The organism is Leifsonia shinshuensis (genome assembly GCF_014217625.1).
Taxonomy (GTDB): domain Bacteria; phylum Actinomycetota; class Actinomycetes; order Actinomycetales; family Microbacteriaceae; genus Leifsonia; species Leifsonia shinshuensis_A.
Genome location: NZ_CP043641.1, coordinates 2,419,985 through 3,307,055, shown reverse-complemented (window position 1 = coordinate 3,307,055; position 887,071 = coordinate 2,419,985). Strand labels below are relative to the sequence as shown.

Here is an 887,071-nt window from a genome sequence, read left to right as displayed (position 1 = left end):
CGGATTCGTGCCCGCGTACGAGATCACGATGTGGGAGAGGTCGGGGATACCGTCCACGAGCGGCGCGACTGCCATGGCCTGGAAGCCGTTGGCGGGGTGGTTCTGGGTGTCGATCACTTGGTATTGCTGCTTGTGGTCGCCCTTACCGACGGTCATGCTCTCGCCGGTCGTATATGGCGGGTTTCGGCGCAGGGGATCGACCTCGTACGCCTCATTCGCAAGGCCCATTTGCTCTTCGGCGGTCGTCACTCGATCACCTCCGACATCCCGTCGCTATAGATCACTGTTAGAGGAATGTGCGGAGACGGAGTCGGCGCTTCGGGCGGGATACCGGTACCTCCGACCCAACCCACACCGCGGCCCGGCCCGATGATGACGTAATAGTCACTGCCAGCGATGGTCGCGATCGCGTTGACGCTCCACGCCGCACCGAGCCCTGGGCGGTCCCCGTCCTGTGTGAATCGGACCTTCTCGACGTTCGGTTGATACTCGTCGCGGAAGTAGAGCGCGGATGCTCGCTGCTGTTCTTTGACTGGCGGGTCTGGTGTCATGAGGCGATCTCCTATCAGTGAGCAGGCAGTCAGCCCAACCATCAGCGCAGCGGCTAGCAGGACGGTGCTCACCGCTCGAATTACTCCCACGGGCATTCCACTCGCGCGATGCGCCCTCTTCATCCGAATTACGGCGTTCGTCACTCGATCACCTCCGACGTTCCGTCGCTATAGACCACCGTCAACGGGACGTACGGCGGAGGCGTCAACGGAGCTTCGGGCGGCATGCCGTTATCTCCAACAAAACCTGGGCCGGTGGCTGGGCCGATGATCACCTCGTACTCCACGCCCTCTACCGTTGCCACGGCATTCACACACCACGACGCGCCGAAACCTGGCCGACTGCCGTCCCGGGTGAACCGGACCTTCTCGACGTTCGGTTGGTACTCGTCGCGGAAGTAGAGCGCGGACGCTCGCTGCTGTTCCTTGACGGGCGGGTCCGGCGGCGCGATGCGGTCTCGGATCACCGAACACGCCGTCAGGCCGCCGACCAGGACAACCCCCAGCAGCACAGCGCTCGCCGCTCGAACCACCCGCATGTGCACCCCTCCCGCATCAGCCGAGGCAACGCGAATTCACGGCCGGACGGAGGTGATCCGTCTCACGCGAAGACGCGTCGTTCTACCCAACCGGACGCCGGCGAGGGGAAGGCAGCGATCGGGCCGTGGGCCATGCGTGCATCGGCGACGGCCTGAGGCGCGCCCTGCCTGAGAATCGCTGGCAGCAGGGGACACGGGACTCCCGTGCGTCATACGGACGCGGGCCGGGCGGCCGGCTCGATGATCACCCCAAGGTTCACACCGTTCCAGGAGTGGAAAATGGTGCGCCCCCTCGGCCGGAAAGTCACGGCCGAGGGGGCGGGTCTCGCTTCGGACGGCGCACAGCCGCCCCCGACTCACACGGTGAACCGAATAGGCTCCCCGAGCGTGGCGACCGACGTGCCGACCTGCACGGCGTACTCGCCGGGCTCGGTGCGCCAGGCGTGGTCGTCCACCGACCAGTACTGCAGCGAGCGCGGCTCCAGTTCGACCGTCGCGACCGCGGCCTCCCCCGCCTCCGCGCGGATCAGCGCGTAGCCGGCCAGCCAGAGCACCGGGCGCTCGATCTCCGACGGGGACACCCGCGACAGGTATACCTGCACGACCTGCTTGCCCGCGCGGTCGCCCACGTTCGTGACCGGGACACTGACCGCGTGGCCGTCGAGGGTCGCCTCGCCGAGCTCCCACTCGGTGTAGCCGAGGCCGTGACCGAACGGGATGGCCGGGGCCGGGCCGCCGAGGGCCGCGCGGCGCAGCCACTCGCGGTAGCCGACGTTCAGCTTCTCGTCGTAGAACAGCTTCCCGTCGATCGGCTCGACCTGCCAGACCGGCACGTCCTCCTCGTCCGCCGCCCAGGTGGTCGGGATGCGGCCGCCGGGCTCGCGGGCGCCGGAGAGCACGTCGGCGAGCGCGCCGCCGGTCTCCTGGCCCGGGAACCAGGTGAGCAGCACGGCCGGGGCCTCCTCCAGCCACGGCAGGATGACCGGGCCGCCGGAGTTCACGACCACCACGGTGCGCGGGTTGACCGCGAGCACCCGGCGGACGAGCTCGTCCTGGCCGTCCGGGAGGCGGAGTCCCGTGCGGTCGAAGCCCTCCGACTCCAGGGTCTCGGTCGTGCCGACGACGACCACGGCGACGTCGGAGGCCGCGGCCAGTTCGACGGCGCGGGTCAGCTCGGCCTCGGGGTCGGAGAAGGGCTCCTCGTAGCCGAAGGTGAACATGACGGCCGCGAGGCCCGCCTGCTGCTGCGGGCGGTGCTCCAGCCGCAGCGAGACGCTCTGGCCGGCCTTCAGGTCGACGGGGAACGACTGCTTCGGCGGGTTGAGGAACGCCATGAACGGGTCGGTGCCCTCGGGGAAGAACAGGCCGTCGCTCTTCAGCTCGCCGTCCACCTCGAAGCGGAACAGGCCGAGGCCCGCGAAGCCGACCGAGTACTCGCCGTCCTCCGGTGCGGTGAACTCGGCGGTGGCCTCCACCACGGCGGTCTCGCCGAGGATCGGGTCGCCCAGCCAGACCAGCTTGCCGGAGGCGCGGTGCTCGTCCAGCAGCACGGCGCTGTCCTCCGCGAGGAAGCGGACGTGCACGCCCGGCTCGCCGGTCACCGGGTCGGTGGCCACGCGCGCGTCGATCGGGAGGACCGACTCCGACGACTTCACACCGGCGGCGTAGCGGACGCGCTCGGCGCCGTACGCCTCCACGAGGCCGTCGAACGGGGTGACGACGTGGTCCGGGAACACAGTCGCCGAGCCGCCGCCCTGGGTGCGGGCGACGCGGGCGTGCTCGCCCACGACGGCGACGGTCGGGGCCGCGGCGGGGTCGAGCGGCAGCACACCCTCGTTCCGGACAAGCACCATGCCGTCGGCCGCGGCCTCCCGCAGCAGGGCGTCGATGCGCTCCTGCGGCCAGGGCTCGGCGAGCGGCGTCGCGGCCTCCACACCGTCGAGCGCGCCGAGGCGGCCAGCGAGGCGGAGGATGCGGCGCACCTTCTCGTCGATGGCGGCCTCGTCGACCTGGCCGGCCTGCACGGCCTGCACCAGCGCGTCGCCCCAGACGCCGTCCGGGCCGGGCATCGCCAGGTCCTGGGCCGAGCCGCCGGCGGCGACGGTGTCGCGCACGCCCATCCAGTCGGAGACCACGACGCCGTCGAAGCCCCACTCCTCCTTCAGCGGCGCGCGCAGGAGGTCGTTCTCGGTCATCGTCACGCCGTTGACCGAGTTGTAGGAGGACATCACCAGCCAGGCGCCGCCCTCCACGACCATGCGCTCGAACGGGGCGAGGTAGACCTCGCGCAAGGTCCGCTCGTCCACCTGCACGTCGACGGTCATGCGGTCGGTCTCGCTGTCGTTCGCCACGTAGTGCTTGGGCGTGGCGCCGACGCCGCAGGACTGGACACCCTTGACGAAGGCCGTGCCGACGACTCCGGAGAGCCACGGGTCCTCGCTGTACGCCTCGAAGTGGCGGCCGCCGCGCGGCGAGCGCTGGATGTTGACGGTCGGGCCGAGCGCGACGCCGACGCCCTTGCGGCGCGCCTCCGCCGCGATCAGCTGGCCGAGCCGGTGCACCCGCTCGACGTCCCACGACGCGGCGAGGGAGGTCGGCGACGGCAGGCTGGCGGACGAGTCGCGCTCGTCCCAGAGCTGGCCGCGCACGCCGGCCGGGCCATCGGAGACCACGATGGTCTCCAGGCCGACCTGCGGCTCGTCATGCAGAGTCCAGAAGGACGCGCCGGTGAGGAGGCGGACCTTCTGCTCCAGGGTGAGGGAGCCGAGCAGGCCGTCGAGGAACTCGTCGGCCACGTCGGTGGCGGTGGTGGTGTCGGTCATGACGGTGGTGCTCCTAGCGGACGGACTTGATCGGGAGGACAGCGAAGGCGCCGAGGAGCGCGATCACGATGCCGATCGGGAACAGGGCGGCGTAGCCGCCGAGCGAGAGGATGACGATGCTCGCGATGCCGGGAGCGAGCGTCTGGGGAAGCGTGGCGGCGATGTTGAGCACGCCGAGATCCTTGGCGAAGTCGTCCTTGGAGGGCAGCACCTCGCTCATCAGCGCGGTGTCGACGGCCTGGAAGGCGCCGAAGCCGAGGCCGGCGACGAAGGAGAACAGCATCATGCCGACGAGGGACGGGAAGATCAGCGGGAACAACATCGAGACCGCCATGACGGAGCCGGCGACGATGACGACGACCTTCCGTCGGCCGAGCTTGTCGGAGAGCGGTCCGCCGATGAGCGTGGTGATGATCGTGCCGGCCATGCTGATCAGGCTGAGCACCGGGACGAACGCGCCGGCCTTCGCGCCGAGCCCGACGTAGTCGCGCAGGATGAAGAGCTGGTAGCCGGTGACCATGAAGTAGCCCGCGTAGAGCAGGAGACGGCCGGTGAAGCCCCAGAAGAAGTCGGGGTGCTTGACCGGGTTGACCCAGAACGTCCGGAGGAACGCGCCCAGGCTGAACGGGGGCTTCGGCTCGGCCTTGTTGGAGCGGTCCGGGTTGAAGACGACGAAGAGCACGAGGACGATCAACGCGAAGCCGGCGAAGACCAGGTAGCCGGTGGAGATGTTCGAGAGGAACATCGCGCCCGCGATGCTGCCGCCGAGCGCGCCGACCATGAGGCCGAGGCCGGACAGCGACGAGAAGGTGCCACGGGCTCCGCTCGGGACGCGGTCGGGGAGGATCGCGGACAGCGGGCCCTGGGCGAAGTTGTAGCAGACCTGGACCATGACCCAGGCGATGCCGAGCTGGACGATGCCGTTCGACGCGCCCATGAAGATGAGCGAGAGCCCGCCGAGCAGACCCCCGGCGACCATCCACGGCGCACGGCGGCCGAAGCGGCTGCGCGTGCGGTCCGAGACCAGGCCGGCGATGGGTTGCGCGACCATGGCGGCGAAGGCGCCGATCGTCGCGATGAGGCCGAACGCTCCGACGCTCGCGTCCTTGCCCACGATGTTGGTGATCTGCGTCGGGAGGAGCAGGCCGGGGACGGCACCCCAGATGCCGAAGACGGCGATGTTCGCCAACGCCATCCACAGCATCAGCTTCAGCAGCTTGCCGCGCACCTTGACCTTCTGCGGGGCCTGGGCGGACACCGCGGAGGTAGGGGCGGCCGAGAACGCCGAGTCGGCGGTGGTCAGCGTCGAGCCGAGCGCCACGCTGTCGGGCGCGCCGGAGAGGTTCGGGGGGAGGGTGGGCTGGACCGGGCGGGGGCCCTCGGGGAAGTCATCAGACGGCGTTGTCACGGGGGATTGTCCTTTCAGAGCAGGCGACGTTGCGTGCTAACACGCGTAACCATACGCCACCGGTCTCCCCGAATACAAGCCATCGGTCGGTTTTGCTGACGCGGGTAAGCAAATCCATCGCCGAGACCTAGACTGAGCACACCATGTTCACGCCCCAGGTCGTCAAAGCCCCGACGAGCGCCGACGTCGCGCTCGCGGCGGGCGTCTCGCGCGCGACCGTGTCGTTCGTCCTCAACGACAAGCCGAACTCGCGCGTCTCCGACGACACCAGGCACCGCGTCCTGGAGGCCGCGCGCCTGCTGGGCTACACGCCCAACACCGCCGCACGTTCCCTCGCCAGTGGCGAGGCCGTCGCCGGGCTCCTGGTCGCGTCCTCGGCGAACGACCACGGCGCAACGGTCGCCCGGGCGCTCGACGCGCTGCTCGCCCGCACGGTGGACGACGGCATCGACGCCCTCCGGCACGCCGACACCGCGGCGACCGGCGCCGAGGCCGGCCAGCTCTGGGCCAAGCTCCGCCCGGAGGCCGTGCTCGCCGAGGCCGCCCGCTGCGACGCGGAGGCCACGGAGGTGCTGCGCCTCGCCGGCGTGCGCGCCCTCGTCGTCCACGGCACGACGGCCGTCGACTACGCGCCGTCGCTCGTCATCCCGCAGCGGCCGTTCGGCGGCCTCGCGGTCGAGCACCTCGCGGCGCTCGGCCACGAGCACATCGTCTACCTCGCGCCGGCGACACCGGGCCCCGCCGCGGCCGAGCGGCTCGCGGGAGCCCGGGAGACGGCGACGCTGCTCGGGGTGCGCCTGGACGTCACCCACGCTGCGGCCTCCGCGCGCACGCTGCGCGACTGGGCGCACGGCCTCCGCTACGACCCGCACGCCCCCACCGCCATCGCGGCCTCCGACGACGGCCTCGCCATGGCGGCGATCCGCGCCCTCGCCGACGCCGGCCTCCGCGCGCCGGCGGACCTGTCCGTCGTCGGCGCCGACGACCACCCGGGCGCGGCCGACTTCCTTCCCCGGCTGAGCACGGTCACCTTCGACGCGGACGCGCTCGCCGGCACCCTCCTGGACGCCTTCGCCCGCATGCGAGCGGGTGAGCGCGTCGAGCTGCTCGAGGCCCCGCCGATCCGCCTGGAGGCGCGGGAGTCGTCGGCGGCGCCGACCCGCTGAAGTCGGCCTCACCCCCTGCTCGAGCGGCCCCCGGTTAAGGGGCGCTCACCGGTCGGAACGGCCGGATCGGGCACTTAGGCTGGATCCCGTGGGGACTCTCGCCTGGCTGACGCTCGCTCTCGGGCTGCTCGCCGCCTATCCGGCGGTGCGCTTCGCCGCGCGCGGATGGCGGTTCCGCGCCGGGGCGACGGTGCGCATCGTGATCCTCGGCCAGGTCGTCGGACTGGTCTTCATCCTGGCCTGGTGCCTCTTCGCGCCGCGGCCCGACCTGGGCGGGATCGGCTGGTTCGCGATCGCGCTGGCCTCCCTCGCGATCCCCCTGGCGCTCGGCGACGCGCTGCAGTCGGCGGGCGGCCTCCGGGTCCTCTCGATCGCACTGACGGCCGTCACCGCGCTGGCCGGCGTCGCCGCCGGAGCACTCACGGTCGCCCCGACCCTGGCGACGGCGACCGTCGCGGGCAAGGCCGTCCCGGTCACGGAGCAGACGCTGACCAACGGCGCGCAGCTCACCGTCCGCATCCCGCCGACGGCCTCCGGGTTCTCGGCGCGCGACGCGCACCTGTTCGTGCCGCCGGGCTGGCTGCGGGACCCGTCCAGCACGCGTCCCGTGGTCGAGATGATGATGGGCCAGCCGGGGAACCCGACCCTGGGCGCGACGCTCGACGCCCTCCACGGCCTCGGCGCCGAGCGGCTGGACGACGCGCCGTTCGTCCTGGTCGTGGACCAGCTCGGCAACGTCAAGGCCAACCCGCCGTGCAGCGACACCAGCGCGGGCAAGCTGGACACCTACCTGTCGAAGGACGTCCCCGCCTGGATCCGCGGCAACCTCCCGGCGAGCAGCGACCGGGCGGACTGGGCGATCGCGGGCTACTCGCACGGCGGCGAGTGCGCGGCCTTCCTCGGCGCGAAGCACCCGGACGTCTGGGCGAACGTCGTCTCCATCTCCGGGCCGGACAAGCCCGGCGAGCACCGGCCTAACTACACGCGCGACACCTACTACGGCGGCAGCCTGCCCGCCTTCGAGGCCACCTGGCCGAAGAACATCCTGGCCTCCACCACCTATCCAGAGAAAATGACGGGCATCTTCATCGCCGGCGCGCTCGACACGCACTTCCGTCCGCAGGTCGAGGCGACCGCCACCGCCGCGGAGAACGCGGGGTGGAAGGTGACCTACTGGGCCGTCCCCGACGCCACCCACACCCAGACGCTCGAGCCCGGGCTGAAGACCGCTTACAACCAGCTCATCGGCGGCTGGGTGACGTCCGGAGCGGTGCCGGCGCAGGCCGACCGCTTCCTGTGCTCCCCCGACCAGGACGCGCGCGCGTGCGGCCTGACGCAGGCGGCGGCCGTGGCGGGCACGGTGGCGATGGCCGACCTCAGCGTGCTCGCGGTGTTCCTGGGCGCGCAGCTGCTGCTGTTCTTCCGTCGCGGGCGCCGACTCCGGGTCGACGCTGTCTGACCGGGCCCCGTCAGCAGCCGCGATTCGTGACGAATGTCGCGTTACGCGCCGCTATTCGAGCGATTCGTGACGAATGTCAGCACCGCGATTCGTGCTGAATGTCGCGTTACGCGCTGCGTAACGCGACATTCGGCACGAAACGTCAGCCCGCGACCGCGTCCCGGGCAGCAGTGAACGCGTCGACGCAGCGGTGGATCTCCTCGTCGGTGTGCGCCGCCGAGAGCTGCACGCGGATGCGCGCCTTGCCGCGCGGCACCACCGGGAACGAGAACGCGGTGACGTAGACACCGTGCTTCTGCATCTCGTCCGCGATCCGCGCGGTGAGCGCGGCGTCGCCGAACATGACGGGCACGATCGGGTGCTGGCCGGGCAGGAGGTCGAAGCCGGCCTCCGTCATCAGCTCGCGGAACAGCACCGCGTTGCCCACGAGCTGCGCGCGCAGGTCGTCCGACTGCTCCAGCAGGTCGAGCGCGGCCAGCGTGCCGGCGACGATCGACGGCGCGAGCGTGTTCGAGAACAGGTAGGGGCGGGCGCGCTGGCGCAGCAGGTCGACGACCTCCTGGCGCGAGGAGACGTAGCCTCCCGACGCGCCGCCGAGCGCCTTGCCGAAGGTGCCGGTGTAGATGTCGACGCGGTCGGCGACGCCGCAGAACTCCGGCGTGCCGCGGCCGTGCTCGCCGACGAAGCCGACGGCGTGCGAGTCGTCCACGAAGACCAGGGCGCCGAACTCGTCGGCCAGGTCGCAGATCTCGCGGAGCGGGGCGATGTAGCCGTCCATCGAGAACACGCCGTCGGTGACGATGACCGTGTACCGCGCGCCGGCGTCCTTCGCCGCCGTGAGCTGGGCGCGGAGGTCGTCCATGTCGCGGTTCTTGTAGCGGAACCGCTGCGCCTTCGACAGCCGGATTCCGTCGATGATCGAGGCGTGGTTGAGCTCGTCGGAGACGATCGCGTCCTCCGCCGAGAACAGGGTCTCGAAAACGCCGCCGTTGGCGTCGAAGCACGACGAGAACAGGATGGTCGCCTCGGTGCCGAGGAACGCCGAGACGCGGCGCTCCAGTTCGAGGTGCTGCTCCTGCGTCCCGCAGATGAAGCGCACGCTCGCCATCCCGTAGCCCCACTCGTCGAGCGCGGACTTCGCCGCGTCGCGGAGGGCGGGATGGTCGGCGAGGCCGAGGTAGTTGTTGGCGCAGAAGTTCAGCACCTCGGCGCCGTCCGCGGTGATCAGCGCGGCCTGCGGACCGTGGATGCTGCGCTCGCGCTTGGTGAGCCCGGCCTCCTCGATCTCCGCCAGCTGCGCCGCCAGGTGGTCGCGAAACGTCCCGTACATCAGACCTCCGTCCAGTCGAGGATGACCTTGCCGCCGCCGGCCGCGGCCGCAGCGGCGAACCCCTTCTCCCAGTCGCGGGCGGGGAACCGGTCGGACACGATCGAGGCGATGGAGTCGTGCAGGGGCTTCGACGTCTGCAGCATCGCGCCCATCGCGTTCCAGGTCTCGAACATCTCGCGGCCGTAGATGCCCTTCAGCGTGAGCATGTGGGTCACGACGATGCCCCAGTCGATCGCGATCTGCTGCGAGGGGAGGCCGAGCATGGCGATCCGGCCACCGTGGTTCATGTTCTCGATCATCGAGGGCAGCGCGGTGGGGGCGCCGCTCATCTCGAAGCCGACGTCGAAGCCCTCGCGCATCCCGAGCGCCCGCTGGGCCTCCCGGATGTCGTGCTTCGAGACGTCGACGGTGAAGTCCGCGCCCATGCCCGTGGCCAGCTCCAGGCGCTGCGCGCTGACGTCGGTGCCGACGATGAAACGGGCGCCGACGTGGCGGGCGACGGCGATGGCCATCAGCCCGATCGGGCCGCAGCCGGTGACCAGCACGTCCTCCCCGACGACCGGGAACGCCAGCGCGGTATGCACGGCGTTGCCGAGCGGGTCGAACAGGGCGCCGACCTCCGGCTCGATGCCGTTGTGGTGCACCCACACGTTCGTCGCGGGGAGGACGAGGTACTCGGCGAACGCGCCGTCGCGCTGCACGCCCACGCCCTGCGTGCGGATGCACATCTGGCGGCGGCCGGCGCGGCAGTTGCGGCAGGTGCCGCAGACGATGTGGCCCTCGCCGGAGACCCTGTCGCCGACCTCCACGTCGTGGACGAGCGAGCCGACCTCGACGACCTCGCCGTAGAACTCGTGGCCGGGAACGAGGGGCGCGGCGACCGCGGAGGCGGCCCAGTCGTCCCAGCGCAGGATGTGCAGGTCCGTGCCGCAGATGCCGGTGCGCAGCACCCGGATCTTGACGTCCTCCGGGCCGATCTCCGGCTCCGGGACGTCGACCAGGGCAAGCCCGGGCGCGGCTTCGCTCTTGAACAGGGCCTTCATTTCGCCATCCTCGTGGGGTCGTGCGTATGCGTCTTCGCTGATGCGCTTGGCAGGCCGCCGTGCCTTGTGAGCGTGGCGGCCGCGCACCAGCCTACCCGCCCCGGCGCGCTAGATTTCATCCCATGTGGTCCCCGTTCGGGCACGTGCTCGCCGAGTTCTTCCCGCTCGCCGTCGGGGTGGCGGTCAGCTCGACGCCGCTCATCGCGGTGCTCGTGATCGCACTCGGACCGAACGGCGCCGTGCGCGGGACCGCGCTGGTCCTCGGGCGCTTCCTGGGGATCGTCGTGGTGGTGGGCGCGTTCGCGGCGGCGTCGGAGCTGTACGTCGACTTCTACGGCTCGGACGTGGTCCTCCACATCGCCACCGCCCTGATCGGACTGGGGATGATGACCCTCGGCACGGTCACCTGGGTGCGCCGGCCGCGCGGCGCCGTCGCGGGCACGCCGCCGCGCTGGCTGACCTCCCTCACCCGGGTCTCGGCCCCGAACGCGTTCGGCTTGGGCTTCGCGCTCGCGGCGACGAATGTGAAGGAACTCGCGCTCGGCGCGGGCGCCGGCATCGTGATCGGAGGCTCGCTGACGGAGCCGCCACCCACCATCGCGGCCGTCGCCGTGTTCGCGGCCATCGGGATCGTCGCGGTGACCATCCCGGTCGTGGCCGTCTCGGTCGGCGGGGACCGCATCCGGCCGCGCCTGAACCGGCTGCGCGCGGCGCTGGAGCGCTCCAGCCGGACCATCACGTGCGTGGTGCTGGTGCTGTTCGGGGCGGTGCTGGTGGGGAACTCGTTCCTGTGAGGCGGCGCGCTACCGGACACGCCGAGGGTCAGCCTCCCCGTTGTTCGCTCGACACTCCAGAGACGGCCACCTCTGTCGCGCGTCGCTCAAGCTCCTTCTGAACGCGTTTGATGCTTCGCTTCTGGAAACGGACTTGTCGTTTGAAGTATTTGAGCGAACGGCGACGAATCGCGCCTCCAACGGTGAGGCTCGCAAAGAAACTTCCGCTGCTGCGTCGACCTGTCCACAGCGACGACGCGGACGTCAGCCCGAACCCCAAGAGGATTGCCGTTCCTCCCAGCGGGGACCCGGCTGACCACATCAGTACGGTGAAGCTCAGCATCAGCGCCAACACCAGCAGCCAGAGACACCAAATGAACGCGATCAAGAGTTGCGCGACCGCGCGCGTGCGGAGTCGGTCATCGGTCGTGGTGCGGATACGCGTCATCGAGACGAATGCGCTCGCCCCACCTCCGAACACGGCTCCCATGCCGAATAGCGCTCCCGCACCTCGATGTGCTGTCGCATCCATCACCGAAAGCGCTGCTCCCAAAGCGAGCAAGCCGAGGGCCTGCACGATCAATGAGACGCGTCGAGTCAATGGAGCACTCTCGCTCATATTGGACCACCGATCGTACTGCTGACGCATTCGCTTGATTTCGTCCCTCGAGCGTTCGACCTGATTGGTGAGGGGGACCCAGGCGATCGCCTTTGCGGCTTCGATCGACACGACCACAATTGCAATTGTCGAAACATGGAGCGCAATCGCGCTTACGCCCATACTCATGCCGCGTGTACGTGCCACGATCGCAAGAATGCTCATCTGGATACACAGCGACGCAATGACAACTGGCACAGCAGTGCTCACGAAAAGGTCTCGACGCTCGGCCTGGTTGAGTCGCTCACCGAAACGCGCGGACACTCCGAGCGCGAGAACCACACCGAACAAGAGCGGAATCAGCCAGCCGAAGTCGTTGGACCCGACCAGGAACCGCTCCAAGACCCAGTCGAAAAGTTCATTGCTATCGATCGGATCTGGCCCGCTCTGAGCCGTCATTGGCGCCCACAAGAGCCAGGGAACGGCAGAAACGAAACAGATCCAGAGGACGGCGTGGACCCGCGATGAACTCGCCTGCCACTCGTCAGACGGGAATCGAGCGTAGCGTTTTAGGTTAGATTGGAGATCTTGCATTCTTGAAGGATCTCGAAGGCCTCCGACATTTGGACCAAGTCGGCCCGCCGCAATATTGACTGTCGCGTCGATCAGCTTTCAGTCCCCGCGCTGTCACGGGCCGCGCTATAAGCTCTGCGCCATGACGGACGAATTGCTCGCCGGTGCCGCCGGCGCCCGCCCGTGGACCGACGCCGACAGCGCGCTCTGGCACACCGCGCGCCTGCTCGCCGCGGTCGAGCAAGCCGCGATCGCGGGCGGCGCCGTGGCGGACCAGGGCATCCGCACGCTCTTCCCGCTGCAGGACGGGGAGGTCGCGCTCGCCCAGGGCACGTACACCCTGGACTCCATGCGCGCGATCGGCGACGGCAGCTACCAGCGCACCGGCGCTTTCGCCTTCGGGACGGGCGTGATCGGCCTCGCGGTGACCGCGGGGACGCTCGCCGCCAACGCATCCAGGAACAACGCCGCCCGGGCGCAGGCGATGGCCGACGCGCAGGTCGTCTGGCGTCCCGACAGCGCCGGGATGCTGACCGTCACCGACCGCGGGTTCGTGATCGTGACCGGCACGGGCACGTTCCGCTGGGACTGGGCGTCGGTCGACCTCATGCAGGTGGTCGGTTTCAACACGGTGGTGCTGCAGGGACGGTCCGACCGGGGGCCGGTCACCTGGCGGATCTACTCGCACTGGGCGGAGCTGCTGTTCGTGCTGTGGGCGCGGGCGCGGCATCCCGGGCACCCGCAGCTCGCGGGACGCGCGTGGCTGCCGGAGCGGTGGGAGGCCTGGGCGGCGTGGGTGGGGCACCCGCTGCCCGAGCCGCCCGCAGCACTCCCCTGATCCACTCTGCCTGGCGCGGCGACTGCGGCGTTAGAGTGCGTCCATGAAGCGCGCACTCATCGTGATCGACGTGCAGAACGAGTACGTCACCGGCAACCTGAAGATCTGCCACCCGGACCTGTTGACGTCCATCCCGAACATCGAGGTGGCGATGGACTCGGCCGCCGACCACGGCGTGAAGCTGGTGATCGTGCAGCACATCGAGGACGAGGGCTCCCCGGTGTTCGCCCGCGGCTCGGAGGGCGCCGCGCTGCACTCGTCGGTCGCCGACCGCACGCCCGACCTCCTGGTCACCAAACAGGGCGTCTCGTCGTTCGCCGGCACCCAGCTGGAGCAGTGGCTGCGCGCGGAGGGCATCGACACGGTGACGATCGCCGGCTACATGACCCAGCACTGCTGCGCCGGCACCGCCCGCGACGCCGCTGCCCTCGGCTTCACGGTCGAGTTCCTGTCCGACGCGACCGGCACCCTCGACCTGGTCAACGAGGCCGGCTCGATCTCGGCGGACGCCCTCCACATCAGCGTCCTGGTGACGATGGACTCGGAGTTCGCGGCGGTCGCGACGACCGAGGAGTGGACGCTGGCGGTGGAGGCCGGCGACACCCTCCCGGTGTCGAACCTCTGGGACAGCACGGGCCACGCGCGCGTGCCGGGCAAGCACGAGGAGCTGCACAAGCTGATGCGCGAGGTGCGCGCGGGCATCGACAGCGACATCGCGGCGGAGGAGGCCCGGGAGTTCCGCAACACGCTGTACGTGGGGCAGGGGGCGTCGTCGGCGTTGTGAGGGTCAGCAGGTGTTCTGAACACCCCTTCATGAACCCCTCCACACCCCAACCGCCTCCCACCTGAAAGCCCCCTCCACGCCGTCCCCCGCCCGGTGAACGCCGCGTGAAGCCTGGGCGAGCACTCGCCCGCGCGGATGGTGGCGCGCCCGCGCGCAGCGCCAGGATCGACGAGGTTGAACGCCCCCGTTCGGGGGCGGCCTCTCGAAAGGATGCTGATGGCCCCCATGAGTCGGACCGCGCGACCGCGGTTCCTCGGCGCGAGCGCCGCCATCGTCGGCGGTGCTCTGCTCGTCGGCCTCACCGCCGCGCCCTCCCTCGCCGACGAAGGCCACAACGGCCAGAACGGCGAGAACGGCGACCGCGACGGCCGCACCGCGGTGAAGCACGTCCTCCTGCTCTCCGTCGACGGCCTCCACCAGAAGGACCTCGACTGGTACGTCCGCAGCCACCCGGGCTCCGCGATGGCCGCCCTCGCCGCGCACGGCACCGACTACACGCAGGCCTCCACCCCGGTGCCGTCCGACTCGTTCCCCGGGATGGTCGCGCAGGTCACCGGCGGCAACCCGGGCACGACCGGCGTCTACTACGACGACACCTTCAACCACGCCCTCCTCCCGGCAGGGACCACGAACTGCGCCGCCGCGAAGCCCGGTGCGGAGGTCGCCTACACGGAGGCCGCGGACAAGAACCAGTCCAGCATCGACGCCGGCCAGGGGCTCTCCGGCCTCCCCGGCAGCATCCTCTCGATGACCGGCACTCCGGCTACGCTGCTCGACCCGGCCCAGCTGCCGGTCGACCCGGCCACCTGCAAGCCGGTGTACCCGCACCAGTACATCAAGGTGAACACGGTGTTCGAGGTCGCCAAGCAGGCCGGGCTGCACACCGCGTGGAGCGACAAGCACCCGGCCTACGAGATCCTCAACGGCCCGTCGGGCAACGGCGTCGACGACCTCTTCACGCCGGAGATCAACAGCAATGCCGCCGCTCCGTTCACCGGCGACTGGACGAAGGACAACCTGGCCACCCAGCAGTACGACGGCTACAAGGTGAAGGCCGTGCTCAACGAGATCGACGGCAAGGACCACTCCGGCGCCACCGCCGCGCCGGTCCCCGCCATCTTCGGCATGAACTTCCAGACCGTCTCCACCGCCCAGAAGCTGCCGACCTCCGAAGGCCTCGCCGGCGGCTACCTCGCCGACGGCTCCACCCCCGGCCCGCTGCTGAGCAAGGCGCTCGACTACATCGACGCCTCGCTGGGGGCGTTCACCTCCGAGCTGAAGAAGACCGGCCACGCGGGTGACACGACGATCATCCTGTCCGCCAAGCACGGTCAGTCCCCGATGAATCCGGCCGCCCTCAAGCGCGTGGACGACGGCCCGATCATCGCCGGCCTGAACGCCGCGTGGACCGCCGCCCACCCCGGAACCGGCGCCCTCGTCGCGTTCTCGACGGACGACGACATCATGCAGCTCTGGCTGAACGACCACACCCAGGCGGCCGCCGACTTCGCCAAGCAGTACCTGGCGACGCACACCGCCGCGGGCAACACGATCTCCAGCGCGCCGGTCACGGTGCAGGCCTCGGGCCTCACCACGATCTACGCGGGAGAAGCAGTCGCGAAGTACTACGGCACCGCGGCCACCGACCCGCGCATCCCGGACGTCCTGGGCATCGCGCAGACCGGTGTCGTCTACACCGGCGGCACCTCGAAGATCGCGGAGCACGGCGGCGCGAGCGCCGACGACCGCAACGTCCCGATCCTGGTCTCCACCCCCGGCGCGAAGCACGCGCAGCGGATCGGCGCGCCGGTCGAGACGACGCAGATCGCGCCGACCATCTTGAACCAGCTCGGGCTCGACCCGCGCGCGCTCCAGGCGGTGAAGATCGAGGGGACGAAGGCCCTCCCGGCTTCCCAGCGCTGACGACGCCGGCGCTCCGCACGGAGCGCCGAGGGGCTCGTCGCCACACCTCTCCCGAGCGGAGAGACGAGGCGGCGGCCCCTTCGTCATGTCCGCCCTCGCATACGGCCCGAGCGTTCAGGGTGTCGGCTATATACACCAGAGGTGTCTGAGCATGAGGCTAAAACGCCCGGATCACGAACGAAATCAAGGTGAAGCAGACGGTGAGTTCTCCCCCGGGATGAGTGCGATGAGGCCGTGAATCCGCGGCAACGCCGGCACCGCTGCCCTTAGCGTCCTGCCTTGACGGCGCCCCTCTGCCGCCGCTCCATCGAGGAACAAGGAACACATGTCGAGTACCAACGAAGATCACCGACCCGGCACCGGGAGCCGTCTGCCCTCCCGGCGGACCGTCGTCGCGGCGAGCGCCTGGAGCGTCCCCGCCATCGCACTGGCGACCGCGTCACCGGCGTACGCGTCCTCCACGGACGGCCCGGTCAACCTCCCGCAGACGCTGACGGGTGTCGTCGGCGGCGGCTGGTCCATCGCGACCAATTTCGGCGCCAACGGCCTGCCGACGGGATACCCGACCGCCGCACGGCCGACGGCGACCGTCGTCCCGATCACCGTGTCGCCCGCCCGCGCCACGACCGTGACGCTGACACTCAGCGGTGCGGGATTCTCGTTCTTCACCGCTGCGACGAACGCGACATTCACCCCGACGCAGACCGTGACCGTCACGACCTCGTCCAGCGGGATCGCCGAGGTCTACGTCGCCGTCCCGCCCTACGGAAAGGGCGACACGGAGGCCACGATCACCGCGACAGGGAACGGCGGGACCGCGGTCTCGACGCTGGCCACCAGGACCGGTTTCGTCTACGCCGTCGGCGGTCACACCCCGGAAGGCCAGACCGGCAACGGCGCCAGCCGGAACGCCGTCGTGTGGCCGACGCCCCTGGCGATCGACGAACGCCTCTCGGGCGTCTACGCCGGCATCAGCTCGTACCTCGGCATCACGGAGCGGGGCACGGTCCGCACGGGCGGGTACAACATGTTCGCGGAGGTCGGGACAGGCAGCACCGAGCTCTCGGTCCTGAATCCCATCGAACCGCTGAAGCAGGACGGCACGCCGTTCACGGACGCCGTCCGGGCGGTCGTGGACACGTGCGGGTCCGAGCAGGGCCTCTTCGTGGTGGAGGACTCGGCCGGCGACTGGTGGGCGACCGGCGAGCAGGTCTCCAACTACCTCGCCATCCCGGGCGACACCACGGGATCCCGGTACCTGACCCGGTGGGAGAAGATCGGCGGCGCCCTCCCGGCGAAGCCCGCGACGCTCAGCCCCAACCGGTTCGGCGACGCGCTGGTGTGGAGCCTCGTCGACGGCACGGTCTGGTTCACCGGCTACAGCGGAAGCTTCCGGAACTACTCGAACGGCCTGCCGCGGACCACCTCCCGAGGTCAGGTTGCTCAGCTCATGATGCCGGACGGCTCTCCGGTCACCGGCGTGAAGCGGGTGCAGCAGAGCGAGGACAACTCGGTCATGATGCTCACCACGGACGGGCGCCTCCTCTACTCGAGCACGCAGCCCGCGACCATCACTCCGGCCGACTACGCGACCAGTGGCGACGTCCAGGAGATCGCCGGTCCGCCCGGCGACGTCGTGGAGCTCTGGGCGAAGCACCCGTACGACACGAACGGGGCGGCCTACTACGCCAAGACGTCGGACAACTCGCTCTGGGCGATCGGCAGCAACGGAGCGGCGCGCGGGTACCTCGGCATCGGCACGACCACCGCGACCCGGACCTGGGCGAAGGTGCTCGTCGACGACGTGAAGGAGATGGCCTGCGGCGCCCACAACCTGATCGTGCTCGACAACTCGGGCGACGTCTGGTTCGCGGGACTGTACGAGGAGGGCAACCCCGGGATGGGCACGGGCCTCCCCGCCACCTTCCCGACGCCGGTGAAGATCACCACCCTGCCGCCGAACGCGAGGACGATCGCCAGCACCTGGTACGACGTCCCGTACATCGCGTACTGAGCGCGGTCGCCCGGCGGCGGGCGAAGAAAGCCGGCCGGCGCCGTTTCTCACGGCGCCGGCCGGCTTCGTTCGTGACCCGGTGCTGCGCTACCGCTCCAGCGGCCGCCACACCACGATCTGGTTGCTGCGCCGCACCCGGGTGCCCGCGCGCATGGAGACGACCTCGCCCTCCGACCCCGCGGCGAAGACCCGCCGCCCCGGCCGGTTGAGGAGTTCGTCGGCGAGCGCCGACTCCAGCTCGCGCACACGGTCGCTGAGCGCGTTCACGTGGTCTTCGAGCTCCAGGATGCGGCGGATGCCCTCCAGGCTCACGCCCTCCGACCCCAGCCGCGCGATCTCCTGGAGCTTCTGGACGTCGCGCATCGAGTAGCGGCGCGACTTGCCCGCCGTCCGGCGCGGGCTGACCAGCCCGAGCCGGTCGTACTGCCGGAGGGTCTGCGGGTGCATGCCCGCGAGCTCGGCCGCGATCGAGATCACGAAGACCTGGGTGTTCTCGTCCATGAGCGGACTCAGCTCCTCGCCTTCGCGAGGATGTCGTCGCGCGGGTTCTCATCCGGCAGCTTGGCGGCGAACGCCTCCAGCGCCTCCTTGGCGTCGCCGGAGAGGTGCGACGGCACCGCGACCTGCACGACGGCCAGGAGGTCGCCGGTGCCCTTCGCGGTCTGGACGCCGCGGCCCTTCACCCGCAGCACGCGGCCGCTCGGGGTGCCGGGCGCCACGCGCAGCTTGACCGGGTCGCCGCCGAGGGTCGGCACCTCGATGGTCGCGCCGAGCGCGGCCTCCGCGAAGGTGACGGGGACGGTGACGCGGAGGTTCAGGCCGTCGCGCTCGAACACCGGGTGCTTGCGCACGGTCACGGTGAGGACGATGTCGCCGGCCTCGCCGCCATCCGGGCTGGGCTGGCCCTTGCCGCGCAGCTTGATCTTCTGGCCGTCGGCCACGCCCGCGGGGATCTTGACCTTGAACGGCTTGCCGTCCGCGGCCTGGAGGCTGATGGTCTCGCCCTTGGTGGCGGTGACGAAGTCGATGGTGGTGTGCGCGGTCACGTCGTTGCCGCGGGTCGGGCCGCCGTAGCCGCGGTAGCCCCCGCTCGTCGTGCCGAACCGGCCGTTGCCGAACAGGCCGCCGAAGACGTCGTCGAAGCCGCCCTGCCCGCCTTGCTGGAATGTGTAGCGCTGGCCGCCCTGGCCGCCGCCGAACATCCCGCCGAACACGTCGTCGAAGCCGCCCTGGCTGCTCGAGCCCGGAGCGGTGAACCGCGCTCCGGAACCCATGGCCCGGATCTGGTCGTACTCCTTGCGCTGCTCGGGGTCGGCGAGCACCGAGTGGGCCTCGCTGATCTCCTTGAACTTGGCCTCCGCCGCCGGGTCGCCCGGGTTGGAGTCCGGGTGGTACTTGCGCGCGAGCTTGCGGTACGTCTTCTTGAGGTCCGCCTCGCTGACGTCCTTGGAGACGCCTAGGACCTTGTAGAAGTCCTTGTCGAACCAGTCCTGGCTTGCCACGGCGCCTCCTCTCCTGCCTGTGCTGTCGTGATCTGTGTCGAAGTCTGCATGTGTCGTGGCGCGCGGAGCGGCGGGACACGCATCCCGCCGCTCCTGGCGCTCATCGTCCGGCCGGTCAGGCCGGGGTGGCGACGACCACCTTGGCCACCCGGACCACGGTGGAGCCCAGCCGGTAGCCGGTCTCCACCACGTCGGCGACGGTGTCGGCCGTCACGCCGGGGGTGGGCTGCTGGAAGATCGCCTCGTGGACCTGCGGGTCGAAGGGCTCGCCCTTCTCGCCGTACTGGGTGAGGCCGAGCCGCTCGACCGCGGTGCGCAGCTTGGCCGCGATGGTCGCGAACGCGCTGCCCTCGGTCAGGTCGCCGTGCTTGTCGGCGCGCTCCAGGTCGTCGAGCACCGGGATGAGACCCTTGACGGCGTCCCCGATCGCGCGCTCGCGCTCGACCTCCCGATTGGCCTCGGTGCGCTTGCGGTAGTTCGCGTACTCCGCGGTCACCCGCTGGAGGTCGGCGAGCCGCTCCGCCGCGAGCTGGTCGGACGTGGTCTGGCCGGAGAGGATGTCGAGGTCGTCGTCGGACAGGACGCTCTCCTCCTCACCCGGGCCCACATCCACCAGCTCCTCGTGCGCGAGGTCGTGCTCTTCGCCCTGAGGCTCGCGAACCTTGCCGGTCTCGGGGTCGATCCTCCGCTTGTCGCGGATGATCGGCTCCTCGCGCTCCGGCTCCTCCGAGCCGTGCCCGTCGCGGTTCTGGTCAGCCATGGTTACTTCTTCTCCTCGTCCTCGACGACCTCGGCGTCGATGACGTCCTCATCGTCGGAGGAGGAGCCCTCGCCCTGAGCGCCCGCCTCGTCGGCGTCGCCGGCCGGGGCCTCGGACGCCTGCGCGGCCGAGTAGATCGCCTGGCCGAGCTTCTGCTGGCTCTCGTTCAGCTTGTCGTACGCGGTCTTCACGGCCTCGTCGTCGTCGCCGGCGAGCGCGGTCTTCAGCGCGTCGATGTCGCCCTGGACCTCGTTCTTGACGTCCTCCGGGAGCTTGTCCTCGTTGTCCTTGATGAGCTTCTCGTTCGCGTAGACGAGCTGCTCGGCCTGGTTGCGGGTCTCGGCGGACTCGCGGCGCTTCTTGTCCTCCGCCGCGTGCTCCTCGGCCTCGCGCACCATGCGCTCGATGTCGTCCTTCGGCAGGCTGGACCCGCCGGTGATCGTCATCGACTGCTCCTTGCCGGTGCCCTTGTCCTTGGCGGACACGTGCACGATGCCGTTGGCGTCGATGTCGAAGGTGACCTCGATCTGCGGGATGCCGCGGGGGGCCGGGGCGATGCCGGTCAGCTCGAAGGTGCCGAGCGGCTTGTTGTCGCGGGTGAACTCGCGCTCGCCCTGGAAGACCTGGATCGCGACGGACGGCTGGTTGTCGTCGGCCGTGGTGAAGGTCTCGCTGCGCTTGGTGGGGATGGCCGTGTTGCGCTCGATGAGCTTGGTCATGATCCCGCCCTTGGTCTCGATGCCGAGGGACAGCGGGGTGACGTCGATCAGGAGGACGTCCTTGCGCTCGCCCTTGAGGACACCGGCCTGCAGGGCGGCGCCGACGGCGACGACCTCATCCGGGTTCACGCCCTTGTTGGGCTCCTTGCCGCCGGTCTCCTGCTTCACGAGCTCGCTCACGGCGGGCATGCGGGTGGAGCCGCCGACGAGGACGACGTGCGCGATGTCGGACACCTTGATGCCGGCCTCGCGGATGACGTCCTGGAACGGCTTCTTGGTGCGGTCGAGGAGGTCGCTGGTCATCTGCTCGAACTGGGCGCGGGTGAGCGTCTCGTCGAGGTTGGCCGGGCCGTTCTCGGTGAGCGAGAGGTAGGGCAGCTGGATGCTGGTGCTCATCGAGGAGCTGAGCTCCTTCTTGGCCTGCTCCGCGGCCTCCTTGAGGCGCTGCAGCGCGATCTTGTCCTTGGAGACGTCGACGCCGGTCGAGTCCTTGAAGCGCTTGATCAGCCAGTCGACGACGCGCTGGTCCCAGTCGTCGCCGCCGAGGCGGTTGTCGCCGGCGGTCGCGCGGACCTGGATGGTCGAGAAGTCGTCGTCCTTGCCCACCTCGAGGAGGGAGACGTCGAAGGTTCCGCCGCCGAGGTCGAAGACGAGGATGAGCTCGTCCTCCTTGCCCTTGTCGAGACCGTACGCGAGGGCCGCGGCGGTGGGCTCGTTGATGATGCGGAGCACGTTGAGGCCCGCGATCTCACCGGCCTCCTTGGTGGCCTGGCGCTCGGCGTCGTTGAAGTAGGCCGGGACGGTGATCACGGCGTCGGTGACGGTGTCGCCGAGGTACTGCTCGGCGTCGCGCTTCAGCTTCTGCAGGATGCGGGCCGAGATCTCCTGGGCGGTGTACTTCTTGCCGTCGATCTCCTGGGTCCAGTCGGTGCCCATGTGGCGCTTGACGGACGAGATGGTCCGGTCGACGTTGGTGACCGCCTGGCGCTTCGCGGTCTCGCCGACGAGCACCTCGCCGTCCTTGGTGAACGCGACGACGGACGGGGTGGTGCGGAAGCCCTCCGCGTTGGCGATGACCGTGGGCTCGCCGCCCTCGAGCACCGAGACGACGGAGTTGGTGGTTCCGAGGTCGATTCCTACTGCACGTGACATGTGTGCTTTCTCTCCTTTGTTGCGGGCGTTTGATAGCCGGTGAAAGTCTTGGGGTCAAGAGTTGAGCCTCGACGGCTCAAGCCTGACATCCCGGGTGGATGCTGTCAAGCCGTCCGTCTCAAAACTTGAGTACAAGTGACTCAACTTTGAAACGGGCCCCGGTATTCCGGCGGCGGAGAAGAATTCCTGATCAGGGCTGGAGTCCGTGCACGCTCCACATCCCGTCGGCCGCGCGTTCGTATCTCAGCCGGCGATGCAGCCGGTCGGGACTGCCCTGCCAGAACTCGATGGAGGACGGGACGAGGCGGTAGCCGAACCAGTCGTCGGGGCGTGCGATCGGGTCGCCGCCGGCGAGCGCTTCGGCGCGGGCGCGCAGCACGCCGAGGTCGCCCAGCTGCGCATCCTGCTCGGACACGACGGTCGCGGCCCGCGCGGCGGGAGGCCGGTCAGCGAACAGGGCGTCGGAGGCGTCGGCAGACAGGACCTCCACCTCGCCGTCCAGCCGCAGCTGCAGGGCGAGCTCGCGCCAGTACACGGTGACGCTCGCACGCGGGTTGGCGGCGAGGTCGCGGCCCTTGCGGCTGGCGGCGGACGTTCCGAAGACGACGCCGTCCGCTCCGAGCGCGGCGAGCCGGAGGGTGCGCGACGAGGGGACGCCGTCGACGGAGGCCGTGGCGAGGGTGGCGGCCAGCGCCTCCCGCACTCCGGCGCGGTCGGCCTCCGCAAGCCAGGCGTCGAGGAGGGCGCCGGGATCCGCGGGGGCATCTGACGCGTCGGGCAGGGGCGGCATCCCGGACCCGCCGAGGAGGAAGTCGGACATGCCCCGACGGTACCCGCGGGCGCGCGGCTACCCCAGCACCGGCGCGTCGCTGTCCGACGGCGCCGGGTCGGGGAGGCGTCGCATCCGGAGCGCGTTGCCCGCGCCGAGCAGCCCGGCGGCGAGCGGGACGAGCAGCGCGACCTGGAGGGCGATGGGCCGCGCCTCCGTGTTGATCCGGACGACCTCCGCACGCACCTCCGGCGTCTCGGTGGCGAGCTGCTTCTCCAGCTGCGTGTTCGACATCACCTGGGCGTCCTCCTCCAGGGCGGAGGCCACCTGCTGCTTGTCGGACGCCGGGAGGACGGTGCTCGAGTTCGTCAGCGACGTGAAGGCGAACGCCAGCGTCGCCAGCATGATCGCCCCGGCGAACGCCAGACCGAACGACAGCCCGAACGATCCGGCGGCCGAGTTGACGCCGGCCGCCTCGCTGACGCGCTCGTCGCTGATCGGCGACAGCGTGTAGTTGTTGAGCTGCGAGACGAGCAGGCCGAGACCGCCGCCCGACACGATGAGCGGGATGGTCAGGAACCAGCCGCTCGTCGCGATCGGCACGATCGGCAGCAGGATCGCGACGCCGATCACCGCGAGCAGGAAGCCCCACAGGATCAGGTTCGCCGGTCGCCCCTTCGCCCGGCGCCCGGCGAGCAGCGCGACCACGAACATGCTCAGCGAGAGCGGCGCGATGGAGAGGCCAGCCTCCAGCGCGTTGTACTCCAGCACCATCTGCAGGTAGATCGGCAGCGCGATCATGGTGCCGCCGAGCGCCACTTGCTGGAGGAGCTGGCCGCTCACGCCCGTGCGGAAGAGCTTCGACGAGAACAGCGCGGGGTCGAGCAGCGTCGGCCTCCCGCGGCGGGCACGCGAGCGCAGCCAGAACACCAGCCCGACCAGCGCCGCGACGCCGACGACGATCAGCAGCAGGACGTACTCGCCGCCCTCCTGCCAGACCAGGATCCCGGTGACGATGCCGCCCATCCCGACCACCGAGAGCAGCGCGCCGACCAGGTCGATCGAGCGCGTGCCCGTGTAGGGAACATCGTGCACCAGCCCGATCCCGGCGAGAACGACCGCGATGATGACCGCCTCCAGCAGGAACCCCACCCGCCAGGAGAGGAACGTCGTGATGAAGCCGCCCAGCAGCGGGCCGACCGCGGCGGCAATCGCGGCGGAGGCACCGACCAGCGCGTAGACGCGTTTCTGGTGCGCCCCCTCGAAGTTGCCGTGGATGAGCGACTGCATCGCCGGCAGCAGCAGCGAGGCGCCGATCCCGCCGATCACCGCCCAGAAGACGATGATCGCGAACAGGTTCTGCGCGAGGGTCATCGCGATGGCGCCGACCGCGTAGCCGAGCAGGCCGAGGACGTACGCGAGCTTGCGGCCGATGAGGTCGCCGGTCTTCCCGCCGATCAGGATGAACGCCGCCGAGACCAGCGCCTCCAGCGCGATCGCGCCCTGCACGCCGCTGACCGTGGTGTGGAGGTCATGGACGACCGCGGAGATGGAGACGTTCATCAGCGACGTGTCCACGACCAGCACGAACATCGCCATCGCGAGGAGGACCGCGAGGCGGAAGTTGAAAGGCGCGCCCGCGCCGTCGCCGCCGCTCATGCGCACACGAAAGCACAGCGGGCGACGGTTTGGCGACAGTCGATTCACACCCGTTCCACAACCCGCGTCGATAGCGTCGGGCACATGGAATCCGACCCGGCCCCGCTGCTCTCCACCCGGGCGATCGAGGCTCTGCAGAGCATCGACCCGGCCACGTTGAGCGAGGTGCAGGCGTTCCGCGAGGACTTCGCGCGGTTCATCATGCCGTACAAGTTCGGCATCGACGAGATCTCCACCAAGGTGTCCATCCTGCGCGAGGAGTTCGCCGAGCTGCAGGACTACAACCCGATCGAGCACATCTCCAGCCGGCTCAAGTCGGCCGAGAGCCTCGAGCAGAAGGTCATCCGCAAGAACTGCGAGCCGTCGTTCGACGCGATCCGGGAGGCCATCACCGACATCGCCGGCGTGCGGATCGTGTGCTCGTTCGTGTCGGACGTGTACCGGGTGTTCGAGCTGCTGACGGCACAGGAGGACGTGCGCGTGCTGCGGGTGAAGGACTACATCGCGCACCCCAAGCCCAACGGCTATAAGAGCCTGCACGTGATCGTGGAGGTGCCGGTGTTCCTCAGCGGAGGGCCGGTCGCGGTGCCGGTCGAGGTGCAGCTGCGCACGGTGGCGATGGACTTCTGGGCGAGCCTCGAGCACAAGATCTACTACAAGTACGACGGGGAGGTCCCGGAGCCGCTGCTGCGCGACCTCACGGCGGCGGCGGGCACGGCCGGGCAGCTCGACGTCACGATGGAGGACATCCACCGCCAGGTGCGCGGGGACGGCGGGACGGCGCAGTACGCGTTACCGGTGTCGGTGTAATGTGCCAACCTCGGTCGCAGGCTCCCTCGGCGCTGGGGTCGCAGCATCGCTCCGCGCTGCCCCTAGCTCCACCGCGCAAGGTGCGAGGATGACGGGGTGACCGAGAGCACCCCATCTCCCGAGGCCGAGCCCGTGGCCGAGGACGCCGACTTCCCGCGCCGCCGGACCCGCGCGCTGGTGTGGATCCTGGTGATCGCCGTCGTCGTGGTCCTGGCCGACCAGCTGACCAAGCTGTGGGCGACCTCCAGCCTCCGCGAGGGCGACTACCACTCGCTGATCGGCAACCTGCTCGGGATCCAGCTCATCTACAACTCGGGGGCGGCGTTCTCGTTCCTGGTCGACCAGACCTGGGTGTTCACGATCATCGCGGCGCTGGCCGTCGTCGCGCTCCTCTATTTCTCCCGCCGGGTCGGCGCGCGGTCGTGGGCGGTCGCGTTCGGCCTCCTGCTCGGCGGAGCGGTCACGCACCTCGGGGACCGGCTGTTCCGCGCGCCGTCGTTAGGCCAGGGGCACGTGGTGGACTTCATCGCCTACGCGAACTGGTTCATCGGGAACGTCGCCGACATCGCGATCTTCTGCGGCGCCGTGCTGGCGCTGGTGCTCGCGGTGGTCGGGGTGCCGATGCGGGGCGGTGCGCGGCACGGGCAGGTGGAGGCCGCGGACGAGCCGGCCGACGACTAGCTCACCGCCGGCTCACTTCGCGACCGTGGCGAGCCACTCGTCGAAGGTCTGCGTCCCGAGCTGTGCGTCCGGCCCGGGCAGCAGCGTGCCGTCGCGCAGCGCGCGGCCCCAGCGTCCCGGCAGCGGGACCGCGAACACGCGGGCGTTCGACCCGGTCGCTTCGAGATAGCGGCGGACCAGCGTCGGCATGTCCTCCACTTTCGGGCCGCCGAGGTCGCGGCTGAGCCCCACCGGGTCTCCGGTCGCCAGCTCGGCGAGGCGTGCGCCGACCTCCGCCGCCGCGACGGGTTGCGACTTCACTGCAGGGACCGCCTTGATCCGGCCGCGGGAGCGTCCGGCGAGCTGGGCCGCGAACTCGTGGAACTGGGTCGCGCGCAGCAGGCTCCAGCCGTCGCCGCTCGCCATCACCAGCCGCTCCTGCTCCGCCTTGCCCGCGTAGTACGCGTACGGCGCCGCCGCCGCGCCCACGATCGAGAGCGCGACATGGTGCGTCACTCCGGCCGCCCGCTCGGCGGTGAGCAGCGCCGTCGTCACCGCCTCGAAGAAGCGCGTGGAGGCCGCGCCTCCCATCGTCGTCACCGATGTGACGTCCACGACGGCCGCGCAGCCGTCCAGCGTCCGCGCCAGCCGGTGCGCCTCGCCGGTGTCGTGCGCCGCCGCGAGGAGGTCGACCCCCTCCGACCGGCTCAGCACCACCGCCTCGTGCCCGGCTTTCCTCAACGCCTCCACCGTGCGGGCTCCGACCACGCCGGTGCCACCGGCGACCGCGACCTTCATCGTGTCCATACCGACAGCATCCGCATTCGCCGCCGCGGGGACAACCTCCACCCGCGCCGTCGTACGATCGGGCCATGGAATTCACCGGGTTCGACGAGGACGCGATCGCGTTCTACCGCGAGCTGACGCTGCGCAACGACAAGGCGTTCTGGCTGGAGAACCGGGAGCGCTACGAGCGGCGGGTCGCGGCGCCGATGCACGCACTCGCGGAGGCGCTCGAGCCCGAGTTCGGCGCCGGCCGGCTATTCCGTCCGTACCGTGACGTGCGGTTCTCGCACGACAAGTCGCCGTACAAGCTCCACGCGGCGCTCACCTTCGCCCGCGGCGGCTACGTCCAGGTCTCCGCGGAGGGCGTCGCCGGCGGCGCGGGCGTGTACCAGCTCGACAAGGAGCAGCTGGACCGGTACCGCCGGGCCGTGGACGCTCCGCGTACCGGCGGGGAGCTGGAGTCCGCGCTCAGGGCGCTGCGCGCCTCCGGGATCGGCATCGAGATCCCGGAGCAGCTCAAGACCTCCCCGCGCGGCTACCCGGCAGACCATCCGCGCGCCGAGCTGCTGCGGTACAAGGGGATCATCACCTGGGCCGACTGGGGCGTCCCCGACTGGTTCGCGACGCCGGAGGCCGCCGACCGGATCGCGGGATTCCTGCACGACAGCGAGCCGGTGACGTCGTGGTTCCGGGTGAACGTGACCGGCACACGAGACTGACCTCCGGCACGTTCACCGCCCGTTCCCCGCCACGCCCTACGCTGTCCCCATGACGACCGACACTCCGGCGACCGGAGGCGCGGGCGACGACGCCCTCGCGACCGCGGCGAGCCCGATCTTCGCCGACAGCTCCACCGAGCGCAGCATCCCGCGCAGCTGGGTGGCGTCGTGGGCGCTCTGGGATGCCGGCGGCGCCGCGTTCAACGCGGTCATCACGACCTTCGTCTTCACCGTCTACCTGACCTCCAGCTACTTCATCTCCCCCGCGCTGGTCTCCGCCCAGGACGCCGAGAAGGACGCCTCCGGCCCGGCCCACCACGCGGTGACCGGCGCGATCGCCGGCCTCTCCAGCGGGCTGGCCTGGGGCATCGGGATCGCCGGGATCGTCGTCGCCGTGCTCGCTCCCGTGCTGGGCCGCCGCACCGACGGCTCGGGACGCCGCAAGCTGTGGCTCGGGATCAACACCGGCGTCGTGGTCGTCATCACGGCGCTGATGTTCTTCGTCGTGGGCGAGCCGTCGTTCTTCCTGTTCGGCGTCGTGCTCGTCGCGGTCGGGACGGTGTTCTACGAGATCGCGACCGTGAACTACAACGCGATGCTCGTCCAGGTGTCCACGCCGAAGACGGTCGGCCGGGTGAGCGGGCTCGGCTGGGCCAGCGGCTACTTCGGCGGCATCCTGCTGCTCGTCATCGTGCTCGTGTTGCTCGCGTCGCCCAACGGCGACGGGACGGGCGGCATCCTCCACGTCACGACGGACCAGGGGCTGAACTACCGGCTCGTCGCGCTGGTCGCCGCGGTCTGGACGCTCGCGCTGTCCATCCCGGTGCTGCTGCGCGTGCCGGAGGCGCCGGCGAACCGCCGGCTGCCGCGGGTCGGGTTCTTCGCGTCGTACCGACTGCTGTTCCGCGACATCGCGGTGCTGTGGAAGGAGAGCCGGAACACGGTGCTCTTCCTGATCTCGTCTGCGCTGTTCCGGGACGGGCTGGTCGGCGTGTTCACGTTCGGCGGCATCCTCGCGAAGGGGACGTTCGGCTTCAGTCAGTCGGGCGTGATCGTGTTCGCCATCGCCGCGAATGTCGTCGCCGGCGTCAGCACGGTGCTGTCCGGCCGCTTCGACGACCGGTTCGGGGCGAAGCCGGTGATCGTCACGGCGCTGGTCGGGCTCGTGATCGCGGGGCTCGCGGTGTTCTTCCTGCACGACGCCGGCGCGATCGCGTTCTGGGTGTTCGGCCTGATCCTGTGCCTGTTCGTCGGGCCGGCGCAGTCGGCGAGCCGGACCTTCCTGGCCCGCGTGACGCCCGCCGGACGCGAGGGCGAGGTGTTCGGGCTGTATGCGACGTGCGGGCGGGCGGTGTCGTTCGTGGCGCCGCTGCTGTTCGCGCTGTTCGTCGCGCTGGGCGGGGCGCAGTACTGGGGGATCCTCGGGATCGTGCTGGTGCTGCTGGTCGGGCTGGTGCTGCTGGTGCCGGTGAAGTCGCCGCGGTAGCGATGCGGGGAGCGGAGGAGATCCGCTGCGGCACGCCGCGCGATCGCAGTCAGCGGAGGAGATCCGCTGGAGGTGGAGCCGGAAGTCCTCCGTTGGCTCCGTGACCGGTCGTCGGGAGTTCGGGTGGTGGGCGCTCAGCGGGGCCAGGCCTGGACGAAGCGGGCGAAGAGCTCGGCGAAGGTGCGGGCCTCCTCCGGGGTGAAGGAGGCCAGCGCGGTCTCGACGGCGGAGCGGCGGTGGTCCTGGACTTCGCCGAGCTGCGAGCGGCCGGCGGTGGTGAGCTGGATGAGCGCGCGCCGCGCGTCGGACGGGTCGGGGACCCGCCGCACCAGCCCGCGGTCGACGCCCTCCTGCACGAGGCGGCTGGCCCGCGGCTGATCGACGCCGATCGCGGCGGCGAGGGAGCTGACCGACAGCTGCCGGCCGTCCGTGTCGGCGGCCGCCAGGGCCTCCAGCATGCGGATGCGGGCGAAGCGGCCGAGGGAGCCGTCGCGCCCGCGGCGTCCGGGGCCGGGGCGGGCGGAGTCGCCGAACGGGCCGGGGAAGCCGGACCACGGGCCGCGCGGGCCCCAGGTGTGCGGGTCGAAGCCGTGCGGGGCCGGGTGGGAGTGCGAGCCGTGGTGGTCGTGGGAGGGTGCGCCGCCCTCGCCGGCGCCAGCGTCTTCATGGGCGGGCTGGGTCGAATCATGGTCTCCGCGGCCGTCGGCGTGGTTCGCTCGGCCGTCGCCGTTGTGGTCGGGGCCGTGGTTCGAGCTGCCGTGGTTGCCGTGACCGCGGCCGGGGAACGCTCCGGCGTCCCACGGGCCGGACGGGCGGCGGCGCGACTGGTCGCGGCGGACGGCGACCAGCGAGCGCTCGATCAGTTCGATCACGTCCGCTTCGGGCGAACGGTCTTGCTCTTGACGATCCTCAGCCATGCATGTAACTATACATTTACTTGTAACAGTACATAGAAAAAGAAGGGAGTCCCCGATGACACCCATCGACGACTCGAACACCCACGATTCCGAGAACACCCCGCCGGGCTACTGGTTCGGCGAACTCAACACGCGCCTCCGCGATCGGATGCGCGACGAGCTCCACGAGCTCGACCTCGGCCGCCGGGGCTGGCGCGTCCTGCACACGCTCGCCGACGGTCCGGCCACCGCCGACCAACTCGCCGACGCACTCCCGCACCGAGGACGGCGTGGACGCGGCCGTGCCTTCGGCGCAGACCTCCCCGGAGACGCCCAGAGCACACCCGCGGACGGCGCTCCCGAGCGCGGCGACACCGCGTCGGCCCGCCGCGAATGGCGCGGGCGTCCCGACTGGATGCGGCGCGAATGGGAGCGCCGGCAGCAGATGTACCGCGCGTGGATGGACCACGACAACGCGCGCGTCCACGACGAGCCGGGCGCCCACGCCGGGCACGACCACGACGGGCACGACCACGACGGGCATGGCCACGGCGGTATGGACCACGCCGGGCACGACCGCGGCGACCACGGCCACGACGCGGAGCGCGACACCTACGGACCGGACAGTCGCGAAGGCGCCTCCGGCACCGAACTCCACGACCACGATGAGCACCACGAGGGCGAGCACCACGAGCACGAGCATCACCACGGCCCCCACGACGAGCACGGCGACCACCACCCGCACCCCGATCACCACCACCATGGCGCCGAGCAGGCGTTCGAGCGGGGGTTCGAGCGCGGATTCGTCCGCGGGGTCGAGCGCGGTTCTGCGTTCGGGCACGGCGGGCACGGCTTCGGCCCGGGCGGCGTCGGTTACGGCGGCTTCGGTTACGGCGGCTTCGGCCCCGGCCGGTACGGTCGCCCGTTCGGTCCCGGGCCCTTCGGCCGCGGTGACGTCGGCGGGCGCTTCGGGCCCGACGCGTACGGCCACGAGCGCTCCGGGCAGGGGCGGCCTCCCTTCGCGGGACGGCACGGCTTCGACGGGCGCTGCCGCGGCGGGGTGGATCGCATCCTCGCGGACTTCGTCGAGCGCGGCTGGGTCTGGTTCGACGGCGACCGCGCCACGCTGACCGACGAGGGGCGCGCCGCGCACGACGCCGCCTTCGAGCGGATCCGCACGGTGCGCGCGAGCGTCGCGGAGGGCATCGACCCGGCCGACCTCGCCACCACGCTCGCCACGCTCGAGGCGATGGCACGCAACCTCGGCTGGACGCCCGCCGCCCAGGCCGACGCGACCGCCGCCGGGGAGTCCGCCACCACCGACGCCGCGGGCACAGACGCCCCCGGCACAGACACCTCCGGCACCGACACCTCCGACACCGAAGAGGGCACCGACGCCGACTGACCCCACCGGCACAACCGAAGGGGCGCGACCGCACGGGCGCGCCCCTTCGCCGTCCTCCCCGGCCGCTCGCACCCGCTACCTCAGGCCGCCCTCCAGCGACCCGAGCCTAGGATGGACGCATGACGTCACCGCGCGAAGAGGTCGTCCTGCTCGCAGAGGACGGCACCCCGATCGGGACCGCGGACAAGGCGACCGTCCACACCGCGGACACCCCCCTCCACCTGGCCTTCTCGTGCCACCTCTTCGACGGTGAGGGCCGCATCCTGGTCACCCGCCGGGCGTTGAGCAAGGCGACCTGGCCGGGCGTCTGGACCAACTCGTTCTGCGGGCATCCCGCCCCCGGCGAGTCGATGGAGGACGCGATCGCGCGCCGCGCCGCCGACGAGCTCGGCACCGCCGTCGACAACCTGGCGCCGGTGATCCCGGACTTCCAGTACCGCGCCACCGACGCCTCCGGCATCGTCGAGTACGAGGTCTGCCCGGTCTTCACGGCGACGATCGTGGGCGACCTGAACCCGTCCGCCGCCGAGGTGGCGGAGTGGGAGTGGGTCGATCCGCGCACTCTGCTGGCGGCGGTGGAGGCCACACCGTGGGCGTTCAGCCCGTGGCTGACGCTCCAGCTCCCCGCCCTGTACGCCGACGACGCACCCGAAGCTTCAGGTCAGCTGTGAGTCTGACTCACTATTTTCCACCTGTGTAATCGACTGTGGATAACTCGCGGCGCGTATGCCGTGGACCGCATCCTTTCGGAGACGAAGCAGTTGCCCCGGGTAGCGATTGCGGCAGCGCAAAACCCTGGCGGACGCAGGATCAGCCCGTGCGTGTCGCGTCGATGTGCTGCTCCAGCCACCACGTCCGGCCCTCGTCGTCGGAGACCCAGCCGTCCCACTCGAACGACTCGTCGGTGATCTTGGAGAAGTTCCAGCGGATCGGGCGGCCGTCGGTCTGAGTGCCGTCCTGGCGGATGCCGTCCCGGCGATGCGGTGTCGCGACCAGCGTGCAGAAGTCGCCGCCCGCCGCCCCGAACCAGCTCACCCGCCACGCGCCGAGCGTCGAGTCGTAGACCCGCACCGTCGACCCGTGCGCCACGACGGCGCCGGGATCCGACGGGTCGCGGGCGACCAGCACATCCTGCACCGCGCGCCCGCCGAGCGTGTACGCGAACACCCACTCCTCGACGCGCTCCGCCCACTCGCCGGAGGCCTCGTCCAGGAAGCGGACATCGGCGCGCCAGCTTCCGACGAGCTGCCCGAACAGGTGCATCCGGTGCGGACGCTCCGCCGTCGGCTCGGCCGAGACCAGGGCTCGCGCGAAAAGGGAATCGGTCGACTCGCTCATGGGCAGCCCTCTCGGCTCGGGATCTAGCTGGACGGACGTCCGGCTTCGGTCGCGGACACGTCGGTCCGGTGGAAGTTGAGGTACGAACGCGAGGCCGTCGGGCCGCGCTGGCCCTGGTAGCGCGAGCTGTACTCGGCCGACCCGTACGGCTTCTCGGCCGCGGACGACAGCCGGAAGAAGCACATCTGGCCGATTTTCATCCCGGGCCAGAGCTTGATCGGGAGGGTCGCGACGTTGCTCAGCTCCAGCGTCACGTGCCCCGAGAAGCCGGGGTCGATGAAGCCGGCCGTGGAGTGCGTGAGGAGGCCGAGCCGGCCGAGCGAGCTCTTGCCCTCCAGCCGCGCGGCGACGTCGTCGGGCAGGCTCACCAGCTCGAACGTCGACCCGAGCACGAACTCGCCCGGGTGCAGGATGAACGCCTGGTCGGGGTCCACCTCGACGAACCGGGTCAGCTCCGGCTGGTCGACCGCGGGGTCGATGAACGGGTACTTGTGGTTGTCGAACAGGCGGAAGAAGCGGTCGAGCCGGACGTCGATGCTCGACGGCTGGACCATCGCCGGCTCGTACGGCTCCAGCGCGATCCGCCCGGCACCCAATTCGGCCTTGATGTCACGATCGGAGAGAAGCACGCGCCCAGCCTATCGGGTGCGCCGGTTCCAGCATCGGGGGTTACGTCGGAGGTCGTTTGCCGCTGACGGTCGGCCCGAATGGATCACAGAATCGGACGGTAGAAGCCGTCGATGAATGCGGGCTCCGAATGAACCAGGTCGAGCAGGGTATTCGAGTACCCGGTGCTCCCTTCGATCTGGTCGACCAGGCCAGCGAGGAGCGTCAGAGCTGCGGCAGGCGTCTTGGGTGAGAGATATCGCCTCTTCGCTTGGAGCGCAATGGCAGGGAGAGTGACGTGACCATCGAATCGCCGGTTCCACAACCTCCCGTGATGAGCAGCAATGTTCCTCAAGAAGGCGATGTTCTGAACGGCCTGCAGCAACTTCGACTCATCCTCGAGTTGCAGTGATTTGGTCACCGGCTCAAGGACGGTCTTGTCCCGCAGAGCCCGCAGGAATCGAGAGAATGTGCCGATCGAGACCACCTCGATGGCAGCCCAGAACGGCACAGGTTCGCCTCTGTTGATGTGGTGCCTGATGAAGATCTCGTCGCGGTCCTGGATCTCCCGAAAACTCGCCAAGACCTTGTCGCGGTTCGTGACTTCGGCCTGCCAGCGTTTCTGCGCCTTTGCATCAGAAATGGGCGGCTTCGGTCCGGTTGGGAGGTACAGCGTCTCGTCGAGATATCCATCTCCGCCACCGAGGACCTTCGCCACATGAAAGGCCACTCGGCTCCGCAACGTCGGCTCGACGACGCCAACTCCGTCGAGTACGAGATTGCGGACGGAGCGATCGAGATCATAGACATCGATGAGCTGCGCTGCGGTCGCCCCAGGAATGTACTTCTCCGCATTCGTTTGGTAGAAGCAACGCGCGTACCCGCTCACGCGGTAGTAGTTGCTCGAGTACAGAAACATGGCGAACTTGCGCGTTGTCACGCCGCCCAGATCGAGCCCGCGGTCCACGTGTTTTTGCACTTGCGCGGTGAGATCGATCCAGTCTTTCAATGTTCCCCCAGAAACGAAGAACCCACCCGGCTAAGCCGGGTGGGTCCGAATGTTGAACTCATCCTATGGCAGGCCTCCCTCGCGATGCAAACTCGCCGAACCCCCGCGCAATCCTCACACCCTTCACAGCCGCAGGCCGCCTTCCAGGAACGAGAACGCCTCATCCACCAGCACCGAGAGCTCGGCTGTCGGGTCGTCCGCGAGCCGGGAGAGGACCGCGAACATGCTGCCCACGATCGCCCCGGCGATGGTGCGGACGGCGAAGTCGTCGCGCGGGAGTCCGGCGCGGTCGGCGATCGCCTCCGACACCACCAGCATCGACTGGAGGAGCTGATCGAGCATCACCGCGCGGAGCGCCGGGACGTCGAGGACGAGGGCGAGGCGCTCGCGCTGCTCCTCCACCTGTTCCGCGCTCAGGCCGCGGAAGGCCTCCCGGAGCGCAACCCGCATCGCCGCGACCGGCGGGACGTCCGCGGGCTGGGCGAGGAAGGCGGCGACGATCTGCGGGTCGAAGTCGTCGAACAGCACCACCGACTCCTTGGTCGGGAAGTAGCGGAAGAACGTGCTGGCCGAGACCTCGGCCGCGTCGATGACCTGGTCGATCGTGGTGGCGTCGTAGCCCTGCTCGGTGAACAGGCGCAGCGCGTGCGACTGGATCGCCGCCCGCGTGCGCGCTTTCTTGCGCTCGCGGAGGCCGGGTCTGTCAGACGTGCCGTCCGGCATGCGTGCTCCTTCCGTCCGTGATGGCGGCGGCGGGTGCGGGCGCCGCCGCGAGGTGCGCGCCGCGCTCCACACGCGGCAGGACCACCATCGCCATGATGCCTCCCGCGACCGCGATGCCGGCGGAGACCCACAGCGACACGCTCATCCCCTGGGTGAAGGCGTCGCGCACGGCTGCCGCGAGCGCGGTCGAGTGGAGGCGGTCGGCGACGGCGAGCCCAGCGTAGACGCTGGACTTCGCCGCCGAGGCGACCGCCGACGGCACGGGGCTCGCACTGAACGCAGAGGCGAGCTGAGCCGTGTAGACCGCAGCGACGACACTGCCGAGGATCGCCGTCCCCAGCGGGGCGCTCGTCTTCTGCAGCGCTTGGACGACACCAGAGCCGACCCCGCTGTGCTCAGCGGTCAGCCGGGAGAGCGCGGCGGACATGGCGGAGGTGAGCGCGAGCCCGGCGCCCGCGCAGACCGTCGCCATCCAGAGCGCGATGACCACCTCGCCGGTGGAGGCCGTCGTCCACGTCCCGATCGCGGAGCCCGCTGCGATCACGACGAAGCCGATGGTCACCGTGGCGCGGAAACCGACGGCCGCAGCGATCCGGGAGGCCGGCAGCGCGCCGATCAGCATGCCGCCGACGAACGGGAGCAGGCGCAGCCCGGACGCGAACACGTCCACGCCCTGCACCGCCTGGAAGAACTGCGGCATCACGAACAGTAGCCCGACCATTCCCATGCCGGCGACCCCGGCGAGCGCCGCTCCCCCGGTGAACGTGCGGGAGCGGAACAGCGTGGTGTCGACCAGCGGCGAGCCGCCGCGCCGGGTGAGCGCGACCTCCCACGCGACGAAGCCGGCGAGGATCGCGACACCGAGCCCGAGCGCCGTCAGCGCACCGGCGTCCGACCAGCCGTGCTGCCCGGCCTCGATGATCCCGTAGGTGAACACGACCAGCCCGGCCACCGACGCGAGCACGCCGACCGCGTCGAAGGACGGGCGCTCGGCCGCCTTCGACTCCGGGACGAGCAGCGCCACGGCGACCAGCCCGATCGCGACCACGGGGAGGTTGAGCAGGAAGACCCAGCCCCACCAGAGGTTGGCGAGCATCCAGCCGCCGAGGATCGGCCCGAGCGGCAATGACAGGAAGTTCGCCGCCGAGAACACCCCGACCGCCTTGGGCCGGGATGCCTCGTCGAAGAAGACCGTCAGCGCCGAGAGCGCCATCACCGCGACGCCCGCGCCTGCGACGCCCATCAGCAGCCGCGCCACCAGGAACACCTCGGGCGTCGTCGCGAACGCGCACAGCGCGGAGCCGGCCCCGAACGTCGCGAGCGCGACGAGCAGCACCGCCTTGCGCCCGAACCGGTCGCCGAGCAGCCCGAGCGGGAGCACGGCGGCGGCGAGCATGAGCAGGTAGCCGGAGGAGAACCACTCCAGCTGCGTCTCGGACGCGTGCAGCGCCCCGGCCAGCGTCGGCAACGCGATCGAGAGCACCGTCCCGTCGATCCCGACCGCCAGCACGCTCAGGCTCACGGCGCCGAGCGCCCACCACCTCCGGGTCTCCAGCTTCATGACATTCACCTCCTTTTGTAGTGTAACTCCTTTTTGGAGGTTAATGTCATTTTTCTATGCGCTCTCCTCCTGCTCGGCGTCCGGGTGCGTCGAGAGCAGCAGCCGGCCGGTGTCGGCGTCGTACTCGAACAGCTCGCCGTATCGGCCCCAGTCGATCGCGGTGTCGAGCTGTCGCTGGGCGTCGTCCTCGCCGAAGTGCGCCCTGAGCGCGGTGAGGATGTCGTCGGCGCGGATGGCGCCCGTAGCGGTGTGCCGGAGGTCACGGACGATGCGGCGGACCAGCGGGGCGGCCTCCATCGCGAGGGTCGCGAACTGCTCCTTCGCTCGCAGGAGGTCGGCGGCCGCGTACCGCCGGCCCTGCTCGGTGATCCGCAGCTCGGTTCCCTGCGGCCGGGCCAGCTTGAGGAGCTGGGCGGCGTCCACGACCGGGAGGAGGTCGTCCAGTTCGTAGCGGAGCTCGTCGGCGATCTCGGCCAGGCCCTCCGTCCCGCCGCGCTCGGCGAGCAGTTCGACCAGGCCGCCGAGCGAACCGGTGCTCGCTTCCGGCAGCGGGAAGTCGATCTCGTTCGCGCTCGCGGCCGCCGCCGCGAGGGAGAGGTCGACGGCCGCGCCGGCCGGGCCGGCCCCGCCGGGCGCCGTCGCACGCGGCTCGGCCCGCTGGCCGGTGAGGATGCCGTAGACCTCGTCCACGAGCGCTTCGAACTCCGGGCTGCGGCGGTCCCGCGGCTGCGGCAGGTCGACGGTCAGCTCGGCCTTGATCCGGCCGGGGTTGGAGTCGAGCACGACCACGCGGTCGGCGAGCTGGATGGCCTCCTCGATGTTGTGCGTGACGATCAGCGCCGTGCGGGTCGGGAGGGTGCCGTCGCCCCACATCCGCACGAGCTCGCCGCGCAGGTTCTCGCTGGTGAGCACGTCGAGCGCCGAGAACGGCTCGTCCATCAGCAGCACGTCGGGCTCCACGACGAGGGCACGGGCGAAGCCGACGCGCTGCCGCATCCCGCCGGAGAGCTCCTTGGGGTAGGCGGACTCGAACCCGTCGAGGCCGATCTGGTCAATCGCGCGGAGGGCGCGCTCGCGTCGCGCCTCCGGGCGGACGCCCTTGGCCTCCAGCCCCAGCTCGACGTTCTCGAGCACAGTCAGCCAGGGCAGCAGCGCGAACGACTGGAAGACGAGAGCCGTGCCCGGGTTGGCGCCGTTGAGCACGCCGCCCTTGAACGACACCGTGCCGGAGGTCGGCGCGATCAGCCCGGCGATGCACCGCAGCAGCGTGCTCTTGCCGGAGCCGGAGCGGCCGAGCAGAGCGACGATCTCGCCCTGGTGGATCGTGAGCGAGACGCCCGAGAGCACGGTCTTCTCGCCGCCGTCGGTGGCGAACGACTTGGTGACGTCGCGGACGTCGATGAGTGCGGTGTTCGTGGTGGTCATGATTGGAGCCCTCCTCACAGGCTGAAGCGCTTCTCGGCGACCGCGTACAGGCGGCGCCAGAACAGACGGTTGAGTCCGACGACGAAGACGGACATCACGATGACGCCGACGAGCACGCGCGCCATGTCGCCGGTCTGGGTGGCGTCGGCGATGTACGCGCCGAGGCCGGTCGCGGTGTAGGTGTGGTGGTCGTAGGTGACGACCTCGGCGACGATGGAGGCGTTCCACGCGCCGCCGGCCGCGGTGATGCCGCCGGTGACGTAGGCCGGGAAGATCGCCGGGAGGATCAGCCTCCGCCAGCGCTGCACCCGGCCGACGCCGAAGCTGTCCATCGCCTGCCGCAGGTCGGTCGGGATGGCGCTCGCGCCTGCGATGACGTTGAACAGGATGTACCACTGCGACCCCAGCGCCATCAGCAGGATGCCGCCGTAGTCGAGCGGGATGCTCGTCGCCACGAAGAACGCGATCGCGAACGGGAACAGGAAGTTCGCCGGGAAGCTCGCCAGCAGCTGCACGATCGGCTGGGCCAGCCGGCTGATCCGCGGGTTCATGCCGATGCACACCCCGACCGGGACCCAGACGATGGTCGCGAACAGCAGGATCACGACCACACGGGCCATGGTGACCGCGCCGAGCCCGAACGCCTCCAGGAACGCGCCCAACCCCAGCGAGCGCTGGATGAAGAGGTACGAGGCCACAGCACCGAGCACGATCGCGGCGACGACGAGCACCGTCACGGCGACATCCAGCGTGCGCTTTCGCACCTCCGGCACCCGGAGCGGATGCTCGGCCAGCCCGAACGGCCGGGTCGCCCGGTCGAGCCCGCGCCCGATCGGGGCGAACCCGCGCTCGACGACGCGCGGAAGCCAGGAGCGGCTGACCACGTCGAGCACCACGCTGCGCGGACGGTCGGTCGGGGCGGTGTCCTCCTGGCGGAACCGCTCCGCCCAGGCGACCAGCGGCCGCCAGAACAGGAAGTTCACGCCGAGCACCATGCTCGCCATGGCGACGATCGCCCAGCCGACCCGATCGAGCTGGCCGGCCTCCACCGCCGATGCGACGTAGGCTCCGACGCCGGGGAGTGCGTAGCTGTGGTTGTTAACCGTGATCGCCTCGGAGGCGGCCAGGAAGAACCAGGCGCCGCCGAAGCTCATCATGCCGTTCCAGACCAGCGGGATCATCCCGGACGGGACGTCCAGCTTCCAGAACCGCTGCCACTTCGTCAGCCGCATCAGCCGGGCGGCCTCGTCGAGGTCGCGGGGCTGGCTGGTGAGCGACGCGTAGAACGCGAAGGTCATGTTCCACACCTGCGAGGTGAAGATCGCGAACACCGCCGCCGACTCCAGGCCAAGGGTCGAGCCTGGGAAGAGCGCGATGAACCCGGTCACGGTCACAGACAGGAAGCCGAGGATCGGGACGGACTGCAGGATGTCCAGAGCGGGCAGGATGACTTTCTCGGCGCGCGGCAGCCGGGCGGCGGCCGTGGCGACCACGAAGGTGAACACCAGCGACGCGGCGAGCGCAGCGAACATCCGCAGCAGCGAGCGCAGCGCGTAGTACGGCAGCAGCGCCGGGTTCGTGTCGATGGACGACGGCACTTCGGCGAGCCGCACGGGCGCGGAGGCGCCGGCAGTCGCCTGGATCACCAGGTAGAAGAGGACGACGATCGCGACGGCGACCAGGATGTCGATCCAGCGGAAGCGGACACGGCGGAGCGTGCCGGCGCCGGGAACGGTACGGAGCAGGGGCATGACAAGACCTCCCTGGGCCGCGGCCGGCTGAGGCCGGCGCGGCAGAGAACGACAGGGGACGTGCTGAGGGCGTCGTCGTGCCGCGCGGAGGTCAGGGTCGGCCTGGCGTGGAACGCGTGGAGGCCGCCGTCGACGGAGCGCAGCAGGGACGGGACGGACTATGGTCGTCGCTCACGACGGATCACCTCCTCGCATTCGGGGGCAGGCGTGCGCCAGGCGTCACCCACGGCGGCACGGCCAGGGGCGAGACTCCCACGTAAGAGCTTCGGCACTGCGCGACGTATCCCGCGATCCGACCGGATCCGGGGAAGCCACTTGGGATCACCCCTTAAGCCGGGGAGACCTGTCCTGATCTTGGGCGTCTCTCGACGTCGTCAGATCAGTGGCCTGTGTTCGCGCAGAAGCCTCACCTAACGAAGTTCTGCCGTCGAGAACCGTAGCAGACATCCGCTGCGAGCGGCGCGAACCCTAACGGGACCCTAACGAGACGCCGTCGCCAATATCACAGAAACTCTTTTGCAGAATCTTTTCTGCGATTACACTGCCAGGCATGACCGACGACGCGAACCCGTTCCCGGGGCTGGATCCGGCGCAGGATGTGCTGCTCAGCCCCTCCGCCATGCGCGGGCTGGTCAACCCGCTGCGGCTCCGGCTGCTCGACCTCCTGCAGGCGGATGGGCCGTCCACCGCGACGGAGCTGGGCCGGCGCGTCGGGCAGTCCACGGGCGTCACGAGCTACCACCTCCGCGTGCTCGCGCAGCACGGCTTCATCGTGGAGGACGCCGAACGCGGAAACGACCGCGACCGCTGGTGGCGCGCGGTGCACCGGTCGACCTCCTTCTCGTTCCGCGTGCCCGGAGACGCCGCGACCGAGGAGACCGTCGACCAGGCGGTGCAGTTCGTGCGACTCAACGCCGAGGAGTCGCACCGGCGGGTGCTGGCCTGGGTGGACACGCTGTCCAGCCAGGTGGAAGAGCTGCCGGAGCTGCCGTGGACGGTCAGCGACTGGCCGCTCACGCTCACGGTCGAGCAGGCGCGGGAGGTCACAGCGGCCGTGCGGGAACTCGTGACGCGGTTCCGGAGGGAGCCGGGGGCGGAGGGCGACGGTACGCGGGTGCACGCGCAGTTCCAGCTGTTCCCGGAGCCATGAAGAAGGACGCCGTGAGCGCCACCGGCGCACGCCGCGCTCCGCTTCTCGGACTGATCGGCGCCTACCTGGTCTCCGGCGCGGGCACAGCGCTGTCGGCCATCGCCATCCCGTGGCTCGTACTGGTCACGACCGGCAGCGCGGTCGCCACGGGCCTCGTCGGGTTCGCGGAGATGGCGCCGTACGTGCTGCTGCAGGCGACGGCCGGCCCGCTGGTCGACCGGGTCGGGCTGCGGCGGACGTTCCTGATCGGCAACCTCGTCGCAGCGGCCGCGGTGTTCGGGGTGTTCCTGCTCGGCGCGCTGCACGAGCTCCCGCTCGGCGCGCTGGTCGGGCTGGTCGCCATCGCCGGGGCCGTCCGAGGGGCGGCGGACGCGGCCTCCACGCCGATGATCCCGCCCCTGGCGCGGCTGGCCCGCTGGAGCGACGAGCGCGCGGTCGGCCTCTACTCGGGCGCGAACCGGGCGGCGCTGCTGGTCGGGATGCCGCTCGCGGGCGTGCTGGTCGCGCTCGCCGGGCCGGCGGTCACGATCCTGATCGACAGCCTGACCTTCCTGTGCGCGGTGGTGGTGGTCGCGGTGACGGTGCCACGGATCGAGCAGGTCCCGGCGGAGGCTCCGGCTGCGCCCGCCCCGCCACGGCTCGGCCCGAGCGCGTACTTCGCCGAGCTTCGGGAAGGGCTGCGCTTCCTCCGCGCCGACCGGCTGCTGCTCAGTCTGATGGCGCTGATCGTCCTCACGAACCTGCTGGACCAGGCGATGAGCGCGGTGTTCCTCCCCGTCTGGGCGCACGACCGGGTGCACGACGCGGTCGCGTTCGGGGTGGTCGGCGGCGCCTCCGGGCTCGGGATGCTGGCCGGCGTGCTGCTCACGGCGTGGCTGGGCCAGCGGCTCCCTCGCTGGCTGACGTTCGCCTGCTGCACCCTGCTCGCGTCGGCGCCGCCGTTCTTCGCGGTCGCGGGCTGGACCTCCGTCGTCGCCGTCGCCGCGGTGTTCTTCGTGTGCGGCGTCTTCGGCGGCGTCCCGAACCCGATCATCGGCGCGGTGCAGTACGAGCGGGTGCCTGCGCTGCTGCAGACGCGCGTGCTCGGGGCGATGAAGGCGAGCGCCTACCTGGGCGTACCGTTCGGGTCGCTGCTCGGCGGCCTCCTCGCGCAGAGCGTCGGCCTGACCTGGGCGTGCGTGGCGGCGGGTGTGGTGATGCTGCTCGCGACGGTCGCGCCGCTGGCGTTCCCGGTGTGGCGGCAGCTCGACCGGACACCCGTGCCGGCCGGCGGCTAGAGGCGGCGGCGTGCCGCGCGTACGTTGGCGGCATGTTGATCTTGGTGATCGTCCTCCTCGCGATCTGGGCCGTCCTCGCAGTGATCGGCTTCGCCATCCAGGGCCTGCTCTGGCTGGCGATCATCGCCCTGATCCTCTTCATCGCGACGGCGCTGGTCGCACTGGTGCGCCGGAACACGCTCCGCAGCCGCAGCCAGGGCGGGACGACGACGCAGGGCGGGACGACGACGCAGGGCGGGACGTCCGAGGGCGGGACGGATCGCGGCGCGAACTAGGCCGGTCTCCGGGATGGGCGACGGCAGCGGCTTCCGCGTCCTGCCCGCGACTCCGGAACGCTGGGACGACGTGGTGCGGGTGCTCGGGGCGCGCTCGGCCGGGCCGGACGCCTGCTGGTGCCAGCGGTTCCTGGACGGCGGCGGGCCCGACCACCGAGACGCGCTCCGGATCCAGCTCGACCGCGCGGACGTCCCGTTCGGCCTGATCGCCTACGACGGCGACGACGCCGTGGGCTGGACGCGTGTGATGCCTCGCGCTGCCCTCCCCGGGGTGCTCGCGAACCGCGCGGTGCGCAGCGCGCTGCAGAACGCGGGCGGTCACGACGGCGACGCGGGCTGGTGGGTGACCTGCGTGGTCGTCCGCCGCGAGGCGCGTGGCCGCGGCGTCGGCGCCGCCCTTCTGGAGGCCGCGGCCGAGTGGGCGCGCGACCACGGCGCGACCCACCTCGACGGCCACCCGGTCGACGTCGAGCGCCTCGCCGGACGCCCGTCGGCGGCGGCGCTCTTCACCGGCACGGAACGGATGTTCGCGGCGAGCGGGTTCCGGGAGGTCGCACGGACGTATCCGTCCCGGCCGATCATGCGGCGGGAGTTCGGCGACGTCGCCTCTTCCGGCCGCTGACGCCCGTTGATAGTTTCGGGCTCACGGGAGGGGAGCTGCGATGGCGGATGGCACTGCTCGGCCGAATGTCCTGTTCTTCCATGTCGACAATCTCGGCTTCGGCGAGCTGAGCTGTTACAGCGGCGGACCGTTCCGCGGCACGTGGACCAGCCGTATCGACGCGTTCGCGACAGACGGCGTCCGCCTGACGAACTACGCGCCGGAGGCGCAGTGCACGCCGACGCGCTCGGCGCTGTTGACCGGCCGCTACGCCATCCGCTCTGGCAACCAGGCCGTCCCGCTCGGTGCGCCGGACGGCTGGGGACTCGTCGCCTGGGAGCGGACCCTCGGGGATGTGCTCGGCGATGCCGGCTACCGCTGCGCCGTCTACGGCAAGTGGCACGTGGGCGAAGGCGCAGGGCGCTGGCCGACGGACAAAGGGTTCCGCGAGTGGTACGGCCCCGCGCGCACCTACGACGAGGCCCTGTGGCCAGAAGACCCCTGGTACGACCCGCAGCGCGACCCGGTCTCGCACATGCTGGAGGCGCACGCGGGCGACGCCGAGCCGACCGAGCGCGAACAGCTCACTGTGGCGATCCGCCGCGACTGCGACGCGGAGTACCTCGCGCGCGCCGAGGCGTTCATCCGGGACGCCGCGGACGCGGACGAGCCGTTCTTCGCCTACTTCAACCACTCCCTCATGCACATGCCCGTCCTCCCGCGCGAGGAGTTCGCCGGCGCCACCGGCAACGGCGACTGGGCGGACAGTCTCGCGGAACTCGACGCCGACTTCGGCCGCCTGCTCGACCTGCTCGCCGAACTCGGGCTCGACGGCGACACGATCGTGGTCTTCGCCGGCGACAACGGTCCGGAGGAGGTGCTCAGCTGGCGCGGCACTCCGGGCTACTGGGAGGGCTCGTATTTCGCGGGCGGCGAGGGCAACCTCCGGACTCCGTGCATCGTGCGCTGGCCCGGGCACGTGACACCCGGGGTCGTGACCGACGAGATCATGCACGTCACAGACTGGTTCACGACGCTGGTGGGAGCAGCCGGGGCGGAACTGCCGGCCGACCGGGTCATCGACGGCCGCGACCAGCTGCCCTGGCTGACCGGGGAGACTGCGGAGTCGGCCCGTGACGGCTTCCTCTTCTGGATGGGCTCCGAGCTGTATGGGGCGAAGTGGCGCAACTTCAAGCTCGCTCTGGTCGCGCAGAAGTACTCCACCGATCCCCCTGCCAAGCTGTCGACTCCGCACATCGTCAACCTCCTCACCGACCCGCAAGAGCGCGAACCGCTCGACGTGCGCTACCTGCACTCGTGGACGGCGACGCACTTCAACGAACTGATCGCGGATTTCGAGCGATCGGTGCGGGCGGAGGGGCTGGTGCCGCCGGGCGCGCCGATCGGGTTCGTGCCTCCCGTCAGTCCAGCGTGAGGGAGGCGGCGTTCTTCCAGCTCAGCCCCCGTCGAACTCGACCACCCGCCCGCGCAACGCCGCGACCGCCTTCACGACCAGTTGCACCGCCGCGGTCGCGATCAGCGCCGACACGGCGAGCGCGAGCACCGGGTCGAGCCAGTAGAGACCGCCGGCGGCCAGGATGACCACGCCCGCCACCGCGATCGCGGCCGCCGCGGCGGCGTCGGCGAGCGCGTCGAGCAGGACAGAGCGCATGTGGACGTCCTCCCCCGCGGCGGAGCGGCCCAGGACGAACGCGCCGGCCAGCATCACCACGACGGTGACGAGGCTGACGACGACCATCGGGACGCCCTCGACGGGCGGCGAGCCCTCGCGCAACCGGGACACGGCCTCGATCACGACCATGAGCGTCACGAGCAGCAGCAGGGTCGCGTTGACGAGCGCAGCGATCGCGATGGGCCGCTGGGCGTGCGGATGGTCCGGGCGGCGGTCGCGCAGTGCGACCGCGATCAGGCCGAGAACGAGCGCGAGACAGTCCGCGGCGGTGTCGCCGGCTGCCGCGAGCACGCTCATCGAGTTCGACAGCAGCCCCGCGACGACGAGGCCGACGATCAGGGCGGCGTTCAGGGCGAGCACGATCAGGAGTCGGCGGCGCTGGCTCCAGCGGGGCGGGCGCGACGGGTGGCCGCTCACACGCTCCTTCGTCGGCTCGGCCATGGGGGTATTCTTCCAGCGCCGCGACCGTCGTATCGTGCCGCACATGGAGCTCTCCGCCTACCTCGCCTACCGGGACGCGTCGAGCGCGCTCGACTGGTTCGCCGCCGTCGGGTTCGACGTTGTCGCGCGCTTCGATGCGGCCGACGGGCGGGTGGAGCATGCGGAGGTGCGGGCGGGCGATGCGGCCATCATGGTCTCCACGAGCGACCAGGCGTACGAGTCGCGGGCGCTGCTCGGCACCACGACCGGTGGGGGGCTCTATCTGCGCGTCGATGACGTGGACGCCGTCTTCGCGCGCGCGGTCGACGCCGGGGGACGTGCTGTCATCGCCCCGGAGGACACGGACTGGGGAGGTCGTCGCGCGCGCGTCCTCGATCCCGAGGGGAACGAGTGGAGCTTCGGGACGTACCGGCCCGGGGGCACCACGGCCGCGCGTGACGACTGAGTGAGCCGGGGCGACGCGCCGGATGACCCCCTCGCGCGATCACCCCTATGCACGCGCCCCTCCCCGCACCTAGCGTGTACCCCATGCGGGGGAGCATGAGAAAACGTCGCTTTGCCGCCGCGGTCGGGATCGCCGGGCTGGGCGCGGCGATCGTGGGCGCCGTCGTGCCGGCGTGGACGCCTCCCGCAGCCGCGCAGTCGCCCACCCCGCTGCAGGTCACCTACGTGGCCCGCGTCTGCGACAGCTACGCGGACATCATGGCCAACAAGGCCCGCAACAACATCCAGGAGTCGCTCTTCAACCTCGGTCCGGACTCGACCTACCCGGCCAACGGCATCGTGAACCCGACGGCCGAGGCGAGCGGGTCGCCGAATTGCCGCCCTTACACCGGGTGGCGGTTCTCGACCGGGTCGAGCATCACCGGGAAGACGGAGGCGACCGACTACCTGTCCACCGTGACCGGCGTCTACCGGTCCGACATCGTCACGCAGGCGAGCACGCCGCTGCTGGACGCCCAGGGTCAGCCCGTGCTCGGCCCCGGCGGCGTCCCGCAGACCATCGCGGGCGCGGTGACCGTCCAGTTGAACGCCGCGGAGACCTCCGCGGCCCAGGGCGGCCGCACCGTCTGGGTGGAGGGCGGTACCCCGGCAGCCCCGCTGAACGGCAACCCCGACGTGGGCTTCGGCGCGCTCCGCTGCTCGCAGGACGCCCTCAACGGCGACAACGTCGACGCCGTCACCTTCCCGCAGGCCAGCACGCACGTGTTCTGCTACTACTACCTGGTCACGCCTCCCCCGCCGCCCGGCACCATCACGATCGTCAAGCACGTGCTCGGCGCGCAGTCGGACACCTTCCCGTTCCAGGGGAACATCTCGTACAACCCGGGCGGCGCCTTCACTGTGGCGGGCGCTCCCGGCACGGACGGCTCGATCGACTTGGTCCGCGGGGCCACGCTCGGGAGCCTGACCCAGCCGCCCTGGAGCTTCACCGAGCAGAGCAAGGGCGGCTGGCAACCTCCCGCGCAGGCGTCGTGCGTGTCCGCGAACGGCGCGAGCGTCGTGACCTACTCCGGCGCGACGACCAGTGTGAACCTCGCGCCGGACGACCACGTCACCTGCACTTACACGAATACGCCCACCCCGCTCGGCGACGGCCAGCTCGCGAAGGTGTCGTACGGCGCGACCGGGAGCTTCCCGTTCACCATCACCGGCCCGAGCAACGTCCCGGAGCCGTTCACCGCGGAGACCGCTACGCCGGGCACACCCGTGGTGTTCGCCACCCGAACCGGCGCGCCGGCCGGCACCTACACGGCGACCGAGCAGCAGCCCACCGACTTCTCCCAGACCGGGCCGGGCACCTGGCGGATGACGAACGCCGTGTGCAACGGCGCGGCCATCCCGTTCACCAACACGCCGGGAACACCCGCAACGGCGACGGCGACGTACACAGCGCCGCCGGGATCGGACGTGGCGTGCCTGTTCGCCAACGAGTTCGACCCGTCCGGCGGGATCGACATCTACAAGACGACGCTGAACGGCGTCGGAACGTTCGGGTACGCCGTGCTCGACGACCGAGACAACCTGACCAAGGTCGAGGACCCGGTCGCGACCACGACGACGCCGGGCGTCGAGGTGCAGGCGACGCCGTCCGCCACCGGGCTGTCCGCGGCGCCGGGCTCGCAGTACACGATCCTGGAGTCGATGCCCGCCCCGGACTCCGGAGGCTTCTGGGTGCTCGACTCGGCGACCTGCGGGGCGAACACGGTATCGGTCGACCTGACCGCCGCCAGCGTCTCGGTCGCCCTGACCCCCGGCAGCGCGCAGGCGAGCTGCCACTTCGTCAACCGCTACCAGCCCTACGGCTCGTTCTCGGTGGTGAAGGACACGACGCCCGACACCACGCTGCGCCCGGACGCCGCCACGCTCGCGATCGACTGCTCCGACGACGCGTTCGACGGCGACCTGACCGTCGCGGCGGGCCAGGGAGCGAACGACTCCGGCATCGCGGTGACCGACGCGACGCTCACCTGCACGGTCACCGAGCCGCAGACGGGAGCGGCCGCGAACGTGGATGTCGCCACCAGCGCGTACATCGAGGTGGGCACGACGCGGCAGCCGTACACGCTCGGCGACACGTTCACCGTGGCGCTCGGCGACTTCACACAGGTCGTCGTGCAGAACACGCTGACGGCGGTCACGCCGACGCCGACGCCCACCCCGACGCCGACGCCGTCACCGGTGACGCCGGCGGACGACGGCGGGCCGACCACCCTCGCGGACACCGGGTCGAGCGCGCCGCCGCCGTGGCTGCTGCTCGGCGTCGGCGGCCTGATCGCGGCCGGCAGTGGGATCGTCGCGGCTGCGGCGGCGCTGCGGGGACGCCGGCAACAGTCGTGACCGCGCCGGCCGGCGCGTCGCCGTCGTGCCGATGACCGGACGTCGCCGTCAGCCGCGCGCTTCCGGTGGCCGCCTGTACGCCGCCGTGTACTCCGCGACGAACCGGTCGACCTCCGGGTAGCCCCATCGCGAGGCGACCTCCGCCAGCGCCCCGCGGTCGATCCGCTGCGCGTCCTCCAGCTCGCGGTGCGCCTCCGCGAGCCGCACGCGCCGCAGCTCGGCGAGCGGGTCGCTGTCGAGGTGGCGGCGGAAGGCGATCTCGACCGCGCGCGGCGTCGTTCCCGCCGCGCGGGCGATGTCGCCGAGCGAGATGTCGATGTCCGGGTTGGCCTCGATGAACGCGACCGCACGGCGGACGGTCGCGGGGTGCGCGTCGTGCTGATCCCGCCACGTCGGCTCCGGTGTTGCGGTGTTGGCGAATGTCGTGAGCGCGGCGGCCGCGAGGTTGCGCACCAGCGCGGAAGTCACCAGCGGCGGCGGCTCGAAGGCCGGGTCGTTCAGCATCCGGTCGACGAACCGGCTGACCGCGCGCCAGTGCCTCGCGTCGCCCTCGCGCGGCGTCGCCGCCAGGAAGCTCACGGGAGCGGCCTCCGCCTCGGGGTCTGGATTGGCGACGTCGTCGAGCACCGAGCATGGCAGAGTCGTGGTCAGCACCCGGATGTCGTGGGTGCTGGAGGTGAACTCGGCGTCCGGGTAGTTGGCGATGTAGACATCCCCGCGCCCGTACCGGTCCACTCCGCCCGGATGCTCGAGCTCGAACGTCCCGTCGAGGAGGGTGTCGATCACCACGTAGTCGTCGCCGCGCACCGAGTAGGAGAGGTCGCCCGGCGCGACGGCGCGCGCCGAGATCAGCGGACCGGCCGCCACCATCGACACGTTCAGCGGCTCGGCGGGCGCGCTCGGCCGCGGCAGCCGCATCCGCCAGCCGTAGGAGTCGTCCAGGAAGTCTCTCGTCTCGAGCGGGTCGGTGCTCGAGAAGTCCACCCGCCGGGGCGGGTCGTGCTCAGCGACCATCTTCGCCTCCTCGGGATCGGATAGGCGAGTTCGCTGCCTCGCATTCTAGAACTCGGGGCGGTGCGAAGACAGGGGTCGGGACCAGGGTCGCCCTCGCCGGAGGTCGGGAGTACGGTTCCCGGCACGGCAGGCATACCCGCCGGTGCGCACAGAGGAAGGACGACGAACGATGACCGATCGCGACGCACGCCACCCCGACCCCGACGACCTCCCCGACGGCTCCGGCACGCAGTCGGAGGATCCCGACGACGGCGCGGACACCGCGTCGGGCGGCGGGGCGGACGACCGCTAGCGCGCCCTCACCTCCTCACTGCCGCAGCATCGCCGTCAGGTGCAGCTGCTCCGGGTCAACCAGGTGGCCCTGACCGTCGTCGCCGCCCACCACCCGGATCACCTTGATCGTGCCCGTGAAGTCGTTGCCTGTCGCCGGGTAGTCGGTGACCACGCGGGAGCCGGTGTCGCGGCCGACATCGTTGGTCTCGTCCAGGTTGAACGAGGTGATGTGGGTGCGCTCCACCCGTCCGGAGGCCGTCTCCGCGCCGTCCACGAACAGGGTGACCGTGCCGCCCTTCCCGACCCCTCCGCCGTCGTAGGCGAACTCCATCCGCAGCTGGTGCTCGCCCGGCGGGACCGGCTCGCCGCCCGCGATGCGGGTGACCTGGTAACCGACGAAGTTGTAGGCGTAGGCGAGGGCGCCCTCCTTCAGGTAGAGCACCCAGCCTCCGGTGAGGCCGCCCTGGCCGAGGATCACGCCCTCCGCGCCGCCGTCCGGGATGACGACCTCGGCGGTGACGGAGTGCGACCGGTTCTTGAGGTTCACGACGTTGTCCTCGCTCAGCGAGCGCATCCCGGCGAACAGGAGCTGCTCGTCACCCTCGACCAGCTCCGGCCGCCCGGCGATGCGCGGGGTGAGGCGCTCGAGGAGGCGGTCGTCCAGCGGGAACACGTCGAACCGGCTGGCCTGGATGAAGAACAGCCGCTGCAGGGCCGCCAGCTTCTCGGGCTGCTCGGCCGCGAGGTCGTGGGACTGAGTCCAATCGGAGTTGCCGTCGTACAGCTCCCAGACGTCGTCCTCGAACGCCGGGCCGCTGCCGGTGAAGTGCCACGGCGTCCGGTGCTTGGTCACCGCCGACCAGCCGCGGTGGTAGATGCCGCGGTTGCACATCATCTCGAAATACTGGGTGTCGTGCCGCTCCGGGGCGTCCGCGCTCGCGAAGGTGTAGGTCATGCTCGTGCCGTGCAGCGGCTCCTGCGTCACGCCGTGCACCGTCGCCGGCGCCGGGAGCCCCGCGGCCTCCAGCACGGTCGGCGCCACGTCGATGACGTGCGTGAACTGCGAGCGGAACCCGCCGCCGTCGGCGATCCCGGCCGGCCAGTGCACGATGGTCGCGTTGCGGGTGCCGCCCCAGTGCGACGCGACCTGCTTGGTCCACTGGTAGGGAGTGCAGAACGCGTGCGCCCAGCCGACCGCGTAGTGCGGGTACGACTCCGGCCCGCCCCACTTGTCGAGCTCGGCGGTCATCACCGCCGCGGTCTGGAGGTCGTCGCCGCCGTTCGCGGACACCATCGCCTTGAACGTGCCGTCGATGCCGCCCTCGGCCGAGGCTCCGTTGTCGCCGATGATGTAGAAGACGAGCGTGTCCTGGAGGATGCCCTGCGCCTCCAGGTCGTCCAGCAGCCGGCCGACGTGGTGGTCGGTGTGCTCGAGGAAGCCGGCGTAGTTCTCGGCCTCCCGGCGCAGCACCGGCTTCAGCTCGTCGGGCATGTCGTCCCAGGCGGGGATCTCGTCGGGGCGGGCGGTCAGCTCTGCGTCCGGCCCGATCGCGCCGACCTCCTTCTGCCGACGGAACGTGCTCTCGCGCAACGCGTCCCAGCCGTCGTCGAACGCGCCGCGGTACTTCGCGGACCACTCGGGAGGGACGTGGTGCGGCGTGTGCGTGGCGCCCGTGGCGACGTACGCGAAGAACGGCTTGTCGGGCGCGAGCGCCTTCTGCTCGCGGATCCACTCGATGGCGTGATCGGTGAGGTCCTCGGTCAGGTGGTAGCCCTCCTCCGGCGTGCGCGGCGGGTCGACCGGGGTCGTGCCCTCGTGCAGCGCCGGGTAGTACTGGCTCGCCTCGCCGCCGATGAACCCGTAGAACTTCTCGAACCCGTTGCCGGGGCTGGGCCAGCGGTCGAACGGGCCGGCCGGGCTGGTCTCCCACTGCGGCACCTCGTGGCACTTGCCGAAGTGCGCGGTCGCGTAGCCGTTGAGCCGCAGGATCTCCGCCAGCGGCTGCATGGAGTTCGGGCGCAGCGACGAGTACCCGGGAGCGCTGGTCGCCAGCTCGGTGATGGAGCCCATCCCGACCGCGTGGTGGTTGCGCCCGGACAGCAACGCAGCCCGGGTCGGCGAGCAGAGCGCGGTGGTGTGGAACCGGTTGTAGCGGAGCCCGGTGGCCGCCAGCCGCTCGGCGGTCGGCATGTGCACCGGCCCGCCGAACGCGCTCGACGCCCCGAACCCCACGTCGTCCAGCAGCACGATGAGCACGTTCGGCGCTCCGGCCGGCGGCCTCAGCCGCGTGATCGGCGGATAGGAGGTGTCCGGATCCTTCGCGTCGAACGTGGTGAACCCGGCATCGCGCCGATCCGGGATCGGAAGGGAACCGCGCTGAATGCCGTCGTCGGCCATGATGACCCGTCCTCCCGCCGGCGGACGGGCCGGCTCGTGCGCATCATCGAACGGGAGGCGGCGGGGCGTCTAGAGGGGGTCGTGGGCGTTTTCGGCCCTTCCCTCCGCACAGCGCGCTCACCACGCCGGGGCTGGCGCCGCCCGCCGCCCGATCCGATACTGGGCGCGTGGAGATTCTGCAGGTCGCACAGCACGCCGACGACCTCGACCGCGCCGCCGCGTTCTACGAGAACCTGCTCGGCGAGTCGCCCGCCGCCCGTTTCGACCCGCCCGGGCTGCTGTTCTTCAACATCGGCATCGGCCGCCTCCTGCTGGAGAAGGGCGCTCCGTCGGCGCTGGTGTACCTCCAGGTCGACGATGTGGCCGCACTGGTCGAGCGGTTGCGCGGCGATGGTGTGCGGGTGGTCACCGAGCCGCACGTCGTCTTCACCCACCAGGACGACACGATCGGCCCAGCGGGAAACGACGAGTGGATCGCGTTCATCGAGGACAGCGAGGGGAACACGGTGGGGCTCGTGAGCTACGAGCCGCGGCATGATCCGTGAGGCGCTGGATCCTCACCGACGTTCGATCACATGGTCGAGCAACCCGTAGTCGCGGGCCGAGGCCGCGGTGAAGACGCGGTCGTGGTCCGTGTCGGCTCGCAATGTCTTCACCGTCTGTCCGGTGTGACGGGTGAGCACCTCCTCGATGTCGGCCCGCATCCGCACGACCTCGTCGGCCTGGAGGATCAGGTCCGGGATCGCGCCACGGCCCTGCGCGGCCGGCTGATGGAGCACGATACGCGCGTGCGGCAGCGCGGCCCGCTTGCCCGCCGCGCCGGCGGCGAGGAGGACGGCGCCGACCGAGACCGCCTGACCGACGCAGGTGGTCGCCACCTGCGGGCGGATGAACCGCATCGTGTCGTAGATCGCCAGCATGGCGCTCGGATCGCCGCCCTCGCAGTTGATGTAGAGCTGGATGTCGCTGTCCGGACTGGTGGAGTCGAGGTGGAGCAGCTGTGCGATCAGAGCGTTGGCGACGCCGGCGTCGAGGGCCGTGCCCAGGTAGACGATCCGCTCGGTGAGGAGGTGCGAGTAGACGTCCATGATCCGTTCGCCACGGGGATGCTCGGCGATCACGTTCGGGATCGTGTAACTGCTCATCGCGCACCTCCATCGAACGGGGAGAGACGCCCCGGCGCGGCTCCGGCAGTGGGTCTGAACTGGTCGAACGATCGCACGATCGTGTCGATGAAGCCGTACTCCAGCGCCTCCTCGGCGGTGTACCAGTGGTCGTGGAGGGAGTCCTCGAAGACGCGCGCGAAGGGCTGGCCGGTGTCGTCGGCGATCAGCTCCAGGACGGTGTCGCGCGTGTGGCGCAGATCGTCGGCCTGCAGCTCGATGTCGACGGCGGTGCCCGCGATTCCCGCGGAGCCCTGATGCATCAGCACGCGAGCGTTGGGGAACGCTTTGCGCTTGCCCTTCGTCCCCGCCGAGAGCAGGAACTGCCCGGCGCTGTAGGCGATCCCGAACACGAGCGTCGACACGTCGTTCGGGATGGTGTGCATGATGTCCCGGATCGCGAGCATCGCCGGGACCGAGCCGCCCGGCGAGTGGATCCACAGCGAGATGTCGCTGGACTCGTCCTCGGTCGCCAGGCTGATGAGCTGTGTCGCCAGCAGCGTCCCGTTGTCGTCGTCCAGCGGGCCGTCCAGGACGAGGACTCTGCGCTCGTACAACGGACTTCGCATCGCCTCGGAGAACACCGGAACCTTCGGAGAATCGCTCATGCGACCAACACTCCTCGCTGTCGAGACCCACGGGCACGCTCTCTGCTGTCAGCAGTGTCGCTGACAGCAGAAGCCCCCAGCACTCAGCCGACGAGGCGCACCGTCGCCGCGCCGGCCTCGAAGACCGCCGGTGCGGCGCCGCGAGCCACCACGGAGATCCGGCGCTGACCCGAGGGCCGATCGGTCGTCGGCAGCCAGGGGCGCCCCGGCTGCACCAGGATGAGCAGTCCGTCTCGATCGCCGACCGGAGCGAACGCCGGGGCCGGCGGCGCAGCGAAAGGACGGACGCCCGCGTCCTCCGCTGCCTGCGCTGTCGCGATCACGTCGGGGACGGCGAGACCGACTTCGCTGACGTTGAGCAGATCGGCGCTCGTGAACGGTCCGGTTGCTGCGTGGTCGCGGTCCCGGCGCGCGATGAGCTCGAGGACCGAGCCGGACGGGCCGGAGAAGTAGACGGAGCGGGAGTTCCATCCCGGCGGCCCCTCGATCTCGTCCTCACCGTTCAGCAGGAGGAGCGGAACGCGCTGGGTCAGCCAACTCTTCGCCTCCGCGAACCTCGCTGCCGGCACCTCGAACGCGAGGTGGTCGAACCCGGCGTCCTGGCTCTCCTCCCGCTCGAACCGGAGCGTGGTGCTTCCGACCTGCACCTCCACGGCGGCGCGGTCGCTCGTGTACGCGGCCGGCAGTCCGAGGATGTGCGCGTAGAACTGTTCGCACTCGTCCAGGTCGGAGGCGTGCGTGGTGACGTTCAGGATCTGCATGGGGCTGCTCCTTCTTCTCTCTCGATGTCCGGTGATGCGGAGGGTCACCGTAGTTCGGCGATGCGCATCGCGGCGGCGCGGCGCACCCGCGCCGAACCGAGCGCGAGGCCGAGCACGGTGTTCCGCGCCACGCGTCCCGCCCAGGGGCGCAGCGTCGCGGCTGTGGTCATCCGGTCCGTGAGCTTCACGACCTCCCTGGCCACCGGCCGGCGACGTCGTTCGTAGCCGTCGAGGTCCGCCGCCGGGTCGTCGTGGAGGGCGGCGGCGAGGGTGTCGGCGAGGTCGATGGCATCCTGGATGCCCGTGTTCATGCCCTGCCCTCCGGCGGGGCTGTGCACGTGCGCGGCGTCGCCGACGAGGAAGAGGTCTCCCGATCGGTACTGCGCGGCGAGCCGATGGTGCACCCGGAATCGTGACGTCCACTCCACAGCCCGGACGGTGCTGTCACCCGGTCCCCGAGTCGAGAGCAGGGTCTGCAGGTAGTCGAGCGACGGGGTCTCTGGCGCGTCGTCCGCTGTCGCCACGATCCGGTGGTGGCCGCCCGGGAGCGGGGCGACGACGACCAGCCCCGCCGGGGAGAAGAACAACTGCACTTCGGCTGACGGCAGCGGCCAGTCGAGGGTCACGTCGGCGAGGACGAAGGACTGCGCGTACTCGCCGCCCTCGAATGCGATACCGGCCTCGGATCGCACGGTGCTCCGGAAGCCGTCCGCGCCGACCACATAGCGCGCGGACACGGTCTGCTCGCCCTCCGGTGTCGCGAGCACGACCTCCGCACCGCGGTCGGTGGGAGAGACGGCCAGCGCCGTGGTGCTCCACTGGACCTCTCCGCCGAGCTCGGCGAGCCGGTCCCGGAGGACCTCCTCGGTGCGCCACTGCGGGAGCATGAGCGTGTACGGGTGCTTCGTCGGCAGGCCGGAGAAGTCGATACTGCCCAGCACCCGCTCGCGATCCCGGAGCGTGAAGACCGGGACGATGACCCCGTCGCTCACGAGCCGGCCCGTCACGCCCAGGGTCTCCAGCTGTTCCAGGGTGCGTGCGTGGATGACGGCGGCCCGTGACGTGTTCGCGCCCATCGCATTTCCGTCGACGACCTGCGCCGTCACGCCGTGCTGAAGGAGTCGGGCTGCGGTCGTGAGGCCGGCGGGGCCGGCTCCGACGACCAGAACGTCGGGCTGTTGTGGATTCATGATCCCCCCTCGATGTCAACGCATGTTGGCCTACATTTGTTGACTTTACCTTCGAGCGCGGTCACGGTCAACCACGGCCTCCGCAGCGGCCGAGTGTTTGCTTGCCCGGACGGCGGATCGGTAGCCTGCGCGAATGGCGAAGCATCCCTGGCGGAGACTGGCGGCGTGGTCGGTCGACTGCGTGTGCATCCTCGGGTGGTGCGCGATGATCGCGGCGGTCGGCGTCCCGCTGTATCTGTCCGGCGGGCTGCACCGTCTCGACCCGTTGGCACTCAACGTGGTGTCGGCCGCGCTCGTGGTCGTCCCCGTCGCGGTCGGCCTGAGTGTCGCGGAATCCGTTCTCGGCGGGGCGACGCCGGGCAAGCGGCTGTTCCGGCTCGCCGTGCGGGATGCGGCGACCGGAGGCAGAGTCCGATTCTCGAAGGCGCTGCTCCGGAACTGCCTGAAGGTCGGCCTGCCCTGGGCAATCGGACACGCGGCGGTGATCGGGATCGTGGCGGGCGGCCCCGGCGATCCGTCACCGGCCGTGGACGTACTCCTCGTGCTCGCCTACGCCCTGCCGATCGTCTACGTCGTCTCGCTGTTCCCCGGCTCGGGACTCACGCCGTACGACCGGGCCGCTGCGACGACCGTCACCCTCGTCGCGGCGCGTACGGAGGAGAACCCGGCGCGCACCGTCGATCAGGCCGGCTCGCGCTAGTCGAGCGACGGCGGCTCGGGGTCACGGCGCGGGTTCGACCAGATAGCGCTGGATGGTCGGGCCGAGCCACGCTACGGCCGCTGCCGGCTCCAACGCCACGATCGGCGGCAGCAGCAGCACGTACCTGCACAGGGCGAACCCGAGCACCTGGCTGGCGATGAGTCCGGCCCGCTCGGTCGCCTCGCGCTGGTCGACCGCTCCGGAGGCGGCGACGATCGGCTCCAGCTGCGTTCGGAAGACCTCGGTGACCCGTTCCGCTGCGGCGCTACCGGAGAGAGCCGACGAGAGCAGCACCCGGAGCGGCGCCGACGTCTCCGCCTCCCAGGTGTCGACGAAGTGGGAGGCGACAGCACGCCCGAGCTCATCCCGGGGAACCGCGGAGAGATCCGGGATGCGCAGCTCGACCGCCGTGGCCGCCTCGAAGAGCCCCTCCTTGTTCCGGAAGTACCGCATGACCATCGACGGATCGATGTGCGCCTCCGCCGCGACGGACCGGATCGTCGTCGCCTCGTACCCCCGGGCGGCGAACTGCGTCTGCGCCGTCCTGAGGATCCGCTCCCGCGACCGCTCCCCTCGCTGCACCGTTCGTCCCTTCGCCCGGTCCCCCATCCTATGTCAACGGCTGTTGACGATGGCAGCACGTCGCCGCTCATCGCCACTGTTATGAAACGCGCGCGATCGCTGAAGCCTTCTGACGCTCACAACTCGTCGCGGGTTATGAGAAAGACGTGTATTCTTGCAACTGTTGCAGAAATGCATTAATCACTCTGCGCTGCACGTCATGACAGGAAGAACCTCGACGCCGTGATCATGCCGACACCGCCACCCGGCGGCGACTCCTCCCCGCTTCACGCGATGACGGGGCTGATGTGGATGCCCACCGCTCCCCCGACGTTCCCGCGGATGATCGCGTTCCATCCTCAGCCGGTGCCCGTGATTCCTGCCCTGATGCTCGTGCTGCTGATCGCCTACTTCGCCGGCGTGGTGCGACTTCGCCTGCGCGGCGACCGCTGGCCGGTGCACCGCAGCGTGCTGTGGGCGCTGGGCATCGCGACGGTTCTGGCGATGACGGCCACCGGTGTCGACGGGTACGGGATGGAGTTGTTCAGCGCGCACATGGTCCAGCACATGGTGCTGTCGATGCTGGCGCCCGTGTTCCTCGTGCTCGGAGCTCCGATCACGCTCACTCTCCGCGCACTCCCGGCGAGACCGGCCGGTCGGATCTCGGCGCGCTCGATCCTGTTGGCGGTCCTGCACAGCCGACCCGCCCGGTTCCTCGCTCACCCGGTGACGTCGCTCTCGCTGTTCCTGGTCAGCCTCTACGGCCTCTACTTCACGCCGATCTTCGACGTCCTCATGGGCACCATGTGGGGACACAACCTGATGCTGCTGCATTTCCTCGCCGTCGGATTCCTCTACTTCTGGTGCGTGCTGGGCATCGACCCGAGCCCGCGCCAGGCGTCGCGCGGGCTCCGCCGTTATGCGGGACCGACGGTGCGGATCCTGGAGCTCGCGGCCACGGCGCCGTTCCACGCGTTCTTCGGGGTGATGCTGATGATGTCGGTCGCTCTGATCGTGGGGTTCTATCGCCAGCCGATTCCCGGCTGGGGCATCGCGCCGCTGGCCGACCAGGCGGTGGGCGGCGGCATCGCCTGGGGGTTCACCGAGATCCCGACCCTCATCGTCCTCGGTGTGATCTTCCTGCAGTGGCAGCGTTCCGATGAGCGCCGCACCCGGAGGATCGAACGCTCCGCCGCCCGCGCCGAGGCCGAACGGGCCGCATACAACGACTACCTCGCGAGACTGGCCTCCGCGGACGAACGGCGCGGCCTGTGAACGCATCCGACCTCGTCTACTCGTTCGCCCTCGGACTCGCCGCAGCATTGAACCCGTGCGGCTTCCCGCTGCTGCCGGCCTATCTCGCGATCTTCCTGGACGGCGAGGACACGGCGGTGCACGCCCGCATCCTGCGAGCGCTGCGGGCGGCGGCCGCGATGACCAGCGGCTTCGTCCTGGTGTTCGCCGTCGCCGGTCTCGCCGTCGCTGCCGGCCTGAGACTCGGGCTCGCCTGGACACCCTACTTCACTGCTGCGCTCGGACTCGTCCTCCTGGTCGTCGGGGTCTTCAGCGTTGCCGGGAAGTCCGTGCGCCTTCCCGTCATCGCCCTGCCGTTCCGATCGGGGAAGGGGCCGCTGGCGATGGCCGGGTACGGTGCGGCGTTCGCAGCCACATCCCTCGGCTGCACCCTGCCGCTCTTCCTCGCCGCCGCCTCTCCCAGCGTCACCGAGGGAGCGGCGCTCGCAGCACTGACCGCGGCCGTGGCATACGCGGTCGGGATGGGGATCTTCGTGGCCGCCTGCAGCGTCGTCGCCGCACTGCTCGGCGCCGAAGCAGTCCGGGTCGCCGGACGGCGCTTCGCCCGCTTCGTCCCGCGGATCGCGTCGGTGCTGCTGATCGTGGTGGGCGTCTACCTGCTCGCCTACGGCACCCGCCTGGTGGTTCAACCGGCCGGCGAGCACACGCTCTCGACGTATGTCGCCGGCGTCGCCGACGCGCTCGGTTCCGCCGTCTCCGCCCACCCCCTCATCATCGGCGCGACCGCCACGCTCATCGTGGTGGCAGCACTGTCCGGCATCGCCATCGCCCGCCGGCGACGCACCCCCACCCCTCCGGAGCAGCAATGACAGCACGACCCACCCGCACCTGGCCCATCGTCGTCGCGGCGGTAGCCGTCCTCGCCGCATTCGTGGCCATCGTCATCGCCGCAGCCCAGCCGCCCTCCACTGCGGCATCGCCCGCGTCGCCCCCGGTCGCACCCGGCATCTCGTCCGCGGCGGCCGATCTCATCCAGCTCGACCCGCTCGGCGGATCCACCGTGCATGCACCCGCCTACAGCCTCGTCGACCAGACCGGCCGGACGATCACTCCCGCGTCGTTCCGCGGTCGCGCCGTCGTCCTCACCTTCAACGACGACCAATGCCAGGACCTCTGCACCCTCCTGGCCGAGGACGTGGCCCGCGCCAACACCGACCTCGGATCGTCGACGCGGAAGATCGCCTTCGTCTCCATCAACGCGAACCCGTACTATCCGGCGGTCCGCGACGTCGCCGACTGGACGAACGAGCACGGTCTCGGCTCGGCGGACGACTGGTACTACGGCACCGGCACCCCGCAGACTCTCGCCGCCGTCGCACAGGCCTACGGCGTCCCGATCGAACTCGACGCCGCCCAACGGTCGGTCGTCCACGGCACCGAGATCTTCTTCATCGACCCCTCCGGCGTGGAGCGCGCACTCGGCCAGTTCGGCACCGACTCGGCCAGCACCGCTGCGTTCGCCCACACCATGGCCCAGGAAGCCGTCGACCTCCTCCCGGCGTCGCAGCGCCGCACCGTCTCCGGCGCCGCACCGGCTGATCTCGCCGCCGGGAGCACGGGAGTCGGCTCCAAACCGGCGCCGTTCAGCCTTCCCGCCCTCACCGGCAGCGGCCGCTACCGCAGCTCCACCGGCGGCGAATACACGGTGCTGAACTTCTGGTCCAGCACCTGCACGGCCTGCGTGACCGAGCTTCCCGCGATCCAGAAGGTCGCACAGGAATTCAGCGGGCGGGCAGCGTTCCTCGGCGTCGACGTCTCCGACCAAGGAGCGCCGGCTCGGGCGCTGGCGACCCGTTCCGGGGTGTCCTTTCCCCTCGCAGCGGACGCGGACGGCGCCATCGCCGGCCGGTTCCGCATCACCGGCCTGCCGTACACGGTCATCCTCGATCCCTCCGGCCGGGTCGTGATCCGCCATCCCGGCGCCTTCACCGCCGAACAGCTCGAGTACATCCTGCAGACCCTGATCCCGGCCACGGGGGCTAACGGCTAGGCCGCGGGAACGCGCGCTCCCTTCTCACCAGACGAGCGGGATGTAGCGGGCGGTCTTCTGCGCCCACTGGTCGAACTCGTCACCATAGTGCGCGCGCAACCGACGGTCGAGCGCGGGAACGGCGGCGAAGACGAATCCGACCGCCATGATCGCCGGAATCACGAGAGCCACCCAGGATCCCGTGATCGCGGCGAACCCGGTGAACAGCAGAGTGTCGCCGAGATAGTTCGGGTGCCTGCACCACGCGAACAGGCCCCGGGTGTAGAGGTGCCCACGGTTCTCCGGCCGCGCCTTCCAGGCCCGGCGTTGCAGCTCGGAGAACGTGTTCATCCAGGAGCCGAACACATATAAGGCGATCCCGAGGATCGTCCACCCGTCGAGCGGTCCGGGGACGTGCATCGCGACCAGCCCCATCGTGACGTGGATGACGAGCATCCACCCCCCGACCAGCGCAGCCTCCGGGTATCCGACCGGACGCTGCACAGTGACGTACGTCGTCACGATCACCCGGAGGACGTACACGAGCGAACAGCCCACCACGAGCCAGGCCCGTTCCGGTGTGGCGACGGACAGCGGGCCGAAGACCAGGAACGCCGCCGCCACCGCGCCGAGGACATTCGCCGCCGTCAGCGTGGCGCGCGGGCCGGGACGGTCAGTCGAGCTCATCAGCGGAACTCCCGACCAGCTCGGTGTCGTCGAACCACACGGGCTCTTTGTAGAGTCCCGGCCGCGCTCCATCGAGCGGCCGGGACGTTCGCAACACCCTGCACATCGACCACAGCACCGCCGAGAAGCGCACCGCGTCGTTCGCCAGCGGATTGTCGACGGTCGCCGACGCCCAGAGAATGACTTCCGCCCGATTGTCCCCCGACACAATCGCGGCGACGAAAGCCTCGAGCCAGGGGTCGCGTGGTGCATCCGGTTCGGCGGGCGCCGATCGTGCGAGGAAGCGGCCCAGCGTGTGCGCGAGCAGGAAGGCGTTGCACCGGAACCAGGTCTCCTCGGACGAGAGTCGCACCGAGGCCACCCACTCCTCCCACGCGATCTGGTCGGCGCGGGAGGACAGCAAACTCTCGACGCTGGCCGCGAAGTAGTTCTGGACGTTCGCCTGAGTGACCGCGAGGGCCGTATCGGGATCCTTCATCGCATCTCTTTCTGGTGAGTGGTGGCCGCATCCCCACACGGCCGTCGGTTCAGAGGCCCAGCGTCAGCAAGTCCTCCGGTGTCGGCTCTCCCGCAGCAGTGGAGAAGACCTCCATGGCGTCGATGATCTGCTGCTGCTCGTCGGCGGTGAGCGACGTCAGCACGGACGCCACCTGACGGCGACGCCGTTCGGTGACCTGATCCACGAGCCGGCGGCCGTCGTCCGTGAGGTCGACGAGGATCTCCCGCCTGCTCTGCGGGCTCTCCTGCCGGAGCACCCAGCCGCCGTCCACCATCCGGTCGATCGTGCGGCTGAAGGTCGACGGCACGGCCCCGACCCGTGCCGCAAGCGCCCCCATCCGCATCGCGCCGGAGCCGGAGAGCACGACGAGCACACGGAACTGCGGCAGCGTCACCTGCTCCAGCGCATCCGACACGGACCGGGCGACGATCCCCAGCAGCGCCCGGGACGCGCGCAACGTCGCCTCGGTGGCCTCGTGGGGGAATCCGTGATTCTGCATGGTGCCTCCAGTGTTACGCTTTTGATGCACTTATGCAACAGTTGCATCTCTACACGATTGGAATTCAGTGTCCGCCATCACCACGAGCATCCGTGGAATCGTCGACGGCTCACGTGACAGCATGACGCACTGGTGGCGGCGCGTCTTCGCGACGCCCGCACCCCTGATCGCGGCCGCGGTCGTGGTCGGAGCCGGCGCCGGGCTCGCCGCCGTCGCCTTCCGTTGGCTCGTACAGACCGCCACCCTGATCTTCACCGGCACGACCGACTACTCCGCGACGACCGGGCATCCCTCGAACCCGTGGGTTCCCTGGCTCGGCGGGGCGTTCGTCATCCTCGCCCCCGCCATCGGCGGCCTGATCTACGGCCCGCTCGTGCACCGCTTCGCGCGGGAGGCTCGCGGACACGGCGTGCCCGAGGTGATGTACGCCGTGGCGCGTCGCGGCGGCCACATCCCCGGACGCGTCGCCGTCGTCAAAGCGCTGGCCTCCGCGATCACCATCGGCTCCGGCGGATCGGTCGGACGCGAGGGGCCGATCGTCCAGATCGGCTCGGCGCTGGGCTCCACGCTCGGCCGGATCACGCGGATGTCCGAGTCGCAGCTGCGCACCCTGGTCGCCTGCGGCGCGGCCGGCGGTATCGCCGCCACCTTCAACGCACCGATCGCCGGTGTGTTCTTCGCGCTGGAGTTGATTCTGCGCGACTTCGCCACCCGCTCCTTCGCCGCAGTCATGCTCTCCTCGATCACGGCCTCCGTCGTCGGCCGGGCGGTGTTCGGCGACCACCCCTTCCTCGCGCTCCCGGCCTTCACCGCCAAGCAGCCCAGCGAATACCTGCTTTTCGCAGGCCTCGGATTGCTCGCCGGCGCGGTCGGCGTGCTGTTCAGCAAGATCCTCTACCTGATCGAAGACGTCTGCGACTGGGCCTGGCGCGGACCGGAATGGCTGCGCCCCTCCGTCGGCGGACTGCTGCTCGGCCTGCTGCTGTTCGCGATGCCGCAGCTGTACGGCGTCGGCTACCCGGTCCTCGAAGCGAGTGTCGCGGGGAAGTACACCATCGCGTTCCTGCTGCTGCTCGTCGTCGCCAAGATGGCCGCGACCAGCCTCACGATCGGCATCGGCGGCTCCGGCGGGGTCTTCGCGCCCAGCCTCGTCATCGGCGCCGCCTTCGGCGCTGCTGCGGGAGAGGCGATCGGGTTGGTGATCCCCGGTCTCTCCGGGCAGGCCGGGACATTCGCCCTGGTCGGAATGGCCGCCGTGTTCGCCGGGGCGACGCGAGCCCCGATCACGGCCGGGATCATCCTCTTCGAGCTGACCGGCGAGTACACGATCATCCTGCCGCTCCTGCTCGCCGTCATCGTCGCCACCGGCATCTCGCGACTGCTCAGTCGCGACACCATCTACACGAGGAAGCTCAGCCGTCGAGGAGTCGACCTGTCCGCGCCTCCCGTTCCGGCGCTCCAGGGCGTCACGGTCGCTTCGGTGATGTCGGCGGCCCCGCCCACGGTCACGGCCGACACGGATGCGCGCGAAGCGATCGCGTGGCTTGCGGGCTCGCGCCTCCGAGCCGCCCCGGTGGTGAACCGCGACGGCCGTTTCGTCGGGATCCTCACGTCGGCCGATGCGACGGAGGCCGTCCGCACGGACGACGCAGCGACCGATCGCCGCGTCGAAGAGCTGATGGAGGTCGCCGCGACGGTATCCGCCGACGACCACGTCGCCGACGTCCTGGACCGCGTCGTCGAAGCCGGCGCGACGGACGGGGCACCCGTGGTCGCCGGCGACGCCCTCGTGGGCTGGCTTGCGCCCGCCGACGTCCTGCGCGCCACCGCGGGATGAGACGGGCGCTCCCGCGCCGTGGCGCGGCCCGCCAGCAGCCGCGGAACGGAACCAACCCCCGCAAGTGAGTCCTGAGGGTGAGTAAACGGTGAGTTTGGCCAAAAACCATTGAGCGGGTAGTCTGGGCCGGAGCCTTACTTCCCAGTGTTTATCTGGGATTCCGGGCCGCGCGAGTGTAGTTCAATGGTAGAACTTCAGCTTCCCAAGCTGATAGCGCGGGTTCGATTCCCGTCACTCGCTCCACCAGATCAGGCTTCCTCGATGATGTGCTCCTGATCGTTCTCGCGCCATTCCCGCACAAGACGGGTGTCCCACACCCGCGGTCGAGCTGCGACGAGCTGGTTCGCCGACCGGAGGACCAGCTGGTCGGCGAACAGCGCAGGGTCCGCATCGACGGCTCCCGTCACCGTGAGCTCGACGCGTTCGCCGGGAAGGAGCGTCAGCAGGGCTTCGTCCGTCACCGCCTCAGGATCCACGCGATCGACCAGCAGCATGAGGTCGCGGACGAGCCGTTTCGCCTGCACGGCCACAATCCAGCCGTCGTGGGTCGGCGTGGCGTGGACGGACAGTCCCGGGTCGCTCAGCGCGGAGTGCCGGTAGTCGGTGAAGAACCAGTGCGCGGTCCGGCCGCCGAAGCGGAGCACGACGACTTCGGACGCCGCGGCGCGGGGCGTCACCAGCTGCGGGTCGAGCGCGATGCGCAGCGCGGAGCGGGGCGCCAGCGTCACCGGCCGCTGAGAGCGGGCGAGCAGCTGTCCGTCGTAGCGTCGTCGCTCGACCTCGAGGGTTCCGTCCCACCCGTCGGCCGTGTCGTTCACCAGGGCGGCCAGGAGGCCATCACCGTCGGGCTGCACCGTCAGCAGCCGATCGCGATGGGCGTGGCGCAGCGCGTACAGCAGCGGCTTCCTCCGTCCGTAGCCGTCGACCGCCGCCCAGGACGTGACCGGCCAGCAGTCGTTGAGCTGCCAGACGATCGAGCCGGTGCAGGTCGGGGTGAGCGAGCGGAACCACTCGACGGCCGTCCGCACGGCGACCGCCTGGTTGAGGGACATCGCCCAGTGCCAGTCGGCCATGTCGTCGGGGAGGGGGAAATGCGCGACGAGGCCGTCGGTCAGCTTGTCGTTCCCCTTGATCGCCTTCTGGTGGAGGATCATGCCCGGCGACTCGGGTGTGAGCGGGTCGTCAGAGAGCGACGCGGTCAGGGTCGACCAGGTCGGCGGACCCTGCCAGCCGAACTCGGCGACGAACCGGGGGCGGTAGTCGCGGTAGTGCGGGTGGTCCTTCTCGTTCCAGAGGTCCCAGATGTGCACCGTGCCGTGGGCGGGATCGTTCTGCGGCGCGTCGGGATCGGGGCTGAACGGGCTCCCCGGCGTGTAGGCGACGTGTGGCGCCAGCTCGGCGACGAGCCCGGGGAGGAGGTCGTAGTAGTAGCCGGCGCCCCAGGTGCGACCGTCGAGCCGGGCATCCCAGCCCCAGTCCTGCCGCCCCCACGAGTTCTCATTGTTGCCGTTGAGGACGACGAGGGAAGGGTGGGCGGCCAGCCGGACGATGTTGTCGCGTGCCTCGGCCTCCACCTCGGACCACAGCGGCTCCTCCTCGGCGTAGGCGGCGCACGCGAACAGGAAGTCCTGCCAGGCGAGGATGCCCCTCTCGTCGCATTCGGCGAAGAAGTCGTCGGACTCGAACACGCCGCCGCCCCAGACCCGCAGCAGGTTGACGCCCGCGAACTGCGCCTGGGTGAGCCGGGCGGCGTAGCGGGCTCGGTCGACGCGGTGCGGGAACGCGTCGTCGGGGATCCAGTTCGCACCGCGCACGAGCACCGTCGCGCCGTTGACCACGATTCGGAATCCGGTGCCGCTTTCGTCGGGCTCGGTCAGCACCGACACCGACCGGAAGCCGACGCGCTGCGACCGCTGGTCGACCTGGACGCCGCCGACCGTGAGCGCGATGCGGAGGTCGTGGAGCGCGGCATCCCCGTGCCCGACCGGGTACCACAGCGCGGCGTCGGGCAGCCGGAGGACCACGTGTGCCGTGTCGCGACCCGGCTGCAGCACCTGGCGGTGGACCGTGTCGCCGATCCGGACCTCCACCTCCAGCACGGCCGCGTCGTCGCGGTCGAGCAGGATGTCGGCCGTCAGCGTGGGCACTCCGTCCACGACGTCGGCCGAGACGCGTGTGTCGCGGATGCGGGCGCCGTCCCAGGTCTCCAGCCGCGCCGGCCGCCAGATGCCGGACGATGCGGTGTCGATGCCCCAGTCCCAGCCGAAGCCGCACGCCATCTTGCGCAGCGCGTTGTACGGGTGGTGGTTGGTGTGCGGGCGGTAGCCGAGTTCGAGGCTCGCGGCGTCCGCGGCCCGGACGGGGGAGGCGAAGCGCACCTCCAGCTCGTTGGCGCCGTCGAGCAGCCGGCCGGTGACGTCCAGCCGGTACGTGCGGTGCATGTTGCGCGTGCGGGCGAGCGTCTCGCCGTTGAGGAGGATCTCCGCGACGGTGTCGAGGCCCTCGAAGACGATCTCCTGCCGCGTCGAGCCGTCCGGAGTCCAGTCCAGCGGCACCCGGTAGCCCCAGTCGGCGAGGCCGATCCAGCGCTGCAGCTCCTCGTTGCGGTCGAGGTACGGGTCCTCGATCAGGCCGGCGGCGAGGAGGTCGGTGTGCACCGAGCCGGGCACCGTCGCGGCGATCGGGCCTGCGGCGGTGACGCGGTCGGGCACCTCCCCGGCGAGCGGGCGCAAGGTCCATCCCGTCGAGAGCGGAGAGCGCCGGACCGGGACGGGGGCTCCGCGACCGCGTACGAGCGGTGCGGTCGGGGTGAGTGCGGAGGTCACTTGAGCGCACCTCCGAGCAGCCCTGCGACGTAGTAGCGCTGCAGGATCAGGTACACGATCACGCACGGGATGACGGTGACCATGACACCGGTCTGCATGAGCCCGAAGTTCACGCCGAACTGGCTGTCGGTCGAGAGGATCCCGATGCTCACCGGCAGCGTGTAGAGGTGCTGGTCGGTGATGAGGATGAGGGATGCGAAGAAGTCGTTCCACGCGGCGAAGAACGTCAGCAGGGCCGTCGAGACGACGCCGGGCGCGGCGACCGGGAGCATGACCCGCCACATCGCGCCGAGCGGCGAGGCGCCGTCGAGCTGGGCGGCCTCCTCCAGCGACGACGGCACGGCGGCGAACGAGTTGCGCATGAGGAAGATGCCGAGCGGGAGGTTGAAGGTCGCGAGCACCAGGGCGACCCCGATGAGGTTGTTCTGGAGGCCGATGTCGCGCAGCACGATGTACAGCGGCGTGATGACGGCTTGGAACGGCACCATGAAGGTCACCAGGACGACGAAGAACGCGACCCTGCTGCCGCGGTAGGGGAGCTTGGCGAACGCGTAACCGGCGAGCGTGCTCACCACCACGGTCACCGCTGTCGCCGTCAGCGAGACGATCAGAGAGTTGCCGAGGCTCTCGACCACGCTCAACCCGCGGCTGGCGTCGGTGATCTTCGCGATGTTCGCCGGGGTGACCTGCGAGAGCATCACACCGATGGGATAGAGGAACAGCACGGCGAGGCAGAGCGACACCACCCACCAGGCGGCGGTCGGCAGGAGGCGCGGGCCGCGGCGGCGCCTCGCGGTGTCGCGCGTGGCGGTCTCGGCGGGTGCGGGGGCAGGGGCGAGGGTCGTGGTCATGAGTTGTCCGAGTTCCGAAGCAGGAGCATCTGCCCGGCGCTGACGAGCCCGAGCACGATCATCAGGAGGATGGAGAGCGCCGAGGCGTAGCCGACGCGGAACTGCACGAATCCGGCGCGGTAGATCTCGTAGACCGCGGTCAGCGTCGAGCCGGACGGGCCGCCCACCGTCAGGATGTAGAACTGGTCGAACGCGAGCAACGAGCCGGCGACCGAGAAGACGAGCACGAGTGCGAGCGTGGGGCGCAGCAGGGGAACGGTGATGTGCCAGAAGGTCTGCCATCCCGTCGCGCCGTCGATGCGCGCGGCCTCGGTCACCTCCTCCGGGATCGCCTGCATGCCCGAGAGCACGAGCAGCATCTGCAGCCCGACGACCTTCCAGGTGACCATCCCAAGCACGATCAGGAAGGCCGAGCCGAACTCGGCGAAGAAGTTCGTCCGGGGGTCGACGAGCCCGAGGTGGCCGAGCAGCGTCGTGGTCGGCCCGATATCGGACTGCCACATGAACTGCCAGATGTAGCTCCCCGCGGCGAGGCCGATGACGACCGGCAGGAAGTAGACGGTCTGGAAGAACCGCGCGGCCCGCGTGCGCCTCCGCACGAGGAAGGCCAGCCCGAACGCGAGCGCGATCAGGATCGGTGTGATGACGATCGTGTAGAGGAAGGTGAATCCCACGGCGTGCAGGAACTGGTCGTCCTGGAAGGCCTCGAGGTAGTTGCCGAGGCCGATGAAGTGCGGCGTGCCGAGCAGCGGCCAGTCGCTCAGCGACATGTAGATGGTGCGCAGGAACGGCCAGATGAAGAACACCCCGAGCAGGATGAACGCCGGCAGGCTGAGCACGAGGCCGAAGAGCGCGCGTCGGCGCCCGAGGCGGTTCCTGGAGGTTCGCGGCGGCGGCGCCGCCTGCTGAAGTGCGGTCATGCTGGTCTCTCCCGAGGTGGCGAGGGGCGAGCCGGACGGCCCGCCCCTCGGTGGTTCACTTGCCGTTCTTGTCGAGGATCGCCTGGGCGGCCTTCTGCGCCTTGGCCTGGGCGTCCTTGACGGTGCCCGACCCGAAGACGGCGTCCTGGATCATGGTCGACCAGACTCCGTTCGAGTCGTTGATGAGCTCGTTCTCGACCACGCTGTACGGGACGTGCCCCTTGGCGAGCGCTTCGGCGAAGACCGTGTTGCGCGGGTCCTTGCCGGTGTAGATGCTGTCGAGCAGGTCGAGCCGGATGGGCATCACGCCGTTGTCGGCCATGATCGTCTGGGCGTTCTTGTCGGTCACCCACTTGAGGAAGGTCCACGCGCCCTCCGGGTTCTTCGAGCCCGACGGGATGGCGATGTCGTCGCCGCCGGCGAACGACGCGCTCTGACCGCTGCTCGCACCCGGGATGAGCGCGACGCCCCAGTCGAACTTGGCGCCGGCGGTCGGGTCGGTGAGCGAGGACAGGTAGAAGTCGCCCCAGTTGAAGATGCCGACCTTGCCCTGCTTGAAGGCGTCGCCCGCGTTGGAGCCGCTGTCGGTCTTGACCAGCTGCGGCATGGCGTTCTTCGTCCACAGGTCGCGGTACATCTGCAGCGTGTTCGTCACCTCGGGGCTGTCGAACTGCGCCTTCTTGCCGTCGGCCGACAGGAGGTTGCCCTTCTGCGCCCAGATGTAGGGGCCCATCGAGAAGATGTTGCAGCCGCCGCAGGCGCCGGAGAACGCGAAGCCGTAGGTGCCGTTGCCGATGGCGGCGATCTTCTCGGCGTCGGCCTGGACCTCCGCCATCGTCGCCGGCGGCTTCTCCGGGTCGAGCCCGGCCTGCGTGAAGAGCGCCTTGTTGTAATACATGACCGAGACATCGCCGGTGAACGGCAGCGCATAGGTCTTGCCCTGGTACTTCCCCTGCGAGACGTGGGCGGGGCTCATGTCGTTCTTCCAGGGCAGCGTCTTCACCTTGTCGCTGATGTCGGTCAGGGCGCCGACGGAGGCGAAGTAGGGCGCGTAGACCAGGTCCATCGACGCGACGTCGGGGGCGTTGCCGCCCGCGGCGGCGGTGCCGAACTTCTGGACGTAGTCGGCGGAGGGCACGATCGTGACCTTCACCTGCTGGTCTGTGTGGGTCTTGTTGAAGTCGGCTGCGAGCTTGGTGATCAGGGTGGACTCCGAGTCGCGGACCCAGACGCTGATGGTCTTCGAGCCGCTTCCGGAGCTGCCCCCGGAACAGCCGGACAGTGCCATCGCCGCGACTGCGACGGCAGCCACTGCGATGAGGGACGTGGTGCGACGCCTCATTGCGTTTCCTCTCTCATGGGTGGGGTGCCGAGCGGGTCGGCGTGCCGCCGAGATGCTCAGCTGGTGGGCATCCAGACGCGCATTGCTCCCTGGGACCGGTTGGCCCAGCGGAAGTAGGGGATGACGGTGACCGCGCCGAGGTCGGCGCCCGCCGCCGGGGTCGGCTCCGCGTACAGGACGGCCGCCGCGGGACGACGGGCTGCGCCGGGGATGCGGAGGGTGGGGACGCCGAGTCCGGCATCCCAGCCCGCCTCCTCGATGCGCGGCGCGGCCGGGATGACGACGTCCTCGACGGCGACGTCCCGCGGGAGGTCGGCGGACTCGAGCGCGTAGTAGACCGGGCCGCGACGGATCGCGAGGGAGCCGCGCACGGCGTCCACCCACGGGTGCGCCGACTGGGCGACGGCCTCGATCGGGAGCTCGAGTTCGATGACGGAGGCTCCAGGAGCGACGGCCGCGTAGCCGGGAGCCGGGCTCGGCGCCTCGACGCCGTCGACCGTGAGCCGCGCACCTGCCGCCCAGCCGGGGATGCGGAGCTCGGTGGTCTCGGCCGACGGCCGGGAGATTTCGATGCGGACCGCGCCCTGCCACGGGTACCCCGTCCGGACCGTCGCCCGGAGGTCGCCGCCGAGGTCGTACACGCCGTCGGCGTAGAGCTGGAACTGCACGGCGTCGTCGGACCGCGTGACCAGGTAGCCGCCGATGCTGGCGAGCAGCCGGGCGAGGTTCGGCGGGCAGCAGGCGCAGTCGTACCAGTCGAGGCGGGCCGAGGGGGCGTCCTCCTCGTGGGAGTGGCCGGCGCGCAGCTGCAGCGGGTTGGAGTAGAAGAAGGAGCGGCCGTCGATCGCGGTCGAGACGGCGATCGCGTTGTAGAGACCGCGCTCCATCTCGTCGGCGTAGCGGGCGTCGCCGTGCAGGAGCAGCATCCGCCAGTTCCAGTGCAGGTTCGCGATCGCGGCGCAGGTCTCGGAGTAGGCGCGGTCGGCCGGCAGCTCGTAGGGGTCGCCGAAGGCCTCTCCGCGGTGCCGGGAGCCGACGCCTCCGGTGATGTAGAGCTTGTGCTCGTGCTCGCTGCGCCAGAGGGCGTCGAGGGCGTCGGCGTACCCGGCGTCCGGGTCGTCGAGCTGGAGGTCGGCGACGCCGGCGAGGAGGTAGAGCTGCCGGACAGCGTGGCCGGTGACCTCGCGGGCCTGACGCACCGGCACCTGATCCTGGTAGTACGCGCCGCCGAACTGGCCCTCGCCGATGGTCCGGTGCCCGCGGAGCTCCACCATGCGCCGGGCGAGCTCGCGGTGCCGGCCGTCGCCGGTCAGGCGGGAGAGCTCGACCAGCGCAGTCTCGATCTCGGGGTGCCCGTCGATGTCGTCGCGCGCCCCCTGGCCGAAGGTCTCGTGCACGAGCTCGACGTAGCGGAGCGCGATGTCGAGCAGGTCGGTGCGGCCGGCGTGCGCCCACGCGATCGCCGCCTGCACGAGGTGGCCGAGGCAGTACAGCTCATGCCCCTGCGGCAGGTCGGTGAACCGCTCGCCGGCGTGCGGGCCCTGGTAGTACGTATTCACGTAGCCGTCGGGCTGCTGCACAGCCGCGATGAGCCGGATGGCCTCGTCGGCGAAGTCCTGGAACTCGGCGATCTCGCCGCGGACGGCCTCCCAGCCGATGGCCTCCAGCGTCTTGTAGAGGTCGGAGTCGGCGAACAGCGGTCCGCGGAAGGGGGCGTCGCTCTCGCCGGCGAGGCGGCGGAAGTTGTCCAGTACTCCGGTGGTCTCCATGCGCTCGACGCAGTGCGGGATCGTCGCCTCGCGGTTGAGCCGCTGCCAGTCCCCCAGGAAGTCCGAGCCGAGCGTGACGCTCCGCAGGTCGACGGGGCGCCGTGCGGTCGTTGCGGCCGGTGCTGCCGGAGCGGCGATCGTGTCGGTCGAGCTATCCACGGAGGTTCCTCCTCGTTGAGTCAGTGCTGGTGCACCGATGTAGTGCACCGGTGAACAAGAGTGATAGTACACCGGTGTACTACCGCGATGTCAAGCGAGGTCCCGGAATCGATCCGGCGCGCTCTACGCCGAGTCGCGGGCGACGAGCCGGTGGTCGGCCATCAGCAGCGCCGAGCCGGGGCGCGACTCCGGGTCGTCGAGGCGCTGGGCCAGCAGCTCGACGGCCTTCTGCGCCATCCACTCGCGGCCCGACTCGATCGTGGTCAGGGTGGGGCTGGCGAAGCGCCCCTCCTCGACGTTGTCGAAGCCGACGACGGCGACCTCCTGCGGGACGCGAACGCCGTCCTGCTTCAGGCGGCTCATCGCGCCGAGGGCGAGCGCGTCGTTGTAGCCGAACACCGCGTCGAAAGCGACACCGGCGGCGAGGAGGTCGGCGATGGCGTCGTAACCGGCGGTGCGCGTCCAGGGGATCGGGCCGACGAACAGCCGCTCGTCGGGCTCGACCCCGGCCTCCGCGAGCGCCTGGAGATAGCCGCGGTGACGTCGGGCCGCAGCGGTGGGCTCCGCGGAGTCCTCCATCCCGAGTGCGACGATCCGGCGACGGCCGGCGCGCAGGAGGTGGGCGGTCGCGTCGTGCGCCCCGGCCTCGTTCGGGACGGCGATGAAGTCGAAGCGCCCCTCGTGCACGCGGTCGCCGATGAGGATGAGCGGCACGTCGGTCGTCGCCGCCTCGATGTCGGCGGACTCCAGGGCGATGGGCTCGAAGATCACTCCGTCGACGCTGCGGCCTCCGACGCCGTTGAGCACCGCGAGCTCATGCTCCCGGTCGCCGTCGGTGACCTCCACGAGCACGTTCATACCGCGCCGCTGCGCCGCTGTGACGACGGCCTGCGACAGCTCGGCGAAGTAGGGGTGTGCGAGCTCGGGCACCGCGAGCCCGATGGTGCCGGTGCGCCCGGAGCTGAGGTTGCGCGCGGAGATGTTGACCTTGTAGTTCAGCTCCTCGATGGCGGCCTCGATGCGCTGCCGCGTCTCGTCGCGCATGTACGGGTAGCCGTTGAAGAAGTTCGAGACGGTCTTCTTCGAGACGCCCGCGATGCGCGCCACGTCAGCCATCGTCGCAGCCATTCCGGCACCTCCTCGAAAGTCGATCATAGGTGGCGGCAGTTCGAAACCTGATCCGGGTCCGGCCTTCGGCTCGCGCCGACCGTTACGCTCTGAGCGGTTCCGACCCGGTCAGCCACGCGGACGCGCGCGTGCGGAGGGCGCCGAGGGCGACAGCCCACGGGATCAGCAGGCAGAGCGCGAACAGCATCCAGTCCGGCACGGGCGGACCGAACCGGGTCATCGCCCAGAGGATCACCGGGTGCGCGAGCACGACAGCGAACCCGCCGCAGGCGAGAACGGTGGCGATGCGACCGACCGACTCCGGGAGCCGCTCGCAGAGCCATTCGGCGGTGAGCACGAGCCCGAACGAGATCGCAACGGCGACCAGGGCACTGAGTACCGGCGTCCCGTAGTCGCCCTGCTTGATATCCAGCGGAAGCGCGACTCCGCTGAGGACGAGTGCGGCCGAGACCGCCAAGAGTCCGCCTCCGAGCAGACCAGGCCGGGTGACGCGCGGGCGGAGGCGTTTCGCGACGATGCCGAGCGCGAGGAAGGCGACGCATGGCACAGCGGAGCCCACCGAGAGCGGGGTGGCCGCCAGCAGGGGTCCGACAGTGAAGCTCAGCACCAGTCCGACACCGGCAACCGCCCACACCACCATCCGCGGCAGCCGCCACAGCAGGCGCAGGAAGACGGCCGAGAAAAACAGGGCCGTCACGAACCAGAACGTCGTGAACGGCATCGCGGAGTTCTCCCCGTCGGTCAACGGGCCGGCCAGCCGCTGCCAGGTGCTGGATTCGAACTGCAGGTCGACGACCACGAAGACGACCCCGATCAGCACCGACCATGTGACCATCGGGCGCAGAAGTGTCCGGGTCCGCGTCGTCAGCTCCTGCGTGAGCGAGCGGCTCGGCGACCAGAAATATCCGGCGAGCACGAAGAACAGCGGGACATGCCAGCTGTAGAGCAGGGTCCGCACGATCGGAAAAGGCAGGGTGTGACCGGCGACGACGGCCACGATGCCCAGAACGCGCACGACATCGATGGCGCCCGATCGCGGCTTCCTCGCGCCGACGGTCGAAGCGCCGGACGGGTCCGGCCGGGTCACGACGCGCTCGGTGTCCGTCACTCTCGCCATCATCTCCTGTCCTCGTGGTGAACCGCCGACGGTACTGGCGAAAACTCCATCCCGCCTCTGGAAGTCCTGACCGCGTTCGTAGACCGGAGCATTCACCCCTCGAGAAACCACACGCTCCACTGCCGGAGCTTGTCCGGGTTCGTCACGATCCAGACGTCGGTGGCCGCGCCGACGGCGCCTGCGAGCACGACGACGACCACGACGCTCCGCTCGCGGCTGCCGACCAGGGCGGGACCGCCGTTCACCGAGCGCAGTCGCCAGGCCGGCCGGGCCGGAGCCGCGAACCCCAGCGCGCGCAGAAGGAGCGGCCAGCCGGCGCCGTCCTGCTCCTGCCCGCTGTCGACGGTGATACGCGGCTGCGGACCGACGGCACGGATCAGCCGGTCGACGTCGGCCGCCGTGACCGCCGCGAGGACCTCAGCAGCAAGAGCCTCCGAGGCCGCCGCGTCCGCCGCGGTATCGCTCGGGTCAGGCCGCTCCCGCTCGTCCCGCGCTCGTCTCATGGATTTCGTCCTCGCCGGTGCCGCTCGCGTCGGGCGTTCCGCGGTCCTGTCGGCTCGGCAGTCCCGGCGGAAGCGCGACGATCCGGTCCTCGAGGTACGTCCGCGCGAGGCGCGCACGAAGCCGGGTCCAGGGACGGATCCTCCCCGACTCGTCCGGCCGGATGACGACCGGGGGCACGCTGCGCGGTCCGGCGAGGCGCTGTCGCTGCTCCGTCGGCACCGGCGCGTGCGCCTCCACGTACTCGCCGCCGGGCAGCCGCACGATCCGGCCGGTCTCATAACCGTGCAGCAGCAGGTCCCGATCCTTCTTCTGCAGCGCCAGGCAGACGCGACGGGTGAGCACGAACGCCGCGACCGGCCCCAGCACGACCAGCGCCTGGAACGCGTGGACCACGTCCTCCAGCCCGATCCCGAACTGTGTCGCGACCAGGTCGGCGCTGCCCGCACCCCAGAGCGCTCCGTAGAAGACCAGCCCGGCGACGCCCAGCCCGGTGCGCGTCGGCTCGTTGCGCGGGCGGTCGAGCAGCCCGTCGTCCCGTCCCGGGCCGCGCACCCACTGCTCGAAGAACGGGTAGGCCGCGACGGCGAGGAGGAACGCTCCGACGACCGCGAGGGGGATGAGGATCGCGAGGGTCCAGGTGCGGCCCAGCCACACGAACTCCCAGCCAGGGGGCACCAGCCTCAGCGCGCCGTCGAGGAACCCCGTGTACCAGTCGGGCTGGCTGCCGGCCGACGCGTCGCCCGGCGACGACGGGCCGGACAGCCACACCGGGGCCACCGTCACCGTCGCCGCCATCAGGACGAGGAGGCCGGTGACGATCGCGAACAGGCCCCCCGCCCGGACCGCGTCGTCCGGGTAGGCCGGCACGCCCGCGTCGCCCGGGTAGCGCGCGGGCTCCCGGCGGGACGAGCCGCGGGCGAGCAGCCAGACCAGCCCGATCAGGAGGGCGGGGACGACGGCGATGTGGACGGGGTAGAGGTTCTCGATGATCCGCCCGGGGAACCCGCCGCCGAAGAACAGCCACGACAGCCAGGTCCCCGCGACGGGGATCCCGAGGAGGATGCCCTGGAAGATCCGCAGGCCGGTGCCGGAGAGCATGTCATCCGGCAGGGCGTAGCCGCTCCAGCCTCCCGCCAGCGCGACGATCAGCAGCCCGAAGAGCACCAGCCACGACCCGCGACGGCGGCGGAAGGCTGCGGTGAAGAAGGTGACGGCGAGCTGCAGGATGATCGCAGCGGGCAGCAGGAGGGCGGCCCAGTGATGCGCCTGCCGCACGAGCAGGCCGCCGCCGATGTCGAACGAGGTGTGCAGGATCGAGACGTAGGCGGCGGAGGCCTCCTGACCGACGAGCGGCGCGTACGAGCCCTCGTAGACGGCCCGCTGACTCGACGGCGCGTACCAGAACATCAACAGGAGGCCGGTGACGAACAGCACGACGACACACGCGAGGGCGACGACGCCGAACAGGTTGGACCAGTGCAGCGACACGCGCCGGTCCGCGAGCCTGGCACGAGCGGCAGCGAGCCGACGCCCGGCTCCCGACTCGCGCGCGGCGCGGGCGACCGACTCGGTGAGCGAGCGCTGCGGCCGGCGACCGTGTCCGCCGCCCTCGATGAGGATCCGACGCATGACGAACCTCCTGTCCTCACCAGCTATGACCGGACAGGAGGCCCTTCTGTGACATCAGGCGGCGGAGACGTGCCCCAGCTTGTAGGGGTTGAGCACCCAGTACAGACGATGGATGCCGGCGCCGTCGAAGTCGGCCGTGACGTAGGCGAAGACGTCGCCGTCGCGGGTGGCCACGATCGCCGGCTCGCCGTTCAGCTCGGCCAGGTGCAGGGCCGAGCCCTCCCAGAACCGCGAAGCGAACGCGTGGATGTACTTGGCGACCGTGACAGCGCCGACGACGGGGATGCGCGTCGCGCGGACGACGCCGCCGCCGTCGGAGAGCGAGACGACGTCGTCGGCGAACAGCTTCTCCAGCGCCGCCATATCGCCCTGCTCCGCGGCTGTCATGAACGCCGTCAGAAGGCGGGTGCGCTCCTCGTCGGCGACGACCCGCGACGCGCGCTCGGCCGCGAGGTGCTTGCGGGCCCGGCTGACCAGCTGGCGGGCGGCGGGCTCCGAGGTCTCCACGATGCGGGCGATCTCGGCGTACGGGTAGTCGAACGCCTCGCGGAGGACGTACGCGGCGCGCTCGGCGGCCGACAGCTTCTCGAGCAGCACGAGCACGGCGAAGCCCAGGGCCTCGCCGCGCTCGGCGCCCAGAGTCGGATCCTGGGAGGTGTCGACGGGCTCCGGAAGCCAGGGCCCGATATAGGTCTCGCGGGTCGCGTGCGCCGATGTCGCCGCGTTCATCGCGAGCCGCGTCGTGGCGGTGGCCAGGAACGCCGCCGGCTCACGCACGGTCGAACGGTCGTACGCCTGCCAGCGCAACCAGGTGTCCTGCACGATGTCCTCGGCGTCTGCGACGGTGCCGAGCATCCGGTAGGCGATGCCGAACAGCCGGGGACGGACCTCCGCGAACGTCGCGACTGCGGAGGCGAGGTCGTCGTCGCCGCTGGGGCGGTCCGAGGCATCGGGTTGCGGCATGGCTTCGATGCTAGCGACGGATCCACTCGTCGAGGGAGGTCTCACCGCGCAACTGAGCGGCCGCCTTCGGGTCGTGCCCGGGAACGAGGGACTCGTCGGTCACGGCGCCGCCGAAGTAGCCGGCGGACTCGTCCGCGACGATCGGCCGGGTGTCGCCCCGGCTGCGCAGGATGGCCGTCGCCGCGTCGGCGAGGCGGATCGGCTCGGGACCGGCGAACTCGACGATCGCGTCGGCGGGCTCGGCCACCGCGACGCCGGCCAGCGCCTGCGAGACGTCGGCGGCCGCGATCGGCTGCATGAGCACCGGCGACAGCGTGATGGCGCCGTCGGCCGCGCCTCCCTCCGCGAGCGCGGGGATGAACTCGAAGAACTGGGTCGCCCGAACGATCGTGTACGGGACGCCGCTGCCCGTGACGATGTCCTCCTGAGCGACCTTGGCCCGCATGTACCCGATGTCCGGCATGCGGTCGGCGCCGACGATCGACAGCACGACGTGGTGGCCGACCCCGGCCCGCTTCTCCGCGTCGACCAGCGTCTCGGTGCTGCGCTGGAAGAACTCCATGACGGGTCCATCCTCGAACGACGGGGAGTTGGGCACGTCGACCACGACGTCCGCGCCGGCGAGCGCTGCGTCCACCCCGGCTCCGGTCACGGTGTCGACCCCGGTCGACGGGGAGGCGGGGACCACGTCGTGTCCGGCCTGGCGGAGCTGTTCGACGAGCGGGCGGCCGATCAGGCCGGTCCCGCCGATGACGACGATCTTCATGTCTGTCCTTTCGATGGCTCGGCGCGGTCGCGCCGTCACGAGCTATGACCGACGAGACAGGGGAACTGTGACCGTTCGCCGCCGCTCACGCGTAGACGCTGTTCCAGTGCCGGCGGTGCACCGGATCGAGTCGCACCCAGACCATCGAGATCCGGCGCCCGGTGAAGTCCACGGCGACCGATGCGATCGAGGCGCCCGCGCGGCTGACGATCAGGCCCGCCTGGCCGTTGACCGACCGCTCGTCGACCGAGACGCCCTCCGGGCGTGCGAAGCCATGCTCGAGCAACACGCTCGCGTCCTCGATCCCCTGGACCACCCGGACGCCCGACGCATCGCCGCGCCCGGAGTCGACGACCACCGAGACGGTCGGCGCCAGCATGGCGCGCAGCCGCTCCCGGTCCCCGGTCTCGGCTGCCACGTGCAGCCGGTGCACCGCCCGGTAGTGCAGCGGCCGTGCCAGCCACTCCCAGGCAGCCCAGCCGAGCCGGGCGAGAATGGGCTCGACGGGCCGCCGTCCGGCCCCGTGCGTGATCGCGGACATTCGATCGCCTCCGTCGCATTCGTTCGCATTCCGTCACCACTGAGACCGATCGGCCGGACGTTTTGTGACCTCCCTGCCACGACGCGGTCCGAAGCTGTCACGAATCGCGTGCCATGCCGGTCACAGCTTGCGTACGTTCACATCGAGCAGGCAGCAGCCGGAGAGAAGAGGACCCCATGTCCAGAATCGTCGTCATCGGAGGCACGGGGCTGATCGGCTCCAAAGTCGTCCGGAAACTGATCGCGCACGGCCACGACGCCGTCGCAGCCTCGCCGAACTCGGGAGTCGACACCATCACGGGCGAGGGGCTCGACGACGCGCTCGCCGGCGCCTCGACCGTGCTCGACGTCTCCAACTCGCCGTCGTTCGCCGACGACGATGTGATGGCGTTCTTCCGCACAGCGACCACCAACATCATCGCCGCGGCGAAGAAGGCGGGCGTCGGCCACTACGTCGCGCTGTCGGTCGTGGGCTGCGACCGGATGACGGACAGCGGGTACATGCGGGCGAAGGTCGCCCAGGAGACGCTGATCGCCGGCAGCGGCATCCCGTTCTCCCTCGTCCACGCCACGCAGTTCTTCGAATTCGTCGCCAGCATCGCCGCCTCGGCGACCGTCGGGGACGAGGTCCACCTGTCGCACGCGCAGATCCGTCCGATGGCGGCCGAGGACGTCGCGACGGCCGTCGCGCAGGTCACCGCGCACGAGCCGCTGAACGCGACCAGGGAGGTCGCCGGACCGGAGCAGTTCGGACTCGACGATCTCGTCCGCACCGGCCTGGCGTTCCGCGGCGACCCGCGCACCGTCGTGGCCGACCCCGACGCCCGCTACTTCGGCGAGCGCCTCACGGACGACATGCTCCTCCCCGGCCCCGACGCGACGATCTTCGAGACCCGCTTCGCGGACTGGCTGCCCGACAACCCGCCGCCGGCGACCCACTGACCCGACCGGGCGGGCGCGCCGCTGTTAGCCTCCATTCATGAGTGAGAACGCGCCCGCCGGCTGGTCCCTGGAGGCGTCCACGTGAGGGTGCGCGCTCGGGTCTCACGGTCGGCCGGTGGCGGCGGCAGGCTGATCTCCGTCGTCGTCGCGGCGCTGTCCGCCGTGATCCTCGTCGGCGCGTTCGGCGCGAGCGCGGCGCCGGCGGCGGCCCGGCCCGCGCCGGCCTCCGCCGTGGCGCCGGCCGCCCCCGCCGGCGTCGACGACTTCACCTTCGCCAGCTTCGACGGCGACTACCGCCTCGGCCGCGACGCCGCAGGGCACTCCACCCTCACCACCGTGGAGACGCTGGTCGCCCGGTTCCCGCAGACCGACCAGAACCACGGGATCCGGCGGCAGCTGGTCGAGGACTACGACGGGCATCCGACCGGCCTCCAGGTCGTCTCGGTCACCGACCAGAACGGCGTCCCGCGCAGCTACACCAGCGCGTCCGACAGCGGCGTGCGCACGTTGACGATCGCGGCGGACCACTTCGTCCACGGCGACCAGACGTACGTCATCACCTACCGGCAGACGAACGTCACGCGGTACTTCCCCGACACCGGGTACGACGAGTTCTACTGGGACACCAACGGCACCGCGTGGGCGCAGCCGTTCGATCGCGTCACCGCCACCGTCCACCTCGGCGCCGGGCTGTCCGGCGCGCTGCAGGGGGAGGCGTCCGCGTACCGGGGTGCGCAGGGGTCCACGCAGAAGGCGACCGTGGAGCGCACGGGCGACGGGTTCCGGTTCTCGGCCGATCAGCTCGGCCCGCAGGAGAACCTCACTTTCGCGATCGGGTTCGCGCGGGGCACGTTCACGGCGCGGGCCGACGGGCTGTTCGACACGGGTTGGGGGTACGCGGCGGTCGCCGGTCTCGTGTTCCTCATCGCGGCCCTGATCGCCGGAGTCGTCGTGCGGCTGCGCCTGCTCGGGGACGCACCGGGACGCGGCACAATCGTCCCCGAGTATGTGCCGCCGAAGGAGGGGCTGCTGCTCACCGCCGACGTCACCGGCCTCAGCAAGAAGGCGGTCGCCGCGCAGACGCTCGACCTCGCTGTTTCCGGCCGGGTCCGCGTGGTCGAGTCGACGGGGTTCTTCGGGCGCTCGAAGTACACGCTCGAGTTCGTCTCGACGGAGGCGAGCGGCCGGCAGGCACTGGTCGATCCGCACCCCACGGATGACGAGCTGCGGTTCCTGCGCGCGCTGTTCGGGGAGTCGCTGAGCCCGGGCGCGACGCTGGAGCTCGGCTCGTCCAACACCCGCGTCGCGCGGGCCATCCAGTCGCTGATGAAGCGCGTGCACAAGAACGCCACGGACGACGGCTACCGCACCACCGGCCCGCGCGGCCCGGTGCGCGCGGTGTTCTTCACCGCCCTCGCGGCGACCGTGCTCGCCGTCGTCGGCTCGGTGCTGTGCATCGTCGGCGTCTACGGAGGCGCGATCCCGGTCGTCCTCCTCATCGGCTCCGTCCTGCTCTTCGTCGCGACCGCGGCGCTCGTGTCGCGCTCTCCCCTGACCGCCACCGGCACCGGGCTCCGCGAGTACGTCGACGGCCTGCGGATGTACGTCCACCTCGCCGAGGCCGACCGCATCCGCTACCTCCAGTCGCCGCAAGGCGCCGAGCGCGTGCCCGTCGCGGTGGGCGACCCGCGCGAGATGCTGCGGCTCAACGAGCGGCTCCTCCCCTGGGCGGTGCTCTTCGGCGACGAGAAGAAATGGCTGGCCGAGCTCGGGAGGTTCTACGAGCAGACCGGCGAGACGCCGACCTGGTACTCGGGTCAGACCGCGTTCAACGCGGTCGTGCTCTCGCAGCTGGTCAGCGGGATCTCCTCCAGCTCGACCATGACGAGCAGCTCGTCGACCGGCGGCACCGGCGGCGGCGGGTTCTCAGGCGGCGGAGGCGGCGGTGGAGGCGGAGGCGGCGTCTGAGAGCGCCCTGCCCGCGCGCCGCAGCGGACCGCTCGGTCTCCGTTGCCGCCCCCACACCCCGCTGCTACCATCGGCACCGATCCGGGGGGAGGCCGCAGGAGGTACCACTCATGTCTGTCCTCATCGCAACCAAGTTCACCGGCGACACGGACGCGTTCACGAACTCCCTCAGCACGCGCGCCGCCGAGTACCGGGAGATCGCAGACCGGGCCAAGGCCGCGGGCGCGATACACCACCGGTTCGCCGTCGGCGACGGGTTCGTCGTCATCATGGACGAATGGGAGACGCAGGACGCGTTCCGCACGTTCTTCGCCGACCCCGAGCTCCAGGGATTCATCGCGTCCGTCGGAGGCGACGCGAGCGCGCCGCCGGAGGTGCTGGCCGGGGAGGCGATCGACTCGCCCGATAAGTTCTAGCGTTCCTGCGGCCCGGCACACCCCGAACCCGCGAACTTCTTGCCGCATCCGAAAGATCGCGGGATCTTTCCGCGCCCGCGACCCGGAAGAACGGCCGTTCGGCCGATACCGTCACAGTGCGGGCGACCTCCGCAGCCGACGAACAGACGCGTCCATCCGACGCGGAAGGGCCCTGAGTACCGAGCGTGACCACCTTCAACACCGACCACCCGCACGCCTTCGAGTCCCACCGCGCGGCGTGGGTCGAGCGGGAGGTGCAGGCAGAGCAGCTCATCCCCCTCATCGGCCGCCTCTACCGCGACCACGGCGTCGTCACCTCCATCCACGGCCACCGCCTGATCAACCTGTCGGCGACGGGGGTCATCTCGGTGCACGACCGCGCCCGCGAGCTCGGGCACGAGGAGCTGACGCTGCGGGAGACGGCGGCGGTGCTCACCGCGCTGCTCGCGATCGCGCCGGCCCCCGCTTCCATCGACGTCGCACGGCTCGCCATGTCGGTGCGCGGTCTCGACGACGCCGACGTGGAGGCCCGGGTGCGGGACGAGATCGAGGCGGCGCACTCCACGTACGCGGCCGGTCCCACCGACGTTGTGCTCTACGGCTTCGGCCGCATCGGACGGCTGCTCGCGCGCATCCTCATCAACCACGCGGGCAACGGCAACGGGCTGCGCCTGCGCGCGATCGTCGTCCGCCGCGGGTCGGACAACGACCTCGACAAGCGCGCCAGCCTCCTCGCCCGCGACTCGGTGCACGGGCCGTTCCCCGGCTCCGTCACGGTGGACGCCGAGCACGATGTGCTGGTCGCCAACGGGACGCGCATCCAGGTCATCTACTCCGACGACCCGACGAGCGTCGACTACGCCGCCTACGGCATCCGCGACGCGATCGTGGTCGACAACACCGGCCGCTGGCGCGACGAGACCGGCCTCGCACAGCACCTGGCCAGCCCGGGCGTCGCGCGGGTGCTGCTGACGGCGCCGGGCAAGTCGCCGCTGAAGAACATCGTGCACGGCATCAACGACGACACCATCACCGACGACGACCGCATCGTCTCGGCGGCCTCCTGCACCACGAACGCGATCACCCCGGTGCTCAAGGCGCTGGAGGACGCGTACGGCATCGTTCGCGGCCATGTGGAGACCGTCCACTCGTTCACGAACGACCAGAACCTCACCGACAACTTCCACAAGGGCGACCGGCGCGGGCGCTCGGCGGTGCTCAACATGGTCATCACCGAGACCGGCGCGGCGAAGGCGGTCGCAAAGGCCCTCCCCTCGCTCGCGGGCAAGCTCACGGGCTCGAGCATCCGCGTCCCCACCCCGGACGTGTCGCTCGCCATCCTGAACCTGACGCTGGAGCGGCCGGCGACGAAGGAGCAGGTCAACGACTACCTGCGCCGGGTGTCGCTGCACTCCAAGCTGCGCCAGCAGATCGACTACGTGGAGTCCCCGGAGGTCGTCTCCAGCGACTTCGTCGGCTCGCACCGCGCCGGGATCGTGGACGGCCTGGCCACCATCGCGGACGGGACCAACCTCGTCCTCTACGTCTGGTACGACAACGAATACGGCTACTCGTGCCAGGTCGTCCGGGTGCTGGAGCGCATGGCGGGGACACACCCGGCCGTCGTCCCGCCGCGCGCGGAGGTGCGGTTGCTGGAGGTGGCGACTACCGTTCAAGGGTGAGCACGCCCGAGAACGACACCGCCGAGACGCCCGACACGACCGCCGAGACGCCCGAGACCGGCGCGGAGAACGCCGCCGCCGACACCGAGGCCTCCCTCACCTTCTCCGACCTGGGCCTCGACGCCCACGTCCTGAAGGCCGTGAAGGACCTCGGCTACGAGACCCCGTCGGCCATCCAGGCGGCGACCATCCCGCTGCTGCTGGAGGGCCGGGACGTCGTCGGGCTCGCCCAGACCGGAACGGGCAAGACGGCGGCGTTCGCGCTGCCGATCCTGTCGCGGCTCGACCTGTCGCAGAAGATCCCGCAGGCGCTCGTCCTCGCGCCCACCCGCGAGCTCGCCCTCCAGGTCGCGGAGGCCTTCGAGAGCTACGCCGCCCACATGCGCGGCGTGCACCTGCTGCCGGTGTATGGCGGGCAGGGCTACGGCGTGCAGCTGTCGGCGCTGCGCCGCGGCGTCCACATCGTCGTCGGCACCCCCGGCCGGATCATGGACCACCTCGACAAGGGCACGCTCGACCTCTCCGAGCTCCGTTACCTCGTGCTCGACGAGGCCGACGAGATGCTGAAGATGGGCTTCGCGGAGGACGTCGAGACCATCCTCGCCGACACCCCGGACGACAAGCAGGTCGCGCTGTTCTCGGCGACGATGCCCGCGCAGATCCGCCGCATCTCGAAGAAGTACCTGCACGACCCGGAAGAGGTCACGGTCAAGACCAAGACCACGACCTCCCCCAACATCACCCAGCGCTACCTGGTCGTCTCGTATCCGCAGAAGGTGGACGCGCTCACCCGCATCCTCGAGGTGGAGAACTTCGAGGGGATGATCATCTTCGTCCGCACCAAGAACGAGACCGAGACACTGGCCGAGCGGCTGCGCGCCCGCGGCTACTCGGCGGCGGCGATCAACGGGGATGTCGCCCAGGCGCAGCGCGAGCGCACGGTCGACCAGCTCAAGTCGGGCAAGCTCGACATCCTGGTCGCCACCGACGTCGCGGCACGCGGCCTCGACGTCGAGCGGATCAGCCATGTGGTCAACTTCGACATCCCGGTCGACACCGAGTCGTACGTGCACCGCATCGGCCGGACCGGCCGCGCCGGACGCAGCGGCGCGGCGATCAGCTTCGTCACCCCGCGCGAGCGGCGCCTGCTGACCGCCATCGAGAAGGCCACCCGCCAGCCGCTGACGCAGATGCAGCTGCCGAGCGTGGACGACATCAACGTCACCCGCCTGGCCCGCTTCGACGACGCGATCAGCACGGCACTGGCGCAGGTCGAGCGGATCACGCGCTTCCGCGACATCATCGGGCACTATGTGGAGCACCACGACGTGCCGGAGGCCGACGTGGCGGCTGCGCTCGCGGTCGTGGCGCAGGGCGACGAGCCGCTGCTGCTGGACGCGGACGATGCGCTCGCGCGGAGCGTCGAGCGGGACGGGCGCTCGGGCGGGCGGGACGACCGCGCCGGCGGACGTGACGGGCGTGACGACCGCGGCGGCCGTGGCGCGCGGCGCGAGCGCAGCGACAAGCCGATGGCCGCGTACCGGATCGAGGTCGGCAAGCGCCAGAAGGTGGAGCCCCGCCAGATCGTCGGCGCCCTCGCCAACGAGGGCGGCCTGAGTCGCGAGGACTTCGGCCACATCCGCATCATGCCGGACTTCTCCCTCGTGGAGCTTCCGGCGGACCTCCCGGCTGGCACGCTGTCCCGGCTGGAGGGGACGCGGATCAGCGGCAAGCTGATCGAGATCCGGCCGGACCGCGGCGCGGGGGCGCGGCGTGAGCGTGGTGCGTGGGAGGAACGGCGCGGGCGCGACGAGCGGCCGCGGAGGGATGACCGGCGGGGCCGGGACGACCGGCCGAGCCGAGACGACCGGCCGGCGCGCGACGAGCGACCTCCTCGCAAGCCGCGGCACCGCTGAGACGCGTCCGCCGGGCGCTCAGGGCTCCTCTCCCTCCGGTCGGCTCGCCGGCTCCGGCCGCGCGTCCGGGATCCGCACGCGCGCCCAGTCGATGAGGACGCACTCGGCGTCCTCCCCTGCCGTCTGCGATGGCATCACGATCACCTCCACCCCCAGGGTGCGGGCGGCGGTGAGCGCGCGGTATTCGCAGTTCTGCTAGCGGATCCGGCTCAGATGATCCCCGCGCGCCGCGCACTGTCGACCGCGACGACGCGATTGGTCGCCCCGAGCTTGCGGTAGGCGTTCTCCAGGTGCTTGTGCACGGTGCCCTCCGTGATCCGCAGATACGAGCCGGTCGCCCGAGCGGTCAGGCCCCGGGCGACGCACCGCAGCACCTGCGCCTCCCGCGGGGTGAGCCCGACGGGACCCGCACCCACCAGGCGCCGCGCCGCGGGAGCCGCCTCGAACATCGTCATCACCGGTTGCAGCATCCGGGCGATGTCGACCTCCTCGTCGGTGAACTCCGCCCCGCCACGGTCGAACACCCAGAGCGTGCCCGTCGTCGGCCCGCTGTGCTCGGTCATGATCGTCAGCTGGTTGAGCCAGCCGAGCGGCCGGAGGATCTGCGCGTACGCGGCCGTGCGGCGCAGGTCGCTGAGGGAGACGATGTCGGAGGTCCGTCGCGGACGGCCGCGGTCGCGGTCCACGGCCGGGAAGTAGCTCACGATCATCGGATGGTCGGCGTAGCTGGCGACCATCCGATCGGACATCGCGTCGATGACGAACGCGTCGGGCGGCCACCCGCGGTGCTCGTACACGCCGGCGTCCGAGTCGAGGTGGCCGCGACTGACACCGGCGGACGGGATCAGCCGGCCGAGCAGTTCCGCGGCCGCGTCGAGGTAGTCCTCCGGCCGGTTGAGCTCCGCCAGCTGCCAGGAGAAGTCGAGGGCGAGTGCCCGGGTGGCGTGCGTTGACATTCGGCCTCCCGCTGGAGCGACGTCATGGTGCGGCGCACAGCCTACGCCGCGGCGGGGCGAGGCGCACTAGCCGCGGCGCCGGCTGCTCGCCTCCCCCGGCATCCACCCCGACTGCGCCAGCCACGCGTTCAGGTCCAGCACCTCCGGGTCCAGCTCCCGCGTCGTCGCGAAGTCGGCCTGATACGCGGGCGTCTCCGCGAACCACCGGAACATCTGCGCCATGTCGCCGAACGACGCGACCGCCTCCAGCGGCAGCGCCTCGTAGCGCGCGGGAAGCCCGGCGTGGAGTCCGATGGCCTCCGCGATGTCGTCCCCGGTCAGCCGGTCGCCCGCGATCTCCAGGGTCGATCCCTCCACGGAGGTCCCGCCCAGCAGGATCGCGGCGGCGACCCGGCCGATGTCGCGGACGGCGACCATCTCCAGCGGGACGTGCGGTGGCAGCGCCATCCGGACGACGACCGCTCCGTCCTCGACGCTGACCGACCGGGCGGCCAGGTTGTCCATGAAGAACACCGGCCGGATGATCGTGCGGTGCAGGCCGAGCGCGTCCAGGTGCTCCTCGACGCGGCGCTTGCTCTCGAAGTGCGGGATGCCCGTGTGCCGCTCCGCGCCGCCGACCGAGCTGAAGACGAAGTGCGGCACCCCGGCCCGCGCGGCGGCGTCCGCGGCTGCGATCCCGGAGGCGGTCTCGTGCTCGATGCCGCCGCGCGGCGTGGTCATCGCGAATGCGCCGTCCACCCCGGCGAAGAACCGGTCGAGGGATGCCGCGTCGTCCAGCTCGCCGGGCGACAGTTCCACGCCGCGTTCAGCGAGGCGCTGAGCGGCCGGGGCGTCGGGGTCGCGCACGAGAGCGCGGACGCGGGCGCCGCGCTCCAGGAGCGCGTCGACCACGGAGCCGCCCTGTTGTCCGGTCGCTCCCACCACCGCGAAGAGGGGGTCGGCAGAGGGGGTGCGCTCGGTGCTCATGGTGTCCTCCCGGGGGATGCGGCGGTGTGCGGGGCGTGCGGGCTCACACGCGAACGTAGACCCCGATCAACCCAGCGGGAACACCCACACAGCGGCGAGCCCCGCAGCAGCCAGCCCCGCAGCCGCGGCGATGACCGGCCGCCGCCATCCGGGCGTCCACGGCGGCAGCGCGACGGCCAGCAATGTGACGACCGCGACGACGCCCACACTCCCGAGCGCGACGGGGAGGACGCCCGGCGCGTCCTGGCAGCCGAACCCGCACCAGGCGAACCGGCCGAACCCCGCGGCGGCCACGTCGAGGGCGAGCGCGAGTGCCACGGAGGCCGGCAGCCAGTACCGGTGGCGCGGCCGGCGAGGTCCGGCCTGCGCGATGTCGCGCTCGGTCATCGGCGCGCGTTGTCCTCCACGATGTGGCGGATGGCTCCCACAGCGAGGTGCAGCATCCCACCGAACACCCCGAGCACGCCGAGCCGGTTGCCCCAGGCGAACACGTCCGCGGCCCCGGCCGCATCGGTCGGCCGCACCGCGAAGCCGACGAAGTAGAGCACGATCGCGCTGATCAGCGCGACGACGTAGATGGCGACCAGGACGGTGATGGCGAGGTTCGGCGTCCGGTGGATCTTCGGCCCGCGCGCGTCGGAGGACATGGCCGGATGCTACCGAGCGGCCTGCACGGGTGGCAATGACGAGGGCTACCATGACCCGCATCCGCCCGCCGAAAGGAGCCCCCATGCCCGTCCTCACCGACACGTTCGCCCTGTCCAACGGCGTCGAGATCCCGAAGGTCGGGTTCGGCACCTGGCAGATCCCGGACGGCCCGCTCACCTACGACTCCGTGCGCACGGCGCTCGACACCGGCTACCGGCACATCGACACGGCGCGCGCGTACGGCAACGAGGCGAGCGTGGGACGGGCGGTGCGCGACAGCGGCCTCCCGCGCGAAGACGTCTTCATCACGACCAAGTGCCCCGCCGAGGTGAAGGATGCCGCGGGGGCGCGCCACGCCTTCGACCGGTCGTCCGAGCTCCTGGACCTCGGGCCGATCGACCTCTACCTCATCCACGCGCCGTGGCCGTGGAACCACCAGGGCAGCGATCACCGCGCCGGGAACATCGAGGTGTGGAAGGTGTTCGAGGAACTGTACGACGCCGGCCGGACGCGCTCCATCGGGGTGAGCAACTTCGTCGTGGCCGACCTGGAGTCGCTGATCGGCGGGACGAGCGTGGTGCCGCACGTCGACCAGATCCGCTGGTTCGTCGGGCACACGCAGCCCGAGACGACGGCGTTCTGCCAGGAGCGCGGCATCCTCGTGGAGGGCTACTCGCCGCTCGCGACCGGGCGGCTGATCGGGGACGAGGACATCGCGCTGATCGCGGAGAAGTACGGCAAGACCGGCGCGCAGGTGAGCCTGCGCTACCTGCTGCAGAAGGACGTCCTCCCGCTGCCGAAGTCCACGACGCCGCACCGGATCGCGGAGAACGCCGAGCTGGACTTCGAGCTGAGCGCGGAGGATGTGGCGACGCTGGACGCCCTCACCCCACGCGCCCACTGACCCACCACCACCGCCGAAGGGCACGTAAACGCCCCTAAAACCCGCATTTGAGGGCGTTTACGTGCCCTTCGGCGATCACAATTGTTGGACATTTGGCTGATTGGACGGGTACGCTCGGGGGATGAGCCGCATCACCCCGAATATCACCCTTGCCGAGCAGGTGACCGATCAGCTCCGGCGCCGCATCGCGGAGGGTGAGTTCCCGGTCGGGTCGCTGATCCCGACCGAGGCCGAGCTGACGCAGGAGCTCGGCGTGAGCCGCAACAGCGTGCGGGAGGCGCTGCGATCGCTCGTCCACGTCGGGCTGCTCGGCGCCCGGGCCGGCTACGGGACCTTCGTCCTCGCGACCAACGAAGTCGCCCCCACGCTGACTCGACGGCTCGACCACGAGCGGGCGGCGGACGTGGCGGAGGTGCGTCTCCTGCTGGAGCGGGAGGGCGCCCGGCTCGCGGCGATCCGCCGCACGGACGAGCAGGCCGAGCGCCTGGAGGCCGCACTCGCGACGCGCACCGCGCAGATCGGTCGGCCGGGATATGAGGACGCGGACATCGCGTTCCACCGCGTGCTGCTGGAGGCCTCCGGCAACGAGCTGCTCGCGGAGCTGTACCGCGGGGTCGGCGGGAACGAACAGGCGTTGCTGGCGTTGCGCACAGGTGAGGCCGAGGGTGATGGAACCAGCGAGATCGACGCTGCCCACGTGGTCATCGCCCGTGCGGTCATCGCCGGCGACCCGGTGGCGGCGGAGGCCGCGGCCGCACACGCGGTCCGGCTCGTCAACGAGAAGCAGGGCGTCCACCTCCCCGAGGCGGCGCGATGACCGTCCGCGCCGCCGTCACCCCCACCCGTCGCGCCCGCGCTCTCTCCCCGGCCCTCATCCTCGTCGGCCTCCTGCTCGTCGCAGGCAACCTCCGCGCCGGCATCACGACCGTCGGCCCGGTGCTCGCCGACATCGAGCGGGACCTCGGGCTGACCTCCGTCGCCGCGTCGGTGCTCGTCAGCCTCCCGCTCCTCGCCTTCGCCGTCGTCTCACCGCTCGCGCCGCGCCTCGCCCGGCGCGTCGGTCTCGAGTGGGCGCTCGGGCTCGGCCTGATCGGGCTGGCCGCCGGGCTCGTGCTGCGCTCGCTCCCCGGGCTCGCGTGGCTGTGGGGCGGCACTGCGCTCATCGGCGTGGCGATCGCGGTCCTCAACGTCGTGCTCCCCGCACTGGTGAAGCGCGACTTCCCGACCCGGATCGGCCAGATCACCGGGTCGTACTCCGCCGTCCAGTCGATCTTCGCCGCGCTGGCCGCGGGCGTCGCAGTGCCGGTCGCGGGCATGTCCGCGCTCGGCTGGCGGCTGCCGCTCGGGATGTGGGCGGTGCTCGCCGTCGTCGCGTTCGCTGTGCTCGCGCCGCAGCTCCGCCGCCGCACCATCGCAACTCCCGGCCAGGACGACGTGAGCGTGACCGCCCACGACCTCGACGGCACCCGCTGGCGCTCCCCGTGGCGGTCGGCGCTCGGCTGGCAGGTCACCGCGTTCATGGGGATGCAGTCGGTCGGCTTCTACGTCTTCATCACTTGGCTGCCGTCGATCGAGACCGCGGCGGGCGTCGGCCCGGGGGAGGCCGGCCTCCACCAGCTCTTCCTCAACGGATTCGGCATCGTCGGCAGCATCGGCTGCTCGTTCCTCATCCCGCGTTTCCGCGACCAGCGCCTCCTCGCCATGATCGCGCCAGCGCTGATCGTCGTATCGGCCGCCGGCATCCTGGTCGCGCCGCAGCTCTCCGGCGTGTGGACGAGCCTGACCGGCGTCGCGGGCGGCGCGAGCATCGTGCTGGCCCTCTCGTTCTTCGGACTCCGGACCAGCCACCATTCGCAGGCGGCTGCGCTGTCCGGGATGGCGCAGACCGTCGGCTACGCCTTCGCGGCCGCCGGCCCGATCGCCGTCGGCGCGCTGCATGACGCGACCGGGTCGTGGAGCCCGGCGCTCGCGGTGGTCATCGTGCTCCAGGTGCTGCTGGTGGTCGTCGGCGGGTTCGCCGGGCGCGCGCGAGTGGTCGGCTGAGAGTCCCTACTTCCCCGCCCCCACCGCGATCCCGGCGACCACGTAGCGCTGCAGCGCGAGGAACACGATGAACAGCGGCAGCACGCCCAGCACGAGCGTCGGGAGCAGCTGCTCCGGGCTCATCGTGTGGGTGCCGATGGTCGCGTAGACGGCGAGGGTGACGGTCTGCTTGTCGTCCGACGACAGCAGGACGAGGGGCAGGATGAGGTCGTTCCAGACCTGCAGGATGACGAAGATCGCCAGCGTCGCCGTCGCAGGGCGCAGCAGCGGGAAGACGATCTTCCAGTAGGTGCGGATGAGCCCGGCGCCGTCCACGGCCGCGGCCTCCTCCAGCTCCGGCGGCACGGTGCGCAGGAAGCCGGCGAAGAAGAACACGGCGAACGGCATGATCGTCGCGGTGTAGGCGAGCACGATCCCGATGTAGCTGTCCAGCAGGTGAAGCTTCTGCATCACCTCGTAGAGCGGGGTGAGGACCACGAAGATCGGGATGGTGAGCCCGGAGACGAAGATCTGGTAGAGCGTGCGCGTCCAGCGCCGCGTGTGCCGCACGATCGCCCACGCCGCGAGGGAGGCCGCGAACACGGTGATCACCGCCGTCGCGAGGGTGATGATCAGGGTGTTGCCGACGCTCCGCAGGTAGTGCATGTTCTGGAACGCGGTGATGTAGTTCTGGAAGTCGATCGGTGCCGGGAGGGCGAACGGGTTCGACGGGGACGAGTTCCCGTGGTGCAGCGACACCATGACGAGCACCCAGATCGGCGTGAGGACCACGGCCGTGAAGGCGAGCAGGATGACGGAGGCGATGACCTTCGACGCGCGGGTGCGGAAGCGGCGCGAACGGAACCGCGGCGCGCGGGGCGCCGGCTCCTCCGGAGCGCTGCGACGGCCGGCTGCGGCCTCGGTCTCCTGGCTGATGAGTGCGGTCATGCGAGGTCGGCCTCCCGTCGGCGCAGCAGCGTCGCCTGCGTGACCCCCACGACGATCGTGAGGATCAGCAGCAGGACGGCGAGCGTGGTGCCGTAGGCGAATTGGTAGTTCGCGAAGCTGTTGTTGTAGATGACGAGGCTCAGCGTCTGGGTCGCGTCCTCAGGGGCGCCCTGCGTCATGATGAACGGCAGGTCGAACACCCGCAGCGACCCGATGACGCTGAGGGTGATGTTGATGGTGAACGACGGGGCGAGGAGCCTCCAGTCGATGCTCCAGAACCGGCGCCAGCCCGCGGCGCCGTCCAGGTTCGCGGCCTCGATCAGCGCGGGATCGATCGCCATGTAGTTGGCGAGGTAGATCGTGGCGGTGTAGCCGAGGAACATCCAGATATAGATGGCCGCGATCGACATCAGCGCCGTGTGCGGGTCGCCCAGCCAGATCGGCTCGAGCCAGTGGAGGCCGAGGGCGTCCATGACGTCGTCGATCGGGCCACCGAGCGGCGAGTACATGTACGACCAGAGGTAGCCGACCGCGACGAACGCCATCATCGCGGGCAGCAGGAGGCCGGCGCGCACGAAGTTGCGCACGCGCTCCAGCTTGAACAGCCAGAACGCGACGAGGAGGGCGAGTCCGTTCTGCACGATCACCACGACGATCGTGTAGACGATGGTGTTGCCGAGCGCGTGCAGGACGGTCGGGTCGGAGAGCGCGTGCAGGTAGTTCTTCAGCCCGACGAAGTTGCCGCCGCTCGGCCCGATCGCGTCGGTGAAGCTGAGCTGCACGCCGCGGATCAGCGGGTAGATCACGAACACGGCGAAGATGAGGGCTGCCGGCGCGATCAGCACCATCGCGGAACGGCCACGGATTTGCATGGGGATCGCCTTTCAGGGCTGGGTGGTGCGGGTGCGGGTGAAGCTGCGGAGCGGGTGCGGGTGCGGGTGAAGCGGCTGTGCGGGTGAAGCCGGCGCTGGTGGGGCGGAGCCGTGGTGAGGCTACGCGTTCCCGCGGGTGAAGCGTGGATGCCCGGCCGGGGAGGCGTGCGCGCTCCCCGGCCGGGACGGTGGTGACTACTTCGTCTTCGGGATCGTCTGGTCGAGCTGCTTCAGGAGCGTGCTCGTCGACTGCGACGGGTCGTTGAAGAGCGAGGTGCCGACCTTCCAGAACTCCTGCTCGTAGGTCGGGAAGTGCAGGTACTCGATCGGCGACACCTGCGAGTGGCCGGCGTTGAAGGCGTCCACGTAGGCGCTCGCCTTCTCCATCGTCGGGCTCGGGACGTTCTTCAGCGTGGTGAAGGAGTTCTCGGCGGCAAGGTAACGGCTGTCGTTCGCCGGGTCGGCCATGAACGCGACGTACTTCTTCGCCGCGTCGGTGTGCTGGCTCGCCGCGTTGACGCCCCAGCCGGAGCCGACGAAGGTCACGCCGTAGGGGCTGCTGCCCGCGTCGCCACCCGGGAACGGGTTGAGCGAGAAGTCGAACTTCGCGTTCTGCTGGAAGTTCTGCAGTTCCCACGCGCCCATGATGGTGAAGGCCCACTTGCCGGCGGCGAAGTCCGCGTTGCCGGTGTTGAACGGCTCGATGCCGTTCATGAGCTTGCCGTCGACGTCACCCGACGTCAGCAGCTGCTTGATGTGGTCGAAAACCGGGGTGAAGGACGGGTTCCAGTTGGTCTTGCCCGCGTCGTAGCCCTGGCCCCACTTGTCGTCCACCAGGTTCGCGGCGAGCGCCAGCGAAAGCTGCTCGCTGGTCCAGCCGCCCTGGTCGGCGAGCAGCAGGCCCGGCTGGCCGGCGGCCTTCAGCTTCTGCAGCGCGTCCAGGAAGTCAGGCCAGGTCTGCGGGACCTGGCTGATGCCGGCCTTCTTCAGGATGTCGAGGTTCGCGTACATCCCGATCGGGATGTTCTGCTGGGTGAAGGCGTAGGTCTTGCCGTTGATCGCACCGAACGGGGCAACGTTGGGGAGAAGCTGCTTCACCCACGACTGGTCGCTCAGGTCGGCGAGGTAACCCTGCTTCTGCCACTGCTGCACACGGGTCGCGTTCGTCATCAGGACATCGGCGGCGGTGCCCGCGGCGAGGCGGGTGTTGTTGTACTGGTCGTACTCACCGTTGGCGACGTACTTGTAGTCGATCGTGATGTTCGGGTACTTCTTGTGGAAATCAGCGTTGATCTGGGGGATGTCGGCGAGCTCGGTACCGCCGCCCTCGAAGCCGACGACCGTCAGCGTGGTCTTGCCGCTGCTGGAGCCGTCTCCCGACGAGCAGCCGGCGAGCGCCAGCGCGACCGCCGAGACGGCGGCGGCGGCGAGGATCAGTTTCTTGCGCATGGGTGTCCACTCCTTTGTGAGGTGCCTTGTGTTGTCAGGTGCTGGTGGTGCGGGGGTTCGGTGGTGCGGGTGCGTGGTGCGGGGGTGTTGGTGCGGGTGATGGTGCTTGCCCGCGTCCCGGATCAGGGATCGAGGGGCGGGACGTCGTCGAGCTCATACGCCGGGGGGCGCGACTGGATGTCGCGCAGGAGCCGGAGGTCGAACTTCGGAACGCGCCGGAAGTCGAGCACGCCGTTCTTCTCCTGGAAGACGTCCGTGAGCTGGGTGAAGCAGTAGCCGAACATGCCGGGGTCGTCGAGCAGCGTGTCCACGAGCCGGCGGAACCGGTCCAGCCACTCCTCGCGGGTGCGCGGCGCCTCGCCGTACCCCCAGGAGTCGTCGCCGGTGCGGTCGCTGTCCGACCACCAGATGCCACCGAACTCGCTGCAGAAGTAGGGTTGCCCGGCGTACGGGACCGACCACTCGGCGCCGTCGAGCGCGGTGTTGACGTAGGGGCGGCCGTCCGCGAGGCCTCCCATGCGCTGCGCGAAGACGTCGGGATCCTGCTCGTACAGGTGCGAGTCGTAGATGTCGGCGCCGGGCACGCGGTGCGAGTAGCCGGACGCGTCGATCACGGGACGGGTCGGGTCGATCGCCTTGGTGATCGCGTAGAGCGCCTTGGTGGCGTCGTCCAGAACGGTCAGCCGGTCGGTCAGCGGCTCGAACGTCTCGTTGAGCGGGCACCAGCCGACGATCGACGGGTGCGACAGGTCGCGGGTGAGAGCCTCCACCCACTCGGTGACGAACGAGAGCGTCGGCTCCTGCGGGCCGCCAGGGCCGACCTTGGCGCCCCAGTCGGCGAACTCGCCCCAGACCAGGTAGCCGAGCCGGTCGGCGTGGAAGAGGTAGCGCTCCTCGAACACCTTCTGGTGGAGGCGGGCGCCGTTGAAGCCTGCGGCCATCCCGAGCTCGATGTCGGCCACGAGGGCGTCGTCACTGGGCGCCGTCATCAGGGTGTCGGGCCAGTAGCCCTGGTCGAGGACCAAGCGCTGGAAGACCGGCCGGCCGTTGAGGAGGACGCGTCGGCCGTCGATCGCGATGGACCGCATCCCGGCGTAGCTGTCGAGGATGTCGACCACGGCCTCCCCGCGCAGCAGGGTGAAGCGCACGGTGTAGAGGTGCGGGTCCTCGGGCGACCAGGGGCGGAGGCGGTCGGCCGGAATCGGGAGGGTGAGCACGGGCTTCACCTGCGCCGTCACCTCGACTTCGCGGGTGACGACGAGGCCGTCGGCGTCGCGGATGTCGACGCGCGCCGTGAGTCCCGCGGACGGAGAGACGACATCCAGCTCGACCGCGAACGAGGACGACGGGAGGTCGGGACGGATGACCGGGCGGCCGAAGTGCGCGGGCGCGACCGGCTCCAGCCAGACCGTCTGCCAGATGCCGGTCGTGCGGGTGTAGAACGCCTCGTAGTTCTCGGGACGGCGGGACTGCTTGCCGCGCGCCTGGATGGTGAGGTGGTCGTCCTCGGCGAGGACGGAAAGGGTGAAGGTGGCGGCGGCCGGCGGGGTGGTGGTGTCCGGGGTGATGCGGGCGTTGAGTGCGTCCGTCGGGTGCGTCGCGAGCCCGAAGGCGTCGGGGGTGACCCGGGCGTTGCGTGCGGCCGTCGGGTGCGTCGCGAGCCCGACGGTGTCGCGGGTGATCGCGTCGTCGACGGCCGAAGCCCGTGCGGCGGAGCGGGCGACGGCGTCCGTGATGTCGATCGTGAAGGGGGTGAAGCCGCCGCGGTGACGCCCGACCTCGATGTCGTTCACCCACACCGTGGTGTCGAAGTCGACGGCGCCGAAGTGGAGGAGGAGACGGTCGCCGGACCAGTCGGCCGGGACCTCGACGGTGCGCTGGTAACGGACCGCGGGGTGGAAGTCGGTGCTGCCGATGCCGGAGCGCTCCGACTCGGGGGCGAACGGGACGAGGATGTCGCGGTCGAGGTTCCACGTCGTCGGGGCGGGGGTGATGACGGTCTGCGCAGCCTCGCGGAGGTCCCCTGCGCCGAAGCCGAAGCTCCACACGCCGTTGAGGTTCAGCCAGCGCTCACGCACGAACTGCGGACGCGGATACTCCGGGCGCGGCATTGCCTGGGCTCCGGGAGCGTCGCCGCCCTGTTCGATTTCCCTCGATGCAAATGTCACGATCTGGATGCTAGCGCGCAGTTTGCCTCGATGCAAATACAATTCGGAAAATGTTGTGAATCACAGGGTGGAATGCGTCAGTGAGGGGTGGGTGAGGCGGGGTTCGGGGATGCTGCGGGTGGCGTGGGTGGCGTGGTCGGCGCGGTCGGCGCGGCCGGTGCACTCGACGCAGTCGGCGTCGCAGGTGTGGCCGGTGCACTCGACGCAGTCGGCGTCGCAGGTGTGGCCGGTGCACCCGACGCAGTTGGCGTCGCAGGTGTGGCCGGTGCACCCGACGCAGTCGGCGTCGCTGGTGCACCCGACGCAGTCGGCGCGGCCGGCGCACCCGACGCAGTCGGCGCGGCCGGCGCACCCGGGGCGCTCTCCCTCACCACGAGCCGGTGCGGCGCCACGAGCACCTCGGGCTCCAGCTTCTCGCCGGCGAGTCGGCGGACGATCCGGTCGAGCGCCGTCTCCGCCAGCCACTGCTTGTCCGGGCTCACCGTCGTGAGCGACGGGATCGAGAAGCGGCCGTCCTCGATGTCGTCCCAGCCGACCACCGCCACCTCGTCGGGGACGGATACACCTGCCTCGTGCAGGGTCCGCAGCGCGCCGAGCGCGAGCGCGTCGGAGAAGCAGAAGATCGCGTCGAAGCGCTCCCCACTGTCGAGCAGACGGCGCATCGCCGCGGCGCCCTCCGGCCGGCGGAAGCCCTCCACATACTCGACGATCTCGGGGAGGCCGAGGTCGGCGTGGGCGCCGATCGCCGCGCGGTAGCCCGCGAGGCGCTGCGAGCTGGCGGCGCGGTGGCTGCGCTCGGCGCCGATCGCGGCGATGCGTCGGCGGCCCTGCGCGAGCAGGTGCTCGACCGCCTCCCGAGCGGCCTGGAAGTTGTCGATCATCACCTTGTCGTAGCCCGGGAACTCATCCTCACCGAGGAAGACCAGCGGCCCCGCAGCGAGCGCCTCGAGATCCTCGGCGCGCAGGGCGAGCGGACTCAGCGCGAGCGCGTCGAAGAGCGAGCCCCCGGCCGTCCGGCGCAGCAGGGCGAGCTCGCGCTCGCGGTCGCCGTCGGTCTGGTCGACGACGACGGTCAGGCCGCGCTCGGCGCCGCCCTCGACGAAAGCGCGGGTGAGCTCCGCGAAGTAGGCGGTGTCGAGCTCCGGGAGCATCAGCCCGATGAGGCCGGACCGCCCCACCTTGAGGCTGCGCGCGAGCTCGCTCGGCTGGTACTCGAGCTCATGGATGACGCGGAGCACGCGCTCACGGGTCGCGGGCGCGACATGGTCGAAGCCGTTGACGACGTTGGAGACGGTCCGGACCGAGACGCCCGCGGCCTCTGCCACCTCACGACGTGTCGCCGCCATGGTCCCCCGCTTCGTCGTCCGGTGTGAATCGTGTGATTGCCTCGTGGCAACGGGGCGCGATCAGCTTAGCGGGGAACGTGTGGTGGGGAGGGTGACGGCGCGGGTGGGGAGGGTGAGAGCGGGCGTCGTCAGCCCAGCGGAACGTCCGGCGCTATCGCCGTTTCGGCTGCGGCCACTGGAGCGGCATCGTGCACCGGCGCGTCCTGGGCTCCAGCAGGCACCTCCACCGGTCTCCCCGCCGATATCCCCGCCGGCACGTCCACCGCTCCCGGCACCTCCGCCTCCGCACCCCCATCCCCCGACGCGTCCACCCGCACGAGCGCGATGCCGCCGAGGATGAGCGCGCCGCCCACCAGCTGCAACGCGTTCAGCGACTCCCCCAGCAGCAGCCACGCGTAGAAGGTCGCGGCCACGACCTCCAGCAGTCCGGCGAACGATCCCAGGCGCGAGCCGAGCATGTTCGCTGCGGTGATGCCGGACGCATAGGCGAGCGCGGTCGCGAGGATGCCCACGACGGCGAGCGGGACCCACCACGGCTCGGCGTGGCCGAAGAGCTGCACGTCACGGGTGCTCACCACGAACGGGAGCAGGCCGGTCGCGCTCACCACCAGCAAGGCCACGCCGCCGGCCAGCAGACCGCCCGCGGCGAGCGCCACCGCCGGGAGGCCGTCGGAGGGGCGCGCGGCGATGATGTAGTAGCCGGCGCAGCCGAGCATCGCCGTGACCGCGAGGGCGACGCCGACGAGGTCGAGCGGCTTCCCGCCGCCCGGCGAGACCACCAGCAGCAGGCCGGCGATCGCCACGGCCGAGCCGGCGAGCACCACGGCCTTCGGGGCGCGGCGCGTGCGCGCCCAGACGAACAGCACCAGCACGACCGGCGCGAGGTACTCGATCAGGATGGCGGTGCTGACCGGGATGCGCTCGATGGCGGCGAAGTAGAGGACCTGCGTTCCGGCGACGCCGACCAGGGCCATCCCGAGCAGGCGCCAGCGTCCCCGCCACAGCGCGGCCCAGCGGCCGCGGAGGGCGACGATCGCGAACGGGGCGAGCACGACGCCGCCGATCAGCACGCGCGCGGTGACCGCGGCGGCCGGCGACCAGCCGCTCTCCAGGAGCGGCTTGATGAACGCGCCCGACAGCCCGAACGACGCGGCGGCGACCACCGCGACGACGAGACCCTTGGAGGTCTGGTTCAGTGCCATCGGAGGCCTCCTGACTGTGCGCGAGGACGGGGTCAGCACGACAGTGGGAACAGCCGCGTCAGGACCGTAGTGGGTTATGATCCTGACGTTAGTACTCGGCGTGGTAAGGAGTCAACTTGCATTTTGCCCCTGACGCGGAGGACGCTCTCCAGTTCGCCGTGGTCCTGTGCAACACGGTCCCGACGGCCTCCCGCAGCGGGGAGGACGAGCTCGCCACCCCGGCCCAGCTCGTCGCCCTGATGCACGAGAACCAGTACTCGGGCCGCATCGACGGCGACCAGGACGAACTCCAGCAGGTCCACGAGACACGCGACCGCCTCCGCCGGGCCTGGACGATGGAGCGGGACGACGCCGTCGCGGAGGTGAACGCGATGCTCGCCGACGCCCACGCCTCCCCCTACCTGATGCGGCACGACGGGTTCGACTGGCACCTGCACGCCACCTCGCTGGAGGCGCCGCTGGCCGAGCGGATCCGGGTGGAGGTCGCGCTCGCGCTGGTGGACGTCATCCGCTCCAACGAGAACGACCGGCTGCGCAGCTGCGCCGCCTTCGACTGCGACGGACTCGTCCTCGACCTCTCCCGCAACGGGTCGAAGCGGTTCTGCAGCGTGCGCTGCGGGAACCGGATGAACATGGTGGCGTTCCGGGCGCGGCAGGAGGCCGAGTAGGGACCGCAGCGGGAACCTGGTGATCCACCCGGCAAAGGAGGCGGAGTAGCAGCCGCCGCCGGAACGGGGTGATCCCGCCGGCGGGGAACAGGATCGGCCCGAGCACCGCCCGCCCGGACGGCGGTCAGACCAGCGCGAGGAACCGCAACGAGACCGCCATCGGCGACAGCGTCGACGGCCCGGAGAGTGCCGCCGGCGTGGACGTCGCCGCCGGCGTGGACGTCGGCGCAGGCGTCAGCTCCGGCCCGCCGCAGCGGTCGTTCTGTCCCGGGGACGGCCCGCACGTCACGGGGACGACGTAGCTACCGGTGACCGGCGTCGAGCGGCTGCGGGCGCCCCATCCCGCGATGACTTGATACGTGTGCACGGTGGGCGTCTGCGACGGCAGCGACACGCTCCACATTCCGGAGGTCGTGTCGACCGCCGCCGTCGCCGCCGGAGTGCTCGCGCCATCCAGGTACACGGAGACCGAGTCGCCCGTCGCCGCGTTCGACAGCGTGCCGTTCATCACAGTCGTCGGGCCGGGCGTCACCCCGGTGACCGCCGGCGTGTCGACGGTCACCATCGGCTCCCATCCGGCTTGCTGGCTGACGATGCTGTCCGCGTCACCCTGGATCGGGTAGATCGCCGAGTAGCCGCCGCTGTCGGTGCACGCCGTGCTCGACCAGGTCCCGCTGGAGTTCACCCCGACGGCGTAGAAGCCGATCATCGCCGGTCCGCCGCTGTCGCCGTGGTACATGCACATGCTCGTCTGGATGGAGTTGACCGTCTGGCCGCTGCTGATCCCCTGCGCGTAGTTGACGCGCTGCACCGTCCCGCAGGTCCAGCCGGTCGTGCGGCCGGACTTGCAGATGTAGGCGCCGAGCGTCGCGGTGATCATGCCGCGCACGGCGATGGTGTTCCCGTCCCACGTGGAGACCTGCGGCCTGGGGACGAGCGCCGAGTTGCCGACGTCGATCAGCCCGGAGTCGTAGCCGTTGCCGAACTGGAACGAGTTGTACTCGAGGTTGCCGATGGTCGATCCGGCCGTCCCTGCCTGGTTGGGCTGGGTCTGCATGTAGCGGGTCGCGGTGACGGGCGCGGAGGGGACGGGGGAGTTGCCGAGCAGACAGTGACCCGCGGTGGCGACGGTCTTCGAGCCTGCGGCGTTCCACCCGTTGAAACCGGTCGAGCAGATCGCGATCGAGCTGGCGTTCACCGGGAGGTACCAGCCCGTTCCGTTGACGAGATCCTCGTAGGGAGTCGTCGTCCGCAGGGCCGGCGCGGTCGGCGGCGTGGAGGCTGTGGGCTCCGCCCCTGCGGCGCGGGCGGCTTCCTGCTGGGTCGAGTCGGTGGCGTGGACCTTGAGGACGGCGCCGTCGAGCCAGGCCTGCGTGGGGTCGATGCCCGACCGCGCGAGCCGTGCGATGGTGGCGGGAGCCGCGGCGGCCGCCTCCGCGCCGGCCAGGTACTGCTGGGGCGTGATGTCGAGGTCGCGGGTGATCGCCGTCTGGAGGCCCTGCGGGAGGCTCGAGGCGTCGGGAGTCTGCGCGTCGGGAGTCTGCGCGTCGGGGTTCGGGCCGTGCGGAGACGGGGAGTGCGCGGACGCTGACCGGCCCGACTGGCCCCCTGCTCCCGGTTCATCCGGTGAGCCCGGTGCGCCAGGTGCGCCCGCCTGCGGAGTGCCGGGGGCCGGGGAGGCCGGCGCGGCGCCCGCAGCGTCCGAGCTGCTCGTCGCGCGTGGGGTCGGGCCTCCCGCGCGGACCTCGCCCGACGGACCGGTGCAGGCAGCGAGGACGGTGACGAGCGCGGCAACCGACGCGACCACCGACCCGGTCGTTGCGAGCCTCTTCGAGCGCATCGGGCGTCCCTTCCGGCGTTGATCGACTCCACGATCATACGAGTCGTTCTACCGAGTACCCCGGCGCCGCTCTCCGTTCAAGCGGAGGGTGCGCCTTCGCGACGCACGGGGAGCCTCCGAATCACCCGTGCCTCGCCCCCGACCGCGCCCGGGTCAGCGCGCCGACAGCAGCTCCAGGACCTCCGCCGTCGTGCCGAGCTCGCCGAGCTTCGGGAACTGGTGGGCGATCGAGGCCTCGTGCGCCTCGAGCAGGTCGCTCATCGCGTCGGTGACGAACGCGACGTGGTAGCCCAGCTCGTACGCCGAGCGGGCGGTCGACTCGACGCCGGAGGTGGTGGAGACACCGGTCAGGACGATCTGGGTCGCGCCCGCCTCCTTCAGCTTCGCGTCCAGGTCGGTCGACAGGAAGGCGCCGAGGGTGCGCTTGGTGACGGTGATGTCACTCGGCTGCCGGTCGAGCTCGGGGAGGAGGACGGTCGCCGCGGCCGGGAGGGTCTGACCGCCGGCGCGCCCCGTCGCCTTGCCGCGGTCGGTGCGTCCAGGAGCGGACCCTGCGACGTTGACGAGGACGACCGGCAGGCCCTTCGCGCGGAACGCGGCGGCGAGCTGCGCCGAGTTGGCCACGATCTGCTCGATCGGGTGCGCCGTGGGATAGCCGACGATGCCGGTCTGGAGGTCGATGACGACGAGGGCGGGGGTCTGTTCGAGCTCGATGCTCATGCGGGTCTCCTCAAAACGTTCGCTGACACAATCGTTTGTATCGCTGATGATCAGCCTACGCTATGATTCCTGCATGTCCAGCGAGAGGCCGGCGGCCGGCGAACCGAGCGAGGTCCTCGCGTACCTGCTCAAGCACGCGCACCAGCGGCTGATGGCGCTCGCCGACACCGCGCTCGCACCCCACGGGCTCGACCGCAAGGAGTTCGGCGTCCTCCGCGTGCTCGCGGCGGGCGAACCGCTCTCGCAGCAGGCGCTCGCCGGCCTCCTCGGCGTGGACCCCACCACGATGGTCGCCGTCCTCGACGCGCTCGAGGACAAGGGGATCGTCACGCGCCGGCCGGATCCGGCGGACCGGCGCCGCAATCAGATCGCGCTGACCGCGCGGGGGCAGGCGACCAACGCAGCGGCGGAGGCGGCGTATGCGGCGGCGGAGCGGGAGTTCCTGGCGCCGCTGGCCGGGGCGGAGGGCGGGGAGCTGCGCCGCATGCTGCTGGCACTCGTAGCCGTGGAGCCCCCTCCGTCGAAGGGCGCGTAAACGCCCGTAAAACGGCGTTTTCGGGGCGTTTACACGCCCCTCGGCGTGCTGACGTGGGAGTTCAGCGGACTCCGAGGCGGCGCAGGTGGTCGTTGACGAACGCGCCCCGCGGGTCGAGCCGGTCGAAGAGTTCCCGGGCCCGCTGGGCCAACGGCCAGACCTCGGCGATCCGGGCCGCGTCGAAGGTGTGCGCCTTGCCCCAGTGCGGACGCGCGCCGAACGGGCGCAGCGCGGCCTCCAGGTCGGGCAGCAGGGCGTACACCTCGGCGGGACGGCGGAGGAAGGTGAACGCGATGGCGAAGGTGTCGCGTTCCGAGGAGCCGCTGAGCCAGAGGGAGTCGGCGGCGGTGGTGCGCAGTTCGGTCATCCCGAGCACGGGGTCGATGCGGTCGGCGAACTCGCGTACGGCGCGCAGGGCGGCCGCCGCCTTCTCGCGCGGGACGAAGTACTCGGCTTGAAGCTCCTCGCCGATGCTCGGCGTGGCGTCCAGGCGGAAGTGCGGCAGTCGCAGGCTCCACGGCCCGGGGACGCCGCCGCGCTGCGTGGCCGAGGCCGGGACGACAGCGCCGGCCTCCTCGATCCGCGCGCCGGCGATGCGGTCGGGCGACGGGCCGTCGACACCGATCCGGGACTTGAGCAGGACGGACTCGGTGGTCTCCGCCGCCCACTTCGCGAACACGCTGACGCTGTACGCGGCGCCGAAGATCTCGCCGGGGTCGTCCAGGAGGGCGTCCCACGTCAGCCCCGTATAGACGTCCTGCCGCACATCGTAGGTGGGCTCGACATCGAGGGTGACGCTGGTGACGACGCCGAACGCGCCGATCCCGACGACCAGGCCGTCGAAGTCGGTGTCGCCGCGGCCGACGCGTTCGACAGAGCCGTCGCTCGCGACGAACTCCAGCCCGGACACGGCGGTGCTCAGGATGCCGAGCCGGTCGCCGGAGCCGTGCGTGCCGGTCGCCGTCGCGCCTGCGATGGAGATGTGCGGGAGCGAGCCCATGTTGTGCAGCGCCCAGCCGCGCGCGTGCAGCCACTCGGCGAGCACGCCGTACCGGGTGCCCGCGCCGACGTTCACCCGGCGCGCGGTCTCGTCGAGGGTCGGAGCGGTCCGCAACCTGTCGGTCTGGATGAGGGTGCCGGCGGTGTCCGGGAGGTCGGTGAACGAGTGCCGGGTGCCGAGCGCGTGGACGTGCTCGCTCTCGCGGACGAGCCGGGCGACCTCCTCGACGGTCTCGGGATGCTCGATCCGCGGGGCCGTGAAGGTGTAGGTGCCGGCCCAGTTGTCGCGGTCGGTCGCGGCGCCGGTCCGCCCCGCGCCCGTCTGCCGCGCCGTCACAGCAGCGGGCTGTCGTCGTCGGCGTCGTCCTGCCACACACTGCCGGAGCCGGCGTAGCCGTAAGGGAACAGCGCGATCGCGACCGGCGACGCCATCACGGAGGCCGCGATGGCCGGCAGTAGCGGGCCGAGCACCCGTTCGAGGCTTCCTGGCCGGGTGACCTCCACGTCGGTGGCGACGCGGGCGAGGGATTCGGGACGGTCGTCGACCGGGCGGTCGGCCTCGTCCACGTTCGCAGCGAGCCGAGTGCGGAGGTCGGCGCGCTGCTCGTCGGTCAGCGCGGCGAACGCCTCGGTGTGGACCTGGAGGAGCTGGTCCTGCTGGCCGGTCGCGAGCACGAACTCGTAGCGCTCGACGGCTTCCTCGTCCGGGGAGGAGCAGTGCTTCCTGAACACGAGACCCGAGTGTAGACCGGGGGCCGGTGGGCGTCGAGGGCTCAGGCGGAGGCGCTCCTCGACCGCTCGTCCGCCTCCTTCAGCACGTCCGCTGCTGCGGCGATGCCCTCGATGCGGCCCAACTCGGTGTCCTCGTGCTCGATGTTGACCCAGATGTCGGGGTCGACCTCACGGAGGGCGCTGAGGAACGTCGCCCAGTAGCCCGCATCGTGACCTTTGCCGAGCGCCACGAAGTCCCACGAGGACTCCTTCGGCCACTCGTTGACCCACTCGTCGCCGCCGAGGTTGGTGCGCGGCTCGTCCGGCCGGAGGCGGCGGAAGCCGTTGTCGAGCACGCCGTTGAGGGCGGCGGCCGGGTTGATCCGGACATCCTTGGCCGCCGCGTGGAACACCAGCGGGCCGAGGTGCCGCACGACCGCGACCGGATCCATCTGCTGCCAGAACAGGTGGGAGGCGTCGAGCTCGACCCCGACGTGCGTCGCGCCGGTGAGCTCGATCAGCTTGTGCACGTCGGCCGCGTTGAAGACCAGGTTCTGCGGGTGCAGTTCGAGGGCGACCTTCACGCCGTGGTCGGCGGCGAACCGGTCGATCTCGCGCCAGAAGCGGGCCGCGATGTCCCACTGGTAGTCGAGGACGTCGAGCGCGGCGGAGTTCCAGGCGTTCACGATCCAGTTCGTGCGGGTCGCGCCGGGCTCGCCGCCGGGAAGGCCGGACATCGTCACGACCCGCGTCTGGCGCAGGCGCGCGGCGAGCGCGATCGACCGGCGGACGTCGTCGGCGTGCGCCTCGCCGATCGCCGGGTTCGGGTGCAGCGGATTGCCGTTGCAGTTGAGCCCGGCGATCTCCACGCCGGTGCCGTCGAACTGCGCGAGGAAGTCGTCGCGTGCGGCGTCGCCGGTGAGGATGTCGTCGAAGGCCGGAACGTGGACAGCGGGGAGGAACCCTCCGGTGTTCAGCTCCAGCCCGGCGAGCCCGAGCCCGGCCACGACCTCGATCGCCTCCGGAAGCGGTCGGTCGTGGAGGATCGCGTCGTAGAGGCCGAGCCGCGGGCGGGTGTCGTTCATCCTCTGATTGTCGTCTTTGTCGTTATGTCCTGTCAATGATTGCCCTTGTGCATCCTCGTCACGCGGGTGAACGATTACCTGAGCATTCCTCATGCCGGAGCAGACCGGCTCCTGCATGCACCGATGCGTGACGAAGGAGTAGGCATGCGCACCACACCACGACGACTGCTCACCCTCGCAGTCGCACTCGCGACCACGACCGGCTTCATGCTGGCCGTCGGCGCCGGCGCCCAGGCGGCGACCCCCGGGAGCACGACCTGTTCGGGCGGCTCCGTCCAGGCCCCGGCGACCCTGCCGCCCGGCAGCTACAAGAACGTCGAGATCGCCGGCTTCTGCGGGCTCGACCCCAGCGTCGCCATCAGCGGCAACGTCACCGTCGACCCCGGGGCCGGCCTCCAGCTCTCCGGCGCGTCGATCGGCGGCAACCTCAGCGTCGGCTCCGGCGCGATCCTGTTCGCCTACGGCACGCATGTCGGCGGCAACGTCAGCGCGTCGAACGCGCACGCGCTCTACATGTTCTTCAGCCAGGTCGGCAAGAACCTCACCGTCCAGGGCGGCGGCTCCGGCCGGAACTGCACCGACCCCGATCCGGACACGAGCTTCGGCAACGACACGATGGTGAAGGACAGCCACATCGCGGGCAACATGACGTTCAGCAATTGGGCGGGCTGCTGGTTCGGCGTGCTGCGCAACACGGTCGGCGGCAACATGACGATCGCGAACATGTACGCGAACCCGCTGAACGCCAACTTCCCGGGAACACCGGACCAGGTCTTCCAGGGCCTCGACTCGACCGAGGTCGGGGCGAACACGGTCGGCGGGGTGCTGAGTTGCAGCGGCAACACGCCCGCGGCGCAGCTCGGCGACTCGGGGGCCGCGCCGAATGCGGCGCGGAAGGCCGTCGGGGAGTGTGCGGTGCTCGTCTAAGGAGGTTGCGGCGCGGGGTGCACGGGGGTCGTTGCTCGGGAGGGTGACGGCCTTCGGGCGCGCCGCGATCGGTCAGAAGAACCGGTGGCCCTCGGGCCGCGAGCGGTACGCGAAGCCGGCGATAATCGGCGCGAGCACCGCCAGCGCGAGGCCGAGGACACCGATCAGACCACCCATCGCCGAAGCGAGAGGGCGAGCGACGGTCACCACCGCGGTCACGATACCCGCGGCGACCGTGAGGCGGATCCACATGCGGCCCGAGAGGGCGGCGCGAGCACGCCGCAGCGACTCGGCGGGGTCAGCGGCGAGCCGGTACCCCAACGCGACGAACGCGAAGACGCCGTAGGTGCCGAACAAGCAGAAGACGGCGACGGCGGCGATGGTCGACGTAACGGAACGGCGATACCGCAGGATGTCCGTTTCCGACCATCCGACGTACACGCGGTAGCCGTTGACGGCTTGAACCACCGCGGCAGCGAGTACGAGCACGCCCGCGAAAGCGAAGTAGCCCTTCAGCCAGGACGCCGGATACAGCCAGACGACCAACGACACACCTGCTACCAGAAGTACAGGGAGGAGCAGCCAGTCCCACACCCGCAGAGGCACGCCTGGCGGCACCGTGAGCGGCGGGCGGTCGTCAGCGGCGTCCGGCCTGGGCTCGTCCCCCTGGGTCACTCCGCGAGCCTAGCCCCGCGCGCACTCGCGCGTCGCCGCTCGCCACTCACGCCTCCGGGATCACCATCGCGAACCGCTCCGGGCGGGGCACGTCCGGGTCCGGGCCGTTGCGCACTCCCGCGTCGAGCGCGTCGATGCGGGCCAGCTCCTCGTCGCTCAGCGAGAAGTCGAACACGTCGAAGTTCTCGGCGATGCGGCCTGGGTTCACCGACTTCGGGATGGCCGAGCGGCCCTGCTGGAGGTGCCAGCGGAGCATGATCTGGGCCGGGCTCTTGCCGTGGGCGGCGGCGAGGTCCGCCAGCACCGGGTCTTCCATCACGTTGCGGCGCTGCTCGCCCCAGCCCGGGTAGAAGGTGATGCCGCCGATGGGCGACCAGGCCTGGGTGACGATGCCGTGCGCGGCGTCCGCGGCCTGCACCGCCGGCTGGGTGAAGTACGGGTGAAGCTCCACCTGGTTGACCGCGGGGACGACGCTGGTCGAGGCCAGCAGCCGGTCCAGGTGGTCCGGCATGAAGTTGCTGACGCCGATCGCGCGGACGCGGCCGTCCGCGAGCAGGGTCTCCAGCCCCCGGTAGGCGGCGATGGTCTGGTCGAAGCGGTCCGTCGCGGGCTGGTGGAGGATGAGGAGGTCGAGCTGCTCGAGGCCGAGTTTGCCTGCCGCCTTCTCCCACGCGTGCAGCGTCTGGTCGTAGCCGTAGTCGGACACCCACACCTTCGTCTCCACGAAGACCTCGTCGCGGTCCAGGCCGGAGCGGCGGAGGCCCTCCCCGACCTCCCGCTCGTTGCCGTATGCGGCCGCGGTGTCGATGTGCCGGTAGCCGGTCGCGAGGGCTGCCTCCACGGCCTGGGTGGTCTCCTCGGGCGGGCTCTGGAAGACGCCGAGCCCGAGCGCGGGCATCGTGACGCCGTTGTTAAGGGTCAGTTCGATGGTCATGGGCACCACGGTAGGCGCAGCCACCAGGGGCCGGGAGGTCATGGCAGTGCCTCCCTCGGCTCGCCCACTCGGCGTAGCGTCGAGGTATGAGCGATCCCGGCCAGACCGACCATCGGGGCACGACGAACAGCGACGACGTGCGCGAGTTCCTCACCTCCCGACGCTCCCGGCTCACCCCCGAGCAGGCCGGGCTGCCCGCGTACGGCGGCAACCGCCGGGTCAGCGGGCTGCGCCGCGAGGAGGTCGCGATGCTCGCCGGCGTGAGCGTCGACTACTACACGCGGCTGGAGCGGGGGAACCTGTCCGGCGCGTCCGACAGCGTCCTGGAGGCGCTCGCCCGCGCGTTGCAGCTGGATGAGGCGGAGACCGCCCACCTGTACGACCTGGCGCGGGCCGCGGATGTCGCGCCGCGCATCCGCCGCCGGCGCAGCCCGCAGACCGTGCGGCCCAGCCTGCAGCGCGTCATCGACGCGATCGTCGGCGCACCGGCGTGGGTCCGCAACGACCGCGGCGACGTGCTCGCCGCCAACGAGCTCGGCCGGGCGCTGTACCTCGACCTCATGGCGGAGAAGGTGCAGCCGCCGAACGCGTCGCGCTTCACCTTCCTCAACCCGAAGTCGCGCCAGTTCTACGCGAACTGGGAGCAGGCCGCGGACGACATGGTCGCGATCCTCCGCTCGGCCGCGGGACGCAACCCGTACGACAAGGACCTCACCGACCTCATCGGGGAGCTGTCCACCCGCAGCGAGGAGTTCCGCACCCGCTGGGCGCGGCACGACGTCAAGTACCACCGCACGGGACGCAAGCGCGTGCACCACCCGATCGTCGGCGACCTGGACCTCGCGTTCGAGGCCTTCGAACTGCCCGGCGAGCCCGGCCTCCGCATCAACGTGTACACGGCCGACCCCGGCACGCCGTCGGAGGACGCGCTGAAGCTGCTCGCGAGCTGGGCGGCGACTCAGCGGGAGGCCGCCCAGCGCGCGGCCGAACCCGCCGACCACCCCGACATCCCCGTCAACGACTAGGAGACCCGTGGAACTTCTTCCCAACTCCCCCACCACCGCCGGCCCCGCCGACCTCTTCACCGGGACCGTCCACTTCGACGTCATCGCAGCAGGCTCCGCCCCCTCGCGGCTGCGGGTCAACCTCGTCCGCTTCGCGCCGGGCTCCCGCACCGCCTGGCACCGGCACGCGAACGGCCAGACCCTCCACGTGACGCAGGGCGTCGCCCTCATGCAGTCGCGCGGCGGCGAGATCCTGGAGGTCCGGCCCGGCCAGACCGTCCACACGCCGCCCGGAGAGTGGCACTGGCACGGCGCCGACCCGGAACACTTCATGGAGCACCTGGCGATGTGGGAGTCGCTCGGCGAGGGCCAGGACGGCCCGGAGACCGAGTGGGGCGAGCACGTGACCGACGCCGAGTACGGGGGGCGATCCTGACGGAAGGCACGGCCGGGAAGCGCGAGAGCAGGCGGTTCGCGCGGGAGGTGCGGCGCACGATCGCCGCACTGCCCGAGGACGAGGACACCCTCCTGCGGGTGGAGGCCGCCCTCCGCGCGTCGCCCGGTTTCGTCGGAGCGGCGCCGCTGTGGCGGCTGTTCCGACGGCCGGCCGCCGGCCTGGACTCCGCTGAGGCGCAGCCCCGTAAGAGGGAGAAGCGATGACCGACAAACCGCTCACCGTCCTCGTCGTCGGCGCGACCGGCAGTATCGGCCGGCTGGTCGTGGCCGAAGCGCAGCGGCGCGGGCATCACGTCCGGGCGCTCGTCCGCGACGCCTCCCGCGCCGGGCGCATCCTCCCCGGCCCGACCGACCTCGCCGTGGGCGACCTCACGAGACCGGCCACCCTCACGGCGGCGGTGGAGGGGGTGGACGCGATCGTGTTCACGCACGGCTCGGGCACCCGGGAGGCCGATGTGCGCGACATCGACTATGCGGGCCTCGCCAACGTCCTCACCGCGCTGAACGGCCGCCGCGTCCGGATCGCCCTCATGACCGCGGTCGGGACCACCCGCCCCGGAACGCCGTACGCCGCGTGGAAGCGCCGAGCCGAGCGCCTGGTCCGGGCGAGCGGCGATCCGTACACGATCGTGCGCCCCGGCTGGTTCGACTACAACGATCCGGGTCAGCGCGCGATCGTGCTGCGCCAGGGCGACACCGAGCAGTCGGGGACGCCGGCCGACGGGGTCATCGCCCGCGACGAGATCGCGCGGGTGCTCGTCGACAGCCTCACGAACGCCGCGGCGGAGCGCCTGACGTTCGAGCTGGTGGCGGACGACGGCGCCGAGCAGGACGATCTGACGCCGGTTTTCGCGGCCCTCACCCGCGACGCACCGGACGCGCTCGACGGAGCGGAGGACGCCCCGAGCGCGCCGCTCGCCGACGAGCCGCAGCGCTTCCGGGACGACCGGGACGCGATCGCACTGCTCGGCGGACGAACGGGCTGACCCCGGCCGCGCGCCTCAGCGCTTCGGCGGCGGAGCCGTGCTCTCGCGGATGACGACGGTCGGCCGCTCCGACGAGAACTTGCGCACCTTGCCTCCGCTGATCACCGTCTCCAGCAGCTCGTAGGCCCGCGAGCCCAGCCCCGCGAAGTCCTGGTCGACCGTCGTCAGCGGCGGCGTCCACATGCGGGCGAGCGGGTGGTCGTCGAAGCCGGCCACGCTCACGTCCGCCGGGACCGACTTGCCGCCCTCGGTCAGACCGCGGATGACGCCCATGGCGATCTCGTCGTTGCCGCAGAAGACCGCCGTCACCGAAGGGTCGGCGGCGAGGGCACGGCCGATCTCGCGGCCGGACTCCGGCTCCCAGCTCGCGTCGACCGGGGCCGGGACGGGAGCCCCGTGGGCGACGAGCGCGCGGCGCCAGCCGGTCGTGCGGCCGTCCTCCTTGCGCGACGGGGGCACACGGACGTGCTGCACGGTCTCGTGCCCGAGCCCGAGCAGGTAGTCGACGACCTCCTCGGCCGCGTCCGCCTCGGCGAGCACCGCCTGCGGCACGCCCGTCTCGCGGACGCCGGAGATCGACACGGTCGGGATGGACTTCGGGATCCGGTGCAGCGCGGCGACGCCGGGAGGGTCGAACTTGAGCACCACGACGCCGGCGATCGGCTGGTCCAGGACGAGCGAGACCGCCCGAGCCACGGTGTCGTCGTCGGCCGACTCCACCACGGTGATGGTCACGGTGTAGCCGGCGGCGCGCGCGCTCTCCTCGACGCCGCGGATGGTCTCCGCGTAGCCGTAGCGGGAGGTGTTCCCCGCGATCACGGCGATGAGCTTCGGATGCCGGGCGACGAGGGCGCGCGCGGCGGCCGAGGGCCGGAAGTCCAGCTCCTCGATGGCCTGCATGACCTTCGCGCGCTTCTCCTCCGACACGTACGCCGCGCCGTTGAGCACGCGCGACACGGTCGGGACGGACACCCCGGCCCGGCGCGCGACGTCGCTGATCACGGGCGGTTTCGGGGCGTTGTTCGACATCGTCCTCAGCATAGCGACGCCCCTCCCCCGAACCTCGGCGCGCTCACTTGACCGCGCCGCTGGTGATGCCGGAGATGATCCGCCGCTGCATGACCGTGAAGGTGATGAGCAGCGGGAGGCTCATCAGGATGATGTACGCGAAGATCAGGTGCCAGTTCTGCAGGTACAGCCCGGAGCTGGCCACCTGGTAGAGGTTCAGCGGCAGGGTGTCGAGCCGGCCGCCGACCACGAACAGCGCGTAGAAGACGTCGTTCCAGATGTAGAGGCAGATCAGGATGGTCGCCGTCGCGAGCGTCGGCCCGAGCAGCGGCATGATCACCCGGAAGAAGACCCGGAGCGGGCCGGCGCCGTCGACGCGGGCGGCCTCCTCCAGCTCCACCGGGATGGTGCGCACGAAGCCGGTGACGAAGAAGATCACGGTCGACAGGTACATGCCCATGTAGACGCCGATCATCCCGACCGCCGTGCCCGCGAGCCCGATCTGGCGCAGCAGGAGCACGATCGTGACGACCGCCGGCGGCAGGACGATGCCGCTGATGCCGAGCGCGTACAGGAACGCGATCGGCTTGCTGCGCCGCCGGCCGAGGATCCAGGAGGCCATCGCCCCGAGCAGCAGCACGCCGAACACCGACGGCACCATGATCAGGAGGCTGCCGAAGAACGCGGTCACCATCCGGCCCTGGTCGAGCACGGTCGCGAAGTTCTGGAGCAGATGCCAGGTGGTCGGCAGGGCGAGGCTGGGGTTCAGCGCCTCGGCCTGGTCCTTGCCCGCCGTGACGACGACGAGCCAGAACGGCACGCCGAGCAGGAGCACGACGAGCAGGATGGCGACGATCGGCTGGATCAGCCTGGTCGGACGGAACGGGCGCGACCGGGTGACCCGGCGTCCGCGGCGCGGCGTGGTGAGTGCGCTCACAGCACGTTCTCCCTTCTGCGCAGGAAGTAGATGACGGGGAAGGCGAGGATCGTCACCATCAGGAACAGGCTGAGGCTCATGGTGGTGGCCTGCGCGAACAGCCCCTGCCCGAAGGTGCGGAAGATGAAGATGTTGAGCAGCTCGGTCGTGCCGCCCGGGCCTCCCGCGGTCGTCGCCTGCACGATGTCGAAGCCGTTCATCGAGCCGAGCAGCGCGGTGGCCACGTTGAACGTGACGGCGGGCGCGAGCAGCGGGAACCGGATGCTGCGGAAGGTGGTCCACCAGCTCGCGCCGTCCAGCCGCGCGGCCTCCAGGATGTCCTCGTTGATCGTCTTGAGGCCGGCCAGGTAGATGAGCATCGAGAGCCCCATCCACTTCCACGCGTGGATGAGAGCGACGACGACGATCGTCCAGGTGGTGCTGCCGAGCCAGGCGATGGTGACGTGCTGCCCGGTGACGAACGACAGGATCTGGTTGAGGCCGCCGGCCGGTTTCAGCAGCGCCTGGAAGATGTAGCCGACGGCGAGCGCCGACATCACGACGGGCACGAAGAACGCGACGCGTGCGAACCGGTTGATGCGGGTGTCCCGCTCCAGCACGAGCGCGAGGATCAGCCCGAAGAGGTTCTGGAAGACCGCGACGAGGATGGCGTAGACGAGCGTGATGCGGAGGTCGTTGAGGAGGCTGCCGTTGCCGAACAGCGACACGAAGTTGTCGAAGCCGACGAAGTTGATCTGGCTGTGGAAGCTCGACCAGTCGGTGAACGCGTAGACGAAGTTGAAGATCGTCGGCACGAAGAAGAAGACGACGAGCACGATCAGCGCGGGGACGAGGAACCAGGCCGGGTGGTCCTGGCGGCGGCCGCTGCGGCGGCGCTTCTCCGCCGTGCGGGCGTGCACGGTCGGCGCCGGCGCCAGCGGGGTCAGCTGTGCGGTCATCGGGTTCATGCCTTTCGTGGGTTCGGGACGCCGGGGCGACGAGTGTCGCCGCCCCGGCGTGCCGGTCGGGGCGAGGGGCTAGAAGCCCTTCACTCCCTGTGCCTTCGCGAGCTGGGCGAACTGGTCCTGGGTGGTCTGCGCCACCTGGACCGGCGTCTTGGTGCCCTGGATCATGTCGGCGAGGTTGAGGTACAGGTCGGGGTTCGCCACTGCGAGCGCCTGCATCGAGCCGACCGAGGTGTCGAGCGACTTGGCGACGTCCTGGAGCGCGGTCGGGACCGTGCTCGGGGTGTCGACGCCCGTGATGAGCGACACGGTGGACTGCGCCTTCACGAAGTCCTTGTAGCCGTCGCCCAGCCAGTAGCTGAGGAACTGGCGCGCCGCGGCCTCCTTCTTGCTGTCACCGGTCTTGAAGGCGACGAGGGCGTTGGACTGGTCCGGGATGAACGTGCCGACGTTGCCGGTGGGCGAGATCGGGAAGAACCCGATCTTCTTGTTCAGCTCGTCGGTGGTGGAGGTCGCCTGCAGCTCGCCGAAGAACGAGTTGACCTGCATGACCATCGCCGCCTTGCCGTCCAGGAGCGCCTTGCCCTGGTCGACGAATGTCGCCGTCTTGATGTCGGAGTTGAACAGGCCGTCCTGGATCAGCTTCTGGTAGTTGTCGATCGCGCCCTGGATGGTCGGGTCGGTGAACTTCTCGGTGTTGGAGTTGACCTTGTCCCACAGCCCGGACTTGGCGGCGTCCGCGAGCTGCGCCTGCACCCACCACTGGGTCGCCCACTTGTCGCCGCCCATCTCGTAGAACGGGTCGACGCCCTTGGCCTTGAGCGCCTGCGCGTCGGCGATGAACTCGTTCCAGTTCGTCGGCGTCGAGGTGATGCCGTTGGCCGACAGGACGTCCTTGTTGTAGTAGACGCCGATCACGGCCGGGGTGGTGACGAGGGCCGCGTAGCGGGTGCCGTCGAGGATGCCCGTCATGTCGCCGAGCTTGCCGGTGTAGTTCTTCACCCACGGCGCGCCCTGGAGCGACTGCAGGTTCTGCTTGGCGTTGAGCGTCGTCAGCATCGACGCGGTCGGCTGCCAGAACGCCAGATCCGGCTTGTCACCGGTCGCGACCTTGGTCTGGATGCCCTGCTCGTACGGGTCGGGGATGGTGACGACCTTGACCTTCGCCCCGGTGAGCTTCTCGAAGCCCGAGATGACGCTGTCGGCGGTCTTGTTGGAGTTCTGGGCGGCCCAGATGGTCAGGTTCACGCCGTCGAGCTTCGTGTCCTGCGCCGGCCAGGTGGTGGCGCCGGAGTCGGAGCCTCCGGAGCCGGGGTCGCTGCATCCGCTGAGGGCCAGCGCCGCGGCGGCCGCGATGGCCGCGACGGTCGCGGCTCCCTTCCAAGCGATCTTCATTGAACTGCTCTCCTTGATATGTCGTAGCGAGGTTAACGCCACTGGGTTCGAGTAGCGGAATGTGTTGCGGTCGCCGACGCGGCACCGGGGGCGGTGCGGCCGGCGGCCTGGAGACGGAGGACTCGTGCGCCTGCCTCATCGGCAGGGCCGGCGACGCGCAGTCGTCCGGTTTCCGCGTCCCAGTGGGTGCTCCACTCGGGTAGCGAACGCGGAAAGATCGTGGTGACCGTGAGGTCGGCGCCGGCGAACCGGCGGAGGTCGAGCTCGACCGGGCCCGCGGAGGGCTCCCGGTTCCAGACCGTGAGGAGGGCGGTCTCAGGTTCGGCGGAAGCGTCGGGGCCCTCGCCGTCGACCGCCAGTCCGAGCGCGGTCCACGGCGCGTCCCAGGTGGGGATGCCGAGCGGCCAGAACGGGGTCGAGGCGAGCAGGTCGCCGCGCAGCGACTTCGCCACCGCGACGGCGTCGGCGACGAGGTCCAGCCTCCGCCGGTCCATCCGCCCGAGGTGGCCCGACACGTAGAACCGGCCGAGCAGTCCGGTCGCGAGGCAGAAGGCGGCCTCCTCCTCGGTCATCTCGGGCTGCGGGTACGCCCAGCTCGCAGCCTGCTCCGGAAGGATGGAGGCCGGCGCTGCGGCGGCGATCGGCGGGTACTTGAGGAAGTCCTGCTGGTCGGAGGTCGACTGCATCTGGAGGCGGGCCAGCATCGCGAAGTCCGCGCGCATCGCACCCGACCCGCAGTTCTCCAGCACCAGCGCGGGGTGGCGGTCGAGCACGCCCTCCAGCCAGTCGAGGTGGGCGCGGTTGTGCGCGAGCAGCCCGGCGCCGACACTGTCCGCGTCGAGGTCGGTGCCGGGGCCCGGGTTGATGTTGTAGTCGAGCTTGAAGAAGCCGACGCCGAAGTCGTGCACCAGGCGGTCGACGACCTCGTCGAGGTGGGCGCGCGCGGCCGGGTGCCGCAGGTCGAGGTGGTAGCGGTGGTGCTCCACGACGCGCTTGCCGTTGCGCTGCAGGAACGCCTCATCGGGCAGCCGATCCGCCATCGGGCTGTTCACGCCGATGACCTCGGGCTCCAGCCAGAGTCCCGGCACCATCCCGGCGTCGCGGATGCGGTCGATGACCTCTCCGAGGCCGCCGGGGAAACGGGTCGTGCTCGGCGTCCACTCCCCGACGGTGTCCCACCACTCGCCGCTGTCGTCGTACCAGCCGGCGTCGATGCAGAAGATCTCCGCCCCGACCGCGGCGGCCGCGTCGATCAGCGGGAGCAGCTTGTCGGTGGTCGGGTCGCCGTTGAGCGTGTTCATGTAGTCGTTGAAGACGACCGGCATCGCCGTGTTGTCCGGGTGGTCGCGGCGGGCGCCGCGACGGTAGGCGGTGAGCTGCGCGATGGCGGCGGTGAAGTCGGAGGCCAGGGCGATCGCGACGGGCACCGTGCGGAACGTGTCGCCCGGGCGGAGCGTCTGCGTCCACTGGTGGTCGGTGTCGGTCGGGCCGGAGAGGGCGAGATAGCCGCTGGCGGTGTCCTCGCCGATCTCCCAGCGCCACGCGCCGTTGTGCTCGATCTGCCACGCCCACGCGGCGCCGAGCCGGCCGGAGCCGACCGCCGCGACGGGGAGGTGCTTGCCGGTCGACCAGGTCCCGGTCGAGGTGACGCTGAACTCGCCGCGCGGGTTGTGGTTGGTCAGGTGCTGCTCGAGGCGCGGGAAGCGCACGCCGTTGAGCGGCTCGGTGATCCAGCGGCCCTCGCCGAGCCAGTCGCTCAGGGCGTGGTGGACGTCCCAGTCCCGGATGCTGCTGGAGGCGTCGCCGCCCAGGTAGAGCGCGAGCGATGGGATGGAGCGCAGCACCAGCTCGTCGCCGCCGCGGTTCACGACCGTGACCGACGAGCGGAGGACGGCGAGCCCGTCCGGGAGCTGGAGCAGCAGTTCGATCTCCAGCCCGGTGCCGGGGTGCCGCATCCCGAGCCGCAGCTCGCGGCCCGCGGCGGTGGCCCGTTCCTCATGACCGGTGTAGCGGGACTCGTGGCCGATCACCGTGTGGACCAGGCGGTCGTTGGCGAGCGAGTGCCCGTGGCACACCGTCAGGACGTCGACCAGCGGGAGGCCGGACGGCATCTCCAGGCGGATCCCGGAGGCCGTCCATGCCGCGACGCGCGGGGCGGAGTCGGCCGACCATTCGAGTTCGACGGTCAGCGTTCCGTTGCCCCAGCTCAGGCGGTCGGTCATCGGGTTCCTCTTCTTCGCGGATGCGGTGCTGCGCCCGGCTCTGCGGCGCGGCGCTGGATTCATGATAGCGGTATCAGAACAGAACGCAAGTCCAAATCTGATAGCGCTATCAGCCAGGCGGAGACTGGTTTGAATCCCCTCTTGCGAGGGTGGACGATATCGCTATCATGATAGCGGTTTCACATTTTCGTGGACGCTGTGCCGATGAAGCGCCGCGGTGAACGGAGCCGTCCATCCATCCCGTACGAAGGAGTACCGCTTTGACCGCACCACACGCCCGGCGTCCTCGCCGCCGGGCACTACTGCCCGCGATCGCCGCGTCCGCCGGCCTCGCCCTCACGGTCGGCGGCCTGGTCGCCGTACCGGCCTCCGCCGCCCCGGCCGACCCGCTGTCCGTCGACTTCTCCCAGACCACCGGCGCGTTCCGCGGCGGCGCGACCGGGACGCTCTACGGACTCGGCGACGACGGCGTCCCCAGCCAGGCCGTGCTCGACGGAGCGCACATCACCAACACCTCGCAGAAGCCGCCGCAGGGCGCGCAGCACCCCAGCGGCGACGCCCTCCAGGTGGAGAAGTCGTTCTTCGCCGGCGGCGGCCAGGACCTCTACGTGTACGTGCAGGACATGTACCCGGACTGGCCCTACAACGGCGGCAAGCGCCCGGGCGACGCGAACGGCGACGGCGTATGGGACTACCTCCCGATCCTCAAGCAGGCCGTCGAGGACGTCGCCACGAAGTCCCAGGACCCGTCGAAGTACGTGTTCATCCCGTTCAACGAGCCGGACGGCGGCAACTGGTACCCGAACTGGTCGACGCAGAAGGACCAGTTCCTCTCCGACTGGACGGCCGCCTACGACACCATCGAGAGCGTGTACGCCGAGCACGGCCTCGGTCACGCCCGCGTCGGCGGTCCGGGCGACTCGACCTGGCACGCCGACCGCAGCGCCGACTTCCTCGCCTACGCGAAGCAGCACTCCGAGCTGCCGGACGTGTTCATCTGGCACGAGCTCGGCACGAACAACCTGGCGACATTCCGCGGCCACCACGACGAATACACCGCGCTGCTGAAGCAGCTCGACATCGCCCCGATCCCGGTGAACATCACGGAGTACGGGATGCTGCGCGACATGAGCGTGCCCGGCCAGCTCGTCCAGTGGATCTCGATGTTCGAGGACGAGAAGGTCGACGCCCAGACGGCGTTCTGGAACTACGCCGGCAACCTGTCCGACAACTCCTCGCGCAACAACGGTGCGAACGGCGGCTGGTGGATGTTCGACTGGTACGGCTCCCTCGCCGGGTCGCAGACCGCCGCGGTGACCCCGCCGCATCTGAACACGGTCGACAGCCTCCAGGGCCTCGCCGCGATCGACGCCGCGAACCGCAAGGCGACCGTGCTGTTCGGCGGCGGCTCGTCCGACGTCGCGCTGAACCTGAAGGGCCTCGACGTCTCCACCTTCGGCAAGACCGTGCAGGTGCAGGTGCGCGCCGACCGGCTGAACGGCGCGGAGGGCGCCTCGCTGCAGCCGCCGGTGATCCTGTCCACGACGGCGAGGATCCAGAACGGCTCTGTGCAGGTGACGGTCCCGAACAGCGACCGCTACTCGGCCTACCAGCTCGAGATCACGCCGCAGGCGACCGACCCGCAGCTGGTCTCCGGCGCGCTGGTGAACAGCACGGAGGCGGAGAACGCCACCATCGCGAACGCGACCGTGTACGACCAGGACCCGTCGCGGGAGTGGTCGTTCATGGCCTCCGGCGGCAAGGACGTCGGCTCGTTCAACAGAGCGGGTTCGTCCGCGACCTGGAACGTGACCGTCCCGACGACCGGCGACTACCGGCTCTCGGTGCTCGCCGGCGCCAACCAGGCACCGGGACAGCACGCGCTGTTCGTCGACGGTGCGTACGACCAGCTGGTGAAGTACTCGGCCGACCTCGGCTGGACCTACCGCGGCACGACGGACGTCGCCCTCCATCTGACGGCGGGCACGCACGCGCTCTCGCTGCGGGCCAGCAAGGACGGCAGCACGGTCCTCCCCGGCGCCGACATCACGCTCGACCGGTTCGACCTGTACGACGTGAACGGCGGCGAGCAGGCCGTCTACCCGGCCGTGGACGCCGACCTCGCCGGAGGCGCCGCGCTGTCCTGGCAGCAGCCCGCCGCGCGCGGCTACGCGCAGCTGTCGGGCGACGCGAGCGCCACGTTCTACGCGACCACCGCGGACACCGGGTATTACGACCTCACGGTGCACTCGGCCACGAGCGGAGGCGGCGCGACCCTCGCGCTGTCGGTGAACGGACGCGCGGTGCAGCTGCCCGCGACGACCGGCCCCGGCACGTTCGACTCGACCGCCCGGGTGTACCTGCCGCAGGGCGTGAACGAGCTGACCGTGCGCGCGACCGCCGGGAGCGCCTTCATCGGCGGCGTCAGCACGCTCCGGGGCGCAGCCCAGAAGGCGTCGGACGCCGACCCCGCCGCGGTGTTCCACAGCGAGGCGGAAGCGCTGCCGCTCTCCGGTGCAGCTCGCGTGCAGACCGACCCGGCGAACTCCAACGGCTCGGCCGACGCCCAGGGCGTGGTGCGCGACGTCGGCTACATCGGCAACGGCGCGGGCAACACGCTCAGCATCCCCCGGCCGGCCGGGTTCGGAGCGGGCGACTACCAATTGGTGATCGCCGCGGCCAACGCCGACAAGTCCGCCGCGATCAACTACAACCCGCAGGTGATCAGCCGCTTCCTCGACATCGGCGAGGCGGGCGGCGCAAGCGTGCGGGCGGCGTTCCGGCACAACTACTCGTGGAACAGCTTCTGGGACAAGACCGTCCCGCTGACGCTGACCACGAGCGACGGAACGCTCACCCTGGGCAACGCGACCGCCTACGGCCCCAACATCGACACGATCACGCTCGCGCGGTTCGTGACGGGGACGCCGGCGACGGTGAAGACGCAGACGGGGCTGGGTGTGGCGCACTGACCCCGCACGCGGAAGGGCACGGGGCCCGCCTCCCTTCGGAGGAGAACCCCGTGCCCTCTCGTGCGACCGGCTGCGCGGGTCAGCGACCCAGCGCGGCGCCGAGGTCGCTGGTGCCGTTCAGTCCCTTGAGCGCGTCGCTCACGGCGCTGTTGACCGAGTCGGTCACCGAAGCGCCGAGGTTGCTCAACGAGGTGCCGGTCGTGTTGCCGGAGCCGACAGGAGCCGAGACTCCGGTGCCGTTGCCGGCCGACGTCATGTCGCCCGAGCCGACCGGTGTCGTGTTTCCGCTGGCGACCGGGGTCGAATCGTTGCTGCCGGCCGAGTTCCCGTTGGCCTGGTTGCCGCTGGCGACGGAGTCGCCGCTGGCCACGGGACCGACGGAGTTGCCGCTCGCGTTGCCGCTGGCGACGGGGCCCTGGACGACGGGGCCGACCGTGACGGGGGCGGACAGGCTGTGCAGGATGTCCGACACGCTGAGGTAGTCGAGCGTGTGCGGAGCGACGGAAGTCGTGGTTGTGGGTGCGGTGTCGGTGGTGTTGCTCGTCTCCGCGTTCGCCGGAAGGGCGAGACCTCCCACGATCAGACCGGATGCGACGACTGCCGCTCCGCCCAGGATCCCGACGCGCTTGGTGACGTTGTTCATTCCGAACTCCCTTGCGTTGTGCGACCGGAATGGTTCCGGCCGTCACGAGTGGTCCGGAGCCTCCGCCGTTCCGGATGGGACCGGATCCCCCGTTTGAGGGGTTTCCCAGGTTCGCGCGAGGGCCCGGAGCGATCGGGCGAACAGAAGCGCGCCCCGAACCCTCGATGGAGGAGTTCGGAGGCGCGCTTCTGTTCGTGCGACCGCGGCCCGGAACCGGGCCCAGACTCACTTGGCCGGAGGCATCAGCACCGAGTCGATGAGGTACACGGTGGCGTTGGCCGTGTGCACGCCGCCGCAGATGACGTTGGCGTCGTTCACCTTGAGGTTGTCGCCGGAGCCGGTGACCGTGACGGTCCCGCCCTCGACGGTCTTGTGCGTGCCGACGATGTCCTTCGGCGCGAGCTGGCCCGGGATGACGTGGTAGGTCAGGATGCTGGTCAGCGTGGGGGCGCCGGCGTCGGTCTTCAGCGTGGCGAGGGTGGCCGGGTCGATCTTCTTGAACGCGTCGTCCACCGGGGCGAACACCGTGAACTGGCCGCTGTTGAGGGTGTCGACCAGGTTCACCTTGGGGTTGAGCTTGCCGGAGACCGAGGCGACCAGGGTGGTCAGAAGCGGGTTGTTGCTCGCGGCCGTCGCGACCGGGTCCTGGGCCATCCCCTGGACCGAGCCGGCGCCGGAGGGCACCTGCTTGGCGTAGGCGGCGCAGCCCGGGCCGACGAGGTCGGCGGCCGGGTCCATCGACGCGGAGGCCGACGGGGACGAGGAGGTCATGGACGAGCTGGTGTCCGTGGACGAGGAGCCGGCTCCGGACGAGCAGGCGGTGAGCGCGAGCGCTGCGGCTGCGAGGATGCCGGCTGCGGCGAGGCGGGTGGTGGATCGCATGTTTCTTCTCCTTCGAATGGGTGCTTCGAGACGGGGCTTCGAACCGGTGCAGATCGGGAGGCCGCGTCGGCGTCCGTCGTCAGGGGGTTCGGCCCCGCGGCCGAATCGGATTGGAATCGGCGGCGAATCGGTCCCCGCCAATCCGGAGACGGTGTCCGCGCCGAACAGCTCCCGTGAGCATCCGCAGAAGACACCTCGCCGCCTGGGGCTGGGCCGCGCTCGCGGGCGCGGTCAGCGGCGGCCTCTTCGTCGCCGTCGCCGAGGTGGTCGCGCTCCTCGCCGCCCGGGAGGCCGACCCGCTGATCGCGGTCGGATCGTTCGTGATCGATATCGTGCCGCGCTGGGCGAAGGAGCTCGCGATCGAGCTGTTCGGGTCGAACGACAAGCTGTTCCTGCTGTCCTCGCTCGGGGCCGCGGTGTTCGTGGCCGCGGCGGTCGCCGGGATCCTGGAGCTCTGGCGCCGCTGGGTGGGCGTCGTACTGTTCGTCGTGGCCGGGGCGCTGGCCGTCGCGGCCACCGTGACCCGCGCCGACGCGAGCCCACTCGCCGTCCTGCCCTCCGCGGTCGGAGCGCTCGCGGGCGCTGCGGCGCTGCGTCTCCTCATCGAAGCGCTGCGGCCGTGGCGGGAGGCGGTCGACGACCCGTCCTCCGGCGTCGACCGCCGCCGGTTCCTGCTGCTCACCGGCGCGGGCGCCGCCCTCGCAGTGGTGGCGGGCGTCGGCTCCCGGCTCGGCTCGGCGGCGACCTCCTCGATCGCGGCCGTCCGCTCGGCGCTGCGCCTGCCCGCGCCCGCGAACCGCGTCGAGGTGCCCTCCGGCGCAGACCTCCACGTGAAGGACCTCTCCCCGTTGTTCACACCCAACGCGGACTTCTACCGGGTGGACACCGCGCTGACCGTCCCGTCCGTCGACCCGTCCGGCTGGCTGCTCACTGTGGACGGAATGGTGGAGAGCCGCGTCCAGCTGACGTTCAAGGATCTCCTCGCGATGGGCCTCCGCGAGTACGCGATCACGCTCACCTGCGTCTCCAACCAGGTCGGCGGCAACCTCGTCGGCAACGCCCGCTGGCTCGGCGTGCCGGTGCGCGACGTGCTCGCCCGCGCCCGCCCGCGGCACGGCGCCGACATGGTCCTGTCGCGCAGCGTCGACGGCTTCACCGCGAGCACGCCGCTCACGGCGCTCACCGATCCGGGCCGGGACGCCATCCTCGCGGTCGGGATGAACGGCGAGCCGCTGCCGCTGGAGCACGGCTTCCCGGTGCGGATGGTCGTCCCCGGCCTCTACGGCTACGTCTCGGCGACCAAGTGGCTCACCGAGCTGAAGGTCACGACGTTCGCGGCCGACCAGGCCTACTGGACGCCCCGCGGCTACAGCGAGAAGGCCCCGATCAAGCTCTCCAGCCGCATCGACACCCCGCGCATCGACCGGTCGCTCCCGGCGGGTCCGACGAAGATCGCGGGCGTCGCGTGGGCGCAGACGGTCGGCATCCAGAAGGTGGAGGTCCAGATCGACGGCGGCCCCTGGCAGGAGGCGACCCTGGCCGTCGCGGTCAACGCCGACACCTGGGTGCAGTGGTCCCTCGACTGGAACGCCACGACCGGCTCGCACACGCTCGCCGTGCGGGCGACCGACCGGGCGGGACGGCTGCAGGAGGAGAAGCGCACGCCGATCGCACCGAACGGGTCCACGGGGTGGCAGTCGACGTTGGTGCGGGTGGGGTGAGGGAGTCAGCGTTGTTTGAAGTAGCGGAACAACGCCGCGTCGCGAACGATGCACACGGCGACCGCGCACGACGCGACGGCGGCTCCCCCTCCCGCCAAGGCGAGGGTCAGGCTCTGCTGGATGATAGGAATCCGATCCTCGTCCGCCAGCCGCAGAGCGACGATCACGGCTGCCATCGCGACCAGCGAGCCGACAGCGGCCCATAGAAGGACTTGGGCGGACTGCGAAACGACCTGCGCGAGTCGGCTCACCCCCACATGACGATCTGACGCGAGTGCCAGGCGGCGCCGCAGGACGAATGCTGCTCCGAGGACTGCACCCGCTGCGACGACGAGGATCCCGGCCACCGAACGGTTGAACGTCGACGACGCGACGAACCGCGAGCCGTTCGTCTGGTTGAGCTGTACAAGGACTGGACGATCGGCCCTGTCACCTCGCCCGGACAGCACCGCGCGCCCGAGAGCGGCGACCGCGTTCTCATCGTGAGGCCAGATCATCGCCCAGCATTGGTCGAACGCCGCCTCGCCAGCGACCACTTCGGTCGCGGCGAACGACAGGAGCGGGTCGCGGCCATCGTCCGGATAGTCGAAGACGGAGGCAACACGGGTGATCCCACGCGTCGTCTCGAGATCCTGACCTGCCGTGGCGCCCAGCGTCGTTGCCGCGTCCTTCGACAGACTCAAGCCGCCGCCGTTCGCTTCGCCGTCGAACGGGAGCAGGGCCATGAATCCCCGGGAGACCGCGAACAGCGAGATCGGGGTCCTGGGCAAACGAGACGATGACACGCCTTCGGTCTGTTCGCGGATGGCTCCCGACGCCCCCACGTTCGCGAGTGAGCTCATCGCGTCGCAGGCACGCCCGTCGATCCCGGCCGAGGCCTTCATCACGTAGATGGCGGCTCCCGAGGCGACAAACTCTCGCGCGTCGCGCACTGCTGTCGCCGACGAGAGTCCCGCCGCGAGAACGATCCCACCGGCCACCACCGCGAAAAGCAGGGTGAACGTCACGGATCGGCCTGCGCCCGTGGCGATATCGCGCCAGGCCTCACGAAGGGCCTCCCCGAGCCTCACCGCGGCCACTCCAGGGGTGTCACCGTTCCGAGGTTTTCGAGCTCGATGACCTGGTCGCACGCACGCCGCGTGTCGATGTCGTGAGTGGCGATGACCACCGCGGCGCCAGCACTCGCCAAGCCCGCGATCACGGAATTCACATGCGCCGCCATCGGACGATCGAGCTGGGCCGTCGGCTCATCAACCAGAAGAAGGTGCGGTCGGGCCGCGACAGCTCGCGCCAGCATGAGCCGCTGCGCTTCGCCCCCGGAGAGCGCCGAGAACGGCATACGCGCGCGATCGACAAGCCCGAACTCCATCAGCAGCCGCCGCGCCTCCCGGTCGGCATCACCACGACCGCGGCCCGCGGCGAGAAGCGGAATGCTCACGTGATCCTGCGCGGAACGCCGAGCGACCCCGTGCGGGTTCTGGAACACCCAGACGCAGCGACCTTCCGAGCGGTTCACCCTTCCAACGGTCGGACGGATCATCCCGGCGGCGATCGCGAGCAGGGTCGACTTACCGCAGCCGCTCGGACCGACCACCCCGGTGATCGTCCCCGCGACGAAGGTGTGGCTTATCGGCCGGAACAGCGGATGCCCGGGAGTGAACGCGTGCGAGACCGCGTCGAACGTCACCGGCACGCGCGGCTCTTCGGTGGCGACGATCGCACAGCCGTGGCGGAACGTTCCTCCGATGGCCGCACGAACGACTGGCCGAGTTCGGACCCGAGCACATCAACCAAGAGCGGACGAGCCGACTTCTCCGCGGGCATCACGCATGCTGATCCGTCTTTGACATCCCATAAGGCAGACGGTGGGACGACGAGAGCATTCATCGGCCTCTCCAGGGACCACTGCACGGGGATCGCGGTGTCCTCGCTCGCCCCGGCGCTCGCCGACAGAAACTCAGCCGTCGCCCCGATCCTGGCGAGCCCTTCGGAGTCCGTCACCGCTCCTTCGGAGTCGACGGAGATCTCCACCGCGCCGACCCGGACGACTCGTGCCCCGGGCGTCGCCGGCGCTGGGAGCGTCGTCAGCCGCGCGGCCACGACTGCGACCGGCAGCCCGATGAGCACGTCACCCTCCGCGACGGGTGCGCCGACGATGCCCGCGCATTCGCCGACTCTGACCTCCGGCTCCGGAATCCAGGCGAAATCTGCCGGGTCGACGGTCTCTGGCGTCTTGGCCCGGGCCGCCTCCGTCTCACGCACCGCCGCCGCGGCTCGGATTGTTCCCCGACCGACCACACCGTCAGGCTGGATGTGCTGGCCGAGTCGCGCAAGCTCCTCCTGCAAGGCACGCACGTCATCCCCGCGGTCTCCGGACCGGAGCTCGCGCCAGAGCGGGACCGCGGTCGCCAGCGCGACGATCCGGTCGCCGTCGATGCTCGCGAAAGCGGTGCCGGACGCCAACCGTCCACCGCTCCGACAGGTGAGCGAAGTGAGCCGGCCCAGACGAGGTGAGACGACCGCCCGGACCGGACCCGTACTCACCTGGAGCTGAGCCTGCCGATCGTCAGCGAAAGCGCGCTGAGTTACCGGAACGATCGTTTGGGGATGCGGCGTCGACAGGGCGCTCGGGGCGGGGACGGGCACCGAAAGCGCAACGAGCGAGCCGGCGACGCTCGCCGCCACGATCGCTGCGACGCCCACAAGCGGCCAGTGCATTCGCGGGCGGAGCTTGCTCATCCCGAATACCAGAGGCCGAGGGGGTCGAGGTCGCACCTCATTGCGGCATCAGAGCGGGCGTCGAATGGGAAGGTGTCCTTCTCGTTGTCCCGCCGCCACTGGTCCTTCGTGTACGTCCCGTCGACCAAGCCCGCGTCCCTGAGGCACGTCACTTGTAGCGTGCTCTCGTCCGTCTTCTTCGGATTCCGTCGAGCCTGCTCGTAAAGGTAGAGGATCGATCCGGCCCACTTCGACTCGCACTCCTGAAGTACGGGGTCGGAACGCTCGAAGAAGTCGTCGGGATATGTGCCGTTCTTCGAACCGAGTTCGAATCCACCCCGCTCGTCCCACGTGATGGCGTAGCCAGCGTCACCGACACACGAGCGCAGATGGTTCTTGGACTCCTCGTATTCCGACGACGTGACCTCGCCGTCTTCGAGCACGCCGCGTTCGTAGTCACTCTTCGCGTTCGCGTAGGCGACCTGGAAATCCGATGCCCACGGCCCCGTCAGCGAAAGCGATTCGACGACCTCCTCAGGCGAGTCGGGCGCCGAGCAGCCGACGAGGCAAGCCACTGCGACGATGACGGCGATTGTCCCGCCGGCTGCTCGTGCCCGCACCGCCTACGCCTTCAGGGAGTAGCCGTAGGAGACGACGTTGGCCCAGCACGACGTCTGCTTGGACCACTGACCAGCGGAGGCCCAGTTGCCGTACTTGGAGGCCGAGTTCTTGATGGCATCCCAGTGGCGCGCCGGGACACCGGCGCACTTGTTGTACGCCTGCCAAATAGTGACGCTCTGTACGCACTCGACGGCAGACGCTTGCGGAGCCTGTGCCGTGTCGATGCCAACACCGGTCACTAGCGCGGCGGCGACCGCACTCCCTGCGAGGAACTTGCGAATGGACATGTGGTTCTCCTTTTGTGGTTGACTTCCCACCACGTAGAACCTAGCATCTTCCATTTTACTTGCATTTCAGTGCGCTGAGGCCGGGGCTCCGCCACAATGACCGCATGACCGACGCGCACTCCACCCCCGTCCCCTCCAAGGAGACCCAGCGCCAGCTCCGCTCCTGGCGCAAGCAGGCCGCGACGTACGACCGCAAGGTCGGCAGGGCCGAGCAGACCATGCTCGCCGGCAGCCGCGAGTGGGTCGGCGCGCGGGCGAGTGGGCGGGTGCTGGAGGTCGCGGTCGGGACCGGACGCGACCTCCCGTACTATCCGGCGGGGATCGAGCTGACCGGCATCGACCTGAGTCCCGAGATGCTGGCGATCGCCCGGGCGCGCGCCGCCGAGCAGGGGATCGCCGCCGAGTTGCGGGAGGGGGACGCCGAAGCGCTGCCGTTCGCGGACGCGACCTTCGACACGGTCGTCTGCGCGCTCGCGCTCTGCTCCATCCCGCGGCCGGCTGTCGCCGTCGCCGAGATGGCGCGCGTCGTCGTGCCGGGCGGCTCGGTCGTGCTCGTCGACCACACGCGCAGCGACCGAGCGCTCGTGTACGCCGGGCAGTGGACCCTGGAGCGGTTCACCATCCCCTTCCAGGGCGAGCACCTGACCCGGCGGCACCGGGCCGAGGTGGAGGCCGCCGGCCTGGTGATCGTCGAGCACGAGCGCCTCCGCTCCGGTGCCGTCGAGCGCATCCACGCGACACGCCCCTGAGACATTCGGCCCGAATGTCTCGAATCGCGCGCCGATAACGCACATTCGGCACGAATGTCGGGAGGCGACGCGCACGAAGAAGCCCGCCCGGTGCGCTGGATGGGTGGACGCACCGGACGGGCTGTTGGGGGTTTCCGCGGATCAGCCGTCCGCGCCGGCCGGCTTCGTCGTAGTGGTGAAGCCTTCCAGCTTGTTCGCCGCGTCGGCGTACTTCTGGGTGAAGGTGTCGGAGATCTTCACCTTCGAGGTGTCGACGCCGATGGTCTTCTCCATGTCGAAGATGACCTTCGGGCCGCCGGCGGGCATGATGCCGTCCGGCAGGAACTGGCCCTTGTCGGTCGCCAGGCCGTCGATGTACTGCTGCTTGGTGATCGTGCTGTTCTGCACGAAGTCCTGCGGCATCTTGTTCGCGATGTCCGCCGCCGAGTGCGACGAGATCCAGTGCATCGTCGCGACGAGCGCGTCGACGACCTTCTGCGCGGCGTCCTCGTGGCTCTTCACCCAGCTCGCGTTGGCCAGCAGGCCGGCCGCCGGCCAGGCGCCGCCGAGCGCCTTGGTCGCGCCCTTCGTCGTGGCCATGTCGACCGCGGAGACCGCGAGCTTCTGGGAGGTGAGCGCGCCGACGGTCGGCTGCGTGGTCATCACGCAGTCGGCGGTGCCGCGCTGGATGGCCGCGATCGCGGTCGAGCCGGCGTGCACGGCGATCGTGTTGTACTGCTTCTTGTCGACGCCCTGCGACGCGGCCAGGAACTGGGTGAGCTCGTCGGTGCCCGACCCGAGGTCGGTGACGCCCATGTTCTTGCCCTTGAAGTCGGCGGCCGACTTGACGTTCGCCTTCGGGTTGCACATCACCCGCTCGCCGGGGGCGCCGGAGAGCTGGACGAGGTTGATGACGTCCTTGCCCTTCGACTGGAAGTCGACGGTGTGGATGTACCAGGCGCCCGCCATGTCCACCTGGCCGGAGGCCATGGCGTCCTCGGCGCCGACGCCGCCGTTCTGCTCGGTCGAGAGCTCGACGTTCACGCCGTACTTCTTGTAGAAGCCGAGCTGCTGCGCCAGCTGGTACGGGAGGTAGATCTGCTTGTCGATGCCGCCGACCATCATCTTGACGGTCGGCACGGGGCCGGAGCTGCTGCCGGCCGCCGCGGTGCCGCCTCCACCGCCGGAGCAGGCCGCGAGGCTCAGGGCCACGACGCCCGCCGCGGCGATGACACCGATGCTGCGCTTCTTCATGGGGGTTGTTCCTTTCTTCGTGCCGGACGGGTCCGGCGTTCTGCTTCGTTGCAGGACAGGTGGGATGTCGAGGGCGCTCAGATCGCCTGAGCCTCGGACCGGCTCGGCGGACGCCACTTGAGGAGCGACTTCTCCAGGAGGGTGATCAGGTACTCGGCCACGAGCGTGACCACCGCGACGATGACCATGCAGGCGAAGACCGTGTTCGGGTCGAAGCTGCCCTGCGCCTGGCTGATGATGAGGCCGACGCCGTGCTGGGCGCCGAGCACCTCGGCCACCAGGGCGCCGATGATCGCGAAGCCGAACGCGGTGTGCAGGCTGGCGATGATCCAGGTCATGGCCGACGGGATGGTCACGTGCCGGGCGACCTGCACCGGCGATGCGCCGAGGACCCGGACGTTCGCGACCAGGTTCTGGTCGACCTCCCGCACGCCCTGGAAGGCGTTGAAGAAGACGACGAAGAACACCAGCACGGCGGCGAGCAGCACCTTGGGGAAGACGCCGAGGCCGAAGGCGACGATGAAGATCGAGCCGAGCACGATGCGGGGGATCGAGTTCACGACCTTGATGTACGGGCCGAAGACCGAGGCGAGGTACCGGTTGGAGCCGAGCAGGATGCCGAAGACGACGCCCAGCAGGGTGCCGAGCAGGAAGCCGAGGAAGGCCTCCTGGACGGTGATCCACAGGTTCTCCCAGATGGTGCCGAACGCCGTGCCCTGCGTGAACAGGTGCACGAGGCTGTCCCAGATGCCGGAGGGCTGGCCGTAGAAGAACTTGTCGACCCAGCCCACCGAGGTGAACCACTGCCAGCCGCCGATGACGACGACGGCGACCGCGGCGCGGCCGGCCCAGATCCAGGCGACCCGGCGGGTGTGCGCGCGGCGACCCGCGACGCGGAGCTCGGTCTCGCGCTCAGCGAGCGGAGTGGAGGGATTCGTGTTCTGTTCTGCGATCGTCATGGTGGTCACGCCGCCGCTCCTGCCGTCTGCTCGTAGGCCCGCGTGACCTCGTCACGGAGCGATTCCCAGATCCGGCCCTGGATGTCGAGGAACTTCTCCTCGTGCCGGATCTCCTGGACGTTGCCGCGCGGTCGCGGCAGGTCGATGTCGAAGACGTCCTTGACCGTGCCGGGGCTGCTGGTCATGATCACGACGCGATCGGACAGCGCGACGGCCTCGTCGAGGTCGTGCGTGATGAACAGCACCGACGGCCGCAGCTCCTCCCACAGGGTCAGCAGCTCGGTCTGCATGATCGCCTTCGTCTGCACGTCGAGCGCGCCGAACGGCTCGTCCATCAGCAGGATGCGCGGGTTGTTGATCAGCGCGGCCGCCATCGCGACGCGCTTGCGCATGCCGCCGGAGAGCTGGTGCGGGTAGCGGTCCTCGAAGCCGGCGAGGCCGACGCGGCGCAGCCAGTCGAGCGCCAGCGCCGTCGCCTCCTTCTTCGGCGTGCCGAGGAGGATCGGGCCGATCATCACGTTGGCCAGCACGGTCTTCCAGGGGAAGAGCGAGTCGGCCTGGAACATGTAGCTCACGCCGCTGGTGATGCCGTCCACGATCCGGCCGCCGACGCTGACCGAGCCGGCGCTCGGCCGCTCGAGGCCGGAGACCTGGGCGAGCGTGGTGGACTTGCCGCAGCCGGTCGGGCCGACGATGGCGCAGAACTGGCCGGGCTCGACGGTGAGGGTCACGTCGCGGATGGCCGTGAAGGTCTCACCCTTCGGCGTGAGGAAGCGTTTCGTCAGTCCGACGATGTCGATGCGCGCCGCCTCGTCGGCCGAGGGGGCCGCGGCGGCTGTTCGGGGTCGGTGTTCGACCATGAGTTCAAGACCTCTCTGTCTTCGGATGCACGTGTCTCGTGTGCATGCCCGGCGGAGCGTTTCCCACCGGTCCGTGTGATCATCGATGCTCCCCGAGACGGCCTGCGACTGTCTCGCTTGCGCCCGATTCGCCGCGTTGTGTGCGTTGTCGCAGGTTTTGCGCGTTCTGCGCGCACGCGCTCCCCAGCAGGAGATGACACAATCTCGGGTGATGCGACGACGGATCAGACGACTCTCGAGCCAGATACTCCTGGCTCAATTGGCGATCCTCGCCGTCTCGATGCTGGTCGGCTTCCTCCTGCTGGCGCAGTCCGCGCGCAGCAACCTCGACTCCGACTACCAGGCGCGCGCCGCGGCGATCGCTCAGACCTTCGCCGGCATGCCGGACATCCAGAACTGCATGTCGAACAACGCCCCCGGCTGCGACGCGACCATCCAGAACCTGGCGTCGCAGACCGCCAACAGCACGGGCGCCGCCTACGTCGTGGTGATCGACAAGAACCGCGTGCGGCACTCGCACCCCGACCCGGCGCTGATCGGCCAGAAGGTGGAGGAGCCGTTCGTCGCGGCGGACGGAAAGGTGCACCTGCGCACCGACACCGGTGCGACCGGCGTCAACGCGAACGCCCGGGTGCCGCTCTACGCTCCGGCGTCGGACCAGATCGTCGGGGAGGTGTCGGTCGGCATCCGGGAGAGCTCGGTGGCGAGCGAGCTGCTGTCCGAGCTGCCCGCCTACGGGTCGTGGTTCGTGCTGGCGCTCGCGATCGGCGGCCTGGCCTCGTTCGCGCTGGCCAGCCTCCTGAAGCGCCGCACCTTCGGGCTGGAGCTGGACGAGATCGCGCGGCTGCTGCAGGAGCGGGAGGCCACGCTGCACGGCATCCGGGAGGGGGTCATCGCCATCGACCCGGCCGGCCGGATCACCGTCGTCAACGACGAGGCCCAGCGGCTGCTGCGGCTGCCGGCTGGCGCGCGGGGCCGGCTGCTGGAGGACGTGCTGGTCGCCGGGCCGATCCGCGACACCCTCACCGGCACGTCCGAGGTGAAGGACGCCATCGCGATCACGGACGACCACATCCTCGTCATCAACCGGATGCCGGTGAAGCTGGGCGGCCGTCCGCACGGCGCGGTGTTCACCCTCCAGGACCGCACCGAGCTGATCGGGCTCACCCGCGAGCTCGACGGCGAGCGCAGCTTCAGCGAGTCCATCCGGGCGCAGCAGCACGAGTTCTCCAACCGGATGCACGCGGTGTCCGGCCTCCTGGAGCTCGGGAGGACGAAGGAGGCCCTGGAGTACCTCAACGAGATCCGCGGGACGACCGCCGACCTCGACGCCACGCTGCGCTCGCACATCGGCTCGCCGATGATCGTCGGCCTCCTGCTCGGCAAGGCCGCGGAGGCGAACGAGCGCGGCATCGAGCTGGTCATCGCGCCGGACACCGACCTCGGGGAGGCGCCGGAACGCGTGCAGGCGCTGACGACGATCCTCGGCAACCTGATCGACAACGCGTTCGACGCGCTCTCCGGGGCGCCGGCTCCGCGCCGGGTCGTCGTGAGCGTGGTCGAGACGCCGGAGTCCGTCACCGTGCGTGTCGCCGACAACGGCCCGGGCGTCCCGAGCACCGAGTTGCCGCGGATCTTCGAGAACGGCTACTCCACCAAGCGCGGGTCCCTGGTGCGGCACAGCGGGCTCGGGCTGTCGCTCGTGCACACGACGGTGACCAAGCTGGGCGGGACGGTGTCGGTGTCCGGTGGGCCGGGAGCGACGTTCACGATCGTGCTGCCGCGGGATATCGTCGCGGGTGCCCCGACCGCGACGACGGCTTCGCGACGCGACGCCGGCCACCGCGAAGGAGCTGCGCGATGAGCGGGCCGCCGGCCACGCCGTCGCTGACCGTGCTCGTCGTCGACGACGACTACCGGGTGGCCTCCGTGCACGTCGGATTCGTGGAGGCCGTGCCCGGCTTCCGCGTGGTCGCCCAGGCCCACACCGCGGCCGACGCCCTCCGGCTCGCGGGCGAGCTGCGCCCGGACCTCGTGCTGATGGACGTCTACCTGCCCGACGGCGACGGCCTCCAAGTCGTGCGGAGCCTGCTCGGCGAGCCGTCGGCGCCCGCGGTCATCGTGATCTCGGCGGCCAACGACATCGCGACCGTGCGGAAGGCCGTGCAGCTCGGCGCGCTGCACTACCTGGTGAAGCCGTTCGGCTTCGCGCAGCTCGCGGAGCGGCTCCAGGCGTTCCGGCGCGCGAACGACGATCTGGGCGGCTTCCCGGAGGAGCCGACGCAGCAGGACATCGACCGGGTGTTCGACCTCCTGCGCCCGGCGACGGCCGGCCAGACCGAGGAGCTGCGACGGCTCGCGCCGACCCTCCAATCGGTCTACGACGCGGTGGCGGCCGGCGACGGGAGCCTGTCGGCGAACGACGTCGCCGCGGCGGTCGGGATCAGCCGGACGACAGCCCAGCGCGCCCTCACGCAACTGGAGCAGAGCGACGTGCTCAAGCTGGAGCTGCGCTACGGCGCGACCGGCCGCCCCGAGCATCGCTACGGCGTCAGGCGGCGCTGAGCCGTCGGCGCGCTAGGCGGGACGGCGGCGGAGGGCGGCGCCGAGGAGGACGTCCAGGCCGACGGCGACGGCGATGACGGCGATGCCCGCCACCAGGGCCAGGCCGACGTAGATCAGGGTGCGGGAGGCGCGCTCCTCGGTGGGCTGGAGGGACTGGCCCGCCACGACGACATCGGGGCCGACCGGCTGTGCCACGATGGCGTAGCGGAGGCCCCGCTCCGGCTGCCAGCTCACCGAGTCCTCCCCGGTCGCCTTCGCCGTGTCCAGGACCCCCTTCGGCACCTGCGCGAGCACACCGTCCAGGTAGCCGTTGCCGGCGATCGGCTTGCCGGTCTGGTCGTACTGCACCCAGAAGGTGCCGAGGTAGTACGTGAGGTCGACGCGGTCGGGCTGGGTGGACGCCGCCGTGGCCACCCCGGTGGAGAGCAGCGCGCGCGGGGCGTCCTCCACGGCGTTGCGCCCGGCCTGCTGCTCCACGACGTAGAGCGTGGCGAGCCCGCCCGCGAACAGCGCGTACGCCGCGACGGCGACGATGATCCTGCGAAACCACATGCTCGCATGATGCGCCCCTGCGCGGCCCGGCGGCATCCGTCGCGAGAACGATTCCGCGGGTCGCCAGGAACACGGACGCGCCCCCGCCTCCATCCGGATGGGAGGAGGCGGGGGCGCGACAGCGGTGCCGGCCTTAGTGGGCCGCGGTGACCGCCGACTCGATCTGGTCGGCGACCTGCTGCACCTGCGAGCCGTAGCCGCCGCTCAGCGCGGTGGTGGCGAGGTGCTGGAGGTCGGCGGTCTGCGCCGAGGCCGGGGCCGAGGCGAGCTGCGACAGGTCGCTGCGCAGCGAGTCCGGGAGCTTCGACGCCAGCTGGCTGTCGCCGGTCACGGCGGAGGCGATGCTGTCGACCTCGGTGGTGAGCTTCGACGAGGTGCCGGAAGCCGAGCCGAGGAGGTCGCCGCTCTGCAGTCCGGCGATGAGGCCCTTGACGTCCAGGCCCTTCAGGTCGAGGCCGCCCTGGGCGTCGCCGTCCTGCTTGGCGTCGCTCGAGGCGTCGCCCTTCAGCTGCGTGGCGAGCTTCTGGATCGCGGTGCCGTAGCCGCCGTCGAGCGCGGTCGAGACGAGCTTCTTGGCGTCGGCGGTGCGATCCTGCGAGGCAGCGTTCGCCAGGGTCTTCAGGTCGCCCTGCAGCGTGTCGGGTAGCAGCGAGAAGACGGGGGTGTCTGCGACGATCTTCTTGGCCAGCTGCTGAGCCTTGGCTCCGTTGACGTGGCCGTTGAAGAGCGCGTGCGCCTGGCCGAACAGCGAGAAGCCGTGGCCCAGGTCGAACGAGGCGGAACCGCCGGTCGAGGCCGACGCTCCGGTCGTCGACGTCGAGGTGGAGACCGTCGCCGAGCCGGAGCCCGCAGCACCGGTGTCGCCGGTGGCCGCGAAAGCCCCCTGCGCCCCCACGCCGATGAGCGCTCCCGCCGCCACGACGGAGGCGGCGCCGATCACGATGCGTCGCGCACCGAACGCGGTGCGAGTGGTTCCGGAGGTGTTCTGGATGGTGTTCTTCACGTGGATCCTTTCCGTCGCCCACGACGAGGCCGGCAGGGGTGCCGGCCTGGGTCGACCGAGGGCATCCGGCGACGTTACGAGACCCGTCTGGACCTCCCGTCCGTACCCTCTGCGAGGTCGCAAAGAGCACTTGAAGGGGTCGGGACTATCCGGTAGTCGGCGAGCATACCGACCGGTATGGGATGCCTCACGGGCTACCGCGACCGGCCCTCGCAGGTGCACCATGGGGGCGACGGCGAGCCAGGTCGTCCGGCCGAGCCGTGAGACAAGAGCGGGAGCACCGGGTTTCAGGCGGCCCGCCCCACGGGCAGCGCCAAGCAGACAGCGGCTGGTCCCACCCGCCGCCGGACGGCCGCGAACGGTGCGGGCAGAGAAGGGGTATGACGATGGACGATCTCGAGGGGACCGCGGCGGAACGGCTCGACCGGCTCGCGCTGCTCGGCGGCGACGAGGTGAGCCACGAATGGACACGGCGGCAGCTGGAGCGGGCGCTGCGGGACTGGTCGGAGGATCAGGACACGCTCCTGGTGATCGGCGAGGGGCGAGAGGACTACTGACCGTCAGGTTTATAACGTTTGATTTCACAATCGCGCGAACACTCTAGACACAGTGCGTCCGCCAGCGATACCTTCCGAGCAGTTCGTCCGCCTCTCCAGAAGGATCAAGCGATGTCCAGCACTCAGCCCTCCGCGTTCGCCTCGTTCTCGCTCAACGGGCAAGACCTGACCAAGTCGGCCATCAACAGCGTGCGCGTCGCGCTCGGCATCAGCGGAGCCGTCGCGCTGATTATCGGCGTCATCATCGTGTTCTGGCCACGCACGGCGGCCGTCGGGCTCACCGTCCTGATCGCCATCTCGCTCCTCATCTCCGGCATCGCGTACCTGAGCATCGGCATCTTCGCCCGCGGCATCCGCGGAGGGGCGAGAGGGCTCGACATCGCTTTCGGCATCCTGCTGATCATCGGCGCCATCGTGGCCTTCGCGAACCTGACGGGCACGACGCAGTTCCTGGCGGTCTTCATCGGCATCCTGGTCGGCATCGCGTGGATCGTGGAGGGCGCGATGACCTTCGCGCAGCTGGGCGACGCGCCGTCGCGCGGCTGGTCGGTCTTCTTCGGCATCCTGAGCATCGTCGCCGGCATCGTGCTGCTGCTCAGCCCGCTGTGGGGGATCGTGGTGCTGTTCATCCTCGCGGGCCTCGGACTCATCGTGCTCGGGATCGTGCAGATCGTGCGCGCGATCACGTTCGGGCGCGGGGTGGCGACGCCGGCGGCGTGACCTCCATCGCCCCTTCTCGGCGTCGGAGGCCGGTGACACACTGAGGGCTGTGCTCCTCGACACGATCGTCACCACGCTGGAGACCGTCGCAGGAACGCGCTCGCGACTGGCCAAGGTCGACGCGCTCGCGGGCCTCCTCGGCGCCCTGGAGCCCGAGGAGGTCGCCCCGACAGTCGGCTTCCTGGTGGGCAAGCCGCGGCAGGGCCGGGTCGGTGTGGGCTGGCGCAGCGTCGGTGCGGTGATGGGCGCGGGCGCCTCGTCGCCGACGTTGACGGTTCTCGACCTCGACGCCCTGCTCGGGGAGCTGGCCGCGCTCGGCGGCGAGGGCTCCGTCCGCGACCGCAGTGCGGCGCTCCGCGACTTCGCGGGGCGCGCGACGGCGGGCGAGCAGGACCTCCTGGCCCGCATCCTCCTCGGCGAGATGCGGACCGGGGCGCTGGAGGGCGTCCTCCTCGACGCGATCGCCCGCACCGCCGGCCGGCCGGGCCCGGACGTGCGCCGCGCCGCCATGCTGACCGGAGACCTCGGGGCGACCGCGCTGCTGGCGCTGACCGGGACGGCCGAGGAGCTCGCCTCCGTCGGGCTGGTCGTCGGCCGCCCGGTGCTGCCGATGCTCGCGGCCACCGCGCCGTCCGCGGCGGCGGCGCTGGAGACGACCGGCCGGGCGTCGGTGGAGTACAAGCTCGACGGCGCGCGCATCCAGGTGCACCGGTCGGGCGACAGCGTGCGGGTCTTCACCCGGACGCTCGCCGACATCACCCACCGCGTGCCGGAAGTGGTGGAGATCGTCCGCCGGCTGCCCGCGCGCGACCTCGTCCTCGACGGCGAGACGCTCGCGCTCGACGAGGACGGCGGGCCGCGGCCGTTCCAGGAGACGATGTCGCGTTTTGCGCGGTGGAGCTCAGAGGTGGCGCGAAGCGACACCGCGACCCCAGCGCCGAGGGAGCCTGCGACCGAGGGTTTCGCGGAAGGGCGCGAGACCCTGCTGCATCCCTGGTTCTTCGACATCCTCCACGTGGACGGGCGCGACCTCCTGGACGAGCCGCTGTCGGTCCGGCTGGCGGAGCTGGAGCGCGTCGCCGGCGAGCACCGCATCCCGGGCGAGGTCACGGACGACCCGGACACCGCCGAGCGCGTCTCGCGCGACGCCCTCGCCGCCGGCCAGGAGGGGGTGGTCGTGAAGTCGATCGACTCGCCCTATGCCGCCGGCCGCCGCGGCGCGAGCTGGATCAAGGTCAAGCCGGTGCTCACCTACGACCTGGTCGTGCTGGCCTGCGAGTGGGGCTCGGGGCGGCGCGTCGGGATGCTCTCCAACCTCCACCTCGGGGCGCGCGACCCGGACGGCGCGTTCGGCGAGCCGGGTGGCTTCGTGATGGTCGGCAAGACGTTCAAGGGCCTCACCGACGAGCTGCTGCGCTGGCAGACGGAGGAGTTCCAGCGGATCGAGGTGCGCCGCACCCCGGGCACGGTGTGGGTGGCGCCGACGACCGTGGTCGAGATCGCGATCGACGGCGTCCAGCGCTCATCGCGCTATCCCGGCGGCATCGCCCTGCGGTTCGCGCGCGTCAAGCGCTACCGCGACGACAAGCCGGCGGCCGAGGCCGACACGATCGGCACCCTCCGCGCCCTCCTCCGCGAGTAGCCGCGCCGCGCGCTAACGGAGGACTCCCGCCCTCCCCACCCCACCAACTCCGCCGTTGACTGCGTTTCGGCGGCGTGTTGGCCGGGATCTCCTCCGTTCGCCCCGCAGTCGCGAACGGAGGAGATGCGGCGCGGCGCGCCGGGGAAACGCAGTCAACGGAGGAGATCGGCCGGGGTTCGGGCCGGATCTCCTCCGTTGACTGCGTGGGTGGGGGTGGGGGGTGGGGGGTGGGTGGTGGGGATTAGTGCGTGGGGGTCAGGTCGGGCTCGGGCTGGGGGGCCGGGGCCGGGGCGTGGTGGCGGCGCTCGAGGGCGGCGCCCTCGACGTCGACGTTGGGGAGGAGGCGGTCGAGCCACTTCGGCAGCCACCAGGCCGACCGGCCCAGCAGGTGCATCAGGGCCGGCATGAGCAGCATCCGGACGACGAACGCGTCCACCAGCACGCCGAAGGCCAGGCCGAAGCCGATCGAGCGGATCATGGTGGACTCGCTGAAGATGAAGCCGCCGAAGACCGAGATCATGATCAGGCCCGCCGCGATCACGACCGTGCGGCCGGCGCGGAAGCCCTTCGCGACCGCCAGCCGGGCCGGAGCGCCGTGCACGTACGCCTCGCGCATCCCGGAGGCCAGGAACAGCTGGTAGTCCATCGCGAGACCGAACAGGATCCCGACCAGGATCACCGGCAGGAAGCTGAGGATCGGGCCGGTGTGGATGCCCAACTGCTCCGCCCCCCATCCCCACTGGAACAGCGCCGTGATCGCGCCGTAGGTGGCGAACAGCGACAGGATGAAACCGCCCGTCGCGATCAGCGGCACCAGGATCGAGCGGAACACCAGGATCATGATGAGCAGCGACAGCCCGACCACGACCACCAGGTAGAGCGGGAGGACGCCCGCCAGGTTCGCGGAGATGTCCTGGTTGATCGCGGTCTGGCCGGAGACGCCGAGGGTGAGCTTCCCATCGACCTTGTCGAGGCCGCGCAGCGATGTCACCAGGTTCTCGGTGGAGACGCTGTTGGGGCCCTCCTTCGGGACGACCTGGAACGCGAACAGCGTGCGGTCGCCGGAGACGGCGATCGGGGCGACGGCGACGACGTCCTTCTGGTCGGCGAGCGTCCGCGCCACGTCGAGCTGCACGGTGGTCACGTCGTCCTTCGCGACGCCGCTCGGCGCGGTCGCGGTGACGAGCAGAGGGCCCGTCGCGCCGGCGCCGAACGCCTTCTCGGTGACGGTGAACGCCTCGTAGGTCGTCGACCCGACCGGCTCGGAGGAGCCGTCGGGAAGGCCGACCCGCATCGACATCGCGGGGATGGCGACGATCAGCAGAGCGACAGCGGCCCCGACGGTGGTCAGGACCGCGCGCCAGGTCTTCATCGGCTTGGCGTTGCTGTCGTCGTGGTGCACGTGCCCGACGGAGGCGCGGGCGCGGCGGCTCAGCACCCGCAGCCCCAGGAGGCCGAGGATCGCGGGCGTCAGCGTGACGGCGATCAGCACAGCGAGGACGACCGCGATCGCGCCGACGGTGCCCATCAGGCCGAGGAACGGGACGCCGGTGACGTTGAGCGCGAGCAGCGCGACGACCACGGTGATGCCGGCGAACACGACGGCGTTGCCGGAGGTGCCGTTGGCGAGGCCCACGGACTCCCGCGGCTCGGCGCCCTCCAGCAGCTGCTTGCGGTGCCGATTGATGATGAACAGCGAGTAGTCGATGCCGACCGCCAGGCCGAGCATGATCGCGAGCACCGGCGTGACGGAGGCCATGTCGACGACGCCGGAGAACGCCAGCGAGCCGAGCGCGGCCACTGCGACACCGAAGAGGGCGGTGACGAGCGGCAGCGCAGCGGCGATGACCGAGCCGAGCACGATCAGCAGCACGACCGCGGCGAACACGACGCCGACCGCCTCGCCGACGCCGACGACCTGCGGGACGCCCTGCGCGATGTCGGTCGAGAACGACACGGTCACGCCGTCCACGTGCGTGGACTGGAAGTGGTGGATGACCGCCTGCTTGGAGTCCTCGGACAGCTCCAGGCGCGGCTTCGTGAAGGCGACGTTCACCAGCGCGGTCGAACCGTCGGCGGAGACGAGGCGGATGCCCTTCGAGAGCTTCAGCAGCTCGGCGCCCTGGTCGAGCTGTTTCTGCGACGCGGTGAGCTTCGCCTGCTGCGCGGCGAGCTGGGCGAGGCCGTCGTCGATGGTCTTCTGCTGTGCGGCGAGCTGCGCTTGAGCGGCGGCGGCCTGCGCGGCGGGCATGCTCCCCTGCGGCGCGGCCGCGAGCTGGGCCTTCGCGGCATCGAGCTGCGCCTGGCCGGAGGTCAGCTGCGTCTTCGCGGCATCGAGCTGCGCCTGACCCGCGGTGAGCTGGGTCTGGCCGTCGGTGAGCTGCGTCTGGTGCTGGGCGCGCTCGGCCTCGGTGGCGAACGGGTCGTTCACGCCGGAGACGTCGGGGAGGTGGTCGGCGTCGGCGACGAGCGTGCTGATCGCCTTCCTCTGGTCGGCGGTGAGGGCCGAGCCGTCGTCGGTGCGGAAGACGACCGTGCCGGACGCGCCCGCGTAGTCGGGCAGCTTGGCGGAGAGCTCGTCGACGACGGCTCCTGCGGCGGTGCCCGGGATGTCGAAGGACGAGCTGAGGCCCTTGAAGCCGACGAGGAAGCCCACCACGACGATGCCGAGCACCGCGAGCCAGGCCACGATGACCGTCCAGGCGCGGCGCGCGGAGAACTTTCCGAGGCGGTAGAGCAGTTCGGCCATGACGGTCCCTTCGACGATCCCAGAAAAGAATACGCAACGGTCCGTCTCGTTGAGTGGAGATAAGCTGTGAGCCATGTCCGAAGGCCGACGGGGAGCAGCGCGCAGCGAGACGGCGCGCGTGGCGATCCTGGAGGCCACGGCCGCGCTGTTCGCGGATCGCGGGTACGACCACCTCAGCATCGAGGGCATCGCCGCACGCGCCGGTGTCGGAAAGCAGACCGTCTACCGCTGGTGGCCGGGCAAGAGCGCGCTCATCGCCGACTGCCTCCTGGAGGGCATGCTGCTGCCGGAGCGCTTCGCGGTGCCGGACACCGGTGACCTCCGCGCCGACCTCGTCGCGTGGCTGACCGAGGTCGAGGCCGTGCTCGAGAGCCCGGCCGGGGAAGGGCTGTTCCGCTCGCTGATCGCGGCCGCGACCGAGAACGCGGACGTCGCCAGCCGGCTCCGCGAGTCGCTGGCCGACCCGCGGCTGTTCGCGCCACGGCTGCGGGCGGCGCGCGACTCGGGCGAGGTGCGGGCCGACCTCCCGGTGGACGAGGTCAGCGAGGCCCTGATCGGCGCCGTGATGCTGCGCGCGCTCGCGCACACGCCGGCCGACCCCGGCCTCCCGGACCGACTGGTCGACCTCACCCTCGGTCCGCGGCCGCAGTCCCATCCGCCGAGGGGCACGTAAACGCCCCTACAACCGCCTTTTAGGGGCGTTTGGGTGCCCTTCGAGCCTCTGGGAGGCCTGCGCGCCGCGGCGTACGATGCGGGCATGAGCAACAAGACGCCTCGCGAAGAGGAGATCCAGAAGGAGCAGGAGGCGAAGGACGCCGAGAAGGAGCGCCTGGAACGCGAAGAGGAGGAGCGCCTCCGCTAGCGGCGGGCGGTCGCGCGGGCTCCGGCGTCGTGCGGGAGTTGGAAGGCGCCGGCCAGTGGCACCAGCAGCAGCGCCGCGGCGAGCGCGAACGCCCAGTGGTAGCCCGGCAGCGCTGACCCGGTCACGCCCTCCGACACCGCAGTGGAGGCGCGCACGAACACGGCGACCACCGCCAGTCCCAGCGCCGTCGCGACCTGCTGGAGTGCGGAGGCGAGCGTGTTCGCGTTGTTCGTGTCGCCGGCCTCCACGTCCGCGAACTGGAGCGTGTTGTAGGCGCTGAAGCCGATCGACCGGAACACGCCGCTCGCCACCAGCAGCAGGAGCAGCACCGGGAGCGGCGCGGCGGGCCCGATGCCGACGAACGCGGCGAGCACCAGCATCCCGAGCAGGTTCGACCAGATCAGCACGGTGCGGAATCCGAGCCGGCGGATCAGCGGCGTCGTGAACGGCTTGATCGCCAGGTTGCCGACGAAGATCGCGATGACGGTCAGGCCGGCGACCGTCGCGCTCCAGCCGTAGGCGAGCTGGAACAGCAGCGTGAACAGGAACGGCGCGCCCGTGATGATCATGCGGTAGACCCCGCCGCTGATGTTCCCCGCGCGGAACGAGTGCAGCCGCAACACGCCCCAGTCGAACAGCGCGTGCTCGCGACCGCGCGACCGGGTGATGGCGGCCCAGCCGACCGCGATCGCGACCAGGATGGCGGCGCCGCCCGCGAGCTGGAGCCGGCCGTCCTCGGCGCTCAGCCCCTCCGCTCCCGCGGTGAGCAGCACCAGCGCCAGGGCGATCGCCGCGTAACCCCGGCCGTCGAACCGGAGGTCGCGCTGCCGTTCCGTGTGCGGCACGAGCACGAGCCCGGCGACGACCGCGGCGAGGCCGAACGGGAGGTTGATCAGGAAGATCCAGCGCCAGCCGATGGTGTCCGACAGGATGCCGCCGAGCGCGGGCGCGATCACCGGCGCGATCAGCGCGGGCCAGGTCAGGTACGCGATCGCGTCGAGCAGGTCGACCGGGTCGATGTCGCGGAGCACCGCCAGCCTCCCGACCGGCACCATGAGCGCGCCGCCGATGCCCTGCAGGACGCGGGCGACGGTCAGCAGCGTGAGCGACGGCGCGAACGCGCAGAGCAGTGATGCGACTGTGAAGACGACGATCGCGGTCAGCAGCACCGGCCGGATGCCGAGCCGGCGGGACAGCCAGCCCGTCGCCGGGATGCCCGCTGCGACCGCCAGCAGGTACGCGACCATGGCGACGCTCACATCCGCGGGGGCGACGCCGAACTCGCGCGCCATCGTCGGAGCGGCGGTCTGGATGATCGTGCCGTCCAGGTTCTCCATGAAGAACGTGGCGGCCACGAGGAGTGCGAGGCCGCGGCTGAAGGACACGGCGGTCCGGGTCACGGGGTTACGCCCTCCCGCGGTTCCTGCGCCGCACCTCCCGCGGCGCCCGCCCCGCGAGGAACGAGCGGCCAGGATCGACGACGAAGCCCTGGCGGAGGGCCTCCCGGCCGACGAGCATCCGGAAGCCCATCTGGTCGCGGTTGCTCAGCGTGGTCTCGGCCGTGACCGTCCGGCCGGCGAGCGCGAGCTCCAGCAGCACGACGATCCGCTCCTCGCTGTGACCCGACGAGCTGCGCACGGCGCGGCGGTCGTGGATGGGACGCTCGACCACGACGGGGTCGCCGTCGGCGTCCTGCCACGGGTGCACCGTGAACCGCACCCGGTCGCCGGGCAGCTCCTCCAGGTCGAACGCGTGCAGCGCCGAGCTGCGGGCTCCGGTGTCGATCTTGACTTTGATCCACGGAATGTCGATGCTGGGCAGGCTCGCCCATTCACGCCACCCCACGACGAGGGTGTTTGAATGGAGGTCACCGGCCACCCCCCTATCTTTGCAGGATCCATCGATGAAGCTCGCCATCCTCTCCCGCGCTCCGCACGCGTACTCGACCCAGCGCCTGCGCGCCGCCGCCCGGGACCGCGGTCACACCGTCAAGGTGCTCAACACGCTCCGCTTCGCGATCGACCTCTCCGGTGAGGAGCCCGACCTGCAGTACCGCGGCCGGCTGCTGTCCGACTACGACGCCGTCCTGCCGCGCATCGGCAACTCGATCACCTACTACGGCACGGCCGTGGTGCGGCAGTTCGAGCAGATGGACGTCTACACGCCGAACACCGCGAACGGCATCACGAACTCGCGCGACAAGCTGCGGGCCAACCAGATCCTGTCCCGGCACAACATCGGGATGCCGGCGACCACGTTCGTGAACAGCCGCGCCGACGTGCGGATGGCCATCGAGCAGGTCGGCGGGGCGCCCGTCGTCATCAAGCTGCTGGAGGGCACCCAGGGCATCGGCGTCATCCTCGCCCCGGAAGCGAAGATCGCGGAGTCCATCGTGGAGACGCTGCACTCCACCAAGCAGAACGTGCTCATCCAGAGCTTCATCTCGGAGAGCCGCGGCCGCGACATCCGCGCGCTCGTCGTCGGCGACCGCGTGGTGGCGGCGATGCGGCGCGTGGCGAGCGGCGACGAGTTCCGCTCCAATGTGCACCGCGGGGGCACCGTCGAGAAGGTGGAGCTGACCCCGGAGTACGAGGAGGCCGCCGTGCGGTCCGCCCAGATCATGGGGCTCCGCGTGGCGGGTGTGGACATGCTGGAGGGCAACGACGGGCCGCTCGTCATGGAGGTCAACTCGTCCCCCGGCCTGGAGGGCATCGAACGCGCGACCGGCCTCGACGTCGCCGGCGCGATCATCGACTTCATCTCCAACCAGGTGGCGTTCCCGGAGATCGACGTGCGCCAGCGGCTCAGCGTCTCGCGCGGTTATGGCGTCGCCGAGCTGCTCGTGCACGGCAACGCGGACCTGATCGGCAAGACGATCAAGGAGTCCGGGCTGTGGGACCGCGACATCACCGTGCTCACGCTGCACCGCGGCGCGACGGTCATCCCGAACCCGCGCAGCGGCGTCGAGCTGCAGGCCGGCGACCGGCTGCTCTGCTTCGGCAAGCTGGAGGAGATGCGGTCGATGATCCCGGACCGCCGGAAGCGCCGCCAGAAGGTGCGGAGGCTGCCGAAGGACCATCTGGCGGAGGCGGCGACCACGACGGTCTGAGGCCGGGTCAGGCCGCGGGCGTCCCCGCGTCCCACCACCGCAGCACGCGCAGCGCCCGCAGGGTCACCCAGCGGCTCGGCATCCCCTCGTTGTCGCCGAACTCCAGCCAGGCCGGCCCCTCGTGCCGGTTCTCCAGGCTCCAGAGTCCGTCGGCGTCCGCCTTGCCGCGCAGCAGCTCGACGGCCTCCGCGAGGCGCGGGTCGCGGCGGTCGACGCTGCGGAAGTGCTCCAGGCCGCGCAGGATGTCGTGGAACCAGCGCACCGGATTGCTCAGCATCGTCATCCTGGGGTCCGCGACCTCGCCGGTACTCAACCGGCGGAACAGGCCGCGGGCCAGCAGGTACTCCTCGCCGGTCCGCTGCGCCTCGGCGGACGCGGCGTCGCCCCGGCCGGTGGCGTTCCAGGCGGCGAGGCCCTCGACCGCGCAGATCGTTGAGTGGAACGACGACACCCGGGCGCCGTACTCGGCCCAGCAGTTCCAGGCGCCGTCGTCGAGCCGGCCGCCGGCGAGCGTGGCGGCGACGTTCGAGCCGTCCTCGCCGAAGTAGGCGGCCAGCGCCAGCACGACCCCGTTGATGCACGGCTCGGTCTCGCCGTCGAAGTACGCCTCGCCGGCGTGATCCCAGCGGACGTGGTCGCGCACGTGCTGCACGGCCTCCTTCGCCCGCGGATGCTCGGGGTCGAGGCCGAGGTCGGCCAGCTGCTGCAGCGTGAAGTGCGTGGCCGTCCAGGCGTCGAAGAACGGCCGGTCCTCCTGCGCCCATCCCGGCCGGTAGACGCCGCCGTCCCAGGTGCCGTCGGGGCCCTGGGCGTCGAGGAGCTGCGCACCCCAGCCCTCGGTGGCGACGCGGTCGCGTTCGGCGGCGACGGTCTCGTCGGAGGCGCCGGCGAGGTCGCGGAGCACCTGCCAGCGGATGCTCGGGTCGGAGTCGAGGAGCCACTCGATGGTGTCCATGGCAGGCACCGTACTCAGCAAGCCGGGCGACGGGGCGGTCAGCGCCGCGCGCGCTCGGCCACCAGCACGAGCACGACGATCGCCAGCAGCGCCGCGATCAGTGCGATGCCGGGCAGCTCACCCGCGCGCAGCGGCAGCATCCATGCCGCGAGGAGGCCGGCGACCAGGCTGCCCGCCGCCCCGAGCAGCCGGTACACCCACGGGCCGAGTCGCAGTTCGCGGCGGTACTCCGCGTCCCCGACGAGGTAGACCGCGACGCCGCCCGCGAGCAGCCAGGCCGCGGCCGGCGTGACCGGCGCGAAGGCGTCCTCCAGCGACAAGTGCAGCCCGGCGGCGACGCCGACCAGGCCGAGCAGAATCACGAAGTGGGCCACGTAGTACGCGGTGAGCGCGAGCGTGGTGCCGCGCCGCCCGGCCGCCGCGCCGAAGGACCGCTCGGCCCGCTCGTCGTCGCCGGAGAAGTAGCACCACCACAGCGCCGCGACCATCGCCACCGTCGCCACCGCGCCGACGACGACTTGCGGGCGGAGGCCGGAGGCGGTCAGCCCGGCGCCGACCGAGACGATCGACTCGCCGAACGCGATGATCATCAGGAGGCCGTGGCGCTCCACGAAGTGCGACGCCCCGAGCGCGAAGGGGCTCGACCGCGCCAGCAGGCCGCCCACCAGGAACAGCGCGAGCGGCGCGAGGAACAGCACCCACTCCAGCCAGCCGCTCGCGTATCCGGAGGCGATGAGCAGCAGCGCGGCGACGGCGTTCAACGGCCCGACCCGCAGCATCACGCGGACCGAGCCGCGGCCTCCCCGGGCGATGAACAGCCCCGAGTGGATGATCACCACCGTCAGGTACGCGACGCCGAACAGCACGCCCGACCCGGTGAATACGTCCGGGATGGCGAGCGACAGCACCAGGAAGGCGGCCATCGCCGCGATGAGCAGCAGCCGCACCGGGACCGTGTCGGGCACGGCCTGGTTGGTCAGCCACGCGAAGGCGTCGTACATCCACCAGACGACGGCGAGGATGGCGGCGGCGCGCAGCACCGACTCCACCCCGGGGCTCTGCACGATCACGGCGGTCAGCTGGCCGATCGTGAACACGAACACCAGGTCGAACAGCAGCTCGATCGTGGACACGCGCGACGCCACCCGCGCGATCCGGCCTCCGGTCACCCCGCTCACAGGCCAACGGTAGCGGCGGGCACGCCGTCTAGGCTTGCCCCATGCCCACGCCTTTCGTCGCCGACCCCGCCCGCTACGACTCGATGCCCTACCGCCGCGCCGGACGGAGCGGCCTCCAGCTGCCGCCGCTCTCGCTCGGGCTCTGGCAGAACTTCGGCACCGCGCGGTCGTTCGACACCCAGCGCGAGATCGTGCTGCGGGCCTTCGACCTGGGCGTGACGCACTTCGACCTCGCCAACAACTACGGGCCGCCTCCCGGGGCGGCGGAGGAGTTCTTCGGCCGCATCGTGGCCACCGACCTCCGCGCATACCGGGACGAGATCGTGGTGTCGACGAAGGCCGGCTACCTGATGTGGCCGGGGCCGTACGGCGACTTCGGCTCTCGCAAGTACGTGCTGTCGTCGCTCGACCAGAGTCTCCGCCGCCTCGGGCTGGACTACGTGGACGTGTTCTACCACCACCGCCCGGACCCGCTGACGCCGCTGGAGGAGACGATGGGCGCCCTGACGACGGCCGTCGCTCAGGGCAAGGCGCTCTACACCGGCGTCTCGAACTACGACCCGGCCCAGACCACCGCGGCGGCGGAACTGCTCGCCGACGCGGGGACGCCGCTGCTGCTGCACCAGCCGCGGTACTCGATGTTCGACCGGCACGTGGAGGACGGCGTCCTTGACGCCGTGGAGGCCGCGGGCGCGGCGGCGATCGTGTTCTCGCCGCTGGCCCAGGGGATGCTGACCGACCGCTACCTGGACGGCGTGCCCGAAGGCTCCCGCGCGGTGACGAGCGTGTTCCTGCACGAGTCGGATCTGACCGAGGACGTGCTGACGAAGGTGCGCGCGCTGAACGAGATCGCGGCCGGGCGCGGGCAGAGCCTGGCGCAGCTGGCGCTGCAGTGGGTGCTGCGGAATCCGGTGGTCGTGTCCGCGATCATCGGCGCCAGCAGCGTAACGCAGCTGGAGCAGAACCTGGGTGCGCTCGACGGGCCGGCGCTGGAGGCCGGCGAGCTGGACGCGATCGATCGCGTGCTGGGGCGGTAGGGCTGCTCGGCGGGCGCCGGGCACGGCCGGCGGACGGCGCGTTTACGCCAGCGTGGGGAGGGTCGCGAGCGCCTGCTCCACGTGCGACGTGAGCGTGGCGTCGGCCGGGCCGGCGATCCACTGGGCGAAGCCCACGTGGAACGCACCCACCGCCGCCTGGCCCGCGAGGCTCGCCGCGGGCTCGGGGACGCCGCGGGCGCGCAGCGCCCCGCCGCTCGCGGTGGCGAGGGCGGCGAGCTTGAGCAGCTCGCGCTCCTGCAGGCTCGGGTTGGCCGCGATGACCGCGGAGCGCCGGCGCGGGAAGTCCGTCCCCCGGCTGTCGATCAGCGCCGCTGCCGCGCGCATCCCGTCGGCGGCGACCGCGAACGGCGGCGCATCGTCCGGGGCGGCGGCGATCGCGGCGAGCACGGCCTCCTGCATCGCGGTCGACCCAGCGAAGAGCACTTCGCGCTTGTCGGCGTAGTGCCGGAAGAAGGTGCGCTCGGTGACGCCCGCGCGCTCGGCGATGTCGGCGACGGTGGTCCCCTCGAAGCCGCGCTCGGCGTACAGCTCGATGGCCGCCTTCTCCAGGCGGCCGCGCGCATCCGGTGTCCAGCGTCCCACGGCGTCATTCTAGCGGTTTGCCGCGAAGTGATGACAGTTGCTGACATCGGTGCTATCGTGATGTCAGTCACTGACGACAGTCACTGACATCATCGACATCGTTCACGATCCCATGACCCGGGAGGTCATTCCCATGCGCGTCTTCGTCACTGGAGCATCCGGCTGGATCGGCTCCGCCGTCGTCCCCGAACTCATCGCCGCCGGCCACGAGGTGACCGGCCTCGCCCGCTCCGAGGCGTCCGCCGAGCGCATCCGCTCCGCCGGCGCCACCCCGGTCCCCGGCTCGCTCGACGACCTGGAGAGCATCCGCTCCGGAGCCGCCGGATCCGACGCGGTCATCCACCTCGGCTTCAAGCACGACTTCTCCGACTACGCCGGCGCCGGGCGCACCGAGCGCGCCGTCGTGGCCACGATCGGCGACGAGCTCGCCGGCTCCGACCGGCCGTTCCTGTTCGCGTCGGGCATCGTCGCGCGCCCTGGCGAGCTGCTGACCGAGGACGTCCCGTCGCCCTATGTCGGCGCCGACGCCCCGCGCGGCGGCGGCGAGGCGTTCGCGTTCGAGTACGCCGACCGCGGCGTGCGGCCGGTCGCGCTGCGGTTCTCTCCGACCGTCCACGGTCGCGGCGACCACGGTTTCAGCGCCGAGCTGGTCCGCGTCGCCCGCGAGAAGGGCGTGGCCGGCTACGTCGGAGACGGCTCCAACCGCTGGCCGGCGGTGCACCGGCTCGACGCCGGCCGCCTGGTCCGGCTCGCGCTGGAGCAGGCCACCCCCGCGGCGCGCGTGCACGCGGTCGGCGAGGAGGGCATCCCCGCCCGCGACATCGCGGCGGCGATCGGCGAGGGGCTGGGCCTGCCTGTCGAGTCCATCGCCCCTGAGGACGTCGACGCGCACTTCGGCTGGATCGGCCGGTTCTTCGGGATGGACATCCCGGCCTCCAGAGCGATCACCCGCGAGCGCTACGGCTGGACGCCCACGGGGCCGACCCTGCTGGAGGACTTCGCGTCCGGCTCCTACTTCGAGGCCGTCGCCGCGCGCTGAGCAGCGGGCGCGGGCAGCAGGCCGAGGACGGCGGCGGCGAGGAAGCACACCGCGCCGCCGACCGTCCCCACCCCGGTCCAGAACGGGCTGAGCAGAGTGTCGGTGCCCGGGAGCTCGAACGCGCCGACCGCCGCGAAGCCGAACAGCACCGAGCCGAGCAGGTTGAGCACGGCGCCGACGCCGTCCCGGCGCGACCCGCGCTGCCGGGCGACGGCGGCCACGGCGATCAGGCTGGAGACCAGGAAGCAGATCGATCCGTAGGCATCCGGACGCCAGCCGGTGCCCCCGCCTGCACTCGCGGGGATCGCCGCTGCGAGCGCGATCGACGTGCTGAGGTTGAAGAACAGCGTCCCGACGAACTGGATGATCGACGAGCTCCGGTTCGGGACGCCGAGGGCGAGCCCCGCGCCGAGCGTGAAGAACACCGAGCCGACCACGAACACCACGTTCGTGACCACCGGGCCCAGCGCGTCCGCGATCGACGGCAGCGCCGCGAACGCGAAGCACACCGAGCCCCCGGCGAAGGAGGCGTCGGAGATCAGGAGCCTGTTCCGCTCCCCGGCGCCACCTCCACCGCTCACGGCTGCCCGCTCAGTGCGCGAAGTGCGTGCGCGTACGCGCCGACTCCGTCGCCTTCGCCGCGACCTCCGTCGTCCCGGCCTTCGCCGCCTGCGCCCCCAACTCGGCGCACACCGCGCGGATGTCGTTCACGAGGTCCTCGGCCAGGTCGGCGTTGAAGCCGTCGCGCACCACGATCCGCAGCACCGCGACGTCGGTCGCGTCGTCCGGCATCGTGTACGCGGGCACCTGCCAGCCGCGGGCGCGGAGCTCGTGCGACACCTGGAAGACCGTGTACGGCGTGCCGTCCTTCAGCGCGAACGAGATGACCGGGATGGCGGAGCCGTCGGTGATGACGTCGATCGCCGGGTCCTCGGCGAGGCCCTTCGAGATGAGCAGCGCGGTGTCCCGCAGCGCCTCCATGATCGCGGTGTACCCGGACCGGCCGAGCCGGACGAAGTTGTAGTACTGGCCGACGATCTGGTTGCCCGGGCGGGAGAAGTTCAGGGTGAACGTCGGCATGTCCCCGCCGAGGTAGTTCACCCGGAAGACGAGATCGTCCGGCAGGTACTCCGGCGAGCGCCACACGACGAACCCGATCCCCGGATAGGTCAGCCCGTACTTGTGCCCGCTGACGTTGATCGACACCACCCGCGGGAGGCGGAAGTCCCACTCCAGGTGCGGGTGCAGGAACGGGACGACGAACCCGCCGCTCGCCGCGTCCACGTGCACCGGCACGTCGGGTCCACCCGAGGCGGCCAGAGTGTCGAGCGCGTCGCAGATCGCGGCGATCGGCTCCAGCTCGCCGGTGTAGGTGGTGCCCAGGATGCCGACGACGCCGATCGTGTTCTCGTCGACCGCGTCGGTGACCTGCTCCGGCGTGATGACGTAGCGGCCCTTGGCGACCGGGAGGTAGCGCGGCTCGACCTCGAAGTAGCGGCAGAACTTCTCCCACACCACCTGGACATTCGCGCCGAGGACCAGGTTGGGTACGCCGCCCGGCTCCGAGCCCCCAGCGACTCCGGCCCGCTTGGCCCGCCAGCGCCACTTCATCGCGAGCCCGGCGAGCATGACGGCCTCGCTCGACCCGATCGTCGCGGCCCCGGTCGGCTCCCCCGGCTCGGCGTGGAAGAGGTCGGACACGATGGAGACGCAGCGGCGCTCCATCGCCGCGGTCGCCGGATACTCGTCCTTGTCGATCATGTTCTTGTCGAACGCTTCGGCCATCAGGATCTCGGCCTCCGGGTCCATCCACGTCGTGACGAAGGTCGCGAGGTTGAGGCGCGAGCTCCCGTCGAGCAGCAGCTCGTCGTGGATCAGCCGGTAGGTGCTGGCCGGGTCGGTGGCGTCGTCCGGCAGGGTGGCCGGAGGACTCTTGCGCGACAGGCGGCCGGTGTAGGCGGGGGCGAGCCGGGTGTCACCGCTCGCCGTTTGGATGTCTGACTCGAGCCGCGCCATGCGCCGCCCCTCTCTGCCACAGCGGCCGCGGATCGGCCGCTCCTCCGTGTCGGCAGCGGATCACTTCTTGTCGAGCGTTCCGATCTGGCTGCCGTTGATGTCGTAGACGACGAGGGTGCTGCCCTTCGCCGTCCCGCTCGACGCCTTGCCCAGCCACTCGTCGACGCCCGTGCACGCCATCATGGTGCTGGCGATCGGGCCGAAAGTGATGGTGTCGCCGTCGATCGAGCCCTTTCCCGTCAGGCGGTTGCAGCCGTCCGTACCGGAGAAAGCGCCGTCGTTCTCGATGGTGAGGTTCGGCTGCGACGCGGCCGTCGAGCCCCAGGTGCCGACGAGCGCCGCGCCGCTCGGGGTGCCGGCGCAGCCGGCGAGGAGGGCGAGAGCCGCCACGGCCACCAGGCCGCCGCCAAGGAGATCGGCGCCGAGGAGACGGGCGCGCGCCCGCCGGATCGTCTGCGTCATGTCATCCTCCCCATCTGCGGTCCGCGTGGTGCTGCGGCCCGCTCACGAGCCCGAGGATAGCGGCGGCCGACGAGCGCGCAACAGGGTGCTCACCCTGGACTTCATCCACTCGTGAGTTCGTCCACGAGCGCCAGCACCGTCGGACTGCCGAGGATCCGGAAATGTCCGCCGACCGGGACCCGGATGTTGCGCGCGCCGGGCAGCGCGCAGCCTCCCGGGATGTGCGGGTCGTACCAGCCCCAGATCGAGACGACGCGTCCCACGTCGATGCCGTCACCCGCGAGCTGCGTCAGCTCGGGGCCGTCCGGCCGGAGCGCGCGCACCGCAGGGAACGGGACCCACGCCGCGAGCGCCGAGCCGGAGAACGGGGTGGCGATCGCGACCACGCGGCGGATCCGCGCCGACGCCTCCGGCCTCCCGAGCAGCAGGCGGGCGACGAGGCCGCCCTTGCTGTGCGCCACGACGGTCACCCCGCTGAGGTGCTGCTGGCGCAAGTAGTCCTCCACCTGGTCGGCGGCCTCCCCGAGCGACATGCCCATATGGCCCAGCGACGTGACGACGTGCACGGGATGCCCGGCGGCGTGGAGGCGGCGCGCGAGCGGGTGCAGGAAGCGCCACGTCTCGTAGATGCCGGGCAGCAGCACGATGGGGTCGCCCTCCCCGGCCTCGTCGACGAGCCCCTCGGGCGGATCGCGGTCGAGGTTCGCGCGGAGCTGATGCCGCAGGACGTACTCGTAGTCGGCCAGGAGCACGCCGGCCTTGCGGGCGAAGCGCAACAGAGCCCGGACCGGGCCGGGACGCGGATGCTCTGACACGACGCCAGCATCCCGCTCGCGGACCGCTCTTGCCAAGCTCCGGGGCCGGGTGGATAGTTGCGACATGGGCGATGTGATCGCATTCATCCTGTGCTTCCTGCTCTTCCTGGTGGGGCTGTTCCTGCTGGGACTCGCGGACACGCTCCCGGCCTGGCAGGGGCTGGTCTTCTTCGCCGGGATCGTCTGCGTGGCGCTGTCGTTCGGCATCCCGGTGCACCTGCTGGGGCACTCGGAGTTGAAGCGCTGATCCCGGCCGCCCGCGCGGCTACGATGGGCGGATGACGGAGCACCGGCCGGCGACGCTGAAAGACATCGCCGCTCGAGCCGGGGTGTCCCTGGCGACCGCCTCCAAGGCCCTCAACGGCCGCCAGCATGTCCGCGCGGAGACCAGGGAGCGGGTGCAGCGCGCGGCCGAGGAGCTGCACTTCTCGCCCAACACGCTCGCGCAGGGCCTGTTCGCCGGGCGCACCGGGACCGTCGGCCTGATCACGAGCGACCTCGAAGGCCGGCTCTCCATCCCGATCCTGATGGGCGCGGAGGACGCGTTCGGCGCCGGGAGCATGTCGGTGTTCCTGTGCGACGCGCGTGGCGACACCATCCGCGAGCAGCACCACCTGCGGGCGCTGCTCTCGCGGCGGGTGGACGGCATCATCGTCCTCGGCGACACGGCCAACCCGCGCGAGACGATCGGCCGGAAGCTGCCCGTGCCCGTCGTCTACGCCTATGCGCCGTCGACGCATCCCGGCGACGTCTCCGTGGTGCCGGACAACATCGGCGCGGGACGGCTCGCGGCCGAGCACCTGATCTCGTGCGGGCGGTCACGGATCGCCTACATCTCCGGCGACGTCACCTACCGGGCCGCGCGCGACCGGGTGGACGGCGCGAGCGCTGCGCTGGAGGCCGCGGGCCTCGGGCTCCTGGGCGGCGAAGCGCTCTACGGCGCCTGGAGCGAGGTGTGGGGCCGCGGCGCGATCCACGCGGTGCTGCAGCGCTTCCCCGAGGTGGACGCCGTGCTGTGCGGGTCGGACCAGATCGCCCGCGGGGTGCTCGACGTGCTTCACGAGCTCGGCCGGGACGTGCCGGGCGAGCTCGCGGTCATGGGCCACGACAACTGGGAGCAGCTCGCCGTGCAGGCACGGCCTCCGCTGACCACGATCGACATGAACCTGCAGGAGGTCGGGCACCAGGCCGCGCGCCTGCTGGTCGAGGCGATCGACGGCGGCGCGCCGGCGGGCACGCACCTCGTGCCCGGCCGGCTCGTCACCCGCGCCTCGACCATCCCGACCGCCTGACCGGGCCGCGATTCGTCACGAATCGCGCGAACGCGCGCGGCTATCGCGACATTCGGCACGAATCGCGGCGGGACGATTCGTCACGAATCGCGCGAACGCGCGCGCGAAACGCGACATTCGGCACGAATCGCGGCTCAGCTCTCGGGGATCCAGACGCGCATGGTCGACGGGCCGCGCTCGGCCCAGTCGTGGTACGCGACCAGGGGGACGTCGACGGCGGCCTCGGCCTCGACAGGCGCGCCTGCGCCGTAGGGCCAGCCGGCGTCGGCCACCCGGCGACGACACAGCCGGACGACGACGCGGCCGTCTTCGTCCCGCGGCGCGACCGCGGTGTCCACGACGACGTCGGCGACATCCGGCCAGCCGTCCGGGAGGTCGACCGACTCCAGCGCCTGGACCACCGGCCCGCGCTGGACCGCGACGCTGCCGCGGACGGCGTCGATGCGGGGGTCGGCGCGGACGAACCGCGGCGCGACCGGCAGATCGAGCACGACCGTGTCCCCGGCGCGGAAGGCCCTGCGGACCTCGGCGTAGCCCGGCGCGACCTCCGTGGTCTCGCCGTCCACCGTCAGGGTGGCGCCTGCGGCCCAGTCGGGCACACGCAGGGAGAGCGTCCACGGCGCGCTCGCGTCGCGGCCCACCACGACCTCCACGCGGCCGTCCGAGGGATAGGCCGTCGTCACGGTGAGCTCGACCTCCTGCCCGTCGGTCAGAGCCGTCGCCACGCGCGCAGGGGCGAACTGCTGCAGCTGCACGCCGTCGTCGGAGGCGGTCGCCAGGTACGAGTCCAGGCTCGCGAGCGTGCGCGCCACGTTCGGCGGGCAGCAGGTGACCTCGAACCACGGCGCGCGCAGCGAGGACTCGGCACGCGGCGACACCGTGTCGGGGTCGGCCGGCTCGCCCGGAGTGCGGCGGTGCAGCGTGTTCGCGTAGTAGAAGGCCGTGCCGTCCGCCGACGGGGAGGTCGCGACGACGTTGAAGAGCGTGCGCTCCACCAGGTCCGCGTACCCGCTGCCGCCGCGGGCCAGCAGCATCCGCCACGAGAACTGCACGGACGCGACGCCCGCGCAGGTCTCCGAGTACGCGCGGTCCGGCGGCAGCTCGAAGTCGTCCCCGAAGGCCTCGTCCTGGTGGTGCGAGCCCTGGCCGCCGGTGAGGTAGGTGCGGCGCGCGACGGTGTTCGCCCACTGCCGCTCCAGCGCGCCCAGCAGTCCGGCGTCGCCGGTCTCGGTCGCCACGTCGACGGCGCCGGAGGCCAGGTAGTTCGCGCGGACGGCGTGACCGCGCAGCACCTCGGCCTCCCGGACCGGGATGTCGTCCTGGTAGTACGAGCGGCCCCACTCGATGTCGCGCAGCACGCCGGTGCCGCGGCGCTCGACGAAGAGCCGGGCCTGCTCGATGTACCGCGCCTCGCCCGTCACCCGGCCGAGCTCCACGAGCGCGGTCTCCACCTCCGCGTGCCCGCACACCGATCGGATGCCGTCGGCGCCGAAGACGTCGCAGATCAGGTCGGCGAACCGGGTCGCGACGCCGAGGAGGCCGTCGCCGGCGTCCGGCCGGGTGCGCACCCGGGCGACCGCCGCCTGGAACAGGTGCCCGGCACAGTACAACTCGTGGCCCCACTCCAGGTCGGACCAGCGCTCGCCCTGTCCCGGCCGGCCGAAGTTCGTGTTCAGGTAGCCATCGGCCTCCTGGGCGGCGACGACGCGGGCGACCACGCTGCGGAAGCGCTCCTCGAGCGCCGGGTCGTCGTCGCGGCCGAGCTGCCAGGCAGCGGCCTCCAGGAACTTGTAGACCTCCGAGTCCGAGAACTCGCGTCCACGACGGCCCTCGGGCAGAGTGCCGGCGGCGGCGAGATCGAAGTTCGGCAGCCAGCCCTCACGCTCCAGCCAGTGCTCGATGTGCGGCAGGGTCGCCGCCGCGTTCACGCGCTGACGACCGGCCCAGTAGCCTCCGGTGATCCGGACCTCGTCGAGGCCGAGCGGGCGCAGGCGCCCGGTCGAGGGGACGGCGGGGGCGACGGTGGTGCGCAGAGCGCGATCGGTGGTGAAGGTCATTCTCTACCCCTTGAAGGCGCCCGACATGAAGCCGCGCACGTAGTGTCGTTGCAGGATCAGGAACAGCAGGATGCAGGGCACGGCGAGCACGACCACGCCGGCCTCGGTGGCGCCGTAGTCGACCACGCCCTGCACCTGGCCGCGGAGGTTGGAGATCGCCAGCGGCAGCGTCATCCGGTTGGAGTCGTTGATGAGGATGAGCGGCGCGATGAAGTCGTTCCACGCGGCCAGGAAGGCGAACAGCCCGACGGTGATCAGGCCCGGCTTGACGGCGGGCAGCAGCACGCGCCAGAGCGAGCCGAAGGTCGAGCAGCCGTCCACCATCGCCGCCTCGTCCATCTCGCGCGGCACCGCCTCGAAGGAGATCCGCATCATGAAGGTCGCGAACGGCAGCTGGAACATCGTCAGCACCAGTGCGACTCCGACCAGCGAGTTGGACAGCCCCACCAGGTTCAGGAGCACGTACAGCGGGATCAGCAGGGTCGCGTACGGCACCATCAGGATCGCCAGCGTCGCCATGAACAGCACGTTGCGCCCCGGGAAGCGGAACCGCGCGAACGCGTAGCCGCCGAACAGCGACACCAGGAGCGTGAGCGCCACGGTCAGCAGCGATACGAACAGCGAGTTGCCGATGTAGACCCAGATCCCCGCCTGGTAGTTCGCGAGCGACGCGTAGTTGCCGAGGCCCCAGCCGTGCACCTGGCTGGTGCCCGGCCGTGGCGCGATGGAGGACACGGCGGTCCAGATCAGCGGGTAGAGGAAGATCAGCGCGAGCCCGCCGGTGAGCACCCAGTAGGGCGTGCGGGTGGCGATGCCGGCGATGCGGGAGACCGGCCTCCGGCGCGATCCGGTGCGGGCGACCGGTGTGCGGGCGGTGTCGTCGATGGTCTGGGTGCTCATACGGCGCCCTCCTTCTCGCCGAAGGCCCGGATCTGGGCGACGTTCACGATGATGAGCGCGATCAGCACGATCACGGACAGCGCCCCGGCGACGCCGAGGTTGTTCGGCCCTTGGAAGGCGACGCTGTAGATGAGCTGCACGACGGTGATGGTGCTGTTGTCCGGGCCGCCCTTCGTGAGGATGTAGAACTGCTCGAACGCCAGCAGCGATCCAGTGACGCACAGCACGGTCGTGAGCGCGAGGGTCGGCCGCAGCAGCGGGAGGGTCACGCCGCGGAAGGTCTGCCAGCGGCCGGCGCCGTCGATGCGGGCGGCCTCGTAGACCTCCTCCGGAATCCCCTGCAGGCCGACCAGCATCAGCAGCATGTAGAAGCCGGCGTACCGCCAGACGATCAGGAAGACCGTCGACCAGAGCGCGCCGGCCGGGGTGCCGAGGAAGGTGAAGCCCCACTTCTGCATCAGGTCGGCGAACGGCCCGGCGATCGGCGAGTACAGCACGTAGAAGAGCAGGGAGGCCGAGGCCAGTCCGAGCGCGCTCGGCACCAGGATCGCGGTGCGGAGGAAGCCCTTCCAGCGGGTGGACTCCTGCACCAGCAGCGCGAGCCCGAGGGCCAGCGCCAGCAGGATGACCGTCGTGACGACGGTGTACGTCAGTGTGAAGACCACGGAGTCGGCGAAGAAGCGGTTGCTGACCGCCTTGGCGTAGTTCTCCGGGAAGTTCCAGCCCTGGTTGCCGCCCAGCAGCGGCCAGTTCGAGGCCGACATCTGGAGCACGAGCAGGAGCGGGACGAGGAACAGGAAGAGCACGAACAGCGCCGTCGGGGAGGCGTAGAGCCAGCCGAGCCAGCGGCCGGAGGCGCTCCGGCGACGGCGGACGCGCTGCGCGGCGGGCGGCCTCGCGGTGGTCGGCCTCGCGGTGGCGGTCATGGGGTGAGCCTTTCGTCGGGGAAGGTCGGGAGGACGGGCCGGGGAGCGCGGGCTGCGCTCCCCGGCCCGGTTTCCGCTACTGCGAGAGCACCGACGTGATCTGCTTGTTGTCGGAGCTCACGGACTTCCCGTCGCCCAGCACGGCGTTGCGCACCAGCGTCAGCCACGGGCTGTTGGTGGCGTTGAACGCCTCCTGGAAGTTGAGTGAGAAGGGCGTCTCGCCCTCGCCGGCGACCTTGTTGATCGTGACGACGCGCGGGTCCTTCTGCGCGTACTCGTTGTTCGCGAGGTCCGACCGGGAGACGACGTCGCCGTCCTTGGCCAGCACGCCGACCTGGGCGTCCTCCGACATCATCCAGCTGAGGAAGTTCCATGCCTGGGCGGCCTTCTTGGAGTCCTTCGAGATGCCGATGCCGTCGCCGCCGACGAAGGTCGAGGAGCCGCCCTTCGGGCCGGGGATGCCCGCCACGCCCGCGTCGAACGGGGTGGAGGAGAGCAGCGTCGCCGGGTAGAACATCAGGCCGACCTTGCCCTCGGTGAACCCTGCGGTCCAGGTCGGGCCCGCCTCGTCCTTGGACGACGGGAGCACGGCGCCCGACTTCCACAGGTCCTGCCAGGTGCTGTAGACGTCGGTGGCGGTCGAGCTGTCGAGCAGCGACTTCGTGCCGTCCGCGTTCATGACCTGCTGGCCGTCCGCCCACATCGTCGGGAACCAGGTGAAGACCAGGCAGCCGCCGCAGTTGAGGCCGGTGGCCGTGCCGTAGACGCCCGGCTTGTTGAGGGCCTGGATCTTCTTGGCGTCGGCCGCGTACTCCTGCAGGTTCGCCGGGGCCTTCTCGGGGTCGAGACCGGCCTCCTTGAACAGCTCCTTGTTCCAGAACATCATCGACAGGTCGAGGACGAACGGGAGGACGTGCTCCTTGCCGTCCGCGGTCCCGGCCTTGAGGTGGCCTTTGTTGATGGAGTCCTTGTACGAGAGGCCGTCGACCTGCTTGCTGATGTCCTGGAACAGGCCCTGCTTGACCCAGTTCGGCACGTAGACGATGTCCGCGGCGAAGAGGTCGGGGAGGCCGCCGGAGCCGGCCGCCGCGCCCACCTTCGCGACGTAGTCGTCGTTGGGGACGACCGTCAGCTCGACCTGGTTCTTGTGGCTCTTGTTGTAGGCCTCCACGAGGAGTTTGGCCTGCTTCTCCAGCGGCGCGCGGGTCCAGAGCGTGAGCTTGGAGCCGTCGTCGGTGCCGTCCTTGCTGATGGACTGCGTTCCGGAGGAGCCGCTGCCGGTGCCGCCGGAACAGGCGGCGAGCGCGATGGCCAGCGCTCCCGCGAGGGCCGCCGCGACGATGCGCCGCGTGCGGGGGTGGAAATTCGTCATTGCATCTCCTGGTGCTCGTCTTCGAGGTTGCGGGGAGTGGAGCGTCATCGGCTGTCGAGGGTGTTTCGCCTCTGTGAAAGATTCCGAAATGGGTTTCGGATCGTTTTGGCAAGTAAATCCGTTGCCCCGACCTTCTGTCAAGGTCTTTCGTGGTGTATGTTTCCGAAAAGTCCGAAAAGTTGGAGACGATGACCGAGACCAGCACGGGAGCACCCACCCGCACCACGACGCTCAGCGACGTGGCGCGGGCCGCCGGCGTGTCGATCGCGACAGCCTCTAAGGCGATCAACGGCCGCGCCGACGTCGCCGCCGGGACCCGCGCCCGCGTCCTCGCGGCCGCGGAGGAGATCGGCTTCACCCCCAACGCGCTCGCGCAGAGCCTCACCGCGGGCCGGACGGGGACGGTCGGGCTGCTCACCAGCGACCTCGAGGGCCGCTTCGTCATCCCGATCCTGATGGGTGCGGAGGACGCCTTCGGAGCCGGCCAGGTGAACGTCTTCCTCTGCGACGCGCGCGGCGACACGATCCGGGAGCAGTACCACCTGAACGCCCTGGTCAACCGGCGGGTGGACGGCATCATCGTGGTCGGCCGCCAGACCGACCCGCGCCCGTCGCTGGGCCACGACCTTCCGGTCCCCGTGGTGTACGCCTACTCCCCCTCCGACGACCCGCTCGACCACTCGCTCACCCCCGACAACCTGGCCGGCGGACGGATGGCCGTAGAGCACCTGATCGCCTGCGGACGCACCCGTATCGCCCACATCACCGGGGATCCGTCCTACGCCGCGGCGCAGGACCGCGCCGTCGGGTTCGCGGACGCGATCCGGGAAGCCGGGCTGGAGCAGGTGGGCGACACCCTCTTCTCGAGCTGGACCGAAGGCTGGGGACGCGACGCCGCCACCATGCTGCTCCGCCGGCACCCCGACATCGACGGCATCGTCGCGGGCTCCGACCAGATCGCGCGCGGAGTGATCGACGCGCTGCGCGACCTCGGCCGCCGGGTGCCCGACGACGTGGCCGTGATCGGCTACGACAACTGGCAGGTGCTCGCCACCAACTCCCGGCCCGAGCTGACCAGTGTTGACAACAACCTGGAGGAGCTCGGCCGCCTGGCCGCACGCCGCCTGTTCGACGCGATCGACGGGAGGCCGCTGACGGCCGGGACGGAGCGGCTCCCGGTGCGGCTCGTCATCCGCGGGTCGACGATTCCGCACCTCTGACCGGCCGCCCCTCTGAGCTGCCTCCCCTCTAAGGTGAGGGCATGATCGCCATCGACCCGTCCGCGTCCGTCGCATCCAGCGCCGTCCTCACCGGGGACGTCACGCTCGGCCCCGGCGCCCGCGTGCTGGCCGGCGCGGTGCTCGACGGCACCCGCGGGCCGATCGCGCTCGGGGAGGACACCGTCGTCATGGAGCACGCCGTTCTGCGCGGGCGCGCCGGGCATCCCGTGACGGTCGGCGACGCCGTGCTGATCGGGCCGCACACCAACATCACGGGCGCGCGCATCGAGGACGAGGTGTTCGTCGCGACGGGCGCCTGCGTGTTCGCCGGCGCGGTGGTCGGCGCCCGGTCGGAGTTGCGCATCCACGCGGTGCTGCAGGTCAACTCCGTCCTGCCGCCGGACACGGTCGTCCCGATCGGCTGGATCGCGGCCGGCGACCCTGCGCAGCTCTTCCCGTCCGAACGGCACGACGAGCTGTGGGCGGTCCAGCAGGGGCTCGACTTCCCCGGCACCATGTACGGCGTCCCGCGCGGGACGTCGATGCGGGAGATCATGCGGAGGGTGAGCGGCGCATACGACCCGCTGGGGTAGGCACGGCGCAGGTCGCAGCCGCGTCGCTCACATGTCGGGAGGCGTGTGGACCCCGGCGTCGGCGCGGAAGCCGGCCGTGGCCTCCTCGTAGGTGGTGTGCTTGCGGGCGGGGTGGGACTCGGCCGGCGGCGGGACGTCCGCGCGGCTCAGGGCGTGCAGCACCAGCTGCTCGACCAGGTCGGCCGCGGTCGTCTCCCGGTGGCGGGCGATGCGGACCAGGGCGGCGAACTCACGCTCGCCGAGGCGGATCGTCAGGGGGATTCCTGCAGGCGCACGACCGGGGCCGTGAGCGGACGCGGGCTCAGCGACATCAATACCGTGAGAATCCTTCATAATGGGATCGTCTCATGGGCGCGCTCTCTTTTGAAGAACCCAAATTCACGAACGTTACGCGCAAATCGGATCATGTCCAGTGGGACGCGCGTTCCGCTCCCGGTCTTCTGGGCTCCCGGATCCTCGACCACCCCCATTCGGGGCTATCGCCGTGACCGTCTGATGAACAGCGGATGAAGGACCCTCCGGGAACGCACAGGCGGCTCCTAGGCTCGCTCCTGTCCACTCCCCAGGAGGCCCGTCGTCCATGTCCAAGCGCGCCCGACTCACGGCGCTCTTCGGCGTACTGGCCGCCCTCGTGGTGGTCGCCGTCATCGTGACCGTCGCCGCGCGGCCCGCGGCCGTCCGGGCGGCGTCCTCCTCGGAGATCGAGGTCAGCGCGGGGACCGACGACTGCGGGCACGGCTGGGCCGACGATGGCCGGGCGCTCGGCGGCACACTCGCGTTCGACGTCACGAACACGACCATCGCCGGCATCGAGGTCTACCTCCAGGCGGTCGACACCCAGAAGGTCTACCTCGACCTGGAGAGCATCGGAGCCGGCGCGCACGCCAACGCCCGCGTCGCGATCGGCTCGGGCCGCTACCGGTTCGTCTGCCTGCCCGCGGACGCGGACCCGGCGCACGGGCCGACCGTGCGCGTCGGGCCGGCCCCGCCGGGAACGGCACTCACCCCGGGCATCGTCCCCGTGACCCGGGTGGACCTCATCCCTCCGACCAAGGCGTACGCCGCCTGGGTCGCCTCGCGCCTTCCCGCCCTGCGCCAGCAGGTCGCCGCGGTCGCGGCCGACGCCGAGGAGGGCGACTTATCCGCGGCGAAGCGCGACTGGCTGACCGCCCACACCACCTATGAGACGCTCGGCGCCGCCTACGGCGCGTTCGGCGAGGCCGGCGACGCGATCGACGGGCTCCCCGGCCACGGGCTGACCGGGTTCCACGCCGTCGAGTCGCCGCTGTTCTCCGGTGCGGCGGCCGCCGCCGTCGCCGGGCCGGCCCAGAAGCTGGTCTCCGATGTCGACGCGCTCATCGCGCAGTTCCCGAAGGCGCAGATCGACCCGGGTGACATGGGGCTGCGCGCGCACGAGATCGTGGAGGACGCGATCCGGGACGTGCTCGCCGGCGCGGCCGACGCCGGCTCCGGCACCGAGCTCGCCACGATCGACGCCAACCTGACCGGCGCGACCCAGGCCCTGGCTCCGCTCCACGACATCCTCGCCCCGCGCTATCCGCAGCTCGCGGCGACGCAGCAGTCGATCGCGTCCACGCAGCAGCTCGTCGAGGGCTTCCGCGGGGCCGACGGGACCTGGACGCGGCTGTCCGCACTGACCGCCGCCCAGCGCGAGCACGTCGACGCAGCGCTCAGCGAGACGGCCGAGCTGCTGGCGCCGGTGGCGGCGATCTGCGATCCGAGGAGGGCGCCATGACCGGACTGGGACGCAGGGACTTCCTGACCGCTGGCGCAGGCCTCGCGGCGGGGGCGACCGTCGCGGGAGGCGTCGGCGCCGCCCTGACGCCGGCCGCGGCGAGCGCCGCGAGCGCGCACCAGCAGCCCGCCGCGCAGCCCGTACGCGCCGGCGCCGTCCCCTTCCACGGCGAGCACCAGCAGGGCATCCTCACGCCGGTGCAGCGCTCGGCCGCGTTCGTCGCGCTCGACGTGACCGCGGCCTCCCGCGCCGAGCTGACCGACCTGCTCAAGACGATCACCGAGCGCGCTCGCTTCCTGACCACGGGAGGCACGCCGCCGGACCCCGGGCTGACCGCGCCGCCGCGCGACTCCGGCGTGCTCGGCCCGACGGTCGTGCCGGACGGGCTCACCGTCACGCTGTCGGCCGGCGCGTCGCTGTTCGACGGCCGGTACGGCCTGGCCTCGGCGAAGCCCGCACGGCTGCGGATCATGGACGAGTTCCCCGACGACTCCCTCCGCCGCGAGGTCTGCGACGGCGACCTCCTGCTGCAGGTGTGCGCCGACGACCGCGACGCCGTCACGCACGCGGTCCGCGAGATCGCCCGGGCGACCCGCGGCGGGATGGGCGTGCGCTGGCGGCAGGACGGCTTCGTGTCCCCGCCGCGGCCGAGCGGCACGCCGCGCAACCTGATGGGCTTCAAGGACGGCACCAGCAACCCGGACGTCCACGACGCCGCGCTGATGAAGCAGCTCGTCTGGGCGAAGGGCACGGGAGGCGAGCCCTCCTGGACCGCGGGCGGCAGCTATCACGTCGTCCGCGTCATCCGGATGCTGGTCGAGTTCTGGGACCGGGTGAACCTGCACGAGCAGGAGAACATGATCGGCCGCCGCCGGGACACCGGGGCTCCGCTCACCGCGTCGGCCGAGCACGACGACCCGCACTACGAGAACGACCCGACGGGCGACGTCATCCAGTTGGACGCCCACATCCGTCTCGCCAACCCGCGCACGAAGGCGAGCGCCGACCAGCGGATGCTGCGCCGCGCGTACAACTACGACGGCGGCGTCGACGCCAACGGGACGCTCGACATGGGGCTCGTGTTCGTCGCCTTCAACCAGGACCTCGACCGGCAGTTCGTCGCCGTCCAGAAGCGCCTCGCCGGTGAGCCGCTGACGGACTACATCCAGCCGTTCGGCGGCGGCTACTACTTCGCGCTCCCCGGAGCCCGCGACTCCTCCGACTGGCTCGGGCGCACGATGCTCGCCTAGCCGGAGGCCCCCCGCAACACCCACCGAACAGAAGGAAGCAGGAATCGTGTCCAGACTGAATCGTCTGCGCCGCCACCCGGTCGCCTCGGCCGGCTTGGCGCTGCTCGGCGCGGCGACCCTCGTGGGAGCCGGCGTCTTCGCCATCGCCCCCGCGTCGGCGTTCCCGGGCCACGGGTACCCCGACCACTCCAACCAGACCCAGACCCCGATCAAGCACCTCGTCGTGATCTTCGACGAGAACATCTCCTTCGACCACTACTTCGGCACCTACCCGAAGGCGGCCAACACGGACGGCACGACCTTCACCGCCGCCGCCAACACCCCGAAGGCGAACACCCTCGTCACCAGCGGGACCCTCACCAGCAACCCGAACCTGTACCCGCCGTCGCGGCTGACCCCGGCGCAGGCCCTCACCTGCGACCAGAACCACAGCTACGCCGCCGAGCAGGCCGCGGTGGACAACGGCAAGATGGACATGTTCGTCCAGAAGACCGAGACCGACACCTGCACCGGCGCGTTCGGCCAGCCGGGCCTGGTCATGGATTACTACGACGGCAACACCGTCACGGGCCTGTGGAACTACGCCCAGAACTACTCGATGAGCGACAACATGTGGGACACCACGTTCGGCCCGTCGACCCCCGGCGCGCTCAACCTCATCTCGGGCCAGACCCACGGCGGAACCGCCTACGACCCGAAGACCGGGGCGGTCCTCCCGGCCTCCACGTCCGTCCAGTCGAAGAACGCCGCGGGCGTCGGCACCGTGATCGGCGACCCGGACCCCGTCTACGACGACTGCTCGGACAGCGACCACACCGCCACCTCGGCGCTGGTCGGCATGGCCGGCAAGAACGTCGGTGACCTGCTCAACGCGCGCGGCGTCACCTGGGGCTGGTTCCAGGGCGGCTTCACGCCGACCACTGCGTGGAACGGCCAGGCCGGCAGCTACGCCAAGTGCGACGCGACCACCGCGAATGTCGGAGGCGCGACGCCGAAGGACTACTCGCCGCACCACAACCCGTTCGCGTACTACAAGTCCACCGCGAACCCGCACCACCTGCCGCCGACGTCCACCCGGGCGATCGGTCACACCGACCAGGCGAACCACCAATACGACCTGACCTCGTTCGACAAGGCCCTGGCGGCCAACAACCTGCCGGCGGTCTCGTTCCTCAAGGCCCCGGAGGCGCAGGACGGCCATGCCGCCTACTCCGACCCGCTGGACGAGCAGAAGTTCCTCGTCAACGAGATCAACGCCCTCCAGAAGTCGAAGGACTGGAAGAGCACCGCCGTCGTCGTCACGTACGACGACTCGGACGGCTGGTACGACCACGTCGCCCCGACCGTGACCAACGGCTCGAACGACGCGGCCGTCGACTCCACGGTCTGCACCAGCGTGACGAAGATCGCCGGCGGCTACGCGGACCGCTGCGGCCCGAGCCAGCGCCTGCCGTTCCTCGTGGTCTCCCCGTGGGCAGCGCAGAACAAGGTCGACCACACCGCGATCGAGCAGACCAGCCCGCTGAAGTTCATCGAGGACAACTGGGGCACCGGCCGGATCGGCGACGCGTCCTTCGACGCCCGCGCCGGCTCGCTGAACGGCCTGTTCGACTGGCGTCACCCGCAGCAGCGCGAGGTGCTGCTCGACCCGGCCTCCGGGGCGGTCACGAAGGTGATCCCGACCCGCTGGAACTGGGGCGACGACCAGGGCGAGAACGACAACAACCAGCACTGAGCCCTTCGGGGCGGGACGCCGGGTGCGCAGGGTTCTGCGCACCCGGCGTTCCTCATTCGGGCCGGGTGGTCAGGAATTCGTCCAGTGAGATGGGCCGCCGGCCGGTGACGCGCTCGACGTCGCCGCTCGGCCCGGCGAACTCGCCCGCGGCGATCGCCGTGTAGGTGGACACCCAGGCGTCGTACTGCCACTGCGGGGCGTCCCAGCGCTTGCGGGACTCGTAGGCCTCCTCGACCGTCTCGTCGTGGAACGAGACCGCGCGACCGAGGTGCGCGGTGAGCAGGCCGGCGACCTCCGCCATCGTCAGATCCTCGGGTCCGGTGAGGTCGTAGGTGACGCCGCGGTGCTTCTCGGGGTGCTGGAGCACGGTCGCGGCCACCCGGGCGACGTCCGCGCGGGCGACCATGGCGGCCTTCCCGTGGCCAGCCGGACCGCGGATGACGCCGTCCTCGCCTACCATGAACTCCACGAAGTCGAGGTAGAGGTCGTCGCGCAGGAAGGTGTACCCCATCCCGGTCGTTTTGATGCGCTCCTCGGTGGCGAAGTGGTCGCGGGCGAGCGTGAACGTCGCGTCGGGAGCCGCGCCGAAGAACGACGTGTAGACGATGTGCCGCACGCCGGCCTCGGCGGCCGCGTCGACGAACGCGAAGTGCTCGCGCAGGCGCTGGTCGTTCTCCGCAGCGGAGACCATGAGCACGGTCTCGACGCCCTGCAGCGCGGCCCGCACCGAGGCGCCGTCGCCGTACGAGCAGGCGACCACCTCGCTGTCGGGGAAGCGCGGAGCGCGCTCGGGCGACCGTGCGAGCATGCGGAAGCGGATGCCCGCGTCGGCCAGTTCGGAGGCGGCCAGCCGGCCGACCGTCCCCGTGACGCCGGTGACGGCGATGGTCATGGTGCGCTCCTCCCTGATCGGTGCCTACGCACATGATCGGCCCGGCGCCGCCGCCGAGTCCACACATTCCCTCTCGCGCCCTCCCGCGCTTGACCCTCACACCGTGTCAGGCTGGATCGTGGCCTCCATCATGTACACCATCGGGGAGTTCGCCGCGATCGGGCGGGTGAGCGTCAGGATGCTGCGGCACTACGACGCCATCGGCCTGCTGCCGCCGGCGCGTGTGGACGAGCACAGCGGGTACCGCTCGTACTCGGACGCGCAGCTGGCGGGTCTGCTGCTGATCGTGGAGCTGCGGCAGCTCGGGGTCGGGCTCGACGCCATCGCCGCCGTGCTCGCGTCCGACGACCCGCGGCCCGCCCTCACGGCGGCGCTGCGGCAGCGGCGGACCGAGCTGGAGGCCGGCATCGCCGACGACCGGGACCGGCTCGACCGCCTGGAGCGGCGCCTCCGACTACTGGAAGGAACGGAGACCATGACGACACCCGTCGAATACCGGCCGCTGGAGGCGGTCACCGTCTACGCCGTGAGCGGCACCGCGCCCGGCATGGGGCCCGAGCTGGTCGGGCCGATGGTCGGGCCGCTGATCGGTTCGCTCGACAGCGCGCTGGAGGCCGCGGGGCGTCCGCTGCTGGCGCCGTCGGTGTTCTGGTACGAGGCCAGGGACGACGAACGGCTGGAGGTGCACATCTCCTACCCGGCCGAGACGCCGCCGCGCGCGGGCGAGGGTTACGACGTAGTCGACCTCCCGGAGGTGCCGCTCGCCGCGACGCTGCTGCACCGCGGCGACATGACCGGCATCGGCGACTCCTGGATGGCGCTGATGGAGCGCCTGGTCGAGGACGGCTATCGCGTGGTCGGCCCCACCCGCGAGGTGTACCTGGAGGCGACCGGCCACGAGCCGGGGCCGGACTGGGTCACCGAGCTGCAGGCGCCGGTGGAGAAGGTGGGCTGAACCAGCCGCGAGGTTGGGACCCGGCCGCCGACGCCGATGACATGCCGGCGGCCGGGAGTCTGCGTCGCCGCTACAGGCCGCGGGCGAGGCGGTAGTACGCGGCGTTCCAGTCGAGCTCGCGGGAGAACGCGCGCAGCGTGGTGTCCTCGTCGATGATCAGCAGCTCGGTGCGGGCCATGCGGGCATAGTCCTCGAACGCCTGGATGCCGACCGCGGTGCTCATCACCGTGTGGTGGGCAGCGCCGGCCTCCAGCCAGGCGGTCGCCGACGTGGTGAAGTCGGGGGCCGGCTTCCAGACCGCGCGGCCGACCGGGAGCTTCGGCAGCGGGGCCGTCGGCTCCACGACCTCCACGACGTTGGCCACGAGCCGGAACCGGTCGCGCATGTCCGACAGCGCCACGACCACCGCCGGGCCGGGGTCGGCGGTGAAGACCAGGCGCACCGGGTCGTCCTTGCCTCCGATGCCGAGCGGGTGGACCTCCAGGGTCGGCTTCGCGCTGGTGAGCGCAGGAGAGACCTCCAGCATGTGCGCGCCGAGGATGCGCTCGTCGCCGGGGGTGAGGTCGTAGGTGTAGTCCTCCATGAGCGACGCGCCGCCGGGGAGGCCGGCGCCCATGACGTTGGCCGCGCGGACCAGGATGGCCGTCTTCCAGTCGCCCTCGGCGCCGAAGCCGTAGCCCTCGGCCATCAGGCGCTGGACGGCGAGGCCGGGGAGCTGCTTCAGCGCGCCGAGGTCCTCGAAGCTGGTGGTGAAGGCGCCGAATCCGCCCTCCTCCAGGAACGACCGCAGCCCGAGCTCGATCGCGGCGCCGTCGCGCAGCGACTGGTGACGGTCGCCGCCGCGGCGCAGCTCGGGGACCACGTCGTAGAGGTCTTCGTATTCCGCGACCAGCGCGTCGACGGCGTCCTCGGAGGCCGCGGCGACCGCGGCGGCCAGCTCGTTCACGCCCCAGGTGTTGACCTGCACTCCGAAGCGCAGCTCGGCCTCGGTCTTGTCGCCCTCCGTCACCGCGACGAAGCGCATGTTGTCGCCGAAGCGCGCGAGCTTGAGGGTGCGGGTGGCCGCGTGGCCGGCGGCGGCGCGCGCCCAGGTGCCGATGCGCTGCGTCACGGCCGGGTCGCTGACGTGGCCGACGACCGTCGTGCGCGGGACACCGAGGCGGGTCTGGATGTACCCGAACTCGCGGTCGCCGTGCGCGGCCTGGTTGAGGTTCATGAAGTCGAAGTCGATCTCGCCCCACGGCAGCTCGACGTTCGCCTGGGTGTGGAAGTGCAGCAGCGGCTTCTGCAGGGCGTCGAGGCCGGCGATCCACATCTTGGCGGGGCTGAACGTGTGCATCCAGGCGACCAGGCCGATCACGGCGTCGTCGGCATTGGCCTCCAGCGCGATGCGGCGGATGGCGTCGGAGTCGGTCAGCACCGGCTTCCAGACGACGCGCACGGGCACGTCGGCGGACGCGCCCAGCTGGTCGGCGATCCCGCGGGACTGCTCGGCGACCTGCGCGAGCGTCTCCGGGCCGTAGAGGTGCTGGCTGCCGGTGAGGAACCAGACCTCGTAGTGGTCGAGGGAGGTCGTGAGCTTCGGCATCAGGCGAGGGATCCTTCCGGGTTCTGTCCGTAGACGTTCTGGTAGCGGTCGAAGAGGCTGTCGATGGCCTCCTGCGGGATGGGGACGAGCGGGCCGCCCTGCCGCGCGATGTGCACGGTGCGGGCGACGTCCTCCGCCATGACCGCGGCCTTCACGGCGTCGCGCGCGTCGCGGCCGATGGTGAAGACGCCGTGGCTCTGCATGAGGACGGCGCGGCTGCGGTGCCCGTCGAGGGTCGCGACGATGCCGCGGCCGATGGAGTCGTCCCCGATGATCGCGAACGGGCCGACCGGGATCTCCCCGCCGAACTCGTCCGCCATCGCGGTGATGACGCACGGGATGGGCTCGGCGCGCGCGGCCCACGCGGTGGCGTAGGTGGAGTGGGTGTGCACGACGCCGCCGACTTCTGGCAGGTTTCGGTACACGTAGGCGTGCGCGGCGGTGTCGGAGGAGGGGGACCGGTCACATCCGGCCGAGCCGGGGACGACCTCGCCGTCGAGGGTGCACAGGATCATGTTCTCCGGCGCGAGGTCGTCGTAGTCGACGCCGCTCGGCTTGATGACGAAGAGGTCCTCGCCGGGGACGCGGCCGGAGACATTGCCGCCGGTCCAGACCACGAGGCCGTAGCGGACCAGCTCGGCGTGGAGGGCGGCGACCTGCTCGCGGGTGCGGCGGATCGCGGGGGATTCGGAGGTGGCGGGCTCGGGGGTCATCGTGCGGCTCCCTTCAGAGCGATCGACTCGACGGCGGCGCGCTCGGCGGCCAGGCCGTCGTGGTAGCGGGCGAGGTAGGCCGCGAAGCCGGCCACGTCGTCCGGGTGCGGCTGCACGGTCTCGACGGTGAAGCCTCCGAACACGTCGCGGTCGAGGTAGGCGTCCAGCGGAGTGCCCTGGAGGGCGGCACGGAGGAACGCGGCGAGCACCGCGGCGCCCCACGCCCCGCCCTCCGACGCGGTCTCCGCCACCGACACCGGCGCGTCCAGCGCCCCGGCGAGGAAGCGCTGCGCGACGCCGGCCGTGCGGAACATGCCGCCGTGGGCGTACATCCGGTCGAGTGCGGCGCCCTCCGCGTGCAGCACGCGCATCCCGAGGGCGAGCGTCCCGAAGACGCCGTAGAGCTGGGCACGGGCGAAGTTGGCCAGCGTCAGGCGGCTGTCGGGGGTGCGGACGACCAGCGGGCGGCCTTCGTCGAGGCCGGTGATCGGCTCGCCGGCGAGGTAGTTGTAGGCGAGGAGGCCTCCCGCGTCGGGCTCGCCGTCCAGCGCCTCGCGGAACAGCGTCTCGAAGACCGCGTCGGAGGCGACCGGCGCGCCGGCGGCCTCCGCGAACCTCCCGAACAGCCCGGCCCACGCCGACAGCTCGCTCGCGCCGTTGTTGCAGTGCACCATGGCGACCGCGTCGCCCGCGGGCGTGGTGACCAGGTCGAGCTCGTGGTGCGCCTCGGCGAGCGGGCGCTCCAGCACGACCATCGCGAAGATGCTCGTGCCGGCGCTGACGTTGCCGGTGCGCGGGGCGACCGAGGCGGTGGCGACCATGCCGGTGCCGGCGTCGCCCTCCGGCGGGCAGAGCGGGATGCCGGGTCGGAGTCCGCCGGTCGGGTCGAGCAGGGCCGCGCCTTCCGCGGTGAGGTCTCCGGCGGCCTCACCGGCGACGAGGACTTCGGGCAGGAGGTCGAGCAGAGGCGGGATGTCGCGGACGTGCGCGTCGTACTGCGCGACCAGCTCCGCGTCGTAGGTCTTCGTGGCCGAGTCGATCGGGAACATCCCGGACGCGTCACCCACCCCGAGCACGCGGCGTCCGGTCAGGCGCTCATGGACGTGACCGGCGAGCGTGGTGATCGAGTGCAGGCGCGGGAGGTGCGGCTCGGCGTCGAGGACGGCCTGGTGGAGGTGCGCGATCGACCAGCGCAACGGGATGTTGCCCCCGAACAGCGCGCTCAGTTCGGCGCTGGCAGGGCCGGTCGTGGTGTTTCGCCAGGTGCGGAACGGGACCAGCAGCTCGCCGTCGGCGTCGAACGCGAGGTAGCCGTGCATCATCGCGGAGACGCCGATGGCGCCGAAGGTCGTCGGCCGGACACCGTGCCGGGCCTCCGCGTCGGCGACCAGGGCGGCGTAGGCGGACTGGAGGCCGGACCAGACGGCGTCGAGCGAGTACGTCCAGACGCGGCCGGCGAACTCGTTCTCCCAGTCGTGGGAGCCGACGGCCAGGACGGTCGCGGGGTCGTCGGCGTCGACCAGGCAGGCCTTGATGCGCGTGGAGCCGAGCTCGATGCCGAGGGCGGTGCGGCCGGCGACGAGGGCGTCGCGGTGGGTGTTCATGGGTCTCTCACTCCGTTGTGACCGGTCACATGGTGTCGTAAGAGTCTCGCCCCTCCCTCACCGCCCTGTCAAGCCGGCCGCACATTCGTCACGAATCGCGGCTTTGCCGCGCGCAATCGCGACATTCGTCACGAATCGCGTCGTGCACATTCGTCACGAATCGCGCGGCGGCGTCAGGCCGAGGCGCGCACCACCAGCACGGGCGCCACCGGCGCGTCGAACGCCAGCTCGCGGCCCTCGATGAGCGCGACCAGGCGGGCGACGCCGCGGCGACCCAGCTCGCGGAAGTCCTGCCGCACGGTCGTCAGCGGGGGCGCGAAGTAGGCGGCCTCCGGGATGTCGTCGAAGCCGACGACCGCCAGCTCCTCCGGCACCCGCCGTCCCCGCTCGCGCGCCGCGTGCAGCAGCCCGAGCGCCATCTGGTCGTTGGAGGAGAACACTGCCGTCAGCTCCGGGTCTTCGAGCAGCTCCGCGCCGATCGCCGAGCCGGACGCGGCGGTCCAGTCGCCCTCCCGCGAGAGCACCGGCTCCAGCCCGGCCGCGGCCAGCTCGGCCACGAAGCCGTCGCGGCGGGCCCGTGCCTCCGACCAGTCGCCGGGTCCGCTGAGATGCGCGATGCGCGTGTGTCCGAGCGACAGCAGGTGCCGGGTCGCCAGTCGCGCGCCCTCCAGCTGGTCCACGAAGACGCCGTCGTCGCCCGCGACCCCCGCGCCGTGCAGGGTGACCGACGGGACCTCCAGGGAGAACGCGGCCATGGCCTCCTGCACCGCCCGCTGCGGGGCGATCACGATGACGCCCTCCACCGACTGCGCGCCGAGGTGGTCGACGGCCGCGCCGAGGTCCGCCGGATCGAGGGAGGCCGCGTGCGCGACGGTCACGAAGTACCCGGCGTCGCGCGCCGCCTGCTCGACGGCGTCGATGCTGGAGGCCGGCCCGAACAGCGAGGACGCCGACGACGCCAGCACGCCGATCGTGCGCGAGCGCGCCGTGGTGAGCATGCGCGCGGCCCGGTTCGGCCGGAAGTTCAGCTCGGCCATCGCGGCCAGCACCCGCTCCCGCGTCTCGGGCCGGATGCTCGCATGGTCGTTGAGCACGCGCGACACGGTCTGCCGCGAGACGCCCGCGGCGGCCGCGACCTCCCGCACGCCCGGCGCGCGCCCGCTCTCACTCACATGCACACCCTACTGAACCGCCGCCGAGGGGCACGTAAACGCCCCTATTCCGGCGTTTTAGGGGCGTTTACGTGCCCTTCGGCGTCAGTCGATGAGGTGGAGGGCGGCCAGACGGTCGAGGACGGCGTGGCCGGCGGGCGGGCAGCGGGCCGCGTCGGCGGTCGTCACCCAGTGCACCGCGTCCACCTCCCCCGACGGCGCCGGCTCGGCGTCCGTGAGAGCCCGGAACACGCGCATGTGCACCTGCCGGCCGTCCGGCTCGCCGTGGGCCTGCGTCCGCACCTCGAACAGCTCGGTCAGCGCGGCCGGGTCCAGCGCGAGCGCGACCTCCTCCTCCGCCTCCCGTGCCGCCGCCTCGGCCGCGGTCTCGCCGGGGTCGATCTTGCCGCCCGGCATGTAGTAGACGTCGCGGCCGCGGGAGGTCACCATCAGCACGCGCCGGTCCCGTACCACCGCGACGGCCGACACCAGCAGCGGAGCGAGCGTCATCCCTCGACCAGCTGCCGCAGCTGCCGGAGTCCCTTCTCGAAGTCCGGGCCGATCAGCTTGTCCAGGTTGAAGAACCGGCTGAAGAAGGTCTTCGTGCTCTCCATCCGCCAGATGACGCGCGTCCGATCGCCCTCCGGCGTCAGCAGGAAGCGGACGTGGCTGCTCGACCGGAACGGCCGCGTGAAGTGGAGGGCGATGCCGACGCCGTCGGGCTCGACGGACTCGATCCGCATCGTGCCCGCGCCGGCCTTGCGGTTGCCGCTCCACTCGTAGGTGGAGCCGACCGCGCCGGGCTCGCCCGTGTACTCGCGCTTCAGCGCGGGGTCCATGCCCTCCCACGGCGACCAGTCCACCCAGCGCGGGAGCTCCGCGATGTAGGGCAGCAGCGCCTCTGGCGTGGTCTGGATGGTGTCGGTGCGTTCCACGACGATCGTTCCGGCCATGCGCACACCTTAGCGGCATGGCATGATCGGGCTGTGACCGGGCGAACGATGCTCCTCGACAGCGCTTCCCTCTACTTCCGCGGGTTCTACGGCGTCCCCGACACGGTGCGCGCGCCGGACGGGACCCCGGTGAACGCGATCCGCGGCTTCCTCGACATCATCGCGAGGCTCGTGACCGACTACGGTCCCGAATCGCTGGTGGCCTGCTGGGACGACGACTGGAGGCCGCGCTGGCGGGTCGACCTCATCCCGAGCTACAAGGCGCACCGCGTGGCCGAGGAGGTCCCGGGCGGCGTCGACGTGGAGGAGGTGCCCACCGAGCTGGTCGTACAGGTGCCGGTCATCCGCGAGGTGCTCGGCGCCCTCGGTATCGCGATCGTCGGCGCGGCAGCGCACGAGGCGGACGACGTGATCGGCACGCTCGCCACCGTCACCCCGGGGCCGGTGGATGTCGTGACCGGCGACCGCGACCTGTTCCAGCTCGTGGACGACGACCGCGACGTGCGCGTGATCTACACCGCGCGCGGCATGAGCAACCTCGAAGTGCTGACGGACGCCGCCCTCGTCGCCAAATACGGCATCCACGCGAGCCAGTACGCGGACTTCGCGGTGATGCGCGGCGACTCCTCCGACGGCCTGCCCGGCGTCGCGGGGGTCGGCGAGAAGACGGCGACGGCGCTGCTCACCGAGTACGGCGACCTGAGTGGGATCGAGGCGGCCGCCGCCGACCCCGCGTCCGCGATGAAGCCCGCGCTGCGGACCCGGTTCGGCGCGGCGGTCGACTATCTCGCGGTGGCGCCGACCGTGGTGGAGGTCGTGCGCGACCTCCCGCTCGGCGAGATCGACGCCCGGCTGCGGGCGCCGAGCGACGAGCAGCGCGCGACGCTGGACGCCCTCGGCGAGCGCTGGGCGCTCGGCGGGTCGCTCGACCGCTGCCTCGCCGCGCTGACGAACGCCGCCGGCTGAGGGGCGGGCGCCGGACTCAGGACGCGGGTTCGAACCGCCACAGCTCGCGCTGCGCGAGGAGGGCGAGCTCCCGGAGCACGTCGAGGTCGTCGTCCGACTCGGCCGGCTGCCGGGCGCTTCGCCCGAACACGCACATCGCGCCGATCCGGGTGCCGTCGGGAGCCTCCACCGGGTACCCGGCGTAGAAGCGGAGGTGGGCCGGCCCGGTGACCAGCGCGCTGGACGCGAACCGGTCGTCGCGCTCGGCGTCGGGCACCACCATCCCGTCCGGCGCCTCGATGGTGTGCAGGCACGCGGACTGCTCGATCGGGATCTCGGCGGGCGAGGCGCCGACCGCCGCGAGGGGCCACTCGGCGCGGTCGTCCAGCACGGTGAACATCGCGATCTCGGCGCCGAGCGTGCGGCGGGCGGTGCCGACCAGACCCGCCAGCCGCCCGTCCTGCTTGTGCTCGGCGAGCCGGAGCCGGGCGATCGCCGCGACACGGTCCTCCGCGGCGGTGCTGTGGCGAACGGAGTCGACCGGGTGGCCGAGGAGCTCCGGCGCGAGCGCGTCGGAGATGCAGCGCGCCCAGAACAGGTAGTCGGCGGGGCTCCGATGGCGGCCACCCTCGGGCTTCGGCGACGCCGGCAGCGGGAGGAACGTCGCGCCCGTCTCGGCACAGGCCTCCTGCGCGGCACGGTTCAGCCGCTCCGCGTGCGCCTGCACGAAGTCGCGGAACCCGTCGTCGTAGGGCGGCAGCGAGCGGATCGGCTGAGCGCCCAGCCAGACGACCGGCCCCGCGCCGCTGCCGCGCACCTCCCGTAGCAGCGCAGCGACGTGCGCGCCCCACCGTCGCGGCTCGACCATCCGGACCGTGTCCGCGACGGTCGCGCTGAGGATGACGAGGTCGTACCGGCCCGCTCCCGCGGCGTGCACCATCCCGGCGACCCGGCGCACGCCCGCCGACGGATGCGCGGCGACGTCGACCACGACGCCGCGTCCGGTGGTGGCCGCGAGCGCCCGTGCGAGCGCGCCGGGCAGCGCGAGGTCGTGGCTGCCGACGCCCCAGCCGGTCACGGGCCCGGAGCCCGCCAGCAGCACCCGGAGGCTCTGTCGTCCGGCGACGAACGCCTGCGGGGAGTCCGTCGGCCGCACCAGCGAATGCCGCACGCCGCCGACGCGCAACAGTCTCAGCCTCGCGGCGAGCCGTCGCGAGGCGCCGAGCCGGACGTCTTCCACTCGACCGACCGTATCCCGCACCCGCGCTCCGCGGCACCCACGGCTCGCCGGACGCGCCCGGGCTTCCCGACGCGCGAACGAGTGCGCGGCCAGGTGCGACGCGGTGCGCGCCCGGCTCACGGGGTCACGGCAGGATGTGCCCAGCCAGACGGAACAGCCGGTACCACTCCTCGCGGGTCAGCGGCAGGTCGGAGCCGGCCGCGGCCTCCTGCACCCGGCCGGGGTTGGTCGTCCCGAGGACGACCTGCATGTTCGCGGGGTGCCGCGTGATCCAGGCGGTCGCGATGCCGGTCGGCGTGACGCCGTACTTCGCGGCGAGCTCGTCCAGGGCGTCGTTCAGCTCCGCGAACTCCTCGCGGTCGCCCAGGAAGACGCCGTCGAAGAAGCCCTTCTGGAACGGCGACCACGCCTGCAGCGTGATGTCGTTCAGGCGCGAGTAGTCGAGGATGCCGACATCGCGGACGATCGACTGGTCCAGCCCGGCCATGTTGGCCGCGACGCCCTGCGCGATGATCGGCGAGTGGGTGATGCTGAGCTGCACCTGATTCACCTTCAGCGGCTGCTTCACGAAACGGCGCAGCAGCTCGATCTGGCCCGGCGTGTGGTTCGAGACGCCGAACGCGCGCACCTTGCCCGCGGCCTCCAGCTCGTCGAACGCCGCCGCGACCTCCTCCGGCTCGACCAGGGTGTCGGGGCGGTGCAGCAGCAGGAGATCGAGGTAGTCGGTGCGCAGCGCGGCGAGCGACTCGTCCACCGTGGTGAGGATGTGCTCGCGCGAGAAGTCGAAGTACCCCGGGCGGATGCCGACCTTCGACTGGATGACGACCTGGTCGCGCTCCGCGGCCGGGATGGCGCCGGCCGAGCCGAAGCGGGTCTCGCAGCCGTGGCGCTCGTCGCCGTAGATGTCGGCGTGGTCGAACACCGTGATGCCGGCGTCCCGGGCGGTGCCGACGAGCGTGCGGATCTGCTCGTCGGTCAGAGGGCTGATCCGCATCAGGCCGAGGATGATGTTGGAAGCGGGCACAGCGATGTTCGGCAGACTGAGCGTTTTCATGCCTCCATCTAACCCCCCGTCAACCCCCTGGTCAGATTCGCGGGTCAGACTACCGTCTACATTCCGGGCTTCTGGGCCCGGGCTGAACGGCGGGAGGGGAACCGATGACGATGACGGCAGCGGCGAGGACGGCGGTCGAGGGGTTCCGGCAGGAGACCCGCCTCGAGGCGCACACGTCTCACGGCCCTGGCTACATCGTGCACGCGCTCGGCCGCGACTTCCACGTCAGCGACGAGATGGCGCGCATCTTCCTGCACCAGGTGGAGCGGGTCGCGGAGTCCGACACCTCGGCGCTGGTGATCCTCCGGCACGCGCACGGCGTCGAGCTGCTGATGATCACGGACGCCTCGTCGTTCTCGATCCGCCCGATGACGCCCGCCGACCGGAGCGCGGCGCAGCCGGCCTATCCTCGGATGCGTGGATGAGCTGAGCGACGCGGACTCGGACTCCCGCGACCGGGAGGCCGTCGAGCGTGTCCGCGCCGACCTCGCCGAGGCCGCGCGGCAGCTGACGGAGGCAGGCGCCAGGGACGAGGCGCTGGCGGTCATGGTCCCGCGGCGCCGCACGTTCGGGATCCCGCGCGAGCCGGTGCTGCGCCCCGCGGGCCGTGTCTGGCGGCTGGGCGTCCTCCTGCTCGGCCGCGACGGGACGCTCTACGCGACCGGGCAGCTGGTGCGGGCGACCCCGCCTGGCCGCACCCAGTACGTGTCGGTGTCCGCCGAGACCCGGCGGGCCTACCGCGCGGCGGCCGAGCGCGGGCACTTCCGCGACGGCGAGACGGTGGACTTCGACGCACCGGAGATCGAGCTGACTGCGGCGGCGCTGCGGGCCTCCACCGGTCCGCTGGTGCTGCGCGACGGGCAGGCGCTCGTGCGGTGGAGCGCGTCGTCGGAGCAGACCGTCGACGCTCACGCCTACCTGACCGAGCGCGTCGAACTGCTGGCGCACCCGCCTCAAGGAGCCTGAGGCGGGCGGAGGGCCGGGCTCAGCCTTCGGCCGGCGTGCTGTCCGCCTTCTTGCCGGTGACCTCGTCGAGCTTGTCCGACGCCTTTCCCACGGCCTCCGTGACCTTGTCGCTGAGGTCGGAGGCGGCCTGGCCGGCGAAGTCGCGGACGCCGTCCTTCACCTGCTGCACCGGGTCGGAGCCGGAGAAGCCCTGCCATTTGTTCCGCATGTTCTCGTACGCGCCGCGGCCCGCGCGGGTCCCGATGACGAACCCGACGGCGACGCCTGCCAGAAAGATGATTGCCTTCATGGGCTGCACCGTACGCGCGCCCCGGCGACGGCGCCAGGAGCAGAATGGGCGGGGTGACGGAACCCCTGCCCGACGGCGCCGGCGAGAGCGGCAGCGCGGTTGCGCGCTTCGAGCACGCCGCGGCGATGTGGTCCGAGCGGGCCGGCGCCGTTCCCGTCCCCGTTCCGCCGGAGGTCGCCGGCGCGCTGCTCGTGGAGGGCGCGAGCGACCGGGCGGCGTGCCGCGAGGCCTCCCGGCTGCTCGGGGTCGACCCCGCCGCCGCGGGAGTGGCGATCCTGCCGATGGGCGGCGCGATGAGCGTGCGCCGGTTCGTCGGCCTCCTGCGCCCGGCGCACCTGCGGCTGCACGGACTGTGCGACGCAGGCGAGGCGGGCTTCTTCGAGAGGGCGGGACTGGACGCGGGGTCCGTGTCGGTGTGTCGCCCTGATCTGGAGGGCGAGCTGCTGCGGGCGCTCGGCGCCGACCGGACGGAGGCCGTGCTCGCGCGGGAGGGCGACCTGGGCCTGTTCCGCACGTTCCAGCGCCAGCCTGCACAGCGCGAGCGACCGGTGCTCGCCCAGCTGCACCGGTTCCTGGGCACGACCTCCGGCCGCAAGGAACAGTACGGGCGCGTCCTCACGGAGGAGCTGACACCCTCCGAGTTGCCCGCTCCGCTGCGGGAGGCCGTCGAGAGCGCAGTCCGCCCCTAGGCTGGGGCTCATGCCCGCCACCTCCCCCGACCTCCTCGACCGACTCGCCGCGCTGTTCGCGGCCCGCGACCGGGAGGACATGGCGCCGACCATCGACGCCTTCCTCGCGGTGCTCGCCGAGCATCCCGACGACCCGCACGTGCTCTACGAGGTGGGCGGCTCCTACGACACCGCGGGCGAGGAGGAGACGGCGGCCGGCTACTACGAGCGCGCGCTCGACGCCGGGCTGGACGGCGACACCCTCCGCAAGTGCCTGCTCCAGTACGGCAGCACGCTGCGCAACCTGGACCGCTTCGACGAGTCGCTGGCCGTGCTCGACCGGGCGCGGGAGGCATTCCCCGAGTCCGAGTCGGTGCGGGTCTGGCACGCGCTCTCCCTGCACGCCGCCGGCCGCAGCGACGGCGCGGTCGCCGAACTCATGGAGCTCGCCGCCGACCGCATCCGCACGCCCGACCTGTTGCGCTACGAGGCCGGTCTGCGCGGCAACGCCGAATACCTCCGCGAGCTCGACGCCGCCCGCTGAGCGACGGCGTCAGGCCAGCAGCGCCGCGATGACCAGCAGCACCGGCACCGCGAAGAGGGTCGTCAACAGCACGATGTCGCGCGCCACAGGCATCCCGCGCTCGTAGCGGGCGGCGAAGTTGTAGACGTTCTGCGCGGTCGGGAGGGCGGCGAGCGCGACCGCCGCGAACAGCGCGTGGCCCTCCAGACCGAAGGCGAACCGAGCCACCGCGAACGCGATCAGCGGCATCGCGACCGACTTGATGGCGACCGCCGCTGCGATCTCCGCGCGCCCGTGCCCCGCCTGAAGCGGCCTCGACCCGTGCAGCGACATCCCGAACGCCATGAGCACGAGCGGAACCGCGGCGCCGCCGATCAGCTCGAACGGCTGGTAGACCGCGACCGGGATCGGGATGTGGAGCACGTCGACCAGGATGCCGAGCAGGGAGGCGATGATCATCGGGTTGCGCACCGGCTGCGTCAGGATGGACCGCACCGACACCGTCCCTCGGCTCGTGATGTCCAGCACGGTCAGCGCGATCGGCGCGAACACGATGAGCTGGAGCAGCAGGACCGGCGCCACGTACGACGCGCTACCCAGCACATAGACCGCGACGGGGAGGCCGATGTTGTTCCCGTTGACGTAGCCGGAGCCGAGCGTGCCGATCGTCGTCTCCGCCGCCGGCCGTCGGAAGAACAGCCGCGACAGCACCAGGAAGAGTCCCGCTGCGGCGAGAGCGGCGACGGCCGCGACCACGAGCTGGGTGGAGAACACCACCTTCAGGTCGGCGTGCGCGAGCGTCACGAACAGCAGAGCCGGGTTGGTGACGAAGAACGCGATCCGGTTGAGCACGTACGGCGCGGTGGGCCCGCCGACCCGGAACCGCCCGGCGAGGTAGCCGACCAGGATGACGAAGGCGATGATCCCGAACCCGGTCAGCACTCCAGCCATCGGCCTGGTCTCTCCTCTCGTCCGCGACGTCCCGCACCGATCCTGTCAAGAACTTCGCGGAACGCGTGAATCGGCGCGGTGCCGGCGGCGACGCCGACGGAGCGCCTGCACGCCGATCCCGGCGCCGATCAGCGCTCCCATGGTGTTGGCGATCACATCGTTCACGGTGCCCAGCCTGCCTGGCAGGAAGAAGTGCTGGGCGAGTTCGATGCCGACGCTGCACAGCAGTCCGGTGAGCGGCGCCAGCCACCAGCGGCCGCGGCCGACGATCAGCACGAGGAGGACGGCCGGCAGCACGAAGAACGCCACGTTGGCCGTGAACTCGAGCGCGTTGTACGCGTCGAGCGGCCGGACTCCGGTGCGGCCCACGGTGCGGAGGACACGGGACAGCAGCGGGTCGAACGGCCGGTCCACGGGCGTCGGCCACAGCCCGACCGCGGCCACGAACGCCCCGTACGCGATGAGCCCCAGCAGCGCCCGGAGACGGGGTCGGGGGTCGGCGGGCATCGCCCCAGCGTAGAGCGGCGCGATCCGGGATTCCTGTGCGTCAGACCTCAGGTGTCACGCACGACGGGTGCTAGCTGCGCCGCACCGCTCCGCCGCGCGCCACCCGCACCGCCACCGCGACCATGATGACCAGTATCCCGGCAGCGAGCGCCGTCACCGCCACCACAGCGCTCGGGAGGCCTCCCGTCACGCGCGACACCGCGATCCACACCAGCCCCCACGCCGAGGCGAGTGCAGGCGTCAGCCGGCCGCGGTCCCACACCGCCAGCGCGCAGGCCACCGCCGCGAGCGCGGCGAGGACGGCCATGGCCCAGACCTCGGGGGGCGCCCCGAACCCGGTGAAGCCCGCGGTCTGCAGCCAGGCCGCGGCATCCGCCGCCGTCGCGACCATCACCCAGCCGAGGTAGAGCCCGACCGTCCCGTCCAGGAGGACGGCGTCGGCCGTCGTGCCGCCCGGCTCGTGCCGCAGCCGGACGAACGCCACCGCGAGCACGGCGAGCAGGAGGACGATCACCGGGACGCTCAGCGTCAGCAGCCCGGCCTGCACCGCGAGGATCCAGGCGGCGTTGAGCAGGAGCGACGCGAGGATCCAGTAGCCGGCGGCGCGCTGACGCCGGCGCGCGGCCTGCGAAGGCAGCACCTGCCAGATCGCGTAGCCCGCCAGCCCTAGGTAGATCACGGACCAGATCGCGAACGCCGGTCCCGCCGGCGCGAGCAGCGTGGCGTCGGGTCCGAGAGCGCCGCCCGCCACGCGCGGGATGGGCTGGCCTCCCACAAGACCGGAGCCGTAGACCGCGCCGGCCAGCGCGACGACGGTCGCGACGATCACTCCGCTCTGCCGGATACGGTCGGAGACGGTCGGGTGCGCGACTCCGAGCGGCAGCCTTCGGGTCAGGCTGGTCATGGGGAGGACCGTAGTCCGGAAACAGGAAAAGCGGTATCCCCGGCGATTCCGCGGGCTCTACCGCGCGGGAGGCCTCCGGGACGCGATCACGACCGTCCCGTCGAGGTCGTCGTCGGACACGACGCGCGCCGCGAGCCCCGCCGCCTGGAACAGACCCGCCGTGCGCGCGGCCTGCTCGTCGCTGGTCTCGATGACGACCGAACCGCCCGGCGCCAGCCACTCCGGCGCCTCGGCGGCGATCCTGCGGTGGAGGTCGAGGCCGTCCGCTCCACCGTCCAGCGCCACGGCGGGTTCGTACAGGCGCGCCTCCGGCGGCATCATCCCGATGGCGTCGGTCGGCACGTACGGCGCGTTCACCGCGATCACGGCGAGCGCCCCCTTCAGCTCGGCGGGCAGCGGGGCGAACAGGTCGCCCTCGAACACGCGGGCAGGGTCGAGGTTCACGCGGGCGGCACGCACGGCGGCCGGCTCCACGTCGGCCGCGTAGACGACCGCGCCGGGCACGCGCGCGGCGACGACGGCGCCGATCGCGCCGGCGCCGCAGCAGAGGTCGAGCACGGCGTCGCCCGGACGGGTCAGCGCCGCCGCCTCGCGGGCGAGCACCTCTGTGCGGCGGCGGGGGACGAAGACACCCGCATCCACGTGGATGCGCAGGCCGCCGAACTCGGCGAAGCCCAGCAGCGGCTCCAGGGGCTCACCCGCCACGCGACGGGCGACCAAGGTCTCCAGCTCGGCGGGCGACGCGGCGGCCTCGAGCAGCAGCGCGGCCTCCTCCTCGGCGAAGACGCAGCCCGCGGCGCGCAGCCGGCGGACGACATCCTCGCTGCGGTCGGGGTCGACGGGCGCGCTCACCGGGCAATGCTAGCGGGGCGACGCGGCGGGGCGCCTCACTCCGCGGGGTAGGGGCGCTCCGCCAGCAGTCGGGCCAGGTGCGCGGCATTGCGGGCCGCGGCGGCCGTGGCGCCGGCGACGGCCTCCGGCGTCTCTGCGAGATCCTTGTAGTCGACCGTCTGCATCGCCTCGCCGTTCCAGTAGGTCGACCCCTGCGACGGGAGGCTGAAACCGACGTCCCCGAGCGCCTGGCCGACATCGGCGACGATGGAGTGCGCGCCGTCCTCGTTGCCGACCACGCCGATGATCGCGACCTTGCCCTCCACGAGCGGCCGCCCGTTCTCGTCCGTCTCCGACAGCTCGGCGTCCAGCCGTTCGAGCGCGCGCTGGGCGATCGAGGACGGGTGCCCCATCCAGGTCGGCGTGACGAGCACGAGGATGTCGGAGGCGAGCACCTGCTCGCGCACGTGCGGCCACTGGTCGCCGTCCCCCTCGTCCACGCTCACCCCCGGCCGGATGTCGTAGTCCGCCAGGCGCACGGCCGTGCCGGTCACATCGTGCAGCGCGAGCTGGTCGAGGAGCTGCCGCGCGAGGAGCTGACTGCTCGACTCGCCCGGCGACGGCTTCAGCGTGCAGACCAGCGCGAGCGCGGTCAACGGACGGGTGGAGGCGACAGGATCGGTCATACGCCGGAACGCAACGCGCGTTCCGGCGAGAGCGCAACCCCCTCGCCCGAACCTTGACCGCTTGCCCTTCGGCACGTACTGATAGGGGCATGAAGAGGATCCACTACGCGAGCGGCACGCTGCTCACCGGCGACGCGATCGCGGACGTGCTGGTGAAATACGCGGCGGCGCTCGCGACCAATGCGGCCGCCGCCGAGGTGCGCGCGCCGGCGATCCTCGAGTCCGGAGAGCGGGGCGAAGTGGTGATGCTGCTCGGTCCGGCCAGTCAGATCCTGGCGGAGAGCGAGCACTTCGAGGGCGATGAACTGCGCGACGACCAGTTCGTCCGCGCCATCGACGAGAAGGTCACGGCTCTCGGGCCGCGCCGGGCCACGTTCGTCCGGAGCGGCACGGAGGGCATGGACGACCTCGACGTCGACCTGCTGTGATGCCCGGCTCCGTGCGGAACGTCCGGGAGCGGCGCGGGTTGGATACAGCGGTGCACTGGCAGAACGGGCTCGGGCGCGTACTATCTGGCGGGAGAGCAACTCCGGGGAGTAGGACATGCAGGTGTTCCACGTCTACATCGACGAACTGAGATTCACGTTCGTCGATCGCGAGCCTGTCGAAGAGCTGAAGCGGCAGGTGATTCAGGCGAGCCGTGCCGACGGCGATTTCGTGGCGATAACGCAGTCGAGCCGCCCGCCGAGCGAGATCTTCGTGACGAGCCAGACGCGCGTGAGGATCGAGACGGCCAGTATCCCGCGGGAGCCGGCCACGGCGAGCGACCATGAGGAGGACGACTCGTTCTGGTTCGACTTCGACTCGCTGACCTGAGGCCGCTGGGCCACGCGGTTGTGGGCGTGCGAAGGCCGTATCCGCGGCGCGCGCGCAGGCTATAGCCCGATTTCCGGGATTCCAGTAGGGTCGCGGCATGACCATTCCTGAGGACGAGAACAAGCCGCAGCCTCCCGAGGGCGGCAACTCAGCCGGCGCCGTCCCGCCGGTCCCCGAATCGAACGAGCCCGCCACCGGTCCGGAGCTCACGCCGTCCGAGCCGGCCGCCCCGGCCGAGCCCGCCGCTCCGGCCGCGCCTGCGGCCCCCGCCTCGGACGTGCCTCCCGCGCCGCCGGTGGCCCCGCCCGCCGCGCCCGCCGGCGGTTTCCCGCCCGCTCCGCCTGCGCAACAGCCCGGAGCCGTCCCGCCGCCTCCGCCCGGCGCCTTCCCGTCGTACGCGGCCGCTCCCCCGCAGCCCGTCGCCGCGCCGACCAGCATCCCGACGACCGTCAACACGTCGTTCTGGCTGTACGTCGCGAGCGCCGTGCTCAGCGTGATCAGCGGCATCATCACCATCAGCACGGTGAGCGGCAGCCGCGCGGCGATCATCCGGCAGATCCAGAACTCCGGCACCGACCTGCACGGCCAGAACATCGACACCGTGGCCAACGCGGCGATCGGCGTCGCGATCGGCTTCTCGGTCGTCACGCTGATCTTCTGGGCGGTCACCTTCGTGCTGTTCGCGTTCTTCATGCGCCGCGGCGCAGGGTGGGCCCGGATCGTGCTCACCATCCTGACCGCGCTGTCGCTGCTCAACGTCCTGACCGGGTTCGGCACGGGCGCCCTCCAGGTGGTCCTCTCGATCGTCGCGCTGATCCTGATGTGGCTGCGCCCGTCGTCCGAGTGGTTCGCGGCGGTCAAGGCGTCGAAGGCGCCGCGCGCGTAGTCCTCGCACCTTTCGTGAAGGGGTCCGCGGCCATCCGGTCGCGGACCCCTTCGGCGTTCCCGGCCCCTGGCGCGCGCCTCGCCGCGGCGTACCCTGCGGGCTACGACGAGAGGAGCACACGATGCCCGGACGGGAGAACTCGCTCAAGGACCAGGAGCTCTACGAGAAGCTGCGCGACGAAGGCAACTCGAAGGAGAAGTCCGCGCGCATCTCCAACGCCGCCGCCGCGCGCGGCAGGAAGTCCGTCGGACACAAGGGCGGAGAGTCGGGATCGTACGACGACTGGACGGTGCCGGAGCTGAAGAAGCGCGCCAAGGAGCTCGGCCTGAGCGGCTACTCGAAGAAGACCAAATCGGAGCTCGTGAAGGAGCTGCGCGACCACTGAGCCCCGGCACGCGTACACTCGCGCCATGGACCTGCGCGACGTGGCCGCGGACCTGTACGGGGTCGATCCCGCGGAGTTCGTCGCCGCGCGGTCGGCGGCCGCCGCGGGCGCGGACCGCGACCTCCGCACGAGCATCACGGCTCTGCGCAAGCCGACCGCGTCCGCCGCGGCGGTCAACGCGCTGACCCGTCGCGACCCCGAGCTGGTCGACCGCATCCTCGACCTCGGCGACCGGATGCGGGACGCCTTCGCCGCCCGCGACCGGGACGCGATCCGCGACCTGACCCGCGAGCGGCAGCGCCTGCTGCAGCGCGCCCTCCGCGACCTGGGGACGAGCGCGGCGGTCGGGCGCGAGGTGGAGGAGACCCTTCAGGCCGCGGTGGTGGACCCGGTCGCCGCCGCCGCCGTGCGCAGCGGGATGCTGGTGCGCGCGCTCGAGTCGACCGGCGTGGAATCGGTGGATGTGTCCGAGGCTGTCGCGCTGCCGCTGGACGAGGAGGAGCTGGCCGCCCTGGCACAGCGGAACGCCGAGCCGGTGGCGGCCGCCGCGCCGGCGAAGAGCCGGAAGACGGCGAAACCTCGGGAGACGGCGCCGCCGGAGCACGCGCCCGAGCAGGAGCGGTCCGAGTCCGCGAGCGAGCGCCGGGAGCGCGAGCGCACCGTCCGGGCCGCCGAGCGCGCCCTGGAGCGCGCCAGGGCCGACGCCGAGGCGCTCGACGACGAGCTGGACACGGAGGTCGAACGCCGCTCCGACCTGGAGGCCGAGCGCGACACGCTCGAACGGCGCCTTCAGCGCACCGAGGCCGAGCTCGCCGAGTCGAAGGCCGCCGAGCGCGCGCTCCGGCGGCGCATCCCCGAGCTGCAGCACGCCGTGCGGGACGCGGAGCGAGCTCTCGACGACGCGCGCGGCGATTGATCGATCAAACGGGCAAGTGCTGCTCGAGCTGGTCCTCGGCCATCACGACCATGCCGCCGGTGCGCTGCGAGGTGTGCATGAGCGCCTCCAGCCACTGCGCGTTGATCGCCGGAGGGCGGCTCCCGGCGAACTGGAACGCCAACGGGATCTCGCGGCTGATCCAGAGCGAGACGCGCCCCGAACCCTGGTCGACGGGCACGTCCCAATTGAGCAGGAAGCTCTCATGGCGGCGCAGTTTGGCGACGATCGCGAGCTTGACGTGGCTCAGCACGCGGTCGTCGAGGTCATACTCCTGACCTGCGCCGTAGAGCAGTTTTCCCATACGTGCCATAGTGCCTCACTTCGAGGGCGAACTGCTGGGCGAATAGAGGGGATTGACACCGACCCGGTTCACCGATACTGCTGGTCCAGCGCGGGAAAGCGCTCTCCCTGGCAAAGCGCTCCGACCCGAAGCGCTACGCGCCTGGTCACGACCTCCGGAACGGCGCCGCCAGCGCCCGCCCGAGCGCGCGTCCCCGCACCGCGAACAGCACGATGGCCAGCAGCGCGTAGCCGCCGGAGACGATCCAGCGCGCCTCCGTCGACGGGAACACGAAGGTGGCGGCGAACAGCACGAACAGGGCGACCGCCCAGCGCCAGCCGAACCGCAGCGACAGCAGGACGGCGACGCCCAGCAGGGTCTGCGTCGCCGTCAGGACGAACTCCTCGGTCTGCCGTGCGTCGAGCGGCAGCGCCCAGCCTCCGCCGCCGATCGCGTGCGCCAGCGGGAGGGTGCCGACGAGCGCCGTCCACTGGTTGACCTTGCTCGCGAGCAGGATGCCGAGGCCCGCCGCCGCCCGGCCCCGCACGACGAAGAGCACCGCGATCACGAACTCGGGAGCCTCGGAGGCGAGCGGGGCGAGCCACTGCACCAGCAGGAAGTCGTCGATCCCGAGAGCGCGGCCTCCCGAGACCAGACTGTGCGCGAACGGCTCGGCGAGCAGCAGGATCACGATCGCCGCGACGACGAAGATCCCGACGACGGTCGCGCGGCGAACCCGCTTCGGCAACGCACCGAGGTCGCGGGCGACGCCCACCAGCTCGGGCTCCTCGGTCTCGTTGTGAGCCACGCGGACCAGGTAGTAGACGAACAGCGCCAGGAGGACGACCCCGAGGGCGACGTCGATCCGGCCGGTCAGCGGGATGACGAGGGTCAGCGCAGAGGCGACCAGCAGGAGGCCGAGCTCGGTGCGGTTCTGCCGCGGCAGCGCGATCGCGAACGGCTTGCTGCGCACGTCCGGGTCGGGCGAGCGGCGCCCGCGCAGCGCCCGGAGCGCGAGGAAGGCGACCAGCAGCAGGAAGGGCCAGCCGAACCCGAGGAGGAGCCGGTTGGAGCCGGTCATGTTGGCAGCCGCATACGGCGCCAGCGACGGGTCGGCGCCGGCGGAGAACGCGAAGTAGAGGTCGATCGCGTACTCGGGCAGGATCGCGATGACGGCGAGAAGGCCGACGGCGAGGCCTCCCGAGATGTCCAGCTCCGCGGCCTCACCGGCCCACGCGAGCGCGAAGGCGGCGGCGACGATGGCGAGGCCGAAGGAGAGCATCCCGGCCGCAGGAGGGAGGTCGACGCCGGTCAGCCGCAGTGCGACGCCCTGGGCTGCGACGGCCGCGACGATGCCAAGCGGGACGAGAAGGCGAGCGCCCGGGCGGCGCGGCGCGGTGACGGAACGGGTGGGTGTGGGGCGGGTGACGGGGGCGGGTCCTGGCATCGGACGGTCCTCTCGCTCGCGCGGCGACCGGGCGCGCGAGGAGACCGGCCACCGCTGACGGGTGGCCGAAGGTCTCGCTCGCCCCGCGGACGCTGACGCGCTGCGCGAGGTGGCACGCCGGGCCGGGCTTCGTGGCCGGCCAGTGTGTCGACGTGCCGCGGGGAGCTACTCCCCTTCGACGGGCTCCAGCCTGCCAGGACGCGCGACCGCACATCGCCTCCGCGGGCGGATTGCCAGCGTTTCGCGCGGGCTAACTCGACGGCTCGGGCGGCCTGCGCCTCATGTCAGGCGCCCGTCGAGGAACGCCAGCAACTGCGGCAGGAACGCGCGCAGCGCCCGGTCGTCGCCTCCCGCGGCCAGCACCTCGCCCAGGTAGTCGCCGTGACTGCCCGGCACGATCAGCAGGCGCGCGTCCGGCAGGAGCGCCGTGACCGCCACGAAGTGCTCTGCGCGGACCACGTCGCGGTCGGCGCCGACCACGAGCGTCGGAGCGGCGACCGACGCGACCAGCTCGTCGGGGAAGTCCTCGAAGCCCAGCATGAGCGCGCGGTCGAGCTCGAACATCCGCCGGGCGTGACCGAGGTCGCGGCTGACGGCGAGGTCGGCGTCCGCGTAGACGGCGGGCAGGTCCTCGAAGCGGCCGGCCTCCAGCCCCTCCCAGAAGCCGTCGACCATCGCGTCCCTGCGCAGCGGGGCGGACGCCAGCACCAGCCGGCGCACCCGCCCGGGATGCCGGGCGGCGAGCTGGAACGCGACCTGGCCGCCGTTGCTGAAGCCGAGCACGTCGACCGGGCCGAGCCGCAGCTCCTCCAGTACGGCGGCGACGTCGTCCGCCGACTCCTCGAACGACGGCTCGCGGTCGCCGGACTCCGTGCGGCCGTGGCCCTGCAGCTCGACCGCGAGCACCGAGCGGCTGCGCTCCAGGAGCGGGAGCAGCATCCCCCAGTTCGACGGGATCGTGGAGCCGCCGCCGTGGATCAGCAGCAGCGGCGGGTGCGGCAAGTCCTCGTCGCCGTGCCACTCCCGATGCAGGACTATCCGCGTCACACCCCCCGACGCTACCGTCTCCCGCGCGATTCGGCACGAATGTCGACTCTGGGTGCGCGAAAGCAGCGATTCGGCACGAATGCTCGATCGGACGCGGGCCACTTCTGCTGGCAATCCGGCAAAAGACGTGCGGCGGACACCGCGAAGTGGTTAGGCTGGACGGGTTCGCGCGCATCGAATACCAGGCAAGGAGGCCTTCACAGGCATGTCCCAACCACTCGCTGTCGCTGCGCTCGGCTTCTGGCACGTCCACGGGCGCGATTACGCCCGCGACGCCCAGGAGCATCCCGGCACCACCCTCGTCGCCATCTGGGACGACGACCCCGAACGCGGCCGGGAGGCCGCGGAGAAGTTCGACGTCGAGTTCGTCGCCGACCTCGACGAACTGCTCGCCCGAGATTCCCTCGACGGCGTCACGGTCACCACCTCCACCGACCAGCATGTCGATGTGATCTCGCGCGCCATCGCCGCGGGCAAGCACGTCTTCACCGAGAAGGTGCTCGCGCCGACCGTGGCGGACGCCGACGCGCTCGTCGCCGCCGCCGACACCGCGGGCGTCTCGCTCGTGGTCTCGCTCCCCCGCCTGTACCACGGCTACACCGCCGCGATCCAGGAGGTCCTCGACGCCGGCACGCTCGGCGAACTGGCCTACAGCCGGGTGCGCCTGGCGCACGACGGCTGGATCGCCGGCTGGCTGCCCGACCGGTTCGGCAACCTCGCGGAGGCCTACGGCGGCGCACTGACCGACCTCGGCTGCCACCCGATCTACCTCACGCGCCTGTTCCACCGGAGCGAGCCGCAGCGGGTCACCGCCACCTACGGGAGCCTCACCGGCCGCGAGGTGGACGACAACGCGGTGGTCACGGCCGAGTTCGACGGCGGACGGATCGGCGTCATCGAGGCGAGCCTCGTGCAGAGCCCGGGCGACTTCACCATCGAGCTGCGCGGCACGCACGGCGCGCTCTCGTACGGCGGCGCCGCGGGCGGCCTGTTCCTGAACACCGGAGACGGCTGGCAGGAGCTGGCGGTGCCCGACAACGGCGCCGGCGCGTTCGACGAGTGGGTGGAACGCATCCACGACGGCAGCCGGGCCGACGCGAACCTCGACCACGCGCTCGCGCTCACCCGCGTCGTGGTCGCGGCGAATGCCTCCGCCGCCGAAGGCCGCCCCGTCGAGCCCGCCGTGCCGGCCGCCACCCGCTGACCCCCACCTTCTCCACACCTTCTCTCCGCCGAGGGGCACGCAAACGCCCTCAAGCGGCACTTTTCGGGGCGTTCACATGCCCCTCGATCCCCTTGGGAGTTCTTCTATGTCCAGCAACACCGTTCGTATCGGGCTGATCGGGGCCGGCGGCATCGCCGGCGCGCACGTGGAGGGCTACCTCCGCAACCCCGACGTCATCACCTTCGCCGCCGTGTCCGACCCGGTGCGCGAGAGCGCCGAGAAACGCGCGGAGGCGGCCGGCGCGGCGATCTACGCCGACTACCGCGTCATGCTCGCCGAGGCCGACATCGACGCCGTCGACATCTGCCTCCCGCACCACCTGCACAAGGACGCGATCGTCGCCGCCGCCCGAGCAGGCAAGCACATCCTGTGCGAGAAGCCGCTGTGCCTGACCCCGGAGGAGGCCGCCGAGGTCTCCGCCGCGGTCGAGGAGGCCGGGGTCACGCTGATGTGCGCGCACAACCAGCTGTTCCTCCCGGCCGTCGCCCGGGCGAAGGAGCTGATCGAGTCCGGCGCGATCGGGCGCGTCTACGAGGTGCGCACGACCGACTCGTTCTTCAACGACTTCGACCCGGCGAACATGGGCTGGCGCGCGCACGCGTCGACCTCCGGCGGCGGCGAGCTGATCGACACCGGCTACCACCCGACCTACCTGCTGCTGCACCTGGCCGGCGGCGCCCCGGTGGAGGTCACCGCCATGCTCGCCACGCACCGGCTGTCGTTCATGGAGGGCGAGGACTCCGCCACCGTGCTCGTCCGCTTCGACAACGGCGTCATCGGCACCGTCGTCACGAGCTGGGCGTACGAGGCGGCGCCGGGAACCGAGAAGTTCTCGGCCGTCGGCGAGCTGGGCAGCCTGACCTCCGACGGCACGACGCTCACGCTCAAGAAGCGCGGCGAGGCCGAGCCGACCGTCATCGAACTGGAGCCGGTGCACCAGTTCGGCGAGGAGCTGAATCACTTCGCGCGCAGCGTCCTCGACGGCACCCGCCCGCTGCACACGCAGAAGGAGGGCATCGAGGTGCTCGGCATCATCCTCGGCGCCTACGAGTCGGTGCGCACCCGCGCCGTCGCGACGGTGCCGGTGCTGTCCCCGGCGAGCTGACCTCCGCCCGCTCAGGGTCGCGGCCGGTCGCCCGATCGGCCGCGGCCCGTGGCGTAGCCTCCTGGCATGGACCCGTTCCCGCTGCGCCTCGCCCTCGACGACCACGCCGGCGTCGTCCTCCGCCGCCTCGAGGCGGACGACTGGCCCATCGAGCTCACCCTGGCCCGTGTCGAGGACGTCCCGACCTGGACCATGTACCCCGCCGACCTGGACGAGGACGGCGCGCGGCTCCGCGCCCAGCGCAACGTGCGCGCGGCCGACGCCGCCCACGGGATCCGCTACGTCGTCGACGAAGGCGGCGAAGCGCTCGGGACCGTCGGCTTCGGGAAGTCGGAGGACGGCTTCGAGGTCTTCTACGCCCTCCGTCCGGAGGCGCGGGGCCGCGGCCTCGTGACCAGCGCCGTCAGCGCGCTCTCCGCGTGGCTCGGCGCTCAGGGCGAGCGCGTCGTCTGGCTCAGCACGCTGGACGGGAACGCCGCGAGCGAGGCAGTGGCAGTGCGCTGCGGCTTCACGCGCTTCCGCTCAGGGACGCATGTCGACGGCCGTCCGCTCACGGTCTGGACCCTCCGCCTGCACAGCGAATCCATAGCTGATTGACACGAAATCTATTTCATTTCAACATCTTCGAAACTGTTCCCAAATCGCGTCTCTTGGGGTTAAAGTGACGCATGAGCACTCCGAGGACGGGGCGCCAGATCGGCGGTCCGGAACATCCGCGCCACGATGACTTCGTGGCGGTGCCCTACCTGCGCCAAGGGCAGCTCATCTCCCTGATCCGCTGGAGCCAGGTCAATGGCGAGTGGCGGTACACCACCATGCTCGCCCAGTACCTCCATCGCGACGAGGAGAGCTGGTACCTGGTGATCAACGGCCAGCGCGCCAAGATCAGCCGTTCGGAGTGGGCCATCTTCAACTGAGGCGTACTGTCCACGGAATGAGCCACGAGGACGACTCCGACGACGACAGGCGCGGGCGGGCCGTCGCCCCCGAGCACCGCTGGCCCGCGGTGATCGGCACCCTGGTCGCACTGGTGGCGTACGCGCTCCTCCCGAGCGTCGTCCCGCCGATCGCCCGCTGGTCGGTGGTGGGCGTCTGCGTGCTGATGCTGGTCGCGCTCATCATCTACAACCCGCATCGGCTGGCCCGCGAGTCGAGGTGGTCGCGGCGTGCGGAGATCGCGCTGGCGGTGCTCATCCTCGCCGCCAACCAGATCGCGTTCGTGGAGACCGTGGTGCGGCTGCTCAACAAGCACGGCAACGGGCAGGAGATCCTGCTCGCCTCGCTCCAGGTGTGGATCACCAACGTGATCGCGTTCGCGCTGGTCTACTGGACGATGGACCGCGGCGGACCGGTGGCGCGCGTCACCCTCGCACGCAAGCGACTGCCGCTGGCCGACTTCCGGTTCCCGCAGGACGAGGACGCCGGCACGATCGTGGAGGTCGCCCGCGGCTCCAGCGAGAAGATGGACTGGGTGCCCAACTACATCGACTACTTCTACTTCTCGCTGTCCAACTCGATGGCGTTCAGCGCGACCGACACGATGCCGCTGACCCACCGGGCGAAGCTGCTGATGGCACTCGAGTCGTTCGCGGGGTTCGTGCTGCTGGCGCTGGTGATCGCGCGGGCGGTGTCGCTGATCGGGTGACCGGGAGCCGTCCCGTCAGTTGCGCCGCCACTCGTCGGAGCCGAGGTGCGAGCCAGCCTGTGGACCCATCTGCAGCATCCCGCCGTCGACCGTCCACGACGCACCCGTGACGTACGACGCGGCGGGCGAGGCCAGGAACGCGATCACGGCCGCGACCTCCTCCGGTGCGCCCGGACGGCCGAGCGGGACACCCGGGCGGTGCACCTGCCGCGGGTCGACGTCCGCAGCGTCGTTCATGGGCGTCGCGATCTCGCCGGGCGCGACCGCGTTGCAGGTGATGCCGTACTCGCCCAGCTCCAGGGCGAGCGTCTTCAGGAGGCCGCCGAGGCCGTGCTTGGCGGCGTCGTACGCGGCGGACCCGACCCGCGGCTGGTGCTCGTGCACGCTGGTCACGCCGATGATCCGGCCGCCGCGGCCGCCGTCGACCATGCGGCGGGCGATCCGCTGGATGCAGGCGAACGGGCCGTCGAGGTCGGCCAGCAGGGTCGAGCGCCAGGTGTCCCAGTCGGTGTCGAAGAAGGCCGGGCCGCCGTTCACGCCCGCGTTGTTCACGAACACGTCGCAGCCGCCGAGCCGGTCGGCGAGTTCGTCCACGACGTCGGCGCAGGCGGGCGCGTCGGTCGTGTCGAGCCTGGTCACCTCGGCCCTGCGGCCCTCGGCGCGGACCAGGCGCGCGGTCCCGGCCGCGCCCTCCTCGTCGGAGTGCCACGTCACGCCGACGTCCATTCCGGCGCGGGCGAGCGCGACGGCGGTCGCCCTCCCGATGCCGGAGTCGGAGCCGGTCACGATGGCGGTGCGCGGGTCGGTCAGTTCCGGAGGCGGAGTGGGACTCATGCCCGCACCCTGCCCCCGACGCCCACCGACGGCAAGGGGGTGAGGGCTCGCGGCGAGGGGTGTAGGACGTGGACATGACCATCCGCACCGTGCTCTTCGACGTCGACGGCACCCTCGTCGACTCGAACTACCTCCACATCGACGCCTGGCAGCGCGCATTCGCCGAGTTGGGCGCACCCGTCGACGCATGGCGCATCCACCGGGCGCTCGGCCGGGACTCCGGGCAGCTCCTGCACGAGGTCGCGGGAGAGCGCGACGACGAGTGGAACGACCGCGCCAGAGCGCTCCACGCGCAGCACCTCCAGGAGCTCGCACCGCGGCTGCGCGCGTTCGGCGGGGCCGCCGACCTGCTGCGTGCGGTCGCGGACCGCGGCATCCGGGTCGTGCTCGCGACCTCCGCCGCCGAGGACGAGCTGGCGATGCTGCGGCGGGCGATCGACGCCGACGACGCGGTGCACGCCTCCACCTCGGCCGACGACGTGGACGAGGCCAAGCCCGACCCCGGCATCCTGCAGATCGCTCTGAGCCGCGCTGACGCGACGGCAGCGGAAGCGCTCGTCGTCGGCGACTCGGTGTGGGACATGACCGCGGCGGGGCGGGCGCAGATCCGTTCGGTCGGCGTGCTCTGCGGCGGGGTGGGGGCGGCCGAGCTCACGGAGGCCGGGGCGCAGGAGGTCTTCGACGGACCCGCGGCGCTGCTGGAGGCCCTCGACCGGCTGCTGTGAGCCCTGCCGCCGCCGCGCCTCAGTCCGGCAGCTCCCGCAGCGCGCTCGTGCGCTCCCCCGGCCGGTCGCCGGTGTTCACGGTGCCCTTCGGCTCGAACATCACGACGAGCGCCTCGTCCTCCGCGAACGGGCAGTGCTCGGCGCCCTTCGGGACCACGAACACGTCGTGCGGCCCCAGCTCCACCTCCCGGTCGCGGAGCTGGATGGTGAGCCGGCCGGAGATCACGAGGAACAGCTCGTCGGTGTCCGGGTGGGAGTGCCAGATGAACGAGCCCTGGAGGCGCGCGACCTTCACGTCGTAGTCGTTCACGCTGGTCAGGCGGTGCGGCTGCCAGGGTTCGGGGACGAGCGCGAAGGCCGCGTCGATGTTGTGGACGCCTTCGTTCGGCTGTGTGCTCATGGCGCCCAGCGTAGGCAGCGCATCTTGCCAAGCACAGCCCCCGGGGCGTTTGATGCTCAGTGAGCGTCCACCGACGGAAGGATGACCATGTCCGCCAGCGAACTCGAGATGTCGAGCGTCCGCTACCCGTACCGGGGGCGCATCTTCCACGTGGAGAAGAAGGCGCCGGGCGAGTGGGTGGTGCTCGACGAGACGCACGCAGAGCTTGGACGCCTGGTGCGCGTCTCGGCCGAGGGCGAGGAGCACGAGCCGGTGTTCGGCGCCGTCCCGATCGGTTACGTGGAGACCCTGCACGAGGGCTCGGACTGGAAGTTCCTGGTGGCGTCGCTGATCAACGAGGCGCTCGACGAGGAGCCGGCCGCGACGGGCAACCAGGGGCAGGCGTAGGCCCCCGCCGATTTATGACGCCGGGCCCGGCCGCCTGAGGTCCGGCGCAGAGGGGCGGGCTACGATACCCGCAATGAACGCAGCGCTGCGCACGACGCTCGGCTGGGTGGCCGCGGTGCTGCTCAACCTCGGTGCCGTGCTGTTCGTGATCGGGCTGATCCTGCCCCGCTCCGGCGATACGTCGATCCTGCAGGTGGGGATCTGGATGCTCGTGATCGGGGCGGTCGTCGGCGGGGTGTGGCTGTACGCGAGCCGGGGGACACGGAAAGGCTGAGTCCGGGCGCGGCCCGTGGAGACGTAGAGCGGCCCCGCCCGGATGACGGAGGGCGGGGCCGCAGTCTGAATGGCCGGATTACTCGCGGCGCTGGATCACTCGCGGCACTATCACTCGTCTGGCGGCTCGGTGTTCTGCACCAGGTCCGGGTTGGACGGCTGCTCGGTCGGGTCGAAGTCCGCGGGCGGCGGCTCGGCGCCGTCGGAGCCGTGCGAGGCCGGACCCTGGGTGTCCTGGGTGGTAACGTCCTCGGCGCCCTCCGGAGCGACGCCGGTCTGGTGCGCGCCGGAGACGTCGCCGCCCTGGCCGGGGTCGTCCTCGTCGGGTTCGGCGGACTGGGCGTCGCGGTCGGCGCTCTGAGCTCCCGCGCCGCCTTCGAACCGATCCGGGTCGTCCTCGGCCGGCACGCCCAGGTCGTCCGCGTTGGGGAGTCCGCTCGTATCGCTCATGGCTTGCCCTCCTCGCTGTACGACGTCGCGGAGTCGTCGTCCTCGTTCATCGGCCGGTCGGGATCGAGGTCCGCGATCACGTCCTGGATCACGTTGTGGTCGGCTGTGGGGGTGGCGGCGCCGCCGTCGTCGCCCTCCAGGTCGCCGGCGAGCCCGTTGGTCGGGTCGTGCCCGGTGACCGCATCCTTGTCGTCGCGCTGGTCGCTCATAGTGCCAACGCAACGCCGACCCCCCTGCGTCCGCAAGGGGTTCATCGTCGCCGAAAGGGGCGTACGCTACCGGTTCACTGCGGCCACCAGCTGGTCCAGCTGCTCCGCGGTGACCGGGCTGCCCGGGAACGACGCCGCCCGCACCAGCGGGATGGACTCCGCCATCCGGCGCAGGTCGGGGTCGTTGAGCATGGCGCCCATCCCCTCTGCCTCCGCGCTCTGGGCCAGCGCCGACATCAGGATGGGGCCGCCGACCGGGTGGCTCAGCCACTCGCCGAGCGTGGAGTCGGCCGTGAGCGGGGCCGAGCGGCCGTCACCGGCCAGCGTCACCACGGCCGAACCGCGCAGGTCGCGGGACGACGCCCCGACCTCCACGACGTAGTCGCCGGCCTCCACGGTCCAGCCGTCGAGTTCGGTGTCGAAGTAGGCGAGGTCCTCGGCGGGGAGGTCGATCACGACCGCCTCGGTGGCGCCCGACGCGACGGCGACGTTGGCGAAGCCCTTCAGCTCGCGCACCGGCCGCTGCACCCGTGAGGCAGGGACGGACACGTAGACCTGCACGACCTCCCGGCCGTCGCGGTCGCCCGTGTTGGCGACCTCCACCGTCACCCGGATGCCGTCGTCCGTCGCGGTCGCCGTCGGCGCACCGAACGCGAACGTCGTATAGGACAGGCCGTGGCCGAACGGGAAGGAGACGGCCGCGTCGCGCGCGTCGACGTCTCGGTAGCCGACGAACAGGCCCTCGCCGTAGCGCACGTGACCCTTCTCGCCGGGGAAGTTGAGGTACGAGGCGGTGTCCTCCAGGCGCACCGGGATGGTCTCCGCGAGCCGGCCGGACGGGTTGACCACCCCGAACAGCACGTCCGCGATCGCGCCGCCGCCGGCCTGGCCGAGCAGCCAGCCCTCCACGATGGCGGGAACGCGGTCGGCCCAGCCGGAGACACGCACGACGCCGCCGTTGGAGAGCACGACCGTGACGCGCGGATTCGCGGCGATGACGGCCTCCAGCAGCGCGGTCTGCGCGGCCGGGAGCTCGAGGTGCTCGCGGTCGAAGCCCTCCGACTCGTCCTCGCCCGGCAGGCCGAGGAACACCACGACGTCGTCGGCGCCGGCCGCGACCCCGACGGCCTCGGCTGTCAGTGCGACCTCGTCCGCGTCGGCGCCCAGCGTGTAGCCCGGGGCGAAGACCACGGTCGCGTCGCCCGAGAGCGCGTGCAGCTCGTCGAGCGCGTTGTCCAGCCGGGTCGGGACGATCTGGGAGGAGCCGGCGCCCTGGTAGCGCGGGGTGCGGGCGAACTCGCCGACGACGGCGATCGTGCGGCCGGCGTCGGTGGAGAGCGGGAGTACGCCCTCGTTCTTGAGCAGTACGACGCTGCGGCCGGCGACCTCCCTGGCGAGCGCGTGGTGCGCCTCCGCGTCGTAGGTCGCGCCGGCGTCGGCTCCGGCGAGCGCCTTCCCGACCAGGTCGATCACCCGGTCCGCCGCGGTGTCGAGCACGGACTCCGCCAGGTCGCCGCTGCGCACGGCGGCGACGAGCTGCGCGTCGGTGACGCCGCCGCTCGACGGCATCTCCAGGTCGAGTCCGGCCACGAGCGCGCTGACCCGGTCGTTGACCGCGCCCCAGTCGGAGACGACGAGGCCGTCGAAGCCCCACTCGTCGCGGAGGACGGAGGTGAGCAGCCACGGGTCCTCGGACGCGTAGACGCCGTTGATGCGGTTGTAGGAGCACATGACGGTCCACGGCTGGGCGTGCGTCACGACATGCTGGAAGCCGCGGAGATAGATCTCGCGCAGCGGCCGCTCGTCCACGTCGGCGCTCACGCGCAGCCGGTCGGTCTCCTGGTTGTTGGCGGCGAAGTGCTTCAGCGAGGCTCCGACGCCCTGCGACTGGAGGCCGCGCACGAGCGCCGAGCCGAGCCGCCCGGACACGATCGGGTCCTCGGACAGGTACTCGAAGTTGCGCCCGCACAGCGGCGACCGCTTGATGTTGATGCCCGGCCCGAGCAGCACGCCGACGCCCTCGGCCTTGGCCTCCTCCCCCAGCGCCGCCCCGACCCGCTCGAGCAGCGCGGCGTCCCAGGACGAGCCGAGCGCGACCGCGGGCGGGAAGCAGGTGGCCGGGACGCTGTCCCCGATGCCGAGATGGTCGCCGCCCTGCGCCTGCTTGCGCACGCCGTGCGGGCCGTCGGTCAGGTAGATGGACGGGATCCCGACGCGCTCGACGCCCTCGGTCTCCCAGAAGCTCCGGCCGCTGGTGAGCGACGCCTTCTCCTCGACGGTGAGTTCGGCTGCGCGGGGCAGGCTGTCGACCATGATTCTCCTTCGATACGGCCGCGGGGTGGGAATACCTTACAGTACTCGGTTTTCCTGAAGGGTCCCCCCGAAACATTCGCAACGAATCGCGACGCTGAAGCGAACGTACATTCGTGACGAATGTCGCGAAAGCGGCCGCGAAAGTCGACATTCGTGACGAATCGCCATTCGGGGGGGGTGAGCGCGCATTCGTGACGAATGTCGCGAAAGCGGCGGCGAAAGCGGACATTCGTGACGAATGTCGGGGCGGAGTCAGGTGATCACAGGCGGCGGATGAGGTCGCGGAGGGCGGTCATGTACTGCGTCGACGCCTGGTACCCCGGGTGCGTCGCCACCTTCACCAGGTACAGCGGCGGCCCGAACTCGTCCGCGCCGCGGTCGATCTCGTTGTCCTTGAACGACGCGTCGGGGAAGCCGAGGTAGTCGGTGCGGCGCCACAGGTTCACCCACGCCACCGACCCGTCGGGCTGGGTCAGCAGCTCCCGCAGGGTGGGCTTGTCGCGGAGGTCGGGGTCGCGGCCTCCCGAGCCCTCGGCCAGGTGGTCCTCGACGACTTGGCGCAGCCACGGGTCGGCCTTCCACAGCGACGGGGCCCGGCTCGGGAGGGTGCCGAGGGCGGCGGGGCCGAAGAGCTCGGGGAAGAACCGCCCGAAGTAGGCGCGGAGTTGCGTGCCGTAGGTGAGCAGGGCGACGTTCTTGAGGCCGTCGGTGGTGTCGGCGCCCAGGGTGAAGATGGTGGAGACCGCGAGCACGGCCCCCAGGCTGTGGGCGCTCACGACGACCTTGCGGCGCTGGCGCGTGGTCAGCGCCCGCAGTTCGTCGCGGGCGCGCTCCTCGGCCGTGCGGCGGTCGCCGACCGTTCCCGCGCCCGCGGCGATGTCGGCCTCCAACCAGGCGACGATGCGGTCGCGCAGCTCCGGGATGACGCGCTCGGCGTAGCAGGGCGGCCCGAACGGGTGGCCGGCGCGTGGGAGGAAGCACATCAGGTCCCACATCACGCCGATGGGGCGCTCCTTCGTGGTCAGCGCGTTCTCGGCGATCGTCACGACGGCGGCGACCGAGATCAGGCCGAGGGCGGGCAGGGCCAGGTCGAGCAGGGCCGGGCGCAGCGGCTGCGGGAGGGCGATGGCCACGATGACGCCCAGAGCCAGCAGCGCGGCCAGGAGGCCGAGCACGGGCTCACCGCGGTGGAACAGCGCCGCCGACCGGCGGGCGTTCAGCATCCGGAAGTCCAGTTTGCCCGCCGACTTCACCTGCGGCACCCGCCCGTCGCGGTAGTTGTGCAGCGGCTCGCGGAGCGCCCGGCCGCCGACCGTCTCCGGCGTGGTCAGGCGCGGTGTCGTGCGCATCCGCAGCAGCGCGACGACGAGCACGAAGAGCACGAGCACGACGGCGAGCACCGGCACCGTCCCGCCGAAGTTGCGGTACGCCACCGGGGTGGTCAGCCCGCCGGGGGTGAGCGGGCAGATCGGGGTCGGGCCGCCGGAGGACGCGAGCGCGCACTGCGTGCCGAGCACGAGGAGGGTCGAGAGCAGCATGGCGGCGCCGAGGGAGAGCAGCATGATCACGCCGGGGCCGGTGCCGCGCCAACCCTGGTAGGCGAAGCTGCGGCGGCGGCCCATCGGCCAGAAGATCACCAGCGCGGCGAGCAGCACGGCGGCCAGAGCGGCCAGCAGGTACGCGGCCGTGGTGAGCGGCGCGAGCCGGAGGTCTTTCGGGGTCGACACGACGGCCACCAGCAGCGAGACGCCGCCGACGACCACTACGACCACGGACAGCCAGCGCGGCACACCCCGGCGCCAGCCGAGCGCCGAGAGGGCGATGGCGAGGAGCACGCCGAGGATGATGGAGGGCGCGATCACGAGCCCCAGGAAGGACGGCGCGTGCTCGGCGGCCGCCCCGGAGGGCACCGCGACGGGCAGCGCCACGGCGACCGCGACCGCGGCGTACACGACGATCGCGGCCAGCAGCATCCACCCGGCCACGGCCTCCCTCCGCCGCAGCTTCAGCCGGATGATCGTGTGCCGGCGGGCGTCGCGCACGTCGGACGCGACGCCCGCCATCGACCGCTCGGCGCGTCCGCGGACCGTGGTGTCCACGTTCCGCACGACGAGGGCGACGACCGCGACCAGTCCCACCGCGGCGAGCGCCGCGCCGAGCGTCAGCCACCAGCGCGACAGCAACGGTGTGCTCGCCGGGTCGAGGCATTCCGGCGGGAGGTCGACACCGGCGGGCGCGCACGACCAGAACACGCCGTCCCAGCCGACCAGCAGCGCCATCAGGAAGAAGGCGGCCGCCGTGTGCAGCAGCTCGCTCGGCGCCTTCACCCGGGTGATCCCCCAGAACCCGTCGGTCGCGAGCGGGCGGCGCGGGGTGGCGGCCTGGCCCTCGGTCACGCCGCTGAGGTCGCTGGCCGTGCGGATCTTCGCGACGGTGCCGAAGATCCCGGCCTCGTACCGGGTGCGCGCCTGGTGCGAGACGAAGAACAGCAGCAGCACGCCCGCGATGGGGACGAGCGAGAGGAGGGCGACCCGGATGCCGCGGTGGTCGAGCCCGGGCGAGGTGAAGAACGCGGTCACCCAGCCGGGCAGGGCCGGACAGAGGGACGGGTGGGCGAGGCACTGGGTCCCGATCAGGTCCAGGCTCACCGACGCCAGCGCGCACACATAGAGCAGGGTGAGGCCGAGCGCGAACACGCGCAGCGATGCGGCGCCGCGGCCGGCCTGCCACTCGCCGGTGCGCGGCTGGTCCGGGATGCGGCGCGTCCAGTACGCCGTGTTGCACAGGCCGAAGGGCAGGATGAGGAGCCATGCGAGCTGCACGAAGAACTGGCCGATCGCGACGAGCGCTCCGCCGCCGTAGCGGGCCAGCATCCCCCACGAGTAGCCCTCGCGCCGGATGACGGTCGGCGGCGTCGCCGGGTCGGACGGATCGGGAGGGTCGACGGTCGGGACGTAGAAGCCGCCGTTCTCGTCCGCCTGGTCCGGGCGCACGTCGCCCGGCGCGACGCCGAGCATCTCCGCCGGCGGCGTGTTCTTGATGCCGTGGATCCTCAGTTCGAGGACGGTCGGCCCGCGCGTGGCGAAGACCGAAGGCGACCGCGCCATGGCCGAACTGTAGCGGGGGGCGGACCGGGGCGTCTACAGGGCGTGCACGCCTGTGCAGGCCTGTTCAGGCCTCTGGTCGCGCGGGCCGGGACAGCGTAATCTCCTCGCTATGAGCAACCCTGAAGAGCCCACCGGCGACGCCCGCGAGAACCTCGAGGGCAGCTACACCGAGTCCGACGACGAAGGACCGCACGAGCGCACGGTCCACGGTCAGTACACCGAGACCGAGGAGAACCCCGGCCCGGAGAGCGACGTCGAAGGGTCGTACACCGACGTCGAGGAGCCCGCGGACGCCCCCGAGGGCGACTACACCGAGGGCGACTACCGCGAGCCCTGAGCTCCGGCGGCCGCGCCCGTCACCGTAGCCGGGTCAGGCGTAGCGCTTGCGCGCCTTCTCTGCTTGCTTCTTCGCCTGCTTGCGCGCCTTCTTGACGTCCGGGTTGTTCCAGAACGCGGTCACCGACTCGACGATCTGGTCGTAGCGCTCCCGGCCCGCCCGCGCGCCCAAGAGGTAGGCCGTGGCGATGACGAGGAGCACGAAAAAGGTCTTGGGTCGCATGCCGCGACGATAGCCCCCGGCACGGCCGCTGGGAAGGGCCGTCCGCTCAGACGTCCGCGTGCTCGCGCGGGCGGAGCATCCGGCTCAGCACGATGTGCAGCGGCTGCGACAGGAACAGGATGAACAGCCAGAACATCCCGACGCGCGGCACGAGCACCGCGAGTACGAGTGCGACGGCGAGCAGGATGACGAACGTCCAGCCGCGGAGCAGGTCGGAGTGCGCCCGGCCCTCCTCCGACAGCAGCCCCGGCGTGCGGACGATCAGTATCTCCATGAGCTGCATCGCGATCGTGGTCAGCAGCAGGTCGCCGATGTAGAGCGCGTACACCTCCGGCTTGGCGTTCGGGCTGTCCGAGAGCACGTTTGCGGTGAACGGCATGAAGACGATGGAGGCCAGCCAGAGCATGTTGAGCCAGAGCAGGCCGTTCGTGTAGCCCTCGATCCAGCCGAACACCTGGTGATGCACCATCCAGAGCCGGGCGATGACGACGAACGAGATGGCGAAGGCGATGAGCTGCCAGAAGTTGTCCTGGAAGTAGTGGCCGATGCCCTCCCTCGCCACCTCGGAGCTGGAGTCGACCAGCGGCAGGATCAGCAGCGTGATCGCGATCGCGACCACCGCGTCGGAGAAGTTGACCAACCGGTCGAATCCCCGCGTCCGAACCTGCGCCATACGCACATCATGCCCGAGTTCGGGCCGGATCGGTCAGACTGAGGGGATGCCGCATCTCAACACCGGACCGGGCGAGTACGACCTCACTGCGAGCGCGCTGATCCTGCGCGAGCTCGACGGGCGCACCCACGTTCTCGTGCACCGCCACCGCAAGCGCGGGCTGCTCATGCAGCCGGGCGGCCACGTCGAGCGCGCGGAGGATCCGTGGGCGGCCGTCGCGCACGAGCTCCGCGAGGAGTCCGGCTACGACCTGGAGCAGCTGCAGCTCCTCCAGCCGGCGCACCGGATCGAGCGCGCGGAGGGGATCGCGGTGCTGCCGACGCCCCTGTGCGTGGACGTGCATCCGATCACCGACGACCACGCGCACACCGACATCGTCTACGCGTTCGTCGCGACGACCGACCCGGCGGGGACCCCGGGCGAGGACGAGTCGCAGGAGCTGTACTGGCTGCCGGTGGACGAGCTGGACGGCCCGCAGGCTCCGGGCGAGCTCGCGCCGGGGCTCGCGGAGGTCGTCCGCTACGCCAGCGACGCGATGAAGTCCTCGATGCTCGTGACGGTCACGCCGCCGCGGGCGAACACCTTCGCGGTGAGCACCTGGTGGACCTCTGGGTCGGAGTCCCAGCAGCCGTCCTCCAGCACGACCAGCCGGTAGTCCTCGTCGGAGGCGTCGCGCACGGTCGACAGGACCACGCCGCTCGTGGCGACGCCGGCGAGCACGAGGGTGTCGACGCCGCGGGCGTCGAGCTGCTCCTGCAGGTCGGTGGTGCTGAACGCGCCGACGCGCTTCTTGCGCACGACGATCTCGCCCTCCGCGGGGGCGATGCGCGGGTCGATCTGCGTCTCGGGACGGCTCGCGTCCAGGCGCTCCGCCGCGCCCGCGAACCGGGAGCGCGACGGGATGGCGGCGGCCTCCTCCGCGGTGACCGCGACGCGCACATAGCCGACGGTCATTCCGGCCTCGCGCGCGGCCTCCCGTGCCCGCAGCAGCCCGGCGAGGAAGTCGTCGGAGTCGGGCATGCGGGCGAGGATGCCCGGCTGGAGGTCCATGAGCAGGAGGGCGGCCGTTGCGGGATTCAGAGCTAGATCGTTCACATGGTTAAACTACTTCGCCCGCGCCTTGTTGTTGCGTGCGTCGTGCGTGAGCTCGATCAGGCCGAGCTGCTCCAGCAGCGGCGGGAGGTACATCCCGAACCGGCCGCGGTAGCCCTTGCGCAGCCCGTACCAGCCGCCGACTGGGTTGACCGGGTCGCGGCCCCAGGCCTCGATCGTCCCGGCGACCACCGGCTTGTTCTCGTCGGCCGCGCCGAGCGGCACCCAGTCGCCCTGCGCGCGCAGCCACTCCGCGAGGTCGTCGATGGCGCTCGCCCGGTAGCTCAGTCGGGTCGAGCCGACCTGGCAGACCAGCGCGGGCGGGTCGGCCTCCTCGTCCCGGTACATCGTGTACTCCGAGGTGCCCGGCGCCGTGGTCAGCCGCCACGGATCGTCCTTCGTGCCTGCGCTCATGGTTCCTCCTGTCGTCGCCGACGTGTCTCTGCGAGAAGTCTGGACCCGCTCAATCGCAGGCCACCAGTACCGCGTCGCTCACGTCGCTGAGGTGGCGGAGGGCGCGGCGGCGCTCGTCGGCCGTGTTGGTCAGGTAGGCGAGCACGATGTCCCGCACCGGATCGGCCCACACGTTGCAGATGCTGCTGCCGTTGTGCCCGAACGTGCGCGGATCGGCCCGGGAGCCGGTCGGCCGGGCCAGCCCGATCGGGCCGCCGAGCTGGAAGCCGTGTGCCCAGCGCACCGGGTGGCCCATGATCCGGTCCGGCTCGCCGTCGCTGGAGACGGCGCGCGCCGCGGCGATGGTCTCGGGCCGGAGGACGCCCTCCCCGCCCGCGAGCAGCAGATGGTAGAACTCGGCCAGTTCGCGCCCGTTGGTGCTTACGGCCGCAGCCGGGACCGGCACCGCGCGGGTGCGCGGGCGGTTGAAGAGGAGGGTCCTCGCGCGCTCGGGGGCGCTCAGTGCGCGCAACGGCACCCCCCGGCCCGCCGAGGCGTCAGGGAGGCCGAGGGTCGTCTCGGTCAGCCCGGCCGGCCGCAGCAGGTTCTCGGCGATGAAGCGCTCGGCCGGCATCCCGCTGACGCGACGCACCAGCTCGCCGAGGATGAAGCCGAAGCTCAGCACGTGGTAGCCCACGACTTCACCCGCGGCCCAGCGCGGACGCGCGTCCTCCGCCGCCGCGACGGACCTCCGCGGGTCGGTCATGCGCACCGTGTCGCCCAGCAGGTTCCCGGTCGAGTACGGCACACCCGCGCGGTGCGAGAGCACGTGCCGGATGGTGATGTCGGACTTGCCGCCGCGCGCGTAGGCGGGCCAGTGCGCGGCGACCGGGTCGTCGAGGCGCAGCATCCCCCGCTCGGCCAGCAGGTGCACGGCGAGCGCGACGAAGGGCTTGCTCACCGAGAACGTGTAGAACAGAGCGTCGGGCCCGCAACCGGTCCGGCGGTCGAGGACGACCTCCCCGCCCTGGATGACGGTGAGCCACGATGCGCCCCCGCGGGCGTCCACGAGATCGAGGACGCGGCGGAAGTCAGGCATGACCGCATCATCGCCTGCGGCGGAGAGGCGTGCAAGGAGCGGATTCCGGCGCCGGCCGAACACTTGCAATCGTCATCTGCCTACTGTATACAGAATACAGATCGTTCGAAGCGACACCCGATCGCACGACAACCAGCAGCACCACCCACAGCAGAGACTCTCAAGGAACGAGGTACTCATGTCTCGCGTCGACTCAAAGGTGAGAAGGGCGCTGGCCATCACGGCGGCAGCCGCATTGGCCCTCGGACTCGCCGCCTGCTCCGGCAACGGCGGATCCGGCACCAAGACCGTGGTCTGGTCCACCTGGGGAACCCCCGAGGAACTCACCAGGTACAAGGACTTCGACACCCAGTTCATGAAGCAGCACCCCGACATCAAGGTGGTGCTCCAGCCGGTCGCCGACTACGGCGACTACCACACCAAGCTGCTCGCGCAGTTGGCCTCCGGCACCGCTCCTGACGTCTTCTACATCGGGGACGACAAGATCGGCCAGTTCGTCAACTCCAAGGCGCTGCTTCCGCTGAACTCCCTGATGAACTCCTCGGCCAGCAAGACTAAGCCCGCCGACTTCGCACAGGGCCTGTTCGGCGCGACGAAGAAGGGCGACGAGCTCTACGCGGCGCCCAACGACTCCAACCCCGACGCCCTCTGGTACGACCAGGCCGCCCTCAAGAAGGCCGGCGTCACCGAGGACCCGGCGAAGCTCGCCTCCGAAGGCAAGTGGACGACCGCGGCCTTCCTCGACATGAACCAGAAGCTGCACAAGGCCGGGCTGACCGGCTCGATGTTCTGGAACTACTGGTCCACCCACTACGGCTGGATCTCGTCGCAGGGCGGGAAGGCCTTCGACGAGAGCGGGAAGTTCGTCGCGAACACCGACCCGACCAGCGTCAAGGCGATGGACGTGCTGGCCAAGAACTTCCAGAACGGCACGTTCGTCGTCGCTGACACCCTCCCGGAGGGCGCGGGCGCCGACAGCGTCTTCGTCACCCACAAGGCCGGCTTCTTCGTGCAGGGCCGCTACACCATCGGCACCGTGAAGGCGGCGGGCGACCCGGAGAACTACGACGTCGCGCCGTGGCCGACGCCCTCCGGCAAGGCCGCCCCGACCGGCGTCGCGGTCAGCTACCTCGCGATCAACGCCAAGACGAAGAACCAGGACGCGGCGTTCACCTTCTGGACGAACTTCCTCTCCGCCGAGGGCCAGACCTTCCGCCTGAAGGGCGGCGGCAACGCGGTCCCGTCCATCAAGGGCGCCGACTCGGTCGTCCTCGACGGCTACCCGGCCCACGCGCAGACGCTGCTCGACATGCGCGACATCGGCTTCGAGGACCCGACCACCGAGGCGTCCGTCCCCGGCCTCTCCAGCGACATCAGCGACAAGATGCTGGCGCTGTATCAGGGCAAGGAGTCCACGCAGGCCACGCTCGACGACGTCGCGAAGATGATCGCCGACAAGACCGGCGGCAAGTGAGGCGACGAACGTGAGCGCAGTGGGTCAGCAGGCCGTCGCCGAAACAGCAGTCGTCACCGAGGCCGACGTCCCTCCCACGACGCCGGGCGGGCTCCGCAAGGAGTCCGCCTGGCGGCGTCGCGACCGGCGCTGGGGCTACGTCTTCGTGGGGCCGCAGCTGCTCGGGATGGCGCTCTTCGTGGTCGTCCCGTTCGTGGCGAGCATGGTGCTCGCCTTCGCGCACTGGGACGGCCTCAACGACCTGAGCTGGGTCGGCTTCGACAATTTCAAGACGGAGCTGTCCGACCCGCTGTTCGGGAGGGCCATCCTCAACACCCTGCTGATCGCGATCATCACGGTGCCGATCGGTCTCGGCCTCGCGGTGGTGCTCGCCGTCGCGCTGGAGCGTCTGAAGACCCGGACGCTCTACCTCATCCTCTTCTTCGCGCCGGTCGTCACCTCCTCCGTCGCGGTCGCCATGATCTGGCAGCAGCTGTTCCGCAAGGACGGCGTGATCAGCGGCTTCATCGCCTCCGTCTTCCACATCGCGCCGCCGGACTGGCTCGGCGACCCGCACCTGGCCCTGCTCGCGGTCTGCATCGTGACCATCTGGTCGTCGGTGGGCCTCAACGTGATCATCTTCCTGGCCGGCCTCCAGAACATCTCGCCCGCGGTCATCGAGGCCGCACGGCTCGACGGCGCCGGAGCGCTCACCCTGTTCTTCCGGGTGCGGCTGCCGCTGCTGTCGCCGATCATCTTCTTCTCGACGGTCATCGCGTTCATCAGCTCGCTGCAGACCTTCGACACCGTCTTCATCCTCACGGCGAACGCCGGTCCGGACAACGCGACCCGGACGATCGTCTACCACATCTACGACCTGGGCTTCGGGAAGTTCCAGTTCGGTCCCGCGAGCGCGGCCTCCATCATCCTGCTGATCATCACGCTGATCATCACGGGCATCCAGTTCACCGCGCAGAAGAAGTTCGTCCACTACGAGGATGGTGCAGCATGACCACCGCAGAGCTCCGGACGCCCACCCCGACGGCGGCCCCCGAGTCGCGCGCCCCGCGCAGCGGCCGTGGCGCCGCTCGCACCCGCAAGGCGGTCCTCCACCTCGTGCTGCTCGCCGGCGGGATCGCGATGGTGTTCCCGTTCGTCTGGACGCTGATCACGTCGTTCAAGTCGCTGCCGCAGCTGCTGAACGACCCGCTGAGCTTCTGGCCGCAGCCCTTCACGCTGCAGAACTATGTGGACGCCTGGAACGACGTGCCGTTCGGCACCGCGTACTGGAACACGATCTACATCGCCGTGCTCGTCGTCGCCGGCACGCTCGTCACCGCCGCGATGGCCGGGTACGCCTTCGCGCGCATCCCGTTCCGCGGCAGCCGGGTGCTGTTCGTCGTCTTCCTGGCGACGCAGATGATCCCGATGCAGGTCACGCTCATCCCGTTCTACTTCCTGATGGCGAAGCTCGGCTGGGTCGACTCGCACCTCGCGCTCATCGTGCCCGCCGCGCTCGCCAACCCGTTCGCGGTGTTCCTGATGCGCCAGTTCGTGCTGTCACTGCCGAAGGAGCTGGAGGAGGCCGCGATCGTCGACGGCGCCGGCCGCTGGCGGATCTTCTGGAGCATCATCCTCCCCAACCTGAAGCCAGGGCTCGGCGCGCTCGCGATCATCGTGGCGCTCAGCACCTGGAACAACTTCCTGCTGCCGTTGGTCATCCTCAACACGCAGGACCTCTTCACGGTGCCGCTGCTGCTGCAGAGCTTCCGCGGCCAGTTCGGGTCGGTCAACTACGGGCTCATCATGGCGGCGTCGGCCATCGCGACCATCCCGATGCTGATCGCGTTCGTGATCGGGCAGCGGCGCATCCTGAACAGCATGGCGGCATCCGGGCTGGGCGGCCGATGAGCGAGGTGCTGTCCGCCGGCGAGTGGGTCTCTCCGTTCCTCGATCTGGTGTCGGCGCCGTTCACTTTGCCGGGGTCGCGCATCCTGGTGTTCCGGGACCGTGAGGCGCCGGACGCGCTGACCGTGCGGCTCGCCGAGTACGAGCGGGATCTGGACGACTGCGTGCTCGTACGGACACTGCGCGTGCTCGACGGCGAGGGACGCGCGCTGCCGGTGTCGTCGGTCCGCCCCGACCGCATCGAGTTCGGCGACGTGACGCTGACGTTCGACGGGCCGTCCGCGCTGAGCGTCGGCGGCGTCGGCCCGTGGACGCTGGAGGCCGACCTCCCGTCCGGCGACGTGCTCCGGCTCTCGTCGGTGGACGGCGCCGTGCGGATCGCCGCCGATGGAGTCTCCGGCGGCGGCGCCCACGACGACGCCCTCGCGGCGACCGCCCGGATCTGGGACGACTGGTTCGCCCGCACCCCCGCCGTCCGCGCCGACCTCGCCGACATGACCGCCTTCTGCTGGTGGGTGCTCGGGGCGAACATCGTCTCGCTGCCCGGCCGCGGCGCGCGTGCGGTCGTGCCGTCCAAGATCGGCTACGTCGGGCTCTGGCAGTGGGACGCCTATTTCATCGCGTCCGGCCTCCGGCACGGCGACCCCGACCTGGCGCGCGAGCAGCTGGAGCTGGCCTTCGGTTTCCCGGGCGCCGATGGGCAGCTGCCGGACGTCGTCCACGACGAGGGCATCCTCGCGTCGAGCGACGACCTGCCGCCCGGCGACCGCGAGAACCTGCGCCGCGCGGGCTCGGCCATCGCGGACCCGACCGCGCCCATCCCGCTGACCAAGCCGCCGCTCGCCGCCTGGGCGCTGCGCCGGCTGGAAGGCTACGTGGACGACCCGGCGTTCTTCGACAGCGCGTGGGAGGCCGTCGCCCGCAGCCAGGACTGGTGGTTCGAGCGCTCCGACCTCGACGGCGACGGGATGCCCGAGTACGGCCACCCCTACTCGTCCGGCCTCGACGACAGCCCGGTCTTCGACGCGGAGCTGCCGGTCGCGTCCCCCGACCTCGCGGCGTACCTCATCCTGCAGGACGACTTGCTGGCCGCGCGGGCACACGCGGTCGGGGACACGGCCGCGGCCGCCCGGCACACGTCGCGCGCCTCCCGCACGCTCGCGCTACTGGAGGCGATGTGGGACGAGGAGGCCGGCTACTTCCGCTCGTCCGGCGACGGCTCCCCCGTCGACGCGGAGACGGCCGTCTCGCTGCTGCCGCTGCTCACCGGACGGCTGCCGGGCCGCTACGTGGCCGGCATCCTCGCCGCCCTGGACGATCCTGACCGCTTCGCGACGACCTGGAGCGTGCCGACCGTGGCGCGCCACGAGCCGTCGTACTCCGACGAGCGGATGTGGCGCGGTCCGGTGTGGGTCAACGTCAACGCACTGCTGGCCGAGGGCCTCGCGGTCTCCGGTCATGCCGACCGGTCGCGCGCACTGGTCGAGGAGACCCTGCGTCTCGTCATGCACGGCGGTGGCCCACACGAGTACTTCAACCCGTCGACCGGCGCCAAGGCGCCGCGCGCGACGACCGCCTTCGGCTGGTCGGCGGCGCTGTTCGTGGACCTGGCGGTGCAGGTCAGCGCCTGAGCGCCGCCAGGCGTCCGCGGCGGTCCGCGGCGCCGGTCCTTCCGTTCCATCCGTTCCATTTCTCGTTCCGACGACACGTTCCAACGACAAAGGAGTCCCATGAAACGCCTGCGCACCCTCGTCCCGCTCGCCGCCGCCGTGCTCGCCCTCACCGGCTGCGCGATGGCCGGCTCGCCCGCCTCCGGGCCCGCGAAGCTCGACCCCGACGCGAAGCCGTCCGGCAGCATCACGGTCTGGTCGTGGGACGCTGCCGCGACCGCGCTCAAGCGCCTCGCCGGCGAGTATCAACAGAAGCACCCCGGCACGACCGTGAAGGTGGTCGACGTCGGCTACGACAACGCCTACGACAAGCTCTCGGTCGGGCTCCAGGCCGGCACCGGCCTCCCGGACGTCGTGACGATGGAGACCGACCACACGCCCGGCTACCTCAGCCAGTTCCCGAAGGGCTTCGTCGACCTCACCCCGGTGATCGGCGACAAGAAGGCCGACTTCGACCCGTCCAAGTGGGCCGCGGCCACCGACGCCTCCGGCGCGATCAAGGCCGCGCCGTGGGACTCCGGCACGGTCGGCCTCTTCTACCGCTCGGACTACCTGGAGCAGGCCGGCGTCGACCCGGCGTCGCTCGCCACCTGGGACGACCTGGTCGCCGCGGGCGAGAAGATCAAGGCCTCCACCGGCCACACCCTCGTGACGGCGGACGTCGCGACCGGCGGCCTGTTCCAGATGCTGCTGCAGCAGCAGGGCGTCGGCCTGTTCGACGCGAAGGGGCGGATCACCGTGTCCGGCCCGAAGGCGGTCGCCGCGCTCAGCGTGGAGAAGGAGCTCAACGACAAGGGCCTCCTGAAGAACGTCAAGGGCTGGGACGCCCGCGTGACGAGCGCCAAGAACGGCGACTCCGCGGTCACACCGGAGGCTGTCTGGTGGACGGCGACGCTCACCGGCGAGGCGCCCGAGTTGAGCGGCAAGTACGGCGTGACCGAGCTCCCCGCGTTCACGGCGGGAGGCGCGCGCACCTCCAACAACGGCGGCTCCAGCCTGGCCGTCCCCGCCCAGGCCAAGAACCCGCAGCTCGCCGCCTCCTTCGTCTCCTTCGCCCTGGCAGACAGCGCCAACCAGGTGTCGATGATGAAGAAGGACGGCCTGTTCCCGGCCTACCTCCCGGCCCTGAAGGACGGCTTCTTCTCGCAGCCCGACCCATACTTCGGCGGCCAGAAGGTCTACGCGCTGTTCGCCGAGCAGACGGCGAAGATCCCGCCGATCGCCTACACGTCCGACAACGCCAAGGCGACCGACATCGTGGGAGCCGCGGTGGCCGCCTCCGTGCTCGGCGGCAAGGACCCGTCCGCCGCGCTGAAGGATGCCGCGCAGCAGATCGCCACGGCCACCGGCCGCACGATCGCGGGCTGAGCATGGTCGCCGTCGACACGGTCACCAGGAGTCGCACGGCACGGTCCGCCGGATCCCGGTCGCTGGGGCGCAGACTCCAGCGACCGGGCGCCTGGTTCGCCCTGCCGGCCGCGATCCTGTTCGCCGTCTTCTTCGCCTACCCGCTCGTGATCTCGCTGTGGCAGAGCTTCTTCAGCACGCAGGGTGGCGAGCTGCGCTGGGTCGGGCTCGACCAGTACGTCCGGCTGTTCCGCGACCCGCTCGTCGCCACGAGCCTCGGGAACGCGTTCCTCATCCTGCTCGTGCAGGTGCCGCTCATGATCGGCATCGCGCTCGGCCTCGCATACGTGCTCAACCAGACCTGGCTGCGGTTCCGCTCCGGGTTCCGGCTGGTGTACTTCCTGCCGGCCGTGACCACGCTCGTCGCCTACTCGGTCGTCTTCCGCGTGCTGCTGACGACGGACGGCGGCGCGGTCAACCAGCTGCTCGGGGTGTTCGGCGTCGCGCCCGTGGACTGGCTGGACAGCGAGCTCTGGGCGCGCGTCGCCCTCATCGCCTCCATCACGTGGCGCTGGACCGGCTACAACATGGTCATCCTGCTCGCCGGCCTGCAGAGCATCCCTGCCGAGCAGTACGAGGCGGCGCGCGTGGACGGCGCCGGCCGCTGGACGACCTTCGCCCGGGTCGTCGTGCCTCAGCTGCGACCGGCGATCGTCTTCACCACGGTGACCTCGACGATCGGCGCCCTCCAGCTGTTCGACGAGAACGTCATCCTCACCGGCGGAGGACCGAACAACGCCACGCTCACGCCCGTCCTCTATCTGTACAAGGTCGGCTTCCAGCAGTTCGACCCCGGCTACGCGTCGGCCATCGCCTGGCTGCTCGTCCTCATCACCGGGGTCATCTCGGTCATCCAGTTCCGCCTGCTGAGGGAGAAGAAGTGATCCGCGCCCTGCGCCACGTCCCCGTCTACGTCCTGCTGGCCGGCGGCGCCATCCTGAGCGTCGTGCCGTTCCTGTGGATGCTGACGGCCTCCACGCACACCACGGCCGACCTGTTCGCGCGGCCGCTGCCGATCCTTCCCGGCGGGCAGCTCTGGGCCAACCTCGCCCGGCTGCAGGAGCAGACCGGGTTCGGGCAGGTGATGCTGAACAGCCTCCTGATCGCGGTGATCTACACCGTGTTCAGCTCGGCCGTGAGCGTGCTCGCCGGCTACGGGCTGGCGAAGTTCCGGTTCCGGGGCCGCGGCTTCCTCCTGGCCGTCGTGCTCGGGACGATGATGATCCCGATGCAGGTGCTGCTCGTCCCGCTGTTCCAGATGATGGCGAGCCTCGGCTGGATCGACACCTACCAGGCGGTGATCCTGCCGTTCCTGGCGAACGCGTTCGGGATCTTCCTGATGCGCCAGGCGTTCCTCGACTTCCCCGACACCATCGTCGAGGCCGCCCGCATCGACGGCGCCGGAGAGCTGCGCACGTTCTACCGGGTAGTCCTCCCCATCGCCCGGCCGCAGCTGGCGGCGCTCGTCATCTACACCTTCGTCAGCCAGTGGAACGCGTTCATCTGGCCGCTGCTGATGCTCAACACGGAGGACAAGTACACGATCCCGGTCGCCCTGAACACGATGATCGGGCTGTCGCGCGTCGACTACTCGGGGCTCATGCTGGGCTCGCTGCTGGCCACGCTCCCGCTGCTGGTGATCTTCCTGCTGTTCCAGCGGCAGTTCGTGTCGGGACTGCTCGGCGGGGCCGTGAAGGGCTGAGGGTCAGGGCGTCGCCGGGGTGACGCGGACCGCGGACTCGTCGCCGCGGCGCACCTCGAAGGCCGCCGTCGCGGCATCGGCCGTGACCGCGTAGCCGCCGGCCACGCCCTCCACCCGGACGCGCCCGGCGTGGTCCGTGCGGACGCGGGCCGGTGCGGTCCACCACTCGTCCCGGATCAGCCGGTCGAGCACGTCGTAACCCGGCTTCGGCGAGCCGTCGGCGCGCACGAGACCGGACGGCGCGCCGAGCCAGGCTCCGGCGTCCGAGAAGCCCCAGTAGGTGATCGACTCGACCGCGGGATGCCCGAACAGTGAGCGGTAGTGACGCTCCAAATCGTCGGCCTGCCTGGCCTCGCCTTCGGGCGTGGACGGCCACGACGCGACCTGATAGTCGTTCAGGTCGTCGATCTTGGCCGGCATCAGGTGCCCGGAGACGAACGTCGTCTCGGTCAGCTGCAGCGGGAGGCCGAACCGGGCGAAACGGTCGACGATCGACAGGATCTCCTCCTCGCCGCGGTAGCCCTGGTGCATGTGGGTCTGGAGGCCGATCGCATCGATGCGCACTCCCCCGGCCACCGCCTCCTCGATCACCTTCTCGTAGTCCGGCGAGAGGTCGAAGTCGTTGATGACGAGGGTCGCGTCCGGGTTCGCGGCGCGCGCCTCCTCGAAGGCGAGCCGGATCAGGTGCTGCCGGCCGCGGGCGGCGGCGAGCGGGGTGATCGCGTTGGCGCCGTTGTCGAAGACCGGCATGATGACGGTCTCGTTGATCGCGTCCCAGAGCCGGATGACGTCGGCGAAGCCCGCGACCACGTCTCGGACGTGCTCCCGGAGCAGGCGCTCGACCTCGTCGTCGCCGCCGACCTCCATCAGCCAGTCGGGCTGGACCGTGTGCCAGACGAGCGGGTGGCCCTTTACCCGCACCCCCTGCTCGACCAGCCAGGCGGCGGTCTCGTGCAGGCGTGCGGCTCGTGTCCTGCCCTGCTGCGGCTCGAACGTGCCCCAGTAGAACGGCAGGGTCGCCTGGTTGAACAGCCGCAGCCACGGCTCGGCGTCCGCGGTGCCGTGCTCGACGAAGTCGAAACCGATGTTGCCGAAGCCGAACGCGTGCGAGCGCTGCTCGACCGTCACCTCCGTGTCGGCGAGCGGCGAACCGTCGGGGCCGACGAGGGTGACGACCGTGCTTCCGGTGCGGTGGGCGGGAGCTGACGTGGGACCGGTGGCGACCTGCATGCGGCAACGCTACCGGTGACCCGGCGACGCTACCGGTGGCGCGTCAGCTCAGCCGCTCCCACTTGATGCCGGCGTCGGCGAGCAGCCGCCGCATCCCGTTCGTCCAGTTCTCCGCCAGCGCGGCCTTCGCGGCCGGCACGTCGCGCTCGACCAGGTGGCGCGCGATCTCCGCGTGCTCCTCGGCCGAGCGCTCCACCAGCACGTCGTCGCCGACGAGGAGGCTCTCGTAGCGGTGGATGGCGCTGCGGACCTGGGCGATCTGCTCCAGGAGCTTGCGGTTCGGGCAGGCGCTCAGCATGAGGTTGTGCCACTCGTCGTCCTTGCGGTTGACGACGGCGTGCTGGGCGACGTCGTCCGAGAAGGCAGCGGCGAGGGCGGCCAGGCGCTGACCCAGGGCGGCGAGCTCGTCCACCGGGGACAAGTCGAGCGCCAGGCCCTCCAGGGTGACGATGATCGGGCAGAGGTCCTCGAACTCCTGTGCGCTCAGCGGCACGAACCGGAAGCCCTTGCCGTTCTCGCTCTCGATCTGGCCTTCGCTCTCCAGGGCGATGAGGGCTTCCCGCAGCGGCGTGCGCGAGACGCCGAGCTCGGCGGCGAGCTGGACCTCGTTGATGCTCTCCCCCGGGCGGACCTCGCCGGCGCGCATCCGGGCGAGAAGCTCCTCGCGCACCTGTGAACGCAGGTTCTTGCGCTCGATAGCCATGTGACCCTCCCGGCCGGACTCGTGGTCGCCAGCTTAGGGGTTGACCCGTCGCTTCGATCCCTTTAGCGTTACTGTATACAGAATACAGTCGACACGTTCTCGACACAAGAAGTTGACCACAGACACGTACGAGGAGACCGATGACGATCCCCGCGCCCCGGAGCATCCGGCTCGACGCACTCGCCTACGGCGGCGACTACAACCCCGACCAGTGGACGGAAGACGTCTGGGCCGAGGACGTGCGCCTGATGGTGGAGGCGGGCGTCAACATCGTCACGCTGCCGGTGTTCTCCTGGCCCCTGCTCGAGCCGGAGCCCGGGCGCTGGGACTTCGACGGTCTCGACCGGATCATCGACCTCCTCTGGGCGAACGGGATCAAGGTCGACCTGGCCACCGCGACGGCGACTCCCCCGGCCTGGCTCGTGCGCGAGCATCCCGAGGTCCTGCCCTGGAACGCCGACGGCGTGCGTCTGGAGTTCGGGTCACGGCAGTCGTACTGCCCCAGTTCTCCGCTGTTCCGGGAGGCCGCCCTCCGGCTCACCCGCGCTCTCGCCGAACGCTACGGCGAGCACCCGGCGCTCGCGCTCTGGCACGTCTCCAACGAGTACGGCGACCACGTCGCCCGCTGCTGGTGCCCGGAGTCCGCCCGGCACTTCCGCCGCTGGCTGGAGGCCCGCTACGTCGACATCGACGGCCTCAACGAGGCCTGGGGAACGAGCTGCTGGGGCCAGCACTACCTCGGCTTCGACCAGATCGAGCCGCCGCGCACCGCGACCGGGCCGATCAACCCGGCGCAGGTCGTGGACTTCGAGCGGTTCTCCTCCGACGCCCTCCTGGAGCTCTTCCAGTCCGAGGTCGACGTGCTGCGGGAGGTCACACCCGAGGTCGCGGTGACCACCAACTTCATGAGCCTGTTCCGCGAGCTCGACTACTGGGACTTCGCCGACGCCGAGGACCTGGTCACCGACGACGCCTATCCCGACCCCGCCGACCCGCACGCACACGTCGGCGCCGCACTCAACTACGGGCTGATGCGCAGTCTCAAGGACGGCCGGCCCTGGCTGCTGCTGGAGCAGGCGCCGAGCGCGGTGAGCTGGCGCGACGTCAACGTGCCCAAGGCTCCCGGCCAGCTGCGGCTCGGCAGCCTCCAGGCGGTCGCGCACGGTTCGGACGGCGTGATGTTCTTCCAGTGGCGGCAGGCGAAGTTCGGGCCGGAGAAGTTCCACTCGGCGATGCTCGGCCACCGCGGTGAGCGCAGCCGCAGCTACCAGGAGTCGAAGGCGCTCGGCGCGGAGCTGAAGAAGCTGGAGGCCGTGCGCGGCACCCGGGTGCGCGCCTCGGTCGCGCTGGTCGCCGACTGGGACGCGTGGTGGGGTGTGACGCAGACCGAGTCGATGCCGTCGCAGCGGCTGGACTGGTTGACCGAGGCGCGCGCCTGGCACGCCGCGGCGTACGCACTGGGCCAGCCCGTCGACGTCGCCCGCGCGGCCGGGCCGTTCGGCTCGCACCGGGTGGTGCTCGTCCCCAACCTGTACGCGACGACCGCCGAGCAGGCGGCGGCGCTGACCGCGTTCGCCGCCGCGGGCGGCCATGTCGTCGTCGGCCCGTTCTCCGGCGTGGTCGACCACCGCGAGCAGGTGCACCCGGGCGGCGCCCCCGGACCGCTGCGCGACCTCCTCGGCGTCGAGGTGGACGAGTGGTGGCCGCTGCCCGATGGAGGCCACCGGACCGTCGAGCTCGGCGGCGTCGTCCACTCCACCCGGGTCTGGGGCGAGTGGGTCAAGGCCGCTGCGGGCACCGACACGCTCGCGCGCTTCGCGGACGGCGACCTCGCCGGCCTCCCGGCCCTCACCCGCCGCGCGCACGGCGACGGCGCCGCCTGGTACCTGGCCGCCGGCCTGGACGAGGCAGGGATGCGCGCCGTGCTCGCCGAGGTGTTCGCCGCCGCCGGCGTCGCGGCCCGCGAGCCCGACACCGCGCTGGAGGTCGTCACCCGCACCGACGGCACCACCGACTTCACCTTCGTGCTCAACCACGGCCGGGAGGCGCGGACCGCGCCGCGCATCCCGGGCGGAACCGACCTGCTCACCGGCGCGGCCGCCGGCGACGGACTGCCGCTCGACGCGTTCGGCGTCGCCGTGATCCAGCACCCGACCCGTACCGACAGCGAGAGGCAAGCATGACCCACCCCTTCGTCCATCCCTACGTGCCGAACACGGCGCCCGAGTCGCGGCAGGCCATGCTCGACGCGGTCGGCGCATCCTCCGTCGAGGAGTTCTACGCCGACGTCCCCGCCGACCTGCGGCTCGGACGCGACCTCGACCTGCCGGAGCCGCTGATCGCCGAGCAGGACCTGGTCCGCCACGTCGGCGGGCTGCTGCGCCGCAACCGCGCGATGGAACCCGGCCGGCTCTTCCTCGGGGCCGGCACGTACAACCACGCGGTGCCCGCCGTCGTGGACGAGGTCATCAACCGGAGCGAGTTCCTCACCGCGTACGCGGGCGAGCCGTACGAGGACCACGGCCGCTTCCAGGCGCTGTTCCAGTACCAGTCGCTGATGGGCGAGCTGCTGAACCTCGACGTGGTGAACGTACCCACCTATGACGGTTACCAGGCCGCCGCGACCGCGCTGGCCATGGCCACCCGCATCACCGGGCGCCGCGGCATCCTGCTGGTCAGCGACGCGCACCCGGACAAGCTGTCCAAGGTGCGCGACTACCTGCTGCCGGTCGCGGACCTCACCGTCGTCCCGACCGTCGACGGCGTCGCCGACGTGGCCGCCGCCTCCGCCCTCATCGGCGCGGACACGGCGGCCGTCTGGGTCGAGACGCCCAGTTTCCACGGCGCGCTCGAGACAGCGGTCGCCGAGCTCGCTGCCGCCGCGCACGAGATGGGCGCGCTCCTCGTCGCCGGCACCGACCCGATCGGCCTCGGCGTGCTCGCCTCTCCGTCCGACCTCGGCGCGGACATCGTCCACGGCGACATCCAGTCGCTCGGCCTCCACCCCTGGTTCGGCGGCGCGCACGGCGGCTTCATCGCCGTGCGTGACGACACCCGGTTCGTGATGGAGATGCCGTCGCGGCTGTTCGGGCTGGAGTCCACCGACGTCCCCGGCGAGTACGGCTTCGGCGATGTCGCCTACGACCGCACCTCCTTCGCCGTCCGCGAGGAGGGTAAGGAGTGGGTCGGCACGGCCGCCGCCCTGTGGGGCATCGCCGCCGGCGTGTACCTCTCGCTGATGGGCCCGCAGGGGATGGCCGAGCTCGGCGACACGCTCATGTCGAGAACGACATATGCCCGCCAGGCGCTCACCGCGCTGCCCGGGGTGGAGGCCGCCGACGGCGCCATCCACTTCCGCGAGTTCGTCCTCGACCTCCGCGACGCCGCGCTCACCGCCCCCGAGATCGTGGCCGCCCTGCGCGCCCGCGGCTTCGAGCCCGGCCTCGCCCTGGATGACATGCGTCTCCTGGTATGCGTCACCGAGCAGAACACCCAGACCGACATCGACGACCTGGCCGCCGCGTTCGGCGCCGCCCTGAAGGAGAACGCACGATGACTCTCCCCATCGCCCCCAAGCCCCCGCTGCGCCGGTTCCACCAGGCGCGCTGGGACGAGCCGATCGTCTTCGAGCTGCACGCTCCAGGCGAGCGCGGCGTCATCCCATCGCGCACCGAGGACGGCGTGCGCGCCGCCGTCGGCGACGTGGTCGCCGAGCTTCCGGCCTCCCTGCGCCGCGCCTCCGCGCCCGCGCTCCCCGAGCTCGGCCAGATGCGCGTGCTCAAGCACTACCTCCGGCTCAGCCAGGAGAACCTCGGCGCCGACCTCAACGTCGACGTGGGCCAGGGCACCTGCACGATGAAGTACGCGCCGAAGGTCAACGAGACGATCATCCGCACACCCGACCTCACCGACCTCCACCCCCTGCAGGACCCTGAGTCGGCGCAGGGCGTCCTGGAGATCGTCTGGCGCACCGAGCGGATGCTCGCCGAGATCTCCGGCATGAGCCGGGTCTCGCTGCAGACCAGCGGCGGCTCGGAGGCGATCTGGGCGAACATCTCGATGATCCGCGCCTACCACGCCTCCCGCGGCGAGGCCGAGCAGCGCGACGAAGTCATCACCACGATCTTCTCGCACCCGTCGAACGCCGCCGCCGCGAAGATGGCCGGGTACAAGGTGATCACGATCTTCCCGGACGCCGACGGCTACCCCGACGTGGAGGCGCTGCGTGCGGCCCTCTCCGAGCGCACGGCCGCGATCATGGTCACCAACCCGGAGGACACCGGCATCTACAACCCGCGCATCCGCGAGTGGGTGGAGCTGGCGCACTCGGTCGGGGCGCTGGCCTCGTACGACCAGGCGAACGCGAACGGCATCCTCGGCATCACCCGCGCCCGCGACGCCGGGTTCGACGTGTGCCACTTCAACCTGCACAAGACGTTCGGCACCCCGCACGGCTGCGGCGGCCCCGGCTCCGGCGCCAACGCGGTGTCGGAGGCCCTGGCCCCGTTCCTGCCGGGCCCCGTGGTGGAGAAGGTCGGCGACCAGTACGTGCTCGACGCGGATCGGCCGCAGTCGATCGGCTCGGTCGCACCCTTCTACGGCGTCATCCCGAACATCGTCCGCACCTACGCGTGGATCCGCGCGCTCGGCGCCCCCGGCCTCCGCGCCGTGGCCGAGACGGCGGTGCTGAACAACAACTACCTGATGAAGCTCGTCCTCGACATCCCCGGCGCCAGCGCTCCGTACGCGACCGGCCGCCGGCGCATCGAGCAGGTGCGCTACTCGTGGCAGGAGTTGTTCGAGGAGACCGGCATCAGCTCGGAGGAGATCGGCATCCGGGCGAGCGACTTCGGTATGCACTACTGGACCAGCCACCACCCGTATGTGGTTCCGCAGCCGTTCACCCTGGAGCCGACCGAGTCGTACTCGAAGGCCGAGCTGGAGGAGTACGCGCGCGTGCTCGCCGAGGTCGCGCGCGAGGCGCGGGAGACCCCGGAGGTCGTCCGGACGGCTCCGCACAACCAGACCGTCCACCACACGCACCACGACGACCTGGACGACCCGGAGCGCTGGGCCGTCACGTGGCGCGCGTACCGGCGGAAGCACTTCGGGGAGGGCGTATCCGCACCCGCAGCCGCTGTGCTGGAAGAAGCGGTCGTGTGACGATCGGCCTGATCGTGAACCCGGTCGCGGGCGTCGGCGGGCCGGCGGGCCTCGCCGGCAGCGACGGCGTCGCGGTGCAGCGTGAGGCGCTGCGCCGCGGCGGCCGTCGCCGCGCCGGAGACCGGGCGGCACAGGCGCTGCGCGTGCTCGCTGCCGCCCGGCCAGGCGCCACGGTTCTGACGGCGGCGGGTGCACTGGGGGAGGATGTCGTGCGGGAGGCCGGGCTTATGCCGCAGGTGGCATATGCTCCGGCATCGTCGGCTACCACCCCCGACGACACCGCCCGCGCCGCCGCCGCACTCCGCGCCGCCGGAGCCTCCCTGGTCCTGTTCGCCGGCGGCGACGGCACCGCCCGGGACGTCGCCCGCGGCCTGCCGCACTCCTCCGGCACTGCCGTCCTCGGCATCCCCGCCGGCGTCAAGATGTACTCCGGCTGCTTCGCCGTCGGCCCCGCCGCGGCGGGCGCCCTCGCCGCCGACTGGATGCGCGCGCCGCTGCCCACCGCCGAGGCCGAGGTGCTCGACCTCGACGAGGACCTCCTGCGCAGCGGCCGCCCCGACCCGCGCCTGTTCGCGCTCGTCCCCGTGCCCGTCGCCGCCGGCCGCACGCAGGCCCGCAAGGCCGCCACGCCCACGAGCGCCCGGGAGGCCGTCCGCCGCGCCGCAGCGGGCGCCGCCGACCGCATGCTCCCGGGCGTGCGCTACCTGCTCGGCCCCGGCGGCACCACGGTCGAGCTCGGCCGCGCACTCGGGCTGGACACCTCCCCGCTCGGCGTCGACATCGTCCAGGACGGCCTCATTCTCGCCCGCGACGTCACCGAGCAGCAGGCCTTCGACGCCGTCCGCGCCCACGCCGCGCGGGCGGTCGTGACCGTGATCGGCGGACAGGGCTTCCTGCTCGGCCGCGGCAACCAGCAGCTCTCCGCGCGCGTGATCGCCGCGCTCGGCGCCGATCCCCTGCTCGTGGTCGCCACCGAGCAGAAGCTCATCGACCTCGCCGGCCGGCCGCTCCTGGTCGACACCGGCGACCCGGCTCTCGACCGGCGGCTGGCCGGTCACGTCAGCGTGACCACCGGGCCCGCCACCGCGAGCCTCTACCCTGTCAGTGCCGCGTCAGCGGCCCCCATCGAAGGAGAACCCGAATGCGTCTAGCCGGCAAGTCCGCCATCGTCACCGGAGGGGCCGGCGGCATCGGCCGCGCCACCTCCCTCGCCTTCGCGACGGAGGGCGCGCGCGTCGCCGTCGTCGACCTGCAGCTGGAGGCCGCGGAGGCCGTGGCCGCCGAGATCCGCGCGGCCGGAGGCGAGGCGATCGCGCTCGGCGCCGACGTGTCCTCCGAGCCCGACGTGGAGCGCGTGGTCGCCGCCGTGGTGGAGGCCTTCGGCGGCGTCGACGTGTCGTTCAACAACGCGGGCATCATCCGCCGCACCACCGCCGTCGAGACGACCGTCGAGGAGTGGGACCGCGTCTTCGGCGTGAACGTCCGCGGCGTCTTCCTGATGTGCAAGCACGTCGTCCCGATCATGGCCGCGGCGGGCGCGGGCTCGATCATCAACACCGGCAGCGGCTGGGGACTCAAGGGCGGCGGCCAGGCCATCTCCTACTGCGCCTCCAAGGGCGCCGTCGTGAACATGACCCGCGCCCTGGCGATCGACCACGGCCCGCAGGGCATCCGCGTGAACTCGATCAACCCGGGCGACGTGAACACCGGGATGCTCCGCGACGAGGCCCGCCAGCTCGGTCAGGAGGCCGGCTCCTTCCTCGCGGAGGCCGCCGACCGCCCGTTGCGCCGCATGGGCGAGCCGTCGGAGATCGCTGCGGCGGTCGTCTGGCTGGCGAGCGACGAGTCGTCGTACGTGACCGGTACGGCGCTGGTCGCCGACGGCGGCGGCATCGCGTAACTCCCCACCGACGCCTCCGGACCGGCCTGTCCCGTACAGACGGCCCGGAGGCGTTCGTGTTTGTGGCAGGGTGGGCACCGTGGAAGGCGCGGACATCGACCTGGCGTACATCCCGCCCGGAGCGGTGCAGCTCCACGATGCCCGGCAGAAGCGCCGCTGGACCGTCGAGCTGGAGTCGTTCGAGATCGGCGTCTTCCCGGTGACCGAGGAGCAGGTGGCCGAGCTGATCGGCGAGCCGGCCGCACATCCCCGCCGCCCCGCGACCGGGATCAGCTGGCTGCGCGCCATCCGGTTCTGCAACGCCGCGTCGGAGTGGGAGGGCCTGGACCCGGCCTACTCGTTCGACGGCGAGGAGGTCACCTGGCACGTCGACTCCGACGGCTACCGCCTCCCGACCGAGGCGGAGTGGGAGCACGCCTGCCGCGCGGGCTCCACCGGTCCGCACTACGGCCCGCTGGCGGAGGTCGCCTGGACCAGCGCCGACGGTCTCGGCGCGCCGCACGACGTGGGCGGCCGGCTCCCCAACCTGAACGGCCTGTTCGACACGCTCGGGAACGTCTGGGAGTGGTGCTGGGACTACCTCGACCCGGCCCGCTACGACGACTACCGGGTGTTCCGCGGCGGCGGCTTCGCCGACGACGCCTGGAGCGTGCGCGCCTCGGTCCGCCGCGGCGGCTCGCCGCGGACGCAGCACGAGGACCTGGGCTTCCGCGTCGCACGCGGCGGGTTCGACGCCGAGGGCGCCGCTCAGGGCTGGTCGGCGGAGGCCGACCGCGAGCGGGCGGCGCTGGAGTTCCCGCATCCGCCCGGCTGGACGCCGCGGCGCTGACGCTGTTCCAGCCGATCGCGGTCAGCGCACGTCGACGCCGTCCACCCGGTGCTCCGCAGGCAGCGCCACCTCGATCCCGCGCCGCGTCCCCCAGCGGTTGCTCCTCAGCGTCAGGAGCGCGTACAGCCGCAGCCAGATCAGGACGAACACGTGCAGCAGCCCGTAGAGCGGCGCCAGCAGGAAGCCGCTCACCCGATCGCCGAGGCTGCGCGCGGCGCCGGGCAGGTCGAGGTACCGGATGGAGCGCGCGTAGGCGAGCAGGGCGACGCACAGCAGATAGCCGACGAACGGGGCGCTGCCGTTGACGACGGGGGCGAGGAGGACCGCGTGCATGATGGCGAGAGAGAACACCACCCACGTGAGCAGTTCCACGAACGTGAGCCAGAACGCCGCCTTCCGCGGCGACAGCGAGCGCAGCACCCAGACGGACTCCCGGAAGAACGACTTGTTCCAGCGGATCTGCTGACGCAGGTAGTGACCGAACCGCTCCGGCACCGCGGTGTAGGCGATCGCGTCCGGCTGCAGCAGCGCGTCGCCCTCCAGCAGGCCGTAGTTGGTCAGGCGGCGATCGTCGCCGACGACCGCGGGGACCCCGAGGAACGTCTGCGTGAGGAAGTCCTCCCGGTGTGCGCGCATCACCTCGGTGCGGTAGACGGCGAGCGAACCGCAGGCGCAGAGCACCGAGCGCAGGGTCGAGTACGCCCCGCGCTCGAAGAGGAACGCGTTCGCGTAGCGCAGGTCGGTGAGCCGGGTCAGCAGGTTCCTGCGGTAGTTGATGGCGAGCACGAGACCCGTCACGACCTTCACCCGTTCGCTCGTGAACGGGATGATCGCGTTCTCCACCGCGCGCTCGTCCAGCACGGTGTCGGAGTCGACGCAGAGCAGGAGCTCGGCCTCCGGCTGCCGGTCGAGGCACTCCATCAGGCCCTGGCGCTTGCCGCGGTTGACGTCGAACACCACCACCTGCAGCGCGATCCCGCGCTCCGCGAACGACGGGATCCAGCTGCGCGCCTCCTCGACGGCGGAACCGGTGCGCGATCCGTCATCCACGACCACCACCGTCCGGACGGGTCTGGTCTGAGCCAGCAACGACGAGAGGCAGGCCCGCAGCATCTGCGGGTCCTCGTTGTACATCGGGATGGCGACGCCCACGGCGAGCGCGTCGACCCGCCGGCGGTCCTCCGCGGTCTCCACGCTCTTGGGGCGGTGCAGCCACGAGAGCAGGAGCTTGGTCGCCAGGAGCGCGGTGACGGCGATCCCGTACCAGCTCGGACCGCCTGCGCTCCACCAGAGCCACCCGAACGCCGCACTGACGACGACGAAGATCGCCGCGGAAACCAGCTTCACGATTAGTCCACCCCACCATCGATGTATTTCAATCTCACACTGGCGAGTGACATTACATCCGGTGTTCAGACATCCGGGTGGGCGCTGGGTGGGCGGACGGCGCGCGGAACCGCGGTGGAGGGCGGGGAGTGGCGCAGCCTGGCGCGCGGCACGGGAGGGTTCGTGGACCCGCTGGCATTCGCGGGCGGGGTCGTCAGCCGCGAGTTTTCACCCGGAACGCGTCGCGCGGGTAGCCAGGGGCACGCGGGGCGTCGCCCGGCGCGGGAGCTCGGACGCCGTCATGCCTGCCCGGCACCCGCCGGTCCGCGCGGCGTCGCTAGAGCCCGAGCGAACGCTTGATCAGTGTCTCGGCGTCATCCGGACCGACGGCCGGGGCGGTCGCCTCCAGGTTCGCCTCGCCGACCGCTTTGACGACCTCGTCGCGCTGGATGCGGATCCCACGCGGAGCGTCGATGCCGACCCGCACGCCATCGCCGCGGACGTCGAGGATCGTGACGACGATGTCGTCACCGATGAGCACGCGCTCGCCGACCTTCCGGGTCAATACCAGCATTGATCCAGCCTATCGGGCGACCGACGCGTCGCCCACTCCCCCGTCGGCCCGTCCGATCCCCGTCAGCGCAGCCGGGCCGGGCGGACGCGCACCGGTGCGAGCCAGGCCGCGACCATCACTGCGGTGATCGACCCGGCCGCCATGATCGCCGCGAGCACCACCACCTGGAACCGGCCCGCCTCCAGGGGCGAGACCCCGCCGAAGATCGCGCCGACGAACGCGCCAGGGAGCGTCACGAGTCCCGTCGTCTTGGTCTGGTCGACCGACGGTATGAGTGCCGAGTACACCGCTCCCCTGGCCTGCTCGAGGGTCGACTGGCGCGGTGTCGCGCCGAGAGCGAGCCAGCCCTCCACCTCGTCCCAGCGGTCGTCGACCGCCTCCGTGAAGCGCCGGCCGGCGAGCGTCGCGATGCTCATCGAGTTGCCGATCACGATCCCGCCGATGGCGAGCGCGTACCGGGACGAGAACTCGATCGCGCCGGTGACGAAGACCACGGAGAAGGAGATCACCACGCCGGTGAACATCGCCGTGCTCATCATCAGCGCGTGCTCGCGCGACCAGCCGATGCGGTGCGTCGCGGTCGACGCCGCGACGCCGAACATGACCAGGAGGGCCAGCGCGACCCAGACCGGCTCGGTGATGACGCCGGCGAGCACGAGGCTGATGACGGCGAGCTGCGCGGCGCCGCGGAGGATGGCGAGCGCGGGGGCCCAGCGGTGCGGCACGCGGTACGCGGCGAGCACCGCCGTGGCCAGCAGCGCGAGCAGCGCGACGCCCAGGACAGTGGGGACGAGCTCGGTGAGAATGGGCACGATCCACCCTATTCCGGGGGTGTTTCGCACATGATCATCCACAGGCCTTCACAGGGTGTGAATTACGGCTGTGTAATTTCGAAGCTGTCTTCGAATCTCCGAGAATGGAAGCAAAAATGCTGATCATGCGGCATTTCATCCTGAATGCGAACATGAGAGACCTTTAATCTCGGGCGTGTCCTCCACACCTGAGCACGGTTGTTCCACCGCTTTTCAACAGAGTTATCCACAGGTGGATAGTTCGTGCACGACGCTTAGCGGTCGGACCACCCGACAGGTACCCCCAGAAGGGAGGTCGAGTCCGGCGTGGTCGTGTGCGCGACGCCGATCGCGGCGATCGCATCGACGCCGTCGCCGGCCTCGGCGACGAGGTTCGCCCAGACCCGGGTGTCCTCGGGTTTGCGGGTGACGTCGACGGCGATCCAGACCTGGTCGGGGACCACGTCGTGCAGGATGCCGGCGTAGCGCGACGCGTCGGCCGGCGCCTCGCCGACGCCGATCGCGACGATGGTCGACCCGTTGCGCCGGACGCCGTCCGCCCGCGCCTGCAGGGCCTCCCGGCGGCCGCCGACGTGACGCGAGCCGGTGCGCCCGACGGTGCCGGCCACGGCGACCTCGATCACGGGGGTGGCGAGCGCCATCGCCCGCGCGACGGTCAGCGCGTCCTCGCGGAGGCCGAAGACGAAGACCAGATCGCCGGGGTTCGTCGCGAGCCGCGGCGCCGGACGGGTCGGCTCCTCGAAGCGCTCGGGCTGCCGGGCGGGGGAGGGGACGGGAACCGGGTCGATGACGATGGTCGTCGGCTCCACCGGGACGGGGAGGTACCGGTCCGGGACGAGCGCCTCGGGATCGGTCTCGGCGATGATCTCCTCCATCACCTGTTCGAACTGCGAGGGGGCGAACTGGGAGGCACCGCTCGCGTGCTGAAAGCGGACCTCCTGCTCATCGGCATCGGCCAGCAGGCCGGCGATAACGTCGGAGGGTGCGAGCTCGTGGAGGTCCTTCTTCGGACGCCACGCGTTATGAGGCCAGAGTCGGGGTGACAATTCGAATTACTCCGATCGTTTCGATGGGCGCGGGGGAGGTGGTGGCCTCGTTGTAGGACAGGACGGGGAGGGCGGGCGCCTGCGCGGCGATGAGCCGGCGCACCGCCGGACGCAGTTGCGGCGCGCAGACCAGCACGGCGCCCTCGTGCTCGGCGGCCGCGGAGCGGACCTCCGTCAGGACCTGCTCGAGCACCGGGGGATCGAGCACGAGCTGGGAGCCGTACTCGGTCTGGCGCTGGCCCTCCAGCATCGCCTGCTCCAGCATCGGCTCGAGGGTGATCACGTGGAGGGTGCCGTCGTCCACGTACGGGTTGGAGAGCGCGGCGCCGAGCGCCAGCCTGGCCGCCTCGACCAGTCCCTCCGGTTCGAGCGACACCTTCGCGCGGAGCGTGAGCGCCTCGTAGATGCGAGCGAGGTCGTTGATGGGCACCCGCTCGGCGAGGAGTCCCTGCAGCACGCGCTGCACCTCCGCGAGGCTGAGCAGCGCGGGGACGAGCTCCTCGACCGCGGACGGGTTCACCCGCTTCACGCCCTCGGTCAGCACGCGCACGTCCTCGCGGGACAGCAGCCGCGCGGCGTTGGCCGTGACCGCCGACGAGAGGTGGGTGACGACGACGGAGACCCGGTCGATGACCGTGGCGCCGGACAGCTCGGCCGTGTAGCGCAGCTCGGCGGCGATCCACTTGGCGGGGAGGCCGAACACCGGCTCGATCGTGTCCACGCCGGCGAGCGCGCTGAGGTCGTCGCCGAGCGCGAGCACCTTGCCGCGCGGCGCCTGGCCGCGGCCGACCTCCACGCCGGCCACGGTGATGGCGTAGGTGGAGGAGGGCAGCTCGCCGTTGTCGCGCGTCCGCACAGGCGGGACGACGATGCCGAGCTCGATCGCCAGCTTGCGCCGCAGCGCGCGCACCCGGCCGAGCAGGTCGTCCGAGCCGCCGGAGACGATGTCGATCAGGTCCGTGGCGAGCTGGATCTCCAGCGGGTGCACGCGCATGTGCTCCAGGAGGTCGTCGGTGGTGTCGCTCGCACCCGTGGTCTTCTCCGCGACCGCCTTTTCGCGTTCCGCCGCCGCCGCCTTCGCCGCGCGCGCCTTGATCCGCTGAGCCGCCCAGATCAGGATGCCGCCGACCGCGAGGAACGGGATCATCGGCATGCCGGGGATGAGCGAGAGGGCGATCGCGGCCGCGGCGGAGATCGCCAACGCGACCCGCGACTGGGCGAGCTGCTTGCCGGCCGTCGACCCCATGTCGGAGTCGGCGCCGGACCGCGTGACGATCATGCCGGTGGAGACCGCCATGAGGAGCGCGGGGATCTGCGCGGTGAGGCCGTCGCCGATGGTGAGCAGGGTGTACTTGTTCAGCGCGTCGGTGATCTGCATGCCGTTCTGCAGCATCCCGATCCCGATGCCGCCGATGACGTTGATCACGATGATGAGGATGCCGGCGATCGCGTCACCCTTGACGAACTTGGAGGCGCCGTCCATCGCGCCGTAGAAGTCCGACTCGGCGGCGACCTCGGCCCGGCGCTCCCTGGCCTGGGTGTTGGTGATCAGTCCGGCGTTGAGGTCCGCGTCGATCGCCATCTGCTTGCCGGGCATCGCGTCGAGCGTGAACCGCGCGCCGACCTCCGCCACGCGCTCGGCGCCCTTCGTGATGACCACGAACTGGATGACCACGAGGATGAGGAACACGACGGCGCCGATGATGATGTTGCCGCCGACCGCGACGTTGCCGAACGTCTCGATGACCTGGCCGGCGTAGCCCTGGCCGAGCACGAGGCGGGTGGAGGCGACGTTGAGCCCCAGCCGGAACAGCGTCGCGATCAGCAGCAGCGACGGGAAGACCGAGAAGTCGAGCGGCTTGCGGGCGAACATCGTCGTCAGCAGCACGACGAGGGCGAAGGCGATGTTGACCACGATGAGCGTGTCGAGCAGCCAGGCGGGGATCGAGACGACCAGCAGGAGCACGATGCCGACGACGCCGATCGGCACGGCGAGGAGCGACAGGTTCTTGTTCTTCACGAGTTGACCAGCCTCCTGGTGTCGATCGGAGTCCGCGCCCGCTGCGCGGCGGGCAGGGTGTGGATGTCGGTGAGCGATCCGCCGCGCCGCTTGAGGGCCATGACGAACGCGAGCACGTGGGCGACCGGGGTGAAGAACTCGGCCGGGATCTCCTGGCCGAGGTCGCAGGCGGCGTGCAGCGCCCGGGCCAGGGGCACGTCGGAGACCATCGGGACGCCCTTCGCCAGGGCCTCCTCGCGGATGCGGGCCGCGATCAGGTCCGCGCCCTTGGCGACCACTTTGGGCGCCGAAGCGCCCGGCTCGTACTTCAGCGCGACGGCGACGTGGGTCGGGTTGACCAGCACGACGCTCGCGTCGGCGACGGCGGCGATCATGCGGTTGCGGCTCATCGCGAGCTGCCTGCTGCGCCGCTGCGCCCGGATCATGGGATCGCCCTCTGCGCTCTTGTGCTCGTCCTTGACCTCGCGCTTGGTCATCCGGCTCGCCGTGCGGTTGCGGCGCAGCACCACGACCAGGTCGATGGCCGCGAAGAGCAGGCCGCCGCCGATCGCGAGCTGGAGGAGCGAGCCCATCGAGCTCTGCGCGGCGGCCACGAGTCCGGGCACGGAGAGCGCGCCGGTCTGGAGCACGAGCGGGATCAGCCCCTGCACGACCACGTACAGCCCGATCCCGACCAAAGCGGCCTTCCCGAGGGTCTTGGCCAGCTCCCACGCGCTGCGCGCGCCGAACATGTTGCGGACGCCCTTGAGCAGATCGAACTGCTCGAAGTGCGCCCGCAGCTTCTTGATGTGGATGCCGCCCTGCGCCGCCGTCGCTGCGATGATCGTCAGGGCGACGACGACGAGCAGCGGCCACACCGTGCCGGCGACTGACAGCAGTCCCGTGCCCAGGGCGGCGAGCGCGCCCGCGGGCGTCGGATCGCGGATGATGTCGCGGAACCCGAAGATCTGCGACTCGGCCGCCTGCTGCGCGCTGCCGATGATCATCGGGATGAGCGCCACCGCGACGCCGATGGAGAGCCAGGCGGGGAGGTCGCGGGCCTTCTGCAGCCGGCCCTTCGACCGCACCGACTTGAGGTGCTTCTCGGTGGCCTGCTCGGTACGCTCCTGAGCGGACATCAGGGACCCCCGATCGCGTGCACGGCCTGCCCGGCGAGCGCCTGGACGATCAGCGGGAGGGCGACGATGCCGATCGCGCACAGGACCACGGCGAGGAGGATGAGCGCCGGGGGCCCGAGCGAGTACGCGTTGAGCGCCGGCGCCACCCGGGAGAGCAGGCCCAGCGCGGCATTCGCGACGAAGAGCACCGCCATGATCGGGCCGGCGATCTGCAGCGCGGCGAGCAGCATCTGGGTGACGGACCCGCTCAGCGTCTGCGTCACCGACCGCCAGTCGACGGACATCGTCAGCGGGACCGCCGTGAAGGAGCGCACCAGGCCGCCGAGCACGAGCTGGTACCCGTCGCTGACGAACAGCAGCGCCAGCGCCGTCATCTGGAACAGCCGGGAGAACTGGGCCGCGTTGATGTCCGCGGCCGGGTCGTACTGCTGCGCGGCCTGGAGCCCGCTGGAGAAGTCGAGCAGCGAGCCGGCGGACTCCACGGCGGAGAACACGAGGTAGACGAGGAAGCCGAGCACGGCGCCCGTCGCCGCCTCGCCGACGAAGTCGAGCAGGAACTGACCGGTCGAGCCGGGGGAGTAGAGCTGGGCCGCTTGCGGCGCGACGACGAGCCCGAGCAGGACGGCGAGCATTCCTTTGATCTGCAGCGGGAAGGCCTGGTACGAGAACGGCGGCGCGATCAGCACGAACAGCAGGATGCGCACCGAGACCAGCGCTGTGGCCTCGATCGCGCTCAGGTCGACGGGGATGTTCATCGTCAGCCTCCCAGCAGCGTCGGGATCTGCTGGAACAGGTACTGCGTGAAGGTCACCAGCTGCTCGATCATCCAGTTGCCGCACACGATCAGCGCGATGGAGACGCCGATCGCCTTCGGCACGAACGAGAGGGTGACCTCCTGGATCTGCGTGATCGACTGGATGAGCGACACGGCGAAGCCGATGGCGAGGGCGGTCAGCACCATCGGCGCGGCGAGCTGGGCCATGAGCAACAGGGCCTGCGTGGCGATCTTGAGGACGGCGGCGGAGTTCACGGTCAGCCCCCTACTTGTAGCTCGCGACGAGGGACTGGATGATCAGGCCCCAGCCGTCCACGAGGACGAAGAGCAGGATCTTGAACGGCAGCGACACCATCACCGGCGGGAGCATCATCATGCCGAGCGACATCAGGCCCGCGGAGACCACGAGGTCGATGACGAGGAACGGCACGTAGATCACGAAGCCGATGATGAAGGCCGCCCGCAGCTCCGAGATGACGAACGCCGGCACCAGGGTGGTCAGCGGGACCGCGTGCAGGTTCGCCGGATTGGCGCGGCCTGCGGCGCGCGTCATCAGGGCGATGTCCTCCTGCCGGGTGTGGGCGCCCAGAAAGGCTTTCAGCGGCGCCTCGGCGGCCTGGAGCGCGCCCCCGAAGTCGAGGTGTCCGGCGAGATAGGGCTGCACGGCGTGCACGTTGATGTCGGTGAGGGTCGGAGCCATGATGAACAGGCTCAGGAACAGCGCGAGCCCGGCCAGCACCTGGTTCGGCGGCACCGACTGGAGGCCGAGCGCATTGCGAGCCATCGAGAGCACCACGAACACCTTGGTGAACGACGAGACCATGACGAGCAGGCCCGGCGCCACCGAGATGAGGGTGACCCCGAGCAGGGTGACGATGGTGTCGGCGGGCGTGCCGTTGATGCCGTTGATCGCGATGGTCGCGCCGCCGGAGCCGCCGGTGGGACCGGACGGCCCGGCCGGCGGCGTGGGCGACGGCGTCGGGACGGCGTGCGCACTGCCCGCGGTGAGCAGCACGATGCCGATCACCGCGGCGAGCACCAGCAGCGCGAGGACGATCGGGCGCGCGTAGCTGCGGCGCGTGCCCGCGAGCGCTGCGGTGCTCACCGCGGAGTTCGGAGGGACTGGGCCGCCCTCCGCCAGGTGTCGGGGGAGGTGATCGCCTGCGCGAAGGTGGGTGTCGGCTCGGGCGTGCTGGCCGGCTCGACCCCGGGGGTCGGCTCGACCCGCTCCGCCTGCTCCAGCTCCAGCTCCGCCAGGGCGTCCGCGAACGTGTCCAGCTCGCGCGACTTCAGCACCACGACCGAGCTGTCCGTCACGCCGAGCACGAAGTGGGTGCCGTCGGCCTCCACGATCACGACCCGCGACTTGCCGCCAAGCGACTGCCGTCCGATGACCGTGATCGGCCGCTTGCTCCTCTTCCGGCTCCACTTCGCGCTCCGGCGCTGAACGAACCAGATCAGTCCGATGATGAGCGCGAGGGAGACGGCGACGCGGAGCGCGGTGAAGAGGGTGTCCACGGGTCAGACCAGGGCGTCGGCGGTGTCGAGGATCTGGGTGACGCGCACGGCGTAGTCCTGGTCGACGACGACGATCTCGCCGTGGGCGATCAGGCGGCCGTTGAGCAGGATGTCGGCGGGCGAGCCGGCGGAGCGGTCCAGCTCGATCACGGTGCCCGGCTCGACGGCGAGCACGTCGCGGACCGACATGCGGGTGCGGCCGATCTCGACCGTGAGCGCCATCTCGACGTTGGAGATGCGGCCGAGCCGTCCGGCGACGTCGGACGTGGCCGCGGACGACGCGCGCACGGCCTCGCCGCGGATGGCGAACCAGGCGACCTCCTGGCCCGACCGGTCGGTGACGGTGAAGCGGTGCGCCGCGGCGTCGGCGAAGAGGTGCGCGGCGTCCTCGATCCGGGAGTCGCCGAGCACGCCGGAGCCGAGCTGCTCGGCGGCCGTCGCGAGAGCCGGCTGGAGCACGTCGGCCAGGCCGACCCCGAGCTGCCCGCCCGTCTCCGACAGGACGACCTCCGGGTCGCGGACGGCGAGCGCGAGCTCCGCCGACGGCGAGCCGATGAAGGTGGCGACGACGGCGGTCGCGGCGGTCGCCGGAACCTCGGTCGCCGCCGGGTCGGCCGAGACGGTCAATTCGCCTATTCCCAGCGGGGCATGCGTCAGTGTCTGCGCGGCGGCGGAATATGCGTTCTGCGGCATCGGTGTTCTCTCCATCAGTGGTTGTCCTCAGCGGTGGTGACGACGACAGCGAGCCGCGACCCCGCGGCGCCGATCGCGGCGGTGCCGACCGGCTCGCCACCCGCGGCGACCTGGATCGGCCGGCTGACCGGGTGGGGCAGGCGGATGACATCGCCCACCGCCATGCCGAGCACGGAGGCCGGGGTGACGTTCGCGGAGGCGAGCCGTGCGCTCACCTCGACCGGCACCTGGGCCAGCTGCGCGTGCAGCAGCTGCTTGGCGTTGTCGACCTCGACGGTCGGGTTCGTCTCGACCAGCCGCTCCAGCAGGATGCGGGCGGGGAGGGCGATGGTCGCCTCCGCGACGTCCTCCCCGACGCGCGCGGCGAAGCGCGCCACGATCATCAGCTCGCTGGTGGGGGCCGCCTGCGCGAACTGCGAGTTGTACTGGATGGCGTCGATCCGCACCGAGTTCGTGAACAGCGGGCCGAGCGAGTACTGCAGGTCTTCGAGCGCGTCGTTCATCAGGCCGACGACCAGCGCGTGCTCGATCGGGGTGAACGTACGGTCGAGCAGGGGGAGCGGGCGGTTGCCGCCCAGCATCGCGTTCACCCAGCGCAGCGCGGCTCCGGTGGGCAGCTGGATGACGCCGCGCGAGTCCACGTCGCTGATCGAGCACAGCACCATCGCGGTGCTCGACGGCAGCGCAGCCGCATACTCGTCGTAGGTGTGCATGGTGACCTGCTCGCAGGTCACCTGCGACAGCACGCGGACCTTCGCGGTCAGCTGCGTCCCCCACTGTCGCGCGAACGTCGCGAAGGCCAGCTCCAGCACGCGCGAGTGCTCGCGGGCCAGGGTGGTCGGCCGGCGGAAGTCGTACGGCCGCACCTCCCGCTCGGCCGGCTGCGTCAGCGTCTGGCTCATCCGCCTGCTCCCTTCGCGACGATCCCCGGGATGAGGTCGCGCACCTCCTGCGGCTTCGACGACCGGACGACGATGTCGACGCGACGGTCCTGGGCGAGTTGCGCCGCGTCCGACCCGCTGGCCGTCGCCGTGGCGGAGCCGTCGCTGACCGCGTAGATGCGGGTCGCCTGGATGCCGGAGACATCGGTGAGCCGGCGCAGCACCGAGATGGCGCGCGCGGCGGCGAGGTCCCAGTTGGTGGCGTAGGGCGGACCGGATGGCCGGGTGTCGGCGTGCCCTTCGACCGAGATCGTGTACGAGGTCGGGTACAGCACCGGCCCGACATTGTCGATGATCCGCACCGCGAGCGGGGTGAGCGTCGCGAGGTTGGAGTCGAAGAACGCGTTCCCGCCGATCAGCCCGATCGTCAGGCCGCGGGCGTCGATCGTGTACGACACCGACCCCTGCAGGCCCTGGGAGGTCAGGCGGGCGTTGATCGCCGCCTCGATCGCACGCAGGTCCTCGACCTCCAGCTTGGCCGCTTCCAGGGGCGACAGCGGGGGAGCGGTGGAGGCCGACGACGGCGCAGGCGTGGGATCGGCGTCCTTCGCCGAGACGATCACGCCTTTGGCCGTGTCGACCTTCTGGCTCACCACCTGGCCGAAGCCGGTCTGCAGCGAGTTCTTCAGCTCGTTGAACTTGTGCGCGTCGATCGAGGACATCGAGAAAAGGACGATGAACGTGCACATCAGCACGGTGACCATGTCCATGTAGGAGGCCATCCAGCGCTCGTCGTTCGCGTGTCCTTCGCCGTGCTCCGCGGCCGGCCTGCGACGTCCGCGGCTCACGGCCCGACCGCGGGCGCCGCCTCGGAGACCGGGGCGGACGCGTCGTTCTTGCCCTTAGCGCGCTTCAGCTTGGGGCTGTAGGGGACCATCGCGGTCAGACGCTCGGAGAGCGCGCGCGAGGAGGTGCCGGACTGGATGGCGAGCACGCCCTCCACGACGATCTGTCGGCGCTCGGCCTCGAGCTCGGCGAGCCGGCGCATGCGCGTGCCGAGCGGCAGCCAGATGAAGTTGGCCGAGAGGAGGCCCCAGAGCGTGGCTACGAACGCGCTGGCGATCATCGGGCCGAGCTTGTCCGGCGTGGAGAGGTTGCCGAGCACGTGGGTGAGCGAGACGACGGTCCCGACGATGCCGATCGTCGGCGCGTAGCCGCCGAGCGCCGCGAAGAACGAGGAGGAGACGCGGGTGGCCTTCGACCACGTCGCGATCTGGTCCTCCAGCAGGATGCGCAGGTCCTCGGAGTCGGCGCCGTCGGCCACGCCCTGCAGGGCGCTCGACAGGAACGGGTCCTTGACTTCCTCCGCCGACGACTCCAGCGAGAGCAGCCCGCGCTGGCGGGCGACGTCGGCCAGGTCGAGCAGGGTGGCGACCGTGCCGGCGAAGTCGGGCTTCTTGCCCTTGATCGCCCCGGGGACGGCCTTGAACGAGTCGATCGCGTCCTTCAGCGTCGCGCCGGCGATTCCGACCGAGACGGTGGCGCCGAGCACGAACACGACGGGCCCGATGAGGAGCAGCGCCGCGGGGCTCTCGCCCTCGATCAGCACCATCGTCAACAGCGAGCCGAAGGCCGCGACGATCCCGATGATCATTGCCAGATCCATGCTCAGCTCCCTTCGCCCGTGTCGGCCGGCCGTCCCAGCCGGTATGCGCGATCGAGCACCTCCGCGCGGAACGCGGCGATCCGGTCGATGACCTCGGCCATCGTCTCCGTCACCACGTAGCGCACGCCGTCGACCATCGTCAGAGTGGTGTCGGGGTCGGCGTTGATCCGTTCGATCAGGTCCGGGTTCACGGCGAACGGCACGTGGTTCAGCCTGGTCACCGTGATCATGAAGACTCCGCAGAAAGGGGAAGGGATCGGTCGCCTCCCTGACGGAGGTGCTCGCCTTCCCCTATCGGCAGCCGGGGCGGATCCGTTAGCTCAGGATCACTGCGTCTTCAGTTGCAGGAGCTCCTGCAGCACGTCGTCGGAGGTCGTGATCACCCGGGCGGAGGCCTGGAACGCGCGCTGCGCCACGATGAGGTTGGTGAACTCCCGCGCCAGGTCGACGTTGGAGCCCTCGATCGCGCCGCTGGTCATCGTGCCGAGGCTGCCGCTTCCCGCCTGGCCGACCTGGGGGAGCCCGGAGTTCGGGGTGGCGATGAAGTTGGAGTTGCCGGCCTTCTGAAGCCCGCCCGGGTTGGTGAAGTTGGCGAGGGCGACGCGGCCGACGGCCTGCTTCTCGCCGTTGGAGAACGCGCCCATGATCGTGCCGTCGTTCTCGATCGAGAACGACTGCAGCGATCCGGCGGCGGTCCCGTTCTGGGAGGCGAAGTTGACGCCGCCCGAGCCCGCGAAGCCGGTGATCTTCGACACGTCGACGGTGACGCCGCCGACCGTGAGGCTCTGGGCGGGCGTCATCGCGCCGTTCGTGAACGTGACCGTGCCGGTGGCGGTGTTGCCCGCCGCGTCGGCGCCGGAGACGTCCCAGCCGCCTGTGGCGTTGCGGGTGAAGGTCATGGTCAGGTTGCTCTGCGCGCCGTTCGCGTCGTAGACGGTCACCTGGCTGTTGACGGTGGCGCCGACGGCCGCGTCGTCGGCCAGGTTGCCGGTCATCGCGGCGTTCGAGGTCGCGCGGGCCGCAGACAGGCCGGTCGTCGACAGGGTGATGTTGGAGACCGGGGCGGACGAGTTGACGACGCCGTTGGTCGCGGACCAGCCCTGCACGATCGCGCCGTCCGGGCTGACCAGGTTGCCGGAGGCGTCCGTGGTGAACGCGCCGGAGCGCGTGTACTGGGTCTGGCCGCCGTTGTTGACGATGAAGAAGCCGTCGCCGTTGATCATCAGGTTGGTGCCGACGCCGGTGGTCTGCGCGGCGCCTTCGGTGAAGTTGGTCGCGGTCGCCGCGACCCGCACGCCGAGGCCGACCTGGGCCGGCGAGGTGCCGCCCTGGTTGCCCTGCGGCCCGGAAGCCGTGCCGATCATCTGGGAGAGGGTGTCCTCGAACTCGACGGACGAGGACTTGTAGCCGGTGGTGTTGACGTTCGCGATGTTGTTGCCGACCACGTCGAGCATGGTCTGCTGCGCCTGGAGGCCCGAGACGCCGGAGTCGAGAGAACGGAGCATGGGAGTGTGCCTTTCGGTGGTGGGGACTAGGAGGCCGGAGTCTGCTGGACGCCGAGGATTCCGGAGAGGGGGAAGGTGCCGCCGTTGACGGACACGGTGGGGGTCGCACCCGAGAACGAGACGCCCGTGACGACGCCCGTCTGGGACTTCCCGGCGGCGTCGTTGTAGATGACGGTCTTGCCGATCAGGTCGGCGGCCGCGGTCTGCATCTGCAGGTTGAGGGCGGTGTTGCTGCTGGAGCCGATCGCCGTCATCTGCTGCATCATCCCGAGCTGCGTCGTCTGCTGGACCATCGCGGCCGAGTCCATCGGCGAGCTGGGGTCCTGGTTCTTGAGCTGCGTCACCAGCAGCTGCATGAAGTCGTCAGCTGTCAGCGACTGGTGCGGAGCCCGGGTGGGCTGCGTCGACCAGAGCGAGGTCGTCGCGGTGGGGTCGGTGGCGGTGGTGGAGACGGGGTTGACCATGGCTGTGCTCTCCTTCGCGGTCAGACGACGATGTCGAGGGTTCGGGCGCCCGGGAGGACGCGGGCCGGTACGGGGATGTCGCGCAAGGCGGGTGCCTGCTCGTCGAGGCTGTCCGCCGTGGTCGCCGATCCGCGCTCGTCCGCGGAGGCCCACTGGGACCGGCCTCCGCCGTCGCTCTGGGCGCCTGGCGCGTTCTGGTCGGACACGGAGACCGACGCGTTCGCCGTCGTCGCGTTGAGGTCGCGGCGCAGGTCGGTGAGGATCTGGCGGATGGCCTCCCGGCCGTCGTCGCTCGGCGCGAACAGCTCGATGTGGACGCCCGTGTCGCTGACCCGCGCGTGCACGGTGACGGGGCCGAGGTCGTCGGGCGCGACCCGGACGACCACGACGTGGTCGCCGTCGGGCTGGCGCGCGAGCGTCATCACCGGCTGGGCGAGCTGCTGCTGCAGCGGGGGAGCCGGGGTCGGAGCGGTGGAGGCCGCGGGGGCCGCAGGGGCTGCGGCGGCGAGCGCTGTCGCGAAGGTCGGCGCTGCCGGAGCCTGCGCCGGCATGGGGGTCGCCGTGGAGACGGTCGCGGGCTCGGCGACCGGGGCCGACGGTCCGGACGGCGTCTTGGAGGTCGGGCGGGCGGGCGCGGTCACCAGGGGCGCCACGGGTGGCTGGGCGCCGGCGCTGACCGTCGCCGGCTCGATCGGCTGCGCGCTCGCATCACGAGCGGGGGTCGGAGCAGGAGCAGGAGGCGCGGAGGTCGCCGCCACCGCGTCGACAGCCGCGGACGAGGCCGGAGCCGCCGCCGGTGCCGCCGCCGACGTGTCAGCGGGGATCGGTGCGACGGGGAGCTGCGCGACGTTCATCGCCTGCTGGACCGCGAGCTGCCCGACGCCGAGTGCGTCGGCGATGGCGGGGGAGACGGCGTCATGGCGGAGCTCCGCGCCCGCCGCGCGCGGGGACGCGGGCTGCTTTCCGTGGGAGCCCGCATCCGGGGCCGTCGACGTCACAGCCTCCTGCACGGCCGGCGCGGCGGGCGTGGCGAGGCCGAGGAGAACGGCAGGAGCCGGAGCGGGCGTAACCGTCGGCGGTGTCGCGGCGCCGGTTTCGGCGGGAGTCTCCGCCGAACCCGCGTCGGCGGAGGGCGACGGGTGTGCGGGAGTGGTCGGATTCGACGTGCCCGGGTCGGCGGCCAGTGCGGACAGCAGCGCCGTTCCGAACGACATGCCGCCGGCGGACGCCGCATCCGAGGCGACCGGTGCGAGGAGCCCGGCGGCGCCCGCGGCGCCTGCGGCGCCGAATCCCGAGACCGCCGCGCTCACGAGTTCACCCCCGAGCTCTGACCGAGCAGCGCCGCCAGCGCGCTGCCGCCGCCGGAGCCGAGGAGCCCCGAGAGCGCCGACCCTCCGCTCGAACCGAGCAGGCCGAGGACCGACGATCCACCGTTCGACCCGAGCAGCGACGCGAGCGACGACGCGGAGCCGCCGGAGCCGAGCAGCGACGCGAGCGCCGCGGCCGACGACGCGGACATGGTCGCCGATGTGGCCGCCGTGGCGGTCGGCACGATCCGGCGGATGGTCACCACGTTCGACGGCGAGATCCAGTTGTCCATCTCTTCGACCGAGCCGCCCGGCTTGGGCGCCTGGATGATCTTCCCGTTGCCCGCGTAGATGACGATGTGCTCGCCGCCGTTGCAGACGATGAGGTCGCCCGGCTGCGCGTCGGCGAGCGACGGCACGGCCTGGCCGATGGTCGACTGGCCGGAGACCAGTCGCGGCAGCGAGATCCCCATATCGCCGTAGACGCGCTGCACGAGCCCGGAGCAGTCGAGGCCCGCGCTGGTCGTGCCGCCGAAGACGTAGGGGACGCCGAGGTACTTGCGGGCGTCGGCCACGATGTCCGCGCCGGTGGTCCCGTTCGACGCCTGTTGCCCGGCCGCCGGCGTGACCTGGGCGCCGGTCGTCCCGGTCGCCGCGGCCAGGCTCGTCGCGAAGGCGGACGCGGCGGCGCTGGTCGTCTGCGCGGTCTGCGCCGGCTGCCCGCCGGCGAGCTGCACCATCTGGGACTCGATCTGCTGGATGCGCCCCACGGCCTCCGTGATGCTCATACCGCGTCCTTCCTGCTCTCGCGCCAACCCTGGATGGCCACCTCGTCGAGGGCGGACTGCTCCTCGCGCAGCTCGCGGGCGATCTCGGAATCGGTGTGCCGCCGCCGGAGCTTCTCCAGCGAGACGGCGGACGCGCGCGCGGCGCCGTGCGCCGACCGGGCCTCCCCGGCCTCCCTGGCCGCGAGTTCGTGCAGGGCCGACAGCTCGCCGAGCAGCACCTGGGCGCTCGCCCGTGCGGCGACCACGGCCGAGAGGGTGGCGGCGTCCACGGCCTCCGACCGGACCCCGGCCAGCGACGCGCGCGTCCGGGATCCCCGGGCGCGGACGGCGTCCACCGCCCGGTTCGCCTCGGCGAGCTCCGCCGCGGCGCGCTGCTCCTCGAGGTCGCGCACGCGCAGGAGCCCCGCCAGTCCGAATCGCTTCATGCGGCCGCTCCGAACGCCCGGGTCAGCTCGCGGAGCGAATCCCACGCCCCGTCCGCCGTGGACTGCTGATCCATGCCCTGCTGGAGGAAGCCGTCGATCGCCGCCTCGAACTGCACCGCGGCGTCGACCCGGGCGTTCGCACCCGGCTTGTACGCGCCGACGTCGAGCAGGTCCTGGGCGCTCCGGCGTGCGGAGAGCACCGCGCGCAGCGCCGTCGCGTCGGCCAGCCGGTCCCGGGGAGTGATCTTCGAGGCGAGCCGGGAGATCGAGCCCAGCACGTCGATGGAGGGGAAGTGGCCGGTGATCGCGAGCGCGCGGTCGAGGACGACGTGGCCGTCGAGGATCGAACGCGCCGCGTCCGCGATGGGCTCGTTGTGGTCGTCGCCGTCGACCAGGACCGTGTAGAGCCCGGTGATCGATCCGGTGGCCGCCGCTCCGGCGCGCTCCAAGAGCGAGGCCAGCGTGGAGAACGTCGACGGCGGGTAGCCGCGCGTGGCCGGGGGCTCTCCGGCCGAGAGGCCGATCTCGCGCTGCGCCATGGCGACGCGGGTCAGCGAGTCCATCATCAGCACGACGTGCTGGCCGCGGTCGCGGTGCCACTCCGCGATCCGGGTCGCGACGAGGGAGGCCCGCAGCCGCATCAGAGCGGGCTCGTCCGAGGTGGAGACGACGACGATCGATCGGGCCAGACCGTCGGGGCCGAGGTCGTCCTCGATGAACTCGCGCACCTCGCGGCCGCGCTCGCCGATCAGGGCGATCACCGACACCTCGGCGTCGGTCCCGCGGGCGATCATCGACAGCAGCGACGACTTTCCCACGCCCGAGCCGGCGAAGAGGCCGAGCCGCTGCCCGCGGCCGGTGGACACCAGGGTGTCGAGGGCGCGCACGCCGAGCTGCAGGGGCGACGTGATCCTGGCGCGCTCCAGCGGACCGGGCGCGGTCTTGGCCAGGGCGACGTGCTGCAGCGGAGGAAGGGGTCCCTTGCCGTCGATCGGACGGCCGAGTCCGTCGATGACCCGGCCGAGCAGGGCGTCGCCGACGGGGACGGCCGGAGCGGCCGGCGCGGTGCGCACGGGCGTGCCGATGGGGTGCGCCGCCGTTCCGGACAGCACCATGCAGGTGAGCAGGCCCGGGCGCACGGCGACGACCTGGGCCGCGGTGTCCGCTCCCGGCTCGCCGATCGCGACGAGGTCGCCGACCGCGCCCTCCAGTCCGGCCACCTCGATGCCGAGGCCGACGACGGAGGAGACGCGACCGATCCGCTCCGGCGCTGCCGCGCGGACCGCCGGCGCCAGCCGCTCGCCTCCCGGCGCGTACCCGGTCATGCGCGGTCTCCCGTCAGGACGGTGCGCGCCCGTTCGAGGCCCGCGTCGATCCGGGCGTCCAGCCAGCCGTCGCGCAGGACGGCGACAGCGTCGCCCGGCGCGATGGAGGGGTCGGCCACGATCTCCGGGAGGGCGCCGACCTCCTGCGCGACGGCAGCGGCGTCGTCCGGATGCATCCGCACCGAGACCAGCTCTCCGGCCGGAGTCGCGGCGATGACCCGGCGCAACGTGTCGGCCGCTTCGACGTGGCCCTCGGCGACCTCGCGCTGGAGGATGGCCTCGGCGAGCGCGAGCGCCGCCTCCACCAGGGCGTCGTCGGCGGTGGCGACGACGGGGACGGCGAGAGCGCGCACGCCCTCGGCGGCCGCGGCGAGCGCCGCCAGGGCGCGCCGGGTCGCCGCAGCGGACTCCGCCTCCGCCGCCTGCCAGTGCTGGAGCCGGACGCGCTCGGCCTCCGCGAACTCGGCTTCGGCGCGCCGCAGGCCCTCGCTGTACCCGGCCGCGAACCCGCGGGCCCGCGCGCTCGACGCGCCGCCGGCTCCGGCCGCGACGGCCGTGCCGGTCGACCCGAGCTCGGGGTACCGCACCGGGGCGAACGCACTATTCGACATATTCGTCCTCGTCCGAGCGGTGCACCGTGATCGTGCCCTCCGCTTCGAGGTCGCGGATGGCGCGCACGATCTCGGCCCTGGCCTCCTCGACCCGGGAGAGCCGGATCGAGCCGAGCACCGACGACTCCTCGTCGAGCACCTCGAGGTTGCGCTCCGAGAGGTTGGCGCGGATGACGTCCCTGGTCGCCTCGGGGGAGCCCTTCATGGCGATCGCCAGCATGGAGACGTCGATGCCGCGCAGCACCTGCTGCACGTCGCGCGGCTCCAGCTTCACGATGTCCGCGAACGTCAGCATCCGCGAGCGCACCTCGGCGGCCAGGTCGGGATCGCGCTGGTCCAGTTCGTCGAGGAGCGCGCGCTCGTTGGCGACGCTCGACCGGTTGATGATGTCCACCAGGGGCTGCACGCCGCCGATGGCGTCCTGCTGGTCCTTGGTCTTGACGACCGAACCGGCGCGGCTGCGCAGCGTGTCGGCGACGGTGCGCGCCACCTCCGGGCTCACGCTCCCCATGGTCGCGATGCAGTGCGCCACGTCGGTGCGGATCTCCGGCTTGAGCGCCGCGAGCACCCGCGATGCCTGGTCGGCGCGCAGATGGGCGAGCACGGTCGCCATGGTCTGCGACAGCTCGCCGTCGAGCAGGAGTGCGACCTGCGCGGGGTCGGCGGTGTCCAGGAACTCGAAGGCGCGCCCGGCGAGGGAGGACGCCACGCGGGACATCACGCCGGCGGCGCGCTCGGTGCCGAAGGACGCCTCCAGCAGGCCGATGGCCGCGCTGCGGCCGCCGCTGACACGCGCCTGCTGCCGCACGGCGAGCTCGTGGAACTCCACGAGCGCCGCTTCGGCCTGCTGGCGGTCCACGCGCTTGAGCGCGACGATCTCCGCGGCGATCTCCTCGGACTCCGCCTCGCTGAACTGCTGCATGACGCGCGCCGCCGCCGCCTGATCCAGGTTCATCAGGATCAGGGCGGCCTTCTGCGCACCCGTCAGCGGCGCCGTCTTGGTGTCGGTCACGGCGTCGGCTCCTTCTCACCCATCAGGCTGAGCAGGAAGTCCGCGGCACGACGCGGGTCGTCCACGGCGAGCTGCTCGATCTCGGCCCTGCGCTGCTCCGACTCGACGGCGGCCGGCGTCGGCGGAGGGGTGGTCAGCGGCACGGTCGGCGCGGCGACCTGCGTGAAGGCGAGGGTCGGCGCGGCCAGCTCCTCGTAACGGTCGCCACCGTCGACCTCCGCGTTCCTGCGGCGGCGGCGGAAGACGATGAGCGCGACGATCATCGCGACCACGATGCCCGCGGCGATCAGGCCGGTGCGGATCCACGAGTCCAGCTGCGCCTGCTGCGTCTGCGCCTGGGCCTGCGCGAGCGCCTGCTTCGCGGCCTGCGCGTTCGCCTGCGAGAAGTTGACCAGTTGCACGCCCACCGCGTCGCCGCGCGAGGTGTCGACGCCGGAGGCGTTGGCCACCATCTGCTGGAGCTGGCTCGAGCTCACCCCGGCCTTGGTCGCCGCCGCGCTGTCGACCGCGACGGAGACCGTCTGCCGCTGGACACCGCCCGCCGGGATCTGCTGCGTGACGCTGGTCTTGTCCAGCGCGTTGTCGCTCGTGGTGTTCTCCGAGCTGTAGCTGCCGTTGCCTCCGCTGTTCGCCGCGGTGTTCGAGACCCCGTTCGTCGTGGAGCTGGTGCCGAGCACGCCGGACTGGGCCGCAGCTCCGGTGCCGGTGTAGGTCTCTTTCTGCGACGACGAGCTCGTCTGCGGCGCGCCGGTCGGGATGCTGTAGCTGTCGGTCGTCTTCGTGGAGGTCGAGTTGTCCATCAGCGCGCTCACGACGACGGTCGAGTTGCCCGAGCCGAGCACCTTGTCGAGCATCGACTGCACGCTGGCCTGCACGGCGCTGTCGTAGGCCTTCGCCTGGTCGCCGGTCGAGCCTGCGGTGGCTCCTCCCATGGCCGAGAGCACGTTGCCCGCGGCGTCGATGACGGAGACGTCGGTGGGCTTCATGCCCACGGTCGAGGACGAGACGAGGTGCACGATCGCCTGCACCTGCGCCGGCGTCAGGGTGGTGCCGGCGCTCTCGTCGACGAAGACGCTCGCCGTCGGGTCCTGCGCCTGGTCGGTGAACACCGTCGGCTGCGGGATCGCCAGCTTGACCGAGGCGGTCTTGACGCCCTGCATCGCGTCGATCGTGCTGGCGAGCTCGCCCTCCATCGCGCGCTTGTACGTGACGTCCTGCTGGAACTCGGAGGTCGTGACGCCCATGTTGTCGAGCAGGGAGTAGCCCTGGTTGCTGCTGGTCGGGAGGTTGGCCGCCGCCGCCTTCAGGCGCTCCTGGTAGACCTGCGCCTGCGGCACGAGGATGGTCGCCCCGCCGTCCGTCAACTGGTACGGCACGTTGTCGGTGTGCAGCTGCGTGGTGATGGCCGAGGCGTCGGAGGCCGAGATCCCGCTGAACAGCGGGACGTACTGCGGCTGGGTCAGCCAGACCGACAGGCCGGTCACGCCGAGCGTGAGCACGAGGAGCGCGAGGACCGAGACGGTCTTCTGCGCGAAGCTGAAGCCGGCGATCGTCGCGCCGACGCGCTTGAGGATCGCCTGGAGCCGGGCCGGCACCTACCCGCCCATCCGCATGATCGTGTTGAACGCGTCGACGGCCTGGTTGCGCAGCGTCGCCATGAGCTGCACCGTCGTCTGCACGCGGGCCGCGGCGACGGTCGCGTCCTGGATGTCGTTCAGGTTGCCGGTGACCGCCTTGACGTTCGCCGCGTCGGACGTGCTCTGCAGCTGCTGGAGGTTGTTCACCGCGCCCGTCAGCGCGGCGCCGAAGCCGCCTGCGCCGGATCCCGACGAGGCGGGAGCGACGGCGGGAGTCGGCTGCTGGACGTTTCCGAGCGAGAGTGCTCCGATGGCCGGGATGCTCATCACTTGGCTCCGATCTGGAGGGCCGACTGGTACATGTCCTTGGCGGCGTTCACCGCGTTCGAGTTCGCCTGGTACGCGCGCTGCGCCTCGATCAGGTCGGTCATCTGGCTGGCCATGTCGATGGTGGTCTTCTTGACGTAGCCCTGCGAGTCCGCGTTCGGGTCGCCGGGGGAGTAGACGAGCTGTCCCGCGGACGATCCGTAGACCACGCCGCCGATCGAGACGCCGTTCATGCCGGGGTTCGCCTGCGCCTGCACGAAGCGCTCCTGGAAGGCGGGGTTGGTGGGGGAGGTGGTGTCGTTGATGTTCGCGAGGTTGTCGCTGATCGAGTCCAGCCACGTCTGGTTGAGGGTCATGCCCGTGCCGGAGATGCCGATGGCGTCGTAGCTCATGGTCAGTTCACCGTCGCAGCGGCGCGGAGCTCACTGAACTGCTGGGACATCGCCTGCGAGGCCGCCTGGAACTTCAGGCCGTTGGTGACCTCGGCGAGGGTCTCCTGCTCGAGCGAGACGTTGTTGCCGTTCAGCCGGGTCGGGTCCATGCTCGTCGTCGCCGCGATGGCGGAGGCGGGCAGCTGGCCGCTGTGGGCCGCCACCGACTTCTCCAGGGCGGACGCGAAGTCGACGACTTGGGCGTGGTAGCCGGGCGTATTGATGTTCGCGATGTTGTTCGAGATCGCGGTCTGCGCCGCGGCATAGCCGTCGAGGGCGGAGTGCATCGCGTTCATCGTCACGGAATCGAGCAAGGCTCACCTCATGAATCGTGGTATTCCCAGGAGGAGGCCGATCCGTGGCCCGCGGCGAGCGATCCGTGCTCGTAGTGGCCTATCGGCAGGATCGGCGGGGCCGTTAGCGTCCTAGCCGATCAGATCGAGGTAGACCGGAGGTTCTGCGTCCGTGCGCGGCGTCTGGACGGTGCCGAGCGACTCCAGCTCGGCGCGGATCCGCTCCTGCTGATCGCGCAGCCCGTCGATCGCGCGCTGCTGCGCGGCCTGCACCTCGCGCGCACGCTCGGCGAGCGCCGCCGGCAGTGCGGGGAGGGGCGCGTCCGGGCGCCATGGCTCGAGGGCCTCCGGCCCCGCCGCCTGCGCCGCGCGCGCCTCGAGTGCGTCGAGCGCCTCCGCCCACCCGCCGTCGTCAGGCAATCGCCACGACCTCGCTGTTGTCGTCCGCGGCGTCGACCTCCCACGAGGTCCCCGCCGACAGGGAGTCCGCGGCCTGGTGCCAGGCCTGGCGGAGCGGTTCCAGCAGCGCCACGGCCTCGATGACCAGCGTGACATCCCGGGTCACCCGGCAGTGGATCAGCGCGTTCGACACGTAGATGTACAGGCCGAGAAGGCTCTCGGCCGCGTTCCAGACGTCCAGGCGCAGCGAGCCCGCCAGCGCGCTGAGGATGTCGACCGCGTGGGTGAGCCGGTAGTCGGCGACAGCGAGGTCGCCGGCGTCGAGCGCGTCCTTCGCCGTGTTCAGGTCGAGCAGCAGCCGGTCGTACAGCATGGTGAGCAGGCGCGACGGCGACGCGGAGAGGATGGCGTTGTCGCGGTAGGTCTGTGCCGCTGTAGGCATGTCGATCCTCGAGCTTTCTGGGGAGAGTCCGGCGTCAGTTGTTCGACGACGGGTTCATCGCGTTGATCTGCTGGGTCAAGTAGTTCTGCTCGTTCTGGAGCTGGCCCAGCGTCGTGACGAGGGCCGTGTACTGCGCCGTCAGCAGCTTGCGCTTGGCCGCGAGCATCGTCGTCCAGTTGCTCACCGAAGACTGGTCGTTGGAGATCTGGGTCTGCTGCGACGAGATGGACGCGGTCACCGTGCCGGTCACCGGGTCGGAGGCCGTGGCGCTGGCCGCCTGCACGCGCGAGGCGATGGTCTGCACGGCGGCGATGGTGCCGGACGGGTCGCTCGCGAGCGCGGCCTGGAACTTCGCGCTGTCGAACTTGATCGAGCCGTCGGACTGGATCGCGATCCCGTACGTGGCGGGCGAGATCGTCCCGCCGGGGCCGACCGGGGCGGAGACCGCCGACTGCAGGCCCCGGTAGACCTCCTGGATCAGGAGGCTGCCCGTGAACGTGCCGGTGGTCGTCGTGCTCGACCCGTCGGTGTTCTGGGTCGTGGAGACAGCCGACTGCTGCGAGATGTAGGAGAGCAGGGTGTTCACGCCCGAGATCAGGGAGGACGCGGTCGAGGCGATGCTCGTGCTGTCCATCTTCGAGGTCAACGTCACCGGGGTGGTGGTCGGCTTCGTGACGGTCACGGCGACGCCCTGGACGAGATCCGCGAAGGTGTCGGTGGCCGAGGAGACGGTCTGCGCTGCCGCCGTGCCCGGCCAGAGGGTGACCTGCGCGTCCTGCGCGGCGGTGACGGTGGCCGCTCCGGGCTGGGTGAGGAGGTTCGTGGCGGTGCCCGCCGTGTAGGCGGCGCTGGTCCCGGCGTAGACCTGGAACGCCGCGGCGGCGCCGGTCTGCGTGGAGGTGAGCTGAAGCCGGTACTGCGGGTTGCCCGAGGCGTCTGTGCCCGAGGCCACCTGCGCGGCGGTGACGCCGACCCCGGCGGCGTTGATCGCGGCGACCACGTCCGAGATGCTGGAGGACGCGGCCGTGATGCCATGCGCCGTGCCGGTCGAGTCCACGATCGTGATGGCGCCGCCCGCGTCGGGCCACGTCGTCATGGCGCCGGTGACGGACACCTGCGCCTGCGCGATCTGGTCGACCTGCAGCGAGAAGGACGTCGGCGACGCCGAAGTGGTCGCCGACGCGGTGACCGACGAGTCGCTGCTCGAGACGGTGAGCAGGTTGAGGCCGTTCGTGGCCGCGGCCCCCGCTGCGCTGGTCTGGAGCGCCTGAAGGGTCGCGTTCAGATTCTGGAAGGCCGACAGGGCGGTCTGCTCCGTCTTGACCTTCGCCTGGAGCTGGGTCTGCGGGATGGCCTCCGCGGTCATCAGCGCGTTGACGATGGCCGTCGGGTCGAGGTTGTTGACCAGGTTCGAGACCGAGACCTGACCATTGCTGCCCACGGTGAGGGAGGGCAGCGAGATCGTTCCTACTGAGCTCATCCGAATCCTCCGATCCGTGTTCAGGTTGCAGGGGAGCGGGCGGCGACTGAACCCGAATCAGTCGCCGCCCGCCTGAGGGCGTCAGCCCTGGAGCAGCTTGAGGATGAGCTGGCTCTGCTGGTTGGCCTGCGAGAGCATCGCGGTGCCGGCCTGCATGAGCACGTTCTCCTTGCTGTACTTCGCCATCTCGGACGCCATGTCGGTGTCCGCGATCTGCGAGTTGGCGGCGGTCAGGTTCTGCGAGTTGACCGCGATGTTCTGCGCGGTCGCCGTCAGCACGTTCTGGGTCGCGCCGAGGGTCGCCTGCGCGGTCGACACGGTCTGGATCGCGCCCTGGATGGCGGTGATCGACGCCTGAGCGTTGGCCGCGGTGTCGAACTTGAGCGTCGCCGGGTCGAGTGCGCCGCCGGTCTTCGTCAGCGCGGTCACGCTGGCGGTGCCGAGGTCGAGGGTGACGCTGTCCGTCGCGTTGGCGCCGGTCTGGAAGTTCAGCGCCTTGGCGCCGGTGGCCGAGCCGTCGAGCAGGTTGACCCCGTTGAAGTTCGTGGACGTGCCGATCGAGGTGAGCTGGGCGGTGAGCGCGGTGACCTGCGTCTGGATGTCCGTGCGCGACGCGGTGTTGTTCGTGTCGTTCGCGGCCTGGACGGCGAGGCTGTTGAGCGTCTGCAGGATGTTGGACACCTGGGACAGCGCGCCGGAGGCGGTCTGGATCAGGTTGATGCCGCTGGCGGTGTTCTGCGCGGCCTGGTTGAGGCCGCCGATCTGCGCCTGCAGGCCCTGCGAGATCGCGAGGCCGGCCGGGTTGTCGGCAGCGGTGTTGAGCTGCGAGCCCGACGACAGCTTGTTCATGCTGCTCTGCAGAGCGGCCTGGTTGAGGTTGAGCGAGTTCGTGACCGAGAGAGCGCTCAGGTTGGTGTTGATGGTCATAGCCATGATGTTCGATCCTCCGTGAGAGTGTGCTGAGCCGGTCCATCCGTGGGCCGACGAATGGACCTATCGGCAGGTCGGCCGCCGATGTAAGCACGCGGTCGAAAGAACTTCGGTGTCCCCCGAAATGCTTACAAGCGCCCCGTTCCTGCCGATAGCGGAAGGTACGGCAGACAACGTGTGTGCCCTTTGCTATGGATGGCTGATGGGAGCGTGAGAGCGCGGTGGGCGCCAACGAACTGTCGAACGAGCTCTGGCGTCAGAGAGAGCTCCTGGAGCTGCTGCTCTACAAATTCGAGGTCGAGCAGTTGCTTCTCGCCTCCGGCAAGGCCCGCTGGGTGCCGCACGCCACCCGCGAGGCGGAGGTCGTGATCGAGCGACTGCGGACCGCCACCCTCTCGATGAGCGTCGCGGCGTCCGCGCTCGCGATCGAGTGGAGCCTGCCCGCCGACACCCGGCTGCGCGAGCTCGCGGCCGGCGCTCCCGAGGGTGCCTGGCAGGGCATCTTCGCGGCCCACCTGGAGGCCCTCGTGACCCTGACCCGGGAGATCCGGACCGTGCGCGCAGGCAACGACCGCCTGCTGCGCAACGCGCTCCGCGCCGCCCAGGACACCTTCGACGCCGTCTCGGACGGCGCGTCGGTCTACACCTCCGACGGGACCACGGACCTGCCTTCGGCACGTGCCCGCCTCGTCGACGCGACCCTGTAGGAGACGACCGTGTCCGGCAACCTTCTCGGCTCCCTCAACACCGCCTTCTCCGGCCTCTCCGCCGCCCAGGCCGGCATCGAGGTCACCGGCGACAACATCGCCAACGCGACCACTCCCGGCTATGTCCGCCAGCAGGTCGACCTCCAGGCCGTCGGCGCCCCCGCCCAGGTCGGCCCGTTCGCGCAGGCTCCCGCCGCGGGCCAGGGCGTGCGCGTGGCCGGCGTCGTCCAGCTCGGCTCGGCCCTGCTGGACGCCCAGTCCCGGTCCGCCGGCGCCGCAGCCGGCTACAGCGGAGTGCAGGCCACGGCCCTGAGCGCCCTCGAGTCGACCCTCGGCGAGCCGAGCGGCGACGCCATCTCCGGCTCGCTCTCGAAGTTCTGGTCGGCGTGGCAGGACGTCTCCAACCAGCCGGGCGCGTCCGCGCCGGTCGCCGCCCTCCTCGGCAAGGCGGGCTCCCTGGTCGGCCAGATCGCCACCGCCTACCGGTCCGTCGCGTCGCAGTGGTCGCAGACCCAGCAGGATCTGACCACCACGGCAGCACAGGTGAACTCCGACGCCGCCAAGGTGGCGCAGCTCAACGGGCAGATCCGCTCGGTCGCCGCGTCCGGCGGCGACGTCAACGCGCTCATCACCCAGCGCAGCACCCTCCTGACCGAGCTCGCCTCGCTCTCCGGCGCGGCTGTCGTGAACAACGCCGACCAGACCGTGACCGTCAGCATCGGCGGCGCCAACCTGGTGCAGGGCACGGTCGCCCGGTCGCTGACCGTGACCGGATCGACCACGCTCGAAGGCGCCGCGTCCTCCCCGGCCGCTGTCGAATGGTCCGACGGCGCCGGTCCCGTCTCGCTCAGCTCCGGGAAGCTCGCGGGCGTGCTCTCCCTCCTCGCGCCCGCCACCGCGAACGGCAACGGCGGCGCGATCGCGGAGACCGCGGCGAAGCTCAACACCCTCGCGACCTCGCTCGCCCAGCAGGTGAACGCCGTCAGCGTCACCGGGACCACCTCCAACGGCGCGACGAACGTGGCGTTCTTCGGGATGTCGGCGACCGGCCCGGCGGCGCTCGGTCTGAGCGTGCTCGCGACCGACCCCTCCGGCGTCGCCGTCGCCGCGGCGGGCGCGGGCGCGGCGGACGGCTCCATCGCCGACGCGATCGGCCAGCTCGGCACCGGCCCCGGCGCACCCGACGTCGCCTGGTCGACGGGGGTCATCGCGCTCGGCACCGCGACGAGCAACGCGACGCAGCAGTCCACGCTCGACCAGAGCGCGCAGGCCGCCGCGGCGAACGCCCAGTCCTCGCAGGAGTCGGTCAGCCTGGACGAGGAGAACATGAACCTGATCGCGTACCAGCACGCCTACCAGGGCTCGGCGCGCGTCATGACCGCTCTCGACTCCATCCTCGATCAGCTGATCAACCACACCGGACTCGTCGGATTGGGATAGGCCGCACATGTCATTCCGTGTCACCGAGTCGACGCAGCTCGCGTCGGCCCAGCGCAACCTCCAGCTCAGCGCGCAGAGGCTCAACCAGCTCGACGAGCAGGTCGCCAGCGGGCTCGCCATCAGCAAACCGTCCGATGACCCCGCGGGCGCCGCGACTCTGCTCGACCTGCAGCGGCAGCTCGCGCAGAACGCGCAGTACCAGCGCAACGCCGGGGACGGCACGGCCTGGCTCGCCACGGCCGGCACGGCGCTGACGTCGATGAACGACACCCTCAACCAGGTCCGCGACCTGACGGTGCAGGCCGCCAACACGGCCACCCAGACCCCGACCTCGCGTGCGGCCATCGCCACCCAGCTGCAGTCCCTGAAGCAGACCCTGCTGACGCTGGCGAACACGCAGTACCAGGGCCGCAGCGTCTTCGCCGGCACCTCCGACGCCGGCTCCGCGTTCAACGCCGACTACTCGTTCAACGGGACGGCCGGGTCGTCCGTGAACCGGCGCGTCGGCGCGGACACGACCGTCCGGGTCGACGTCGACGGGTCGGCGGTGCTCGGCTCCGGCTCGTCCTCCGTCTTCGCGCTGATCGACTCGATCGCGAGCGCGGTGAGCAGCGGAGGGAACGTCGGCGGCCAGCTGACCGCGATCGACGCCGTCGCCGCGAACATCCGGGGCGCGGAGGCGACCGTCGGCAGCGCGCAGAATCAGCTCACCGGGGCGACCTCGGCGCTCACCACGCAGGCCACGACGCTGCAGACCTCGCAGAACGGCATCCAGAACGTGGACGCCGCGCATGCCATCCTGGAGATGCAGACGCAGCAGGTCGCCTACCAGACCGCCCTGGCCGTCACCGCGAAAAGCATCCAGCCGACCTTGATGGACTACCTCAGATGACAGTGCAGATCTCCTTCCAGGAACCGCTCGCCGGTCTCGGCGCGTTCACCGAGTACGACTTCGCGCCGCTCGACGGCGCGCGCGACACCTACACGCTCCGGGCGAGCGCGCAACCGGCGATCCGGCTGTTCCTGGTCGACGCGGCTGCCTACCTGCCGGACTACGTGGGCGAGCTCGACCGGCCCGCGAGCCGCGAGTCCGGCGTCTTCCTCGTCGTGACGCCGCACGCCGACGGAGTGACCGCCAACCTCCTCGCGCCCATCTTCATCGACCCGGTCTCGCGCACGGGCGAGCAGGTGATCGCGACGGACGACATCGACCGGGTGCAGGTGCCGCTGCTGCGGACGGCCTGACCGCCGCCCGGCAGGCCAGAAAGACCACACGCCACTCTCGGTTCACCCCGGGAGGGCCAGTATGGTGTACGCAACACGGGCTGTCCTGGGCCCGCCCACCCGAAGTGCGCTTCACGAATGGAACCACGGATGACGACGAACGAGGCCAACGAGCTGACGGCGCAGCTCTGGCGGCAGCGTGAGCTCCTCGAGATGCTGCTCTTCAAGTACGAGGAGGAGCGGCTGCTGCGCACGGCGGGGATGACCCGCTGGCTCGCGCACGCCAACCGGGAGATCGAGGTCGTCACCGGGCGCCTCGGCACGTCCAGCCTCTCGACCGCCGTCGCCATCTCCAGCCTCGGGGAGTCCTGGGGCCTGCCTCCCGGCGCGCTGCTGCGCGACCTGGCCGAGGGCGCGCCGAACGCGATGTGGGCCGAGATCTTCACCGACCACCTGCGCGCGATGGTCGAGGTGATCACCGAGATCCGGGAGGTGCGGGCGCAGACGAGCGCCACCTACCGCGCGAACGGCGAGATCGATCACACCGAGCAGAGCGCCCGGCTGATCGACACCGTCCTCTGACGGCCGGTCGGGCCCGAACGCTCGATCAGGCGGTGACCCGCTGGGTGGCCGTGGCCGGGTGCGCTGTGAACTCCGCGAGCTTCGCGAGATAGGCCGAGCGCTTCGTCCGGGGGTTCCGGTCCGGCAGCGGGAGCACGCCCGCGTCGCGGTCGAAGTGCAGGAGCCAGCCCTCGTGCAGCAGCTTCATCGCCTCGTTCCGCGCCAGCGACACGGCCGCGTGGGTGACGCCGAGCTCGGCGGCCACGTCCTTGACCTGCTGGTCCTCGAAGAAGAGCCGGGTCACGATCAGGTGCAGCCGCTCCGGGAGGGCGTCGACGGCCGCGCGCAGGAAGGTCTCGCGCTCCGACGTCTCCGCCGACTCCTCGGGACCGAGGATCGCAGAGACCAGCTCGTCCGACCGCTCCTCGATCGCCACGGGTCCGGTCGCGGACTCGCGAAGGGTGGCGACGACCGTCGCGCGGTCCACGCCCAGGGAGACGGCCATCTCGTCGATGGTGGGGGTCCGGCCGAGGGTCTGGTAGAGGCCGTCCCGGATCGACAGCGTCTCCTTGATCTTCTTGCGGGTGCCGCGGGAGACCCAGTCCTGCGAGCGGAGCTCGTCCGCCAGGGCGCCTGTGATGCGGGCGCGGGCGTAGGCGCCGAACGGCACGCCGCGGTCGGGGTCGAAGGATCGGGAGGCCTGGAACAGGGCGAACTGCCCTGCGGAGGCCAGCTCATCCCTGTCGAGATGGGTGCCGCGGTTGCAGAGGTCGGAGACGATGTAGCCGACCAGCGGCAGGTGTTCGATGACGAGCTGATCGCGCGAGTGTGTGTTCACGAGTTCCTTCAGTCGTTCGCGGTCCTAGGGCATGGACCACGACGGGTGTCGGCGGGTGTAAATCACGCTCGGGTGCGCACTTCACCTCTGCGCCCGATTAGGGGTAGACGCTTCGGCACTCTTGAAATTAGTAGGCCGACATGCATGCTGTAACGACCCAAGTCGGGTGACAAATAAATGCATTGCAGCGGCGCAGCAATCCGCTATGCTCCGGCCGTCAGCCTGCGGCGGGCTTCGTCGGACACGGCGCCATGGCCTTCATCGCGGCGGCGGCCTGATCCTCCGACCAGGGCAACGGGGTGACGACCTTCGCGCCCTTCTGCACCGCCGGCACCTTCGACACGATGGACGCCAGCCGCTCGGAGACCGCCCGCGCGAAGTCCGCGCCGGGCGTCGAGTCGTTGAGCGCCACGACGATGGTGAGCCCGGAGGACGGGTCCGCGTACATCGCCGAGAGGTAGCCAGGGACGGCCGAGGACCCGCCGCGGAGCGGCCCGGCGACCTGCACGCCGAGTCCGTAGGCCAGCCAGGACGAACCGGCGGCGACCGTCTTCGCCTGCGCGTCCGCCGAGCTGCTGGACAGCAGCGACCCGCTCGCGAGCGCCTGCGCGAACACCTTGAGATCCGCGACGTTCGAGACCACACCCGCCGCCGTCCAGCCCATCGAGGGCGACAGCGCGGTGATGTCCTGAGGCTTGTCGCACACCGGCGCCCCGTTCGCGTCGAGCGGGGCGGCATAGCCGGCGGGATGCGGGCCGGGCACGGTGAGGACGCTGTTGTCGGGAAGCACGCTCGCCGACATCCCGAGCCGGCCGAACACGTAGCTCTGATAGAGCTGCTCCCAGTTGCGGCCTGCCGCGTTCTGCAGCGCCATCCCGAGCAGCAGCGCGTTCGTCTGGGACGCGCCGTACTTCTCGCCCGGGTTGCCCGTGCGCGCCATGGCGACGCCGTCGCTCACCAGCTCCAGCGGCGGCCAGTAGCGCTGCGGGTTCGCCAGGAACTCACTGTGCAGGGCCGACGCGTAGTCGCCGAACCCGGAAGTGTTCTGGCACAGCTCACGCAGCGTCACGCCGCCCACGCCGACCAGCCCCGGCACCCACTTGGAGACCGGATCGTCGAGCTCCACGACGCGCTCGTCGACCAGCTCCAGGAGCACGGTGCACGTCATCGCGGTCGTGAGCTGTCCCGCGCGGAAGGTCATGGCGGGCGACACCGGCACGGACCCGCCGCGCTCCGTCGTCCCGATCGCCGCCGTCCAGCTCCCCGCCCACGGCGCCCACACGCCGACGAGCGCGGCCGATCCGCCGGAGAGCGCGATCGCGTCCGTCACCGCGGTCTTCAACTGCGTCACGGTGGCCGGAGGGAGGGCGCCCTGCACCTGCGGCGGGAAGTCCGGGTTCGCCGCGGTGCCGCCGCACGCGGCGAGCGTCAGGGCCACGGCTGCGGCGGACGCGGCGAAGACCATCCTGCGGAGACCGGTCGCTCGTCCCATCGCATCCCCCCCGACGCCTCTGGCCGCCCCGCCGCGCGGCTGTGTCCGCCGGGGTGCCCTGTGGCAGCGATTGTAGCCCGCGCGGTAGTCCGCGCCGAGTCCCCCGATCCGTGTCCAATCCGATCCGCCGCCCGCCACGAATCCCTGGATGAGGCGCGCACGCCGCGCGCCGTCTTCCAAGGAGGAACGACACATGCGCACATCACCGAACCGCCTCGTCGCCACCATCTTCGGCGCGGTCTACCTGCTCGTCGGCTTGCTCGGCTTCGCCTTCACCGGCGGCGTCGGCTTCGTGGCCACCCAGGGCGGTCTGATCCTCGGCATCTTCGAGGTCAACCCGCTGCACAACGTCGCCCACCTGCTGATCGGCGCGGCGCTGCTCATCGCCGGCCTCACCAGGCTCGCGGCGGCGAAGGCCGTCAACATCACCGTCGGGGCGGTCTACCTGCTCCTCGGCATCGTCGGCTTCTTCCTCGTGGGCACCGGCGCCAACATCCTGGCGCTGAACACTCCCGACCACTTCCTCCACTTGGTGAGCGCGATCGTGCTCCTCGGTGTCGGTCTCGGCGCCGAGCGGACTGTGCGCGCCACTTCGGCGACCGTCTGACCGGCTGGGCCACGGCGCTTCCCATGAGCAGGATGAAGGGGTCAGCCCCGGTCGCCCCGGCGACCAGGGCATTCCTCGCCGTGGCCGCGCTGGGGGCCGGGCTGCTTCACGCGGCACTGGCCCCCAGCGCACCTCCCGCGCTGCTCGCGCTGCTCGTGGCGGTCGCCGCCACCGAGCTGACCTGGGCGGTGCTCACGCTGGCCCGCGAGCGGCCTCCCCTGTTCGGCCTGATCCCGGCGCTGGCTCTGGCGCCGCTCGGGATCTGGGCCGCGCTCGCCACGGCCGGCGCCACGGCGACGTCGGGCACGGTGCTCACGCTTCCCTTCCTGCCGATGGGCGTGGCATCGCTGCTCGACGTCGCCGTCGCGGCGGTCGCCGCGGTCGTGCTGCGGCGCGGCCGGCCCGCGCGCCCGGGGAGCGGCGCGCTGCGGTTCGTCACGGTGCTCGCGCTCAGCGCGTGCGCCGTCTGCGCGGTGACCATCCCGGCGCTCGGCGCGACCGACGCCGGAGTGGCCGCGGTGACGGTGCACCACCACCACTGAGCGCGCTGCCGGGCCTCAGCGGCTCAGCTCCGGCGGCTCAGCTCCGGCGGCTCACCTGGCGGCTCAGCTCCGGCGGCTCAGCGCGAACGACGCGTTCCCGAACCGCACGATCGACCCGGGATCGACTTCGTGCCGCGTGTTCGGGTCGCACGCGAAGGTGCCCTCGCCCGGGTAGGTGATGGTGGTGCCGTTCGCGGAGCCGAGGTCCATCACCCAGAAGATCCCGTCGTATTGCCCGAACGCGAGGTGCGCGCGGGAGACCGACTTGGCATCGTCCGCCACGGTGACGAGCTGGACATGCGCGGGGTCGTCCATCTCCGTCCCGGGGGTGTGGGAGGCCGGGTTGCGCCCGATCACACCGTTGCCGGAGGTCTCGACGTGCTGCCCGTCACTCAGATCCAGGGCGAACATGACCGCCATCGGCGTCTCCTCTCGTCGGCGCACCCGAAAGCGCCCCGCCCAGCATGCCATGACGAGGGCCGCACCCCCTAGGGATCGGCCAGGAGCCCGCGGGCGTCACTCGGCCGCGACCGGGACCCGCATCGACCGGGCGTCGCGCATGAACCGCTCGACGTCCGGGTCCACCGTGATGTCGCTCGGCCGCAGCGGCCGGGTCAGGTAGAGGCCCTCCAGGCTGGTGATCCTGCTGAGCGCGACGTAGGTCTGCCCGGACGTGAACGCGCGCGTGCCGAGGTCCACGATCGCCGCGTCGTAGGTCTTGCCCTGCGACTTGTGGATGGTGACCGCCCACGCCAGCCGCAGCGGGAACTGCGTGAACTCGGCGACCACGTCCTTCGTCAGCTTCTTGGTCTCGGGGGAGTAGCTGTAGCGGTACTTCTCCCAGATCGCCGGCTCGACCTCGTGCACCTGGCCGTCGACCTCCACGTAGACGTTGGAGTCGATGCGCGTCACGGTGCCGATCGTGCCGTTCACCCAGCGCGGCCCGTCGCCCTGGCCGACGTCGTTGCGCAGGAACATCACCTGCGCGCCGACCTTCAGCTCCAGCACCTCCTCGGCCGGGTAGTTGCGGCCGCCGAAGTCGCCGCTCACCTCGGCTTTGGCTGTCAGCGGGCGGCCGGGCAGGCGCTCCAGCGCCTGGGCGTTGATGCGGTTCACGGTGTCGTTGCGGGTCGCGAGGGTGATCGTCCCGTCCCGCGGCGCCGGCCGGGCCCCGACCTCGTTCAGCCGGTCTGCGATCTCCTTCGTCACCTGCCCGTGCCGGACGGCGTTGAGCATGTACCGGAAATCGGACTCGTGCTGCCGGTGCACCTGCAGCAGCTCCACGATCTGGAGGTCGGCCTCCCGCCACACCTTCGCGTCGAAGAACCACATCGAGCGGTAGGTGTCGGCGAAGTAGGCGCGCTCCTCGTGGTCGCCCGGCACGGGCGCGAGCTGGTACGGGTCGCCGAACAGCACGATCTGGACGCCGCCGAACACCTCCTTCGGCCGCTGCCTGGCCTGGCGGAGGCTGCGGTCGACCGCGTCCATGAGATCGGCGTTCACCATCGAGACCTCGTCGATGACGAGCGTGTCGATGCTGTTGAGGAGCTTGCGCAGCTCGCTGGTCTGGTCGATGTCGTGGTCCGCGATCACCCCGATCGGCAGCTTGAACAGCGAGTGGATGGTCTGACCGCCGACGTTGAGCGCGGCGACGCCGGTCGGGGCGGCGATGACGATCGACTTCTCGGTGTTCCACGACAGGTGGTTGAGCAGCGTGGACTTGCCGGTGCCGGCCCTGCCCGTCACGAACACGTGGTCGTGCGTGTGCTCGATCAGCTCGAACACCGCCCGCTGCTCGGGCGAGAGCGAGAGTCCGCCCATCCGGATCCCTTCCCTCGCGCGACCTGCCGGACTACTCTAACCCCGCGCGGAGCGCCAGGGCGGCTTATCCACAGGCCCATAGGATGACAGCTATGGGTGGGGACGGCAGAGTCGGCGGGCTGCGCCCGCTGCTGCTCTGGACGGGCGTCGGCGTCCTTCTCGTCGCCGCCTTCCTCGCCGCGCTGGGCGCCGTCCAGCGCGCGTTCTACAGCCCGGAGGGCTTCGTCTCCGCGTACGTCGGAGCGCTCGCCTCCCACGACCTGACCGGTGCGCTGGCCATGCCGGGGGCCGCACCGACGAAGCAGGCTCTCGCCGCGGCGGGACTCCCCGCGAACGCCTCCGCCGAGCTGCTGCGCTCCGACCTCCTGCCGAGCTACGGCGACACCCGCGTCCTCTCCGACACCTCCGGTCCGGGCGGACGGCGCACGGTCACCGTGCGGGTCGTCGCCGACGGCCACCCGCTCACCGCCGCGTTCGAGGTCCGCCAGACCGGCGCGATCCTCGGCCTGCTGCCGACCTGGGAGTTCGCCCGCACCCCCGTCGGCGTCGCGCACATCACCGTCGCGCACGCCCAGACCTTCACCGTCGGCGGCCGCACCGTGAGCCCGCGGGCGGCCGATCCGTCGCAGCCGGCGAGCGCCTTCAGCGTGAGCGCTGGATATCTGGTGCCCGCACCGTCGCTCTACGTGCTGGGCCACTCCGACCGGTACACGCGGGCCGCTCCGGTGGACGTCGCGCCCGCGCCGGCCGCCACCGTGGACGCGACGGTCGACGCGCAGCCGAACGACGCGTTCACCGCGGCCGTGAAGAAGGAGCTGAACGGCTTCCTGGACGAGTGCGCGAAGCAGCAGGTCCTCCAGCCCGCGGGCTGCCCGTTCGGCGTCGTCATCGACGACCGGGTCCAGGGCGTCCCGACCTGGACGATGAAGCAGTACCCCGAGGTGCACCTCGTTCCCGGCGAGAGCTCCTGGACGATGTCGCAGGCGGTCGGGATCGCCCACCTCTCGGTCACGGTCCAGTCGATCTTCGACGGCAGCGTCGAGCACCGCGAGTCCGACGAGAAGTTCGCGGTGTCGCTCACCAGCGTGACCATCCGCCCCGACGGGTCACTCGACATCGTCGTCGGCCAGTAGCCTCCGCAACATTCGTCACGAATCGTGCCTTCGCCCTCGTGAAAACCGCGATTCGTCACGAATGTGCGAGCCGCTAGTGCTGCGCACTCCCGTCGCGCGCAGCGAGCCGCGCGAGCTGCTCGTTGTACGCCTTGAGCTCGGCGTCGCCCGTGCGGTCGGCGTTGCGGTCCTGCCGCTTCGTCTCGCGCTCGTCGCTGCGGCTCCACTGGATCGCCACCACGATCGCCAGGATGACCGTCGGGATCTCGCCGACGCTCCACGCGATCCCACCGCCGGTCTGCTGGTCGACCAGCGGGGTCGCGCCCCACGTCCGCCCCATCGCGCCGAACCAGTCGGCGAGCAGGAGGCCGTTCATCTGCATGATCGACAGCCCGAAGAACGCGTGGAACGCCATGGTGCCGAGCAGCAGCAGGAGCCGGAACGGGTACGGCAGCCGGTACTTGACCGGGTCGATGCCGATCAGCGACTGGACGAACAGGTAGCCGGTGATCAGGAAGTGCACGACCATCCACTCGTGCCCGATGTGGTCGGTCGTCGCCCAGCGGATCAGCGGAGTGTAGTAGAACGCCCACAGCGAGCCCGCGAAGAGCCCTGCGGCGACGAGCGGGTGGGAGATGATCGCGGCGAACCGGGAGTGCACCGCGAGCAGAATCCACTCGCGTCCGCCGCGGGTGCCGTCCTGCCGTTTGCGGATCGCCCGGGCGGCGAGCGTCACGGGCGCGCCGGGGACGAGCAGCAGCGGCACCGCCATGGTCAGGACCATGTGCGCCGACATGTGCGCCGAGAACAGGTACTTCTCGTAGACGTTCACGCCGCCGTTGGTGATGTAGAAGAGCAGGGCGATGCCGAGCACCCAGAGCACCGTGCGGTAGATCGGCCACTTGTCGCCGCGCTTGTGCAGCCTCCACACTCCGGCGAGGTAGAAGAACAGCGCGAAGCCGCAGCCGAGCACCCAGAGGAGGTCGAAGTTCCACGTCGTGAACAGCCGGCCCCAGGTGAGCTCAGGGGGGAGCTTTTCGCCGGTGAGTATCTCCGCCGGCGTCGGCGTCGCGGCCCGGGTCTGGGGCACCGGGGTCACCGTGCGGGCGAGCGCCGCGGCCACACCGGACGCGACGCCCATGAAGGCCAGCTCGGCGGTCACGATCCACCAGAACGTCCGGCCTTCGCCGAGCCGCTTCAGCCGGTCGATGAGGACCCGGCGCTGCATGAGCCCGAACAGCCCGAGCACGACGAGCGCGGCGACCTTGACCAGCACCAGGATGCCGTACGGCGTCGCGAGCTCGGCCAGCGTCCCGACGCGCAGCTCGGCGTTCACGTAGCCCGACGTCGCCACGACGATGAAGCAGATCAGCGCGATGCTGGAGTACCGCTCCAGCACCGTCACCAGCCGGCCGTCGCCGAGGGTCCGCTTGATGACGATGAGGGTGAGGAGGCCGCCCAGCCAGATCGCGGCGAACAGCACGTGCAGGCCGAAGGAGGTCACCGCGGCGTCGTGGCCCGCCGCCTCGGAGCTGTGGCCCTGCTGCGCCATGGGCACGACAGCGGCCATCGCCAGCAGCGTGACGAAGACGATCGCCGTCTGGTTGCGCACCGCGAAGCACAGCACGGTGACGGCCGCGGCGATCAGCGTGATGCCGAGCCACGCCTGCCCGAGCGACACGCTGGTGATGAACGAGCTCAGCCCGTTGGTGAAGGTCTGGTCGAGCGACCACGGCACGTTGGCGACGCTGACGAAGGTGAACAGGCCGGTGATCGCGGAGGCGACGGTCATGATCGCCGCGCACGCGGCGGCGAAGTCGAGGGCGGTGCCGTACTCGTCCTTGTCCGCCCTGAAGGCGAAGCAGGCGAGGACCAGGGCGCCCACGGTGCCGGAGAGGCTGAGGTTGACGACGAGGGTCGAGATCGGGAGGCCCCAGCGCACCAGCGCCCCGGGGTCGAGCAGCAGGGGCGCTGCGGCCCCTCCGCCGAAGGCGAGCGCCGCGACGACGGAGACGAGAGCGGCCGCCAGGAGCACGGCGGGTCCGATCACGCGGAGAAGTCTGGGCACCCGTCAAGCCTACGTCTCCGCTGCTGGATGCCTGCCCACAGCGCAGGGCCGCCGATCCCTGTCGGCATAACGGAACGGGGGCGGCGCCGCTGTTCGCGACGCCGCCCCGTGGAGCCTGTGCAGGCTGTTACTTGACGGCAGCCTTGAGCTTCGAGCCAGCGGTCAGCTTGACGCGGTGGCCGGCCGGGATCGAGATCTCCGCGCCGGTCTGCGGGTTGCGGCCGGTGCGAGCGGCGGTCTCGGTGCGCTCGGCGGCGAGCCAGCCCGGGATGGTGACCTTGCCGCCACCCTTGACGGTCTCGCTGATCGTGGCGAAGAACGCGTCGACGACGCTCGAGACGGTGGCCTGGCTCTGACCCGACGCCGCGGCGACGGCAGCAACGAGCTCGGTCTTGTTCAGGTTGTCAGCCATTGAGTGTCCTCCTCGGACCTTGTGCTGGTAGTTCAGCTGTCTTGTGGAACGGTTGAGGCCACAGGGGGCCGTAACGTTTGGTCGGTTGACCGCCTCGAATGTATCAGAATCCCCCCGAATCTCGCGGATTCTCGCGGATTTTTCGCCTGTTGCCAGGGCGTGTCCAGGCCCGGGGACGACGAAGGGGCGCCCGGCCGATGCCGGACGCCCCTCCAAAGGGTGTCGTGCGCTGCTGTGTCAGCAGCCGACGCTGGGTCTTACCAGCTCGACTTGGTGATGCCGGGCAGCTCGCCTCGGTGCGCCATGTCGCGGAAGCGGACACGCGAGATGCCGAACTTGCTGAGGTTTCCGCGGGGACGGCCGTCCACCGCGTCGCGGTTGCGCACGCGGATGGGGGAGGCGTCGCGGGGGAGCTTCTGCAGGCCGACGCGGGCGGCCTCACGCGACTCGTCGGTGCCGTTCGGGTCGACGAGCTGCTTCTTCAGCTCGGCGCGCTTTGCGGCGTAGCGCTCGACGATGACCTTGCGCTGCTCGTTCTTGGCGATCTTGGACGTCTTGGCCATTGTTTAGCGCTCCTCTCGGAAGTCGACGTGCTTGCGCACGATGGGGTCGTACTTCTTGAGCACGAGACGGTCGGGGTCGTTGCGACGGTTCTTCTTGGTCACGTAGGTGTAACCGGTGCCCGCCGTCGAACGGAGCTTGATGATCGGACGAATGTCCTGCTGCTTCGCCATTGTTAGATCTTCTCCCCACGGGCCAGGAGGTCCTTCACCACGGACTCGATGCCACGGGCGTCGATGACCTTGATGCCCTTGGCGCTCAGCGTCAGGGTGACGTTACGACGAAGAGACGGAACGTAGTACGTCTTCTTCTGGATGTTCGGGTCGAACCGGCGCTTCGTGCGACGGTGCGAGTGCGAGATGTTGTGACCGAAGCCGGGGGTGGCTCCTGTCACCTGGCACACTGCTGCCATTGCTTTCTTCTCCAATACCGTGATGCGTCCGCATCACCCAAGGTCACTTGTCGGCGCACGACTTCCCACGTTTTCAGGTGTGGGGTTTCGTACACGGCTAACGGAGTGGGAGGAGCCCACTCAGCCAAAGATCTATGGTACGGCACGGGGGTGCGTGGGGACAAATCGCGGTGGCGCTTCCCGCGGCCGGATTCCCATGTATACTTTAGATGCCAACCCGCTCCTCCACGTGAGGGCGGGTCTTTTCTTTGCCCGCACTCACCAGCCGACCGGCTTCCTCAGGTGTCCGATAGCATCCGGGAACTGCGCCGCGCGGTAGTCCTCAGCCGTCAATCGTCGCCACCAGTGCCGCCCGACCCCATCGTCGTGCCGGCCTTTCAGGGCGCCGGCCGTCGGATTGGTCGACGGATTCACCGTCCCAACCGGAACATGGCTGCGCGCCATGCGCAACGGCAGTTCCAGATCGGAGTCGTTGGTGACGACGATGGCGGCGTCGACCACCCCGACCAGGACGTCGAAGAGAAGATGCGACGCCACATTGACGTCAGACCCTTTCTCCTCGCGCTTCCGAACCGTCGCCATCACTGCGCTCGACGCCTGCTCCGGCGACATCGGAGTAGTGCGCAACGGCAGTCGCGCGTCCCACGTCTCATCCGAGTGCACGTAGACCGACGGCCGGAACGTTCCCACCACCTCGTTGACCAAAGGCTCTCGCTTCGCCCACGAGACGTACCGCCCCTCCGCGATGACATCCACGCTCCCCGCCTCGCTCAGCGCCTCGAGGTAGATCGCCTGATCGACGCTCCCCGTCGCGTTGTCCGCCGCATCGACCCTCGCCGTGCAGTAGACGATGCGAGAGATCTCCGAGTCGCTCCACTTGGCGAGCGGCGCCACCAGCTTTCGCAGGTCGAGCCACCGCCATCCCGGCGTTCCGCGGCCGCAATGCTTCCGCGCGCCGTAGTACAGATTGAAACCGTCCACATAGACACCGACACGCATCTGTCGATCCTAGTGGTTACATTTCAGGCTTCCGCAGCCGCCTTCGCCGTGCACCCCGCGCACAGCCCGAACACGTCCACCACATGCTGCGCCTGCGTGAACCCGTGCGACGCTGCCGCCGCGCGCGCCCACTGCTCGACCTCGTCCGCCTCGATCTCCACCGTCAGGCCGCACTTGCGGCAGATCAGGTGGTGGTGGTGGCCGGTGGTGCACGCGCGGTAGAGGCTCTCGCCCTCCGGCGACTGCAGGGAGTCCGCATCGCCTTCCGCCGCCAGGTCGGCGAGCGCGCGGTAGACCGTCGCGAGGCCGATCGGGGAGCCCGTCTCGTGCAGCGTCAGGTGGAGTCCCTGCGCGCTGATGAAGCCCTCCGTCGAGGACAGGGCCTCGCGGACGGCCTCCCGCTGCCAGGTGTTGCGCTTCACTGTTCCAGGCTAGCCTCTCTGGCTCACGAGTCGCCGGGAACCCCGGGCGCCCACGAGCCGGCAGACCACGTAGATCAGGAACGAGATCGTCGTCACGTACGGGCTGATCGGCAGGGAGCTGCCGAGCGCCAGGAGGATGCCGCCGACCACCGAGAGGAGGGCGAAGCCCACGCTCAGCAGCGGCACGGCCAGCGGCGAGGACGAGATGCGCATCGCCGCCGCGGCGGGCGTCACCAGCAGCGACAGCACCAGGAGGGCGCCGACGATCTGCACCGACACCGCGACCGCGAGGCCCAGCAGCACCATGAAGGCGAGCGCGACGAAGCGGGTCGGGACGCCGCGGGAGGCCGCCACGTCGGCGTCCAGGCTGTCGAACATGAGCGGGCGCCACATCAGCAGGAGGGCGATCAGCACGATCGCGCCGATGACGAGCAGCGAGCCGAGCTGGGGGTCGTCGACCGAGACGATCTGGCCGGTGAGGAGGCCGAATTTGTTGGCGCTGCGCCCGGGATAGAGCGCGAGCGCCAGGATCCCGAGACCCAAGCCGAACGGCATCAGCACCGCGATGATCGAGTTGCGGTCCCGCGCCTTCGCCCCGAGCAGGCCGATCAGGATGGCCGCGATCAGCGAGCCGACGAGCGACCCGGCGACCACGTTCACGCCGAACAGCAGCGCCACCGCCGCTCCCGCGAACGAGAGCTCGCTGATCCCGTGCACCGCGAACGCCATGTCCCGCTGCATCACGAAGACGCCGATCAGACCGCCCACGACGCCCAGCACCGCGCCCGCGAAGATCGAGTTGCGCACCAGCGCCAGCAGCTCGCCGTAGTCGGTGAAGTTGAAGAGTTGCGACCAGAGATCGTTCATGCCGCCGGCTCCGGGTGCGCGCTGCGGGTGTGGTCGTGGTGCGAGTGGGTCTCCGCGTCCGGGATGCCGACGACGACGATGCGCCCGCGGCTCCGGATGACGTCCACTGGCGTCCCGTACAGGTCGGTGAGCACGTCGCTGCGCAGCACCTCGTCCGGTGTTCCAGTGCGGAACCGGCCGCCGGCCAGGTAGAGGACGCGATCGACCATCCCGAGCACCGGATTCACGTCGTGCGTGACGAAGACGACGGCGCTGCCGTGCTCGCGCCTGCGGCGGTCGATGAGCTCGCTCACCCCGCGCTGGTGCTGGAGGTCGAGCGACAGCAGCGGCTCGTCGCACAGCAGCAGGGTCGGATCGCCGGCGAGCGCCTGCGCGACCCGCAGTCGCTGCTGCTCGCCGCCGGACAGCGAGCCGACCGCGGTGTCCGCGTAGCGGCGGGCGCCGACGGAGTCGATCAGCTGCTCCACCTGCGCGCGGTCGGCGCGGTTCGGGATCGGGAGGCCCCAGCGGTGCCCGTTGACGCCGAGCGCGACGAGGTCGCGGGCGCGCATCGGTGTGCCGGCCGGGATGAGCTTCTGCTGCGGGATGTACCCGATGCGCCGATCCCCGCGGCGGACCGCGTGGCCGTCGAGCACGATGCTGCCGGAGTCCAGCGACTGCTGGCCGAGGATCGTCTTCAGGAGGCTGGTCTTGCCGGAGCCGTTCGGCCCGAGCACCGCGACGAACTCGCCGGCGTGGACATCCAGGTCGAGTCCGCTCCACAGCGTGCGGTCGCCGAACCCGAGGGCGGCGTCGCGGAGGCTGAGCACGACATCGCGCTCGGCCGGCGCGGCCACGCGCTCGATCGGCTCGCTCACTTGGCCAGCGCCGCTCCGACGGCGTCGATGTTCGCGTTCATCCAGCCAACGTAGTCCTTGCCCTTCGGCAGGGTCTCGGTGACCGGCACGACGGGGATGCCTGCGGCCGCAGCCGCTGCCTGGACACGCGCGGTCTCCGGCCCGCTGGTCTGCTCGTTGTACGCGAGCAGCTTCACCTGGTGACCGCTGAACAGCGCGAGCGTCTGCTGTAGCACGAGCGGGGACACGTCCGTGCCCTCCTCGATCGCCGCGCTGAACTTCGCGGGCGTCTTGTTGACCAGCCCGCTGGCCTCCAGCAGGTAGAGCGGAACGGGCTCCGTGATCGCGACACCCTCGCCCGCGTACTTCGACTTCAGCTCGGCCTCCCGGTTCTGGAGGGCGGCGAGCTTGCCGGAGAAGGCCGCGGCGTTCTTGGCGAAGGTGGCCTTCTGCGCCGGGTCGGCCTTCGACAGCGCGTCGGTCAGGGCTGTCGTGAACTTCTGCACGGTGGGGAAGTCGTACCAGACGTGTTCGTTGAGGTCGCCGCCCGCGGCCTTCTTGCCCGAGATGTCGACTACGTTCAGCACAGTGGCCTTCGTGTTCTTCGAACCCGTGCGGAGGGTGTCCATGAAGTCGTCGTATCCACCGCCGTTCTCGATGAGGATGTCTGCCTTGGAGACCGCGAGCTGGCTCTGCGCGCTCGCCTCGAACGAGTGCGGATCCTGGGCGGGGTCGGACATGAGGGAGGTGACCTCGACTGCGCTGCCGGCGATGGTGGAGGCGATGTCGCCGTAGACGTTGGTGCTGGCGACGACGCGGACCTTGCCGTCGTCGGCGGAGGAGCCGGCCGAGCAGCCGGTCAGCGCGGCGACGGTCGCGGCGGCCAGGGCGAGGGCGAAGACGGAACGCTTCTGCATGGGGACCTGTCTAATTCGTGGGTGTCCCACGAATGTATCCCTAATTGAGAACGATTGTCAAAATCAACTACACGATCAGTCCAGCAGCAGCGCGGGCTCCTCGATGATGGAGGCCACATCGGCCAGGAACCGCGAGGCGACATCCCCGTCCACCACGCGGTGGTCGAACGAGGCGCCCACGGTCGTGACGTAGCGCGGGCGCACCTCGCCGTCGACGACCCACGGCTTCTGCTTGATCGTGCCGAGCGCGACGATGCCGACCTCGCCCGGGTTCAGGATCGGCGTGCCGGTGTCCATCCCGAACACGCCGATGTTCGTGATGGTGATCGTGCCGCCGGCCATGTCGGACGGGGGAGTCTTGCCCTCGCGCGCGACCAGGGTCAGCTCCTCGAGCGCCTTGGCGAGCTCGAGCAGAGACATGCCCTGCGCCTCCTTGACGTTCGGGACGATGAGCCCGCGCGGCGTCGCGGCGGCGATGCCGAGGTTCACATAATGCCGGACGATGATCTCCTCGTCGGTCCACGTGGAGTTCACGGTGGGGTTGCGGCGCACGGCCCAGATGATCGCCTTCGCCACGATGAGCAGGGGCGACACCTTGACTCCGACGAAGTCGGGCGAGGTCTTGAGGCGCTTGACGAACTCCATCGTGCGCGAGGCGTCGACGTCCACGAACAGGCTGACGTGCGGGGCGCTGAACGCGCTGGTGGTCATCGCGTTCGCGATCGCCTTGCGCACGCCCTTGACCGGGATGCGGTCCTCGCGGTCGTCCGGCCAGGCGGGGGTCTGGATGTTGCGGAACACGCTCGCCTGGGTGGCCTCCCGGAGCACGTCCTCCCGGGTGATGTCGCCGATCGGGCCGGTGGGGGTGACGAGCGCGAGGTCGACGCCGAGGTCCTTCGCCAGCTTGCGGATCGGGGGCTTGGCGATCACCGGGGCGCTGCCGACGGGGGAGGCGCCGGCCGGGGCGGACGAGGTAGGAGCGACGGCGGGCGCCGGGGCGGGGGAGGCGGCAGGCGCAGGAGTCGCAGCAGCGGCAGGCGCTGCCGGCGTGAACGTCACCGGGATGGCCGCGGTGCCCGGGTGCGTCACCCGGCGACGGCGGCTGGTCCCGTGACCCGCGGCGCCGTACCCGACGAGCACGGCGCCCGCCTTCGGCTCGTCCGCCTCGTGCGACACGCTCTGCGCGGCGTCGGCCTCGGCCTCCGCCACCTCGCTGACCGGCTCGGCCGGGGCGGCGGGAGCGGACGCACCGGCGGTGACGGTGATGATCGGGGTGCCGACCTCCACCGTCTGGCCCTCGGAGACCAGCAGCTCGCCGACGGTCCCCTCGAACGGCGACGGCAGCTCCACGAGCGACTTGGCCGTCTCGATCTCCACGATCACCTGGTTGACCGCGACCGGCTCACCGGGCGCGACCTTCCACGAGACGATCTCGGCCTCGGTCAGACCCTCGCCGACGTCGGGCAGCAGGAACTGGGACTCGCTCATGTGCGGCTTCTTTCGTTCGGCGCGGGCTCAGTAGGCGAGCGCGCGGTCGACGGCTTCGAGGATGCGGTCGGCGTCGGGGAGGTAGATGCCCTCCAGCTTCGCCGGCGGGAACGGGGTGTCGAAGCCGGCGACGCGGAGCACGGGCGACTCCAGCGAGTAGAACGCCTTCTCGGCGACCACCGCGGCGACCTCGGAAGCGACGGACACGGTGCCGGGAGCCTCCTGCGCGACGATGAGACGCCCGGTCTTCTGCACCGACTGGAGCACGGGCGCGTAGTCGATGGGCGCGAGCGAGCGGAGGTCGACGACCTCGAGGCTGCGGCCCTCCTCGGCGGCGACCTCGGCGGCGCGCAGCGCGACGGGCACCATGCCCGCCCACGCCACGATCGTCGCGTCCGTTCCGGTGCAGACCACGCGGCTGGCGTGCAGCGGCACCGGGTTCTCCTCGGTGTCGACGTCGCCCTTCGGCCAGTAGCGGCTCATCGGCTCGAAGAAGATCACCGGGTCGTCGGAGGCGATGGCCTCCTGGATCATCCAGTACGCGTCGTTCGGAGTCGAGGGCGCGACGATCCGCAGGCCGGCGGTGTGCGCGAAGTACGCCTCCGGCGCCTCCTGGTGGTGCTCGACGGCGCCGATGTGGCCGCCGTGCGGGATGCGAATGACGACCGGCATCGACAACGCGCCGCCGTGCCGGTTGGTCAGCTTGGCGAGCTGCGTCGTGATCTGGTCGAAGCCGGGGAAGACGAAGCCGTTGAACTGGATCTCCACCACCGGGCGGTAGCCGCGCATCGCCAGGCCGATGGCCGAGCCGATGATCCCGGCCTCCGCGAGGGGAGTGTCGAGCACGCGCTTCGCGCCGAACTCGGCCTGCAGGCCCTCGGTGACGCGGAAGACGCCGCCGAGCGGGCCGATGTCCTCGCCCATGAGCAGGACCTTCGGGTCCGCGGCGAGCGCACGGCGGAGGCCGGCGTTGAGCGCCTTCACCATCGGCATCGACTGGATGCGCGGGCCGGCGGGCTCGGCAGGCGCGGGCGCCTCAGCCTCGAGAGCTGTGGCCTGCGGCTCCCCGACCTCCGACTCGGCGTCGATCGCCTCGGCCTGCTCCGGAACCGTCTCGTTCTCGACCACGAACTCGCGCGTCCACTCCTGCTCGGCCACGTGCTCCTCCAGCACGAGGGAACCGGGCTCGCTCTCCACGATCTCGACGACATCGATGGCCTGCGTGTCGTCGAACGGTTCGTCGTGCCCGGCGCTGGCGGCGTCCGGCGTCTCGTCCTCCATCAGCTCGGCCTCCACGTATCCGGTCTCGCCTCTCAGGTCGCTCATGCGTCACCTCCGAACGACGCTTCGTACTCCTGCAGCCAGCGCCGCTGCTCGTCCATCACGGGATGGGGCTCACTGTAGACGTTGTCGAACATGCTCTCGATCGGCGGGACGTCCAGCGCCAGCGTGCGGCGGCGCACATCGGCTGCCAGGTCGGCCGCCTCCTCCTGCGCCGCGTCGAAGAACGCCTGGCCGACGCCCTGGTTCTCCAGGAAGGCCCGGAACCGCAGGATCGGGTCGCGCTCTGCCCAGTACGCAACCTCGTCGTCGGTGCGGTACTTGGTGGGGTCGTCGCTCGACGTGTGCGCGCCCATCCGGTACGTGAGCGCCTCGATCATGCTGGGGCCTTCGCCGTTGCGCGCGTCGTCGAGGTGCTTCGCGGTCACCGCGTAGGCGGCGAGCACGTCGTTGCCGTCGAGCTGCACGCCCGGGATGCCGAAGCCGCTCGACCGCAGGTAGAGCGGGGTGCGCGACTGAGTGGTCACCGGCACGGAGATGGCCCAGTGGTTGTTCTGCAGGAAGAAGACCTGCGGGGTCTGGTAACTGGCGGCGAAGACGAACGCCTCGCTGACGTCGCCCTGGCTGGTCGCTCCGTCGCCGAAGTAGGCGATCACGGCCTCGTCCGCGTCCGGGTTCCCGGTGCCGACCTTGCCGTCGAGCTTGACGCCCATCGCGTAGCCGGTCGCGTGCAGCGTGTGCGAGCCGATGACCAGTGTGTAGAGGTGGAAGCCGTTCACCGCAGGGTCGGTCGGGTCCCAGCCGCCGTGCGTGGTGCCGCGCAGCAGGCCCATGATGCCGACCGGGTCTATGCCGCGGATCATGCCGACCACGTGCTCGCGGTACGACGGGAACAGGTTGTCCTGCGGCTTGGCCGCGCGGGCGGAGCCGACCTGGGCGCCCTCCTGGCCGCGGCTCGGCACCCACAGGCCGAGCTGGCCCTGGCGCTGGAGGTTGGCCCCCTCGTTGTCGACGGCACGCACGCGGACCATGTCGCGGTAGAAGGTGCGGTAGTCCTCCTCGCCGAGTCGCTCGAGGTAGGGGAGGTACTCGCCGGCCGGGTCGCTCGGCTGGAACCGGCCGTCTGCGGTCAGCAGCTGGACGGTGTTCGCCGGGCGCGGGGTATCGTTCGTCGCAACCACCGTTCTAACCTAACCGCTTGCCGGGGTGGCCATTTGGTAGGTTCCGCACAAGATCGGCGGCGACCTCCAGGAGTTTGTCCACAGATTCCTGCTCCCCGATGCTGATCCGGATGCCCTCCGGCGGGAACGCCCGCACGGTCAGCCCCGCATCGAAGAACGCGTCGTTGGCGGCCGCGGTCTCCTCGCCGGTGACCAGCCAGACGAAATTGCCGTTGGCCTCCGGGACGTTCCAGCCCTGCTCGATCAGCGCGTTCCGCAGCTTGTCGCGCCGCATGGCGATGCGGGCGACCCGCTCCATGAGCTCGTCCTCTGCGTCGATGGACGCGAGCGCCGCGACCCGGGAGGCGTCGGTGACCGACAGCGGGATGGCCGCCGAGCGTGCCGCGTTCAGGACGGCAGCCGGGCCGACCGCGTAGCCGATGCGGAGCGCGGCGAGGCCGTAGGCCTTCGAGAACGTGCGCAGCACCACGAGGTTGGGGTAGCGCGAGAGCAGCGGGATGCCGTCCACCGAGGCGTCGTCCGTGACGAACTCGTAGTAGGCCTCGTCCAGCAGCACGAGGAGGTCGCGGGGGACGGACGCCATGAACGTCTCGAACTCCGCCGCCGTCACGACCGGGCCGGTCGGGTTGTTGGGCGTGCAGACGATCGCGACGCGCGTGCGGTCGGTCACTGCGGCCGCCATCGCCGGGAGGTCGTGCCCGCCGTCCGGACGGTTCGGCACCTGCACACTGGTCGCGCCCGCCACAGTGACCAGGCCCGGGTAGGCCTCGAACGACCGCCACGAGTAGACGACCTCGTCGCCGACACCGGCCGCAGCTGAGATGAGCTGCGCGAGCAGCGCGACGGAGCCACTGCCCAGGTGCACCTGGTCGACCTCCACGCCGTGCCGCTCGGCCAGCCGCTCACGGAGATCGGCGCCGCCCGCGTTGGGGTAGCGGTTGAGCTCGCTGAGCGTCCCGGCCACGGCCTCCACGACGGAGGGGAGCGGAGGATAGGGGTTCTCGTTGCTGGACAGCTTGTAACCGTCCGCCGGCGCCGGGCGCCCCTGCTTGTAGGCGGGGACCGCCACGATCTCGGGCCGCAGCCGCACGCCGTGCGCGTCTTCGTCAGTCACAGACCCAACTTAGTCGCGGGCGCATACCCGCGGGAGCATTCCTCCCTATTGGAGGCGACGGCGCTGGAGGGTGAGGCGGATGGAGGAGTTGAGGAAGGCGAGGCCGATGAAGAGGCCGCAGACTTCGCCGACGACAGCGACGACGTCGTGCGAGCCGGGCACAGGGAAGATCAGCCCGATCAGCTCGCCGGCAGTGTAGATCGCACCCAGGACCCACCCGGCCGGCGGGCGGGCGGTCAAGCGCCACCATGGCCGCGGCGGGACGATGGGCTCGTCCGGCCCGCGGAAGGACCTGGCGAGCGCGATGATCGCGAACGGCCAGAGGACGTTGCTGATCAGGCCGACCGCAGTCGGAGACACGACGAGTCCCACCAGACGGACCACCGTGGGCCAGACAATGAGAAGCCCGGCGATGAACGCGAACTTGTGCAACGGACGCATCACCCGCAGCGGCCTCCACTGCAGCGGCGGGTACGCCGTCTTCCCGGACTGAGTGGGCAGAGACCCCGGTGTGACCTGGCCGTCATCGTTGAGCACGCGCCGACTCTAGCGGCGAGCCCTTACCTCCCGCGCCTCCCGTTTGGGAGGATGTGGCCATGCGATTCCTGCTCAAGGTGATCATCAACGCGCTGGCCCTGTGGCTCACGACGCTCATCGTCAGCGGCGTCACCGTCGTCCCGTACGCACCGGGCACTACGGCGACCGTCCTGACCTACCTGCTCATCGCGCTCATCTTCGGCGTGGTCAACGCCATCGTGGGCACGGCGATCCGGATCGTCGCCTTCCCGCTCTACATCCTGACGCTCGGGCTCATCTCGTTCATCGTGAACGGGCTGCTGCTGCTCCTGGTGTCGTGGATCAGCGGCCTGATGGGCTTCGGCCTCCACGTCGCCGGGTTCTGGTGGGGCGTCCTCGGCGCGCTGGTGCTCGGCATCATCGCGTGGCTCATCGGCCTGATCTTCCGGCCGCTCACCCGGCGCGCGTAGCCCGGCGGCGAGTGCGGGAGAATAGAGGCGAATCCACCACGCCGATCCCGCGAGGAGCCCCATGACCGCCCTGCCTCCCCAGCCGCTCAGCCCTCTGGACGGCCGCTACCGGTCCGCGGTGCTCGGCCTCGGCGACCACCTGTCGGAGGCCGGCCTCAATCGCGCGCGCGTCCAGGTCGAGGTGGAGTGGCTGATCTACCTGACCGGCCACCGGATGTTCGGCTCCTCCCCGCTCACCGACGAGCAGGTCGGCCAGCTGCGCGCCCTGGCCGACGACTTCGGCCAGCCGGAGATCGACCGGCTCGCCGAGCTGGAGGCCACCACCAAGCACGACGTGAAGGCCGTCGAATACCTGGTCCGCGAGCGCCTGCACGCGCTCGGCCTCGACCACATCGCCGAGCTCACCCACTTCGCCGCGACCAGCGAGGACATCAACAACCTCTCCTACGCGCTCACCGTCAGCGCCGCGGTCGCCCAGGTCTGGCTGCCCGCGTTCCGCGCCGTGATCGCCGAACTGCGCGCACAGGCGGTGCAGTACCGCGGCGACGCGATGCTCGCCCGCACGCACGGCCAGCCGGCGACGCCGACGACCATGGGCAAGGAGCTCGCCGTCTTCGTGCACCGCCTCGACCGCATCCGGAAGCAAGTGGAGGCCACCGAGTACCTCGGCAAGTTCAGCGGCGCGACCGGCACGTTCGCCGCGCACCTGGTCGCAGACCCGGAGGCCGACTGGCCCCGTATCTCCCAGGAGTTCGTGGAGAGCCTCGGCCTCGACTGGAACCCGCTGACCACGCAGATCGAGTCGCACGACTGGCAGGCGGAGCTGTACTCCCGCATCTCGCACGCCAACCGCGTCCTCCACAACCTGTGCACGGACGTCTGGACGTACATCTCGATGGGCTACTTCCGGCAGACCCCGGAGCCCGGCGCGACCGGCTCCTCGACGATGCCGCACAAGGTCAACCCGATCCGCTTCGAGAACGCGGAGGCCAACCTGGAGCTGTCCAGCGCCGTCCTCGACTCGCTCGCGTCCACGCTGGTGACCAGCCGCCTGCAGCGCGACCTGACGGACTCCACCACGCAGCGCAACATCGGCGTCGGTCTCGGCCACTCGCTCCTCGCACTCGACAACATCCAGCGCGGCCTGGCCCAGATCTCCCTCGACCGGGACGCCCTCGCGACCGACCTCGACCTCAATTGGGAGGTGCTGGCGGAGGCCATCCAGACGGTGATCCGCGCGGAGGTCACTGCCGGCCGCTCCACGATCTCGGACCCGTACGCGCTGCTCAAGGAACTGACCCGCGGCAAGCGCGTGGACCACGAGGCGCTGACGGCGTTCGTCGACGGACTGGAGATCGGTCAGGCGGCCAAGAACCGTCTGCTGGCGCTCACGCCCGCGGGGTATGTCGGACTCGCGTCGGAGCTGGTCGACTGCCTCTGACGGGCAGGGCCGCGGCGGGTCGAGGATCCGCGGCGGCCTCCGCGCGCGGCGGCTCACAGCCCGCGGGCTCAGCACCCGGCAGGGCCACCACCAGCGGCGGGCTCAGTGCCCCCGGGGCGTCCCGTCCTCGCCGCGGCGCTCGTCGCGCTCGGCCGGGGTGGCCGGCTTCGCGGCGTCGTGGTGCCCGGCGGCCTTCTCCTGGGCCTCCACATCCTGCTCGTGGATGTCCTCCACCTCGGCCGCGTTCGGCTTGAAGGCGAGGGCGAACAGCGCCATCAGCACGAGCGACAGGATGAACGCGATCCCGAGGGCGACGCCGGCGAGGATGAACTCGCGCGTCGCGATGAGGACGATGAGGCCGACGAACACGCCCAGGCCCGCGGAGATGCCGAGCAGCTCGGCGGGGAGGAAGCGGTCACGGCGGGTCGGCTGGAGGCTGTTGGTCACGCTGGGGTCTTTCTTGTCGCGCTTGGTCACGATCCGCTCTCCGTCCGGCGTGCGGTCGCGGCGGTCCGGGCCGCCGATCGCAGGGACGCCGCCCCGATGCCCTGGAAGACACCGACGATCACGGCCCAGGCGCCGAACAGGCCGATGGCGAGCACGGCGTCGGCCGGGACGAACAGGAGCACCAGCGCCAGGATCGCGGTGAGCGCTCCGGTGATGAGCCAGTCGCGCGCCGCCGCGTCGCTCCGGCGCTCGCGCACGCCGCTGTAGAGCTCGAGGATGCCGGTGAGCGCGGCCCACACAGTCACGACGTAGAGGAACAGGCCCAGTCCGCTGGTGTTGAGGGCGATGGCGAGCGCACCGGCGAGGATGCCGATGCAGCCCTGGACGGCGAAGAGGGTGCGGGTGATCCCCTTCGAGGCGAAGAGGAGGCTGAGGACGCTGGTCGCGAGGCCGTCCGCGACCGCGAAGACGCCGAAGACGATGAGGCCGAACTGCGGGGTGTGCGCGTCGCGGGTGAAGGTGACGACGGCGGCCGCGGCGAGCGCGACGATCGCGCGCACGGCGGGGACGACCCAATAACGGCTCGAGTTCGGATCGCCCTGATTCTGGGGAACGGCGGGTGCCACTCGGCGACCTCTCTCAGTCAGGTTTCGTTGCCCAGTCTAGTCGCGGGCTACCTGCGCGTTTGCCGCGCGGCGGCCTCCGCCTGGCTCCTGAACCCTCAGAGATCGGCCGCGCGACGGCGCGCGGAGAGCGGCCGTCTGTCAGGCCACCACGGCGAGGTCGTCGCCGTCGGGACGCGCCCAGGCGACGATCCCGGCGATGGCGCCGACGACGAGCACGAACGCGCCGGTCGGCAGCACGGTCGCGCTGATCGGGTGGTGCCAGCTCAGCGCGATGAGGACGCCGGCCGCGGCCCCGAAGACCGTGACGATCGAGAAGGTCGCAGAGACGACGCGCGCGACGCCGGTCTGGAACAGCGAGCGGAGGCCGAGCGCCACCGCCAGGATGATCCAGGTGACGGCAAGCGGGGCGACGACGACCGCCCCGAAGTCATCGCTCAGCAGGACGCCCGGCACGACGTACACGATGGTCGCCGCGAGCAGGAGGAGTGCGCCGACCCCGGAGAAGCCCGCAAGCCGCCCGTGCTCGGACCGCATCCGGGCGACAGGCTCGACCAAGGAGGGCCAGGTGAAGGCGAGGGCGAACGACACCACCGCGAGCGCGACGGGACCTGCGCCCTGCAGCAACGGGATGAGGATGGTGTTCACCCTCCCATTTGACGGTGTTCGGCGGGCGTGCGCGTCCTCCCTGAGGATGATCCGGGCTCGGAGAACGCTATGCGCGCGCTATCGACCGGCCCGGCTGCGCGTGCGTCCGCGCCGGTCAGGCGCCTTCGGCCAGCTTGGCCTTCGCGTACCCGACGAGCGCGTTGGCGTGCCCGTGCCCCATCCCGTACTCGGACTTCAGCCAGCCGACGACCTCCATGTGCGTCGCCCCGGTGTCCAGCCGCTCGACGACGAGGTCCAGCCACTCCTGGACCGGCCGCCCGTAGTTCTTCTCGATGCTGGGGAAGTACGACGGCGGCCCCATGACCTTCTCGCCGGGTGCGATCACGGGCGCGACGACACGATGCTGGGTCATGCGGGGAGTCTAGCGGGAGGAACGCGCGGCCAGCCCGCGCACGAATCGCGTCACCTCGTCCGGCTTCTCCTCCGCCATGAAGTGACCGGCGTCGATCGGCTCGTAGGTCAGATCGGACGCCCACGCTCCCCAGATGGCGGTCGGGTCGAAGCCGAGCTGCGAGCCCCAGTCCTGCGAGATCACGCCGACCGGCATCGCGAGCGTGCGTCCTGCTGCGCGGTCGGCGCGGTCCATCGCCAGGTCGACGCCGGCGCTGGCGCGGTAATCCGCGACGATCGAGTCGACCGCGCGCACAGAGCTGTCGATGTAGTGGCGGCGGACGTCCGGGCCGAAGGTGGTCCCGTCGGTGTCCCACGCGTCGAGGAACGAGGCGAAGAAGTCCTCGGCGACGGCGGCGATCATCCGTTCGGGCAGCCCGGCCGGCTGCGCCATCAGGTACAGGTGCCAGGCGACCTTCGCGTCCACGCCGTGCAGCACCTCCCAGGTGTCGAGGGTCGGGAGCACGTCCAGGATCCCGAGGTACTGCACGGCGTCGGGATGATCGAGCGCCGCCCGCACGCCGACGAGCGCACCGCGGTCGTGGCCGATCAGACCGAAGCGGTCGTGGCCCAGCGCCGCGGCCACGCGCACCACGTCGTCGCCCATGGTCCGTTTCGCGTAGGTGTCCGGCCCCGCCTCTGCGGGTTTGTCGCTCGCTCCGTAGCCGCGCAGGTCGGGGGCGATGACCGTGTGCGTGCTCGACAGCCGAACTGCGACCTCCCGCCACATGTAATGGGTCTGCGGGAAGCCGTGCAGCAGGACGACGGCCGGCCCGTCGCCGCCGACCGCGACGTTCAGGTGCACGTCGCCGTCGGTGCGGAGCCGCTCGTACGAGAAGCCGTCGATGGTGAAGGTGTCCGTGTCGGTCATGGCGTACGCGGCCTTTCGTCGTCGGTGGTGCGCCGGGTCGACTCGGCGCGGTTGGAGAAGATCCCGGGCTCGCGCGGTCCGGCCACGGAGGCGGTCGACCGGAGCGCGGGGAGGAGGACGGTGTCGACCAGTTGCTCCAGATACTCGTCGCTCGTGCTGAGGCCGTTGAGCCGGCGGAGCAGGAGCACCGAGCCGGTGACCTCCTCGTAGGCGAACGGGTCGGCGTCTTCCGCCAGCTCGCCACGACCGACGGCCGCGCGGATGACGTCGAGGGGGAGGCGGCCTCCCGTGGGTCCGATCGACTCCTCGATCGCGTCCCCGAGGCTCGGGTCCTCGAACCCCGACTGCAACAGCGCGAGGGCGGCGGCTCCGTCCGTCGACTCCATCGTCGTGCGCAGCCGCTGGGCCAGCGCCAGGAGGTCGCCGCGCAGGCTCCCGGTGTCGATGGGCCCGGACTCCTCCCGTCGGGCCGGCCCGGCCTTCAGCGCGGCCACCACGAGCTCGCGCTTCGTCTTCCACCGCCGGTACAGCGTGGGCTTGGAGGCCCGCGCCCGCCGCGCGACCTCCTCGAAGGTCACACCCTCGTACCCGCGCTCGAGCAGCACGGCGTAGGCGACGGCGAGCAGCTCCGCCTCGCGGGCGGCGTCGCGGGGACGGCCGGCGGTGCGGGAGGGGTCATCGGGTGAATACGACACGTTCCGTATCGTAACGGTTTCTGCTGCGGAGCGCCACCGTTCGATGGCGCTAGTGGCCGGCGTTGAGTGACCGGGCGACGTCGGCGATGACAGCGTCGATCCACTCCCGGCGCGGGAGGGCGGCGATCGCCTCCTGGTCGAACCAGCCGAGTTCGAGGAGTTCGTCGAGGTCCGGCGAGGCCCGTCCGAGCAGCCGGCAGTGGTAGGCCACCGCGACGTACGCCACGCGGTCGCCGTTCGGGTAGACGACCTCCAGTGGTGCCCCGCCGTAGGCGCCGACGATGCCCGACACCCTCACCCGAGCGCCGGTCTCCTCGAACACCTCACGTGCGACGGCCTCCTCAGGCGTCTCGCCCGGCTCGATCCCGCCGCCGATCAGGCTCCAGAGCCCGGAGTGGGCGTGACGGGCCAGGAGGAAACGATCGCTCTCGCGGATCACCGCGGTGACCCCCGGCAACAGGAGCAGGTCGTTCCCGATCCGGGCGCGAATGGACAGGACGTACTCGGACATCGGCATCAGACGACCTCCGCTAGGCCGGCCGGCCCGCGTACCGCGTGAGCGTCGACGCTACCGATCGGCACGTCAATCAGTGCCTTCCGTCACCGATGGGCGAATCTCACTACCTGTGGACACGCCGAACTCCCGCACAGCGGCGTCCAAGGACTCATCGCGGAGAAAGCGTGGCACAACGCGGCCGAAACGCATGAGGTGCACGCTGATTCGTCCGTGCACGGTCCCCTCGCGGCAAATCAGATCGAGGGTCGGAATCATCCGCGCCCCTGACTGCGCCGCACCGATCTCAACCCGCTCGATCACGGACGCAGGGAATTCTGCTACCGGGTGCGGCCGTCGCCATCCGCGAATGAAGCGCACCATCTGCCGGTCTGCCACAAGTGCCATGTAGGAGCTGGCGACGAGCTTGGTCCGCGCGCCGGTTATCTGAAGCGCGAACGCGTCAGCACCTGCAACGAGGACCGGGTCCGTCGGGACCGTCGCAATGAACGCACCGGGATAGGACTCAGCGAGTCGAGCCGTGCGCTTTCGATCCAGCCACGCGTAGAGCTCGAACAGGAGGAAGACCAACAGCAGGATGCCGCCGACCATCAACAACAGCACGGATCCGATATCGATCCAGCCGATCCCACTGGCGTGAGCGGCAAACGCTCGTCCGATAAGCCCGAGCACCGCCAACGCGATCGCTGCCCCATAGTCGATCACCGATGCCGCCGATACTCGTCGGCGTTGTGTCCCCGTCCCTGCCACGGCGCAATCCTCACACGTCGTGCGTGGCGGAAAGACGATCTATGTGGCAGTCGACGGCTCGTGTCGGCCCTCGAAATGGATTGTCCGCGGCCACGAAGGCAACGCCACTAGAGTGACGTTCCGTGAGTCACGCCGACAGCACCAGCCCTCTCATGGTCATCTCAGCGCCGCACCGTCCGGCTACCGCTGACCATCGGTGCGATCGTGCTCATCACCTTCGCGGTGTTCTGCGTCATACGCGCTCCGAAACTTGGAGTTACCCTCTACGCCGACCGTGCCGTTGTCATCGGTCAGTTCTTGTCGCGGACCGTGCCCCGAGACGCGATCGCGGGCGTCGAACCGTTGCCAGCGCTCATCTGGCGCGACGCGAACGGTCGAGAGCATCACACTCCGATCAGCGCGCTGAACGTCTGGCGCGACGTCGAACGTGCACCGGCGGAATTGCGCAATGAAATAGCCGAGAAGACCCGCGCCATCATCGATTGGGCTCGCGCCGGCGACAACGCTTTCGCTCGGGTGCCGCTTGGCACCGATGCTGCGGCTGAAGACACTGAGGACCCGTTCACGACCCTCGGCCTCTGATCCAGCCTGTCAGGATTCGGACAATCCGCGTGGCGGGAAGTCAATCTCTGTCGGCGGTCGACAGCTCGACTCAGATCGGCGCCATGTCCGCGAAGCGCGAGTACATGCCCTGGAAGGCCACCGTCACCGTCTTGGTGGGGCCGTTGCGGTGCTTTGCCACGATCAGGTCGGCCTCGCCCGCGCGGGGGTTGTCCTTCTCGTAGGCGGACTCGCGGTGGAGGAGGATGACGACGTCGGCGTCCTGCTCGATCGAGCCGGACTCGCGGAGGTCGCTCAGGGCGGGGAGCTTGTCGGCGCGCTGCTCCGGGCCACGGTTCAGCTGGGAGAGGGCGATCACCGGGACCTGGAGCTCCTTCGCGAGCAGCTTCAGCGCTCGCGAGAACTCGCTGACCTCCTGCTGGCGACTCTCGACGCGCTTGCCGCTCGTCATCAGCTGGAGGTAGTCGATGATGACCATCTTGAGGCCCACGCGCTGCTTGAGGCGGCGGCATTTGGCGCGGATCTCGACCAGGGTCATGTTCGGGCTGTCGTCGATGTAGAGCGGGGCGTCGTTGATCCGGCCGCGGGTGGAGGCGATGGTCGTCCAGTCGCGGTTGTCGACCGTTCCCTTGCGCATGTGCTGCAGCGGGACGGTCGCCTCGGCGGAAAGCAGACGCATCGCGATCTCGCTGCGCCCCATCTCGAGTGAGAAGAAGATGGTCGGCATGTCGTGCTTGATGGCGGCAGCGCGCGCGAAGTCGAGCGCCAGCGTCGACTTGCCGAGCGCCGGTCGCGCGGCGACGATCACCATCTGGCCGGGGTGGAGGCCGTTGGTCAGCTCGTCGAGCTCGGCGAAACCGGTGGGGACACCGGTCATCGAGCCGTCCTTGTGCTTCGCGGCCTCGATCTCGTCGATGGCGACGGTCACGGCCTCGGTGAGCGGGACGTAGTCCTCGACCTCCTGGTGGCCGGTGACGGAGTAGATCTCGGCCTGGGCGTTGTTGACGAGGTCGAGCACCTCGCCCTCCGCCTTGTAGCCCATCTGCGTGATGCGGGTGCCGGCCTCCACCAGGCGGCGCAGCAGCGCCTTCTCGGTGACGATGTTGGCGTAGTAGCCGGCGTTGGCGGCCGTCGGGACGAGGCTCGTCAGGGTGTGGAGGTACTCGGCGCCGCCGGCCCGCGAGAGCTCGCCGAGCTTGGTCAGCTCGTCCGTGACGGTGATGACGTCGGTGGGCTCACCGTGCGAGTACAGCGACAGGATCGCGTCGTAGATGATCTCGTGCTTCGGGATGTAGAAGTCCGTGCCGCGCACGACCTCGACGACATCCGCGACGGCGTCTTTGCTGAGCAGCATGCCGCCGAGGGCGCTCTGCTCGGCGAGGAGGTCGTGAGGAGGGGTGCGCTCCGGAGAACGGGCCTCGCCCGGTTCGCGGCTGTCGGCGAGACCGATATGGGCGATCGACACGTGCTCTCCTCACTTCTCCTGCGGGCGCGCACCAGTCGATACGGCCACCACTCAAGCCTGCGCCGCCCGCGACAGGACGGCGCGCGGGCACGCCGAGTGCGGCCGCCCCCGCCCGGTCGCACGGACCGTGCCGGGGAGACCGCGCCGAGGCGCGTCCGCTCGCAGACTACGGATGGCCACCGACAACGTCCCGCAGCCTTCTGCGAGCCGGTTCTCGGCGGCCTTCCGTCGACGTTCGCTCCACCCTACGAACCGCTCGCCGCACCCACAACTCCACCTGTGGATAAGTATGGGGAAAATCTGGGCGAAACGCCGACGCGTCTGTGCACAAGGTGTGGGATGCGCTGTGGAAAACCAAAATTCTTTGCCGCCGAAACAGCCACTGACCAGGCATTTGAGTTTCCCCAGGCTGTGTGTAAAAAGTTCTGTCCAGCCTGTGGTCGACGCCGTCCTTCACGGTCTGTGGACTGTGGATGGCGGCTGTGGATGGAGGGCCGAAAACTGCCTTAACGAGGTGTAGCGGCGGGCACTCGCCCGCCGCTACACTGTGAGATTTCCGTCCGCTACTTGGCGGCGACCACCTGCAGGGAGATGACGGCCGAGAGGTCGTCGTGCAGGCGGACGGTGGCCTCGTGGTCACCGGTCACCTTGATGGCGTTGGGGAGCTCGATCTTGCGCTTGTCGAGCTCGCCGATGCCCGCGGCCTTGACCGCGTCGGCGACGTCGCCCGTCTTCACGGAACCGAACAGACGGCCCTCGCGGCCGGCCTTGACGACGAGCTTGACGCGAGTCGCCTCCAGCTTCGCCTTGAGGTCCTGAGCCTGCTCGATCGTGTGCAGCTCGCGAGCGGCGCGGGCCGCCTTGATCTGCTCGACCTGCTTCTCGCCACCACGGGTCCACACGATGGCGAAGCCCTGCGGGACGAGGTAGTTGCGTGCGTAGCCGTTCTTGACGTCGACGACGTCACCGGCCGAACCGAGGCCGGTGACCTCGTGCGTGAGAATAACCTTCGACATTCTGTCTCTTCTCCTTAACGGCCAGAGCCGGCGTAGGGGAGGAGAGCCATCTCACGCGCGTTCTTGACGGCACGGGCGATCAGGCGCTGCTCCTGGACGGAGACACCGGTGATGCGGCGGGCGCGGATCTTTCCACGCTCCGAGATGAACTTCCGCAGGGTGGCGACGTCCTTGTAGTCAATGACGCCGACGCGGACGGACTTCGCCGGTGCGGCGTTCTTCCCGTCCTTGCCCTTGCGGATCGGCTTGCGGCGGTCGCCGCTCGACTTTCCAGCCATGATTTCCTTTGCTTTCCGTCTGACGAGCCAGGGGCCCGCCGGACAAACTCAGTTGTTCGGACCCGTTAGAACGGGGTCTCGTCGTTGTAGGAGCCCGGAGTGTTCCAGACGTCGGCGCCCGCGGACGGGTCCGCGGGGGCGGAGGCGGCCCAAGGCTCCTCGACAGCGGGAGCACCGCCGCCGAAGCCGCCAGGACCACGCGACGACTGGGTACGGGTCACCTGAGCGGTGGCGTACCGCAGCGACGGCCCGATCTCGTCGATCTCGAGCTCGATGGAGGTGCGCTTCTCGCCCTCCTTCGTCTCGTAGGAGCGCTGCTTGAGGCGGCCCTGAGCGATGACGCGGGACCCCTTGGTCAGCGAGCCTGCGACGTGCTCGGCGAACTCGCGCCAGACGCTCGCGCGGAGGAAGAGAGCCTCACCGTCCTTCCACTCGTTCGCCTGACGGTCGAACGTGCGGGGAGTGGATGCGATGGTGAAGTTGGCGACGGCCAGCCCGTTCTGCGTGTAGCGCAGCTCGGGGTCGGCCGTGAGGTTGCCCACCACGGTGATGACGGTCTCGCCGGCCATGGGACTAGGCGCCGGCCTTCTCGGAGGCGGCAGCGGCCTTGTCGGAGGAGGACGCCTTGCGGGCGGCCTTCTCGTCGGCGCGCTTCTGAGCGGCCGCGACCTGGGCGATGGCCTCTTCGGCACGGAGCACCTTGGTGCGCATGACGGCCTCGCTGAGCTTCAGCTGGCGGTCGAGCTCCTTCGTGGTGTCACCGGTCGCGGTGAGCTGCACGACGGCGTAGATGCCTTCGGACTTCTTGTTGATCTCGTACGCCAGGCGACGACGACCCCAGATGTCGATGCTGTCGACGGATCCGCCGTCGTTGCGAACGACGTTGAGGAACTTGTCGAGGCTGGGAGCTACGGTGCGCTCATCGATCTCGGGATCGAGGATGACCATCAACTCGTACTGATGCATGACTAACCCACCTCCTCTGGTCTCAGCGGCTGCAGACGTTCTGCAGCAGGAGGGTTTCACATCGGTTGCGCAGGCAGGACTCCGCCCGGGCAACTTATCAAGGGTAGCGGATGCGCTGCCCCCACGCCAGCCGGGGTGCTGGACGATGGTGTCTGCGACGGTCTCTGCGATGCTCATGCGTCCAGCATCCCGACCGACGCGGGCGACCGGGGCGGCATCCGCGGATCCGTGGACAACCCGCGGCGAGAGCCACCCTGTGGAGGACGACGCCTACAGAGCGACGCCTACCGCGCCTCCCACCACGCGAGCAGCCGCCGCGTGGCCTCCTCCTCGCCGAGCGGCCCTTCGTCCAGCCGCAGCTCCAGAAGATAGGAGAGCGCCTGGCCGACCTCCCGCCCGGGCTTCAGCCCGAGCAGCCGCATCACCTGCTCCCCGTCGAGGTCGGGCCGGACGGCGTCCAGCTCCTCCTGCGCCTGCAGCTCGCCGATGCGCTGCTCGAGGTCGTCATAGGCGAAGCCGAGCCGGTCGGCCTTGCGCCGGTTGCGCGTGGTCACATCGGCTCGGGTCAGCATGTGGAGGCGTTCCAGCTCGCCGCCGGCGTCGCGCACGTACCGGCGCACGGCCGAGTCGGTCCAGTGCGCGTCGGAGTAGCCGAAGAAGCGGAGGTGCAGCTCGATCAGCCGCGCGACCGCGTCCACTGTCGCCTTGTCGAACCGCAAGGCCGTCAGCCGCTTCTTGGCGAGCTTCCCCCCGACGACGTCGTGGTGGTAGAAGCTGACCGCCCCGCCCGGCTCGAACCGCCGCGTCGCCGGCTTGCCGATGTCGTGGAGGAGCGCGGCGATCCGCAGCACCAGATCCGGGGGAGTCCCGGGATGGCGTTCCTTCTCGTAGCCGATCGCCTGGTCCAGCACGGTGAGGCTGTGCTGGTAGACGTCCTTGTGGTGGTGGTGCTCGTCGACCTCCAGCCGCAGCGCGGGCACCTCGGGCAGAACGTGGTCGGCGAGGCCGGAGTCTACCAGGAGCTCGATGCCGGGTCGCGGGTCATCGGCCTGCAGCAGTTTCGTCAGCTCGTCGCGCACGCGCTCGGCGCTGACGATACCGATGCGCCCGGCCATGTCGGCCATCGCCGCGCGGGTCTCCGCGTCGACCTCGAAACCGAGCTGGGCCGCGAACCGCGCGGCGCGCATCATCCGCAGCGGGTCGTCGCCGAACGACACCTCCGGGCTCGACGGGGTGGTGATCCGCCGGGCCAGGAGGTCCTCCACTCCGCCGGACGGGTCCACGAGCCGGACTTCCGGGATGCGGAGGGCGAGGGCGTTGACCGTGAAGTCCCGCCGCAGCAGGTCGCCCTCCAGTGTGTCGCCGAACTCCACCTCCGGCTTGCGTGTCGCGCCGTCGTAGCTGTCGCTGCGGTAGGTCGTGATCTCGACCGTGTCGTCGCCGAAGCGGGCTCCGATCGTCCCGAAAGCGCGGCCGATGTCCCACACGGCGTCCGCGATCGGCCGGACCACGGCGAGGATGTCGTCCGGGCGCGCGTCGGTCGTGAAGTCCAGATCGTGCACCGCGCGGCCCAGGAGGGCGTCGCGCACCGGGCCGCCCACGAGCGACAGTTCGAGGCCGGCGGCGGCGAACGCCCGGGCGAGCCGATCGACCGTCGGGGTCTTCGCCAGGGCGCCGAGGCGGTCGAGGGATTCGGCGACGGACTGCATGGTGCCTCAGTTTAATGGGAGGCCGGGTGCGCCGCTCGCCTCGCCCGGAGGCCGCGTGCTCGCCGGGCTCTCACAGGGGCCGGCCTCTAGAATCGTCGACATGGAGGCGGAACCGGAATCGTGCGTCGGCGCATGAGCGTATCCGGCTTCACCCTCCGGGGTGCGCGACTTCCTGCTGCCCTGATCGGCGCAGGAGTCGCCGTCGTCGCCCTGCTGGCCGGTCCGGCCGCGTCCCCGGCGACTGCGGCATCGGACTCCGCGCCGGCCGCCACGGCCTCCGTCCGCACGGCGGCGGGCGCCTCGATCTCCGCGTCCCTGACCGCCGACAACGGCGGGGTCCTGGCGCCGGGCCAGGAGCTGGTGACGTCGGTCACGGTGACCAACCCGACGGACACCGCATACACGGCGGGCTCGGTCTCGCTCTGGCTCGACCCCCAGGCCCGCACATCGCGGGCCGATCTCGCCTCCTGGCTCACCTCCACGAGCGCCGTCTCGGACCGCGTCGACCTCGGGAAGGCGACGGTCCCGATCCTCGAGCCGGGCTCCAGCGTGGTCGTGCGTGTGACCGTGCCTGCCGCGGCCGTCCCGTTCAGCGGCCGGACGACGTCGGCCGTCTATGGAATCGGCGCGTCCGTCGCCGCCGGCCAGCAGACGGCGAACGCCCGCGGCTCGGTGGTCTGGAGTCCGCCGGAGGCCGCCACGCGCTCCGATGTCGCTGTGGTCATGCCCATCGTGAGCCCGTCGACGGGCGACGGCCTCATCTCCGCTCAGGACCTGACCACCTTCACCGCGCCGAACGGCGTGCTGACGCGCGACCTCGACGGGCTCCAGAACCACGCCACGGTCGCCATCGGCATCGACCCGATGATCCTCGCGTCCATCCGGGCGCTCGGAAACGCTGCGCCCGCCAGCGCCACCGCCTGGCTGGACCGGCTGAGCGCCCTCCCGAACGACACCTTCTCACTCGGTTACGGTGACGCGGACGTCGCTGGGCAGATCCAGGCCGGCCTCCCGGCGCCGCTCCAGCCGACGGCGCTGGGCTACGCGCTCGACCCCAAGAACTTCTCGCCGACCCCGACGGCGATCGGGGAGCCGCAGACCCCGACGGCCACTCCCGCGGCGACCCCGAGCCCCACGCCCACCCCCGGTACGGGAACCGGCCCCGCTCTGCCGACCCTCGACCGGCTGCTCGCCTGGGACTACAGCATCCGCGGCGTCGCGTGGCCCGGCGACGACACCCTCCGCTCCGCCGACCTGGCCCCCCTCGCGGCCGCGGGGCTCGGGACGGTCATCGCCTCCGGAAGCAACACGAACGCCGACAAGCTCGACTCGACCCAGAACGCGCCGTTCCACAGCGGATCGTCGACGCTCGCATCCACGGACCAGCGGCTGTCCGAGGCGATCCGCCAGGCCGTGTCCGCGCCGAGCGACCTCGCCTGGAACACCGCTATGTCGAAGCTGAACGCGCAGCTCCAGCTCGTCAGCGCGGAGGGCACCACTCCGCGCCACCTGCTTCTCGCGCTCGACCGCTCCTGGCCGTCCAGCGGGACACAGTTGCAGCGCACACTGGACGCCCTTTTCACCAGCCAGTTCGCGTCGCCGTCGACGTTCCCCGCCGTGCTCGCCTCCGCGCCGTCGTCCGAGCTGACGCTCACCGACTCGCAGGAGTCGCAGACCCGGATCGACAGCATCCACCTGCTGCTCCAGGATGAGAAGTCCGTCGACGAGTTCGCGACCATCCTCGCCGACCCGACGACCCTCACCGGGCAGACCAGGGCGCAGCTGCTGACGCTCCTGGCGGTCTCCTGGCAGAATCCGCGCACCGACTGGACGGCCGCCGTCACGGCGAGCAGGCAGGCGACGGTCAAAACCCTCCACTCCGTGCACATCCTGCCCACCGAGAACGTGAACCTGGTGAGCGCGCAGGGGTCGATTCCGTTCACGGTCAGCAACGAGCTGAGCACGGAGGCCGTCACGGTCGTGCTGAGCGCGTCGCCGTCGAACAGCCGACTGGAGATCGACGCGCCGACGACGAAGACCATCCCGCAGGACTCGCGGGCGACGATGCTCGTCCCGGTGAAGGCGAAGGTCGGCAACGGCCAGGTCATCCTGTCGCTGCAGCTCTACAGCCCGACGGGGGTGCCGATCGGCGACCCCAGCTCGGTGACCGTCGACGTGCACGCGGACTGGGAGGGCATCGGCGCGCTGATCTTCGGCGGACTGCTGGTGCTGCTGTTCGGGTTCGGGATCGTGCGTAACATCCTGCGCAGGCGGAAGGGCCCGGACGGGGCCGCAGCGGAGGAGGCCGCAGCGGAGGAGGCCGCAGCGGAGGAGGCCGCAGACGCCGAGGACGCGCCCGAGGCAGCGCCAGAAGCGTCGCCCGAACCCTCGCCCGCCGCCTCCGAGGAGACCGACACCCGCTCGACCCGGGGAGGCACCGATGGCTAGCGTCGGCCGCGCGAGCGCGATGCTCGCCTCCGGAACCCTCGTCTCCCGCCTCCTCGGCTTCGCCAAGGCCTGGCTGTTGGTGCAGGCGATCGGTGCCGTGTCGTTCGCGGCGAACGCGTACGCCACGGCGACGACCATCCCGAACAGCCTGTACGCGATCATCGCCCAGGGCATCCTGAACGCGGTGCTCGTCCCGCAGATCGTGCGCGCCTCGGTCAATCCGGACGGCGGCCGGGCGTACATCAACAAGCTGGTGACGCTCGGGATGGTCATCTTCGCGTCGATCGCCCTGGTCGCGACCTTCCTCGCTCCGGCACTGATCGCGCTGTTCGGCGTCCCGCCGGAGCAGCGTGAACTGGCGACCGCGTTCGCGTACTGGTCGCTGCCGCAGATCTTCTTCCTCGGCCTTTACACCCTGCTCGGGGAGGTCCTGAACGCGCGCAAGTCCTTCGGCCCGTTCACCTGGGCGCCGGTCGTCAACAACATCGTCGCCATCGTCCTGCTCGTCGCGTTCATCCTGGCGTTCGGCACGGCGTCGCGCGGTGGGCACGGCACCGAGTGGTCGTTCTGGATGATCACGTTGCTGGCCGGAGGCGCGACCCTGGGGATCGCGGTGCAGGCGCTCGTCCTGTTCGTCTTCTGGCGCCGGGTGGGGCTGCGGTTCCGGTTCGACTTCGGCTGGCGCGGCGTCAACCTGGGGACCGCGGGCAAGGCGGCGGGCTGGACGTTCGCGATGCTCATCGCCACGCAGCTCGCCGGCCTGATCGAGGTCAACGTCTCCAACTCCGCCGGACCCGAGTTCGCCGGTTCGTTCGTCATGCAGAACGCCTGGCTCATCTTCATGCTGCCGCACGGCATCATCGCGGTCTCGATCGTCACGGCCTTCTACACGCGGATGGCCGAGCACGCGCATCAGGGTGCTGTGCACTCGTTCCGTCAGGACTTCTCGTCGGCCGCGCGCTCGATCATGCTGTTCATCGTGTTCGCGTCGGCGGCGCTCATCGTCACGGCGTACCCGATCGCCCGGGTGTTCACCGGCGACTACCAGGCGATGGGGCTCGTGCTGGTCGCCTACCTGATCGGGCTGGTGCCGTTCTCGCTGGTGTTCATGGCCCAGCGCGCGTTCTACTCGCTCGGCGACACACGCACTCCGTTCTTCTTCACGCTCGCGCAGGTCGTCGTGATCGTGGTCGGCGTGCTGATCTGCTTCGCCGTGCCGCCGTCGGTGCGTGCGGCCTCCGTCGCGCTCGTGGTCTCGCTGGCGAGCCTCCTGCAGGCGGTGCTCGCGTTCTGGCTGCTGCGTCGCCGGACCGGGGGAGTGGACGGAACGCGGATCTTCGGCTCGCTCTGGCGGTTCCTCGTCGCCGGCGTCGCCGCGATGATCGCGGGCGCGGGCTTCCTCGTCATCCTCGGCGGGGTCTCGCCGGGAGCCTTCCCCGTGAGCCACCCCATCGCCGCGATCGTGTCCACAGCGGTCGTCGGCGTGGTCATGCTCGTCGTCTATCTCGGCTTCCTCGCCATCCTGCGTTCGAACGATCTGGAGGCCGGTCTGGCCCCCGTTCTGGACCGCGCCGCGGCCCGTTCCTCCGCTCGCAGGTGACACGGAATAGCATCCGCCTAGGATGTGTTCTACAGGGCGGTGTCTCCGGACGGAGCACCGCAGACCATCAAGGAGTTCCTCCGTGCGGCAGATCATCATCATCGGTTCCGGCCCTGCCGGTTACACGGCGGCCATCTACGCCGCCCGCGCCAACCTCAAGCCGCTGCTGATCGCCTCTTCTGTCGAGGCGGGCGGCGAGCTGATGAACACCACGGAGGTCGAGAACTTCCCGGGCTTCCCCGACGGTGTCATGGGCCCCGACCTCATGTTCAAGATGCAGGCGCAGGCCGAGAGGTTCGGCACCGACATCGTCCTCGACGACGTCGTCTCCGTCGACCTCTCCGGCGACGTCAAGACGGTCACGCTCGGTTCGGGCGCCGTCCACGAGGCTCTCGCGGTCATCTTCGCCACGGGCTCCGCGTACCGCAAGCTCGGGCTGGAGGACGAGGAGCGCCTGTCCGGTCACGGCGTGTCCTGGTGCGCCACCTGCGACGGGTTCTTCTTCCGTGAGCGCACGATCGCCGTCGTCGGCGGCGGCGACTCCGCGATGGAGGAGGCCACGTTCCTGACCCGCTTCGCGGACAAGGTCTACGTGATCCACCGCCGCGACTCGCTGCGCGCCTCCAAGATCATGCAGGAGCGCGCGTTCGCCAACGAGAAGATCGAGTTCGTCTGGAACTCGGAGGTCGTCGGCATCAGCGGCGACGAGCAGGTGCGCGCGGTGACGCTGCGCAACCTGGAGACCGGCGAGCAGAGCGAGCTGGAGCTTCAGGGCCTGTTCATCGCGATCGGCAACGACCCGCGGGTCCACCTGGTCCACGGCCAGCTCGACCTGACTCCGGAGGGGACCATCGCGGTCGCCGGCCGGAGCTCCAAGACGAAGGTCGCGGGCGTGTTCGCCGCGGGCGACGTGATCGACCCCACCTACCGCCAGGCGGTCACCGCCGCGGCGTCGGGTACGGTCGCCGCGCTCGACGCCGAGCACTACCTCACGACCCTCCCGAAGGACCTGCTGGACCGCGCGGCGGAGGGCGCGTCCGGCGATCTCGAACTCACGACCACCGCATAAGGAGAATCAGCAACTATGTCAGCAGCACGTTCCGTCACGGACGCCACCTTCGAGCAGGACGTCCTCAGCAGCGGGAAGACCGTCCTCGTCGACTTCTGGGCCGAGTGGTGCGGTCCGTGTCGCGCCGTCGGCCCGATCCTCGACCAGATCGCCGCCGAGCACGCGGACAAGATCGAGATCGTCAAGCTCAACGTGGACGAGAACCCGCAGACCGCGGCGAAGTACCAGATCACTTCCATCCCCGCGATGAAGGTCTACCAGGGTGGCGAGGTCGTCAAGACCGTCATCGGCGCCAAGCCGAAGCCCGCCCTCGAGGCCGACCTGGCCGCCTACCTCGCGTAGCGCGACAGCCAGGCAGCTTCCACACACTGTCAGACCCGTCCGGCGCTCACCCGCCGGGCGGGTCTTTCGTGTATCCGGGAGTCGGCTCGATTTCCAGACGGATGCGTGCCGCCCCTAGCATGAATGAACGACACGAGAAACGGACGATTCGTGACAGAACAGGGCAGCCCTCGCCAGCAGGGCAACAATCTGGACCCGTGGTATCACCACTACGCACAGCGCACCAGCGGCCTGGCCGCCAGTGAGGTCCGAGCCCTGTTCGCCGTCGCCAGCCGCCCCGAGGTGGTCTCGCTGGCCGGCGGCATGCCGTACGTCGCGGCACTCCCCGACGACCTGGTGGTGGGGGCGATGGACCGGGTGATGCGTGAGCAGGGCCCGGTCGCCCTCCAATACGGCTCCGGCCAGGGAGTCCCCGCGCTGCGCGAGCAGATCCTGGACGTCATGGCGCTGGAGGGGATCAGTGGCAGCGCGGACGACGTCATCGTGACGACCGGCTCCCAGCACGCCCTCGAGCTGTTCAGCAAGCTGTTCATCGACCCGGGCGACGTCGTGCTCGCCGAGGGGCCGAGCTACGTGACGGCGATGGTGATCTTCCGGTCCTATCAGGCGGAGGTCGACCACATCCCGATGGATGAGCACGGGCTCATCCCGGAGGCGCTCCGCGAGCACATCGCACGCCTGAAGGCAGCGGGCCGGCGGGTGAAGTTCCTGTACACCGTGCCGACGTTCCACAATCCGGCCGGCGTGACCCTCTCGTGGGAGCGGCGGCTGGAGATCCTCGAGATCTGCCGCCAGAACGACATCCTGGTGCTCGAGGACAACCCGTACGGGCTGCTCTACTTCGGTGAGAAGCCTCCTGCGGCCATGCGCTCGGTCGAGCGCGAGGGTGTCGTGTACCTCGGCACCTTCTCGAAGACCCTGGCGCCCGGATTCCGGGTGGGCTGGGCGCTCGCGCCGCACGCCATCCGCGAGAAGCTCATCCTCGCCAACGAAGCCGCGGTACTGAGTCCGAGCTCGTTCAGCCAGCTCGTCATCTCCGAGTATCTGCGCGACGCCGACTGGCGCGGGCAGATCGACACGTTCCGCGGCGTGTACCGCGAGCGCAAGGAGGCGATGATCTCCGCGCTCGAGGAGCACCTGCCCGAGCTGTCCTGGACCAACCCGAACGGCGGGTTCTACGTTTGGCTCACCTTGCCGCCGCACCTCGACTCCAAGGCCATGCTCCCGCGCGCTGTGACCGAGCTCGTCGCCTACACCCCGGGCACAGCGTTCTACGGTGACGGGTCGGGCGCGCAGAACATCCGGCTGTCGTTCTGCTATCCGACGCCGGAGAACATCAAGGTCGGAGTTCGCCGGCTCGCCAACGTGATCAACGGCGAGCAGGACCTCCTGGACACCTTCGCCGGCACCGGACCACTGACCGCATCGCGAGCCAGCCGCACCAGCCCGAACCCGCCGACGGATCTGCGCTGACGCCCCGCGTCGCGCACCATCCCACTAGGCACCGCCAGTCGATCCACCGCTGAAGAAAGAGCAGATCATGGCAGAAAAAGAAGCACTCGACATCGTCGTTCTCGCCGGCGGAATCTCGCACGAGCGCGACATCTCGCTGCGCAGCGGACGGCGGGTCGCGGACGGCCTCCAGTCCCTCGGACACCGCGTCACCGTGCGTGAACCGGACGGTGCGCTGCTCGGATTCCTCACCGAGAGCCGCCCGGACGTCGTCTGGCCTGCCCTCCACGGATCGAGCGGCGAGGATGGCGCACTCCGCGCGCTGCTCGAGCTCGCCGGCGTCCCCTTCGTGGGCTCGACCACTGACGCCGCCCGGCTCGCCTGGTCCAAGCCGACCGCCAAGACCGTTGTTTCGCGCGCGGGCGTCGCCACGCCCGCATCGGTCACCCTCCCGAAGGAGACCTTCCGCGAGCTCGGCGCCAACAGCGTGCTGGCCACCGTGCTGTCCGCCTTCGATGTCCCGCTTGTGGTGAAGCCCGCCCACGGCGGCTCCGCGCAGGGAGTGACCATTGTCACCGCCTCCGAAGAGCTGCCGCGCGCGATGGTGGACGCCTACACCTACGCCGACGTCGCCCTGGTCGAGCAGAAGGTCGCCGGTGTGGAGGTCTCCGTAGCCGTGCTCGACACGGGCGATGGTCCGATCGCGCTTCCGCCGGTCGAAATCGAGCCCATCGAGGGCACCTACAGCTTCGACGCGCGGTATAACGCGGGGGAGACGCGCTTCTACGTGCCTGCGCGACTGGATGAGGCGACAACAGAAGCCGTGTCGGTCGCTGCCACCGCGGCTCACGCTGCGCTCGGCCTCCGACACTTGTCGCGGGTCGATCTGATCGTGGATGCGGCCGGCGTCCCGTGGTTCCTGGAGGCGAATGTGCTGCCCGGACTCACCGAGACTTCGATCATGCCGCAGGCGATCGCAGCCTCCGGTTGGGACCTGGGGGATGTTTACGCGACTCTCGCAGCCGCGGCGATCGCGGACGCGGGGGAGTAGGCGGGGGTTTCACGTGAAACGGGGGGAGGCTGGATCAGCCTCCCCCGTTCTTACTTTGGGTGGGGTTTCACGTGAAACGGACGGGGGAGCTGTAGGTCGGCTGGCCGATTTCGTCCAGGATCCGGTTCAGGTCCTGGATCGTCGCGAAATCGACCACGATCTGGCCTTTTCGTGCGCCCAGTGTGATCTTCACACGCGTGTTCAGGCGGTCACCCAGGCGCTCAGCGACCTCATCGAGGTGACCGCGATGCTTACCGGGGGAGGCCTTCGTCCGTACCGGCTTCGGCGAACGGCTCGCCGCCGCCTCCGCAGCACGCACCGACAAGTCCTCGTTGACGATCTTGTCCGCCAGGCGGACCATCGCCTCTTCGTCCTCGCCCACCGACAGGATCGCCCGAGCGTGTCCAGCGCTGAGAACGCCGGCTGCAACGCGCGACTGCACCGGCGCCGGCAGCTTCAGGAGACGGATCGTGTTGGTGATCTGCGGGCGCGACCGGCCGATCCGCATCGCCAGCTGCTCCTGCGTGATCCCGAAGTCCGCGAGGAGCTGCTGATAGGCCGACGCCTCTTCGAGCGGATTGAGTTGGGAGCGGTGCAGGTTCTCGAGGAGCGCATCCCGCAGCATGTCCTCGTCCGCGGTGTCCTTGATGACCGCCGGAATGCTGTCGAGCCCGAGCTCCTTCGTCGCGCGCAGCCGGCGCTCGCCCATGATCAGCTCGTACTTGTCCACCTGCCCAGCGACCGGCCGGACCACCACCGGCTGGAGCACTCCGACCTCGCGGATGCTCGCCACCAGCTCATCCAGAGCCTCCCGGTCGAATTCCACGCGCGGCTGGACCGCATTAGGGACGATGTCAGCAGGGGAGAGGTTCGCGAGCCGGGCCCCAGGAACCGCGACAAGCTCCTCAACCGCGACCGCCGACGTCTCCGGGAAGAAGACGTCCACCGGACGCGCCGACTGATCGCTCGTCGGGATGAGTGCGCCGATGCCTCGTCCCAAACCAGTGCGCTTCGCTGCCATTAGCGGGGTACTCCTCTTCGTGCGATTTCAGCGGCCGCCTCGAGGTACGAGAGCGAGCCGGACGAGTTCGCGTCATAGCTGATGACGCTCTGCCCGTAGCTGGGTGCCTCCGAAATCCGCACGGATCGCGGAATGATCGTTTCGAGCACCTCGGCGGGGAAGTGTTGGCGTACATCCTCGGCGACCTGATGGGCCAGGTTGGTCCGGGAGTCGTACATGGTCAGCAGAATCGTGGACACCCGCAACTTGGGATTGAGGTGCCGCTCGATGAGCTGGATGTTCTTCAGAAGCTGGCTCAGTCCTTCGAGCGCGTAGTACTCGCACTGAATCGGGATGAGCACCTCAGTCGCAGCGACGAAGGCGTTGATGGTGAGCAAGCCGAGCGACGGCGGGCAGTCGATGAGGACATAGTCGATGTCGTACTCGTCCAGGAACCGTCCGAGCGCACGGGACAGCCGCTGCTCGCGGGCGACCATGGAGACGAGCTCGATTTCAGCGCCGGCCAGGTCGATAGTGGCGGGAACCACGAAGAGTCCGTCGAACTCGGGGCTCTTCTGGATGACTTCCTCGAGCTCTTTGTCGTTGACGATGACGTCGTAAACGCTCGGAGTGCCCTCCCGATGCTCGACGCTCAGCGCTGTGGATGCGTTTCCTTGCGGATCGAGGTCGATGGCAAGCACTCGAGCACCCGACTTCGCGAGCGCTGCAGCGAGATTGACGACCGTGGTCGTCTTTCCGACGCCGCCCTTCTGATTGGAGATCGTGAAGATCCGAGTTTGTGACGGCAAAGGCAGCGTCGTAGAAGCGATGGCTTGTCTCCTCCTGGCCAGATCCTGAATCTCCCGGGCGAGTGGTGTCGACGCATCGAAGGTGGCTTCACCCACCTCAACGGGAGTGTCCTGGTCGGGTCGTTTCACGTGAAACCTCGTCGCTTGGTTCGGTATACGGCCTCGCCGCGGTGGAGAAATTGGAACGCGGTGCGAACCACTCGTCAACTCTAGCTTGCATGTCCGACGACACTCCTCAGCATCGCTGAGACTGTGGAGAACCCAGTTATCCTCAGCGCACCTGTGCACGAATGACGCGTGTCACGTCCCCGAGAACGCCTTCACCGAGAGTGAGCACCTCGACGTCGTGGACACGGAACTTCCGCAGATCCTTGGTCGCCGCGTCGACTTCGGCTGCCGCGCCGGCGCCCTTCATAAGCACCAATTCGCCGCCGTCGCGGAGGAGGGGAGCGGTCAACGGAATCAGCTTCCGGAACGCGCTCACCGCACGCGCGGTGACCTGGTCCAGCGGCTCGCCAAGCCGCACGTCTTCGGCGCGATCGCGCACGACGGTCACATTGCTGAGGCCGAGCTCGTCTACTTGCTCGTTCAGCCAGGCGACCCGCCGTTCCATCGGCTCGATGAGCACGAAGTCGACGTCAGGACGGCCGATGGCGAGAACCAGACCGGGAAGACCGGCGCCGCTCCCGACGTCGCCAACCCGACCAGGCCTCAGCAGGGGAGCGACGATGGCGCAATTCAGGATGTGCCGCGACCAAATGCGGGGGAGTTCGAGCGGCCCGATGAGCCCGCGCTCCTCACCCTGCGCAACGAGGTTGGCTGTGAACGCGCGCGCGACATCCAGCTGCTCACCAAAGAGCTCTGCGGCGACCGCGGGTTCGGTCTCGACGGAATCAGTCACCGTTTCACGTGAAACTACGCCGCAGTGATGACCGTGTGACGGTCACGGCCCTCGCCACGCGAGTTCGACACATAGCCGCGCTCGGACACGATGTCGTGGACGAGCTTGCGCTCGTACGAGGACATCGCCGGGAGGGAGGCTTCAGCCGATCCCTCTTCCAGGCGCGCAATGGCACGGTCGACCAGGGTCGCGAGCTCCGCCTGGCGCGCGTCGCGCGAGCCGGCGATGTCGAGGATGAGGCGCGAGAAGCCACCGGTCTGGTTCTGGACCGCGAGACGGGTCAGCTCCTGGAGCGCGGCAACCGTGTCCGGCTTCGAGAGCAGGCGCAGGTTGGTGCCCTCGTCGGCGTTCACCGAGATGTAAGCACGGCCGTTGCGGGTGTCGATGTCGATGTCGCCGTCGATGTCGGCGATGTCGAGCAGCTCCTCGATGTAGTCCGCGGCGATGTCGCCCTCGCGGTCGAGGTCAGCCGGCGGCTCGGACTGGGCGTCGCCGGCAGTCTCTGCCTCGGTGTCGATGGTGGGGGAGTGGACGGCTTCCTCCTCGGAAGGCGTGAACTCGGTCTGCACGTCGGTCATATCCCTACTTCTTTCCGGCCTGCTTCTTCGCGCGGTTCTTGTTCACCGGCTGCACGCGCTGCGTGGTCACCGGCTTCGCCGGCACTTCATCCACCTGGAGAACGACTGCGCCGTCCTGGACCAGCTTGCCCTTGCGCGCCAGGCGGGCCTCGCGCGCCTTCGCGGCGTCGGAGCCGGGCGTCGGCATGTTGCGGATCACCAAGAACTGCTGACCCATCGTCCACAGGTTCGAGGTGAGCCAGTAGAACATGACGCCGAGCGGGAAGGCGAAGCCCGAGAACAGGAAGACGAAGGGGAGCAGGTACAGCAGGATGCGCTGCTGCTTGAACTGCGGGCTCGCCTTGGTCTCCGGCGACATGTTCTTCGAGACGATCTGCAGCTGGGTGAGGAACTGCGAGCCGGTCATCAGCACGACCATCGTCGCGGCGATCACCATGACGGCGACCTGCTGGGGGTGGGCGTTCAGCGCGCCCTGGAAGCTCTGGTGCAGCGGGGCGACGCCGAAGAGCGTCGCGTTGCCGAACTGCTGGGCGAGCGTAGCGTTCAGCGGGCCGACGCCGGCCTTGCCGCTCTGGGCGCCGTTCAGCACCTGGAACAGCGCGAAGAACACCGGCATCTGCAGCAGCAGCGGGAGGCAGGAGCTCAGCGGGTTGGTGCCCGTCTTCTTGTAGAGCTCCATCGTCTCGCGCGACATCGCCTCGCGGGAGAACTGGTCCTTCTTGCCCTTGTACTTGTCCTGGATCTTCTTCAACTGCGGCGCGATCTCCAGCATCCGTCGCTGGTTCTTGATCTGCCGGACGAAGATCGGGATGAGGGCCGCGCGGACGACGACGGTCAGGCCGACGATGGACAGCACCCAGGTGATACCCGCCGCCGGGTCCATTCCGATGTTGCTGAACACCCAGTGCCAGGCGACGAGGATGAGTTCCACGACCCATTTGATGGGCCAGAGGACGGTACCGATGATGTCCATGTCTGGGTGCTAGGCCTTTCCCTGGCTGGTGGCGACGACGAATCCGAACGGAGTGACCCGGTAGCGGCGCTTCTTCTTGAGGGGGACGTCATCGACCCCTCCGGCTGCCCACGGGTGGCAGCGGGCGATCCGGCGAATGCCGAGCGCGCTTCCGACGATCACCCCATGCTCCTGAATCGCCTGCAGCGCATAGGCGGAGCACGAGGGGTAGTACCGGCAGACGTCGCCGTAGAGCGGTGAGATCACCGCGCGGTACGCCCGGAGCACCAGCACGGCAGCGTTCCTCGGAGCGAGGAGCACAGCTGCGATCGCGGTGTTCATGGACGGACGTTGCCTTCGCTGGTGTCCCGCGGACGGCTGTCGCGCGGACTGGTGGTGTGACGGCTGAGGAAACGGTCGGTGGCCCGCGAGACCTCACCGTGCAGATTAGCCCACGTCACTTGGGCGGACGCTGGCAATGCCCGGATGACGACGTCGATTCCGGCGCCGTCGACGGCCGCCGGCGACAGGCGGGGGAGGAGGTCGTACGCGGCGGCCTTGAGCCGGCGACGCACACGATTGCGGACGACCGCGTTCCCGACCGCCTTGCTCACGATGAAACCGAATCGCACCACGTCGGAGTCGCGGTTGAACCGGACGTACGCGATCGTGTTCGCTCCGTTGAAGCGAGCACCTCGTCGCACGGTCGCCCGGTACTCCGCGCCCCGCGTGATGCGATTGTTCTTCGCGAGCACGCGTCGCGCCTTAAGCCGGAAGGGGGCTCTGACCCGGAGGGGTCAGGCCGAGAGCTTCTCGCGGCCCTTGGCGCGGCGCGCCGACAGGATGGCGCGGCCGGCACGCGTGCGCATGCGGAGGCGGAAGCCGTGGGTCTTCGCGCGCTTGCGGTTGTTCGGCTGGAACGTTCTCTTGCTCATATCTATCTCCGTGTGGTCTCTTCACAGGCCGGTGCTGAAAGGATTTCGGCCAGCACGGGGAGGCCAGGAAAGTTTCTGGGCAGCCGAAACGGCTGAAGTCAACTTATTAAAACTACGTCCTGAGACCGACCGAGGTCAAACCGATCGTCCCGAAACCCTTGATTATGCACGGGATTAGCAGGAAGCGCGCGAAGGACGCGCCGGAGTATTCCGGGAACCGAATTTGATCCCCACCTGTGGACAAGTTAGCGTGAACTCCGAAGTTATCCCCAGGCCATCCCAAAAACGGCCGGAGATCGCTACGGTATTGCACACACAGCGGTGGATAACTCTGTGAATACCCCACGGCGGCATCCTTGCCGCCAGCCCAGCGCGAGTCTACGGGGGACGACTCTTCTCGCGCCGGGCCGACGGCATCCACGAAATTCGAAGACGGGGAACGATGGCAGGCGGCGAACAGTCCATTTCTGCGGCATGGCAGAGCGTGCTCGACAATCTCGAGACGGACGACCGCATCACCCCGCAGCTGCACGGCTTCCTCAGCCTGGTCGAGCCCAAGGGCATCATGGCCGGGACCTTCTACCTGGAGGTGCCCAACGAGTTCACGCGCGGGATGATCGAGCAGCGCAGCCGCGTCCCCCTCCTGAACGCGATCGGCAACCTCGACCAGGCGCTGGAGGTCAACACCTTCGCGATCGTGGTGAACCCGGAGATCCAGCAGGAGTCGATGGCCGGCCCCGCCGAGCCCGAGCCGGCCCCGTACCTGGAGGCCGTGGCGCCGATGGTGGCGCCGCCGACCGAGATCACCGCGCCGCCGCGCAACGGCGACACCCGCCTCAACTCCAAGTACAGCTTCGATAACTTCGTCATCGGCCAGTCCAACCGCTTCGCGCACGCGGCCGCGGTCGCCGTCGCGGAGGCCCCGGCCAAGGCGTACAACCCGCTCTTCATCTACGGCGACTCGGGCCTCGGCAAGACCCACCTCCTGCACGCCATCGGCCACTACGCGATGAGCCTCTACCCGGGCATCCGCGTCCGATACGTGTCGAGCGAGGAGTTCACGAACGACTTCATCAACTCGATCGCCAACAACAGGGGCTCGTCGTTCCAGGCGCGTTACCGCAATATCGACATCCTGCTCATCGACGACATCCAGTTCCTCCAGCGGGCGGTCGAGACGCAGGAGGCGTTCTTCCACACCTTCAACACCCTCCACGACCACAACAAGCAGGTGGTCATCACCAGCGACCTGCCGCCGAAGCACCTGACCGGATTCGAGGACCGGATGCGGTCGCGGTTCGAGTGGGGTCTGATCACCGACGTCCAGGTCCCCGACCTGGAGACCCGCATCGCGATCCTCCGCAAGAAGGCGCAGAGCGAGAAGATCCTCGTCCCGGACGACATCCTCGAGTTCATGGCGTCGAAGGTGTCGAGCAACATCCGCGAGCTGGAGGGGACGCTCATCCGCGTCACCGCGTTCGCAAGCCTCAACCGCACCCCGGTCGACATGCCGCTGGTGCAGACGGTGCTGAAGGACCTGATCACGCTCGACGACGACAACGTGATCGCGCCGACGGACATCATCACCAACACCGCGGAGTACTTCAAGCTCAGCGTCGACGACCTCTACGGGTCGAGCCGGTCGCAGGCGGTCGCGACCGCGCGCCAGATCGCGATGTACCTCTGCCGCGAGCTGACGAACCTGTCGCTGCCGAAGATCGGCCAGCTGTTCGGCGGCCGCGACCACACCACCGTGATGTACGCGAACAAGAAGATCAGCGAGCTCATGAAGGAGCGGCGGTCGATCTACAACCAGGTGACGGAGCTCACCAGCCGGATCAAGCAGAACCACCGCTACGGCAAGTAGCCGGCGGTCGCCCTCGACAGCACGCCACGCCGCGGCGCTCGAGAAAGTTATCCACAGATTGATCCCCAGAGTGGGGAGAGTTCGTTATTAACACCTGGGGATAACTTGTGGAGAAGTTCCGGAAAGTCGCTCGATTAATGGGGACGAACGGATCGGGGCTGTGAAAAGGCATCGATCGGGCTCGCGCTCGACATCCTTGTCAACAGCGGGAATCCACCGGTCATCAACAAGTCACGACGGTGTAGTTCCCGCTGATTGCAAGGTATCCACCGAGTTATCCACAGTTTCCACAGCGGTTAACACCATTAATGATTAATCCTTCTCAGTTAAGGCCGGCCGACAACCTCAAGCGCTTGCTCGAATGACAACTTCTGCGCCGAAGGCCAAGCGCTAGGATCGGTGTCGTTCCGTATCCGAGCGCCGACCCAGGGAGACTTCGTGAAGTTCCAAGCCAACCGGGATGTCTTCAGTGAGGCCGTCTCCTTCGCCGTGAAGCTTCTTCCGCAGCGGACCACCCTCCCCATCCTGAGCGGCGTGCTCATCGAGACGACCGATACGGGACTGCAGCTGTCGTCGTTCGACTACGAGGTCTCCGCGCAGACGGAGATCGCCGCCGAGATCGAGGAGCCGGGTCGCGTGCTCGTCTCCGGGCGCCTCCTGGCCGAGATCGCGGCGAAGCTCCCCAACGCGCCCGTGCGGTTCTCCACCGAAGAGTCCAAGATCGTCGTCCGGGCAGGATCGGCGAACTTCACGCTGCTCTCCATGCCGGTCGAGGAATACCCGAGCATCCCGCAGGTCGGCGGGGAGGCCGGACTCGTGCCGGCCGAGGAATTCGCTGAGGCCGTCGCCCAGGTCGGCGTCGCCGCCTCCCGCGACGATGTCACCCCGGTGATCACCGGCGTGCAGCTCGAAGTCGGCAACAACACACTCGGCCTGGTCGCGACCGACCGCTACCGCGTCGCGGTCCGTGAGATCGACTGGGACAACGGCACCACGTCCGGGGAGGCCCAGACCGCGCTGGTCCCGGCGCGCACGCTGACCGAGATCGGCAAGACGTTCGGGCACTCCGGCACCGTGTCCATCTCGATCACCAACCGCGACGACCGCGAGCTCATCGCGTTCACGGCCGACAAGAAGACCGTGACGTCGCTGCTGATCAAGGGCAACTTCCCGCCGGTCCGCCGGCTCTTCCCCGAGCAGGTCGACAACTACGCGGTGATGAACACCGCCGAGCTCATCGAGGCGACCCGCCGCGTGTCGCTCGTCCTGGAGCGCGAGGCCGCGCTCCGCTACACCTTCACCGCCGACGGGCTGACGCTGGAAGCGATCGGCTCGGAGCAGGCGCAAGCATCCGAGAGCATCGACGCTCTCCTCACTGGCCAGGAGACGGTGGTTTCATTGAAGCCGCAGTTCCTGCTCGATGGTCTCGGTGCCGTGCACTCGGAATTCGTGCGCATCTCCTTCACCAAGACCGAGAACCCCAACAAGCCGGGTCCGGTGCTCATCACGAGTCAGACCTCGAAGGATCAGTCCGGTTCGGACTCCTACAAGTACCTGCTGCAGCCCAACCTGCTGCTGCGCTAGGACCCGGTCCCGCTCCACGAGAGAAGAAGGACAATCATGCACATCGGCCTCATCGGTCTCGGACGCATGGGCAACAACATGCGCGCTCGCCTGGAGAAGAAGGGCATCGAGGTCACCGGCTACGACACCAACCCGGACGTGTCGGATGTGGCCACGCTCGCCGACCTCGTCGCCGCGCTCCCCGCTCCGCGCACCGTATGGGTCATGGTGCCGGCCGGCGAGGTCACCGACTCGGTGATCTCAGACCTCGAGCCCCTGCTCGAGAAGGGCGACCTCGTCATCGACGGCGGCAACTCGAAGTTCACCGAGGACTTCAAGCACGCCGAGCAGCTCGCCCCGAAGGGCGTCGACTTCATGGACGCCGGTGTCTCCGGCGGCATCTGGGGTCTGGAGAACGGCTACGGCCTGATGGTCGGCGGCTCCAAGGAGCAGGTCGAGCGGGTCATGCCCGTCTTCGACGCGCTGCGCCCGGACGGTCCCCGCGACGAGGGCTTCGTCCACGTCGGCGAGGTCGGCGCCGGCCATTACGCGAAGATGGTGCACAACGGCATCGAGTACGCGCTCATGCAGGCGTACGCCGAGGGTTACGAGCTCCTCGACACCCGCAAGGACATCATCAAGGACGTCACCGGCACGTTCAAGGCGTGGCAGCGCGGCACGGTCGTGCGCTCCTGGCTGCTCGACCTCCTGGTCCGCGCTCTGGAGCAGGACCCGGAGTTCGAGCACATCGAGGGCTTCGTGCAGGACTCGGGCGAGGGCCGCTGGACCGTCGAGGAGGCGCTCAACAACGCGGTCCCCGTCCCCACGATCAGCGCCTCGATCTTCGCGCGCTTCGTCTCCCGCCAGAAGGACTCGCCCGCGATGAAGGCGGTCGCCGCCCTCCGCAACCAGTTCGGCGGCCACGCCGTGAAGGCCGTGGACTAACCCTCCTTGAGAGTTACACATCTTTCCCTGACCGATTTCCGCAACTATCGAACCGCGGATGTCCCGTTCGCGGCCGGCGCCAATCTGTTCGTCGGCCGCAACGGTCAGGGCAAGACCAATCTCGTCGAATCGCTCGGCTACCTGAGCACTCTCGGGTCGCATCGGGTGTCGAGCGATCAGGCGATGATCCGCAAGGACGCCGACTCGGCGATCGTCCGGGCGCGCATCGAGCACGACGGCCGGGAGCTCCTGGTCGAAGTGCAGCTCAACCGCTCGTCTCCGAACCGCGCGCAGGTGAATCGCGGCGCGATCAAGCCGCGCGAGCTACCCCGGTACTTCTCCAGCGTCCTGTTCGCCCCGGAGGACCTCGCGCTGGTCCGCGGCGAGCCCGGCATCCGCCGCCGGTTCCTGGATCAGTTGCTGATCCAGCGGAGCCCGCGCTTCTCGGCCGTCATCTCCGACTACGAGCGTGTCCTCAAGCAGCGCAACACGCTGCTGAAGTCGGCACGCGCCTCCCGCGTGAAGCCCGACCAGCTCGGGACGCTCGACATCTGGGACGAGCGGCTGGTCGCCCTCGGCACCGAGCTGGTGGACGCACGGCTCGACCTGGTCGCCCGGCTGAGCGACCCGCTCGTCGCGGCCTATCGGTCGGTCGCCGGCGACGATCACCATCCCCGGCTGATCCCGCAGCTCACCATCCGCGGCGCCCACGTGGACGACGAGGACGACGACACCGACACTGCCGTAACCGCCTCAGCCGGTGACACCGCCGAGGTGTTCCGCGGCGCGCTGGCCGCCGTGCGTGCGAAAGAGCTGGAGCGTGGCCTCACCCTGGTCGGCCCGCACCGCGACGACGTGCTCTTCGAGCTGAACGGCCTCCCGGCCAAGGGCTACGCCAGCCACGGCGAGTCCTGGTCGTTCGCGCTCGCGCTCAAGCTGGCCTCGGCCGAGCTGCTGCGCCGCGAGTCCTCCACCGGCGACCCCGTCCTCATCCTCGACGACGTGTTCGCCGAACTCGATCAGGCCCGCAGGCGGATGCTTGCAACCGCCGTAGCCGGTTACGAGCAGGTGCTCATCACCGCGGCTGTCTACGACGACGTCCCGGAGACCCTCACCGCCCACACTGTGCGGATCGAGGCCGGGACTATCGTGGGATCGTGAGCGAGGCGTCGGCCGTCTATCTGCGGATGAAGGAGCTCTTCACGGGCACTCCGTCCCGCAGCCGCCGTGCCCGCCGCGCGCAGGACGATCCTTCGGCGTCGAAGCCGTTCGGCTCCGGCCGGGACCCGCGCGGGCTCGGCGACGTGGTCGACGCGCTCGCCCAACAGCTCGGCTGGACGGCGCCGCTGGCGAAGTCCGACCTCCTGGAGGGCTGGGAGCAGCTCGCCGGCGAGGAGACCGCGAAGCACGCCGTGCCGGACCAGATCACTGACGGCGTACTCGTCGTGCGCTGCGAGTCGACGGCCTGGGCGACCCAGCTGCGGATGATGCGCTCTGAGCTGCTGGTGCGCATCGGCGAGCGGTTCCCCGACGCCGACATCCAGTCGATCCGTTTTCAAGGGCCGGACGCCCCCTCCTGGAAACGCGGCCCCAGGTCGATTCCAGGGCGCGGTCCGCGCGATACTTACGGCTGAGTGCACAAAAGAGGTCGCCCATTCGAAGAAAACGCGTCAGACGGGCGATTTCGGGCAATCCGGCTCCCTGCCCTTGGTAGAATGGAGAGTCACTGTCGAGTGCGGTCAGGAGCCAAATTTCATATGACGATGGAACCGAACAGGGCCGAGGCGGAACACGACTACGGCGCGAATGAGATCCAGATCCTCGAAGGTCTCGAAGCCGTCCGCAAGCGACCCGGAATGTACATCGGCTCCACCGGCCCCCGCGGTCTCCACCACCTGGTGTACGAGATCGTCGACAACTCCGTCGACGAGGCGCTCGCCGGCTACGCCGACAACATCGATGTGCGCATCCTCCCCGACGGAGCAGTCCGGGTGGACGACAACGGCCGCGGCATCCCGGTGGACGAGCACCCGGTCGAGAAGAAGTCGACCGTAGAGGTCGTCCTGACGATCCTGCACGCCGGCGGCAAGTTCGGCGGCGGCGGTTACGCGGTCTCCGGCGGTCTGCACGGCGTCGGCAGCTCGGTCGTCAACGCCCTGTCCTCCCGTCTCGACGTCGAGGTGTACCGGCAGGGATTCGTCTGGCGGCAGAGCTACCGCAACGGTGTTCCGCAGGCGCCGCTCGAGCAGGGCGAAGCGTCCGAGCGGACCGGAACGGTCATCACCTTCTGGCCGAGCCCGGAGACGTTCGAGACCGTCGTGTTCGACTACGACACCCTCCGCACCCGCTTCCAGCAGATGGCCTTCCTCAACAAGGGCCTTCGCATCTCCATCAGCGACGAGCGCGCTCCGGAGGTCGAGCCCGTCGAGGGTGAGGTCGAGGAGGACGTCGAGGTGTTCGCCGCCCGCTCCGAGGTGTTCCTCTACGAGCGCGGTCTCACCGATTACGTGGAGTACCTGAACGCCGCGAAGAAGGCGGAGGTCGTCCACGACGAGATCATCTCCTTCGAGTCGGAGGACACCGAGCGCAAGATCGCGCTCGAGGTCGCGATGCAGTGGACGACCAGCTACAACGAGTCCGTCTTCACCTACGCGAACACGATCAACACCCACGAGGGCGGCACGCACGAGGAAGGCTTCCGCGCGGCGCTGACCACGCTGGTCAACCGGTACGCGCGCGAGAAGAACATCCTCAAGGAGAAGGACGACAACCTCTCCGGCGACGATGTGCGCGAGGGTCTCACCGCCGTCATCTCGGTCAAGCTGTCCGAGCCGCAGTTCGAGGGCCAGACCAAGACCAAGCTCGGCAACACGGAGGCCAAGGCCTTCGTGCAGAAGATCGTCGGCGACCAGCTCGGCGACTGGTTCGACCGCAACCCGAACCAGGCCAAGGAGATCATCCGCAAGGCGCTCCAGGCCGCGACCGCACGCATCGCCGCACGCAAGGCGCGCGAGACCGCTCGGCGCAAGGGCCTCCTGGAGAGCGGCGGGATGCCGGGCAAGCTGAAGGACTGCGCCTCCAAGGACCCGACGCTGTCGGAGATCTTCATCGTCGAGGGCGACTCGGCAGGCGGCTCGGCCGTCCAGGGCCGCAACCCCGAGACCCAGGCGATCCTCCCGCTGCGCGGCAAGATCCTCAACGTCGAGAAGGCCCGGCTCGACCGCGCGCTCGCGAACAACGAGGTCCAGGCCATGATCACGGCGTTCGGCGCCGGCATCGGCGAGGACTTCAACCCGGAGAAGGCGCGGTACCACAAGATCGTGCTGATGGCCGACGCGGACGTCGACGGCCAGCACATCACGACCCTGCTGCTGACCCTGCTGTTCCGCTACATGCGGCCGCTCATCGAGCTCGGCTACGTCTACCTCGCGCAGCCGCCGCTGTACCGGCTCAAGTGGTCGAACGCCGACCACGAGTACGTCTACTCCGACCGCGAGCGCGACGCGTTCCTCGCGGAGGGCCTCGCCGCCGGCAAGCGCATCCCCAAGGACAACGGCGTGCAGCGCTACAAGGGTCTGGGCGAGATGGACTACAAGGAGCTGTGGGAGACCACGATGAACCCGGAGACGCGCACGCTGCTCCAGGTCACGCTCGACGACGCGGCGGCGGCCGACGAGATCTTCGCCACGCTGATGGGCGAGGACGTCGAGTCGCGTCGTTCGTTCATCCAGAAGAACGCCAAGGACGTGCGGTTCCTCGACATCTGAGGATCCGCGACGAAGAGACCCCACGGTCTGAGAAGAGAGCACTGTGACGGACGAGACCCCAACCGGCGGCGAGAGCTTCGGCATCCACGGCAGGATCGACCAGGTCGACCTGCAGTCGGAGATGCAGCGGTCGTACCTCGACTACGCGATGAGCGTCATCGTCGGGCGTGCGCTGCCCGAGGTGCGCGACGGCCTGAAGCCGGTGCACCGGCGCGTGATCTACGCGATGTTCGACGGCGGCTACCGGCCGGACAAGGCGTTCTCGAAGTGCGCCCGTGTCGTCGGCGACGTGATGGGGCAGTTCCACCCGCACGGTGACTCCGCCATCTACGACGCGCTCGTCCGCCTCGTCCAGCCCTGGAGCCTCCGTTACCCGCTGGCGCTCGGCCAGGGCAACTTCGGCTCGCCGGGCAACGACGGCGCCGCGGCCCCGCGGTACACCGAGACCAAGATGGCCCCGCTGGCGCTGGAGATGGTCAGGGACATCGACGAGGAGACCGTCGACTTCCAGGACAACTACGACGGCCGCACGCAGGAGCCGTCCGTCCTCCCGAGCCGCTTCCCGAACCTGCTGGTCAACGGCTCGGTCGGCATCGCGGTCGGCATGGCCACGAACATCCCGCCGCACAACCTCCGGGAGGTCGCCGACGGCGCGCTCTGGCACCTCGCCAACCCGGAGGCCCCGCGCGAGGAGCTCCTGGAGGAGCTGATCAAGCGGATCAAGGGCCCGGACTTCCCGACCGGCGCGCAGATCCTCGGCGTCAAGGGCATCCAGGACACCTACCGCACCGGCCGCGGCTCGATCACGATGCGCGCCGTCGTGAACATCGAGGAGATCCAGGGCCGCGTGTGCCTGGTGGTCACCGAGCTGCCGTACCAGGTGAACCCGGACAACCTCGCGATCAAGATCGCCGAGCTGGTGAAGGACGGCCGCGTCGGCGGCATCGCGGACATCCGCGACGAGACCTCGGGCCGCACCGGTCAGCGTCTCGTGATCGTCCTGAAGCGCGACGCGGTCGCGAAGGTCGTGCTGAACAACCTCTACAAGCACACCCAGCTGCAGGAGAACTTCGGCGCCAACATGCTGGCGATCGTGGACAACGTGCCGCGCACGCTCGCGCTGGACGGCTTCATCACCGCGTGGGTCGACCACCAGATCGACGTCATCGTGCGCCGCACCCGCTTCCGCCTCCGTAAGAAAGAGGAGCGCGCCCACATCCTGCGCGGTTACCTCAAGGCGCTCGACGCGCTGGACGAGGTCATCGCCCTCATCCGCCGGTCGGCCACCGTGGAGGACGCCCGCGACGGCCTGAAGCAGCTGCTCGACGTCGACGACACGCAGGCGGACGCCATCCTGGCCATGCAGCTGCGCCGCCTCGCCGCGCTGGAGCGCCAGAAGATCATCGAGGAGCACGACCAGATCGAGCTCGAGATCGCCGACCTCAAGGCCATCCTCGACGACCCGGTGCGCCAGCGCACGATCGTGAGCGAGGAGCTCACCGAGATCGTCGACCGCTTCGGCGACGACCGCCGCACCGAGATCATGTTCGGCTTCGACGGCGACATGAGCGTCGAGGACCTCATCCCCGAAGAGGAGATGGTGGTCACGGTCACCCGCGGCGGCTACATCAAGCGCACGCGCAGCGACAACTACCGCAGCCAGCACCGCGGCGGCAAGGGCGTCAAGGGCGCCCAGCTCCGCGGCGAGGACGTGGTGGACCACTTCTTCGTCACGACGACGCACCACTGGCTCCTCTTCTTCACGAACAAGGGCCGCGTCTATCGCGCCAAGGCCTACGAGGTGCAGGAGGCCGGCCGCGACGCGAAGGGCCAGCACGTCGCGAACCTCCTCGCCATGCAGCCGGACGAGGAGATCGCGGAGATCCTGGACATCCGCGACTACAAAGCCGCGAAGTACCTGGTGCTCGCCACCCGCGACGGCCTCATCAAGAAGACCGCGCTGGAGGAGTACGACACCAACCGGTCGGGCGGCATCATCGCGATCAAGCTGCGCGAGGACGACGAGCTCGTCTCCGCACTGCTGGTCGAGGAGGACTCCGACCTCCTGCTGGTCTCCCGCAAGGGCATGTCGATCCGGTTCACCGCGACCGACGAGGCGCTGCGCCCGATGGGCCGCTCCACCTCCGGTGTGATCGGGATGCACTTCCGCGGCGAGGACCGGCTGCTCGACGCGGCCGTCGTCTCCGACGAGGGCTACGTCTTCGTGGTGACCGAGGGAGGCTACGCCAAGCGCACCTCGGCCGACCAGTACCGGCTCCAGGGTCGCGGCGGACTGGGCATCAAGGTCGCGAAACTGAGCGATGACCGGGGGGATCTCGTGGGTTCTCTCATCGTCGACGAGGACGACGAGGTCCTGGTGGTTCTTGCCAGCGGCAAGGTGGTACGCTCTGCCGTGGCCGAGGTACCCGCCAAGGGCCGAGACACCATGGGTGTCGTTTTTGCACGTTTCGCCGAGTCCGACAAGATCATCGCTCTGGCGAAGAACACCGAGCGCAACCTGGATTCCCAGGAAGCCGATGCAGAATCGGTAGCCGACGATGAAACCGGTCGTGCCGGGAAGGATGAAGCCGTAGATGAGCAGTAGCGTCGCCGAGAAACTCGCGAGGAAGTCGACCCGACGACCGACGTCCGCCAAGCAGGTGAGACTGAAGCTCGTCTACGTCGACTTCTGGTCGACCGTGAAGCTCTCGTTCCTCGCGGGCATCTGCCTCGCGATCATCGCGATCGTGGGCACCTTCCTGATCTGGACGGTCCTCGACCGCACCGGCATCTTCGACCAGCTCAACGGCCTGGTGAAGGACATCTCCGGCGCGGGCGGCGGCGACCTCCGATCGGTGCTCGGCCTCGGCCAGGTCATGGGCTTCTCGCTGGTCGTCGGCATCCTCGACATCGTCGTGGTGACCGCGCTCGGCGCCGTGTTCGCGCTGCTCTACAACCTGTCGGTCAAGATCACGGGCGGCCTGCTCGTGGGCTTCACCAACAACTGAGCGCGCGACCGGCACTCGATTTCACCATCAGGGCTCAGATCAGGTACCCTCTTATCTGTTGCCCATTCGGGGATATAGCTCAGGCGGTTAGAGCGCTTCGCTGATAACGAAGAGGTCCGAGGTTCAAGTCCTCGTATCCCCACCATGTGTCGTGTCCGGCACAACCTCCCGGGGCCTTAGCTCAGTTGGTAGAGCGCCTGCTTTGCAAGCAGGATGTCAGGAGTTCGAATCTCCTAGGCTCCACTCATTTCTGGAGTACCGGAGTCACCGGCACGACCGGCTGTTCGAAGTCGATGTGGTGGCCCTGGAGCCACATCATCGACCGGCCGTCGTCGCGGGCCGCGCGGCGGAAGATCAACGGAAGCATCAGGTCGCGGATCACCCGGCCGATCGGGCCCGCCGCCTTCTGCGCCGAGCCGCGGCGCCCGTGTTCCACGATCTTCTCCACGCGCTCACGTCGCAGCGACACGAACGTCTCGAAGGCGCTGGTCGTGTCGGGGCAGTCGCGCAGGCACTGAGTCAGGATCACAGCGTCCTCCAGCGACATCGCCGCGCCCTGCCCGGCCGACGGTGCGGTGGCGTGCGCCGCGTCCCCGATCAGCACCATGCGGCCGCGCGCGTCGTGCCAGTTCTTCACGACGGGCATGTCGTAGGTCGTCCAGCCGGTGAGCGGCGCGGGTGCGCGGTCCAGGATGACCTCGGCCGGCCCGGCGTCGCCCGCCATGAGCTCGCGCAGCCAGCCGCGCCAGTCCTCGTCGGACATCCCCGACAGCACTCCCTTCGCCGGCTCGTCCTTCATCGGAGGGTTCGAGAACCAGACCGTACCGCCGTCAGGGGTGTTCATCCAGGCGAAGAAGGCGCGCGTGCCGAACTGCATCACGAACTCGCGGTCAGGCGCGTCGACCGTGAGGCCCGGGATGTAGCCACCGGTGTTGAGGACGGGGACGTACCGCGGCGGCGCAGCCTCCGGATCGATGGCGGTCCGCACGCGCGAGTGGATTCCGTCTGCGCCGACGAGGAAGTCCCCCTCCGCCGTGCTGCCGTCGGCGAAGCGCGCGCGGACTCCGTCCGTGGTGTAGTCCGCGCTGACGAACTCCTTGCCGTACTCGACGGCGACGCCGCGCTCGGTAGCCTGGTCGGCCAGGGCGTTGTAGAGGTCGACGCGCGGCATCATCACCGACGTCTGGCCGTCGGGTCGCCGGGCGGCCATGGGCAGCCGGCCGAGGGACCTGCCCTTGCCGTTCACGAAGCCGATGTCGTCCACCGGGTAGCCGATGTCCTCGATCGGCTCGGCCAGCCCGACCGCGCGGAGGGCGTCCATCCCGTTGGCCTGGAAGGAGATCCACGCGCCGCGGCGGTCATCGTCGCGTGAGCCGCGCTCGTAGATGACGGCGTCGATGCCGACCTTCTTCAGCGCGACGGCGAGCACCGGTCCGGCGATCCCGGATCCGATGATGAGTGCGCGAGTCATGATTCCTCCCGATAAGGTAGCTTGATAGTCAAGCAATTATGAGAGGTAGGTAGCTTGATTGTCAAGCGATCTTGAGAAGGCGGTCGACGAGCTCGGCCCGATCATTCAGAGCTACCAGTCGGCCGTGGACGACTTCGACCGCGAGGCTGCACGCATCCTCCGCGTCAACGACACCGACCTCCGCTGCCTGGAGCAACTCGTCGTCGCCGGCGACGCGGGCGCGACGCCACGGGAGATCGCGGACCGACTCGCGCTCACGACCGGCAGCGTCACGACGATGCTCGACCGCCTGGAGAAGGCCGGCTACGTCACCCGCTCGCAGCATCCGACGGACGGACGGCGCGTGATCGTGCACCTGACCCCGCAGGCCCATGACCGCATCTGGGACATCATCGGCCCGCACTTCGCGGAGTCGAGCGCGACCGTCGCCGCCGGGTTCTCGGCCGCCGAGCTCGACACCGTGAAGCGGTTCCTCGCGACCGTCACGGCGGTCCAGCAGGCGCATGTCACGCGGCTGCGGGAGGGTGCAGCCGGCTAGCCGACCGGCGGCTCGATCGGCCGAGCCGGCACCGTGCTCGAGTAGGCGATGCTCGTCGTCACGCTGCCGAGCGTCCCGATGGCGCCGGACACCTGCTCGAGGTGGTGCATCGACGTCGCGACCACCTTCAGGATGAAGCAGTCGTCGCCCGTGACGTGGTGGGCCTCCACGACCTCCGGGGTCGCGGCCAGCAGTTCGTGGAGGGGCGCATACTGGCTGCTCGGGTAGCGCAGCCGAAGGAAGGCGAGGATCCCGTAGCCCAGGCGCTCGGGGTCCACCACCGCGCGGTAGCCGGAGATGACGCCTGCCTCCTCCAACCTCCGAATGCGTTCGGCGACCGCACTGTTCGACATGTGGACGGTGCGGGCGAGCTCCGCGATCGACTGGCGACCGTCGCGCTGCAGCTCCGCGAGGAGCGCGCGATCGACCCCGTCGGCGGTGAATGGTGGATTCGCGGTCATGGCGCGATTCTGGCACGGAAATCGCGGTGACTCTCGATGGATGCCGTCGATCGTCTGTTCAGATCGCGCTTCGACCTCCCTAATGTTGTGTCCATGACGATGACCTCCACCACCACCGAGGCCGCAGAGCATTTCGCGGCGAAGCTCCGGTTCGAGACCGACCCTTCCGACGTCCGTGCGGCGCAGCTCGCGGGGGAGCGGTTCGTCCTGATCGACAGCCGCGGCGAGGCCGCCTGGCGCCAGGGCCGGATCGCGGGCGCCGTGCACCTCCCGACGGCGGACATCGCCGAGCGTGCCGCCCGGCTGTTGCCCCTGGACCAGCCGGTGGTCGTCTACTGCTGGGGCCCGGGGTGCAACGGATCGACCCGCGCCGCCCTCGCGTTCAGCCTGCTCGGCTACGAGGTGCGCGAGCTGATCGGCGGCTTCGAGTACTGGGCGCGCGAAGGGCTGCCGGTCGAGGACGACAACGGGCCGGTCGTGCGCGGCGCCGACCCGTTGACGGCTCCCGTCGACGGGGTGAGTTGCGCGTGCTGAAGCCCGTCTACTTGAGCAACCGCGACAACACCCGGTCCGCCAGCGGCTTCCCGCCGGTCTGGCAGGTCGGGCAGTACTGCAGGGTGGAGTCCGCGAAGATCACCTGACGGATCGTGTCGCCGCACACCGGGCACGGCTGGCCGGTGCGGCCGTGGACGCGCATGCCCGACTTCTTCTCGCTCTTCAGCTCCGAAGCGGCCAGGCCCTCCGAGCGGGCCAGCGCGTCGTCCAGCGTCGACTCGAGCGCCGCGTAGAGGCGGTCGATCTCCTCGCCGCTCATCGACGCCGGCTTGAACGGGGACATCTTCGCCACGTGCAGGATCTCGTCCGAGTAGGCGTTGCCGATGCCGGCGATGAGCGCCTGGTTCCGCAGCACGCCCTTGATCTGGGCTCGGCCCTGGCCGGCGAGGATGGCCGCGAACGCGTCGCGCGTGAAAGCGTCGTCCAGCGGGTCGGGGCCGAGTCGCGCGACGCCCGGCACCTCCGCCGGGTCGCGGACGATCGAGATGGCCAGGCTCTTCTTGGTGCCGGCCTCGGTGATGTCGAGGCCGGAGCCGTCGTCGAGCACGAGGCGCGCGGCCAGCGGCCCCTTGCTCGGCCTCCCGGTCGGCGGCGGCGGGGGAGTCTCGCGCCAGCGGATCCAGCCCGCCCGCGCGAGGTGGATGACGATGTGGAGGTCGCCGGCGGCGATGTCCAGGAACTTGCCGTGCCGGCTCACCCCCGAGATCGTCAGACCCTTCAGCGCCTCCGGTGGTGGATCGAATGTCTTCAGCGCGGAGAACGCGACGATGCTCAGCCGGTCGATGACGCGACCGGTCAGCCGCTCGCCGAGGTCGGCGACGAGGGCGGTGACTTCCGGCAGTTCGGGCACCACCCCATACTGCCGCTCTCCACCGACGAGCGGCAGTAGGGTGTCGGCATGGACATCAGGGTCGCCGCCTACGCCATCATCGTGGACGGCCCGCGCATCCTGCTCGCGCACTGGAACGAAGGCGGCCGTTCCGGGTGGACACTGCCCGGCGGCGGGATCGAGCCGGGCGAGGACCCGCTCGACGCGGTCGTGCGCGAGATCGAGGAGGAGACCGGCTTCGAGGCACGCGCGGACGGGCTGCTCGGCATCGACTCGAAGATCATCCCCGCCGAGGCGCGCTTCGTCCCGGAGGCCGGGCCGCTGCACGCGCTGCGGATCGTCTACCGGGCGACCGTCACCGGCGGGAGCCTCAGAAACGAGCTCGACGGGACGACGGACGAGGCCGCGTGGTTCGCGCTCGCGAGCATCCCGAACCGCCGGGTCGACCTGGTCGACGTCGCGCTGCGGATGGCCGGTCTCGGCGACCTGGCGCGGCCGGAGCGCTGACCGGCGGTCAGGCCACACGGGTGACGGTGCGCTGCTCGGACGGGATGATGATCCACATGGCGATGTAGGCGATGAACTGCGGTCCCGGCAGCAACAGGGAGAGCAGGAACAGGATGCGCACCGTCAGCGGCTTGAGGCCGAAACGGTTGGCGAGTCCGGCGCAGACGCCGCCGAGGATGCGGCCGTCGATGGGTCGTTCGAGTGTGTTCATGCGTCCAGCCTCGCTCGTGCGAGACCACGGCACTATCGGGGAAACCCCCGATTCGACCCTGGGGTCGGCACTACCGGCGGGCCGGCAGCCCGGGAGGACTACTCCCCAGCGGGAGTCGCCGGCTCCTCATCGGCGACCCAGAGCTCGTCGTCGGCGCGGAAGGTCTGCCAGACCGCGTAGAGCAGGCCGGCCGCCGCGATGACGCCCAGGCCGACCGCGATGATCGTGCCGGCGCCGGGACCCGAATTCCGGGAGGCCGCGGTCGCCTTCTTGGTGATCTCCTTGCGTGCCTTGCCGAAATCACCGGCGAAGGCGGCGCTGCGCGCGGCACGCGCGTGGTCGACCACCGAGAGCGCCGTTCCGACGGCGGTGCCGACGGCCGGGATCACGTCGCCGACGAGGCGGTCGCGGGCGACGCCCGCGTAGTGCCCTGCCGAGTCCTTGGCCGACTGCGCGGCGGGACGGACGTACGACTCGTATCCCTCGCGGACCCGCGGAGCGAGCTCTTCACGGGAGTAGTGGGCCGCCTGCTTGCGGGCTGCGGCCGCCAGAGCGTTGGCGTTCGCGAGCACTTCCTGCTGCTGCCCCCACAGCTCCTGCGCGTCACTCCGCAGACGGTCGAGCTCCTTCTGGCGCTTCCGTGTCAGGCTCATTCTGGACCTCCATTGCGTCGGCTGGGCGAACTCACTCCATCTTGCCACCGAAAGCCCTGAGGATGGCCCGAGAGCCGAAGAGGCTTCCCGAAACCCAACAGGGCCCTGTGCAAGAATTGGTGCCATGTCTAAGCACACCGCTGTCGCCACGCTCCACACTAACTACGGAGACATCAAGGTCAACCTCTTCGGCAACCACGCTCCGAAGACGGTCCGTAACTTCGTGGGCCTCGCGACCGGTGAGATCGAGTGGACGCACCCCGCCACCGGCGAGAAGACCAACAAGCCGCTCTACGACGGCGTGGTCTTCCACCGCATCATCCCCGGCTTCATGATCCAGGGCGGCGACCCGCTCGGCCAGGGCATCGGCGGCCCGGGCTACCAGTTCGACGACGAGATCAACCCCGAGCTCGACTTCACCCAGCCGTACATCCTGGCTATGGCCAACGCCGGCATCCAGGGCGGCCGCGGCACGAACGGCTCGCAGTTCTTCATCACCGTCGCGCCCACCACGTGGCTGCAGGGCAAGCACACCATCTTCGGCGAGGTCGCGGACGACGCGTCCCGCAAGATCGTGGACAAGCTCGCCGAGCTCCCGACCGACGCCCGCGACCGTCCCCTCGACGACGTCGTGATCGAGTCGGTCGACATCGAACAGGCCTGAGGCCGGCCGGGGGAGCGGGCGGAGAAGGAACGATGTCTCAGCCCGTCGACGCGCCGGCGACCGTCTGCTACCGCCATCCCGACCGGGTCAGCCATGTGCGCTGCCAGCGCTGTGGCCGCCCCATCTGCGGTGAGTGCCAGACTCCCGCCGCCGTCGGAGTGATCTGCCCGGAGTGCATGGCGCAGCAGCGCGCCACCGCGCCGCGCACGCGTTCGCCCTGGGTGTCCCGGCTCACCGGACCGGGCGCGCCGGTCGTCACCTACGCGATCATCGGCGTCTGCATTGTGGTCTTCATCCTGCAGAACCTGCCGATCATCGGCTCGCAGGTGACGAACTCGCTGCTCTACGCCGGCGCCTACTCCTACCCGAGCCATTCGCTGTCGCCGTTGCTCGCTTTCGAGCCGTGGCGCATGCTGACGTCGGTCTTCCTGCACGCGAACATCATCCACATCGCGCTCAACATGTACACGCTGTGGATCTTCGGCATGGCGCTGGAGCCCGTTCTCGGGCGTGCGCGGTTCCTCACACTGTTCCTGATCAGCGGATTCGCCGGCTCGCTCGGCGTGCTGCTGCTGTCGCCCGCGAACCAGCCCGTGATCGGCGCCTCCGGGGCCATCTTCGGCATGCTGGGCGCCTTCTTCATCATCCAGCGGCGCCTCGGCGGCAACGCGACGCAGATCCTCGTGCTGGTCGCGCTCAACCTCGCGATCGGTTTCCTGCCCGGCATGAACATCGCCTGGCAGGCGCACGTCGGCGGACTTGTCGGCGGCGCGCTAGCCGGGTTGATCTACGTCGAGACGCGCAAGCCGTCCCGGCGCCGGTGGCAGACGCCGCTCATCGTCGCGCTCTGCGTGGTGCTGGTCGGCGCCAGCCTGCTGCACTTCGTCTGACGTGCCCGGCTTTCCCCAGGACGCTGCCGAGTTCCCCACAACGCGTGGATAAGTTATCCACAACCTTATTAACAGTGGGGATAATTACACCGGTGTAACTCTCCACAGGCTTATTAACACTGGGGAGAAGCCGACTGCTGGGGTGTGGGCTGTGGGGAGAACTGCTGTGGATAAGTGGAGGACGGCACGCAGCCGCGGGCTAGCGCCAGCGGGTCGTCATCAGGAAGCCGATGAAGGCGATCCCGAAGCCGACCAGGATGTTCCACGCGCCGAGGGCCGGGATCGGGTACTGGTTCTGGCTGACGTAGAAGACGATGATCCAGATGAGCCCGAGCAGCATGAAGCCGAACATGACGGGCTTGAACCAGACGGGATTGGGGGCGTCCTCGCCGGTTGCGGCCGAGCTGCGCTCGGGACGGGCGGAGCGCTCGAGCTTGGTCTTGGACTTGGTGCGTGCCATAGCACACAAGTGTAGCGGGAGCGCTCTGAACGTTCGCGGCGACAGAGGCGTGCGGTTCCCGGGAAACACCCGGTTTGGCGCCGCTCCGCCCCCGTTAGAATGTGTCATATGACCACACCCGCAGAGCCCGAGCGCAATCGCGCCGGCTCGCGTCGTGCGGCACGGCCTGCCCGCCGCAAGCGCAGCCCCGGCGAGGTCGTCCTGACGGTCATCGGCGAGCTGCTGATCACCGCGGGCGTGCTGGTCGGGCTGTTCCTCGGCTGGCAGGTCTGGTGGAACAACCTCATCCTGTCCGGCCAGCAGACCTCCGTCGCGGGCGATCAGAGCAAGAAGTGGATCGACGACGCGATGAAGGCGCCGCGGCCGACGCCGACCGACCCGTCCTCGCCCGAAGCGGTCGACCCTCCGGTGATGTCGCAGCCCGCGGACTACGAGCCCTTCGCCGTGATCTACATCCCGCGGCTCGGGGCGGACTGGAAGCGCACGATCCGGGAGACGGTCGACGTCGACAAGGTCCTCAACAGCTACACAGCCGGCGTGGGGCACTACTCCGGCACGGCGATGCCCGGGGAGGTCGGCAACTTCGCGATCGCCGGCCACGACTCGGGCTGGGGCAACACGTTCATCGACCTCTCGAAGCTGCACCTCGGCGACCGCATCTACGTGCAGACCAAGGACGGCTGGTACACATACGTGTTCCGCAACTTCGAGTTCGTCCAGCCGACGCAGGTGCAGGTGATCGCGTCCGTGCCGCACCATCCCGACGTGCAGCCCGTCGACCGGCTGATGACGATCACGACCTGCAACCCGCCGTTCCACGCGGGCGAGCGGCTGATCGCCTACAACGTCTTCGCCGGCTACCAGCCGACGCAGGACGTTCCGAGTGAGATCCGCGCCGCGGTGACGGGAGGCTGACCCATGTACGGAGCACTGTGGCGCATCCTCCCCGGCCCGGTCTGGCTGCGCATCCTCATCCTGATCGCCCTGTTCGTCGTCGTGCTCTGGGCGCTGGTGACGTGGGTCTTCCCCTGGGTGGATTCGCTCCTCGGTCCCCAGGAAGGTACCGTTGGGCCGTGACCCGCGTACTCGTCATCGACAACTACGACAGCTTCGTCTACACGCTCAACGGCTACCTGCGTGAGCTCGGCGCCGAGACCGAGGTCGTGCGCAACGATGACATCGCGGTCGAGGACCTTCCCGCGCGCCTGGCCGAGTTCGACGCGGTGCTGGTGTCCCCTGGACCAGGCAAGCCCGCCGGCGCCGGGGTTTCCATCCCGGTCGTGGAGCTCGCGCTCCAGACCGGGACACCGCTGCTCGGCGTGTGCCTCGGTCACCAGGCGATCGCGGAGGCCTTCGGCGGCGTGGTCACCAACGCCGAAGAGCTGATGCACGGCAAGACCTCGCAGGTCGAGCACGACGACAGCATCCTGTTCGACGGTGTGCCGCAGCCGTTCACCGCGACGCGCTACCACTCGCTCGCCGTCGTGGACGGCACGCTGCCCGACGAGTTGATCGTCACCGCGCGCACCGCCGGCGGCGTGATCATGGCGCTGCAGCACCGGGACGCACCCATCTACGGCGTGCAGTTCCACCCGGAGTCGGTGCTCACCGAGGGCGGCTACCGCATGCTCGGCAACTGGCTGGAGAAGTCCGGCCTCGCCGGCGCGGCGGAGGCCTCCCGCGCGCTCAACCCGCTGGTGAAGCTGGGCTGATCAGCCCGAGCAGTAGGTCAGGCCGACCGTGCTTCCCTGAGGCACATCGCCCGGCAGGACCGTCTGCGTGTGCACCAGCGGCGCGCCGCTGTTCTGCTTGCAGGTGGAGTCCGCCTTCGGATCCGCGGTCAGCCCGAGCTGTTGCAGGAGCGCGGTCGCGGCGGGGAGGGACTGGCCGGTCAGGTCCGTCAGTGTGACCTTGCCGCTCGAGACGGTGAGCGCGATGGCGTCGCCTTCGTGTGCGTTGCCCCCGGCGGCGGGCGCGCTCTGGATGACGACGTTGGCCGGCACGGTCGCCGAGTTCTGCGTCGTGACCGGCCCGAGTGTCAGACCGGCCGCTTGCAGCGCTTGTTTGGCGGCGTCCTGCGTCATGTTGGTGACATCGGGGACGGCCACGGCCTTCTTCCCGGTCGACACGAAGACGTTGATGGTGTCGCCGGTCGCGACCACGATGCCGGCGGCCGGGTCGGTGCGGATGACCTGACCCTCCGCGTAGGTCGAGCTCGCCTCCGTCGACTGCGTCCACTTGAGCTTGAGGTCCTCGAGCTGCTTCGTCGCCTTGTCGAGCGTCTGCCCGGAGAGGTTGGGCACCTGGCGGGAGCTGTCCGGCATGGTCGTGCTCGGCGCGATCCGGAGCACCCAGGCGAGGACGGCGACGATGACGACGGCCATCACCGCGATGCCCGCCCAGATCCAGATGACCGGTGGCCGGCGCTGCGTGCGGACCATCGTCTGGTCCTCCGACAGCTGGCGGAACGCGGCCTCCGGGCCGGAGACCGAGCTCGGCGGCGCGCCGAACAGGGTCTCGGAGAACTCGTCGGGCTGCTTGTGGACGGGGACGCGCCCGGCGGCGGCCTCCTCCAGGTCGTGACGGAAGTCGGCGACCGTCTGATAGCGCTCGAAGCGGTCCTTCGTGAGGGCGTGAGCGACGACGACGTCCATGGCCGGCGAGACCTTGGGGTTGACCGTGCTCGGGGAGACGGCCGTCTCGCTGACGTGCTGATAGGCGACGGCGACCGGGGTGTCTCCACGGAACGGCGGCCGGCCGGTCAGCATCTCGAACAGGACGACGCCCGTCGAGTACAGGTCGGTGCGCGCGTCGACCGTCTCGCCCTTGGCCTGCTCGGGCGAGAAGTAGCTGGCGGTGCCGAGCACCGCGGTGGTCTGCGCGACCGTGGCGGAGGAGTCGCTGATGGCACGCGCGATGCCGAAGTCCATGACCTTGACCTGGCCGGTCGTGGTGATCATGACGTTGCCCGGCTTGATGTCGCGGTGCACCACGCCCGCACGGTGCGAGTACTCCAGGGCGGTCAGGATGCCCTCGGTGATCCGGACCGCCTCGGCGACCTCCAGCGGGCCGCGCTTGATGAGATCTTTCAGAAGAACGCCGTCGACGTACTCCATGACGATGAAGGGGAGTTGCGCCTCGTGCCCGTTCGGCTCGCGGACCGTCTCCTCGCCCGCGTCGAACACGCGGACGATGGTCGGGTGCGTCATCCGCGCCGCGGCCTGGGCCTCCTGGCGGAACCGCGTGCGGAACGCCGGGTCCGTCGCCAGCGAGGGCTTGAGCAGCTTGATGGCCACCGTGCGGCCCAGCCGGGTGTCCGTTCCACGGTGCACGTCGGACATGCCCCCACGGCCGATGAGCTCGCCCACCTGATATCGGCCTGCGAGCAGGCGGCTATCTGGGCTCAAGGCGGGCTCCTTTTCGGGTAGGGCTGGTGGCTCCGGACAGTGTAGCGGGCCGACTCTGGATGTCTCCCCCGGGTGGGGGAGGACCGGTCGCGTCAGCGCGGGGCGGCTCCGTTCACGGTGTCGGGATGGAGGTCGAGCCGCCGGCGGGCACGACCGTGTACGGCGTGGTGGGCGACTGGGCGGACTCCACCGACTCGCCCTGGTTGCAGAAGATCGAGTAGCTCAGGGTGTAGTTGCCCGCGGAGGTCGGCGACCAGGTGAACTTGGTGTCGTTGACCGGCGCCTGCGGCTGCCCGTTGACGAACAGCCGGCGGCCGGTGAGGTTCTGGCCCGCCGGGCAGGTCGCCGAGCCGAAGGAGACCGTGATCTGCGAGTTCGCCGCCCCCTGACCCGACGGCGGGTTGGCGGTGACGGTGTCGCTCGGGGTCGGGATCGGGGTCACGGGACCGTAGACCTTGACGGTGATCGTCGAGCCCTTCTGGACGGGACCGGTCGGGTTGACCGAGTAGACGGTGTTGACCTGGCCGGCGGAGCTCGCGGCGGACCCCGTCTGCACGTCCGCGACCATGCCGACGCCCTGGAGCTTCTGGCGCGCCTGGTCTCCGGTGAGCCCGAGGTAGTCGCCCTCGCTGATCTGCACCGTCGAGCTGGTCTCCGTCGGGGTCGGGCTCGGCGTCGTCGGGGGCGGCGACGTGTGGGCTGCCGTGGTCGTGGTGGTCGGCGACGGCGTCTTGGGCTGCGCCAGCAGCGCGATGATCGTCCCGATGAGCACCAGGGCCAGCAGGGCGATCAGGGCGATCAGCGGCCACGTCCACGGGCTGCGCTTCTTCTCCTCGACCGGCTCCTCGGTCTCCTCCTCTTCGACCACGGCTCCGGCCGCGGCGGCGGGAAGCACCGTCGTGGCCTGCGTCGGCGCGGCGTTGGGGGAGGTCATCAGCACGGTCGCGGCGTCGGTGGCGGCCGCGGCGCCGAGCACGGCGGGGACGGACGCGGCCGCGGCGCGGATGTCGCCACGGCGCAGGGCCTGCGCCGCCCGCGCCAGGTGCGCCGCCGAGGCGGGGCGGTCGGCCGGGTTCTTGGCGATGCAGGCGAAGACCAGGTTGCGGACCGGCTCGGCGACCGTGGCCGGCAGCTCCGGCGGCGCCTCGTTGATCTGCGCCATGGCGATGGCCACCTGCGACTCGCCGGTGAACGGCCGGCGGCCCGCGAGGCACTCGTAGGCGACGATGCCGAGCGAGTAGATGTCGGTCGTCGGCGAGGCCGGGTGACCGGAGGCCTGCTCGGGCGAGAGGTACTGCACCGTTCCCATGACCTGGCCCGTGGCGGTGAGCGGGACCTGGTCGGCGATGCGGGCGATGCCGAAGTCGGTGATCTTGACCCGGCCGTCCGGCGTGATCAGGAGGTTGCCCGGCTTGATGTCGCGGTGGACCAGCCCGGCGGCGTGCGCGGCGTGCAGGGCGGCGGCGGTCTGCGCGACGATGTCGAGGGTGCGGTCGGTGCTGAGGACGTGCTCGCGCTCGAGGATGGTGGAGAGCGCCTCACCGGGCACCAGCTCCATCACCAGGAAGGCGCTGCCCTCCTCCTCGCCGTAGTCGTAGACGTTCGCGATGCCTTCGTGGTTGACGAGTGCGGCGTGCCTGGCCTCCGCGCGGAAGCGCTCGAGGAAGCCGGGGTCGCCGAGGTACTCGTCCTTGAGGATCTTGATCGCGACAGTACGGCCGATGACCAGATCGGTCGCCTGCCAGACCTCGCCCATGCCGCCGATCGCGATCCGCGACTGCAGCTCGTAACGTCCTCCGAAGGTGAGCCCTGCTGTGGGTCTCATTTATTCAGCACCGCCTCTAGTACTTTTCTCGCGATCGGCGCGGCGATGGAGTTACCCGTGCCGCTCTGACCGCGTCCACCGCCATTTTCAACGACTACCGCTACAGCGAACTGAGGGTCGTTCGCCGGCGCGAATCCTGTGAACCACAGGGTGTACGGGTCGGTCGCCCCGTTCTGCGCCGTCCCCGTCTTACCGCCGACCTCGACCCCGTCTATTCTTGCATTGCTCGCAACGCCGTGATCGACGCCGTCGACCATCATCTGCTTGATGGTGTCGGCGTTCTGCTGGCTCATCGGCTGCGAGAACTGCTGGGGCTGGAACGTCTCGATCGGCTGCAGATCCGACGACCGGATCGAGTCGACGAGGTTCGGAGTCATCAGCTTGCCGCCGTTCGCGACCGCGGCCGACACCATCGCCATCTGCATCGGTGTCGCACGGTCGTCCTTCTGCCCGAACGAGCCCAGCGCGCGCTCCGCGTCGTCGGTGTAGAGCGGGTAGACGCTCTTCTCGACCGGGATCGGGATGCTCAGCGACTGGTTGAAGCCGAACTTGTCGGCCTGGTCCTTGATCACCTGCGGCTTGAGCTGCATCCCGAGCTCGGCGAACGGGATGTTGCAGGAGAGGATCTGCGCTGTCGCGATCGACACCGTGTCGCCGGGCCCGCAGGTGGTCAACGAGTCGTTCTTGACCACCGTCGGGGAGCCGGGGAGCGGCAGCGAGGCCAGGTTCGGCAGCTGGCTGTCCTTGGTGTACTGGCCCGTGCCGAAGGCGGCCGCGCTCATCACCGGCTTGAACGTCGAGCCGGGAGGGTTGAGATTGCCGCCGATGGTGCGGTTGGTGAGCGGGCTGCCCGAGGCGTCGAGGAGCTGCTGGTACGCGGTGTTGACGGCCGCCGTGTCGTGGGAGGCGAGCACGTTCGGGTCGTAGGTGGGCTTCGACACCATCGCGAGGATCTTGCCGGTCTTCGGCTCGAGCAGCACGACCGCGCCCTGATAGTCGCCGAGCGCGTCCCACGCAGCCTGCTGCGCCTTGGGGTCGATCGTGGTCTCGACCGACGCGCCCTGCGGGTTCTTGCCGGTGAGGATCGAGTTGATCCGCTCGAAGAACGCCGAGTTGGAGGTGCCGGACAGCCGGTCGTCGAGGGCGCCCTCCAGGCCGGTCGCCTGCCCGTTGACCGGGTAGAAGCCTGTCACGGCCGAGTACAGGGGACCGTTGCTGTACTGGCGCTGCCACTTGTACACGTCGTTCGACGGCACGGACTGCGCGATCGGCTGACCCGCCACGAGGATCGCGCCGCGCTGGGCCGCGTAGCTGTCATTCCTCGCACGGGTATTCCGCGCGTCGGCGGCCAGGCTGTCCGCCTGGAACGCCTGCAGGATCGACGTGGACACCAGGAGCGCCAGGAACATCACCAGCACGATCGTGCTGACCCGCTTGATCTCGCGATTCATCGTTCAGCTCACCACCAGACGGGGTTGGTTGCGGACGGTGTCGGACAGTCGCAGCAGCAGCGCCACGATGATCCAGTTCGCCACCAGGGAGGAGCCTCCCGCCGCGAGGAACGGCGTCGTCAGACCGGTGAGCGGGATCACCCGCGTCACGCCGCCGATGACGATGAAGCACTGGAGGCCGACCGTGAAGGACAGCCCCACCGCGAGCAGCTTGCCGAAGTCGTCCTGCCCGGCGAAGCCGATCCGAAGGCCGCGGGCGACGAAGATCAGGTACAGGGCGAAGATCGCGAACAGACCGGCCAGGCCGAGCTCCTCGCCGAGGCTCGCGATGATGTAGTCGCTCTGCGACACCGGGGTGACCCACGGCTGGCCCTGTCCGAGCCCGGTCCCGATCAGCCCGCCGTGCGCCAGGCCGAACAGGCCCTGGACGAGCTGGAAGCTGCCGCCCTGCGCGTCGTAGACCTTCTGGGAGAACGGGTCGAGCCAGTTCGCGAAGCGGTCGTGCACGTACGGGAGCAGCTGGCTCGCGACGACGGCGCCGCCGACGATCAGCAGCAGGCCGAGGATGACCCAGCTGATCCGGGCGGTGGCGACGTAGACCATCACGAGGAACAGGCCGAAGATCAGCAGGCCGGTGCCGAGGTCGCGCTGGAAGACGATGACCGCCATCGACATCAGCCAGACGATGAGCAGCGGGCCGAGGTCGCGGGCGCGCGGGAAGCGGATGCCGAGGAACTTCTTGCCCACCATCGACAGGGAGTCCCGCGCCTGCACCAGGTAGCCGGCGAAGAAGATGGCGAGGCAGAGCTTGGCGAGCTCGCCCGGCTGGAAGCTGAACGGGCCGATGCCGATCCACACCCGGGCGCCGTAGATCTCCTTGCCGATGCCGGGCAGCATCGGCAGCAGCAGCAGCACGAGCGCGGCGAGGCCGAAGATGTAGGTGTAGCGCTGCAGGACGCGGTGGTTGCGGATGACGACGATGACGGCGATGGCGCACGCGATCGCGATGGCGGCCCAGGCGATCTGCTTGACGCCGGCGCTGTTCCAGCCGGAGTCCTTGAAGTGGATGTCGATTCGGTAGATCTCCGCGATCCCGATCCCGGTGAGGACGGTGGCGATCGGGAGCAGGAAGGGATCGGCCTGCGGCGCGACGATGCGCAGGGCGATGTGCATCCCGAGCACCAGTGCGGAGAGGCCGGCGCCGAGGTAGACGAGCGTCAGGTCGAGGTGGCCGAGCGCGCCGAGCTGGACGAGGACGACCGCCGCCGCATTGATGCCGCACGCGATGATCAGCAGGAACAGCTCGAGGTTGCGCTGTTTGGCGGGCAGGCGCAGCCGTTTGACCGGGCCGGTGGCCGGCCTGGCCTGCTTCCGTTCGCTCACGCTACTGTTTTGCGGCATCGGTCAACTGGTCCACTATCGCCCGGGCGGCTGCCAGGTCGTCTGCGTTGATGGTCTGCTGCACGAGCTGCTTGTCGTACTGCGGGAGGCTCTTCACGGTGACGTCGGACTCCTCGTAGACGTGCGAGAGCACGATCGGCCCGAGGTTCTGCTGCACGCCCTGGTAGATCGCGACCTTGCCGGCCGGCGACGCGCCGACGAAGAAGCGGGACTGGGTCCACTGATAGCCGAAGAGCACGGCGAGCACGATCGCGACGACGAGCGCCGCCAGCCCGATCATCCAGGTCAGCCGGCGGCGGCGAGCCCGGCGCTCGTCCTCCTCGATCAGCTCGTCCAGGTAGTCGTCGGACTGCGGCTCGAAGTGCGTCGGGCCGGTCGCCGGCCGGACCGGGTGCAGGCGGAGGGTGGGGAGGCGCGCGGCGCGGGTCGCGGGCTTGGGCTCGCCGAACTGGAGGGGCGCCGCGGCCGAGCCGACGGTGACCGGCTCCTTCACGACGTCGCCGCGGGCGACATCCGCGATGTCGAGGATCACCACGGTGACGTTGTCGGGCGCGCCGGCGTCGAGGCTCTGCTTGAGCAGCTTCTCCGCGACCTGCTTGGGCGCGTCGCGCGTGGCGAGGGCCGCGAGGAGGTCGTCGTGCTTCACGACGCCGCTGAGCCCGTCCGAGCAGATCAGCCAGCGGTCGCCCGGCCGCGTCGCGAGGATGAGGGTGTCGATCTCGGGGGAGGCGTCCACGTCGCCCAGCACGCGCATCAGCACGGAGCGGCGCGGGTGCACCATCGCCTCCTCCTCCGTGATCCGGCCGCTGTCGACCAGGCGCTGCACGAAGGTATGGTCGACCGAGACCTGGCTGAGCTCGCCGTCGCGGAAGAGATAGACGCGGGAGTCGCCGATGTGCGCGATGGCCATCTCGTCGCCGACGCGCATCAGCGCGCTGACGGTGGTGCCCATCCCGGTGAGCTCGGGATGCTCGAACACGGTCTCGGCGAGCAGCGAGTTGGCGGCGATCAGCGCGGACTGGAGGGCGAACTCCGCCTCCGACGCCGTCTCGTACTCGCCGTCGGCCTCCTTGATGCGGTTGACCGCGATCGCGCTGGCGACGTCGCCGCCGGCGTGGCCGCCCATGCCGTCGGCGACCACGAACAGCTCATGACCCGCGTAGCCGGAGTCCTGGTTGTTCGAGCGGATCTTCCCGACGTGGGAGACGGCCGCTGCCCGATTGCCTGCCACGGGTTACCGTCGCAGCTCGAACGTGGTCGTCCCGATCTTGATCGGGGTGTCGAGCGGGACCTGGGTCGGGACGGTGACGCGCCGGCCGTCGAGGAACGTGCCGTTGGTGGAGTCCAGGTCCTGGATCATCCACTCGTCGTTCCACAGGAGCAGGCGGGCGTGGTGGGTGGAGGTGTAGTCGTCGCGGATGACCAGCCCGGACTCGCTGGACCGCCCGATGGTGATCGGGTCGCGTCCGAGCGCGAGCTCGGTGCCGGCACGCGGGCCGGAGGTGAGGACGAGGCGGTGCGCGGTCTGGACGCTGGCGTTCGTGCCGCCGACGGCCGTGTTCGCTCCGGCCGGGAGGCTGGAGACCGGCGCGTGCTTCATGACCGGCTCGGTCGGGCCGGCCGGTCTTGGGGCGCCGACGGGAGCCGGGGCCGGCGCGGGGGCTGCGGCGGGCGTCGGGAAGGGCGAGGCGGCCGCCTGGTTCTCGGGGAGCTTGCGCACGCGCTGCCCGAACAGGTCGGTCCGCAGCGCGTAGACGATGCCGAACACGAACAGCCACAGCAGCAGCAGGAAGCCGAACCGCAGCACCAGGAGGGTGAGCTCGCTCGGGTTCACGAGGTGCTCCAGAAGTTGTCGCCCTGCGCGGAGCCGGGGGAGGGCGCCGCCTGCGGGAGAACCCGGAAGACGATGCGGGTGCGGCCGATGCTGACGACGGAGTCGGGTTCGAGGATCGCCTTCTTCACCGGCTGCCCGTTCAGCTTCGATCCGTTGGTGGAGCCGAGGTCTTCGACCTGGGCGCGGTGGCCGTCCCAGGTGATCATGACGTGGCGGCGGGAGATGCCCGTGTCGTCGACGGTGATGTCGGCGTCCTGGCCGCGGCCGACGACGGTGCGGCCCCCGGTGAGCGGGTAGTGCCGGCCGTCGATGTCGAGCACCGGCGTCCAGGCGACGTCGCCCTTGACGTTCTCGGAGTCGATCTGGAGCATCCCGACGGTGATGTCGGGGTCCTCACGGAGGTCGATGGAGAGCCCGCCGGCGAACGCGTAGTGCTGGCTGGTGGCGTGCTTCTGGGCGAACGACACGAGCTCGTCGGTGAGCGCGGCGCCCATGGAGCTCATGCGCTTGTAGTCGGCGGGAGACATCCTCAGGACGAAGCGGTTGGGCGCGAGCACCCGGTCCCGCGCGACGACGGCGGCCTTGGTGTCCATCTCCTTGCGGATGGCGCTGGTGAGCTCGACAGGCTGCAGCCCGGAACGGAAGGTCTTGGCGAACGCGCCATTGACGGCGCGCTCGAGCCCCCGCTCGAAGTTGTCCAGAATGCCCACTAGTCTCCCGCTCCCGGCTTGGCCAGCTACATGCATGTTAGTCGGAACGCCCTGGAAGACACCCCCGCCCGGCGTGCTCACAGGTGAAGATCCTCCTCAGGGGGCATGCCAGGATTCGTGATGGGGCTCGCTGACGTGTTAGTCTTCCTGGGTTCGCGCGAGTGGCGGAATTGGCAGACGCGCTGGCTTCAGGTGCCAGTGCTCGAAAGGGCGTGGGGGTTCAAGTCCCCCCTCGCGCACGAACGAGAGGCCGGATCGACGGGTGACGTCGATCCGGCCTTTTCCGTTCCGGGCCGAGGTGCAGGCACCCTCACGGTGCCGGAAGGATCTCGACCAGCGCCAGGTCCCACATATCCGTGGTGGGCGCCGTGTCATTGATGGTGACCGCCGTCCCCGTGGTCGCGGTCGGCGTGTTCGTCCGCTGCAGCCAGTAAGCGTCTCCGGACGGGGAGAGGTACTGGTCGACGAGCGTTTGACCGGCCCCGACGGTCCGCGCGTGGGCTGTGCTCCAGTCGGTCCCGGCGCCCCAGACCCAGGAGCCGGCGCGCGTCGTGGTGAGCGTCGCGGTCGGTGCCCCGCTGAAGGCGTTCGCCGCTGCGACCGCTCCGGTGGCGGTGTCGGCGCCGAGGAATCCGGCGACCGTCAGCGACGACTGCCACGATCCGGACTTCTGAGTGGCCGTGACGGTCACGTTCGAGAGGGGGACCGGCGCCACGGCCTGCCAGATCTCCGCTGTGCCCGGTTGGCCGTTGGAGCGCTGCCGCAGCGTCCAGGTGAGGCCGCCACCGGTCACCGAGGCGATCTGGGAGGCACTCGACCCGTCGGAGCTGACGAACGCAAGGAGGAGCTCGTTCGTGCCCGTGGTCGTGAGTCCGCCCACAGCGACCATCGAGGCTGCCGTGCCCTGGTGTTTCGTCACGAGCTTGTCGACGGTTATCGTCCGGGGCCCGGAAACGGCCGTGGCTGTGGCGCTGTTGGACGCGGCGCTGACGTTCCCCGCCGCATCTCGCGCGGTCACCGTGTAGGTGTAGGAGGTGCCGCCCACGACCGCGGCGTCGGTGTAGGCCGTTCCGGTGGTCGTGGTGAGCGGTGATCCGTTTCGGATGATGGTGTAGCCGGTAACCCCGACGTCATCGCTGCTCGCGCTCCAGCTGATCGCGATGCCGCCCGCGCCGGCGGTGGCGACGAGGGAGCCGGGGGCCGAGGGCGGCGTCGTGTCCGCGAGGGCCGTGCCCGTGACTTCGTTCGACGGCGGGCTCACGTTTCCGGCCGCGTCCCGCGCTTCGATCCGGTAGTAGTACGCGCCGGCCGCGAGTCCCGCATCCGTGTACGAGGTCGTGCTGCCGCCGACCTGCTTGATCAGGTTCGCCGTGCTCGGGGTGAAGCCGGAGGTTCCGGAGCGATAGATGTCATAGCCCGTCACCCCCACATTGTCGGTGGAGGCGGTCCAGCCGAGCGCGACGCTTCCGACCGCTCCAGTGGCGGACGGCGCGGTGGGGGCCGTCGGCGGGGCGGTGTCTTCGTACGGGGCGGGGAATCGCACCATCGCGGCCGTGGACGGCACGCCCTGTGCGTTCACGATCATGAGCATGTAGTGGCCGGGCGGCGCCCAGTCGCCGTTGGGCGGGAGCTGCACGTTCAGCCCTCCGGCGGCTTGGCTGAAGGACAGCTGCATCCCGCGCGTGTTCTGGTCGAACGCGTGCGTGTCCGAGCCGGTCCGGATCAGGGAGACCGACGCGATGTTGGCCGCGTCCGGCGTCTGGACGAAGGCGCTCGCGCCGTACTGGACGGTCGAGGGGGCGGAGGTGATGGTCGGCCGTGCGCCCTTGAACAGGTACGGAGGCGAGTAGATCTGATAGCTCAGCTGGTCGGCCACGCCGGTGTCGCCGCCTCCGCCGGAGACGAACACGCGGCCATCGGGCAGGAGGATCGCGACGGAGTGGTACAGCCGCGGCGCGGTCAGGGCGGCCACGGTCGTCCAGGTCCCGGTCGCCGGGTTCCAGATCTCGGCGGGCTTCACGGCCTTAGACAGGTCCTGTCCGGACTTGTCGGTTCCGCCGCCCGTGGCGAGCACCGTGCCGTCGGGGAGATTGGTGAGGTCGACGAAGCTGCGCGGATAGGCCATCGGCGCGGTCGGCCGCCAGGCCGGGTTCGGCTGATTCATGTCGAGGGTGTATGCGGTGTTCGCCGAGATACCGGTGAAGCCGCCGTCGGACGCGGTGCCCGCTTTGAGGAATTTGCCTGGCGCGTAATTGGTGATGGACGCGCCGTCCAGCACCTGACTGTCGATCGTGGTCCACTGCTGTTTCGCGACGTCGAGGGTCTGGGTGGACGTCGCCTGCTCCGACGCGCCGGCCTGGAGCACCCGGCCGTCCGGCAACTGGTACATGAAGGGGTAGTACGGGATGTCGTTGCTCGCGGCGGTGAGGTCGGTCCAGGTGTTCGTGGGCGGGTTGTAGACCTCCGGGATCTTGACGATGTCGGTCGAGCTGGTGTTCGATCCCGAGGTGACGAGGACGCGGCCGTCGGCGAGTGTCGTGCCCGTTGGGTACCACCGCGGGTGGTTCATGGATTTCAGGGGCTGCCAGGTCTGGGTGGCCGGATCGAAGGCGTTCACGGCTGTGATCCCGAGGCCGCCGCTCGTCGCGGTGCCGCCGATCACGGCGATGCGCCCGTCCGCGAGAACGGCCTGGCCCGCACAGAACAGGTCGACCGCGCCGTTCGGAACCTGGATGTAGGTGCCGCTGACCGGGTCGAGGAGGTATTGCTGGCCGTTCTGGGAGAAGTCGCCCTGCCAGGTGAGGACCTTGCCGGTGTCTGTGAGCGCCGCGTGGATCGAGACCTCCGGCCACGGGACGACCGGCCCCCAGGACCCGACGACGGACGGATCGTTCGTGGTGTTGGCGACGGTGACCGCGATGGGCGGTGCGGTCGCCTGGTTGCCGGCGCCGTCTCGGGCGATCGCGGACAGGCTGTGGCTTCCGTTGGCGACCGAGGTGCTGTCCCACTGGATCGTGTATGGCGAGCTGGTGACAGCGGACGAAAGCGGAGCGCCGTCGAGCAGGAATTGCACCGAGGCGACCCCGACGTCGTCCGTGGCGGTCGCCGACACCGCGACAGTGCCGGCGACGGTGCTGCCGCCGGCCGGACCGGTCATGCTGACGCTCGGCGGAACCGTGTCCTGCCCGTTCGCGGGGAGTACTTCTATGGCGGCGAGGTTCCAGCGGTCGCTCGTGGGCGCGGTGTCGTTGATGGCGACGGTCGCCGGTGCGGCGGTGCTCACCGCGGTCTGGCGCTGGGTCCAGAACGTGTCTCCGGATGTCGCCAGGTCTTCGTCCACCTTCGTCTGGCCCGACCCGACCGTGCGTGCCGTCGCGGTGTCCCAATCGTCACCGACCCCCACAGCCAGGACCCCGTCCGGGTGGTCGTGAGCGTCGCGGACGGCGCGCCTGTCGCAGCGCTCGCCCCCGCGACGGCGCCTGCGGCAGCGGTATCGGCCCCGGTGAAGCTGACCACCGTGATCGCCGCGAGACCCGTGCCTGTGTGGGTGGCCGAGACGGTCGCATTGCTGATTACGCCGTTCGAGACGGCCTGCCAGATCTCCGCCGTCCCGTATTGGGCGTTCGCCCGTTTGCGGAGTTGCCAGGTGAGCCCGGCGCCGGTGACCGCGGAGAACGTCTCGCTCCCTGCGATGGCCGGTCCGTCCGCGGTGACGAAAGCGAGGAGGAGCTCCCCGCCCTGCGCCGAGCTGAACGCGGGTGAGACCACGGTCGAGGAGGCGCTCGTCTGGTGTCCGCTGACCACCACATCGGTGGCGAGCGTGGTGGCGGCGGAGGCGGCCGCGACGGGGGTGAGGGAGAGCCCGGCGAGGGCAGCGAGCGCGAGGAGGGCGACAGGCCGCGCCCGATGCAGGATAGACATGAGTGAACCTCATTCGAATGCTACCTGCGAGGTTCCTACAATCGCCACCCGATGTAAATAGCGCGTCTCAGCGGGCGACCCGCAACCGCACCACCCGATACCCCACCCCCACCGCGAGCACCACGATCCCCGCGACGATCGCCCCCACCGGCAGCGTCACCACCAGCACCAGGCACCCCACTGCGCCCACGACGGCCAGCGCCCGCGGGTAGCGCCGCCGCGACCGGTCCTGCGTCCATGCCGACAGGTTCGCGACGAAGTAATAGAGGAGCACGCCGAACGACGAGAAGCCGATCGCGCCGCGGAGGTCGGTGACCGCCACCAGGACGCAGACCACGAGGCCGAGGGCGAGTTCGGCGCGGTAGGGGACGTGGAAGCGCGGGTGAACCGCGGCGAACGAGCCCGGGAGGTCGCGGTTGCGCGCCATCGCGAGGCTCGTGCGGCCGATGCCGGCGATCATCGCCAGGAGCGCGCCGAGGGCGGCCGCGGCGGCGCCGATCCGGATGACGATGCCGGGCCAGTCCGCGCCCGTCGCGTCGGCGACCGCGCTGAGTGGGGCCGGGGACGACGCGAGTCCGGCGGGGCCGAGCGCGTGGAGGGCGGAGACGGCGACGAGCGTATAGACGACCAGTGCGATCGTGAGTGCGGTGGTGATAGCGCGCGGGATGGTGCGGGCCGGGTCCACGACCTCCTCGCCCATGGTCGCGATCCGGGCGTAGCCGGCGAACGCGAAGAAGAGGAACCCGGCCGACTGGAGGACGCCGTAGACCGTCGGGGGCGTGCCGGGGGTGGTGGCGCTCGCCGCGGTGTGGGTGAAGCCGATGACGACGGCCAGGGTGAGGGCGAGGAGGGCGACCGCGACGAGGATGCGGGTGAGGAGGGCGGTCCGCGTGATCCCGAGCGTGTTGACGACGGTCAGCACGATGACAGCGAGGATGGCGACCGGCTTCACCCACACCGTCGGCACCGCGTACGTGGCGAAAGTGATCGCCATGGCCGCCGAGCTCGCGGTCTTTCCGACGACGAACGACCAGCCGGCGACGAAGCCGGGCCATTCGCCGAGCCGTTCGCGTCCGTAGACGTAGGTGCCGCCCGAGGTCGGGTACTGCGCCGCCAGCTGCGCGGAGGAGGTCGCGTTGCAGAACGCGATGAACCCGGCCAGCACCAGGCCGATCAGCAGTCCCGCACCCGCGGCGGCCGCGGCCGGAGCGAAGGACGCGAAGATCCCGGCGCCGATCATCGAGCCGAGGCCGATCACCACGGCGTCGCCCAGGTTCAGTCGCCGCGCGAGGGCGCCGGGCGGAGGCGAGGCGGGAGCGGTCACGGGCGGCAGCTTAGCCGCGTCGCGTGAATGACAATTAGACAGTCTTGACTGCACAGTTGAGACTGAACAGCTAGACTGGCGATATGCCCGATCCCTCCGCCTCCTCCATCCGCGCGGCGCTCGACCTCCGCGTCGCGTTCGCCCGGCTCCGCCGCCGCCTGCGCGAGGTGGCGACCGAGCCCGCCGGGCTCAGCGCCCAGCAGTCGTCCGCGCTGGCGCGCATCGGCAAGGGCGAGGGCAGCACGGCCTCCCGACTCGCAGAGCTGGAGGGCGTCCGCCCGCAGTCGATGGCCACCACGATCGCATCGCTCGAGGAGCTCGGCCTCGTCATCCGCACACCCGACCCGACCGACGGGCGGCGTCAGCTCGTGTCGCTCACCGACGCGGGCCGGGAGGCCGAGAGCGGCAACCTCGACGCCCGCCGCGAATGGCTCGTCGAGGCCATGGAGGAGCGGCTCACCGAGGAGGAGCGCCAGACCGTGCTCGCGGCGACGCTCCTGATCGAGAAGCTGGTGCGTCCGTGATCGACCTCATCGCCGCCAAGCCCGGCCCCGCCGACCGGTTCGACCGCCGGCTGCTCGCGCCGATGATGATCGGCGCCGTCCTCAACCCGGTCAACTCGTCGATCATCGCGGTAGCGCTCGTCCCGATCGCGACTGCGCTGGGCGCCCCGGCGTCCGAGAGCGCGTGGCTGGTGTCCTCGCTCTACCTGGCGACCTCCATCGGGCAGCCGCTCGTCGGCCGCCTGGTCGACATGTTCGGGCCGCGGCGGCTGTCGATCGCCGGCGCCATCCTGACCGGGCTCGCGGGCGTGATCGGCGTCTTCGCGCCGAACATCGCGGTGCTGGTGATCGCGCGCGTCGTCCTCGGCTTCGGCACCTGCGCCGGCTATCCGGCGGCCATGTACCTGATCCGCAGCGAGGCGACCCGCACCGGGATGCGGAGCCCGGCGGGCGTGCTGACCGCGCTGTCGGTGACCACCCAGACCATCGCGGTCATCGGTCCGACGCTGGGCGGCCTCCTGATCCAGGTGGGCGGCTGGCGGGCGACGTTCGCGGTGAACATCCCGCTGGCCATCGCGTCGCTCGTGCTCAGCCTCTTGTTCCTGCCGAAGTCGACGGCGCTCGACGCGACGCGACCGGCCCGCGGGCGCCTCGACTACCTCGGCATCGCGCTGTTCGCCGGCACCCTGGTGAGCCTCCTGCTCTTCCTGATGAACATCCACCTCGCGCAGCTGTGGCTGCTGGTGCTGGCAGCGGTGTTCGGCGCGGCCTTCGCGCTGTGGGAGCTGCGCCGCGCGGACCCGTTCATCGACGTGCGCGTGTTCGCGGGCAACGTCCCGCTGCTGGTCACCTATGCGCGCGGGGTGCTTGCCGCGACCGTCTCGTACTGCTACCTCTACGGGTTCACGCAGTGGTTGGAGGGCGGACGCGGCCTGTCCCCGGCGGCGGCGGGGCTCATCCTGCTGCCGACCTTCGGCATCGGGATCGTCGTCGCGTCGGTGTTCGGGAGGAAGCCGGAGATCCGCTGGAAGCTCATCGTCGGCGCCGCCGGCCAGATCGTGATGGCGGTGCTGCTCCTGCTCGTGGGACCGGAGGCCGCGATCTGGTCCCTGGTGCTCATCGCGATCGTCACGGGCGTCCCGCAGGGGCTCGTGAGCCTCGCCATCCAGAACACGCTCTACCACCAGGCGGACCCGGCGCGGATGGGTGCGACGTCGGGGCTGCTGCGCACGTTCATGTACGTGGGCGCGATGCTCGCCTCGGCGGCGACCGGCGCGTTCTTCCACACGACCGCCGACACCTCCGGCCTGCACGACCTGGCCTGGTTCATGCTGGGCGCCGGCGCGCTGTTCCTCGTAATCACCCTCGTGGACCGCTCGCTGCGCCGGGTGGACCGGCTCGCGACCGGCGCCACGGAGGATTGACAGGAGCCTGTCAATCATCCACGATGGGCAGATGACCGCACCGGTGACCCTGCAGCGCATCGTCGTGTCCACCCGCAGCATCCCGGCGGCGCTCAGCCTGTACGGGGGAGCGCTCGGCCTGGAGGTCGGGCGCAGAGCCGGCGACCTCGCCTGGCTGACGAGCGCCGACGGGGTGGAGGTGATGCTGCACGAGCGGGAGGCGCGGCCTTCCGACACGGCGGTGGCGATCGGCTTCGCCGTCGACCGGCTGGACGACACGGTCGCCGCGTGGGTCGCGGCCGGGGGAGCGCTGGTCGATCCTCCCGAGCGGCAGCCGTGGGGGGAGCGGATGGCGGTCGTCCGGGACGCGGACGGCCACCTGGTCTGCCTGAGCGAGCGCGCATGACCGAGGAGGGCGCGGGCCGGCTGCTCACGGAGCTCGTCGACGAGGTGTTCCGGCTCGCCGACGCCTTCTCCCGTGCCGGCGACGCGCTCGTCGCGGAGGACGGTCTGACGGCCTCCCGCTGGCTGACGCTCGGCGCTGTCGCGCACGGCCCGCTCAGCGTCGCGGAGATCGCACGGCGGCGCGGGATGCGGCGGCAGTCGGCAGCGGAGTCGGTCGGCCAGCTCGAGGCGGCCGGCCTGGTGACGCGCACGCCCGATCCGTCCGACGCGCGCGCCCCGCTCGTCGCGCTGACTGAGGAGGGCCGTCGCGTCCTGGACGGGATCCGCCCGCGCCGACTCGCCTGGGCCGAGGAGACCGCCCGGGTCGCGGACGAGCGGGAGCTGGCCGCGGCGCTCGACCTGGCCCGCCGTCTCCGACGCCGGCTGGACACCACCGCGCCGTAGAATCCCTACGTGTCCGAGGACGTCCCGGTGCTGAGCGAACCGCTCTTCGACGTGTTCGCGAGCGGGAGCTGGATCTTCCTTCCCGCCGGGCCCGCGCGCGGCGTCGCGATGGAGCTGGAGGCCGAGATCCTCGACGAGCAGTTCTCCTGGTGCGAGAACCCGCATCTCGGCGAAGGCTCCGGACTCCTCGTGCTCACCTCCGCCATGAACGGCTGGATGCTGCTGCACGGCGCGACCGAGACGGTCGGCTGGGCGGCCGGCCTCCTGAGCGAGCAGCGCGACCTGTACCGCGCGACGATCGACGTGCGGCTGCCGGCGATGAGCTGGAGCTTCCTGGAGCGCGGCGCGCCGACGCGCTCGGTCTCGGTCGAGCTCGGCGACGACGGGGGCCTCGTGACGCGCACCTCGGGCCATCCGCTGCCGTTCGAGTCGGACGGCCTCGACCTCCCCGGCACGGGCGCCGGCTTCGACGCCTTCTTCTACCCGGTGGCCATCCTGGGCGAGCACGGCGTCACCCTGCGCGATCTGGAGGTCGCGCTCGACCGGCCCAGCGTCACGCTGCGGGTGAGCTGACGCGGTAGCGCAGCATCACGGTCCCGGACCGGAAGGAGCGCTCCTCCAGCAGCTCCAGGTCGAGCATGAGGTCGGGCGGCAGCGCGGGCAGGCCGCCGCCGACCGAGACCGGCGCCAGGTACAGCTCGACCACGTCCACGAGGCCGGCGCGGAAGGCCTCCGCCGCGAGCGTCGGCCCGCCGACCGACACGTCGCCGGGTGCGGCCTCGACCAGGGCGCGCACGGCGGCCGGATCGAACACCGGCTCGATCGTCGTGCGCGGCGTCGTGACTCCGGTGAGCGAGGACGAGTAGACGATCTTGTCGGCGGCGCGCCAGATGTCGGCGTAGTCGCGGATCACGTCCGCTGCGTCGCCGCCGCCCATGCCCTGCCACACGCGCATGGTCTCGAACATGCGGCGGCCGTAGAGGTAGGTGCCGATGCCGCGCTCCCGGTCGTTGACGGCGGCGTGCACCTCCTCGTCGGGCGCGGCCCAGTCGAACGAGCCGGAGGTGTCGACGGTGTACCCGTCGAGGGACGCGAGAGCCGAGAAGACGAGGGACATGCGGCGACTCTAGGCCTCGATCGGGCGCGTGGGGAGGCCCGGATCAGTGCGGGAGGAGCACGGCCAGCGCCCGAAGCTCGTTCCCGAAGACCAGCGGCACGACGACGTCGAGCACGAATCCGATCACGAGAACCAGCGTCGCGGCGCCGGCCGCGAGGATGACCAGCGTGGAGAGGAGCCTGAGGTAGGCGTTGTCCGCCATCTCCGCGAGCGTTCCCCGTGCTCGCACCAATCCCCCCGGATGGTGGCGTTGTTCCAGCGTGGTCATCGGTCTCCCCCTCCTCGGCCGGCCCCTGGTCCGGCCGATGGGTGGCCGTCCGTCGGGCGGACCGGCCATGACATCAAGTCAAGCGGGAGGCGGCGCTGGGGGCATCGGCCGATGGGTGGGAGGGGGTCATCCCGTGGGATGATCTCCGGCGACCGTGCAGCCGTACCCGGTGTCCGGCGCCGCCGGAACCTCGCCGGTCGCCGTTGCGAGGCGTCGGGCGAGCTGCTCGCGGCGGGCCTCCAGGACGGCGATCGCGGCCTCCACCTCGGCGAGGCCGTCGAGGTAAGCGGCGACGGAGGCCGGGCACTCGTCGCTGCGGGCGTGGCCCGAGCCGAGGCAGGCGATGAACGGGGCGGCCTTGCCCGGTGGGATGCCGGTGGCCGCGAGCTCGCGGATCTCCCGGACCGCCCGCAACTGGGCGTCGTCGTAATCGCGGTAGCCGTTCGGCAGCCGCTCGGGCGCGACGAGTCCGAGGCGCTCGTAGTAGCGCACGGCCTTCACCGTCACGCCGGCGCGGCCGGCCAGCTCGCCGATCTGCATGTCCCACCTCGCGGAGCCTGGATGTTTCGCTCCGCCGTCAGCGTAAACCCTGACCCCCGGGTCATGGTCGAATCGCGCTACACTATTAGTTAGTGCCCTAACTATCCGAGGGTCGGTAGGAGAGAAGACGATGTCCGGTAGCTTCGCGCAGTGGTACGCGCGCTGGAACGCCAAGCTGATCCGCGTGGCCGGTCCGGCCCAGCTCGGCGCCGGGCATCCCGAGGGTCCCGACCTCCGTTCGCCGGCAGCGCCCTGCCCGATCTGCGGCCGGCCGATGACCGAGCACTCCGTGCTGCGGCCCGAGGGGCAGCGCGACGCGAGCCGGCTGGTCTGCCCGGTCGCCGCCTAGGCCCGGTTGCTCCCGGTGAGCCGGCTCGTCGTGGCGTCCGGCGTCGCGATAGTTTCGACGGATGCAACGCAGTTCGGCATCCCGGCTCTTGGCTGTCGCCGCCGTTCCCGAGCCACTTGAGAAGGGCGCTCGGTTCCCTCGCGCGGTCTGGCCTTCTCATGTCACCATCGCATCGAACTTCTTCGTCGATGCGTCGCCGACCGACGTTGTGGATGCGGTCCGTGCGGTCTGTCTCAGCGCCGGGCCGATAGCGATCCGGTTCGAGGGAATGGCATGGTTCGGCAGAGACGAGAACATCCCGGTTCAGCTTGTCGATTCGGCTCAGATCGTCGCACTTCACGAGCAGCTCGCCGACGTCCTCGAGGCGTTACCGCTTTTCGAGGCGGAGGAACCGCCCTATTGGCGCGCAGGCTATCGGCCTCATATGACCCACGTCGCCGGTCGGGACACGCCCGGGGGCGCTGAGCTCATACTCCGGCACGTGGTGATCGCAGACGTCGAGGGTGCGGATGCGACCGTGCTCGACGGCTTCTCGCTCTAGCGACGCCCTAGGCCTGGGGTTCCCGGACAGCCGCTGCGATGATCGTGCGCAGGCTCTCCCGCAGGTTCAGGATGTCGTCCATCGGCAGGCCGAGCCGTTCCACGATCCGCGGCGGGATCTTCTCCGCCTCGGCGCGCAGCCCGCGCCCGGCGGGAGTGAGGGTGACCTCCAGGGCGCGCTCGTCGGCCGAGCTCCGCCGGCGCTCGACGTAGCCGTTCGCCTCCAGCCGCTTGAGCAGCGGGGAGAGGGTGGCGGGTTCGAGCTGCAGCGCGTCGCTGAGCTCCTTCACCGAGCGCGGCTCGCGCTCCCAGAGGGCGAGCATCACGAGGTACTGCGGGTGGGTCAGGTTCAGCGGCTCCAGCACCGGCCGGTACAGGGCGATCACGCTGCGCGCGGCGACGGCGAGGCCGAAACAGACCTGATTCTCCAGGGCGAGGAGGTCTTCGGTCACGTCGGCCATTCTAGGCTCCGGGCCGGTCGCCGGCGTGGTCACTCCGCGCGGGAGAACTCCGACGCCCGCGCGATCTGGTCCGGTGTGAGCGCGACGCCGGTGTACCGCTCGAACTGCCGGGCGGCCTGGAGGGCGATGACCTCCGCGCCGGTGATGAGCCGCTTGCCCGCCGCCCGTCCGGCCGCGATGAGCGGGGTCTCCGACGGGAACGCGACGACGTCGAACACGACGGACGCGCGCTCCACGAAGGCCTCGCCGAACGACTGCGCGGACTCGTCGGCCCCGCGCATGCCGAGCGGGGTGACGTTCACGATCACGTCGAAGTCGGGCGCCGGATCCGCGGCCGTCCAGGTGTACCCGTACTTCTCGGCGAGAGCCGTGCCGGCCGCTTCGTTGCGGGCGAGCACGGTGAGGTCGTCGAAGCCCGCGCCGCGGAACGCCGCGACGACCGCCTTGGCCATGCCACCCGACCCGCGCACGGCGACCCGCGACGACGGATCGACCGCGTGCTCGCCGAGCAGCTGCGCGACCGCCTCGTAGTCGGTGTTGGACGCCGTGAGCAGGCCGTCCTCGTTCACGACCGTGTTGACGGACTCGATCGCGAGCGCCGACGGCTCCAGGTTGTCGACCAGCGGGATGATGGCCTCTTTGAACGGCATGGACACCGAGCAGCCGCGGAAGCCGAGCGCGCGGATCCCGCGGACGGCGCCCTCCAGGTCGTCGGTGGTGAACGCCTTGTAGACGAAGTTCAGCCCGAGCTCGTCGTAAAGGAAGTTGTGGAACCGCGTGCCGATGTTGCTGGGGCGGCCGGAGAGCGAGATGCAGACCTGCATGTCCTTGTTCAGGATGGGCATGCGTCCATTGTGGCAGGGCGCCTGAACACCTTCGCAGCGACCCCTACCCAACCGTTACGTTCACAACTTGACTACATCTCAGACATCATTCACTCTTATCGCATGACCGCCACTCAGGGTCTTCCCCCGCGTGGCGCACGCAATCCCGGGTCGCAAGGCGCGCTGAGGCACTTGAACCAGGAGCGGCTCGTCGAGTTCCTCCTGGCCAACGGACCATCCACCCAGGCTGAGCTGGCGCGCGGGACGGGACTGTCCACCGCCACCGTGTCCAACATCGTCCGCGACATGGCCGCGAAGGGGGTCGTCGCCACGTCTCCCGTGACCTCCAGCGGCCGGCGCGCCCTGCTGGTGCAACTCACCGACACCGGGGACATCGCGGTCGGCGTGGACTTCGGGCGCCGGCACGTTCGCATCGTGCTCTCGACGCTCGGCTACGAGGTGATCGCGGAGGAGGAGATGGCGCTCCCGCTCGGCTACGACGTGGCCGACGCGGTGCTGAAGGCCGCCGCGCTGCTCGACCGGATGCTCGTCGCCGGCACGCACGACCGGCAATCCGTCCTCGCGGTCGGGATCGGCATCCCCGGCCCGATCGACAGGCGGACCGGCACCGTGCTGCAAGGCGCGATCCTGCCGGAATGGGTGGGCGTGCGGCTTCGTGACCTGGAGGACGCCTTCCGGTTCCCGGTGGTCGTGGACAACGACGCCAACCTCGGCGCGCTCGCCGAGGTGACCTGGGGAGCGAACCGCGGAGTCCGCAACCTGATCTTCGTCAAGATCGGCACGGGCATCGGCGCCGGGCTGATCCTCAACGGCCTGCCGTACTACGGGTTCCTCGGGATCACCGGCGAGCTGGGCCACACGCCGGTCGCCGAGCAGGGCGTGATCTGCCGGTGCGGCAACCGGGGCTGCCTGGAGACCATCGCCTCCACGAGCGTGATGATCGAGACGCTCGGCCACGGGGTCAACGCCCCGGTCAGCACGGCGGACATCCTGCGGCGCGGACGCGAGCGCGACCCCGCCGTGCTGCGGGTGGTCAGCGACGCGGGGACCGCGATCGGGCAGGCCATCGGCAACATCGCGAACGTCATCAACCCGGAGCTGGTGCTCATCGGAGGCCCGCTCGTCGGGCTCGGGGACGCGCTCCTCGAGCCGATCCGCCGCGGCATCCAGCACAACGCCATCCCGGTCATCGCGGAGACGACGGTCGTGCGGATCTCGTCGCTCGGCGACCGCGCCGAGTCGCTCGGCGCCGCGGCCCTGGTGATCCAGGGCGCTCTCGACGGCAACGAGTAGGCGTCGCATCCCGGACACGGGATTCCGTTATGCATCCGTTGTCTTTACTATTTGACGCCAAGACTGAATTTAGCGTTTACTACTTAGGCGCAACCCACGCACCAGCACAGCCATTACCCAGCCCGAAGCACACCAAGGAGCGACGATGCCGTCGAACGCAGTCATCCTGCAGATGCGCGCCATCACCAAGGAGTTCCCGGGCGTGAAGGCGCTCGAGGATGTCTCCCTCACCGTCCACGCCAACGAGATCCACGCCATCTGCGGCGAGAACGGCGCAGGAAAATCCACGCTGATGAAGGTTCTCTCCGGCGTGTACCCGTTCGGGACTTATACGGGAGACATCGTCTACCAGGGCGAGGTCATGCGCTTCAAGGACATCAAGTCCTCCGAGCAGCGCGGCATCGTGATCATCCACCAGGAGCTCGCCCTCATCCCGGAGCTCTCGATCACCGAGAACATCTTCCTCGGCAACGAGCCAGGCCGCGGCGGCGTCATCGACTGGAACGAGGCCAAGCGCCGCGCCGTCGAGCTGCTCGCCCGCGTCGGCCTGACCGACGACCCGGACACCCAGATCAAGAACATCGGCGTCGGCAAGCAGCAGCTGGTCGAGATCGCCAAGGCGCTCAACAAGGACGTCAAGCTCCTCATCCTCGACGAGCCGACCGCCGCGCTGAACGAGGCGGAGTCCGCCCACCTGCTCGACCTGATCGTGGGCCTCAATCACAAGGGCGTCAGCTCCATCATCATCAGCCACAAGCTCAACGAGATCGAGAAGGTCGCCGACCAGATCACGATCATCCGCGACGGCCGCGCGATCGAGACCCTCGACGTGAAGGGCGACGGTGTCGACGAGGACCGCATCATCCGCGGGATGGTCGGCCGCACGCTCGAGAGCCGCTTCCCCGACCGCACGCCGGACATCGGCGACGTCCTCTTCGAGGTGCGCGACTGGGTCGTGCAGCACCCGCAGGTCGCCGACCGGCTCGTGGTCAAGAACTCCAGCTTCACCGTGCGCCGCGGCGAGATCGTCGGCTTCGCCGGCCTGATGGGCGCCGGCCGCACCGAGCTCGCGATGAGCGTCTTCGGCCGCTCCTACGGCACCTTCGTCTCCGGCGAGGCGTACAAGGACGGCAAGCCGATCCAGCTCCGCACCGTCTCCGAGGCGATCGACAACGGCCTCGCGTACGTGAGCGAGGACCGCAAGGTGCTCGGTCTCAACCTCCTCGACGACATCAAGCAGTCGATCGTCGCGGCCAAGCTGAAGAAGATCGCGAAGCGCGGCGTCGTGGACGACCAGCAGGAGTACGCGGTCGCCGAGGAGTACCGCAAGAACCTCCGGATCAAGACCCCGGATGTCGACCGAGGCGTGAGCACGCTGTCGGGCGGCAACCAGCAGAAGGTCGTGCTGGCCAAGTGGATGTTCACCGACCCGGACATCCTCATCCTCGACGAGCCGACGCGCGGCATCGACGTGGGCGCCAAGTACGAGATCTACGGCATCATCCAGCAGCTCGCCGCACAGGGGAAGGGCGTCATCGTCATCTCCTCCGAGCTGCCGGAGCTGCTCGGCATCTCCGACCGGATCTACACGATCTTCGAGGGGCAGATCACCAACGAGCTTCCCATCGCGGAGGCCACCCCCGAGACCCTCCTGAAAAGCATGACGTCGGCCAAGAAGAAGGCAACCCGATAATGACCACTCAGATCGAAGCGAAGAAGAAGTCCGGCGGGATCCGCGACCTCGGCAAGATGTTCGGCGGCGGCCAGTCCACCGGACGCCAGTTCGGCATCCTGGGCGCACTCGTCGTCATCGTCCTGCTGTTCGAGCTGCTCACCGGCGGCAAGACCCTCGACCCGGTCAACCTGATCAACCTGGTCAACCAGAACGCCTACGTGCTGGTGCTGGCGATCGGCATGGTCATGGTGATCATCGCCGGCCACATCGACCTGTCCGTCGGCTCGGTCGCGGCGGTCGTCGGCATCATCGTCGCGCAGGCGATGACGCAGTGGAACCTGCCCTGGCCGCTCGCGATCGTGCTCGGCCTCCTCGTCGGCGCCGTGATCGGAGCCTGGCAGGGCTGGTGGGTCGCCTACGTCGGGGTCCCGGCGTTCATCGTGACCCTCGCGGGCATGCTCATCTTCCGAGGCCTCAACCAGCTCATCGGAAACGCCAACACCATCCCGGTGCCGGACGGCTTCACGTTCATCGGCGGCGGCTTCCTGCCCGAGTGGGGCCCGGACACCGGCTACAACAACTCGACCCTCCTGCTCGGCATCGTCATCGCCGTGGTCATCGCGCTGCTGGAGGTCCGCACCCGCCGCAACCAGACGAAGATGGGCTCCGACAAGGCGCCGCTGTGGGTGAGCGTGTTCAAGGTCGTCGTGCTCGACGCCGTCGTGATCTACTTCACGTTCCTGTTCGCGGGCGGCCGCGTCGGCACCTCGTTCCCGGTCTCGGGCATCATCCTCGGCGTCCTGATCATCCTGTACTCGTTCATCACCCGGAACACGATCTTCGGCCGCCACATCTACGCGGTCGGCGGCAACTCGCACGCCGCCGAGCTGTCCGGCGTGAAGATCAAGCGCGTCAACTTCTACGTGATGATGAACATGTCGGTGCTCGCTGCGCTGGCCGGCATGATCGCCGTGGCCCGCTCGGTCTCGTCCGGCCCGCAGGACGGCCTCGGCTGGGAGCTCGACGCCATCGCCGCCGTCTTCATCGGTGGTGCTGCGGTCTCCGGCGGCATCGGAACCGTGGCCGGCTCGATCGTCGGTGGTCTCGTCATCGCGGTCCTCAACAACGGCCTCCAGCTCCTCGGCGTGACCAGCGACTGGGTCCAGATCATCAAGGGCCTCGTCCTCCTCATCGCCGTCGGCATCGACGTCTACTCGCACCGCCGCGGCGGCCCATCGCTGATCGGGCGACTGTTCGGAGGCCGCGGCCGCCGGGAGTCCGCGCTCGACGCGGCCGGCGCCGACCAGCCCGCCGTGGTCCCGACCGCGGACCCCGCGGAGGACTCCTCGCGGTCCCTGACCTCCTGACCTGCACCTTCCCGAACCCTGCACCATCACAACCAGAGAAAGAGAAAAGAATGCGCAAGATCGCACTCGCGACAGTGGCTGTCGCAGCTGCCGCCGCGCTCGCCCTGTCGGGCTGCTCCAGCCGTGACGGCTCCAGCGGCAGCTCGACGGCGTCCGGTTTCGCCAAGGACGCCTCGATCGGCGTCGCCCTCCCGACCAAGACCTCGGAGAACTGGGTTCTCGCGGGCGGCCTGTTCACCGACGGCCTCAAGGCCGCCGGCTTCAAGGGGGACGTGCAGTACGCCGGTGGCTCTGGCGTCTCGGACCAGCAGTCGCAGATCCAGTCGATGATCACCAACGGCGCCAAGGTCGTCATCATCGGCGCCGTCGACGGCGGCCAGCTCGCCGCGCAGGCCAAGGCCGCGCACGACGCCGGTGCGACCGTCATCGCGTACGACCGCCTCATCCTGAACACCAAGGACGTCGACTACTACGTCGCGTACGACAACGAGAAGGTCGGCGAGCTCCAGGGCCAGGCCCTCCTCGACGGCATGAAGGCCAAGTACCCGGGCAAGACCAAGTACAACATCGAGCTGTTCTCCGGTTCGCCCGACGACGCCAACTCGAAGGTCTTCTTCGACGGCGCCATGAAGGTCCTGCAGCCGAAGATCGACGACGGCACGCTGAAGGTCGTCTCCGGTGAGACCGACATCAAGCAGACCGCCACCCAGGGCTGGCTGCCGGCGAACGCGCAGACCCGCATGGACACCCTGCTCGCGAAGAGCTACGGCTCGACCGAGCTCGACGGCGTACTGTCGCCGAACGACACCCTGGCCCGCGCCATCATCACCTCGGTGAAGGGCGCAGGCAAGCCGGTCCCGATCGTCACCGGTCAGGACTCCGAGGCCGAGTCGGTCAAGTCCATCATGGCGGGCGAGCAGTACTCGACCATCAACAAGGACACCCGCAACCTGGTCAAGCAGGCCATCCAGATGGTCAAGGACCTGCAGGCGGGCAAGAAGCCGGAGACGAACGACGACAAGTCGTACGACAACGGCGCCAAGGTCGTCCCGGCCTACCTCCTCAAGCCGATCATCGTCACCAAGGCGAACGCGGCGGAGGCCTACGCCAACGACCCGACCCTGGAGCCGCTGACCAAGTAGTCGGCGCCCACGTCGTCGGCGCCCTCGGGCAGCTGTAGACAGAGCAGAAGGCCGGTCCCTCATGGGGCCGGCCTTCTGTGTCCCCCCTGGACAGTCCCCCCGGACTTTCCCCCTCTGGCGGTCTGGTTCTCACGCTAGGACCGCGCACGGGGGCGCGGCATCAGGGTCAGCACGGATATCGCGGCCCGTGGTGACCCTGAGTGGAATCGGGGGTCTCCGGTCGGAAACGGGGTCAGAGGTCGGCGAGGACGTCCCCGATGCGTGTCACGTAGTCGTCGATGAGGGTGCCGGCCGCGTGCCCGTCGCGCCGGGCGGTCGCCTCGCGCAGCTCGCGTGCGAAGCGCTCGAGGGCGAGCGGGTCGAGCCGGCCGTGGAGCTTGCGGCCGAGCCTCCGGACCTGGGGGAGCACGTTGCCGAGCGTGCGGATGCGGACGCTGTTGTCCTCGATGCGCGCGAACGCGACGACGAGCCGCTCGAAGATGGAGACGAACTTGACGGCGTCGTCGTTCGCCGCGGCCTCCACCAGTTCGGCTTCGATGTCGTCCACGAGGTCGTCGTCCTCCGCCTCCCAGAAGGGGAGGCCGCGCAGTGCGGCGCCGGCCCACAGGTCGCCGGCGACCTGCACGGACCCGAGGACGCCGAGGATGTCGAACTCCGCCACGCGCGTGTAGCGGTTGCGCTCCATCTCGACCAGGCCCTGCTCGGCGAGGCGGTCGAGCGCGTGACGGATGGGGGTGCGGGAGATCCCCAGCCATTCGACGAGGTCGGCGTCGCGGAGGCGTTCCCCCGGCTCGAGGGTGCCGTCCATGATGGCGGCCTCGATGCGGACGTAGGCCTCTTCGGACAGGGAGATGCGGGCCACGTGGTCGGTGGGCATGGGCATGGTCGGGTGCTCCTGGGTTCGGGCTCCTGCATGCCCGGTCCGCGTCGGATGACGGGTCGGGGCAGGAACGGGTGGAACGAACAGTTTGCTCTGGTCAGATGCTCACTGCTAATCTATAAATATACCAGAGCAAAACTGAGTTCACGAAACGAGCCCCCCATGACCCTCGAAGAACTCCGCGCGCGCTTTCCCTCGCTCGCGGCCGACAGGCGCCTCCTCCGAAACGATGTCTACGCGGTACTCCTCGCCGGCATCCTCGGAGGCGACCTCGCACCAGGCGAGCGCCTCAAAGACGGAGAGCTGACCGAGGCGCTGCGCGTCTCCCGCACCCCGGTGCGCGAGGCGATCGGCCGATTGCAGCAAGTCGGACTGATCCGCACCGCGCCCAACCGCTACACGCTGGTGTCGCCGCTCGACATCGGCGAGATCGTGCAGGTCGTCGGCGTGCTGCGTCTCCTGCTCCCCACGGCGCTTCGCCAAGCCGTCCAGAACGTGGACGTGGACACCGAGCTCGAGTTGACGGTGGTGGCCGAGCGGCTGGAACGCGACAGCGACGGCGCCGATCCGTCGCCGATCGACGCGTTCCAGCGCGCGATCGCGGCCGTCCTGGACACGATCCCGGACCGCGTGCTGGCCGAGACGATCGAGACCCTCATCCCGCGTTTCGTCCGCTATCTCACGCTGTCGACCGAGGGTGCGGAGGCGGTCTCACGCGCGCGGATCCTCGAATTCGTCCGGGCGGTGGTCCGCAGCGACGAGAAGGCGGTCGACATCCTGGACGGCGCGCTCCGCGAGCTGTCCGAGGTGCTCAGTCCGCCCGTCGGCGGAGCCGGCTGAGCACGGCCGCCGGGAAGACCAGCAGCAGGAGCGCCAGCACCAGCAGGATCCCGGCGCCCGCGGCGATCGCCGCCGCGAGTCCCAGCGTCACGTCGAAGACGAAGAACACCACGCCGGAGGTCAGCAGGGCCACCAGGCCCAGCGTGATCTTCAGCAGCCGGTTCGCGATGGAGACGGACTGCGCCTTCTCGTGGTGGCGGAACAGCTGGCGGTGCAACGCGACCGGTGCGAGCCCGAGCGCTGTGCTGCCGGCGGCGAGCACGACGAGGACCAGGTAGAAGCCCACCTGGAACGCGTCCAGCGTTCCGAACCGCTGCTGGAACGCGATCGCGAGCAGGAAGCCGCTGATCAGCTGGGTGCCCGTCTGGGTCACCCGCAGCTCCTGCAGGATCTCGTTCCAGTTGCGGTCGGCGCGCTGGGTCGCGGACTCCGCGCGGCCGTCCTCCGGGTCGATGTCGTCCGTGTCCGGCGTCTGCGGCTCCGGCGTCTGTGGACCCGGCGTCTGCTGCCCCGGCGTCTGCGTCATCGCTCCATCGTCGTCCGGGGAGGTGAAGCGCGCAACGGGCGAACGCCCTGCGCCGCCAGCGCCGCGCGATAGAACCGGACGAGCTCGGCGGCGCTGGGACGCTTCGCCGCCATGGTCGCCGTGTCCGACCGCCGGGCCGCCATGTGGTGCCGCCACGACTCGGCGGCGCAGCGGTGGTCCCACGCGACCGCCGCCGCGGCCTCCAGCGTGCGGCACCAGCCGATCAGCTCCCGGCCGTCCGAGCCCGGCGCCCAGGTGACGACCCGGTACCAGACGTCCGGCCGGTTCGGGTCGCCGAACGCGAACCGCCGGACGACCGCGTACGGCAGGCCGAGGGCGCCCTGGCTCAGCACCCATTCCGAGGGCTGCGCGTTCGCCACGGGATGCCAGGATACGGTCACGTCAGAACGTTAGAGACGGCCGCCGACACCGATCAGGTCAGGAGCCGGATGAGCGCGGCGACGACCGCGGCCGCGGGCACCACGACGATGAACGGCACGCGCAGCGCGTACAGTCCGGCGGCGATCGCGACCGCGGGGAGCCGCGCGTCCAGGTGCAGGGACTGTCCCGCGCCGAACGTCTGCACGCAGATCAGCGCGGAGAGCAGCGCGGCGGTCAGCAGGTCGCTCGTGCGGGCGACGACGGGATGGTCGAGCGCCTTCGGCGGCACCAGCCAGCCCGCGGCCTTGAGCGCGAGCACCGCGATCGAGCCGAGCAGGATGATGTTCCAGGTCGTCACGGCTCGACCTCCCGTTCCATCGGGATCGGGTCGGGGTGCGGCCGGTCGTCGCCCCGCCCGAACAGGTTGAGGACGCCGAACACGATCGCCACCACCGCGGCGGCGAGTACCGGCAAGCCCGGCATGAGTAAGGGGGTCAGCAGCGTCGCGACGAACCCGGCCGCCACCGCGACCGCCTGCGTCTGGCGCGCCTTCAGCCGCGGCCAGAGGAGGCCGAGGAACGCCGCGGCCGCCGCCGCGTCGAGCCCGTACGCCTTCACGTCGCCGATCAGGTTGCCGAGGAGCGCCCCGGCGAGCGTCATCAGGTTCCAGCCGAAGTAGACGACGAGGCCGGTCACCCAGAACCCGATGCGCTGCGCGCGCGGCTCGGTCTGGGCCGTGGCGACGGCCGTGGACTCGTCGATCGTGAGCTGGGTCGCGGCGGCGCGCCTCCAGAACCCCGGGCCGATAATGCGGGACAGCCGCAGCGCGTAGAACGAGTTGCGGACGCCGAGGAGGGCGGCGGAGGCGATGGCCGTGCCGCCCGCGGCGACCCCGCCAGACGCGAGCACGCCGATGAGAGCGAACTGCGAGCCGCCGCTGAACATGACCAGGCTGAGCACGCACGCCTGCCAGACGTCCAGGCCCGACGCGGTCGCGAGGGCGCCGAACGAGATGCCGTACAGCGCGGTCGCGACACCGACCGCCCAGCCGGAGCGGGCGGCCGTGCGCTCCTGCGCAGTGCGTGGGCGGCGGGCCATTCTGCGAGACTAGCGGGCCGCGCGCCGACGCGGCGGGGGAGCTACCCGGCGGAGCCCGCGCCCGGCCGGAACAGCCGAGCGACCATGTCCTCCGCCGTCGTGTCGCCGAGCGTCCACGGCTGGAAGATGACGCGATTGACGATCGGGGCGACCACGACGTCCATCACGTCGTCCTCGGTCACGCCGGTCTCCGGGTGTCGCGCGAGCAGCATGCCGGCCTCGGTGCGCCGATTGCGGAGGCAGTCGGAGGTGCGTTCGCCCGCCGCGCCGGCGCCGCCGCGCAGCAGTGCGGCGTTGACCGGCTTGCGGAAGTGCGTGACGATGCCACCCGCCCAGTCGGTGAGGTCGTCGCGCAGGTCGCCGCGGTCGGCGAGTGGACGGTCGGGGTCGAGGTGGTAGGTGGCGATGTCGTTGAGGAGGGTCGGGAGGTCGCCCCAGCGTCGGTAGATGCTGGTCGGGTTGACGCCGGCGCGCTCGGCGATCATCGGGACGGTCACGCGCTCGCTGCCCTTCTCGCGGACGAGCTCTTCGACGGCGGTGCGCACGCTGTGGATGACCGCGGCGCTGCGTCCGCCCGTCCGCTTCGACGGTGTCGTTGTGGTCATGGGAATAGCTTAAAGCAAAGATTGTTGCTTTTTACCAGATCCCGTTCTATAGTCCGTTAAAGCAATCAGATTTGCTTTTAGGAGGCTGAGATGTCCACTGCAGGGGAGAGCTGCCCGAAGCTCGCAAGCCCGCCGCGTACGCGTGCGCTGCGCCTGCGCCCGGCCGCCGCGTTCACCGGCACCGCCCTCGCGTTCGTCGCCGTGGCGCTCGCCGTCGGCGCGCCCAGCCCGCTCTTCGTGCTGTACCAGCAGGAGTGGGGCTTCCCGTCGTGGCTGCTGACCGTGGCCTTCGCGATCTACGCGGTCACGCTGCTGATCACGCTGCTCGTCGCCGGCTCCCTGTCCGATCACATCGGCCGCCGTCCCGTGCTCGTCGGCGCGCTCGCCCTCCAAGTGGCAGCGATGCTGATGTTCCTGTTCTCGAAGGACATCGGCTCGATCATCGCCGCCCGCTCGGTTCAGGGCGTCGCCACGGGCGCCGCCATGAGCACCTTCACCGCCTCCCTGGTGGAGCTCGCGCCCGAGCGGCAGAAGAAGCTCGGAGCCACCATCGGCTCGACGGCGCCGGTCGGCGGGATCGCGCTCGGCGCGTTCTTCACCGGACTCGCCGTGCAGTTCACGGCACAGCCGACCACGCTCGTCTTCGTGACCCTGTCGCTGCTGTTCGTGGCAGGCATCCTCGTGGTGATCGCGTCGCCGGAGACCGTCGCCCCGCGTCCGGGCGCGCTGCGCTCGCTCACGCCGCGGCTGTTCATCCCGCGGGAGGCGCGCGGCGAGTTCGTCGGGGCGCTGCCGCTGTTCCTCGCGACGTGGATGCTGGCCGGGCTGTTCATCGGGCTGTCGCCGTCGATCCTGCACGGCGTCTTCCACCTGGACTCCGGCCTCCTCAACGGCGCGATCGTCGCGGTGCCGCCCGCGGTCGGCGCCGTCGCCGGGCTGCTGCTGACCCGCGCCCCCGCGCGCACCACCACCGTGTGGGCCATGGCGGCGATCATGGTCGGGATCGCGCTGACCGCGGTCGGGATCGCGGCAGGCCTCCTGCCCGTGCTGTTCGCGGGCGCGGTGGTGGCCGGAGCGGGATTCGGAGCCGGCTTCTCGGCCATGCTGCGGATCATCGCGCCGCTCGCGCCGAACGACCAGCGCGCCGAGCTCTTCGCCGGGGTGTTCCTGGTGAGCTACCTCGCCTACGGCGTCCCGGCGCTCGCGGCGGGCGAACTGATCGGCGTCGTCGGCCTGCTGCCCACCGCGCTCGGCTACGCGGCAGCCATCGCGGTGGCGGCGGCGGTGGCGATGGTGGTGCAGATCACCCGGCTGGCGCGCAGCGTCCGCGCGGAGGAGCCCGAGCCCGAGCAGGCCGAGGCGGTCCTCACCCCACGTCGATGAGCACCTTGCCCACGGCGCCGTCCTTCACGGCGTCGTGGGCGTCGGCTGTCTGGGCCAGCGGGAAGCGGGTGAGCGGGAGGCCGTGCTCGGCCCCCACAGGCAGCGCACCAGCCGCGGCGGCCGCCGCCACCGCCCGCACCGCGGCCGCCTTGGCCTCCGGGGTGACGGTGTAGGTGAGCAGGAACTGCCAGCGCAGATTCTTCTGCATCGCGGGGCGGATCGGCATCGTCACCTCGGTCGAACCTGGCGCGTCCGCGTACACCGCGATTGTGGCGCCGCGCGCGGCCACCTTCGTGTCCAGCTCGGCGTTGGCGCTGGCGTTCACCTCCACGACGATGTCGACGCCGCGCGGAGCGAGCGCGCCGATCGCCTCGGCGGTGTCCGGCTCGCGGTAGTTGACCACGTGGTGCGCTCCCGCCGCGCGCGCGAGCTCCGCCTTCTCGTGGCTGCTGACGGTGGCGATCACCGTCGCACCCGCCCAGACCGCGAGCTGGATGGCCGCGTGGCCCACCGCTCCGGCGCCTCCCGCCACCAGCACGGTGCGCCCGTCGAGCGTGCCGGGCGCGAGTTCGCCCGCCGCGCCCTCGTACGCGGTGAGCGCGCGGTGCGCCGTGAGCGCGGGGATGCCGAGCGACGCGCCGACATCGAAGCTCACGTCGTCCGGTAGCGGGACAACCTGGGCCTCCGGGAGCACGACGAGCTCCTGGGCCGTGCCGTCGGGACGCTGGTAGGCGGCGTCCCACACCCAGACCCGGTCGCCGGGCCGCACCGATGCGACGCCCGCGCCGACCTCGTCGACCACTCCGGCGCCGTCCTGGTTCGGGACCTGCGCCCGCGGGAGGTCTGACGGGCCGCCGCCCTGGCGCGCCTTCCAGTCGGTCGGGTTGACGCCCGAGACGTGGATGCGGACGCGCACCTCGCCGTCGCCGGGGTGCGGCTCCTCGCGCTCGCCGAGGACGAGGACGTCGGAATCGCCGGTCGAGGTGTAGCTGACAGCCTTCATGGCTCAAGCCAACCACGGGAGGGTGGCCGTCGTCAGCCCGCGGAGCAGGCTCCCGAGCTGATCGGCGCCGAGCCGACCGAGCCGAGCACCGGGCGGAGCTCGTCCAGCGTCAGCGCGTAGCCGGTCTGCGGGTCGATGGTGGAGCGGGCGAACACGACGCCGACCACGTCGCCCGCCGGGTCGAGCAGCGGGCCACCGGAGTTGCCGGGGCGGATCGTGCCGCGCAGCGAGTAGATCTGCCGCTCGACCGCACCGCTCTGGTAGATGTCGGTGCCGCGCGCGGTGAGCTGGTCGCGGACGCGCTGCGGGCTGATCGTGAACGGCCCGTCGCCCGGATAGCCTGCGGCGTAGGCCTGATCGCCCGCGCCCAGGTTCTGCCCGAGGCGCAGGGCGGGCGCCCGGAGGTCGGTCACGTCGAGCACGGCGAGGTCGCGCTCCGGGTCGAAGGCCACGAGCGTCGCCCGGTCGACCGTCGTGCCGCCGGACTCGCGCACCACGACGGAGGAGGCGCCGGCGACGACGTGTGCGTTGGTGACGACGCGGCCCTGCTGGACCACCCAGCCGCTGCCCTCGGAGTCCACGCCGCAGGCCGGCTTGGACGCCAGCACGGTCACGGTGGACTCCTGCGATTTGGCGACGGCCGCGGGGACGTTCGGGTCGGGCGCGCCGATGGTCTTGATCGACTCGCCGCCCTCGAAGACCTTCGGGAGGCCGGCGCCGGCGAGGGCGTCGTCCACAGCCCCGAGCACGGTCGAGGACGGGACCGGCGCGATGCTGTTCAGGGTGGAGACGACCTGCGACGAGTTCGCGGCCTGCACCACGGTCGCGAGGCTGGTCGCCATCGCGAAGCCGGCCACGAGCCAGACGACGACGGCCCAGGTGACGAAGCCGAGGACCGCCCCGACCAGCGAGTCCACCCACTTGATCGGCCCGTGCCGGAGCACCTTGCCGATCAGCGACGCCGCGGTGGTCGCCAGAGCGTAGACGACGCCGGCGCAGACGAGCAGGACGATCGCGGCCACGATCGAGCGCTGGCTGACGCCGGTCAGCCCGGAGGCGGCCATCCAGTTCACCACCATCGGCGCCAGGAGGAGGCCGAGCGAGAGCCCGACGCCGAGGCCGATCAGCGCGCCGGCGGCACGGATCGCGCCATTGCTCCAGCCCGCCGCCATCGCGAGGACGGCGAGCACGAGCAGCACGACGTCGACCACGATCTCCACGGCTCTCACCATGCCCCACCAGGCTGGGCGCGGGCTGGGGTACAGATGTACAGAACCGGAAACCTGTATGTGCGTGGGTATATTACGAGGGACGCCGGGTTCCCGACCCGAGCGTGGAGGAGGAAGCCGTGCCCAAGGGAGCGAACCTCCCGGCGATCGCCGCGTTCAACGAGACCGTGGTGCTGGACGCCGTGCGGCGCTCGGGGGGCGGTCTCAGCCGCGTGGAGCTCGCCTCCGTGACCGGGCTCTCCGCCCAGACCGTGACGAACGTGACCCGCCGCCTCCTCGGTCAGGGCCTCATCCGGGAGGCCGGCAAGCAGAGCGAGGGCAGCCCCGGCAAGCCGCGCACGCTGCTGCGCCTCGACCCCGCCGGCGCGTACGCGGTCGGCGTGCACCTGGACCCCACCGTCATCACCTGCGTGCTGCTCGACCTGGAGGGCGAGGTGGTCGAGCACCTGCGCCGGCCCGCGCCCCTCGACGGCGACGCGAAGGAGACGCTGGCCGTGATCCTCGACGCCATCCGCTCGCTGATCGCGACGCCGGGCGTCGACGCGTCGCGGGTGATCGGTGTCGGTGTCGCCGCCCCCGGCCCGATCGACGCGGACACCGGCGTCGTCGTGCGTCCGCCGCTCATCCCGGGCTGGAACGACTTCCACCTCCGCGACGAGCTGACCGCGGCGACCGGCCTCCCGTCCCTCGTCGCGAAGGACGTGATCAGCGCGGCGGTCGCCGAACGCTGGCGCGACCCTGCCGGCGCGAGCAAGGACTACGCGTTCATCTACTACGGCACGGGCGCCGGAATCGGCCTCGTGCTCGGCGGGGAGGTCTACACCGGATCGACCGACAACGCGGGCGACGCCGGCCACGTGCTGGTGGACCCGGGCGGAGCGCTGTGCGCATGCGGCCGCCGCGGCTGCTGGGGCGAGTCGGTCCGGCCGAACCGCCTGGTCATGCAGGGCTTGTGGTCGGGCGTGCTGCCCGCGCCGGCGGGCGTCTCCGTCGTCGACGGCGTGGACCTGGACCTCGACGTGGAGACCGTCGACGCCCTGTTCACCCGGCTGACGGAGGCCGCCGACGCCGGCGACGAGCGGTCCGCCGCGATCATCGACCGCTCCATCCGCGGCACGGCCTTCTACCTGTCCAACCTCACGGCACTGCTCGACCTGGACCGCGTCGTCTTCGGCGGCCCATCGTGGTCGCGCGTCGAGCGGCGCTACTTGGCCCAGTTGTCCGACCGGCTCGCGGAGATCGACATGGGGATCCTCACGCATCCGGTGCTGCTGGAGGGCAGCGCGGTGGGGGAGGATGTCGCGGCGGTGGGGGCGGCGTGCCTGGTGCTGGATGAGACGTTCTCGCCGCGGGTGGGGCGAGGGTGAATTGCTCTTCGTGCCGATTGTACTAGTGGTAAGGTGCAAAATCTCAGGGCGACAATGGCTGTCGCTCGATTGGAGATGACACCGTGATCACCAGAATCAACCGCGGACATGCGAGGAGTGTGCTCGCTGTGCTGCTCACCGCCGCGGCGCTCGCCCTGGCATCTGGAGCGCCGGCCCAGGCCGCTCCCGACGACGGAACCGCGCCGATACGCGGTTTCCTCGCTCAATACGGCGCGGATGGGCCCACCCAGGATCGGCTTCTCGCCGAATATCGTGCCGGAGGCGTGTGGGACTCGATGTCGAGTTCGAAGCAGCCGGTGTCGACCCGGAGCTTCACGGGAACGGACGGGGCCTACACGGTCGGCACGTACGCTGACGGGTCGATCGCCGTCACCCGGATGGAGACGCCCGATCCCACTGCGTCGGACCGCGCTCGGGGTATTGGCGGCTGCAGCGTGAGTGGGAAGGTCTACAGCAACTGCAAGATCGACACCTGGGTCGGTGTGGTTTCCATGGCATTCCGCGCTTCGTACAACCTCGGCACGAACCAAGTGACCAATGCGTACGGGCCTGAGTACACCATCGTTGGCGCCTGCGGCGCATCCCCGAGCCTCAGCAGACCGGCTGGCAATATGGCGCGGCTGAACATCGCGACGCAGATGTGCGTGCTTCCCTACAGCACCGTCTTCTGGCTACAGCTCACCGTCAGCGGTGGGTCTGCCCGCGTCAGCTGGAACGACTATTGAGATGAGCCGCCCGTGATCCTCTGGAACACTTTCGTAGCGATCGGCATCGCGCTGACCATCGGCGTGATCGCGTTCGCAGCGATCTGGCTTCGACGCCTGAGTCAGAAGTAGACATCGGGTAACACCTCGGCCCCGACCTGCGAGAAGCGGGCCGGGGCCGATCCGCTTCTACTCCCGCCGCCGATGTCGGCCACCAGCGGGCCGCCGCGATCGCGCCTGTACTCGGCTGACTCCGGGGCAATTCGGTGCGCGAGCAACACCCCCCACCCGAGGGCAGACCCTCGATTTCCCGCGCACTCTTTACTTATAAATCAATTTGATTTATAAATTACGAAGAGTCCGCGGCATGGGAGCCGGAGGACCCCAATGCAAAGGAGCATCGATGAAGCGAAGCAGGGTAGTGGTCGCAGCAGTCGCCGCCGCCGCGCTCGTCGCACTGGCGGGCTGTTCGTCGTCGTCCGGGGGTGGTGACGGCAAGACCATCAAGGTCGCCTTCCAGGATTTCGGGTCGGACATCATGGCCAACTTCATGAACAAGGCCAAGACCGACTTCGAGAAGGCCAACCCCGGCACCAAGGTCACGCTGGTCCCGATCAAGGCCGCCGAGAACGACTACTACACCAAGCTCGCGCTGATGAACCGGGCCGCCACCACCGCGCCCGACGTCATGAGCGAGGACACCTTCCTCATCCGCGCGGACGCCCAGGCCGGCTACCTCGCGCCGCTCGACTCGTACGTCTCCAAGTGGTCGGACTGGTCCAACTTCTTCGACAACGCCAAGGACGCCGGCAAGGGCGACGACGGCAAGGTGTACGGCATCCCCACCGGGACCGACACCCGCGGGCTCTGGTACAACAAGCAGATCTTCGCGAAAGCCGGCATCCCCACTCCGTGGCAGCCGAAGACCTGGGACGACGTGATCAGCGCGGCCAAGAAGATCAAGGCCGCCGATCCCGGGGTCATCCCGCTCAACATCTTCTCCGGCAAGGCCGCGGGCGAGGCGAGCTCGATGCAGGGCTTCGAGATGCTGATGTACGGCGCGAGCGCGAAAGGCCTGTACGACGACTCGAACTCCAAGTGGATCACCGGGTCGAAAGCGTTCACCGACTCGCTCGACGTGATCAAGGAGGTCTACCAGGGCGGCCTCGGCCCGAGCCCCGAGATCACCAGCGACACCAACTACCAGAACACCGTCAACAACGAGCTCGTGCCGCAGGGCAAGCTCGCGATCAACCTCGACGGATCCTGGGCTTCCAACGCGTGGCTGCCGACCGGCGCCACCCCGTGGGCCGACTGGGACAAGGTGATGGGCACCGCGAAGATGCCGACGCAGAACGGCGCCGCACCGGGCTCGATCAGCCTCTCCGGCGGCTGGACGTTCTCGATGGGCTCGAAGAGCTCGGCCAAGGACACGGCGTGGAAGTTCATCACCTTCGTGACCGACAAGCAGCGCTCGCTCGAGTACAACATCAACACGGCCGGCATCCCGGTGCGCAAGGATGTCGCGAACGACGAGAAGTACAAGACGTCGAACCCGACGTCGGAGTTCTTCTCCTCGCTGGTCGCGGTCACCAAGTTCCGCCCGGCGACCCCGGACTACCCGAAGATCTCCAACGGCATCCAGGTGGCGATGGAGTCGGTGATGACCGGGCAGGCCACTCCGGCCCAGGCCGCCAAGACCTACGACGAGTCGGTCGTGGGCATCGTCGGCAAGGACAAGACGGAGTCCAAGTAACGTGACCTCCACTCTGGATGCCGTCGGCTCCGACGCGCGCGGCCGGACCACCCCGGTCCGGCCGCCGCGCGGGCCGAAGACACGTTCGCGCGCACACGCCCGGCGCTCCGTCGCCCGGGCCGTCCCCCTGATCCCGGCGATCGGCCTGCTGGTCGTCTTCCTGGTCGGGCCGATCCTGTCCTCGTTCTACGGCTCCTTCACGAACATGTCGCTCACCGGCTCCTCGGCCGCGTCGGCGCAGTGGGTGGGCCTCCAGAACTACATCGACCTGTTCAAGAGCCCGGACTTCCCGGTCTCGGTCTGGCTGACGCTGGTGTTCCTGATCGGCTCGGCGGTCATCGGCCAGAACATCGTGGGCATGGTGCTCGCCCTGCTGATGCGCAGCGGCAGCCGCTGGGTCGGCGCCCTGGTCTCGACCTTCGTGGTCGGCGCGTGGGTGCTGCCGGAGATCGTGGCGGCGTTCGCGTCGTACGCGTTCTTCAGCCAGCACGGCACGCTCAACGCGATCCTCGCGGCGTTCGGGATCACCGGGCCGTCGTGGCTGTTCGCCTTCCCGATGCTGTCGGTCATCCTCGCCAACACCTGGCGCGGCGCGGCCTTCTCGATGCTGGTCTACTCGGCCGCGCTGCAGGAGGTCCCGCCGGAGATCACCGAGGCGGCGGAGGTCGACGGCGCCAACGGGGTGAAGCGGTTCTTCCTCGTGACGCTGCCGATGATCCGGCGCAGCATGACTGGCAGGGTTGGCGTATTCGAACCCCGTGAATACTCGCTGTCAGGTCTGCCGGTCGGCGGCGTAGTTCGCCCACGAGCCGCCAGCGTTCGCGCTGATGCGGACGATGGTGAGTGGGCGCAGTCCGAGGATGCTGGCGAGCATCGCGGGCGGGATCTCTCGGGTGAGCTGCTCGGCTGCGGCCAGGCGCAGTTGCCTCGGCTGGATGTCGAGTGTTCGGCGCAGCCGGTTCGCTAGAGCGTTCTGGGTGATGTGGGTGCCGGCGTGGTTTCCGGGGAACAGCCATCGGGTCGGGAGCTGCTCGGCCGTGCCGGCGCGGCGGCGGACCGGGAGTTGGCGGATCACGGTCGCGAACGGCTCGGGCAGTTCGAGCGCGTCAGTGCCGAGGGCGAGGTTCGTGCCGGTCTCGGTGACGGTCACGTCGTCGGTCGTGAGCGCAACGACCCGGTTCACCGGTTGCGCGTAGAGCACGATGAGCGCGGCGGCGATCCGGTCGGCGGGATCGAGGGTGTCGTCGGTGATCAGTCGCCGGGCGATCTGCCAACGCTGTTCGGTGTCCATCGGGGTGACGGGCTGTCCGACGTAGGTGGGCGGGAGCTCGATCTCTCGGGGCAGCTGACGGTTCTGGCGTGCCCAGGTGAGGAACGGGCGGACGACGTGTCGGATGGCGCCGGGGCCCGCGAACCACGAATCGATATCGTGCTGGGTTGCCTCGTCCAGATGCCGGTCGACGTCTTGCAGTCCAGCGAGGAAGGCGACGACCTGTTCGATCTGGCGGGTAGCGTTGCGCGCGCTGATGTCGACGCGCTGTTGCTCGTCCAGAGTCCGCAGCCGTGGCAGGACTTTCCAGTTGAGCCAGCGCGTCGCGAGCTGCCGGTGCTCGTGATCCAGCGGTGCGGTCAGATCCAGGACGCGGGCTTCGAGGCGGCGCAGGCTTCGATGAGGGTCCGGCTCGAGGAGCCCAGCGGCGATCAGCAGCGCGCGCAGATGCTCGGCTGCTCGGCGTTGCGGGAACCGGTCGAGGGTGTCGTGGCTGAGCGGGATGCGGCCGGTGTCGAGGTCGCGCAGCAGGTCGCGGGTGCGGGTCAGCCAGCGGCGGGTCGTGAGGGGTTCCGCGGCGAGGACCGACGCGTGCAGCGGGGCGAGCACGCCGTCTCCGGTGAGCACGCGGTCAAGGTGCCGCCGCAGCGCGCAGGGATTGCAGACACGGTTCCCGTCGATGCCGACGAGGAGGACGTCACTGCGGCTGCAGTCCTGGCAGTGTTTCCTGGCTCGTTCACGACACCATCGGCAGCGGCCCTCGAAGTCGAGCAGCCGATCCGGTTTCTCGCAGCGGGAGCAGTCGCCGCGCACTCGACCGACGCCCTTGCTGCAACGCGAGCAGAGCCCACGGCCGGGCATCGCGGCGCGGTCGCAGAGCTGACAGGTTTGTCCCGTCACTTGCTGCGGGTGATATCCGCGCGCCGCGGGGTGCGGGTCTTCGCCGTGGCCGAGACGGCAGTGGGTTTCCCGGTGGTGCCGGTAGCTTTGACGGCTGCGGTCTCGGCGACGGGCTCGATGAGGTCGTTCGGGGTGCAGCCGAGGATGTCGCAGAGCGCGGTCAGAGTGCGCAGGCTCAACCGCTCGGGGGTGCCGGTGACGAGCCGATATACCTGCGCTTCAGACAGGACGATGCCGCGCTCGGCGAGCAGCGGAACCAGTGTCGTGGTGGCGAACATCTCCTGGGCGGCCATCAGCCGTCGCAGGTGCCATCGGTATCCCAGGCGGGGCTGGGGTGTGCGTGCCATCGTGTTCCTCCTCGGGGTCTCACTCGGTCTCGGGCTGGAAGGCGCGGTCGAGGGCTCGGCGCAGCGCCTTGTTCTTGTAGTCGGCGCCGACGGTCGTGTAGATCGCGGTCGTCGAGCCCCAGGAATGGCCGAGCTGCTGCTGCACGAACAAGTGGTCGAAGCCGTCTTCGAGCAGATGCGTCGCATACGAGTGGCGCAGGCAGTGCGGGCCGAGGTTCCGGTCCAGACCGATCGCGTCCCGGTACTCGGCGAACCGTCGCGAGATCGCATCCGCGCTGACGCGGGCGCGCCGCTCAGTCGGCCACAACGCCGTGCCTGTCGCGTCGTAGAGCGGGCGAAGCTCCTCCGTCCACTCCGCGACGGCCTCGGCCGCCCACCCCATCGTGGTCAGAACGGTGCGACGCCTGGGCGGGCTGCCGCGCAGTGCTTTGCCGTAGCGGACGGCCAGCGCCCCGTATCGGCCGAACCCGATAGCCGCAGCGTTGCCCGACCAGTCAACCGTCTCCAACTTGGAGGCTTCCCGCCGGCGCAGACCCCAGGCGTAGATCGTCTTGAACAGTGTCGCGTCGCGGAACGCCGCCAGCCAGCCCTTGCGGCCCGTCGACTGCACCTGGGAGACGCGCTGGTCGCAATAGTCGAAGAACGCTTGGAGCTCGTCGCGCGACAGCGGCCGGTTGCCCGGCCGCCCCTCGTAGTCGCTGCGATGGATCACCGTGTTCCACTCGTGGAACACCTGCACCGGCACGTCTCCGAAGTGCCGTTCGCAGACCTCGTGCCACTGATAACGGGGATCGGAGAGGTAGCCGCAGAACAGCGACACCGCCATCTGGTAGTTCCGCACCGTCGAGTGCGCCATCCCCGCCGAGACCATCTCCGCCGTCCACGCCTCGACATCGCCCGGCGTCCAGTGCCACGGGTAGTCGTTCGTGAACGACGCGAACCGGCGAACCGTCAACAGCCGACGCTCGATCGTCAACCCCGACAGCATTCGGGACCGCTGCTGCAGCTCCCAGCCCTCCAGCATCGCCGCGAGCACGGTCTCCTCGGCGGCGAACAGCGCCACGCCCGGTGTGAGCAGCCGCGCCGCTGGGCTGCCTTGAGCAACGCGCACCGACCGCTCCTCCTCGGGACCATCCGCACCTCGCACCGACACCCGATGATGATATCATTCATCAGATGCACGATCCGGGGTGAGGTTCGCTCCTCGTTTCCGCACCGCAGCACCTCATGTGGCGTTTCTACGCAGCGACCACAGGGCCCGAGGCGACGCAGCCTCGGCCGGTCTCGAATCCCTGAATCCTGCATCAGATGCAATTCCCCAGCCTTCTCCACCAACCTCATGCTCATCACGCTGCAGACCCTCTCGGTCTTCACGCTCATCTACGTGATGACCGGCGGCGGCCCCGGCAACAAGAGCATGACCCTGCCGGTGCTGGCGTACCAGGAGGCGTTCAAGTTCTCCGAGCTCGGCTACGGCACCGCGATCGCGACCATCCTGCTGCTCGTCGGGGCGGTCTTCGCGATCGTCTACGTGCGGGCGCTCAAGACGGAGGTGGACTGATGAAGCTCTCGTCGCCCAACGGCATCGCCCTCAAGTGGACGGCCAACATCCTGCTGCTGCTCATCGGCGTGGTCTTCGTGCTGCCGCTGGTGTGGGTGGTGCTCGCCTCGTTCGACGGCGGCGCGACCCTCTCGGTCGCCTGGCCGAAGCAGTGGACGCTGGAGAACTTCCAGAAGGTGCTCACGCCCGAGCTGGCGTTCCTGCCACTGTGGAACAGCCTCCTGCTGTCGGCCGGCTGCGCGATCCTCACCGTGATCATCGCCGTGCTCGCCGCCTATCCGCTGTCGCGCTACCGCAACCGGTTCAACCGGCCGTTCCTCTACGCGATCCTGTTCGGGACCTGCCTGCCGATCACCGCGATGATGGTGCCGGTCTACAGCCTGTTCGTGTCGCTCAACCTGATCGACTCGCTCGGTGGGACGATCCTGTTCATGGCGGCGTCGTCGCTCCCCATGGCGATCTGGATGACGAAGAACTTCGTCGACTCGGTGCCCATCTCCCTCGAGGAGGCGGCCTGGGTCGACGGCGCGTCGAGCATGAAGACGCTGTGGACCGTCGTCGTCCCGCTCGTCCGGCCGGGGATCGCGGTGGTGTTCATCTACGTGTTCGTCGCCGCCTGGGGCAACTTCTTCGTCCCGTTCGTGCTGCTGCTCAGCCCCGACAACCAGCCGGCCGCGGTGAGCATCTTCACGTTCTTCGGGCAGTACGGCGCGGTCGCCTACGGCCAGCTCGCCGCCTACTCGCTCATCTACTCCGTGCCCGTCATCGCGCTCTACGTGATCGTGTCCCGTGCGCTGGGCGGCTCGTCCGCGCTCGCCGGCGCGGTCAAGGGCTAGCCGTACCTCTTATATAGAAGGAGTCCTCTTTGTACCAGCAGAACCAGCTCGCCGAGTTGCGGGTCGACCGTTTCGTCCGCGAGCGCCTGACGCCCGCCCTCGAGCGGGCGTCCGTCCCGGTGACCGTGGAGGCGTGGGAGGTGCCGGACGAGCCGGTGCCGTTCGCGCAGGCGGTGGAGGGCGCCTTCGAGCACTTCGCCGTCGGGAGGCCGTGGGGGCGGCCCTGGGGCACGGTCTGGTTCCGCCTGACCGGTACGGTCCCGGCCGAGTGGGAGGCGGCTCCCGACGAGGTCGAGCTGGTCGTCGACCTGGGCTTCACGGCGGGCCAGGTCGGCTTCCAGGCGGAGGGTCTGGTCTGGGCGACGGACGGCACGATCGTCAAGGCGCTCGAACCGCTCAACAACTACGTGCGGCTGCGGGCGTCGCCGGGGCAGTCGTTCGAGTTGTTCGTGGAGGCGGCCTCCAACCCCGACGTGGGGTCGGACTGGTCGTTCACGCCGACCCCGGTCGGCCGGAAGTCGACGGCGTCGCCGGACTCCATCTACACGCTGCGGCGGGTGGACGTCGTCCACCGCGACCGGGAGGTGTGGGAGCTGATCCAGGACATCTTCACCGTCCGTGGTCTCGCCGCCGAGCTCCCCGCGACCTCGCCGCGCCGGGCCGCGCTGTTCGCCGCGCTGGAGGATGCGGTGACCGCGGTCGACCCGTTCGACGTCGGCGCCACCGCCTTCGCCGGCCGCGCCGCGCTCGCCGACGTGCTCGCCTCCCCGGCCGCCGCGACCGCTCACCGGGTGTTCGCGGTCGGACACGCCCACATCGACTCCGCCTGGCTGTGGCCGGTGCGCGAGACGATCCGCAAGTGCGCGCGCACCTTCTCCAACGTCCTCGACCTCATGGACCAGGACCCGGACTTCGTGTTCGCCTGCTCGTCGGCGCAGCAGTTCGCGTGGATGCAGCGGTTCTACCCCGAACTGTTCGAGCGCATCCGCGTGCGCGTCGCCGAGGGCCGGTTCGTGCCTGTCGGCGGGATGTGGGTCGAGTCGGACACCAACATGCCCGGCTCGGAGGCGATGGCGCGCCAGTTCGTGGAGGGCAAGCGGTTCTTCCTGGAGGAGTTCGGCTACGAGCCGCGCGAGGTCTGGCTGCCCGACTCGTTCGGCTACTCGGGCGCCCTCCCGCAGATCGCCCGCGAGGCCGGGATGGAGCACTTCCTCACGCAGAAGATCTCCTGGAACGAGACCAACAGATTCCCGCACCACACCTTCGACTGGGAGGGCATCGACGGCACGCGGATCTTCACGCACTTCCCGCCGGTCGACACCTACAACTCCGTCCTCTCCGGGGGCGAGCTGGCGCACGCCGAGCAGAACTTCGCCGACAAGGGCCGGGCGAACACCTCCCTGGTGCCGTTCGGCTTCGGCGACGGCGGCGGCGGCCCGACCCGCGAGATGGTCGCGGCGGCCGCGCGCACGGCCGACCTGGAGGGCTCGCCGACCGTCCGCGTGGCGGCCCCATCGGAATTCTTCGCCGCGGCGCGCGCCGAGTTCGACCCGGCGCCGGTGTGGGCGGGGGAGCTCTACCTGGAGTTCCACCGCGGCACCTACACGTCGCAGGCGCGCACCAAGCAGGGCAACCGCCGCAGCGAGGCGCTGCTGCACGAGGCCGAGCTGTGGGCGGCGACCGCGGCGGTCCGCGCCGGCGCGGCCTACCCGGCCGAGGAGCTGCGGGAGGCCTGGCGGACGGTGCTGCTGCAGCAGTTCCACGACATCCTGCCCGGGTCGTCGATCGGCTGGGTGCACGACCAGGCGGTCGAGAACTACGCCGCGGTGGCGCGGAGCCTGGAGGACGTGATTGCGCGGTCGCTGGCGGCGCTCGCCGCGGGTGACGGTGCGGGCGGCACGGGTGGCGCTGTCGCCAACGCCTCGCCGTACCCTGTCGATGGCGTCGCCCCCGGCGCCGTCGGCATCCCGGCCCGCGGCTCCGACGCCCGCGTCGAGCGCGATGGCGACGTCATCCGCCTGGTCAACGACCGCATCGCCGTCACGGTCGACGCCGAGGGCCTCATCCCCTCGATCGTGGAGCTCGCGAGCGGCCGGGAGGCCGTGCCCGCCGGCACCCGGGCCAACCTGCTCCAGCTCTTCCGGGACACCCCCACGCAGTGGGACGCCTGGGACGTCGACATCGAGTACCGGCTCGCGGGCGAGGACCTCACGGCCGTGGAGTCGCTCGACGTCGTCGCCGAGACGCCCGAGTCGGTGTCGCTGCGCCTGGTCCGCCGCTTCGGCGCCTCCACCGTCACGCAGACGCTGACCCTCGCCGCCGGATCGCCCGCGCTCGACATCGAGACCCACGTCGACTGGCACGAGCGGCAGCGGATGCTGAAGCTCGGCTTCCCCGTCGACGTGCACACGACCTCCGCGCGGTCGGAGATCCAGTTCGGCCACATCGACCGGCCGACGCACACCAACACGAGCTGGGACGTCGCGCGGTTCGAGACGAGCGCGCACCGCTGGGTGCACGTGGCCGAGCCCGGCTTCGGCGTCGGCGTCGCCAACGACGCGACCTACGGCCACGACATCACCCGGCACGAGCGGGAGGGCGGCGGCACGTACTCTCTGGTCCGCCAGACCCTCCTGCGCGCGCCGCTGTTCCCGGACCCGGAGGCCGACCAGGGCGAGCACACCCTCCGCAGCTCGATCGTCGTCGGCGGCGTGGACGCGGCGATCGAGGAGGGCTACCGGCTCAACCTCCCGCTGCGCCCGGCTGCGGCTGCGGTCGAACCGCTCGTCACCTCCTCGTCGGCGGGCGTCGTGGTGGAGACCGTGAAGCTGGCGGAGGACGGCTCGGGCGACGTGGTCGTGCGGCTGTACGAGGCGCACGGCTCGCGCGCCTCGGCCACCCTCGCCGTCGGCTTCCCGTACGAGCGGATCGAGCGCACCGACCTCCTGGAGCGCGCGACCGGCGACGCCACGACCACGCTCGCACTGCGCCCCTTCGAACTCGTCACGCTGCGGTTCGTCCGCGGCTGACCCAGACCGCCCGCCCCGGGCCGCGCGAACCCCGGGGCGGGCAACATCCAACGCCGGCCCGTCGCGCATGCGGGCCGGCGTCGGCGCGCGCACGCCGGTGTCGCGGGCCGCGCGTCCCGAACTGGGGGCGTGCGGTCCGGCCGAAGCATTCCATCCTCCCCGTTATCCTTTCCAACGTGGCGGTCGGTATGTGGCGCAGGCGGGTCCTCGTGGTCGAGGACCACGCGCTGATGCGCTCGCTGGTCGCCGACGCCTTCGCGCAGCGCGGCTTCGAGATCACGACGGCCCCGTCCGCGGTGGAGGCACTCCGCCTGGTCGACGACGCCGACCCGGACCTCCTCGTGACCGACATCGACCTCGGCTCGCGGCCGAACGGCGTGGAGCTGGCTACGATCCTCCGCGAGCGTGCCCCGCACGTCGCGGTGATGTTCCTCAGCAACCTGTCCCGGGAGGCCGCGGCCGCCCAGGCGCGCGAGACGGTCACCGGCGCCTCCTTCGTCAACAAGGGCGCGATCGGCTCCGTCGCCGAGCTGGTCGACGCCGCGGAGGCCGTCCTCGCCGACCGGCCCGTCGAGCACCTGTCCGGCGCCACCGGCTCGCAGGGCGCGTTGCTCCGGCTGAGCCCGGCCCAGCGTGAGACGACCCGGCTGCTCGCCGCGGGGCTCACGAACGCGGAGATCGCGCGCCGGCGCGGAGTCTCGGTGCGCGCAGTCGAGAAGAGCGTGGAGCGCGTCTTCCAGGCGCTCGGCCTGACGGGCGACGACGGCATCGCCCCGCGCGTGGCTGCCGCGACCCTCTACACCGCGACCTACGGCGATCCGGGGTCCGGGTTGTGAATCCCATGATCGCCCCGTGGATGCGCCGTGCGGTTGACCGGGCGACCGGGCCGTCGGCGCTCTCGTGGTGGTCCTGGCTGGTGACGCTGCCGTTCGCGGTGACCGTGATGTCCGGCCTCCAGTACATCAGCGGCGGCCCGTGGGCGATCGTCGCGGTCGGCATGCTGGAGCACGCGGCAGTCGGCGCGACCATGCTGGCCGGCTGGGCGGTGCTTCGCGCGACTCCCCAACGGGTGCGGGTGCCCGTCGTGTTCCTGGTGTTCGGGGTGATCGGGCTGCTGCGGCCGCTGCTGTTCCTCGCGGCGGGCTGGGTGCTGGGGGTCCCGGTGGCGGCGGGCGACCTGGTCGGCCGGATCTTCATCAACGTCGTCACGACGATCACCATGCTCTCCCTGATCGCGGCGGTCGTCGACCTGGTGCGCGACCACATCGGCGTCTACCGGCGGCTCCGGGCGGCCCAGAGGGCCTCCGCCCGGGACGCGGAGCGGACGGTCGCACGCATCTCCGAGCTCCGGCGCTCGGTGGTCGAGACCGTGCTGGCTCAGCTGGACGACGCCGCTGCCGCCGCCGCCGCGCACGGCATCCGCCCGGCCGACGCCGCCCGGCTGCTCCGCGGTCTGGCCCAGGAGGTCGTGCGTCCGGCGAGCCACCGGCTGTACTCGGACGATGTGGCGACGGCCGAGGAGGGCGCGCTGGACGGGCCGGTGCGCGTGCGGGACTGGATCGCGTCCGTGCTGCTCGGGATGCGGCCGGCCCCCGCTCTGCCGCTGGCCGTCCTGTTCGCGGTGCTGGTGGTCCCGTTCGGGGTCGCACAGTACGGCCTGCTCTTCTGCCTGCCGCCGCTCGTCTGCGGCTTCTCCGTCGTCTGGGCCGGGAACCTCGTGCTGGGGTGGATCGTCGGGAGGGTGGCGCGCATCTTCCGGGCGATGATGCTCCTCGTCGGGTACGGGGTGATCGGCGTGCTCCTGAGCCTGACGACGAGACTCGTGGTCGAGGCGCTGGGCCGTGTCCCGGACATGGTCTGGGTCGAGATGGTCACGTATCCTGCCATCGCCTTCGGCGCCGCGCTCGTCGCGTCGCTGTCCGCGCGGGTCCGGCGCGACCAGGCCGCCTTGGAGGCCGCCGTGCAGGCCAACGTGCTGGAGGCCGCCGACGGCCGGAGCGCGCTCGACCACGAGCGCGAGGGGCTCGCGCGGCTCCTCCACTCCGGCGTGCAGTCCGAACTCATCGCCGCCGCGCTCTCGCTGGGCGCCGGATCGGCGGAGGACGCGTCAGACGGTGTGCGGGAGGTGGTCTCCAACATCCGCGCCGAGCTGAGCGCTCCGCGGAGCGAGCCGGACGCCGCCGACCGGATCGGGGCGCTGGTCGAGAGCTGGGGCTCCGCCATCCCGCTGCGCTCGTCGTTCGGAGACGGCGTCTGGGAGCGCCTGGGCGAGGCAGGGCGTGCGGAGGCCGTGGTCGACGCGATCTCCGAAGGCCTTGCGAACGCGGTGCGCCACGGCGACGGGTCGGAGGTCACGCTCGAAGTCCGGGCCGCGGCCCATGGAGGGGTCTCGGTCGTCGTCGTCTCCGGGGGTGCGCTGTCCACCGCGGTGCCGGGCATCGGGCTCCGTCAGCTCGCCGAGCGGGGCGACGTCGCGCTGCGGGAGCTCGACGGTCGCGTCGAGCTCGTGGTGGCGATCCCCTAGCACCCGGACGGCGTCCCGCGCGCCAGTCGTAGCAGCCGTACCCGGCTGGGTCTGAGCGGACTCGAAGGGTTAGTTTCAAGGTGATCGGACCCCGCATCCGATGACGTTCGGGCCGGGGTGTTTCCGCGTGACCCGAACGCGCGGGATGCACCCCGACCCCGGCCTCCCGAGCGATTCGCCGGGGATCTTCTTTCATCCGTCAGTTCGTCTCGGCGACGTGTCTCTGCGCGAATTCGTTCGATCTATTCGTCTGCATTGATAGAACGTCCAGCCGAAATTTGATAAGAATGGTCGGGTACGCCTGAACGCGTCGTCCCCCCGCGGCGCTCGGACCCGACCGTCCCAGGCGTGGATCCAGTTCGTCCCGGTACGTCCCAGGAAGGCCAGTTTGCCCGAGTCCTCTGCCCCCTTGCGGCCTCGCCGCGGCAATCGGGGACCCGTCGTACTCGACGTGGACGCGCAGAGGCTGGCGGTCGCCGACCCGATCACGGACTTCACGGTGGCCGAGTCGCTGACGCCGCCCGCACCGGTCGTCCCGGCTGCGCCCGCCGCGCCGGCGCCGATGAGCCGTCGTGCGGCCCTGGAGGCCGAGCGTGCCCAGGCGCGCAAGGAGCAGGCCGCGGAGAAGCCGCAGGCTGTCGCTGCGCCCGCCCCGGTCGCGTCGTCGATCGCGCCGCAGCCCGCTGAGGACGGCATCGCCTCGTTGTTCGGAGAGAGCCCGGCGGCTCCGGCGGCTTCGAGCCCGGCGGCTTCCGCTCTGGCGGCTTCCGCCCCCGCGGCTTCGACCGCGGTTCCCCCCGTGTCCCGGCGTCGTGCCGACGAGCAGCACACGGCTCCACGGAAGAAGCAGGTCGTCCGCGAGCGCGTCGTCGTCAAGCCGACCCGTCCGTCCCGCGCCGAGCGCCGTGCCGCGGCCGCAGCCGCGCAACAGTCGGCCGTCCCCGCAGCGCTGGTCTCCGCCGGCCCGTCGGTCGCCGACCCCGCGAACCCCCGGCACCCGCGCCGCGGCATCTACCGCAAGCTCCACACCGAGGGCCGCCACCGCCGCAGCTTCCACGTCTTCGTGCTGGTCGCCCTGACCGCGTTCTTCGGCACCGCGTCGCTCCCGGCCTACGCGACCACCGGCGAGGCCTCTGTGGCCGGCGCCGCGCGCACCGCCCTCGCCGTGCAGACCCTGACCGGCGGCAACGCCACCGCGCAGGTCGTCTCCCGCGACGGCCTCGGCATCGCCGAGAGCCCGCAGGCGCTCGACTCCACCACCAACAGCTCCGTGTCGCCCACCGTGCAGGCGCTGGCCGTGCAGCTCATGGGGGCGGTCGCGGCGGGCCGCCTGGTCGGCTCCACGCCGAACCACATCCCGGAGATCGCGAACCTCGCCGAGGGCAAGGTCGTCCCGAACTGCGGTGTCGACTACCGCGTGCTGCAGGCGATCTCGGTCGCGCTGGACAACTTCAGCCAGGTCGGCATCAGCGACATCAACCGCAAGTGCACGGGCCAGATCGAGGGCGCCGGAACGGACTCGGCCCACTACGCGGACGGCGGCGGCCACGCGGTCGACTTCTACCTCCTCAACGGCTCGGCCCTGACCGGAGGCGACGCGAAGTCCCTCCAGCTCATCCACCTCCTCGACCCGCTGGTCCCGAAGGGCTCCGGCCTGGGCCAGGCGGAGTGCCGCGGCTCGATCAGCGTCGAGAACTTCGCCCCGTTCGACGACACCTGCAACCACGTGCACATCGACTTCCTGAAGTCCCAGGGGGCGACGCTCCGATACGGGTGAGCCGGTCGTGGCGCTGATCGCAGCGGAGTTCCGTCGCGGCCGTCAGGTGGATCGCCTGCGGGTCGTCAGCGGAACGGGACGGTCGGGGCGCCGACATCGCCCGTCACCAGGACCTCGCAATCGAGCAGTCTGGACAACACCAACTCGAGGGATCGCTCGTCTCCCATCGCGATCTCGCTCGCGGGCGGGACGATGAAGACCCGATCCTGGTCGGACTCGACGGGAAGCGTCCGCAGCTCGCCCGAATAGCCGGCCAGATCGAATGCCGCACGGACGGCCTCGATCTGATCTTCGCTGAAGGACATGCGTTCCCCTTTTGGTGCTGAAGGATCGTCCGACGATCGCGTTGGACCACAGTACAGCGGTCCTCACCCCAACGGCACAGCCGTCCCCGACCCCAGCCGCTTCATCACCAGCGTCGACGTCATCCGCTGGATGCCGGGCAGGCCGCCCAGCTCCCCGTCGTACAGCTCCTGGTACGCCGCCAGGTTGGGCGTGAGGATGCGCAGCATGTAGTCCGGGTCGCCGAAGAGGCGTTCGGCCTCGATCACGTTCGGGATGGCGACGACCGCCTCCTCGAACGCACCGACCGTGTCCGGGTCGGTGCGGCTGACCGTCACGAACACGATGGCCTCGAACGTCAGCCCGACAGCGGTCGGCGACACGACGGCGCGGTAGTGCTCGATGACGCCGGACTGCTCCAGTTCGCGCACCCGCCGGTGGCACGCGGAGAGGCTGAGGCCGACGCGGGAGGCCAGCTCCGTCACGCTGATGCGGCCGTCCTGCTGAAGCGTCGAGAGAATCTCCCGGTCGAGGCTGTCCATACGCACTATTCTCCACTGCTTACGGCGATTCCGCCGCAGATTGCGAAGCACCTTTCGCGATCTTTCGCGTAGCTTCTCCGACATGAATCCCGCACTGGTCGCGCAGTTCTGGGCGATCGCCGTCCTGCTGACGCTGACGCCCGGCGCCGACTGGGCGTACATCATGGGCGCCGGGGTGCGGGCCAAGTCCGCCGCACCGTCGATCCTCGGGATGCTGACGGCCTACGCGCTGGTGATCGCGGCCGTCGCCCTCGGCGTCGGGACGCTCGTAACGCAGTTCCCTGTCGTCCTCACTGTGCTCACCGTCGGCGGCGGCGCCTACCTGATCTGGCTCGGGATCACGGCCCTGGTGAAGCGCGCCGAGCCGGTCGGCCCGCACGGGGAGCCGATCGCCGGGAGCGCGGCCTCCCAGTTCCTCCGCGGCGCAGGAGTCTCCGGGATCAACCCGAAGGGCCTCCTGCTGCTGCTCGCGCTCCTGCCGCAGTTCACCTCCCCGACCGGGATGCCGGCGGCGGCCCAGATGCTGGTGCTCGGCGCGATCCACCTCGCGGACATCGCGGTGATCTACACGGGCGTCGCCCTGCTCGCCCGGCGGCTGCTGCGCTCCCGGCCGCGGGCGCTCGTGATCGTGGGCAGGCTGTCGGGGGCGATGATGGTGCTCATCGGGGTGAGCCTGCTGGTGGAGCGGTTCCTGCAGCACTGAGGGGCGACCCGCCTCAGAACAGATTCAACCCCGCCCACTGCAGCAGGATGACCGTCTTCCCGTCCACGATCCGCCCGTCCGCGACCATCGCCAGCGCCTCGTCATACCCCACGACCACCGGCTCGATCTCTTCGCCCTCCTCCGCGACGCCGCCCCCGCCGGAGATCTCGCCCGGGCGGTACTCGGCCGCGTAGAAGTGCACCCGCTCCGTCACCGAGCCCGGGCTCATGAACAGGTCGAACAGGTGCGCCAACGCGCCCACCCGCACGCCCAGCTCCTCGGCGGCCTCCCGGCGGATCGCCTCCTCCGGGGCGTCGCCGTCGAGCAGGCCGGCCGCGGCCTCCACCAGCATCCCGTCGGGGTGGCCGTTGACGTATGCCGGGAAGCGGAACTGGCGGGTCAGCAGCAGTGTGCGAGCCACGGGGTCGTACAGCAGCACGGTCGCGCCGTTGCCGCGGTCGTACGTCTCGCGCGCCTGCCTCACCCACGAGCCGTCGCGCCCGCGGTAGTCGAATGTGGTCCGGCGCAGGACGTGCCAGCCGTCGGATACGACCTCCACATCGGTGACGCGCACCGACGGGTTGCCGGAGAGTGCGCGCCCGGCGTGATGCAGGCCGGTCCGGCCCCTGCTGTCCGGGAGGTCGTGCCCGGGTCGTGCGTCGTCCGTGGATCCCTCACCGCTCATGGCAGGAGGGTATCGGACCTCTCTCCCGTCCGAATGTACGACCCTACGATCTCCCGGACCTCCACGCCGCCGCCCTGCCAGGTGGCCGGGTTGCGGCGGGCGATCGCGAGGGCGGCCTCCCGGTCCGCGGCCTCCACGATGCCGATGCCCGCGATGATCTCCTTGGACTCCGTGTACGGACCGTCGGTGACGCCGTCGCCGCGGACGGAGGTCGCCTCCGTGAACGGGGCGAGCGCGAACGCGGCCGTCAGCGAGCCGTCGCCGATCAGGTCCTCGGAGTGGCGGTCGTGCTCGGCGAGCTCCTCAGGGGTCCCGGGGACGCCGTCGCCGTAGATGAAGATGGCGAACTGGGCCATGGTGGTTCCTCTCTGTCGTCACCAGGACGTCGAATCGGGACGCGCCGATTCGACACGGCGGTCAGCGCAGTTTGCGCCGCATCTCACGCACCACGAGGATGTCGCCGGCGTCCGCGTCCTGCGCCTTCACGATGGCCTTGTCCGACTTGAGCGGGAGGTCGTAGCCCTTCTCGACCTCGACGCCGGCCAGGATGAGCCGGGCCCGGGCGATCTCCGCGTCGAGCACCGCGCCGAGCAGGAGCACGACGTTGGCGATCCAGATCCACAGCAGGAAGACGATGATCCCGGCCAGCGTGCCGTACGTCTTGTCATAGTGCCCGAAGTTCGCGACGTAGAACGCGAACAGTGCGGAGGCGACGCCGAGCAGGACGATCGCGACGACCGCTCCCGGGGTCAGCCAGCGGAACCGTGGTTGCTTCACGTTCGGCGTCGCCGAGTAGAGCAGCGCGACCAGCAGCACCAGCGCGAACACCACCACCGGCCAGCGCAGGATCGACCACGCCGTCTTCGCAGCGTCCCCGACGCCGATCGCGTCGCCGAGGGCCTGCAGGATGGGCCCGGAGACGACCAGCAGGATCGCGACGATCGAGATGAGCACGAGCGACGCGAGTGTCACCCCGAGCTGGACCGGACGCAGCGCGAAAGCAGACCGGCCCTCCCGCACGCCATACACCCGGTTGAGCGCGCGCCCGAAGCCGCCGACGTACCCGGAGGCCGACCAGACCGCGCCGACGATGCCGATCACGAGCGCGACGCCCGTGGCGGGGGACTTCGCCAGCGCCTCGATCGGCGCCTCCACAACCGTCAGCATCCCGGGCGCGAGCTGGTCGAGCATCCCGAACAGCGCGTTGATGCCGGCCTTGCTCTGACCCACCAGGCCGAGCACGCTGACGAGCGCGATCATCGCCGGGAACAGGGACAGCACGCCGAAGTAGGTGAGCCCGGCCGCGAGGTCGGTGCAGGACGCCTGGCCGAAACTGCGCAGCGTGCGCTTGAGCATGTAGCCCCACGGCAGGCGGCGCCGGGAGGCCTCAGCGGCCACGCGCGATCCCTCGCGCCACGAGCGCGGCAGCACCGGCGAGCACCGTCAGGAACACCGCCGCGGCGGCGACCGGGTGCGACCGGATCTGCACCCGCACGTTGAAGGTGGCGAAGATGTCGTCGAGCGTCGTGGCGAGCTCGTCGCGCGTCTCCTCCAACTCCAGCTTCAGCGTGTTCATCCCCTTGCCGCTCACGGCTGTTCCCCCTTCAGCGCCTGGACGTCGGCCTTCAGCTCCGGCCCGAGGTCCTCCGGGACGGGCGGCATCCCGCGCTTCAGCATGGCCCGGCCGATGAGGGCGACGATGATCGCCAGGACGATCAGGATGCCGGCGACGATGAGCGCCGCCAGCCAGCCGGGGACGATCAGCGCGAACGCGAACACGGCGGCCGCGACGAGCACGCCGAGCGCGAAGAACACGAAGACCAGGGCGCCGACCAGCAGCCCGACGCCGACCCCCGCCGCCTTCGCTTTGGCCGTCATCTCGGCCTTGAACAGGGCCAGCTCGGCGCTGAGCAGCCGCTTGAGCTGGGCTGTCGCGTCGCGCGTCAGCACCGGCAGCGGCCGCAGTCCGCGGGTGGTCCGGCGGCGCTCGCGGGGGAGCGCGGCCTTGTTCTCGGTCATTGCGTGGCCTCCCTGGGTTCGCGTCCGAACGTACCCCACGGTACGGTGCGCGCCAAGGGAGGGCGGCTGCGCATGGCCTGCGAAAGCGCGGCCCACCGGAGCGTGGCCCATCGCATCCCGGCGCACCGGATGGTGCACACTAGTCGCATGAGCGGCATCGGCGGCACTGGGGCGGGCGGCGGCGAATCGGCCGGCATCAAGCCGGGGGGAGTGCTCGTCGCGGTCGTCCCCGGCCAGCCGACCGCGGTGCTCGACCAGGCGGCGCGGCTCGCCGACGACCTCGACGTCCCGCTGGTCTGCGCCAATGTCGACCCCAACCGGTACCTGGTCTCCAGCTACGTGGACGGCACCGTGGTCGCTCTGCCGTACGACCCCGACCTCCCCGAAGTCGAGGAGGAGACCTTCGACGCCGAGCTGGAGTCCGACATCCGTGCGACGCTGAACGGCCGCGGCGTCCCGTACACGCTGAAGCAGCTGGCGGGAGACCCGGCCTGGGCGCTCGCCCGGCTCGCGGACGAGATGGACGCGCGCTACATCGTCGTGGGCACGCGGGAAGCAGGGCTGCGCGGCAGCATCCGCGAGTTCTTCAACGGCTCGGTCGCGGTGCACCTGGCACACCGGCAGCACCGGCCCGTGATCGTGGTGCCGCTGGCGCCGGTCAGCGGGTCGCAGGCGCTGCCCTGGGAGGACCCGCCGGTATAGTGGTCCAGCGGCGATGGATCTCGCCGGGGCCGGACGGCCCGAACCGCGACGGTCGCTGATAGTTCCTGCGCTTCATTCCGAAGGGTGGATGCCGCGTGTCCGCGAGAACTCCGTTGCCTGTGCACCTGCACTGGCGCTCCGTCCTGCTCGTCTTCGCCGGCGGCGCGATCGGCACCACGGTGCGATACCTGCTGTCGGCGGCCGTGCCGACCGTGGCCGGCGTGCCGCTCATCACACTGGTCATCAACGTCACGGGCGCATTCGTGCTCGGCTGGCTGTTGGAGGCGCTGGCCCTGCGCGGTCCGGACGCCGGACGCCGCCGCGACCTGCGGCTGTTCGCCGGGACCGGCATCCTCGGCGGGTACACGACGTACAGTTCGTTCGCGGTGGACACGGACGGGTTGTTCGCTGCGCAGAACCTCGGCGGCGGGATCGGGTACGCGGTGGCGACGATCCTGATCGGCGCGCTGGCGTCGGTCGCGGGGATCGCGGCCGCGGCTGCGCTGGGGAGGCGGCGGGCCCGGCGCGGGGGCTCCGCGCTCGGCGACGACGCTCCGGGGGTCGGCCGGTGACGCCGCTGCTGGTGCTCGCCGTCGCGGTCGCGGGCGGACTCGGGGCCGTGGCACGGCTGGTCCTCGACGGGATGCTGCGCAGCGTCTTCCGGATCAACTACCCCTTCGGCACGACCGTCATCAACGTGACGGGGTCCTTCCTGCTCGGACTCGTCACCGGGCTGGCGCTCGCGCACGGCCTCCCGCCCGAGTGGAGGGCGATCCTCGGCACCGGGTTCCTCGGCGGCTACACGACGTTCAGCACGGCGAGCTACGAGACGGTGCGGCTGGCGCAGCAGCGGCGGTATCGCGCGGCGCTGTTCAACGGGGCCGGGATGCTGGTGCTGGCGCTCGCCGCGGCCGGGCTGGGGCTGTGGCTGGGCGGGGCGGTCTGACCGTCGACGTCCGGCGGATCAGGCCTCCTGCTCCATCCACCACTCGGTGAACTCCTCGGCGCGGCCGTCGCCGGCGAGCACTACGACCCACAGGTTCGAGTAGGTCGGGCCGTCGTGGTAGTCGGTGACGCCCTCCACGAAGTACTGGGACCCGTCCTGGCCGAGCAGCCTCCACTCGAAGTCGACAGAGCCCGGGTCGTCCTGCGCGTCGAGCCAGCCCTCCACGATCTCGAGGTGCCCGTCCCACGGCTCGGCGAACGGCTCGGTGCGGTAGCTCGCGTCCTCGGTGAAGAGCGCCCGGATGTCGTCGGGGTCGTTGCTCTCCCACGCGCGGCGATAGCGGTCGATCCAGGTCGTGATCGCGTCGGCCATGTCCCCCGTTATACGCCCTGGCCGTGCGCGCCCGCCAGACTTGACAGCGCGCCGCTACGCTGTGCGCATGGTGGGGATCTTCCGCGAGTGGTCGGAGTTCAACGTCGCGGTCGCGGGGGCCGGCGCGGCGCTGGGCGGCCTCCTGATCGTCGCGTTGTCGGTGAACATCCGCCAGATCGCGGAGTCCCGCGGGCTCGCGGCGCGGGCCGGGGCGTCCATCGCGACGCTCATCCTCGGCGTCGCACTCAGCTGCGCGGCGCTCATCCCGGGCCAGGCGCCGTGGGGGTTCGGGGTGCAGGTCGTCGTCGGGACGCTGATCTGCGGGTTCGTCGCGGTGCGGTCGTCCATCGCGATCCGGCGGGACTCTGCGACGACCGGATACGGGCGCTACGACGTGGAGAGGATCGCGCTGTTCACGGTGCCGCTGGCCCTCGACCTGGCCGGGGGCGTGCTGCTGCTCGGCGGGGTCGCGGAGGTGGGGCTGGTGCTCGTGGCGGTCGCGACGATCCTGGCGATCGTGACCACCGTCGTGTTCTCGTGGGTGGCGCTGGTGGAGGTGCTGCGGTAGGTCGGGGCGCGCTGGGCCAACCCCGGCCGCTCCGTTCAGCTCCGTGCGAGCGCGAGCTGCGGCAGCGCGTCGAGCAGGGGGGCGAGCTCGGGGATGCGGTGCGCCTCCTGGAGCGCGGCCTCCAGCGCCTCGTCGTGCACCGGCCGCGCGCTGTCGAGCAGTTGGTGGCCGCCGGAGGTGAGCTCGGTGTAGATTCCGCGGCGGTCGTCCAGGCAGTCGATGCGCGTCAGGAGGCCGCGCTCCTCGAGCCGGTTGACCAGCCGGGTGGTCGCGGACGGGCTCAGCGCGCTCGCGCGGGCGAGCTGCTGCATGCGCATGTGCCAGCCGTCCTGGCGGCTGAGCGCGTCGAGGACGGTGTACTCGACGACGGAGAGTCCGGCCGCGCGGGAGAGCGCCTTCTCCAGTTCGTTCTCGATGAAGTTGTGCAGCGCGGCGAGGGTGCGCCAGCCCTGCGCGCGCACCTCGACGGCGTCGTCGGCGATGCCCATGTGCGGTCTCCTCGGTGTGTGTATCCGGTCGTGCGCTTGCGCGAAGTAATTGCATGTGCAACTATTTATGACGCGTCTGCAAGTACTTAGTGTAGGCGATCATCCCTCCCGTCCCCGACTTTCCCAGGAGTTCTCCATGCCTGCTGGCCTGATCGCCCTCGCTCTGGGCGGCTTCGGCATCGGCCTCACCGAGTTCGTGATCGCCGGCCTGCTGCCCGAGGTGGCAGCGGACTTCCACGTCGACGCCGCAGCCGCCGGCTGGCTCATCTCCGGCTACGCCCTCGCGGTCGCGGTCGGGGCGATCGGCCTCACCGCCGCGGTCACCCGCCTCCCACGCAAGACAGTGCTGCTGGGCTTGATGGTGCTGTTCATCCTCGGCAACGCGATGTCCGCCGTGGCGACGTCCTACCCGACGATGCTCGCCGGACGCCTCGTCGCAGCGCTCTGCCACGGCGCGTTCTTCGGCATCGGCTCGGTCGTCGCCGCGAGCATGGTCGACCCGAGCCGGAAGGCACGGGCGATCGCGATCATGTTCACCGGCCTGACGGCCGCCAACGTGCTCGGCGTGCCGTTCGGGACGCTGCTCGGCCAGCAGTTCGGCTGGCGGTCGACGTTCTGGGCGATCACGGTCGTGGGAGTGCTGGCGCTCGTCGGGGTGGCGGTGCTGGTGCCGGGGGAGGGTTCGTCCGCGGTTGGCGGGGCCGGCCTCCGCACCGAGCTCCACGCGTTCCGTTCCGGACAGCTCTGGCTGTCGCTGGCCGCGACCGTCCTCGGATTCGGCGGGATGTTCGGCGCCTTCACCTACATCGCCTACACGCTGACCGGCCTCTCGGGTTTCCCCGCGGCCGCGGTGCCGTGGCTGCTGATCCTCTTCGGCCTCGGCCTGTTCGCCGGCAACGCGGTCGGCGGCAGGTTCGCCGACCGGTCCATCGACGGGACGCTGCTGGTCGTGCTGGCGGTCCTCGCCGCGATCCTCGGCGCGTTCGCGCTGCTCGCTGCCCAGCCGGTGGCCGCGGTCGTCGCGCTCGTGCTGATGGGGGCGTTCGGGTTCGCGACGGTCCCCGGCCTCCAGCTCCGCGTCCTCCGCTCGGCCGACGATGCGCCGACGCTGGCGTCCGGAGCGAACATCGCCGCGTTCAACGTCGGCAACGCCCTCGGCGCCTGGCTGGGCGGCCTCACGATCGCGGCCGGGCTGGGCTACGCGTCCCCGCTGTGGGTGGGAGCCGCGATGACCGTCGCGGCCCTCGTGGTCATCGCGCTGGCGGCCGGAGGCCGAGCCGGCCTCTTCCGCTCGGGTAGACAGGCGAGTACAGTCTCTGGTGTCTCGAACGGAATACCGACGATCAGGGGGTGATCGTGTGGTGGATGTGCCCGAGCGGCGCACCTCGCTCACTCCCACGCGGCTTCTGATCGGGTCGTTCCTCCTCGGCGGCGGCATCGTCGCGCTGGGCCTGCTGTTCGGCGGGGGCTCCGCGAACGCTGCCGAGCCCCCGAACACCGACCCGCTCGGCGCCGTGGTCGCGACCGTGGATTCGGTCGCCGGCGGGGTGGGGCAGACGACGGGTTCGGCGGTCGCGGCGGTGACGCCCGCGGCTCCGGCGCCTGTGCGGAGCGTGGCGGTGCACGTCGTCCAGCCGGTGGCGCAGGTCGTGCAGCACGTGGCGGTGGCCGCGCCCGTGGAGGCTGTGGTGACGCCGGTCGCGCAGACTGCGGATCGGGTACTGGCGGCTCCCGCCGCGCCCGCGCAGGCCCCGGCTTCTCAAGCGCCCGGCGGCCAGGCCTCCAGCGGCAACGCCTCCAGCGTCGAAGCGACTGACCCGCAGACCTCATCCACGCACTTCTCGCTCGCCCGCACCCTTTCGGCGCCGCTCACGCTGGTGACCACGGTGCTCGCGAGTCATCCCGTCAGCACGCTGACCACGCCGATCGCCAGCGCCGCCGATCGCGTGCTCGCCAGCGTCGCGGGAACGGTGGCGGACACGGTCCAACCTCTGGGCGGTCCTCCTGCGCCTTCTCCCGTCGGTGAGCCATCAACGGCTGCAGGCGTCGGCGTCCAACCGGCCGCCGCCGTCGCCACGTCGACGGCCCCGCTCGTGGGCACGTCGAAGACAGCCTCCGCCGCGCACGCGCCGAACGCGGTGCCCGCCGCCGCACCGACGACCGGCGCGGCGCCCGGCGCGCTGGGCGGGACTCCGCGCGGCGGGTCCGGCCTGCCGACTCCTGGTTCGCCCTCCGGCGTGCTCGGGACGAGTCCTGGCGGCGCCTCTGCCGGCGGTTATGGCTCGGGTGTCGCGGCGCTCGGCGGTGGCGCGGCCGCGCTGGCGACCTCCCTGAGCGTCCGGGCCGGCCTCCCGGCGGACGACGACCTCCCGACGTCACCCCTCTTCGACCACGACATCAGCCCCGACTGAGTGGATCCCTTCCGCCCTGCGCTCCCGCGCAGCGCGGAACCGGATCGCGAACTCCCGACCGGGAGTCCGAAACTCACTCGAAAGGCTGAACGATGAACAAGTACGTCTCCAGAGGGTTGTGGTTCACCCTCTGCGTCGGTGGGCTCTGGCTCGCCGGCACCGCGGCCGCGAACGCCGCGGAATCACCGACAACAAGCGGAACAGGCGGCGTCGCCTCAGGCGACCAGGCCGCGATCGGCGTCACGGCGCCGATCACCGTCACGGGTAACGGGATCGCCGTCCTCGGCGACTCGTCGACGTCGGGCACATCGGCCGCGCCGGCCGCGGCGGCGCCGACGCCGTCGGTCACGACAAGCGGGCTGGGATCGTCGGTCGCCGGCGGGGACCAGGCCCTCGTCAGCGTCGCCGTGCCGGTCACGGTCGCGGGCAACGCGGCGAGTGTGGCGGGCGACGCGGCCGGCGGCGGGACGTCGCCGGCGGCAGCGCCGGCTTCGTCCGCACCGGCCTCGGGATCCACGACGTCGGGGTCGGACGGGGTGCTGTCCGGTGCTCAGGTGCCGGTGGACGCGGCTGTTCCGGTGACCGCGACCGGCAACTCGGTCGCAGTGCTGGGCGATGCCAGTAGCGGTGGCGCGACTTCGGCGTCTCCGGCTCCTGCGTCTGCTCCTGCCAGCTCGGGTCTGGTGTCCTCGGGTTCGGATGGCGTGTTGTCCGGTGCGCAGGCGCCGGTGGACGCGTCGGTCCCGGTGACTGCGACCGGCAACTCGGTCGCAGTGCTCGGCGATGCCGGTAGCACAGCGGCTTCGGGCGGTTCCACGTCGTCGGCTCCCGCGTCTGCTCCTGCCACGTCGGGTCTGCTGACTTCGGGTTCGGATGGCGTGCTGTCCGGGGCGCAGGTGCCGGTGGGCGCGTCCGTTCCGGTGGCGGCGACCGGTAACTCGGTTGCGGTGCTGGGTGACGCCAGCAGCGCTGGTGCGTCTTCGGCCGCCCCCGCGTCTTCGGCTCCCGCCGCCTCGGGTGTGACGACCTCGGGTACGGATGGCATCCTGTCCGGAGCTCAGGCCCCGGTCGGCGCTGCCGCTCCGGTGACCGCGACCGGTAACTCGGTTGCCGTGCTGGGTGACGCGGCCAGTGGTGGATCGTCGTCGTCTGCGCCTGCAGCCGCCACTCCGGCACCCTCGGGTCTGACGACCTCGGGCGCGGACGGTGTGGGTTCTGGTGCCCAGGTGCCCGTGTCGGCGGCTGTCCCGGTGACGGCGACCGGTAACTCGGTAGCGGTGCTGGGTGACGCGGCCGGTAGCGGATCGTCCTCGTCTGCGGCTGCAGCCTCCACTCCGGCACCCTCGGGTCTGACGACCTCCGGCGCGGACGGTGTGGGCTCCGGTGCACAGGTCCCTGTGTCCGCGGCTGTCCCGGTGACCGCGACCGGCAACTCGGTTGCGGTGCTGGGTGACGCGAGCTCCAGCGGCCCGGTCGGCGTCTCCGCGCCGAGTGCCGCCGCAGCGCCGGGAGCCACCGCTTCCGGTGCGGGCGGCGTCCTCTCGGGCGCGCAGGCTCCGGTGGATGCGGCGCTCCCGGTGACCGTCGGCGGAAACGCGGTCGGCGTGCTGGGTGACGCGAGCACGGCTGGGACGTCCTCGGGTGCCCCGGTGACCTCCACTCCGGCGACTTCGGGTCTGGTGACCTCGGGCGCCGGCGGTGTGGTGTCCGGTGCTCAGGTGCCGGTGGCGGCGTCCGTTCCAGTGTCGGTCAGCGATGACTCGGTCGCCGTCCTCGGTGACGCGAGCGCAACCGGGGCGGGCACCGTTCCCACCACGTCGGGCGCGAGCGCGACGACGCCGGTCACGACCGGCGCCGGCGCTCTCCTCGGTGGGGCGCAGGCGCCGATCAGCGTCTCGCTCCCGGTCGCGGTCGGCGGTGACGCGGTCGCCGTCGGCGGTGTCGCGACGGCCGGCCCGGTGACGACGCCGGTCGGATCCACCGGGACGGGTACGGACACCTCCGGTTCGGTGACGACGCCGGTCGGATCGACGGGAGCGGGCACGGACACGGCCGACGTCGGTTCCGGCTCGCTCGGCGGGACGGCCACGGTCGCCACGGACCCGGCCTCGATGGCTCCCAGCTCGCTGGGCGCTTCGGCGCTCGGCTCGGCGGCGCTCGGCTCGTCCGCATCGGGCGCTTCCGTCCTGGCCTCGACCGGCTCGGACGCGCTGACCCTCGGGTCGATCGCGGCGCTGCTGGCGATGCTCGGGATCGTCGCGCTCTTCGGAGCGATGAACCGGGAGCGCCGCCACCACACGCGGTGACGGACGCTCACCGACTGAACTGACACGACGGGACTGGGCCGGTCCGATTGCCGGCCCAGCCCGTCCCCAGACCGGTGCGCCGTCACGCGGCGCACCCCGCAAGCCGGTCCCAGGTCGACGGACCTCCCCAACCGGCCCCGCATGCGCGGGGCCGGGTCCCGCCGACCTGGGGCCACCTTCGCGCGGGGTGCGGTGGGGTTCCCATCTTCACCCGGTGATTCCCCACATTCACCCGGTGATCACTCACCCTCGGCGGGTGCCGGACGGGCCTCACGCGCCCGGCACCCGAACCGCCCCTCCCCGGACCCGGCAGGCCCCCGCCCGCCGGGTCCGGCATCCGACAGCCTCCGCTCACCGGAGACCGACACGGCCGGCCCCCGCCGCCGCGTGTGTCTCCGGCGGCTCCTGGTCCGCCGGATTCTCGCTCGACGGTCCGCCATCCGCCGTGACTCTGGGACGACGGTGCGCGCCGGCGTCTCGTGTGCATGACCCGCCGCGATCCGCCGGCCGGCATCGCCCTCAGAAACCGATCGGCCGCCCCGGGGTCAGCGGAGCCTCGCTCGCCGCGAACATCTCGCCACGGTTGTACTCCGCCTCCCGTCGCTCGACCTCCGCGATCAGCGCCTTGTTCAGCATCTCGGACCAGCTGCTGTCCTTCTCCTCGAAGGACGTCGAGCGGTAGGCGGCCCGGGCGCGGTTGCGGAGGGTCTCGGACAGATAGAAGGTGACCGTCGTCCGCCGGGCCGCGGTCCGGGTGCCGGCGACGGCGGTCAGTTGCGCTTCAGCCTCATCGGGGCTCTCCTCCGCGCGTGCTGGCTCGGTCGGAGCGTCCGTGGATGCCGGGGAGAGGTCTTGAAGAGTCACGAACGCACCTCGCAAAATACCGCATGTGTCATCTACCGGCAACATACTACGTGATGATGGGAAGTGAAGCCAGCGAATGACCTGGGCGGCGAAGGAAGGCCACGCCACAGGCCGAGCAGGCAGCGCGCACGCCGCCCTCCGTCACCGCGAGAGGCGCTCCACGATCGCGCCGAAGAGTTGCGGCCGCGCCGTCGCGGTCGGCACGATCCGGGGACGGAACCGCGACCGGGCGGCGACGACCAGGCCCGTCGTCAGCATCCGGAAGTCCCGCGTCGTCGCGCGCCAGGCACGCTCGTACTGTTCCGTGTCGCCCGCCCGCACAGCGGCGACAGCCGCGCGCGCCTGTGCGAAACCCACCCGCATCCCCTCTCCGGTGAGGGCGTCCACGTACCCGGAGGCGTCCCCGGCGAGGAGGACGCGGCCCGAGGCACGGGAGCGCGAGCGCTGCAGGAGGGGGCCGGCGCCGCGCGCGTCCGTCACCGCCTCCGCGCCCGCCAGGCGCTCGGCGAGCTCCGGGATCGTGGCGATCGCGGCCTCCTGGTCGAGCGGCCGCGGGCCGAGGACGGCCACCCCGACGGTGCCGTCGTCGACGGGTGTCACGTAGGCCTCCACCATCGCGGACCAGTGGACTTCGACCAGATCCGTCCACGGTGCGATCGCGTAGTGGCGGCGGAGCCCGTATCGGCGGCGGACGGGGTGCTGCGCGCGCCCGTCCAGGCCGAGCAGCCGCCGGACGGGGGAGTGGAGGCCGTCGGCGGCGATCACCCAGGGAGAGTCGATCGTGTCCCCGGCGGCGAGGCGCAGCTCCACACCGTCCCTGCGCTGCGTCAGGCCGTCGACGCGTCCGCGGATGACGGGCGTGTTCAGCTCGGCGGCGCGGCGGGCCAGTTCGCGGTGGAGCACCGTGCGGCGGACGCCCCGCCCCGGGCGCTCGGTGAAGCGGTGCTCGACGCGGCGGGAGCCGTCCAGGTAGGCGATCCCGGCGAGGTTGTGGCCGGGAGGGTCGACGCCGATGCGGTGGAGGGCCGCGAGGGCGCCCGGCATCAGCCCCTCGCCGCAGGCCTTGTCGATCGGATCGTCGCGCGGCTCGACCACCACGACCTCCATGCCGGCGAGCCGCGCCTCGATCGCGCACGCCAGCCCGATCGGGCCGCCGCCGACCACGACGAGCCCGGCCGTCGTCATGCGGGGGCGGAGGAGGTGGACGACGCCGAGGACGCGGCGGCGGTGGAGGCGAGCGCCCGGTTCTCGCACGGGAGCCGGAAGCCCAGCAGCAGCACCGCGTTCAGCACCGTGAACGCGAGCGCGGTGATCCACGCGGTGTGCACGAGCGGGAGGGCGAACCCCTCCACGACGACGGCGACGTAGTTCGGGTGGCGCAGCCAGCGGTAGGGGCCGCGATCCACGAGCGGCAGGCCCGGCACGACGATGACGCGCGTGTTCCAGCGCGGGCCGAGCGTCCCGATGCACCACCAGCGCAGCGCCTGGCTCGCCAGCACCAGGACCAGCATCGGCCAGCCGAGCCACGGCAGGAACGGCCGGCCGAGCAGCCAGACCTCGGCGAGGCAGGCGAGCAGGAGGCCGGTGTGGAGGGCGACCATCGGCGGGAAGTGCGCACGCCCGTACTCGACGCCGCCGCGGGCGAACGACCAGCGGGCGTTGCGGGTGGAGACGACGAGCTCGGCGATCCGCTCGGCGCCGGTGGCGAGGATGAGGACCGTGTACCAGATCACGCGGCGGCCCCGGCGACGCTCGCGCCCTCCGCCCCCGCGGCCCAGCGCAGTAGCACGAGCTCGCTCGTCACCCCGGGCCCGAGCGCGAACAGCAGGCCGACGGTCCCCGCCGGGTGCGCGTCCAGCTGCTCGGCCAGCACGTGCAGGACGGCCGCCGACGACAGGTTGCCGACGCGTGCCAGCGACCTCCAGCTCGCCTCGAGGGCGTCCGGGGGCAGGTCGAGCGACCGGGCGAAGGCCTCCAGGACCTTCGGGCCGCCGGGGTGCGCCGCCCACGCGCTCACGTCCGACACCTCCAGGCCGTGCTCGGCGAGCAGGCCCCGCGCGTCGCCGGCGAAGTTGCGGTCGATGACCTCGGGGACGCCGGCGCTCAGGACGATGCGGAAGCCGGTCCCGCCGATGTCCCAGCCGATCACATCCTCCGTGTCGGGGTAGATGCGGCTGCGGGTGTCGACGACCTCCGGACCCGGGAGGCCCAGCTCGCGGGCCCGGTCGTCGCCGGCCATCACGACCGCCGCCGCGCCGTCGCCGAACAGTCCGCTCGCGACGATGTTCGCCATCGAGTCATCCCGCGCCTGCACGGTCAGCGAGCACAGCTCGACCGACAGCAGCACCGCGATCTCGCCGGGATGGCCGGCCAGGTAGTCGTGGACGCGCGCGATCCCAGCGGCGCCGGCGACGCAGCCGAGCCCGAAGCTCGGCAGCCGCTTGACGTCGGGCCGCATCCCGAGCCGCTGCACGAGCTGGGCGTCGATGGAGGGCGCGGCGATCCCGGTGACGGAGGTGAAGAGGAGGTAGTCGACATCGGTGGCGCGCAGCCCGGCTGTCGCGAGCGCCTGGGTCACGGCGCGCTCGGCGAGCGTGGTGCCCTCGGCGATGAAGAAATCGTTGGACTCCCGGAACGACGCGAGCGAGCTGTACCGCTCGAGCGGCATCACGAGGCTGCGGGTCTCGACCCCGCTGGATGCGTGGATGCGCCGCATGACGGCCTGGCGCTGCGGGTCGCTGGTGATCATCGCGAGGAGCGCGGCCGTGATCTCGCCCTGGCTGTAACTGCGGGCGGGCAGCACGGGCGCCACGGCGACGATACGGCTCACATGCGAAACGTACCACCGGGGTGGTTCCGGCGGTGCGGGTCGCGGTGAACTGTCAGAAGGGGTCGGCGGTCCGTCAGCCGACCACCGCGAACGCGTCGATCTCCACCAGCATCTCCGCGCGCGGCAACCCCGTGAACACCGTAGTGCGGGCCGGCAGCACGCCGGAGGGGACCCGCGTCGACAGGAACTCCCCGTACGCCTCGTTCATGGCCGCGAAGTCGTCGCGCGTCGTGAGGTAGACGCGCAGCATCATCACGTCGTCGAAGCCGGCGCCCGCCGCCGCGAGGATGGCCTCAACGTTGCGGAGGGTGCGCTCGGTCTGGGCCTTCACGTCGCCGGGGTGGAGGTATTCGTTCGTTCCCGGATCGACCGGGCCCTGGCCGGAGACCTGGACGAACGGGCCGCGCCGGACGCCTTGGGAGAAGGTGTGGGCGGGGGCCGGGGCGTCCGGGGTGGTGACGGCGATGCGGTCGGTCATGGGGTCTCCTTGAGTGGGGGAACAGTGGAAACGGGAACGGGCGCGGACGGACGGGCCGTTCGGGCGCCGAGTTCCGCCGAGATGCGGGCGGTCGCGTCCAGCAGCGCAGGCAGCAGCGCGAGCACGCCGTCGTGCGGCAGCACCACGTTCGGTACGGAGATGGACACCGCCGCCGCCACCCGTCCGTCCGGGCCGTGGACGGGCGCGCCGACGCAGTTCATGAACGTCTCGTGCTCCTCGTGGTCCTCGGCCCAGCCGCGCTCGGAGCTGACCGCGACGTCGGCGAGCAGAGCGGCGGCGGTGGTGTGGGTCCGCGAGGTGAAGGGGTGCAGGTCGAGGCCGGCGGCGACGCGTTCGCGCTCGGACGGCTCCAGGCCGCCCAGCAGGACCTTGCCGACGGCCGTCGCGTGGATGGCCGCGGGGAGGCCGATCCGGCTGTACATCCGCAGCCCCTGGCGGGACTCGACCTTGTCGATGTAGGTGACGACGCCGTCCTGGTAGGTCGCCAGGTGGACGGTCTGGCCGGTATCGGCGGCCAGCGCACGCAGGATGGGGGCCGCGGCGGCACGCACGTCGACGGCGTCGAGCGCGTCCGATGCCAGCGCGAACACGGCGGGGCCGACCCGGTACCTGTGCTCCGTGTCGTGGGCGGCGAACCCGCGCGACTCCAGGGTCTGCAGCAGGCGGAGGACGGTCGACTTGTGCACGCCCAGCTCGGCGGACAGGGCGTCCAGCGTGCGGACGCCGCGCGACAGGAGGTCCAGGAGGTCGAGGGCGCGGGCGACGGACTGGCTCATGGCGCCGCGTCCAGCCGCTGCTCGTGCCACGGGATGTCGCCCGGGTGCACCCGCCAGCGCTCCCAGACCTCGTCCGGCGCGTCCGCGATCGCGTCGCGCTCGCCGCGGGACGGCACCGTCAGCGGCCGGTCGCCGTGGCCGATCAGGGTGAGCGAGGCGAGCGCGTGGCCGAGGCGCAGGGCGGCGGTGTCGTCGCGGCCCTCCGCGAGTCCCGTGAGGAAGCCTGCGGCGAAGGCGTCCCCCGCGCCGACCGGTTCGACGACCTCCACCGTGAGGCACGGCACGTGGGTCTCGCCGCCGTCGCGCCGGTACGCGGAGGCCCGGCGCTCCTCGTCCTTGAGAACGAGCGTGCGCAGGCGCGGGAGGGCGGCGAACAGCCGGTCGGGATCCGCGTGGCCGAAGTGCGTCTCGGCCTCCTCGTGCCCGGCGAACAGCAGGTCGGCCTGGCCGACGAGGCTGTCGAGAGCGGCGCGGTCCCCGCCGCTCCAGAGCGCTGGGCGGAGGTTGAGGTCGACGCTGATGAGGGTGTCCGGGCCGACGAGGGAACGGAGGTTCGCGGCGAGCTCGGCAGTGGAGGCCGAGAGCGCGGGGGTGATGCCGGAGGTGTGGACGATGGCGGCTCCGCCGAGCAGCGCGGCGGTCGCGGTCGACCGGAGCTGCGCCAGATCGAGCGCCGACGCCGCCGACCAGCTGCGGTAGTAGTGCATCCGGGTCCGCACGCCGGTCGGGCCGGCCACGGGCTCCTTGACGTAGAGGCCGGTCGGGCGGGCCGGGTCCCGGTCGACGCCGGAGACGTCCACGCCGGCCTCGCGCGCGACCGCGAGGACGCGGTCGCCGAAACCGTCGACCCCGAGCCGGGACACCCACGCGGTCGGGAGGCCGAGCCGGGCGAGCGTGGTGGCGACGTTGAACTCCGCGCCGCCGACATCGGACCCGAAGCTGTGCGCCTCCGCGAGCGGGAGGTGGTGGTCGGGGTAGAGCACGACCATGGCCTCGCCGATGGTGACCAGGGGTGCGGGCGCCGCCATCCGTCCTCCCCGTTCGTCGTCGTGCGGTCGCGGCCTTTCGCGATCGACTGGGCTCATGCTAGACAAGAGTGCATCCGGAGTGCAACGAGCGTTGCGCATGGTGCAACGATGAGGGAGCGCATGGACCAGTACAAGGCCGTACCGCTCGGGTTCGACTCTGCCGAGGTCGCCGACCTCCCGCGCACGCGCCCGCTGCTGCGCGACTTCCCGACGCCGATCGTGACGCTGAGCGAGTCCGCCGTCGCGCACAACCTCGCGACGATGGCGAACTGGTGCGCGGAGGCCGGCGTCGAGCTGGCGCCGCACGGCAAAACGACGATGAGCCGCGAGCTCTGGCAGCGCCAGCTCGACGCGGGCGCCTGGGGCATCACCGTGGCGACGCCGTGGCAGGCGTCGGTCGCGCTCGGCTGGGACGTCCCGCGGGTCCTGCTGGCGAACGCGCTCGTGCAGCCGGCCGCGCTCCGTGCACTCGCGCCCGACCTCGGCCGGCTGACCGTGTGGGCGGACTCGCCGCGCGCGGTCGAGATCATGACGGAGGCGCTGACCGACGCCGAACCGTCCGCCCCGCTCGCCGTCCTGGTCGAGCTCGGCGGGGCCGGCGGACGCACGGGCGCCCGCGGGCAGGAGGCGGCGCTCGCCGTCGCCGCCGCGATCGCGGCCTCCCCGGTGCTGCGCCTCGCGGGGGTCGCGGGGTACGAGGGCGCGCTCGCGCACGACGCGTCGCCGGAGTCGCTCGCGCGCGTCCAGGGCTACCTCGAGGAGCTGCTGGCGCTGCACGACGCCATCGACGCGGCCGGCCTCTACCCGCCGGGCGGGCCGGTCATCCTGACCGCCGGCGGCAGCGCCTACTTCGACCAGGTCGCCGAGGTGCTCGCGCCGCGCCGCACGGCGGGTGGCGACGGGGGCCGCACGGTGGAGGTGCTGCTGCGCTCCGGCGCGTACATCACGCACGACGACGGCTTCTACCGCTCCATCACCCCGCTGCGCCGTGGGGGCGACGGCCGAGAGTTCCGCGCGGCCATCCACGGCTGGGCGACGGTGGTCTCCCGTCCCGAGCCCGGGCTGGTGCTCGTGGACGCGGGCAAGCGCGACCTCCCGTACGACGAAGGGCTGCCGATCCCGCAGGCGATCCGGCGGTTCGGGGAGTCCGTCGCCGTCCCGCTGGAGGACGCCGTCGTCACCGCGCTCAACGACCAGCACGCCTTCGTGCGCGTGCCGGAGGACGCGGCTGCGGCGGTCGGCGACGTCATCCGCTTCGGCCTCTCGCACCCGTGCACGACCTTCGACAAGTGGCGTGCGCTCGCCGTCGTGGACGACGCGCTCGCGGAGGAGCCCCGGGTGATCGGGCTGCTCGAGACGACGTTCGGATGACGAGGAGTCCCATGCTGATCGACACGCTCACCGCCGATCGCGCGCTCGCCGTGGTGCGCGCCCCGCGCATCGACGACCCCGGAGCGCTCTGCCGCGCGCTCGTCGCGGGCGGCATCCGGACGGTCGAGTTCACCTTCACCACTCCGAGCGTGGAGGCCGTGATCGCCGCAGCCGCCGCCGAGCCGCACGGCGCCCTGGTCGGAGCGGGCACCGTGACCGACGCCCGCACGGCCGAGGCCGCGATCGCGGCGGGTGCGCAGTTCCTGGTGACGCCCGGGTTGAGCGAAAGCGCCGCAGCCGTCGCCCGCGAGGCGGGGGTGCCGATCATGCTCGGCGCGCTCAGCCCGTCCGAGGTCATGCGGGCCGTCGAGCTCGGCTCGGCCGCGGTGAAGGTCTTCCCGGCCTCCGCCGTCGGGCCGGGATACCTGAAGGATCTGCGCGGCCCGTTCCCCGGCATCCCGTTCGTGCCGTCGGGCGGGCTGCACGCGGGCAATGCGGCCGAGTGGATGTCGGCCGGCGCCCTCGCGGTCACCGCCGGTTCGAGCGTGGTCGGCGCCGCGGACATCGAGGAGGCGGCGTGGGAGGCGGTGGCCGAGAAGGCGCGCGTGTTCACCGCGGCGGCGCACAGGTGAACCCGCTCCTCATCCGCGGCACCCTCGTCCTCGACGGCTCCGGCCGTCCCGGGACCGTCGGCGACGTCCTCCTCGCGGACGGCCGCATCGTGGAGCTCGGCGCCCACCTCGACGCGCCGGCGACCCGCGTCCTCGACGCCCACGGTCTCGCCGTGGCGCCCGGCTTCATCGACCTTCATGCGCACTCCGACCTGGCCGTCCTCCAGGACGACCGCAACCTCGCCGCCGTCACTCAGGGCGTCACGACGCAGGTCGTCGGTCAGGACGGCCTCTCGTATGCGCCGGCGGGCGAGCAGACGCTGGCGGTCCTCCGCGAGCAGCTCGCCGGCTGGAACGGCGTGCAGGGTCCCGGCGTCGGCTGGGCGGATGTCGCCGGCTACCTGGCGGAGGTCGACCGGCGCGGCAGCGCGGTGAACGTCGGGTATCTGGTCCCGCACGGCACGGTCCGCCTGAACGTCGTCGGCGCGGACGACCGGCCGGCGACCCCGGACGAGCTCACCGCCATGCGCGCGCAGGTCGAGCGCGGGATGCGCGACGGCGCGTTCGGGCTGTCGGCCGGGCTGACGTACGCGCCGGGGATGTTCGCGAGCACCGACGAGCTGGTCGCGCTCTGCGACGTCGTCGCCCGGCACGGCGGGTTCTTCGCGCCGCACCAGCGCTCGTACGGCGCCGGGGCGCTGGAGGGCTACGCCGAGATGATCGAGATCGCCCGCCGCGCCGGCTGCGCCCTCCACCTCACGCACGCCACCATGAACTTCGCCGTGAACCGCGGACGCGCCGGCGAGCTGGTCGCACTGATCGACGCAGCCCTGAACGACGGCATCGACATCACGCTCGACAGCTACCCGTACCTCCCGGGGTCGACCACGCTCTCCGCGCTCCTGCCGGGATGGGCGAACGCAGGAGGTCCGGACGCCACGCTCGGCCGCCTCCGCGACCCGGCGACCCGGGCGCGCATCGTCCATGAGCTCGACGTCTCCGGCTCCGACGGCGCGCACGGCGTCCCCGTCGACTGGAGCTCCGTGGAGGTCTCGGGAGTCCGCGATCCCCGGTTCGCGAACGCCGTCGGCCGCACGGTCGCCGAGCTGGCCGCCGCCGAAGGCCGCCCTCCCGCCGAGGTCGCCCTCGACCTCCTGGAGGCCGACCGGCTCGGCACCGGCATCCTCCAGCACGTCGGCGACGAGGAGAACGTCCGCACGATCATGCGGCACCCGCGGCACACCGGCGGCAGCGACGGCATCCTCGTCGGGGACAAGCCGCACCCGCGCGCGTGGGGCACGTTCCCGCGCTACCTCGGCCGCTACGTGCGGGAGGAGGGCGTCCTGACGCTGGAGGACGCGATCGTGCACCTCTCCGCGCGCCCGGCCGCGCGACTCGGTCTCACCGACCGCGGCCGGATCGCGCCGGGGATGGTGGCGGACCTGGTGCTCTTCGACCCGGACACCGTCTCCGACCGCGCGACCTTCGCCGAGCCGCGGCTGCAGGCAGCGGGCATCCCGTGGGTGCTCGTCGCGGGCGTCCCGGTCGTCGCGGAAGGACACCGGACGGAGGCCGTGCCCGGCCGGGCGCTACGCTCGGCCTCATGCGCGCCTTCCTGATCCTGCACGGCTGGGGCAACTTCCGGCCGGCCGGGCACTGGCAGTACGAGCTCGCCTCCGCCCTGCGCGACCGCGGTGAGCGGGTCGTCTACCCGCAGCTGCCGGACGCGGACGCGCCCGACCTGGAGGCCTGGCGGGCCGCCGCGGGAGCGGCTCTCGACGACGCGCGCGCGGACGACGCACGGGTGACCGTGATCGCCCACAGCCTCGGCGCCATGCTCTGGCTGGGCGCCCGGCCCGACGACACCGGTGCGGGCCGATCCGTCGACCGGGTCCTCCTCGTCGCGCCGCCGTCACCGTCGTACCTCCGCGAGAACCCCGAGGTCGCCGCCTTCGCCGCCCTCGAGCCGACCCGGCCGGCCGCCGAGACCCGCATCGTCGCTTCCGACGCCGACCCGTGCAATCCGGAGGGCTCGCGAGCCGTGTACGCCGACCCGCTCGGCCTCCCGCTCACGACGATCCCGGGCGGCGGGCACCTCACGCCCGCGTCCGGATACGGAACGTGGCCATCGGTTCTCGACTGGTGTCTCGAACCGACGGCCACGATCGCCCCGCGCTAGCGGGAGAGCGGAGACGGACTCAGCGCGCCGCGCCGCGCACGACCTCCACCAGCGGCTCGAACAGTTCCTCGCCGCGCTGCACGCCCATGACCTCGTCCACGATGTCCTCGGCGTTCGCGCGCTGGAGCAGCTGCTGCAGCTCGACGCTCTGCGTGTCCTCCGGAACGTCGAAGCGCAGCGCGGCGCCGATCGCGGCGAGCAGCGCCGACGGGACCCCGCCGACGTACTGCACGTAGTCGGAGGCCGGCCCGACGAAGCGGTCGTTGCGGCCGAGCTTGCGCAGCGGCTCGCGGCCGACACGCGTGACCTCGTCCACCAGGTACGGGTTGCGGAAGCGGTTCAGGATCTTCGCGCGGTACTCGGCCAGCTCAGCCGGGTCCAGCCCGTGCTTGGCGCTGAGCGCGGCCGATGTCTCCGCCAGCGCGGCCTCCGTCGCCTCCAGCACCGACGGGATGCCGATCGCCTCGCTGATGATCGTCGCGCCCGCCAGGAAGCCCGTGTAGGCGACGGTGGCGTGTCCGGTGTTCACCGTGAACAGCTTGCGCTCGATGTACGGCCCGAGGGAGTCCACGAAGTGCGCACCCGGGATCGGCGGCACGTTCCCGTTGAACGGGCTGCGGTCGACGACCCACTCGTAGAACGTCTCCACCGTGACGTCGATGCCGGCGTCCGGGGCCTGTGCGGGCACGATCCGGTCGACGGCCGTGTTCGCGAACACCGCGCGGGAGGCCAGCTCCTCGCGTGTCCCGTCGTCGGGGAGGCCGTCCATCAGCTCGGCGCAGAGCAGGTCGGTCGCGCCGATCGCGTTCTCGCACGCCATGACGGCGAGGCGCGGGGCGTCCTCCGCGCGGGCGGCGAGCCCGCGCGCGATCACCGGGGCGACGAAGCGCAGGATGCGCGGTCCGACGGCGGTCGTGACCACGTCCGCCGTCGCGATCTCGGCGACCAGAGCGTCCTCCGCGGTGGCGCTGTTGATCGCCCGGAACCCGGTGACGGTCTTGGTCTCCGCGTCGTCCCCGACGAGGTGGACCTCGTACGAGTCCGCCGCGTCGAGGGCGTCGATCAGTTCCGCGTTGACGTCCGCGAACACCACCTCGTACCCGGCCTCGTGGAGCAGGAGCCCCACGAAGCCGCGCCCGATGTTGCCCGCGCCGAAGTGGACGGCTTTCATGCGAGACCCCGTCTCAGTCGTTGACGTCGCCGAGCAGTGCGAACAGGGCGTCCGCGTCCGGCGCGTCGATCAGCTGCTGCACATCGTCCTCCTCGGAGAAGAGGATGGCGATCTTGCTCAGGATGTCGAGGTGCTCGTTGTTCCGCCCGGCGATGCCCACGACGAACCGCACCTCCTCGCCGCCCCAGTCGAGCGGCGAGGAGTAGCGGATGAAGGAGAGCGCCGAACGCACGATCTCGTCCTTGGACTCGTTGGTGCCGTGCGGGATGGCCAGGCCGTTCCCCATGAAGGTGGAGACGGTCGCCTCGCGCTGCGCCATCGAGTCGACGTAACCCGGCTGCACGGCGCCCGCTCTGACGAGCAGCTCACCCGCCTCCCGGATCGCGTCCTCCCGCGTGGTCGCGTTGCCCGCGGCCACGACGTTCGCCCGGTCGAGAATCGTGTCGGTCATTTGGTGGCGTCCTCCGTCAGGTTCTGCTGCTGCTTGGCGACGAGGTCGACGACCTCGTCGTACTTGGGGCTGTTCATGAAGTTGTCGACGGACACGTGGACCGAGTCCGGCGACTGGCCCTTGGCCCGGTCGGTGAGCTCGCGCTGCGTGATGACCAGGTCGGCCGAGCCGTCGAGGTTGCTGATGGCCTGGTTCGTCACCGTGACCCCCTCCACGCCGGCCTTCTTGATCTTGTTCCGCAGCACGGACGCGCCCATCGCGGACGAGCCCATCCCAGCGTCGCACGCGAACACGATGTTGCGCACCAGCCGGTCGGTGCCGTCGCCTTGCGCGTCGCCGGTGTCGTGCTCGCCCTCCTGGACCAGGCCCTCGAGGATGGAGGACTCCTTGCCCTTGTTGGCCTCGGTCTGCGCCACGGCGGCGGTGAGGTCGCCGGCGTTGCCCGCGGCCAGGTCGCGCTTGCGGCTGGCCCGCAGGATGATCGAGGCGACGATGAACGAAACGGCCGCCGCGCCGATCACCGAGAGTGTGACGCCCACGATGCTGCTGGCGGGCGACTGGATCAGGACGGCGATGATCGATCCGGGGGAGGCCGGGGCGCGCAGACCCGAGTTGAAGGTCACGTTGATCGCGATGCCGGTCATGCCGCCGAGGATCGCCGCGATGACGATCATCGGCTTCATCAGCACGTACGGGAAGTAGATCTCGTGGATGCCGCCGACGAACTGGATCAGCGCGGCGCCCGGGGCGCTCGCCTTGGCGATGCCGAGGCCGAAGATCGAGTACGCGATCAGGATGCCGAAGCCGGGGCCGGGATTGGCCTCCAGCAGGAACAGGATGGACTTGCCCTGCTGCTGCGCCTGCTCGATGCCGAGCGGGGTGAGCACGCCGTGGTTGATGGCGTTGTTGAGGAAGAGCACCTTGCCCGGCTCGATCAGCAGGCTCGCGAACGGCAGCAGGTGCGCCGTGACCAGCCAGTTGACCGCGTTGCTCAGGATGGAGCTCAGCCATTCGACGAGCGGTGCGATGCCGAAGAACGCGCCGATCGACAACAGCATGCCGACGATGCCGGCGGAGAAGTTGTTGACCAGCATCTCGAAGCCGGCTTTGATCTTCCCCTCCCAGATCCGGTCGACCTGCTTCATCACCCAGGCGCCGAGCGGGCCCATGATCATCGCGCCGATGAACATCGGGATGTTGGAGCCGACGATGACACCCATCGTCGCGATCGCGCCGACCACGCCGCCGCGGACGCCGTAGACCATGCGGCCACCGGTGTTCGCGATCAGCAGGGGCAGCAGGTACGTGATCATCGGGCCGACGAGGCCCACGTACTGCTGGAAGGTGTGGCCGCTCGGGTCCTGGGCGAGCACGGTCGCCGCGCCGCTCCAGCCGATCTTGGCCTGGTCGCCGAAGCCGCCCAGGATCCCGCTGATCGCCCAGCCGGTGTTCTGGAGCCAGCCGGTGGCGATGAACAGGGCCGTGATGAACCCCCAGGCGATGAACGCCGGGATGTTCGGCATGACCATGTTCGAGAGGAAGGTCCCGAAGCGCTGCACGTGGACGCGAGCGCTGCTGGGCTGCTTCGGCGTCGTCGCTGTCGCCGATGTCATGATGGTGCCTCGTTTCTGTGTCGGTCCTGCCGAGGCAGGTAGGGGTTCCTGCCTAGGCAGGCGGGTGGGCGAACCCGGCGGCCGTGGTTCGGACGGCCTCCCGGGCTTCGGCCGCGCCATCGGCGGCCAGTGCGGCCTCGGCCAGGGCTTTGGCCTGGTCGAGGGTGTAACGGGTGAGGGACAACCGCACGTCGGCGAGGGCCGCGGGCGACATCGAGAGGGTGGTCGCGCCGAGGCCGACGAGCACGACGGCGAGCATCGGGTCGGCCGCGGCCTCGCCGCAGATGCCGACCGGCTTGCCGTGCGCGGCTCCGGCGGCGCCGACCTCGCCGACGAGGCGGAGGACGGCCGGGTGCCACGGGTCCTGGAAGCCGGCGACCGAGCCGAGGAGGCGGTCGGCGGCCATCGTGTACTGGGTGAGGTCGTTGGTGCCGATGGAGGCGAAGCCGGCCTCCCGCAGCACCCGGTCGGCCAGCAGCGCGGCGGACGGGACCTCGACCATGACACCCACGGTCTTCAGCCCGAACTCGCCGGCCAGCTGCATGAAGTAGCGGGTCTCCTCGACGGTCGCGACCATCGGGGCCATGACCCAGAGGTCCGCGTCGGTCTGCGCGTCGGCCTCGGCGAGGGCGGTGAGCTGCTCGCGGAGGATGTCCTCGTTCGCCCGCAGGGCGCGCAGGCCGCGCAGGCCCAGCGCCGGGTTGTCCTCGTGCGCGTCGTTGAGGAACTCCAGCGGCTTGTCCGCGCCGGCGTCGAGCACCCGCACGACGACCTTCTTGCCGGGGAAGGCCTGCAGCAGCTTCACATACTGCTCGCGCTGCTGCTCCACCGTCGGCGCCATCCGGGCGTCGAGGAAGAGGAACTCGGTGCGGAACAGGCCGACGCCCTCGGCTCCCGCGTCGACCGCCTTCTGCGCGCCCTCGGCCGAGCCGAGGTTGGCCAGCAGCGGGATCGCGGTGCCGTCGGCCAGCGCGCCGGGCTCCAGGCCTCCGGAGAGGGCGGCCTCCCGCTCGGCGATGCGCCGGCGGGCGTCCTCGGACTGCTCGGCGGTCGGCGCGACGGTGACCGTGCCGGCACCGGCGTCGAGGATCACTTCGGACCCCGCGGCCAGGTCGTCCGCCCCGGCGACGCCCACGATCGCGACGATCGCCTTCTCGCGGGCCAGGATCGCGGTGTGGGAGGTCGGTCCGCCCTCGCGGGTGACCAGGCCGAGCACCTTCGTCAGGTCGAGCAGCGCCGTGTCGGCGGGGGCGAGGTCGCGGGCGACGAGGATGTAGGGCACGTCGGACTCCGGGACGCCCGGCGCGGGCCGGCCCTCCAGCGCCGCGATCACCCGCTGGGCCACGTCGTCCAGGTCGGTGGCGCGTTCGCCCATGTAGCCGCCGAGGCCGATGAGCATGTCGCGGAAGACGCCGAAGCCCTCGAACACCGCGCGCTCGGCGGTCGTGCCGCCGTCGATCCGGGAGGCGACATCGTCGGCGAGAGAGGAGTCCTCCGCCATCATCGACTGGGCCTCCAGCACATCCGCCGCGGTGCCGGACACCTTTCCGGCGCGCTCGCGCAGGTCGGCGGCGACGGTCGCGACGGCCTGCGAGACGCGGGCCTTCTCCTCGTCGGGGGTGCGCGTGCTCGGGGTGGACTCCGGCTCGGGGAGCGGGTCGGACATCCGGAGCACGGGGCCGAGGGCGATGCCCTGGCCGATGCCCGCGCCGGTCAGCGTCTGGGTCGTGTCTGTCGTGTCGGCCATGATCAGGCGTCGTGGTCCGTGGTGAGGATCTCGGCCAGGTCGTCGAGGACGGCCTCGGCGTTGGGGGCGTCGGTCGCCAGGACGATCTTGTCGCCGTGGTCGATTCCCAGCGAGATGACGCCGAGGATGCTGCCGGCGTCGACGGTGCGCCCGCCCTCCTTCGACAGCGACACCTTCGCGCCCGAGGCGCCGACGGCCTCCACGAAGAGCTTGGCGGGACGGGCGTGCAGCCCGTGGGTCGATCCGACGGTGATGATCCGCTCAGCCATTGTTCCGGTCTCCTTCGTTCTCGGGTGGCACAGTACGCCGCGACGCCGCGCTGCCAGTGGCTCTCATCGTGCCCCGGCCTTCGCGTTGAGGGCCAGATCCAGCGCGAGCGCACCGTCGAGTGCGGCGGGGGATACGGGCGGCAGAACGGCGACGGCGGTCCCGGTGGTGGCGGCGCGGGCACGCAGCCCGGGGACCAGGGCCTCCAGGTGCGCACCGACGAGGACGACATCCACCGCGGCGAGCGAGTCGAGCTGGCTCGCGCTGCCCGCGGCGACCTGGACCTGCAGCCCACGAGCGGCCGCGGCGGTGCGGAGCTTCACGGCGACGAAGGTGCTGGAGGCGCCCGCGCCGCAGACAACGATGATCTTCATCGACCTCATGCCTTCCGGTGGTGCGTGGTGCTGGAACGGGTGAAACGGGTGGATCGGGTGGTTCGGTGGATCGTGACCATGCTGTCCCCGACGTCTTCCGGGGGCCAGGACGGTTTCTTCCTGGGGTGCGGAAACGCGTGCTGGGGCACCTCCGCCGTCGGCGCGGTCGTGGTTGACTCGGTGACGGAAAGGTGGCTCTGCTGGTGGCGCTCTCGGCGAAGCAGACGAGGATGCTCGACATCCTGTCGCGTCGTGCTGCCTGGGTGACGGCCGCCGAGCTCGCGCAGGACCTGGGTGTGACCTCCCGCAGCATCCGCAGTTACGCCGCAGCGCTCGGCGAGCTGGTCGAGTCGGGGCCGAGCGGGTACCGGGTGAAAGGCGACGCGTACGCGGCCTACCTCGCCGATGTCCCGGAGGCCTCCCCGTCGGCGGGTTCGCCGCAGGAGCGGCTCGCGTTCCTGGCCAGGCGGCTGCTCGACGAGCCGGAGGGGATCGACGTCTACGAGACGGCGGAGAGCCTGTTCGTCAGCGACTCCACGATCGAGTCCGACCTCACCCGGGTGCGCAGCCTCCTCGCCGACACCGAGCTGGTCCTCGACCGGCATGGCCCGGTCGCGCGGCTGAACGGGCCGGAGATCGCCCGGCGCAAGCTGATCAGCCGGCTGTTCCGGGACGAGATGCGGCAGGGCGTCGTGGACGTGTCGCGCATCCAGGAGGCCTTCGCCTCGGAGGGGCTGGCCGCGTTCAAGTCCGATCTGGTCGAGATGCTGGACGCGCGCGGGTTCTTCGTCAACGAGTACGGCATCAACGACGTGCTGCTGCACATGGCCGTCGCGCTCGACCGCGTCGCCAAGGATCGCGTCCTCCCCGCGGCGGGTGCGGCGGAGGCGGGGGAGGCGCTGCGCGGGCTGGCGGACGACCTCGGCGGGCTCGTGCTCACGCACTTCGACGTGGAGCTGGACCCGACCGAGCTGCGCTACCTCGCCATCCTGCTGCGGACCCGCGTCATCGCGCCGGGCGCGGGGGCGGACAGCGTCGCGGAGTTCGTCAGCGAGGACGACCTCGACATCGTGCGCGGGATCGTGGCGCGGGCCTCCACCGAGTACCTGGTCGACCTCCGCGACGAGGACTTCATCGTGCGGCTCACCCTCCACGTGCAGAACCTGGTGGCGCGGGCGCACGAGAACACCTACTCCCGCAACCCGCTCACCCGCTCGATCAAGAGCTCGTACCCGATGACCTACGAGCTGGCCGTCTACATCGCCAGCCGGTTGCAGGCGGCGGAGGGGATCGCGGTCAACGACGACGAGATCGCCTACATCGCGATGCACGTCGGCGCCTACCTGGAGCAGCAGTCGCGTCGCCGGGACGCCGTGCGCACCGCGGTGGTCTGCCCGAATTACTACGACATGCACATCCTGCTGCGCGAGAAACTGGAGAGCGCGCTTGGCGACGAGCTGGACATCGTAAGCGTGATCACGTCCACGGATGCCGACTGGTCCGCGATCGACGCGGACCTGGTGCTGACCACGATCGACCCGCGCGGGCGGCGGGAGAACACGGTCATCGTGCAGCCGTTCCTCACGGCGACGGACGTGGAGCACATCCGCCAGTCGGTCGCGCGCATCCGCCGGCAGCGCCGCCGGGCCGGGATCAAGAACGAGCTGCTCGAGTACTTCGACGAGAGCCTGTTCCTCCGCAACTTCTACGCGCGCGACGCGATCACGATGATCCGCGCGCTCGGCGACCGGATGATCGCGGCCGACGCCATCGGAAGCGACTATGTGGAGCAGGCGGTCGAGCGCGAGCAGATGTCGTCGACGGCGTTCACGGACACGCTCGCCGTGCCGCACGCCATGACCATGAACGCGAAGCGGACGGCGATCGCGATCGTCGTCAACGACACCGCGATGGACTGGGGTGACGCGCGGGTGAACGTGATCGCGTTCATCGCTTTCTCCGAGGGCGGCCGCGCGGCGTTCCAGACCGTGTTCGACCAGTTCGTGGAGGTGTTCTCCGACCGGGAGGCCGTACTCGGGCTGATCCGGCGCGCCGACACCTTCACCGCGTTCATCGACGAGCTGGTGCGGATCATCGACGCGTAGCGCACCCACATTCGTCACGAATGTCGCGTTTGCTGCCGCCATTCCCCACATTCGGCGCGAATCGCGCGGCGGCACATTCGGCACGAATGGCGGAAGCCGCCGGGCGCGCAGTGGAGCTGCGCCCGACGGCTTCCGTGCCGATCAGTTGGCGGTGACGGCGTACGTCACGGCGACACCGGGGGTGCTGATCGCGACGGTGTACTTGGCGTTCGTGTAGACGGCCTTGCTGTCACTCGCGCCGGGCTGGACCGTGTAACCGGCCTTCTCCAGGGCGGCCTTCGCGTCCGCGAAACCGTTCTTGTCCTTCGGCTGGACGGTGATGGACCAGCCGTCGTTGTGGTCCCCGTTCGCGACGATCACGGTGCCGGCGACGATCGGGACGTCCGACTTCGGGAAGTCGGACGGGAGCGACTTGGAGGTCGCCTCCTGGGAGGCCGACGCCGACGGCGTCGCGCTGGAGCCGCCACCGCTGCCGGAGCAGCCGGTGAGTGCGGCGATGGACAGTGCCGCGACGAGGGCGGCGGGAACGAGCATTTTGCTGTTGGTGCGCATCATTCTTCCTAGTGCTGTATGGAGTGCGGTAGTGCAACACTCCAGCCTACTGCGCACCCTCCGACGCTCTCCGCTCCCGGCTGTGGCGGCCTCCCGCTCAGCCCGGCAGCGCGCCTCAGCCCAGCAGCAGCGTGCTGAGCTGGTCCGCCGAGTGCACGACCGCGATCGCGCCCGCCGCCTCGGCCGGCGAGCCGTAGCCCCACTCCACGAGGATGGTCGGGATGCCGTGCTCGCCAGCGCCCTCCACGTCGTACGCGCGGTCGCCGACCATCACGGTGTGGTCGAGCGCGACGCCCAGCTCGGTCAGGCGGCGCAGCGCCTCCGCGACGACGTCCGCCTTCGCGCTGCGGCTCTCGTCGTCGGTCGCGCCGGCGATCACGTCGAAGTACTGCGCGAGGTCGAAGTGCTCCAGGATGCGCGTGGCCTGCGCCTCCGGCTTGCTGGTGGCGACGGCGAGCGGGATGCCGGCCGTGCGCAGGCGCTGCAGGAGGCCGCGGATGCCGGGGAAGACGGCGCTGTCGAACGCGCCGTTGGCCGCGTAGTCGGCGCGGTAGACCATGAGCGCGGCGCGGGCGCCTGCCTCGTCGAAGCCGGCCATCGACTGGAGCGAGTCGAGCAGCGGAGGCCCGACGTACTCCACGAGTTCGGCGGGGGTGGGGACGGGAAGGCCGAGCTCCTCGAACGTGCGCGCGAGGGAGGCGGTGATGCCGGGCGCGGAGTCGGTGAGGGTGCCGTCGAGGTCGAAGAGGACGCAGGTCCAGGTGCGCGTGACGGTCGTCGGCGCGTCAGGAGTCGTGGTGGTCGGGTTTGTCATAGCGGTCCAATGCTATGTGAGATGTTCGAATGTATCGTCAGCGCTCGCTGAGAGCGGCCTCGATGTGCGAACGCGCGACGACCATCGTGTGGGCGGCCCCCGGGTCGAACTGCACGGCGACGAAGTCCGCGTTGGCGATGTACCCGAGGGCTTCGGCGGCCGGGACGATGACCGCCTGGACGCGTGTGCCCTTCCCGCCGGCGGCGCCGACCGCGTTCCGCAGCGCCTTCATCGAGGTGAACAACGGCAGCACCGGCTCGCCCGCGGTCGACTGGATGGTGCGCAGCCGCACCTCGCCGGGCTCGGACCCGGTGACGTCGACGACCAGGCCGCCCTTCGTCGCGGCGGCGAGGAGGGCCTCCAGGTTCTCCATGGTCGGCTCGGCGGCGATCGCGGCGAGGGCCGTGCGGACGGGGCCGTTCTCGTAGGTCTGCGGGAAGCGTCCGGCGGGGGCGGCCATCAGAAGAGCCTGCTGTCGCTGTCGTCCAGCCCGCGCATCGCGTCGTAGTCGAGCACCAGGCAGCGGATGCCGCGGTCCTCGGCCAGCGTGCGGGCCTGGGGCTTGATCTCCTGAGCCGCGAAGACCCCGGACACGGGCGCCAGGAGCGGGTCCCTGTTCATCAGCTCCAGGTAGCGGGTGAGCTGCTCGACGCCGTCGATGTCGCCGCGGCGCTTCAGCTCGACCGCGACCGAGGCGCCGCGCTCGTCTCGGGCGAGGATGTCGACCGGGCCGATCGCGGTCATGTACTCGCGGCGGACCAGCACGTGGCCGTCGCCGAGGAGGTGGATCTGCTCGGCCAGCAGCTTCTGGAGGTGCGCCTCCACGCCGTCCTTCTGCAGCCCGGGGTCGACGCCCAGCTCGTGGGCGGTGTCGCTCAGCACCTCGTGGATGGAGACGACGAGCATGTCGGCCGTCTTCGCCTGGGTGACGCGCCAGACCTCGGTGATCCCGGCCTCCCGCTGCGTGTCGTCCGGCTCGTCCACGGTGAGCGTGCAGGGCGGGCTCATCCAGTTGAGCGGCTTGTAGGAGCCGCCGTCGGAGTGGACGAGGAGGCTGCCGTCGGCCTTGAGCATGAGCAGGCGCTTGGCGAGCGGGAGGTGGGCGCTCAGGCGGCCGGCGTAGTCGACGGAACAGTTGGCTATCACGAGGCGCACCGGTCAAGTGTACGGTGCCGGCGGTGCTGCCGCGCGGGCGGTGCTGGCAGGATGAGGGGATGGCCAACGACCTCCTCATCGGCACGTACACGCAGCGCCTCCCGCACGTCGACGGTCACGCCGACGGTGTGCTCTCCGCCCGGTTGGACGGCACGGCCGTGGTGGATGTCGCCGTGGCCGCGGTTGTGCCGAATCCGTCGTGGGTGGCGGTGTCGGCGGACGGCTCGCACGTTTACGCCGTGGAGGAGACCGGCCCGGACGGCGGCGTCTCGGCGTTCTCGCGCCTCCCGGACGGAACGCTGCGCCCGCTCGGCCGGGTGTCGAGCGGCGGCGACTCGCCCGCGCACCTCGCGCTGCACCCGTCCGGACGGTTCCTGCTGACGGGGACGTACGTCGGCGGGACGGTCTCGGTCTTCGAACTGCTCGAGGACGGCGCGATCGGCGTGCGGACGGCGTTCGTCCAGCACGAGGGCCACGGCCCCGACCCCGCACGCCAGGAGGCGCCGCACGTCCACCAGCTCTCGGTCGACCCGGAGACCGGTGACGTCGTGGTCGTGGACCTCGGTCTCGGCGAGGTGCGCTGGTACGCGCTGTCCCCGTCGGGTGCGCTGACCCTCCGCCCGGAGGCGACCGTCGCCGTCGGCGCTGCGGGGCCGCGGCACCTGGCGTATCACCTGGACGGCCGGCATATCCTCCTGCTGAACGAGCTGGACAGCACGCTGGACGTGCTCCGCCGGGAGGGCGATCGCTTCGACGTGGTCGCGTCGGCCGGCACGCGCGGCCCGTCGGCGGCGGGCGCCAACCAGACCGCGGCCGTCCGGGTCAGCGCGGACGGGCGCACCGTGCTGGCGACGAACCGCGGGGACGACACGATCGGCGTGTTCGCGTTCGATGCGGCCTCGGCAGCCCTGGAGCTGGTGTCGGTCGTGCCCGCCGGAGGGCGGGCGCCGCGGGATCTGGTGATCTCCCCGGACGGCGACCGGGTGCTGGCGGCGTGCCAGGACAGCGACGAGGTGAGCGTCTTCGCGTTCGACGCGGGGACGCGGGGGCTGCGGCTGCTCGGGGTGTCGGCGGTGCCGACGCCGGTGTGCCTCGCGTTCGTGTGACTGGCGCGGCCGGGACCGCCGCGGCTACTCGGCCGCGGCCTCCAGTCGGCTCCCGCGACGCTCCGCCATCGGCCGCACCGCCGGCGCCGCCAGGAACGACGCGACCAGCAGAACGAGGATGAGGTAGAGCGCGTTCAGCAGCCCGAACTCCTTGCCGAGGAACCCGATCAGCGGCGGGCCGACCAGGAACGCGCAGTAACCGATGATCGCCACCGCGGAGACGCGCGCGGCCGGGTTGTCCGTGCCCTCCGACGCCGCCGACATCCCGAGGGGGAAGCCGAGCGAGACGCCGAAGCCCCACAGCACGGTTCCGATCACAGCCACCCACAGCGGGCCGCCGAGGATGAACAGCAGGAGTCCGGCGACGCCCATCGCGGCCGTCACGCGGATCGCGGTGACGCGTCCGACGCGGTCCACGATCGGGCCGCCGAGCACGCGGCCGAGGGTCATCGCGGCGACGAAGAAGCCGAACACGAGTGCGCCCGTCGAGTTCGACTGGCCGTGGCCGTCGACGGTCGCCAGGGCGATCCAGTCGTTCGCCGAGCCCTCGCCGAACGCCATGCCGAGCATGACGACGCCGATGAGGATGAGGCGCCAGTCCGCCCACACCGCCAGCGACGCGCGCAGCCGCTGACCGAACGGGATGCGCGGCTTCTCGGCGGTCTCGTCGCCGAGGTCGGCCTCGCGCGGGATGAAGCGGATCGCGACCAGGGCCACCACGACCATCAGCACGGCGACGAACGAGAGGTGCCAGACGACGCCGATGTGGAGGGCCGCCGCGGCCGCGCCCATCCCGGCCCCGAGCACGGTGCCGAAGCTGAAGAAGGCGTGCATGAGCGGCATCAGCGTCTTGCCGATCTCGCGCTCGACCGCGGTGCCCTCGACGTTCATCATCACGTCGACCATCCCGTTGCCGAAGCCCAGCAGGATGAGGCCGACCGCCACCATCGGCACCGCGTGGAAGACCGTCGAGCCGAAACCGATCAGGAGGGTGCCGATCGCGACGATCACGAGGCTCCCGACCATCCCCTTGTGCGGGCCGAAACGCACGAGCACGAGGGAGGACACCGACAGTCCGATGATCGCGCCGGCCGACATCCCGAGGATGAGGAGGCCGACAGAGGACGGGTCGCGGCCGAGGCCGAGGTCGTCGCGGACGCCGGGGATGCGCGCCACCCAGGTCGCCATGGCGAGCCCGCTGAGAATGAAGATGACGAAGACGGCGTTGCGCCAGGCGCGCAGCTCGTGGCGGCTGCGTGTCGTCGTCGGGGTCGGCTGTGACATCGGCTGTCCTGGGGAGAGCGGGGGCCGCGAACGGCCGGCGGGTTTCTGGTGGGGGAGCGGATTTTCACCACTCGAATCGTTTCGATCGAAACGATTCGACTAAGCTACCACACGTGAACGACAGCAGCACACCCCTCGCGGGCGCCCGGCCGACGCTGGCCGCCGTCGCCCGCCTGGCCGGTGTCTCCAACTCCACGGCGTCCCTCGCCTTCTCCGGCACGGGCCCCGTCTCGGACGCGACGCGCGAGCGCGTCCTCGACGCCGCGAAGCAGCTCAACTACGCCGGCCCCGACCCGCGCGCCCGCTCGCTACGCCGCGGCCGGTCGGGGATCGTCGGCGTCGTGATGGAGGAGCGGGTCGGCGACGCGTTCCGCGACCCGATCAAGATCGCCCTCCTCGACGGCATCTCCGACGAGATCGCCGCCGTCGACGCCGGCCTCCTCATCCTCACGGACGCGGGCGACACCGCCCAGCGCATCGAGGACGCCCCGATGGACGCCGTGGTGCTGGTCGGCTGCAGCCCGCGCCTCGACGAGTCGGTGGCGATGCTGCGCCAGCGCGGCATCCCGCTCGTCGCGATCGAGGGAGACCCGGCCGACGACGTCCCCTCGATCGGCCAGGACAACCGGGAGGCCTCCCGGCTCGCCGCCCAGCACCTCCACGACCTCGGCCACCGGGACGTTGCGGTCGTGACGCTTCCGCTGCCCCGGGACCGCGCGCGCGGACCGCTGACACCCGCGCTCGTGAGCGGCTCGTCGTCCACCACCGCGACCGAGCGGCTGGCCGGCGCCCGCGACGTGTTCCCCGACGCCGGCGGCTGGACGACGCGCGGCTCCTTCGTGGACGAGGGCCGGATCGCCGGGACCGCCCTGCTATCCGACGCGTCGCGCCGCCCGACCGCGATCATCGCGCAGAGCGACCTGCTCGCCGCCGGCGTGATCCGCGCGGCGGAGGAGCTCGGGCTCGAGGTGCCGGGCGACGTCAGCGTGGTCGGCTTCGACGGGGTGCGCGTGGACGGCCTGTGGCCGTACGACCTGACGACCCTGGTGCAGCCGGCGGTCGAGAAGGGCCGAGCGGCGGGGCGCGCGATCGTGGAGATGCTGGAGGGCCGCCCGCCGCGCCCGACATCGTTCACGAGCGAGTTCCACCGCGGCAACACGACGGCCGCGCGCGGCTAGCCCCCCACCCGGCACCCTCACCCCAGCTGCCGTCGCCACCGGAGGATTTCCGCCCTCCCAACCCCCGCATCTCCTCCGTTCCCCGCGTTCTCCCGGCGTGTCGGGTCCGAAGTCCTCCGCTGCCGACGGCCGCATAGGGTGGACCCCATGGACCTCGAAGCCCTCTACCGCGACCTCCACGCCCATCCCGAGCTCTCGTTCCAGGAGCACCGCACCGCCGGCATCGTCGCCGAGCACCTGTCCGCCCTCGGCCTGGAGGTGCACACCGGCATCGGCCGCACCGGCGTCGCCGGCGTGCTCCGCAACGGCGACGGCCCGACCGTGCTGCTGCGCGCCGACATGGACGCGCTGCCCGTCCGCGAGGAGACCGGGCTGCCGTGGGCGTCGACGCAGACCGCGCCCGGCGACGACGGCAACCCCGTTCCCGTGATGCACGCGTGCGGCCACGACATCCACATCACCTGCCTGCTCGGTGCCGTCGAGCGCCTGGCGACCTCCACCGACGAGTGGTCGGGCACGTTGGTCGCCGTGTTCCAGCCGGCGGAGGAGCACGGCGGCGGCGCGGACGTGATGGTCCAGGACGGCCTGTACGAGAAGGTCCCGGCGCCGGACATCGTGCTCGGTCAGCACGTCACCCCGTTCCCGGCGGGCATGGTCGGCGCGCATCCGGGCGCCGCGATGGCCGCCGTGGACGCGTTCGAAGTGACGCTGCGCGGCCGGGGAGGCCATGGCTCGCGCCCCGAGACCACCATCGACCCTGTCGTGATGGCGGCCTCCGCGGTGATGCGGCTGCAGACCGTCGTGTCGCGCGAGATCGCCCCGCAGGACACCGCTGTCGTCACGGTCGGCACCCTTCACGCGGGTACCAAGAACAACATCATCGCGCCCTCGGCGACGCTCGGGATCAGCGTCCGCAGCTTCGACGAGACCGTCCGCGAGCGTGTGCTGGAGGGCGTCGACCGCATCCTCCGCGCCGAGCTGCAGGCCAGCGGATCGCCGCACGAGCCGATCACGGAGTGGGGCGAGCGCTACCCGGTCACCGTGAACGACGTGGAGGCCACGGCCCGCGTGAACGCCGCCTTCTCGTCCGAGTTCGGGGCGGAGGCTGTGCTCGAGCCCGGCGCGCTCTCCGGCAGCGAAGACGTCGGCAATCTGGCGACGGCCGCCGGAGTCCCGCTCGTCTACTGGCTGCTCGGTGGGGGCGAACCGGAGGAGGTCCGCGCGGCGATCGCGGCCGGAACGGTGGAGACGGACATCCCGTCGAACCACTCGCCGTTCTTCGCGCCGGTGGCGCAGCCGACCATCGACGTGGGCGTGCGTGCCCTGGTGGTCGCGGCCCGGGAGTGGCTGGCCTGAGCCGCGCGACATTCGTGCCGAATGTGGCGTTTCGCGTCGCGTAAGCCGCGATTCGGCACGAATGTCCTGGGTGGCCCCGGGCGCGCTAGCGCTCCGCGCCGGGGCGCATCCAGGTGCGCCCGCGCGCACGCAACCCGAGCGTGAGCGCCCGCGCACCCAGGTACCCGAACGCGAACGCCGCCGTCAGCGCCGCCAGGCCGCCCGCATCGTGCGACCCCCAGGCGACGACCGCGAGCGCGAGCGGCACGAACAGGGCCACGTTCAGCACGCCCGTGAGCGGCAGATACCGCGCGTCGCCCGCCCCGATCAGCACCCCGTCGAGCACGAACACGTACCCGCCGAGCGGCGCGCTGACGCCGATGATGGCGAGCGCGGCCGGCAGCAGCGCCGCCACGGACGGGCTGCTCGTGAACAGTCCCGCGGCGACCGGGCTGAGCGCGACGGTCACCGCCCCCAGGACCACGCCGGCCCCGAGACCCCACTGCACGCAGCGGCGCAGAACCTCCCGGACATCGTCGAGCTCCCCGGCGCCGAGCCCCTTGCCGACCAGCGCCTGCGCGGCGATCGCCAGCGCGTCCAGCGCGAACGCGAGCGTCGCGAACACCGTCATCGTCACCTGGAACGCGGCGAGCTCGTCCGGTCCGAGCCGCGTCGCGCAGAAGACGGCCAGCAGCATCGCCGCCCGGAGGCTCGCCGTGCGGAGGAACAGCCATCCTCCCGCCCGCGCCGTCCGGCCGATCCCGGCATGGTGGGGGAGTAGCGGCGACCCGACCCGTCGCGCGTGCCGGACGACGATGACCGCGTACACGGCGACCATCGCCCACTGCGCCACGACGGTCCCGAGTGCGGACCCGGCGATGCCGAGCCCGGCCAGGTAGATGAAGCAGAAGTTGAGCACGATGTTCGCGCCGAATCCCGCGACCGCGACAGCGAGCGGCGTGCGGGTGTCCTGGAGGCCGCGCAGCAGCCCGGTCATCGCGAACACGAGCAGCATGGCCGGGAGCCCGAGCATCGAGATCGCGAGGTATGTCTCCGCCTGGGACGCGACCTCGGCGGACGCCCCGAACAGCCCGACGAGCAGAGGGGAGGCCGCCCATCCGCCCGCCGCGAGCACCATCCCGAGCACGAGCGCCAGCCAGCTCCCGTCGACGCCGGCGGCCACAGCCCCGCGCTCGTCGCCCGCGCCGAGCCGGCGTGCGACCGCTGGCGTGGTCGAGTAGGCGAGGAACACCATCAGCCCGACGATGGTCTGCAGCACGGCGCTCGCGATCCCGAGCCCGGCCAGCGGGGCGACCCCGAGGTGCCCGACCATCGCGGAGTCGGCCAGCAGGAAGAGCGGCTCGGCCACGAGCGCGCCCAGCGCGGGGACGGCGAGACGCAGGATCTCGCGGTCGAGCGGGCGGCGGGGGAGGACGTTCACGGCGGGGACAACGCTACCGGCTACCATCGCTCAATGCGCCTGACCGTCCTCGGCACCGCCTCCCACTACCCGACCCCCGCGTCCCCGTGCTCCGGCTACCTCCTCGAGCACGACGCCGCCACGGTCTGGGTCGACGCCGGGCCGGGGACCCTCGCCGAGCTCCAGCGGCACCGCGACCTCACCGGTCTCGACGCCGTCTGGATCTCGCACGCGCACGCCGACCACACCGCCGACCTGCTCCCGCTCTACTACGCGCTCGCGTTCGGCGACCTCCCCGCCCGCGAACCGCTCCCTGTGTTCGGGCCGCCGGACCTCCGGGACCGGCTGCTCGGCTTCTTCGGGGCCGGCGCGGCGCGCGACCTCGACCGGGTCTTCGCGTTCCAGTCGCTTGCCGACCGGGCGGGCGCGGTGATCGGCGGCCTCCGTCTCGCGTGGGAGCCCGTCGAGCACGATGTCCCCGCCTGGGCGCTACGTGCGCAGGCCGGCGGCGTCTCCCTCGTCTATACCGGCGACGCCGTGCTCTCGCCCGGCCTGACCGCCTTCGCCGCGGGAGGCAACGTGCTGCTCGCGGAGGCAGGCGCCGACCGCGCCGACGGCAGCCACCTGACCCCGGAGGACGCCGGCACGCTCGCGACGAGAGCGCGGGCCGGACGGCTCCTGCTGACCCATCTCGCCCTCGGCCTCGAGCCCGCAGACGCGATCGCACGGGCGTCGACGCACTTCGGCGGACCGGTGACGGCGGCCCGGCCCGGGGACGTCGTGTCGGTCGATCCGTTGTCGGTGGCTGTTCCTACAGTGGAGGGATGAGCCACCTGATGCCGGAACTGCTGTCCACCTGGTCCTGGCGTCTCGACCGGGTCCGCAACGGTCGCACGGTGCTCACCAAGGGGCAGGCGGCATCGGCGCGCACCGACCTGGTCCACGACCGGTCCGCTCACCCGGCCGACTATTCGGGCTACGAGGAGGAGTACACCTCGGCGGTCGACGCGCTGAACGTGCTCGCCCAGCAGGCCAACCGCAGCGACGACCTCCTGGCCGTGCTCCGCTCCGAACGGCGGTCGCAGGACGCCCCGGCGCGCGAGCGGTACGCCACCGCTCCCGACAGCACCGGAGGTCCGCGCACCTCGCTCGCGGCCGAGCACGATCGTGTCCCGACGGGGCTCCCGGAGGCTCTGGACCAGTGGGTGCACCGGCTCATCCGCTATCGCAGCGGAGCGAAGGTCATCGCGCCGATCGAGGCCGCCCGTGCCGAGATCCGGCTGCGCAACGAGGCCGACCTCAACCCCGGCGCGTACCGCAACGCCACGGCCGCGCCGTACTACGGCCGCGTGATGCGGGAGCTCGGTGAGATCGCGACCGCGCAGCGCCCGGGAGTCCACATCTCGCGGCGCGGGCTCCACCGCGGCCTCAGCGACGACTCGTTCCTGTGACCAGGACGTCCACCCGGCGCCGACTTGCGGCGTCGTGGCCGGTCGCCGTGGTCGCGTTCCTGATCGCGCTCGCTGGCGCAGGAGGCTACGCGGCGCTGCACGGCGGAGACGGGCAGGCTGCGCCGGCGAACCCTGGGGCGGGCGCCTCCGACACGACGGCCACGACCGCGCCGGTCGCCGCACCGCCCGGAGCGCGGGCGGCGGCCGGCCTGCTCGACGCGTCCGGCGCCCGCGCCGCGCTGACCCGGCTCCCCGTGAAGGGTCGCGCCCCGGCGACCGGCTACGATCGCGTCGCCCGGTTCGGCGAGGCGTGGCTCGACGTCGACAAGAACGGCTGCGACACCCGGGACGACATCCTCGCCCGCGACCTCTCCGCCGTCACCCGGCGAACGGACTGCACGGTCCTCACCGGCACCCTGAACGATCCGTACACCGGCCGGAGCATCGCGTTCACACGCGGGGTCCAGACGTCCGCGCTCGTCCAGATCGACCACGTGGTGGCGCTGCTCGACGCGTGGGAGACCGGAGCCCAGGGCCTGAGCCAGCAGACGCGCGTCCAGCTCGCGAACGACCCGCTCGAGCTCCTGGCGGTGGATGGGGCGACGAACCAGGCGAAAGGCGCGGGCGACGCCGCTACCTGGCTTCCGCCGAACCGCGGGTTCCGCTGCGAGTACGCCGCCCGGCAGGTGTCGGTGAAGGCGAAGTACGGATTGTGGGTGACGGCGGCGGAGGGTGCGGCGCTGAAGGGGATCCTGGCGGGGTGCTGAGGGTCCTCCCGGCCCGCTGGTGACCCTGGATCGTGGCCCCTGGATCGGCGCCGCGTCGGCTCTGTCCCGGGTCGCGGCCGGCCGCTACGATCAACGCATGCAGCAGCCAGAGCGCATGATCCCACGCCGGACCGGCGTCGCAGCGGTGCGCCCGTGACCCCCGCGGAGGCGGCCGGGCTGCTCGGACTCCCCGAGAACGCGACCGAAGGCCAGATCCACGAGGCGTACGCCGCGCGGGTCGCGACCGTCCCGCCCGGCGACGTCACCGGGGTCGACGCGCTCGCTCGGGCGCGGGATGCACTCCTCGCCGGAGTCCGCTGGCGGCCGCCGCAGACCACTGCGCCGCAGGGCGGAGGGATGCCGCAGGCCGCCACGACGCCGATCGGGCTCAGGCCGCAGCCGGGTGCGGGGATGCCGTCGCCGGCCGCACCGCAGGGTGCCGCACCACAGGGTGCCGCACCGCAGGGCGCCGCACCACAGGGTGGTTTCGTGCCGCCGGCGCCGGGCGCGCAGCAGCCGTACCCCCAGCCCTACGCGCCGCAAACGCCCTACCTCCAGCAACCGTCCTACCCTCAGCAGCCGACCTACCCTCCGCAACCGCCCTACCCCGGCTACGCCGCCGCGCCCCTCCCTCCCCGCAAACCCCTCTCCAACGGCGCCATCATCGGCGTCGCCCTCGGCAGCACCGCCCTGGTCCTCGTCGCACTCCTCGTCGTCGTCATCGCACTGGCCGGCAACACCCGCCTCGGGACCGCGGGCACGGCCGCGCAGCACGGATCGGCCGCGGCGCCCACCGCCCCGTCCGACCCGTCGAGCTCCGATCCCTCTGCGGCCGACCAGAGCTACGTCATCGACGGGGTGACGATCCAGCCCGAGCAGGGCTGGACCTTCGTGCTGACCTCCCAGCGCGACTGCCCCGGCGCCGAAGTGATCGTCGGGTTCGCGGACACCGTCGACGGCGACTCGATCGACGAGCACACGGACACCGTGTCGCTGCAGGCGGGCGTCCCGTACACGTACACGGTGCCCGACACGGCCTCCACCCACCAGTACGCCGGCATCGACGACCTCCAGTGCGTCCCGACCTGAGCCGGCGACACGTAAGGATTCCGTTAGAAGTTTTCACAAATTACTGAATCGCGCGTAAACTCACGCGCATGACCACAGTGATTGAGGCCTCGGGCCTCGAGAAGCGATTCGGCAGGGTCCGTGCACTCGACGGGCTCGACCTCACCGTCACCGAAGGCGAAGTGCACGGATTCCTCGGGCCGAACGGCGCGGGCAAGTCGACCACGATCCGCATCCTGCTCGGCCTCGCGCGCTCCAACGGCGGCACCGCCCGCGTCTTCGGCAGCGACCCCTGGCGGGACGCCGTCACCCTCCACCGGCGCATCGCCTACGTCCCCGGCGACGTCAGCCTCTGGCCGAACCTGTCCGGCGGCGAGGCCATCGACCTCCTCGCCCGGCTGCGCGGCGGCACCGCAGACAAGGCGGCCTACGCCGAGCGCAAGAAGCGGTTGATCGACGTGTTCCAGCTCGACCCGACCAAGAAGGGCCGCGCCTACTCCAAGGGCAACCGGCAGAAGGTCGCGCTCGTCGCCGCCTTCGCCACCCCGGCCGACCTCTACATCCTCGACGAGCCGACGAGCGGGCTCGACCCGCTGATGGAGGCCACCTTCAACGCCGAGATCGCCCGCATCTCCCGCGACGGCGCCACCGTGCTGCTGTCCAGCCACATCCTCTCCGAGGTCGAGCAGCTCTGCGACCGGGTCAGCATCATCCGCGAAGGCAAGACGGTGGAGTCCGGCACGCTGGACGAGCTCCGCCACCTCACCCGCACCGAGATCTCGTTCGCCGCCGACGGGATGACGGACGAGCAGCTCGCCCGCATCCCCGACGCCCACGACCTGCGCACCGACAATGGCCGCGTGAAGTTCACCGCCGACAGTGACGGCCTCCCGCCCGTGCTCGCGGCGCTCGCCGATCTGAACGCGAAGAGCCTCACCGTCGCGCCGCCGTCGCTGGAGGAGCTGTTCCTCCGGCACTACGGCGACGAGCTGGCCGGCGTCGACAAGCTGGAGGCGGAGGCGAAGGGGCGATGAGCACCACGACCACCGACCGCCCGGCCACCCGTGCCGGCCACACCGCCGTCCCCGAACGCGGACGCGTCGCGACCCTCGGCGTCCTGCTGCGGCAGCGCCTGCGCCGCGACCGCTGGCAGCTCCTCATCTGGATCCTCTGCATCGCGTTCCTGGCGTTGTTCTCGGCGGCGAGCATCGACTCGACGTACGGGTCGGCGACCGGGCGCGAGGAGCTCATCAAGCTGGCGATCGCGAACCCGACCGTCCTCGTCCTCCGCGGCCTCCCGCAGGGCACCGGCTTGGCGGCGGTGACGTTCTTCGAGATCTACACCTTCCTCGCGCTGCTCGCCGGCCTGATGAACACGTTCCTCGCGGTCCGGCACTCCCGGGCGGAGGAGGAGTCCGGCCGGGCGGAGCTCGTCGGCTCCACGCCCGCGGCACGGCTCACCCCGACGGTCGCGACGGTCATCCACGGCGTCCTCGCGAACATCGTGCTCGCGCTGGCCACCGCGCTCGGCTTCCTGGCGTCCGGCCTCCCGGCGTACGGCTCGCTCGTCGCGGGCGCGGCGGTGGGCGGCGCGGGTGTCGCCTTCCTGGCGGTCGGCCTTCTGCTCGCCCAGGTGATGAGCACCTCGCGCGGGGCCAACGGCTTCGCCTCCGCGGTCGTCGTGCTCGCCTGGGTGCTGCGCGGGATCGGCGACGCGATCGGCACCGTGACGAGCTCCGGCACGACGATGGTCTCCGGCTGGCCCACCTGGCTCAGCCCGATCGGCTGGGGCGAGCAGTTCTCGCCGTACGTGCGCAACGACTGGACGCCGCTGCTCCTGCAGCTCGGCTTCGCGGCCGTCCTCATCGCGGCGGTGTTCGGCCTCCAGGCAGTGCGCGACTCGGGCGCCGGGATCGTCCCCGAGCGTGCGGGCCGGGCGAACGCACTGCCGATGCTGAACGGCCCGCTGGGGCTGGCGTGGCGGCTGCAGTGGCCGACAATCCTCGGCTGGACCATCGGCGGCCTCGCCACCGGCGTCCTGGCCGGCGCGCTCGGCAGCGTGGTCAGCTCCTCCATCTCGAACGACCCCAGCCTGGGCAACATCCGGGACGCGGTCGCCCACTTGGGCGCCGGGGGCTCGGGCCCGATGACGGCGCTGTTCCTCTCCGCGATCATGTCGATCGTCGGCGTCCTCGCCGCGGCGTGCGCGGTGCAGGCCGTGATCCGGCTGCGCCAGGAGGAGGTCGGCGGCTCGGCCGAGGTGATGATGGCGACCCCGGTCTCCCGGGTGCGCTGGCTGCTCGACTTCGTGCTGGTCGGCCTGATCGCGATCGTGCTCGTGCTGCTGGCGGCCGCGCTCGCCGCGGGCCTGTCGGCGACGGCGGCGGGCGAGAAGGCGTCCACCTTCAACGACGCATTCGCCGCGGCGGCCGCGCAGTTCCCGGTGGCGCTCGTCTACCTCGGCGTGCTGACGCTGGTCTTCGTGGTGCTGCCGAGCTGGACCGTCCCGGTCGGCTGGGCCGCGCTCGGAGCCGGGGCCTTCATCGGCATCTTCGGCGCACTCATCAAGCTCCCGGACTGGCTGCGCCACTTCTCCCCGTTCGCCGACGCCCCCGTGGTCGTCGGGAAAGTCGACTGGACCGGTGGATACTGGATGTTCGGCATCGCGGTGGTCGCGCTCGCCGCCGCCGCGGCCCTCATCCGCCGCCGGGACTTCGCGATCGGGTAGGGACGGGCATGGCCAGGGACGAACGGGCTCTGACGGAGATGATGGAGCACTCCGCGGCGGTGCTGACCGCCGCGGGGTTCCCGAAGATGCCCGCCCGGGTGCTGATGGCGCTCACCGTCACCGACTCCGCCGGGCTGACGGCGGCGCAGCTCGCCGAGCGCCTCGACGTGAGCGCGGCCGCGATCTCCGGAGCCGTGCGCTATCTCCAGACTCTCGGGATCGTGCGCCGGCTCTCGCAGAACGGCAGCAGGCGCGACCTCTACCAGATGCCGGCCGACTGGTACGCGCTGATGGTCCGCAACAGCCCGATCTACGGCGTCCTGGCCGACCAGGCGGACGCCGGGCTCGCCGCCGTCGACGACCCGGACGACCCGGCGACCGAGCGGCTGCGCGACATGGCCGGCTTCTACCGGTTCATGCAGGCCCGGCTGCCGGACATGCTGAACGAGTGGGAAGAGATCCGTTCGTCCCGGGATGCCTGACTGACCGGCGTGCCTCGCCGTCCGCCCGTGAACATCTGAAATGCTGGCGATCGTACTCACCAGGGGGATCGACATGCGTTTCACCACTCCGGCCAGGAAGGCGGGGCTGATCGCGGTGCTGCTCGCGGTCAACGTGGCACTCGCGCTGCTGTTCGACGCCCTCCACTCAGAGGTCGCCTCCATCGTCCTGACGGTCCTGCAGGTCGCCGGCTGGTATCTGGTGACGCGGATGTTCCGAGGGCCGGGGGAGTCCGTGCGCGCGGCCCGGCCGTGGTGGCGGATGACCAACCGGCCGCTCCTGTCCGGGGTCTTCGGCGCCGGCTACGCGCTCCTCGCCGTCGTGAACATCGGCTTCTCGCTCGCCGGCTACGGCAGCCTCTCCGGCACGGTCTCGATCCTCGCCGAGCTCGTCCTGGCCGCGCTCTTCCTCAACTCGTACGCGTGCCTCCGTCCACGCCGCGCGACGCCCGCGCAGCCGGCGGCCCGGCCTCAGGCACGCCCGCGCGTCACCGGCGGCGCGCGCACCTGACAGGCGGGCCGCCAGCGCCGTAGGCTGGGGCGCATGACGCTCTCCTCCGGCATCGCCACCGACGAACTCGACCCCACGATCCGCCCGCAGGACGACCTGTTCCGGCACGTGAACGGCACGTGGATCGCCCGCACCGAGATCCCGTCCGACAAGGCCCGCTGGGGTTCCTTCATGGAGCTCGCCGAGCAGTCGGAGGCCGCGGTCCGCGAGATCGTCGAGGCCGCCCAGACGGCGGAGGAGGGCACCGAAGAGCGCAAGTTCGGCGACCTGTACACGAGCTTCCTCGACGAGGACCGCGTCGACGCGCTCGGCGTGAAGCCGATCGAGGCCCAGCTCGCCATCGCGAGCGACGTCGCGAGCATCCCCGAGTTCCTGAAGACCCTGGGCGAGCTGGAGCGGCACGGCGTCGGCGGCATCTACCAGCTCTTCGTCGACAACGACCCGGGCGACCCCAGCCGCTACCTCGTGTTCGCCGAGCAGGCCGGCATCTCGCTGCCGGACGAGTCGTACTTCCGGGAGGAGCGGTTCGCCCCGATCCGGGAGGCCTTCGCCGCGCACGTGCAGCGGATGTTCGAGCTCGCCGGGTTCCAGGACGCGCCGGAGCGCGCCCAGCGTGTGTACGACCTCGAGGTGGAGATCGCGGCGCAGCACTGGGACAACGTGACCTCGCGCGACTCGGAGAAGACCTACAACCTGTTCTCGTGGGCTGACGCTACGGCGCTGTTCGGATCGGCGGGCCTCGACAGCTGGGCCGCCGGCCTCGGCGCCCCGCAGGGCGCCCTCTCCGAGATCGTCCTCCGCCAGCCGTCGTTCACCTCCGGCGTCGCCGGCCTGCTCACCGAGGACAAGCTGGAGTCCTGGAAGGACTGGCTGGCGTGGCAGATCATCCACGACTCCGCCCCGTACCTGACCGGCGACTTCGTGGACGCGAACTTCGACTTCTACGGCCGCACCCTCACCGGCACGCCGGAGATGCGCGCCCGCTGGAAGCGCGGCGTCTCGCTCGTGGAGGGCGTGATGGGGGAGGCCGTCGGCCGCATCTACGTCGAGCGGCACTTCCCGCCCTCGGCCAAGCAGGCGATGGACGCGCTGGTCGCCAACCTGATCGAGGCGTACCGGCAGAGCATCCAGAAGCTGGAGTGGATGGGCGAGGACACCCGCGACCGGGCGCTCGACAAGCTCGGCAAGTTCACGCCGAAGATCGGCTACCCGGTCAAGTGGCGCGACTACTCGGCACTGGTCATCGACCCGACCGACCTGGTCGGCAACGTCCGCGCCGCCGCGCTGTTCGAGTTCAACCGCGAGCTGAACAAGATCGGCAAGCCGATCGACCGCGACGAGTGGTTCATGACCCCGCAGACGATCAACGCGTACTACAACCCCGGCTTCAACGAGATCGTCTTCCCCGCGGCCATCCTGCAGTACCCGTTCTTCGACGAGGGACGCGACGCCGCAGCCAACTACGGCGCGATCGGCGCGGTGATCGGCCACGAGATCGGCCACGGCTTCGACGACCAGGGCTCCAAGTTCGACGGCGACGGCAAGCTGGACGACTGGTGGACCGCCGCCGACCGCGCCGCGTTCGAGAAGCGAACCGGCAGCCTGATCGCCCAGTACGACGCGCTCGCGCCCGCGCAGGTGCCGGACCACCACGTCAACGGCGCCCTCACGATCGGCGAGAACATCGGCGACCTCGGCGGCCTCGGCATCGCGTGGAAGGCCTACCTGCTGTCGCTCGGCGGCGAGGAGCCGCCCGTGGTCGACGGCCTGAGCGGCGCGGAGCGCTTCTTCCTGTCGTGGGCGCAGGCGTGGCAGCAGAAGGGCCGCGACGCGGAGGTCATCCGCCTGCTGGCGATCGACCCGCACTCGCCGAACGAGTTCCGCTGCAACCAGATCGTCCGCAACATCGACGCGTTCTACGACACGTTCGGGGTCACCGACGGTGACGCGCTGTGGCTGGCCCCCGAGGAGCGCGTCACCATCTGGTGACGCGCCGGGGACTGCGCGAAAGGGATCGCCCCGCCACCCCCCGAGCGGGGTAACATCGTCCCTATCGTGTCGAGGGCCCCGCCCTTGCTGCGATGCGGGCCGGGGGGACCGCAGCACCGACCGATGCTCCCGACTCGGAAGAAAGACCCAGCCCGACTGTGACGATCCAGACCCCGGAGACCGACCACCGCCGCCGGCACGCCAGTGCGCGACGCGGCCGGCACCGCGGGTCCGCGCCCGCCGCCTCCGAAGTCTTCACCCGCGGTTTCGACGCGCTCGGCCGGCTGGCCGTGCAGGGCGTCCAGGTCTCGGCGCGCGCGACCGATCTCTCCACCGGCGAGGTGCTCTTCTCGGTGGACGACCACGTCGTGATGCCGACGGCGAGCATCGGCAAGGTCCTGCTGCTGGTGGAGGTCGCCGCGCGCCTGAACTCGCGGCAGCTCAGCCCGCTGGTCCAGCTCGACCGCACGCCGCAGGACATCGCGGGCGAGTCCGGCATCTGGCAGCACCTGCAGGTCCCGGCACTGCCCGTCGCCGACCTGGCCGCGCTGGTGGGGGCGACGAGCGACAACCTGGCCACCAACGTCCTCCTGCGCCGTGTCGGCCTGGAGGCCGTGAGCGCCCGCACCGAGTCCCTCGGCCTCACCCGAACCGCCCTCCTCGACCTGGTCCGCGACCACCGCGGCCCGGACGACGCCCCGCAGCTGTCGGTCGGCAGCGCGAACGAGCTCACCTGGCTGTTCTCGGCGCTGGCCCGCGGGGAGGTCGTGGACGCCGCGACGAGCCGCCAGGTGATCTCGTGGCTGTCCCTGAACAGCGACTTCTCGTTGGTCTCGAGCGCGTTCGGCCTCGACCCGCACTCCCACCGCCACCCGGAGCACGGCATCCTGCTGGTCAACAAGACCGGCACGGACGCGGGCGTGCGCAGCGAGGTGGGCGTGCTGCGCGGACCGCGGGCGGGCGTCACCTACGCGGTGTCGACATACTTCGACGACACGGCGCTGCCGGCGCGACTGTCGGTGATCGACGGGATGCGCACGGTGGGGCTGGACCTGCTGGAGTACGTGTTCTGAGGCGGGCGTGAAATAAGACACGCCGGATTCGCTGCTAGCCTTGCGGTTCGTCCATTTCGAGGGAGCGCACGATCCGCAGCACCGCCCAGGTCATCGCCGTGTGGCTCCCGGGGCTCGGCATCCTGGTCTCCTGGCTGCTCCTCCGTGACGAGCTGCCGGAGACCATGGTCACGCAGTGGAGCGGCCGGACTCCGAGTTCATGGGCTCCGACGGGGCTCGTGCTTGCGGTGACCGGCAGCGTCTCCGTCGTGTCGGCCGCGTGCGCCGGCCGCTCCGACCGCCGGGGAGTATGGATCGCAGTCGGATTCTCCGCCCTCGGTGCGTCAGCGTGGCTCGTCCTGGCGCTCGCGAACGTGCAGACCATCCCCTCCGTCGGAGGCTGGGGCCTGCTGACCCCGCTCGCGTTCCTCTACGGAGGCGTCGCCGCCGCGCTCACGCGCCCGGCGTCCCCTCACCGCGCCGCCGGGAACGCGTCCTCCGCCTCGTAGTCGAACCACCGGTCCGCCGCCGCGCGCTGCGCCAGCGTCGGGAACACCTGCTCCCACCCTTCCCCGCGAAGCTCGCCCGCGCGCACCTCGCGAACGGCCCAGTCGACCGCGTCGGCCACGGCCTCGCGGTACGGCGCCGGCTGGCGGTAGCCGAGTTCCACGGTCGCCGCCGCCATGCTGAGCAGGAGCGGGTGCGCCACACTCCACGGGGTGCCTCCCACGTCGTCCACCGGTGCGCCGGGGAAGGTCACGACCTCCACCTCCCGGTCCATGGCCGCGTAGACCGCGCGGGCGATCTCCGCGACGCTCACGTTGTCCTCGTCCACCGCGTTGAGCACGCGCTGCCCCGGGTGCGCGGCGCACAGGGCGACCAGCTCCGCAATGTTGACGGTTGCTGACGTGCTGAACCGGTTGGCGCCGTCGTCGGAGAGCAGCACCCTTCGGCGGCCGTCGAGCGCGCGCTTGATGAAGTACCACTCCCGCAGCGCCGGGCTGAACGGGCCGTGGATCGCGCCAGGGCGGAGGATGCTCACCGGCAGGCCCTCGACCGCGAGCAGCCGGCGTTCCATCGCAGCCTTCAGCGGCGAGTACGTGCGCTCGGCGTTGTCGACCGTCGGGTCCGTCTCGCGAAGCGGGAGCGGGTAGTCGGGGAAGTCGTCCGGGCCGGTCACGATGTCCAGGTAGCCGCCCTCCCGGCCGGTGTAGACCGATCCGGTGGAGATGACGACGAGGGAGCCGACCTCCCCCGCGAGCGCGGCGAGCTGGTCGGCGTGCTTCGGCTCGTACGCGACCGTGTCGAGGACCAGGTCGTGACCTCGGGCCAGCGCCAGCAGAGCGTCCGTGTCGTCGCGGTCGAGCCGGACGGTGGTGACGTCCTGGTCGGCCAGGCCGGTGTCGCCGTGGTGCCGGCCGCGGTGGGCGACCAGCACCGACCAGCCGTCGGCGGCGAGCCGGCGGGCCGCGGCGGAGCCGATCTGCCCGGTGCCGCCGATGATCATCGCGGTGCGCGCCGCAGCGCCGGAGTCGAGCGTCATGGCGCAACCGTACGCCGGGCGGCGCTGGGACAGCACGACCGCGGCTCTGCCGTCAGCAGAGCGTTCAGCCGAGGAGGGCCCTCACCCCAGCAACGTCCGTGCCAGCGCCAGGTACTCCCGCGCGTTCGCGTCGGGGAGGTACGCCCGCCCGATCGCGTTGCCGATCGACGGCAGCGACACCGCGTCCGGGTACGCCAGCCACAGCGTCTCGTAGGTCGGGTTGAACTTGCTCTTGAACGCGAACAGCGACGCGAAGCCGTACGCCGGCTCCAGCGTCTTGGCCAGGAAGGCGAGCAGACGGTCCATCACCGCGGGTCCCTCATCCGCCGCATCCGTGTCGGCATCAGCCGAAGCCCCCGCCGGTTTCGTCGCCAGCGGCGCCCCCGACAGGCTCAGCACCTCGACCCCGTCGCCGCGCATCCGCTGCGCCGCCGAAGCGATCACGAACTCCATGATCCCGGGGACGCTCTTGTCGGCCCGCCGCATGAAGTCGATCGTGTAGCCGACGATCCGGTCGTCGCGCCAGCTCGGCAGCCAGCTCGTGACCGCCTGGAGGTCGCCCTGCGGGTCGTACGCGAGGTAGAGCCGCACGTCCGGATCCTTCAGCTCCGCCATCCCGCCGAGCGTGAAGCCCATCTCCGGCAGCTCCTTCTCGGACACCCACTGCTCGCTCAGCGCGACGATCTGGTTCTGCTGGATCGGCGCCAGCTCGCCCCACGTCGTCCACAGCGTCGAGATGCGCTCCTTCACCCCGCGGTTGTGGGCCTGCCGGACCTTCTGCCAGGGCTTGCCCAGCATGTCGAAGGTCTGCGGGTGCATCAGCGTCTCCTCGCCGACCGAGACGCTCTGCCAGCCGAGCGACTCGAACACGGGCAGGAACGCGCCGTGGATGCTGTAGAACGCCGGCGTCCAGCTGTTCGCGTCGCAGAACCCGATGAAGTCGATGATGGTCTGCTCGGCCCGTTCCGGCCGGCACACCGGGTCGGACAGGGTGATCGCCACCCCGTTGATCACCCGGTAGGCGACGGCCGCCTCGCCGTCCTCCGAGAACCAGTAGACGTTCTCCGGCCAGGTGCCCATGAAGCCGAGCGTCCCGCCGCCGCCCGCACGCAGCAGCTCGCGGAAGCGCAGCTCGTCGCCGACGGTGCGCCCGGTGGAGGTCGCCCGGTACAGGCGCATCGTGCCGATGACGAAGATCGTCCAGAACACCGGGCCCACCCACTGGTAGAGCAGCAGGGTGAACGGCGACGTCGGCACGATCACCGGGCCGAGCACCGACTCGAACCCCGACGGCACGAACCGGCGCAGCGTGGAGGCGAACACATCCCCGATGGAGGCCTCCGGCACGTACGACGACAGCGTCCCGAGGCCCGCGATCAGGTACAGGACGGCGAGCAGCGCGAACGCGACGACCACCAGGATCGTGAACCGCACGATCGCATCCCTGGGCGCCCGGATCTGGAACTGCCGCCGCGTCGCCACCAGCAGCGCGATCGACGCCAGCGGCACCAGCAGCGTCGCGGCCAGCCACAGCAGCACCTCGATCGCCGGCGCGAGGGCGTCGATGCTGTCCACGTTGATGCTGATCTCACCGCCGGGCAGCGCCGTGAACGGGAGGACGATCATCGCGGCGTTCACGACGATCCCGAGCACCCACGCGAAGTGCCGGCCGCGGCGGAGGCCGATGGCCGTCACGATGAGCAGCACGAGCGGCAGCAGGCTGAGCAGCAGCGGCCCGACTCCTTGCACGGAGACCGCGGCGAGCTCGTCGCGGCAGTTGGTCGTGTCGACGGCCTTGCACGCTGTCAGCACCGTCGCGGCGTCGACCTCCCGGTGCTGGAACAGTGCCGAGATGAACGAGAGCGGTCCGAGGCCGCCGGGCGGCAACAGCGCGGCCAGCGGCCCGACGGCGGTGATCGCGACGATCGCAGCGACCAGGTTGCGGGTCTCGGCGTGCGAGCTGCGGCGGATCCGGTGCAGGGGCCCGCGGCGCAGGATGACGCCGAGAGCGAGGCCGAGCAGTGCCGCGAACAGCCGGTAGACGTTGTTCTGGTCGCCGTTGTAGAGCACGAACATGACGACGGTGGCGAAGGTCAGCAGCCGGATCCGGCGCCGCCAGAGCGTGGTCGCGAAGGCGCTCGCCGTGACCAGCGCCCCCACGATCCCGATGGTGGGGTCGAGCGTGAAGTCGAACTCGGTGGCGTGCGCCAGGATCTCGCCCACGTTCGCCGCCGCCCACTGGCCCAGCACGCCGAGCGTGATGCCCAGCACCCCGGTGACCAGGAACGCGACGATCAGGCGGACGGTGCCGAGCAGCCGTTCGGACGCGGCGAGCAGCGTCAGCGCCAGCAGGAACGAGATGACGAACTGGATCGGGTCCTCCGGCACGAAGAGCGCCGTGAACGGCGTCCACCAGTACCCGGCCCGGATGGTCGTCGGCACGCCCGCCGCCCAGACCAGCGATCCGCCTCCCACGCTCGCGGCGCTCCACAGCGTGCCGGTGGCGATGGAGGTCGCCAGCAGGAGGACGGCGAGGGTCACGCTCGCGGGCGCGACCTGGACGTAGGCGCGCAGCAGGGCCCACGCCGGTGGCCGCCCCGGGGGCGGATCCGCCGGCGGCGCTGGTGCGGTGTTCGTGGGAGCCGTGCTCATCGTGTCTCCGTCGCGGTGGCCCCCACCTTAGCCGTCGCCGCCCGTTCCCGGAGGCGGCACCTGCTGCGCGGGGGCGGAAAACCGCTCCCGCGGAGGGTCAGATCTCGCGCAGACGCTCCGCGAGGTAGCGGTCGAGGCCCTCGAGCGGGATGCGCTCCTGCTTCATCGTGTCGCGGTCGCGGACCGTCACCGCGTCGTCCTCGAGCGAGTCGAAGTCGACGGTCACCGCGAGCGGCGTTCCGATCTCGTCCTGGCGGCGGTAGCGGCGGCCGATCGCGCCCGAGTCGTCGAAGTCGACGTTGCGGCGCTTCCGGAGCTTGTCCGCCAGGCCGCGGGCGAGCGGCGACAGCGCTTCGTTGCGGGACAGCGGGAGGACGGCCACCTTGACCGGCGCGAGGCGCGGGTCGAGGTGAAGGACGGTGCGCTTGTCGGTGCCGCCCTTGGCGTTCGGCACCTCCTCCTCGTCGTACGCGTCCACCAGGAACGCCATCAGCGCGCGGGTGAGGCCGAAGGACGGCTCGATCACGAACGGCACGTAGCGCTCGTTCTTGTTCTGGTCGAAGTAGCTGAGGTCCTTGCCGGAGTGCTCGATGTGCGTCTTCAGGTCGAAGTCGGTGCGGTTCGCGACACCCATCAGCTCGCCCCACTCGCTGCCGACGAAGTCGAACTTGTACTCGATGTCGATAGTGCGCTTCGAGTAGTGCGCGAGCTTGTCCTTCTCGTGCTCGAGACGGCGGATGTTGGCCGGGTCGATGCCGAGGTCGACGAACCAGTCCCAGCAGAGGTCGATCCAGGTCTGGAACCACTCCTCGTCGGTGCCGGGCTCGACGAAGAACTCGATCTCCATCTGCTCGAACTCGCGGGTGCGGAAGATGAAGTTGCCGGGCGTGATCTCGTTGCGGAACGCCTTGCCGATCTGGCCGATTCCGAACGGCGGCTTCTTGCGCGCGGTCTGCAGCACCGCGGCGAAGTCGGTGAAGATGCCCTGCGCGGTCTCCGGGCGCATGTAGTGGAGGCCGGACTCGTCGTCCACGACGCCGAGGTAGGTCTTCATCAGGCCGGAGAACTGCCGGATCGGCGTCCACTGGCCGACCTTGTCCGGGTGGTCCGGGTCGGCGATGTCGTCGAGGCCGTTGGCCGGCGCGTGGCCGTGCTGCGCCTCGTACGCCTCGAAGAGGTGGTCGGCCCGGTAGCGCTTGTGGGTGATGAGGGATTCGGTGAGCGGGTCGCTGAAGACCTGCACGTGACCGGAGGCCTCCCACACGGCGGTGGGCAGGATGATCGCCGAGTCGAGGCCGACCATGTCACCACGTCCGCGCACGAACGCGTTCCACCACTCGCGCTTGATGTTCTCCTTGAGCTCGACGCCGAGGGGACCGTAGTCCCACGCCGAGCGGGTGCCGCCGTAGATCTCCCCCGAGGGGAAGACGAATCCGCGGTGCTGCGCCAGCGTGATGACGGAATCCAGTCTCGACGGTGCGGCCATGGGTGCTCCCTGTTCGGTGCCGGGGGTTGTGGGGGACCCGTCCATCCTACTGAGGATGCGGGGGCGACGTTTAGGGCTCCTCAGTGCACCTAATTGAACGCTGTAGTAGTCTTGCTCTTGCAAAACTCCATGCAGGGTTAAGGACTGCTCGCGGGGTATTGCGGTGCAGACCCCTGGCTCAGGCCGGGGGTTCTTGCGTTGTGGTGAGCCAGTGCACACCCGCGTCGCTGTCAGCCTGCCAATGTTCCGAGGTCTGCATGTACGCCGCGATTGCAGCGTGCGACGGTTGAAACGAGCCGCCCCAGACCTCCGGATGCGCATGCCGATGTGTGTGGTAAGCCCCATAGGCGATGAGATCCGCCGCTTGAATGAGTTGGCTGTACCGGCTGTCCTGCATCACGACGTCTTCGACGATCCGGCGTGTGGACAGCTCGAGAGACCGATGGACCTCGCGGTAAGGGCCCGACGAGCGCAGCGCCCGTTCCCAGAGTTCGTGTCGTTCCCTCGCGTCGAGCATTCCCGTCTCATCGACGCCGTGCTGACCGTCGTAGAAGATCATCACCCGTGTGTCATGAAGCTCCGCCCAATCCTCCAACCATGCGATGAACCTCGCGTACATCACGTGCGGCGATCGCTCGGCTGCGCCGATGGTCACGAGATCGAATCGGCTGCGCTCGCTCAGATGACTCAACGCAATGCGGGCGGCTTTGGCGCGGGCTCGGACGGTGAACGCTGCTTCCTGCACGGGGCTTTCGCAGAACTGCCCTCGACCTTTGAAGAGCTTGTTGGCATGCAGTTCCGCAAGCTTCGGCACGCCGAAGTGCCTATGGATCTCACGCCTGCCGCTCAGCCACGCGTCGAGCACTCGAGTCCACTCGCTGTCGTGGACCAATAACGCGGTCAGCAGCTTCCCACGCGACGGGTCGCCCGAGTCATCGACATAGCAGAGGTGCACGCATCTATGATTTCAGATGCCGCCGACCTCACCGGCCCGCGCGGAAGTCGTCCTCCAGGATCGCGAACACCGCGGTGTCCGACCATTCGCCCTTGAAGATCTCGCTCTGGCGCAGCAGGGCCTCCTGCTTCATCCCGAGGATGCCGCAGAGGCGCGCCGACGCCTCGTTGCGGGCGTCGAGTTGGGCGAAGACACGGTGGCCGCCGAGGGTGTCGAAGCACAGCGAGAGGAGGCGCGTCGTCGCCTCGGTCGCGTAGCCGCGGCCGTGGACCGCCGGGTGGAACACCCAGCCCATCTCGAACTTCGCCCACTCCGCCTTCTTGAGGAACAGGCTCACGTGGCCGATCACCCGGCTGTGGCCGCCCTCCGGGTCCGGGAGCTCGACCGCGTAGACGATGCCGTCGCCGTCGGAGGCGAGGCGGTTCATCGCGATGCGCTTGCGCAGGTGCTCGGCCGACTCGTCGTGGTCGTGCACCTCCCAGTAGAGGTAGCGGGCGACGTCCTTCAGGCGCTCGAACTCGTGGGCGTTCTCCAGGTCGCCGCTGTTGAGCGGGCGCAGCAGCAGCCGCTCGGTGCGGAGCTCCTCCGCGGCGTACGGCAGGCCGGTGGCGGCGTGCGGCTCGGTGGCGGTGATCGTGGCCTCGTCGCTCACGTGTCCTCCTCTGGTGGTTGCTTCTGGACGGACGTCAGGAAGCGGCGGTCTCGTCGTCGACGGCGCGGAGTCCCGGTGCCTGCAGCTGCTGCGGCGCGTCCGCGACCTCCACGCCGAACAGCGCCGACGTCGCGTCCACGAACGCCTGCGCCTCGCCGTTCCTGGCGAGCTCGCGCGCCCGCACCGACGGGGTGTGCAGCAGCACGCCGGCCAGGTGCCGGAGCGCCTGCTCGGTCTGCTCGGACGAGTCGCCCCGGGAGCGCGCCCGCGCGATCTCCGCGTCCAGGATGCCGAACACGTGCGTGCGGAGGGCGACCAGCGCCGGCGTGATCGCCTGCTCGGCGCTCTGCGCAGCGAACTCCGCGGCGGCGGCGCCGACGATCTCGCGGGCGGCGGCGGCGGCGTTCAGCTCCTCGACGGGCGCGTGGATGCTGATGGTCTCCAGGTCGAGCAGCTCGACGCCGCGCAGCTCGGAGACGGCGGGGTCGACGTTGCGGGGGAGGCCGAGGTCGATCACGAGGCGGCGCTCGGCGGCGTCGGGCGCGGCGATCGCGTCCGCCAGCAGGGAGCGGGTGATGACGTGGTCGGTGACGGCCGAGCAGGTGACGACGAGGTCCGCGGCGCCCAGCACCTCCAGGAGGTCGTCGGACTCGACGGGGACGACGTCGTGCGACAGCGCGAACTTCGCCGCGCGCCCCGTCGGGGAGAACACCTGCACGTCGACCACGCCGCGCTCGCGCAGCGCGGCCAGGCTGGCGCCGGCGTACTTGCCGGTTCCGACGAGCAGCACGCGCACGGCCGCCCAGTCGCTGATCCGGCTCTCGGCGAGTTCGAGCGCGAGGCGGACCATCGAGCGGCCGGCGGTCATGATGCCGGTCTGGTTCTTGACCCCGCGGGACGTGCGCGACGCGACCTGGAAGACGCGCTCCAGGTTCCCGGTCACGGTGCCGGAGGTACGGGCCGCCTGCAGTGCGCGGCGCACCTGCCCGGCGATCTCGCCCTCCCCGACGACGACCGACTCGAGGCCGCTGGAGACGGAGAAGAGGTGTTCGGCCACGGCGTCGTCGCTGTAGACGGCGCTGGAGGAGCGGAGGAGGTCGGCGTCGATGCCGCTGGCGGCCGCGACGGTCTCGATCACGCGCGCGGTGGTCGCGGCTCCGGCGAGCGGCTGGGCGTCCACATCCAGGTAAGCCTCGAACCGGTTGCAGGTGGCGAGGACGACCGATCCTGCGACCATTCCGTGCTGCTCCGCGAGTGCCGCGGTGACGGCCGGCGCATGGCGCTCGAGCCGTTCGAGGAGGTCGAACTCCGCAGTGCGGTGGCTCGACGAGAAGCAGAGAAGCACGGGGGAAAGAATACGCTCGGCGCCGACCAGACTCGAATCGAGATACCGCGTCCTGCGGCTGTTCGACGGGATTCCCGGGGGATTGGCAGATTCGTCCCTGGCAGAATCGTCGGGTGACCTCCCTCGACCCGACCCACCCGCTCTCCGAAGGCCGAACCGCGGGCAGTCGCCTGGTCCGCTCCTATCAGGGCGAACGCCAGGAGACCGTCCCCGTCTGGTTCATGCGCCAGGCCGGACGCTCGCTGCCCGAGTACCGCGAGCTGCGCGTCGGCACGCACATGCTCGACGCCTGCCTCGACCCCGCCATGGCGAGCGAGATCACGCTGCAGCCGGTGCGCCGGCACGGCGTGGACGCGGGCATCTTCTTCAGCGACATCGTCGTGCCGCTGAAGCTGGCCGGCGTCGCCGTGGAGATCCAGCCCGGCAAGGGCCCCGTGTTCGAGAGCCCGGTGCGCACCGCGGCCGACGTGGCGCGGCTCGAGGAGGTCGACCCGGCCTCCCTCGGCGCCGACACGTTCGCGCCGATCGCCGAGGCGGTCCGGCTCACGACGGCCGAGCTGGGCGACACCCCCTTGATCGGTTTCGCCGGCGCCCCCTTCACCCTCGCCGCGTACCTCGTCGAGGGCGGCCCGTCCAAGGACCACATCCGCGCACGCACGCTCATGCACGCCGACCCGGAGACCTGGGCCCGGCTGATGGCGTGGAGCGCCGACGTGACCGGCGCCTTCCTGCGCGCGCAGCTGCTCGCCGGCGCGAGCGCCGCCCAGCTCTTCGACTCCTGGGCCGGCTCGCTGTCGCTGCACGACTACGTCACCCACGTCGCCCCCGCCTCCGCCAGGGCGCTCTCGCACATCCGCGACCTCACCTACGAGGTCCCGCGGCCTCCCGTAGCTGCCGTGGACGCCGTCGGCGACGCGCCCGTGAACGACGAGCCGCTGGTGCGCAACGTGCCGATCGTGCACTTCGGCGTCGGCACCGGCGAGCTGCTGAAGGCCATGCACGAGGTGGGCGCGGACGCGGTCGGCGTCGACTACCGCACGCCGCTGGACGAAGCCGCCCGCCGGCTCGGCCACGTCGTGCCGGTGCAGGGCAATGTCGACCCGGCGATGCTCGACGCGCCCTGGGAGGTGCTGTCCGCCCACGTCGTGGACGTCCTGGAGCGCGGCCGGGAGGCGCCGGCGCACGTGCTGAACCTGGGCCACGGCGTCCCGCCGGAGACCGACCCGACGGTGCTGACCCGCGTGGTCGAGCTCGTCCACGGATGGCGGGCATGACCTCCGAGCCTCTCGACCACGACGCGGTGACGGAGAGCATCCGGCACGCGGTGGAGGCCGCCCCGACCCGCATCGTGGTGATCGGCGGGGGAGTCTCCGGGCTCGTCGTGGCGCGCGAGTGCGCCCGCCCCGGCTTCGAGGTCACGGTGCTGGAGGCCTCGGGTCGCGTGGGCGGCTCGGTGGCGCCACTGGAGCTCGGCGGCATCACCGTGGACGCCGGAGCGGAGAGCTTCGCGACCCGCGGCGGCCACGTCGCCGCCCTCCTGGACGACCTCGGCCTCGCGGGAGATGTCGTGGAGCCGAACCCCGCAGGCGCGTGGGTCCGCAACGGCACGCGCACCGTCCCGCTGCCGAGGGCCGGCCTGCTCGGCATCCCGAGCTCCCCGCTGGCGACCGACGTCGTCGCCGCGATCGGCTGGGGCGGTGCGGTCCGCGCCTACCTCGACCGGCTCCTCCCCGTGCTCAAGATCGGCCAGGAGCGCAAGCTCGGCACGCTGGTGCGCAAGCGGATGGGGTCGAAGGTCCTGAACGAGCTGGTGTCCCCTGTCGTCACCGGCGTGTACTCGGCGAACCCCGACGACCTCGACGTGGATGTGGTCGCGCCCGGGCTCAACGCGGCGCTCACGCGGCTCGGATCGCTCTCCGGCGCCGTGGGCGAGCTGCGCTCGGCCGCCAAGGCCGGCAGCGCCGTGGGCGGCATCCGCGGCGGCATGTGGCGGCTGCCGGCGGCGCTCGGCGCGGACATCGCGGCGCGCGGCGGAACCGTGCGCACCGATGCCGTCGTCGTCTCCGTGACGCCGTGGGCGGCGCCCGATCCCGGGGACGTGACCGCCGCCGCGGTGGAGGACGCCATGGCCGCCGCCGAGGGCGAGATCGCGCTCGACGGGCTCGTGCTCCCCGGTCGCGCCCTCCACGAAGAGCCGAGCGACCAACCGGCGGAGGCCGCTGATACGCGTCCCGCCCGCTGGACCGTGACCCTCGCGGACGGCGCAACCATCGACGCCGATGCCGTGGTCGTCACCGCACCCGCCGACGCCGCCCTCGCCCTGCTCCCCGGCATGGCAGGCGGACTCGGTGACCTCGCCGCGCTCGACTGGCCGCCCGCGTCCAGTGTCGAACTGGTCACGCTGATCCTCACGGACGATCGGGTCGGCACGGCGCCGCGCGGCACCGGAGTGCTCGTCGCCGACGGCCCGGGCTCCGGCGTCGCGGCCAAGGCCATGACGCACTCCAGCGCCAAGTGGGCGTGGGTGGCGGAGGCCGCCGGCGAGGGGCGCCACGTGGTGCGGTTGTCCTACGGCCGCGCCGGCCGGGCGTCCGACACCCTCGCCCTGTCCGATGCCGAGCTCCGGCAGCAGGCGGTCGCCGACGCGGGGGCGCTGCTGAATATTCCGCTCACGGAATCCGCTGTCTCCGCGTTCGCCCGGACCCCCTGGACGAACGCCCTCCCCTATGCCACAGTGGGGCAGCGGGAGCGCATCCAGCGCGTCCGCGAGGCAGCTGAGAACGTCGAGGGGCTCGAGGTGACCGGCTCCTGGCTGACCGGGACCGGGCTCGCGTCCGTCATCCCGGACGCGCGCCGGGTGGCGGAACGGGCCAGGGGTCTACGCTGGAAGGCACTGACCGACGACCTGGAGGGGTGAGACGGAATGCGGGGCAAGATTCTCTTCGTGACGGGTGCGGCGGTGGGCTACGTGCTCGGCACGCGCGCCGGTCGCAAGCGCTACGAGCAGATGAAGTCGGCCGCCCTCAAGGTCTGGGAGTCGCCGGGGGTGCAAAAGCAGGTGAACGCCGTCGAGGACTACGTCGCCCAGAAGGTCGGCGAGGCGCCCGAGGCGATCTACATCACGATCAAGAAGGCCGTGGTCCGCGCGAACGACCGCCGCAAGGAGACTCGTTCCGGTTCCGGCAAGCCGGGGGTGGCCGTCGTCCCCGTCACGCGAGATGATCCTGAGACGGCCTGATCCGGTCGCGAACATTCAGTACGGGTGCCACGGAAGGGCGGTGAGCCGATGACCGATCGGGAACGTGCCAGGTCGCAGTCGCTGGGTGAGCTGATCGCGTCGCTCCCGCGGCTGCTGATCCAGCTGGTGAAGGCCGAGCTGGCGAATCTGAGGGCCGAGTACGCCGAGAAGGCGAAGTATGCCGGGATCGGCATAGGGCTCTTCGTGGTCGCCGCCGCGTTCCTCTTCTTCGCGCTCGGCGTGCTCGTCGCCGCAGCGATCCTGGGGCTCGCCGTCGTTCTGCCCGGCTGGGCCGCGGCGCTCATCGTTTTCGGCGCCCTCGTCGTGATCGCCGTGATCCTCGCGCTCGTCGGTGTCGGCTCGTTCAAGAGGATGGACGGCGCCGCGCCCAAGCAGACCATCGCCAGCGTCAAGTCCGACATCGACGCAGTGAAGGGGCTGGGCAAGTATGACAACTGACCGCAACGGCGTCGAGACGGCCCGCGCCGACCTGGCCGCCACGATCGACGCCATCCAGTACAAGCTCAACGTCCCCGCGCGGGCATCCGAACGGTTCCGCAGGCTCCGCGACGAGAACCCGCTGGCGCTCGTCGGCCTCGCGGTCGGGGTGGCCGTCGTCGTGGGGGGCGCGGTCTGGGGGATCGTCGCCGCCTCCCGTCGCTGACGGCGGGGTCCCGGGCCGCTGACGCGACCCGTCCGGTTTTTGCCTTCTCAGCTTTGCGAGGGAGACTGTCGGTATGAGTACCCCGGCTGCCGTTCCGGCAGAGTCGACCGCCCCCGAAGACACCACCCCCGAAAGCCCCAGCGGCTTCACCCTCTGGGCCGTCCTGCGCCGGGACCCCGCGCGTCCCGACGACCTCGACGGCACCGACGTGCCGCGGGCCGTCCAGGAGCTCGAAGGCGTGATCGCCGACATCGAGCTGCAGGGCGTCGTCACCCGCGGGCTGTACGACGTGAGCGGCCTCAAGGCCGACGCCGACATCATGGTCTGGCTGCACGGCCCCGAGGCCGAGACCCTGCAGTGGGGCCTCCGCCAGCTCCGCCGCACCCGCCTCTTCAAGGCGCTGCTGCCGACCTGGAACGCCATGGGCGTGCACCGCGACGCCGAGTTCAACCGCCAGCACGTCCCCGGATTCCTCCGCGGCAAGGAGGCGAGGGGCTGGCTCTGCGTCTACCCGTTCGTCCGCAGCTACGAGTGGTACCTGCTGCCCGACGAGGAGCGCTCCACGATGCTCGCCGAGCACGGGCGCAAGGGCGCCGCGTTCCGCGGGGTGCTGGCCAACACGGTCGCGGCGTTCGCGCTCGGCGACTACGAGTGGATCCTGCCGCTGGAGGCCGACGAGCTCACCGACCTGGTCGACGTGATGCGCGAGCTCCGCTACACCGAAGCGCGCCGCCACGTGCGCGAAGAGGTGCCGTTCTTCACCGGTCGCCGCATCCAGCCGGCCGAGGTCGTGGAGGTCCTGCAGTGACCGGGACCGAGGCCGTTCCGCGGGTGCTCGGCGCGACCGACGCCGCCGCGTCCGGGCCGGAGCACGTGACGGAGCCCGTCGCGTACGACGCGATCCTCCTCGCCGGTTTCGGCGGTCCGGAGGGCCAGGACGACGTCATCCCGTTCCTGCGCAACGTGACCCGCGGCCGCGGCATCCCGGAGGAGCGCCTGGAGGAGGTCGCGCACCACTACCGCCACTTCGGCGGGGTGAGCCCGATCAACGACCAGAACCGCGAGCTGAAGGCCGCGCTGGAGGCCGAGCTGGCCTCGCGCGGCATCGACCTTCCCGTGCTGTGGGGCAATCGCAACTGGGACCCGTACTTGGAGGACGCCCTCGCCGAGGCGCAGGAGCGCGGCCTCACCAAGCTGATCGCCATCGCGACCAGCGCCTACTCCTCCTACTCCAGCTGTCGGCAGTACCGCGAGGACTTCGCCCGCGTGCTGGAGGAGAAGGGCCTGGAGGGCACCATCCAGATCGACAAGGTGCGCCAGTTCTTCGACCACCCGGGCTTCGTCGAGCCGTTCATCGAGGGCGTGCGCAACGCCGTCGACGAGCTGCGCGAGCGCGTCCCCGGCATCGACCCGGCGACCGAGATCCGCATCCTCTACTCGACGCACTCCATCCCGTCGACGGACGCCGCAAAGTCCGGCCCCGCCGAGCGTGGCTTCGGTGAAGGCGGCGCCTACGCGGCCCAGCACCTCGCCGTCGCCGAGGTCGTCTCGCAGGAGGCCACCGGCGGCGTCATCGGCTGGGACCTGGTCTACCAGTCCCGCTCCGGGCCGCCCTCGATGCCGTGGCTGGAGCCCGACATCAACGACCGCATCGCGGAGCTGCCCGCGCTCGGCGTCAAGGCTGTGATCATCGTCCCTCTCGGGTTCGTGAGCGATCACATGGAGGTCCTCTGGGATCTCGACAACGAGGCCATGGAGACCAGCGGGGAGAACGGCCTGGTCGCCGTCCGCGTGCCGACCCCCGGCACCCACGCCCGCTACGTGAAGGGCCTGGTCGACCTCGTCCTGGAGCGCCGCGACGGCGTCCCGGTCGAGCAGCGTCCAGCGCTGACCACCCTCGGCCCCTGGTACGACGTGTGCCGCCCGGGCTGCTGCGAGAACGTCCGCCTCGGCTTCAAGCCCGCCGCCGCGGGACTCGCGCCGTGAGCGGCACGGTGAGCAAGGCCGACGGCGCGTCCGCGCGACGCGACGGCGTGCTGCGTATCGGCACGCGCGGCAGCCAGCTGGCGGTCGCGCAGACCACCGCCGTCGCCGAGTCGATCGCGCGGGCGACCGGGCTGGACGTCGAGCTGGTCACCGTCACCACGCACGGCGACACCTCGCGCGAGTCGCTCTCCGAGCTCGGCGGCACGGGTGTGTTCGCCACCGCGCTGCGGGAGGCCCTCCTCGCCGACGAGTGCGACCTCCTGGTGCACTCGCTCAAAGACCTGCCGACCGCCCAGGCCCCCGGGCTCGTCATCGGCGCCGTGCCCAAGCGGGCCGACGCGCGCGACGCCCTGTGCGCGCGCGACGGCCTCACGCTGGAGACGCTGCCGGAGGGCGCGAAGGTGGGCACCGGCTCGCCCCGTCGCGTCGCTCAGCTGAAGTCGGTCCGTCCCGACCTGGAGGTCGTGGACATCCGCGGCAACGTGGACACCCGGCTCGGCCGGGTCGCGGAGGACGACCTCGACGCCGTCGTGCTCGCCGCCGCGGGTCTCGGCCGGCTCGGCCGCCTCGACGCGGTCACCGACTTCTTCGCCCTGTCGCAGGTTCCGACGGCTCCCGGCCAGGGCGCGCTCGCGCTGGAGGTCCGCGAGGGCGAGCAGACCGGCCGCGGCGACGTCGCCCGCGCGCTGAAGGCCGTCGACCACGCGACCACGCACGCCTGCGCGACCGCCGAGCGCGCGGTGCTGGCCGGGCTCGAGGCCGGCTGCGCCGCTCCGATCGGCGCGACCGCGCTGGTCGAGGACGGCCTGCTGTTCCTCACCGCCACCGTGTACCGCCCGGACGGCACCGAGCGGCTCACGGCATCCCACGCCGCCACTCCGGACTCCTTCGGCCTCGCCGACCTCACCGAGGCTGCGCACGACGTCGGAGCCCGCGTGGTGGCCGAACTGCTCGGCGCGGGGGCCGCCGACCTGGCCCCGCTCGGGAGCGCATGATGACCCCCACCCCGTCCTCCCCGAAGCCGCTCGCCGGCTGGCGCGTGCTCGTGCCCCGGGGCGGGCCGTGGGGCGACTCGGTCGCCGCCGACCTCCGCGCCAAGGGCGCGTCGCCGGTCGTGGCCGCGATGATCAACTTCGCGCCGACCGCTGACGCCCCCGCGCTGGAGGCCGCGCTGGCCCGGCTCGCGGACGGCGGATTCGACTGGGTGACCGTCACCAGCGCCACCACGGTCGACGTGCTGAGCGCCGCGCGCGCGGTCGTCCCGCCCTCCACGCGGATCGCGGCCGTCGGCGAGACCACGGCCGCTGCGCTGGCCGCGGCAGGCTACGCGGTCGACCTCGTCCCGTCCGAGGACAACTCCGCCCGCGGACTGCTGGAGGAGTGGACGGCCGCCACCGAGGGCGTCGTCCCGCTCCGCGTCCTGACCCTCCGCTCGGAGATCGCCAAGCCCCTGCTCACCGAGGGGCTGCGTCGTATCGGCCATGACGTGGAGTCCGTGGTCGCCTACCGCACCGTGGGCATCGCGGTGCCGGAGAGCATCGTCGCCGACGTGCGCGAAGGCCTGGTTCAGGCCATCCTCGTCACCAGCGGCTCCGTGGCCGAGCAGGTGCAGGTGCAGCTCGGCCCGATCCCCGAGAGCACCCTCGTCGCCGCGATCGGACCGCAGACCGCGCGCGACGCGCGGGAGTACGGCCTCCGTGTCGATGTGATCGCCGACGAGCGCACGGCGACCTCCCTCATCGAGGCCGTCGCCGCCGCGGCCACCGAGCGCTCCGAAGCCTCCTGACCGCCGGCTCCCCGGACCGCCGCCGTACGGCAGGCACCCAGCGCCGCGGGCGTAGGCTGGGGAGAGTGAGTGAGTTGCATCCTGTTGTGCGGCCCCGGCGCCTTCGGCAGTCTCCTGCCCTGCGCCGTCTGACGGCCGAGACCCGCCTCCACCCGGCCGAGCTGATCCTTCCGCTGTTCGTGCGGGAGGGCGCCGCCGAGCTGCAGCCGATCGGCTCCATGCCCGGCGTCGCTCAGCACAGCATCGACTCCCTGAAGCGCGCCGCCGTGGAGGCCGCGGAGGCCGGTGTCGGCGGCGTCATGCTCTTCGGCGTCCCGGAGACGCGGGACGCGGTGGGCACCGCCGCCACCGACCCGGACGGCATCCTCAATGTCGCCACCCGCGCCGTCGCCGCCGAGGTGGGCGACGCGCTGGTCGTCCAGACCGACCTGTGCCTCGACGAGTTCACCGACCACGGCCACTGCGGAGTGCTGGACGGCGAAGGCCACGTCGACAACGACGCCACGCTGCTGCGCTACCGCGACATGGCGATCGCGCAGGCGGAGGCCGGCTCGCAGATCCTCGGCCTCAGCGGGATGATGGACGGCCAGGTCGCCGCCGTGCGCGACGCGCTCGACGCCGCCGGCCGCACAGACGTCGTCATCCTCGCCTACGCCGCCAAGTACGCCTCCGGCTTCTACGGCCCGTTCCGGGAGGCCGTGGACTCGCAGCTCTCCGGCGACCGCCGCGCCTACCAGCAGGACCCGGCCAACCGCCGCGAGGGACTGCGCGAGGCGCAGCTCGACCTCGACGAGGGCGCGGACATCCTCATGGTGAAGCCGGCCCTCAGCTACCTCGACGTCCTCAGCGACGTCGCCGCCATCAGCGACGTGCCGGTCTGGGCCTACCAGGTCTCCGGCGAGTACGCGATGGTGGAGGCCGCAGCCGCGAACGGCTGGATCGACCGCGAGCGCGTCATCGAGGAGACCCTGATCGGCGTTCGCCGTGCGGGCGCCGACGCCGTGCTCACCTACTGGGCGACCGAGGTCGCGGGATGGCTCCGATGAACGACTACCTCAACACCGGCTCGCAGGACCTCCAGGGGCTCGCCGACGGCGTCGCGATCGGCGACGTCAACCTCGCCCAGTTCGAGCGCGCGCAGCGGGTCATCCCCGGCGGCGTGAACTCACCGGTCCGCGCCTTCCGCTCGGTCGGCGGCACGCCGCGCTTCATGGTTTCGGCCCGCGGCCCGTACATCGTGGACGCCGAAGGCCGCGAGTACGTGGACCTGGTCGCGTCCTGGGGTCCGGCGATCCTCGGCCACGCGCATCCCGCCGTGATCACCGCCGTGCAGGAGGCCGCAGCGCGCGGGCTCTCGTTCGGCGCCTCCACGCCGGCCGAGACCGAGCTGGCGGAGGCCGTGCTCGGCCGGGTGCCGTTCATCGACAAGCTGCGACTCGTCTCCACCGGCACCGAGGCGACGATGACCGCGATCCGCCTGGCGCGCGGCTTCACCGGCCGTCCGCTGCTGATCAAGTTCGCCGGCCACTACCACGGCCACTCCGACAGCCTCCTCGCCGAGGCCGGCTCGGGGCTCGCGACGCTCGCACTGCCCGGCTCGGCCGGCGTGACCGAGGCGACGGCCGCGCAGACGCTGGTGCTGCCGTACAACGACCTCGACGCCGTCCGCGCCGCCTTCGAGGCGAACGGCCCGGACATCGCGGCCGTGATCACCGAGGCCGCCGCCGCGAACATGGGCGTCGTCGCCCCCGACGAGGGCTTCAACGCCGCGCTGACCGACCTCGCGCACGAGTACGGCGCACTGCTCATCCTGGATGAGGTGCTCACCGGCTTCCGGGTGAGCGAGGCGGGATTCTGGGGCCTCGACCGCGGCTACACTCCCGACCTCGTCACGTTCGGCAAGGTCATCGGCGGCGGGATGCCGCTGGCGGCCGTCGGCGGGCGCGCGGAGCTGATGGACTTCCTGGCGCCGACCGGCCCGGTCTACCAGGCGGGCACGCTCTCCGGGAACCCGGTCGCCGTCGCCGCCGGCCTCGCCACGCTGGCGAACGCCGACGAGGCCGTCTACGACCGGCTCGATGTCGTCGCCGACACCCTGTCGAGCGCCGTCTCCGACGCCCTGGCCGCGGAGGGCGTCGCCCACCGCGTGCAGCGCGCCGGCAACCTGTTCAGCTTCGTCTTCGGCGACTTCGCGGCGGCCCCGCGCACGTACGCCGAGGTGCAGTCGCAGGAGGCGTTCCGCTACCGTCCGTTCTTCCACACGATGCTGGACGCGGGCGTCTCCCTGCCGCCGAGCGTCTTCGAGGCGTGGTTCGTCACGGCCGCCCACGACGACACGGCCGTCGGCCGCATCCTCGAGGCCCTCCCGGCCGCCGCCCGCGCGGCCGCGCAGGCCACCCCGGCCTAAACCCCCTCCGCCGAAGGGCACGTAAACGCCCCTAAAACACCGCTTTAGGGGCGTTTACGTGCCCTTCGACTCACTCGTCGGCGGCGGACGGCTCGCGCGAGAGGGACTCGACGTACGTGTACGTGGCGGACGCGGGCCAGCCGTCCGCGTCGAGCAGTGCGTAGACGTCGAAGTTGAGCGCCCCGCCGCCTCCCGCCGCCCGCCGCAGCGTGCGCGGCGGGACGTCCGACGACGCCCGCACCGTCACGGTCTGCGGATCCACGCCCGAACGGAGAAGGCGGGCGTGGAAGGTGGTGGTTCGGGTCACCGGTCCACCTTCTCACACCCGCCCGGAGCGCTGTCCGGCTAGCCTTGCCCGTGCGATTCGCGCGAGCGGCGGGACAGCGAGTCGATGATCACGGCGAGCAGCAGGACCGCGCCGGTGATCATGAAGCGGTACGACGAGTCGAGGTTGAGCAGCGTCAGGCCGTTCGAGATGGACTGGATGACCAGGATGCCGAGCAGGGCCGACCACGCGGAGCCGCGGCCTCCGAAGAGGCTCGTGCCGCCGATGACCGCCGCGGCGATCGCGTTCAGGTTCGTGTCCGTGCCACCGGATCCCGCGCTGACCGAGGCGAGGCGGGCCGCGGCGAGCAGTCCGCCGATCGCGGCGAACGTCGAACACAGGATGAACACGCTGATGAAGATGCGGTTCACCTTGATGCCGGCGCGGCGCGCGGCCTCCACCGAGCCGCCGACTGCGAAGACCGAGCGGCCCCACTTCGTGCGCGTCAGGAAGAAGTTCATGATGATCACGAGGATCACGAAGAACAGGAACATCGCGCCGGTGCCGCGGTCGGTCGACAGGTACCAGACGGCGATGCACAGGCCGATGAGCAGCAGCCCCGCCTTGATCAGGACGACGGCCATCGAGCCCTCGGAGAGTCCCGCGTTGCGCCGGCGGACGTTGCGCCGCCAGTCCGACCAGAACATGGCGAGCGCGGCGATCACGGCAAGCGCATAGGCGGCCCACGGCGGCAGGAAGGTCTGCTGCGCGAACTTCACGATCCACGAGTCGTACGGGATGTTGATCGAGCTGTTCGGGCCGAGGATCCAGAGCTGCACGCCCAGGAAGCCGAGCAGACCGGCCAGCGTGATCACGAAGCTCGGCACGCCGAACCGGGTGAACAGGATGCCGTAGAGGAGGCCGATCACCGACCCGGCGAGGATCGCGACGATCACGGTCAGCGCCAGCGGCCAGTGCAGCTGCGTGAACGCGACGCCGAGGATGGCGGCCGCGACGCCGCTGACCGAGCCGACGGAGAGGTCGATCTGCCCGAGCAGCAGCACGAGCACGATGCCGATCGAGATCGTGCCGATCGCGGCGCACTGCAGAGTCAGGTTGACCAGGTTGTTCGCGCTCAGGAAGTTGGGGTTGAGGATCTGGAAGACCACCCAGATCACGATGAGCCCGACGACGACCGGCAGGGAGCCGAGGTCGCCGCCGCGCACGCGGCGGCCGAACGCGCGGACCGCGCCGCCCAGCCCCTCCTCGCGGATGAGCCGCTCGTCCTGGAGGTCGGCAGCGACCTGGGCCGGAGTCTCTGGTGCCTTGGTCATCAGGCGTTCCCTTCGCTGTTCTCGATGCGCTCCACGCGCTCCTCGATGCGTTCGGCCCGCTGCGCGACGACGTTGTCGGTGGCGCCGGTGATCGCCGAGATGATCTCTTCGTAGCTGACGTCGGGAACCCGGAAGTCCCCGTTGTTGCGGCCGAGCCGCAGGACGGCCACACGGTCGGCGACCGCCTGGACGTCGGCCATGTTGTGGCTGATCAGGATGACCCCGAGGCCGCGCTCGCGCAGCCGCTCGATCAGGTTCAGCACCTCGGCGGTCTGGGCGACACCGAGGGCCGCCGTCGGCTCGTCCAGGATGACGATGCGCGGGTCGCCGATCAGCGAACGGGCGATCGCGACCGTCTGGCGCTGGCCTCCGGAGAGCGACGCGACGGCGATGCGGACCGACGGGATCCGCGCCGAGAGCTGCCGCAGCAGGCTCCACGACCGCTTCTCCATCTCCTCCTCGTCGAGCGTTCCTCGGGTGATCTCCCGACCGAGGAAGAGATTGGACACGACGTCGAGGTTGTCGCAGAGCGCGAGATCCTGGAAGACCGTGGCGATGCCGAGCGAGCGGGACGCGGCCGGCGAGGGGATGCTCACGTCCTGGCCGTCGAAGGTGATCGTCCCGGCGTCCTGCGGGTGCACTCCCGCGAGGATCTTGACCAGGGTCGACTTCCCGGCCCCGTTGTCGCCGACGAGGGCGACGACCTCACCCGGGTAGACGTCGAGGTGGATGTCGGTGAGCGCCTGCACGGCTCCGAACCCCTTCGACACCCCCCGTAGCGAGAGGACGGGCTCTCGGCTGGACCGCTCCTGGTCGGTGACCGCGGATTCCATCGTCACGGCGTTCTCCTTCGGGCCTGACGCGATGCTGTCGCGTGGTGCTGGATAGTGCTGTCTTGGTAACTGTATGGCGGAACCACCCGGCCCGGGATGCGGTGTTCCGCGCCCCGGGCCGGGTGGCCCCTGGTGGTTCTTTCGACTACTTGATGCCGTACTTGTCGCACGCCGCCTTGTAGTCCGCGGTGCAGATCTTGGCTGCGGAGTCCGAGCCGTAGAACTGGTCCTTCACGACCGTGGACTCGATGTTGTCCGTGGTCACCGCGACCGGGGTCAGCAGGATGGACGCGATCTTGGCGCCGCCGGCCGTGGCCACCTGGGTGGTCTGCTCGGACGGCTTCTGGCCCTTGGTCAGAGCGATGGCGAGGGTCGCCGCCTGCTCGGCCTCCGGCTTCAGCGCCTTGTAGACGGTCATGTACTGGTCGCCGGCGAGGATCCGCTGGATACCCGCGAGCTCAGCGTCCTGACCGGTCGTCGGGGGCAGCGGGCTGAGGTTGGCCGCCTTCATGGCCGCGATCGCGCCACCGCCGGTGCCGTCGTTCGCCGCGTAGACGCCCTTGATCTGGTTCTTGAACTGCGAGACCTGACCGGACACCCAGTCCTGGGCCTTGGCGGGGTCCCATCCTGGTGTGTCGTACTCGGCCAGCACCTTGTAGCCGCTGGAGTCGATGACGCTGTGCGCGCCCTTCTTGAAGAGGGTCGCGTTGTTGTCGGTCGGCGAGCCGTTGACCATCAGGATGCCGCTGCCCGCGGGCACGTTGTCCTTCTTCAGCTTGTCCACCAGCGCCGTGGCCTGCAGCTGTCCGACCTTCTCGTTGTCGAACGAGATGTAGTAGTTCAGGTCGGGGCTGTCGATGAGGCGGTCGTAGGAGATGACCGGGATGTTCTTGGCCTTCGCCTCGCCGACGATCGACGCGGCGGCCTCACCGTCGAACGGGTCGAGGACGAGGACCTTGACACCCTGCGTCAGCATGGACTCGGCCTGCTGCTGCTGCTTGCTCGCGTCGCCGTCCGCGTTCGCGTACAGGACCGTGCAGCCGGAGCAGAGCGACTTGACCTTCGCCTCGAAGTAGGGCTTGTCCGCCGCCTCGTAGCGGGCGGTGACGGAGTCGGGGAGGAGGAGGCCGATCTTGGCGTTCGCGGCGCCCGACGCGTTGTTCGTCGAGGTGTTACCGGAACCGTTGGAACAGGCTGTGAGGGTGAGGGCTGTGGCCAGGACCGCTGCGGACACCATGACCGCTCTCTTGGTGGCGATCTTCATTGAAAAACCTCCGATTCGAGCCGCCGACGTTGGCGACTGGGTTGAGTGTGTCAGGGGCCGCCGGTTGGCGTCAATACTTGAATTCAAGCTTTCGATAACGGTTCGTCACGGATGGGGGGCAACGGGGGTCACGGTGGTTTCAGACCCTCAGACGGCCACCCCTCCGGACGTGATCGAGATGCTGTCGACCGCGTGGGCGACGGCGCCGAGGGTGGCCGCCCGCACGCCGAGCTGGCCCTGGACGATGTCGGGCATGAGGTCCTCGTTGACGATGATCGAACGCTCGACGGCGTGACGCATCGGGCCGAGCAGGAGTTCTCCCGCGCGGGCGAGCTCGCCGCCCACGACGACCCGCTCCGGGTCGAGCAGGTTGCAGAGGTTCGCCGTCGCGATCCCGATGTGCCGGCCGGCGTCGGCGATCGCCCGGATGCAGCGCGCGTCTCCCGCCATGGCTTGGAGGACGACGTCGCCCAGCTTCAGGCTGCCGAGGTGGTCGCGCAGCTCGTCCAGGATCGCGGGGCCGCCGGCGATGGCCTCCAGGCAGCCGCGGTTGCCGCACCGGCAGAGCGGGCCGTTCTCGCGGATCGTGGTGTGCCCGAACTCGCCGGCCACGCCGTTGTTGCCGCGGAACAGCTGCCCGTTGAGCAGCAGGCCGGCGCCGATCCCGTCGCCGACCTCCAGGGTGATCGACGTGCGCTTGCCGCGCCCGGCGCCGAGCCGCGACTCCGCGAGGGCGGTGAGGTTGGCCGCATTGTCGATGAAGACGGGTCTTTTCACCCGGCGTTCCAGCGCCTCCGCGATCACGACGCCGTCCCAGCCGCGCATGATGCCGCTGCGCGCGATCGTGCCGGTGGCCCGGTCGAGCGGCGCGGGCACCGCGAGCCCGACTGCCAGCACCTCGTCGCGGGAGGCGTCGACGGAGTCGAGCATGTCCGTCAGCAGCAGCGCCACCTTGTCGAGCTCGTTGTCGGCGCGGTGGTCCTTGGCGAGCGGCATGTGGTTCTCGGCGACGACCGTGTTCGCCACGTCGGCCAGGGCGACCCGCAGGTGCCTGGTCGAGAAGTGGACGCCGACGACGAGCCCAAGCGCGTGCGCGAGCGTGACGTGCTGGGCGCGCCGGCCCGATCGGATGCTCTGCGCCGTATGCAGCACGCCGGAGGTCGACAGCTCCTTGACGATGTTGGAGACCGTGGCGGGGGAGAGCCCAGTCGCACCGGCCAGCTCCACCTGGGTCAGGCCGCCGTGCTTCTTGATGGCGTCGACGATCCGAGCCCGGTTGGCTTCACGAAGTGAAGTCTGCGAGCCCGGAGTCCGCCGCTGCGTTGCCACGACGAGAAGGATACATGCCGGTGCGGTTTGCGGATCATGCGAGTCCTCCGACGGTTCCCGGGGCGTCCTCCAACCCAACGGTTACGGGTTTGTGAGATTCACGACCCCCGTCGGCGCCGGTCGGCGGGCAGGATAGACCTATGGCCGACCTGCACGTTCACCCCGACCGCCTGGAGATCCACCTCACCCGGGCCGAGAAGGTGCTCTCCGTGCGTCGGGAGGATCTGGTGATCCCGCGGGAGAGCATCCGATCGGTCGCGATCACGGAGGACCCGTGGATCTGGATCCGCGGCATCCGTGCTCCGGGAGCGGCCGTCCCGCTCACACTCTCGGTTGGCACGTGGAAGTTCCACGGCGGCAAGGACTTCCTGCTCATCAAGGGCAAGCAGCGCGCCGCGGTGGTCGTCGACCTCGACGGCGAGGAGTTCTCCCGCGTGATCGTGTCGACGCCGCACGCCGCCAAGCTGGTGGAGGCGCTGCGCGTGGGTGTGGGGGAGATCCCCGCCGACGGCGAGGTCATCGACTGACGCGCTGTCCGGCGTGCGCGGTGCTATCCCGCGTGCGCGACCGAGAACAGCACCAGCCCGACCAGCGGCGGCACCCCCTGCAGCAGTGACGCGCCCCAGAACCGGCGCCCGGTCGTGAGCAGCACGACCGAGGCCAGCACCATGCACGCCCCGGTGAAGAACATCAGCCCGAAGCCGACGTGGCGCAGGGTCGTCCAGTACAGCACCAGTCCGACGGCGGCCCCGCCCGCGAGGAAGAGGTTGTAGAACCCCTGGTTGTAGGCCATCGGCCGCACCACGTCGGCGTCCCGCTGCGACGTGAGCCCGAAGCGCCGCCACACGTTCGGCGACGACCACAGCATGCTCTCCATCGCGAAGAACACGAGGTGCACGACCGCCGCGAGCGCGATGAGGACGGAGCCGAGGATCGCCATGGGGGGGAGACTACGCTTCGTGGTGATGGAATCGCTGCAGGCGTCCTGCGCTGTCTCCGGGGGTGGACCCGCCGGGATGATGCTCGGGCTCATCCTCGCCCGCGCCGGACTCGACGTGGTCGTGCTGGAGAAGCACGCCGACTTCTTCCGGGATTTCCGCGGCGACACCATCCACCCGTCGACCGTCGGCGTGCTCGGCGAGCTCGGGCTGCGGGACGCCTTCCTCGGCCTCCCGCACACCAGCATCCGCACGCTCGACGCGGTCGTGGACGGCACCCGGCTGCACCCCATCGACTTCGGGAGGCTGCCGCCGCCCGACGACTTCCTCGTGCTCGCGCCGCAGTGGGACTTCCTGACCTTCCTGGCCGGAGAGGCGGAGCGCTATCCGAACTTCCGGCTGCTGATGCGGACCGAGGCGACCGGCCTCCTCCGCGACGGCGACGTGGTGCGGGGGCTCACGGCGCGGGGCCCCGACGGCCCGCTGGAGGTGACGGCCGACCTGACCGTGGCCGCGGACGGCCGTGACTCGGTCCTGCGCGCCGCCGCCGGCCTCCGTCCGCGGCGCTTCGGCGTGCCCATCGACGTGATCTGGTTCCGCCTCCCGAAGCCCGCGCAGACCCAGCCGTCCACGCTCGCCTACCTGGGCGATGGCGCGATGGTGATCACGATCGACCGCGGCGACTACTTCCAGACCGGCCTGGTCATCGCGAAGGGCGGCATCGACCAGTTGCGCTCGGCTGGTCTCCCCGCCTTCCGCTCGGCCGTCGCCGGCGCCGCCCCGTTCCTGCGCGAGCCGCTGGAGACGATCACCGACTGGGAGCCGCTCAAACTGCTGAGCGTCCAGATCGACCGCCTCCCGCGCTGGTACCGGCACGGCTTCCTCGCGATCGGGGACGCCGCGCACGCGATGTCCCCGGCCTTCGGCGTCGGGGTCAACTACGCCGTCCAGGACGCCGTCGCCACCGCCAACGCGCTCGCCGCGCCCCTGCGCGACGGCCCGGTCGACCTCCGGCTCCTGGACGCGGTGCAGCGTCGGCGCCTCCCTCCGGTGACGTGGATGCAGCGCATCCAGCTCGCCGCGCACCGCGGCATCACCCGCCCGGGCGCCGGTCCGTTGCTCTCGCGCTCGCCGTCGCCCGCGTTGCGCCTGGCGATCGCCGCGGCGACCCCGGTGGCGCAGCGCCTCACCGCACGCCTGATCGGCCGCGGCCTCCGTCCCGAGTCGCTGGCGCCGCCGCTGCGCTAGCGGTGTGCCGGGGCGGGCCTACGAGAACAGCAGGAGCACGATGCCGATCAACGGCAGGATGCCCTGGATGAGCGCCGACCGGAGGTATCCCCGCCCGGTGGTCACGAGCACGACCGAGGCTGCGAGCATGCTCCCCATCGTGAAGTAGATGAGCGCGAGCCCTGCGGCGTGCGCCCCGACGCCGAGCAGGATGAGCCCGATGACCGCCCCGATGGCGAGGAAGAGGTTGTAGAACCCCTGGTTGTACGCCATCGGCCGCGTCGTGTCCGCGGCCGCCTGATCGGCGACCCCGAACCGCTTCCAGACTCCGGGCCGCACCCACCCGACGCTCTCCATGAAGAAGATCCCGACGTGGAGCACGGCAGCCAGCGTGACGACGACGGTCGCAAGCACGATCATGCGGTCAGCCTATTGCAGGGGCGCGCGTGGCGGCCGGACGTCAGGCGCGCACGTCCACCACCGTCCGACCGCGCAGCCGCCCGGCGAGGATGTCCTCCGCCGCCGGGATCGCCTCCGTCAGCGGGATGAACCGCGTCATCGCGGCGAGCGCCTCCTCGTCCAGGTCGGTCGCGAGCCGGCGCCACGCCGTCTCCCGCAGGGCCGCCGGCGCCTCGACCGAGTTGATCCCGACCAGCGTCACCGCCCGCAGGATGAACGGCATGACGGTCGCCGGGAGGTCGGGCCCCTGCGCGAGCCCGCACGCCGCGACCGTCCCGCCGTACCGCGTCTGGGCCAGCACGTTCGCGAGCGTCTGGCTGCCGACCGAGTCGACCGCCCCGGCCCAGCGCTGGCTCTGCAGCGGCCGGCCTTCGAGGGAGAACTCGGCCCGGTCGATGATCTCCGTCGCCCCGAGGTCCGTCAGGTATCCCGCCAGTTCCTCCGGCCGCCCGGTGGACGCGGTAACCGGATAGCCGAGTTTCGCCAGCAGGGCGATCGCCACCGACCCGACCCCGCCTGCGGCGCCCGTCACCAGCACGCTCGACCCCTCGGCGTGCACGGCCTCCGGCTGGACCCCGTTGCGCTCCAGCGCCAGGACGGCCAGCATCGCCGTGAATCCTGCCGTCCCGATCGCCGCCGCCTGCGCAGAGCTGAGCGAGTCCGGCACCCGCACGAGCGCGTCCCCGCGCACCCGCGCGCGCTCGGCGAGCCCGCCATGATGCCCCTCGCCGATCCCGTCCCCGTTGAGCACCACCCGGTCGCCGGGCCGCCACCGGGGATCCTCCGACGCCTCCACGACGCCCACGAGGTCGATGCCCGGGATGAGCGGCGACACCCGCGCGACCCCCGGCCTGCCGGCGATCGCGAGCCCGTCCTTGTAGTTGAGATCGGAGAACTCGACGGCGACGGTCACGTCCCCCGGCATGAGGAACGCATCGGTCACCCGCCGCACCTCGGCGGTGTGCGCGAGGATGCGGGACCCCTCCTTCTCCTGCTCGATGACGATGGCACGGAAGTCGGTCATGCTTCTCCTTCGGTGGTGGGAGGCGGGTGGGCGTCGGTCCTGGGAGGCTCGGCTGCTCGGGGCGCAACGCGGCCGTGACGGCTCGCGCGGCCCGCGGTCAATTCAGGGTCGCCGGAACGTCCCCCGGAAGCTCGCCGCCCGCATACAGTTCCGCCGCGGCCCGCTGCAACGCGGCGAGCGCCACGCGCTGCGGCCACGGCCCGTACGAGACGCGGGCCACGCCCAGCTCGTGGAGGCGCGCCGGTGGCAGTGACCCCGGCACCGCGATCACGCTCACCTTCCGCACCCCGATCCCGCCGACGAGCTGCGTCACGGTCTCCTCGTCCAGCCGTCCCGGCACGAACACGCACGTCGCGCCCTCGTCGAGGAACGCGCGCCCGCGGCGGATCGCCTCCTCGGTCTTCTCCGCGGCCGTCGGGAACGAGTCCCTGATCCAGACGTCCGTGCGGGCGTTGAGCGCGAACGGCACCCCTTCGGCGTCGGCCGCCGCGACAGCCGCCCGCACGTGTGCGACGGCCTCCTCGAACGGGCGGACCTGGTCCTCCAGGTTCGCCCCGACCACGCCGACGCCGATCGCCCGGCGGATCGTCTCGCCAGGGTCGCCGTACCCGCCTTCGAGGTCGGCGCTCACCGGGAGGTCGGTGGTCGCGACGATCCGGCCGACCATGTCGAGCATGAGGTCGAGCGGGATGTTCTCGCCGTCCTCGTAGCCGAGCGCCGCGGCGATCGAGTGGCTGGCTGTGGCCAGCGCGCGCGTCTCCGGGAGGGCGGCGACCGCCTTCGCGCTGATCGCGTCCCACACGTTGACGACCTGCAGCAGCTCGGGGGCGTCGTGGAGGCGACGCAGCTCGGAGCCGCGTTCGGTGATGGAGGTCATGACGCCACCCTACGACCCGCGCCCGGCGCGCTCTAGGATGAGCGCATGGCGGGCGCCGCTGATCCGGAGGGGCCGCCGCGAGCGCAGCCCGCGGCCGACGATGGAGGGCGGCCTAGCCCCCCGACCCCCGCCAAGACCCTCTCCGCCACCGGCCGGCGGATGTCCGTCAACGCCGTCGCAGACAACGTCTTCTTCGTGTTCGGCGGCGTCGCAGCCGTCTGGCTGGCGTGGATCATCCTGACCGAGAGCTTCTCGTGGGGTTGGTTCCTGCTCCTCTTCTTCATCGTGTTCTGGGTCGTCCTCGCCTACCTGGTGCTGCCGCGGCTGCACCGCATCCTCACCCAGATCTACGTGCCCGACTATTTCATCGGCCGCGCCCGCACGAGCGACGGCCTCCTCGGCGACCCGATCAACCTCGCGCTGCTCGGGTCGGAGGCGCAGCTGGACGAGGCGATGATCCAGGCCGGCTGGACCCGCGCCGACGACGTGACCGCCGCCTCCAGCCGCCGCATCATCACCTCGACCCTGCTGCGCCGCAGCTACGACGAAGCGCCGGTGAGTCCACTGTTCCTGTTCGGGCATCAGCAGGACGTCGCCTACCAGCAAGAGGTCAAGGGCAACCCGGCCAAGCGTCACCACGTCCGGTTCTGGCGCTGCCCCGAGGGCTGGCTGCTCCCGGGCGGCCACCGCGTCGACTGGCTCGCGGCCGGGACCTTCGACCGCTCGGTCGGCTTCTCGCTCTTCACTCTGCAGATCACGCACAAGATCGACGCGAACACCGACATCGAACGCGACCACATCGTCTCCACTCTCGAGCGGGCGGACATCGGTGCGGAGGTCGCGGTGATCCGGGACTTCTCGTCCGGCTACCACGCACGCAACGGCGGCGGCGACGCGATCGAGACGGACGGCGACCTCCCCGTCGTCGACCTGTCCTCGGTGGTGGTCGAGCCGCGTGCCGTCGCGGTCGCCGCCGACGCAGATCAGCGCCGCCTCGCCCGCGCCGAGCACCGCCCCGTGCCGACCACGCTCGGCTTCCTGCTCATGGTGCTCCGCGTGCTGGCCGGTGTGCTGACCGTGGTGCTCACCGTGCTGGCCTGGCCGCTGTTCATCCGTTCGGAGCTCCTCTCGGAGACCGGCAAGGCTCTCACGGCTGCCGAGCAGCAGAGCGCCGACCTGGTGTTCGGCATCGCGATGGGCCTGTTCGCCGCCGGGCTGGTGTTCTACTTCGCCATCGCGCTCCTCGTCTTCACGGGGAGCAACTGGGCGAGGATCGTCGCCATGTCGTACAGCGCGCTGCTGATCATCCTGGCCGCGATCGACTTCTTCAACGGCGGAGAGCAGGTCACCCTCCGGACCAACATCCTCGGCCTCCCGCTCGACATCCTGGTGGTGCTCGCCCTGTCGTCCCAGCGTGCACGGCTCTGGGCCCGTCGACCCCGGGTGCGGCCACGGCGCGGTGCGTCCACCGGCGCAGACGCTCTCACCACAGCGACCCCCACCGCCGCGGATCCCGACGCCCAGGAGGCCGCCGCGCTCGCCGCGGAGGACGCCCCCGCCGACGACACCACCGTCCGCTGACCGCGCCGTCCCATCGCCACCGCACGCTCACGCCCCTGGCGCGCATTCCGGCGCGCATTCCGACTCACATCAACTTCTTCCCCTCCGTCCCTCCCGCCTTCAACGCCGACTCCTCCGCGTCCAGGAACGCGAGCACCGACCGCACCGCCAGCTCCTGGTACCGCCCTTCCGCCCGCGCCTCCAGGACCGCCTGCCGTTCCGCGACGATCATCGACCGCCGCAGCTTCCGGTACTCGAGCGGAGCCGCCACCTCCGCGTCCGGCACCGGATTCTCGAGCGCCTCGGAGAGGAACACCGCGTTGACCCGCAGACGTTCGATCACCCGTTCGTCCTCCTTGCCGGTCACCTGCGACTCCAGGTGCTCCAGGCCGGCCGCCTGTGCCTCGGCGAGCAGCCGCTCCATCTCCCCGGCCTCCTGCGCGAAGTCCGGGGGCGGCAGCTTGAGCCGACGGATGACCCACGGCAGCGCGAGCCCTTCCAACAGGGTCGCCACCACCACGACGAACGCCAGGAACTGCAGGAACTCCCGGTGCGGGGTGGACTCCGGCAGCAGGAACACCGCGGCGAGCGTCACCACTCCGCGGATCCCGGCGAACGACACAGCGATGCCGGTCGGCCAGGTCCAGCCGCGCTCGCGCAGGCGCTGCGGCCCGTATCGGTAGAGCGCCGTCGTGCCGACCATCCAGAGGAACCGCGCCAGGAACAGCGCCAGCAGCACCGCGATGCTGATCCACACCGTCTGCGCCACCGTGATGCCCGACCGGAACGCCGAGTTCAGGATGCTCGACAGCTCCAGCCCGATGAAGAGGAAGACCGCGTTCTCCAGCAGGAACTCGATCGTCCGCCAGTTGATCGTCTCCGCGATCCGGGCCTCCGCAGTCTGGATCGTCGGAGAGCGGTAGCCGAGGTAGAGGCCCGCGACGACGACGGACAGGATGCCCGACCCGTGCAGGAACTGCGACGGAATGAACGCCAGGTACGGCGTGATCAACCCGATCGAGGTGTCCAGGACGGGGGAGCGGAGCTGCTTGCGGATGAGCGAGAGCACCCACCCCACCAGGAGGCCCATCCCGACCCCGACCACGACGGCGATCACGAAGTCTCCCGCGATCGCCCACGGGTTCACGATGCTGACGATCGCGGCGATGCTCGCGTTCAGCGCCACGAGCGCGGTCGCATCGTTGAGCAGGCTCTCGCCCTCCAGCACGGTGACGAGCCGCCGGGGGAGGTGGACGCGCCCCGCGATCGCCGTCACCGCCACCGTGTCCGTCGGCGCCACCACCGCCCCGAAGGCGAACGCCGCGGCGACCGTGATCGCCGGCACCACCAGCCAGGTCGTGAAGCCGACGACGACCACCGTGAACACCACCAGCCCCACCGAGAGCAGCAGAATGCCGTCGCGCCTGGCGCGGACGTCGACCACCGAGGTCTGGATGGCCGCGGCGAACAACAGTGGGGGCAGCAGCCCGTACAGCACGAGTTCGGGCTCCAGAGCGACCTGCGGAACCCCCGGGATGAACGACGCGATCGCGCCGACGACCACGAGCACGACGGGCGCAGACCAGTTCACGCGACGCGAGAGCCCCGTGACCGTGACCGTGACGACGACGAACGACACGATCCAGACGATGGTGATGACCGGATCCATGGAGTTCATCTTGGCCGCAACGCGAAACGGCCAGCAATGGTTCCCGGCGATCCGTGGAGAAGTCCCCGATCACGCATCCTGTGGAGGACGAAAGGGAGGACTACCCCGCCATCACGCCGCGTGCGCCGCGCACTCCACGGCGTCGCACTCCTCGCACACCACCAGCTGCTCCCGGCACGACAGATCGACGCAGTTCCGCATCCGCGACGTCGCCGCCCCGCACCCCGCGCATCGCCCGAGGACCGCCGCATGATCGGAGAACCGCACAGAGCCGCGCCCGTCGAACACGTAGAGCGAGCCCTCCCACAACCCGTCGTCGCCGAAGCGCTCGCCGTAGCGGACCACTCCGCCGTCGAGCTGGTAGACCTCCCCGAACCCGCGCGACCGCATCAGCCCTGACAGCACCTCGCAGCGGATCCCGCCGGTGCAGTACGTCACGACCGGCTTGTCCTTGAGGTGGTCGTACCGTCCGCTCTCCAGCTCCGCGACGAACTCGCGGGTGGTCGCCACATCGGGCACCACAGCCCCGCGGAACCGGCCGATCTCCGCCTCGAACCGGTTGCGCCCGTCGAAGAAGACCACGTCGTCGCGGGAGCCCAGGAGCGTGTGCAGCGCGTCCGGGTCGAGCCGCTCGCCTCCGCCGACCACGCCCGACTCGTCCACCCGGAGCTCCGACGGCGCCCCGAACGACACGATCTCCTCGCGCACCCGCACCGAGAGGCGCGGGAAGTCGAGCGACGCCCCCGAGGCGTCAAGCCCCGATCCTTCGCTCCACTTCACGTCGAGATCGTGGAACGCCGCGTAGTCCTTCGTCTTCCGCAGATACCGCTTCAGCGCGTCCAGCTCGCCGCCCAGCGTCCCGTTGACGCCGTCCTTCGACAGCAGGATGCGCCCGCGCAGCCCGAGCGCCTCGCACAGGTCGCGCTGCCAGAGCCGCACCGCGTCCGGGTCGGGGAGCGGTGCGAAGGCGTAAAAGAGGAGGACTTTCGCGACGGGCACCGGGGGATGCTAGCAGCGCCGGATGCGAGAACAGACAGATTCGTTCGCCATCCGTTCAGCGGAATAGACCACAGTGGTTGTATGCGAACCATCGTCATCCTGCCCACGTACAACGAGCGGGAGAACATCGGACCCGTGGTCGGACGGATCCGCGCTTCGGCGCCGGAGGTCGACGTCCTCGTGGTCGACGACGGTTCGCCGGACGGCACGGGCCAGATCGCGGACGCGCTCGCCGCGACCGACGCCAACGTCAAGGTCCTGCACCGCGCGGGCAAGGAGGGGCTGGGCGCCGCCTACCGGGCCGGGATGGCCTGGGCGCTCGCCGATGGTTACGACGCTGTGGTCGAGATGGACGCCGACGGCTCGCACCGCCCCGAAGAGCTTCCCTCACTCCTCGCCGGCCTCCGCACGGTTCCGCAGGGCGACGCGGCGGACGGCGCCGACCTCGTGCTCGGCTCCCGCTGGGTCGAGGGCGGCGGCGTGGTCAACTGGCCCGCGCGCCGGCGCTTCCTCTCCAAGGGCGGCAGCACCTACTCGCGCCTCTGGCTCGGCGTCCCGGCGAAGGACGTGACCGGAGGCTACCGCGCGTTCACCGCCGACGCCCTGCGCCGTATCCGCTTCGAGGACGTCGAGAGCCAGGGCTACTGCTTCCAGATCGACATGCTGCGCCGAGCATACGACGCCGGCCTCACCGTCGTGGAGGTGCCGATCACCTTCGTCGAGCGCGAGCACGGGGTGTCCAAGATGAGCGGCAGCATCGTCGCCGAGGCGATGCTGCGCGTCACCGGCTGGGGGATCGCCGGTCTCCCGCGCCGCTTCCGCCGCCGTGCCGTCCCCGCGACCGTGACGGAGACGACGCAGCGGGCGTAGCGTGGGCGGCATGTCGAGAGATCCGCTGGAGCGCTTCGGCGCCGTTCCTCAGTTCACCGTCACAAGCGACGACGTCGCCGACGACCGCAAGCTCGACAGCGCACAGTGGGGCGCGGGCGGAGGCGGTGGCGACGTCTCGCCGCAGCTCTCCTGGAGCGGGTTCCCGGCCGAGACGAAGAGCTTCGCCGTCACCATCCACGACCCGGACGCCCCGACCGGCTCGGGATTCTGGCACTGGGCGGTCTACAACATCCCGGCCTCGGTGACCTCGCTGCCGTCCGGTGCGGGCGCCGAAGGCGGAGCGAACCTCCCGCAGGGCGCCGCCATGCTCTCGAACGAGCTGCGCTCGAAGAGCTTCACCGGCGCGGGACCGCCTCCCGGGACCGGCACGCACCACTACTACGTCGTGGTGCACGCGCTCGACGTCGACCACCTCGACCTCGACCCGGAGTCGACGCCCGCCGTGCTGGGCTTCAACGCGCACTTCCACTCGCTGGGCCGCGCCGTCGTCGTGCCCGTCGCCACGGCCGGCGACATCTAGCCGCGAGCGAGCGCGCCAGCCTCAGTGCTTGTTCCCGGTCAGCGCCAGGATGCCGCCGAGTCCGATCATCAGCACGCCGCCGGTCGCGCCGAGCCGTTCGACCCGCTTCGGTGACCGCCCGAACCATGCCCGGGCGGTCCCCGCAGCGAGCGCCCACACGCTGTCGAACGTCAGCGCCAGCAGCAGGAACACCACCCCGAGTTCGAACAGCTGCGCCGGGATGGCGCCCGCCTGGTAGTTCACGAACTGCGGCAGCACCGCCACGAAGAACACCAGCGACTTGGGGTTGGTCAGCCCGACCAGCATCCCCTCGCCGACGATCCGCCAGTGAGACCGCCGCGGCGGGGTCGCCTCGTGCGTCACAGCCGTGTGCCGTCGGTGCCGGATGGCCTGCACGCCGAGGTACATCAGGTACGCCGCACCCGCGAACTTCACGATCGTGAAAGCCACCATCGACTGCGCGACGAGCGCCCCGATCCCGAGCGACACCGCGACGACCAGCGGCAGCATCCCGAGCGCGTTCCCGAGCACGCTCAGGAGGCCGCCGAGCCTCCCGAGGGCCAGCGACCGCCCGATCACGAACAGCACGCTCGGCCCCGGGATCACGATGAGTGCGATGGACGCGAGCGCGAACGCGAGCAGGGAGGGCGGCGGGACCATAGCAGGAGCGTAGGCGAGGTAGGTTCGTAACGTGAAGCTCCACAACGTTCGTGTGCACAGAAGCGATGAGAACCTCGCCCGTCAGGATCAGCTCGCCTGGAAGATCGCGGAGGTCGCCGCCGACCCGGTGGAGGTCGACTCCGAGGTCGCCGACATGGTCATCAACCGCGTCATCGACAACGCCGCCGTGGCCGCCGCGTCCCTCACCCGCAGGCCGGTCGTCTCGGCGCGCTCGCAGGCGCTGGCCCACCCGCTGCCGGCCGCGCAGCTGGAGGAGCTGACCGCCTCCGCCGATCACCCGCAGGACGGCGCCACCGTCTTCGGCGAGCCGCAGCGGCTCCGCGTCAGCCCGGAGTGGGCGGCCTGGGCGAACGGCGTCGCCGTGCGCGAGCTCGACTACCACGACACCTTCCTCGCCGCGGAGTACTCGCATCCCGGCGACAACATCCCGCCGATCACGGCCGTGGCCCAGCACGCCGCCCGCGCGTACGGGCTGACCGGCCGCGACCTCGTGCGCGGCATCGCGACCGGCTACGAGATCCAGATCGACCTGGCGAAGGCGATCAGCCTGCACGCGCACAAGATCGACCACGTCGCCCACCTCGGGCCGTCGGCGGCGGCCGGGATCGGCACGCTGCTGCACCTGCCGCCGGCGACGATCTTCCAGGCCATCGGCCAGGCCCTCCACACCACGACCGCCACCCGGCAGTCGCGCAAGGGCGAGATCTCCAGCTGGAAGGCGCACGCCCCCGCCTTCGCCGGCAAGATGGCCGTCGAGGCGATCGACCGGGCCCTGCGCGGCGAGACCAGCCCGACCCCGATCTACGAGGGCGAGGACGGCGTGATCGCCTGGCTGCTCGACGGCCCGAACGCCTCCTACGACGTGCCGCTGCCGGAGGCCGGGGAGGCCAAGCGCGCCATCCTCGACTCCTATACCAAGGAGCACTCCGCCGAGTACCAGGCGCAGGCCTGGATCGACCTCGCCCGCAAGCTCCACACGGAGCACCCGGAGGCCGCCGATCCCGAGCGCGTGGAGAGCATCGTCATCCACACCTCGCACCACACCCACTACGTGATCGGCTCCGGCGCGAACGACCCGCAGAAGTACGACCCCACCGCCTCCCGCGAGACGCTGGACCACAGCATCCCGTACATCTTCACCGTCGCGCTGCAGGACGGCGGCTGGCACCACGTGGAGTCCTACCTCCCGACCCGCGCCGCGCGTCCCGACACCGTCGCGCTCTGGGGCAAGGTCACCACGACCGAGGACCCGGAGTGGACCCGCCGCTACCACTCGATCGACCCGGCCGAGAAGGCGTTCGGCGGCCGCGTCGTCATCACGCTCGCCGACGGCCGCGTGTTCGAGGACCAGATCGCCGTCGCCGACGCGCACCCGCTCGGCGCGCGGCCGTTCGCCCGAGCCGACTACGTCGCCAAGTTCCGCTCCCTGGCGGCCGACGTGCTGGAGGAGGCCGAGATCGAGCGCTTCCTCGCGCTGGCCGAGCGCCTCCCCGAGCTGTCCGCCGCCGAGCTCGGCGGCCTCACCATCACCGCGCGCCCCGGCCTGCTTGCCGGTGTCCCCGCGCCGAGAGGACTGTTCTGATGCTGTACTCCTCCTTCCCCGCGCACGAGAAGCGCGCGGCGTTCCGGGCGCGGCTGGCGTCCGGCGAGCTGGTCCGGATGCCCGGCGCCTTCAACCCGCTGAGCGCCCGTCTCATCGAGCGCAAGGGCTTCGAGGGCGTCTACATCTCCGGGGCGGTGCTCTCGGCCGACCTCGGCCTCCCGGACATCGGCCTCACGACGCTGACGGAGGTCGCCGGCCGCTCCGCGCAGATCGCCCGGATGACCGACCTGCCGACCCTGGTCGACGCCGACACCGGCTTCGGCGAGCCGATGAACGTCGCCCGCACGGTGCAGACGCTGGAGGACGCCGGGGTCGCCGGCCTCCACATCGAGGACCAGGTGAACCCCAAGCGCTGCGGCCACCTCGACGGCAAACAGGTCGTGGACGAGGACACGGCGCTCAAGCGCATCCGCTCCGCCGCCGACGCGCGCCGCGATTCCAACCTCCTGATCATGGCGCGCACCGACATCCGCGCCGTGGAGGGGCTGGAGGCCGCGATCGACCGGGCCAAGGCGCTGGTCGACGCGGGCGCCGACGCGATCTTCCCGGAGGCTATGGCCGACCTGTCCGAGTTCGCCGCCATCCGTGCGGCCGTGGACGTGCCGATCCTCGCCAACATGACCGAGTTCGGCAAGAGCGACCTCTTCACCGTCGACCAGCTCCGCGACATCGGCGTGAACATCGTGATCTGGCCGGTCTCCCTGCTCCGCCTGGCGATGGGGGCTGCCGAACGCGGCCTCGACCAGCTCCTCGCGGAGGGCACGCTCGAGCCGATGCTCGGTTCGATGCAGCATCGCGCCGAGCTGTACGACCTGATTGACTACGAGGGCTACAACGCGTTCGACACGTCGGTGTACAACTTCGAGGTGCGCCGCTGAGCTCCGCTCACAGCCGCGTCCAGCACGAGTCACGACCAGCACAGCAGCGAAGGAGCAGCACAATGACCGACCCCGAGATCCACAAGGGCCTCGCCGGCGTCGTGGTGGACACCACGAACATCTCGTCCGTGAACCCCGAGACCAACTCCCTGCTGTACCGCGGCTACCCCGTGCAGGAGCTGGCCGCGAACTGCTCGTTCGAGGAGGTCGCCTGGCTGCTGTGGCACGGCGAGCTGCCGACGGCGCAGGAGCTGGCCGACTTCCAGAAGCTGGAGCGCGGCCTGCGCCGCCTGGACGACCGCACCCGTCGCGCGCTGGACGACATCCCGGCCTCCGCGCACCCGATGGACGCCCTGCGCACCGCGGTCAGCCAGCTCGGCGGCCTCGACCCGACGCTGGAGCAGGAGAACGGCATCCTCGACCCGGAGCTCAACCTCAGCCGCGCCGTCTACCTGTTCGCGCAGCTCCCGACGATCGTCGCCTACATCCAGCGCCGCCGCCGCGGGCTGGACCTCGTGGAGCCGCGCGACGACCTCGACTACGCGGAGAACTTCCTCTGGCTGACGTTCGGCGAGGTGCCGGACGACGTGGTCGTGGACGCGTTCCGGGTCTCGCTGGTGCTCTACGCGGAGCACTCGTTCAACGCTTCCACGTTCACCGCGCGCGTCATCGCATCGACACTCTCGGACGTCTACTCGGCCGTCACCGGAGCGATCGGCGCCCTCAAGGGACCGCTGCACGGCGGCGCCAACGAGGCCGTCATGCACGCCTTCGACGAGATCGGCAGCGCCGACCGGGCCGAGGCGTGGCTGGACGACGCCCTCGCCGAGAAGCGGAAGATCATGGGCTTCGGCCACCGCGTCTACAAGAACGGGGACTCGCGCGTCCCGACGATGCGCGCCTCCCTGGAGACGCTGGTCGAGCACTACGACCGTCAGGACATGCTCGACCTCTACGACGCGCTCGAGAAGGCGATGGGCGACCGCAAGAACATCAAGCCGAACCTGGACTACCCGTCCGGCCCGGCCTACAACTTGATGGGCTTCGACACCGAGACCTTCACCCCGCTCTTCGCCGCGGCCCGCGTCACCGGCTGGACCGCCCACATCTTCGAGCAGTACGCCGCCAACTCCCTCATCCGCCCCCTGTCGCTCTACACCGGCCCCACCGAGCGCCACCTGGACCGCTGACCCCGGCCCAGACCTCCGGCCCCTCTCCGCAGACAAGGGAGGAGATCCGCCCCATCCGGGCCCGGATCTCCTCCGTTGACTGCGTTTCCGGGTTCGGTGCGCCCCGAAGTCCTCCGTTACCGACACGGACCTCCCCTGCAAACAACGGAGGAGACCCGCCCACCTCGGGCGGATCTCCTCCGTTGACTGCTATCTCAGGCCGAACGCGCCCCGAAACTCCTCCGCTCTCACCGCCACAGCAGCAGCGCATCCCCCTGCCCGCCGCCACCGCACAGCGCCACCGCAGCCCGCCCGGCCCCGCGCCGCGCCAGCTCGTGCGCCGCATGCCCCGCCAGCCGCGCTCCCGACGCCCCGATCGGATGCCCGAGCGCGATCGCCCCGCCGTGGATGTTGACCTTCTCCGGATCCACGTCCAGGTCGGCCGTCGACTGCAGCGCCACCGCCGCGAACGCCTCGTTGATCTCCACCAGGTCCAGATCGTCCACGCTCCACCCGGCCCGCTTGAGAGCCGCATTGATCGCATTGGACGGCTGCGAGTGCAGCGAGTTGTCCGGCCCTGCCACCTGCCCGCTCGCCCCGACGACGGCGAGCCACTCCAGCCCCAGCCGCTCGGCGTTCTCGCGCGATGTCAGGATGAGCGCTGCCGCTCCATCGCTGAGCGGCGACGAGTTGCCGGCCGTGAGCGTCCCGCCTTCGGCGAAGCTCGGCCGCAGCTTGGCCAGCACCTCCACGGTCGAGTCCGGGCGCACGCCTTCGTCCGCCGCGACGACCACCGGGTCGCCCTTGCGCTGCGGGATGCTGACCGGCGCGATCTCCTCCGCGAACACCCCGGAGGCCGCAGCCGCCCCCGCGCGCTGGTGCGACGAGGCCGCGAAGGCGTCCTGCGCCTCCCGCGTCAGCCCGAGCTTCTCCGTGTAGCCCTCCGTGGAGGCGCCCATCGAGATCTTGTCGAACGCGTCCGTCAGCCCGTCGTAGGCCGCCGTGTCCAGCGCTTCGAGCGAGCCGTAGGTCCAGCCCTTCCGCGAGCCGGGCAGGATGTGCGGGGCATTCGTCATGGACTCCTGGCCGCCCGCCGCGACCACGGTCGCCTCGCCCGCGCGGATGAGCCGCGCCGCGTCGATCACCGCAGCGAGCCCCGACAGGCACACCTTGTTGATGGTCGTCGCCGGGACGTCCCAGCCGATCCCGGCGCCGATCGCCGTCTGCCGTGCCGGGTTCTGTCCTGCGCCGGCCTGCAGCACCTGACCGAAGATCACGGTGTCGATGTCGGAGGCCTGGATCCCGGACTGCTCGATCGCCTTGCGCAGCGCGACGGTCCCGAGCTGCACCGCTGTCTGGCTGGCGAGCACGCCGGTCACCTTGCCGAGCGGCGTGCGCGCGGCCGAGAGGATGACGACGTCGTTCGGACGGGGTTCGGGGAGGGGACTGGTCATTGCGGGGCGACTCCTTCGTCGGCTGATTCTCTTCATCCATTGTCATCCACAGGCGGAGGCCGCTGGCCAGTTCTCCACAGATTGAGACGATCGGCCACGATCGACCCCCTGCGGTTCCTAGCGTGGACGCATGTCCGAGCCGGAAGAAGCAGAGGAGTCCCTTGCCCATGTACCCAGTCACGACCGCCCACGGGAGCGGATGCGCCGGCTCGGCGTCGGCTCACTCACCGACGACGAAGTGCTCGCCCTCGTCCTCGGCTCCGGCCAGATGGGGCGGAACGTCCTGTCGCTGGCCCGTGCCATCCTCGCGCGCTGCGGTGGATTTCCCGGTCTTGCGACGATGGACTTCGCGCGGCTCGAAACGCTGCCCGGCGTCGGCCCCGCGACAGCCGGACGACTCGTCGCGATCATCGAGATCTGGCGCCGTGCGGGGCGATCATCCGCGTGGACGCGGCTGGTTGACGACGACGCCATCGCGGAGGTCGTCCGGCCCGAGCTGCTGCATCGAGACAGCGAGCGCTTCGTCGTGGTCGTCGCCGATCGCGCCGCCCGGCCGCTGGAGATCGTGCTCATGCGCGACGGAGGCGTGGATGAGCGGGCCATCCAGCCCGCCGACATCCTCCAGGCCGTGCTCACCCGCGGCGGCCGGTCGTTCGCGGTCGCGCACAATCACCCGGCAGGCACGCTCGACGCCTCGGTGGCCGACACCGTCCTCACCCGCAGGCTCTATCAGGCGGCGGCCACCATCGGGCTCCGTTTCCTCGGCCACATCCTGGTGGCCGGCGACCAGTGGACCGCGCTCTCGACTACGGGGTCAGTCGGGTCGGTCCGCGGAAGAGATAGGTCGTCTCGCGCAGGTTGGCGAGATGCAGCATCAGCATGAGAACGCGCGCCAGCCCCATCCCGAAACCGCCGTGCGGGGGGATGCCGTAGCGGAAGGTCGAGAGCACATCCTCCAGCTCCTCCACCGACAGACCCTTCGCTGCGGCCTGCTGCTCGAGGATGTCGACCCGGTGCTCGCGCTGAGCGCCCGTGGAGATCTCGACGCCGTTGAAGATGAGGTCGTAGCTCTTGGTGATCGACGGGTCCTCGGCGTGACGCATGTGGTAGTACGGGCGGATGCTCGAGGCGTAGTCGGTCAGGAAGACGAATTCGTGACCGTAGGTCTCCTTCACATACGCCGAGATGCGGCGCTCGCCCTCCGGGTCCATGTCGTCGTCCGCGCGCGGCACCTCGTAGCCCTGCTCGGCGACGATGCGCTTGGCCTCGGCCAGCGGGATGCGCGGGAACGGCGTGGTCGGCACGGTGACCTCGACGCCGAACAGCGCCTCGATCTCCGCACCGTGCTTCTCCTTGACCGCCGTGAAGCCGGCGACCAGGAGCTCCTCGTGCACCTTCATGACGTCCTCGTGGCTGTCGATCCAGCTCAGCTCGGTGTCGACGCTCGTGAACTCGGTCGCGTGCCGGCTGGTGAAGCTGGGGTCGGCGCGGAACGCCGGGCCGATCTCGAACACCCGGCCGAACCCGGCCGCCTGCGCCATCTGCTTGAAGATCTGCGGGCTCTGCGCGAGGTAGGCCGTGGTCTCGAAGTACGGCAGCTCGAACAGCTCGGCGCGCGACTCGGACGCCGACGCCATGAGCTTCGGGGTGTGGATCTCGATGAAGCCGTTGTCCACCCAGTACTGCCGCATCGCGTGCTCGAGCGTCGTCTGCACGCGGAAGATCAGGTTGTGCTTCGGCTCGCGGAGGTCGAGGAAGCGCCAGTCCATGCGCTTGTCGATGCCGCTGTCCGCGGCGATCGGCGTCTCGGGGATGGCGGCCGTCTCGACTTCGAGGGTGTTCAGCTTGATCTCGATGCCGCCGAGCTTGACCCGCTCGTCGTGCTTGAGCTCGCCCGTGACGCGCACGAACGACCCCTGCGACAGACCGGAGATGGTCGTGGCGGGCTCGTCGGCGACCACGGCGCCGTCCTCGTCGACCGTGCGCGGATTGACGAGCTGCACAGCGCCCGACTCGTCGCGCAGCACGACGAACTGCACCTTCTTCTGGTCCCGGACGGTCTCGACCCATCCGGCGACGCTCACGGGGCCGTCCGGGAGGGCGGCCAGGTCTTTGATCAAAACGCGTGCGGTCACGATCGACAAGCTTACCGCCCGCGCATACCGCCTCCGAGGGCCGGCAGCGGGTCGCGCGCTCCCACGCTCAGTGAATTCAAGGCAAGCCGCTCCGTAGACTGGTGCGGTGGTAGCAAGCCAGGTCCATCTCGTCCGTCACGGAGAGGTGTTCAATCCCGACGGCATCCTGTACGGCAGGCTGCCCGGCTTCGGGCTGTCCAAGCTCGGCCATCGGATGGCGCAGGCCGCGGCCGACGACCTCGCGGCCCGCGACCGGCCGGTCTCCCTGCTCCGTGTCTCTCCGCTGCAGCGCACGCGCGAGTCCGCGGCGCCGATCGCGGCCGCCCTGGGACTGGAGCCGGAGATCGACGAGCGGATCATCGAGCCCACCAACCACTTCGAGGGCACGAACATGCGCCGGGCCCTGAAGAACCCGGTCAACTGGCCGTTCATCGTCTACCCGCCCCGGCCGAGCTGGGGCGAGGCGTACACCAGCATCGAGAAGCGGATGAAGGAGGCTGTCGACTCGGCATTCGACTCGGTCGAGTCGGGCGATGTCGTCCTGGTCAGCCACCAGCTCCCGATCTGGGTCATGCACCTGTCGGCGGCGGGGGAGCGGTTCCCGCACGACCCGCGCAAGCGTCGCTGTGCGCTCTCCAGCATCACCACATTCGAGCGGACCACCGAGCCGGCGCCTGCCCCGCAGCCGCGTCCCGGCGAGGCCGCGGTCCCTGCCGACCCCGACGCCCCGCCCGTCGTGCGCGTGGTCGAGGTCGGCTACGTCGAGCCCGCCGGCAGCCTCATCGGCTCCGCGACCGATGTGGGGGCCGTGTGACCGCCCGCTCCACCACCGTGCGTCGCCGTCTGGCGCTCCTTCTTCCCGCGGCCGCAGCGGCCACCGCGCTCCTGCTCTCCGGCTGCAGCAGCAACGACTCCCTCGCGACCCAGTACCGCTCCGGCAACGGGCAGAACTACATCGCGGGCGACGGCAGCGTCAGCGAGTACGCGGCGGCGAACCGCGGAGCTCCCGTCGCCTTCTCCGGCAAGCTCGCCGATGGAACGACGGTCTCCTCGAAGGATTACGCGGGCAAGGTCCTCGTCGTGAACTTCTGGTACGCCGGCTGCCCGCCGTGCCGGGTGGAGGCCCCTGACCTGGAGTCCCTGTCGCAGAAGTACGCCTCGCAGGGTGTGAGCTTCCTCGGCGTCAACCTCTACGACTCCGCGAGCACCGCGGCCAGCTTCGAACAGGACAAGGGCGTGACGTACCCGTCCGTCCTCGACCGCGACACCGGGTCCGTGCTGCTCGCTTTCAGCAAGACCGTCCCGCCCAAGGCCACGCCGACCACGATCGTGATCGACAAGCAGGGCCGCGTGGCCGCCCGCATCCTCGGCGCGATCCCGGACAAGAGCATCCTCGACTCGCTCATCTCCGACGCCGTGGCCGGGAAGTGACCGTGAACGTCGGTCAGATCGTCTTCAGCGGCCAGCTCCTGCTCGCACTGCCCATCGCGCTCCTCGCGGGACTGGTCTCGTTCGCGTCTCCATGCGTGCTCCCGCTCGTGCCCGGGTACCTCGCCTACGTCGGCGGAATCAGCGACCCCGGCGCCAAGCGCGATCGCGGCCGGGTCCTGACCGGGGTCGCGCTGTTCGTCCTCGGCTTCGCCGTCGTCTTCATCGCCTACGGCGCCGCGTTCGGCGCGCTCGGGAGCTGGCTGGTCCGCTGGCAGGAGGTGGTCATCCAGGTGCTCGGCGTGCTCGTCATCCTGATGGGCCTCGTCTTCATCGGCCAGTTCTCCTTCCTCCAGCGCACGATCAAGCCGACCTGGCGCCCGGCGACGGGACTCATCGGGGCGCCGCTGCTCGGCGTCGTCTTCGGCCTCGGCTGGACCCCATGCATCGGCCCGACGCTCGCGGCGATCAGCGCCCTCAGCGTCGGTAGCGGGTCGCCGTGGCGCGGAGCGCTCCTCGGGCTCTTCTACTGCATCGGCCTCGGCATCCCGTTCCTGCTCGTCGCCCTCGGCTTCGACTGGGTCGCCGGCTCGGTGGCCTTCCTCAAGCGGCACATCCGGGTCATCAACATCATCGGTGGCGCGCTGCTCGTGGTCATCGGCGTGATGATGGCGACCGGCCTCTGGACCGCCATGATGTCCCAGTTCCTGGGGGTGATCTCCGGCTTTGTCCCGGCCATCTGACCACATCGACGTCGCACCTCCGCGTGAGGATCCGAACGTCGTCCAGCCCAAGCTCGGCCCGCTCGGCTGGGTGCGCTGGGCCTGGCGGCAGCTCACCAGCATGCGCACGGCGCTGTTCCTGCTGCTCCTGCTCGCCATCGCGGCGGTGCCCGGCTCGCTGTTCCCGCAGCGCGGCGCCGACCCGAACGGCGTCACCAAGTACTTCAGCGACAACCCGCAGCTCGCTCCGGTGCTCGACAAGTTCCAGCTCTTCGACGTCTACACGTCGTTCTGGTTCTCGGCCATCTACCTGCTGCTGTTCGCCTCGCTGATCGGCTGCATCATCCCGCGCACGGCGCACCACTTCCGTGCACTGCGTGCCCGGCCGCCGAAGACACCCGTGCGGCTCACCCGGATGTCGGCCTTCCAGGCGCGCATCCTGCCCGCCGAGTTGCGTGCGGACGCGCCGGACCCGATCGACTCCGCGCGCCAGGTGCTCCGTCGCTCGCGCTACCGGGTGTCGCTCTACCAGGACGCGCGGTCGACCTCGGTCTCGGCCGAGCGCGGCTACCTGCGCGAGACCGGCAACCTCGTGTTCCACATCGCACTGCTCGGCGTGCTGGTCGCCGTCGGCATCGGCGGAGGCTTCGGCTACACCGGTCAGAAGGTCGTCGTCGTCGGCCAGAGCTTCGTCAACAGCCTGCCGTCGTACAACTCGTTCAACCCCGGGAGGTTCTTCTCCGACGGATCGCTCGAACCGTTCTCCATCCGCGTCGACAGCCTCGACGTCGCCTACGAGACGAAGAACCCGAACGCCAAGGGCACCCCGCTCGACTACACCGCCAAGGTCACGACGACGGGTCCGGGAGACACCTCCGGCTCCTCGACGATCAAGGTCAACGAGCCGCTGGGGATCGGCGGCACCAACGTCTACCTGCTCGGCAACGGGTACGCGCCGACCATCACGGTCCGCGATCCGAAGGGCAAGGTGGTGTTCAGCGACTCGGTGCCGTTCATCGCCGAGGACGCGCAGCTCACGTCCCTCGGCTGGGTCAAGGTCCCGGACGGCCTCAGGGAGCAGGTCGGCATGATCGGCTTCTTCTATCCGACGGTCGGCAAGAGCGCGACCGCGGCAGGAGCTCTGACGTCCACGTTCCCCGGGTTGAACGACCCGGTCCTGAGTCTCAACGTCTACGCAGGCGACCTCGGCGTCGACAGCGGCGTCCCGCAATCGGTCTACAGCCTGAACACCGACAAGATGTCCCAGCTGGCCGGCCCCGGCACCAAGACCAAGGCGCTTCAGCTGAAGCCGGGGCAGACCGTCGAGCTCCCCAGCGGACTCGGCACGATCTCGCTCGGCGGCGTCAAGCGCTACGCATCGCTCGACGTGCACCACGACCCCGCCCAGGGCTGGGTGCTGCTCTTCGCGATCCTCATCCTGGGAGGCCTGCTGACGTCGCTCTTCGTGCCGCGACGCCGCATCTGGGTCAAGTCGGTCGAGAACCCGGACGGCTCGCTGACCCTGGAGTACGCTGGCCTCGCCCGTGGTGAGGACCCCAACCTCCTCGCGGCTGTGACCGCCGTCGCCGACGAGCACACCGCACTCCTCACCCGAACCCCGACGAATTAGGCTTCCATCGTGACCGAAACCCTGTCCCAGCTGTCCACGGTCTTCATCTATGTGGCGATGGGGTTCTACGCGGCCGCGTTCATCGCGTTCGCGCTCGACCTCGCGCGTAGAGGAGCCAGAGCCACGGCCGAGGAGGCCGCGGTCGTCCCGAGCGCCGTCGCCCGCAGGGCGGAGGTCGCCCAACCGGTGGGTGCGACGGCCGCACGGATGTCCGCGTCCGGCGGCGGGACGGTCGCGCCTCCCGCGGCGCCGCCGTCATCCGCGCTCGGCCGGCTGTCGTCCCGCATCAGCACGCGACTCGAGGACGACGTGATGAACGGCGCCGCCTCGTCGGCGTCGATCAAGTGGGCGTTCGGTCTCACCATCGTGGGCTGGGGCTTCCACCTGATCGCCACGGTCCTGCGCGGCATCGCGGCGGACCGGGTGCCGTGGGCCAACATGTGGGAGTTCTCGATGACCGGCACGCTGGTCATCGTCGGAGTCTTCCTGGTCGCGAACCTCAAGTGGGACATCAAGTACCTCGGCACGTTCATCATCGGCCTGATCCTGGTTCTGCAAGGCGTCGCCCTGCTGCGGTACTACGTCCCGGTGGTCCCGCTCCAGCCGGCACTGCAGTCGTACTGGCTGGTGATCCACATCATCGTCGCCGTGCTGGGCACGGCGTTCTTCGCCCTCGGCTTCGCGCTGTCGGGACTCCAGCTCCTGCAGTACCGGCGTGAACGCCAGGTCGCGGAGTCGCGCCCGCAGCAGTTCAAGTTCCTCGCGACGCTTCCCAGCGCCGTCGCCCTGGAGAACCTCGCGTACCGGATCAACATCGTCGGCTTCATCGCGTGGACGTTCACGCTGATCGCCGGAGCCATCTGGGCCGAGAAGGCGTGGGGTCGTTATTGGGGCTGGGACACCAAGGAAGTCTGGACGTTCATCATCTGGGTGATCTACGCCGGCTACATCCACGCGCGCGCCACCCGCGGCTGGCGCGGATCGCGTTCCGCGTGGCTGGCGATCATCGGCTTCGCAGCGGTGCTCTTCAACTTCGGCGTCGTCAACGTGTTCTTCCACGGACTGCACGCCTACTCCGGGCTCGGATCCTGATCGGATTCCGCACCCATCCGCATGACGCGGTCGCCCTCGAGGCGGCCGCGTTTTTGCGTCTCCGGGGGAGAGATCCGCGGAATCACGCGGATCCGGCCCTGCGACACGCCCGGGATGTCAGCGGGATTTGCCACGCTCCGGAGGCCTGCGTAAAGTACTTACTTGTCACCCCAAAGGTGCGGGAGAGCGGAAGAGCTCCCCGGCCTCAAGCGGGACCGAATCCTTAGCCTAGCGGCAAATCTCAACTTGAAAGAGTTGCTTTGCTGCGCTTAGGATTAACACCCCACTCACTGAGCAGGTCTAACCGGTTCGGTTCGTGCAAATCGGATGTATCCCACGATGGATGAACGAAAGAGCGCGAAACGGCCGACTTGACAAACTGACTGAGAGTGGTAAGGTAGAGAAGTTGCCTCACAGAGAAGCCCGAGAGGGTTGAAGGTGAGAGCGTCCGATCCTTGAGAACTCAACAGCGTGCACAATGTCAAATGCCAAAAACCTCGGCATTGACCCGAAGACCTCGGTCTGAAAGTCGATGCAAGAGATTCCTTTGGATTAGAAACAGAATGTCAGTAGATATTCGAAACTAGTCAAGACAAACTCGCAGGAGACGAGATATTCCTCTCCGATCCTGCACTATGTTTCCAGTCGCTTGCGACTTGGAGCTGAACATTTTACGGAGAGTTTGATCCTGGCTCAGGACGAACGCTGGCGGCGTGCTTAACACATGCAAGTCGAACGATGAACCTGGAGCTTGCTCTAGGGAATTAGTGGCGAACGGGTGAGTAACACGTGAGTAACCTGCCCTTGACTCTGGGATAACCTCCGGAAACGGAAGCTAATACCGGATATGACGTACGGAGGCATCTCCTGTACGTGGAAAGAACTTCGGTCAAGGATGGACTCGCGGCCTATCAGGTAGTTGGTGAGGTAACGGCCCACCAAGCCTACGACGGGTAGCCGGCCTGAGAGGGTGACCGGCCACACTGGGACTGAGACACGGCCCAGACTCCTACGGGAGGCAGCAGTGGGGAATATTGCACAATGGGCGCAAGCCTGATGCAGCAACGCCGCGTGAGGGATGACGGCCTTCGGGTTGTAAACCTCTTTTAGTAGGGAAGAAGCGAAAGTGACGGTACCTGCAGAAAAAGCACCGGCTAACTACGTGCCAGCAGCCGCGGTAATACGTAGGGTGCGAGCGTTGTCCGGAATTATTGGGCGTAAAGAGCTCGTAGGCGGTCTGTCGCGTCTGCTGTGAAAACCCGAGGCTCAACCTCGGGCCTGCAGTGGGTACGGGCAGACTAGAGTGCGGTAGGGGAGAATGGAATTCCTGGTGTAGCGGTGGAATGCGCAGATATCAGGAGGAACACCGATGGCGAAGGCAGTTCTCTGGGCCGTAACTGACGCTGAGGAGCGAAAGCGTGGGGAGCGAACAGGATTAGATACCCTGGTAGTCCACGCCGTAAACGTTGGGCGCTAGATGTGGGGACCATTCCACGGTTTCCGTGTCGCAGCTAACGCATTAAGCGCCCCGCCTGGGGAGTACGGCCGCAAGGCTAAAACTCAAAGGAATTGACGGGGGCCCGCACAAGCGGCGGAGCATGCGGATTAATTCGATGCAACGCGAAGAACCTTACCAAGGCTTGACATACACGAGAACGGGCCAGAAATGGTCAACTCTTTGGACACTCGTGAACAGGTGGTGCATGGTTGTCGTCAGCTCGTGTCGTGAGATGTTGGGTTAAGTCCCGCAACGAGCGCAACCCTCGTTCTATGTTGCCAGCGCGTAATGGCGGGAACTCATAGGAGACTGCCGGGGTCAACTCGGAGGAAGGTGGGGATGACGTCAAATCATCATGCCCCTTATGTCTTGGGCTTCACGCATGCTACAATGGCCGGTACAAAGGGCTGCAATACCGTAAGGTGGAGCGAATCCCAAAAAGCCGGTCTCAGTTCGGATTGAGGTCTGCAACTCGACCTCATGAAGTCGGAGTCGCTAGTAATCGCAGATCAGCAACGCTGCGGTGAATACGTTCCCGGGCCTTGTACACACCGCCCGTCAAGTCATGAAAGTCGGTAACACCCGAAGCCGGTGGCCCAACCCTTGTGGAGGGAGCCGTCGAAGGTGGGATCGGTGATTAGGACTAAGTCGTAACAAGGTAGCCGTACCGGAAGGTGCGGCTGGATCACCTCCTTTCTAAGGAGCATCTGGCACCCTCGGGTGTCCAGGCGCCGGATCTGAGCGAACGTCTCAGCCGGTTAGCTCATGGGTGGAACATTGACATTGGTGCGGAGCCGAACGGCTCGAATTCAGTACATCCCTCGGGATAGGAACGGTTCGGACCCGGAAGCCCCGCACATGCACGCTGTTGGGTCCTGAGGGACCGGACCTCATCCACTCGGATGAGAACCGAATCCTCTGGACCTTTTCTGGTCGGCCATAACTCGGCCGGCGGAGAAGGTACCGCCCGTACTTTGAGAACTACACAGTGGACGCGAGCATCTTAGATTCGAACCTTCGGGTTCGAATCACATAGATGATCACAGTACTTATGTACTGATAGATCATTGGTCAATCTGCTCATCTTCGGATGGGCCGATCGATTCTAAAACTCATGTGATTTCAAATTTCTAAGAGCAAACGGTGGATGCCTTGGCATCTGGAGCCGAAGAAGGACGTAGTAATCTGCGATAAGCCTCGGGGAGCTGATAAACGAGCTTTGATCCGAGGATCTCCGAATGGGGAAACCCCGCTGGGCCCGTAAGGTGACCCAGTGACTCCCGCCTGAATATATAGGGCGGGTAGAGGGAACGTGGGGAAGTGAAACATCTCAGTACCCACAGGAAGAGAAAGCAAAAGCGATTCCGTTAGTAGTGGCGAGCGAAACCGGAAGAGGCTAAACCGATCATGTGTGATAGCCGGCAGGCGTTGCATGGTCGGGGTTGCGGGACTTTTCAGCAGCTTCTGCCGAACTGCAAGCGTTACAGAGGATCATAGGCGAATGGCATTGAAAGGCCAGTCACAGAGGGTGCCAACCCCGTAGCCGAAATGGTCCAATGGCGCGAAGAGTATCCCAAGTAGCACGGGGCCCGAGAAATCCCGTGTGAATCTGTCAGGACCACCTGATAAGCCTAAATACTCCCAGATGACCGATAGCGGACAAGTACCGTGAGGGAAAGGTGAAAAGTACCCCGGGAGGGGAGTGAAATAGTACCTGAAACCGTTTGCTTACAAACCGTTGGAGCCTCCTTGTAGGGGTGACAGCGTGCCTTTTGAAGAATGAGCCTGCGAGTTAGCGATATGTGGCGAGGTTAACCCGTGAGGGGTAGCCGTAGCGAAAGCGAGTCTGAATAGGGCGATTCAGTCGCATGTCCTAGACCCGAAGCGAAGTGATCTATCCATGGCCAGGTTGAAGCGACGGTAAGACGTCGTGGAGGACCGAACCCACTTAGGTTGAAAACTGAGGGGATGAGCTGTGGATAGGGGTGAAAGGCCAATCAAACTTCGTGATAGCTGGTTCTCTCCGAAATGCATTTAGGTGCAGCGTTGCGTGTTTCTTGCCGGAGGTAGAGCTACTGGATGGCCGATGGGCCCCAAAAGGTTACTGACGTCAGCCAAACTCCGAATGCCGGTAAGTGAGAGCGCAGCAGTGAGACGGTGGGGGATAAGCTTCATCGTCGAGAGGGAAACAACCCAGACCACCAACTAAGGTCCCTAAGCGCGTGCTAAGTGGGAAAGGATGTGGAGTTGCACAGACAACCAGGAGGTTGGCTTAGAAGCAGCCACCCTTGAAAGAGTGCGTAATAGCTCACTGGTCAAGTGATTCCGCGCCGACAATGTAACGGGGCTCAAGCACGCCACCGAAGTTGTGGCATTGACATTATTGGTAGGCCTTCGTGGTCCAGCCGTGTTGATGGGTAGGAGAGCGTCGTGTGGCGAGTGAAGCGGCGGTGTAAACCAGCCGTGGACGCCACACGAGTGAGAATGCAGGCATGAGTAGCGAAAGACGGGTGAGAAACCCGTCCTCCGAAAGACCAAGGGTTCCAGGGCCAGGCTAATCCGCCCTGGGTAAGTCGGGACCTAAGGCGAGGCCGACAGGCGTAGTCGATGGACAACGGGTTGATATTCCCGTACCGGCGAAGAACCGCCCAAGCTAATCCAGTGGTGCTAAGAGTCCTAATCCTGGACACGGATCCCTTCGGGGTGAAGGTCCGGGCCTAACGCTCGACCCCATGCTGGTGCGGCTAGCGTATTAACAGGTGTGACGCAGGAAGGTAGCCCAGCCGGGCGATGGTTGTCCCGGTGTAAGTGTGTAAGCCGAGAGATAGGCAAATCCGTCTCTCATATAGGCCCAGGCACGATGCGTAGTCTTCATTGACGAAATGGGTGATCCTATGCTGCCGAGAAAAGCATCGACGCGAGGTTCCAGCCGCCCGTACCCCAAACCGACTCAGGTGGTCAGGTAGAGAATACTAAGGAGATCGAGAGAATCGTGGTTAAGGAACTCGGCAAAATGCCCCCGTAACTTCGGGAGAAGGGGGGCCTGAGGCGTGAACGGACTTGCTCCGGGAGCGTTTGAAGGCCGCAGAGACCAGTGGGAAGCGACTGTTTACTAAAAACACAGGTCCGTGCCAAGTCGCAAGACGATGTATACGGACTGACGCCTGCCCGGTGCTGGAAGGTTAAGAGGAAGGGTTAGCTTCGGCGAAGCTCAGAATTTAAGCCCCAGTAAACGGCGGTGGTAACTATAACCATCCTAAGGTAGCGAAATTCCTTGTCGGGTAAGTTCCGACCTGCACGAATGGCGTAACGACTTCCCAGCTGTCTCAACCGCGAACTCGGCGAAATTGCACTACGAGTAAAGATGCTCGTTACGCGCAGCAGGACGGAAAGACCCCGTGACCTTTACTACAGCTTGGTATTGGTGTTCGGAGTGGCTTGTGTAGGATAGGTGGGAGACTTTGAAGCGGACACGCCAGTGTTCGTGGAGTCAATGTTGAAATACCACTCTGGTCACTTTGGATATCTAACTTAGAACCGTAATCCGGTTCAGGGACAGTGCCTGGTGGGTAGTTTAACTGGGGCGGTTGCCTCCCAAAAAGTAACGGAGGCGCCCAAAGGTTCCCTCAACCTGGTTGGCAATCAGGTGTCGAGTGTAAGTGCACAAGGGAGCTTGACTGTGAGACTGACAAGTCGAGCAGGGACGAAAGTCGGGACTAGTGATCCGGCAGTGGCTTGTGGAAGCGCTGTCGCTCAACGGATAAAAGGTACCTCGGGGATAACAGGCTGATCTTGCCCAAGAGTCCATATCGACGGCATGGTTTGGCACCTCGATGTCGGCTCGTCGCATCCTGGGGCTGGAGTAGGTCCCAAGGGTTGGGCTGTTCGCCCATTAAAGCGGTACGCGAGCTGGGTTTAGAACGTCGTGAGACAGTTCGGTCCCTATCCGCTGCGCGCGTAGGAAATTTGAGAGGATCTGACCCTAGTACGAGAGGACCGGGTTGGACGAACCTCTGGTGTGCCAGTTGTTCCGCCAGGAGCACCGCTGGTTAGCTACGTTCGGGATGGATAACCGCTGAAAGCATCTAAGCGGGAAGCCGGCCTCAAGATGAGATTTCCATGCCTTCGGGCGAGAGGCTCCCAGCTAGACTACTGGGTTGATAGGCCGGATGTGGAAGTGGGGACTAAAGACCCATGGAGCTGACCGGTACTAATAAGCCGACAATTTGATAATCACTACTCTCATACCGTTGTAAGGCGGGTATGAGGGGCTAGAGATTGCTCGCGTCCACTATGTGGTTCTCGATGTACGGTCGAGAACTGATTCAAGCGAAGCTTGATCGTTCACTTTGATACATCAATAGTGTTTCGGCGGCCATAGCGAGAGGGAAACGCCCGGTTACATTCCGAACCCGGAAGCTAAGACTCTCTGCGCCGATGGTACTGCAGGGGGGACCCTGTGGGAGAGTAGGACACCGCCGGACTTCTTTGTGAGATGGCCACCCAGTGATGGGTGGCCATTTCGCGTTAACGGAACAATTTCGCGCGGGCGGTTCCCAGCGCGATCCACGCACATAGGCTGGGCGGAAACCCCGGCACCCGACAGGAGAAGTCGTGAGCGATACACCGGCAGACGACAGGACGTCCGCCTCGAGCGGTGACGACCGCGGTCGAGGCTCCGGTCGCCCACGCAGCGGCGCCGGCGGAGACGGCACCCGTTCCGGCGGCGCACCGCGACGCGATTCGGGCCAGGGCTACGGACGCACGAACGCCGGCGGTGGCGCCGGCCGTCAAAGCGGCTCGGGCGGCTCGTCGCGCACAGGCGGCGCCAGCCGGTCGCGAGACGGCCAGTCGAGCCGCGATGGACAGTGGAGCCGCGACGGACAGCGTGGTCGCGCTCCGCGTCGGGATGGCCAGGGCCGGGACGGCCAGAGCCGCGACGGATACGGCCGGGATGGCCAGGGCCGCGACGGATATGGTCGCAGCGGACAGAACGGCGGTCAAGGTCGCGCGGGGCAAGACCGTGAGGGTCAGCGGCGTGACGGTGGCTGGAACCGCGGTGGCCAGAGTCGTGATGGCCAGAGTCGTGATGGCCAGGGCGGTGGCGGTCAGCGTCGTGACGGTGGCTGGAATCGTCACGGCCAGAGCGGTGGCGGCCAGGGCCGTGACGGTGGCTGGAACCGCGGTGGTCAGAGTCGTGATGGCCAGGGCGGTGGCGGTCAGCGCCGCGATGGTGGCTGGAATCGTGATGGTCAGGCCGGTGGCGGTCAGCGCCGTGATGGCGGCTGGAACCGTGACGGTCAGAGCAGTGGCGGCCAAGGCCGTGATGGTGGTTGGAACCGCAGTGGTCAGAGCCGTGACAGTCAGCGCCGCGACGGTCAACGCCGTGAAGGGCAGTGGAGCCGCGACGGCCAGGGGCGGGATGGGCACAGCCGGAGTCCCCAGGGCGGCGGTCACGGTCGTGACGGCCAGTGGAGCCGGGATGGGCAGCGTGACTCGAACCGCGATTCGCAGCAGGGTCGCGGTGGGCAGCGCGGCGGCTCGTGGGACGCGACGCGGTCGCGTGACGGTGCCGGATCGCGTGGTTTCGCCGGGGGCCGTGACGGCGCCGGCGCCCGTGGTGGCCAGGGAGCGCGCGGCGATCAGGGCGGTCGAGGTGGACGTCCCGCAGGCGGCGGAAAGGGCTACGGCCGCTCGGACGACAAGCTCTGGACGAGGGATGGCCGGCCCGCGCGCGGTGACCGCGACGCCCGGGAGCGCGAGTACGAGCTCGACGCCGAGGCGCAGCTCGCGCGTGAGCTGCGGTCGGTTCGTCCGCGGCACGACGATCCCGACCTCCCCATGGACGTCGAGGCCCGTGAGCTGCCGAAAGAAGCACGCGTCGAGCTCAAGACGCTCAGCAAGGACAACGCCGACTGGGTCGCGCAGCACCTGGTCATGGCGGGGCGCCTGATCGACAGCGACCCTGAGCTCGCGCACCGTCACGCCCTGTCGGCCGCGCGCCGCGCCGGACGCATCGGAGTGGTGCGCGAGACGCTCGCCATCACTGCGTACGCGACCGGTGACTTCGCGCTCGCGCTGCGCGAACTCCGCACGTATCGCCGGATCACCGGCTCCAACGACCAGATCGCCCTGATGGTGGACAGCGAGCGCGGCGTTGGCCGGCCCGACCGGGCGCTCGAGCTGGGTCGGTCGGTCGACCGCGGCGCGCTTCCGTCCGACGTCCAGGTGTCGCTGGCGATCGCCATGTCCGGCGCCCGGCTCGACCTCGGTCAGGAGGAGGCGGCGCTGGCAGAGCTGGAGATCCCGCAGCTCGACCCGAACCGTGCGTTCAGCTGGAGTCCGGACCTCTTCCACGCGTACGCCGAAGTGCTCGAAGCGCTCGGCCGCGACGCCGACTCGGAGTCCTGGCGGGAGCGGGCCGACCGTGCCGAGCTCGCGCTCGAGGAGGCACACGCCGACGCCGAGCTCGAGACGGTCCACGTGATCGAGGAAGAGTTCGAGCTGGCCGTGGTGATGGAGGACGCCGAGTTCTCGGACGAGGACGAGGTGGAGGAACTGCTGTCGGCCGGCCTCGCAGACGACGAGGTCCCGGTCGACGACGAAGAGGCTGGCTCCGACGAGTCCGCGGCCGAGGAGCTTGCGACCGACGAGCCCGCTTCCGACGAGGCCGTGGCGAGTGGCGACGCGACAGACGGCGACGCCGAGGAGGCCCCGGCCGGGGAGTCCTCGGACCAGCACGCCAGGACCGACGAGAACGTGGAGGACGAGCCGCACGATGGCGCTGTTTCGACGGACGAGTGACGCTGTGACCCCGCTGACCGGGGTGGACCTGGTGCTGGCCGACCTCGACGGGGTCGTCTATACCGGCCCGGATGCCATCCCGCATGCCGTCGACAGCCTCAACGGCGTAGCCGAAACCATCAGGGTCGGTTACATCACCAACAACGCCTCCCGGACCGACGCCTCGGTGGCTGCGCACCTGAGCGAGCTCGGCCTCCATGTCGAACCGCGGGATGTCGTCACCTCGCCGCAGGCCGCCGTCCGACTGCTGAGCCAACACGTCCCTGCGGGGTCCACGATCCTCGTCGTCGGCGGCGACGGCCTGGTGGACGAAGTCCAGAAGGGCGGGTTCTCCGTCACGCGTTCGGCGGACGACGACCCCGCCGCGGTCATCCAGGGCTTCTCGCCCGACATCGGCTGGGCGCAGCTCGCGGAGGCGGCGTTCGCCCTCCAGGGACGCACCGACAGCGAGCGGCCGTGGATCGCGACGAACACGGACTGGACGATCCCGGTCGCCCGCGGCATCGCGCCCGGCAACGGGACGCTGGTCTCCGCCGTCCACACGGCCGCCGGGAGGCTGCCCCTGGTCGCGGGGAAGCCGGAGGTGGCGATCTTCGAGGAGGCCGTCGCCCGCTTCCAGGCGACGAAGCCGCTCTTCATCGGTGACCGGCTCGACACCGACATCCTCGGCGCCAACCGCGCGGGGATCGACTCGGTGCTGGTCCTCACGGGGATCGACCGGGCCAAGCAGCTGCTCGCTGCCGACGCCGACTCGCGGCCGACCTACATCCTGGGCGATCTGCGCGCGCTGAGCGAGCCGTACCCGGAGGCGAAGACCGCGAAGAACGGCGCCGTGACCGTCGGAAAGTCCACCGTCGCCATCGACGGCAACGACGTCCGCATCGTCAGCGAGGGCGACGACGAACTCGACCTGCTCCGTGCGGCGTGCCGTGCGATCTGGGATTCGGGTCGTGCGATCTACGGCCTCGAGGTGCCGGAGCGGCTGTACGGCTGACGCCGCCCGTTGAACCGCGTGGACGTGGACCTGCGCTGTGCGTTCGCGTCACGCGTCCACGGCCTGGAGGGCGGAGGCGTCCTCACCGCTGACGGCGCCGGCGCGCTCGCACCGTCAGAGTGCGGCCGCGTGCTCCACGATCCGGTAGCACCGGCGTACCCGGTCCAGCCACCACTCGGTGCGATCCTCCGCGGCCGAAAGACGGTCGAGCTGCGCGGTCGACACCTGCGGGCGGACGACGGGGATCGCTCCGTCCACAGGGATCAGCGGCTCCACCGCGACATCGTGCTCGAACATCGCGACCGTTCCCAGGCCGCAGTCGAACTCCAGCTCGGGCACCGCTGCGGCCAGGTGCGCGCCCATCGCGATGCCGACCGACGTGTCGATCGCGCTGGAGACGACGACCGGCAGGCCGGCCTCCGCGACGATCCGGAGAGCGGAGTGGATGCCGCCGAGCGGCTGGGCCTTGATGACCAGCAGGTCTGCGGCGCCGGCACGCGCGACCGCGAGCGGGTCGCTCGCCTTGCGCACGCTCTCGTCGGCGGCGATCGGGATGTCCATGTAGCGGGTGCGACGGCGGATCTCCGCGAGTTCCTCGACGGTCGCGCACGGCTGCTCGACGTACTCGAGATCGAACGGCGCGAGCGCGTGGATGGCGTGCTCTGCCTCGTCCACGTTCCACAGGGTGTTCGCGTCGACGCGGATGCGGCCCTCCGGACCGAGATGCTCTCGGACCGCCCGGACGCGGGCGACGTCGTCGGCCAGGGTCTGGCCCGGCTCGGCGACCTTCACCTTCGCGGTGCGGGCTCCCGGGTAGCGGTCGAGGACGGCGGCCACGTCCTCCGCCGCGACGGCCGGGACGGTGGCATTGACCGGGATGGTGTCGCGCAGCGTCGCGGGGGCGCTCCGCCAGCCGAAGTCGATCGCGGCGTGCAGCCAGGCGGCGGCCTCCTGGTCGTCGTACTCGACGAAGGGCGAGAACTCGGTCCAGCCCTCGGTGCCCTCGAAGAGGACGGCCTCCCGCGCGGTGATCCCGCGGAATCGCGAGCGCATCGGGAGACGGACGACGCGCGCTGTCCCTAACAGGTCGGCGAGTTCGGGCAGCATTCCACCAGTTTGGCACGCGACCCGATCTCACATTGCGCTCGACCGTAGTCTTGTGGCATGGCTTCGGCAGTATCAGACCTCTTCGACCCCGCGGTGTGGGCGGACGTTCCCGGCTTCGGGCAGCTCACCGACATCACGTACCACCACGACGTGAGCGGTCGCATCGCGCGCGTCGCGTTCAACCGGCCCGAGGTGCGCAACGCGTTCCGCCCGCACACGGTGGACGAGCTGTACGCGGCTCTGGACGACGCCCGCACGAACCCGATGATCGGTGTGGTGCTGCTGACCGGCAACGGGCCGAGCCCGAAGGACGGCGGCTGGGCGTTCTGCTCGGGCGGCGACCAGCGCATCCGCGGCCGCGACGGGTACAAGTACGCCGAGGGCGAGACGGCGTCCGGCATCGACGCGGCGCGCAGCGGCCGGCTGCACATCCTCGAGGTGCAGCGGCTGATCCGGTTCATGCCCAAGGTCGTCATCGCGGTCGTCCCGGGATGGGCGGCCGGCGGCGGTCACTCGCTCCATGTGGTGTGCGACCTCTCGATCGCGAGCGCGGAGCACGGCAAGTTCAAGCAGACCGACGCCGACGTCGGCTCCTTCGACGCCGGGTACGGCAGCGCGTACTTCGCTCGGCAGGTCGGGCAGAAGTTCGGGCGCGAGGTGTTCTTCCTGGCGCGCGAGTACTCGGCGCAGCGCGCGTACGAGACGGGCGCGGTGAACGCGGTCGTGCCGCACGCCGAGCTGGAGGCGACGGCGGTCGAGTGGGCGCAGGAGATCCTGACCAAGTCGCCCACAGCGATCCGGATGCTCAAGTTCGCCTTCAACGCGGTGGACGACGGGATGGTCGGGCAGCAGGTGTTCGCGGGGGAGGCGACCCGGCTGGCCTACGGCACGGACGAGGCGGTGGAGGGCCGCGACGCGTTCCTGGAGAAGCGGGAGCCGGACTGGTCGCCGTTCCCGTGGCAGTACTGAGCGGTGGCGGTACTGAGGGGTGGCGGTACTGACGAACGGAGTGTTGAAGGTGCGGGCGATCGGAGCAGCGGGGAAGGGTTCACGGTGAGGGTGAGGTGACGCGACCGTATCGAGTGGTCGACAGCCGCCGTCCGGGGGAGGTCTTCGCGGCGTTGAGGGAGGCCCTGTCCGACGGTGGGGCGGCGGTCGTTCCACGGAATGCGAGTGGGGATGCTGCTGGGTCGAGCCGGGCCGGGGCGGCTGGAGGTGCTCCGGACGGTGCGGGGACGGCTGGCGCGGGATGGCCGGGCGCTGCCGAGCGGGCTCCGCAGAATGTCGCGCTCGTGATCGAGACCTCCGGCTCCACCGGGGTCCCGAAGCGGGTGGCGCTCTCGGTTGATGCTCTGCTGGCCAGTGCGGCCGCCTCCGCGGGCGCGATGGGTGGGCAGGGGCAGTGGGTGCTCGCGCTTCCGGCGCATTACGTCGCCGGGGCGCAGGTGCTGGTCCGCTCGCTGGCGGCGGGGACGGAGCCCGTCCTCTACGGGGAGGGGCACTTCGATCCGCTGCGCTTCGCGGCGCTGGCCGGCGAGCTGACCGACGACCTCCGCTATACGTCGCTCGTCCCGGTGCAGCTCGCCCGGCTGGTGGACGCCGCCGAGGGAGGGGCGCGTGAGGTCGGGTCCGCTCTCCGGCGGTTCGACGGCATCCTCGTCGGTGGACAGGCGCTCGACCGTGGCCTGCGCGAGCGGGCCGAGATGCTGGGCGCGCGGCTCCTCACGACGTACGGGTCGAGTGAGACGGCGGGCGGGTGCGTCTACGACGGGGCGCCGATCGGCACGACCCTGGTGCGCGAGGTCGACGGGCTGCTCGAGATCAGCGGGCCGACGCTCGCGGAGGGGTACCTCGGCGATCCCGAGCGGACGTCGGCGGCGTTCCACGAGGAGGACGGGGTCCGCTGGTATCGCACGGGTGATCTCGGCGACGTGCACGACGGGCGCGTGACCGTGCGGGGCCGGTCGGACAACGTCATCATCTCCGGTGGCGAGAAGGTGCTGCTCGACTCGGTCGAGCAGCTCGTCCGGTCGCGGCCGGGGCTCGGGGACGCTGTCGTCGTCGCGGCGGACGATCCGCGCTGGGGGCAGGTGCCGGTTGTCGTCGCGACGGCGACGGCCGACCTCGGTGGACTCCGCGCCCTGGTCGCCGAACAGCTCGGGCGGGCGGCGGCACCCGCGCGGATCGTGACCGTCGCCGAGCTCCCGCACCTCAGCAGCGGCAAGCCCGACCGGGTGGCCGCCGCGGGGCTCGCGCGTGGCGACGCGCGCGACGAGCCTCTGGCATAGCGGTTGTTGTTACGATTCGCACTGTGATGAGCCAGAACAACCCTCGGATGCAGCGGATGGCGCCACCCCCGGCGCGCGGACCTCGTGGCGGGAGGAGCGGGCGCCCGGGCGCCAAGGCTTCCGCGGTGCGTCCGGCCACCGCATCCGACTGGATCGCCGGCGCGCGGCTGCGGACGCTTCCGCTCGCCGTCGCCCCCGTGCTCATCGGTGTCGGCGCAGCGAAGGTCGTGGAGGGCGCCGGCGTCTGGCACCCGATCCGCTCGCTGCTGTGCCTGGCGGTCGCCGTGCTGCTCCAGATCGGCGTCAACTACGCCAACGACTACTCGGACGGCATCCGGGGAACGGACGAGTACCGGGTCGGGCCAGGGCGGCTCACCGGTTCGGGCAAGGCCGCGCCCAAGAAGGTCCTGACCGTCGCCCTCACGTTCTTCGGCCTGGCGGCCGTCGCCGGGCTCATCCTCGTCCTGCTCACGCAGCTCTGGTGGGTGCTCATCGTCGGTGCCGCGGCCATCGCGGCGGCCTGGTTCTACACCGGAGGCAAGCGTCCGTACGGCTACTACGGCCTCGGCGAGGTGTTCGTCTTCGTCTTCTTCGGGCTCGTCGCCACGGCCGGGACGACGTACATGCTGGCCAAGACCGTCAACCAGGAGGCGTGGTTCGGCGGCGTGATCGCCGGGCTCATCGCCTGCGCCGTGCTCATGGTGAACAACATCCGCGACATCGAGCCCGACCGGCTCGCCAAGAAGCGCACGCTCGCCGTCCTGCTCGGGAGCACAGCCTCGCGGATCGTGTTCTGCGTGTTCCTGCTCGTGCCGTTCGGCATCCTCGCGGTGCTGGCGCTGTTCTACCCGTTCGCGTGGTTCGGGATGTTCGCGCTGCTCGCCGCGCTGCCGGCGTGCGTCATCACCCTGTTCGGCAAGACGCCGCGCGAGCTCATCACGGCCCTGCAGCTCACCAGCCTCACCGGGCTGCTCGTGGCGCTCGCGCTCGGCTTCGCCTACGCGTTCTGACCGGGCGTCGGCTGACCGGGCGTGGAGTGGCCCGGCGTGGACGTTCCGGATACGGAGTGACCCTGCGTAGGCTGCCCCGGCGTCGTGCCGGCCTCAGCCTGCGCGGCGTCGATCGCCTCGTCCTCGGCGTCGTCCGCTGAGGGAGCCGGCTTGTCGCGGTGGCGCACGGCGTACAGGTCGGACGCGACCGCGTGGCGCTGCTTGGCGAGCAGGATGTACGACAGGCACAGGCCGATGAGGGCTGCGGCGATGACCGAGGCCCACCAGACGATGCCGAGCAGAAGCAGGATGACCAATGGCACCGCGAACAGCACGAGGCGCAGCACGGTATAGGTCAACCAGGAGGGAATCCGCTTCACCCTCCCAGCTTAGGCAGGCTCTCTGAGAGTTACGATGTAGCCATGGTTCGCCTCTGGATAGTCCTCGGCGTCGCAGCCGCGGTTTTCTACATCTATTCGGTGGCAGACTGCGCTCTCTTCGACCGTTCCAGGGTGCGTGGCCTACCCAAGCCCGTGTGGGTGCTCATCATCGTCCTCTTCCCGATCATCGGCGGGATCCTCTGGTTCCTGATCGGCCGTGGCCGACGACGCACGGAGGTCGGCCGCCGGGTCAGCGCCCCGGACGACGACCCCGAGTTCCTCGGCAAGCTCCGGATCGACCACGACCAGGAGGAGCGCATCCGCCGGCTCGAGAAGGAACTCGCCGAACTCGACGACAACGGCCCCGACGACCAGACCGGCCGACGGGATGGGTGACCCGCGGGTCTCGGAAGAGCCCGCGGAGGTGGAGGCCGGTGCGCCCCGCTCGAGCGCGCCCTCCGCAGCCGAGACGAGCGCACTGACGCCCACCGGCAACCCGTCGACCGACTACGCGCTCGCGCTCCTCGCCGGCTTCGTGGCGGCGGGCGTCTCCGACATCGTCGTGAGCCCCGGATCCCGCTCCCAGGCGCTCGCGCTCGCCGCGGCGGAGCTCGAACGCGCGGGCGCCGCGCGGCTCCACGTGCGGATCGACGAGCGGGTCGGTGGCTTCCTCGCGCTCGGGCTGACCCGCGAGACCGGTGCGCCGACGGTGATCGTCACGACGAGCGGGACCGCGACCGCCAACCTCCACCCGGCCGTGCTGGAGGCTCACGAGGCCGGCATCCCGATGATCGTCGTCACCGCCGACCGGCCGAGCGAGCTGCGCGGCATCCGCTCGAATCAGACCACGCGGCAGGACGGCCTGTACGGGACGGTCGTGCGCGCCAGCCATGACGTGACCGCTCCCGTCGGCGCGGACGGTGAGACGGAGGAGGCCAGGACGCTGGCTCGCGCTGCCGTCGAGGAGGCCGTCGGTGCGGCGACCGCGGATCCGGGGCCGGTGCACCTGAACGTCGGGTTCCGCGAGCCGCTGTCGGTGGCCGTCCCGTCGGTGCACGGGCTCGTTCGCGGTGGGCTGCCCGCGACCGCCGGGCCCTCCGCCCTGGGGCGGGAGGTCGTTGAACTGGCGGACGGTCCGCTCACCGTCGTCGTCGCGGGAGCGGACTCCGGAGCCGAGGCGGCCGAGCTGGCCCGCGCGGGCGGCTATCCGCTGCTCGCCGAGGTGTCGAGCGGCGCTCGCTTCGGGCCGGAGCTCGTCGTCGCGTATCGCGAACTGCTGCGTGAGGACGCGTTCGGCGCCCGCGTCGAACGGGCCGTCGTGTTCGGGCATCCCACGCTCAGCCGTGAGGTCCCTGCCCTGCTCCTGCGCGACGATGTCGAGGTGCTGGTCGTCGCGCCGACCGGCGGTGAGGCGTACAACCCCGGCCGCCGCGCGCGGGTCGTCGGCGGCGTGCAGGCGCCCGCGGGCGTCGACCTCCGGAGCCCCGAGGTGCGGTCGTGGGTCGGGAGCTGGGTCTTCGCGAGCCGGCGGCTGACCGAGGAGGCCGAGCGATCGGCGGATCCCGCCGCGTCCGCTCCCGATGTCGGCAAGGCGCGTTCGTACGAGCCGGCGGATGCCCTCGCGTTCGCCCGCGCCGAGCTCGCCGCGGTCCGCGCGCCGATCACGCGGCCGCTGCTGGCGGAGGCGCTCTGGCGTTACACCTGGCCGCACGACCGGCTCGTGCTCGGGGCCTCCCGGCTCATCCGGGACGCCGACCGGCTCGTGCGGGGGAAGAAGATCGTCGTGCACTCCAACCGCGGGCTGGCGGGGATCGACGGGACGATCGCGACGGCGACGGGCATCGCGCTCGCGGCCGAGGCGGCAGCCGTGGAGCACGGGACGGCCGCGGGGGTCACCCGCGTGCTGCTCGGCGACCTCGCGCTGTTGCACGATGTCGGCGCACTGCTCGGCGGTGCCGGGGAGACGCGCCCGCACCTGCAGGTCGTCGTCGGGAACGACGGGGGAGGGACGATCTTCGACGGCTTGGAGGTCGCCAGCACCGCGCCCGCCGAGGCGTTCGACCGGGTGCTGTACACGCCGCAGACCGTGGACCTGTCCGCTCTCGCGCAGGCCTACGGCTGGCAGTACGGGATCGCGCGCACCAAGGGCGAGTTGGACCAGGCGCTCTCGGCGCCGCCGGCCGGGCCGAGCATCCTCGAGGTGCCGCTGCCGCGCTGAGCGGACTCCTACAGGCTGTCCGGGTCCAGGTTCAGGGCCGTCGACGCGTAGAGGTACTGGCTGCCGGGCCCGCCCGGCAGGTCGGGGTTGAGCCAGAGCAGCCACTCCACCGGGATCCCGAAACGATCCGCGACAGCCTGGGTCGTGTCGCCCTCCGCGACCTCGTAGCGTCGCGGGGCGCCGCTCGCGGTCGTCGCCGTGACGGCTCCCGCCGCGTTGGTGCGCGCTCCGGAGTCGACCGGGTGCACGTTGGACGGCCGGACCGGCACCGACCAGCGGACCTTGTCGACGGCGAGCACCTTGTTCGGCCCGAGCTCCTGCGGCACCCCGTCGAACGAGGCCGCCGAGGAGTACGTGACGAGCGTGCCGAGGTACGACGGCTGGCCGGCGCCGGTCAGGACCGCCGTGGACGCCGCGGCGGCACTGGAGGTCGGGCCGCCCAGCAGGTGGTCCCCGATGCCGTGGTAGGTGAGGCCGTCGCCGACGTTCGGTGCGATGTCGATGAACGTGACAGACACGGGGACCGGGACCGTGGAGGTGAAGTTCGAGTACTGGGCCGAGTAGGTGTTGTCCCCGTTCGAGACGACCCGGTAGTGGAAGTGGATGCTGCCCTTGGGCGACGCGACGCTCGCCTCGGCGACGACCGTGCCGGCCGGGACCGGTGTCAGGGTCGGTACGGGCACCGGTGTCGGGGTCGGCGTCGCGGTGGCGTAGCTGCGATCCTCCGCCACGGGTGTCGTCGTGGGCTTCGGCGTCCGCGAGTGCGTGGGAGCGGCGACCGGCTTCCCTCCGCCCCCGCCCCCGAACAGCGCACAGCCGGCGAGCACCGACACGACGGCGACGGCGGCGATGGCGACGGCAGCGGCACGTCGAGCGCGCGTGCGAGCGGCCTTCGACGCGGCAATACCCCGGAATATTCGATTCGGCACGATTTCCCCCTCGCAGAACCCTAGCGGGCTTGGAGAGGGTCCACAACGAAGATGAGGAGGCGTTGGCGCATCACTAACATGACCGCGTGCACATGATCTTCCGGACGATGCTCCACGCGTTCCTCTCCCGGTTCGGCGCACGCCTCGGTCATTGGGACGTGGCGCGCACCCGCTTCCGGGTACTGCCGACGGACCTCGACATCCTCAAGCACATGAACAACGGCGTGTACCTGTCGATCGCCGACATCGGGCGGTTCGACCTGCTGCGCAGGAACGGCGTCTGGGCGATCTTCGAGCAGCGCGGCTGGTATCCCGTGGTCGCGTCGGAGACCATCTCGTTCCGCAAGTCGCTGGAGCTGTGGCAGCCCTTCGTGGTCGAGTCGCGCATCCTCGGGTTCGACGAGAAGGCCGTCTACGTCGAGCAGCGCTTCACCGTCGACGGCGAGATCTACACCCAGGCATTCATCCGCGGCCGGTTCCTGAAGCGCAGCGGCGGCGTCGTCTCGATCGAGGAGCTGCTGGAGGCCGTCGGCCCGGCGCCGACGGACGTCACCGTTCCGGAGTGGCTGCTCGAGTGGGGCGCGGACGCCGCGCTGCCCTCGACCCGCGCTGAGGCGCCGAGCGTCTGGGCCGAGTGAGCCGGACTCCCGTCGCTCAGGCCGGGCCGAATGCGAACACGCGCTCCGGATCGTAGGTCGCGCGCGCCTCGGTGAGCCGCGTGCGGACGTCGGCCGGCCAGGCGCCCGCGAACACGGCCGGGTCTGTGAGGTCGGCCGCCCAGTTGACGTTGGTGATCGCGGAGATGCGGTGCTGCAGCGCACGGGTGATCGCCTCGGCTGCAGCCGGAGCGGCGCTGTCGAACGTCGCGGGGTCGGCGGCGATGGCGCTCAGCGTGTAGCCGCTGTCGCGCCCGCCGACGGCCGTGCCGTCGTCCGTGTCGCGCCGGGCTGCGCCTCCGAGCTGGCGGATCTCCAGGGCGAGGAAGGGCGAGTCGACGTGCGGGCCGGCCACGTCGAACAGCGCGTCGCCGTCCGCGGCGTCGAAGTCGTCGAGCATGAAGCCGCGGATCCAGGCCGGCGAGCCCTCCTCCGGGTCGTTGTGGATCGTCGCGACCGCCGTCGTCGGGATCACCCCGACGAAGTCGAGGAACACCGGCGCCGCCGCGCGGATCGGCGCGAACAGCCGCTCGCCCTCCGCGGCGTCGCCCGGATACGCGAACCGCACGCTGAGCACGGTGCGCCCGCGCAGGGGCGGAGGCGGACCCTCCACATCCGGGATGCGCAGCAGGACGACGGAGGTCGTGGCCTCCTCGCCCAGCGCACCCGCCCAGTCCACCCACGCGCGGAAGGCCGGCTCGATCGCGTCGCCCTCGAAGAACACGCTGCCCGCGTAGAGGGTCGTGAGCGGGACCAGCTCCAGGGTCATCTCGGTGACGACGCCGAGGCCGCCCTTGCCGCCGCGGAGCGCCCAGAACAGCTCGGGATGCGACTCCGCGTCCGCCGTCACGATCTCGCCCTCCGCCGTGACGACGCGGAAGCCGCGCACCCAGTCGGCGGTGAAGCCGTGCGTGCGGGCCAGCGGGCCGAGGCCTCCGCCGAGGGTGTAGCCGACCGCGCCGACGCTGGTCGAGGATCCGGTGACCGGGGCCAGTCCGAACTCGGCGGCGGCGGCGATGACCGGCGCCCAGCGGACTCCCGCGCCCAGCCGGACCAGCCGGGATGCGGCGTCGACATCGATCGCGTCGAGCGCGCGGGTGGAGACGATGAGGCCGCCGGCGATCGGAGCCTCCGAGCCGTGGCCGGTGGCCTGGACGCGCACCGGGAGGCCCTGCTCGCGGGCGAACCGCACGGCCTGCGCGACATCCTCCTCGTCGGCGACGGCGACCACGACGTCCGGGTCGTGCCGCACGGTGGGGTTGAAACAGGCGACTTCGGCGGCGAGCCCCTCCTCGCCGCGGAGGTAGACGGTCCCGTGGACGCGGTCGCGGAGGCGCGCGACGGCGCCTGCTTCGATTTCGATTCCCATGGGGAGAACCTAGGGGAGACCGCCGACAGGCGGCCAGCCCCGGCATCGGCCCGAAGGTCAGCCGCGTGACGTAGCATGCCGTGCATGACCGCTGTGCTCCCCGCAGACGCCCCCTCCGGGCGTGCCGTGGAGACGGTGTACCGTCCGGCGGGCCCGCTCGACCTGTCCGGCACGCTGGGCCAGCTCGGCCGCGGTCCGTACGACCCGACGACGACCTGGGACCTCGGCGGGATGTGGCGCACCTGGCGCACGCCGGAGGGGCCGGCGACTCTGCGCGTCCTCCGCCCCGCGGCCGACGGGAGTGTGCACGCCGCGGCCTGGGGACCCGGCGCGCACTGGGTCATCTCCGCAGTGCCGGAACTGCTCGGCCGCGGCGACGACTGGGCGGGGCTCGACGTGTCGGCGCATCCCCTGCTGAGGCAGAGCCTGCACCGCAATCCAGGGCTCCGGCTGACCCGCACGGGCCTCGTGCTGGAAGCGCTCCTCCCCGCGATCATCGAGCAGCGCGTCACCAGCCTGGAGGCGTACCGGTCGTGGGCGCGGCTGCTGCGCTGGTACGGCGAGCCCGCCCCCGGACCGGCGCCCGAGGGGATGCGGGTGGTCCCGACACTGCAGCAGTGGCGCGGCATCCCGTCGTGGGACTGGCATCGGGCCGGGGTCGACCCTCGGCGCGCGCGTGCCGTTCAGGCGGTGCTCGTGCTGGCGCCGTCGCTGGAGCGGACCATCGGAGCTGCGGACTCCCTCGACGCGGCGGAGGCCGCCCTCCGGACCATCTCCGGAGTCGGGCAGTGGACCGCGGCCGAGACCCTCCAGCGTTCGCACGCGCATCCCGACCTGGTCAGCGTCGGTGACTACCACCTGGCGCATCAAGTGGGGGAGGCGCTCACCGGCTCGCGCGTGGACGACGACGGGATGCTCGAACTGCTGGAGCCGTGGCGCGGCCAGCGTCAGCGTGTCGTGCGGCTGATCCTGGCCAGCGGGTTCCGGTTCCAGCGCCGCGGGCCGCGCATCACCCTCCAGGACCACCGCTGGCACTGAGCGGCGGCCTGCACCAGGGGAGAGCGGCTCAGCCGGTCGTGCCGTTCCGCTGAGCGGTCAGGTGCTCGGCGCGGATGTCGTGGTCCAGCTCGCGGCAGAGCGTCTCGTAGTGCTCGCGCATCGCCGGGTAGTAGTCGTCCCAGTTCGGCAGCTCCTTGCCGTTGTGGGCGGCGACGAGGCGGTCGAGGTAGTAGTCCCAGCCGATGCAGTAGTCCGCGGATGAGCCGATCGCGCGCAGCCGCTGTCCGAACGTGACGGTCGTGTGGCCGCTCGCCTCCGTCAGGTGCACGAACATCACGAGCGAGTCCGGCGCCTTGCCGACGTCGACGTGGAGACGGTGCGGTGCGTCGCAGACCATCACGGCGACGTTCTGCCACTCGGCTCCGTCGCCCTCCGCGTTCATCCGGAACTTGACGGCGCCCGTCGATCCCGTGCCGGTGTACTCGCCGATCCACTCGGCGAGCCGAGGCGATCTGCTGAAGTACGTCCACACCTCCTCGATCGGAGCCTTGAAGATGCGGTCGAGGACCACATACACTCCGTCGTCCTTGCGTACGAGTCGTCCTGTCGGCTGCGGCATCATGATGACCTCCTGCAGAGTCCCCCTCGTGATGCACACACTAGTCACCGGTTCGCGATTCCGGCAGGGGGCCACGCCTGGGTGTCGCGTGCGAGTCCTTCCAGTCCTCGAAGGCGCGCGCGTCCGGCGCGGCCGGCGGCCTCAGCCTTCCAGGACCGCCATCGCCGCGTTGTGGCCGCCGAGGCCGCTGACCGCCCCGCCGCGGCGCGCGCCGGAGCCGCAGAGCAGGATCCGCTCGTGCCGCGTCGCGACGCCCCAGCGCTCGGCGGGCGTGCGCAGCTCGTCGCCGTCCTCGGCGAACGGCCAGGACAGCGGGCCGTGGAAGATGTTGCCGCCCGGCATGTTGAGCGCGTGCTCGAGGTCGCGGGTCGTCTTCGTCTCGATGCACGGGTTGCCGTCGCCGTCCGTGAGCAGCAGGCTCTCGATCGGCTCGGCCAGCACCGAGTTCAGGGAGGCGAGCACGGCGTCCTGGAGCCGCTGGCGCGTGGCGTCGTTGTTGTCGTCGGTCAGCCAGCGGTCGGGGGTGTGCAGGCCGAAGACCGTGATCGTCTGCGCTCCGCTGTCGGCGAGGTCGGGGTCCAGGATGCTCGGGTCCGCGAGTGTGTGGCAGTAGATCTCGCACGGCAGGAGCTCGGGCATCACGCCGCGCAGCATCCCGTCGTGTGCGGCCTCCAGCTGCGTGAGCGTCTCGTTGATGTGGAACGTGCCGCCGAACGCCGCGGCCGGGTCGACGGACTCGTCGCGCAGGCGCGGCAGCCGCTTCAGCAGGAGGTTGACCTTGACCTGAGCGCCCTCGGCGCGCGGGCGCGGCGGGTCTGCGGGCTCGCCGAGCAGGGCGTCGAGCACGTCGGGGGCGACGTTGACGAGGACGTTGCGGCCCTCCACGCGGCGCTCGTGGCCGTTGCGCGTATAGGAGACGGAGCCGTCCGGGCTGATGGAGGTGACCTCCGCGCCGGTGACGATGCGCGCGCCGGCCTCGCGGGCGACCCGGGCCAGCTCGCCGGTCACGGAGCCCATGCCGCCGACCGGGACATCCCACTCGCCGGTGCCCTGGCCGATCACGTGGTACAGGAAGCAGCGGTTCTGGGAGAGGTCGGCCTCGTCGACGCTGGCGAAGGTGCCGATCAGCGCGTCCGTGGCGGCGACGCCGCGGACGAGGTCGTTCCGGAGGCGGGACTCGATGAAGCCGCCGATCGGCCGCTCGATCAGCGCGTCCCACAGCTCGTCGTCGCCGACCAGGGCCTTCGCCTCGGTGCGGGTGAGCAGCGGTTCGGTGACGGTGGGCCAGAGCGCGCGGGCGACGGCCGCGGTCGACTCGTAGAAGCGCGTGAAGGCCTCGGCGTCGTCCGCGGCGCCGATCCGGGCGAACGACGCGGCGGTGGCCTCCTCGTCGGTGTTGTCGATGAGGAGGCCGGCGCCGTCGGGGTCGCCGGGCACAGGTGTGTAGGAGGAGTAGCGGCGCCGGGCCAGCCGGATGTCGAGACCGAGGTCTTCGATGATCCGCTGCGGCAGGAGGCTGACGAGGTAGGAGTAGCGCGAGAGCCGGGCCTCCACGCCGGGGAACGCCTGGGCGCTGACGGCGGCGCCTCCGACGTCGTCCAGCCGTTCGAGCAGGATGACGCTGCGTCCGGCTTTGGCGAGGTAGGCGGCGGCGGTGAGGCCGTTGTGCCCGCCGCCGACGATCACGACATCGTGGCTCGCGGCTGCGGGGGAGGCTGCGGGGTCGGTCATGGCTGAGAGCCTATGGGATCAGGTCGGGCTACGGCGCGTGCCCGGGCGGGACCGCGTCCGCCAGCGCCCGGCGGGCGGCGACGACGCCGGGGCTCGACGCAGACGAGCGCCGGGCCGAGGTGAAGATGGTGCGGCGCGGCGATCCGGGGAGGGGGAGGAGCGCGACCTCGGGGCGGGCGCCCGCCCACACCAGGTCCGGCAGCAGCCCGACCGCGTTGCCCGACGCGACCAGGCGGATGTGGGTCACCAGGTCGGCCGTCTCGAAGCGCACGTCCGGCTCGAAGCCGGCCGCGCGGCAGAGCTGGACGGCCCAGGTGCGCGAGACCGTCCCCTCCGGCTCCAGCACCCAGGGGAGGCCGGCGGCGTCACCGAGAGAGGTCGCTCGCACGCGGGCGTCGCGGTCGGCGGAGGCGGCGAGGTGGATGCCGTCGGCGGCCAGCGGGGTGCGGTCCAGGTCTGCGCGCAGCGGTCTGGTGCTGCCGGGGTACTGCTCGGCCACGGCGAGGTCGAAGTCGCGCGCGGAGACGTCGAAGAGGCCCTGCTCTGGCTCGCGCTCGGTGACCTCCACCCGCAGTTCGGGGTAGTCGCGGGCGAGGGAGGCGACGGCCCCGGGGAGGATCGCGTGGGCGGCGGACTGGAAGACGGCGACCCGGACGACCCCGGCGACGGTCGCGCTGGAGGCGGCGACCGCGGCCTCCGCCGAGTCGAGGGAGTCGAGGAGCGCTGCAGCGCGCTGAGCGAGCAGCTCGCCCTGCGGGGTGAACTGCAGGCGGCGTCCGGACTTCACGAGGAGGACGGCACCGGCCTCCCGTTCCAGCGCCGCGAGCTGCTGGGAGACGGAGGACGGGCTGTAGGAGAGCGCCGCGGCGACACCGGCGACGGTGCCGCGGATCCTCAGTTCGTGGAGGAGGCGGAGCCTGCGGATGTCGAGCATGACCAACCATTCGGTTCGAGTGAACGATATCGTTCGGAAACGTTCGCTATTGCCGATGGTAAACCACACCGAGAATGTATCCACAGGCATCGGCGACTGCGACTTATCCACGGATCCCCGTACTTCCCGCGTCGCCTCAGGAGCGAGGAATACAGTCGTGGACATGGTTGAAGACACGGACGACGCGCGCACGATGCGAGCCGAGGCGCCGAGCGCGCCCGCGGCCGGATCGCACGCCGCAGGCGAGGTGCCGCCCGCGCAACTGGCCCAGGAGGCCGTCGAGCTCGTCCGGCGCTGGCTCGCCGAGAGCGCCCGCAGCGGGGAGAGCGCCCCGCGCGATCCCGCCGCCGAGCGCCTGGCCGGCGTGCTCCGCGACCCGCACGGCCTCGACTTCGCGGTCGGCTTCGTGGACGGCGTCGCCCGCCCGCAGGACCTGTTCGTCGCCGGATACAACCTGCAGCGGGTCGCCAAGCGCATCCCGTCCTTCCTGCCCTGGTACATGCGCGCGGCCATCTGGCTCGGTGGCGTGTTCGGGCCGGTGCTGCCGTGGCTGGTCATCCCGATCGCGCGGCGTGTGCTCCGCAGCATGGTCGGGCACCTCGTGGTCGACGCGACGCCGGAGAAGCTCGGACCGGCTATCGCGCACCTGCGAACGCCGAAGGACCCGGAAGGGCACGGAGCCCGCCTCAACCTGAACCTGCTCGGCGAGGCCGTGCTGGGCGAGGAGGAGGCCGCCCGGCGCCTTGAGGGCACGCGCGCGCTGCTCGCCCGCGACGACGTGGACTACGTCTCGATCAAGGTGTCCTCCATCGCGTCGCAGCTCTCGATGTGGTCGTTCGACGAGACGGTCGACCGCGTGGCGGAGCGCCTCGTACCGCTGTACGAGCTCGCCGCGGCCTCCCCGTCGCCCAAGTTCATCAACCTCGACATGGAGGAGTACCGCGACCTCGACCTCACGATCGCGGTCTTCGAGCGCATCCTCGGCCGTCCGGGCCTGCTCGGGCTGGAAGCGGGGATCGTCCTCCAGGCGTACCTGCCGGACGCGCTCGACGCCCTCCAGGGGCTGACGGAGTGGGCCGCGCAGCACCGCGCCCAGGGCGGCGCGCCGATCAAGGTGCGTGTCGTGAAGGGCGCCAACCTCGCCATGGAGGGCGTGGACGCGACGATCCACGGCTGGCCGCTCGCCACCTACGGCAGCAAGCAGGCGACGGACACCAACTACAAGCGCGTCCTCGACTGGGCGCTCACCCCCGAGCACACCGACGCGGTCAAGATCGGCGTGGCAGGGCACAACCTGTTCGACGTCGCCTATGCGTGGCTGCTCGCGTCCTACCGTGGGGTGACCGGGCGCATCGACTTCGAGATGCTGCTCGGCATGGCCACCGAGCAGGCGGAGGCCGTGAAGCGCACGGTCGGGCAGCTTCTGCTCTACACACCGGTGGTGGACCCGGGCGAGTTCGATGTCGCCATCTCGTACCTCATCCGCCGGCTGGAGGAGAACGCGAGCCAGGAGAACTTCATGTCGGCGGTCTTCGAGCTCGGAGCGGATCGCGGTCTATTCGACCGGGAGCGGGATCGCTTCCTCGCGTCGGTCGCCGAGCTGACGGCCGACGGCTCGCCGCGCGGCGCCGCCCCGCTGCCCAACCGGCAGCAGGACCGCTCGCGCGAGTGGGAGCAGGAGACGGCGGAGTCGTTCACCCGGCCGCCCGCGGTCGACGCGGAGTCGTCGCTCGACGGTGCCTCCGGAGCGGCCGCGGCTGCCGATCAGGGGCTCACGAGCGTGGTGCTCGGGCTGACCCGGGGATCGGGTGGGCTCTCGCTGGAGCAGCCGGAGCCGGTTGCCGCGACGACCGGGTTCCAGAACACCGCGGACACCGATCCGTCGCTCGCGGCGAACCGCGCGTGGGGGCGGCGCATCCTCGCCCGCTCCGCCGCCAGCGACCTCGGCGCACGGACCATCGCCGCGGCGGAGGTCGTCGACGCCGGGCACCTCGACCGCATCCTCACGGCGGTCCGCTCGTCGGGAACCGCGTGGGGCACCCGCGCCGGCACCGAGCGCGGGGCGGTCCTCGACCGGGCCGGGCATGCGCTCGAGGCCAACCGCGATCGCCTGATCGAGGTCATGGCGAGCGAGACGGGCAAGACCATCGCGGAGGCCGACGTCGAGGTGAGCGAGGCCGTCGACTTCGCGCACTACTACGCGTCGCTCGCGCGTGAGCTCGACGCCGTCCAGGGCGCCGTGTTCGTGCCGTCCGCGCTGACCGTCGTGACGCCGCCGTGGAACTTCCCGGTCGCGATTCCGGCCGGCGGCGTGCTGGCGGCGCTCGCCGCTGGCAGTGGCGTCGTCATCAAGCCGGCGCCGCAGGCGCGCCGCACCGCCGCTGTGATGGTCGAGGCGCTGTGGGAGGCCGGCATCCCGCAGGAGCTGCTGGCGCTCGTGGACGTGGCGGAGAACGCCCTCGGGCGGCAACTCGTGGCTGACCAGCGCGTCGACCGCGTCATCCTCACCGGCTCGTACGAGACGGCCAAGCTGTTCCGTTCTTGGCGGCCGGACCTGCCGCTGCTCGCCGAGACCAGCGGCAAGAACGCCATCATCGTCACTCCGAGCGCCGACTACGACCTCGCGGTGGCGGACGTCGTCAAGAGCGCGTTCGGTCACGCCGGGCAGAAGTGCTCGGCGGCGAGCCTGGTCATCCTTGTCGGCTCGGCGGCGCGGTCCGAACGGTTCCGCAACCAGCTGGTCGACGCGACCAGGAGCGTGCGGGTCGGGTATCCGCAGGATCCGGTGAGCCAGATGGGCCCGCTGATCGAGCCGGCGTCGGGCAAGCTCCTGCACGCGCTGACCACCCTCGGCGCCGACGAGGAATGGCTCGTCGAGCCGCGCCCGCTCGATGACACCGGCCGGCTCTGGTCGCCGGGCATCCGCACCGGCGTGCAGCCCGGGTCGTACTTCCACCTCACCGAGTTCTTCGGGCCGGTGCTCGGCATCATGACCGCGCGGAACCTCGAAGAGGCGATCCGGTTCCAGAACGCGATCGAGTACGGTCTCACCGCCGGCCTCCACTCGCTCGACTCCGATGAGCTCGCGCAGTGGCTCGACACCGTCGAGGCCGGCAACCTCTACGTCAACCGCGGGATCACGGGTGCGATCGTCCGGCGGCAGCCGTTCGGCGGGTGGAAGCGCTCCTCGGTGGGCGCCGGCACCAAAGCGGGCGGACCGAACTACCTGCTCGGCCTCGGGTCGTGGCAGCCGGAGTCCGGCGCGTCCAGCTCCAGCCTCCACCTGCGCGGCCTGGAGCCGCGCGTCCAGGACCTGATCGAGTCCGGCCAGTCGTCGATGGACTACCCCGCGTTCGACCTCGTCCGCCGCTCGGCGCTCAGCGACGCGATCGCCGTCGCGACCGAGTACCACCAGGCGAAGGACGTCTCCGGCCTCGGCGTGGAGCGGAACATCTTCCGCTACCGCCCGGTCCCGGTCGCGATCCGGCTCTCCGAGGGCAGCGGCATCCCCGAGCTGCTGCGCGTGCTGGCGGCGGCGACGGTCGCCCGCTCTGCGTTCACGGTGAGCACGAGCGTCGCGCTGCCTCGTGCGACGCAGCAGCTGCTCAAGGCCCGCGAGGTGGAGGTCGTGGTCGAGACCGACGAGCACTGGCTGTCCCGCGTGCGCGGTCGCCGCATCGCCGCGCACCGCATCCGCCTGATCGGCGGCGACCAGGCTGCGCTCGCGGCGGCCCTCGGCGGGACGCCCGACGTCGCGGTCTACAGCGGCGCGGTCACCCCGTCCGGCCGGATCGAGGTGCTGCCGTTCCTCCACGAGCAGGCCATTTCGATCACCAACCACCGCTTCGGCAATCCGACGACGTTCTCGGAAGGAGTGATCTAGGGGAGGAGCGCCCGGACGCTACTCCTCTTCCTCCTCCAGTTCGAGGAGCTCGTCGGCTGCGTCGGTGTTGCCCTGCGCGGCCAGCCGGCGGAGCTCGTCGATGTCGCCGCGTTCGGCGGCCAGTTCGACGAGCGCGTCCTCGGCGTCCGCGCTGCCGGCGTCGGCGAGGCGGCGCAGCTCGGGGAGGTCTTCGCGTTCGATCGCGGCCTCCACGGCGAGGGCGACGGCGTCCGGGTCGGACGGCAGCGAGGAGCCGGGCGGCAGGCCGGGGTCCGACGGGGTCGGGGGTGTGGCGGGCATGGCACTCCTTCCGATGAGCGCCACCTTACCCGGGGCTACGCCATATCTGCCGGGGCTACTCTGAGACGCATGACCGAGAACTCGCCCACCACCGCCGTGCCCGCGATCAGACTCAACTCGGGGACCGACATCCCGCAGCTCGGCCTCGGGACCTGGCCGCTCGACGACGCCGAGGTCGAACGGGCCGTCGTCGCCGCGGCGGAGGCCGGCTACCGGCACGTCGACACCGCGGCCAAGTACGGCAACGAGACCGGCGTCGGCCGCGGCGTGCGCGGCAGCGGGCTCGCCCGCGAGGAGTGGTTCGTCACGACCAAGCTCGATGGCGGCTACCAGGGCGACGACCGCGCCGTCGCCGGGCTCGACGCGAGCCTCGAACGGCTCGGGCTCGACTACGTCGACCTGCTGCTCATCCACTGGCCGCTCCCCGCGCGCGACCGGTTCGTCTCCACCTGGGAGACCTTCATCCGCCTCCAGGAGAGCGGGAAAGCGCGCGCGATCGGCGTCTCCAACTTCAAGCCGGCCCACATCGACCGCCTGATCGCGGAGACCGGGGTGACGCCGGCGGTCAACCAGATCCAGCTCAGCCCGGCCATCCAGCGCCGCGAGCAGCGCGCGTACGGAGCCGAGCACGGCATCGTGACCGAGTCGTGGAGCCCGATCGGCGGCTCCGGCGACCTGCTCACGGAGCCGGTGCTGGCCGAGGTCGCGGCGAAGCACGACCGCGCGGTGGGCCAGATCGTGCTCCGCTGGCACGTGCAGAACGGCCTCGTCGCCATCCCGAAGTCGCGCAACCCTGAGCGGATGGCGCAGAACCTCGCGGTCTTCGACTTCGAGCTCGACGCCGGCGACCTGGCCGCGATCGACAGCCTGGACGAGGGCCCGGACGCTGGAGTGGACTCGGACCACACCGGGCACTGAGGCGGCCGCGGCCGCCCCTGACTCACCGCCGGGCGAGAGACCTCACCGCAACCTGGAGCCCGACCCTCACACCCGGACGAGCGGCAGCCGCACCGTCACCACGAGGCCGCCGGTCGGCGCGTTCGCGAGCTGGACCGAGCCTCCCGCCGCGCCGGCCAGCGCCGCCACGATCGCCAGGCCGAGACCGCCGCCACCGCCGGCGCGGGAGGTCGTGCGGGCTCCGTCGGCGCGGGTGAAGCGGTCCAGGGCCACCGGGATGAACTCCTCCGGCATGCCAGGCCCCGAGTCGTGGACCGTCAGCACGACCCACTCCGGCTCCACGTGCAAGGCCGCACTGACGACGTCCTCCAGCCCGAGTGGACGGGGCTCCACGGGCTTGACCTCGACCAGTCCGGCGTCTCCCGGTCGCGGCACCGGACCCGTGTCCGAGCGGGCGTCGCGGCTGCGGATCGCGGTGATCGCGTTGCCGAGGAGGTTGTCCAGGATGCGCCCGAAGTCGGTCGGCGACAGCGCGACCCGGGCGTCCGCGCCGGGCCGCCGCTTGGGGTCGTACTCGAAGTCCACCGATATCGACTGGTCGTCCTCGCCGCTGCTGACCAGCAGGCGCGCGCGGTCGATCGCGTCGGTCAGCTCGTCCACCAGCGTCCGCCAGTCGATGCGGCCGCTCGACGGGCCCGCCTCGATGCGGGACAGCTCCAGCAGGTTGTTGGCGAGCGTCCCCAGCCGCAGCGCGGTCGAATGCGAGGAGCGGATGTCGTCGAGGAGCGCGTCGGCGTCACCCGCGTCCAGCTCGGCCAGCTCCAGCTGTCCGCGCAGCACGGCCAGCGGAGTCCGGAGCTCGTGGCTGGCGTCCGACACCATCTGCCGCTCGCGGTCGGCGGACGCCCGCAGCCGGCGGATCAGATCGTTCAGGGTCGTCGCCAGCTCGGACAGCTCGTCCTGCGCGGGACCGACGGTCAGCAGGCCCGTGTCGGCGCCGGTCCCCGTGGGCTCGCCGCCGGCGATCCGGTCGGCCTGTTCGCGCATCCGGCTGACCGGTCTGAGCGCCGTGCGCGCCAGCAACCAGGACGCGGCGCCGAAGCCGAGGATGAGCACACCGGCGCCGATCAGCAGAGCGAGGGTGAGACGGTCGAGGACGAGCGAGGTCGTCTCGTCGTTGCGCGCGGCGACGACGTGCATCGTCCCGCGCTTGGTGACCACGGGCTTCACGAGCACCTCGTAGGTGTCGTCGCCGACCTGAACCGTCGTCGCGGACTGCGGGAACGACAGCAGGTGGTCGATCCGGTTCTCCAGCGCTGTCGGGAGTGTGGAGTCGAGGATGACGCCGTTCACGTCGACGATGCCCAGCTCCTGTCCGCCGCCGGGCAGGTCGAACGGCCCGGACGGGTTCGCCAGCACCGACGCGGCGGGTGCGGTGACGTCGTTGTTGAGGAGGGTGACGGTCGCGTTGTGGAGGATGGAGGACACTCCCACCCGGATGACGACCACCGCGACCAGGCCGAACAGGGTGGCGACGATGAGGCTGCCGATCGTGATGCGCGCGGTGATCGACAGGCGCCGCAGCCAGGTCACGGCGCCGGCGTCTCCGTCTTCGCGTCGGCCTGCTTGTCGGCCTTCGACTCCAGCGCGTTCTTCGCGTCCAGCCGGTAGCCGCGGCCGCGCTCGGTCACGATGGACAGGCCTGCCCCGGCGAGGTCCAGCTTCTTGCGGAGGTACGAGACGTACTGGTCGATGACGTTGGTGCCGATGTTGTCCGTCGTGCCCCACACCGACTCGAGGATGTCGGCGCGCGACAGGGTCTTGTCGGGGTTCGTCGCGAACAGTCGCAGCAGGGTGAACTCCCGGCGGCTGAGCGGCATCTCGTGCCCGGACACCAGCGCCTGGTGCTCGTGCGAGTCGATCGTGAGGCGGCCGACGCTGACCTGCGGCCGCATCCCGCTCGGCTCGCGACGGAGCAGCGCACGCACGCGCGCGGCCAGCTCGGCGAAGGCGAACGGCTTGGTGAGGTAGTCGTCGGCGCCCGAGTCGAGGCCGTGCACGCGGTCCTCGATCGCGTCACGCGCGGTGAGGAGCAGGATCGGCATCGGGTTGGCGGCCTCGCGGATGTGCCTGCACAGCTCGAAGCCGCTCATCCCGGGCAGCATGACGTCGATCGCGGCGGCCGAGAAGGTGTCCCCGCGCAGCGCGATGAGGGCGTCGACGCCGTTGGTGACCAGGGTGACGTCGTATCCTTCGGCGGCGAGACCTCGCTCGACGAGGCCTCCCATGTCCGGATCGTCTTCGACAACGAGCAGCTTCATGCGCCCATCGTGCCACTGATCGCCGTGGTAGCGCTCGGATCGGGGGGTCGGCGGCTTGACGTCCGCTGAATGTTCTCGCAGAACGGTCGTCAGGTTTCCTCCACCACCGACTTGAGCGAGCCCAGCGTCATGCCCCAGTTCTCGCTCATCCGCTCGGCCTCCGCGTCGTCGGCGCAGCCGTCCTGGGTGATGGTCACCTCGGTGCCGTCGCCGCCGGCGCCGTCGTCGGCGAGCAGGTAGGAGACCGTCTGGTAGCTCTCCGGCACGTCCGGCTTGCCGCTGAGCGGGCTGTAGTAGCTGGAGACGAGGCGCTCGCCGGGGACGACCTCCAGGATCGTGCCCTTGTCCTCGTAGGGCTTGCCTTCCCACTCGCCGCGGTAGACGATCGGGCTGCCCTCCTGCCAGTCGGTCTCGACGCGGCTGCCGAACAGGTAGCGCGCGATCGTGTCCGGGTCCGTGATGGCGCGCCAGACGTCGGCGCGCGGGACGTCGACGTGGATTGTCGCTCGTGCTGTCGTGGTCATGGGGACAGCATCCACCCGGTGGCTCGCCGGGGATAGAAGATTCGCGACGTCAGCTGTTGCCGCGGTTGATGAGCCGGGAGAGGACGATCGCGCTGCGGGTGTGGTCGACGTTCGGGGCCAGGCGCACCTTCTCGAGCGCGGCCTCCAGGCTCGGGATGTCGCGCGAGCGGATGTGGACGATCGCGTCGGCGCTGCCGGTGACGGTTCCGGCGTCGACGACCTCGGGGACGGCGGAGAGGATGCGCAGCAGCTCCTCGGGTGAGACGGTGCCGCGGCAGAACAGTTCGACGTACGCCTCGGTGCTCATCCCGTCGATGGCCGGGTCCACCTGGATGGTGAAGCCGCGGATGACGCCGTCGGCGACCAGCTTGTCGACCCGGCGCTTCACCGCGGAGGCGGACAGACCGACGACCCCGCCGATGTCGCCGTAGCCGGCGCGCGCGTTCTGACGGAGCAGGTCGAGGATGCTGCGATCGAGGTTGTCCACGGCGCAAGCATACGGTGGATCGTTGCGCGGAGGTGAACGTGACGCGGGAATCGTGCGCGAGGGCGCAACGGATGAGCGCGAGGGTGTCGCGGGTTGCGTGAGCCCTCCGGAGCGCGCACGGACGTTGCGCTTCTCGGATGGTATCGGCGATTTCGTGCGCGAAGACGCAGCCAATCGCTGACATGCGCGTGTGAGGATAGCTCCGAGCTTCGGCGCCATCACCGACGATGACCCGGCCGGCTCACCCCGTCGGCTCACCCAGAGAGGACGACCGTGACCGATACCGTCGCCCACAGCATTCACCCGTCGACGCCCGCGCCGACCGAGCGCCAAGCCCAGGCGATCGCGCTCGAGGACGAGCACGCGGCGCACAACTATCACCCGCTCCCGGTCGTCATCGCCGAAGGCCAGGGCGCGTGGGTCACCGATATCGACGGCCGTCGTTACCTGGACTGCCTGGCCGCGTACTCCGCCGTCAACTTCGGCCACTCCAACCCGGTGCTCCTCGACGCGGCGCGAGCGCAGCTCGACCGGATCACGCTGACCAGCCGCGCGTTCCACAACGACCAGCTCGGCCCCTTCGTCACCGAGCTCGCGACGCTCGCCGGCAAGGACATGGTCCTGCCGATGAACACCGGCGCGGAGGCCGTCGAGACCGCGATCAAGGTGTCGCGGGCGTGGGGCTACCGCGTGAAAGGCGTTCAGGACGGGCGCGCGAACATCATCGTGATGGCGGGCAACTTCCACGGCCGGACCACGACGATCGTGAGCTTCTCCGACGACCCGGACGCGCGGGAGGGGTTCGGGCCGTACACGCCGGGGTTCCGGACCGTCCCGTACGGGGACGCCTCGGCGGTCGCGGAGGCGATCGACGGGGACACGGTCGCCGTGCTCGTGGAGCCCATCCAGGGCGAGGCGGGGATCATCGTGCCACCGCCGTCGTTCCTCCCGGAGCTGCGTGCGCTCTGCGACGAGCGGCGCGTGCTGATGGTGGCCGACGAGATCCAGTCGGGCCTCGGCCGGGTCGGCGCCACCTTCGCGTGCGACCTGGTCGGGGTCGTGCCGGATCTCTACCTCCTCGGCAAGGCGCTCGGCGGCGGGATCGTCCCGGTGTCGGCGGTCGTCGGCGATCGCGACGTGCTCGGCGTCCTCCGTCCCGGCGAGCACGGGTCGACGTTCGGCGGCAACCCGTTGGCGGCGGCGGTCGGGCGCGCGGTCGTCGCCCTGTGCGCGACCGGCGAGCCGCAGGAACGCGCCGAACTCCTCGGCCGCCGCCTCCACGGCGACCTCGCCCGGCTGATCGGCCACGGCGTGCGGGAGGTGCGCGGCGCGGGCCTCTGGGCGGGCATCGACATCGAGCCCGCGCTGGCGACCGGCCGCGAGGTGTGCGAGCTGCTGATGGAGCGCGGAGTGCTCGCGAAAGACACCCGCGGTTCGACCATCCGGCTGGCGCCGCCGATCGTGGTCGAGCCGGGGGATCTCGACTGGGCGGTGGAGCAGCTGGCGGAGGTGTTGCGGGAGTTGGGGGAGCGGTGACGGAATTTCTGTTTCAGATTCTTGGCCGGGATGGGTATAGTTGGGGTACTCCCCCGGATGCTTCGGCTACCGGGTACGGGGCCTCGTAAGGGGCCCCTGTTTCGTTATGCGACCATTCGGAAGGCCGTCGAATGATGCCGTGCCCCGCCGAGCGGAGCTCGCTCGGCAGCTGACTCGCCAGCGTCTTACCCGCGAAATTTGTATTCCAATCAACCGGGCGTTCACCTCCGCCGCGCCGAGTGGGAGCATGGGCGCCATGACCGACACCGGCAGATCCAACGGCCCTGAAGGCGAAGACGTGGAGGGTGGCGCCTCGCCTGCCGCCGCCACAGCGACCGCCCCCACCGACGCGAGTCACGGATTCTTCGGGCAGCCGCGCTCGCTCGCCAACATCTTCGGGGTGGAGATGTGGGAGCGGTTCTCGTTCTACGGGATGCAGGGCATCCTCCTCATCTACCTCTACTACAGCGCGGAGAAGGGCGGACTCGGCGTCGACCAGGCGACCGCCGCCGGAATCGTCGGCGCGTACGGCGGCGCGGTGTACCTGTCCACGATCCTCGGCGCGTGGCTGGCGGACCGGCTGTTCGGGTCGGAGCGGGTGCTGTTCTGGAGTGCGGTCGTCATCATGGCGGGGCACATCTCGCTCGCGTTGCTGCCCAGTTTCGCAGGGGTGATCGTCGGCCTTCTGTTCGTCGCCGTCGGAAGCGGTGGCCTGAAGGCGAACGCGACGCGCATCGTCGGGACGCTCTACGACGAGCATGACTCGCGGCGCGACGCCGGGTTCTCGCTCTTCTACCTCGGCATCAACCTCGGCGCGTTCTTCGGTCCGCTGCTGACCGGGCTGCTGCAGTCGACGCTCGGCTTCCACTGGGGCTTCGGGCTCGCCGCGGTCGGGATGGCCATCGGCCTCATCCAGTACTCGCTCGGCCGCAAGCGCCTCCCGGACCTCGCCCGCGAGGTGCCTCACCCGCTGCCGCGCACGCGGCTGCCGCTGGTGATCGGGATCGCCGTCGCCGGGGTGATCGTCATCCTCGCCCTCGTCCTGACCGGGGTCATCAACGCGATCAACCTCGCCCTCTGGGTGATCGGCATCACCATCGTGGCGGCGATCGCGTACTTCGTCGTCATCCTCAGTTCGAAGCTGTTGAGCGGTACCGAGCGCAGCCGGATCGTCGCCTTCATCCCGCTCTTCATCACGAACGCCGCGTTCTGGTCGCTGTACCAGCAGCAGTTCACCGTGGTGACGATCTACTCGGACAAGCGGCTCGACCGGATGTTGTTCGGGTGGGAGTTCCCGGTGTCGTGGGTGCAGTCCATCAACCCGATCTTCATCATCATCCTGTCCGGCGTGTTCGCGGCGATCTGGACCAAGTGGGGCGACAAGCAGCCGTCGACGCCGCTCAAGTTCGCGGCCGGGACGGTCGTGATGGGCCTCGCGTTCTTCCTGTTCCTGTTCTGGGCGGGAGGCGGCGAGAACAGCACGCCGCTGCTCGCGATGGTGGGCATCCTGCTCGTGTTCACGATCGCGGAGCTGCTGATCTCGCCCGTCGGCCTGTCGGCGTCGACGAAGCTGGCGCCGCACGCGTTCCAGGCGCAGATGGTCGCGCTGTACTTCCTCTCGGTGGCACTCGGGACGGCGATGTCGGGGCAGCTGGCGAAGCTGTACTCGCCGGCGACGGAGGGCATCTACTTCGGGGTGATCGGCGGAGTCGCGGTGGTGATCGGCGTGATCCTGGCGCTGATGAGTCCGTGGGTGCTGCGGATGATGCGCGGGGTGCGGTAGGCGGCGACGGGCGGGGTCGGGCGGCGTCGGTAACGGAGGACATCGGGGGCGACGCGCCGGCGTGCGGCAGTGTACGGAGGAGTTCGCGGGAGGGGGCGGTTGGATGTCCTCCGTTGCGGCCGGACGGACCGCTTGAGCCGGGAGTGGGGCGGGGTGGCCCGGTGCCCGGCATACTGGAGGGCATGACGGTTCGGGAGGGCGGGGCGCGGATCCTCGCGGTGTGCCGCGTCGCGCAGTTGCGGCCGGACGCCGGCAACGTCGGCGTGACGGCGATCGACAAACAGCCTGTGGAGTCGCGGCTGAAGGTCCGCACGCTCGGCCTCTACGGCGACGTGCAGGCCGACCGCAAGCATCACGGCGGCTCCACGAAGGCCCTCTACGCCTACGCGGACGAGGCCGCCGACTACTGGGCGGCCGAGCTCGGGAGGCCCATCCCACCCGGACTCTTCGGCGAGAACCTGCGCACCGCCGGCCTGGACGTGGACGGCGCCGAGATCGGCGAGCGCTGGCGGATCGGCGACAAGCTGGTGGTCGAGGTCACCTGCCCGCGGACGCCGTGCGCGACGTTCCAGCGCCGGATGAAGGAGCCGCAGTGGGTGCGCCGGTTCACGGAGGCGGGGCGCGTCGGCGCGTACCTGTCCATCGTGCACGCCGGGACGGTCGGTGCGGGCGACGCCGTGGAGGTCGTGCGGCGGCCGGGCCACGGTGTGACGATCGCGTCGTGGTTCACGGGCGCGGACGCCGACCAGGCGGACGCGCTCGTGGCGGCGAAGGAGGCCGGGGCCCTGGAGCTCGCCCGCGAGATGCGCGAGTCGATTGCGAAGGTGCGCGGGCGCGCGGCGTAGCCCGCGTCGTCCGGCTGCAACGGAGGACATCCGACCCGCCTCGACCGCAGCCTCCTCCGTTCGCTGCTGTGTCCGGGCGTGTCGCGCCCGATGTCCTCCGTTGTCGATGGCGCCTCGGCGGGCGCTGACCCCTACTCCGCGTCCAGCCCCAGCTCGCGCCGCCAGTGCGCCAGGAACTCCGCACCCGCGGTGTCGTGCACCGCGTCGCCGATCGTGATCACCTCGTACGGCCGCTCCAGCACGCCGTCGGCCGGGCGCACGTCCACGTGGGCCACCTCACGGCCCGTGCTGTGGACGTAGTCCGCCATCTTGTAGTCGCTGCGGGAGTCGCCGACCGAGCGCCAGCGGTGGGGGAGCGGGCCGCGCTCGGCGAAGTAGTCGAACGCGCGCTGAGCGCCGCGGTCCTTGTCGAGCAGGACGGACTCGATGTCGGTGGAGATGATCGTCGGGTCGATCCGGAACGGCACCTCCCCGGACGCGGACGGGGTGACGCGCTTGCCGTAGCGCAGTCCGAGGCCGAGCCCGGTCAGGAGGTCGAACGCGGCGTCCTCGAAGCGGGACTGGGCCTCCCGGTACGTCTCCGAGTCGACGTCGGTGCGCTGCTCGACCGAGATCATGGCGCGCTTCGTCTCGTCGAAGAACATCGTGTCCGCGAAGCGCTCGCGGACCAGCGTGCGGATGCCGTCGACCGCCGCGTCGGGGAGCGCGACCGACGCGTCGACCGCGACCTCACCCATCCCGTCACCCGTGATCGGCGCCCACGCGCCGCCCTTCTCGAACACGCCGAACATCCGGGCGCCGTGCGACTCCAGCGCGTCGCCGAGGCCGGCGTCGCAGAGCGGAGCGACCACCTGATTGCGGATGAAGTCGCCCGACCGGCCGGTGATGAACGCGATCGGCACGCCGGCGGCGGTCATCGCGACCAGGTCGGTGACGATGCTGCGGATGGCGATGGTCCGGGTGACGGGGCTGGCGATCGGGCCGTCGACGTCGAAGAGGAGTCCGAGGTTGTGCACGCTCCATTCTCCCGTGCCCGTTTCTCCCGTGCGGGACCTCACCGCCCGGAACCGCGGGAGAATGGACGCAGGCCACGAAAGGAACGTCCCGTGCTCCGCACCATGTTCAAGTCGAAGATCCACCGCGCCACGGTCACCCACGCCGACCTCCACTACGTCGGGTCGCTGACCGTCGACCTCGACCTGATGGAGGCCGCCGACCTGCTGCCCGGCGAGCAGGTCGCCGTGGTCGACGTGACCAACGGCTCCCGGTTCGAGACCTACCTGATCGCGGGTGAGCGCGGCAGCGGCGTCATCGGGGTGAACGGCGCAGCGGCGCACCTGGCCGAGGTCGGCGACACCGTCATCGTCATCTCCTACGCCCAGCTCGACAACGCCGAGGCGCGGGACTTCGTGCCGACCGTCGTGCACGTCGACGGCGGCAACCGCATCCTCGCGGTCGGCGCCGACCCGGCCGAGGCGCTGAGCGAGGGCGTGAGCGTTCCGCCGTTCGCGGTGCCGTCCGCGGCCGGCACCGTGGTCGCGTGACCTACCGCGCGACCGAGCGGATCCACACCGTCGAAGCCAGGCGGATCGAGCTGGAGGCCGAGGTGCCGTTCGCGCAGCTGCGGCGCGCGTTCGAGGAGCAGGTCCCGGAACTCGACCAGCGGCTCCAGCGCGGCCTCCTGGACCAGGGCGCCGACTGGTCGACGCTGACGCGCATGCTCGAGGGACCGGCCATGCACGGTCTGGTGCGGTTCTGGACCGGCGACCCGCGCCCGGTGATGCGCGTGGGCGGCGTCGACACCGCGAGCGTGAGCTACCTCGTCGGCGACTACGCGACGGCCGCGCGGATGTACCGCCACGACGCCGGCGCCATGCTCTACTCGCCGTTCCGCATCGAACTGCACGACGCGGGTGGAGGCCGCACCGTGCTCAGCGTCGAGCAGCCGAGCGCGCCGCTGCGCGGGTTCGGCAACAACAAGATCACGCAGGCCGGCTACGAGCTGGACCGGAAGCTGGGCGACCTCCTCGAAGACCTCGGGCTCCCGCGGCCCAGCGTGCTGCGGCTCTAGCGCGACGGGCTCACGGCTCCCGCAGCCCCCACGCCTGGCCGTAGCCGCCGTCGGCCTCCGGCCGCTCCATCAGCTCCAGGAACGGCCGCGCCGGGAACGCCTCCGGCCCGAGCACGCCGGCGCCGGTCCAGGTCCCGTTCGCCAGCAGCTCCAGTGCGATCACCGGGTTGAGCGCCGTCTGCCAGACCACGCACTGCGAGTCGTACTCGCGCATCGTCCACTCGTTGTCGGCCACGTGGTAGAGGTACACGCTGCGCGGGAGGCCGTCCTTCCCCGTGCCGGTCACCCAGACGCCGGCGCACGTCTTGCCGGTCATGCGCGGGCCGATCGTCGCGGGGTCGGGGAGGGCCGCGGCGACCACGTCGCGCGGGGCGACCTCCACGGGTCCCGCCGCGCTGCGGACGCGCAGCGGTGCGGTGGAGTCCAGCCCGAGCAGGTGCAGCGTCTTGAGCACGCCGATGAACTCCGCGCCGAGGCCGTACTTGAACGTCACCCGCTCGGCGTCCAGCCACCGCGGCATCAGCAGCACCTCCTCGTGCTCGACGTTGACGCACTCGACCGGGCCGATGCCCTCGGGGAAGTCGAAGACCTCCGGCTCGCTGAACGGCGGCGTGGTGAACCAGCCGCCGCCCTCCTCCGACGGCCGCCGCTTCTCGAAGATCACCGGCGGGTTGAGGCACTCCTCGATCGTGGTCCAGATGCTGAACGACGGGGCGAAGATCTCGTTGCCCTCGTCGTCGCGGACCACCAGGTTCGCCCCGTCGCGCGTCCCCAACTCGTCGATGTGCGAGAAGAGCTCGTCGGCAGCGTACCGGGCGAACACGTCGGACAGGCCGGGCTCGACGCCCATGCCGACCAGGGCCAGCCGGCCGGCGGCCTCCCAGCGCTGGTTCTCGGCGAACTGGGCGTCGCCGAGCTTCACCCCGGTGAGCCGGTACGGATCGGTCTCGTGCGGGTGGGAGAGGCTCATCGCCATGTCGAGGTAGTCGGCGCCCGCGGCGAGGGCTCCGGCGAAGATCGACTCCACGAAGGAGGGCTCGACCGCGTTCATGACGTGGGTGGCGCGGTGCTCGCGGGCGACGGCCGCGACGGAGCTGGGGTCGGAGGCGTCGATGCGGGTCGCGGTGAAGCGGCGGGCGACGTTCTCCCCGTGGCGCTCGCGGATCCACGCGACCGTGGCCTCTGCCCGGGACAGGTCGTAGTCGCTGACGACGAGGGACTCGAAGAACGAGCGGCGGGCGGCGATCTTCGCGATGGCGTTTCCGACGCCACCGGCGCCGATCAGCAGGATGCGCATGGTGCTCATTGTGCCCGTCCGGAGGCCGCCGCGGCGAGGAATTCACCTCCGCTCGCGTCGATGGAACGCGTGCGATTGACCAGTATCCTTGCTGAATGGAACTTCGCCAGCTGGAGCACTTCGTAACCGTCGCCGAGGAACGGCACTTCACCCGTGCGGCGGAGCTGCTGCAGATCTCCCAGTCCGGGCTGTCGGCCTCCATCCGCTCGCTGGAGCAGGAGCTGGGCATGTCCCTCTTCATCCGCAGCACCCGCCGCGTCGAGCTGACGACGGCCGGCCAGGCGCTGCTGGCGGACTCGGTGCGCACGCTGGCCAGCGCCGCGGCCGCGCGCAACGCGGTGGCCGCCGTCCGCGGGCTGCTGCGCGGCCGCCTCACGATCGGCGCAGAGCCGTGCCTCGGGTCGGTGGACCTCCCGGCCGAGCTGGCGGCCTTCCGCACGGCGAACCCCGGCGTGGAGGTGCGGTTACGGTACTCCGGATCGGAGGAGCTGGTGGAGGCCGTCGCCGGCGGCCGGGCGGACGTCGCCGTGGTCGTCGACACCGGCCACGCCCCGAACGGCGTGCGCCTGCGCCCGCTGAGCACGCAGTCCCTGCTCGTGCTGTGCCACCCGGAGCACCGCTTCGCGGCCGAGGACAGCATCCCGATCGAGGCGCTGCGCGGCGAGCCGCTGGTCGGCTTCCAGGAGGGCTGGGCCGCGCAGACCCTGGCCCGGCGTGCGTTCGCGGCGGCCGGCTTCGACTACCGCGCGGCGATGGAGGTCAACGACGTCCACCCGCTGCTCGACCTGGTCGGCTACAACCTCGGCGTCGCGGTGGTCCCGGCGAGCTTCGGACGCAAGCGGCCGGAGCAGCTGCGGGCCGTGGCGCTCAGCGGCGACGTGCCGGAGTGGACCGTCGCGGTCGCGGTGTCCGACGAGCCGAGCCCAGCGGCCGCCGCGTTCCTGCGGCAGCTCGCGCGGGTGGAGGCGCCGGGGGCCGACGCCTCCACGCCGCAGCTCGCCTGAAGGCCTCCCGGACTACGCGGCGTCCAGCGCCGCCAGCTCGTCCGCGGTCAGCTCCACATCCAGAGCGCTGAGCGAGTCCAGGATGGTCTCGGGCCGCGACGAGCCCGGGATCGGGATGACGTGCGGGCTCTGCGCGAGGTGCCAGGCGAGCGCCACGACCTGCGGGCTGATCCCGCGGGCGGAGGCGATTTCGGCGAACGGTGCGAAGCGGTCGCCGAGGTCGCTCGCGTTCGAGATGCCGCCCAGCGGGCTCCACGGCAGGAACGCGATCCCGAGCTCGTCGGCCAGCCGGAGCTCCGGCTCGCTGGACCGGAACGCCGGCGAGAACTGGTTCTGCACCGACACCAGCCGGCCGCCCAGGATCTCCTGTGCCTCGCGGATCTGGTCGGGGTGCGCGTTCGAGATCCCGGCGTAGCGGATCAGTCCCTCGTCGAGGAGGTCGCGCACCGCGCCGACGGAGTCCGCGTACGGGACCTCCGGGTCGGGCCGGTGGAACTGGTACAGGCCGAGCGCGTCGCCGCCGAGCCGCCGCAGCGACGCGAGGGCGGCCTCCCGGATGTGCTCGGGGCGGCCATCGACCGTCCAGCTGCCGTCGCCGGGACGCAGGTGGCCGCCCTTCGTCGCGACCAGGACGGCGGAGGCGTCGCCGCTCCAGGAGCGCAGCGCCTCGGCGATGAGCTCCTCGTTGTGGCCGACCTCGTCGGCGTGCAGGTGGTAGGCGTCGGCCGTGTCGATCAGGGTGACGCCGGCGTCCAGCGCGGCGTGCACGGTCGCGATCGAGCGGGAGCGGTCGGGGCGTCCCTCGATCGACATGGGCATCCCGCCGAGGCCGATCGCGGACACCTGCAGGTCGGCCAGTGCGCGGTACTTCATTCGTTCTCCTTGCGTGTTCGAGTCGTGAGGGCGGGAGTCACCAGGCGTAGTCCTCGGGCGCCGTCTTGTGCCCGGGGAAGATCTCGTCCAGCCGGGCGAGCGCCGCGTCGTCCAGGTGGACGTCGAGCGCGCCGATGCCGGCGTCCAGCTGCTCGCGGGTGCGCGGGCCGATGATCGGGCCGGTCACGCCGGGGCGGGTGAGCAGCCAGGCGAGGGCGATGTCGCCGGGCTCGTGGCCCAGCTCGGCGGCGAACGACTCATAGGCCTCGATCGCGTCGCGGTGGGTGGCGAGCGTGTCGGCCGCTCGGCCCTCCAGGCGGCGCCGGCCCTCGTTCTGCTTGCGGATCACTCCGCCGAGCAGGCCGCCGTGCAGCGGCGACCAGGCGATCACGCCGACCCCGTTCGCCTGCGCGGCCGGCAGGACCTCCAGCTCGACCCGGCGGGTGAGGAGGTTGTAGATGGACTGCTCGCTGACCAGGCCGAGGGTGCCCCGCGCCCGGGCCTCTGCCTGCGCGGTCGCGATGTGCCAGCCCGCGAAATTGCTGGAGCCGGCGTAGAGGATCTTGCCCTGGCCGATCGCGACGTCGATCGCCTGCCAGATCTCGTCCCACGGCGTGTCCCTGTCCACGTGATGGAACTGGTAGATGTCGATGTAGTCCGTCTTCAGCCGCTTCAGGCTGGCGTCGAGGGCGCGGCGGATGTTGAGCGCGGACAGCTTGCCCTCGTTCGGCCAGTCGCCCATCGCGCCGTACAGCTTGGTGGCGAGTACCGTGCGCTCGCGCCGGCCGTCGCCCTGCGCGAACCAGTCGCCGAGGATCGCCTCGGTCGCGCCGTGGCCCTTGCTGCGGCCGTACACATTCGCGGTGTCGAAGTAGTTGACGCCCGCCGCGTGGGCGGCGTCCATGATGCCGAACGAGTCCTCGGTCGTGGTCTCCGGCCCGAAGTTCATCGTGCCGAGCACGAGACGCGACACCTTCAGTCCGGAACGGCCCAGTTGCGTGTACTGCATGTCTGTCATGGCGCCAGCCTCCGCCGGAATGGGCGAGAAGTCCAACAGGAGGTGTGGATCGGATTGTGCGGTATGAGTTGTGGATCGGCGGATCGCGTGCTCACTCCAGAATTCGCCCGGCCTCCGCGATCACATCGTCCGCCGTCTTCAGGTCGGGGCCGCCCATGAACCCGTGTGCGGCGCCGGGGACGACGCGCAGCCGGACCGGGACCTCCGCGGCGGCGCAGGCGTCGGCCAGCCGCTCGGCGTCGGGGAGGAGGGAGTCCTCCGAGCCGACGGCGACGTAGACGGGCGGGAGGCCGCCGGCGTCCGCCGCGAGGTCGGGAGCGGAGGAGGGCGTTCCTCCGCCGGCCCAGCGGGCGAACGCCCACTCGGAGAGCTCGCGTCCGGGGCCTCCCGGCGCCGCGTCGTCATAGGAGGCGAGCGTCAGATCGACGTTCGGGTTGGTGAGGACGAGGGCGTCCGCGTTCGCGTCGCGCGCGGCGGCCAGGGCGACCGCGCCGCCGGCGGAGTCGCCCCAGAGCACGACGCGGGAGAAGCCGTCCCGGCGGAGGAGGTCCGCCGCCGCGACCGCGTCGTCCGCCGACTCGGCGAGCGTCCCCTCCGGGGCGAGCCGGTAGGCGACCGACAGCACCGTGACACGGAGGCCGCCGGCGATGCGGCGGCAGTAGCCGTCCTGCAGCTCGAGGTCGCCGAACAGGCCGTAGCCGCCGTGGAGGAAGACCACGGCGTCGTCGCTCCGCGCAGCGTGCGACGGCACGTAGCGGCGGGTCGCCTCCGCCGCACCGGCCACGCCGTCCGCCACCGTGCCGTCGAACGGCCATCGCGGCCGGGCGAGCGCGCGCTCGCGTGCATCCTGTCTGAGCGCGGCGATGTCAGGACTCTGCACGCGGACTAGCATCCCACTCATGCGCGAAGTGATCCCGGGAGTCCACCGGCTGCAGTCCGCCCGCGCCGGCAACGCCTACCTGATCGAGGAGGGCGACCGCGTAGTGCTCGTCGACACCGGCCTGCGGTCCGGGGCGGAGGCCGTGGTCGCCGAACTGGCGGCCGCCCGCATCCCGACGGTGACCGACGTCGTCCTCACCCACTACGACCCCGACCACGTCGGCGGCGCGGCCGCCGTGCAGCGCGCGACGGGCGCGCGGGTGTGGCTGGGCGCCGCCGACGCGCGGATCCTGCGCGGCGAGGAGCCGCCGCCCACGCCCATGCGCCGTGCGTTGTTCCGCACCGGATGGCTGGGCCGAGCCGAGCTGCCCGAGCTGACCGAGCTCCCCGACACCGCCGAGCTGGAGGTCGCACCTGGCATCTTCGCCGTACCGGCGCCGGGTCACACGCCCGGGCACCACCTCGTGCGCTGGCGCGGGGTAGCGTTCACCGGCGACGCGGCGCGCGTCTCCGACGGGCGGCTCGTCCACTTCCCGGCGTTCCTGATCAGCGACCGCGCTGCGGCGGACACGACCCTCGCCGCGATCGCGGCTTCCGCGCCCCGCCTCGTCTGCCCGGGTCACGGCGCCCCCGCACGACTGGCCTGACGCTTTCCCCCGCATCTCCAGGATACGGGAGGGCAGGGGGCTTGCGGCAAGGCCCCGGTCAGGGCGCAGAATCGACCCTCGTGACTGCCTCCTCGCCTGCCTTCGCCCTGCCCGACACCCTCCGCGCCAAGTCCGTCCCCGCCCTCGTCGCCGCCGACGAGGAGCACTTCGCCGCCATCGACCTCACCCTCCGCTCGACCATCGCCGAGCTCTCCGATCAGCTCGCCGTCGAACTGCGCGCGCCGGGAGGCCACGGGCAGAAAGCACTCGACCGGGACACCGAGGTGCGCCGGCTGAGCGCCCGGCTGCGCGCGCTCGGCCGGTTCGGGATCGACGTCTGCCTCGGGCAGATGGTCACCGCGACCGCGGAGACCGTCTACATCGGACGGTTCGGGCTGACGGCCGCCGACGGAGACAAGCTCCTGGTCGACTGGCGGTCGCCCGCGGCCGAGCCGTTCTTCGGCGCGACGCTCGGGGAGCCGATGGGCCTGGTCAGCCGGCGGCGCTACCGGTGGACGAACGGCCGCGTCACGGACTACTGGGACGAGGTGTTCGCGCCGGACGCCCTCGACGACGCCACCGAGCGTGCAGCGCTGGACGACCAGTCCGCGTTCATCGCCAGCCTCGGCGCGAGCCGGTCACCGCGGATGCGGGACGTGCTCGCGACCATCCAGGCCGACCAGGACGCCATCATCCGCGACGGCTCGCGGGGTGCGCTCGTGGTGGACGGCGGTCCGGGCACCGGAAAGACGGTCGTCGCGCTGCACCGGGCGGCGTACCTCCTCTACTCGGACCCGCGGCTGTCGCAGGGGCACGGCGGCGTGCTGTTCGTCGGGCCGAGCCCCGCCTACCTCGCCTACGTCTCCGACGTGCTGCCGAGCCTTGGCGAGGACGGCGTACAGCTCTGCACGCTGCGCGATCTGCTGCCGGAGGGCGCGTCCGTGGAGCCGGAGGCGGACGATTCCGTCGCGCTGCTCAAGGCGTCGTCGGCGATGGTGACGGCGGTCGAGCGGGCGGTGCGGTATCACGAGGTCCCGCCGGCGCGCGGGATGGTCGTGGAGACCGAGTGGGCCGACCTCCCGCTGACAGCCGACGACTGGGCGGACGCGTTCGACGCGGCGGGCGCCGGCGCGCCGCACGACGAGGCGCGCGACGAGGTGTGGGAGGAGCTGCTGACGATCCTGGAGGCGAAGGCCGGGGACGGCGTCCCGCTCGCCGCCCTGCGCCGTCAGCTCACGCAGAACGACGGGCTCCGGCTCGCGTTCAACCGCGCCTGGCCGCTGCTCGACCCGGCGGGCGTGCTCGGCGACCTGTTCTCCGTGCCCGCCTACCTGCGGGCGTGCGCGCCGTGGCTGAGTGACGCGGAGGTGGATGCGCTCCAGCGGGACGAACCCCGGGCGTGGACGCTGTCCGACCTCCCGCTGCTCGACGCGGCCCGCCAGCGGATCGGCGACCCGGCCGCGAACCGGGTCCGCCGCGAACGGGAGGCCGTGCTCGCCTTCGAGCGCGAGGGCCGCAACCGCGTCGTGGACGACCTGATCGCCGCCGATGACGGCGAGGGCCTCGTGACGATGCTGAAGGTGGAGGACGCGCAGCGCTCGCTGATCGACGAGGCCGCCCTCCCGCGCCTCGACCCCGACCTGCTGGCGGGGCCGTTCGCGCACATCGTCGTGGACGAGGCGCAGGAGCTCACGGACGCCGAGTGGCGGATGCTGCTGCGGCGCTGCCCGTCGCGCAGCTTCACGATCGTGGGCGACCGTGCGCAAGCGCGGCACGGCTTCACGTCGTCCTGGGCGGAACGCCTGGCGGCCGCGGGCATCCCGGACGTGCGCGTCTCGACGCTGACCGTCAACTACCGCACGCCGGAGGAGATCATGGCGGAGGCCGCGCCGGTGATCCGCGCGGCCATCCCGGACGCGAACGTGCCGGCCTCGGTGCGCAGCAGCGGGCTGCCGGTGGTCCGCGGCTCGCGGGCGGACCTGGACGGGATCGTGGCGCAGTGGCTGCGCGAGAACCCGGCGGGGATCGGCTGCGTCATCGCGGCCGAGGGTGCAGCGCGCTGGGCGTCGCCCTCCGACCGTCTCCGGGTGCTCACGCCGGCCCAGTCGAAGGGCCTCGAGTTCGACCTCGTCGTGCTGCTCGACCCGGACGGGTTCGGGAACGGGATCGAGGGGGCCGTGGACCGGTACGTGGCGATGACGCGGTCGACGCGGGAGCTGGTGGTGCTGGAGGGTTAGACCCCCAGCGCCGCCTCCAGCTCCGCGTCGCTCGGCTCGACCAGGTGGCGGCCGTCCGGGAAGACGATGACGGGGATGTTGGTGCGGCCGCTGATCGCCTGGGCCCGGTCTGCCTGCTCGGGCTGGGCGACGAGGTCGATGTACTCGTAGTCGGCGCCGAGGCGGTCGAGGAGGGACTTGGAGCGGATGCAGTCGCGGCACCAGTCCGCGCCGAACATCGTGACGGTGGTGAACGTGTCGGTCATCCCGCCAGCCTAAGCGGCGTCGACTGGGAGACCGCCGTCCACGGTCAGCGTCGCGCTCGCCGCGGTGGGCTCGATGAGGCGGGCGTTGGCGCCGTCGACGTCGCGCGCCCAGGCGAGCGCGGCCTCCGGGGTCCGGCCGTGGCGGGTGTGGCGGTCGACCAGCCTCCGCATCCGCTCGTCCTCGGGGGTCGCGACGAACCACGACTCGGCCAGCAGCGGCGGGATGCGCGTCCACGGGTCGGACGGCGCCAGCAGATAGTTGCCCTCCACGACGACGAGCCGCGTGCCCGGGAGGACGGCCAGGCTGCCGGCGATGGGCTCACCGACGGCGCGGTCGAAGGCCGGCGCGTAGACGGGGTGGTCGGGCTCGGCGAGCACGCGCTCCAGGAGCGCCACGAAGCCCCAGCCGTCGAAGGTGTCGATCGCGCCCTTGCGGTCGTGGCGGCCGAGCGCCTCCAGGGTGGCGTCGGCGAGGTGGAAGCCGTCCATCGGGAGGTACGCGGCGACGGGTTCGCCCGCCCAGTCGTTCGCCGCGTCGACGACGGCGCGGGCGAGCGTCGTCTTGCCGGAGCCGGGGCTGCCGGCGACGCCGACGAGCGCCCGGTGGCCGTCCGCGGCGAGGCGCAGGGCACGGCGGGCGAGGGCGTGCGGGTCGGCGTGCGTGGGCGAAGGGGCCATACCGACATTGTCGCGAATCGCGCGGCACGCGTTCGCGGGGCCGACGATGACGCCGGCGTTGCGGGAGCGGTCCCAGCCTCGCGCGTCAGTACGCGCCGAGCCGGTACGCCCGCTCCGCCGACCGCGTGAGCACGTCCTCCCGCTCGCCGTCCGACGCGCCCGCGAGCAGCGCCTCCGTCGTCGCCCACGTCTCCGCGTAGGGGCCGGCCAGGGTCGACACCGGCCAGTCGCCGCCGTACAGGACGCGTGCCGAGCCGAAGGCGTCGAGGGCGTGGTCGACGTAGGGGCGGAGCCGGGCCGCGCCCGATCCTCCGGCGAGCGTGGTCAGGCCGGAGAGTTTCACGAAGACGTTCGGGCGGCGCGAGAGCTCGGTGAGGAGGCCGGCCCACGGCTGGGCCGAGTCCGCCCCGACCGGGGGCGTGCCGAGGTGGTCGATCACGAGGCGCAGTGACGGGAGCTCGTCCGCGAGCGACACCGCGTGCTCCAGGTGCCGGGGGAGCACGCCGATCACGTCGAAGCCGAGGCCGCGCGCGGCGAGGAGAGCGAGCGACGACCGCACCGCCGGCCGGGCGAGCCAGTCGGGGTCCGGCTCGTCGTGGATGAGGTGCCGCACCCCGACGAACGACGGATGCGCCGACCACTGGTCGAGCTGCCGTGCGGCCGCGGTCGGGTCGAGCAGGTCGACCCAGGCGACGACTCCCGCGACGCGCGGAGACGACACCGCGAACATCGCCGACGAGTCCTCCACCGAGTTCGCCGCCTGCACGAGCACGACGCGGTCGACGCCCGCCCGCTCCAGCTGGGGCTCCACCTCCGGGAACGCGAACGTGCGGTCGATCGGCGCCAGCGCGTCGGTCAGCCACGGGTACGTGACCCGGTCCAGGTCCCAGAGGTGCAGGTGGGCGTCGACCGTCATGTCAGTCCGCCAGGTCGAAGCGGACGAGGGTCGGGCCGGCGACCGCGGGCTCCGGCAGCGTGACCGCGATCGCGTCGCCGTCGCGGGAGGCCGCGAGGGGGGTGCCGTCGGCGAGGCGGGCGCTCGCCGCGGAGACGGCCGAGGAGGCCGGGAGGCGCACCGGGCCGGTCGCGTCCACGAACGCGTTCGCGGTGTCGCCGGAGCGCGTCCAGCGCACCCACGGCTCGTCCGTTGCAGTGGCGACGGACGCGTCCAGTGTGGTCGAGCCGAAGACCGCGTCGCCGTTCACGGCGTTCCACGCGGCCAGGTGCTCCAGGGTCCGGCGCTGGAGCTCCGGCACCGTCCCACGGGCGGTGAGGCCGACGTTGAGAAGGAGGTTGCCGCCGCGGGAGACGATGTCCACGAACGACTTGACCGCGTCCGGGCCGCTCAGCAGGTGCGTCTCGTCCTCGACCTGGTTGTAGCCGAACGAGAAGCCGATGCCGCGGCAGTTCTCCCAGGCGCCGGAGGCCTCCACGTCGGTGCCCTGCTGGTACTCGCTCGTGCGGAAGTCCCAGTGCGTCTCGCCCCAGCGGTCGTTGGAGACGCCGTCCGGGCGCGTGGCGTAGAACTTCTCGAACAGCTTCTCCATGCTGAACGGGCCGGAGGGCTTGCCCGCATCGGGCCACTCGATGTCACCCCAGAGGATGTCGGGGGAGTAGCGCTCGATCAGGTCGTCCACGTGCTTGTAGGCGTACTCGGCGTAGGCCGCGTCGACCGGCCGGCCGAACTGCTGGCCGTCCGAGGTGATCGGCGGCAGCTGCGAGAAATGCCAGTCGAGACCTCCCGAGTAGTAGACGCCGAAGCGGAGGCCGGCGTCGCGGGTGGCCTTCTCGAACGCGCCGACGAGGTCGCGACGCGGGCCGCGCGCGACCGTGTTGCGGCCGTCGGTGCCCGGGGCGTCCCACAGGGTGACGCCGTCGTGGTGCTTGGTGGTCGGCACGAAGTAGCCGGCGCCCGTGCTCTTCACCAGAGCGATGAACTCCTCGGGGTCGAAGTCGGCCGGGTCCCACTGGTCGAGGAAGTCGTCGTAGGGCGCGCCTCCGTAGACCTGGCGCTGGTGCTCGGCCGCGGGGCTGTCCTCGATCCGGATCGTGTTGAAGTACCACTCGGCGTACGGGTTGTGGGCGAACCAGTACTCCTTCTCGATGGTGCCGAGCTCGCCGATCGGCTCGGCCCAGGCGGGCACGGAGTAGGGACCCCAGTGCACGAAGACCCCCAGCTTCGCGTCGCCGAACCACTGCGGCACGGCGCGCTCGAACCGGCGGTAGTTCTCGGGGCGGACGGGGTCGTCTTTGAACATGGCCACGCTGAGCTTCTCCTTCTGCGCTGAACGGATGCGGTTCGCGGAATCGTTGTGGTGGGATCCGCTTGCAGATATCCTATAGGCAATAGGCTCCGCCCTGAAAGACCCTGTAACCCCCGCACGCCCCGCAAGACCTACTCGAAGGAGAGTTCGTTCCGTGACCCCCACCCTCACCGCGGCGCCCGACTCGTTCGTGCGCACCGACCTGGTCCAGCTGCCGGGCGGCGAATGGTTCACCGGAGCCGGCTTCGGCCTGTTCGTGCACTGGGACCACGCCAGTCAGCAGGGGATCGAGATCTCCTGGCCGTTGGTCGGTCGTTCCATCATCCCCGGTTCCGACGCCGTCGAGGACACTGTGACGGTCGAGCAGTACCAGTCGACCGCTGCGACCTTCGATCCGGTGGAGTGGGACGCCGTCGCCCTCGCCCGCCTCGCCAAGCGCGCAGGCGCGCGGTACGTCGTCTTCACCGCGCGCCACCACGCGGGCTACAGCATGTTCCACACCGCGCACTCGGAGTTCGGCATCGAGCACTCGCCGTTCGGCCGGGACATCACGCGGGAGTTCGTGGAGGCCATCCGGGCGGAGGGGATCCGTGTCGGCATCTACTACAGCCTCCCGGACTGGGGCCACCCCGATTACCCGGCGTTCACGATGGACGACCGGCCGTACCCGCTCGAGCACTGGCCGGCGGCGGCCGACGCCGCCAACGCGGGCACTCCGGTCGCAGACGACCGGCATCGCCGCCCCTCGCCCGAGCAGTGGGCGCGCTACCAGGACTACCTGCGCGGCCAGCTCACCGAGTTGCTCACCGATTACGGCACGATCGACCTGCTCTGGTTCGACGGCGAGTGGGAGCGGTCGGAGGAGGAGTGGGACAGCGCCGGGCTGCGCGCGCTGATCAAATCGCTCCAGCCGGATGTCGTCATCAACGACCGACTGCTCGGCCAGGGCGACTACAAGACGCCGGAGCAGGGCTTCCCGGTCGTCGCTCCGGAGGGCCCGTGGGAGCTCTGCCTCACCATCGGGCAGATGTGGGCATGGCGTCCCGGCGACACCAAGAGCAAGAGCACGGTGTCGCTGCTGACCACGCTGATCGAGGTCGCCTCCCGCGGCGGCAACCTCCTGCTCAACATCGGGCCGAAGGGCGACGGCAGCCTCAACGGGTCGCAGGTTCGCACCCTGGAGGAGATCGGCGCGTGGATGGATGCGCACTCCGAGAGCGTCGTCGGCGTCTCGCCCACCACGGGCGTCGACTTCTACGGGCCGTCGACCGCACGCCAGGGAACGCTGTACCTCCATCTCGTCATGCGGCCGATCGAGCAGGTCATCGTCCGCGGCATCCCGGTCGGCCGGGTCCGCTCGGTGCGGCTGCTGGCGACCGGCGAGGAGCTGCCGTTCGAGGTCAACGTGGAGGTCCACGAGCAGGCGGAGCAGAGCGGCGAGGCGCTCGGGGAGCTGCACATCCCCGCACCGGCGGCCTCGGGAGCGCCGATCGATGTCCTCGCGATCGACTTCGAGCCGCTCGCCGGATAGACCACCACGACTACTTGAAACCTATATCAAACACCCTATAGGATCGCGCCAACACGGCGATCACTTTGATGAATCCAATGGAGGAGGCACAGCACGTGACACCACGAACCAAGCGCGCAGCGGTACGGGCCGGTACCGCCATTCTGCTGGCAGGAGCGCTCACCGCGCTCGCCGGCTGTGCGGGAGGCGGAAGCGGCAACGCGTCCGGCGGCCCGATCAGCATGTACACCTGGGTCAGCAGCCAGAGCGACCGCGACCAGTGGCAGGGCTTCATCGACCTCGGCAAGAAGGTCGACCCCAAGCTGGACGTGACGATCGAAGGCCCGAGCTTCAACGACTACTGGACGAAGGTCAAGACGCGCCTGAGCGGATCCAACCCGCCCTGCCTCCTGACCACGCAGGCCGCCCGCGCGCAGGAGCTCTCCGGGCTGCTGATGCCGCTGACCGACCTGATCAAGAAGTACAAGCTCGACACCTCGAAGTTCGACGCCTCCATGCTCAAGGGCATGACGGTGGACGGCAGCATCCGCGCCATCCCCTACGACGCCGAGCCGATCGTCCTCTACTACAACGCGGACGCCTTCCAGAAGGCCGGCCTCGCGCTGCCGAGCTCGACCTACACCCGTGACCAGTTCCTCTCCGACGCGAAGAAGCTGACCACCGCCGACCACAAGGCGCTCGCCATCGAGCCGGGCTTCTTCATCCCGAACGCGTGGGCCATCGCCGACGGCGCGGAGGCGGTCAAGGGCGGCAAGCTCGACCTGACCAACTCCAAGCTGGTCGCCTCGGTGCAGTCGTACTTCGACCTGGTCTCCAAGGAGGGAATCGCCAAGGCCCCGGAGGCCGCAGACGGCTCCGACGTCGGCCAGTCGGCGTTCACCTCCGGCGCGAGCGACATGCTCATCGAGGGCCCGTGGATGTACGGCACCTTCGCCGCCGCCGCCAAGTTCAAGCTGGGCGTCACGATCGTCCCGACCGCGTCCGGCGACGCCAAGGGCATGACGGCCGGCTCCGGCTTCGGCATCGCGAAGAACTGCAAGGACCCGGACAGCGCGTTCAAGGCGATCATGGCCATGACCGACACCAGCGTCCTGAAGGGGCAGGCCGAGAAGCGCGGCATCGTCCCCTCGCGTCCGGACGCGCAGTCGGCGTGGGCCGACGGCAAGTCCGCCGAGGCGTACAGCGCGGTGCAGGCCCTGCTGAAGGACGCCAAGGCCCAGCTCACCACCCCGACCTGGAACCAGGTCGAGACCCTGTTCACCCAGTACGGAGTCGAGGGCTACCGGGGTGACAAGACCGCCAAGGATGTGCTGACCACCATCCAGAACTCGGTGGGGCAGTAGGCGCCATGTCGTCGCCACTGATCACGGGCGCCGTCGTCTCGGAGGAGACGGCGGCGCCCGCCGCGCCCGAGACCCGGCCGTTCCATGTGCCGCACCCGTCGCCGCCGCGCGGCCGGAAGAAGAGGAAGGGCGATGGGCTCACCGCCCTGGCCTACCTGTGGCCCGGCCTCGCCGGCTTCATCTTCTTCATCGTGGTGCCGCTGCTCGGGTCGCTGGTCATCAGCCTCTTCGAGTGGCCGTTGTTCGGTACCCCGACCTTCGTCGGCCTCGCCAACTACCAGAAGCTGTTCAGCGACCCGACGTTCTACACGGTCCTGCTCAACACCGTCATCTTCGCGTTCGTCTACACGGCGCTGAACCTCGCGCTCGCGCTGGCGGTCTCGCTGTGGCTGAACACCCGCGTCAAGGGCGCCGGCTTCTGGAGGGTGATCTTCTTCCTCCCGGCGATCACGCCGATGGTCGCCAACGCGCTGGTCTGGCGGCTGCTGCTCAGTGACAACGGGATCGTGAACTCGGCCCTGCACTCGATCGGCATCCAGGGGCCGAGCTGGCTCTCGGACTCCCGGTTCGCGCTCGCGTCCGTGATCGCGATGTCGGTGTGGCAGTCGTTCGGGTACAACGTGATCGTGCTCTCGGCGGGCATCGCCGGCATCCCGAAGGAACTGCTGGAGGCCTCCCGGATGGACGGCACGAACGCCTGGCAGCGGCTGCGCTCGATCATCCTGCCGATGATCTCGCCCGCGCTGTTCTTCACCATGACCATGACCATGATCGGCGCGTTCCAGGTCTTCGTGCAGCCGCAGATCCTGACGCAGGGCGGACCGGGGGAGTCGACGAACACGTTCGTGCTCTACCTGTACCGCAACGGCTTCGTCTTCGACCGGCTCGGCTACGCCTCCGCGCTCGCCTGGATGCTGTTCATCGTCGTCATGCTCATCACCGCGCTGCAGTTCGCGGGACAGAAGAGGTGGGTCAACTATGACAAGTGAGGTCACCCGCGTTCGCCGCCGGCTGCGCCCGGCTCAGCGGAAGGTCGTCGCCAAGACCTGGCTGAACACGGCGGCGGTCGCCGTCGTCGCGCTGCTGTTCACGTTCCCGTTCATCTGGATGTTCTTCTCGGCGCTGAAGCCCGAGTCGGAGGTCTTCTCGCCGACGCCGTCGTTCATCGGCTCCGAGGTCAAGTGGTCGAACTTCGTCGACGCGTGGACGCTCGTGCCGTTCGGCCGGTTCATCTTCAACGGCTTCTTCGTCGCGCTCTGCGGATCGCTGCTGTCCGTGATCGTGGCGGTGCTGTCGGCGTACGCGTTCTCGCGGCTGCGGTTCAAGTACCGCGACCGGCTGTTCCTGCTGTACGTGCTCACGCTCGTGCTGCCGCAGGAGGTCCTGGTCGTCCCGCTGTTCATCATGATGAACCAGCTCGGCCTGGTCGACACCTACGTCGCGCTCATCATCCCGTTCGCCTTCACGGCGTTCGGCACGTTCCTGCTGCGGCAGTTCTTCCTGACCATCCCGATCGAGTTCGAGGAGGCCGCCATCATCGACGGCGCCTCGCGCTTCCGCACGCTGTGGTCGGTGCTGCTCCCGCAGCTCGCGGCCCCGATCTCGGTGCTCGGCGTCTTCTCGTTCGTCGGCTACTACAACTCGTACCTCTGGCCGCTGATCATCATCAACAGCCAGGACCTGGCGACGGTGCCGCTCGGGCTCTCGATGTTCACGGGCGAGCACGGCACGCAGTGGAGCCTGATGATGGCCGCGTCGACCATCGCGATCATCCCGTCGCTCATCATCGTGGCGGTGCTCCAGCGCCAGCTCATCAAGGGCGTGGCCCTCGGCGGCTTCGGCGGCCGCTGACGCGGCATCCCGCCACCGCCTCCCACCCTCCACCAGAAAGCAGGACTCGCATGACCCTCGCCCCGCCCACCGCCCGCGTCGCCGTCGACGGCACCATCGTCAGCGCCGAGGCGTGGCTGAGCGACCTCGAGGTCGAGACCGTGCGTACCGACGCCGTGCAGTCGTTCCTCAAGCAGGAGACGATCTTCGTCCGGCTCCGCACCGCGGGCGGCGTGGAGGGCATCGGCTACAGCTACACGATCGGCACCGGAGGCGAGGCCGTGCTCAGCCTCCTGCGGACCTGCCTGCTCGACGTGCTCGTCGGCATGGACGTCAATCGTCCGGAGGCCGTGTGGCGCGCTCTCTTCTCGGCTACGCGGGCGACCACAGTCGGCGCGATCACGTCGCTGGCGCTCGCAGCCGTGGACACCGCCGTGTGGGATGCGCGCTGCACGGCCTCCGGGCTTCCGCTCTGGGTGGCCGCCGGCGGCTCGCGGCCGAGCATCCCGTTGTACGACACCGAGGGAGGCTGGCTGCACTTCGACACCGACGAACTGGTCGCGCAGGCGGTCGAGTCGCAGCGTCGCGGCCTCGGCGGCGTGAAGATCAAGGTCGGCAAGCCGCGCGGGCACGAGGACGCCGAGCGCCTCGCCGCTGTGCGCGCGGCGGTCGGCCCCGGCATGGACATCATGGTCGACGCCAACCAGTCGATGACCGCCGCGGAGGCGATCCGGCGCGCCGCGCTGTTCGAGCCGCTGGACATCTTCTGGTTCGAGGAGCCGCTGCCGGCCGAGGACGTGGCCGGTCACCGCCGGCTCGCGGAGTCGACCACGCTGCCGATCGCAGTGGGGGAGTCGATGTACTCGGTCGGGCAGTTCCGCGAGTACCTGCAGGCGGGGGCGGCCTCCATCGTCCAGGTGGACGTCGCACGCGTCGGCGGGATCACGCCGTGGCTGAAGGTCGCGCACCTCGCCGAGTCGTTCAATGTCGCCGTCGCGCCGCACTTCCTGATGGAGTTGCACGTGTCGCTGTGCTGCGCCGTGCCGAACGCGCTCTACCTGGAGCACATCCCGCAGCTGCGCGCGGTCACGAAGCGCGAGCTGGTGATCCGCGACGGCCACGGCCTGGCCCCGGACGCGCCGGGCCTCGGCATCGAGTGGGACCTCGATGCGATCGAGGACCGGAGGGTGGCCTGATGACGGCCGCTCAGAACGGCCGGGATCGCGGCCCGATCGGCCTCGGCGTCGCCGCGCTCGGCAACCTGTACGGCGCCCGGCCGGACGACGTCTGGCCCGGCATCGTGCCCGCCGCGTGGGAGGCCGGCATCCGCTACTTCGATGTGGCGCCGCACTACGGCCTCGGCCTCGCGGAGGAGCGGCTCGGCGAGGGGCTGCGCGGCCTCCCGCGCGACGAGTACATCCTCTCGACCAAGGTCGGCCGCGTGCTGGAGCCGAACCCCGACCACCGGCCGGGGGACACCGACATCGCCAGCCTGTTCGACGTCCCGTCGACCCGCCGCCGGAGGCTCGACTACTCGCGCGATGGCGTGCTGCGCTCGGTGGAGGACTCGCTGAATCGGCTCGGCCTCGACCGCATCGACATCCTGTTCGTCCACGACCCCGACCAGCACGAGCGGGAGGCGCTCGACGGCGCGTTCCCGGCCCTGGAGGAGCTGCGCTCGCAGGGTGTCATCCGCTCCTACGGCGCGGGCATGAACCAGTCCGCGATGCTGTCGCGCTTCGTGCGGAACACGGACCTCGACATTGTCATGTGCGCCGGCCGCTACACGCTGCTCGACGGGAGCGCCGCGACCGACCTGCTGCCCGCTGCGCTGGAGCGCGGCGTCGAGGTGGTGGTCGCCGCCGTCTTCAACTCGGGCATCCTCGCGACCGAGCGGCCTGGCGCCGACGCGCATTTCGACTACGGCGCGGCCCCGGCGGCGCTGATCGAGCGGGCGGGCAGGATCGCGGATGTCGCGGCTCCGTACGGCGTCGGCCTCCCGCAGCTCGCCGTCCAGTTCCCGCTGCGGCACCCCGCCGTCTCCACCGTCGTGCTCGGCGCCGAGAGCCCGGAGCAGATCGTCCGCAACGCCGGACTCGCCGAACCGCGGGTGCCGGACGAGCTGTGGAACGAGCTGGAGGCGGCCGGGCTGACACCCCCGGCGATCCTGCATCCTCTTTCCTCTATCTAGCAGGCCCGCAAGCCTAGGATGTGCACATGAGCATCGAACCTTCCACCAGCGAACACTTCCTGCCCGCGCGGCGGGCGCTGGCCGACGACGTCTACGACGCCGTGCTCGGCCTGCTCATGGACCAGGTGATCGAGCCGGGCAGCCGGGCCAGCATCGACGGCATCGCGCGTCAGCTCGGCGTCTCGCCGACCCCGGTGCGGGAGGCGCTCGCCCGGCTGGAGTCCGAGGGCATGGTCGTGAAGAAGGCTCTGAAGGGCTACACCGCCGCTCCGCTGCTCGACGCGGACGGCCTCCGCGAGCTGTTCGAGATGCGGCGGCTGCTGGAGCCGTACGCCTCCCGCAACGCGGCGGGCGAGATCGACGCCGGCACGCTGGACCAGCTGGAGCAGCTCTGCGACGACATGCACCGCAGCGGTGCGGCCGCGCACACCGGCGACGACCGGTTCAAGGACTACAAGGACTTCGCGAACCAGGACGCCGAGTTCCACCGCATCATCGCGCTGCACTCGGGCAACGCCCTGCTCGCGGACGCGATCTTCCGGCTGCGCTCGCACATGCACCAGTACCGCATCTACTTCAAGCACGGCGTGGTCGAGGAGACCTCGGGCGAGCACGAGGCGGTGCTGGAGGCGCTGCGGGCCGGCGATGGCAAGCGCGCCGAGAAGGCGATGCTCGACCACATCACGAAGTCGTACACGCGCATCGCCACGAGCCTGGAGGACGGCGAGGCGTAGCAGCCTTCCGTCCGCTCATCGAGACGCCCGCGAGCCGCTGTGCTCGGGGGCGTCTTCGCGTCGCGGTCCGGGTGCGACGGCACAGCGTTTCGTGTTTCTGCGCTGGCGTCCGACCGGCTATATCCAATAGGATGTTGTCTATGAGTACCGTGACCGGCTTCGAGACCCTGGACGTGCGGTTCGAGACGTCCGCCCTCCTCGACGGCTCCGACGCGATGAATCCCGACCCCGACTACTCCGCCGCCTACCTCCGCGTGAGCACCGACGCTCCCGACGGGTTGGAAGGCCACTCCTTCGTCTTCACGATCGGCCGCGGCAACGATGTCCAGGTCGCCGCGATCGAAGCCGTCGCCCACCGCGTGATCGGGCGCGATGTGGAGGCGATCCTCGGCGATCTGGGGGGCTTCTGGCGGGAGTTCGTCCACGACTCGCAGCTGCGCTGGCTCGGGCCGGAGAAGGGCGCGATGCACATGGCCATCGGCGCCGTGGTCAACGCGTTCTGGGACCTCAAGGCCAAGCGCGCCGGCCTCCCGCTGTGGCAGCTGCTCGCCCGGATGACGCCGGAGGAGCTGGTCGACCTGGTCGACTTCCGCTACCTCAGCGACGCCCTGACCCGCCAGGACGCCCTGGCGATTCTGCGGGCGGCGGAGCCGGGCCGCGCCGCCCGGGAGGCCGAGCTCCTGCGTACCGGCTATCCCGGTTACACGACCACCCCCGGCTGGCTCGGCTACTCGGACGACAAGCTGCGCCGCCTGGCGCGCGAGGCGGTGGACGAGGGTTTCGAGCAGATCAAGCTCAAAGTCGGGGACCGGCTGGAGGACGACGTGCGCCGCCTCGGCATCGCGCGCGAGGAGGTCGGCCCGGACATCCGCATCGCGATCGACGCCAACCAGCGCTGGGACCGCGACCAGGCGATCGAGTGGATCCACGCCCTCGAGCCGTTCGACCTCGCCTGGGTCGAGGAGCCGACCAGCCCGGACGACGTCCTCGCGCACGCCGCGATCGCGCGAGCGGTCGCCCCGGTGCGCATCGCCACGGGCGAGCACGGGATGAGTCGCGTGCTGTTCAAGCAGCTGCTGCAGGCCGGCGCGGCGGCGATCGTCCAGATCGACTCGACCCGGGTCGCCGGCGTGAACGAGAACATCGCGATCCTGCTGCTGGCGGCGAAGTTCGGCGTGCCGGTGTGTCCGCACGCGGGCGGCGTGGGGCTCTGCGAGGCGGTGCAGCACTTCTCGATGTTCGACTTCGTCGCCGTCTCCGGAACGCAGGAGGGCCGGATGATCGAGTACACCAAGCACCTGCACGAGCACTTCGTCACACCGGTGGAGCTGTCCGGCGGCCGCTACCGCGCCCCGCTCACGCCGGGCATCGGCATGGAGATGCTCCCCGAATCGCTCTACGCGCACCGGTACTTCGAGGCTCCCGCGCCCGTCCTGGGCTGACGCGGCCGGCACCGCGCGGGGCACGCGAAACGCCCCCGTTCTCCTGACGGAACGGGGGCGTCTCGCGTCGGTGCGCGTCAGCGGCGTGGGCGCAGGGAGTACATCCCGCCGTCGACGGCGAGGATGACGCCGTTTGTCGAGGCGGAGCGCGGCGACGCCAGGTAGGCGACGGCGTCGGCGACCTCCTGCGGCTGCACGAGCCGGCCGCTGGGCTGGCGGGCCTCCAGGGCGGCGCGCTCGGCGTCCGGGTCGGCGGCGCTGTCCAGCAGCCTCCCGACCCACGGGGTGTCCGCCGTGCCGGGAGCGACCGCGTTGACGCGGATCCCGAACGGCAGGCAGTCGGCGGCGATCGCGAGGGTCATGGCCGAGATCGCGCCTTTGGAGGCGGAGTAGAGCACGCGCTGCGGGAGGCCGGCCCACGCGGCGATGGAACTGGTCAGCACGACGGCGGGCGCCGGCGACTCCTTGAGATGCGGCATGGCGTGGCGGATGGTCCGGGCGGAGCCGATGACGTTGACGTTGAGGACGCGCGCCCACTCCGCGTCGTCGTTGGCCTCCACGTCCCCCTGCGCGCCGATGCCCGCGTTCGCGATCACGATGTCCAGGCGGCCGGCGTCGGCCACCACTTCCTCCATCGCGGAGCGCACGCTCGCGTCGTCGCCGATGTCGCAGCGGACGCCGGTGTGCGGCGCGGTGACGGCCTCCACGTTCAGGTCGAGAGCGTAGACGCGTGCGCCCTGGCTCGCCAGCTCGTCCGCGATGGCCTTGCCGAGGCCGGATGCTCCGCCCGTGACCGCGGCCACGAGCCCTTCGAAGTCGGACAACGTCGTCTCCTTGTCGGTGGTGCGGGTGGTGGGGGTGCCGGAATGAGCTCAGACGGCCGGGCGGACCGTGCTCGCCTGCTCGCCCAGCCCGTCGATGCCGAGCCGGACCTCGTCGCCGGCGCCGAGGTACGGGAAGCGGCCGGACAGTCCGACGCCCTCGGGGGTGCCGGTGTTGATCAGGTCGCCGGGCTCCAGCACGGTGAACTGCGAGAGCCGGTAGACGATCTCCGCGACGCCGAAGATGAGGTCGGAGGTGGAGGAGTCCTGTCGGACCCCACCGTTCACGGTCGACCAGATCCGCAGTCCGGAGCCGTCGCCGACCTGCGCCGTCGGCACGAGCCACGGGCCCAGCGGGTTGAAGGTCTCGAAGCTCTTGCCCTTGCTCCACTGGCCCAGCGAGCGCTGCAGCTGGTACTCGCGCTCGGACACGTCGTTCGCGACGGCGAAGCCGGCGATGTGGCCCAGCGCCTCCTCGGGGGAGGAGAGGTAGCGGGCGCGCGTCCCGATGACGGCGGCGAGCTCGACCTCCCAGTCGGTCGTCGTGGAACCCGGTGGGAGGAGGATGTCGTCGTTCGGCCCGACGACGGTGTTCGGGTGCTTGTAGAAGACGACGATGTCGCTCGGCGGCTCGGAGCCCGACTCGCGCGCGTGGGCCGCGTAGTTCATGCCGATGCAGATGACGGCCTGCGGGCGCGCGATCGGCGCGCCAACGCGGAGTCCGGCGGTGTCGACCGCGGGCAGCTCGCCGGCGAGGGCGGCGGCTTCGGCCCGGGCCAGGCCGTCGGCCGCGAGGAAGGCGCCGTCGATGTCGGCGGTCAACGGGCGCAGGTCCCAGGCGGTCTCGCCGTCGCTGACGACCGGGATCTCCGCGCCGACGGCGCCGAGTCGCATGAAACGCATGGAGGGTCCTTTCGGGGTTCCGTTCACCGGGGCTTCCGTCGCCCACGTCCAGCCTATTACTATTTCCTATAGGAATCCAAGATCAGGCCGCCGGAAGGAATCCCATGCGCGTCGCCCTGCACTCCGTCCTCCGCGAAGGCCACGAGGCCGCGTACGAGGAGGCGCACGTCGTCATCCCCGAGGACCTCGCGGACTCGTTCGCCCGGCTCGGCATCCACGACTGGACGATCTGGCGCAGCGGCCGTGATCTCTTCCACCTGGTCGAGTGCGACGACTTCGCGGCGGCCATGCGCGCGCTGGACGACGACCCCGCCAACCAGCGCTGGCAGGCCTTCATCAACCAGCACGTCGACCACTTCGCCACGACGGCGACCGGCCCCGAGGGGATGGTACTGGGGGAGGTCTGGCGGCTGGCGGAGCAGCGGGGCTGAGCCCTACCGCCGCGTCGTGCTCGCCCGCACCACCAGCTCCGGCTGGTACAGCACGCGCCGCGCCTCCAATTCCGGGTCATCCGCCTCCTCCAGCAGGATCTGCACCGCCGTCTCACCGATCAGGTGGCTCGGCTGGCGGATCGACGTGAGCGGCACGACCGAGGCCCCGGCGAACTGGATGTCGTCGTAGCCGATCAGCGCGATGTCGTCGGGGACCGCGAGCGTGCCGTCGATGAACAGCGTCTGCAGCAGGCCGATCGCGAGGAGGTCGTTCGCGGCGAAGACCGCGTCGGGGCGGTCCCCCGGAGCGCGGTCGGCGATCGCCTGGCCGGCGCGGCGGCCCTCCAGGACGTTGAGCGCGTCCACGTCGACGACCTCCAGTGTCACGCCGGGATGCCGCTCGACGACCGAGCGGGCTCCGGCGAGGCGGTCGGCGACCTGCTGGATCGCCATCGGGCCGCCGACGAATGCGATGCGCGTGCGGCCGGTCTCGATGAGGTGCGTCGCGGCCATCGCGCCGCCCGCCACGTCGTCCACGGAGACCGAGCTGAACGTGCTGTCGCTGCTGACCCGGTCGACCAGGACGGCGGGGATGCCGCGGTCGCGCATCCTGCGCAGCCGCGCCGCCGCGTCGCCGACCGGGGCGAGCAGCACGCCGCGCACCCGGAGCTCCTCGAACAGGTTGAGGTAGCCCGACTCCCGGTCCTGGCGCTCGGTGCTGTTGCCGACGATCACCGAGTAGCCGGCGTCCGCTGCCGCATTCTCGGCGGCCGTGGCCACGTCGGTGAAGAAGGGGTTGGCGCCGCTCAGGCTGATCAGCCCGATCGCCTGGCTGTGCCCGAGGCGCAGCTGGCGGGCGGCCTCGTTGCGCACGTAGGACAGCTTCTCCATCGCACGATGCACCCGTTCGACCGTCTCGGCGGACACGATCTCGGGCCGGTTGAGCACGTTGGACACCGTCCCGACGGACACCTGGGCCAGTGCTGCGACGTCCTTGACGCTTGCGGAAGCCATAGTGATTCCCCTCTCGCCGGTCATCGTAACGGATACGTCGGTTGAATCGAAACAATTTTCAACTCGTTCGCGATGGGAGTGATCTTGCATGCGACTTGGTTTCAGTTAAATACCAGGCCACGAGCATTTTATCGAAACAAGAAACAAGATCACATTCCTTGAACACACGATTCAATACAGAAATCCACCGTCGTTACTGAATCGACACAATTCGTTCTTGACGTAATCCCTTCCAGGCCATACCTTCATGTGAAGCGTTTCAAAACACCCCACCATCAGGGGCGGGAGCGCCCCGAATACAAGGAGGTATTTGATGTTCTCTCGCAGGTCGACGACCCGGTTCGTCGCCACGCTCGGCGGAATCGCCATCGCAGCCCTGGCCCTCGCCGGCTGCAGCTCGTCCGGCTCGAGCGGCTCCACCACCATCTCGCTGCTCGCCGGCGGGAACGACCCCGTGAACACGAAGTTCGCGAACGACCTGGCGACCGCGTTCCACAAGGCCAACCCGACGATCACCGTCAAGGTCGAGACGCGGCCCGGCGGCACCGATGGGGACAACCTCATCAAGACCCGTCTCTCCACCGGAGACATGAACGACGTCTTCCTCTACAACTCGGGATCGCTCTTCCAGGCGCTCCACCCCGACACCCAGCTCCAGCCGCTCACCGACGAAGCCTGGGTGAAGGACCTCACGAGCGACTTCAAGAAGACCGTCAGCACCAGCAAGGGCGTGTACGGCGCACCCTGGGGCACGACCTTCGACGGCGGCATCATGTACAACAAGAAGGTCTACGAGAAGCTCGGTCTGTCGGTGCCGACCACCTGGAGCGACTTCATCAGCAACAGCGAGAAGATCAAGGCGGCCGGTATCGCGCCCGTGATCCAGTCGTATGGAGACACCTGGACCAGCCAGCTCTTCGTGCTCGCCGACTTCGCCAACGTCAGCGCAAAGGACCCGAGCTGGGCCGATGACTACACGGCCAACAAGTCCAACGCGAAGTACGCCAAGGCGCCGGCGCTTGCGGGCTTCACCCACACGCAGGAGATCTTCGACAAGGGTCTGATGAACAAGGACTACGCGTCCCTGACCAACGTCAACGCCCTCAAGATGCTCGCCACGGGCGAGGGCGCCCAGTACCCGATGATCACCACCGTGATCGGCAACGTCGTGCAGTCGAACCCCGACCAGGTCAACGACATCGGCTACTTCGCGATGCCGACGGACTCCGGCGACCCGCACGCCACGGTCTGGGAGTCGAACGGCGCCTACATCCCCAAGACGACCTCGGGAGACAAGCTGACCGCAGCGAAGAAGCTCGTCGCGTTCATCAACTCGCCCACCGGCTGCGACCTGCAGAACCAGGTCGGAACGCCTGCCGGCCCGTTCGCGATCAGCACCTGCAAGGTCCCGGACAGCGCCCCCGCGCTGGTCAAGGACGAACTCAAGTACCAGGACGACAAGAAGACGGGCCTGGCGCTCGAGTTCCTGTCGCCGATCAAGGGCCCGAACCTGGAGAAGATCCTGATCCAGGTCGGCTCGGGCATCTCCTCCGGCACGGCGGGCGCCGCCCTGTACGACCAGGACGTGAAGGCCCAGGCCCAGCAGCTCGGCATCAAGGGCTGGTGAGCCCGTCCGGGCCGGCGCTGCGGCGCCGGCCCGGACACCACACACCCCCAGAAGACTCGACGAGGAGCAGACTATGTCGACGGCAAGCCCCGCGACCGCGTCCCAAGCGGCCGACATCATCACCGAGGTGGGGGCCTCGGAGAAGAACAGACCACGGAAGAGCCGGATGCGCTCCGCCTACCCGACCTGGTTCTTCATCCCCGCGATCGTCCTCTATGTCGTCTTCTTCGCGATCCCGACGGTCTCGTCCTTCTACTTCTCGCTGACCCGCTGGTCGCTGTTCGACTCGACGTTCATCGGGTTCGCGAACTACGTGCAGTTCTTCCAGGACCCGCAGCTCTACACGAGCTTCATCCACACGCTGATCTACGCGGTGCTGACCTCCGGCGCGAAGGTGGTCATCGGCTTCCTGCTCGCGCTGCTGCTGACCTCCCCGGTCGTGGGCCGCGGCTACCTGCGGGCGGTCGTGTTCTTCCCTGTGCTGCTGTCGACCATCGGCGTCGGCATCCTGTGGAAGTCGCTGCTCGACCCGTTCCACGGCATGGTGAACGCGGTGCTCGGCTTCTTCGGCCTCCCGCAGCCCGGCTGGTTCACCGACCCGAACCTCGCTCTGTACACGATCGCCGGCGTCGACATCTGGAAGGGCGTGGGCATCGCGACGCTCATCTTCATGGCCGGCATCGTGGCCATCCCGAACGAGTACTACGAGGCGGCCCGGATCGACGGCGCGGGCGGATGGAACATCCTGCGCCGCATCACGATCCCGCTCTCCCGCGGCGCGACGGCGACGGTCATCATCCTGTCGCTGATCGGCGGTCTGCGTTCGTTCGACATCATCTGGGCGACCACCGGAGGCGGCCCCGGCTTCACCAGCGACGTGCTCGCGTCGGTGATCTACAAGCAGTACCAGGCCGGGTTCTACGGCCTCTCCACGGCGGGCAACGTCGTCCTCTTCCTCGTGGTGACGCTGATCATGGTGCCGCTCTCGTACGTCCTGAACAGAAAGCAGGTGGAGCTGTGACCCGCACGAAGATCCGTGCCTGGATCGTCGGCGTCGTCGCGATCCTCGTCTCCGTCGTCGTCTTCCTCGTGCCGTTCGCCTTCGTGGTGCTGCAGGCGGCCAAGACCCCGGAGGACGCCTCCAGCCTCGCCTTCACCTGGCCGAAGGAGTGGCAGTTCTTCCCGAACCTGATCGCGGTGCTGCAGAGCGGCGACGGACTGATCTGGCGGGCGTTCCTCAACTCGTTCATCCTCACCGTCGGGTCGGTGGCGCTCATGGTGGTGCTGTCGGCGATGGCGGGCTACGTGCTCGCCCGTAAGCGCAGCAAGTGGGGACCGGTGGTCAACTTCTTCGTGCTGGCCGGCCTGATCGTGCCGCCCGCGGTGGTGCCGACCATCTGGGTGCTGCAGGGGACGGGCCTCTACAAGACGATGCCGGGCATGATCCTGATCGAGACGACCTTCGGGCTGTCGTTCTGCATCCTGCTCTTCCGGGCCTTCTTCAACACCGTGCCGAGGGAGCTGGACGAGGCTGCGGTGCTGGACGGAGCGGGCCGGGTGCGGCTGTTCTTCCAGGTCATCCTGCCGTTGCTGAAGCCGGTCATCGTGACCGTGATCGTCGTTCAGTCGGTCTTCGTCTTCAACGACTTCGCCGGACCGCTGTACTTCCTGCCGGGCTCGGACAACGCCACGGTGCAGACGACGCTCTACACCTTCGCCGGGCAGAACCTGAGCTTCTACAACCTGCTCTTCATGGACATCCTGCTCATCACCATCCCGCCGCTGGTCGCGTACATCTTCTTCAACCGGCAGATCGTCGCCGGCATGACGAGCGGCGCGATCAAGGGCTGACGGCCTCCGTCCACGAACAACGAACACCGAAAACGAACACGAAACCGGAGACACGAACATGACTTGGCACGCCCAGATGATCGCCGCCGACCAGGCCTTCGATGGAGCCCCGCTGCTGCGCAGGGAGTTCGCGCTGGAGGGCGGCCACGGCGCCGTCGCCCGCGCGACCCTCACGCTCACCGCTCAGGGGGTGGTCGAGGCCTGGCTGAACGGCCGTCCCGTCTCGGACGACGTGCTCACGCCCGGCTGGAGCAGCTACGAGTGGCGACTGCGCTACGCGACGTACGACGTGACCGAGCTGGTCGAGGCGACGACAGTCCTCGGCCTCGCCCTCGGCAAGGGCTGGTTCGGCGGACGCCTCGGCTGGACAGGAGGCGCCGCCTGGTACGGCGACACCCAGGGCGCGTTCGCCCAGCTGGAGGTGGAGTTCGCCGACGGAAGCACGCAGCTGATCGCCACCGACGACAGCTGGGCCAGCGGGCCGAGCGCCGTCCTCGCGAACGACCTGTACGACGGCGAGACCATCGACGCCCGCCTCCGCGACGACGCCTGGAAGCTCCCCGGCTTCGCGGGCGACGGCTGGACCGGAACGCACGCGATCGAATTCGACACCGCCAAGCTGGAACCGTACATCGGACCCTCCGTGAAGCGCTGGGCCGCCCTCCCTGTGCAGGAGATCAGCACCTCGCCATCGGGCAAGACCCTGATCGACTTCGGCCAGAACCTGGTCGGCTGGATCAAGGTGCGCGTGCAGGGGCCGGCCGGCACCGAGGTCACCATCCGCCACGCCGAGGTGCTGGAGCACGGCGAGCTGGGCGTGCGCCCGCTCCGCACCGCGCAGGCGACCGACCACTACCTGCTCAGCGGTGGCGTGGACGAGTTCGAGCCGACCTTCACCTTCCACGGCTTCCGCTACGCGGAGGTCACCGGCTGGCCGGGCGACCTGAGGGCGGAGGACCTGACCGCCATCGCGATCGGCTCGGAGCTGACCCGCATCGGCGAGTTCAGCAGCTCCGACCCGCTGCTGAACCAGTTCCACGAGAATGTCGTCTGGGGCATGCGCGGCAACTTCGTCGACGTCCCCACCGACTGCCCGCAGCGCGACGAGCGCCTCGGCTGGACCGGCGACATCGCCGCGTTCGCGCCGACCGCGGCCTACCTCTACGACGTGGACGCGTTCCTCTCCGACTGGCTCGTGGACCTCGACCTGGAGCAGCAGCATAACGACGGGATCGTCGGCTTCGTCATCCCGGACGTGCTGAAGTACATGCCGCACCCGGAGGACTTCGGCAAGCCGAACACGACGGCCCTCTGGAGCGACGCCGCGGTCTGGGTGCCGTGGGACCTCTACGAGGCGTACGGCGACACCGCCGTGCTGGAGCGCCAGTTCGACTCGATGGCGTCGCACGTGCGCCGGGTGAAGTCGCTGCTCTCGCCGGCCGGCGTCTGGGACGGCAACTTCCAGTTCGGCGACTGGCTCGACCCGGACGCGCCGCCGGAGGACCCGGCGAAGGCGAAGGCGGACAAGGGCGTCGTCGCGACCGCGTGCGCCTACCGGTCCGCGCGCATCCTGGCCGACACCGCGGCACTGCTCGGCCGCACGGCGGAGCAGGCGGAGTTCGAGGCGCACGCCGCCGACCTCCGCGCCGCCTTCAACAGGGAGTACGTCTCGGGCGGCGTCGTGCTCAGCGACTGCACCACGGTGTACTCGCTCGCGATCGTGTTCGGGTTGCTGGACGAGGCCGACGTCGCGTTCGCGGGCGACCGTCTCGCCGAGCTCGCGGCCGAGGCCGGCTACCGCATCTCCACCGGGTTCGCCGGCACGCCGTTCATCGCGGACGCGCTCACCCAGACCGGCCACACCGACGTCGCCTACCGGCTGCTGCTGGAGAAGGAGTGCCCGTCGTGGCTCTACCCGGTGACGATGGGTGCGACCACGGTGTGGGAGCGCTGGGACTCGATGCTGCCGGACGGCACCATCAACCCGGGCCAGATGACCTCCTTCAACCACTACGCGCTCGGCGCCGTGGCTGACTGGATGCACCGGGTCGTCGGAGGTCTCGCGCCGCTCACGCCGGGTTACGCGTCGGTGCTGGTCGCCCCGCAGCCGGGTGGCGGCCTGACGGAAGCGGCGACCTCGCTGGAGACCCGGCACGGCCGGGTGTCGGTGCGCTGGAGCCTCGACGGCGATCTGCTGACGGTCGACGCCGAGCTCCCGGAGGGCGTCGACGGCATCCTGCGGCTCCCCGGCCGCGAGGACCAGCTGCTGAGCGGGGGACCGGTCTCGGTCACCGCGGAGGTTCCCTCGTCCGTGGGCGCTGTGCGCTGACGACGGACCGACGGGAGTGATCGACCATGCGGCGCGTGTCTCTGCTCGGCGGCGCGCCGCATGGGCGTTCGGAAGATCGACGAGAGCACTGAGGACGAGGGAGTGGACGTGGAACGGGTGTGCTTCACGATGCGGCTGAAGCCGGAGCGGGTCGCAGACTACCTGGCTGCGCACGAGACCGTCTGGCCGGAGATGCTCGACGCACTGCGCGAGACCGGCTGGTCCGACTACTCCCTCTTCGTCGATCGGGAGGAAGCGCTCGTCGTCGGGTTCCTCGAGACCGACGACTTCGAAGGCGCGATCGCCGCGATGAACGAGCGCGAGGTCAACGCGCGCTGGCAGGCCACGATGGCCGGCTTCTTCGCGGAGGAGACCGCTCCGGACCGCACGATGAAGCGGCTGACCGAATATTTCCGCTTGCGCGGTGGAGCTGAGGGCAGCGCGGAGCGATGCTGCGACCCCAGCGCCGAGGGAGCCTGCGACCGAGGTTCACACGTAACCCGCCCCGACCAAGCGTCTTAACCCACCCCATTCCGACCGAAAGGGAGACCATGACCCTCACCGACGACATCCGCTCGCAGCTCGCACTGCAGGCGATCGAGCTGCCCTCCTGGGCGTTCGGCAACTCGGGGACGCGCTTCCGGGTGTTCGGCACTCCCGGCACAGCGCGCGACCCGTTCGAGAAGATCTCGGACGCGGCGCAGGTGCACAAGCACACGGGTCTCGCCCCGACGGTCGCCCTGCACATCCCGTGGGACAGGGTGGACTCCTATGCCGACCTCAAGAAGCACGCCGAGGACAACGGCGTCGAGCTGGGCACGGTCAACTCGAACACGTTCCAGGACGACGACTACAAGTTCGGGTCGGTCACACACTGGGACGACCGGATCCGCCAGAAGGCGATCGACCACCACTTCGAGTGCATCGACATCATGAACGAGACCGGGTCGCGCGACCTGAAGATCTGGCTCGCCGACGGCACGAACTACCCCGGTCAGGACTCGATGCGGGCGCGGCAGGACCGCCTGGCCGACTCGCTGGCGCAGATCTACGAGCGCATCGGCGAGGGCCAGCGGCTGGTGCTGGAGTACAAGTTCTTCGAGCCGTCGTTCTACCACACCGATGTCCCGGACTGGGGGACCAGCTACGTCCAGACGGCGGCTCTGGGTGAGCGGGCGATGGTCTGCCTGGACACCGGCCACCACGCGCCGGGCACGAACATCGAGTTCATCGTCATGCAGCTGCTGCGCCTCGGGAAGCTCGGGAGCTTCGACTTCAACAGCCGGTTCTACGCCGACGACGACCTGATCGTGGGCGCCGCCGACCCGTTCCAGCTGTTCCGGATCGTGTTCGAGGTGATCCGCGGCGGCGGTTACGCCAACCCGGATGTCGCGTTCATGCTCGACCAGTGCCACAATCTGGAGGCGAAGATCCCGGGCCAGATCCGCTCGGTGCTGAACGTTCAGGAGGCCACGGCGAAGGCGCTGCTGGTCGACACCGAGGCCCTGGCCGCCGCGCAGACGGCCGGCGACGTGCTCGCCGCCAACACCGTGTTCATGGACGCGTTCAACACGGACGTGCGCGCCGACCTGGCCGCCTGGCGCGAGGCCCGCGGCCTTCCGGCCGACCCGATGGCCGCCTACAAGGCTTCGGGCTACCAGCAGACGATCGAGACCGAGCGCGTCGGCGGCACCCAGGCCGGCTGGGGCGCCTGAGCCGCGCCGCCGCCTCCGGCACCATCCACTCGCAGACCTCCCACCGAAGGAACCACGCAGAATGACGAACGAGACCGTCGCGGCCCTCCTGGCCCGGTCGAACCGCCTCGGCGCCGACCCGAAGAACACGAACTACGCCGGCGGCAACACGTCCGCCAAGGGCATGGAGACCGACCCGGTGACGGGCGAGCCGGTCGAGCTGCTGTGGGTGAAGGGCTCCGGAGGCGACCTCGGCACGCTGACGGAGGCCGGGCTCGCGGTGCTGCGCCTCGACCGGCTGCGGGCGCTGCAGAACGTGTACCCGGGCGTCGGTCGCGAGGACGAGATGGTCGCGGCCTTCGACCATGTTCTCTTCGGGAAAGGGGGGCCGCACGGCAAAGGTGGCGCGGCGCCGTCGATCGACACGGCCATGCACGGCCTGGTCGACGCCGCGCACGTCGACCACCTGCACCCGGACTCCGGGATCGCGATCGCGACCGCGGCGGACGGGGAGGCGCTGACCTCCACGATCTTCGGCGGCCGCGTGGTGTGGGTGCCGTGGCGGCGTCCCGGCTTCCAGCTCGGCCTCGACATCGCCGCGATCAAGGCGGCGAACCCGGACGCGATCGGCACCGTCCTCGGCGGTCACGGGATCACCGCGTGGGGCGACACCTCCGAGGAGGCCGAGGCCAACTCGCTCTGGATCATCCAGACCGCCGCCGACTACATCGAGGCCAACGGCCGCCCTGAGCCGTTCGGTGCGCCGCTCGCGGGTTACGAGCCGCTGCCGGAGGCCGAGCGTCGTGCCAAGGCGGCCGCGCTCGCGCCGCACCTGCGGGCCATCGCCTCCACGGACAAGGTGCAGGTCGGGCACTTCACCGACGCGGAGGTGGTGCTCGACTTCCTCGCGTCCGCCGAGCACCCGCGGCTCGCCGCGCTCGGCACCTCCTGCCCCGACCACTTCCTCCGCACCAAGGTCAAGCCGCTGGTCCTCGACCTCCCGTCCGGCGCCTCCGTCGAGGAGTCGATCGGCCGGCTGGAGGAGCTGCACGAGCAGTACCGCGCCGACTACCAGGCCTACTACGACCGCCACGCCACGGCCGACTCGCCCGCGATCCGCGGCGCGGACCCGGCGATCGTGCTCATCCCCGGCGTCGGGATGTTCTCCTACGGCAAGGACAAGCAGACCGCCCGCGTGGCCGGCGAGTTCTATGTCAACGCGATCAATGTGATGCGCGGCGCCGAGGCGCTCTCCAGCTACGCGCCCATCGACGAGGCAGAGAAGTTCCGCATCGAGTACTGGGCGCTGGAGGAGGCCAAGCTGGCGCGCCTCCCGAAGCCGAAGCCGCTCGCCGGCCGCATCGCGCTCGTCACGGGTGCGGCCTCCGGGATCGGCAAGGCCATCGCGACCCGGCTCGCGGCCGAGGGCGCCTGCGTCGTGATCGCGGACCTCGACCTGGAGAAGGCGCAAGCCGCGGCGGCCGAGATCGGCGCTGCATCCTCTGGGAATCCTGGGGATGTCGCGCTCGGGGTCGCCGCCGACGTCACCGACGAGAAGGCCATCGACGCGGCGGTCTCCGCTGCGCTGCTGGCGTTCGGCGGCCTCGACCTCGTCGTCAACAACGCCGGCCTCTCCATCTCCAAGCCGCTGCTGGAGACCACGACCGCCGACTGGGACCTCCAGCACGACGTCATGGCGAAGGGCTCGTTCCTCGTCTCGCGCGCCGCCGCGAAGGTGCTGATCGACCAGAAGCTGGGCGGCGACATCGTCTACATCTCCTCCAAGAACTCGATCTTCGCGGGCCCGAACAACATCGCCTACTCCGCGACGAAGGCCGACCAGGCCCACCAGGTGCGCCTGCTGGCCGCCGAGCTCGGCGACCACGGCATCCGCGTCAATGGCATCAACCCGGACGGCGTCGTGCGCGGCTCCGGCATCTTCGCCGGCGGCTGGGGCGCCAAGCGCGCCGCGGTCTACGGCGTGCCCGAGGAGGAGCTGGGCCAGTACTACGCGCAGCGCACCCTGCTGAAGCGCGAGGTGCTCCCGGAGCACGTCGCCAACGCCGTGTTCGTGCTCTGCACGAGCGACCTCGACCACACCACCGGACTCCACATCCCCGTCGACGCGGGCGTCGCGGCGGCCTTCCTCCGATGAACAGGGGAGTGCGATGAGCGCAGCCGCGACCGGCGGGGTCGCCGCTGTCGACCTGGGCGCGACCAGCGGCCGCGTGATGCACGCCCGCGTCGGCGCGAACACGCTCGCGCTGACCGAGGCGGCGCGCTTCCCGAACACGCCCGTGCGGGTGTGGGAAGACGGCCGCGCGGCGCTGCACTGGGACCTGACAGGCCTGTACTCCCACGTGTTGGGAGGCCTCGGCGCCGTCGCCCGCTCCGAGCCCGGCCTCCGCAGCGTCGGCGTCGACGCCTGGGCGGTCGACTACGGCCTGCTGCGCGCCGGGAGCCTCCGCGGCGAGCCCTACCACTACCGCGACGAGCGCACCGCGGAGGGCGTCGAGCTCGTCCACGCGCGCGTCTCGCCCGAGGAGCTGTACCGCGAGGGCGGTCTCCAGTTCCTCCCGTTCAACTCGCTCTACCAGCTCGCGCTCGATCAGGCGACTGGAGCGCTGGAGGCCGCCGACGGCTTCCTCCTGGTTCCCGACCTGATCACGTACTGGCTGAGCGGGGAGGCGGTGGCCGAGCGCACCAACGCGTCCACCACCGGGCTGCTCACCGCGGCAGGTTCGTGGAATGACGCGCTGATCGGCCGGCTGGGCCTGCGGCGCTCGCTGTTCCCGTCGCTCGTGGACGCGGGAACGACCGTCGGCTCGCTGCTGCCGTCCCTCGACCTTCCGTTCGCCGGCAGCGGCCCCGCGGTCACAGCGGTTGGCTCGCACGACACCGCGTCCGCCGTGGTCGCCGTGCCGATGGACCCGTCCCGCGCCGCGTACATCTCCTGCGGCACGTGGGGCCTGGTCGGCGTCGAGCTGGAGGGCCGGATCGTCAGCGAGGAGAGCCGCGCCGCCAACTTCACCAACGAGGGCGGCGTGGACGGCCGCGTCCGCTACCTCCACAACGTCATGGGCCTGTGGCTGCTGAGCGAGTCGATCCGGGAGTGGCAGCGCCGCGGCCTCCGGGTGAGCCTGGAGAGCCTGCTGGCCGAGGCGGCCGCGCTGCCACGCCCGACCGACCTGTTCGACCCCGACGACCCGCGGTTCATGGCGCCAGGCGACCTCCCGTCGCGTATCGCGGACTGGTTCGCCGAGCGCGGCCTCCCCGCCCCCGCCAGCCCGGCCGGGATGGTCCGGGTCATCATCGAGAGCCTGGCCGAGGCCTTCGCGGCGTCGGTGCGGTCGGCCGCCGACCTGTCCGGCGTCCCCATCGAGACGGTGCACATCGTCGGCGGGGGAGCGCGCAACGCCCTGCTCTGCCAGGCGACGGCCGACCGCGTCGGCGCGCCCGTGCTGGCCGGCCCCGTGGAGGCGACGGCGCTCGGCAACGCGCTCGTCCAGGCCCGCGCCGTCGGGCTCGTGGGCGGCGACCTGGAGACCCTGCGTGCGCTGGTCGCGCGGAACTTCGCGCCGGTCCGGTACGAGCCTGCGCGCGTGGCCGTGCGCTGATGGAGCACCACGAGCGCGCCCTCGCCGGGTACGTGGTGGACGCCTCCGCCGACCCATCCGTGCTGGCCGTGATCGTGAGCGGCTCGGTCGCGCGCGGCGCAGAGCGCCCGGACTCCGACGTCGACCTCTACCTGGTGGTGACCGACGCGCGCTGGGACGAGGCCTACGCTGCCCACCGCCTGATGTACACGAGCACGGACGGCATCGGCTACGACGGCGGCTACTTCGACATCAAGCTGGCGACGCTCTCCTACCTGGACGACGCGGCCGAGCGTGGTGACGACCCGGTGCGCGACTCGTTCGCGTCCGCGCGGGTGGCGTTCAGCCGGGTCCCCGACCTGGACGAGCGACTGGCGCGGGTGGTCCAGGTGTCGGCCGCCGACTGGCAGGACCGCGTCGCGGGCTTCGTCGCGCAGTGCCGCCTGCACGGCGGCTACTTCCTGCAGCAGGCGTACGAGCACGGCGATCCGCTGCTGCTGGCGCACGCGTCGGTGCACCTGGCGACCTCGGCGGCGCGGGCGCTGCTCGCGCACAACCGGGTCTTCTTCCCGGGGCCGAAGTACCTGCGCGAGCGGGTGGCGGGTCTCGCACAGGCTCCCGAGGGCTTCGCGAACCTCCTGGACGCGGTGATCGCGACGCCGACTCCGACGACGGCCGGGGCGCTGCTGGAGGCGGTGGAGGCCGCGGTCGGGGAAGCCCTGCCCCGCGACGACACGCTTTCCCGCTTCGTGCTCGACAACGAGCTGGCATGGCGGTACCGGACGGCGCCACCGGAGTACTCGTAGCGGCGCGGTCCCCTCAGCCGCTACGCTCGTCGACGGTCCGTGACCGCGGAGAGGAGGTGAGCACCGTGATCGACCGCACGTACGGGTGCTCCCCGTCTCCGCATGCAGCGCGCGACTGACCGACACGTCGCCGGGAGCGCCATCAGGCAGCACCGAAAGGCGACCATCATGAACCTCTTCACCGACGACTCCACCGTGGACGGCGTCCGCCGTCGCGGCTTCCTGCTGGAGGGCGTCCCCGGAGTCCTCTGGACTCCTCCCGCCGGCGCTCCCGGCGCGCCCCTCATCCTGTCCGGCCATGGCGGCGGCCTCCACAAGGAGGCGCCGGGCCTGGCCGCACGTGCCCGCCGGCTCGTGCGCGATCACGGCTACAGCGTCGCCGCGATCGACGCGCCCGGTCACGGCGACCGGCCGCGGTCGGCCCGGGACCAGCGCTGGGTGGACGACATGCTCGGCGCGCGGGAGCGGGGCGAACCCCTCGATCCCGTCCTCGCCGAGTTCAACGCGTCCCTCGCCGAGCGCGCGGTGCCCGAGTGGCGGGCGACCATCGACGCGCTCCAGGGTCTCGACGACATCGGCGCGGGGCCTGTCGGCTACACCGGGATGACCCTGGCCTCCGCCATCGGCATCCCGCTCGCCGCCGCGGAGCCGCGCATCCTGGCCGCGACCTTCGGCGGGATCGGCGCGCACCGGTTCGTGCTCGACGCGGCTCGGGAGGTGAGCATCCCGATCGAGTTCCTGTTCCCGCTGGACGACGCGGAGATCAGCCGGGAGTCCCAGCTCGCGGTGTTCGACGCGTTCGGTTCGGCAGAGAAGGCTCTGCTCGGGTTCCCGGGCAGCCACTTCCGCGTTCCGGCCGAACGGCTGGACACGGGGCTGTTCCCGCGCGCCTTCGGGTAGGGCGCAGGGGGACGCGGCCTGGTCGCGTCCCCCTGCTTGCCCCGCCCCGCGACGCGGGGTAACTTCGCACCCCAAGGGGGACGCCATGACCGACGCAGACACCACCGCCTTCACCATCCGCCCGCTCGACCCCACCACTTGGGATGCCTTCGCCGCGCTCTGCGACCGCCACGCCGGCGGCGGGTTCGGCGGCTGCTACTGCACCTGGTTCCACGGCGAGAAGCACTCGGCGCCCGACTCGCGGCCCGAACGCCCGGCCGGGTCGACCAAGGAGCTGAAGCACGACCTCGTCCTGGCCGGCGACGCCCACGCCGCACTCGTCTTCGACGGCGACCTGGCCGTGGGCTGGGCACAGTTCGGCAGCCCCGAGGAGCTGCCAGGGATCCGCCACCGCAAGGAGTACCTGGAGACGACGACGAGCCTCCCGGACTACCGGATCACCTGCGTCTTCGTCGACCGGCAGTACCGCGGTCGCGGCGTCGGCCGCCTGGCGATCGCCGGCGCGCTCGACCTCATCGCGGCGGCCGGCGGCGGGGTGGTGGAGGGCTACCCGCGCGACGACGACAAGCGCGTCGCTCCGTCGTTCCTCTACAGCATGACCCGCCGCGTCTTCGAGGACGCCGGCTTCGACTACGACCGCCCCAAAGGCACGGTCAACTGCGTCATGCGCACGACCGTCGCAGCCCGCTGATCCCCCAAATTCGTGACGAATCGCGCCTTTCGTGCGGACGATCGCCACATTCGGCACGAATCGCGTGGCGCTCATTCGTGACGAATCGCGCCTTTCGCGCGTGCGATCGCCACATTCGGCACGAATCGCGCCGCGGGCAGGGTGCCTCAGCTCGCCCGCGTCGCGGTGACCTCGGTCTCCTCCAGCTCCTCGCGGGCCTCCTCGCGCGGGCTCAGCACCACGCGCGGCTTCAGGCCGCTGAACCGCACCCGCATCCCGCGGTACTTCACGAGGTAGAAGACTCCCACCAGCGCCGCCGCGAATCCGCTGGCCCCGCCGACGCCCATCGCCCAGCGCGGGCCGAACGTGTCGGCCACCCAGCCGACGATCGGGGCGCCGACCGGGGTCCCGCCCATGAAGATCGCCATGTAGATCGCCATGACCCGGCCGCGCAGGACGGGGTCGGTCGTCATCTGCACGGTGCCGTTCGCTGTGGTCATCAGCGTCTGCGACGAGACGCCGATGATGATCAGCGCGATCGCGAACAGCCAGTAGGTCGGCATGACCGCCGCGATGGTGCATCCCGCGCCGAAGAACGCGGCGCCCGCGAACAGCAGCGACACCCTCGGGCGCTCGCGCCGGGCCGCCAGCAGCGCGCCGACCACCGAGCCGATCGCCATGATCGACGACAGGAGGCCGTACTCGCCCGCGCCCTGGTGGAACACGCTCACCGACATGGTCGAGATGAAGATCGGGAAGTTGAGGCCGAACGTCCCGATCAGGAACACCATGACCAGGATGACGAGGATGTCGGGACGCTTCCGCACGTACCGGAACCCGTCGACCAGTCCGCCGCGAGAGCGCTTGGCCCGCTCCGTCCGGTACAGCTTCTCCTTGCGGAGCAGCATCAGCGACAGCAGCACCGCGCCGAACGTCGCCGCGTTGATCAGGAACACCCAGCCGGCGCCGACGGCCGCGGTCAGAAGGCCGGCGACGGCCGGGCCCAGCAGCCGCGCCGAGTTGAACGACGCCGAGTTGAGCGCGACCGCGTTGGAGAGGTTCGGGCCGGTCACCAGCTCGGATACGAACGTCTGCCGCGCGGGCGCGTCGAACGCCGCGACGACGCCGAGCAGCAGCGCGAACACGTACACGTGCCAGAGCTGGATCACACCCGTCACGGTCAGGATGCCCAGCCCGAGCCCGAGCAGCCCCATCAGGCCCTGCGTCGCCATCAACAGCCGCCGGCGGTCGAGGTGGTCGGCGGCCCAGCCGGTCACCGGCAGCAGGATGAGCTGCGGCCCGAACTGCAGCGCCATCACGAAGCCGACCGCTGCCGCATTGTTGTGGGTGAGCTGGGTGAGGACGATCCAGTCCTGCGCCGTGCGCTGCATCCACGTGCCGACATTGGACACGAGGGCGCCGCCGGCCCAGATGCGGTAGTTGACCCCGGCGAGGGAACGGAACATGGCACTCACGAGTCGGCGATCTCCCGCATGATCGCGGCGGCCTCGGCAAGGGTCTCGCGCTGCTCGGGGGTGAGTGTGCGGAGGCGCTGGTTCAGCCAGGCGTCCCGGCGGCGGCGGGTCTCGGCGACGAGCCGGAGGCCGGACTCGGTGGGGACGACGATCACCTTGCGGCCGTCGACGGCGTCGGCGGTGCGCTGGACGTAGCCGGCCTGCTCCAGGTGATTGACGGTGCGGTTCATGGAGGGCGGGGTGACGCGCTCGTGCTCGCTCAGCCTCCCGATCGTGCCGGAGCCCTCGCGGACGAGGAAGGCCAGCGTGGAGGTCTGCGTGTCGCTCAGCTCGTCGTCCTCCTTCTCGGCGCGCAGGCGCCGGGAGAGACGCGCGACAGCGATGCGCAGCGCGCTGCTGAGGTCGTGTGTCGAGAGGCGTCCCATAGATAGTTAGCCTAACAAATTAGGCTGGCTAAATAAAACCCGTTCGCCCGTAGCGTGCGGAACCTCCCGCCCGTACGCCAGAATGAGCCCGTGCAGCGAGAGTTCAGCGCCGACGACGGCCTCCGCATCTTCTTCGACGTCTACCCGGCCGAGCGCCCGCGGGCCGCCGTGCAGGTCGCGCACGGGGTGGGGGAGCACGCCGGCCGCTACCGCGCACTCGCCGAGCACCTCGTCGCCGAGGGCTACACCGTCTACGCCGACGACCACCGCGGTCATGGCCGCACCGGGATGGAGCAGTGGCACGGCGACGCGTCCAAGCTCGGAAGGCTCGGACCCGGGGGACTCCGCGGCGCCGTCCGCGACCTCCGCACGTTCAGCCGGCTGATCCGCGACGAGAACCCGGACCTCCCGCTCGTCCTCGTCGCCCACAGCTGGGGCTCACTCATGGGCCAGATGACCCTGAACCACCACGCCGACGACTACGACGCCGCCGTGCTCACCGGCACGGCCTACCGGATGATCGGCTCCATGAACAGCGGCGACCTGAACAAGCGGCACGCGCACCTCGGCACCACGGGCGCCGAATGGCTCAGCCGCGACCCGGCCGTCGCGCAGGCGTTCGTGGACGACCCGCTCTGCACGCTCGTGCCGCTGCAGAAGCTGTTCGGGATGGCCGACGCCGCCCGCCTGCTCGGCCGGCCAGCGCGGCACCTCGCCCGCGACCTCCCGCTGCTCATCGCGGTGGGCGACGACGACCCGCTGGGAGGCCCGGCCTCCGCCCGCAAGCTGGAGCGGTCGTACCGCACCCGGTCGGGGCTGAGCGACGTGACCACGATCGTGTATCCCGGCGCGCGGCACGAGATCTTCAACGAGACGAACAAGGAGGAGGTCTACGCCGACGTCACGGCGTGGCTGGACCCTCGGCTGCCTGCGCGCAGCTGAACGCGCGACCCGCCGCGGGTCCTAGGCTGGTCCCATGCATGGTGAGTACAAGGTGCCGGGTGGCAAGCTCGTCGTCGTCGACCTGGAGGTCGTGGACGGCCTGATCTCCGGGTTCCGCCTCGCGGGCGACTTCTTCCTCGAGCCCGACACCGCGCTGGAGGCGATCGACGCCGCCGTCAACGGCCTCCCCGCCGAGGCGGACTCCAAGACCATCGCCGCCGCCGTGAAGGAGGCCCTCCCCGAGGGCGCCTCGCTGCTCGGTTTCTCGCCCGAGGCCGTCGCCGTCGCGGTGCGCCGCGCCCTCGCCCGTGCCACGAGCTGGCGCGACTACGACTGGCAGATCGTCCACGCCAAGGCCGTCTCCCCGCTGATGCACCTCGCCCTCGACGAGGTGCTGACGACCGAGGTCGGAGAGGGCCGACGCGGCCCGACCCTCCGGATCTGGGAGTGGGACGAGCCCGCCGTCGTCATCGGCAGCTTCCAGTCGGTGAAGAACGAGGTCGACCCCGTGAACGCCGAGAAGTACGGCGTGCAGGTGGTCCGCCGCATCACCGGAGGCGGCGCCATGTTCATGGAGGCCGGCTCCGTCGTCACCTACTCGATCTACGCCCCCGCCGACCTGGTGCAGGGGATGAGCTTCGCCGACAGCTACGCGTTCCTGGACGAGTGGGCCATCATCGCGCTGAAGTCGCTCGGCATCGACGCCAGCTACGTCCCGCTCAACGACATCACCAGCCCGAAGGGCAAGATCGGCGGCGCCGCCCAGAAGCGCCTCGGCTCCGGCGCCGTGCTGCACCACGTGACGATGAGCTACGACATGGACGGCCAGAAGATGACGGAGGTCCTCCGCATCGGCCGCGAGAAGATCAGCGACAAGGGCATCACCAGCGCGGCCAAGCGCGTCGACCCGCTGCGCAGCCAGACCGGCCTCAGCCGCGCCGAGATCATCGAGCAGATGAAGACGACCTTCCGCAGCCTGTACGGCGCGACGGACGGCGACCTCACCGATGCGGAGTATGCGGAGGCGGAGCGGCTGGTGGAGTCGAAGTTCGACACCGAGGACTGGCTCTACCGGGTGCCCTGACCGCGGTCGCGCTGGGGTCGCGGCGGCATCGCGGCGCGTCGCAGCCGGGCCTGCGACCTTGGTTGTTCCTGTGGGTCCGCAGAGCGTCCAGGAGGTCTCGGGTACCCTGGACGGCGTGAACTGGTGGGCCGTGATCGTGGTGGGTGTCATCGTCGTCGCGATCGTGACGGGCGTGAGACTGGGCTGGATCGACCTCTCCAACAAGGCCACCCGCGGCTCCGGCAGCATGAGCGGAGCGATCGGAGGCTCGTTCGACGAGATCTTCGCGCCCACCCGCCACGAGGCCCAGCAGGAACTCGACCGCCAGTCGTTCCTCCCGGCCCCTGCCCCGCTCCCGGGCGACGGCGGGGATGCGGGCGTGCTGGACGCGGGCAAGATCACGATCGACGTCGGCGCCGCCGGCCGCGGCCAGCGCGCCGAGGGGCGCGCGCCCTCCGAGGAGGGGCGCGCGACGACGCGCACGACGGCGTCGCACCGGAGCTGACGCACCGAAGTCCGCCGAGGGGCACGTAAACGCCCCTAAAACCGCGGAATAGGGGCGTTAACGTGCCCTTCGATAACCCCTCACCGCCGCTGCAACCCCAGGTACTCCGGGTGGTCCGCCAGCCACCGCCGCACGTACGGGCACGTCGCGACCACCCGCAGGTCCGTCCGGTCCCGCACGTCGTCCAGCGCAGCCTGCACCAGCTCCGACGCCATCCCGCGCTCGCGCTTCTCGGGGTCGACCTCCGTGTGCACGAACACGATCGCGTCGTCGCGGAGCTCGTATTCGGCGATCCCGATGACCTCGCCGTCCTTCAGCAGGGCGTAGCGGGACTGGTCGGGCTGCTTCTCGACGGTGAGGGTCATGCGGACAGGCTACCCGGCCGCCCGCCGCGCGCCCGCGGATACGGGAGAATGGAGGACATGTCCGAACCCGTCGCCGCCACGCAGCCGCTGTGGCTTCCCGACGGGCCGAGCACGGTCGTCCACGGCGACAACCTGGAGGTCGTCGCCGCGCTGCCCGACGGCGCGTTCCAGCTCATCTACCTCGACCCGCCGTTCAACACCGGGCGGTCGCAGGCGCGGCAGCGCACTACCGCGGTGCGCGCGGAGGCCGGCGCCGGCAGCGTGATCGGGTTCAAGGGCCGCAGCTACGAGCGCATCAAGGGCGACATCCTCAGCTATGACGACCGGTTCGAGGACTACTGGGGCTTCCTGGAGCCGCGGCTGATGGAGGCCTGGCGGCTGCTCGCCGACACCGGCACCCTCTACCTGCACCTCGACTACCGGGAGTCGCACTACGCGAAGGTGCTGCTCGACGCCCTGTTCGGCCGGGAGTCGTTCCTCAACGAGATCGTCTGGGCGTACGACTACGGAGCGAAGGCCAAGAACCGCTGGCCGGCGAAGCACGACACCATCCTCGTGTACGTGAAGAACCCCGGCGACTACTTCTTCGACTCCTCCGCCGTCGACCGCGAGCCCTACATGGCGCCCGGACTGGTCACCCCGGAGAAGGCCGAGCTCGGCAAGCTGCCCACCGACGTCTGGTGGCACACCATCGTGTCCCCGACCGGCCGCGAGAAGACCGGCTACCCGACGCAGAAGCCGGAGGGCGTCCTCCGCCGCATCGTGCAGGCGTCCAGCCGGGAGGGCGACTGGGTGCTCGACTTCTTCGCGGGCAGCGGCACGACCGGGGCGGTCGCGGCGGCGCTGGGGCGGCGGTTCCTGCTGGTCGACCGCAGCCCCGACGCGGTCGCGGTGATGCGCGCGCGGTTCAGCGAGCGGCCCGAGGTGCGGTTCGTCGGCTGAGGACGTTCACGCGGGATGCTCGACGTGCGCTTTCAGCGCCTTCATCGTGCGCCGGCTCTCCCGGGCGGCCATCATCACGAACATCGGCTCGACGGCCCGGTACATGCCGTGCGTGGTCAGCTGGCCGATGCGCGTGACGCGGGTGCGGCCTCCCGAGTCCTCGACTCCGTACACGATGAGCGCGTCGATGCGCCCGGACGGCTTCGCCTGGTGGAAGCGCAGCTCGTGGTCGGGGATGTCGTCGATCAGCTCGCCGCGCATCCTCCCGACCATCGTGGAGTCGACGTAGGTGTCCGCGTCGCGAGCGGTGGCGGTGGTGGCCGCCGTGGGGACGCGTGTCCCGCGGTAGACCATCGAATGGCCGAGCCAGGCGGGGTAGGCGTCGACCGCCCGCAGCGTGGCGTAGACGTCGTGCGCCGGCGCGTCGATCTCGATGGTGTCGGTGAAGCTCCTCATGGCGTTCGTCCTACACCGTGGGCCGTCGGTTGGCACCAGCGGCTTCGGGTGCGCGCCCGTTACATTCCGGGGATGTTCCGGGGACGTTCCGCTTCCTTCATGGAAGTTCACCGGAACGGTGTGGAAGGGTTGAATACTATGCGACCCGCCCCGCTCCGCCTCCTCCCCTTCGTGTGGGGTGCGCTCGGCACGGCCGTCATGTTCGTCGCGGTCTACCTGTTCTTCGTGCAGAGCTACATCGGTCAGGTGATCGACGAGCGCTCCTTCGCAGGGGCGGAGAGGTGGAAGGGCAACCTGATCGACTTCGCCCACGCCTTCCTCAACGCGCTGCCGGCCGCGGCGGTCGTGATCGGGGCGATCATCGCGATCATCATCGTGCTGGTGCGCCGCAACTGGATGGTGTTCGCCGTCGCGGTCGGCGCCGCCATCGCCGCGAACGTGAGCACGCAGGTGCTGAAGTACTCGGTCCTCTCCCGCCCGGAGAAGGGTGTGGACGCGGGGCTGGCGAACTCGCTGCCGTCCGGCCACACCTCGGTCGCGGCCTCGGCGGCGCTCGTGGTGTTCCTGGTCGCGTCGCCGCGGCTGCGGCCGCTCGCCGCCGTGATCGGGTCGGCGTTCACGATCGCGGCAGGAGCATCGACGCTGGTGGAGCAGTGGCATCGCCCGAGCGACGTCATCGCCGCGACGCTCGTGGTGGCGTTCTGGGGCTGCATCGCCGGGATCGTCCTCGCTGCGCTGCGTCTCCGACCGGCGGACCCGCCGGTCCGCACCAAGCTCTGGGCGCTGGTCTGGATCGCGGGGGCCTGCGGGATCGTGGCGGCGGTGGCGCTCGTCGTCACCTACAACTCCACGCAGAACGGCACCGAGCACCTCTTCATCGCCTACGCGGGAGGCGTCTCCGCGATCGCGACGACGGCCTTCGTCCTCGCCGTCATCGGCAACCGGCTCTACCGAGCCCTGGCCTGACGGCCGCGGGGCGGCCGTCCAGAACTCCGGAACCCTCCACCGCGCCGCCACTCGTCGATCCGTAACTCCGGAGATCCCCACCTTCCACTCCGGAACCTCCGGAGTCCCGGGCCTTCGGTGCCCATCCCGGCCGGGGTGTCCGGAATTCCGGAACTCACTCCCGCGGGACGCCGTGGCGGACCGTAGGTACGGAGATCGCCTGGCGATCGGGCCGGGTCTCCGGAGTTGGCGACGCCCCTACGAGCTCTGCCGGACCACCAGCTCGGTCGGTAGCAGCGTGACCCGCTCGACCGGTTCGCCCGCGAGGCGGCGGACCAGCACGCGCGCCATGGCCTCCCCGAGCCCGATGGAGGGCTGGTGCACCGTCGTCAGCGGCGGCGTCGCGGTCAGCCCGAAATTGTCGTCGTCGAAGCCGACCACCGCGATGTCGCCCGGGATGCTGAGGCCTGCCTCGTGGATGGCCGAGTACGCCCCGGCCGCCATCTGGTCGTTCGCGGCGAACAGGCCGTCGATCGGGCGGCCGGTCGCGAGCAGCCGGCGCATGGCCTCCATGCCGGAGTAGGGCGAGAAGTCGCCGTACTCGACCAGCGTGTGGTCGAGCCCCTCCGCCTCCAGCGCCCGACGCCAGCCGGTGTAGCGGTCGAGGCCGGCGGGCATGTCCTGCGGGCCGGTGATGAGCGCGATGTTCCGGCGTCCGCGTGCGATCAGGTGCTCCGCGGCGCCCGCCGAGCCGGCGACATTGTCCACGTCCACGAAGTACGACTCGTGCTGCGCCTCGCTCACCGGCCGGCCGCCGAACACGATCGGAAGCGTCGAGCCGAGCTGCGCATAGGAGTGGTCGCCGGAGTGGTGGGAGACCACGAGCGCGCCGTCCACGTTGCCGCCCATCAGGTAGCGGCGGGTCTTGTCGGGGTTCGTCTCCGACGAGATGACCATGTTGAGCGTGTACTCGGTGTCCGCGAGGCTGAGCGCGACGCCCTGCACGATGGACGCGAAGAACGGGTCGGCGAACACCTTCGCCGTCGACTCCGGAACCACCAGCGCGATCACCTGCGTGCGGCGGGAGGCCAGCGAGCGTGCGGCGCGGTTCGGCACGTAGTTGAGGTCGGCGATGGCGCGCGTCACGGCCTCTGCGACCTCCGGCGTCACCTTGGTGGACCCGTTCACGACGCGGGACACGGTCGCCCGGGAGACGCCCGCGCGCGCGGCCACGGCCTCCAGGGTCGGCACGTTGCGGCCGTCCACCTGTTCCGTCGTCATGGGGTCCTCTCCTCGGGCCGGTCGGGCCGGTCGGGCCGCTGGGGCCGGTCGGGCGTCGGCGCGTCGCTCGACGCCCGACCTATGTTAGGCGCGTGCGGCCGCCGGTCCAGTGGGCACGCCCACGGCGGACGCGTCACGCGCGGCCTCCGCGATGACGCGCGCGTACGCCCGCCCCGAGTCCTTCACCGTGCGCTCCAGCGTCTCGTAGTCGACGTGCACGATCCCGAACCGCTTCGCGTATCCCCACGCCCACTCGAAGTTGTCGAGCAGCGACCAGACGAAGTAGCCGCGGACGTCCGCGCCCTCCGCGATCGCCTCCCGGACCGCGGCCAGGTGGTCGAGGATGTAGGCCTCCCGCTCCAGGTCGCGGATGCGGCCGTCGTCGTCCAGGACATCGTCGTACGCCGCCCCGTTCTCGGTGATGTAGAGCGGAGGCAGCTCCGGGTACTCGGCCGTCAGCCGCAGCAGGAGGTCCCGGAGGCCATTCGGGTTGACCTCCCAGCCCATCGCGGTCGTCGGCAGCTGCCGGGACGGGAAGGTGACGAACTCGCTGCCGACGAACGGCGACGACTTGGGGCGGTCGGTGGGCACCGGCGCGGCCACGGCGTCCGCGGGAAGCGGCCGACCGCTGACGTTGTCGTCGTGGTAGTGGTTCACGCCGAGGAAGTCGATCGGCTGGCGGATGACGCCGAGGTCGCCGTCGTGCACCAGCTCCTCGAAGCGGTGCTCGCGGAGGTCCTCCAGCACGTCGGCCGGATACGTCCCGTCGAGCAGCGGGTCGAGGTACATCCGGTTCCACAGCCCGTCGATGCGGCGTGCGGCGTCGAGGTCGCGCGCGTCCTCCGGGTCGTCCGGGATCGCGTTCGTCAGGTTGAGGGTGATGCCGACGCGAAGATCCTCGGCGCGGCCCTCGTGCGCGCCGGCGAGGTCGCGGATCGCGGAGGCCGCGAGCCCGTGCGCGAGGTGCTGGTGGTGGAGGGCGGCCAGCGCCGCGCGCGGCTCCCTCCGGCCGGGGGCGTGCTCGCCCGCGGCGTACGCGATCAGCGACGAGCACAGCGGCTCGTTGAACGTCGTCCAGTGCGTCACCCGGTCGCCGAGCGCGTCGTACACGGCGACCGCGTAGTCGCGGAACCGGTACGCCGTCTCGCGGGTCGCCCAGCCGCCGCGCTCCTCCAGGGCCTGCGGGAGGTCCCAGTGGTAGAGCGTCAGCCAGGGCAGGATGTCCGCCTCCAGCAGTTCGTCGACCAGCCGGCTGTAGAAGTCCAGCCCGGCCCGGTTGACGAAGCGGTCGCCGGGCTTCACCCGCGCCCACGACGTGGAGAACCGGTACGACTGGAGGCCGAGCTCACGCATCAGGGCGACGTCCTGCGGCACGCGGTGGTAGTGGTCGATCGCGCGCTCGGGGGTGTCGCCCCCGGCGATCGCGCCGGGCACGCGGGCGAACGCGTCCCAGATCGAGTCCTCCTTGCCGTCCTCGTGGGCTGCGCCCTCGATCTGGGCGGCGGCGGTCGCGGACCCCCAGAGGAACCCGGCGGGCCAGGAGAGTTCGGTCATGCGTATTAACCTTTCACCGCGCCGGCCATGATGCCGGAGACCAGCTGCTTGCCGGCGAGCACGAAGAGGATGAGCAGGGGGATGGTCGCGAGCACCGCGCCGGCGAGCACGATCGAGTAGTCGACGTACTTGGCCGACTGGAGCTGGCTCAGTGCGACCTGCAGGGTCGGGTTCTGCGAGGCGACGAGCAGCGGCCAGAGGTAGTCGGTCCACGCGGTCATGAAGGTGAACAGGCCGAGGATCGCCATGGCCGGCCGCGCCGCGGGGACACCGACGTGCCAGAAGGTGCGGATCATGTTCGCGCCGTCGACGCGCGCGGCCTCGATCAGCTCCTCGGGGATGACATCCACCAGGTACTGCCGCATGAAGAACACGCCGAACGCCGTCACCAGGGTCGGCACGATCACCGCGCCGAGCGTCCCGGTCCAGCCGAACTGCTTCATCACCATGAACAGCGGGATGATGCCCAGCTGCGTTGGCACCGCGAGCGTCCCGATGACGAACACCAGCAGCCCTTCGCGGCCGCGGAACCGCAGCTTCGCGAACGCGTACCCGGCGAGCGTCGAGAATGCGACGACCGAGACGGTGATGACCGTGGAGACGATGATCGAGTTGCCGAGCGCCTGCCAGAACGGCACGGTGTCGAGCACGGCGCCGACGTTCTTCCAGAATTGGCCGCCCGGCAGCAGCGGAGGCCACGTCGAGGTCAGCACGGTGCTGTCGCTGGAGCCGGCGACGAACGACCACCACAGCGGGTAGGCGCCGCCGACGAAGATCGCGATCAGGATGCCGTAGGTGAGGAAGCCCGGCCGGCGGTCGATGCCGAGCGCGCGGCGGCGCGGGGCACGCTTCGGTGCGGCGGAGGTGCGGGTCGCGGTGGTCATACGTTCTTCTCCTCGCTCGCCGCGGTCAGCGCGAGGGCGCCCTCGGCGCTCGCCGCTGCGTCGGCGTCGGAATCGGAGTCTGTCTCGGCGGTGACGGCGCCGTTCGCCGACGCGGCGGCCCGGCTCCGCGCCAGCCGCTTGGCCGTCCGCGACCGGTGCACGCGTGCCTCGGTGGAGGCGATCCGGCCCGAGATCAGGAAGTTCAGCACGCCGAACAGCACGATGATGAGGAACAGCATCCACGCGATGGCGGACGCCCTCCCGAAGTTCTGGCGGTTGAACGCCATGTCCCACAGGTAGAGCACGGTCGTCTGGTACTGCCGCTGCGGGCCGCCAGGAACGGCGCTCGACGGGTTGAACAGCTTCGGCTCCGTGAAGATCTGGAGGCCGCCGATCGTGGCCGTGATGATCACGAAGATCATGGTCGGCCGGATGCTCGGCAGCGTGATCGAGAAGAACCGGCGGAACGAGCCGGCGCCGTCCAGCGCTGCGGACTCGTGGATGTCGCGCGGCACCGCCTGCATCGCGGCCAGCAGGATCAGCGCGTTGTACCCGGTCCAGCGCCAGTTGACCATCGTCGCGATGGCGATGTGCGAGGGGAACGTCTCGGTTTTCCACATGACGGGGTGGAGGCCGACCGCCTGGAGGATGTTGTTGATCAGCCCGTACTTCTCGTCGAACGCGCTCGAGAAGATCAGCGTGACGGCGACGGGGGTGACGACGTAGGGGAGGAGCACGCTCATCCGCCAGAAGGTCTTGGCCCGGATGTTCTGGTCGAGCATTGCGGCGATGAACACCGCGGCGATCAGCTGCGGGATGGCGGAGAGCAGGAAGATGCTGACGGTGTTGAAGAGCGAGTTCCAGAAGAACGGGTCCTTCAGCTCGGTGAGGTAGTTGGCGAAGCCGACCCACTGGCCGGGGCCGGTGAGCAGGTTCCAGTTGTTGAGCGAGACGACGAACGTGTAGATCAGCGGGAACAGGCCGACGAGGGCGAAGAGCACGAAGAACGGCGCGACGTAGAAATACGGCGACGCCTTGACGTCGAAGCGGCTGAGCTTCTGCTTGAAGGTGAGTGCCCGGCGGTCGTCGCGGTCGCTCCGGGCCGCCGCGGGGGCGGCCTCCGGGGTGCGGGTGACGGTGGTCATGCGGTTCTCCGTGGGGGAGGGGAGCGGATGGTACGGGTGGAGGGTTCGGGCCCCGCCGCCTGCGGCAGCGGGGCCCGGCTGGTGAGGTGTACTACTTGTTGACGACGAGCTGGTTCAGCAGCGTCATCGCGTTGGCCCAGGCCTGGTCGCCGTTCGCCTTGCCCGAGTCGAGCTGCTGGACGGAGGGGCCGAAGACCTGGGACTGGATGACCGAGTCGTCCGGTCCCTTGTACTGGGCGACGACGCCCTTCGCTCGCTCCGCCAGGATCTGGCCGACGGGGGCGTTGTTGAAGAACTTCGTCAGGTCGCTCGCGCCGGTCACTCCGGGGTCGGACTGCGCCGCGGTGACCGAGGGGAACGTGCCGGCCGCCTGGAAGGTGGCGACCTGCGACTTGGCGGAGGTCAGCCAGGCAGCGAGCGCAGCGGCCTCCTTCGGGTGCTTGGACTGCTTCGGAACCGTCAGGAACGAGCCGCCCCAGTTGGCCGCGCCGCCCGGGAAGACGTTCGCGAAGTCCCAGCCGGTGGAGGCGTCGCCGCCGCCGGCCTTGACCTGGCCCTGCACGACGCCGAGCATCCAGCCCGGGCAGACGAACGTGGCGAAGGAGCCGTCGGTGAAGGCCTTGCCCTTGCCCCAGTCCCACTGGGTCTGGTTGGAGGAGAGACCCGCCGCGGCGCCGCCGGCCAGCTTGCTCCAGAGCGCCTTGAGGTCGCTGTTGTTCTGGATGTTGAGCTTGCCGTCCTTGGTGTAGTAGCCCTCGGGCTGCTGGTTCACCATGGCGTTCCAGATGAAGCCGGACTGGTCGTAGAACGCCTTGCCGGTGGCCGCCTTGTACTGCTCGCCGACCTTGAAGAAGTCGTCCCAGGTCGCGGAGGAGCCGCCGAACAGCTTGGCGACGGAGTCCCGGTCGCTGGGCAGGCCCGCCGCGGCGAAGAGCTTGCCGTTGTAGCAGAGGCCCTCCGGTCCGATGTCGGTGCCGTAGCCGATGATGCGGCCGTTCTTGTCGGTCGCCTGCTTCAGCTTCCAGTCGACCCAGCGGCTCTTGATGTCGTTGGCGCCGTAGTCCTTGAGGTCGTTGAACTGGTCGGAGACCTGCATGACCTTGGAGAGCCAGCCCTCCTCGACCGCCTGGACGTCGGGGAGCCCGCTGCCGGCGGCCTCCTTGGTCTGCCAGTCGGTCAGGGCGTTGTCACCGGTGTCGATGTTGGTCGCCTTGATCTTGATCCCCGGGTGCTCCTTCTCGTACTGCGAGTAGAGCTTGTCGAAGCCCATCGTGCCGAACGTCGTGACGGTCAGCGTGATGGGGTTCGAGCTGGTCCCCGCGTCATTGCCGCTCGCTGAGCAGCCTGTCGCGAGGAGGGCGAACGAGGCCGTGGCGGCGACTGCCGCAGCGACCTTGGTGCGTCGTGAAAGCTTCACGGATCACTCCCTTGTGCGTGTGTGTGCGTGGTCTGGTGAGACCCGATGAGAGCGCTCTCTGTGAAGGCCGTGAGAGCGCTCTCACGGGTTGGATGAGAATGTAAAACGGTCGGGATGTGCTTGTCAAGCAGGTTTGTGATCGCGCTCTCATCGTTGAAAACACGGGATTTGTTGGGTGCAAGGCGAAATGCGCGGGATTCCGCGGACTCGGGCGGGACGGCGTGATCGAAATGTGATCTTGGATTCGTGTCTTTTAGATAGACTGACCTACCTAGATAGCAAGGGGGCCTCGATGGCGGAGTCCGCGCGCAACACCGGCGCGCGCACCGGCGCCGCCCGCCGCCGCATCCTCGAAGCGGCCGCCCGGAGGTTCTACTCGGACGGCATCGCCGCCACCGGCATCGACGCCATCACCGCCGACGCCGCCGTCGCGAAGATGAGCCTCTACAACAACTTCGCGTCGAAGTCCGCGCTCGTCTCCGCGGTGCTGGAGGCCCGGCACGCCGAATGGCTCGCCCTCTACGCGCGCCGCGCGCGCCGCGCGCCGGACCCGTTCACCCGCGTCCTCGCCGTCTTCGACGCGTACCTCGACCAGGCCGCCCTCGCGCCGGAGCCCGGCTACCGCGGCAGCGGCCTCCTCAACGCCGCCGCCGAGCTGCCGCTGGGCGACCCCGGCCGTGAGGGGGTGCGCCGCCACCTGGCGGAGGTCGACGGCATCCTGGCGGCGGGCCTGCGCGAGCTCACCGACCGGCCGCGCGCGGAGCGGACGGCGCAACACCTGTCGTACGTGCTGCAGGGCGCGCTGGTCCGCGCCGGCCTCGAGTCCGACCGCCGCCGCCTCCGCGACGCCCGCGCCCTCGCGATGGACGTCCTCAGCGCCCTCTAGCCCGCACGACATTCGGCCCGAATGTCGCCTCTGGCGCCGCGATTGCCCACATTCGCCACGAATGCGGCAGACGCACATTCGGCACGAATGTCGCGTCTCGCGCGCCCATTCGCGACATTCGTCACGAATGTCGCGGCCTGGCGCTGGGCGGGCGCGCGGGTCCAGACTGGACGCGGCCTGTGGCGGGGAGGGGAGGTGCTGGGTGCCGGTCATCATCCTGGTGGGGCTCGCCGCCGTTGCACTGTGGTCGCTCGTCGCGCACCGGTTCGAGCGGTTCGGGATCGCCGGGCCGGCCGCGCTCGCGGTGCTCGGCTCGCTCGTCGTGCTGGTGGACGTGAAGGGCTTCACCGAGGCCATCGACAGCGACGTGGCCCAGCACGTCGTCGAGCTCATCCTGGCCGTGCTCCTCTTCGTGGACGCCTGCGAGGTGCGCGGCGGCATCTTCGGCGGCCAGGGCCGCAGCCTCGCGCGGCTCGTGCTCATCGCCCTCCCGCTGTCCCTCGCGCTCGTCGTGGTCACCGGCGCCTGGCTGCTGCCCGCCCTCAACGTCTTCGTGCTCATCGTCATCGCGTGCATCGTCATGCCGACCGACTTCGCCCCGGCCACCGCGCTGCTGCGATCCACGCGCATCCCGGCGCGCGTACGGCAGATCCTCAACGTGGAGAGCGGCTACAACGACGGCCTCATCTCGCCGCTGTTCGCCATGTCGGTCGCGATCGCGGTCGCCCTCCCGACCATCCTGAAGGTCGCCGACACCGGCGCGAAGATCTCGGGCGCCACCGAGAAGGAGGTCGAGAAGAACCTCTCGGACGCCGTCTACGCGTTCTTCGGCGCGATCCCCGCGACCGTCGTCGCCATCGTCGTCGGCATCGTGATCGGCGGCGCGCTCGGCCTGCTGACCCGCTGGGCCTCCGACCGCGGCTGGGCGAACGCGTCCGGCATCCGCTTCGTCATGCTCATCGCGCCGCTGCTGACCTACGGCATCGCGACGATCCACGATGTGGCGGCGAACGGGTTCGTCGCGGCCTTCGTGGCCGGCGTGGTCTTCCGCGTCACCCGCACGCGCCGTCGTCAGCTGCGCGCTGTGCCGGAGGACGAGCTCCTGCTCGTGGAGGAGGCCAGCAAAGTCGCGTCCGACTTCGTCTGGTTCATCCTGGGCGGGATGACGACGGCGGTGATCGTGGAGGGCATCGACTGGCGGGTGCTCGTGATCGCGGTGCTCGCGCTCACCCTGTTCCGCGCCGTGCCCGTCTACGCCTCGATGCTCGGCTCGCCGGTGACCTGGCGGGAGCGCACCTACATCGGCCTGATCGGCCCGCGCGGGACGGCCTCCATCGTGTTCGGCCTGCTCGCCTACAACCACCTCCCGGACAGCGACAGCGGCGACGTGCTGAGCGTGACCGTGCTGACCGTGGTGGGGAGCATCGTGCTGCACGGCGTCGTCACGCCGCTCGTGCTCCGCCGCGTGCCGTCCCTGCCGGCGGGCGCGGACAGCGGAACGGCCGCCGCCCGGATGGGCGACGGCCGTTCCGTCGGTGAGGTGGACTGAGCGGCGTCAGTCGGTCGCGGTCCGCGGCCGCTGGGCGGCGACGGAGGCGGTGTCGATCACCGGCTCGATGAGCGCGCCGGTCTCGCCGGCCACGCGGCTGGCGATCAGGCCGAGGTCGGTCTCCTCGAGCTCCTCGCGGGCCGCGGCGTCCGACTCGGCGGAGACCATCGCTCCGACCGGCACGGGCTGACGCTCGCCGGCCTCTGCGCCCTCGCGGGCGGCCGTGGCCTCCGCGCTGGCGTCCGCGGCCTCCTGCAGCGCCGACTTCGCCCGCAGCGGCGGGGTCTTGAAGAACAGCGACAGGACGAACGCGATCAGGACCACGAACATGGCGACCCAGTAGACCTGGACGGCCGAGTCGTTGAACGCGACCAGGAACGGCTTCGACAGCCGCGGGTCGGCCGTGTTCAGGAACGACGTGTCGTTGATGTCCGAGCTGCTGTTCGCGCCGTTGCCCTTCTTGAGCTGCGTCTGCATGACGGGCACCAGGGTGTCCACGTAGGCGGAGCGGGCCGAGGCGTCGGAGAAGTCCAGCGTCACCGTGCCGTCGCTCGCCACCTTCGCGTAGGGCGCCTGCGCTTCGATCTTCGTCGCGGCGGCCTGGATGGCCTGCTGCTGCGCGGCCGCCTCCGCCTGGGCCTGAGCCTGGGCGGGGATGTGGCCGGCGGCGACCTGGGCGTCCACGGCCTGGGTGGCGGCGGACTTGGCGCCATCGACGGCCTTCTGCAGCGCCTGCTGCGTGGCCGCGGTCGCCTTGCTCGTGATCGGCGTGTAGATCTTCTCCATGATCTGCTTGTTCTCGGAGGCCGAGGCGACCGAGGGGGTCAGCGCGGCGTCGAGAGCGCTCGTCAGGGTCGGCTTGTCGGTGAGCGCAGTCTGGATGTTGGTCGGGAAGACCGTGAACAGCAGCGACAGGAGCACGGCGGTGCCGAGCGTTCCACCGATCTGGCGGAAGAACGTGGAGGCGCTGGTCGCCACGCCCATGTCGCGGAGGCCGACCGAGTTCTGGCTGGCGATGGTCAGCGTCTGCATGAGCTGGCCGAGGCCGAGGCCGATCAGCAGCATCGCGCCGGCGATGAACCAGTACGAGTCGCCGAACTTGAGGAACGTCAGGTAGAAGAACCCGCCAGCGAGCATCGCGGTTCCGATGATCGGGAACTGGCGATAGTGGCCGGTGCGCGCGATGATCTGGCCGGAGGCGATGGAGGAGACCATCAGACCGAGGATCATCGGCAGCAGCTGCAGACCCGACTCGGTCGGGGTCGCGCCGAGCACGATCTGCAGGTAGAGCGGGAGGGTCAGCATCGCGCCGAACATGCCGAAGCCGACGAGCACGCCGATGACGGTCGCCATCGAGAAGGTGCTCGAGCGGAACAGCTTGAGCGGAATGAGCGCGTCGTCCTTCATCGCCATCTCGATGAGGATGAAGGCGATGATGCCGACGGCGCCGATCACGTAGCAGGAGATCGACGCGGCGCTGCCCCAGCCCCAGTCGCGGCCCTGCTCGGCCACGAGCAGCAGCGGGACGAGGGCCACGATGACGCCGGCCGCGCCCCACCAGTCGATGCGGGCGGCGCCGCGGTCGTGCTTGGGGAGGTGCAGGAAGCGCATGACCATGAACAGCGCGGCGATGCCGATCGGCACGTTGATCAGGAACACCCAGCGCCATCCGGCGATCCAGAGGATCTCGTTCGCGCCGGCGAACAGGCCGCCGATCAGCGGGCCGATGAGGCTGGAGATGCCGAAGACGGCGAGGAAGTAGCCCTGGTATTTGGCGCGCTCGCGCGGGGCGAGCATGTCGCCCATGATCGCGAGCGGCATCGACATCAAACCGCCGGCGCCGAGGCCCTGGACGGCGCGGAACGCCGCCAGCTCGAGCATGGAGGTCGAGAACGAGGCCAGGATCGAGCCCACGATGAAGATGCCGATGGCGATGATGAACAGCGGCCGGCGTCCGAAGATGTCGGAGAGCTTGCCGTAGATCGGCGTCGAGATGGTCGAGAGGATGAGGTATCCCGTGGTGACCCACGCCTGCTGGCTGAGGCCGTGCAGGTCGTCGCCGATCGTGCGGATCGCGGTTCCGACGACCGTCTGGTCGAGGGCCGACAGGAACATGCCGGCCATCAGGCCGAAGATCACGAAAAGGATCTGGCGATGCGACATGATCGGTTTGGGTGCGGACACTGCCGCGCTGGTCTGACTGGACATCTGTCTCCGTGTCGAGAGTCGTGTGAGGGGACGCCCGTCACTGGAGGAGCGTCACACCGGTGTGGGGCAAAGAATTTTGCGGAGAGTGCAAAGTTACACCCAGTGCGAGTCTTTCGGCAACGCGAGACTACGCCTCCGGTGTGCTCGTTCGCCATGGGCGAACTACTGGGCGAATTCCGCATCGTGACGCGGTCGCCTGCGGGTTCGCGCAGCTTTCACAGCCGCGTTGTGTACCCCATCCAGGTGCCACATAGGTGGCGGGCGTACCGTGGAGGAGGTGATTCCCGTCACCCTCCGAATCATCCCCGAAGGTCGTATGAGTTCTCTCAGTCGTTCCCGCCGTTTGCTCGCCGTCGCCGCCACGGCGGCCGCCGCCGCCCTCCTCTTCACGGGGTGCGCGGGCGAGCCGTCACCCGTGACGAAGGCGATCGCGAAGGCGGCGCCGGTCGCGCAGGCGAAGAACGCGACCGTCTCCGACATCCAGCCGGCGTCCGGAAGCCTCTCGGGCGGGACGACGACCATCACCGGCACGAACCTCGACAAGGTCGCCTCTGTGCAGATCGGCGGCCAGGCGGCTCCGGTCGCCCAGCCGGGCAAGGACAAGATCGTCGTCACCGTCCCGCAGGCGGCGAACTGGGCCGCAGCCGCCGTGCCGATCGTCGTCACCGCCGCCGACGGCAAAGTCGTCCCCACGGACGGAAAGACGTACACCTACCAGGCGCAGACCCCGGTGGACCAGCAGCTCTCGTACGCGCTGGCGCACTGGAACAACTACAACACCGCCCAGTACGGCGACCTCAACCCGGTCGGCGGCGACTGCGCCAACTTCGTCAGCCAGACCCTGATCGCACGCGGCTGGCAGATGAACTCCGACTGGTACAACCACGACGCGGCCGCGGACTGGAGCCCGGCGTGGGGCTACGTGCCGGCGATGGACGACTACTTCCGCGAGAACGCGGCGCAGCTCGGGCTCACCGAGTACTCGTTCGACCAGCGCGACAAGATCAAGGTCGGCGACATCGTGATGTTCGACTGGAACAACAACAACTCGCTCGACCACGTGCAGATCGTCTCGGCCGTGAACAACGTGAACGGCAAGATCACCATCGAGATGGCGGGCCACAACACCGACACCGACTACCGCGACCTCGACCACACGATCACGGTCGAGCACCCCGGTGCGACCGGCCACTTCTGGAGTCTCTCAAAGTAGGAGGCCCCCGTTCGGGTCAGGCCGGGAGTGCGCTGACAGGTGCGAGGTCGTCTGGCGCTTATGCTCATGGCGTGAATCCGACCGGACCCCGCCGCGTCGCGGTCGTGGCGGCCGCGGTCGTCGTGCTCCTCGCCCTCGCGGCGTGCTCCGCCGCCGACCAGCCGCACCGCAAGCCGAACCCCTCCAAACCCGTCGCATCGCACGCGTCGAGGCCGGTCCCGACGGCGACGCCGACCGCGACCGTCGCCGGCTTCGACAAGCACGCCCAGTCGATCGACGACCCGGCGAGCACGTGGGTGGTCGTGAACAAGCCGCGCCCGCTGAACCCGGTCACCTTCACGCCGGCCTCCCTGGTCTACCCGGAGGTCACCTACGTCAACCACCAGCCGATGCGGCCGGAGGTGGGCGAGGCGCTGGTCGCGATGTTCCACGCGGGCAAGACGGAGGCCGGCCTCGACTTCTCGGTGCAGAGCGCCTACCGGTCCTTCGAGTCGCAGGTCAACGTCTACAACGACGACGCCGCGCGCAACGGAGCGGCGTACGCCGACACCGACACCGCGCGGCCCGGCCACAGCGAGCACCAGACCGGGCTCGCCGTCGACATCAGCGCCGTCCCGGCCAAGTGCTCACTCGACGCCTGCTTCGCGCACACGCCGCAGGGGGAGTGGCTGGCGGCCAACGCCTGGCGCTTCGGCTTCCTGCTGCGCTACCCCGCGGACAAGGTCTCGGTCACCGGCTTCGCCTTCGAGCCATGGCACTTCCGCTACATCGGCGTCCCCTTGGCCACTCAGCTGAAGGCCACCGGCACCACCACCCTCGAGGAGTTCTTCGGGGTTCCGGGCGGGACGGAGTACCACTAGCCCTCGAACGGCTTCGAGCAGGTCACCTGCGCCGCCGTCTGCCCGTGCACGTTCGACGGCAGCTCGACGTCGCCCGCGTCCGCGCCGTCGGCCGCTTCCTCCGCCGGCTCTGGGGTGTCTCCGGCCGCCTCCGAGCCCAGTCCCGTGTCGCCGGTCAGGGCGACCGCGCGGTCCTCGCGGAGGGCGGACATCAGCAGGTCCGCCTCGTCGGTGGTCGGAGCGACGCCGTCGCCCTCCAGGTGGTTCGGGTACTGCACGAAGACCAGCTTGGCGGGGTCGACGTCCTTCAGGGCCATGCCCAGCGACGCGATCGTGGTCACGTTCTTGAGGCTCTCGGAGAGCTGGATGTTCTCCGCCGCCGCCTTCGCCAACGCGTAGACCTTGACCGGGTTGGCCAGGGTGTCCGCGCTCTTGATCGTGCGGATGAGCGAGGACAGGAAGACCTGCTGGTTGCTGATCCGGGCGAGGTCCGATCCGTCGCCCACGCCGTGTCGCGTCCGGAGGAACGCGAGCGCCTGGGTGCCCTGGAGCGTGTTGTCGCCGGCCTTCACGTCCAGTCCGCTGTACGGGTCGAAGATGTCTCCGGCGACGCACACCGGCACGCCGCCGACCGCGTTGGACATCTCGATCACGCCGTCGAACTCGATCACGCCCGCATAGTCGATCTGGAGGCCGGTCAGCTTCTGGACCGTCAGCACCGAGCAGGCGAGGCCGCCGTAGCTCAGTGTGGTGTTGAGTTTCTGGCGGCTCATCGTGCTGAAGGCGCCCCCGTCGGGGTCCGGGCAGGAGGGGATCGGCACGTACATGTCCCTCGGCAGGCTGACGACGGTGGCGTTCTTGTGATCCGCCGACACGTGCAGCAGCATCGTCACATCGTTGAGGGCCGCGTCGCGGATGTCGTAGGCGGGGTTCCCGCCCCCGCTGTCGCTGCCCGCGAGGAGGACGTTGAACGCACCGTCCACCGCGCCGACCCGGGGAGCGCGCGCCTTGCCGTTCTCGTCGACGAGCTGGACGCCCTCCTTCGCGCTCACGGTCGCGAAGACGTCGAGCGCGGCGAAGCCGACGAGGGCGGCGGCGCTGACCGCGACGACGGCGACGCCGCGGAGCGCGAGCGACCGGAGCGAGGACAGCACGGTCCGGGGCTTCAGGCGACCGTGACGGGCGACGGGGCCGCCGAGCGACTTCTCCCGGGCTCTGGCCTGCGCGCGGGTCTGCGTGTCGTGCGTGGGGTCGGACTGCATCGGATCAGGCTAGCCGCCCATCCTGGATGTATCACGTAAGCACTGCGATGACTGAATTTCACTTCGATATTACTGTCCGCAACGGAGGGGCATCACCCTGGACTGAGGTAGACACCTCGGTACAGTTGTCACCATGGTCGTCGACGCGCAGGCGGTGCAGCAGACAGAGAGCGCGCGGCAACGCGCGTTGGCCGGCCTCCGGGTCGTCGACACCGGGCCGGAGGCGAGGTTCGACCGGATCACCCGGCTCGCGCAGCAGCTCTTCGCCGTCCCGATGGTGAGTATCACGCTGCTCGACGGCGACCGGCAATGGCGCAAGTCGCACATCGGGCTGACCACCGAGGCGCCGCGGGAGAAGGCGTTCTGCGACGTCACCGCCCGCCAGGACTCCAGCCTCATCGTCTCCGACGCGACCGGCGACGAGCGCTTCGCGGACAACCCGTTCGTGGTCGGCGACCCGCACCTCCGGTTCTACGCGGGGGAACCGTTGCACGCGCCGGGAGGGGAGGCCGTCGGCACCCTCTGCGTGCTCGACACCGAACCGCACACGCTCACTCCCGAGCAGGAGCGCGTGCTGCGCGACCTCGCGGACTGGGTGCAGGACGAGCTCAACCGCGACGACGAGCTCGACCGCGCCGCGATCGCCCAGAAGGGCCTCCTGCCGCGCCGCAAGCCCCGCGCGCCCGGTTTCGAGGTCGCGGCGGCGTGCGAGCCGTCGCGTGGCGTCTCGGGCGACTTCTACGACTGGTACGACGTCGGGGACGACTTCTGCGTCACGGTGGGCGACGTCATGGGCAAGGGCCTGGCCGCCGCGATCGTCGGCGCGTCCGTCCGCACCGCGTTGCGCAGCGCCATGGAGCTCGCCGACCTGGAGGACTCCGTGGACGCCGCCTCCCGGCTGGTGGAGGAGGACCTCGACCAGCTCGCCACCTTCGTCACCCTCTTCCATGCCAAGGTGCACACCGACGGCGCCGTGGACTACGTGGACGCCGGCCACGGCCTCGCCCTCATCGTGCGCGACCGCGGTCCGCTGGAGCGGCTGCAGAGCAGCGCCCTCCCGCTGGGCCTGCCTGCGACCGAGCCGCGCACGCCCTCCCGGGTCGTGCTCGGCCCCGGCGACGCCCTGGTCTGCGTGAGCGACGGGGTGCTGGACGCGCTCGGCGGCGACCGGGCCTTCCCGCTGCTGGAGGCCATCGTCCGCGGCAACGCGACACCGGGGGGCGCGGTCTCCCGCATCCTCACCTCCGCACGCGCCGGTGTGCCGATCGACGACGTCACCGCCGTGATCGTCCGCCGGAGCGCCTCGTGAACCGCGGGCTGCTCCGCCTCATCTGCGTCCTCGCGGTCCTCGCCGGCCTCGACTACGTCGCCTGGCGGTGGCTGGCCTCCGTGAACTGGTCGGCGTGGTGGATCGCGGTGCCGCTCGTGATCGCGGAGACCTACAGCCTGATCGACACGTTCTTCTTCGCGCTCACGATGTGGCGCGTCAAGGTGCGGACGGGCCCGGACGCGCCGCCCGCGGGGACGGTCGATGTCTTCATCACCACCTACGACGAACCGGTGGACCTGGTGCTGACGACCGCGCGCGCGGCCAAGGCCATCCGCTACCCGCACAGCACCTGGATCCTCGATGACGGCGATCGCGCGGAGATGCGCGCCGCGGCCGACCGCGAGGGACTCGGCTACGTCACCCGGTCCGAGGACTGGGTGGACAAGCCGCGGCACGCGAAGGCGGGCAACCTCAACAACGCGCTGTTCCAGACCGACGGCGAGTTCCTGCTCATCCTTGACGCCGATCAGATCGCCGAGCCGCAGATCCTGGACAGCACCCTCGGCTACTTCGCCGACCCGAAGGTCGCGCTCGTGCAGACGCCGCAGTTCTTCACGAACGTGGACGACGCCGATCCGCTCGGCAACCAGGCTCCGCTGTTCTACGGCCCCATCCAGCAGGGCAAGGACGGCTGGAACGCGGCCTTCTTCTGCGGCTCGAACGCGGTGCTGCGCCGCGACGCGCTGATGGAGCTGGGCATCGTCGGCTACGTGCGGGATGTGGAGCAGACCGTGCGGCTCTCGCTGCGCTCGGCCGACCGGATGCTCGCGAAGGCGCAGCGCTCCGCCCGCTCCGACCCCGACTCCGCGCGACTCATTTCGGAGGTCCGCGGCCACGTGGAGGACGCGAACGCCCGTCTGCGCGCCGGGGAGAGCGTCGGCGAGGTGACCTACCGGCTGCAGAAGCAGGTGGACGACGTCTCGCGCTCGGCGGTCCGCAGCGACGTCGCGGCCATGGAGGAGGACCTCCGCGCGATCGCCGCCCTCCCGGTGCAGGCCGACTCCGAGCTCGGCGCGTTCGTCGTCGACGAGGTCGCGCTCGACCGGCTCGCCGAGCGGGACTGGTCGCCGCTCGGCGCGATCGACTCCGTTCAGCGCATCGCCGACACGCTCGCCGTCGACCGGCCGGGCCAGGCGCAGCCGGTGATGCCGATGGCGACCATCTCGGTCACCGAGGACATGGCGACGGCGATGCAGCTGCACGCCGGCGGCTGGCGCAGCGTCTACCACCACGAGATCCTCGCCTGGGGGCTGGCGCCGGAGGACCTGGGGACGATGCTCGGCCAGCGGCTGCGCTGGGCGCAGGGCACCCTCCAGGTGATGCTGAAGGACAACCCGCTCGTCAAGCGCGGGCTCACCGCCGGCCAGCGGCTGATGTACTTCGCGACGATGTGGAGCTACCTGTCCGGGTTCGCCTCGGTCGTGTACCTGGCGGCGCCCGTGATCTATCTGCTGACGGGCATCATGCCGGTGACCGCGTGGAGCGTCGACTTCTTCGCCCGATTCCTCCCGTACTTCATCCTGAGCCAGCTGATGTTCCTCGTCGCGGCCCGCGGGCTGAAGACCTGGCGCGGCCAGCAGTACGCGCTCGCGCTGTTCCCGCTATGGATCCGCGCGTGCTGGACGGCGGCCGCGAACGTGTGGTTCGGCCGCAAGCTCGGCTTCGTCGTCACGCCCAAGGAGCGCAGCGGCCGCGCGCCCATCCCGTGGCGGCAGATCTGGCCGCAGCTCACCGCGATGGCCGTGCTCGTGATCGCGGCCGTCGTCGGAGTCCTGCGTGTCACCGCCGGAACCGCGGACGGGTTGGGCACGCTGGTCAACACGGTCTGGGTGATCTACGACCTGGTCGTGCTCAGCGTCATCCCGCGCGCGGCCCTGTACCGCGGACCGGCCGCTCACGCGGCCAGGAAGGAGCCCCGCCTCCGATGAACATCACCACGACGATCCGGCCGGACGGCGTCGCCGTGCTCGCCGCGAACGGCCGGATCAACCTGGTCACCGCCCCGACCGTGCGCCGCGAGGTGCAGCGCGTCGTGGACGAGGGCCACGCCCGCCTTGCGTTCGACCTGAGCGAGGTCGAGTTCATCGACTCCTCCGGGCTCGGCGCCCTCGTCAGCGGGCTGAAGACGGCGCGCACCGTGGGCGGCGACCTGCGTCTCGCCGCTGCGACCGAGCAGGTCGCGAGCGTGCTCCGCCTGACGAACCTGGACCGCATTCTGCGCGTGTACCCGGCCAGTGACGACGCATACCGCGACGACGCCTACCGTGACTGACGCGTTCCGCGAGGCCTTCCTCGCCCCCGCGGACGCCGAGGCCATCGAGCGCGTCCACATCCTTTTCGAGGAGCTCGCCGTGCGCCGTCCCGACCTGCCGGCCGAGCGGCGCGGCGCGTTCGAGCTGGCCGTGGTGGAGGTCGTGACCAACGTCATCCAGCACGGCAGGGAGGGCACCCGCACCCGCGTGGAGCTGGAGGTCGGCCACACGCCGGACGGTATCCGCGCGATCGTCACCGACGACGCCGAGCCCGCCGACATCGACCTGGCGTCGGCGGCCATGCCCGACTCGGAAGACCTCGGCGAGTCCGGCCGCGGCCTCGCCCTCATCGCCCTCCTCGTGGACGAGTTCAGGCACGAACCGCTCCCGCACGGCAACCGCTGGACGCTCGCCTCCACCACCTGACGCCGAGGGGCACGTAAACGCCCCTAAGACCGCGTCTTAGGGGCGTTTACGTGCCCTTCGACAGAGGGTCAGGCGCCGAGCGCGTCGTCCACGATGCGCTTGGCCTCCTCCTGCACCTCGCGCAGGTTCTCCTCGCCGGCGAAGCTCTCGGCGTAGATCTTGTAGACGTTCTCGGTGCCGCTCGGGCGCGCGGCGAACCAGGCCTTCGCCGTCTCCACCTTCACGCCGCCGAGGGGCGCGTCGTTGCCGGGCGCGCGACTGAGCTTCGCGGTGATCGGCTCACCGGCGAGCTCGGTCGCCGCGATCGCGTCGCCGTCGAGCTTGCCCAGCGCGGCCTTCTGCTCCGGGCTCGCCGGCGCGTCCACCCGCTGGTAGACGGGATCGCCGAACCGCTCGGTCAGCTCCCGGTAGAGCTGGGAGGGCGACTTGCCGGTGACCGCACGGATCTCGCTCGCGAGCAGGGCGAGCAGGATGCCGTCCTTGTCCGTCGTCCACGCCGAGCCGTCGAAGCGCAGGAAGCTCGCGCCCGCGCTCTCCTCGCCGCCGAAGCCCACCGAGCCGTCGATGAGGCCGGGCACGAACCACTTGAAGCCGACCGGGACCTCCCACAGCCGCCGGCCGAGCGACTCCGCCACCCGGTCGATGATCGAGGACGACACGAGCGTCTTGCCGACCGCGGCGTCCTCCCGCCAGCCGGTGCGCGTGGTGAAGAGGTAGTCGATCGCCACCGCCAGGTAGTGGTTCGGGTTCATCAGGCCGCCGTCGGGCGTCACGATGCCGTGCCGGTCGGCGTCGGCGTCGTTGCCGGTCAGGATGTCGAAGTCGCCGCTGCGCGCCACGACCGACGCCATGGCGGACGGGCTCGACGGGTCCATCCGGATCTTGCCGTCCCAGTCGAGCGTCATGAAGCCCCAGGCCGGGTCGACCTCCGGGTTCACGACGGTCAGGTCGAGCCCGTAGGTGTCGGCGATCGCCTGCCAGTAGTTGACGCTCGCGCCGCCGAGCGGGTCGGCGCCGATGCGGATGCCGCTCTCCTTGATCGCGGTCAGGTCGATGATGTTCGCGAGGTCGGCCACGTAGTTGCCGCGGAAGTCGTAGGTCTCGACACCGCTCGGCTCGGACATCCGCACGTCGCGCATCCCGTCGGCGATGATCTCGTTCGCCCGCTTCGCGATCCAGCTGGTCGCGTCGGTGTCGGCCGGCCCGCCGTGCGGCGGGTTGTACTTGAACCCGCCGTCGCGCGGTGGATTGTGGCTCGGGGTGACCACGATGCCGTCCGCCTGGTCGGGGTGACCGGCCTTGTTGTAGGCGATGATCGCGTGTGAGACGGCGGGTGTCGGCACCCAGTCGTCGAACTCGTCCACGAGCACGCGCACCTCGTTGCCGACGAGAACTGCGAGCGCCGTGGTGGTGGCGAACTCGCTCAGCAGATGGGTGTCGGCGCCGATGAACAGCGGGCCGGTGATCCCCTGCGCGTTGCGGTACTCCACGATCGCCTGCGTGGTCGCCGCGATGTGGTCCTCGTTGAACGCGGTGTCGAGCGCCGAACCGCGATGGCCGGACGTGCCGAACACCACGCGCTGCTCCGGGATGCTCACATCGGGCTTCAGCTCGTAGTACGCACGACGCAGGGCGTCGACGTCGATGAGGTCGGAGGGCTGCGCGGGGGTGCCTGCTCGTTCGTCCATGCGACTACTCTTCCACGGCCGCGGGGAAGGGGCGAGGGCCGGGCCGCGTCGCGTCCTCCCGGCCTCGCTAAGCTGAGCGGCATGTCCTCCGCGCCTGCCGACCCCACTGCCGAGCTGCCCGCGTCCGTGGACGAGGTCTACAGCTTCCTCGGGCCGTCGGGGACGTTCACGGAGGCCGCGCTCGCGCAGGTGCCGGAGGCGCGCGGCAAGAGCTGGCGCGCGGTCAACAACGTGGGGGAGGCGCTCGCCGACGTCGTCGCCGGCCGCAGCGTCGCCGCGATGATCGCGATCGAGAACTCCATCGAGGGCGGCGTCTCCGTCGCGCAGGATGCGCTGGCCACCGTCCCGGGGCTGCGGATCGTCGGCGAGTACCTGGTGCCGGTGAACTTCGTGCTCGTCGCGCGGCCGGGGACCACCCTGGCCGACGTGCGCACGATCAACGCGCACCCCGTCGCCTACGCGCAGTGCCACCAGTGGCTGGACGCGAACCTCCCGGCGCACGGGCACCTGCCGGCCTCCAGCAACGTCGCCGCCGCTGCCTCCCTGTTCGAGGGCAGCACCGCGGACGCCGCCATCGCGCCGCCCGGGATCGTCGACCACCACGACGTGACTGTGCTCGCGGAGAACATCGGCGACAACCCGAACGCCGTCACCCGGTTCGTCCTGGTCAGCACCTCTCGCAGCGTCCCCGCGCCGACCGGGGCCGACAAGACCAGCCTGATCGCCGAGCTGCCGGACGACCGTCCCGGCTCGCTGCTCGACCTCCTGGAGCAGTTCTCCACGCGCGGCATCAACCTGAGCCTCATCGAGTCGCGGCCCATCGGCGACGCGCTCGGCCGATACCGGTTCGTCATCGACGCGGACGGCCACATCCACGACGAGCGGGTCGCGGACGCGCTGCTCGGTCTCCGCCGGTTCAGCCCGTCCGTGATCTTCCTCGGCTCGTACCCCCGGGCGGACGGCGTGCGCGTCGACTTCGACCAGCGCTACCGCGACGAGGTGTTCACCGAGGCGCGCCAGTGGCTCGGCACGCTGGTGGACGACCACGGTGCCGGTTCCCGCGACCGCGGGTAAGCTGCGCAGCAGGGAGCGCTCCCATCCGATGCCGCTTCCATCCGATGCGCGGGAGGTCGGGATGATCGTGGACGACGAGCAGAAGGACGCCGCGCGCGGCATCGACCCCCGGTACGACCCGCAGTTCCAGCGCGGCTACCGGCCCCAGCCCGGCGAGCGCGCCAGGACCCGCCTGCGCGCCGCGCCCGCACCGTCCGTGGCGACGGAGGAACGCGACGACGAGGAGCGGAGGCCGGTCGAAGCGGCGTCGCTGAGCATCGCGCCGGTCGAGGTGCCGCGGGTGACAGCTGCGCAGCCTCCGGCCGAGCCCGACGCGGACCGCGCGTACCAGGCCCCGACGGCCGCGCCGGCCGCGAGCGTCCTCGACCGGCTCGACCTCTCGCCCCGCCGCAACCCGCTGATGCTCGCCCTCTGGCTGGTGTCCGGCGGCTTCGTGGTGCTGGGCATCGTGCTGTACTCGGTCTCGGTGAGCCTGTCGTACACCGGCTCGACGCCCTCCACGGACGTCGGCTCCCTCGTCGTCTCGCAGCTCGGCTGGATGCTCGCCGGCCCGCTGATCACCGTCGGCCTGATCACCCTGGTGGCGCTGCTGTTCCTGACGGCGCTGACCGGGCGCGGGCTGAAGCGCGCGCCGTACCAGGACGGCGACGGCGAACTGCCCGACGACGACACCATCTGAGCCTCGTCATTCGTCACGAATGTGGCGAATGCGTGCCGCACAAGCTTCATTCAGCACGAATATCTAGCGCGGCACCCGCACTCGCAGGCCCTGCGGGTCGATGGCGATGCCGAGCGCGATGACCTCCCCGAAGCCGTCGCCGTCCAGCTCGAACGGCTCGGGATCGTCCAGCTCCACGGCTACCCCCGCGCCGCGGAGGTAGCTGAGGCGGGTGCGGACCGCCTTGTCGGTGAAGCGGATGATCCGCCTCCCGAGCGCGCTCTTGCGCAGCACCCGGTTCTCCCAGGTCACCTTGCGCCAGATCGCCAGCCAGCCGAACACCGTCACGGGTTGCAGGATGGCGATGTCGATCAGGCCGTCGTCCACCTCGCTGTCCGGGATGAGCTGCATGTTGCCGGGGAGGTCGCCGCAGTTCGCGAACAGGATGGTGCTGACGTGCGCCGAGCGCTCCGACTCGCCGTCGATCGCGAACCGCACCCGGACCTTGCGCGAACGCGGCCACGACCGGAACGCCGACTCGACATAGGCGAGCCAGCCGAAGCGGCGCTTGAGCTCCGGACGGGTGGTCTCGATCATCCGGGCGTCGAAGCCGATCCCGGCCATCACCAGGAAGGCGTGCTCGCTGCTGCCGCCGTCGGGGCGAGCCGCCGTCGCCACGCCGATGTCGATGCGGCGGGTGACGCCGTCGAACGCGACGGCGACCGCCTCCTCCAGGCCGGTGAACGGGACGCCGATGTTGCGGGCGAGGAGATTGCCGGTACCGCCGGGGAGGAGGCCGAGGGTCGCGTCCTGGTCGCGCAGTGCCTCGGCGACCGCGCGCACGGTGCCGTCGCCACCCGCCGCGAGCACGAGCGTGGCTCCGCGTTCGAGCGCCTGCCGGGTCTGGCCCTGGCCGCCGTCCTCCGGCGTCGTCTCGAACCAGAGCAGCTCGACATCGCCCTCCTCGGCCGCGCGGGCCTCCACCGCCGCCCGCACCCGCCGCACGTCCACGCGCACGGGGTTGCAGACGACGGCGACCGTCGTGCCGCTCGTCCCCTCCCGATCGTCCACGGGATCACGCTACTGGACGGCGATAAGCTGGGGCAGTGATCGATCCCGTCCTTCTGCGCGAGAGCCCCGACGTCGTCCGCCGTTCCCAGGAGGCGCGCGGCGACTCCGTGCAGCTCGTGGACGAGGCCCTGCAGGCCGACATCGAGCGCCGGGCCGCGATCACGGCCTTCGAGGAGCTGCGCGCCGAGCAGAACGCGTTCGGCAAGCAGGTCGCGCAGGCCCCCAAGGACCAGAAGCAGGCGCTCGTCGCCCAGGCGCAGGCGCTCGCCGGCCGGGTGAAGGAGGCGCAGCAGACCGCCAACACCGCCGAGGCGCACTTCGCCTCGGTGCTGCGGCGCATCGGCAACCCGATCGTGGACGGCGTCCCGAGCGGCGGCGAGGACGACTTCATCGTCCTCAAGGAGATCGGCGGCGTCCCGGAGTTCGACTTCGAGCCCCGCGACCACCTGGAGCTCGGCGAGCTGCTCGGTGCGATCGACATGGCCCGCGGCGCGAAGGTCGCCGGAGCCCGGTTCTCGTTCCTGCGCGGCATCGGCGCGCGGCTGGAGATCGCGCTCATGAACATGGCGCTCGACAAGGCGGTGTCGAACGGCTTCGTGCCGATGATCACGCCCACCCTGGTGAAGCCGGAGGTGATGCAGGGCACCGGCTTCCTGGGCTCCCACGCGGACGAGGTCTACCACCTGGCCGACGACGACCTCTACCTCACCGGCACGAGCGAGGTCGCGCTCGCCGGGTACCACTCCGACGAGATCCTCGACGTGACCGAGCCGCTGCGCTACGCCGGCTGGTCCACGTGCTACCGGCGCGAGGCCGGCTCGGCGGGCAAGGACACCCGCGGCATCATCCGCGTGCACCAGTTCAACAAGCTGGAGATGTTCGTCTACACGCTCCCCGAGAACGCGGAGGCCGAGCACGCCCGCCTGCTCGCCTGGCAGGAGGAGATGATGCAGGCCCTCGGGCTCAGCTACCGCGTCATCGACACCGCGGCCGGCGACCTCGGGTCGAGCGCCGCGCGCAAGTACGACGTGGAGGCGTGGATCCCGACGCAGGGCCGCTACCGCGAGCTGACGTCGACCTCCAACTGCACCACGTTCCAGGCGCGCCGCTTGGAGATCCGCTACCGCACCGAGTCGGGCAAGACCGCGCCGGTCGCGACACTGAACGGCACGCTCGCGACGACCCGGTGGCTGGTCGCCATCCTGGAGACCCACCAGCGCGCCGACGGATCGGTGCTGGTGCCGGAGGCGCTGCGGCCCTACCTGGGCGGCCTCGAGGTCCTGGAGCCGATCGCGCAGTGAGCACCGTGGCCGGGAGCGACCGTCTGCTGATCGCGCTCGACGTGGACGGCACCCTCATCCACGAGGACGAGTCCGTCGGCGAGGCCGTCCTGGCGGCCGTCACGCGCGTCCGCGAGGCCGGGCACGAGGTGATGCTGGCCACCGGCCGCAGCTGGGAGACCGCGCGTCCGATCCACGAGAAGTTCGGGCTGACCAGCCAGTTCGTGGTGTGCGCGAACGGTGCGCTGACGATGATGCGCGACGAAACCGTTGAAGGCGGTTACCGGCGCGAGTTCATCGAGACGTTCGACCCGACCGAGGTGCTGCGCACCATCCGGCCCCACCTGCCCTCCGGCAGCTTCATGGTCGAGGATCCGACCGGCTTCCGCCGCTACACCGAGGGCATGACCGACTGGGAGCTGGTGAACGCCGAGCAGGTCGGCTTCGACGAGCTCACCGAGCATCCCGCTACCCGTGTCGTCGTGGTGTCGCCGCAGCACGACGAGGAGGAGTTCCTGGCGATCGTGGAGCGGATGGGCCTCCAGCGCGTCAGCTACTCGATCGGCTGGACCGCGTGGCTCGACATCTCGCCGGACGGCGTGAGCAAGGCGACGGCGATGGAGCGGGTGCGGCACGCGCTCGACATCCCGGCGGCCCGGCTGGTGGCGGTCGGCGACGGCCGCAACGACCTCGAACTGCTGCAGTGGGCGGGCGCGGAGGGCCGGGGCGCCGCGATGGGACAGGCGCCGGATGAAGTGAAGGCCGTCGCGTCGGAGGTCACCGGATCGGTGGCGGAGGACGGCCTGGCGGCGGTGCTCGACTCGCTCTGAGCGCTCCCGCATGATGCCGGCGACCTCCGACTCGCCGGATGACCGGGGATTTCTTCGCCCAGACCATTTCCAGCCCGCTGTGTCAGACTTGTGAATGGTGTGTGCCCTCTCAGGCGCCGCCGTTCTGATGTGTCCGACGAGAGGGAGTGAATGAACGAGATGCCCACGCGCGCCCAGGCGCGAGCGCAGGAGAAGTCGGCCGGCCCATCGGTGGCCCGGCACGGACGCCTCAAGCGGCATCACCCGTTCAAGACCCTCGCCGTGCTGTTCGTGAGCCTCCTCGCCGTCGTGGGCGTCAGCACCGCCGGTGTCGCCGCCTACGCGACCTACGACGTGGCCACCAGCCTGAAGCCCGCGGTGAAGCTCGTGGACGCGAAGGGCAAGGTCGTCACCCCCGGCATCGGCGCGATGGACGGCGCGTTCAATGTCCTCCTCGCGGGCTCCGATTCCGGCGGCGGCAACAAGGCGTACGGCGACCGCGGCGAGAACCTCAACGACGTCACGATGCTGCTGCACGTTTCGGCCGACCACAAGAACGCCACCGTCGTCAGCTTCCCGCGCGACATGTACGTCCCCATCCCGTCCTGCCCGGACGGCAAGGGCGGCACGTACGACGCGATGAGCCGCCAGAAGATCAACAACTCGCTCAGCTACGGCGGCCTGGCCTGCACGGTGCTCACCGTGGAGAAGCTGACCGGGCTCGACATCCCGTACGCCGGCGTCATCCAGTTCGACGGCGTGATCGAGATGTCCAACGCGGTCGGCGGAGTGAACGTCTGCGTCGCGGGCGACATCAAGGACCCGTACACCGGCCTCGACGTGAAGGCGGGCGAGAACACCCTCCAGGGACCGCAGGCGCTCGCGTTCCTCCGCACCCGCCACGGCGTGGGCGACGGGTCGGACCTCGGCCGCATCAGCAACCAGCAGGTGTTCCTCTCCTCGCTCGTCCGCACCATCAAGAGCGCCGACACGCTCGCGAACCCGGTGAAGGTGTACGCGCTGGCCAAGGCCGCGACGAGCAACATCTCCCTGTCGGAGAGCCTCAACAGCCCGACCACCATCGCGTCGATGGCGATGGCGCTGAAGAACGTCGACATCCCCAAGGTCGTCTTCGTGCAGTATCCGAACCACTACGAGGGCGACGGCGTGGCGCCGACCAAGGACGCGGCCAGCACCCTGATGACGGCGCTGCAGAACGACCAGCCGGTCACCCTGACCGGTGACACCGGCGTCGGCTCGGAGGCGGCGCCCGGTGCGGCGACGCAGGCTCCGGCGGATCCGGCCACGCAGGCTCCCGCGACCCAGGCGCCGGCGACGCAGGCTCCGACCGACGGCTCGTCCGCGGGCGCGGGCGACGGCTCGTCGGTGCAGCTCCCGTCCGACGTGCACGGCCAGACGGCCGCGCAGGTCACCTGCTCCAAGCCGTTCCAGGACTGATAGGGGCGGCTGCCCATGGCGGGAATGAACCGCCGTGGTGCACACTTGAGATCAGTGGAGGTTCGCTCTCCGCTCGCAGTTCCATCGTGTAACTACCTCGCGCCGGCTCGACCGGCGGACCAAGGCGGCACTTGAAGGCCGCGGTCCGCCGCGGTGACGACAGAAGGCCAGGCATGACACGACCAGACACCACCCGCGCGGGCGTCGCCCGCGAACCGGAACCGCCGACCACGCTGGTCCGCGCCGCCGGGTTCTCCTACTTCCCGGTCGCGCTGCTGGCTCGCCTCCCGTACGCGATGATGGTCGTCGGCGTGCTGACCCTCGTCGTCTCGGCGCGCGGCGAGCTGTCGCTCGGCGGCCTGACCTCCGCGATGGTCGGCCTCGGCACCGCGATCTTCGGCCCGCTGATCGGCGCGGCCGCCGACCGCATCGGCCAGCGCGGCGTCGTGCTCGCCGCCGGCATCGCGAACAGCGTCGTCCTGCTGGCGATGGCGTGGGTGGTCTTCAGCCCGGCGCCCGATGCGCTCGTGCTGCTCGTCGCCTTCCTGATCGGCGCGACCGCCCCGCAGGTGTCGCCCATGTCGCGCAGCCGTCTCGTCGGGATCATCGCGAGCCGCCTCCCCGGCGACCGCCACGCCGCCGTCCTCAACGGGACCATGGCCTACGAGTCCGCCGCGGACGAGGTCGTGTTCGTGTTCGGGCCGTTCATCGTCGGCCTCCTCGCGACCACGCTGAACCCGGCCGCCCCGATCATCGGCGCGGCGGTGCTGACCGTGCTGTTCGTGACCGCGTTCGCCCTGCACCGCAGCGGCTCCTTCCGCCCGACGGCGGAGGACGGCCTCCCGGTGCGCCAGGCGCCCGCGCGCGAGCTGTTCCGCCCCGGCCTGATCGCGGTCACGGTCGGCGTGCTCGGGATGGGCCTGTTCTTCGGCTCGATGCTGACCGCGCTGACGTCGTTCCTGTCCGACTTCGGCCACCCCGAGCAGGCCGGCCTCGTCTACGGCGTGATGGGCGTCGGCTCGGCCGCGCTGGCCTTGGGCGTCGCCTGGTTCCCGCTCCGGTTCGCGCTGCGCTGGCGCTGGCTGACGTTCGCCGGAATCCTGGCGCTGTCGACGGCCGCGCTGCCGTTCGCGACGACGGTCCCCGCGATGATCCTGGTGCTGCTGATCGCCGGCTTCGGCGTCGGCCCCACCCTGGTGACGCAATACAGCTTCGGCGCGGAGCGCAGCCCGATCGGTCGCTCGGCCACGGTCATGACGATCCTCGGCTCGGCCGTGATCGTGGGCCAGTCGGCGTCGTCGGCGCTGGTCGGCGCGCTGGCCCAGAGCGCGGGAACGCACGCGGCGATGTTCGCCCCGGTCGCGTCGGCGCTGATCGTGCTGGGCGCGGGACTGGCGAACGTCTTCATCACCGGCCGACGGCCGGCCCCCACCCGCGCCCGCTAGAATCGGTCGACGCCGGTTCGCCGGCGCCGGGAGGGCTGTCCGAGCGGCCGATGGAGCCAGTCTTGAAAACTGGTGGGCAGAAATGTCTCGTGGGTTCGAATCCCACGCCCTCCGCCAACGAATGGGGGCCTCGATCCCAGTAAATGACTGGGATCGAGTCTTTGCTGCCAGACCTGCGGCGCTCGACTTGACAACAAACTGACAACAAGCGCCGCTGCGAGTTGGTGATCCGGGGCGTCTTTCTGCGATCGCGGGCGTCGCAAATGGCCGATTGTCAGCGGCTACCGCTTCAATGTGGACATGATCGATGTCGGCTGGCTTCTCGATACGTGGCGCGCTGCCCGGTGGGAAGCGATCGTCATGATCTGGAACGCGATCGTGGCAGACGTCATCGCCTATCCGTGGTTCGTTTTCGTGCTCGCTGTCGTTGTCCTAGGGGCCGGCGTCAAAGGATTGGGCAAGCTAGCCAAGTACGTTGGCGGCGCTTACTGGTCTGCTCACCACTGAAGTCTGCCGCTCCGCGAGATGCGGTCGTGCCACAGAACGTCTGGCTGCGCCGTCCAGAGCTTCAGCTACCGCGTCCAGGTCGTCGTCGAAGAGGTCCGCGTAAACGTCCAGCGTCATCGCGGCTGAGGCGTGGCCGAGCATCCTTTGGACCGCCTTCACGTTGGCTCCCGCGCTCACGGCGAGGCTGGCGGCGGTGTGCCGCAGGTCGTGGACGGTCATCGGGTCAAGGCCGGCCCTGTCGAGTGCGCTCTTGAACCATGTCCGTTGACCCCGTGTGGCGCGCTTCATGTGCTCACCGAACCGGCCGGAAAACAGCAGCTCGTTCGGCTCCTTGCCTGCGGCTGCGCCGGCCAGCGCGTCGAGGAGGAATGCCGGGAACGGCACCGACCTACGCTTGTGGCTCTTCGGGGTTCCGACGATGGTGGCAGGACCAACCTCTACCGCGTTTTCCGAGATGGCGAGTCGGCGGCGAGTGAAGTCGACGTCGCGCACGCGGAGGGCGATGACTTCGCCCCAGCGAAGGCCGGTGTAAGCCAGTAGGAGAACGAGGGCTTCGTGCTTGCCGCTGGCGTAGGCGAGGTCGTGAACCTGTTGGTGGGTGAGGTATCGGTGAGCGCGAGGAACCTTACGGGGCAATCGCGATCCGCGGGCTACGTTGACCGGCACGCGCCGGTCCTTCACGGCGATGTCCAGGATTCCGGCAAGCACACCGAACGCCCGCAAGACGGTCGTAGCGGACCTTTCAGCGCTCAAAGACGAAACCCAGGCCTGGACATCCGAGTGTCGTACATCACCGACAGGGACGCGTCCCCAACGCGGCTCGACCTGGAGTCGCCACGCGATCTCGAGCGGTCGGAGCGAGGACGGTTTGAGGTGAGTCTGGTTGGCTAGCCACTCAACGCCGAGGGATGCGATCGTCACCCTCGCCGCACTTGCATCGATGTACTCGCCGCGCGCTTTGTTCGTCTCGACCGTGGCTAAGTAGAGCTCGGCTTCTCGCTTCGTCTTGAATCCGCGCTTCGTGGTCTGACGGTGATCAGGGGTGCGGTACATGACGCGATAGCGTCGACCACCGGCAGACTCATACGACAGAACGCTGCCCATCTCGCCCTCCTCTTTAGGGTGCTGCCACCTCTTCGATGCCCGCAGAGGTGAGAAGCGCTGCGACGCGCTCCAGCTCGCGCTCGACCAGCTCCAGGCGCGCCTCGACGTTTGAGTCGAAGGTGAGATCAGAGTCTCCGGACGCCGCTCCGACGTCGCGAACGATCCGGAGGCGGTCGAACTCACGTCGAAGGGTCCCGAGTTCGCGAAGCGAGTTCAGGACGGAGATGTCCACGCGTTCGGCGGCCAATCGGGGCCGATATGAACTCGAGGGGGTGGCTGAAAGCCAGCAATCGAATTCGGCCACGGTCATTCCGTCGAAGTCTTCGCCGAGGTTTTGTAGGTCGAGTTTGTCGTCGGGCCGCCCGATTGGCGAGAGCAGCATGCTGATCGGCACGTCGAGGCCCCGCGCGATGTTCAGGAGCTGGCAAACGCTGATGTCGGCCTTCCTGCCGGATTCGATGTTCTCCAGGATCGCGGGGGTGATGTTCCCGCCAGGAATCGCCTCTGCCAGGTCGCTCGTCGTGCGAAATCCACGTTCACGTCGCGCCAGTCTGATGCGCGCACCGATGCTGGTCTCCGATCGAAAGTCTGCCATTTCGACAGCCTATCGCCACTTCTGTTGTCAAGTCACGGAATTCTTGCTATGGTCGTTTCAACAATTGCAGAACTCCTGAGTTGTCGAAACGGAGGAGATGAGATGACAGGAGAATTCATTCAGCCCGCTGAGGTGGTTGAACTCACCGGGCTGTCGATCGCAGCGCTCGCCCAACTCCGGTATCACGGTAAGGGCCCGCGTTTCTACAAGCCGACCCCACGCACTGTGCTCTACAAGCGGACGGAGGTGTTGGCATGGCTGGAAGCGAGCGCGCAGACGAGGACGGGAGCGTACGCGTAGTCGAGCCGCCGAAAGAGTTTCCCGGCGTCATTCAGGACTTCGTGGACGGATACCTCGTCCCGGTGGATCCGATGGGTGACCTGCAGTGCGAGAGCTGTGAGTAGAACAGCTGGTTCACCCCGGCGTGCCGCCCAAGCGCCACCCCTGTTCGGGGGTAGCGTGCGGCACCAAATGGAGCGGCTGATTCTTACCCTCTTCACCGTAACGCTGGCCTCGCTAAGCGAGTCAGGGCGGCGGTGACGCATCGTGGCTGAGACTCCCGAACTTCAGAGTCGAAGTCGCTTCTCCATCACCGAATCCGGGCGCGCCGCCCGAAGCCGATATCCCGGCGCACCTCGGCAAATCCAACCTTCCTCTCCAACCAGGGCACGTGTGCGCCCATTCGCGCTGACATAGCCCTGTTCTGACGAGCCGTCCTCGGCTCGAACCCGGTCCTTCGCAGTAGCCACTTCCATGCAAGGAAGGTTGTGATCACGTGGCTGGAGGAACCCACGTCCGCACGCGGACGGATGCCCTTCTCACGGAACTGCTCCGTGAAGTCGACATGTTGCGCCCGTACGTCCGCTTCCACTTCCGCGGCTGGCCGAATGAGGTCGACGCCGTTCTCCAGATCGCCCGAGAGACGGTCTGGCACCGCTGCTCGACGTTCGACCCAGAGCGTGGGTCGCCGCACGCCTTCGTGTTCGGGATCACCCGTCATGTAGTGCTTCGGGAGATCGAGCGGAAGTATGGCCCGACGGACGACGTCACTGTCGACTGCGACGTGGCGTCCGAATCGGACATCGACCCCCTCGAGGCGATGATTCGCCGCTTTGATGCGCACCGGTGGATGGTGCTGGTCGCCGATTACGTCGGCGCATCCGACTGGCACGTGATGAGCGACCTAAGCCTGGCAAGCGGTGACGCCGAGCGCGTGGCGGAAGCCCATCACCTGTCTAAGCGCAGTGTCCGCACGATCCGCGAGCGAGTGTGCCAGACCGCGCGAACTGTTCTGGCCGCCCTTGCGGCCGCGGACGCGGGGCTGCCGCTGACCGGATCCGTGATCGTGTCGTGCGTGCCCGAGATCGGTGGATTCCGCGAAGTCGCCGGGATGATCGGCGACGACGCGGACACAATCGCGGCGACCCTTCACATCCATCCCGGATCGGCGCGGGCACGGATCGCGACCGCGAAACGACTGTTGATGATCGCCCGGGACGTCCTCGAGCTGGAGGTGGCGGCATGATCGGCGCCGGCGCCGCGGCCGCTCATGCGGTGTCGCATCCAAAGACGACACGGAACCTCCTGATCGTCGCGGCGGTCATCGTGCTGGTCGTCCCCATCACGCTCGTCGCCGTTCCGGTCACCTTGGTGCTCGCGATGGGAGCCAACGAAATCGGTGGCGGCGGAGTGTGTGGTGGATCCGTCCCGTCGGTGGAGGCGGGCCAGAATGTGGGCGGGTACGGGCCAGATCAGTTGAAGATCGCCGCGACGATCATCACCGTCGGCCAGAAGATGAGCGTGGCCCCGCACGGGCAGACCCTCGCGCTGATGGTCGCGATCGGTGAGTCCGGCCTCCGCAACCTGGACCATGGCGACGCGGTGGACAACACCACAATCGGTGTCTTCCAGCAAGGCGCCAGCTACGGCACCCCTGCAGAGCGGATGGACCCAGCGACCGCGGCCGCCGCGTTCTACTCGCGCATGCTGCATGTGCCGGACTGGCAGACCCTCGCCCCGACCCTGGTCGCACACGCGGTCCAAATCAACGCCGACCCGAACCACTACGCCCCGTTCTGGACGCCCGCCGCGCAGCTCCTCGCCGCCCTGACGGGAGCAAGCGCCGGAGCGTGTCAGGTGCCAGCGGACGCTCGCGCGGCCGCCGCAGTCCTGGTCGGTGCGATCCAGGCGAAGAAGCTCAACTTCCTCGAACCCCGCTACCAGCAGCAGATCTTCAACATGGCTGACGGTACCGCCACGCCGGACTGCACCATCGACCCGCACATCCTCCAGTTAATCGTCGTCGCCGTCCAGTCCTTCCAGCAGGTCGGAGTCAGCGACCTCAACCGACGCTGCACCGGCATGACCCCAGGGGCGGGAACCGCGTCCGCGCACTGGAAGGGCAAGGCTGTCGACTTCTACGCGATCAACCGACAGTCCCTGACCGGCGCGGACCCGCTTTCCGTCCAGCTGATCCACGTCCTGGACCCGTACGCCCCGCATGGGTCAACGGCCGGTCAAAGCGACTGCCGGTCTCGCGCTCACGTGACGCTCGGCGTGCTTACGAACTTCACCAGCGACTTTCCCGATACCTGCAACCACCAGCACATTCAGGTGCCCTGACCAAACGAGTCTCCAAGATGCGCGCCACAAATCGCTCGGAACCGGAAGTTCTAAGTGAAGGGCGGATACGAAGCCGAGGTGAACTGAGATGAACAAGAAGCTGATCGCACTCGCGGCCCTCCTCTCATGCCTGGCCCTCGCCGGCTGCGCCGGTGCGGCGCCAACACGAAACCCGTCGTTCACGACGGTCGCGCCGGCCAAGCCGACGCCGACGTCGACGTCCGCGCAGGACGCGATGCCGGCGGCATCGGGCATCGTCAGCAGCGTCTGGGTCGACGTCTACCCGGGCACCACAGTCAAGGGAAAGCACGGCTGCCCGTGCACGCTCCCGAACTCGCCTTCGGAGCTGTTCCCAGTCGGAACACCGGTGCTGTTGCTGAAGGTCACTATGACCGGCAAGTGGATCCCTTCCCAGGGCAACCAGGACTTCCAGGACGTCACCGGCGCCACCCTGAAGGGCACACAGTTCGACGGCCGCCCCGAACCCGCCGTCCTCGACACCGCCGACGGCCCCGCCGCAGCCAAGGCAGCAAGCCTGCCCTGGCTGCCCACCGGGCTTTTCCACGGCCAGTCGACCTGGACGATCCCGAACGAGAAGAGCCGATCGTTCGCCGTCGCCTACTACGTCCCGGCCGGAGTCGACCAACTCGAACTCACCGTGAACATCCCGTCCGAGGGTAAGGCGAACATCCTCACCGTCCCCCTTCCGACTTCCGCGACCCGCGCGGCCAACGCGAACGGGGAATGAGTGTCGTGGACCTGATCCTCAACCTGCTCGGCCTGCTGACCCTGATCTCCATCGCTCTGCTCGGCATCGCCGCCTCCGGCTACCTCGCCGCCCGGCGCATGCGCGAATCACAAGAACCCGAACCGTCGACCGATCCCACGGAAAGGAACCAAGAATCATGAACGCCCTCAACGAAGCCCTCGTCACCGTCCACGCCCGCATCATCACCGTGGCGGCCGTCCCGAACCCCAGCCCGGACTTCTCCGGTCCCGGGGTCGGAGCCTTGCAGACGATCGCGAACGTCGTGTTCGCCATCGTGCTCATCCTGGCCATCATCGGAGGGTTGATCGCCGCCGGGTTCATCGTCGTCGGCCACATCTCCAGCAACGGACGTGTCCAAAAGGCCGGGATCATCGGTGTGCTCAGCTGCCTCGCCGGTGTCGCTGTCGCCGGCAGCATCGCCGGTCTGATCAACTGGGGCCAGTCGCTCCACGTGGTGTGACCATCATGATCGCCACTGTCGCTACCGCACCGTCGGATCCGTTCACCCCGAACTACGGATGCTTCGTCGCCGACTTCGGCTGCCAGGCATCCCAAACCGTCGCCCAGTTCATGGGCTCCACGATCAAGAACCTCGGCGACTTCATCGCCACGATGATCGCCGGATCCTTCAACACGAATATCGACCAGGGCAGCTGGAACATCGCCCACTCGCAGTTCCTGTTCTGGATCGCCGTCACCGCCCCGGTCATCCTGATCGTCGCCCTGGTGCAGATCGGCATCGCGATGATCCTTCAGGACTGGGGCAGGATCGGCCGGACGGCCGCCGGCGCCGCCCTCGCCATCCCGTTCAGCGCGATCTGCGTCTGGGGGATGCAGAAGGCTTCCGGCATCACCGACGACATCACGCGCGCGCTGACCACCGCCGTTCAAGGCGGCGACCTGAGCCAAAGCCTGCTCCGCGTCGTCGGCCTCTTCGACGCCCCGAAACAGATCTACGGCGCCGTGATGAAGACCATGCAGTTCTCCCAAGACGGCGTCATCTGGGGCATGGCCACCCAAGGGGCACAAGGACCAGGGTCCGTCGGCGAATACGTGATGGCGCTGCTCATCGTCGGGCTGATGATGATCGCGTCGCTGTTCCTGTTCATCGCCATGTCGATCCGCGAATTCGGACTCCTCGCGTTGGCCGCGATGGCACCGGTCGGGCTGATGATGATCGGCCAGCCCAAGCTCACGGCCTGGGCGCAACGATGGCTGAACCTCTCTGTCGGGCTCCTCATCGCCAAACCACTCGCCGCCGGCGTCGTCCTACTGGCCGTGGAGCTGACCAAGGCCAGCCTCAGTATCGGCGTCATCCTCGTCGCCGCCGGGGCGGTGATCGCCGCGTCGTTCAGCCCGTTGTGGGCGACGAAGCTCGTCTCGTTCGCCGGTGCCGAAGTCGGCACCGCCCTCCACCACCGGTTCTCCGTCCGCGACCAGTTCTCGCGCGCGAGCACCGCCGCCGCACCCGTCCGCACCGCGGCACGAGTCGTCAAGGTTGGGAGATAACTCATGACCACCCTCACCGCAGACCAGATCATCACCGAGGAAGGCGCACCCCGGGTCCGCTTCGCCGCCAGGGAACGCCGAGGGATCTTCCTCGGCCTGACGTTCCTGCAACTGGTCGTCATCGGTGCCGCCGTCGCGGTCCTGCTTTCCACCCTGTTCATCGACACCAACGCGATCTGGGTGATGATCCCGATCGTCGCTGTCGTGGTGTTCTTCGCCCTCGCCACCTACCGGCGCGAACCGGTCATCGTGATCGTCGCCCAAGCTGCGCGTTACGTGCGTCGCAGTCTGACTGGGCAAACGCTCTTCCGCCGAGATGTCTGGCTCCGTGTGAGCGTCGCCTCCCTCGACGTGGGGCACGCGCAGGTCGCCGCCGTCACCCCTGTCGTGACCTCGAAGTTCCTCCTCCCTGGTGCGCTTGGGGACGCGCAGATCATCCAGATCCCCGGTGCTGGCGGCTTCATCTACAACGCCCGTGGCAGGCTCGCCTCTGTCACCGTCAAGGTCGGATCGAGGGCGTGGGCGCTGCGCGACAACGGTACTCAAGAAGCCGCGTACGACGGGTTCGTGGAATGGCTCAGCTCGCTGGAGAACCTGCCCGGTGTCCGGGAGACCACGATCCGGATCCGCGTTGACCGCGCCTCCTCGAATGAGTTGCGGGACTACCTGGTCGTGCGGGAGAACGAGCACGACCCGCAGGTCACCGCCGAGCTGCGCGAGCAGTATTGGGCGCTGACGCAGGCGGCCTCGAAGCGGTCGATGGGGTTCACCAACTACATCACCCTCACCTTCGACACCGCTGCGCTCAACAGCGCGATCCGGGACGCGGGGAGAGGACTCACGGGCCTTGCCGCCGTGCTCAAGGAGAGGGTCGCCGGCATCGAAACGTCGATGGAGCACGCCCGGCTCACCCCGGCCGGATGGCTCACCTCGGACGAGCTCGACGAGCTGAACGCCCTGTCGGCCGACCCCGTGGCCGCCGCGACCCGGCGAGAGCAGGACTCCGGGATCGTATCCGCGCCGTCGCCGGTGATGGGAATCGACGAAGGCTGGGATGCGCTGCGGGTGGACGAGTCCTGGCACCAGACCTTCTGGGTCGCCGAATGGCCGCGCACCGACGTGCGCACCGGGTTCCTCGAGCCGCTCCTCTACGCCGGGGACGCGACCCGGGTGATCACGTTGCAGGTTCGACCGGTCGCCACGCACAAAGCGCTGGCCCAGCTGAACCGCGCCCAGTCGGACATGGAAACCGCAGCAACCATCCGGATGAAGCTGTCCTCCCGAATCCCGCTCACTCACCTGCGCGAGGAGGAGGACCTCGCGGTGCGGGAGCACGACCTCGTCGACGGGTTCGGGGATGTTCAGTACCGCGGTTTCGTGACGATCTCCGCTGAGTCCAAGGACGCTCTCGCCAAGGCGCGGACCGACATCGAGCAGGCGTCGCATCCGGCCCGTCTCGTGCTGGCGTCGATGTCGGGGCAGCAGGCCGCCGGGTTCGTCACCGCGGCGCTACCGGTGCCGCTGGAAGGGGAATGACATGAAGCAGTCAGCTGTCATTGGTCGCATCCCGGCGAATGAGAAGCTCGGCGCCAACGGACGCCACCGACAGACCACCGCCACCGACAACAACTCCACCTGGAAGCTGCAGTCCGCGGAACTCCCGGCCTCGAAGATGCCGGCGTGGGGCTGGAAGCAGCCGCACAACCTGCGCGGCCCACTGCGCGCCACCCCACCTGCACACCGTTGCTCGTCGAAAGTGCTGGGTGGCGCGTATCCGTTTCTGGCCGAGACCGGGGACATCCTCACCGGCGCGTACATCGGGGAGAACCTCCTCTCGCGGGCCCCGTTCTGCTTCGACCCCTGGGACGCGTACTCCGCCGAGGCCGTCCGCTCCCATTCCGTCGCCATCCTCGGGGTCAAGGGGACCGGCAAGTCGATGCTGGCGAAGTCCTGGTCCTCCCGGCTGGCCCGGCTGGGGCGCAAGGTCGCGGTGCCGCACGACCCGAATGGGGAGTGGGTGCGCGTCGCCGCGTACGTCGGCGGGAAGTCGATTAGCGTCGGCCCGGGCAAGGCCGCTCGGATCAATCTGCTCGATGAAGGCCCGCGTGATCCGTCGTTCTCGGATGAGGACTGGAACCTGAACGTGCTCCAGTACCGTCGCGCGACGGTGAAAACGATCATCCGTCGCCTCCGCGAAGGCGGGAATCTGGAACCGGTGGAGCACACCGCACTCGACGTCGCTCTCGATGCTCTCCGCGGTCAGTCCACGGTCACCATCACCCATGTGTACGACCGTCTCGTCGATCCCGGGCAGAGCCAGCCACTCGAGGTGGTCGAAGCGGGCCACCGACTCGCGCACTCGTTGCGCCGGATGGTCTCTGGCGATCTCACCGGGTTCTTCGACGGACCCTCCACGGTCCGGTTCGACGCGGACGCCCCGATGATGGTCGTCGACACCTCCGCGCTGAAAGGGGCGTCGCCGGAGGCGCAAGCGCTAGCGAGGCTGGCGACGGCGAACTGGATCCGCCGTTCTTCTCTCGGCGCGAATCGGCAGGCGCGGGTGATCATCCACGAGGAGGCTGCAGTTGAGCTGCTAAACGATGTTTCCGGCGGAGACGGCCTCGCGGAGCGAGTCGAGGACGAGAAGGTCGCGCGCCACCTCGGCACCTCCAACTGGTATCTGCTGCACCGGGTCGCGGACCTGGACGCGCTCGGTGACCGCAACAGCGCCCTCCATTCGCGCGCGCTCGGCCTGCTCGCGGACTGCGAAACCCGCATTTCCTACGCGCAGCACTCCGGTGAGATCGCGAGGTCGCGGGAGATCCTCGGCTGGAACGACACCCAAGCCGACCTCGTCCGCAAACTTCACAAGGGCGAAGGGCTCTGGCAGATCGGCCAGGACCGGGTGGCGAAGGTGCGCAACATCTGCACCGACTACGAACTCGGCATCTTCCGCACCGACGCGATGGGCGGTGAACGAGCATGAGAACCCACGGCTCCTCTTGGACGCACGTCGCCCTCTACAGCCTCTTCGCCATCGTCGTCGCCGGCACCATCACCACCGGGGTCGCGACCGCGACCCTCGCTGCCAGCTGCGGCGGCGGCCAGCCAGATAGCGTCTTCGCCGGTCTGCAACTGGCCATGGGCGGAGACCCTTCCGGCTTCAGCTTGGTGCCGGGGTGCGTGGCGCCGGTCACCCTCATCCGGGTCCTTGATCTGCTGACCGTCATCCTCCTTCTGAGCGGGATCGCTGTTGGGGCGGTCTGGTGGCTTCGCTACTGGCAGTCGGATCGGCACTTCATCAACGACCTCCGCGGCCGCGACGGGCTCGCCAAGCCCGGAGAAGTCCGCAAGCACACCTCCGCACGCACCGCTCTTCATCGCGCCAAGACCCTTCGGCCGTCGTTGGTCAACCCTGCGCCGTCAGCGGCTGGCTGGAAGGTCGGGCGCGCCCATGGGCAGGACGTCTACGTATCGATCGAGGACTCGATCGTGGTTGAGGGCGCGCCCCGGTCGGGCAAGGGCTACCGGTTCATCATCAACGCCATCCTCGACTGGGACGGACCGCTGATCACCACCTCCACCCGCAACGACAACCTCTCCGCGACGATGCGCGAGCGCGCTCGTGTCGGGGACGTGACGGTGTTCGACCCGCAGGAACTCACAGGGGTGCGCTCGGCACTGCGGATCTCACCGGTCGCCGGATGCGAGGATCCTCTGATCGCGGACCAGCGCGGGCAAGCGATTATCGCCGGCACCGCGCTCGGCGTATCCAAGACGAACCAGGAATGGGCGCAGGTGTCCTCCTCCGTGCTGTCCCGGCTCCTTCACGCGGCCGCCGTTTCCGGGCGAGGCATTGACGCGCTCGCCCGCTGGGGGTCCAACCCCCGCCTCGCGCTTGAGGCGGTTGGGGTGCTCGCCAACCAGGGGTCGCCTGGCTGGTCCGAAGACTTGGACGCGATCATCAACGGCGACGAGAAGCTGCTGGCGAACTCCTGGTTCGGTGTCTTCGGTGCCCTCCGACCGCTGTCCATTCCATCGATCCGGAAGGCGATGACGCCGGGTCCGGGGGAGCAGTTCGACCTCGACGCGTTCCTCGCTGGGTCGAACAGCCTCTACCTCGTCGGCACGGGCGCCGGCGCCGGGTCGGTCGGCGGCTTCCTCGGCGCGATCCTCGACGACATAGTCGAGACCGCCCGCCGCAAAGCCCTCGCCTCGCCAGGCTCCCGGCTCGATCTGCCGCTCGCGCTCATCCTGGATGAGATCGCGAATATGTTCTCCTGGCCCGCGCTGCCGCGGATCATGGCCGACGGCGGCGGCATCGGCATCTCCACCGTCGTGGTTCTGCAGGCGCTCTCACAGGCCGAGACGGCATGGTCGCGGTCGGAGGCGGACACGATCTGGTCGGCAGCCACCGCCAAGCTCCTCCTCGGTGGCGCGTCCGACGTCGACCATCTCCGCGACATCGAATCTCTTCTCGGGCTTCGCCGGATCCGGACCACCGGGCACTCGTACAACGACAACGGGTCGTCCACGAACGTGCAGAACGAGAAGGTGCCGGTGATGACGATCGACGAGATCCGACGCATGCCCGACACCGTCGGACTCCTCGCATACCGGAACCGGCGCGGCATCCTGCTCGACCTCCGCGGATGGACCGATCGCGACGACGCCCACCAGGTCAGCGCCGGAAAGAAGCTCACCGAACTCGATCAACAGGTCGTGTTCGCCGAACAGTATCAAGCCGCGCTCGATCGCCGAGGATCAGCGGGAGAGGGGAACTGATGTCAAACCGTCGCCGTCCCGCCCGAGGTAACACCTACCGCAGCAACTACCTGCACTCAGGAGCATGGTTCGCCCGCCGCGACCGATGGTTCCTCGAGGAAGGGTCCCGTATCGGCACCATCCGCTGCGCTCTCTGCCTTGGTGCTGGCAGCGCCCGCAGCCTCGAGCTGCACCACCTCGACTACCGCGGCGTCACCCAGACCCCGCACGGCTGGACCGCCCACGAGCCGCACGAAGACCTGACCGCCCTGCACCCGCGCTGCCACGAGTACGTCCACCAGCTCATCGAGCGCGACCGCGCCCTCTCGGGGTTCGTCTCACGCCGCACCGCTTCCGTCCAAGCGATCGCCCGGCTGCAGGCCAAGATCGCCCACTACATCGAAGCCTTCCTGGAGCAGCAGTGACCGACGACATCCCACTCGATGACCTCGTCGCCTCCCTCGCCGAGGGCTGGGAAGACCAGGCGCCGCGGCAGAGTCCGGGGATGCTTGGCATCCGTGTCATCAACTGGCGCACCCTCGACTACGCGGACGCCCCGGAGGTCTGGACCGACCTCCGGGAATGGGTGGTCTGGTTCACCCACCGCTACAACCTCGCCTCGCGGAAGATCCCGCCGTGCTGGTTCAAGCACGGCGCCCTCGTCGAAGAACTCTCCGCCCTCCACACCGCATGGCTGGTGTCCTACGACAGTCTCGATGCCGGCTACGGACCCATCGGCTGGCATGAACGCCTCGCGGTCGCCATCCCCCGACTGGCGACTTGGTACAACGGCGAATGCCACAACGGCCACACCGAACTACTACATACCGGCGGCGACGCGGTCCCAGCGGAGTGGGTCGATTGGATTCGCGAGAGCCACGCCAAGCCGCAGGCGGAACGCCGCTGATTTGCGCGCTCTCCGCGCGCATTTTCCGACCCCAAACCGGAAGTTCTAAGTGAAAGCGACCCAATAGCTGGTCGCCAAAATGGAAAGGAAGAACGATGAGTACACGAGTCCCGATCAGCATCGAAGGCAACCTCGTCGCCGACCCCGACTACGGCGAATCACAGAACGGCACCAAGTTCGCCAAGTTCACCGTCGCCGTCACCGACCGCAAGCTCGAAGACGGCAAATGGGTCGACGGCGACACCCAGTACCACCGCACCACCGTCTTCGGCCGCACCGCCGAGAACGTCCGCGCCAGCCTCGCCAAGGGCGACACCGTCATCGTCAACGGCAACCTCGAGTTCCGCCACTGGACCGACCAGGCCACCGGCGAACCCCGAGCCGCCACCGAAGTCGTCGCCGATAGCGTCGGCCCCTCGCTCCGCTACAGCGCAGCGGAGGTGACCCGGCGCCCAAAAGTTGACGGCCCGGAGGCGTCGAGTTCCGGCCCTTCGACAGCCGCGAGAGCACTTTCTCCTTCGACACTTGCTCGATGAGCGCGATCGTCGAGGCAGAGCCGGATGCTGGCTCTGCCTCGACCCGGAAGTGTACCTTGCGTGCCGAACGGAATCGCCGCGCGGCCTACCCGACGATACGAGAAGGTGCTCAATAGTATCTGTCTCGTGCCAAGAGGAGACGCGACAGAAGCACGACGAACAACGAATCTTTCATCAACGCTCGTCGCGATCGTCTTCATAGTTCCCGGGTTGGTGCTGCTGATCATTTCAAGTCGTCCGTTTGCGCCAGCCGATCAGTGGATTGCTGGGCTGCTCGGTCAGTTGGGCGGCCTACTCGTCGCGACCGGCCTGATTACCATCGCGTGGGAATTGTATGGAAAGCGCTCCTTTCTGGCGGAGGTGCTTTCAAAGGCTCAACTTCGATCCGACGTCGTCTCGGCTGGGCTTGAGCGCGTCACCGACGAGTACCTCCAGGAGGTCGAGTGGGACGAGTTATTTAAGGGCTCTAAGACCCTCGACGTTGTGGTCGCATACGCGTCCACCTGGAGGAACGCGCATCGCGTTCGCCTTCAGAAACTCGCGGCTCAGCCTGGAGGCCGGCTAAGGGTCTTCTTGCCCGACCCGGAGGATAAGGAAACGTTGTTCACCTTGTCCCAGCGATTCAAGATGTCTGAGCAATCGCTGAAAGACAAGATCAACGAGGCGATTGCTGATTTCAAGGAGCTCGGCGGCGAAGTTCACGTGCGGGCTGGCGACGCCGTGTTCAGTTGTTACAACTTCGAGCACAAGGCCGTACTCACTCTCTATTCGCACTCGCAAGAACGTCGGGGGTCCGTGCCAACCTTCTTGGTAGGCGATGGCATGATTCGGCAGTTCGTGACCTCAGACATTGAAGCGATTCTGAGGCAGAGCACGCCGGTCCAGTGAGGATTGGAAGGTCGATGCAGTCACTAACCGCAAATGTGGTGGAGCGGGACATACCTGCTGAGATTCTCTCGCGCGCGATGGATGAGGCAGTCGTGGCCTGGGATATTGAGACGACTGGCCTTGACTGGCGTTCTGCGACAATCGAGACTTGCCAGCTCTCTTTCGCTGGCGAGGTGTTTGTGGTCCAGTTGCTGGGCAACCAACATCCGGACAACCTGAGTCGTCTGCTCGCGGCACCAAAAGTCACGAAACTCTTCCACCACGCGCCCTTCGATGTACGTTTCATGACTGCGCACTGGGCCGTTCGCGCGCAGAACGTGGCCTGCACCAAGATCGCAGCGAAGATTGTCAGCCCCGGGCTGCCAAATGACTCATACAGCCTTAAGTCTTCGCTGAAGATGTATCTGGGCATTGAGCTCGATAAGACTGAGCGACTTTCGGATTGGTCTCGGCACCACTTGAGCGACACGCAGCTTGCGTACGCTGCGAGGGACGTTGCCTATCTTCAGCCGCTGCTCGAGCGTCTGCAAGCACGTGGGCGTACACACGGGGTGTGGGAGCTTGTGGAGCGTTCGTTCGAGTACATCCCGACTCGCGCGGCCCTCGACATTTCGGGTGCGGGAGATGTCTTCACGTACTGAGAGCGCATCGGCAATGGATCCGAAACCGTTCGGCCCAGGGATCTACGCTGCGAGGCTACTCCGCGCCACTATCTTTGACGTCGACAATCTACTTGACGAGGCCCTGGAGGCCGGTGGCCAGCGGCGTCGGGGTTCCGGCATCGCCGCGTTAGACCAGTACATGCGAGCCAGCCCGCGGCGCGACTTCGTATATGGGGCCATCTTCGGAACCAACATGGAGACCATCGAACGGCTGCTTCGCACCTGCAAGGAGCTTGCGGAAGCGATCGCGTTAGCCTTCGATTCAGGTTCGCTCGTCCGGGTTGCACCGTTCGTGCTTGAGCGAGCGCTTGGCGAGGCGATCATGCGGATTTGCTACATCCTGGATGCTGGCGTGCCACCAGCGCGAACAATATTGCGCATGGCTGCCTATCAATTGGAGTCAGTCGAAGGGAACCTTCGTACGGCTGAGGCGTTCGGACCATCTGCAGCGGCCGCTAAAGCGCGAGCCGAAGAAGCCATCACCGAGATACACGCTCAGCTTTATGACAACGGATTCGCGCGCGCCGCGGCCAAGACCACGCCCTTTACGGCAAGCCTGATGTTCGACGGCCAGCGGGAGAACCTAGCGTTCAACGCGACCGATGCATACAAGCGATATCTTCCGGCAAGCGCCTGGCAGTGGGAGTTGGGTTCGGGCGCGACTCACGGCCGAGGATGGCTACTTTCAGGACTCGTCGAGACGGTAGAGACCGAAGCACTAACGACTACTTCTGAGGCGGTGATGGCGGTCGCGGGTTCAGCGCTTGAACTCGCAGACGCGCTCGCGAATGCGATGGCAAGTCACACTGGTGTCGACGCGAACTGGTTCTTTCGGAAGAACCATCTTCGGCGTCGAGGCGTGACGAGTTGGTCGGTGGGTGGACATGTCGACCTCGCTGTCGATCACATCGAATACGCCAGGCGTGGGACCAACCAGCGGAGCCGGGGAGCTTATCTGGGCCCGAGTTTTCGAAGGCCGGATAGCGAAAGCTAGACCTCCGTTAACCAGTTCAACGGAGTGGGGTGCGCGTTCCACTTCGACGCTGCCAAGGCCCGCGACGCTGGATGCGAGCGGTGGTCGGGTAGACACTGAGACCATGCAAGGTCTGCCGCCGTTACCGAGACCCTGGGGAGCCTCGAATCAAGATGCCGTCGAACTGTGCCTAGAGTGGATGATCTATCTCGGTGCAAACGATGCGGTCGCAAGCTCAGGTGTCGCACTTCAGACGTGCGACCTCTACAGCAGTCACTACCTTGCATGGGTGGACAACCGACAGCGCAATCTAAGTATCGAAACGGTGGAGCGGGCATCGAACGTTGCTGCCGGCGATGGACGTCGTCCTTTGGTTTTCGTGCCAGGGGGAGTGCTACCTACTGCGCAGGATCGGGCCGATGAGCTGGGGGTCGCGCTTCTGCGATTTGATGCGCGCAACGCCGATCTCGACGGGGCGAATCTTGCGGGCCGCCGAATTCGAACGAACGGACTCGCAGCCAGCTAGTCGCCGGATGTCAGCTTGCACCCAGGCCGGACGCATGCGCTGGCGACCCAGTTCGAACTTGTCCGGCCTCGGGTAGGGCTGCTCGCCGGAGTTCCATACGGGCCGCCGAGCGTGATTTGTCGATCGTCTCCTCAACGACCGCACGCTGCATTGTGTCAACGAGTTGAGCTGTGGCCGCCACTTCTGTCGCGGCTACTACGACAACCCTGTTGTTGTCCTTGCCCCGCGTAAGTCCGACGTAAAGGCCAGCTGCATCGACACTGGGTCCGACGAACGAGAGATCTGTCGTCTCGCCCTGCACGCCATAAACGGTCGTGGCATACGCCAAGTGAAGGTGTGACTCTGCGTACTCGTGAGTGATCCTCCGGAGGTCCGTCGAATCGTTGGATGCAGCAAGCATCACATGCTGAGTGGTGACACCCCTCACTACCCAGTTTTGGCGGTTCTGTACGTCCGTGTTGCGGTCGTTGCGTCTTGTCTGGACGACGTCGCCGACGAAGATTGCCTGTCCTTCTTGTCCATACACGGCCGCACGGATGTCGACGCTTCCGTCGACGACGCGTCGGCTCTGAATATCCTCACTTATCGCTTGAGCCTCGGCGTGGGTAGCCGTGACCAGGGAGATGGTCTTATGCCTGTGGTTGGCGTCGAACCACGCGTCGACCATTGCCTCGCGAGCCTCGAGCTCTGAGCTCGCTAGGACAGCGTGGCCCGATTGGACCAGTTCGCTTGCAATCTCTTCCGCGTGCTCGCGGCCCTCCGACCGGCGAAGTTTGAGGCTGAGCTCGGCCCACGCAGGATCCTTGAAGCGATGAATATTGAGGAGTTCGACTTGGCGCGTGGCTCTGCGCCAGAAGAGGGCCATAGCGCCCGAGTGTCCCACTGGAAGCGCCTGGTACTGATCCCCTACAAGTGCAACACCTGCTCCTGTCCGGGCGACAATGTCCAGCAGGGCATTGGCCGCCTCCATGTCGAGCATGCCGGCTTCGTCAACGACGATGCGATCACCGGGTCGAATCGCGATTCGTGGACCTTCGTATTGGGCGCCCGTCGTTGGGTCGAAGTCACCACTTCCGAGACATGACCATTCGCTCGCGCCGGCGTTGTTGCTCTTCCAACGCCATCCGTAGTCGTGGAGCAGCTGGTGCAGCGATGACGAGGCGCTCTCCGTCTCACGCCCGGCCACAGCGGACGCCTTCTTAGTCGGCGCAACGATAATCATGACGCGACCCCGCTGTCGCAGCGCGGCATTGGCGACTTTGAGCATCGTTGTCTTACCTGTACCAGCCGCGCCTGCAACTACGACGATTCGGTCCGAGCCGGCGATCGCTGAGGCGCCTTCCAATTGCCCTTCATCGAGTGACCTAGAGGGCTCGATTGCATGTGCAACGGCCGTGATCTCTGCGGCGGGGACAACCGCGCCCGGCGAGGCTAGAGACTCTGTTCGTTGAGCGATAGCGGCCTTCAGCGTTGCCGTGGACGTCGCCATCCGGCGTTTGATGTGCGCCGGGATATTCGGCTCAGGCAAAAGTGTCACCGTGTGCGTCCGTGTGGCACGAGTGATCACTTCATCGACGACCGCCTCCAGCCGAGCACGGTCTGCGGTTACGCCGGAAGCAGCGATCGCGCGAATCGCTCCGGCTCGGACATCCAAATCGCTGAATCTGCCTCCAGAACCGGTCGATCTGGCATCCGCATCTACAATCGCCATGGCTGCGAAGAGGTCGATGTCTAGGTCGCCGATGACCATCGATCGAGCCGCGACCGCGCTTCGCGGTCGACTGAGTTCCGGATCGGCATGAAGAAGCTCGGCCATCACAATCGACGCCCAATCCTCCTCATCCAATTGGCCCGGCTTATTTGGCCGACCCGCCGCCCACGCCCATTGATCGATCTGAGTCAGCACTATGGGGGAAGGCTGCTCGCCAGGGTGCTGCTCCTTCCACTGCCGCAGGTGAGCGGCCTTGTTCGCTTCGATCTGCGCGGAGCGCTTCGAAAGCGGCCGCACCAGATGCTGCAGCTGTGTTATCTCCCCGTCCGAGTCCAGCGTGAAGCCCTTCGCGGCCAGCGCGGCGATCCACGTTGGGTCGGTCCTTGAGGCGAGGTCGCCTTCGGCGTTCACGACGTTCTGGAACCGGAGAGCGACGCGAGTGTCGACGTTGGACCACTTCCCGTCGAGTCCTTGGACCTTGACGTTCAGCCAGAGGTGGCGGTGCTTGTGCGGGTCTAGCGAGCGCGATCGTTCGTGTCGGAGCTCGACGATCTCGATGCGAGCAAGGTCCTCGCGGATGGCGCCCTGCTTGCCTCGGCGGGCGTTGAGTTCGGTTTGCCACAGCTTGATGATCCGGTCACGCAACCGGTCCTGCAGATCCTCGTAGGCGGCCGCCAACTCTGGGTCTAGCATCGCCGCGATCGAGAACGACTTCGGTGCGTTGATCGTCGCATCCAAGATCAGATCCGCGACCGGCGACTCCAGATCCCGCCCCCGACGCTCGCCGGTGAGCGGGTCGACACCATCGACCCAATCCTTCAGCTGGGAGCGGGTGAGCAGGTCGTCACGGATGGCGCCATTCTCGACGATGTACCGCGTCATCACGGCATCCGCATAGCCCGCGGCCGCCAGTGCGCCGTCGGCAGTCTTAGCTGTCAGGGTGGCGTCGCAGACGCCGCCGAAGGCGTAGCGGACCGCCTGCTTGACCCCCTGGGCTGCCTGTCCGCGCTTCCAACGCGCCACTCCGCCTCTCACACTTAGAACTTCCGGTTTCGCGCGCAATTGGGCGCTCACGGGGCGCGCACACTCAAAGAGTGCCTACGTGCATCGTCTATCTCTTGTCTCTCCTGTTGCTCTTGCCCTGGCCTCTCTTGTCTCCTCGTGTCAGTTCTTCTCTCTTGGGCTGGCTCTCTCATTTCGTTGTCTGTCGATATTTGGTTCTTCTCTCTCGTCGGCCTCCCACACCTCTCGGTCGATGCCCTTTGCGCCTGCGATGACGCGATCCCCTCAATGTTTGACCTCTCCCAGGCCAATGCCGATCGTGATTGACGTTTGGAGTGCCCTCGGCCTTACATCCGCTCTTTGATGCCCACTCGAATGAGCAGCCAATTGACCGGGTACGCCGTTACGAATCCCAGCAGCATCGCCCATTGCATTGCGAACCAGAACTCGGGCGAGTTGACCGGGGCGCGGCCGCCGAAGAGTGCGGGGAACAGAACGAGCTGGATCAGCGCCATCGCCCCGTACATACCGACCTGCCAGGAGGTGATGGAGGCGGCGTCGGCTTTGAGCGCTTCGATCAGGCCTTTGCCGAGTCCGAGCCCGCGCATGGGGGCGATGGCGAAGTACTGGAAGATGATGCCGAGTCCGAAGGCGAGGATGAAGTCGAGGATCCAGACGGCGAACATTTTGTCCTGGAAGAGCCAACCCCAGCCGAACGCGACGGCGACGGCTGGGATGAGGAAGGCGACCCACTCCGCGATGAGGTCCCCGAGCGCGCAGCCGGCCCCGCAGTGGTTGGTACCGGTGCCGACGGCCACCGCCATGGGCGTCTCCGCATCGTCCGCATTCTGTGAAGGTGCGGGTGTGCGTCCCCAGCGGAGGTAGCCGCCGAGCCAGAGGAATCCTCCGAACAGCATGGAGACGGGCCAGACGACGTTCATCACGGCCATCTTCTGCGGTCGTCGGATCACATCGACGGCGACGCCGATGGTGCAGGCGATGCCGATCCCGAGGGAAGTCCAGGCGAGGACGTTGAGCCAGGTGGGGAAATCGCCCAGGGCAGGCGTTATCGCGTGGGGAGGCGTCATGCCTCCACTGCTACCCGGATCCTGGCGCGGGCTGTAGCCCGTTGACTCAGCTCTTCTCGTAGCCGAGGACGGCCATCATCCCTGATTCGGCGTGGTAGATGTTGTGGCAGTGCGTCATCCATTGGCCCGGGTTGTAGGCATCCAGTAGCACCGTGAGAGATCGGTGCGGCAACACGATCGCAGTGTCCTTTCGCGGGCCGCCGTCGAGCTGGAACGTGTGGCCGTGAACGTGGAACGGGTGCCACATCATGGTCTGGTTGGCGATGGTGAGCTGGACGCGTTCGCCTTCCCGGACCGTGTAGGCGCCGTCGAGCGGGTTGTTCATGTCGAAGGCTTTGCCATTGATGCCCCAGTCGTACTTCATCATTCCGCCGGTGAGGGCGATGTCGATGCGGCGGTCGATTCTGCGCCGCTGCAGGGTGTCTGCAGAGGTGGCGCTCAGTACCGCCGCTGTGACCGGTGACGTGTCAGAGGCCGTGTAACCGTTCGCGGTGGGTGTGGGGCTCCCAGAGTTGGAGCGGAGGACGCCGAAGCCGCGGTCGGCTTTGCCGACGGCCTCGGCCACGATCGGGAAGGCACCGTCGGCGACGGTGACGATCGCGTCGTAGCGTTCGCCCATCCCGAGCAGGATGCTGTCGCCCTCGACCGGGTTCACCGGGTAACCGTCGGTGTGTGTGACGGTGAGCCGGTGGCCGCCGACCGAAAATCGGAAGGCGGTGTCGCCGCCGGCGTTGATGATGCGCAGCCGCACCCGTTGCCCGGGCTTGGCGGTGAAGGTGGCCGGGTCTCCGGCTGGGCGTCCGTTGATGAGGTAGTAGGGGTAGTAGACGTCTCCGGCGTCGCCGCCGAGCAGGTTGGAGCCGGTTCCGGTGAGCAGGTTGCCGGCGCGGGTCGGGGTGCCGTCCTGGCCGCCGCCCATCATGCCGCCCATTCCTCCCATCCCGCCCATGCCTTTCATGCCTTTCTTGAGGTCGGCGAGTACCTGGTCGGGTGTCGCGGTGACGCCGTCGAGCCAGTCGTCCAGCACGAGTACCCAGTCGTGGTCGTAGTTGAGGGGTTCGCGGGGGTCTTCGATGACCAGCGGGCCCTGGAGGCCGCGGTCGAGTTGCGGGCCGACGTGCGGGTGGTACCAATAGGTTCCCGGGGCGTCGGCGGTGAACGCGTAGTCGAACGAAGCTCCGGGGCCGATCGGCTGCTGGGTGATCGGGGGAACGCCGTCCATGTCGTTGCGGAGGGCGATGCCGTGCCAGTGGACGGTGGTGTCGTCCGGGAGCTGGTTGGTGACGTGCGCGCGGATGATGTCACCGACATGTGCCCGGATGGTGGGGCCGGGGACTTCACCGTTGTAGGCCCAGGTGGAGGCGGTGCGCCCGGCCAGGTCGATGTCGGTCTTGGCGGCGGTGAGCTGGACGCGGGTTGTTCGCCCGGTGCGCCGCCGGGCCGTTTCGGCAGCGGTGACGGGGCTGCTGGTCGCGGTGAGGAGGTTCGGTCCGCCGGTGCAGGCGGCCAGGGCGAAGGCGGTGGCGACCCCGGCGCCGCCGAGGAGAAGGCTGCGCCGGGTGAGGTTCGAAGAGTTCATCAGATGTCCAGAGAGGAAGCGGCTAGAGGGCCGTGAGGAGTGGGGAGGGGCGGGCGCCGCCACGAGGGGGAGGGGTGACGGCGCCCGCGTCTGGTGCGACCGGTTCAGAGGCTGGCGAGGAGCTGCTTCATGGTGGCGATCTCGGCGCTCTGTGCGGCGGCGATCTTCTTCGCCAGCGCGACGGCGTCGGTGGCCGTGCCCTGTTCGGTCTCGGTCGTGGCCATGGTGATGGCGCCCTGGTGGTGCTGGATCATCTGGGTGAGGAACAGCTTCGACGCGTCTGCGCCGGACGCGTTCCTCAGCGCGTCCATGTCCTGTTGCGACATCGTGCCGTCGCCGCCCATGTCCATGCCGCCCATGTCGGATTTCTGGCCCCAGGTGTCGAGCCAGCCATTCATGGTGTCGATCTCCGGCTGCTGCGCGGCCTTGATCTTCTGCGCGAGTTCGGTCACCCGGGCGTCGATGCCCTGCTTGGCAAGGAGCGTGTCGGACATTTCGATGGCCTGCTGGTGGTGGGGCACCATGCTCATGGCGAAGGTGACGTCGGCCTGGTTGTGGTCGGAGGTGGCGGCGGGGCTCGAGCTCCCGTGGGTCATCCCGGACATGCTGCCCATGCCTGGGTCCTTTCCGGAGGCGCCCGCGGTGCAGCCAGCCAAGGCGGCGGCGGTCAGGAGTGCGCCGGAGGCGATCGCGATCAGTCGGATGTTCATTGTGGGGTCTCTTTCGTCGTATGAATCTGCGGATGGTAGGCACGCTGAAGCAACACCGCGCGATGCGCGGTGTGCGGTGTGCGTCATCTGCGATCGATAGACAGTGCGAGAAGAGACGGTGGTGATGATCCGACCCTGCGCGTGATCATCCGGGCCAGGGTCGTGGGTGCAGCCCGGGAGCCCAGGCCGAGGAGCGCCCGGCTGAGTACCGGGGCGATCAGGAGGATCGTCGCGGCGAGCAGCGCGAGCGTGCAGATCATGGCAGTCGTGTCGTGCATCGGATCACAGCCGTCGATAGCGCATCCCCCGCCCGCCCTGGTGTCGGACATCGCCTGGCTGGAAACTGCAGGGTGCGATTGGTCTGGGTGTGACACTGTCGACGCGGATACCGCTGGCTGGACCGCGACGAACCCGTGTGGTTCGCCCATAGGCGTGCTGACAACGTGCATGGCGAGGATCCCGGTCACGATGCCCGCGACCGCGAAGAGGAGGACGAGCACGCAGCGCCAGGTGCGGGTGCGCATCGAGATGCTGTCGGCGAGCATTTCTCCTCCTTCCGGGAGACAAACTACCGGCGCAGTCTGGATACCCGCCGGGGGTTTAACGCTGACGGGACCTAATGCCCCATCCGTCTCCACATTCGCGTCCAAGCTGAATGGAGAAATCGTTTGAGGAGGCGGACGTGTACGGGTGGATGATGGGCGGCATGGGGGCGTGGTGGATCATTTGGCTGATTGTGCCGTTGCTGATCATCGCGGTTGTGATCGTGCTGGTGGTCACTCTTAGCCGGCGTGGTCCGTCCGCCGGTAGTGGTGCGGTTCAGCCAGGGCGTCCGTCGCCTCGGGACATTCTCGATGAACGGTACGCCCGAGGCGAGATCGACCACGACGAGTACGCCAGGCGTCGGGACGAGTTGGGTCGTTCTGGAAGCTGAGCCCACGGGACCCGTCACGAACGCACGAGTCGGGCGATGGCGTCGCTGGCTTCCTGGATCTTGGCCTGGCCTTCGTCCCCGCCCAGTAGCACGGCGTCGGTGACGCAGTGTTTCAGGTGGTCGTCGACGAGGCCGAGGGCGACGCTCTTGAGTGCGGAGGTCAGGGCGGAGATCTGGGTGAGGATGTCGATGCAGTACTGCTCTTCATCGACCATTCGCGCGATTCCGCGGGCTTGCCCTTCGATCCGGCTGAGGCGCCGCATGTATCCGGCTTTGTCGGTGATGTAGCCGTGCTGGTGTTCGTGCTCGGCGGTGGTCGTGGTGTCGTTCATTAAGGCTCCAAGGGCGGTCAGGTTCGGGATGCGGGTGCCGGCGTCGCCGGCTGGGTGCGATTTCGGTCGAGGGCAACGCGGGCGCTGGTCTCTGGTCGCAGGTCGAGCCGGCGCAGCAGCTGAGCGTTCAGGGCGACGACGATCGTGGACAACGACATGAGGATCGCGCCGACCGACATCGGCAGGACGAACCCGATTGGTGCGAGCACGCCGGCGGCAAGCGGCACGGAGATGAGGTTGTACCCGGCTGCCCACCACAGGTTCTGCTTCATCTTGCGGTAGCTTGCGCGGGAGAGTTCGATGACCGACAGCACGGAACGCGGGTCGTCGCTGGCGAGGATCACTCCTGCGGAGGCGATCGCGACGTCGGTGCCGGCGCCGATGGCGATTCCGACGTCGGCCTGGGCAAGAGCGGGGGCGTCGTTGACGCCGTCGCCGACCATCGCCACCTTGCGTCCCTCCGCCTGGAGCTCCTTGACCTTCGCGGACTTGTCCTCTGGCCGCACTCCGGCGAAGTACCGGTCGATGCCGAGTTCGTTGGCGACCGATCTGGCTACGGCGTCTGCGTCGCCGGTGATCATCACGACCTGCGCGTTCTGAGCGTGGAGGGCGTCAACCGCTTGCCGGGACTCCTCGCGGATCTCGTCGGCAAGTTTGAGCGCACCGGCCACCTGTCCGTCGACCAGGACGTGCAGGATGATGGCGCCGTCCTCTCGCCAGGCGTCGGCGATCCGGAGTTCGTCCACTCCGGCTTCGTGCAGCAGGTTCGGGCCGCCGACCTGGACGTGGTGGCCGTCGACCGTGGCCGACACTCCGACCGCGGGGGAGGATTCGAAACCTGCGGCTGCGCCGACGGTCACATGGCGAGCGGCTGCGGCGTTGACGATGGCCCGTGCCAGCGGGTGCTCGGAGTCCGCCTCGGCGGCGGCGGCCAGTGCCAGCAGTCGATCGGAGGTGGTGCCGTCGGTGGTCTCGATCGCGGTGACGCTGGGTTCGCCCTTGGTCAGGGTGCCGGTCTTATCGAACAGCACCGTGTCGATGGTGCGCATGCTCTCCAGGGCGAGCCGATCCTTGATGAGCACTCCGCCGCGGGCGGCGCGTTCGGTCGAGATGGCGACGACGAGCGGGATGGCCAGACCGAGGGCGTGCGGGCAGGCGATGACCAGAACCGTGATGGTGCGCACGACGGCCTCATCCGGCAGGCCGAGCAGGGTCCAGACGACCGCGGTGATGATCGCCGCGCCGAGGGCGAACCAGAACAGCCACCCGGCGGCGGTGTCGGCGATCCGCTGGGCGCGGGACGAGGAATTCTGGGCGTCGCTGACCAGGCGTTGGATACCGGCGAGCGCGGTGTCGTCGCCGACCGCGGTGATTTCAACGCGCAGACCGGAGTCGGTTGCGACGGTGCCCGCGACGACGGCGTCTCCGACGTCGCGGCGCACGGTGCTGGATTCGCCGGTGATCATCGACTCGTCCATGCTCGCCGAGCCGGAAACGACGCGTCCGTCGGCGGGGATGCGGCCACCGGGGCGGACGACGACGACGTCGCCGACCCCGAGGTCGGCGGGGGCGACCTGCACCGTGCTGTCACCCTCGACGCGTTCGGCCTCGTCGGGCAGCAGCGCTGCCAGTGAGTCGAGGGCGGAGGTGGTCTGTGCCAGTGACCGCATCTCGATCCAGTGGCCCAGCAGCATGATCACGATGAGGAGGGCGAGCTCCCACCAGAAGTCGAGTTCGTGATCCAGGATCCCCAGGCTCGCACCCCAGGACGCCAGGAACGCGACCGTGATCGCCAACGCGATCAGCAGCATCATGCCGGGTTTGAGCGCCCGCAGTTCACCGACGGCGCCAGTGAGGAATGGGCGACCGCCCCAGACGTACATGACCGTTCCGAGGATCGGCGAGATCCACGCCACCCAGGCGGCGTCCGGCAGCGGGTACCCCAGGATCATCGCGAACATCGAGGAGAAGCCGACGACGGGGACGGCGATGATGAGCATGATCCAGAACAGACGACGGAACTGGCCGACATGGTCGCCGTGGCCGGCGTGCCCACCCATTCCGCCGTGACCGGCGTGTCCGGCCATGTCGTGTCCGGCGTGCTCGCCCACGTCGTGGGCCTCGTGGTTCTCGGCGGTCTCGGTCGAGGTGGAGTGGGCGCGGTGGTCGCGCCCGTCGTGCTCGGTGTGGTCGTTCATGCTTAGCCCTTCACCTGGGTGATGTGCTGCTGGCCGCCTGTACCGGGCGGTGGCGGTTATGCGGTGATGTATGCCGTGGGGTCGGCGTCGAAACGGGGTGCGCAGCCGGCACAGCAGAACCAGTACCGCTCGCCGTTGTAGTCGCGGTAGAGGCCTTGTGCCTCTGCCTTCGCCTTGCTGACGGTGCTGCCCTTCATCACGACGCACTCGGTGAGATCGTCGGCGCCCGTCCCGCCGAGGAGGTTGGTGCTTCCCGTCGGCATGGTGGCGGCGTGGTGGTGGTCGCTGGTGGTGCTGGTGTTGCAGCAGCTGTCGCTCATGATGTGTCCTTTTCGTGAGTGGTCATGCGGTTTCGAGCACGGTCGCCGGCGTTCAGGCGGCCGTTCGGGTCGTGGTGGTCTTGGAGCGGAAGCCGCGCAGGCGGAGGCTGTTGCTCACGACGAACACGCTGGAGAATGCCATTGCCGCTCCGGCGATCATCGGATTGAGCAGGCCGAACGCTGCCAGCGGGATCGCCGCAACGTTGTAGGCGAATGCCCAGAACAGATTCGTCTTGATCGTGCCCAGCGTTCGCCGGGCCAACCGGACGGCATCGGCGACAGCCCGGAGGTCACCGCGGACGAGCGTGATGTCAGCAGCTTCGATGGCGGCATCCGTACCGGTTCCCATCGCCAGTCCCAGGTCGGCGGTCGCTAAGGCTGCGGCGTCGTTGACCCCGTCGCCGACCATCGCCACCGTCTTGCCTTCGGTCTGAAGCCGGCGCACGGTATCGGCCTTGTCTTGGGGGAGAACCTCGGCGAGCACGGTCTCGATGCCCACCGCGCGAGCAACCTCCCGAGCGACGGTCGCGTTGTCTCCGGTGAGCAGGATCGGGGTGAGTCCGAGCTGCTTGAACGCGGCCACCGCTTCTCGGCTGGTCGGCTTGATCGCGTCCGCGACGACGAGCAGCCCTCGCGTTTTCCCGTCCCATGCGACGCAGACCACGGTCTGTCCGGCAGTTTCAGCAGAGTTCTTGGCGGTTGCGAGCCTGTCATCGAGGACGATGGACCAGTCCTCCAGCAGCGACTGGCGGCCCACGAGCGCCAGGTGTCCGTCCACAACGCCCTGTACGCCGCGGCCTTCGATGTTCACGAAGGATTCAGGAGTGGAGAGGGTGCCGACGCGCTCGATGGCCGCGGCGGCGACGGCTCGGGCGATCGGGTGCTCGGAAGCAGCTTCAACGGCGCCGGCTATCCGGAGCAGTGTGGACTCCTCGACGTCGGGCGCGGTGATGACCTGGAGCAGTGTCATCTTCCCGGCGGTGACCGTGCCGGTCTTGTCCAGGACGATGGTGTCGACGGTGCGGGTGGACTCCAGCACTTCGGGTCCCTTGATCAGGATGCCGAGTTGCGCTCCACGTCCGGTTCCGACCAGGAGCGCCGTCGGGGTGGCGAGTCCGAGCGCGCAGGGGCAGGCGATGATCAGTACCGCCACGGCGGCCGTGAAAGCCGCAGCGGTCGGGTGACCGGTGAGTATCCAGGCCGCCAGGGTGACTACGGCGATGCCCAGAACGATCGGGACGAAGATGCCGGAGATGCGATCGGCGAGACGCTGCACCGCTGCTTTGCCGGACTGGGCGTCCTCGACGAGCTTGGCCATCTGCGCGAGTTGCGTGTCGCTGCCGACCCGGGTGGCGCGCACCAGGAGGCGGCCGCCGGAGTTCACCGTGGCACCGGCAACGGCGTCACCGGCCGTGACCTCGACGGGCACGGATTCGCCTGTGAGCAGCGACATGTCGATCGCACTCGAACCGTCGACCACGATCCCGTCGGTGGCGATCTTCTCGCCGGGCCGGACCACGAACTCGTCATCGGTGCGCAGCGTCTCGATTGGGATGCGCACCTCCAGGCCGTCGCGGATCACTGCCACATCCTTGGCGCCGAGTTCAAGGAGCGCCCGCAGGGCTGCGCCGGCCTGCCGCTTCGATCGCTTCTCGAAATAGCGGCCGGCGAGCACGAAGGTGGTGACTCCAGCGGCGACCTCGAGATAGATGTTGCCAGCTCCGTCCGAGGCGGTCACCGTGAAGCTGAACCCGTGAGTCATCCCGGGCATCCCCGCCGTTCCGAAGAAGAGGGCGTAGAGCGACCAGACGAATGCGGCCAGGGTTCCGATCGACACCAGGGTGTCCATCGTGGCCGCTCCATGGCGGGCGTTGATGAACGCTGCTTTGTGGAACGGCCACGCTCCCCACGCCACGACCGGTGCCGCCAGCGTGAGCGAGAGCCACTGCCAGTACGTGAACTGCAGCGGCGGGATCATCGCCAATGCGATGACCGGAACGGACAGCGCGACGCTGCCGATGAGCCGGTTGCGAAGTCCAGTGAGTTCCGGGTCGGCGTCCGCCGGCTCGCTTTCGAGTTCGACAGCCGGGAGCGCGGCTGTGTAACCCGTCTTCTCGACTTCGGCGATCACGGTGGCCACATCCATGCCGTCCGGCAGGGACACTCGTGCCTTTTCGGTCGCGTAGTTCACGGTCGCGGTGACGCCGTCCAGACGGTTCAGCTTCTTCTCGATCCGCATTGCGCACGACGCGCAGGTCATTCCGCCGACCTCGAGCTCGAGGGTGGCGCTGCTTGCTGCGGGCGAGGGAGATGCTGTCATGTGGTGCTCCTCAGGTTCGGACGGCGGTGCGGTTCCTACTTCCGGACGGCGGCGTAGCCGGCCTCGTCGACCGCGGCGAGTACGGCGGTGTCGTCCACGCCGGTCGCGGCGGTGACATGCAGAACGCCGTCGGACGCGGACACCTTCACGTTCTCGACGCCGGCGACCTGGGCCACCTCGGTGGACACTGCCCGCTCGCAGTGCTCGCAGGTCATTCCGGTCACCTGGTACTCGATCGTTTCCATCAGTCCTCCATGATTGCTGGGATACCCTCGGAGGGTATCGCTGTCTTGGAAAATGATACCCCTAGGTGGTATTTCTGCAACCCTGGATGTCCGTCGTCGCGCAACATGGTGGTTTTCGCAGCGGCTCTTCTCTGTCGTTCGAGATCGCCGTACTACAGTGGCGCGGCCACCCACCCCCGATCGGAGGTTCGATGGCGCACGCCCACGCGCATTCTCATGGCGGCTCATTCCGCGCACGCCCCCACGGTCGGCTCCTGCGCACTGTTGTCCCAATTGGATCGTGACGACGTCGATTGACTGCCCGTGCGGCTGAGTTGAGCCGCATCGAGAGCGACATCGATCTATCGACCGAGGTAATTGCGGAGCATCAACTTCGCTGCAGGACTCGTTCTCGCGCGGCCCAGGGCGTGATCCCTCGGGGTTTGATAAAGCTCAGGAGCGCGATCGCGCAGAGCACGATCAGCCCTGCGACGCTGTCGACGACAAGTTGGACGCGAGCGGCCGCGAAATCTCGTCCGGTTGTCACCGCCGCGTGCGCGGCGATGTCGGAGACGTGTGCGTGCAGTGCGAGGGCGGCGGTAGCGACAACAGTCAGGATCAGCTTCAACAGGACCCAATAGTGACGCGTCAATCCCCAGCGGGTGATGAGCGAGACGAAGATACCGCTTATCAGGCTGGCACCCGCGAGAGGAACGATCACGAACCATATGGTCGCCCGAAGCGCCGCATAGATTCCTGCCCAGAGATCCTCTTCGGCGGTCGTCCAGCCGAGTGTTGCGATGGTGGCGAAGGCAGCGACTGCGCCGACCCAGCCGATCGACAGCCCCACGTGCCACGCGACGATCGCCGTTCGAGCTCGCGGCGACGTCATCCGTGCATCCGCGCCATGCCGTTACCGGTGAGATGCAGGACGAGAAGTACGGCTATCGCCAGAACGATCGTTGCGGATACGACGAGCACCCAGCGCGGGGGCCTGTTCCTGTTGTCTGTCACGCCTTTATCTATACAGAACGTCGCGTAAACGTCAAAGCGTCTCCCAAACGGCTATAGTGGAATCATGCCGAAGCTGTGGAGCGAGACGATCGAAGAGCACCGTTCGGCCGTGCTCGATTCGATCCTCGACGCGACGGGGAGGCTGGTTCATCGGGAGGGGATCACCGGTCTGACGATGACCGCCCTGGCAGAGGCCAGCGGAGTAGGGCGCGCCACGCTGTACAAGTACGTACCCGATGTGGCCGCCGCGGTGGCCGGCTGGCAGGAGCGAGAGATAGGGCGTCACCTCCAACAGCTGCGCAGCATTGCGCACGATAGTCCAGCCGAATCCCGCCTGAGCGAAGCGCTACAGGCGTACGCGCGGCTGCGTCGACACCAACATGGGGATGATGGTGTCCTGCACCTTCCGGAGCGGATCTCGCCGGCCGAGCTCGAACTGACTGACATGGTGCGTGAACTCATTGATGAGGATGCCCGCGCCGGGCGCGCACGCACCGACATACCAGCAGACGATCTCGCGGCGTTCGCCGTTCACGCCATGGGAGCCGCCGCGACCGCATCGGATCATTCCGCCGTAGACAGGCTCACCGCGGTGGTTGTCGGTGCCATCCAGGGCCCTTTTTCGCAGCCACCCGCTAGCTAAAGTTATGGTGTCCGCGCAGCCGCCCGCTCCGATCGCATCCGACGGTGGCGCAGTACCGCACGCATGATAAGGGGTGTCCCGATGATCGCCGGCAGGAACCAGAACAGCCAGGACGGGAGGAGCTGCCAGATCGGCAGGTGAGGTCCGTTGTCGACGTAGAACGCGGTCAGCATGGCGACGTAAGAGACTCCCATGGCGATGATGTGTGGAGCGTCGCCGGGTCGGTGGAGCCGACGGTAGATGAACCCGTAGGTGGCCGCGACGGCCGCGACAGCACCGGGAGCAACGAGCGGTAGGTCGGCGGGCCACCGGAAGGCGGACATCGCGCACGCGGAAGCGAAGACGATCAGGATCGCTCCGAAGTAGAACCGGCCGCTGACGACATGTCGGCCGGAGCCCTTTCGGCTGAACATGGCAACGAGTCCGCTCACGATGGCGACCAGAGCCGCCGCGACGTGGATTCCGAGCAGGACCAGGAAGACGGCGGAGAGCGAGGCAACGTCCAGTCCGAGCAGAGGTTCCGTGCGCATGAGGGGGCCTCCCTCCGGTGCGCCCAGGGTAGCGCCGCGCCAGGGGTGCGGACTACTGTTCCCGTCGCCGCTCGATAAGGATGGTGTCGCGCCATTGCCCCACCCACGGCCCGTAGGTCATCCGGGCGATGCGTTCGCGATGGCCGACGACTCGGAAACCGGCGTGCTCGTGGAGACGGAGGCTGGCCGTGTTCTCGCGGAAGATGCTCGACTGGATCGTCCAGATGCCCGCGTTGTCGCACGCGCTGATCAGCTCGTTCAGGAGCAGCCGTCCCAGTCCGCGGCCGCGCGCGCGGTCAGCAACATAGACGGAGTGTTCGACGACGCCCTGGTAGACCTCGCGTGAGGAGACCGGGGACACGGCTGCCCAGCCGGCGAGGCCGCCTTCATCGACCGCGACCAGTCGACCGACGTGCAGCTTGCCCGCGTCGAAGCGATCCCACGACGGAGGCGTGGACTCGAATGTGGCGTTTCCGGTCGCGATGCCCTCGGAATAGATCCGCTCGACCTCGGGCCAGTCGGTCTGCGTGAGTGGTCGGATGATCATTTGCCTGTCGAGTCTTCCAGTGTGGTCACTGAATCATTCTTGTGCGGGCGCGACCCACTCCACTAGTTCTTCGACCTGCACCAGGATCGTGTCCCGGAGCTCCCGCACGCCGTCGAGGTCCCAGCTCGCCGGGTCGGGGAACGCCCATTGGACGAACTGGCCCGCCACGGGGCCGGGAAGCTGGAGCCCAGGCTTCATGGCCACGACGATGTCGGCGGTCGCGAGGTCGTCGGCCGTCACCGCTCGGGGCTGCGCGCCGGAGCTGTCGATGCCGAGCTCGGCGAGAGCCTGAACCACGGGCTGGCTTGGCCCGTCAGCGGGCGCCGTGCCGGCGCTGGTGGCGTGGGCGCGGTCGCCGGCGACGTGGCGGAAGAGGTGGGATCCGAGCTGCGAGCGGCCGGCGTTGTGGGTGCAGAGGAAGAGGACGGTGGGGGCGTCGTTCATACCGTGATCTCGGTTTCGATGGTGGCTCGGGTCCAGGCTTGGGTCGCCGCCTGGACGGCGTCCCACGGTGAGCCGAGTGGCGGCGTGTAGGAGAGGTCGAGGTCGCTGATCTGCTGGACGGTCAGCCCGGCGAAGAGCGCCGTCGCGTAGGTGTCGACGCGTTTGGCTGTCTCGGTGCCGAGGCGGCCGACGAGTTGAGCGCCGAGGAGGCGTCCGTCTTCGGCGTCCCCGGTGATGCGGATGCTGATCGGCTGGGCGCCCGGGTAGTAGCGCTTGTGGTCGTCGGCGGTGGTCTGGGTGGTGACGCTCTGGAAGCCGGCGGCGCGTGCTTCGTGGTCGCGAAGGCCGGTTCGCGCTGCGACGAGGTCGAAGACCTTGACGACTTGGGTTCCGACGGAGCCGGCGAAGCGGGCGTCGCCGCCCAGGGCGTTCTCCCCGGCCACGCGTCCCTGCTTGTGCGCGGTCGTCCCGAGCGGGAGGTAGGTGACCCCGAGCAGCCGGTGGTGGGTGACGACCCCGTCGCCGGCACCGTAGACGTGGGGGAGTCCGGTGCACATGTGCTCGTCGACGATGACCGCGCGGCCGGCGCCGAGGGTGGCTCCGGCGGATTCCAGGAGCTGAGTGTTCGGGCGGACACCGACAACAGCGAGCACGATGTCGGCTCGCAGGTCGACGGCTTGGCCATCCTGGTCGGCGCGGACGAGGAGACCGTCAGTGTCCTTCTCAACCGAGCGAACCACGGTGCGGGTGCGCACGTGCACGCCGTGGCTGGTCAGTTCCTCGCGGACGGAGGACCCGAGTTCCGGGTCGAGCGTGGAGAGGACTTCGGGTCCGCGCTGGAGAACGGTGACGTCGATGCCGCGCGCGGTGAATCCTTCGGCCATCTCGAGGCCGACGTAGCCGGCGCCGATGATGATCGCGGTGCGCGGGTCGCGTGCTTCAAGGTCACGGTCCAGGGCGAAGGTATCGCCCATCGAGTGGATGACGTGCAGCCCATCGGCGGGGGTGAGCTGGTCGAGTCCGGTGATGCCCGCGTGCGAGGGGAGCGCGCCGGTGCCGACGATCAGCTCGTCGTACCCGATCACGGACTCGGTTCCGTCCGCCGCCCGGACGTTCAATCGTTGACCGGCGACGTCGATGTTGGTGGCGAGCGTGTTGAGCCTCAGCGACATTCCGGTGGCTTCGAGGTCGGCGTGGGTCCGGTGGGCGAGCGACTGCCAGGGGCGCACGTCACCGGAGAAGTAGTACGGGATGCCGCAGATGGAGAAGTTGGGGTATTCGTCGGCGACGACGACGGTGACGTCGGTCGCCGGGTCGAGTTCGCGGGCGCGCAGCGCGGCGGAGATTCCGGCGTCGCTGCCGCCGATGGCGACGAGATGCATGGGACGGTTCCGTTCAGCGATCGGTGGTCTGCGGGATGACGACGTCCGCCGCGGCCTGGGCCAGCACCTTCTCGGAGCGGAACAGCGCCAGGGTGAGTGCGACGCCGATGGCGGCGCCGACGAGTTGGGCGGCGATGAAGGGGAGGACGGACGCCGGGGCGATGCCGGCGAACGAGTCGGAGAAGATCCGGCCGATGGTGACGGCGGGGTTCGCGAACGAGGTGGAGCTGGTGAACCAGTAGGCGGCGCCGATGTAGGCGCCGATCGCGGGGGCGGCAGCGGCGCTGCGTCCGGTTCGGGCGAGCGCGAGAATCAGCATGATGAGCCCGGCCGTCGCGACGACTTCGCCGAGGAGCGTCCCGGCAGTGACCCGCTCGGTGGTGGCAACGTGCGTGGGCAGCTCGAACATCGCGTTGGCGAGCAGGGCTCCGCCGATGGCGCCGAGGACCTGCGCGAGGATGTATGCCCCCGCCTCGGCGAGGGTCAGTCCGTTGCGGGCGGATCGGCCGCCGATCCAGTCGACCAGTGAGACGACCGGGTTGAAGTGGGCTCCGGAGACGGAGCCGAACAGGAGGATCAGCACGGCGAGGCCGAGGGCGGTGGCGATGCTGTTCTCGAGCAGCTGCAGGCCGGTGTCGTGGGAGAGGCGGCTGGCGGCGATCCCGGAGCCGACGACGACCGTGACGAGGAGTCCGGTTCCCAGGAATTCAGCGAGCAGTCGGGAGAGGAGGCGCGTATTCATCGCGTTCATCTTGACCGGTGCAAGTTACCTCAGTCAAGATTGAGGCAATGAACAGTGGGCGAAATCCCTTGGAGGAGCGGGCTGCGTTGCACGCGGCCCTCGCCGATCCGTTGCGCCTGCGGGTCCTGGACCTCCTCGTGATCGGCGACTTGACACCGGGAGAGCTCGTCGCGGAGCTCGGGGTGTCGACCAATCTGCTAGCGCACCATCTCGCGGTCCTGGAGCGTCAAGGGATCATCGTGCGCGAGCGCTCGGAGGGAGATCGCCGGAGAACGTACGTGCGCCTCCGGCCGGCCGCGCTCGCGGCGCTGGGGCCGTCGGCCGATGCCGCAGCGCACCGCGTCGTCTTCGTCTGCACTGCGAACTCGGCACGCTCGCAACTGGCGGAGGCGCTCTGGTCGCGCACCAGCACGGTCCCGGCCGTCTCGGCCGGTACGCATCCGGCGGCACGCGTCGCAGAGGGCGCCGTTCAGGTGGCGGCGCACCACGGCGTGGCGTTGATCGGTCGGCCGAAGCTCTATGCGGACGTCATCGCGGACGGCGACTATGTGGTGACCGTCTGCGACCGCGCACACGAGGAGCTGGGGCTGGGAGGTGCGCACTGGTCGATTCCGGACCCGGTGTTAGACGGCAGTGCGCAGGCGTTCGAGTCGGCCTTCCAGGAGATCGCGCGCAGGATCGACTCCCTCGCAGCGCATTTGACGCCGAGCTAGGTCGCCCGCGAGAGAGCCAACGCTGCCAAGGCCACGCCGGCCATGAGCGCGGCCATCCCCGCGTAGCTGCCGACGCTGTTGGCGATAAGGGGCCCGAGCGCCGGTGCGAGCGCCGTCAGCACAGTGATCGGGGCGGCGAAGACACCGTTGATCGACCCGTAGTTGTGGACTCCCCAACGGTCGGCGACAGCGGACGCCTGAACCAGTGTGTGAGCGCCGCGTATCGCGCCGACCAGGATCGCGACGAGAATCAGCAGCCACACCGGGCCAGGGATCAGGGCAAGCCCGAGCAGCCCAACGGTCGACCCGAGAGCGATGACCGCGATCGGCAGCGACGGCTTCGAGCGGTGAGGGGTCAGGTAGAACAGCAACCGGCCGATCACCTGTCCGGCGCCCACCAACCCCAGGGCCAGCGCGGCGACGCCGTAGCTCATGCCCTTCTCCGTGAAGAGCGGAATGATCGCGAGGGTCACCGCATACAGGCTGGTGGTGATCAGCGACATCGTGCCCACCAGCACCCAGAACCGACGGGTTCGGACCACGGTAGACACCCGATGCTCTACGACCGGGGCGTAGTAGAGGATCCCCCAGTTCAGGATCTGGCCGGCCGACAGTGCGGCGAGACTCCAGCGCGATGGCTGCCTCGTTGCGACAGGCGGCTGGGCGAGCTCGGTCACAGTGCCGTCGTGAGCACCTTCGACACGCGCTCCAGGCTTCCCGGGACCAGCTTGTAGTACGACCAGGTGCCGCGCTTCGATCGGGTGATGTAGCCCGCGTCCAGCAGAAGCTTAAGGTGATGCGACACCGTCGGCTGGCTGAGCCCGACCGGTTCGGTCAGGTCGCACACGCACGCCTCCTGGCCCTCGGAGTTGGCCACGATCGAGAGCAGGCGGAGCCGGGTGGGGTCGCCGAGCGCCTTGAACGCCGTGGCCATCGACTCCGCCTCGTCGAGCGAGAGGGTCTCGCTCGTCACGGGAGTGCAGCAGGCATTCACGGGTGTGATCGGGAGTGCTTCGAGAACGGCCATGCTGTTAGTGTACCCATACATTGACAGATTTCGATGAAGCATGCACACTATAAATCGAAAACCTTCGATGAATGGAGAATGACGGATGACCCTCGTCGACCTGACCGTACCCACGGTCCGCAGCAGCCGCCTCGACGGGCTCCCGGTGGCGATCATCGGCGCCGGGCCGATCGGGCTCGCGGCCGCCGCCCACCTGATCGAACGCGGCATCCCGTTCGAGATCTACGAGACCGGCGACGCGTCCGGTCACACCGTCTCCCAGTGGGCGCACATCCGCTTCTTCTCGCCCTGGAAGATGCTCGTCGACCCGGCCGCAGCCCGGCTCCTGGCTGAAACAGGGTGGGCGAGTCCCGACGAGAAGAAGCTGCCCACCGGCGGCCAATTCCTGGATGACTACCTGGCGCCGCTGGCTGCACTCGACTCGATCCGTCCGCACATCCGTTACGGCGTCACGGTCACCGATGTCAGTCGCGAGGGCATGGACCGCACCCGCAGCACCGGCCGCGACGACACCCCGTTCCTGCTCCGCATCAGCGATGCGGACGGCGTGCGGGAGGTCACGGCCCGCGCCGTCATCGACGCGTCCGGCACCTACCTGACCCCGAACAGTCTGGCCTCGTCCGGGCTGGACCCCCTCGGACTGCCGTCGGTCGCCGGGCACGTCTCGCACGCTCTGCCGGATGTGATTGGGCGCGAGCGCGACCGGTTCGCCGGCAAGCGCGTCACCGTCGTGGGCGCGGGCCACTCCGCAGCGAACACCCTCCTGAACCTCGCCGCCCTCAAGCGCGAGGTGCCGGAGACGCAGATCACCTGGCTCATCCGCAACGCCAGCGCCGTCCGGGTCGCCACTTCGGATAACGACCAGCTGATCGAGCGCGCCGCCATCGGCAAGCGCGTCGACCGCCTCATCGGTACCGGCGCCATCCAGCAGCTCGACCGGTTCGAAATCCTCCGCCTCGCCGCAACCGAGAACGGCGTCAAGCTGATCGGCCAGCGAGCGGGCGAGCTCGTCGAGCACGACACCGACATCGTGGTGAACGCGACAGGCTTCCGGCCCGACCTGGACATGCTGCGCGAGATCCGGCTCGACCTGGACGAGATCGTGGAGGCTCCCGTCCGGCTGGCGCCGCTGATCGACCCCAACATCCACTCCTGCGGCACGGTCGAGCCCCACGGGTTCGCCGAGCTGGAGCAGCCGGAACCGAACTTCTTCCTCGCCGGGATGAAGTCCTACGGACGCGCCCCGACGTTCCTCCTCGCCACCGGATACGAGCAGGTCCGATCCATCACCGCCTACCTCGCCGGCGACATCGCGTCGGCACGCAACGTGCAACTCGTGCTCCCGGCCACAGGTGTCTGTTCGACCGGCGCGAGCGGGTCCTCGTGCTGCTCCTAGCGGGCTGACGCGTGGGTGGCCGCGTGCGAACGTTCCGTTAGTACAGCAATCGCTGTATCATCAGAACATGACGCATGTCGGCCCCCTCAACGGACTCCCGATCGCTTGCACACTGTCTCCCAGCACTGGCAGGGAACAAGTGAAACGCTGGCACGACTTCGATGAGCGGTACGGCATCAGTCGTGAGAACGGCGACGGCAACATCACCGTCGGCTACGTCAAGAACGACACTTCCCTTGCGGAGCTGCGCGACCTCGTGACCGCCGAACAGTCCTGTTGTGCGTTCGTCGACTGGGACATCGATGACACGCACGACGATCTCCGACTGATCGTCTCGGGGACGGCGGAGCAGCTGACCGCCTTCGCTCTCACTCACTGAGGTCGAGCGATGACGACACTCGCACCGGCCGCCACCGTCACGCACACTGCCGCTCTCGCGCGGTTCGGGCATGCACTCTCCGACCCCACCGGGTCGGCATCCTGCTCGCACTGCGGGAAGCGCCCGCCTTTCCGTCCGATCTCGCCGAAGCACTTGGGGTGTCCCGCCAGGTGATGTCGAACCAGCTCGCGTGTCTGCGCGGTTGCGGTCTGGTGGAGGCCATCCCCGAAGGTCGACGCACCTGGTACCGGCTCGCCGACGGTCATATCGCGCCCGCGCTGGACGAGCTCCTGCGGGTGACCTTGTTCGTGGAACCCGGATGCTGCGATGGGGAGGAGTGTCAGTGCGCATGACCGTGGCCGCCTCCGCCGACCGGGCTCTGGTTCTTCAGCGCCGCATTCGATGGATCGTCGCAGCAACCATCGGCTACAACCTCATCGAAGCCGTTGTGGCGATTGCTGCTGGCAGCGCTGCCTCCTCGACGGCCCTGATTGGCTTCGGCCTCGACTCGACCATCGAGGTGCTCTCGGCGGCTGCCGTCGCATGGCAGTTCACTCGCCGCGACCCCGAGCGCTGGGAGAAGCCGACCCTGCGCGTCATCGCCCTCGCGTTCTTCGCGCTCGCCGTCTACGTGACCCTCAGCTCAGTACTTTCGCTCGTTGGGCGGATCGACGTCCAGCACTCTCCGGTCGGGATCGTCCTGACCGCACTGAGCGTTGTCGTCATGCCGTTCCTCTCCTACGCCGAGCGCTGCGCCGGGCGAGAACTCGGGTCGGCGACGGCCGTGGCGGACTCCAAACAGACGCTGATCTGCACATATCTCTCCGCCGCTGTGCTGGTCGGCTTGCTCGTGAACAGCCTTCTCGGCTGGTGGTGGGCAGACCCGATCGCAGGTCTCGTCATCGCCTTCTTCGCCGCCCGTGAGGGCATCGAAGCATGGAAGGGCGATGCATGTGCGACCTCGGTCGGGATGCTGCTCGACGAGGATGACGGCGCACCGGACACGGCTGGGCGGCAAGGCGCATAGACTCACGTCTATGAGTGTCGCCAACGTCACCGGACTGCAAAGCCTCAAGCGCATCAGCGATCCGACGCGTGCGGCTCTGCTGCGGATCATTCTCGACTCAGAGGAAGGCAGAGGCTCGGTGACCCGAATGGCCGAAGCCCTCGGCCTCACCCAGCCCACCGTCTCGCACCACCTGCGGATGCTCAAGAACGAGGGCCTGGTCGAGCGCGAACAGATCGGCCGGACCGCGTGGTACTCGATCACACCCTCCCAGCTTGACCGCGTCGCCGACCTGGTCCGAGACGGCGAGACACGCGATGACACACCCGCGCTGGAGCGCATCGTCGCCGACCTGACGGCGCGGTACCGAGGGGTGTTAGCGCCGGAGACCGTCAATTCGTATGTCCACGACAGCTACCGGATGCTCGGTGAGCGCGACGGATCGCATCCGACCCGAGCGTCGCAGACCAGCAGCTTCACGATCGATCGGCTCGATGCGCTCCTACGGGCCGACGAAACCATCCACACCGTGCCGGAGGTGCTGTTCGTCTGTGTGCAGAACGCCGGCCGCTCCCAGCTCGCCTCGGCGATCCTGCGCCAGCTCGCCGGCGACCGGGTCATCGTCCGTACAGCCGGCTCGGAGCCGGCGGAGGCGGTGCGCTCGACGATCGTCACGGTGCTGGACGAGATCGGCACCCCGCTCGGCGGCGAATTCCCCAAGCCGCTCACCGACGAAGCGGTCCGCGCGGCCGACTACGTGATCACTATGGGCTGCGGCGACGCCTGCCCCATCTACCCCGGCCGCGAGTACCTGGACTGGGACATCCCCGACCCCGTCGGGCAACCGATCGCCCGCGTCCGCGAGATCCGAAACGACATCGAGGGTCGCGTCCGCGACCTTCTCGAGCGGATCGAAAAGTGAACGATTGCCGAATTCGGCGATAGACGACTGGAAAAAGCATTGACCTACATCTATGCTTAACGAAGATCGTTGAGAACCGAGGAGAACCATGACTGACACCAAGCCCACCGTCCTGTTCGTCTGCATCCACAACGCCGGCCGCTCCCAGATGGCCGCCGGGTACATGCGCGAGCTCTCCGGAAACCGCGTCGAGGTCCTCTCCGCCGGCTCCGAGCCGAAAGACCAGATCAACCCGGTCGCCGTGCAGGTCATGGCCGAGGAGGGCATCGACATCGCGGGCGAGCAGCCGAAGATCCTCACCACTGAGGCGGTCAAGGAGTCCGACGTCGTCATCACCATGGGCTGCGGCGACACGTGCCCGATCTTCCCCGGGAAGCGCTACGAGGACTGGGAGCTCACCGACCCGGCCGGGCGTCCTGTGGACGAGGTCCGTCCGATCCGCGACGATATCAAGCAGCGCGTCCAGAACCTGCTCGCCGAGCTCCTCCCAGCGGCGGTGTGACGCTCATGACCATCGACGCGACGGGGCGCCGAGCCCAGCCGGAACTCGCCTACCCGGAACAGTATCTGCGCCGTCTCGCCGACGATCTGGCGGCCAAGTTCGAGGGGATCTTCAACCGGGAGACCGTCGAACGGTACGTGCTGGAGTCGTACACGGCGCTGCTGCGCACCGCGACCGTGAAGGCGCACCTGGCGACCCGCACCATTCACTTCGCGACCGAACGCCTGACCGCGCTCGCCCAAGCCAAGGGCGCCCTGCCGGTGATCTGGCCCGAGGTGCTGTTCGTGTGCGAGCAGAACGCCGGCCGCTCCCAGATGGCCGCCGTCCTCACCGAGGCGCTCTCCGGCGGCCGCATCCACGTCCGCTCCGCCGGGTCGATGCCCGCCCATGAGCTGAACCCGGCCGTGGTCGAGGCGATGACCGAGATGGGATTGGATATGAGCCGCGAGTTCCCCAAGCCGCTGACCGACGACGTCGTTCAGGCCGCGGACGTCGTCATCACAATGGGCTGCGGCGACGCCTGCCCGATCTACCCCGGCAAGCGCTACCAGGACTGGGAACTGCAAGACCCGCAAGGCCAGTCCATCGAGCAGGTCCGCGTCATCCGCGACGAGGTGGAGCAGCACGTGCGCGAGCTGCTGACGAGTCTGGAGGTGACGCCCGCGTGAGCGTCGAAAACGTTGTCGTCATCGGCTCTGGCCCCGCCGGGTACACGGCCGCGATCTATCTGGCCCGCGCCGGCCTTGACCCGATCGTGCTGACCAGCTCGGTCGAGATCGGCGGTGCGCTGATGAACACCACCGAGGTCGAGAACTTCCCCGGCTTCATCGACGGCATCCAGGGCCCGGACCTGATGGAGAACCTGCGCCAGCAGGCCGAGCGCTTCGGCGCTCGCCTCGTCTACGATGATGCGACCGCCGTCGACCTGACCGGCGACATCAAGTCGATCTCCACCGGAAGCGGAACCGTGTATGAGGCACACGTCGTGGTCCTTGCGATGGGGTCGGCGCACCGCAAGCTCGGCATCGAGGGAGAGGATCGGCTCTCCGGGTACGGGATATCGTGGTGCGCCACCTGCGACGGCGCGTTCTTCAAGAATCAGGACATCGCGGTCGCCGGCGGCGGCGACTCGGCGCTGGAGGAGGCCATGTTCCTCACCCGGTTCGCCAACTCGGTAACCCTCATCCACCGGCGTGATGCCTTGCGCGCATCGAAGATCATGCAGGATCGGGCGCAAGAGAACCCCAAGATCACCATCCGCTGGAACACCCAGATCGCCGAAGCCCACGGTGACGACAAGCTGAACGGGCTCACGGTTCGCAACACCGTCACGGGCGAGCCGGGCACCCTGGATGCGACCGGCCTGTTCGTGGCGATCGGTCACGACCCGCGCAGCGCATTGGTCGCGGGTCAGATCGATCTGGACGCCGACGGTTACGTGAAGGTTCAGCATCCGACCACCGAGACGAACCTGCCCGGCGTGTTCGCGTGCGGCGACCTCGTCGACCGTCGGTACCGGCAGGCCATCACAGCCGCGGGCACCGGCTGCGCTGCCGCCCTAGATGCGGAGCATTATCTCGCCGCGCACGGGCTGGGCACGCACGCCCAGGCGCAGACCGCGGTCGCGAATGCGCTCGCGCACCCCTGATGGAGAACGCGAACTCTTTCGGAAGTCCGCTAATCCAGGTCAACTAAGGCTGGCAGCTCACATGGCGGCCCTGATCTTGGTGGATTCTTAGCGAACCTCCGGGTATGGTGCCGTCGCATCTGACGCCGCCTCCCCCCAGTCGGTTGTCAGCGCGCTCGCCCGTGGGATACTCGCGCCTCGGTGGTCGACCGGCGCCGTTGTGACCAGCCGATCTCGAAGAAATAAGTCGGTGACGGGCGTCGGAGATCGACTGGACGGCCCCGTCGTGCGATACCGCTCAGGCAACGACGGGAGGAGCCGCCTCCGGCGGCGCTGCCTTTGACGGTTTGTGTGTCTTTCCGCCGCCCGATCGTAGCTCGTTCCCGGTGCTTCCGTGCCGGGCTTTCGCGGCATATCCTCACTCGCTGCGCTCCCTCCGGTATTCCACGGTCCCGGCACTTCGGCACCTTCCACTCGCCACTGATCTCCCCGCCGGAAAGGCAAACAAAACGATCGACCAGGGGAGTGATCAGGATGCGGGTATTCATCATCGACACGAGAAACATGGGTCCGGACCTGCAGGGCGGACTGATCGGGGTGGTTGGCTCGACGAGCCCGTCGGCGGAGGAGAAGCGGGAGTGCATCGAGACGGTTGGCCGGTACGCCGTCGATGGATGGGCGATAGCCTCCGATCCGCGCACGCCGATCGGCCGGCTGGCGGCGCTGACGGCCGAGACGGCGTGTGTGCCATTCGTAGCCTTGGAACGCGGCGGCCCGGTCGCTGTCGGTGAGGGTTTCGCGCTGGTCGTTCTCGACCATCTGCTGCACGATCCGCTCCGCCGCCACGCCGTGAGCATCGACCAGGTAGACGGGAATGGTCGTAAGTCCTGCTTCGCGGGCGGCGAAGACTCGACGCTGTCCGGCACGGACGGTGACCTGGCCGTCGCTGTCGCGGTGGGCAAGTACGGGGGTGAGGACCCCATTCTCCTTGATCGACTGCACGAACGCGGGGGTGATCGGGGCGGAGGGGCGCAGCGGACGTCTGAACACTTGAGTGGGGGGTGCTCAGATCGCAGGTGAAGCCGATCAGAGTGGCGACGCCAAAGCCGTCCGACTCAGCTACTGATCAATACAACGCTGTCTTGAGCAAGATCACCAGGAGACCGAAGAGAGCGCTTGTCAGTGCTGCGGCTACGCAGGCCCACCATGGTCGAGAGCGAAGCCAGAGGACGAGGTAGCCCAGTAGCGCAAGCATGACAACGGCGAACCAGAGGGCGACTGATATTCCGGCATCGACCGGCATCGCACCGAACGCCGCCAGCAGTAGCGGGATAGATGGGATGATGGCCGCCTCAAGCATCCCGCTCGATTCCTTCAGCGATTGTCCGATCGAATCACGTATCCGGTCCCTGATGTGGTCAGCGTGGCCGTGGGACCCGAGTGCAGTCGAATAGACGTGGGCCACCCAGAAAACGATTACGGTGACGACGGCGAAAATGAGCACCTGCCACGCTGAACTTGACTTCTTGAGCCCAATCGACGTAGCAGCAACGACGCTCGCGTAGACGATCGTCCCGTAAATAGCTGCCGGGGTGCCGATGTGCCGCCACAACGTGCGGCGTGCATCGTCTGTCGGGGCACTCCCCGGTTGGCTCAGTGAGCCACGATCGGTCATGGGTCACATCATGTGTTCGCGCTTCCGGTGTGGCAAGAGCAGAGTTCGCGTCGACCCGGACTGCTGAAGTGAGGGCTGCGCAGGATCTCTCACAGTTCGAGTGGATACGCTGAGTCCAACAGGGGAGGTCGGATGAGTGGAGCGCTGCACAGCGTGCGTGTCGTGCCCGTCTTCTTTCTCGTTCTCGTCGCTGCGGTGCTCGCCGGCATCGGGTTCGGACACTGTTCCGATGCTGCACACGTGAACCTGAGCGCTTCGTGGTCACAGCAGGTGGGCGTAGGCGACACGAATCCCGATAACAGCGGTGCCGAATTCTGTGCGGCACTGTGCGCCACGGCCGGTGCTGCCACCCCGGTTCACGATTCGACGGTCGCGGTTGAGACACTTCTCGAGACCGCGCACCCGGCGCCACCCGCGGTCGCCATTCCACAACACGAGTCGCCGACGGCGCCGTCACGGTTGGGCCTGCTGGGCATACTTCGAATCTGATCACCTTCCGTTCCGCGATTCTGCAGGCGCACGCCCACGTTCGGCGAGCCGCGTACTCGATGGTTTGTGAAGGTGAAGATGGACGATTATTGGACTAATGCTCTGTGGTCTCTGACGCCAACGGTGCTGGTGGGACTCATTTTCTGGTTCGCGCTGCGCGCGATTCTCCGCGCCGATCAGCGCGAACGTGCCGCCCACGCACATGAGGACAAGTGGGAGCGCTCCCAGCGCGGGTCGACGGCCGGTTCCGAGCTGGCTGGTAAGCAGGATCCGTCGTGACCGGCGCAACGTCGACGAGATCAGGCTCGACGCGGAGTGCGCTATTCGCGCTTGCCTCTCTTATCATCGCGGCCGTGGTTGCTGCGCTGGCACTGGCGATGCTGACGGTCCGGCCGGACGGGTCGATCTTCAACCCGGGGCCGCTTGTGACATACGGCTTGCCGGCTATGAAAGTTGTCGTCGATCTAGCGGCCGCGGCCACGATTGGCGCGCTGGTAGTTGCAGCCGTCTGCGTGCCCGTCGGGTTGAGGGCATGGGACAGGCTCCTGGATGCGGCACCCTGGTGTTCTGCCGCTTGGCTGGTCGCAAGCTGTGTTGCAGCAGTCATGACGTCGATCAGCCTGACAGGGCCGGTTGAGGCGAACATGCTCGGTTCCAGCCTTGCGCAGTTCTTCACGCAGATTGCGGTCGGCCAGGGTTGGCTAGCTACGATCCTGATGACCGCGACGATCAGTGTCCTGACGTTCGCGGCCCGTGGGCAGACAGGTGTGGCCGCAGCTCTCGTCTTGGCATTGGTTGCGCTTGTTCCACTGGCGCTTCAGGGCCATGCCGCTGGCGCTGGGAACCACGTGGCCGCGACGGTCGCGCTCTGGCTGCATGTCGCGGGAGCGGCGGTGTGGGTTGGTGGTTTGGCCGCGGTGACCTACGCTGCGGCTTTCGACGAGCGCGCGTTCGTGCCGTTGGTGCGTCGCTTCTCGGCGATTGCGTTTGCGGGATTGTGCGCCGTGACCATCTCCGGGATGGCGGGCGCACTCGTCCGTTTGTCGCATCCGGTACAGCTCCTCACGACGGATTACGGTCGGCTGCTGTCTTTGAAGATCGTCGCTCTCCTACTGCTGGTCGGGTTCGGGTGGGCACAGCGTACGTGGGTGATTCGCCGCTTCGGTTCCACGGACATGCCCGCGCTGCGGCGCCGGCTCGTATTCGGATCACTCGTGCTCTGGGAGTTGCTGGTCTTGGGCGTGGCGATGGGAGCAGGAGCAACGTTGTCTCGGACGGAGACCCCTGGTGGTCAGATCCTGTTGGCGACGAAGGCTGAGCAGCTCACGGGTGACCGGATACCACCGGCGCCGGGAATCGCACGGCTCGTTGACACGTGGGTGTTCGACGCCGCGGCTGTCCTCGTCGTGCTGCTCGGCCTCGGCTCTTACCTCTACGGTGTGTTCGCGGCACAGCGAAACGGCGGATGGCCGCGGTCGCGTACGCTCGCCGGGGTCGGCGCCGCCGTTGTCATCGTGTTCGCGTTCTGTTCGCTCCCCGGGGCGTATGCAACGTTCTCGTTCACGGCGTACACGGCATTGCTTGTGTTAGGCGGAGTTCTCGCTGCGGTTCTTGTCGTCGCAGCGCAACCGATTCGGTTGCTTGAGACCGTAGTACGGCTCCGAGGGGACGGTAGCCTCGGCGCGCGCGAGTGGACGAGGTGGGTGCTCGGGAGCCGAGCGATCGAATTGCCCCTGAGGGCGCCGTGGATGTCGGCGGGTGCTCTGGTCGTGTTCCTCGGTACCGTGCTTCTCTCGCCGTGGCTGGGTTGGGCGGTGCAGGATCCTGTGGGTCGAGCGTTCACGACCTTGGTTGTGTTCGGGGTGACGACACTGTTCGCTGCGTCGTTGCTCGGTAAGGCCGACGCTGGACAGCGACTAGTGGTGCAGGTGGTGGGGATCGCGATGATGGTGGTTCTGGCAGCGGGCCTGCTCGCGGTCGTCGTTGCTTTCGTCCCCGGCGGCGTTCTCCCCGCCTGGTATGGGGTGACGTTGCCCGCGCTGGGTGTGACGCCTGCGGTTGATCAACTGATCGGGGCCGTGCTGCTGTGGGCGATCACTGCGGTCGCCGTATTCGTGCTCCTGTTGGTGTTGGGCCAGCGGGTTGTCGAATCTCGATCAGAGGATCCGGGTCCGGGGACGGTCTGAGATGGATGGGCCTGCGTACTTGCCCGACCAGGCGCCGCGCTTGGCGGCCTTCCTGGTGTGGTCCCCACAACCGATTCCTCTGCTCCCGATCGTGGGCGTCGTACTCGCTCTCGCGTATCTATGCGGTGTGTGGCGGTTGCTCCGGCTGCGGCTCGCGTGGCCGTGGTGGCGCACCACGCTCTTCCTGACTGGTTGCGGCGTGTTGGTTGCATTGACGGGGACGGGACTCGAGGGTTACGGCTACCGCATGTTCTCGGTGTTCATGTTTCAGCAGCTCACGTTGATGATGGCGATCCCGCCGCTGCTGATCCTGGGAGCGCCGGGCAAGCTTCTTTTGAAGGCGGCACCAGCGAGGGGGCAGTGGCGATTCATTCGGCGGTTTGCCCTCGTCGGGCTGCGTTCCCGTTTTGCGCGCTTGTTGCTGCATCCGGGCTTCATGGTCCCGCTGTTCCTGATGGTGTTCTACGGCCTCTATTTCAGCGGCTTGGCATCAACACTGCTCGGATCGGTGCTCGGGCACCTTTCACTCGAGGTGGTGTTCTTGGCCGCTGGCATCCTCTTCACAATTCCGCTTATCTCTCCAGACCCATTGCCGCGACGTCAGTCGCACCTCGGACGCCTGCTGGACATGTTCATCGAGATGCCACTTCACGCGTTCTTCGGGGTGATTGCCATGATGGCGACTATCCCGCTCGTGAGCTTCTTCGCGGAGTCGCCGGCGGCCTGGAACATCGATGCGGTTGCTGATCAGCGCATCGCGGGCGCGTTGGCGTGGTCGTATGGCGAACTGCCGTCGCTGATCATCGTTCTGATCCTGCTCTTCGCGTGGGCTTCCGACGATACGCGCCAAGCCGAGGCGGCAGACCGCCGGAAAGATGTGGAGGGCGACGCGGAGCTCGACGCCTACAACGCATGGCTGGCGAGGTTGAATCGCCGCTGACCGAGCTACGGCTTGGTCGTGCGGCGACGGTTGAGCTCCGTGGCGAGCCACAGGCCGCCGCCGGCGAGCAGCAGCACAACGATGATGATCACGACGACGAATGCGATCGGTGCGCCAGATGACGTGTTAGCTGCAGTCGGGGTGCTTGTGGGCGAGGCGACTGCGGAAGTGGTCGGCGCTGCCGAAGGGGTGGGAGTCGACGTCGCGGTGGGAGAGGCCGGAATGGGACCGGCGTAGCTGAAGGTGTAGCTCCCGTCAATGGGGTGCCCGTCGGCAGAGACCGTGCGCCACGAGACGGTGTAATCGCCCTGCTCGGTCATCAGGACAGTCCGCGACAGGGTCCGGTCCTGGATGCGGAGTTCGCCGGTGGTGGCCTCGCGGCCGGTCGGCCCGACTGCCTGAATGACGATGCCCCCTTGTAGGCCGCTCAGTGGCGCCTCGTTGAAGGTCAGCACGATCTGATCCAACTTCTCGGTGACAGTCTGCCCTTGGGCGGGATTGGATTCTGCGAGGGCGTCGTGCGCTTCCGCAGGCGGCGCGGTGAGGCAGTTAGCGACGAAGGCGAGTGCGACCACGGCCAAAAGAGCAAGGATCCTCCACAGGGAACGGCTGGGGTCGGCGGAGGAGCTGGGGGCAGTCATCAATGGTCCCTGGGTTATTCGTGTGCGGAATGCTCGTGGCGGCTGTGCTGTGGCGGCTCGAACTGGAAGGTGGAATGTTCGATGCTGACGTCGAAGTGGCTTGCAACGCAGTCCTGAAGCTTGTCCAGGAGCTCGGGCAGGCGCCCATTCTCGAAGGTATCGGCTTCCACGATGACGTGCGCTGTCAGGACCGGCAATCCGGTCGCGATCTGGGTGGCGTGCAGGTCGTGGATGTCGACCACTTCCGGCAGCTCCAAGACGTGGTTGCGGACCGCGTCCAGGTCCAGCCCGGGAGGTGTGGACTCCAGCAACACGCTCGTGGTTTCCCGGAGCAGTTTAAACGCTCGCGGGAGGATGAGCACGCCGATGAACATTCCGGCCAGCGCGTCCGCGGCGCCCCATCCGGTCAGGCCGATCAGGATTGCAGCGACGATGACGGCCACCGAGCCAAGCGCGTCGTTCATCACCTCGAGGAAGGCGGCGCGGAGGTTGAAGTTCTCGCTTCGGCTGGAGGCCAGGACGGTCAGAGACGCCACGTTGCCCAGAAGGCCGATGATGCCGAAGATCAACAGTTCGGTGGAGGGGATCTCCGGCGGCTCGAACAGCCGGCGGACGCCTTCGATCAACACGAACACGCCAACGGCGAGGAGGACTGCTGCCTGCGCGGTCGCGGCGAGCACCTCAGCGCGTCGGTATCCCCAGGTGCGCTTGTTCGTGGCCGGCTTGGTGCTCAGATATGAGGCCACGAGGGCCATCGCCAGTCCCGCCGTGTCAGTGAGCATGTGCCCCGCGTCGACGAGCAACGCCAGGGAGCCGGTGAGGATCGTGCCGATGACCTCAGCGATCAGGATGACGAAGGTGATGCCGAACGCGATCGACAGGCGAACGCGATGGCGTTTGGCCGCTTCGCCGAAGAGCTCCATTGTGCTGCCGTGGTCGTGGCCGTCCATCCGACCTCCTTTCCTCACGCCCCACCTTACGTCAATACATGTGCATATGTAAACTAGTTAATGTAGTTGAGAACCGTAATCAGAACCGTTCTCGGTACGATGGAGAGTCGAGGAGCGAGTCGTGGACGAACTGACGTTGAACATCGAGAGCGCCGGCGAGCTGGCGGAGGTCTTCCAAGGCCTGGCGTCGCCGACGCGATTGCGCGTGCTTGCTCGGCTTCGGCGGAGCCCATCAAGTGTGACGGCGCTGGCGGAGGAGCTCGAAATCGGACAGGCGACGCTGTCGAACCACTTGCGCATCCTCCGTCAGGCGAAGCTCGTGATCGGCGACCGAGACGGACGCTCGATCACCTACCGGCTGTTCGATGACCACGTCGTCGAGTTCTTCGACCAGGCGTTGTTGCACCTTGGTCACGCTCAGCCGGGCGGCGATTAGTCGCCGAAGAGATCCCCCAGCCAGCCTCCGCGGCGCTTGTTGCTGTAGCCGTTATGGCCGGAGTTACCGTTTCCGGAGTTTCCGTGTCCGCTTTTGCCGTGATGTCCGGATCGGTTCGAGTCGGACCATCCTTGCGGGTCGGTCGGGTTAGCGTAACCCGCTGATGGATTCTGGCTCGCTGAGCGTTCGATGATTTTGTCGAGCTCCCCGCGATCCAGCCAAACGCCACGGCATGTTGGGCAGTAGTCGATCTCGATTCCGGAGCGATCGGAGAGCAGCAGCGTCTCGCCGTCAACGGGACATTTCATGGTTCGTACCCTTCTGGTTGGTATGGTTGCCGGAGCGTAGGGACCTCGTCTGAGAGTCGGCTGACCGCCGCTACCACTCAGATGCGCCCATCAGGCGCCGTTTGCTACGCTTCCCATCAAAGCTGGCCGTTATCGAACTGTGACCGTGGAGGTGACGTGGGCGCGCTGAATCGCGGAGGAATCCGACGCTGGGTCGTCCTCGCCGTTGCATCGCTCACCGTCGTGTTCGCGTTGTTGCTGGCGCACATGTTCGAGGCGGCACATCCGGCTGACGAAGGTGCCGGGCCCGCGGCGTCTGCAATCGTGGACGACGCCGTTTCATCTGTGGGAGACGCCGCAGCTGCCTCGGTCATTTCGTCGGAGAACGGCATCCCTCACGACCAGATGCTTGTATTGGGGTGCGTCCTCGGGCTGGCTGCGGCCGCCCTGGCTCTCGCTTTGTTCGTGAGTTTGCTGCGCCGCGACTACCGCCTGACTCTCTCGCTCGTCGTGCGACGCCTGGGTGCGACATTGACGCTTGAGCGACCCCTTGCGCCTTCTCTGGAATCTCTGGCCATAAGCCGGACCTGAGGACCTCGCGCGCACCCTCGTCGGTGCCCCGTCGTCCTTGTCCGCGCCCGCAATGGGCCGAGTCCGGAAACCCCCGAATGACCTTTTCCCGCCGCGCGCGGCCGGTTCGTCGCGCAACCTTCACTCCAACCCCCATCGAACCCCGGTCTCGCCGCGAAGCCCTCGCGGCCGAACGGAGCCTCCCGAATCCGCGCCAGCGCCGCCGTCCCCGTAGCGGTGGCCAACGTGCCCGCCGCTCCCTGCTGCTGCCCCTTGTAGGAGCCCTATTCGCAATGTCCTTGAGTGTGGCGACGTCCGTCCCCGCCGAGGCCGTACAGCCGGACGGCGCACTCGAAACGATGGCCGACACTATCGTCACCGGCGTACCACAAGCAATCGGAGAGACCGGCGGCGCGCCTGTCCCGGTCAACCGTGACACGCTCGCAGCGACGTCCGAGGCCGAACTCACGGCCGCGGCGCGAACCGACCCGGCCGGGACCCTGGTTGGCAACACGCTTGGGCCCATCCAATGGCCGTTCCCCGGTGACGTCCCGATCAGCGATGGGTATGGGTCGCGCTCTGCGCCCTGCTCCGGATGCTCCAGCAACCACAAGGGCTTGGACATGACCCCCGGCGGTGGCACCAAGATCGGCGCGATCGCCGACGGCGTCGTCCGCTCGGCGGAGGAGTCCGATGTCGGGTTCGGCGTCAACGTGATCATCGACCACCGGGTCAATGGTGAACGATTCGCGAGCCTTTACGCGCACATGCAATTCGGGTCGCTCCAGGTCCGCGCCGGAGACCGCGTTGTCGCCGGCCAGATCATCGGACGGGTCGGCACTACGGGTGCCAGCACCGGCAATCACCTCCATCTGGAGATTTGGGCGAACGGGGAAACACCGATCGACCCGTACTCCTGGCTCCGAGCTCGAGCGAGATGAGCCCGGCCATGTCGAAACAGCCACGTCAGCAGCCTCAACCCACCCGCCGCCTCTCCATCCGGTTCTGGGCCAACACAATCATCATCGCGCTCGCGTTCATCGTCGTGATCGTCATCGTGCTCGTCGGTCGTGCCCAATCGGCGTCGCAACAGGCCGCCGCGCCCGCCGTCACCCGAGCGGACAGCCGGATCCTGCAGAAAGCGACCACGGACAAGGTGACGGTGGTCGAATTCCTCGACTTCGAATGCGAAGCATGCGGGGCCGCCTACCCGGTGGTCGAGCAGTTGCGCGAGCAGTACAAGGGTCGGGTCACATTCATCGCACGCTACTTCCCCATCCCTAGTCACAAGAACGCCATGAACGCCGCGATGGCCGCCGAGGCAGCCGGCCGCCAAGGCAAGTTCACCGAGATGTACTCCAAGCTCTTCCAGACACAAACGCAGTGGGCTGAACGACAAGATGACCAGTCGCCTGCGCTGCGATCGCTGGCCGCGTCGATTGGCCTGGACATGACCCAGTACGACAAAGACATCGCCGACCCGACGCTCCGGATCCGGGTGACCAAGGACCAGGCCGACGGCGTCCAGCTGGGGGTGGCGGGCACGCCAACGTTCTTCCTGAACGGTGAGAAGCTCACACTGACCTCCAAAGAGCAGTTCGCCAGCGAACTGGAGAAGGCGTGGCGGCGATGAGGTTGGGGAATCGCCGCATTCGTCGCCAGATGCTGCGGTTATGGAAGACGCCAAAAGCTCACGAGACCATCCCACCGGCTGTCTATCGGGAGCTGATAGAGGCCGCAACCGCGACTTCCGCTCAACTTCAGGTCTTCCGCCGCAGACCCACCGCCTCTGCAGCGGAGCTCGAAGGACTAAGCGACGACATCGACACGCTCATCCGGATCATCAAGCGTCATCGACCAACCCATTGAATCGAGACAAGCCATGTCCACTCCCACCCGGCCAGTCCTCGTCGCCGCGACAGCGGTCGCGCTGACGGCACCGCTCTTCCTCTCCGGCTGCTCGATCGGGGACACAGTATCCAAACAGGCCCAGAACGCTGCCTGCTCCTTGGTCACGCCGATCACCGACAAGGTAGCCGCCGACATCGATGCCGCCCTGAAGTCGGCGGTACTCGACCCTGCTGCTGCCATCGATCAGCTGAAAGCCGCCCGCACGATTCTGGGACCGATCGCTGACCAAATCCCCGTGGGCGAGCAGAAGACCGCTGTTCAGAACGTGGTCGACACGATCGACCAACTCATTCCCGTGCTGAAGGCCGAGTCCATCGGGTCGACAACGGGCACCAGCTCCGACGTCCTCACCAAGAAGCTCTCCGAACAGATGAAGGCGCTGACCACCCTATGTTGACTAACCAAGCCTCAGCGACGACGAGCGCTCGCGTCGTGAATCGGCGACGATTGGCGCTGCGGACGCTGACCGCGGGCCTTCTCGCGATCGCCGCAGACCAAGCAGCCAAGGGCATCGCCATCCTCACACTCCCGTATGGCCAGCCGATGCCGTCGGTGATCCCAACGGTGGACCTTCGCCTGGTTCTGAACCCGGGTGCTGCATTCGGACTCGGCGCCCGAGTCGGTCCGCTGCTGGCAGCTGGAATCCTCATCATCCTCACCGTCCTCACTGCCTGGATCGTCCGACGCGTGATCCGAGGAGAGAACCCGACCCTGACAGTGTTGCTGGCGATCGCCGTCGGTGGCGGTTGGGGGAACATGGTCGACCGCGCCTTCCGCGGCGAGCACGGAGTTCTCAGCGGTGCCGTCGTCGACTACTTCTCCATCAGCTGGTTCGCCATCTTCAACCTCGCCGACGTCCTCACCGTCGGCGGCATCGCAGCAGCCTTGCTGGTCGCGACGCTCCAACACCGCCGAACCCAGAGCCCTGTCATCGACGCCTCGGCCGACCAGAGCGCGGTGGCCGGCTCATGACCGACGTCCTGTCCGCGCTCTCGACAGTGGCGCTCTACGTCGCAATGGGCTTGTACACCGCCTCCTTCGTGGTCTTCTCCACCGACCTGGCCAGACGCGGAGCCGACGCGACAGCGACCGTCCCCAGCGTGGTCGCGCGGCGCACTGCGGCGACACTGCCGAGCACCGCGCTCGTGATCGGCGAAGAGCCCGCCGATCTCCCAAAGTCCTCGACAGATGCACCTACTCGTGCTGCCCGCAGCGTCCTCCGCTGGGCGTTCGGGCTGACGATCGCGGGCTTCGCGTTCCATTTCGTGGCAACAGGGTTGCGCGGGATCGCCGCTGCCCGGGTCCCGTGGGCGAACATGTGGGAGTTCTCGATGACCGGCACGCTGGTCATCATCGGCGTCTTCCTGGTCGCCAACCTGAAGTGGGACATCAAGTACCTCGGCACGTTCATCGTCGGCCTGGTGCTGGTGCTCCAGGGGATCGCGCTCCTGCGGTACTACGTCCCGGTGGTCCCGCTGCAGCCGGCGTTGCAGTCGTACTGGCTGGTGATCCACATCATCGTGGCCGTGCTGGGCACGGCGTTCTTCGCTCTCGGGTTCGCGTTGTCCGGGCTGCAATTGCTGCAGTACCGGCGTGAGCGGCAGGTAGCGGAGTCGCGTCCGCAACAGTTCAAGTTCCTGGCCACTCTCCCCAGTGCTGTCGCTCTGGAGAACCTGGCCTACCGGATCAACATCGTCGGCTTCATCGCCTGGACATTCACGCTGATCGCCGGAGCCATCTGGGCCTCCGCGGCCTGGGGGCGCTATTGGGGCTGGGACACCAAGGAGGTCTGGACCTTCATCATCTGGGTGATCTACGCCGGCTACATCCACGCCCGAGCGACCCGCGGCTGGCGCGGATCGCGCTCCGCCTGGCTCGCGATCATCGGCTTCGCGGCGGTGCTGTTCAACTTCGGCATCGTCAACGTCTTCTTCAAGGGCCTCCACACCTACTCGGGTCTCTAGAGCCGCCGCGCAGAACGGAATAGTACAGCGATGCGTTAATTCATGCTTCGCTGTACGCTCATGTAATGAGCATCGCTACACCGGCGGCGACCATCACGCACACCGCCGCTCTCGCCCGCTTCGGACACGCGCTGTCTGACACCACCCGCGTGGGCATCCTTCTGGCCCTGCGGGAGGCGCCGGCATACCCCTCTGACCTCGCGGATGCCCTAGACGTGAGCCGTCAGGTCATGTCGAATCAGCTGGCCTGTCTACGCGGCTGCGGCCTTGTCGAGGCGATCCCAGATGGCCGCCGTACCTGGTATCGGCTCGCCGACGGACACATCGCCCCTGCACTCGACGAGCTACTTCGCGTGGTCCTCTACATTGAGCCCGGCTGCTGCGAGGGTGCGGAGTGCAACTGCGCATGACGACGACAACCGCACTCACTGATTCCCGCCGCGACCTTTTGCATCGTCGGATCCGATGGATCGTCTCGGTCACGATCGGGTACAACCTCGTCGAAGCCGTCGTGGCGATCATCGCAGGTAGCGCCGCATCTTCGGCCGCACTGGTCGGCTTCGGCCTGGACTCCACCATCGAGGTGCTTTCCGCGGTGGCAGTCGCATGGCAATTCACCGAAAAGACCCGGAAAGATGGGAGAAAGGCACCCTGCGGGTTATCGCTGTGGCCTTCTTCGCGCTTGCGGTCTACGTGACTGTGAATTCGGTGCTCTCCCTTGTCGGCGCGGTCGATGTTAAGCACTCGGTTGTCGGGATGGTTCTCACTGCACTCAGCGTCGTGATCATGCCCTTCCTTTCACTCGTCGAGCGCCGCGCCGGGCGGGAACTCGGCTCTGCGACCGCTGTCGCCGACTCGAAGCAGACACTGATCTGCACATACCTTTCGGCGGCCGTCCTGATCGGGCTGCTCTTGAACACCGCCTTTGGCTGGTGGTGGGCAGACGCGATCGTGGCCCAGGTCATCGCGATCTTTGCCGTTCGTGAAGGTCTCGAGGCGTGGAAGGGCGACGCCTGTGCGACGTCCGTCGGGATGGTGCTTGAGGGCCCAAGCGAGCACGATCGCTAGCTGACCCGGAACGTCCCCTCCGTTAGCGGTGGTCGAGCGCCCGAAATGGTACTGGCGTTGAGCACAGTCGATCGCTTGCAGGTGACCTCACACGACATAAGCACTCAGGGGCGTCGGAGGTCGCCGCTGAAGTGCTCGTGCGTCTATTGGCTGAACGAGGCGTGGAGCCGCCTCCGGCGGCGCTGCCTTTGACGGTTTGTGTGTCTTTCCGCCGCCCGATCGTAGCTCGTTCCCGGTGCTTCCGTGCCGGGCTTTCGCGGCATATCCTCACTCGCTGCGCTCCCTCCGGTATTCCACGGTCCCGGCACTTCGGCACCTTCCACTCGCCACTGATCTCCCCGCCGGAAAGGCAAACAAAACGATCGACCAGGGGAGTGATCAGGATGCGGGTATTCATCATCGACACGAGAAACATGGGTCCGGACCTGCAGGGCGGACTGATCGGGGTGGTTGGCTCGACGAGCCCGTCGGCGGAGGAGAAGCGGGAGTGCATCGAGACGGTTGGCCGGTACGCCGTCGATGGATGGGCGATAGCCTCCGATCCGCGCACGCCGATCGGCCGGCTGGCGGCGCTGACGGCCGAGACGGCGTGTGTGCCGTTCGTGGCCTTCAACCGGGTGGCGCAGCGGGGAGGTCCGGTCGTCGGTCCCTCGACGGTCGGGGCGACAAGTAGAGAACTGTCCTGACCGCTCAGAACGAGAAGCGGGCCCGGTTCGCGGGGCCCGCTTCCGTCTAGCGTGATCAGTCGCCTGCGCTCGGCTCCGCGTTGACCGAAGCTGCGTCTCCTTCCGCATTGGCAGACTCGCCAGCGGTCACGATCTGCTCAACGTCGCTGAGGTTGTACCCCCAGCCGGCGAGCAGGGTGAAATAGTCGGCGTCGGTGGACGACGGGTACCGCCAGGTCTGTTTGCGGGTGACGGATTCGCACGCTCCGAGCACGACTGCGAGGGCGACGTGCTGTGCTTTGGCCGGGGACTGCTCGATCAGCGCCGCGAGCTTGTCGTTCCCGAAGTAGCCGGACGGCTCCAGCCCGAGCAGGTGGTGTGCGAGCTCGTTCCCGTCTCGGGTGGCGGTGCTGATCGCCTGCCGGTGGATGGTGAGACCCTTCGCGATCACGACCGCCGCATCCTTGGGGAGGGCCTTGCGGGAGAGGAGTGTGGCGAGCCATTCGCGGCGGACGGTCTCGGCGGATGCCCACGCCTTGTTGTTGGCGATCAGTGTGCGCCGCTCGGCCTTCTCCTCGTCGGTCATCGGGCCGGACTTGGGCTGGCTCCCGCCGTAGGTGTGGAACCCGGCCGCGTTCGCGTCCCGGAGGAAGTAGCTGATGTTGGCGTCACCGTCTGCGTAGACCCGGACGTGGGCGGCTCGTCCGTCCAGGTTCTCGATGTGTTCGGCGGTGACGCGTTGGTCGTCGGTGGTCAGGAGTTCGCTGATTCGGGTGTACTCCGTGTCGTAGTAACCGGGGTCCGAGTCCAGGATCAAGTAGCCCCGTGCGACCAGGTCTGCTTCCGCGTCCGCCTTGGTTCTGGCGCGGGCCTTCTCGTCGCGTGCCCGCTGAGCCGCGTGGACGAACTGGGCGGGGTCGGTGGTTGCGACCTGGATCAGATCGGCACGGATTTCTGCGTCGCCGTCGAACTCGATCAGCACCGCCGCCTGGTCCAGGGTGAGCTGGTGCTCCTGGATCGCGGACGCCGCAGCCTGGTCTCGACCACAGCCAACGCGGTCTTGACTTCCTTCTGCTTCGTCCCGGTACGTCGCGCGATCGCGGTCACGGAGAGGCCTTCGAACGCGAGTTGTTGGAACGCGGCGGCCCGGTCGCTGTCGGTGAGGGCTTCGCGCTGGTCGTTCTCGACCATCTGCTGCACGATCCGCTCCGAAGGGACCTCGTCGGCGTCTACGAGGTAGACGGGAATGGTCGTAAGTCCTGCTTCGCGGGCGGCGAAGACTCGACGCTGTCCGGCACGGACGGTGACCTGGCCGTCGCTGTCGCGGTGGGCAAGTACGGGGGTGAGGACCCCATTCTCCTTGATTGACTGCACGAACGCCGGGGTGATCGGTGCGGAGGGGCGCACGTTGTCCTCAAGGGTGAGGGTGTGCGGGTTGAGGTGTTCGATGGTGCCCGCGGTGGGTGTGTCGCTCATGGTTCTGTGATCCCTTCAACTGTTCTTGTTCGCCTGTCTGGCAAGGGGATCGAGGGTGAGCGGGTGCGGGGCGCAGTGCCGGGACCGTGGAATACCGGAGGGAGCGAAGCGAGTGAGGATATGCCGCGAAAGCCCGGCACGTAGCCCGCGGGAGCGAACTACGATCAACCGGCCAGGCAGACGAACAATCTAAAAACGAGGTGCCGCTCGCGGCTCCATTCAGCTTTTGCCTTCGCGTGAGACGGGGGCGACGCGGTCGGTGAAGTGAACTCGCGGTGGTTGCCGGCAGCCGCGCAGGCCGGGTCGCCCGATGGGTCGATAGGGACTGGATACCTAGGATCTACGTCGGAATGCCGAAAGCGCCGCCGCTCACGAGGATGAAGATCCCCAGGCCGATGAGGACGACGGGGAACAGGACGTGTTCCCATCGTTCGAGGAGTTCCGCGATCGGTCGGCGGGTGGTGACGAACTTGGCTAGGCCAATGAGGGAAGCAACTAGGACCAGGAACACGACGCAGTATGCAATGGTGGCTGCTGGACCGACGCTGAGGAAGACCGGGACATAGACGCCGATGTTGTCGCCGCCGTTTGCGAAGGTCACACCGGCCACGGTCCACACAGCGACCTTCTTACCCTCGACCTTTGCGTCATCGTCGTCTTCGCGCTTGCGCCAGGCCTGCCATGCAGCCCGCAGACCCAACGCCAGCGGGATTAGTCCGAAGTAGGGAATGACCTGTGGTGGGAGGAATGTCCCAGCGCCGAGTGCAACAAGAACGGACGCGCTCAGGATGCCGATGAATCCGAGGTACTGTCCGATCAGGATGCGGCTTGTGGTTCCTCGCTGGCCGGAGCCTCGGGCGAAGAACAGCGAAAGCACAATGATATCGTCAATGTTCGTGGCCATGAAGAGGCCGATCGCCTGCAGTACCGACGACAGGATCATGAGCCCACAGTCGCGATGCGGTGATCTCTGTGTTCGACGGCGGCGCGGGCTTTGCTGGCTTGGTCGAGCAGCGCGCCGCCGCCCGCGACGCCGCAGGCAAGAAGGAACAATGCCCGCCGCACCGTCGCCCCATCAATGCGGGGAGAGCGTAGCTCAACGGAATCCGCGCCCGGCGGTATGAGAGCGGAGCCAGTCATGCCTTCTCCCGCCGTGCTGCGCGGAGCCCGTTGAGAATGACGACGACCTCCGCGACCTCGTGCACGAGCACGACTGCAGCGAGCCCGAGAACGCCGGTGATCGCCAGCGGCAGCAGGACCGCGATGATCACGATGGACAACACAACGTTCTGGTTGATGATGCTACGTCCGCGACGGGCGTGGTCGATGGCCTGTGGAATGAGGCGCAGATCGTGGCCGGTGAAGGCGATATCGGCGGACTCGATCGCCGCATCGGCGCCCTTAGCTCCCATCGCGATGCCCACGTCGGCGGCCGCGAGAGCGGGGGCGTCGTTGATACCGTCTCCGATCATGGCTGTGGGCTTGGACTTCGACAGGTCCATGACGGCGGCGGCCTTGTCCTCGGGACGGAGCTCGGCGCGCACGTCGTTGATGCCGGCCTGGGCGGCGAGTGCCGCGGCGGTGCGGGCGTTGTCGCCGGTGAGCATCGTGACTCCGATCCCGCGGCGGTTGAGCGTGGCGATCACTTCCGGTACCTCGGGGCGGAGCTCGTCCCGCACCCCGATCGCCCCGGCCGGCTGATCGTTGCGGTGGACGATGACGACGGTCATTCCCTCTGACTCCATCGCCTGCACCTCATCGCCCAGCGTGCCAGCATCCAGCCACCTCGGGCTGCCTACCGCGAGACGAGCAGTATTGAGCGTGCCCTCGATGCCGTGCCCGGCGGTCTCGGCGACGTTTTCAGCGGCGGGAGCGTCGGGTGCCGCCTTGGTGATCGCTGTGGCGAGAGGGTGCGTACTGTGACGCTCTAGGCTCGCCGCCCAGGCCAGCACCTCATCCTCGGTCGCGCCCGTCGTGACGACACGGGTCACGGTGGGCTCATTGCGGGTCAGGGTGCCCGTTTTGTCGACGGCGAGGTGGCGGATGCCGCCGAACCGCTCGAACGCGGCCCCGGACTTCACGACCACGCCGAACTTGGAGGCGGCGCCGATCGCGGACACGACTGTGACCGGCACGGCGATCGCCAGAGCACACGGCGAGGCAGCAACGAGCACGACCAGGGCACGGGTGATCCACAAATCGGGGTCGCCGCTCAACAGCGACCCGAGAACGCCGACTACCGCGGCGAGGATCATCACACCGGGGACCAGGGGACGGGCGATCCGGTCGGCTAGGCGGGCTCGGTCGCCTTTTTCGGTCTGCGCCTGCTCGACCAGCTCGACGATCGTAGTGAGTGAGTTGTCGGTGCCGGCCGCAGTGGCCTCGACCTCGAGCACGCCTGTGGTATTGATCGACCCGGCCGACACGCCGGTGCCGGGCTCGACCTCGACGGGTATCGACTCGCCCGTGATTGCGGAGGTGTCCAGGCTGCTCCGCCCGGCTCGCACGATGCCGTCAGTGGCGATCCGTTCGCCCGGACGCACCACGAGGACGTCACCGACGCGCAGGTCCTTCGCTTCGACCTCGGTCGTGGCGTCGCCGCGTTTGACCAATGCGGTATCGGGCACGAGTTTCAAGAGCGCCCGAAGCCCTGCGCGCGCTCGGTCCATCGCCTTGTCTTCCAACGCCTCCGCGATGGAGTACAAGAACGCCAACGCCGCGGCCTCCTCGACGTAGCCGAGGATCACCGCACCGGTGGCGCTGATTGTCATCAGTAGGCTGATGCCGAGCTTGCCCTTGGTGAAAAGTCTGCGCAACGCGCCGGGCACGAAGGTGTACACCCCCAGCAGCAGACCGATCCAGAACAGCACCAGGCCGGCGGTCTCCGCGCCAGTCCATTCGCACACCAAACCAGCGACGAATGCGACGCCGGAAGCGATCGGGATCAGGACGCTCGGACTCCGATACCAGGGCCGATCATCATCGTCATCGTCAAGGTCGACGTGTTCGAGCTCGGAACCTGTAACCGCGCTCATGCCCGTGCCTCTCCAGCCACGCAACCCTCAACGCCGCAGTCTGGGTCCACGCACGGCACGCTTTCGTCGACAGCGAGCGTCACCTCGACCAGCGCAGTCAGGGCGCGGGCAAGGTGTGGGTCGGCGACTTCGTATCGGGTCTGGCGACCTTCGGGCTCGGCTACCACAATCCCGCACCCGCGCAAACAGGTGAGGTGGTTCGAGACGTTCGAGCGTGAGAGCCCCAGCTCACGGGCCAGCACGGCCGGGTGGCTCGGGCCGGCAAGGAGGGTCAGAAGAATGCGCGAACGAGTGGGATCCGCCATCGCCCGGCCGAGCCGGTTCATCACATCAAGTCGGTCTGCAAGAGTCAGCATCCGATGACTATACACTGACGGCTGAATAGTTGTGTACGAGGACCTTTGGACCAGATCTCGTTTCTAGTCAAGGGCAGGCAACTGCATGGAAGTCGCGTGACAACCATTTGACAACATTTCAACGAAATCGGGGAGCACCCAAGGACGCCCAGGTCACCCAAGACGCCCGAGTTTTCGCGGATTCCTGTGTTAGATCCCCTGGTTGCGCGGGCCCGGCTAGAGTTCGAATCCCACGCCCTCCGCAGTATTGCGCCATGGAATCCGCCGAGATGATCGTGAGCCGTAGCTCACCGGATTCGTGAGCGCCCGCATCATCCACCATGGCGAGCGCCGTTCCGATTCGAGCGCGGGCGACACGCGTACGTCGCACGGTCGAGTGCCGGTGAGTACCCCGTCGCGGCTTTCGCAACTTTCGTGACGTCTGTTGAGCACGACTACCGAATGTGACGACGGAGGGTGCGGTCCGGTCTGCTGCCCTCTTAGCGTCGGCAGTGCACTCAGCCCCGATCACCCTCTGCTCGATTGAAGGACACAGCCATGAAGAGAATTCTCCGGAGCGCCGCCGTCGTCTCCGTCGCCGCGCTCGCCGTCGCGGGGCTCGCCGCCTGCGCGAGCGGCTCCTCGGCCGCGACCGCAGGCTCCGCCTCCGGCAAGAGCACCGTGTACTTCGGCGTCTCCGCTGCGGAGACCGGTCAGTACGCGCAGTACGGCGAGCAGTTCAAGGAGGCTTTCGACCTCGCCGTCGAAGAGGTCAACGCGAAGGGCGGCATCGACGGCCACCCGGTCGCGCTCAAGTACGAGGACTCGCAGTCCGACCCGAAGCAGTCGGTCGCGGTCGCGCAGAAGTTCGTGGGCGACGACAGCGTCAGCCTGGTGTTCGGCGACTACTCGTCGGCGGCCTCCATCCCGGCCTCTCCGATCTACACGGCGGGCAAGCTGTTGCAGTACGGCTTCAACAACTCGAACCCGGACTTCACCGCCAAGGGCACGCAGTACCAGTGGTCGACCTCCATCACCACGAGCGCGACCTACACCTGGACGGCCGACTACATCAAGAAGCAGGGCGTCAAGTCGGTCGGCGTGACCTACCTCAACACCGCCGACTGGGGCATCCCGGCGTTCAACGCGTTCAAGGCGGAGGCCAAGAAGATCGGACTGAAGATCACCGACGCGGAGGGCGTGCTCGACACCTCCGACGACTACCGCCCCTCGCTCACCAAGGCCGTGGCCGGCAAGCCCGATGCCTTCGTGCACATCGGCTACGGGCCGGACGCCGCGAAGCTGGTCACGCAGCTTCGCGCGATCGGCTACGACGGCACCTTCTACGGCGGCCAGGACGAGCAGTCGTTCGACGGCACCAAGGACGCCGCGGGCGCGATCAACGGCGCCGAGTTCCTCGCCTCCAACCCGGCGAAGGAGGTCCAGGACTTCGTCAAGGCGTTCCAGAAGAAGTACCCGCAGGAGACCGAGGTCACCGGATTCGAGGCCGGCGCGTACGACGCCCTCCACGTCGCGGTCGCGGCGGCCAAGCTCGGCGGCACCACCCGCGAGGGCATCCTGGCCGGCTTCAAGAAGGTGAAGGACGTGCCGAGCGTGGTCTACGGGAAGATCACCTTCGACCAGTCGACCCGCCGCGTGGCGTCGCCGCAGCTCACCCCGAGCATCCTGAAGGACGGGAAGTGGGTCGCGTACAACGGCTGAGCCGCTGAAGCGCACATCATGCTCGACACACTGATCGCCGGCCTGCTCCGAGGGAACGTCTACGCCCTCGGAGCGGTCGGCATCTCCCTGGTCTTCGGCGTCATGAACGTCGTCAACTTCGCCCAGTTCTCGTTCTTCGGGCTGGGCGCGATGCTGTCCTGGTTCTTCGTCGTCAAGCTGGGACTGCCGTTCTGGCTGGCGCTGATCGCGGTGCTCGTCATCTGCGGGGCGCTCGGCCTGCTGATCAACGCGACCGTGGTGCGCCCGCTGGCGAAATACCTGCCGCTGGCGGCGATGCTCAGCACCTACGCGATCTCCCTCATCCTCGACAACGCGTCGCAGGCTGCGTTCACGGCGCAGTTCCGCGTCTTCCCGGAGGTGCTGCCGACGTCCGACCTGCACATCGGCAATATGCGGTTCGGCACGTCGGACCTGGTGATGCTCGGCACGACCGCCGCAGTGATGGTCGTGATGACCGTCTTCCTGAAGTACGGCAAGGTCGGCCGGGCCATCCGGGCGACGGCGCAGGACCAGGAGGCCGCGCTGCAGATGGGCATCCCGGTCGGCCAGGTGCAGCACGTGTCGTTCGTGATCGCCTCGGCGCTCGGCGGTCTCGCGGGCGTCTTCATCGCGCTTTACGTGGGCGTCGCCAACCCCAGCTCGGGACTGGACGTCGGGCTCACCTCGTTCGTGGCGGCGACGCTCGGCGGTCTGGGCTCGCTCGTCGGTGCGGTGATCGGCGGGTTCGTGCTCGGCATCCTGGAGGCCTTCGGCATCCACTTCTTCGGCGACACCGCGCGCGAGATCATCGTCTTCGTCATCCTCATCGTCGTGCTGATCGTGCGCCCGGGCGGACTGTTCGGCAAGGTGCCGCTGATCTCGACCGAGCCGCTCACCGGCACCTTCCTCGGCAAGGGCCGGCCGCTGCGCATCCCGCGATGGATGTGGCCGCTCGCGTTCGTGGTGCTCGGGGTCGTGGTGCCGATTTTCGGCAACGACTACCTCGTGACCACGGGCACGCAGGTGCTCGTGTACGCGATCATCGCGGCCGGCTTCACCGTGACCGCGGGCCAGGCCGGCGTGCTCGCGCTGGGTCAGGCCGGCCCGATCGCGATCGGCGCGTACGCCTCGGCGCTGCTGACGCTCTACGTGCACGTGCCGTTCTGGGTGGCGCTGCCGCTGGCCGGTCTGGCCGCGGCCGTCGTCGCGTCGATCCTGGCGTCGCCGATCTGGGGCGTGAAAGGCCATTACGTGTCCATCGCCACGCTCGGGCTCGGGATCGCGATCGTCGCCGTGATCCAGCTGATCCTGCCGCAGGGGCTCTACAACATCCCGGTGCCGGAGTGGTTCGGGACGCCGCTGAACACACCGCAGGCGTACTACTGGATCGACTTCGGCGTGCTCGTGCTCACCCTGCTGGTGATGTGGAGGCTGCGCACCTCGCACCTCGGCAAGGTCATCTCGTCGGTCGGCTCCGACGAGGTCGCCGCACTGTCGTCGGGCGTGCGCGGCCGGGACTACAAGGCGCTCGCGTTCGCGGTGTCCGGCTTCTTCGCCGGGATCGGCGGCTCGCTGCTCGCCCACCAGTACACCTACATCGACCCGACCATCTTCACGATGCTGATGTCGCTGCTCGTGGTGACCATCGTGATCCTGGGCGGCGTCGGCCTCCCGTACGGCGCCGTAGTCGGCTCGATCGTGCTGATCGGCGCGATGGAGCTGCTCCGGTTCACACCCGAGCTGCGCATCATCGTCTACGGCCTGGTGCTGATCCTGGTCGTCCGCTTCCGCCCCGGCGGCATCCTGGTGAGGAACTCATGAGCGCGGCCACGCCCCCGATCCCGTCGCCGAACGGGACACTGCTGAGCGTCCAGAAGCTGGAGCGCCACTTCGACGGGCTGAAGGCCGTCGACGGCATCTCGTTCTCGGTGCACCGCGGGGAGGTCGTGTCGATCATCGGCCCGAACGGTTCGGGCAAGACCACCACCCTCAACCTCGTCACCGGCGCGATCCGGCCGAACGGCGGCACCATCACCCTCGACGGGGAGCGGATCGAACGCGCGGACAGCGCGCGCATCGCCGAGCACGGCATCGCGCGCACGTTCCAGAACGGGCGCGTGTTCGCGACGCTGTCGGTGGCCGACAACATCGAGGTCGGCCTCCACACCACCCTGCGGGCGCACCGCCCGTTCCGGCGACTGTCGAACCTGTTCCTGCTGCGCTGGATCCCGTTGCTCGCCGAGCTCTACATCGCGATCGTCGGCACCCCGGCCTCCCGTCGCGAGCGGGCCGCGATCGACGCCGCGGTGGAGGGCGAGATCGACCGGTTCGAGGCGCGCCTCGGCCCGCGCCGCGACGACCCGGCGTACTCGCTGAGCTACGCCAACCGCCGGCGCACCGAGATCGCCCGGGCGCTGGCCCTCGAGCCGCAGTTGCTGGTGCTCGACGAGCCCACGGCCGGCATGAACCAGTCCGAGACTGCCGAGGTGCTCGCGCAGTTGCTCGAGCTCAAGGCGGCAGGGCAGAGCATCCTCCTCGTCGAACACAAGCTCGACCTGGTCATGACGGTCTCCGACCGGGTGATCGTGATGGACGGCGGCCGCATCATCGCCGAGGGCCGACCCGACGAGGTGCGCCGCGACACAGCCGTGGTCGAGGCCTACCTCGGCCGGCGCCGCGGACTCGGAGGGGTGGACCTGGCATGACCGAACTGCTGGCACTGGAGGACGTGAACGTCTACTACGGACCGTTCCACGCGCTGCGCGGCAACTCGCTCACCGTGGGGGACGGCGAGATCGTCTCGCTGCTCGGCGGCAACGCGAGCGGCAAGTCCACCACGATGAAGACCATCCTGGGGCTCGTGCGACCGAAGTCGGGCACGGTGCGCTTCGCCGGCGCCGACATCACGAACGCCCCGACACGGCGCCGTATCGCGGGCGGCATCGCGTCGGTGCCGGAGGCGCGGCGGGTGTTCCCCGAGATGACGGTCGACGAGAACCTGATCGCCGGCGCCTACACGCGCCGGTCGCGGTCACGAGCCGACAAGGCCGCCATCGCCGAGGATCTCGACCGGATGCGCACGCACTTCCCGCGCCTGGCCGAACGCCGCAGACAGCAGGCGGGCACGCTCTCCGGCGGCGAGCAGCAGATGCTCGCGTTCGCCCGCGCGCTGATGAGCCGGCCGAGGCTCGTCTGCATGGACGAGCCCACGATGGGCCTCTCGCCCAAGCTCGTCGACCAGGTGCTCGACGAGATCGTGCGCATCAACACCGAGCTCGGCGTGGCCGTGCTGTTCGTCGAGCAGCAGGCCGAGCTGGCGCTCTCCATCGCCTCCCGGGGCTACGTGCTCGCGACGGGCGCGATCGTGCTGCAGGGCACGGCGCGCGAACTGCTCGACGACCCGCAGATCCAGGAGGCCTATCTGGGAAAGGCGGCCCGCGAATGACCGGACCCGCACAGCAGACCGACAGCGCGCGCCAGCGGCTGGGATTCTTCACCCGACTCCTCGACGACGGCACCGCGCTGCAGCGCTACCGAAACGCGCTCGACCAGTTCGTGCGTGCCGAGGAGGTGGGGCTCGACACGGTCTGGGTCGCGCAGCACCACTTCCACGCGGCCGAGGGCGGCCTCCCGTCGCCGTTCGTGCTGCTCGCCCAGGCAGCCGCGCTGACCTCCCGCATCCGGCTCGGCACCGGCATCGTGACGTTGCCGCTGGAGGCGCCGCTGCGGGTGGCGGAGGACGCCGCCGTGCTGAACCTGCTCTCGGGCGGCCGGCTGGAGCTCGGGATCGGCTCCGGCGGGACACCGTCGTCGTTCCCGCCGTTCGGGCATGACCCGGCCGACCGGGCGGCGATCTACGAACGGCACAGGGAAGCGCTGGTGTCCGCCCTGCGCGGCGAACAGCTGACCTCCGACGGCGGCGCCCTCTACCCGGCCGCGCCTGGGGTGCTCGATGTCGTCTGGGAGGCCACGTTCTCGGCAGAGGGAGCCGCCCGCATCGGCCGCCGCGGCAACGGCTTGATGCTCTCGCGCACGCAGCCGCGCCGGGAGTGGGACGCTCCCTCCTCTCCGCAGCTGCAGGAGGGGGTCGTCGACGCCTACCTGTCGGCCCTGCCGGACGGCGTCGCGCCGCGCATCCTGGCTTCCCGCTCGGTGCTCGTCGTCGATACCGAGGCCGAGGCCGCCTCCTGGCTCCGGCGAGGGATCGACCGCGGGCGCTCGTTCGTCGACTCCCAGGGGCTGGCGATCCCCGCCGGCACCACCGACGCCGAGCTGCTGGCCTGGCTCGACATCCACATCGGCACGCCCGACCAGGTACTCGCCACGCTCGGCGCCGACACGATCCTGGCCCGAGCGACCGACGTGGCGTTCCAGCCGCACCCGGTGGATCCGCCGCACGAGACCGTGCTGCGCTCCATCGAGCTCACCGCGGAGGTCGGGCGTCAGCTGCTCGACTGGTCGCCTGCCGTGCCGGCGGTCGCCGTGCGCTGAACCCGTTCCGCACCGATCCGACCCTTGAAAGGACCTCCATGACCACCGACGTCATCGACCAGCTGGTCGGCATCCGGCCGGGCGACCCGCTCGACATCCTGCGCGACCAGCGCCCCAACGCCCGCGCCAACGCGCAGGCGAGCTTCGACGCACTGTTCGACTCCGACGAGCTGTCGCAGGTCGCTCAGCGCGAGCGGCTGGCCCTCGCGTACTGGACGGTCGCGCTCTCGAAATCGCCCACCGCCTCGTTCTACCGCGACCTCCTGGCCGCCGAGGACGCCGGTCTGGTCGACGCGCTGGAGGCCGCGCTGCCCGGCGCACTCACCCACGGGCCGTACGGCGACTATCCCGCCGGCCCGCTGTCCGTCGAGAACGTCGTCGGCCTCCACTGGTCGCCGTCGGCCGAACTGGCCACCGCGGCGGGTCCGCGCCTCGCCGCCGCCCTCGCCCACACGCACCTGCTCGTCTACCGGCCGCGCGACGCGTCGGCCGACGCCCTCCAGGAGCTGCTCGACGCGGGTTGGTCGACCACCGGCATCGTCACGCTGTCGCAGCTCGTCGCATTCCTCAGCTTCCAGCTCCGCGTGGTCGCGGGGCTCACCGTCCTGAAAGGGGAGCTCGCATGAGCGACGCCATCATCCGCACCGAGATCGAGGCGCCGAACGTCTTCACGCAGGAGCAGCTCGGCTGGGAAGCCTGGCTCGAGCCGTTGCCGTTGGAGGAGCTCACCGAGCGCCACTACGACGGCCTGGTCGACAAGGGCCGTGCCAATAGCCCGTACTTCCGGCTGCTCGTGCGCGACCCCGAGATCCTCGGGGCACGCACCCGCACCGACAACGACATCTTCTACAACGAGAAGGGCGGCCTGACCCGCGCCCTCCGCGAGCTGTCGGCCACGGCGGCCTCCCGCACCAACGGCTGCATCTTCTGCGCCTCCGTGCACTCGCGGTTCGCCAGCCACCACTCCAAGCGGCCGGACGACGTGCAGCGCGTGCTCGATGAGGGCACCGCCGCGCAGCAGGACGACCCGCAGTGGCGGGCGGTGATCGACGCATCGGTGGCGCTCACACGCATCCCCGATGAGTTCGGTGCCGAGCATGTACGTGCGCTGCGGGAGGCCGGGCTGGACGATGTGGCCATCATCGACGCGATCAACGGCGCCGCCTTCTTCAACTGGGCCAACCGGCTCATGCTGTCCCTCGGCGAACCGACACCTCCGTCGGCGTGAATCCACGTCGACGCCGCGCCCGGGGGAGAATGGCCGGATGGAGCATCGCGGGAGAGTGTGGGGATCGGAGTCTCCCGAGGAGCCGCTTCTGGGTGGTGACGTGACCGACGGGATCGTGCGCTCGGGCGACACGGTTCGCCGGCCGAGGAGCGCGGCGTCCGAGCGGACCCGGGAATTGCTCGCCCACCTCGAACGCGTCGGTTTCCGTGGCGCGCCGCAGTTCCTCGGGATCGACGATCGTGGCCGTGACGTGCTGAGTTTCGTCGACGGGGAGGTCGCCGGACGGCCCGCGCCCGACTGGGTCGCCTCCGACGACCGCGCCGCGAGCGTCGCCTCCCTCCTGCGCGCCTACCATGATGCGGTCGCCTCGTTCGGTGTGCCCGACACGTTCGCAGACGCGGCCTCGCCGCTTCCGGCGGGTTCGCCGCCGCCGCTGCCGGTTCCGAACGAGCTCATCGGGCATCGCGATGTGACGCTGGAGAACGTCGTGTTCCGCGATGGCCTCGCGTGCGCTTTGATCGACTTCGACCTGGCCCGGCCGTCGTCCCGCGCCGACGACATCTGCAACATGCTGCAGTGGTGGGCGCCGTGGCAGCCGGTGCAGGACCGGCCCGAGGCGCTGGCGGACGTGGACGAGTGCGCGCGGGCGGCGTTGATGCTCGACGCCTACGGCCTGGACGAGTCCGCTCGGGCGCTCCTGGTGCCGCTCGCGCAGAACGCGGCCGAGCGCACCTGGTATTCGATGCGGCTGCGGGCCGAGCGCGACGGCGGCGGCTGGCGCCGCATGTGGGAGGCGGGAGCCGGCGAGTCGATCCGGCGCCGGCAGGCCTGGCTGCGCGAGAACGCGGACGCCCTCGCCGGCGCGGTCGGTCGACGATAGCCGCTCACGTCGCCCCGGCTGGGGATACCCCACATCAGGCGGCACCAGTTCTAGGTATTTCGGGGGCCCCGCGTGCGATCGGATACTGATTCCGTTGTAACGCATGAAACGAAGACGCCCAACGCGCCGACGTCCCGCCGCAGAAAGCCGACCCTGAAATGCCGACCACAGACACCATCACCGCCGAGCCGTCCCCGACGCCCGTCGCCGACCGGTGCGCGTTCTTCGACGCACCGCACGCCCACCTCTGGGAGTACACGAACGGGCACCTGGTGTGCGCGTTCTGCGACGAGAAGCGGCCGTTCACGCCGTAAGGCCGTGGCGCATCACACCGCCCGCTGCAGGTTCTCCGCGATCGCGTCGAGCGCGTCCTCGAGGGACTGCTGGATGCCGGGGATGTCCTCCGTCGTGTCGATGGTCAGTTCGGCCGCGCCGTCCGCGATCCGGAGCGACCCGCTGTAGTCGTGCGGGCCGGGCGCGGACCAGCGGATCTCCTTCGCGGCGAAGTCGGCGTCGAAGCGGGCTTCGGCCGTGACGGTCTCCTCCTCGCCGTCGCGGTCGGCGTCGACGTGGGCGGTGGTCTCCACCGTGCCGTCCGGCTGCTCGTGGGCGCTCACCATGTGCGGGAAGTACTGCGGCAGGTTCTCGGGGTCGGCGATGTACGAGAAGTAGGCGTCGGTGTCGCCGTCGATCGGCTTGGTCGCGGTGTAGGTCGTCATACCGGGGACGGTAGTCCGGGGTCCGAGGCGCCGAGAGGCGGTTGACCGCGGCGCGTGCGGGTGGTGCGGCCGTCCGCTCAGCTCGCGAGCTGCGCGCCGAGCATCGTCTCGGCGACGGCGACGATCAGGCGGACGACCTCCTCGTCGCTCTTCGTCCCGGCCAGGATGTCCATGACGAGGCCGTCCTCGAGGGCGACGAGCGCCCAGGGGATGTCGGCGGGATCCAGGCGCGGTGAGAAAGCGCCCTCCGCGACGCCGGCGTCGATGATCGTCCGGTAGATCTCAGCCTGGCGGCGGTCGAGGGCGTGGTCGGCGTCGTTGAGCCGCTCGTCGCGGATGCTCGCCGCCCAGAACTCGTAGAGGATGCGCGACTCGTCGCCCGCGATGCCACCCGTCGTTCCCGCCCGGATAGCGGCGACCATCCGGCCGGCGGGGGAGTCGGCCGCGGCCACCTCGGCGACGATGGTCTCGATGAAGCGGTCGCTCGCGGCGAACACGAGCTCTTCGACGATCTCGTTGAGACTGTCGAAGTAGTACAGCAGCGCGGAGGGCTCCATGCCGGCGGCCGTGGCGATCGCCCTCAGCGTCGTGCCGCTCGCCCCCTCGCGCACGGCGACGTCGCGCGCACGCTCGAGGATCTCGATGCGGCGCTCGGCGCGGCGATTCGGGCGGCCCATCCACCCATTCTGCCCCACGGCGGCGTCTCGGCCCGTCACCGGAGATCACTTTTTGAATCCGCTTCAAAAAACTCTTGACAGGTAGGGCGGACAGTTGTTTGAATGCCATTCAGATTTCTCCATCGACAACGACGACGAACCACAGGAGACGACATGATCCCCCAGCAAGCCGATCCACCCGGAACCGCGGGACACCCCGACAAGGGACTCCGCCCGAACGCGATCGGTCTCGGCCGGATCGTCGCTCTCGGACTCGCGGCGGTCGCGCCGGCGTACAGCCTCGCGGTGACGCTGGGCTACGTCGTCGGCGCGGTCGGATTCCAGACCCCCGCCGCCTTCCTGCTCGGCTTCGTCCCCATCCTCTTCACCGCCTTCGCCTTCCGCGACCTCAACGCGGCCATGCCCGACTGCGGCGGGGTCTTCGTCTGGATCTCGCGCGCCCTCGGACCGTTCTGCGGCTGGTTCTTCGGCGGCTGGGTGCCGCAGATCGCCACCTTCATCGCCACCGCGGCACTCGCCGAGGTGGCGACGGTCTACCTCCTGGACGCAGTCGGACTGGAGGCGCTCGCCGCCGACCCCGTCGCGACCACGTCCGGCGCCGTCCTGCTCATCGCGGTGAGCACGGCGATCGCCGTGCGCGGGATCGAACTGGCCGCGTGGGTGCAGTACGCGCTGATCGCCCTGCAGCTGCTCGTACGGACGCCAGGGGAACAGCTTGCGGTAGCGGGCCACGATCTCGCCCCGGGGGGAGACGGCGACGGCGGTGTTGAACAGTCGACCGTCGTCATCCCGCTCCACCAGCGTGCCCGGCACCAGCCACACGCCGAGCTCCCGCGCGAGCCGGCCGAGCCGGTCTGTCACCGGACCGGGGATGCTCGTGGCGGCGCGGGCGTCCGCGTCGGCGTCCTCGAGCAGCAGCGAGCCGGGTGCGGCGAGCAGGAGCTCGGGCACGACGATGAGGTCGACGTGCGGACGCAGCGCCACGACGCTGCGCACTTGGGCCTCGAACCGGTCCCAGGTGGCGTCGAGGTCGCCGGGGACGGGGATGGTCTGGACAGCGGCGATGGACAGAACGCGCATGGTCAGCGCTCCTCTCGGATTGCGGGAAGGGAGGTCGGTGCGCCCAGGTCGGGCTCCACCCGGTGCGGCTCAGAACTGCCGGGCTCGACAGGGTCCGCGATGACGAAATCGGTGTCGCCGTACCGCCCGACCGGGATCGTCCGCTTCGCGAAGAAGGCCGCGAACGCCGGCCGGACCGCGATGGTGACGACGACGCCGAGCACCAGGGCGCCGATTCCGATCCAGAAGACCGTCCCGATGCCGAGGATCGAGGCGCCGGCGTAGTCCGGCCGCGCCATGTCGATCGCGCTCGCGACGAAGGCGATCAGCATCAGCACGGCGCCCAGGCCGGGCAGGACTCCGGCCACCAGAAGCCGTCCGGGGTTGCGGCGCATGTCGGGTGCGAAGTAGACGATGGCCGCCACCGCGGTGGCCGCGTAGTAGGCGGCGATCATCACACCGATCGCCAGCACCGCCAGCCCGATGAAGTCCGTCGAGAGGAGGGTGAGCAGCACGACGGTCGCGCAGCTGATCCCGGCCCACCAGTAGGTGGCGACGTGCGGGGTGCGGTGGGTGCGATGAACGCGCGCGACCGCAGCCGGGAGGGCGCGGTAGGTGGCCATGCTGAGCCACGACCGAGGCGTCGACACGGCGACGGTGAAGAGGGCGGCCAGTGCGGAGAGCCCGATGGCGAGGGTGATCACGCGCCCGAAGACCTGTCCCGTGGACATCGGGCCGAGCACCGAGAGCACATCGGAGATCGCGTGCGGCGACGTGATGAGCCGGATGCCGCCGAACCCGAGGGCGGCGACCGACGCACCGCAGTAGAGCACGAGCAGGATGATCGTCGAGATGAGCACCGCACGTCCGGGCGTGCGCGAGCGTTCCGTCGTCTCCTCGTTGACCGAGATGAGCGAGTCCCATCCCCAGTAGATGAACAGGCAGAGGATGACGCCGGTGACCAGACCGCTCGGATCGGAGACGGCGAACGGGTTGAACCAGTCGAGGCTCGGCGCGGTTCCGGCGCCGGGAGCGGTGCCGTCGCCCATGGCGATGAAGGCGCCCACGCAGAAGCCGCCGATGGCCAGGACCTGCAGCCGGGCAGCGACTTCGTCACCTTCGACATCCCGGACATCGGGCGCATCGGCCTGGCCATCTGTTTCGACGGCAGCTTTCCGGAGGTGTCCCGGCAACTGGCGTGGCTCGGAGCGGAGGTCATCCTCCAGCCGACGCTCACCACCACCCGCGACCGCGAGATGGAGGTCGTGATGGCGCGGGCGAACGCCTTCGCCAATCAGGTCTACGTCGTCAACGTCAACGGCGCGGCGCCGATCGGGGTCGGGGAGAGTGTCGTGGTCGACCCGGAGGGCACGATCGTCCAGCACGCGGGAGGGGGCGAGGAGGTGCTGTTCGCCGTGCTCGACCTCGACAGGGTCTCGCTCGTCCGCGAGTACGGCTCGCACGGGATCAACCGGCCGTGGAGCCAGCTGGCGGACCAGTGCGCGATCCTCCAGTACCCGATGTTCGGCGGTGCGGAGGTCCGTCCGCCGTCGTGGGTGACGCCGCTGTAGCGCGGGACCGTGTCCCTACCCCGCTCGCTCCAGCTCCTGCACATCCCAGTACACGCACGCCACGAGCGAGTGCGCGGGGCACGCCCGCTCTCCCGCGCCGTCGGAGGTCGCGATGCGGTCGAACTCTCCGCGGGCCTTGCTCAGGAGGGCCGCGAACTCGGTCTCCGTCACCACGCACTGGTCGGTGGTCAGCCACTCGCGCAGCAGCGTCTCGACATCCTGGTGGTAGACGCGGGAGTCGGACCACACGCGCTGGACGATGCCGGCGATCTGGTCCTCCCGCGGGGCGGGCTGGGCGCCGTCCATCACGGGGAAGTGCGGGGGAGTCTTGGGCTTCTTGGCGCTCATGGCCTGGTCACTTCCCGGAACCCGCGCCGAGACCGGGAAGCTCCGGGTCGATCAGGTCGGCGTAGCCGGGGTTGCGCTGAATGAAGGAGGCCACGATCGGGCAGCGGACCGTGATCGTCTTGCCTTGCCGGCGCACCTCGTCCAGGACGCGGCGGATCAGCTCGCTCGCGACGCCCTGGCCGCGGTACTCCGGCAGCACCGACGTGGACAGCAGCACCAGGCGCGTCGCGCCCGATTCGGCGTAGGGCATGCCCGCGATGGCGGTGTCGCCGACGATGGCCGTGAACGTCTTCGCTTCCGTGTCGTCCACGACGGCGAACTCGAAGTCGGGCGTGTGGCCGTCGTCGACCTCCTTGATGAGGACGACCTGGTCCTCCGTGAGGGTGCCGACGCCGTCCGGGTAGCCGGCCTCGTCGGGGTATTCGAACGCGCTCATCTGCGGTGTTCCTCTCCTGATCGGATCTCGATGACGGTCTTGCCGTTCCGCCGCTCGGTGGGGTTCAGTGCGGCGACGGCGCCGGCGAGGGGCGCGACGTCGCCGATGTTCGTGCGCAGCCGGCCGTCGCGGACGCGCTGGACGATCTCGGTCAGCTGGGCGGGGATCGATTCGACCACGAAGTCGATCGACCGGCCGTCCTTCGGGCGTTCGCCGGCCAGGCCGGTGACGGTGACGAGCGTCCCTCCTGGGCGGATCAGGCGGGCGGACCGCTCCTGGATGTCGCCGCCGATGACGTCGAACACCAGGTCGACCTCCCCGACGTCCTCGAGGGTGTCGCCGCCGAGGTCGACGAACTCGTGTGCGCCGAAGTCGAGCGCCTTCTCGCGGTCGGCGGAGCGACCCGTGCCGATGACGTAGGCGCCGGCCTCGCGGGCGAGCTGGGTGACCATCGTCCCGACCGCCCCGGCCGCGCCGTGCGCGAGCACGGTCTGGCCCGAGACGAGCCGGCCGTGGTCGAACAGGCCCTGCCAGGCGGTGAGACCCGAGATCGGGAGGCTGGCGCCGACGGTGAAGTCGACGTCGCCGGGCAACGGCGCGAGGTTGCGCGATTCCACGGCCACATACTCCGCCAGTGTGCCGTCGCGGTGCCAGTCCGAGATTCCGAACACCCGTTGCCCGACGGTGAGGCCCGTCGTGCCGTAGCCGAGGGCGGTGACCACGCCGGCGAGCTCGTGTCCGATGACCGACGGCGCGCGGTCGCGGCCGGCGCGATCCCGCCACGTCGACGGCCAGCCCACCTCGGTCGGGACGAAGCCGGAGGCGTGCACCGCCACGACCACGTCGTTGATCGCGGGGGAGGGATCGGGGACCTCGGTCAGCCGGATGCCGGCCGGACCCTCGGCTTGGTCGTTCACCACGAGCGCCTTCATGAGCACACCTTCCGTCGGAGGCTCCATCCTAAACACGAATTGGACGGATTCGTCCAGTATTGACTCGGGGGAGCTCAGCGGGCCGAGAGCGACTCGATGTGCGCGATCGCCATGTCGAGCGAAGCGGCCATCGGTGCGGTGTCGCGCGCGTTCTGGGCCAGGACGTAGCCGCCCTGCAAGGCTCCGAGCAGGCCCGTCGCGAGCTGCTCGACGGGCGCCGCCGGCGGGAGCGTCCCGTTCTCCTGCATCCGCCGCAGCGCGTCCGCCAGGAGCGTCTGCCACTCCTCGAACAAGGCCACGAGCGACCGGCGCGCGACGTCGTCGTGGTCGGAGACCTCCGACGCGAGCGACCCGAGCGCGCAGCCGTAGGCGCCGTGCCGCAGCGCGTTGCTCTCCACCAGCGCGTCGCGCCAGCCGCGCAGTCCCGCGATGGTCGAGACCCGGCCGAGGGAGTCCCGCTCGCGCAGGATGACCCGTTCGCCCATCAGCGCGACGACCGCCCGCACCACCTCGTCCTTGCCGGCGAAGTGGTGGTACAGCTGCGACTTGCTCACCCCGCTGGCGGCGACGACATCCTCGAGCGAGGTCGCTCCGACGCCCCGGGTGAACATGAGCTCGGCGGCCGCGTCCACGATCTTCGACCGCGTCTTCGCGCCGCGCGCCGTCAGGCGTCTGCCCGGGGTCGAGTCGGCGACGGTGGTCATCGCCCCATGCTACTTATCGAGGTGGCCTGGCGCCTGGACCGGATCACGCCTCCAGCCGCCGCGGCAGGCCCAGCCATGCGCCCGCGCCCGGATCGAAGTGCGTCACCTCGTCCACACGCCCACCGGCGAGCCCGATCACCAGCACGCCGACGAGGTGGAGGCCTCCCGAGACCGGATCGCGCACGTACTCGCCCCAGGCGGGCTGGCCGTTCGCGCCGGTCGGCACCATCCGCTCGATGGTGCGGCGATGGCCGGTCATCGGACCGAAGAACGCGGCAGCGGCGGCGGGGCCGTGGTACTCGAACGGCAGCGGTGGCATCCGCACCCAGACGTCGTCCGTCATCAGCGCCACGAGGTCTTCGACCGCGCCGGAGGTGAACGCGGTCACGAAGCGCTCCAGCAGCTCCGGGTCGGGGTCGATCGGGGCGGTCGTGGGCGGAGCGGCGGCGAGGGCGGCGCGGGCGCGCTTCAGCGAGCCGTTCACGGAGTCGACCGTGACGTCGAGGAGGGCGGCGGCCTCCGACGCGGGGTAGCCGAGCACGTCGCGGAGGATGAGGGCCGCGCGCTGGGAGGGCGGCAGCAGCTGCAGCGCGCGGGTGAAGGCGAGGGTGACGGCCTCCCGGGACTCGTAGCGGGCCTCCGGGCCGGGGACGTCGGCGGGCAGGTTGTCGAGCAGGGAGTCGGGGTAGGGCTCCAGCCACGACACCTCGCCGAGTGCGGTCGGGCGGGCGATGGGAGGCTCGACCTCCTGCGGCCGGCGGCGTCCGGCGCGCAGCAGGTTCAGGCAGCGGTTCGTTGCGATGCGGTACAGCCAGGTCCGCAGCGAGGACCGTCCTTCGAAGCCGGCCAGGCCGAGCCAGCCGCTGAGCAGAGTGTCCTGCACGGCGTCCTCGGCATCCTGCACCGAGCCGAGCATCCGGTAGCAGTGCACGTGCAGCTCGTGGCGGTGGGGCTCGACCAGCGCGTCGAACGCGGCGCGGTCGCCGTCGAGCGCGTCGTGGAGCAGATCCTCGTCCATGGTCACCATGCCCTCCCGGCGATCCGATTCTGGTCGTCCGCCTCCCTGGTGTCGACACCGGCTGCGCCGCGAACCGGTCGCGGAGGGTGTGACCAGTTTCCGCGCCGGGCGGCGTCTACCCGGGTGAATCGGAATCCGCGGGTCGACGACCCGCGCAACGAACGGAGAATCCCATGACCACGCAGACCGCCACCGACTACACCGTCACCATCGACCTCGCCCGCAGCCCGGACGACGTCACCGCCGCCATCGCGGACGTCGGCCGCTGGTGGCTCGGCGACGTCACCGGCGCGGCCGACCACGTCGGAGCCGAGTTCACCTACCGCTACCGGGACCTCCACGACAGCACGCAGCGCGTCACCGTGCTCGAGCCGGGCCGCCTCATCGTCTGGGACGTGATCGACAGCGAGCTCGGCTTCGTGGAGGAGCCCGACCCGTGGACCGGGACGCGCATCGTGTTCGACCTCCAGCCGTCCAGCGACGGGACGCGCCTGACCTTCACCCACGAGGGTCTGACGCCGGCGAAGGAGTGCTACGACGCGTGCTCCGCGGGCTGGGACCACTTCGTCGTCGGCAGCCTGCGCAGATTCGCGGAGACCGGCGCAGGCCTGCCGCTCTGACCGAGGCCGCCGATCAGCCGACGCAACTCGGCCGGTAGGACGGGTCGGCCGGGCCGTTCGGGACACTGAGGGCCTCCAGTACGAGCTGCTGGACCACCGGATCGTTGGGCGTCTGGTCGTGCTCGATCGGGTCGGCCGGGCAGTCGTTCTGGATCACGGTGTTGGTGACCTGTGCCGGAGAGCCGCTCAGAGCCTGGCTCTGATACGGCGTCACCACCTCGTCGTGGGTCGTCGAGATGACGGTGTAGCTCGGTCCCTTCACCGTGTCGCCGATCGAGTTCAGCTTCTGCAGGAACGCCGAGCCGGCGGTCTGGTCGGCGCACGCCGGGCACGCGGTCGGCGACGCGCCGGTCAGGGCGGGGAGCCCGTCCGGGCCAGGGACGATCACACCCTGCGTGCCGTGATTGGACGGCGCGATGCCGATCAGCTGGTCCACCTTGGGAGCCCCGCCGAGGAAGCCCAGATAGTAGCGCGGCATCATGCCGCCCTGGCTGTGCCCGACGAGGTCGACCTGCCGTGCCTTGGTCGCGGCGAGCACCGCGTCCACGAACGGCGAGAGTTGCTGTGCGGACTGGGCGATCGGGCCGGACGCGTCGACGCCGTTGTACTGCCCGTAGTCCAGGGCGAACACGCAGTAGCCGGCCTGCTTGAGCACGGGGGACATGGTGGCCCAGTTCTTCGCCATGCTCTCGAACGTCCCCGGCACCAGGATGACGGGGTACGGGTGGGCGGCAGACGGCACGCACGACCAGTCGTTGGCGCCGGGGGGCGAGACGGAGATGGTGTCCGCCTGGGCAGGCAGCGCGATCGCCGCCGATCCGAGGGCGGCCGCGGCGGCGGCGACGAGCAGCTTCTTCAGTAATGACATCGGTACCTCTTCATCGGGGCGCGAGTGATGCCGCATCACGGTAGACGCGGTGGTGGTGGCGTCAATGCGTTCGCAGACCCTCGGGAGGATTCGCCCAGGGGTCGCGCAGGTGGATGTTTGTAATTCGATCTGGACTTAATTAAGCAGACGCTGTAACGTGTGTTTCGTGCCCACTCCCACCATCGCCTTCGCCGCACTGGCCGACCCGACTCGGGCGGCCATCGTCGACCTGCTCGCCCGGCGTGGCGAGCTGGCGGCCGGGGGGATCGGCGCGGAGTTCACATCCAGCGCGTCCGCCATCTCCCAGCACCTCAAGGTGCTGCGCGAGGCGGGGCTGGTGACCGTGGAGAAGCGGGCGCAGCAGCGGGTCTACCGGCTGGACGCGTCGGCGCTCGCCGGGGTGGAGGGCTGGCTGGCCTCCCGCGCGCGGCAGTGGAACGCGCGTATGGACAAGCTGGCGGCGCACATCGAGAAGACATCAGCCTCAATGGCACAAGACAGGGGAGAACTCTCATGACGAACGAGACCACGGACATCGTGGTGCGCCGCATCCTGAACGCGCCGGTGGAGACCGTGTGGCGGCTGTGGACCGACCCCGAGCTGGTCACCGAGTGGTGGGGTCCGCAGGACTACACCTCGCCGTCCGCGCAGGTGGACCTGCGCGAGGGCGGATCGTATGTGTTCAGCATGCTCGCGCCCGACGACCAGGGCGGCGCCGAGAGCTTCACCGGCGGCGTCTACACCGCGATCGTGCCGCACGAGCGGCTGGAGTTCACGCAGAGCATCACCGACGAGGACGGCGTGCCGCTGCCCGGCGACCAGCTGCCCGAGGGGTTCACGCAGAACATCCGCACGGTGGTGGAGTTCGCCGACGTGAACGGGCTGACCGAGCTGACGATCACCGAGAGCGGCTGGTCGCGGAGCCTCATGTCGGTGTTCGCGTACGCGGGCATGCACCAGTCGCTCGACAAGCTGACGACGGATGTGCTGCGCGCGATGACGGAGACGGCCGCCTGATGGAGATGCGGCTGGAGCTCGTCCCGCTGCCGGTCTCCGACGTCGACCGGAGCAAGGCGTTCTACGCGGACACGATCGGCTTCGTGCTCGACCACGACGTGCAGCCGGGCAACGGGATGCGGATCGTCCAGCTCACCCCGCCCGGCTCGGCCTGCTCGATCGCGTTCGGCACCGGGATGGGCACCGGGACGCCGTCGGATGGGACGGTCAGCGGCCTCCACCTCGTCGTGGACGACATCGCGGCGGTGCGCGACGAACTCGTGTCGCGCGGCGCCGAGATCGGGGAGATCCGGGACATGGGCGGCGTGAAGTTCGCGTACTTCAGCGACCCGGACGGCAACACGTGGGAGCTGCAGGACCTGACCGGGCTCGCGGGCTAGCCGGCCGCTGCGGCGCCCCTAGCCGGTGCGGCGGGTGCGCCTCCGCGCGATCCCAACCACGATCAGGACCACGCCGACCACCAGGAGGACCACGCCGACGATCCCCCAGAACGATGACCCGCTCATCGCGGACCCGCCGAGCACATTGGTGCCCTGCAATGTCCAGACGAGACCGATCGCGGCGAGGATGATGCCGGGGACGAGAAACGGCCAACTGCGCTTCATGGGGCTCACACTACGACGCGGACCGCGGGTCCTGAGTGCCGGATCGCGTCACGGCCTGCCTGGGTCTATGGCCGTCCGGGCCACTCCCGCCCGGCCCACGGGTCGTAGTCGGCCACGAGGGCACCCTGCTCCGGCCGGTCGGCCTCCGGGACGTGCTGGAGGTTGATCCGCACCCGATACCACTGCGAGCTCGACCCGCGCATCCCGTCCAGCAACTCGTCGGCCGGGTGCAGCAGCTCCGCGACCTCCCGATGCGCGGCCTTCCACTCGTCGAGCGCCGCCAGCGCCTCCGGCTTCGTCTTCGTCCGCGCCACCTCGATCAGCGGCATCTGCGAGACCCGGCGGCCCGCGCCGTCGCCGGCCCGCGGCGGCTTCTCGGCGGGGCCGAGCCGCTTCGCCAGGGCGAGGAGGCCGTCCAGCGATCCCGCGGCGTCGTCGATCCCGGCGTGCGGGTCGCCAACCTCGGCGAACCGGTCGGGCACCGTCAGCACCGTGAACTCCTCGGGCCGGCGTGCGCGCACCTCGTCCCAGTCGAGCGGGGTGGACACGCGCGCGTCCGGCAGCGGCCGGATGGAGTAGGCGGAGGCCACCGTGCGGTCCTTGGCGTTCTGGTTGAAGTCCACGAAGACGCTCTCGCCGCGCTCCTCCTTCCACCAGCGGGCCGTCGCCAGCCCCGGCGCGCGGTTCTCGACCTCGCGCGCGAGCGTCTCGGCCGCCAGCCGCACGTCGGCGAACCCCCAGTCGGGCGCGATCCGGACGAGGATGTGGAGGCCGCGCGAGCCGGAGGTCTTCGGCCACCCGACGAGCCCGTGATCCTCCAGCACCTCCCGCGCGACGAAGGCGACATCCACGATCTGCGACCAGTCGACGCCGGGCATCGGATCGAGGTCGACCCGCAGCTCATCGGGATGGTCGAGGTCCTCCGCGCGCACCGCGTGCGGGTTCAGGTCGAGACAGCCGAGGTTGGACACCCAGGCGAGCCCCGCGGCGTCGCGGAGGACGGCCTCCTCGGCGGAGGTCCCGCGCGCGTAGTGCAGGGTCGCGGTGTCGATGAAGTCGGGATGCCCCTCCGGCACGCGCTTCTGGAAGAACGGCTCCTGCGTGAGCCCCTTCACGAAGCGTTTCAGCACCATGGGCCGTCCGCCCGCGCCGCGCAGCGCGCCGTCGGCGACGGCGAGGTAGTAGCGCGCGAGGTCCAGCTTGGTCAGCCCGGGCTCCGGGAACACCACTTTGTCGGGGTTCGAGATGCGCACCTCGTGACCGGCGGCCTCCAGAAAAGCCTCGGACTTCGACGACGGGGTCATGCGGCCAACGTAGCGGGGAGGGGCGGGTGGGGCCAGGGCCGCGTCACCTCACTGCAAACAGAACTCATTCCCCTCCGGGTCGCGCATCATGATCGCGAACTCCGGGTATGGTCCCCACGAGCCGTCGAGCACCTGCTCCACCGTCGCGCCCAGCCCCACGAGCCGGGCGGCCTCGGCCTCCACTTCCTCGCGGGTCGCGTGGCGGTCGGCCGAGGGCGTGATGTCGATGTGCATCCGGTTGCGCTGGCGCTTCTCGTGCTGGTAGCGGGTGAAGTAGAAGCGCTGGTGGGACGGGTCCTCGTCCCAGGCGACCGCGCGCGCTGCGAGGTCGTCGTCGGTCAGGCCCGCGGCGCGGAGCTCGGCCTCCTCTTCGGGCGTCAGCCACTCCGGCTCGGGGTAGCCCATGACGGCGGCCCAGAACCGGGCGAGGGCGGCGGGGTCGGCGGCGTGGAAGGTGACGTTCGCGATCCGTGCGGTCATCCTCCGGAGTGTAGCGGCTGGCGGTTTCCACACCTAGACACGGCCGACGCGTGGCCCTAGACAGGACCTGTGCCGGTGTCGCCACTCGACCATCCATCCCTCTTCACTCTCTAGGAGTATTCGCCATGCCGCACTTCACCACTTCAGACGGAACCGAGCTGTACTACACCGATCAGGGCTCCGGCCGTCCCGTCCTCTTCTCGCACGGATGGCCGCTCAGCTCGGACGCCTGGCAGGTCGAACTGAAGGTCTTCGCCGACGCCGGCTACCGGGTCATCGCCCACGACCGGCGTGGACACGGCCGGTCGTCGCAGACATATACCGGAAACGATATGAGCACCTACGCGAGCGATCTCGCCCAGCTCGTCGACCACCTCGACCTGCGGGACCTCGTGGTCGTCGGCCATTCCACCGGCGGCGGGGAGGTCGTCCGCTACGCCGCGCAGCACGGCGCCGAGCGGGTGCGCGCCGTCGTCACGGCCGGTGCGGTCCCGCCGCTCATGCTCAAAACGGAATCCAACCCCGAGGGCACCCCGCTGGAGGCTTTCGACGGCATCCGCGCGAACGTCCTGCACGACCGCTCGCAGTTCTGGAAGGACCTCGCGCTGCCGTTCTACGGCTTCAACCGGGATGGGGCCGCGGTCTCGCAGGGTCTCATCGACGACTTCTGGCGGCAGGGGATGCTGGTCAACCTCGCAGCGGCCTACGACTGCGTGAAGGCGTTCAGCGAGACCGACCAGACGGCCGACCTCCAGGCACTCGACGTCCCGATCTTCATCGCGCACGGCGACGACGACCAGATCGTGCCGATCGTCGCGGCGGCGGAGAAGTCCATCAAGCTGGTGAAGGACGGGACGCTCAAGGTCTATCCCGGGGCGTCGCACGGGATCCACGGCGCCTACCAGGAGGAGCTCGACAAGGACATCCTCGCGTTCATCGCGTAGCCCCTCCGTGTCCTCCGCTCTCGCCCCGCTCGGGGTCCGGGTCTTCCGGCTGCTCTGGATCGCGGGCCTGGTCAGCAACATCGGCAGCTGGATGCAGACCGTCGGGGCGCAGTGGCTCCTGGTCGAGCACGGCAGCCCGGCGTCGGTCGTCGCACTCGTGCAGACGGCCGCCGCCGCGCCCGTGCTGCTGCTCGCCCTCCCGGCCGGCGTGCTCGGCGAGTTCTTCAACAGGCGGACCCTGCTGATCGTCGTGCAGGCCGCGCAGTTCGTGATCGTGCTCGGGCTGGCCTGGCTGACCTGGGCGGGCGCGACGACGCCGGCCGTGCTGCTGGCGCTGACGTTCCTGCTCGGGGCGTGCTCGGCGGTGCAGCTGCCGGCCTACCAGGCGGTGGTCCCGGAGGTCGTGCCCGCGCCCATGATCGCGGACGCGGCGGTGCTGTCCTCCGTCGGCGTGAACGTCGCGCGCGCGATCGGGCCTGCGCTGGCCGGCCTCGTAGTGGCGCAGCTCGGCGTGACGGCGGTGTTCGTCGCCAACGCGCTGTCGTTCCTGGTCTTCCTCGTGGCGCTCGTCGCCTGGCGCGGCTACACGCCGAAGCACGGCCGGCCCGAGCGGTTCCTCGACGCGACGCGCGCCGGCCTCCGCTACGTGCGCAACGCGGGCGCGATCCGCGGGCTGTACCTGCGGCTGGCCCTGTTCCTGCTCCCGGCGAACGGCCTCTGGGCGCTGCTGCCGGTGCTCGCCAGCGCGGAGCTGCACCTGAACGCGGGAGGCTACGGCTTGCTGCTCGCCGCGCTCGGCGTCGGCTCGGTCGCCGGCGCATTCCTTCTCCCTCCGCTACGCGCGCGGTTCAGCACCGGGGTGATCGTGGCCGCGTCGTCCGGCGTCTTCGGGCTGTGCACGCTCGCGCTCGCGCTGCTCGGGACGCTCTGGCTCGTCCTCCTGGTGCTGGTCGTGGCGGGCTTCGCGTGGATCGGCGTGATCGCCACGATCAACGGGACGGTGCAGTCCTTCCTCCCGGTCTGGGTGCGCACGCGCGGGCTCTCGATCTACCAGCTGGTGCTCTTCGGCTCGACGGCGATCGGAGCGGCGGCCACCGGTGCGCTGGCGGGCTGGGCCGGGGTCGTCCCTGTGCTGGTGGGCTGCGGCGTCCTGCTCGTGGTGCTCGGGGTCGTCGGGGCGCTGCGGCCGGCCGTCGACACCCGCGGCAAGGGCCGTGCGATCGTCCCGATGCCGCTGACCGACCTGCCGATGGTGCAGGGGGAGGAGAGCCCGGACGACGCCGCGGACCCTCCGGTGCTCGTCCTGATCCGCTACGCGGTCCCGCCGGAGCGCCGTGCCGACTTCGAGACGCGGATGCGCTTCGTCGGACGCTCCCGCCGCCGGACCGGCGCCCGCGACTGGCGGCTCTATACGGACCGCGAGGACCCGGCCGTGCTGGTGGAGGCCTTCCAGGTCGGGTCGTGGAGCGAGCACCTCAGCCAGCACGACGAGCGGATGACCGAGTACGACCGCCAGCTGCTGGAGGAGGCGCGGGCGCTCGCCGACGGGGAGCCGGAGGTGGAGCACCTGCTGGAGGCGGAGACGACCCGGCGGCGAGGCTAGCGCGGCGAGGCTAGGCTGCGGCGCATGACCTTCGACCCCGAGCGGGACGTCGCCGCCTACGGCCGGCGCGCGAGCGGGTACGAGCGCGGGCCGCGCGGGTTCCTGCACGCGGAGATCGTGCGGCGCGTCGGCGTGGTGGCCGTGTCGCTCGTGGCGGAGACGCGAGCGCCGCGCATCCTGGACGTGGGATGCGGCACCGGCGTGTTGCTGCGGCTGCTCGGCTCCCTGCTCCCGGACGCCCGGCTCACCGGGGTGGACCCGGCTGCGGGGATGGTGCGGGAGGCCGCGGCCTCCACCCGCGCCGAGGTGCGCGAGGCATCGGCCGAGTCGCTCCCGTTCGGGGACGCGGCGTTCGACCTGGTCGTGAGCTCGTCCTCGTTCAGCCACTGGCAGGACCAGGCCGGCGGGCTGGCGGAGTGCCGGCGCGTGCTCGCTCCCGGAGGGGCGCTGCTGCTCGCGGACGTGTTCACCTCCCGCGGTCTGCCGGTGCGCGTGTTCGGGCCGGGCGGAGCGGCGGGCAGCCGTCAGCGGGCGGACGCGGCGATCGGCGCGGCCGGCTTCGCCGGGTGGAGCTGGCGGCCGGTGTTCGCGGGGGTCGTCCGGGCCGCCGTGGCGCGCGCGTGAGGCGCGCGGACAGGAGAACACGTCCGGATCTCCTGCCGAGCGGCGTTCGGAAGGAGATCGGGCGCGCGTCGCGGCCGCACCTCCTTCCCGGGCGTGCGGCCTGCTAGTGTCCACTCAAAAGCCGAGGGAGGCCAGGTGTCGGTAGTCGGCATCGTCGCTGAACGGCCGGGTGATGCCCGGGTCGCGTCCAGCCCGAGTTCCGTGAAGAAGCTCGTCTCCCTGGGCTACGACGTCCGCGTCGAGTCCGGCGCCGGAGCTCACGCCGCGTTCACCGACGAGGCGTTCGCCGCCGCGGGCGCGACGGTGACCTCCCGTGCCGAGGCCTGGGCGGCCGACATCGTGCTCAAGGTCGCGCCGCCGACCGAGGACGAGATCGCCCTCCTCGCCGACGGCGCCACCCTCATCGCGACCCTCAGCCCTGGCCTGCGCCCCGACCTCCTGGCCGCCCTCTCGCAGCGCGGGATCACGGCGCTCGCCCTCGACGCCGTCCCGCGCATCTCCCGCGCGCAGTCGATGGACGTGCTGAGCTCCATGGCGAACATCTCCGGCTACCGGGCCGTAGTGGAGGCCGCTCACGAGTTCGGCCGTTTCTTCACCGGGCAGGTCACCGCGGCGGGCAAGGTCCCGCCCGCGAAGGTCCTCGTCGCCGGCGCGGGCGTCGCCGGCCTCGCCGCGATCGGCGCGGCGTCCAGCATGGGTGCGATCGTCCGCGCCACCGACCCGCGGCCGGAGGTCGCCGACCAGGTCCGCTCGATCGGCGGCGAGTACCTGGCGGTGGAGGTCGCCGGCGACGACCAGATGCAGTCCACCGACGGCTACGCGAAGGCGACCAGCGAGGCGTACGACCGGCGCGCCGCCGAGATCTACTCGGAGCAGGCGCGGGACGTGGACATCGTCATCACCACCGCGCTCATCCCGGGCCGGCCCGCGCCGAAGCTGCTCACCGAGGCGGACGTCGCGAGCATGCGGCCGGGCTCCGTCATCGTGGACATGGCCGCCGCGCAGGGAGGCAACGTCGCCGGCTCGGTCGCGGGGGAGCGGGTGGTCACACCCGGCGGGGTGATCATCCTCGGCTACACCGACCTCCCGTCCCGGCTGCCGACCCAGTCGTCGCAGCTGTACGGGAACAACCTGGTCAGCCTCCTCACCCTGCTGACGCCCGGCAAGGACGGGAGGCTCGTCCTCGACTTCGACGACGTCGTGCAGCGTTCGGTGACCGTCGTGCGCGACGGCGAGACGACGTGGCCGCCGCCACCGGTGACGGTCTCGGCCGCGCCGCCCCGCGTCGCACCCGCACCGGTCGCCGTCCCCGCGCCGAAGGAGCCATGGCTGACGCCGGTGCGCAAGGCGGTGCTGACGACGGTCGGCCTGGCGGTGCTGCTCGCGGTGACTGCGCTGGCCCCGGCTCCGCTGCCCCAGCATTTCACGGTGCTCGTGCTCGCGACCGTCATCGGCTTCTACGTGATCGGCAACGTCCACCACGCCCTGCACACCCCGCTGATGAGCGTGACGAACGCCATCTCGGGCATCATCGTCGTCGGCGCGATCGTGCAGCTGACGTCGCACGATCCGACGGTCCAGGCGCTCGCCGCCATCGCGGTGCTGGTGGCCTCCATCAACGTGTTCGGCGGGTTCGCGGTGACCCGGCGGATGCTGGCGATGTTCCGGCGGAGCGACCGGTGAGCCTGAGCATCGCGGACGCCGCGTACCTCGTCGCGGCCGTCCTCTTCATCATGAGCCTTGCCGGGCTGTCGCGGCACGAGACCGCCCGCAGCGGCGTCGTCTACGGAATGGTCGGGATGGGGATCGCGCTCGTCGCGACCATCGGCTTCCTGGTGCTGCCCGCCTCCTCCATCGTCCTGCTGATCGCCGCGATGGCCATCGGCGCCGCCATCGGGCTGTGGCGCGCGCGGGTCGTGCAGATGACCGGGATGCCGCAGCTCATCGCCCTCCTGCACAGCTTCGTGGGCCTCGCCGCCGTGCTCGTCGGCTGGACCGGCCACCTCTCGCACCCCGAGGAGCCCGGCGCACTCGGCGGCGTGCACAACGCGGAGGTCGTGATCGGCATCTTCATCGGCGCCGTCACCTTCACCGGCTCGATCGTCGCCTACCTCAAGCTGTCCGCGCGGATCTCGTCCCGCCCGCTCGTGCTGCCAGGCAAGAACGCGCTCAACATCGGCGCGCTCGCCGTGTTCGTGGCGCTGACGGTCTGGTACGTCATCACCCCCGAGCTGTGGCTGCTCGTCGTCGTGACGCTGATCGCCCTCGCCCTCGGCATCCACCTCGTCGCGTCGATCGGCGGCGGCGACATGCCCGTCGTGGTCTCGATGCTGAACAGCTACTCCGGCTGGGCGGCCGCCGCCTCGGGGTTCCTGCTCGACAACGACCTGCTGATCGTGACCGGCGCCCTCGTCGGCTCCTCCGGCGCCTACCTGTCCTACATCATGTGCAAGGCGATGAACCGCTCGTTCTTGTCGGTGATCGCCGGCGGCTTCGGCATCGAGGCGCCGTCCGCGGCCGTCGAGGAGCAGGGCGAGTACCAGGAGGTCACCGCCGAGCAGACCGCGGAGCTGCTGCAGAACGCGACCTCCGTCGTCATCACGCCGGGGTACGGGATGGCCGTCGCCCAGGCGCAGTACCCCGTCGCCGAGCTCGTCCAGAAGCTCCGCGACCGCGGCGTGGAGGTGCGGTTCGGCATCCACCCGGTCGCCGGCCGCCTCCCCGGCCACATGAACGTGCTGCTGGCGGAGGCGCGAGTCCCGTACGACATCGTGCTCGAGATGGACGAGATCAACGACGAGCTGTCCGACACGGACGTGGTCCTCGTGATCGGCGCGAACGACACGGTCAACCCGGCCGCCGCGGAGGACCCCGGCAGCCCTATCGCCGGGATGCCTGTGTTGCGGGTGTGGGAGGCACGCCAGGTCGTCGTGTTCAAGCGCTCGATGGCCGCGGGCTACGCTGGCGTGCCGAACCCCTTGTTCTACCGCGACAACGCGAGGATGCTCTTCGGGGACGCGCGCACAGCCGTGGACGAGATCGTGGGGTACTTCTGAGGTGGATGGCGAGAGTGGCGAGGCGAGCCGGCAGCTCGGCCCCGGCTGGTACCCGGACCCGTTCGGCGAGGCGGCGCTGCGCTGGTGGGACGGGACGAAGTGGGAGGCCCCGGTGAGCGCGGCGCCTGGCATGCGGCCAGCGCCGCCCGCGTACTCGTCCTTCGGGCGCCGCCCACTCGCGCCCGAGGCGCCGGTGTACACCACCTGGATCTGGCTGGTGCTGCTGCTGCCGCTGGTCGGAGTGGTCGCGTCCCTGGCCACGATCGGCACCGTCAGCCGCTCGTTCACCGCGCTCGCGCATCCCGGTGCCGCCAACCTCGCGCTGCTGTCGTCGCCCGCGTACATCGTCAACGGCCTCCTGAGCTGGCTGGTCTTCGGCCTGTCGGTGGTCTTCAGCTGGCTCGATTACCGGGCGCTGGAGAACCGTGGAGTCGACCGCCCGTTCCACTGGGCCTGGTCGTTCCTCGCGTGGCCGGTCTACACGATCGGCCGCGCAGTGATCGTGCGCCGCGTCGCCGGTGGCCGGGGTTCCGGCGTGCTGTGGGCGTCGATCGCTGTACTGGCCATCTCGGTGGCCGCCGGTATCGCCGCGGCACTCATCCTGAGCTCGGCGATCCTCCAGACCATCCACCAGCTCCCGCCCGCGGGCGCCTGAGAGCGGGGTGTCCGGCCGCGCCCGGAACGTCCGTTATGATGGCTGTCGTGCGTCCGCCCGCGGACGCTCAGGAGACGTCGCATAGTCAGGCCTAGTGCACCACCCTGCTAAGGTGGAGTCCCCGTAAGGGGACCGAGGGTTCAAATCCCTCCGTCTCCGCCGACGGGGCTATCTAAGGTTCTCGTTTTCACGATCTAAGGTTCCCCGGGAAATAAGAACGGCTCCGCGTTTGCGGAGCCGTTTCGTCATTCGCTGGGTGGGAATCGCGCTCTCGTTGGCTCTGAGAACACTGTGGAACGCGATCAAATCGTCGGATCGGTCGATTTTGGGCAGGCTCGAGCCGACCGTGTGCTTTGCGGGCGAACTTCCCCAATGCGAGGGTGCCCCAAATAGCGGCCCGCCCAGAAGGGCGTGCGCCAGAAGAATTGAGGGGTCGGCCTACGTTCGAAGTGGCCTGATGTCGATAGGGTCGTCGCGGCCCTCAAGCTCAATGAAGTCACGGTCCGGTCCCCACTTGCGCTTGTACGTGCCGTACTGGTCCCGCCTGCGGATTCGGCGGCCGACCTTCGCGATTGCCTGAAGGGCCGTCTTCGATTCTTCCTTCAGAAAGGACTGCAGCTTCCGCATGTTTGCGGAGACGACGAGCATCGTGACAAGAACCTGCTGGGCGGCGATGCCCGCGGCCGAGCGACGAGCAGCTGAGCCGAGGTTCTCCTTCCCCTCATCCTTGATGTAGCCGTTAACGCCTTCAACCATGTTCCGGTCGGCAGTGTAGGTGGTCTGCCACTCCGGGCTGCCGTATCGCAGGTCTTGCTTGAACTTCAGTGTCTCGTCTGTTTCGACGAAGGTGGCCGAGGTGTTGCAGCAAATGTTGTCGAGACGTTCGGGAAGGTTCCTTTTGAGGACGCGTGGTTTCGCCTTCTGGGAGGACTTCGGGTGAATTGCACGCAGTGGGCACTCGATTTTTGCCTGCGGTCCGAGTGCTGGGCACATCTTCTTGACCTTGCCATCCGCGTCAGGGGTCTCCTTATTTCGCAGCGAGTAACTGGAGCGTTCCTCGATGAGGAAGCGGTACTCGGCCTCGCCGATTTCGAGATTCTGGGCGCGAATCGAAGCGTTCACGAGGTCGTCGGGTGTCGCGGGACACAGGTGCTCGCCCTCAACGTAGATGGAGCCATTCTGGCCTCCGGGCTTCTTGCCGAGTTCGGTCCTTTTATAGTCGAAGACCCGGCTGAAGCCGAGTTCGCGGACGCGCTTGTGAAAGGCGTCGTTGTCGTCGGTGTAGTTGGAGTCGGAGTCGGAGCCACCTGGGTACCCACGGTCGATCGTCATACGACCTGGCTCGTGCCCAGCGTCGACGAGTTGCTTGCCGAGCCGGACCGCCTCGCCGGTGATTTCGACGTTCGGCACGCTTAGAGTGAACGCTCGGATGGTGATGGGGAAACCTGCGTTCTGTCCTGGGATATTTGAGGTGCTGACCGCAAAGTTCGCCGCATAGCCCCACACGTACTTCTTCCCCGGCTTCACGTACCAGGCTGCGTCCATCTCTTTCACTAGTCGCTCAGCACGTTCGTTCGGGTCGAACTCGTCCTTGTGCCCGCGCTTCGTGTAGACCGCCACGGGTGTCTGGTCGATGGAGATGTTCGCCTTCGTTTGGAGGCGGCGGAGCCGTCGCGGTTGCATGGTGAACGTCATCTGGACGAACTGCTGGGAGAACCAGTCCAGCCGTTCTTTGCGGCGCCGCATCGTATTCAGGTCGCGGGCGGTGCGGATTGCGTCTCGTTCGGCGTTGTTCAGGAGCCGTCGCCGGCTTCCTTTCGTGTCGGGGTGCGGGTCCATCGGATTGAGGATGCGATGGAAACCGTTGTAGGCGTGATTCTGCCAGTTCTTCTCTTCACTGCCTTTCGGTTTGAGGGGGCTCGACGGTAGTGCGTGGGGGAGGTCGAGGAACTCGCGTGACTCGTCCGTGAGCCTGCGGTGCATGACCTCGGCAATCGCGGTCTCGTTCAACGGCTTGTGTTCGCGCGCGAGCATCAGCATGATGACGAGGATGGCCCGGTCTGTCACGTACGGCGCCGGACCGCTTGCCTGCTTCCCTCCGCGGTCCTCCAGTCGCCACTCCTCGAGCTTGCATAGAACGCCCGTCATCTCGATGCATTTGTTCGTCGTGAGTACCTCGCTGTGGGGGAAGACCGAGCGGCTGCCGCTGAATGTACGGAGTTCGACTTCGTTCAGGAGCAGGTCGGTGTCGATGCCGAAACCTTCGACGAGGTCGTTCATCGCGTCGCCCCGACAATCAGCTCGACATAGTCTCCGAAGTCGTACGGAGGCATGCGCTGCAGGTATGTCCGTAGTGCGTCGGTGCCAATTCCTGCCACCTCGCAGACGACATCTTGGCGAAGCCCCGAGACGAGAAGGTCAACTATCCAGGTTGCCCGCATACGAGTCGGATTGGGGTGCGGCTCACTTGGGGTTGCCGCAGCAATGCCGGTGGCGAGCGTCTTGGAGAACTGCGGGTCTCGATACCCGGACAACGCGTAGTCGCCCTCAAACCGAGTTTCGAGCCCGCGTAGCAGCAGCGTCGCCCATTCAGCTCGAACCGGAACGACTCGAGCGTTTTTTCCGGGGACGTGGACCGCGACATGGCTCGCTTCCTGCACGATGTGCTCGACGCGAAGAATGTTCATTTCCTTGGACGTGAGACCAGCGCCGAACCCGAGCGCGACATAGACCCGCATGTTGTTTCGCTGCTTCTCGGTCGAACGAGAATTGCACGAACTGTAGAAGCGCGTCTTCTCTGCTTCAGAGTAGATTTCCCGACCTTCGAGATAGTCCATGACCCTCGGCTTACGAGAGTAGTTCTCATCTACCTGACCGGACCGCTCCACCACCAGGCGAAGCAGGGCAAGCTGGGTGTGCCGCGTTGACGTCTTCCCCTTGTCGAGCACGTCGGCCGTGTAACGCACCAGAAATGGTGTGCTCAGGACCTCGTCGAGGGCGTCCATCGGGAGGCCGCGCTTGTGCGCCCAAACGGCAAACTTCTTGACCGTGGTCATGTAGTTCTGGACCACGGGCTTCGATTCGTCGGCGAACGGGGTCACGGCCGCCCGAACGAAATCCTTCACGGCGTCCCAGGATTCCCTGTCCGTGCGCGGATAGTACGACTCGATAACACGGTGATTGTCTTCCGGGTGGGCATTAGAATAACCGCGGTCTTGCCGGCGGGCAATAGTGGGTTTGGTGGACACGTGCGTTGGCTCCTGAGGTCGGCGATTGGTGGCTCGCCCTCACCTATGCGTAGTGGCCGAGGTCGGCTGCCGACGTGCCGGCAACGCCCAAAAGATGCCTCCCAGCGAGTTAGAGCGAACGGCGCGCCCCGACTGGCTGGCATCCTGGCTTCGGCGGTAGATGCCGCCCTCTGACCGGCTGGCTGCGCGCTCGACTCGACGCGCTGCGGTCTTGCTCCGGACCGGTTGGCGAATCCAGAAGTCAATTGGGGAACTTCCGGAACAGCCGAGCACTCGGCGAGATCGCCACCCTCGATCCGTGGTGTCGGGTGCGACGCCGAGACGATCTGTCTGGTGGGGCTCTTCAGGGACTGTCCCCGGGACAGTCCCACGCACTGTCCCGGAGGCGAGCCTCCCACTCGACCCGCCGGGACCCGTTGGCTGGCGTCGCGCGTTCCGGAGCTGCGGCGACTCGTTCGCCCCTTGTGTCCCTCGCCCCGTTACTGCAGGCGACTCCGGGCCAAGCCTCATCGCCGGGAGCGGAGAGCAACGGGTCGCGGTCGGTGAAGCGATCGAGTTCCGGTAGGTCGCTGAGACCTTTCGAGCAGTAGAGCGTGCCACCACCGTTATTGACTTCGACGCCTAGTCGTGTCGGTCAGAACGGCCGGGACAGGGATGTCCCGCTCGCTCACGTTGCTCCGCCGTCTAGGGGTCTCAAGCGGGTGGGGTCTCCGCTCGTTATGCGAGGGCTCGGTTACAGGGGCCGCGGGACACGGTGGCTGTCGTCGGGGACCTGGCCTCAACTCGTGGGCCGCAAGCTGGGGGAATGTATGGCTCCAGGCAACCACCGTGCAAGGACACTTCGCCTGTGCGGGTCCTCCCGCTGTCCGGGGTCTGTCCCGGGGATGTAGTTGCCGCTGTTGTAGCAGTGCTCAGATGCGGGGTCCATGCTGCCAACGGAATGATGTGTACGAAACCCGTTCGAAGGGGTGTGGAAATGTGCATAACTTTCCCACACCTGTGGATGACTCGCCCACTAGATATGGGGGCATGGAAATGTCGGCACCCGGCTATATAGTGGTCCATGTCCGGCAGCGAATACGAAGAAAGACCCCAGTTCGCTCCAACGAACTGGGGTCTTCGAGTATGCGTAGTCGGAACGGCAAGCATCCGCTTGTTGAACCGTTCGGAACGTCGCGTGTCCTTCTCAGGGGAACACGCTCGACCTTACGGCGTCGCTTCGCGCGATGCAAGATGGCCGACGTTCCTCGAGAGGGGAGAGCCCTTGAGTATCACCAGTGATGTTCTGGACGAAGTCCGGGCACAGATCGACGCAAATCCCGAAGCCCTCGCCGAGGCGCGTGAACGCCTCAAGCTCGTGCGCAAGGCGGCAGAAGCGCTCCCGGGATCGCTCCGGAGTTACCGCAGCGGTTCGCTTGCCGCACACACGATGCTCGACCCCGTCAACGACGGGGACGGAGGCATCGTCCTCGATCGGCGCAGCTTCCCGAAGCTGGGACCCGATGGTCAAGGCGAGCCGCCAAAGGACGTCGCGGCCGAACTGCAGGCGCTGATCGGACCGGTCGTCCGCGAGACCTATCCCCAAGCCCGGATCCGAATGTCGAAGCGCGGTCCGCTCGTCGAGTTCCACGCGCCCCTCGCCAATGGGCAGGATCCCACCGTCGATCTGGTCATCGCACTCACCCGCCGTGAAGGTGACGGTCTGTGGATCCCGAACCTCAACACCAACGCCTGGGAGCCCAGCGACCCGGAATGCCATGCCCGGCTGCTAAACACCGCGTACACGTCGCATCTGTCGATCCGTCGGAAGGTGATCCGGCTCGCGAAAGCCTGGAACAACCAGTTCCCTAAGCCGGCGATCAGCTCCTTCACGCTCAGCGTGTGGGCGCTCGAGTTCGTCAAGGAGGGCATGGGAGTTGCCGGCGGCCTGTTCGCGCTCTTCGACGGTGCCGCCACGAAGGTGGAGAACGGCGAACCGACCCAAGATCCCGCTGGCGTTTCGGCGCCGCTGAAGTACAACCTCTCCGACAGCCGCGTCGCCAGCATGATGCGTACCGCAGCCGACTCGCTCCAGGACGCGTTCGATGCCGGCAATGACGAGCAGGCAGTTCGGGCGGCGCTCGCTGGAATGTTCTGGACCTACCTGGAGACTCCCGGCCGTGAACTCGCGGCAGCGGCGGCACTCATCGACCGTGCGCCAACGGTCGCCGCAGCATCTGTCGGTGTCGTCGGCCTGGGAGCGACGATCAACCCCGGTCGCTCGTACGCAGGATCGGTCGCACGGGTGAGCTCGCTGAAGTACCACTTCGACCGTCCGGCGGCCCGGATCGGCTTCCTCCACGCGTTCAAGCGCAATGACCCATTCACCACCGCATTCCACCCGCCGAAGGAGTACAAGGGGGCATACGCCCTGCGCACTCAGATCACCCCCACCGGAACACCGGCACGAACCGTCGAGGTCATCTTCCCGCGCGGCAACGCGGAGGCGCCAAGGGTGTTCGTCGACGGTCCGACCGACTCGCCGCATCGGTTCGACGACGGAAGCCTCTGCATGTGGTTCCCGCAGGACCCCGCCGAACGACGGTGGGTGCTGTCGGACGGTGCGGAAGCGTTGCTCGCCCACATCGCCGCTCACCTTCTGCGCGAGGAGTGGTTCCGGGTGACCGGATCATGGGCCGGAGAGGAGCTCGCACACCAGTGATGCTCCTCTCGACTCTCACGGTCGCAGCGCCCACGGTCGACGCCGCTGCTCCAGCGCCGGCAGACCCGTGGTCGGTTATCGTGACGGCGCTGCTGAGCGGCGCCGTCATCGCCGCCATCATCAGCTTTGGCGGCAACTACTATTTCGCCATTCGGAAGACGCGGGAGGAGACGAGGGAGCGGCTGCGCGCCCTGTTCGCGGAGGCGTTCGCCGCCTACGCCGCCTATCGGGAATACCCGTACGTGATCCGCCGGCGGAACGCCGATCACCCAGCGGACGAACGCATCCGAATCTCCGAGCTCATCCGTGGAACGCAGGAACGGATCAGCTACCACCTAGCTGCAACCGCTGCCGAGTCGGACACGGTGGGCAGCGCCTATCGGCACCTGATCGATCGAACTCGGGAGTTGGCCGGGAGCGCCATGAAGGACGCGTGGCAGGCGCCGGCGATCACCGAAGACCGGGACGTTGTAATCGCACGATCGGTGATCAACCTGGGGGCGCTCGATCCAGATGCGGTCGCTTACCAGAAGGCTGTCCGTGACTTCCTCAGGGCCGGGCGCTTCGGAAAGCGAGCGAACTAGCTGCGCCGCTCAGGCGGAAGCCCCGCTGGAGTTGATTCCAGCGGGGTTTCCGCCTGCGATTGTGACTAGCCATCATCGGAGTCCGTATCGGCCGGGTACTTACCTGGCGGACCTGCTTCAAGCATCTGCTCAAGTGTGAACCCCGCCAACGACTGGATCATGAGCTGTTGCAGCCGAGCGGCGGGACTGTAACGAGGGCCTTCCACGCTTACGACCCCGCCGTATCGGCCGACAGTGACAGTCGACGACTGTGTCCGCCCGACGCCGGGATCAACAGATCCGGGTACTCGTTCGGGTTCGCGACCCGCGTCGATCCGGGTTCAGTCACGCGGACCTCGGTGATCTGGCTGCCGGCCAGGTCGATCGCGATCAGTTGAAACTCCATAGGGGTAGTCCTTTCGGTGACGTAAGCCGTCTATGCGCGGCATGAAAGAGGTAGAGGTAACAGATGAGCTCAAGGCGTGTTCTCGGCTACGAGGACCTCATCTATGAAGATGCGGAAGAAATCCACGACAACGCCCTCGACCACGCAGGGCAATCGCTAGTCGAGGAGGAATTGCGGGCCATCATCACGACCCCGCGTCGTGAACTCTGGAAGAACAACCCCATCTTCGTCATACGCGACAAGAAGGCCGGCATCATCGGGCACGCGTATGCGGTGCGCCAGAAGCAGAAATACAACGGCGACCTGTACGAATCCGACTCCACCATCGAGTTGCAGTCGCTCGTCGTTGTCACCAAGTACCGCGGCGCCGGCGAAGGCCGAAAGCTGCTCAGAGAGATGGCTGAGTTCCCCAAGCGTCGACGGTTTCCTCATGTCATCTCCCAAGTCCCACAAGGGATGAACGGGCTGTTCGAGGAGTCTGGCTGGGACGTTAGCGCCACCGGATGGGCATGGCTCGAACCGAAACCCAACATCGCGAGAACCGCCCCAGGGGTGCCAAAAGTCCGCCTGTTACGAGTCGGGCCGGACATCATCCGAGGCAAACGCGCGGTCGCCCGCGCTGTCGGCGACCCAATGCAGGGCGTAGCGATCCCGCTCGATGCCAAAGCCACCGACATCGAACTGTTCGAAAAAATCGTCCGGCGGCGAACGCCAGAATGGGCCGAAGCCGAACAGCTGGAAGCCGCGCTCAAACTGATGAGAGCGAAGGCGTGATCGCGAGCCTGCTGCCGGGGTTCCGGGACTTCAGGACGCCGCTGGTCGTCGGGTATCTCTGGCTCATGGCCGTGTGGGTCCTGGTGTCGCCATTCATCCCGAAGAAGGCCGACTCGATTGGACTACTTCGAGCTCTCTACGATCTCACGGGATGGCTCGGAACGACGATCGCATTGACGATCCTTACGTTCGCTGCCTACGTGATCGGGTTAATACTCAGCGGGGTATCATTGCGGCTGCTGCAGTGGGGCGGACAGCAACTTGCGCCAACGACCGAGGTCGGACTGGCAGATCTAATCGATCGAAAGCTCAGTCGAATCTTCGCGAGCGATTTGACCTTCGCGGACGTCGAGCGTCAGCTGCCGAATCTCGCCGAAGAGGCCGACGACTTCATCGAGTTCGAGCATGACCGTCAGAGGCGAATCGGCAGCGACGAGTTCGGCCGCATGGAGGGACCCCCTTCCTACGAGAAGCGGATGGCATCACGTGACATGAGTCGACGAAATTGGCTCAGAAGCCCGAGGGGTCACGAGGCAATCTCGCGGCGCGTCCTGAACGAGCTTCGACTCGCGGAGTTGTCACTCCAGATCTCGAGCAAGGACGTCTACGACAAGTACGACAGAACCCGCTCAGAGGCGGACTTCAGGCATGCGATCGCAGCGCCCATTGGAGTGCTCGGCATCGCGGTCGCCGTTCGTCTGGGGTTTGACGGGCTGGGTCTGTGGGCGACCTTGATCGCTTTCGGCTCCATCCTCGTCGTTGGCGTTCTCGAACTCACAGCGCGACGACGCGAACGCGAAGCGAACGACTTTATTGTCCAAGCGATCATCCGTGGAGTCATCAAAGCGCCAGTACTTGAGCTGCTGGACGAGGTGAAGCCTGCACCGAGCATCGAGGCTTCATCGAAGCGGCGCTAACCTCAGAGCCGGCCCGGGCGTCCCCGCCACGATCCAATTGTCGTGGCGGGAACGCCCTCGCTTACGCGACGCCGACCCTGTGGCGCCGTGCGTTTCGTCGGCCTACAGAACGTGTAACCGTTCGAGTGTGATCAGCACGATGTTGCCGATCAGGGTGATCGCACGGACTGCTGTCCACGCGTGTTCTGCTCTCGGAATGAGAACCTTTTTGGTTTTCCGCATGATGCGGACTCCTCTCCACTGCGGCGGATGGAGAAGAAGCGTGACGGGCACGCGCGTGAGTTCCCGAACTGATTTCGGCACGAATTTTGTAACCGATGTCGGTATCGACGTGGTTATCGTTGTCCGTACGGACAGTCGTAACGATGTCGGAAACGACGGGAATCACGTAGACTGTTAGTAAGTCATCTTCCGAAGTTGACATACCGCTGGTCTTTCTTCTTCTGAAAACCTGCGACGAAACAGGATCGCCCTGCCAGGCGGTCCTGATTTCGTTTAAGGCCTCAGGCGGCTGATCCACAGTTCAATCAGCCGACGTCCCTATTGTCCCATGCGGCTCCGGATTAACGCCAAGGCTGACACTCCCCCATTCCCGGCTTCTAATGCCGAGGACCCACTTAAATGGGCTCTGACCAGGAGTTAGTCCGCAGAGAGCTGGTCGCGACAATTCAGCGTTTGAAACACAAAGGTGTAATTCATTTCCGTTATCGGGAGCTATATTCCGATATTTACAGACCTTCGTGGACGAAAGGAAGGTATTTGTCGAGCGGTTCAGCGCTCCCCAACCCGGCCATGCGAAGAAGTGGAACCAGTCGGGTGCCAGCATTCAACTGGGCGACGATCCAGGTAGCCCGCATCCGCCGAGCCTGCAACGGCACCTGTGGCGGGTGCTTCTCGACGAAGTTGGTGACGACGTTCCGGTGGATGGTCTCCCGCCCGTCACGGAAGACCCACGCGTCAGGCGGATCCGTTCTCGCGCAGTCTCGAAGGGGTCGCGTCCACTGCGGGAACACGGGTATCTCCCGTTCCCTGTCCCCACTCACCCGCACCGTCACCGCGTCGTCTTCGACAAGCAAGTCGGAAACCTGGATGTGGCCGAACTCGGTGCCGATAAGGCCAGCTCCGAACCCGAGCGCGAGCAGCCGGGTCGCGTTCAACCCAATTCTGCGGGGCAGCGCATGAGCCCAAGACGTGAAAGTCGTGATCTCCGCATCCGTGTACGGGGACCCCGGGTGCGATTTCCCTAGCGGACGCTCCCGGGCGGGATCTTCAAGGTCGGGGAGCAGTGCCTCCGACAGGCGCCGCAACCGCGAACGCATCGTTCCCTTGCCGGCCTTTGTGTACTGGGGGAGCCCGTCCATTACGAACCGGTCGATCGTGTGCGGGTCGAAAGCGATTTCACGGTCCAAGGGCAGACCTGCCCGGGTCGTCATCCATACTGCCAGTTTCGTCACCACGATCAGATACTCGCGATCGCTGTATCCGCTCAGGCCTCGAGCGTCGAAGACCGCCGAGAGGACGAACTGATGAACCCGCTGCCACACTTCCGGCGGCAGCTTCGGGCGGAACTCAGGGGAGGTCATCGACAGTCCATGACCAGTCCTCGTTCCGCGCGCGCTCAAGCACGAGGACGGTCTCGCCGGTCAGGAGCGCGTCGACCGCGCACCAGCCACCATGCTTCAGCAACTGGCCTGACAGCCACAGCGCCCACAGCTGCGGCTCGTCGCACGAGGCAGCAAGCGCGGCCAGGATCGCACTCAACCCTGGGATCAACGAAGCCTGACAGTTTTCGTTTGGTGGACCGAACGTGAACTCCGGAAACATGTCACCTATCCGAAGCAAGTGCCCTGTCGTTGCGTACACGTCGATGGCATCCATCGAGCATCCGAATCGCGCGGCCGTCTCCGGCGCTGACAACAGGGGCCCAAGCCTTCGATCCAAGATCATCGCCACGCGGCGTTCCTATCCCAGGTGTCCAGCAGCAGGTCGTGGACGCTGATCCGAGGCAAATCGTGCGCGATCAGCAGCCCGGAAGTCTCCAAAGCGACCACCCAGGTGTGCTCCCACGGTGCGTGCGCGCGGACGCGGTGTTCCATCCGTCGTTGAAGTGGACGGAGCCGGTTGGCGACCGCTCCGACCGCGAGAAAGATCTCGTCGGGAGGCACCGAAAAGTTCACGGCACGAACGCCGCCACGATCTCAAAACCGCGCGTGTCCAGCCAGCGACACCCTGCGCATGTGCCCTGCCCAGGCGTGGCTTCGTCGAGTTCCCGTCCGCAACGTCGGCAGGTCGCGGCGGAGCTCTCCTCGACTTCTACCTGCAGCCGGGCCCAGTGCTCGTCGTCGTGCTCGCCGGTCAACTTGAGACGGTCGCCGGCATCGACGAAGCGCAGTACAGACGCCAGGCTGCTCTTCTCCCGGGCCCGGACGATCTCGTACGCGAGCTGCGACCAGCCCTTCGGCACTGTCAGTTGTCGGAGGCGAAGCTCGTCGGCGGCAGGTTGAATCTCGAGAAGGTACGGCATCTGCGGTCGCACCGGCTCGGCACCGGTCCGTAGCAGGTTGTCGGTCTCGCAGTAGACGCCCATGTATTCACCCCGGTATTCGCCCGGGCGTCCGCAGACCTCGCAGGTGACCGACGCCAATCCGTCGGCGAGGATCTGGAGCTCATCGCCGAACGCCAAGTACGGCCGGAAGGGCGAACCGTGGGAGTAGGCCACTTTGAGCGACCCGTACTTGGATTTCAGGGATACCACCGCGCCAGGGCGCGCCGCGAAGACCACCGCGGCCACCGCCATGCCAATCTGCGACCACCCCGTCCAAAACGACGTCCGCACCCCCAGGTTCGCCAGCGTCATCTCTGCGACCATGCACTCTTCGAGTGGCTTCAGGGTGGGCCACTGGAACAGTTCGCGCATTTTGAACCTCAGGTGCTTCCGTTGACGAGTGGGTTTAATGGGTATTATAATAAACATAGCGCCATTAGGGAATGGATCGAAGAGTTCGACTGGCGGTTCACGAGAGCCACGCGGGGTGCCTTGTCATGTTTCGGCCCGTTGCTCCATGAGGCGATCGCGCAAGGAGAGAAGCTCGTCGACGTACGGCGTTTGCGAATCGGTCAATGCGAATTCGAGCGGAAGAACCCAAAGCCGTACGCCGGGCACGGTCACGGCTACGCATCCGATCTCCTCGGTTACCGTGCGGCCCACGAAGACAGTGTCGAGGTGGAAATCGAAATAGCCGAGGGGAAGCTGGCGCTCAAGCTCCGAGATCCACCGCACAGCGATCGGTTCGAGTGCCGAAGCCTCTGCTTGTGACCTGAAGTACATCCTTACCCTCCCCCGTTTCCGCGACTGCGGGATCTAGGTTGATCCGTTGGTGGTCTTCAGCGCTCGAATCGAAACCACCTGAGTCGTCATCCGCCTGGTGAACGCAACCGCCGGACCGCCCAGTGACTCGATGTCGATGACTGCGGGCGCTCCCACCTCCAGCCGCACTACCCGCAGAAGCCGCACGGTTCGCCCTTCGTCGCGGAGCCGGGCCGGAAACGCGACCTCCGGATCATCCGGCTGCTCCGTCCCGCGGATTCGGGTCAGCAACTCGAAGTCGAGGTCGAGGACATAGCGTGAGCCCGACTCGGTCAGGACTTCATAGCGGCCCGTCGTGGGAAACGTTGGATCCGCTGAAGGCTCGAAGGTTAACGCAAAGATGGGAACGGGCTCGATCTCCTCGTCATCAGTCAACGAAGACGCCTCCTGGAGGGGCGGAGCCGCAGCAGCCGTCGCAGGTGTGGACGGCCAAAACCGCCGCGGCCATCTCCCCGTCGACGACAAAGACATGATCAAGTCCGTCCGCGTCGGGGTGGCCGATTCCGTGGGGGCAGACCCGTTCAAGGATGAGCAGGTCGGATCGCCAGCGGAGCGGCGCCGACGCTAATGGATGCTGCGAGGGGCTATGGATTGCGCAATGCGCGAGCAGGCATTCGCCAACTTCGTGGGTCACCAGAACGCCGTCGACGGGCCCAGAGGCGCCGTAGATGGAAATCTCGGGGTGGCGTTCGCTCACTGTCGTGATCCGCCGTCGGTGCTCAATTTGGATTCCTGCGGTGGATCGTCGGTTGCCTGTTCAATGGCGGCGACAACGGAGGACCATTGCCAGACTTGGTCTGGATCGACGTACCCGCCGCTACGGTTGCGCATCCACCAACGGCCGGGAAGTCCGACTCTCAACTCAATGATGGCCCGCAGCGATTGCAGCGAATCCGCTGGAGCGGCAGGTCGCCTCGGTTCGCCGGCAACTCGCTCAATTGTTCGGGCGTCAAGGTCGAATCTGTACGCAGATCCGCTGCGCGTGTGAACAATCCAAACGCCGGTGTCATCATCGGTGAGCTCGTGGCGGGTCAGGCGGCTAGTCATCAGGTGGTCGTTTCGGCAAAGAGCAGTCTGAGCCCGAGATTGATGAACCCATCCATCAGAAGCCTCCGCGATCTCATTCACGCGTTTCCATTTTTGGTTATACTAATACACGACCGTTCAGAACGGGAGGGCGATGAACAACGAGCGGCATGAGCGGACCTCGGGGCGTCACCATCACGCTCCCGCCGCGACCACTAGCCTTGAGCCATGGCCCGCACGCCCCGCCCCAAGCCGAACGACGGCGCCGGCGCGGAGTGGCTCGTGACGGAGCGCCCCGAGTTCGTGAACGAGGTCGCTCGACAGTTCGCCCTGAACGTTCAGGAGGCGATTGGGGATGCGTCAATTCGGTCGGTGGCCGACCAAGCGGGACTCGATCACAACACTCTCCGAAGAGTGCTGCTCGGCGAGACGTGGCCTGATCTGATCGTGATCGCCCGGCTAGAGCGGCACTTTCACACTCAGCTGTGGCCTGGGCTGATCGATCGGCATTAGGGTATTCGGGCCGGTAGGGTCGGTTTCGACCCCGGATCTTCCCCAAATCGCGATTTCAATCGGGGATCTTCCCCAAAATGTCCTGGTGTCAGAGCGTGTACTGGGACAATCTCTGACAACTAGATCCGCTCAAACACTGGGCAAAAGGGGCCATTATCCCCTTTGTCTTATCTCTCTCTTCTTTTTAGGTCTCATAAGGAGAGAGAGGAGAGTATGTATCTCCGCCGGATTCGCGGAGTATATATATACCCCGGTATCTCTATAGGGGGCCTATTTTCGCCGAAACCATCGGACAAACTCCCGGACGGGGCACTTTCCCCTAGAAAACACTGGGATCGCAGTGTCAGAGCGGTGCTCTGACAAACTACGACAGCCCGACAGAAGCCTCTGACAACCCGGATCCGACTCTTTTTGGATGTTTGCCGCACACAAGCGTGTTGGCGGTGAAGTTCCGCCGCATGTAGCAAGTTGACGAAGGTCGCCACCGCGCATCCTGTGCATGGAAGCCCTGCAGGAGTCTCGGCTGAAAAAAATCAGGCCGGCAGCGACATCGTCACCAATACGCAACGAAGAGAACACGCAACGCCACAGCATCGGGAACACCGGCGCTCGCGCCCGCCACAGGCAAAGAGACCTCGCGGGGCAGCGCCGCCCAGAGATTGCTGAGGAGCCTACTTACCGCACAATCGCAACTTGGGAACCGAATAGAACCTGGTCATCGATCCGTCGGCCTGCTTTGACTGGCGGACGTGATCGCTTGCCGGCAAAACGAAAGCCCGCCCGGTCACGTTTGGATGTGAGCCGAGCGGGCTAGGAAATGTCGGCAGGTTTTGCCAGATTCGTCGTTAAGGACGCATCCCGGAGACTTCGGCCGGGTCGGTGCTGCAGCGGTTCGACCAGATGACTGCCGCCTCGTGGAGGGACGCATTCGGGGACTCGAGCGCATACTCGAGCTCGGCATCTGTCGGTTCGATGTACCACGGGTCGTTGTCCCCTTCGTTCATGGCGTCGAGTCTTTCGACCTTCCAGGGCTCGAGCGCCCCGGCGTGCATGAGGATGCGGTTCTCAAGCATGAATTCCCACAGTCCATGCTCGGCCGAGGGTGCATCGTCCGCTGCGTCGGACTTGAAGTCGTCAAGGTATCCGTCCTCGACGAGCGTCAGAATCTCGTAGATGTCGGCTTCGAACGGTGTGTACCCCTGGTGGTTCCACCAGTCGACGAAAGCCTGGCTGAGCTCGGGTCGGTCCGACTCGTAGGCATACTGAATCTCATCGTCAGTGGTGGGCTCGTACCAGTCGGGCATGAAGCTGACGAGCTCGTCTTCAGCGTACTGGGGGAGGGTTTCGGCTTCCTTGGAGATGCGCGCGGTGAGGAGGAGGTCGTACGCTTCGCGTTCGGAGGTGATGCTGGTCATTGTTCGGTCTTTCGGTGGGAGTGAACGGTTTCGATCACTCCTATGCGCGACCTCCGATGCCAGCTGTTAGGTCCTGGGGTTGCCTGCGACTAGTGGCCGGTGCGTCTGCCTCACCTGGCCTAGTCGCCGGATCCTCCGGCTGTGAGGCACACCCGACAAGCGACCCATGAAATCGGGCTATTCCGCAGCTCGACCGACTCACGCGGAATGGCGTGTGGCAACCGGGTAGCCGTCTCGCGCACGACCCTGAAGGATCCCGACACGGTTACGACCTTCGACTACCTGAAGCTCAGTTGCGGCGGGTCGAGCAGTCACTGCAGGATCAGGACAGGCGGAACCATCCAGGATTCTGGCCCTCCCCACACCTTTCGAACTTGCTGCGGGCACCGGCTGAGTCGTTGGACAGGCCCGTTCGAGAAGTCGTCGACCACCGAGTGTGTGTTGTTATCGGCCGAAACCGCGATCGTCGGGTTGAGCCAGTCTGGGAGGGAGTGGACACCTCGACCCGGCGGAGCCTATGACCGCGACATCCTGGATGGCATCGGTCCTGTTGTCAGCGGAGCTGACGAGAATAGATTGAGACGGGACGGTGGACATGGAACTGACTTCGCGTGAGTTGGCGACGGTCATCCTCGCTGCTGTGTTCCTCATAGTCGCGGTCCTCGTCAACAACGATCGTGCCGGGCTCGGCAAACTCGGTGCGACCGCGATGAAGTTGCTCTTCCACCCGAAAGTGTGGCCGGTCTTCCTCGGGTTCTTCCTCTATAGCAGCACTGTCATCTGGTTCGCGCACGTATGGCATCTCTGGGCGTTCGACCTGTTGAAAGACACGATCATCATCGTCCTGTTCACCGGCATCCCCTTGGTTATGAGTGTGTTTGATGATCGCAGCGGCGGGTCGCTGATCGTTCGCCTCATCAAGCAAGTGATCGGGATCGGCGCGCTCCTGCTCGCGTACATCAACCTGGCATCGTTCCCGCTCTGGGGGGAACTCATCTTCCAGTCCGCTGTCGCAGTCCTGCTGCTGCTCGTCACCTTCGGCGAAGCCGGCCCTGACGCCACGCATTCCGGCGTAGCACGCTTCGCCCAGATCACGCTCGGACTGGTCATTCTCGGCGTGTTCGTCTACACCACCTACGTCATCACCGAGTTCAGCACGTTAAATTGGGACGAAGAAGGACGCGCCTTCCTACTGTCCATTTGGCTGCCAATAATGTTCCTCCCCGCCGTGTACCCGCTCGCATACGCCGGAGCATGCGAAGTCGCGCTTACCCGCATTGCCTTGCAGAACAACCGCGAAAAGCCGCCGGCTCTTGTCCGATTGGCTGTCATCGTCGGTCTACGCTTCAGCCTCCGGTACGCAAACGGGCTCACCGATCGGTGGCCCGCGACGGTAGCGGAAACGTGGACGTACCGCTCCGCTGCGCAGGTGATGAGCGAGTTTCGGGAAGCGGCGCGTGCGGGCGCGCGTGGCCGGAAGAACTACGCCGAGCAGGTGAAGCGGATGACCGGTGTTTCCGGCCGTGATGCTGACGGGCTCTGGCTGGATAGGCGAGAGTTCGAGGGTACGAAAGAGGTTCTCCGAAACCTCGGCTTCACGCAAATGAGTTACGCCGGCGATCATAAGAACCGTTACCGACCTGACATGGAGCCGTTAATGTGCGGCTGGGGATGGGACAAGCTGCCGGCGGCTCCCGGGATCCAGACGTCCACGTCAAAAGACAGGCGGACGTGGGCCGCTTGGCGGCGTACGGCAGGAGGTTACTTCTTCGGTGTCGGTGGCCGCACGGACAACATTTACCAGCTGTGGCTGTACGACGGTGTGGACGCTCCGGCCGGTTTCCCGCAGGCGGGCGCGTCCGGCTGGGAGACCGACACCGAGTCGCTTTCGTTGGAATGGCAGAAGGATGACAACCCTCCGCCCGAGGTTCTCGCGCCGCGAGGAGTTCGGTAGAGCGAGCTCGACAGGTGAGTTCGACGGCCAGGGGGCAAACTTCGACGATGTACCCTCGCCTGCGTGAAGTGCGCGCGTTGAGCTCTACTCTGACCTCATGTCAGACCCTCAGTTGCAGTCATCCACAGAAGCCCGGCGTGACCTGGTAATGAAACTCGGTATGGCGCTCATTGTGTTCGGGAGCGAAGCGAAGCGTCTGACCGCGGGCGACGAGCTCACGGGTCAGCAGAAGAGGCGACTGCTTCCGGCGGGCCTAGTCGGTTCGATCGGTGGAGAGCTGGCGGCCACGATCTCCTACCTGGCACTCGGTCGCTGGGCCTACGGCTCCTTAGCCCTGGTCCGCCAACTTGTCGAAGTCGAGTACCTCAGCTGGGCGGTAACGAACGACCCCGACGACGCATGGGATTGGTTCGAGTCCGACCGACGGACTCGGCTCGAGCGCTGGCAGCCCGGCAAGATCAGGCAGCGGTCCGAAGGCCTATTCCCGAACTCGGACTACCACGACCACTGCGAGGCAGGCGGCCACCCGATTCCGCTGCCAGCCATGCAGATCCTCGACAACCGAGATGCGTCAGTTGAGGTGGCGCTTTACGAGGCAGCCCTTCACGGATCCGCGACCTGGCACTACCTGCTGAACGCAGTCGAAGACCTCCCTCTGCTGCACGCGATCGAAGAGCAACATCGGCTGGTCGACCGGGCTTACGACACCTGGCGGGCCACAGACGACCTGACCAACGCATTCTCAAGCACCGAACAATAGCCGCTGGCCGGTCAGCACTAATGAGAGGCGACGGGTGCGAGTTCCGTCAAGCCGGCGCTAAGAGCACCATGCAATCTCCAGGATTGGCGACCGATCAAGGTTTCGCTCCTTCGACGATGCTGATGTGCCCGTATCTTCGGCCCGGCCCAGTTCCTTGCGGCAGACACAGCGCAAACGTGCGCTGTCATGCTGCTTCGCCGTCGCCGCGAAGGCGTTTGGCGGCACCCAGGTCGTACTCCAGCGCTTTGACCGATCTAGTCACACTCCATCTGCCAAAGGCGGACGCGAGCCCCCACAGGGTCCAAGGGGTGAGTATTCGAAACACAGTTCGGTGCCACGGAACGACCGCGGACAGGGAGATGGCCACGCATGCAGCTATCGACACGGTAAGTGGGGCAGTTTCCGTCACCCTCATCAATGGAGGGATGTGACTGTCGAAGAGGATCGGCGCCACCCTCGGAGCAAACAAGCTGACGACCGTGGCGGGCACAACGAACGCGAAGCAGGTTGTGACCACTTGTTGGACCAAATCGACGTGGCGCCCCCAGCCGTCGTGCGCCGTCGGCCACATGGCAATGACCGCGGCAACAGCGGACACTGCGACCACCGCCAACATTTCCGCAGCAAGGGTCAACCGTTCTGGCCACGATCCAGCCACGAAAAAGCAGGCGACAACACACGCCAAACCTGGAACACCGATGTTGATCAGCAGAGTCAGCCATCCATGTCGCCGGCTCTGCGTTGCGACTCCGACAAGACGACCGGAACGGTTCTGGCCCTTTTTGATCAGCCTTTCCATCTCAATGATCCGGCCGTCGAGATCCCCGACGAAGAAGCGGGTGAGCAGCCCCGCCAACATGGCACAGCCCGCTGCGACCACAACGACGACCCCCGCTAGGCCGACGTCGTGGCTGAGATGATGGATGCCGACAACGACCGCGACTGCGTACGCGACTGCGAGCACCGCTACGATCTGGCCGCACCGTACAGCGACATCCCGTTCTCTTCGTTCGGTCGCACCGTGCTCGGAGACGCCAATCGCGTACACGCTCGCGAAGCTGGCAAGGATCACCGTTAAGGCGAGTGGCAGCACCAGTGCAGCCGAATCCGCAAGTGAGGCGCACGCCAGTCGAACTCGATCTACCACCGGGCCCGGGCCGTCGCCGAAGTGCAGCAGGAATGCACCGAGGCCAGCGAGGTTGAGCGTGAAGAAAGCGGTGTAGACGCCAGCGAGGATTAGACGGCCGGCCACGCGCGGCGGCGAGCCGCCTGCCAGCCACACGTCAAAACCTCGCACCTCGCTCACCGCGCCCCCATTTCAGTCTTCCATTCCTCTGAGTGAGCAGATTATCCAGTGCCAAGGACACTGCTCGCGGAGAGCATTTCCCAGCGCTAGCCAGCTTTCGCTTGGTTCCACGTTCACTACGGACGCGGCTCGCCCCAGGGTGCCTCCGGCTCGCCATCGACTCGACGCCGTCTGCGTTGCGTTCCCATCGCGAAAACACCCAGACATCTTAACGGCACGGAGCGTGAGCGACGACGAGGGGGAGGCGAGCCGGGGACGCCCCGTAGCGCGAAGGTGCTAAACGATGCGCTGGCGTAGACGCAGGCGTGCAAAGGTCACTCGACTACGGGGTATCCGATCCTCCGCACCGCATTCGACCACAGCCAAATGTACTCGTCGTACTTCGAGCCCGCGGGTCTGAATCGGACCAACACTGCACCGCCAGGTGTTGACGCGATAGCGTCTGCTTCCACTTCGATGACGTCAGAGTAGGTAACGCGGACCGGGACGATCGCGCGAACGCGGACGGGCCGTTGCTCGTCGCGCCGCCGCCCCGTGCGGCGTACCAGGTTGTCGGGGAGGCTGACTGGTTTCGGCTGTCGCTCTCGTTCCTGTGCTTCGGCGTTCAGGTCGGGCTTGCCGAGCTCGTAGCGTTTCTGAGTCACGCGTACACGCCGGTGAGTTGCCAGCGGGTGCCTTCGAGTTGAAGCACGTCGAATACCTTAGTGTCGCCGTCGTTGACGCTGCGGCCTTGGAACCGCCACCCGACTATCCGATGCGCCGCGTGAGTGGGAGCGACGTCGTCGAACGGCTCATTGATCGGGGTTGGGGTGTCCGTTACGAGATAACGGGCACCACGCCAGACGAGGCGGGTCGGCCGGTTGTTCTCGGTCCAAACGGAGACGATCTCTGATGCGTGAGCGATGGCCATATCCACCTCCAAAACTCGAACAAATCTTCGAAAAAAGAATATGCCCGGTCACCTCGACACGCCAAGCGGCCTGCGGTTCCTGGGGCTCGGCGCCTCATCCCATCGGGCCCAACGACACGGTAGTCACCATAGCGGGCTAAGATAGGGGTAATAGCCAGGAATTAGTCGTGTATAGATACAGGGAGTTGGGAGAGATGACGAGCGTGGATATAACCGTTCCAGTGCCGAGCGACAGGATCCCCGAGTTCTACCGTGTCTTCGCTGACTGGATCGAGGGGGGCGCTCATGCATTCGCAGACGAATCGCAGTCAACGACGCGGCAGCAGGTAGAACAAAACCCAGCGCAGCGATGGTGGCTGAGCCTGAACGCCAACGAACGGGCGTTCTTTGGCGTCATGATCGACACCTCCCCGCGAATGGTTACCGGCGAAGAGGTCGCGCAGCGTATGGGCCTGGAGTCGGAGAGTCGAATTGGACCGGTCCTTTCTTGGTCCCGGCGAAAGGGGGAGAAGGCCGGTCTGGCCGTGTGGTGGGAGTTTCGCCAGGACCCGATCACGGGCGTGCCCATGTACGGAATCGAAGACACCGACTTCGCGGAGAAGATTCGCAAGGCACGCGAGGCGGCGGAAGCCTGATGAGTAATCTCGATGTCGGCGGTCGACGCGAGTACGCCACGCTCGAAGAAGCGCTGCGCGCCTTTCCGTGGTGGCCGGCGGAGAATCTTGAGGCTATCCGTGGGCACCTCTCGCGGTTGCAGATACAGTCCGTACATGTTCCCCCGAGTGGCGGATACATCGGGCTGCGAGTCGACGGATTTGAACGGATGGTCTACGTGGCTTTCGGGTACATCGACGGCCTGAAGACTGAAACCGGGGAGCTGACCTGGGTGGAGCTGCCGGTCAATCGGATTCGGGAGGGCGGATACTGGCAAGACCACCGCCCATCTGCAGATCCTTGCCTCGTGTGCGGGCTGCTTTTGCCGATCAGTGGAGTGTGTGACGAGTGCGGGTAGAACGCGGGGAGTAGGCAGTCAGAACTTGCGGCCGGGGCGGCACAGGAAGAACGCTCATTCCTGCTCTTCATCTGATTGCCGATCATGTTCCTACCTGCCGTGTCCCCATGAGAAGACGATCGACGACCTCGACGTGGAGCTGCGTAGCTCCGTCTATGCATATTGGCACCTGATGAAACTCTGTTTCCCGCACCCGCGGGACAAGACCGGTGCCGGAGCGTCAATCATCAACTTCGCCTCCGAAGCAGGCGTTATGGGTGACTCGCTATATGCGCCGTATGCAGCGGCTAAAGAAGCGGTACGTGGCCTCTCACGTGTCGTCGCCCGTGAATGGGGGCAGTACAACATTCGCGTCAATACCGTTTGCCCCAACGGGATGACAGAAAACGTGTCCGGCGGTCTCCAGTACCTTAACCCGGAACTGCGCGACCACGTGGAGAAGGCTTTCGTCAATAACCCGTTCGGTCGCGCCGGCGACCCATACGAGGATGTTGCGCCGGTCGTCGTCTTCCTCGCCTCCGACGACAGCCACTGGATCACCGGTCAGAACATCCACGCCGACGGAGGCGTCCTAATCAACGCCTGATGTGAACTTCGGGGGGCGCCGGGCAGAGCGCCTCCCGAAGCGCATCACTCGTTCGTCGTAAGCTGTAGCTTACGAAGGAGCGACGATGTCGGAGACGATTCGCCAAGCACGGAAAGCACTCAGGCTCACCATTCGTGAGCTCGCCGACAGGCTCGAAGTGTCCGCCGCCGCGGTCTCGCAGATGGAGAAATCGGAGGCCGACGAAACCATCAAACTCGCGACGTTACGGCGCGCCCACGGCGCGCTTGGCAGCCGCCTCAGCGTCTCCGGCTCCGCGCCCAGCCTGCAGGTCTTGGAACGGCGGGAGGACGGGTCGCCTGAGAACTGCACCGGGCGATCGCGGTGAGACTGGGTCTGTTTGTCTCAGCAAGTACAAGCAGCCGGGTTTCTGCGCCCCGCTGAGGCGCCCGGCCCGCCGCGTCCGAATGGTCCGATACTCGCAGGCTCACGCGACGTGAACTGGGGCTGGTCCGATCCCCTTGCTCCGGACCATCGTGGTGTGGTTGTCACTATTGGAGGTTCTATGCCCATCCCCGTCGTACTCGATTCGTTCAGCTGGCCATCGAAGAAAGCCGCAGAGGCCGACTTCCGGGCGATCCTCCGGGAATCGGGATACAAGGTCGGAGACCGAATTACCGACCCCACCCATGAGCAGATGCTGCTCGAGCTTCTCGAACGTCACCCCGAAGCGGCGGAGAAAACCGGGCCTGGAGTGGACCACTTCTTCATCGGCAGAACCGCCGACGGGAACCACTCCTTCGCCGTAGCCGACGACGCCATCGGGATCTGGATCCGCCGCGTTGATGGATCGCCGGAAGACTTCAGCTACCGCACCGCCATCCACTCGCACACAGCCAAGTCCGACGCGAAGGAAGCGATGCGCGAACTCGTCGACGCGCGACGACTGCGATACCGAGATGAGCGCTTCGCAGACGGGCACCCTGTGTATAGCGACCTCAGCGGCGACCTCTTCCGATCGCGAGATTCAGCTCAAGTTGTCTACATCGACCCGACCTGGCCGCAACTCACCTATGCATTCGCGATGAACGAAGGTGGCTGGGACAAGATGCCGGTCCACTCAGGGCACGGCGCCACCCGAATCGGCAGCGTCTTGGAGGACGAGGCGCAAGCAGAGCGCTGGCTCGAATTTCACGAAGCCCACGCGAACTTCGGCCTAGCGACAGCCAACGAAGCCGCGCGACGCCCGCGAAGCGACGAGAAACCGTGGACGCCGTGACGGACGCGGGGACTGCGCCGAACGTTGAAGTCGAGTCAGATGAGTCCTCACCGAAGCGGCGTGTGACCGTTCTGCTCGGCGCCGGCGCGTCGAGGCCAGCCGGTCTACCGTTGACCAACCAGCTTGCGCTTGATCTGATGAAATCGATCGAAGAAGACCGCCACGTCGGCACCGACGTCAAGTATGCGCTAAACAACGCGTACGCGTCGATGGTGGAACACGCGACCGCTGCGGGTTCGAGTCCGCTCAACGCGGTGAACGTCGAGAAGCTATTTTCGGCAGTTCGGCTGCTACGAAGACGGGACACCCATGAGGCCGCCCCATTCGTGCCGAGTTGGAAGCCATCCGTCGAGCGCGCCGACCATCACCCGGTCACGGTGAGTGACCGAGAACTCCTGCAAGCGATAGACCGCGGGATCAAAGGGCCGTGGACGAACGAACTCGTCCCGCGAATCCAGCAGATCGTCCGCGCAATGACCCAGCCAGGCGACGGAGCAATCTACGCACAAGTTGAAGCGCAACTCCTTGCCCACGCCGCTCGACGCTTGTCTCAGGTAGGCGACGTCGCCTACCTTGAGCCGCTCGCTGACCTCGCGCGAGCCCAGGTAGGCGGTCTCGACGTCACCACTCTGAACTACGACACAACTGTCGAGCAGATGTGCGAACGAGTCGGGGTTGACGTAAACGTTGGAGTCGCTGGGCTCGCTGCGTGGCATGGCGAACCGTTCCCGCCGCGGGACGGCGCGATGAACCTCATCAAAGTACACGGGTCGATTAGCTGGACGAAACAGAAAGCCCAGGAGGTCCCCGGCCAGAGGCGACTCCCCGCGGACCTCATCGTCGAGGTCCCCGCAGGCGAGAATCAAGCGCCGGCGATCGTGATCGGCGACCGGGAGAAGCTGGAAACCGAGGGGCCAACGCTAATTCTCATGCGGGCCTTCGAAGGGGCGCTGGACCGGGCAACCCAGCTCGTGGTCGTTGGCTACTCATTCGGCGACGCACACATCAACGCCGTCATCCGGGACTGGCTGAACTCCGACCCGAGCAGGTCGATAGTGGTTGTCGACCCGGGTTGGGAACAACGGAGCACCGGGCTGTGGGGCGATCCGACGAACTTTGCTGAGGCCGTCAATAGACTTGCAGATCCGTTCGACAAGAACGGTCCTCCTCGCCTCGCGGTGGTCCGCTTAGGCGCGGAATCCGGCCTTACAGAGGCTCTGGGATACGAGCCTCCGACAAACACCGACAGCGGCTTCGGCATCGAATGGGCACCGACGAAGTTGCGAGTCGCGTTCTTCGGCTCCGCTATCGAGAATCTGAGGATCGAGTTCGTTAGAGCGTATTCAGCCTCCCACCGAGCGCTTAAGGCCTTGCACGTGCCTGAGTCCGGCCAGCCGCCAGCGGAGGCTGTCGATGTCGCGTACCTCGGTGCTGGAGTCTGGACCGAGATCGACCTCATCTGGGACGAAACGAACACCTCACGCCAAGCGAACCTCTACATCACCGGGACAACACCAACGCATCACGTCAATCAGTTTGTCGACCACACCTTCGACGCACGCCCTGAGTGACTCCTCGCCGCTAGAACGGTCCTCTGCGACGAAGAAGTGAATCAGTTGAGCAGCTGGTGACGTCGGCACCAACACTGACGGGCGGACCGGACGGGCGCACCCTTGCGACACGCCGAGCACGCCGACCGACACCCATACCAATTGGCAGAGCTCAGCGCTCGTGCCCAGAGCAGGATTGTGTCAGTGGTTGGTGTCAATCGGCACCAATTGGCGGGGGATTCTTTTCGCCGGTCCAGGGGATTGTCAGATTCAACACCCCCTGAATTATCGGGTTTCGCGCAACCTTAGATAGCCCCGCCGACTTGAAGCCCATCGAAGTGGCCCGTTTCCCTCCGATGGAACCATCCCACCTCTTCCGGACATCCCCCTTCTGAGCGCGATTCTGAGCATCGCGCCGACGTCGCGAGTGGGAGGGGCTTCATTCGGCCGCGATGTCCTGAGGGCCACGCGTCTGTCCGGGGGGACTGCGGACGCGTGGCCCTTCTCGATCGTATGAACCGACCACTAGCGCGAAGACCGGCGGTGGACAGCTCCGTCTGCCGTCCGTGTTAGTCTCGCCTCGATCGCGAGGGGGACGAGAATTGCACGACACGGGGGAGATCTCTGACTCCGCGCTGTGGCTGGAAGCCTCCACCGGCACCGAGCGTTCCTTCGCCATCCTGTTCGACCGTTATCGCAGGCGAATCTTCCGGAAGGCGTACGCTCACGTCCGAAATGTAGCCGACGCCGAAGACGTCGTCGCGCTGGTCTTCTTGGAAGCGTGGCGCAACCGCGCCAAGGTGCGGATCGTCGACGGCTCTCTTCTGCCGTGGTTGCTGTCCGTGACCAACTTCGTGCTCATGAACCAGGCCCGCACGAAGCGGAGGCACGGACGCCTCATTGCGGCCCTCCCGGCGCCAGGACAGGAACCCGACCACGCCGACGATGTCCTCGAACAGCTCGATCGGGACGCCCAGCTGGTCGCAGTCCGGGCCGCGATGGCGCACCTGAGCGCACAAGAGCAGTCGATCCTCGACCTCTGCCTCATCGAAGAGCTTCCGATTGCAACCGTTGCCGCCGCGTTGGACATTCCCATAGGTACGGTGAAGTCGAAACTGCATCGCGCCAGGGAGAAGGTCCGGAAGCGACTCACGAGCCACGGCGCAATGCCCGACCTCACCGCCCAGCTGGACGGAGTGCAATCATGAGCCCCGCATACGACCGCGACGACATGCCCGACATGACGACGGTCCGCACGGATGCGATCCGGGACGCGCTGATGACCCAGGTCCGCAGCGAACCGGACCAGCGGCGTCTGCGCTTCCGGCGGCGCTTCGCGATCTGGGGAAGCGTCGGCATCCTCGTCGTCGGGGGTCTCGCAACAGCCGCCACCGCCGTCGTCTCAGCGCAACACGTCACCAATCGGGACGGCGTCTACTGCTTCGCCTCCGCCGAACGCGGCGCCAACGGCGAGTACGACATGTCCGGCGCGACCATGTACGACCCGGACGCGGGCGGTGGGCGGGTCGAGAACGCTCTCGAACTCTGCCGGACGATGTGGCGTCAAGGAGTGTTCAACACGGATCACGACCCGCTGGCCGCCTCGAACGCACCCGGTCAGGTGCCGGCGCAGCTTCAGGTGTGCGTCATGAGCGACGGCACCGCTGCGGTGGTTCCAGGGCGGCCCGGTGTGTGCCAAGCGGTCGGGCTCGCCCCGGAGAAGACCGACTGAATCGACCGCAGCGACCGGACTCCTGGGTCGAGTGGCAGTTGTGTTCTGTTCGAGCGCCTAGTTCACTAGAGCAAAAATCGCAGGGCTGAGCAGTGCGATGAGGTATGCGAGGAGTACCACAAAGCCGACCACGATCGCCGCGACGGCTAGGCGGTGGGGAGCACCCGATGGTCGTTTCGCCAGGACCGTGAACCCCAAGATGATGCCCGCAGGCGGAACGATGATTGCGAGGATGAGCGCGGTAAGCGCGAGCGCGCGTCGGTCTGCCTGAGACTGGGCCTCAACCGATTCTGATTGCATTTCTTTCCCCTTTTCGACTGTCAATTGTTTGGTCAACCCCGGTCACGAACAGGCCTTCCCGTGTCGCCGCGCGATATCGTCACTGCGGTCAAGAACGCGCTAGCCGCTCGGCTGGCACGACTGGGGTTGCCGGCATCTGGTTCGGTATTACGGGCAGCGAACTGTGGGGTTTGCGCCCAAACCTCTCTGCCCTGGAAGTCGGGTTTACTCGGATAATCGATTGAGGTTTGTGGAGCACGCGAAGCGGCTGATCGATTGGTGACGGTACGCCAGGCTCGCTCGTGGACTGACCGAGACACAGCGGCCGATGGGCTCGCGACGCCCATCGGCCGCTGGCTCGTCACCTGTCAGATCTGCGCTCTGTGGCGTGCGCGAGATCGGACCTCAGAACACGAATTTCCGCGCGGAGTCCGCGGATTCCTCGCACCGCGATGACAAGCGCGACGATCGCCACCGCGAGCGGCGCCACAAGGGTCAGAAGTCCGATGATCTGGAGTAGAGGGTTCATGTGCTTAGTCTTTCGGTGTTCACCAGTTGGCGTTTACTGCTGCCGTCGACTTAGTGACATCCAAATCCAAGTAGGGGTAGCTGGAGCCGATGCCCGAGATGACAGTGCAATACGCTCGGATGCGTGCCTTCGTTGACGTGGGAGTTCCGAGGTAATCCTTTGAGCACGCACCACCTGCTGCCTGGATGTCCCAGTCCCATGTGTTCGTGAGACTGACGCCGGCGCCGGACGGCCCCTGCCAGTAGCCCGCGTGGTACCACTCGGTCAGAATCCCGTTGTTCTTCTCGACTTTGCAGTTGCTCCACGTCGCGACACCAGCGCTCAGTAGGTACTTGCAGCCGGAAAGCCCCATCGGCTGAATGCCTCCTCCGGCAGACGGCGTCGTCGGACGCTCAATCGAGGTCAATGTGACAGAGCCGTCCGAGTAGACCTTTCGGGTGTAGTCCGTGATGCCGACGCGGTACGTGTCGTCCGTCACTGGGGCGGCGCCGGATGAGTTGTCCCAGGTCTTCCCTTGTGCGTATGCCTCCAGGAGCGCCGGGCGTGCATCGACGGCGACTCCGAGCTCTTCGAAGCCTGCATTGAGCTGAGCCAACGTGTTAGGAGCGATGGGTGGTGCTTCCTCGGCTTGTGCCGGGATTGCAATTCCCGTGACCGCGACAAAGACGGTCGCGGCAATGGCCAGATATTTTGCAGAACGATTGATCAAAGGTTCCCCCTTAATTGCGCCTAGCCGAACTCGGTCGACAAAGCGATTCCGTCCGATTGACCAGAAATCGGCAAATCGTTGTCCGCGCTGGCCAAAGTCACCATCGCGTTCTGAATCGATATGTCCGCCACGAGACAGTCGGTTCCGCCTCAATTCGATAGATTGTTCTCGCCTCAATTCAGCCGATCGTCCCCGCTGGTCGGAACACCAGCGACTTGGCCCGATCGTTGAACGACGAGAGGCTTGCGCAGTTCGGGGTGCAGTTGTATCGCTGACCGCCGTACGACGGTGCGTCGTAGAGTGTGACCCAGCAGGACGCGTACGCTTTGGCGCTGCTGATCGTGTTCTGCCAGTCGGCAGAGAGGCTCGGGAATCCGTACGTGACTCCTGAACAGGATCCGGACCCGTAGAACGTGTAGCTGCCACCGCCGTAACTGTCGTCCTTGTACATCGTTCCAATGACCACTGATGCGGCTGCCGAGCGAGCACGCAGGTTGGACGACCCAAGGCCCGCGAGATAGGAATCGACCTCGTCCTGCGAGCTGAAACACGCGGGAGTCGCTTGAGGTTCCGGAGACCCAAGCGGTTGGACGCGAACCGCGCAATAGTCTCCGCTGGTCGACGGTGCGTCTGGCGACGCGAGCACCGGCCCGGTCGCGAGAACGGCTGCAACGGCTAGAGAAAGTAGGGGACGCATGAACTACCTCGTGTGATCTGTGGCCGGCTGGCCAGTCGAAACGGGGTCTCGGCGGTTGCCGAGCCTCACACGCGATATGTCCACCAGTGATAGGCAAGTTCCCCGGCAGTAGCCCGTGCAGAGAGCGGGAGTTGGTTCTGCCGCGAGGACAGGGAGGCTTCGGGCCAGTGGCCCGCGGCCTCGGGCGGACAAAGAAGTGTCATGTGAGCTCGGCGAAAAGGCCACGCGCGACCGCCGCTGATACTCGCCTTACACGAGTATGATTGCTATGTGACTATCGAACTCCGCGAGCCTTCGTTCCTGCTCCTCACGGCCCTTGCCGACGGCCCGAAGCATGGGTACGCCCTACTCTCCGAAGTGGCCGACCTCTCCGACGGGCGTGTGGCGCTGAAGGTGGGGTCGCTGTACGCGATCATCGAGCGTGCGGAAGGGGCTGGGCTTGTCGAGCATGTTCGCGACGAGGTCGTCAGCGGGAGGCTACGACGCTACTTCGCCCTGTCGGCCTCCGGGCGTGAACGGCTCGTCGAGGAGGCGTCACGGCTCGAAGAGAACGCGAAACGCGCGCGTGAGCGGTTGCGACGGCGAACGGGGCCGGCACTCGCGGGGATGACGCAATGACGCAGGATCTGGAAGCACGCTACAGGGCGGCACTGCGCTGGTATCCGCAGTCGTGGCGGCGGCGCAACGCAGACGCCGTCGTCGGAATGCTGCTGGACGGAGCGGATCACGGCGGTCGCACCGTGCCTGCGGCCGGCGAGCTGACTGACTTGGCGCTTCGCGGCCTTGCTGCGCGGATCGCCGTGGTCCTCCCCGAGGGGGTGCGCTCCGGGGCCGCGACGCTCGCGTTCGGGTACGGCTTCGCGTTCTCCCTCATCATGTTCTGGAGCAGTTGGTGGGCGCCGCTCTCCCGCTATCGGTCCTCGTTTCGGGAGGCTGCCCCTGACGTGGTCACCTTTGGGCCGTTTCTTAGCCCTGGCGTGCTCCTGACTGGGATCTGGACGGCCGCGTTCATCTTGGTCCTCACCGGCGCGGGCCGCGCCCCCCGGGCCGTCCTCGCCGCGAGCGGACTCGTGGCTGTCCTGCTGCCCTGTGTGAACGCACTCGTGCCCGGATGGGACGGCCCGAGCGCGACAAACCTTGTGTTCTTTGCGCTCGCCGGCTTCCTGGCCGCCTCGGCGCCACCGAAACGGCGCGGACTCATCGTGGGTGTCCCGCTCTGGATCCTGCTCTTCGTCGGCGTCTACGCCTGGAACGCGATGTTGGTCCCCGACATGCCGTCCGATCGCCAGTTCTGGTACATCTTCGGGGCGAGGGTCCCTCCCTCGGTCATGGTCGCACTGCTGATCGCCATCGCTGTCGTCCTCCTATTGCTCCGCCGGCCAGCGGCGGTCGCGGTGTTCGCCCTCGCGGTGACGCCCTGGCTAGCCGGGTGGTATCTGGCGGTGATCCGCGACAACCCCGCCGGTGCCGTGAGCTGGGGAGCGGCCGCTCTGTTCGTCGTGGTGGTGGCGGCAGTAGTGGTGTTCGCGCTGCGTCGGTCCGGGATCCGGATAACGATGGAGACGCGGGACCAGGAGTTGGCGAAGGGCGGAGACCTCCGTTAGGGGATCATTCTCCGGCCCACAGGGGATTAGCAGAATGAAAGTTCGCGCCGTTACTGGGCTGTAGGGAACCTTAGATAGGCCCGCCATAAAGGGGCTATCTACGGTGGTCCCTTTTTCGATCGAAGAACTGTTGGCAAGAGAAAGGGCTCCGCTGCTGCGGAGCCTTTTGTGCGTCCCGGGCCTTCTCCATCAAGGACATCTCGATCCCGGAGTGTGCTCAGGGGCGATACTCGTCGCGCGGGGGCAAGTAGAGTGCGATCGCCTGCTCGTCGGCCGAGTGTCCACCCTTCATGCCGCTTCCGATGATCATCAGTACCGCTCCGACGCGCCCGAGGATCAGCAACAGGATGCGGCCGCAGAAGACCGCGACCTTGCCAGTAACGGCCAACACTCGGCGGACTCGTGTCCAGAACATTGCCTGCCTCCCTGCGTTAGCGGGCGAATACTTCGATCGTAGCTGTCAGATGCGGCAACGCATCTGCTGATCGCAGGTGAGCTGAGCGAGTTGGCTCAGGCGGCGTCGACCCGTTCCCGGTCGACGCCGCCCAACGCGCTGCCTCGACAGTCGGCTTGGACTACGAACCGTCTTCGAGCACCCCCATCGGGGTTCCGTTCTGTTGACAGACCCACATCGCCTGCATCATGTCTGCCCGGAACGGTTGAGAGCGCGGGTCGAAGGTTGCTCCAGCAACCGCGGGTGGTGTCAATGTTGTGTCTTCAAGCAGGGACCCAACCTCGCTCTGCATTCCACCCGTCGCGAGCAAATTGAGGGCTTTCAACGATGTCGGTGCAGTGTTCACGATGGCTGCAAAGCCGGCATCGGAGAGTGAGCCCGAGAGTCCTGGTCAGAGGCGCTTTCAGAACCTTGAGCAAGGCATTTCCCCCACAAAAGCCCCACAGAAGACGGCGTTGACCCCGGCGTGATCGCTGTGGTTCAGAGTTTCTGCCAGGCGGGTTTGTGGTCGTAGGCGTAGCGGTAGTAGTCGATGTTGCGGAGGCGCGACGCCGCGGCCTCGTCCACGAGCACGGTCACGTGCGGGTGCAGCTGGATGGCCGAGCCCGGGTTGGAGGCCGACACCGGTCCCTCCACCGCCCCGGCCAGCGCCTCCGCCTTGCCCTCGCCGAACGCGAGCAGCATCAGGTGCCGGGCGCGCAGGATGGTGGAGAGCCCCTGGGTAATGCAGTGCATCGGGACGTCGTCCTCGCTGTCGAAGAACCGGGCGTTGTCCTTGCGGGTCTGCTCCGTCAGTGTCTTCACCCGGGTGACCGAGGCGAACGAGGAACCGGGCTCGTTGAAGCCGATGTGGCCGTCGGTGCCGATGCCCAGCAGCTGGACGTCCACACCCCCGGACTCCGCGATCGCCTTCTCGTAGTCCGCGCCGGCGTGTTCGATCGTGGCGAGGGCGCCGTTGGGGACGTGGATGAGGGAGGGGGTCAGCCCGAGCGGTTCCACGACCTCCCGGGTGATCACCGCCCGGTAGGACTCGGGGTGCCCGGCCGGCAGGCCCACGTACTCGTCCAGCGCGTAGCCGCGCACGTGCGACACATCCGTCCCGGACGCGCCGATCCGCCGGGCCAGCGCCCGGTACACCGGCAGCGGGGTGGACCCGGTCGCCAGCCCCAGCACCGCATCCGGCTTGGCGGCGATCAGCGCCTGGATCGACTCCGCCGCGAGTTCGCCCGCCGCGTCCTTGTCCGCCACCACCACGACTTCAGCCATCTGCTCCTCCAACGAGCGCCGCACCCAACGCGGCAACGGGTGTTCCTTCGGCTTCGCGCAGAATGGCGAGGTTGGCCTCGACGGTCGCGAGCACCTCGGCGACCGACTCGTCGCCTGGGCGTCTACTCACCTTCAGCCCGCGCCACGGCATGTCGCCCGCTGCCCGGAGGGCTGAGCGAGCGGCCGAGCGGGTCAGCAGGGAGCCGGACCGCGGATCCGACTCGGCGAACGGGAGGTGGGCGTCGGCCCACGCCGGCCCGTAGGGTCCGTCCGCGCTGGCGGCTCCGGAGAGGGTGAGCCCCAGGAGGCGACCCGACGCGGCGGTGGCGGCGACCTGCGCGGTGACGGCTGCCGCGTCCCGCAGTTCGATGAGAGACCGGCCCCAGTTCAGCCAAAGCCCCGCTTCCGTGATGCCCTCGAGTGCCGCCAACTCGTCGGGGAGGGAGAGGAAGCCCTTCTCGAACGGGCGGCCAGGCACGACTGCGTCGCAGTGCTCGATCGCGAGCGTGGAGCCGCACCAGTCCCAGGACGCGATCGAGGCGAGGGACTCCCGGAGGGCGTCGGCTGAACCGGGGCCGCCGCTGGGCGCCGTGTGCAGGAGTACGACGCTCGGGATCGCGGGTAGACGTGCGAGGTCGTGGCGCATCCGGTCGAGGTCGGCCATGGCGGCCGCCCGGCCATCCGCCTCGGTTGAGGCCAGGCCGTAGCCGGGCGATTCCTTCGAGCGTGTCATCGTCCACGGCAGCGCAGTGACGACCAGCTCGGTCGCAGGCAGTCGTGAGACCAGCCAGTCGTCGTCATAGGGATGGAGGCGGCCGAGCCACGGCAGTTCCAGGGCGCCGACACCGTCCATGGCGACCAGCTCGGCGAGGAAGCGCTCCTCGAACGCAGGATCCCAGCGCGTGTGTGCGGGGGAGGCCGCGTAGGCGCTGACGACGGTCCTCATCGCGCCTCGACCGCGCGCGCGAACCAGGAGGTGATGGTCTGCGGGTGGGTGATCGCGGTGCCGACCACGACGGAGTCGGCCCCGGCCTCCAGCGCCTGCCGCGCGTGCTCCGGAGTGTGGATGCGGCCCTCGGCCACGAGGAACCGGCCGAGCGCGAGCGCGCGGAGCTCGGCGATGAGGTCGAGGTCGGGTCCCTCGCCGCGCGGGCGCTCCCCGGTGTAACCGGCGAGGGTCGTCCCGATGATGTCGGCGCCCGCCTCGGTGGCGGCGATCGCATCCTCGGCGCTTCCGCAGTCGGCCATGACGAGCGCGTCGGTCTCGTTCCGCAGCGCCTTCACGACCTCAGCCAGGGTGCGGCCGTCCGGCCGCTCCCGTCGTGTGCCGTCGAGCGCGACCACGTCCGCGCCCGCCGCGGCGACGGCCACCGCATGCTCCAAAGTCGGCGTGATGAAGACGCCGTCCTTGCCGTCCTTCCACAACCCGATGACCGGGACATCGAGGGTCTCGGCGCCGAGCCGGATGTCGTCCAGGCCCTGCAACCGAATGGCAGCGGCACCGCCGCGCACCGCGGACTCCGCAACGGCGACCATGGTCCGGGGATCGCGCATGGGCTCGCCAGGATACGCCTGAGCGGAGACGATCAGCCGCCCGGCGACAGCGTCGAAGAAGTCGGTCATGGGGTGTACTCCTTTTCACGGACGAGGCTCGCGGCGCCGAGGCATGCGGCAGAGTCGCCGGCGCTGGGCCGGAGCGCGACGGACGCGAGCAGCGGGAGGGCTTCCTGCCGCGCGGCAGCCTCGAACGTCTGCCACCAGCCCGGGATGCGTGGCACGCCCCCGCTGACGACCACCAGGTCGGGGTCCAGACCGTTGACGAGACCGCCGACGACGGACCCGACGGTGGTGGCGGAAAGATCGATCGCTGCTCGAGCGCTTTCGTCGCCATCCGCCGCGCGCGCCGAGACCTCTATCGCATCGGACGCGGAGCCGCCGAGCCTCCGATAGGTCGCGAGGATCGCCGGACCCGACCCGCTCGCCTCGGCGTGCCCGCGACCGCCGCACGAGCATGGCAGCCCGATGGCGTGCGGAGAGGCGATATGGCCGAAGTGACCGGCGGCTCCGTGGGCCCCGGCGACCACCTCGCCGTCGCGGATGAACGCGCCCCCGACGCCTGTGCCCACCGCGATCAGGAGGAGTGACGCACCGCGGGGGAGTCCGGCCAGCACGGATTCACCCAGTGCGTGGGCGTGCACATCGTTGATCGCCCGCACGTGCAGTCCGGTCAGTTCGGCGACGCCGGCGGCGAGGTGAACCCCCTTCCAGTCTGCGATGGCGTCGGTCGCGTCGAGGACGTCCCCGGTAGCCGGCTCGATGATCCCGGCCGCGCCGATCCCGACGCCCGCCAGCTCTGCCGGATCGCGGTCTTCGGTCACGGCGGCGACCAGTGCCGCGATCTCGGCGACGACGGCCTGGCCTCCGGCGGGCGGCGTGGCCGATCGCGCGTGCGCGAGGACGCCACCGGACGCGTCGAGCAGGCGTGCGTCGATCTTGGTGCCCCCGAGGTCGACGCCCACGGCGAGCCGGGCATCAGTCGAGTGCGGCACCGGGCTCCCCGCAGGCCGTGGCGGATCCGGGCGGCCACCCGGTCACAGGAGTCCCGACGCTTCGAGGAGGCCGCGGATGCGCGACGTCTCGGCGGCGCCGAGCGACCGCATGGGCTCGCTCATCCGGTTGCTCGCGATGACCCCCAGCAGCTGGAGCGCGGTCTTGAACGCGCCGAGCCCGGCCGCTCCCGCCGAGATACCGGCCTCGGTGACCTCCACGATGCCGAACAGACGGGCGAGGCGGTCCTGCTCGCGGCGGGCCGCGGCCCAGTCGCCATCGGCGGCGGCCGCGTACAGCCTGCTGTACCCGGCGGGGTCGACGTTCGCGAGACCCGGAACCGCGCCGTGCGCCCCGCCGAGCAGAGCGCCGTCGACCACGACTTCGTGGCCGGTGAACATCCGGAACGCCGGCAGGTGCTCGGTTGCGAGCGCGAGCAGGCGGAAGGAGACATCGTCGCCGGAGGAGTCCTTCACCCCGGCGAGCACACCGTCCTCGGCGAGTTCGCGGAGCACGTCTAGGCCGAGCTTGGCGTGCGTGCGCACCGGGACGTCGTAGGCGAAGAGCGGGAGGTCGACGCGCTCCCGGACCGTCCGGAAGTGCTGGCCGACCTCCGACTGGTTGGACAGCGCATAGAACGGCGCCGTCACCACAAGCGCGTCGACACCCAAGTCGGAAAGGCGCTGAGCTTCCGCTACGACCCGCGCGGTGGTCTGCTCGTTGGCCCCGGCCAGGACGGGCACGCGGCCATCGCTCGCCTCGATGACGGTGGTGGCGACCAGGTCGCGCTCTTCGTTCGTCAGGTAGGGGACCTCGCCGGACGACCCGAGGATGAAGAGCCCGTCGACGCCGCCGTCGAGGAGGTGCGATGTCACGCGCTGCAGCGACTCCCGGTCGATCAGCCCGTTCTCGGTGCGCGGTGTGATCACCGGGGGGATGATCCCGCGGAAGCGGGTGGTGTCGGTGTCCGGGCCCGCTACGGGGTGCGGTGCGATGGCGGCGTTCGTCACGATTCTCCTTTGAACCCACGGGTGATAGGACGTGGGATGTCTTGATGCCATGAGAGTATTGCAAAGCTGGCGGGGCGCGTCAATGGGCCCGATCGCTCCGTCGGAAATCGCTATTGACGAAGTGGTCGGAGGTGATCTACGGTCTTGTTTCCAAGAGGTGGGACGTCCTATGTGGGTCCTTCTTCTCCTCCAGCACATTCCCGAAAGGAACAGCAGTGGAAACAACGAAGTTGCCGGGTTCCCGAGCACGCACGCTCAAACGCCTCGCCGGGCTCGTCGCCGCGGTGGCGACGGTCGGGCTCGTCGCGGCGTGCTCCGGTCCGCAGTCGAGCACCTCGGTCGGCGGCGCCGCCGCGAAGGGCCACGTCGAGGTCGCGGTCGGTTACAACAACAACAGCTCCTGGGACCCGCTGAACACCGGCTCCGCGTTCGCGATGTCGGCTGAGAACCACATCTACGAAGCGCTCTGGGATTCCTCGCCCGTCGACCGCAAGCCCTACGCTGCGCTCGCCGCCGACATGCCCAAGGACACCAAAGCGCTGACCTGGACGGTCAAGCTCCGGTCCGGGGCCAAGTGGAGCGACGGCAAGCCGGTCACCGCCGACGATGTCGTCTTCTCCGTCGACCGGGTGCTCGACACGCAGAAGCCCGTGATCACCACGGCCTTCTTCTCGAGCTGGCTCAAGGACGCTGTTAAGGTCGACGCGCACACCGTGAAGCTCGACTTCAAGAACGCGTTCCCGTATGCGATCGACCGCTTCTCGATCCTCAAGATCATGCCGAAGCACATCTTCGACGGCCAGCCCGACTCCTTCTACGCCGACGCGAAGAACCAGCTCGGCTCCGGCCCGTTCGAGATCAAGGCCACCGAGCCGACGTCGTTCACCTCGTTCGTGCTGAACAAGGACTACAACGGTCCGCTGCACCCGAAGATCGACTCGATGCAGTGGAATGTCTCGGTCGACGCGGCCGCCCGCACCAGCCTGCTGACCTCCGGAGTCTCCGGCGTGCAGATCTCCGACAACATCCCGCAGGACTCGATCGCCACGCTGCAGGGCAAGGGACTGACGGTGGACGGCGCCGACAGCATGAACCTCCTGGGCCTGGCCTTCAACACCAGCAAGGCGCCCTTCAACGACAAGCGGGTCCGCCAGGCGCTGCGGATGGCCATCGACACCAAGAAGCTGATCGACGTCTCGATCGCGGGCAAGGGCACTCCGGCCACGAGCTTCCTCCAGGAGTCGAGCCCGTACTACTCGAAGGCGGCCACGCAGTACGACTACAACCCGACCGAGGCCAAGAAGCTGCTGCAGGAGGCCGGCGTCAGCAACCTCAGCCTGACGCTGCTGTCGACGAACATCTCCTGGACCACCGTCGCCGTGAACGCGATCAAGCAGGACTGGGAGGCCATCGGCGTCAAGACGAACCTCGACGTCGTGGAGACCGCCACCTTCAACACCAAGGTGGCCCAGGGTGATCCGGCCGATGTGCTCACGTTCTCGGGCAACCCCAACCAGTTCGGGACGGACGCGGACCTCAACGTGCGCTGGTTCTACTCCAACACCAACACCTTCATGCTCTGGAACAAGTGGGGTCAGACACCCGAGTACGCGGCGCTCGACAAGGTCCTCACCGCCGCCGAGCAGTCGGACTCGGCGAAGACCACCGACGCCGACATGAAGAAGGCGCTCAACATGATCGCGGACCAGGGCGTCATCTACCCGGTCATGCACATGCAGCTCTTCTCCGCATGGGACGCCAAGAAGCTGAGCGGCGTGCAGGCGCTCAACATCCCCGGCGTCTACATGATGAACGCGCAGCTGAAGGGCTGAGCACCCGCCGGCCGGGGTGCGCCTGACAGCGCCCCGGCCGGCATTACCCGATAGGAACCACCGTGACCGTCGTCCTCAGAATGATCGGCAGACGACTGCTGACACTGATCCCGCTGCTGCTGGGCATCGTGCTGTTCGTCTTCACCGTGATGCAGTTCTCCTCCACCGACCCCGCCGTCGCGGTCTTCGCCGATGCGCCGGTGAGCCCGGACCAGCTCGCGCAGTTCCGGCACGAGCACGGACTCGACCAGCCTTTCATCCTCAAGTACTTCGCCTTCCTCGGAATGATCCTCACGGGGCATCTGGGCAAGAGTCTCGCCACGGGCCAGGACGTTACGACGATGATCGCGACCGCGCTGCCGCTCACGCTTCAGCTCACCTTCCTCGGCCTCATCATCGCGATCGTCATCTCGTTCACCCTCGGGACGATCTCGGCCGTCTTCCGGGACCGCTGGCCGGATCAGACGATCCGCGTCCTCACCCTCGGCGGAGTCGCCGCCCCCTCCTTCTGGGTCGCGCTGCTCCTCGTCCAGTGGTTCTCGATCAACATCCCGATCTTCCCCTCGTCCCGGTACGTCAACCCGAACGACTCGATCTACGGCTGGCTCATGACCATGACGCTGCCGGCACTGGCCCTCGCTCTGCCGCTCTCCGCCCAGATGACCCGCATCGTGCGCACGTCGATGGTGGAAGAGCTCGACCGGGACTACGTGCGTACCGCTCGCGGCGGCGGCCTCCCTCCCTTCGTCGTCGTCGGGCGGAACGTGATGCGCAACGCTCTCATCAACCCGCTCAACGTGCTCGGGCTGCGGATCGGCTACCTGCTCGGCGGCGCCGTCGTCATCGAGCAGATGTTCAACCTCCCAGGGATGGGTCAGCTGATGATCGAGGCCGTCAAGAACAACGAGCCCGCCATCGTCCAGGGCGTCGTCCTCACGATCGCCCTGGGCTTCGTCGTGATCAACCTGATCGTCGACATCCTGTCCATGCTCGCCAACCCGAGACTGCGAACGAGCCACTGATGCGTACCAAACTCTCCGAACGACTCTCCCGGCCCGGCCTCCGCTTCGGCCGGCTCACCCTCGGCGCCTGGATCGCCATCGCGGTGCTGGCCGTGATCGTGCTGGCCGTGATCCTCGCACCGCTGCTCACTCCGTACGACCCGAACATGCAGTCCGTCGCCGCCGACAAGGCGCCGAGCGCCGCGCACATCTTCGGGCTCGACAGCCAGGGCCGCGACATCTTCAGCCGACTCCTCTACGGCGGTCGCTGGTCACTCGCGATCGGCCTCGGCGCGACGGCCCTCGCCCTCATCGCCGGCGCGGTCGTCGGAGCCTTCGCGGCGACAAGCCGCCGCGGCGTCGACGAGACGATCATGCGCGTACTGGACGTCATCATGGCGTTCCCCGGCATCGCCCTGGCCGCCGTCCTGGTCGCGGTCTTCGGCCGGGACGTCTTCGTCCTCATCCTGGCCATCGGCTTCCTCTACATGCCGTCCATCGCCCGGATCGTGCGCGCCAACGTCCAGTCGCAGTACGGCGAGGACTACATCGCGGCGGAGCGCATCATCGGCGCCAAGCGCTTCTTCCTCGTAACCCGGCACGTCGCGGTCAACATCGCCGCGCCCATCCTCGTGTTCTCCACCGTGATGGTTGCCGACGCCATCGTCTTCGAGGCGTCGTTGTCGTTCATCGGCGCCGGCGTCCAGCCGCCGAACCCCTCGTGGGGAAGCGTCATCGCGGACGGCAAGAACCTGCTGCTGACCGGAGGCTGGTGGGCGACGCTCTTCCCCGGCCTCGTGATCTTCGCAACCGTCCTGTGCCTGAACATCCTCGCGGAGGGACTCACCGACGCGATCGCCGCCCCGTCGGCGAAGGCGTCGAAGGCCGCCGCACAGGCCGTGACGGCGGAGGCGGAGGACGTCGACCGCGGCGAGCACGCCGTGGCCGAGATCACCGGCCTGCGACAGGCGGGGGAGCGGATCCGCCGCCGGGTCAGACCCATCCCCGACATCGCCCCCGTGCTCTCGGTCGACGGGCTCACGATCTCGTTCGCCGACCGGCACAACGGAGTGAACGTCGTCGACGGCGTCTCCTTCGACGTGCGGCCCGGCGAGGTCCTCGGTCTGATCGGAGAGTCCGGCTGTGGCAAGTCGCTCACCAGCCTGGCGGTCATGGGGCTGGAGCCGCGCGGCGCCCTGGTCGGCGGAAGCATCCGCTTCGACGGCCGGGAGCTCATCGGCATGAAGCCGCGCGACCGCCGGGCGCTCATGGGTCGCGGGATGTCGATGATCTACCAGGACGCCCTCAGCTCGCTCAACCCGGCGATGACCATAAAACAGCAGCTCACCCAACTGACCCGCCGCGGCGGCCACCGGACGCCCGCGGAGCTGCTGGAGCTGGTCAACCTGGACCCGGGCCGCACTCTGAAGGCCTACCCGCACGAGCTCTCCGGCGGCCAGCGGCAGCGCGTGCTCATCGCGATGGCGCTCTCCCGCGATCCCCAGCTGATCGTGGCCGACGAGCCCACCACGGCACTCGATGTGACGGTCCAGGCGCAGGTGATGAAGCTCCTGCTCCGGCTGAAGGAAGAGCTGGGCTTCGCGCTCATCCTCGTTTCGCACGACCTCGCCCTCGTCTCAGACATCGTGGACCGCGTCGTCGTCATGTACGGCGGCCAGGTCGCCGAGACCGGTGAGATCCACGAGGTCGTGGGGGCGCCGGCCCACCACTACACGCGCGGTCTGCTCTCGGCCGTTCTCTCGCTGGAGTCGGGCGACGCCGAGCTGACGCAGATCAAGGGTGTCGTGCCGTCGCCGGCCGCATTCCCCGCCGGCTGCCGGTTCTCGGACAGGTGCCCGGCCGCGACGGCGATCTGCCGGCGCGAGGACCCTCAGCTCGAGGGGCCAGTGCTCGTCCACGAGGTGGCGTGCCACCATCCGGCCCGGGAGGTCGGACAGCTCGAACGAAAGGAGGTGCCGGCATGAGTGAGCCGATCCTCGAACTGCGCGACGTGCACGTGCAGCACCGCATCAACGGCGAGAAGCTCTTCGCCAAGGACACCGTCTACGCGCTGACCGGCGCCGACCTCGCTGTGAGCGCGGGCGAGACGGTCGGGATCGTGGGGGAGTCCGGCTGCGGCAAATCCACACTGGCCAAGGCGATCGTGGGGCTGCAGCAGCCGACCTCCGGCGAGGTGCTCTTCCACGGCGAGTCGCTCTGGACGATGTCCACGTCGGCCCGGCGCACGAAGTTCGGCCGGAACGTCGGCATGGTGTTCCAGGACCCGTCCACCGCGCTCAACCGCCGTATGCCGGTCAGGAGCATCCTGCGCGATCCGCTGACCGTTCACGGCATCGGCGACGCGAAGCAGCGCACTGCGCGGGTCGCGGAGCTGATGGACCTCGTCGGCCTCCCCTCCAGCGCGGCCGACGCCCTTCCCGCTCAGCTCTCCGGAGGCCAGCGACAGCGCGTCGCCATCGCCCGGGCGCTCGCTCTCCAACCCTCGGTGCTGGTCGCGGACGAGCCGACCAGCGCTCTCGACGTCTCCGTCCGCGCGCAGATCCTCAATCTGCTGCTGGAGCTCAAGGCGGAATTCGATCTCGCCATGATCTTCATCTCGCACGATATCCAGACCGTGCGCAGGATGAGCGACCGGATCGTCACCATGTATCTCGGCCGCATCGTGGAGGTCGCTCCTGCGGCGGCGGTGCCCGGCGAGGTGCGGCACCCGTACACGGAGGCGCTGCTGTCCGCGACGCCGAGCCTGGTCGAGGACGTCGAGCCGATCACGTTGGAGGGGCCGGTCCCGTCGGCGGTGCATCCGCCGTCGGGATGCCCGTTCCGCACCCGCTGCTGGAAAGCGACGGCGCAGTGCGCGACCGAGATGCCTCCGCTGACGCGGTTCCAGACCGTCCCGCTGCACACCGCCCGCTGCTACCACCCGGTCGGAGCGGTGGAAGAAGCGGCGATCGGAGGCGCCGCGTGAGCAGCCCCATCCGGGTCGGGGTCGTCGGTGCCGGCTTCTTCGGAACAATGATCGCCAGCGCCTGCGCCGGCCACGACTCCTTCGACGTCGTCGCGGTGGCCGACCCCGTAGCGGACGCCTCCCAGCGCCTCGCCGAGGCCCACAGTGCGCGGGCGTACGTGAGCTTCACCGAGCTCGTCGACGACGACACCGTCGACCTGGTCGTCGTCGCCACCCCCAACCACTTGCACGCCGAGCCGGCGGTCGCCGCACTGCTCGCCGGCAAGCACGTCTTCGTCGAGAAGCCGCTCGGCATCGACGAGGACTCGGTCGGCTCCATCCTCGCCGCCGCGCGCGGAGCCCGCGGCCGGCTGATCGTCGGCCACGTCATGCGGTCCTTCCCCGGTGTGCGGCGGATGGTCGCCCAGGCGCGCCGCGGTGACCTCGGCGAGATCATCGAGGCCGCCGGCGCCCGCAGACGCGTCGTGCACCTGCCTGACGATCCGGGGGACTGGTGGAAGCTCGACCGGCGCCGCAGCGGCGGGGAGCTGCTGCACGAGATCCACGAGCTCGACCTGGTCGTCTGGGCGCTCGGCGAGCCGAGCGAAGTCCTCAGCATGACCGGCGCGCCCCTTGCGCATGGTGAGCACATGGTGGACAGCGACATCGTGACCGAGCTGAGGACACCCTCGGGAGCACTCGGACGGCACAGCGTGTCCACCTCCGCCCACCGGGCCGAGTGGTGGTTCCGCATCTCCGGCACCGAGGCGAGCGTCGAGGCCGACTTCCGGGCAGGAACCGTTACGCGCTACGAGGACGGTCTGATCGCCGAGGTGACAGGTGTGTTCGACCTCCCGGCCTCTGACGAGTCGCTGCGAGAGTCCGCCGAGACCGCGCAGTCCTACAACACCGGCGGACCCGGACCGCTCTGGATGCGGACGGCAGTCGCGTGCGAGCTGGACGAGGTCGCAGCCGCCGTACGCGGCACCTCCACGACCCTGACCGAGCATCCGGCGACTGCGGCACTGGTGGCCATCCGTGCGAACACGCTCGCCGCGGAGGCTGCGCGATGACGCGCGTGGCGGTCGCGGGCACCGGAGTGATCGCCGGGGACCACGTGCGCGCGCTGGCCGCCCTCCCCGGCGTGGAGGTGGCGTACGTGCACGGGTCCGACCTCGATCGCGCACGCCGCATCGCCGCGCTCGCGCCCGGCGCCGTAGCGACGGACGACTACCCCCGCATCCTCGCGGATCCGACCGTGGTCGCCGTCGACGTCTGCAACGCGACGCCCGCACACGCGCCATTCACCATCGCGGCGGGCAAGGCGGGGAAGCACGTCCATGTCGAGAAGCCTGCGGCCTTGAGCCTGGCCGACTTCGACGCCATGGTGCGCGCCACAGAGCGGGCAGGAACAACTCTGATGGTCGGTCAGACCGTGCGGTTCCAGCCGGCCGTCGCCGCGCTCGCCGCCGCGATCGGCGACGGCGCGGTGGGGCGTCCGCGCCTCGCCCACGTCAGCTGGTACACCGGCTACGTCTGGCCGGGAGGCTGGCGCGGCTGGCAGCTCGACCGCGCGAAGTCGGGAGGACATCCCGTCCACAACGGCACGCACCTGCTCGATGTCGCGACCTGGCTTCTCGGCGCCGCGCCGGTGCGCGTGTTCGCCCGGTCGTTCCCGAGCTTCGCGTCGGGGATGCCGGTCCACGACTCGTTCCAGCTGATCGTCCGCTTCGAGGACGACGCACTCGCCACCCTCGAGATCTCCTATGCGCTCGCCCAGCCGCGGGACATGTTCCGCCGCATCGTCGTCGCCGGGACGGACGGGACTGTCGCCCACTCGACCGATGACGACCCCGTCCTGCACTCCGCCGGAGCTGCCGTCCCGCTGCCCTCGGTCGAGGGCGCGATGGCAGCGCAGCTCGGCCACTGGGTCGATGTCGTCGGCGGCGCGGAGCCGATCGTGCGGAACGGTCAGGTGCGGGCTGCGCTCGCCGCGGCCATCGCGGCCCAGCGCTCGCTCGACACCGGCCTGCCCGTCGATATCCCCGACGAGGTGGCCGCATGATCCGCGTCGGGTTCCTCTCCGCCGTCCGGCATGCCGAGTCCTACCTGCCGACGTTCCTCTCCGATCCGCGGACCACGGTCGTGGGTGTCGCCGAAGACGAGTCGGCGTCGGATTGGATGCTCGCCGACTCGAGGGAGGCCGCGCACCGCAACGGGCTCCCGTTCCTCAGTGCTGCCGAGTTGCTCGCGCCCGGTACATGCGACCTCGTCGTGGTGTGCGGCGAGCCCACGCGTCACGCTGAACTGGCGATCGCGGCACTCGAGGCCGGAGCCGACGTCCTCGTGGACAAGCCGGTCGCCGTGACCGTCGCGGAGACCGACCGCATCCTCGCCGCGCAGAAGCGCTCGGGCCGTACGGTCTCCGTGGTCAACCGACTCCGCTCGCCCGCAGTCGAACGGCTGCGCAGCTGGGTCGATGCGGGCCACCTGGGCCTGCCGCTCCACGTCGACGTCGAGTGGTTCGCTTCGGGTGCCCACTTCTCGACATCCGTGGAGCGGCCGGAGCTCGTCACGGACCCGGCGCTTTCCGGCGGCGGCGAGCTGCTGAACTTCCTCCTCTACCCGGTCGACTACATCCGGTACCTGACCGGCCTGGAGGTGGTCGAAGCGTACGCCGAGACGGCGACGCTGTTCCAGGAGGCGCACCGCCGAACGGGCGTCGAGGACTCCGCGGTCGTCTCCCTGCTGCTCGAGAACGGCGTCACCGCGACGGTGACCGTGGGCCGTGTCGCGGCCGCTCCCGGGCACGGGCCGGTGTCCTCCTCCATCAGACTGCTCGGGTCGCACGGGCACGCGATCGCCGACGACGACAAGCCGGCGATCTCCGTGTTCGGAACAGACGGCAAACAGACGGCGCGACCCGTCGGCGGCCCGAGCTCGGTCATCGCCGTCGAACGATTCCTCGACGAGCTGATCGGCGCGCTCGCCGCCGGGACCAAGCCGCGCTACAGCCTGAGCGACGCGCGCGCGAGCCTCGCGGTGACCGAGGCGTGCTATGCCGCGGCCCGCGGCGGCAGACCCATTACATTGAACAACGACACGAACCTGGAGGGGGAACGGTGACCACCGAACTGACTGCGACGAGACTGGCCCGATTCGGGGCACAGGAGCGGATGCGCACCCTCCAGAACGACATCATGGACCTGATCCTCAGCCGGAATCTCGACGTCGGGGACCCCATGCCGACCGAGAACGAGCTGTGCTCCGCGCTGGGCGTCGGCCGGAACACCGTGCGCGAGGCGCTCAAGGTCCTGCAGGCGCTCGGCGTCGTGGAGATCCGCCACGGCTTCGGCACGTTCGTCGCGGCGACCAGCTTCGAGTCGCTCGGCGCCAGCCTCGCGTTCCGCGGACGGCTTTCCCTGCGCCACGGTGGCGCCGAAGCGCTGGAGCTGGTGGACGTGCGGCAGGCTCTGGAGTCCGGTCTCATCGGCCTGGCGATCGACGCCATGACGGAGCACGACCTCCTCGCCCTGGAGAGCAGGGTCGAGGCGATGGAGGCGCTCGCCGCGCAGGGGAAGCACTTCATCGACGAGGATCAGGACTTCCACCGCCTGCTCTATGTCCCGCTGCACAACGAACTGCTGTCGAACCTGCTCGAGGTCTTCTGGAACGTCTACCGCCAGATCCACGAGGAGGCCGGCGTCGAACAGCACGGCCTCATCGAGAACGCGCACGCGCACCGCCTCATCCTCGACGCGGTCCGCAGCGGCGACAAAGTGCTGACGGCCGAGCGGTTGAACGCGCACTTCCGGGGCATCCGCGAGCACCTCGCGGCGCTGGGCCGGCAGAGCTGAACTGCATCCCCCGAACGCGGGCATCCGACCGGACATCCGGTCGGCTGGCCTTTGCGAGGAGACTCAACGGCAGGGGGACGGACGCTTCGGTATCACCCCTTCGCATCAGCGCATCAGCATCGGCGACGTTTGCGTCTGCGCCGCGCCGATCAGGTCGAGCAGGCGCGCGGCCTCCGGGACGAGCGCGTCGCGGCCTTCTCCGACGTAGCGTCGCGAGTCGACGACCTCGGGGTGGGCGCCCATCCAGCTGTGCACGGCGCGGGTGAAGACGCCGTTGAGGTGGGTGGAGATGTTGATCTTCGTCATGCCCGCGCGGATGCCGGCGCGGAGTTCGGTGTCGGGGACTCCGGACGAGCCGTGGAGGACGAGGGGCACGTCGAGTGCGTCGCGCAACAGGGTGATCAGGTCGAGGTCGAGGCGTGCGGTGCGGTCGGTCATCGCGTGCGATGAGCCGACGGCGACCGCGAGCGCGTCCACACCGGTCGCGCGTACGAACTCGATGGCCTCTTCCGGGTCCGTGCGCACGCCGGGGGCGTGAGCGCCGTCCTTTCCGCCGACCCTTCCGAGCTCGCCTTCGACGAAGACTCCCGCCGCGTGAGCCTGTGCGGCCACCCGAGCGGTCAGCTCAACGTTCTCGTCGTACGGCAGCGCCCCGCCGTCGAACATGACCGAGCCGAAGCCGAGGTCGATCGCCTCCGCGACGATGTCCTCGCGCTCGGCGTGGTCGAGGTGCACGGCGACGGGTGTGCCGGCCGACCGCGCGAGGGCGAGGGCGGCGAGCCCGATCGGCTCCAACCCGCCGTGGTAGTCGGCGCAGTTCTGCGAGATCTGGAGGATGATCGGCCGGCCGGAGGACTCGGAGGCGGCGACCAGCGCTTCGGCGGTCTCCAGGTGGACGACGTTGAACGCGGCGATGCCCGTTCCGATCCGGGCGGCGTTGTGGACGAGGTCGGCGGTGCTGGCGAGGGTCATGCGGAATCCTGACGGTCGGCGGCCTCCACGACGACGCGTCGCCGGAGGTCGGGGTGAAGGGGGGAGATCTCGCCCGCGGCCGGCATGAGCACGGCGGCAGCAGACCACGCGACGGCGGTGCGGAGGATGCTCTGCGGGTCGCGGTTGGCGCGGTGCAGGTGCGCTGCGACCGCGGCCACGGCGGCGTCGCCGGCACCGGTAGGGTTGCCGGCGAGACGCTCCGGCAGCCGTGCGTGCCAGGCGGCGTCCGGGGTGACCGCGAGCATCCCCTCGGAGCCGAGAGATGCCAGGACCAGCCGTGCACCGCGCCGCAGCAACGACCGGGATGCGGCGATCGGGTCCTCGATCCCGGTGGCCTCGGCCAGCTCCTGCCGGTTGGGCTTGAGAACGTCGGCGCCGGCGTCGGCTGCTCGCAGCAGCCCCGGGCCGGAGACGTCGACCACACTCGGGATGCCGTACTCGCGCGCCAAACACACGAGCGCGGAGACGAAGGTGGAGGGCGCTCCCGCGGGAATGCTGCCGGAGACGACGAGCACGGTGACGCGGTGCAGCTCATCGCGGACCGTCCGGAGCAGAGCGTCCCACTCGGCAGCTGTCGGGTTGACGCCGCGCTCGTTGACGATCGTGGCGTCGCCGGTGGCCGCGTCGACGAACGCCGCGGTCCGGCGCGTGGCGCCCGCCACCGGGACGAGGAGGTGCGGGAGTCCGCTCGCGACCAGTTCGGCGGCGAACTCCGCGCCGACCGGGCCGCCCGCGGTCGTGACCGCGACGACGTCTAGGCCCTGCTGGGCGGCGACCCGCGCGACGTTGAGGCCTTTGCCGCCCGCGCGGGCGAGGGCGGCATCCGCGCGGTGCGTGGTGTGCGGTCGGAGCCGGTCGATGTGCCAGGTCAGGTCGAGGGCGGGGTTCGGTGTGACGGTGAGGATCATCCGTGGCTCCAGGGCGGTGCGGCGTGGGCACGCGCGTGAGCCGGGAGGCTGTCGCGGGCGATGAGCCCGGCGCCGAGCAGCCCGGCGTTGCCCTGCAGCTGGGCGGGCACGATCGCGGGCCGGTGGTGGAAGCTCAGCCGGGCGTCCACGCGGCTGCGCAGCGGGCCGAACAGATCGGCTCCCGCGCGCGAGAGCCCACCGCCGATCACGATCGCCCGCGGCGCGAGGAACGCTGTGAGCTGGGTCAGCGAGAGCGCGAGAGCGTCCAGCGCGGTCTCCCAGACCTGCACCGCGTGCGGGTCGCCGAGCCGCACCCGGTCCAGCACGTCGCTCGCGCCGAGGACCCCGGCGTCGCCGCTGAGCTGGGCGTAGCTGCGCACGATCGCGCCGGCGGAGGCGACGGCCTCCAGGCAACCCGATGCTCCGCAGGAGCAGGCCGGTCCGTCCGCGACCGGCGAGTGGCCGATCTCCCCGGCGAAGCCGCCTGCGCGGTGCACGCGGCCGCCGAGGACGAGAGAGCCGGAGATGCCGGTGCCGATCACGAGCACGACGACATCGTCGTAACCCCGCGCGGCGCCCAGGCGGTGCTCGGCCAGGCCCGCTGCATGGACATCGTGGTCGAAGCCGACGGGGATGCCGAGCGTCGAGCCCATCAGTTTCTTGATGGGTGCGTTGCGCCAGCCGAGGTTGGCCGAGGTGACGGCGATCCCGCGGTCGGCGTCGACGATGCCGGGGACCAGCACGCCGGCGGCGACAGGGATGACCGCGGGCGCTGCCGCGCGCAGTTCGGCGCTCAGGCTCGCGAGGCGCTGGGCCAGCGCCATCGGGGTGTCGGCGCCCGCTCTCGGAGTCGCGGTGCGTCGCAGGCCGTGCGCGACGCCGTCACCGTCGAAGATCGCGGCCTTGATGTCCGTCCCACCGACATCGAACGCCAGGACGGCCGCGCCGCCGCCGATGCCGGGCACGGAGGGCGTGCTCGCGGAGGTCACGGGATCACCCGGCCAGGATGACCGAGCGGGCCAGGTTGCGCGGCTGGTCCGGGTTCAGGCCCTTCGCGCGGGCGCGGGCGAGCGCGACGCGCTGCGCGCGGACCAGCTCGGCCATCGGGTCGAGCTGCCCCGCCTCGAAGCGCGCGCCTGTGACGGCGACGTCGTCGGCCAGGCCCGCGGGGGCGGCGCCGAACTGCCAGGTCACCCGTCCGGGCGCTGCGATCGAGATCGGGCCGTGCCGGTACTCCATCGACGGGTAGGACTCGGTCCAGGACTGGGAGGCCTCCCGCATCTTCAGGGCGGCTTCGTGGGCGAGGCCCACGCTCCAGCCGCGGCCGAGGAAGGTGTACTGCTCGGCGGCGACCAGTTCGGGGTCGAGCTCCTCGGCGACCGCCCGCTGGGCGTCGGCGATGGCGGGCGCCAGGTCTTCGCCGAGGGAGGCGCGGAACAGCGCCAGCGCCGTGGTCGCGAAGCGGGTCTGGACGACGGACTCCTCGTCTGCGAACGGCAGCGTGATCGCCTCATCGACGAGGTCGACCAGAGGGGAGCCGGGGTCGCCGATCACGCCGATCGTCCGGACGCGCCCGCGGAGCCGGTCCGCGAGCTCGAGCACCTCGGTGGTCGTGCCGGAGCGGGTGAGGGCGACGACAGCGTCGTAGCCACGGTCGACGAACGACTCCGAGGCGGCGAACGCGTCGGTCTCGCCGAAGCCGCGCGACTCGCGCAGCCAGGCGTACGACTGGGCCATGAACCAGGAGGTGCCGCAGCCGATCACGGCGATGCGCTCGCCGCGGGCGGGAAGACTGCGCTGGGCATCGGTCATGGTGGCGGCGCGGGCCCAGCAGACGGGCTGCGAGGCGAGTTCGATGGCCATCCGCTCGACGGCGACGGAGGCGCTGAAGGTCTCAGACATGGTGGTTCCTTTGGTGCGTGGTTCGGGTTCGATGGAGAGGAGGGGCGGGCTCAGTCGGCCCAGTCGATGGACCCGGGGCGGTACCAGGTCCAGCCGCGGCGGTCCCAGACGCGCGGCCCGTGGGCCAGACGGCCTGCGTACTCGTCCCACTCGGTCGGGGCGGCGGACCAGGCGCGCTCTCCGACGCCCGCGAGGCGGGGGAGGAGCAGGAACTCGAGGTCGTCGCGGCCGGTGACGGTCTCGCCCCAGACGGCGGCCTCCACTCCGGCGAGGGCCTCGAGCGAGTCGATGCCGGGCGTCACCTCGAGGGGGTCCCACTCGACGCCGTCGCGGAGGCTCGCCGGCGGGACCATCGGGAGGCCGACGCGAGAGCGCAGGGCCTCCTGCGCATCGTCGCCGGTTGGTTCGGGATGCGGGCGGTCGAGGTAGAGGTGCCTCCCGACCGACACGAGCACGCGGGCGCCCTTGGCGGTCGCGGCCGGGATGTCGTCGAACGACTTCCGCATCGTCTCGGTCAGCAGCGGGAGGACCTCGGCGGGGATCATCGAGGAGAACGCCTCAGACTCCATCATCGCGGCCATCTCGCGGGGCTCGACCCAGTACTGGACGACCTCGTCGGGGCCGACATCCGCCCGGGCCACTTCCTGCCAACCGATCGCGCGGCGGCCGAGCTCCCGCACAGTCGCGACGGCGAAGTCCACGAAGGCCGCGTGGTCGGCGTCCGGCATCCCGAACGCCTCGTCCCCGCCGATGTGGAGGTAGGCGCTGGCCGGGAACTGTTCCGCGGCGGCGGCGAGGGCATCCTGCACGAACCGCCGGGTGGGGCCGCGGTCGAGGTCGAGCGTGCCGATCGCGACACCGAGGGAAGCCGCGGCCTCCGCTTCGGGTGCTGACGCAGGCGCCAGCTCGGGGTACGACCGGAACGCCGCCTGGGTGTGACCGGGGAGGTCGACTTCCGGCACCAGCGTCACGAACCGGTCGGCGGCGTACCGTCCGAGTGCGGCGAGGTCGGCGGGGCTGTAGTGGCCGCCGGGGCGACCACCGAGCGCTCCGGCGCCCCCGACCTCCGCCAGCAGCGGCCAGCCCGGCACCTCGAACCGCCAGCCGGCGTCCTCGGTGAGGTGCAGGTGCAGCACGTTGAGCTTGTAGAGCGAGCACATGTCGATGACCCGCTCGATCGTCTCGATGTCGTGGAAGGTGCGCCCCACGTCGAGCGACAGGCCGCGCCAGGCGAACAGCGGGCCGTCGACGACGCGACCGGCCGGGAGGTCGGCTGCTCCGTCGGCTGACAGCGCCACGAGCTGCTGCCGCAAGGTGGTCAGGGCGCGGTGCGCGCCCTCCGTGGTGCGCGCCCAGACGCGCACCCTGCCGTCGGCGGTCTCGATGCCGTAGCGCTCGTCCGCGTCGGCGGGGTCGGCGCCGTCGGCGCGGAGGCCTGCGGCGGGTGCGACGTCGTCGAGATCGTGGTCGGCGAATCCGACGACGATCGTGGCGGCGGCGTCGACATGCGGGCCGGCCTCCGTCTCGAGGCGCAGCCCGATCCGCGCGTCCGTCGCGAGGTCGTCGGCGAACCGCAGGAGCACCGTCGCGAGCTCGGCCGGTCCGGCGATCAGGTCGCCGGAGGCGACGCGGATGGTGCCGTCGCCGGCGACCGCCGAGGCGACGGCCGGGATCACAGCTGCGACGGCCGGGACGACGGTGGGGAGGGTGGTCGTGGAGCTCATCTGCATTCCCTTACTGCTCGATCACGGACTCGCGGTTGCGGTTGGCCTCGACCATCACCTGCAGCTTCTTCTCCGTGAGGTCGTAGAAGCAGAGCAGGATGACGACCGCCAGCACGCAGCCGATCGCCGCGCCCAGGTTGTAGGTCGCCCACATGGCGTCGAGCGCGCCCGTGCTCTGGTGGACCGCCGCGCCGGTGGTGGACACGTAGCCGGCGAGGCCGATGATCCACAGGGCGAGCCCGCCGCCGATGGCCTGCGAGGCCTTCGTCATCATCGTCTGCGCGGCGAAGGTGACCGCCTCGAACCGGCGGCCCTGACGGTAAGTGTCGTACTCCACCGAGTCGGAGAACATCAGCGGCACGATGAACAGCTGCGGCGCCGTGACCACTCCGCGGAGCACCGAGAGGATCGCCAGGAGCGTGAAGTCGTGGCGGGCGAAGAAGAACATCGCGAGCGCCAGCACCGCGCTGACGATGTAGGAGAACGCCAGGATCGGGATCTTGCCGAAGCGGCGGATCAGCCGCGCGCCGAACGGGGCGATGAACACGATCGGAAGGGCGGACGCCATCAGCAGGACGGTCGCGGCGCCCGGGTTGCCGTAGATGTCGGAGGCGATGAACGGCGACAGGGTGAGCGCGAAGTTCGTCCCGTTGACGATCAGGCCGATCACGACGGCGAGCACCAGGTACTTGTTGCTGCCGGCGGACTTCCAGATCTGACGGATGGTCGGACGTTCGGTGCGCGGCAGCTGCACGCGCTCCTTGGCGACCCGGATCGGCAGCATCGCCAGCAGGGCGAGCCCGGAGATGATGGCCGAGGTGATGAACCAGTTGCCGTGCGTGACGGTCTGCAGCTGCGGGATGATCGCGATGCCGACCAGGATGCCGAGCAGGCCGGTGACGTGGTTGTTGGTCAGGATCAGGTTGCGCTCGGACGGCTCCGGTGTCATCACCGTCGAGAGGGCGTAGCCCGGTCCGTCGGAGGCCGCGAAGATCGTTCCCCAGATCAGGTAGGTCACGAAGCCGTAGGCGATCCGCACGCCGAGGTCGGCGTGGCCGAGCTGGTCCTGGAAGCCGAAGCACAGCACCGTCATGACGGGCACGGTGATCGCGGCCAGTTTGACCCACGGCTTGAACTTGCCGCCGCGCAGCCTGGTGCGCTCGATGACCGTGGCGAGGATCGGGTCGACCGCGGCGTCCCAGAGTCGGGCGACGAGGAAGATCGTGCCGACCACGACGGCGGGGATGCCGAGGGAGGTCGTGTAGAAGACGGCGAGGAACGTCGACACCAGGATGAACGTCAGGTTCTGGCCGAACCAGAACGAGTTGTACGAGGTGCGCTCCAGGCGAGTGGTCAGGTACGCGGGTCGGTTCGGCCTGCCCGGCTTCACGGCAGGAGCCTCAGTGGTGGATGCAGGTGCTGCTTCATTGCTTGACACGTGCGCTGCCCTTCGGGTGAGAGCTCGGGACGGCGATGTCCCGTGCGGTGGGTGGTGGCTGTCGAGACGAGATGTCGAACCCCGTTATCTAACAGCTGTAAGATAGCGGGACTATACGCGATACGGTGAGGAGACGCAAAATCCCGATCCGGACGAGGGAGGCACGATGGCACGCAGACTCACACCCGAGGCGCGACGCGCCGAGATCGTCTCCATCGCGCACGGAGTCATCGCCGAGGAGGGCTATCGGGGGCTCAGCCTTCGCGAGATCGCGCGGCGATGCGGGATGAGCGCCCCCGGTCTGATGCACTACTTCCCCGACATGGACTCGCTGCTCACAGCCGTGCTGGAGCATCGCGACGAGGCCGACATCGCGGCGATCGCAGGCGACGCGACCGAAGCGCGTTCGCTGGCCGAGCTGATCGAGGCCGCCGCGGCCTACTACGCCGAGCGACGGGACGACGTGCGCGTCTTCGATGCCCTCCAGGCCGAGGCGCTCGACCCGACCCATCCCGCGCACGAGTGGTTCACCTCACGCAACGCCCGCAACCTCGAGGCGCTCCGGCCGGTGCTCGAGCGCGAGTTCGCCGACCCGGATACCGCACTGCGGCTGTTGAAGTACCTTCTGGACGGGATGCGGGTGAACCGGATGTGGGGGGACGACAATGTCGACTTCTTCACCGACCTCGAGGCCATCCGTATGGCGCTCGTCGGGGGGCTGAAGCCGGCTAGTTGAAGATCGACCATTCGTCCCGGTCGAGCGTCATGTTCTGACCGTGGGTGACGACGTTCCAGTGCTGGTCGTCCCGGCCGGCGTACTCGACCAGCAGCGTCGTGTATTTCCAGTCGCCCGCGACCCGGTCCCAGTGAACGAGTGAGATCAGCTGGCCTATCCGCAGATACGGAACCGGTGAGCTGTCATCGGCATGCGGTTCGTGTTTCACCGCGGTCTTCATCGTCACAATCCGACCTCCCCTGTGGCTGGCGGCACTCGTGCGCCCGCTGCGCCGGAAGTGCTGCGTGAGCACAGTGTGACTCGCGCTCCACTCGTTGGCTAGTGCCAAGGCGCTCGACGCGGCGGCCTGAAGGCGGCGGGACTCAGCCGAGGGTGAACCGAAGTTCGTTCATCTCGCACACGGTGTCGACGGGGTCGTCGGCGACTTCGACGGCGACGCGGTGCTCGCTCGTCCGGCGCCGGTTCTCGGCGATGGCGAGAGCGCGAGCGGCGAGGAGTTCGAGCGTCCGCACGTCCACTGCGTGGGACCGTCCGAACGGCATCTCGACGGCGCCGACCGCGAGCACCTCTCGGGCATGCCGTGGCGCGTCGGCGACGACGGCGAACGTCTTCGTGCTGTCGGCCCCGTAGTGCGCGCGAAGATACTGGTCATTCTGGAGGAGCAGTGCCGTGTGCGCGGGCGAGGCCGGGCCGAGTGTCGCCGTGAGTTCGTCCGAGAGCCGGGTTCCCGCGCCGTCGTCGGTGGCGAACGCTTCGGCGTAGGAGACGAGGGCGGTCCTCCAGACGGTGTCGAGCACCTCGGGCACTTCGATGTCGTGGTGCACGAGCTCGCGGTAGCCGTCGCACAGCCGCAGACAGCGGCGCAGATGGTTCTCCGCCCGAGTCGCCGCGGCGAGATCGTCGGCGATGTGACCTTCCAGCTCGACGATCCGTTGGCCGTCCGGCACGTTGGGTCGTGCGTAGATATCGTCTCCGTCGACGATGAGGTCGAACGCTGCGAAGTATGTCTCTGTGACGCGGTCCATGATCCCGGCCCTCCAGGAGCGATGATCCTCACGGTGCGACCGATTGGCAAGGCACGCCTGTCCGAGGCCTTGTCCGTGGACTCGACAGTGCGGTAATACGAGCGCATGCCTAGGACTCGGGGTGACCGTCCGGGCCTGGTCCCGATCGTCGGCCAGCTCCGCTCCTACCGGCGCGCGTGGCTGCGCGGTGACGTGATCGCGGGCGTCACCGTCGCCGCGCTCATCGTCCCGAAGAATCTGGGGTACGCCGGAATCGCGGGGGTCCCGTTGCAGAACGGCCTCTACGCGGCGGCGGCCGGCGCGATCCTCTACGCGGTCTTCGGCACCAGCAGGCAGATCTCGATGGGTCCGAGCTCCGGCCTCGCGGCGGTGGCGGCCAGCGCCGTGCTCGCGGCGGGAATCGCCGGGGAGCAGGACGTCGCCTCGTTCGTGGCCGGAATCACTCTCGCCTCGGGCATCCTGTTCCTGCTGCTCGCTGTCTTCCGGATGGGCTGGATCGCGCAGTTCCTCTCGCGGGCCGTGGTCACCGGCTTCCTCTTCGGTGCCGCGATCGACGTCGTGATCGGGGAGCTGCCGAAACTCACGGGGACCGAGACCAGTGGCGCCAACCCGATCCAGGAGCTGTGGTCGTGGTTCGGGACGGTGAAGGACGCGCACGGGACGACGGTGCTGGTCGGGATCATCTCGCTCGTGGTCGTCTTCGGGCTCCGCGCGATCGCCCCGCGGGTCCCCGGCGCGCTGGTGCTCGTGGTGGGCGGCCTCCTGGCTTCGGCGTTGTTCGGCCTCGAGGCGAAGGGCGTCGCGGTGGTGGGGGAGGTGCCGCGGGGCCTGCCGCTGCCGCAACTCCCGAGCGGTCAACTGCTGTGGGACCACGCGGGCACGGTCGCCCTGGCGGCTGTGGCGCTGGTGATGATCGGCTTCTCCCAGACCGCGGGCGACGCGCGCACGTTCGCGGCCAAACACGGCTACCGGATCGACATCAACCAGGAGTCGGTCGCCCAGTCGGCCGCGAACATCGGAGCCGGGCTCTTCCAGGGGATGCCCGTCTCCACGAGTCTGTCGGCTAGCTCGCTGAACGACCGCTCCGGCGCCCGGACCGGGCTGGCCTCGCTCACCTCGGGCGTCACGGTGCTGCTCACCTTGCTGATCCTGGCGCCGCTGTTCTCGATCCTCCCCAAGGCGGTCCTCGGAGCGCTGATCATCGAAGCCGTGGTCAGCGGCATGATGGACGTCCCGGAGATGCGGAGGCTCTTCCGGGTCAAGAAGGTCGACTTCTGGATCGCGCTCGTCGCCCTCCTCGCCACGCTGGTCTTCGGTGTGCTCGCCGGCGTGATCATCGGGATCGGGCTTTCCCTGCTGTGGCTGGTCTCCGTGGCCACCCATCCGCAGATACCGTCCCTGGGGCGTGAACGGGGCACCCAGGTGTTCCGGGAGGTCGACAGCAACCCCGGCGATGAGATCCTCCCCGACGTGGCGGTGGTCCGGTTCGACGGCGGCCTGTTCTTCGCCACAGCGGACGCTCTGGAGGACCACCTGCGCGACGTCATCCAGGCCAACCCGAACCTGACCGGGATCGTCCTCGACTGCGGCGGCGTCAACTTCATCGACGCCCAAGGCGCGGCCACCGTGGCCGACGTCGTCACTCTGACCCGGGACGCCGGCGTCGACCTCCGATTCACCCGGCTCAAGCCCGGGCCGCGGGCGGTCCTGGAGAAGGACGGGGTCATCGGACTCATCGGGGCCGACCACATCCACGGCAATATCCACCGAGCCGTGGAGGCGGAACACCGCGCCGCCGACGGGCGACGCGGCGACGACGGGTGATGCCCTCTACTCCCCAACCCCACCCGGCGCCACGCTGATCGCCTCCCGCAGGGCCGCCACCGCGGCCCCGCGCGCCCAGTCGACGAACGTGTGGCGGCGCACGATCAGGCGGCAGTTCGCCGCCGTGCCGAACACGTGGGCGAGGAACTCTTCGCGGAAGCGGCGTTCGTAGAGGTCGTAGTCCATGACGCCCTCGCCGGCGATCACCACCACCTCCGGGCCGAAGAGGTTGACCGTGGTGGCCACCGCTGCGCCGATCGCCGTGCCGGCTCGTTCGAAGGCCTCGACCGCGATGGGGTCGCCCTCGTGGGCGAGGCGGATCGCGTCGGGGAGGGTGAGGGTGGGGTCGTCGTGGCCCTGGCGGACCGCGTCTCGGATCGCGTGGGAGGAGGCGACCGCCTCGACGCAGCCGTGGCGGCCGCAGACGCAGACGGCGTCGGACGGGCCGAGGGGGAGGTGGCCGATCTCGCCGGCGACCCCGTGGGCGCCGACGACGACGTCGTCGTTCACGTAGATGCCGCAGCCGATGCCCGCGCCGATCGTGATGATCGCGAAGGAGTCCGCGTCCGTTCCGACGCCGAACCACTGCTCCGACTTGGCGAGCGCGCGCACGTCGTTCTCGACGATGACCGGGAGTCCCAGCCGCTCCGAGAGCCGGTCGCCGAGGGGGATGTGGGTCCAGCCGAGCAGCGGGGAGTCGCGGACGACGCCGTCCGTGTTGTCGATGTCGCCGGAGACCGAGACGCCCACGCCGGTGAGGAACCGGGCGTCGTCGCCGAGCTGGTCGATGAGCGTCCTCACCGACTTCACGATGGCCGTGATCGTGGCGTCGGGTTCGTGGCTCGTGAGCCGGCGGCGGGTGGAGCCGATCACCTCGTTGCCCAGGCTGACCGAGACGGCGAAGATCTCGTCGGCGTTCACCTTGACCCCGACCGCGATCATCGAGCGCGGGACCACGCTCAGCGGGCGCACAGGCCGGCCGGGGAAGGCGTGCTCCGCATGCTCGCCGACCGTGACGAAGCCGTCGGCGATGAGCGGGCTGACCGTCTTGGTGACCTTCGCCTGCGACAGGCCGGTGAGCCGTCCGATGTCGAGTCTGCTGACCGGGCCGTGCGTGATGATGCGCGTGAAGATGTCGGCGGACGCCGGCGTGCCCAGGACGGGGCGGCGTGCCGTGTGTTCTGACGTGCTCAAGCTCATCGTGCACCTGATCTGTGTGGCGGTCGTTTCGTCGATCTTATTTCCAACGTGTTGTAACTCTCAATGCCAAACATCGCTGTGTTTCAACGATCCGCGAAAGTCCGGGCATCGGACGGTGTCGCGAATCATCGAGATTATTGACAGCGGCAAAGAAATAGGTTTTGCTATAGACCACCCGCTCCCGACCGCTCTTTCCGGCCTGGGGCGCGGAATCAGATCATCTCTTGTTGGGAGTCTTCGATGACGAAGGATGCGGCCTCATGACGAGCGCGCCGCCCGTGGCCCCGGCGCCGCCGGCCGCTCGCGTCCCCGACGCGGCGACGCCGCGGCGGGTGCCGCGCAACCGGCTGACCCTCGCGCAGCGCTGGAAGGTCGCCCTGCGCCGGCACTGGCAGCTCTACCTGCTCACGGTCCTGCCGCTCGCGTACTTCGTGATCTTCAAGTACGTGCCGATCTCCAACGCGATCATCGCGTTCAAGGACTACAGCCCGGTGCTCGGCGTCTGGGGGAGCCCGTGGTCCGGCTTCACCAACTTCGCCACGATGATCCAGAACCCGGTGTTCCCGACGCTCATCCAGAACACGCTGCTGCTGTCCGGCTACGCGATCCTGGCGAGCTTCCCCATCCCGCTCATCCTGGCGCTCGCGCTCAACGAGGTGCGGCACCGGTGGTTCCAGAAGACCGTCCAGATGGTCACCTACGCGCCGTACTTCATCTCGACCGTCGTCGTGGTGTCGATGCTGATCCTCATCATGGCCCCGCGGCTCGGCGTCCTGAGCCAGGTGTTCGGCTTCTTCGGAGTCCAGTCGCCCGACTTCCTGGGCGACCCGGACTACTTCCGGCACATCTACGTCTGGTCGGACGTCTGGCAGACCGCCGGGTACTCCGCCGTGATCTACATGGCGGCCCTGTCCGGCATCGACCCGGCGCTGTACGAGGCGGCGAAGGTGGACGGCGCTTCCCGGCTCCGCAAGATCTGGCACGTCGACATCCCCGGCATCATGCCCACGGCGATGATCGTCCTCATCCTCAGCGTCGGCAACATCATGTCGATCGGGTTCGAGAAGGTCTTCCTCCTGCAGAACCCGCTGAACCTCGGCCAGTCCGAGATCATCGCGACGTACGTCTACAAGCTGGGCATCCTCAACGCGGACTTCGGCACGGCGACCGCCGTCGGCCTCTTCAACTCCGTCATCAACCTCGTGCTTCTGCTCATCGTGAACTGGGTGGCGAAGCGAATCAGTGGGAGTGGACTGTGGTAACCATCGAGAGCTCGCGCGTGCGCCGCCGCACCCGCCCCGCGGCTGTGTCCAAGAAGACCCGCCGCATCCGGGAGTCCGCATCGGACCGCGCGCTCCTGGTCGTCATCTACCTCGGCCTGACGCTCGCGGTGCTGGTCGTCCTCCTTCCGCTGCTGTTCATCCTGGCGAGCTCCTTCTCGTCGCCCCAGGCCGTGACGGCGGGGCGGGTGCTGCTCTGGCCGGTCGACTTCACGCTCAAGGGCTACCAGACCGTGCTGGCCGACCCGCAGGTGCTCCTGGGCTACGCGAACTCGCTGTTCTACATGGTCGCGGGCACCCTCATCAGCACGACGCTGACCGTCTGCATCGCCTGGCCGCTCTCCCGCCGCACGTTCATGGGGCGCAACGTGATCATGGCGCTGCTGCTGTTCACGATGCTGTTCAGCGGCGGCCTGATCCCGACGTACATGGTCGTCCAGAACCTCGGGATGCTCGACACCCGCTGGGCGCTGCTCCTGCCGCAGGCCATCGCGGTCTGGCAGGTCATCATCGCCCGCACCTTCTTCAAGTCGGCGATCCCGGAGGAGCTGGTGGAGGCCGCGTCGCTCGACGGCTCCAGCGACCTGCGGTTCCTGTGGAGCGTCGTGCTCCCGCTGTCGAAGCCGCTCATCGCCGTGATCGCGCTCATGTACGCGATCGGCCAGTGGAACGGCTTCTTCGACGCCCTGCTCTACCTGAAGAGCTCGGACCTGTTCCCGCTGCAACTCGTGCTCCGCAACATCCTCGTGCTGAACGCCACCAACGGCGGCACCAACGATCTGGCCGCCCAGGCGCAGAACCAGGAGCTGGTCAACCTGCTGAAGTACTCGCTCATCGTCATCACGAGCGTCCCGGTCCTGGTCATCTACCCGTTCGTCGCGCGCTACTTCAACAAGGGCGTGCTCATCGGATCCGTCAAGGGCTGACCCGGGCGCACCCGCCCGTCCCTCGATCCCCCCAGACCCACCACTTGCACCACCTACGCACTGCATTTCCAAAGGAGGAAAGACACATGCCACTCATCACCGACAGTCACGCCCGCCGTCGGCGCCGCCTCGTCCGCACGCTCACCGCGGCGGCGAGCGGTCTCGCACTGCTGGCGATCACGGCCTGCACCAGCGCGCCGACGAACGCCGACGACAAGATCGGCGGCACCGCGAACATCTCGGTGTTCGCTCAGCAGGGCACCGGACAGGATCTCGCCACGAACGCGTTCACCAAGCAGCTCGAGAAGAAGTTCAACATCAAGTTCTCGTGGCAGACCACGACGCAGGACTCCTCGGTCGCACCCGAGAAGCGCCAGATCCTGATGGCCAGCGGCGACTACCCGGACATGTTCCTCCTCATCCCGTGGGTGGACCAGTTCAACCCGGTGGATGTCGAGAAGCTCGCCCAGCAGGGCGTCGCGCTGCCGCTGAACGATCTGATCAAGCAGTACGCGCCCGACATCCAGAAGGTCATCGACACCAACCCGGACTACAAGGCGATGGTGACCTCGCCGGACGGGAAGATCTACGGCCTGCCCCAGCTCGCCGAGACGCTGCACATCCAGTACCCGTCGAAGCTCTGGATCAACACGGACTGGCTCAAGAAGCTGAACCTCCAGATGCCGAAGACCACGGCCGACATGACCAAGGTCCTCACGGCGTTCAAGAACGGCGACCCGAACGGCGACGGCAAGGCGGACGAGATCCCGCTCAGCGGCGACTCGCACGACACGCTGATCCCGTTCTTCATGAACGCGTTCATCTACGACCCGCAGAACCCGGACAAGGGCATCCAGTCGACGACCGTGCTCAACAAGGGCAAGGTCGACATCCAGGCGAATAAGGACGGCTGGCGCCAGGGCCTCAAGTACATCAAGTCGCTGTGGGACGCCGGCCTGATCGACAAGGGCGCCTTCACGCAGAACCCGGCCGCGCTGGCGCAGGAGGGCAACAACTCCGGCTCGGTGCTGCTGGGCAGCGCGAGCGCCCTGCACCCGTACATCTTCGTCAGCCCGGGCGCCAAGGACGGCCGTGACAAGCAGTACGACGCGGTGCCGCCGCTCACCGGACCGGACGGCGCCAACTTCGCGACGTACGCCTTCGGCAGCACGCCCGGCGCGACGTTCCTGCTGACCAACAAGGCGTCGAAGAACGACCAGGTGGCCGCGATCAAGATGGTGGACTACCTGTTCACCAACGAGGGTCAGCTCGACGGCAACTTCGGTCCGGAGGGCCAGGGCTGGTCCAAGCCCGCCGCAGGCGACCAGGCGCTCGACCCGGCCGACAAGCCGCTGTTCAAGAACCTCCAGCTCTCGCAGGACGCCGCCAACGCCGTCCAGTGGGGCGCGCTCTCGACCTACAACCAGAACGAGGCCTTCCGCGGCGCCCAGGTCGAGCCGACCGACATCTACGACCCCTCGGGATACGAGCGCCGGCTCTTCCAGGCCACCCAGCTGTACAAGGGCCACGAGGACACGAGCGCGGTCTACCCGACGTGGAAGGTGTGGCCGGACGCGGCGAAGGCGACGCAGGTCGCCACCGAGCAGACGAACATCGACAACTACGTGACGCAGAACGCGCTGGCTTTCATCACGGGCTCCAAGAACCTCGACACCGACTGGAACTCGTACGTCGCGGGCTTCAACGGGCTCGGGCTCAAGGACTACCTGAGCACGCTGCAGACGGCGTACGACAAGAGCAAGAAGTAGCCTGACGAGCTCCGGCCCGGTCCCGACGATGTCGGGGCCGGGCCGGAGTCGTTTAAGAGAGGAGCAGGGGACGGCTCAGCCGATCGCGAACCGCTGCCGCAGGGCCCGCAGCGCGGCCTCCACGTCCCCGCTTCCGCCGGCCTCGTGACCGGCGCCCGGCCACTCGCGGAACAGCACGGGGGCCGCGTACGCGGCGACCGCGGTGCGTGCCGTCTCGGGCGGGCAGATGTCGTCGTCCAGCCCGTCGGAGATCCAGCCGGGAGCGGTCGCGTGCCGCGCCGAGGTGACGCCGTCGACGTAGGCGAGCGTGCGTGCGACCGCGTCCGAGCGTTCGGGATGCTCGGTCAGGTAGCCGCGCAGCTCCGTCCACGGCCCCTGCGCGGCGCGTCGGAGGGCGGTCGGCGCGTCGGTCAGGAACGGGGCCTGCGCGAGCACCGCGACCAGCCCCTGGGCGAGCGCCCCGGCGCCGAGCGCGATCCCGCCGCCCTGGCTGTTCCCGATCATCGCCACGCGCGACGCGTCGACACTGTCGAGCTCGCGCACGGCGTCCACCGCGCGCGCCGCGTCCACGAGGACGTCCCGGTAGTAGTAGCGCCGGGGGTCCTCGATGCCGTCGAGGAGGTGGCCGGTGCTGCCGCCGCCCTGGCCGTGGATGTTCACCACGAGGTGCGCGTAGCCGGCGGCCGACCAGGTCAGGTCGTCGAACGGGGAGAGCCGCCCGGCGCCGTAGCCGTTGGCGTGGACGACCGCGGGAACGGCGCCTTCGCGGTGACGGGGGAGCCGCAGCCAGCCCGTGACGGTGCGTCCCCGGGAGCCGGAGAACGAGAAGTCGTAGACGTCGATCGTCGTCAGCAGGGTCTCCACGCGGACCGCCCGGGGTGCGACGCTGTGCCGGCGAGCGCTGTCGAGGGCGTCCGCCCAGAAGTCGTCGTAGTCGTCGGGCGTCGGCAGGGGTTCGGCGCCGAGCACGGCGGGGTACGGGGCGCCGGTCATCGCGGCATCCCCTCGGTGCGCCCGGCGAGGGCGTCCGCGCCGAGGCGGACGTGGCCCTCGCCGGGCGACACGGGGTCGCTCCGATCGCGGGAGTCGGCGGGCAGGCCGACGGGGACGGATCGGGCGACGTGGGGCATGGGACTCCTCAGATGATCATTTGGCGGTGTATTGGAAGACGTCGTTGCGGAGGATGTCCCCCGACACTTTCTTCACCAGGATGGTGTGCTGCCCGGACCGCAGGCCGCTCACGCTGTACAGCTTCTGTCCGGTGCGGCGGCTGTCCGAGTGCGTGTCGACCGTCTTGGCGAGCTTCCCGTCGATGAAGACCTCGGCTTTGCCCTGGTCGGGCGCGGTCGGTCCGATCCACGAGACGCCGCTGCCGGTGAAGGTCAGGCCGACCGTGTCCCCGTCCGCCGTCGTCGCGTGGATGTCGTCGTGCGCGTCCCCGCGGAACTGGAAGCCGAGCGAGACGGTACCGTCCGCGATGCCCGCGAGGTACGCCGAGGCGATGGTCACGGTCGTCCCCGAGACGGTGTAGTCCGTGCCGCGCTTGAGCGCCGTGCCGTCGCGCACGATGCCGGCGAGCTCGCTGCCGTCGCGCTGCAGGGTCACGGCGACGTCGGCGGGCTTCGCCTTGTCGAACACCGCGGTGTCGGGGTCGAGCAGGCTCGCCAGCGTGACGTCCAGCTTGTCGAGCAGCATGAACTGGCCCGACTTCTTGACCACCCGCAGGGTGTGCGAACCGTTCGGGAGGCCGCTGGCGCTCCACACCACCTGCTGCGCAAGCCGCGACTGCCCGGCGGCCCGGCTCGTGTCCACGGTCTTCTGGAACTGGCCGTCGAGGTACACGTCCACGGCGCCCTGGGACTGGTCGAGCTCGGTCACGTAGTCGATTCCGGTGCCGGTGAACGTGTACTGGAACGACGAGCCGTCGCCCTCGGTGTAGTGCACGTCGTCCTGGTAGTCGCCGAGACCGCGGCCTCCGCTCTGCCCCCAGCTGCCGGTGTATGTGATGCCCGCGTCGCTGTCGTTGACCGCGACGATCCGGCCGGACGCGGGAGGCGTCGGCACGGTGCCCGTCGACGAGTCGCCGACCGCGACCTGGAGCGGCTGGGTGGTCGCAGCGACCTCGTTGCCGCCGTTGCGCGTCCAGGTGCCCGCGTAGGTCACCCGCTGGGCGTCGTCGTTCAGCGCGACCGTCGTGCCGCTCTGCGGGGTCACCCGGAGCAGGCGGACGCCGTGGATCGGGACGAGCTTGCCGGTGTAGCCCGCGTCGAACGTGCCGAGGTTCTTGCCGGCCCACAGGTCGCGGACCTTCGCCGGGCCGCTGAGGCCGATGTCCGACCAGTTCGCGGTGATGTCGGAGTCGGTCGGGCCGAGGTTGAACAGGGCGACGGTGTAGCTGCCGTCCTTGTTCGGGGCGTACCAGACCTGCTTGTTGGTGGAGGTCGACACCGGCTGGGCAGGCGTTCCGGCCTGGTCGACCGCCACGACCTCCTTGTTGGTGAGCAGGTCGACGCCGAACTGGTCGAGCTTGGTCAGGTCGTTGCCGACGTACATCGGAGCCGCCGAGATCGCCCACAGCGTGGTAGCGGTGCGGCGCTCGTCCTGGGTGAGGCCGTCCATCGTGCCGTTGCCGACGTCGAGCGAGTCGAAGTCGTTCCAGCCGCCCGGGCCGGCGTAGCGCCACCAGTCGGCGGCACGCGGGAACAGGCGCGCGATGTTGCTCCACTGGGTGAGCTGCACGCCCGGCGCGTACGCCTCGACGTCCCACTCCACGCGCCAGCCGTTCGCGTACTGCTTCCAGGTGTCGGCGTAGTTGATGTCGACCGCCCAGGACAGCTCGAACCAGATCCCCTTGGCCTTCAGCGCCTTCGACCAGGCGGCGACGTCGTCACGCGCGTCCAGCGAGAGGTCGCTGATGCCGGAGCCAGGGGTGACGCTGTCGAACTTGACGAAGTTGACGCCCCACGAGGCGAGCTGGTCGACGATGGAGTCGATGTACTTCTGCGCGCACGGGTTCGAGAAGTCCAGGCGGTAGCCGATCTTCCAGTAGTCGGCCTGCTGCAGCGGCTGCTTGACGATGTCGTGCGTGGTGCAGCCCGGCGCGTTCGCGATCGGGTACGCCGCCTGGTAGACCGCGGGCGAGATGCCCGGGATGAAGTAGAGGCCGAACTTCTGGCCGTTCGCGTGGACGTGGTCGATCACCTTCTTCAGCCCCTGCGGGTACAGCGTCGCACTCGGCACGGGCCGGCCGTTGGCGTCGACGCCGTCGTTCCAGCCGGAGTCGACGTTGATGTAGTCGTACCCGGCCCTGCTCAACTTGGCCTTCATGGCGTCGGACTGGGCGATGATCTGGTCCGCGGTGATCCACTTGCCGTTGCCGCTGTAGACCTGCATCGAGTAGCTGCTCCAGCCCAGGTAGGGCTTGACGGCCCAGGGGTCGGGGGTGGGAGCGGGGGCCGGTGTCGGCGTGGGCGTCGCGGTGGAGGTCGGCGTGGGGGTGGAGGTCGCCTTCGGGGTGGAGGTCGCCTTCGCCGACGGTGTCCCGGTCGGGGTCGGGGTCGGGGTCGGGCTCGGCGTCGCCGTGCTCGTCGCCGGTGCGGTGGGCGTCGGGGTGCCCGTCGGCGTCGCCCCGGCGGGAGCCGCCGCAGCCGCCACGAGCCCCAGCGCCGCGATCGTCGCGAGCAGGGCGTTCCGCCCTCGTCGCGAGCGTGTCTGGCCTGTCATACGTTCTTCCTCTCTGAAGCGCTCGAACGCAGCGATGCGCAGGAGCGATATGTGGTGGGCCGTCTGTGACTGGGGCGATCGCGCTTCTGGGTCAGGGCACCCGCACGAGATCGAACAGCATCGCTTGTTGGGGGTTGAGGGTGGGCAGCGGGACGCCGGCGACGGCGAGGACGGAGCCGGGGAGGACGACGCCGCCGGCGCTCGCCGCGGCGGCTACCCAGGCCGGGTCGGCGCTCTGGTGCCGGCTCGCGGGACCGAAGTCGTCGCGGACGCGCACCGCGTAGCGCGCTCCGGCGTCGAGTCCGGGAAGGCGCACCCGGCCGGACTGGCCGGGCGCCGAGGTGCCGAGCCGCGCCCAGGTGAAGATCGCACGGCTCCCGTCGCCGGCGACGACGCCGGTCAGCAGCGTGGTGTCGTCGGCGAGGTCGGCGTTCACGACCTGCCCGGAGTGGATGAGGCCGCGCAACTCGCGGTAGGCGGCGCCCCAGCGCGCGATCTGCTCGAGCTGCTCGTCGTCGGCCTCCTGGAGGTCCCACTCGATCCCGGCGTGCGCGGTCAGCGCGACGATCAGGCGGAACGCCAGGTCCGTGCGCCGGGAGGTCGTGTGCGAGCGCTCGGCGCCGAGGTGCGACCCGATCAGCTCGGGCGGCAGCAGCATCCGGGTCCAGCGCTCGATCTGGAGGCGCTCCACCGGGTCGTTGCAGTCGGACGCCCAGACCCGGTCGGTGCGGTCGAGGATGCCGAGGTCGACGCGGCCTCCGCCGCCGGAGCAGGTCTCGATCTCCAGCCCGGGATGCCGGGCGCGCAGCGTGTCCAGCATCCGGTACAGCGCGACGGTCTGCTCGTGGACCGCGGGCCGGTCGACGCCGGCGTAGCCGCTGACGGCCTCCGACAGGTCGCGGTTGTGGTCCCACTTGAGGTAGTCGACGCCGTACTCGGCGACGATCGCGCTGATCCGCTCGAGCACGTACGCGTAGGCGTCGGGGCGGGTGAGGTCGAGCACGTACTGGTCGCGTGCGGTGGCGCCGAGCGCCTGGCGCGGGCCGAGGACCCAGTCGGGGTGCGCGCGCGCCAGGTCGGAGTCGAGGTTGATCATCTCCGGCTCGAACCAGAGCCCGAACTCCATCCCGTGCGCGCGGACGATGTCGACCAGCGGGCCGAGGCCGTCGGGCCAGACGGAGCGGTCGACGATCCAGTCGCCGAGCCCGGCGTTCGCGCCGCGGCGGCCGTGGAACCAGCCGTCGTCCAGCACCACGCGCTCGACGCCCACCCGGGCGGCGCGCTCCACGAGGGCGGTGAGGCGGTCCAGGTCGTGGTCGAAGTAGACGGCCTCCCACGAGTTGAGCGTGAGCGGGCGCGGCTTGACCGGGTGCGAGGGACGGGCGCGCAGCCGGCGGTGGAGGCGGTCCGCCAGCCCGTCGAGGCCGTCCGCCGACCACAGGAACAGCGCGGTCGGCGCCACGTAGCTGTCACCGTCCTCCAGTGCGATCTCGCCGGGGCGGAGGCCTTCGCCCGCGCCCAGGACGGAGGAGAACGGGCCGGCGCCCTCGGTGAGCCGCTCCACGACGTACTCGGCGTCGCCGCTCCAGGCGAGGTGCGCGGCCCAGGCCTCCCCGCGGCGGAAGCCGAGGTCCTCGGTGCCGGCGACGACCAGGAACGGGGCGTCGTGGCCCGGCTTGCCGCGCCGGGCGCGGCGGACGTGGCTGCCGAAGAACAGCGGGCCGCGCTGGGGCGCGCGCTCCCGGCACCACTTGCCCGTGAAGTCGAGGATGTCAGTCGCGCGCTCCGGCACCGGCAGCAGGACGCGGAGCGCGTCGAGCGTGTACGGCTCGGTCACCTCGTCGGCGGAGAGGGCCGCGTCGCGGGTGACGGTGACGTCGACCGCGAGCACCCCGAACCGGTCGAGTGCGATCGACATGGTCGAGCGCAGCGCGGTGATCTCGTCCGCGAGGTCGAGTTCGATGCGGCCGCCGAGGTCGCCGTCCGGGCCGTCGGTCTCGTAGCGCACGGCCACGGTGTGCGGGCGGGGCGTCGTCGCCGAACCGGCGGCGTGGCCCTCCTGGGCGGGTGTCCCGGCCCAGCCCTCGAACTCGCTGGGCCACAGGCTGAACGACCGTGGGACGTCCGGCGAGTTGTTGAGCACGGCGGGGCCGCCGCTGTCGCGCAGGGCCTCCATCGTGGCGGGATCGAGCGGTCCGAGGTCGGCGCCCCAGTGCAGCACGCGGGGCACTCGTCCGTCCGTGTCGAGGACGAAGGAGGTGCCCGCAGCACGCAGGGCGAGTACGGCGCCGTAGCCGTCGAGCATGGATGGCTCCTCGGAGGATGGGATTGCTTGACAGTGTCAATAAACCATGCCTACTGTGTGATCTGCAACCCCGCCCGGCGATTTCCGGTCCAGCACACGGACGTGAATCGGCCTCCTGCGATCGGTGAACGGACACTCGGGACCCCCATGACGAAGAACACGCTCCAGCTCTCCTGGCCGGCGCCCGCCGCCCACTGGGAGGAGGCCGTCCCGCTCGGCGACGGGCGCCTCGGCGCGATGGTGTTCGGCGGCGCGACCGGCCGCTACCAGGTGAACGACGCCACGATCTGGTCGGGCAGCCCGGACACCGCGGCAGAGGAGCTGCGCCGCGTCCTCGCGGGCGGCGCCGGCCCCTCCCGGCTGGGCGAGGTGCGCGCCGCGCTCGCGAGCGGCGACCTCGCCGAGGCCGAGCGCCTCCTCCTGACCTTCGAGGGCCGGTACTCGCAGGAGTTCCTGCCGCTCGCCGACCTGCTCGTCGGACTCCCCGGAGCCGTCCCGGCCGCAGGGGAGCCCGCGCGCGTGCTCGACCTGGACGAGGCGTACCTGGAGGAGCGGTTGGAGGTCGGCGGCGTCGCCGTCCGCCGCGTCTCGTGGGTCGCCGGGCACACGCTCGTCGTCCGCATCGAGGCGGACGGGCCGCTGCCCGAGGTGCGCGTGAGCCTGACCTCCCCGCTGCGGGAGCTCGGCCGCCGTAACGGAAACGGCGAGCTCGAGCTCGACCTGGCCGTCCCGATCGACGGGGCGCCCTTGCACGAACCCTCCGTCGTCCCCGCCCTGCGCTACGCGGAGCCGGGCGACGGAACATATGACGGCTTCGCATCCACGGCCCTTGGTGTGCGAAGCGACGGCACGGCCGAATCCGACGACTCCGGTCTGACGATCCGTCATGCCAGTCGGTTGTCGATCGCCCTCTCGTCGTCGTCCCGCGCTGAGTCGTGGTGGGCCGGCGCAGACGACGAGTGGCGGAGCGTCTCCCATGAGACGATCCGGAACCGCGCGCGGGAGCGCGTTCTCGGCGCGCTTGGCGAGAACACGTCCCCGTCCGTCGCCGGCGTGCAGCGCCGTGCGGCGGCGCGGTTCGCGATCGGCGGCCGGCGTGCCGGCCGGTGGGATGTGCAGCGGGACGTGCTCGACGGCGCCGATGACGGCCTCCGCGCGACGGTCGCGGCCGAGTACGGCCGCTACCTCCTGGAGTCCTGCTCGACCCCCGGCGGACCCGCGGCCAACCTCCAGGGCATCTGGAACGGCGAGCTGCGGCCCGCCTGGTCCTCCAACTACACGATCAACATCAACACCGAGATGAACTACTGGGCGGCCGGCCCGCTCGGGCTCACGGCGGAGGCGGAGCCGCTGATCTCGCTGGTCGAGCGCATCGCGCTCACCGGCCGGGATGTCGCGCGCGAGCTCTACGGCGCCCGCGGCTGGGTCGCGCACCACAACAGCGACCTGTGGGGCTGGAGCCTCCCGGTCGGCATGGGGCACGGCGCTCCGAGCTGGGCGATCTGGATGATGGGCGGCGTCTGGCTCTGCCACTCGCTCTGGGACCAGTACGAGTTCACCGGTGACGACGCGTTGCTGCGCGAGCGGATCTGGCCGCTGCTGCGCGGTGCGACCGAATTCTGCCTCGACTGGCTGCAGGTCGACGCCGACGGCGTCGCCTACCTCGCGCCGTCCACCTCACCGGAGAACCAGTACCTCGACGCGGACGGCGTGCCCCGGGCGCTCGGGCTGACGTCGACGATGGACCTCGAACTGATCCGCGCGCTGTTCGAGCGCGCCCTGGTCGCGATCGACACGGTCGCGATCGACACCGTCGATGCCGAAGGCGCCGACGCCGCTCTGCGCCGGGAGGTCGTGGCCTCACTCCGGACCATCCCCGACCCCCGTACCGGCTCCGACGGCCGCCTGCTGGAGTGGTCGGCGGAGGTCGCCGAGCACGAGCCTGCCCACCGGCACCTCTCCGCCCTCGTCGGCGTCTACCCGCTGGAGCTCATCACCCCGGAGTCGACTCCCGCGCTAGCGGACGGGGCCCGGCGCTTCCTCGACGCCCGCGGCCCCGGCGCGATGGGCTGGTCCTGGGCGTGGAAGATCGCGCTGCGCGCCCGGCTCGGCGACGGCGAGACCGCGCACGAGCTGCTCCGCGAGGCGCTCGCCCCCTACAGCGGGGACGCCCGCAGGCACGGGCCGGTGGACGGCTCGGAGTGGGGCGGCCTCCTCCCGAACCTGTTCAGTACGCACCCGCCGTTCCAGCTCGACGGCAACCTCGGCTTCCCGGCCGCGATCGCGGAGCTGCTTCTGCAGAGCCACGGCGGTCGCATCCACCTGCTGCCCGCGCTCCCCGCGGCCTGGCCGGAGGGCCGCGTCGACGGCCTCCACGCCCGCGGCGGGATCGTGGTCGACCTGGCCTGGTCGGATGGTGCGCTGCGGGAGGCCGTGCTCCACAACCCCGGCACGACGGAGCGCCGCGTGCCGGTCCGCTCCGCCGGCTCCGACTTCGACGTGCTCGTCCCCGCGGCGGGAACGGCCGTCGTCCCGGTCCCGGAACCCGTATCCTGATCGGGCGATGGACATGAACGACGAGGTGCGGACACGGACGGCGCTGCTCGGCTCGTCGTCCGACGCTGCCACGCGCGTGTTCACCACGATCCTCACCAGGAGCCCGATCAGCCGGATCGACGTGGCCAAGCTCACGGGCCTGTCGCAGGCGGCCGTGACCAAGGCCGTCGCTCCGCTGGTCGCCGTGGGACTCCTGAACGACTCGCTCGGGCCGACCCTGACCGGCCTGCCCGGCCGACCGGTGAGCCCGGTCGCGCTCGTTCCCGACGCGGTGGTGACGCTCGGGATCAAGGTGAACGCGGACGAGCTGATCGGCGTCGCCACCGACCTCACCACACGGGTGATCGCGTCGGAGCGGTTGCCGCTGACATCGCAGGCACCGACGGAGGTCGCCGACGCGATCGTGGAGCTCTGCGGGCTCTTGGAGACGGGCCTCGACGGACTGGGCTCTCGGCTGGCGTCCGTCGGCGTCGCCGTGTCGGGTGATGTCGACACCGAGAAGGGCGTCGTCCGCGACTCCGCGCTGATGGGGTGGAAGGGCGTCGAACTGGGCGCCGCGCTCCAGGAGCGGCTCGGCAGGCGCGTGGTGGTCGAGAACGACGTGCGGGCGCTCACCATCGGCGAGCACTGGTTCGGCGTCGGGCTCGGGACGAGCTCGTTCGCGATCGTCACCATCGGCCGCGGCATCGGCTCCGGCCTGCACCTGAACGGCGAGGTCGTCGAGGGCGCCTACGGAGTGGCAGGCGAGATCGGTCACCTCCCGCTCACGTCGCCCGACAAGGTGTGTGCGTGCGGCCGTCGCGGCTGCGTGGAGGCGGTGGCCTCCACGACGGCGATCGTGGCCGCGATCTCAGCCGCGCACGGGCGTCCTGTCACGATGGGCGAAGCGGTGGAGCTGCGGAGGGCCGGGGACGGCGCCGCCGTCGAGGTCTTCGACGAGGCGGGCCGGGTGATCGGCGCCGCGATCGCGAGCCTGGTCAATCTGGTCGGCCCGGAGCTCGTCGTGATCGGTGGAGAGGGAGTGGCCGACTTCGATCTCATCGAGGAGCCGCTCCGCCGCTCGTACGCGGAGCACGTGTTCGCCTCCGCCGATCAGTGCGAGCTTGCCGTTCGGCCGCACACGTTCGAGGACTGGGCGCGGGGTGCGGCGGCGACCGCGATCCGCGCGCTCGTGGTCTGATCCGTTCCACGCCGACCCCGGAAGATGGCCGAGATCCCAGTGATTTCGGGGGTCGCTCGCCCGCCGCTCGCCCGCCGGTCGATTCATTGACTCGTTCTCATTTTAACGTTAGTCTGACTAACATGAAATCCGAGCCGGTGCGCCCTTACCGTATGGTCGCGCGGGCGGAGTCCGCCGCCGCGACGGCCGAACGGATCATGGACGCCTACGCTGAGCTGTTCACCCAGCGTCCCTCGGACCAGATCGGGCTCGATCAGGTCGCCGCCCTGGCCGGCGTGACGGTCCAGACCGTCCTGCGGAGGTTCGGCAGCAAGGAGAAGCTCTTCGCTGCGACCACCAAGCGGGAGGCGGGGCGGGTTCGCGACGATCGATTCACCGTCACGCCGGGCGATGTGGCCGGCGCGGTCGCGAACCTCATCGACCACTACGAGGAGATGGGCGACCTGGTGATGCGCATGCTCGGCGAGGAAGAGCGAGTCCCCGCCATCAAGGAGATAACGGACAACGGCCGACGCCTGCACCGTGACTGGTGCGAAAAGGTGTTCGCCCCGTTCTTGCCACCCGCAGGAAGCGATACCGGTGATCGGCGTCGCGCACAGTTCGTAGCTATTTGCGACGTTTACACCTGGAAACTCCTGCGCCGCGACAGTGCTTTGAGCCGTCGCCGCACAGAGGCGGCCATCGTCGAGATGCTCGCACCGTTCACGAAGGAACCGCTCTGATGTCAACCGTTCTTGCCTACACGTCACCGGCGATCGGACACCTCTACCCTCTGACTCCGATCCTTCTCGAGCTCCGTCGGAGAGGCCATGACGTGCATGTGTGCACACTGGAGAGCCGTGTCGAACTGATGCACGGCCTCGGGCTCGCAACCCGACCGATCGATCCGGGAATCGAAGCCCGGCCGTTGAACGATTTCACGGCCAAGGGACCGAGACAGGCACTGTCGTTGGTCGCCGATGTCTTCGCAGCCCGTGGGGCGTTGGAAGCGCCGGATCTGGAAGCGGCGATCAGCGACGTGCGACCCGATGTCGTCATCATCGATGTCAACAGCTGGGGAGCAGGCTTCGCCGCCGAAGCCTGGGGAGGGCCGTGGGCGACGTTCGCCCCATACACGCCCGCCCTGCACTCTGCGGGGACACCGCCGTTCGGGCCGGGGTTGGCACCCATGACAGGACCGCTCGGCGCGGTCCGGGACGCCGTCGTCGGCCGGATGGTGCTCGGGGCCGCCGAGCGCGGAATGCTCCCTCGCCTCAACGAGCTGCGTCAGAGTCTCGGGCTCGCCCCGGTCGCATCGGCGGAGGAATTCGCCCGCAAAGCACCGCTCATGCTTGTGGCCACCGCCAAACCGTTCGAGTACGCGACCACCGAGTGGGGACCGGACGTCGTCATGATCGGCGCATCGGCATGGGAGCCGCCGGCAGAAGAACCCGCCTGGCTCGACGACATCACCGCGCCGATCGTGATGGTCACGACATCCTCGGAGTTCCAAGACGACACGGTCCTGGTGCGGACGGCGCTCGAAGCGTTCCGCGACCAGCCCGTCCACGTCATCGCCACCATTCCGGTCGGTGTGCCAGCCGACTTGGATGTCCCCGCCAACGCCACGGTCGTCGACTACGTCGCGCACAGCGTGGTCCTCCGCCGCGCCGCCGTGGCCGTGACGCACGGTGGGATGGGAGCGACGCAGAAGGCACTCGCCTACGGTGTCCCGGTCTGCGTCGTGCCGTTCGGTCGCGACCAGCTGGAAGTCGCCCGGCGCGTGGAGGTCAGCCGATCCGGCACACGGCTGGCACGGAAGAAGCTCACTCCCTCCCGTCTCCGGACCGCGGTCGACCAGGCGATGGGCATGCGCGCGGGAGCAGAGCGGGTCTCCCGCGGGTACGCCGGCACAGGCGGTTCGCGCACGGCGGCCGACGCGATCGAGCAGCGCCTGCTCAGTCTGCCGGCGACAGCGGATCCTCCGCGGAAGTGATGAAAATGTACGACTCAATCCCCGACCCACGAGGATCGATACACCGCTTCGCGACGGTCGAATGGAATCCGGCGGAACTGACCGCTCGCGAGGTCCAGGTGATCCGCTATCTGACGACGGGTATGACCGCCTTCGCCATCGGCTCGCGCCTCGGCATCTCAGCGTCCACCGTCCGCAAACACCTCGAGCACGCATACGGCAAATTGCAATGCCACGACAAGGTGTCCGCCATCAACAGAGCACGTGAGGGCGGCCTGATCCCTTAGGTCGACGGTGAGGTGGACGGTAGCCTACTCACCACAAGAGGCCGCACAACCCGGAGGACACATGCCCGCGATCCGACACGCCACCGCGGCCGACGCCGCGGCATTCACGCAGGTGTTCCTGGACTGCTGGCGGGTCAGTTACAGCCAGATCATGCCCGAGGCGCTGATCGAGCGGATGACGCCGGAGCGTGCGCTCTCCCTGTGGCAGGACGCGCTCGGCGCCGGCGACGACACCTACCTGGCGGTGGAGGACGCCGACGGCGGTGTCGCCGGATTCATCGGGTTCCGGCTCGCCGGCCCGCACACCGGTTACGTCAGCTCCCTGTATGTCTCCCCGTATGCGCAGGGCGGCGGGTACGGGCGAACGCTGCTCGCCAGCGCCGAACAGGGATTGCGCGACCTCGGCGCACGCGACGCCACACTGTGGGTGTTCGAGCAGAACGCGCCATCGCGGGCCTTCTACGAGAAGGCCGGCTGGCGGCTCGACGGCACCAGGGAGACGCTCGCCGAATGGGGCGAGCCCCAGGTCGGGATGGCGCGGGAGCTGTGACTCAGCTGCCGTTGCGTCGCGGGCGACGGCGTCCCTCGACCGCCGCGAGCGTGGCGGCCAGCGATGCGGTCACGTCCTCCGGGCGGCGCTGGGCCACGCCCATGAAGATCACGTCCACGATCATCAGCTGCGCCATCCGGCTCGACATCGCCCCGTAGCGGAAGCGGGTCTCGCGGGACACGGTCGTCAGCACCGCGTCGGAGAGCTGGGCAAGCGGGGAGTCCGGGAAGTTCGTGATCGCCACCGTGAACGCTCCCGCGCGTTTGGCCGTCTCGATCGCCGACAGCGCTTCCTCGGTCTCGCCGGAGTGCGAGAATGCGATCGCGACCAGGCCGGGGCGCAGCACGGCCGCACTGGTCAGGGCGAGGTGGGCGTCCGTCCAGGCGTTGGCGAACAAGCCGATGCGCCGGAGCTTCTGGCCGAGGTCCTGGGCGGCCAGGCCGCTGGAGGCGGAGCCGTAGACGTCGATGAACGGCGCCTCGATGATCGCGTCCACGACGCGGTCGACCTCATCCAGGTCCAGGGCCTCCGCCGTCTCCTCCACGGCCCGCGCCTCCTGGAAGGCGAGCTTGCGCACGACATCGCGCGTGGAGTCGGCGGGGTCGATGTCGCCCTCGGATACGCCGAAGTGATAGCGGCGGCCGCTCTCGTCGACGGCGGCCCGAGCCAGGGCGAGGCAGAAGCTCTTGTACCCGTCGAATCCGACGTTGCGGCAGAACCGGGCGACCGTCGCGGTGGAGGTTCCGCACCGGGCGGCGAGCTCGGTGATGCTCAGGCCGGCGACCGTGGCAGGCTCGGCGAGTGCGACCTCGGCGATCCTCTGCTCGCTGCGCCGCAATCCCGGAAGCGCCTGGCGCAGCCGCACCAAGATGTCCTCGGTCATCCCCGACCTCCTCGTCTCTGCTCAGGTTCACCGTAGTGGGCGGCGTGTGGACTTAAGGATCCATTAGTGCTAAAAAATTTACAACTTGGAAACGTAGGAGGAATATTATTCTCCTATCGTTCCCGGCAACGTCGCCGACGTTGTTGCTCACAGAGGCGCAACACCCACCAAGGAGGCCCGAAATGAAGGTCAACCGCTTCAGCCGCTCGGCGATCGTCGCCGGCGCCGCGGTTGCCGCCGCATCCATGCTGCTCGCAGGATGTACAGGCACCAGCAGTTCCCCCACCGCGTCGGCCAACCCGAACGCGACCCTCGTCTTCGGCATCACGGCCGACCCCACCCAGACGATCCCCTGGACGATCACGTCCGAGCAGTCCGTCCAGGTGCTCCAGCAGGTCTACAGCCCGCTCCTGACGACCGACAAGAACGACGCTCCGGTCGCGAACCTCGCCGATCTGCCGAAGGTGTCGTCGGACGGCCTGACCTACACGTTCACGCTCAAGAGCGGACTGAAGTTCAGCAACGGCTCCGCACTCGACTCGACGGACGTGAAGTATACCTACGAGAAGATCATGGACCCGGCGTCGAAGGCGAGCTCGCGGTCGTACTTCGCCTCCGTGGCCTCCATCGACGCACCGTCGCCGACCTCGGTGGTCGTGCACCTGAAGAAGCCGGACGCGTCGTTCCCGTCGGGGCTGACCGCGGTGAACACCGGCATCGTGCCCTCCGACGTCCCGCTGGACAGCCTGCAGACCAACCCGGTCGGCTCCGGCCCGTACAAGTGGGTCTCCCGCGTCGCGAACGAGTCGATCTCGCTCGAGCGGAACACGGACTTCTTCGCAGGCAAGCCCGGCGCCGCCAAGCTCGAGTTCCGGATCATCCCGGACGAGCAGTCGATGGTGTCCGCGCTGAAGACCGGCTCTGTCAGCATCGCCGTCTTCGACAACCCGGTCACCGCCAAGACCGCCACGTCCGCCAAGACCAAGACCGAGCAGGCCAACTCGCTGCAGTACCACGTGCTGCAGCTGCGAGCGGCCTCCCCGGTCCTGGCGAACGTGAACTCCCGGCTGGCGATCCAGTGCGCGATCTCCCGTCAGGATGTCATCGACACCGCCGCCCTCGGCTCGGGTGACGTGACCGGTCCGATCACCTCCCCGCAGTACCGTTCGGACCCGAACGCGCAGCCCTGCGCCAAGCAGGACCTGAACAAGGCGAAGGACTACCTGAAGAAGGCCGGCACCCCCAACGGCTTCACCCTCAACGTGATGACGTCGCAGGGCCTCTACTCCACCGCGGTGGACGAGGCGCAGAACGTGCAGGCTCAGCTCGGCAAGGTCGGGATCAAGGTCAACGTGCAGTCGCTGGACTCGAACGCCTATGTCCAGAAGTGGCTCGCCGGCGACTTCGACGCGGCCATCGCGCAGAACTCGGGCAGCGCCGACCCGAACACCATGTACGCCCGCTACTTCACGTCGACCGGCACGTACAACAAGGTCGCCGGCTACAGCTCGCCGGAGCTCGACAAGCTGTTCGCCGACGGCATCGCCACCACCGATGTCGCCCAGCGCAAGTCCATCTACACGGATGTGACGAAGCAGCTCGTGGACAACGCCGCGTGGGTCTGGCTGTTCACCCCGAAGGAGTACATCGTCCACAGCTCCGGCATGAGCGGCCTCGAGACGCGTTACGACGCCGACATGAGCCAGCTGTGGAAGGCGACCCTCTCCTGACCGGCCAGCCGGGACGGGTGGGAGGCCTCCAGCCCACCCGTCCCGGCGCGAACCCACTCCGACTGTGATGACACGACTCATGCGCATCCTCCGCCACCCCGTCACCCGACGCATCGGCGAAGCACTCCTGACCCTCCTCGGAGTGTCCATCCTCACCTTCATCGTCCTGCGGGTCGTCCCCGGCAATCAGATCACGGCCGCGTACGGCACCGCAGCAGGCGACCTCAGCCAGGAGCAGATCCGGCAGCTCGAGGCGTACTACGGCCTGGACAAGCCGCTCATCGTCCAGTACTTCGACTGGCTCGGCGGCGTGCTCACCGGCAACCTCGGAATCAACACCACCTCGCACCAGACGGTGGCGGCGATGACCGCTCAGGCGCTTCCGAACACCATCGAGCTGGCGATCTTCTCGATCATCATCGGTCTCGTCCTCGGCGTCCCCGGCGGAGTCTTCGCCGCCAACCGGCCCGGCAAGGTCGGCGACAACGTCACCCAGTTCGGGAGCCTCCTGGCGCTGTCCATCCCGTCCTTCCTCCTGGCCACCGTGCTGGCGACCTGGCTGGCCAACTCCTTCGGCTGGTACCCCAACGGCGAGGGCTACAAAACGTTCCTGCAGGACCCGGCGCTGAATCTGCAGCAGATGCTCCTCCCATCGCTGGTCCTCGGAATCAGCATCGCGCCGCCCGTGCTGCAGACCACCCGCACGGCGATCCTCTCGATCCGCGCCGAAGACTACATCCGCACCGCCCGCGCGAAGGGCGTCCCCGAGCGGCGGCTCCGGGTGCGGCACATCCTGCGCAACGCCCTGATCCCGGTGGTCACCATGACCGGCCTGCAGTTCGGATTCCTCCTCGGCGGCGCCCTCGTCGCCGAACAGATCTTCGCCATCCCCGGGATCGGACGCCAGGTCCTGCTCGGGCTCACCCAGAAGGAGTACGCCGTGGTGCAGAGCACCGTGCTCATCATCGCGACCCTGTTCGTGCTGGTGAACCTCCTCACCGACATCGTCTACCGGATCGTCGACCCGAAGGTGCGTGTGCAATGAGCGCCGCTACCGAGATGAGCAACGTCCCCGACGTCGCCCTGGACTCCAGCCGCCGTTCCCACGCATGGCGTGCCGCGTTCCGCTCTGTCTCCGGCGTCGCCGGAATCATCCTGATGGGGATCGTCATCGTCCTCGCGCTGATGGCCGCGTTCGGGCTCACGCCGTACAACCCAGCCCACCAAGATGTCACGCAGGCGCTGCAGGCGCCCAGCGGCACACACTGGTTCGGCACGGACCAGTTCGGACGCGACACCTTCTCCCGCGTCGCCTCCGGCCTGGCCAACTCCCTCCTGATCGCGATCGTCTCCGTCGCCGCGGCCGCCGTCGTTGGCACGCTGCTCGGGGTCCTCGCCGGGTTCTACCTCGGCGTGACCGACCGGCTGGTGGGCATCCTCACCAACGTGCTGTTCGCGTTCCCGTCGCTGCTCCTGGCCCTGGCGCTGGCGGCGACCCTGCAGCGCAGCTGGTTCACCGTCGCGATCGCGATCGCGATCGTCTACATGCCGATCTTCGCCCGCGTCGCCCGTGGCCCGGTGCTCTCGCTGCGGTCCGCCGACTACGTGTTGGCATCGACCGCGATCGGCCGCAAGCGCTTCTCGACCCTGTTCGAGCACGTCGTGCCGAACATGCGCGGCATCCTCGTGGTCCAGGTCACCCTTTCGCTGTCCTGGGCGATCCTGACGGAGGCGGCGCTGAGCTTCCTCGGGTTCGGCACACCGCCGCCGGCGGCATCCCTGGGAGGCATGGTCTACGAGGCGCAGGCGCTCACCAGCGTCGCACCGTGGATGCTGCTCTTCCCCGGCGCCGCGCTGATCTGCGCCGTCATCGGCCTCAACCTGCTGGGCGACAGCCTGCGCGCCGCTCTCGACCCCAAGACCGGAGGCCGCTGATGGCTACCAACTCACCAGACGCCGAACTCGACGAGTTGATGACCGAGGCGGTCGCCGACAACGAGATGATGCTCGACGAGCTCAGCGTCGCCGAACTGGTCACCCTGATGAACAACCGGGACGCCCGCATCCCCGGCGCCGTCCGCGACGCCCTCCCCACGATCATCGAAGCGATCGACGCGACGTCGGAGCGGATGCGTGCCGGCGGGCGTCTCATCTACGTCGGCGCCGGCACGAGCGGTCGGCTCGGGGTCCTCGACGCCTCGGAGATCCCGCCGACCTTCGGGACCGACGGCGATGTCGTCCTCGGGATCATCGCCGGCGGGCCGACCGCGCTCGTCAGCTCGATCGAGTCCGCCGAGGACAGCGAGGAGACCGGCCGGTCGGACCTCGAACAGGTGGACCCGGGCCCGCTCGACACGATCGTCGGAATCGCCTCCAGCGGCAGGACCCCCTATGTTCTCGGCGCCCTGCGGCTCGGCAACCAGCGCGGCTCCCTCACGGTCGGCCTCTCCTGCAACCTGGACGCGCCGATCTCCGAGGTCGCCCAGCACGGCATCGAGATCGCGGTCGGGCCCGAAGTCGTGACCGGATCCACGCGACTGGGCGCGGGGACAGCCACCAAACTGGTGCTGAACATGTTCTCCACGATCAGCATGATCAAGCTCGGGAAGACCTACAAGACGCTCATGGTCGATGTGAAGGCGACGAATGCGAAACTCGTACGCCGCGCCGTCCGCATCGTGACCCTCGCGACCGGCGTCGACGACGCCGCCGCGCGCACCGCACTCGATGCGGCCGACTGGAACGCCAAGCTCGCCATCGCCACGGTCGTCACCGGGATGAGCGTCGACGACGCGCGCACCGCATTGTCCGCCGCCGCCGGGGTGCTCCGGACGGTCGTGGAGACCGCACCACGCGCAGGGCAGCTCTGATGCGCGTCCTCGGCATGATCTCCGGCACCTCCCACGACGGGATCGACGTGGCCATCGTCGACTTCCGAACCGTCGAGGGCGGCGTCACCGGCCGGATCGAATACGCCACCTCCACCCCGTACAGTGCGCGGCTGCGGACGAAACTGATCCAGGCGTTGCCGCCGGCGCGGGTGGGATTCGACATCGCCTGCGAACTCGACACCGAGATCGGGCAGGAGTTCGCCGCCGCAGCGGCGGACGCCATCGCGGCCCACGCGCGGGCGGGCTCCGGACCGGTCGACCTCATCTGCTCGCACGGCCAGACCGTGTTCCACTGGGTCGAGAACGGGCGCGCGCTGGGCACCCTCCAGCTCGGGCAGCCTGCCTGGATCGCGGAGGCCACCGGCCTCCCGGTCGTCTCCGACGTCCGCGCCGCCGACGTCGCCGCGGGCGGTCAAGGCGCACCGCTGGTCCCGATCCTGGACACGATCCTGCTGGAGCGGTTCACCGCCGCCGGCACACGAGCGGGAGCGCTGAACCTCGGCGGCATCTCCAACGTCACGGTCATCGCGCCAGGAGCCGATCCGGTCGCCTGGGACATCGGCCCGGCGAACGCTCTCATCGACGCCGTCGTCACCGCGTCTGCGGAGACACCGGACACCTTCGACCGGGACGGCGCGCTCGCAGCCGCAGGAACGGTGGACGACGTGCTGCTGGAGAGCCTCCTCGCCGAGCCGTACTACAGCCTCCTGGCTCCGAAGAGCTCCGGCAAAGAGCTGTTCCACCTCGACCACGTACACGGCCACCTCGCGGCGACCGGCCTCCGACCGGCACTGACCGACCTGGTCGCCACGCTCACCGAACTGACCGCGCGAACCGTCGCGGACGCGATCCGGGCGGCCGGAGTGAACGTCCTGGTCATCTCCGGCGGCGGGGTGCGCAACCCCGTCCTGGTGCGCCGCATCACCGAGCTGCTCCCGGCCGTGGACGTGCAGGCCAGCGACCGGATCGGGGTCCCCGCCGACGACAAGGAGGCCGTCGCCTTCGCCCTCATCGGGTGGGCCACAGCGCACGGTCTGCCGTCCAACGTCCCCAGCTGCACCGGCGCGTCGGGCGACCGGGTCATCGGGCGGCTCACACCGGCGCCGGACGGCAGCCTCCCCGAAGCGGACGCCCTCGACGGCTGGCCGCGGGTGACCTTCCAGGGCGCGGCGGGCGAGGTCGTCGCATGAGTGTCATCGCCACGTACGCCGACCGGCTGCTCCAGCTGGGCGGCGCCGGTGCGCACCCCGCCGGCGGCATCGTCGGTGTGCGAACCGGGGCCGACGTCGAGGTACGCACAGCCGGCTGGGCGGTGCTGCCCGGCTCCGGCGTCGCGCCGGTGCCCATGCGACGCGGGCAGCTGATCGACCTGGCCTCGGTCACGAAGGTCGCCGCGACGACCGCGATGGCGATGCGGCTTGTCGCCGACCGCCGCCTCGACCTGAGCGCCCGCGTCGGCAGCTTCCTGCCGGCGTTCGCGGGCGGCGCCAAGGACGACGTCAGCGTGTACCAGCTGCTCACGCACACGGCCGGGCTGCGCCCGTGGTGGCCGCTCTACCTGGAGACCACGGACCGCGACGAGGCGATCCTGCGTGCGCAGGAGCTCCCGCTCGCCTCCGCACCGGGAACGGCCTGGCGCTACTCCGACCTGGGGCTCCTGCTCGCCGGCGCCGTCGTCGAGGAGGTCACCGGTGAGACGCTCCGGGACGCGTATCGGACGCTGATCGCCGACCCGCTCCGGCTCACCAGCGGCTACGGGCCCGTGCCGTCGGAGACCGCGGCGACCAGCGCGGACAGCGACGCGTACGAGTTCCGGATGGTCGTCACCGGCACTCCGTACCCGGTCCCGTTCACCGCCGGCCGGTTCACCGGCTGGCGCAACACGCCCGTGCGCGGCGAGGCCAATGACGGAAACGCCGCCCACGCTCTGGGAGGCGCGTCCGGCCATGCCGGCCTGTTCTCCACCGTCGACGACCTCCTCACGCTGGGGGCGGCGCTGCGCGGCGGCGAGTTCGTCCCCGAGGACGTCCTCGCCCGGTTCAGCGAGCCGAACCCGATCCGCCCCGACCAGGCTGTCGGATTCCGCCGAAGCACCCTCGACGTCGCCGGAGACCGCGTGACCCTGCTCGGCCACGGCGGATTCACCGGGACGTGGTTCGGGTTCGGCCTCGACCACGACGTCGTCGTCGCCGGCGGTGCGATGAGACTCTGCGGAACCGTCGGCGCGATCCCGGACGACGGGACGTCGCCGCAGCTGCCCGAACTCGTCACCGTCGACGCCATCCAACGCGTCCTGCTCGACGCCGCTGCCGCGACCCTCCACGGACGGCACTCCTTCACCACGACACAGGCTGAGGAACGATGAACTCCACCAATCAGGACTCCACCCGCGAACCCGTGCTGAGCATCCGCGACCTGTCGGTCACGTTCACGACGTCGCACGGCGAGGTCGAAGCGGTCCGGAACGTCAGCCTCGACGTCGCGGCGGGAGAGACCGTCGCCATCGTCGGCGAGTCCGGCTCCGGCAAGTCGACGCTCGCGGCGTGCGTGAACCGGCTCCTGGCCGAGAATGGCCGGATCTCCTCCGGGACGATCACGCTGAAAGAGATCGACATCACTGCGGCGAGCGAGAAGGCGATGACTTCGATCCGCGGCAACCGGATCGGTCTGGTCCCGCAGGACCCGATGACGAACCTGAACCCGGTGATGAAGATCGGGGCGCAGATCGTCGAAGCCCTCCACGTGCACGGTCGCGCCAAGGGCGATGCGGCGAAGCAGGAGGCGATCCGCCTGCTCGAACACGCCGGCATCGCAGACGCCCCCGCTCGTTTCAACCAGTACCCGCACGAGTTCTCGGGCGGGATGCGTCAGCGCGTGCTGATCGCGATGGCGCTGGCGTGCCGCCCCGAGGTGCTTCTCGCCGACGAGCCGACGTCCGCGCTCGACGTCACAGTGCAGCGGCTGGTCCTCGACCAGATGGGGCAGCTCGCCGACGAGATGGGCGCGGCCGTCCTCCTCATCACGCACGACCTCGCGCTCGCCGCGGAGCGGGCGGACCGGGTCGCGGTCATGTTCCGCGGCGAGATCGTGGAGACGGGACCAGCTGCCGAGCTCGTCGCGAACCCGCAGCACGAGTACACCCGCCGTCTCCTCGCCGCGGCGCCGGGAATGGCCAGCGCGAAGGTCGCACCGGTGCTGGCGGCCACCGCCGACGGCCGGGAACGCGAGATCCTGCTGGAGGTGACGGGAGCGGTCAAGAAGTACCGGATCCGCGGGAAGGCGGAGCCGTTCCTCGCGCTCGACGATGTCAGCCTGAAGATCCCGCGGGGTGAGACCGTCGCCATCGTCGGCGAGTCCGGTTCGGGCAAATCGACCACCGCGCGGCTGGCGTTGAAGCTCGAGGACGCCGACGGCGGGACGATCACGTACCGCGGAGCCGACGTCTCCACGCTGTCCAAACGGGAGCTGCTGGAGTTCCGCCGATCGGTGCAGCCGGTGTTCCAGAACCCGTACGCGTCGCTGGACCCGCGCTACACGATCGAACAGGTCGTCTCCGAGCCGCTGCGTGTGCACAAGATCGGCGACGCGTCCAGCAGGAAGAAGACCGTCGCGGACCTGCTCGACAAGGTCGCCCTCCCGGCGTCCTTCGCCGACCGGTACCCGCACGAGCTCTCCGGCGGTCAGCGGCAGCGGGTCGCGATCGCTCGCGCTCTCGCCCTGAACCCCGAGCTGGTGGTGATGGACGAAGCGGTGAGCGCGCTCGACGTGCTCGTGCAGGAGCAGATCCTGGACCTGATGGTGTCGCTGCAGCGCGACCTCGGCCTGTCCTACCTGTTCATCAGCCACGACCTGGCCGTCGTCCGCCTGGTCTCCCACCAGGTGTACGTCATGCGCGCCGGCACGATCGTGGAGAGCGGCGAACCGGACGCGATCTTCGACTCCCCGCAGCAGGAGTACACCCGCCAGCTGATCGCGGCCATCCCCGGCCATTCCCTCGCGGTCGCCTGAACAGCGGAGGACCTTCCTGTGGCACTCACCGCGGACCTCGCCGCCCGCCTGGAACGACTGGCTCCCGGAACCGTCCGGGATCGCGCCATCGACCGGCTGGCGATGTCCCACGACGCGTCCCACTACCTGATGACACCCCTGAGCGTGGTCACGGTGCAGGACCGCGACCACCTCGCCGGCCTGATCAGGCTCGCCGCCGACACCGCTGTGCCCGTCGGTTTCCGGTCCGGCGGAACCAGCCTGTCCGGTCAAGCGTCCACCGACGGGCTGCTCCTGGACACCCGCAAGAACTTCCGCGCCATCGAGGTCCTCGACGGCGGGGAGAGCGTCCGCGTCCAGCCAGGCGCGACCGTCCGGCAGGTCAACGCCCGCTTGGCCCGGCACAAGCGCAAACTCGGCCCGGACCCGGCCAGCGAAGCCGCGTGCACGATCGGCGGTGTCGTCGCGAACAACTCCAGCGGGATGTCCTGCGGCACCGAGTTCAACACGTACAACACGATCCGGTCGGCGGTGCTGGTGCTGCCGAACGGCGCGGTGCTGGACACCGGGGCAGCCGACGCGGACGAGCGGCTGAGAGCCGTCGCCCCGGACCTCTGGTCGGGATTGGCCCGGTTGCGGGACCAGGTCCGCTCCGACCCGCGGACGGTCGCCACCATCGAGCAGCAGTACGCCATCAAGAACACCATGGGCTACGGCGTCAACGCGTTCATCGACCACGACTCGCCCGCCGAGATCCTGCTGCACCTCGTCGTAGGAAGCGAGGGAACGCTCGCCTTCGTCGCCGAGGCCACCTTCGCGACCCTTCCGATTCGATCGCACGTCGCCACCGGGATGCTCTACTTCCCGACACTCGCTGACGCGACAGGCGCGCTGCCGGCCTTGGTCGCATCCGGGTTGGCGACCGTCGAGCTCCTGGACGCCACCGCTCTGAGAGTCGCCCAGCGCGACCCGGGCGCCGACGAGGAACTGCTGAGCCTGCGGGTGGAGGACCACGCCGCGCTCCTGGTCGAGTACCAGGAGCAGGACGCCGACGCGCTCGCCGCTCGCCTGACGGCGTGGGACCGACTCGCTGGCGGCCTTCCGCTCGCGCAGCCGGCGACGCTCACCCAGGACGCAGGCCGGCGCAACGCACTCTGGCACATCCGTAAAGATCTGTACGCCACCGTCGCCGGCAGTCGGCCCTCCGGCACGACCGCGCTCCTGGAGGACATCGCCGTCCCCGTCGCTGCGCTCCGCGAGACATGCGAGGGACTCATCGAACTGTTCGACCGTCACGGTTACGAGGACAGCGTCATCTTCGGGCACGCGAAGGACGGCAACATCCACTTCATGCTCACCGAGCATTTCGACGACCCGCGTTCGAAGGAACGGTACGCCGCGTTCACCGAGGAGATGGTCGCTCTCGTCCTCGATCACGAGGGGACGCTGAAAGCGGAGCACGGGACCGGCCGGATCATGGCGCCGTACGTACGCCGCCAGTTCGGTGACGAGCTCTACCAGGTGATGTCCCGCGTCAAGGAGCTCGCCGACCCGTCGGGGCTGCTCAACCCCGGCGTCCTCCTGAACGAGGATCCGGACGCGCCGCTGCAGAACCTCAAGACGACCCCGACCGTCGAGAGCGAAGTCGACCGGTGCGTGGAGTGCGGCTACTGCGAACCCGTCTGCCCCAGCAAGGACCTCACCGTCACGCCGCGGCAGCGCATCGTCCTCCGCCGGGAACGCGAACGGGCAGTGCGCGCCGGCGACCTGGAGCTCGTCGCGGAGCTCGACCGCGACTACGGGTACGACGGCGTGGACACCTGCGCCGCCGACGGGATGTGCCAGACGGCGTGCCCGGTCCGTATCGACACGGGCACACTGGTGAAGCGCCTTCGTGCCGAGCGGGAGGGATCCGTCCTCTCCGCCGGCTGGAACACCGCCGCGAAGCATTGGGGTCTGGTCACCCGGGCCGGGGCGGTCGCGCTGAACACGGCGAAGGTCCTGCCCACCCCGTTGGTCCGCGCGGCCACCGACGTGGGACGCGCGGTCCTCGGAGCCGACAACGTCCCTCGCTACGATCGCATGATGCCTCGCGGCGGCGCGAAACGGCGTCCGCAGCAGAACGCCGACGCGGTCGCCGTCTACGTGCCCTCCTGCATCGGGTCGATGTTCGGGCCCGCCGACGCGTCGCAGGGCGTGCGGGAGGCGTTCCTCGCTCTCTGCGCCCGCGCGGGCGTGCAGGTGCTGGTCCCGGAGGGAGTGGACTCGCTGTGCTGCGGGACGCCGTGGACATCGAAGGGGAACCTCGACGGTCACGAGACGATGAGCGACACTGTGCTCGCGGTGCTTCGGGAAGCGACCAGGGGCGGCGAGCTTCCCGTGATCTCCGACGGCGTCTCGTGCACCGAAGGGTTCCTGCACCTGGCCGCCGGCAGCGGGCTGACGGTGATCGACGCCGTCCCGTTCATCGAACGGGAGGTTCTCCCGAAACTGACGGTGAGCCGCCCGGTGGAGTCGATCGCCGTCCATCCGACGTGCTCGTCCACCCACCTCGGCGTGACGGACCCGATGCTCGCCGTCGCACGAGCGATCAGCCCGGACGTCGTCGTTCCCGACGGCTGGGGATGCTGCGGTTTCGCCGGGGACCGTGGAATGCTGCACCCCGAGCTCACCGCGTCCGCGACCCGGGCGGAGTCGGCGGAACTCGCCGGCCGCACCTTCACCGCGTACGCGTCCGCGAACCGGACCTGCGAACTCGGGATGACCCGGGCGACGGGCAAGCCCTACCGGCATATTCTCGAACTGCTCGATGACGCGACCCGAGCCTGACGCGGGCGCCACGAGTCCGGAGCGCACCCCCGCACCGGCCGGGAGGGATGGGGCGCGTGGGCTTCTGCCGTCGTTGTTCTTCGCCTTCGGCTCCCTCGGCGTCACGGGTGCGACCGTGCCTGCTGCGATACCGGGTGTGGCGGCCCGTCTCGGAGTCGGATCCGAGGTGTTGCTCCCGGGCGTCTCGCTGCTGTTCTTCGGCCTGCTCGCCGGTGTCCTGGTGGCGGCCGTGCCGGGAATCCGGGCGACGGCGCTGCTGCCGGTGGGGCTGGCGCTGCAGGGAGCCGGCCTCGGCGTCATCGCCTTCGCGGACTCCACGCCGATGTTCTTCGTGGCTGCGGCGACGGCGGGGGTGGGCTTCGGGTTCGTCGAAGCCGGCGCGACGACGCTCGCCCGGGTCCACTCGAGCACGTCCACTCCCGCGCGGCTCGCGTGGTTGAACGGCACGTCGGCCGTGGCCGCGGCCTGCGCGCCGCTCCTGATGGCTGTCGTACAGCTGGACGCGCTCACGGTGACGACGCTCACGATCGTCGCGGTCCCGGTCGTCGGGCTCGCTGTCGCGCTCCGGTTTCGCTCCGGCTGGCCGAGCGCCCCGTCACCGCGCGCGGGCCGGCCGCGGGCGGCGGGCGGCGGGCGGAGGCGGCTGCTCATGCTCGCTGCGGCCCTGTTCCTCTTCGTCGGCGCGGAGACCATCCTCTCGGGGTGGTCGAGCGTCCTCCCGCAGACGCTGCTCGACCTGTCGCCCGCGTACGCCGCTGTCGGCACGTCGGTGTTCTGGATCCTGATGGCGGGAGGACGGTTCCTGGGCGCGATCGTGGTCAGAGCCGGCGTGCAGGCGACCAGTTGTTTCGTGGTGGCCGGCGTCGTCGCGTCGGCGTTGACCGTCGCTGCCGCGTTCATCACGGACTCGTCCGTCTCGGCGGTGCTGCTCTGCGTGGTCGTGCCGTTGGTCGCTCCCGGATACGCGCTGCTGCTCGGTTCAGCGTTGACCGGGGTGCCCGGCTCGGCCGCCGGCCGGACAGCGGGCTGGCTGATCGCGACCGGGTCTGCCGGCGGCGCCGCGATCTCCCTCGTGGTCGCGGGCGTGTTCGGCTCCGCCCCCACCGCGGTGCTGTCCAGCGTCGCGGTCCTTCTGACCTGTGCCGCCGCCGTGACGTGGGGGTCGCGTCCAGGTCCCGCTCGTGCGCGCCAGGACTGAGATCCTCAGAGCCGCTCCTGCAGCCTCCGGATGGCGTCGCCCAGCACACCCGTCGTGAGGAGGCCGGACCCGAGCGGGCCTGCGCGGTCCTCGCCGAGCGGCGGCAATAGGGCGAGCGCTGCGCGGGTCTGCTCGTCCAGCAGGGCGAGCTGCCGGTCGACCTCCTCCTCGGCGGCCGTCGGCGCGGCGTTCGGAGCGAGTGCGACCGCCTGCGCCGCGTACGCCGCGGCGCCGAGGGCGTGCGCGCCCATGTGCGCGACCGCGGCCGCTTGCGCCGCCGAACGGGCGGCGGCGATGGCGGGAGCGGAGGTCGCGTCCCGCGCGGCGCGGCCGGCGACGAAACGGTTCCGGATCTCCCCGGCCGTATCGAGCTCACCGCGTGCGAAGGCCCTGGCGCGGGCGATCGCGTCGCGAGGCCGCTGGTCCTGCGGGGCCTCGGCCTCGAACAGTGCGAGCACGCGGGAGGCGCAGTCGGCCGCCCACGCCGCCACCAGGCGCCGATCGGCGAGGCTCAGGGTCTGCGATGACGGCACGCCGTGCAACGGCTAGGCGGACTCGAGCGCCCGCAGCGGCGCGCGTTCCTCCGATTCGATGATCAGCCCGCGGGAGCTCTCGGCGGAGTCCGCGAGCTGTGCGAGCCAGTCCCCGTTGAGTGCGGGGGAGCGGGATCCGTCGAAGTGGAACCGCAGGTTGCTGGACGGGTGGAGCCAGATGCTGGTGCGTCCGCCGCCGACTGCGGTGACGTCCTTCCACGACATCGCGAAGCTCTGGCCGTGCCGGAGCTTGTTGACGATGACGATGTGCAGGTGCGCGAGCGTACGGTCTTCGAACGGGTAGTCGTGGTTCTCGTAGCTGAGGTAGCCCATGATGTTGCCCTCCTCGGTTTGTCCGGAAGGGGGCAAAGATTCGGCTGCCAGGCGAGGCTTCACGTCAACCGGAGGGTGTCTGCCCAGTCTGACCCATCCGACGGCAGAAGGCGAGCGGACGGAGACGATTGTCAGGCGCGGCGGAACCGCTGGGCCGCGGGGCAGTCGAACGGGTCGCGCGCGGCGAGCCCGACCCGGTTCAGGTAGCGGATCACGATCCGGTACGAGTTCACGAGCCCGGTCTCCGTGTAGGGGATGTCGTGGGCGGCGCAGTGCGCCCGGACGAGCTCCCGCGCGCGGCGCAGGTGCGGCCGGGGCATGTTCGGGAAGAGATGGTGCTCGATCTGGTGGTTGAGGCCGCCCATCAGCACGCTCATCGTCCAGCCTCCGCGGATGTTGCGCGAGGTCAGCACCTGCTTGTTCAGGAAGGCTGGGGAATTGCATCTGATGCAGGATTCAGGGATTCGAGACCGGCCGAGGCTGCGTCGCCTCGGGCCCTGTGGTCGCTGCGTAGAAACGCCACATGAGGTGCTGCGGTGCGGAAACGAGGAGCGAACCTCACCCCGGATCGTGCATCTGATGAATGATATCATCATCGGGTGTCGGTGCGAGGTGCGGATGGTCCCGAGGAGGAGCGGTCGGTGCGCGTTGCTCAAGGCAGCCCAGCGGCGCGGCTGCTCACACCGGGCGTGGCGCTGTTCGCCGCCGAGGAGACCGTGCTCGCGGCGATGCTGGAGGGCTGGGAGCTGCAGCAGCGGTCCCGAATGCTGTCGGGGTTGACGATCGAGCGTCGGCTGTTGACGGTTCGCCGGTTCGCGTCGTTCACGAACGACTACCCGTGGCACTGGACGCCGGGCGATGTCGAGGCGTGGACGGCGGAGATGGTCTCGGCGGGGATGGCGCACTCGACGGTGCGGAACTACCAGATGGCGGTGTCGCTGTTCTGCGGCTACCTCTCCGATCCCCGTTATCAGTGGCACGAGGTCTGCGAACGGCACTTCGGAGACGTGCCGGTGCAGGTGTTCCACGAGTGGAACACGGTGATCCATCGCAGCGACTACGAGGGGCGGCCGGGCAACCGGCCGCTGTCGCGCGACGAGCTCCAAGCGTTCTTCGACTATTGCGACCAGCGCGTCTCCCAGGTGCAGTCGACGGGCCGCAAGGGCTGGCTGGCGGCGTTCCGCGACGCGACACTGTTCAAGACGATCTACGCCTGGGGTCTGCGCCGGCGGGAAGCCTCCAAGTTGGAGACGGTTGACTGGTCGGGCAACGCTGCGGCTATCGGGTTCGGCCGATACGGGGCGCTGGCCGTCCGCTACGGCAAAGCACTGCGCGGCAGCCCGCCCAGGCGTCGCACCGTTCTGACCACGATGGGGTGGGCGGCCGAGGCCGTCGCGGAGTGGACGGAGGAGCTTCGCCCGCTCTACGACGCGACAGGCACGGCGTTGTGGCCGACTGAGCGGCGCGCCCGCGTCAGCGCGGATGCGATCTCGCGACGGTTCGCCGAGTACCGGGACGCGATCGGTCTGGACCGGAACCTCGGCCCGCACTGCCTGCGCCACTCGTATGCGACGCATCTGCTCGAAGACGGCTTCGACCACTTGTTCGTGCAGCAGCAGCTCGGCCATTCCTGGGGCTCGACGACCGCGATCTACACGACCGTCGGCGCCGACTACAAGAACAAGGCGCTGCGCCGAGCCCTCGACCGCGCCTTCCAGCCCGAGACCGAGTGAGACCCCGAGGAGGAACACGATGGCACGCACACCCCAGCCCCGCCTGGGATACCGATGGCACCTGCGACGGCTGATGGCCGCCCAGGAGATGTTCGCCACCACGACACTGGTTCCGCTGCTCGCCGAGCGCGGCATCGTCCTGTCTGAAGCGCAGGTATATCGGCTCGTCACCGGCACCCCCGAGCGGTTGAGCCTGCGCACTCTGACCGCGCTCTGCGACATCCTCGGCTGCACCCCGAACGACCTCATCGAGCCCGTCGCCGAGACCGCAGCCGTCAAAGCTACCGGCACCACCGGGAAACCCACTGCCGTCTCGGCCACGGCGAAGACCCGCACCCCGCGGCGCGCGGATATCACCCGCAGCAAGTGACGGGACAAACCTGTCAGCTCTGCGACCGCGCCGCGATGCCCGGCCGTGGGCTCTGCTCGCGTTGCAGCAAGGGCGTCGGTCGAGTGCGCGGCGACTGCTCCCGCTGCGAGAAACCGGATCGGCTGCTCGACTTCGAGGGCCGCTGCCGATGGTGTCGTGAACGAGCCAGGAAACACTGCCAGGACTGCAGCCGCAGTGACGTCCTCCTCGTCGGCATCGACGGGAACCGTGTCTGCAATCCCTGCGCGCTGCGGCGGCACCTTGACCGCGTGCTCACCGGAGACGGCGTGCTCGCCCCGCTGCACGCGTCGGTCCTCGCCGCGGAACCCCTCACGACCCGCCGCTGGCTGACCCGCACCCGCGACCTGCTGCGCGACCTCGACACCGGCCGCATCCCGCTCAGCCACGACACCCTCGACCGGTTCCCGCAACGCCGAGCAGCCGAGCATCTGCGCGCGCTGCTGATCGCCGCTGGGCTCCTCGAGCCGGACCCTCATCGAAGCCTGCGCCGCCTCGAAGCCCGCGTCCTGGATCTGACCGCACCGCTGGATCACGAGCACCGGCAGCTCGCGACGCGCTGGCTCAACTGGAAAGTCCTGCCACGGCTGCGGACTCTGGACGAGCAACAGCGCGTCGACATCAGCGCGCGCAACGCTACCCGCCAGATCGAACAGGTCGTCGCCTTCCTCGCTGGACTGCAAGACGTCGACCGGCATCTGGACGAGGCAACCCAGCACGATATCGATTCGTGGTTCGCGGGCCCCGGCGCCATCCGACACGTCGTCCGCCCGTTCCTCACCTGGGCACGCCAGAACCGTCAGCTGCCCCGAGAGATCGAGCTCCCGCCCACCTACGTCGGACAGCCCGTCACCCCGATGGACACCGAACAGCGTTGGCAGATCGCCCGGCGACTGATCACCGACGACACCCTCGATCCCGCCGACCGGATCGCCGCCGCGCTCATCGTGCTCTACGCGCAACCGGTGAACCGGGTCGTTGCGCTCACGACCGACGACGTGACCGTCACCGAGACCGGCACGAACCTCGCCCTCGGCACTGACGCGCTCGAACTGCCCGAGCCGTTCGCGACCGTGATCCGCCAACTCCCGGTCCGCCGCCGCGCCGGCACGGCCGAGCAGCTCCCGACCCGATGGCTGTTCCCCGGAAACCACGCCGGCACCCACATCACCCAGAACGCTCTAGCGAACCGGCTGCGCCGAACACTCGACATCCAGCCGAGGCAACTGCGCCTGGCCGCAGCCGAGCAGCTCACCCGAGAGATCCCGCCCGCGATGCTCGCCAGCATCCTCGGACTGCGCCCACTCACCATCGTCCGCATCAGCGCGAACGCTGGCGGCTCGTGGGCGAACTACGCCGCCGACCGGCAGACCTGACAGCGAGTATTCACGGGGTTCGAATACGCCAACCCTGCCAGTCAAGTCGACGCGGGAGCCGGCGGGCAGCAGCGGCATGCCCTTGTGGTTGGGGGCGAAGGAGGCCCCCATGTAGACGCCGAACACGGCGAGCTGCACGCCGAGGAACGCGAACGCCATGCCGACCGGGAGCATCAGGAACAGGATCGTCAGATAGATCGAGAGCCGCAGCCCGATCGCGACCAGCTCCGTGCGGCGGCGCTCGACCGGCCCGCGTGCGAGCAGCGACCGGATCGAGGTGACATGGAGGTTGACGCCCTCCAGCAGGAGCAGCGGGAAGAACAGGTAGCCCTGCCGGCGGGTGATCGCGGCGAGGAGGCCGCGTTGCCGGGACGCGTCCTCCACCGTGAACGAGATCGTGTCGAACGCGATGTCGGGGTCTTTGCCCTCGGTGTTCGGGTTGGCGTGATGACGGGTGTGCTTGGTCATCCACCACTGGTAGCTCATGCCGACCAGCCAGGTCGCGATGAGCCGGCCGGCGCGGTCGTTCGTCGGGCCGGAGGCGAACACCTGGCGGTGGGAGGCCTCGTGGCCGAGGAAGGCGAACTGGGTGAAGATCAGTCCAAGCGCGGCGGCGATGAGCAGCTGGAACCAGGAGTCACCGAGCAGCACGAATCCGGCGGCCGCGCCGAGCAGGCCGACCGTGAGTGCGGAGAACATCGCGATGTAGAAACCGCGGCGGCGTTCGAGGAGGCCCTCGCCGCGGACCCGCCCGAGCAGCTCGTTGTAGGTGCTGGTGACCGGCGCGCGCGTCTCCGTGCGGGGCCGGGTCTTCAGGACGGGCCCGAGAGTGGATGCGGTCATGCGTTCCTCCGCGGTGTCGTGACGACTTCCCAGCCGAGGATGTGGGCGAATGCCCGAGATGGCGCAAGCGTAGGCGCGCTTGCTGAGTGTTCGTCGGTGCGTTCGTTAAAGAAACGGTGCCCGGCCTTTCGGCCGGGCACCGGATCCATCAGGCCGGGCGGATGTTGGCGGCCTGGGGACCCTTCGGTCCCTGCGCGAGGTCGTATTCGACCTTCTGGTTCTCGTCGAGGTTGCGGTAACCGCCGGTGGAGGCGATCTCGCTGTAGTGGGCGAAGACGTCGGCACTGCCGTCATCCGGGGCGATGAAGCCGTAGCCCTTTTCCGAGTTGAACCATTTGACGGTGCCAGTGGGCATCTTTTCTTCCTTCATTCTTCGGGAGCCGTGAGGACGGCTCCGGTCGCCGCGCCCGATTCGGCGCGGACGGGGGTGGGCGCCACGGCGGACGCAGTGCGGGAGCGGCGCAGGCGAGAGAAGCGCTTGCGCCCCCGGCAGGCTGCCGGCGGCGCCGGCAGGACGCGAGAGGCGGTCGAACGCCCGGAATCGCCCATCGGCGAGTTCAGCCATGCCGGCGTACTCGTCGTCGATGGTGGCGACCCAGGTCGTGTCGTCGGCCTGACGCCAGAGGAGTGCGGCTGATCGCCGCGGGAGAGTGGTGATGGTGAGTCCTTAGAGGAGGGCCGGTCTTCGATGTGGCACCTCCCCGGTCACACGATCAGAAACGTGTGAAAACGCCCGGCGAAGCGGACGGATACCGCCCACCTTACACGGGACGCTCGTGAGCGCCATCGCGATCGGAGGGCCGAGCACCCGTCAGCCACCCCCACGGAACGCCACGACCCCCGAGTCCGTCCCAACCAGAAGCACCCCGAGCGCGGTGCTCGGGCTCACGAAATGCGGCACCGCGTCGCCGACCGGAACCCGTTGCAGCACGGCTCCGGTCGCCGCGCCGAACTGGCTGATCGTCCCGCCCGGGTATTCGACCGCCCACACCGACCCGCCGATGACGATGGGGGCTCCGTTCGCGCCCGCGAGACGGACGCCGAGCCGGCCGGCGCCGAGGTCGACGGTCTGGACGCCGCCGCCGCGGCACGGGACGAACAGGCGGTTGGTCGCCTGGTCGTACGCGGCGCCACCGTCCGGGTCGCTGCCGCAGAGGCCGCTGACGCTCGACACCTCCGACAGGTCGGACTGGCGGAGGACGAAGCCGACATCCGTCTTCCCGGCGACGAACAGGAGACCGCCGGGCAGCAGCACCGGGTTGCCGGTCCCGAGGTCGTCGTCGCCGCCCGCGCCCTGGTCCTTGAACGCGGCCAGCGGCTTCAGGTCGGGCGAGAGCTTGACCACGCTCTCCGCGTACTGGACGGGGTCGGGGCCGCCGGCCGGCGGGTCCGGGTTGGAGTTGCCCGTCGACACGTAGAGGTCTCCTGCCGCGTCGACCGCGGGCGCCCCGCCCCCCTGCCAGATCGCGCCGCCCTGGCCGTCCGCGGCCGCCTCGAAGGACACGAGCCCGGGCGCGCCGGTCTCGTTCACCCCGACGACCCAGCCGTGGTACGCGCCGCAGTCGCCGTAGTTGCCGCCGTAAGCGATGTAGACGCGGCCGTTCGCCACGGCGAGCGACGCCCGCTGCAGGAGGTGGACGGGGTCCTCTCCCGCGGGGAGCGGCGGGTCGACGGTCTCCGAGAGGACGACCTGACCCGTCGCGACGCTGAAGCCCTCGAGCTGGTGGTGCACCGCCCCTCCACCGGTGCTCACCTCGCCGACGACGTACACGGTCCCGCTGGCGGTGTCCACGGCCGGCGTGCTGGTGACGCCGAGCGGGTCGATGTCGCCGCAGCCCGCCGCCGAGCCGACGTCGGTCAGCGGCGCGCCGAGCGAGGCCGACCAGACGACGTTCCCGGTGCCGGGGTCGAGCGCGACGACCCGGTTCGTCTCCGTTGCGGCGATCACCCGGCCGCCCGCGACGACGGGCTGGCCGAAGACCGCGCCGCCGAGGTCGGCCGACCAGGCCCGGCCCAGCGAGGCGAGCGTCGCGCCGGACCCCACCGCCCCGGTGCGCGACGGTCCGGCGTGGTACGACGACCAGCCCGTGATGCCGGGCACCGGGACCGCGATCGGGGTCGACGATCCCGTCGGCGTCGGGCGGGAGGGCGTCGGGGTCGACGTGCGGGTGGCAGACGGTGGGTGCGGGCTCGTCGCCGTGCATCCCGCGAGCAGCAGCAGGCCGCCGAGCAGCAGGGCGCCCTGCGCGAGCGCTCCGAGAGCGCGCGTGCGGCCTGCGGGTCCCCGCGTCGCGCGGTGCATGGCGCCAGCGTATGCCCGTCGGAATTCCTCCGCGCCTCCCCGGTTGCACCCACTATGACGAACGTAGGAATCATCGGAGCAGGAAGCATCGGCCAGGCACTGGCCCGCACCTTCATCGCGCACGGTCACACCGTGACGATCGCGAACTCGCGCGGGCCGGAGACGCTCGCGGAGCTGGTCGCGGAGCTCGGCCCGTCGGCCACCGCGGCGACGGCGGCGGAGGCAGGTGCGGCCGGCGAGGTCGTGGTCGTGACGGTCCCGCTGCGCAACTACCGCGACATCCCCGTCGAGCCGCTCGCCGGCAAGATCGTGATCGACACGAACAACTACTACTTCGAGCGGGATGGGCACATCTCCGAGCTGGACGAGGGCACGGCGACGACCTCCGGCCTCCTGCAGGCGCACCTCCCGGAGTCGCGCGTGGCCAAGGGCTTCAACCACATCGGGGCGCGGGACATCCCGACCACGGGTTCGCCGGCCGGGACCCCGGACCGCCGTGCCCTGGCCACGGCGAGCGACCACGAGGACGCCGCGGAGCTCGTGGCCGCGATCTACGACGAGTTCGGCTTCGACACGGTCCACCTCGGCCCGCTCTCCGAGAGCTGGCGCGTGGAGCGCGACCGCCCCGCCTACGTGGTGCGGCAGAACCGCGAGGAACTGGAGGCCAACGTGGCGAGGGCGCCCCGCACGGTCTGAGGACGCGCGCGCCCCCTCCACCGCGCCGTCCGCGGCGGAAACCTCTTGGTCGATCGGATGCCGGACCCTAGGTTGGGTCACGTGAGCACGATCGAGGGTGAACGTCGCGAATTCGAGGGCCGGCTCGCGGTGGAGGAGAAGCGCCTGCGCAGCCTCCTCGCCGAGATCTACGGCGACCATCCGGGACTGCCGGCGGCGCTGGCGAGCACGCTGGACCTCGTCGGCGCGTCGTGGCGGGAGCGCTCCGCGGAGCTCAAGGACCTGGACCGCAGGCGTTCGGCGCAGCCGGACTGGTTCGAGTCCAACGCGATGCTCGGCGGGGTCTGCTACGCCGACCTCTACGCCGGCGGCGTGCCCGGCCTCCAGGAGCGGATCCCCTACTTCCGGGAGCTGGGGCTGACCTACCTGCACGTGATGCCGCCGTTCCGCACGCCGGAGGGGAACTCGGACGGCGGCTACGCGGTCTCCAGCTATCGGGAGCTGAACCCGGAACTCGGAACGATCGACGACCTCCGGGCGCTGGGGGAGGCCCTGAGAGCGAACGGGATTTCGCTCGCCGTCGACTTCGTCTTCAACCACACCGCCAGCGACCACGAGTGGGCGCGGCGCGCGGCGGCGGGCGATCCCGTGTACCGGGACTTCTACTGGATGTTCGACTCCCGCGAGCAGCCGGACCGGTTCGAGGAGACGACGCGGGAGATCTTCCCGGACGACCATCCTGGCTCCTTCGTGCAGCTCGCCGACGGCACCTGGGTCTGGGCGTCGTTCCACTCGTTCCAGTGGGACCTCAACTACTCGAACCCGGCCGTCTTCCGGGCGATGGCGGGGGAGCTGCTCTTCCTCGCCAACCTGGGCGTGGAGGTGCTGCGGATGGACGCCGTCCCGTTCATCTGGAAGCAGCTCGGCACCTCCAGCGAGAACCTGCCCCAGGCTCACCTGCTGCTGCAGGCGTTCAACGCCGTCTGCCGCATCGCGGCGCCCGCGATGGTCTTCCTCTCGGAGGCGATCGTGCACCCGGACGATGTGCTTTCGTACGTGCGCCCGGACGAGTGTCAGCTCAGCTACAACCCGCTGCAGATGGCTCTCACCTGGGAAGCCATGGCGACCCGCGACGTGCGGATGCTCCAGGGTGCGCTGGCCGATCGCCACCGCACGCCGGCCGGCACCGCCTGGGTCAACTACGTGCGCAGCCACGACGACATCGGCTGGACCTTCGCGGACGAGGACGCCGCGCGGCTCGGCATCGACCCGTTCCTCCACCGGCGCTTCCTCAATGACTACTACACGGGACGCTTCGAGGGCAGCTTCGCCCGGGGCGTCGCCTTCCAGTTCAATCCGAGGACGGGCGACAGCCGGGTCTCCGGAACGACCGCCTCGCTGGCGGGGTACGAGTCGGGCGACGCGGGCGGTCCGGGCCGGGTGCTGCTCGCGTACTCCCTCGCCCTGTCGACGGGCGGCATCCCGCTGATCTATCTGGGCGACGAGGTCGGCCAGCTCAACGACTACGGCCAGTTGGAGGTCGAGGGGCGGGAGGACGACTCCCGCTGGGTCGGCCGGCCGGTCCACCCGTCGCGCCGCTACGAGGAGCGGGTCGACCCGTCCACGCCGGCCGGCCGCCTGTTCGGCCGCATGAGGTGGCTCATCGAACTCCGCCGGAGGCACGGTCAGTTCGGTGGCGGCGACCTCGTCGTGCTGGACACGGGGAACCCGAGGATCCTGGGGTACCTGCGGCCGGGAGCGGAGGGGAGGCCGTTGCTGGTGCTGGCGAACTTCGGCGACTACCCGGAACGGGTGGAACCGTTGGCGCTCAACAGACAGGCCGGGCGGTGGGCGGACCTGGTGACGGACGGGGTCTACGACCTCCGTGGCGGGGTGACGCTGGCCGCCCATGAGTTCGTCTGGCTGGTGCAGGAGGACGTGTCGCCGGTGGGATAGGGGACTCTGGCCCCACGTTTGCGGGATTGCGACGCGATCGTCCGTTCGGGAGTATCGCTGAATGACCCTGCGCGAAGCACTCGGACGGTGGGGTCTCCGTGTGGGCTACGTCGGAGGGGCGGTCCTGCTGGGCGGTCTCGTCGCGCTGCTCGTGGGGACAGGCACACCGTCGGCCCTGCTGGTCATCTGCCTCACCGTCGTCTACCTCGGACCCCTCAGCCTCCCGGCGTTCCTGGGCGTCCTGCTGTGTCTGGCGTTCGCGGCGGTGACGCACCTCGATCCGTCGCTCGCGATCGTGCCGGCGGTCGTCCTCGTCGTCATCGTGGCGTTCGCGAATGTCGCGATCGTGCGCCACTGGCGGACCCTCCGCGGGGAGCGATACGCGACGGCCGACGGCTGGGAGCGGTTCCGGCGCTTCGATCAACTGCTGGGAGCGGGGTTCTTCGCACTGTCGGGGTTCGCGTTCGTGCTGCTGACCCTCATGGCCTTCTTCGTCGTCATGACGGCCCACGGGATCGATGTGCGGGTGCCCGACGCCGAGGCCGCGCGGGTGATCCTCCTCGTCACCCTCACCTGGTGGCCGGCGCTCGCGGTGGCACTCGCGGGGCTCGTCCTCTGGATCGTCATGGCTGTGCGGCGGCGAGCGCTCTCGCTGTGGGCGGCCTCCGAGTTCACGCTGCTGGCCGGCCTCATGGCCGCCCTGGTGGCGGGGATGTGATGCGCGTCGCGTCCGTCGCGCGCCCGCGCGCCCCTCACACCGCCGTGCGGATCCGCACCTCGCGCTCCATCCGCTTTTCGTGCCGCTCCCGGCCCTTCATCGCCTCGGCCTCGCGGCTCTTCGGCGGCGCGTTCGTGACGAGCTGGTCGAGCATGCGGCGCGTGGCCTCGGCGATCTCGTCGATCGCCTGGTCGAAGGCGGCCGCGTTGGCCCGGGAGGGCCGCGTCGAGCCGCTGACCTTGCGGACGAACTGGAGGGCGGCCTCCCGGACCTCATCGTCCGTCGTGGGCGGTTCGAAGTTGTGGAGGCAGCGGATGTTCCGGCACATGCCGCGACGATACCGCCATTCACCGCGTGGCGCTCTGCGTATTCTCAGGTTCGATGGCAGAGGATTTCACGGTTACCCACAGCACAGCACGATAGGAACCACCCCATGAGCTCGCTCCGCGATCACATCGAGCGCACCCTCCCCGAGACCGACGGCATCGTCGCAGAGGCCGACGGCCTCACGAACACCGGGGCCATCACGCTTCCAGCGGTCTGACGGGAGTTCGGGAGGCCGCCGCCTCCGCGTTTCAGCCTTCTGCGACGCGACGGATGAACGTCGCGACGTGCTCGCGGAGTGCTTCGATGCGCTGCAGGCGCGCCGCCTCCACGTCGAAACCGACATAGGCGAGCGGCGCGCGTTTGCGGACGTTGGCCGAGCACTCGAAGCCGGCGCAGACGAGCGTTCCCAGCGTGTTGCCGTTGCGGCCCGCCGCGCCAGCGCGCTTCGCGATGAAGAAGACCACCTCGTTGGGCAGGTGCACGTCCTCGCACCACGAGCACTGGGGCCGGCTGCGGACCCCGCCGTCGGCCTTCCGCAGCAGGACGCCGACGAACTCGCCGTCGACCTCCGCGATCGCGTAACCCTGGTTCGGGTTCCTGCGGTCGCGCCAGCCGAGGTAGTCCAGGTCGTCCCAGCGGAGGTTCGCCAGGTCGGGGAGGGTGAGCTCCTTGCGCTCGCGCTGGGAGGCGTTGACGAAGGAGGAGCGGAGTTGCTGCTCGTTCAGGGGAAGCATGGAGGGAGTCCTGTCTGTTCTGCGGACCGCGCTCGCCGAGGCGTCGCCGGGTCCGGCGTGATGGGTGCTCGCGGCTGCTCATGAGCGGTCGGCGATGCGGACGTGCGCACGAAAGGCGAGCGGGGGCGCGCGAAGAACTGCGCGCGGGATCACGGGAAGAGAGGCAGGGCTATCTCACGCCGGCGATGAGAACGCCGACGACCTCCAGACGCCCGAGGGGCTGAGACGAGATGAGCCGATCCACCGGGGTAGTCTACGACACGCCCGGGATGGGGCGTCGTCCGCTACGCGCGGGACCCGTTCCCGATCCCGTACGACGCGAAGAATGTCCCGCCGTACAGGGCGGCCGCGACGAGGAAGCCGACCGCCATGACATACGAGGCCCACTCGCTGCCGGAGGCCATGGTGCCGACGCCCGCCAGGAACGTGATCACGATGACCACGAGCCCCCAGACCGCCAGCCGCTGCCCGACACCGGCCGCGCGGGCGGCGAGAAGCAGCCGGATGCTGACCACGACCAGGCCGATTGCGACGAGGATGTGCAGGATGACGATGATCGTGTCCACGACGATCGCGAAGGTCCCCTTCGGCTCGCCGATGAGGTTGGCCGCCATCCCGAGCAGGAACTGGAGGGCCAGGGCGGAGAGCGCCTCCCGCGACCGACGCCGCAGGGCGTCGGTCGGGCTCGGTGCGGCGGACGGTGCGGCGGATTCGGACATGGTCTCCCTGCCTCGCATGCGGCTCGGACGGGACCATTCTGCTCCAGCGGGCGACCGCCGGCATAGGGCGCGCGGGATCAGCGCGAACCCGACACCCGGGTTACCGCGTCGAACGCGATCGTCTCGCCCACGCCCGTGTCGAGCGCACGATGGATGGTCAGACCCTCGATGAGCGCGTCGAGGATCCGAGCGGTGGCCGGGTCGAAATGCAGGCCGAGGGACGCTCGGCTGCGCTCCATCCAGTGCTGGGTGATCGTGCGGAACCGCGGCTCGCGCGCGGCCAGCGTGTAGAGCTCATGCGTGACGACCAGGTCGCGGGGATCGCGGAGGACATCCTGGTCGATCAGCTCGGCGACGGCCTCCCGGGCCTCGTCGGTCGTGGCGGCGTCGCGCATGCGCCGCTCGAACGCGTCGGACGCGCGGTCGGCGAAGCGGGTGAACGACTCGGCGAGCAACTCCTCCATCCCGGAGAAGTGGTACGTCATCGAACCGAGCGGGACATCGGCTGCGGCGGCGACCTTGCGGTGCGAAGTCCCGGCGACGCCGTCCGTCGCGATGACCGTGAGGCACGCGTCGATGATCCGGTCGCGGCGGTCCGGGTCGAAGCGCCGTGCACCTGTCTGAGCCTGAGCGGACGACATGTCAGTCGCGCACCGAACGGATCACGCGGGCGGGGCTGCCGACCGCGACCACGCCGGCGGGGATGTCGCGGGTGACGACGGATCCCGCGCCGATCACCGAGTCGTCGCCGATGGTGACCCCGGGGCAGACGACGACGCCTCCACCGAGCCAGACGTTGTCGCCGATGACGATGGGGAGCGCGGCCTCCAGGCGCGCTCGCCGCTGCTCGGGGTCGATCGGGTGGGTCGGGGTGAGCAGTTGCACGCCGGGGCCGATCTGGCAGTCCTCGCCGATCGTGATGGTGGCGACGTCGAGCGCCGTCAGGTTGTAGTTGACGAAGGTGCCCGCGCCGATGTGGAGGTTCTCGCCGTAGTCGACGTAGAGCGGCGGCTTCACGAAGGCGTTCTCGCCGAGGGTTCCGACCAGTTCGGCGAGCAGCGGACGGGCGGCTGTCTCGTCCGCGATCGCGGCCCGGTGGTAGGCGTCGGCGAGTTGGACGGCGCGCTGGGCGATGCGGATGCTCTCCGGGTCCTCGCCGCCGATGTAAAGGTCGCCGGCGATCATGCGTTCTCGGTGCGTGCGAGGGTCACCCGCGAAATAGTCCGTGCTCATGCGTACGAGCGTACACCCGTAATGTACGATCGTACGCATGAGTGCGAGGGAGTGGAACCGGGGGCTGTCCCGGAGGCGTGCGGCGATCTTCGTCTTCATGCTCGTGTACGGCGTCGGCCTGTCCTCGTGGGTCGTCCGCACGCCGGCCGTGCGGGACCTCGTCCACGCGACGACGGCCGAGATGGGCCTCGTGCTGTTGGGCCTCTCGATCGGGTCGATGACCGGAGTGCTGATCTCCGCCGGGATCGTCCGCCGGCACGGCGTCCGTCTCACGGTCGCGATCGGAGGCGGGTCGGTCGTCGCGGGGCTCGCCGCGGTCGCACTCGCCGCGGGGCTCTCGTCCGGCGTCCTGGTCTTCGGAGGGCTCGCGCTGATCGGCTGGGGGATGGGGCTGTCGGAGATCGCCCTGAACGTGGAGGGCGCCGCACTTGAAGGCGACTCGGGCCGCTCGATCCTGCCCGCGCTGCACGGCTGCTTCAGCCTCGGCACGGTGATCGGCGCCGTGGTGGGGGTCGGCCTGACCGCCGTCGACTTCCCGGTCGGCTGGCACCTGCTCGCCGTCGCTTTCACCGGCGCGGTGGCGCTCGGAGCGGTCATCCGGTCCGTCCCGGCGGCGACGGGGCGGACTCCCCGGGCCGCGGCTGCGATGTCGCGAGGATCGCGGAGCCGTCGCCCGATCCTGCTGACCCAGCCGCGGCTGCTGATGCTCGGTGTCATCGTGCTGTCGCTGGCCCTGGCCGAGGGATCGGCCACCGACTGGCTGCCGCTGCTGATGGTCGACGGCCACGGCGCCAGCGCGACGGTGGGAACGGTCGTGTTCGCGGGTTTCGCCGCCGCGATGACGGTCGGACGTTTCGGCGGAGGTCTCCTGCTGGCGCGGTTCGGGAAGTCCGCGGTGCTGCGGGTCAGCACCCTGGTCTCCGCTGCCGGGATCGCGGCGATGGTGTTCGCGGACGCTCCTGTCATCGCGGGCAGCGGGGTCGCCCTCTGGGGACTCGGCGCGGCCCTCGGGTTCCCGGTCACCCTGTCCGCCGCGGCCGACGGCGAGGATCCGACGTCCGCGGTGGCCGCGGTCGCCACGGCCGGATACGTCGCGTTCCTGGTGGGGCCGCCCGTGCTCGGCATCATCGGTCAGGCCGTCGGACTCCGTGGTGCGATGGTGGTCGTCCTGATCGTGGTCGCGGGGGCATCGTTGCTGACCTCCGCCGCGAAGCCGCGTGCGCCGCGGGCGGTCCCGACGGTCGAGTAGGTACGGGTCAGTCCAGCTCGGCCGACCGCGGTGGCTCTGCGCCCGCCCGGGACACCGTGATCGCCGCGGCCCTGGCGGCGAACGCACCGGCCGCCGCGAGCTCCTCCGCCGTGCGCGGGCGGCGGTGCAGGCCGCCCGTCAGGAGCCACGCGAGCAGCGCCGCCATGTAGCTGTCGCCCGCGCCAACGGTGTCCGCGACGTCGACGTGGATCGGTTCGACCTCCACCAGGGTGTCGCCCGAGACGAGGAGGGAGCCGGCCGCGCCCCGCGTGACCGCGACGATCGCGCCGCCGGACGCGAGCGCGGCACCCGTGCCCGCTTCGGACCGCTCGGGGTAGAGGAACTGCGCGTCCTCGTCACTGAGCTTCACGAGATCGGCGCGCGCGGCCAGTCGTTCGAAGCGTTCGCGCGCGGCGTGCGGGTCCCCGACGAGGTCGGCGCGGATGTTCGGGTCCACGCTGACCGTCACGCCGTCGTCGGCGGTCAGGACAAGGTGCTCGATCCGGTCTGCGCCCGGAGCGAGGAATGCGGAGATCGAGCCGACGTGGATGTGGCGCATCGCCGGGAGTTCGAGCGTCTCCGCCAGCGTCCAGACGATGTCGAACGCGTATTGCGCCGAGCCGTCGGGCTGGAGGGTGGCCTCGGCGCTCGAGGTCGCGGGGAGGAGCCAGGACTCCGGGAGGATGTCGACCCCGTCCCTGACGAGCCGCTCGGCGATGGCGTCGCCGCGGCCGTCGCGGCCGAGCGCGGTCAGGAATGCGACGGGCACTCCGAGACGCGCGAGGCCGAGGGCGACGTTGGCGGGGGAGCCGCCGGGGTGCTCGCGGGAGGCGTCGCCGGAGTGGATGACGTCGATGAGCGCCTCGCCCGCGACGAGGACGGGGGCGTCGGGGGTGCCAGTGCCGGTCATCGACGATGCCATGCTGCGATCTCCTTCGTGCGAGCGTCGAGTCGTGGTCCGCGTCGCCGCGGGGTTGACCTGCGCCGCGGAGCGATCCAGACTACGTACTGATCACTCTAGCCAATACGTATTGATACGTCGAGCAGTGCTGTGTGGCCTAGCTAATACGTATTACTAGCCTTCAGAGAGGAAGGTCACTCCATGTTCCGATTCCCGCACCCTCCGCGCGCCCTCGTGCGGCAGCAACCCGGCAGGTTCCGCGGCCGCGCCGCGGTGATCGTCGCTGCGGCGGCCGTCGGCGGACTCGCACTCGCGGGGCTCGCCCCTGCGGCGAACCCCGCTGCGGCGGCCACCGCTGCGGCGACCCCTGCGGCATCGACCCCGTCGCCCACCCCACCCACCACCTACCACGAGCCCTACCGCCCCCAGTTCCACTACTCCCTCCCGAGCGGCTGGATCGGCGATCCCAACGGCCTCGTCTACAAGGACGGCCTCTACTACCTGTTCAGCTACGGCACCTGGCGCGGCGCCGTGAGCAAAGACCTGGTGCACTGGACGAACATCGACGTGAAGGCGCCGGCGCCCGACCCGGGGGCCGGCGCGTTCTTCTCCGGCAGCGCCGTCGTCGACACGGACAACACCAGTGGGTTCGGCACCGCGAAGAATCCGCCGATGGTGGCGGTCTACACGAGCGTCCAGGCCGGTTCGAACGTGGAGTCCCAGGACATCGCCTACAGCACGGACAACGGCCGCACCTGGACCCGGTACGCCGGCGATCCGGTCATCGACCTCCACTCGGTCAACTTCCGCGACCCGAAGGTGTTCTGGTACGCGCCGAAGCACGAGTGGATGATGGCCGTGGCGCTGAGCGACCAGTACAAGGTCGCGTTCTACACGTCGCCCGACCTCAAGACGTGGACGCAAGCGGGCGCCTTCGGTCCGGCCGGCGCGACGACGGGCGTGTGGGAGATGCCCGACCTGTATCAGCTCCCGGTCGACGGCGACACGAAGAGACAGAAGTGGGTGCTGAGTGTCAGTGTCGGGAGCACCGGCGTGCAGTACTTCGTCGGGACGTTCGACGGCTCGACGTTCGTGCCGGACGGCCCCGCGACCTACACTCCGCCGGCGGGAACACCGCTGGACGCGTTCGACTCCGGCAGCTACGGGGACTGGACGACCACGGGGAGCGCCTTCGGGTCCGCCCCGGCGTCCGGCGCCCTCCCGGACCAGCAGCCGGTCACCGGCTACCCGGGCAGCCACTTCGTGGACAGCTTCACCGGAGGCGACGCCGCGACCGGCAGCCTGTCCTCGCCGGCGTTCACGATCGATAAGAGCCGCCTCAACTTCCTCGTCGGCGGCGGCGACAATCCGTACGCCGCCGGGGCGGTCCCCTTCGGCACCCTGCCGCAGGGCACGGTGTTCACCGACTTCTCCGGCTCCTCGTACGACCCCGGCTGGACGACGACCGGCGCGTTCGCGGGCACGGGGCCGAGCCACGAGACGCTCGGCAATCAGGTCAGCGCGGGCGTGCTCGACACCTGGGGGCCGGACGGCGACCCGGGGGAGGGCACGATCACCTCGCCGACGTTCACCGTCGGCTCGCCGTACATCGACCTCCAGGTCGCGGGTGGAACGCACCCGATGAGCCAGGCGAACCCGACAGCGGTCAACCTGGTCATCGGCGGCAAAGTGGTCGAGACGGCGACCGGGAACAACTCCGGATCGCTGGCCTGGACGACGTGGGACACCTCGGCCTACCAAGGCCAGCAGGCGCAGCTCCAGGTGGTCGACCAGAACGACGGGTCCACCGGCTGGGGCCATCTCATGGTCGGCGACATCGTGCTCGCGAACGAGAAGGCGCCGGTCTGGGACACGCAGACCTCCGTCGACCTCGTCGTGGGCGGCCAGGTCGTCCGCTCGGCGACGGGGAAGAACAGCGAGAGCCTCGACTGGGCGTCGTGGAACGTCGCCGACCTTAAGGGCAAGCAGGCCAGTATCCGCATCGTGGACAACGCGACGGGAGGCTGGGGCCACATCCTGGCGGACGATTTCAGCCTCGCGGACGAGCCGGCGCTGAACCAGCTCCAGCGCGCGGACTGGATCGACTACGGCGCGGACTTCTACGCCGAGAACACCTGGAACGACGTCCCGGGAGGTCAGCGCGTCAACGTCGCCTGGATGAACAACTGGGCGTACGCGGCCAACGTGCCGACGTCGCCCTGGCAGGGCGCTGAGTCCGTGCCGCGGACGGAGACGCTGCGGACGATCGGTGGGAGGGTCCGGCTCGTCCAGACCCCGGTGCAGGCGCTCGCGAACCTGCGCACCGGCCCGGTGACGACCGTGCGCAAACAGGCGGTCACGGGCACGAGGCCGCTCGCGGTGTCGGGCGCGGAGCTGGACGTCGAGGCGCGGCTGACCGCGGGCACCGCGTCCACCTTCGGCCTGAACGTGCGGACCGGAGGCGGTCAGTACACGCAGATCGGCTACGACACCACGACCGGCGAGCTCTACGTCGACCGCACGCACTCCGGTGACACGGCGTTCAACGCCGCGTTCCCCGGACGCGCCACTGCGCCCGTCGCGCTGGACCGAGCGGGCGGGATCGGGCTGCGCATCCTGATCGACGCCTCGTCCGTGGAGGTCTTCACCGCGGACGGCACCCGGGTGATCACCGAGCAGATCTTCCCGGATGCGGCGAGCACGGGCGTCAGCGCCTTCGCGACCGGCGGCACCGCGGGGATCGACTCGGTGCAGGCCTGGCACCTGAAGTCGATCTGGAACTGATCGCCGCCCAACGGAAGAGCTCCCCCGTCCGGAACACCGGGCGGGGGAGCTCCCGTTCTGTGCACGCTGCGGTTCAGGCCAGCGCCCGCGACATCCTCCGGTCGTGCAGCGCCGCGACGAACCACGCGAGGTAGTACAGCGCGATCAGCGGCGCGGCCAGGAGCAGCATCGAGATCACGTCCGCGGACGGGGTCACGATGGCCGTGAAGCCGAGGACGACGAGGAAGGCGATCCGCCAGCTGCGGAGGATGGAGCGCGCGGGCAGGATGCCCAGCAGGTTGAGCAGCACGAGGAAGACCGGCGACACGAAGGCGAACCCGGCCGCGACGACGAGCTTCAGCACGAACTGGAAGTAGTCGTTCGCTTGGATGAACGAGGACGAGCCGTCCGCGGCGAACCCGGTCAGGAGCAGCACGATGTGCGGCACGATCAGCCAGCCGGCGACGCAGCCGCCGAGGAACAGCGGGACGGCGGTGAAGAAGAACCCGAACCCGTAGCGGAGCTCCTTCCGGCTCAGGGCGGGGACCAGGTACGCCCACGCCTGATACAGCCAGATCGGGCTGGAGGCCACCAACCCGATCGCGAACGCGGCCTGCATCCGGAGGTCGAAGGCTCCCGTGATGGTGTCGAAGTTGAGCGCCGCGAGCCGGTGCTGGGAGGCCGCCGCCTGCGCGATGGGCGCCCGGAGCGCCGCGAGCAGGAGCGGCGAGACGAACCAGCCGCCGACCGTCGCCGCCAGGAGGGCCGCGGCGGAGCGCACGCCGCGGCGCCGCAGCTCGGCCACGTGGGCGGCGAGCGACATCCGGGCGCCGCGGCGGGTCACGGCGACTCCCGGCGGGTGCCTTCGAGCGCCGGCTCCACCGGCTGGGGTTCAGGGATCCGCGGCTCCGCGATCAGCGGCTCCGTTCTCAGCGGCTCCGCGAGCAGCGCATCGCGGATGATCCGCCGCGGGTCGTACTGGCGCGGATCGAACGAGCGCCAGTCGACGTCGACGGCGTCCCCGACCTCCTCTCGCACCGCGCGCTGGGCGTCGTCGGCGAGCGTGCGCAGCTTCCGGACGGCCAGCGCGAGCTTCGACGCGTAGGCAGGGAGCCGGGTCGGCCCGATCAGGAAAGCCGCGATCACGCCGAGCACGAGCAGTTTCTCGAAGCTCATCTCGGCACGCTCAGCTGCGCGTGGTGATCCCGTCGGAGCCCGCGGCGCCCTCCGGCTGCTTCGCCGGCGCGTCCGACTCCGAGAGGTCGTGGACCTCCGTGCGGAAGATCCGGATCGACTGTCCGAGGCCCTTCGAGAGAGCGGGCAGTCGCGTGGCGCCGAACAACAGCAGCACCACCGCGAGGATCACGAGCAGGTGCCAGCCACCCAGGTTCGCCAACATGGTCATCTCCTTTGATCGCGATCAGCTAATTCGTATAGCTAATTCGTATTGGTAGAGTAAACAGCGCCCTCGGCGATGTCAAGCGGAGCTCTACCGCTACGAGCGGGTCCGGGCCTCCAGGCCCACCAGCTCGAACTCCCCGTCGGTCGCGAAGACGCCGACGCGTCCCTCCGTCAAGTCGTAGACACGGGTGCTGAGCGCCACGCGGCCGTCCACCACCGCGACGCACAGGTCGCCGTCGAGGTGGACCTCCAGCGTGTGCCGTCCCGGTGCCAGCGGCACCGGCCGCTCCAGCTCGACGTCGTGCGGGACGTCGCCGCGGATCTGCCACTGCTCGCCGCCGGTGGTCCCGCGGGGCCAGCGGTCGACCACCAGCCGGTCCCGCTGCGGCTCCAGGCGCAGCGCATAGGCCCGCTCGCCGTCATCCGAGGAGCGGAGCAGGAGGCCGCATGACTGCGTGCCCGGCGCGATGTCGAACTCCGCGATCAGCAGCACCTCGGCAGGGATCTCCGGCCCGACCCACGCGGCGTAACGGTCGAGCGCGCCGCGGCCCGGGGTCGCGTCGGCGTCGTCCAGAGCCGTCAGCTCGCCGCGCACGTCGTGCACCGAGTCGTAGAGCGCGGTGACTGCGTGGGGGAGTCCGAACGACAGCGACCCGTCCGGTTCCTGGGAGGCGCGCAGCACCGCCATCGTGCCGGCCCATTGCCAGGCGCCGGAGTCGCTCGCGCCCTCCTTGCTCGCGATCCAGCCGATGAAGTGCCGCTCCCCGTCCAGCTCGACGGTCTTCGAGGCGTAGAAGGCCCTGCCGTCGACCGTGTCGCGCTCGGGCGCGCGCCACGGACCGTCCGGCGAGTCGGCGATCCGATAGCGGGTCTGGAAGGAGTCGGAGAACTCCGAGTAGACGAGGTACCAGTGGTCGCCCCAGCGGAAGACGTCGGGGCACTCCTGGGCGATGAACCGGCGCGGATCCCAGAGCGGCTCCGCGTCGCGCCAGTGCACGAGGTCGTCCGACACCAGGCGCGCGACGAGGCCCGAACGCCGGTACGGCGCATCCCGTCGGCGCGCGGCCAGCAGCATCTGCCACGGCTCGCCTGGCGCGGTGCGGAAGACGAACGGGTCGCGCCAGTCCTCCGGCGCGTACCCGTCGAGCGCTCCGAAGGTCCACTCGGGATGTCGGACCCACGCGGCCGGGTCGCCGGTGGATGTGGCGTGACAGACCACCTGGGCGTCGCCGTCCGCCGTGCGGATGCGCGGGTTGTGGCCGGTGTAGAAGAGGTGGAGGAGGCCGTCGTCGTCGGTGACGACGCTTCCGGTGTAGCAGTCGAAGTCCTCGGCCGTCGGGCCTCCCGTCGGCAGCACGACACCGCGGTCGGTGAACGTCGCGAAGTCGCGCGTCGTGACCGCCGCCCACGGCATCCCCCCGTCGCGGTCGACCGGGCGCCGCGGGTCGCGCGTGTCGAGGAGGTAGTAGAGCCAGACCGTCCCGTCCTTCTCGAACGGGATGACATCGCCGACGTACCCGGCCGGCGGCCGGAAGTGGGTGGTCCCGCTCATCGCGCCGACGCCGTCCGGGGCGCGGCGAGCGAGGCGCGGTCGATGTACTGGCACGGCACGAGGGTGCGCCCCTGCGGCTCGTCGTCCGCGATCAGCAGGCTGCCCGCCGTCATCCCCATCTGGAGGTGGGGGAGGGCCACGGTGGCGAGCGGCGGGTGCAGCTCGGCCGCGAGCTCCGGCTGGTCGTCGAAACCGACGATGCTGACGTCCCGTGGGCACTCCAGCCCGGCGGCGTGGGAGGCCAGCAGCGCGCCGACCGCCATCCGGTCGTTGCCGCAGACGATCGCCGTCGGCGTGCCGTCCTGGAGGATGCGCGCCGCGAGGTCGTAGCCGGAGGACACGTGGTACGTCCCGTACTCGCGGCGGATCGACGCCGGATCGATCCCCGCCTCGGTGGCGGCGTCGACGAGGCCGCGCTCGCGCTCCTGGCATGCGTAGTCGGAGGCCGGGCCGCCGAGGAAGACGACGTCGCGGTGCCCCGCGGCGAAGGTCGCCGCGGCCGCGTCGCGGCCGCCCTGATACTCGTCGGCGAGCACCAGCGCCGCGTCGGGCACGTTCTCCGGCCAGCAGTTGACGAAGATCGTGCGGATGTCCTCCCCGACGTCCACCGCCTTCACCGGCTCGGGGCCGGGCGCGGCGTAGACCAGGCCGGCGACGCCCTGGCGCACGAGGTTCTCCACGGCGGCCTTGCCGTTGTCCGGGGTCTCCGAGATCTCGACGACGAATGACACGTAGCCTGCGGGCTGGACGGCCTGCTGAACGCCGAGCACGATCTGACCGGCGTAAGGCTGGGAGACGACGCGGTCCGCGATCACGCCGATGGTGAACGGCCGGTTGGAGCGCAGCGACTGGGCGGCGCGGTTGGGCTGAAACCTCAGCTCCTTCGCCGCCTGGAGGATGCGCGCCCGCGTCTCCGGAGCCACTGAGATGTCGCGCCGGTCGTTCAGCACGAACGACACGGTCGGCTGCGAGACACCGGCCCGTTTCGCGACGTCCTTCATGGTGACGCGCTTCGGCGCCCTGTTGTCGTTTCCAGCCATGATGCGATCCTCCCGCAACGATCATGCCACAAAAGCCAATACGTATTTGCAATCCCGCGACCGGCGAGTTATGCTCGGAACCCCAATACGTATTAGTCGGGTCGCGGCACCCCGCCGCAACCCAGACGCTCAGAGAGGAGCGCACGGATGACCAACACATTCGGACCGGCCATTGACCGTCGCACTTTGCTCAAGCTCGGCGGCGCCGGGCTGGCATTGACGGGACTGGCCTCGCTGGCTGCGTGCTCCACCGCAGGCGCGAGTGGCGGCACCAACGCATCGGGCACCATCAAGATGCTGTACTTCGGCGACCAGAAGGCCGCCACGGCGCTGCAGAACACCCTGCAGCCGCAGATCAAGAAGCTCGACAAGAACGCCACGCTCCAGGTGACCGCGATCAACGGCACCGACTGGAACGACTTCCTCGCGAAGGTGCTCACCCAGATCGCGGCCGGCGCCGCCCCCGACCTGGTGAGCGTCGCGACCGAGGGCCTGCAGCTCATGGCCTCCAAGGACCTGCTGATCCCGCTGGACAGCTACGTCACCAAGGACCTGTCGTCGCTGCAGAGCTACTTCGACCAGATCCACCCGGCCCTGGTCGAGTCGATGATGTACCAGGGCCACCTGTACGAGCTGCCCGACAGCTTCAACGCCGGCAGCATGTTCTACAGCACGGACCTCTTCCAGAAGGCCGGGCTGTCCCGCCCGGCCGACAACTGGACGATGGACGAGTTCCACAACTACGCCACGAAGATCAAGGGCATCGGCGGCGATGTCAACGCCTTCGACTGGGTGGTGCGCCTGTGGGGCAGCTGGACCTCGTTCCTCTACGCCAACAATGGCAACCTGCTCGAAGAGGGCAAGTACTCCGGCGGCGACTGGCTGTGGAACAAGGCCTTCGCGAACAACCCGGTCGGCGTCCACGGCCGCAAGGGCGGCTGGAAATGGGGCACCCCGACGGCCAACTCCGAGGCGGCCATCGAGGCGCTCGAGTACGTGGTCGACCTCCAGCGGTCCGGCCTCTCGCCGTCGCCCGACGTCGGCGGCGGCGCCACCCTCCAGGGCCTGTTCTCCACCGGCCGGATCGGCATGACGATCGGCGGCGGCTTCTGGGCGGGCGGCCTGCACAACGCCGGCATGGCGGACGGCACTTTCGACGTCCAGCGCTTCCCGACCTGGAAGAGCAACAAGTCGCTCTTCGGCGCCGGCGGCTACGGCATCTTCAACTCGTCCAAGAACAAGGACCTGGCCTGGGAGGTCGTGAAGATGATGGTGGAGCCCTCCACCTTCGACATCATGTTCCCCGGCAACGTCACCACGCCCGGCCGCAAGCAGCTGCTCACCGCGGACCGGTACAAGACCACCGGCCCGGAGCACTGGTCCGTGTTCTACGACCAGCTGGAGGGCTCGGTGCCGATCTCGGCGCCGCCGTACTACAACGCCCTCGCCACTTCGCTGAACCAGCGGACCACGCAGGCCATCTCCTCCGGCAACGCCAAGGCGGCGCTCGACGGCATGCAGTCCGACTTCGAGAAGGCTGCGCAGGCGTCCTGATGGCTGTCCAGACCCAGGAGCGCCCGCGCGTGAATGGGGCGACCTCTCCTCGCCGTGCCGTCCGTCGCCCCGGTGTGCGACGGGCGGCCCGGCGGGAGGGCGCGTTCGGCTATTCGATGATCGGGCTCGCAGTGGCGTTCGTCGCCGTGTTCACGTTCATCCCGATCCTCGCCTCCCTCGGACTCTCGTTCTTCTCGTGGGACGTCATCTCGCCTCCCAAGTTCGTCGGCGTCGCCAACTTCACCCGGCTGTTCAGCGACGGTTCGACGCTCGCGTCGTTCGGTGTGACGATCCTGCTGGCCATCGGCATCGTGGTGCTTCAGATCACCCTCGGGCTGCTGCTCGCGGTGCTGGTGAACAGCCGCAAGCGGAAGTCGACCAAGGTGTTCTTCCGCACCGCGTTCTACCTGCCGCTGCTCGCTTCCACCGCGGCCGTGTCGATCTTCATGGGGTACCTGTTCGACGCCAAGTTCGGGCTGATCAACTACTACCTCACGCAACTCGGGCTGCCCGCCGTGCCGTGGCTGACCAACCCGGTCGCCGCCCAGATCACGATCGTCTTGATCGTCGTGTGGCAGCAGGTCGGCTTCACCTTCGTGCTGTTCGTCGCGGCGCTCACCTCGGTGCCCCAGGAGGTCCAGGAGGCCGCCGCGATCGACGGCGCCGGTGCGTGGCGCACCCTGCTGCGGATCAAGATCCCGCTGATCAGCCCCACCATCCTGTTCGCGACCGTCGTCGCCATGATCAACGCGATGCAGCTGTTCGACCAGCCCTTCATCATGACGAAGGGCGGACCGGGCACCTCGACCACCACAGCGACCATCGCGATGTACCAGACCGGGTTCCAGAACCTGCAGTTCGGCTACGCGTCGGCCATCGCGATCCTCCTGCTCGTGATCATCCTCGTGCTGACCGGCATCCAATTCCTCGCCGCCAGAAAGCTGGTGTTCTACCAATGACCACAGATGTCGCTCCGAGCACGACGGTCGTGCTCGGTCGCCGCCGCCGGCCGATCGTGAAGATCGGCAGCATCGTCGGCATGGTGCTGCTCATCCTCGCGGCCGTGTTCGCGCTCGGCCCCCTGCTCTGGACGCTGACCACCTCGCTGCGCACGCCAGCTGAGGCGTTCACCAACCCGCCGCAGTGGATCCCGACCAGCCCGGACTTCAGCAATTACGCCGCGGTCTTCAATCAGATCCCGATCGGGCAGTTCTTCCTCAACAGCGTCGTCGTGACCGTGCTCATCGTGGTGGGCCAGACGATCACCTGCACGCTCTCCGGGTACGCGTTCGCGATGGTCTCGTTCCCGGGGAAGAACACGATTTTCGGGATCTTCCTGGCCACCATGATGGTGCCGTTGCAGACGATCATCATCCCGGTCTTCGTGATCGTGAAGACCATGGGCATCAGCGACTCGCTCGCCTCGCTCATCATCCCGGCCCTGGGGAGCGCGTTCGGCACGTTCCTGATGCGGCAGTACTTCCTGCAGATGCCGCGCGAGCTCGGCGAGGCCGCCCGCATCGACGGCGCGTCCCAGTGGGGCGTGTTCTGGCACGTCTACGCCCGGATGGCGTCGCCGGCGATCGCCACCCTGGCGATCCTCAACTTCTCGGGCTTCTGGGCGGAGTTCTACCGGCCGCTGATCTTCCTGCAGACGCAGAGCAACTTCACGCTGCCGCTCGGCCTCGTCGGCCTCCAGGGGAACCTGGGCACCGGGTCCATCTCGGTGGTCCTGGCCGGCGTCATCCTCGCGATGATCCCCAGCGTGCTGCTGTTCGTCTTCGCCCAGCGCTACTTCATCGAGGGCGTCACCGCCGGCTCCTTCCGCTGAGCCCCGCCCTCCCCGACTCGCGGGCCCGCGCCCGTTCCGAAAGAGAGAACCGTCTCATGCACGACCACCACCTCCCGCAGTTCCATGTGCGCCTGTCGCGCGGCTATGTCAACGACCCGAACGGTCCCGTCCAATTCGGTGGCACGACGCACCTGTATTTCCAGTCGCGCTCGCTCGCGGACCTTTCCGTCCCCGTCGAGTGGGGCCACGCCACGACGGACGATCTCGTGCACTGGACGCTGCATCGGCCGGCGATGAGCCCGGTTCCGGGTGGGCTGGACTCGGGTGGATGCTGGTCGGGCAACACCGTGGTCGACGGGGACCGCGTTCGCGCCTTCTACTCCGGCAAGGTCGATGACAGCCCGTTCCAGTCGATCCTGACGGCGGTCTCCGACGAGGACGGTGCGAACTTCAGCCGACCCGTCCAGGTCGTGACCGACCCCGCGCCCGAGGAGGGGGTCACGATGTTCCGAGACCCGTTCGTCTGGCGCGACGGCTCCCGTTGGCACATGGTGGTCGGCGCCGCGATCCCCGACGGGACCGCGGCCATGCGCTTGTACGGTTCGGCGGACGGGAGTGACTGGCAGTACGAAGGCGAACTCTCACGGCTGCGGCGCACCGTGGTCGACGGCGTCGACACCGGCGAGGGCTGGGAGTGCCCGCAGCTCATCGCGGCCGACGGGCGCGAAGTGGCGCTGGTCTCGTCGTGGTCGCACGCAGGTGGTCCGGGCTCGGTGCTCGCCTTCCCGGTCGATTCGGCTCCCGTCCCCCGGCGCGTGGACGACGGCCATGACTTCTACGCCGCATCGGTGATGCGGGAGGGGAGCTTCGGCCAGGTCCTGTTCGGCTGGATCATGGAGGGTCGCGACACCGCGGGCTGGCGGGAGGCCGGATGGGCGGGCGCAATTTCGCTGCCGCGGCGCGTGTGGCTGGACGGCGATGTCCTCCGCACTGGGCCGCATCCGGCCGTGGACGGGCTGCGGGACGGTCCGGCCCGACCGGCGGACGGCGCGACGATCGGCGCGCAGGCGGAGTTCGTGATCCCCTCGGTCGCGGATTCGGGAACGATCAGCCTGCGTTTCGGTGCGCACGAGCGGCTGGACCTCACGGTGGACGTGGCGGCGGGGACTCTGACGCTCGACCGCGGCTCCGCGAGCTCCGCGCCGGGCGTCGCTGCCGACGGGGTCACCGTCGCGCAGGCGTTCGACGACCGCTCCGACTGGGCGGCGCGCGTGTTCCTGGACGGCTCGGTCGTCGAGGTCTTCACCAGCGCCGGCCGCTCGATCACGACTCGTGTCTACCCGACGTCCCCGCCCCCGTGGCGCGTGGAGGCGCCAGGCGGGACCGTGGTGTGGGACATTGCGCCCGCGATCGCGGCGGCGACCGATGCGGGATCGCGCCTCGCTCTTCCGGTGAGCTGAGCGGCCGCGCCGCGCAGCGCGACGCACGACCTCCACACCGTCAGCCGTCGTCTCCGGCGTACAGTGCGTCGCGTGCCGAGCGATGCCTCCGAATGGTTCTTGAGCCGAGCCGAGCGGGGGAACCCGGCGTCCGCTGTGCAGGCCGGCCCGTCCGGGTCCGCGTCCTGGTCAGACGGCAACCTGGTGCGGCCTCTCGTCCACGGCGCGACCTACTTCGCTCGCCTGCACGAGGAGCTGTCGGCGCTGGAGCCGGGGGACAGGGTGTTCTTCACGGACTGGCGTGGCGACAAGGACGAACTGCTGCTGCCGGGCGGGCCGACGATCGGCGAGTTGCTGGCGGACATCTCGCGGGCGGGCGTGGAGGTGCGCGGCCTGGTGTGGCGTTCGCACGGCGAGCGCATCCAAGGCCGGATGAGCGGATTGTCGAACGCGCTGCTGGGTCGCGAGATCAACGACGCAGGCGGGGAGGTCCTGCTCGACCAGCGGGTGCGCGCGTTCGGGTCGCACCATCAGAAGCTCTTCGTGATCCGGCACACGCACGACCCGGCGCGGGACATCGCGTTCGTCGGCGGGATCGACCTCTGCCACAGCCGGCGGGATGACATCGGCCACGCGGGGGACCCGCAGGCGCAGGAGATCGACCCGCGTTACGGCGAGCGGCCGCCCTGGCACGACGCCGCGCTCGAACTGCGCGGGCCTGTGGTCGGCGACCTGCTGGACACGTTCTCCGAGCGCTGGGACGACCCGCACCCGCTGGACCATCGCAACCCGTACCGGATGCTCGTGCAACGTCTCGCGGACATGCCGCGGCACCCGCGACCGCTCCCCGAGGCGACGCCTCCGCCTCCGACGGCGGGAGCGCACGCCGTGCAGGTGCTGCGCACGTACGCACCGAAACGTCCGGCCTTCCCGTTCGCGCCGCAGGGGGAGCGGAGCATCGCGCGCGCGTACCTCAAGGCCTTCGCCCGTGCACGCTCTTGCATCTACATCGAGGACCAGTTCCTGTGGTCGAGGGACGTCGCGGCCGGGATCGCGAGCGCCTTGCGGTCGAACCCCGCGCTGCAGGTGATCGTCGTGCTGCCGCGCTATCCGGACGACGACGGCGGGATCTCCGGCCCGCCCGGCCGTCTCGGTCAGCACCGGGCCGTGTCGGCGCTTCGGCGTGCGGCGCCCGGCCGGGTCGGCGTCTTCGACCTGGAGAACGCCGCCGGCACGCCGATCTACGTGCACGCGAAGATCTGCATCGTGGACGACACGTGGATGACGTGCGGCTCCGACAACTTCAACCTGCGGTCCTGGACCAGCGACAGCGAGCTCACCTGCGCCATCGTCGGAGCGGACATCGCGCGCGACCTCCGCGCACAGCTCTGGGCCGAGCACCTCGGGCTGGACGCGGATGACCCGCGGCTCAGCGACGCCGCCGACGGTCTGGCGCTCTGGACGGAGAGCAGCGACGCGCTCGACGCCTGGCGCCGTTCGGGGCGACCATCGCCGCGGCCGCGCGGCCAGGCGCGCCGTCACCGGATCGAACCGGTGACGTGGCTCCAGCGGTGGTGGGCGAAACCGCTCTACCGGGTCGTGGTGGACCCGGACTCCCGTCCCGGACGACTACGGAGAGCCGGTCGCTTCTAGGGCGGGGCTCGCTCGGCCGTCCCGCCGTGCGCGCCTTCCGTTCGCCGCGTGTAGTGTCGCGGCGTGGGCGTTGACCGAGTGCGACTGCGACCGTGGACCGAGGCCGACCTGGCCGTCGAACTGAGGAACGACGCCGCCGACATGACGACCTTCCTGGGCGGCCCGCAGGGCGAGGAGGTCGTGCGCCGCCGGCACGAGCGCTTCCTCCGCGGGCAGGCCGACGGGACCATCTCGCCGTTCACCGTCTGGTCGGACGCGGCGGAGGAGCCGGTCGGGGCGGCCGCCTACTGGCAGATCGACCATCACGGACGCGCCGTGTACGAGTGCGGATGGTTCGTGTTCGTGCCGTTCCAGCGCCGGGGCTACGCACGGCACGCCATCCGGCTCCTGCTCGACCACGCGGCGGCTCGGGGCGAGCGCGACACGATGTTCGCCTTCCCGCGCGTGGACAACACGGCGTCGAACGCGCTCGCCCGCTCCGTGGGATTCGTGAACACGGGGGCCGAGGAGTCGGAGTACCCCAAAGGCGTCCCGATCACGGTCAACGCGTGGGCGTTCGACCTGCGGACGCTGCGCATGCCGGGCACGCCGGGCTGATCGGTCCCGCCGCCCCTGTAGCGTGTCCCTCATGTTCTCGAAGACCCTCGCCTCCGGCGCCCGGTTGCGCCCCCTCGAGCCCTGGATGGCGGAGGAGTTCGCCGCGCACCTCGACCGTGCCAGGGAGCACATCCGTCCGTGGGTGGGACCGTCGTTCGTCACCGAGGACGTCGCGGGCGCCCGCGCCACGCTCGGCCGGTACGCCGACCGGGCGGCCAGGGAGGGGGCGGGAATCTACGGCATCTGGGCCGACGGCACGCTGGTCGGCGGCGTGATGTTCGTGGAGTTCGTCCCGGCGACGGGCGGCTTCGAGGTGGGCTGCTGGCTGGAGCCGGACGCCGAGGGCCACGGCCACATCACGAGCGCGGTACGCGAACTGCTCGCCTACGCCTTCGAGGAGCGCGGCATGCACCGCGCGGAGTGGCGCTGCCGCAACGACAACGACCGCAGCTCGGCCGTCGCCCGCCGCCTCGGGATGACGATGGAGGGCGTGCTCCGGGAGGCCTGGCCGGTCGGTGGGGTGTTCCACGACAAGCAGGTCTGGTCGCTGCTGGCGGCCGAGTGGGAGGGCGCTCCGCCTACTTCTTCGTCTTGATCGCCTCCCGAACCGACTTGGCGTCCGACTCCGCCTTCTTCACCGCGGTGCGCGCCGACGCGAGTGACGACTTCGCCGACGACAGCGCGGAGTGGTTCGAGTCGTACGAGCTCGGGGTCACGGCCAGCGCCGCGGCCGAGACTCGGCTCGCGTCGTGGGACGCGGTCGCGAGCTGGGCGGTCAGGTCGCTGAGGTCGGACTGCAGCGCGGAGGTCGACTTCGCCTTGTCCGCGCCGGAGAGCAGGTCGGCGAGCGTGGACTGCTCCTTGGTCAGCTTGGGGATCGTGGTGCCGGTGAGGCGGTCGGCGGCGGAGGCGTCGCGGGCCTGGGGGAGGGCGACGGCGTAGACGCGGTAGGAGTCGTAGACCTTCTTGAGGTCCGCGGCGGCCTGTGTGGTCGTGGTGTCGGCGGCGATCGCGGAGGCCGAGGACTTCATGCCGGCGAGGTCGTTGTTCAGCCGTGCGAGGATCGTGGACTTGTCGCCGGAGGTGAGGTACTTGTCCGCGTTGACCTTGGCGATGGCCGCTGTGAGCTTGGTCTCGCGGTCGGAGGTCGCCTTGGCGCCGGCGGCCTGGATCTGCGCGAGCGTCTTGGGGGCGTGCGAGGCGGAGGGCGACGGGGTCGGCGTCGGGGTGTCGGCGAAAGCCGGGCCGCCGATGAGGGCTGCGCACGCGATTCCCGCGGTCGCCGCCGTGATGATGCCGATGGATCGTCTGGACATGGTTCTCCCGTCAGAGGTAAGCAGCCGGGGGTTTTTCCGGCTGACTCAAGCCTCGCTGGGGAATGTTCGGGGATCGTAAAGCCGGGGTTCGGGATGAGTACGGGCTCCGCGGTTCACCGCCGCCGCACCGGCCGCACCGTCAGCGCCTCCACCATCCCCGTGCTCGGCAGGTCCACCGCCACGCGCACGGTCGCCGCGACCATCTCCGGCGTGATCGTGTAGGCCGCGTCGTACTCGTGCCCCTCGCGGGCGACGAGCGCACGCTGCATGTCGGTGTCGACCCGGCCGGGGTGGATGCTCGTGACGCGGACGCCGTTCGGCCGCTCCTCCTCCCGCAGCGCGTCGGTGAGCGCACGGAGCGCGAATTTCGAGCCGGAGTAGACGCCGCCGCCCGCCCCGCTGCTCAGCCCGGACCCGCTGTTGATGGCGACGACGAGCCCGCTCGCCGCCCTCAGCGCCGGGAGGGTCGCCCGCAGCAGGGCCGCGACGGCGAACACGTTGACCTCGAAGACGTGCCGCCAGGTCGCGTCGTCCGTTTCGGCGATGGTCCCGCCGTCCTCCACGCCGGCCGACAGCACGAGGACGTCGAGCCGCTCCGGGATGCCGGGAAGAGCGTCGCCGGTCAGGTCGGCGACGAACGGCTCGGCCGACGGCAGCTCCGCCACCACGGCTGCGACGCCGGCGGCATCCCGGCCGCCGACCAGGATGTGGTGGGTGCTGCCCAGCTCGACGGCGATCGCCCGGCCGATGCCGCGCGACGCTCCGGTGACCAGGGCGGTGGGACGGGAGTTCTCAGCCATGCCCCGAGCCTAGGCCGCGGAAGGCGGAACGCTCCCGATCAGGAAGATCCGCTTCGTGACGTCGATGACCCGCGCGTCATCCTCGTCCAGCAGCGCCGCCGACAGTTCCGCATAGTCGCGCCCCAGCCCCGCAAGGTCCGCGTCGAGTGCCCGGTGGGTGACGGTGACGTGGTAGCTCAGCGACGGTCCCACCTGGGCGACGACGTCGATGTAGACCGGGTTCGGGCAGGCCTGCACGATCGACCCGAAGTAGGTCTCCGCGGCCGTCGTGATCGCGGGGATGTCGCCCCGCTCGTGCTGCGTCTTGACGTCCAGCGCCAAAGCGGCCAGGCGCGTCCGGTCCGCGCCGGTGAGCTGCGGCAGGGTGAGGATGGTCGCGCCTGTCACGAGGACGCCGATGGTCTGGAGGGTGTCGCGGGCCTCCTCGGGGCGCGGCGCGATGACGGCGGAGTGGGACTGCGGCGCCGTCTCGACCAGCCCCTCCAGGCTGAGCGTGTGGAGCGCCTGCCGGATCGGCGTTCCGGAGACGCCGAGCCAGCCGCGCAATTCGGCCTCGTCCAGGCGCTCACCCGGCAGCAGCACGCCGGAGAGGATGGCCTCCTTGAGCTGCGCGTAGACGCGCTCGCGGACGAGTTCGCGCGGGCTGACCGGCTTCTCGGGGGAGCGGGGGACCGGCATCAGGCGTGTCCCTCCTCGCGTGCGAGCCGCAGGGCGTCGATGCGGAAGATCTCCCGCTCCGCCGCCGTCACAGCCCGGGAGTCCGCCGCCGCGAGCGCCGAGCGCAGCGCCGCATACGCCTGTGCCGCCTCCGGCCAGTCGATCCCGAGCGCGCGGTAGGCCACGCCGACGTAGAAGGCGCGGGCGGCGAGCGTCCGCTCCGCCAGCCGGAGCAGCACGCGGTTCGGGCACAGCGCCATCAGGCGCCCGTAGTACACCTGGGAGCCTGCCAGCGACGCCTCCAGATCGGCGGCCTCCAGCGCGGCGATCAGCCGGTCGACGTCCGCGACCAGGGCGTCCCGGTCGGCGGCGCTCAGCCCGTCGAGGGTGAGGTCGAGGACGCCGAGGACGAACACTCCGATGGTCTGCAGGTGCAGCACGGCGTCCTCCACCCGCGGCTCGACCACGCGGGTGTACGACTGGGCGGCCGTCTCCACGAAACCTTCGATCGTCAGCGCGTGCAGCGCCTGCCGGATCGGCGTCTTCGACATCCCGAGCCAGGCCTGCAGCTCGGCGTCGTCCAGGTGCTCGCCCGGGCGGATCGTGCCGTCGAGGATCGCTGTCCGCAGCGACCCGTAGGCGCGGTCGCGCGCCAGCACACGCGTCTGCCGGACCTCCGACACCCCCGGGACGGGCATCTCCACACCTTCTCTCGCGCGCACGCGCGCCGCTCTGGTTCGATCGTAGCGAGCCGGAATCGCTTGGTGGAACTGGAGCGTGGATTAAAGTTCCAATCTCGACGTATACTCACAGCAGAAGGCACCTTCTGACAGTTTCCCCCCAGGGAGGGTCCGCCCCCAGTGGCCCCTCCGCCCGACGGGCTCCCGAAGATTCGGGTGTCGGGCGCCCGTCGAGGGGTCCTGCGTGTCGGGTACGCAGGACCCCTCAAAAACTCTTCGTGAGCACCCGGCCGCGGCCGGATGGAGGAGGTTCCCACCGATGGGATCCCCGAACAGCCATCTGTCAGCGACATTCTTCGAGCGCCGGTTCCGCTCGCGCGACCGCGACGAGACGCAGGCCCACCTGGCCGGCCACTACGGCCGGGTCGATCTCGGCCGCCGCTTCTCCGGCTTCGCCGAGCACGTGGTCGGCGACGATCGCTTCCTCCTCGCGGACGCTGCGATGCTCGGCGAGTTGCGCTGCGTGGTCGACCCCGACGTGCTCCTCATCTCGACCGGCACGCCGGGCAGCGGCTGGGAGGTCGGGGATGAGACGGGAAGCTTCGCAGCCGACCCGGTGATCTTCCAGCCGGGGGAGCAGTCCGTGCACCGGATGTCCGACACCCAGGGCCGCGCCGTCGCGTTCCGTGTGCCTGCGCTGACCCGCACCGCCCGACTGCTCTACGCGCAGGACGACCTGGAGCTCCGCTTCGACGGCCCGCTGCCGGTCAACGCGCGACGGTCCGCCTACTGGCTGGCGGCCCTGGAGGTCGCCAGGCGGGAGTGGCGGTCGGGCGCCCTCTCCAACGACTCGATGCGCGCGACCACCTACCGACAGCTCGCGCTGGCGGCGCTGGAGACCTTCCGGCTGGTGGGGGACCGGCGCGAACTGCGCGTGTCCGCCGAGCGCCGGGCGCGGGTGTTCCGCGTCGGCGCGCAGTTCCTCCGCGACCACGCGGGCACCCCGATCACCATCGAGGACGCCGCCCTCGCCGCCGGCGCCTCGACCGGCGAGCTCGTGCTCGCCTTCCGCTCCCACTCGGACGGTCTTGGCCCCACCGCCTACCTGCGGCGATCGCGCCTCAACGGCGCCCACGACCAGCTCTCCAGCACTCCGGTCACGGTTCGCGCGGTCGCCGAGCAGTGGGGCTTCTCATCGGAGGCCGTCTTCGTGCGCCACTACCGCGCGGAGTACGGCGCGGACCCGGTGGGGTCCGGGGCGTAGCCCGCCGCGAGGCCGCCGGCCCAGCGGCCGTGCGGCCCAGGGTGACCCGGGCCTATCCCGCCCGGTACAGGTCCGCCTCGAACCGGTACGCGTCCCCGCGGTAGGTGTTCAGCCCCAGCAGCACCGGACCGCCCGCGCGGTCGTAGGCGATCTCGCGCCCGATCAGCACGGGGCTCCCCGCGGTGATGTGCAGCAGCCCGGCGAGGTCCGTGCTCGCCGCGTCGGCCTGGACGCTGTACGCGCTGCGGTAGATGTCGACCGAGCAGAGCGTCTGCAGCGACTCGTACAGCGACGCGTCGGTGAGGTCGGCCTCCACGAGCGGCCCAGCGACGGACAACGGGATGACGTTGGTGTCCACGCAGATGGGGGTGGAGTTCATCCCGCGCAGGCGCACCAGCACGAGCACGTCGGCGCCGGCGACGATGCCGAGCCGTTCCGCCTCGTCGATGGTGGCCGACCGGACGCTCTTCTCCAGCACCTGCGCCGTCGGCGTGTGGCCGCGCAGCCGCGCCATCTCGCTGAAGCTCTGCAGCGTGCTCGGCGGCTCGCCGACCGTGGGGCTCGGGACGAACCAGCCGCGCTGCGCCGAGCGCGCGATGCGGCCCTGGCGCTCCAGGTCCTCCAGGGCCGTGCGGATGGTGCTCCGGCTGACATGGAGGCTCTCGGCGAGCTGCCGTTCGCCGGGGAGGCGGGTGCCCGGCGGGTAGACGCCGTGGTTGAGGGACGTGTTCAGGTCGCGGATGACGCGCTCTGCGATCGTCGGAGTCTTCACAGGAAGTGACCATACCAGTTCGACCGATGGCTGTTAATTCGTTCTCGAATGGACTATCTGGTTTGGTTATGGTTACGGTTGGTTCCGCCGGACGTCGGCGCCACCCGCGCCGGACACCGGCGCCACCCCTGCTGACGAGTTAAAGGAGACTCGCATGAAAAAGAGGCACCTCGCCGGAGCGCTCGCGCTCACCGCTGGACTGGCCCTCGGCCTGACAGCGTGCGCACCCGGAGGCTCCAGCGCCGCGGGCTCCTCGCACGCGGTCTCGAAGGACGTTTCCGGCAAGCCCGTCACCCTCAAGATCCTCGACTTCTGGCAGGGCGAAGAGGGCAAGTGGATGGACTCGGTCGTCAAGGACTTCGAGAAGCAGCACCCGAACATCACCATCAAGCGCACCACGCAGGACTGGGGCCAGGTGATGAACACCCTCAACCTCCGCCTCGCCGACCCGAACGGTCCCGACATCGCGCTCGTCAACAACGGCTGGCAGTCGATGGGCACGCTCGCCAAGGGCGGCCGCATCCTCAACCTGGACGCCTACTCCGACCTCTACGGCTGGAAGAAGGAGATCCCGGACACCATCGCCCGCCAGCTCGAGTTCACCCCCGACGGCAAGCAGATGGGCACCGGCTCGCTCTACGCCACCCCGGCGGCGCGCTCCTCGCTGATCGGCCTGTACTACAACAAGGAGATCCTCGACAAGCTCGGCCTGCCCGTGCCCAAGACGCTGGCCGACTTCGAGAAGGACGCCGCAGCGGTCAAGGCCGCCGGCATCACCCCGATCGCCTACGGCTCGCAGGACAAGGGCTCTGCCACGTCGATCCTCTTCGCGACGCAGGACCTCTACGCGACCTCGAAGAACATCGGCGACTTCGTCTACTCCGCCGGCAACGTCCCGATCACCTCGACCGGCATCGTGGACGCGGCCAAGGACGTCAAGAAGTGGGCGGACTCGGGCTGGTTCACCCCGAACTACCCCGGCGTCCAGTACGCCGACGCGCAGGCCCAGTTCATGGACGGCAAGGCGGCCTTCCGCTTCGAGTACACCGGCTCGCTCGGCTTCTCGGACGCGCAGAAGCAGACCATGGGCTACGTGCAGCTCCCGCAGGTGCAGGGCGGCAAGGTGGTCGGCACCGGCTCGACCGCGGCCAACCTGTCCATCTCGGCCAAGTCGAAGCACCCGGACGCCGCAGCGGCCTTCCTCGACTTCATGGCGTCCAAGACCGCGGCCCAGCAGGCGGTCGGCCACGGCTTCCTCCCGCTGCTGCACTCGGGCCTCAGCACCCCGAGTGGCAACGCGGAGCTGGCCACGGAGATCTCGGCCCAGCAGACGCTCGACAAGGGCAACGGCTACGTGCCCTACTTCGACTGGTCGACCCCGTCGATGATCGACACAATCGGCGGACAGCTCCAGCAGCTGTACGCCGGCCAGGTCACGCCGGACCAGCTCGCTGCGGCCGGTCAGAAGGACTACGACGCCTTCCAGGCCACGCGGAAGCAGGGCTGACGGGATGACCTCGTCCCAGGTGGTGCAGCGGCCGGAGGCCCCGGCCGCTGCACCGGCGGCCCCCGGCCGCAGCACGCCGAAGCGGGCCCCGCGGCGCACGCTGACGCCGCGGGTGCGCCGCCGCCGCTGGCTCGGGCTCGCCTTCGCGGCCCCCGGCCTCCTGTTCTACGGCTTCGTGGTGATCGTCCCGATCCTGCAGAGCGTCAACTACTCGTTCTACCGCTGGGACGGCGTGACCACGGCCACGTGGGTCGGCCTGAACAACTACATCTCGTTCTTCACCGACCCGGCCCTGGTCGAGTCGCTCGGCCACGTGCTCGTCCTGGTCGTCTTCTTCGCGGTCCTGCCGATCGCGCTCGGCCTGATGTCGGCCGCGCTGCTCGGCCGCGGCAAGCTCCGCGGCGGCGGGGTCTACCGGTGGCTGCTCTTCCTGCCGCAGGTGCTGACCAGCGTCGTCGTCGCCGTGATCTGGAAGCGGATCTACGGCCCGGACGGGCCGCTCAACGAGGCGCTGCGCGCTGTAGGCCTCGGCGACCTGGCCAAGAACTGGCTCGGCGACTTCAACTGGGCGCTGCCCGCGCTCGGCGTCATCGGCACCTGGACCGCCCTCGGCCTCTGCATGGTGCTGTTCGTCGCCGGCGTCGCCGCCATCCCGACCGAGCTCTACGAGGCGGCGCGCATCGACGGCGCCGGCCCGATCCGCGAGTTCTTCTCGATCACCCTGCCGAGCCTCCGCGGCCAGGTCGCCGTCGCGCTCACGCTGACCGTGACAGGCGCCTTGCGAGCCTTCGACCTGGTCTGGATCACCACACAGGGCGGCCCGGGGACCTCAACCACCACGCCGGCGCTGATCCTGTACCGCAAGGCGTTCCTCAACCCGGATGTCGGGATGGCCGCGGCCATCGGCATCATCATCGCGATCGTCTGCCTGGGCGTCGCGCTCGTCATCACCCGGCTCTCCGAGGAGAAGGACGCATGATCTCGCGCACCGAGCGACTGCTCAACCACGCCATCCTCGCGTTCGTCACGGTTCTCGTGCTGTTCCCGGTCATCTGGTTCGTGTTCACTGCGCTCAGCCCCAGCCGGAGCGGCCAGCTCGACCTGCTGAACCTGCACTTCGACAACTTCGTCACCGCGTGGAACGTGGGCGGCTTCGGGTCGGCCATGATCGCGTCGGCCGTCATCACGATCGGCGCCGTGCTCGGCCAGACCGTGCTCGCCATCCTGTCCGGCTTCGCCTTCGGCGTGCTCGGCGTCGCGGGGCAGAAGGTCCTGTTCCCGCTGATCCTGTTCGGCCTGATGATCTCGGCCGAGGTGTTCATCATCCCGCTCTACTACACGTTCCAGTCGCTCGGGCTCACGAACTCCTGGCTCGGCCTGATCATCATCCAGATCGGGATGGGCGTGCCGTTCGGCGTCTTCTGGATGCGGGCGACCTTCCGGGCCGTCCCCAAGTCGCTGATCGAGGCGGCCGAGATGGACGGCGCGCGCAGCTGGCGGATGCTGTGGCAGATCCTGCTGCCGATCTCGCGGCCCGCGGTGCTCACCCTCGCGCTGCTGTCGTTCATGTGGACCTGGAACGACTTCTTCCTCTCGCTGGTCTTCATCGCCGACCCGTCCATCCAGCCGGCGACCCTCGCGCTCGGCGTCTTCCAGGGCCAGCACACCCTCGACGTCAACATGCTCGCGGCCGGCTCGCTGATCGTGGCGCTGCCCGTGCTGATCCTCTACGCGTTCTTCCAGCGCCACTTCATCCGGGGCGTGCTCAACGGCGCGCTCAAAGAGTGACCGGCGCCCGTCCTCTTCTTCCCCTCACTGCACCAGAAGCAACAAAGGAGTACCCATGCGCATCGCGCCCGAAATCCTCGACACGGCCGACGACGTCGGGCGGGAGGCCGCGGTCCAGCTCGCCGACGCGATCGCCGCGGCAGCGGCCGAGGGGCGGACGTTCGTCCTCGGCTGCCCGAGCGGACGCAGCCCGATCGCGACCTACGCGAACCTCGCCGCGCTCGTCGCCGAGCGCGACCTCGACCTCTCCCACGTCGTCGTCGCCCTGATGGACGAGTACGTGGAGGAGGCCGGCGACGGCTTCCGCGCGATCGACCCGGCCCTCCCGCACAGCTGCGTCGGGTTCGGGCGGCGCGAGATCCTCGGCCTCCTGAACGCCGCCGCATCGCCGGAGCACCGCATCCCGGAGGCCAGCCTCTGGTTCCCTGACCCCGCAGCGGAGGCCGGCGAGTACGACCGCGCGCTCGCCGCGGCCGGCGGCATCGACGTCTTCCTGCTCGCCTCCGGCGCCTCGGACGGCCACGTCGCCCTCAACCCGGTCGGCGCCGCCGCCGACACCGTCACCCGCGTGGTGCCGCTCGGGGAGGACACCCGCCGCGACAACCTCGGCACCTTCCCGACGCTGCGCAGCCTGGACGAGGCGCCGCGGTTCGGCGTGACGGTCGGCATCGCGACCATCCGCGAGCTCTCCCGCTCGGTCGTCATGGTCGTCACCGGCGAGCACAAGCAGGACACCGTGCGCCGGCTGGCCGCTGCAGACTCCTACGAGTCCGATTGGCCCGCGACCGTCCTCTCGGAATGCTCCGACGCGCGCTTCCTCGTGGACCGCAGCGCGGCCGAACTGCTGCAGACCACCCGCTGACCTCCCCTCCGACCAGAAAGGCACCACTCACACCCATGGCTTCCATCAAGCTCGTCTACATCGGCGGAGGATCGTCCCGCGGCGCGGGCACCATCGCGTCCATCCTGGAGCACGGCGAGGAGTTCGACGGCTCGGAGATCGTGATCCAGGACGTCGACCCCGCGCGTCTGAAGGCCGTCGAGACCATCGGCCAGAAGATCGCGCAGTCGAAGGGCCTCGACATCACGATCACGTCGACCACCGACCGCCGCGCGGCGCTGACCGACGCGGACGCGGTGCTGTCGAGCTTCCGCCCCGGCAACTTCGCCGCCCGCGCGCTGGACGAGCGCATCCCGCTCAAGCACGGCGTGATCGGGCAGGAGACCCAGGGGCCCGGCGGCTTCTTCATGTCGCTGCGGTCGATCCACATCTACGAGGACATCATCCGCGACCTCGACGCCGTCGCGCCGAAGGCGATCCTGTTCAACTACACGAACCCGGTCAACATCGTCTCGCAGGCGGTCACCCGGTTCACCGACCGGACGATCTGGTCGATGTGCGAGGGCCCGATCGTCTTCCCGAAGACCGTGCTGCGCGCGGCCGGGCTCGATCCCGAGCGCGCGAACGTCGTCATGGCGGGCGTCAACCACAACTGCTGGTCGACCGAGCACACCTACGACGGCCAGGACCTCATGCCGCTGCTCGACGTGGCGTGGGAGACCCGCAAGGACGACCCGACGCTCAGCACGCTGGAGAAGCGGATGCTGCAGCTGGCGGTCACCATGCGCTCGGTGCCGGCCGACTACTTCCAGTACTACTACTTCCGCGAGGAGATCCTGCGCGAGCTGCAGGGCGCACGGACGACCCGCGCCGAGGACCTGCTCGCCGCGCTTCCGGGCTACTGGGAGCACTATGACGAGCAGTCGCAGGCGGCGGTCCCCGAGCTGGACCCGCGCCGGTCCCGCGGCGGCATCCACGAGCTGGAGCTCGCCATCGACGTGATGAGCTCCTACTACAACGACGCGCCTGCGCGCCTGCCTGTCAACCTCCCGAACACCGGCGGCGTGCTGCCCGGCTTCGACGAGGATGTCGTCGTGGAGATGTGGTGCGACGTGGACGGCTCGGGCGTGACCCCGCTGCCGCAGAAGCCGCTGCCGCACGCGGTGCGCGGGCTCGTGCAGCAGCTCGCCGAGTACCAGTACCTGGCGGCGGAGGCGGCCTGGAAGGGCACGCGCGCCGACGGCATCCGTGCGCTCGCCGCGAACCCGATGGTCCCGACGCTGCGCGTCGCCGAGGAGCTGTACGACGAGATGGCGTTCGCGCACCGCGCGTACCTCCCCGAGCGGCTGCTGCGCTGAGCATGGCGGAGCGCGCGGACGCCGGGCCGCTGTACCTCGCCGTCGACGCGGGCAACTCCAAGACGGTCGCGCTCGTCGTCGACGGCACCGGGACCGTGCTCGGCCGCGGTCGTGGCGGCCGCGGCGACATCTACGGGGCGTCGAGCATCGAGGTGGCCGAGACCGCGGTGTTCGGTGCGGTCGCGGCGGCGCTGGACGAGGCGGGGGCGACGGTCGCGGACATCCGGTCCGCGGCCTTCCGCCTCGCCGGGGTCGACTACCCGGAGGACGCCACGTTCTGGGACGAGCGCATCGCCGCCCGGCTGCCGGGTATGGGCGGCTGGAGCGTCAAGAACGACGGCTTCGCCTCACTGCGCCTGATCGACGGCACCGGCGTCGGGCTGTCGATCACGGTCGGCACCGGCCCGGCGGTCGCCGCGCGGTCGGCGGACGGCCGCGAGCAGTGCTCGGGCTGGTACGTGTTCGACGACCTCGGCGGCCAGGGCCTCGGCAACAGCGCGCTCAAGGCGGCCTGCCGTGAGTGGATGGGGATGGGGCCGGCGACGCGCCTCACTCCGGTGCTCTGCGAGTACTACAGCGTCGCCGACGCAGGCGAGCTGCGGCACGTCTTCACGCGGCGCTTCGGCGCACTGCCGGGGACCGAGCTGTGGAAGGCCTCCCGGCTGGTGCTCGAACTGGCCGGGGAGGGCGACGCCGTCGCGCAGCGGATCGTGCACGACCAGGCGACCGCCTTCGTCGGCTATGCGGAGTGGTGCGCCCGGAGCGTCGGCGCCGACTTCGCCGCGGGCGACCTCCCGGTGCTGCTCAACGGGTCGGTCGCGACCTCGGAGCACCCGGCGATGCGGGACGCGATCCTGGTCGAGCTCGCCCGGGTCGCGCCGGGCGCACGGGTCACCGTGGCGGACGACTCGCCGCTGCACGGTGTGGTCCTGGATGCGCTCGCCGAGGGCGGCGTCGCCGTGACGGCTGAGCTGGTCGCGCGCCTCCGGCAGGAGCACCCCGAAGACTTCCTCGCCACCTGACCTCCCGTCACTCACCCCCCGGTTCCCGAAAGGCCCCTCCTCCATGCAGACCCCTCCCTTCGTCGTGGACGACGTCCTCGCCGCCCTCACCCTGGAGGAGAAGGCGTCGCTGCTCTCCGGCGTCGACGACTGGTTCACCCAGGCCATCGACCGGCCGGGGCTGCCCGCGCCGGTGCCCGCGATCGAGGTTGGCGACGGCCCGCACGGGCTCCGCAAGGAGACCGGCGTGGACATGGTCTGGGTGCCGGCGACCGGCTTCCCGACCGCGTCCGCGATGGGCGCCTCGTGGGACCGCGACCTGATGCGCCGGGTCGCCGCCGCGATCGGTGCGGAGGCGCGGTCGGAGGGCGTGCAGGTCGTGCTCGGTCCCGGCGTGAACATGAAGCGCTCGCCGCTGTGCGGGCGCAACTTCGAGTACTTCTCCGAGGACCCCCTGCACGCGGGCGAGCTCGGCGCGGCCTACGTGGACGGCCTCCAGTCGGCCGGCGTCGGCGCGTCGCTGAAGCACTTCGCGGCCAACAACCAGGAGATCGAGCGGACCCGGATCTCCGTCGTCGCCGACGAGCGGACGCTGCGTGAGACGTACCTGCCGGCCTTCGAACGGGTCGTGCGCCAGGCGGAGCCGTGGACGGTCATGTGCTCGTACAACCGCCTGTTCGGCGTGCACGCGTCGCAGAACCGCTGGCTGCTGACCGAGGTGCTGCGCGAGGACTGGGGCTACACGGGCGCCGTCGTCTCCGACTGGGACGCCGTGCACGACCGGGTCGCCGCCCTCCGCGCCGGCCTCGACCTGGAGATGCCGGGAACGCACGGCCGGACGGTCGCGGAGGTCGTGGCGGCGGTCCGCGCCGGCGAACTGGAGGAGTCCGTGGTCGACGCCTCGGCCCGGCGGGTTCTGGAGCTGGTCGCCCGCACCTATCCCGGGGCGGACCTCGTGAACGGGCCCGTCATGGACCTCGGCCACGCGCCGGGCGACCGGCTGAGCGACGCGCAGCTCGACCTCCTGGACGCGTCCGCGCATCACGCGCTGGCCCGGGAGGCCGCGGCCGCGTGCGTCACCCTGCTGCGCAACGAGGCGGCGGTGCTGCCGCTCGCGGAGACCGGCGGCACGATCGCGGTCGTCGGGGCGTTCGCCGAGAACGCGCGCATCCAGGGCGGCGGGTCGTCCGGCGTCGACCCGACACGGGTGGACGTGCCGCTCGACGCGATCCGGGCGATCGCGGGGGAGCGGGTCGTCTACGCGCCCGGGTACGTCGACCTCCCGAAGAACGCGTATCAGGACGACAACGCCGCCGTCTTCGAGGCCCACGGGGTCGCCGAGCGGCCCGCTGTGGCGCGCCGTTCGGAGTACCTGGTCGAGGAGCTGCGGGTCGCGGAGTCCGTGCAGCGGCTCCGTCAGGGCCCGCTGTCCGACCGTGCCAGGCAGCTCATCGAGGAGGCCGTCGCCGCGTCCGCCTCCGCCGAGTCGATCGTGGTCTTCGCCGGCCTCCCGCTCTCGCACGAGCAGGAGGCCAACGACCGGTTCACGCTCGACCTCCCCGCCGACCAGGTCGCGCTGATCGGGGCCCTGGCCGACCTCCGCGACCGCACCGGCGCCTCCCTGACGGTGGTGCTGTCGAACGGCTCGCCCGTGACGATGGACCCGTGGCACGACCGTGTCGACGCCGTCGTGGAGGCCTGGCTCGGCGGCCAGGCCGTCGGCTCGGCCGTCGCCGACGCGCTGTTCGGCCGGGTCAACCCGTCCGGAAAGATCGCCGAGACCTTCCCGCTCGCCGTCGAGGACACCCCCGGCTTCCCGAACTGGAACGGCGACCGCGGGACGGTCGTCTACGGCGAGGGCGTCTTCATCGGCTACCGCTGGTACGACGCCCTGCGCCGGCCGGTGCGCTACCCGTTCGGGCACGGGCTCTCCTACACCGAGTTCGCGTACGGCGACCTCCAGGTGTCGGTCCTCGACCCGGCGTCGGGCGTCGTGCGCGTCACGTGCTCCGTCGCCAACGTCGGCCCGGTCGCGGGCGGCGAGGTGGTCCAGCTCTACGTCGGCGACCCCGAGGCGGAGGTGCGCCGTCCGCTGCGCGAGCTCCGCGGCTTCGAGAAGGTCGCGCTTGCACCGGGCGAGACGGTCACGGTCTCGTTCGACCTGGTGAGCCGGGACTTCGCCTACTGGGACACCGCGGCGACCCGCCCCGACGGACGCTCGGGCCTGTGGCGACGCGAGGGCGGCTCCTTCACGATCGAGGTCGGCGCCTCCTCCCAGGACCTCCGGCTGGCCGCGACGATCGAGCTGCCCGACGACCCGTCGATCCCGCCGCTCGTGCGCGACTCCGACCTGCGGGGCGCCGAGGTGGGTGGAGCGCCGACGTCACGGTTCGTGCAGGGCCACGCCGGCTGAGCCCGCCCGACGGGCCGCGCTACTGGGGCGCCCTACTGGGCCGCCCTACTGGGGCTCCTCCTCCGACTCCAGCGTCTCGTCCGCGTCCACCTCGGTGTCGTCGGTCTCGGTCGCCTCGATCGCGGCCTCCGCCTGGGCGCGCTGCTGGGCTTCTGCGGCGGCCTCCCGCGCGCGTTCGTGTCTGCTCATACGCTCTAGTGTCGTCCGGGAGGGCGCCCTGCGCCTAGGTTGGAGGGGATGAACGCCGACACCCCCATCCCCGCCGCCTACTTCGTGCAGAAGAGCGAGAACGTCTTCACCCCCACCCCGCACGCCGGCGGTGCGTGGGCCGACGACGAGATGCACTTCAGCCCGCTGGGCGGCCTGATCACGCACGCGATCCTCCGTCACGCGGCGGCCTCGGACGGCCCGTCGCTGCAGCTCGCCCGGATCAGCTTCGACATCCTCGGCTTCCTCGCCCTGGACGAGGTGCAGCTGTCGGTCGAGACGATCCGCCCCGGCCGCACGATCGAGCTGGTGGAGGCGACCGCTGTCATCCACGGCCGCACCGCGGTGAAGGCGCGCGCCTGGCTGCTGTCCGCGTTCGACACGGCCGAGGTGGCCGGTGGCGCCGCCGGGCCGCTGCCGTCGCCGGAGACGGCGACCCCGTGGTCGATGATGGAGGCCTGGCAGGGCGGCTACGTCGCCTCCCTCGACACCCGCGCCGTGCGCTCGCCCGAGGCGGGCCGCGCGACCGTCTGGCTCTCGACCGGCTGCGAGCTCATCGAGGGCGTGTCCGTCGACCCGGTGACGGCGTGGATCACGCTGGTCGACACGGCCAACGGCGTTGCGGTGCGCGAGCACCCGACCCGCTGGATGTTCCCCAACGTCGACCTGACCATCCACCTCCACCGCGCGCCGTCGGGCGGCTGGCTGGGGCTGGACACGGAGGTGGTCTTCGGGACGACGGGGCTCGGGATCACGCGGTCCGTGCTGCACGACCGGGAGGGCGCGGTGGGGTTCGCGGAGCAGGCGCTGACGGTGCGGCGGTTGACGGAGTAGGGGTGCGGCGGCGTCTAAATGACGCAGCTGCCTGAGGTGAGGACATCCCGCTGCCTGGCGAGAGCGTCGTCGATCCGGTGACTTCCGGCGATGTATCCGGACACTTCAGCATCGATATACCCCGCGCACTGGATGATCTTGTCGCGCATGCTCGTCAGATTCATGGTGTAGATCGGTTCGTGGTGCGCGATCCGATTGCGGAACTTCCTGATGCCGTCGAGCTGGGCGTGAAGTTCCTTGCGGCTCACTCCGCCGAGATTCCCGAACGCATGCCGAAGCCTCGGCTGCCAGAGCGCGGTTTCGTAGCTCAAGCGCCGGTCACGGGACACGCCTGGCCCGGTGAGGCCGACCCAGAACCCGAAGGTGGACGCGCCGACCACCTGATCGGGAGTCGGTTCACGTCCGGTTCGATCGAACAGGCGATTGATGGTCGCCTGCAGGACCGAGGCCTCGCGTTGCGCCAGATTGACGCCGTCGTACCACCAGTCATCCGACCGCCCGTGACGCAAGGCATCGTGGATGCTGTTCCGCAGCATGATCTCGAGGACCCCGATGGGTCCCCAGAATGCGGTCGACACCTCGATGTTCCAGGCGTAGAGCCGGATCGCAAGCCGATGGTGCCCGTCGTAGCGGTTCAGATACCGACGGAATCGCGGCTCGCTCAGTGATGCGGCGAAGGCGGGAATCGTGTGCGGATCCATCGCCCGACCCTATGAGACCAAGAAGCCCCGGGAGTCCGATCAGATCGAATAGTCCCGGGGCGCAACAGAGACAAAGCTACCAGGTGGCTGCGGCTCACGTCGCGCCGAGTCTCTCGAATTCACCCCTTGACTAACCCACTTGTTTTTTGCAAGTATGACCTCATCATCACCCGACCACGAAAAGGGAGCCAACGATGTCCATGATGTTCGTCAACCTGCCGGTGACCGATCTGGAGCGCGCTAAGGCGTTCTACGAGGCCGTCGGGTTCACCATCAACCCGCTCTTCACCGACCACAACGCCGCGTGCGTCGTCGTCGACGAGGACCACAACTACTTCATGATCGTCACGCGCGAGTTCTTCCAGACCTTCTCCGACCGCCCGGTCGGCGAGCCGTCGAAGACCGTGTCCGTGTCGACCTCGATCATGCTCGACAGCCGTGAGGTCGTCGACGCGACCGTGGCCGACGGGATCGCCGCCGGCGGCGTGGAGGAGCGTCCCGCCGCCGACTACGGCTTCATGTACCAGCGGCAGCTCGCCGACCCGGACGGCAACATCCTCGAGTTCGGCTGGATGGACCCCGTCGCGGCGCAGCAGGGTCCTGAGGCGTACTTGAGCCAGCAGCAGGCCTGAGGTCCGATGGTCGCGCGCGATTACGGGCAGTACGACGGGATCACGCAGGCCCTGGAGCTCGTGGGGGAGCGCTGGGCGCTGCTGATCGTCCGCGACCTGCTCGTCGGGCCGCGCCGCTACGGCGAGCTCGCCGCGGGGCTGCCCCGCATCCCGAGCAACATCCTGGCGGCGCGGCTCAAGGAGCTGCAGGCGGCCGGCGTCATCCGCCGGGCACCGCGCTCCCGCATCGTCCTCTACGAGCTCACCCCGTACGGGCGGGAGCTCGAGCCGGTCGTGCTCGCGTTCGGCGCCTGGGGGTTCAAGGCGCTGGGGGATCCGCGGGCCGAGCAGATCATCACCCCCGACTCGATGACCATGTCGCTGCGCACCGCGTTCCAGCCGCAGGTCGCCGCCGAGCTTCCGGCGACGGCCTACGGCGCCCGGTTCGGGGACGACGGCCTCCTCATCCACGTGGAGGGGCCGCGGCTGGAGGTCGCCCGCGGCGACGGTCCCGCCGACCTGGCGTTCGCGAGCGGGCCGGACATCCGCCGGCTCATCTCCGGCGAGCTCACGCCGGAGGCAGCGATCGACGCCGGGGTGGTGGAGGTGATCCAGGGCCCGCGCACCCTCCTCACCCGCTTCGCGACCACGTTCCACCTGGCCGCATAGCGGTCGACGCCGGCCGATTCGTGCCGAATGTCCTGATTCACTGCGCCACAGGCGACATTCGGCACGAATGCGTCAGTTCAGGACGCGGTAGCCGACCATCAGATACCCGGTGGACGACACTGACGACGCGATCGTCTCGAACCGCATCGCGGGCACGCCCTCCAGCAACCGCCGTCCGCCCTCCGCCACACCGGGCGCGATCACGAGCCGCAGCTCGTCGACGACCCCGCCGGCCAGCAGCGCCTGCGCGACCGTGATGCTGGCGTGCACGCCGATGTCGCCGCCGTCGCCTTCCTTGAGTCGTCGGGCGAATTCCACGACATCTCCCTCGATCGCCGTCGCGCCCGACCACGCGGGGTCGAGCGGCGCCGACGTCGCGACGTGCTTGGTCACCCCGTTGATGAAGTCCGAGAACGGCTGGATGTCGCTGCCCGGCCAGTACCGCGCCCATTCGTCGTAGCTGCGCCGGCCCAGGATGACGGCGTCCTGCGTCGCGATCACGGCGCCGAGGTTGGCGTCCATGTCCTCGTCCCAGTCCGGGATGAACGCGTCCGGATCCTCCGCGACACCGTCGAGCGACACCAGTTCGTAGACCACGATCTTCCGCATGCGACGAACGTAACCGGTCGGGCGGGTGCGCAGAAGCGGGGTAGCGGACGAACGGGGGAACCCGTTCAGGCCGCGCGGCGGGTGCGCCGGCGTGTCCGCCGATCAGTCCGGCCTCGTGCGGCGGCCAGGTCGGTGACCCGAGCCGTCGCGGCCGGCGTCTCGACCCGGATCAGCGGCGCGCACGCGCGTTCGCGCATCCAGACGGCGGTGCAGGTCACGGGCTGACGGCTCACGACGTGAGACGGTATCCGGACAGGGCCGGCAGGTCAACCGGTTCGGGCGTGTTTCGCCCGGTCCGTCACCCGTTGGTCTCGCTCTGTTCACCCAAGGAAAGCCTCCACCCGTTCCGGCCAGGTGTCCGCGTCCGCGGCGCTCTCGGCGACGAACAGCTCCGAGCCCGGGATGAGTTCGTGCAGCCGTTCGGCGGTCGACAGCGGGTGACCCGCGTCGCCGGCCCAGGGGAGCAGGAGCACCGGCATCCGCAGTGTCGCGATCCGCTTCGGGCTCGGCAGGTCGGAGAGCGCCGCGCCGCGCAGCACGGCCGGAGCCGTCGCGGGCTGCAGCTGCGGCTCCGGTGTGACACCGCGCTCGGCGAGCACGGGCGGCAGCGCCAGCGCGGATGCCGCCATCAGCGACATGAGCGCGTCCCAGCCCTGAGTCTCCAGCAGGTCCGCCATCTGGCCGTAGATCGCGGCCTGGGCCGGGCGCGTCTCCCACGCGGTCGGCGGGAGGCCGAGAACGAGTCGTCGGAAGCGCTCCGGATGCCGGACGGCGGCGGTGAGGATCGTGCCGGTGCCCATCGAGATCCCGACCGCGTCCACCGGCTCGGTCTGCCCGACCGCGTCGAGCACGGCGAACAGGTCGTCGGCGAGCGTCGTCCAGCGGTAGCGCTCTGGATCGTCCGGCCCCGCCGAGCGGCCGTGGCCGGCGGCGTCGTAGCGGACGAGGCGGCGGCCGTGCTCGGCGAGCCGGCGGAGGTCGAGCAGGTCCAGGTCGGCGTCGCGGCTGGAGGTGAGGCCGTGCGCCTGCAGCACCGTGGGTCCGTCGCCGGTCACGTCGTAGCTCAGCGCGGCGCCGGCTCGGGAGAGGGTGAGGTCGGGCATGGGGGCTCCTTCCTGCGTGCGACCGCGGGAGGCTGCGCACATCGGTGGTCATGGTATTCCCGGGGTCCGACGGCGCCACGCTCGTGCCGCGGCCACCCGGCCCGCCGCACAATGTACGCATGCAGCAGCGGATCAGCAGGCTGACGACCGAAGGCGGCGCCGAGCTGGCGTACGCCACGACCGGCTCCGGCCGCCCGCTGCTCTACGTGTCGGGGTGGGTGAGCCACCTCCAGCTGAGCTGGGAGATCCCGGAGGAGCGCGCCTACTTCGAGAGTCTCGCGCAGGGCTGCCTGCTGGTCAGGTACGACCGCGCCGGGTGCGGGCTGTCCGCGCCCTCCGGACGTGCGCCGTCGCTGGAGTTCGAGTTGGAGGAGCTCGACGCCGTGGCCGTGAGCGCCGGGCCCGCGCGGTTCGACATGATGGGGTCCTCGATGGGCGCGCCGATCGCCGCGGCGTGGGCGGCGGCGCATCCGGAGCGGGTGCGGAGGCTGGTGCTCTACGGCGGCTGGAGGTCCGGAGCCGAGCTGTCGCCGCCGAGCGCGCGCGACCACATCCTCGCGCTCGTCGAGTCGCACTGGGGCCTCGGGTCGGACGTGCTCACCGACATCTTCGCGCCGGACGCCCACGCGACGACGCGCGAGGAGTTCGGCCGCTACCAGCGCGCCTCCTCGGACGCGGCGACCGCCCGAGCGCTCCTGGAGCTCAGCTACCGGCTCGACGTCGGCGAGGTCCTCGGCGGGGTGCGCGCGCCGACGCTCGTCGTCCACCGGGACCGGGACCGCGCGGCGCCGCTCGCGCAGGCCAGGGAGCTCGCCGCCGGCATCCCTGGCGCCGAGCTGGTGGTGCTCCCCGGCCGCTCGCACCTGCCCTACGCGGGCGACCCCCACGGACTGGTGGCGACGGTGCGCCGCTTCCTCGGCCTCCGGGCGTCGCGCCGCGGGGCCGGGAGCCTCACCGAACGTCAGACGGAGGTCGCGGCCCTCATCGCGGACGGCCGCACGAACCGCGAGATCGCGGACCGCCTCGGCATCGACGAGCGCTCGGCGGAAGGCCACGTCGAGCGCATCCGGCTGCGGCTGGGCTTCCGCTCACGGGCGCAGGTCGCAGCGTGGTACGCGGCGCAGAAGGAGGGCGCGCGCTAAGTGGGGTACTTCCCCGCCTGACCCCGCGACCACGGTCCGGGAGGCTGTCCTCCATGACCCGACTCACCCTCCCCGCGTCCGCGGCCGCCTTCGAGCAGCACCGCTTGCGCGGCCCTTTCAACGCCGCCTTCTTCCGCGTCATGGACCCGTACATCGAGCACCACCTCCGCCCGCACAAGCAGCGCGCGTTCGCCGGCCTGCCGCGCGAGGTCGTCGAGCTCGGCTCCGGGGTCGGCGCGAACCTCCGCTACCTCCCGCCCGGCGCGGCCCTGATCGCCGTCGAGCCGAACCGGCACATGCACGCCCGCCTGCGGGCCGCGGCCGTCCGAGCGGGTGTGCGCCTCGACCTCCGCGAGCGCCTGGCCGAGAGCACCGGCCTCCCCGACAACAGCGTGGACACGGTCATCTCGTCGCTCGTGCTCTGCACCGTCCTCGACCCGGACGCCGTGCTCGCCGAGGTCCGGCGCATCCTCCGGCCGGGCGGCGCCTTCCGCTTCGTAGAGCACGTGGCCGCGCCGGACGGGACGCCGACCCGCGTGGCGCAGCGGCTGGTCCGCCGGCCGTGGGCGTGGACGTTCGAGGGCTGCTCCTGCGAGCGCGACCTGGAGGGAGCCCTCCGCGCCGCTGGCTTCGCGAGCGTGGAGGTGGAGCGCTACCGCGTGCGGACGGCGCTCCTGCCGTTCAACACGCAGATCGCGGGGGTGGCCGTCACGCCACCCGCGTCCTCCTGAACGCGGCGCCCGAGGTGATCGCCAGCACCACGATCCCGATCGCCTCGATGATGACGGTCTCCGGGACGAGGGTGAACGTCCACACCTCCCTGATGCCGAACAGGCCGACCGTGAGGGCGAGCAGGAGGGCCGCCAGACTGGCGATGAGGAACAGCAGGCTGAGCAGGGTCGCGAGGCGCAGCCAGGCGCCGCGCAGCACCAGCATCCCGATCGCCAGGACGAAGGCGGCGACCGCGTTGAGGACGAACAGCACGCCGAGCAGGCCGCCGACGCCGTCGAAGATCAGGAACAGATGGATCCCGCCGACCAGCACGAGCACGATCGCGCTCAGGATCCGCATGAGCCAGATCGGCCCCTGGCTGCTCCGGCTGGTCCGACTGCTCTGGATGCTCTGGGTCATGGCACTCCCCGCTTCCTTCCCCGGCCTCCACCGCTGAAGGCCTCATGGGGAACACGAACGAGGCCCAGTATCGGTTCAATCGGGGGCGCGGGGCTAGCATCGCAACCATGCCTCACGCGTCGGACTGGACCCCGGGGACGGTTCGCGAGGCGGCGGGCGGACTCGTCGCGCTGACGGTCGCGACGTTCCTCGCCGTGACGACCGAGATGCTGCCGGTCGGGCTGCTGCCGGCGATCGGCGACGACATGCGCGTGTCCGACTCGGTGACCGGGCTGCTCGTCACCGTCTACGCGTTCATGGTCGCCGTGCTCGCGGTGCCGCTGACGCTGTCGACCTCCCGGTTCTCCCGCAAGGGGCTGCTGCAGGCGACCCTGGTCGCGTACACGGTGAGCAACCTCGTCGTCGCGGTCGCGCCGAGCTTCGGCGTGCTGGCGGCCGGGCGCGCGTTCGGCGGGATCGCGCACGCGCTGTTCTTCTCGGTCAGCATCGGGTACGCCTCTCGGCTCGTGAAGTCCGCCTTCACCGGGCGGGCGCTGGCGCTCGTCACCGCGGGAGCCGCGGCCGGGTTCGTGCTCGGGGTGCCGCTGTCGACCTCCCTCGGCACGGCGCTGGGCTGGCGCGCGGCGTTCGGCGTGCTGGCGGCGGTGTGCGCGGTCACGGTCGTCATCGTCGCGCTGCTGCTGCCGGCGGTCCCGGGAGGCGGCACAGGGCACACCGGGGAGGGCGCGGGCGCCCGCCGGGTGCGGCTCGGGATCGTGTCGACCACCAACGCGGTCGTGTACCTCGGCCAGTTCACGGTCTACACGTTCGTGTCGGTGATCCTCCTCGCGACCGGTCTCCCGGCGGCCGGGGTCGGTCCAGTGCTGCTCGGGATCGGCGCGGTCGGGCTGGTCGGCACCTGGTTCGCCGCCGCGACGCTGGACCGGCGGCCGCGCGCGACCGTGCTGATACTGCTCGGCGCCGTGACCGTCGGGCTGGTCGGGGTCGGGATCGCCTTCCCGGCGCTCGCCGGGGTGCTGGTCACCGCGGTGCTGTGGGGCGCGGGGTTCGGCGGGGTGGCGTCGGTGTTCCAGACGGCCGCGATCCGCACGCGCGGCGCGACGCCGGAGGTCATCGGCGCGCTCGTGAACGCGACGGCCAACATCGGGATCGGCGGAGGGGCCGCCGTCGGCGCCGTGGTGCTGGCCGGGCCGGGCCTCGGCTGGCTGCCGTTCGCGGGCGCCGCGCTGGTCGTCGTCGGGCTGGTCGTCATCCTCATCGCACGCCGCTCCTTCCCGTCCTCCCCGGATGCGTGACCGCCGTCGCGACATTCGTGCCGAATGTCGCGAATGCCGCCGCCGTTCACGACATTCGTCACGAATCGCGTTGAGGATTCCGCGGTCATTCGTGCCGAATGTCGCGAATGCCGCCGCCGTTCACGACATTCGTCACGAATCGCGCGAGGGGCTCACGGCCCGTACGCCGTCAGGAAGCGGTTCCGGAAGGCGTCCATCCGCCAGACGGGGGCGGTCGCGGATGGCAGCAGTCCGGGTTGCCAGCCCCACGAGGCGATCCGCCGGGTGACGGCCGGATCCTTCGCGATGATGCTGATCGGCACGTCGTGGTTCGCTCCCGGACCGCTGACGATCGTCGCCGGCTGGTGGTCGCCCAGGACGACGAGCACCAGGTTCGGGTCGTCGAACGTGGTCAGGAAGGAGATCAGTGAGCTCATCGTGTACTGGATCGACTGGCCGTAGAGCTGCTGCACGTGGCGCGGGTCCTGCCAGACGACGCTCGGCGGGAGGCCCTCCGCCGGCTGCGGGTCGTAGACCGAGCCGTCGCCGAGCTGGTCCCAGGGCAGCACCTTCGGCAGCGGCGTCCACGGCGTGTGCGACGAGACCAGGTCGATCTCCGCCATCAGCGGCTGGTGCGGGACCGCGAGTTCGTGCTGCTGGAAGTAGGCCCACGTGTACTGGTCCGGCACCTGCGCGTAGCTGAAGCTCGGGCCGCGGTAGCCGACGTTCTTCGCGTTGAGCTCCTGCTCGTAATGGTAGAAGGACGTCCCGACCGGCCACGGCTTCGAGTCGGAGGGGACATCGCTGACCGTCCGCCAGCCCGCCTTGCGGAACGCGGCGGCGAGCGTGAAGCGGGTGCCGGAGGTGACCTGGTCGTAGCGCTGCTGCGAGTCGATCCACAGCCCGCTCTGCAGCGTGGAGTGGGCGAGCCAGCTGATCCCGCCGAACGTGGACGAGGTCAGGAAGGCGCTGCGCTCGGTATAGCCGTGCGCGGCGAGGGCGGCGTTCCCGTTCCGGAGGACGGCGTCGACGCCCGGCGAGAAGGAGGTGCCCTGCACGGCGACCTGCCCGTAGCTCTCCACGAAGGCGATGACGACGTCCTTGCCCTTCAGCCCAGTGAGGAGGTCGGAGGCCGGCAGCTTCGCGTACGGGTCACTGGAGGCCGCGTGATCGAAGACGGCCTGGTCGCGCGCGGCCACCCGCACCTGGTCCACGGTGGAGGCCGCGGCCGAGAGCCCGTCGGCCGCCGCGACCGGCTCGCCGGGCACGAGCTGGAGGCCGACGAGCGCGAGGACAAGCCACCCGGCCGTGACGGCCGACGCCCCGATCAGGCTCGGCCGGCGCCGCGGCGCGAGGACGCGCGCGAGGTGCAGCAGGGAGGCGGTGATCGCGGCGACGAGCCCCGCCGCTGCGAGGGCGACGAGCGCCAGGAGACCGATCGCGCCGGCGGTCCCGGTGGAGTCGCGGACCACGCCGTAGCCGTCGACCAGCTCCGACCATCCGCTCACGACGTCGAACGGCCTCCCGACCGTCGCCTCGAACACCCGGTCGAGCGCGGAGACGATGGTCGCGAGCACGAGGAGCAGCGCGATGAGGATCGCCAGGGCCCGGCGCGCCCAGGGCCATGGGAGCAGGAGGAGCACCGCCAGGGCGAGCACGCACTCCAGCGGGACGCGCACCAGAGCGAGCGCCGAGTCCGAGGCGATGAGGCCGGGCGCGAGCGAGGCGAGGAAGAGGGTGAGGGCGGCGAGGGTGGTCGCGACGACGCTCCAGACCCCGCGTCCGCGCGGCGGGCCCCGGCGTGCGCTGGTCACGGGAACCCGCCGAACCGGTCCGACAGCGCGTAGCGCAGCAGCACCACATCCCCGATCGGCCGGGCCTCCACGAGCGCGGCGCGCTTGTCGCTCGTCCAGGGGAACGCGCCCTCGCCGACGAAGCGCGGCGCGGCCGGGTCGCCGACGAAGAACGGCGCGACCGCGAGCTGGAGCTCGTCGGCCAGGCCGTCCGCGAGGAACTGGGTGAGCGTGGACCCACCGCCCTCCACCATCACCCGGCGCACGCCGCGCTCGCCGAGGTCCGCGAGCAGGTCCGCCATCCGCACGCCGTCGCCGAGCGGCACGACGGTGGCGGCGTCGCCGAGCAGGTCCGCCAGCCGGGCCTGCCGACCGCTCGGGCAGTAGACGAGCTTCACGGTGTCGCCGAGGGTGAAGAAGTTGGCGCCAGGGTCGAGGTCGCCGGTGGAGGTCACGGTCGCCTTCCACGGCGTGCGGCATTTGCCGGAGCGCTCCCGCCGGTCCTGGCGTTCGGCGCTGCGGACCAGCAGCCGCGGGTTGTCGCGCCGCACCGTCCGCGCACCCACCAGGATGACGTCGTGCCGCGCGCGGACATCGTCCACGCGGTCGAAGTCGGCGGCGTTCGACAGCGCGAGCTTCGGCGGTCTGGCGGTGTCGAGGTAGCCGTCGAGGGAGATGGCGCAGCTCACGGTCACATAGGGTCGCTCGGTCATGCCCGCATCCTCCTCCGCCGGATGAGCGCGGTGGACTGCACGATCAGCGCCGCCGGCGCGAAGCAGACGAACGCCAGCACGCCGTACAGGGTGGCCGCCGAGACACCGGCCGCTGCGCCGAATCCCGCCATCGCGAACGCCCAGCCGGCAGCGCCCTCCCGCGGACCCCAGCCGCCGAGGTTGACGGGGATGGAGGCCGCGAGCAGCACGACGAGCCCGAGCGCGAGCATCCGCAGCGGCGGGACGTCCGCACCGACTGCGACGGCGGCGATCGCGAACGTGCCGAGGTGGCACGCGCAGACGATCACCGACGCGACGACGGCCTGGACGCAGACCGCCGCGGAGCCGAGACCCTCGCGGACCTCCCGCAGCTCACGCGTGAGCGCTCGCCGGACCCGCCGGCTCGCGAGCGCCGCGGCAGCGCCGCCTCCGATCGCGACCACCAGTGCGACGCCGAGGATGGGGAGCAGCACGCCCACGAACTCCATCCCGACGACGGCGAGGACTCCGACGGCGAGGACGACCTGCACCGCCTGGCCGAGCAGCCGCTCCACTGCGACCGCCCGGGCGGCGGCCCCGAGCTGGTCGGCGCTCCGGCCGTGGTCGACCGCGCGCTGGACGTCGCCGAGCACACCGCCCGGCAGCACGGTGTTGACGAACTGGGAGCGGTAGTACATCCCGACCGCGGTGGACCAGGCGAGGCCGACGCCGAGCCGTCCGGCGATGAGCCTCCAGCGCCAGGCGGCGGCCGCGGTCGCGATCCCGGTGAGGGCGAACGCGGCCGCGACGGTCGGCGCGTCGAGGCTCAGGAGGCCGTGAACGAAGGGTCCGGTGCCGACGCGGGCGACGATCGCGACGAGGATGGCGACGGGGAGGAGGATGCGGAGGGCGATCCGGGCGGCGGGGTGCGCGACGACGCGGCGGAGGCGGGATGCCGCGCGGCCGGTCGTCGCGGGGCTGGCCGTCGCGGGGCCGGGCGTCGGGGTCGCCACCGCCTCCTCTGCCGCGCTGAGCCGGGCGGTCATCTCGGCCACGCCAGCACGTCGAGGTGGTACACCACTGCGGACAGTCCGCCGTGTCGCTGCTGTTCGCGGCGCAGCGCCCGGTAGTCGCGGGCCTGATCGAGCAGCGCGCGGTCGCGGTCGGCCTCGGCCTGCTCCACCGCCGCGTCGGCCCAGCCGTCGAACCACTCGCCCAGCAGCCGCGGGTCGCGCCCGTCGAGCCGCCACGTCGTCAGCGCGGTCCGGACGTGCCAGCCGGCGCGCTCGAAGAGCCCGCGCACGATCGGCGCGCCGAACCGGCCGAGCAGGCGACGCCCGTCGACCTCGCGGCGCTGATGCTCGTTGAAGGCCCGGGCGAACCGGATGTCGCGCCGGTCCCACGGGCGCAGCTCGACGTCCCCGGTCACGCTGAGCGGCAGGAACGCGGGAGCGCCGGCGGCGAGGCACGCGTCCACGATGGCGTGCGCCTCCTGGGCGGTCACGACGTCGAGGAGGGCGGAGGCCGTGACGAGATCGGCGCCGGCCAGGTCGGCGGACGCGAGCCGGTCGAGCGGGGTGACGCGGGGGGCGACGGCGACCGGGCGCCCCGCGCGGTCGCGGGGAGGCTCGGCGTCGGTGGCGTGCGCGGTGAGGCCGGCGTTCCAGTCGTGGAGGATCCAGGCCTGCGGTCCAGGGAGCTGCGGCGCGAGCCAGCGCATCATCGAGCCGGTGCCGCTGCCGAGGTCGTGGACGGTGAGCGGGCGGGTGCGGGCATCTCCGGCCAGTCCCGCCGCCAGCCGCGCGAGTCGACGCGAGCGCGAGCGCGCGTCCTCCGCCTCCCGCAGCGCGAGCCAGTCGGCGCTGACCTCCAGCACCCCGGTCATGACGGCACCGCCTCCGCGCGCAGCCCCTCCATCGCGGCAGTCCGCAGCGCGGACGCCACCACCGCGGTCGCGTCCTCCCAGCTCCGCCCGGCCTCCCGGGCCTCCAATGCCGCCGCCTTCAGGGCGTCACGCCGGGTCGCGCTCGCCCACCACTGCTGCAGCACCACGTGCAGCGCCCACGGGTCGTCCGGCGGCACGATCATCGCGGCGTCCGGCCGTGCGATCGCCTCCGGGATGCCGCCCACTCCGGTGGCGAGCACGGGGACGCCGTGCGCCAGCGCCTCGGCCACGGCCATCCCATAGCTCTCGCTGCGCGACGGCAGCACCACCAGGTCGGCCTCCCCGTACGCCGCCGAGAGCGCGTCCGGGTCGAGGACGCCCGCGAAGCGGATCCGTCCGGTCAGCCCGGCGGCGTCGATCACGGAGGTCAGCGCCTCCACGAATCCAGGGTCGACGTCGAGCGAGCCGACGAGGGTGCAGGTCCAGCCGTCGCGGTCGGCGAAGCCGGCGAGCGCGCGGAGCAGGAGGTCCTGGCCCTTGTGCGGCGCGACGGCGGCGACGCACAGCAGGCGGCCGCCGTCCTCGGACGGCGTGGTCGCGGGCGCCGGGTCGACGCCGGGGTGTGCCACGACGATGCGGTGCGGGTCGGCGGCGTCCTGTTCGAGGAGTTCGGAGCGGGTCCACGCGCTCGTGGCGACGATGCGGCGCGCGGAGCGGAGGGCGGCGAGGTCGCGGTCGCCGAGCATCCCGTCGCCCGTGGCGGTCGGCGCGGCCACCATGTGCGCCAGCACCACGACCCGCAGCCGCGACCGGTGGGCCACCAGCGCCTCGGGCTCCCGGGCGACGAGGAGGCCGTCGACCAGAGCGAGCGCCCCCTCCGGCAGAGCGGCCAGCGCCCGGGCCGTCCAGCCGGCGCCGCGGCCGGTGACCAGCATCATGTGCACGCGCCAGCCCTCCGCCCGGAGCCCGTCGCGGACGCGCTGGTCGTAGCGGTTGCCGCCGCTCACCCGCCGCGGGTCGTCGATGGTGTCCGGCACCAGGAAGTAGACGTCGGTCACAGCGGCCTCGAATAGCTCGCCCACGCGATGTGGGACTCGTGGAGGGTGACGGCGATGGAGGTCAGGCCGGTGGCGCGGCCGAGCGAACCGTCGGCCGCCGCGGCCGCGAGCCGGTCGGCGATCGCCCGGCACAGCACCTCGGTGGTGGTGTTCATCCCGGCGAAGGCGGGTTCGTCGTCCAGGTTGCGATAGGTGAGCGAGCCGGTGATCTCCGCCAGCGCAGTCGTCGCCCGGCCGATGTCGACCACCACACCGTCCGCGTCGAGCTCGTCGGCGCCGAAGGTCGCGTCCACGACGAAGGTCGCGCCGTGCAGGCGCTGGGCGGGCCCGAACGCCTCGCCGGTGAAGCTGTGGGCGACCATGAGGTGGTCGCGGACCGTGACCGTGAACGGCATCAGGCGTCCCTCCAGACGATGGTGTGGCAGAGCTCGGAACCCGGGTCGGCCGCGAGTCGCGCGAGGACATCGGGCAGCTCGCGCCACGACGAGGAGCCGGTGAGCAGGGCGTCGAACGCGGGGTCGCGCAGCAGGTCGAGCGCGAGCGCCAGCCGACTGGTCGTGCTGAGCTGTTCGCGGCGGCTCGGCGGCACGACGCCGACCTGGCTGGACCGGATCGTCAGCCGGCGGGAGTGGAAGTCCTCCCCGAGCATCAGCGACACGGGCCGGTCGCCGAACCAGCTGGCCTCGACCACCTCGCCCTCGGTGACGACGGTCTCCAGCGCGAGGCGCAGGCCGGCCTCCGACCCGCTGGTGTGGATGACGATATTCCGGTCGTGCGGCGCGGCGTCCGGTTCGGCGAAGGCCACGCCCAGCCGCTCAGCGACCTCGCGGCGCGACGGGTCGACGTCGACCAGCACGACCTCCGCCCCCGGGACGCCCCGGGCCAGCCGCGCGACGCAGCAGCCGATCATCCCGGCCCCGATCACCGTGATCCGGTCGCCCACGAGCGGCGCGGCGTCCCACAGCACGTTGACCGCGGTCTCCACCGCGCCCGCGAGCACCGCGCGCTCGGCGGGGACGCCCTCGGGCACCGGGTTCACCGCGGCGGTCGAGACGACGAAGGCCGACTGGTGCGGGTACAGGGTGAACACGGTGCGCCCGGCCAGCTCGGCGGGCCCCCGCTCGACCACGCCGACGTTGAGGTATCCGTACTTGACCGGCGCGGGGAAGTCGCCCTCCTGCCACGGCGCCCGCATCAGCGCGTACTGGCTCGGCGGCACGCGGCCGTTGAACACGGTCGCCTCGGTGCCGCGGCTCACCCCGGTGAGCAGCGTGCGGACGACCACCTCCCCGTCGCCGGGCTCCCGCAGCGGCTCGGTCCGGAGGGCCCCGACGCCGGGCTCCTCGATCCAGAACGCGGTGCCTTCGAGCACGTCCAGCTCCTCTCGCGGCGGCCTCCTGGGTTCGGGCCCCTGTGAACCATCCGTGCACACGCTGCGTGTTAAGGCAAGATGCGGCAGCACACGGTGCCGTTCCCCAGAGACACGAGGCTCACGTGAAAAGGGTTCAACTCGCAGCGGTCGGCTGGGCCGGCGCGGGCCTCGCGCTCGTCCTCCTGATCGGACTGCTCTCGGTCGAGTGGTGGATGACGCCGCTGCCCGCGTCGGGCTGGGCGGCTGCGGTCGCCTACCTCCTGGTGTCGAACACGCTGCTGATCCGCGGCCTCCAGCGCCGCCGCTCGGAACGCTTCGGCCCGGCCAACATCGTCACCTCGATGCGCTCGACCCTGGTCGGCGTCATCGCCGGGCTGGTGGTGGCGTCCTTCACCGGGGCGGTGCCCGTCCCGCTGCTGGTCGGACTGGTCATCCCCGCCCTCGCGCTCGACGCGGTCGACGGATGGGTCGCGCGTCGCACCGGCAGCACGAGCGAACTCGGCGCGCGGTTCGACATGGAGGTGGACGCCTTCCTGCTGCTGGTGCTCGGCGTGTACGCGGCGCCCTCGCTCGGGCTCTGGGTGCTGGCGATCGGGGGACTCCGGTACGCCTTCGTGGCGGCGGGGTGGCTGCTGCCGTGGCTGCGGGCGCCGTTGCCGTACCGGTACTGGCGCAAGGTGGTGACGGCGTACGCGGGGGTGGCGCTCGCGGTGGCGTGCACGGGGGTGCTGCCGATTCTGGACACGGTGCTCGTCGCGGGGGCGCTGGCGTTGCTCGTGGAGTCGTTCGGGCGTGACGTGCTGTGGCTGGTGCGCGAACGGCGGAGGACGGCGGCGACCCGGGAGGCTGAACCCGTTCCTACGATGGAGTCGTGACCACTTCTGCGACCTCCCGCGTCCTCTCCCTCGGCGGCCCCAGCCTCCTCGTCGAGTACGGCGGAGCACGCTTCGCCGTCGACCCCACGTTCGACAGCGCGGGTGAGTACCCGATCGGCTCCCGCACACTCACCAAGACCACGGACGCGCGCGTCCGGCCCGGCGACCTCGGGCCCGTCGACGCGGTGCTGCTCTCGCACGACCAGCATCCGGACAACCTCGACCGCGGAGGACGCGCTTATCTGACGACGGTGCCGCTCGTCGTGACCACACCGCTCGCCGCGGGCCGCCTCGACGCGACGAGCCGCGGCGTGGCGCCGTGGGAGTCCGTCGCGATCGGCGGAGTCACCGTCACCGCGGTCCCCGCCCAGCACGGGCCGGACGGCACGGAGTCGGCCACCGGCCCGGTGACCGGGTTCGTTTTGGAGGCGCACGGCTCGCCTACGGTGTACCTCTCCGGCGACAACGCCTCATTGCGCCTCGTGGCCGAGATCGCCGGACGGTTTCCCGCGATCGAGGTCGCGGTCCTGTTCGCCGGGGCAGCCAGGACGCCCCTGGTCGACGGGAACCTGACGCTGACCAGCGCAGAAGCGGCGGAGGCCGCCCAGCTCCTGGGCCGGCCGCGCGTGCTCCCCGCGCACACCGAGGGCTGGGCGCACTTCACCGAGAACACCGACGACTTCACGGCCGCGTTCGCCGCGGCGGGGCTCGGCGACCTTCTGCTGGACAGCACGCCCGGCGCCTGGGCGTCGCTCTGACGTGCGTCCTCTAGGCTGACCATCCACCCACTCGCACTCCGGAAGGCACTCCCACCATGCCGAACCCCATCGGACGGGCGCTGCGCGATCGGCGCGCCGGGCACGACAAGATCGTCTGGCTGCGGGAGGGGTTGCAGGCCCCGGAGTCGTTCGTGCTGACCAGCCCGGCCTTCGCCGATGGCGCCCCGATCCCGGAGCAGTACCGCGGCCGGCTGTTCGGGCAGGATCTGTCTCCCGCGCTCGAGTGGACCGCGCCGCCGGTCGCCGCCGAGGAGCTGGTGCTCGTCGTGGAGGACCCGGACGCCCCGCGCGCCGAGCCCGCCCTCCATACGATCGCGCGCGGCATCGACCCGGCGCTCGGCGGACTGCCGGAGGGCGCGCTGGCCCGGAAGGGCGCGCCGGCCGGGATCGCCTACGGCCGCGGCTCGCTCGGCTCCCGCGGCTGGCACGGACCGATGCCGGTGCCGTCGCACGGGGCGCACTTCTATGTCTTCCAGTTGTTCGCCGTGGATCGCCGGCTCGACCTCCCCGACTCGTTCGGGCTGGACGACGTCGTGCGCGCGATGAGCGGCCACGTCATCGCGCGCGCCCGGCTCGATGGGACCTACGAGAACCCGTGACCTCCGAGCACTCGGAGGACGCGACGAACGCCCCTGCCCGCGAGGGCAGGGGCGTTCGCGCTACCGATCGTTATTGGTCGTCGTGGTTCGTCGACCCCGGCGCGATGCCCGGTACGTCGTTCGGGCCGTAGATCTTCGCGTCGCCCGGGTAGGGCGAGGTCCAGTGCTTGGTCTGGTACCAGGTGTAGCGGTTCATCAGCAGCGGGTTGTCGTAGTCCGGGATGGCCGGGTGACCGGCCGTCCCCGTGAAGTGCTGCTTGCCCGCCCACTTCTGCCACTGGGCGGCGACCGCCTGCTCGGAGGCGGGCACGGCCGTGTCCTTCGCGGCCTGGGCCTTCACCGCGTCGGCCGCGGCTCCGGTCGTGCCGAGGGTGTCGTAGCCGCAGGAGGGCTCGGTCGCGACGCCTTCGGTCAGCGGGACCTGGTTGCGCACCGCGGTGTAGGGCGTCAGGTCCGGCTTGTTCGTGAACGCGTCCACCATCGGCGTCGCCGCGGCGATCTTCTGGTTCAGCGGCTGGGCCCCGAGGATCTGCTCGATCGTGCGGACCATGCTGATCTGCGAGTAGTACGTGCTCACGGTCTTGCCGTGCACGGCGTACGGGCTGATGACCTGGATGGGCGCGCGGTGGCCGTCGACGTGGTCGGCGGAGTCCTGGCTGTCGTCCTCCGCGACGAAGATCGCGGAGTCCTTCCAGTACTGCGAGTGCGAGATCTCGTCGACGATCTTGCCGAGCGCGAGGTCGTTGTCCGCGACCTGGGCCTTCGGGTCCGCCGTGCCTCCGGTGTGGTCGCTGGAGAGCCAGACCATGTTGAAGTTGGACGGGCCGTTCTTCTCGAAGTCCTGCTTCCAGGTCTCGTACCGGTAGATGTCGGGCACCGCCAGGTCGAAGGGCGCGGCGTTCGGGTCGGAGATCGCGTTCAGCGACGGGATGACCGAGCCGGCGTTCCATTTGATCGACGGGTCGAACAGCTGGGCGGGCGAGCCGCCGTTCATGGCGCTCGTCGCTGCGCAGTAGTACTGCTGCCAGGTCGCGCCGGCCGGCTTGCCCTCGCCGTATTCGAACTCGCCGTAGTTCTTCGCGCTCTTGCCGGCGGACTGCACCGAGTTCCACAGGAAGCCGCTGCGCTGGTGGCCGAGCACGTCCTCTTCGGTGTCGTAGGAGCGGACGTACTCTCCAGCGCTGGTCTGGGTGTAGGCGGTGTTGTCGCCCTGCATGAGCCAGTTGTGGCCTTCGGCGGAGTTCGTCCCGATGTCGTACGTGTTGTCGTACAGGCCGAACTGCGAGGCGAGGGCGTGCTGGTTGGGGGTCACCGTCTGGCCGAACTGGGTCAGCGAGGGGTCGCCGTTTCCCTGCTTCATGTCGCCGTACAGCTGGTCGTAGCCGCGGTTCTCCTTGACGACCAGGAACACGTGCTTGATCGCCGACGGGTCTCCCAGACGCTTCGGGATGGCCGTCGCCGCGTTGTCGCTCTGGTCGCCCTGGGCCTGCTTGAGCGAGTTCGCGGTCCAGCCGTTCTGCGCGAACACCTGGGCCGTCGCCTTCTTGATCTGCTGATCGCTCGGGAGCGCGAACGTGGTGAGCGATGCCGTGGTCGAGTGCGTGCCGTGCCCGGTCACCACCGGGACGCCCGCTCCCTTGTTGACGGTGATCCCCGGCCCGCGCGCGTCGATCCCGCGGGTGTTCGTGACGACGACCGAGCCCTTCACCGCCGCGACGTTCTCGGGGTAGTAGTCGGTCGGCAGAAGCCCGATGAGAGCGGCCGGGTCGCGCGGGTCCTTCGTGTCGACCTTGTAGACGGCGATCGCGTTCGCGTTCCCGAGGGAGACCAGGAGGTGGTCGCCCTGCAGGGTGACGGCGGTCGGCTGGTATCCGGTCTTCGACGACGCCCACGGCTGGGTCGCGATCGTCTGGACCACGGCGTTGGAGCGCGTGTCGATCACCGAGACGGTGTCGCTGTTCGTGTTGACGACGTACAGAGTGGTGCCGCTGACGTGCATGGCCGTCGGGTGGAGCTCGACCGGGATGGAGCCGACGGCGTCCGACGGGTTCGCCGTGTCGATGACGCTCACCGTGCCGGTCGTCGACGTGCCGAGGGTGGTGTCGGCGGGGACCTGCGTGCCGTACGAGCCCATCGTGGTCTCACCCGGGAGCGCATAGCGGCCGCCCTCGTTCGAGACGTAGAGCTTGGTCCCGACGAACGTGAGCTGCCGCGGTGCGATGCCGACCGGCACGGTCTGCTTGATCGTGCCGGCGGCCGGGTCGATCGCGACGATCGTGTTCTGACCGTTGACCGCCGCGTAGAGCGTCGAGCCGTCGGGCGAGAACGTCATCCCGGCGGTGAGGGCCTGCTGGCCGGCGGCCGAGTTCGGGATGGCGATCTTCGTGCCTGCGCCGAGCGAGCCGTCGGCGTTGAACGGGTAGCGCACGATCCCGGTCGCGACCGGCTCGAACAGGAACTTGCCGTCGGGCGAGAAGACCGGGCCCTCCTGGCCGACGGTGCCGTCGGAGATCTTGAGGTAGTTCATCGAGCCGTAGCCGGCGTTGGAGGCCGCGGTCGCGAACGACGCCGCCGCGAGCGTGCCCGCCGCCGCGACGGGCTTGTAGCTCTGGAGGTCGAAGACCTGGAGGTCGACGGAGCGGTCGGTGCTGGTGCCGACGAGGAAACGGCCGTCGGGGCTGACGGTCGACCCCATGATCTTGCCGAACGGTGTCATCAGGCGCTTCCCGGCCGGCTGGAGCACCTGGTCGGAGGAGATCTGCTCGCCGTCGGCGTAGTTCACGCCGACCTGCTGGTTGCCGAAGGCGAGGGTGGAGGCGGTGGCGATGCCGCCGCCGAGGACGACGAGCGCACAGGTCGCCGCGGTGACCGCGAGCACGCGCTGGCGCGGGGTGAGGGAGGAGAAGCGGCGCCGACCGGATTTCTGGCGCCGTGGGGTGTTGCGAGGCATGGGACGAGACCTTTCCCGAGAGTGGAGGAGCTGAGAAGGCGCGAGACCTCATAGCGAGGTCACAGAAAAGACACTGCTGTGCCCCTCATCGGGGGGTCAACCAAACGGTTCATGAATGCGGGGTTACCGCGGTCGCGCCCTTCCGGGCGTGTCGTCGGAGGTATCCCAGGCGGGACGGGAGATGCGCAGGTGAACGCGCGCCAGGCCCTGGCGCGTCGTCTGTCAGGACTCTCAGGCTGCCCGCGCAGCCGCCGCGGTGGGACGATGGCGGCATGGACAATCTGGAGACCGCAGAGGACGCCATCCGCAGAGCGCGCGAGGGTCTCGCCTCAGCCGCCACGGCCGCTGGCGCCGCTCCCGCCGCCTGGGCCGAGCCCCTGCGGCTCGCCCTCGACGCGATCGAGAGCGCGGTGGCGGAGCTCAGCGAGCTGCGGGACGCGCCCGTGGAGAACACCGGGGAGACAGGGCCCGACGCGTCCTACATCCGCTAGCCGCCCAGCGCCGCCACGACCGTCTGCGCGTCACCCCAGTACTGCGCGTAGTACCCCGGGTCCGCGTTGACCTGGACGGCGTGCGCGGCCTCCGTCGGCGTCATCGACTGCCAGCCGGGGAGCCGCACCAGCTTGCGGAAGAAGTTCGTCGCCGCCGTGTACGGGTCCATCCGGTCGGCGAGGGTGCCCCAGGCCCCGTTGTCGCGCTGCTGGAACAGACCGCGGCTGTCCGGCCCGGCCGCGTCGCCGTAGTCCAGGTTGCGGAGGCCGGACTCGCCGATCGCGGTCATGACGCCGATCGTCTCGCCGTACGATCCGACACCCTGGTCGCGTGCGGCCGACAGGATCGTCGCGGCCATCGCGAGCTCTGGCGCGCAGAATCCGGCGACCGGTCCTTTCGGCACCGCGCGGCCGGCCACGGTCGTCGCCACAGCGTCCGCGCACGGCGGGGGCGGGGCTGCGCTGATCGACGGCACGACCACGAGCCGGGAGGCCGCGAACAGGCCGCCGGCGACGAGGAGGGTCGCGACGAGGAGCGCGACGACCGACTTGCGCATCCCGCACCTCCCGTCCGCTCGCCTTGCGCGGGTCCGCCACGCGAACCACCACCCTAGGAGGCGGCGCTATGCGCGCCCTGAAGGCCTCCTGACCAAGCACTGGACGCAGCACAGGGGTCGCAACACGCCGTTTCGCGCGGGCGATGACGGCGTGCTGCGCCCCCTGCCGGGAGGGCGATGGCGCGGTCAGCGGCGGCGGGAGGCGGCCCTTCCCGCGGTGACGAGGGCCGCTCCTGCCAGGGCGGCGCCGACCGCGCCGAGCGTGCGCCGGTTCCGCGACGCCCACGCCTGCGCGCTGGTCCGCTTCGCCCGGTCGTCGAACGGCCCGTGCGTTCCGTGGTCGACCTCCCGGTCCGCCGGCTCCCACAGATTGGCGGGCTGGCCGGCGGGCCGGGGCTCGTCGGTCTGCTGGGACGCGAACCCGGTCCTGCCGAGGTAGCGGTCGAGGAGGCCGGGGATCATCCGGTTGCCGATGATGGTCTCCACCGTGGAGGCGCCCACCCAGTACGCCCGCCGCGGGTGCAGCGCCGCGCGGACGATCGAGCGGGCGGCGACCTCCGGCTGGTAGATCGGCGGCACCGGCTGCGCCTGCTTCGGCAGGCGCGACAGCAGCCAGCGGAACTGCGGCGTGTTCATCGCGGGCAGGTGCACCATCGTGACGGCGACGTCGCTGTTGTCGTGGATCAGCTCGGCGCGCACCGACTCGGTGAAGCCGACGATCGCGTGCTTCGCGCCGCAGTACGCGGACTGCAGCGGGATGCCGCGGTACGCCAGCGCCGAGCCGATCTGCACGATCGTGCCGCGGCCGGCCGGGCGCATCCTGCGCAGCGCGGCCATCGTCCCGTAGACGAAGCCGAGGTAGCTGACCTCGGTGGTCCGGCGGAACTCCTCCGGCGCGATCTTCCCGATCTCGGCGAAGACGGACGAGAACGCGCAGTTCACCCACACGTCGATGCGGCCCCACTCGCTCACGACCCGCTCGGCGGCGGCCTCCACGGCGTCCGCGTCGGCGACGTCGACCGGCACCGTGAGCGCCCGGCCGCCGGCGTCGCGCACCTCGCCCGCTGCGGCCTCCAGTCCTGCCTCGCCGCGCGCGAGCAGCGCGACGCTCGCGCCGTGCCGCGCGAACTCGACGGCGGCGGCGCGGCCGACCCCTCCACTGGCGCCCGTCACGACGACGACAGCGCCCTCCAGCGTCTCGATGCGGCTCACGCGTGCTCCTCTCGCTCGGCGGCCGGCCTTCGGCTGGCCAACGATTCCGATGCTCCGCCGCCTCCGAATCCGTTCAACCCCTTGCACTCCGCGGCCCAGGGGCATTCCATCCGATAAGAGGCGTCGGGACGACAGGAGAGGTACGACCATGACCGTCAAGCTCAACCGGAAAGCCCTCGACCATGCCCGCTCGCTCGTCGGGAAGGGGTCGGTGGTCCGCGACGAGCGCGACGACTGGAGTGAGGACGCTCCGAGCGCGGACGACGAGAACACCTTCATCGAGAAGCACGGCTGGGAGCAGTACGCGCTCTGGCATCTCGGCGAGGACGCCGAGAAGAGCGAGGAGACGAAGGGCCGGTACAGCTTCCCGTACGGCGACTTCGCGAAGGTCCACCGCTGCGCGGTCATCTCGCTGGAGAGCCGGGCGGCGCAGAACGACCACGACGACATCGCCCGCGCCTCCAAGCAGCTCCTCGAGCAGATCGACGAGTGATGTCGAGCGTCATCACCTCCGGCGGGGTGGATGTCCGCACCCTCGCCGGCGCGCTCGCCGACCGGGTCGACGGGGAGGTGCGGTTCGACGACGGCAGCCGCGCCGCGTACGCGACCGACGCCTCCAACTACCGCCAGGTGCCGATCGGCGTCGTCATCCCGCACACGGTGGAGGCCGCCGTCGAGGCCATCGCCGTCTGCCGCGAGTTCTCCGCCCCGGTCTTCAGCCGCGGCGGAGGCACGAGCCTCGCCGGCGAGTGCACCAACCACGGCGTCGTCATCGACTGGAGCAAGTACTGCAACCGGGTGCTCTCGGTCGACCCGATCGCGCGCGTGGCCACCGTCGAGCCCGGCATCGTGCTGGACGACCTCAACGCCGTGCTCGCCCCGCACGGCCTCCAGTTCGGGCCGAAGCCGGCGACGCACTCGCACTGCACGCTCGGCGGGATGATCGGCAACAACTCGTGCGGCTCCAGCGCGCAGGCCTACGGCAAGACGGTCGACAATGTGCGCCGGATGGAGGTGCTGACCTACGCGGGCGACCGGTTCTGGGCAGGCCCGACGTCCACCGAGGAGTTCGAGCGCATCCAGCGCGCGGGCGGCCGGGTGGCCGAGCTCTACACCGCGATGCGCGACCTGGCGGAGGAGGACGGCGACCTGATCCGCGAGCGCTACCCGCACATCCCGCGCCGGGTCTCCGGCTACAACCTCGACTCGTTGCTGCCGGAGGCCGGCTTCGACGTCGGCAAGGCGCTGGTCGGCTCCGAGTCGACCCTCGTCACGGTGCTGCGCGCCGAGCTCGACCTCGTGCCGGTGCCGCCCACCCGCACCTTCCTGGTGCTCGGCTTCCCGAGCATCGAGGACGCCGCCGACGCCGCCTCGGCCATCGCCGAGCACGACCCGCTGACCATCGAGGGGATCGACGAGGTGCTGGTCGAGGACCAGAAGACCAAGCGCCAGAACGTGGAGGCCCTGCACCTGCTCCCGGACGGCACGGGCTGGCTGGTGTGCGAGTTCGGCGGCGACACCAAGGACGAGTCCGACGCGAAGGCGCAGCGGATGGTCGCCGCGCTGAAGCAGCGGGACGTCGTCCCGAACGACCGCGAGTTCGACGACGAGGCGCACCAGAAGGAGATCCTGGAGGTGCGGGAGGCCGGCCTCGGCGCGACCGCGTGGATCCCCGACCGCCCGGACACCTGGGAAGGCTGGGAGGACGCCGCCGTCCCGCCCGAGCGGCTCGGCGACTACCTGCGCGACTTCCGCGACCTCCTGGACGAGTTCGGCTACCGGAACGTCTCCCGGTACGGTCACTTCGGCCAGGGCTGCGTGCACTGCCGCATCCCGTTCGACCTCACGAGCGAGGAGGGGATCGCGCACTACCGCGCGTTCATCGGCCGCGGCGCCGAACTGGTCGCGCAGTACGGAGGCTCGCTCTCCGGCGAGCACGGCGACGGACAGTCGCGTGGCGCACTGCTGCCGATCATGTTCGGCGACGAAGTGGTCCGGCTGTTCGAGCGGTTCAAGGCGCTGTTCGACCCGCACGACCGGATGAACCCCGGCAAGGTCGTGCACCCGTACCTGCCCACCGAGAACCTCCGGCTCGGCGCGGGCTACGGCCCGAAGGTCGACGTCGAGCTGCACTTCTCGTACCCGAAGGACCGCGGGCAGTTCGAGCGCGCGGCCCTGCGCTGCGTCGGCGTCGGCAACTGCCGCAGCCACAGCGGCAACGTGATGTGCCCGTCGTTCCGCGCCACGAACGAGGAGGAGCACTCCACCCGCGGCCGCTCGCGGCTCCTCTTCGAGATGCTGGAGGGGCAGTATCGCGAGAGCCCGATCGCCGACGGCTGGCGCTCCACCGAGGTGAAGGACGCGCTCGATCTGTGCCTGTCGTGCAAGGGCTGCAAGACCGACTGCCCGGTGAACGTCGACATGGCGACCTACAAGGCGGAGTTCCTGTCGCACCACTACGAGGGCAGGCTGCGCCCGGCCGCGCACTACACGATGGGCTGGCTGCCGATCTGGGCCAGGATGGCGAGCGTCGCCCCGTCGCTCGTGAACCGGCTCGCCCGCATCCCGGGCGTCTCGCGCGTCGCGAAGCGCCTCGGCGGCGTGGAGCCGGACCGGCCGGTGCCGCGGTTCGCGCCGCAGCGGTTCACCGACTGGTTCGCCGCGCGGCCGCCCGCACCTCCTGCTCCGCTCGGGGACGTGATGATCTGGCCGGACACCTTCACCGACAACTTCCACCCGTCCATCGGGCGCGCGGCGGTCACGGTGCTGGAGGACGCCGGCTACCGCGTCGTCCTGCCGCCCGGGCACCTGTGCTGCGGCTTGACCTGGATCTCGACCGGCCAGCTCGCGACCGCCGGCAGGATGCTCGCGCACACGGCGGCGGCGCTCGCTGAAGCGCTGGGCGATGGGGTGCCGCTGGTCGGGCTGGAGCCGAGCTGCCTCGCGGTGTTCCGCTCCGACGCTCCCGAGCTGCTGCCCGACGACCCGAACGTGGCCGTCGTCGCCGGGCGCGCGACCTCCTTCGCCGAGCTGCTGCAGCGGACTCCGGAGTGGTCGCCTCCGCACGTCGGCGGCAGCGCGGTCGTGCAGCCGCACTGCCACCAGCACGCGGTCGGCGGTTTCGGGGCCGACCAGGCCATCCTCGACGCGGCCGGGATCGAGACCACGACGGTGGAGGGCTGCTGCGGACTCGCGGGCAACTTCGGCTTCGAGGCGGGGCACCTGGACGTGTCGGCCGCGGCCGCCGAGCACGCACTGCTGCCGGCCCTCCGCGAGGCGGGCGCGGAGGCGCGCGTGATCGCGGACGGCTTCAGCTGCCGCACACAGGTGGAGCAGCTCGGCGACGCGCTCGACCCGGGTCAGCGGCCGCTGCACCTCGCCGAAGTGCTCGCGCTGCGACTCGGTGCGCGCCGCGGCGTGGCCGTGCGAGTGGACCGTCCCGGCCGTGCCGCCGAGCGCGTCCCGGCCGCGGCCGTCGAACGCGCGCTGTCCTCCGACCGGGTCAGGCAGCGCTCATGACCGGGCAGCTGGACGGCATCCTCCCGGTGATCGACGAGGTGGAGACCCGCGTGCTCCGCATCCCCACCGACGCCCCGGAGGCGGACGGCACCGCGACCTGGGACACGACCACGCTCATCGTCGTGCTGCTGCGCGCCGGCGGCGTGACCGGCCTCGGCTACACGTACAGCTCGGCCGCCGCCGCGACCGTGGTCGACGACGAGCTGGCGCCGGTCCTGCGCGGGAGGTCGCTCACCGACCTCGGCGCGATCGTCGCCGACCTGGAGCACGCGCTCCGCAACGCCGGCCGTCCCGGGATCGGGGCGTGCGCGCTGTCGGCCGTCGATGTCGCGCTCTGGGACGCGCGCGCCCGGGCGCTCGGGATGCCGCTCGCCGACCTCCTCGGCCGGGTCCGCGGCTCGGCGCCCGCGTACGGCAGCGGCGGCTTCACGACCTACGACGACGACCGGCTGCGCGACCAGCTCGCCGGCTGGGCGCGCGACGGCTGCCGGTGGGTGAAGCTGAAGATCGGCGAGTCCTGGGGAACGCGCGTCGACCGCGACCTGTATCGGGTCGACGTGGCACGACGTGCGATCGGGCCGGGCGTGGGCTTGTTCGTGGACGCGAACGGCGCGTACGGCGTCGGCCAGGCGCTGCGGGTCGAGCGCGCGATGCGGGCGTTCGACGTGACCTGGTTCGAGGAGCCGGTGAGCTCGGACTACCCCGACCAGCTGGCCGCGGTGCGGGCCGGAGCCGCCGCCGACATCGCGGCGGGCGAGTACGTCTACCGCCCGGCGGACGCCGCCGGGCTGCTCGGGTCGGTGGACTGCCTCCAGCTCGACGTCACCCGTTGCGGCGGCTACAGCGGCTGGCTACAGCTGAGCGGGCTGGCCGCCGCCCACGGCGTCCCTGTCTCGGCGCACTGCGCACCGCAGCTCGCCGCGCACGCGGGTTGCGCGACCCGGAACTTCCGGCACCTGGAGTACTTCCACGACCACGCCCGGCTGGAGCCGATGGTGTTCTCGGGAACGCTGCCGCTGGTGGACGGGACGCTCACGCCCGACCGGAGGCCGGGTCACGGGCTGGCGCTGCGCGAGTAGCGAGACGGCGCGGCGCAGGCGAAGGCGGGGACGAGGTCCCGAACACTCGTCCCCGCCGTCTGGTCGCCCCGTCGCCGCGTAGCCGTCGACGCCGGGGAGGTCAGCCGCGCAGTGCGCCGTCCATCATGTGCTGCACCGCGGGAGGCGACCCCACGCCGCGGCCCGACACCTCGGACCGGCCGTCCTCGCCGGTGACGACGAGACCGGTCGCGCTGGCGGCAGACTCTGCGAGGGTCTCCAGCCAGTCGCGGTTGATCGACGGAGTCCGCGATCCGGAGAACTTGAAGTAGAGCGGGATGGACGGGTCCAGCCAGATGGTCGACCGCCCGTCCCCGATCTCCGGGGCGTCGCGCCACGACATAGCGAAGCTCTCGCGGCGGCGCAGCTTGTTGACGATGACGATCTGCAGGTGCAGGAGCAGGCGATCATCGAATTCGATGACCGTCGAATCGTAGATGAGCGAACCCATGCGGCGACCTCCCGGAGGTGTACGCGTTAACGCAAGTGTGATCCGATTCCCGCAGAAAGTCGATTCCCCGACGGCGTATTGGTTAGCATCGTCGGCATCCGCGAACCGTGACCAGCAGGAGGTCCGATGACCGTCTTCCGCACCGTCCTGGAAGCGACGGGTGGCAACAACGTCGGCATCGTCGTGCCGGAGGAGGTCGTGCTCGGTTTCGGCCGCGGCAAGCGCGTCCCGGTCATCGTCACGATCGACGGCGGCTACACCTACACGAACACCATCGGCGTGATGGGCGGCCGGTACCTGGTCTCCTTCAACGCCGAGACCCGCAAGGCCACCGGCCGCGGAGCCGGCGACGAGGTCGAGGTCGACCTGGTGGCCGACCCCGACCGCTGAGCGGAGGCCCCGCGGCTCAGACCGCCACGGCCTCCAGCGCCTGCTCCGCCGCCTCGGCCGACGGCGCAGCGAGCGCGCGGCGCGACCGGGCGAACAGCACAGCGCCGAGGACGAAGCACAGCAGCTCGGTGACGGTCATCGACCAGATCACGCCGGTCATCCCGAGCAGCGCGTTCGCCGCGAGGACGATCGGGACGAACAGCACGCCCTGCGCCACCGACATGATCGTCGCGTTGCGCATCTGCTCGGTGGCCTGGAAGACCGCGATGATCAGCCCGGTGAACCCGTTGAACAGGGTCGAGACGAGCATCGCGGTGAGGATGAGCGTGCCGTCGGCGATCACGGACGGGTCCGCGCTGAACAGCGCGAACACCTGGTCGCGGAACAGGAACACGATGGTGGAGAAGACCGCGACGATCCCGGCGATGGCGATCGCGCTGCCGGTGATCGCGGACTTCAGCCGTGCGTGGTCGCGCGCCCCGAAGGCGTAGGCGAACAGCGGGATCGCGCCCATGAAGACGCCCATGGCGATCATCTCCGGGAGCTGCGAGATCCGCAGGGCGACGCCCATCGCGGCGAGCAGCGATGCGCCGTAGCCGATCGCGATCCAGTTCATCACCAGCGTGGTCACGATGAGGAACGACGACATCAGCAGCTCGGAGACGCCGACGCCGAAGACCGTGCCGAGCATCGTCCGGTCGGCGCGGAAGTGCCGGAGTGCGAGCGAGATGGTCTCGCTGCGGCGGGTGAGCCACCACACGTAGTAGCCGACGGTGACCAGGTTGGAGAGCCCGAGCGCGATGCCCGCGCCGAGGACGCCCCAGCCGAGCACGAGGATGAACAGCACGTCGAACAGGAGGTTGGCGACGGTGGAGGCGATGAGCCCGGTCATGGAGGCGACGGCCGCGCCCTCCGAGCGGACGAGCTGTTCGAGCGCGAAGGCGGCGACGTAGACCGGCGTGAAGGCGCACATGGCGCCGATGTAGAGCGCGGTCGGGGCGAGGGCCGCGCCGGACGCGCCGACCGCGACGGCGAGCGGCGTCGCGAAGATCAGCCCCAGCACGCCGATGACGGCGCCGGCGATGAGCGAGCCCCACAGCGTGAACGACGAGACCTGCTTGATCCGTTCGGCGGCGGCCGCGGTGTCCGCGCCCTCCTGGTCCTGCGACCCGAGCAGCCGGGACACATAAGTGCCGCCGCCGACGCCGAACACCCCGCCGACCGCCATCAGCAGTGCGAAGACCGGGAGGGAGAAGGTGAGGGCTGCCAGCAGCGGGGTGGAGTGCAGGGAGCCGACGAAGCCGGCGTTGATGATGTTGTAGACGCTGCCGATCGAGAAGCCGGCGATCATGGGCACGCAGAGGTGCACCAGGGAGCGCCAGATGGGCGCAGAGGCGAGGTAGTTGCGGTTCGAGGACATGACGGTACCTCCGTTCCGGGAACGGCTTTCTGAGTGAGTGAAGTGGGAGGGGTGGTCAGCGACGCGTGCGCGGGCCGCTGCCGGGAGGCCAGGCGGCCGAGGCGTCGTCGGCGGTGACCTTCTCAAGCAGGGCGATGAGCCGATCCTGCTCGTGCTCGTCGAGGGAGGCGAACAGCTTCCGCTGCTCGGCGGCCATCGACTCGTCGAAGCCCGCGACGACCCGCGCACCCTCGGGGGTGACGCGGACGACCTTGATGCGGGCGTCGGTGGGGGACGAGGTGCGGGTGACGTAGCCGCGCTCCTCCAGCCCCTGCAGGAGGCTGGTGACGCTGGCGGCGGTGGTGCCGGACATCTCGGCCAGTTCGCGGGCGATCACATCGCGATCCTGGTTCTGCTCAAGGTAGCCGAGCGTGAAGGCCTGCTGACGGGTGAGCCCGCTGTCGCGCACCCACTCCTCGGCCGCGGCGCGCCCCGCGAAGGCGACGGCGCGGACGAGCTCAGTCAGCCGCTCGGTCTTCGATGTCATAGTTAGAACTCTAATAGTTAGAACTCAAACTGTCAACCGATCGTGGACGCGACCGTGCGGCCTCACCCGCGGGTGAAGCCGCACGGTCGCCGGCGTACCGGGGCTAGCCGGCCAGGGCCTCGGCGTCGGAGAGCAGACGGGCGGCCGCGGCGAGCTGGTCCTTCCCCTGGTTCTCGTCGATGGAGCGGTGATCGAAGGCGGCGCCCAGCAGTTGGGCGCGGATGGCATCGGCGAGCGCATCCCGGCGCGCGTCGAGCTGGACGAGGCCGGATTCGATCCGGGTGTACGTGCTGTCGTCCGTCGCCGTGCCGCTCGCGAGCGCCTTCGTGGAGGCCGTCAGCGTGTCCGCGGCGAACTGCCCGTTCGTCGCGAGGATCTGCTTGTACACCTGGCCCAGGCGCAGCACCGTCTCGTGGTGGCCGCGGAGCTCGGTCGGGAGGGCGGAGGTCGCCGCGATCTCGGTCAGCACCCGCCCGTCGCCGGGGTAGTCGTCCTGGAGCCCGGTCAGGGCGAGCACGGTCGGCCGCATGTCGACCTGATCCGTCCAGGTCGTGCTGTCGACGCCGCGCGCCGAGATCCCGGGACCGGCGTACCCCGCCCAGATGTCCTGCATGTCCGGAAGGAGGCCCCCGTGGTTGTACGCGAACCGGGAGGAGGTGTACACGCAGGCCTTCGTGCAGTTCTGGGCGCCGGAGGTGATGTAGTCGTCCTCGCCCGAGAACGCGGTGAGCGAGGGTGTGCGGGCGGGATCGGAGCTCACGAAGTGCAGGATCTTCTCCTCCACCGGGTCGGCCAGCTGGGCTGCGACCTGGTCGGTGCCTCCCGTGAGCGGGTTGGTGACGGAGAGCCCTGCCAGGTCGCGAGCGAGTTGACGCGCCTTCGGGTCCGTCGGCGCGGGGTTCCCGGTGATCCAGAGCGCAGGCGCGGGGTCGCTGTGGATGGCGAAGGGCGTCGTGTCGTTCTTCTGCGTCGCGAGCAGGCCGGGCAGATTCACGTTGACCTCGGACTTGGTCGCGTAGGAGCACGGGTTGTCCGCCGCTCCCGTGCAGTTCGCGGGGGTCGGCGCGCTTCCGGAGAAGTGGTCGCCCTCGTCGGTCGTCACGACGAACTCGGTGTTGGCCGTGGTGATCCCGTCGGAGGCGAGGCGGGCGAAGAACTGGCCGAATGCCTGGTCGTAATCGTGCAGCTGCTGGGTGTAGGTCGGCTCGCCCGGGCCGAGGTCGCCGGTGTTGGCTGCGGTGTGGTCGGTGTGGGCGTCGGAGACGTAGACGTTCGCGACCTGGACCCCGTGCTCGAGGAGGTTCGCGGCGTAACCGAGCGAGTTCGTCGGCGTCTGCGCGTCGAAGCCGGGGAAGCCGGCGTTGCCGTTCGGGTCGGCGATGACCGAGCCGTTCAGCGCCCGGATCGGCCCGGCCGGGCTGACGGCCGGCTGGATCTGCGCGTTGCCGAAGAGCGCTTTGTAGCCCGCGTACCCTCCCGGCTCGTCCGGGAGCGCGTCGGACTGGCCGGACGCGCACAGCGAGGCGCCGTTCGCGCAGTGCACGGCGAGCCCCACGACGTCGGCCGTCGCCTTGGCGGGGTTCGCTGTGGCCTCGGCGGCCTGGGCGGAGTCGGCGCCGAAGACGGTCTGGATGTCGGTGGTGGTGTTCTCCAGGACGGTGTTCGACATCCCGACTTCACCGACGTTGCAGCCCGCGCGGGTGTACGGCACCCACGGCGCCGGGGCGTTGACGTCGGTCGTGTTCGGGACCTTCGCACGGTCGGCCGCGTACTGCACGGAGTAGTTCGTGTCGGCCGGGGTGCCGCTCGGGTCGGTGAGCTTGTCGGTCCAGTACGAGAAGGAGAGGCCGGTGTGGGTCGCGCCGGCCTGGTCGTAGTAGCTGAAGCTGTTCGACTGCGTGATGGCGTTGCGGTCGGGGTAGAGGCCGGTCTGGTTCGCGACGAAGTTCGTCGCCGTGTGCGACAGCACGTCGTGGGTGTTCGTGAGGAGCACGCCGTTGGTCTCCAGGAACTTCGTGAGGTTCGGCATCTGCTCGAGGTCGCTGGGGACGTTCGCGGCAGTGCGGAGGTTGTCGAGGTTGTCGAACTGGATCTGGACGACGTGCTTCACGCCGTTGGCGAGCTGGCAGGAGCCCGGCTGCGCGACGGGGCCCTTCTGATGCTGGTCGGCTGCGTACGCGCCGCCGGCTGCGCCGACGCCCGTGATCGCTCCCGCGATCGCGAGGATGCCGGCGACGACGGCGCCGGTCGCCCGTCTGGTGGTTGTGTTCATCGCTCCTCCTGACACGTGGCAAAGTGCTTCCGGAGACATCGAACCGCTCTCGCCCGTTCCGCACATGAACCCCTGGTGACGATCGGGCATACATCGCGTTCACCCCCGAACGGGTGGCGTGCCACGAGCCGGCCTCAGCGAAAGCTGTGCGCGGGAGGGCGGACGCGGCATGATTGCCGCATGAGCTCACGTCCTCCCGCCGTGGTCGTGCGCGGCCTCCGCAAGTCCTACGGGTCGTTCGAGGCCCTGCGCGGTGTCGACTTCGAGATCGCCGATGGGGAGACCTTCGCGCTGCTCGGTCCGAACGGCGCGGGCAAGAGCACGACCATCGAGATCCTGGAGGGCTACCGGGACCGGTCGGACGGCGAGGCGAGCGTGCTCGGCGCCGATCCCGGCAAGGCGGGCACCGCGTGGAAGGCACGGCTGGGGATCGTGCTGCAGTCCGGCACGGAGGCGGCGAACGTGACCGTGCGCGAGCAGCTCACCCAGTTCGCTCGGTACTACCCGAACAGCCGCGACGTCGAGGAGGTCATCGCGGCGGTCGGGCTGGAGGAGAAGGCGAAGGTGCGCATCCGCAACCTGTCCGGCGGTCAGCGCAGGCGGCTGGATGTCGCGCTCGGCGTGATCGGGCGCCCCGAGCTGCTGTTCCTGGACGAGCCGACCACCGGGTTCGATCCGGAGGCGCGGCGGCAGTTCTGGGAGCTGGTCCGCCAGCTCAAGCGCGAGGGCACGACCATCCTGCTCACCACCCACTACCTGGACGAGGCGGCGCAGCTGAGCGACCGGGCCGCGGTGATCGCGCACGGCGGGCTGCTCGACATCGGCGCGGTCGACGCGATCGGCGGGACGGCCGCGCGCATCCCGATCGTCCGCTGGCGCGACGCCGCCGGAGCGCCGCACGAGGAGCGCACCGACGCGCCGGGCGCCCTGGTCGCCCGGCTCGCCGCCGAGGCCGGAGGGGAGCCGCGCGATCTGGAGGTCATCCGGCCGAGCCTGGAGGACATCTACCTCGGGCTGGTGCGTGAGGCCGACGAGCGGGCGGGAGCGACGAGCGCCGCCGAGGGCCGCGCCTCCGGAGAGGAGGTGGCCGCATGACCGCCGTCGCGCTCGGCTGGGCGCGCATCCGCTACGAGGTGCTCGTCTACTTCCGCCAATCGGACACGATCTTCTTCACGTTCCTCTTCCCCGTGGTCATGCTCGGGATCTTCTCGGTCGCGTTCCAGGGCCTCGGCAAAGTCGGCGCCGCCCCGGACGGCAGCGGCGGCATCACGCAGGCCGCGTACTACCTGCCGGGGATGATCGCCGCCGGCATCCTCCTGAGCGGTGTGCAGAACCTCGCCGTCGACATCGCGGTGGAGAAGAGCGACGGGACGCTGAAGCGCCTGGGCGGGACGCCGCTGCCGGTGGTCTCCTACTTCCTCGGCAAGATGGGCCAGGTCATCGCGACGAGCATCCTCCAGATCGCGCTCCTGCTGCTGGTGGCCCGTGTCGGGTTCGGGGTGGCCCTGCCGACCGAACCGGAGCTGTGGCTGCGCTTCGCGTGGATCTACGCGCTCGGGATCGTCACCTCCGCTGTGCTGGGCATCGCGCTCTCTGCGGTGCCGCGCACGGGCAAGAGCGCGACGGCTGTGATCATCCCGATCGTGCTGGTGCTGCAGTTCATCTCGGGCGTCTACCTGGCTTTCAACCTGCTGCCAACCTGGCTGCAGAACATCGCCAGCCTGTTCCCGCTCAAGTGGATCGCGCAGGGGATGCGCAGCGTCTTCCTCCCGGCGAGCTTCGAGGCGGCGGAGCCGAGCGGCAGCTGGCAGCTCGGCTGGATCGCCGTGGTGCTGCTGATCTGGCTGGTCGCCGGACTGCTCGCCTGCCGGCTGACGTTCCGGTGGATCCGGAAGGACACCTAGCGCGGGCGATCCGCGTCACGCGATCGGCGTGTCCGGATCGTGCCCCCACTCCGCCCACGACCCGTCGTAGACGCGGGCGCTCTCGTGCCCGAGCAGGTAGCGCAGCGCGAACCACTCGGCGGAGGCGCGGTTGCCGATCGTGCAGTAGGTGATCGCCGCGTCGCCCTGGTCGACCGCGCCCGCGAACATCCGCGCCAGGGTCTCGCGGTCGCGGAACCGTCCCCGCTCGTCGAAGACGCCCACGGCGTCCACATTCACCGCCGACGGCACGTGGCCGGCCCGCCCGCCGGGCTCGGGAGTCCCCGATGGCCAGAACCGCTCGCCGCTGTACTCGCTGCCGCTGCGGGCGTCCACGATCGTGGTGCCGCGACGCCCGATCGCCGCGCGCACGTCCGCGGCGGTCGCGCGGAGCGAGTCGTCCGGGGCGGCCAGCGGATAACGGGAGGGCGTGACCTCGGGCAGGTCCGTCGTCCACGGCCGGCCGGCCTCCTGCCAGATCGCGCGCGAGGTGTCGAGGATGCGCACGTCCGCGTGCCGGAAGAGCTTCATCAGCCAGAATCCGAGCGACGGGGCGTAGCCGTAGAACACGACGGTCGTGTCCGGGGCGATGCCGGAGCGTTCGAACAGGTCGCGGACGGCATCGGCGCCGACCGGCCGGTAGTCCGGGCCTTTGAGGTCGGCGTACGGGTTCCAGAGCACGGCGCCGGGCAGGTGGCCCGACGCGTAGGCGGTGGCGTTCACGTCCACTTCGATGACGCGGACACCGGGGTCCGCGAGGTGGGATTCGAGCCAGTCGGGCCCGACGAGAGGGACGTCTTCGCGAACATCCGATCGGCTTGCGGTGATGGTGGTGGAGCTCATGGTGGCCTCCTTGCGGCTCACTCCAATTGGATCCAGCCGAGCAGGTCCTCCCGCGCGACTGCCTGGAAGAGGGCAGGATGGTCGGACCTCATGTGGGCGCTGATGTCGTCGACGACCTCGGCGTCGGTCTCGCCGCGGGCGATGTAGCCGCATTCGCACCGGATGATCCTGGTCATCTCGTCCTCCCTCATCGTTCTACGCAGTGCCCGTTGGCAGAATGTTGGCATGACGTTGGCGTCCGGTGGAGTCCGGGTGCAGCTGTGCGGGACCCTGCACCTCGAGCGCGCGGGTGAGCGGCTGGAGGCCGGCCTCCCCGGGCGACAGGGACGTCTGCTGTTCGCGTACCTCGTGCTCAACCGGCACCGGCCGTGCACGCGGGAGGAGCTGGCCGAGGCGGTCTGGCCGGACGCGGTGACCGAGCACGGCGCCGGCCTGAACCCGCTGGTGTCCAAGCTGCGCCGGCTGCTCGGACCTGACGCGCTGGAGGGCCGGTCGGCGCTGCGGCTGGCGCTGGGGGAGGACGCCCACGTGGACGTGGAGTGGGCGGAGCAGGCCGTGCATCGCGCCGAGTCGCAGGTGGCCCTCGGGCACTGGGCGGCGGCCTGGGGTCCCGCGATCGGCGCGATGCTCGTCGCGCAGCGGGAGTTCCTGCCCGGCGAGGAGGCCGGCTGGATCGAGGAGGAGCGCCGTGCTCTCGCCGACATCCTGGTGCGCGCGCTGGAGGCGTACGCGGTCTCGACGCTGGAGATGGGAGGCACGGAACTGCCCGGCGCCGTCCGCACGGGGCGTCGCCTGGTCGCGGTCGCCCCGCTGCGCGAGACCGGCTACCAGGTGCTCATGCGGGCGCTGCGGCAGCAGGGCGACGTCGGGGCGGCGGTCGCGGTCTACGGCGAACTCCGCACGCTGCTGCGGGACGAGCTCGGCGTCTCGCCGAGCCCGGCCACGCAGCAGCTCTACGCGTCGCTGCTCGTGGAACCGTGAGTGCGCGTCAGGCCACGCCCTTCGCGAGCATGCTCTCCGCGGCGGACACCACCGCCTCCTGCCACGGCCGCGGCTCGAACCCGAGCACGCGCCGCGCCTTCTCGCTGGACACCTTCTTGCGGTACCCGAGCTCGGCCGCCATCGACCGCATCCCCGGGTTCGCCTCCGCCGCGGCGCGCACCGCCTCATCCGGGAGCAGCGCCGTCGCCGCGGGCACCCGGCCCGCGCGCTCGCCGAGCCTGTCGCGGAGCACCGCGCCGACCTCCGCGAGCGGCACGGCGTCCTCCTGCGACGCGAGCAGGAAGCGCTCGCCCGCCGCGCCCTCCGCGGTGATCGCCGCGACGTGCGCGGCGGCGACATCCCGCACATCCACGAACGGGACGGCGAAGTCCGGGTATGCGGCCATCTCCCCGGTGAGGACGCGCCGCACGAGGTGGTTCGCGCCCGAGAGGCCGGTGCCGATGAGCGGGCCGACGACCGCGACAGGGAGGATCGTGACGAGCTCGGTGCCGTCGCCGTCGAGCAGCTCCCACGCCGCGCGCTCGGCGAGCACCTTGCTGCGGCCGTAGGCGTCCATCCCCGGCCCGTCGAGCGGCGACCAGTCGGCCTCCGTGAACGCGCGGTCGAGGGGCGGATGCCCGAACCCGACGGCGTGGAAGGCGGAGGTGAGCACGACGCGCGGGACTCCCGCGTCGCGGGCGGCGCGCAGCACGCGCAGGGTGCCCTCCCGCGCCGGGACGATCACGTCGTCCTCGTCCTCCACCGGCCCGAGGTGCACGGGCGACGCGACGTGCAGGACCGCGTCGACGCCGGCGACAGCGTCGGCCCAGCCGGCGTCGTCCATGAGGTCAGCCGCGACGAAGTGCAGGGCGTCGCCGTCCGTCATCCCGGCCTCGGCCAGGGCGGCGCGCGCAGCGTCCTCCCGGTCGAGCGAGCGGATCGTGGCGCGGACGTCGTGGCCGCTGCCGAGGAGCTGGAGGATGATGTGCCCGGCGATGAAGCCGGAGCCACCGGTGACGAGGATGCGCTGGGGGGCCATGCTCGGTCCTTTCGGTTGGTCGGGTGCTGACCCTTCGATGGTTCCCCCGCACGCCGGAGGCATCCAGGCCCCTGCCGACACTGGTAGTGGCAGGGACAGCCTCGACCGCCCGCGTCCGCGTAGCGTGGACGGCATGAACGCTGAGACGGACGGCCCCGGCAACCTGCTGGGAGAGTTCCTGCGCGCCCGCCGCGAGCTGGTCTCGCCGGAGAGCGTCGGCATCCCCGTGCTCGGCACGCGCCGGGTGGCCGGCCTCCGGCGCGAGGAGGTCGCGATGCTCTCCGGCATCAGCGCCGAGTACTACCTGCGGCTGGAGCAGGGGCGCGACCGCAACCCGTCCGGGCAGGTGCTCCGCTCGATCGCACGCGTGCTTCAGCTGGACGACGAGGCGACCGGCTACCTGCTCGGGCTGCCGGACAGCGACCGGACGCCGCGCCGCCCGCGCCGCCCGCGCCGCCCTCGCGCGGAGACGCTCCCCGAGAGCCTGGCCTCCCTCGTGCCGCAGCTGCCGTTCCCGGCGTTCGTGGAGGGCCGCTACCTGGACGTGCTGGCGGCCAACTCCCTCGCGTCCGCCCTGTCGCCGCGGCTGGCGCCCGGACGCAACCGGATGCGCGACGTCTTCCTCGATCCCGCGGAGCAGGCGCTCTTCCCGGACTGGGAGGCCGCCTCGGCCGTGCTGCTCGCGGGCTTCCGGCGCTCGGTCGGGGCCGACGCCGACGACGCGCGCGTGGTCGAGCTGGTCGGCGAGCTGTCGATCGCGAGCCCGGTGTTCCGGAGGCTGTGGAGCCGGCACGACGTCCGCGAACGCCAGGGCGCGACCTTCGCCTTCCAGCATCCCCAGGTCGGGCCGCTCACCGTGCACCGCGAGAAACTGCAGGTCACCGGCACCGACGGGATCGTGCTCGTGCTCTATCACGCCGCCACGGAGGCGGACGCGGACAAGCTGCGGCTGCTGGGATCGCTGGCGGACACGGCGGAGGAGACCGGGGGCCAGCAGACCACGGCCGAGCGCTCGAACGCGTAAGGTGGAGTGATCGCGGGGGACTCGCCTATCGGGGCGACTTGTCTGGTTCGATTTCCAGAGTCCTCCACCACACCGTCCTCCCGAACCCTCGGGGGTCTGGCGCTCTCGCGCCGAACGCGCTGAGATGGACCATGACGAACCTGACCCTGATCCAGCGCTCGCCGGATCCGGAGGCCGTCGGCGCCTCCCGCGACCGGCGGCCCACGCTGGCCCAGCGGTTCCGCGCGATGGGTCGCAGCCGCATCGGCGCGCTGCTCCTGCTGCTCGCGACCCTCGTCGCCATCGTGTGGGCGAACATCTCCTTCACCGGCTACGAGCACTTCTGGGAGACGCAGCTCACCCTCGGGCTCGGCGACCTCCACCTCGAGTTCACGCTGCACGCGCTCGTCAACGACGCGCTCATGGCGCTCTTCTTCTTCACCGTCGGACTGGAGGTGCGGCGCGAGTTCGCGATCGGGGAGCTGACCAGCTGGTCGCGCGCCGTGGTCCCGGTGGTCGCGGCCGTGGCCGGGCTGGCGGTGCCCGCGCTCATCTTCGTGATGTTCACGATGGGGACCGGGCACGCGAACGCGTGGGGGGTCGTCATCTCGACGGACACCGCGTTCCTGGTCGGCGGCCTCGCGCTGATCGGGCCGCGCGCCGTCGGCCGGCTGCGGGTGTTCCTGCTCGCGCTCGCCGTGGTGGACGACATCGGCGCGCTGAGCATCATCGCGCTCGTCTACACGAAGGACTTCAACCCGGTGCCGCTGATCGTCGCGGCGGTCGGGCTGGTGGTCGTGTACTTCACGCGCTACCTCCCCAGCGGGCGCGGCCCGGTCTACGCGACGCTCGCGGTCGTCGTCTGGCTGGCGTTCCTCGCCTCGGGCGTGCACCCGACGCTCGCCGGCGTCGCGATCGCCCTGCTCATCCCGGTCTACCGGCCCAACCGGCGGGACGTGGAGCACGCGCTCGACCTGGCCAGGACGTTCCGCCAGTCGCCGAACACCGAGTACGCCCGCGCCGCCGCCAACAGCCTCCGGGAGTCCATCTCGATCAACGAGCGGCTGCAGTCAGCCTGGTCGCCGTACGTCGCGTACGTGGTGCTTCCGCTCTTCGCGCTCGCCAATGCAGGGGTGCGGCTGAACGGCGACATCCTGGTCGGCGCGGTCGTCTCGCCGCTGGCGTGGGGCGTGGTCGCCGGGCTCGTGGTCGGCAAGTTCGTCGGCGTCTTCGGCTCGACCGTGCTGCTGCGCGCGCTGCGCATCGGCGAGCTCGGTCCGGGCCTCACCGTGGACCGGCTGGCCGGCGGCGCCGCGCTCTGCGGGATCGGCTTCACCATCTCGCTCTTCATCGTGGACCTCGCCATCCCCGGGCAGGACGCGCAGAACGCCGCGCGGGTCGGCGTGCTGGCGGCGACCGTGATCGCGTTCGTCGTCGCGACGATCCTGTTCCGCATCTCCGACGCGCACCGACCGAAAGAGGAGATGGGGCTCACGCTCGTCCGTCCGGTCGACCCGAAGCGGGACCACGTCTTCGGTGACCCGAAGGCGCCGTTCACGATCGTGGAGTACGGCGACTTCCAGTGCGGGTTCTGCCTCAAGGCGACCGGCTCGGTGGGGGAGGTGCGCGAGGTTCTCGGCGACGACCTCCGCTACGTCTGGCGGCACGCCCCGCTGACCCGGTTCCATCCGAACGCGCTCGCCGCGGCGGAGGCGTCGGAGGCCGCCGCCCGGCAGGGGAAGTTCTTCGAGTTCGAGCGGAGCCTGTTCGCCGATCAGGAGCACCAGCTCCCGTCGGACATCATGCGCCGCGCCGCCGACCTCGGCCTCGACCTCGAGCGCTTCGAGGCCGACCTGGCCTCGCCGGAGGTCGCGGCGCGCGTCCGCGACGACATGCTCGACGCAGAGGCGATGGACATCACCGCCGTGCCGACCTTCTTCATCAACGGCCGCCGTCACGTCGGCCCGTACGACGCGCAATCGCTCATCCGGGCCCTGCAGGCGAGCGTCGCCGCGCCCTGACCTGGGCGCCGGAGCCATGGACCGCACGGGCAGCCGCCGCTCAGGCCACCGCCGCGCTCGGCACGGCGAGCTCCCCGGTCAGGTACTGCGACCGCCCGAAGCCGAACGACCAGTCCTCCGGCCCGTTCTCGACGTAGCCGATGAAGACGTCCTCCCCGGCGACGCCGACCTCCCCGAGCCGCCGCGCGATCTCGGCGAACAGGCTCTGTTTGGCCGCGACCTCCCTGCCGCGCTGCGTGAAGATCTGGATGACCACCACGCCGTCGCTGCGCTCGAAGCCGAGCCCGGCGTCCTCCGCGATGATCGCCCCGGCCGGGCGCTCGGTGACGATCTGGAACCGGTCGCGCACCGGGATGCAGTACTCGCTCACGATGGCGCCGTGCACCGCGTCGGCGATGGCTCTGACGGCCGCCGGTGCGCGGCCTTCCTGCAGTTCGATGCGGACGAGGGGCATGGGGTCCTCCAGGTGTCTCGGGAAGAAAGGGTTGCCTCAATTGTGACAGATTGATAGTTTGTCCTGTCAAGAGGACTTGCCGATCGAATCATCCCGGATCGGCGGGCTCGATGAAGAGACCCGGAAGGCTTCACGCGATGTCACACATTCCTACGACGGCGACCGTCTCCACGTCGGCGCTCCCACCGCTCGGCGACGACCGCCGCTACAACCGCCGTGTCGGCATGATCGCGGTCATCGCGACGTTCGGCGGTCTCCTGTTCGGCTACGACACCGGTGTGCTCAATGGCGCGCTCAGCTTCATCGTCGACTACTTCCACCTCAATGCGGTCCAGGAAGGCCTGATCACCTTCCTGCTGCTGATCGGGGCGGCGCTCGGTGCGCTCGTCGGCGGTCGCATCGCCGACTCGTTCGGACGCAAGCGGACGATCACCGTGCTCGCGATCATCTTCTTCATCGGAGCGCTCGCCAGCGCGTTCGCCCCGACCTACGGAGTCTTCCTCGGCGCCCGCTTCATCCTCGGCCTCGCGGTCGGCGGCGCGTCGGTGACCGTCCCCGTCTACCTCGGCGAGGTCGCCCCGTTCGAGAAGCGCGGCGGGCTCGTCAGCCGCAACGAGCTGATGATCGTCGGCGGCCAGTTCCTCGCCTTCCTGTTCAACGCGATCATCGGCAACGCGTGGGGGAGCAACGGTGAGGTCTGGCGGTACATGCTGACGATCGCGGCCATCCCCGCGATCGTGCTGTTCTTCGGGATGCTCCGGCTGCCCGAGAGCCCGCGCTGGCTGGCGCTGAAGGGCCGCTCCGACGAGGCGCTCGCGGTTCTGCGGACCCTGCGCACCGAGCAGCGCGCCGTCGCCGAGCACGCCGAGATCCTCCAGCTGATCGAGGACGAGCGCGAGCTGACAGAGAACTACAGCGCCTGGGGCGAGATCAAATCCCAGCCCTGGATCAAGCGGCTCATCCTGATCGGCATGGGCATCGCGGCCTTCCAGCAGCTGACCGGCATCAACTCCATGCAGTACTACGGCACGCAGGTGCTGGAGCAGGCCGGCTTCACCCGCAACTCGGCGCTGACGTTCAACGTGCTGATCGGCCTCATCTCGATCATCGCCATGCTGATCGCGCTGCCCCTGCTCAACCGCTTCAACCGCCGCGGGATGATGCTGTTCGGCTTCACCGGCATCCTCGTCGCGCATCTGCTCGTCGGCGTCTTCGGGATCGTGCTGCCGCAGCACAGCCCGGTGCGCGCCTGGGTGCTGCTCGTCTGCATCCTGCTCTTCGTCGGCCTGATGCAGGGCACCATCGGCCCGCTTGCGTGGCTGATGCTCTCGGAGATCTTCCCGCTGCGCCTGCGCGGCGTCGCGATGGGCTTCGCTGTGCTGGTGCTCTGGGTGACGAATGCGATCATCTCGTTCGCGTTCCCCTCGCTGGTCGGCGCGCTCGGGTTCAGCACCTTCCTGCTCTTCGCCTTCGTGGCCGGGCTCGCGCTGCTGTTCATCGGCGTGGCCGTGCCGGAGACCAAGGGCAAGACGCTGGAGGGCCTGGAAGAGCACTTCAAGCGCCTCTACGCCTCCTTCTGAGGCCCTTCCAGATATTTTGTCAGTTTGATAGAACATAAGGTGTAGGCTTGACCAGCGAGCACAGCACGACCCCGACGAAGGAGTTCCACGACATGACGAGCGAGAGCTTCGATCTGATCACGATCGGGCGTATCGGTGTCGATATCTACCCCCTGCAAGACGGGGTGGGCCTGGAGGACGTCGAGACCTTCGGCAAGTTCCTCGGCGGCAGCGCGACCAACGTCTCGATCGCCGCCGCCCGGCATGGCCTCCGCTCAGCCGTCATCACGGCCACCGGAGACGACCCGTTCGGCCGCTACGCGCACCGCGAGCTGCGCAGGCTCGGCGTGGACGACCGGTTCGTCGGCACGGTCGGCGCCCTCAAGACGCCGGTGACGTTCTGCGAGATCTTCCCGCCGGACGACTTCCCGCTCTACTTCTACCGCGACCCGCTCGCGCCGGACCTCGCGATCACGGCGAAAGATCTCGACCTCGACGCGATCAGCCGTGCCCGCATCTACTGGTCGACCGTCACCGGGCTCTCCCGCGACCCGAGCCGCACCGCGCACCACGTGGCGTGGGAGGCCCGTGGCCGTGTCCCGCTGACGATCCTCGACCTCGACTACCGGCCGATGTTCTGGTCGAGTGGAGCCGCCGCGACGGCCGAGGTGGAGCGCGCACTCGGTCACGTCACGGTCGCCGTCGGCAACCGCGAGGAATGCGAGATCGCCGTGGGCGAGACCGAGCCCATGCGCGCGGCCGACGCGCTCCTCGAGCGCGGCGTCGAACTCGCCGTGGTCAAGCAGGGCCCGCGCGGCGTGCTCGCCAAGACCCGCGAGGAGACCGTGGAGGTGCCGCCGTACTTCGTGGAGGTCGTCAACGGCCTCGGCGCCGGCGACGGCTTCGGCGGCGCGCTCTGCTACGGCCTGCTGCAGGAGTGGTCGCTGGAGCGGGTCATCCGCTTCGCCAACATCGCCGGAGCCATCGTGGCCACGCGCCGCGAGTGCTCCACCGCCATGCCGACGACCGCCGAGGTCGAGTCCGTGCTGAAGGAGCTCCAGAATGTCCACAGCTGAGCCGATCGCCGGCCCCGTCCCGATCCTCGACGCAGCCGCGTTCGAGCGCCTCCGCGCCCGTCGCCACACGAGCCCCGACGACGTCGCGACGGTGCTCGCCACGCGCGTCCGGCGCCCGCTGGTCCGCGACGACGGCCGTCTTTTCATCGTCGCCGCCGACCACCCGGCCCGCGGCGCCCTCGGCGTCGGCGACGACCCGATGGCCATGGCCGACCGGTACGACCTCCTGCAGCGGCTCGCGCTCGCGCTGTCGCGGCCTGGTGTGGACGGCGTGCTCGGCACCCCCGACATCATCGAGGACCTGGCGCTGCTCGGCGCCCTGGACGACAAGATCGCGGTCGGCTCGATGAACCGCGGCGGCCTCCGCGGCGCCGTGTTCGAGATGGACGACCGCTACACCGGATACGACGTCGACGCGATGGTCCGCGAGGGCGTGGACGCCGCCAAGCTGCTCGTCCGCGTCAACCTGGAGGACGTGGGCACCGCGCGCACGCTGGAGGCGACAGCCAACGCGGTCACCGCGGCGGCCCGGGCGCGACTCCCCATCCTCCTCGAGCCCTTCATGAGCCGGTGGAACGACGGCCGCGTCGTCAACGATCTCACGACGGACGCCGTCATCCAGTCGGTGGCGATCGCCTCCGGCCTGGGCGCCTCGTCCGCCTACACCTGGCTCAAGCTGCCGGTCGTGCCCGACATGGAACGCGTCATGGCCGCGACCACGCTGCCGACGCTCCTGCTCGGCGGTGACACCGACGCGGCCCCCGAGGAGACCTTCGCGTCGTGGGAGGCCGCACTCGCGCTCCCGGGAGTGCACGGCCTCGTCGTGGGGCGTACGCTCCTCTACCCCAAGGACGGGGACGTCGGCCGCGCGGTCGACATCGCCGCCACCCTCGTCCACGGCCGCTGATCCGGCCAGCACACCGCGTCATTGCGAAGGAACACGATCATGACCAGCACCGACATCACCACTGCACCTGTCGCCTCGGGCGGGCTGCCGACGATCCCGCACTGGATCGACGGCGCCGAGCGGCCCTCCACGAGCGGTCGCACCGCTCCGGTCTTCAACCCGGCGCTCGGCGTAGCGACGTCGAACGTCGCCCTCGCCGATCAGGCCGAGATCGATGAGGCGATCGCCTCGGCACAGCGCGGCTTCGAGGAGTGGGGCCAGTACTCGATCGCGAAACGGCAGTCGGTGCTCTTCGCTTTCCGCGAGCTGCTGAACGCGCGCAAAGGCGAGCTGGCGTCGATCATCACGGCCGAGCACGGCAAGGTGCTCTCCGACGCGATGGGCGAGATCCTGCGCGGGCAGGAGGTCGTGGAGCTGGCGACCGGGTTCCCGCATCTGATCAAGGGTGCGTACTCCGAGAACGCCTCCACCGGGATCGACGTGTACTCGCTGAAGCAGCCGCTCGGCGTGGTGGGCATCATCTCGCCGTTCAACTTCCCGGCCATGGTGCCGATGTGGTTCTTCCCCGTCGCGATCGCCGCCGGCAACGCCGTCGTGCTCAAGCCCAGCGAGAAGGACCCGTCGGCCGCTCTGTGGCTGGCCGCGCTGTGGAAGGAGGCCGGCCTCCCGGACGGCGTCTTCACCGTGCTGCAGGGCGACAAGCTCGCCGTCGACGGCCTGCTGAACAGCCCGGTCGTCCAGTCCATCTCATTCGTCGGCTCGACCCCGATCGCGCAGTACATCTACGAGACGGCGTCGAAGAACGGCAAGCGGGTCCAGGCGCTCGGCGGCGCGAAGAACCACATGCTGGTATTGCCGGACGCCGACCTCGACCTCGTCGCCGACCAGGCCGTCAACGCCGGATACGGCGCGGCGGGCGAGCGCTGCATGGCCGTCTCGGTCGTGCTCGCGGTCGAGCCCGTGGCCGACGAGCTCATCTCCAAGGTGAAGGAGCGCATCGGCCGCCTCCGGATCGGCAACGGCGCGGGCGACGCGTCGGGCGAGCCCGACATGGGTCCGTTGATCACCGGGGTGCACCGCGACAAGGTCTCCGGCTACGTCGACATCGCGGAGGCCGACGGCGCGGACATCGTGGTCGACGGTCGCGGCTTCACGGTCGAAGGCCACGAGGACGGCTTCTTCTTCGGGCCGACCTTGATCGACAACATCCCGATCACGTCCGCCGCCTACCGCGAGGAGATCTTCGGCCCGGTGCTGTCCGTGGTGCGCGTGCAGACCTTCCAGGAGGGGCTGGACCTCATCAACTCCGGTCGGTTCGGCAACGGAACCGCCATCTTCACCAACGACGGCGGCGCGGCCCGGCGCTTCCAGAACGAGGTGCAGGTCGGCATGATCGGCATCAACGTGCCGATCCCGGTCCCGGTCGCGTACCACTCGTTCGGCGGCTGGAAGGCGTCCCTGTTCGGCGATGCCAAGGCGTACGGCGTGCACGGCTTCGACTTCTTCACCCGTGAGAAGGCGATCACCAGCCGCTGGCTCGACCCGGCGACGCGCCACCAGTCCGATCACACGGGCATCAACCTCGGCTTCCCGCAGAACACCTGAGGACCCCCGACATGGCAGAGCACAACGAGTGGTTCTTCCCGCGGGGCGCACTGAGCGACCGCTGGTGGGAGTCCGTGGTGGACGACTCCCTCGACGGCTGGCAGCACACCGGCCTGCGCGTCGCGGAGCTCGCCGGCAACGCTGTCGAGCTGCCGGCCGGGGAGGTCGAGCGCATCGTCGTCCCGCTGGCCGGGTCGTTCGCGGTCGGGCACGAGGGCAAGACCACCCACCTGGCAGGGCGGTCGAGCGTCTTCGACGGGCCGACCGATGTGGTCTACGTCGGCGCCGGCGTGGGGCTGACGATCAGCGGCTTCGGCCGGGTCGCGGTGGCGGAGGCGCCCACGCGCGTCCGCAAGCCGTCGGCCTACATCGCGAAGAGCGAGGTCCCGGTCGAGCTCCGCGGCGCCGGCCGCGACACGCGTCAGGTGCACAACTTCGGGACTCCCGGCGCGCTGGACGCCGCCGCCCTGATCGTCTGCGAGGTCATCACACCCGCCGGCAACTGGTCGTCGCATCCCGCGCACAAGCACGACGAGGATGTGCCGGGTCACGAGTCCCGGCTGGAGGAGATCTACTACTTCGAGGCTGCCCCGGTCCGCGGCGCGAGCGCGCCGCCGACCGCCGACGCCTTCGGCAGCTTCGCCACCTACCGCTCGCCGGGCGGCGACATCGAGACCAACGCGCTTGTGCGGACGGGAGACGTCGCCCTCGTGCCGTTCGGCTACCACGGCCCCGCCGTCGCGGCCCCCGAGTACGACCTCTACTACCTCAACGTCATGGCCGGCCCCGGCGAGGAGCGCGCCTGGCTGATCAGCGACGACCCGCGTCAGGCCTGGCTGCGGACCACCTGGGAGGGTGCCGAGCAGGACCCCCGCTTGCCCTACGCGACGAACGCGACCACGCCCACCACAGAAGGAGCCGCCCGATGACGACCCGCAGGATGACGGTGGCGCAGGCGCTCGTCGAGTTCCTCGCCAACCAGTGGACCGTCGACGGCGATGTGCGCGAGCGCACCATCCCCGGCATGCTCGGGATCTTCGGCCACGGCAACGTCGCGGGCCTCGGCCAGGCGCTCAAGCAGGCGAACGTGCAGGACCCGACGCTCATGCCCTACTACCAGGCGCGCAACGAGCAGGCGATGGTTCATCAGGCCGTCGGTTTCGCGCGCATCCACCGCCGCCGGGCCACGCTCGCCTCGACCGCGTCGGTCGGTCCGGGCGCGGCGAACATGCTCACCGGCGCCGCGCTCGCGACGGCCAACCGACTCCCCGCGTTGCTGCTGCCGTCGGACACCTTCGCCACCCGGGTCGCCGACCCGGTCCTCCAGCAGCTGGAGCACCCGCACGACCTCGGCATCCAGGTGACGGACGCGTTCCGCCCGCTCTCACGGTTCTTCGACCGGGTGCAGCGGCCGGAGCAGCTTTTCTCGATCGCGTTGGCGGCGATGCGCGTGCTCACCGACCCTGCAGAGACCGGAGCGGTCACGATCGCGCTCCCGGAGGACGTGCAGGCCGAGGCCCTGGACGTGCCGGAGGAGTTCCTCGCGCCGCGCGAGTGGCACGTGCGCCGTCCGGCCCCGGAAGGCTGGGCGCTGGCCGCCGCGGTCGATGCGATCCGCGGCGCGCAGCGCCCGGTCCTGGTCGCCGGTGGCGGCGTCCTGTACTCGGGGGCCGAGAACGTGCTGCGCGCGTTCGTGGAGGCCACCGGCATCCCGGTCGGCACCACGCAGGCCGGAGGCGGCTCCCTGAACTGGGACCACCCGCAGTACCTCGGAGGCGTCGGCGCCACCGGAACCACTGCGGCCAACCGGATCACGGCGCAGGCCGACCTCGTGATCGGCGTCGGGACCCGGTACAGCGACTTCACGACCGCCAGCCGGACGGTGTTCCAGAACCCGGACGTGCGGTTCGTGAACGTCAACGTCGCGCCGTTCGACGCGTACAAGCACGGCTCGCAGCTCCCGCTGATAGCCGACGCACGCGAGGCGCTCACGGCCCTCACCGACGCCCTCGCGGGACACCGCGTGCACTCCGGCTACGCGACCTGGATCGCCGAGGAGAAGGCGGAGTGGGACGCGGTGGCGGACGACGCGCTCGCGCCGGCGACGCCAGGACCGGACGGGCGGCCGGCCCTCATCGGCCAGCCTGCGCTGATCGGCGCCGTACAGCGCGCGTCCGACCCACGCGACGTCGTGGTGCAGGCGGCGGGCTCCCTCCCCGGCGACCTCCACAAGCTGTGGCGGGTGCGCGATCCGCTCGGCTATCACGTCGAGTACGCCTTCTCGTGCATGGGCTACGAGATCGCCGGCGGCCTGGGCGTCAAGCGCGGGCTGGAGGCGCTCGGCGACGACCGTGACGTCATCGTCCTGGTCGGCGACGGTTCGTACCTCATGCTGCACACGGAGCTCGCGACCGCGGTCGCCGAGGGCATCAAGATCGTCGTGGTGCTCATCCAGAACCACGGCTACGCCTCCATCGGCCATCTCTCCGAGACCGTCGGCTCGCAGCGCTACGGGACCCGCTACCGCTATCGCGACGACGCCGAGCTGAACTTCGAGCGCGGCGACTTCCTCCCGGTCGACCTCGCCGCCAACGCCCGCAGCTTCGGCATCGACGTCATCGAGCTCGCGCCGGGCCCGGACGCCGCGACCCGCCTGGAGGACGCGGTGCGGGCGGCCAAGGCGAGCACGACCTCCACCCTCATCCACATCGACTCCGACCCGTTCGTCTACGCCCCGGACGGCGAAGGCTGGTGGGATGTGCCGGTCGCGGAGGTCTCCGAGCTGGAGAGCACGCAGACCGCCCGCGCCGACTACCTCGACCAGCAGAAGCAGCAGCGGCCCCTCCTGGGCTGAGCGAACCACCACCACCACGACCCTCGAAGGACGACGATGACCGAAACCGCCACCGACCAGCGCCCGGCCGGGGCCCACACGTCCGGCCTCCGGATCGGCACCGCTCCCGACTCGTGGGGCGTGTGGTTCCCGGATGACCCGCGGCAGACGCTGTGGGACCGCTTCCTGGACGAGGTGCAGGCCGCGGGCTACCACTGGATCGAGCTCGGCCCGTACGGGTACCTCCCGACCGACCCTGCGCAGCTCCTGGACGAGCTCGCGAAGCGCGACCTCCGGATCAGCGGCGGCACGGTGTTCACCGGCTTCCACAAGGGCGCGGGGCAGTGGGACCGCGCCGTCGAGCAGGTCGAGAAGGTCGCCGCCCTGACCCGCGCGGTCGGCGGAGAGCACATCGTCGTCATCCCCGACCTCTGGCGCTCGGACGCCACGGGCGAGACCCTGGAGCCCCGCACCCTGACCGACGAGCAGTGGGTGTCGCTGGCCGCCGGACACGACCGTCTCGGTCGTATCCTGCTCGAGGAATACGGACTGCGGCAGCAGTTCCACTCGCACGCCGACTCCCACGTCGGCACGCACCGGGAGGTCGAGCGCCTCCTTGCGCAGACCGACCCCCGCTACGTGAACCTGTGCCTCGACACCGGCCACTTCGCCTACTACGGCGGCGACAACGTCACGCTCATCCAGGACCACCCCGAGCGCATCGGGTATCTGCACCTCAAGCAGATCGACCCCGAGCTGCGCTTCGAGGTGCTGAAGAACGACGTGGCGTTCGCCGACGCGGCCATCGACGTGATGGTCGAGCCGCCCGCCGGCATCCCGGACTTCGCGCCGATCATCGAGGCGGTCGCCGCCATCGACCCGGACATCTTCGCGATCGTCGAGCAGGACATGCCGGGCATCGACATCGACGTCCCGCTCGGGATCGCCACCCGCACCCGGCAGCACATCTTCGGGTGCTCGCCGCTGACCCGCACCCGCTGAGACCCGCCCGCCGACCCCCCACGCACAGAATCGAGCCACTCCGCATGACCAGCAGCAACCAGGACCTCCGCGTCGGCGTCGTCGGCGCCGGACAGATGGGCGCCGACCACATCCAGCGCATCACCCGCACCATCAGCGGGGCGACCGTCTCCGCGATCGTGGAGCCCGACGCGGGCCGGGCCGACGCCGCGGCGGCCGCCGCCCCGGGCGCCCAGGCCTATGCGAGCATCGAGGCAGCCCTCGACGCGTCCGCCCTCGACGCGGTCATCATCGCGACGCCCGGCCAGTTCCATGAGCCGGTGCTGGTGCCCGCGCTGGAGGCCGGCCTCCCGATCCTGTGCGAGAAGCCCCTGACGCCCGACAGCGCGTCGTCGTCGCGCATCCTGGAGCTCGAGCAGAGGCTCGATCGCCCGCACATCCAGCTCGGCTTCATGCGCCGCTTCGACGACGAGTACCGTGCGCTGCGCGAGCTCATCGCAGGCGGCGACGCAGGGGAGCTGCTGATGCTGCGCGGCGTGCACCGCAACCCGTCCGTGCCGGACAGCTACACCCAGTCGATGCTCATCACCGACTCGGTCGTGCACGAGTTCGACGTCATGCCGTGGCTGGCCGGATCCCCGGTCCGCAGCGTCGAGGTCAAGTACCCGCGGCGCAACGACCTCGCGCCCGAACGGCTCCGCGAGCCCATCCTCGTGCTCATCGAGCTGGAGAACGGCGTGCTGGTGGACGTGGAGATGAACGTCAGCGTTCAGTTCGGCTACCAGGTCGGCGCCGAGGCCGTGTTCCAGACGGGCATCGCGCGCATCGGGCAGCCGTCCGGGCTGCAGCGCTGGTCGGACGCCGCGTTGTCGATCGCCGAGCACACGACCTTCAAGACCCGGTTCGCCCGCGCGTACGACGCTCAGGTGCAGGCCTGGGTGGACGCCGTGCGCGACGGATCGCTCGTCGCCGGGCCGAACGCCTGGGACGGCTACCTCGTCGCGCTCGCGTGCGAGGCCGGCGTCCGCGCGCTCGACGAGTCCGGACCCGTCGCCGTCGAATCGCCCGGGCGCCCCGCGTTCTACGCCTGACCCGAGCGCACTCGACCCGAACCCCGCCCGTCCGCTTCGATCCCGGAGGCCATCATGGTGACGCTCGCCTACGACCCGACCCCGCTGCACCACGACCACGCACTGCTGGACATCCCCGACGCCGTCGCCCGCCTCGGTTACGAGCACCTCCAGCTCACGCCGCACGCGGACTTCGCGCCGTTCTTCCGGCGCCCCAAGGCCGACGACGCGCTGGCGGCGGCCTTCGCCAAGCGCGCGGCCGACGCGGGAGTGGGCATCACCTCGTTGCTGCCGGTTCAGCGGATCAGCTGGCCGACCGAGCCGGAGCGGCAGACCGCGGTGAAGAACTTCACGCGCGTCATCGAGCTGGCGTCCGGGCTCGGCGTGCCGGTCATCAACACCGAGTTCAGCGGCCGGCCGGAGGAGCCGGAGGCGAGCGAGGCGGCCTTCTACCGGTCGATGGAGGAGCTGCTCCCCGTGCTGCATCGGGAGGGCATCCGGCTCAATATCGACCCGCATCCTGACGACTTCGTCGAGGACGGCCTGGAGGCGTGGCGGGTCATCCGGGGCCTCAACGATCCTCTTGTCGGATTCGTATACGTGGGATCGCATACGTTCCACTACGGCGACCGCGCGGCCACGCTGATCCCGGAGCTGGGGGACCGGCTGGGCGCCGTCTACGCGGCCGACTCCTTCGATCACCGCCACTCGCACGGCCTCCGCTACATCACCAACCCTCCGGGGAACGCGGTGCGCGTCCACCAGCACCTCGAGATCGGCGACGGCGACGTGGACTGGAAGGAGCTGTTCGGGTCGCTGCGCGCGAGCGGCTTCCTCGACCGGGAGGACGCGATCATCGTCTCGAACGTGTTCGCCGAGGACGAGCGCGCCGAGGAGTCCGCGCGGAGTCAGCTGGAGACGCTGCGCGCCCTCGTCGCCGGGTGAGGCCGGGTCAGCGGTCGACGAGCGTGAGCTCGAACGAGTACAGGTCGGGCCGGTACACGTGCCGGCCGAACTCCACCGCGCGCCCGGAGTTGTCGAACGCCGTCCGCGACATGGTGAGCAGCGCAGACCCGCGGCGGATCTCCAACAGGTCGGCCTCGTTCGCGTTCGCGGCGCGAGCGCCGATCCGCTGGTTGGCGACCCGGATGGTCACTCCGCGAGCCTTGAGGAGCTGGTAGAGGCCGCGCGTCTCCAGCTCCTCGCGCGTGATGCCGATGAATTCCTCCGGCAGGGTGTTCTCCAGGATGGCGAGCGGGACGCCGTCCGCCGACCGGAGGCGGGTGATCTGCAGGACCGGGTAGCCCAGCTTGACGCCGAGCTCGCTCGCCGCGGTCTCGTCCGCGATGCCGATCTCGTACGAGATGACGCGCGTCGTCGGCGTCTGCCCGGACTGGCCGAGGTCTTCGTAGAGGCTGGTCAGCTCGACGTTGCGGGTCACGCGGCCGTGGACGACCTGCGTTCCGATGCCGCGGCGGCGGACCAGGAGGCCCTTGTCGACCAGCTCCTGCAGCGCGCGCCGGACGGTCGGACGGGACAGCCCGAGCCGGTTGCCGAGCGAGATCTCGTTCTCGAGCCGCGACCCGGGGGGCACGGTCTCGGAGCGGATCGCGGCCTCCAGCGCCGTCGCGAGCTGGTAGTAGAGCGGCACGGGGCTCGTTTTGTCGAGGCTGTCGAACAGGTCCACGGGCAGCGGGTACTCGGCTTGCATCCGTGTCCTCCACAGGGTCGGGTCAAATGTCAGAACAACCGTACACCGTGTGGCTGTTGTCAGCCTGTCAGGACAGGCGCAGGCCTACTCGGCGGCGGTGAGCGCGATCGTCCCGATGCCGAGGGCGGCGAGGATCGCGGCGGAGATCCGCTCCAGCGCTTTCGTCACCGACGGCCGTTTGAGCCAGAGGATCGCGCGGGACGCGAGCAGGGCCACGACCGTGAGGTAGGCCGCGGCGACGACCGCGTCGATCGCGCCCAGCAGCAGCGTGTTGCCGATCGCCGCGCCGTCGTGCGGGACGAACTGCGGTGCGATCGCGAGGAAGAACAGCCCGACCTTCGGGTTCATGACGGTCGACAGCATCCCGGCGAGGAAGCCGGAGCGGAGCGTGGTCGTCCGCACCCGCGCCTCCGGGCCCTGGGCGGCGTGACGACGGCTGGCGATCAGGGCGGCGACGCCGAGGTAGATGAGGTAGAGGCCGCCGGCGATCTTCACGACGCGGTAGACCTCGGCGGACTGCTCGAGCAGCGCGGCCAGCCCGAGCGCGACGGCGAGCGCCCACAGCATCGAGCCGACGGCGGACCCCGCCGACGCCGCGAGACCGGCGCCCGGACGGGCCAGGCTGTAACGGAGCACGAGGAAGGTGTCGGGGCCGGGCGTCACCGCCAGGATCGCGCAGAGGCCTGCGAAGGCGAGGAGGGCGGGGGCTGTCATGCAGCAAGTGTAGAGGGGCTAGGCTCCCGCCATGACCGACGACCTCCTCGCCGCCGTCCGCGCCCGCTTCGACGGCCGTGCCGCGGAGTACGACCAGAGCGAGATGCACCGCGAGCTGGCCGAGGCGGTGGCTTCGTTCGCCGGCCTCGATGGAGTGCGGGACGTGCTGGACGTCGCCACGGGGACCGGCCTGGTGCTGCGGGCGCTGCACGCACGTGACGGCGCGCTGCGTCTCACGGGCATCGACCTGTCGGCCGGGATGGTGGAGGTCGCGCGCGCCGAGCTCCCCGACGCGAAACTGGTCGAGGGCGACGCGACGGTGCTCCCGTTCGGCGACGGGGAGTTCGACCTGGTGACGTGCGCGACGGGCCTGCACCTGTTCCCGGACGCGGACGCCGCCGTCGCGGAGTGGGTCCGCGTGCTGCGCCCGGGAGGCCGCGCGATCACCGCCACCTTCGGCGAGGTCGACCTCACCCAGCACGGCGGCCGCCCGGACGCCTCCGTGGCCGGCCCGGCCGTAGGCCAGGGCACGGAGGCCGCGACCGGCCACCACGCGGGCCACCACGGCGCCGAGTCACCGCCCTACCCCACGCACCACGAGCGCTTCCGCACCCCCGAACTCCTCGCCGCGGCCGTCGCCCCCGCCGGCCTCCGCCTGACCCGCCACGCCTGGTGGACCCACGGCGGCGACCGCGTCCTCCTGGCCGAGCTCCGCCCCGCCTGATCCGCCGGCAACGGGGGACATCCGCCCTCCGCCCCGCCTGAGCCGCCGGCAACGGAGGATATCTCCCCTCCGCGCGCCCCGATCTCCTCCGCTGACTGCGTTCTGACCGGCCGCGCCGGCAGATCTCCTCCGCTACCGACGCGCCAGCCCCGCGAGCGACCGCGCGATCACCACCGCCCGTGCCGACACTTCGTCCGGCGTACCGGTCGCCCCGGCCTCCGCCCACTCCCGCACCGCGATCCGGACGGCCCCGATGCACGCGACCAGGAGCAGCTCGGCCTGAGCCTCCACCGGCACGTCGCCCCCGACCGCGTCCGCGTCCGCTCCCGCCACCTGCTCGATCAGCTCCGCCACCGCCGCGACCACCCCGTAGCGCAGGTCGTCCAGCCTCCGCACCCTCCGTCGGATCAGCCCCGGGTTGCGCGACGCGATCAGCATGCGCGCCTCGTGCAGCGCCGGGTCGGCCGTCTCGGCGGGGAGGGCGCGGAACAGCGTCTGGATGACGGCCGCGACCACGCTGCCGTCGTACGCCTCCTGCAGCCGCTCCGTCACCAGCGACCGGTCGCCCCAGGCCCGGCGGACGCCGAACAGCGCGTCCTCCTTGCTGTCGAAGTAGTTGAAGAACGTCCGGTGCGACACCGGGACGCGTGCGCAGATGTCGTCGACGGTGACGTCATCCAGGTCGCGCGCGAGCACGAGCTCGACGGCGGCGCGCTCGAGGTCGGCGCGGGTCTGCGCCTTCTTGCGCTCGCGCAAGCCGGGCGCGGGGGCGGCCGCCTCGGGGATGGTGGGAAAAGTTTGCATGCTCGGAAATTTTACACGAATGCAGATTGTTAGTTGATTTTGGTCCACTAATTATATATGGTTGCTCATTGTCAACCAACTGCGAAGGAATCACATGTCCACTGTCTCCACGAGGGAGGACGCCCCCGCCTCGGCCATGTCGCACCGGCAGGTGCTCGAGTCCCTGTCCGGGCTGCTGCTCGGGATGTTCGTCTCGATCCTCGCGGGCACGGTCGTGTCGACCTCGCTCCCGCGCATCATCTCCGAGCTCGGCGGCAACCAGACCGCGTTCACCTGGGTCGTGACGAGCACGCTGCTCGCGACCACGGTCTCCACGCCGATCTGGGGCAAGCTCGCCGACCTGCTCAACCGCAAGATCCTCATCCAGCTCGCACTCGTGCTGTTCGTGCTCGGGTCCGCGCTCGCCGGCTTCTCGCAGAACACGGACATGCTGATCGGCTTCCGCGTCGTGCAGGGCCTCGGCGCCGGAGGTCTGACCGCACTGAGTCAGATCATCATGGCCGACATCATCAGCCCGCGTGACCGCGGCCGCTACATGGGCCTGTTCGGCGGCATCATGGCCGTCGGCACGGTCGGCGGCCCGCTGATCGGCGGCCTCCTCACCGACTCGGTCGGCTGGCGCTGGAACTTCTTCGTCGGCGTCCCGGTCGCGATCGTCGCGATCATCCTGCTGCAGGTCACCCTCAAGCTCCCGAAGCGCCCTGCACGCAAGGTCCGCATCGACTACCTCGGCGCGATCTTCCTCGCCGGCGGCATCTCGCTGCTGCTCATCTGGGTGACGATGGCCGGCTCGCAGTTCGACTGGTGGAGCGCGCAGACGTTCTGGATGGTGGGCGGCGCTGTCGCGCTGCTGGTCGCCACGGTGATCACCGAGCTGGTCGTCAAGGAGCCGATCATCCCGCTGGCGATGTTCAAGAACCGCACCTTCACCCTCGCGGTCATCGCCTCCATCTCGGTCGGCGTCGCGATGTTCGGCACCTCGGTCTTCCTCGGCCAGTACATGCAGCTCGCCCGCGGCGCGACCCCGACCGAGTCGGGGCTGCTGACCCTCCCGATGATCATCGGCCTGCTGCTCTCGTCCACGATCGTCGGTAACCTGATCAGCCGGTTCGGCAAGTGGAAGGCGTTCATGGTCGCCGGCTCCGTGCTGCTGACCGTCGGGCTCTACCTGATGAGCACCATCGAGTACGACACCAACTACGTGCTGGTCTCCCTCTACATGCTCATCCTCGGCGCGGGCGTCGGCATGGTCATGCAGAACCTGGTGCTCATCGTGCAGAACACCGTGCGCCCGGAGCAGCTGGGAGCGGCGAGCTCGAACGTCGCGTTCTTCCGCAGCCTCGGCGGCACCATCGGTGTCTCGGTGATGGGCAGCCTGCTCGGCACCAAGGTCACCGACCTGATGGCCGACCGGCAGCACGACCTCCAGGTCGCCATCGCGAAGCTCGGCCAGAAGGGCATGGAGATCGCCCAGACGCTGCAGAGCGGGACGCTGCCCGAGGTCGGCAAGCTGCCGGTCGGCATCCGGACCATCATCGAGGCGGTCTACGGCCAGGCGGTCGCGGACATCTTCCTGGTGGCGGTGCCGCTGGCGATCGTGACGATCATCGCGATCCTGCTGCTGCCGAACACGAAGCTCGGCACGAAGACGGCGATCCAGCAGCTGGACGAGGACGCGGCAGCGGCCGGCGCTCCCGAGTCGGCTGCCGAGCAGGCCGAGGAGACGGTCGTGGAGGTCGCCGAGGCGATGATCGGAGCGCCGGCGACCGGGTCGATCGGCACTCAGGAACGACGCTGACGGGACGCGTTATGATCGCGGCCATGGACAACACGGAGCGGGCGGCGCTGCACGACAGCACCGCCCGTTCCGGGCCGGCGGCCGGCTCGGCCGACCCGGCGGACGCGGCGATCGCGTCGGTCGAGGAGCAGTTCACGATCCTCTTCAACCGGGTGAGCGCCGGGATGCGCGAGCGGTCCGCGCGCGTTCACCCCGACCTCCAGCCGGTCGGCTTCAAGCTGCTGAACACGCTGGTGCGGACCGGCCCCGTGCACGCGGGCGCCCTCGCCGGCGAGCTCGCGACGGACAAGAGCGTCGTCAGCCGCCAGGTCCGCATCCTGGAGGAGCTCGGCTTCGTCGAGCGCCGCACCGACCCGGCCGACCGCCGCGCCAGCTTCCTGGTCGCGACCCCGGCGGCGATCGAGCGCGTCAACGAGGCTCGCGCGGCCGACCAGGCCCAGCTCTACCGCAGCCTCCGCCAGTGGGGCGCCGACGACGTCGGCCGCCTGGCCGACCTGCTGGCCCGCCTGAACGACTCGGCCCCCATCCGCTAGCGGCCGCCGCGGCCGGCCGCCGCACGACGCGCGCGGCGACACCAACTCCGGAGATCCGCACCATTCGCCCTCGAATCTCCGGAACTACGGTCATTCACGGCCCTCTTCCGCCGAACTCTCCGGAATTGGGCGCGGTGCCGGTAACTCCGGAGTTCTGCGGCGACACGCCGCTCGGGAGTCCGTAACTCCGGACATTCCAGAGGCTGCGGGGCGAATCTCCGGAGTTCCGGACATCCCGTGGCGGGATGGCGGGGTGGCGGGATCGAGGGCCGGCGGGATGTGGCCGGTGGGCCGCTCAGCGGGCCGGGAGGCGCAGCTCGAGGGCCGTGCCCTCCGGGCCCGTCGAGGCCACCCGCACCTCGCCGCCGTGGCGGACCGCGACCTCCCGCACCAGGGCCAGCCCGATCCCGAAGCCCGAGCGGGAGCGGCCGGGGGCCGTCGGCGCGCTCGGCGCGGCGCGGGCGAACCGGTCGAAGATCCGTGCCGGGTCGATGCCCTGGATGCCGGGGCCCTGATCCGCGACCGTCAGGTACGCCGAGCGCCCCTCCCGCCGGATCGTCGCCGTCACCACGCCGCCGGAGGGGGAGTGCGCGACCGCGTTGTCGAGCAGCGCCGTCGCGCAACGCTGCAGCGTCGTCGCCGGGACATCGCTGGCGACTTCGTCGCGCACCTCCAGCCGCACCTCCACCCCGGCCTGCTCCGCGAGCACCCCGAGGGAGTCGACCGCTCGCCGCACCGGCTCGGCCAGCGGGACGGGTCCGTCCGACGCCGCAGCGCGCTCGCGTTCGGGGTCCGCGGCGAGCAGCAGATCGTTCACGACCTCGATCAGCGTGCGGGTGTCATCGCGCAGCTCGGCCACCGTCGCCGTCGACGGGTCGCCGTCCGGGAGGCCGCGCTGCAGCACCTGGAGGCGCGCGTCCAGCACCGCCAGCGGCGTGCGGAGCTCGTGGCTGGCGTCCGCGACGAAGTCCCGCTGCCGGCGCAGCGCCTCCCCGAGCGGACGCACCGCGCGCCGTGTGACGACCACCGCGAGCACGCCCGCGACGACCACCGCCAGCACTCCGACCACGATGAACGCGATCATCGCGTCCACGGTGTCGATGTAGATCTTGTGCTCGCCGGGACGCGGGGCCTCCTGCAGTTCCTTCGGCTGGAGCTGGTCGAGGACGAAGAAGAACGCCACCCCGATCGCCGCGACGACCAGAGCGCCGGACGCGATCGTGAGCTGGAGTCCGACCGTCCGCGAGGCGCGGCGGACTTCCCGGAAGTCGACGTCGTCCCGTCTGGTCATGAGTGCCGCCTCACAGCTGCCCCAGCCGGTAGCCCTCGCCGCGCACGGTCGCGATGATCTCGGGATCGGTCTTCCGCCGCAGGTAGTGCACGTAGGTGTCCACGGTGCCGGGCTGCTCGTCCGCCTCGAATACGGCCTCCAGGATGTGCGCGCGCGAGAATGTCCGCAGCGGGCTCTCCGCCAGCAGCCGCAGCAGGTCGGACTCCCGCTCGGTCAGCTGGATGCGCCCCTCGTAGGGCGAGTAGATGCTGCGGCTCTCCGGGTAGAACCTCCACTCGCCGACCGGCAGCTCGCGGCCCTCGCCGGTGTAGGTCCGGGTCAGCGCCCGCAGCCGCGCCAGCAGCTCGTCGAACTCGAACGGCTTGACGAGGTAGTCGTTCGCTCCGGCGTCCAGGCCTTCGACGCGGTCCCGGAGGGCGCCGAGCGCCGTGAGCATGATGATCGGCGCGACGACGCGGCCGTCGCGCAGCTTGCCGACGAGGGTCACGCCGTCGATGCCCGGCAGCCGGCGGTCGACGACCATCGCGTCGAAGCGCTCGCCGAGCCCGGCCGCCAGCCCGGCCTCCCCGTCGACAACGCGCGTCACGTCGTAGGACTCCGACAGCACCTGCTCGATCAGCGGGCCGAGGCGCGCGTCGTCCTCGACGAGCAGCACGCGCAGTCGGGTGGCCTCCATGTCGTTCAACTTATCGCGGCCTCCGCGGTTCGCGACGGTCGCGCGGGTCGAGCCCCGGACCGATCAGCCCCGGGCCGATGAGAGGGATCCGCTCCACCGCGGGCGCGATCAGCCGCAGGACGCCGAGCACCAGGAGGACGGCCGCCGTCGCGTAGACGAGCGACGCCAGCACGTCGGACGGGTTGTGCACGCCGAGGTAGACGCGCGAGAACGCGGTGACTAGCGCGATGACCACCGCGACGGCGATCAGCGGCTTCCGGAGCCGGCCGTGCCCGAACGCGATCAGCAGCGCGAGGCCGAGCGCGACGGCGAAGCTGGTGTGCCCGCTCGGGAAGCTGAACCCCCTGTCCGTGAGGACGTGGTGCGGGAGGTCCACCGGCAGCGGGCGCGGACGCCGCACGATGTCCTTGACGACGGTGCTGCCCAGCCACGGGAGGAGCGCGAGCGCGGCGAACGCCAGCGCCGGCGCGAGCCTCCGCCGGGCGAGCCAGGTCGCCGCGGAGATCACGGCCACGATCAGCAGGGCCGCGACCGGCGAGAACAGGACGGAGTCCGTCAGGGTCACAGCGTCGAGGAACGGCGTGCGTGCGGACTCGACGGTGCGGATAACGCCGAGGTCCCACGCGGTGATGGCAGGGGACGCCACGATCGCGAGCCCGGCGAGGACCACCAGGAGGATGACGGTGAGCGGGAGGACGATGCCGCGCGCTGCGGCGGCGTCGGCGCTGTGCAGGTGCGTGGACGGCGTGGAGGTGCGCCGGGCCGTGCCGTCTCCGGTGCGCGCGCGGCGGGGTGTGGTTGCGGTCATGGATCCCTCCTCGACCATCCAGCCTCCGCGCCGCCTCCCCAGATGCCGCTAAGGATCCCAAATCCGCTCCCAGCGCCCAGCCCGGCCCGGTCCTCTCAGAGGATTCTGGGAGGCGCTGCGGAATGCTGGCGGGATGCTCCGCAACAAGGTCCCCGCCGTCACCGCGCTGTTCTGGGTCACCAAGCTGCTGACCACCGCGATGGGGGAGACGACCTCCGACTTCCTGGTCAAGAACTACGACCCGGTCATCGCCGTGATCGCCGCGTTCGTGGTGTTCGCCGCCGCGCTGGTGCTCCAGTTCGCGGTGCGCCGCTACATCCCGTGGGTGTACTGGCTGACCGTGCTGATGGTGGCGGTGTTCGGCACGATGGTGGCCGACGTGATGCACATCGTCATCGGCATCCCGTACCTGGTGTCGACGATCGTGTTCGCGATCGTGCTGGCCGCGGTGTTCGTCGTCTGGTACCGCACGCAGCGGACCCTGTCGGTGCACCACATCGACACGCGCGCCCGGGAGTTCTTCTACTGGTGCGCCGTCCTCGCGACCTTCGCGCTCGGCACGGCGGTCGGCGACCTCACCGCGACGACGTTCGGCCTCGGCTACCTGGTATCCGGGATCCTGTTCGGCGTGCTGTTCGCCATTCCGGGCGTCGCGTACCGCTGGTGGGGGTTCGGCGCGACCGCCGCCTTCTGGACCTCATATGTTCTGACCCGCCCGTTCGGAGCCTCGATCTCGGACTGGCTGGCCGTCTCGCACGCGCGTGGAGGCCTCGACCTGGGCACGGGACCGGTCAGCCTGGTGCTCTTCGCGGCCATCGTCGTGTGCGTCGTGGTGATGAGCGTCCGCCGCCCGGTCGACCCGGGTGCGACGGCCGCCGAAGGGCACGTGCGCGCGCCGCTCCCAGCCGAGTGACGGCGCGACTCCCGGGTTCCCTTAAAGCGAGCCGCTGGTACCCTCGATCGGGTATGACGTCCGCGGAACCCCCTCGCATGCGCGGCCGCCGCTCGGCAGGCCGTCGCGCCGCCGTACCCGCGGCGAGGCGGTCGAGCGCTGCGGAGCCGCCCCGGACCGCGTCCGCACCCCGCCGCAGGCGCCGCCCGCTGCAGCTCCCGCTCCACCACCGCCTCGGCGTCTCCCTCGCGGTGATCGCGCTGGTCTGCGGCTTCTCCATCGTGCCGACGGACGCCGCGCTCGCCGCGACCGTGATCGGCCCGGACGCCACGACCCTTGCGCCGGGCGCTCCCGCGTCGGAGGCCGTACAGCACCTCCTGGTGGACGCCACGATCGGCGCCCCCGTCGTGGACCGCGACACCCTCGGCGCGACGGACAGCATCGAGAGCCTCGCCCGCATCGGCACGAACGAGTCGTGGGCGGAGCTGGTGCTGATGTTCGGCGGCTGGCCGACGACCAAGGCCAACGTGGACTTCATGCTGCGCTGGATGCGCCAGGAGAACGGCCCGCCGGACTGGTGGAACCGTAACAATCCTCTCAACAACGGCTACGGCTCGGGAGGCGGCGCCGGTCTCGGCAGCTACCCCGACCTGGTGACGGCCGCGAAGTACTGCGCCGAGAACCTGCAGCGCGGCTACCCGGCCGTCGTCGCCGGACTCACGGCCGGCACGAGCGCCGACGTGACGGCGGCCGCGATCTGGGCCTCCCCGTGGGCGGGGAGCCACTACGGCTACGGCTCGCACTGGAGCACGTCCCCCGTCCAGATCGTGACGGCCCCCGCCTCCGCCTGGGGCAACTAGCCGGCAGCGGCGACCGGCTCCTGGCGTCACCCGACGCCAGAATGAAGCCATGCTGATCGTGATGGCCGGGCTCCCCGGCTCTGGCAAGAGCACTGTCGCCGGCGAACTCGCGCGAGCGCTCGGGTGCACGCTGCTCTCGGTCGATCCCATCGAGGCGGCACTGTGGCGCTCCGGGATCGACCGCGCGCAGCCGACCGGGCTCGCCGCCTACGTCGTCGCGGAGGACCTCGCCCGGGAACAGCTGCTGGTCGGCAACGACGTTCTGGTCGACGCGGTGAACGACGTGGAGGAGGCCCGTGGCCAGTGGACGTCGCTCGCCGCGGACCTCGCGGCGCCGCTGACCTTCATCGAAGTCTTCTGCGGCGACCCGGCGACGCACCGGCGACGGCTGGGCGAGCGACGGAGGGACATCGCCGGGTTCCCCGAACCGACCTGGGAGTCCGTCGTCGCGCGGCAGGAGAACTTCCGCCGCTGGGGCGACGCCCGGCTGCGGCTGGACTCGATGCGGCCCGTGCCGGAGATCGTCGCCGAGGCGCTCGCCGCCATCGAGTGCGTTCGGCGGCCGGGCTCCGACAGTCTCTAGCTGCGGACTTCGGACGGCGCGCCCTCGCGGGTGATGATCGCGGCGTCGCCGTCCTCGTCCAGCTTCACGCCGAGGCGCTTGCGGAAGGCGCGGGTCAGCACGAGCAGCGTGACGATGCCGATGGCCAGCCAGATCAGGCCGTAGGTGAGCGCGTCGAGGTGGAGGTTGGCCCAGAGCACGCCGGTCAGCACCATCCCGATCGCCGGCAGCACGATGTTGCGCACGATCTGCTTCGCGCCGCGCACCTGCCGCTTGCGGATCGCGAAGTGGATGATGACCGTCGCGTTGACGACCGTGAAGGCGATGAGCGCGCCGAAGTTGATCATCGAGGACACGAATTCGAGCGTGAACGCCGCCGCCAGCATCGACACCGCGCCGACGAGCAGCACGGCGACGGCCGGCGTGCGGTACTTCGGGTGCACGAACGACAGCACGCGCGAGATGCGGCCGTTGCCGTTGCGTGCCATCACGTAGATCATCCGCGAGACGCTGGCGTGCGACGCCAGGCTGGAGGCCACCGCCGCCGCGACCGCGGCCGAGATGAACAGGATCTGGAAGAACAGACCGCCGGTCTTGAGCGCGATCTCCGGCAGCGTGTCGTCGGTGAAGTGGAACCCGGCCAGGGTCGGGAAGCGCGACTGCGCGAACCATGCCGCGACGAAGAAGATCGCGCCGCCGATCATCAGCGCGAGCACGATCGCCTTCGGCACCGTGCGGGTGTCCTTGGCCTCCTCGGTGTACATCGTGATCGCGTCGAAGCCGATGAACGAGAAGCAGACGACGGTCGCGCCGCCGATCACCGCGCCGAGGTGCACGCCCTCGTGGAACAGCGGCGCCAGGCTGAAGGCGGTCCCGTTGCCCGCGCCGCCGCTCAGCGACGCCCACGTCAGCGCCACGAACACGGCGATGAGCACGATCTGGAAGGCGACCAGGACGCCGTTGACCTTCGACGTGGAGGACATGCTGAACAGGTTCATCGCCGTGATCGCCGCCACGTAGCCGACGACCCAGATCCAGCCGGGCACCTGCGGGAAGAACGACTCCAGGTAGAGGCGCACGATCAGCGCGTTGACGAGCGGCAGCAGCAGGTAGTCCAGCAGCGACGACCAGCCGACGAGGAAGCCGACATTCGGGTGGATGGTCTCCGACGCGTACGTGTACGCCGATCCGGCCGAGGGGAAGACCCGCGTCATCCGGCCGTAGCTCACCGCGGTGAACACCATCGCCACCAGCGCGAAGAGGTACGCGGACGGCACGACCCCGTTGGTCTCTCCGGTGACGATCCCGAACGTGTCGAACACGGTCATCGGGGTCATGTAGCCGAGTCCGAGGCCGACGATCGCCCAGAGGCCGAGGTTCCGGCGGAGTGCGGTGGGTGCGGGGTTGGTGGACACGCGAGCTCCTTCGCTGCAGGTCGGGGACGTGCCATAGTAAGCCCACTCCGCAACGAAATCCGAATCGACAACGACGGATCGCATACCACATCGGGCCTTTTCACCACGGAATACGTGGTGATTCGGCGTTTCGGGTGCCGATTCCGATAGTCGGCAGAATCGGCCTCCTGGGGGCCGGCGCTAGTTCGCCAGCCACTCCCGCAGCCGCGGCAGCGGCCAGGTCGTCACGATGCGCTCCGCCGGCACCCCGTTCGCCGCCGCCCGCGCCGCTCCGTAGGCCAGGAAGTCGAGCTGCCCCGGCGCGTGCGCGTCGGTGTCGATCGAGAACAGGCAGCCCGCCGCGAGGGCGCGCTGGATGAGGTCGTCCGGCGGGTCCTGCCGCTCGGGCCGCGAGTTGATCTCGACAGCGACATTGTTCTCCACGCACGCCGCGAACACGGCGTCGGCGTCGAACTCGCTCTGCGGCCGGGTGCCGCGCGAGCCCTGGACGAGCCGCCCGGTCATATGACCCAGCACGTTCGTGTGCGGCGCGCGGATGCCGCCGAGCATCCGGGCGGTCATGGTCCGGCTGTCCGCGCGCAGCTTGGAGTGCACGCTGGCGACCACGACGTCCAGCCGGTCGAGGAGGGCGGGCGTCTGGTCGAGCGTGCCGTCCTCCAGGATGTCGACCTCGATGCCGGTCAAGAGGGTGACGCCGCCGGTGTCGAGCCCAGCGATGATGTCGAGCTGCTCCTCCAGCCGCTCGGCGCTCAGGCCGCTCGCGACCGTGAGCGTGGGGGAGTGGTCGGTGATGGCCTGGTACTCGCGGCCGAGCGTGGCGGCGGCCGCGGCCATGACCTCGATCGGCACCGTGCCGTCCGACCACTCGGTGTGGCTGTGGAGGTCGCCGCGCAGCTGGGCGCGCAGCTCCGCGCCGCCGGCGTCGAGCGGCTCCGCATTGCGTTCGCGCAGGTCGGCGAGATAGGCGGGCACCTCCCCGTCGACGGCCTGCGAGATGACCTGGAAGGTGCGGTCGCCGATTCCCTTCGTGCGCTTCAGCCGCCCGTCCGCGACGCGCGCCGCGACCTCGTCCGCCCCGAGCGGTGCGATGATCGCGGCGGCCTTGCGGAACGCCTGGACTTTGAAAGACGGAGCGAGCTCGCGCTCCAGCCAGAAGGCGATCTCGTTCAGCGCTGCGACCGGTTCCATGACCACATGCTCCCACCGCGCGGCGGTTACGGGGGATTACGCGGGCCGCGGCCGGCCGGGGAGGCCGCCGCTAGCGTCGTCAGGGTGAGCAGCGCGATCGAGAACCTGGGCCGCGAGTCCCGCCTGTACGAGCCGAGCCCGGAGTTCGCCGCTCAGGCCAACGTCGGAGCGGACGTGTTCGCCGAGGCCGCCGCCGACCCGGTCGCCTTCTGGGAGCGGCAGGCAGCCCGCCTCGACTGGGCGGAGCGCTGGCACTCCCCGCACACCTGGGAGCCGGCGACGCCCGGCCCGGATGGGGAGCTCAGCATCCCGCGCGCCGAGTGGTTCGCCGGCGGGAGGCTGAACGCAGCCGTCAACTGCGTCGACCGCCACGTCGCCGCCGGGAACGGCGACCGGGTCGCGCTGCACTTCGAGGGCGAGCCGGGCGACCGCGAGACGGTCACGTACGCCGACCTCCAGCGCCGCGTCGCCCAGGCCGCCAACGCCCTGACCGCGCTCGGCGTCGGGACGGGCGACCGTGTCGTCGTCTACCTGCCGGTGCTCGTGGAGACCGTCGTCATCACCCTCGCCATCGCCCGCGTCGGCGCCATCCACTCGCTCGTCTTCGGCGGGTTCTCGGCGGAGGCGCTACGGTTCCGGGTGGAGGACACCGGGGCGAAACTGCTGGTGACCTCCGACGGGCAGTTCCGCCGCGGCGCGGCCGTGCCGGTGAAGGCGCAGGCGGACGCCGCGGTCGCGGGCGACAACGCGATCGAGCACGTCCTCGTCGTGCGCCGTACCGGTGAGCTCACCCCGGACATCCCGTGGACCCCTGGCCGCGACGTCTGGTGGCACGACGTCGTCGACACCGCCGCGACCGATCACGAGCCCGAGTTCTTCGACGCCGAGACGCCGCTCTTCATCATCTACACCTCCGGCACGACCGGACGGCCCAAGGGCGTCGTCCACACCACCGGTGGCTACCTCACCCAGGCGTCGTGGAGCCACTGGGCGCTCTTCGACGCGAAGGACTCCGACGTCTACTGGTGCACCGCCGACCTCGCCTGGGTGACCGCGCACACCTACGTGCTGTACGGGCCGCTGTCCAACGGCGCGACCTCCGTCATCTACGAGGGGACGCCGAACGCCCCCACCACAGCCCGGCACTTCGAGATCATCGAGCGCTACGGCGTGACGACGTACTACACCGCGCCCACGCTCATCCGCACCTTCATGAGCTGGTTCCCGGACGGCGTGGCCGCGGCCGGCGACTGGGACCTCTCCAGCATCCGGCTGCTCGGGACCGTCGGGGAGGCCATCAACCCGGAGGTCTGGGTCTGGTTCCGCGAGCAGCTCGGCGCCGGCCGCGCGCCCGTGGTGGACACCTGGTGGCAGTCGGAGTCCGGCGCCGCCATCGTCGCCCCGCTGCCGGGCGTCACCGCGCTGAAGCCCGGCTCGGCGACCGTGGCGGTGCCCGGCGTGACCGTCCGGGTCGTGGACGAGCGCGGGGATGACGTGCCGCGAGGCGCCGGCGGCTCCATCGTCATCGACGGCACCTGGCCGGCGATGTCGCGCACGGTCTGGGGCGATCCCGAGCGTTACCGCGACTCGTACTGGCGCGCGTTCGCCGACCGCGGCTACTTCCTCGCGGGCGACGGCGCGGCCGTGGACGACGACGGCTACCTCTGGCTGCTCGGGAGGCTGGACGACGTGATCAACGTCTCCGGCCACAGGCTCTCCACCATCGAGATCGAGTCGGCGCTGGTCGCGCATCCGTCTGTGGCGGAGGCCGCGGTGGTCGGCGTCGGCGACGCGACGACCGGCCAGGCGGTGGCGGCGTTCGTCATCCCGGCCGGCGCCGCGCCGGACGCCGCGGGCCTGCGCGACCAGGTCGCCCGTGCGATCGGCGCGATCGCGAAGCCGCGACATGTCGTGGTCGTCGACGACCTCCCGAAGACCCGCTCGGGCAAGATCATGCGCCGCCTGCTGGTCGACCTCTTCGACGGGAGGCCGCTCGGCGACACGACCTCCCTGCAGGACGAGACGGTGCCGGGACGGATCGCGGAGGTCCTGGCGGCCCGCTGAGGCCGGTCAGTCCTGCTCCAGCCCCACGAACATGGTCTCGTGCAGCACGGCGACGTGCCGTTCGGCGAGAGCGACGGCGGCCTCCGGGTCGTGCCCGCGGATCGCGGCGGCCAGGGCGGCGTGCTCCGCGTTGACCTCATGCAGGTAGGCGATCGGGTACGGGATGAAGTACGCGTAGAGCCGGCGCAGCGTCTCCTCGTACAGCACGGCGAGCGCCGGGCGGCCGGCCGCGCGCGCCACGGCCAGGTGGAAGCGCTCGTCCGCGGCGTGGTAGTCGGTCCAGTCCTGGGCGGCGGAGGCCGCGGCGACGGCGGCGTCCAGCTCGGCGAGGTCCTCGTCGGTGGCGGAGACCGCGGCCAGGTGGCTCAGGCTCGTCTCGGCGAGCAGTCGCTGGTCGATCAGCCGGTGCACCTGCTCGGCGTCGGCACGATACGTCTCGACGGCGGAGCCGGTCCCGGCGACGGCCGGCGAGGCCTCCGCGACGAACGTGCCGCCCGAGCGGCCGCGCACGCGCCGCAGCAGCCCCTCCTCGGCCAGGCTCTTGATCGCGCGGCGGGCGGTGATCTCGCTGACGTCGAGGGCTGCGGCCACGTCCGCGTCGCTCGGCAGCTGCTCGCCCGGCGCGAGCAGCCGGAGCTCGACCGCCAGGGCGATGCGCGCGCGAACCGTGTCGACCGCCGAGAGCCGCGTGATCCCGGCCACGGCGGGACCCGTCAATGCGGGCACGGCCGTGTGTTTCAGCGTGCCGGGAGCGTCGCCGGTCATGGCGTCCAGCATAGGGAGGTCACCCGGGCTGGACAAATTCGATCATATTGATCTATTTTGTTTCCCAGTACTTCCTCATATTCGCCTCACCCGTCCCGACCAATGGAGGTCCCCATGCCGGGTCAGCTCCCCGTCGCCGGCGTCCAAGCCGCACCCCGCCCGATCGGCGCCGGCCTCGCGCCGTTCGCCGCCGACGTCGCCCGCCACGCGGCGGCGGGCGCGCGTCTCGTCGTCTACCCCGAGCTCCACTTGTTCGGAGCCGACCACCTTCCGGAGGGCGAGCGGAACGCCGCCCTCGACGCGTCGGCCGTGCGGCTCGACGACGAGCTGGTGCGCGCACTCGGCGCGATCGCCGCCGACGCGGGCGTCTGGCTCGTCCCCGGCAGCGTCTGCGAACGCGGTCCGGGCGGCGAGCTCTTCAACACCGCGCTGGCCTTCGGTCCGGACGGCGCGCTCGCCGCGAGCTACCGCAAGATCTTCCCGTGGCGGCCGTTCGAACCCTACGTGCCCGGCGACCGCTTCGTCGTCTTCGACCTCGACGGCAGCACCGTCGGACTCGACATCTGCTACGACGCCTGGTTCCCCGAGGTCAGCAGGCACCTGGCCTGGCTCGGGGCGGAGGTCATCGTGAACGTCGTGAAGACCACCACGCCCGACCGCGAGCAGGAGGTCGTGCTCGCGCGGGCCAACTCCATCGCGAACCAGGTCTTCACGGTGAGCGTCAACACCGCCGGTCCGGTCGGGCGCGGCCGCTCGATCGTCGTCGACCCGGAGGGCGCCGTCCTCGCGGAGTCGGCAGGAGACGAGGAGACCGTCTTCGCGCTCGCCCTCGACCTCGACCAGGTCGCCCACGTCCGGGAGCACGGCACCGCCGGCGTCAACCGGATGTGGTCGCAGTTCCGTCCAGAGGACGCGGCGATCCCGCTGCCGCTGTACGCGGGCCGCATCGACCCCCGTGACTGGGCCGTCCGGTCGCGGGCCGTCCAGGCCCGCGCCATCCCGAGCACCACCTCCTCCCGTCAGCCTCTCCTGTGAAGGATCCCGGCATGTCCACTGCTCCCGCCTCCGCCTCCGCCCAGCCGTCGCTGGCCCGGACGCTCCGCCTCCCGTCGCTCGTCCTGTTCGGCCTGGCGTACATGACGCCGCTCATCGTCCTCGGGATCTTCGGCGTCGTCGCCGAGACCACCGGCGGCGCGAGCGCGTCCGCCTACCTCGTCGCGCTGGTCGCGATGCTGTTCACGGCCTCCAGCTATGGCAGGATGGCCGCCGCCTACCCCGTCGCCGGGTCGGCCTACACGTACGTCCGCCGCACGATCGACCCGCGCGTCGGCTTCCTGGTCGGCTGGGCCGTGATGCTCGACTACCTGTTCCTGCCCATGGTCATCTGGCTCATCGGCGCCGCCTACCTGGAGGCGCAGTTCCCCGGCGTGCCGGGATGGGTGTGGATCCTCGGCTTCATCATCGTCACCACGCTGCTGAACATCCTCGGCATCAAGGTCGCGGACCGGACGAACTACATCCTGATGGCGTTCCAGGTGCTCGTGATCGTCGTGTTCGTCGGGCTCTCGATCGGCTCCGTCGTCGCGCACCAGGGTGCGGGCGGTCTGATCTCCGCTGGTCCGTTCGTCAATCCGACCGCGACGTTCCAGGGCGTGACCGCCGGCGCCGCCATCGCGGCCTACTCGTTCCTCGGCTTCGACGCCGTGACCACCTTCACGGAGGAGACGATCGAGCCCCGCAAGACGGTTCCGCGGGCCATCCTGCTCATCGCCCTGATCGGCGGCGTGATCTTCATCCTGGTGTCGTACACCACCCAGCTCGTCCACCCCGGAGGCGCGTTCCACGACTCGTCCTCGGCGGCGTTCGACATCGCCATCACCATCGGAGGCAACGTCTTCGGTTCGATCTTCATCGCGGGCCTCGTGGTCGCCCAGTTCGCCTCCGGCCTCGCCGCCCAGGCCTCCGCCGCCCGCCTGATGTTCGCGATGGGCCGCGACGGCGCACTGCCGCGCAAGGTGTTCGGCGAGATCAGCCGCCGCTTCCGCTCGCCGGTGGTCAACCTGGTGATCATCGGCGTGGTCGGGCTGGTGGCGATGTTCCTCGACGTCGCGACCTCCACCTCGTTCATCAACTTCGGCGCGTTCGTCGCCTTCACGATGGTGAACGTGTCGGTGATCGTCTACTACTTCCGCCAGCGCCGGGCGGGCCAGCGGCACAACGCGGTCCTGTATCTGGTGGTGCCCGCGATCGGCGCGATCATCACCGGCTACCTGCTGACCCGGCTGGACATCAACGCGATCGTCCTCGGACTGAGCTGGCTCGTCCTCGGCGTGATCGTGCTGGCGATCGTGACGAAGGGCTTCCGGCAGCTGCCGCCCGAGATCTCGTACGACGAGGCCGACGGGGACGCGGTGGAGGCCAGGGGGGACGCCGCTCCGGTCGCCGCGTCCGAGGCGGCGCACGTGCACGACGCAGCCCCCGACCCCACCCCCGCGCGGGAGTAGCGGTGCGGCTCGCCCTCGCCCAGCTCGCGTCGGACGACGACGTCGCAGGCAACCTCCGGGCTGTCCGCGACGCCGTCGCGCGCGCGGCGGACCAGGGCGCCGACCTGGTGCTGCTGCCCGAGTACGCGATGTACGAGAAGAAGATGGTGGACGCCACGTTCGCGGGCGCCGCCGAGCCGCTGGACGGCCGGTTCGGGACCGCGGTCGCCGAGCTGGCGGCCTCCCGTGGTGTGGCGATCGTGGCGGGCCTCGTCGAGCAGTCCGCCGACCATGCCGAGCCGCGACCGTTCAACACGCTCGCCGCGTTCGGCGCGGACGGGTCCCTGCTCGCCCGGTACCGCAAGATCCATCTCTTCGACTCGTTCGGGTTCCGCGAGTCCGAGTGGATCGCGCCCGCGCCGGAGCCCGAGCCCGTGGTGTTCGAGGCCGCCGGGATGACGGTCGGGCTGATGACCTGCTACGACTTGCGCTTCCCGGAGCTCGGCCGCGCGCTCGCAGACGCGGGCGCCGAGCTGATCGCCGTGTGCTCGTCCTGGGTGCCTGGGCCGTCCAAGGTCGACCAGTGGCGGACGCTCGCCCGGGCCCGCGCGATCGAGAACGGCTGCTACGCCGCAGCGGTGTCGCAGGCCGAGCCGATCTCGGTGGGGCACAGCCTGCTCGCGGACCCGCACGGGGACGTGCTGGTGGAGGCCGGGGGCGCACCGGAGACGATGCTGGCGGAGGCGGAGCCCGAGGCGGTCGAGTCCGCCAGGGAGCGGGATCCGGCGCTGCGGTTGCGGCGGCTCTGAGCGGAACCAGTCTCAGGACCTGGCGCCCACCCTCAGGACCGGGCGCCCACCGGCGCCGCCGCGAAGATCGCCTCCCGGAACGCCACGGCCAGCTCGGCCGCCGACGGCCGTTCGGCCGGATCGCGTGCCGTCATGGCCCGCAGCAGCCGGGTCCAGTCGTCCGGGAGGTCGTCCGGCACCGGGGGATCGTTCTTCAGCCGAGCGAGTGCGGACTCCACCGCTCCTCCCGGGTAGGTCACGGTCCCGGTGAAGCACTCCAGCAGCACCAGCCCGAGCGAGTAGACGTCGCTGGCGGGGGTCGCGGCCCGGAGCGAGGCCTGCTCGGGGCTGAGGTAGGCGGCCGTCCCCGTCGTGGTCTTGCCCTCCTCCTCCGTCTCCGGCGAGGCGAGGATGCCGCCGGCGATCCCGAAGTCCGTCAGCCGCGCGCGGGCGCGGAACGTCGTCGTGCCGTAGGTCACGAGCATCACGTTCGACGGCTTGATGTCGCGGTGCACGACCCCGTTCGCGTGCACGTACTCCAGGGCCTCCGCGACGTCGTAGGCGATCTCCGCGATCTCCTCCGTGTTCAGCGACCGCTCGCGGAGCGTGGAGGCCAGGTCGCTGCCGGTCACCAGCTCCATCACCAGGAACGGCCGCGGATCCTTCGGCGCCGAGTAGTCGATCCCGGCGTCGATGAGCGACACGATGCCGTGGTGGCTGAGCCGCGCAAGCGCCGTCTGCTCGGTGCGGTACTGCGCCATCTGCTCCTCGGTCGCCGACCGGTACAGCTTGATGGCGACCTCGCGGTCGAGGATCTCGTCCGTCGCGCGGAAGACGACCGCCTCGCCTCCGCGGCCGATGAGGGTCTGCGGGCGGTAGCGGCCGAGCAGGGCCGGGATCTGCTGTTCGCTCATCCTTCGGCCGCCGAGCGGAACAGGGCGAAGGAGGTCTCGCCGACGATCACGCTCTCGCCGTCGTTGAGGGCGAGCTCGGGGTCGCTCGACGACTCCAGCTCCCAGTGCGCGCCCGGCGGGTCGGGCAGCACGAACTCCACACCGTTCGCGGCCGCGTTGAGCAGCAGCAGGAACGAGTCGGCGCCCTCGTGCATGAGCACGAACGCGATCGACCGCGCCTCCGGGTCGCCCCAGTCGTCGTCGGTGAACTGCTCCCCGTCGGCGCGGACGATGCGCACGGTGTCGCGGCTGCCCGCGTCGGGCGCGTGCCGGTACCACTCGGGCCGGAGGGCGGGCTCGGTGCGGCGCAGGCGGATGAGCGCCGCCGTGAACTCGTGCAGTTCCCAGTCGGCGTTCGCCCAGTCGTACCAGGAGATCTCGTTGTCCTGGCAGTAGGCGTTGTTGTTGCCCTGCTGGGTGCGGCCGATCTCGTCGCCGCCGAGGATCATCGGGACGCCGGCCGACAGCAGGACGGTCGCGAGGAGGTTCTTGCGCTGCCGGATGCGGACGGCGACGATCGCCTCGTCGTCGGTGGGGCCCTCGGCGCCGTAGTTGCGGGAGCGGTTGTCGGACTCCCCGTCGCGGTTGTCCTCCCCGTTCGCCTCGTTGTGCTTCTCGTCGTAGCTGGTGAGGTCGGCGAGGGTGAAGCCGTCGTGGGCCGTCACGAAGTTGACGCTCGAGAGCGGCGCGCGGCGGGAGTCCTCGTAGATGTCCGGGCTGCCCAGCACCCGCTGCGAGAGCGTCCCGAGCACGCCGGGGGTGCCGCGCCAGAAGTCGCGCACGTCGTCGCGGAACTTCCCGTTCCACTCCGACCAGTCGGCCGGGAAGCCGCCGAGCTGATACCCGGCGGTGTCCCACGGCTCGGCGATCATCTTCACCCGTGCAAGGACCGGGTCCTGCTGGATGAGCGTGAGGAAAGCGCTGTGCAGACTGGCGTCGCCGCCCTGCCGGGTGAGCGTGGTGGCCAGATCGAACCGGAATCCGTCGATGTGGTAGTCCTCCACCCAGTAGCGGAGGGAGTCCATGATCAGCTGGAGGGCGGCGGGATGGCTGACGTTGACGCTGTTCCCGGTGCCGGTGGTGTCGAAGTAGTGCGCGCGATCGCCCTCCACGAGCCGGTAGTAGGAGGGGTTGTCGATGCCCTTGAAGCTGTACGTCGGGCCGAGGTCGTTGCCCTCCGCGGTGTGGTTGTAGACGACGTCGAGGATGACCTCCAGGCCGGCCGCGTGCAGCGCCTTGACCATCCCCTTGAACTCGTCCACCTGGTGCCCGGTGTCGCCGGTCGCGGCGTACTCGTTGTGCGGAGCGAAGAAGCCGATGGAGTTGTAGCCCCAGTAGTTGCGGAGGCCCTTCTCCTGCAGGTGCGGGTCCTGCACGAACTGGTGCACCGGCATCAGCTCCACCGCGGTGACGCCGAGATTCTTCAGGTACTCGACGGCCGCCGGATGGGCGAGGCCGGCGTAGGTGCCGCGGAACTCCTCCGGCACCCACTCCATGAGCTTGGTGAAGCCCTTCACGTGGGTCTCGTAGATGATGGTCTCGCTGAGCGGCGTGTGCGGCCGCTCGTGGTCGCCCCAGTCGAACTCCTGCGGGTCGACGACGACCCCGAGCGCGACGTGGCCCTTGCCGTTGGTGTCGCTGCGCCGCTTCGGCCGGCCGAGCTGGTGGCCGAACACGGCCTGCGAGTTGTCCCACGAGCCGCTGACCGCGCGGGCACGCGTGGGGAGGAGGACCTTCGCGGGCGAGAACCGGAGGCCGTTGGCGGGATCCCACGGTCCCGCGACCCGGATGCCGTAGCGGGTGCCCGGGACGAGCCCGGCGACGAAGCCGTGGAACACGTGCCCGGTCCGGTTGGGCAGCTCGGTCCGCGTCTCCCGCCCGCGCGCGTCGAAGCGCGAGACGTACACGGTGTCCGCGTTCTCGCTGTAGACGGCGACGTTCGCGCCGCCCTCGACGAGCGTGATGCCGAGCGGATAGGGCGCGGAGCCGTCGCCGCTCACCGGGCGGCCCCGGGGATGAGGCTGCGAGCGGGGTCGCCGAGGAGGGGGCAGGGCTGGGACACGGTGCCTCCGATGATCGGTAGACCGACAGGCTACCTGCGGGCGAGCAAGCGCGGGAAGCGGTTGACAGCGGAGGAGCTGACCGCTATCCGCGACGCGGCGGCCTCGTCCACGACCAGCAGGGCGTCCGGGTGGTCCTGCAGCACGGAGGCCGGGCAGGCCGCGGACGGGCGCCCCTCGACGGCGGCGCGGACCGCCTCCGCCTTCCGCTCCCCGAGCGCGACGAGGACGATCCGGCGTGCCCGCATGATCGTGGCGAGTCCCTGCGTCAGGGCGTGCGTCGGCACATCGGAGGGCGTCGCGAAGAACCGGGCGTTGTCGAGTCTGGTCCGCTCGCTGAGCGCGACGACCCGCGTGCGCGTCGTGAACGCGGATCCCGGCTCGTTGAAGCCGATGTGCCCGTTCGCGCCGATGCCGAGGATCTGGATGTCCACTCCGGACTCCTCGATGGCGCGCTCGTACGCGTCCGCGGCCGCGTCGAGGTCGGCTGCCGCGCCGGCCGGAACGCGCACGGCGCCCGCGCGCATCCGCAGCGGCGTCGTGACCGTGCGGTCGATGACTGCGTTGTAGCTCTGCGGATCGGACGGGTCCAGCCCGACGTACTCGTCCAGGGCGAAGCCGCGGGCCCGCGAGAGGTCGAGCCCGTCGCGCTCGACGCGGCGGCCGAGCGCCGCGTAGGCGCCGAGCGGCGAATCGCCGGTGGCGAGCCCGAGCACCGCGTCCGGGCGCTCGGTCACGACCGCGGCGATCTCCGCCGCCGCTGCCTCGCCGACCTCGGCGGAGGTCGGCAGGACGACGACACGCATCAGCGCCCAGCGGGTGCGAGCGCGTCCACCGCTGCGCCGCCGAAGAGCTCGGCGAGCTGCGGGTGCGCGGCCGTGTAACCGCGGAGCAGCTCGCGCGCGGTCGGGACGCTCTCCACCAGCGGGTGCAGGGCGAAGGCGAGCAGTGCCTCCGACGCGGATCCGGTGAGCGCTGCGGCGATCGCGTGGCGCTCGACCTCCTTGACCTGCGCCATCAGGCCGAGCTGGTGCAGGCTGGGCGCCGGGACGGACAGCGGATGCGCGCCGTTCGCGTCGACCAGGGTGGGCACCTCGATGACGGCGTCGTCCGGGAGGCCGGCGATGGTGCCGCGGTTGCGCACGTTGAGGATCATCGTCGCCTGCTCATTGCGCGTGATCGCGTTCATGACGCCGAGCGCAACGCCCGCATAGCCCTGGTCGGCCAGGTCGGTGGAGGCCTCATGGTGGTGCGCGGGCTCGTCCTGCGTGCCCCCGGTCGCCTCGGCCATATAGGAGGCGCTGCGGCGTTCCACGGTGCGCCGCCACAGGTCCGCCTTGTCGCCGCTGTCGCGGGAGAGCTCCCAGAACTCGGACTGCGTGCGGGCCAGGAAGTCGCCGCGGGTCGTGCCCGCCGCGATCATGGCGCGCACCGCGTCGCGGTTGAAGTAGTAGTAGTACAGGTACTCGTTCGGGATCACGCCGAGTTCGCGGATCCACTCGGCGCCGAAGACCTGGCCCTCCTCGAGCTCGCCGAGCAGCCGGTCGTCGGCGAGGAAGTCCGGCAGGACGTTCCGGCCGTCGTGGTAGACGCCGCGCATCCAGCCCAGGTGGTTGAGTCCGACGTAGTCCATGTGGATGCGGCTCTGGTCGACGCCGAGCGCCGCCGCCACGCGGCGGCCCAGACCGGACGGCGTGTCGCAGATGCCGACGACGCGGTCGCCGAGCACGCCCTGCATCGCTTCGGTGATGATGCCGGCCGGGTTGGTGAAGTTCATCACGAAGGCGTTCGGGGCCAGCCGCGCGATCGTCTCGGCGACGCCGACCATTACCGGCACGGTGCGGAGCGCGTAGGCGATGCCGCCGGGACCGGTGGTCTCCTGGCCGAGCACGCCGAGGTCGAGGGCCACGTGCTCGTCGCAGCGCCGGCCCTCCAGGCCTCCGACGCGGATGGCCGAGAACACGAAGTCGCTGCCGGCGATGGCCTCGTCGAGCGAGGTGGTCGTGGTCAGCCGCGGTGCGCCAGGGGTGCCGGCGGCGAGCTGCGCCAGCAGGGCCGCCATGGTCGTGAGCTTCTCGGTGTCCACATCGTAGAGGCACACCTCGTCGACGCGGGGGCTGCCCGTGTCCCTGAGCATGGCCTGCCAGACGTAGGGCGTGCGGAATCCACCGCCGCCGAGGATGCTCAACTTCACGCGATCACGACCTCTCCGCCGCTGGCGCGGCACAATTCGATGGCTTCGACCGGGGCGCCGTCGGTGGTGACGAGCACGTCGACGTCGGAGAGCGCGCACACGCGGAGCGCGCCCGTCCCGGGGAACTTGGCTTCGCTGGCGAGCAGGACGACCTTGTCGCTCGCCGCGATCATCGCCTGCTTGAGCGGCGTCTCGACGGCCATGTCGTCGACGATCGCTCCTCCCGCCCGGACGCCGGTGCAGGAGAGGAACATGACGTCGGCCGTGATCTGCTGGAGGGACGCCACGGTGAGCGAGCCGACCAGCGTGCGCATGTTGCGGCGGAGCACCCCGCCGAGCAGAACGACCCGTACGGCGCTGTCGTTGCGCAGCTCGTCGAAGACCGCGAGATTCGAGGTGACGACCGTGATGTCCCGTCCGCGCAGCATCCGGGCGAGGAACGGTGTCGTCGTTCCGATGTCCAGCAGGACGACGCTGCCGTCCTGCACGTACGCGAGCGCGGCCTTGGCCAGCCGGACCTTCAGGTCGATGTCGGCACTGTCGTCGTAGGGCGTCTCGGGAGACTCCGTGCCCTCCTGGACCGTCATGCCCGAGCGGAGGACGGCGCCGCCGTAGCTGCGCGTGAGCTCCCCGTTTCGGTCGAGGATCTCGAGGTCGCGGCGGATCGTCGACGGGCTGACGCCGAGCGTCTCGGCCAGCTCGGGGACGCTGGCGGTCCCGCTGGCCCGCAGCTCGTTCAGGATGCGCTGGCGCCGTTCACTCACGATCATGCTCATCACGATAGCCGAAACACGCTCGAAATACGCAAACATGCGCAAAGTTGATCAAACCTGCGCAAGAGTGTTACGTTGTCCCGCATCCCGTCCGGAGAAGTGCGAAGGAGTGAACCGTTGCATCACCGTCTGTCCCGACCTGGGGCCCTGCTCTTCACCGGGGATGTGTTCTGCGACCTGATCTTCACGGGCGCCGACGTCCCGGTCCTCGGGCAGGAGACATACGCGGACCGCTTCGGGATCGCCGTGGGCGGCTCGGCGATCCGGGCGGTGGCGGCGGCGCGGCTCGGCGCGGACTCCCGTCTCGTCGCCACCATGGGAGACGACGTCATCGGTACGCACATCCACGCGCTCCTCCGCGCGGAGCCGAACCTCGACCTCGACGAGCTCCAGACCGTCCGCGGCTACCAGAGCCCGGTCAGCGTGGCGATCTCCGGTCCGCACGACCGCGGCTTCCTCACCTACGTGGAGGAGCACTCCGTCGCCGTCCCGCAGCGACGCGACGATGTCGCTGCCGCGCACCTGGACGTGTCCGACGCCGCCCTCCCGTGGGCCGTCGAGATGCGCGAGGCGGGCACCGTGCTCGTCGGCGGGGTCGGCTGGGACGCGAGCGGCGAATGGTCCAGCGGGCTGCTCGCCGAACTCGACCGCGTGGACGTCTTCATCCCGAACCACGACGAGGCGGTCGCGTACACCCGCACGACCGACCCGGTGTCCGCGGCCCGCGCTCTGGCGGACCACGTCGGCCTCGCGGTCGTCACGCGCGGCGCGGCGGGCGTCATCGCCGTCGACTCGGCGAATGGAGAGGAGGCCGAGGTTCCCGGCATCCCCGTCGCCGCGGTCGACCCGACCGGCGCCGGCGATGTCTTCACGGCCGCCCTCATGACCTCCCTCGGCGAGGAGTGGACCCTCGCCGAACGACTTCGCTTCGCCACGGCCACCGCCGCCTATTCGGTGACCGGCCTGGGCGGGGGCGCGAGCGCCCCGACTCCTCGCGAGCTCATCGGCTTCGTCGAACGACACGCCGCGGACTCCGAATGGGCCTTCCTCCACGACTGGAGCCGGCGAGCGCCGCTCCAGCAGACAACGGGAACAGAAAGGTAATCCATGAAGAAGCAGTTCACCGCGATTGCGGTCGGCGCGCTCACTGCGGCGACCGCGGTGCTCCTGGCCGGGTGCGCGCCGGGGTCGTCCGGGTCCGGCTCGGACACCTCGAAGGTCACGGCGTCCAAGACCGTGGAGTCCGGGAAGTACACGCTGACCGTCTGGGATCAGAACAACACGGGTGACATCGACACCGCCCAGAAGAAGCTCAACGCGGAGTTCGAGAAGAAGTACCCGGACATCACGATCAAGCGCAACAGCCAGTCGTTCTCCGACCTGAAGACGACGCTGAAGCTCGCCCTCTCCGGCAACAACCCGCCGGACGTCGTGCAGGCCAACCAGGGCTACCCCGACATGGGGGCGTTCGTCTCCGGCGGGATGCTCACCCCGCTGAACGACTACTCGTCGCTGTACGGCTGGGACCACTACTTCCCCTCGAACCTGCTGGCGCTCAACACCTTCAGCTCGGACGGCAAGCACTGGCAGACCGGCAACCTCTACGGCGTCTCCAACACCGGCGAGTTCGTCGGTGTCTACTACAACAAGAAGATCCTGAGCAGCCTCGGAGTGGAGGCGCCCAAGAGCCTCGACGACCTGACCGCCGCCATGGCGAAGGCGAAGGCCGCCGGCATCCAGCCGATGGCGTACGGCGACCTCGAGAAAGTGCGCGGCATCCAGCTCTACGGCGTGGTCCAGGCCGCGACCGCCGGAGCCAAGGCCGTGCAGAACCTGGTCTCCGCCAAGGCGGGAGCGTGGACTGATAAGGCGAACGTCGACGCCGCGACGACGATCCAGGACTGGGCGCAGAAGGGCTACCTGCCCGCCGACGCCAACGGGATCTCCCAGGACGCGGCGGTCGCCGATTTCGGCAAGGGGAAGGCGGCGTTCGTCATCGACGGCACGTGGGACATGTCCACGATCGGGCAGGCTCTCGGCCAGTCCAACGCCGGGATGGTGGCGCTCACACCGGCCGGGGCGTCCGCACCGGTGACCCAGGGCGGCGAGGGCCTGGCGTGGGCGATCACATCGAAGTCCGCACACCCCAACGCGGCGGCGGCCTACATCGACTTCATCTCCGGCAAGTCCAGTGCTCAGGCGATGATCGACGCGAGCAGCCTCCCGACCGTCCTGCCGGCCGATCACACGTCCGAGGCCGGGACGCTGAACGCGAGCGTCTACGACCAGTACACGTCGCTGACCGCGGGCAAGAGCATCGTGCCGTACCTCGACTACACGACGCCGACGTTCTACACGACGCTGACCGCGGCCATGCAGGACCTCACCGCCCAGAAGACCTCCCCGCAGCAGTTCACCCAGACGCTGCAGACCGACTATTCGGGCTTCGTCTCCGGAAACAAGTAATGGCTCAGACCCTCATCGCGACTGCCACCGACGCCCCGCGCACCCGCGCGCGGCGCCGGTGGCAGCCGGCCGCCTACCTGTATGTCGCGCCGTCCGTGCTCGTGCTGGCCGCGTTCATCGTCGTCCCGCTCCTGCAGACGTTCCAGTACTCCTTCTACGACTGGAACGGCATCGGAGCGTCGACCTGGGCGGGGCTGAAGAACTACGCGGCCGTCTTCACGGACGTCCAGCTGCGCGACGCCTTCCTGCACGTGTCCGTGCTGCTCCTCTTCTACGCGGCCCTGCCGGTCGTCCTCGGCCTCGCCCTGACGATCGTGCTCTCGCACGCCAACCGGCTCCGCGGGATGGGCTTCTTCCGCACGGTGCTGTTCCTCCCGCAGGTGATCGCGTCGGTGGTGGTCGGCACCATCTGGGTCTCGATCTACGCCCCGCACGGCCTGCTCAACCAGGTGCTCGCAGCGGTGGGGCTCGGCGAGCTGGCGCGTGCCTGGCTCGGCGACTACACCTTCGCGCTGATCGCGATCGGCTTCATCGGGACGTGGGTGAACACCGGGCTGTGCCTGGTGCTCTTCCTCGGCGGCGTGCAGAACATCGAGCCCGCCGTCTTCGAGGCCGCGCGGATCGACGGCGCCGGACCGCTGCGCGAGTTCTTCGGGGTGACCCTGCCCGCGCTGCGCGGTCAGCTCGCCATCGCGCTCACGCTGACGGTGACGGCGACCCTGAAGTCGTTCGACATCGTCTACATCACGACGCAGGGCGGCCCGGGCACCAGCACGACGGTGCCGGCGTTCGAGGCGTTCAATCGGGCCTTCAACACCGGCCAGGTCGGCTCGGCTGCGGCCGTCGCGATCGCCTTGACCGTTCTGATCATGGTGATCTCGTGGCTGATCACCCGTCTGCAGCCGAAGGAGAACGCATGAGAATCGGCCGGGTCGAGAAGACCGTCGACTACGTCATCCTGAGCGTCTTCGCGCTGTTCGCGCTCCTGCCGCTCGTCGGCGTGCTCTTTTCGTCGGTGATCCCGGCGGGCGATAACACCGGCGGGTTCCAGCTCCCGCAGACGGTCAGGCTGCAGAACTACACCGACGCCTGGACGGAAGGCCATTTCTCGACGTACATGGCCTCCAGCGTGCTCGTCGCGGTCGCCGTCGTGCTCCTCACGTTCGTCCTGGCGACGCTCGCCGGCTACGCCTTCGCGCGCATGACGTTCCCGGGCTCCGGCATCCTCTTCTTCGTCCTGCTCGTGGGGCTCATGCTCCCGGAGGAGGCGTTCATCATCCCGCTCTACTTCAACCTGCGCACGGCCGGACTCACCGACACCTACTGGGCGCTGATCCTGCCGCAGACCGCGCAGTCGCTGGGCTTCGCCGCGTTCTGGATGCGCAACCACTTCCGGGCGTTCCCCGGCGAGATCATCGAGGCGGCGCGGCTCGACGGAGCGTCGGACAGCCGGCTGCTCTGGCGCGTCCTCGTCCCGGCGTCCTGGCCGTCGATCGGCACGATGGCCGTGCTGGTCGGGATGTGGACGTGGAACGAGTTCCTCATCCCGCTCGTCATGATCACCCAGGACCAGCTCCGGACCGCGCCGCTCGGGCTGGCGTTCTTCCAGGGTCAGCACATGACGAACTACTCGCTGCTCTCGGCGGCCGGCGTGCTCATCGCCCTTCCGATCGTGATCCTGTACCTCGTCCTGCAGCGCCGCCTGATCAGCGGCATCGCCGGCGGCGTCGGGACGCGCTGAGGTCAGCTCGCCACCCGCGTGACCCGCACCGCGTGGTCGAACACGGCCTCCGTGACCGTCTCGTCCGTCGCGGAGGGGAGGCCGTCGCCGCTCAGTGCCGCCTCTACCCGCAGCCCTGCGCGGGTGAACCCGAACACGCCGTCCACGCAGGTCACGTCCGTCGCGCGCGCGTCGGGCGGCAACTCGCGGCGGAGATCGATGAGGTGGCGGTACCAGGCGAGCAGACGGGCGTGGGTCGGCTGTTCGGGTTCGGTCCAGTCGAGGCGGGCGCTTTCGAAGGTGGCGGGGTCCTGCGGGTCGGGGACCACGTCCGGGTCCCAGCCCATGCGGGCGAACTCGGCGATGCGGCCGGTTCGGGTGGCCTCCGCCAGGTCGGGCTCCGGGTGCGAGCTGAAGAACGGCCACGGGGTCGTCGCGCCCCACTCCTCTCCCATGAACAGCATCGGCGTGAACGGGCCGAGCAGGATCAGCGCGGCGGCGACCGCGAGGCGTCCCTCGTCGAGGGTGGCCGTGAGCCGGTCGCCGATCGCGCGGTTGCCGATCTGGTCGTGGTCCTGGCTGAACGCGACCAGCCGGGTGAACGGGATGTCGCTGTCCAGCGGCCGGCCGTGGTTCCGTTCACGGAAGCTCGACCAGGCGCCGTCGTGGAAGAAGCCGCGCTCGAACGTCTTGATCAGCGCCTGCGGCCCGGCGAAGTCCGCGTAGTACCCGCTCGTCTCGCCGGTCAGGTTGACGTGGACGGCGTGATGCACGTCGTCGTCCCACTGCGCGTCGAGGCCGTAGCCGTGCCTGCGGCGCTCGCGGATCAGCTTCGGGTCGTTGAGGTCGCTCTCGGCGATGAGCGTCGCCGGCCGCCCGGTCGTCTCCCGGATGCCGGACGCCTCCCGGGCGAGCGCCTCCAGGATGTGCTCCGCACTGCTGTCGCGGAGCGCGTGCACGGCGTCCAGCCGCAGCCCGTCGACGTGCATGTCGCCCAGCCAGAACCGGGCGTTGTCGAGGATGAGCCGCCGCACTTCCCCGGACTGCGGCCCGTCGAGGTTGACCGACGATCCCCAGGTGTTGCGGCCCTCGCTCAGGCAGGGGCCGAACATCGGGAGGTAGTTGCCGCTCGGGCCGAGGTGGTTGTAGACGACGTCCTGGATGACCGCGATGCCGCGGGCATGACACGCGTCGACGAACCGCTGGTACGCGGCGGGCCCGCCGTACGGCTCGTGCACGGCGAACCAGAGGACGCCGTCGTAGCCCCAGCCGTGCGGCCCGTTGAAGGCGTTGACCGGCAGCAACTCGACAGCGTCGACGCCGAGCCCGGCGAGGTGGTCGAGCCGGCCTGCCGCGGCGTCGAGCGTCCCTTCGGGGGTGAACGTGCCGATGTGGAGCTCGTAGATGACGCGTCCGGTCAGGGTTCCGGGTCGCCAGTCGCGGTCGGCCCAGGCGTGGTCGCCGGGGTCCCACTCGCGGCTGAGCGCGTGGACGCCGTCGGGCTGGCGCCGCGAGCGCGGATCGGGGAACGGGCCGGCGCCGTCGACGACGAAGCCGTAGTCGAGAGAGTCGGCGTCGAGAGAGCTGGCGTCGAGAGAGCCGGCGTCAGCGTCGAACGGGGTGGCCAGCCGCCACCACCCGCGCTCGTCCTGCTGCAGCGGACGCCGCCCGGCTCCGGCGATCTCCACCTCCACACCGCCCGCGCCCGGCGCCCACACCGGGAAGGTGCGGTCCGGGAACCCGGTGGCCACCACCGCGCTCATCGCGCCACCGCCAGCAGCGCGACGGGATACCGGTCGAACAGTTCGGCGACGGCCATCCGGCCGGTCACCTCCCGGCCGGTCAGTTCGTCCCGATACACGGCCGGGCCGAGGTCCACCGTCGTGTCGCCCCAGCCGCCCGCGTGCGCCAGCCCGAACGGCAGCCGGGTGGCGAGCGCGATCACACCGCCGCGGTCGAAGGCCACGAGGTGATCCGCGCGCTCGCCGGAGGCGGCGAGCGGCCGGTACTCCGCGAACAGCTCGGGCCGGTCCCGGCGCAGCCGGAGCGCGCGGGAGGTCACCAGCAGCTTCGCCGCGCCTGACGAGTCGACCGGAGGCAGCCAGCCGTCGTCCAGGTGCGCGAGCAGCCCGGCGGATGCGTCGAACTCCACCGGGCGGCGGTTGTCCGGATCGACCAGCGAGCGCTCCCAGCGTTCGGAGCCTTGGTAGACGTCGGGGACGCCGGGCAGGGCGAGCTGGACGAGTTTCGCGCCGAGGCCGTTGCTCGCGCCGGGCGCCTCGATGATCGCGGCGATCGCCGCCACCTCCGCCGCCACCCGCGGATCGTCGAACGCCGTGTCGACCAGCTCGCCCATCGCCCCCTCGAACACCGGGTCCGGATCGGTCCAGGTCGTGCTCGCACCGGCCTCCCGGGCGGCTTTGAGCGCGTAGGCCTGCAGGCGCTCGCGCGACGCGGGCCACGCTCCGACGATCGACTGCCAGAGCAGGTTCTCGAGCGATCCGTCGCCGATGGAGACGCGATGCCGGACGGCATCCAGGAACCGGCCCCACCGCTCCGGCAGCTCCGCGAGCACGGCGATGCGCGCCCGGGTGTCCTCGCTGCGCTTGGTGTCGTGCGTGCTGAGGGTCGTCAGCGAGTGCGGCAGGTCGGACTGCCGTTGTCGCTGCAGCCGGTGGAACGCCTCCACCGTGAGCGAGAACTCCGACGGGTCGCCGCCGACCTCCGTCAGCGAGACCAGCCGGGTGTACCGGTAGAAGGCGTTGTCCTCCACGCCCTTGGCCATGATCGCGCCGCTGGTCTGCTGGAAGCGCGCGGAGGCGGGCGCTAGCGCGCCGTCGGGTGCGGGCGCGAACGCCGTGCCGAGCGCCTGCACCGCGTCGGTGAGGTCGGGCCGGGAGGCCGCCGCGGCTTCGAGCGCCGACCGCAGCTGATCGGCGCCGAACGGGAGGTAGCTCCGATAGACGGGGAAGGCCGCGGCCACCTCCGCCACGGCGTCGGCAAGGGTGTCGGCGTCCCCAGCGTTGTCACTGAGCTCCCGGTTGTCACCGAGCTCCCGGTTGTCGCCGAGCTCCCGCACGACGCGCAGCACCTCCGACCGGAGGATCCCGTCCGCCACCGACCGCTTGCGGCGGTGCACCAGCCCTGCCCAGTCCCGGCTCTCCTCGCGCGCGTCACGCTCCTCGGCCAGCGCGGTCAGCGGCTCCTCGCCTGCGGGGTCCACGAACACCCGGTCGACGATCCCGAGCGCGTCGTATCCGGTCGTTCCGGCGATCGGCCAGGCCGGGATCCGCTCGTCGCCCTCCAGGATCTTCTCCACCCAGACCGGACGCCAGTCGGCGAGCTCGGCAAGTCGCCGCAGGTAGTCGCCCGGGTCGCGGAGGCCGTCCGGGTGATCCACGCGGAGGCCGTCGACCAGGCCCTCACGCACCCAGCGCCCGATCTCGGCGTGCGTGTCCTCGAAGACCCGCTCGTCCTCCACGCGCACGCCGGCCAGCGTGTTCACCGCGAAGAACCGGCGGTAGTTCAGCTCGGCGTCGGCGCGCCGCCACGAGACCAGCTCGTAGTGCTGCCGCGCGTGCACCTCGCGCGGCGACGCGAACTCCGTGCCAGGTGCGATAGGGAACCGGTGGTCGTAGTAGCGGAGCTCGCCGTCCACGACGCGCAGCGCGTCCTCCTCGTCCGGTCCGTCGCCGAGCACCGGGATGCGCAGCCGGCCGCCGCCGAACGCCCAGTCGATGTCGAAGTGGCCGGCGAACGCCGAGCCCTGACCGGACCGGAGCACATCCCACCACCACGGGTTCTCGTGCGGCACGGCCACGCCGAGGTGGTTGGGCACGATGTCCACCACGACCTGGAGGCCGAGCCGGTGCGCGGCGTCGGCGAACTCGCGCAATGCCTCCGGCCCTCCGCGCGCCTCGTCCACCCGGGTCGGGTCGACCACGTCGTATCCGTGCGCCGACCCCGTGCTCGACTGGAGCAGCGGAGACAGATAGACCGCCCCGGCGCCGAGGCGGTGCAGGTAGTCGAGCACCTGGGCGGCGTCCCGCAGCGTGAAGTCGGGCGTGATCTGGAGGCGGTAGGTGCTTGTCGGGACGTCGTGGCTCACACCAAGGATTCTTTCGCGCGGCGCACCGCGCTGGAAGGGGGTGGACATTCCCGTGGACGACTCGCGCTTGCGGCCTTCCTGTGGAGGACTGAGGGGATTGAAAAACCCACCCGGGTGTGCAGCCTGGACCCGTCCCCGTCGCAGTGGGACCGTCGAGGGAGACCGATCGAAAGGGGACGACCATGGGACTCGACGACAAGATCGAGAACGCCGCGGAGAACGCGGGAGGAAAGGCCAAGGAGGCCACCGGCAAGGCGACCGGCAACGAGCGCCTGGAGGCCGAAGGCAAGGGGGACCAGATCAAGGCGGACCTGAAGAACGCCGGCGAGAAGGTGAAGGACGCCTTCAAGCACTGAGCCCACCCACACGAACTGCCCCCGCCCCCGTCCACGTGGGCGGGGGCTTTCGCGTCAGCCCGGCAACGCCGCGATCGCGCTGATCTCGATCAGCGCCCCCGGCACTCCCAGCCCCGCCACGCGCGACCCGGTCACCAGCGGCGGCGCCCCGTCCCGGGCGAGCTGCGGCCCGATGGCGCCGTACGCCGCTCCGAGGTCGGCTCCGGCGTCGATGAGGACGAACCACTGCACCACGTCATTCAGCGTCGCTCCCGCGGCGGCGAGGGCGACCTTCGCGTTGTCCAGCGCCCTGGCGGCTTGCGGGCCGACTTCGGGCGACACGAGCGCACCGGTCTCGTCGACGCCGTTCTGGCCGCCGAGGTAGACGGTCGCCGATCCCGGCGGGACGACGGCGACGTGGCTGAAGGCGGGACTGCGGACGAGCCCGTCCGGCTGAAGGAAGGTGACGGCCATTCCCTCACCCTGCCAGCGACCGCCGACGTGCGCACCCCCGGACCGGCGGACAGGGCGAGCAGAGTTGCCGCGACGGCGCGATTGGGGAGGTGAAATCCTGCATGTTTCCGCGCCCCCCGCCGTCGGAACCCGGCGCGGCCCCTGTGAGTGCATCCGATACTCGCATCCATGAAATCGCAGTCTCGTCGCGTTCCGTCCGATGCCGGTCCGACCGTGCCGCACGTCGAGCGCGCGACCAGCGTGGTGACCGGCCAGCCGATCCTCATCCGGTGCGAGTGCCCGCTGGGGCGCGACCACACCTACGCCGAATGGCAGGAGCGGTTCGGCGCCGGTGCGTCGCCCGAATGACGGAGGATGGCTGCCGGCCGTCGGCGGACCGTCTGGTTCCGGCCGCTTCGCGCATGGATTCCGTGAGGATCCGCGCCGCCGCGCCCCGAGCGGCGTAGACCGATACCCGTGACGACGATCGAGCGACCTCGCGCGCGCAGCAGGACGGCGCGATTCTTCGAAGGAGCCCACCCCTGGGGCTGGTTCGAGGAGACCTCCGCGCTGTACACGGCGCGGACCGGGGTCTCCGCGCGCCGGCTCTTCGTCTACCCGCCGGGGACGTCGTCCGCCGAGCGTCGCGCCATCGTCTTCCGGCGGCGCTGGCCGACCGTCGGCGGCCTGCTCGCCCTGGTTCCCGCCCTCGTGCTCGCCCCCGCTCCCGCAGTGGCCGCGATCGGCGCGATGGCGGCCGTCTACGTCGCGGGCTTCGTCGTGGCCGCGGTCGCGACCCGGCGCGTGTGGCGGGAGTGCCACGTCATCCGGTGCTCCACGGTCGCGGTCGGCGAGCAGTACGAGGCGTACGGCGACGAGCGGCTGGTCACGGCCTCCCTCGCGTCGCTGCTCGCCCTGGAGCGTGCGCGGGACGAGGGCCGGATCGACGAGGTCGCCTTCGAGCTCGGCTGGAGCCGCGTGTACGACCTGGCGCAGGCACGTCGCGCGGAGTAACTTGCGCTGCATGGGCGACCGTGTGGAGCGCGCCCGGGCGCTGCGTCGCGTCGGGCTGGGAGTGCTGTTCGCCGCGCTCGCCCTGATCTTCACGGTCGCGCTGACCGTCCTCATCCCGACCGAGGGCGAGAACCCGCGGGCGTGGGGGATCGTCGTGTGCGGCGTCGTGACGGTGGTCGTCTTCACCCAGCTCGCACTGCGCAACTGGAGGCTGCTGAAGCACTACCGCGGGGATGACCTCCCGGTCGCGCAGGCCGTGCACCGGCGGCTGCTGCACCACTGAGCGGGGCGGCGGCCCCTCACGGCACCAGGATCACCTTCCCGCCCGGATGCCCCGACTCCACCAGCCGTGCCGCCTCCGCGGCCTCCGTCAGCGGGAACGTCCGCGCGATGTCCACCTCGAACTCGCCCGCGGCGATCAGGTCGAGCGCCAGCGCGTAGGCGTCGTCGCGCAACCGCAGCTCGTCTGCCGTCATCGGCACCGGATTCCCGCCTCCCCACGCGCGGATCCCCAGCTCGGCCGCGCGCGGACCGACCACGATCGTGCCGATCCGCGAGCGGTCGTCCACGAGGGCGAAGGAGGCCTCCAGTGCCTCGTCGGAACCGATCGCGTCGAGGATGAGGTCGTAGCCGTCCGGCGCCGCGGAGCGCAGCCGGTCGAGAAGTCCTGGACCGTACGCGACGGGGATCGCCCCGAGCGCGCGCAGCCGGTCGTGGTTCGCCGGCGACGCGGTCGCGACCACCGTGGCGCCCATCCGCCGCGCGAGCTGGATCGCCGCCCTCCCGACACTGCCGGAACCGCCGTGGAGGAGGAGCGTCGTCCCCGGCCCGACCCCGAGCGAGACCAGCGCCTGGTGCGCGGTGCCGACGGGGACGCCGATCGCCGCCGCCTGCTCCCAGCTCACCCCGGCGGGCTTCCGGACGAGCCGGGAGGCCGGCGCGACCAGGTGCGTCGTGTACGCGCCGTGCGCGCCCTGGACGACCACCTCGTCGCCGGGAGCCCAGTCGTGCACGCCCGCTCCGACCGAGAGCACGACCCCCGCCGCGTCGCTGCCCGGCACGCGCGGCGCCGTGATCGGCGCGCTCGGCCGGCCGCCGCTGCGCAGCTTGCCGTCGATCGGGTTCACGCCTGCGGCGCGGACCTCGACGACCACGCCGTCCTCCGGCGCGACCGGATCGGGGACTGTCGCCACCTCCAGGACATCGGGGTCGCCGAGGCGGTCGTACTGGATCTGCGTGACCATGCGGGGGTCCTTCCGTCGCGGGCGATCGTCCTTGGAGTCAACCACCGGGCGCGCGGATTCTTCCCCGCGTCAGCGCCGCGCGAAGGCCGCCCGGTACCGGGTGGGCGGCACGCCGACCTCCGCGTCGAAGTGGTGCCGCAACAGCGTGGCGCTCGCGAACCCGCTGCGCCGGGCGACCTCCTCCACGGGAAGCTCCGTCGTCTCCAGTAGCAGCCGGGCGTGCAGGACGCGCTGGGTCGTGAGCCACTGCATCGGCGGTACGCCGGTCTCGGCGACGAAGCGGCGCGAGAAGCTCCGGGTGGACATGTGGGTGCGGGCCGCGAGGCCGGAGACGGTGTGGTTCTCGTCCAGCGTGGTGCTGAGGTGGTCGAGGAGTTCGCTGAAGGTGTCGTCCTCGCAGTCGGACACCGGCTTCTCGATGTACTGCCGCTGGCCTCCGTCGCGCTGCGGCGGGACGACCATGTTGCGCGCGATCGTGTTGGCGATCGCGCTGCCGAGCTCGCGCCGCACCAAGTGGAGGCACGCGTCGATGCCGGCGGAGGTGCCGGCGCTCGTGATGATCGTGCCGTCGTCGATGAACAGCACGTCCGGGTTCACCTGCGCGAGCGGGAAGCGGCGCTGGAGGGCGTCCGCGTAGCGCCAGTGCGTCGTGCACTCGCGGCCGTCGAGGAGGCCGGCGGCGCCGAGCACGAACGCGCCCGAGCAGACGCTGAGCAGGATGGCGCCGCGGGCGTGCGCGCGGCGGAGGGCGTCGAGGAGTTCTTCGGGGTACTCGTCGCGGATGGTCGCGGCGGGCACGGCGATGAGGTCGGCGTCCTCCATGGCGTCCAGTCCGTACGGTGCGATGAGCTGCACGCCGGTCTCGTTGCGGGTGGGCTCGCCCGGGGTCTCGGAGCAGACCCGGAAGTCGAACGGCTCGATCCCCGCGTAGCTGCGGTCGAGGCCGAACACCTCGCAGATGACGCCGAACTCGAACATCGCGAACTCGTCGATGACGGGCACGGCCACGCGCTTCAACATGTCGACCAGTGTATTGGCCGTATCTTTGCGAAGATAGACCTGAAGCCATATGGTGGCCGGATATTTTCGCTCGTAACGTTGAGGTCATGGCAAACGGAACCTGGGCACAGGGAATCGAACACAGCTGGGTGGCCCGCCCGGTGCGCACCAACGGCGGAGAGCCGATCCCGCCACGCCGTCGCCGCTTCGTGCTGAGCGACTGGCTCCCGGCGGCGGTCGCCGCCCGCGGTGGCCGCGTCACCCGCGAGACCGAGCGCGGCCTCGCCGACCTGCGGGCCGCGCAGGACGCGCGCACGACGGGGCGCTGAGCGTCGCCGGCCGCGGGAGGTCCCGGCCTCCCGCCTAGGCTGGTGCGATGGAGATCAGCGCATCCGGATTCCTCTTCGACATGGACGGCACGCTCGTCGACTCGCACGCCGTCGTCGAGGCGGTGTGGAGTGAGTTCGGCCACCGGCACGCGCTGGACCCCGTCGAGATCCTCGCCTACGCCCACGGGAGGCAGGCGGTCGACACCGTCGCGCACTTCCTTCCGGGCCTCCCGGCGGAGCGCCGGGCCGAGCTGGTCGCCGGCCTCGTCGCCGAGGAGGTGACGCGCACCGATGGCATCGTGGAGGTTCCCGGAGCCGTCGCGCTGCTGACGGCGCTCGCCGAGGCGGAGGCGCCGGTCGCGATCGTGACGAGTGCGCCGCGCGAGCTCGCCGTCGCACGACTGGAGGCTGCCGGGGTGCCCATCCCGGCCGTGCTCGTCGCCGCGGAGGACGTGTCCCGCGGCAAGCCCGACCCGCAGGGCTACCTGCTGGCGGCGGAGCGCCTGGGGGTGCCGATCCAGGAGTGCGCCGTGTTCGAGGACGCGGAGGCCGGCCTCCTCGCCGCCGTGGCTTCGGGCGGACGCGTCGTCGTCGTGGGCCATCACGCGTCCGCGACGACGGAGGGGCTGGAGCGCGTCCAGGGTTACACCGGTCGCGTGCCCGGCGTGGAGAGCGTGTCGCTGCCGTCCTGAGGCCGCTCTTGACGCCTCCCTCCGCTCGTCCTATCCTTTATTCAACCGATTGATTGATAAACGGATAGGTTGACAACGATGGACGACCAGCTCGACCGGGCCTTCGCGGCCCTGTCCGACCCGGTGCGGCGCGCGATGGTCGCGCGACTCAGCCGAGGTCCGGCGACGGTGAACGAGCTGGCCGAGCCGTTCGACATCAGCCTGCAGGCGGTGTCCAAGCACGTCGGCGTCCTCGAGTCCGCCGGGCTCGTCTGGCGCACGCGGGAGGCGCAGCGCCGCCCGGTGCACCTCGACGCCGCAGCGCTCGAGCGCCTGACCTCGTGGATCGATCGGTACCGGCTGGAGGCGGAGCAGCAGTACCGCAGGCTCGACGCCCTGCTCGCCGCGCCTCCGGCGACCTCACCAGAACACAGAACGAGCAAGCGAACCAAGGAGAAGGAATCATGACCAACCCTGTCGTCATCGATGCCGTACCCGGCACCTCGTACGCCGACATCACGCGGGAGTTCGAGGCGCCGGTGGAGGCCGTCTTCCGCGCCCACGCCGACCCGGAGCTGTACGCGCAGTGGATCGGCCCGCGCCGGCTCGACAACACGATCACGCACTGGGACTTCCGCACCGGCGGAGGCTACGGCTTCGAGCAGAAGGACTCCGACGGCAGCGTCTACGCCTTCCGCGGCGTCATCCACACCGTGGTCGAGAACGAGCTCATCATCCAGACGTTCGAGTTCCTGGGCGCGCCGAACGAGGTCAGCCTCGACCTCCTGCGCTTCGAGCCGCTCCCGGGCGGCCGCACCCGGCTGGTCGGCCACTCGGTGTTCCCGTCGAAGGAGGCGCTGGAGGCCATGATCGCCTCGGGCATGGAGTACGGGATGCGCGAGGGCTACGAGCAGCTCGACGAACTGCTGGCGAGGGGCTGATTCCGATGACCAAGGTCGTCGCCGACATCACCATCTCCCTCGACGGCTTCGTGACGGGCCCGGACGCCGCCCCCGGCAACGGGCTGGGCACCGGGGGAGAGCCGCTGCACCGCTGGGTGTTCTCCGACGACCCAGACGACAAGCGCATCCTCGCCGCGGCGACGGAACGCTCCGGCGCCGTCGTGATGGGCCGCAACCTGTTCGACGTGATCGACGCCCCCGACGGCTGGAGCGACGAGCTCGGCTACGGCGCGACGGAGGTCGGCAAGCCGCCGTTCGTGGTCGTGACGAGCGCGGCCCCGTCCTCGGTGCGCCTGACGGGGCTGGACTGGACCTTCGTCACGACGGGCCTGCCGGACGCGGTCGCTGCGGCCCGCTCGCTCGCCGAAGCGGCCTCGGCGTCACGCGGCGCCGATCTCGACGCGGTGCTGATGGGCGGCGGCGCCCTCATCGGCTCGGCGCTCGCGGCCGGCTTGGTCGACACGCTGGTGCTTCACCTGTCACCGATCATCCTGGGCGCGGGCACCCCGCTGTTCACGGGGTCCGCGCCGCGGCAGCTGGTGCAGCGGGAGGTCGTGGCGACGACGACGGCGACGCACGTGACGTACGACGTCGGGTGACTCTGCCGTGCTCGTTTGAGCACAATGCGTTGCGGTGCGCACATCATCCCCGAGACGTGGCAGGCTCTGGAGTAGTCAGGCGGGCCGCGACTGGCGACAACGGCCGGCGGCCCGCCGACTCACTTCGGACGCCTGAGCTCTGAGCCTCGGGCGCGCTCGTCCCGATAGCCATCGCAGTGGGCTATCTCGATGTGCGAGAGGTGATGTGCGTCCAGCTGGGTAGGTGCTAAACGAAAGGCCCCGGACGATGCCGGGGCTCTTCTCGCGCGGGATTCGCGCATCCAACTTTCTGGTCTGTAGCTTCGCCGCCGGTGAAGGCCTGATGAGCTTCGATCGCTCGGTGTTCGCCTTCGGGTGGGGGAGGTGGCGATATGGCCTACGCGTCCCTTGCAGCCAGCTTGGCGTCCGCCAGCGCGCGCACACGGTCGACATTGACGGTCGCGTTTCCCAGACTTGGCACTTCGGTCGTGTCTAGCTGAATCGACGCGGTCGATTCGAGTCCAAGCGAACGCGCCCGCTCGGCGAGCTGCTCGGCGAAGTTCTCTTCGACCAGGCTCATGCCCTGCGCGTTCATGCTGTCCAGAAAGTCGTCGCCCATGAGGAACCTCCCAGTTATGTTGGGTCGGAGCCTAACGAAGCGGACCGCCATAACGCCAGTTCACATGATCTGTGTTGACCTAGGTGCAAGATCCGCTTCCGCGTCACATCCCCAGCACGATCGTCCGCCCCGCCGGCCGCGCATCCGCCGCCCGATGCGCAGCCCACACCGTGTCGAACGCCATCACCTCCGGCTCGAACACGGTGAGCCTCCCCGCGGCCATGTCCGCGAACAGCCCGCGCAGCATCCGCCGGTACTCCGGCCGCTTCCGCAGCACCCAGAACGGCACTGAGCAGACGATCTCCCGCGGGTGCCCGAACCGGCGCATCGCCGCCGCCGCCGACCCGCGCACCGCGTCGTCGCGCTCGTGTCCGGGGCGGCCGGCGAATGCGGTGCGCACGATGACCCCGGACGGCGCCACGGCCTCCCGGACCAGGGGCGAGCCGGTGTGGTCGATCGCGGCGTCCACCCCGCCCGCGGTCTGCGACCGGACCGACGCGGGCCAGCGGGGGTCGCGGTAGTCGACGAGGGTCACGTCCGGCGCGGTGAGGCCCGGCGGCGGGGTCGTCCCCGTCCCGAGCACCGTCCGGCCGTCGCGCAGCGCGAGCTGGGCGGCCAGTGATCCCACGGCGCCGGTGATGCCCTGGATGAGGACGCTGCGCGCGTCGCCCGCGTACTGGAGGGCGAGCGCGGCCGTCACGCCGTTGAGCGGGAGGGCGGCGGCGGCTTCCGAGGTCAGCGCGTCCGGAACCGCGACCAGGAAGGTCGGCGAGACCACCAGCCGCGTGGTGTGCGCGCCCATCCGCGGGAGCACTCCCGCGACCCGCGCGCCGGTGCGGAGGCCGAGTGCCGCCGACACCGCCGACTCGGTCTCCAGCACGCCGACGAAGTCGTAGCCGGGGACGAACCCCGGCAGCGGCTGGAGGACGTAGCCTCCGCGCCGGGCCAGCACATCGGTCGACCCGAGGGCCGCGTGCGTGACGCGCACGAGCACCTCGTTGCCGCGCGGCGCGTGCAGCGTCTCGTGGGCGAGCGCGATCGCCGACGGGTCGCCGAAGCGGACCACGCGCGCCGCCGTGCGCTCCACCGTGCGCCCCACGGTGCGCTCGGCCTGGCCTCTCATCGCCGTCAGCCGGCGCGTCGCTGCAGCAGGCCGGCGCGCTCCGGGTGCCGGTCGAACCATTCGGCCACGTACCAGCACATCGGCACGATCTTCCGGTCGGAGGTGCGTTCGATGTCGTCGACCGCGTACGCGACCAGGTCGGCCGCGTAGCCCTTGCCGCGTTGCGCGGGGACCGTGAACGCCCTGGTCAGCGAGATGGACGAGCCGAGGACGCTGTAGTCGAGGGCGCCGACGAGCTCGCCGTCGATCCGCATCGCGTAGCGGCGTGCGTCGGTCTCGTTGCTGAACTCCGTGGACATGCGCCCATGGTACGTCCGTCGCGCCTCCCCGGCAGGAGAGGTATCGTGAACGAGGTGGGACCCGACCCGCACCGTTCGGGCCCGCGCGCACTCCGCGATGCAGCCACAGCAGGCCAGGCCGCGTGCGACGACCGTCGCCCGCGTCGCGCACCCGAACCTGGAGCCGCACCCGTGACGATCGACAGTCCGTCGCCCGCCCTGTCCCCTGCCCACCAGGCCCTGCTAGAGCAGGTGCCGATCGGCGAGCACTCCGTGATCGACGTGGAGGCCGTGCCGTACGAGCACGAGGGCCTCCCGCTGGAGGGCTACCTCGCCAGGGATGTGCAGGCCGACGAGCGCCGCCCGGCCGTGCTGATCCTCCACGACTGGCACGGCGTCGGCGACAACGTGCGGATGCGCGCGCAGATGCTGGCGCGCCGCGGCTACGTCGCGTTCGCGGCGGACCTGTACGGCGCGGACGTGCGGCCCAGCGGCGACGAGGCGTCCGCGGTGGCGGGGCAGTACTACCGAGACCTCCCGCTGCTGCGCTCGCGCGTCGCGGCCGGCTTCAGCTGGCTGCAGCAGCACCCCGCCGTCGACCCGGCCCGGCTCGCGGTGATCGGCTACTGCTTCGGGGGGACGGCCGCCCTCGAATTCGCCCGCACGGGAGCGCCGGCCCGCGGGGTGGTGTCGTTCCACGGCGGCCTGATCGCCCACGACCCGTCCGACGCTGCGGCGATCGCGGCCTCCCTGCTGGTGCTCAACGGTGGCGCGGACCCGGTCGTCCCGGACTCCGCGGTCGCCGCGTTCCAGGACGAGCTGCGGGCGGCGCCGCACGTGGACTGGCAGCTCACGACGTACTCGGGAGCTCCGCACGCGTTCACCATCCCGGGAGGCGACCGATACCGCGCGCTGGCCGACGCGCGAAGCTGGCGGGCGCTGGTGTGCTTCCTGGACGAGGTGTTCGCGTGAGCTGATCGCCGACCTCATCGGCCGACCTGATTGGCGGTCTGCGAAAGGGTCATGTAAGCTCTAACAGGCCCGCGCGGAGACGCGACAGGTCATGCGCCACTAGCTCAACGGATAGAGCATCTGACTACGGATCAGAAGGTTGGGGGTTCGAATCCCTCGTGGCGCACAGCGTAAGCAAAATACTGGTTGAGACAGTAGGAAAAGCCCCGGCGGAGAGCCGGGGCTTTTTCGTTCTCCCCACCCCGGCCGTATGGGAGCGGATCTCCCCACTCCCACACGACATTCGGGTAAGACCCCGGCGCCGTC

The 887,071-nt window shown here is 70.0% G+C and carries 899 protein-coding genes, 7 tRNA genes, 3 rRNA genes, 7 pseudogenes and 2 riboswitches (1 of these 918 only partly in view); of the genes and pseudogenes, 453 read left to right on the top strand and 463 right to left on the bottom strand.

The window, feature by feature from the left end:
* The 5 genes from F1C12_RS16120 to F1C12_RS16100 form a co-directional block, all read right to left on the bottom strand.
* A protein-coding gene (locus tag F1C12_RS16120) for a hypothetical protein (protein WP_185275910.1) crosses the window boundary here: on the bottom strand, positions 1-156 show its beginning. Its footprint begins 984 nt before the window's first position; 156 of the gene's 1,140 nt are visible here — the first part of the coding sequence; its start codon is at positions 154-156; the stop codon falls past the left edge of the window.
* 89 nt (positions 157-245) lie between these two features.
* A complete protein-coding gene (locus F1C12_RS16115; RefSeq protein WP_185275909.1) occupies positions 246-551 on the bottom strand; it encodes a hypothetical protein in 306 nt (101 codons plus the stop codon).
* 140 nt (positions 552-691) lie between these two features.
* Entirely contained in the window at positions 692-1,090 is a 399-nt protein-coding gene (locus tag F1C12_RS16110; RefSeq protein WP_185275908.1) for a hypothetical protein, read from the bottom strand.
* A 356-nt stretch (positions 1,091-1,446) separates the two neighbouring features.
* Positions 1,447-3,912: a beta-glucosidase family protein gene (locus F1C12_RS16105; RefSeq protein ID WP_185275907.1), complete on the bottom strand. Its 2,466-nt coding sequence runs from the start codon at positions 3,910-3,912 to the stop codon at positions 1,447-1,449.
* Between the two features lie 13 nt (positions 3,913-3,925).
* A complete protein-coding gene (locus tag F1C12_RS16100; protein WP_258045943.1) occupies positions 3,926-5,320 on the bottom strand; it encodes an MFS transporter in 1,395 nt (464 codons plus the stop codon).
* 143 nt (positions 5,321-5,463) lie between these two features.
* Here F1C12_RS16100 and F1C12_RS16095 point away from each other — a divergent pair, with 143 nt between their 5' ends.
* The gene (locus F1C12_RS16095) at positions 5,464-6,486 is read left to right on the top strand and encodes a LacI family DNA-binding transcriptional regulator (protein WP_185275906.1); all 1,023 of its coding nucleotides are present in this window, start codon (positions 5,464-5,466) and stop codon (positions 6,484-6,486) included.
* A gap of 88 nt (positions 6,487-6,574) precedes the next feature.
* Positions 6,575-7,945 carry an alpha/beta hydrolase gene (locus F1C12_RS16090; RefSeq protein WP_185275905.1) on the top strand — a complete coding sequence of 457 codons (1,371 nt, stop codon included), beginning with the start codon at positions 6,575-6,577 and terminating at the stop codon, positions 7,943-7,945.
* 142 nt (positions 7,946-8,087) lie between these two features.
* On the opposite strand, the gene F1C12_RS16085 is transcribed toward F1C12_RS16090, so the two are convergent.
* The gene (locus F1C12_RS16085; RefSeq protein ID WP_185275904.1) at positions 8,088-9,275 is read right to left on the bottom strand and encodes a glycine C-acetyltransferase; all 1,188 of its coding nucleotides are present in this window, start codon (positions 9,273-9,275) and stop codon (positions 8,088-8,090) included.
* Entirely contained in the window at positions 9,275-10,318 is a 1,044-nt protein-coding gene (tdh, locus tag F1C12_RS16080) for an L-threonine 3-dehydrogenase (RefSeq protein ID WP_185275903.1), read from the bottom strand. The genes F1C12_RS16085 and tdh overlap by 1 nt, the downstream gene beginning before the upstream one ends.
* A 122-nt stretch (positions 10,319-10,440) precedes the next feature.
* On the opposite strand from tdh, the gene F1C12_RS16075 reads away from it, so the two are divergent.
* Entirely contained in the window at positions 10,441-11,112 is a 672-nt protein-coding gene (locus F1C12_RS16075; RefSeq protein WP_185275902.1) for a GAP family protein, read from the top strand.
* A 28-nt stretch (positions 11,113-11,140) separates the two neighbouring features.
* On the opposite strand, the gene F1C12_RS16070 is transcribed toward F1C12_RS16075, so the two are convergent.
* The gene (locus tag F1C12_RS16070; protein ID WP_185275901.1) at positions 11,141-12,148 is read right to left on the bottom strand and encodes a hypothetical protein; all 1,008 of its coding nucleotides are present in this window, start codon (positions 12,146-12,148) and stop codon (positions 11,141-11,143) included.
* A gap of 256 nt (positions 12,149-12,404) precedes the next feature.
* Here F1C12_RS16070 and F1C12_RS16065 point away from each other — a divergent pair, with 256 nt between their 5' ends.
* From F1C12_RS16065 to F1C12_RS16050, 4 genes are all read left to right on the top strand, one after another.
* Positions 12,405-13,100 (top strand): hypothetical protein, encoded by a 696-nt coding sequence (locus F1C12_RS16065; RefSeq protein WP_185275900.1) that lies wholly within the window; start codon positions 12,405-12,407, stop codon positions 13,098-13,100.
* Positions 13,101-13,143: 43 nt separating this feature from the next.
* Complete coding sequence (locus F1C12_RS16060; RefSeq protein WP_185275899.1) at positions 13,144-13,884, top strand: cysteine hydrolase family protein; 741 nt, start codon at positions 13,144-13,146, stop codon at positions 13,882-13,884.
* A gap of 216 nt (positions 13,885-14,100) precedes the next feature.
* Entirely contained in the window at positions 14,101-15,807 is a 1,707-nt protein-coding gene (locus tag F1C12_RS16055) for an alkaline phosphatase family protein (protein ID WP_219732627.1), read from the top strand.
* A 325-nt stretch (positions 15,808-16,132) separates the two neighbouring features.
* Positions 16,133-17,821, top strand: coding sequence for a hypothetical protein (locus tag F1C12_RS16050; RefSeq protein WP_185275898.1), 1,689 nt, complete (start codon positions 16,133-16,135; stop codon positions 17,819-17,821).
* Between the two features lie 87 nt (positions 17,822-17,908).
* Here F1C12_RS16050 and F1C12_RS16045 read toward each other — a convergent pair whose 3' ends face one another.
* The 6 genes from F1C12_RS16045 to F1C12_RS16020 form a co-directional block, all read right to left on the bottom strand.
* Positions 17,909-18,322: a heat shock protein transcriptional repressor HspR gene (locus tag F1C12_RS16045; protein WP_185275897.1), complete on the bottom strand. Its 414-nt coding sequence runs from the start codon at positions 18,320-18,322 to the stop codon at positions 17,909-17,911.
* 8 nt (positions 18,323-18,330) lie between these two features.
* Positions 18,331-19,323, bottom strand: a complete 993-nt coding sequence (locus F1C12_RS16040; protein ID WP_185275896.1) for a DnaJ C-terminal domain-containing protein — start codon at positions 19,321-19,323, stop codon at positions 18,331-18,333.
* 115 nt (positions 19,324-19,438) lie between these two features.
* Positions 19,439-20,083, bottom strand: a complete 645-nt coding sequence (locus tag F1C12_RS16035; protein ID WP_185275895.1) for a nucleotide exchange factor GrpE — start codon at positions 20,081-20,083, stop codon at positions 19,439-19,441.
* 2 nt (positions 20,084-20,085) lie between these two features.
* Positions 20,086-21,954 (bottom strand): molecular chaperone DnaK, encoded by a 1,869-nt coding sequence (dnaK, locus tag F1C12_RS16030; RefSeq protein WP_185275894.1) that lies wholly within the window; start codon positions 21,952-21,954, stop codon positions 20,086-20,088.
* A 190-nt stretch (positions 21,955-22,144) separates the two neighbouring features.
* The gene (locus F1C12_RS16025) at positions 22,145-22,774 is read right to left on the bottom strand and encodes a pyridoxal 5'-phosphate synthase (protein ID WP_185275893.1); all 630 of its coding nucleotides are present in this window, start codon (positions 22,772-22,774) and stop codon (positions 22,145-22,147) included.
* A gap of 27 nt (positions 22,775-22,801) precedes the next feature.
* Positions 22,802-24,382, bottom strand: a complete 1,581-nt coding sequence (locus F1C12_RS16020) for an MFS transporter (RefSeq protein ID WP_185275892.1) — start codon at positions 24,380-24,382, stop codon at positions 22,802-22,804.
* Between the two features lie 84 nt (positions 24,383-24,466).
* Here F1C12_RS16020 and F1C12_RS16015 point away from each other — a divergent pair, with 84 nt between their 5' ends.
* Together F1C12_RS16015 and lspA are read left to right on the top strand one after the other, a co-directional pair.
* Positions 24,467-25,192 (top strand): GTP pyrophosphokinase, encoded by a 726-nt coding sequence (locus F1C12_RS16015; protein ID WP_185275891.1) that lies wholly within the window; start codon positions 24,467-24,469, stop codon positions 25,190-25,192.
* A 96-nt stretch (positions 25,193-25,288) separates the two neighbouring features.
* Positions 25,289-25,873, top strand: a complete 585-nt coding sequence (lspA, locus tag F1C12_RS16010; protein ID WP_258045942.1) for a signal peptidase II — start codon at positions 25,289-25,291, stop codon at positions 25,871-25,873.
* A 12-nt stretch (positions 25,874-25,885) separates the two neighbouring features.
* Here the strand turns inward: lspA and F1C12_RS16005 are convergent, their stop codons facing one another.
* Positions 25,886-26,659 (bottom strand): SDR family oxidoreductase, encoded by a 774-nt coding sequence (locus F1C12_RS16005; protein WP_308457989.1) that lies wholly within the window; start codon positions 26,657-26,659, stop codon positions 25,886-25,888.
* Positions 26,660-26,724: 65 nt separating this feature from the next.
* On the opposite strand from F1C12_RS16005, the gene F1C12_RS16000 reads away from it, so the two are divergent.
* Positions 26,725-27,357, top strand: a complete 633-nt coding sequence (locus F1C12_RS16000) for a DUF2461 domain-containing protein (protein WP_185275890.1) — start codon at positions 26,725-26,727, stop codon at positions 27,355-27,357.
* 49 nt (positions 27,358-27,406) lie between these two features.
* On the top strand, positions 27,407-28,843 hold the full coding sequence (locus F1C12_RS15995; RefSeq protein WP_185275889.1) for an MFS transporter: 1,437 nt from the start codon (positions 27,407-27,409) through the stop codon (positions 28,841-28,843).
* 134 nt (positions 28,844-28,977) lie between these two features.
* On the opposite strand, the gene F1C12_RS15990 is transcribed toward F1C12_RS15995, so the two are convergent.
* The gene (locus F1C12_RS15990; RefSeq protein ID WP_258045941.1) at positions 28,978-29,760 is read right to left on the bottom strand and encodes a MarR family winged helix-turn-helix transcriptional regulator; all 783 of its coding nucleotides are present in this window, start codon (positions 29,758-29,760) and stop codon (positions 28,978-28,980) included.
* A gap of 55 nt (positions 29,761-29,815) precedes the next feature.
* On the opposite strand from F1C12_RS15990, the gene F1C12_RS15985 reads away from it, so the two are divergent.
* Together F1C12_RS15985 and idi are read left to right on the top strand one after the other, a co-directional pair.
* Positions 29,816-31,144 (top strand): MarR family winged helix-turn-helix transcriptional regulator, encoded by a 1,329-nt coding sequence (locus F1C12_RS15985; protein WP_185275888.1) that lies wholly within the window; start codon positions 29,816-29,818, stop codon positions 31,142-31,144.
* Between the two features lie 119 nt (positions 31,145-31,263).
* A complete protein-coding gene (gene idi / locus F1C12_RS15980) occupies positions 31,264-31,815 on the top strand; it encodes an isopentenyl-diphosphate Delta-isomerase (RefSeq protein ID WP_185275887.1) in 552 nt (183 codons plus the stop codon).
* A 139-nt stretch (positions 31,816-31,954) separates the two neighbouring features.
* On the opposite strand, the gene F1C12_RS15975 is transcribed toward idi, so the two are convergent.
* The 7 genes from F1C12_RS15975 to F1C12_RS15945 all read right to left on the bottom strand — a co-directional run bounded on the left by F1C12_RS15975 (position 31,955) and on the right by F1C12_RS15945 (position 39,557).
* Positions 31,955-32,482, bottom strand: coding sequence for a hypothetical protein (locus F1C12_RS15975; RefSeq protein ID WP_185275886.1), 528 nt, complete (start codon positions 32,480-32,482; stop codon positions 31,955-31,957).
* A gap of 23 nt (positions 32,483-32,505) precedes the next feature.
* A complete protein-coding gene (dcd, locus tag F1C12_RS15970; RefSeq protein WP_185275885.1) occupies positions 32,506-33,111 on the bottom strand; it encodes a dCTP deaminase in 606 nt (201 codons plus the stop codon).
* An 83-nt stretch (positions 33,112-33,194) separates the two neighbouring features.
* Positions 33,195-34,097 carry an Abi family protein gene (locus tag F1C12_RS15965; RefSeq protein ID WP_185275884.1) on the bottom strand — a complete coding sequence of 301 codons (903 nt, stop codon included), beginning with the start codon at positions 34,095-34,097 and terminating at the stop codon, positions 33,195-33,197.
* 123 nt (positions 34,098-34,220) lie between these two features.
* Complete coding sequence (locus tag F1C12_RS15960) at positions 34,221-34,820, bottom strand: acyl-CoA-like ligand-binding transcription factor (RefSeq protein ID WP_185275883.1); 600 nt, start codon at positions 34,818-34,820, stop codon at positions 34,221-34,223.
* Positions 34,801-36,381 (bottom strand): MFS transporter, encoded by a 1,581-nt coding sequence (locus tag F1C12_RS15955; RefSeq protein WP_185275882.1) that lies wholly within the window; start codon positions 36,379-36,381, stop codon positions 34,801-34,803. The genes F1C12_RS15960 and F1C12_RS15955 overlap by 20 nt, the downstream gene beginning before the upstream one ends.
* Before the next feature lie 54 nt (positions 36,382-36,435).
* On the bottom strand, positions 36,436-37,806 hold the full coding sequence (locus F1C12_RS15950; RefSeq protein ID WP_185275881.1) for an ABC transporter ATP-binding protein: 1,371 nt from the start codon (positions 37,804-37,806) through the stop codon (positions 36,436-36,438).
* 14 nt (positions 37,807-37,820) lie between these two features.
* On the bottom strand, positions 37,821-39,557 hold the full coding sequence (locus tag F1C12_RS15945; RefSeq protein WP_185275880.1) for an ABC transporter permease: 1,737 nt from the start codon (positions 39,555-39,557) through the stop codon (positions 37,821-37,823).
* A 243-nt stretch (positions 39,558-39,800) separates the two neighbouring features.
* A riboswitch (M-box (ykoK) riboswitch) is annotated at positions 39,801-39,982 on the bottom strand.
* Positions 39,983-40,107: 125 nt separating this feature from the next.
* Between F1C12_RS15945 and F1C12_RS15940 the strand changes: the two genes are divergently transcribed.
* Genes F1C12_RS15940 through F1C12_RS15920 form a run of 5 tightly spaced genes read left to right on the top strand, consistent with a single transcriptional unit; the run spans position 40,108 to position 44,295 of the window.
* Complete coding sequence (locus tag F1C12_RS15940) at positions 40,108-40,707, top strand: winged helix-turn-helix domain-containing protein (protein WP_185275879.1); 600 nt, start codon at positions 40,108-40,110, stop codon at positions 40,705-40,707.
* An 11-nt stretch (positions 40,708-40,718) separates the two neighbouring features.
* A complete protein-coding gene (locus F1C12_RS15935; RefSeq protein WP_185275878.1) occupies positions 40,719-41,984 on the top strand; it encodes an MFS transporter in 1,266 nt (421 codons plus the stop codon).
* 32 nt (positions 41,985-42,016) lie between these two features.
* Positions 42,017-42,259 (top strand): hypothetical protein, encoded by a 243-nt coding sequence (locus tag F1C12_RS15930; protein ID WP_185279114.1) that lies wholly within the window; start codon positions 42,017-42,019, stop codon positions 42,257-42,259.
* Between the two features lie 13 nt (positions 42,260-42,272).
* On the top strand, positions 42,273-42,881 hold the full coding sequence (locus F1C12_RS15925) for a GNAT family N-acetyltransferase (protein WP_185275877.1): 609 nt from the start codon (positions 42,273-42,275) through the stop codon (positions 42,879-42,881).
* 40 nt (positions 42,882-42,921) lie between these two features.
* Complete coding sequence (locus tag F1C12_RS15920) at positions 42,922-44,295, top strand: sulfatase-like hydrolase/transferase (RefSeq protein ID WP_185275876.1); 1,374 nt, start codon at positions 42,922-42,924, stop codon at positions 44,293-44,295.
* A gap of 21 nt (positions 44,296-44,316) precedes the next feature.
* Here F1C12_RS15920 and F1C12_RS15915 read toward each other — a convergent pair whose 3' ends face one another.
* On the bottom strand, positions 44,317-44,994 hold the full coding sequence (locus F1C12_RS15915) for a cation diffusion facilitator family transporter (RefSeq protein ID WP_185275875.1): 678 nt from the start codon (positions 44,992-44,994) through the stop codon (positions 44,317-44,319).
* Between F1C12_RS15915 and F1C12_RS15910 the strand changes: the two genes are divergently transcribed.
* Complete coding sequence (locus tag F1C12_RS15910) at positions 44,993-45,439, top strand: VOC family protein (protein ID WP_258045940.1); 447 nt, start codon at positions 44,993-44,995, stop codon at positions 45,437-45,439. The genes F1C12_RS15915 and F1C12_RS15910 overlap by 2 nt on opposite strands.
* A 95-nt stretch (positions 45,440-45,534) precedes the next feature.
* Positions 45,535-47,835: a prealbumin-like fold domain-containing protein gene (locus tag F1C12_RS15905; protein WP_185275874.1), complete on the top strand. Its 2,301-nt coding sequence runs from the start codon at positions 45,535-45,537 to the stop codon at positions 47,833-47,835.
* A gap of 48 nt (positions 47,836-47,883) precedes the next feature.
* Here the strand turns inward: F1C12_RS15905 and F1C12_RS15900 are convergent, their stop codons facing one another.
* Positions 47,884-48,849 (bottom strand): helix-turn-helix transcriptional regulator, encoded by a 966-nt coding sequence (locus tag F1C12_RS15900; protein WP_185275873.1) that lies wholly within the window; start codon positions 48,847-48,849, stop codon positions 47,884-47,886.
* 169 nt (positions 48,850-49,018) lie between these two features.
* Here F1C12_RS15900 and F1C12_RS22750 point away from each other — a divergent pair, with 169 nt between their 5' ends.
* The gene (locus F1C12_RS22750) at positions 49,019-49,141 is read left to right on the top strand and encodes a hypothetical protein (protein ID WP_258045939.1); all 123 of its coding nucleotides are present in this window, start codon (positions 49,019-49,021) and stop codon (positions 49,139-49,141) included.
* Positions 49,142-49,156: 15 nt separating this feature from the next.
* Here F1C12_RS22750 and F1C12_RS15895 read toward each other — a convergent pair whose 3' ends face one another.
* On the bottom strand, positions 49,157-51,520 hold the full coding sequence (locus tag F1C12_RS15895; RefSeq protein ID WP_185275872.1) for an arylsulfatase: 2,364 nt from the start codon (positions 51,518-51,520) through the stop codon (positions 49,157-49,159).
* A gap of 167 nt (positions 51,521-51,687) precedes the next feature.
* Between F1C12_RS15895 and F1C12_RS15890 the strand changes: the two genes are divergently transcribed.
* Positions 51,688-52,065, top strand: a complete 378-nt coding sequence (locus F1C12_RS15890; RefSeq protein ID WP_185275871.1) for a VOC family protein — start codon at positions 51,688-51,690, stop codon at positions 52,063-52,065.
* Positions 52,066-52,077: 12 nt separating this feature from the next.
* Here the strand turns inward: F1C12_RS15890 and F1C12_RS15885 are convergent, their stop codons facing one another.
* From F1C12_RS15885 to F1C12_RS15870, 4 genes are all read right to left on the bottom strand, one after another.
* Positions 52,078-52,665, bottom strand: a complete 588-nt coding sequence (locus F1C12_RS15885) for a ClpP family protease (RefSeq protein ID WP_185275870.1) — start codon at positions 52,663-52,665, stop codon at positions 52,078-52,080.
* The gene (locus F1C12_RS15880) at positions 52,662-53,291 is read right to left on the bottom strand and encodes a ClpP family protease (protein WP_185275869.1); all 630 of its coding nucleotides are present in this window, start codon (positions 53,289-53,291) and stop codon (positions 52,662-52,664) included. Before F1C12_RS15880 ends, F1C12_RS15885 begins: the two co-directional genes overlap by 4 nt.
* 83 nt (positions 53,292-53,374) lie before the next feature.
* A complete protein-coding gene (locus F1C12_RS15875) occupies positions 53,375-54,052 on the bottom strand; it encodes a VOC family protein (protein WP_185275868.1) in 678 nt (225 codons plus the stop codon).
* Between the two features lie 44 nt (positions 54,053-54,096).
* Positions 54,097-55,242 (bottom strand): FAD-dependent monooxygenase, encoded by a 1,146-nt coding sequence (locus F1C12_RS15870; protein ID WP_185275867.1) that lies wholly within the window; start codon positions 55,240-55,242, stop codon positions 54,097-54,099.
* 133 nt (positions 55,243-55,375) lie between these two features.
* Between F1C12_RS15870 and F1C12_RS15865 the strand changes: the two genes are divergently transcribed.
* Entirely contained in the window at positions 55,376-55,942 is a 567-nt protein-coding gene (locus F1C12_RS15865; protein ID WP_185275866.1) for an RDD family protein, read from the top strand.
* A gap of 21 nt (positions 55,943-55,963) precedes the next feature.
* On the opposite strand, the gene F1C12_RS15860 is transcribed toward F1C12_RS15865, so the two are convergent.
* Positions 55,964-56,524 (bottom strand): TetR/AcrR family transcriptional regulator, encoded by a 561-nt coding sequence (locus F1C12_RS15860; RefSeq protein WP_219732626.1) that lies wholly within the window; start codon positions 56,522-56,524, stop codon positions 55,964-55,966.
* 228 nt (positions 56,525-56,752) lie between these two features.
* On the opposite strand from F1C12_RS15860, the gene F1C12_RS15855 reads away from it, so the two are divergent.
* From F1C12_RS15855 to F1C12_RS15845, 3 genes are read left to right on the top strand one after another with little or no spacing between them, the layout of a single operon-like run.
* Entirely contained in the window at positions 56,753-57,778 is a 1,026-nt protein-coding gene (locus F1C12_RS15855) for a cytochrome c oxidase assembly protein (RefSeq protein ID WP_219732625.1), read from the top strand.
* A complete protein-coding gene (locus F1C12_RS15850; protein WP_185275864.1) occupies positions 57,775-58,626 on the top strand; it encodes a cytochrome c biogenesis protein CcdA in 852 nt (283 codons plus the stop codon). The genes F1C12_RS15855 and F1C12_RS15850 overlap by 4 nt, the downstream gene beginning before the upstream one ends.
* Positions 58,623-59,807: a redoxin domain-containing protein gene (locus F1C12_RS15845; protein ID WP_185275863.1), complete on the top strand. Its 1,185-nt coding sequence runs from the start codon at positions 58,623-58,625 to the stop codon at positions 59,805-59,807. The genes F1C12_RS15850 and F1C12_RS15845 overlap by 4 nt, the downstream gene beginning before the upstream one ends.
* Positions 59,808-59,831: 24 nt before the next feature.
* On the opposite strand, the gene F1C12_RS15840 is transcribed toward F1C12_RS15845, so the two are convergent.
* The 3 genes from F1C12_RS15840 to F1C12_RS15830 are packed head-to-tail and all read right to left on the bottom strand — an operon-like array spanning position 59,832 to position 61,471.
* The gene (locus tag F1C12_RS15840; RefSeq protein ID WP_185275862.1) at positions 59,832-60,473 is read right to left on the bottom strand and encodes a methyltransferase family protein; all 642 of its coding nucleotides are present in this window, start codon (positions 60,471-60,473) and stop codon (positions 59,832-59,834) included.
* Complete coding sequence (locus F1C12_RS15835) at positions 60,460-60,951, bottom strand: hypothetical protein (protein WP_185275861.1); 492 nt, start codon at positions 60,949-60,951, stop codon at positions 60,460-60,462. Before F1C12_RS15835 ends, F1C12_RS15840 begins: the two co-directional genes overlap by 14 nt.
* Positions 60,952-61,000: 49 nt before the next feature.
* Positions 61,001-61,471 carry a MarR family winged helix-turn-helix transcriptional regulator gene (locus F1C12_RS15830; protein WP_185275860.1) on the bottom strand — a complete coding sequence of 157 codons (471 nt, stop codon included), beginning with the start codon at positions 61,469-61,471 and terminating at the stop codon, positions 61,001-61,003.
* A 67-nt stretch (positions 61,472-61,538) separates the two neighbouring features.
* On the opposite strand from F1C12_RS15830, the gene F1C12_RS15825 reads away from it, so the two are divergent.
* Both F1C12_RS15825 and F1C12_RS15820 read left to right on the top strand, forming a co-directional pair.
* Positions 61,539-63,308, top strand: coding sequence for a chloride channel protein (locus F1C12_RS15825; RefSeq protein ID WP_219732624.1), 1,770 nt, complete (start codon positions 61,539-61,541; stop codon positions 63,306-63,308).
* 169 nt (positions 63,309-63,477) lie between these two features.
* Positions 63,478-63,551: transfer RNA gene (locus F1C12_RS15820), tRNA-Gly, on the top strand.
* 5 nt (positions 63,552-63,556) lie between these two features.
* Here the strand turns inward: F1C12_RS15820 and F1C12_RS15815 are convergent.
* The 12 genes from F1C12_RS15815 to F1C12_RS15760 form a co-directional block, all read right to left on the bottom strand.
* The gene (locus F1C12_RS15815) at positions 63,557-66,133 is read right to left on the bottom strand and encodes a glycoside hydrolase family 2 protein (RefSeq protein WP_185275859.1); all 2,577 of its coding nucleotides are present in this window, start codon (positions 66,131-66,133) and stop codon (positions 63,557-63,559) included.
* Positions 66,130-66,984 carry a carbohydrate ABC transporter permease gene (locus F1C12_RS15810; protein ID WP_185275858.1) on the bottom strand — a complete coding sequence of 285 codons (855 nt, stop codon included), beginning with the start codon at positions 66,982-66,984 and terminating at the stop codon, positions 66,130-66,132. Before F1C12_RS15810 ends, F1C12_RS15815 begins: the two co-directional genes overlap by 4 nt.
* The gene (locus F1C12_RS15805; protein WP_185275857.1) at positions 66,981-67,904 is read right to left on the bottom strand and encodes a carbohydrate ABC transporter permease; all 924 of its coding nucleotides are present in this window, start codon (positions 67,902-67,904) and stop codon (positions 66,981-66,983) included. The genes F1C12_RS15810 and F1C12_RS15805 overlap by 4 nt, the downstream gene beginning before the upstream one ends.
* A 55-nt stretch (positions 67,905-67,959) precedes the next feature.
* Positions 67,960-69,246, bottom strand: a complete 1,287-nt coding sequence (locus F1C12_RS15800; RefSeq protein WP_219732623.1) for an ABC transporter substrate-binding protein — start codon at positions 69,244-69,246, stop codon at positions 67,960-67,962.
* 56 nt (positions 69,247-69,302) lie between these two features.
* A complete protein-coding gene (locus F1C12_RS15795; protein ID WP_258045938.1) occupies positions 69,303-71,174 on the bottom strand; it encodes a glycoside hydrolase family 127 protein in 1,872 nt (623 codons plus the stop codon).
* 123 nt (positions 71,175-71,297) lie between these two features.
* On the bottom strand, positions 71,298-72,302 hold the full coding sequence (locus F1C12_RS15790; protein WP_185275856.1) for a LacI family DNA-binding transcriptional regulator: 1,005 nt from the start codon (positions 72,300-72,302) through the stop codon (positions 71,298-71,300).
* A gap of 82 nt (positions 72,303-72,384) precedes the next feature.
* On the bottom strand, positions 72,385-73,410 hold the full coding sequence (locus F1C12_RS15785; RefSeq protein WP_185275855.1) for an acyltransferase family protein: 1,026 nt from the start codon (positions 73,408-73,410) through the stop codon (positions 72,385-72,387).
* A 101-nt stretch (positions 73,411-73,511) separates the two neighbouring features.
* Positions 73,512-73,922 carry a hypothetical protein gene (locus F1C12_RS15780; RefSeq protein ID WP_185275854.1) on the bottom strand — a complete coding sequence of 137 codons (411 nt, stop codon included), beginning with the start codon at positions 73,920-73,922 and terminating at the stop codon, positions 73,512-73,514.
* Positions 73,888-75,552, bottom strand: coding sequence for a cytochrome b (locus F1C12_RS15775; RefSeq protein WP_185275853.1), 1,665 nt, complete (start codon positions 75,550-75,552; stop codon positions 73,888-73,890). The genes F1C12_RS15780 and F1C12_RS15775 overlap by 35 nt, the downstream gene beginning before the upstream one ends.
* 54 nt (positions 75,553-75,606) lie before the next feature.
* Positions 75,607-76,515 carry an RNA polymerase sigma-70 factor gene (locus F1C12_RS15770; RefSeq protein ID WP_185275852.1) on the bottom strand — a complete coding sequence of 303 codons (909 nt, stop codon included), beginning with the start codon at positions 76,513-76,515 and terminating at the stop codon, positions 75,607-75,609.
* Positions 76,516-76,525: 10 nt separating this feature from the next.
* On the bottom strand, positions 76,526-77,281 hold the full coding sequence (locus F1C12_RS15765; protein ID WP_185275851.1) for an SDR family oxidoreductase: 756 nt from the start codon (positions 77,279-77,281) through the stop codon (positions 76,526-76,528).
* Positions 77,282-77,366: 85 nt separating this feature from the next.
* On the bottom strand, positions 77,367-77,822 hold the full coding sequence (locus F1C12_RS15760; RefSeq protein WP_185275850.1) for a hypothetical protein: 456 nt from the start codon (positions 77,820-77,822) through the stop codon (positions 77,367-77,369).
* A 176-nt stretch (positions 77,823-77,998) separates the two neighbouring features.
* Here F1C12_RS15760 and F1C12_RS15755 point away from each other — a divergent pair, with 176 nt between their 5' ends.
* From F1C12_RS15755 to F1C12_RS15735, 5 genes are all read left to right on the top strand, one after another.
* A complete protein-coding gene (locus tag F1C12_RS15755; RefSeq protein WP_185275849.1) occupies positions 77,999-78,763 on the top strand; it encodes an SDR family oxidoreductase in 765 nt (254 codons plus the stop codon).
* 81 nt (positions 78,764-78,844) lie between these two features.
* Positions 78,845-80,731, top strand: a complete 1,887-nt coding sequence (locus F1C12_RS15750) for a DUF2207 domain-containing protein (protein WP_185275848.1) — start codon at positions 78,845-78,847, stop codon at positions 80,729-80,731.
* Positions 80,732-80,841: 110 nt separating this feature from the next.
* On the top strand, positions 80,842-81,147 hold the full coding sequence (locus F1C12_RS15745) for a hypothetical protein (protein WP_185275847.1): 306 nt from the start codon (positions 80,842-80,844) through the stop codon (positions 81,145-81,147).
* Between the two features lie 254 nt (positions 81,148-81,401).
* A complete protein-coding gene (locus F1C12_RS15740) occupies positions 81,402-82,829 on the top strand; it encodes a glyceraldehyde-3-phosphate dehydrogenase (RefSeq protein ID WP_374939580.1) in 1,428 nt (475 codons plus the stop codon).
* The gene (locus tag F1C12_RS15735) at positions 82,826-84,745 is read left to right on the top strand and encodes a DEAD/DEAH box helicase (protein ID WP_185275845.1); all 1,920 of its coding nucleotides are present in this window, start codon (positions 82,826-82,828) and stop codon (positions 84,743-84,745) included. Before F1C12_RS15740 ends, F1C12_RS15735 begins: the two co-directional genes overlap by 4 nt.
* Positions 84,746-84,954: 209 nt before the next feature.
* Here the strand turns inward: F1C12_RS15735 and F1C12_RS15730 are convergent, their stop codons facing one another.
* The 4 genes from F1C12_RS15730 to F1C12_RS15715 all read right to left on the bottom strand — a co-directional run bounded on the left by F1C12_RS15730 (position 84,955) and on the right by F1C12_RS15715 (position 87,314).
* Positions 84,955-85,701, bottom strand: coding sequence for a helix-turn-helix transcriptional regulator (locus tag F1C12_RS15730; RefSeq protein ID WP_185275844.1), 747 nt, complete (start codon positions 85,699-85,701; stop codon positions 84,955-84,957).
* Positions 85,702-85,767: 66 nt separating this feature from the next.
* Positions 85,768-86,667, bottom strand: coding sequence for an NmrA/HSCARG family protein (locus F1C12_RS15725; RefSeq protein WP_185275843.1), 900 nt, complete (start codon positions 86,665-86,667; stop codon positions 85,768-85,770).
* Positions 86,668-86,733: 66 nt separating this feature from the next.
* A complete protein-coding gene (locus F1C12_RS15720; protein ID WP_185275842.1) occupies positions 86,734-87,054 on the bottom strand; it encodes a hypothetical protein in 321 nt (106 codons plus the stop codon).
* Positions 87,051-87,314, bottom strand: coding sequence for a hypothetical protein (locus tag F1C12_RS15715; protein WP_185275841.1), 264 nt, complete (start codon positions 87,312-87,314; stop codon positions 87,051-87,053). The genes F1C12_RS15720 and F1C12_RS15715 overlap by 4 nt, the downstream gene beginning before the upstream one ends.
* Positions 87,315-87,397: 83 nt before the next feature.
* Between F1C12_RS15715 and F1C12_RS15710 the strand changes: the two genes are divergently transcribed.
* The 3 genes from F1C12_RS15710 to F1C12_RS15700 all read left to right on the top strand — a co-directional run bounded on the left by F1C12_RS15710 (position 87,398) and on the right by F1C12_RS15700 (position 90,262).
* Positions 87,398-88,219, top strand: coding sequence for an aldo/keto reductase (locus F1C12_RS15710; RefSeq protein WP_185275840.1), 822 nt, complete (start codon positions 87,398-87,400; stop codon positions 88,217-88,219).
* A gap of 121 nt (positions 88,220-88,340) precedes the next feature.
* Positions 88,341-89,036 carry a FadR/GntR family transcriptional regulator gene (locus tag F1C12_RS15705; RefSeq protein ID WP_185275839.1) on the top strand — a complete coding sequence of 232 codons (696 nt, stop codon included), beginning with the start codon at positions 88,341-88,343 and terminating at the stop codon, positions 89,034-89,036.
* Positions 89,033-90,262 (top strand): MFS transporter, encoded by a 1,230-nt coding sequence (locus F1C12_RS15700; RefSeq protein ID WP_185275838.1) that lies wholly within the window; start codon positions 89,033-89,035, stop codon positions 90,260-90,262. The genes F1C12_RS15705 and F1C12_RS15700 overlap by 4 nt, the downstream gene beginning before the upstream one ends.
* 6 nt (positions 90,263-90,268) lie before the next feature.
* Here the strand turns inward: F1C12_RS15700 and F1C12_RS15695 are convergent, their stop codons facing one another.
* The 6 genes from F1C12_RS15695 to F1C12_RS15670 all read right to left on the bottom strand — a co-directional run bounded on the left by F1C12_RS15695 (position 90,269) and on the right by F1C12_RS15670 (position 98,226).
* Positions 90,269-91,189, bottom strand: coding sequence for a carbohydrate ABC transporter permease (locus F1C12_RS15695; RefSeq protein WP_185275837.1), 921 nt, complete (start codon positions 91,187-91,189; stop codon positions 90,269-90,271).
* Positions 91,186-92,061, bottom strand: coding sequence for a carbohydrate ABC transporter permease (locus F1C12_RS15690; RefSeq protein ID WP_185275836.1), 876 nt, complete (start codon positions 92,059-92,061; stop codon positions 91,186-91,188). The genes F1C12_RS15695 and F1C12_RS15690 overlap by 4 nt, the downstream gene beginning before the upstream one ends.
* A 195-nt stretch (positions 92,062-92,256) precedes the next feature.
* Entirely contained in the window at positions 92,257-93,510 is a 1,254-nt protein-coding gene (locus tag F1C12_RS15685; RefSeq protein ID WP_185275835.1) for an ABC transporter substrate-binding protein, read from the bottom strand.
* Positions 93,511-93,632: 122 nt separating this feature from the next.
* Complete coding sequence (locus F1C12_RS15680) at positions 93,633-95,678, bottom strand: glycoside hydrolase family 2 protein (RefSeq protein WP_374939533.1); 2,046 nt, start codon at positions 95,676-95,678, stop codon at positions 93,633-93,635.
* 77 nt (positions 95,679-95,755) lie between these two features.
* Positions 95,756-97,024, bottom strand: coding sequence for a LacI family DNA-binding transcriptional regulator (locus F1C12_RS15675; RefSeq protein WP_185275834.1), 1,269 nt, complete (start codon positions 97,022-97,024; stop codon positions 95,756-95,758).
* A 128-nt stretch (positions 97,025-97,152) separates the two neighbouring features.
* Positions 97,153-98,226: an EamA family transporter gene (locus tag F1C12_RS15670; RefSeq protein WP_185275833.1), complete on the bottom strand. Its 1,074-nt coding sequence runs from the start codon at positions 98,224-98,226 to the stop codon at positions 97,153-97,155.
* Between the two features lie 116 nt (positions 98,227-98,342).
* On the opposite strand from F1C12_RS15670, the gene F1C12_RS15665 reads away from it, so the two are divergent.
* The gene (locus F1C12_RS15665; protein ID WP_185275832.1) at positions 98,343-98,894 is read left to right on the top strand and encodes a CGNR zinc finger domain-containing protein; all 552 of its coding nucleotides are present in this window, start codon (positions 98,343-98,345) and stop codon (positions 98,892-98,894) included.
* A gap of 124 nt (positions 98,895-99,018) precedes the next feature.
* On the opposite strand, the gene F1C12_RS15660 is transcribed toward F1C12_RS15665, so the two are convergent.
* Both F1C12_RS15660 and F1C12_RS15655 read right to left on the bottom strand, forming a co-directional pair.
* Entirely contained in the window at positions 99,019-100,734 is a 1,716-nt protein-coding gene (locus tag F1C12_RS15660; protein WP_185275831.1) for a S1 family peptidase, read from the bottom strand.
* A gap of 153 nt (positions 100,735-100,887) precedes the next feature.
* Positions 100,888-101,454: an isochorismatase family protein gene (locus tag F1C12_RS15655; RefSeq protein WP_185275830.1), complete on the bottom strand. Its 567-nt coding sequence runs from the start codon at positions 101,452-101,454 to the stop codon at positions 100,888-100,890.
* A gap of 73 nt (positions 101,455-101,527) precedes the next feature.
* Here F1C12_RS15655 and F1C12_RS15650 point away from each other — a divergent pair, with 73 nt between their 5' ends.
* Complete coding sequence (locus tag F1C12_RS15650; RefSeq protein ID WP_185275829.1) at positions 101,528-101,989, top strand: MarR family winged helix-turn-helix transcriptional regulator; 462 nt, start codon at positions 101,528-101,530, stop codon at positions 101,987-101,989.
* Positions 101,990-102,050: 61 nt separating this feature from the next.
* On the opposite strand, the gene F1C12_RS15645 is transcribed toward F1C12_RS15650, so the two are convergent.
* Genes F1C12_RS15645 through F1C12_RS15635 form a run of 3 tightly spaced genes read right to left on the bottom strand, consistent with a single transcriptional unit; the run spans position 102,051 to position 104,784 of the window.
* Positions 102,051-103,325 carry a D-arabinono-1,4-lactone oxidase gene (locus F1C12_RS15645; protein ID WP_185275828.1) on the bottom strand — a complete coding sequence of 425 codons (1,275 nt, stop codon included), beginning with the start codon at positions 103,323-103,325 and terminating at the stop codon, positions 102,051-102,053.
* On the bottom strand, positions 103,322-103,720 hold the full coding sequence (locus F1C12_RS15640; RefSeq protein ID WP_185275827.1) for a hypothetical protein: 399 nt from the start codon (positions 103,718-103,720) through the stop codon (positions 103,322-103,324). The genes F1C12_RS15645 and F1C12_RS15640 overlap by 4 nt, the downstream gene beginning before the upstream one ends.
* Before the next feature lie 41 nt (positions 103,721-103,761).
* The gene (locus tag F1C12_RS15635; RefSeq protein WP_185275826.1) at positions 103,762-104,784 is read right to left on the bottom strand and encodes a sugar phosphate isomerase/epimerase family protein; all 1,023 of its coding nucleotides are present in this window, start codon (positions 104,782-104,784) and stop codon (positions 103,762-103,764) included.
* A gap of 144 nt (positions 104,785-104,928) precedes the next feature.
* Between F1C12_RS15635 and F1C12_RS15630 the strand changes: the two genes are divergently transcribed.
* Positions 104,929-105,711, top strand: a complete 783-nt coding sequence (locus F1C12_RS15630) for a hypothetical protein (protein WP_185275825.1) — start codon at positions 104,929-104,931, stop codon at positions 105,709-105,711.
* 72 nt (positions 105,712-105,783) lie between these two features.
* On the opposite strand, the gene F1C12_RS15625 is transcribed toward F1C12_RS15630, so the two are convergent.
* Both F1C12_RS15625 and F1C12_RS15620 read right to left on the bottom strand, forming a co-directional pair.
* Positions 105,784-106,386 (bottom strand): hypothetical protein, encoded by a 603-nt coding sequence (locus F1C12_RS15625; protein ID WP_185275824.1) that lies wholly within the window; start codon positions 106,384-106,386, stop codon positions 105,784-105,786.
* A gap of 46 nt (positions 106,387-106,432) precedes the next feature.
* On the bottom strand, positions 106,433-107,320 hold the full coding sequence (locus F1C12_RS15620; RefSeq protein WP_185275823.1) for an aldo/keto reductase: 888 nt from the start codon (positions 107,318-107,320) through the stop codon (positions 106,433-106,435).
* A gap of 86 nt (positions 107,321-107,406) precedes the next feature.
* Between F1C12_RS15620 and F1C12_RS15615 the strand changes: the two genes are divergently transcribed.
* From F1C12_RS15615 to F1C12_RS15600, 4 genes are read left to right on the top strand one after another with little or no spacing between them, the layout of a single operon-like run.
* Positions 107,407-108,345 (top strand): helix-turn-helix transcriptional regulator, encoded by a 939-nt coding sequence (locus F1C12_RS15615; RefSeq protein WP_185275822.1) that lies wholly within the window; start codon positions 107,407-107,409, stop codon positions 108,343-108,345.
* A gap of 7 nt (positions 108,346-108,352) precedes the next feature.
* Positions 108,353-108,760, top strand: a complete 408-nt coding sequence (locus F1C12_RS15610) for a (R)-mandelonitrile lyase (protein ID WP_185275821.1) — start codon at positions 108,353-108,355, stop codon at positions 108,758-108,760.
* Between the two features lie 47 nt (positions 108,761-108,807).
* The gene (locus F1C12_RS15605) at positions 108,808-108,984 is read left to right on the top strand and encodes a hypothetical protein (protein WP_185275820.1); all 177 of its coding nucleotides are present in this window, start codon (positions 108,808-108,810) and stop codon (positions 108,982-108,984) included.
* Positions 108,981-109,766: an SDR family oxidoreductase gene (locus tag F1C12_RS15600; RefSeq protein ID WP_185275819.1), complete on the top strand. Its 786-nt coding sequence runs from the start codon at positions 108,981-108,983 to the stop codon at positions 109,764-109,766. Before F1C12_RS15605 ends, F1C12_RS15600 begins: the two co-directional genes overlap by 4 nt.
* Positions 109,767-109,781: 15 nt before the next feature.
* Here the strand turns inward: F1C12_RS15600 and F1C12_RS15595 are convergent, their stop codons facing one another.
* From F1C12_RS15595 to F1C12_RS15575, 5 genes are all read right to left on the bottom strand, one after another.
* A complete protein-coding gene (locus tag F1C12_RS15595; RefSeq protein WP_185275818.1) occupies positions 109,782-110,795 on the bottom strand; it encodes a LacI family DNA-binding transcriptional regulator in 1,014 nt (337 codons plus the stop codon).
* Between the two features lie 43 nt (positions 110,796-110,838).
* Positions 110,839-111,711, bottom strand: a complete 873-nt coding sequence (locus F1C12_RS15590; protein ID WP_185275817.1) for a carbohydrate ABC transporter permease — start codon at positions 111,709-111,711, stop codon at positions 110,839-110,841.
* Positions 111,708-112,649, bottom strand: a complete 942-nt coding sequence (locus tag F1C12_RS15585) for a carbohydrate ABC transporter permease (RefSeq protein WP_258045937.1) — start codon at positions 112,647-112,649, stop codon at positions 111,708-111,710. Before F1C12_RS15585 ends, F1C12_RS15590 begins: the two co-directional genes overlap by 4 nt.
* 78 nt (positions 112,650-112,727) lie before the next feature.
* On the bottom strand, positions 112,728-114,050 hold the full coding sequence (locus tag F1C12_RS15580; RefSeq protein ID WP_185275816.1) for an ABC transporter substrate-binding protein: 1,323 nt from the start codon (positions 114,048-114,050) through the stop codon (positions 112,728-112,730).
* A gap of 32 nt (positions 114,051-114,082) precedes the next feature.
* Positions 114,083-116,272, bottom strand: a complete 2,190-nt coding sequence (locus F1C12_RS15575; RefSeq protein WP_185275815.1) for a glycoside hydrolase family 36 protein — start codon at positions 116,270-116,272, stop codon at positions 114,083-114,085.
* A gap of 260 nt (positions 116,273-116,532) precedes the next feature.
* Here F1C12_RS15575 and F1C12_RS15570 point away from each other — a divergent pair, with 260 nt between their 5' ends.
* Positions 116,533-119,244 carry a CBM35 domain-containing protein gene (locus F1C12_RS15570; protein ID WP_185275814.1) on the top strand — a complete coding sequence of 904 codons (2,712 nt, stop codon included), beginning with the start codon at positions 116,533-116,535 and terminating at the stop codon, positions 119,242-119,244.
* Between the two features lie 79 nt (positions 119,245-119,323).
* Here the strand turns inward: F1C12_RS15570 and F1C12_RS15565 are convergent, their stop codons facing one another.
* On the bottom strand, positions 119,324-119,887 hold the full coding sequence (locus F1C12_RS15565; RefSeq protein WP_185275813.1) for a hypothetical protein: 564 nt from the start codon (positions 119,885-119,887) through the stop codon (positions 119,324-119,326).
* Positions 119,888-120,112: 225 nt separating this feature from the next.
* Positions 120,113-120,769 carry a fasciclin domain-containing protein gene (locus F1C12_RS15560; RefSeq protein WP_185275812.1) on the bottom strand — a complete coding sequence of 219 codons (657 nt, stop codon included), beginning with the start codon at positions 120,767-120,769 and terminating at the stop codon, positions 120,113-120,115.
* Between the two features lie 173 nt (positions 120,770-120,942).
* Between F1C12_RS15560 and F1C12_RS15555 the strand changes: the two genes are divergently transcribed.
* Positions 120,943-122,490, top strand: a complete 1,548-nt coding sequence (locus F1C12_RS15555) for a molybdopterin-dependent oxidoreductase (protein WP_258045936.1) — start codon at positions 120,943-120,945, stop codon at positions 122,488-122,490.
* A 5-nt stretch (positions 122,491-122,495) separates the two neighbouring features.
* On the opposite strand, the gene F1C12_RS15550 is transcribed toward F1C12_RS15555, so the two are convergent.
* Genes F1C12_RS15550 through F1C12_RS15530 form a run of 5 tightly spaced genes read right to left on the bottom strand, consistent with a single transcriptional unit; the run spans position 122,496 to position 126,116 of the window.
* Positions 122,496-123,497 (bottom strand): hypothetical protein, encoded by a 1,002-nt coding sequence (locus F1C12_RS15550; protein WP_185275811.1) that lies wholly within the window; start codon positions 123,495-123,497, stop codon positions 122,496-122,498.
* A gap of 59 nt (positions 123,498-123,556) precedes the next feature.
* Positions 123,557-124,183 (bottom strand): ATP-binding cassette domain-containing protein, encoded by a 627-nt coding sequence (locus tag F1C12_RS15545; RefSeq protein WP_185275810.1) that lies wholly within the window; start codon positions 124,181-124,183, stop codon positions 123,557-123,559.
* The gene (locus F1C12_RS15540) at positions 124,174-125,229 is read right to left on the bottom strand and encodes a peptidoglycan-binding domain-containing protein (protein WP_185275809.1); all 1,056 of its coding nucleotides are present in this window, start codon (positions 125,227-125,229) and stop codon (positions 124,174-124,176) included. Before F1C12_RS15540 ends, F1C12_RS15545 begins: the two co-directional genes overlap by 10 nt.
* Positions 125,226-125,828: a hypothetical protein gene (locus F1C12_RS15535; RefSeq protein ID WP_185275808.1), complete on the bottom strand. Its 603-nt coding sequence runs from the start codon at positions 125,826-125,828 to the stop codon at positions 125,226-125,228. The genes F1C12_RS15540 and F1C12_RS15535 overlap by 4 nt, the downstream gene beginning before the upstream one ends.
* 3 nt (positions 125,829-125,831) lie before the next feature.
* Positions 125,832-126,116 carry a hypothetical protein gene (locus tag F1C12_RS15530; RefSeq protein ID WP_185275807.1) on the bottom strand — a complete coding sequence of 95 codons (285 nt, stop codon included), beginning with the start codon at positions 126,114-126,116 and terminating at the stop codon, positions 125,832-125,834.
* Positions 126,117-126,220: 104 nt separating this feature from the next.
* Between F1C12_RS15530 and F1C12_RS15525 the strand changes: the two genes are divergently transcribed.
* The gene (locus tag F1C12_RS15525) at positions 126,221-126,865 is read left to right on the top strand and encodes a class I SAM-dependent methyltransferase (RefSeq protein ID WP_185275806.1); all 645 of its coding nucleotides are present in this window, start codon (positions 126,221-126,223) and stop codon (positions 126,863-126,865) included.
* A 141-nt stretch (positions 126,866-127,006) separates the two neighbouring features.
* Here the strand turns inward: F1C12_RS15525 and F1C12_RS15520 are convergent, their stop codons facing one another.
* From F1C12_RS15520 to F1C12_RS15510, 3 genes are all read right to left on the bottom strand, one after another.
* Positions 127,007-128,098 (bottom strand): ABC transporter substrate-binding protein, encoded by a 1,092-nt coding sequence (locus F1C12_RS15520; protein WP_185275805.1) that lies wholly within the window; start codon positions 128,096-128,098, stop codon positions 127,007-127,009.
* 77 nt (positions 128,099-128,175) lie between these two features.
* A complete protein-coding gene (locus tag F1C12_RS15515) occupies positions 128,176-129,057 on the bottom strand; it encodes an ABC transporter permease (RefSeq protein WP_185278999.1) in 882 nt (293 codons plus the stop codon).
* Positions 129,058-129,062: 5 nt separating this feature from the next.
* Positions 129,063-129,917 (bottom strand): ABC transporter ATP-binding protein, encoded by an 855-nt coding sequence (locus F1C12_RS15510; protein ID WP_185275804.1) that lies wholly within the window; start codon positions 129,915-129,917, stop codon positions 129,063-129,065.
* Between the two features lie 259 nt (positions 129,918-130,176).
* Between F1C12_RS15510 and F1C12_RS15505 the strand changes: the two genes are divergently transcribed.
* Positions 130,177-131,781: a sensor histidine kinase gene (locus F1C12_RS15505; protein WP_185275803.1), complete on the top strand. Its 1,605-nt coding sequence runs from the start codon at positions 130,177-130,179 to the stop codon at positions 131,779-131,781.
* On the top strand, positions 131,778-132,482 hold the full coding sequence (locus tag F1C12_RS15500; protein ID WP_185275802.1) for a response regulator: 705 nt from the start codon (positions 131,778-131,780) through the stop codon (positions 132,480-132,482). Before F1C12_RS15505 ends, F1C12_RS15500 begins: the two co-directional genes overlap by 4 nt.
* A 12-nt stretch (positions 132,483-132,494) precedes the next feature.
* Here F1C12_RS15500 and F1C12_RS15495 read toward each other — a convergent pair whose 3' ends face one another.
* Positions 132,495-133,034, bottom strand: a complete 540-nt coding sequence (locus tag F1C12_RS15495; protein ID WP_185275801.1) for a hypothetical protein — start codon at positions 133,032-133,034, stop codon at positions 132,495-132,497.
* Between the two features lie 133 nt (positions 133,035-133,167).
* Positions 133,168-134,037, bottom strand: coding sequence for a hypothetical protein (locus F1C12_RS15490; RefSeq protein WP_185275800.1), 870 nt, complete (start codon positions 134,035-134,037; stop codon positions 133,168-133,170).
* Between the two features lie 386 nt (positions 134,038-134,423).
* Between F1C12_RS15490 and F1C12_RS15485 the strand changes: the two genes are divergently transcribed.
* The 3 genes from F1C12_RS15485 (at position 134,424) to F1C12_RS15475 (ending at position 136,956) form a co-directional block, all read left to right on the top strand.
* Positions 134,424-134,594: a hypothetical protein gene (locus tag F1C12_RS15485; protein ID WP_185275799.1), complete on the top strand. Its 171-nt coding sequence runs from the start codon at positions 134,424-134,426 to the stop codon at positions 134,592-134,594.
* Positions 134,595-134,705: 111 nt separating this feature from the next.
* Positions 134,706-135,314: an HdeD family acid-resistance protein gene (locus F1C12_RS15480; protein ID WP_258045935.1), complete on the top strand. Its 609-nt coding sequence runs from the start codon at positions 134,706-134,708 to the stop codon at positions 135,312-135,314.
* Positions 135,315-135,363: 49 nt separating this feature from the next.
* Positions 135,364-136,956, top strand: a complete 1,593-nt coding sequence (locus F1C12_RS15475; protein ID WP_185275798.1) for an ATP-dependent DNA ligase — start codon at positions 135,364-135,366, stop codon at positions 136,954-136,956.
* 241 nt (positions 136,957-137,197) lie between these two features.
* Here the strand turns inward: F1C12_RS15475 and F1C12_RS15470 are convergent, their stop codons facing one another.
* On the bottom strand, positions 137,198-139,705 hold the full coding sequence (locus F1C12_RS15470; protein ID WP_185275797.1) for an MMPL family transporter: 2,508 nt from the start codon (positions 139,703-139,705) through the stop codon (positions 137,198-137,200).
* A gap of 73 nt (positions 139,706-139,778) precedes the next feature.
* Between F1C12_RS15470 and F1C12_RS15465 the strand changes: the two genes are divergently transcribed.
* Positions 139,779-140,378, top strand: a complete 600-nt coding sequence (locus tag F1C12_RS15465) for a TetR/AcrR family transcriptional regulator (protein WP_185275796.1) — start codon at positions 139,779-139,781, stop codon at positions 140,376-140,378.
* A 185-nt stretch (positions 140,379-140,563) separates the two neighbouring features.
* On the opposite strand, the gene F1C12_RS15460 is transcribed toward F1C12_RS15465, so the two are convergent.
* Both F1C12_RS15460 and F1C12_RS15455 read right to left on the bottom strand, forming a co-directional pair.
* Positions 140,564-141,967 (bottom strand): MFS transporter, encoded by a 1,404-nt coding sequence (locus tag F1C12_RS15460; protein ID WP_185275795.1) that lies wholly within the window; start codon positions 141,965-141,967, stop codon positions 140,564-140,566.
* Between the two features lie 4 nt (positions 141,968-141,971).
* Entirely contained in the window at positions 141,972-142,445 is a 474-nt protein-coding gene (locus F1C12_RS15455) for an ATP-dependent zinc protease family protein (protein WP_258045934.1), read from the bottom strand.
* A 25-nt stretch (positions 142,446-142,470) separates the two neighbouring features.
* On the opposite strand from F1C12_RS15455, the gene rimK reads away from it, so the two are divergent.
* A complete protein-coding gene (gene rimK, locus F1C12_RS15450) occupies positions 142,471-143,676 on the top strand; it encodes a 30S ribosomal protein S6--L-glutamate ligase (protein WP_185275793.1) in 1,206 nt (401 codons plus the stop codon).
* Positions 143,677-143,683: 7 nt separating this feature from the next.
* Here the strand turns inward: rimK and F1C12_RS15445 are convergent, their stop codons facing one another.
* Positions 143,684-144,631 (bottom strand): hypothetical protein, encoded by a 948-nt coding sequence (locus F1C12_RS15445; RefSeq protein ID WP_185275792.1) that lies wholly within the window; start codon positions 144,629-144,631, stop codon positions 143,684-143,686.
* A 38-nt stretch (positions 144,632-144,669) separates the two neighbouring features.
* The gene (locus F1C12_RS15440; RefSeq protein WP_185275791.1) at positions 144,670-145,809 is read right to left on the bottom strand and encodes a low temperature requirement protein A; all 1,140 of its coding nucleotides are present in this window, start codon (positions 145,807-145,809) and stop codon (positions 144,670-144,672) included.
* Positions 145,810-145,850: 41 nt separating this feature from the next.
* On the opposite strand from F1C12_RS15440, the gene F1C12_RS15435 reads away from it, so the two are divergent.
* Entirely contained in the window at positions 145,851-146,846 is a 996-nt protein-coding gene (locus F1C12_RS15435) for an aldo/keto reductase (protein WP_185275790.1), read from the top strand.
* A 42-nt stretch (positions 146,847-146,888) separates the two neighbouring features.
* Here the strand turns inward: F1C12_RS15435 and F1C12_RS15430 are convergent, their stop codons facing one another.
* Positions 146,889-147,449, bottom strand: a complete 561-nt coding sequence (locus F1C12_RS15430) for a TetR family transcriptional regulator (protein ID WP_185275789.1) — start codon at positions 147,447-147,449, stop codon at positions 146,889-146,891.
* 133 nt (positions 147,450-147,582) lie between these two features.
* Between F1C12_RS15430 and F1C12_RS15425 the strand changes: the two genes are divergently transcribed.
* A complete protein-coding gene (locus F1C12_RS15425; protein ID WP_185275788.1) occupies positions 147,583-148,488 on the top strand; it encodes an SDR family oxidoreductase in 906 nt (301 codons plus the stop codon).
* Here the strand turns inward: F1C12_RS15425 and F1C12_RS15420 are convergent.
* The 4 genes from F1C12_RS15420 to F1C12_RS15405 form a co-directional block, all read right to left on the bottom strand.
* Positions 148,461-149,069, bottom strand: coding sequence for a hypothetical protein (locus F1C12_RS15420; protein WP_185275787.1), 609 nt, complete (start codon positions 149,067-149,069; stop codon positions 148,461-148,463). The genes F1C12_RS15425 and F1C12_RS15420 overlap by 28 nt on opposite strands.
* 10 nt (positions 149,070-149,079) lie before the next feature.
* Complete coding sequence (locus F1C12_RS15415) at positions 149,080-150,504, bottom strand: glutamate decarboxylase (RefSeq protein ID WP_185275786.1); 1,425 nt, start codon at positions 150,502-150,504, stop codon at positions 149,080-149,082.
* 60 nt (positions 150,505-150,564) lie between these two features.
* Complete coding sequence (locus F1C12_RS15410; RefSeq protein WP_185275785.1) at positions 150,565-150,966, bottom strand: META domain-containing protein; 402 nt, start codon at positions 150,964-150,966, stop codon at positions 150,565-150,567.
* Positions 150,967-151,067: 101 nt separating this feature from the next.
* Positions 151,068-151,781 (bottom strand): esterase/lipase family protein, encoded by a 714-nt coding sequence (locus F1C12_RS15405; RefSeq protein ID WP_258045933.1) that lies wholly within the window; start codon positions 151,779-151,781, stop codon positions 151,068-151,070.
* Between the two features lie 64 nt (positions 151,782-151,845).
* Between F1C12_RS15405 and F1C12_RS15400 the strand changes: the two genes are divergently transcribed.
* Together F1C12_RS15400 and F1C12_RS15395 are read left to right on the top strand one after the other, a co-directional pair.
* Positions 151,846-152,028: a hypothetical protein gene (locus F1C12_RS15400; protein ID WP_185275784.1), complete on the top strand. Its 183-nt coding sequence runs from the start codon at positions 151,846-151,848 to the stop codon at positions 152,026-152,028.
* Positions 152,029-152,059: 31 nt separating this feature from the next.
* Positions 152,060-153,073 (top strand): LacI family DNA-binding transcriptional regulator, encoded by a 1,014-nt coding sequence (locus tag F1C12_RS15395; protein ID WP_185275783.1) that lies wholly within the window; start codon positions 152,060-152,062, stop codon positions 153,071-153,073.
* 134 nt (positions 153,074-153,207) lie between these two features.
* Here the strand turns inward: F1C12_RS15395 and F1C12_RS15390 are convergent, their stop codons facing one another.
* The 4 genes from F1C12_RS15390 to F1C12_RS15375 all read right to left on the bottom strand — a co-directional run bounded on the left by F1C12_RS15390 (position 153,208) and on the right by F1C12_RS15375 (position 158,328).
* On the bottom strand, positions 153,208-155,130 hold the full coding sequence (locus tag F1C12_RS15390; RefSeq protein WP_185275782.1) for a glycoside hydrolase family 127 protein: 1,923 nt from the start codon (positions 155,128-155,130) through the stop codon (positions 153,208-153,210).
* Positions 155,131-155,133: 3 nt separating this feature from the next.
* On the bottom strand, positions 155,134-156,030 hold the full coding sequence (locus F1C12_RS15385) for a carbohydrate ABC transporter permease (protein WP_185275781.1): 897 nt from the start codon (positions 156,028-156,030) through the stop codon (positions 155,134-155,136).
* Entirely contained in the window at positions 156,027-156,956 is a 930-nt protein-coding gene (locus F1C12_RS15380) for a carbohydrate ABC transporter permease (RefSeq protein ID WP_185275780.1), read from the bottom strand. The genes F1C12_RS15385 and F1C12_RS15380 overlap by 4 nt, the downstream gene beginning before the upstream one ends.
* A gap of 76 nt (positions 156,957-157,032) precedes the next feature.
* Complete coding sequence (locus F1C12_RS15375; protein ID WP_185275779.1) at positions 157,033-158,328, bottom strand: ABC transporter substrate-binding protein; 1,296 nt, start codon at positions 158,326-158,328, stop codon at positions 157,033-157,035.
* A 188-nt stretch (positions 158,329-158,516) separates the two neighbouring features.
* On the opposite strand from F1C12_RS15375, the gene F1C12_RS15370 reads away from it, so the two are divergent.
* Positions 158,517-159,548: a LacI family DNA-binding transcriptional regulator gene (locus F1C12_RS15370; RefSeq protein WP_185275778.1), complete on the top strand. Its 1,032-nt coding sequence runs from the start codon at positions 158,517-158,519 to the stop codon at positions 159,546-159,548.
* Positions 159,549-159,589: 41 nt separating this feature from the next.
* Positions 159,590-160,141, top strand: a complete 552-nt coding sequence (locus F1C12_RS15365) for a gamma carbonic anhydrase family protein (RefSeq protein WP_185275777.1) — start codon at positions 159,590-159,592, stop codon at positions 160,139-160,141.
* 27 nt (positions 160,142-160,168) lie between these two features.
* Here F1C12_RS15365 and F1C12_RS15360 read toward each other — a convergent pair whose 3' ends face one another.
* The gene (locus F1C12_RS15360; protein WP_185275776.1) at positions 160,169-160,474 is read right to left on the bottom strand and encodes a hypothetical protein; all 306 of its coding nucleotides are present in this window, start codon (positions 160,472-160,474) and stop codon (positions 160,169-160,171) included.
* 247 nt (positions 160,475-160,721) lie between these two features.
* On the opposite strand from F1C12_RS15360, the gene F1C12_RS15355 reads away from it, so the two are divergent.
* The 3 genes from F1C12_RS15355 to F1C12_RS15345 are packed head-to-tail and all read left to right on the top strand — an operon-like array spanning position 160,722 to position 164,882.
* Positions 160,722-161,897 carry an EfeM/EfeO family lipoprotein gene (locus tag F1C12_RS15355; RefSeq protein ID WP_185275775.1) on the top strand — a complete coding sequence of 392 codons (1,176 nt, stop codon included), beginning with the start codon at positions 160,722-160,724 and terminating at the stop codon, positions 161,895-161,897.
* Entirely contained in the window at positions 161,894-163,147 is a 1,254-nt protein-coding gene (gene efeB / locus F1C12_RS15350; protein ID WP_185275774.1) for an iron uptake transporter deferrochelatase/peroxidase subunit, read from the top strand. Before F1C12_RS15355 ends, efeB begins: the two co-directional genes overlap by 4 nt.
* Before the next feature lie 46 nt (positions 163,148-163,193).
* A complete protein-coding gene (locus F1C12_RS15345; protein WP_185275773.1) occupies positions 163,194-164,882 on the top strand; it encodes a phospholipase C in 1,689 nt (562 codons plus the stop codon).
* Between the two features lie 52 nt (positions 164,883-164,934).
* Here the strand turns inward: F1C12_RS15345 and F1C12_RS15340 are convergent, their stop codons facing one another.
* Positions 164,935-165,774, bottom strand: a complete 840-nt coding sequence (locus F1C12_RS15340) for an SDR family oxidoreductase (RefSeq protein ID WP_185275772.1) — start codon at positions 165,772-165,774, stop codon at positions 164,935-164,937.
* Between the two features lie 103 nt (positions 165,775-165,877).
* On the opposite strand from F1C12_RS15340, the gene F1C12_RS15335 reads away from it, so the two are divergent.
* On the top strand, positions 165,878-166,729 hold the full coding sequence (locus tag F1C12_RS15335) for a MerR family transcriptional regulator (RefSeq protein ID WP_258045932.1): 852 nt from the start codon (positions 165,878-165,880) through the stop codon (positions 166,727-166,729).
* Positions 166,730-166,799: 70 nt separating this feature from the next.
* Here the strand turns inward: F1C12_RS15335 and araA are convergent, their stop codons facing one another.
* The 6 genes from araA to F1C12_RS15305 form a co-directional block, all read right to left on the bottom strand.
* The gene (araA, locus tag F1C12_RS15330) at positions 166,800-168,317 is read right to left on the bottom strand and encodes an L-arabinose isomerase (protein ID WP_185275771.1); all 1,518 of its coding nucleotides are present in this window, start codon (positions 168,315-168,317) and stop codon (positions 166,800-166,802) included.
* Entirely contained in the window at positions 168,317-169,030 is a 714-nt protein-coding gene (locus F1C12_RS15325; RefSeq protein WP_185275770.1) for an L-ribulose-5-phosphate 4-epimerase, read from the bottom strand. Before F1C12_RS15325 ends, araA begins: the two co-directional genes overlap by 1 nt.
* Positions 169,027-170,634: a xylulokinase gene (locus F1C12_RS15320; protein WP_185275769.1), complete on the bottom strand. Its 1,608-nt coding sequence runs from the start codon at positions 170,632-170,634 to the stop codon at positions 169,027-169,029. Before F1C12_RS15320 ends, F1C12_RS15325 begins: the two co-directional genes overlap by 4 nt.
* Before the next feature lie 173 nt (positions 170,635-170,807).
* Positions 170,808-171,806 carry a LacI family DNA-binding transcriptional regulator gene (locus F1C12_RS15315; RefSeq protein ID WP_185275768.1) on the bottom strand — a complete coding sequence of 333 codons (999 nt, stop codon included), beginning with the start codon at positions 171,804-171,806 and terminating at the stop codon, positions 170,808-170,810.
* A gap of 84 nt (positions 171,807-171,890) precedes the next feature.
* Positions 171,891-172,295 (bottom strand): NUDIX hydrolase, encoded by a 405-nt coding sequence (locus F1C12_RS15310; RefSeq protein WP_185275767.1) that lies wholly within the window; start codon positions 172,293-172,295, stop codon positions 171,891-171,893.
* Positions 172,292-172,738: an SRPBCC family protein gene (locus F1C12_RS15305; RefSeq protein ID WP_185275766.1), complete on the bottom strand. Its 447-nt coding sequence runs from the start codon at positions 172,736-172,738 to the stop codon at positions 172,292-172,294. Before F1C12_RS15305 ends, F1C12_RS15310 begins: the two co-directional genes overlap by 4 nt.
* A gap of 33 nt (positions 172,739-172,771) precedes the next feature.
* Here F1C12_RS15305 and F1C12_RS15300 point away from each other — a divergent pair, with 33 nt between their 5' ends.
* Positions 172,772-173,704 carry a 5'-3' exonuclease gene (locus F1C12_RS15300; RefSeq protein ID WP_258045931.1) on the top strand — a complete coding sequence of 311 codons (933 nt, stop codon included), beginning with the start codon at positions 172,772-172,774 and terminating at the stop codon, positions 173,702-173,704.
* A gap of 16 nt (positions 173,705-173,720) precedes the next feature.
* On the opposite strand, the gene F1C12_RS15295 is transcribed toward F1C12_RS15300, so the two are convergent.
* On the bottom strand, positions 173,721-174,923 hold the full coding sequence (locus tag F1C12_RS15295) for a GDSL-type esterase/lipase family protein (RefSeq protein ID WP_185275765.1): 1,203 nt from the start codon (positions 174,921-174,923) through the stop codon (positions 173,721-173,723).
* A gap of 124 nt (positions 174,924-175,047) precedes the next feature.
* Positions 175,048-175,977, bottom strand: coding sequence for an aldo/keto reductase (locus F1C12_RS15290; RefSeq protein WP_185275764.1), 930 nt, complete (start codon positions 175,975-175,977; stop codon positions 175,048-175,050).
* Between the two features lie 104 nt (positions 175,978-176,081).
* Here F1C12_RS15290 and F1C12_RS15285 point away from each other — a divergent pair, with 104 nt between their 5' ends.
* Positions 176,082-176,402 (top strand): TetR family transcriptional regulator, encoded by a 321-nt coding sequence (locus F1C12_RS15285; RefSeq protein WP_185275763.1) that lies wholly within the window; start codon positions 176,082-176,084, stop codon positions 176,400-176,402.
* Positions 176,395-176,943, top strand: coding sequence for a hypothetical protein (locus F1C12_RS15280; RefSeq protein WP_258045930.1), 549 nt, complete (start codon positions 176,395-176,397; stop codon positions 176,941-176,943). The genes F1C12_RS15285 and F1C12_RS15280 overlap by 8 nt, the downstream gene beginning before the upstream one ends.
* A gap of 19 nt (positions 176,944-176,962) precedes the next feature.
* Here the strand turns inward: F1C12_RS15280 and F1C12_RS15275 are convergent, their stop codons facing one another.
* A complete protein-coding gene (locus tag F1C12_RS15275) occupies positions 176,963-177,232 on the bottom strand; it encodes a hypothetical protein (protein ID WP_185275762.1) in 270 nt (89 codons plus the stop codon).
* A gap of 53 nt (positions 177,233-177,285) precedes the next feature.
* Here F1C12_RS15275 and F1C12_RS15270 point away from each other — a divergent pair, with 53 nt between their 5' ends.
* Both F1C12_RS15270 and F1C12_RS15265 read left to right on the top strand, forming a co-directional pair.
* Positions 177,286-177,921 carry a TOPRIM nucleotidyl transferase/hydrolase domain-containing protein gene (locus tag F1C12_RS15270; RefSeq protein WP_258045929.1) on the top strand — a complete coding sequence of 212 codons (636 nt, stop codon included), beginning with the start codon at positions 177,286-177,288 and terminating at the stop codon, positions 177,919-177,921.
* Between the two features lie 10 nt (positions 177,922-177,931).
* Positions 177,932-178,444, top strand: a complete 513-nt coding sequence (locus F1C12_RS15265) for a tetratricopeptide repeat protein (RefSeq protein ID WP_185275761.1) — start codon at positions 177,932-177,934, stop codon at positions 178,442-178,444.
* A gap of 9 nt (positions 178,445-178,453) precedes the next feature.
* On the opposite strand, the gene F1C12_RS15260 is transcribed toward F1C12_RS15265, so the two are convergent.
* The 5 genes from F1C12_RS15260 to F1C12_RS15240 all read right to left on the bottom strand — a co-directional run bounded on the left by F1C12_RS15260 (position 178,454) and on the right by F1C12_RS15240 (position 182,302).
* Positions 178,454-179,374: an AEC family transporter gene (locus F1C12_RS15260; protein ID WP_185275760.1), complete on the bottom strand. Its 921-nt coding sequence runs from the start codon at positions 179,372-179,374 to the stop codon at positions 178,454-178,456.
* Between the two features lie 45 nt (positions 179,375-179,419).
* Positions 179,420-179,881 carry a VanZ family protein gene (locus tag F1C12_RS15255; protein WP_185275759.1) on the bottom strand — a complete coding sequence of 154 codons (462 nt, stop codon included), beginning with the start codon at positions 179,879-179,881 and terminating at the stop codon, positions 179,420-179,422.
* 70 nt (positions 179,882-179,951) lie between these two features.
* Complete coding sequence (locus F1C12_RS15250; RefSeq protein WP_185275758.1) at positions 179,952-180,785, bottom strand: tryptophan-rich sensory protein; 834 nt, start codon at positions 180,783-180,785, stop codon at positions 179,952-179,954.
* Between the two features lie 57 nt (positions 180,786-180,842).
* Entirely contained in the window at positions 180,843-181,637 is a 795-nt protein-coding gene (locus F1C12_RS15245; RefSeq protein WP_185275757.1) for a putative protein N(5)-glutamine methyltransferase, read from the bottom strand.
* 35 nt (positions 181,638-181,672) lie between these two features.
* Positions 181,673-182,302, bottom strand: a complete 630-nt coding sequence (locus tag F1C12_RS15240; protein WP_185275756.1) for a flavodoxin family protein — start codon at positions 182,300-182,302, stop codon at positions 181,673-181,675.
* Positions 182,303-182,391: 89 nt separating this feature from the next.
* Here F1C12_RS15240 and F1C12_RS15235 point away from each other — a divergent pair, with 89 nt between their 5' ends.
* The 5 genes from F1C12_RS15235 to F1C12_RS15215 all read left to right on the top strand — a co-directional run bounded on the left by F1C12_RS15235 (position 182,392) and on the right by F1C12_RS15215 (position 185,305).
* Complete coding sequence (locus F1C12_RS15235) at positions 182,392-182,730, top strand: hypothetical protein (RefSeq protein WP_185275755.1); 339 nt, start codon at positions 182,392-182,394, stop codon at positions 182,728-182,730.
* 115 nt (positions 182,731-182,845) lie between these two features.
* The gene (locus F1C12_RS15230; protein WP_185275754.1) at positions 182,846-183,118 is read left to right on the top strand and encodes a hypothetical protein; all 273 of its coding nucleotides are present in this window, start codon (positions 182,846-182,848) and stop codon (positions 183,116-183,118) included.
* A 97-nt stretch (positions 183,119-183,215) separates the two neighbouring features.
* Positions 183,216-184,004 (top strand): hypothetical protein, encoded by a 789-nt coding sequence (locus tag F1C12_RS22745; protein ID WP_258045928.1) that lies wholly within the window; start codon positions 183,216-183,218, stop codon positions 184,002-184,004.
* Between the two features lie 121 nt (positions 184,005-184,125).
* The gene (locus F1C12_RS15220; protein ID WP_185275753.1) at positions 184,126-184,389 is read left to right on the top strand and encodes a DUF7218 family protein; all 264 of its coding nucleotides are present in this window, start codon (positions 184,126-184,128) and stop codon (positions 184,387-184,389) included.
* A 25-nt stretch (positions 184,390-184,414) separates the two neighbouring features.
* Entirely contained in the window at positions 184,415-185,305 is an 891-nt protein-coding gene (locus F1C12_RS15215; RefSeq protein ID WP_185275752.1) for a hypothetical protein, read from the top strand.
* 4 nt (positions 185,306-185,309) lie between these two features.
* Here the strand turns inward: F1C12_RS15215 and F1C12_RS15210 are convergent, their stop codons facing one another.
* The 3 genes from F1C12_RS15210 to F1C12_RS15200 form a co-directional block, all read right to left on the bottom strand.
* Entirely contained in the window at positions 185,310-185,627 is a 318-nt protein-coding gene (locus F1C12_RS15210; RefSeq protein ID WP_185275751.1) for a DUF7882 family protein, read from the bottom strand.
* A 145-nt stretch (positions 185,628-185,772) separates the two neighbouring features.
* Positions 185,773-187,053 (bottom strand): sodium:proton exchanger, encoded by a 1,281-nt coding sequence (locus F1C12_RS15205; RefSeq protein WP_185275750.1) that lies wholly within the window; start codon positions 187,051-187,053, stop codon positions 185,773-185,775.
* 279 nt (positions 187,054-187,332) lie between these two features.
* On the bottom strand, positions 187,333-188,100 hold the full coding sequence (locus tag F1C12_RS15200) for an alpha/beta fold hydrolase (protein ID WP_185275749.1): 768 nt from the start codon (positions 188,098-188,100) through the stop codon (positions 187,333-187,335).
* A gap of 205 nt (positions 188,101-188,305) precedes the next feature.
* Here F1C12_RS15200 and F1C12_RS15195 point away from each other — a divergent pair, with 205 nt between their 5' ends.
* The 5 genes from F1C12_RS15195 to F1C12_RS15175 all read left to right on the top strand — a co-directional run bounded on the left by F1C12_RS15195 (position 188,306) and on the right by F1C12_RS15175 (position 192,075).
* Positions 188,306-189,304, top strand: a complete 999-nt coding sequence (locus F1C12_RS15195; RefSeq protein ID WP_185275748.1) for a Gfo/Idh/MocA family protein — start codon at positions 188,306-188,308, stop codon at positions 189,302-189,304.
* A 106-nt stretch (positions 189,305-189,410) separates the two neighbouring features.
* Complete coding sequence (locus tag F1C12_RS15190) at positions 189,411-190,430, top strand: Gfo/Idh/MocA family protein (protein ID WP_185275747.1); 1,020 nt, start codon at positions 189,411-189,413, stop codon at positions 190,428-190,430.
* 66 nt (positions 190,431-190,496) lie between these two features.
* Positions 190,497-191,027, top strand: a complete 531-nt coding sequence (locus F1C12_RS15185) for a GNAT family N-acetyltransferase (RefSeq protein ID WP_185275746.1) — start codon at positions 190,497-190,499, stop codon at positions 191,025-191,027.
* 71 nt (positions 191,028-191,098) lie between these two features.
* Complete coding sequence (locus tag F1C12_RS15180; RefSeq protein WP_185275745.1) at positions 191,099-191,347, top strand: hypothetical protein; 249 nt, start codon at positions 191,099-191,101, stop codon at positions 191,345-191,347.
* 17 nt (positions 191,348-191,364) lie between these two features.
* On the top strand, positions 191,365-192,075 hold the full coding sequence (locus F1C12_RS15175; protein ID WP_185275744.1) for a DUF1345 domain-containing protein: 711 nt from the start codon (positions 191,365-191,367) through the stop codon (positions 192,073-192,075).
* A 15-nt stretch (positions 192,076-192,090) separates the two neighbouring features.
* On the opposite strand, the gene F1C12_RS15170 is transcribed toward F1C12_RS15175, so the two are convergent.
* Positions 192,091-192,909 carry an SDR family oxidoreductase gene (locus tag F1C12_RS15170; protein ID WP_185275743.1) on the bottom strand — a complete coding sequence of 273 codons (819 nt, stop codon included), beginning with the start codon at positions 192,907-192,909 and terminating at the stop codon, positions 192,091-192,093.
* A 74-nt stretch (positions 192,910-192,983) separates the two neighbouring features.
* Between F1C12_RS15170 and F1C12_RS15165 the strand changes: the two genes are divergently transcribed.
* Positions 192,984-193,634, top strand: a complete 651-nt coding sequence (locus tag F1C12_RS15165) for an HAD family hydrolase (RefSeq protein ID WP_185275742.1) — start codon at positions 192,984-192,986, stop codon at positions 193,632-193,634.
* 19 nt (positions 193,635-193,653) lie between these two features.
* On the opposite strand, the gene F1C12_RS15160 is transcribed toward F1C12_RS15165, so the two are convergent.
* Complete coding sequence (locus F1C12_RS15160) at positions 193,654-194,034, bottom strand: cupin domain-containing protein (RefSeq protein ID WP_185275741.1); 381 nt, start codon at positions 194,032-194,034, stop codon at positions 193,654-193,656.
* 87 nt (positions 194,035-194,121) lie between these two features.
* On the opposite strand from F1C12_RS15160, the gene F1C12_RS15155 reads away from it, so the two are divergent.
* Both F1C12_RS15155 and F1C12_RS15150 read left to right on the top strand, forming a co-directional pair.
* Positions 194,122-194,421, top strand: a complete 300-nt coding sequence (locus tag F1C12_RS15155) for a hypothetical protein (protein WP_185275740.1) — start codon at positions 194,122-194,124, stop codon at positions 194,419-194,421.
* Between the two features lie 73 nt (positions 194,422-194,494).
* Positions 194,495-194,695: a hypothetical protein gene (locus F1C12_RS15150; RefSeq protein ID WP_185275739.1), complete on the top strand. Its 201-nt coding sequence runs from the start codon at positions 194,495-194,497 to the stop codon at positions 194,693-194,695.
* Between the two features lie 110 nt (positions 194,696-194,805).
* Here F1C12_RS15150 and F1C12_RS15145 read toward each other — a convergent pair whose 3' ends face one another.
* The 4 genes from F1C12_RS15145 to F1C12_RS15130 all read right to left on the bottom strand — a co-directional run bounded on the left by F1C12_RS15145 (position 194,806) and on the right by F1C12_RS15130 (position 200,773).
* Positions 194,806-195,144 carry a hypothetical protein gene (locus F1C12_RS15145; protein ID WP_185275738.1) on the bottom strand — a complete coding sequence of 113 codons (339 nt, stop codon included), beginning with the start codon at positions 195,142-195,144 and terminating at the stop codon, positions 194,806-194,808.
* Positions 195,141-195,353, bottom strand: coding sequence for a hypothetical protein (locus F1C12_RS15140; protein WP_185275737.1), 213 nt, complete (start codon positions 195,351-195,353; stop codon positions 195,141-195,143). Before F1C12_RS15140 ends, F1C12_RS15145 begins: the two co-directional genes overlap by 4 nt.
* Positions 195,354-195,419: 66 nt before the next feature.
* The gene (locus F1C12_RS15135; RefSeq protein WP_185275736.1) at positions 195,420-197,666 is read right to left on the bottom strand and encodes a glycoside hydrolase family 3 C-terminal domain-containing protein; all 2,247 of its coding nucleotides are present in this window, start codon (positions 197,664-197,666) and stop codon (positions 195,420-195,422) included.
* Positions 197,667-197,926: 260 nt separating this feature from the next.
* Positions 197,927-200,773: a hypothetical protein gene (locus tag F1C12_RS15130; RefSeq protein ID WP_185275735.1), complete on the bottom strand. Its 2,847-nt coding sequence runs from the start codon at positions 200,771-200,773 to the stop codon at positions 197,927-197,929.
* Positions 200,774-200,882: 109 nt separating this feature from the next.
* Between F1C12_RS15130 and F1C12_RS15125 the strand changes: the two genes are divergently transcribed.
* On the top strand, positions 200,883-201,110 hold the full coding sequence (locus F1C12_RS15125; protein WP_185275734.1) for a hypothetical protein: 228 nt from the start codon (positions 200,883-200,885) through the stop codon (positions 201,108-201,110).
* A 33-nt stretch (positions 201,111-201,143) separates the two neighbouring features.
* On the opposite strand, the gene F1C12_RS15120 is transcribed toward F1C12_RS15125, so the two are convergent.
* Both F1C12_RS15120 and F1C12_RS15115 read right to left on the bottom strand, forming a co-directional pair.
* A complete protein-coding gene (locus F1C12_RS15120; protein WP_185275733.1) occupies positions 201,144-201,332 on the bottom strand; it encodes a hypothetical protein in 189 nt (62 codons plus the stop codon).
* A 46-nt stretch (positions 201,333-201,378) separates the two neighbouring features.
* On the bottom strand, positions 201,379-202,005 hold the full coding sequence (locus tag F1C12_RS15115) for a TMEM175 family protein (RefSeq protein WP_185275732.1): 627 nt from the start codon (positions 202,003-202,005) through the stop codon (positions 201,379-201,381).
* A gap of 46 nt (positions 202,006-202,051) precedes the next feature.
* Here F1C12_RS15115 and F1C12_RS22610 point away from each other — a divergent pair.
* Positions 202,052-202,459: pseudogene (locus tag F1C12_RS22610) on the top strand (NUDIX domain-containing protein); the annotation flags it as partial.
* A gap of 65 nt (positions 202,460-202,524) precedes the next feature.
* Here F1C12_RS22610 and F1C12_RS22740 read toward each other — a convergent pair.
* The 3 genes from F1C12_RS22740 to F1C12_RS15100 are packed head-to-tail and all read right to left on the bottom strand — an operon-like array spanning position 202,525 to position 204,589.
* The gene (locus F1C12_RS22740; protein ID WP_258045927.1) at positions 202,525-203,100 is read right to left on the bottom strand and encodes a cysteine hydrolase family protein; all 576 of its coding nucleotides are present in this window, start codon (positions 203,098-203,100) and stop codon (positions 202,525-202,527) included.
* 9 nt (positions 203,101-203,109) lie between these two features.
* The gene (locus F1C12_RS15105) at positions 203,110-203,511 is read right to left on the bottom strand and encodes a DUF6855 family protein (RefSeq protein ID WP_185275731.1); all 402 of its coding nucleotides are present in this window, start codon (positions 203,509-203,511) and stop codon (positions 203,110-203,112) included.
* A 49-nt stretch (positions 203,512-203,560) separates the two neighbouring features.
* Entirely contained in the window at positions 203,561-204,589 is a 1,029-nt protein-coding gene (locus tag F1C12_RS15100; RefSeq protein ID WP_185275730.1) for a serine hydrolase domain-containing protein, read from the bottom strand.
* A gap of 178 nt (positions 204,590-204,767) precedes the next feature.
* On the opposite strand from F1C12_RS15100, the gene F1C12_RS15095 reads away from it, so the two are divergent.
* The 7 genes from F1C12_RS15095 to F1C12_RS15065 all read left to right on the top strand — a co-directional run bounded on the left by F1C12_RS15095 (position 204,768) and on the right by F1C12_RS15065 (position 212,729).
* Positions 204,768-206,063, top strand: coding sequence for an ABC transporter substrate-binding protein (locus F1C12_RS15095; RefSeq protein ID WP_185275729.1), 1,296 nt, complete (start codon positions 204,768-204,770; stop codon positions 206,061-206,063).
* A gap of 10 nt (positions 206,064-206,073) precedes the next feature.
* On the top strand, positions 206,074-207,054 hold the full coding sequence (locus tag F1C12_RS15090; protein WP_258045926.1) for a carbohydrate ABC transporter permease: 981 nt from the start codon (positions 206,074-206,076) through the stop codon (positions 207,052-207,054).
* On the top strand, positions 207,051-207,953 hold the full coding sequence (locus tag F1C12_RS15085) for a carbohydrate ABC transporter permease (RefSeq protein ID WP_185275728.1): 903 nt from the start codon (positions 207,051-207,053) through the stop codon (positions 207,951-207,953). Before F1C12_RS15090 ends, F1C12_RS15085 begins: the two co-directional genes overlap by 4 nt.
* On the top strand, positions 207,950-209,581 hold the full coding sequence (locus F1C12_RS15080) for an amylo-alpha-1,6-glucosidase (RefSeq protein ID WP_185275727.1): 1,632 nt from the start codon (positions 207,950-207,952) through the stop codon (positions 209,579-209,581). Before F1C12_RS15085 ends, F1C12_RS15080 begins: the two co-directional genes overlap by 4 nt.
* A gap of 99 nt (positions 209,582-209,680) precedes the next feature.
* Complete coding sequence (locus F1C12_RS15075; RefSeq protein ID WP_185275726.1) at positions 209,681-210,988, top strand: ABC transporter substrate-binding protein; 1,308 nt, start codon at positions 209,681-209,683, stop codon at positions 210,986-210,988.
* A gap of 2 nt (positions 210,989-210,990) precedes the next feature.
* Entirely contained in the window at positions 210,991-211,911 is a 921-nt protein-coding gene (locus tag F1C12_RS15070) for a carbohydrate ABC transporter permease (protein WP_185275725.1), read from the top strand.
* A complete protein-coding gene (locus tag F1C12_RS15065; RefSeq protein ID WP_258045925.1) occupies positions 211,908-212,729 on the top strand; it encodes a carbohydrate ABC transporter permease in 822 nt (273 codons plus the stop codon). The genes F1C12_RS15070 and F1C12_RS15065 overlap by 4 nt, the downstream gene beginning before the upstream one ends.
* 3 nt (positions 212,730-212,732) lie before the next feature.
* On the opposite strand, the gene F1C12_RS15060 is transcribed toward F1C12_RS15065, so the two are convergent.
* Entirely contained in the window at positions 212,733-213,959 is a 1,227-nt protein-coding gene (locus F1C12_RS15060) for an endo-1,4-beta-xylanase (RefSeq protein ID WP_185275724.1), read from the bottom strand.
* 43 nt (positions 213,960-214,002) lie between these two features.
* A complete protein-coding gene (locus F1C12_RS15055) occupies positions 214,003-214,662 on the bottom strand; it encodes a GntR family transcriptional regulator (RefSeq protein ID WP_185275723.1) in 660 nt (219 codons plus the stop codon).
* A gap of 140 nt (positions 214,663-214,802) precedes the next feature.
* Here F1C12_RS15055 and F1C12_RS15050 point away from each other — a divergent pair, with 140 nt between their 5' ends.
* The 6 genes from F1C12_RS15050 to F1C12_RS15025 all read left to right on the top strand — a co-directional run bounded on the left by F1C12_RS15050 (position 214,803) and on the right by F1C12_RS15025 (position 222,554).
* Positions 214,803-216,845: a beta-galactosidase gene (locus F1C12_RS15050; RefSeq protein WP_185275722.1), complete on the top strand. Its 2,043-nt coding sequence runs from the start codon at positions 214,803-214,805 to the stop codon at positions 216,843-216,845.
* Positions 216,842-218,218 carry an aminomethyl-transferring glycine dehydrogenase subunit GcvPA gene (gcvPA, locus tag F1C12_RS15045; RefSeq protein WP_185275721.1) on the top strand — a complete coding sequence of 459 codons (1,377 nt, stop codon included), beginning with the start codon at positions 216,842-216,844 and terminating at the stop codon, positions 218,216-218,218. Before F1C12_RS15050 ends, gcvPA begins: the two co-directional genes overlap by 4 nt.
* Positions 218,215-219,825, top strand: a complete 1,611-nt coding sequence (gene gcvPB / locus F1C12_RS15040) for an aminomethyl-transferring glycine dehydrogenase subunit GcvPB (protein WP_185275720.1) — start codon at positions 218,215-218,217, stop codon at positions 219,823-219,825. The genes gcvPA and gcvPB overlap by 4 nt, the downstream gene beginning before the upstream one ends.
* Positions 219,822-220,976 carry an ATP-NAD kinase family protein gene (locus F1C12_RS15035; protein ID WP_219732620.1) on the top strand — a complete coding sequence of 385 codons (1,155 nt, stop codon included), beginning with the start codon at positions 219,822-219,824 and terminating at the stop codon, positions 220,974-220,976. The genes gcvPB and F1C12_RS15035 overlap by 4 nt, the downstream gene beginning before the upstream one ends.
* Positions 220,967-221,725 (top strand): SDR family NAD(P)-dependent oxidoreductase, encoded by a 759-nt coding sequence (locus tag F1C12_RS15030; protein ID WP_185275719.1) that lies wholly within the window; start codon positions 220,967-220,969, stop codon positions 221,723-221,725. Before F1C12_RS15035 ends, F1C12_RS15030 begins: the two co-directional genes overlap by 10 nt.
* A gap of 79 nt (positions 221,726-221,804) precedes the next feature.
* Positions 221,805-222,554 (top strand): formylglycine-generating enzyme family protein, encoded by a 750-nt coding sequence (locus F1C12_RS15025; RefSeq protein WP_258045924.1) that lies wholly within the window; start codon positions 221,805-221,807, stop codon positions 222,552-222,554.
* Positions 222,555-222,575: 21 nt separating this feature from the next.
* Here the strand turns inward: F1C12_RS15025 and F1C12_RS15020 are convergent, their stop codons facing one another.
* The 31 genes from F1C12_RS15020 to F1C12_RS14870 form a co-directional block, all read right to left on the bottom strand.
* A complete protein-coding gene (locus F1C12_RS15020; protein ID WP_185275718.1) occupies positions 222,576-223,901 on the bottom strand; it encodes a glycosyltransferase in 1,326 nt (441 codons plus the stop codon).
* Between the two features lie 316 nt (positions 223,902-224,217).
* A complete protein-coding gene (gene csrA / locus F1C12_RS15015) occupies positions 224,218-224,454 on the bottom strand; it encodes a carbon storage regulator CsrA (RefSeq protein ID WP_185275717.1) in 237 nt (78 codons plus the stop codon).
* 62 nt (positions 224,455-224,516) lie between these two features.
* A complete protein-coding gene (locus F1C12_RS15010) occupies positions 224,517-225,266 on the bottom strand; it encodes an ABC transporter permease (protein ID WP_185275716.1) in 750 nt (249 codons plus the stop codon).
* A 254-nt stretch (positions 225,267-225,520) separates the two neighbouring features.
* Positions 225,521-226,312: a hypothetical protein gene (locus F1C12_RS15005; protein ID WP_185275715.1), complete on the bottom strand. Its 792-nt coding sequence runs from the start codon at positions 226,310-226,312 to the stop codon at positions 225,521-225,523.
* A complete protein-coding gene (locus F1C12_RS15000; RefSeq protein ID WP_185275714.1) occupies positions 226,287-228,332 on the bottom strand; it encodes a flagellar biosynthesis protein FlhA in 2,046 nt (681 codons plus the stop codon). Before F1C12_RS15000 ends, F1C12_RS15005 begins: the two co-directional genes overlap by 26 nt.
* Positions 228,329-229,450 (bottom strand): EscU/YscU/HrcU family type III secretion system export apparatus switch protein, encoded by a 1,122-nt coding sequence (locus tag F1C12_RS14995; RefSeq protein ID WP_308457988.1) that lies wholly within the window; start codon positions 229,448-229,450, stop codon positions 228,329-228,331. The genes F1C12_RS15000 and F1C12_RS14995 overlap by 4 nt, the downstream gene beginning before the upstream one ends.
* Positions 229,450-230,205, bottom strand: a complete 756-nt coding sequence (locus F1C12_RS14990; RefSeq protein WP_185275713.1) for a flagellar biosynthetic protein FliR — start codon at positions 230,203-230,205, stop codon at positions 229,450-229,452. Before F1C12_RS14990 ends, F1C12_RS14995 begins: the two co-directional genes overlap by 1 nt.
* 2 nt (positions 230,206-230,207) lie before the next feature.
* Positions 230,208-230,480, bottom strand: a complete 273-nt coding sequence (locus F1C12_RS14985) for a flagellar biosynthetic protein FliQ (protein ID WP_185275712.1) — start codon at positions 230,478-230,480, stop codon at positions 230,208-230,210.
* Positions 230,481-230,490: 10 nt separating this feature from the next.
* Entirely contained in the window at positions 230,491-231,330 is an 840-nt protein-coding gene (gene fliP / locus F1C12_RS14980; protein WP_185275711.1) for a flagellar type III secretion system pore protein FliP, read from the bottom strand.
* Positions 231,327-231,743: a flagellar biosynthetic protein FliO gene (gene fliO, locus F1C12_RS14975; RefSeq protein WP_185275710.1), complete on the bottom strand. Its 417-nt coding sequence runs from the start codon at positions 231,741-231,743 to the stop codon at positions 231,327-231,329. Before fliO ends, fliP begins: the two co-directional genes overlap by 4 nt.
* A gap of 3 nt (positions 231,744-231,746) precedes the next feature.
* Entirely contained in the window at positions 231,747-232,370 is a 624-nt protein-coding gene (gene fliN, locus F1C12_RS14970; protein WP_258045923.1) for a flagellar motor switch protein FliN, read from the bottom strand.
* An 80-nt stretch (positions 232,371-232,450) separates the two neighbouring features.
* Complete coding sequence (locus tag F1C12_RS14965) at positions 232,451-233,338, bottom strand: flagellar motor switch protein FliM (RefSeq protein WP_185275708.1); 888 nt, start codon at positions 233,336-233,338, stop codon at positions 232,451-232,453.
* On the bottom strand, positions 233,335-234,165 hold the full coding sequence (locus F1C12_RS14960; RefSeq protein WP_258045922.1) for an OmpA/MotB family protein: 831 nt from the start codon (positions 234,163-234,165) through the stop codon (positions 233,335-233,337). The genes F1C12_RS14965 and F1C12_RS14960 overlap by 4 nt, the downstream gene beginning before the upstream one ends.
* A complete protein-coding gene (locus F1C12_RS14955; RefSeq protein ID WP_185275707.1) occupies positions 234,162-234,983 on the bottom strand; it encodes a motility protein A in 822 nt (273 codons plus the stop codon). Before F1C12_RS14955 ends, F1C12_RS14960 begins: the two co-directional genes overlap by 4 nt.
* A 2-nt stretch (positions 234,984-234,985) precedes the next feature.
* A complete protein-coding gene (locus F1C12_RS14950) occupies positions 234,986-235,213 on the bottom strand; it encodes a flagellar FlbD family protein (protein WP_185275706.1) in 228 nt (75 codons plus the stop codon).
* Between the two features lie 96 nt (positions 235,214-235,309).
* On the bottom strand, positions 235,310-236,488 hold the full coding sequence (locus tag F1C12_RS14945; RefSeq protein WP_185275705.1) for a flagellar hook protein FlgE: 1,179 nt from the start codon (positions 236,486-236,488) through the stop codon (positions 235,310-235,312).
* Between the two features lie 26 nt (positions 236,489-236,514).
* Positions 236,515-236,952, bottom strand: a complete 438-nt coding sequence (locus tag F1C12_RS14940; protein WP_185275704.1) for a flagellar hook assembly protein FlgD — start codon at positions 236,950-236,952, stop codon at positions 236,515-236,517.
* 20 nt (positions 236,953-236,972) lie between these two features.
* Positions 236,973-238,262, bottom strand: a complete 1,290-nt coding sequence (locus F1C12_RS14935) for a flagellar hook-length control protein FliK (protein WP_185275703.1) — start codon at positions 238,260-238,262, stop codon at positions 236,973-236,975.
* Positions 238,259-239,047: a C40 family peptidase gene (locus F1C12_RS14930; protein WP_185275702.1), complete on the bottom strand. Its 789-nt coding sequence runs from the start codon at positions 239,045-239,047 to the stop codon at positions 238,259-238,261. The genes F1C12_RS14935 and F1C12_RS14930 overlap by 4 nt, the downstream gene beginning before the upstream one ends.
* Entirely contained in the window at positions 239,044-239,472 is a 429-nt protein-coding gene (locus F1C12_RS14925; RefSeq protein WP_185275701.1) for a flagellar FliJ family protein, read from the bottom strand. Before F1C12_RS14925 ends, F1C12_RS14930 begins: the two co-directional genes overlap by 4 nt.
* Positions 239,469-240,797 (bottom strand): FliI/YscN family ATPase, encoded by a 1,329-nt coding sequence (locus F1C12_RS14920; RefSeq protein WP_185275700.1) that lies wholly within the window; start codon positions 240,795-240,797, stop codon positions 239,469-239,471. The genes F1C12_RS14925 and F1C12_RS14920 overlap by 4 nt, the downstream gene beginning before the upstream one ends.
* Complete coding sequence (locus tag F1C12_RS14915) at positions 240,794-241,408, bottom strand: FliH/SctL family protein (protein ID WP_185275699.1); 615 nt, start codon at positions 241,406-241,408, stop codon at positions 240,794-240,796. Before F1C12_RS14915 ends, F1C12_RS14920 begins: the two co-directional genes overlap by 4 nt.
* On the bottom strand, positions 241,398-242,363 hold the full coding sequence (fliG, locus tag F1C12_RS14910) for a flagellar motor switch protein FliG (RefSeq protein WP_185278985.1): 966 nt from the start codon (positions 242,361-242,363) through the stop codon (positions 241,398-241,400). Before fliG ends, F1C12_RS14915 begins: the two co-directional genes overlap by 11 nt.
* A gap of 53 nt (positions 242,364-242,416) precedes the next feature.
* On the bottom strand, positions 242,417-244,015 hold the full coding sequence (fliF, locus tag F1C12_RS14905) for a flagellar basal-body MS-ring/collar protein FliF (RefSeq protein ID WP_185275698.1): 1,599 nt from the start codon (positions 244,013-244,015) through the stop codon (positions 242,417-242,419).
* On the bottom strand, positions 244,016-244,324 hold the full coding sequence (locus F1C12_RS14900; RefSeq protein WP_185275697.1) for a flagellar hook-basal body complex protein FliE: 309 nt from the start codon (positions 244,322-244,324) through the stop codon (positions 244,016-244,018).
* On the bottom strand, positions 244,324-244,716 hold the full coding sequence (flgC, locus tag F1C12_RS14895; RefSeq protein WP_185275696.1) for a flagellar basal body rod protein FlgC: 393 nt from the start codon (positions 244,714-244,716) through the stop codon (positions 244,324-244,326). The genes F1C12_RS14900 and flgC overlap by 1 nt, the downstream gene beginning before the upstream one ends.
* Positions 244,717-244,718: 2 nt before the next feature.
* Positions 244,719-245,069 (bottom strand): flagellar basal body rod protein FlgB, encoded by a 351-nt coding sequence (gene flgB / locus F1C12_RS14890; protein ID WP_185275695.1) that lies wholly within the window; start codon positions 245,067-245,069, stop codon positions 244,719-244,721.
* Positions 245,070-245,180: 111 nt separating this feature from the next.
* Positions 245,181-245,468 carry a hypothetical protein gene (locus F1C12_RS14885; protein WP_185275694.1) on the bottom strand — a complete coding sequence of 96 codons (288 nt, stop codon included), beginning with the start codon at positions 245,466-245,468 and terminating at the stop codon, positions 245,181-245,183.
* Positions 245,461-245,889 (bottom strand): flagellar export chaperone FliS, encoded by a 429-nt coding sequence (gene fliS, locus F1C12_RS14880; RefSeq protein ID WP_185275693.1) that lies wholly within the window; start codon positions 245,887-245,889, stop codon positions 245,461-245,463. Before fliS ends, F1C12_RS14885 begins: the two co-directional genes overlap by 8 nt.
* A gap of 34 nt (positions 245,890-245,923) precedes the next feature.
* Positions 245,924-247,369 carry a flagellar filament capping protein FliD gene (fliD, locus tag F1C12_RS14875; protein WP_185275692.1) on the bottom strand — a complete coding sequence of 482 codons (1,446 nt, stop codon included), beginning with the start codon at positions 247,367-247,369 and terminating at the stop codon, positions 245,924-245,926.
* A gap of 81 nt (positions 247,370-247,450) precedes the next feature.
* Positions 247,451-248,302, bottom strand: a complete 852-nt coding sequence (locus F1C12_RS14870) for a flagellin N-terminal helical domain-containing protein (RefSeq protein WP_185275691.1) — start codon at positions 248,300-248,302, stop codon at positions 247,451-247,453.
* Positions 248,303-248,520: 218 nt separating this feature from the next.
* On the opposite strand from F1C12_RS14870, the gene flgN reads away from it, so the two are divergent.
* The 5 genes from flgN to F1C12_RS14845 all read left to right on the top strand — a co-directional run bounded on the left by flgN (position 248,521) and on the right by F1C12_RS14845 (position 252,252).
* Positions 248,521-249,006: a flagellar export chaperone FlgN gene (gene flgN, locus F1C12_RS14865; protein ID WP_185275690.1), complete on the top strand. Its 486-nt coding sequence runs from the start codon at positions 248,521-248,523 to the stop codon at positions 249,004-249,006.
* 9 nt (positions 249,007-249,015) lie between these two features.
* Complete coding sequence (gene flgK / locus F1C12_RS14860) at positions 249,016-250,446, top strand: flagellar hook-associated protein FlgK (RefSeq protein WP_185275689.1); 1,431 nt, start codon at positions 249,016-249,018, stop codon at positions 250,444-250,446.
* A 7-nt stretch (positions 250,447-250,453) separates the two neighbouring features.
* Entirely contained in the window at positions 250,454-251,338 is an 885-nt protein-coding gene (gene flgL, locus F1C12_RS14855; RefSeq protein WP_185275688.1) for a flagellar hook-associated protein FlgL, read from the top strand.
* Positions 251,335-251,691 (top strand): flagellar assembly protein FliW, encoded by a 357-nt coding sequence (locus F1C12_RS14850; RefSeq protein ID WP_185275687.1) that lies wholly within the window; start codon positions 251,335-251,337, stop codon positions 251,689-251,691. The genes flgL and F1C12_RS14850 overlap by 4 nt, the downstream gene beginning before the upstream one ends.
* 129 nt (positions 251,692-251,820) lie before the next feature.
* The gene (locus tag F1C12_RS14845; RefSeq protein ID WP_185275686.1) at positions 251,821-252,252 is read left to right on the top strand and encodes a flagellar protein FlgN; all 432 of its coding nucleotides are present in this window, start codon (positions 251,821-251,823) and stop codon (positions 252,250-252,252) included.
* A gap of 25 nt (positions 252,253-252,277) precedes the next feature.
* On the opposite strand, the gene F1C12_RS14840 is transcribed toward F1C12_RS14845, so the two are convergent.
* Both F1C12_RS14840 and F1C12_RS14835 read right to left on the bottom strand, forming a co-directional pair.
* Positions 252,278-253,069 carry a sigma-70 family RNA polymerase sigma factor gene (locus tag F1C12_RS14840; protein WP_185275685.1) on the bottom strand — a complete coding sequence of 264 codons (792 nt, stop codon included), beginning with the start codon at positions 253,067-253,069 and terminating at the stop codon, positions 252,278-252,280.
* A gap of 217 nt (positions 253,070-253,286) precedes the next feature.
* On the bottom strand, positions 253,287-254,561 hold the full coding sequence (locus F1C12_RS14835) for a serine hydrolase domain-containing protein (protein ID WP_185275684.1): 1,275 nt from the start codon (positions 254,559-254,561) through the stop codon (positions 253,287-253,289).
* Between the two features lie 193 nt (positions 254,562-254,754).
* Here F1C12_RS14835 and F1C12_RS14830 point away from each other — a divergent pair, with 193 nt between their 5' ends.
* Together F1C12_RS14830 and F1C12_RS14825 are read left to right on the top strand one after the other, a co-directional pair.
* Positions 254,755-255,168: a DUF4383 domain-containing protein gene (locus tag F1C12_RS14830; protein ID WP_185275683.1), complete on the top strand. Its 414-nt coding sequence runs from the start codon at positions 254,755-254,757 to the stop codon at positions 255,166-255,168.
* A 23-nt stretch (positions 255,169-255,191) separates the two neighbouring features.
* Complete coding sequence (locus F1C12_RS14825; protein ID WP_258045921.1) at positions 255,192-255,710, top strand: hypothetical protein; 519 nt, start codon at positions 255,192-255,194, stop codon at positions 255,708-255,710.
* Between the two features lie 63 nt (positions 255,711-255,773).
* On the opposite strand, the gene F1C12_RS14820 is transcribed toward F1C12_RS14825, so the two are convergent.
* On the bottom strand, positions 255,774-256,130 hold the full coding sequence (locus F1C12_RS14820; protein ID WP_185275682.1) for an FHA domain-containing protein: 357 nt from the start codon (positions 256,128-256,130) through the stop codon (positions 255,774-255,776).
* A 96-nt stretch (positions 256,131-256,226) separates the two neighbouring features.
* On the bottom strand, positions 256,227-257,531 hold the full coding sequence (locus F1C12_RS14815) for an ATP-dependent DNA helicase (protein ID WP_185275681.1): 1,305 nt from the start codon (positions 257,529-257,531) through the stop codon (positions 256,227-256,229).
* Positions 257,532-257,623: 92 nt separating this feature from the next.
* On the opposite strand from F1C12_RS14815, the gene F1C12_RS14810 reads away from it, so the two are divergent.
* A complete protein-coding gene (locus F1C12_RS14810) occupies positions 257,624-258,664 on the top strand; it encodes a hypothetical protein (protein WP_185275680.1) in 1,041 nt (346 codons plus the stop codon).
* A 73-nt stretch (positions 258,665-258,737) separates the two neighbouring features.
* Here F1C12_RS14810 and F1C12_RS14805 read toward each other — a convergent pair whose 3' ends face one another.
* The 15 genes from F1C12_RS14805 to F1C12_RS14735 form a co-directional block, all read right to left on the bottom strand.
* Complete coding sequence (locus F1C12_RS14805; protein ID WP_185275679.1) at positions 258,738-260,711, bottom strand: cytochrome c oxidase assembly protein; 1,974 nt, start codon at positions 260,709-260,711, stop codon at positions 258,738-258,740.
* 127 nt (positions 260,712-260,838) lie between these two features.
* Positions 260,839-261,123: an HU family DNA-binding protein gene (locus F1C12_RS14800; RefSeq protein WP_308457987.1), complete on the bottom strand. Its 285-nt coding sequence runs from the start codon at positions 261,121-261,123 to the stop codon at positions 260,839-260,841.
* Between the two features lie 257 nt (positions 261,124-261,380).
* Positions 261,381-261,686, bottom strand: coding sequence for a 30S ribosomal protein S14 (gene rpsN / locus F1C12_RS14795; protein WP_185275678.1), 306 nt, complete (start codon positions 261,684-261,686; stop codon positions 261,381-261,383).
* A gap of 3 nt (positions 261,687-261,689) precedes the next feature.
* On the bottom strand, positions 261,690-261,857 hold the full coding sequence (rpmG, locus tag F1C12_RS14790) for a 50S ribosomal protein L33 (RefSeq protein ID WP_055922173.1): 168 nt from the start codon (positions 261,855-261,857) through the stop codon (positions 261,690-261,692).
* 2 nt (positions 261,858-261,859) lie between these two features.
* Positions 261,860-262,096: a 50S ribosomal protein L28 gene (gene rpmB, locus F1C12_RS14785; RefSeq protein ID WP_047561095.1), complete on the bottom strand. Its 237-nt coding sequence runs from the start codon at positions 262,094-262,096 to the stop codon at positions 261,860-261,862.
* Between the two features lie 258 nt (positions 262,097-262,354).
* Positions 262,355-263,095 carry an NYN domain-containing protein gene (locus F1C12_RS14780; protein WP_185275677.1) on the bottom strand — a complete coding sequence of 247 codons (741 nt, stop codon included), beginning with the start codon at positions 263,093-263,095 and terminating at the stop codon, positions 262,355-262,357.
* Between the two features lie 23 nt (positions 263,096-263,118).
* On the bottom strand, positions 263,119-263,517 hold the full coding sequence (locus F1C12_RS14775; protein ID WP_185275676.1) for a Fur family transcriptional regulator: 399 nt from the start codon (positions 263,515-263,517) through the stop codon (positions 263,119-263,121).
* A 9-nt stretch (positions 263,518-263,526) separates the two neighbouring features.
* A complete protein-coding gene (locus tag F1C12_RS14770) occupies positions 263,527-264,384 on the bottom strand; it encodes a metal ABC transporter permease (RefSeq protein ID WP_185275675.1) in 858 nt (285 codons plus the stop codon).
* Positions 264,381-265,241: a metal ABC transporter ATP-binding protein gene (locus F1C12_RS14765; RefSeq protein ID WP_185275674.1), complete on the bottom strand. Its 861-nt coding sequence runs from the start codon at positions 265,239-265,241 to the stop codon at positions 264,381-264,383. Before F1C12_RS14765 ends, F1C12_RS14770 begins: the two co-directional genes overlap by 4 nt.
* A complete protein-coding gene (locus tag F1C12_RS14760) occupies positions 265,238-266,137 on the bottom strand; it encodes a metal ABC transporter solute-binding protein, Zn/Mn family (RefSeq protein WP_185275673.1) in 900 nt (299 codons plus the stop codon). The genes F1C12_RS14765 and F1C12_RS14760 overlap by 4 nt, the downstream gene beginning before the upstream one ends.
* 75 nt (positions 266,138-266,212) lie before the next feature.
* Entirely contained in the window at positions 266,213-267,625 is a 1,413-nt protein-coding gene (locus F1C12_RS14755; RefSeq protein WP_185275672.1) for a dihydrolipoamide acetyltransferase family protein, read from the bottom strand.
* A 27-nt stretch (positions 267,626-267,652) separates the two neighbouring features.
* Positions 267,653-268,618 (bottom strand): alpha-ketoacid dehydrogenase subunit beta, encoded by a 966-nt coding sequence (locus F1C12_RS14750; protein WP_185278983.1) that lies wholly within the window; start codon positions 268,616-268,618, stop codon positions 267,653-267,655.
* Positions 268,619-268,947: 329 nt separating this feature from the next.
* Positions 268,948-270,087, bottom strand: coding sequence for a thiamine pyrophosphate-dependent dehydrogenase E1 component subunit alpha (locus tag F1C12_RS14745; protein WP_185275671.1), 1,140 nt, complete (start codon positions 270,085-270,087; stop codon positions 268,948-268,950).
* Between the two features lie 4 nt (positions 270,088-270,091).
* A complete protein-coding gene (locus F1C12_RS14740) occupies positions 270,092-271,201 on the bottom strand; it encodes a pyridoxal phosphate-dependent aminotransferase (protein ID WP_258045920.1) in 1,110 nt (369 codons plus the stop codon).
* A 45-nt stretch (positions 271,202-271,246) separates the two neighbouring features.
* A complete protein-coding gene (locus tag F1C12_RS14735; RefSeq protein WP_258045919.1) occupies positions 271,247-271,738 on the bottom strand; it encodes a hypothetical protein in 492 nt (163 codons plus the stop codon).
* Between the two features lie 59 nt (positions 271,739-271,797).
* Between F1C12_RS14735 and F1C12_RS14730 the strand changes: the two genes are divergently transcribed.
* Both F1C12_RS14730 and purB read left to right on the top strand, forming a co-directional pair.
* Positions 271,798-272,187: a phage holin family protein gene (locus tag F1C12_RS14730; protein WP_185275670.1), complete on the top strand. Its 390-nt coding sequence runs from the start codon at positions 271,798-271,800 to the stop codon at positions 272,185-272,187.
* A 61-nt stretch (positions 272,188-272,248) separates the two neighbouring features.
* Positions 272,249-273,628 carry an adenylosuccinate lyase gene (purB, locus tag F1C12_RS14725; RefSeq protein ID WP_185275669.1) on the top strand — a complete coding sequence of 460 codons (1,380 nt, stop codon included), beginning with the start codon at positions 272,249-272,251 and terminating at the stop codon, positions 273,626-273,628.
* Between the two features lie 102 nt (positions 273,629-273,730).
* Here the strand turns inward: purB and F1C12_RS14720 are convergent, their stop codons facing one another.
* The 8 genes from F1C12_RS14720 to F1C12_RS14685 form a co-directional block, all read right to left on the bottom strand.
* Entirely contained in the window at positions 273,731-274,105 is a 375-nt protein-coding gene (locus F1C12_RS14720) for a hypothetical protein (protein WP_258045918.1), read from the bottom strand.
* Complete coding sequence (locus F1C12_RS14715; protein WP_185275668.1) at positions 274,102-274,701, bottom strand: HdeD family acid-resistance protein; 600 nt, start codon at positions 274,699-274,701, stop codon at positions 274,102-274,104. The genes F1C12_RS14720 and F1C12_RS14715 overlap by 4 nt, the downstream gene beginning before the upstream one ends.
* Positions 274,702-274,839: 138 nt before the next feature.
* A complete protein-coding gene (locus F1C12_RS14710) occupies positions 274,840-275,346 on the bottom strand; it encodes a hypothetical protein (protein WP_185275667.1) in 507 nt (168 codons plus the stop codon).
* A gap of 115 nt (positions 275,347-275,461) precedes the next feature.
* On the bottom strand, positions 275,462-275,719 hold the full coding sequence (locus F1C12_RS14705; protein WP_185275666.1) for a DUF4287 domain-containing protein: 258 nt from the start codon (positions 275,717-275,719) through the stop codon (positions 275,462-275,464).
* 9 nt (positions 275,720-275,728) lie between these two features.
* Positions 275,729-276,628, bottom strand: coding sequence for an alpha/beta fold hydrolase (locus tag F1C12_RS14700; protein WP_185275665.1), 900 nt, complete (start codon positions 276,626-276,628; stop codon positions 275,729-275,731).
* Positions 276,625-277,323 carry a TetR/AcrR family transcriptional regulator gene (locus tag F1C12_RS14695; protein ID WP_185275664.1) on the bottom strand — a complete coding sequence of 233 codons (699 nt, stop codon included), beginning with the start codon at positions 277,321-277,323 and terminating at the stop codon, positions 276,625-276,627. Before F1C12_RS14695 ends, F1C12_RS14700 begins: the two co-directional genes overlap by 4 nt.
* 49 nt (positions 277,324-277,372) lie before the next feature.
* Positions 277,373-277,834 (bottom strand): NUDIX domain-containing protein, encoded by a 462-nt coding sequence (locus F1C12_RS14690; RefSeq protein WP_185275663.1) that lies wholly within the window; start codon positions 277,832-277,834, stop codon positions 277,373-277,375.
* 72 nt (positions 277,835-277,906) lie between these two features.
* Entirely contained in the window at positions 277,907-278,587 is a 681-nt protein-coding gene (locus tag F1C12_RS14685; RefSeq protein WP_185275662.1) for a hypothetical protein, read from the bottom strand.
* Between the two features lie 204 nt (positions 278,588-278,791).
* Between F1C12_RS14685 and F1C12_RS14680 the strand changes: the two genes are divergently transcribed.
* Entirely contained in the window at positions 278,792-279,169 is a 378-nt protein-coding gene (locus tag F1C12_RS14680; RefSeq protein WP_185275661.1) for a hypothetical protein, read from the top strand.
* A gap of 70 nt (positions 279,170-279,239) precedes the next feature.
* On the opposite strand, the gene dnaB is transcribed toward F1C12_RS14680, so the two are convergent.
* From dnaB to F1C12_RS14650, 6 genes are all read right to left on the bottom strand, one after another.
* Positions 279,240-280,613 carry a replicative DNA helicase gene (gene dnaB, locus F1C12_RS14675; protein ID WP_185275660.1) on the bottom strand — a complete coding sequence of 458 codons (1,374 nt, stop codon included), beginning with the start codon at positions 280,611-280,613 and terminating at the stop codon, positions 279,240-279,242.
* A gap of 563 nt (positions 280,614-281,176) precedes the next feature.
* Complete coding sequence (gene rplI, locus F1C12_RS14670) at positions 281,177-281,629, bottom strand: 50S ribosomal protein L9 (RefSeq protein WP_185275659.1); 453 nt, start codon at positions 281,627-281,629, stop codon at positions 281,177-281,179.
* Positions 281,630-281,643: 14 nt separating this feature from the next.
* A complete protein-coding gene (gene rpsR / locus F1C12_RS14665; RefSeq protein ID WP_018189012.1) occupies positions 281,644-281,907 on the bottom strand; it encodes a 30S ribosomal protein S18 in 264 nt (87 codons plus the stop codon).
* A gap of 65 nt (positions 281,908-281,972) precedes the next feature.
* On the bottom strand, positions 281,973-282,476 hold the full coding sequence (locus F1C12_RS14660; protein WP_179604164.1) for a single-stranded DNA-binding protein: 504 nt from the start codon (positions 282,474-282,476) through the stop codon (positions 281,973-281,975).
* Between the two features lie 4 nt (positions 282,477-282,480).
* On the bottom strand, positions 282,481-282,873 hold the full coding sequence (gene rpsF, locus F1C12_RS14655; RefSeq protein ID WP_185275658.1) for a 30S ribosomal protein S6: 393 nt from the start codon (positions 282,871-282,873) through the stop codon (positions 282,481-282,483).
* Between the two features lie 284 nt (positions 282,874-283,157).
* Complete coding sequence (locus F1C12_RS14650; protein ID WP_185275657.1) at positions 283,158-284,582, bottom strand: CCA tRNA nucleotidyltransferase; 1,425 nt, start codon at positions 284,580-284,582, stop codon at positions 283,158-283,160.
* 132 nt (positions 284,583-284,714) lie between these two features.
* Here F1C12_RS14650 and F1C12_RS14645 point away from each other — a divergent pair, with 132 nt between their 5' ends.
* From F1C12_RS14645 to F1C12_RS14620, 6 genes are all read left to right on the top strand, one after another.
* Positions 284,715-287,030 (top strand): DUF6049 family protein, encoded by a 2,316-nt coding sequence (locus F1C12_RS14645; RefSeq protein WP_185275656.1) that lies wholly within the window; start codon positions 284,715-284,717, stop codon positions 287,028-287,030.
* A complete protein-coding gene (gene murJ, locus F1C12_RS14640) occupies positions 287,023-288,630 on the top strand; it encodes a murein biosynthesis integral membrane protein MurJ (protein ID WP_185275655.1) in 1,608 nt (535 codons plus the stop codon). The genes F1C12_RS14645 and murJ overlap by 8 nt, the downstream gene beginning before the upstream one ends.
* 82 nt (positions 288,631-288,712) lie before the next feature.
* Positions 288,713-289,699, top strand: coding sequence for a thioredoxin-disulfide reductase (trxB, locus tag F1C12_RS14635; protein WP_185275654.1), 987 nt, complete (start codon positions 288,713-288,715; stop codon positions 289,697-289,699).
* Between the two features lie 15 nt (positions 289,700-289,714).
* Entirely contained in the window at positions 289,715-290,041 is a 327-nt protein-coding gene (gene trxA, locus F1C12_RS14630) for a thioredoxin (RefSeq protein WP_179604159.1), read from the top strand.
* Positions 290,042-290,191: 150 nt separating this feature from the next.
* A complete protein-coding gene (locus tag F1C12_RS14625; RefSeq protein WP_185275653.1) occupies positions 290,192-291,514 on the top strand; it encodes an aminotransferase-like domain-containing protein in 1,323 nt (440 codons plus the stop codon).
* A gap of 67 nt (positions 291,515-291,581) precedes the next feature.
* The gene (locus F1C12_RS14620) at positions 291,582-292,544 is read left to right on the top strand and encodes a D-alanine--D-alanine ligase family protein (RefSeq protein ID WP_185275652.1); all 963 of its coding nucleotides are present in this window, start codon (positions 291,582-291,584) and stop codon (positions 292,542-292,544) included.
* Between the two features lie 67 nt (positions 292,545-292,611).
* Here F1C12_RS14620 and F1C12_RS14615 read toward each other — a convergent pair whose 3' ends face one another.
* The 8 genes from F1C12_RS14615 to rpmH form a co-directional block, all read right to left on the bottom strand.
* On the bottom strand, positions 292,612-293,565 hold the full coding sequence (locus F1C12_RS14615) for a ParB/RepB/Spo0J family partition protein (protein ID WP_185275651.1): 954 nt from the start codon (positions 293,563-293,565) through the stop codon (positions 292,612-292,614).
* Positions 293,565-294,482 (bottom strand): ParA family protein, encoded by a 918-nt coding sequence (locus F1C12_RS14610; RefSeq protein WP_308457986.1) that lies wholly within the window; start codon positions 294,480-294,482, stop codon positions 293,565-293,567. Before F1C12_RS14610 ends, F1C12_RS14615 begins: the two co-directional genes overlap by 1 nt.
* A gap of 142 nt (positions 294,483-294,624) precedes the next feature.
* Positions 294,625-295,254, bottom strand: coding sequence for a 16S rRNA (guanine(527)-N(7))-methyltransferase RsmG (rsmG, locus tag F1C12_RS14605; RefSeq protein ID WP_185275650.1), 630 nt, complete (start codon positions 295,252-295,254; stop codon positions 294,625-294,627).
* Between the two features lie 14 nt (positions 295,255-295,268).
* Positions 295,269-295,832: a Jag family protein gene (locus F1C12_RS14600; RefSeq protein ID WP_185275649.1), complete on the bottom strand. Its 564-nt coding sequence runs from the start codon at positions 295,830-295,832 to the stop codon at positions 295,269-295,271.
* 4 nt (positions 295,833-295,836) lie between these two features.
* The gene (gene yidC, locus F1C12_RS14595) at positions 295,837-296,805 is read right to left on the bottom strand and encodes a membrane protein insertase YidC (protein ID WP_185275648.1); all 969 of its coding nucleotides are present in this window, start codon (positions 296,803-296,805) and stop codon (positions 295,837-295,839) included.
* Positions 296,806-296,814: 9 nt separating this feature from the next.
* On the bottom strand, positions 296,815-297,126 hold the full coding sequence (gene yidD, locus F1C12_RS14590; protein ID WP_179604152.1) for a membrane protein insertion efficiency factor YidD: 312 nt from the start codon (positions 297,124-297,126) through the stop codon (positions 296,815-296,817).
* Entirely contained in the window at positions 297,123-297,539 is a 417-nt protein-coding gene (gene rnpA / locus F1C12_RS14585; protein ID WP_185275647.1) for a ribonuclease P protein component, read from the bottom strand. Before rnpA ends, yidD begins: the two co-directional genes overlap by 4 nt.
* 42 nt (positions 297,540-297,581) lie before the next feature.
* On the bottom strand, positions 297,582-297,719 hold the full coding sequence (gene rpmH, locus F1C12_RS14580) for a 50S ribosomal protein L34 (protein ID WP_055922080.1): 138 nt from the start codon (positions 297,717-297,719) through the stop codon (positions 297,582-297,584).
* 442 nt (positions 297,720-298,161) lie between these two features.
* On the opposite strand from rpmH, the gene dnaA reads away from it, so the two are divergent.
* The 10 genes from dnaA (at position 298,162) to F1C12_RS14530 (ending at position 309,112) form a co-directional block, all read left to right on the top strand.
* Entirely contained in the window at positions 298,162-299,586 is a 1,425-nt protein-coding gene (gene dnaA / locus F1C12_RS14575) for a chromosomal replication initiator protein DnaA (protein WP_185275646.1), read from the top strand.
* Between the two features lie 438 nt (positions 299,587-300,024).
* Complete coding sequence (gene dnaN / locus F1C12_RS14570) at positions 300,025-301,170, top strand: DNA polymerase III subunit beta (protein ID WP_185275645.1); 1,146 nt, start codon at positions 300,025-300,027, stop codon at positions 301,168-301,170.
* A gap of 36 nt (positions 301,171-301,206) precedes the next feature.
* A complete protein-coding gene (gene gnd / locus F1C12_RS14565; RefSeq protein WP_185275644.1) occupies positions 301,207-302,094 on the top strand; it encodes a phosphogluconate dehydrogenase (NAD(+)-dependent, decarboxylating) in 888 nt (295 codons plus the stop codon).
* A 6-nt stretch (positions 302,095-302,100) separates the two neighbouring features.
* Positions 302,101-303,255 (top strand): DNA replication/repair protein RecF, encoded by a 1,155-nt coding sequence (recF, locus tag F1C12_RS14560; RefSeq protein WP_185275643.1) that lies wholly within the window; start codon positions 302,101-302,103, stop codon positions 303,253-303,255.
* A 26-nt stretch (positions 303,256-303,281) separates the two neighbouring features.
* Positions 303,282-303,728: a DUF721 domain-containing protein gene (locus F1C12_RS14555; protein WP_185278979.1), complete on the top strand. Its 447-nt coding sequence runs from the start codon at positions 303,282-303,284 to the stop codon at positions 303,726-303,728.
* A 123-nt stretch (positions 303,729-303,851) separates the two neighbouring features.
* Positions 303,852-305,861 (top strand): DNA topoisomerase (ATP-hydrolyzing) subunit B, encoded by a 2,010-nt coding sequence (gene gyrB, locus F1C12_RS14550; RefSeq protein ID WP_185275642.1) that lies wholly within the window; start codon positions 303,852-303,854, stop codon positions 305,859-305,861.
* A gap of 43 nt (positions 305,862-305,904) precedes the next feature.
* Positions 305,905-308,466, top strand: a complete 2,562-nt coding sequence (gene gyrA, locus F1C12_RS14545) for a DNA gyrase subunit A (RefSeq protein WP_185275641.1) — start codon at positions 305,905-305,907, stop codon at positions 308,464-308,466.
* Positions 308,456-308,869: a DUF3566 domain-containing protein gene (locus tag F1C12_RS14540; RefSeq protein WP_179604144.1), complete on the top strand. Its 414-nt coding sequence runs from the start codon at positions 308,456-308,458 to the stop codon at positions 308,867-308,869. Before gyrA ends, F1C12_RS14540 begins: the two co-directional genes overlap by 11 nt.
* A 68-nt stretch (positions 308,870-308,937) precedes the next feature.
* Positions 308,938-309,014, top strand: a tRNA-Ile gene (locus tag F1C12_RS14535).
* 25 nt (positions 309,015-309,039) lie between these two features.
* A tRNA-Ala gene (locus tag F1C12_RS14530) sits at positions 309,040-309,112 on the top strand.
* A gap of 1 nt (position 309,113) precedes the next feature.
* On the opposite strand, the gene F1C12_RS14525 is transcribed toward F1C12_RS14530, so the two are convergent.
* A complete protein-coding gene (locus F1C12_RS14525; RefSeq protein ID WP_185275640.1) occupies positions 309,114-310,340 on the bottom strand; it encodes an FAD-dependent oxidoreductase in 1,227 nt (408 codons plus the stop codon).
* A gap of 58 nt (positions 310,341-310,398) precedes the next feature.
* On the opposite strand from F1C12_RS14525, the gene F1C12_RS14520 reads away from it, so the two are divergent.
* Entirely contained in the window at positions 310,399-310,878 is a 480-nt protein-coding gene (locus tag F1C12_RS14520; protein WP_185275639.1) for a MarR family winged helix-turn-helix transcriptional regulator, read from the top strand.
* On the opposite strand, the gene F1C12_RS14515 is transcribed toward F1C12_RS14520, so the two are convergent.
* Positions 310,875-311,339 (bottom strand): Lrp/AsnC family transcriptional regulator, encoded by a 465-nt coding sequence (locus F1C12_RS14515; RefSeq protein ID WP_185275638.1) that lies wholly within the window; start codon positions 311,337-311,339, stop codon positions 310,875-310,877. The two genes, F1C12_RS14520 and F1C12_RS14515, sit on opposite strands and share 4 nt — an antisense overlap.
* Positions 311,340-311,438: 99 nt before the next feature.
* Here F1C12_RS14515 and F1C12_RS14510 point away from each other — a divergent pair, with 99 nt between their 5' ends.
* On the top strand, positions 311,439-311,873 hold the full coding sequence (locus F1C12_RS14510) for a rhodanese-like domain-containing protein (RefSeq protein ID WP_185278978.1): 435 nt from the start codon (positions 311,439-311,441) through the stop codon (positions 311,871-311,873).
* 7 nt (positions 311,874-311,880) lie between these two features.
* Here the strand turns inward: F1C12_RS14510 and F1C12_RS14505 are convergent, their stop codons facing one another.
* Positions 311,881-312,744: an Fpg/Nei family DNA glycosylase gene (locus F1C12_RS14505; RefSeq protein ID WP_185275637.1), complete on the bottom strand. Its 864-nt coding sequence runs from the start codon at positions 312,742-312,744 to the stop codon at positions 311,881-311,883.
* A 48-nt stretch (positions 312,745-312,792) separates the two neighbouring features.
* Between F1C12_RS14505 and F1C12_RS14500 the strand changes: the two genes are divergently transcribed.
* Positions 312,793-313,230: an NUDIX hydrolase gene (locus F1C12_RS14500; protein ID WP_185275636.1), complete on the top strand. Its 438-nt coding sequence runs from the start codon at positions 312,793-312,795 to the stop codon at positions 313,228-313,230.
* A gap of 7 nt (positions 313,231-313,237) precedes the next feature.
* On the opposite strand, the gene F1C12_RS14495 is transcribed toward F1C12_RS14500, so the two are convergent.
* Both F1C12_RS14495 and F1C12_RS14490 read right to left on the bottom strand, forming a co-directional pair.
* Positions 313,238-313,441 carry a PspC domain-containing protein gene (locus tag F1C12_RS14495; protein WP_185275635.1) on the bottom strand — a complete coding sequence of 68 codons (204 nt, stop codon included), beginning with the start codon at positions 313,439-313,441 and terminating at the stop codon, positions 313,238-313,240.
* Between the two features lie 98 nt (positions 313,442-313,539).
* Positions 313,540-314,094, bottom strand: coding sequence for a hypothetical protein (locus F1C12_RS14490; protein WP_185275634.1), 555 nt, complete (start codon positions 314,092-314,094; stop codon positions 313,540-313,542).
* Positions 314,095-314,218: 124 nt separating this feature from the next.
* Between F1C12_RS14490 and F1C12_RS14485 the strand changes: the two genes are divergently transcribed.
* Positions 314,219-314,758 (top strand): peptidylprolyl isomerase, encoded by a 540-nt coding sequence (locus F1C12_RS14485; protein ID WP_185275633.1) that lies wholly within the window; start codon positions 314,219-314,221, stop codon positions 314,756-314,758.
* 32 nt (positions 314,759-314,790) lie between these two features.
* Positions 314,791-315,648: a rhomboid family intramembrane serine protease gene (locus F1C12_RS14480; protein WP_185275632.1), complete on the top strand. Its 858-nt coding sequence runs from the start codon at positions 314,791-314,793 to the stop codon at positions 315,646-315,648.
* Positions 315,649-315,847: 199 nt separating this feature from the next.
* Here F1C12_RS14480 and F1C12_RS14475 read toward each other — a convergent pair whose 3' ends face one another.
* A complete protein-coding gene (locus tag F1C12_RS14475) occupies positions 315,848-316,108 on the bottom strand; it encodes a cell division protein CrgA (RefSeq protein ID WP_179604135.1) in 261 nt (86 codons plus the stop codon).
* 108 nt (positions 316,109-316,216) lie between these two features.
* Here F1C12_RS14475 and F1C12_RS14470 point away from each other — a divergent pair, with 108 nt between their 5' ends.
* From F1C12_RS14470 to F1C12_RS14460, 3 genes are read left to right on the top strand one after another with little or no spacing between them, the layout of a single operon-like run.
* Entirely contained in the window at positions 316,217-317,023 is an 807-nt protein-coding gene (locus tag F1C12_RS14470; RefSeq protein WP_185275631.1) for a class E sortase, read from the top strand.
* A gap of 3 nt (positions 317,024-317,026) precedes the next feature.
* Positions 317,027-317,185 carry a hypothetical protein gene (locus F1C12_RS14465; protein ID WP_185275630.1) on the top strand — a complete coding sequence of 53 codons (159 nt, stop codon included), beginning with the start codon at positions 317,027-317,029 and terminating at the stop codon, positions 317,183-317,185.
* Complete coding sequence (locus tag F1C12_RS14460; protein WP_185275629.1) at positions 317,182-317,820, top strand: anthranilate synthase component II; 639 nt, start codon at positions 317,182-317,184, stop codon at positions 317,818-317,820. The genes F1C12_RS14465 and F1C12_RS14460 overlap by 4 nt, the downstream gene beginning before the upstream one ends.
* On the opposite strand, the gene pknB is transcribed toward F1C12_RS14460, so the two are convergent.
* The 7 genes from pknB to F1C12_RS14425 form a co-directional block, all read right to left on the bottom strand.
* The gene (pknB, locus tag F1C12_RS14455) at positions 317,821-319,476 is read right to left on the bottom strand and encodes a Stk1 family PASTA domain-containing Ser/Thr kinase (protein ID WP_258046263.1); all 1,656 of its coding nucleotides are present in this window, start codon (positions 319,474-319,476) and stop codon (positions 317,821-317,823) included.
* A gap of 151 nt (positions 319,477-319,627) precedes the next feature.
* Positions 319,628-321,340, bottom strand: coding sequence for a serine/threonine protein kinase (locus F1C12_RS14450; RefSeq protein ID WP_185275627.1), 1,713 nt, complete (start codon positions 321,338-321,340; stop codon positions 319,628-319,630).
* On the bottom strand, positions 321,337-322,791 hold the full coding sequence (locus F1C12_RS14445) for a peptidoglycan D,D-transpeptidase FtsI family protein (protein WP_185275626.1): 1,455 nt from the start codon (positions 322,789-322,791) through the stop codon (positions 321,337-321,339). Before F1C12_RS14445 ends, F1C12_RS14450 begins: the two co-directional genes overlap by 4 nt.
* 3 nt (positions 322,792-322,794) lie before the next feature.
* Positions 322,795-324,192 (bottom strand): FtsW/RodA/SpoVE family cell cycle protein, encoded by a 1,398-nt coding sequence (locus tag F1C12_RS14440; protein ID WP_185275625.1) that lies wholly within the window; start codon positions 324,190-324,192, stop codon positions 322,795-322,797.
* Positions 324,176-325,423 carry a PP2C family protein-serine/threonine phosphatase gene (locus F1C12_RS14435; protein ID WP_185275624.1) on the bottom strand — a complete coding sequence of 416 codons (1,248 nt, stop codon included), beginning with the start codon at positions 325,421-325,423 and terminating at the stop codon, positions 324,176-324,178. Before F1C12_RS14435 ends, F1C12_RS14440 begins: the two co-directional genes overlap by 17 nt.
* Before the next feature lie 3 nt (positions 325,424-325,426).
* Positions 325,427-326,026 carry an FHA domain-containing protein FhaB/FipA gene (locus tag F1C12_RS14430; RefSeq protein ID WP_185275623.1) on the bottom strand — a complete coding sequence of 200 codons (600 nt, stop codon included), beginning with the start codon at positions 326,024-326,026 and terminating at the stop codon, positions 325,427-325,429.
* On the bottom strand, positions 326,023-326,736 hold the full coding sequence (locus tag F1C12_RS14425; protein WP_185275622.1) for an FhaA domain-containing protein: 714 nt from the start codon (positions 326,734-326,736) through the stop codon (positions 326,023-326,025). The genes F1C12_RS14430 and F1C12_RS14425 overlap by 4 nt, the downstream gene beginning before the upstream one ends.
* Positions 326,737-326,891: 155 nt before the next feature.
* Here F1C12_RS14425 and F1C12_RS14420 point away from each other — a divergent pair.
* Positions 326,892-326,975: transfer RNA gene (locus tag F1C12_RS14420), tRNA-Leu, on the top strand.
* Positions 326,976-327,046: 71 nt separating this feature from the next.
* Here the strand turns inward: F1C12_RS14420 and F1C12_RS14415 are convergent.
* The 3 genes from F1C12_RS14415 to F1C12_RS14410 form a co-directional block, all read right to left on the bottom strand.
* On the bottom strand, positions 327,047-329,893 hold the full coding sequence (locus tag F1C12_RS14415; RefSeq protein WP_258046262.1) for a galactose oxidase-like domain-containing protein: 2,847 nt from the start codon (positions 329,891-329,893) through the stop codon (positions 327,047-327,049).
* 122 nt (positions 329,894-330,015) lie between these two features.
* Positions 330,016-330,657 (bottom strand): hypothetical protein, encoded by a 642-nt coding sequence (locus F1C12_RS22735; RefSeq protein WP_258045916.1) that lies wholly within the window; start codon positions 330,655-330,657, stop codon positions 330,016-330,018.
* 67 nt (positions 330,658-330,724) lie between these two features.
* A complete protein-coding gene (locus F1C12_RS14410) occupies positions 330,725-331,981 on the bottom strand; it encodes an APC family permease (RefSeq protein ID WP_185275620.1) in 1,257 nt (418 codons plus the stop codon).
* Positions 331,982-332,064: 83 nt separating this feature from the next.
* Here F1C12_RS14410 and F1C12_RS14405 point away from each other — a divergent pair, with 83 nt between their 5' ends.
* Genes F1C12_RS14405 through F1C12_RS14385 form a run of 5 tightly spaced genes read left to right on the top strand, consistent with a single transcriptional unit; the run spans position 332,065 to position 335,309 of the window.
* Complete coding sequence (locus tag F1C12_RS14405; protein WP_185275619.1) at positions 332,065-332,505, top strand: MarR family winged helix-turn-helix transcriptional regulator; 441 nt, start codon at positions 332,065-332,067, stop codon at positions 332,503-332,505.
* On the top strand, positions 332,502-333,908 hold the full coding sequence (locus tag F1C12_RS14400) for an MFS transporter (RefSeq protein WP_219732619.1): 1,407 nt from the start codon (positions 332,502-332,504) through the stop codon (positions 333,906-333,908). Before F1C12_RS14405 ends, F1C12_RS14400 begins: the two co-directional genes overlap by 4 nt.
* A 31-nt stretch (positions 333,909-333,939) precedes the next feature.
* Positions 333,940-334,293 (top strand): VOC family protein, encoded by a 354-nt coding sequence (locus F1C12_RS14395; protein WP_185275617.1) that lies wholly within the window; start codon positions 333,940-333,942, stop codon positions 334,291-334,293.
* The gene (locus F1C12_RS14390) at positions 334,290-334,736 is read left to right on the top strand and encodes a MarR family winged helix-turn-helix transcriptional regulator (protein ID WP_185275616.1); all 447 of its coding nucleotides are present in this window, start codon (positions 334,290-334,292) and stop codon (positions 334,734-334,736) included. The genes F1C12_RS14395 and F1C12_RS14390 overlap by 4 nt, the downstream gene beginning before the upstream one ends.
* A 9-nt stretch (positions 334,737-334,745) precedes the next feature.
* Positions 334,746-335,309 carry a hypothetical protein gene (locus F1C12_RS14385; RefSeq protein ID WP_185275615.1) on the top strand — a complete coding sequence of 188 codons (564 nt, stop codon included), beginning with the start codon at positions 334,746-334,748 and terminating at the stop codon, positions 335,307-335,309.
* Here F1C12_RS14385 and F1C12_RS14380 read toward each other — a convergent pair.
* From F1C12_RS14380 to F1C12_RS14370, 3 genes are all read right to left on the bottom strand, one after another.
* A complete protein-coding gene (locus tag F1C12_RS14380) occupies positions 335,290-335,853 on the bottom strand; it encodes a dihydrofolate reductase family protein (protein WP_185275613.1) in 564 nt (187 codons plus the stop codon). The two genes, F1C12_RS14385 and F1C12_RS14380, sit on opposite strands and share 20 nt — an antisense overlap.
* A 43-nt stretch (positions 335,854-335,896) precedes the next feature.
* The gene (locus F1C12_RS14375; protein WP_185275611.1) at positions 335,897-336,055 is read right to left on the bottom strand and encodes a hypothetical protein; all 159 of its coding nucleotides are present in this window, start codon (positions 336,053-336,055) and stop codon (positions 335,897-335,899) included.
* Between the two features lie 192 nt (positions 336,056-336,247).
* Entirely contained in the window at positions 336,248-336,661 is a 414-nt protein-coding gene (locus F1C12_RS14370; RefSeq protein WP_185275610.1) for a MerR family transcriptional regulator, read from the bottom strand.
* A gap of 130 nt (positions 336,662-336,791) precedes the next feature.
* On the opposite strand from F1C12_RS14370, the gene F1C12_RS14365 reads away from it, so the two are divergent.
* Both F1C12_RS14365 and F1C12_RS14360 read left to right on the top strand, forming a co-directional pair.
* Complete coding sequence (locus tag F1C12_RS14365) at positions 336,792-337,010, top strand: hypothetical protein (RefSeq protein ID WP_185275609.1); 219 nt, start codon at positions 336,792-336,794, stop codon at positions 337,008-337,010.
* A gap of 61 nt (positions 337,011-337,071) precedes the next feature.
* The gene (locus tag F1C12_RS14360) at positions 337,072-337,551 is read left to right on the top strand and encodes a 2'-5' RNA ligase family protein (protein ID WP_185275608.1); all 480 of its coding nucleotides are present in this window, start codon (positions 337,072-337,074) and stop codon (positions 337,549-337,551) included.
* 7 nt (positions 337,552-337,558) lie between these two features.
* On the opposite strand, the gene F1C12_RS14355 is transcribed toward F1C12_RS14360, so the two are convergent.
* Positions 337,559-338,002, bottom strand: a complete 444-nt coding sequence (locus F1C12_RS14355) for a MarR family winged helix-turn-helix transcriptional regulator (protein ID WP_219732618.1) — start codon at positions 338,000-338,002, stop codon at positions 337,559-337,561.
* A 38-nt stretch (positions 338,003-338,040) separates the two neighbouring features.
* Positions 338,041-338,856, bottom strand: coding sequence for a shikimate 5-dehydrogenase (locus F1C12_RS14350; RefSeq protein WP_185275606.1), 816 nt, complete (start codon positions 338,854-338,856; stop codon positions 338,041-338,043).
* 102 nt (positions 338,857-338,958) lie between these two features.
* Between F1C12_RS14350 and F1C12_RS14345 the strand changes: the two genes are divergently transcribed.
* The 4 genes from F1C12_RS14345 to F1C12_RS14330 all read left to right on the top strand — a co-directional run bounded on the left by F1C12_RS14345 (position 338,959) and on the right by F1C12_RS14330 (position 344,333).
* Positions 338,959-340,149: an ROK family transcriptional regulator gene (locus F1C12_RS14345; protein WP_185275605.1), complete on the top strand. Its 1,191-nt coding sequence runs from the start codon at positions 338,959-338,961 to the stop codon at positions 340,147-340,149.
* A 145-nt stretch (positions 340,150-340,294) separates the two neighbouring features.
* Positions 340,295-341,842, top strand: a complete 1,548-nt coding sequence (gene mmsA / locus F1C12_RS14340; protein WP_185275604.1) for a multiple monosaccharide ABC transporter ATP-binding protein — start codon at positions 340,295-340,297, stop codon at positions 341,840-341,842.
* Positions 341,842-343,191: a multiple monosaccharide ABC transporter permease gene (gene mmsB, locus F1C12_RS14335; protein WP_185275603.1), complete on the top strand. Its 1,350-nt coding sequence runs from the start codon at positions 341,842-341,844 to the stop codon at positions 343,189-343,191. Before mmsA ends, mmsB begins: the two co-directional genes overlap by 1 nt.
* A 50-nt stretch (positions 343,192-343,241) precedes the next feature.
* Positions 343,242-344,333 (top strand): substrate-binding domain-containing protein, encoded by a 1,092-nt coding sequence (locus tag F1C12_RS14330; protein WP_185275602.1) that lies wholly within the window; start codon positions 343,242-343,244, stop codon positions 344,331-344,333.
* Positions 344,334-344,565: 232 nt separating this feature from the next.
* On the opposite strand, the gene F1C12_RS14325 is transcribed toward F1C12_RS14330, so the two are convergent.
* Positions 344,566-345,216, bottom strand: a complete 651-nt coding sequence (locus F1C12_RS14325) for a GntR family transcriptional regulator (RefSeq protein ID WP_185275601.1) — start codon at positions 345,214-345,216, stop codon at positions 344,566-344,568.
* A gap of 159 nt (positions 345,217-345,375) precedes the next feature.
* Here F1C12_RS14325 and F1C12_RS14320 point away from each other — a divergent pair, with 159 nt between their 5' ends.
* Positions 345,376-346,053, top strand: a complete 678-nt coding sequence (locus F1C12_RS14320; RefSeq protein WP_185275600.1) for a GntR family transcriptional regulator — start codon at positions 345,376-345,378, stop codon at positions 346,051-346,053.
* Here the strand turns inward: F1C12_RS14320 and F1C12_RS14315 are convergent.
* From F1C12_RS14315 to F1C12_RS14295, 5 genes are read right to left on the bottom strand one after another with little or no spacing between them, the layout of a single operon-like run.
* Positions 346,025-346,579: a DUF6328 family protein gene (locus F1C12_RS14315; protein ID WP_219732617.1), complete on the bottom strand. Its 555-nt coding sequence runs from the start codon at positions 346,577-346,579 to the stop codon at positions 346,025-346,027. The two genes, F1C12_RS14320 and F1C12_RS14315, sit on opposite strands and share 29 nt — an antisense overlap.
* Complete coding sequence (locus F1C12_RS14310; protein ID WP_185275599.1) at positions 346,576-346,980, bottom strand: hypothetical protein; 405 nt, start codon at positions 346,978-346,980, stop codon at positions 346,576-346,578. Before F1C12_RS14310 ends, F1C12_RS14315 begins: the two co-directional genes overlap by 4 nt.
* Before the next feature lie 32 nt (positions 346,981-347,012).
* Entirely contained in the window at positions 347,013-347,318 is a 306-nt protein-coding gene (locus F1C12_RS14305; protein WP_185275598.1) for an AzlD domain-containing protein, read from the bottom strand.
* Complete coding sequence (locus tag F1C12_RS14300; RefSeq protein ID WP_185275597.1) at positions 347,315-348,058, bottom strand: AzlC family ABC transporter permease; 744 nt, start codon at positions 348,056-348,058, stop codon at positions 347,315-347,317. Before F1C12_RS14300 ends, F1C12_RS14305 begins: the two co-directional genes overlap by 4 nt.
* Before the next feature lie 41 nt (positions 348,059-348,099).
* Complete coding sequence (locus tag F1C12_RS14295; RefSeq protein WP_185275596.1) at positions 348,100-348,663, bottom strand: TetR/AcrR family transcriptional regulator; 564 nt, start codon at positions 348,661-348,663, stop codon at positions 348,100-348,102.
* A gap of 90 nt (positions 348,664-348,753) precedes the next feature.
* On the opposite strand from F1C12_RS14295, the gene F1C12_RS14290 reads away from it, so the two are divergent.
* Entirely contained in the window at positions 348,754-350,046 is a 1,293-nt protein-coding gene (locus F1C12_RS14290) for an MFS transporter (protein ID WP_185275595.1), read from the top strand.
* Here F1C12_RS14290 and F1C12_RS14285 read toward each other — a convergent pair.
* On the bottom strand, positions 350,030-351,049 hold the full coding sequence (locus tag F1C12_RS14285) for an NADPH:quinone reductase (protein ID WP_185275594.1): 1,020 nt from the start codon (positions 351,047-351,049) through the stop codon (positions 350,030-350,032). The genes F1C12_RS14290 and F1C12_RS14285 overlap by 17 nt on opposite strands.
* A 32-nt stretch (positions 351,050-351,081) precedes the next feature.
* Positions 351,082-352,281, bottom strand: coding sequence for a MarP family serine protease (locus tag F1C12_RS14280; RefSeq protein ID WP_258045915.1), 1,200 nt, complete (start codon positions 352,279-352,281; stop codon positions 351,082-351,084).
* A gap of 116 nt (positions 352,282-352,397) precedes the next feature.
* Between F1C12_RS14280 and F1C12_RS14275 the strand changes: the two genes are divergently transcribed.
* From F1C12_RS14275 to F1C12_RS14260, 4 genes are all read left to right on the top strand, one after another.
* A complete protein-coding gene (locus F1C12_RS14275) occupies positions 352,398-353,645 on the top strand; it encodes an ROK family transcriptional regulator (protein ID WP_185275593.1) in 1,248 nt (415 codons plus the stop codon).
* 128 nt (positions 353,646-353,773) lie between these two features.
* Complete coding sequence (locus F1C12_RS14270) at positions 353,774-354,391, top strand: hypothetical protein (protein ID WP_185275592.1); 618 nt, start codon at positions 353,774-353,776, stop codon at positions 354,389-354,391.
* Between the two features lie 382 nt (positions 354,392-354,773).
* Complete coding sequence (locus F1C12_RS14265) at positions 354,774-356,126, top strand: extracellular solute-binding protein (RefSeq protein WP_185275591.1); 1,353 nt, start codon at positions 354,774-354,776, stop codon at positions 356,124-356,126.
* Position 356,127: 1 nt separating this feature from the next.
* Positions 356,128-357,093 (top strand): carbohydrate ABC transporter permease, encoded by a 966-nt coding sequence (locus F1C12_RS14260; RefSeq protein ID WP_258045914.1) that lies wholly within the window; start codon positions 356,128-356,130, stop codon positions 357,091-357,093.
* A gap of 1,199 nt (positions 357,094-358,292) precedes the next feature.
* On the opposite strand, the gene F1C12_RS14250 is transcribed toward F1C12_RS14260, so the two are convergent.
* The gene (locus F1C12_RS14250) at positions 358,293-358,643 is read right to left on the bottom strand and encodes a helix-turn-helix domain-containing protein (RefSeq protein WP_185275282.1); all 351 of its coding nucleotides are present in this window, start codon (positions 358,641-358,643) and stop codon (positions 358,293-358,295) included.
* A gap of 19 nt (positions 358,644-358,662) precedes the next feature.
* Positions 358,663-359,796: a tyrosine-type recombinase/integrase gene (locus F1C12_RS14245; RefSeq protein ID WP_258045872.1), complete on the bottom strand. Its 1,134-nt coding sequence runs from the start codon at positions 359,794-359,796 to the stop codon at positions 358,663-358,665.
* A 168-nt stretch (positions 359,797-359,964) separates the two neighbouring features.
* Here F1C12_RS14245 and F1C12_RS14240 point away from each other — a divergent pair.
* The 6 genes and pseudogenes from F1C12_RS14240 to F1C12_RS14215 form a co-directional block, all read left to right on the top strand.
* A pseudogene (locus tag F1C12_RS14240) lies at positions 359,965-360,204 on the top strand (carbohydrate ABC transporter permease); the annotation flags it as partial.
* Positions 360,204-361,040, top strand: coding sequence for a carbohydrate ABC transporter permease (locus tag F1C12_RS14235; protein WP_185275589.1), 837 nt, complete (start codon positions 360,204-360,206; stop codon positions 361,038-361,040). The pseudogene F1C12_RS14240 and the gene F1C12_RS14235, both read left to right, overlap by 1 nt.
* Before the next feature lie 29 nt (positions 361,041-361,069).
* A complete protein-coding gene (locus tag F1C12_RS14230; RefSeq protein ID WP_185275588.1) occupies positions 361,070-364,069 on the top strand; it encodes an alpha-mannosidase in 3,000 nt (999 codons plus the stop codon).
* 176 nt (positions 364,070-364,245) lie between these two features.
* Positions 364,246-364,905 carry a response regulator gene (locus tag F1C12_RS14225; RefSeq protein ID WP_258045913.1) on the top strand — a complete coding sequence of 220 codons (660 nt, stop codon included), beginning with the start codon at positions 364,246-364,248 and terminating at the stop codon, positions 364,903-364,905.
* A 20-nt stretch (positions 364,906-364,925) separates the two neighbouring features.
* Positions 364,926-366,593 (top strand): hypothetical protein, encoded by a 1,668-nt coding sequence (locus F1C12_RS14220; protein WP_258045912.1) that lies wholly within the window; start codon positions 364,926-364,928, stop codon positions 366,591-366,593.
* Positions 366,594-367,044: 451 nt separating this feature from the next.
* Positions 367,045-368,370 carry a hypothetical protein gene (locus F1C12_RS14215; protein WP_258045911.1) on the top strand — a complete coding sequence of 442 codons (1,326 nt, stop codon included), beginning with the start codon at positions 367,045-367,047 and terminating at the stop codon, positions 368,368-368,370.
* Positions 368,371-368,435: 65 nt separating this feature from the next.
* Here the strand turns inward: F1C12_RS14215 and F1C12_RS14210 are convergent, their stop codons facing one another.
* Complete coding sequence (locus tag F1C12_RS14210) at positions 368,436-368,675, bottom strand: hypothetical protein (RefSeq protein WP_185275586.1); 240 nt, start codon at positions 368,673-368,675, stop codon at positions 368,436-368,438.
* 63 nt (positions 368,676-368,738) lie between these two features.
* Positions 368,739-369,194 carry an Lrp/AsnC family transcriptional regulator gene (locus F1C12_RS14205; protein WP_185275585.1) on the bottom strand — a complete coding sequence of 152 codons (456 nt, stop codon included), beginning with the start codon at positions 369,192-369,194 and terminating at the stop codon, positions 368,739-368,741.
* Between the two features lie 82 nt (positions 369,195-369,276).
* On the opposite strand from F1C12_RS14205, the gene F1C12_RS14200 reads away from it, so the two are divergent.
* A complete protein-coding gene (locus F1C12_RS14200) occupies positions 369,277-369,897 on the top strand; it encodes a LysE family translocator (protein WP_185275584.1) in 621 nt (206 codons plus the stop codon).
* A 13-nt stretch (positions 369,898-369,910) separates the two neighbouring features.
* Here the strand turns inward: F1C12_RS14200 and F1C12_RS14195 are convergent, their stop codons facing one another.
* The 5 genes from F1C12_RS14195 to F1C12_RS14175 all read right to left on the bottom strand — a co-directional run bounded on the left by F1C12_RS14195 (position 369,911) and on the right by F1C12_RS14175 (position 372,601).
* Positions 369,911-370,582: an NUDIX domain-containing protein gene (locus F1C12_RS14195; RefSeq protein ID WP_185275583.1), complete on the bottom strand. Its 672-nt coding sequence runs from the start codon at positions 370,580-370,582 to the stop codon at positions 369,911-369,913.
* Positions 370,579-370,938 carry a YciI family protein gene (locus F1C12_RS14190; protein WP_185275582.1) on the bottom strand — a complete coding sequence of 120 codons (360 nt, stop codon included), beginning with the start codon at positions 370,936-370,938 and terminating at the stop codon, positions 370,579-370,581. The genes F1C12_RS14195 and F1C12_RS14190 overlap by 4 nt, the downstream gene beginning before the upstream one ends.
* 61 nt (positions 370,939-370,999) lie before the next feature.
* Complete coding sequence (locus F1C12_RS14185; protein WP_258045910.1) at positions 371,000-371,980, bottom strand: YihY/virulence factor BrkB family protein; 981 nt, start codon at positions 371,978-371,980, stop codon at positions 371,000-371,002.
* Positions 371,970-372,173, bottom strand: a complete 204-nt coding sequence (locus F1C12_RS22605; RefSeq protein ID WP_219732752.1) for a hypothetical protein — start codon at positions 372,171-372,173, stop codon at positions 371,970-371,972. The genes F1C12_RS14185 and F1C12_RS22605 overlap by 11 nt, the downstream gene beginning before the upstream one ends.
* Positions 372,170-372,601, bottom strand: coding sequence for a phage holin family protein (locus F1C12_RS14175; protein WP_185275581.1), 432 nt, complete (start codon positions 372,599-372,601; stop codon positions 372,170-372,172). Before F1C12_RS14175 ends, F1C12_RS22605 begins: the two co-directional genes overlap by 4 nt.
* Before the next feature lie 147 nt (positions 372,602-372,748).
* Here F1C12_RS14175 and F1C12_RS14170 point away from each other — a divergent pair, with 147 nt between their 5' ends.
* The 3 genes from F1C12_RS14170 (at position 372,749) to crcB (ending at position 374,249) form a co-directional block, all read left to right on the top strand.
* Positions 372,749-373,303: a universal stress protein gene (locus F1C12_RS14170; protein WP_258045909.1), complete on the top strand. Its 555-nt coding sequence runs from the start codon at positions 372,749-372,751 to the stop codon at positions 373,301-373,303.
* Positions 373,304-373,378: riboswitch (Fluoride riboswitch) on the top strand.
* 20 nt (positions 373,379-373,398) lie between these two features.
* Positions 373,399-373,875 (top strand): fluoride efflux transporter FluC, encoded by a 477-nt coding sequence (locus F1C12_RS14165; protein ID WP_185275579.1) that lies wholly within the window; start codon positions 373,399-373,401, stop codon positions 373,873-373,875.
* The gene (gene crcB, locus F1C12_RS14160; RefSeq protein ID WP_185275578.1) at positions 373,872-374,249 is read left to right on the top strand and encodes a fluoride efflux transporter CrcB; all 378 of its coding nucleotides are present in this window, start codon (positions 373,872-373,874) and stop codon (positions 374,247-374,249) included. The genes F1C12_RS14165 and crcB overlap by 4 nt, the downstream gene beginning before the upstream one ends.
* 18 nt (positions 374,250-374,267) lie before the next feature.
* On the opposite strand, the gene F1C12_RS14155 is transcribed toward crcB, so the two are convergent.
* Entirely contained in the window at positions 374,268-374,621 is a 354-nt protein-coding gene (locus F1C12_RS14155) for a nuclear transport factor 2 family protein (protein ID WP_185275577.1), read from the bottom strand.
* A 67-nt stretch (positions 374,622-374,688) separates the two neighbouring features.
* Between F1C12_RS14155 and F1C12_RS14150 the strand changes: the two genes are divergently transcribed.
* The gene (locus F1C12_RS14150; RefSeq protein ID WP_185275576.1) at positions 374,689-375,189 is read left to right on the top strand and encodes a hypothetical protein; all 501 of its coding nucleotides are present in this window, start codon (positions 374,689-374,691) and stop codon (positions 375,187-375,189) included.
* Between the two features lie 35 nt (positions 375,190-375,224).
* Here the strand turns inward: F1C12_RS14150 and F1C12_RS14145 are convergent, their stop codons facing one another.
* Complete coding sequence (locus F1C12_RS14145; protein ID WP_185275575.1) at positions 375,225-375,677, bottom strand: MarR family winged helix-turn-helix transcriptional regulator; 453 nt, start codon at positions 375,675-375,677, stop codon at positions 375,225-375,227.
* Positions 375,678-375,813: 136 nt separating this feature from the next.
* Between F1C12_RS14145 and F1C12_RS14140 the strand changes: the two genes are divergently transcribed.
* Both F1C12_RS14140 and F1C12_RS14135 read left to right on the top strand, forming a co-directional pair.
* Positions 375,814-377,031, top strand: a complete 1,218-nt coding sequence (locus F1C12_RS14140) for an MFS transporter (protein ID WP_185275574.1) — start codon at positions 375,814-375,816, stop codon at positions 377,029-377,031.
* A gap of 4 nt (positions 377,032-377,035) precedes the next feature.
* Positions 377,036-378,088, top strand: a complete 1,053-nt coding sequence (locus F1C12_RS14135) for a hypothetical protein (RefSeq protein ID WP_185275573.1) — start codon at positions 377,036-377,038, stop codon at positions 378,086-378,088.
* A gap of 73 nt (positions 378,089-378,161) precedes the next feature.
* Here F1C12_RS14135 and F1C12_RS22730 read toward each other — a convergent pair whose 3' ends face one another.
* Positions 378,162-378,605 (bottom strand): hypothetical protein, encoded by a 444-nt coding sequence (locus F1C12_RS22730; RefSeq protein ID WP_258045908.1) that lies wholly within the window; start codon positions 378,603-378,605, stop codon positions 378,162-378,164.
* Positions 378,606-379,485: 880 nt separating this feature from the next.
* Here F1C12_RS22730 and F1C12_RS22725 point away from each other — a divergent pair.
* Positions 379,486-380,394 carry a hypothetical protein gene (locus F1C12_RS22725; RefSeq protein WP_258045907.1) on the top strand — a complete coding sequence of 303 codons (909 nt, stop codon included), beginning with the start codon at positions 379,486-379,488 and terminating at the stop codon, positions 380,392-380,394.
* A 519-nt stretch (positions 380,395-380,913) separates the two neighbouring features.
* On the opposite strand, the gene F1C12_RS14125 is transcribed toward F1C12_RS22725, so the two are convergent.
* From F1C12_RS14125 to F1C12_RS14095, 7 genes are all read right to left on the bottom strand, one after another.
* On the bottom strand, positions 380,914-381,258 hold the full coding sequence (locus F1C12_RS14125) for a ParB family protein (RefSeq protein ID WP_258045906.1): 345 nt from the start codon (positions 381,256-381,258) through the stop codon (positions 380,914-380,916).
* Positions 381,259-381,399: 141 nt separating this feature from the next.
* Positions 381,400-382,443 carry an NAD(P)/FAD-dependent oxidoreductase gene (locus F1C12_RS14120; RefSeq protein WP_185278972.1) on the bottom strand — a complete coding sequence of 348 codons (1,044 nt, stop codon included), beginning with the start codon at positions 382,441-382,443 and terminating at the stop codon, positions 381,400-381,402.
* A complete protein-coding gene (locus F1C12_RS14115) occupies positions 382,440-382,991 on the bottom strand; it encodes an isoprenylcysteine carboxyl methyltransferase family protein (protein WP_185275571.1) in 552 nt (183 codons plus the stop codon). The genes F1C12_RS14120 and F1C12_RS14115 overlap by 4 nt, the downstream gene beginning before the upstream one ends.
* Positions 382,988-384,088 (bottom strand): type III polyketide synthase, encoded by a 1,101-nt coding sequence (locus F1C12_RS14110; RefSeq protein ID WP_185275570.1) that lies wholly within the window; start codon positions 384,086-384,088, stop codon positions 382,988-382,990. The genes F1C12_RS14115 and F1C12_RS14110 overlap by 4 nt, the downstream gene beginning before the upstream one ends.
* 73 nt (positions 384,089-384,161) lie before the next feature.
* Entirely contained in the window at positions 384,162-384,566 is a 405-nt protein-coding gene (locus F1C12_RS14105) for a RidA family protein (protein WP_185275569.1), read from the bottom strand.
* A complete protein-coding gene (locus tag F1C12_RS14100; RefSeq protein WP_185275568.1) occupies positions 384,563-385,363 on the bottom strand; it encodes an IclR family transcriptional regulator in 801 nt (266 codons plus the stop codon). Before F1C12_RS14100 ends, F1C12_RS14105 begins: the two co-directional genes overlap by 4 nt.
* Complete coding sequence (locus F1C12_RS14095; RefSeq protein ID WP_185275567.1) at positions 385,360-386,391, bottom strand: sugar kinase; 1,032 nt, start codon at positions 386,389-386,391, stop codon at positions 385,360-385,362. Before F1C12_RS14095 ends, F1C12_RS14100 begins: the two co-directional genes overlap by 4 nt.
* 108 nt (positions 386,392-386,499) lie before the next feature.
* On the opposite strand from F1C12_RS14095, the gene F1C12_RS14090 reads away from it, so the two are divergent.
* Genes F1C12_RS14090 through F1C12_RS14075 form a run of 4 tightly spaced genes read left to right on the top strand, consistent with a single transcriptional unit; the run spans position 386,500 to position 390,552 of the window.
* Entirely contained in the window at positions 386,500-387,762 is a 1,263-nt protein-coding gene (locus F1C12_RS14090) for an alanine racemase (protein ID WP_258045905.1), read from the top strand.
* 11 nt (positions 387,763-387,773) lie between these two features.
* Entirely contained in the window at positions 387,774-388,394 is a 621-nt protein-coding gene (locus F1C12_RS14085) for a bifunctional 4-hydroxy-2-oxoglutarate aldolase/2-dehydro-3-deoxy-phosphogluconate aldolase (protein WP_185275566.1), read from the top strand.
* Entirely contained in the window at positions 388,391-389,992 is a 1,602-nt protein-coding gene (locus tag F1C12_RS14080; protein WP_185275565.1) for an N-acyl-D-amino-acid deacylase family protein, read from the top strand. Before F1C12_RS14085 ends, F1C12_RS14080 begins: the two co-directional genes overlap by 4 nt.
* Positions 389,977-390,552, top strand: a complete 576-nt coding sequence (locus tag F1C12_RS14075) for an RBBP9/YdeN family alpha/beta hydrolase (RefSeq protein WP_185275564.1) — start codon at positions 389,977-389,979, stop codon at positions 390,550-390,552. The genes F1C12_RS14080 and F1C12_RS14075 overlap by 16 nt, the downstream gene beginning before the upstream one ends.
* A gap of 19 nt (positions 390,553-390,571) precedes the next feature.
* On the opposite strand, the gene F1C12_RS14070 is transcribed toward F1C12_RS14075, so the two are convergent.
* The 6 genes from F1C12_RS14070 to F1C12_RS14045 all read right to left on the bottom strand — a co-directional run bounded on the left by F1C12_RS14070 (position 390,572) and on the right by F1C12_RS14045 (position 396,175).
* Positions 390,572-391,723: a mannitol-1-phosphate 5-dehydrogenase gene (locus F1C12_RS14070; protein WP_185275563.1), complete on the bottom strand. Its 1,152-nt coding sequence runs from the start codon at positions 391,721-391,723 to the stop codon at positions 390,572-390,574.
* A gap of 13 nt (positions 391,724-391,736) precedes the next feature.
* Complete coding sequence (locus F1C12_RS14065; protein ID WP_185275562.1) at positions 391,737-392,174, bottom strand: PTS sugar transporter subunit IIA; 438 nt, start codon at positions 392,172-392,174, stop codon at positions 391,737-391,739.
* Entirely contained in the window at positions 392,171-393,787 is a 1,617-nt protein-coding gene (locus F1C12_RS14060; protein WP_185275561.1) for a PTS mannitol transporter subunit IICB, read from the bottom strand. Before F1C12_RS14060 ends, F1C12_RS14065 begins: the two co-directional genes overlap by 4 nt.
* Positions 393,788-393,839: 52 nt before the next feature.
* Positions 393,840-395,534, bottom strand: coding sequence for a phosphoenolpyruvate--protein phosphotransferase (gene ptsP, locus F1C12_RS14055; protein ID WP_185275560.1), 1,695 nt, complete (start codon positions 395,532-395,534; stop codon positions 393,840-393,842).
* Positions 395,535-395,536: 2 nt separating this feature from the next.
* On the bottom strand, positions 395,537-395,803 hold the full coding sequence (locus F1C12_RS14050) for an HPr family phosphocarrier protein (RefSeq protein ID WP_179604070.1): 267 nt from the start codon (positions 395,801-395,803) through the stop codon (positions 395,537-395,539).
* 63 nt (positions 395,804-395,866) lie between these two features.
* On the bottom strand, positions 395,867-396,175 hold the full coding sequence (locus tag F1C12_RS14045) for a PTS sugar transporter subunit IIB (protein ID WP_185275559.1): 309 nt from the start codon (positions 396,173-396,175) through the stop codon (positions 395,867-395,869).
* A gap of 230 nt (positions 396,176-396,405) precedes the next feature.
* Here F1C12_RS14045 and F1C12_RS14040 point away from each other — a divergent pair, with 230 nt between their 5' ends.
* The gene (locus F1C12_RS14040; RefSeq protein WP_374939532.1) at positions 396,406-398,280 is read left to right on the top strand and encodes a BglG family transcription antiterminator; all 1,875 of its coding nucleotides are present in this window, start codon (positions 396,406-396,408) and stop codon (positions 398,278-398,280) included.
* A 141-nt stretch (positions 398,281-398,421) separates the two neighbouring features.
* On the opposite strand, the gene F1C12_RS14035 is transcribed toward F1C12_RS14040, so the two are convergent.
* The 4 genes from F1C12_RS14035 to nucS all read right to left on the bottom strand — a co-directional run bounded on the left by F1C12_RS14035 (position 398,422) and on the right by nucS (position 400,801).
* Complete coding sequence (locus tag F1C12_RS14035) at positions 398,422-398,814, bottom strand: hypothetical protein (RefSeq protein WP_258045904.1); 393 nt, start codon at positions 398,812-398,814, stop codon at positions 398,422-398,424.
* Positions 398,815-398,947: 133 nt separating this feature from the next.
* Positions 398,948-399,646 carry an HAD family hydrolase gene (locus F1C12_RS14030; RefSeq protein WP_185275557.1) on the bottom strand — a complete coding sequence of 233 codons (699 nt, stop codon included), beginning with the start codon at positions 399,644-399,646 and terminating at the stop codon, positions 398,948-398,950.
* A 37-nt stretch (positions 399,647-399,683) separates the two neighbouring features.
* Positions 399,684-400,106 carry an SseB family protein gene (locus F1C12_RS14025; protein ID WP_185275556.1) on the bottom strand — a complete coding sequence of 141 codons (423 nt, stop codon included), beginning with the start codon at positions 400,104-400,106 and terminating at the stop codon, positions 399,684-399,686.
* Positions 400,106-400,801 carry an endonuclease NucS gene (gene nucS, locus F1C12_RS14020; RefSeq protein WP_185275555.1) on the bottom strand — a complete coding sequence of 232 codons (696 nt, stop codon included), beginning with the start codon at positions 400,799-400,801 and terminating at the stop codon, positions 400,106-400,108. Before nucS ends, F1C12_RS14025 begins: the two co-directional genes overlap by 1 nt.
* Before the next feature lie 59 nt (positions 400,802-400,860).
* Between nucS and F1C12_RS14015 the strand changes: the two genes are divergently transcribed.
* A complete protein-coding gene (locus F1C12_RS14015; RefSeq protein ID WP_185275554.1) occupies positions 400,861-401,907 on the top strand; it encodes a lactonase family protein in 1,047 nt (348 codons plus the stop codon).
* A gap of 24 nt (positions 401,908-401,931) precedes the next feature.
* Here F1C12_RS14015 and F1C12_RS14010 read toward each other — a convergent pair whose 3' ends face one another.
* On the bottom strand, positions 401,932-403,191 hold the full coding sequence (locus tag F1C12_RS14010; RefSeq protein WP_185275553.1) for an MFS transporter: 1,260 nt from the start codon (positions 403,189-403,191) through the stop codon (positions 401,932-401,934).
* Between the two features lie 113 nt (positions 403,192-403,304).
* Between F1C12_RS14010 and F1C12_RS14005 the strand changes: the two genes are divergently transcribed.
* Both F1C12_RS14005 and F1C12_RS14000 read left to right on the top strand, forming a co-directional pair.
* Positions 403,305-404,369, top strand: a complete 1,065-nt coding sequence (locus F1C12_RS14005) for a LacI family DNA-binding transcriptional regulator (protein ID WP_185275552.1) — start codon at positions 403,305-403,307, stop codon at positions 404,367-404,369.
* A gap of 147 nt (positions 404,370-404,516) precedes the next feature.
* Complete coding sequence (locus tag F1C12_RS14000) at positions 404,517-405,725, top strand: amidohydrolase (protein ID WP_185275551.1); 1,209 nt, start codon at positions 404,517-404,519, stop codon at positions 405,723-405,725.
* An 85-nt stretch (positions 405,726-405,810) separates the two neighbouring features.
* Here F1C12_RS14000 and F1C12_RS13995 read toward each other — a convergent pair whose 3' ends face one another.
* On the bottom strand, positions 405,811-407,172 hold the full coding sequence (locus F1C12_RS13995) for an MATE family efflux transporter (RefSeq protein WP_185275550.1): 1,362 nt from the start codon (positions 407,170-407,172) through the stop codon (positions 405,811-405,813).
* 6 nt (positions 407,173-407,178) lie between these two features.
* Here F1C12_RS13995 and F1C12_RS13990 point away from each other — a divergent pair, with 6 nt between their 5' ends.
* The 11 genes from F1C12_RS13990 to F1C12_RS13940 all read left to right on the top strand — a co-directional run bounded on the left by F1C12_RS13990 (position 407,179) and on the right by F1C12_RS13940 (position 417,699).
* Entirely contained in the window at positions 407,179-407,952 is a 774-nt protein-coding gene (locus tag F1C12_RS13990) for an MBL fold metallo-hydrolase (protein ID WP_185275549.1), read from the top strand.
* On the top strand, positions 407,949-408,575 hold the full coding sequence (locus F1C12_RS13985) for a hypothetical protein (RefSeq protein ID WP_185275548.1): 627 nt from the start codon (positions 407,949-407,951) through the stop codon (positions 408,573-408,575). Before F1C12_RS13990 ends, F1C12_RS13985 begins: the two co-directional genes overlap by 4 nt.
* Positions 408,572-409,342: an HNH endonuclease family protein gene (locus tag F1C12_RS13980; RefSeq protein WP_258045902.1), complete on the top strand. Its 771-nt coding sequence runs from the start codon at positions 408,572-408,574 to the stop codon at positions 409,340-409,342. The genes F1C12_RS13985 and F1C12_RS13980 overlap by 4 nt, the downstream gene beginning before the upstream one ends.
* A gap of 153 nt (positions 409,343-409,495) precedes the next feature.
* Positions 409,496-410,431: a hypothetical protein gene (locus F1C12_RS13975; RefSeq protein WP_185275547.1), complete on the top strand. Its 936-nt coding sequence runs from the start codon at positions 409,496-409,498 to the stop codon at positions 410,429-410,431.
* Between the two features lie 68 nt (positions 410,432-410,499).
* The gene (locus F1C12_RS13970; RefSeq protein WP_185275546.1) at positions 410,500-411,444 is read left to right on the top strand and encodes an ABC transporter ATP-binding protein; all 945 of its coding nucleotides are present in this window, start codon (positions 410,500-410,502) and stop codon (positions 411,442-411,444) included.
* Positions 411,441-413,138, top strand: coding sequence for an ABC transporter permease (locus tag F1C12_RS13965; protein WP_185275545.1), 1,698 nt, complete (start codon positions 411,441-411,443; stop codon positions 413,136-413,138). Before F1C12_RS13970 ends, F1C12_RS13965 begins: the two co-directional genes overlap by 4 nt.
* Before the next feature lie 8 nt (positions 413,139-413,146).
* Positions 413,147-413,620: a GbsR/MarR family transcriptional regulator gene (locus tag F1C12_RS13960; RefSeq protein WP_185275544.1), complete on the top strand. Its 474-nt coding sequence runs from the start codon at positions 413,147-413,149 to the stop codon at positions 413,618-413,620.
* A 73-nt stretch (positions 413,621-413,693) separates the two neighbouring features.
* Complete coding sequence (locus tag F1C12_RS13955) at positions 413,694-414,149, top strand: hypothetical protein (protein WP_258045901.1); 456 nt, start codon at positions 413,694-413,696, stop codon at positions 414,147-414,149.
* A 33-nt stretch (positions 414,150-414,182) separates the two neighbouring features.
* Complete coding sequence (locus tag F1C12_RS13950; protein WP_185275543.1) at positions 414,183-416,138, top strand: M13 family metallopeptidase; 1,956 nt, start codon at positions 414,183-414,185, stop codon at positions 416,136-416,138.
* A 158-nt stretch (positions 416,139-416,296) separates the two neighbouring features.
* On the top strand, positions 416,297-417,211 hold the full coding sequence (locus F1C12_RS13945; RefSeq protein WP_185275542.1) for a serine hydrolase: 915 nt from the start codon (positions 416,297-416,299) through the stop codon (positions 417,209-417,211).
* A gap of 98 nt (positions 417,212-417,309) precedes the next feature.
* Positions 417,310-417,699 carry a hypothetical protein gene (locus F1C12_RS13940; RefSeq protein WP_185275541.1) on the top strand — a complete coding sequence of 130 codons (390 nt, stop codon included), beginning with the start codon at positions 417,310-417,312 and terminating at the stop codon, positions 417,697-417,699.
* On the opposite strand, the gene F1C12_RS13935 is transcribed toward F1C12_RS13940, so the two are convergent.
* The 6 genes from F1C12_RS13935 to F1C12_RS13910 all read right to left on the bottom strand — a co-directional run bounded on the left by F1C12_RS13935 (position 417,663) and on the right by F1C12_RS13910 (position 425,823).
* Positions 417,663-418,733: an NAD-dependent epimerase/dehydratase family protein gene (locus tag F1C12_RS13935; RefSeq protein WP_219732616.1), complete on the bottom strand. Its 1,071-nt coding sequence runs from the start codon at positions 418,731-418,733 to the stop codon at positions 417,663-417,665. The genes F1C12_RS13940 and F1C12_RS13935 overlap by 37 nt on opposite strands.
* A gap of 81 nt (positions 418,734-418,814) precedes the next feature.
* A complete protein-coding gene (locus tag F1C12_RS13930) occupies positions 418,815-421,385 on the bottom strand; it encodes a bifunctional lysylphosphatidylglycerol flippase/synthetase MprF (protein ID WP_185275540.1) in 2,571 nt (856 codons plus the stop codon).
* Between the two features lie 97 nt (positions 421,386-421,482).
* The gene (locus F1C12_RS13925; protein WP_185275539.1) at positions 421,483-422,871 is read right to left on the bottom strand and encodes a glycine--tRNA ligase; all 1,389 of its coding nucleotides are present in this window, start codon (positions 422,869-422,871) and stop codon (positions 421,483-421,485) included.
* A 178-nt stretch (positions 422,872-423,049) separates the two neighbouring features.
* Positions 423,050-423,826, bottom strand: coding sequence for a DUF3800 domain-containing protein (locus F1C12_RS13920; protein WP_185275538.1), 777 nt, complete (start codon positions 423,824-423,826; stop codon positions 423,050-423,052).
* 28 nt (positions 423,827-423,854) lie between these two features.
* Positions 423,855-424,478, bottom strand: coding sequence for a GNAT family N-acetyltransferase (locus F1C12_RS13915; protein WP_185275537.1), 624 nt, complete (start codon positions 424,476-424,478; stop codon positions 423,855-423,857).
* A 34-nt stretch (positions 424,479-424,512) separates the two neighbouring features.
* Positions 424,513-425,823 (bottom strand): glutamyl-tRNA reductase, encoded by a 1,311-nt coding sequence (locus F1C12_RS13910; protein ID WP_185275536.1) that lies wholly within the window; start codon positions 425,821-425,823, stop codon positions 424,513-424,515.
* Positions 425,824-425,936: 113 nt separating this feature from the next.
* On the opposite strand from F1C12_RS13910, the gene hemE reads away from it, so the two are divergent.
* The 11 genes from hemE (at position 425,937) to hemL (ending at position 435,904) form a co-directional block, all read left to right on the top strand.
* On the top strand, positions 425,937-427,097 hold the full coding sequence (hemE, locus tag F1C12_RS13905; protein WP_185275535.1) for a uroporphyrinogen decarboxylase: 1,161 nt from the start codon (positions 425,937-425,939) through the stop codon (positions 427,095-427,097).
* A complete protein-coding gene (locus tag F1C12_RS13900) occupies positions 427,094-428,740 on the top strand; it encodes a protoporphyrinogen/coproporphyrinogen oxidase (RefSeq protein WP_185275534.1) in 1,647 nt (548 codons plus the stop codon). Before hemE ends, F1C12_RS13900 begins: the two co-directional genes overlap by 4 nt.
* A gap of 6 nt (positions 428,741-428,746) precedes the next feature.
* On the top strand, positions 428,747-429,061 hold the full coding sequence (locus tag F1C12_RS13895; RefSeq protein WP_258045900.1) for a hypothetical protein: 315 nt from the start codon (positions 428,747-428,749) through the stop codon (positions 429,059-429,061).
* Between the two features lie 48 nt (positions 429,062-429,109).
* A complete protein-coding gene (locus F1C12_RS13890; protein ID WP_185275533.1) occupies positions 429,110-429,520 on the top strand; it encodes a phage holin family protein in 411 nt (136 codons plus the stop codon).
* Complete coding sequence (locus F1C12_RS13885; RefSeq protein WP_185275532.1) at positions 429,510-429,725, top strand: DUF3618 domain-containing protein; 216 nt, start codon at positions 429,510-429,512, stop codon at positions 429,723-429,725. Before F1C12_RS13890 ends, F1C12_RS13885 begins: the two co-directional genes overlap by 11 nt.
* Before the next feature lie 73 nt (positions 429,726-429,798).
* Entirely contained in the window at positions 429,799-430,533 is a 735-nt protein-coding gene (gene hemQ / locus F1C12_RS13880) for a hydrogen peroxide-dependent heme synthase (RefSeq protein ID WP_185275531.1), read from the top strand.
* Positions 430,530-431,711 carry a ferrochelatase gene (locus tag F1C12_RS13875; protein WP_374939531.1) on the top strand — a complete coding sequence of 394 codons (1,182 nt, stop codon included), beginning with the start codon at positions 430,530-430,532 and terminating at the stop codon, positions 431,709-431,711. Before hemQ ends, F1C12_RS13875 begins: the two co-directional genes overlap by 4 nt.
* Positions 431,708-432,706, top strand: a complete 999-nt coding sequence (hemC, locus tag F1C12_RS13870) for a hydroxymethylbilane synthase (RefSeq protein WP_185275530.1) — start codon at positions 431,708-431,710, stop codon at positions 432,704-432,706. The genes F1C12_RS13875 and hemC overlap by 4 nt, the downstream gene beginning before the upstream one ends.
* Positions 432,706-433,497, top strand: coding sequence for a uroporphyrinogen-III synthase (locus F1C12_RS13865; RefSeq protein WP_185275529.1), 792 nt, complete (start codon positions 432,706-432,708; stop codon positions 433,495-433,497). The genes hemC and F1C12_RS13865 overlap by 1 nt, the downstream gene beginning before the upstream one ends.
* Before the next feature lie 74 nt (positions 433,498-433,571).
* A complete protein-coding gene (gene hemB / locus F1C12_RS13860) occupies positions 433,572-434,543 on the top strand; it encodes a porphobilinogen synthase (protein ID WP_185278966.1) in 972 nt (323 codons plus the stop codon).
* Positions 434,540-435,904 carry a glutamate-1-semialdehyde 2,1-aminomutase gene (gene hemL / locus F1C12_RS13855; protein WP_258046261.1) on the top strand — a complete coding sequence of 455 codons (1,365 nt, stop codon included), beginning with the start codon at positions 434,540-434,542 and terminating at the stop codon, positions 435,902-435,904. Before hemB ends, hemL begins: the two co-directional genes overlap by 4 nt.
* A 70-nt stretch (positions 435,905-435,974) precedes the next feature.
* Here the strand turns inward: hemL and F1C12_RS13850 are convergent, their stop codons facing one another.
* The 5 genes from F1C12_RS13850 to F1C12_RS13830 all read right to left on the bottom strand — a co-directional run bounded on the left by F1C12_RS13850 (position 435,975) and on the right by F1C12_RS13830 (position 440,929).
* Positions 435,975-436,211 (bottom strand): hypothetical protein, encoded by a 237-nt coding sequence (locus tag F1C12_RS13850; RefSeq protein WP_185275528.1) that lies wholly within the window; start codon positions 436,209-436,211, stop codon positions 435,975-435,977.
* Between the two features lie 38 nt (positions 436,212-436,249).
* Positions 436,250-437,503 (bottom strand): sugar ABC transporter permease, encoded by a 1,254-nt coding sequence (locus tag F1C12_RS13845; protein ID WP_185275527.1) that lies wholly within the window; start codon positions 437,501-437,503, stop codon positions 436,250-436,252.
* Entirely contained in the window at positions 437,503-438,336 is an 834-nt protein-coding gene (locus tag F1C12_RS13840; RefSeq protein ID WP_185278964.1) for an ATP-binding cassette domain-containing protein, read from the bottom strand. Before F1C12_RS13840 ends, F1C12_RS13845 begins: the two co-directional genes overlap by 1 nt.
* A gap of 145 nt (positions 438,337-438,481) precedes the next feature.
* Positions 438,482-439,600, bottom strand: a complete 1,119-nt coding sequence (locus tag F1C12_RS13835) for an ABC transporter substrate-binding protein (RefSeq protein ID WP_185275526.1) — start codon at positions 439,598-439,600, stop codon at positions 438,482-438,484.
* Positions 439,601-439,747: 147 nt separating this feature from the next.
* The gene (locus F1C12_RS13830) at positions 439,748-440,929 is read right to left on the bottom strand and encodes an ROK family transcriptional regulator (protein ID WP_185275525.1); all 1,182 of its coding nucleotides are present in this window, start codon (positions 440,927-440,929) and stop codon (positions 439,748-439,750) included.
* 140 nt (positions 440,930-441,069) lie between these two features.
* On the opposite strand from F1C12_RS13830, the gene F1C12_RS13825 reads away from it, so the two are divergent.
* Complete coding sequence (locus F1C12_RS13825) at positions 441,070-441,456, top strand: hypothetical protein (protein ID WP_185275524.1); 387 nt, start codon at positions 441,070-441,072, stop codon at positions 441,454-441,456.
* Between the two features lie 23 nt (positions 441,457-441,479).
* Here the strand turns inward: F1C12_RS13825 and F1C12_RS13820 are convergent, their stop codons facing one another.
* Positions 441,480-441,869: a DUF1304 domain-containing protein gene (locus F1C12_RS13820; RefSeq protein ID WP_185275523.1), complete on the bottom strand. Its 390-nt coding sequence runs from the start codon at positions 441,867-441,869 to the stop codon at positions 441,480-441,482.
* Between the two features lie 25 nt (positions 441,870-441,894).
* Between F1C12_RS13820 and F1C12_RS13815 the strand changes: the two genes are divergently transcribed.
* On the top strand, positions 441,895-443,115 hold the full coding sequence (locus F1C12_RS13815) for an FAD-dependent oxidoreductase (RefSeq protein ID WP_185275522.1): 1,221 nt from the start codon (positions 441,895-441,897) through the stop codon (positions 443,113-443,115).
* Between the two features lie 18 nt (positions 443,116-443,133).
* On the opposite strand, the gene F1C12_RS13810 is transcribed toward F1C12_RS13815, so the two are convergent.
* The 3 genes from F1C12_RS13810 to F1C12_RS13800 form a co-directional block, all read right to left on the bottom strand.
* On the bottom strand, positions 443,134-443,514 hold the full coding sequence (locus tag F1C12_RS13810) for a DUF1304 domain-containing protein (RefSeq protein ID WP_185275521.1): 381 nt from the start codon (positions 443,512-443,514) through the stop codon (positions 443,134-443,136).
* Positions 443,515-443,554: 40 nt separating this feature from the next.
* Positions 443,555-444,577, bottom strand: a complete 1,023-nt coding sequence (gene acuI, locus F1C12_RS13805; RefSeq protein ID WP_185275520.1) for an acrylyl-CoA reductase (NADPH) — start codon at positions 444,575-444,577, stop codon at positions 443,555-443,557.
* Positions 444,578-444,674: 97 nt separating this feature from the next.
* Complete coding sequence (locus F1C12_RS13800; RefSeq protein WP_185275519.1) at positions 444,675-445,454, bottom strand: isocitrate lyase/PEP mutase family protein; 780 nt, start codon at positions 445,452-445,454, stop codon at positions 444,675-444,677.
* 159 nt (positions 445,455-445,613) lie between these two features.
* Between F1C12_RS13800 and F1C12_RS13795 the strand changes: the two genes are divergently transcribed.
* The gene (locus F1C12_RS13795; RefSeq protein ID WP_258045899.1) at positions 445,614-447,035 is read left to right on the top strand and encodes an LssY C-terminal domain-containing protein; all 1,422 of its coding nucleotides are present in this window, start codon (positions 445,614-445,616) and stop codon (positions 447,033-447,035) included.
* A gap of 64 nt (positions 447,036-447,099) precedes the next feature.
* On the opposite strand, the gene F1C12_RS13790 is transcribed toward F1C12_RS13795, so the two are convergent.
* Entirely contained in the window at positions 447,100-448,683 is a 1,584-nt protein-coding gene (locus tag F1C12_RS13790; RefSeq protein WP_258045898.1) for a Na+/H+ antiporter, read from the bottom strand.
* A gap of 111 nt (positions 448,684-448,794) precedes the next feature.
* Positions 448,795-449,682 (bottom strand): oxygen-dependent tRNA uridine(34) hydroxylase TrhO, encoded by an 888-nt coding sequence (trhO, locus tag F1C12_RS13785; protein WP_185275516.1) that lies wholly within the window; start codon positions 449,680-449,682, stop codon positions 448,795-448,797.
* 81 nt (positions 449,683-449,763) lie between these two features.
* Between trhO and F1C12_RS13780 the strand changes: the two genes are divergently transcribed.
* Together F1C12_RS13780 and F1C12_RS13775 are read left to right on the top strand one after the other, a co-directional pair.
* Positions 449,764-450,552, top strand: coding sequence for a polyprenol monophosphomannose synthase (locus F1C12_RS13780; RefSeq protein ID WP_219732615.1), 789 nt, complete (start codon positions 449,764-449,766; stop codon positions 450,550-450,552).
* A gap of 10 nt (positions 450,553-450,562) precedes the next feature.
* Positions 450,563-451,093, top strand: a complete 531-nt coding sequence (locus tag F1C12_RS13775; protein WP_185275514.1) for a YbhB/YbcL family Raf kinase inhibitor-like protein — start codon at positions 450,563-450,565, stop codon at positions 451,091-451,093.
* A gap of 21 nt (positions 451,094-451,114) precedes the next feature.
* Here the strand turns inward: F1C12_RS13775 and F1C12_RS13770 are convergent, their stop codons facing one another.
* A complete protein-coding gene (locus tag F1C12_RS13770) occupies positions 451,115-451,753 on the bottom strand; it encodes a LysE family translocator (RefSeq protein ID WP_185275513.1) in 639 nt (212 codons plus the stop codon).
* A gap of 31 nt (positions 451,754-451,784) precedes the next feature.
* On the opposite strand from F1C12_RS13770, the gene F1C12_RS13765 reads away from it, so the two are divergent.
* The 3 genes from F1C12_RS13765 (at position 451,785) to F1C12_RS13755 (ending at position 455,445) form a co-directional block, all read left to right on the top strand.
* The gene (locus F1C12_RS13765; RefSeq protein WP_185275512.1) at positions 451,785-453,356 is read left to right on the top strand and encodes an MmgE/PrpD family protein; all 1,572 of its coding nucleotides are present in this window, start codon (positions 451,785-451,787) and stop codon (positions 453,354-453,356) included.
* On the top strand, positions 453,356-454,255 hold the full coding sequence (prpB, locus tag F1C12_RS13760; RefSeq protein ID WP_185275511.1) for a methylisocitrate lyase: 900 nt from the start codon (positions 453,356-453,358) through the stop codon (positions 454,253-454,255). The genes F1C12_RS13765 and prpB overlap by 1 nt, the downstream gene beginning before the upstream one ends.
* Positions 454,256-454,317: 62 nt before the next feature.
* Entirely contained in the window at positions 454,318-455,445 is a 1,128-nt protein-coding gene (locus F1C12_RS13755) for a bifunctional 2-methylcitrate synthase/citrate synthase (protein WP_185275510.1), read from the top strand.
* A gap of 227 nt (positions 455,446-455,672) precedes the next feature.
* Here F1C12_RS13755 and F1C12_RS13750 read toward each other — a convergent pair whose 3' ends face one another.
* The gene (locus F1C12_RS13750; RefSeq protein ID WP_185275509.1) at positions 455,673-456,878 is read right to left on the bottom strand and encodes an acetyl-CoA C-acetyltransferase; all 1,206 of its coding nucleotides are present in this window, start codon (positions 456,876-456,878) and stop codon (positions 455,673-455,675) included.
* Positions 456,879-457,008: 130 nt separating this feature from the next.
* Between F1C12_RS13750 and F1C12_RS13745 the strand changes: the two genes are divergently transcribed.
* A complete protein-coding gene (locus F1C12_RS13745; protein WP_185275508.1) occupies positions 457,009-457,761 on the top strand; it encodes a JAB domain-containing protein in 753 nt (250 codons plus the stop codon).
* Here F1C12_RS13745 and aspS read toward each other — a convergent pair.
* Positions 457,685-459,013, bottom strand: coding sequence for an aspartate--tRNA(Asn) ligase (gene aspS, locus F1C12_RS13740; protein ID WP_219732614.1), 1,329 nt, complete (start codon positions 459,011-459,013; stop codon positions 457,685-457,687). The genes F1C12_RS13745 and aspS overlap by 77 nt on opposite strands.
* 106 nt (positions 459,014-459,119) lie before the next feature.
* On the opposite strand from aspS, the gene F1C12_RS13735 reads away from it, so the two are divergent.
* The 8 genes from F1C12_RS13735 to rrf all read left to right on the top strand — a co-directional run bounded on the left by F1C12_RS13735 (position 459,120) and on the right by rrf (position 469,867).
* Complete coding sequence (locus F1C12_RS13735; protein ID WP_185275507.1) at positions 459,120-459,827, top strand: histidine phosphatase family protein; 708 nt, start codon at positions 459,120-459,122, stop codon at positions 459,825-459,827.
* On the top strand, positions 459,824-460,444 hold the full coding sequence (locus F1C12_RS13730; RefSeq protein ID WP_258045897.1) for a TlpA disulfide reductase family protein: 621 nt from the start codon (positions 459,824-459,826) through the stop codon (positions 460,442-460,444). The genes F1C12_RS13735 and F1C12_RS13730 overlap by 4 nt, the downstream gene beginning before the upstream one ends.
* A gap of 2 nt (positions 460,445-460,446) precedes the next feature.
* Complete coding sequence (locus F1C12_RS13725) at positions 460,447-461,184, top strand: cytochrome c biogenesis CcdA family protein (protein WP_185275506.1); 738 nt, start codon at positions 460,447-460,449, stop codon at positions 461,182-461,184.
* On the top strand, positions 461,168-462,793 hold the full coding sequence (gene resB / locus F1C12_RS13720) for a cytochrome c biogenesis protein ResB (protein WP_185275505.1): 1,626 nt from the start codon (positions 461,168-461,170) through the stop codon (positions 462,791-462,793). The genes F1C12_RS13725 and resB overlap by 17 nt, the downstream gene beginning before the upstream one ends.
* A 9-nt stretch (positions 462,794-462,802) precedes the next feature.
* Positions 462,803-463,885 (top strand): c-type cytochrome biogenesis protein CcsB, encoded by a 1,083-nt coding sequence (gene ccsB, locus F1C12_RS13715; protein WP_185275504.1) that lies wholly within the window; start codon positions 462,803-462,805, stop codon positions 463,883-463,885.
* A gap of 670 nt (positions 463,886-464,555) precedes the next feature.
* Positions 464,556-466,079, top strand: a 16S ribosomal RNA gene (locus F1C12_RS13710).
* A 424-nt stretch (positions 466,080-466,503) separates the two neighbouring features.
* Positions 466,504-469,617 (top strand): 23S ribosomal RNA (locus F1C12_RS13705).
* 133 nt (positions 469,618-469,750) lie between these two features.
* A 5S ribosomal RNA gene (gene rrf / locus F1C12_RS13700) occupies positions 469,751-469,867 on the top strand.
* The 16S, 23S and 5S rRNA genes sit together here, the layout of an rRNA operon.
* Before the next feature lie 43 nt (positions 469,868-469,910).
* Here rrf and F1C12_RS13695 read toward each other — a convergent pair.
* Positions 469,911-471,206 (bottom strand): hypothetical protein, encoded by a 1,296-nt coding sequence (locus F1C12_RS13695; protein WP_185275503.1) that lies wholly within the window; start codon positions 471,204-471,206, stop codon positions 469,911-469,913.
* An 18-nt stretch (positions 471,207-471,224) separates the two neighbouring features.
* On the opposite strand from F1C12_RS13695, the gene F1C12_RS13690 reads away from it, so the two are divergent.
* Entirely contained in the window at positions 471,225-472,187 is a 963-nt protein-coding gene (locus tag F1C12_RS13690; protein ID WP_185275502.1) for a hypothetical protein, read from the top strand.
* Complete coding sequence (locus F1C12_RS13685) at positions 472,162-473,181, top strand: HAD-IIA family hydrolase (RefSeq protein ID WP_185275501.1); 1,020 nt, start codon at positions 472,162-472,164, stop codon at positions 473,179-473,181. Before F1C12_RS13690 ends, F1C12_RS13685 begins: the two co-directional genes overlap by 26 nt.
* A gap of 114 nt (positions 473,182-473,295) precedes the next feature.
* Here F1C12_RS13685 and F1C12_RS13680 read toward each other — a convergent pair whose 3' ends face one another.
* Complete coding sequence (locus F1C12_RS13680) at positions 473,296-474,288, bottom strand: o-succinylbenzoate synthase (protein WP_185275500.1); 993 nt, start codon at positions 474,286-474,288, stop codon at positions 473,296-473,298.
* A gap of 57 nt (positions 474,289-474,345) precedes the next feature.
* On the opposite strand from F1C12_RS13680, the gene F1C12_RS13675 reads away from it, so the two are divergent.
* From F1C12_RS13675 to F1C12_RS13665, 3 genes are all read left to right on the top strand, one after another.
* On the top strand, positions 474,346-475,257 hold the full coding sequence (locus F1C12_RS13675) for a 1,4-dihydroxy-2-naphthoyl-CoA synthase (RefSeq protein ID WP_185275499.1): 912 nt from the start codon (positions 474,346-474,348) through the stop codon (positions 475,255-475,257).
* A gap of 323 nt (positions 475,258-475,580) precedes the next feature.
* Complete coding sequence (locus tag F1C12_RS13670) at positions 475,581-476,576, top strand: AMP-binding protein (protein WP_258045896.1); 996 nt, start codon at positions 475,581-475,583, stop codon at positions 476,574-476,576.
* A gap of 26 nt (positions 476,577-476,602) precedes the next feature.
* The gene (locus F1C12_RS13665; RefSeq protein WP_185275498.1) at positions 476,603-477,586 is read left to right on the top strand and encodes a 1,4-dihydroxy-2-naphthoate polyprenyltransferase; all 984 of its coding nucleotides are present in this window, start codon (positions 476,603-476,605) and stop codon (positions 477,584-477,586) included.
* Here the strand turns inward: F1C12_RS13665 and F1C12_RS13660 are convergent.
* Positions 477,574-477,945: a DUF4229 domain-containing protein gene (locus tag F1C12_RS13660; protein ID WP_258045895.1), complete on the bottom strand. Its 372-nt coding sequence runs from the start codon at positions 477,943-477,945 to the stop codon at positions 477,574-477,576. The two genes, F1C12_RS13665 and F1C12_RS13660, sit on opposite strands and share 13 nt — an antisense overlap.
* A gap of 42 nt (positions 477,946-477,987) precedes the next feature.
* Here F1C12_RS13660 and F1C12_RS13655 point away from each other — a divergent pair, with 42 nt between their 5' ends.
* Positions 477,988-478,341 (top strand): PLD nuclease N-terminal domain-containing protein, encoded by a 354-nt coding sequence (locus F1C12_RS13655; protein WP_185275497.1) that lies wholly within the window; start codon positions 477,988-477,990, stop codon positions 478,339-478,341.
* Positions 478,334-480,163 carry a 2-succinyl-5-enolpyruvyl-6-hydroxy-3-cyclohexene-1-carboxylic-acid synthase gene (gene menD, locus F1C12_RS13650; protein WP_185275496.1) on the top strand — a complete coding sequence of 610 codons (1,830 nt, stop codon included), beginning with the start codon at positions 478,334-478,336 and terminating at the stop codon, positions 480,161-480,163. Before F1C12_RS13655 ends, menD begins: the two co-directional genes overlap by 8 nt.
* 8 nt (positions 480,164-480,171) lie before the next feature.
* Here menD and F1C12_RS13645 read toward each other — a convergent pair whose 3' ends face one another.
* Complete coding sequence (locus F1C12_RS13645; protein WP_258046277.1) at positions 480,172-481,092, bottom strand: LysM peptidoglycan-binding domain-containing protein; 921 nt, start codon at positions 481,090-481,092, stop codon at positions 480,172-480,174.
* Between the two features lie 86 nt (positions 481,093-481,178).
* On the opposite strand from F1C12_RS13645, the gene F1C12_RS13640 reads away from it, so the two are divergent.
* Positions 481,179-481,730, top strand: a complete 552-nt coding sequence (locus F1C12_RS13640) for an acyl-CoA thioesterase (protein ID WP_185275495.1) — start codon at positions 481,179-481,181, stop codon at positions 481,728-481,730.
* 16 nt (positions 481,731-481,746) lie between these two features.
* On the opposite strand, the gene F1C12_RS13635 is transcribed toward F1C12_RS13640, so the two are convergent.
* Entirely contained in the window at positions 481,747-483,117 is a 1,371-nt protein-coding gene (locus F1C12_RS13635; protein ID WP_185275494.1) for an FAD-binding oxidoreductase, read from the bottom strand.
* Between the two features lie 84 nt (positions 483,118-483,201).
* On the opposite strand from F1C12_RS13635, the gene F1C12_RS13630 reads away from it, so the two are divergent.
* Positions 483,202-484,155 carry a DNA-3-methyladenine glycosylase family protein gene (locus F1C12_RS13630; RefSeq protein ID WP_185275493.1) on the top strand — a complete coding sequence of 318 codons (954 nt, stop codon included), beginning with the start codon at positions 483,202-483,204 and terminating at the stop codon, positions 484,153-484,155.
* Between the two features lie 28 nt (positions 484,156-484,183).
* Here F1C12_RS13630 and F1C12_RS13625 read toward each other — a convergent pair whose 3' ends face one another.
* From F1C12_RS13625 to F1C12_RS13615, 3 genes are all read right to left on the bottom strand, one after another.
* Positions 484,184-484,738, bottom strand: coding sequence for an SRPBCC domain-containing protein (locus F1C12_RS13625; RefSeq protein WP_185275492.1), 555 nt, complete (start codon positions 484,736-484,738; stop codon positions 484,184-484,186).
* Between the two features lie 138 nt (positions 484,739-484,876).
* Positions 484,877-486,466, bottom strand: coding sequence for a phytoene desaturase family protein (locus F1C12_RS13620; protein ID WP_185275491.1), 1,590 nt, complete (start codon positions 486,464-486,466; stop codon positions 484,877-484,879).
* A gap of 28 nt (positions 486,467-486,494) precedes the next feature.
* On the bottom strand, positions 486,495-487,400 hold the full coding sequence (locus F1C12_RS13615) for a LysR family transcriptional regulator (protein WP_185275490.1): 906 nt from the start codon (positions 487,398-487,400) through the stop codon (positions 486,495-486,497).
* A gap of 193 nt (positions 487,401-487,593) precedes the next feature.
* Between F1C12_RS13615 and F1C12_RS13610 the strand changes: the two genes are divergently transcribed.
* Complete coding sequence (locus F1C12_RS13610; protein WP_185278958.1) at positions 487,594-491,283, top strand: proline dehydrogenase family protein; 3,690 nt, start codon at positions 487,594-487,596, stop codon at positions 491,281-491,283.
* Between the two features lie 18 nt (positions 491,284-491,301).
* Here the strand turns inward: F1C12_RS13610 and F1C12_RS13605 are convergent, their stop codons facing one another.
* A complete protein-coding gene (locus F1C12_RS13605) occupies positions 491,302-491,583 on the bottom strand; it encodes a hypothetical protein (RefSeq protein ID WP_258045894.1) in 282 nt (93 codons plus the stop codon).
* 69 nt (positions 491,584-491,652) lie between these two features.
* Here F1C12_RS13605 and F1C12_RS13600 point away from each other — a divergent pair, with 69 nt between their 5' ends.
* On the top strand, positions 491,653-492,501 hold the full coding sequence (locus tag F1C12_RS13600) for an aldo/keto reductase (protein ID WP_185275489.1): 849 nt from the start codon (positions 491,653-491,655) through the stop codon (positions 492,499-492,501).
* A 66-nt stretch (positions 492,502-492,567) separates the two neighbouring features.
* On the opposite strand, the gene F1C12_RS13595 is transcribed toward F1C12_RS13600, so the two are convergent.
* The 4 genes from F1C12_RS13595 to F1C12_RS13580 form a co-directional block, all read right to left on the bottom strand.
* On the bottom strand, positions 492,568-494,073 hold the full coding sequence (locus F1C12_RS13595) for a sensor histidine kinase (protein ID WP_185275488.1): 1,506 nt from the start codon (positions 494,071-494,073) through the stop codon (positions 492,568-492,570).
* Positions 494,070-494,801 (bottom strand): response regulator transcription factor, encoded by a 732-nt coding sequence (locus tag F1C12_RS13590; protein ID WP_185275487.1) that lies wholly within the window; start codon positions 494,799-494,801, stop codon positions 494,070-494,072. Before F1C12_RS13590 ends, F1C12_RS13595 begins: the two co-directional genes overlap by 4 nt.
* An 89-nt stretch (positions 494,802-494,890) precedes the next feature.
* Positions 494,891-495,325, bottom strand: coding sequence for an SRPBCC family protein (locus F1C12_RS13585; RefSeq protein WP_185275486.1), 435 nt, complete (start codon positions 495,323-495,325; stop codon positions 494,891-494,893).
* 49 nt (positions 495,326-495,374) lie between these two features.
* The gene (locus tag F1C12_RS13580; RefSeq protein ID WP_185275485.1) at positions 495,375-495,812 is read right to left on the bottom strand and encodes an Lrp/AsnC family transcriptional regulator; all 438 of its coding nucleotides are present in this window, start codon (positions 495,810-495,812) and stop codon (positions 495,375-495,377) included.
* Between the two features lie 297 nt (positions 495,813-496,109).
* Here F1C12_RS13580 and rocD point away from each other — a divergent pair, with 297 nt between their 5' ends.
* From rocD to F1C12_RS13565, 3 genes are all read left to right on the top strand, one after another.
* Complete coding sequence (gene rocD, locus F1C12_RS13575; protein ID WP_374939579.1) at positions 496,110-497,348, top strand: ornithine--oxo-acid transaminase; 1,239 nt, start codon at positions 496,110-496,112, stop codon at positions 497,346-497,348.
* Positions 497,349-497,604: 256 nt separating this feature from the next.
* A complete protein-coding gene (locus tag F1C12_RS13570; RefSeq protein ID WP_185275484.1) occupies positions 497,605-499,131 on the top strand; it encodes a peptide MFS transporter in 1,527 nt (508 codons plus the stop codon).
* Positions 499,132-499,313: 182 nt separating this feature from the next.
* Positions 499,314-499,976 (top strand): MOSC domain-containing protein, encoded by a 663-nt coding sequence (locus F1C12_RS13565; RefSeq protein WP_185275483.1) that lies wholly within the window; start codon positions 499,314-499,316, stop codon positions 499,974-499,976.
* Positions 499,977-500,107: 131 nt separating this feature from the next.
* On the opposite strand, the gene F1C12_RS13560 is transcribed toward F1C12_RS13565, so the two are convergent.
* Complete coding sequence (locus tag F1C12_RS13560) at positions 500,108-500,992, bottom strand: hypothetical protein (protein WP_185275482.1); 885 nt, start codon at positions 500,990-500,992, stop codon at positions 500,108-500,110.
* A 90-nt stretch (positions 500,993-501,082) separates the two neighbouring features.
* Between F1C12_RS13560 and panD the strand changes: the two genes are divergently transcribed.
* Positions 501,083-501,520 (top strand): aspartate 1-decarboxylase, encoded by a 438-nt coding sequence (gene panD / locus F1C12_RS13555; RefSeq protein WP_185275481.1) that lies wholly within the window; start codon positions 501,083-501,085, stop codon positions 501,518-501,520.
* Positions 501,517-502,047 (top strand): hypothetical protein, encoded by a 531-nt coding sequence (locus tag F1C12_RS13550; protein WP_185275480.1) that lies wholly within the window; start codon positions 501,517-501,519, stop codon positions 502,045-502,047. The genes panD and F1C12_RS13550 overlap by 4 nt, the downstream gene beginning before the upstream one ends.
* A gap of 10 nt (positions 502,048-502,057) precedes the next feature.
* On the opposite strand, the gene F1C12_RS13545 is transcribed toward F1C12_RS13550, so the two are convergent.
* The gene (locus tag F1C12_RS13545) at positions 502,058-503,344 is read right to left on the bottom strand and encodes a saccharopine dehydrogenase family protein (protein WP_185275479.1); all 1,287 of its coding nucleotides are present in this window, start codon (positions 503,342-503,344) and stop codon (positions 502,058-502,060) included.
* Positions 503,345-503,439: 95 nt separating this feature from the next.
* On the opposite strand from F1C12_RS13545, the gene F1C12_RS13540 reads away from it, so the two are divergent.
* Positions 503,440-504,348, top strand: coding sequence for a LysR family transcriptional regulator (locus F1C12_RS13540; protein WP_185275478.1), 909 nt, complete (start codon positions 503,440-503,442; stop codon positions 504,346-504,348).
* Positions 504,349-504,360: 12 nt separating this feature from the next.
* Here F1C12_RS13540 and F1C12_RS13535 read toward each other — a convergent pair whose 3' ends face one another.
* The 3 genes from F1C12_RS13535 to F1C12_RS13525 all read right to left on the bottom strand — a co-directional run bounded on the left by F1C12_RS13535 (position 504,361) and on the right by F1C12_RS13525 (position 507,119).
* A complete protein-coding gene (locus F1C12_RS13535) occupies positions 504,361-505,221 on the bottom strand; it encodes an aldo/keto reductase (protein WP_185275477.1) in 861 nt (286 codons plus the stop codon).
* Between the two features lie 37 nt (positions 505,222-505,258).
* Positions 505,259-506,230, bottom strand: a complete 972-nt coding sequence (locus F1C12_RS13530; RefSeq protein WP_185278955.1) for an aldo/keto reductase — start codon at positions 506,228-506,230, stop codon at positions 505,259-505,261.
* Between the two features lie 100 nt (positions 506,231-506,330).
* Positions 506,331-507,119, bottom strand: coding sequence for an alpha/beta hydrolase (locus F1C12_RS13525; RefSeq protein ID WP_185275476.1), 789 nt, complete (start codon positions 507,117-507,119; stop codon positions 506,331-506,333).
* Positions 507,120-507,138: 19 nt separating this feature from the next.
* Here F1C12_RS13525 and F1C12_RS13520 point away from each other — a divergent pair, with 19 nt between their 5' ends.
* Both F1C12_RS13520 and helR read left to right on the top strand, forming a co-directional pair.
* Entirely contained in the window at positions 507,139-507,765 is a 627-nt protein-coding gene (locus F1C12_RS13520; protein WP_185275475.1) for an MBL fold metallo-hydrolase, read from the top strand.
* Between the two features lie 80 nt (positions 507,766-507,845).
* Positions 507,846-510,002, top strand: coding sequence for an RNA polymerase recycling motor ATPase HelR (helR, locus tag F1C12_RS13515; protein ID WP_219732613.1), 2,157 nt, complete (start codon positions 507,846-507,848; stop codon positions 510,000-510,002).
* Here the strand turns inward: helR and F1C12_RS13510 are convergent.
* The 4 genes from F1C12_RS13510 to F1C12_RS13495 all read right to left on the bottom strand — a co-directional run bounded on the left by F1C12_RS13510 (position 509,999) and on the right by F1C12_RS13495 (position 513,183).
* A complete protein-coding gene (locus F1C12_RS13510; RefSeq protein ID WP_185275465.1) occupies positions 509,999-510,247 on the bottom strand; it encodes a glutaredoxin family protein in 249 nt (82 codons plus the stop codon). The genes helR and F1C12_RS13510 overlap by 4 nt on opposite strands.
* Positions 510,248-510,256: 9 nt before the next feature.
* Positions 510,257-510,925: a nucleoside/nucleotide kinase family protein gene (locus tag F1C12_RS13505; protein WP_185275464.1), complete on the bottom strand. Its 669-nt coding sequence runs from the start codon at positions 510,923-510,925 to the stop codon at positions 510,257-510,259.
* A gap of 85 nt (positions 510,926-511,010) precedes the next feature.
* The gene (locus F1C12_RS13500; protein ID WP_185275463.1) at positions 511,011-511,841 is read right to left on the bottom strand and encodes an amidohydrolase family protein; all 831 of its coding nucleotides are present in this window, start codon (positions 511,839-511,841) and stop codon (positions 511,011-511,013) included.
* Position 511,842: 1 nt separating this feature from the next.
* Positions 511,843-513,183 carry an alpha-L-fucosidase gene (locus F1C12_RS13495; protein ID WP_258046259.1) on the bottom strand — a complete coding sequence of 447 codons (1,341 nt, stop codon included), beginning with the start codon at positions 513,181-513,183 and terminating at the stop codon, positions 511,843-511,845.
* Positions 513,184-513,343: 160 nt separating this feature from the next.
* On the opposite strand from F1C12_RS13495, the gene F1C12_RS13490 reads away from it, so the two are divergent.
* The 8 genes from F1C12_RS13490 to F1C12_RS13455 all read left to right on the top strand — a co-directional run bounded on the left by F1C12_RS13490 (position 513,344) and on the right by F1C12_RS13455 (position 522,260).
* Positions 513,344-514,720 (top strand): alpha-L-fucosidase, encoded by a 1,377-nt coding sequence (locus tag F1C12_RS13490; RefSeq protein ID WP_185275461.1) that lies wholly within the window; start codon positions 513,344-513,346, stop codon positions 514,718-514,720.
* Positions 514,721-514,815: 95 nt separating this feature from the next.
* Positions 514,816-516,063 (top strand): ABC transporter substrate-binding protein, encoded by a 1,248-nt coding sequence (locus F1C12_RS13485; protein ID WP_258045893.1) that lies wholly within the window; start codon positions 514,816-514,818, stop codon positions 516,061-516,063.
* Between the two features lie 5 nt (positions 516,064-516,068).
* Positions 516,069-517,052: a carbohydrate ABC transporter permease gene (locus F1C12_RS13480; protein ID WP_185275459.1), complete on the top strand. Its 984-nt coding sequence runs from the start codon at positions 516,069-516,071 to the stop codon at positions 517,050-517,052.
* Positions 517,042-517,914 (top strand): carbohydrate ABC transporter permease, encoded by an 873-nt coding sequence (locus tag F1C12_RS13475; RefSeq protein ID WP_185275458.1) that lies wholly within the window; start codon positions 517,042-517,044, stop codon positions 517,912-517,914. Before F1C12_RS13480 ends, F1C12_RS13475 begins: the two co-directional genes overlap by 11 nt.
* A gap of 50 nt (positions 517,915-517,964) precedes the next feature.
* The gene (locus F1C12_RS13470) at positions 517,965-519,089 is read left to right on the top strand and encodes a mandelate racemase/muconate lactonizing enzyme family protein (protein ID WP_185275457.1); all 1,125 of its coding nucleotides are present in this window, start codon (positions 517,965-517,967) and stop codon (positions 519,087-519,089) included.
* Positions 519,089-520,084, top strand: a complete 996-nt coding sequence (locus F1C12_RS13465) for an aldo/keto reductase (protein ID WP_185275456.1) — start codon at positions 519,089-519,091, stop codon at positions 520,082-520,084. The genes F1C12_RS13470 and F1C12_RS13465 overlap by 1 nt, the downstream gene beginning before the upstream one ends.
* 26 nt (positions 520,085-520,110) lie before the next feature.
* Complete coding sequence (locus F1C12_RS13460) at positions 520,111-520,818, top strand: GntR family transcriptional regulator (protein WP_185275455.1); 708 nt, start codon at positions 520,111-520,113, stop codon at positions 520,816-520,818.
* 140 nt (positions 520,819-520,958) lie between these two features.
* Positions 520,959-522,260 carry an enolase C-terminal domain-like protein gene (locus F1C12_RS13455; RefSeq protein ID WP_185275454.1) on the top strand — a complete coding sequence of 434 codons (1,302 nt, stop codon included), beginning with the start codon at positions 520,959-520,961 and terminating at the stop codon, positions 522,258-522,260.
* A gap of 77 nt (positions 522,261-522,337) precedes the next feature.
* On the opposite strand, the gene F1C12_RS13450 is transcribed toward F1C12_RS13455, so the two are convergent.
* Together F1C12_RS13450 and F1C12_RS13445 are read right to left on the bottom strand one after the other, a co-directional pair.
* Positions 522,338-523,084 (bottom strand): SDR family NAD(P)-dependent oxidoreductase, encoded by a 747-nt coding sequence (locus F1C12_RS13450; RefSeq protein ID WP_185275453.1) that lies wholly within the window; start codon positions 523,082-523,084, stop codon positions 522,338-522,340.
* A gap of 48 nt (positions 523,085-523,132) precedes the next feature.
* Positions 523,133-523,984 carry a fumarylacetoacetate hydrolase family protein gene (locus tag F1C12_RS13445; RefSeq protein WP_185275452.1) on the bottom strand — a complete coding sequence of 284 codons (852 nt, stop codon included), beginning with the start codon at positions 523,982-523,984 and terminating at the stop codon, positions 523,133-523,135.
* A gap of 104 nt (positions 523,985-524,088) precedes the next feature.
* Here F1C12_RS13445 and F1C12_RS13440 point away from each other — a divergent pair, with 104 nt between their 5' ends.
* The gene (locus tag F1C12_RS13440) at positions 524,089-524,415 is read left to right on the top strand and encodes an L-rhamnose mutarotase (protein WP_185275451.1); all 327 of its coding nucleotides are present in this window, start codon (positions 524,089-524,091) and stop codon (positions 524,413-524,415) included.
* A gap of 3 nt (positions 524,416-524,418) precedes the next feature.
* On the opposite strand, the gene F1C12_RS13435 is transcribed toward F1C12_RS13440, so the two are convergent.
* Positions 524,419-525,429 carry a LacI family DNA-binding transcriptional regulator gene (locus F1C12_RS13435; RefSeq protein ID WP_185275450.1) on the bottom strand — a complete coding sequence of 337 codons (1,011 nt, stop codon included), beginning with the start codon at positions 525,427-525,429 and terminating at the stop codon, positions 524,419-524,421.
* Between the two features lie 313 nt (positions 525,430-525,742).
* On the opposite strand from F1C12_RS13435, the gene F1C12_RS13430 reads away from it, so the two are divergent.
* The 11 genes from F1C12_RS13430 (at position 525,743) to F1C12_RS13380 (ending at position 538,923) form a co-directional block, all read left to right on the top strand.
* Positions 525,743-527,056: an ABC transporter substrate-binding protein gene (locus F1C12_RS13430; protein WP_185275449.1), complete on the top strand. Its 1,314-nt coding sequence runs from the start codon at positions 525,743-525,745 to the stop codon at positions 527,054-527,056.
* Positions 527,057-527,129: 73 nt separating this feature from the next.
* The gene (locus tag F1C12_RS13425) at positions 527,130-528,077 is read left to right on the top strand and encodes a carbohydrate ABC transporter permease (protein WP_185275448.1); all 948 of its coding nucleotides are present in this window, start codon (positions 527,130-527,132) and stop codon (positions 528,075-528,077) included.
* A complete protein-coding gene (locus F1C12_RS13420) occupies positions 528,074-528,907 on the top strand; it encodes a carbohydrate ABC transporter permease (protein ID WP_185275447.1) in 834 nt (277 codons plus the stop codon). The genes F1C12_RS13425 and F1C12_RS13420 overlap by 4 nt, the downstream gene beginning before the upstream one ends.
* Before the next feature lie 58 nt (positions 528,908-528,965).
* Complete coding sequence (locus F1C12_RS13415) at positions 528,966-531,236, top strand: alpha-L-rhamnosidase (protein WP_258045892.1); 2,271 nt, start codon at positions 528,966-528,968, stop codon at positions 531,234-531,236.
* A gap of 60 nt (positions 531,237-531,296) precedes the next feature.
* On the top strand, positions 531,297-531,758 hold the full coding sequence (locus F1C12_RS13410; RefSeq protein ID WP_185275446.1) for an L-rhamnose mutarotase: 462 nt from the start codon (positions 531,297-531,299) through the stop codon (positions 531,756-531,758).
* Between the two features lie 29 nt (positions 531,759-531,787).
* On the top strand, positions 531,788-532,951 hold the full coding sequence (rhaI, locus tag F1C12_RS13405; protein ID WP_185275445.1) for an L-rhamnose isomerase: 1,164 nt from the start codon (positions 531,788-531,790) through the stop codon (positions 532,949-532,951).
* Between the two features lie 61 nt (positions 532,952-533,012).
* Positions 533,013-535,085, top strand: coding sequence for a bifunctional aldolase/short-chain dehydrogenase (locus F1C12_RS13400; protein ID WP_185275444.1), 2,073 nt, complete (start codon positions 533,013-533,015; stop codon positions 535,083-535,085).
* 13 nt (positions 535,086-535,098) lie between these two features.
* On the top strand, positions 535,099-536,547 hold the full coding sequence (locus F1C12_RS13395) for a rhamnulokinase (RefSeq protein WP_185275443.1): 1,449 nt from the start codon (positions 535,099-535,101) through the stop codon (positions 536,545-536,547).
* On the top strand, positions 536,547-537,332 hold the full coding sequence (locus F1C12_RS13390; protein WP_185275442.1) for a nucleotidyltransferase domain-containing protein: 786 nt from the start codon (positions 536,547-536,549) through the stop codon (positions 537,330-537,332). Before F1C12_RS13395 ends, F1C12_RS13390 begins: the two co-directional genes overlap by 1 nt.
* Before the next feature lie 168 nt (positions 537,333-537,500).
* The gene (locus F1C12_RS13385; RefSeq protein ID WP_185275441.1) at positions 537,501-538,232 is read left to right on the top strand and encodes a dienelactone hydrolase family protein; all 732 of its coding nucleotides are present in this window, start codon (positions 537,501-537,503) and stop codon (positions 538,230-538,232) included.
* An 85-nt stretch (positions 538,233-538,317) separates the two neighbouring features.
* The gene (locus F1C12_RS13380) at positions 538,318-538,923 is read left to right on the top strand and encodes a GNAT family N-acetyltransferase (RefSeq protein ID WP_185275440.1); all 606 of its coding nucleotides are present in this window, start codon (positions 538,318-538,320) and stop codon (positions 538,921-538,923) included.
* 146 nt (positions 538,924-539,069) lie between these two features.
* Here F1C12_RS13380 and F1C12_RS13375 read toward each other — a convergent pair whose 3' ends face one another.
* Together F1C12_RS13375 and F1C12_RS13370 are read right to left on the bottom strand one after the other, a co-directional pair.
* Positions 539,070-540,368 (bottom strand): MFS transporter, encoded by a 1,299-nt coding sequence (locus tag F1C12_RS13375; RefSeq protein ID WP_185275439.1) that lies wholly within the window; start codon positions 540,366-540,368, stop codon positions 539,070-539,072.
* 5 nt (positions 540,369-540,373) lie between these two features.
* The gene (locus tag F1C12_RS13370; RefSeq protein ID WP_185275438.1) at positions 540,374-540,802 is read right to left on the bottom strand and encodes a MarR family winged helix-turn-helix transcriptional regulator; all 429 of its coding nucleotides are present in this window, start codon (positions 540,800-540,802) and stop codon (positions 540,374-540,376) included.
* 90 nt (positions 540,803-540,892) lie between these two features.
* Between F1C12_RS13370 and F1C12_RS13365 the strand changes: the two genes are divergently transcribed.
* From F1C12_RS13365 to F1C12_RS13355, 3 genes are all read left to right on the top strand, one after another.
* Entirely contained in the window at positions 540,893-541,744 is an 852-nt protein-coding gene (locus tag F1C12_RS13365; RefSeq protein WP_185275437.1) for an alpha/beta fold hydrolase, read from the top strand.
* A gap of 34 nt (positions 541,745-541,778) precedes the next feature.
* Complete coding sequence (locus F1C12_RS13360; protein ID WP_185275436.1) at positions 541,779-542,828, top strand: lipoate--protein ligase family protein; 1,050 nt, start codon at positions 541,779-541,781, stop codon at positions 542,826-542,828.
* A gap of 70 nt (positions 542,829-542,898) precedes the next feature.
* Positions 542,899-543,312 carry a hypothetical protein gene (locus tag F1C12_RS13355; RefSeq protein WP_258045891.1) on the top strand — a complete coding sequence of 138 codons (414 nt, stop codon included), beginning with the start codon at positions 542,899-542,901 and terminating at the stop codon, positions 543,310-543,312.
* An 80-nt stretch (positions 543,313-543,392) separates the two neighbouring features.
* Here the strand turns inward: F1C12_RS13355 and F1C12_RS13350 are convergent, their stop codons facing one another.
* Positions 543,393-543,677: a GNAT family N-acetyltransferase gene (locus F1C12_RS13350; RefSeq protein WP_185275435.1), complete on the bottom strand. Its 285-nt coding sequence runs from the start codon at positions 543,675-543,677 to the stop codon at positions 543,393-543,395.
* Positions 543,678-543,734: 57 nt separating this feature from the next.
* On the opposite strand from F1C12_RS13350, the gene F1C12_RS13345 reads away from it, so the two are divergent.
* Positions 543,735-544,619, top strand: a complete 885-nt coding sequence (locus tag F1C12_RS13345) for a DNA-methyltransferase (protein ID WP_185275434.1) — start codon at positions 543,735-543,737, stop codon at positions 544,617-544,619.
* A 6-nt stretch (positions 544,620-544,625) separates the two neighbouring features.
* Here the strand turns inward: F1C12_RS13345 and F1C12_RS13340 are convergent, their stop codons facing one another.
* On the bottom strand, positions 544,626-545,075 hold the full coding sequence (locus F1C12_RS13340; RefSeq protein WP_185275433.1) for an SRPBCC family protein: 450 nt from the start codon (positions 545,073-545,075) through the stop codon (positions 544,626-544,628).
* Positions 545,076-545,213: 138 nt separating this feature from the next.
* Here F1C12_RS13340 and F1C12_RS13335 point away from each other — a divergent pair, with 138 nt between their 5' ends.
* Positions 545,214-546,041 carry a phosphatase PAP2 family protein gene (locus F1C12_RS13335; protein WP_185275432.1) on the top strand — a complete coding sequence of 276 codons (828 nt, stop codon included), beginning with the start codon at positions 545,214-545,216 and terminating at the stop codon, positions 546,039-546,041.
* A 237-nt stretch (positions 546,042-546,278) separates the two neighbouring features.
* On the opposite strand, the gene F1C12_RS13330 is transcribed toward F1C12_RS13335, so the two are convergent.
* The 5 genes from F1C12_RS13330 to F1C12_RS13310 all read right to left on the bottom strand — a co-directional run bounded on the left by F1C12_RS13330 (position 546,279) and on the right by F1C12_RS13310 (position 552,301).
* Positions 546,279-547,301 carry a LacI family DNA-binding transcriptional regulator gene (locus F1C12_RS13330; protein ID WP_185275431.1) on the bottom strand — a complete coding sequence of 341 codons (1,023 nt, stop codon included), beginning with the start codon at positions 547,299-547,301 and terminating at the stop codon, positions 546,279-546,281.
* Between the two features lie 84 nt (positions 547,302-547,385).
* Positions 547,386-548,855: a GH1 family beta-glucosidase gene (locus F1C12_RS13325; RefSeq protein WP_185275430.1), complete on the bottom strand. Its 1,470-nt coding sequence runs from the start codon at positions 548,853-548,855 to the stop codon at positions 547,386-547,388.
* A 5-nt stretch (positions 548,856-548,860) separates the two neighbouring features.
* A complete protein-coding gene (locus F1C12_RS13320; protein ID WP_185275429.1) occupies positions 548,861-549,739 on the bottom strand; it encodes a carbohydrate ABC transporter permease in 879 nt (292 codons plus the stop codon).
* Positions 549,736-550,884: a carbohydrate ABC transporter permease gene (locus tag F1C12_RS13315; protein ID WP_185275428.1), complete on the bottom strand. Its 1,149-nt coding sequence runs from the start codon at positions 550,882-550,884 to the stop codon at positions 549,736-549,738. The genes F1C12_RS13320 and F1C12_RS13315 overlap by 4 nt, the downstream gene beginning before the upstream one ends.
* 91 nt (positions 550,885-550,975) lie before the next feature.
* Positions 550,976-552,301: an ABC transporter substrate-binding protein gene (locus F1C12_RS13310; RefSeq protein ID WP_185275427.1), complete on the bottom strand. Its 1,326-nt coding sequence runs from the start codon at positions 552,299-552,301 to the stop codon at positions 550,976-550,978.
* Positions 552,302-552,593: 292 nt separating this feature from the next.
* Here F1C12_RS13310 and F1C12_RS13305 point away from each other — a divergent pair, with 292 nt between their 5' ends.
* Together F1C12_RS13305 and F1C12_RS13300 are read left to right on the top strand one after the other, a co-directional pair.
* Positions 552,594-553,187 (top strand): TetR/AcrR family transcriptional regulator, encoded by a 594-nt coding sequence (locus F1C12_RS13305; protein ID WP_185275426.1) that lies wholly within the window; start codon positions 552,594-552,596, stop codon positions 553,185-553,187.
* A 202-nt stretch (positions 553,188-553,389) separates the two neighbouring features.
* Positions 553,390-554,736, top strand: coding sequence for a cation:proton antiporter domain-containing protein (locus F1C12_RS13300; RefSeq protein WP_185275425.1), 1,347 nt, complete (start codon positions 553,390-553,392; stop codon positions 554,734-554,736).
* Between the two features lie 6 nt (positions 554,737-554,742).
* On the opposite strand, the gene F1C12_RS13295 is transcribed toward F1C12_RS13300, so the two are convergent.
* The gene (locus tag F1C12_RS13295; protein WP_258045890.1) at positions 554,743-556,899 is read right to left on the bottom strand and encodes an MDR family MFS transporter; all 2,157 of its coding nucleotides are present in this window, start codon (positions 556,897-556,899) and stop codon (positions 554,743-554,745) included.
* 361 nt (positions 556,900-557,260) lie between these two features.
* On the opposite strand from F1C12_RS13295, the gene F1C12_RS13290 reads away from it, so the two are divergent.
* Together F1C12_RS13290 and F1C12_RS13285 are read left to right on the top strand one after the other, a co-directional pair.
* Complete coding sequence (locus F1C12_RS13290; protein WP_185275423.1) at positions 557,261-558,157, top strand: amidase domain-containing protein; 897 nt, start codon at positions 557,261-557,263, stop codon at positions 558,155-558,157.
* Between the two features lie 71 nt (positions 558,158-558,228).
* Positions 558,229-559,017, top strand: a complete 789-nt coding sequence (locus F1C12_RS13285; protein ID WP_185275422.1) for a M15 family metallopeptidase — start codon at positions 558,229-558,231, stop codon at positions 559,015-559,017.
* Here the strand turns inward: F1C12_RS13285 and F1C12_RS13280 are convergent.
* On the bottom strand, positions 559,014-560,258 hold the full coding sequence (locus tag F1C12_RS13280) for an LCP family protein (RefSeq protein ID WP_185275421.1): 1,245 nt from the start codon (positions 560,256-560,258) through the stop codon (positions 559,014-559,016). The two genes, F1C12_RS13285 and F1C12_RS13280, sit on opposite strands and share 4 nt — an antisense overlap.
* A gap of 133 nt (positions 560,259-560,391) precedes the next feature.
* Between F1C12_RS13280 and F1C12_RS22840 the strand changes: the two genes are divergently transcribed.
* Genes F1C12_RS22840 through F1C12_RS13260 form a run of 4 tightly spaced genes read left to right on the top strand, consistent with a single transcriptional unit; the run spans position 560,392 to position 564,266 of the window.
* Positions 560,392-561,567: a PP2C family protein-serine/threonine phosphatase gene (locus F1C12_RS22840; protein WP_185275420.1), complete on the top strand. Its 1,176-nt coding sequence runs from the start codon at positions 560,392-560,394 to the stop codon at positions 561,565-561,567.
* Entirely contained in the window at positions 561,564-563,516 is a 1,953-nt protein-coding gene (locus F1C12_RS13270) for a glycosyltransferase family 2 protein (protein ID WP_185275419.1), read from the top strand. Before F1C12_RS22840 ends, F1C12_RS13270 begins: the two co-directional genes overlap by 4 nt.
* Positions 563,513-563,860 carry an STAS domain-containing protein gene (locus F1C12_RS13265; RefSeq protein WP_185275418.1) on the top strand — a complete coding sequence of 116 codons (348 nt, stop codon included), beginning with the start codon at positions 563,513-563,515 and terminating at the stop codon, positions 563,858-563,860. The genes F1C12_RS13270 and F1C12_RS13265 overlap by 4 nt, the downstream gene beginning before the upstream one ends.
* Positions 563,853-564,266, top strand: coding sequence for an ATP-binding protein (locus tag F1C12_RS13260; RefSeq protein WP_185275417.1), 414 nt, complete (start codon positions 563,853-563,855; stop codon positions 564,264-564,266). Before F1C12_RS13265 ends, F1C12_RS13260 begins: the two co-directional genes overlap by 8 nt.
* A gap of 68 nt (positions 564,267-564,334) precedes the next feature.
* On the opposite strand, the gene pgm is transcribed toward F1C12_RS13260, so the two are convergent.
* Positions 564,335-565,954 (bottom strand): phosphoglucomutase (alpha-D-glucose-1,6-bisphosphate-dependent), encoded by a 1,620-nt coding sequence (pgm, locus tag F1C12_RS13255; RefSeq protein WP_185275416.1) that lies wholly within the window; start codon positions 565,952-565,954, stop codon positions 564,335-564,337.
* A gap of 81 nt (positions 565,955-566,035) precedes the next feature.
* Here pgm and pheA point away from each other — a divergent pair, with 81 nt between their 5' ends.
* A complete protein-coding gene (pheA, locus tag F1C12_RS13250) occupies positions 566,036-567,028 on the top strand; it encodes a prephenate dehydratase (protein ID WP_185275415.1) in 993 nt (330 codons plus the stop codon).
* A 28-nt stretch (positions 567,029-567,056) separates the two neighbouring features.
* On the top strand, positions 567,057-567,707 hold the full coding sequence (locus F1C12_RS13245) for a hypothetical protein (RefSeq protein WP_258045889.1): 651 nt from the start codon (positions 567,057-567,059) through the stop codon (positions 567,705-567,707).
* Positions 567,708-567,770: 63 nt separating this feature from the next.
* Here the strand turns inward: F1C12_RS13245 and F1C12_RS13240 are convergent, their stop codons facing one another.
* Complete coding sequence (locus tag F1C12_RS13240; RefSeq protein WP_185275414.1) at positions 567,771-568,757, bottom strand: diacylglycerol/lipid kinase family protein; 987 nt, start codon at positions 568,755-568,757, stop codon at positions 567,771-567,773.
* Between the two features lie 35 nt (positions 568,758-568,792).
* Here F1C12_RS13240 and serS point away from each other — a divergent pair, with 35 nt between their 5' ends.
* The 6 genes from serS to F1C12_RS13210 all read left to right on the top strand — a co-directional run bounded on the left by serS (position 568,793) and on the right by F1C12_RS13210 (position 574,256).
* Positions 568,793-570,058 (top strand): serine--tRNA ligase, encoded by a 1,266-nt coding sequence (gene serS / locus F1C12_RS13235; protein WP_185275413.1) that lies wholly within the window; start codon positions 568,793-568,795, stop codon positions 570,056-570,058.
* Positions 570,055-570,867, top strand: a complete 813-nt coding sequence (locus F1C12_RS13230; RefSeq protein ID WP_258045888.1) for an HAD family hydrolase — start codon at positions 570,055-570,057, stop codon at positions 570,865-570,867. The genes serS and F1C12_RS13230 overlap by 4 nt, the downstream gene beginning before the upstream one ends.
* Before the next feature lie 150 nt (positions 570,868-571,017).
* Positions 571,018-572,304, top strand: coding sequence for an LCP family protein (locus tag F1C12_RS13225; protein WP_185275412.1), 1,287 nt, complete (start codon positions 571,018-571,020; stop codon positions 572,302-572,304).
* Between the two features lie 173 nt (positions 572,305-572,477).
* Positions 572,478-573,749, top strand: a complete 1,272-nt coding sequence (locus F1C12_RS13220; RefSeq protein ID WP_185275411.1) for an MFS transporter — start codon at positions 572,478-572,480, stop codon at positions 573,747-573,749.
* 29 nt (positions 573,750-573,778) lie between these two features.
* Positions 573,779-573,866, top strand: a tRNA-Ser gene (locus F1C12_RS13215).
* A gap of 183 nt (positions 573,867-574,049) precedes the next feature.
* Positions 574,050-574,256: a hypothetical protein gene (locus F1C12_RS13210; RefSeq protein WP_185275410.1), complete on the top strand. Its 207-nt coding sequence runs from the start codon at positions 574,050-574,052 to the stop codon at positions 574,254-574,256.
* Here F1C12_RS13210 and F1C12_RS13205 read toward each other — a convergent pair.
* Together F1C12_RS13205 and F1C12_RS13200 are read right to left on the bottom strand one after the other, a co-directional pair.
* Positions 574,212-575,360: a site-specific integrase gene (locus F1C12_RS13205; RefSeq protein ID WP_185275409.1), complete on the bottom strand. Its 1,149-nt coding sequence runs from the start codon at positions 575,358-575,360 to the stop codon at positions 574,212-574,214. The genes F1C12_RS13210 and F1C12_RS13205 overlap by 45 nt on opposite strands.
* Positions 575,361-575,373: 13 nt before the next feature.
* The gene (locus F1C12_RS13200; RefSeq protein WP_185275408.1) at positions 575,374-575,955 is read right to left on the bottom strand and encodes a helix-turn-helix domain-containing protein; all 582 of its coding nucleotides are present in this window, start codon (positions 575,953-575,955) and stop codon (positions 575,374-575,376) included.
* A 102-nt stretch (positions 575,956-576,057) separates the two neighbouring features.
* Here F1C12_RS13200 and F1C12_RS13195 point away from each other — a divergent pair, with 102 nt between their 5' ends.
* The 16 genes from F1C12_RS13195 (at position 576,058) to F1C12_RS13120 (ending at position 589,606) form a co-directional block, all read left to right on the top strand.
* Positions 576,058-576,255: a helix-turn-helix transcriptional regulator gene (locus tag F1C12_RS13195; protein ID WP_185275407.1), complete on the top strand. Its 198-nt coding sequence runs from the start codon at positions 576,058-576,060 to the stop codon at positions 576,253-576,255.
* 475 nt (positions 576,256-576,730) lie between these two features.
* Positions 576,731-577,480, top strand: a complete 750-nt coding sequence (locus F1C12_RS13190) for a sigma factor (RefSeq protein ID WP_185275406.1) — start codon at positions 576,731-576,733, stop codon at positions 577,478-577,480.
* Positions 577,477-578,577 carry a hypothetical protein gene (locus tag F1C12_RS13185; RefSeq protein WP_185275405.1) on the top strand — a complete coding sequence of 367 codons (1,101 nt, stop codon included), beginning with the start codon at positions 577,477-577,479 and terminating at the stop codon, positions 578,575-578,577. Before F1C12_RS13190 ends, F1C12_RS13185 begins: the two co-directional genes overlap by 4 nt.
* Positions 578,578-578,665: 88 nt before the next feature.
* Positions 578,666-579,325: a hypothetical protein gene (locus tag F1C12_RS13180; RefSeq protein WP_185275404.1), complete on the top strand. Its 660-nt coding sequence runs from the start codon at positions 578,666-578,668 to the stop codon at positions 579,323-579,325.
* Positions 579,326-579,330: 5 nt separating this feature from the next.
* Positions 579,331-579,486, top strand: coding sequence for a hypothetical protein (locus F1C12_RS13175; protein ID WP_185275403.1), 156 nt, complete (start codon positions 579,331-579,333; stop codon positions 579,484-579,486).
* Positions 579,483-579,806, top strand: a complete 324-nt coding sequence (locus F1C12_RS13170) for a hypothetical protein (protein WP_185275402.1) — start codon at positions 579,483-579,485, stop codon at positions 579,804-579,806. Before F1C12_RS13175 ends, F1C12_RS13170 begins: the two co-directional genes overlap by 4 nt.
* A 5-nt stretch (positions 579,807-579,811) precedes the next feature.
* Positions 579,812-580,855 (top strand): hypothetical protein, encoded by a 1,044-nt coding sequence (locus F1C12_RS13165; RefSeq protein WP_185275401.1) that lies wholly within the window; start codon positions 579,812-579,814, stop codon positions 580,853-580,855.
* A gap of 3 nt (positions 580,856-580,858) precedes the next feature.
* The gene (locus F1C12_RS13160; RefSeq protein WP_185275400.1) at positions 580,859-582,391 is read left to right on the top strand and encodes an SCO6880 family protein; all 1,533 of its coding nucleotides are present in this window, start codon (positions 580,859-580,861) and stop codon (positions 582,389-582,391) included.
* A gap of 1 nt (position 582,392) precedes the next feature.
* Positions 582,393-583,841 (top strand): ATP-binding protein, encoded by a 1,449-nt coding sequence (locus F1C12_RS13155; protein WP_185275399.1) that lies wholly within the window; start codon positions 582,393-582,395, stop codon positions 583,839-583,841.
* Positions 583,838-585,640, top strand: a complete 1,803-nt coding sequence (locus tag F1C12_RS13150; RefSeq protein WP_258045887.1) for a type IV secretory system conjugative DNA transfer family protein — start codon at positions 583,838-583,840, stop codon at positions 585,638-585,640. The genes F1C12_RS13155 and F1C12_RS13150 overlap by 4 nt, the downstream gene beginning before the upstream one ends.
* The gene (locus F1C12_RS13145; RefSeq protein ID WP_185275398.1) at positions 585,640-586,044 is read left to right on the top strand and encodes a hypothetical protein; all 405 of its coding nucleotides are present in this window, start codon (positions 585,640-585,642) and stop codon (positions 586,042-586,044) included. The genes F1C12_RS13150 and F1C12_RS13145 overlap by 1 nt, the downstream gene beginning before the upstream one ends.
* Positions 586,041-586,526, top strand: coding sequence for a hypothetical protein (locus F1C12_RS13140; protein ID WP_185275397.1), 486 nt, complete (start codon positions 586,041-586,043; stop codon positions 586,524-586,526). The genes F1C12_RS13145 and F1C12_RS13140 overlap by 4 nt, the downstream gene beginning before the upstream one ends.
* 95 nt (positions 586,527-586,621) lie before the next feature.
* The gene (locus tag F1C12_RS13135; protein ID WP_185275396.1) at positions 586,622-587,062 is read left to right on the top strand and encodes a single-stranded DNA-binding protein; all 441 of its coding nucleotides are present in this window, start codon (positions 586,622-586,624) and stop codon (positions 587,060-587,062) included.
* Positions 587,063-587,188: 126 nt separating this feature from the next.
* Positions 587,189-587,950: a hypothetical protein gene (locus tag F1C12_RS13130; protein WP_185275395.1), complete on the top strand. Its 762-nt coding sequence runs from the start codon at positions 587,189-587,191 to the stop codon at positions 587,948-587,950.
* Positions 587,951-587,964: 14 nt separating this feature from the next.
* Complete coding sequence (locus F1C12_RS13125) at positions 587,965-588,591, top strand: ribonuclease D (protein WP_185275394.1); 627 nt, start codon at positions 587,965-587,967, stop codon at positions 588,589-588,591.
* 13 nt (positions 588,592-588,604) lie between these two features.
* The gene (locus F1C12_RS13120) at positions 588,605-589,606 is read left to right on the top strand and encodes a hypothetical protein (RefSeq protein ID WP_185275393.1); all 1,002 of its coding nucleotides are present in this window, start codon (positions 588,605-588,607) and stop codon (positions 589,604-589,606) included.
* Between the two features lie 515 nt (positions 589,607-590,121).
* On the opposite strand, the gene F1C12_RS13115 is transcribed toward F1C12_RS13120, so the two are convergent.
* The 5 genes from F1C12_RS13115 to F1C12_RS13095 all read right to left on the bottom strand — a co-directional run bounded on the left by F1C12_RS13115 (position 590,122) and on the right by F1C12_RS13095 (position 596,746).
* The gene (locus F1C12_RS13115; RefSeq protein ID WP_258045886.1) at positions 590,122-592,845 is read right to left on the bottom strand and encodes an AAA family ATPase; all 2,724 of its coding nucleotides are present in this window, start codon (positions 592,843-592,845) and stop codon (positions 590,122-590,124) included.
* Between the two features lie 326 nt (positions 592,846-593,171).
* Entirely contained in the window at positions 593,172-593,912 is a 741-nt protein-coding gene (locus F1C12_RS13110; protein WP_175337893.1) for a DUF4396 domain-containing protein, read from the bottom strand.
* A gap of 46 nt (positions 593,913-593,958) precedes the next feature.
* Positions 593,959-595,491 carry a multicopper oxidase family protein gene (locus F1C12_RS13105; protein WP_175337892.1) on the bottom strand — a complete coding sequence of 511 codons (1,533 nt, stop codon included), beginning with the start codon at positions 595,489-595,491 and terminating at the stop codon, positions 593,959-593,961.
* Positions 595,492-595,595: 104 nt separating this feature from the next.
* Positions 595,596-596,201, bottom strand: coding sequence for a DUF305 domain-containing protein (locus F1C12_RS13100; protein WP_175337891.1), 606 nt, complete (start codon positions 596,199-596,201; stop codon positions 595,596-595,598).
* Positions 596,202-596,284: 83 nt separating this feature from the next.
* Positions 596,285-596,746 (bottom strand): DUF6153 family protein, encoded by a 462-nt coding sequence (locus F1C12_RS13095; RefSeq protein ID WP_175337890.1) that lies wholly within the window; start codon positions 596,744-596,746, stop codon positions 596,285-596,287.
* A gap of 137 nt (positions 596,747-596,883) precedes the next feature.
* On the opposite strand from F1C12_RS13095, the gene F1C12_RS13090 reads away from it, so the two are divergent.
* Entirely contained in the window at positions 596,884-597,135 is a 252-nt protein-coding gene (locus tag F1C12_RS13090; RefSeq protein ID WP_258045885.1) for an SHOCT domain-containing protein, read from the top strand.
* Between the two features lie 14 nt (positions 597,136-597,149).
* On the opposite strand, the gene F1C12_RS13085 is transcribed toward F1C12_RS13090, so the two are convergent.
* The 6 genes from F1C12_RS13085 to F1C12_RS13060 all read right to left on the bottom strand — a co-directional run bounded on the left by F1C12_RS13085 (position 597,150) and on the right by F1C12_RS13060 (position 603,421).
* On the bottom strand, positions 597,150-597,467 hold the full coding sequence (locus tag F1C12_RS13085; RefSeq protein ID WP_175337889.1) for a metal-sensitive transcriptional regulator: 318 nt from the start codon (positions 597,465-597,467) through the stop codon (positions 597,150-597,152).
* Between the two features lie 17 nt (positions 597,468-597,484).
* A complete protein-coding gene (locus F1C12_RS13080; RefSeq protein WP_175337888.1) occupies positions 597,485-599,665 on the bottom strand; it encodes a heavy metal translocating P-type ATPase in 2,181 nt (726 codons plus the stop codon).
* Between the two features lie 56 nt (positions 599,666-599,721).
* Positions 599,722-599,985, bottom strand: coding sequence for a YHS domain-containing protein (locus F1C12_RS13075; RefSeq protein ID WP_175337887.1), 264 nt, complete (start codon positions 599,983-599,985; stop codon positions 599,722-599,724).
* A 52-nt stretch (positions 599,986-600,037) separates the two neighbouring features.
* Positions 600,038-602,305, bottom strand: coding sequence for a heavy metal translocating P-type ATPase (locus F1C12_RS13070; protein WP_175337886.1), 2,268 nt, complete (start codon positions 602,303-602,305; stop codon positions 600,038-600,040).
* A 35-nt stretch (positions 602,306-602,340) separates the two neighbouring features.
* A complete protein-coding gene (locus tag F1C12_RS13065; RefSeq protein WP_175337885.1) occupies positions 602,341-602,550 on the bottom strand; it encodes a heavy-metal-associated domain-containing protein in 210 nt (69 codons plus the stop codon).
* A 367-nt stretch (positions 602,551-602,917) separates the two neighbouring features.
* Positions 602,918-603,421 carry a hypothetical protein gene (locus tag F1C12_RS13060; RefSeq protein ID WP_175337884.1) on the bottom strand — a complete coding sequence of 168 codons (504 nt, stop codon included), beginning with the start codon at positions 603,419-603,421 and terminating at the stop codon, positions 602,918-602,920.
* 186 nt (positions 603,422-603,607) lie between these two features.
* Between F1C12_RS13060 and F1C12_RS13055 the strand changes: the two genes are divergently transcribed.
* The gene (locus F1C12_RS13055; RefSeq protein ID WP_175337883.1) at positions 603,608-604,186 is read left to right on the top strand and encodes a TetR/AcrR family transcriptional regulator; all 579 of its coding nucleotides are present in this window, start codon (positions 603,608-603,610) and stop codon (positions 604,184-604,186) included.
* Between the two features lie 2 nt (positions 604,187-604,188).
* Here F1C12_RS13055 and F1C12_RS13050 read toward each other — a convergent pair whose 3' ends face one another.
* Genes F1C12_RS13050 through F1C12_RS13030 form a run of 5 tightly spaced genes read right to left on the bottom strand, consistent with a single transcriptional unit; the run spans position 604,189 to position 607,840 of the window.
* Positions 604,189-604,716 carry a DUF2306 domain-containing protein gene (locus F1C12_RS13050; protein WP_175337882.1) on the bottom strand — a complete coding sequence of 176 codons (528 nt, stop codon included), beginning with the start codon at positions 604,714-604,716 and terminating at the stop codon, positions 604,189-604,191.
* A gap of 52 nt (positions 604,717-604,768) precedes the next feature.
* Positions 604,769-605,263: a GNAT family N-acetyltransferase gene (locus F1C12_RS13045; protein WP_175337881.1), complete on the bottom strand. Its 495-nt coding sequence runs from the start codon at positions 605,261-605,263 to the stop codon at positions 604,769-604,771.
* A gap of 33 nt (positions 605,264-605,296) precedes the next feature.
* Entirely contained in the window at positions 605,297-605,707 is a 411-nt protein-coding gene (locus F1C12_RS13040; RefSeq protein WP_175337880.1) for an arsenate-mycothiol transferase ArsC, read from the bottom strand.
* Entirely contained in the window at positions 605,704-607,089 is a 1,386-nt protein-coding gene (locus tag F1C12_RS13035) for an FAD-dependent oxidoreductase (RefSeq protein WP_175337879.1), read from the bottom strand. The genes F1C12_RS13040 and F1C12_RS13035 overlap by 4 nt, the downstream gene beginning before the upstream one ends.
* 13 nt (positions 607,090-607,102) lie before the next feature.
* Positions 607,103-607,840 carry an aquaporin gene (locus tag F1C12_RS13030; RefSeq protein ID WP_217499016.1) on the bottom strand — a complete coding sequence of 246 codons (738 nt, stop codon included), beginning with the start codon at positions 607,838-607,840 and terminating at the stop codon, positions 607,103-607,105.
* Between the two features lie 38 nt (positions 607,841-607,878).
* Here F1C12_RS13030 and F1C12_RS13025 point away from each other — a divergent pair, with 38 nt between their 5' ends.
* Complete coding sequence (locus tag F1C12_RS13025) at positions 607,879-608,544, top strand: arsenate reductase/protein-tyrosine-phosphatase family protein (protein ID WP_175338009.1); 666 nt, start codon at positions 607,879-607,881, stop codon at positions 608,542-608,544.
* Here the strand turns inward: F1C12_RS13025 and F1C12_RS13020 are convergent.
* Both F1C12_RS13020 and F1C12_RS13015 read right to left on the bottom strand, forming a co-directional pair.
* A complete protein-coding gene (locus F1C12_RS13020; RefSeq protein ID WP_175337877.1) occupies positions 608,541-609,221 on the bottom strand; it encodes a hypothetical protein in 681 nt (226 codons plus the stop codon). The two genes, F1C12_RS13025 and F1C12_RS13020, sit on opposite strands and share 4 nt — an antisense overlap.
* Complete coding sequence (locus F1C12_RS13015; RefSeq protein ID WP_175337876.1) at positions 609,218-609,571, bottom strand: ArsR/SmtB family transcription factor; 354 nt, start codon at positions 609,569-609,571, stop codon at positions 609,218-609,220. Before F1C12_RS13015 ends, F1C12_RS13020 begins: the two co-directional genes overlap by 4 nt.
* A gap of 85 nt (positions 609,572-609,656) precedes the next feature.
* Here F1C12_RS13015 and F1C12_RS13010 point away from each other — a divergent pair, with 85 nt between their 5' ends.
* The 8 genes and pseudogenes from F1C12_RS13010 to trxB (F1C12_RS12975) all read left to right on the top strand — a co-directional run bounded on the left by F1C12_RS13010 (position 609,657) and on the right by trxB (F1C12_RS12975) (position 615,424).
* Positions 609,657-610,967, top strand: a complete 1,311-nt coding sequence (locus F1C12_RS13010) for an NAD(P)-binding domain-containing protein (RefSeq protein WP_175337875.1) — start codon at positions 609,657-609,659, stop codon at positions 610,965-610,967.
* 67 nt (positions 610,968-611,034) lie between these two features.
* Positions 611,035-611,346, top strand: a complete 312-nt coding sequence (locus tag F1C12_RS13005) for a hypothetical protein (protein WP_185275392.1) — start codon at positions 611,035-611,037, stop codon at positions 611,344-611,346.
* 9 nt (positions 611,347-611,355) lie between these two features.
* A pseudogene (locus tag F1C12_RS13000) lies at positions 611,356-611,699 on the top strand (ArsR/SmtB family transcription factor).
* Positions 611,696-612,373 (top strand): cation transporter, encoded by a 678-nt coding sequence (locus F1C12_RS12995; RefSeq protein WP_175337873.1) that lies wholly within the window; start codon positions 611,696-611,698, stop codon positions 612,371-612,373. The pseudogene F1C12_RS13000 and the gene F1C12_RS12995 overlap by 4 nt, the downstream one beginning before the upstream one ends.
* A gap of 10 nt (positions 612,374-612,383) precedes the next feature.
* The gene (locus tag F1C12_RS12990; protein ID WP_175337872.1) at positions 612,384-613,274 is read left to right on the top strand and encodes a metalloregulator ArsR/SmtB family transcription factor; all 891 of its coding nucleotides are present in this window, start codon (positions 612,384-612,386) and stop codon (positions 613,272-613,274) included.
* An 88-nt stretch (positions 613,275-613,362) separates the two neighbouring features.
* A complete protein-coding gene (locus tag F1C12_RS12985) occupies positions 613,363-613,776 on the top strand; it encodes an arsenate reductase ArsC (RefSeq protein WP_175337871.1) in 414 nt (137 codons plus the stop codon).
* Between the two features lie 5 nt (positions 613,777-613,781).
* The gene (locus F1C12_RS12980) at positions 613,782-614,444 is read left to right on the top strand and encodes an arsenate reductase ArsC (RefSeq protein WP_175338008.1); all 663 of its coding nucleotides are present in this window, start codon (positions 613,782-613,784) and stop codon (positions 614,442-614,444) included.
* Entirely contained in the window at positions 614,441-615,424 is a 984-nt protein-coding gene (gene trxB / locus F1C12_RS12975; RefSeq protein WP_175337870.1) for a thioredoxin-disulfide reductase, read from the top strand. Before F1C12_RS12980 ends, trxB (F1C12_RS12975) begins: the two co-directional genes overlap by 4 nt.
* An 87-nt stretch (positions 615,425-615,511) precedes the next feature.
* Here the strand turns inward: trxB (F1C12_RS12975) and F1C12_RS12970 are convergent, their stop codons facing one another.
* Both F1C12_RS12970 and F1C12_RS12965 read right to left on the bottom strand, forming a co-directional pair.
* Entirely contained in the window at positions 615,512-616,405 is an 894-nt protein-coding gene (locus F1C12_RS12970; RefSeq protein ID WP_258045884.1) for a ParB/RepB/Spo0J family partition protein, read from the bottom strand.
* 124 nt (positions 616,406-616,529) lie between these two features.
* Positions 616,530-617,078 carry a hypothetical protein gene (locus F1C12_RS12965; protein ID WP_175339297.1) on the bottom strand — a complete coding sequence of 183 codons (549 nt, stop codon included), beginning with the start codon at positions 617,076-617,078 and terminating at the stop codon, positions 616,530-616,532.
* A 132-nt stretch (positions 617,079-617,210) separates the two neighbouring features.
* Here F1C12_RS12965 and F1C12_RS12960 point away from each other — a divergent pair, with 132 nt between their 5' ends.
* The 4 genes from F1C12_RS12960 to F1C12_RS12945 all read left to right on the top strand — a co-directional run bounded on the left by F1C12_RS12960 (position 617,211) and on the right by F1C12_RS12945 (position 620,693).
* Positions 617,211-617,567: a hypothetical protein gene (locus F1C12_RS12960; protein ID WP_175339296.1), complete on the top strand. Its 357-nt coding sequence runs from the start codon at positions 617,211-617,213 to the stop codon at positions 617,565-617,567.
* A 78-nt stretch (positions 617,568-617,645) separates the two neighbouring features.
* Positions 617,646-617,846, top strand: a complete 201-nt coding sequence (locus F1C12_RS12955) for a hypothetical protein (protein WP_175339299.1) — start codon at positions 617,646-617,648, stop codon at positions 617,844-617,846.
* Positions 617,843-619,753: a cytochrome c oxidase assembly protein gene (locus F1C12_RS12950; RefSeq protein ID WP_175339295.1), complete on the top strand. Its 1,911-nt coding sequence runs from the start codon at positions 617,843-617,845 to the stop codon at positions 619,751-619,753. Before F1C12_RS12955 ends, F1C12_RS12950 begins: the two co-directional genes overlap by 4 nt.
* A 40-nt stretch (positions 619,754-619,793) precedes the next feature.
* The gene (locus F1C12_RS12945) at positions 619,794-620,693 is read left to right on the top strand and encodes a cytochrome c oxidase assembly protein (RefSeq protein ID WP_249776892.1); all 900 of its coding nucleotides are present in this window, start codon (positions 619,794-619,796) and stop codon (positions 620,691-620,693) included.
* 5 nt (positions 620,694-620,698) lie between these two features.
* Here F1C12_RS12945 and F1C12_RS12940 read toward each other — a convergent pair whose 3' ends face one another.
* Both F1C12_RS12940 and F1C12_RS12935 read right to left on the bottom strand, forming a co-directional pair.
* Positions 620,699-621,268, bottom strand: coding sequence for a copper resistance CopC family protein (locus F1C12_RS12940; protein ID WP_185275390.1), 570 nt, complete (start codon positions 621,266-621,268; stop codon positions 620,699-620,701).
* 80 nt (positions 621,269-621,348) lie between these two features.
* A complete protein-coding gene (locus tag F1C12_RS12935; RefSeq protein WP_175339292.1) occupies positions 621,349-622,284 on the bottom strand; it encodes a cation diffusion facilitator family transporter in 936 nt (311 codons plus the stop codon).
* 121 nt (positions 622,285-622,405) lie between these two features.
* Here F1C12_RS12935 and F1C12_RS12930 point away from each other — a divergent pair, with 121 nt between their 5' ends.
* Positions 622,406-622,720 (top strand): ArsR/SmtB family transcription factor, encoded by a 315-nt coding sequence (locus F1C12_RS12930; RefSeq protein WP_258045883.1) that lies wholly within the window; start codon positions 622,406-622,408, stop codon positions 622,718-622,720.
* Here the strand turns inward: F1C12_RS12930 and F1C12_RS12925 are convergent.
* Complete coding sequence (locus F1C12_RS12925) at positions 622,717-623,028, bottom strand: TFIIB-type zinc ribbon-containing protein (protein WP_175339291.1); 312 nt, start codon at positions 623,026-623,028, stop codon at positions 622,717-622,719. The two genes, F1C12_RS12930 and F1C12_RS12925, sit on opposite strands and share 4 nt — an antisense overlap.
* A 156-nt stretch (positions 623,029-623,184) precedes the next feature.
* On the opposite strand from F1C12_RS12925, the gene F1C12_RS12920 reads away from it, so the two are divergent.
* From F1C12_RS12920 to F1C12_RS12880, 9 genes and pseudogenes are all read left to right on the top strand, one after another.
* Complete coding sequence (locus F1C12_RS12920; protein ID WP_175339290.1) at positions 623,185-623,598, top strand: hypothetical protein; 414 nt, start codon at positions 623,185-623,187, stop codon at positions 623,596-623,598.
* A gap of 338 nt (positions 623,599-623,936) precedes the next feature.
* Positions 623,937-624,518, top strand: coding sequence for a M23 family metallopeptidase (locus F1C12_RS12915; protein WP_185275389.1), 582 nt, complete (start codon positions 623,937-623,939; stop codon positions 624,516-624,518).
* A gap of 8 nt (positions 624,519-624,526) precedes the next feature.
* A complete protein-coding gene (locus F1C12_RS12910) occupies positions 624,527-625,210 on the top strand; it encodes a DsbA family protein (RefSeq protein WP_175339288.1) in 684 nt (227 codons plus the stop codon).
* Between the two features lie 249 nt (positions 625,211-625,459).
* Entirely contained in the window at positions 625,460-625,885 is a 426-nt protein-coding gene (locus F1C12_RS12905) for a hypothetical protein (RefSeq protein ID WP_175339287.1), read from the top strand.
* Between the two features lie 50 nt (positions 625,886-625,935).
* On the top strand, positions 625,936-626,460 hold the full coding sequence (locus F1C12_RS12900; RefSeq protein WP_175339286.1) for a signal peptidase II: 525 nt from the start codon (positions 625,936-625,938) through the stop codon (positions 626,458-626,460).
* Entirely contained in the window at positions 626,457-627,452 is a 996-nt protein-coding gene (gene ccsB, locus F1C12_RS12895) for a c-type cytochrome biogenesis protein CcsB (protein ID WP_175339285.1), read from the top strand. Before F1C12_RS12900 ends, ccsB (F1C12_RS12895) begins: the two co-directional genes overlap by 4 nt.
* Positions 627,453-627,517: 65 nt before the next feature.
* The gene (locus F1C12_RS12890; RefSeq protein WP_175339284.1) at positions 627,518-627,862 is read left to right on the top strand and encodes an ArsR/SmtB family transcription factor; all 345 of its coding nucleotides are present in this window, start codon (positions 627,518-627,520) and stop codon (positions 627,860-627,862) included.
* Positions 627,859-628,520: pseudogene (locus F1C12_RS12885) on the top strand (cation transporter). The gene F1C12_RS12890 and the pseudogene F1C12_RS12885 overlap by 4 nt, the downstream one beginning before the upstream one ends.
* 383 nt (positions 628,521-628,903) lie before the next feature.
* On the top strand, positions 628,904-629,206 hold the full coding sequence (locus F1C12_RS12880; protein WP_185275387.1) for a hypothetical protein: 303 nt from the start codon (positions 628,904-628,906) through the stop codon (positions 629,204-629,206).
* A gap of 55 nt (positions 629,207-629,261) precedes the next feature.
* Here the strand turns inward: F1C12_RS12880 and F1C12_RS12875 are convergent, their stop codons facing one another.
* The 5 genes from F1C12_RS12875 to cmtR form a co-directional block, all read right to left on the bottom strand.
* Positions 629,262-630,167: a hypothetical protein gene (locus tag F1C12_RS12875; RefSeq protein WP_175339309.1), complete on the bottom strand. Its 906-nt coding sequence runs from the start codon at positions 630,165-630,167 to the stop codon at positions 629,262-629,264.
* Positions 630,161-630,661, bottom strand: a complete 501-nt coding sequence (locus tag F1C12_RS12870; RefSeq protein ID WP_185275386.1) for a ParB/RepB/Spo0J family partition protein — start codon at positions 630,659-630,661, stop codon at positions 630,161-630,163. Before F1C12_RS12870 ends, F1C12_RS12875 begins: the two co-directional genes overlap by 7 nt.
* Before the next feature lie 340 nt (positions 630,662-631,001).
* On the bottom strand, positions 631,002-631,604 hold the full coding sequence (locus F1C12_RS12865; protein WP_175338578.1) for a cadmium resistance transporter: 603 nt from the start codon (positions 631,602-631,604) through the stop codon (positions 631,002-631,004).
* Positions 631,605-631,797: 193 nt separating this feature from the next.
* Positions 631,798-633,696 (bottom strand): heavy metal translocating P-type ATPase, encoded by a 1,899-nt coding sequence (locus tag F1C12_RS12860; protein ID WP_175338577.1) that lies wholly within the window; start codon positions 633,694-633,696, stop codon positions 631,798-631,800.
* A complete protein-coding gene (gene cmtR / locus F1C12_RS12855) occupies positions 633,693-634,052 on the bottom strand; it encodes a Cd(II)/Pb(II)-sensing metalloregulatory transcriptional regulator CmtR (protein ID WP_175338576.1) in 360 nt (119 codons plus the stop codon). The genes F1C12_RS12860 and cmtR overlap by 4 nt, the downstream gene beginning before the upstream one ends.
* A 537-nt stretch (positions 634,053-634,589) precedes the next feature.
* Between cmtR and F1C12_RS12850 the strand changes: the two genes are divergently transcribed.
* The 9 genes from F1C12_RS12850 to F1C12_RS12810 all read left to right on the top strand — a co-directional run bounded on the left by F1C12_RS12850 (position 634,590) and on the right by F1C12_RS12810 (position 642,666).
* A complete protein-coding gene (locus F1C12_RS12850) occupies positions 634,590-635,753 on the top strand; it encodes an ABC transporter substrate-binding protein (RefSeq protein ID WP_185275385.1) in 1,164 nt (387 codons plus the stop codon).
* 18 nt (positions 635,754-635,771) lie between these two features.
* On the top strand, positions 635,772-637,574 hold the full coding sequence (locus F1C12_RS12845; RefSeq protein WP_185275384.1) for an ABC transporter permease: 1,803 nt from the start codon (positions 635,772-635,774) through the stop codon (positions 637,572-637,574).
* Positions 637,571-638,458: an ABC transporter ATP-binding protein gene (locus tag F1C12_RS12840; RefSeq protein WP_185275383.1), complete on the top strand. Its 888-nt coding sequence runs from the start codon at positions 637,571-637,573 to the stop codon at positions 638,456-638,458. The genes F1C12_RS12845 and F1C12_RS12840 overlap by 4 nt, the downstream gene beginning before the upstream one ends.
* The gene (locus tag F1C12_RS12835; protein ID WP_185275382.1) at positions 638,455-639,198 is read left to right on the top strand and encodes an ABC transporter ATP-binding protein; all 744 of its coding nucleotides are present in this window, start codon (positions 638,455-638,457) and stop codon (positions 639,196-639,198) included. The genes F1C12_RS12840 and F1C12_RS12835 overlap by 4 nt, the downstream gene beginning before the upstream one ends.
* Positions 639,195-640,244: a putative FMN-dependent luciferase-like monooxygenase gene (locus tag F1C12_RS12830; protein WP_185275381.1), complete on the top strand. Its 1,050-nt coding sequence runs from the start codon at positions 639,195-639,197 to the stop codon at positions 640,242-640,244. Before F1C12_RS12835 ends, F1C12_RS12830 begins: the two co-directional genes overlap by 4 nt.
* Positions 640,245-640,282: 38 nt before the next feature.
* Complete coding sequence (locus tag F1C12_RS12825) at positions 640,283-640,870, top strand: CMD domain protein (RefSeq protein ID WP_185275380.1); 588 nt, start codon at positions 640,283-640,285, stop codon at positions 640,868-640,870.
* A complete protein-coding gene (locus tag F1C12_RS12820; protein WP_185275379.1) occupies positions 640,867-641,472 on the top strand; it encodes an alkylhydroperoxidase domain protein in 606 nt (201 codons plus the stop codon). The genes F1C12_RS12825 and F1C12_RS12820 overlap by 4 nt, the downstream gene beginning before the upstream one ends.
* Before the next feature lie 100 nt (positions 641,473-641,572).
* A complete protein-coding gene (locus F1C12_RS12815) occupies positions 641,573-642,352 on the top strand; it encodes a phosphotransferase (RefSeq protein ID WP_185275378.1) in 780 nt (259 codons plus the stop codon).
* A 158-nt stretch (positions 642,353-642,510) separates the two neighbouring features.
* Positions 642,511-642,666: a hypothetical protein gene (locus F1C12_RS12810; protein ID WP_185275377.1), complete on the top strand. Its 156-nt coding sequence runs from the start codon at positions 642,511-642,513 to the stop codon at positions 642,664-642,666.
* A 12-nt stretch (positions 642,667-642,678) separates the two neighbouring features.
* On the opposite strand, the gene F1C12_RS12805 is transcribed toward F1C12_RS12810, so the two are convergent.
* Both F1C12_RS12805 and F1C12_RS12800 read right to left on the bottom strand, forming a co-directional pair.
* Positions 642,679-643,071: a hypothetical protein gene (locus tag F1C12_RS12805; protein ID WP_185275376.1), complete on the bottom strand. Its 393-nt coding sequence runs from the start codon at positions 643,069-643,071 to the stop codon at positions 642,679-642,681.
* A gap of 77 nt (positions 643,072-643,148) precedes the next feature.
* Positions 643,149-643,748, bottom strand: a complete 600-nt coding sequence (locus tag F1C12_RS12800; RefSeq protein WP_185275375.1) for a TetR/AcrR family transcriptional regulator — start codon at positions 643,746-643,748, stop codon at positions 643,149-643,151.
* A gap of 102 nt (positions 643,749-643,850) precedes the next feature.
* Here F1C12_RS12800 and F1C12_RS12795 point away from each other — a divergent pair.
* A pseudogene (locus F1C12_RS12795) lies at positions 643,851-644,381 on the top strand (hypothetical protein); the annotation flags it as partial.
* Positions 644,382-644,450: 69 nt separating this feature from the next.
* Here F1C12_RS12795 and F1C12_RS12790 read toward each other — a convergent pair.
* Together F1C12_RS12790 and F1C12_RS12785 are read right to left on the bottom strand one after the other, a co-directional pair.
* Positions 644,451-644,828, bottom strand: a pseudogene (locus tag F1C12_RS12790) (carbon-nitrogen hydrolase family protein); the annotation flags it as partial.
* 2 nt (positions 644,829-644,830) lie between these two features.
* On the bottom strand, positions 644,831-645,874 hold the full coding sequence (locus F1C12_RS12785) for an amino acid permease (RefSeq protein WP_258045882.1): 1,044 nt from the start codon (positions 645,872-645,874) through the stop codon (positions 644,831-644,833).
* On the opposite strand from F1C12_RS12785, the gene F1C12_RS12780 reads away from it, so the two are divergent.
* Positions 645,782-646,378: a carbon-nitrogen hydrolase family protein gene (locus F1C12_RS12780; protein ID WP_258046257.1), complete on the top strand. Its 597-nt coding sequence runs from the start codon at positions 645,782-645,784 to the stop codon at positions 646,376-646,378. The genes F1C12_RS12785 and F1C12_RS12780 overlap by 93 nt on opposite strands.
* Positions 646,379-646,393: 15 nt before the next feature.
* On the opposite strand, the gene F1C12_RS12775 is transcribed toward F1C12_RS12780, so the two are convergent.
* The 5 genes from F1C12_RS12775 to F1C12_RS12755 all read right to left on the bottom strand — a co-directional run bounded on the left by F1C12_RS12775 (position 646,394) and on the right by F1C12_RS12755 (position 649,816).
* Positions 646,394-646,726, bottom strand: a complete 333-nt coding sequence (locus tag F1C12_RS12775; RefSeq protein ID WP_185275374.1) for a hypothetical protein — start codon at positions 646,724-646,726, stop codon at positions 646,394-646,396.
* Between the two features lie 7 nt (positions 646,727-646,733).
* Positions 646,734-647,162, bottom strand: coding sequence for a GNAT family N-acetyltransferase (locus F1C12_RS12770; protein ID WP_185275373.1), 429 nt, complete (start codon positions 647,160-647,162; stop codon positions 646,734-646,736).
* Entirely contained in the window at positions 647,159-648,094 is a 936-nt protein-coding gene (locus F1C12_RS12765) for an NADP-dependent oxidoreductase (RefSeq protein WP_185275372.1), read from the bottom strand. Before F1C12_RS12765 ends, F1C12_RS12770 begins: the two co-directional genes overlap by 4 nt.
* Before the next feature lie 74 nt (positions 648,095-648,168).
* Positions 648,169-648,798 (bottom strand): TetR/AcrR family transcriptional regulator, encoded by a 630-nt coding sequence (locus tag F1C12_RS12760; RefSeq protein WP_185275371.1) that lies wholly within the window; start codon positions 648,796-648,798, stop codon positions 648,169-648,171.
* Between the two features lie 43 nt (positions 648,799-648,841).
* Complete coding sequence (locus tag F1C12_RS12755) at positions 648,842-649,816, bottom strand: RNA polymerase subunit sigma-70 (protein WP_185275370.1); 975 nt, start codon at positions 649,814-649,816, stop codon at positions 648,842-648,844.
* 173 nt (positions 649,817-649,989) lie between these two features.
* Between F1C12_RS12755 and F1C12_RS12750 the strand changes: the two genes are divergently transcribed.
* Positions 649,990-650,436: an SRPBCC family protein gene (locus F1C12_RS12750; protein ID WP_185275369.1), complete on the top strand. Its 447-nt coding sequence runs from the start codon at positions 649,990-649,992 to the stop codon at positions 650,434-650,436.
* A gap of 13 nt (positions 650,437-650,449) precedes the next feature.
* Here the strand turns inward: F1C12_RS12750 and F1C12_RS12745 are convergent, their stop codons facing one another.
* On the bottom strand, positions 650,450-651,304 hold the full coding sequence (locus F1C12_RS12745; protein WP_185275368.1) for a lipase family alpha/beta hydrolase: 855 nt from the start codon (positions 651,302-651,304) through the stop codon (positions 650,450-650,452).
* Positions 651,305-651,470: 166 nt separating this feature from the next.
* Here F1C12_RS12745 and F1C12_RS12740 point away from each other — a divergent pair, with 166 nt between their 5' ends.
* From F1C12_RS12740 to F1C12_RS12730, 3 genes are read left to right on the top strand one after another with little or no spacing between them, the layout of a single operon-like run.
* Entirely contained in the window at positions 651,471-651,821 is a 351-nt protein-coding gene (locus tag F1C12_RS12740) for an ArsR/SmtB family transcription factor (RefSeq protein WP_219732612.1), read from the top strand.
* Complete coding sequence (locus tag F1C12_RS12735; protein ID WP_185275367.1) at positions 651,818-652,321, top strand: SRPBCC family protein; 504 nt, start codon at positions 651,818-651,820, stop codon at positions 652,319-652,321. The genes F1C12_RS12740 and F1C12_RS12735 overlap by 4 nt, the downstream gene beginning before the upstream one ends.
* Entirely contained in the window at positions 652,321-652,701 is a 381-nt protein-coding gene (locus F1C12_RS12730; protein WP_185275366.1) for a VOC family protein, read from the top strand. The genes F1C12_RS12735 and F1C12_RS12730 overlap by 1 nt, the downstream gene beginning before the upstream one ends.
* A gap of 18 nt (positions 652,702-652,719) precedes the next feature.
* On the opposite strand, the gene F1C12_RS12725 is transcribed toward F1C12_RS12730, so the two are convergent.
* From F1C12_RS12725 to F1C12_RS12715, 3 genes are all read right to left on the bottom strand, one after another.
* A complete protein-coding gene (locus F1C12_RS12725) occupies positions 652,720-652,926 on the bottom strand; it encodes a hypothetical protein (protein ID WP_185275365.1) in 207 nt (68 codons plus the stop codon).
* Positions 652,927-652,991: 65 nt separating this feature from the next.
* Positions 652,992-654,230, bottom strand: coding sequence for a DNA polymerase domain-containing protein (locus F1C12_RS12720; RefSeq protein WP_185275364.1), 1,239 nt, complete (start codon positions 654,228-654,230; stop codon positions 652,992-652,994).
* Between the two features lie 48 nt (positions 654,231-654,278).
* On the bottom strand, positions 654,279-654,710 hold the full coding sequence (locus F1C12_RS12715; RefSeq protein WP_185275363.1) for a VOC family protein: 432 nt from the start codon (positions 654,708-654,710) through the stop codon (positions 654,279-654,281).
* 125 nt (positions 654,711-654,835) lie between these two features.
* On the opposite strand from F1C12_RS12715, the gene F1C12_RS12710 reads away from it, so the two are divergent.
* The 7 genes from F1C12_RS12710 (at position 654,836) to F1C12_RS12680 (ending at position 661,751) form a co-directional block, all read left to right on the top strand.
* Positions 654,836-655,654: an alpha/beta fold hydrolase gene (locus F1C12_RS12710; protein WP_185275362.1), complete on the top strand. Its 819-nt coding sequence runs from the start codon at positions 654,836-654,838 to the stop codon at positions 655,652-655,654.
* Between the two features lie 7 nt (positions 655,655-655,661).
* Positions 655,662-657,257 carry an MFS transporter gene (locus tag F1C12_RS12705; protein WP_185275361.1) on the top strand — a complete coding sequence of 532 codons (1,596 nt, stop codon included), beginning with the start codon at positions 655,662-655,664 and terminating at the stop codon, positions 657,255-657,257.
* 24 nt (positions 657,258-657,281) lie between these two features.
* A complete protein-coding gene (locus tag F1C12_RS12700; protein ID WP_185275360.1) occupies positions 657,282-657,881 on the top strand; it encodes a class I SAM-dependent methyltransferase in 600 nt (199 codons plus the stop codon).
* Positions 657,882-658,016: 135 nt separating this feature from the next.
* Positions 658,017-659,564 carry a Re/Si-specific NAD(P)(+) transhydrogenase subunit alpha gene (locus F1C12_RS12695; protein ID WP_185275359.1) on the top strand — a complete coding sequence of 516 codons (1,548 nt, stop codon included), beginning with the start codon at positions 658,017-658,019 and terminating at the stop codon, positions 659,562-659,564.
* A gap of 50 nt (positions 659,565-659,614) precedes the next feature.
* Positions 659,615-660,937: a Re/Si-specific NAD(P)(+) transhydrogenase subunit beta gene (gene pntB / locus F1C12_RS12690; RefSeq protein WP_258046256.1), complete on the top strand. Its 1,323-nt coding sequence runs from the start codon at positions 659,615-659,617 to the stop codon at positions 660,935-660,937.
* Between the two features lies 1 nt (position 660,938).
* A complete protein-coding gene (locus tag F1C12_RS12685; RefSeq protein ID WP_185275357.1) occupies positions 660,939-661,592 on the top strand; it encodes a DUF2510 domain-containing protein in 654 nt (217 codons plus the stop codon).
* Positions 661,593-661,662: 70 nt separating this feature from the next.
* A tRNA-Ser gene (locus F1C12_RS12680) sits at positions 661,663-661,751 on the top strand.
* A 279-nt stretch (positions 661,752-662,030) separates the two neighbouring features.
* Here F1C12_RS12680 and F1C12_RS12675 read toward each other — a convergent pair.
* On the bottom strand, positions 662,031-663,872 hold the full coding sequence (locus F1C12_RS12675; protein WP_185275356.1) for a hypothetical protein: 1,842 nt from the start codon (positions 663,870-663,872) through the stop codon (positions 662,031-662,033).
* Positions 663,869-664,840, bottom strand: a complete 972-nt coding sequence (locus F1C12_RS12670) for a site-specific integrase (RefSeq protein WP_185275355.1) — start codon at positions 664,838-664,840, stop codon at positions 663,869-663,871. The genes F1C12_RS12675 and F1C12_RS12670 overlap by 4 nt, the downstream gene beginning before the upstream one ends.
* A gap of 1,264 nt (positions 664,841-666,104) precedes the next feature.
* Here F1C12_RS12670 and F1C12_RS12665 point away from each other — a divergent pair.
* Together F1C12_RS12665 and F1C12_RS12660 are read left to right on the top strand one after the other, a co-directional pair.
* Positions 666,105-667,541, top strand: coding sequence for a hypothetical protein (locus F1C12_RS12665; RefSeq protein WP_185275354.1), 1,437 nt, complete (start codon positions 666,105-666,107; stop codon positions 667,539-667,541).
* An 80-nt stretch (positions 667,542-667,621) separates the two neighbouring features.
* Entirely contained in the window at positions 667,622-668,125 is a 504-nt protein-coding gene (locus tag F1C12_RS12660; protein WP_185275353.1) for a hypothetical protein, read from the top strand.
* A 208-nt stretch (positions 668,126-668,333) separates the two neighbouring features.
* Here F1C12_RS12660 and F1C12_RS12655 read toward each other — a convergent pair whose 3' ends face one another.
* Entirely contained in the window at positions 668,334-668,510 is a 177-nt protein-coding gene (locus F1C12_RS12655) for a hypothetical protein (RefSeq protein ID WP_185275352.1), read from the bottom strand.
* Between the two features lie 63 nt (positions 668,511-668,573).
* On the opposite strand from F1C12_RS12655, the gene F1C12_RS12650 reads away from it, so the two are divergent.
* Together F1C12_RS12650 and F1C12_RS12645 are read left to right on the top strand one after the other, a co-directional pair.
* Entirely contained in the window at positions 668,574-669,284 is a 711-nt protein-coding gene (locus F1C12_RS12650) for a GNAT family N-acetyltransferase (protein ID WP_185275351.1), read from the top strand.
* Positions 669,281-670,201, top strand: coding sequence for a hypothetical protein (locus F1C12_RS12645; protein WP_185275350.1), 921 nt, complete (start codon positions 669,281-669,283; stop codon positions 670,199-670,201). The genes F1C12_RS12650 and F1C12_RS12645 overlap by 4 nt, the downstream gene beginning before the upstream one ends.
* Before the next feature lie 728 nt (positions 670,202-670,929).
* Here F1C12_RS12645 and F1C12_RS12640 read toward each other — a convergent pair.
* The 8 genes from F1C12_RS12640 to F1C12_RS12605 form a co-directional block, all read right to left on the bottom strand.
* On the bottom strand, positions 670,930-671,784 hold the full coding sequence (locus F1C12_RS12640; RefSeq protein ID WP_185275349.1) for a hypothetical protein: 855 nt from the start codon (positions 671,782-671,784) through the stop codon (positions 670,930-670,932).
* Complete coding sequence (locus F1C12_RS12635; RefSeq protein WP_185275348.1) at positions 671,771-672,079, bottom strand: hypothetical protein; 309 nt, start codon at positions 672,077-672,079, stop codon at positions 671,771-671,773. The genes F1C12_RS12640 and F1C12_RS12635 overlap by 14 nt, the downstream gene beginning before the upstream one ends.
* Before the next feature lie 65 nt (positions 672,080-672,144).
* On the bottom strand, positions 672,145-672,297 hold the full coding sequence (locus F1C12_RS12630) for a hypothetical protein (protein WP_185275347.1): 153 nt from the start codon (positions 672,295-672,297) through the stop codon (positions 672,145-672,147).
* A gap of 77 nt (positions 672,298-672,374) precedes the next feature.
* Complete coding sequence (locus F1C12_RS12625) at positions 672,375-673,118, bottom strand: hypothetical protein (RefSeq protein ID WP_185275346.1); 744 nt, start codon at positions 673,116-673,118, stop codon at positions 672,375-672,377.
* Between the two features lie 123 nt (positions 673,119-673,241).
* Complete coding sequence (locus tag F1C12_RS12620) at positions 673,242-673,529, bottom strand: hypothetical protein (RefSeq protein WP_185275345.1); 288 nt, start codon at positions 673,527-673,529, stop codon at positions 673,242-673,244.
* A gap of 33 nt (positions 673,530-673,562) precedes the next feature.
* Positions 673,563-673,943: a hypothetical protein gene (locus F1C12_RS12615; RefSeq protein ID WP_185275344.1), complete on the bottom strand. Its 381-nt coding sequence runs from the start codon at positions 673,941-673,943 to the stop codon at positions 673,563-673,565.
* On the bottom strand, positions 673,936-674,265 hold the full coding sequence (locus tag F1C12_RS12610; protein WP_185275343.1) for a hypothetical protein: 330 nt from the start codon (positions 674,263-674,265) through the stop codon (positions 673,936-673,938). The genes F1C12_RS12615 and F1C12_RS12610 overlap by 8 nt, the downstream gene beginning before the upstream one ends.
* Positions 674,262-674,615: a hypothetical protein gene (locus F1C12_RS12605; protein WP_185275342.1), complete on the bottom strand. Its 354-nt coding sequence runs from the start codon at positions 674,613-674,615 to the stop codon at positions 674,262-674,264. The genes F1C12_RS12610 and F1C12_RS12605 overlap by 4 nt, the downstream gene beginning before the upstream one ends.
* A 207-nt stretch (positions 674,616-674,822) precedes the next feature.
* Here F1C12_RS12605 and F1C12_RS12600 point away from each other — a divergent pair, with 207 nt between their 5' ends.
* Positions 674,823-675,107, top strand: a complete 285-nt coding sequence (locus F1C12_RS12600) for a hypothetical protein (RefSeq protein ID WP_185275341.1) — start codon at positions 674,823-674,825, stop codon at positions 675,105-675,107.
* An 845-nt stretch (positions 675,108-675,952) separates the two neighbouring features.
* Here F1C12_RS12600 and F1C12_RS12595 read toward each other — a convergent pair.
* On the bottom strand, positions 675,953-676,522 hold the full coding sequence (locus F1C12_RS12595; protein WP_185275340.1) for a hypothetical protein: 570 nt from the start codon (positions 676,520-676,522) through the stop codon (positions 675,953-675,955).
* Between the two features lie 589 nt (positions 676,523-677,111).
* Between F1C12_RS12595 and F1C12_RS12590 the strand changes: the two genes are divergently transcribed.
* Positions 677,112-678,476, top strand: coding sequence for a hypothetical protein (locus F1C12_RS12590; RefSeq protein WP_185275339.1), 1,365 nt, complete (start codon positions 677,112-677,114; stop codon positions 678,474-678,476).
* A 97-nt stretch (positions 678,477-678,573) separates the two neighbouring features.
* Complete coding sequence (locus F1C12_RS12585) at positions 678,574-679,236, top strand: hypothetical protein (RefSeq protein ID WP_185275338.1); 663 nt, start codon at positions 678,574-678,576, stop codon at positions 679,234-679,236.
* A 184-nt stretch (positions 679,237-679,420) separates the two neighbouring features.
* Here F1C12_RS12585 and F1C12_RS12580 read toward each other — a convergent pair whose 3' ends face one another.
* Together F1C12_RS12580 and F1C12_RS12575 are read right to left on the bottom strand one after the other, a co-directional pair.
* Positions 679,421-680,542, bottom strand: coding sequence for a hypothetical protein (locus F1C12_RS12580; protein ID WP_185275337.1), 1,122 nt, complete (start codon positions 680,540-680,542; stop codon positions 679,421-679,423).
* 640 nt (positions 680,543-681,182) lie between these two features.
* On the bottom strand, positions 681,183-681,452 hold the full coding sequence (locus F1C12_RS12575) for a hypothetical protein (RefSeq protein ID WP_185275336.1): 270 nt from the start codon (positions 681,450-681,452) through the stop codon (positions 681,183-681,185).
* Positions 681,453-681,646: 194 nt separating this feature from the next.
* On the opposite strand from F1C12_RS12575, the gene F1C12_RS12570 reads away from it, so the two are divergent.
* The 8 genes from F1C12_RS12570 to F1C12_RS12535 all read left to right on the top strand — a co-directional run bounded on the left by F1C12_RS12570 (position 681,647) and on the right by F1C12_RS12535 (position 687,569).
* Positions 681,647-682,087 (top strand): hypothetical protein, encoded by a 441-nt coding sequence (locus F1C12_RS12570; RefSeq protein WP_185275335.1) that lies wholly within the window; start codon positions 681,647-681,649, stop codon positions 682,085-682,087.
* Positions 682,087-682,464: a hypothetical protein gene (locus F1C12_RS12565; RefSeq protein WP_185275334.1), complete on the top strand. Its 378-nt coding sequence runs from the start codon at positions 682,087-682,089 to the stop codon at positions 682,462-682,464. The genes F1C12_RS12570 and F1C12_RS12565 overlap by 1 nt, the downstream gene beginning before the upstream one ends.
* Before the next feature lie 133 nt (positions 682,465-682,597).
* Entirely contained in the window at positions 682,598-683,050 is a 453-nt protein-coding gene (locus tag F1C12_RS12560; RefSeq protein WP_185275333.1) for an SDR family NAD(P)-dependent oxidoreductase, read from the top strand.
* An 85-nt stretch (positions 683,051-683,135) separates the two neighbouring features.
* Positions 683,136-683,396: a helix-turn-helix domain-containing protein gene (locus F1C12_RS12555; RefSeq protein WP_185275332.1), complete on the top strand. Its 261-nt coding sequence runs from the start codon at positions 683,136-683,138 to the stop codon at positions 683,394-683,396.
* A gap of 177 nt (positions 683,397-683,573) precedes the next feature.
* Positions 683,574-684,287, top strand: a complete 714-nt coding sequence (locus F1C12_RS12550; RefSeq protein ID WP_185275331.1) for a DCL family protein — start codon at positions 683,574-683,576, stop codon at positions 684,285-684,287.
* Positions 684,275-685,858, top strand: coding sequence for an SIR2 family protein (locus tag F1C12_RS12545; RefSeq protein ID WP_185275330.1), 1,584 nt, complete (start codon positions 684,275-684,277; stop codon positions 685,856-685,858). Before F1C12_RS12550 ends, F1C12_RS12545 begins: the two co-directional genes overlap by 13 nt.
* 581 nt (positions 685,859-686,439) lie before the next feature.
* Positions 686,440-687,045 carry an RNA polymerase sigma factor gene (locus F1C12_RS12540; RefSeq protein WP_185275329.1) on the top strand — a complete coding sequence of 202 codons (606 nt, stop codon included), beginning with the start codon at positions 686,440-686,442 and terminating at the stop codon, positions 687,043-687,045.
* A complete protein-coding gene (locus F1C12_RS12535) occupies positions 687,042-687,569 on the top strand; it encodes a hypothetical protein (RefSeq protein ID WP_185275328.1) in 528 nt (175 codons plus the stop codon). The genes F1C12_RS12540 and F1C12_RS12535 overlap by 4 nt, the downstream gene beginning before the upstream one ends.
* A gap of 827 nt (positions 687,570-688,396) precedes the next feature.
* Here the strand turns inward: F1C12_RS12535 and F1C12_RS12530 are convergent.
* Together F1C12_RS12530 and F1C12_RS12525 are read right to left on the bottom strand one after the other, a co-directional pair.
* Complete coding sequence (locus F1C12_RS12530; RefSeq protein ID WP_185275327.1) at positions 688,397-689,086, bottom strand: hypothetical protein; 690 nt, start codon at positions 689,084-689,086, stop codon at positions 688,397-688,399.
* Positions 689,087-689,264: 178 nt separating this feature from the next.
* A complete protein-coding gene (locus F1C12_RS12525; RefSeq protein ID WP_185275326.1) occupies positions 689,265-689,537 on the bottom strand; it encodes a peptidase inhibitor family I36 protein in 273 nt (90 codons plus the stop codon).
* A gap of 516 nt (positions 689,538-690,053) precedes the next feature.
* On the opposite strand from F1C12_RS12525, the gene F1C12_RS12520 reads away from it, so the two are divergent.
* Both F1C12_RS12520 and F1C12_RS12515 read left to right on the top strand, forming a co-directional pair.
* Positions 690,054-690,401 (top strand): PadR family transcriptional regulator, encoded by a 348-nt coding sequence (locus tag F1C12_RS12520; protein ID WP_185275325.1) that lies wholly within the window; start codon positions 690,054-690,056, stop codon positions 690,399-690,401.
* Positions 690,398-691,387, top strand: a complete 990-nt coding sequence (locus F1C12_RS12515; protein WP_185275324.1) for a hypothetical protein — start codon at positions 690,398-690,400, stop codon at positions 691,385-691,387. Before F1C12_RS12520 ends, F1C12_RS12515 begins: the two co-directional genes overlap by 4 nt.
* Before the next feature lie 217 nt (positions 691,388-691,604).
* On the opposite strand, the gene F1C12_RS12510 is transcribed toward F1C12_RS12515, so the two are convergent.
* From F1C12_RS12510 to F1C12_RS12485, 6 genes are all read right to left on the bottom strand, one after another.
* A complete protein-coding gene (locus tag F1C12_RS12510; RefSeq protein WP_185275323.1) occupies positions 691,605-691,802 on the bottom strand; it encodes a hypothetical protein in 198 nt (65 codons plus the stop codon).
* 519 nt (positions 691,803-692,321) lie between these two features.
* Positions 692,322-693,107 carry a glucosamine-6-phosphate deaminase gene (locus F1C12_RS12505; protein ID WP_185275322.1) on the bottom strand — a complete coding sequence of 262 codons (786 nt, stop codon included), beginning with the start codon at positions 693,105-693,107 and terminating at the stop codon, positions 692,322-692,324.
* A complete protein-coding gene (locus F1C12_RS12500) occupies positions 693,100-694,053 on the bottom strand; it encodes a DUF4862 family protein (protein ID WP_185275321.1) in 954 nt (317 codons plus the stop codon). Before F1C12_RS12500 ends, F1C12_RS12505 begins: the two co-directional genes overlap by 8 nt.
* Positions 694,050-694,730, bottom strand: coding sequence for an N-acetylmannosamine-6-phosphate 2-epimerase (locus F1C12_RS12495; protein WP_185275320.1), 681 nt, complete (start codon positions 694,728-694,730; stop codon positions 694,050-694,052). The genes F1C12_RS12500 and F1C12_RS12495 overlap by 4 nt, the downstream gene beginning before the upstream one ends.
* Complete coding sequence (locus F1C12_RS12490) at positions 694,727-695,626, bottom strand: ROK family protein (RefSeq protein WP_258045881.1); 900 nt, start codon at positions 695,624-695,626, stop codon at positions 694,727-694,729. The genes F1C12_RS12495 and F1C12_RS12490 overlap by 4 nt, the downstream gene beginning before the upstream one ends.
* Before the next feature lie 72 nt (positions 695,627-695,698).
* On the bottom strand, positions 695,699-696,664 hold the full coding sequence (locus tag F1C12_RS12485; protein ID WP_258045880.1) for a dihydrodipicolinate synthase family protein: 966 nt from the start codon (positions 696,662-696,664) through the stop codon (positions 695,699-695,701).
* A gap of 215 nt (positions 696,665-696,879) precedes the next feature.
* Between F1C12_RS12485 and F1C12_RS12480 the strand changes: the two genes are divergently transcribed.
* From F1C12_RS12480 to F1C12_RS12445, 8 genes are all read left to right on the top strand, one after another.
* On the top strand, positions 696,880-698,496 hold the full coding sequence (locus tag F1C12_RS12480) for an ABC transporter substrate-binding protein (RefSeq protein ID WP_185275317.1): 1,617 nt from the start codon (positions 696,880-696,882) through the stop codon (positions 698,494-698,496).
* A gap of 62 nt (positions 698,497-698,558) precedes the next feature.
* Positions 698,559-699,518, top strand: a complete 960-nt coding sequence (locus F1C12_RS12475) for an ABC transporter permease (protein WP_185275316.1) — start codon at positions 698,559-698,561, stop codon at positions 699,516-699,518.
* Positions 699,518-701,482: a dipeptide/oligopeptide/nickel ABC transporter permease/ATP-binding protein gene (locus F1C12_RS12470; protein WP_185275315.1), complete on the top strand. Its 1,965-nt coding sequence runs from the start codon at positions 699,518-699,520 to the stop codon at positions 701,480-701,482. Before F1C12_RS12475 ends, F1C12_RS12470 begins: the two co-directional genes overlap by 1 nt.
* Positions 701,479-702,483, top strand: coding sequence for an ABC transporter ATP-binding protein (locus F1C12_RS12465; protein ID WP_185275314.1), 1,005 nt, complete (start codon positions 701,479-701,481; stop codon positions 702,481-702,483). The genes F1C12_RS12470 and F1C12_RS12465 overlap by 4 nt, the downstream gene beginning before the upstream one ends.
* Complete coding sequence (locus tag F1C12_RS12460; protein WP_185275313.1) at positions 702,480-703,535, top strand: Gfo/Idh/MocA family protein; 1,056 nt, start codon at positions 702,480-702,482, stop codon at positions 703,533-703,535. The genes F1C12_RS12465 and F1C12_RS12460 overlap by 4 nt, the downstream gene beginning before the upstream one ends.
* Positions 703,532-704,527: a Gfo/Idh/MocA family protein gene (locus tag F1C12_RS12455; RefSeq protein WP_185275312.1), complete on the top strand. Its 996-nt coding sequence runs from the start codon at positions 703,532-703,534 to the stop codon at positions 704,525-704,527. The genes F1C12_RS12460 and F1C12_RS12455 overlap by 4 nt, the downstream gene beginning before the upstream one ends.
* Positions 704,524-705,588 carry a Gfo/Idh/MocA family protein gene (locus F1C12_RS12450; protein WP_185275311.1) on the top strand — a complete coding sequence of 355 codons (1,065 nt, stop codon included), beginning with the start codon at positions 704,524-704,526 and terminating at the stop codon, positions 705,586-705,588. Before F1C12_RS12455 ends, F1C12_RS12450 begins: the two co-directional genes overlap by 4 nt.
* The gene (locus tag F1C12_RS12445) at positions 705,585-706,319 is read left to right on the top strand and encodes a FadR/GntR family transcriptional regulator (RefSeq protein WP_374939530.1); all 735 of its coding nucleotides are present in this window, start codon (positions 705,585-705,587) and stop codon (positions 706,317-706,319) included. Before F1C12_RS12450 ends, F1C12_RS12445 begins: the two co-directional genes overlap by 4 nt.
* Before the next feature lie 105 nt (positions 706,320-706,424).
* On the opposite strand, the gene F1C12_RS12440 is transcribed toward F1C12_RS12445, so the two are convergent.
* Genes F1C12_RS12440 through F1C12_RS12415 form a run of 6 tightly spaced genes read right to left on the bottom strand, consistent with a single transcriptional unit; the run spans position 706,425 to position 713,236 of the window.
* A complete protein-coding gene (locus F1C12_RS12440; RefSeq protein ID WP_185275310.1) occupies positions 706,425-707,291 on the bottom strand; it encodes a class II fructose-bisphosphate aldolase in 867 nt (288 codons plus the stop codon).
* A complete protein-coding gene (locus F1C12_RS12435) occupies positions 707,288-708,220 on the bottom strand; it encodes a 1-phosphofructokinase family hexose kinase (RefSeq protein WP_185275309.1) in 933 nt (310 codons plus the stop codon). The genes F1C12_RS12440 and F1C12_RS12435 overlap by 4 nt, the downstream gene beginning before the upstream one ends.
* Complete coding sequence (locus tag F1C12_RS12430) at positions 708,217-709,209, bottom strand: ROK family protein (protein WP_258045879.1); 993 nt, start codon at positions 709,207-709,209, stop codon at positions 708,217-708,219. Before F1C12_RS12430 ends, F1C12_RS12435 begins: the two co-directional genes overlap by 4 nt.
* A gap of 4 nt (positions 709,210-709,213) precedes the next feature.
* Positions 709,214-710,122, bottom strand: coding sequence for an SIS domain-containing protein (locus F1C12_RS12425; RefSeq protein WP_258045878.1), 909 nt, complete (start codon positions 710,120-710,122; stop codon positions 709,214-709,216).
* Positions 710,123-710,172: 50 nt separating this feature from the next.
* A complete protein-coding gene (locus F1C12_RS12420) occupies positions 710,173-711,846 on the bottom strand; it encodes a family 20 glycosylhydrolase (protein WP_185275308.1) in 1,674 nt (557 codons plus the stop codon).
* Positions 711,847-711,856: 10 nt separating this feature from the next.
* The gene (locus F1C12_RS12415) at positions 711,857-713,236 is read right to left on the bottom strand and encodes an MFS transporter (protein ID WP_185275307.1); all 1,380 of its coding nucleotides are present in this window, start codon (positions 713,234-713,236) and stop codon (positions 711,857-711,859) included.
* Between the two features lie 214 nt (positions 713,237-713,450).
* Here F1C12_RS12415 and F1C12_RS12410 point away from each other — a divergent pair, with 214 nt between their 5' ends.
* Entirely contained in the window at positions 713,451-714,020 is a 570-nt protein-coding gene (locus tag F1C12_RS12410; protein WP_185275306.1) for a TetR/AcrR family transcriptional regulator, read from the top strand.
* Here F1C12_RS12410 and F1C12_RS12405 read toward each other — a convergent pair.
* Entirely contained in the window at positions 714,013-714,240 is a 228-nt protein-coding gene (locus tag F1C12_RS12405) for a hypothetical protein (protein WP_185278943.1), read from the bottom strand. The two genes, F1C12_RS12410 and F1C12_RS12405, sit on opposite strands and share 8 nt — an antisense overlap.
* Positions 714,241-714,382: 142 nt before the next feature.
* On the bottom strand, positions 714,383-715,045 hold the full coding sequence (locus tag F1C12_RS12400) for a hypothetical protein (protein WP_185275305.1): 663 nt from the start codon (positions 715,043-715,045) through the stop codon (positions 714,383-714,385).
* A 105-nt stretch (positions 715,046-715,150) separates the two neighbouring features.
* Between F1C12_RS12400 and F1C12_RS12395 the strand changes: the two genes are divergently transcribed.
* A complete protein-coding gene (locus F1C12_RS12395) occupies positions 715,151-716,869 on the top strand; it encodes a SulP family inorganic anion transporter (protein ID WP_185275304.1) in 1,719 nt (572 codons plus the stop codon).
* Positions 716,870-716,875: 6 nt separating this feature from the next.
* On the opposite strand, the gene F1C12_RS12390 is transcribed toward F1C12_RS12395, so the two are convergent.
* Positions 716,876-718,063 carry an ROK family protein gene (locus tag F1C12_RS12390; RefSeq protein WP_258045877.1) on the bottom strand — a complete coding sequence of 396 codons (1,188 nt, stop codon included), beginning with the start codon at positions 718,061-718,063 and terminating at the stop codon, positions 716,876-716,878.
* A 266-nt stretch (positions 718,064-718,329) separates the two neighbouring features.
* Here F1C12_RS12390 and F1C12_RS12385 point away from each other — a divergent pair, with 266 nt between their 5' ends.
* The 3 genes from F1C12_RS12385 to F1C12_RS12375 all read left to right on the top strand — a co-directional run bounded on the left by F1C12_RS12385 (position 718,330) and on the right by F1C12_RS12375 (position 722,044).
* On the top strand, positions 718,330-719,331 hold the full coding sequence (locus F1C12_RS12385; RefSeq protein WP_258045876.1) for an ABC transporter permease: 1,002 nt from the start codon (positions 718,330-718,332) through the stop codon (positions 719,329-719,331).
* Entirely contained in the window at positions 719,325-720,275 is a 951-nt protein-coding gene (locus tag F1C12_RS12380; RefSeq protein WP_185275302.1) for a carbohydrate ABC transporter permease, read from the top strand. The genes F1C12_RS12385 and F1C12_RS12380 overlap by 7 nt, the downstream gene beginning before the upstream one ends.
* A gap of 86 nt (positions 720,276-720,361) precedes the next feature.
* Positions 720,362-722,044, top strand: coding sequence for an ABC transporter substrate-binding protein (locus F1C12_RS12375; protein ID WP_258045875.1), 1,683 nt, complete (start codon positions 720,362-720,364; stop codon positions 722,042-722,044).
* A gap of 75 nt (positions 722,045-722,119) precedes the next feature.
* Here the strand turns inward: F1C12_RS12375 and F1C12_RS12370 are convergent, their stop codons facing one another.
* From F1C12_RS12370 to F1C12_RS12355, 4 genes are all read right to left on the bottom strand, one after another.
* Positions 722,120-723,037: an acetylxylan esterase gene (locus F1C12_RS12370; protein ID WP_185275301.1), complete on the bottom strand. Its 918-nt coding sequence runs from the start codon at positions 723,035-723,037 to the stop codon at positions 722,120-722,122.
* Positions 723,034-723,174: a hypothetical protein gene (locus F1C12_RS12365; RefSeq protein WP_185275300.1), complete on the bottom strand. Its 141-nt coding sequence runs from the start codon at positions 723,172-723,174 to the stop codon at positions 723,034-723,036. Before F1C12_RS12365 ends, F1C12_RS12370 begins: the two co-directional genes overlap by 4 nt.
* A 16-nt stretch (positions 723,175-723,190) precedes the next feature.
* The gene (locus F1C12_RS12360) at positions 723,191-725,767 is read right to left on the bottom strand and encodes a X2-like carbohydrate binding domain-containing protein (RefSeq protein WP_185275299.1); all 2,577 of its coding nucleotides are present in this window, start codon (positions 725,765-725,767) and stop codon (positions 723,191-723,193) included.
* Between the two features lie 91 nt (positions 725,768-725,858).
* Positions 725,859-728,072: an alpha-galactosidase gene (locus F1C12_RS12355; RefSeq protein WP_185275298.1), complete on the bottom strand. Its 2,214-nt coding sequence runs from the start codon at positions 728,070-728,072 to the stop codon at positions 725,859-725,861.
* A 147-nt stretch (positions 728,073-728,219) separates the two neighbouring features.
* Here F1C12_RS12355 and F1C12_RS12350 point away from each other — a divergent pair, with 147 nt between their 5' ends.
* From F1C12_RS12350 to F1C12_RS12325, 6 genes are all read left to right on the top strand, one after another.
* Positions 728,220-730,628, top strand: coding sequence for a glycosyl hydrolase family 95 catalytic domain-containing protein (locus tag F1C12_RS12350; protein ID WP_185275297.1), 2,409 nt, complete (start codon positions 728,220-728,222; stop codon positions 730,626-730,628).
* Between the two features lie 7 nt (positions 730,629-730,635).
* Positions 730,636-731,808, top strand: coding sequence for an ROK family protein (locus F1C12_RS12345; protein ID WP_258045874.1), 1,173 nt, complete (start codon positions 730,636-730,638; stop codon positions 731,806-731,808).
* A 122-nt stretch (positions 731,809-731,930) separates the two neighbouring features.
* Positions 731,931-732,530, top strand: a complete 600-nt coding sequence (locus F1C12_RS12340; RefSeq protein ID WP_185275296.1) for a TetR/AcrR family transcriptional regulator — start codon at positions 731,931-731,933, stop codon at positions 732,528-732,530.
* Between the two features lie 446 nt (positions 732,531-732,976).
* Positions 732,977-733,783 carry a glycosyltransferase gene (locus F1C12_RS22890; RefSeq protein ID WP_374939529.1) on the top strand — a complete coding sequence of 269 codons (807 nt, stop codon included), beginning with the start codon at positions 732,977-732,979 and terminating at the stop codon, positions 733,781-733,783.
* Between the two features lie 5 nt (positions 733,784-733,788).
* Entirely contained in the window at positions 733,789-734,049 is a 261-nt protein-coding gene (locus F1C12_RS12330) for a response regulator transcription factor (RefSeq protein WP_185275294.1), read from the top strand.
* A gap of 61 nt (positions 734,050-734,110) precedes the next feature.
* Positions 734,111-734,599 carry a GNAT family N-acetyltransferase gene (locus tag F1C12_RS12325; protein ID WP_185275293.1) on the top strand — a complete coding sequence of 163 codons (489 nt, stop codon included), beginning with the start codon at positions 734,111-734,113 and terminating at the stop codon, positions 734,597-734,599.
* A gap of 1 nt (position 734,600) precedes the next feature.
* Here the strand turns inward: F1C12_RS12325 and F1C12_RS12320 are convergent, their stop codons facing one another.
* Entirely contained in the window at positions 734,601-735,482 is an 882-nt protein-coding gene (locus F1C12_RS12320) for a MurR/RpiR family transcriptional regulator (RefSeq protein WP_185275292.1), read from the bottom strand.
* Between the two features lie 182 nt (positions 735,483-735,664).
* Between F1C12_RS12320 and F1C12_RS12315 the strand changes: the two genes are divergently transcribed.
* From F1C12_RS12315 to F1C12_RS12275, 9 genes are all read left to right on the top strand, one after another.
* Positions 735,665-737,212, top strand: coding sequence for an ABC transporter substrate-binding protein (locus F1C12_RS12315; protein WP_185275291.1), 1,548 nt, complete (start codon positions 735,665-735,667; stop codon positions 737,210-737,212).
* Between the two features lie 79 nt (positions 737,213-737,291).
* Positions 737,292-738,257: an ABC transporter permease gene (locus F1C12_RS12310; protein ID WP_185275290.1), complete on the top strand. Its 966-nt coding sequence runs from the start codon at positions 737,292-737,294 to the stop codon at positions 738,255-738,257.
* On the top strand, positions 738,254-739,147 hold the full coding sequence (locus F1C12_RS12305) for an ABC transporter permease (RefSeq protein ID WP_258045873.1): 894 nt from the start codon (positions 738,254-738,256) through the stop codon (positions 739,145-739,147). The genes F1C12_RS12310 and F1C12_RS12305 overlap by 4 nt, the downstream gene beginning before the upstream one ends.
* The gene (murQ, locus tag F1C12_RS12300; protein WP_185275289.1) at positions 739,147-740,082 is read left to right on the top strand and encodes an N-acetylmuramic acid 6-phosphate etherase; all 936 of its coding nucleotides are present in this window, start codon (positions 739,147-739,149) and stop codon (positions 740,080-740,082) included. Before F1C12_RS12305 ends, murQ begins: the two co-directional genes overlap by 1 nt.
* Entirely contained in the window at positions 740,082-741,293 is a 1,212-nt protein-coding gene (locus tag F1C12_RS12295) for an anhydro-N-acetylmuramic acid kinase (RefSeq protein WP_185275288.1), read from the top strand. The genes murQ and F1C12_RS12295 overlap by 1 nt, the downstream gene beginning before the upstream one ends.
* On the top strand, positions 741,290-742,468 hold the full coding sequence (locus F1C12_RS12290; protein ID WP_185275287.1) for a serine hydrolase domain-containing protein: 1,179 nt from the start codon (positions 741,290-741,292) through the stop codon (positions 742,466-742,468). The genes F1C12_RS12295 and F1C12_RS12290 overlap by 4 nt, the downstream gene beginning before the upstream one ends.
* On the top strand, positions 742,465-744,111 hold the full coding sequence (locus F1C12_RS12285; protein ID WP_185275286.1) for an ABC transporter ATP-binding protein: 1,647 nt from the start codon (positions 742,465-742,467) through the stop codon (positions 744,109-744,111). Before F1C12_RS12290 ends, F1C12_RS12285 begins: the two co-directional genes overlap by 4 nt.
* Positions 744,112-744,129: 18 nt before the next feature.
* On the top strand, positions 744,130-746,919 hold the full coding sequence (locus F1C12_RS12280) for an FAD-binding and (Fe-S)-binding domain-containing protein (protein WP_308457985.1): 2,790 nt from the start codon (positions 744,130-744,132) through the stop codon (positions 746,917-746,919).
* Positions 746,920-747,085: 166 nt separating this feature from the next.
* Positions 747,086-748,117 (top strand): MFS transporter, encoded by a 1,032-nt coding sequence (locus tag F1C12_RS12275; protein ID WP_185275285.1) that lies wholly within the window; start codon positions 747,086-747,088, stop codon positions 748,115-748,117.
* 5 nt (positions 748,118-748,122) lie between these two features.
* Here F1C12_RS12275 and F1C12_RS12270 read toward each other — a convergent pair whose 3' ends face one another.
* From F1C12_RS12270 to F1C12_RS12260, 3 genes and pseudogenes are all read right to left on the bottom strand, one after another.
* Positions 748,123-748,650, bottom strand: coding sequence for a putative immunity protein (locus tag F1C12_RS12270; protein WP_185275284.1), 528 nt, complete (start codon positions 748,648-748,650; stop codon positions 748,123-748,125).
* A 12-nt stretch (positions 748,651-748,662) separates the two neighbouring features.
* Positions 748,663-748,983 carry a DUF7882 family protein gene (locus F1C12_RS12265; protein ID WP_185275283.1) on the bottom strand — a complete coding sequence of 107 codons (321 nt, stop codon included), beginning with the start codon at positions 748,981-748,983 and terminating at the stop codon, positions 748,663-748,665.
* 131 nt (positions 748,984-749,114) lie between these two features.
* Positions 749,115-749,411: pseudogene (locus tag F1C12_RS12260) on the bottom strand (fatty acid desaturase family protein); the annotation flags it as partial.
* A gap of 171 nt (positions 749,412-749,582) precedes the next feature.
* Between F1C12_RS12260 and F1C12_RS12255 the strand changes: the two are divergent.
* Positions 749,583-750,716: a tyrosine-type recombinase/integrase gene (locus F1C12_RS12255; protein ID WP_258045872.1), complete on the top strand. Its 1,134-nt coding sequence runs from the start codon at positions 749,583-749,585 to the stop codon at positions 750,714-750,716.
* A gap of 19 nt (positions 750,717-750,735) precedes the next feature.
* The gene (locus F1C12_RS12250; RefSeq protein ID WP_185275282.1) at positions 750,736-751,086 is read left to right on the top strand and encodes a helix-turn-helix domain-containing protein; all 351 of its coding nucleotides are present in this window, start codon (positions 750,736-750,738) and stop codon (positions 751,084-751,086) included.
* Between the two features lie 1,199 nt (positions 751,087-752,285).
* Here the strand turns inward: F1C12_RS12250 and F1C12_RS12245 are convergent.
* From F1C12_RS12245 to F1C12_RS12235, 3 genes are all read right to left on the bottom strand, one after another.
* Positions 752,286-753,323, bottom strand: coding sequence for a fatty acid desaturase family protein (locus F1C12_RS12245; protein ID WP_185275281.1), 1,038 nt, complete (start codon positions 753,321-753,323; stop codon positions 752,286-752,288).
* A gap of 148 nt (positions 753,324-753,471) precedes the next feature.
* Positions 753,472-753,678, bottom strand: coding sequence for a cold-shock protein (locus F1C12_RS12240; RefSeq protein ID WP_185275280.1), 207 nt, complete (start codon positions 753,676-753,678; stop codon positions 753,472-753,474).
* A gap of 456 nt (positions 753,679-754,134) precedes the next feature.
* The gene (locus F1C12_RS12235) at positions 754,135-755,625 is read right to left on the bottom strand and encodes an outer membrane protein assembly factor BamB family protein (protein WP_185275279.1); all 1,491 of its coding nucleotides are present in this window, start codon (positions 755,623-755,625) and stop codon (positions 754,135-754,137) included.
* Positions 755,626-755,679: 54 nt separating this feature from the next.
* Between F1C12_RS12235 and F1C12_RS12230 the strand changes: the two genes are divergently transcribed.
* The 3 genes from F1C12_RS12230 to F1C12_RS12220 all read left to right on the top strand — a co-directional run bounded on the left by F1C12_RS12230 (position 755,680) and on the right by F1C12_RS12220 (position 758,974).
* Complete coding sequence (locus tag F1C12_RS12230) at positions 755,680-756,321, top strand: NADPH-dependent F420 reductase (protein ID WP_185275278.1); 642 nt, start codon at positions 755,680-755,682, stop codon at positions 756,319-756,321.
* 57 nt (positions 756,322-756,378) lie between these two features.
* Positions 756,379-758,256, top strand: coding sequence for an amylosucrase (locus tag F1C12_RS12225; RefSeq protein WP_185275277.1), 1,878 nt, complete (start codon positions 756,379-756,381; stop codon positions 758,254-758,256).
* Positions 758,257-758,317: 61 nt separating this feature from the next.
* Positions 758,318-758,974 (top strand): hypothetical protein, encoded by a 657-nt coding sequence (locus F1C12_RS12220; protein WP_185275276.1) that lies wholly within the window; start codon positions 758,318-758,320, stop codon positions 758,972-758,974.
* Between the two features lie 34 nt (positions 758,975-759,008).
* Here the strand turns inward: F1C12_RS12220 and F1C12_RS12215 are convergent, their stop codons facing one another.
* The 5 genes from F1C12_RS12215 to F1C12_RS12195 form a co-directional block, all read right to left on the bottom strand.
* Positions 759,009-759,302: a DUF2277 domain-containing protein gene (locus F1C12_RS12215; protein ID WP_185275275.1), complete on the bottom strand. Its 294-nt coding sequence runs from the start codon at positions 759,300-759,302 to the stop codon at positions 759,009-759,011.
* A gap of 247 nt (positions 759,303-759,549) precedes the next feature.
* On the bottom strand, positions 759,550-760,035 hold the full coding sequence (locus tag F1C12_RS12210) for an FBP domain-containing protein (protein WP_185275274.1): 486 nt from the start codon (positions 760,033-760,035) through the stop codon (positions 759,550-759,552).
* Positions 760,036-760,319: 284 nt separating this feature from the next.
* Complete coding sequence (locus tag F1C12_RS12205) at positions 760,320-760,754, bottom strand: hypothetical protein (protein ID WP_185275273.1); 435 nt, start codon at positions 760,752-760,754, stop codon at positions 760,320-760,322.
* 77 nt (positions 760,755-760,831) lie between these two features.
* The gene (locus F1C12_RS12200; protein ID WP_185275272.1) at positions 760,832-761,395 is read right to left on the bottom strand and encodes a TetR/AcrR family transcriptional regulator; all 564 of its coding nucleotides are present in this window, start codon (positions 761,393-761,395) and stop codon (positions 760,832-760,834) included.
* Between the two features lies 1 nt (position 761,396).
* On the bottom strand, positions 761,397-761,987 hold the full coding sequence (locus F1C12_RS12195) for a sugar O-acetyltransferase (RefSeq protein ID WP_185275271.1): 591 nt from the start codon (positions 761,985-761,987) through the stop codon (positions 761,397-761,399).
* A gap of 37 nt (positions 761,988-762,024) precedes the next feature.
* Between F1C12_RS12195 and F1C12_RS12190 the strand changes: the two genes are divergently transcribed.
* Positions 762,025-763,236 (top strand): MFS transporter, encoded by a 1,212-nt coding sequence (locus F1C12_RS12190; protein ID WP_185275270.1) that lies wholly within the window; start codon positions 762,025-762,027, stop codon positions 763,234-763,236.
* A gap of 7 nt (positions 763,237-763,243) precedes the next feature.
* On the opposite strand, the gene F1C12_RS12185 is transcribed toward F1C12_RS12190, so the two are convergent.
* Positions 763,244-764,158 (bottom strand): carbohydrate kinase family protein, encoded by a 915-nt coding sequence (locus F1C12_RS12185; RefSeq protein ID WP_258045870.1) that lies wholly within the window; start codon positions 764,156-764,158, stop codon positions 763,244-763,246.
* A 180-nt stretch (positions 764,159-764,338) separates the two neighbouring features.
* On the opposite strand from F1C12_RS12185, the gene F1C12_RS12180 reads away from it, so the two are divergent.
* Positions 764,339-766,921, top strand: a complete 2,583-nt coding sequence (locus F1C12_RS12180) for a GH32 C-terminal domain-containing protein (RefSeq protein WP_185275269.1) — start codon at positions 764,339-764,341, stop codon at positions 766,919-766,921.
* Between the two features lie 73 nt (positions 766,922-766,994).
* Here the strand turns inward: F1C12_RS12180 and tatC are convergent, their stop codons facing one another.
* The 5 genes from tatC to F1C12_RS12155 form a co-directional block, all read right to left on the bottom strand.
* Positions 766,995-767,744, bottom strand: a complete 750-nt coding sequence (tatC, locus tag F1C12_RS12175) for a twin-arginine translocase subunit TatC (protein WP_258045869.1) — start codon at positions 767,742-767,744, stop codon at positions 766,995-766,997.
* Positions 767,741-768,076 (bottom strand): hypothetical protein, encoded by a 336-nt coding sequence (locus tag F1C12_RS12170; RefSeq protein WP_185275268.1) that lies wholly within the window; start codon positions 768,074-768,076, stop codon positions 767,741-767,743. Before F1C12_RS12170 ends, tatC begins: the two co-directional genes overlap by 4 nt.
* A 10-nt stretch (positions 768,077-768,086) precedes the next feature.
* Positions 768,087-768,299, bottom strand: coding sequence for a twin-arginine translocase TatA/TatE family subunit (gene tatA / locus F1C12_RS12165; protein ID WP_185275267.1), 213 nt, complete (start codon positions 768,297-768,299; stop codon positions 768,087-768,089).
* Between the two features lie 96 nt (positions 768,300-768,395).
* The gene (locus tag F1C12_RS12160; RefSeq protein ID WP_185275266.1) at positions 768,396-769,853 is read right to left on the bottom strand and encodes a glycoside hydrolase family 32 protein; all 1,458 of its coding nucleotides are present in this window, start codon (positions 769,851-769,853) and stop codon (positions 768,396-768,398) included.
* Positions 769,850-770,893 carry a LacI family DNA-binding transcriptional regulator gene (locus F1C12_RS12155; RefSeq protein WP_185275265.1) on the bottom strand — a complete coding sequence of 348 codons (1,044 nt, stop codon included), beginning with the start codon at positions 770,891-770,893 and terminating at the stop codon, positions 769,850-769,852. The genes F1C12_RS12160 and F1C12_RS12155 overlap by 4 nt, the downstream gene beginning before the upstream one ends.
* Before the next feature lie 147 nt (positions 770,894-771,040).
* Between F1C12_RS12155 and F1C12_RS12150 the strand changes: the two genes are divergently transcribed.
* The 7 genes from F1C12_RS12150 to F1C12_RS12120 all read left to right on the top strand — a co-directional run bounded on the left by F1C12_RS12150 (position 771,041) and on the right by F1C12_RS12120 (position 778,523).
* Complete coding sequence (locus tag F1C12_RS12150) at positions 771,041-772,447, top strand: ABC transporter substrate-binding protein (RefSeq protein WP_185275264.1); 1,407 nt, start codon at positions 771,041-771,043, stop codon at positions 772,445-772,447.
* The gene (locus F1C12_RS12145; protein WP_219732611.1) at positions 772,447-773,406 is read left to right on the top strand and encodes a carbohydrate ABC transporter permease; all 960 of its coding nucleotides are present in this window, start codon (positions 772,447-772,449) and stop codon (positions 773,404-773,406) included. Before F1C12_RS12150 ends, F1C12_RS12145 begins: the two co-directional genes overlap by 1 nt.
* On the top strand, positions 773,403-774,278 hold the full coding sequence (locus F1C12_RS12140; RefSeq protein WP_185275263.1) for a carbohydrate ABC transporter permease: 876 nt from the start codon (positions 773,403-773,405) through the stop codon (positions 774,276-774,278). Before F1C12_RS12145 ends, F1C12_RS12140 begins: the two co-directional genes overlap by 4 nt.
* Before the next feature lie 56 nt (positions 774,279-774,334).
* Positions 774,335-775,699: a glycoside hydrolase family 32 protein gene (locus tag F1C12_RS12135; protein ID WP_185275262.1), complete on the top strand. Its 1,365-nt coding sequence runs from the start codon at positions 774,335-774,337 to the stop codon at positions 775,697-775,699.
* A 72-nt stretch (positions 775,700-775,771) separates the two neighbouring features.
* Positions 775,772-777,331 carry a phospholipase D family protein gene (locus F1C12_RS12130; RefSeq protein WP_185275261.1) on the top strand — a complete coding sequence of 520 codons (1,560 nt, stop codon included), beginning with the start codon at positions 775,772-775,774 and terminating at the stop codon, positions 777,329-777,331.
* 63 nt (positions 777,332-777,394) lie between these two features.
* The gene (locus F1C12_RS12125; protein WP_185275260.1) at positions 777,395-777,928 is read left to right on the top strand and encodes a GNAT family N-acetyltransferase; all 534 of its coding nucleotides are present in this window, start codon (positions 777,395-777,397) and stop codon (positions 777,926-777,928) included.
* Positions 777,929-777,959: 31 nt separating this feature from the next.
* Entirely contained in the window at positions 777,960-778,523 is a 564-nt protein-coding gene (locus F1C12_RS12120) for a GNAT family N-acetyltransferase (RefSeq protein WP_185275259.1), read from the top strand.
* Here F1C12_RS12120 and F1C12_RS12115 read toward each other — a convergent pair.
* The 4 genes from F1C12_RS12115 to F1C12_RS12100 all read right to left on the bottom strand — a co-directional run bounded on the left by F1C12_RS12115 (position 778,507) and on the right by F1C12_RS12100 (position 781,399).
* Positions 778,507-779,244, bottom strand: a complete 738-nt coding sequence (locus F1C12_RS12115) for a hypothetical protein (RefSeq protein ID WP_185275258.1) — start codon at positions 779,242-779,244, stop codon at positions 778,507-778,509. The genes F1C12_RS12120 and F1C12_RS12115 overlap by 17 nt on opposite strands.
* A 113-nt stretch (positions 779,245-779,357) precedes the next feature.
* Positions 779,358-780,044 (bottom strand): SDR family oxidoreductase, encoded by a 687-nt coding sequence (locus F1C12_RS12110; protein ID WP_185275257.1) that lies wholly within the window; start codon positions 780,042-780,044, stop codon positions 779,358-779,360.
* Between the two features lie 9 nt (positions 780,045-780,053).
* On the bottom strand, positions 780,054-780,722 hold the full coding sequence (locus tag F1C12_RS12105; RefSeq protein ID WP_185275256.1) for a GntR family transcriptional regulator: 669 nt from the start codon (positions 780,720-780,722) through the stop codon (positions 780,054-780,056).
* Positions 780,722-781,399, bottom strand: coding sequence for a GntR family transcriptional regulator (locus tag F1C12_RS12100; RefSeq protein ID WP_185275255.1), 678 nt, complete (start codon positions 781,397-781,399; stop codon positions 780,722-780,724). The genes F1C12_RS12105 and F1C12_RS12100 overlap by 1 nt, the downstream gene beginning before the upstream one ends.
* A 301-nt stretch (positions 781,400-781,700) precedes the next feature.
* On the opposite strand from F1C12_RS12100, the gene F1C12_RS12095 reads away from it, so the two are divergent.
* Entirely contained in the window at positions 781,701-782,645 is a 945-nt protein-coding gene (locus tag F1C12_RS12095; protein WP_185275254.1) for a helix-turn-helix transcriptional regulator, read from the top strand.
* Between the two features lie 52 nt (positions 782,646-782,697).
* On the opposite strand, the gene F1C12_RS12090 is transcribed toward F1C12_RS12095, so the two are convergent.
* A complete protein-coding gene (locus F1C12_RS12090; protein WP_185275253.1) occupies positions 782,698-783,417 on the bottom strand; it encodes a GntR family transcriptional regulator in 720 nt (239 codons plus the stop codon).
* Between the two features lie 154 nt (positions 783,418-783,571).
* Between F1C12_RS12090 and F1C12_RS12085 the strand changes: the two genes are divergently transcribed.
* Genes F1C12_RS12085 through F1C12_RS12055 form a run of 7 tightly spaced genes read left to right on the top strand, consistent with a single transcriptional unit; the run spans position 783,572 to position 792,325 of the window.
* Positions 783,572-784,924: an ABC transporter substrate-binding protein gene (locus tag F1C12_RS12085; RefSeq protein ID WP_185275252.1), complete on the top strand. Its 1,353-nt coding sequence runs from the start codon at positions 783,572-783,574 to the stop codon at positions 784,922-784,924.
* Between the two features lie 4 nt (positions 784,925-784,928).
* On the top strand, positions 784,929-785,903 hold the full coding sequence (locus F1C12_RS12080; RefSeq protein ID WP_185275251.1) for a carbohydrate ABC transporter permease: 975 nt from the start codon (positions 784,929-784,931) through the stop codon (positions 785,901-785,903).
* On the top strand, positions 785,900-786,712 hold the full coding sequence (locus tag F1C12_RS12075) for a carbohydrate ABC transporter permease (protein WP_185275250.1): 813 nt from the start codon (positions 785,900-785,902) through the stop codon (positions 786,710-786,712). The genes F1C12_RS12080 and F1C12_RS12075 overlap by 4 nt, the downstream gene beginning before the upstream one ends.
* A 55-nt stretch (positions 786,713-786,767) precedes the next feature.
* Positions 786,768-787,574, top strand: a complete 807-nt coding sequence (locus tag F1C12_RS12070; protein ID WP_185275249.1) for a 6-phosphogluconolactonase — start codon at positions 786,768-786,770, stop codon at positions 787,572-787,574.
* Between the two features lie 35 nt (positions 787,575-787,609).
* Complete coding sequence (locus tag F1C12_RS12065; RefSeq protein WP_185275248.1) at positions 787,610-788,911, top strand: family 4 glycosyl hydrolase; 1,302 nt, start codon at positions 787,610-787,612, stop codon at positions 788,909-788,911.
* Between the two features lie 2 nt (positions 788,912-788,913).
* Positions 788,914-789,933, top strand: coding sequence for an N-acetylglucosamine kinase (locus F1C12_RS12060; protein WP_185275247.1), 1,020 nt, complete (start codon positions 788,914-788,916; stop codon positions 789,931-789,933).
* A 43-nt stretch (positions 789,934-789,976) separates the two neighbouring features.
* Positions 789,977-792,325 carry a beta-glucosidase family protein gene (locus F1C12_RS12055; protein WP_185275246.1) on the top strand — a complete coding sequence of 783 codons (2,349 nt, stop codon included), beginning with the start codon at positions 789,977-789,979 and terminating at the stop codon, positions 792,323-792,325.
* 45 nt (positions 792,326-792,370) lie between these two features.
* Here the strand turns inward: F1C12_RS12055 and F1C12_RS12050 are convergent, their stop codons facing one another.
* Complete coding sequence (locus F1C12_RS12050) at positions 792,371-792,514, bottom strand: hypothetical protein (RefSeq protein WP_185275245.1); 144 nt, start codon at positions 792,512-792,514, stop codon at positions 792,371-792,373.
* A 48-nt stretch (positions 792,515-792,562) separates the two neighbouring features.
* Between F1C12_RS12050 and F1C12_RS12045 the strand changes: the two genes are divergently transcribed.
* The gene (locus tag F1C12_RS12045) at positions 792,563-793,366 is read left to right on the top strand and encodes a thioesterase family protein (protein ID WP_185275244.1); all 804 of its coding nucleotides are present in this window, start codon (positions 792,563-792,565) and stop codon (positions 793,364-793,366) included.
* 14 nt (positions 793,367-793,380) lie between these two features.
* Here the strand turns inward: F1C12_RS12045 and F1C12_RS12040 are convergent, their stop codons facing one another.
* Positions 793,381-794,067 (bottom strand): hypothetical protein, encoded by a 687-nt coding sequence (locus tag F1C12_RS12040; protein WP_185275243.1) that lies wholly within the window; start codon positions 794,065-794,067, stop codon positions 793,381-793,383.
* Positions 794,068-794,261: 194 nt separating this feature from the next.
* On the opposite strand from F1C12_RS12040, the gene F1C12_RS12035 reads away from it, so the two are divergent.
* Positions 794,262-794,699, top strand: a complete 438-nt coding sequence (locus tag F1C12_RS12035; protein WP_185275242.1) for a VOC family protein — start codon at positions 794,262-794,264, stop codon at positions 794,697-794,699.
* Positions 794,700-794,705: 6 nt separating this feature from the next.
* Complete coding sequence (locus tag F1C12_RS12030) at positions 794,706-795,347, top strand: winged helix-turn-helix transcriptional regulator (protein WP_185275241.1); 642 nt, start codon at positions 794,706-794,708, stop codon at positions 795,345-795,347.
* A gap of 72 nt (positions 795,348-795,419) precedes the next feature.
* Here F1C12_RS12030 and F1C12_RS12025 read toward each other — a convergent pair whose 3' ends face one another.
* The 3 genes from F1C12_RS12025 to F1C12_RS12015 all read right to left on the bottom strand — a co-directional run bounded on the left by F1C12_RS12025 (position 795,420) and on the right by F1C12_RS12015 (position 797,059).
* Positions 795,420-795,956 carry a dihydrofolate reductase family protein gene (locus F1C12_RS12025; RefSeq protein WP_185275240.1) on the bottom strand — a complete coding sequence of 179 codons (537 nt, stop codon included), beginning with the start codon at positions 795,954-795,956 and terminating at the stop codon, positions 795,420-795,422.
* 65 nt (positions 795,957-796,021) lie between these two features.
* The gene (locus tag F1C12_RS12020; RefSeq protein ID WP_185275239.1) at positions 796,022-796,189 is read right to left on the bottom strand and encodes a hypothetical protein; all 168 of its coding nucleotides are present in this window, start codon (positions 796,187-796,189) and stop codon (positions 796,022-796,024) included.
* 87 nt (positions 796,190-796,276) lie between these two features.
* Entirely contained in the window at positions 796,277-797,059 is a 783-nt protein-coding gene (locus F1C12_RS12015; protein ID WP_185275238.1) for an alpha/beta fold hydrolase, read from the bottom strand.
* A gap of 119 nt (positions 797,060-797,178) precedes the next feature.
* Between F1C12_RS12015 and F1C12_RS12010 the strand changes: the two genes are divergently transcribed.
* Both F1C12_RS12010 and F1C12_RS12005 read left to right on the top strand, forming a co-directional pair.
* The gene (locus F1C12_RS12010) at positions 797,179-798,201 is read left to right on the top strand and encodes an alpha/beta fold hydrolase (protein ID WP_185275237.1); all 1,023 of its coding nucleotides are present in this window, start codon (positions 797,179-797,181) and stop codon (positions 798,199-798,201) included.
* 53 nt (positions 798,202-798,254) lie between these two features.
* Positions 798,255-798,932 (top strand): class I SAM-dependent methyltransferase, encoded by a 678-nt coding sequence (locus F1C12_RS12005; protein WP_185275236.1) that lies wholly within the window; start codon positions 798,255-798,257, stop codon positions 798,930-798,932.
* Here the strand turns inward: F1C12_RS12005 and F1C12_RS12000 are convergent.
* Positions 798,910-799,332, bottom strand: a complete 423-nt coding sequence (locus F1C12_RS12000) for a hypothetical protein (protein ID WP_185275235.1) — start codon at positions 799,330-799,332, stop codon at positions 798,910-798,912. The two genes, F1C12_RS12005 and F1C12_RS12000, sit on opposite strands and share 23 nt — an antisense overlap.
* Positions 799,333-799,439: 107 nt before the next feature.
* On the opposite strand from F1C12_RS12000, the gene F1C12_RS11995 reads away from it, so the two are divergent.
* Positions 799,440-800,627, top strand: coding sequence for an MFS transporter (locus tag F1C12_RS11995; protein WP_185275234.1), 1,188 nt, complete (start codon positions 799,440-799,442; stop codon positions 800,625-800,627).
* Between the two features lie 152 nt (positions 800,628-800,779).
* Here F1C12_RS11995 and F1C12_RS11990 read toward each other — a convergent pair whose 3' ends face one another.
* The 7 genes from F1C12_RS11990 to F1C12_RS11960 are packed head-to-tail and all read right to left on the bottom strand — an operon-like array spanning position 800,780 to position 807,406.
* Positions 800,780-802,420, bottom strand: coding sequence for a sulfatase (locus F1C12_RS11990; RefSeq protein ID WP_185275233.1), 1,641 nt, complete (start codon positions 802,418-802,420; stop codon positions 800,780-800,782).
* On the bottom strand, positions 802,417-803,112 hold the full coding sequence (locus F1C12_RS11985; RefSeq protein ID WP_185275232.1) for a RibD family protein: 696 nt from the start codon (positions 803,110-803,112) through the stop codon (positions 802,417-802,419). The genes F1C12_RS11990 and F1C12_RS11985 overlap by 4 nt, the downstream gene beginning before the upstream one ends.
* Positions 803,109-804,137 (bottom strand): lysylphosphatidylglycerol synthase transmembrane domain-containing protein, encoded by a 1,029-nt coding sequence (locus tag F1C12_RS11980; protein WP_258046255.1) that lies wholly within the window; start codon positions 804,135-804,137, stop codon positions 803,109-803,111. The genes F1C12_RS11985 and F1C12_RS11980 overlap by 4 nt, the downstream gene beginning before the upstream one ends.
* Entirely contained in the window at positions 804,134-804,976 is an 843-nt protein-coding gene (locus F1C12_RS11975) for an SAM-dependent methyltransferase (RefSeq protein ID WP_185275230.1), read from the bottom strand. The genes F1C12_RS11980 and F1C12_RS11975 overlap by 4 nt, the downstream gene beginning before the upstream one ends.
* Positions 804,973-806,058 (bottom strand): glycosyltransferase family 4 protein, encoded by a 1,086-nt coding sequence (locus tag F1C12_RS11970; protein WP_185275229.1) that lies wholly within the window; start codon positions 806,056-806,058, stop codon positions 804,973-804,975. Before F1C12_RS11970 ends, F1C12_RS11975 begins: the two co-directional genes overlap by 4 nt.
* Positions 806,031-806,429 (bottom strand): 6-pyruvoyl trahydropterin synthase family protein, encoded by a 399-nt coding sequence (locus F1C12_RS11965; RefSeq protein WP_185275228.1) that lies wholly within the window; start codon positions 806,427-806,429, stop codon positions 806,031-806,033. The genes F1C12_RS11970 and F1C12_RS11965 overlap by 28 nt, the downstream gene beginning before the upstream one ends.
* A complete protein-coding gene (locus tag F1C12_RS11960) occupies positions 806,429-807,406 on the bottom strand; it encodes a zinc-dependent alcohol dehydrogenase (RefSeq protein WP_185275227.1) in 978 nt (325 codons plus the stop codon). The genes F1C12_RS11965 and F1C12_RS11960 overlap by 1 nt, the downstream gene beginning before the upstream one ends.
* Before the next feature lie 122 nt (positions 807,407-807,528).
* On the opposite strand from F1C12_RS11960, the gene F1C12_RS11955 reads away from it, so the two are divergent.
* Genes F1C12_RS11955 through F1C12_RS11945 form a run of 3 tightly spaced genes read left to right on the top strand, consistent with a single transcriptional unit; the run spans position 807,529 to position 809,659 of the window.
* Positions 807,529-808,281 (top strand): CDP-alcohol phosphatidyltransferase family protein, encoded by a 753-nt coding sequence (locus F1C12_RS11955; RefSeq protein WP_258045866.1) that lies wholly within the window; start codon positions 807,529-807,531, stop codon positions 808,279-808,281.
* Positions 808,278-809,039 carry an MBL fold metallo-hydrolase gene (locus F1C12_RS11950; RefSeq protein ID WP_185275226.1) on the top strand — a complete coding sequence of 254 codons (762 nt, stop codon included), beginning with the start codon at positions 808,278-808,280 and terminating at the stop codon, positions 809,037-809,039. The genes F1C12_RS11955 and F1C12_RS11950 overlap by 4 nt, the downstream gene beginning before the upstream one ends.
* Positions 809,040-809,095: 56 nt before the next feature.
* Positions 809,096-809,659 (top strand): YbhB/YbcL family Raf kinase inhibitor-like protein, encoded by a 564-nt coding sequence (locus F1C12_RS11945; RefSeq protein ID WP_185275225.1) that lies wholly within the window; start codon positions 809,096-809,098, stop codon positions 809,657-809,659.
* A 70-nt stretch (positions 809,660-809,729) separates the two neighbouring features.
* Here F1C12_RS11945 and F1C12_RS11940 read toward each other — a convergent pair whose 3' ends face one another.
* Positions 809,730-812,609 carry a bifunctional YncE family protein/alkaline phosphatase family protein gene (locus F1C12_RS11940; RefSeq protein WP_185275224.1) on the bottom strand — a complete coding sequence of 960 codons (2,880 nt, stop codon included), beginning with the start codon at positions 812,607-812,609 and terminating at the stop codon, positions 809,730-809,732.
* Between the two features lie 272 nt (positions 812,610-812,881).
* Here F1C12_RS11940 and F1C12_RS11935 point away from each other — a divergent pair, with 272 nt between their 5' ends.
* A complete protein-coding gene (locus tag F1C12_RS11935) occupies positions 812,882-813,100 on the top strand; it encodes a hypothetical protein (protein WP_185275223.1) in 219 nt (72 codons plus the stop codon).
* On the opposite strand, the gene F1C12_RS11930 is transcribed toward F1C12_RS11935, so the two are convergent.
* Together F1C12_RS11930 and F1C12_RS11925 are read right to left on the bottom strand one after the other, a co-directional pair.
* Positions 813,097-813,657 carry a hypothetical protein gene (locus F1C12_RS11930; RefSeq protein ID WP_185275222.1) on the bottom strand — a complete coding sequence of 187 codons (561 nt, stop codon included), beginning with the start codon at positions 813,655-813,657 and terminating at the stop codon, positions 813,097-813,099. The two genes, F1C12_RS11935 and F1C12_RS11930, sit on opposite strands and share 4 nt — an antisense overlap.
* Before the next feature lie 186 nt (positions 813,658-813,843).
* On the bottom strand, positions 813,844-814,869 hold the full coding sequence (locus F1C12_RS11925; protein WP_258045865.1) for an SDR family oxidoreductase: 1,026 nt from the start codon (positions 814,867-814,869) through the stop codon (positions 813,844-813,846).
* A gap of 148 nt (positions 814,870-815,017) precedes the next feature.
* On the opposite strand from F1C12_RS11925, the gene F1C12_RS11920 reads away from it, so the two are divergent.
* From F1C12_RS11920 to F1C12_RS11910, 3 genes are read left to right on the top strand one after another with little or no spacing between them, the layout of a single operon-like run.
* Positions 815,018-815,362 (top strand): hypothetical protein, encoded by a 345-nt coding sequence (locus F1C12_RS11920; RefSeq protein WP_185275220.1) that lies wholly within the window; start codon positions 815,018-815,020, stop codon positions 815,360-815,362.
* Complete coding sequence (locus F1C12_RS11915; RefSeq protein WP_185275219.1) at positions 815,362-818,388, top strand: FAD-binding and (Fe-S)-binding domain-containing protein; 3,027 nt, start codon at positions 815,362-815,364, stop codon at positions 818,386-818,388. Before F1C12_RS11920 ends, F1C12_RS11915 begins: the two co-directional genes overlap by 1 nt.
* Positions 818,385-819,467 carry an enolase C-terminal domain-like protein gene (locus tag F1C12_RS11910; protein ID WP_185275218.1) on the top strand — a complete coding sequence of 361 codons (1,083 nt, stop codon included), beginning with the start codon at positions 818,385-818,387 and terminating at the stop codon, positions 819,465-819,467. The genes F1C12_RS11915 and F1C12_RS11910 overlap by 4 nt, the downstream gene beginning before the upstream one ends.
* A gap of 100 nt (positions 819,468-819,567) precedes the next feature.
* Here F1C12_RS11910 and F1C12_RS11905 read toward each other — a convergent pair whose 3' ends face one another.
* A complete protein-coding gene (locus F1C12_RS11905; RefSeq protein WP_258045864.1) occupies positions 819,568-819,936 on the bottom strand; it encodes a DUF7882 family protein in 369 nt (122 codons plus the stop codon).
* Between the two features lie 126 nt (positions 819,937-820,062).
* On the opposite strand from F1C12_RS11905, the gene F1C12_RS11900 reads away from it, so the two are divergent.
* Entirely contained in the window at positions 820,063-820,326 is a 264-nt protein-coding gene (locus F1C12_RS11900; RefSeq protein ID WP_185275217.1) for a DUF1905 domain-containing protein, read from the top strand.
* Positions 820,327-820,342: 16 nt separating this feature from the next.
* Here the strand turns inward: F1C12_RS11900 and F1C12_RS11895 are convergent, their stop codons facing one another.
* The 3 genes from F1C12_RS11895 to F1C12_RS11885 form a co-directional block, all read right to left on the bottom strand.
* Entirely contained in the window at positions 820,343-821,746 is a 1,404-nt protein-coding gene (locus F1C12_RS11895) for an MATE family efflux transporter (RefSeq protein ID WP_185275216.1), read from the bottom strand.
* A gap of 55 nt (positions 821,747-821,801) precedes the next feature.
* Positions 821,802-822,272 carry a MarR family winged helix-turn-helix transcriptional regulator gene (locus F1C12_RS11890; protein WP_185275215.1) on the bottom strand — a complete coding sequence of 157 codons (471 nt, stop codon included), beginning with the start codon at positions 822,270-822,272 and terminating at the stop codon, positions 821,802-821,804.
* Positions 822,273-822,375: 103 nt separating this feature from the next.
* Positions 822,376-824,544, bottom strand: a complete 2,169-nt coding sequence (locus F1C12_RS11885; RefSeq protein ID WP_185275214.1) for a hypothetical protein — start codon at positions 824,542-824,544, stop codon at positions 822,376-822,378.
* Between the two features lie 180 nt (positions 824,545-824,724).
* Between F1C12_RS11885 and F1C12_RS11880 the strand changes: the two genes are divergently transcribed.
* Both F1C12_RS11880 and F1C12_RS11875 read left to right on the top strand, forming a co-directional pair.
* Positions 824,725-825,639 carry an ABC transporter ATP-binding protein gene (locus F1C12_RS11880; RefSeq protein WP_185275213.1) on the top strand — a complete coding sequence of 305 codons (915 nt, stop codon included), beginning with the start codon at positions 824,725-824,727 and terminating at the stop codon, positions 825,637-825,639.
* Positions 825,636-826,448, top strand: coding sequence for an ABC transporter permease (locus F1C12_RS11875; RefSeq protein WP_185275212.1), 813 nt, complete (start codon positions 825,636-825,638; stop codon positions 826,446-826,448). The genes F1C12_RS11880 and F1C12_RS11875 overlap by 4 nt, the downstream gene beginning before the upstream one ends.
* A gap of 15 nt (positions 826,449-826,463) precedes the next feature.
* Here F1C12_RS11875 and F1C12_RS11870 read toward each other — a convergent pair whose 3' ends face one another.
* Together F1C12_RS11870 and F1C12_RS11865 are read right to left on the bottom strand one after the other, a co-directional pair.
* Positions 826,464-827,309, bottom strand: coding sequence for a sulfurtransferase (locus F1C12_RS11870; protein ID WP_185275211.1), 846 nt, complete (start codon positions 827,307-827,309; stop codon positions 826,464-826,466).
* A gap of 17 nt (positions 827,310-827,326) precedes the next feature.
* Positions 827,327-827,485 carry a DUF1059 domain-containing protein gene (locus F1C12_RS11865; protein ID WP_185275210.1) on the bottom strand — a complete coding sequence of 53 codons (159 nt, stop codon included), beginning with the start codon at positions 827,483-827,485 and terminating at the stop codon, positions 827,327-827,329.
* A 49-nt stretch (positions 827,486-827,534) separates the two neighbouring features.
* Here F1C12_RS11865 and F1C12_RS11860 point away from each other — a divergent pair, with 49 nt between their 5' ends.
* Positions 827,535-828,290, top strand: coding sequence for an AfsR/SARP family transcriptional regulator (locus tag F1C12_RS11860; RefSeq protein ID WP_185275209.1), 756 nt, complete (start codon positions 827,535-827,537; stop codon positions 828,288-828,290).
* Between the two features lie 7 nt (positions 828,291-828,297).
* On the opposite strand, the gene F1C12_RS11855 is transcribed toward F1C12_RS11860, so the two are convergent.
* Positions 828,298-829,329 carry an NAD-dependent epimerase/dehydratase family protein gene (locus tag F1C12_RS11855; RefSeq protein ID WP_185275208.1) on the bottom strand — a complete coding sequence of 344 codons (1,032 nt, stop codon included), beginning with the start codon at positions 829,327-829,329 and terminating at the stop codon, positions 828,298-828,300.
* 133 nt (positions 829,330-829,462) lie between these two features.
* On the opposite strand from F1C12_RS11855, the gene F1C12_RS11850 reads away from it, so the two are divergent.
* A complete protein-coding gene (locus F1C12_RS11850; protein ID WP_185275207.1) occupies positions 829,463-830,353 on the top strand; it encodes a helix-turn-helix domain-containing protein in 891 nt (296 codons plus the stop codon).
* Between the two features lie 131 nt (positions 830,354-830,484).
* Positions 830,485-832,353: a Na+/H+ antiporter NhaA gene (gene nhaA / locus F1C12_RS11845; RefSeq protein WP_185275206.1), complete on the top strand. Its 1,869-nt coding sequence runs from the start codon at positions 830,485-830,487 to the stop codon at positions 832,351-832,353.
* A gap of 40 nt (positions 832,354-832,393) precedes the next feature.
* Here the strand turns inward: nhaA and F1C12_RS11840 are convergent, their stop codons facing one another.
* Complete coding sequence (locus F1C12_RS11840) at positions 832,394-832,807, bottom strand: tautomerase family protein (protein ID WP_185275205.1); 414 nt, start codon at positions 832,805-832,807, stop codon at positions 832,394-832,396.
* 137 nt (positions 832,808-832,944) lie between these two features.
* Between F1C12_RS11840 and F1C12_RS11835 the strand changes: the two genes are divergently transcribed.
* The 9 genes from F1C12_RS11835 (at position 832,945) to F1C12_RS11795 (ending at position 843,783) form a co-directional block, all read left to right on the top strand.
* Positions 832,945-834,387: a sugar porter family MFS transporter gene (locus F1C12_RS11835; protein WP_185275204.1), complete on the top strand. Its 1,443-nt coding sequence runs from the start codon at positions 832,945-832,947 to the stop codon at positions 834,385-834,387.
* Positions 834,388-834,479: 92 nt separating this feature from the next.
* Positions 834,480-835,442, top strand: a complete 963-nt coding sequence (gene iolC, locus F1C12_RS11830) for a 5-dehydro-2-deoxygluconokinase (RefSeq protein WP_185278932.1) — start codon at positions 834,480-834,482, stop codon at positions 835,440-835,442.
* Positions 835,429-836,349: a class I fructose-bisphosphate aldolase gene (locus tag F1C12_RS11825; RefSeq protein WP_185275203.1), complete on the top strand. Its 921-nt coding sequence runs from the start codon at positions 835,429-835,431 to the stop codon at positions 836,347-836,349. The genes iolC and F1C12_RS11825 overlap by 14 nt, the downstream gene beginning before the upstream one ends.
* Positions 836,350-836,388: 39 nt before the next feature.
* Entirely contained in the window at positions 836,389-837,954 is a 1,566-nt protein-coding gene (locus F1C12_RS11820; RefSeq protein WP_185275202.1) for a CoA-acylating methylmalonate-semialdehyde dehydrogenase, read from the top strand.
* An 11-nt stretch (positions 837,955-837,965) separates the two neighbouring features.
* Entirely contained in the window at positions 837,966-838,883 is a 918-nt protein-coding gene (gene iolB / locus F1C12_RS11815) for a 5-deoxy-glucuronate isomerase (protein ID WP_185275201.1), read from the top strand.
* On the top strand, positions 838,880-840,808 hold the full coding sequence (gene iolD / locus F1C12_RS11810; RefSeq protein ID WP_185275200.1) for a 3D-(3,5/4)-trihydroxycyclohexane-1,2-dione acylhydrolase (decyclizing): 1,929 nt from the start codon (positions 838,880-838,882) through the stop codon (positions 840,806-840,808). Before iolB ends, iolD begins: the two co-directional genes overlap by 4 nt.
* A 36-nt stretch (positions 840,809-840,844) precedes the next feature.
* A complete protein-coding gene (locus tag F1C12_RS11805; RefSeq protein ID WP_185275199.1) occupies positions 840,845-841,789 on the top strand; it encodes a sugar phosphate isomerase/epimerase family protein in 945 nt (314 codons plus the stop codon).
* Between the two features lie 44 nt (positions 841,790-841,833).
* Positions 841,834-842,859 carry a Gfo/Idh/MocA family protein gene (locus tag F1C12_RS11800; protein ID WP_185275198.1) on the top strand — a complete coding sequence of 342 codons (1,026 nt, stop codon included), beginning with the start codon at positions 841,834-841,836 and terminating at the stop codon, positions 842,857-842,859.
* A gap of 54 nt (positions 842,860-842,913) precedes the next feature.
* On the top strand, positions 842,914-843,783 hold the full coding sequence (locus F1C12_RS11795) for a sugar phosphate isomerase/epimerase family protein (RefSeq protein WP_185275197.1): 870 nt from the start codon (positions 842,914-842,916) through the stop codon (positions 843,781-843,783).
* A gap of 7 nt (positions 843,784-843,790) precedes the next feature.
* Here the strand turns inward: F1C12_RS11795 and F1C12_RS11790 are convergent, their stop codons facing one another.
* The gene (locus tag F1C12_RS11790) at positions 843,791-844,549 is read right to left on the bottom strand and encodes a GntR family transcriptional regulator (RefSeq protein ID WP_219732609.1); all 759 of its coding nucleotides are present in this window, start codon (positions 844,547-844,549) and stop codon (positions 843,791-843,793) included.
* 84 nt (positions 844,550-844,633) lie between these two features.
* Positions 844,634-845,263 carry a LysE family translocator gene (locus F1C12_RS11785; RefSeq protein ID WP_185275196.1) on the bottom strand — a complete coding sequence of 210 codons (630 nt, stop codon included), beginning with the start codon at positions 845,261-845,263 and terminating at the stop codon, positions 844,634-844,636.
* Positions 845,264-845,294: 31 nt separating this feature from the next.
* On the opposite strand from F1C12_RS11785, the gene F1C12_RS11780 reads away from it, so the two are divergent.
* Positions 845,295-845,987, top strand: a complete 693-nt coding sequence (locus F1C12_RS11780; RefSeq protein WP_185275195.1) for a class I SAM-dependent methyltransferase — start codon at positions 845,295-845,297, stop codon at positions 845,985-845,987.
* Between the two features lie 132 nt (positions 845,988-846,119).
* On the opposite strand, the gene F1C12_RS11775 is transcribed toward F1C12_RS11780, so the two are convergent.
* Positions 846,120-846,791 carry a TetR/AcrR family transcriptional regulator gene (locus F1C12_RS11775; protein WP_185275194.1) on the bottom strand — a complete coding sequence of 224 codons (672 nt, stop codon included), beginning with the start codon at positions 846,789-846,791 and terminating at the stop codon, positions 846,120-846,122.
* A 136-nt stretch (positions 846,792-846,927) separates the two neighbouring features.
* Here F1C12_RS11775 and F1C12_RS11770 point away from each other — a divergent pair, with 136 nt between their 5' ends.
* Positions 846,928-848,589, top strand: a complete 1,662-nt coding sequence (locus tag F1C12_RS11770; RefSeq protein WP_185278930.1) for an MDR family MFS transporter — start codon at positions 846,928-846,930, stop codon at positions 848,587-848,589.
* Positions 848,590-848,612: 23 nt separating this feature from the next.
* Positions 848,613-849,122 (top strand): MarR family winged helix-turn-helix transcriptional regulator, encoded by a 510-nt coding sequence (locus F1C12_RS11765; RefSeq protein ID WP_258045862.1) that lies wholly within the window; start codon positions 848,613-848,615, stop codon positions 849,120-849,122.
* Between the two features lie 295 nt (positions 849,123-849,417).
* On the opposite strand, the gene F1C12_RS11760 is transcribed toward F1C12_RS11765, so the two are convergent.
* Genes F1C12_RS11760 through F1C12_RS11750 form a run of 3 tightly spaced genes read right to left on the bottom strand, consistent with a single transcriptional unit; the run spans position 849,418 to position 851,897 of the window.
* The gene (locus F1C12_RS11760; RefSeq protein WP_185275192.1) at positions 849,418-850,413 is read right to left on the bottom strand and encodes a sensor histidine kinase; all 996 of its coding nucleotides are present in this window, start codon (positions 850,411-850,413) and stop codon (positions 849,418-849,420) included.
* 10 nt (positions 850,414-850,423) lie between these two features.
* On the bottom strand, positions 850,424-851,089 hold the full coding sequence (locus tag F1C12_RS11755; protein WP_185275191.1) for a response regulator transcription factor: 666 nt from the start codon (positions 851,087-851,089) through the stop codon (positions 850,424-850,426).
* Positions 851,090-851,099: 10 nt separating this feature from the next.
* A complete protein-coding gene (locus F1C12_RS11750; RefSeq protein WP_185275190.1) occupies positions 851,100-851,897 on the bottom strand; it encodes a phosphatase PAP2 family protein in 798 nt (265 codons plus the stop codon).
* 133 nt (positions 851,898-852,030) lie between these two features.
* Between F1C12_RS11750 and F1C12_RS11745 the strand changes: the two genes are divergently transcribed.
* From F1C12_RS11745 to F1C12_RS11735, 3 genes are read left to right on the top strand one after another with little or no spacing between them, the layout of a single operon-like run.
* Entirely contained in the window at positions 852,031-852,810 is a 780-nt protein-coding gene (locus F1C12_RS11745; protein WP_185275189.1) for a COG4705 family protein, read from the top strand.
* 53 nt (positions 852,811-852,863) lie between these two features.
* On the top strand, positions 852,864-853,649 hold the full coding sequence (locus tag F1C12_RS11740; RefSeq protein WP_258045861.1) for a hypothetical protein: 786 nt from the start codon (positions 852,864-852,866) through the stop codon (positions 853,647-853,649).
* A gap of 49 nt (positions 853,650-853,698) precedes the next feature.
* Complete coding sequence (locus F1C12_RS11735; protein ID WP_185275188.1) at positions 853,699-854,232, top strand: AAA family ATPase; 534 nt, start codon at positions 853,699-853,701, stop codon at positions 854,230-854,232.
* Here the strand turns inward: F1C12_RS11735 and F1C12_RS11730 are convergent.
* Together F1C12_RS11730 and F1C12_RS11725 are read right to left on the bottom strand one after the other, a co-directional pair.
* Positions 854,229-855,626 (bottom strand): APC family permease, encoded by a 1,398-nt coding sequence (locus F1C12_RS11730; RefSeq protein ID WP_258045860.1) that lies wholly within the window; start codon positions 855,624-855,626, stop codon positions 854,229-854,231. The genes F1C12_RS11735 and F1C12_RS11730 overlap by 4 nt on opposite strands.
* A gap of 180 nt (positions 855,627-855,806) precedes the next feature.
* Entirely contained in the window at positions 855,807-856,814 is a 1,008-nt protein-coding gene (locus tag F1C12_RS11725; RefSeq protein WP_185275186.1) for a PHP domain-containing protein, read from the bottom strand.
* 84 nt (positions 856,815-856,898) lie between these two features.
* Here F1C12_RS11725 and acs point away from each other — a divergent pair, with 84 nt between their 5' ends.
* Positions 856,899-858,878, top strand: coding sequence for an acetate--CoA ligase (acs, locus tag F1C12_RS11720; protein ID WP_185275185.1), 1,980 nt, complete (start codon positions 856,899-856,901; stop codon positions 858,876-858,878).
* A gap of 6 nt (positions 858,879-858,884) precedes the next feature.
* Here the strand turns inward: acs and F1C12_RS11715 are convergent, their stop codons facing one another.
* Positions 858,885-859,643: a FadR/GntR family transcriptional regulator gene (locus F1C12_RS11715; protein ID WP_185275184.1), complete on the bottom strand. Its 759-nt coding sequence runs from the start codon at positions 859,641-859,643 to the stop codon at positions 858,885-858,887.
* A gap of 114 nt (positions 859,644-859,757) precedes the next feature.
* Between F1C12_RS11715 and F1C12_RS11710 the strand changes: the two genes are divergently transcribed.
* The 3 genes from F1C12_RS11710 to F1C12_RS11700 are packed head-to-tail and all read left to right on the top strand — an operon-like array spanning position 859,758 to position 862,935.
* Positions 859,758-860,678 carry a carbon-nitrogen hydrolase family protein gene (locus F1C12_RS11710; protein ID WP_185275183.1) on the top strand — a complete coding sequence of 307 codons (921 nt, stop codon included), beginning with the start codon at positions 859,758-859,760 and terminating at the stop codon, positions 860,676-860,678.
* Positions 860,679-860,689: 11 nt separating this feature from the next.
* Entirely contained in the window at positions 860,690-862,147 is a 1,458-nt protein-coding gene (locus F1C12_RS11705) for an APC family permease (RefSeq protein WP_185275182.1), read from the top strand.
* A gap of 2 nt (positions 862,148-862,149) precedes the next feature.
* The gene (locus F1C12_RS11700; RefSeq protein WP_185275181.1) at positions 862,150-862,935 is read left to right on the top strand and encodes a carbon-nitrogen hydrolase family protein; all 786 of its coding nucleotides are present in this window, start codon (positions 862,150-862,152) and stop codon (positions 862,933-862,935) included.
* Positions 862,936-862,967: 32 nt separating this feature from the next.
* Here the strand turns inward: F1C12_RS11700 and F1C12_RS11695 are convergent, their stop codons facing one another.
* The 5 genes from F1C12_RS11695 to F1C12_RS11675 all read right to left on the bottom strand — a co-directional run bounded on the left by F1C12_RS11695 (position 862,968) and on the right by F1C12_RS11675 (position 868,891).
* Positions 862,968-863,828, bottom strand: coding sequence for a serine/threonine-protein kinase (locus tag F1C12_RS11695; RefSeq protein ID WP_185275180.1), 861 nt, complete (start codon positions 863,826-863,828; stop codon positions 862,968-862,970).
* Complete coding sequence (gene glgX, locus F1C12_RS11690) at positions 863,825-865,867, bottom strand: glycogen debranching protein GlgX (RefSeq protein ID WP_185275179.1); 2,043 nt, start codon at positions 865,865-865,867, stop codon at positions 863,825-863,827. The genes F1C12_RS11695 and glgX overlap by 4 nt, the downstream gene beginning before the upstream one ends.
* A gap of 92 nt (positions 865,868-865,959) precedes the next feature.
* On the bottom strand, positions 865,960-866,733 hold the full coding sequence (locus F1C12_RS11685; protein WP_185275178.1) for a glucosamine-6-phosphate deaminase: 774 nt from the start codon (positions 866,731-866,733) through the stop codon (positions 865,960-865,962).
* Positions 866,733-868,121, bottom strand: coding sequence for a 6-phospho-beta-glucosidase (locus F1C12_RS11680; protein ID WP_185275177.1), 1,389 nt, complete (start codon positions 868,119-868,121; stop codon positions 866,733-866,735). Before F1C12_RS11680 ends, F1C12_RS11685 begins: the two co-directional genes overlap by 1 nt.
* A complete protein-coding gene (locus F1C12_RS11675; protein WP_185275176.1) occupies positions 868,118-868,891 on the bottom strand; it encodes a DeoR/GlpR family DNA-binding transcription regulator in 774 nt (257 codons plus the stop codon). Before F1C12_RS11675 ends, F1C12_RS11680 begins: the two co-directional genes overlap by 4 nt.
* A gap of 120 nt (positions 868,892-869,011) precedes the next feature.
* On the opposite strand from F1C12_RS11675, the gene F1C12_RS11670 reads away from it, so the two are divergent.
* Genes F1C12_RS11670 through F1C12_RS11655 form a run of 4 tightly spaced genes read left to right on the top strand, consistent with a single transcriptional unit; the run spans position 869,012 to position 873,101 of the window.
* Positions 869,012-869,998 carry a carbohydrate kinase family protein gene (locus tag F1C12_RS11670; RefSeq protein ID WP_185275175.1) on the top strand — a complete coding sequence of 329 codons (987 nt, stop codon included), beginning with the start codon at positions 869,012-869,014 and terminating at the stop codon, positions 869,996-869,998.
* A 3-nt stretch (positions 869,999-870,001) separates the two neighbouring features.
* Positions 870,002-871,360: an extracellular solute-binding protein gene (locus F1C12_RS11665; RefSeq protein ID WP_185275174.1), complete on the top strand. Its 1,359-nt coding sequence runs from the start codon at positions 870,002-870,004 to the stop codon at positions 871,358-871,360.
* Positions 871,360-872,280 carry a carbohydrate ABC transporter permease gene (locus F1C12_RS11660; RefSeq protein ID WP_185275173.1) on the top strand — a complete coding sequence of 307 codons (921 nt, stop codon included), beginning with the start codon at positions 871,360-871,362 and terminating at the stop codon, positions 872,278-872,280. Before F1C12_RS11665 ends, F1C12_RS11660 begins: the two co-directional genes overlap by 1 nt.
* Positions 872,277-873,101: a carbohydrate ABC transporter permease gene (locus tag F1C12_RS11655; protein WP_185275172.1), complete on the top strand. Its 825-nt coding sequence runs from the start codon at positions 872,277-872,279 to the stop codon at positions 873,099-873,101. Before F1C12_RS11660 ends, F1C12_RS11655 begins: the two co-directional genes overlap by 4 nt.
* A gap of 2 nt (positions 873,102-873,103) precedes the next feature.
* Here F1C12_RS11655 and treZ read toward each other — a convergent pair whose 3' ends face one another.
* Both treZ and treY read right to left on the bottom strand, forming a co-directional pair.
* Positions 873,104-874,843: a malto-oligosyltrehalose trehalohydrolase gene (gene treZ, locus F1C12_RS11650; RefSeq protein WP_185275171.1), complete on the bottom strand. Its 1,740-nt coding sequence runs from the start codon at positions 874,841-874,843 to the stop codon at positions 873,104-873,106.
* Positions 874,840-877,188, bottom strand: a complete 2,349-nt coding sequence (treY, locus tag F1C12_RS11645) for a malto-oligosyltrehalose synthase (protein WP_258045859.1) — start codon at positions 877,186-877,188, stop codon at positions 874,840-874,842. The genes treZ and treY overlap by 4 nt, the downstream gene beginning before the upstream one ends.
* A gap of 182 nt (positions 877,189-877,370) precedes the next feature.
* Between treY and F1C12_RS11640 the strand changes: the two genes are divergently transcribed.
* Positions 877,371-877,544 carry a CsbD family protein gene (locus F1C12_RS11640; RefSeq protein ID WP_185275169.1) on the top strand — a complete coding sequence of 58 codons (174 nt, stop codon included), beginning with the start codon at positions 877,371-877,373 and terminating at the stop codon, positions 877,542-877,544.
* A 54-nt stretch (positions 877,545-877,598) separates the two neighbouring features.
* On the opposite strand, the gene F1C12_RS11635 is transcribed toward F1C12_RS11640, so the two are convergent.
* Complete coding sequence (locus F1C12_RS11635; protein ID WP_185275168.1) at positions 877,599-877,997, bottom strand: RidA family protein; 399 nt, start codon at positions 877,995-877,997, stop codon at positions 877,599-877,601.
* A 168-nt stretch (positions 877,998-878,165) separates the two neighbouring features.
* Here F1C12_RS11635 and F1C12_RS11630 point away from each other — a divergent pair, with 168 nt between their 5' ends.
* From F1C12_RS11630 to F1C12_RS11620, 3 genes are all read left to right on the top strand, one after another.
* The gene (locus F1C12_RS11630) at positions 878,166-878,345 is read left to right on the top strand and encodes a hypothetical protein (protein WP_185275167.1); all 180 of its coding nucleotides are present in this window, start codon (positions 878,166-878,168) and stop codon (positions 878,343-878,345) included.
* A 108-nt stretch (positions 878,346-878,453) separates the two neighbouring features.
* Positions 878,454-878,990, top strand: a complete 537-nt coding sequence (locus F1C12_RS11625) for a DUF6611 family protein (RefSeq protein WP_185275166.1) — start codon at positions 878,454-878,456, stop codon at positions 878,988-878,990.
* 10 nt (positions 878,991-879,000) lie between these two features.
* Positions 879,001-879,273, top strand: coding sequence for a hypothetical protein (locus tag F1C12_RS11620; protein ID WP_185275165.1), 273 nt, complete (start codon positions 879,001-879,003; stop codon positions 879,271-879,273).
* Positions 879,274-879,289: 16 nt separating this feature from the next.
* Here F1C12_RS11620 and F1C12_RS11615 read toward each other — a convergent pair whose 3' ends face one another.
* Together F1C12_RS11615 and F1C12_RS11610 are read right to left on the bottom strand one after the other, a co-directional pair.
* The gene (locus F1C12_RS11615) at positions 879,290-880,234 is read right to left on the bottom strand and encodes a quinone oxidoreductase family protein (RefSeq protein ID WP_185275164.1); all 945 of its coding nucleotides are present in this window, start codon (positions 880,232-880,234) and stop codon (positions 879,290-879,292) included.
* 69 nt (positions 880,235-880,303) lie between these two features.
* Positions 880,304-881,254, bottom strand: coding sequence for a helix-turn-helix domain-containing protein (locus F1C12_RS11610; protein ID WP_185275163.1), 951 nt, complete (start codon positions 881,252-881,254; stop codon positions 880,304-880,306).
* Positions 881,255-881,340: 86 nt separating this feature from the next.
* On the opposite strand from F1C12_RS11610, the gene F1C12_RS11605 reads away from it, so the two are divergent.
* From F1C12_RS11605 to F1C12_RS11585, 5 genes are all read left to right on the top strand, one after another.
* Positions 881,341-881,562 (top strand): hypothetical protein, encoded by a 222-nt coding sequence (locus F1C12_RS11605; protein WP_258045858.1) that lies wholly within the window; start codon positions 881,341-881,343, stop codon positions 881,560-881,562.
* 47 nt (positions 881,563-881,609) lie between these two features.
* A complete protein-coding gene (locus tag F1C12_RS11600; protein ID WP_258045857.1) occupies positions 881,610-882,254 on the top strand; it encodes an HAD-IA family hydrolase in 645 nt (214 codons plus the stop codon).
* A gap of 78 nt (positions 882,255-882,332) precedes the next feature.
* Positions 882,333-882,701: an ArsR/SmtB family transcription factor gene (locus tag F1C12_RS11595; RefSeq protein WP_185275162.1), complete on the top strand. Its 369-nt coding sequence runs from the start codon at positions 882,333-882,335 to the stop codon at positions 882,699-882,701.
* Positions 882,698-883,174 carry an SRPBCC family protein gene (locus F1C12_RS11590; RefSeq protein ID WP_185275161.1) on the top strand — a complete coding sequence of 159 codons (477 nt, stop codon included), beginning with the start codon at positions 882,698-882,700 and terminating at the stop codon, positions 883,172-883,174. The genes F1C12_RS11595 and F1C12_RS11590 overlap by 4 nt, the downstream gene beginning before the upstream one ends.
* A gap of 5 nt (positions 883,175-883,179) precedes the next feature.
* Complete coding sequence (locus tag F1C12_RS11585) at positions 883,180-883,794, top strand: dihydrofolate reductase family protein (RefSeq protein ID WP_185275160.1); 615 nt, start codon at positions 883,180-883,182, stop codon at positions 883,792-883,794.
* A gap of 376 nt (positions 883,795-884,170) precedes the next feature.
* On the opposite strand, the gene F1C12_RS11580 is transcribed toward F1C12_RS11585, so the two are convergent.
* From F1C12_RS11580 to F1C12_RS11570, 3 genes are all read right to left on the bottom strand, one after another.
* Positions 884,171-884,392, bottom strand: coding sequence for a hypothetical protein (locus F1C12_RS11580; protein WP_185275159.1), 222 nt, complete (start codon positions 884,390-884,392; stop codon positions 884,171-884,173).
* Between the two features lie 103 nt (positions 884,393-884,495).
* Positions 884,496-885,515: a quinone oxidoreductase family protein gene (locus F1C12_RS11575; RefSeq protein WP_258045856.1), complete on the bottom strand. Its 1,020-nt coding sequence runs from the start codon at positions 885,513-885,515 to the stop codon at positions 884,496-884,498.
* Positions 885,516-885,520: 5 nt separating this feature from the next.
* Positions 885,521-885,814, bottom strand: a complete 294-nt coding sequence (locus F1C12_RS11570) for a GNAT family N-acetyltransferase (protein ID WP_185275158.1) — start codon at positions 885,812-885,814, stop codon at positions 885,521-885,523.
* 171 nt (positions 885,815-885,985) lie between these two features.
* On the opposite strand from F1C12_RS11570, the gene F1C12_RS11565 reads away from it, so the two are divergent.
* Together F1C12_RS11565 and F1C12_RS11560 are read left to right on the top strand one after the other, a co-directional pair.
* Positions 885,986-886,765 (top strand): dienelactone hydrolase family protein, encoded by a 780-nt coding sequence (locus F1C12_RS11565; RefSeq protein ID WP_185275157.1) that lies wholly within the window; start codon positions 885,986-885,988, stop codon positions 886,763-886,765.
* A 93-nt stretch (positions 886,766-886,858) separates the two neighbouring features.
* A tRNA-Arg gene (locus tag F1C12_RS11560) sits at positions 886,859-886,931 on the top strand.
* The last annotated feature ends 140 nt before the right edge of the window (positions 886,932-887,071 follow it).

Bases quoted from the DNA above. Each gene is read 5' to 3' on its own strand.
- F1C12_RS15365 (WP_185275777.1), top strand. From the start codon at position 159,590: ATGATCGCCATCGACCCGTCCGCGTCCGTCGCATCCAGCGCCGTCCTC.
- F1C12_RS12050 (WP_185275245.1), bottom strand. From the start codon at position 792,514: ATGAGCAGACACGAACGCGCGCGGGAGGCCGCCGCAGAAGCCCAGCAG.
- F1C12_RS15870 (WP_185275867.1), bottom strand. From the start codon at position 55,242: ATGAATCCACAACAGCCCGACGTTCTGGTCGTCGGAGCCGGCCCCGCC.
- F1C12_RS15600 (WP_185275819.1), top strand. From the start codon at position 108,981: ATGACCGACAAACCGCTCACCGTCCTCGTCGTCGGCGCGACCGGCAGT.
- fliD (WP_185275692.1), bottom strand. From the start codon at position 247,369: ATGAGCTCAGTAGGAACGATCTCGCTGCCCTCCCTCACCGTGGGCAGC.
- F1C12_RS15240 (WP_185275756.1), bottom strand. From the start codon at position 182,302: ATGACCGATCCTGTCGCCTCCACCCGTCCGTTGACCGCGCTCGCGCTG.
- F1C12_RS12575 (WP_185275336.1), bottom strand. From the start codon at position 681,452: ATGGCCATCGCTCACGCATCAGAGATCGTCTCCGTTTGGACCGAGAAC.
- F1C12_RS12845 (WP_185275384.1), top strand. From the start codon at position 635,772: ATGCTCGACACACTGATCGCCGGCCTGCTCCGAGGGAACGTCTACGCC.
- F1C12_RS11795 (WP_185275197.1), top strand. From the start codon at position 842,914: ATGGTGACGCTCGCCTACGACCCGACCCCGCTGCACCACGACCACGCA.
- F1C12_RS11570 (WP_185275158.1), bottom strand. From the start codon at position 885,814: ATGTCCACGGAGTTCAGCAACGAGACCGACGCACGCCGCTACGCGATG.
- F1C12_RS13605 (WP_258045894.1), bottom strand. From the start codon at position 491,583: ATGCCCGCCACACCCCCGACCCCGTCGGACCCCGGCCTGCCGCCCGGC.
- F1C12_RS15765 (WP_185275851.1), bottom strand. From the start codon at position 77,281: ATGAAGATCGTCGTCATCGGCGGGACCGGCCTGATCGGCCGCCCGCTC.
- F1C12_RS14820 (WP_185275682.1), bottom strand. From the start codon at position 256,130: ATGGCGGTCATGTTCGCCCTGGATCTGAGTGACGGGCAGCACGTCGAG.
- F1C12_RS15445 (WP_185275792.1), bottom strand. From the start codon at position 144,631: ATGGACACCATCGAGTGGCTCCTCGACTCCGACCCGAGCATCCGCTGG.
- F1C12_RS15840 (WP_185275862.1), bottom strand. From the start codon at position 60,473: ATGAGCTCGACTGACCGTCCCGGCCCGCGCGCCACGCTGACGGCGGCG.
- F1C12_RS15770 (WP_185275852.1), bottom strand. From the start codon at position 76,515: ATGCCGCAACCCGATGCCTCGGACCGCCCCAGCGGCGACGACGACCTC.
- F1C12_RS14030 (WP_185275557.1), bottom strand. From the start codon at position 399,646: ATGACAAACCCGACCACCACGACTCCTGACGCGCCGACGACCGTCACG.
- F1C12_RS11600 (WP_258045857.1), top strand. From the start codon at position 881,610: ATGGAGATCAGCGCATCCGGATTCCTCTTCGACATGGACGGCACGCTC.
- F1C12_RS11890 (WP_185275215.1), bottom strand. From the start codon at position 822,272: ATGACATCGAAGACCGAGCGGCTGACTGAGCTCGTCCGCGCCGTCGCC.
- F1C12_RS12860 (WP_175338577.1), bottom strand. From the start codon at position 633,696: ATGAGCGCGGTTACAGGTTCCGAGCTCGAACACGTCGACCTTGACGAT.
- F1C12_RS12225 (WP_185275277.1), top strand. From the start codon at position 756,379: ATGCCGGACCCTAGGTTGGGTCACGTGAGCACGATCGAGGGTGAACGT.
- F1C12_RS14700 (WP_185275665.1), bottom strand. From the start codon at position 276,628: ATGACCGACACGGACACCTTCACCATCGACGGCTTCTCGTACGAGCGG.
- F1C12_RS11780 (WP_185275195.1), top strand. From the start codon at position 845,295: ATGACCGACGACCTCCTCGCCGCCGTCCGCGCCCGCTTCGACGGCCGT.
- F1C12_RS12640 (WP_185275349.1), bottom strand. From the start codon at position 671,784: ATGACCTCCCCTGAGTTCCGCCCGAAGCTGCCGCCGGAAGTGTGGCAG.
- F1C12_RS14015 (WP_185275554.1), top strand. From the start codon at position 400,861: ATGGCCAACGACCTCCTCATCGGCACGTACACGCAGCGCCTCCCGCAC.
- F1C12_RS15195 (WP_185275748.1), top strand. From the start codon at position 188,306: ATGTCCCAACCACTCGCTGTCGCTGCGCTCGGCTTCTGGCACGTCCAC.
- F1C12_RS12980 (WP_175338008.1), top strand. From the start codon at position 613,782: ATGACCATCGACGCGACGGGGCGCCGAGCCCAGCCGGAACTCGCCTAC.
- F1C12_RS12595 (WP_185275340.1), bottom strand. From the start codon at position 676,522: ATGACCAGCATCACCTCCGAACGCGAAGCGTACGACCTCCTCCTCACC.
- F1C12_RS14325 (WP_185275601.1), bottom strand. From the start codon at position 345,216: ATGCCCATGCCCACCGACCACGTGGCCCGCATCTCCCTGTCCGAAGAG.
- F1C12_RS15650 (WP_185275829.1), top strand. From the start codon at position 101,528: ATGTCCAGCGAGAGGCCGGCGGCCGGCGAACCGAGCGAGGTCCTCGCG.
- F1C12_RS12965 (WP_175339297.1), bottom strand. From the start codon at position 617,078: ATGACCGATCGTGGCTCACTGAGCCAACCGGGGAGTGCCCCGACAGAC.
- F1C12_RS13375 (WP_185275439.1), bottom strand. From the start codon at position 540,368: ATGTTCCGTTCCCTCGCCGGGGTCAACTACCGCATCTGGGCCGGCGGC.
- iolD (WP_185275200.1), top strand. From the start codon at position 838,880: ATGACGACCCGCAGGATGACGGTGGCGCAGGCGCTCGTCGAGTTCCTC.
- F1C12_RS14210 (WP_185275586.1), bottom strand. From the start codon at position 368,675: ATGTCCTTCAGCGAAGATCAGATCGAGGCCGTCCGTGCGGCATTCGAT.
- F1C12_RS14845 (WP_185275686.1), top strand. From the start codon at position 251,821: ATGACGACGAACGAGGCCAACGAGCTGACGGCGCAGCTCTGGCGGCAG.
- F1C12_RS12830 (WP_185275381.1), top strand. From the start codon at position 639,195: ATGACCGGACCCGCACAGCAGACCGACAGCGCGCGCCAGCGGCTGGGA.
- F1C12_RS11630 (WP_185275167.1), top strand. From the start codon at position 878,166: ATGAAATCGCAGTCTCGTCGCGTTCCGTCCGATGCCGGTCCGACCGTG.
- F1C12_RS12535 (WP_185275328.1), top strand. From the start codon at position 687,042: ATGAGCCCCGCATACGACCGCGACGACATGCCCGACATGACGACGGTC.
- F1C12_RS16005 (WP_308457989.1), bottom strand. From the start codon at position 26,659: ATGGACACGATGAAGGTCGCGGTCGCCGGTGGCACCGGCGTGGTCGGA.
- F1C12_RS15780 (WP_185275854.1), bottom strand. From the start codon at position 73,922: ATGAGACGAGCGCGGGACGAGCGGGAGCGGCCTGACCCGAGCGATACC.
- F1C12_RS12305 (WP_258045873.1), top strand. From the start codon at position 738,254: ATGAGCGCCGCTACCGAGATGAGCAACGTCCCCGACGTCGCCCTGGAC.
- flgL (WP_185275688.1), top strand. From the start codon at position 250,454: ATGTCATTCCGTGTCACCGAGTCGACGCAGCTCGCGTCGGCCCAGCGC.
- F1C12_RS11995 (WP_185275234.1), top strand. From the start codon at position 799,440: ATGCCTCACGCGTCGGACTGGACCCCGGGGACGGTTCGCGAGGCGGCG.
- F1C12_RS15520 (WP_185275805.1), bottom strand. From the start codon at position 128,098: ATGAAGAAGCGCAGCATCGGTGTCATCGCCGCGGCGGGCGTCGTGGCC.
- F1C12_RS13380 (WP_185275440.1), top strand. From the start codon at position 538,318: ATGACCGACGCAGACACCACCGCCTTCACCATCCGCCCGCTCGACCCC.
- F1C12_RS14040 (WP_374939532.1), top strand. From the start codon at position 396,406: ATGCTCGACATCCTGTCGCGTCGTGCTGCCTGGGTGACGGCCGCCGAG.
- F1C12_RS15375 (WP_185275779.1), bottom strand. From the start codon at position 158,328: ATGACGAATTTCCACCCCCGCACGCGGCGCATCGTCGCGGCGGCCCTC.
- dnaA (WP_185275646.1), top strand. From the start codon at position 298,162: ATGGCAGGCGGCGAACAGTCCATTTCTGCGGCATGGCAGAGCGTGCTC.
- F1C12_RS15705 (WP_185275839.1), top strand. From the start codon at position 88,341: ATGAGCCGCATCACCCCGAATATCACCCTTGCCGAGCAGGTGACCGAT.
- F1C12_RS12170 (WP_185275268.1), bottom strand. From the start codon at position 768,076: ATGAGCTTCGAGAAACTGCTCGTGCTCGGCGTGATCGCGGCTTTCCTG.
- F1C12_RS15215 (WP_185275752.1), top strand. From the start codon at position 184,415: ATGGACCTGCGCGACGTGGCCGCGGACCTGTACGGGGTCGATCCCGCG.
- F1C12_RS13600 (WP_185275489.1), top strand. From the start codon at position 491,653: ATGACCGAGAACTCGCCCACCACCGCCGTGCCCGCGATCAGACTCAAC.
- rhaI (WP_185275445.1), top strand. From the start codon at position 531,788: ATGACCCTCACCGACGACATCCGCTCGCAGCTCGCACTGCAGGCGATC.
- F1C12_RS11905 (WP_258045864.1), bottom strand. From the start codon at position 819,936: ATGGGTTCGCTCATCTACGATTCGACGGTCATCGAATTCGATGATCGC.
- F1C12_RS11660 (WP_185275173.1), top strand. From the start codon at position 871,360: ATGGCTCAGACCCTCATCGCGACTGCCACCGACGCCCCGCGCACCCGC.
- rpmH (WP_055922080.1), bottom strand. From the start codon at position 297,719: ATGAGCAAGAGAACGTTCCAGCCGAACAACCGCAAGCGCGCGAAGACC.
- F1C12_RS13455 (WP_185275454.1), top strand. From the start codon at position 520,959: ATGAGTACCGTGACCGGCTTCGAGACCCTGGACGTGCGGTTCGAGACG.
- F1C12_RS15690 (WP_185275836.1), bottom strand. From the start codon at position 92,061: ATGCAAATCCGTGGCCGTTCCGCGATGGTGCTGATCGCGCCGGCAGCC.
- F1C12_RS12405 (WP_185278943.1), bottom strand. From the start codon at position 714,240: ATGAAGACCGCGGTGAAACACGAACCGCATGCCGATGACAGCTCACCG.
- F1C12_RS11855 (WP_185275208.1), bottom strand. From the start codon at position 829,329: ATGGCCCCCCAGCGCATCCTCGTCACCGGTGGCTCCGGCTTCATCGCC.
- F1C12_RS13135 (WP_185275396.1), top strand. From the start codon at position 586,622: ATGAGTACACGAGTCCCGATCAGCATCGAAGGCAACCTCGTCGCCGAC.
- F1C12_RS15630 (WP_185275825.1), top strand. From the start codon at position 104,929: ATGCGCACCACACCACGACGACTGCTCACCCTCGCAGTCGCACTCGCG.
- F1C12_RS15060 (WP_185275724.1), bottom strand. From the start codon at position 213,959: ATGCAGGTCGCCACCGGTCCCACGTCAGCTCCCGCCCACCGCACCGGA.
- F1C12_RS15120 (WP_185275733.1), bottom strand. From the start codon at position 201,332: ATGCGACCCAAGACCTTTTTCGTGCTCCTCGTCATCGCCACGGCCTAC.
- F1C12_RS13265 (WP_185275418.1), top strand. From the start codon at position 563,513: ATGAACATCACCACGACGATCCGGCCGGACGGCGTCGCCGTGCTCGCC.
- F1C12_RS11875 (WP_185275212.1), top strand. From the start codon at position 825,636: ATGACCGCCGTCGCGCTCGGCTGGGCGCGCATCCGCTACGAGGTGCTC.
- F1C12_RS14600 (WP_185275649.1), bottom strand. From the start codon at position 295,832: ATGACCGACGTGCAGACCGAGTTCACGCCTTCCGAGGAGGAAGCCGTC.
- F1C12_RS13625 (WP_185275492.1), bottom strand. From the start codon at position 484,738: ATGATGCCGCAGCCGACAGGACGACTCGTACGCAAGGACGACGGAGTG.
- F1C12_RS15830 (WP_185275860.1), bottom strand. From the start codon at position 61,471: ATGCAGAATCACGGATTCCCCCACGAGGCCACCGAGGCGACGTTGCGC.
- F1C12_RS13480 (WP_185275459.1), top strand. From the start codon at position 516,069: ATGTCGTCGCCACTGATCACGGGCGCCGTCGTCTCGGAGGAGACGGCG.
- F1C12_RS15310 (WP_185275767.1), bottom strand. From the start codon at position 172,295: ATGACGCTCGCTCCGCTGCTGGTGTCGGCCGTCGCGGTGGTACGGGAC.
- trxA (WP_179604159.1), top strand. From the start codon at position 289,715: ATGTCAGCAGCACGTTCCGTCACGGACGCCACCTTCGAGCAGGACGTC.
- F1C12_RS16095 (WP_185275906.1), top strand. From the start codon at position 5,464: ATGTTCACGCCCCAGGTCGTCAAAGCCCCGACGAGCGCCGACGTCGCG.
- F1C12_RS15230 (WP_185275754.1), top strand. From the start codon at position 182,846: ATGCAGGTGTTCCACGTCTACATCGACGAACTGAGATTCACGTTCGTC.
- F1C12_RS12600 (WP_185275341.1), top strand. From the start codon at position 674,823: ATGGCCCGCACGCCCCGCCCCAAGCCGAACGACGGCGCCGGCGCGGAG.
- F1C12_RS15790 (WP_185275856.1), bottom strand. From the start codon at position 72,302: ATGGCTGCGACGATGGCTGACGTGGCGCGCATCGCGGGCGTCTCGAAG.
- F1C12_RS14300 (WP_185275597.1), bottom strand. From the start codon at position 348,058: ATGGCCCGCCGCCCACGCACTGCGCAGGAGCGCACGGCCGCCCGCTCC.
- F1C12_RS13635 (WP_185275494.1), bottom strand. From the start codon at position 483,117: ATGGGAATCGAAATCGAAGCAGGCGCCGTCGCGCGCCTCCGCGACCGC.
- rpsN (WP_185275678.1), bottom strand. From the start codon at position 261,686: ATGGCCAAGACGTCCAAGATCGCCAAGAACGAGCAGCGCAAGGTCATC.
- F1C12_RS11895 (WP_185275216.1), bottom strand. From the start codon at position 821,746: ATGTCCTCGAACCGCAACTACCTCGCCTCTGCGCCCATCTGGCGCTCC.
- F1C12_RS13245 (WP_258045889.1), top strand. From the start codon at position 567,057: ATGCCGCTTCCATCCGATGCGCGGGAGGTCGGGATGATCGTGGACGAC.
- F1C12_RS16025 (WP_185275893.1), bottom strand. From the start codon at position 22,774: ATGTCCGACTTCCTCCTCGGCGGGTCCGGGATGCCGCCCCTGCCCGAC.
- F1C12_RS14555 (WP_185278979.1), top strand. From the start codon at position 303,282: ATGAAGGAGCTCTTCACGGGCACTCCGTCCCGCAGCCGCCGTGCCCGC.
- F1C12_RS22750 (WP_258045939.1), top strand. From the start codon at position 49,019: ATGACCGATCGCGACGCACGCCACCCCGACCCCGACGACCTCCCCGAC.
- F1C12_RS11595 (WP_185275162.1), top strand. From the start codon at position 882,333: ATGGACGACCAGCTCGACCGGGCCTTCGCGGCCCTGTCCGACCCGGTG.
- F1C12_RS12250 (WP_185275282.1), top strand. From the start codon at position 750,736: ATGGCACGCACACCCCAGCCCCGCCTGGGATACCGATGGCACCTGCGA.
- F1C12_RS12320 (WP_185275292.1), bottom strand. From the start codon at position 735,482: ATGACCGAGGACATCTTGGTGCGGCTGCGCCAGGCGCTTCCGGGATTG.
- F1C12_RS15165 (WP_185275742.1), top strand. From the start codon at position 192,984: ATGACCATCCGCACCGTGCTCTTCGACGTCGACGGCACCCTCGTCGAC.
- F1C12_RS12515 (WP_185275324.1), top strand. From the start codon at position 690,398: ATGACGCAGGATCTGGAAGCACGCTACAGGGCGGCACTGCGCTGGTAT.
- rpmB (WP_047561095.1), bottom strand. From the start codon at position 262,096: ATGGCAGCAGTGTGCCAGGTGACAGGAGCCACCCCCGGCTTCGGTCAC.
- F1C12_RS13585 (WP_185275486.1), bottom strand. From the start codon at position 495,325: ATGACCACGACAGCACGAGCGACAATCCACGTCGACGTCCCGCGCGCC.
- F1C12_RS12135 (WP_185275262.1), top strand. From the start codon at position 774,335: ATGCACGACCACCACCTCCCGCAGTTCCATGTGCGCCTGTCGCGCGGC.
- rimK (WP_185275793.1), top strand. From the start codon at position 142,471: ATGAAGCTCGCCATCCTCTCCCGCGCTCCGCACGCGTACTCGACCCAG.
- F1C12_RS13205 (WP_185275409.1), bottom strand. From the start codon at position 575,360: ATGGGCAGCGTTCTGTCGTATGAGTCTGCCGGTGGTCGACGCTATCGC.
- F1C12_RS12060 (WP_185275247.1), top strand. From the start codon at position 788,914: ATGGCGGAGCGCGCGGACGCCGGGCCGCTGTACCTCGCCGTCGACGCG.
- F1C12_RS15525 (WP_185275806.1), top strand. From the start codon at position 126,221: ATGACCGACGCGCACTCCACCCCCGTCCCCTCCAAGGAGACCCAGCGC.
- F1C12_RS12585 (WP_185275338.1), top strand. From the start codon at position 678,574: ATGTCAGACCCTCAGTTGCAGTCATCCACAGAAGCCCGGCGTGACCTG.
- F1C12_RS12310 (WP_185275290.1), top strand. From the start codon at position 737,292: ATGCGCATCCTCCGCCACCCCGTCACCCGACGCATCGGCGAAGCACTC.
- F1C12_RS15515 (WP_185278999.1), bottom strand. From the start codon at position 129,057: ATGACGATCGCAGAACAGAACACGAATCCCTCCACTCCGCTCGCTGAG.
- F1C12_RS12995 (WP_175337873.1), top strand. From the start codon at position 611,696: ATGACCGTGGCCGCCTCCGCCGACCGGGCTCTGGTTCTTCAGCGCCGC.
- F1C12_RS15495 (WP_185275801.1), bottom strand. From the start codon at position 133,034: ATGTGGTTTCGCAGGATCATCGTCGCCGTCGCGGCGTACGCGCTGTTC.
- F1C12_RS14620 (WP_185275652.1), top strand. From the start codon at position 291,582: ATGGCAGAAAAAGAAGCACTCGACATCGTCGTTCTCGCCGGCGGAATC.
- F1C12_RS12820 (WP_185275379.1), top strand. From the start codon at position 640,867: ATGAGCGACGCCATCATCCGCACCGAGATCGAGGCGCCGAACGTCTTC.
- F1C12_RS11965 (WP_185275228.1), bottom strand. From the start codon at position 806,429: ATGCCGTTCACGGTCACGGTCCGCGACCACCTCATGGTCGCCCACAGC.
- F1C12_RS13200 (WP_185275408.1), bottom strand. From the start codon at position 575,955: ATGGCAGACTTTCGATCGGAGACCAGCATCGGTGCGCGCATCAGACTG.
- F1C12_RS12730 (WP_185275366.1), top strand. From the start codon at position 652,321: ATGGAGATGCGGCTGGAGCTCGTCCCGCTGCCGGTCTCCGACGTCGAC.
- F1C12_RS13095 (WP_175337890.1), bottom strand. From the start codon at position 596,746: ATGCTCGCCGACAGCATCTCGATGCGCACCCGCACCTGGCGCTGCGTG.
- F1C12_RS12960 (WP_175339296.1), top strand. From the start codon at position 617,211: ATGAGTGGAGCGCTGCACAGCGTGCGTGTCGTGCCCGTCTTCTTTCTC.
- murJ (WP_185275655.1), top strand. From the start codon at position 287,023: ATGGCTAGCGTCGGCCGCGCGAGCGCGATGCTCGCCTCCGGAACCCTC.
- F1C12_RS14380 (WP_185275613.1), bottom strand. From the start codon at position 335,853: ATGTCCCTCGTCTTCTCGGCTCTCGCGTCCCTCGACGGGTACACCGTC.
- F1C12_RS13465 (WP_185275456.1), top strand. From the start codon at position 519,089: ATGACGGCCGCTCAGAACGGCCGGGATCGCGGCCCGATCGGCCTCGGC.
- F1C12_RS14085 (WP_185275566.1), top strand. From the start codon at position 387,774: ATGCTGATCGACACGCTCACCGCCGATCGCGCGCTCGCCGTGGTGCGC.
- F1C12_RS11870 (WP_185275211.1), bottom strand. From the start codon at position 827,309: ATGAGCTCCACCACCATCACCGCAAGCCGATCGGATGTTCGCGAAGAC.
- F1C12_RS15865 (WP_185275866.1), top strand. From the start codon at position 55,376: ATGGCGAAGCATCCCTGGCGGAGACTGGCGGCGTGGTCGGTCGACTGC.
- F1C12_RS13125 (WP_185275394.1), top strand. From the start codon at position 587,965: ATGCAGTCACTAACCGCAAATGTGGTGGAGCGGGACATACCTGCTGAG.
- F1C12_RS14510 (WP_185278978.1), top strand. From the start codon at position 311,439: ATGACCTCCACCACCACCGAGGCCGCAGAGCATTTCGCGGCGAAGCTC.
- F1C12_RS15140 (WP_185275737.1), bottom strand. From the start codon at position 195,353: ATGAGCGACCAGCGCGACGACAAGGATGCGGTCACCGGGCACGACCCG.
- F1C12_RS14415 (WP_258046262.1), bottom strand. From the start codon at position 329,893: ATGACCGGTCCGGCCGGCGGCAGCACCGTCGCCGGCACTGTCGCGGTG.
- F1C12_RS13475 (WP_185275458.1), top strand. From the start codon at position 517,042: ATGACAAGTGAGGTCACCCGCGTTCGCCGCCGGCTGCGCCCGGCTCAG.
- F1C12_RS15465 (WP_185275796.1), top strand. From the start codon at position 139,779: ATGTCCGAAGGCCGACGGGGAGCAGCGCGCAGCGAGACGGCGCGCGTG.
- F1C12_RS14515 (WP_185275638.1), bottom strand. From the start codon at position 311,339: ATGACCGCGAATCCACCATTCACCGCCGACGGGGTCGATCGCGCGCTC.
- yidD (WP_179604152.1), bottom strand. From the start codon at position 297,126: ATGAACACCGCGATCGCAGCTGTGCTCCTCGCTCCGAGGAACGCTGCC.
- F1C12_RS11575 (WP_258045856.1), bottom strand. From the start codon at position 885,515: ATGAGAGGCCAGGCCGAGCGCACCGTGGGGCGCACGGTGGAGCGCACG.
- F1C12_RS16060 (WP_185275899.1), top strand. From the start codon at position 13,144: ATGAAGCGCGCACTCATCGTGATCGACGTGCAGAACGAGTACGTCACC.
- F1C12_RS14925 (WP_185275701.1), bottom strand. From the start codon at position 239,472: ATGAAGCGATTCGGACTGGCGGGGCTCCTGCGCGTGCGCGACCTCGAG.
- F1C12_RS12015 (WP_185275238.1), bottom strand. From the start codon at position 797,059: ATGCCCGACCTCACCCTCTCCCGAGCCGGCGCCGCGCTGAGCTACGAC.
- F1C12_RS15100 (WP_185275730.1), bottom strand. From the start codon at position 204,589: ATGCCTGACTTCCGCCGCGTCCTCGATCTCGTGGACGCCCGCGGGGGC.
- F1C12_RS12710 (WP_185275362.1), top strand. From the start codon at position 654,836: ATGCCGCACTTCACCACTTCAGACGGAACCGAGCTGTACTACACCGAT.
- F1C12_RS13520 (WP_185275475.1), top strand. From the start codon at position 507,139: ATGCGCGAAGTGATCCCGGGAGTCCACCGGCTGCAGTCCGCCCGCGCC.
- F1C12_RS13120 (WP_185275393.1), top strand. From the start codon at position 588,605: ATGGATCCGAAACCGTTCGGCCCAGGGATCTACGCTGCGAGGCTACTC.
- F1C12_RS13810 (WP_185275521.1), bottom strand. From the start codon at position 443,514: ATGATCGTGCTTGCGACCGTCGTCGTCACGCTGGCTGCCGTGCTCCAC.
- F1C12_RS11580 (WP_185275159.1), bottom strand. From the start codon at position 884,392: ATGGGCGACGACTTTCTGGACAGCATGAACGCGCAGGGCATGAGCCTG.
- F1C12_RS12955 (WP_175339299.1), top strand. From the start codon at position 617,646: ATGGACGATTATTGGACTAATGCTCTGTGGTCTCTGACGCCAACGGTG.
- F1C12_RS12865 (WP_175338578.1), bottom strand. From the start codon at position 631,604: ATGATCCTGTCGTCGGTACTGCAGGCGATCGGCCTCTTCATGGCCACG.
- yidC (WP_185275648.1), bottom strand. From the start codon at position 296,805: ATGGACATCATCGGTACCGTCCTCTGGCCCATCAAATGGGTCGTGGAA.
- F1C12_RS14065 (WP_185275562.1), bottom strand. From the start codon at position 392,174: ATGACCGACACGATTCTCGACCGGGCGAACGTCGTGGCCGCGGGCAAC.
- F1C12_RS14990 (WP_185275713.1), bottom strand. From the start codon at position 230,205: ATGAACATCCCCGTCGACCTGAGCGCGATCGAGGCCACAGCGCTGGTC.
- F1C12_RS14405 (WP_185275619.1), top strand. From the start codon at position 332,065: ATGCCCGATCCCTCCGCCTCCTCCATCCGCGCGGCGCTCGACCTCCGC.
- menD (WP_185275496.1), top strand. From the start codon at position 478,334: ATGGGTGACCCGCGGGTCTCGGAAGAGCCCGCGGAGGTGGAGGCCGGT.
- F1C12_RS14265 (WP_185275591.1), top strand. From the start codon at position 354,774: ATGAAGCGAAGCAGGGTAGTGGTCGCAGCAGTCGCCGCCGCCGCGCTC.
- F1C12_RS12775 (WP_185275374.1), bottom strand. From the start codon at position 646,726: ATGAGCGCCAAGAAGCCCAAGACTCCCCCGCACTTCCCCGTGATGGAC.
- F1C12_RS15540 (WP_185275809.1), bottom strand. From the start codon at position 125,229: ATGAGCAAGCTCCGCCCGCGAATGCACTGGCCGCTTGTGGGCGTCGCA.
- F1C12_RS13045 (WP_175337881.1), bottom strand. From the start codon at position 605,263: ATGATCATCCGACCACTCACGCAGACCGACTGGCCCGAGGTCGAGCGG.
- F1C12_RS12290 (WP_185275287.1), top strand. From the start codon at position 741,290: ATGAGTGTCATCGCCACGTACGCCGACCGGCTGCTCCAGCTGGGCGGC.
- F1C12_RS15835 (WP_185275861.1), bottom strand. From the start codon at position 60,951: ATGAAGGATCCCGATACGGCCCTCGCGGTCACTCAGGCGAACGTCCAG.
- F1C12_RS13750 (WP_185275509.1), bottom strand. From the start codon at position 456,878: ATGACCAGTCCCCTCCCCGAACCCCGTCCGAACGACGTCGTCATCCTC.
- F1C12_RS14650 (WP_185275657.1), bottom strand. From the start codon at position 284,582: ATGCAGTCCGTCGCCGAATCCCTCGACCGCCTCGGCGCCCTGGCGAAG.
- F1C12_RS13325 (WP_185275430.1), bottom strand. From the start codon at position 548,855: ATGACCGAACTCTCCTGGCCCGCCGGGTTCCTCTGGGGGTCCGCGACC.
- F1C12_RS11820 (WP_185275202.1), top strand. From the start codon at position 836,389: ATGACCAGCACCGACATCACCACTGCACCTGTCGCCTCGGGCGGGCTG.
- F1C12_RS12565 (WP_185275334.1), top strand. From the start codon at position 682,087: ATGAGTAATCTCGATGTCGGCGGTCGACGCGAGTACGCCACGCTCGAA.
- F1C12_RS13535 (WP_185275477.1), bottom strand. From the start codon at position 505,221: ATGAAGTACCGCGCACTGGCCGACCTGCAGGTGTCCGCGATCGGCCTC.
- F1C12_RS12715 (WP_185275363.1), bottom strand. From the start codon at position 654,710: ATGACCGCACGGATCGCGAACGTCACCTTCCACGCCGCCGACCCCGCC.
- F1C12_RS14870 (WP_185275691.1), bottom strand. From the start codon at position 248,302: ATGGCTATGACCATCAACACCAACCTGAGCGCTCTCTCGGTCACGAAC.
- F1C12_RS13385 (WP_185275441.1), top strand. From the start codon at position 537,501: ATGAACCTCTTCACCGACGACTCCACCGTGGACGGCGTCCGCCGTCGC.
- F1C12_RS13030 (WP_217499016.1), bottom strand. From the start codon at position 607,840: ATGAACGCGATGAATACGCGCCTCCTCTCCCGACTGCTCGCTGAATTC.
- F1C12_RS13470 (WP_185275457.1), top strand. From the start codon at position 517,965: ATGACCCTCGCCCCGCCCACCGCCCGCGTCGCCGTCGACGGCACCATC.
- F1C12_RS15220 (WP_185275753.1), top strand. From the start codon at position 184,126: ATGCCCGGACGGGAGAACTCGCTCAAGGACCAGGAGCTCTACGAGAAG.
- F1C12_RS15410 (WP_185275785.1), bottom strand. From the start codon at position 150,966: ATGACGCAGACGATCCGGCGGGCGCGCGCCCGTCTCCTCGGCGCCGAT.
- F1C12_RS15960 (WP_185275883.1), bottom strand. From the start codon at position 34,820: ATGCCGGACGGCACGTCTGACAGACCCGGCCTCCGCGAGCGCAAGAAA.
- F1C12_RS14295 (WP_185275596.1), bottom strand. From the start codon at position 348,663: ATGACCACAACGACACCGTCGAAGCGGACGGGCGGACGCAGCGCCGCG.
- F1C12_RS15265 (WP_185275761.1), top strand. From the start codon at position 177,932: ATGCCCGCCACCTCCCCCGACCTCCTCGACCGACTCGCCGCGCTGTTC.
- F1C12_RS13610 (WP_185278958.1), top strand. From the start codon at position 487,594: ATGCGAGCCGAGGCGCCGAGCGCGCCCGCGGCCGGATCGCACGCCGCA.
- F1C12_RS14850 (WP_185275687.1), top strand. From the start codon at position 251,335: ATGACAGTGCAGATCTCCTTCCAGGAACCGCTCGCCGGTCTCGGCGCG.
- purB (WP_185275669.1), top strand. From the start codon at position 272,249: ATGACCGCCCTGCCTCCCCAGCCGCTCAGCCCTCTGGACGGCCGCTAC.
- F1C12_RS13995 (WP_185275550.1), bottom strand. From the start codon at position 407,172: ATGGTAGCCGGTAGCGTTGTCCCCGCCGTGAACGTCCTCCCCCGCCGC.
- F1C12_RS12420 (WP_185275308.1), bottom strand. From the start codon at position 711,846: ATGAGCTCCACGACCACCCTCCCCACCGTCGTCCCGGCCGTCGCAGCT.
- F1C12_RS15485 (WP_185275799.1), top strand. From the start codon at position 134,424: ATGGACGATCTCGAGGGGACCGCGGCGGAACGGCTCGACCGGCTCGCG.
- F1C12_RS15725 (WP_185275843.1), bottom strand. From the start codon at position 86,667: ATGAGCACCGAGCGCACCCCCTCTGCCGACCCCCTCTTCGCGGTGGTG.
- F1C12_RS13590 (WP_185275487.1), bottom strand. From the start codon at position 494,801: ATGAAGCTGCTCGTTGTCGAAGACGATCCGGACATGGGAGGCCTCGTC.
- F1C12_RS15855 (WP_219732625.1), top strand. From the start codon at position 56,753: ATGCCGACACCGCCACCCGGCGGCGACTCCTCCCCGCTTCACGCGATG.
- F1C12_RS12240 (WP_185275280.1), bottom strand. From the start codon at position 753,678: ATGCCCACTGGCACCGTCAAATGGTTCAACTCGGAAAAGGGCTACGGC.
- F1C12_RS14690 (WP_185275663.1), bottom strand. From the start codon at position 277,834: ATGTCCGAGTACGTCCTGTCCATTCGCGCCCGGATCGGGAACGACCTG.
- F1C12_RS12555 (WP_185275332.1), top strand. From the start codon at position 683,136: ATGTCGGAGACGATTCGCCAAGCACGGAAAGCACTCAGGCTCACCATT.
- F1C12_RS12215 (WP_185275275.1), bottom strand. From the start codon at position 759,302: ATGTGCCGGAACATCCGCTGCCTCCACAACTTCGAACCGCCCACGACG.
- F1C12_RS12525 (WP_185275326.1), bottom strand. From the start codon at position 689,537: ATGTACAAGGACGACAGTTACGGCGGTGGCAGCTACACGTTCTACGGG.
- F1C12_RS14155 (WP_185275577.1), bottom strand. From the start codon at position 374,621: ATGGCCGACGCGATCACGACCTGGATCGACCGCTATCGCCGCGCGTGG.
- F1C12_RS11910 (WP_185275218.1), top strand. From the start codon at position 818,385: ATGACCGGGCAGCTGGACGGCATCCTCCCGGTGATCGACGAGGTGGAG.
- F1C12_RS13330 (WP_185275431.1), bottom strand. From the start codon at position 547,301: ATGACGACGGAACAGGTGGACGGCCGCAACGTGCCGACCCTGGAGGCC.
- F1C12_RS15285 (WP_185275763.1), top strand. From the start codon at position 176,082: ATGACGATGACGGCAGCGGCGAGGACGGCGGTCGAGGGGTTCCGGCAG.
- F1C12_RS14780 (WP_185275677.1), bottom strand. From the start codon at position 263,095: ATGCGTGTCGGTGTCTATGTGGACGGTTTCAATCTGTACTACGGCGCG.
- prpB (WP_185275511.1), top strand. From the start codon at position 453,356: ATGCTGTACTCCTCCTTCCCCGCGCACGAGAAGCGCGCGGCGTTCCGG.
- F1C12_RS12045 (WP_185275244.1), top strand. From the start codon at position 792,563: ATGAACGCCGACACCCCCATCCCCGCCGCCTACTTCGTGCAGAAGAGC.
- F1C12_RS14315 (WP_219732617.1), bottom strand. From the start codon at position 346,579: ATGACGCAGACGCCGGGGCAGCAGACGCCGGGTCCACAGACGCCGGAG.
- F1C12_RS12805 (WP_185275376.1), bottom strand. From the start codon at position 643,071: ATGACGACCTACACCGCGACCAAGCCGATCGACGGCGACACCGACGCC.
- F1C12_RS15130 (WP_185275735.1), bottom strand. From the start codon at position 200,773: ATGGCGCGGTCGCCTTCGGTCTTCGCCACGCGCGGGCCGACCGTCCTC.
- F1C12_RS12725 (WP_185275365.1), bottom strand. From the start codon at position 652,926: ATGAAGCGCAGTTGGCCGTTTCTCGTCCCCGGCATCATCCTCGCCGCG.
- F1C12_RS13770 (WP_185275513.1), bottom strand. From the start codon at position 451,753: ATGGTCCCGCCGCCCTCCCTGCTCGCGTTCGCGCTCGCGTCCATCGCA.
- F1C12_RS13315 (WP_185275428.1), bottom strand. From the start codon at position 550,884: ATGACCACCGTCACCCGCACCCCGGAGGCCGCCCCCGCGGCGGCCCGG.
- F1C12_RS14770 (WP_185275675.1), bottom strand. From the start codon at position 264,384: ATGAACGATCTCTGGTCGCAACTCTTCAACTTCACCGACTACGGCGAG.
- F1C12_RS14070 (WP_185275563.1), bottom strand. From the start codon at position 391,723: ATGAAAGCCGTCCACTTCGGCGCGGGCAACATCGGGCGCGGCTTCGTG.
- F1C12_RS12040 (WP_185275243.1), bottom strand. From the start codon at position 794,067: ATGGATCCGCACACGATTCCCGCCTTCGCCGCATCACTGAGCGAGCCG.
- F1C12_RS14320 (WP_185275600.1), top strand. From the start codon at position 345,376: ATGACCCTCGAAGAACTCCGCGCGCGCTTTCCCTCGCTCGCGGCCGAC.
- F1C12_RS11715 (WP_185275184.1), bottom strand. From the start codon at position 859,643: ATGACCGGCGACGCTCCCGGCACGCTGAAACACACGGCCGTGCCCGCA.
- F1C12_RS12030 (WP_185275241.1), top strand. From the start codon at position 794,706: ATGGTCGCGCGCGATTACGGGCAGTACGACGGGATCACGCAGGCCCTG.
- F1C12_RS12075 (WP_185275250.1), top strand. From the start codon at position 785,900: ATGATCTCGCGCACCGAGCGACTGCTCAACCACGCCATCCTCGCGTTC.
- F1C12_RS13790 (WP_258045898.1), bottom strand. From the start codon at position 448,683: ATGGATCCGGTCATCACCATCGTCTGGATCGTGTCGTTCGTCGTCGTC.
- F1C12_RS14190 (WP_185275582.1), bottom strand. From the start codon at position 370,938: ATGGCCCAGTTCGCCATCTTCATCTACGGCGACGGCGTCCCCGGGACC.
- F1C12_RS14945 (WP_185275705.1), bottom strand. From the start codon at position 236,488: ATGCTCCGTTCTCTCGACTCCGGCGTCTCGGGCCTCCAGGCGCAGCAG.
- F1C12_RS12065 (WP_185275248.1), top strand. From the start codon at position 787,610: ATGGCTTCCATCAAGCTCGTCTACATCGGCGGAGGATCGTCCCGCGGC.
- F1C12_RS15190 (WP_185275747.1), top strand. From the start codon at position 189,411: ATGTCCAGCAACACCGTTCGTATCGGGCTGATCGGGGCCGGCGGCATC.
- F1C12_RS11610 (WP_185275163.1), bottom strand. From the start codon at position 881,254: ATGTTGAAGCGCGTGGCCGTGCCCGTCATCGACGAGTTCGCGATGTTC.
- treZ (WP_185275171.1), bottom strand. From the start codon at position 874,843: ATGAGCGCGGTGGTGGCCACCGGGTTCCCGGACCGCACCTTCCCGGTG.
- F1C12_RS15875 (WP_185275868.1), bottom strand. From the start codon at position 54,052: ATGCAGATCCTGAACGTCACCACGCACGCCTCCGACCTGGACGAGTGC.
- F1C12_RS14360 (WP_185275608.1), top strand. From the start codon at position 337,072: ATGCAACGCAGTTCGGCATCCCGGCTCTTGGCTGTCGCCGCCGTTCCC.
- F1C12_RS12625 (WP_185275346.1), bottom strand. From the start codon at position 673,118: ATGCGCGAACTGTTCCAGTGGCCCACCCTGAAGCCACTCGAAGAGTGC.
- F1C12_RS11935 (WP_185275223.1), top strand. From the start codon at position 812,882: ATGGACAATCTGGAGACCGCAGAGGACGCCATCCGCAGAGCGCGCGAG.
- F1C12_RS15320 (WP_185275769.1), bottom strand. From the start codon at position 170,634: ATGAACACCCACCGCGACGCCCTCGTCGCCGGCCGCACCGCCCTCGGC.
- F1C12_RS11945 (WP_185275225.1), top strand. From the start codon at position 809,096: ATGCCGAACCCCATCGGACGGGCGCTGCGCGATCGGCGCGCCGGGCAC.
- F1C12_RS14940 (WP_185275704.1), bottom strand. From the start codon at position 236,952: ATGGTCAACCCCGTCTCCACCACCGCCACCGACCCCACCGCGACGACC.
- F1C12_RS13820 (WP_185275523.1), bottom strand. From the start codon at position 441,869: ATGGCGATCCTCGGCTCCGTCCTCATCGCGCTCGCGGCGGTCGTGCAC.
- F1C12_RS16085 (WP_185275904.1), bottom strand. From the start codon at position 9,275: ATGTACGGGACGTTTCGCGACCACCTGGCGGCGCAGCTGGCGGAGATC.
- F1C12_RS14195 (WP_185275583.1), bottom strand. From the start codon at position 370,582: ATGAGCGGTGAGGGATCCACGGACGACGCACGACCCGGGCACGACCTC.
- F1C12_RS16105 (WP_185275907.1), bottom strand. From the start codon at position 3,912: ATGACCGACACCACCACCGCCACCGACGTGGCCGACGAGTTCCTCGAC.
- F1C12_RS14170 (WP_258045909.1), top strand. From the start codon at position 372,749: ATGAGCGGCATCGGCGGCACTGGGGCGGGCGGCGGCGAATCGGCCGGC.
- F1C12_RS13800 (WP_185275519.1), bottom strand. From the start codon at position 445,454: ATGACCTCCATCACCGAACGCGGCTCCGAGCTGCGTCGCCTCCACGAC.
- F1C12_RS15595 (WP_185275818.1), bottom strand. From the start codon at position 110,795: ATGTCGAACAACGCCCCGAAACCGCCCGTGATCAGCGACGTCGCGCGC.
- F1C12_RS12630 (WP_185275347.1), bottom strand. From the start codon at position 672,297: ATGGAACACCGCGTCCGCGCGCACGCACCGTGGGAGCACACCTGGGTG.
- F1C12_RS15745 (WP_185275847.1), top strand. From the start codon at position 80,842: ATGTCTGTCCTCATCGCAACCAAGTTCACCGGCGACACGGACGCGTTC.
- mmsA (WP_185275604.1), top strand. From the start codon at position 340,295: ATGCCGTCGAACGCAGTCATCCTGCAGATGCGCGCCATCACCAAGGAG.
- rpmG (WP_055922173.1), bottom strand. From the start codon at position 261,857: ATGGCGAAGCAGCAGGACATTCGTCCGATCATCAAGCTCCGTTCGACG.
- F1C12_RS15510 (WP_185275804.1), bottom strand. From the start codon at position 129,917: ATGGTCGAACACCGACCCCGAACAGCCGCCGCGGCCCCCTCGGCCGAC.
- F1C12_RS16110 (WP_185275908.1), bottom strand. From the start codon at position 1,090: ATGCGGGTGGTTCGAGCGGCGAGCGCTGTGCTGCTGGGGGTTGTCCTG.
- F1C12_RS15585 (WP_258045937.1), bottom strand. From the start codon at position 112,649: ATGACCGCACAGCTGACCCCGCTGGCGCCGGCGCCGACCGTGCACGCC.
- F1C12_RS14145 (WP_185275575.1), bottom strand. From the start codon at position 375,677: ATGGGCATCGCCGACGACGCCGTCGAGGTGCGCGCGCAGGGCTGGCGC.
- F1C12_RS15380 (WP_185275780.1), bottom strand. From the start codon at position 156,956: ATGACCGCCACCGCGAGGCCGACCACCGCGAGGCCGCCCGCCGCGCAG.
- F1C12_RS13435 (WP_185275450.1), bottom strand. From the start codon at position 525,429: ATGGCTTCCGCAAGCGTCAAGGACGTCGCAGCACTGGCCCAGGTGTCC.
- F1C12_RS13340 (WP_185275433.1), bottom strand. From the start codon at position 545,075: ATGAGGAGCTTCACCGACACCATCGAGATCGACGCGCCGGCGCACGAC.
- F1C12_RS13990 (WP_185275549.1), top strand. From the start codon at position 407,179: ATGCGCCTGACCGTCCTCGGCACCGCCTCCCACTACCCGACCCCCGCG.
- F1C12_RS15945 (WP_185275880.1), bottom strand. From the start codon at position 39,557: ATGCCCCTGCTCCGTACCGTTCCCGGCGCCGGCACGCTCCGCCGTGTC.
- F1C12_RS14075 (WP_185275564.1), top strand. From the start codon at position 389,977: ATGCGCGCCTTCCTGATCCTGCACGGCTGGGGCAACTTCCGGCCGGCC.
- F1C12_RS12100 (WP_185275255.1), bottom strand. From the start codon at position 781,399: ATGCCCGTCCCGGGGGTGTCGGAGGTCCGGCAGACGCGTGTGCTGGCG.
- F1C12_RS15560 (WP_185275812.1), bottom strand. From the start codon at position 120,769: ATGCGATCCACCACCCGCCTCGCCGCAGCCGGCATCCTCGCAGCCGCA.
- F1C12_RS11840 (WP_185275205.1), bottom strand. From the start codon at position 832,807: ATGCCCCTCGTCCGCATCGAACTGCAGGAAGGCCGCGCACCGGCGGCC.
- F1C12_RS13210 (WP_185275410.1), top strand. From the start codon at position 574,050: ATGATCGATGTCGGCTGGCTTCTCGATACGTGGCGCGCTGCCCGGTGG.
- F1C12_RS13440 (WP_185275451.1), top strand. From the start codon at position 524,089: ATGCGCGTCGCCCTGCACTCCGTCCTCCGCGAAGGCCACGAGGCCGCG.
- F1C12_RS14025 (WP_185275556.1), bottom strand. From the start codon at position 400,106: ATGGCCGCCCCCGCCGGACGCTTCCCGCAGACCTACGAGAACGGCCCC.
- F1C12_RS14095 (WP_185275567.1), bottom strand. From the start codon at position 386,391: ATGGCGGCGCCCGCACCCCTGGTCACCATCGGCGAGGCCATGGTCGTG.
- F1C12_RS15435 (WP_185275790.1), top strand. From the start codon at position 145,851: ATGCCCACGCCTTTCGTCGCCGACCCCGCCCGCTACGACTCGATGCCC.
- F1C12_RS13145 (WP_185275398.1), top strand. From the start codon at position 585,640: ATGTCAAACCGTCGCCGTCCCGCCCGAGGTAACACCTACCGCAGCAAC.
- F1C12_RS14100 (WP_185275568.1), bottom strand. From the start codon at position 385,363: ATGAGCCAGTCCGTCGCCCGCGCCCTCGACCTCCTGGACCTCCTGTCG.
- F1C12_RS13935 (WP_219732616.1), bottom strand. From the start codon at position 418,733: ATGACGCTCGACTCCGGCGCTGCGGCGCGCACCGCGATGATCATCGGC.
- F1C12_RS13100 (WP_175337891.1), bottom strand. From the start codon at position 596,201: ATGAACATCCGACTGATCGCGATCGCCTCCGGCGCACTCCTGACCGCC.
- F1C12_RS15655 (WP_185275830.1), bottom strand. From the start codon at position 101,454: ATGAGCATCGAGCTCGAACAGACCCCCGCCCTCGTCGTCATCGACCTC.
- F1C12_RS12810 (WP_185275377.1), top strand. From the start codon at position 642,511: ATGCCGACCACAGACACCATCACCGCCGAGCCGTCCCCGACGCCCGTC.
- F1C12_RS14835 (WP_185275684.1), bottom strand. From the start codon at position 254,561: ATGGGACGAGCGACCGGTCTCCGCAGGATGGTCTTCGCCGCGTCCGCC.
- F1C12_RS14330 (WP_185275602.1), top strand. From the start codon at position 343,242: ATGCGCAAGATCGCACTCGCGACAGTGGCTGTCGCAGCTGCCGCCGCG.
- F1C12_RS14660 (WP_179604164.1), bottom strand. From the start codon at position 282,476: ATGGCCGGCGAGACCGTCATCACCGTGGTGGGCAACCTCACGGCCGAC.
- F1C12_RS13825 (WP_185275524.1), top strand. From the start codon at position 441,070: ATGGCCGACCTGCACGTTCACCCCGACCGCCTGGAGATCCACCTCACC.
- F1C12_RS11635 (WP_185275168.1), bottom strand. From the start codon at position 877,997: ATGGCCGTCACCTTCCTTCAGCCGGACGGGCTCGTCCGCAGTCCCGCC.
- F1C12_RS15915 (WP_185275875.1), bottom strand. From the start codon at position 44,994: ATGGCCGAGCCGACGAAGGAGCGTGTGAGCGGCCACCCGTCGCGCCCG.
- F1C12_RS12720 (WP_185275364.1), bottom strand. From the start codon at position 654,230: ATGACCCCGTCGTCGAAGTCCGAGGCTTTTCTGGAGGCCGCCGGTCAC.
- F1C12_RS14450 (WP_185275627.1), bottom strand. From the start codon at position 321,340: ATGAGACCCACAGCAGGGCTCACCTTCGGAGGACGTTACGAGCTGCAG.
- F1C12_RS12850 (WP_185275385.1), top strand. From the start codon at position 634,590: ATGAAGAGAATTCTCCGGAGCGCCGCCGTCGTCTCCGTCGCCGCGCTC.
- F1C12_RS13615 (WP_185275490.1), bottom strand. From the start codon at position 487,400: ATGCTCGACATCCGCAGGCTCCGCCTCCTCCACGAACTGAGGATCCGC.
- F1C12_RS11755 (WP_185275191.1), bottom strand. From the start codon at position 851,089: ATGGAGGCCACCCGACTGCGCGTGCTGCTCGTCGAGGACGACGCGCGC.
- F1C12_RS15210 (WP_185275751.1), bottom strand. From the start codon at position 185,627: ATGGGAAAACTGCTCTACGGCGCAGGTCAGGAGTATGACCTCGACGAC.
- F1C12_RS12315 (WP_185275291.1), top strand. From the start codon at position 735,665: ATGAAGGTCAACCGCTTCAGCCGCTCGGCGATCGTCGCCGGCGCCGCG.
- F1C12_RS15615 (WP_185275822.1), top strand. From the start codon at position 107,407: ATGAGCGATCCCGGCCAGACCGACCATCGGGGCACGACGAACAGCGAC.
- F1C12_RS14175 (WP_185275581.1), bottom strand. From the start codon at position 372,601: ATGACCGAGAACAAGGCCGCGCTCCCCCGCGAGCGCCGCCGGACCACC.
- F1C12_RS15700 (WP_185275838.1), top strand. From the start codon at position 89,033: ATGACCGTCCGCGCCGCCGTCACCCCCACCCGTCGCGCCCGCGCTCTC.
- F1C12_RS12910 (WP_175339288.1), top strand. From the start codon at position 624,527: ATGTCGAAACAGCCACGTCAGCAGCCTCAACCCACCCGCCGCCTCTCC.
- F1C12_RS14050 (WP_179604070.1), bottom strand. From the start codon at position 395,803: ATGGCTGAGCGGATCATCACCGTCGGATCGACCCACGGGCTGCACGCC.
- F1C12_RS16055 (WP_219732627.1), top strand. From the start codon at position 14,101: ATGGCCCCCATGAGTCGGACCGCGCGACCGCGGTTCCTCGGCGCGAGC.
- F1C12_RS15260 (WP_185275760.1), bottom strand. From the start codon at position 179,374: ATGGCTGGAGTGCTGACCGGGTTCGGGATCATCGCCTTCGTCATCCTG.
- F1C12_RS13225 (WP_185275412.1), top strand. From the start codon at position 571,018: ATGAACGAGATGCCCACGCGCGCCCAGGCGCGAGCGCAGGAGAAGTCG.
- F1C12_RS12000 (WP_185275235.1), bottom strand. From the start codon at position 799,332: ATGACCCAGAGCATCCAGAGCAGTCGGACCAGCCGGAGCAGCCAGGGG.
- F1C12_RS14060 (WP_185275561.1), bottom strand. From the start codon at position 393,787: ATGACATCGGCGACAGCGACGACGCCGAAGCAGCCCAGCAGCGCTCGC.
- F1C12_RS12385 (WP_258045876.1), top strand. From the start codon at position 718,330: ATGACGAGCGCGCCGCCCGTGGCCCCGGCGCCGCCGGCCGCTCGCGTC.
- F1C12_RS14105 (WP_185275569.1), bottom strand. From the start codon at position 384,566: ATGACCGACCGCATCGCCGTCACCACCCCGGACGCCCCGGCCCCCGCC.
- F1C12_RS14500 (WP_185275636.1), top strand. From the start codon at position 312,793: ATGGACATCAGGGTCGCCGCCTACGCCATCATCGTGGACGGCCCGCGC.
- F1C12_RS12035 (WP_185275242.1), top strand. From the start codon at position 794,262: ATGTCCATGATGTTCGTCAACCTGCCGGTGACCGATCTGGAGCGCGCT.
- F1C12_RS14365 (WP_185275609.1), top strand. From the start codon at position 336,792: ATGTCCGGTAGCTTCGCGCAGTGGTACGCGCGCTGGAACGCCAAGCTG.
- F1C12_RS15620 (WP_185275823.1), bottom strand. From the start codon at position 107,320: ATGACCATCGAACTGACCCTTAACAACGGCGTCACGATGCCCGCGCTC.
- F1C12_RS13005 (WP_185275392.1), top strand. From the start codon at position 611,035: ATGACGCATGTCGGCCCCCTCAACGGACTCCCGATCGCTTGCACACTG.
- F1C12_RS13370 (WP_185275438.1), bottom strand. From the start codon at position 540,802: ATGGGACGCCTCTCGACACACGACCTCAGCAGCGCGCTGCGCATCGCT.
- F1C12_RS16065 (WP_185275900.1), top strand. From the start codon at position 12,405: ATGACGGACGAATTGCTCGCCGGTGCCGCCGGCGCCCGCCCGTGGACC.
- F1C12_RS14470 (WP_185275631.1), top strand. From the start codon at position 316,217: ATGACCACACCCGCAGAGCCCGAGCGCAATCGCGCCGGCTCGCGTCGT.
- gcvPB (WP_185275720.1), top strand. From the start codon at position 218,215: ATGACTCTCCCCATCGCCCCCAAGCCCCCGCTGCGCCGGTTCCACCAG.
- F1C12_RS13425 (WP_185275448.1), top strand. From the start codon at position 527,130: ATGTCGACGGCAAGCCCCGCGACCGCGTCCCAAGCGGCCGACATCATC.
- F1C12_RS12245 (WP_185275281.1), bottom strand. From the start codon at position 753,323: ATGACCGCATCCACTCTCGGGCCCGTCCTGAAGACCCGGCCCCGCACG.
- F1C12_RS15145 (WP_185275738.1), bottom strand. From the start codon at position 195,144: ATGAGCGATACGAGCGGACTCCCCAACGCGGACGACCTGGGCGTGCCG.
- F1C12_RS14045 (WP_185275559.1), bottom strand. From the start codon at position 396,175: ATGAAGATCATCGTTGTCTGCGGCGCGGGCGCCTCCAGCACCTTCGTC.
- F1C12_RS12205 (WP_185275273.1), bottom strand. From the start codon at position 760,754: ATGTCCGAATCCGCCGCACCGTCCGCCGCACCGAGCCCGACCGACGCC.
- F1C12_RS12635 (WP_185275348.1), bottom strand. From the start codon at position 672,079: ATGGATGCCATCGACGTGTACGCAACGACAGGGCACTTGCTTCGGATA.
- F1C12_RS15975 (WP_185275886.1), bottom strand. From the start codon at position 32,482: ATGAGCGAGTCGACCGATTCCCTTTTCGCGCGAGCCCTGGTCTCGGCC.
- F1C12_RS12140 (WP_185275263.1), top strand. From the start codon at position 773,403: ATGACCACAGATGTCGCTCCGAGCACGACGGTCGTGCTCGGTCGCCGC.
- F1C12_RS11605 (WP_258045858.1), top strand. From the start codon at position 881,341: ATGGCAAACGGAACCTGGGCACAGGGAATCGAACACAGCTGGGTGGCC.
- F1C12_RS11615 (WP_185275164.1), bottom strand. From the start codon at position 880,234: ATGGTCACGCAGATCCAGTACGACCGCCTCGGCGACCCCGATGTCCTG.
- F1C12_RS15985 (WP_185275888.1), top strand. From the start codon at position 29,816: ATGACACCCATCGACGACTCGAACACCCACGATTCCGAGAACACCCCG.
- F1C12_RS12055 (WP_185275246.1), top strand. From the start codon at position 789,977: ATGCAGACCCCTCCCTTCGTCGTGGACGACGTCCTCGCCGCCCTCACC.
- F1C12_RS12755 (WP_185275370.1), bottom strand. From the start codon at position 649,816: ATGGACGAGGATCTGCTCCACGACGCGCTCGACGGCGACCGCGCCGCG.
- gnd (WP_185275644.1), top strand. From the start codon at position 301,207: ATGCACATCGGCCTCATCGGTCTCGGACGCATGGGCAACAACATGCGC.
- F1C12_RS15255 (WP_185275759.1), bottom strand. From the start codon at position 179,881: ATGCCCGCCGACCCCCGACCCCGTCTCCGGGCGCTGCTGGGGCTCATC.
- hemQ (WP_185275531.1), top strand. From the start codon at position 429,799: ATGAGTACCCCGGCTGCCGTTCCGGCAGAGTCGACCGCCCCCGAAGAC.
- F1C12_RS15685 (WP_185275835.1), bottom strand. From the start codon at position 93,510: ATGCGCAAGAAACTGATCCTCGCCGCCGCCGCCGTCTCGGCGGTCGCG.
- F1C12_RS14825 (WP_258045921.1), top strand. From the start codon at position 255,192: ATGAGCAGGATGAAGGGGTCAGCCCCGGTCGCCCCGGCGACCAGGGCA.
- F1C12_RS14830 (WP_185275683.1), top strand. From the start codon at position 254,755: ATGCGCACATCACCGAACCGCCTCGTCGCCACCATCTTCGGCGCGGTC.
- acuI (WP_185275520.1), bottom strand. From the start codon at position 444,577: ATGACCGACTTCCGTGCCATCGTCATCGAGCAGGAGAAGGAGGGGTCC.
- F1C12_RS14200 (WP_185275584.1), top strand. From the start codon at position 369,277: ATGAATCCCGCACTGGTCGCGCAGTTCTGGGCGATCGCCGTCCTGCTG.
- F1C12_RS11705 (WP_185275182.1), top strand. From the start codon at position 860,690: ATGTCCACTGCTCCCGCCTCCGCCTCCGCCCAGCCGTCGCTGGCCCGG.
- F1C12_RS15325 (WP_185275770.1), bottom strand. From the start codon at position 169,030: ATGACCCCCGAGCCCGCCACCTCCGAATCCCCCGCGATCCGCCGCACC.
- F1C12_RS12085 (WP_185275252.1), top strand. From the start codon at position 783,572: ATGAAAAAGAGGCACCTCGCCGGAGCGCTCGCGCTCACCGCTGGACTG.
- rpsF (WP_185275658.1), bottom strand. From the start codon at position 282,873: ATGCATCAGTACGAGTTGATGGTCATCCTCGATCCCGAGATCGATGAG.
- F1C12_RS12160 (WP_185275266.1), bottom strand. From the start codon at position 769,853: ATGAGCGGGACCACCCACTTCCGGCCGCCGGCCGGGTACGTCGGCGAT.
- F1C12_RS11760 (WP_185275192.1), bottom strand. From the start codon at position 850,413: ATGACCAGACGGGACGACGTCGACTTCCGGGAAGTCCGCCGCGCCTCG.
- F1C12_RS12440 (WP_185275310.1), bottom strand. From the start codon at position 707,291: ATGACCCTCGCCAGCACCGCCGACCTCGTCCACAACGCCGCCCGGATC.
- F1C12_RS15160 (WP_185275741.1), bottom strand. From the start codon at position 194,034: ATGAGCACACAGCCGAACGAAGGCGTCCACAACATCGACGCGGCCTTC.
- F1C12_RS15080 (WP_185275727.1), top strand. From the start codon at position 207,950: ATGAGCGAGGTGCTGTCCGCCGGCGAGTGGGTCTCTCCGTTCCTCGAT.
- F1C12_RS14000 (WP_185275551.1), top strand. From the start codon at position 404,517: ATGGACCTCGAAGCCCTCTACCGCGACCTCCACGCCCATCCCGAGCTC.
- F1C12_RS13965 (WP_185275545.1), top strand. From the start codon at position 411,441: ATGAGCACCACGACCACCGACCGCCCGGCCACCCGTGCCGGCCACACC.
- F1C12_RS15895 (WP_185275872.1), bottom strand. From the start codon at position 51,520: ATGGCCGACGACGGCATTCAGCGCGGTTCCCTTCCGATCCCGGATCGG.
- F1C12_RS11620 (WP_185275165.1), top strand. From the start codon at position 879,001: ATGGGCGACCGTGTGGAGCGCGCCCGGGCGCTGCGTCGCGTCGGGCTG.
- F1C12_RS13755 (WP_185275510.1), top strand. From the start codon at position 454,318: ATGACCGACCCCGAGATCCACAAGGGCCTCGCCGGCGTCGTGGTGGAC.
- cmtR (WP_175338576.1), bottom strand. From the start codon at position 634,052: ATGCTGACTCTTGCAGACCGACTTGATGTGATGAACCGGCTCGGCCGG.
- F1C12_RS13180 (WP_185275404.1), top strand. From the start codon at position 578,666: ATGAACAAGAAGCTGATCGCACTCGCGGCCCTCCTCTCATGCCTGGCC.
- F1C12_RS14395 (WP_185275617.1), top strand. From the start codon at position 333,940: ATGACCGCACCGGTGACCCTGCAGCGCATCGTCGTGTCCACCCGCAGC.
- F1C12_RS13950 (WP_185275543.1), top strand. From the start codon at position 414,183: ATGACGCTCTCCTCCGGCATCGCCACCGACGAACTCGACCCCACGATC.
- F1C12_RS13025 (WP_175338009.1), top strand. From the start codon at position 607,879: ATGAACAGTGGGCGAAATCCCTTGGAGGAGCGGGCTGCGTTGCACGCG.
- F1C12_RS12825 (WP_185275380.1), top strand. From the start codon at position 640,283: ATGACCACCGACGTCATCGACCAGCTGGTCGGCATCCGGCCGGGCGAC.
- F1C12_RS12605 (WP_185275342.1), bottom strand. From the start codon at position 674,615: ATGACTAGCCGCCTGACCCGCCACGAGCTCACCGATGATGACACCGGC.
- F1C12_RS13295 (WP_258045890.1), bottom strand. From the start codon at position 556,899: ATGTCGCATCGCCAGATCCTTTTCGTGATCTTCGGCCTGATGGCCGGC.
- F1C12_RS15050 (WP_185275722.1), top strand. From the start codon at position 214,803: ATGACGATCCCCGCGCCCCGGAGCATCCGGCTCGACGCACTCGCCTAC.
- F1C12_RS22735 (WP_258045916.1), bottom strand. From the start codon at position 330,657: ATGTCTATCCTGCATCGGGCGCGGCCTGTCGCCCTCCTCGCGCTCGCT.
- F1C12_RS11710 (WP_185275183.1), top strand. From the start codon at position 859,758: ATGCCGGGTCAGCTCCCCGTCGCCGGCGTCCAAGCCGCACCCCGCCCG.
- F1C12_RS15070 (WP_185275725.1), top strand. From the start codon at position 210,991: ATGGTCGCCGTCGACACGGTCACCAGGAGTCGCACGGCACGGTCCGCC.
- F1C12_RS14090 (WP_258045905.1), top strand. From the start codon at position 386,500: ATGAGGGAGCGCATGGACCAGTACAAGGCCGTACCGCTCGGGTTCGAC.
- F1C12_RS12495 (WP_185275320.1), bottom strand. From the start codon at position 694,730: ATGACCGACTTCTTCGACGCTGTCGCCGGGCGGCTGATCGTCTCCGCT.
- F1C12_RS16020 (WP_185275892.1), bottom strand. From the start codon at position 24,382: ATGAGCGGCGGCGACGGCGCGGGCGCGCCTTTCAACTTCCGCCTCGCG.
- F1C12_RS13290 (WP_185275423.1), top strand. From the start codon at position 557,261: ATGAGTTCTCTCAGTCGTTCCCGCCGTTTGCTCGCCGTCGCCGCCACG.
- pheA (WP_185275415.1), top strand. From the start codon at position 566,036: ATGTCCTCCGCGCCTGCCGACCCCACTGCCGAGCTGCCCGCGTCCGTG.
- F1C12_RS12080 (WP_185275251.1), top strand. From the start codon at position 784,929: ATGACCTCGTCCCAGGTGGTGCAGCGGCCGGAGGCCCCGGCCGCTGCA.
- ptsP (WP_185275560.1), bottom strand. From the start codon at position 395,534: ATGGCCGACACGACAGACACGACCCAGACGCTGACCGGCGCGGGCATC.
- F1C12_RS12360 (WP_185275299.1), bottom strand. From the start codon at position 725,767: ATGACAGGCCAGACACGCTCGCGACGAGGGCGGAACGCCCTGCTCGCG.
- F1C12_RS15085 (WP_185275728.1), top strand. From the start codon at position 207,051: ATGACCACCGCAGAGCTCCGGACGCCCACCCCGACGGCGGCCCCCGAG.
- F1C12_RS15415 (WP_185275786.1), bottom strand. From the start codon at position 150,504: ATGGCGCGGCTCGAGTCAGACATCCAAACGGCGAGCGGTGACACCCGG.
- F1C12_RS13195 (WP_185275407.1), top strand. From the start codon at position 576,058: ATGACAGGAGAATTCATTCAGCCCGCTGAGGTGGTTGAACTCACCGGG.
- F1C12_RS15385 (WP_185275781.1), bottom strand. From the start codon at position 156,030: ATGAGCACCCAGACCATCGACGACACCGCCCGCACACCGGTCGCCCGC.
- F1C12_RS12400 (WP_185275305.1), bottom strand. From the start codon at position 715,045: ATGGACCGCGTCACAGAGACATACTTCGCAGCGTTCGACCTCATCGTC.
- F1C12_RS14815 (WP_185275681.1), bottom strand. From the start codon at position 257,531: ATGGGCGGACTCTCGCTCTCGCCCGAGCAGCGGGCGGTGTTCGAGCTG.
- F1C12_RS13430 (WP_185275449.1), top strand. From the start codon at position 525,743: ATGTTCTCTCGCAGGTCGACGACCCGGTTCGTCGCCACGCTCGGCGGA.
- F1C12_RS16050 (WP_185275898.1), top strand. From the start codon at position 16,133: ATGTCGAGTACCAACGAAGATCACCGACCCGGCACCGGGAGCCGTCTG.
- F1C12_RS14370 (WP_185275610.1), bottom strand. From the start codon at position 336,661: ATGCAGATCGGCGAGCTGGCCGGCCGCGCCGGCGTGACGGTGAAGGCC.
- F1C12_RS13415 (WP_258045892.1), top strand. From the start codon at position 528,966: ATGACTTGGCACGCCCAGATGATCGCCGCCGACCAGGCCTTCGATGGA.
- F1C12_RS12235 (WP_185275279.1), bottom strand. From the start codon at position 755,625: ATGCACCGCGCGACGCGGGGACCCGCAGGCCGCACGCGCGCTCTCGGA.
- F1C12_RS15105 (WP_185275731.1), bottom strand. From the start codon at position 203,511: ATGAGCGCAGGCACGAAGGACGATCCGTGGCGGCTGACCACGGCGCCG.
- F1C12_RS13900 (WP_185275534.1), top strand. From the start codon at position 427,094: ATGACCTCCGAGCCTCTCGACCACGACGCGGTGACGGAGAGCATCCGG.
- F1C12_RS14730 (WP_185275670.1), top strand. From the start codon at position 271,798: ATGCGATTCCTGCTCAAGGTGATCATCAACGCGCTGGCCCTGTGGCTC.
- F1C12_RS13320 (WP_185275429.1), bottom strand. From the start codon at position 549,739: ATGACCACCGCGACCCGCACCTCCGCCGCACCGAAGCGTGCCCCGCGC.
- F1C12_RS15250 (WP_185275758.1), bottom strand. From the start codon at position 180,785: ATGACCAGCCTGACCCGAAGGCTGCCGCTCGGAGTCGCGCACCCGACC.
- F1C12_RS13840 (WP_185278964.1), bottom strand. From the start codon at position 438,336: ATGGAATCCGCGGTCACCGACCAGGAGCGGTCCAGCCGAGAGCCCGTC.
- F1C12_RS13055 (WP_175337883.1), top strand. From the start codon at position 603,608: ATGCCGAAGCTGTGGAGCGAGACGATCGAAGAGCACCGTTCGGCCGTG.
- F1C12_RS12890 (WP_175339284.1), top strand. From the start codon at position 627,518: ATGAGCATCGCTACACCGGCGGCGACCATCACGCACACCGCCGCTCTC.
- F1C12_RS14205 (WP_185275585.1), bottom strand. From the start codon at position 369,194: ATGGACAGCCTCGACCGGGAGATTCTCTCGACGCTTCAGCAGGACGGC.
- F1C12_RS16015 (WP_185275891.1), top strand. From the start codon at position 24,467: ATGGAATCCGACCCGGCCCCGCTGCTCTCCACCCGGGCGATCGAGGCT.
- F1C12_RS12370 (WP_185275301.1), bottom strand. From the start codon at position 723,037: ATGACCGGCGCCCCGTACCCCGCCGTGCTCGGCGCCGAACCCCTGCCG.
- F1C12_RS12760 (WP_185275371.1), bottom strand. From the start codon at position 648,798: ATGACCACCGTCGCCGACTCGACCCCGGGCAGACGCCTGACGGCGCGC.
- F1C12_RS12110 (WP_185275257.1), bottom strand. From the start codon at position 780,044: ATGGCTGAGAACTCCCGTCCCACCGCCCTGGTCACCGGAGCGTCGCGC.
- F1C12_RS12285 (WP_185275286.1), top strand. From the start codon at position 742,465: ATGAACTCCACCAATCAGGACTCCACCCGCGAACCCGTGCTGAGCATC.
- F1C12_RS15305 (WP_185275766.1), bottom strand. From the start codon at position 172,738: ATGGCCGGAACGATCGTCGTGGAACGCACCGACACCATCCAGACCACG.
- rpsR (WP_018189012.1), bottom strand. From the start codon at position 281,907: ATGGCTGGAAAGTCGAGCGGCGACCGCCGCAAGCCGATCCGCAAGGGC.
- F1C12_RS12745 (WP_185275368.1), bottom strand. From the start codon at position 651,304: ATGTCATTACTGAAGAAGCTGCTCGTCGCCGCCGCCGCGGCCGCCCTC.
- F1C12_RS12345 (WP_258045874.1), top strand. From the start codon at position 730,636: ATGGACATGAACGACGAGGTGCGGACACGGACGGCGCTGCTCGGCTCG.
- F1C12_RS13690 (WP_185275502.1), top strand. From the start codon at position 471,225: ATGGACGTCGAGGCCCGTGAGCTGCCGAAAGAAGCACGCGTCGAGCTC.
- F1C12_RS15910 (WP_258045940.1), top strand. From the start codon at position 44,993: ATGGGGGTATTCTTCCAGCGCCGCGACCGTCGTATCGTGCCGCACATG.
- F1C12_RS15055 (WP_185275723.1), bottom strand. From the start codon at position 214,662: ATGGCTATCGAGCGCAAGAACCTGCGTTCACAGGTGCGCGAGGAGCTT.
- F1C12_RS11765 (WP_258045862.1), top strand. From the start codon at position 848,613: ATGGACAACACGGAGCGGGCGGCGCTGCACGACAGCACCGCCCGTTCC.
- F1C12_RS13680 (WP_185275500.1), bottom strand. From the start codon at position 474,288: ATGCTGCCCGAACTCGCCGACCTGTTAGGGACAGCGCGCGTCGTCCGT.
- F1C12_RS12425 (WP_258045878.1), bottom strand. From the start codon at position 710,122: ATGTCTGAGACCTTCAGCGCCTCCGTCGCCGTCGAGCGGATGGCCATC.
- F1C12_RS13955 (WP_258045901.1), top strand. From the start codon at position 413,694: ATGCGTTTCACCACTCCGGCCAGGAAGGCGGGGCTGATCGCGGTGCTG.
- F1C12_RS14495 (WP_185275635.1), bottom strand. From the start codon at position 313,441: ATGAACACACTCGAACGACCCATCGACGGCCGCATCCTCGGCGGCGTC.
- F1C12_RS14280 (WP_258045915.1), bottom strand. From the start codon at position 352,281: ATGGTGAGAGCCGTGGAGATCGTGGTCGACGTCGTGCTGCTCGTGCTC.
- F1C12_RS12835 (WP_185275382.1), top strand. From the start codon at position 638,455: ATGACCGAACTGCTGGCACTGGAGGACGTGAACGTCTACTACGGACCG.
- F1C12_RS13665 (WP_185275498.1), top strand. From the start codon at position 476,603: ATGAGCCAGAACAACCCTCGGATGCAGCGGATGGCGCCACCCCCGGCG.
- F1C12_RS12005 (WP_185275236.1), top strand. From the start codon at position 798,255: ATGACCCGACTCACCCTCCCCGCGTCCGCGGCCGCCTTCGAGCAGCAC.
- F1C12_RS12870 (WP_185275386.1), bottom strand. From the start codon at position 630,661: ATGAGCGACACACCCACCGCGGGCACCATCGAACACCTCAACCCGCAC.
- F1C12_RS15775 (WP_185275853.1), bottom strand. From the start codon at position 75,552: ATGCGTCGGATCCTCATCGAGGGCGGCGGACACGGTCGCCGGCCGCAG.
- F1C12_RS13345 (WP_185275434.1), top strand. From the start codon at position 543,735: ATGTCCGAACCCGTCGCCGCCACGCAGCCGCTGTGGCTTCCCGACGGG.
- F1C12_RS13510 (WP_185275465.1), bottom strand. From the start codon at position 510,247: ATGACCGACACGTTCACCACCGTCACGATGTTCGGCGCGGACTGGTGC.
- F1C12_RS14930 (WP_185275702.1), bottom strand. From the start codon at position 239,047: ATGAGCATCACGGAGGCCGTGGGGCGCATCCAGCAGATCGAGTCCCAG.
- F1C12_RS14705 (WP_185275666.1), bottom strand. From the start codon at position 275,719: ATGACCCAGCATCGTGTCGTCGCGCCCGTGATCGCACCCGGCGAGAAG.
- F1C12_RS15635 (WP_185275826.1), bottom strand. From the start codon at position 104,784: ATGAACGACACCCGCCCGCGGCTCGGCCTCTACGACGCGATCCTCCAC.
- F1C12_RS12510 (WP_185275323.1), bottom strand. From the start codon at position 691,802: ATGTTCTGGACACGAGTCCGCCGAGTGTTGGCCGTTACTGGCAAGGTC.
- F1C12_RS13775 (WP_185275514.1), top strand. From the start codon at position 450,563: ATGTCGAGAGATCCGCTGGAGCGCTTCGGCGCCGTTCCTCAGTTCACC.
- hemL (WP_258046261.1), top strand. From the start codon at position 434,540: ATGAACGACTACCTCAACACCGGCTCGCAGGACCTCCAGGGGCTCGCC.
- F1C12_RS13105 (WP_175337892.1), bottom strand. From the start codon at position 595,491: ATGAACTCTTCGAACCTCACCCGGCGCAGCCTTCTCCTCGGCGGCGCC.
- F1C12_RS11850 (WP_185275207.1), top strand. From the start codon at position 829,463: ATGAACGCTGAGACGGACGGCCCCGGCAACCTGCTGGGAGAGTTCCTG.
- F1C12_RS13350 (WP_185275435.1), bottom strand. From the start codon at position 543,677: ATGACCCTCACCGTCGAGAAGCAGCCCGACCAGTCCCGCTACGCCCTG.
- F1C12_RS11835 (WP_185275204.1), top strand. From the start codon at position 832,945: ATGTCACACATTCCTACGACGGCGACCGTCTCCACGTCGGCGCTCCCA.
- F1C12_RS11590 (WP_185275161.1), top strand. From the start codon at position 882,698: ATGACCAACCCTGTCGTCATCGATGCCGTACCCGGCACCTCGTACGCC.
- F1C12_RS13280 (WP_185275421.1), bottom strand. From the start codon at position 560,258: ATGCAGTCCGACCCCACGCACGACACGCAGACCCGCGCGCAGGCCAGA.
- F1C12_RS12925 (WP_175339291.1), bottom strand. From the start codon at position 623,028: ATGAAATGTCCCGTTGACGGCGAGACGCTGCTGCTCTCCGATCGCTCC.
- F1C12_RS13890 (WP_185275533.1), top strand. From the start codon at position 429,110: ATGACCGATCGGGAACGTGCCAGGTCGCAGTCGCTGGGTGAGCTGATC.
- F1C12_RS12465 (WP_185275314.1), top strand. From the start codon at position 701,479: ATGAGTGAGCCGATCCTCGAACTGCGCGACGTGCACGTGCAGCACCGC.
- F1C12_RS15565 (WP_185275813.1), bottom strand. From the start codon at position 119,887: ATGAACAACGTCACCAAGCGCGTCGGGATCCTGGGCGGAGCGGCAGTC.
- F1C12_RS11725 (WP_185275186.1), bottom strand. From the start codon at position 856,814: ATGGAACCGGTCGCAGCGCTGAACGAGATCGCCTTCTGGCTGGAGCGC.
- F1C12_RS15095 (WP_185275729.1), top strand. From the start codon at position 204,768: ATGTCTCGCGTCGACTCAAAGGTGAGAAGGGCGCTGGCCATCACGGCG.
- F1C12_RS14525 (WP_185275640.1), bottom strand. From the start codon at position 310,340: ATGACTCGCGCACTCATCATCGGATCCGGGATCGCCGGACCGGTGCTC.
- F1C12_RS14220 (WP_258045912.1), top strand. From the start codon at position 364,926: ATGCGCCGTGCGGTTGACCGGGCGACCGGGCCGTCGGCGCTCTCGTGG.
- F1C12_RS14645 (WP_185275656.1), top strand. From the start codon at position 284,715: ATGAGCGTATCCGGCTTCACCCTCCGGGGTGCGCGACTTCCTGCTGCC.
- F1C12_RS13160 (WP_185275400.1), top strand. From the start codon at position 580,859: ATGACCACCCTCACCGCAGACCAGATCATCACCGAGGAAGGCGCACCC.
- F1C12_RS11785 (WP_185275196.1), bottom strand. From the start codon at position 845,263: ATGACAGCCCCCGCCCTCCTCGCCTTCGCAGGCCTCTGCGCGATCCTG.
- F1C12_RS12145 (WP_219732611.1), top strand. From the start codon at position 772,447: ATGGCTGTCCAGACCCAGGAGCGCCCGCGCGTGAATGGGGCGACCTCT.
- csrA (WP_185275717.1), bottom strand. From the start codon at position 224,454: ATGCTGGTATTGACCCGGAAGGTCGGCGAGCGCGTGCTCATCGGTGAC.
- F1C12_RS16000 (WP_185275890.1), top strand. From the start codon at position 26,725: ATGGAATTCACCGGGTTCGACGAGGACGCGATCGCGTTCTACCGCGAG.
- F1C12_RS12350 (WP_185275297.1), top strand. From the start codon at position 728,220: ATGACGAAGAACACGCTCCAGCTCTCCTGGCCGGCGCCCGCCGCCCAC.
- F1C12_RS15355 (WP_185275775.1), top strand. From the start codon at position 160,722: ATGTCCAAGCGCGCCCGACTCACGGCGCTCTTCGGCGTACTGGCCGCC.
- F1C12_RS11920 (WP_185275220.1), top strand. From the start codon at position 815,018: ATGACCGTCAAGCTCAACCGGAAAGCCCTCGACCATGCCCGCTCGCTC.
- F1C12_RS15720 (WP_185275842.1), bottom strand. From the start codon at position 87,054: ATGACCGAGCGCGACATCGCGCAGGCCGGACCTCGCCGGCCGCGCCAC.
- F1C12_RS12800 (WP_185275375.1), bottom strand. From the start codon at position 643,748: ATGGGCCGCCCGAATCGCCGCGCCGAGCGCCGCATCGAGATCCTCGAG.
- F1C12_RS11975 (WP_185275230.1), bottom strand. From the start codon at position 804,976: ATGACCGGGGTGCTGGAGGTCAGCGCCGACTGGCTCGCGCTGCGGGAG.
- F1C12_RS14750 (WP_185278983.1), bottom strand. From the start codon at position 268,618: ATGCCGATGGTGAAGGCGCTCAACGCCGGCCTCCGCCGTGCGCTCGCC.
- F1C12_RS11640 (WP_185275169.1), top strand. From the start codon at position 877,371: ATGGGACTCGACGACAAGATCGAGAACGCCGCGGAGAACGCGGGAGGA.
- F1C12_RS14120 (WP_185278972.1), bottom strand. From the start codon at position 382,443: ATGACGACGGCCGGGCTCGTCGTGGTCGGCGGCGGCCCGATCGGGCTG.
- F1C12_RS15810 (WP_185275858.1), bottom strand. From the start codon at position 66,984: ATGACCACGACCCTCGCCCCTGCCCCCGCACCCGCCGAGACCGCCACG.
- F1C12_RS15990 (WP_258045941.1), bottom strand. From the start codon at position 29,760: ATGGCTGAGGATCGTCAAGAGCAAGACCGTTCGCCCGAAGCGGACGTG.
- F1C12_RS13925 (WP_185275539.1), bottom strand. From the start codon at position 422,871: ATGGCCGCACCGTCGAGACTGGATTCCGTCATCACGCTGGCGCAGCAC.
- F1C12_RS14480 (WP_185275632.1), top strand. From the start codon at position 314,791: ATGTCTCAGCCCGTCGACGCGCCGGCGACCGTCTGCTACCGCCATCCC.
- F1C12_RS15755 (WP_185275849.1), top strand. From the start codon at position 77,999: ATGTCCAGAATCGTCGTCATCGGAGGCACGGGGCTGATCGGCTCCAAA.
- F1C12_RS15670 (WP_185275833.1), bottom strand. From the start codon at position 98,226: ATGGCACTGAACCAGACCTCCAAGGGTCTCGTCGTCGCGGTGGTCGCC.
- F1C12_RS15905 (WP_185275874.1), top strand. From the start codon at position 45,535: ATGAGAAAACGTCGCTTTGCCGCCGCGGTCGGGATCGCCGGGCTGGGC.
- F1C12_RS14350 (WP_185275606.1), bottom strand. From the start codon at position 338,856: ATGCCCATCCTGAACAAGGACATGCAGGTCTGCATCTCGCTCTCCGGC.
- F1C12_RS14035 (WP_258045904.1), bottom strand. From the start codon at position 398,814: ATGCTCGTTCCCGCCGCCCTCGTCGCGGCACTGTCCATCGCCGCACTC.
- F1C12_RS16070 (WP_185275901.1), bottom strand. From the start codon at position 12,148: ATGACGGCTCAGAGCGGGCCAGATCCGATCGATAGCAATGAACTTTTC.
- F1C12_RS15150 (WP_185275739.1), top strand. From the start codon at position 194,495: ATGAACGCAGCGCTGCGCACGACGCTCGGCTGGGTGGCCGCGGTGCTG.
- F1C12_RS15885 (WP_185275870.1), bottom strand. From the start codon at position 52,665: ATGAGCAGTTACACGATCCCGAACGTGATCGCCGAGCATCCCCGTGGC.
- F1C12_RS15715 (WP_185275841.1), bottom strand. From the start codon at position 87,314: ATGTCCTCCGACGCGCGCGGGCCGAAGATCCACCGGACGCCGAACCTC.
- F1C12_RS11930 (WP_185275222.1), bottom strand. From the start codon at position 813,657: ATGCGCAAGTCGGTCGTCGCGCTCCTCGTCGCGACCCTCCTCGTCGCC.
- F1C12_RS14615 (WP_185275651.1), bottom strand. From the start codon at position 293,565: ATGGCAGCGAAGCGCACTGGTTTGGGACGAGGCATCGGCGCACTCATC.
- F1C12_RS13060 (WP_175337884.1), bottom strand. From the start codon at position 603,421: ATGACGTCGCCGCGAGCTCGAACGGCGATCGTCGCGTGGCACGTGGGG.
- tdh (WP_185275903.1), bottom strand. From the start codon at position 10,318: ATGAAGGCCCTGTTCAAGAGCGAAGCCGCGCCCGGGCTTGCCCTGGTC.
- F1C12_RS16045 (WP_185275897.1), bottom strand. From the start codon at position 18,322: ATGGACGAGAACACCCAGGTCTTCGTGATCTCGATCGCGGCCGAGCTC.
- F1C12_RS11775 (WP_185275194.1), bottom strand. From the start codon at position 846,791: ATGCAAACTTTTCCCACCATCCCCGAGGCGGCCGCCCCCGCGCCCGGC.
- F1C12_RS12230 (WP_185275278.1), top strand. From the start codon at position 755,680: ATGACGAACGTAGGAATCATCGGAGCAGGAAGCATCGGCCAGGCACTG.
- F1C12_RS14475 (WP_179604135.1), bottom strand. From the start codon at position 316,108: ATGGCACGCACCAAGTCCAAGACCAAGCTCGAGCGCTCCGCCCGTCCC.
- F1C12_RS15800 (WP_219732623.1), bottom strand. From the start codon at position 69,246: ATGAGGCGTCGCACCACGTCCCTCATCGCAGTGGCTGCCGTCGCAGTC.
- F1C12_RS13075 (WP_175337887.1), bottom strand. From the start codon at position 599,985: ATGAGCGACAGCTGCTGCAACACCAGCACCACCAGCGACCACCACCAC.
- F1C12_RS15170 (WP_185275743.1), bottom strand. From the start codon at position 192,909: ATGAGTCCCACTCCGCCTCCGGAACTGACCGACCCGCGCACCGCCATC.
- F1C12_RS12455 (WP_185275312.1), top strand. From the start codon at position 703,532: ATGACGCGCGTGGCGGTCGCGGGCACCGGAGTGATCGCCGGGGACCAC.
- F1C12_RS14465 (WP_185275630.1), top strand. From the start codon at position 317,027: ATGTACGGAGCACTGTGGCGCATCCTCCCCGGCCCGGTCTGGCTGCGC.
- F1C12_RS15155 (WP_185275740.1), top strand. From the start codon at position 194,122: ATGTCCGCCAGCGAACTCGAGATGTCGAGCGTCCGCTACCCGTACCGG.
- F1C12_RS14950 (WP_185275706.1), bottom strand. From the start codon at position 235,213: ATGATCACGGTGACCAGGCTGAACCACGTGCCGTTCGCCGTGAACCCG.
- F1C12_RS13570 (WP_185275484.1), top strand. From the start codon at position 497,605: ATGACCGACACCGGCAGATCCAACGGCCCTGAAGGCGAAGACGTGGAG.
- F1C12_RS13335 (WP_185275432.1), top strand. From the start codon at position 545,214: ATGCGACCCGCCCCGCTCCGCCTCCTCCCCTTCGTGTGGGGTGCGCTC.
- gyrB (WP_185275642.1), top strand. From the start codon at position 303,852: ATGACGATGGAACCGAACAGGGCCGAGGCGGAACACGACTACGGCGCG.
- F1C12_RS14345 (WP_185275605.1), top strand. From the start codon at position 338,959: ATGACCGCCACTCAGGGTCTTCCCCCGCGTGGCGCACGCAATCCCGGG.
- F1C12_RS12990 (WP_175337872.1), top strand. From the start codon at position 612,384: ATGAGTGTCGCCAACGTCACCGGACTGCAAAGCCTCAAGCGCATCAGC.
- F1C12_RS13155 (WP_185275399.1), top strand. From the start codon at position 582,393: ATGAAGCAGTCAGCTGTCATTGGTCGCATCCCGGCGAATGAGAAGCTC.
- F1C12_RS11800 (WP_185275198.1), top strand. From the start codon at position 841,834: ATGACCAGCAGCAACCAGGACCTCCGCGTCGGCGTCGTCGGCGCCGGA.
- F1C12_RS13835 (WP_185275526.1), bottom strand. From the start codon at position 439,600: ATGAAGATCGCCACCAAGAGAGCGGTCATGGTGTCCGCAGCGGTCCTG.
- F1C12_RS12355 (WP_185275298.1), bottom strand. From the start codon at position 728,072: ATGCTCGACGGCTACGGCGCCGTACTCGCCCTGCGTGCTGCGGGCACC.
- F1C12_RS14995 (WP_308457988.1), bottom strand. From the start codon at position 229,450: ATGTCCGCTCAGGAGCGTACCGAGCAGGCCACCGAGAAGCACCTCAAG.
- F1C12_RS12095 (WP_185275254.1), top strand. From the start codon at position 781,701: ATGGGATCCCCGAACAGCCATCTGTCAGCGACATTCTTCGAGCGCCGG.
- F1C12_RS12330 (WP_185275294.1), top strand. From the start codon at position 733,789: ATGTACGACTCAATCCCCGACCCACGAGGATCGATACACCGCTTCGCG.
- F1C12_RS14010 (WP_185275553.1), bottom strand. From the start codon at position 403,191: ATGTCACAGCCGACCCCGACGACGACACGCAGCCGCCACGAGCTGCGC.
- F1C12_RS13395 (WP_185275443.1), top strand. From the start codon at position 535,099: ATGAGCGCAGCCGCGACCGGCGGGGTCGCCGCTGTCGACCTGGGCGCG.
- F1C12_RS15760 (WP_185275850.1), bottom strand. From the start codon at position 77,822: ATGTCCGCGATCACGCACGGGGCCGGACGGCGGCCCGTCGAGCCCATT.
- F1C12_RS15135 (WP_185275736.1), bottom strand. From the start codon at position 197,666: ATGGTCGACAGCCTGCCCCGCGCAGCCGAACTCACCGTCGAGGAGAAG.
- F1C12_RS13445 (WP_185275452.1), bottom strand. From the start codon at position 523,984: ATGCGTTTCATGCGACTCGGCGCCGTCGGCGCGGAGATCCCGGTCGTC.
- F1C12_RS15400 (WP_185275784.1), top strand. From the start codon at position 151,846: ATGGGCGATGTGATCGCATTCATCCTGTGCTTCCTGCTCTTCCTGGTG.
- F1C12_RS13620 (WP_185275491.1), bottom strand. From the start codon at position 486,466: ATGACCGACCCCGCAGCCTCCCCCGCAGCCGCGAGCCACGATGTCGTG.
- F1C12_RS13895 (WP_258045900.1), top strand. From the start codon at position 428,747: ATGCGGGGCAAGATTCTCTTCGTGACGGGTGCGGCGGTGGGCTACGTG.
- F1C12_RS13780 (WP_219732615.1), top strand. From the start codon at position 449,764: ATGCGAACCATCGTCATCCTGCCCACGTACAACGAGCGGGAGAACATC.
- rplI (WP_185275659.1), bottom strand. From the start codon at position 281,629: ATGTCGAAGGTTATTCTCACGCACGAGGTCACCGGCCTCGGTTCGGCC.
- F1C12_RS14445 (WP_185275626.1), bottom strand. From the start codon at position 322,791: ATGAATCGCGAGATCAAGCGGGTCAGCACGATCGTGCTGGTGATGTTC.
- F1C12_RS12115 (WP_185275258.1), bottom strand. From the start codon at position 779,244: ATGTCCAGACGATCCATCGGCATCATCACGGCGGCGACCGCGGGAATC.
- F1C12_RS14800 (WP_308457987.1), bottom strand. From the start codon at position 261,123: ATGGCTGACAACCTGAACAAGACCGAGCTCGTTGCTGCCGTCGCCGCG.
- F1C12_RS13685 (WP_185275501.1), top strand. From the start codon at position 472,162: ATGGCGCTGTTTCGACGGACGAGTGACGCTGTGACCCCGCTGACCGGG.
- F1C12_RS12450 (WP_185275311.1), top strand. From the start codon at position 704,524: ATGATCCGCGTCGGGTTCCTCTCCGCCGTCCGGCATGCCGAGTCCTAC.
- F1C12_RS12265 (WP_185275283.1), bottom strand. From the start codon at position 748,983: ATGGGCTACCTCAGCTACGAGAACCACGACTACCCGTTCGAAGACCGT.
- F1C12_RS15530 (WP_185275807.1), bottom strand. From the start codon at position 126,116: ATGTCCATTCGCAAGTTCCTCGCAGGGAGTGCGGTCGCCGCCGCGCTA.
- efeB (WP_185275774.1), top strand. From the start codon at position 161,894: ATGACCGGACTGGGACGCAGGGACTTCCTGACCGCTGGCGCAGGCCTC.
- F1C12_RS13040 (WP_175337880.1), bottom strand. From the start codon at position 605,707: ATGAACGACGCCCCCACCGTCCTCTTCCTCTGCACCCACAACGCCGGC.
- F1C12_RS15340 (WP_185275772.1), bottom strand. From the start codon at position 165,774: ATGACCATCGCCGTCACCGGCGTCACGGGGACGGTCGGCCGGCTGGCC.
- F1C12_RS11745 (WP_185275189.1), top strand. From the start codon at position 852,031: ATGCTCCGCAACAAGGTCCCCGCCGTCACCGCGCTGTTCTGGGTCACC.
- F1C12_RS13970 (WP_185275546.1), top strand. From the start codon at position 410,500: ATGACCACAGTGATTGAGGCCTCGGGCCTCGAGAAGCGATTCGGCAGG.
- F1C12_RS13170 (WP_185275402.1), top strand. From the start codon at position 579,483: ATGAACGCCCTCAACGAAGCCCTCGTCACCGTCCACGCCCGCATCATC.
- F1C12_RS13400 (WP_185275444.1), top strand. From the start codon at position 533,013: ATGACGAACGAGACCGTCGCGGCCCTCCTGGCCCGGTCGAACCGCCTC.
- F1C12_RS12375 (WP_258045875.1), top strand. From the start codon at position 720,362: ATGCCACTCATCACCGACAGTCACGCCCGCCGTCGGCGCCGCCTCGTC.
- F1C12_RS14760 (WP_185275673.1), bottom strand. From the start codon at position 266,137: ATGCAGAAGCGTTCCGTCTTCGCCCTCGCCCTGGCCGCCGCGACCGTC.
- F1C12_RS12195 (WP_185275271.1), bottom strand. From the start codon at position 761,987: ATGAGCACGGACTATTTCGCGGGTGACCCTCGCACGCACCGAGAACGC.
- F1C12_RS14540 (WP_179604144.1), top strand. From the start codon at position 308,456: ATGAGCAGTAGCGTCGCCGAGAAACTCGCGAGGAAGTCGACCCGACGA.
- F1C12_RS12770 (WP_185275373.1), bottom strand. From the start codon at position 647,162: ATGAGCGCGTTCGAATACCCCGACGAGGCCGGCTACCCGGACGGCGTC.
- F1C12_RS14490 (WP_185275634.1), bottom strand. From the start codon at position 314,094: ATGAGCCTGACACGGAAGCGCCAGAAGGAGCTCGACCGTCTGCGGAGT.
- F1C12_RS15575 (WP_185275815.1), bottom strand. From the start codon at position 116,272: ATGACCGACCGCCTGAGCTGGGGCAACGGAACGCTGACCGTCGAACTC.
- F1C12_RS11885 (WP_185275214.1), bottom strand. From the start codon at position 824,544: ATGAACACAACCACCAGACGGGCGACCGGCGCCGTCGTCGCCGGCATC.
- F1C12_RS13065 (WP_175337885.1), bottom strand. From the start codon at position 602,550: ATGGAAACGATCGAGTACCAGGTGACCGGAATGACCTGCGAGCACTGC.
- F1C12_RS13565 (WP_185275483.1), top strand. From the start codon at position 499,314: ATGACGGTTCGGGAGGGCGGGGCGCGGATCCTCGCGGTGTGCCGCGTC.
- F1C12_RS14920 (WP_185275700.1), bottom strand. From the start codon at position 240,797: ATGACCGGGTACGCGCCGGGAGGCGAGCGGCTGGCGCCGGCGGTCCGC.
- F1C12_RS13795 (WP_258045899.1), top strand. From the start codon at position 445,614: ATGTCCGTCAACGCCGTCGCAGACAACGTCTTCTTCGTGTTCGGCGGC.
- F1C12_RS11695 (WP_185275180.1), bottom strand. From the start codon at position 863,828: ATGAGCGAACAGCAGATCCCGGCCCTGCTCGGCCGCTACCGCCCGCAG.
- F1C12_RS14390 (WP_185275616.1), top strand. From the start codon at position 334,290: ATGACCGAGGAGGGCGCGGGCCGGCTGCTCACGGAGCTCGTCGACGAG.
- F1C12_RS15900 (WP_185275873.1), bottom strand. From the start codon at position 48,849: ATGGTCGCTGAGCACGACCCGCCCCGGCGGGTGGACTTCTCGAGCACC.
- F1C12_RS12395 (WP_185275304.1), top strand. From the start codon at position 715,151: ATGCCTAGGACTCGGGGTGACCGTCCGGGCCTGGTCCCGATCGTCGGC.
- F1C12_RS14810 (WP_185275680.1), top strand. From the start codon at position 257,624: ATGGGTGGGGACGGCAGAGTCGGCGGGCTGCGCCCGCTGCTGCTCTGG.
- F1C12_RS13930 (WP_185275540.1), bottom strand. From the start codon at position 421,385: ATGAGCACGGCTCCCACGAACACCGCACCAGCGCCGCCGGCGGATCCG.
- F1C12_RS15950 (WP_185275881.1), bottom strand. From the start codon at position 37,806: ATGACCACCACGAACACCGCACTCATCGACGTCCGCGACGTCACCAAG.
- F1C12_RS15480 (WP_258045935.1), top strand. From the start codon at position 134,706: ATGTCCAGCACTCAGCCCTCCGCGTTCGCCTCGTTCTCGCTCAACGGG.
- F1C12_RS15880 (WP_185275869.1), bottom strand. From the start codon at position 53,291: ATGAGCGATTCTCCGAAGGTTCCGGTGTTCTCCGAGGCGATGCGAAGT.
- iolB (WP_185275201.1), top strand. From the start codon at position 837,966: ATGGCAGAGCACAACGAGTGGTTCTTCCCGCGGGGCGCACTGAGCGAC.
- F1C12_RS15115 (WP_185275732.1), bottom strand. From the start codon at position 202,005: ATGGCGCAGGTTCGGACGCGGGGATTCGACCGGTTGGTCAACTTCTCC.
- F1C12_RS15695 (WP_185275837.1), bottom strand. From the start codon at position 91,189: ATGACCGCACTCATCAGCCAGGAGACCGAGGCCGCAGCCGGCCGTCGC.
- F1C12_RS14285 (WP_185275594.1), bottom strand. From the start codon at position 351,049: ATGAAGGCTGTCAGCTACACCTCGACCGGCGATTCCGACGTCCTCGTC.
- F1C12_RS15995 (WP_185275889.1), top strand. From the start codon at position 27,407: ATGACGACCGACACTCCGGCGACCGGAGGCGCGGGCGACGACGCCCTC.
- F1C12_RS13050 (WP_175337882.1), bottom strand. From the start codon at position 604,716: ATGCGCACGGAACCTCTGCTCGGACTGGACGTTGCCTCGCTCTCCGCC.
- araA (WP_185275771.1), bottom strand. From the start codon at position 168,317: ATGCCGAAGCTCACGACCTCCCTCGACCACTACGAGGTCTGGTTCCTC.
- F1C12_RS12410 (WP_185275306.1), top strand. From the start codon at position 713,451: ATGGCACGCAGACTCACACCCGAGGCGCGACGCGCCGAGATCGTCTCC.
- F1C12_RS12905 (WP_175339287.1), top strand. From the start codon at position 625,460: ATGTCCACTCCCACCCGGCCAGTCCTCGTCGCCGCGACAGCGGTCGCG.
- F1C12_RS12435 (WP_185275309.1), bottom strand. From the start codon at position 708,220: ATGATCCTCACCGTCACACCGAACCCCGCCCTCGACCTGACCTGGCAC.
- F1C12_RS14440 (WP_185275625.1), bottom strand. From the start codon at position 324,192: ATGCCGCAAAACAGTAGCGTGAGCGAACGGAAGCAGGCCAGGCCGGCC.
- F1C12_RS16075 (WP_185275902.1), top strand. From the start codon at position 10,441: ATGTGGTCCCCGTTCGGGCACGTGCTCGCCGAGTTCTTCCCGCTCGCC.
- murQ (WP_185275289.1), top strand. From the start codon at position 739,147: ATGGCTACCAACTCACCAGACGCCGAACTCGACGAGTTGATGACCGAG.
- F1C12_RS14250 (WP_185275282.1), bottom strand. From the start codon at position 358,643: ATGGCACGCACACCCCAGCCCCGCCTGGGATACCGATGGCACCTGCGA.
- F1C12_RS12470 (WP_185275315.1), top strand. From the start codon at position 699,518: ATGCGTACCAAACTCTCCGAACGACTCTCCCGGCCCGGCCTCCGCTTC.
- F1C12_RS11675 (WP_185275176.1), bottom strand. From the start codon at position 868,891: ATGATCGTGAGTGAACGGCGCCAGCGCATCCTGAACGAGCTGCGGGCC.
- F1C12_RS15360 (WP_185275776.1), bottom strand. From the start codon at position 160,474: ATGAAGGATTCTCACGGTATTGATGTCGCTGAGCCCGCGTCCGCTCAC.
- ccsB (WP_175339285.1), top strand. From the start codon at position 626,457: ATGACCGACGTCCTGTCCGCGCTCTCGACAGTGGCGCTCTACGTCGCA.
- tatA (WP_185275267.1), bottom strand. From the start codon at position 768,299: ATGTTGGCGAACCTGGGTGGCTGGCACCTGCTCGTGATCCTCGCGGTG.
- F1C12_RS11750 (WP_185275190.1), bottom strand. From the start codon at position 851,897: ATGACCGCAACCACACCCCGCCGCGCGCGCACCGGAGACGGCACGGCC.
- F1C12_RS12105 (WP_185275256.1), bottom strand. From the start codon at position 780,722: ATGCCGGTCCCCCGCTCCCCCGAGAAGCCGGTCAGCCCGCGCGAACTC.
- flgC (WP_185275696.1), bottom strand. From the start codon at position 244,716: ATGAGCTACGACGCCATCGGCATCTCCGGCACGGGCATGACCCTCAAC.
- F1C12_RS13080 (WP_175337888.1), bottom strand. From the start codon at position 599,665: ATGAACGACCACACCGAGCACGACGGGCGCGACCACCGCGCCCACTCC.
- F1C12_RS15730 (WP_185275844.1), bottom strand. From the start codon at position 85,701: ATGTCAACGCACGCCACCCGGGCACTCGCCCTCGACTTCTCCTGGCAG.
- F1C12_RS12750 (WP_185275369.1), top strand. From the start codon at position 649,990: ATGACCACGCAGACCGCCACCGACTACACCGTCACCATCGACCTCGCC.
- F1C12_RS14485 (WP_185275633.1), top strand. From the start codon at position 314,219: ATGTCTAAGCACACCGCTGTCGCCACGCTCCACACTAACTACGGAGAC.
- F1C12_RS11585 (WP_185275160.1), top strand. From the start codon at position 883,180: ATGACCAAGGTCGTCGCCGACATCACCATCTCCCTCGACGGCTTCGTG.
- F1C12_RS11940 (WP_185275224.1), bottom strand. From the start codon at position 812,609: ATGCCTCGCAACACCCCACGGCGCCAGAAATCCGGTCGGCGCCGCTTC.
- F1C12_RS13360 (WP_185275436.1), top strand. From the start codon at position 541,779: ATGCATGGTGAGTACAAGGTGCCGGGTGGCAAGCTCGTCGTCGTCGAC.
- F1C12_RS16035 (WP_185275895.1), bottom strand. From the start codon at position 20,083: ATGGCTGACCAGAACCGCGACGGGCACGGCTCGGAGGAGCCGGAGCGC.
- F1C12_RS13960 (WP_185275544.1), top strand. From the start codon at position 413,147: ATGGCCAGGGACGAACGGGCTCTGACGGAGATGATGGAGCACTCCGCG.
- F1C12_RS14150 (WP_185275576.1), top strand. From the start codon at position 374,689: ATGGTGGGGATCTTCCGCGAGTGGTCGGAGTTCAACGTCGCGGTCGCG.
- F1C12_RS12650 (WP_185275351.1), top strand. From the start codon at position 668,574: ATGAGCTCAAGGCGTGTTCTCGGCTACGAGGACCTCATCTATGAAGAT.
- F1C12_RS12190 (WP_185275270.1), top strand. From the start codon at position 762,025: ATGAGTGCGAGGGAGTGGAACCGGGGGCTGTCCCGGAGGCGTGCGGCG.
- F1C12_RS13460 (WP_185275455.1), top strand. From the start codon at position 520,111: ATGAGCATCGAACCTTCCACCAGCGAACACTTCCTGCCCGCGCGGCGG.
- F1C12_RS15710 (WP_185275840.1), top strand. From the start codon at position 87,398: ATGCCCGTCCTCACCGACACGTTCGCCCTGTCCAACGGCGTCGAGATC.
- iolC (WP_185278932.1), top strand. From the start codon at position 834,480: ATGACGAGCGAGAGCTTCGATCTGATCACGATCGGGCGTATCGGTGTC.
- F1C12_RS12570 (WP_185275335.1), top strand. From the start codon at position 681,647: ATGACGAGCGTGGATATAACCGTTCCAGTGCCGAGCGACAGGATCCCC.
- F1C12_RS12070 (WP_185275249.1), top strand. From the start codon at position 786,768: ATGCGCATCGCGCCCGAAATCCTCGACACGGCCGACGACGTCGGGCGG.
- F1C12_RS11735 (WP_185275188.1), top strand. From the start codon at position 853,699: ATGCTGATCGTGATGGCCGGGCTCCCCGGCTCTGGCAAGAGCACTGTC.
- F1C12_RS13655 (WP_185275497.1), top strand. From the start codon at position 477,988: ATGGTTCGCCTCTGGATAGTCCTCGGCGTCGCAGCCGCGGTTTTCTAC.
- F1C12_RS13035 (WP_175337879.1), bottom strand. From the start codon at position 607,089: ATGCATCTCGTCGCCATCGGCGGCAGCGACGCCGGAATCTCCGCCGCG.
- F1C12_RS14955 (WP_185275707.1), bottom strand. From the start codon at position 234,983: ATGGATCTGGCAATGATCATCGGGATCGTCGCGGCCTTCGGCTCGCTG.
- F1C12_RS15205 (WP_185275750.1), bottom strand. From the start codon at position 187,053: ATGCCAGGACCCGCCCCCGTCACCCGCCCCACACCCACCCGTTCCGTC.
- F1C12_RS13070 (WP_175337886.1), bottom strand. From the start codon at position 602,305: ATGACAGCATCTCCCTCGCCCGCAGCAAGCAGCGCCACCCTCGAGCTC.
- F1C12_RS11980 (WP_258046255.1), bottom strand. From the start codon at position 804,137: ATGACCGCCCGGCTCAGCGCGGCAGAGGAGGCGGTGGCGACCCCGACG.
- F1C12_RS13500 (WP_185275463.1), bottom strand. From the start codon at position 511,841: ATGACGGTCGACGCCCACCTGCACCTCTGGGACCTGGACCGGGTCACG.
- F1C12_RS12880 (WP_185275387.1), top strand. From the start codon at position 628,904: ATGCGGGTATTCATCATCGACACGAGAAACATGGGTCCGGACCTGCAG.
- F1C12_RS15370 (WP_185275778.1), top strand. From the start codon at position 158,517: ATGACCGAGACCAGCACGGGAGCACCCACCCGCACCACGACGCTCAGC.
- dnaK (WP_185275894.1), bottom strand. From the start codon at position 21,954: ATGTCACGTGCAGTAGGAATCGACCTCGGAACCACCAACTCCGTCGTC.
- F1C12_RS15290 (WP_185275764.1), bottom strand. From the start codon at position 175,977: ATGAAAACGCTCAGTCTGCCGAACATCGCTGTGCCCGCTTCCAACATC.
- F1C12_RS15925 (WP_185275877.1), top strand. From the start codon at position 42,273: ATGGGCGACGGCAGCGGCTTCCGCGTCCTGCCCGCGACTCCGGAACGC.
- F1C12_RS11915 (WP_185275219.1), top strand. From the start codon at position 815,362: ATGTCGAGCGTCATCACCTCCGGCGGGGTGGATGTCCGCACCCTCGCC.
- F1C12_RS12120 (WP_185275259.1), top strand. From the start codon at position 777,960: ATGTTCTCGAAGACCCTCGCCTCCGGCGCCCGGTTGCGCCCCCTCGAG.
- F1C12_RS15175 (WP_185275744.1), top strand. From the start codon at position 191,365: ATGAGCCACGAGGACGACTCCGACGACGACAGGCGCGGGCGGGCCGTC.
- F1C12_RS13630 (WP_185275493.1), top strand. From the start codon at position 483,202: ATGACCGCTGTGCTCCCCGCAGACGCCCCCTCCGGGCGTGCCGTGGAG.
- F1C12_RS12840 (WP_185275383.1), top strand. From the start codon at position 637,571: ATGAGCGCGGCCACGCCCCCGATCCCGTCGCCGAACGGGACACTGCTG.
- F1C12_RS12985 (WP_175337871.1), top strand. From the start codon at position 613,363: ATGACTGACACCAAGCCCACCGTCCTGTTCGTCTGCATCCACAACGCC.
- F1C12_RS15030 (WP_185275719.1), top strand. From the start codon at position 220,967: ATGCGTCTAGCCGGCAAGTCCGCCATCGTCACCGGAGGGGCCGGCGGC.
- F1C12_RS13845 (WP_185275527.1), bottom strand. From the start codon at position 437,503: ATGACCAAGGCACCAGAGACTCCGGCCCAGGTCGCTGCCGACCTCCAG.
- F1C12_RS15395 (WP_185275783.1), top strand. From the start codon at position 152,060: ATGACGGAGCACCGGCCGGCGACGCTGAAAGACATCGCCGCTCGAGCC.
- F1C12_RS15185 (WP_185275746.1), top strand. From the start codon at position 190,497: ATGGACCCGTTCCCGCTGCGCCTCGCCCTCGACGACCACGCCGGCGTC.
- pntB (WP_258046256.1), top strand. From the start codon at position 659,615: ATGAGCCTTGCCGGGCTGTCGCGGCACGAGACCGCCCGCAGCGGCGTC.
- F1C12_RS15500 (WP_185275802.1), top strand. From the start codon at position 131,778: ATGAGCGGGCCGCCGGCCACGCCGTCGCTGACCGTGCTCGTCGTCGAC.
- F1C12_RS12735 (WP_185275367.1), top strand. From the start codon at position 651,818: ATGACGAACGAGACCACGGACATCGTGGTGCGCCGCATCCTGAACGCG.
- F1C12_RS13305 (WP_185275426.1), top strand. From the start codon at position 552,594: ATGGCGGAGTCCGCGCGCAACACCGGCGCGCGCACCGGCGCCGCCCGC.
- F1C12_RS12010 (WP_185275237.1), top strand. From the start codon at position 797,179: ATGCAGCAGCGGATCAGCAGGCTGACGACCGAAGGCGGCGCCGAGCTG.
- fliG (WP_185278985.1), bottom strand. From the start codon at position 242,363: ATGAACCTGGATCAGGCGGCGGCGGCGCGCGTCATGCAGCAGTTCAGC.
- F1C12_RS11880 (WP_185275213.1), top strand. From the start codon at position 824,725: ATGAGCTCACGTCCTCCCGCCGTGGTCGTGCGCGGCCTCCGCAAGTCC.
- fliS (WP_185275693.1), bottom strand. From the start codon at position 245,889: ATGCCTACAGCGGCACAGACCTACCGCGACAACGCCATCCTCTCCGCG.
- F1C12_RS12675 (WP_185275356.1), bottom strand. From the start codon at position 663,872: ATGAACGACCTCGTCGAAGGTTTCGGCATCGACACCGACCTGCTCCTG.
- F1C12_RS13390 (WP_185275442.1), top strand. From the start codon at position 536,547: ATGGAGCACCACGAGCGCGCCCTCGCCGGGTACGTGGTGGACGCCTCC.
- F1C12_RS13865 (WP_185275529.1), top strand. From the start codon at position 432,706: ATGACCCCCACCCCGTCCTCCCCGAAGCCGCTCGCCGGCTGGCGCGTG.
- F1C12_RS15845 (WP_185275863.1), top strand. From the start codon at position 58,623: ATGACAGCACGACCCACCCGCACCTGGCCCATCGTCGTCGCGGCGGTA.
- F1C12_RS12150 (WP_185275264.1), top strand. From the start codon at position 771,041: ATGACCAACACATTCGGACCGGCCATTGACCGTCGCACTTTGCTCAAG.
- F1C12_RS12340 (WP_185275296.1), top strand. From the start codon at position 731,931: ATGAAATCCGAGCCGGTGCGCCCTTACCGTATGGTCGCGCGGGCGGAG.
- F1C12_RS14915 (WP_185275699.1), bottom strand. From the start codon at position 241,408: ATGTCGAATAGTGCGTTCGCCCCGGTGCGGTACCCCGAGCTCGGGTCG.
- F1C12_RS13495 (WP_258046259.1), bottom strand. From the start codon at position 513,183: ATGTTCAAAGACGACCCCGTCCGCCCCGAGAACTACCGCCGGTTCGAG.
- F1C12_RS15675 (WP_185275834.1), bottom strand. From the start codon at position 97,024: ATGGCGGCGACACGTCGTGAGGTGGCAGAGGCCGCGGGCGTCTCGGTC.
- F1C12_RS16115 (WP_185275909.1), bottom strand. From the start codon at position 551: ATGACACCAGACCCGCCAGTCAAAGAACAGCAGCGAGCATCCGCGCTC.
- F1C12_RS12550 (WP_185275331.1), top strand. From the start codon at position 683,574: ATGCCCATCCCCGTCGTACTCGATTCGTTCAGCTGGCCATCGAAGAAA.
- F1C12_RS13015 (WP_175337876.1), bottom strand. From the start codon at position 609,571: ATGGCCGTTCTCGAAGCACTCCCGATCACACCCGTGAATGCCTGCTGC.
- F1C12_RS11740 (WP_258045861.1), top strand. From the start codon at position 852,864: ATGACGTCCGCGGAACCCCCTCGCATGCGCGGCCGCCGCTCGGCAGGC.
- F1C12_RS13675 (WP_185275499.1), top strand. From the start codon at position 474,346: ATGGCTTCGGCAGTATCAGACCTCTTCGACCCCGCGGTGTGGGCGGAC.
- F1C12_RS13540 (WP_185275478.1), top strand. From the start codon at position 503,440: ATGGAACTTCGCCAGCTGGAGCACTTCGTAACCGTCGCCGAGGAACGG.
- F1C12_RS14375 (WP_185275611.1), bottom strand. From the start codon at position 336,055: ATGGCGGACAACGCCTACCTCAGGCTCCTCTCCACGCTGGTCATCCTC.
- mmsB (WP_185275603.1), top strand. From the start codon at position 341,842: ATGACCACTCAGATCGAAGCGAAGAAGAAGTCCGGCGGGATCCGCGAC.
- F1C12_RS13410 (WP_185275446.1), top strand. From the start codon at position 531,297: ATGGGCGTTCGGAAGATCGACGAGAGCACTGAGGACGAGGGAGTGGAC.
- F1C12_RS15390 (WP_185275782.1), bottom strand. From the start codon at position 155,130: ATGACCTTCACCACCGATCGCGCTCTGCGCACCACCGTCGCCCCCGCC.
- F1C12_RS15940 (WP_185275879.1), top strand. From the start codon at position 40,108: ATGACCGACGACGCGAACCCGTTCCCGGGGCTGGATCCGGCGCAGGAT.
- F1C12_RS15470 (WP_185275797.1), bottom strand. From the start codon at position 139,705: ATGGCCGAACTGCTCTACCGCCTCGGAAAGTTCTCCGCGCGCCGCGCC.
- F1C12_RS12620 (WP_185275345.1), bottom strand. From the start codon at position 673,529: ATGTACTTCAGGTCACAAGCAGAGGCTTCGGCACTCGAACCGATCGCT.
- F1C12_RS11860 (WP_185275209.1), top strand. From the start codon at position 827,535: ATGACGTTGGCGTCCGGTGGAGTCCGGGTGCAGCTGTGCGGGACCCTG.
- F1C12_RS15075 (WP_185275726.1), top strand. From the start codon at position 209,681: ATGAAACGCCTGCGCACCCTCGTCCCGCTCGCCGCCGCCGTGCTCGCC.
- F1C12_RS13745 (WP_185275508.1), top strand. From the start codon at position 457,009: ATGTCCGAGCCGGAAGAAGCAGAGGAGTCCCTTGCCCATGTACCCAGT.
- F1C12_RS12295 (WP_185275288.1), top strand. From the start codon at position 740,082: ATGCGCGTCCTCGGCATGATCTCCGGCACCTCCCACGACGGGATCGAC.
- F1C12_RS15660 (WP_185275831.1), bottom strand. From the start codon at position 100,734: ATGCGCTCGAAGAGGCTCGCAACGACCGGGTCGGTGGTCGCGTCGGTT.
- F1C12_RS12210 (WP_185275274.1), bottom strand. From the start codon at position 760,035: ATGCTTCCCCTGAACGAGCAGCAACTCCGCTCCTCCTTCGTCAACGCC.
- F1C12_RS15125 (WP_185275734.1), top strand. From the start codon at position 200,883: ATGAGCAACCCTGAAGAGCCCACCGGCGACGCCCGCGAGAACCTCGAG.
- F1C12_RS11805 (WP_185275199.1), top strand. From the start codon at position 840,845: ATGACCGAAACCGCCACCGACCAGCGCCCGGCCGGGGCCCACACGTCC.
- F1C12_RS13150 (WP_258045887.1), top strand. From the start codon at position 583,838: ATGAGAACCCACGGCTCCTCTTGGACGCACGTCGCCCTCTACAGCCTC.
- F1C12_RS11825 (WP_185275203.1), top strand. From the start codon at position 835,429: ATGTCCACAGCTGAGCCGATCGCCGGCCCCGTCCCGATCCTCGACGCA.
- F1C12_RS12185 (WP_258045870.1), bottom strand. From the start codon at position 764,158: ATGGCATCGTCGATGACCGGCACTGGCACCCCCGACGCCCCCGTCCTC.
- F1C12_RS12180 (WP_185275269.1), top strand. From the start codon at position 764,339: ATGTTCCGATTCCCGCACCCTCCGCGCGCCCTCGTGCGGCAGCAACCC.
- F1C12_RS15425 (WP_185275788.1), top strand. From the start codon at position 147,583: ATGCGCGTCTTCGTCACTGGAGCATCCGGCTGGATCGGCTCCGCCGTC.
- F1C12_RS12700 (WP_185275360.1), top strand. From the start codon at position 657,282: ATGACCTTCGACCCCGAGCGGGACGTCGCCGCCTACGGCCGGCGCGCG.
- F1C12_RS12500 (WP_185275321.1), bottom strand. From the start codon at position 694,053: ATGAGGACCGTCGTCAGCGCCTACGCGGCCTCCCCCGCACACACGCGC.
- F1C12_RS14965 (WP_185275708.1), bottom strand. From the start codon at position 233,338: ATGAGCCAGACGCTGACGCAGCCGGCCGAGCGGGAGGTGCGGCCGTAC.
- F1C12_RS12025 (WP_185275240.1), bottom strand. From the start codon at position 795,956: ATGCGGAAGATCGTGGTCTACGAACTGGTGTCGCTCGACGGTGTCGCG.
- F1C12_RS14290 (WP_185275595.1), top strand. From the start codon at position 348,754: ATGTCCACTGCAGGGGAGAGCTGCCCGAAGCTCGCAAGCCCGCCGCGT.
- F1C12_RS11985 (WP_185275232.1), bottom strand. From the start codon at position 803,112: ATGACCGAGCGACCCTATGTGACCGTGAGCTGCGCCATCTCCCTCGAC.
- F1C12_RS13815 (WP_185275522.1), top strand. From the start codon at position 441,895: ATGGAATCGCTGCAGGCGTCCTGCGCTGTCTCCGGGGGTGGACCCGCC.
- F1C12_RS12155 (WP_185275265.1), bottom strand. From the start codon at position 770,893: ATGGCTGGAAACGACAACAGGGCGCCGAAGCGCGTCACCATGAAGGAC.
- F1C12_RS13110 (WP_175337893.1), bottom strand. From the start codon at position 593,912: ATGACGCCTCCCCACGCGATAACGCCTGCCCTGGGCGATTTCCCCACC.
- F1C12_RS15180 (WP_185275745.1), top strand. From the start codon at position 191,099: ATGAGCACTCCGAGGACGGGGCGCCAGATCGGCGGTCCGGAACATCCG.
- F1C12_RS11665 (WP_185275174.1), top strand. From the start codon at position 870,002: ATGAAGAAGCAGTTCACCGCGATTGCGGTCGGCGCGCTCACTGCGGCG.
- F1C12_RS12915 (WP_185275389.1), top strand. From the start codon at position 623,937: ATGGCCGACACTATCGTCACCGGCGTACCACAAGCAATCGGAGAGACC.
- F1C12_RS12365 (WP_185275300.1), bottom strand. From the start codon at position 723,174: ATGCCCCACGTCGCCCGATCCGTCCCCGTCGGCCTGCCCGCCGACTCC.
- F1C12_RS11790 (WP_219732609.1), bottom strand. From the start codon at position 844,549: ATGCAAGCCGAGTACCCGCTGCCCGTGGACCTGTTCGACAGCCTCGAC.
- F1C12_RS15235 (WP_185275755.1), top strand. From the start codon at position 182,392: ATGAAGAGGATCCACTACGCGAGCGGCACGCTGCTCACCGGCGACGCG.
- F1C12_RS14755 (WP_185275672.1), bottom strand. From the start codon at position 267,625: ATGAGCGAGTCCCAGTTCCTGCTGCCCGACGTCGGCGAGGGTCTGACC.
- F1C12_RS22840 (WP_185275420.1), top strand. From the start codon at position 560,392: ATGGTCGTCGACGCGCAGGCGGTGCAGCAGACAGAGAGCGCGCGGCAA.
- F1C12_RS14140 (WP_185275574.1), top strand. From the start codon at position 375,814: ATGCCTGCTGGCCTGATCGCCCTCGCTCTGGGCGGCTTCGGCATCGGC.
- F1C12_RS22890 (WP_374939529.1), top strand. From the start codon at position 732,977: ATGACAGGACCGCTCGGCGCGGTCCGGGACGCCGTCGTCGGCCGGATG.
- F1C12_RS11900 (WP_185275217.1), top strand. From the start codon at position 820,063: ATGACCGTCTTCCGCACCGTCCTGGAAGCGACGGGTGGCAACAACGTC.
- F1C12_RS14900 (WP_185275697.1), bottom strand. From the start codon at position 244,324: ATGAGCATCCCGGCCATCGGAGCACTCTCGCTCGGAAACGTCCAGCAG.
- idi (WP_185275887.1), top strand. From the start codon at position 31,264: ATGACGTCACCGCGCGAAGAGGTCGTCCTGCTCGCAGAGGACGGCACC.
- F1C12_RS13185 (WP_185275405.1), top strand. From the start codon at position 577,477: ATGATCGGCGCCGGCGCCGCGGCCGCTCATGCGGTGTCGCATCCAAAG.
- F1C12_RS13530 (WP_185278955.1), bottom strand. From the start codon at position 506,230: ATGCAGTACACGCAACTGGGCCGTTCCGGACTGAAGGTGTCGCGTCTC.
- F1C12_RS15920 (WP_185275876.1), top strand. From the start codon at position 42,922: ATGGCGGATGGCACTGCTCGGCCGAATGTCCTGTTCTTCCATGTCGAC.
- pgm (WP_185275416.1), bottom strand. From the start codon at position 565,954: ATGGACGAACGAGCAGGCACCCCCGCGCAGCCCTCCGACCTCATCGAC.
- F1C12_RS22745 (WP_258045928.1), top strand. From the start codon at position 183,216: ATGACCATTCCTGAGGACGAGAACAAGCCGCAGCCTCCCGAGGGCGGC.
- F1C12_RS15930 (WP_185279114.1), top strand. From the start codon at position 42,017: ATGTTGATCTTGGTGATCGTCCTCCTCGCGATCTGGGCCGTCCTCGCA.
- F1C12_RS13885 (WP_185275532.1), top strand. From the start codon at position 429,510: ATGACAACTGACCGCAACGGCGTCGAGACGGCCCGCGCCGACCTGGCC.
- F1C12_RS14235 (WP_185275589.1), top strand. From the start codon at position 360,204: ATGAAGCTCTCGTCGCCCAACGGCATCGCCCTCAAGTGGACGGCCAAC.
- F1C12_RS12505 (WP_185275322.1), bottom strand. From the start codon at position 693,107: ATGGCTGAAGTCGTGGTGGTGGCGGACAAGGACGCGGCGGGCGAACTC.
- F1C12_RS13220 (WP_185275411.1), top strand. From the start codon at position 572,478: ATGACACGACCAGACACCACCCGCGCGGGCGTCGCCCGCGAACCGGAA.
- F1C12_RS13505 (WP_185275464.1), bottom strand. From the start codon at position 510,925: ATGGCCCCTTCGCCCACGCACGCCGACCCGCACGCCCTCGCCCGCCGT.
- F1C12_RS15955 (WP_185275882.1), bottom strand. From the start codon at position 36,381: ATGAAGCTGGAGACCCGGAGGTGGTGGGCGCTCGGCGCCGTGAGCCTG.
- F1C12_RS11865 (WP_185275210.1), bottom strand. From the start codon at position 827,485: ATGACCAGGATCATCCGGTGCGAATGCGGCTACATCGCCCGCGGCGAG.
- F1C12_RS12325 (WP_185275293.1), top strand. From the start codon at position 734,111: ATGCCCGCGATCCGACACGCCACCGCGGCCGACGCCGCGGCATTCACG.
- F1C12_RS15275 (WP_185275762.1), bottom strand. From the start codon at position 177,232: ATGAAGGCAATCATCTTTCTGGCAGGCGTCGCCGTCGGGTTCGTCATC.
- nhaA (WP_185275206.1), top strand. From the start codon at position 830,485: ATGACGAACCTGACCCTGATCCAGCGCTCGCCGGATCCGGAGGCCGTC.
- F1C12_RS13165 (WP_185275401.1), top strand. From the start codon at position 579,812: ATGATCGCCACTGTCGCTACCGCACCGTCGGATCCGTTCACCCCGAAC.
- F1C12_RS15580 (WP_185275816.1), bottom strand. From the start codon at position 114,050: ATGAAGATCGCTTGGAAGGGAGCCGCGACCGTCGCGGCCATCGCGGCC.
- F1C12_RS12220 (WP_185275276.1), top strand. From the start codon at position 758,318: ATGACCCTGCGCGAAGCACTCGGACGGTGGGGTCTCCGTGTGGGCTAC.
- F1C12_RS12200 (WP_185275272.1), bottom strand. From the start codon at position 761,395: ATGTCGTCCGCTCAGGCTCAGACAGGTGCACGGCGCTTCGACCCGGAC.
- F1C12_RS12765 (WP_185275372.1), bottom strand. From the start codon at position 648,094: ATGAAGGCGCTCGTGGTGAACGACCAAGCCGAGGGTCCGGCCGGCATC.
- F1C12_RS15805 (WP_185275857.1), bottom strand. From the start codon at position 67,904: ATGACCGCACTTCAGCAGGCGGCGCCGCCGCCGCGAACCTCCAGGAAC.
- F1C12_RS13085 (WP_175337889.1), bottom strand. From the start codon at position 597,467: ATGAACGACACCACGACCACCGCCGAGCACGAACACCAGCACGGCTAC.
- F1C12_RS11685 (WP_185275178.1), bottom strand. From the start codon at position 866,733: ATGCGTGTCGTCGTCCTGCCGACCTCCGCCGAGGTCGGCGAGGCAGCG.
- F1C12_RS13545 (WP_185275479.1), bottom strand. From the start codon at position 503,344: ATGCGCATCCTGCTGATCGGCGCCGGTGGCGTCGGAAACGCCATCGCG.
- F1C12_RS11655 (WP_185275172.1), top strand. From the start codon at position 872,277: ATGAGAATCGGCCGGGTCGAGAAGACCGTCGACTACGTCATCCTGAGC.
- F1C12_RS12935 (WP_175339292.1), bottom strand. From the start codon at position 622,284: ATGGACGGCCACGACCACGGCAGCACAATGGAGCTCTTCGGCGAAGCG.
- F1C12_RS13010 (WP_175337875.1), top strand. From the start codon at position 609,657: ATGACCCTCGTCGACCTGACCGTACCCACGGTCCGCAGCAGCCGCCTC.
- F1C12_RS11770 (WP_185278930.1), top strand. From the start codon at position 846,928: ATGTCGCACCGGCAGGTGCTCGAGTCCCTGTCCGGGCTGCTGCTCGGG.
- F1C12_RS12655 (WP_185275352.1), bottom strand. From the start codon at position 668,510: ATGGAGTTTCAACTGATCGCGATCGACCTGGCCGGCAGCCAGATCACC.
- F1C12_RS13985 (WP_185275548.1), top strand. From the start codon at position 407,949: ATGAGCCACCTGATGCCGGAACTGCTGTCCACCTGGTCCTGGCGTCTC.
- gcvPA (WP_185275721.1), top strand. From the start codon at position 216,842: ATGACCCACCCCTTCGTCCATCCCTACGTGCCGAACACGGCGCCCGAG.